The organism is Brevibacillus sp. JNUCC-41 (genome assembly GCF_014844095.1).
Lineage (GTDB): Bacteria > Bacillota > Bacilli > Bacillales > DSM-1321 > Peribacillus > Peribacillus aracenensis.
The window spans coordinates 692,057-1,614,802 of record NZ_CP062163.1; the positions used below are offsets into that span (position 1 = coordinate 692,057).

Here is a 922,746-nt window from a genome sequence, read left to right on the forward strand (position 1 = left end):
TAAATTTTGGTTATCCCAGTGCTTTATCTAGATCTATAAAACTTAATTCTCAGTTTCTTTGTATCTTTCTGGAATTTTGTTTCTCCATATTAGCATAAGTTCTTTAAATTGTTCAGTTTCCATTTCATTCTCATTTGGATTATCGAAGATATAAAAGTGGTGAAGAACCGTCGTATCTTTTTTTATCAAGACACTGGTAGCATTCCCTTCTATTTCAAATTCATCGTATTCACCTTCCATTACTTTGCGAACAATATCAATATACTCATCCACTTCTGTTTCAAATACAATATCTTCAATGAAGTCTGAGAAAAGGTTAATTTCTTGTGGTAAAATTATCCTTAGATATCCTAATGGGTTTCTTGTAAATTCATACGAATATTTCATTAGTTAATTATCTCCCGATATTTAATTTTTATATAAAGGAAATGCAGTAGCTATTGTCCCATCACGGTTTAAGTACATTCCAATATCAATTCCTGATGAAGTTCTGCCAACATATCTATTTCCATCTTTTATTTTGTTTTCAAAAGCCTCGTTAATAGCGTTATTCACCTTCACCCTGTCCCAATCTTTTGGAAAGAAAGTTGACTTTGCAATCTTTGTCACTCCATTTATTTCCACCTTAGCTCTATATACTCCGTTGATATCTGGAGTTTCTTCAGTACCTGGAACTATCTTACCACCCATCATACTCTCGTGGTGATAACCAACAGCTTTCCCACGTCGATTAATTTCTCCATGATAAACATGCCTCATAGTATCTATAGTAAACTTTTTCCCGCCATCTCCACTAACCTCAGACTCCACTTTCGCCATCGTAATTAACTGTTCTTTTAACCCAACACCATTAACCACATTATAAGGTACTCCGCCTGCCAACGACAGCTGATTTTTAGGGTTGTATGGCAATAGGTTAGGGATAGTGGCCAGTTCTTTTGCCTTCGTAACGCCTTTAACTGCAGCGGCTTTGGTGGTCGCTACACCAGTCTTCGTTATGGCTCCTGCGCCTTTTGTTCCTACTACTGATGTGACGACTGTTCCGAGGGCATAAGTTACCCAATGGGACCGTGAATAGGCATCACCATTTACCATATCTCTTTCATAAGAGTCCGAGATGGATTTGGATATATATTTATAGGTTTTTATCGGGTGCATGATGGAATTGGCTACACCTTCAACCGTTTCCCCAGGGTCTGTGACAAAGTCCCAAACTCCTGTCACGAAGTCTCTTCCTACATCAAAAAGGCCTACGCCGATTCCTTTTGCAATGTCTGCGGTTTGCTTAGCCGATTCTAGCTGTATAACATATTGCTGCTGGGTGGGCGCTAAGTTTTCGTAGCCGATCTGTTTGGCGATTTTGAGGAACTCATCTGGATCTGTTACATGATCGAGTTGTGCCTTCAAATCCTTGATCCGGCGATTCTCCGCTTCCTCTTTCTTAACCTTCAGATATTGCGCGGTGTCTTTTTTCCTGACTTCCAGGTTTTTATAGGCTTCACTATTTTTATAAGCTGTTGCATTAAAATAGAGAGGGGATACTACTCCTCCTCTTGTACTGGATACTTTCAATTGCTCCATGAGTGCCGTCACTGCCGCTTGGTCCGCTTCGGATTTGGCATATTCAGCCGTCCACTTATGATCGATTTCGTTTACTTTGTCTATCGTTTCGGTCCGTTTCCTTTCAGCTTTCTCCATATTCTCAAAGAACACATCATCGGAAAAAGGTTCTAACTGAATGATATCATCAATTCCAGCCAATATTTTTTTTAGATCATTTTTCTGGGCTGTGACCATTTCCTTTGAATTTCGACTGGCGCTTTCCAGCTCTTCCTCTAAAAATGGGACCGTAACCAAGGTTTCACTCAGGTTAGCCTCGATTGTATCTCCTTGAATTCCACTTAAAAAGGCAACATGCCGATTGATCAGACGCAGCCAAGAATCCACGACATCGATCTGTGCTTTGTAAAATCCTTTAATGGCCTCTGCGCCTTGCCCCTGCAGCTCATCATCCAAATGAACGATACTCTCAAATTCTTTTTTTAATTCCGTGAGCTGTTCTTTCAGATCCTTATATTGTCCGACACGCGTTTGCATGGCCGAAACTAGTGTTTGAGATTCGTAAATCATCGACATAATGGAAAGTCCTTTCAACTTCTTTTCTTATAATAGATTTCATTTATATGTAATATTTTTATTCACTGTAAAATTATGGACTAAATATATTTTAGAAGAGTTTCTATATTTATTCAAGAATTGAAGGGGAATTGGACAGTATTTTTAATAGTAGCTAGACGATGGGCGATCACAAAGTTAAACCAATACGTAAATAAGGGCTATTCCCGTTGAAGGAATAGCCCTTTCTTTGTATCAAAATTAAAATGCCGGTATGGCCGTTTCACTATATTTCTCTTCTAAAAATTTGCGTACCTCCGGGCTTGTCATGGCCTTGGCCAACTTTTGGACTGGCTCGGAATCCACGTTATCCTTGCGTGCCACTAATGTAATCGCAAAGTCATTTTCAACACCTTCTGTGAGAAGTGCGTCATTTTTTGGTGTCAAACCAAGCGGTGCGGCGTAAGCAGGTGTTATCACGATCGCATCTGCTTCATCATACGTTCTCGCCAGCATTAATAAATCCACTTCTTTGAACTTATAGTTTTTAGGGTTCTCAGTGATATCAGACATTGTATAGTATGGACCCTTTTTTTCCTTTAAAGTGATGACTTTATGCTGTGCCAGCAATGCCAATGAACGATCGATATTCGACACATCATTTGCAATGGCAATAACGGCACCCTCTGGCATTTTATCCATTGAATCGTATTCTTTGGAATACACCCCATAATTGGCAAAATAAATGGGTTTCACTGGTACTAGCTCGGCATTTTTGTTTCGATTGAATTCCTCCATATATGGAACGTGTTGGAAGAAGTTCACATCCACTTCTCCTGCCGCTAGTGCGGTGTTAGGCTGCACATTATCACCTAATACAACCATTTCCAGGTTAATGCCTTCCTCTGCCAGCTTCGGTTTAACAAGCTCAAGGATTTCCGTCATTGGGGGAATGAGTGAGGCCACTTTCAATGTTACCTCTTTCTTCTCCTGATTCTGCGCATTTTCTTTCTCTTTTCCTTCATTCGCCTTTCCGCATCCTACTAAAAGCAACATGATTGCTGCCATGAGAAAGAGTATTCTTTTCATGATGTTTCCCTCCATTATTTATCTTTTATCAATCATTCTGGCTACAGCCGTGCCAATGAATTGGATAAGCTGTACTAGAATGATCATAATGATAATCATATAAATCATTAACTCTGTTTTAAACTGCTGATAGCCATACCTGATGGCAAAATCGCCGATACCGCCGCCCCCGACCACACCCATGATCGTTGAATAGGAAATAAAGCTGATAATCGATGTTGTCAGTCCGAGGACAAGCCCTGAACGAGCCTCCACGTAAAGAAATTTAAAGATGACATCCTTAACAGAAGCACCCATGGAAATGGCTGCCTCGATTACACCCTTTGGCACGTCCAATAAAGATTGCTCGACCAATCGCGAATAATGGGCAATGGCAATGATCGCTAATGGAACGCAAGCAGCTGCTGTACCAATGGCTGTGCCGATTATGAGTCTTGTAAACGGGATTAAAAAAACAACCAATAATAAAAATGGGAAAGAACGAATAATATTGACAAATAAATTCAAAATCGAGAAAGACCACGGATTTTCGAGCAAATGCCCCTTCCTACAAAGAAATAGCAAGGTACCGATAGGCAATCCAATCAAAATCGCAGCTAAAATGGACACACCGACCATGGTTATGGTTTCTCCAATTGACCGCCAAATTTCTGCCTCATATTGAACTAAAATCTCAGGCATGACCCAGCCCACCATTCTCTGCTAATTGTTCGATGAAGTATTCTGGACGATTATCCCTTTTTTCAATCCCAGTTGGTTCGATTATGATAGTGTCATAGATTTCTCCACCTTCCATGATCGTAACACGATTGCATATACTTTTAATGACATCCAGCTCATGACTGACAATGACTATCGTCACACCGAAGCGTTTGTTTATGCTCTCCAGCACTTCCAATATTTCAGACGTTGTATTTGGGTCAAGGGAAGAGGTCGGTTCATCACATAATAACACTTGCGGGTTATTTGCCAATGCCCTTGCAATGGCAACACGCTGCTTTTGTCCCCCGCTTAATTGTGCAGGATATCTATCCATCTCACCCTCCAATCCGACAAATTGAAGACACTCTACAACACGGCTCCGACGTTCTTTCCTTGGATAATTTGCCAGTTCTAAAGAGGCTGCCACATTCTCATGAACCGTTTTATTTGCCACAAGATTAAAATGCTGAAAGATCATGCCAATCGACTTCCGTGCCCCTCGGAGTGCTTTATTGTTCAATGTGGTCAACCTTTGGCCGTTTACCTCCACTTCGCCCTCATCTGGGGTCTCCAACAAATTCATTAGCCGCAGCAACGTTGATTTCCCTGCTCCGCTTGCTCCGATTATTCCATGAATTTCACCTTTAGGTATTGTTAACGTAACGGACTTAATTGCCTGAAACTGTGAAAATTTTTTACTCACTTGATGCAGGTTAATCATAAAATCCCACTTTCCATTTGTTGAAAGATAAGCATAGCGCTCCTCATTAATAGAAACACAACTCATTCTATCAACTAATGAGGACCTAATGCAAAGACACAAATTAACAGTTAGAAAGGATAGATGAACAGTGAGGAATCCCTGTTTACATCTATCCTTTTGTATGACATTTTTCGTTAACTGGTACACTTGAAAATCCATTGATCATTTACTTCCATTATTTCGACGATACCACCAGAAACCGGACAATTTGATCCGAGAAGTTAAACCAGTAATGGGCTTTTCTAGCATCGAACATGAATGACTGCTGTTCATGGAGTTCTGTTCTCTCTCCTTCTATTTCCACGGTTAACTTCCCTTCGATAATGAATAAGAACTCATGTCCGCTATGGGAAAAGGCGCTTCCTTTATTTTCCCCTGGCTTTAAGGTGACAAGAATGGGCGAAAAAACAGCATCACGAATGCCGCTGGATAAATTCTGATAATGAAATTGTTCATGATTATAATCTGAATTTTCTTGGGAGCGGTCCTCAGAAAAGAAGAAACTTGGGTTGACATCCAATGTATCAGCGATTTTTTTTAATGACTCTAGAGTGACGCTTGATTTTCCCCGTTCTACTTGTGATAAAAAACTGATCGAAACGCCTGTTTGTTCAGCCAGACTCTTTAATGTTAGTTTCCGCTCTTTCCTCAATAATTTCATTTTTTTCCCGATTGAATCAAAAGGCATACAGATGCCCCCTTTTTTTACATAGTATCTAGCTACATTATACATGACAAGTTTTGAAGAATGTTTCGTCATTAATAGCTTACCGAAAAATATTGACAGAAAATTTGTAATTATTTAAAATGAAAGAAAACGTAAATTGAAGTGATACTTCAATTTTGAAGGGGTGACTCAAGATGGAGAAGAAACAAATGCGGCGAATTTTAATCGCGAGTTTAGTCGGAAGTTCGATTGAGTGGTTTGACTATTTTTTATATGGGACCGTTTCAGCTCTCGTGTTTAACCAGATATTCTTCGTGAATGAGGACCCGACAATCGGGCTGTTGCTTGCCTATGCATCCTTTGCGTTAGCATTCTTCATCCGCCCTTTTGGAGGTGTGATCTTTAGCCATATTGGCGATCGTATCGGGAGAAAGAAAACACTTGTTTTAACACTTAGTTTAATGGGGGTCGCAACATTTGGGATGGGGCTTCTCCCTACGTATCAAGCCGTTGGCATTTGGGCGCCGATTTTATTAATCACGTTGCGCTTAGTTCAAGGTCTGGGAATTGGCGGTGAATGGGGTGGCGCGCTTTTATTGGCCGTTGAATATGCTCCCGCTGAGAAACGGGGACTGTTCGGAGCGATTCCTCAGATGGGTGTCACTATAGGAATGCTGCTTGGAACCGTTGCCTTATCTATTATGACAATGCTTCCTGAAAACGCATTCATGACTTGGGGATGGCGTATACCATTCATTTTTAGCGCTTTGCTTGTATTTTTTGGCCTATGGATTCGTAAAGGAATTGATGAAACTCCGTCTTTCAAAAAAGTAAAGGAATCCGGAGAAGTTCCAAAGCTGCCGATTGTTGAAACTCTTAAGAATTATTGGCGTGAAGTGCTTATCGCCGTGGGAGCCAAAGTGGTAGAAACGGCGCCATTTTATATTTTCAGCACATTTGTCGTATCATATGCTACTGCAAATCTCGGTTTCTCTCGGACTGCTACATTAACTGCAGTCATGATTGCAACAATAATAACGACGATCTTAATACCAATCATGGGGAATTTATCTGATACTATTGGCCGTAAAAAGCTGTTCATTGGCGGTACGATTGGGATGGCACTGTTTGCATTCCCATACTTCTGGTTGCTGGAGCAAAAATCGGTCCTGCTATTAATCGTTGCGACAGTGATAGGTTTAGGGGTTATTTGGGCTCCCATCACAGCTGTTCTTGGAACGATGTTCTCGGAAATTTTCGATGCAAAGATCCGTTATACCGGCATCACGCTTGGATATCAAATCGGGGCAGCTCTGGCAGGAGGAACAGCGCCGCTAGTTGCAACGGCTTTACTTAATAGATTTGATAACTCCTATGTTCCAGTCGCCATTTATATTATTTTTGCATCTGTCCTGTCACTAGCAGCGATTTGGGCAGTCAAGGATCGCAGCAATCAGAAATTAGACGAAACGCATAATAATAGAGCCATGTAATCCATGGTTCCTTTACTTCAAGGAGGACAATTGAATGTTAGTTATAAATGAGAAGGAAATTCAACAATCATATGGAATGAAAGACGCAATAGCGGATGTAAAGGCGGTATTGCATGCACATGGTGCTAGAAAAATAGACAACCCTCATCGCACAGTACTTGCTTTCCCTCAACACGAGGCATCAGCACTTTACATGCCAAGTGCTGATCTATCTGAAGAAGTTTCTGCAGTCAAAGTCGTTACCATTTTCCCGAAGAATCCTTCAAGGGGGATGGCAACAACACAAGGAGTCATCTTGCTGTCAGATGCAGAAAATGGCGAACATTTAGCATTGTTGAATGCCTCCTATTTAACACGTCTCAGAACGGGGGCACTGAGCGGCATTGCCACAGACTTTCTTGCTCGTAAAGACGCCCGGGTTCTTACGATCATCGGAACGGGAGCTATGGGATTTGAACAAGCACTTGGTGTGTTGGCCGTAAGGGACATTGAACGTATTTTATTAGTGAATCGCACACGAGAGAAAGCGGAGAAATTCGGTGAAAGGCTACGCGCATTCGGAGTGACCGTTCCTTTTGAGGTTTACGAAGATGTTTCAGCAGCTGTTCGTCAAGCAGATATTATTTGCTGTGCAACCCGCTCGAACGAGCCTGTATTTAATGGGCAGGATGTAAAGCCGGGCACGCACATTAACGGAGTCGGGTCTTATTTGCCGGATATGAAAGAAGTAGATCATACCACGATTTCACGCGCCGCTAAAATTATCGTCGACGATTTGGCGGGCGTGAAGGATGAAGCAGGAGAACTCATGCATGCAGCCAATCAAGGAAATTGGTCGTTTAATGATATTCACGGGGAGCTTTATGAGCTTGTAATGCTGACCAAAACAGGCAGGGAAAATGAAGAGGAAATTACCTTCTTTAAATCGGTCGGTGCTGCATACTTTGACCTCGCTGTCGCAAAAGGCGTTTACCGCCAATCGAAAGAACGGAACATCGGGATGGAGATTGAGGTATAACAGAAGCCCATGCATGTTGTTATACCTGAATGTAATAGCAATTAAAAAAAGAGACCCTTCTTTCGGAAGGGTCTTTTGAATAATCCTTATCTTTCACAAGCGATTCAGTCTATATCACGATCGCTATTTTTATTGGCATCATATAGTGCCTTTGAAACATGGGTCTTGTATATCATTCAGTATCCATCTTGAAAAAAACGGATCATTTTCTATCTGTGTTGCTGTGTCGATTTAGTTTTCATGCAGAGTTGATTGGAGCGGGTGTGCGAGACTCCTGCGGGAAAAGCGCGTCCAAGGGAGACCCCACAGGCGCCAAGAGCGCCGAGGAGGCTCCCGGACCGCTCGCGCCTGCAGTGGAATGAAACGATCAAAGTACGCCCCCTATAATGCGGAAGATTGACTTAATTCATTCATGATCCACTTGTTTCTGCTTCAGCTACCTTTTTGACACGTTCTATAAATTCAACGACCACTTTTTCGGTGGCAAATAATAAAAGTAATTTCAAAAACCACTTTAACGGGCGACTGGTGACTGTATATGTAAAGGAAGTTCTATTGTCATTGATTTTATTTAGTTCATAGAAAGCTGTAATTTCAAACATTTTAGCAAGTATAAAGCCCACTTTTAGCTTTTTCTCATTCGTTTCATTCAAATATTCCAATGTTTCTATATCATACTCTTCGGTTCGTTTTCCTTCTCGATACTTTTGGCGATATACACTTCCAACCTTTTCTTCGGTTATTTTAACGGGCTTGTGTTCAACTACTTGAGGCATGATTTTTTGCATATTTTCTACAGAACCATCAAAAAACTTCCAGACTTGTTCAATCGGAGCGTTAATTTCTATGTCTCTTGTCCATTTTTTCAATGTATTCACCTCTACCTTCATTATATTTCCTTTATTTTGTAAAACCAAATTTACAGCTGATAATTCGTTAAATAAGTTTCACTTCTCACCTTGATACAATAAATAACTCTTTTTTTGAATCTACATGTCTTTCTGTAAAAAAATTACTTTATTATGATTCTCTTTTTTAGTGTTATTCTTGTATAATAAACGAAACGGTTACTTTTTCAGGAGAATCCTATGAATTTTACTTATATTAATCAAAACATATTAGATAACCTCTTTTATATCTTGCTAAGTATTTTAATTTATTTCATTTTATTAGATCATGGCAAAAGGTTAAGTCAGTATGGCAAGACCCTTATTACTGCATGCATGAGCATTCCTATCATATTGTGTATGAAGTTTCCTATTTATATAGATGAATATTGTGTCCACGATCTCAGGCAAATTCCTTTTATAATAGGGACACTTTATGGTGGTTGGCCTGTAGGGGCTGCTCTGTTTGTCATCATATTAACTTTTAGGTTTGCTTTTTATGGTTTCAATTTCCTTACATTGATTGTTTATATCGTTATTTTTATTATAACGGCACTATTTTCTTCCAAATTTAAAAATTTCAATCGAAAAAATAAGCTAAATGGCTCCATACTATTAATTTTGTTTCTCGGAATACTGACCAGCTTTATTTCACTCGGTATGTCTGATTATTTTCGAATAACGGAGGCGTATCTATTTTACTTTATCATCCTCCCTCCTTTCATTATCGCTATAGCTGTATATATAATGGAAATTTTAAAAGATGCCATTTTAATCCGAACACAAATGATAAGGCTTGAAAAAATGGAGGTAGTCAGTCAGCTTGCAGCCAGTATTTCACATGAAGTTAGAAATCCATTAACAGTTGTGAAAGGATTTGTTCAACTGCTAAAGGCTCCTGATTTAACACAAGAAGTGAAAGAACAATATATACAGCACGTCGTTAGAGAACTTGATAGTGCAGAATCCATTATTAGTGAATATTTAGCGTTTGCAAAACCTGCAATTGAAAAAGTGGATACTATTTCAATTAACCGTGAAATAGGTTATGTACTTGAAATGATAAAACCATTGGCCAGCATGAATTTAGTTACCATTTCTGAAAAGTTGACTCCAGGCATTACCAGGGGGAATGTTCAACATTTCAAGCAATGCTTCATGAACCTGATTAAAAATGGTATAGAGGCAATGCCGGACGGCGGGGAACTTAGTATTGTTTCCTATATAAATAATTTCGATATCATTATCGAAATAAGTGACAATGGAATAGGCATGAGCAAGGAACAAATAAATCGTTTTGGTGAACCTTATTACAGTTCCAAGGAAAAAGGGACAGGGTTGGGATCAATGGTAGCTGTCAAGACCATCCAAACGATGAATGGCACACTTCATATAACAAGCCTTTTGAATAAGGGAACAACGATTTCAGTAACACTTCCCGTTTATCAAGAAGGTTATTAAAAAAGCCCGCCATTATCGGCCGACTTTCAAACTGTAGACAAACTCGATGAAAATTCAGTTTGCCTGCAGTTTTTTATTTAATAAGTTCAGTCGATTTCAGAAATCCGCTCCCTTTCCGCCGACTGTCTGCCAAGCCTCCTCACCGCAAGCGGCTGTGGGGTCTTGGCTAGCCAGTTATTCGGCAGGAGTGTCGCAAATTTCTTCAATCCAATTAGGATTACAGTAAAAAACGATAAAAACCGGAGAACTTTATTTGCCCAGCTGCACTGTCTTGGGCCATTGACGCAGTTTATCGATCTAAACCACATAGTATTCGGCCTTCACTCACTATTCGGACTCTGAACCTCTTTTATATTCAAACAGAAGTCCGCCATTTACAGCGGACTTTTAGTTTGTAGACAAAAGGGGTTCTATCTAAATTTTAAAAACAAAGTTGATTGGAACGGAGGGTGCGAGACTCCTGCGGGAAAAGCTAGTCCAAGGGAGACCCCACAGGCGCAAAAGCGACGAGGAGGCTCCCGGACCGCCCGCGGAAAGCGAGTGCCTGGAGTGGAAATCAACGTTTAAATTGTACAAACCCTTATAAAGCTGTAGACAAACTCGATGAAAACTCAGTTTGCCTATTTAATAAGTTCAGTTGATTTCAGAAATCCAATTAGGATTACAGTAAAAACGATAAAAACCGGAGCACTTTATTCGACCAACTGCACTGTCATGGGCCATTGCCGTTCACCCATAGTATTCAACCTTCACTCTATTCGGACTCTGAACCTCTTTTATATTCAAACAGAAGTCCGCCATTTACAGCGGACTTTTAGTTTGTGACAAAAGGGGTTCTATCTAAATTTTAAAAACAAAGTTGATTGGAACGGAAGGTACGAGACTCCTGCGGGAAAAGCGAGTCCAAGGGAGACCCCACAGGCGCAAAAGCGACGAGGAGGCTCCCGGACCGCCCGCGGAAAGCGAGTGCCTGGAGTGGAAATCAACGTTTAAATTGTACAAACCCTTATAAAGCTGTAGACAAACTCGATGAAAACTCAGTTTGCCTATTTAATAAGTTCAGTTGATTTCAGAAATCCAATTAGGATTACAGTAAAAACGATAAAAACCGGAGCACTTTATTCGACCAACTGCACTGTCATGGGCCATTGCCGTTCACCCATAGTATTCAACCTTCACTCTATTCGGACTCTGAACCTCTTTTATATTCAAACAGAAGTCCGCCATTTACAGCGGACTTTTAGTTTGTGACAAAAGGGGTTCTATCTAAATTTTAAAAACAAAGTTGATTGGAACGGAAGGTACGAGACTCCTGCGGGAAAAGCGAGTCCAAGGGAGACCCCACAGGCGCAAAAGCGACGAGGAGGCTCCCGGACCGCCCGCGGAAAGCGAGTGCCTGGAGTGGAAATCAACGTTTAAATTGTACAAACCCTTATAAAGCTGTAGACAAACTCGATGAATATTCAGTTTGCCTTGCAGTTTTTTATTTAATAAGTTCAGTCGATTTCAGAAATCCGCTCCCTTTCCGCTGACTGTCTGCCAAGCCTCCTAACCGCAAGCGGCTGTGGGGTCTTGGCTAGCCAGTTATTCGGCAGGAGTGTCGCAAATTTCTTCAATCCAATTAGGATTACAGTAAAAAACGATAAAAACCGGAGAACTTTATTCGCCCAGCTGCACTGTCTTGGTCCATTGACGCAGTTTATCGATCTAAACCACATAGTATTCGGCCGTTCACCCATAGTATTCGACCTTCACTCACTATTCGGACTCTGAACCTCTTTTATATTCAAACAGAAGTCCGCCATTATCGGCGGACTTTTAGTTTGTAGACAAAAGGGGTTCTATCTAAATTTAAAAAACAAAGTTGATTAGAACGGAAGGTACGAGACTCCTGCGGGAAAAGCGAGTCCAAGGGAGACCCCACAGGCGCAAAAGCGACGAGGAGGCTCCCGGACCGCCCGCGGAAAGCGAGTGCCTGGAGTGGAAATCAACGGGCAAAGTTTAAAAAACTAAAAAATTGTAGAATGCTGTCATTATTTACTTTTTCTGTTCAAGGCATTGATAAACCGCCATCATATCTCGTTTGTTCAGCTCACGAATCCGGGCGAAGATGGGGATATTGGCAACAACCTCGGTACGTTCACTTTCAGCCACAACATCGCCTACTTTCCCTGTCAGCCAGGTCTGGACGTCGATGTCTTCGACGATTGCTTTACGCCCTTCATCATTGATGCCACTGGCATGACAACTCACACACGGTATCGTTAATTTATATACACCGTCATGGAGATTATCTTCTGAAATGACTTTCTTTCCATTACAGAATGGGCATTTATGACTTGCTTTGATTTTATTGATTTGGGTCACGATTTTTTTGTAGCCAAATGTTTCATAGACATAGGTTAGTTTTTTGTATTTGCCATTGGTGAAGTATTTATCAATAATGGTTTCTCTTGTTTCGTTAATATCGGCAAAGTCACAGATGGTGATCTGGTTTTTGTTGCTGATTGCTTCGAGATTGCCTTTGATGCTGCCCCAGAATGGCAGGGTATTTTGCAAGACCACTTCATAGCCTTTGAGGCTTGCCAGTTCCAGTTCGAGCATTTTCAACGCTGCTTTTATTTCCCGAGGAAGGAATGAGACATCATCCGTAAGTGCGATATCGCCGCCTACAATTGCTTTTAGTTTTTCCAGTTCTGGCAGCTTCCCGACAATTTTGATGACTTCATCAATTGGTTTTTGGATGATCTCGCGAATGTCTGTATCACCAAATGTCAGTTCTTTATGATGGTTCAGGATCGTTCCTTGACAGACTGGGCAGGCGATCATCTCTTTTGATGCTTTCATCTGCTCTTTAATGATCGATTTCGATATGAATATATAACGTCCAATGATGAAATTGAAGCCTTCCCAAATTCTTGATGCCTTGCCCGCTTTATCATAGAAGGACTTTTCCCAATATCCATATAAGAAGGTTTGCTTTTCTGCATCTGTCATCTCATTATAGCTTTTACTGATGTCGTGACCGAGTTCATTCTTGATTTCATCAAACAGGAATTGCAGTTTTGAATGTTGATAGTATTTTAATACTTCCATCACGTCCGGATGTAATAAGCCATCCCAGAATGGCACGTTTTTGTCTTGAATGACGACATCAAAGTCAAATTTTTCAATGACCCGGCGGCCCGAACAGCTTGGACAATGGTTTTCTGCAGAATAGAAATCAAAGCTTCTTGTATCTTTATTGGTCGGATGTGCAGCGACTAGATGGTTGATCATTCCGCCCACTTCATAAAGAAACGTATATTGACTGTACAAATGCCGTTCAAGATCGATGGCGATCACAGGTGCGATCGTGTCGGACTCGTATTCACCATAAATCACACGAGCGATTGGTGATAAGCTTTTTAATATGCCGCCCTTATAGACGTTCTCTGCCTTTTTGAAATAGTCCAGATGATTTTCCTGTAAATAATTGATGCCATTTTTTGACCGAAGTGTGGAAGAGATATGCAATGGTTCCGCTCGATCTCCACTGTCTTTGTGACGATAATGCTCATCATGACTGACAACGTCAAGATGTTGGACAGGTGCAAGCTGTCTTTTACCAAAATCAACGATATAATCCGAACTTTCCAGCATATAACCATTATGTTCAATCATGATGATGGAGACCGATTCATCCTCGAGGATGACCCTGACACTATCGATGAATTGGTTTAAAATGTTTTGCGATAGCCCTTTTGAAGGCTCGTCAAAAATGAACAGCGTGTGTGGGTTTCTTGTCTTTGCGAACAGCTCGGAAACTAAGTGGACACATTGAAATTCACCTGTCGATAGTGTTTGTGTTTTTCTTTCTAACGTTAAATAACCAAGCCCAAGTTTGATCAATAAGCTCAAGCGTTTATGGGCGATGTCTTCCTTTGGCAATTCTTCGATGATATCTTCGATCGAACGCAGAAAAACATCATCAATTTCATCACTGTATTTCGTGAGTTTCTTTTTAATATCAAGAAACGTCGCAACGGTTGATCGACTTGTAATAGATTTGTTTCGGTCCTGCCCGACCATGACCAGCTTATCCTTTGGATACCGCTTCTGAAAATCCTTGGAGATACATTCATTGACAAGTGTAGATTTACCGCATCCCGACTCACCCGTAAAGGTAACGAGCCTATTCTTGGGAATCCGGATTTCTTCCATTTGAATATTACGGCAGTAAAGATCCTCAAATTGATAGTATTCCGTTGGTGCCGCTTCATTTCGTTCCCAGCTGATTGGTTTGGGACGCGGTGATTCCTCAACGATTTTCCCGCCATATTTCCCGCTGCCAGGTCCAAAGAACAATTGTTCATCCGTGCTATCTAACACCGTGTCTGAATGGTCGATGAGCCAAATTTGATTTTTAAAACCTAATTGCTCAATCTGTTCCAAAATTTTCAATAGTGTTTGATGATCAAGACCGACGGAGATTTCATCAATGATGATTACGGAATTTTCACTTGTTGCCATGAATTCGGCCAAATACATCCGGGTCAATTCTCCCCCTGACACTGTCCCCATAATACGGTTCAAGCCTAAATAGCCAATATTCATATTGATTATATTTTGGAGAATATGTTGTTTAGCTTCACTAATATGTAATGTCTCTGCAAGTGAAAGGATGGTTTCAATGCTTAAGTTGTTGATATCGGAAATAGTATGCGGGCGATCTAATAATTCAATGGTATATTGCTCGACGTCTTGATTGTAGCGTTTCCCCTCACACTTAGGACACTCGACATTTTTCGTCGTACCGCGTCCTTTACAGCTGGGACACCAGCCTAAGGCATTATTAAAGGAAAAAACTTCCGGAGAAAGATTGAATTTTTCAGCAAGACAAACACGAATCTCTTTAAACACACCAGTATGTGTGCCAATGGTTGAACGGGGATTGGCTGAAATGGATGATTTGCCGAGAAAAAGGACCAGCGGCATTTCTTCCATCTTGATTGCGCTGAAGTTGGTTTCCATAATATTAGGAAATAAATATTGATATTCAGACTTCGGCAATAAGGAAACGAGACGCTTCTTGGATTCTTCCCCAATGGTTTGACAAAAAGTCGTTTTCCCGGAACCGGATAACCCAGCAATTCCTAATGATTGATCGTCTGGTAGCGCTGCATCCAAATGGTTTATATTATTCGCTATTAACCGATTTATTTTCATTTGTAACTCCCCTCCATTTTATTAAGCTCAGTCTTTCATATTAGCACAGCGACAAATGTATTTGGTGTTTTTTTAAAAGGCAGCCTCCTGACACTCTTTCACATTTCACTGCTTCAGAAACGGATGATTCATCGACAAAAACTTTATAGATTATGGCTCTTTTCGTAAAGATTGTTGTTTTTAAAACGAAACGATTTAAGGTTGATTGGAGTGGAAGTGCGAGACTCCTGCGGGAGCAGCGGGACAGGTGAGACCCCACAGGCGTTTACGCCGAGGAGGCTCACCGCCCGCCCCGCGGAAAGCGAGCATCTGGAGGGGAAATCAACCACACCACATTACTTGGTAAATGGCAAAAAAGTATGCGAAAACAGCCTAGATTATAAAAGCCCCTCTCGTCTAAGAGAAGGGCATTCTTTATGAAGTATGACCATATTTTTTCCCAATGCGCTTATTTTGTATTGGACTTTTTTGCCTTGTTTTCAAGATCGCTTTTTGGCTCAGTGGAGAATTCCACATCTTTTCCGTGTCCCTGCGGGTTAACACTTGGTGCAATGCGACCTCTTCCTGTCTTTTTACTCATTTCCTTCACCTCCAAGTATATTATGTCCGAACTGTTATAAATTAAAAACGAGGTGGGTTTCTATAAAGATCACCCCAATAAAAAACCTGCATAGAAACAAAGTCTACACAGGTTTCAAAACAGCTGTTTGTTGGAAGGACCTACTTTAAAGCACGGGTGTAATTTATTGTATCTTTGTTCTGAGGAATATCGGGATTTTCTTTCCCGTCAGGCTGTACCGCTCTTCCTGTATTTCCACTATAGCCTTCTTCCATGGGTCCTGGATAATGATAATGGCCATCATTAACTGGTTCAACCGTTGATGCACCAGTCACATGACTTTCTCCAGCTTCCGCCTGATCAAGTCTTACGGATCTGTTTTCTTTCTCGTTAGTCAATTCATCTCCTCCTTTTCTAAAGATTCTTTTATAGTATTTGATAAAAGAACAATAAAATGAAAGGAGAAGAAAGGAAACGTTAATCTGTCAGAAGGAAACGCTTCGTTGCATCGTTTTGCAAGAAAGGACTGGCTTCGCCAACCGTATATATTTGCAGGTTATGCATAGCCCTGGTACATGCGGTGTAGAACAATCTTCGCAGGCTCTCATCACCATATGTCTGCATAGATGCATCATAAATGATGACAGCATCGAATTCGATGCCCTTGGCCAAATAAGCCGGAATGACAACAACCCCCTGTTCATATTCATTTGTGCCTTTCTGTACGAGTTTAAATTCACCGTGGATACTAAGGGCATCGTATGCAGCGGCACTTTCGGCAGCGGATTTACAGATTATTGCGATGGTATTATATTCACGACTTTGAAAGTCTTTGACTTTAGCCACGATTTTGCGGTGCAATTCATCACGGCTGGACACTTGAGTCAGTACTGGCTTCTCGCCTTCACGTTCGAATGCCTTAATTCGATGGCCTTCAGGAACTAGTTCACGTGTGAATTCAATAATCTGCTTTGTGGATCTATAGCTTTGATCCAAGGTTATACTCTCGGTTTCAGTTACTCCGTATAAACTGGCAAGAGTCTGGAAATCCACCCGTTCGCTGGCATGTGCAAATATTGCCTGGTTAAAGTCACCGAGCACGGTCATCCTTGCAGAAGGAAACAACCGTTTCAAAAACTCGAATTGAAATGGAGAATAATCCTGCGCTTCGTCTACAAGCACGTATTTTATTGAGGTATTCGTTTGAAATCCTACAATTAGCTCCTTCAGCAGCAAAAATGGGGTCGCGTCTTCGTAATACAGTTTACCTTCGTCCAGCATTTTTTGCGTTGATAAACATATTTCCCTTTCGACAGGTGTTTCACCCTCATTCCACAGTTCATTCTGTATTTGTTCGTCAAAGAGCTGCTTGTATATTTGCTTAATATTGATGAAATGAAGTGCTTTTACCCGTTTGCGTAATGTCTTCAATTTCTTGCGAACAATCATACGCGCGAGCATTTTATGCTCTTTCTCATAATCGTCAAAGGAATCTTCAGTATGGCCGCGTTTTTTCTCCAATTGGTTGTATACCTTTTGATAGTCTTCTTTGCTAAGGTACTCGATTTCCTCCTGGACCCAAGGTTTTTTCAACTCAGACTTTTCCGTTTCATCAAGCATCTCACATAACCACTCTTTCAACTTTTCAACCCTATTGTGAAAACGTAAGGTGGTGTCCGTGTTATAAAATCTTTCCGAGATTTGTTTGGCGGAGACGAGCGTTTCCCCGCGGAACTTTAACCCTCTAAAGATCATTCCAGATCGTTCTAGTGATTGCCTGTATGTTTTGATGATCTCAAAGAAACGAATCGATGCCTTAAATTGGATACTCGCTGTCCTGGTGCTATAGGAAGGATCATCCGCTGCAGTCAACAAAAATTCCAATTGCTCATAAGGGTCCTCAACTTGAAATGAGTCAGTCAGACGATGATCCAAGTATTCCTGGAATGTTACCTGCTGCATATTCTCTTCGCCAAGTTCGGGCAACACATTGGATACGTAGTTATTAAACATGGAGTTAGGAGAGAATAAAATGATTTGGTCGGCTTTTAGCCATTCCCGATTCTTGTAGAGCAAGTATGCGATCCGTTGGAGGGCAGCTGATGTCTTACCGCTGCCGGCAGCACCTTGAACAATGAGCAGACGTCCGCAATCGTTCCGGATGATCCTATTTTGTTCCCGTTGAATGGTGGCCACAATACTGTGCATATGCTTATCTGTTCCTTTGCCAAGCACCTGCTGCAGTATCTCATCCCCAATGGTGAGACTCGTATCGAACATTGATTCGATAACGCCTCCTTTGATGATATATTGCCACTTTTTCTCCAACATCCCAGAAATCATGCCCCCGGGAGTAGAGTATTGTACGGGGCCGGGAGGAAAGTCATAATAAACACTCGAAATCGGGGCCCTCCAATCGTAGACAATGAAATTTTCTCCTGTTGCATCAGTAAGAGTGGAGGTCCCTATATAAATATGTTCGGTAAGGGCAGATCCTTCTTCAGTGATATCGATCCGGCCGAAATAAGGTACTTCCTGCATGCGGCGCAGTGTAGATAACCTCTTGTAGGAATATCTATGTGCGCCTTCCCTTTCTGACAAGGCTTGAGCCTGTTGCCTTAAGCCAATGATGGTCTCGAGGTAATCATCAAAAGTATCCATATTAACCTTGAGGTCATCCCAAAAATGTTTACGGATATTAACAACTTCTTTTCTGCGCTGTGAAGTTTCTCCATCAATTTTGCCGATTTGTTTCGTTATTGTTTCGATCACCTCATCCAAACGTTCTTGCTCCTGCCGAATTTCATCGTTCATATCAGACACTCCTTCAAAAAATAAAAATAGGGGTTGACTAGAGGTGAGTTTTACCTTACACTTATAGTAAGGGGTAAACTGTTATATTATATTTATAAATGTGTTTCTATATTAATTTATCACATTTTCAGGACTATATCAATGTATATTACACAACAGTTGCCGTAATGAATCGTCATTTTAAACTCTAATTTAACATGTATATCCATAACCAGTTGAGCAGTGGCTTGACTGGTTATTTTTATGACTATTTGAAAAAATGCTCCGCTAGTCCTGCCTTATATAACGGCAACACCCACATCAACGGTTGATTCGTCGTTTCGATGATATGTGATTCCTATTGTCTTGACTTCATTTTGTTTGTTAGATAATGTTTAGAATAAAACTTTTTGCAGGAGAATTTATCATGAAAAAATATAAAACATGTCAGAGCTGTGGAATGCCGCTATCTAAAGATGAATTAGGTGGAGGAACTGAAAAAGATGGTAGTAAAAGCACTAAATATTGCAGTCATTGTTATATGAATGGTGAATTCACTCAAAAGATTACTGCGATGGAAATGCAAAAATTTGTTCAAAATCATATGATCAAAAATATGAAAATGCCTAAATTTATTGCTAAGTTCTTTACTAGGGGCATCCCGAAGTTAGAGCGATGGAAATAATCAACTACTAGAGAACGAAAAGTACAAAACTCCTTTAGGAAAAGCGTATCCAAGGGAAACGTATGCCTGGAGTGGAAGTCTATAGTAACAATTTCGTCTACAGCCAGAAGCCCTCCTTTATAGTGAGGGCTTCTATTTTTAAAACAAAGGTGATTGGAACGTAAGGTACGAGACTCCTGCGGGAATAGTGCGTCCAAGGGAGACCCCGCAGGCCTGCCGAGGAGGCTCCCGGACCACCCGCGGAAAGCGAGTGCCTGAAGTGGAAGTCTATAGTAACAATTTCGTCTACAGCTTGAAGCCCTCCTTTATAGTGAGGGCTTATATTTTTTTAAAAAAGGTGATTGGAACGTAAGGTACGAGACTCCTGCGGGAATAGTGCGTCCAAGGGAGACCCCGCAGGCCTGCCGAGGAGGCTCCCGGACCACCCGCGGAAAGCGAGTGCCTGGAGTGGAAATCTATAGTAACAAATTCGTCTACAGCCAGAAGCCCTCCTTTATAGTGAAGGCTTCTAATTTTAAAACAAAGGTGATTAGAACGTAAGGACGAGACTCCTGCGGGAATAGTGCGTCCAAGGGAGACCCCGCAGGCCTGCCGAGGAGGCTCCCGGACCACCCGCGGAAAGCGAGTGCCTGGAGTGGAAATCTATAGTAACAAATTCGCCTACAGCCAGAAGCCCTCCTTTATAGTGAGGGCTTCTAATTTTAAAACAAAGGTGATTGGAACGTAAGGTACGAGACTCCTGCGGGAATAGTGCGTCCAAGGGAGACCCCGCAGGCCTGCCGAGGAGGCTCCCGGACCACCCGCGGAAAGCGAGTGCCTGGAGTGGAAATCTATAGTAACAAATTCGCCTACAGCCAGAAGCCCTCCTTTATAGTGAGGGCTTGTTTGTTTTATTGAATAATACGAAATCAAAAAATGGATAGCCCCAAATAAGGCTATCCATCTTAATTTATAAATGCTGTTTAAGAAATCACTTCACCTTTACTCCAGCTTTAATCAAGGTAGGCGGAGTTTCTCCCTGTATTCCGGCTACAAGGTTGGTTGCTGCCAACATCGCCATTTTCAGGCGGGTTTCATATGTTGCGGAACCGATATGAGGCAAAGTGACGACATTCTTCATGGAAAGCAACGGATTGTCTTCCTGGACGGGCTCTTGTACAAAGACATCCAGTCCTGCCGCGTGAATTTCACCGTTTTTTAGCGCAGTGATCAAGGCTTCCTCATCCACTGTTTTCCCTCTAGAACAATTGATGAAGATGGCAGTCTCTTTCATAAGCTTGAATTCTTTTTCCCCCATCATCTTTTCAGTTTGGGGAGTCAGCGGTGTCATCAAACAGACAAAATCAGATTGCTTTAACAGATCTTCCAGAGAACAGTATGTAGCTCCATATTTTTGTTCTGCTTCTTCGTTTCTAGATCTATTGTGATATAGGATGTTCATATCGAATCCAAAACGGGCCCTTTTTGAAACGGCAGAACCTATTCCGCCCATCCCGATAATCCCTAATACTTTATGATGGACGTCCAACCCAAATGATTTTTCTCCGAAATTCGATGTCCATTGCCCTGACTTTACCATTTGATCCATCTCCGGCATTCTTCTCGCCGTGGACAGCATCAAGCCCATAATCGTATCTGCGACTGTCTCATTCAATACCTCTGGAGTGTTCGTGGCCATGATTCCTCGATTGGACAACTCGGTTATATCCAAATTGTCGTAACCAACTGACGAATTACAGACGATTTTTAAGTGCGGTGCTTGATCCAGTAAAGTTTTATCCACTTTTAATCCTGAACCTAATATGCCTTTTGCGTTCTTCAGCTCTTGAAGGAATTCAGGATAATTTCGTGAGTCAAGACCTTCAAAATAAACGACATCACAAGTCTCTCGAACATAATCCAACACTTCTTGAGCCACTTTCTTATAGATGATTACTTTCGGTTTCATCATTAGTACCCTCACTTCCAATAAAGTAGGACCCCATCGGGATCAAATGCAGACACATATATTTTGAAATACCTCTACCTATAATCTACCATTATTTAAAAAAAGGTTGTAGCTAATTGAATGGCGGACCAAATCGCTAAAATGGAAGCTAAAGATAGAATGATATTTTCGAACCAATTGTTTTTATATTTTCCCATCAAGCTCTTTTTATTTGATAGCACCAGCATCCCAATAGCGATAATAGGAAAACCGATGATGTTTATTGCATTTACTCCGATTGTCAAAGCGATGAAACCAGGCATGCCGGGAATGGACCAAATGATTGGGGTAACCAATACAAAAATCATAATCCATTTATACATTGGATCTTTTTCATATTTACCATTGTACTTTTCGCGACGATCCTTATTTATTACATAAAAGGCATCTACTATCAATCTAGGAAAACCAGTTGACTTCCCTACTACACTCGCGAACAATACGCCAAATACACCAAGATAGAAAATGTACCAGCCAAATTGTCCTAACGACATTTGTAATGCCATTGCCAAGTCATCAATCGTTTCCACATGAATTCCATTCGGTTTTAAAATTTCTGCCCCGACCACCCAAATGGCCAAATTAATCACGATGCAAACTCCGATGGCAAAAAGCAAATCATTTCTTTGAACCTTTACATGACTCGGTTTCGTCCATCCCTTTTCCTTCATGAAATATGGATGAACAAAGTTCGAAATCGATCCTGCCACTGCACCGATAATTGAAATCGCCACCAATAATGCTCCATGAACGCCAGTATCACTTGGAATGCTAAAACCAACTGTTCCCTTAATGATTTGCCCCGCATCCGGTGTTGCTTGAATGGCCAGGAACAAGAAGGCAATGGTCAATAACGCCAAAAGCACTTTCATGACACTTTCAATTCTATTATAAATATTCCTGCCAATAAGCATAAAAACTAATCCTACAACGACCATTGAAGCTAAGAATGGCTGGTTAACATGGAATAGGGTCGATAATACCTCTCCCGCTCCCTTAATCATATATGCATTAAAAAGATGACCCATTATTAGTGCATAACCAAACATGAAGTAACCGAAGAATGGGTGGATACGTCCATATCCTTCAAGTATAGTTAACCCCTCTGTGTTACAGAGCTGGAACCTGGCGATAACATTAACGATAAGAAAACGAAGGATTAATGACAGAGCTAAAATCCACATTAAGCTATATCCATAATCTGCCCCGGCAACCGATGAAGTTACCAGATCCCCGGCTCCAAGCCACGTTAACACGGCAAGAATCCCAGGACCATAAGATGTTTTGAACTTCGTGATGAAATTCGGCTTCTTACTTACGACCTCCGGAACAATCACAGTGGATTCAGCAAAGTTTGATTGATTTTTCAAGTTATTCACTCCATTCCAGCGAGTAATGTATTCGCTTTCATTTTTTTCTAAAGCATTCATACTTTGATAACTCTAGATATACAGATTTTGAAATTATGACAAGACCTTATACCGAATTGACATAAAGTGTACACTGCAGTATGTTGTCATGCTTCATGATGAAGTGAATCAGCTTGAAAAGCTCCCCTTCCATTTGATTGAATGTTTTGACTATTCACTTTGAAATTGTAAGACAATTTAAAATGTAAGTCAATAATAATATTTATAAGTTTTTTAATAACCTTTCATTAAAAAAAACTTTTGACACTTCGCACTTGATGTCCATTAAGAGAATTGGCGTTGTTGCGGATTAGAAAATACAGGATTCGTTACTATATGGATTACGAATAAGAACAGCGTGCGAATAGATTAATGCCATCAGCGGATAATATAAGCGAAGGAGTGAAATATATGCCACAAGATCATAACAATGATTCATTTAATAATGCCGGGAATAATAATGATGACAACGATACAATTGACAGGCCTAGTTTGAACCCCGGATTTCAAAGAGAAGAACGTCCTGTGCCTAATGGTAATATCCCAACAATAGAGGGAGTTGCAAATATTAAAGAACGTTTTCCTTCGGACCATGAGAGACTTATGAACAGAATTAATCTTGGTGATGCACTTATAAATCGAGAAAACACTCATTTTGGACGGTTTGAAAAATAAAAAAATGAATTTTTAAAAACATAGTTGATTGGAACGGAAGGTTCGGGACTCCTGCGGGAAAAGCGCGTGCCTGGAGCGGAAAACTTGGATCGAGTTCATTAAAACTAAACTAGAAGGCAGCAGAAACGATCAATAATATGTTGGAAATACAAAAGACCGCCAATTCGGCGGTCTGCCTCTTATTGGTTTAATTATCCCTTCCCTTTCACCCTGTAATGGACTCCATTCATCTTAAACCGCCCGGGTGCTTACCATTTATGTATAGCAGCAATCTAAATAAAAGGCTCTTTTCGTAAAGATTGTTGTTTTTAAAATGAAACGATTTAAGGTTGATTGGAGCGGAAGTGCGAGACTCCTGCGGGAGCAGCGGGACAGGTGAGACCCCACAGGCGTTTACGCCGAGGAGGCTCACCGCCCGCCCCGCGGAAAGCGAGCATCTGAAGGGGAAATCAACCACACCTCACTACTTGGTAAATAGCAACAAAGTATGCGAAAACAGCCAAATAAAAAGAGACCTTCTTTTAAAAGGCCTCTTAGAATAATCCTTATTTTTCACAAGCGATCCAGTCTTTGTCACGATCGCTTTTTTTATTGGCGTCATATAGCGCCTTTGAAACATGAGGTTTGTATTTCGTTTTTCCTCCTTTATTTTTAACGGAAGATGTACGAGCCACGCCTCCTTTGTAGTCTTTATTCAATGCTGTACAGTTTTTATACGTCTTCACCTTTGTTTTGGCACCGGCAACATCATTCGCGCCAAACGAGAGACCCAAAACTAGTCCAAAAGATAGTAAAATAGCAAATAATCGTTTCAAAATATGAACTCCCTTTCCTAAAAATTAACTTTTCACTAATCATAATGTATCATTTCGCTTTTTACAATAACTATATTTCCATATTTAAAATTAAACCCGCTCTCACTCTATCTATTCCGAAGAAAAGACCGCCAATTCGGCGATCTTTTTCTCATTGATTTAATTATTCCTTCCCTTTCACCCTGTAATGGACCTCCCCAGGTTCTTTGCAAAAGGTGATTCCGCTTCCCGGCTCGTAATAAAAGGTCTTTCTGCCTAATGAGCGTTCATGGAAGGTCGTTTGCAAATAGGAGGCTTGATCCCTTTTGAAGGAGAGCTGATTTTTACTTAAGTTTACTGGAAGGCAATGTCCGTAGTTTGTGTGGACCAATGTCTCTTTTTCGTTCATTTCCTCGAGATCTCGAATATGGATGTAGGAAAACCAGATCCCTCCCCTTTTCCGAAATGATCGGGAGGAGAACCAGACCATTCCCAGCTGGGCGTTTATGCAGACAGGCAGCCTGTATTTACCGCCAAGCACGGATTTGGCTGCTGCAAGTCCTCCATCTAGATCCAGCCCAAAGTGGTTTAGCGTGTTATTCAGGATTTCCTGTCGCGGTTGGGCAACATGGAATGTGTTCTCCCCTTCCACTACCGTGGTCATCTCCACACCATTGGAATCGTAATGCTCCATCATTCCCACCGTATCCACATTCAATAAATAGTTTTTGCGTATCATCCTTCCATTCACTCCCCATTTCCCTATTCATTTTTTTTGGAGTATACTGGATATAGAGGCAGGTATACTCCTGCTCGCAAGCCCTTAGGTGATGTCTTCCAGGACGTCCTCACCTAGGGGTTTTTATTTCCGTCTCTCGCACTTTCCTTTCAGATATGTCACTCACCTCCATGCGACCATTATCCTATTTTATGTATTTTTTGTAAAATCAATCTGATTTTACCTCTATCAAAATTCTTTCCCTTTTGTGGCTGCATTGCCTGTTTAATTGGCTCACTCTATAAAAAATCTCGAATTTCCTTTTAAAATCTGCTTCTCAGATCGCTATTTCCTTGTTATTTTGTGTCCATTTAGAGAACAAACAGCCAAAATTCATATAAAAGTGAAATGAAATGACATTTTTGTGAACTTTTAAAACACGTCAAAAAAGCCTATCGTGATGATAGACTTTTTTTGACGTGGTTATTCTGCCATCTTTTTTTCAATCGCTAAATCCCGTAAATAATCCAATAAGGGCCGCACTTCCTCTGGAGCTGTTATGTCAGTAAAAGAGAAAGACTGCTGCTTCTTTTCATCTGCTATAACCAGTTGGTATGAAAACGCGTCGAACCCTTGCGCTTTTACTTTTTTGCTTTCGGCAGCATTAGGAAGATCCGTTGTCATCATTAAGTTCTGCAATTCTTCCTTTTGCTCTTTTGGCAATTCATCTGTATCTATCTGGAAATTCAAGTCGAGGTTGGCAAATCCCCCTATGCAGCTAAATTTGATATGCATGTTAGATGAGTCCTCCTATTCATGGAATATGACTACTCAGGCAATCCAACCGCTTTAAAAGCATTTTCAATTGTTCCTATGGCTGTTTCAGGCACTTCTCCGCTATCAACGAGCTTTTGCGCTGCTTTGATGACAATTTGCACGAATTGATTGAAGTTTGCCGTTGCAAATAAATTCTGCATCGCATTGAACCAGATCAAAGCCGCCTTGTCCGTTCCGATTTCCATGGATACTAGATAAAAGGCCTTGTTCGGTATGCCGCTATTGATATGGACACCATGATTATCGCGTTCTCCTTTATAGAAGTTCTTCATATGATCAGGCTGAATATCTTTCCCCATTAACTTATTGTCAAATGCAGTACCTGGCGCTTTCATCGAACGGAGTGCCTGCCCTTTCAGTGTCGGTCCCATTATATCAGCACCGATTAGCCAATCGGCGTCTCCTGCCGTTTGCTTTAAGTGAAATTGTTTTATGGTAACTCCAAACACATCTGAAAGATGTTCATTCAAAGCCCCGGACTGACCTTCATATTCCAATCCACTTGTGAACTGCGTAACCCCATGTGTCAGTTCGTGTCCAATTACATCGAGTGAATTGGCAAAATTGCTAAAGATGACCCCATCGCCGTCACCAAATACCATTTCATCTCCGTCCCAATAGGCATTCGTGAATTTATTCCCATAATGAACGTTCAGAATGAGATCAAGGCCTTGGTTATCAATTGAATTACGGTGCAAGACATCCTTGAAATAGTCACGCACAACTCCGCTATAATCGTATGCAGCGTTAACAACAGGGTCTGCACTTGATCGATCTCCTTCTTTCCTTGCCTCATTCTGCCGGAGTTTCGTTCCCCCTTTACAATCGTAAACATGTCGGGCAGATTCACCTTGACGTTCAGATCCTGCATCCGTTAAAGCGACAACACCGTCAATATCATATTCTTTAAAGATCCTGCGCCTGCGCATTTGACGGCTTTTCACTAAACTGATCCGTGCTTCTTCCACATCATTTTGTGCCAAATTCTCAAGAATATAATTAGGTACGATGAAACACTGACACCTTTTGGAACAATCGTTATTATGCATATTCGTCACTCCTTTAAAGTTTTTTTACGATCTATACCATTTCTTTTTTCAAGAGTGCTGCTTTTCTTCAACACATTTCTATAGATTACTTTCGCCGTATTTACCTCATTTCCCTTCATTCCGTTCCTTGCGACCCGTTCAATCCTTTTTTCAGGCAGGGATGTAATGCTTCACCTTTGTTTATTGGATTATTCTCCCCGTGCTGCATATACTGGATTGTATCTTTAAACAAGGAAGCTTCCTCAGAACATAAACAACATTTAAGGGAGGGCATAGCATTGGTAACTTCACAGGGTACTTCTTCGGTTAGCTTTCCATTCCCAACATTATGGGGCATCCACGCTTCAATAGCTGGCAGAACGATCATTTTGGGCACATTTTCGATTAACTCTATTACGGATAAAAGGGTAATGGGTACAATTAATTTTCGGGGTACACCTATTCCGATTAATGGATTTTGGAATAAAAGCACTAAACAAATCTCATTTGATTCACCTTATGCCACATTCTCTGGCAATTTAACCATGATTGATGATAACCAGATTAGGATTCGGCATTTTATTCTACAAGGACGTTTTCTCATGAAGCCTCCCTCTCTGCAAGCAGGTGAATCTGGGTCTTGGATTGCCACCACTGATATACCTTTGAATCAATTTCCTGCTGGCGGTAGCGCCTATACCGAGCAATTACCTCCTGTTGGAGCTTTTTTAACATCGAGTATCCTTCATCATAATTTGTAGGGAAGTTGATATAGGGGAATCATGCTGTGCAGAAATGGTGTTTAACATAAGGAATCGTCTCTGTATCACATTGGGACGATTCTTTTACAATAGCAAATTACCAAACGCCTTATTGAACTGACCGCATTGCTTATCCTGTTTGAGGGGTCTTCTGAATAAAGAAATGTACCTTTTTGCCCATCTCACTAAGTAGATATATATATGAGATAGTGATTTTGGTAGACATCCTTAACCAAGATGAGTACAAATGGAATATAGATTGACATCATTTCCCCTGTCCTTCATACTATTGTAGTAATATGATTGACAGAATATTCTGTAAACTAAGGGGATGAAACTATGAAACAAGCAGATGTTCTTAAGGAAGATAATTGTGGAAGTTTAATGAAAGCAATAGCAGAAAATGATTTTCAAATGGCTCAACTGCATGATGTATTATTATTCGAGGATAACTGGGAGGATGACCTATGACTAAGCTGAGAATCCTTTTAACCATTCCAATTTTGCTATATGGAATTTACATATTTGTTGTCGTTCAAAACGATAAGAATATTCCACTTTATTTGCATCTTCTATTCGCAATCTACTTGATGTTGTTTGTACATTATGAAGAAAATCCAGATGTGAAACCATAACAGGTTTTTGATTGGAGAATTTCGATGCTTAACAATTCGTGATGGAGGAAGTTTTGACCTCAAGTGAAAATATATTGAGCTGCCAGGATGTGTTCGTCTTAAACCCTAGGTTCTCAACACGCAATAACTTGGCATTTTTATCATAAAAAAGCCCCAGCTCCATAAAGGAATTGGGGCTTTCACTTATTATTTGAGCAAGAAAGTCTTCCTGTTCAAATTAGATAATACGAGTTGTAACGATGCCTTCTATTTGTTTGATTTTTTCTTCCAAGCCAGGAATGATATCGCCGTTTACTTCACCGTCAATGTCGATGATCGTATACGCATATCCCCCACGGCTTCTGTTAACCATGTCAGCGATGTTCAGATTAAAGCCAGATACAGCCAGTGTGATTTGCCCAACCATGTTCGGAACGTTTTCGTGGAAAGTTGCCACACGACGGTTTCCTGTATAAGGAAGGGAAGTATTTGGGAAGTTCACAGAGTTCTTGATGTTCCCTGTTTCTAAAAAGTTCTTCAACTGACGGGCTGCCATGATGGCACAGTTTTCCTCTGATTCAAGCGTAGAGGCACCAAGATGCGGAATTGGAACGACATTTTTCATTTTCAACACGTTTTCATTCGGGAAGTCAGTAATGAACTTGCCTACCACTCCGCTTTCAAGTGCAGCTTGCATATCCTCTTCATTCACTAACTCGCCGCGTGAGAAATTCAAGATATGTACGCCCGGCTTCATGATGCTGAATGTTTCTTGGTTAAACATTCCTCTTGTGTCGTCAGTTAATGGAACGTGTACTGTAATATAATCAGATTCTGCAAACAATTCTTCAATTGTCATGGCGCGCTGTACATTGCGGGACAAGTTCCAAGCTGTATCAACAGAGATGAACGGGTCAAACCCAATGACATCCATGTCCAAATCCAGGGCATCATTCGCTACAAGTGCACCGATCGCACCTAAACCGATTACGCCAAGAGTTTTCCCCTTGATTTCTTTACCAACGAATTGTTTCTTTCCTGCTTCAACAAGCTTTGGAATTTGTTCTCCTTCGCCTTCAAGCGTCTTAGTCCAAGCCACACCTGCAAAAAGGTTACGAGATGAGGCCATTAATGACGTCAGCACCATTTCTTTTACAGCGTTTGCGTTAGCACCAGGTGTATTGAAAACGACAATTCCTTGCTCAGTGCATTTATCGACCGGAATATTATTGACTCCAGCCCCTGCCCTTGCGATTGCCTTTAACTGATCGCCGAATTCCATAGTATGCATGTTAAAGCTGCGAAGAACGATCGCATCAGGGTTTTCACTGTCATTGTCGACCTTGAATTCGCCTTTATTGAATACATTCAGCCCGCTTTCGGCAATATTATTTAACGCTTTGATCGTTTTGACTTTTTCTAAAAGTAATGTGCTCATTTGTGTTTGCTCCTCTTTTGCTTATGATAGTTTTGAAATTTCAAAATACTTACAGGATTTTTAAGCCCATGAAAATCTGCATACTTTAAACCTTCACTATCTATTAATATACAGAAAGAGGCAAGGGATAAAATCCCTTACCTCTGCCCAGGCGAACGGCTACGACACTATGTGTTCCCTCACGGTTATCCGTGTTTCGCCAGTTGCACATAGTCTTTTTCATTTATTTTATTCTATCAAACTATTCAGCAATCTTCAATATCATTTTTATCTCTTTTTTTGCAGAAGCCGCAACTTAGCGGCTGCAATGGCCGAATTCAAGCAGGTTTAATGGCCTTTGCCAAATCTTGTTCACGCCAGTATTCTTCAATTTCCTCCAATGATTTCCCTTTCGTTTCAGGAGTTTTATAGTGTATGAATACGCAAGCGACCACTGATAAGACCGCATATATGAGAAAAACGTTATTGCCAATGACACTTAACAGTGGCGGGAACGTGTATGAAAAAAGGAAGTTCAATGTGTATTGCAAAAAGGTGATGACGCCCATTCCGATCGCTCTTGCCTGCAATGGCAGCACTTCCGGTATGAATAGCCAGAAGACGGGTCCAAGGCCGATTCCGAATGCGAAGACATATAAGAACACACAAACCATGCTGAAAATCGTATAATCCGAAAATAGCGCCAATCCGATCAGCGGCAGGACCTGACCGCCAATACTGTAGATGAGCAGCGTTTTTCTACCTAGTTTATCAACGATGAATAAAGAGATGGCAGTGGAAACGACCAAGGCCGTCCCGATCCCGAAGTTTGCTATATTGGAACCGCTCCATCCGTTGATTTCAACCCCTTCAAAAATGATTGGGGCAAAGTATACGACGGCATTGATTCCCGTGAAGACCTGGAAGAATGTTAGAATGAAATTCATATTCAATATTTTTCTATATTGGTGTATTAAATGTTTGAACCCTACGCTTTGCTGTTTAAGAGAATGATTGATATCGTTTATTTCATCTTCCACTTCTTGCTTCGTTCCCCTTAGTTTCATCAAGACTTTCCTTGCACGGTCTTCCTTTCCTGCAGTCATGAGCCACCGCGGGCTTTCCGGTGAGATAAGCATTCCAAATGTGAAGATTGCTGCTGGAATGATTCCGATTCCGAGCATGATTCTCCAAGATCCGCTAGCGGAGAAGGAAGCCCCCACTATGTAAGCACTCAAGATCCCGACGTTTACACTTAATTGATATAAAGCTCCGATCAATCCCCTGATTTTAGGAGGAGCCAATTCCACCAGATAAATAAGAGAACACATATTGGCTATTCCACAGCCGATTCCAAGGATGAATCGCGATGCTATTAAAACGCTTACATTTGTAGCGAAGGCACAGCCAATCGACCCGACGATGAATGTGATGCCTGCCCCAATCAGGAGCGATTTTCTTCCAAGCACCTTTGATAGTGAAGTGGAGAGGACGATGGCAGGCAATGCCCCCAATAGCAGGAAACTTACAATCAATCCTTGACCTGACGGGCTTAGTCCAAACTCCTCGGTGATGAATGGGATTGCAGGAGAAATGGCCCCGGAATCAAAACCATATAATAGTCCGGCCAAGCCGCCAAAGATCGCATAAACATACATAATATTCGGAATTTTTTGCAAAGTTTTCACTCCTTTTAGATAAATTAAAGTACACCTTTTTTCAATATGAGATTCGCATACTGTGCCCGTTCACTTGTTGCGATAATGGCATAGGCCGCTTTACTTCGTTCGTAAAAGTCCATTCGTTCCAGTTTTCCGATGTTGATGGGGATATGGTTCGATTTTTTTATTATATCTTCATAACTCTTCCAGATAACAGGGCTTTTTTCATCGCCTTCCACAGGGTTCATCAGTATGACCGGATGCGTGACATACGTATCGAGTGGAAAAAACGCCAATATCGCTTGCAGGAAGTCGGCCACGCCATGTCCATGACCGTTGATGATCCGGTTTGAATGACTTGCAGCCGGATAATTTCCGTCTGCAAGTACGATTTCATCACCGTGCCCCATCTCCATCATGATCTTCATCAATTCAGGAGAAAGTATCGGCGGAATTCCTTTAAGCATTCGTCATGGCCTCTTCGCTTTCAGCCACGAATGTGTTCGTGAGTGCTCCCAGTTTTTCGATTTCAACGGTGACCACATCCCCTGGCTGAATATAAACACGCTGTTCGGCCGGCAAGCCCAATACCACTCCTTCAGGTGTACCTGTCAATATAAGATCGCCCGGTTCCAATGTCATATGTTTGGAAATATAACTGATGATTTCCGCGCATGAAAAAATCATATCGGATGTATTGGAATTCTGCCTTATTTCATCATTTACGTACGTTTTCAACTGCAGGTCGTTTGGATTTCCCACTTCGTCCGCTGTTACCAGGTAAGGTCCAACAGGGCTGAAATCATCGCACGTCTTCCCAAGCAGCCATTGCTGTGTTCTCATTTGCAGATCTCTTGCCGACAAATCGTTGACCGTACAATATCCGAACACATGGGACAGTGCCGCTTCTTCCGATACGTTTTTTGTCTTTTTGCCGATCACGATTCCGAGTTCCACTTCATAGTCCAGCTCGTTCGTTACGCTTGGAATGGCAATCTCACATCCATGGCCCGTTAATGTATTATCAAACTTGTTAAATAAAATCGGCACTTCAGGATATGGTGCATTCGTTTCATCCGCATGTCTTTTGTAATTCAATCCAACGCAAATGATTTTATGCGGTTTCGTCACACTGGGACCGAATTCGAGCCCTTTCTCTTCAATTGAAGCTGCCATTCCTTCTCTGACAGCTTCATGGATCTTACTTTCAAATTCGTCCCGTTCGGATTGGCTGAAATTTATCACGTCCATGACATCCGACACGATTTGGTTCCATTCATTCCTCTTCGCCGTTTCTTCGATATCTATTAACTGATCCTCAATTTGAACAGCCAGTTTTTGCTGTTCACCTTTTATAAAAGTAGCCAATTTCATCGTTTCTTCCTCCTTTTATGCATTTTTTCCAAAAACAACCCCGCCATCGATATATAAAGGGGATCCCATCATGAACGCAGACTCGTCCGAAGCTAAGAACAGTGCCGCTTTTGCCACATCACCAGGCCTGCCCAAATCTCCGCTCAATTGTCTTTTCTTGATCGTGCCGATGGCAACCTCAGGATCGTCATATGAAGTTTTTAAATAATCTTCGACGAACGGAGTCAGGATCGTACCTGGCAATAAAGCGTTCACCCGAATATTATAAGGCGCATAATCCACTTGCATCGCTTTCGTCAAAGCAAGTACAGCGCCTTTCGTTGCTGAGTATGCGGCGCGTTTCACGAGACCCATTTCCGCTGCACATGATGACATATTGATAACGACCCCGCTTTTTTGTTCCATCATATAAGGAATCGTGTATTTAGAAGGCAGATATACCCCCTTCACATTCACGCTCATGATTCGGTCCCACACATCCGGTTCCACTTCGTCCACCCTGCCCACATTCGAGATTCCGGCATTATTGAACAATATATCAATTTTCTTATAGGTTTCGATGATTTGGGAGATTGCAGATTGAACCGCTTCCGGATTCGTTACATCCACCTCATAAAATGCCGCTTTCCCGCCAGCTTCCTTTATTTCAGAAACAGTGCCCTGCCCATTTTCTGCATGAATATCGGTAATGATGACAAATGCGCCTTCACTAGCGAATAAACGGGCTGATTCCTTTCCGATCCCGCTTCCCCCGCCAGTGATGACAGCGATTTTATTTTGCAGTCTCATGACGTTACCTCCTGTTCATGATTCATATGATCTTCAGGCTGCGCCGCTTTCACCGTTAAACCGCCATCCACCATTAACAGATGCCCGTTGATTTGCATGGCTTCATCGGAAGCCAAAAATACGACGGAATCACCAATTTGCTTTTCCGTCCCAAGTCTTTTCATCGGATTGGCTTCAATCTCTTTTGCGAGAATTTGCGGATCTTCCAAATATTCCTCACACATATCCGTCGCAACGGTGCTTGGGCCGACAGCATTCACATTGATATTGTATTTTCCTAGCTCGACCGCCAATGCCTTCGTTAAATGAGAGGCAGCTGCTTTCGATGAAATATAATGGGGAATGACCGGACTCGTGACAAGGACGCTAGCCGTTGATGTAATATTGATGATCTTGCCATATTTATTTTCAATCATTCTCTTCGCCACTCTTTGCGTCGTCAAAAAGATCGATTTCACATTGGTCCGATACGTATCATCCCATGTTTCTTCCGAAAGGCTCAAAAAAGGCTCAAACGGGGCAATGCCAGCATTATTCACTAAAATATCCACTGTTCCCAATTCTTTTTCCACTTCACCGATCATGGCATCGACATCTTCCTTCACCCCAACGTTCGCTTTCACGACGATCGCTTGGATATGAAACTCGGATTCTACTTTTTCTTTTAAAGCGTTCGCTTTTTCAAATGAACCTGGTGATGTATAGTTGATAGCCACATTGGCACCTTCCTCAGCCAATCTCATGACAATCGCTGCACCGATTCCCCGGCTGCCTCCTGTGACAAGTGCTGTTCGATTATTCAATTTACCCATATGAATTCTCCTCCCTTTTCCTATCCGTTTTTAAAGACTGATGCTGATCCGGCTGATGCTGAATTCCTGATGCCCTAGAATTTCCGCCTTTGTCAGCTCACCCTGTGCCGTTTTAACGATCGTTTCGTAAATGCGACTTCCCGCTTCCTCTGTCGTTTCTTTTCCTTTCATGACAGGGCTTGTATCCATATCGATGTTATCGATCATCTTGATGGCCGTATGTTCATTTCCCGTTATTTTGATGACCGGGATGATCGGGTTCCCTGTCGGTGTCCCTCTTCCTGTCGTAAAGCAGACCATATGTACACCGGCTGCCGCCATGCCTGAAACACACTCGATGTCATTCCCCGGGGAATCCATGAAGTAATAGCCATTACCCGGGAGTGCTTCCGCAAATGATAAGACATCGTTCAATGGGGCTGTACCTGCTTTACTTATGCAGCCAAGCGATTTTTCCTCGATGGTCGAGAGCCCTCCCTCAATGTTGCCCGGGCTCGGGTTTCCGCCGCGCATATCGGCCCCGATGCGTTCCACTTCTTTTTCGAATCTATCAACATATGCATATAGTTTATTGGCCACTTCTTCACTTACTACTTTTTGGGCAACAAGATGTTCAGCTCCGATGATTTCCGTGGTTTCACCCATTACGATCGTACCTCCCTTATTCAGGAGCAGATCAGCCGTTTTCCCTAAAGCGGGATTGCTGCACAATCCGGATGTAGCATCGGAACCGCCGCATTTCACGCCTACTATCAATTCTGAAATGGGGGCATCCACTTGCGGCACTTTTTCGAGTTCCAGAAATAACCCCTTCGCCACTTCAGTCCCCTTCTTAATCGCGTTTATCGTCCCGCCTGCATCTTGGATATCTAGCCATTCCACTGGTTTTCCCGTTTCTTCTTCAATTTCCTGTTTCAATACTTTGGCATCAATCACCTCACAGCCCAAGCTGATTAATAGGACCGCTCCAACGTTCGGGTTTTTCCCCATTCCGCCAAGTAGTTTATGTGTACGTTCTTTATCATCACCAATCTGGCTGCATCCATGCTGATGCGGAATGGCCACTGATTCCGGTACAGCTTGCTGGATTCTGTTGGCCACATGATTGGCGCAAATGACGGTAGGAATGATCAATAGATGATTACGGATTCCAAATTTTCCATTTGAACGGCGATACCCTTTTATCATGCTCATTGTTTTTGCTCCCCTTCCGCCTTATCTCCTCTTCCTCTGATTCCCTCAATATTATGTACATGGACATGTTCACCAGGCTCGATATCCATCGTGGCTGCACCGATCACTTCTCCATATTTGATGACGGCCGCCGATCGCTGAATCGGTTTGATTGCGATTTTATGCCCAAATGGAATCGAACGCTTTGCTTCCACTGCCTCTTTTTGACCATTGATGACATAGAGTAATGTTTCCCCTTCTTCTACATCTTTTAATGATGTCGCAACATTATCCTGATGAGACATGACGATGCTTGTAATGTCCTGTTCATAAACTAACTTGCCCATTTTCCTCTCCCCTTTCTTTTAGCTTGTAAAAGGCTTTTGCATTTCCAGAAAATATCCCATCCACTTCAGCTAGTGTTAAAGTTTCCGGTAAATTCCATTTTATGACCGCCACTGCCTCTTCATAGCTCCCAGCTGATAAACATACAGGCCAATCGCTGCCGAAAAGTAAACGGTCCGGCCCAAACGCCCGAACAATATGTTGTATGTATGGCGTAAAGTCATCCACCTTCCACATTGCAGGATCCGCTTGGGTCAATAAACCCGACAGTTTGCACCAAATGTTCGGAAACTGTGACAAAGCATTCATTTCTTCTTGCCATTTGTTTAATTCCCCTGCTGATATATTCGGTTTAGCCATATGGTCGATGACGGCCTTTAGGTCAGGAAGCGTTTTCATTAATGTTAAAACAGATGAAATATGTTTATGATTAATCAACAAATCCAGCGGAAGATCATATCGAATTAGCTGTTTCAGATTTTCCACCACTTGTTCTTGTAAAATCCAAGCACTGTCTTCCAGATCCTGCAACATAGGGCGTAAACCAACAATTCCCGGTCGTTTCATCAATGAATCCAATTGCTCCGGGAAGGATGGAGCAGATAAGTCAAGCCAGCCCACCACGCCATATATCCAGTCATGGCGGTCATACAAGGATAATAGAAATATAGTCTCTTCATAGGTTGGAGCCGCTTGTACCAGGACCGTCCCCGAAATATCATTCTTATGTATTAATGGTGATAAATCGTCGGGAAGATAATCCCGATATAGGACTCCCATATCATTTGTAAGCCAAGAGTAATCACCTCGGTCAATTCTCCAAAAATGCTGATGTGCATCAATCATCATGCTGACCTCCTCTTGTTATCTTTATGTTACCGGTAACATTAAAATAACAGCAATATTTTAAATTGTCAATAAATTAAGTGAAATCTCTTAAACTATCCAAATGGAATTACCATTTTCAACTCTTATTAATAAGAAAACTCGCCATTCCCAATTGGAACGGCGAGTTTTTAATCATTTAGAATGTTTCATTCTTTTTATGACAAATAGAAATATTAAACTAACAAAAAACAGGATGAAAATGACTACGAAAGGAATGGTCGTTGTAAAAAAGGTGACCCATCCACTTGGCTCTTTGGTTTCTGGCGTAAACTCAATTTTTTCTATATCATTTTCCCTTATGGCGTGATTCATTCTATCTTGCCAAATTTCACTATCCGGTACAGATGCGATAAGTATTGATCCTTTTCATACCCTGCCAACCGGCCTCTTATTTCATAAACACTATTTTGTAGCTCCACCTTTAAAAATGCCACTTTCCCATCCTCTAAAGTTGTAAAAAATTCATCTTCAGTTAATTTCTCAGTCGGTTCTTTATCATTATTAAAAACTAGCACAATCCCAAATGTAACCAAGAAGATTAATAAATAAAATACTTTACTACGGAATATCCGCTTCATCTAATACCTCTCCCGCAAAAACAAACTACAGGCAATAGTATCACAAATAGTTAATTATTAACAATTAAGCTATCGGTGTATTGCTTGCTAAATGGATAATTTTAGTAAAAAATAGGAAGTATAGCAAACTAGAAGTTTAAGGGGGGATATTTTTGATTACTCATTTCGCGGATTTAGAATTACTGACAGTATCTATAGAAGGTGCAAAGCAATGCTATGCTAAACGCCTGCAGTTTCCCATTCTATTTGAATCTAAAGACTTTATTCAGTTTCAGCTTACGCCCTTTACGACGTTAAGTTTTAAAGAAGCGTTTGAACCCATTTCTCCAGCACACTTTGCTTTTCAAGTCCCCTATTCTCATTTTGATGAAGTAACAGCATTTGTGCAACAATCCGGATTATTGGTCCTAAGCCAAGAACAGGGTCAGTATATGGACGAAACGAACGGTAGAAAAAATTTATATTTTCGTGATGGAGATAGTAATCTTCTCGAGATTATTGCCCATGATTATGTGAATGAGGATGAACTGAAGGCATCCGGTATGTTACAAATACTTTATTTAAGAGAGATTGGCTTCCCTGTTGATTCTGTACCAAACTTACGAGAGTGGCTGAAAAGTCACTTTGGTATGAAAACGGAAAAAGATCAAGATATATTTAATTTCGTCATTAGCGGAACAGCACATGCAATAGTGGTTTCAAAACTAAGGCCTTGGATTCCTATTGCTATGAAGGCCTCACCGCCAAAGATGGCGGTGACATTCGGTACACCCAATAATCGTTTTATTAATGACCTATCAAAACAATTGGATCACACTTTTTCAGATGGCTCCAAGAAACTATTTCTATCTAAGGATAGTTATTCTTTTTATATTGAACATACCCCTGAATTCAGTGCATCAATGGTGAAAAATCTGAATTTACCTATTTGAACCGTTGTTTCTCATTTAATCTAAAAAAGGAGAAACCAATATGCCAATAAGAGAGGCAACGATGGCGGATGCCGAAGGAATAGCTATAGTCCATGTGGATTGCTGGAGAACCACTTATAAAGATATAATGCCGAGTGATTTTTTAGATAATCTGTCTTATGGGCAAAGGAAAGAATTATGGAAAAAGAATATATCCAGTGATGGAAATTATGTTTATGTTGCTGAAAATAACGAGGGGAAAATAGTTGGATTTATAAGTGGCGGGAAAAGGGAAAAAAATATAGTTAAGGATTCTGGTGATTTAACTTCAATTTATATCCTCGAAAATTTTCAAAGAATGGGGATAGGTAAGGAACTCATCAAAGAATTATTCTTTAAATTCGACGAACTGGGATTTAAGACAATTTTTGTTGAGGTGCTTGAAGATAATAAATCTCGATACTTCTATGAGGCATTTGGTGCTGAATTGCTTAAAAACGAAAAAATCAAAATGGCTGGCGCTGAATTGAATCTATTGGTTTATGAGTGGAAGGATATTAGCCCAGTATTGTTATGAGCGGCATGCTACCGGGAGAGGCCACTTTTTCTTTGGAAAACCAAAAACTCCTATTATTTAATAGGAGCTCCAGATGATTTCCTGATTACCAATTCAGGCTTTAAATTGATCGTCCGATAGTCGGCAGGACCGACTTCATCCACTCGCTCGATCACTAATTGTGTTCCTAGATATCCGAAATCGTAAGCAGGCTGTGATGATACGGTTAAAAAAGGATCGAAGTCCGAGAATAATTCTAAGTCGTCAAAGCAAACGACGGCAATGTCTTCAGGCACTTTAATCTGTTTTTCTCGTAAACTTTTTATAATTTTGATGGCAATGAAATTGTTGGCGGCAAAAATCGCCGTTGGCCGCTCAGAGGGCGGGACATTCATCAATCCGTCAATGCCGTTCCATTGCTTTTCCTGTTTGTAATGAGTCTCTATGACGAAAGAGTGATCGATGGTCAAATCATTTATTTTCAGCGTTTCAATATAGGCCTGATAACGCTCTTTCGAAGTGGAGATCGTTAGCGGACCATGAACCATAGCGATTCGTTCGTGTCCAAAATCGATGAGATGCTGAAGAAGCTTTTTCGTTCCTTCATAGTTATCACCAAGTACCCGATCACAAGAAACATCTTGAATTTGCCTATCTATCAATGTAAATGGAACCCTGTTTTTAATTAATTTCTTTAAATTTTTCATCGATTGATCGCCTGTTGGTGCAATGATTACGCCATCCACCCGTTTTGAAATCAATGCATCGATATATTCACTCTCTTTTTCGTAATCCTCATCGGTATTGCATAAAATGAGCTGATATCCCATTTGATTGGCTTTATCCGCTGCCCCTCTCGCCACCTGGGTGAAAAAGGGGTTCGTGATATCGGTTATGATTAATGAAAGCAGCTTCGTTCTTTTAATATTCAAACTTTGGGCAGCGGAATTCGGGATATAGTTAAGCTCTTTAATGACCGCTTCAACTTTTTCCCTTGTCTTTTCACTGATATTCCCTTTATTATTAATGACTCTCGATACAGTCATCGTTGATACATTCGCTTTTTTCGCAATATCGTAAATTGTCGTCACTTTTTGTACCCGCCTTTACATTATCCCTTATATTGTATCATAAGTATAAATGGTTATTTTATACTTTAGCACTTAGAAGATCCTGCTGACCCGGATACGGCAAGGAGATTCAAAAAAAAGACACAGTCCTTCGGAAAGGACTGTGTCTTGCATTTAATTTAATTTTGATTAAATCCGCTTTCGTCCATGTAAAATACTTCCCAAGAATGCCCGTCGATATCCAAAAAACTCCAACCGTACATGAAACCATGATCAATGGCTTCATTGAAAGGCTTTCCGCCAGCATCCAGTGCCCTATTCACGATTTCATCGACTTCTTCCTTACTTTTAACGGACAGGGCGACGATGGCTTCCGTACTCGCTGCTGAATTCGGGATTTCCTTCTTCGTAAACGTTTTAAAGTAATCTTCCACCAATAACATGACATATATGGACTCGCTGATAACCATGCATGTTGCATTTTCATTGGTCATTTGCTCGTTAAACTCAAAGCCGACCTTTGTGAAAAATTCTACTGAGGCATCCAAATCTTTAACAGGCAAGTTTACAAAAATCTTTTCCGCTTGAACTCCCATCCAATTCACCCTCGCTTGATTTATTTGTTCACTCACCTACTATTCGCTGCATTTTTCGATTATCCTGCTTGCAGCATAAAAGGAGAGATCACCATAAAATCTTCCTACTTCAAATAAACACTCATAATCTGTGTTTCGTTTATATTCGCTTGGGTGCTTTTTGTTTTTTCCAATTTTTCAACTAGCTCGCCATTCGTGACAACAATTGGAGTTACGATGCTTGGAGCTTTGGATTTTATCAGATTGATATCAAATGTAACAAGCTTGTCTCCTGCTTTTACATTTTGCCCTTCTGCGACGTGGACTTCAAATCCCTCACCATTAAGGTTAACTGTTTCCAATCCAATATGAATCAACAATTCAATGCCAAGCTTTGTGCGGAGGCCAAGTGCATGTTTAGTATGAAAAACTTGGATTACTTCTGCATCGATTGGAGATACGACCAACCCCTCCTCAGGAAGTATCGCTATTCCGTCCCCCATCATTTTACCGGAAAACACCGGATCTGGAACATCTTCAATATTTATTACTTGTCCATTAATAGGAGCAAGCAGCTGTTCCACACTTTCTTTTTTACTGAATAATTTTTTGAACATACTATTTCCACCCTTCTCTTTCGGTCTTGAATCTCACGAATATTTGACGAATTCTGATAATCATTCATATTATTTTTTCTTTTTTGATTTGCCTTCTGCTTTTTTCTTTTTGTTCTCTTCCACTCTATATATAACCATCTCGGTTATTAATTCATAAGGAATTGGCTTGTTTAGCGGAAACTGAACGGCCCCTTTTGAACATTTATATTCCGTTAGAGCAGATTCAAACGCAGAAATCGCGCTAGGAGTCGGATAGAATCCTATATGTTTTTTATAGGCAGCGAAATGTACCAGATTTCCATATAAAACAAAGGTAGGCATTTGATAGCTTATCTTTTCTTCCGCATCCGGTGCTGCATCCTTTATGACTTTTCTCAACGTTAGCAGTATCTCCTGAACTTCTTCGGGAAATTGTATAATATATTCATCAATTGAATGAAATGTATTGGTTCCTTCCATGGTTTCTCCTTTCTAAAACCAAATGATTAGTCATCAATACCTTTAATATAACATTTTATCCTTCCACTATCATGTTCCGTTACCTTTAAGGGAAAGGAATATGGGCACTCGCGGCTAATTCCGCCAGTTTTCCCTAGTACAAATCATATGATTGGAGATCAAAAAGATAGTTGGATACTATCAATAAAAGCTGGGAGGCGCAATTAACGAGACGGATGCTTAGATAGACATTGGGCATTTGAATGACAAAACCCCCGAATTCGAGTGAATTCAGGGGTTTTGGATTTTTTGTAACGGCATCATTGGATTGATAATAGAATGGATTGACAATGATTTCAAACAATCACCTGCGTATATGGGCGACCAGCTTATCCAAATATTGAATTTTCACACGCCGAAATTCTATCTAAAAGACCGATGACCCCCACATAACTTCATTGATTTTCTTTTTTTCCTTGCCTTCCCCTTTTAATCGCGATTGTCCTATCCTTTTATAAACTCTTCCATTCTATTCATTACACCTTCTAGCACGGTAATCGACCTCGAGACATTCAAAGGTTCCATATCCAAGGAATGGTTTGCATGCGGGATTTTATCGATGCTTATGTTCGTTTTATTTTCAATCGCTTGGATTTTATCTGGAATATAATGATGATCTTTTTCTCCTATAACTATATGTGCTGAATGATTGCTGCTCAATAATCCATCAAAAATCGAATCGAACTTCAATAGGGGCGTAAGCAAAATCATTTTGGCTTTCATAAACCGCTCACTTTTCATAATTCCGCTGATGATGGGGATGGTGCCAAGTGATTTACCTAAAAACACTGTTCCTTGATATTCATGGTTTTGAAGTATTTCTGTAATGACGGGATTTATATCATTAACGATCACTTTTGTTATATCTACCAATGGATGCTTGAAAATATCCTGGTCGTAAGCGTAATGAATATGCACGACATCATACTGATTTTGAAGCATCACCATCGTCGAATAATAGAATAACGGCTTCTCATACGTGTATCCCGCACCTGAAAACATAAAACACACGGCTGGACTTCCGTTTTCAATATATGTGTATGAAATTTCTTTTTCATTACTATTTACTTTTCTTTGGTTAATCTTCATGATAAATTCCTCCCTTTATCCATTCTGGCATTTGCTCTATACATTCATTAGCCACCCGCTGCATTCCTCCTTGACTGATGCTAACTAGATAGAATCCAAGAATTGGGTTTCGTTTTTTATCGGGAATAGGTATACTTTAGCTACCAACCTATTTTATGGAAATTATTCTGATGATGTATCAATCCAGCCTTAAAGGAGAGTGTGTAATGAAAATCAAATCGTTATGTTTCATTCTTGTCCTGCTAGTCACTGGTTCCATGGGTACGATTCAAGCAAGTGCAAACGAGGTGAAAGAACTGGATATCGGGGAGTCTTTCGATGGTGCGGAAGGCACGATGGTTCTCCAAAACCTTAAAAATGATAAAGTATATATCTATAACAAACAGAGAAGTAAAGTACGCTACACCCCGGAATCGACATTCAAAGTCGCGAATGCATTAATCGGTCTACAGACAAAAGCGGTGAGCGATGAGTATGAAGTGAAGCGCTGGGATGGCGTAATCAGGGAATTTGAGGATTGGAACAGAGATCATACGCTGGCTTCAGCCATGAGGCATTCCGTGATCTGGTATTATCAAGCAATGGCCCGCGATATCGGGGCGGAAAACATGCAGAAATATGTGAACCTGATCAATTACGGCAATCGTGATATCTCCGGTGGTATCGATCAGTTCTGGCTCGACAGCAGCATAAAGATTTCTGCCCGGGAACAAGTCCAATTCATCGAAAACCTTGTAGAGGAAAAACTGCCTATCGATAAGCAGCATATGAGAACCGTAAAGAGAATCATGATCAATGAAGAAGCAGACTCATATGTCCTCCATGGAAAAACCGGTACACGCCTTTCTGATATGGGATTGGGCTGGTATGTGGGTTACATCGAAACGGACAAAGGCAAATGGGCCTTCGCAACGAACATGGACGGCAGCGGAAGCAAAGCCAAAACGATTACACTTGATGCCTTGAAAGAGTTGGATATCATAAAGGAATAACAGTTCACGCATGCTCTAGATTCTTGGGCTTTGTCTTAAAGATATCTAAAAAGTAGATTGGAACGGAAGGTACGAGACTCCTGCGGGGAAAGCGAGTACCCTACGTTCCAACGCAGGCTTTGTGACTTGCTGAGAGAGTGCGCCCAACACCAGAGGCTACCGCGAGTAAATGGAAACAAATTTTTCCAGGACAGTTCCCCTCCAAGAGATTCGAACAAGCTGAAATAGCTTCACTTGAATAGATAACTGCGCATTTACGACGTTATTAAAATCGAAATATAAAAAAGCCCCATTTCCCGGTGTTGCAGGCGGGAAATGGGGCTTTGGTTACTACATGAAAGCGAAAGCTCTTCTTTTATGATTTACATGTAATGAATTATATTATTTCGATATACCCTTCTGTTCCATGCACGCGGATTCGTTGACCGTCTCTTATGATCTTGGTGGCATTTTCCACCCCGACAACCGCCGGTAAGCCATATTCACGCGCTATAACTGCTCCATGAGTCATCAGTCCACCAACCTCGGTAACTAGGCCTTTTATGGAAACAAACAATGGTGTCCAGCTAGGGTCGGTAAATGGGGTGACCAATATATCTCCCTCTTCTAAATCCGCATCTTCCATGTTTAAGATGACACGTGCCCTTCCCTCAATAACTCCGGAAGAAACAGGGAGACCTACAATAGCTTCGGCTGGGAGATTTTCTCGTTTGTACTCACCCACAATGATTTCACCATCAGACGTGATAACACGTGGCGGAGTTAGTTTTTCATATAATCTGTACTCTTCTTTACGTTTGCTGATGATCTGGTAATCCAATTGATTTGTGCGTACGACTTCGTGAAGTTCTTCAAAAGTGAGGTAGTATATATCTTCTTTTTCACGAATGACTTTGGCTTGTAAGAGTTGTTCGGCTTCTTTCAGTAAAGCCTGCTTATAAACGAAGTAGCGATTAACCATGCCGTATTTTGGATATTCCCGATAACCGATGAAATTCCGGATTAAGCTGATCATTCGTTTTGTTTCCTTGGCTTTTTGTTCACCATCCGGTAATTGCTTCAATCGATCTAATAACTCTTGTTCTTTTTTCAAAGCTTCCTGTTGCCCTTGCTCAAATTTCCGATTGCTGGCATTAGGCTCAAAGTTTTTGATATTGTTGAGAATCATTGGGATGAGTGTAGATGGTTTTTCGCTCCAACGAGTTTTAGTAATATCGATTTCTCCGGTACATCGCATTCCGTATTTGCGGAGATAATCATGGATAGCGTCTTGGGTTTCCTGTCCACCATCAAACTTAACCAGTTCATCCAAAAAGTTATCATCTTTTACATGTTGTAAATAATCAATTACTTCTGGATAAGGACGAATCACATCTGCGATATCCAATAGCGCCAGACCCATTTCCGAAGTAATATTGTTTGGTACAGATTGAGAAAGCGTATTTGCTGCGTTTTTTTCACCTAACCACTTGTTCATTTTTTCATTGATCCATGATGAAGCATCCATAGCAGCCATAAACACAGCTGTACTTTGTGGGTCAAATAAAATCTTCTTTAATATCTGGATATCTTCCAGAATAAAATCAAGTAAATCCGATCCTGATTTCGTTTGGATGTTTTGTTTTAATTCTTCTATCGATGTTTGACTGCTCTTAATCAAATCAGAAACGATTGTCGGGTCGTTTTCGATTTGTGCCCTAGAATCCGCAGACGACACACTTTTATTGCTTTTACCGGAACCCTGCCCTTCCTTATCATTTGGTAAAGATTTTATGAAATCTCCTCGCTCTATTATGGTAATGAGTGCGGCTTTCATGAGCGGATCGTGCTGTCCCATGCCATCTAATAACATTTTTCTGCTGTCAGGTGAAGCCAGCATATGTGTGACATCAACAAATAACCTTCCACCAGCTTTACGCATGGGTGCATTAGTCGTTAACAGGAAAAAGGACAAGCCCAGCGGTTTCATGGAATCGGTCATCATTTGTTGGTGACCAACAGATATATACACGTGATTCTCCTGATCATTTGCTTCTGGAATGGGATGCAAAGTAGTGATTGGCCGGCTCTGGACAATATAAAATGTATCGTCAACCAAACACCATTCGATATCTTGCGGGCAGCCAAAGTAAGCTTCGATCTGTCTTCCTGTGCGTGCTAGTTGTAATATTTGTTGTTCAGTAAGTGTTTGAATCTTTTGCCGATCGGGATCGATCTGCTGGGTCTCTGTTCCGCCTTCTTTTAGTGCATGGATAGCCAATTTTTTGATTGCTATCCTCTTATTGACGATTTTCTCTTCTTGCACTTTATAGTTATCGGCAGTGACCAAACCAGAGACCAATGCTTCTCCAAGTCCAAAACTCGCATCGATCGATAGCAGCTTTCGGTTAGAAGTAATCGGATCAGCGGTAAATAAAATCCCTGAAGCCTGTGGGAAGACCATCCTTTGAACGATAACGGATAAATAAACTTGACTGTGGTCAAATCCATTTTGCATACGGTAAATTACCGCGCGATCCGTAAACAGGGAAGCCCAACATTTGCTGATATGCTGCATGATGGCATCGACGCCGATGATATTTAAATACGTGTCTTGTTGACCAGCAAAAGAGGCATGCGGCAAATCCTCGGCAGTAGCACTAGAGCGCACTGCATAAGCATGTTCATCACCAAACAGGGAGAGATGGTGAACAACAGCCTTCACTACATCGGAAGGAATTTCTACTTCCATGATGATTTTCCGAATCTTTCTGCTGATCTCGCCAATTCGATCTCGATCCTCTACTTTTAGCCGTGTTAGTTGATCCACCAATGCGCAGAAGGCCTCGTTTTGTTCAAGGGCTTTTTGATAACCTTCTGTCGTAACACAAAATCCTTCTGGCACTTGTATTCCCTGAATCTTCGATAGTTCCCCTAAATTCGCTCCTTTTCCTCCGGCGAGTAAAAGTTGCGTTTTATCGATCTCCCGAAACTCTAATACATATGGTTTCATTTCTTTCCCTCCCATTTATCGCTCAATACCAAGACAAATCATTCTCTGATCAACCAATTGCGCGGCACATTCTTTCATGCTCCTGGTGAAGTTCCATATTCATCAAACACTCCTTAAAAAAATAAAAATAGGGGTTGACTGAAAAGGACTTTGTGGAGTATAATTAAAATAGGGATAATTTATACAAAAATCACACAAAGTTGTGTAACTATATAAATTTACCACAGTTTTTCTTTTTTATCAATGATTAAAGGAAGAAAAATTCCACAAGACAATTGACTACAAAAAATGATATCCAAATAGACGGTCATTTTTGGTTAACGTCAGAAAAATGCCGATTTACAATGATAATGAATTCAAATATTAAAAAGCCCAATTTCTATATAAAGAAATCGGGCTTTTTTCGTTCCCCCATTAAAGTGCCTTTTAATAAGGCTGTTTTCGCATACTCAAGTAAAGCGGTGTGGTTATACTCGCTTTCAGCGGGACGGGCGGTGAGCCTCCTCGGCGTAAACGCCTGTGAGGTCTCACCTATCCCGCTGCTCTCGCAGGAGTCTCGCCCTTGCGCTCCAATCAACCTTAAACCGTTTAGTTTTTAAAAACAACAATCTTTACGAAAAGAGCCTTTAATAAAAACAATGAAGAAACTAGTTATCTCGAATTTACCTAGAATAGCAAGCGGAGGTGAATCGGTCTTTTCTATTTCCATGATGGTTATCTTGTTTTGTTGTACTAAATGAACGCTAAATCTTTTTCCAGGATCGCACCCGATTGTGGAAGATGATTATAAGTTTGCTGAATACGTCACATTCCAATTATGGAAACCATTTCACCATGTTGCACGAGGAGAATAAAACAATGTTATTTTTGTACATAATGATACAGGTGTAAGTTTTAGAAGTTCCCGCTTGAAAAAAGAACTTATGTTCGTGTATACTTTAGCAGTTATCACTATGGAATCCAATTTTAATTCAAAGGGGAATGAAAATGATTAAACCGTATTTAATGTTTAACAGAGAATGTGAAGAGGCTTTCAAACTTTATATGGAGGCATTTGGCGGAGAACTTATTGCGATGCAAAAATATAGTGAGCTCCCTTCAAGTCCAGACTTTCCTGTTAAAGAGAGTGATAAAGACCTTGTTCTATACTCACAATTAAGAATAACAGAAGATGGATTTATTATGGGTTCTGATTCAAAACGCGAATTGAATGATAGTGACAAAGTGGTTGTAAGCGTGGAGCTTAACTCGGAGGAAAAAGCCAGAAAGGCATGGAACCTATTAAAAGAAGATGGATCAATACATATGGATCTTCATGAAACATTCTTTGCGAAACTTCACGGTTCGCTGAAGGATAAATTTGGTATTTCATGGATGTTTACTGTCAACTAAATTGAATCAATGGCCAAAAGACAACCCGTTATATGACTGGTTGTTTTTTATTATTCGGATCACAAACCTCATTTAAAAATCACTCAACAACCTGGCATTACCTCCATAAAAAAAGAGCTGCCGATGCAGCTCCCTTATTGAAGTTAATTCCCTTGTATCCCCATACATTTCAATACAAAAAACTAAACTCATTTATTATTCTATTCGTGTCACTTTTTTTCTCTTTTTATTGCCTTGATATCCTCTACCAGCATGTCAACATGTTCTTTTTTCGTAGCCCAACTGGTGCAAAATCTCACAGCACTGTGTACAGCATCGACCTTTTCCCAGAAGGAGAATGAATACTTTTTGCCTAATTCCAAAACTACATTTTCAGGCAAAATGGGAAACTGCTGATTTGATGTGGAATCATATCGTAATGAAAATCCATTTTCAACAAAAGCTTCTCGAATCATCATTGACAGTTCGACGGCATGATTGGAAATTTCATAGTATAAGCCATCTTCAAATAAGGTTTCAAACTGGATCCCCAATAGTCTCCCTTTAGCCAGTAATCCTCCCTTTTGCTTGATAAAATACCGGAAATCCTTTTTCAGGGCATCATTCATGATAACAGCCGCTTCACCAAACATTGCACCAACTTTCGTTCCCCCTATATAGAACACATCACATAGCCTTGCAACATCTGCCAAGGTTAAATCGCTGTCTTTTGAAGCCAAACCATACCCTAATCTAGCTCCATCCAATACCAATGGCAAACCACATTCCCGGCAAACTTTACTTAATGCTTCCAATTCGGCTTTACTATAAGTCGTTCCATTTTCCGTAGGGTTAGAAATGTAAACCAAGCCTGGCTGTACCATATGCTCATGAGTCACATCATTCCAGTGAGCATCATATAATTCTTTCACCTGTTCAGCTTGAATTTTTCCATCATCACTCGGCAAAGTAAGTATTTTATGACCAGTGGCTTCAATTGCTCCTGTTTCATGTACCGCGATATGCCCGGTAATTGCAGCAACTGCACCTTGGTGCGGCCGCAAAATTGAAGCGATGATAGTTGTATTCGTTTGTGTTCCTCCTACTAAAAAGTGTATATCTGCATTCGCCGCATCACACTCTTTTCGAATGTAAGCTCTCGCCTTTTCACAGTGTTCATCCACTCCATATCCGGGTGTTTGTTCTTCATTGGTTTCTATTAATCGTTTCAGAATTCGCTCATGAGCACCTTCTGTATAATCATTTTCAAAACGTATCATCCTATATTCTCCCCAAACTATCCAGTTTCTTCTGAATGAACATCATAGAAGCATGGATTTCTTTTATTTCATTTTGTGATAATCCTTGGAATAACCTCACTATTTGTTCATCAGATCTTTCATTAAGCTGGTTGAAAAGAGTCATCCCTTCAGGAGTTAACCGAATCAGACTAGTTCTGTTATCCAAGGTCGAGTTTTCCTTCATGACCAGTCCATCTTTACTCAGCTTGTTAATTATTCTGCTCATATAGCTGCGGTCGATTTCCAGCTTATCAACTAAATTGTTTGCTATACACTGCTCCATCAAACCGATTTCTAAAATTACCCGTGCCTCAGTGAAAGAATACCCGGTATCCAAAATATGCTTATCCAATACACCAAGTATATTCGTATAAAATCTATTGAATTGCCGTATATCAGCCATGGTATTTTTACTTATATTCATTCTTGACTTCCTTTTTTTAGTGGACTTTATCCACTAATACATTATTGTAATTAGTGGACTTTGTCAACTTTTTTCGTAAATCTTTGAAGAATCAATCGATACACTAGTTTAACCAATTTCAAAAAATTCACTTTTAGCTTGAAACTGATTTAGTTTTTTTAGGGTGATTTTTTCTTCTCAAGGAAGTTACAATACTTAATTAGAAATAATTGTAAAATCCCTCACTTAAACTAACCTCCCTCTATTGTTGAAAAAGGGAATCCTTTGATTCATAACTTTAATCTATAAAATTAGAGATTATCGAACACGGGATGAGTTAAGGTGCATAATATAGGATAGTGATATTTAACTATATTTTGAAAGGAAGTAATATTGTGTATCCTTCTTACACTAACCCACACCATCTCAAACAAGAAACACTGTCACAGGTTGGACCATGGGTACAGTATGGTTTAAACGAAGCTCAAAAAACATCCATCCCTCATGCAATGATGGAAATTGCAGCTATAGCCTATCTGATGGGTAAAGGATATGATCCAAGGATGGCGCATCAAATGGTCGAATCATGGGAAGTTAATGAAATGTTTTAACTGCTGTAGCTTTAAAATAAAGATTAATCAAAATGTCCTCTTTCCCCCATATTAGCGTAAAAAAAAATCCATTTTGAAAAGGATTGATCAAAATGGATTTTCTTCTGATTCAGTTTTTTTGATTATTTTTGTGAGTCTTTATGAACGACCCACCCGTTAGTTGCATAAGACATTCTGATTTTAGCTCCCGATTTAAAATTCAACTTAAGCTTTTAAGACTTTGAATGCTTCCCGAACTTTTCGAGCAAATTCACTACATAAATCCCTTTTTGAGTCCTTCCCCATCAAATTCACGCCTTATAATAAAACCATTTGTACCCTCGTAATCTGGTTTTATTGTATGCGGGTGGGTTATTTAAGATTGGGCAAATGAATGGAAATAACAAACCTCATTGGGTCCATTCATAAAAAACACTTACTAATTTATATTTACTCAGGACGATTTTTTTGAACTAAAACACTGCGCACAATTTATGAATAAATTTCGTGACCTTTGAATTCAAAATTAATTGTATAAGCTAAGACACATCCTTTAATTTTTTTCATACGTGTATATACCTAGGCAAGCATTATAAAAAGAGGCCTATAACGTCGTCAGGTTCACATAAAAAAAATCAGGCACCCTTAATGGATGCCTTTAAATGGTCGAGCTATCTTGTATTTCATTTTCTTTATAGAAGTCCTTTGGCAACATAACGGTAAAATTTATTTTAAGACTAGTTTAATGCTACCCTCAGGGATAAAAGCTGAAGTTCTAAAACCACCCGAAAAATGGGCTATTTTAAACGATAAATTTTACTTGGTCTTCCTCGAGAAGAATAGGATTCCTCACCAATGACTTCTGCTAAATCAACATCACATAAACTTACTACAATACGCCGAGCATTACTTTCATCCCAATAGAGATGCGTTGTTAAATCTTTTATTGTAAAATCGTTCAGTTTCAATCTGTTAACTAAAGCATATAATTTATTATAATTTTTCACACTTATTTTGGCTTTTTTTAGTTTTTTCATAAAATCCTTGTCATCTATCCGGTAAGAAAAACGTAATTCTTCCTCTTCACCCGCAGACTCGATCATTGTTCCGTCCTCTTGTACAATGACTATGCCCTTCTCTGACTTTTCCTTCGAAAGTTGGATCGCACGCTGAGCGTTTATTTCTGCTGAGTGAAGTGTTTGACCATATCCAATTCCTACGGTTACAGTAGCATTGGATTCATTTGACAACAGAAAGACAGTATCTTTTAAATCTTTGATTTTGGATTCAATTGTCCCCCGTGTACTAAATATAAAGTAACGGCCATTTCCCTTCTCGACTAATGATCCCTCCAATTGTTCGCAAAATCTAAGAAGAGTTTCTTTTAATTTTATCTCTAAAAATTGTAGATGGTACGAGCTTTTAGCTTTCTCAAATATTTTCTCAAAATGTTCAATTTCAATAATTTGAACACCAATTTGGGTGTCTCTAAAGTAAAAAGTTCTCGATTTTTCTGCAAGAATTCTTAATGATTGGCGGATTTCCATATCAGTTGTAGATATTCGATAGGTTGGTACTCCTGCTTCTTTTAAATTTAGATATACAGCCTCGAAGCAAGTTATTGCACCTTCCGTTTTTCCGGCTTTCCATAAATCAAGATGGAATGCGATTAATTCTTCCGTGCTTGAATTAATATCGAAGTTTTTTATGTACATTTCTTTTGGAGTAATATCAATTTGTTTTAACGCCTGTTCTAAATGGGTTGTAGTTATTTCATCGATACTTACTTTACTTAAAAATTCCTTTTGAAAATAGCCCATATGCAAAAGGCTTTTATAGATGCCTGATTCAGTATGATGAATATATAATAGGTTTTCCCCTATTCCCACAGTATTTTTTGCGACCATATATGAAATTTGGCCTGAAAAAAACCAGACATCCACGTCTTTATTGAATTCCAAAACGATTTTTTCAGTTTCTCTAAAATCTTCATATGGGTAGGCTTTAAATTCCATGATCGACTCATATTCTTTACCTAAATTAATAATGCGCTCAACTGATGAATTAGGACCAACTACCCCAATTTTATACATATTTTTCTCCTTAGTTCAAAACTTAATTTCTTTAATCTTATCTTTAAAATGAAAGAAATTAAAGTTTAATCCTTCTTCTATTGGAAAAACATTTATCACTAGGCATTGTACCTCTTGATTTAAAAGGGGTGTTTGAATATGAGTTTTTTTAAAAAAGTATAAAGAGCTATTAGCATAGATCGCACTTATCCTCTATGCTATAGCTCTTCAATTGAAAAAAACTAAATTATTTTAATAAGTTCACCTTAATGCCTTTATTTAATATATTTTGATAATCAATAAAGCTATATAAGTCCCCTTCGATTAAAGGATTTAAGCTCTTCAATTCATCTAGAGTCAACTCTTCTATTGCTTTATTATGATCCTCACAATAAATGACGATAGAACCAACGATACTGTGGGCATCCCTGAACGCAACCCCTTTGCTAACTAAATAATCAGCGACTTCTGTTGCATTGAGAAAGCCATATTTTACAGCTTTTTTCATATTTTCAGTATTCACCTTCATGGTAGAAATCATATTTGACATGATTTCCAGACATGACAAAACCGTATCCAATGCATCAAAAAATGGTTCTTTATCTTCCTGCATATCTTTATTATAAGCTAATGGCAACCCTTTCATCGTTGTTAAAAGTGAAGTAAGAGAACCATATACTCTTCCTGTTTTCCCTCTTATAAGCTCTGCTGCATCAGGATTTTTCTTTTGAGGCATAATACTACTCCCTGTAGAATATGCATCATCAATACTAATAAATTTAAACTCTTGACTGCTCCATAAAATCAGTTCTTCACTTAATCTGCTTAAATGCATCATGATGATTGAAAAACTGGACATTAATTCCAAAAGGTAATCTCTATCACTAACACCATCGAGGAAATTGTTTATAGGTTTTGAAAATCCTAACTCCTCTGCTGTCATTTCTCGGTCTATAACATGAGTCGTCCCTGCCAATGCTCCACACCCCAGTGGACTTTCGTTCAAAATTTCAATTGCATTAATAACTCTTTTTCTGTCCCTATCCAGCATATTATAGTAGGCCATTAAATGGTGCTTAAGAGTGACCACTTGAGCTCGCTGTAGATGGGTGTATCCGGGCATAATCACATTGTTTGCTTTTGCCTTTTCTTCCAGGCTATTTTGAAGCTCTTCAATATACTCGATCACTTCTAACGCCTTATTTTTAGCGTAAAGCCTCATATCTAAAGCAACTTGATCATTTCGACTTCTTGCTGTATGGAGTTTTTTTGCCGTTTCACCTATTCGTTCCGTTAATGTTGCTTCAACAAAACTATGAATATCTTCAAAATCCCCTTCGATCACTAATATTCCGCTCTCGATATCTTCCAATATAGAAAGAAGTGACTTTACAATACTTTCTCCTTCTTCCTTGGTAAGCAATTCACATTTCACAAGCATATTTACATGTGCAATACTCCCTTTAATATCTTCAGAATATAGCCTCATATCAACATGAAGAGAACTATTAAAGTCCTCCATTAATTTATTTTCTTCTTTTCTAAAACGTCCACCCCAAAGCTTCATAACCATTACTCCTTTTGTAAAATGAAATTATATTTAATTGTATGTGTTATCCATATCCAGCAATTCTTGAACATTCCCCTTTTTCCGCATGTACCAGACTCCGTTATAAACAGCGAAATAGTAAAAAACGAATCCTATTATTGCTACGATGTATGACATAAATGGCTCTGGAATAATACCCTTGCCACCAAAATTCCCGATTGACGAAATCCCAACGAGCATCAGAATATAAATGACAAGATAGATCCCGCCAATGATTTCCATCGATTTATGTTTATTGATAAAATGAGTAATCAAATATCCAACAATTCCAATTGCCAATCCCCAAATTGCAAGTTGAACCCTACTCCAATTTGTCCAATAAATAAGGAGAGTCGCAAATACAAAGGCTAAAGGAGCAATAAAACTCATGCCTGGGATACCGTTGTCTTTTGTCAAACCAACCTTACGAAACACCATTACTGTGACACATGCTGAGGCGTATTTAAAAATCCCGATTGCTCCAACGATTGCTACAATTGCAGTCCAACTCTTTAACGGGAACAAGAAAAGTAACCCAATGAGGAAGTTGAGAGTGAGTGCACGTGTTGGAACTCCAAATCTTTTATTAATAGTTCCGAAATAAGAAGGAAGGAATCCACTCTTCGCCATGCCAAAAACATGTCTTGAAGTTCCAGCTGTATAAGCAAGCGCCGATCCAGTTGGGGAAATCATTGCGTCCGCTGTAATGGTCCAGGACAGCCAAACCATATTCGCCATAAGTGCTAAATTCGCAAATGGAGAGTCAAATTTAATTCCACTCCAACCATTAGCTAGCATTTCGGGCGGTACGGCCCCTATAAAAACTATTTGAAGTAAAACATATAAAACTGCTGAGACTGACAGCGATGTGATAAGGGCAAGTGGAATATTCCGTCTTGGGTTTACCACCTCGCCACTCATCATTACCACGTTCCCGAATCCAGTATAGGCAAAAAATATACCACTAGTTAAGATTGCGCTTAATCCTGCGCCATATCCATTAGGGGCAAACCCATGACTTGTATAATTCTCTTCATGAAACCCTGTCATAAAAAAAGCAATGATGGTTAGGACAGGTACTATGAATTTAATCGTTGTAATAATGGTATTCGTGACAGCAAATAATTTCACTCCGAAATAGTTCACCACAACAAAGAACATCATTAAAACAGTCGATGCTAGAATTCCTGTTGTCGTTAGTTGCTCCTTAGATATATCATATAGGCCTGGCCAGAACTCATTAGCGTATTGAATAACTCCCGATGATTCAACGGGTGCAGTGGCACAGTAGCCAAGCCAAATCGAATAACTAGTCACTGTAGCAAGTAATTTCCCATGGGAATAAAGGGGATAACGACCTAAACCACCCGTTTCTGGTCTTACCCTTGCTAATTCAGCATAAACAAGAGCTATTAGAGTAATGACGAATGCAGCAATAATCCAAGACATAATAGCAGCTGGCCCAGCCATTTTTGCCGTATTCCATGGTCCAAAAAGCCAACTTGATCCAATAATTCCTCCAAGAGATAATGCAGTAAGTGACCAAAAGCCCATTTTCTTTTTCAAATATCGTTCTTGATTCATGAAATTCCCTCTCTCTTAATGGGGTATATTATTATTTGCAAACATGGATAGCTTAGTACTGTACCTAAAATAATTAACTCCTTTCAAATTTTTAAGGCAATACATCGGGAAGCTAACTTTACCTAATGGATGGAACAAAATCCTATCTAACAACTAGGACTTAGCTTAGCCAAAAAGGATTAGCTCAATTGCATATTTATTTTAAGGTTAAAAAAACGTAATTACCTTAAATTGATTTTATTTGAATCGTTTGCATTTTGCAATATTATTTTTTGAAAATTCACAACACAAAACACTAAAGGATTTTTGTCACTGAGCAAATCATGATTCACCGCTTCATGCGGGCCCATTTGCATAAGAAAACAATGCATCCCAAACGAAAAAGGGCTTATGTTTTTTTACAAACGAGTCCAAAAATTTCATTCGGGAGTTATGGAATTTTAACTAGATGGTTATGTGGGAAGACCTCATTAAGGGTACTTTTTACATTCAAAAGGCCGCCAATTGGCGGCCTTCTTATCCAAAATACATTGATTTTCTTACTATCCTGCCCCGTTAGCTCCATAGGAAAAAGAGCTGAAGCAACTCCCTTATTGAAGTAAGAACCCGTTCAAAAAGCTCTTTGTTTTGTATTGTTCGGGTCGATTGTCTTAATTTTTTTAATGAAATAATAATGTTTGTAGAGGGCGAGTGCTATCAATAAGATTTGCACTAATAGGATGTCCACATAAAATACAGAAATTACGATGAAGAAATCGGCAATTAAATTGATTCTGATTTTCTCTTTTCGAGTCATACCTTTTTTTTGCAGGAATGCTACAACGTATTTTTCATATAATGAAGTGCTTTTGAACCAGTTTTCAATCTTCTTGGAACTTTTAGCAAAGCAAAAAGCAGCAAATAAGTAAAACGGACCGCCCGGCAGAACTGGTAACACAGTTCCTGCAATACCTATCAAAAGAGATATGGAACCAAGAAGAAAAAATAGGATACTTTTTACTTTTTTAATTGTAATCACCTTTTTATTTATATTCTATCTCCTTATAACATAAAGAGGAAGTTTAATTGATTCAACATCAATGATTAGTATCTTCCCTTTTTCTTTTCGAACTAACCTGTCCCTTTATAATGAATAAAGGATAAACAGGATTTCTTATCCATTCATTCATACAGCATGGTTACGACACCAGCATATTCTGACAAATTCTCTTTTGAAATATCCAATCTCTCAACTTCGGTTGTTCGCTGTCCGGAAATCTGAAGAAACTTATCTACCTTTGAAAACATCAGGCCAACGACTGACAATGCCTTCGTTCTATAGTGCATGGGAATTGTAATGGTAGATTTCAATTGACGCATCACTTGAGCAGCTTCTATTGCACTAATCGTGAATGTACCTCCTACAGGAATGATGAGAATGTCCACTTTTCCTATTTCATTTACTTGTTCTTCTGATAATATATGCCCTAAATCTCCACAGTGACAGATAGTTAGCCCGTCCATTTGGAAACGATATAAAATATTGGGGCCTCTCTTCTCGCCATTTACCTTGTCATGAAATGTCTTAAATCCACTAATTCTTACATCTTCGCGGATGTATTCCTTCGGCTCATTAACAAGCATGTATTCACCTGTTGCAGCTTCAATCTTATTGTGTTCGAAATGATTATGTGTAACGGCAACTATATCAGGTTCAACACTCGGCATACGATAACGGATGAAACGATGATATGGATCAATAAGAATTTTGGTTCCACTTTCGGATGTTAGTAAAAAGGCAGAATGTCCAAACCATTTTATTTTCATACTAAAATTCTCCTCACTATGCAATTCAAGCAACTTTTAAGGAAGCCCGGACCTACAGTTCAATATTTATCCATTTATTATAATGCCATTATTCATGAAATAGTCCTTCTATACCTGATCTGCCCCTTTAGTTCCATAAGAAAAGCGATCCTCATTAAAGAATCGCGCCCAATTATTAAAACGCAGGCGGGGTAACTGAAAATAATACAGCTGCATTCTGACTAAAATTATTTTCCCATTTATGTTTGAAATTTGCTGGTATTTTCACACTATCACCAGCTTCCAATATATATTCTTCTTCACCTAAGTACAGCTTGATTTTCCCTTCCAAAATATATGCCACTTCCTCTCCCCTATGTTCTATAGGGCTTTCTGACGAGGAGATATTTGGAGGAACTTTCATAATCGCTGTTGCTAGATTACCCGTAAAATCAGGTGACAATAACTCATAAGACAAATGATCAATGATCATTTTCTTACGTTTATTGGACCTAACGATTAAATCCTCCGTAATCGTTTCTTCAAGAAAAAAACTAAATGTTGGAACATTCAAGGTTTTAGCTAAGACCTTTAGGGTTTGAATGGAAGGATTCGCCAAACCTCGTTCAATCTGGCTTAACATTGAAGGTGTAATTTCAGCTAATTTTGCTAACTCTCTACTACTCAAACCTTTAGCTTTTCTATACTTTTCAACTTTCTTGCCAATATCTATATTTTCCATTACTGATACTCCTTAACGACATATTAAATCACACTTAAATAAAGTTAATATAAATTAACACCGAGATGATTGTGTGTTAAACTGTATTAAATTTTATTTAATTATAATTCACCAAACAACTTGTTACAAGAAAATGAGGAGGGTCCCAATGAAAGAGATTGAAAGCAAAGAATTACAATCATGGAAAGACAAATATCCTTTATTAAAGAAGCTCATATCGATGGAAGAAGTATTTTGGCTCAATCCAAATGTCGAAAAATTTCAAACCGGAATTAAAAAGTCCCCCCTTACTCAAGAAGATGTAAGAAATGCAGAGGAAAGATTGAAACGTTTTGCACCATATATCGCCAAGGTTTTCCCTGAAACAAAAGGGACGAACGGTATCATAGAATCTCCTTTAGTGAGAATTCCTGCCATGAAACATTCCTTGGAACAGGATCATCAACAACCTATATTAGGAGAATTATTACTAAAATGTGATAGTCACCTTCCTATATTAGGATCCATCAAAGCAAGAGGAGGGATTTATGAAATTCTCAAACATGCGGAAGAATTAGCTTTCCAACATCAATTGTTAACCATTAAAGATGATTATTCGATTTTGGATAGTGATAGATTCCTAACCCTTTTCTCAAAATATTCAATCGCAGTAGGCTCGACTGGAAATTTAGGACTTAGTATTGGCATCATCAGTGCAAAGTTAGGTTTTAATGTTACCGTTCATATGTCAGCTGATGCAAAGCAGTGGAAAAAAGATTTGCTTAGAAGCAAAAATGTCAATGTCATTGAATATGAAGCTGATTATAGTAAAGCTGTAGAGGAAGGCCGTATCCAAGCGGATAGTGATCCAACATGTTATTTTGTGGATGACGAAAATTCCCACGACCTATTTTTAGGATATGCAGTGGCTGCATCCCGTTTGCAAAAGCAATTGGAAGAGCTAGAGATAATTGTAGATGAAAACCATCCTCTGTTTGTTTACCTTCCATGCGGAGTGGGCGGTGGTCCTGGAGGCGTAGCTTTTGGTTTGAAATTATTGTATCAAGACCATATTCACTGTTTCTTTGCAGAACCTACCCACTCGCCATGCATGCTACTCGGTTTAATGACTGGACTACATGATAAAGTTTCTGTACAAGATGTTGGCATCGATAATGTGACAGACGCGGATGGACTTGCTGTTGGAAGGCCATCCGGGTTTGTCGGTAAAACGATGGAACCCTTTTTAAGTGGCAATTATACGGTAAGCGATGAACAGTTGTATAAGTTGCTAAAGGAACTGGTCGATACAGAGGGAATCCATTTAGAACCTTCCGCACTAGCAGGCATGATAGGACCAAGTAAATTATGTAAAGAGGGCATCGATTATTTACAGAAGCATCATTTAACGGAAAAGATGAGCAATGGTACACATATTATTTGGGGGACTGGCGGAAGCATGGTTCCTGAAGAAATGATGAAGCAATATTATCAAAAAGGGTTGAAATTAGCGTCAGAGAAACAGAAGTAATGTACGTGGCTATATAACAAAGGCTCTTTTCGTAAAGATTGTTGTTTTTAAAACGAAACGATTTAAGGTTGATTGGAGCGGAAGTGCGAGACTCCTGCGGGAGCAGCGGGACAGGTGAGACCCCACAGGCGTTCACGCCGAGGAGGCTCACCGCCCGCCCCGCGGAAAGCGAGCAGCTGGAGAGGAAATCAACACAACGCTTTACTTGGTAAATAGCAACAAAGTATGCGAAAACAGCCAAAACAAAAAAGACTGTAGGCAAAAGGATTCTATCTAACTGTTAAAACAAAGTTGATTGGAACGGAAGGTCGAGACTCCTGCGGGAAAAGCGCGTGCCCTATGTTCCAATCAACGTTCGAATTTCCCTCAAAAAAAACTGTAATGCAGACTGCAGGAATGCTACCCTGCCCCTTTAGTTGCATAAGGAAAATCTGCCTATATGACAGATCTGATTAACTGCCATTGCACCTGAACGTTTGATGGAGTGTCAGAAAATCCTCAGCGGGAATAAAACTAAAGACCATAAATAATTTCTGAAAGCTATTAATGGTTATTTGAATAAGAACCTAATATTACTCCAATTGGGTTCAGAACAAATGTTAACATCCCATAAGATTCTTCCATAGAAACAATTCCACAGAGTAAAAGTGTAACAGATAGCCAAAAGCAAATCTTTGTTTTTTCGTATTCCAACGCCTTTCAAAACAACAATGCCCTACCTTAACATATTTTCCAAATAAAATTACCGGATTTCCCTGCCCTTTAACTCCATAAGAAAAAGAGTTGCTAAAGCAACTCCCTTATTCAAGTGCTGGTTCACCGATCTAAATTCGAATTAAAGTGTGACAATAATCGGACCATTTTTAGTAAGGATAATCGTATGTTCCACTTGAGCTACATAGCTTTTTTCCGTAGCATAAGTCCAACCGTCTTCTTCTTGCAATACTTCTTCTTCAAAGGTTGAGATAAATGGTTCGAATGCGATAACCATCCCTTCCTTTAATATATCATTATCCCATGGATCATAATAATTACAAATATGGTCAGGTGCTTCGTGTATTCTACGTCCAACACCATGGCCTGTAAGGTTTTTGATAACAGTGAATCCATGCTGTCTCGCTGTTTCGAATACTGCTTTTCCGATTCTGCTTTTTTTGGAACCGGGTTTTGCTTTCTTAAGACCTGCTTCAAATGCCTTTTTAGCAACGTCGCATAGTTTCGTTAATACTTCTTCTCCTTCTCCTACTACAAAGGAGATTCCTGTATCTGCAAAATAACCGTTCTTTGAAGCAGATACATCTATATTCACTAAATCCCCTTCATGAATAACCCGATGACCCGGAATACCATGTGCCACTTCTTCATTAGTACTAATGCAAGTATAGCCAGGAAAATCATATTCACCTTTCGGAGCTGAAACTGCACCCGCCTTTTCTAAAAGTTCTCCGGCTACATCATCAAGTTCCTTGGTCGTAATCCCCGGAATTGTTCTTTGTACCAATTCATCTCTAATCGAGGCAACAATTTTGCCAATTTCCTTCAAACCATTAAAATCCTCTTCTGTTTTTGCAATCATTTATTCCTACCTCATTATAATTTATAGTCTAAAATCCATAAGCTAAATAAGTATTAATTGTACCTTTATTTTCTCGAAAAATAAAAGCGATGTAAATGATTCTCTACAATACCTTTTTTCACAAGATTACCATTAGTTTACCATAACTAATTCCAAGAACGTTCTATTATTGAAAATTCCTTTACTAAAGCCCAATTGTTGAACAAAGGTCAAACAGCCCCCTTTAGCTCCATAAAAAAATCAGTATTGAGGACAGCTCTGAACAATAACCATTGCAATAAAATAATGATGGTATGACACTGCCTCCGCCATCTAATCGATAAAATCCTGTCATTTCCATTGCACGAACCACCATCTTGTCTCCGGGTTTAGCTGATTCAATAAACTGGAGTGTTGTGACGGTGTTTGATGTGCTGATTATTATCCATTTAAAAAACCAATTGAACCAACATCATGTAGACAATCGTTCCCCCCGCTATGGAAAGGAGCATCATTTTCTTCCAAATGTGAAGCAGGGCAACTACCGCTATCGCCATAAATTCAGGGAGGCCATGACTTCCGGATTGTAAGCTCACATCCTTTAAACAATAAATGACCAAAAGCCCAATTACCGCGGATGGCAGTATTTTACCGAGATACTGTACATACTTCGGTGTGGGTTTACCTGATGGAAAAACGATGAATGGAAGAAACCTTGTAAGCATCGTGCCTAGAACAACCATTGCTATTGTAATGATTTGCTGTGTTAAATCCATTGTCATACGGTCTTGACCTCAACTTTCTCTAATGGCTTTCTAAGTAGGGTGAGTACCCCCAAAATTGAAAACATGGCAGGGATGATGAAATTGCTTCCGCCAAAAATAATAAGACAGACCGCTGACAGTCCAAGCCCTGCGAGAGCACTATGATGGTTTTTCTCTTTCATCCACTGTTCAATGAAAATGACTACAAAGAGGGCCGTCATAACAAAATCTAGTCCTTCTGTGTTGAACTTGACAAGGGATCCAAAAATGCCGCCAATCGTCGCTCCTATCACCCAGTAGGAATGATTGAGCAGTGTCACGAAGAACATGAACCAGCCCTTGTCTACATTCTTCGGAACATCAACGGTACAATTGATGGAAAAAGACTCATCACAAAGCCCAAAAATCAGATACAGCTTTTTCCTCCCGGTCCCCCCATACTTATCCAGCATGGAAATGCCATAAAACAAATGCCGTGCATTCACCATTAATGTTAGAAAAAGGGCGTTAATCGGATTGAATGCGACAAGCAGTAAATTGGCTGCAACAAACTCCATTGATCCTGCAAATATTGTCAGACTCATCAATATCGGGTAAATCGCACTGAAACCTAATGAATTCATAAAGATCCCATAAGCGATGCCTAGAAATAAAAAGCCTGCAAAAATGGGCATTGTGTACGGAAAGGCTGCACGAAATGCAGGTAGCATTTGTGTTCTTTTTTTCATATATTTCACATCCTGATGGCTAAATTTATTTAAACGTAACATACAAAATCCGTACAAAAAACAAGTTAATTGTATGGATTACAATTTAAATAAAATACCCCCATTTCATTAAAATGGGGGTATTGATAGATATCCTTATATATATCATCCCGTTTCATGATTAGAATTCCATACAAAAAATGATATGATTGTATGGAATAAGTTAGTAGAGGTGAAACCATGCCAGTAAATTCATTTGACAATTATCCAATGTCCTGGAAACCTGATAAGAAAGCATTAAAGCGGCCTTTTTATAAATCCCTTGCATCATTACTTGAACAAGATATAACAAATGGTTTTTTAGCACCTGGAACGAAGTTGCCTCCGCAACGAGAATTGGCAGATTTTCTTGATTTAAACTTCACCACGATTACCCGTTCCTACAAAATATGCGAGGTAAAGGGATTAATATATGCGGTTACGGGAAGCGGAACCTTTGTGGCTCCCAACGCCACTCGTTCCATAACCATTTCCGTGGATAAAACGGCAAACAGCATTGACCTTGGTTTCGTGGCTTCTTTTGAGCAAACCAATGATATTGTATCAGAAACCATTCAAAAAACTGTGAACAAAAGTTATTTGGAGCAGCTGCTGAATTACAACGACCCGACTGGTATTCCACATCAAAAAACAGCAGCCCTAAACTGGATGGAATCTTTCGGCATTCACGCGGATCAAGAGCATATGGCCATCGTTTCCGGTGCCCAAAATGCATTGGCAGTTGCCTTGGCTGCCTTGTTTGAGCCCGGCAATAGAATTGCAACCGACTTATACACCTATTCGAACTTCATCGAGTTGGCAAAGATGTTCCATATTAAGTTAGTTCCCATTCCCGGTGACCAGTTTGGCATGCTACCAGACGAACTTGAAAAGCAGTGTTGTCAAATAAATATTAACGGCATTTTTCTGATGCCCTCTTGCAACAATCCAACCACAATCATGATGTCGGATATTCGAAAGCAAGAAATAGCGGCGGTCATCCGCAAGCATCGTTTAATTTTGATTGAGGATGATATCCATGCATTCCTGACGGCAGGGATTATCCCCGATTACCGGCAGCCGATGTACCACTTGCTTCCAGAACAGTGCGTTTATATTTGCGGCACCTCTAAGTCCATATGTTCTGGGTTAAGGGTTGCCTATATGGTCTATGGGGATGCTTTGCGCGATAAAATTTCCCAGGCCATTTTCAACATAAATGTAAAGACCTCTTCTTTTGATGCAGAGGTTATCACAGAGCTTATTCTATCAGGAAAGGCTCATGAAATTGTTTCTCAAAAGAAACAGCTTGCCAAGACTGCAAATGATATTTATTCGGAATATTTTCCTTTAAGAAAGGATGTTGGACATCCTCTCAGTCTATATCGCTGGCTTCCCATTCAAGGACATAACGATGCGTTACAGCTGGAAACAGATCTGAAAAAGCGCGGCATTCGAGTTTTTCATTCCAATCGTTTCCAAAGCGGGCAGACCACACCTGATATGCATTTGCGTATTGCACTATCTTCGACCAACTCATTTGATGAGTTAAGAATAGGATTAGACATATTAAAACAGTACCTCAACTGATTCAAAGATCGGAAAATCAAATTTTTTTAAAAAGGCTCTTTTCGTAAAGATTGTTGTTTTTAAAACGAAACGATTTAAGGTTGATTGAAGCGGAAGTGCGAGACTCCTGCGGGAGCAGCGGGACAGGTGAGACCCCACAGGCGTTCACGCCGAGGAGGCTCACCGCCCGCCCCGTGGAAAGCGAGCATCTGGAGGGGAAATCAACCACACCGCATTACTTGGTAATAGCAAAAAGTATGCGAAAACATCCTTTTAAAAAACATTCCAGCCGATTTCAGAAATCTAAAAAACTATTAAGAAAACCGATGAGCCATTCCACCCCCTCAAGACTATCGCCAAATGGAAGAAAAGTCAGTTTGCCTATAGTTTTTTATTTAAAAAACCGTTCCAGGTGGTTGGAACGGAAGGTACGGGACTCCTGCTTAGAAAAGCGTGTCCTAAGGAGAACCCGTAGGCAAGCGCCGAGGAGGCTCCCGGACCGCCCGCGGAAAGCGAGTGCCTGAAGTGGAAATTAAATTTTTTAACCCTATAAAGTGAATATCCCACCATGATAACAATAGTAACTTTCAGCTTTAAGATCTTTAATCTTACTTAAAGACTGTTCTGCTTCCTCGACATTTAAACAGAATTGTCGATTAATTCATCTACTAGTTTTCTATTAACTGATTTTTTTATATGTATATCTACTTTAAGCTTTTTTGTATACTCTCTTAAATTGCAGGTAAAAAAAATATAACAAGTATAAGTAATAAAACAGTCCATAAAAAAGAGAAATATATTTTTTTGGGTCTAGTTATAGTTTTAGATCCATATTTATTAACTATTGAAAGTATAAACCAATATATTAAAAATAAGAAATAATTGATTATTAAATATAAAATCCATCTCCATTTTTGAATCCATTCGTCTAAAGGAGTACCTACCACTAACACCATAAGTATAAAAATAGAAATAATAAAAATCAAACTACTAATTATATGCATCTTGTTCCAAATAGAATGGGATAATATAGTCGATTTTTTTTGAATTGAAATATTGTTATTAAGTAAAAGCACCCAATAATTACTATAATAAATAAAATAGTCATATAAGCAGGTACTGGTAGACCAATTTGATTAGATGACATAGGGACTGATATATTTTTATTAAATATATCAGCTATGAACATAGAACTTATTAGCACAAATATTATTATAACTTGAAAAAAAGACCAACGAGAGATGATTATCCTCCTCCTAAAACCAAAAATTATTTTTTCTTATCATAAAATTCGATAACTCCTTGATAACTTGTAGAAAAAGGTTTCTTTTGTAAGTCTAAAGTTTTTAAGTCTGCAAGTATTTCTTTTTCACGATTATTAATAATAAAAATAAACTTCCTACTTTTATCTTCATACATTTCCTTTAGTTTATTAGGTTCTATATGAACAAAAGTTGGCTTATTTTCATCAATATCTACTTTTTCAGCTAATACAGAGGTATTTCCAAATTCATCAATTAAAAGTACATCTACCTTTGTTTTATAAGGAATTGCAGCTAATTTTATACCTTCAACTTCCTCCTCTGTCAGTAATTTATTATTTTTATCAACTAACTTTGATTCTTTATTATCACTGCCTATCCAAGTTGGAATTGGATAGAAATTTTGCTGATTTGACAATTCCTTTTGATCCAAAGTAAAAGATTGATCATTTATTAGCTTTTTATCCATTGAAATATTTTTACTCTGTACAAAGAAACGATAATTACTTAAACTACCTCCATTATAACGGTTCATAGTACTTGTTTGATCAATAGGGAAGAATGTAAGTTCCTGCATTTCATCTACATCCCATTTAATATCAAGATTGATAGTAACTGATGAATATGGTGGGATATCATAAATCATTGCAGGTTTCCAACTACTAGAATCAGCTGTTTTGATTTGCGCGTTTTTATTTCCTTGTAAAAACAAAGTTTGAATGACCATTTTTTCCTTAGTGTTATTCTCATACTTTACTTTACCAGATATAAAGGATTTATTTTTGGGGATTTTTAAAAAGAGAAACTCTTCTCCTTGCACTTTTTCATATTGTATATATTCGTCATTAGGAATAAATGCTTTGACCTGAGTAAAAGGAGTACTGGATGTCGCAACTTTATCAGATTTATTTAGCAAATCCATGTCCTTAGAGACGATGGTACTCTTATTATTTGAAGTCAATTGTAGTATATCTTTTTCATCGTATAAATTAGTATCGGATGAATTAGAACATCCTGATATAATTAATAACAGTAATAAAATTAAAAACTGTATTTTTCGCATTAAAACAAACCTTTCTAAAATAAATAGCGCTGCAATTACGCTACAGCGCTAATCAAATATTTTAATAGATTTTAATAGGCATTACTCTTTGTTGTTCTTGCCTCATAAAGGACACCTGAATTAGTTGCAGTATGAATGGTTAAACCAGTATATACATTTGATGATGAGTTTCGACCTAAGGCTGCCTCAGATGTTGCTGTTAATTTACCAATAGCAATTTTTTTAGATCCATTTTTAGTAAGGGATAAATTAGCATTTCTAATACTTGTTGTAGCTGACACTACCGTAGAAATAATTTTCCCTTTTGTAGTACCTTCACTGGTAATGGTTTTTGTAGTAGGTGACAATGCCGTTTTTCCTGACGCTAAGTCTCCCCATTTAGATGCTCTTGCTAAATTTGAATTACTAGAAGTACCAAAATCAACCGAATCATCAGACTCTTCTGTATCCTCCCATGCGTCGTCCCAATTCACTTGATATTCTTCAGTTAATTGTTCATTTGTTTCTTCGGCCGAAGCATTTCCCGTCATTAAAAATGGTGATACTCCTAATACTAATGCAAAACCTAAATTTGCAACCTTTTTCATTTTTATAAATCCCATTTTCTATTATCTTCCAAATACACGATATAGTATTTTAATATAAAAATCAAATTTTTCCATTTAAGGAATACAATTACCTGTTTTTTTCGATGCATGAAAACAATAACAATAAACACTCCTCTAGGAATCAATGCACAAAAAAGAGTCCATTGTACCTAAGGTCTCTTCCATATTCTAAATTTAGCTTCTCGAAGAATCATTCGTAAGTGAAAAAAATAAAATTTTTCAATACGTTATGGGTTTCCTCTTCGGTAATCCCGATATAGCGAAGGGTGACAGAAGGATGAGATTGATGCAGAATTCGTTGGAACATTGCTATATCCTTCGTGGCTTTCTTAAAGTATGGTTGCCGACATGTTCCACGTCAGCAAACTCTGCCGCCTTATTTAGCTGCGAGAATGCTTAACTTATTGGAAGGGATACTAGGTTTGTAGTATCCCTTTTTTAAGTAAGGCTTGTTCATGAAATATATGTCTGTCCATTTTTGTGAGTGAATGCATGGATTCCTTCTTTTTTCAATAAAACCGGCAAATACTGTGCGACCATCTCGGCAATTCCGAGATTAAGCGGATGAAGTATCCAATCAATGGATTTCCAATCAAGAATGCCTTCCCGCGTTTTTTTCGGTGTTTCATATAGTAAATCTGCATCTGCCATATACAAATATACATATATTCCCTCCAATTCACCTTCTGGAGTTTCCCAGGTTACGGTTCCTTTAGAAAAAAAGGTCCCTACGTCTATGCCCGTTTCCTCATATACCTCACGCTGTGCACCTATATCAGGTGTTTCACCTTTCTCGATTTTGCCCCCCACCCCGTTCCAAACACCCATAATAGGAGCTTTCTCCCGGTTAAGCATGAGCAGTTCATTATTCTTCTTTACAAAACAAACCGTATACTTAAACATTATTCAAAGTGACCCCTTTATCGTTAATTAATGTACTTCATGGCTAGGCAGCTTAATAAGAGTGATGCTAAAAAATACTTAACCCCTTTTTATAGGAAAGATCTTTGCCTAAAATCATTGGCTTTTTTCACTTCTGCTGCCTCCAAAGTATTAACACATTCTTAAATTTTAACAATGAATAAAGAATCCGTAAACGCTCTCCGCCAATGTATGAATGCACTCCCCATTAGTTCCAATACTTCTATTTTCAGCGCATATATTCGTGAAATTGAGCGGTATTACCCGAGTTTGCGATGTTTACTCGTGAGTTTGCATTTTACTCGCGAATTCGCACTGTTTACTCGTGAATTTACGCTATTTACTCGTGAATTCATACTGTTTACTCGTGAATTTACACTGTTTACTCGTGAATGAGCTGTTTACTCGTGAATTCACACTGTTTACTCGTGAATTCGCACTGTTTACTCGTGAATTTGCGCTGTTTACTCGTGAATTCACACTGTTTACTCGTGAATTCTCATTTTACTCGTGAATCTGCATTCTTTACTCGTGAATTTGCGCTGTTTACTCGTGAATTCACACTGTTTACTCGTGAATTCTCATTTTACTCGTGAATCTGCATTCTTTACTCGTGAATTTGCGCTGTTTACTCGTGAATTCACACTGTTTACTCGTGAATTCGCATTTTACTCGTGAATTTACGCTGTTTACTCGTGAATTCGCACAGTTTACTCGTGAGTTTGCGCTGTTTACTCGTGAATTCGCACTGTTTACTCGTGAATTCTCATTTTACTCGTGAATCTGCACTATTTACTCGTGAATTCGCGCTGTTTACTCGTGAATTCGCACTGTTTACTCGTGAATGCGCTGTTTACTCGTGAGTTTGCGCTGTTTACTCGTGAATTCGCATTTTACTCGTGAATCTGCACTATTTACTCGTGAATTCACACTGTTTACTCGTGAATTTACGCTGTTTACTCGTGAATTTGCGCTGTTTACTCGTGAATTCACACTGTTTACTCGTGAATTCGCATTTTACTCGTGAATTTACGCTGTTTACTCGTGAATTCGCACTGTTTACTCGTGAGTTTGCGCTGTTTACTCGTGAATTCGCACTGTTTACTCGTGAATTTACGCTATTTACTCGTGAATTCATACTGTTTACTCGTGAATTCACACTGTTTACTCGTGAATTCGCATTTTACTCGTGAATTTACGCTGTTTACTCGTGAATTCGCACTGTTTACTCGTGAGTTTGCGCTGTTTACTCGTGAATTCGCACTGTTTACTCGTGAATTCTCATTTTACTCGTGAATCTGCACTCTTTACTCGTGAATTCGCGCTGTTTACTCGTGAATTCGCACTGTTTACTCGTGAATTCTCATTTTACTCGTGAATCTGCATTCTTTACTCGTGAGTTTGCGCTGTTTACTCGTGAATTCGCACTCTTTACTCGTGAGTTTGCGCTGTTTACTCGTGAATTCGCATTTTACTCGTGAATCTGCACTATTTACTCGTGAATTCACACTGTTTACTCGTGAATTCACACTGTTTACTCGCGAATTCGCACTGTTTACTCGTGAATTCACGCTATTTACTCGTGAATTCGCATTTTACTCGTGAATTCGCACTGTTTACTCGTGAATTCACACTGTTTACTCGCGAATTCGCACTGTTTACTCGCGAATTCACACTGTTTACTCGTGAATTTACGCTGTTTACTCGTGAATTCGCGCTGTTTACTCGTGAATTCGCATTTTACTCGTGAATTCGCACTGTTTACTCGTGAATTTACACTGTTTACTCGTGAATTCACGCTATTTACTCGTGAATTCGCATTTTACTCGTGAATTCATACTGTTTACTCGTGAATTCACACTGTTTACTCGCGAATTCGCACTGTTTACTCGCGAATTCACACTGTTTACTCGTGAATTTACGCTGTTTACTCGTGAATTCGCGCTGTTTACTCGTGAATTCGCATTTTACTCGTGAATTCGCACTGTTTACTCGTGAATTTACACTGTTTACTCGTGAATTCACGCTATTTACTCGTGAGTTTGCATTTTTATCATTTCATGCATAAAGAAAGCAGCGATTCCCTTAAGAATCGCTGCACCTCCTATTTATGCTCCTGCCCAAACATCTTTGGCATATCTGCCATTTTCCTCTAATGATTGCAGCCATACTGTGGCTTCTTCTTTAGATGTTTGATAGAAATGCATATAGCTTTCGATTAGTGTTCGTTCAACATCGGGTGCCATTTTGCTTCCGTCTCCGCAGATGTATAGGTGCCCGCCTTCTTTTAATAAAGGAAGGATGTCTTGGGCGTTTTCCGCTAATCGGTTCTGGACATATGTTTTTTCTTGACCGGGACATCTGGAGTAAGCGGTGTGCAGTGTTACAAGGCCTTCTTGTTCGGCTTGCACGAGTTCTTCTTGATAGAGGAAATCGTGTTCCGGATTACGGCATCCAAAGTAAAGGTGAGCAGCCCCTAAAGTTTCACCTTTTTCTTTCAAAGCGCGGCGTGCCTGTATGAATCCCCTGAATGGTGCAATTCCTGTCCCAGGGCCAATCATGATGATTGGTTTTCCTGTTTTCTCTGGAAGTTGGAAGTTGGATAGCGGCGTATTGATAAAGCAGGCTATTTTGTCTCCTTGGGAGCGTTCTGCCAAATAATTCGATGCAATTCCTTTGTATTCCCCGTTTCCGCTCAAGGCTTCTCCACGGACGACGCTGACGGTGATGCTTGCTTCTCCTTCTTTGTGGAGTGGTGAGCTTGAGATAGAATAGTATCTGGCTTTTAAAGGTGGCAGTAAAGCCAAGAAACGTTCAAATGGGATATCACATGCAGGATACTTTTCTATAAGATCAAGCATGGTTATGCGCTTGTTCAGGATTTCTTGTTTATAGGTACTGTCCAAAAGAAGATCTTCAAGTTCTTTTACATGCGGAGGACATACCGTATGAGTGGCAAGCGCCCGAATTTGAGACCGGGTGGCGGGTTCTTGGAACTCCACATGGTTTGATAGTAACTCTTCTAGTTTTACCGGTTTTCCTGTAGGAAGATGGGCAGCTTTTCCGGAATCCCCAGTCAGATTCACGTAATCTTGACCGTTCAGGTTAAATCGACTGAGCACTCGCTCGACAAGTTCCGATGGATTTTGCGGAAGTACACCGAGATGATCGCCTTCCTGATAGTGTATTCCCTCTGGCAGAGTTAATTCTATATGCCGTGTGCTTCTTCCGCTATCTGCATGTTGTAATTCTACATTCCTTTTTACGATGGAAGTAAAAGCATGATGGGTGCGGGCAAGTGGTGTGCCGCTCACATCGCTTACGAAGTTCATTGTAATCGAGCTGACTGCCCGATCATTCCTATCCACTTCTATGTTCAGGCTTTTGGCAAGATTCGGCCAAAGTGCTTCTGTCCATTTCTCGTAATCCCCTTCAAAGTCATCGCTTGCATCTCCATAGCCTGTTTCCGACAGCCTTACTGCTCCTTTTTGTTCCAGCCGCTCATCAATGAGGATTGGAATGCGTTGGTACGTATTGGCCCAATTGCGGTCCCCGCAGCCGAAGATCGCATATTGAACACCATCCAATGTGTTACCCTTGCTTTCCTTCAGCCATGAAACGAAGTCACCTGCATTATCCGGTGGATTTCCATTATAAGATGCCGTGACTATAAGAACAGCTCCTTCTTTGGGAAGCCGATCGGTGTAATCATTTAACGGGGCAACCTTAGCATTGAAGCCTTGTCGCTTCCCTGTTTCGGCAAGGTCACGAGCAACCCCTTCCGCTGTTCCCATATTTGATCCAAACAGGACGAGTAATGGTGTCCCATGTGCTGATTCGCTTGGAGATACCGTGGCTCCTTTGTCCGCTGGCTTTGATTCCGGAGGAGCAGCGGTAAATGACATCACCGGCTTCCTCGGTGAAACGCGCATGGTCAATCCGTCCGGTTTGAGAGTCAAAGTTTCTTTAACATCCAATTGATATTCTTCATGATCAATCAAGTCAAAGTGCTGTAAAACCATACCAAGCACCAGTGTCGCTTCATGAAGGGCAAACTGCTGTCCGATACAGGCGCGCTGCCCGTTTCCAAACGGTTTATAAGCATGATAAGGGATGGAATCCAAATCCTCGAACCGCTCTGGAATGAACGATTCAACATCATCGCCCCAAACGGATGGATCACGGTGTAGTTCGGGAATGAGCAGCGAGAACACATCACCTTTCTTCACATTATATTTTCCACCCAGCATGGTATCTTCTTTCGCATAAACGGAAAATGCCGGAGCAGTCGGCCACAGACGAAGCGTTTCATTCAGCACCATCCTTACATATTTCAGCTTTTTCACTTGTTTGTAATCAGGAACATCATCACCCAGCACTTCATCGACTTCCTGCTGCGCTTTTTTTAACTTATCTCTGTTATTCATGAGGAAATAGATGGCGAACGATAGGAGACCGCTCGTCGTTTCATGCCCAGCTATTAAAAAGGTAATGATTTGAAAGCGAATATTTTCATCATCAAGTGATACGCCGGTTTCGGGATCGACTCCTTTCAACATATGAGAAAGAAGGTCATCTTCTCCCTGATCACCATTTTGTTTTCTCTCAGCAATCATTTCATCCACTAGAGAGAACATATATTGAATGTCTTCCCTGAATTGTTTTTTAGATTTGATCATCAGTTTATCTTGGATGCCAAGCCGCTGCGTTTGGCTCATCGCTTCATCCAACGCACGCACCATACTGTTGACAAATGGATGGGTGGTCTCCCGATAAAAGCTGTTAAAACGGTAATTGAACCCGCAGAGTCCGATCGTATCCAAGGTCAATCGTGTCATATCTTCAGGAACATCTATCCCATCAGCCGGATTCAGGCGGGCCCATTTTTGAATGAGTTGGATAGCAAGATCCACCATTTTGGCATGATATCCCTTCATTGCTTGCTGGCTAAAGCTTGGCAGCAGGATGTTATGGGCCTTTTTCCAATTCGGCTCCGTCGTTTCACTTGTGAAAAGGCCATCGCCGCCAAATGCTCTCACTTTTTGCAGGGCTGGACCGACTTTCTTATCAAACCTTGTTTCATCACAAATTTCTTTTGCGAGGGCAGCACTGGATACGAATGTAGCGATTCGACCCGGAAATTGAAACTGAAAAACCGGCCCAAGTTCTCGTGCCAGCTTCATGAAGGACTGAAGCGGCTTATCCTTATCAATGATAGGTAGGCTGCCTAGGGGGCCATATGTCTTTGGCTGTGGAAACTGAGTTGTGTTTTCCATTTTATTAGCACCTCTTTACAATAGTTTAGAATACGGAATGAACGTTCATTCCGTTTACATGTTAAAAATTCATCAAGCGTGCAATCGGACTGCATCCCAAAAGCTTTCTTCCACATCTGCTAAAAGTTTTGGGTCAGGATCTAACTCCCGGATGCGAACAAGTCGCTCAAGCTCAAGAAAAGCTCCATAAATGATGGCAATCAAAGCGGAAGAAGGAAGCTCCTTTATTTCTTTTTTCTCTTTTCCTGACTCGAAAAAATTTCTAAATATATCCAATAGCCCTTGAAAGCTAGCATGACTATCTTCATTTAAAAAATGGGCTCCACTATGGATTTTAATAAAATAAATTGCTTGGTCCTGCTCGGTTGTAAAGTGAACCATTGATTTAAAAATATGGTGAAACTGATTGCGAATTGAATCATCATGAGGAAATCCACTCTTGACCGTTTCAGTAAAAATATCCAAGTACTCTTGAAAAATCTTGTTGCCCAGCACTTCCTTATTCTCGAAATAACGATAAATGGTACCCGCTCCAACTCCAGCCGATGTAGCAATCATCGGAATCGTCGTCGCATCATACCCCCGTTCTGCGAATAGCTCTAAAGCGCTGGATACTATACTGTCTCGTTTATTTACTGCTGTGATCATAATGATTCACCCCTTTTTTTCAAGATGCGGAATGAATGTTCATTCCTTTCAGTGTAAGTGTATACCCAATAAAATCCCATCTCAATCGCGCATACTACCCAGATTTTGTGAATTATTTGTTAACAAAGGGGGATGAAAGTCTGGATTTTTTTATTTTCGAGGAATTAAACAGGTAATACGAACTATCGTTTGCGAATAAAAAAAGCTGTTAGTCACAGCTCTTCAAGTTTAAAACAGGATGATTTTCATGTTAATCAATTGAATCAAAGGTTCTTATGCATGATGATAGCGTTCAGATAGTTTCTTTTTATGGGCAATGAACACTTCTTCCAATGGAATACTGTACTTGTTCGCAATCACAATCAAGTTTCCTAGTACATCTCCCAATTCTTCGGTTAACTCCTGTTTGTTTTCTTCATACGAGCCAATAACCTCATCAGGTCTATCCCTGCCAATTTCAAGGGAGCGAATGGCTCGTGCCACCTCGCCAGTTTCTTCTGCCAAAAAGCCGATGCGAATGAAAATGTCCAATTCTGACCATCCTCGTGATTCATAATAATCTTTTACCCATTGTTGAAATTCAGTGACGTTCATATTCATCCACCTTTCAGTTAGATTAATTCAAGTTTAACAAATCTTCCTGAATTTTGTATGATAAGAAAGGAAGATTACTAAGTGGGAGATGTGATATTTTGAAAAGTCTAGCTGTATTTTGTGGATCAAGCAAAGGTGCATCTGCTGTGTATGTAGATGAGGCTAAAAAACTGGGTGCGGAATTGGCAAAACGTAATATTACCCTTGTCTACGGGGGCTCAAGTGTAGGAATCATGGGCGCAGTTGCAGATTCCGTTCTGGAAGCAGGCGGAAAAGTAGTTGGAGTCATGCCAGATTTTCTAGAAAAAAAGGAAATAGCGCATAAGAACTTAACTGAATTGATCGTCGTGGAATCCATGCATGAAAGAAAAGCAAAAATGGCTGAGCTTGCAGATGGGTTCATGGCTTTGCCAGGCGGGCCAGGAACATTGGAAGAATTCTTTGAGATTTTCACTTGGGCTCAGCTCGGACTTCACCAAAAACCTTGCGGACTCTTGAATATCAATCACTATTATGATCCTTTGGTCGCTTTATTCAATCATATGTCCGACGAACAGTTCCTGCATGAAAAATTCCGTTCCATGGCGCTGGTAGATGTTGAACCAAATGGACTTCTTGATCAATTTAATACATATGAACCGCCAAGCGTAAAAACTTTCATTACCGAAAAACAAACCTGATCATAAAAAACAGCCGGCCAAGATCAATAATGACCTTGGCCGGTTGTGATAAACTGCTGCGCACTGATGTGCTAATTGAATATCAGGTTTAAATAATCTCCATGCCCTTTACTAAGTTGCACTTCATGTTCGGATGAAATCCAGAAGAAATGAAATGTCAGCCCCTCTTCATCTCCTCCACCCGTTGGTTGATGGTCCCATTCATCAGGAACATCGTATACATGTATTTGGTAAAAATATCTACTATGTACGGCACCGTCGGCGTTCTCCCAAAAATCTTCTGCAATTAATTTCTGCACATGAAAATTTTCCAGACCTGTTTCTTCTTTCATTTCCCTAATCACTGCTTGGCAAGCATCTTCTTGAGGCCTCACTGTTCCCTTGGGTATCTGTATGCCCGCTTCCTTAATGGGATGTTGAAAAACCAATACCTGTGTTTCTCCATTATTGATTCTCGTCACATACCCGTAAGCTTTTTTTATCGGCATAACCATCATTCCCCCGTTATTGCACATGTTAGATCAATCACCAAAAGCAAATATGAGCTCTGTCTCGCATACAGTTTCTCCATCGACAGTAGCCCTTCCTTTTCCTTTACCGATGGGACCTTTCAAGCGAGTAATCTCTACTTCTAAACGTAACTGGTCCCCTGGCCTTACTTGCTTTTTAAAACGACATCCATCGATTCCAGCCAAAAGCCCGATCCGCCCTTTATTTTCTTCTATTGTAAGCATGACAACAGCACTTACCTGTGCTAAAGCTTCAACGATCAATACGCCTGGCATCACTGGATAATTTGGAAAATGGCCAGTAAAAAACTCTTCATTTGCTGAAACATTTTTAATGGCCACCGCTCTCTTTCCTTCTTCCAATTCCAGTACTCTATCAACTAAAAGAAATGGATAGCGATGTCTGATAATATCTTTGATTTCTTGGATATCAATCAATATTAGGTCCCCCATTGCAATGGATTGTTTTCCCTTTATTTTACCATCCAACAACATGATGTGGATATTTTTGTATTTATCACACTGCACTTCGTTCAACAAAAAAAGGCTGCCTGAGCAACCTGTTTTTTGATTCCGCCTACAAATCCTTTGATCTTTTTTCCTTCGCTTTTGTTAACGGGGATAGAATCATTTGTTCACACCTCTCATAGCCCCCTAATAATTTATGAATCAGGCTTATTTTAGGAACAACAACGTAAACCGCCAAGCCTGAAATGGTGCTCAGGATAGCTCCTGCCAGCACATCCGCTGGAAAGTGGACACCTACCCAAATACGGGAAATGCCAACAAGGAAAGCCAGCATGATCCATAACAGCCACCATCCTCTTTTGAAAAGCCAAAAGGATACACAAAAAGAGAAAAACAAGATGGTGTGATCGCTTGGAAATGAATTATCCACTGCCTTCTCAATCAACTTATTAACATTGGTCAATTCAGCAAATGGCTGATTGTTTGAATGCAATTTCCCGGCCATTTTCCCCATCATTTCTGCTATTACAAATGTAATCATCCCACAAACAATCATCATTCTACTCTGCTCATTTCGAGTGAACCATATTACGATGACAGCTAATGCTAAGAAAAAAACCATATACTCGGCAATGAAAATGGCAGAAGGGTTTAAATAATCATATTGTTTCCCTAGGTCATTAATCATTCTAAATACATTGATATTCAGCTCAAAAAAATCCATTCCTTACCCAACCTTCCTCTTTTTCTTACATATTAAAGAGAAAGGAAGTATATCTCCATCGTTCTTCCTAACAGTTTGATCCATTATCTAACAATTTTGTCACATGGTTGCACCATATCTATATAAAAAAGACATGATACGACTTTATAAACTTTAATGGAGTTATACCTAATCGTTCAATTTTTATTCATTTAAAGGTTTTATTAACGTTGAATAGAATTATTAATTGGGATGAATAAACAAAATAGAGGTGATATCTTGCAGATACTAATAATTCGGCATGGTGAGTCAGAAGACGATTTTCTAGAAGAAAATTACGAAGGGACTACTGATTTACCCCTAACCATTAAGGGAGTTGCACAAGTAGAAAAAATGTGCAGACGTGTATCCGAAGAGTTTCCACCAGAATTCATATGGTCGAGTACCTTGCTTCGGGCTAGTGAAACTGCCGAAACTTTATCAACTACTATTAAATGTCCAGTAACATTCCTGGATGATTTACGAGAGATGCAGGATAGGGAGAATCATTTGGATTTTAGATTACGGGCTCAAAGTGTACTTTCTTATATTAGAGAAAACAGTGCAAATTATAAACGAATTGCTATTATATCCCATGGAGGGATGATTACTAAAATTATTGAAAGCTTTCTTCAATTACCACCCGCAATTAATGATGTGTGGTTCAATTCTCATAATACAGGAATACATCTTCTTGAGTATACGGATCATCCATACAAACTAATAAGATTTTTAAATAGTACTACGCATCTGGAATATAGCTAACGATCAGGGCTTTCTTTAGGCAGTCTTTTCTTTATGTGATAACAGGGCAGGATAGTTGAGTACTTGGTATAATATAGTTGTAAATTAAAGGTGATTCAGAGGTAATAGGAATGTATCAATTCGAACACGAGATACAAAGGAAACAAAAGATATTCAAGGGGTACCTAGTTTTATTTATCATGGCTTCCTTGATAAACCTGATTTCATTCTTTATGGATGGAGATATTTTTAGGGGAATGGCCTGTCTCTTTTTTTCTTTGATTGTCTTCCACTATGGTCAACGCCAAAAAGTCTGGGCAGCATTAATTATTAAATTCATAGTTTGGCTGCACTTTATTTTACTGCTGATTACCATTATTTTTTTCACGATAACACAATGGTAGGCTAGATTTTTTAATGGACGCGGCATGTTAATGGAACAATGACCCGAAGGGAAAAACTTAAATCCTAAGGTGGCAAAAAATTGAAATGGGAAAGTGTTGCGTATGGGATTACACTATTCATTGTAGGTATTTCTTTTTGGCTTCAAATGATATGCGTTCTAGTTGTAGTATTGTGCATTAATTTTACTTTATTTAAAATCAAATTCCTTCAGAAATTCGTAACAAAGAAGTGGGCGGGCTTTGTCTGAATTCATTTTTAAATAGACTATTTACAAGCTGTCTTTATGAGGGCTTTTTCTTTATGTAATATACAGGGGAAAAGGCTGACACGCATAAAAAAATGGACGTTTCTGTGCAGCGGTTGAATATGTAAGTCTACTTGTTGATAAAAAAGGGTTTTTATGGAGACCTGTTGAATTCTTAGGTAAGGTTCAACGAAAGGTGGTAACGTATGAAATCAATAAATTCTCCTATTTACCCTAAAGTTAACAATGTTTTCATTCATGTTAAAGATTTAAAAAAATCAGCTGGATGGTATTGTAATCTCCTTGGCATTCCTCATAATAGTGATTCTGTAGAATCGCCGGTTTACAATATTCCTATAGCATATGAAACTGGATTAACGTTAGACGACCATACATTTGATCCTGATTTTAGATACGAACCCTCCAGCCATGTATTGTTTAATTTCTACGTAAATGATGTAGATGAAGCCTATAAATTCATTAAGGGTAATAACATATCTATTGTTAAAGAAATAGAGCGTATTGGGGATTTTGCATACTTTAACTTTCAAGATCCTGATGGTAATGTACTTATGATTTGTAATGGTTAAGGATAAAAGAACTGGTCGGCTTTTATATATAGTTTAGTTTTGGAGGGGTAAATATGCTGCACATTCAGAAAAATTCCGATACTGTCATCATTGTCATTCACGAAATATATGGACTGAACCAACATATGCAGGGTTTTTGTGAGTTATTATCAAAACAGGGTTTTGATGTGATTTGTCCGGATTTGTTAGAACGGGAGACGCCTTTTGATTATTCCCAAGAGGAGGCTGCGTATCGGCATTTTATGGAGAACGTAGGTTTCACGGGCGCTTTACATAAAATAAAGGATATATTATCGGATATTAAAGATGAATACCAAAAGATTTTTATCCTTGGATTCAGTGCAGGGGCAACTGTAGCATGGCTGTGCAGTGAGGAAGAATGTGTCGATGGAATAGTTGGATACTACGGTTCGCGTATTAGGAATTATGCAGAGTTAGCGCCACAATGCCCTGCATTGCTATTTTTCCCACTGGAAGAGCCTTCATTTAATGTGGACGAGTTAATTTCAGCTTTAGAAATACAGAATGTCGAAATTCATAAATTCAATGGAAAACACGGATTCAGCGACCCTTACAGCTCAAACTATCATGCAGAATCAGCACAGAAAGCCGTTAGCAAAATGATGAAATTTTTTATGGATCATGAACTTCGGCCTAATGCCGTTTTGCATTGATCCAATGTATCGAACCCGCATCACTATGGGGATGACAGTCATTTTGAACCTTTTTATACTCTGTTTCCAATTCTTTTAAAGTTAACTTCATCAACTGTTCCAAACTCTTATTTACAGTATGGATCATCAGTTTATAGATCAATGCCTTCCGCCTTTCTTCTACGCCCTTCCTCATTTCTCCCTCTCCTTTTATTCTGATATTATATGAAATGTACCCTTAGACAGGGGGAATGATCGTCGGATTCCTTCTCCCCGATTTTACTTATTTTCATATATTCATTCTCTAAATCGGTTAAGGTCAATTCAAATAGATGTCTGTCATTCTTTTTATAAACCCCCTCGTTAATTAACTTGTTTATCAGGAAGTTTCTTTTTTTCTCAATCGCTTTACGTAATAATATCCCCAAGTTAAATCCTCCTTTTTTATACGTATTGAAAGATAATCTTTCGGGTTGCCCATTCAAAAAAACCGGAGACACCTCTTTACATGAAAGAAAAGTCTCCGGTTTTCCGGTCAATTAACTTATAATTCCTATTTAATTACTAGGTATTGTTATTTTTAATGATACTAACTCTGTAATCCGCAGTCAATAATTTTTTTCCTGCATCTTATTTATTTTTGCTTCGCTTCATGAAATGCTGCTTTCACTTTATCCAACAGGTCTTGATCCGAAATCAATTTATACCCTGTAAGTGCAAGGGCTTTTGCTCCGGTCAGGATGGCTTTGTCTCCAGCAGGAGATTTGGCACAGTCGCGGAATTCATTCGTATGGGCAATCAGCTCATCATGGCCAATTTTTATGTAAGGATGTGCTGTCGGCACTACATGGCTTACATTACCTGCATCCGTCGAACCATAGCCGCTCTCTTTTCGGGGAGCCACCGCTTCCCCTAATTGAGCCAGTTCTTCTTTTAACAGTTCATCCAGGACTGGATTAATGACAAAATCGAGCACTTCATTTTGGAAGCGTTCAACTTTCACGTTACTTCCTGTGGCAAGTGCTGCACCTTCAGCAACAGCACGTATTTTTTTGGACACCTCTTGGCAAAGTTTCCATGTTGTGGCTCTAATGTAAAATCTGGCGGAAGCATATTCAGGAATGATGTTAGGCGCTTCCCCGCCATTGGTGATGATTCCGTGGATTTTGACCTCGGCTGGGAGCTGCTGGCGCAAAGCATTAATGCCATTGAACAGCTGAATCACCGCGTCAAGTGCATTCACGCCTTCTTCAGGTGCAGCTGCTGCATGCGCTGACTTCCCGTAAAAATGAAAATCAAGAGGGTCGACAGCCAAAAACGGACTTGTGACACCCGTTTTCCCGGCAGGATGGATAAGGATGGCCGCATCCACCCCATCAAATAGACCATGCTTCACAAAACTGCCTTTTGCGCTTCCATTCGGCCCGCCCTCTTCTGCCGGTGTTCCGAAAACAATCACCTCTCCGCCCGTTTCCTCCAGCACTTGAGCCAAGGAAATGCCCGCTGCAACACTCGTTGTGCCGATGATATTATGGCCGCAAGCATGACCTAAACCCGGCAATGCATCATACTCGGCTAAAAAGGCAATTGTGGGACCTTTCTTTGAAGAGGTTTTTTTAGCGATGAATCCTGTTTCATGTCCGGCAATATTGCGGGTCACTTCAAATCCTTCATTCCGAAGTATTCCGGTTAATGTATCCGAAGCGAAGAATTCTTGATTCCCAATCTCGGGTTTGGCATGAATGGCCTGACTCGTTTCGATATATAATTTGGAATGAAGGTCGATATGATCTTCAATGATCTGCTGATGCCGCTTCTGCACTAATTCTCTCGCCATATTCGTATCTCCCCTTTTTGGTTTAAGGAGCCGGATAGCCATCTTGAATCCATCCGGCACTTGTTCTCAAGCATTATTTTTCATTTGCTGGTTTTGTCCAAGCATCCTGGTAATTGACTAATTCATCTACAGAAACATAAGCAGGAATGGTGTTTCCTTTAAACGTTTTTTCAATGAACGCTTCCACTTTTTTCGATTGATAAAGCTCCACTAATTTTTGCAGCTCAGGACGATCGGCATTTCCCTTTTTAACTGCAATGATATTAATATATGGTTTCGCCGTTTTACTTTCATGGAATAATGAATCTTTTAAAGTAAGGCCCGCTTCGACGGCAAAGTTATTATTGATGGCTGAAGCATCGGCATCATCCAATAGACGAGGCGTATTGCCGGCAGCAACAGGCTGGATTTTCAATTTTTTCGGATTATCCTTAATGATTTCCAATGATCCCGATCCATTGAATTCCTCTTTCAATGTAATCAATCCGGCTTCCTGAAGAAGGAGCAGTGCACGGCCGAAGTTTGTCGCTTCATTCGGAACGGCAATCGTAGCACCATCCGGAAGATCCTTAAGACTTTTATGTTTTTTCGAATAAAGGCCCATAGGCGCAATGACAGTCGACCCGATGGCTTCTAATTTCAGGTTTTGATCTTGAACGAATTCATCGAAGTAAGCGACTGTTTGGAATGAATTGGCATCGATTTCACCTTCACTTAACGCAAGGTTCGGTTGGATATAATCATTGAAAGTGACCAGTTCGATATTAAGCCCTTCCTCTTTCGCTATATCGACAATGTATTCCCATGTTCTCGTATCCCCGCTGCTGACACCGACTTTCACTGTTTTCACATCATCCGAACCGCCTGATGCACCTTCTTTTTTCCCACATGCTGCAGACACGATGGCCAATGCCAATACGATGATCGTTAATAAGATTTTCTTCATTTCTCCTGCCTCCTGTTATGTTTATCTTCTTCTGATTTTTCTTGAAACGAAATTCCCAGTGGATTGCAATAATTGAACGATGATCACGAGCGCCGCCACTGTGACGATCATCGTCATCGTATCGAACCTTTGATAACCGTAAGCCAAAGCTAGATCTCCGACCCCGCCTGCACCGACGGCACCTGCCATGGCCGTAGAACCAACAAGCCCGATTGTCGCTGTTGTAAATGTAAGGATCAACGAACTAAGTCCCTCGGGAATCAAAAAGCGGTAAATGATTTGCCATGTCGTCGCCCCCATCGCCTGAGCTGCCTCGATGATCCCTTTGTCCACTTCCAACAGGGAGTTCTCCACAAGCCGGGCAATATAAGGAGCCGCGTAAAAGATTAACGGAACAATCGCCGCATTCGTTCCGATTGCACTGCCTACAATCATTCTTGTAAACGGAATAAGTGCTACAAGCAAGATGATGAAAGGAACCGACCGCAATATATTGATGATCGGGTTCAATACATTAAAGACCCATTTATTCTCCAGGATGTGACCCTTTCTTGTAATGACAAGCAGGATACCGAGCGGAAGCCCAATCAATCCGGAAAATACCAATGAGATGGCTACCATATAAAGTGTGTCACCGAAAGCTGTCGACAGCTGATCTGCCGTTATTTCCATTCCCCAAAGCGTATTACCCATTAAATCTGCACCTCCTGGACGAGAATCCCCTCATCTTTAATATATTTATAAGCTTTGTCCACCTCATTTTTGTTCCCGGTCACTTCGATGATCAAATTCCCGAAAGGCGTTTCCTGAATTTCAGAAATATTGGCTGATAAAACACTTAAATGAACATCATATTTCTTCGAGATCGTTGAAAGTAAAGGAGTACCCGAAGTAGTCCCAATAAAATTAATTTTCCAAATAATCGGGATATGGGACCCTATGCTTTTTAGGAAACTTTGTGGGATTTCGTCATGTATGACCGTTCTCACGAAGTTTTTTGCAATATCCGTTTGCGGTTTCGCAAAAACTTCGAAAACCGAACCTTGTTCAACGACGCATCCGCCTTCCATGACTGCTACCTTATTGCAAATTTCCCTAATGACAGACATCTCATGAGTGATTAGCAGAATGGTGATATTGTATTCTTTATTGATTTTCTTTAAGAGCTGCAGAACGGCACTAGTTGTTTGTGGATCCAATGCCGAGGTAGCTTCATCACACAATAAGATCGATGGATTGGTAGCCAATGCTCTCGCAATGCCGATCCGCTGCTTTTGACCGCCGGATAATTGTTCCGGATAACTCTTTGCTTTGCTCGATAAGCCAACGAACTCCAACAGCTCGCCCACCCGCTTTTTGATTTCTTTACCGGGGATTCCCGATAAAATCAACGGCATGGCGATATTATCAAAAACGGTCTTTGAGTTCAGCAAATTGAAATGCTGAAAGATCATCCCGATTTTTTTCTTTTCTGCCCGCAATTCCTTCGGGTTCAATTTGGTTAAATCCTTGCCCCCAACAATCACTGAACCACCTGAAGGATGTTCAAGCAAATTGACCAACCGGATCAACGTACTCTTCCCGGCCCCGCTATAACCGACTACACCGAATATATCCCCCTTTTCCACTGTCAAATTGATGCCCTTCAAAGCCTCGACAGTCTGTTTCTTTGTTTGATAAACCTTTTTGACATGTTGAAACTCAATCATCCAATCTCCCCCCATGCTGTTTATTTGTACCAATTCATTATCTAGAGAAGAGCTTTGCCAAGTTTCATAATGATAGGGTTAAATTTTGGAATTCACGAGTAAATGCGTGAAACTCACGAGTAAACCTGCCAAATTCACGAGTAAATCTGCCAAACTTACGAGTAATTGCACCAATTCTCCAAATAACCATATACATTTTGAATAAACAAAAGAGGCCTCTTCCGTCATCAGACAGAAGAGGCCTCTTTTAGACATCAAAAAGAGTAAACTCTTAAATTAATTATCTAAGAAAAGCTCCTTCTTATCTTTCAAACTTTCGTCCGTTGGAATTAGCACAGTATTTTTACAAAAGTAAAAACCCGCTGCCGAGGTATCATAGGGCCAAGTCCCTCCACATCTCTTGATAAGAATTAACGTTATATTTAATTATGTCCTTCACTATATATTCTAATTTCTCTAAAGTCAACCGTAGTTTTCCTCACACTAGATATTTTTATAGTATAGTGAATTGATAGCTTTTAATTATATTGACATAACTTCAAATTGATTTGCTCATTCTCCATACAAGGTATTTTTCATTTTCTTCGCTTATCTTCTTCATGCCTGAATTCGTATATAAACGAATCGCCCTTCCATTATCCGGAGAAACCCTTAAATGATATTCGGATACATTAAATTGCCTGAAAAAGTTTTCTGCGTAGCGAACCAATTCCTTGCCAAGGCCTTTACTGCGGTAATCGGGAATAAGATAAAAAAGATTCACATAGCCGATTTCCATTCCTTCATACTCACGAATTTGAAGTTCCATTTGGCCAATCGGTTCTTGGTCCTTTTCAATGATCACCTGTCCATCCGGAAATTTGCGGATCCGTTCTTTCATTCGTTGCAGATATGTATTCTCATCTCCAAAACCATCTTCAGATCCAAAACTTACAACATAGGAATCTTTCCTGAATTTAATGATAATCTCTTTATCTTTATCGGTATCAATAGTACGAAAGATCAGCTTCACCCACCCCTATCATTTTAGTGAAATAGTTTTTCCAAAAACCAAATCTCATTTTACTTACGCATTTTTATGATATTAATTTTTTTCTTTTTCATAAATAATAGGCTTAGCGGGGCCCTTTCGTTTTTGTGCCTTGATGAAAAAACATTTGCCATCTTCCATTCGTACATTTCCAGATTGAACTCCTTAAGGTATGTTCCACTTTATCTTCATCAAAAATCCGGTACGTCGTTAAAACGGTATCCTCAGACAATGGATGCATATCAAATTGACTTAGTGTCAGCTTCACCGCTCCGGCTCCCTCTTGCCCCATAAAATCGTTTTTTGACCATATGTTACCCGAACTGCCGAACTCAAAGAAATCATCTTTCAATAATAATGAAAGCTCTTCTGGAGATTTACGGACTTCAGACTTTAACAATTTCTCCTCCAGTTGATACAACTGTTCTTTTCATAATGAAGATTCACCATCCATTCATCTTGTCCTCCTTTTTCAATTATTGGTGAAATTCATGATCCATGGTGGCAAAGATTTTTTATCAAGTTGGTTAATATTTTGCGGTCAGCAGCATTTTTTTGTATTTAACCGTTTTTGCATACCTACTTTGTTTCCATATTTCCAGAACCTGGACTCAGGACTGATTTCAGAGTGTTCGTTACAATTTATTCTACAATACTAGCGGTCATTCCTTTTTGACGGCCATTCGCTGCGTACTATTCCTTACTGGTCCTCCCACATCTTCATCATTGAGTCCATAAAAAGAAGGAGCTGCAAATGGCAGCTCCTTTTTCTGTGCATCCGTTTGTTTTCCCATCAGGTTAACGTGATAGTGTACCTTGCAGGCGATTCGTTTCGGCGATTACTTTTTCTTCATCGATCGTTAAGCAGTGCCTTTCTTTCACGACCATTTTGCCATCGATGTACACATCACATACATCATTTCCGCGTGCTGCATAGAGCAGGTGCGAATAGGCTTCACTCAGCGGCTGCAGATGTTCTTTGTCATATGGGTAAATGGTGATGAAATCTGCTTTTTTACCAGCTTCCAGTGATCCTGTATGGCTCATGCCTATCGCTTCTGCGCCCATTCTTGTGGCCATGGCGAGTGCTGTTTGGGCAGGGAATTTAGTGGCATCCTTATAGATTCCTTTTTGCAATAATGCAGCTGTCCTCATTTCCTCAAACATATCGAAGTTGTTATTGGAGGCGACGCCATCAGTTGCCACTCCCACTTTAATGCCTGCATCAAGAAGGCTGACGACATCGGCAATTCCAGATCCGAGCTTCAGGTTACTGATTGGATTGTGGGCAACGCGAACATCATGCTGTTTTAGTATCGCCCGCTCTTCGTCATTAAGAACCACACCGTGTGCCATTACGGTAGGCTGGTCGAACAGACCTAGACGGCGAAGGTGCTCGACAGGACGGGATCCGTAACGTTTTTCGATGTCGAGGATTTCAAAGTCCGTTTCCGATACGTGGATGTGCACCATCAAATCATTCTCTTTTGCAATCCGTGCACTTTCCATGATCGCTTCAGGTGTGCAGGCATATGGGCTATGTGGTGCGACCATGGTAGTCAGGCGGCCATCGGCAAACGTTTTATAGTTTTTTGAAAACATCTCTGCCCCCATGAGGTTCGCTTTTTGGTCTTTTTCGGTACCCAAGCTGAAGATCGTGTAGGAGAAGGCTCCGCGCATTCCTGTTTCGCCTAGCGTCTCCATGACAGCACCTGCATCTATTCCATTAGGATTAAACATATCCGAAAATGTCGTGGTTCCTGATTTCATCATTTCCATAATGCCAAGCTGAGTGCTTACAGAAGCGATTTCCGTTGTAAACTGGCTTTCAAGCGGCCATATTTTCGTTTCAAGCCATGGCTTCAGCAGCATATCGTCCCCGATACCGCGTAAAAGGGTCATTACAATATGCGAATGGGCATTCACAAGGCCTGGCATGATCCATTTCCCGCCAAGGTTAACCACTTGATCTGCATCAGCCAATTGTTGTTCATCATGCTGGCCGACGTAGGATATGGTATCATCTTGTACAATCATCATGCCATTTTCAAAGATTTGATTTTCCTTGTCCATAGTAAAAAATGTAGCATTCACATATATTGTTTTCATAAGTAGTTCCTCCAAAGTCGTATCATGTAGCAACATGTTCTATTCCGCATTCTAAACTAGCACCTTACAGGTAATCAAGTAATTTCATATTATCAGGGGCCATTTCCATTTACCTTAGGAACCTATTGGAAGAGCTCCAAGATGCATGACTCATGCGAAATCAGTTGTTTAAGAAAATCTTCCCTCCATTGCTAGCGACTTGAATGGCTTCTTGCACATCTTGAAGGCTGTAGTAGGAAGCCGGCATCATGAACTTCAATCTTTTATCATTAATGAAACCTATCAAAAGGTTAAACGTTTCATGCCAAGTTTGTACGGAAGCCTGCTGATTCCAATGCCGAAGATGAAACATTTTAACATCCACTTTTGTCCTTTGTGAAATTTCCGCCCAATTTACAGACTGTCCTGATAAAAGGCCGATCGTTAATAAGATGCCATTAGGCCGAACACAAAAAGCTAGCTCTGAACCATCGATGCCGCCCACTGAATCTATGGCCGCTTTCGCTCCGCGCCCATTCGTCCATTCCATCACTTCATCATGCAAGGATGATTGCGACGTATCGATCACATATGAAGCACCAAGTTTAAGCAGTTCCTCCGTATACTTACTGTTTCTCGTTACAGCAACCAGCTTAAATCCAAGTATCTTAGATAACTGGGCAAAGATACGGCCAATGGAAGATCCGCAAGCATTTACAAGTAATACATCATCCGGTTTCAATGCCAATACTTCTGTACAGATTAGCCATGCGGTTATCGGATTTATATATAATTGTGCTGCAATATGATCCTCGATCGAATCGGGAATGACGATGGCCAGATCCGCAGATGTTTTAACATACTCCTGCCAGGTCCCTTCACCGCGCAAAGGCAGAACACGCTTGCCTATCAGCTCGTTCGAAACTGAAGGACCCACCTCTTCTACAATGCCGACCCCTTCATAACCGGGTATGGAAGGCAAGGGAATTCGGTGGGAATATGCACCGCGAATGGGCAGCAAATCAGACGGGTTAATGGGACTTGTAGTCATCCGAACGAGGACCTCCCCTTCGAAAGGTTTTTGAATACATTTATTTTCAACTTTTAAAACCTTTTGCGGATTCCCGAACTCATAGAATTTAACACATTTGGCTTCCAAGATGATAAGCCTCCTTCAATTCATTAGTCTTTCTATTTTATCATTTAAACTGATCCCACCTGGCACTTAAAACGCTTTTAACTCTGGATACATGTATTGTGGTTTTTCACATGTTAATCCTCTTTATATAAATTTGACGTTAAGAATCTTCTTATTTTTCCAAGCATATGGTTTATAAAATGTTTGTTAATACAAGGGGTGGAGAGAGTGAATAAAGTAGGAAAAGATGATTTTGTATCTGGGTTCGTACCACATCATAATCATGGATCTGTTGATTATACTTCCGTAGCGGACGGCCATGTCCATCAATGTTTAGATGTAACTTCCCCGCCAATTCCATCACAAGAGGGAGAACATATTCATTATACTGAAGGATATGTGTTATTTGAGGATGGACATACCCATTATTATAAGGCTTATTCGGGACCACCCATTCCGGTTGGAAATGGAATGCACGTTCACTATTACGATTTTTACACAACGGAAGAAGATGGGCATAGCCATAGAATTAAAGGGGTCGACCACCCTGCTCCAGGGAATAAATAGGATAAATGGATAAACAAAAAACATCAGGGGGGATGTGAAATCCCCCTGATGCTTTTTTGCCTCCGATCGTCTGACTCTAAATGCATCTCACTGATTGATACCGTCAATATTAATAAAATTTTGTGAATAAAGATCATTTTGTCCATTAAGGCAACCTGCATGCATTTTATTGCTTCGTGAAGGAAATGGACGTACTGATTCGTCCAGGGCTTGAAATTCAACTTTAAAAAAGCAACCATATTTAGTCGATTTAATGGCGTTTCTACGAAGTATTTACAGCTCAATTCAGTCTGGTTTCATTTCCTTGTTAGTAGGAAAATGGAAAGTGATTTAAGCAAGAAAAGGCTGATATTTATTTTATCAAGTGTTCTCGGAACGTGGGAAACCCCAGATACATTAAGACACAGAAGCATCCCTTTTAAAAATTGCAAAGTATCTCTAATAGGAAATCACACATATTCATCAATGGGTTACATAAAAAATGAGCTTGGAAATGTATCTCCAAGCTCATTTTTATTATCCACTTTTTCCCAAAGGTTGTTTTCGCATATTTTGTTGCTATTTACCAAGTAAAGCGGTGTGGTTGATTTCCCCTCCAGATGCTCGCTTTCCGCGGGGCGGGCGGTGAGCCTCCTCGGCGTAAACGCCTGTGGGGTCTCACCTGTCCCGCTTCTCCCGCAGGAGTCTCGCACTTGCGCTCCAATCAACCCTAAATAGTTTATTTTTAAAAACAACAATCTTTACGAAAATAGCCTTCCCAAATCAACAGTTGGTCGAATAAGAAATAAACAACTTTATAATAAATTAAATAACTTTATTGTCTTCTTTAGAAAAAGAGAGCCGGTATACTGTCTCTCCAAATATTTATTCACCCAAATTTATCTGCTTACCGTTTTTATCATACGCCGTAAAAGATACCGCTACAGGACTTTTAATAGTAGGAGGTAGCAAATCTACCACCGTAAAGTAATCTCCTTTAGGCACATCTACACGATAACTGTAATCTGCCGTTTGCAAATCTACTTCTATCATTGATATCTTCTCATTCGGATTCACGCCATACAGGGCTACATAAACCCCATCATCCGTCGCAACATAATCATAACGTACCTCGCCGGTTCCAGAACTCGACCGCACAATCTTTAACCGACTGTTTATACCTTTCTGTAACTTTGCTATAGCTGGGGAGTTATCCAGCTTATAAGAAGCAAGATATGTACCGGTTTCACCTAACTGTTTAAATGATATAACCTCTATCGTATGCGACGTATCTAACCAGTTTTCCCAACCCTCTAAATGCTTTTTAATATCCCCCGCATCCGTCTTTATTGGGTACTGTACGTACAAACTACTAACCCCTATACCAATAATAATTACAGTAAAAACAATGCTATAAATCTACCCCTTCTATAGTTTTCTCTCTTAAAGATTTGGTTTTGTAAATTCCTCCACTTTGACTATACCATTTTATTCCTTTTGTCTTTCGTGAAAATCGAAGTCTGTATTAAACTAACCTGCCCCGTTAGTTTATGTAGAAATTTACAATCTCATTTTCAATTTAACATAAATTCCCAATCTCAAGTTTTTATATTGTCTATTTCATTAATCAAGCTTTACCTTTAACACAGCTAAAAAGTAAAAAAAGAGCAAACCCATTAAGGTCTGCCCTCCTTGCCTTCCAATCAACATTCAAATTCCACAAACATAATTGGATCATCTTTTGCCTTCCAGGATATCTTAGTGAAACATTCCCTTTAAAAAGCGATACAGTCCGTCTTCTCGATATGAATGCTCCGTCACTTCATCGGCTTGTTCTTTGACCAGGTCCGCGGCGTTTTTCATGGCAACGCAATGCCCGGCGAGTTTAAATAGCGGGAGGTCATTTTCGCCATCGCCTACTGCCAGGATATTTTCCGGTGCTAGCTGGAAATGCTTCAGCAGCAGTTGAACGCCTGTTGCTTTTGTGATGCCTTCCACGGTCACTTCTACATTATGATGGGTGGAGGAAGCTGTGGTAAAGGCATTGTACTGCTTGATTTTCCCCAACTCCGCTTTCCATTTTCGAATCGTATTCATTTCATTGCTGAAGAAGTAGATTTTGGCTACGCTGCTTATATCCAGTTGTTCTGACCATCTTATTTTGTCTTCCACTGCATCCTTTCTTGATAGCCATTCATTTTCATCGACTGTCTCAGGCTTTGGCATCAAACCTTGTTTAACCATATAGTCTTTATCTTTAAGTAATGCCATCCGTGTTCCATCGTTCGGATGAACTTCGTAAAAAATCTCTTCCGCTCCTGCTTTGGCTACCAATTCTTCCACAAGATCCAGCGGCAGGGCGTGTTCGGCTATCTGCTTCTTTCCGATGAATACGGACATTCCATTGGCAGTCACCACTCCATCGGCTTCCATACCGGATGGCAAAACGTCCCTCATTTCTTCAAGCGTCCTTCCTGTTGCAATGAAAATCAGCTTACCTCTTTTCCGAAGTTCACCTATGTATTGTTCCAGCGTCTCGTTCACAGTGTTTCTTTCGTTCAATGTCGTGCCATCCAAATCTAGCACAATCGCTTTGTTGGTCATGCAAATCACCTCAAGAATCCGAATGATATGAAAATGCCAACAGCCCATTATCTATAAAGATCTTAGGCTGTTGGTTTCATTCATTTATTTTTGTTTCTTTACTTATCAGTATAACAGTTTAGGATAATCCTAAAAGCTTCATGACGCTTAGGATCAAGAGACCGACCACACCAAAGTCCGAATCACCGAATGTGGTACCTTCGAACCCTACATCCCCCAAGAAGACCAGGAGTATTGCCGGCAGGAAACTAATGATGAGCCCGTTGGCAAAGGATCCAAGCATCGCTCCGCGTCTGCCTCCTGTGGCATTTCCGAATACTCCTGCTGCAGCTCCGGTGAAGAAATGCGGTACGAGCCCTGGAACGATTACTTTCAATCCAAGTGCCGGTAGGAGGAACATGGATAATAGTCCAGCCAAGAAACTGAATAGGAACCCGATGATCACTGCATTTGGAGCGAATGGAAAAATGGTCGGACAGTCCAATGCAGGTTTTGTATTCGGCGCGACTTTATCGGCTATCCCTTTGAATGCAGGGACGATTTCAGCAATTAACATCCGTACCCCTGCAAGGATGATATAGACTCCTGCAGCGAATGTTATCGCCTGGATGAAAGAGAATACGATGAAGTTCGAACCGCCGGATAATTCCGTTTCAATATAGTTCTGTCCGGCAAATAATGCGACGATCACGAAGAACATCGTCATTGTAAGCGATACAGCGACTGATGTGTCCCTCAGGAATCCTAAAGATTTTGGAACCTTGATTTGCTCTGTCGTTTTTTCCTTATTTCCAAACCATTTTCCAACAGTCGCGGATACAAAATATCCGATTGTCCCGAAATGTCCGATGGCAAAATCATCGCTTCCGGTAATCTTCCGTACGTATGGCTGAAGGAGGGCTGGGAACATCACCATGCATACTCCCAATAGAATGGAACCGACCAAGATAAGCGGAAATCCATTGAGCCCGCCGACCGAAAGCGTGACTGCAAGTAAACAAGCCATGAATAAGGTATGGTGTCCCGTTAAGAATATATATTTAAATGGCGTGAAACGAGCCAGCAAAACATTGACAACCATACCAAAAACCATGATTAGTGCAGTCGAAGTCCCAAAATCACTTTGGGCGGCTGCGACAATGGCTTCGTTATTCGGTATGACGCCTTGTACATTGAATGCATGATCGAACATTTTACTGAATATATCAAGGGCACCAATGAGCACTGCCGCCCCCGCTCCAATGATAATGAAGCCCATGACGGTTTTTAGCGTTCCAGATACAACATCCGCACTGGATTTCCGCTGTAACACCAGGCCGATGAGGGCAAACAGCCCCACAAGTATGGAAGGTGTACCCAAGATGTCATTCATGATAAGTTCCAGCATTGCCTCTCCCCCTCTTCTTATGTTTACTTCTTATAGATGTGAAGCCAATTTCGATGTGATTTCAGGAATGCTCATCATGTTTTCCAGTGTGACGATCGTCCGGGTTCCATCATCCAGCTGACCGACAATATCCGCCGCTCCCAGGTAAATATCAGCCTTAACCGTTTTTGCGGATGCCAGATCCGTATGATCCACCTCGGCTGTCTTACCCATTTCCGTCAATGCTTTCTTCACATTCATCTCCATGATGAAGCTGCTTCCCAATCCATTTCCGCATACTACCATGATTTTCTTCATATCAATCTCTCCTTTTTTTATCCTACATGCTTTTCCAATTTAGATTTGATTTCAGGGATGCTCATCATGTTCTCCAGTGTGACGATCGTCCGGGTTCCATCATCCAGCTGACCGACAATATCCGCCGCTCCCAGGTAAATATCAGCCTTAACCGTTTTTGCGGATGCCAGATCCGTATGATCCACCTCGGCTGTCTTACCCATTTCCGTCAATGCTTTCTTCACATTCATCTCCATGATGAAGCTGCTTCCCAATCCGTTTCCGCATACTACCATGATTTTCATTCCGCTTCCTCCTTCGAATATTTATGAACGTACTCCATAAGGACCGATTTATCTGAAGTGCTTAAAATTTCTTCTATATTGGCTGGTTCATTCAATAATTGAGTGAGCTGGATCAATGCCCGCAGGTGCGAATCGTTATCCACGGCCGCCAAAATGATTATCAGGCGTACCGGTTTATCCGGCGCAAAGTCCACGGCTTCATCCAATTTCAGCAAACTCATGGATAAAGACCTGACCCCCTGCTCCGGACGTGCATGGGGAATCGCCACTCCTGGCGTTATCACTACATATGGTCCATTCGTTTCTATCGCCTCGATCATGGCATCCACATACCGTTCCTCTACGGTTCCTAAGTCCACGAGAGGCTTGGCCGCGACTTGAATGCCTTCTTTCCAATCGGAAACATGCCGCTGTAATTGAATCGTTTGCATATTGAGCAGTTCTTCTAACACAGGCTTCTCTGCCTCCTTTAAAGAAAATTGGGTTATTTTTGGTGTATGGGTATACACATTCGACTTCAAAGCCTTTTCAAGCTGATCCTGTTCATGGATGGTTGCATACTTGGATATGATCTTTAATAAAGCTGCAACATCCACACTTTCCGTCGTATATCCATACAATTCCTGCATGACCTGCTGGCGCAATGTATGTTTGTCCTGGATTTCCAAAATGGGCGGTACAACGAATAATGCCGCTTTTGTTCTCATATGCACCGTTGAAAAAACAAGATCGTACGACAGTGGGTATTCAGCCGCTTTTCTAACGGACAGAACGTCCAGGAACAATATATCCGGAAATAATTCCCTCAATGTATAAATGAGGATATTGCTGATGCCAATGCCATTCGGGCATACGACAATTGCCCGTTTTCGATCATCCAATGTCGTCCCTTGCCTGCGCAGCCATCCGCCAAAATAGACGGTGAAGTATGCGACTTCCTCTTCCGATACCGGACAGCCAATTTCTTTCTCCAGCACCCACAGGGATTTTTTTGTCAAATGATGCAATTCAGGATAGACCTTCTGCACCCGTCCCGTCATCGGGTTCATTTGCGGGAGACCATACCGCAGGCGATGATATGCCGGTTTGAAATGAACGTATAATTGTTGGAATAGCTGTTCTTTGTCTTTCAAGTGAACAAATGCCAGCCTCTCGAACTCTGCCACGATTTCCTGCAAAAGATGTTGAATGGCTTCATCATCCTTAAGAGGCGAAATATCCTTCGTTCGATTCATGCTCAATAAATGTAAGGTTGCGTATAAGTTTTCCGTTTCGCTCCATACTGATCGAAAGGCATTCGTTCTGGTCATTCCCTCAACCATTTTGTATTCTTCCGTCGCAACAAACGGCGCCCAGCTCTGGTCTGCCTGTAATTCTTCCCCTTTTCCTATGAGCTGATCTGTACATAGAAATAAATAGCTCAGTTCATGAAGCCGTTCATCCGTAAAGGTGATGCCCAATTTACGTTCAATCCTTTCAAGCTGAAACCGGATCGGACTGATTTGCTTTTCATGATTTCCCCATATGCATTCCATGATCAACTCACTATTGGGACTGTTCAGTACATCATGCACGAGACGTTCAATGATATATCTCTTTACTCGGGTTTCCCCAATCACCACATAGCCATCTTGTTTGGAATACTGGATTTTGAGCGATATGTCCCTGTTTTTCTCTTTAAGTCTTTTTAAATCCTTCAACACCGTATTACGTGAAAGCCCGGTGATCGCCTGGAAATGATAGACGGACAATTCTTCTCGGCTTAACAGGATCATGAGGTAAAAAACTTTTTCCCTATCTGTCTCTGAAAATATATAATTGCGTTTTGTCAGTTTTACATTCAATTCTTCATCCCTGATCGTTTCAGAAAAGGAGTAGCCCATTTCACGATTATATTGAATCGGTTGATATCCATGAAATTGGAGCCAGTCATTCGCTTTGCTCAGACCATATTGGATTTGCCTTCTCGTCAGACCTGTTTGGGCTTCAAGTTCTTTCATTTTTGAAATGGGCGAATGCTGTAATAGTTTTAGTAAATTGGCGCTTCTTTCATCTAAAAACATTCTCAATCCCTCTCCCTGCTTCTACGATATCTCACTTCTTATTAAAAATGTAGCGTTTCTAAGTCCGAAAGTTGTCATAGGTACTGCACAATAATATACTCTTCAAACAATTGTGCACAATACCGCATCTTTTTATTTCGTAAGCGATTTACAATAAAATTCGAGGCAGATTGGAATGCATGATAGTGAAGTCTGGGGGCGGGGTGTAACTGAGGGTTTGGAATGATGAGCCGTTTTAAAGGGGCTAAACTTTGGCGATGGAATTAGGAATACGCAATCTTCAGCCAATCAAAATGGCATATTTTACAAACCCTCAAAAAACGTTCGGAGTTGATTTCAGAAATCCATTGAGGGTTTCATAAAACAGTCAAAAACCATTAAGGAATCTTGTTTTAAAATCATAGTCCATTCCCATCCAAGTTTTAAAACAAAGCCTCCCTGACCACCCGTGGAAAGCGAGTGCCTGGAAAGGACAAAATTCTACTAATCATAAAAAAACTGTAGGCAAACTCGATTTTCATCAAGTTTGCCTACAGTCTGAGAAGGGACAAATGTCCCTTCCTTCATTCTTTATATCTTGCTGAAATCACGCTGAGCTCCCCTATAGCTACCGATTATATTTTGATAACCTGGAAGCTGGCTGGAAAGTAAAGCACCAAAACCTTCGACATCGTTGCGCCAATCACGTTGTAATTCGCACGCTACGCTAAACCAGTTCATAAGCTGCACACCGCCATGGGCCATACGCGCTAAAGCCGCATCAGCTACCTGTTTGCTGACTGTTCCAGAAGCATCAGTGACAGCGAATACTTCATAACCAGCGTTCAAAGCGGAAAGTGCCGGGAAAGCAACGCAGACATCCGTAACAACGCCCGCGATGATTAGTTGTTTTTTGCCGGTTTCTTCGATTGCTTTAACAAAATCTTCATTATCCCATGCGTTGATTTGTCCAGGCCTAGCTATTTTTGGTGCGTGAGGAAAGAGTTCTTCCAATTCTTGCATGAGCGGTCCGTTCGGTCCGTTTTCAAAGCTCGTTGTTAAAATGACTGGCAAATCAAAAAACTTGGCGGTGTTGGCAAGAGCCATAACATTGTTCTTGAATTCATCAACACCATAATCACGCACTAGCCCTGAAATAAGACCGGTTTGATGATCCACTAGCAGAACGGCAGCATCATCTTTGGAAATACGAGAATAGAGATCAGACATTTTTAAAGTCCTCCTTTTATTAAAGCTATCGAAGAAAGTTCATATGTAGGGTAATTCCCCCAACCCCTTCGTTGGTTGCAATCAGTTTATAACTTAACTGACTGTTATTTATAAGTTTATCTATAAACTTATTGCCTGTCAATTATATATATAATAGATTCATTGATTATGGCTAATTAATCTAGAACTGGAGTGTGATCGATCCAATGAATGAATTGGTGTAAATAACGCTCGAGATAACGTTTTGTTTGTTCATCAGTAAGCACTTTCTGATCAGAATCAATCTTTTTATGTACTTGCGATATCAGCATTTTTTGAAATGGAAGAACATGAACTTGCATGGCCTCCAGTATTTGCCTGATTTGCATTTGAGCAAATGCAGTGCCCATTCCCCCAGGAGTAGCTCCGATCAGGCCAACTGGTTTATTGGTAAGAACAGCGGACTCCCGAGGTCTTGATGCCCAGTCCAATGCATTTTTTAATACGCCAGGTATTCCAGAATTGTACTCTGGGCTTACGATAATGATACCGTCAACGTCCTGAATGGCGGATTTAAATGATGTCACCGTTTCTGGAATGCCAGTTATCTCCAAGTCTTCGTTAAACAACGGAAGATCATGAATTTCGATCCAGCGAAATTGATAAGAATCAACCATATCTGTCAATGATTGAGCAATGATTCGATTATAAGAATTTTCCCGTAAACTGCCGCAAATAAGGCCGATGGTTCTAGTCATCTACTTCCCTCCTTGTTTGAAATCATCTCCTATAGTACCATAATATACCAAAGTCAAAAAAGTGACGTTATTCCTAATCACTAAATTTGGCAAAACATAATTGCTGGGTAAAAAGAACTTCCTAAAAATGATCATGAACTCTACATTGCATCACAAAAGTCCCTCTTCCATTTTCTGAATATTTACAACATACTATAATCTATAAGGCGATTGGGAGGAGTACGGAAATGGATGAAAAGAAAGTTACATGGTTAGAGCTCTTTTATGATTTATTATTTGTGGCGGCCGTTGCGGGTGCCACGCATGTTTTACTGCATGTTGAAGATGGATATATCCATCCAGAATATTTATTTAAGTTCGTGTTGATTTTTATTCCTATTTGGTGGGCTTGGGTAGGGCAAACCATATTTATTAACCGGTTTGGCAAAGATGTATTTCATCAACGGCTATTTTTGATATTGCAAATGTTCTTTGTCCTCATTATGACATCAAGCTTATCTGTTGATTTTGATCCTTATTATCTTTCTTTTTTAATTGGTTATATTGGCTTAAGAGCCGTGACTGCCATCCAATACCTTGTTGTACAGCGGATAGAAGAGGGAGTTCGAAAAAAGGCAGCACTCTTTTTGGGAAGGTATTTTTGGATTGGAATTGCCATTTCATTGTTCTCCGTCCTTTTTGATTCCTGGCTTCGATATGCTGTGCTGTATTTGGGCATCCTGATCGATATCATCATCCCAATCCTTGGAAGAAAGTGCTTAGAAAAGGTCCCTACAAATACGGCCCACTTGTTGGAGCGCTTTGGCCTATTTACCATCATTCTTTTTGGGGAAGCTCTTGTGAGCACTCTTGCGGTCATTCAGCCTAAACAAGGAAATTGGGATTCGATAGCCTTTTCCATCATTTCATTTGCCCTGATAATAGCTATGTGGTGGCAATATTTCGATAACATGGAGAAAAAGGTCGACAAGTCTGTACAATCTTCCGGCCAAATCATCATTTACGGCCATCTGTTTATTTTAATGTCCATAAGCATGATTGCAGCAGCCATCAGATTATTGTTTTTACAAGAGGTCCATTATTCATTTATCCTATATTTTGTTTTCGGTTCCGTTTTGCTCTATTTCATGTCAACCACTTTTGTTTTCCATCAATATAGACATAAGCACCAGCGGTTGCAAATCTATCATTTAGGATTATTTTTAGGGATTTTAGCTATCTTTTTTATTTTTAATTTGTTTGTCGGGGTACCGAATATTGTGATAATAGGCGAATTAACACTGTTCTTTATCATCTTTGCTAAACTAACGACTACATAATGAAGGAATCAAAGAAACCAGTATCAATTGATCATACTGGTTTCTTTGATTCAAGGATGGAAGTTTTTGCATTTGACACCCTATTGGTTTATTCATAAGCTGATTGTGACGAAGAAAGAATGAGGTGACATTCATGAAAGAAAACACAACGAATCCCTCTGCATCTAATGAGGAGCGACTAGGTTTAATGTTATGGTTCCGAATAACACGAATATATAACCAGAGCATCCGGGAATCCAATCAACATTTAAAGAAATGGAATCTATCGGCAGCCCAATTCGATATCCTGGTTCAAGTGGGTACACATGAACGATTGTCTCAGCAAGAACTGGCAAACAAGCTTTTTGTGACAAAAGGCAATATCACTCAACTATTAAGGAAAATGGAAGAGTTGGGATTGATTAAACGGGAACAGGAATGGAAAACAAAATATCTTTCATTGACAGAGGAAGGAAAAGAATTTTTTCATGAAGTTGTTCCAAAACAAGAACATTTTCAAGCATCACAGTTTGCCAACTTGAATGAGACGGAAAAACAACAGCTTTTGGACTTACTTAGTAAAGTTCAAAAGTGAAAACAGATCACCCGTTTGAATGGTGATCTGTTTTTTTTACCTTTGTTACTTCGGTTTTTTCATGAACAGTGAAAGCACTACATTCACGATGGCGAAAATCAAACTGATTTTAAATACAAGTGATGAACCGGAGGCAGCTGCTGCTGGTAAATCATTTGCCACATCTGTCAAGTAGCCATTTTGCTTCGCAGAGAATAGCGAAACCATGACCGCTATCCCAATTGCCCCTGATACTTGCTGTGATGTTTGCGTAATCGCGATGCCATCCGGATAGAATTGTTTTGGCAATGCATTCAAAGTATTCGTTTGTACTGAAGCGAGTACCATGCCAATGCCAAGCATCATCACGATATGCGTAACAACCATGATCCATAGTGCTGTTTCTGTTCCATACATTGCATATAGCCCGTAGCCAATGACAACCAGAATCGTTCCTGGTGTGATTACGGCACGAGGCCCATATTTATCAAACAGTCTGCCGATTATCGGAGCAAAAACGCAGTTTAATAGACTTCCTGGCAGCATGATCAGCCCCGTGGCGAACGCAGAAACCGATAACGCCATTTGCATATACATCGGTAAAACGACCAGCATCGATAACATGTTGAGGAATGTAATCATGTTCATCGCAAGACCTAGCACAAATATTGGGTATTTGAATGCTTTTAAATTCAACATCGGGTTATCCATCTTTGTCTGACGGATTGCAAAGAGAATTAGGGCAATCAATCCAACGATGATCGTGCCAATTACCGTCATGCTCGCCCAACCATGATCCCCGCCTACACTTACACCGTATACAATCCCACCAAAGCCAATCGTCGATAACACAACTGATAAGATATCGATTGATACTTGTCGAGTTTCATTGACATTCGGAATATAGAGATAGCCGAAGATAAGCGAGAATAGCAAGAATGGAATCGTAAACCAGAATATCCAATGCCATGATAACGTATCTAAAATCATTCCTGCCAATGTAGGACCGAATGCTGGACCCGCCAAGATGACTAAGCCCATCACACCCATTGCCCCGCCGCGTTTATTAGGTGGGAAAATCGTGAAAATGACATTTTGCGTCAATGGCAAAATGATCGCCAGTCCAGCTGCCTGAATGACACGGGCCGTCAATAACACACTAAAAACCGGTGCTACTGCAGCGATGACCGTTCCGATGATCGAAAAAAATAAAGACGCCATGAACTTTTGGCGTGTAGTGAATTTTTGCATTAAAATTCCTGTTACTGGCACTAAAATACCAAGCGTTAAAAAGTAGCCTGTTGCAAGCCACTGTATAGTCGTCGCATCCACGCCAAAAATATGGCTCAATTCACCTAAGGCGATGTTCAATGCGGTTTCACTAAATAGCCCAACAAAGCCTGCTACCAAAAGGGCAGCCATTATCGGTGCTGTTTTAATATTTTTATTATCCACTTGTTAAAACTCCTTCAATATATTGGGTAACATTTGCGAAATTACTTTTAGCGGCTTTGCCGATGTTTCGGCCAAACAAAGCATCATTGCCCCTTCGATGGAGGCTGTCATCATCAATGCAATATTGGAAGCTAACTCTTTTGAAAATCCATCTTCCATAAGCTTATTAAAATAAATCCCTTGAATTTTCACATAAAGTTCGGCGCAAGCCTTTCGTACAGGATCACTTAATGTGGCCATTTCACTTACCATGCTGCTAAATGTGTAACCCGTAATCGTCCCTTCCCTTTCTAAATGGACGATTAACTTTTCAATCATGTATTTTGTAGCTTCTAACGTTGTCGGATACCGTTCAAAAATATCCACGATATCCGTCGTAATTACTTCATTCAAGGAATGAAGGCAAGCGATTAATAATTCCTCTTTTCCATTAGGGAAATGGTGATAAAGCGAACCTTTCGTAACATTACATACTTTTAAGATTTCGCTTAGTCCAACACCTTTATATCCTTTTTGCTGGAAAAGAATCGTCGCATTCTCGATTATCAACGATTTTGTATCCATTTCCGTAGCACACCCCCACCATACCAACCGGTCTATTTGTAACTATAACAAAAAAATTTCTTTGGATGTAAGTACTTTTTTTGCCTCTCTAAATAACGAATTCACAATTTAGACAAAATTTTTATAAACGGTATTTTAAATTTTTCTATTCTATTATCAGTTGACACTTTGTATACATGTGTATACACAAAAGGGGGTTTTAACATGAGAAATGAAAAACTCAAAAAAGAAGGCCATTACAAAGGAAAAGACCACGGCTCACACCATCGTGGACCAAAAACATTTCGCCGCGTAAGGGCCATTGCTTTTTTAGAAATGATGAATATTAAACGTTCAACCATTAAGGAACAGTTAGATAAACCAGAGTTTCAATCCATTAATCAAATCTTAGTCGGTGAATTGAAGGCCATTGATATGTTAATTAACGAATTCATTCAATTATTTGAAATACAAGAAAATGAAACAGCCGATAAGAAAAGTGAAGAAAGAGAAACTTCCAATAATGATGAGAAAGGATTGGAAATGAATGAAACAAATTAACAGTTATATCGATTCAGTATTTTATACAAAAGATCCCCTATTGGAAGAAGTCATTACGTCCATACAAGAAAACGGAATGCCGTCCATATCGGTATCCCCCTCATCCGGGAAACTTCTTACAATGCTTGTATCCATTTCAGGGGCTAAAAATGTTTTGGAAATAGGGGCTCTTGGGGGCTATAGCGGGATTTGCCTTGCCAAGGGATTCGGCAGCGAAGGAACATTAACCTCCCTTGAATTAAAGGAGGATTACGCAAAGTTAGCTTATGGCAATCTATCCAAAGCCGGCTTTGGCGATCAAGTATCATATATGACCGGAGCAGCTCTGCAAAGCCTTGAAAAACTCGTTCAGGATAACAAGAAATTTGATTTTTTCTTTATAGATGCCGACAAGGACAATTATGAAAATTACCTGCAATATTGCATTAAGCTGGCGGAACCTGGTGCTTTGATCGTCATGGATAACGTACTTGCGAGGGGCAGTGTCGCATATCCGGATGCTGTACCTGAACGTCACACTGCATTCATGAAGGCATTCAATGAAACGGTCGCCAAACACCCTCAACTGGAATCCGTGCTCATTCCGATCGGTGATGGGCTGACTCTTTCAAAGGTAAGTGCTTAATCTCACGAGTAATGGGCTAATCAAGTAAATGGCGAATTCACGAGTAAAACAGCCAAATTCACGAGTAAAATAGCTATATTCACGAGTAAATGGCGAATTCACGAGTAAATTGCTCAATCTCACGAGTAAAATAGCTATATTCACGAGTAAATTGTTCAATCTCACGAGTAAAACAGCTAAATTCACGAGTAAAGTTGCGAACTATCGCCCAAACTCTCGTATTTATCGCCTAAATATCCTTTTCATGAAGAAAAATGAAATGAATTTTTATAATCTTGAATGAAAATGATTTTTATTATCAATAATAAAAAGAAAGAAGGGTAACCAGTTGATGGTTACCCTCATGATTTAAATTTCTGGATCAAATGTTTTGCAATCCGTTTCTTTGCTATTTGTTGCTTGATTCCCTTTATGGCTGACAACATAAATAGCATCTGCACTGCATTTGTTTCCAGAATCCCAATATTTACAATTATTCACTTCACATAGAACATCTTTTGCCATCTTATCACACCTCCTCATTTGCTATCATTAACAAAGTTGAGATTATTGATACTTTCCTTTTTCAGGTTTTTGTTAAGGCAAACGAAATTGCGGGCATTTTTCTAACACTCGTAACGAACAAAAATCCGGGCAGTTTCACCCGGATTTTTTTATGCTCATGCTGTTCTTTTCAGTAGTTCTGCTTGCGGGATTTTCCAAAGTTCACGCCATTTTTTCAAGGCGGCAACCAGAATGATCAAGCCCAGGATTAACATGGTGATCGATAAAATTCCGTTCAAGATGCTGAATCCTGCAGAGTCCGGGTTCAGGTATACGTTTCTGACCATCCAATACCCTGCTACATTAACCGTTACATATAAGTAGGCAAGGGGTACGAGGCATGTCCACATATACCAGCGTTTGTCTGCAATTTTCAATACGACGGTCGCACCGATGATGAGTCCAATCGAGGCCATGAGCTGGTTGGATACGCCAAAGAGTGCCCAGATCGAACTAATGTCCCCAGAGTAAAGCAGGTATCCCCATATAAAGCAGGCTAACGCGCTGGCGAAGATGTTACCCGGCAGCCAGTCGACCCTTTTTAATGGTTTATAGAACTCTCCGAAGAAGTCCTGGATTAAGTAACGGGCAACACGTGTCCCTGAATCGATTGCGGTTAGTATGAACACCGCCTCGAACATGATGACGAATTGGAAGAAAAACGAAGCCAGTTTGTCAAAGAAGGGAATTTCGGTAAAAATATAGGTCATGCCGACAGCAAGTGTAACTGCGCCGCCTGTACGTCCTTCCAGATTAATGCCGATTTCTTCACTAAGTTCGTTAAGGTGCACGGTTTCCATACCTAATGTTTGAAATACTTCAGGTGAAGAGTTAATCGCAAAATAATCTCCTGGCTGCAGCGAGACCGCAGCAATCAGTGCCATGATGGCAACGACACATTCCACAAGCATCGCTCCGAAACCGACGGATTTGATATCACTCCAACGGTTTAACATTTTTGGGGTTGTGCCCGATCCGACAAATGCATGGAATCCTGAAATCGCCCCACAGGCGATCGTTATTGAAATGAATGGCCAAACGGGTCCGGCTACAATCGGGCCCCCGCCATTAATGAATTCGGTAAACGCAGGAAACTGGATTTCTGGATTCACCACGAAAACGCCGATAATCAATGCGGCAAAAACACCGATTTTCATAAATGTACTCAAGTAATCACGTGGTGCCAGCAGCAGCCAAACAGGCAATGCGGCAGCGAAGAAAGCATAGATCGGCAAGATGATGGCAAGTGTGCTTGCCTCAAGTGTCAATAAGTCACCAAGTGCCGTTCCTTGAATGTTCGGGCCAAGTAAAATCGCGGCCATGATAAGCGCAAACCCGACGATGGTCGCACCTTTCAGATTGCCGGTTTTTTTATGGTAAAGCCCTACTCCCATGGCGATGGGAATGGTGATCCCGACTGCAAACGTCCCCCATGGATTATTTTCCAAAGCATGCAGCACGACCATTGATAGTCCTGCCATCGTGATCGTAATGATAAAAAGCATCGCGAGTCCTGTACAGAAACCTGCTACAGGTCCAAGTTCCTCTTTCGCAACTTCTGAAAGGGATTTGCCGTCTTTCCGCATCGACGCGAAAAGCACGACGGCATCATGGACGGCTCCCCCGATTACAGCCCCGATTAATAGCCATAATAAACTTGGCAAATAACCGAATTGTGCAGCAAGGATCGGACCCACCAATGGACCGGCCGCTGCGATGGCTGCAAAATGGTGGCCGAATGCCACCCATTTATTTGTTGGAACATAATCTTTTCCATCTTCTAATTTATGGGCCGGAGTCGGCTTCGAATCATCGAGTTTTAATACTTTAAGTGCTATGAATGTCCCGTATAAACGGTAGGCAATCATTAATATACAAATGGAGCCTATGACAATTGTAACCGCATTCATATTTGAACCCCCTCTATTTCTTACATCGTAAAATGATGATATCACAATGAAAGCGGCTTCAATGGGTTTTCAAGTTATAATGCAGATATCGGGGGATGGACTGCATTATGAAGAAGATAAAATGCAGAATTATGAAAATTTTTAAAAACCGATAAGCTGCCTTAGCTCCTTCACATATGTGCGGCTTACCGGAATGTTCGATCCGTCACTCATAATGAGATTATAAGTCGAGTTGAACCAAGGCTGTATTTCAGATATATGGATGACATTCACGATAAAACCGCGATGCACCCGTATAAATGAGCGCTTATCGAGCTTCCTTTCAAGCACGATGAGGGGCTCACCGATTTTATATTCATTTTCTTCGGTTTTAATGATCGTCTTTCCTTCCACGAGTCCTATGAACAAAATATGATCCCGGTCGATCAAAACGATCCGATCATCTATCGATACAGCCAATTTACCAGTCTGTTCCACCGCCGTATGGCTGGCCGGAGGTGCTGTCCTGGATTCACCTTTCTCGATTTGCCGCTGCTTCATGAGCTTATCCAATGTTTGCCGAATCCTTTTTTCATTAAATGGCTTTAATAGATAATCAAAGGCATATAACTCGAAAGCTTGGAGGGCAAACTCATCATAAGCGGTCGCAAAAATGAGCGAAGGTGCAGGGTCAAGTTCCGCCAATTGCTTAGCCAAATGCAAGCCATTGCCTTCTGCAAGCTCAATGTCCAAAAAGACAAGTTCGGGTTTAAGGCGGGAGATTTCCCTCATGGCATCTTCCATCCCCTCGGCCTCACCCAAGACTTCAACTTGCCTGCTTCTCTTCAATAGATATTTCAATTCGTCTCTTGCCAGTGATTCATCCTCTACGATAAATGCTTTCATCATCGTTGACATATGCTCCTTTTTCGTTGAGTGGTATTGATATTTTCACTTGTGCTCCGTGCCCCGGTTCACTTGCAATCGAGAGGCTGGCCTGTCCTTTATAGATCCCTTCCAGCCGTTCACTGATATTATGAAGGGCCGTTCCTGTACCCTTAGTCGATTCTACAGCATGCTTACCCAACTCATCTATTCTCCCGCACGAAATCCCTTTTCCGTTATCTTCCACAACAATTTGCAATGAATGGTCTTTAAAGTATGCGTGAATGATGATTTCACCTTTGCCTTTCACAGGTGGAAATGCATGGTGTACCGCATTCTCAACTAGCGGCTGTAACGTGAATGGAGGGATGAGAACTTCCTTAAGCCTTGGCTCAATGCGGTAGTCGATATGATATTTATCTGGAAAACGCGCCTGCTCCAAGGATAAATAAGCGTTAACATGCTCCAATTCCTTTTCCAGCGGCACAAGAATTTGTCGGGCCCCTTGTAAATTAGAACGAAAGAAGGCACTGAGCTCCTGCAATAAATTTCTTGCCTTCTCGACATCCGTCCGGCATAGAACGGATATCGTATTAATTGCATTGAATAAAAAATGAGGATGTACCTGTGCCTGTAAGGCCTTAATTTCAGCATCCTTCAATAATTTCGTTTGCATTTCCGCTTTAGCGAGTTCCAATTGAGTGGAAAATAGTTTTGCCAACCCTTCAGCTAACTCTTGTTCCACTTGGCTTAATTTATTTGGATGCTTGAAATACATCTTTAAAGTCCCGACCGTTTTCTGTTGGACCTGCAACGGCAGGACCACGGCCGCCTCCAATGGGCATTGATCATGGAAACAATAAATGTCCTTTTTTGTTTTGGCCACGATGATTTCCCCTTGTTCAAGGGCCTTTTTCGTTAAGCCTGTCGCTATTCCCACCTTTGGGACATGGTGATCGGATGCAGCACCCACATGGGCAAGTACGCTATGTTCATTGGTAATGGCCACGGCGTCGGCTTCAGTCAGCCCCAAGATGATTTCGGCTATTCTCTTGCATGATGTTTGATTCAGACCTTGCCGGAAATAGGGCAAAGTCTGATCCGCAATCAGGAACGCAAGATTGGTTTGTACAGCCCGCGTCCGTGCCTCGTCCCTCGTGATCGACTGAATGATGAGCATGAACAGTAAAGTCCCGAACCCGTTTATGATGATCATGGGAAGTCCGATTACTTGTACGAGCTCCCACGCCCTTTCAAATGGTTTGGCTGTCATCAGGATGATGCCCATTTGGATCGCTTCCAATGCCATGCAAATGGGAAGGGCGAACCAAGGGGTGATCGTCCCATGCTTTCGGCGCCTTTTCCCCAAAAAACCCGATAAAACCCCAGCCAAAATCGCAGCGATCGCACATGCCCCCGCCGTAAAACCCCCGAGAAAATAACGGTGAATGCCCGCAATCAAACCTACTCCCAATCCAACAAAGGGTCCTCCCAGCAAACCGCCGATAGCCACGCCCATAATCCTTGTGTTGGCAATCGCGTTCTCGGGAGCAATCTCAGCATGCCAATTCCCAGACCAATCCCACTCCGGCATGGCATGATTCCCGATTTCGATCCCTGTATAGTTACTTATGATGCCGAACGTCCCAAAAAGTGCAATAAACATGATTTTCTTGGACAAATCATGTTCATGGCCTATCATTTGCCGAAACGGTTTCATATAGGAAAGCAGGAATGCGGCGATTACGATGATTCCCACTTTTTCAAACAGCGACGGTAATAAACCAACCAAAACATTCACCCCATTTCTGGCTTTTTCATTCATCTTACACCAGCGATGAAATCCTTGTCGAATTTTGTTTTTACACCGATAATCCAAGAACATGGAAACAACAGAGGAACCTCCATTTACAGTGGTTCGTTCAATCCCGGTTTGATCATTCAAAAAAAAGCCTATGAATACCAAGGCTTTTTTAAGTATCAACACCCTCATGTAGATATTTATCAAGGTTTTCGAAGTTCCTGACAGACTCTGTGCATTAGTTTTATGTTATTGCAAAAGGCTTTTTTCGTAAAGATTGTTGTTTTTAAAACGAAACGATTTAAGGTTGATTGGAGCGGAAGTGCGAGACTCCTGCGGGAGCAGCGGGACAGGTGAGACCCCACAGGCTCACCGCCCGCCCCGCGGAAAGCGAGCATTGGAGGGGAAATCAACCACACCGCATTACTTGGTGAATAGCAACAAAGTATGCGAAAACAGCCTTGCAAAATACCCTTGTAAAAACTAAAAATCAAATCTTCGGGGATAAAGAAATAGCTGATAATCTGCATATAAATGTTTCTGCAGTTCGTAATTATATAAATAAACGGTTTGAAGAGTTGGATATAACATAACCTCCAGATCACAATTCATCTGCTTAAAATTTCATCCCATTTCTTTTCTGCGAAATGGGATTTTTTATGTTTATTCGAAATATGCTAGGTGTTAAACAGGATGAAGCTTGTATTATGTTAAAATTTAAAGGAATGGTATAATTTTTTTTGCTTGATAAACAGGTAATCATTATTCAATGGAGGTAACACAATAGCTGAAGATATGCCTTCTGTTTATGGAGAAATATTAAAAAAGAGTATAGGGCTGCACAGCACATAGATATAAAAGATATTGTGGGCTTACTTTCAATAAAGTAAATAAGATGGAGGCGATTATTATGTTGGTAGTTACCACAGAAAATATTGAAGGTTACAAAATTGTAGAAGTGAAAGGACCCGCCTTTGGTCTAATTGTAAGAAGCAGAGGGATTGGCGGCGATATCATGGCAGGGTTAAAATCCTTAGTAGGCGGAGAAATCAAGCAATATACAGCTATGCTTGAAGATTCAAGAAAAGAAGCTATGGACCGTATGATTAAAAATGCCAATCAAATGGGCGCAAACGCAATTGTAATGATGAGATATGATTCTGGGGAAATCGGTAAAAATATGAGTGAAATTGTTGCATATGGAACTGCCGTTATTGTGGAGGCAATATAATGAAATTCATCATAGGGTACTATATATTACAAATTGTTATAGTTATCTTATGCATTTTACTTGGATACTTTATCTATGATAAACGGTTTAAACGTAATCACGGTGTAAAAGTTCCTGATGGATTTCAACCGACAGATGAAGTAAATATGGACCCTGTGACTGGAGAAAAAACAAGAGTGTATTATAATCCTGAAACAGGTGAACGCTTTTATAAAAAAGAAAAATGATTATAAAAAGCCACGTTTCATACAAAAACGTGGCCTTTTATAATGATGCTTGATGTCCATTGGTTGTTTCGCAAAAGTTAGCTAAACTTCATGCTGATTTTATAGGTGAATCCCGTTAAATCAGCATTCATGGGTAAAAACTGGGACCAAATCGCTTCGATCTAATTTATATCCTAATTTGTGTTGCATACAAGGGATTTTAATCCAAAATTATTTTTGCATTACGGGCTTATAGTGCCCGGGGATGTTTTGAGCTGAAATGGCCAATCTGTTCCAGCCGTTGATTGTGATGATGATGGTAACGAGATCGATATATTGTTTTTCATCAAAATGAAGGCGGACCCGCTCATACAGTTCATCAGGTACACCGTTTGCAGAAATGGCAGTGACCGCTTCCGTCAATTCCAGCGCTGCCCTTTCCGGTTCAGAATAGAATGGTGATTCACGCCAAGCACTCAAGCAGTAAATTCTTTGTTCCGTTTCACCCATTGCCCGGGCATCCTTTGTATGCATATCCAAGCAGTACGCACAGCCATTGATTTGAGATGCGCGAATTTTAATCAATTCGATTAATTTGCTATCGATTTCCGTTGTTTTCTTGTACTCCTCCAATCCCATCATTAATTTGACCACTTCCCGATTTGTCTTCATGTAGTTAATGCGTTGTTCCATGTCTATCTCCTCCATTAAATCTTTTTGGTTCCACTTATAAGACAAAATAGGGTTTTGATTTGTGACATACAAAAACAGAGAGCCCGTTATGAGCCCTCCGTCTACCCTATTATGGAATAGGAATATGATTTAATTTATCGGGATTGGTAACAATAAAGATTTTTCTGATATTTTTTTGCTTTGAATCCAATTCAAAGCAGATGACTTTGACAGGCTTTCCTTCCTTCATTTGCAAAATTCCTTCCTGACCATTGACCATCACAGGAAGAAGTTCTCCTATGAAACTTCCTTTAGCAGACACTCCTGTAAGAAAGGAGAATACGCGCTGTTTGTTTACAATCGGATTTAAGGCAGATAGCACTTTTCCTCCTCCATCAGTAACAAGGACAACATCTTCTGTAAGGATATCCAAAAGCTCCTCAAAGTTTCCTGTCGTAGATGCCTTTATGAATTTTTGTGCCAATAGATCGACATGTTTCGTATCCCCCGGATGGACTGGCAGATCATTCTGTAATTTCCGCTTAGCCCGGCTGTAGATCTTTCTGCAGTTCACTTCATTCTTTTCCAGCATTTCGGCAATATCTTCATAGCTGTAAGCGAATGCTTCTCTAAGCACGAAAACCGCTCTTTCAACAGGTGAAAGCTGTTCCAGCAAAACGAGGAAGGCATATGCAACCGTTTCATCCGTTACAACCTTATCTAAAGGCTGATCTGTTTCGTTTACCCGAGGTTCAGGCAGCCAAGGTCCTGTGTAAACCTCCCTTCTCTTACGGGCTGAATTTAAAAAGTTCAGACAGCGATTAGTCGTCATCTTCGCAAGATATGCTTTCATGTCCTTAATATGTTCGGTATCAAGCTTAAGCTGCAGGAATAAATCATGAACGATATCTTCTGCGTCGGTAACAGATCCAAGCATCCGGTATGCGATGGAAAAAAGAAAAGGTTGATATGTCTTATATAATGTATCCAACTCCACTTGCTTCACCTATTTTCAATCAAATTCATTTTTTTGAGATGTATGTCACCTTTCCATAACTATTCTCTAAGCCAATCATTTTTCCTTCCTAACCTGGTTTAAAGCATACAATCTACTACTTAAAAAGAACAGCCATAGAGCTGCTCCCAGAAAAATCGATAATTATTCCCAATTCCGGATCCTCATTTATCAAGGTGCTTCATACCAAACGATATCATCAAACATTTTTACAACCCGCGGTATGAAGCCTTCTTCATATTCTTCCGGGTATTGAACTATCGCATAGTAAACCCGGTCGCCATGTTGAAAAACCGACACGGTACCCAATATTGAATTACTGCCCTGCTGACTAATGTCAAATTCGACCTCAGACCAATCAAATCGGTTAGGCCTATTATCAGATCGCTGTTTAATCTCAAAGTCGTTGCTAATCACCACTTCCCTCGCAAACTCCTTCTTTTCTTCTGTTGTCACATTCGTACCCTCCCTTTTGGAGAATATCTGAACTTTGGCATCCTCATTTCTCTTGCCTGCAAAATTTGCAATAACAATCATTGCATCTCCTTCACCAGAACTAGCCTCTTCAACGACCATGTCATCCACGATGTAGGTTGAGAATCCCAGTGCCTGACTATGATGAAGCCTGAATTGAAATGATTCTTCCATACCTTCTAAAATGATCATATCCGTTTTCGCATTTGGCCGATCTTTTGTCGGATCATCGACCGATTCACCTGGAAGATTTTCATCTAGCCCGCCGGTTTGCTTAGGTTTATCATTTGGCTTTTCTGAAATTGGTGGAGATTCCTTATTTTCCTCCTGGACTCCGTTACAAGCACTAAGTCCTGTTACCAAAAAAACGGCTGCCAAAATAAACAATATCTTTTTCATTGGAACCCTCTTTTCATGTGTTTTAACAAATTATTATACGGCTCCATATGTAAAAAAGTTACACTATGCATCTTTGCAAGTATCAGACTATATAGACCAAAAAAAGATCGATGCTCCTCCCTTTCCGAAAAGAAAATATGAAATTGATTCATTTACTAATTTCAAGAAAATACTACCCTTAAGTTAATAAGTATCATTTCCCTTTTTTCCATAACAAAGACGCTTTCCAGTTCAGGAAAAGCGCCTGATAAAGGAGCAATCAAAATATGCAAAGTTAGTTGATTTCATTACATTGCCCGGGCTTGCCGGAAATGATGTTCCAATGTAAAGAATCGCACGTTCAAAAGGCCGCCCATTGGCGGCCTTCATAACTTCCCTTGCCTTATATATACTAATTGAAAAATAAATATTTATGTATCGTTTATGGTTAAGATCCCATGCTATGTTCTACTGCAGTATCCCAATTAGGAAAATAATACAATGCATTTTTCATTAACTCCGGATCTGACTTCTTTACCTCTTTCTTTCGAGGTGGCTTTCCTTCTTTTTCTACTAATTCAGAAATTTGATTCACGACTTCTTCAACACTCATATTAACTTCCATCTCTGTTCCCTCCTTCTTGCTATTACTTATATATTTTCCCAATTGATGAAAAGTAATACAATTTTTCTTCAGCTAAGCAAAAAAGTTTGGCTATTGGTTTTACTAGCCTCTTCGGGACTCTTTCCCAGCAGGAATCTCGTACATTCCATTCCATTCAACAGGAACGATTTAAAAGAAAAAAACTATAGGCAAACTCGCTTTTCTTCGAGTTTGCCTACAGTCTGAAAGGCGAACAACCATTTTAGTTTTTCTCACTATAGCAAAATAGCTTTTTAATTTTACTCACAAACTTGGAAAACTAGCTAATTGTAGAGATGATTTTCGGTATAGCATCCATGTTCTTCTTTTTAGTTCTTCACCATTTTTAAAAATCAAATCATAGGAAAACAAGTCATCATCTTTTTGCAAAAAAACACGAGGAATAATGGCATACCCAAACCCTCTTTTGACCATTTCCTTGTATGTCCCATAACTATCCACTTGCATCATTACCAGAGGAGGCGATCCAAACCTTTCATTCCACCAATAATCAATACCTTTTTCAGAGGGAATTTGCGATATATATTTCAGCAAACCATTCGGTTCTTTGCGATTAAGCATTGGAAATTCCGGAAGGCTAACAACAGGTATCACATCTTTTGAAATGATGCATATATTTTCTTCCTCAAGAAGAAACCTTTCATTGAACCACTCTTATATAAATATTGCAAAATTAAACAGTCTTTTTCATCCATACGTTTTCGCCACCCCTAATAGTTTCGCAGCCTAATAATCGGTTTCAGCGATCCTCCATCATTCTATGTAAAGAATATCCTTCATATTAGCTCAGGAGTGGATCCAAGTTTTTGCTTAAATCGGCTGTCATGATGAGCTTCAATGGTTTGTAAGAAGCTTTGCATGGAGTTTGTCATATAAGCATCTTTACGGTGAATGAAGACAGTCGAAATATTTCCGTATTCTTCCGGAATTGCATGCACGTGCACTTTTTCAGTGGCTGTAAGGTGATTTACCGCTGATTGTGGTACGAGGGTAATGCCAAGGCCTAGTGTCACGCTGGTTAAGATCGTTTCCAATACATTGAACTCCATGATCCTTTTGGGCATCACTTCTTCTTCTTTCAGCCATTGTTCCAGTTTTGAGCGATAGCCACAACCCTGACTGAATACTAAAAATGGTTCTGTTATAATTTCTTCCAGGTTAAATGTTTCATTTCTTGTAACTAATACAAGTTTTTCTGTACACACATCGTATGGCTGAATGAGCGGATGTTTAATCGGTCCTGTAACAAAAGCGCCATCCAGCCTATGTTCGATGACATCTTTAATTAAATCCTCGGTTATCCCCGCCTTAATGGATAAATCGACATTTGGATACTGTTTATAATAAGAGGCTAGAATCTTGGGAAGATCGCTGACCGTTTCAACTGTACCGATGTTCAATATCCCTGTAGGTGTTTCACTATCCAGGAATACTTGCTTGAGTTCTTCCACATCAAGCAATATTTTGTTTACATACTCAAGCATTTTTCTAGCCTCTGCAGTTAAAGACATGCCACGTTTATGTCGATTGAATAAAGGCGTCCGTAACTCTTGCTCTAAATGCTTAATCCTAGCCGTTACATTGGATTGGACGTAATTCAATTCAACAGCCGCCTTACTTACGCTTCCATATTTAGCGACGCACTGGAATATTTGCAAATCCCGCATTTCCATAAAAGTGCCCCCCTTTCTTAACTATCATTAATAATGATGATTATATTCATTTTAAGTCATTTTACATGATAATGACTTTATCATAAGGTGTGTATAGGAATTTAATCAATCATTATTTTTGAGGGGAAGCTTTTATGAAAAAAAATCAAGTTTTAATCGGTGCACTTTTATGTTTGACAGCCAGCATTTCTTGGGGAGCGATGTTTCCAGTTGCAGAAAGGGCCTTAATATATATTGATCCATTTTATTTCTCTTTTTTGCGATATTTAGCTGTTAGTGTAATTTTAGCGATATTGCTATTAATTAAGGAGGGAAAGAAGTCTTTTAGCCTGGAAGGGAAAGGGAAGAAATTATTGTTTTTTGGAACGATGGCGTTCACTGTATACAACTTCCTTATTTTCGCAGGTCAAGACTTACTGGGGCATAACGGGGTAATTATCGCTTCCATCATGGAATCATTAATGCCTATGATTTCAATTTTAATTCTGTGGGTTTTCAAAAATACCAGACCCATGAAGTATACCATCGCCAGTATGTTCATTGCCTTGATAGGGGCCATTCTCGTCATTACCAATGGCGACATATCATTCCTATTTTTATTGAAAGATAGCATCATCCCTATCCTTTTCATTCTCATCGGGGTTATAGGCTGGGTTATATATACGATGGGCGGCGACCAATTCAATGGATGGTCAACACTCCGATATTCGACTTTAACGTGCATTTTAGGAACTGCAGTATCAGCAATCATAACATTTCTCGCAACTGCAATGGGCCTGTCTGCCCCTACAGCAGAGGTTATGCAATCCATTTATGGCGAAATGATTTTCATGATTATTTTCCCCGGTGCCATTGCCCTTTTAAGCTGGAATTCAGGCATTAAACTTTTAACGCCGATCAATGGGATCCTATTTATCAATTTAGTTCCAATAACCACATTGGCCATCGTTTTTATCCAAGGAAAATCACTATCATCATTCGAATTACTGGGAACTTTTTTAGTGATATATGCATTGATTCAAAACAATTATTATCAAAGAAAAAACTTGCCTTCCCAAGTTGAGGAATTGAATCCAAGGAAATTGAAAAGAGTCATTTAATTAAAGGTACACAACATCAATAGGAGGGCAACGATGGATTTATTAACGCTTATGCTAATCTTTGGATTAGCTGTACTGTGGGAATTGGCCACGATTAATAAGAATGTGAAAAAGATGAAGGAGCAAAATGCAGAATTAATCAATCTATATCATGATAGAAGTAAAAGAATTAAGTAAAATAGACTTTTGGCGATACAACGCAAAAAAGCCTGTCATTTAAAGAGGCTTCAGACTGTAGACAATTTGAACGCTGATTGGAACGTAGGGCGGTACGGGAGCAAATAGAAAAGGGCATGTTTTGATTGATCAAAACATGCCCTTTTTATGGATAATACGTAATCACTTCATAAGCCTTAACAATTCACTATTTTGATTTTTTATGATAGTTCCTTTTGACATTTTATCATTATAAATTTAAATGGAGGTTTATGTTCCATATTCTTATGAGGCTCGACAATTTCCGGAAAATCTATCAATCCATATTTTCCAAACTCTTGTTTAATCGAATCGGAATCATAAAAAAACATTTTTACCCCTTCCATTATCTCGAAATAGTCTTTATCCAGTTGTTTGCCTTTTCCAAACATTGGCGCTTCTTTTGAAATAGTAGTAAAAATCATATATCCGTTTGGCTTTAACTGCTTATAGCAATCTTCAATAAACTTATCTCTCTCACGATTATTCAATAAGTGAATAAGTGCATAACAAAATATACCATCATAACGTTTGTTATCAAAAGGCATATCGGTTACTGAACCATGAAAAATACTATTATTAAGCCCATTTTGCCTTGCCAAATCAATCGCTGTTTTTGAAATCTCAATACCTGTTACATGTATTCCGTTGTCCATAAAAACCTTTGCGTTTCTGCCATATCCAATACCAGGAATCAATATATCCTTAACTTTATTCTCAAGGAAAAAGTCCTTTGCCAAGATTGCGGAGTCTGAAGGTTCGAATCCCCACATCATTTGATTTTCTATAAAACTTGCTTCCCAGAATTCTGTCATGCCTCAATCCCCTTTACAAATATTAGCTCTTTTTCTTTGGCTGTTTTACATACTTTGTTGCTATTCACCAAGCGGTGTGGTTGATTTCCCCTCCATTGCTCGCTTTCCGCAGGGCGGGCGGTGAGCCTCCTCACCTGTCCCGCTGCTCCCGCAGGAGTCTCGAACTTCCGCTCCAATCAACCTTAAATCGTTTCGTTTTAAAAACAACAGTCTTTACGAAAAGAGCTTTTTCCTTATGCAGTCAAGGATTCTATCCCTCCAAAAGAAATGCAGCTTCAACTAAATCCATGATGAGTCCAGCGGCCGCTTTATTGCCCTCCGCCGCCGCAATCACCAGCTGAGAAGGCGTGCTGAGTGATGTATCTCCGCATGCATATACTCCTTCAACCGTTGTTCGTCCAAATGAATCCACTTTTATCCCGCCGTTTGGAGTGATCTCGCAGCCAAGCTGTTCCGCAAAAGGAGCAGACTGTACCAAGTCCGTCACCACAATCCCTGCCTCTCTTTTGATTTCCTGTCCGTTTTGCAGCCGGATCGATGTCAGCTGCCCTCCTCTCGTTTCAAGACCTTCAATCTTCTCTTCCACGACAGTCACGTTCTGCCTAGCCAAGATATCCTTCTCCTCATCAAGCATCCGATAGCCATTTGTAAACACAATTACATCACCGCTCCAGTTTGACAGCAGTTTCCCCATATGAAAAGCCCGCTCATTATCCGCAATCACCGCCAATGCTTGGTCCCGCATTTCCCAGCCGTCACAAAACGGACAGCTGAAAACACTCGTTCCGTATACATCCTTTATGCTTGGAATCTCCGGCAAAACATCCCGAAGACCTGTTGCGAGAAGCACTTTTTTCGCCATGTAATCCGTTCCGCCTTTCGTTTGAATCCGGAACACACCACTGGCTTTTTCAATACTCTCCACCCGCTCCTCCTTAATGGAGACGGACGGATATTTCTGGACATCCGTTCTTGCCCGCTTCTTGAACTCTGACGGCTTCACCCCATCCTGTGTGATAAATCCGTGCGACTCCTGTATCACCCGGTTACGGGGTTTATCCTCATCAAACAAAATTGTTTTCCGTCCAGCACGCCCCATGACCAATGCGGCATTCAGTCCTGCAGGTCCTCCGCCAATAATTACACAATCCAACATATGAAACACTCCTTCTTTATAAAACCTATTAAAGACCCTTAATATCCTTAATTCATGTAAAAAAATTTATTTTTCTTTTTTTGTCTCATGACCATGTTTTTTTTCTATCTGCTCCGCAATGCTTTGAATCGTTCGTCCAGCCAGTTCTTTCTTCATGTTGCCTTCCGCCTCGACCATCACGCGCTCAATTAAACACTCGCTTTCTTCATGGTCAAACCCACAGTTGAACAATACCGACTGACCCTCCACCGCTTCAATAACATCCAGAAACGAAATGTCCTGCGCGCGACGTGAAATGCTGTAGCCGCCTTTTGCCCCTGGCACGGATTCAATCAATCCAGCCTTCACAAGCTTCGTCAAGATCTTCGACAAGTACGTCGGAGACAAATCCTGCATGTACGCCAGCTGATCCACGCTTACTGCTTGACCTTTTGGTTCCATCGTTAAATGCACCATTGTATGTAGTGCATAATTGGTTGCCTTTGAATACTTCATGGATGCACCTCATAATTAAAACTATTACAGACTTTTAATATCCGTAATTGATTGTAACTCATGTTACGAAAAACCGCAAACTTTTCCACCTCACCTAACGATTGATCATCCTGCCAAAATCTTTTCTTGTAATAATTTGACTTGTTACAATCCACAAGGAAAAGGAAGGCAAAAAAAAGCATGAGCCCTGTAAATATACAGAACTCATACCCTGCTGATGTTGGTTTTTACATCAGGTTATTCACCAAGCTTCTTCCGGATATCCGCTGCTACGTTCTTTAGCGCTTTCTTTGACCCCCGTTCAAGGTCGTGGTTCAATTTCCTTTCTTTGTAGCTGACAAATAAAGTATTGAGATCATAGCCTTCAGGATATAAATCGGCGGCCTTTATTTCCAGCTCGAGCCTATTGGCATGAACTTCCTTGAAGGTATCTTCGAAAAGTACGACGACATCTATCCCGCTAAACAAGGAGAGCCCTATCATTTTTGAAATTGTACTGGTCATTTTTGGAACCCACCAACTAAAAAAATAGTTTATTTTGGAAACAAGGATTAGTAAACTGTGACTACTATTCTAGGCAGTTATGTTAGCAGTTTACCCCTGAACGGACCGTTAAAATATATTTCTGAGATTTTTTGAGTTAATTAATTTATTAAAGGGGGAGTAAAATGTCGTTATTTAAGAAGGTATCAATACTGGCAGTTTTAATGTTATTGTGCAGTTCACTAACATCTATAAGTAGTTTTGCAAGCGAAGAACTAATCCTTGAAAATGTTTTAGCTACAGAAAAAGTGGAGGGATTTTCAACTAAAGTTGATTTAGATGAATATGTCGTATCTAAAGATTTTGACCTAGAAGATGAAGTTGCAAATATGCCATCCATTGATAAAATGACTACTGAAGAAAAAGAATTATTTGATTCCATTGTAAAAGAACAAGTAGCCTTGGCTGGATTAGAAAATGAAGAAGAAGAAAAATTATTTGCTAATGCCATGGTGGATTTTTTTGATGAAAATTCAGAAACATATAATGATCTTTCATTGGCACAAACTGAGTTAATAGAACAAGTTGAAGAAATTAACACAACAACTTATGAAAATGATGATGAAATAGAAGTTTCCGCCAAAAATATTTTTGACAAAACATTTGCCATTGAAAAGGCACATGCTGTACAGGTGAAAGTTGGTGTAAAGTTTGCTGGCGCTGTATTTAATGGAGCAATTGGCTTTGCTATAGGCGGCGGTGTTGGGGCTATTCAAGCATTTATTATTAAAAAAGGTAAAAAAGAAGCAGAAAAGTTATTCACAAAAACTGTGGTAAGTCGTTTAAAGGCATGGGGAGCTCCAAAATTAGCTTTAGCTACAGGTGCTTGTGTAACTATAGCTTTAAATTATTTAGATGTTGGCAATCAGATAGCAAAACAACTTGATAAAAGAGATAAAAGGCCTAATAATGGTTGGATAGATTTTTATTAAATTCAAAGGATGATTGATTAATAATGAAAAAATCAAAAAAATATATTGTCCTATTTCTCTGGGTAGTATTATTTTTATATTTCTTTGATATGTATATGCCCAAAGGTATTTATTATTTTGTTGTAGGAATACCAGTACTTTTTCTAAGTTCAATTTTTATTTTAAAGATGTTTGATCATTCAAAAGATGTAAGAAGCTAAATATCTAGGTGATACTAACAACCTTTTTTAGATGATGTATGTATCCCTTTCTTATTATATCTCTCAACTCTAATTGATTTTGTTGTTACTTCGCTTTTTGAATATTTTTTGAATTCAATAGCTATTAAACTTGATTACTATTAAAATTCCCTCTTTACAAATTGTTTAATACCTTTATATCTGCGTCTAGAGCCTAATCCTTCTTTCTCCACACGAGAAATTAAGACAAAATTAAAGGGTATGAGCCCTGTTAAAACAAAACTCATACCCTGCCGATGTCTAACTTTTTTGGTGGAACACGGTTTTCACAACCACTATATTATAATTTCATAAGTCATCAGGATTTGGTTTTTCCCGTTTAAAATCCAACTCTTTTTATTCACCAAGCTTCTTCCGGATATCCGCTGCTACGTTCTTTAGCGCTTTCTTTGACCCCCGTTCAAGGTCGTGGTTCAATTTCCTTTCTTTGTAGCTGACAAATAAAGTATTGAGATCATAACCTTCAGGATATAAATCGGCGGCCTTTATTTCCAGCTCGAGCCTACTGGCATGAACTTCCTTGAAGGTATCTTCGAAAAGAACGGTGACATTATTGTATGAATCCTTTTTCTTATAAACGATTGCATATCCATTCAGTTCACTTACCTTCACTTTGTCACCGACTTCATATTCATAAGATGCTTCCTTAGGAACGGCCGCTGGCTTCGCTTTTTTGATTTTACCTTCCTGGACACGCTCCAAGTCGTAGTCTTTATTGTCGATATAGAGCTTTGCCTTTAGCAGGACCTTTTCATGAACATTCATTTTTTTGGCTATCCAGAGGGCATTGCTTTCCCCAGATTGACCGATCAGCAGCTTGTATTTTGGCTCAAGTGTTTCACTGTTGAATTGCATGGCCGCATTCATGAAATCACTGTGTATTTCCGAATAGCGCTTGATTTCACCATAATGGGTGGTCGCAACGGTTATGCAGCCCCTCTGATAAAATCCCTCAAGGATGGCAATCGCCAATGCGGCTCCTTCATTCGGTTCCGTTCCGCTCCCGATTTCATCGAACAGCAGCAAGGAGTTATTGGTTAATGCCCCCATGATTTCCGAGATGTTTTTCATATGCGATGAAAACGTGCTCAGTGCATTTTCAATGCTTTGATTGTCACCGATATCGACGAATACCTGATCGAAGACAGCAAGTTCCGTCCCTTCTTTCCCGGCAACATGCAGCCCTGACATGACGGCCAATGTAAGGATGCCGATCGTTTTCAGTACGACTGTTTTACCCCCGGCATTAGGGCCTGTAATGATCAAGCTGCGATAGTCCTTCCCGATTTCAAAATCCAAAGGTACGCTGTCCTGCGGCAAAAGGGGATGTTTACAGCCCTTTAATTTAATATGACCATGATCATTGATTTTCGGTTCGATGGCATCCATGCTTTTACTGAACTTGGCTTTTGCAAAGATCATGTCATATTGACTGATTAACTCGATGTTTATCTTGATCGGTTTCAGCTGTTCGAAAACCGTTCCCGATAATGTGGCCAAAAGTTGATACTCTTCCATCGATTCCTCCGCTTTTAAACTGGCCAATTCTACATTCAATTTCGTCACCGAGGCAGGTTCGATGAACACGGTAGCCCCTTTTGCCGATACTTCCACGATCGTTCCGGCCACTTGATTTTTATAGGAGGCTTTGATCGGGATGGTGTAGCGATCATCCTTTTTACTGATGAAAAATTCCTGAATGAACTCTTTATTGGCTCCGCTCTTCAAGAACTTATTCAGCCGTTCCTCTATTTTACTTTCTGTCTTGATGATTTGGTTCCTGATCCGTTTCAGGTCCTTGCTTGCTTCGGAAACAACAGCATTTCCTTTTATGGTGAATTGGATTTCTTCTTCAATGCTCCTGAATTCAGTCATGGAGCGGGCATAGGCATGCAATGTTGGTGCAAAGAACTCTTTATCGGTCATGAATTTCTTGATATTCCTGCAGCCTCTTAAAAAATCTGCTATCGCCACTAACTCTGACGGCTCCAAAATCATTCCTTTTTCCAGTTTGTCGATATGGAATCCAATATGTGAAATGCCTTTCAAGGGAATATGGCTTTCCGCATTCAGTAAGTTCCTTGCCTCCGTTGTCTCGTTCAAACGATTTTTAACGACTTTCAAAATGCTGCTCGGCTTAAGCTGATCCAATAACGCTTTTCCTAAACCGCTTACGCAATGATTTTTCACCATTTCCTTGAGTTGGATATATTGTAATTTTTCATAAGTCATTGTATTCATCTCATGATCCTCCTTGAATGAGTGAGTGATAAATTCCCGAATCCAAAAAATGCCCGCAATGGTCCCCCTACCTTTACAAATGAACAAGCCATTTGAGTAGAAAGCTCCTGCGGGCACGGCCTTATAAGGACCTAAAATCGATAACAAATTGGGCAGCTCGAATAGACCTGCGTACACAAAAAAGCATGGTAGGACAAATCCCACCATGCTTTTCGCCGTAACACCTGCATGTTACACGATTTATGGAAAAGGAAGCAGTCTTAAGGTAGGTATTCACAATGCAGAATTGCACTGTAAAAAAAGGCATACTTAATGCACTGACATACCAGTGATTAAATACCTTATTCAACTAAATTAGTTGATACCTACTCCCGACATAAAACACCACACCTTTTCTTAGATTGGAATTAACATACCATATAAGTAAGAAAGAGTCAATTGCTTTTTGCCATTTTCCAAAGTTTTATTTTGGGTGATGTAATGGATCATTCTAGTCAAAAAAATGCGGCCAAGCCCATGTTTTTCACTCTTCAGTAGCTCCCCTTTTCATTGTCTGAATATTTACTTTAAAATCGGGGTATGTTATCCTTATATTAACATAAACTAAAAAACAGCCCCATGCGCTAACATGAGGCTGACAACTAGCAAGAGTGGTTGGTCACAACTAACTTAATTAATCGTCAGAAGAAGAACCATTGCCATCTTGGGAGGATGAGTGGTTCTTTTTCCGTTTCTTGGCGAACATAGACAGGATAAGACTGGTTGCTACAGCAACAAATATCTCTTTACCCATATCAGTAATTAAGTTCAATAAGAAATGAATCAAGCGGTCACCTCCTTCCCATCTATCATTAGGTGGAAAAGAAAAACTGTGACCTACCACTCTATCCTCAGTTGTCCTTCTATTTTATCACATCTTTCCTATAGTGGTAATTATATACAAATGAAAAAAAGAAGACTTTTAGCCATTAAAAATAGGGATTATCCAGTGGATAACCCCCTTCGCGGTTTAAGCTTCATCACTCATTATGAGAGGGACTGTTTTCCCTTCATTCACGTTAATCAATCCATGGTCGGTTATTTTCAGGGCCGGGCTGACAGGAAGCGATAAGGTGCTTAATGACATGATGACATTATAGTGTTCGTAGCCTAACGATTTTAGTGCATCTGTCAGGTGCTGAACCTGCCTTGATACGATGTCCATTGGCTCTTCGGAAAGGATTCCCCCTACCGGAAGAGGAATCATGGATAGGACCTTGCCGTCTTCAACGCAGCAGACTCCGCCTTGCTTCCTTATGACTTCGTTAGCGGCCATCATCATATCCTGCTTATTATGGCCAATCACCAAAAGATTATGGTTATCATGCGAATAGGTTGTGGCGACAGCTCCACGCTTCAATACATCGCCGGTGATCAATCCGTGCGCCCGATTACCGTTTTTCCCATATCGTTCGAATGTGGCGATTAAACCATAAGGGCTTTCTTCCCAGCATAATTGACCATTCTTCCCATCTAAATGATCATGGGTTTCAGATGTGAAAGTAGAACCATTCTGCACGTTTATGATCCTGCACTTGCTGCGTTCAAGCTTATCCGGGATTGTGATGGTAAAATCGTTTTCCGTAAGTTCCGCAAGCTTCACACTTTGATAGAAATGCTCAGGAAATTGTCTTTCCTTCACTTCTTGTACATATGGCCGTGAAGATTCATAAACGAGCTCACCTGTTTTGTATACTTGTTCAATTTCAAATGTTTCCAAGTCCGATAGCAGCAGGAAGTCTGCCGTTTTTCCAGGTGCAATGGCACCCCGGTCATACATCCTCATCCGCTGCGCAGGTGTATAGGTGCATGCATATATCGCCTTTTCCGGTGTCATCCCCATTTGAATGGCTTTCTTTAAAAGGACATTCAAATGTCCCCTGTTTTGGAAGGAGTCGGTCATGACATCATCAGTGACAAAGCAGAAATGCTCATCCACTTGATTTTCCTTCAAGTAATCTATTACTTCTTCAGTCATTGATTTTTCTTGGATCTCTATGAACATCCCGGCAGCGATCCTCGCATCCATCCCTTCCACGGTCTGGTGCGTATGATCGGAATTCACTCCGGCATAAACAATCTTCTGCAAGTCCAAGTCGAGCAGCTTTGGAACGTGCCCTTCTATGATCAGATCTGGATAACGAGAACGGATATGGGACAAAATCTGATTCGTTTTGCAATCCGGATCGGTTATGACCTCATAGTAATTCATGATCTCGCCAAGACATTTAATGTCTTCGGTTTCCATCAATTCATCTATATCATCTATTTCGATAGAACCGCCTGTTGTTTCCATCGATGTGGCAGGAACGGAACTCGGGATGGCATAAAACATATCCGCTACGCAATCTTTACTAGCTTTGATCATTTCCTTCACACCGGAAATTCCGAAAACATTGGCCATTTCATGCGGTTCCGGCACGATCGTCGTCACGCCATTCTTGATTAACCCGTAGGAAAAAGTCGCAGGCGTCACCATCGTACTTTCAATGTGGAGATGGATATCGATCAGGCCTGGAATCATATACTTACCCTGCCCATCGACGATTCGATCCGACTCGAAGGCATCCAATTCCCGGTCTCCGATATAATAGAACTTTCCATCCTTGATGGCAGCATTCCCTTTAATAAATCTTTTAAAATAGCTGTTAAACACGTTGATATCTCTTACAAGCATATCCATTCGCATAACTTACCCTCCTAAGCTAGTCAACAAGCACCATCTGGTTTTTCGGAATTTCAAGGATGATTTCCTGACCCGTCCGATAGGATTCCGCCATTTCCTTGTTCACGGTGAAATCCCCTATTGGAGTTTCAACGACATATTGATAGCTTCTTCCCAGATAGGTACTTACCTTAACCCGGCCAGATAAACTATTTTCCTGAACAGCTCCAATGTTATCTTTTTCCTTGATCAACAGATCGTCCGGCCTGATGGCGCCCACTTTTCCCGTTGCATTGGTCATCTGGGCATCCTTGTTCAGCACAAATGAGTATCCGGATTTGTTCAGTTCAATTTTACCGTCATGATCTGTCCGCTTATCGAACTCAATGAAGTTCTTGAAGCCGATGAAGTCTGCGACAAATCTGGTTTCAGGATATTTGTAAATGGTCGCAGGATCACTAAGCTGCTCGATGATCCCTTTATTCATGATCGCCACCTGGTCGGATATCGAGAAGCATTCTTCCTGGTCATGGGAAACATATACGGTTGTAATTCCCAGCTCTTGTTGGATACGGCGGATCTCGACCCTCATATTCACCCTTAAGTTTGCATCAAGATTACTCAATGGCTCGTCAAATAATAGGATGTCCGGTTCAATCACCAGCGCCCTTGCAATTGCAACCCGCTGCTTTTGGCCTCCGGAAAGCTCTTGGGGATATCTCTTTTCAAACCCTTTTAAATTAACGATCTCAAGCACATTCATTACTTTTTTTTCGATTTCACTTTTAGAAATCTTTCTGAGACGGAGACCGAATGCAATGTTATCGAATATCGACAAATGCGGAAATAATGCATAGTTTTGGAACACAAAGCCAAAATTCCGCTTGTTGACGGGCACTTTCGTATAGTCCTTTTCCTTGAATAAAAACTTTCCTTCGTTCGCCTGTAAAAACCCGGCAATTAACCTTAGAGTCGTCGTTTTCCCACAGCCGCTCGGGCCAAGAAGGGATACCAGTTTCCCTTTTTCAATCTCAAGATTGAAATCTTTTAATATATTCTGTTTGTTATATGCTACAGATATATCTTGTAAAGTGAATAAAGCCATCCATCATTACCTCCTTATCGTTTTGTGAAATAAGACAATCCCATGAGCCGTTCTACTATAAACATGAAGAAAGCCGTTATGAACATGAGTAATACGGAAATGGCCGAAATGGTAGGATCGAAGTAATTCTCTACATACGTCAGCATTTGAATCGGAAACGTGCTTACTCCAGGGCCTGTCATATAAACTGAAATGTCCACATTATTGAAGGATTCCAAGAAGGCGATCATGACTGCCGCAAGAATTCCTGATTTTATATTCGGAAGGACGACTGTAAAGAATGTGCCCAGTTTACTGGCGCCGAGACTCTCCGCCGCTTCTTCAATGGAAAAGTCAAAGTTTGATAAGCTTGAAGAAATCACGCGGATGATGAACGGCAGCATGATAACAGTATGTCCCACAAACAGTGCCGCATAAATCGGAAGCTGATAAGCCCCCACAATATAACGTAAAAACGCAAAGCCGAGCACAATTCCCGGTATTAATATGGGAGAAACGAAAAATGCATTAATCACGCTTTTCCCTTTGAAATCAAACCGGCTTAATGCATAGGCAGCCGGCACTCCCAGTAACAGTGCCAGAAGATTGCCTGCCAGTGAAACAAGGATGGACGTTTTAAAAGCGACCAAAAACATTTCCACATTAAAAATATTTTCATACCATCTTAAAGAAAACTCTTCTGGCGGGAACTTCAAAATATTTCCGCCTTCGAATGACGTAACGGATATGATAAGCAAAGGCCCTAGTAAAAAAAGGAACACCAGGAGAGTAAACAGGGCCAATCCTCGATTTTTTTCCTGCATACACCTCTACCCCTTTGGATTTAATTTTTTTGCCAAACCATTCATGATCGATATGATAAGGACTGTCACCGCAATCATGATGGTAGCAACAATCGATGCCACTTGCCATTCGTTCAATGTAATCGCGTTTTGATAAAGAAATGTTGAAATGACCCGTTGTTTCCCGCCTAATAAAGCAGGCGTTGTATAGGCCGTGAAGCTCCCTACAAAAACAAGGATGCTGCCAATGACCAAACCTGGGACCGAAAGCGGGATGACCACTTTTGAGAATACGGCCAACCTTGATGCTCCAAGGCTCTCCGCCGCTTTTAATAAGTCCGTTTCGATGTTCTCCATCACACCCACCAGCGTCACGATGATTAATGGCAGGAATAAATGGACCAATCCGATGATGATGGCCGTAGGCGTGTACAAAATATCAAGCGGCTTTTCAATCAAGCCCATGCCCATGAGCAATTTATTCACCACACCATTTTTACCGATGATCACCATCCAGCTGAATGAGCGGACCACAGGGCTTGTCAATAGCGGGAAGATCGTCAGCAAAAGCATGATGGCTTTTTTTCGTTGTTTCAGTTTTGAAATATAATAAGCAGCTGGAAATCCTAATAGAATGCAAATGATTGTCGTGAACAGACTCACCCTAAGTGTCGTCAGCAGAATTTCAATAAAGTATCGATCTTGGAAAAAATCAAGATACCCTTGTATGGAAAAGCCGCCGCTTTCATTAAAAAATGTCGTGCCAATCGTCATTAGGATTGGAATGATCATGAAAATCGTTAAAAATAGAACGCCTGGAAACAACAACAGGTATAGATAGCGTTTTTTCACCTCGGAACCCCCTGTTCGAATGATTTATGAATTGATTATGCGAATGAACAGGTCGAAAAACGCTTCCGCATCGACATCCAGACAAACATGCGCATTTGGCGGCTTCATCAGCCTATTTTGAAAGTCGCAAACCATCTGTCCGTCACAAAGCTCACTCTTTGTTTCAACATCCACATAATATTCTTCTCTGGTGACAAGATCTTCTTGCAAAGCAATGGCAACAGCCAATGGATCATGCATCGCACATGCCCATATACCGTTACGTTCAAAATACCTTTTCCGATAATCTGATGTACTTTCCCTTATATAGTCGGCAAGTTCAAGGTTTTGAATCAATTGGATATGCTCTTCACACAATAGAACCTTTCTCGTGACATCAAGACCAACTTGCGTGATGGACGTGAATCCTGCCTGTAAAACGATTTTGGCTGCTTCAGGATCGACATACGTGTTATATTCGGAGGTTGGCGTGACATTGCCGACACCTTGAACGACTCCGCCCATGAAAATGACTTCTTTAACGAGCTTGGTGATTTGCGGACATTTTTTCACCGCTAATGCCAAATTCGTAAGAGGTCCCGTCATGACAAGCGTCACTTCACCAGGAAAATTCAAAATGGAATTGATGATGAAATCAGAAGCAAATCCATCATCAGGCCGCTTTTTGACTGGCACATCCTTCAAGGCTCCGCCAATCCCGTCTTCGCCATGGACCCGGTGTTCAAAAAAGGGGCTCCTGATAATTGGGCTATCTGCCCCCTTTATGACTGAAATGTCCTGTTCACTCAATAAATCCAATATTTTGCATGTATTCAATGTGGCCGTATCAAGTGATACATTCCCGTTCACTGTCGTTACCGCCAATATGTCGAATTGACGGCTTTTCACAGCAAGGATGATCCCAATCGCATCATCTATTCCAGTATCCACATCAAGAATCATTTTTTTCTTCATCAAGCACACCTCGTTTCTTTCTTAGTGTGTAAGCTCACGGTTCCAACGATCGATCCATTGTTTAGAGTCTTCATTTACAAACTTCATGTCCAATACACGCAGGCTGTTAATGACGTCATCTCCATAGGTTAAGCCTTTCACTTCCGTTTCAGAGAGCTTGACTTCCGTATTGACAGGAGAATCTACTTTCGCTTTCGCTGATTTTTCCTGAACTTCCTTGCTTAAGATGTAATTCATGAATTCGCCGGCCAATTCTTTTTGATCGCTGGCTTTAACAATATTCACCGTATTCATCACTGCGTAGCCGCCTTCTTCAGGGGAAATGAACTTGGCATTGGGAACGGCTTCCTGTAAATCGCCAAAATACATTTCCATGATCGGGCCTGCAGCGATTTCCCCTTGTGAGAACATGTTGACGAACTCTGATGTTTGCCCATATTCCTTAACCGCATTCGGCATGATTTCTTTCATTTGATTGAAGGCTTTATCTTCATTGAACTCTTCACTTCCGCTAACTTTTGAAGCGGCATCCAAAAACATCGGTCCAGTTGTTGAAGTGATGGATGGGATCGTGATCTTCCCTGCCAAATCCTTGCTCCAAAGATCTTTCCAAGAGGTGATCGGTTTACTCACTTCATCGGGATTATAGGCAATGCCAAATTGTGCAATCGTATAGGCTGGTCCAAAGTCATCGCCATTCGGCGCTTTTGCTTTGTCGTATATCTTATCAATATTCGGAATTTTGCTATGGTCGACTTTTTCAAATAACCCTTCATCGATGCCCTGCTGTGCATAGTAGTCGGATAAATAGATAACATCCACATCGCTATTCGCTTGGCGTACTTTGTTCAATCGAACTGCATTATTTCCTGAATCAACAACAATCTTTACATTATGCTTCTTTTCAAATGGCTCATAAACTTCCGGACGGAAGAAATCATCGGCGAATCCCCAAGTGGAAACGACTAATTTGGCTGGTTTTTCCTTACCATCCTCTTTTGAAGAGCATGCAGCTAAAACTAATGTGAAAAGCGATAACATCATCAATATTTTTTTCATCATTCAAACCTCCAAAATTATATTGTTTAAATTTTCCTTTTTACTGATATAAATGTAAAAAAAGACAATCTTAAATAGAATAGAAATTCTACCCAAGATTGTCTTTTCTTTGTAAACAAAGATAAAACTTATCCTTTGGTTCTCCAGTGGCGTTCCCTCCAGATAAATCCGAAGTGAAATCCATTTATATGATTAGATGATTTTTTCCTTCAATACAATATTGGTGAATGCCAGCTGCGTCGCTGAGTCATAATCCCTCAGGACAGCCTCAATATCCCAATTCGTTTGCGTTTCCAGCTTTTGTTTCAGTTTCTTTTTATAAAGCAGGGACATATGGAAGTCAACCTCCTGCTTCAGGCTGGGAACTTCCCCTTCCAAAGCTTCAGAGCGCGGGGCACGTCGATGTTTGGCCTGGAATGTAATCACATTCTGCTCAACAGTGACCTTCAGCAGCGTCGTACCAAAGCCGAACAATTCCTTCGATACCTCATTATACATATGAGAAAGCACTTTCTTCGTTTCGTTAGAGTTTATCGGTAAGATGACTATCACCTGCCAAACTATCGTTTGAAGTAATTATATATACTTTTTCTTTATTGCACAAGATAATATTCGGATTTCACACAAAAAAAATGTTTTTTTTAATTAAATAGCACATTTACTCTCCAATACACGAATTATAAAAATAAGCATGTGGGAATTTCAATATACTTATATAACTTAATATCCAATCCAGCACTTCTATTAATGAAAACTTTTTCAGAGAAATAAGTGCAGGATTGAAAACAATTGATATAACCTTGCACCGTATTGAAAACGCTATCATATGGATTTAATATAGCTAGTATAGAGCGATCAAAAATAGAGAGTATCAAAGGCTCGTTAAATGAGGGAGGAATTATTATGAAGAAAGCTTTCGAGAAAGCGCAGCAGTTCGGTAAATCTTTTATGCTCCCGATTGCCGTTTTGCCAGCGGCCGGTTTATTGCTGGGAATTGGCGGTGCTCTTTCCAATCCAAATACAGTTGAGGCTTATCCCTTTTTAGACTTTGCTTGGCTGCAGGCCATTTTCACGATCATGAGTTCTGCAGGAAGCATCGTATTCGGCAACTTGCCGGTCATTTTTGCCGTAGGTGTTGCAGTAGGATTGGCACGTTCGGATAAAGGGACCGCAGCGCTGGCAGCCATGATTGGCTACTTCGTCATGAACAGTTCAATAAATGCACTGCTTCAAATAAACGGGGAACTTGCCAAAGAGAATTTGGCAGGTGCCGGACAGGGAATGGCGGTCGGGATCCAAACACTGGAGACCGGTGTGTTTGGCGGTATCGTAGTAGGTATCGTTGCCGCACTTTTACACAATAAATATAATAAAATTCAGCTTCCGCAAGTTTTAGGGTTTTTCGGTGGTTCCCGTTTCATTCCGATCATCGTTTCCTTCGCGTCCATCTTGGTTGGAGCCGTGCTTTTTATCGTGTGGCCTTATTTCCAGCTTTTCATAAACCAATTAGGTGCGCTGGTAACGAGCACAGGTACGATCGGGACTTTCTTTTACGGATTCATATTACGGATGCTCGGGCCTTTAGGGTTGCACCATATTTTCTACCTTCCCTTCTGGCAAACAGCTTTAGGCGGAACGATGGAGATAAAAGGGCAGATTGTAAGCGGGACCCAGAATATCTTCTTTGCGCAATTGGCCGATCCGACTACCGTCAAGTACTATGAGGGTGTTTCCCGGTTCATGTCCGGCCGGTTCATCACGATGATGTTTGGTTTACCCGGCGCTGCACTGGCCATTTATCACTGCGCTAAACCTAAAAATAAGAAAGTCGTGGCCGGCCTGCTTCTTTCAGCTGCCTTGACCTCTTTCTTAACAGGCATCACCGAACCGCTTGAATTCAGTTTCCTATTTGTCGCCCCGATCCTTTATGTTATTCATGCCTTGTTTGACGGACTTGCCTTCATGATGGCAGATATATTCAATATAACGATCGGTCAAACCTTTTCTGGAGGATTTATTGATTTTACTTTATTCGGGATACTCCAGGGTATCAGTAAAACAAACTGGATTTATGTACTGCTCGTCGGCATTCCATGGTTTTTCCTATACTACTTCACTTTTAAATTCTTGATCAGGAAGAAGAATTTGAAAGTGGTCGGCCGTGAAGATGATGAACAGGCCGCCGTTACACAAGTAGCCGCATCAGAGAGAACCCAAACCATCGTCAATGGTTTAGGCGGACAGGAAAATATCGATATAGTCGACTGCTGTGCAACCCGTCTGCGCGTCACTGTAAAGGATGAATCGTTGGTGAAAGAAGACGTCATTAAACAAACCGGTTCAAAAGGTGTCGTAAAAAAAGGAAATGGCATTCAAATAGTATACGGTCCCCAAGTGACGATCATCAAAAATGAAGTGGAAGAATACTTGGGTCATTAAGAACATAGATAACGATAAGGACGTGTTAAACATGCAACAGGTGCTGGATAAAATTCACAAAAGCTTAATTGTATCATGTCAAGCATTGGAGAATGAGCCGCTGCACAGCTCGTTTATTATGGGGCGCATGGCCATTGCTGCCAAGGAAGGCGGTGCGAAGTGTATTCGCGCAAACTCTGTAGCTGACATAATGGAAATCAAGAAAAATGTGGACCTTCCAGTCATAGGGATTATTAAACAGGTGTATGGACAAAACGATGTCTACATCACTCCCACCATGGCCGAAATTGATGCATTGATGGAAACCAAAGCGGAAATCATTGCCACGGATGCTACATCCCGGGTAAGACCGGACGGTAAGACGTTAAAGCAGTTTTATGGTGAAATAAGAGCAAAATATCCGGATGTTTTACTAATGGCGGATGTATCCACCATTGAGGAAGCTATATTCGCTGACGATCTAGGATTCGATATCGTAGCGCCCACTTTATACGGCTATACGGACGAAACGTTCGGCCAGAAAATATATCAGGATGACTATGCTGTGCTCAAAGAAATCGTAAAAGCAGTGAAAAAAGCGAAAGTGATCGCGGAAGGAAATGTCATAACACCGGAAATCGCCCGCTCTGTATTGGATATGAATGTCCATGCAGTAGTAGTGGGCGGTGCCATTACCAGACCGCAGCAAATCACTAAAAGATTCGTGGATGCCATCCAAGAATAAAACGCTGCACATAGTAATGAAAGACCCAGACTGGAAACAGTTTGGGTCTTTTTTACGATTCATGGATCATTCGGTTATTGACGTCCCTAATGGATACATTAAACTATGAATACATATAAGAAATTTGAAATGGGTGGTCAAATGGAATATCTCGCAGAAAACCTCATATATGGCATTGAGTGCAGCATGGACAAATTCACCAAAACCGAAGAAGAATTGGCCAATTACATTCTGCAGCGCCCTGAAGAAGTAAGTCAGTTAACCATTAGTCAAATAGCTAAAAAGCTTCATATTTCACCTGCAACCATTACACGTTTTTGCCAGAAATTAGCCTTTTCCGGGTTCAATGAGTTCAAGCATGAGTTAAAAAGGTTCGTGGATCTCCGCAATACACCGAAAAATATGAAGAACATCAAGCAGGTGGATTATTTCGCTAAACTGTATCAAGATCACTTAGGTATCATTGATAATACCTTTCATATAACCACATATGACGATATCCAAAAAGCTGTATCTTACCTTACACAGGCAAATAAGATTCATGTTTATGGAATAGGGAGTTCAGGTATAGCGGCCCAGGAGTTCAAGTCCAAGTTTTTCCGTATCGGCTTAACTGTTGAAGCCATTACAGATCCCCATCAGTCAATGATGGATGCAGCTTTAAGTAACGAGAATAGCGTCGTCATCGGCATTTCCATTTCCGGAACAACGAAAGAAGTGATTTCTGCAGTTAAAATTGCAAAGAAGCAAGGCTCACGCATCTTGATCTTTACTGGAGATAAGAAGTCCGAGCTCTCACAGCTTGGCGATATATCGCTATTGGTCACGAGCAAGAACAGCATGCATATGGGGCAAAACATTTCTCCATTGCTTCCGCTGCTATTACTTTTTGATTTAATATATACAGAGTTGGTCGCTAAAGATTATAAAAAAAGGATAAGCATCCGGGAAAAGACTTTAAAGGTATTGACCGAGAACAACTGACTGTTTAAAAAAGTGCATTACTTACCAATGCACGAATCATATAAAAAACTGCATCCCAATTGCTTGGATGTTACTAGCATTGGGATGCAGTCCACTTTATATATTCCTTTTAAACTAAATTCCTTATGACTGGCATGGAACGCTCTTGGAGCCTCTCGGAAAGAAGACTATACGCAACTACTTTATTCTTGTACTGTTTGACTACATCCACATGGTCGTCGTAAATGTACACAAATAATCGAACATCGTTTTTTCCTCTTTTAGTATCAATCATTATTGGAATCCCACTGTTTTCTGGATGTAAAAACAATTGCTCGTTCCCTGGGAATATATGATTCTTTTTCAAGAACTTAGCTTCGTTAAAATAATTAATGACTTGAACTTTGTCTTCACCTTCCAAACGATTTCCATCATAGGTTACGATTGCATTCGCGCCACTAATTTCCGAATGTATTTTAAATTTACTCAGAATCCAATTCACTGCATCGGTTGGTAGGCAGGTAACTAATAATTTAAGCAAACCTAAGATAATAGTCAAAACCAATACAGGCACTGTCATATTTCATCATCTCCGCTACGTTATAATTTAAGGCTGTTTTCGCATACTTTGTTGCTATTTACCAAGTAAAGCGGTGTGGTTGATTACCCCTTCAGATGCTCGCTTTCCGCGGGGCGGGCGGTGAGCCTCCTCGGCGTAAACGCCTGTGGGGTCGCACCTGCCCCGCTGCTCCCGCAGGTCCAATCAACCTTAAATAGTCTCGTTTTAAAAACAACAATCTTAACGAAAAGAGCCTAATTTAAAGTTTAATTGAAAGAGGCGGTCAGTTTTTCTTTGAAGTGACCGTTCTAATTTCACCCAGCTTGCAATGGTGATTTTTTCACGAATCAATCAGTATTCTTTTCGTTCACATTTCCGCCACATATGTGAACAAATTCACAATCCCCCACAAATAGAGTATGTCTTGTACAAAACATGATCTGTTTACAATTAAGCCTTTATTTCTATCCATTTTGATATGCTATTATAATAATCATTCACGTGATATCTTAGGCTAACTTTATTACGAAGTAGACGATGCCCACAGTTAAAATTAGGGCAAGACCTATATAAATATAACTAAGGTTCAACAAATTCCCTCTCGTTGCTGCGGAATAATCACTATCACTCTTCCCCGCTAGCGAAAGGGTCCCAACCAGGGCAACCAAACTAATGGCTACTACTAATATTATACTTATCGTCATGATCCAATGCCTCCCCGTATTATTATCCATTTCCTTGACCGATTCTCATCGTATATCGTAGTGAAACTACACAAAAAATCGTTCCTGATTGGCAGGTCGATCGCTCATCGTAAATATATTAGAAAACCCTACTTCTCTATAATAAAAGAACAACCAATTTTAGGACCATCCAATTAAGTGAAATTTCCACCATCCACTTGCTGAATTCTTCCGTTCATATACATAGAAAGGTGCAAAGACTATTGTTTTAGAGATGAGGATGCTTTCTAAACATGATTCTATTCCAAGACTTTAGGCAAAAGGGTTCGATCTAAAAGGTAAAACAAAGTTGATTGGAGAGAAAGGCGCGAGACTCCTGCGGGAAAAGCGCGTCTAGGGGAGACCCCGCAGGCGCGAAGCGTCGAGGAGGCTCCCGGACTGCCCGCGGAAAGCGAGTGCCTGGAGCGGAAATCAACATCTAAGTTGTACAAGCCATAAAAAGACTGTAGACAAAAGAAGCTCTTTCTTACTGATAAAACAAAGTTGATTGGAGAGAAAGGCGCGAGACTCCTGCGGGAAAAGCGCGTCTAGGGGAGACCCCGCAGGCGCGAAGCGTCGAGGAGGCTCCCGGACCGCCCGCGGAAAGCGAGTGCCTGGAGCGGAAATCAACGTTCAATTGTACAAGCTATAAAGTTAGTAGATAAAAGGGGTTGGAAAATATCTCTTTCATCAATGATGGTTCCGAACAAAGCAACACCTCCAAATCTCAGGTAGGTTTTCACCAAAATTTTATAGCAGAAGTTGATTGGAACGGAAGGCGCGAGACTCCTGCGGGAAAGCGTGGCCAAGGGAGACCCCGCAGGCGCGAAACGTCGAGGAGGCTCCCGGACCGCCCGCCGAAAGCGAGTGCCTGAAGCGGAAATCAACGTTCAATTGTCCAAGCCATAAAAAGACTGTAGACAAACTCATTGAAATCGAGTTTGTCTACAGTCTGAGAAGACCCTTATAAACTTTTTACAGCCTCTGCAAACCTTTTGATGCCTTCATGAATGGAAGCCTCATTTTCCCTTGCAAAAGTAAAGCGTACATATTCCTTATTTGTACCTAATGTTGAACCAGGAACGTATATAACTCCTCTTTTGATAGATTCCTCCAGTAACTTTATTTCGTTCAAAGGCACCTTCAGCTTACACCACAAATGAATTCCACCATTTGGCGAAAAATACTCGACTTCTTTATGCAGGAATTCGTCAAGACTCGAAACTATTGCATCCCTTCTTTTTTCTAGCTGCTCTCTTAAATAAGTAATATGGGCAGGAAAATACTCTGAATCCAAAAAATCATTTGCTATCCATTGAGTGAAGGAGCCATGGCCGAAGTCAACCTGCTGCTTAGCATCAGACAGTCTCTCTATAACTGGTTTCGGTCCTATTATCCAGCCAATTCTTAAGCCAGAAGCAACAATTTTTGACAGAGAGCTTATATATAAAACATTTCCGTTGTTGTCCATCGATTTAAGAGTAGAGATTTTTTCCCCAGAAAAGGAAGTTAAACTATAAGGATCGTCTTCTACAACCGGTATTCCATATTCGGATGAAATCTCTAGAATCCTTTTACGTCGGTTGATATGAAGTACAGTTCCTGTTGGGTTTTGAAAAACAGGGTTCAAAAATATCATCCTGATTCGATGTTTTTTATGTAGTGCTAGTAAATCCTCTGGGTTGATGCCATCCTTATCAACTGGTAAAAGAAAAGTCCTTAGTCCTGCGGATTGAAAAATGGGAAGGTTGTAACCGTATGATGGATCTTCCAATGCAACGGCATCGCCTGGCTTTAGCAAGCATTGGACAACGAGATGTATGGCTTGCTGTGCACCAGAGGTAATGAGTATGGAAGATGGATGAGTATCAATTTTTCTATACTGTTTTACATGATTAGTAATTGTGCCCCTTAAAACTGCATTGCCCTGGGGGTGATCATAACCTAAACTTCCAATAAAGGACCTATTCGAAATGATTTCACGTAAGGATTGGACCGGAAATAAGTCTTCTGATACCTCCCCACTAGCTAAGTTTATTAGATTATTTCCTTCCGTTTCTTTACGTATTCTTTGGGTTACCGGCAAATTGGGTAAAAATGAACCAGCTTCGATGTATCTATTCCAACTAGGCATACGTTTTCTGTTGATTCCCCATATATCCTTGCTGATCATCGTTCCGCTTCCTTTTTTTCGTTCAACTAACCCATTTGCTTCCAATTCATCATAAGCTGCTACAACTGTACTTCTGTTTACCCCCAGTTCATGTGCCAAGAAGCGCTCAGAAGGTAACGGCTTATCTAGTAAAAATGTTCCATCAGCAATACCACTCTCAATATAACCAGCTATTTGTTTATATAAAGGCTTCTTGGATTTTCTATCCGTTCTCCATTCCATAAGCTACATCCTTTAAATTGGTTTTGTTAAAAGCGTTCCAAATTATTGGCTTTTTTATCTACTTATTCATTCCCTTAAATGATAAAACCTTTTATATCAGTATAATCCTCGGCCGGGATTATTGCACTCTTAGGTTGGAAGCTATACCGTTTTTCAAGCTCCAGTTTTTTATTAAGGCTGTTTCCGCATACTTTGTTGCCATTTTCCAAGTAATGGGTGTGGTTGATTTCCCCTCCAGATGCTCGCTTTCCGCGGGGCGGGCGGTGAGCCTCCTCGGCGTAAACGCCTGTCCCGCTGCTCCCGCAGGAGTCTCGCACTTGCGCTCCAATCAACCTTAAATCGTTTCGTTTTAGAAACAACAATCTTAAATCGTTTCGTTTTAGAAACAACAATCTTTACGAAAAGAGCCTTTATTAATAATTGGATTTTCCTCATTGAATAGAAACGGCCTTCATTCTTTAAAAGGAATGAAGGCTATCGTTACATTTTTAACTATGCAAACTTCCCTTCAGCCAGGGACGATTCCGATAATGGCCGATCGGGATTTGGATCAGGCTCGTTTTCCCTTGAGGACCACCACCGATCTTGTAAAGTTCATCACACATTTCCACATCAAAGCCGAGCAGCGGGTGCCCGTTCATTCCGAGGGCTGACGAAGCTAGCAGTAATTTCTGAACGAGCATCCCCGCCTCCATTTGCTGGATGCGGTATCCTCTATATCCAAGTTGCGTTTTGGAATGCTCCCGCTCGCCAACTACATGTATGCAGATTGGCACTTGCTGAAAATTCATGATATCGAGGGACATTCCGTATTGCAATCGGAGCCGCTGATCTCCCGATTGTATCTGTTGCAATGTATGTGTCGTGCTGTCGTAATGGTATGCACCATCTTGTATGTCTTCCACATTATACAAACAAGCATATAATGAAACGCGATGTTCATCGTTCCCGTTTTTTCCATCCAAGTCATTTCGATAGGAGAACGAAGCGGTTGCCTCCTGCAGGAGAGAAGCCAGCTGCCATTGACTGACTTTCCCGAGTGCGAAGTCCATTTCAGGTGAAAACCGCTTCCGGCAAACTGATGCCAAGTCATAGGACAGCCGCTTCACGATAGGAAGGGCTACAATATGTCCTTCGGATTTCGTCCCATTCTTCGTACTGATCCTCCGGAATGATTGGGTGGATTCGATCATGGATGCTGCATTCAGTTTAGTCAGCATAGGAAATTCCCTGATTCTTTGGGACCGAACATAGTGTTCCGGCTGAATGCCCGTCAATTCCGGCAATAATTCTGTCGAAGTGACAGGTCCATTACTATTACTTTCATCAGTACACCAAAATGCGGGGTCTGCCGATAAGGGGATCATCGCATATGTGCTCTCTTCCTCATCGGAAAGCCCGAGAAGATGATTGATGGCTCGATCAAGGAACTGGAAGCACACCCCAGCGGCGATTCCAAACCGTTTCGCCACTTCGAGCAACTGTCCAAGAAGCACGCCTGCATCCAGACCTTGCAGACGATATGAAAAGTTATTATATTTGTAGAAGTTTTTCCAAAACATCGTCGATACAAAAACCGTGCCAAAGCATGCGGACATATCAAAGTTTTCACCAAGGGCTTTTGTTATATATGAATCAAAATTCCCTTCCCGCAGCAATACCAGCCGGTGGTGTGCCGCATCATAATGGTATACACCAGCAGGTAATCCCTCCATCTTCAAGTACACGTACAATTCGCTTGGATACAAAGCTCCCCCTGATGGCGGAAAACGCCGGAATGACTGCATGAGGTCCGCAGATTCCGAGGAGCTCGATACCTGACTGACTTGGGTCAGGCCATATGCATACCAGAGGAAATGACCGATTCCTTTAAGGTCCTGTTTTGAAGGCCCGCTGCAACCCTCCAGCGTCAGCGGCACCTCCAGTGATAGCGGAAAAACAGGCAAGTCACGGTAAAGCTTATACGTCAGCGGTGCATCCTCCCAATCCACTTCCCAATCCGGCGGACTTGCCTTTTCGATATCAAAATGCAAATTGTACAAAAATGCTTCTAGACTCATCCTCCAACCTCCTAAATCACCGCTTATGGAAAAGGATGCGGATGCGGATTAAGCTGTTCGAATTCAAGCCGCCGTTCAGCATATCCAAGTTCCATCGGAACCCTCAGTATTCTCTCAAGCCCCGTTATGCGGGTAAGATGATGGCCGAATGTCATCGGCAGCATCCCCGGTATCAGCACTTTCACGCAATGTAATCCATTTCGTGCAATTTCCGGTGTCGTCTGATCCACCACAATCACCTCGAGTTGCAATCGGCGAAACTCCTGAAGGATTTCCTGCAAGTCTTCCGTCAAGTCCGGATGGTTCACCTTTTCCCCGTATTCTTCAGCGAATGTTCGCATCGGGCGGTCATCATCAAGCAAAAACTGCAGTCGCTCTTCGGCTTGCGGTAAACCGTACAGCATGCCATGATCATCCATTTTCCTTACCAGTGAAGAATCATGCAGCATTTTCTCAACCTCATCCAGATTCTCTTCCAAATTATCGTCAAGTGTCAGCATCATGCCAGCCAACTCGAAGACCGCGCTTTTCACGGCCCGGATCGGGTCCAGATGGGCCCCTGCCGCACATATGATATTCAATCCTTTTTGTTTCCTGTTTTTAGCCAACGCCCATACGCTCGGGATACCATGTTCCATGGTCGAATTAAACAAATGGATATCATACCCCGCTGCCGCCCTCGCCCTGTCAATCATCAACTCCAGTTCTTTATCATTTGCAGAATAAGGGTCAAGACGTGTGAGTGGCAGCTGCGCATACCAGGTCAGAAGAAACGAATCACGTTCGACCACTTCCATGATGCCGTAGAAAATGGCCTCCTCCAAGCTTCCCCCTAAAGCACAGCCATTAGAAGTTTCATAGACAAACCCATGACCGCAGCCCAAGCTGTAATAGGAAAGCAATTCCGGGACCAAGATCGGCCGCTCTTGCAAAAATGAGTGGCCCCATACCCAATCTATCGATCGGTCAGGATTAAACGGTTGAAACGGGAAATCCCGCTGTGCATAATTTTCCTTCGAGTGTACCCCTATCCTGATCGGATCGAGCGCAAAATCCTTAAGGTTGTTGTAACTGTCATGTATGACTGTCCGTTTACCGCGGGGCTCCATACCGCAATATCTTTCCAATCCCTCCAATATGGCCGTCATCTCACTGGCCGCATATGAGAGAGTACGGCCTGCCGCCCCCTCATCTCCTATGAATAAAGGCAAATTAACACTTACATCGGCAAATGGCGGCACAAGGTCGATCATTTTATTATTCAAGAAACCTGTGCGATGGTCCAAGTAATCCTTGGCCAGAACTTCATTCAGGTCTTCCATTGAACGGGTACGGTAACTGTCGGGACCGATTTTCGGACTTGGCTGTAACGTAATCCTGGCACGCTCCTTCGAGTCATCAGGTAATGTTGAGCAAACCAGACACAATGGATCTGGTAAAAATGAGTGCCACGAGCCATTCAGCGTTTTCAAGTTGATGATTGATACACGCCCTTCCGAACAGGCGCGTTCTCCTTTCATCGCCTTCCTTACCTCTGCACAAATCAAGTGGGCCATCTGTAAAAGGCCTGTGCGTGATGCAGCCGCATCACGATCCATCCCCCCATTTTCCTCCAGCTGTTTGCGGATTTCCCACATTTCTTTTCGATCACGCCCAGCCATGAGATGCCTTTGGTCCGCACATTGTGAGCAGCCAGGAACATCCGGGCGCACCAACGGACCTATCACTCCCTCTCCAAATGAAACGAACCCCCGCAGCCATGGAACGCCCGCTTGCCTTATCACCTCTTCCGCCTTTAAATGGACAGCTGGATTCCAGGCATCTTGCAGCAGAAGGACCATAGCCGTCTTTTGCGGTATTCCTGCCTCGAAATCGGTTTGGCGATTCACCTGATATTGGCCGGACAGGTCCCCCTGAACATGGTCGGCCAGCACTCCTTCCCCGACAACCAATACGTCAGTTTTCACCCTGATTCCTCCTCTCGCAAAAGCACCCCAAACACTCCTGCCATTTCTTCCTTCAAGAAAGTTTCCAACTCTAATTCAAATACGAATATTCGCTTCTTATTCTTCTTCAAGACTTGAATGGCGGACTTTAATATCTCGGAATTCCCCGTCACCCCGCACGAAGGAATCACAAGATTCAAGGACTTTTCTTCCTTAAGAACAGGCGATGCCACTAAATCTGGAGCTGTAAGGCAAACAGTCTGGTTTTGGACTTTCATGACGGCCTTTTGCAACGCGTTCCGTAATGCGATCGTTACATTCAAACCGACAGCTCCGGACCAGCCGTCGCTCGTTCCTGCCCAAACTACCGGGAAACCTGACACTTCCTCACCCAACGCGATGATCGGTTCTCCTTGCAGACGGGTCAGCGCTTGTAGATAATACCTGCAGCGTTCATCTTCCACTTGAGCCAATTGCACCGACACGAGTTTCTCCTGGTTGAAACGCTTATTGTCAAGCTCCTTATCCAAATAGCTTTGCAGCCCACGGCATACACATTCAGCAAATGTTTCCCCTGCTCCGATACCGACGACCGACTCCTTTATATCTTCTGCCCCCTGAAGCGGTGTAAGAGTCGGAATGAGCTGGCTGAGTGTTCGGGATACATATGCTTCAACTCCTGAAAAACCGCATTCCCTTCTCGCTTCCTCATGCGTCAGATCTGAACGGATGATTTCGGGCAGCAGTTCGGCCGGACCGGACGACAGCGGATCAACAACCTGAACTCGGCATTGGGCCAACGGCAGCTGTTTTAAATCTCCCTCATCCCAACGATGAAAGATCCCGGATTCCGAGGATGTCAATCGGCTGAAATACATAAACACCTTACCCGGCTTACTCGGTTCCGATTTCTGTTCGAGCCGCTGATCAAAATCTTCAATCCATGCAGCAGTCCCCTTTCCCGTCACTCCCGGGTGGGGAATGAATGGATGCCATTTTCCCTCCATTGTATCCATATCCAACAGATAAAAATGATTGGCTTGTTCTCCTGTCGTAACGCCTGTAGCCTCTTTAAACCATTCGAATACCATTATATTGGCCAACATCGCTCCGGCTGTCGCGGAAAAGGAAGATGGTGCCTGATTCTTTTCCAGCTCAGCTTGATGTAAACGATGCCAGGCTGACTCCCAACACCCCTTGGAATCCGGATGGACAAGCGGACCAGCCATGCCTACTTGATTGATGATCAATGCAGGAAACAGGATCTTTTTCCCTTGCCTGCAAACCGAATGAAGTTCTCTTAACTCCTCTATATCACCCTCTTGTGACACATATAAAATTGTGTCAAAAGGCTGCACGATTTCCTGCCATTCAATCTCTTCTCCCTTTTCAAGCACGACCTCCCCTATGGAAACCTCGTCGTCCGTCTTACGCGCATGCGCCACGATTTCATTCAATCTTTTTCTATTGGTCGGTACCGTGTCCGTAATGAAGATTTGGAATGCGGGCAATCCGGATTCCAACAGCGAGGACACCAATGAAAGGAACAATGGTCCAGAGCCTATGGCCAACGCCTTTTTATTTCGATAAGTTTCAAAACGGTAAGCCCCGGAATCGCCGCAGCTTTCCAGGAACTCGATTTGTGAAGCATACCTTTCAAGTACTTGATTCCTCAATTGATGGGGACTGTCCTGACTTACATCCCGTACAAACCCATTGCCGTACAAAACCTCGGCAATTTCCATCACCCTGTTCCGGTATGGGCCAGGCAATCCATCCGTCAACTCGCTCAATGTATGGTTTCCGTTGAACATCGGTAATAGCTTTTCAATCCACTGGACGATCGAGCCGCCCTCCATACGGAACGAACTTATGTTATTCCTGAAATACACACCTCTATTCGGTTCCGGAAGAAAAAACGTATCTCTCTTCACTTTCAAACGCATAGAAGGGGTCAAATTCATCATTCCGCTCCTCCTAACCCGATGCATTTTAAGTACTGCTATTAGCACAGCACTTCACTTTAATCCTATGTACAACAATTTGTCCCTTATGTCTAATACAATAAAGAAAAGTCCCTGTACATGCAGGGACTTCCTTTAGAAAATCTGGATACTTAACCGCCGCAACGTCCGCAACGTCCGCCGCAACCTCCGCAGCGTCCGCAACCTCCGCAACGGAACCCACAACCTCCGCAACGACCGAACCCACAGCCCCCAATAAAGCAACCAAGGCAACCAAAACAACCAAAACCGAAACCAATGAGTCGGGAATCGTCAGCAGAATATCCTGGCTGGTACTGGCTTTGATCCCAAGGAACTGGCTGAGTCACCTGGAAATCATCGACATACAGGTTTTGCAATTGATTTTGAAATTCATACATATTATATAACCTCCGTTTATTATTTATAAGGTAGTGCTTAGAACAGGAAATCTGAACGAAATGGTCAGGGAATTGATACCACGTCAAATACTTCCTCCAACAAAATATGTCAGGGGAGTGGGTATTGCCACTGATTATAGCGCCTAATTTCAGCAATGACCGTTTATGATGAATACCTGGACGATCACTGAAAAAAAAAGAAAACCAGAAGGTTAACATCCTTCCGGTTTTCTTGTTTTCCTTATTTCAATCTTTTATGTATAGCCATTACTTTCGAAGTCATCTTAGTTCTGCAGCTGTTCATAACGATTCCAGTTCACCGATTTTTCCAGCACGATTGATATCAATACGCCCATTATGAGCCCATTCGTCAAAAATGGCTGTAAAAGCGTGGGAACATTCGAAAATGCATTTGGCAGGATGTTCATCAAGCTCACTCCAATCAATACTGGTACGGCAAGCCTGAATATCGTGTCTGAAGTGAAATGCTGGCCCTTGACGCTATTGAAAGCCGTACCGAACAGCTGAAGGTAAGCAACGAACAATACTGCATTCCCGACTGTTATCGGCATGGTGGCCAGGAAAGCGATGAAAGGAGGAATGAGCCCAATTATGGTCAATAACATGCCTCCAAGCAAGAAAGGCCTCCGCTCATAGATTTGAGTGCTCTGCAAAAATCCGATGGATGAAGTAAAAGGTGTATACGGAACAAGTCCAAGCAACGGAGCGAAAATGGTAAAACCGCCAGTCATGAATAAAGAATTTCGATACTGCTTGTGTTCAGCTTCATCACCGATTAATTCCGATGCGGCTTGAATGGAAGCGAACGTGTTACACAAATTCAGTAATCCTGCAAAAAAGGAAATCGCTATGATCCCGAATTCCAGGTTTGGAGCACCTAATGGGAAAAATGAAAAAGCGGCACCCGTCGATCCCATTTCTCCCCCCGCCTCCGGAAATAGCAGCTCGTAAAAAATCCATCCCACCATAATCCCGATCAATATGGAGAAATTGCTTATGGTCCTTGGTCCTTTTATCTTTAATATACTTACTAAAAGTACAATCCCCACTGATAGGAAACTGACCGGGATGTTAATTTCCCCATTCTCCGTAATCCCCAGCATCCCCTTGAAAAAGACAAAGATGAGCTGGAACGTCAGAAGGAATAAATAAACCGTCATGACCATGGGGGTGAAAATCTTCTGGACAAAAGAAATCAGGTTGAAGGCAGCAATAATGATGGTCACGACACCAGCAGCAATGAGGCCAGTAGCAATTCCCCCTCCTATCTCAGCATAACCGAGCCCTATGGATGGTGCTGATAACCCTAAATTCAGCATCACTCCCCACAATAGACCGGAGTGACCTTCCATAAGTGGATACTTATGCCCCTTCCACCCCTGAAACACACAAGCGATACCGGTGAAAATGAGCGAGCTTCTCATGGTCATTTCCGTAACATCGGGAGGAAGATCAAAAGCTGCGCCAATCGATATGGGCACTACTACCGTATTTGCAAAAATAAAAAACAACCATTGAAAAGAAGAAAATAGAGTCACAGAAGAACTCCAACTTTTCATAGATTCCATCTCCTTTGAACATGATACTTTTGAAGCTCATGGTGAATTTCAATTGCCCTTCCATTAAAAAAGGCGATAAGACAGCACCATGCTAATAAACGCGGTCCCCGGACGGGGCATGCGATATGATAACGTTACCATTAATAGTAACAAAGACTGCGGCTCCCAGCTAATTTGTTGGCTTGACTAAGGCTGCAAGGCAAATGGACAGGGATAAGCGAGTCTGCTTAAAATATATTTGTGAATAACGACAATGACACGGAACGGAGTCCTTAACCAATATAGAAAAAAATCACTTCCACAGCATATAACATAAGTAAGTAAAAGTACATGGAAGCGGAAGCCGTTCCATAACAAAATGAAAAAGGAAATCCGGAAGTATCCGGAAATCCTTTTTGGTTTAGTCTTACCGTTCAATTGACTGCTTTTGTTTAGACAGTGAACCGGAAACCAAGTTTCCTTTGTAAATGACTGCTTTACGTTCAGAACGCCTGGCAACTGCCTCTGCAGAACAGCTTGCGTCAATTAACACCAGACTTGCGGCATCTCCCGCTTTCGGCCATACCTGGTTACCCTTTTCGTCCAATGGGGTCTTTCCGCCGGTTATATACCCGAGTGTCCGGGAAAGTGAAACTTCATCGATCCATTTGAAACGTTCTGCGAGCCTTCCTGCTCTCTCCAAGATGTCACCATTCCCAAGAGGGGACCATACATCAAAGATATTATCATTTCCTACTGATACTTCAACCCCTCTTTCATGTAATAAATCAACAGGGGGCATCTGCCTGTTAATAGGGACACTGGTGACAATGGAAATCCCCGCAGCCCTAAGAATGTCAGCCAAATCATAGGCTTCTTCCTTGGATACGTCCCCGATACCGAAAGCATGGCTTACTGCTACCCTGCCTTCCCAGCCCGCCTGTTTGGTCAGAGCTGCCAAGCGTTTCATGGTGAACGTGCCCAGATGGCCTGGATCATGCAAATGCAAGTCCACATCAGCGTTCGCTTCCACTGCTAAATCCATCAATTGAACCAGCGATGCTTCAATATTGTTATCGACTGTTGCTGGATCGACCGCCCCGACGATTCCTGCCCCGTTTCGCAATGCCTCCCTGACAAGTTGGACTGAACCGGACCGCAACAATCCGTGCTGCGCAAATGCGACTATTTCTGAACTGATTCTATTAGAATAGCCAGCAAGCGCCTGCTGCACTTGCTCTAAGTTTTGCAATCCCACTTCAGGATAAATATCAACATGGGTCCGTATATGTGCAGAGCCGGAAGCTAAAAGGATTTCCAGTAAAGATTCTGCACGTTTACATGTGCTTGTTGCAACGGAAGGCAGAACCCGCTTCTCATTTTCAAAGCGTTCAATGACACTTGAAGAAGGAGTGCACGCTCTCCAAACATCCCCCATCAGTGTCTTATCAAGATGAACATGCTTTTCGATGAAGGATGGTAACGCCAGCAGCCCTTTTGCATCCTCCACCGCTAAATCATCATGTATGGCTTCCCCATCTTTGACAATCTTCGCAATCCTTCCATCCTCCATCAACAGATGAAATAGCCCGGTCATCGTTCCTGTAACTCTTTCATTCTCTTTCTTGAAACCACATTCCAAACGAACATTCTTTAACCAATAGATTGTATTCATGATCTTCATCCCTTCTTGAAATAGACCTTCAATTCGACTTCAAGGCAGATTCGCGATCGAGTCCGCCGTAAACCAGATTTCCATTGACCATAACCGCAGCACGCTTCGATCTCCTGGCAACTGCCTCGGCAGAACAAGATGCATCCACAAAAACCATACTAGCGTCATTTCCCACATTCGGCCATAAACGATTTCCTTCAGGGTCCAGTGTCTTGATCCCTCCCGTAATGAATTGGAGCGATTGGGACAATGCATACTCTTCCTTCCAGTTGTACCTCTCGGCCAATCTGCCTGCCTTTTCCAGCATATCCCCTGTGCCAAACGGGGACCAGGAGTCATAAAAGCCATCGCATCCGAGGGCAACATGGACACCTTTTTCATGCAGTGAATCAATCGGGGGAATGACCCTGTTGATCGGAACTGTAGACATGATGGATACCCCCAGTTTTGATAATTCACTGGCCAGTTCATTTGATTCTCCTATTGAAACATCACCAAGTGCAAAAGCATGACTGATGGCCGCTCTATTTTTCCACCCTGCTTCATCGATCAAAGAAGCGAGTTTCTTGATCGTATATAAACCTAGATGACCGGGATCATGAATATGAATATCAATGTCCGCATCAAATTCAACGGCCAAATCGACCATTTCATATAGGGAAGCTTCTATATTATTATCCACGCCGCCAGGATCCAGGCCGCCCACCAAAGACGCCCCTTCTTTCATCGCTTGTCTCATCAACCCTTTTGAATTCGTTCTTAGCAGTCCATGCTGAGGTAAAGCCACGATCTCGTATGTCATTTTCCCTTTGAAACGATATAATGCACTTTGAATCTCTTCCAAGTTCTTCATACCGATGTATGGATCGATGTTAACATGCGTCCTTACATGCGTCGCCCCGCCGCTTAACAATAGTTGAAGCATCCGTTCAGCCCGGAGCCGACCGGTTTCAGCCAGTTCAGCAAGCTCTTTTGCTTCTAACTTTAAGCGTTCAATTAAATTCGGAACCGGAATGCATGATTTCCATGGCAGTCCTAAATAAGTCTTGTCAAGATGATTATGCATCTCCTTGAAAGAAGGAAGTGCAAGCAGCTTTCCCGCGTCGTGAACAGGATCATCCGTTTTCAAAGGCATACTTGAAGCCAATTGCAATTCCATTATGACCCCATTTTTTATATACATGTTATATGCAGCTGTCTTCGTCCGGTCAATCCGTCCATTCTCAAAAACAAATCCACTATCAAGTGTAACGTTTGTAAGCCAGTATGCTTCATTCATCAAATCACTCTCTTTAATAGAAGATTAAACACCTGTCGTCTCGAAAGATGAAATAGATCCGCTAACAACCTTGCCTCTGAAGATGACAGCGGCACGCTTTGCCCTTCTAGCCACCGCTTCCGCAGAACAGCTGGCTTCAAGCAACACGATATTCGCCTCATCCCCGACATTAGGCCACGCCTTGATCCCGTCCTGGTTTAATGGGGTCTTCCCTCCTGTTATGAATTGCAGGCTTTGCGCTAAGGAACGTTCTTCAATCATGCGAAACCTCTCGGCAAGGCGACCGGCCTTTTCCAGATTGTCCCCGATGCCAAAGGGTGTCCAATGATCAGTGAGGCTGTCATTACCCAATTCGACTTTCACCCCTTTTTCATGAAGAAGGGGGATGGGAATCGTTCTGAAGATCGGCACTGTGGATGTAATCGATATTCCTGTTTCCGAAAACCTTTCGGCTATGCCCGTTGCCTCCGGGACTGAAAGATCTGCCAACCCGCTTGCGTGGCTAACCGTGACCCTTCCTTGCCAGCCTGCATCTTCCGTCAGTGAAGCGAGGCGCTGCATGGTGAAGAGTCCAAGGTGATCCGGATCATGTAAATGGACATCGATATCGGAATTGTGTTCGACCGCGATATCCATGATTGTTTCAAGTGATCGCTCTATGTTTTCATCAATGGTGGCGGGATCGACGCCGCCTACCAGATTCGCGCCATTCTTCATGGCCTCCCTTATCAAACCGACGGAATTGCTGCGTAATAGTCCATGCTGTGGGAATGCGACGATTTCATACGTCAATTTATCCTTATATCCTTCCAGTGCCTGAATGGTGGCCTCCAAGTTTTTCAGACCAATGACGGGGTCAATGTTGCAATGTGTGCGTATATGGGTAGAGCCGAAGTCCAATAATAAATCCAGCATTTTTTCCGCTCTTGCTTTAGCGGTAGGCAATAATTCCGGCAGTAGGGCCTGCTCTTCTTCTATCCGGGTTTTCACGCCATTAATGGCAGGCATGCAAGCCTTCCACGGACCGCCATAGTAGGTTTTATCAATGTGGATATGCATTTCCTTAAACGAGGGGACCATCAGGAGACCGCGAACATCATGCTGTGGGTCCTGATCCGTTATCGATTCCTTTGCCAATAGAATCGAGGATATTTTTCCATTTTCAATCTTGATGTGGTAATTTCCGGTTTCAGTGCCGGTGATCGTTTCATTTTCATTATAAGTAAACCCATTTTCCAAGCGTACATTCGTCAGCCAATACGATTGAGACATTAAACTCACCCTTCCACTCCAGATTGAATATGCATCACTTTCATTATAGTTCTAAAAATCAACAAATCATTTCAGAATTTTTACTCGTTTTTATGTTATTTTTACTTATTGCGCCAAAGAAAGAGATTCACCCTAAAATGGATGAACCCCTTTCGTCTTATCTCCCCATCACTTTACCGTTACGTCATTTATCTCCAGATAGCCTGAAGGGCTGATTGAAAATCCTTTTACTTCTTTAGCGACTGCAGCAACATTTTCTATGACCCTTACAGGAATATACGGGGTGTCACCCATCTCGATTTCTTGTGCCTCTGCGTATAGTTCTTTGCGTTTCCCTTCTTCTTTTTCCTTCCTGGCGGCATCTATTAAACGATCAACCTTTTGATTGCTGTAAAAGAATGTATTTCCTGCCGCTCCTTGTGATTCCGTATGGAATAGATTATATTGATTATAATCGGCATCCCCTGTCGCGTTTCTCCAACTGATGATGAACATTTCCGATTGCCCTTTATTCACTTGTTCCACGAACGAACCGTACTCCATCACCTGTACCTTCAAATTAATCCCGATACCTTTTAGTTGGGATTGCAGGACCTCGGCCAAATTAACTCTTTCTTTACTGTCCATTGTCAGGATGGTTGCATCCAAGCCGTCTGAATATCCAGCTTCAGCCATCAGTTTCTTCGCTTCCTTCAGGTTGTAATCATAGGCTTCGAGGTCTTCGTTGTAACCAAATACTTTAGATCCCATCAAGGAGTTCGCCTTCACCCCCACATTATTAAAGACGCCCTTGATGATCGAGTCCATTTCAATGGCATGGGCGATGGCCTTACGGACCCTTACATCATTGAACGGTTCTTTATTGACATTGAACCCTAAATATTCGGTACCATACCCTTCACTGCGGTAAACATCCATTGCCGGGGAAGATTCAACCTGGTCCATGACAGCTACAGGAAGAGGCTCTGCGATTTGCGCTTCACCGGTTTCAATCATCGATATCCTCGTGGAGTCTTCAGGGACGACCTTGAAGATGACCTTGTCCACTTTTGGCTCGTCTCCCCAATAGCTGTCGTTTTTCGTCAATGTGATTTCCTGTCCTGGGGACCATGAATCAAAAACGAAAGGACCGGTTCCATTCGGTTCCTGGATGATCTTTTTTCCATACTTTTCAATCGTTTTCGGACTGATGATTCCGCCTTCGTGATTCGCCAATATGGAAAGGAGAGGGGAAAATGGTTCCTTTAAAATGAATTGCACGGTAAATTCATCAACCGGTTTCACCTCTTTTACCATTTCGAACACGACTGCCCTCGGAGAAGCGACCAACGGATCTAATAGTCGATCAAACGTCTTTTTTACTGCGTCTGCATTAAATGGCGTGCCATCATGAAACTTTACATCTTCCCTAAGCTTGAATTCCCAGGTCGTGTCATCTATTTGCTTCCATTTTTCTGCTAGCATTGGCTGTATCTCACTATTCTCATCCCGTTGTACAAGACCTTCATAAACTTTATGGTGAGTGACGCTAGCGGCGTTAATCGTGGACATGAACTGCTGATCCAAATTCTCAGCGTCGGATAAGCGGGCAATGACCAATGTCCCCCCTTCTTTTGATGCCCGGTTCGGATCACTTGCCGTTGTGTTTACGTCATTGTTAGAAGAACAGCCCGTAATGATGATAGCCATGATCATGACTAGAAAAACCTTACCTGTCCCACGTTTTAACCCCATGGTCTTCTGCCTCCCAATTTCATTTTTTGAACATTTATCTAATTATATGAAATATTCTGACTATTTTTTTCGAATATCTTTACTATGTTTTTCATTTTCTTTACTTGTTATCAAGAATTGCTTCCGTCTCGCTTATCGATTCCACGACCTTGAATGATGGCTTAAACAATTCTTTCTCGGCAAGCTCCTGATAATCCCTTTCCATATATCCTCTTCTCATCTTCTTAAAATATTGTTGTCCCTTATATCTGATTTCCGTTAAATCCAGATTGGGGATCATTTGATCCTTCATGACTACTTTTCCATTTATGATCGATAATTTAACGTCCCGCCCAGACCCGCTTAGGAACATGGTTCGAATGGGATCATCGATCACACCCATATGAAAACCGTCCAAGTCAATCGCGATGATATCCGCCTTGGCCCCCGCAGCGATGCGTCCTAAATCGTTCCTGCCAAGAAAAGCGGCCGCATCAAGTGTGGCTGACCGAAAGAAGTCGGCATAGACAGAGCCTTCCGTATCTCCTTCCACCATCCGTGAGAGCATGCTGCCTGCCCTGACGTTCTGGAACATATCCGGAGGGAATGTGTCCGTTCCAAGGGCGATATTGATCCCAGCCCGTTTATATTCAGCGAAAGATTCCAGCGCCTCCCCATGCCTCCCGATGATCAGGGGGCAATGAATCACCGTTGTATTCGTTTCAGCAAGCAGCGCCAAGTCATCACCCTGTCCATATTTCGCTTTACTATATCCTGAAACAAAGTGGGCATGCGGGATTCCTGTTCTTGGTCCGAGAAAGCCAAGGTCGTACAAATATCTGATCGGTGTAGCTTGATGGGCATTCCAGATGGTGTTAAATTCAAAACTTCCTTGTGCAGCATGCAGCTTTATGGGTACGTCCAATTTTCCGCTGTAATATTTAATCTGTTTTAATTGATCTGCCGTTTGGGATTCTATGCGTTCTGGGGCAAGCATCCCTCTGACCATGCCTTCATAAGCTCCATCGAATTTTCCCACAAACTCGACCGCTTTCCGTAATCCCGCTTCCCCGGCTTTTTCATCCCAATGCAGTTTGATATTCCCGTCAGGCTGGACGACTCTCATTCCTGATTGGAAACTCGGGCCAAGGTAAATCCTTAATCCCAATCCAGCTGCATGTTCTGCCGCAGCTGCCAATTCATCATAGGTTTCAGCCCAGTTTTTATAAAAAACGGAAGTAATGGGCATCGCCGTCGTCACGCCATGAAGGATGAGTTGTGAATAAGCATAGAGTGATTTAAAAGCTTCTTCTTCCCCGGTCATTAATTCAGGATGTCCGCTTTTTATATGTTTCTCCGACCAGAGAAGGTTTTTCTGTCTGTCGGCACCGGCTTCAAAATGTAAAATATCATGGTCAATGTCCCCTAATGCATTTAAATCTATGAATCCGGGACTGATAATGGCGTTACCGGCATCCATTACCTCGTCCACTTCTCCTGGATAATTTTTTCCGACATACAGAATCGTGTCTTTTTCATAAACGATTTCCGCGTTTTCCAAAATGACATGATCGCATCCATCATACCCAATTACATATCTTCCTTTAAGCTTGGTTTTCATCTTATTCCCCTTTCACCATCGCGGCAGCATCTTCTCTTTCGTCATATCGCCTTTCATCTACATATGCCCTGGCATGGCCCCAAAAATATTTCGTCGGTTGCATATACTTTTCGAGCCCCGCACGCTTTATCGTTGAAAAGGCCTCCTCATTCGCTTCATCAAGCACTGTACTTTCATGGACCGTCCGTACATTCCTCCCTTCCATGATCAATTTCCCATCCACGATGACATGCTCCACATCATTCGCCACTGCTTGAAATACAAGCCGGTGAACATGCATGAATTCAGGTGTCAGGTGAGGCTGATGCAGATTGACCGTAATGACATCCGCTTTTTTCCCGACCTCAAGGGAGCCTATTTCATCATCCCAGCCAATGCATTTCGCGGCATCTATCGTGATCATTTCCAACAGCTTGCCTGGCGGTAAATAATAGTAGTCCCTAAGTGCTGCCTGGTGAACGAACTGTGTTTTCCTCATTGCCTGAAACATATCGAAACTTGTGGAAGGGGAAGTCCCATCCGTGGAGATTGCCACAGTTGCACCCATCTCCAATAATTCAGTTATCGGGGTACGGGCATGAACCTGGCCAAATCCAGGTGATGCACTGACGTTGGTACCTGTTTCTGCCAGTATTCTTGCCTCATCGAAGGAAATGCCCCGACAGTGCTGTAAATGGACATCCGGACCCAATAGGGCATTTTCCTTATCCTGTATCGCTAAATGAATCATCCCGCCAAAGGCATCAGAGTGAATGCGTGTATTATATTTCCTGGCAATCGCCCTAATTTTCTTCGCTTGATAAAGGTCATGACCATTCAGCCCATAAAGTCTGTCAGGAGATGTGGGATTGGAGGGATCCACGGATGTCACGATGACAAATGGCGTAATGAACGCTTTGGTGCGGCCTTCATTCGCATGGTTCAGCGCCTCGATTACAGCTTCCGCCCCCTGTAGCACCTCTTCATAGGTAACTTCCTTCACCACCCTCTTTCCGTCAATCCACCGGCTGAATGAATGGGGCCATGGAGGGTTACAAGGCCCTGTGCATACCACTTCCCTGATCCCCACTTCGGCGTATGCTTTTGCATGATTGATGGCAAAAATCGGTTCATCGGACCGCGGCATGGATCCTAACACGCTCACCCCGGTTGTCACGCCCGCCTTTAATCTCTCAAGTGAGGATAGCTTTCCTTCGTAATACCAAAAGTCATCTGTAACAAAATGCTTGTACGCATTCGTCATGATGGGCATCCAAAAATCAATATTTTCCATTGCGATCGTTTTGAACATGGAATGCCCCCCATGCCCATGAACATCTATCAATCCCGGCAATATGCATTGATGGCTGCAATCGATGACTTTTACAGCCTCATACTGCAATTTCAGTTTTTCGCTTGAATCAACGGCTAAAATCCTTCCTTGATGTATGGCGACGGCGCCATCAGGCAGAATTCTCCTGTTTTGATCCATGGTTATCACGGTCCCATGGATTAGCAATAAATCGATCATATTTTCCCCTCCTAATTGAGAAGACAGCATAACATCCTTATGCTGCCTTCCTTTTGTGATGAATGCCTACTTCACGGTTACGTCATCAAGCATTAAATAATTTGCCGGATTCAGCCAAAGCCCTTTAACCGTTTCGCCATATACGGCCAAGTGTTCATAGTTACGGATCGGAACATATGGAACTTCTTCCCTTTCAATTGCTTGTGCCTTGGAATATAGTTCCTTACGTTTATCGCCATCCGATTCTTTACGTGCATTTTCAATCAATTCATCCACTTCCGGGTTGCTGTAGAATGCACTATTTCCCGCAGCACCTTGGGATTTGCTATTGAAAAGATTGAATTGATTATAATCTCCATCGCCAGTGGCATTGCCCCAGCCGCCTATCGCTACCTGGTGCTCGCCCTTGGCTGTGGCGTCAATGTAAGCCCCATACTCAAGGACTTGAATCTTGACCTTGATTCCGATTCCTTTTAACTGGGATTGAATCACCTCGGCCATATTGATCCTTTCCTTACGATCACTCGTCGTCAGTGTAAACTCCAAACCATCCTTGACACCCGCTTCAGTCAAGAGCTTCTTCGATTCATTAATATCATAGTCGTAGCCTTTTATATCCGGATCATATCCAAACACCTTTGGGCTCATTGTCGAATTTGCCCTCGTACCGATGTCGTTATAAACCCCTTTGATAATGGAATCCACCTCGATGGCATGAGCGACCGCCTTGCGGACCCGCACATCATCAAAAGGTTTTTTCTTAACATTGAAGCTTAAGTATTCAACGGCAAGTCCCTCCGTGCGATATAAATCCATCGTGCCCGAAGCTTCGATCCTATCAATCTCCGTCACCGGCACTTGATCTGTCACATGTGCTTCACCCGTTTCAATCATCGCGATCCTCGTGGCATCTTCAGGAACAACCTTGAATACCACTCCATCGATCTTAGGCTTATCCCCCCAGTAATCCTTGTTTTTCGAAAGTGTGATTTCTTCACCAGGCTTCCACGATTTAAACACGAATGGCCCTGTCCCAACGGGGTTTTGAGCTAATTTGTCACTATTTTCCTTAATCGCTTTAGGGCTGATGATGCTTCCTTCATTACTCACTAAAATCGATAACAGCGGAGCATAAGGATATTTCAGCTTGAATTGTACAGTCGTTTCGTCAACGACTTTAATTTCTTTGATCATTTCCAATTTACCAGCCTGCGGCGAAGCTGTTGCCGGGTCCAGTATCCTGTCGAAATTGGTTTTCACCGCTTCGGCATTGAATGGGGCCCCATCATGGAATTTGACTCCCTCCTGCAATTTGAACTCCCACGTGACATCATCCAGCTGTTTCCACTCTTTTGCGAGCAGCGGTTTAGGATTCATGTTTTTGTCAGGAACGACCAATGTTTGATAAACCTTTTCATAAATGACGTTTGCCGATGGAATGTCTGTTATGAAATGAGGGTCCAAGGTCGTCGCATCAGATAATCGCGCGACGATCAGCGTTCCTCCTTCTTTCGCTTTTTCCTCTGTTTCCTTGCTGCCGGTTTGTTCTGTTGCACACCCTGATAAAACGGATGAGATGCCTAATAAAGAGGCAAAAAGCAACCCAATCATACCTTTTCTCATTCTATTTCCTCCCTTTTCATCCTCCCTTTGTTTCTCCAAGTGACGTTCAGCTATGGGTACATCGGGCTTATGTAAATTATAAAAAAAAATGAAATTCGATATTTTCAGAATCTTTACTCTTTTTTTAATTATCTTTACTGCTTTTCCGCATCATATTTACTTCAATTCCTTTTTTGAATAAATTGAATGAAAGAAAAGGAGGAAGTCCAATGAAGCCAGAGGTCGTAATCAATCATAACGAATTGAATGTAAACGAAAGAAAATCTCCGAAACTAAGACACTGGAAAGCCTTTTATAAAAAATTCAAACGAAATAAATTGGCATTGGTAGGCGGGTACATCGTACTTTTTTATATTTTATTGGCTATCTTTGCACCTTTGATCTCACCGCAGGATCCGTATGAAATTGATCTGGTCAACAAACTCCAGCCTCCGTCAGCCGAACATTTGATGGGTACGGATGATAAGGGAAGGGATATTTTAAGCAGATTATTATATGGGACAAGGCTTTCATTAACGGTCGGGTTTGTCTCTGTATTCTTCGGGGCGTTCATTGGGATACTCCTCGGGTTAACAGCCGGTTATTACGGAAAATGGATCGATACCGTCATCATGAGGATTGTCGATGTTCTGCTGGCTTTCCCGGGAATTTTGCTTGCTCTTGCCATCATCAGTGCCCTTGGTCCAAGTTTAATCAATGTAATGGTAGCGGTCGGCGTCTTTTCCATACCGATGTTTGCCCGGATTGTACGCGGTTCCACATTGTCAGTCAGGAAGCTGGAATATATCGATGCCATTCGTGCATTGGGAGCCACTGATATCACGATCATATGCAAGCATATTTTTCCGAATATTCTATCACCCGTTATTGTTCAAGCCACATTACGTCTGGCAACGGCCATTCTATCGGCAGCCGGATTATCATTTCTGGGACTGGGAGCCCAGCCGCCCTCTCCAGAATGGGGAGCGATGCTGAGCAGCGGTCGGGATTATTTGTTCAGCGCCCCCCACATCGCTTTGTTTCCGGGGATAGCGATATCAACACTGGTACTTGGTTTCAACATCTTCGGGGATGGACTTAGAGATGCCCTGGATCCAAGAATGAAAAAATAAGGAGGAGAGAAAATGTTCGTATTTATTATCCGAAGGGTACTTCAAACCATACCGGTATTACTGGGAGTAAGTCTTGTTGTGTTCCTCATCATGCAAATGGTCCCTGGAGATCCGGCAACACTGCTTGCAGGTGAAGGAGCGACTAAAGAAACGATTGAATCGCTGCGGCATGAGCTTGGCTTGGATCGTCCAATCCTCTATCAGTACGTCGACTATATCCTTCATGCAGTTCAAGGTGACTTCGGGGAATCTCTCCGCAGCAGCCGCCCTGTTTTGGACGAAATCATGGTCCGTTTGCCCATCACCCTTGAATTGGCACTTGCCAGCATTTTCATAACCGTCGTCCTTGGAATGATTGCAGGAATCATCTCGGCCACCAAGCAATACTCGGCAGCTGACATTTCCATCATGATCGTTGCTTTACTGGGAATCTCGTTACCTAGTTTTTGGCTGGGCCTCATGCTTATCTACTTCTTTTCCGTGAACCTTCATTTGTTTCCGGTTTCAGGTTGGGGAACTTTCAGCCACATGATTCTCCCCGCCATAACCCTTGGGGCCGGCGGAGCGGCCATTGTCGCCAGGATGACCAGGTCGAGCATGCTTGAAGTCGTTCGCCAGGACTACATCCGGACCGCAAGAGCCAAGGGATTAAAGGAATATATCATCATTTATAAACATGGCCTGAAAAATGCGCTTATCCCCGTCATTACAGTCGTTGGCCTCCAGTTCGGTGCACTCCTTGGCGGCACGGTATTGACAGAGTCCGTTTTTGCCATCAATGGACTTGGGAGATTGATAGTCGATGCAATCAGAACGAGGGATTTGCCGATGGTCCAAGGCGGGGTCCTCATCGCTTCCGTTATCTTCGTATTCATGAATTTAGCAGTGGATGTCCTCTATCGATACTTTAACAAAAGAATAGACTTGAACTAAGGAGGTATGATGATGAAACAGGTTGATGATAAAATACTGGAGGTAAAAAATCTGCAAACCCACTTTTTCACTGACGAAGGAACGAGTAAAGCAGTAAATGGAATCAGTTTCTCCCTTAATAAAGGGGAAACGCTTGGAATCGTCGGGGAGTCGGGAAGTGGGAAAAGCATAACATCGCTATCATTATTAAGGCTCATTCCATCTCCGCCCGGCAAGATTGCCGGTGGCAGCATCCTTTTTAAAGGGGAGGATTTGCTTGCGAAGTCTGAAAAACAGATGCGGTCCATACGAGGCAATGAAATTTCGATGATATTTCAGGAGCCGATGACATCATTGAATCCCGTATATCCAGCGGGCGAGCAAATTGCGGAAGCGATCCGGCTCCATCAAAAGCTGGGAAAAAAGGAAGCATGGAATAAAGCGGTCGACATGCTTCGGCTCGTCGGCATCCCCTCACCCGAAAAAAGGGCAAAACAGGAGCCGCATGAGCTAAGCGGCGGAATGAGGCAAAGGGTCATGATTGCCATGGCACTTGCCTGCCACCCTGAGGTTCTAATAGCGGATGAACCTACAACAGCACTGGATGTGACGATCCAAGCCCAAATCCTTGAACTGATCAAGACGCTGCAAAAGGATTTCGGGACGGCTGTCATTTTGATCACCCATGATTTGGGTGTCGTATACGAAACCTGTGACCGGGTTGCCGTCATGTACGCAGGAAAAATCGTCGAATACACTTTGGCCAAGGAAATTTTCACAAACCCAAAACATCCATACACGATTGGCTTATTGAACTCCCTTCCGCGTCTGGACATGGACCAGGAAGAACTGGCTACAATCCCCGGGACCGTTCCAAGTCCTTACAACATGCCCAAGGGCTGCAGCTTCGCTCCCCGCTGTGCACATGCGAGGGGCATTTGTGAACAGGCCGTTCCGGATCTCCAGGCTATCGGCCCCAGCACCGAGGTCAGCTGCTGGATGTACACCCCACAATGGGAGAAGGAATATGACGCTCAAGAGAAGGTGGGAATGTAATGATGGGTGTACCAGCTGCAGAGAAAAAGGTTCTGCTTAAAGTGGATCAATTGAAACAATACTTTCCGATCAAGGGCGGTTTTTTCGGAAGGACCATCAATCATGTAAAAGCCGTTGATGACATTACCTTCGATATCCATCAGGGCGAGACCTTAAGCATAGTCGGCGAATCCGGCTGCGGAAAATCGACTACCGGAAGGGCCATCCTTCGATTGGATGAACCAACAAGCGGGAGCATTCACTTTCAGGATAAGGATTTACTGAGTTTAGGAAAAAAGGAAATGAGGCGTACCAGGAAGGATCTTCAAGTCATTTTTCAAGATCCATTCGCCTCCCTTAATCCTAGACAGACGATCGGCCAAATTCTCAGAGAAGCTTTGGCCATCCAAAATGTAGTACCTAAAGAAAACCGGAAGAGCCGGATTGAAGAATTGTTGGGACATGTCGGGCTGAGACCGGAATCCATGGAAAGATACCCGCATGAATTCAGCGGCGGCCAGAGACAGCGGGTCGGCATTGCAAGGGCTCTTGCAGTGGACCCAAAATTGATCATATGTGACGAAGCTGTATCTGCACTGGATGTCTCCATTCAAGCGCAAGTGCTGAATTTATTGAAATCCTTACAGCGCCAGTTCGACCTTACCTTCCTTTTCATCTCACATGATTTAGGCGTGGTCAGGCATATCTCGGATCGGGTAATGGTCATGTATCTTGGAAAGATAGTCGAAATAGCCGATAAAAAGTCCATTTTCGAACAGCCGCAGCATCCATATACAAGGGCATTGCTATCGGCCATCCCAGTACCCAATCCTGTGCATGAAAGAGAACGGATCCTCTTGACGGGTGACGTACCCTCACCCATCGACCCTCCAAGCGGCTGCCGCTTCCATACACGGTGCCCTTTTGTACAGGATATCTGCAAAACACAGCTGCCTGAACTAAAAAGATCGGCACAAAATCATCAAGTGGCTTGTCACATTGTGTCATAAGCTGTAGATTTCCGGAGGGGTCTTTAGTATGATACTAATAAACAGAATCATTCAAGTTATTTAAAAATATAACCAGCAGAGGTTCACCATGCTAAGTTACGAAGGATTCACATTAATTATCATGCTCTTCATTTTAGCTCCCATCATGGGGGCTATCGCTCTTTTATTTCTATTCATATTCGAGAAAAGGATCGACCTTCTTGAAAATAAAAACAAAGAGATCCGCCTGGAGCAAGCACTGCAAGAAGCACAGTATAATAAATTGAACCAGCAAATCCAGCCACACTTTTTGTTCAATACACTGAATGTCATACTGGGCTTGGCCCGCCTGAACAGGACGGCTGAATTGATACGGGCCTTAGAAGCATTTTCGCAATTCCTGAAATTCAAATATAAAGCATCAGAACCATTGATCCCCCTTTCCCAGGAAATCCAGTATACCCAGCATTATCTCGACATCCAGACCCTTCGCTTCGGTGATCGGCTCAAGATTGACATGGAGTGCCCAGAACCATTATCAATCGCACTGGTCCCCCCCTTCATCCTCCAGACATTGGTGGAGAATTCGTTTAAACACGGTTTGGAAAAAAAAGTGGGGGAAGCCCTGCTGCATATCCGGTTCCATCTGGATTCGCAGATGGTATATCTGGAAGTGGCGGATAATGGATTAATGGGAAATGAATCTTCCGTTACGGACGAAGGCGGCCATGGCCTGGATAATATCCAAAAACGTCTATATTTGTATTTTAATGACCGTGCACAATTGAATATAGCTTCTAATGAATCGGGAACTAAAGTAGAGGTATCATGGCCACTTGTTTTTGAAAAGAAATTGGAGGAGGCCGAGCCGGAATGAATGTATTATTAGTTGATGACGAACCATTGGTCCTTGAACAAATGGAATATATGATTCAGTCCATATACCCTTTTTGGACGTTTCATAAAGCTGCTGATGCCTGTCAGGCACTGACCCTCAACCAAAATCATAAAATCAACCTCGCTTTCCTGGATATTAATCTACCGGGGCGATCGGGTCTTGAATTTGGTGAAGACCTAAGGGCACTGAACAAAGAAGTCGAAATCATAATGGTGACCGCGCATCAAAGTTTCGATTATGCCCAGCAATCCATCAGGATAGGCGTGGTTGATTATTTAACGAAACCCGTCATAGAAAGTGAACTGCATAAAGTCCTGGCCAAGTATGACAAAAGGGAATCTTCTCAAAACTATTCAACCCTTATTCACCATTCACTTTCATTCATTCACGAAAATTATGCCGAAAAACTTTCACTTTCGGACATCGCTCGTGAAGTGCATACCAATCCGACTTATTTAAGCAGGAAATTCCATGAAGAAGTCGGCACTTCTTTTTCGGAATATTTAATGCACTATAGAATAAAGGCCGCTAAAAGGGCCTTAACCAATAACACCAGCTGGAGCATATCAGACGTCGCTGAAAACTCAGGTTTCAATAGCCAGCATTATTTCAGCACTTTATTCCGGAAGATAGAGGGAATCACGCCCAAGGAGTTCCGCGAGAAAGGAAAATGAACATTGCGATCACGTACATTTCAAGAATACGTACAAGGCCCCATCCAAATCGGGATGGGTTTAGGGATCATCTCCCTCCTGGCACGCTGGGTGACAGGAACCACGATACTATCCTCCCCAGAATCGATGGTGAAGTATGGAGTCTTCGGAGGGATCGGATATGCACTGATGGGAGCGATCGCCCTGTCCATGTTCAGCTTCATCGGGAAGAGGGTTCGGCAGGATTTCCCCGTGGGGCTGACCATCGGGGACTATTTAAAAGCCCGGCTTCACCCCCTCGGATATTGGATATTGATCGTGATTCTGGTCATAACCAGTTTACACATCTTATTCATTCAGGGAATGGCCGCGTCCACCCTATGTCAGTTTCTTTTCGACACCCCGCTCTATGTCGGATTGTTCTTTTTTTTCGGTTTTTGTGTCCTTTATGCTGGATTCGGCGGGTTAAAGCTCATTCATGGATTCGCCGCTTTTCAAGTCATCTTCATGTTTGCCGCGGTAATCTTGATTCCTTTATACTTTTTCGTCAAGGAAGGGATTCAGCCTGTTTATGATGGGATTCGTTTATACCATCCATACATGCTCGTAATCAATAAGTATGATCTATGGAGTTTTCTTTTAGCAGGACTTCTTGTCGGGTTCGGCCAGTTTTTCTTTGATCTGACATCATGGCAGCGATTATTCATGATGGAAATGAAAAAGGTTCCCTTAACATTCTCTTTATCCGGCCTTATCTGGATCATATTCCCGCTCTCCTTTTCATCCCTGTTCATCATGGTCATCTTTACGGGCGGCTTCACTGATATACACTCGATCCTGGATGGATTGGCAAACAAAATAACGACACCATTCTTTTTCATCCTTTTTGTGCTCTGCGCTTTCAGTGCAATCACCTCAACATTCGGTGCCTGCCTGCATTCATTGGTAAGCCTGATCGTAGCCAATATTCTTGAGCCATTGAAAACAATAAAAAGCGACCAGCAAAAAATTAGGATGGCCTGCCTGCTTTCAATCTGTATTGGAGGATCGGTTTTCGTTGCTACACTCTTTTATTCCCCAAACCTATTAGAGCTCTTATTTTATTCAGGCAATATATATTCGGCATTGCTGGCCCCAATCCTGGTCATCGTATTCAGTAAAGGGAAAGTCGCTGATTACATACCGATAAGTGCGGTCCTGGCCATTTTGGCTTCATACATCATCCGGCCTTATGTAAGTGAATTCCAAAGCATATGGTTCAGCGGATTGGCTTCATTGACGCTCCTGGTGATTTGTCTGATCCTTACCCTCATCAAGAACAAATGGAGGGTCGTGAAAACAAAACCATAAATACTGTAAACCCCAATCATCATGATGTTCCATACATGAATGGGGTTCTTCTTTTTATCTCGTAATAACTTAGCTTGCCACCTTTCTGAAATACCGATAAACCTTTTCTAGCTTTTGCGTCTGTTTCCCCTTTGGGCTTTCCATATTTCCGAATTCGAAAAACTTCACTTTTTTGATTCCGACAAAATTGAATAACGCTCTTTTCATCAAGATTTTATGCGCATCATTCAACAAGAGAAGCGGATACTTTGCCGGTCCCTTCATCGTGGACACACATACGACCGACTTTCCCTTTAGGAGACCCTCCGGGAACAATCCCTTTTTATCCCTGTAGGCAAAATTCGCAGAAAATAATTGATCAATGTATCCCATCAGCATTGCCGGAGGCCTTCCCCACCAGATTGGATAGACAAAGACAATCTTGTCGGCCCAGGTAATTTGATTTCTATATTTTTCAAGCTGAGGATCACGATGCATATCACGCCTTCGTTTATGCTCATTGAACTCCAAGAGCGGATTGAAGCCCTCTTCATATAAATCCAATACCTGCAGCCCCTTTATGTTCGGGTTCTCCTTACTTCCTTTTATGACTTTTTCTAAAAAAGCATGGCTTAAGCTTTTTTGATTTGGATATGTGTAGATGACCAGCACGTTCATGACGTCCCCCCTATTACTTATCATTTGATAACAATGATATAACAGCGCCTTTTTTGTTGTCAAATGATAATTGTATTTTGATAATATTTTTGATATCTTCACAAGAGAGGTGAAAGCTATGGACAAAAAAGCCCTTTTTGAAAAAATGGTCACATTTACAACTTCCGTACATCAAGTGACACACGAATTGACCCAAAACGCCAAATCCGATTCCATCACGCCGGTACAATATAAAATTCTTGAATATATAACAGTCAGTCAGCCTGTCACACCAAGTGAAATCAGTGACTGTCAGCACATTTCCATGCCTAACACGAGCCGTGAACTAAAAAAATTAAGCGAAAGGAATTTAATTGAAAAAATAAGTGATTCGGAAGATAGACGGAAACAATGCATCCGCCTCTCCAAAGAGGGGGAAATGATGATGAACGAGGCTTTTGCTATCGTGGAATCCCGTTTCCAAAGCCGGCTGCAACATGCATCAAAGGAAGATTTAGCGGATATTGACCGTGCCCTGGACATTCTTCAAACAAAACTTTTTTACTAAATAAACAAAAATGGCTCCCGGGATTGAAGTTGACAAAGAATCAACTTCAATCCCGGGAGCTCCTTCATAATCTCCATGCATGTTTTTTCATCAGGTACCGCAAAAGGTCCGGTATGGTTTTGTTGACTCAGGCAGTGCGGCGTATTCAGCTTGTTCCTCGCAGTGTGCATAAGGATTTGCAAGAACAGCCAAAAGCCGTTCCATCACGCTGTAGTCCCCTTGTTCCACTGCCGCTTCCAACGCCTCTTCCACCCGGTGATTCCGTGGAATCACTGCAGGATTGCTGTTCTGCATCAACTGATTCGAAGCTTCTTTCGATTCCTTCTGCCTGCCCAGTCTCGCCTGCCAAAGCTCTTGCCACTGAGCGAATTCCGGTGTCCCGAATAGGACCGTATCCTCCACTTTATCAAAGGTCAAAGCACGGAATGTATTGGTATAGTCGGCACCATGCTTCTTCATCATACTGAGGATGCCATTAATAAGGGCTTCATCCTGAGTCTCTTCGTTGAATATTCCCAACTTCGCCCTCATTCCCGCTATCCAATTAGCGTGATACAGATCATTAAAAACAGAAATCTTATCTTGGGCAAGTGTAACGGCCTGATCTTGATCATCATGCAGCAGCGGCAATAGGGACTCAGCGAATCGCGCAAGATTCCATCCCCCAATAACCGGCTGATTGCCATAGGCATAGCGGCCTTGCCTATCAATTGAACTGAATACCGTTGCAGGGTCATAGGCATCCATGAAGGCGCATGGGCCATAATCGATGGTTTCCCCGCTGATCGTCATGTTGTCGGTGTTCATCACCCCATGAATGAAGCCAACCAGCTGCCATTGGGCGATGAGCTCAGCCTGACGCTTGACCACTTCCTGCAGCAGCGAGAGATAACGGCTTTCATCGGCTTCGATATCTGGAAAATGACGCTTAATCGCATAGTCGGCAAGTGTCCGGAGTTCCTCGAGCGTACCCCATTTTGCAGCGAATTGAAAGGTTCCAACACGAAGATGACTCGAAGCCACTCGGGTCATGATGGCACCAGGCAGCCCGGTTTCACGGATTACCGTTTCACCTGTCGTCACAACTGCCAGACTTCTGGTGGTAGGAATGCCAAGCCCATGCATCGCCTCGCTGATTATGTATTCGCGCAGCATCGGTCCAAGTGCAGCCCGGCCATCGCCCCCGCGGGAGTATGGCGTTCTTCCTGGACCCTTCAGCTGGATATCGACCCTCTCTCCTTCTGGCAAGACCTGCTCGCCAAGCAATATCGCCCGGCCGTCCCCCAACATGTTAAAATGACCGAATTGATGCCCAGCATATGCTTGTGCAAGAGGCGAAGCACCTTCAGGAACCTCGTTTCCGGCAAACACCGCCACCCCATCTTCGCCTTGTAGCTTTTTCACGTCCAAACCAAGAGTTCCAGCCAAACTCTCATTGAGAATGACCAACTCCGGTGAACGTACAGGAGTCGGGTTCGTGCTCGTGAAAAACTTTTCCGGAAGACGCGCATAGCTATTGTCTAAATTCCATCCTGTTTCATTAGTCATGGTTTCTCCTTTTCCTATTTTGACTTTTGTATAAAGGTTCATTCTCTCAAGATTCAGTTAAAACACGGTATAAAACTCGGTTGCAGTCCATTTTTTAATGTCTACTTCTAACAATTAATTATACCGTTTCTGCCTAAAAATGGCTCTCTTAAAGTTATATTAAATCCGTGACGCCCCGGGATTTTATAAAACGATTGGTAAAACGCCACCCCTCATCGGTTCCTTAAACCCCGTACTATTCAAACATTTAACGAAACGAAGATTATTTCTTTACTTCTGGGTATAATAGGTCAACGAAAAATGAAAAAACCTTTCGTTTAATAATTGGCAACTAAACTATGAAGGGTAGATCTGAAATAAAGTCACATGTTTTCAAAAAAGTTGCGGCGTTTCAATATTTATCTAAAGAGGGGTTTTTAGGATTGGGAATTCTGATTCTACAAATAATCGGGGGATTGAAAGAAGGAAATCTATGTATATTTAGTGATGTAAGTTTATGCTTTTTATGTAATAATTATTTTGTAGTAATGTAAAGTTACAATTCATACATAGTGAAGGTGGGGATCATAATGGCAACGGGAACGCATGCTGTAGTAGTTCCAGTAGATGTACAAGCAGTTTGGGATTATGTCAGTGATCTCGAAAAATGGGCAACGGCAGTACCAGCCTATAAAGAACATGAAATCTTAAATGACAAGCAATCTATTTGGACATTTGAAGGTAGTGTGAAAGGTATTAAAAAAACAATACAAGCGCAGGTAGATATTACCGAATGGAATGAACCTTCAAATATTAAGTTTGAGCTAAAAGGTTTATCAGATAATTTCACAGGAAGCGGTCACTTTACTGCAGAAGATGTTAATGGTAAAACACTAATGACTTGTACGGTGGAAGTCCATGCAGGCGGATTATCTGGTGCGGTGTTAACACCAATTATTAAATGGGCTGTTCCAAAAGTAGCATCTCGTTTAACAGAATCCATCGCACGTAAAATTGCAGTATTCTCATAGTTTTCAAGATTGAAAGCCGATTCATTTTGGAGATGCCTTCTCTGAAGTATAGAGGGTAACATTTTGAAGTGACCAATGTAATGCTATGGTGTTCTACTAGAAATTTTATAATTAGCGGAAAGGGGCTGTCCAAAAAAGGATGGCCTCTCTTTTTCAATATTCCAGAGTCGGGCGCCTTAATGGCATAAGAATCACAAAAATCATCAAAATTTTTTATGGAAATCTCATGCTTGTCTAAAAAGAGTAATTCCCATCCCGAACCATGATTTTAAAGAAGACTTGGTTACCCTTCATGTTTTTTTACTTTTTTATATAGTTACAATTTCATCATGAAACCACATAAAGGGATATAATCATTTTGCATCAAAAAAAGCCTGCCATCGATTCGGCGGGCTTTTTTATATCATCCATGATTCTCTCAAACAGGTGAACAGAAACTTGCTAATCGTGTGGAGGATTCATGTTTTCTGAATGCACCCCACCTTTTTCTGTCCTCTTCCTTCCCGCTTCGTCTCCTATATCCCTCTTTCAATCCAATATATGCTTAATTCAGTAAAGTCAGGCTAATAAAGGCAATGCCAAATATACAGTACAGAATGAGGGTAAAGGGCTGGGGAAAAATAATATATACTATCATACTAATGATCATCAACAGGATGCTGAAGGCATTTATCCTATCTCTCCACATACTCACCTTTGGTCAACTCCTTTTCCACAAGCGTAAGGTACATTTCCATCGCAAACTTCTTCCGGTGCTGCCTGGCCGGCTTTGAGGAAGCACTTCTCCCACAGTCAAAGCGAGCATCAGCAAAAATAGAGTTTCTTCTTCATCCTTCATTCCACTTTGTTATAATGGCTTTGTGCCTAATTTGCATTTTTTCATTTTTCGTTAGTAAGTAAGCGACTGATAATTTATAATTATAAAATTGAACCCGCTAAACAGCCATGTAGCCAAAATGATAAATCTATAAAAATAGTTTAAATATTCAGACTTTTTAAGGGGTATGAAGTGAATGATCTATAAAACTTTCAAGGTTGTATTAAGAGCCTTGCACAAAGGCCAAACAGAGGAATTCGCTTATGTTTTTGAAGGGAAAAGCTTGCTGATCGGCCGTGCAAGCCAGCACTCCAAAGCTGATTTCAAGCTTTACAATGACTTCGTTTCCAGGGAACATTGCCGGATTTATATGGAGGAGGGACAGCTCTTCATTGAGGATTTGGCAAGCAAACACGGTACCTCGGTGAACCAGATGCCGCTCGTACCGGGCAATCCCTGTCGCATTGAGCCGGGAGATTCGATTACTTTGATAAATGGACTGATTGAATTCATGATTTCCATCGACAACGATTTAACAAGGGATTTCACTCCGGTGAACCCCGAGTTCCAGCAAACCGTCACTATCAATGAGCACCTTCAGACCGTGATCATCAATGAAGAAGCACCCATTAAAATGCCGACAAAGGAATTCAATTGCTTTAAGCTGCTTTATGAAAATTTGGACAACCTAATTTCAAAGGAAGAGATTGTCCAGCAAGTATGGCCAGAGAGAGTCGGTGATCCCGAGCAAATTGTGACGGCAGAAGAAATCGCTTCACTGCTGTACCGGGTGCGGAAACGGATAAATGTGCACTTCGCAATAAAAGCCGTCATTCAAAAAGGATATTATATGGAATCCATCCATTCATTCAATTTATCGGACTTATAATGACAATCATTCGGAGACATGAAAAAAAGCATTGCTGATAACAATGCTTTTTTTCATGCTTCAATCATGCTTTTATTTCTTCGGTAAGTCCAGATTCGTGAATTGATCGACTGGAACGATGTCTTCTTCCATATCCATCACCTTCAGCACAACCCGGTCCCCTACATTCGTCAACACAACATCGGATAGCTCATTGACTCCAGGGTCCACCGAGAATCTCTTGGCATTGCCTTCTACAATTAAATAGAATACGTATCCATTTGAAAGATTGGCATCATTGATCCTTGTAACTTTCCCCTTTATTTCTTTCATCTCAAATCCTTTTTGAGGCGTCACACCGCTGACTTTCCCTAAAGAGGCAATCAGCTTTTTATAATTGCGGAAAGCTTCGTCTTTCGTTTTCCCAAAGACCACTTGGGGGTTATCACTATTGGCGTAAACGATCGCCACACCTTGGAACTTGCTGCCCTTTGTAACCGGAATCACATAAGTGGGAGCACCGTATATCGTATAGAAAATTCCATTAGTGGCTTTCCACCCTGGATATTTTGACAAAAACTCACTCGCATTTGCGTTGGACTTTGCCTCCTTACCAGTCAGAACGGACGTGACGCCTTTATAGTACGTCATTTCACCGGTTTTGGCATTGAAAACACCATAACCTACAAGGGTTTTGGAGTTGCCTTTTGATTTAGCCCTGGTGAAGTCCACTACATAAATCAATTCGCCTTTTTCGTTAAACGTAACTTGCATATTATCCTCATTAGGAATCAGGACATCTTTCTTCGGCCCAATCAAGGACTGGTTCTTCCACCCGTGAACATATTTTCCCCAGTAGGTCCAATATTCCAGTGCTGTTTCCAATGTGTATGTCCGATCTACCCATTTAGGTTCTTTTCCCTTAGGATAGTATTTCGTGTCCCCCGTTTCCGGATTCACCAATACGACCCCGTCCACTACGGGACCGCTGCGATATTTCAAATAATGTCCGACTGAAGCTACGAAGAAAGGCTTTCCATCTTCGTTCGGTTCCAAATATGAATCATGGATGATTTTATTCGGATAAGCCTTGCGGATCGTTCTTTCCAAATCATGATCGAGGTACTGTGAGGGGGCATACAGCATCTTCCCTTTGACAGTACTTGCCCCTTTATCTGTCGATACGGCGGAAATCAGATTATAACCTGGTGTGTATTCCGCTTTCCCCGCTTTCAAAAACCCGTCCATTTCAATGGGTGATGTATAAGCCAATTCACCATTGATATTGGTTAGACGGTATTCGCCTTCAGTGAAATATGATGCATTTTCTATTTTATTAATCGCTGCATCGCCTTTTGCGTCAGCCATTTTCACTGTCACAAGCGGCATGGTTTTTATATCTTGAACTTCTTCCAGCTCTTTTTTCTTATCGACTTTCGCCAGTCCATGCAGATCAGCGGCAAAAGTGATGGGGTAAAACAGCATGATGACCCATGCTGCTATCAAAACGACACCTAGCAAACTGTTGAAGTGTACGTTCCAAGGTATTTTTGGTTGCTTTGCTGCTTCATTTCCCCTCCGATTCCGTCGGGTGCTTGAAGATTCACTGGCACTGAACACATAAATTCTTGAATCGATGATGAGAATGAACCCAAGTATAAGGGCAAAACTCGAAAAGAATGCAGCGGCAGTGAGATCCAGCAGCATGATATCGATAACGAAAAAAAGTATGGTAGCAGAAACTAAAAGTCTCAGCACCTGTTCAATGAAAAAAGGTATCTCCTTTTTGGTGATTGCGTTTGTCCATCTCTGCGGAATCAAGGAAAGCCCCAATATGGCAATTGGCACTTTCAATAAAATTCCTTTCAAGATGAAAACGAGTAGTGAAATTATCATAGTTTTAAAAATCTCTCCTTGTCATGTGCGTTTCCATATACCCATTTTATCACTTTTGTACAACTATTTTACTATTTTTTTATATATCGAAATAACGAAAAAAAAACTACCAATATTATTTGCTCCAACGATGCTACTTTTATCGATTTAATGTTTATATAGACTCTAGAATAGGATGCCAAAGGGGGCGAAGCCTTATGATTTATGAAGAAACTTACCAATACCTATTAAGGAATGTATCTTCCACTGAATTCGATACGTGTTTGTACGCCTTGCTCCACAGTGATTGGGACGGGGTCATCCAGAGCCCGCTTCATATGATGGCCCGGGGAGTCGGAACGACAGAAAAGTACTTAAGGCAGATCATCAATAAATTCACCGCACCACAAGGATCACTAAAAAAAGTGTTTGTGCCTGTTCATCAAGGTGAAGATATTTTATATAAGTTTAACCTTGGTCCTGCAAGTAATCTTGGCTATAACAGGCATACGGACCGTTATTGCAAGAAATACCGTTTCTTTTATTGCGATGCTTTCAAAACCTTAACGATTCATGGAAAACGGCTGCTGCTGATGGGCGCTTTCCGAATGTCCGTTTTGAAGTCTGAAGAAGTTCTATTCGAATATAATGAAATCGTTCCTGATTCCAATTCGCCATTTACGAGGAAGCGCTTGTTAGATGCAGTCGATGCCATCCATGACGCTTTAGGCCATTTAGTGACGATTTCTTTTGCGAGCAGGGCTTTTTCAAAGAAAGAAGTTCTGGTATTCACCTTTACCGAAGGCGTGTTGGAGCAGTATAAGGAGAATAGGGCGGAAAGGACATGGTTGCGGAGAACGATTTTTGATTCTGGCTACCTCGGGCATATCAATGATTCTGTATGCAGGGAATTGGAACGGGTAGGCAAATATATTTTCCGTTCATTTCTGCAGGAAACGACAAACATCTCCAATGATATCCAAAAGGAACTGCAGAAGTTAGCCCGTTTCGTCTATTCTCATTCTCTTAAGAAATTTGGCCAGGCGATTCCTGCCAATGAGCAGTTACTTCTTGCCCCAAAACAAGCCTCTGCTTATTTAAGCAAGATCATGTACAATGAAACATTGGAACAGATGGTCAAGTATGCCCACCAGGCAGAATCCATCAAAAGCCTGCTTGAACGCGATCATTTTCATAGAAACATCTCCGAGAAAGCTCTCTGCCGGGAAGTGAATGATTTGGAAATGGCTGAACATATCAAACCCATTCTCCAAAAGTACCAACAAGCAGACTTCATCCGCCATGTGCTGAACGACTGGTGCGAAACATGGCTCATTTCCCGTGTAAAGACAGTGACAGAAGAATTCCGGGCAGAAGGAAAAAGGAAAAGTACCGATGCTGATAAGCAGGTCGCGGCCGAATATATGACGCGCATTAGAAACGATACATATGACCAGTTGGACAGGCTGTTGACCGTGCTTCTTAAGTTCGGCAATCATGCAGTGGCCCCGACTGTCCGGAACTTCCCTCTCACTAAGAAAAAGGAAACCCTCCAATCCTATTTCGCGATCCAAAAGGAGCGTCTCGACGTTCTCCCCTTTTCCTCTTAAATAATCACCCGGTTTAAGCCTTTTAATAGGTCATTTGTTTTCCAAGAGAACGGATCCGTTCTCTTTTTTGCTTGTAACGAAGGCCGACTGTGAATTGCAGACTGACGATTGGGTTTGGTGATTGGCACATTGTGGATTTCTCCCCTGAACTCGTGTATTGCCTATGGACCTTGTGGATAAGGGAACTTGGGCAGCAGTTTTTTTTGAAGGCAGGCCATGACCCCTGCCTGGGCAAGGGCATTTATCCGGAGTTATTCTAAGGGTCTAAGAATGGGTCTATATAAAGGAACTGAAAAAGGTTTTGAACATCAGTATGAATAAGGTGTTGAATCCAGGCAGGCTATAAAAAGAAATGGGCCCCATTTAGAATGGAAGGCCCTTATGACTTGTTATGGCATTAATAATATTTTCCCTGAACTTTTCCGGCTTTCAAGAAGTCTATGTGCATCCGCCCCATTCTCCAAAGAGAAAAGAGTCGGTTCCTTGATGAGGATTTCCCCGGACAGAATCCATTGGAACAGCTCTCCTGTTCTTCTTGTCCGTTCTTCATGGGTAGTCAGGACGTTCCAAAGGTCTCCGCCTATCAATGCTTTCGATGAATCCATTAACATTCTTGGATCGATTTTCTCTGGATCACCGCCTGCCATTCCAAAAAATACAACCGTTCCTCCAGTCTTGGTCGCCTCGAAACTATCCATCAAGGTTTGGCCCACTGATTCATAAACAACATCAACGCCTTTCCCCCCTGTTACAGCCTTGATGGAATCCACCCAGTCCGAACCGTAAAGGAAAACATGAGCCGCTCCCATTTGTTTGGCAACCGCCGCTTTATCATTGGTTGAGGTCAAGCCGATGACCTGACCGCCCTTCATCTTGATCATTTGTGTCAGTAATTGACCGACTCCACCAGCAGCGGCATGGACCAGAATGGTTTCACCTGCTTTAACTTGATGACTGTCATGGGTTAAATATTGGGCAGTCAATCCTTGAAGTAAAACGGATGCGGCCGTTTCAAAGGAAATGTCCTCAGGCAGAGGCAACAGTTTATCAGCTGGAACTGAAACCAGCTCCGCATTGGCATGGGGAACATCAGCGAACCCGACACGATCACCGGCTTTCACATGATGGACATCTTCCCCCACATATTCGATGACCCCTGCCCCCTCATACCCTAGAATGAATGGGGGATCACCCACCAAGTGATAATTCCCTTTCCTTCTATATACATCGGCAAAATTCAATCCGATTGCTTTCATTCGTACGATCACGGCTGATCTTGAATGTTCAGGTTCTGCAATTTCCCTTACAGACAGAACTTCGGGCCTGCCGAAATCATCAAAGACAAGTGCTTTCATCATCCTGACTCCCTTCAAATGCTTCTTCATTCTTTAAGATATAGGATGGATCCTTTTGTGGCAAGAAACACAAATAACCGCTCTCCCTTTAAAGGCAAGAGCGGTCACCAAGTTTACTCAATCTGTATTGGAACCAGGGCCGTTCTTTCGTTTATTCGCAGAATATTCTTTACCATGTGCTTCATGTTCTGCAATGATGTCCGCTTTCGGAATATGGTTATTTTTTTTCGGTGAACCAGTACGGTTACGATGTTTTTTTCCCATGATTTATCTCCCCTTATTGAAAGCTATTTATGTTGAACTATTGTTAGCTTGTCCGATTACCACTGAAAATACCGGCAAAATAGGCGCTTCATAATAAAGGAAAAACCATCGAGGAAGCCGAATAGACATAAAACGGATATATGAGGAGGGATAAACATGTTTCCTGAATTGAACACGGAAAGGTTACGCTTTCGGGAAATTCGTGAAAGTGATGCAGAAGCGGTTTTCCAATGCTTATCAAAAGATGAAGTCACCCGCTTTTACGGCCAGGATTCATTGGAAAATATCGAACAGGCGAAGGATATCATTGCGTCTTTTGCAAAAAACTATCTTGAAAAAAGAGCTATCCGATGGGGGATTGAAAGAAAGGACACAAGGGAATTGATTGGTACCATCGGTTTTCATGCCCACAGTCCCAAATACAGACGGGCGGAAATCGGTTATGAACTCCATCCAGCACATTGGCGGAAAGGATTTGCGTCAGAAGCTCTTAAAGAAATGATCGCTTACGGTTTCAACGACCTTGATTTAACCCGCATTGGCGCGGTCGTTTTCCTGGAAAACCATCCATCAAGTGAGCTCTTGCTTAAGCTGGGTTTCATCCAGGAAGGAATATTAAGGAGTTATATTTACCAAAACAGTATCCCTCATGATACATATGTGTATTCTTTGCTGAAGTGAAACCCCTGGTAAAGAGGGAGTACCTAAGAATACCCGTTTCTTGGGCACTCCCTCTTTACCAATGTTTCCCTGCCGTTGGTAGCATTCGTTTGTGCAAAATAAAGTCGAATCTGTTTTTCTGCATAGTGAATCATTTAACAACGGAATTCATTTTTTGATATGGATAAATCAATCCCGGGTCCATACTGAATTGGTCAAAAAAATGATCTTCAAAAAATTGTTTAATTTGCATTAATTCCGAAGGAGTTGGAAAAGAGGATACCTTAATTACCGGAATTTTCTGAAATACACCGATGTCTTCTTCCGTCGAAATGATTAAATCAATCTCTTCATACTTGTGAATCAACTCTCTGCTGGAGGGATCGAATGTTGAAATTCTAACTTGATTTCCGTAGTGATACTTTAACACTTCCCTTATATAATCTTTTTCGGTATATGTACGACATACTAAAGCAACTATTATTGTGTGTTGATTCTTATTTCGTAAAATGGCTGCCTGAAGGAGTGAGAATATTTCCAAAACATCCAGTTTCTTAATTTTAAGCGGAACTGTCAAGAAAGATTTAGTAGCCAGTTCCTCTATGGTCTGAAAAATTGGATTATATTCGAAATATGGAAGATATTGAAACATGGAATTCCTTACAGTCTCCATTTCAAATTCTGTTTCAAGTGATATTCTTTTTAATGTTTGGTATAAATGAAACAAGAAGATATCATCTTGTGATAGATTAAAACAAACATATTCAGAAAGGGAGTCTAAAAATTGAGTCAATGGAAACCCTCGTTTACTTTTCATTCTGTTTCGAAGGTATCGAAGATGTTGTGATCTATTAAGTGGTTTTTCCTCACTCATGAGATAAATCGCTAAGTAAAATATTTCCTGAAGCTGGATATCTCGTGTGGGGCATCTTTCCATATAATGTCCTAGTTCTTTGGAGAATTCAAAATACTTACTGCCTTCATAATTAATTAAGACTGATTTTGGATATGAAACGAAATAACCCATGGAAACACGAAGGTTAGATATATATAAAATCATTGTAAGTCGGTGTAAGGCACCAGTCCGAAATGACATCGAATGTTTTGAAAACAATTGAAGTAAAGTTGTTTGAAATTCCTTTTCATCGAGAGAATCTTTATCGGGATAGGTTTCCAATGTCGCAAAATCCAAATTTTGCATGATAAAGCGTCGGATTTTTTTTTCATCTCCTACTATTTTGAATGGGCTAGCAGATAAGTCAACGCCTGCTTCCCGTACTACCTCCTGTAATTTTTCAAGATGACGATATGCGGTGGAACGACTAATATGCACCTCTTGAGAAATCTGTGAAATATCAACACCATCATTCAAAAGGATTAACTTTAATATGTGAAAATAGGAATTCTTCTCTCTTATTTGCACTAATAAACTTTCTAAAGTACCATTTTCAGGTTTAATAAGACATATTCCAAGACTTTCACTTTTCTCAAAACCCCATCCCTCGGGGATTAAAGTCTCCAGGAATTTTAAATCACGCCGGATTGTACTTTTTGAATACCCCGTTTTATCAGATAATTCAGTCAAATTACTCCATTTATTATCTTTAAATAAGTGAAAAACCACGTCTGAATAACGTTTATAAAATCGATTCATACTATCACCTCTTCTTACTTCTCCACTTAAAATAAGACCTTAGCCCTAAATGCATTTACCTTATACCCATTAAATACTTAAGTAAACTCCCTGAATAATCCCATTTTTATCTGCACCTTTTTTTTCTTGGAACACTAGTTCAAATATGAATTGTTATATACCGCTTTTGAACCTACCCAATAAGGTCATTAAAATGATTTCCTGCTGCAAGAAGAAAAAGAATCCTCTATTCCAAACTCGGATCTAAATAATTGGATTAAATGTATAAAGATCATAAAGAAGGAGACTTTTATTCAGTGGAAACCTTTCTCCGGAACTAAGTGCTATGAACGTTTTAGAGAAGCGCAGTAAGGATCTATATGTAAGAAAAAGGAAACCTATATTGACCGATCATAAGGGCTATACAGGTTTCCTATACTCACTTCTTTAGAAAAGGAATATACAAAAAAAGCCTCATTCACGTTTAGAGGAAGCCAGTATGCATCGAAGGGCTTACCAACTTATTAAAACGAAAATGAGCTGTCTATTAGGAGCTAGTGTACAAGAAAAAGCGAAACCGAGCTTTTTACATTTTTCATTTTAAATAAATCAGGTACACTTGCCCGATTTTGAAACTAGATTTTAACTAGACCCAACCGTATGCATAGGATGTTTTAGCTAGCTACGAAATGAGCATGCCTGACGCAAATTAACAGACATGCCCAATTGGACATCCCTTGAGCCTTGTAAAGTCGTCCATTCAAACGATAGACAATGTTCTATCAGCTTCGTCGGCTCGTTCAATTTAAATTCACTTATCGTCACTTTAAAAAAGGAGAAGAACACGTTTGATTTGGTTTTATTCGATCATCTAAAAAATTATTAACCATAGTCTTTATTTTTCATGGCGCATCCACTAAATCCCATTTAATCCTCCCCTTATAATCACCTATATAGACAAAAGGTTCCATTTTTAATAATATTCCCTGATTTTCTCGCCAATGTATGGATATCTCATCCATACTTTTGGTTGTATGTTCAAAAACATTCATGGCAACTCCTAGTACCATTTTTTCTTCTTTTCCAACTTTATCAACAAAAGTTAAGGCATCTAATAAATAATGTCCAGCTCCATCAGAAAAATCTTCACTTAAAGTAGCCGTCAGCCGCCACGAACTACCGGTACCACGAGTATCCTTCACGCGAATATCCCAATCGGCATTTCGTTTTGCAAATGTCGCTTGAGTAGGAATTTCTATGTCTGCAAAACTAACATCCGTTGCAACATTGGTGAAACTAACTTGTCCAATGACGTTCAAGGTGAGTTTTTCCACGTTCGATTGTCTACCAGTATCATCCACACTATAAACATTTACAGCATGTGTCCCTACTGATAATTGATCTGCTGGAATGGTATACTCGTAGCTGACTTCTTCCCCTTTATCAGCAACATTTGCTGAACCAGATGCAAATTTAATTGGCTCACCTTTATCCAGCACATAGTATAGGTCCACTTTGTCACTATCTGCATCACTCCATGTCCCTTTTATTGTGTAGCCACTTCCTAAATCAATAGGTATTTCCGTATCAGCATCAACCAGTGTAAGAGATGGCGGTTCTACAACAATGATTTGTAGCGTTGCTACATTGGACTTTGCTCCATTTTCATCCGTTACATACACTTCAAAAGTGTTTTCCCCCATATGTAATTGGTCTTTTGAAAGGAGAAAACTCCAGTCGGCACTATCGGGAGACACATCTTTCTCTTTTTCTTCAGATTGGATTTCCTCTGAATTCAATTCATAGTAAAAAGTGCCTTTAGAATTATCACTGTCTTTCCAAGTTCCTGTCACTTCATAATCTTCACCTTCGGATACGTAAACAGGGCCAGCATCATTTATTGCTACTTCTGGTGCTTGATTAGGCTGGATGACATAATCAATTGAATTGGTATCAATCACCAAGTTATCTCCATTAAACCTAGCTGTTTCAGTAACTGAGGCAGCTTCCGTTGTTGCATTGACTTTCACTTGAAAAGAGACGGTCGCTGCATTTTGAGTGGAATTCATATTTGGAATACTAAGTGCCAAGGATTGCCCTGACCACGAATTATCATCTAATGCTGCAGTCTCACCAGGGGTTGTCAATGTCATAGAGCCTGGGATAAACGTAACATGATCATTCAAGACCGTGTTCAAGATGATATTTTTCCAATTTTGTAAACCACCGTTATATTTCGAATAAAGCGTATAGGTTAATACATCACCTTTAAAAACTGAAGAGCCCTCTCCGACAACAGAATCATCCTGTCTCGTTATCGTTTGCTCAACTTCTGCATTTACTAAATCCGGTATTTCATCAAAAGCGACACGATTGGTTTGCTTGTAAGTAGGGCCTGTTGAACCAGTGAATCCCCAATAAACTTTTGTAGAGCCAAAAACATCTTGTGCATTTACAGCAACAGTAACTGGATTTACTCCTTCTAATTGATACGTGAGTGCTTGGCTTGCAGCATCCCATTTCACTTCGAATTTACGCCATGTACCATTTGATAACAGACCAGGATACTGAACGCCAGTATTACCATCTACGTTATTATGTTTCATGGTTCTCCTATTACTCTGTAACGGCCAAACACCAAAGGTATAATCTATATAAGTATCGGTTTCCCCTGGATACCCCCATGCAACATGGTCATCGTTAACATTAGTATCAAAATAGCTAGGATCACCGTTATTTTTATAGGTATCAAACTCAACAGCAAAACTTTTTTGAATGCCAGATGTTTTCGATCCATTATAGCCTTCGTCTGCCCAAACCCCCAAGCTTGCCCCAGATTTTGCAATAGCATTTACACCTCTTGAATCATTATGCATCACAAATGCCATACCATCTGCCGCATTATTCCCATTATTTCCAAAATACAAATACATGGAGGCTGTAAAATCTTTAGTTAAATCCATTTTAAGATCGTCGATTGACCAAATTGCCCCCTTTTGATTTGCCGTTCCAGGGGTTACTGAAACCAGTTGATCGTTAATGATGGAGCTATTTGATCCTGTTGATGGAGTCGTAAACAGGCCATCCAATATAATACTGGATGGAGGATTATCTTCTACTGGACCGGCTGCCTCCACTTGAATGTCCACTGGCCCCAGCCATTGAAGACTTGAAAAAAACAAGCCCATAATAATGAGAAATGAGAAAGTGATTCTAGTGAATATTTTACTCTTCTTCATGCTTTTCCCCGCTTTTTTTCCTTCTTAGTAAAATAATGACCAATATGATTAATACCGCAATTAGCACGCCGATTCCTGCAAAAAAAAGTGTATAGTCTTTTTCCAATTCAACTGCTTCTTTATTTAATTTCTTTGAATCATCACCTTTAATCTCAAACATTTTGTCAAATTTCCAGGTTTGATCTCCGTCTTTTGCCGTTATATATATATGATATTTGCCAGGCTCTAAAGCTTGATTATCCCAGCTAATAGGGAAATCGAAATTAGAATTCGGTGCCATGGAAACGTCATTCTTCTCTGAAGAGTGAAGCATCTTCCTGTTTCCTTCTTTCGTGATTCGGGCATTCACATCCAAGTTATTGACAATCACAGCTTCCGTGTTTTGCAGATTCGCAGTTACCACTGTGCGATAGTTCATCAATCCTGCTTGAACTTTATTTAACTTTAGATTCGGTTTTACCCTTTTATCCGTTTCGGTCAATTTGACGCCAATCACATACGAAAATTCATTGTTGATTTGAACATTATCATCTTCTTGTTTTTTGTCGCCTTGATTTATTTCATATACATAGAAACCACCCAAAATCACTCCATCAAATGGTTCATCTGGCATTTGAATTGTAAAAGGCACTTTTTTCGTTTGATTTCCTTTTAACGTTACTTTTTGTTTTGGGGAAATGAGATCAGTTAATGCATACTTTAATGAACTATCTTTTTTTTGATTATTTTTACTGTAATCAATCACTCCATTTTGATTGGTTACGGCTGTATTCGGTTCAATCATTAAGTCGATTTTTTCACTCGAGTTATTCTTCACTGTTAAAGATATCGTTTGTTCGGCCCCCGGTTTCATATACAAGTCAAAGTAAGTCAACTTCTTATTGATTTGGTTTTTTGGAATATTGGCTTTGATTGAATATTCCATGGTCCCAGCAAAGGCTGTTTCATTCTGGGAAATGATTCCTAACCCAATCAATAAGGACACAATCAAAATAAATAGCCCTTTTTTCATCTATATCCCCCTCTAGTTTCAACATGATGTGATCTATATTAATGGAACTTGGCTTACATAATTTCTTATAAAGCCAAGCTCTATTTGAGTATTTAGCTAGGTGCGTTGGTTAATTCCCATGTTACAGTACCACTGTAACTTTCGGCTTCAGCTGAGCCAGCCAAAACTTTAAGTTGCACATTACTATTATCGCCGTCAGAACCTGAAAATACGTCCAGCCATGTTCCGCGGCCAGTTTCTAAAGGTGCCTCCATGAATTTTTTTGAATCACTGTTATCAAATGTAACGTCGTAAGCCGTTGGCGGTTCAGAAACATTTGATGATTGTGATTTTACTTGTCCATTTTTGAATGTTAACTCAGCCCCCTGTAAAGACTCCCCAGTGCTATTTTTTAATTCAGAAGCCTTTGCTGTCAAAGCCCATCCTTCGCCCGTTCCGCGTTTATCTGAAACTTGTACATATGGATCTTTATTATTTGCGTTATATGTAGTGTTCCCACTCATAATTTTCTGGGTTCCAAATTGGATGTTGGAGACATAGTCCAAAGTTAAAGATCCACTATTTCCCGTTCCGCCATTGTCTGGATCTATAGGATCAATCGGACTCGGTGGAGCCGGTTCATCTGGATTAACCGGATCTACCGGCTTGGTAATACCCTCATCCGGAATAAAATCAATATAATTTTTGGAAATAGCGCTATTTACGACAGCTGCTTCGGCTGAATTTGTCGAAAAGATCAATCCAGCCAGAATCATACTTCCTGCCATTGACAGGGTGATTGCTTTCATCTTCCTCACCTCATGGTTTTTTATATTATTGTGGTGCATCCAATAGACTCCAAGTTAATGTTGAGACATACTCTCCAGCTAAGTTTCCTGCAGGAACATTTATTTTCAAGTTGCTAGGATCAAATTGATCCACCCACGTTCCCATTCCTTTTGAATTTTGAGCAGACATAAGGATTTGTGGTGCAGTTACTTCAGAATCAGTACCTAATTGTACTTCCCTTAATTCTGGTGCAGGTGAAACATTTCCTGGAGTTGTAACTGCAGTCCCGATTGGAAGTGTAACAGTGGCACCTTTTAGAATCATCGTTTCATCAGTTAGATCCTTGAATGGTGAAGTCGAGACTTGTAATGTCCAGCCAGCACCAGTACCACGAATATCCGTTATTTGAACGTTTGGTTTTTTTGTAGTTGTTGAATATTCCACAACTCCACCGGATAATTGGTGGGTATTAAATTCTAAAGGCGAGACATTATCAATTGTCAGCGCCCCTGTATTTCCTGTTTCCCCATCCGGTTCACTAGGAACGATCGGGTCAGTTGGACCTTTTGTTTCATCTGCTGGCATTATTGTGATATGGCCATGAGAAGTGGCTCCTTTACCGTTTTCACTTCCCAATACTTCAGTTGGATCAACCGCGCTTGCAAATGCAGGCGTCACGAATACCAGCAAGGCTGTTGCTGCCATTCCTTTAAATAGAACCTTTTTTAAATTCATTTTTTCAATTCCTCCTTAATTTTTATGAAGATTTAAATGCCTAATAAATGAAGTTGCAACAATATCTTTCTTGAATCCCTCTCCAAAGACCTTAAAACTATGAACATACCTCTTATTTTTTCACCATCTTCATTCCTCCTGTTGTAGGTTGATAGGCTGCTGCATAAATATCGAAGCTACCCAATGCCTTTAATGCATAAGGTGCCAATCACTAGAATATTTGCGCCTTTCAATAAAAATGAATTTCCTAAGTTATCGAGATAGGGAAAGGAACAAGAAAGGTTGCATGTATTTGGTTCAACTTCATGAAAATCATTATATAAGTTAAAAATTCAAACATTGTTTCAATAATGATTTTTGCGTTTCCATTTAAGAAACTCCATGTAAGAAACTCATGATTTTGCTTTTCTTTAGTACTTACAAGTTGTTTTTTTACGCATCAAGTGAGAAAGAAAGTTCACTATAATTATAGAAAGGTGTTATTGGTTGGAATGTAAGGGGAAGAAGTCGGCACAAAGTTTTTTTTTTAGAAGATGGAGATTCAGAAGTGGATCTTAAACCATATAAGAATGAGGGTGTTTGCGGATAGTCGGCGCTACTTAACGATTAATAAAAAAAGTTAACCTGCTTCAGGCTAACCTTCATTAGGAATTTTTTACACCTACAAACGATCCTTTGATCTTGATTTACTGTGATCTCCCTAGTTTCCTACATACCTACATTTCGAGAATCAGTAAAAGTTTGTTCCCATAATGAATAAATGTATCGTTGTACGTCAATTTCTATACATATCTACTTATCCGAGTCGAAAAAAACAGCAAAACCATTTCCTTTATATTCCAAATTACCTACAAAAAAAAGTCACCAAAACATGGCGACTCCCACTTCACTTATTTTAGGTGACTACAAGATAGTCCTTCAAGGCCTGCTGCAGCGTCCCCTTTGTTTCAGCTCTATTCTCGATTTGGACCCCTGAACGGATCATTTTCGTTACCACTTCAGGGCGTAATCCAGTCACTACAGCTTTACACCCCATCATTGCCGTTCCATCGAGGATTTTCAATAAATCATTAATGATTTCAACTTCCATTTCGATGATACCGGATAAATCCAAGATCAAGGTCTGTATCCGCCGTTCACCTATCTCCTGCAATACTTTTTCCTCGATTATCTGTATACGTGTATTATCGATTGTCCCAATTAACGGAAGGACGCAGGTAGTGGAAGTGACTGGAATGATCGGGACGGATAGATTTTCCACCAAGCTTTGCTGAGCAAGAATCAATTTGTCTTTGTAATCGGAGTAGCTGACGAAAAAGGATTTAAGAAATACATCAACCTTTTCATTCACTTTTTTCTCTAATTCAAAAAAGGTTTTGGATTCACTGAAGACTACTTTTGCACTTTCGAACTTATAAAGAAATGTCCAAAGCGTTCTGCGGATGGCCTGAATCCATTCCAGCTTGAACGAAAGCGTCAAAGAGTGGGTTGCCCACGTAACTCCCTCTTGTTCGGCAAATGCAATCATATCCGATTCATTCTGTTCCACTATATAACGGATGAGCCTATGGGCATTATTCAAAAGGTCGACATTTCCAATCAGCAGAATTTCTTCAATTTTATCCCTGACATTGACAGCTTCAGATAAAAGATATTCTTCAAATTCACTTTTATTCTGCAAAAGGAATTCCATTATCTTTTCTTCCTCATAAACAAAACTCACTCTTCCCCACTCCCTTTTTGAACTCCAACTGTGATTTTTGTTACTATTTACTTTCTAGATGGGTGAAGTTTTTTCCTGCTAATTGCTATATATTAAAGAGTTTGAGACAGCATATAATTTAAATCCTGCTTACATCTCCTCGCCTGAAAAAACATTCTTCGATGCGGAGGAAAAAATCAGATGGGTGGACGATTTCCCATATTTAATGGCTTCATCGACGAAGCCTTCCAGCGTTTCCATCGAAAATGTACTTATTTTAATCAAATAACTGTATTGACCGGCTAACCGGTGGCATTCCAGTACTTCCGGATGGTTCAAGCTAAATTGATAAAAGTCTTTGCATCTATCCGTTTCGAATAATATGAATGCCGTTATGCGCCTATCAAGTTTTTCAAGTGATATTTCCGTTTTATATCCTTTTATCACTCCGCTTTCCTCTAATTTATTCACCCGTTCCTTCGTTGCTGGAGCCGTTAAGGAAACCTCATGTGCCAGTTCTTTCATGGACATGCGCCCATTATTCTCCAACAAGGAAAGTATCTTTTTATCCGTTCGATCCAATTCAATCACACCCACTTTTTATTGTTAATAGAATTCACCTAAATACATTATAAAATAAACAGAAATGAAATGATTACATAATTTATTCTATGTATTAGGGAATTTGCTTTTTATATAATAAACACAACTATAAATAAGGGGGATTCACGATGAAAAAAGTATTGATGCTGCTATCCAATGGATTCGAAGCGGTAGAAGCAAGTGTGTTTACAGATGTATTGGGCTGGAATAAATTAGAGGGTGATGGTATGACTGACCTGGTTACGGTTGGACTTCATGAACAATTGAAATGCACATGGAATTTCATCGTGCAGCCCGAATTGACCCTCAATCAAGTGAACCTTGATGACTACGATGCTTTGGCCATTCCAGGAGGATTTGAAGAAGCCGGTTTCTATGAGGATGCCTATGATCAGAGGTTTCTTGATGTGATCAAGCATTTTCATGATAAGAACAAAATCATAGCAACCATTTGTGTAGGTTCTCTCCCACTAGGAAAAAGCGGGATATTGAATGGAAGAAAAGCCACTACATACAACCATCCAACCAGTATGAGACAAGGGCAGCTAAAAGATTTTGGTGCGATTGTCGTTAATGAACCGATTGTCGTCACGGACAATATCATTACATCCTACAATCCTTCCACTGCATTCGATGTTGCCTTTACGCTCTTGGAAATGCTCACTTCCAAAGATAATTGTAAACAAGTGAAGGAATTGATGGGCTTCCATTAAGGTTGTCTTCCGCTTCAGGCGCTCGCTTTCCGCGGGCGGCCGGGGAGCCTCCTCGGCTTAGCTCTATCTACAATCAAGGGTTCCGAATGAATTCGGAACCCTTTTTCACGTTACTTCCAATAAGCCAATGAACGGGTTTTCATGGATTCACGGAACTGTTTCGTTGATTCTGGCAGGACTTTATTCGTTGCATAATCGATGATGACACCATACTGGCGAATGACATCCAGACTATCCAGCTCTCCATCGGCGAATTTATCTTCGACTCTTTGTACGTTTTCCTCAAGCCATTGTTTACGGTTGCTCCTGATATACGACCTAGCTTGTTCCGTTGCTTCAACATCTATTTCAAATAAATCGAGATCTTTATCGATTTCCTTGATCACGACTCCATAATCTTTTTTGGCTCGCTCAATTGAAACATATTCATCGATCACATCTTCCAAGACATCTTCGGGATTTCTTTCAAGCGGATCTCCCAGTCCCCCGCCCCCAGCTGATGGGCGTACAAAGGAATCTCCTTGCTGCACCTTCACATTTGAGAAAATCGCACCTAAATAGCGTTCGTCCTCTTTGCCAGGATTCAGCCAAGCTCCATGCGGGGAAGAAGGAAGCCCTCCAAAAATCCCCCATGTTATTGAACGGGAACGGTCACAGCAATAGGACATGACGGTGTTTTTGACATTCGTGAGTGTACCGCCCTTTTCTACACCGCACCCGCCGCGGTATTTCCCCGGCCCGGCAGAGTCGGTGATGATTTCATGCTTCATCGTCACGACGGGTGACAGTCTTTCTTGCCCTTCGCAAGGCTGTACACTGAGACCCAAACCGAATGTCGGCGAAGTGGCGTTCACACCGTCCCGGTCATGGCGTCCTCCATGACCGCCGGCCATCCAGTCATACCACATGAAGTATTTATCTTGCTCCTGGCGTTGATCCCAACCGCCGATAAGTAAATACTCCAGGTTAAATGAGCATGCAATCGCTCTTTCCGGCATGATATTGGACCAGAGTTCGAAGCACGCACTCATGATTTTTTCATAGGCCCCTGAACAAAAACCGGTTACGGCAATCGGTGCCGGGGCATTGACGACGGAGTTTTCCGGAAGTTCAATCTTCACCACTCTGTAAAAGCCGGAGTTCAAAGGGATTTCAGGAAAAAATGTCTTGGTTCCCGAGTATGCTGCTGATAAAGATGCCCCGAAACCGGCATTCAAAAAGCAGCCGATATAAGAATGTGAACCAGAAAGATCATAATGGATTTCGTCATCCGTGATGGTCATCTTAACCCTGATCGGAATCAGGCCGTCTCCGGCTTCCGGGTCCATATCAATATAATCCACAGTCTCCCAGGTTCCATTCGGTAAAGCCGCAACCTTGGCCCTCGCCAAGCGCTCCACATAATTCTGCACTTCCGCAAAGGCAGACAAAGTCGTATCGATTCCATACTTCTCGATGATGGCAAACAACTGGCGCTCGCCTACCTTGGCCGCTTCCACTTGAGCACGAAGATCGCCGACTCGTTCCTCAGGGACGCGCATATTTGAAACGAGCACATTGACCACATCTTTTAAAAATGTTCCTTTACTATATATCCTTAGCGGCGGAATCCTCACTCCCTCGCCGAAATGTTCCTTGGCATTGATATCGAAGGAGCCAGGTGTCGAGCCGCCCATGTCGGCCCAGTGGCCATTCGTCTGCATGAACGCAATCAGCTTGTCCTCATGAAAGACTGGCAAGAGAACCCGTGTATCATTGAAATGAGTACCGCCCCGATACGGGTCATTGACCAAGAATACGTCCCCGGGATGGATATCACCCCCGAAGTCCTCGAGCACCGCCTTTGCCGTTAGATGCAGTGTTCCTACATGGACCGATATATCCTGCGTCCCTTGCATGACTGTATTTCCTTCTGCATCACAAAGCGCACAACTGAAATCCCGATTATAAATGACGAAGGAATAGCATGTCCGAAGGATTTGTTCAGCCATTTGATCTACAAGGTTAACGAAGCCATTCTTTATCACTTCAAATGTCACCGGATCTAAACCTGTTCCAACTCCAGATTGGTCAATTAACTGTTTATTCGACAATGAAATCCACCTCTTTTTATTTATTTTGGGAAAGAATCAAGTTTCTGTATTGATCAACTTTTGCCGTGAAATTTGGCGGAATGACAGTCGTTGTATCAAGCTGATCCACGATGGCAGGCCCCGGGATTTCAGAAAAGGCCGGAATGAGTTCCCGGTTATACACGTTCGTATTCACATACCCTTCCTCTTCGAAATAGACATCCCGCGTTTCCTTCAAGGCATCAGCAAGTGTGCCCCCTGGTTCATAAGTAGGAAATTCAGGTTTTGGCACAGTTCCGATAGCCGTAACGAGCAGCCCGTAAATTTCCACGGTCTGTTCTTTATCGGAAAAAGAAAATTCCCGTTCATGCTCTTGATGGAAACGGTCAAGGGTCTCTTCCAATGAAGAAATCGGGCAATCGACTTCAATCGCCAAAGAACGCCACTGTCCCATATACCTCATGTCAATATAGCGCACCAATGTGGAAGCTTCCTTAGCGACCCCTTCTTCTTGCAATAACTCCGCGGCCTCTTTTTCCATTCCGATGAATTCCCTCTCTAAATCCATTAACGATACATCCTTGACATTCTTGACATAGGTTTTGGATATATCATGACGAACATCGACCAACAGGCATCCCATTGCAGCGGCAACACCCGGATGCGGCGGGATGATGACAGTCGGGATTTCCATTTCCTTGGCGAGGTACGCTCCATGTAAGGGTCCAGCGCCTCCGAAAGCCACAAGTGCAAAGTCGCGGGGATCGTATCCCCTTCTGACTGAAATCAGCCTTAGCGCATCACACATATTGGCATTGGCCACCCGTGTGATGGCATTCGCCGCTTCTTCAATCGTATAATCGAATTTCTTGGCGATCTTATCCACGACTTCTATCGCTTTTTGTTTATCAAGTTCCATTTGCCCATCCAATAGTTTTGTGCCAAGTCGTCCCAATACAATATTGGCATCGGAATTGGTCGGTTCCACGCCACCCCTGCTATAGCAAGCAGGTCCAGGTACCGCGCCTGCACTTTGAGGGCCATTCCGTAAAGAACCGCCTTCATCCACCCAAGCCAAGCTTCCTCCTCCTGCCCCTATCGTCAAGATTTCGATACTTGGGAAACCGATCGGATATCCATACTCGATATACCAATCTTTAGTAATCCGTAAATCACCTTCATGCATCAAGGAAATATCGGTGCTCGTTCCTCCCATATCCAGCCCAATGGCATTATTGAACCCGCAAAGCTGGGCGATATGTTTACTGGCAATCGCACCTGCAGCGATTCCGGAACTTGCGAGCCTTGCCGCATAACGGGGTACGGTTTGGGATGTCATTACCCCTCCGCCGGAGTGAAGCACTAATATATCATCTTCATACCCCCGTTTATTCATTTCACCTTCAAGGGTTTTAATATAGTTGCTGACAGTCGGTCCTAAAACCGCATTGACGATCGTCGTACTCATGCGCTCATGCTCAAAAATCTCAGGAAGGACTTCACTTGAAATGCATATATAGACGTCCGGGAGTTCCTCCTGGATGATTTGTTTCACTTTCGCCTCATTGCTTCCATTTACATACGAGTTCATGAAGCAAACCGCAATGGATTCGGTACCGCGTCTTTTTAATTTCCTTGCCAGTGTACGTACTTCCTCTTCATTGATTTCAGTCAAGACATTCCCTGCAAAATCGATGCGCTCTTCCACTTCAAAACGGTCTCTTCTTTGTATATACGGTTTGGCTACATCATCATATGTATCCCATAACTCAAGCTTGGTTCCTCGGCGGATTTCCGATACATCCCGAAATCCAGCGGATGTGATCAATGCTGTCTTTGGCAATTTCCTTTCAATCAAGGCATTGGTGCCCACTGTTGTACCATGGGAAAACACTTTAATATTTTCACAATCTATTTCCGCCTTTGCAATTCCATCCAAAATGCCGATTTCTGGATTCTGAGGAGTCGACGACGTTTTCGTGATTGAAATCTCCTTCGTGCTTTCATCAAAAACGAACACATCCGTAAATGTTCCGCCTACATCAATTGCGAGCCTAGTTTGCTTCGTACCTATCATTTAATTCCCACCCCTGCTACAAGATTTTAAAAAATTCATACCTTTTGACATTGCTTCGTATCCCTTTCACCACTTAATGGAACTGTGTGAAAGAGTGTCAGCCGCTGGATTTTCTTAGCCAAAAAAGGAACATGATGAAATAAAAAAAACCAGTCATATCAATAAGCAATCATTGATATAACTGGTTTTTGATCTAGGTTTAGCTTCGCTGGGCGGCGAAGTCTATTAGATTCGACAGTTATTTATAGAATTCATCTTTTAAATCACCAAGTCCATTTAAGGCGATGGCAGAGTAGTATTTGCTAGATAAAACTACCTGTTCATTATGGCTATATACTTTATCTTACGTCAATCCACCATAAAGTCAAGGGTATTTTTAGAATAGTCAAACAACTTACAAGGGTAAGAAGTTTATAAAAATCAAGGAACCATAACTGTTTCGCTATGCTTACGCAACATGATTATTTATCAGGTGCTTCCGATGTGCCTTCCTCACTGTTTTTGAGGTAAACTTCAGAAATTCCATTCATGCCTTCCGATAGTTGTGCTTTAGTATATTCCATACTGCCAACCAGTTTATGAAGCTTCTTATCATCATTCTCTTCTGTAAGTTTAGATTCTGAATCAGTCACATTATTTCACCTCCATCATTTAGGATGGCAAATCAAGATGGAAATATGTATGACAGGCGATGATGATAGACACCCTCAAAGTCCTTTTTAGGTAAAGAATGGAATCTTCCAGCAGAATCTGTACTTAAATAAGCGAGAAAAGTTTATTTTATGAATCTTTTTTTAAAAATCAGCTGTTTTCACGGAACTAAAGGGATATACTATAGTTTAGCATTTATTACATTTTTGTTAGTATTTTTTCTTGCCACACATTGTGTAATATTTTACAAGTTTTTCTATTTACATCAACAAAATGCTTATTGCAAAGGAGAATTGGATATGTCAGAAACGATTACCCAATCACAAACTGAACAACTTAATGCCAGCCAAAAACAATTAGATGTACTGGACCAATTATTAAACCCTGAGGTTCAGGAATCGTTGAACACTTTAGTTGAGCAGTTACCAAAACTAACTGAGTTAGTGAATATTTTAACAAAGTCTTATGATTTCGCTCAATCGGTTGCGACTGATGATGTTTTGAAAAATGATACGGTCAGCGCCATTTCGGAGATCGCGACACCTGTAGTCGATTCAGTGAAAGGGCTTGCGGTTACTGCCATCGAAGCTAAGGATCGTGCTGAAGTGAATCATGACGTGATCGGTCTTTTTGGTCTGTTAAGAATGATGAAAGACCCACAAGCACAAAAACTTTTCCGTTTCGCCCAAGCTTTTCTTGAAGTCTCTTCAGAACGCAAAAACCAAAAATAATTTGATGAATTTTCAATCAGTAAGGACGGGGGATTAACTATGTCAAAACAAATCGTCATCTTAGGTGCAGGTTACGCTGGATTGCTATCTGCCTTATCCGTACGTGAATATTACAAAAAAGATGAAGTACAGGTTACAGTGGTGAACCAATTTCCAACACACCAAATCATCACTGAATTGCACCGTCTTGCAGGCGGATCCATTTCTGAACAAGCCGTTTCCATTCCGTTGGAAAAACTTTTCAAAGGAAAAGATATCGACCTTATCATTTCCAAAGTGGATTCTTTCTCAGTCGATAACAAAGAAGTGAAACTTGCCAATGGTTCCACTTTATCTTATGATGCCCTAGTTGTTGCTTTAGGAAGCCAAACAGGATTCTTCGGCATTCCGGGACTTGAGGAAAACAGCATGGTCTTGAAATCCGTAAACGATGCAAACAAAATTTACAAACATATCGAAGATCGCATCCGCGAATATGCACAAACGAATAATGAGGCGGACGCAACTATCGTGATCGGCGGCGGCGGATTGACAGGCGTCGAGTTAATCGGTGAAATCGTGGATCATTTCCCTAAAATCGCCAAAAAATTCGGAGTGGACTTCAAGGACTTGAAAATCAAGCTTGTAGAAGCTGGTCCAAAAATCCTTCCGGTCCTGCCTGACCACTTGATCGAACGTGCGATGACAAGCTTGGAAGCACGCGGTGTTGAATTCCTGACAGGTCTGCCTGTAACGGGTGTTAAAGGAAATCAAATCGAATTGAAAGATGGACAAACGATAACGGCCAATACACTTGTTTGGACAGGCGGAGTTGCGGCTCTTCCTATCGTGGGCGAATCAGGCCTTGAAGTGGATCGCGGCAAAGCGACCGTTAATGAGTATTTGCAATCCAAATCTCATAATGACGTATTCGTTGTCGGGGACAGCGCCGTTGCGTTCCCTCCAGAAGGCGGCCGTCCATACGCTCCTACTGCACAAAATGCTTGGCAAATGGGTGAGCTTGTTGGATACAACCTATATGCAGCCTTTGAAGGCAAGAAACTTGAAGAATTTTCACCTGTAAACTCAGGTACACTTGCGAGCCTAGGCCGTAAGGATGCGGTGGCAACCGTTGGGGCCAATAACACTTCCCTTAAAGGCCTGCCGGCTACATTGATGAAAGAAGCAAGTAATGTTCGCTATCTATCACACATCAAAGCCCTATTCAGCTTGGCTTATTAATTCATTATCGCCGTGACGTGACATCCAGTTCATTGATATGTCCGCGGTACATGCCCTTTCTTCCCGGTCATCGGGATTAAAGGGCATTTTTTTCATGAATTTATTATAATGCCTGATCATGATGCAATGATTGACGAAAGATGTTAACAATAGACGGTACTCCATTTTGTTGCTTATCCATTCAATAAATCTTCTGGGATTAGGCAACTCTCCTAAATCCTCTCCGTTAATTTTTATTAGCCCGTTTGTCGTTAACTAACGCTCAAGTATGTACCAATGCGCATATCATAAAATTAACCTTATAAAGGAGGGGTCTGTATGAAAGGGAAAAAAGGAAAAGCAGCATCTGGCGGTTCATCTACCGGTAGCAATTCTACCGGAAGCAAGTCCACTGGCAACAAGTCCACTGGCCATAAATCTACTGGAAAATAATCTACTGGCAGCACAGCTACTGGTATCATAACTACTGGTTTCACATCTACAACAACAACAACATCTACTTCATCAAGTTCAAGTTCAAGCTCAAGCTCGTCCACTGGACGTGGCAAAAAAAGAAGAAGATAGATAGTTAAATATAAAATGCTTCAGCTTGATTAATCCCTGATTGATCAAGTCGAAGTATTTTATGATATTACGGCTTCATTAAGGTCAAGACTGTCCATAAAACATCTTATACAAGGAAGGAAGGAAGGTGAGTGTATGTCTTATCATATTCCATCTTATTTCTTAATGATAGAAGAAAAAGATCTAGAAGATTTACGTGCGGATATTTGGAGCGATGACCCTATACCCGCCTATTTGAAAGTAGAAAACGACACTTATGTAATCGATATTGCCTATCGAGGCTCTTATACCCGCAAATTCCGGAAAAGATCCTATTGGATTGATTTCATCCAGCCAGAACGATTCTTTGGCGCCCACAAAATCCATCTCAATGCCGAATACAGAGATCCTTCCCTCATTCGCAATAAACTCTCACTCGATTTCTTTCAAGACCTTGGTGTCCTTTCCCCTCATAGCCAACACATCAACCTATTCCGAAATGGCACGCTTAAAGGTGTGTATTTACAATTGGATTCCGTCGATGGGGTTTTTTTAGAAAAAAGAGGACTTCCTGCCGGCCCGATTTATTATGCTGTCAACAATAATGCCAACTTTTCATTGGGAAGGGATGGGAAAGCGAAAGACTCCCTTATGTCAGGCTATAAACAAGCGTTTGGCAAACCCGCCGATGATGAATATCTAATCGAATTCATCAAAAAAATCAACACCACCCCACTTGCAAAGTTTCCTGAAGTAGTCTCGCAACATCTTGATATCCATAAATACTTACGCTGGCTGGTTGGAGCCGTTTGCACCATGAATAACGACGGTTTCACTCATAACTATGCACTATATCGCAATAGTAAAACGAAGTTATTTGAAATCATTCCTTGGGATTACGATGCCACTTGGGGACGCAAAGTCAGTGGAGGGATCATGGAGCACACATATGTCCCTATCGGAGGGAAAAAGGCAAACCACCTTATTCATCTGCTCTTGCAGGTTCCGGAATACAGTAAGTACTACAAAGACCTCTTGGTTGAAACATTGGAAACCACATTTACTGTGAAGCATATGGAAAATAAAGTATTACCACTGCACCAGGGCATACGCCCCCACATCCTTCTTGATCCATATAAAAAGAATAAGATTGATCTATTCGACAAGGAACCGGAATTCATCTTCGAATTCATTCGCAAACGCAGTGATTACTTAAATAAGCACCTTGGTAGCTTAGATGAAAAAAATGCCACGACACAACTGATAGCCAAACAGGACCGAAAAAAGGGAGTTGCTTCCGTGTCACCAATCTGCATTAAAAATACGGGGAAGTATGGCCGGGGAGTATATGCTACAAGGGATATTAAAAAAGATGAACTCATTGAGGAATCACCTGTCATCATTTCACCCAAACATGAATGGAAATATCTAAAGAAAACCGCACTCTTTCATCACTGTTTCTATTGGGGAGATGACGATGAAACTGTCATTGCCTTGGGAAATGGTTCCCTATTCAACCATTCATACACACCAAATGCGACATTCGAAAATAATTTAGAAGATTTAACGATAGACTTTTATGCACATAAAGATATAAAGGCTGGCGAGGAAATCACGATCAATTACAATGGTGAACCTGATGATAAATCCCCGTTATGGTTCGATGTCATCGAGTAGGCGTTTTTTGCTTCCATTTTATTTTGAAAGAATCCATTTTGAAGGAAAATTGATCAAAATGGATTCTTTTTTTATTCAGTTTTCTTCGCTAATGCAAGGACTCTTTAACTTTACATCTTATTCGGCGCTGAAATTCCCAATAAACTTAGCGCATCCTTTAATACAACTGCCACGGAAAAAGCGAATGAGAGTTTCATTTGTTTGCATTCATCTTCAACTAAGATTTTGGTATGTGCATAATACTTATTGAATGCACGCGATAAATGCAAGCTGAATTTCGCGATTTGTGATGGGTCGGCTTGTTCAAATGATTTTTGGACAATGATCGGGTATTGCTCCAACAGCTGGATGACTGGCCACGCATATTCTCCTAGAGCTTCAAAAGTGAGGGACTGCTCTTTAAATTCACCTTTTTCAAGCAATGAGGAAATTCGCGCATATGTGTACTGTACATATGGACCCGTTTCTCCCTCAAAATTCATCATTTGCTCTAATGAAAAATCAATATCATTCATGCGGTTATTTTTTAGATCATTAAAGATGACCGCTCCGACACCAACCTGTCTTGCAACGAGTTCCTTCTGTTCAAGCGCTTGATTTTTTTCTTCAATATTGCGCTTCGCAGTTTCGATTGCCTCTGCCAATACATCCGCAAGCAGCACGACTTTCCCTTTACGTGTCGACATTTTCTTGCCGTCTTTTAACATCATGCCAAATGCCACGTGCTGCAAATCTTTTGACCATCCATACCCCATTTTTTCAATGACATTAAAAAGTTGCTTAAAGTGCAGGGATTGTTCGTTTCCGACAACATAAAATGTTTTCTTCGCCCCGTACTGTTTTTTACGATACATGGCTGCAGCCAAATCACGCGTCGCATAAAGTGTCGCCCCATCGGTTTTCGTAATCAAACAAGGCGGCATATCTTCCAATTGCACGACATAGGCACCTTCGGATAGGGTAAGCAAGCCCTTTTCTTTTAGCTCCCCGACAACAGCATCCATTTTATCATTGTAAAACGCTTCGCCGGCATGGGAATCAAAACGGATGCCCAATAAATCATAAATCGTCTCGAATTCTTTTAAAGACGCATCCCTGAACCATTTCCACAGAGCCAGTGCTTCCTCGTCCCCATCTTCAAGAGACTTGAAGCTTGCGCGCGCTTGTTCATTCAACGATTCGTCCGTTTCAGCTCTTTCATGGAACTTCACATAGATTTTCAATAATTCCTGAATCGGAGAAGCCTCGATTGCCTCTTTGTCGCCCCACAGCTTATACGCGACGATCAACTTGCCGAATTGCGTGCCCCAATCTCCTAAATGATTGATACGCACGGCATCGTAGCCATTTTTTTCGGCAATGTTAGCCAGTGCATTCCCTATGACCGTTGAGCGTAAGTGCCCCATGGAAAAAGGCTTGGCGATATTCGGGGATGAGTAATCAATCACGACATTTTCCTGTACAGGCTGCACCGAACCATACTGATCCTTTTCCCTTAATATCGTTTGCAGCACGTTTTCCGTCACCATCTGTTGATTGACGAAAATATTCAGATAACCACCCACAACGTTCACTTCTTGGAGCAACTCACTGTTCAATTGTTGAGCTATTTCAGACGCAATCACCTGAGGCGATTTTTTGAATTTTTTTGCAAGAGTAAAGCACGGAAAGGCGACATCACCTAACTCCATCAATTTTGGCTTTTCCATTAATTTCTCTATTTCACTTGCTTGCATTTCATTGTTCAAAGCAGTTGAAATCAATTCTGCAATTGGCTTATTCATCGACATTTTCCCTCCTAAACAAAAAAGCCCCCGCCTCTAAATAAGAGACGAGAGCATGAATTCCCGTGGTACCACTCTAGTTGCCACAATTGTGACCACTTTCCATTGTTAACGAGGTGACTCCCCGATGTTCCCTACTAAACGTTTCAAGAAATTTCTCCAAAGTGCGCTTCATTCATCCGTCCTGCATTAGGCTCCCACCATCCCTAACTCGCTTTCCATTTCGAAATGAACTACTCTCTTCATCACAGAATTTTCAATATTATCATTTAATCCATCGTACACAATTAAAAAAAACGTGTCAACAGGATTTAAGAAACAAATCCTAACCAGCCGGTAACTTCATTTTATCCTTGATGGTCGAAAAATATTTCCTTACTGTCCCTATTGTGTCGCTTTGCTTATTAGACGCTTCCATTTTTGATTGACCATCGGCTAACAGCCCTAACACTCCCATTTCCCGGTCATTATTGCTGGGGGACTCGTCTATAAGTTCTGGGGAGTATATTCGCTTGCCGTCCATTATGCCGCGAATCGAGCAGGCTAACTCTTCACCCGGGCCATCCTTCAATAAATAACCACTTACATTAGCTTTCAATGCGAGTTGAAAATAACCAGACCTTCGAAATGTCGTTAAAATGACCACTTTGCATTCAAATGACTTTAATGCTTCTGCCGCCTCAAGTCCGCTCATTACAGGCATCTCCATATCCATGATACACACATCAGGCTGTAATTGGTGTACAAGGGCCATCACTTCTTCTCCATTACTGGCTTGCCCGACAATTTCTATATCTTCTTCAAGATTGAGTAGAGAACTTATTGCCTCTAACAGCATTTGCTGATTCTCTGCAATGACAATTCGAATCATTTTAAGTTCTCTCCTTTATCGAGTTCCTTATATGCAGCAAAGACTCCCCCAAATCCAAGGATTATTAAGGGAGTCCGGAATGATACATGAACGTTACAGTTCAGATTTCACTTGAATGGGAACACTTTTTTTCGTTAAATATTTAATGTCCTTGAAGCTAACAAAATTCTTTGATTCCTCATCCCATAAACGGAAACGGAGTGAGCGCAAGCTTGTCGCAAGAGTAATCGTTGGAACGTTCTCTAAAGGCTCTGTATTATTGTGCGCCATTTCCAATTTATAGTTAGGCACCCTTGGACTTAAATGGTGAACATGATGGTAACCGATATTACCTGTAAGGAACTGCATCAGTTTTGGAAGCTTATAAAAAGAACTTCCTTCCACTGCCGCCAATACATATTCCCACTCCTCATTCTCTTCGAAGTAAGAGTCCTCGAATGTATGCTGGACGTAAAACAGCCAAATTCCCACTGAACCAGAAATCATGAAGATGGAACCTTGAACCAGAAGGAACGACTGCCAGCCTACTGCCAGGCAAAGCAATGCCACTAAAGCGACGATTATTACATTCGTCAAATACGTATTCATCTTTTCCTTCTTTCTAGCACCTTTACGGTTAAATCTGTTTTTAAGAAGGAAAACATAAATGGGTCCCAAACCAAACATAACCAATGGATTGCGATAAAAACGATACGCAAAACGAAGTTTAAGCGGTGCCGCCAAATACTCATCTACCGTAAGGGTCCAAATATCCCCCGTCCCCCGCTTATCCAAATTGCCGCTTGTTGCGTGATGCACAGAATGCTCATGTCCCCATTGATCAAACGGGAATAAAGTCAAAACACCCATGATCGTACCGACTGTTCTATTCGCACGGCGGTTTTTGAAAAATGAATGATGCGTGCAATCATGAAAAATGATGAATATCCTTGTCAAGAAACCAGCAGCAAACACAGCCGGAATTAAAGCTAACCAATAAGAAACGGAAAGACTTATATATGCTAGGTACCATAAAATAATGAATGGTCCCAAGGTATTGATGATCTGCCATATACTTTGCTTTGTCGTTGATTGTTCAAAAGGAGCAATTTGTTTTCTCAAGTTTTTCGTATTTTGCAAGGTCATTATTCAATTGCACTTCCTTTTTATTTGTCGTTATTTCATATTATAAAGAAAATAACCTGAATTTATTAGTACCAGGTGTCATGACTAGAAGATGACAAATGTCATGTACAAGTCATTTTCAGCGGCAAGCGTAAAAAAAGGCCAACCAGTAAAAAATGATTAACCTGTTCATATGTATAGGGTTTCGTTATCTTGAAAAGAACGGAACTGTCAATATCAGCCCTCCAGTCCCAGCAGTAAGCAAAATAATTCGTCCTACCATAGAGTGGAACAACAATACAGAATCATAATTAGATTCCATATTTTCTTCTATATAGAGCCTTTCCACAATGTACCTCTATTTTATAGCGATTCTCCATAGTAAACTAGTAAAGTTAAATTTTACAAAGGGGAATAAAATCATTGTGAAAAAATTCTTTGGATGTTTTATTATATTAAGCCTTCTTTGTATATGCCTCTTTCCACCCAGTGGTCATTCATCAAGCAAAACCCTTTACATAGGTTCTGTTAAAGTGGACAATACAAAAGTTTTTAGTTCTCCTAAATTAGGTTCCACTCAATTAAAGCCCTTAAAAAAGGGCGAGGAGTTTCCCGTCATTTCTACTTCCGTCGGAGATTCCGCGGGGCCTATTATCCATAAAGTAAAGGCTGGAAACACATTATGGAAAGTAGCAAATCAATATGGTGTTTCACTAAGTGAGCTGCAAAAAGAAAATAAATTAACTTCGACCGAAATAAATATTGGCCAAATCCTGAAGATCCCCCAGAAATATAAGATCCATAAGGTTGTATCAGGAGATACATTGTGGAAGATTTCCACTAAATATAAGGTAACCACAAGTGATTTGACGAAATTAAACGTCTTACATACGGTTACCCTTAAAGTTGGCCAAAAATTGAAGATCCCGGATTATTATTACCAGGTTCAATTGCTTGATGGGAAGAAGGGATGGATAAAGACATCCCAGCTTCAAAAAAAGGCGCAAAAACCTATCGTCATGGGCTGGACGCATAATGGATCGAAAGAAAACTACACCCAACAAATGAAACAACTTAATTTAAATGTAGTATCTCCCCGTTCCTATACGCTGAAGGATTCCGGTAATTTCGTGTCCGTTTCTGCGGATGCAAAATTCGTCCAAAACGCCCATAAACAAGGAAAACAAGTTTGGCAGCTTATCGGAAATCAATTTGACCCTGTTTTAACTGGTTCTGTACTAGGCAATACAAAAAAGCGCCAGAAATTAGTTTCAGCTTTACGTGATTCACTTGTTAAAACTAAAAGTGATGGAATAAATGTAGATTTTGAAAACATCGATCCAAAAAACAAGAAGGACTTTGTACTTTTCATAGGCGAACTGAAAAAAGCCTTAAAACCGCATGGAATTAAAGTATCCGTGGATGTCACCCGAGAAAATGAAGACCCTTTTTGGTCAAAAAGTCTGGATAGGAAAGCACTTGGCAAAATAGCGGACTACATCATCATAATGGGTTATGACGAGCATTGGGGAGGGAGCCCGGTAGCCGGGTCCGTTTCCTCGTTACCTTGGATCAAAGAAGGAACGAAGCTTTTAATGAAAGAAGTACCTGCCCATAAGATCATATTGGCTGTACCATTTTATACGAGGGAATGGGTAACCGATTTATCGACCAAAAAAGTGAAAAGTCATGACCGTACCATGGCTGAAGTCAACAAAATCATTTCATCCCATAAACTTAAAAAGGTATGGGATAAAAAGGCTCAACAAAATTACGTGGAGTATACTTCCAAAGGGGAAAAGCATCAAATATGGATAGAAGATAAAAAATCAGTGAAGCTCCGTATTGACCTGGTCAAACAAAATCATCTAGGCGGTGTATCTGCCTGGTACCTTGGATCAGAAACCCCTGACATTTGGGATGTCTATCATTTTAATCAATAGATTGATAGAAAAACCATAAAGAAAAAAGGCCTCACATTGTGTGCGGCCTTTTTTGCATGACATCCTTTTCATTCGGTCTTGTCGTCTTAAGTGAATAGAGCACACCAATAAATATCAATGTAATGCCCAAGATTTGAATCCTGTCCGGTTGAAATCCTGAAAGAAGAATATCCAAAAGGATGGCCACTGCCGGATCGACAAAAATCATGAAAGATACTACATTTGTAGGCAAATGGCGGATACTATTAAAAAACAGCAGATACACGACGCCTGTATGGATGATGCCGGTAAGTACCGTATAAAACCATTCGGAAGATTTTAGCGTTGTGTAGACTGAAAAATCGACAAAAGGAATCAGTAATAGAAATCCAATGAACATTTGCAGAAAGGTGGTCGCATATACACTTGTCTTTGAAATGCTCTTTCCTAAAAGCATGGTTGCCGCATAGAAAAATGCAGCAATGATCCCATAAATGATCCCTTCCCATTCAGGGGTTGATGATCGAAATCCATCTGTTCCCATAATGAATAATGTGCCAATGAAGCAAAGTGAAATGGCCAGGATGGAAAATAAACTCATTTTCTCTCTAAAGATGAAGCTCCCAATAATGAGTACAATGATCGGCGCTAAATGATAAAGCGAAATGGCAATTGTCACCGATATCAGTTCGAAAGATTTAAAGAGGAATATCCAGTTCAACAAGTTGGCCACCGCGCAGAAAATGATGAGCATTACCTCTTTGGAATTCCATATTTCGTTCTTGAAATGTCCTGTCATCATCCAGGCTGCACATAAGAAAATGGCCGCACAAATGCAGCGAACAAAAACCAATTCCAATGCAGGAAGTCCTGATAGTCCTGAAAAGAAACCGACAGAACCAAAGATCGTCATGGCTAGAGACAGTTGAAGAAGTGCTATTTTATTCATTTCATTTCCCCTCAATAAATTCCCATTTTTTACATTCATACTAACATTTCTTGGGCATGCCGTCACGTGTCATGTATTCGCCCACATGTAATCGGGAATCATTCATGTACACCTGCTATCGCGCGGCAATGTCGTCTCGATCTCGTCTTCCCCTCCTTCTTTTATTTTGGCGACCCAGTCCGGTTCAATCAGTAATTCTCTTCCTAAAATGAAGAAAAAACAAGAACCCCCTTTTCATTAAAAGGGGGGTTCTTGTCATGCCAGTGATCATCCAAAGAATAGATCTAGCAAATTACTGCCTGCAGATGATTGCCTATTATAAAACTCCGAATAACCGCAATTCTTGCAATACACAACCGTAAATTGATTATTCTGGACATCGAACATTTTTGACAACCCTGTTCCTGTCATGGCTACATCCTTCTTGGCAGCATCATTGCTTCCACATTTCATACAACCTTTTTCGCTCATGATCCTTCATCTCCCAAATTTATAAAAATGATAACTGCCGCTGAATACCGGTGCCCCCAGCACCGTACACAATTAAATATACGGATAAAATAGAAAAAAGTTCCATCCTGCAATGAAAAGTCTACACCTCATCCAATAATGAGATTACCTATCCCAAGTTATGAAAATGTGACGCTATCACACCCGGCCTTTATTCAAGAGGCAACTTTATTTTGGCTAAAAATGATAAAGAACGTTTAAAGGAATCCAATAAACTGGAAAAAAGCAAAAAATCAGCAGAGATAGTTAACGGTGAATAACGCGAAACACATGAATTTCCGAGAATGATATAGTGTAATTAAGGCAAGAATAGAATAAAATAAAAAAAGGCAAAGTGCTCTAACACCCTGCCCAACCCCCGACATTAACTACTAATCCCTCTTAATTGATTGAACATCATCAGCATGGCTTTTATAGTAAGTGATAGATGAGATTTTTTATGAACATAATGTTTATCGCATCGCTTTCTTAAACGGCCGAACCTCTTAATCGAGGACACTTGAGAAAAAACATTACATGACCTCTGCATCGTCCAATCGTATTTCTGCAACCCTTCCACCTGGAGCACACCAAAATTCTAAAGTAATATTCCGTTTATGGTCAATGTAGCCGATAATATCCGCTCCCTGTTCATAACTTTTATAATAATGATCTCCATACTTCGAAAGAACGTCCGCTTTCTTACTCCCTAATTTAATACCTTTGCTTGTTTGCAGGGAGTTTTCAAATGGATCGTCGTCCGTACTTGAAATGATTAACCGCATAATTTTCCCTTTATCCTCGTCTGTATTGCTAGAGGCCGTTTTTAACCCGCCTTTCCAATAATAATAATCATAGGCATTATTATTATCTTGATCGATGGGTTCTCCATATTCCCTAATAAATTCTGGACTCGATATGTTATCCAAAACCTTGAATCCCCCGATGGATTCATTGGCCAAATCCGTTGATTTTGTCAATTTTTCAGAGAATGCCGAGTACACATAGAAACCTAATGCTGCTCCAAAAATAATAATAAGTACAATTATGAACTTTCGTTTATCATGCATTTTTCCCATCTTTGAATCTACTCCATCTCTATCGGATTATTTCCGTGGGTCGACTATTCTGTATTGGAGCTACTAACTGGCGAACAGGCAGGAACTGATCCCCATTATGAGTCCTCCGCCTATCCCGATCACTACGCCAACAACTGTCCATCGTGAAATGATCATGAGAATCCTATAAGCCCAAATTACAGAACCTTATTTTTCAGTTTACATCCATATGTCCTACTAAATATCCTCATATTATCTTATACGGATAAATATGGATAAAGGTTTCAATTTTTCAAGCAGCAACTGACTCATGCATTCTATGTTGCATAATAAAAACCGAAATCAGCTACTGATTTCGGTTTTTTCGGTAAGGACTATTTAATTAGTGATATCTTTTTTCTGGAAGAAGAAGAAAGTTAGCGCTAAAAAGATAAGATAATAGATGCCGAGTACACTCATTGAAAATCCAAGTGTAGCTCCATCGAACATTTCCATGGCTCCGGAAATATAGCCCCTTAAATCAAGGTGGGGGAATAAGACGAATTTTAACCACTCGTATTTGCCGATGAATGATTGAATGACCATATTTAATGTCGAGGAAGCAAATAGGATGAAAATGGATATACCTACTGCAAGTGCTTGGTTTTTAAATAATGTGCTTAGCATGAAAGCGATGGTCGTGATGACCAGGAATCCTGGTATCCAGTATACGATCATGTCCACGAAATATTCGCCGACTACCACCGGACTGAATTCACCGAAAGATGCGGGATCCATGATTTTGTCTGAATACGAACCATTGCCAAAGAATATGATGCCGATAAGATAACTGAATATAAGTAGGCTCGCAAGTAATAACGCTGCAAATAACAAGGAAGTAATATATTTGGAAAGCAGGATCTTCCAACGTTTATAAGGCCTGATCAACAGTTGTTTAATGGTGCCATCCGAAAATTCAGAGGAAACGAGCGAGCTGCAAACAATAACGACGAATAAAGTGACAAATGATGTTAATGATGTAGTCCATTCCGCCATATAGGTCCAATTCGTGTTCAAGTCAGGGTTTATATCATCAGCCAACAGTTGCTTGTTGAGTTTGATATCTTCCATGATCGCGGCTTTTTCATCTTCACTGATTTCCTTATCTTTCAAAGCCTTTTCCTGTTCTTGTATATCTGCCTTTAACTCTTGCTTCCAATCTTTACCCGATTCTTCGGGACTTAGTTTATAATCGATGACTGCAGTCCCTAATGCTGCCAATAAAAGAAAAGCGATGAATATATAAGTTGATACTTTTGAAAAGATTTTCATCCATTCATTTTTTACTAAGGACATCATACAGACTCCCTCATTTCCTGCTCAGTGATTTCAAAGAATTTATCTTCCAGTGATTTTCTAGTAATGCCAATTTCATAGACATCTAGTTGATTTTCAATAAAACTCCTATTTATATTGGCCGTTTGTTCACGAGAGGCCGATACGGAGATTGTCTTCGCATCATATTTCAGAATCGTAATATCCCCAAACTGTTCTTGAAGGATGTTTTTAGCTAGCTTCCCATCACTGACAGTGAATGAAACTTCATTGATCGTTTCGGTTTTTTCATCTAAGATATGTTCTTTCGTATGTATCAGTTTTCCCTTTTCGATAACGGCAAAACTATCGCACATCAATTGCATTTCCGATAGTAAATGTGATGAAATCAATATCCCGACGCCTTCACTCGCCAGTACTTTCAAATAATCACGAAACTCGCGAATCCCTTGTGGATCCAAGCCGTTCGTCGGTTCATCAAAAATCAATAACGACGGTTTATGTAAAATGGCCTGTGCCACGCCAAGGCGCTGACGCATCCCTAATGAATAGGTTTTAACCTTCTTATCGATGGCATGATCCAGTTTGACAAGCTTGATGACCTCTTCTATTCTCTCATTGGAAATGTCATTGGATGACATTCGGGCATAATGGAGGATATTCTTTCTGCCTGTCATGTACTTATAAAACTCCGGGTTTTCAACAATGGCCCCCAATTGATTCATTGCACCTTCGAAATCATTATCGAGGTCACTGCCATTGATCATGACAGTACCGCCCGTACGATTGATGAGACCTGTGATCATACGGATGATAGTGGTCTTCCCTGCCCCATTCGGACCAAGCAAACCAAATATTTCATTACTTTTTATTTCAAAACTAACATTGTCCACAATGGTTGCTTTTCCAATTTTTTTAGTTAAGGATTGAACCTTAAGAACCGATTCAGACATATAATACCTTCCTTTTTTCATTTTTTCCAAAATCACACAAACACTACATTACCATAAAATGCATATTATTACTATACTGATATCCTTCTTTTTGGGTATATTGAACCAATGCCTTCATTGGCGTCACCTTCCCGCCCGCATTATCATAAACACTTTTTTTCCTCGAAAAAGCAACAACTCCTATGTACCGTTTTCTTTTAATACGTTTTTGTTTGAATAAAGTTTCAGGGCTATTTTATCTAATCAGGAAAATTCACGGATAATCACAAGCTGAAAAATATATAAGTAAAGCCGATGGAAATGACCAGGCCTAGTGCAAAAAGAAGGATTTTTCTAACAATAGATGGTAAAAGCCTATATATCATCATTAAAATTACATCGATGAAATTCGTTGATATTCCGGAGCCGATCTCTTTGATCTCTTTCTTTTTGCCAAAAATGGCGAACCACATTACAAAAAGACCACATAAAATAAAAATGATGGAAAAAATCTTATATCCCATTGTATGCCACCCATTTCCTCATAGGTTTAACGATATTGTTATATTCTTATCTTAACCGGGGTTTCCTGATTCAAGTTTCAAAATGAATTCTTCAACCTCTTCCCCTCTTGCATGGGAATACCCTTTGTCTTCATCGAATCTTTCAAATCCGCATTTTTCCAGAACCTTGATGGATGCGAGATTATCCTTGGCTGCGCGGGCATAAAGAGGGCGGACTTTTATTTTCGGCAAAAAATTGAGCAGTGCTTCTGTAGCGATTCCCTTACCCCAATATTGCTTCCCGATCCAATAACTCACTTCAGGGTTACCAAATTGTTCAAACCTGAGAATGCTGCCCGCAACACATCCGTTGTGGATTATGGTCATTTTTTGAATATCCCGTCGATAAGATGTTCTTCCAATGTGTCAAAAAAGCCATTTTGTCTGTTGGGTCCTTGGATGTGAAAGCAGCCATATAGTTTGCGGCAGGATCCAGTTGCTGCTCGAAAAAGATAGGTAGATCACTCTCCTTGACCTCCCGCAGCCGGACTCCTTCGTCATTGGTTTGCAATCCCATAATGTCACCCCCCGCACCAATTCATTAAAAACCGGAAAAACCGAAGACTCTGCCATCTTCGGCGTGGTTTCATTCCTTTATCATACTATAATTCCCTTCGAAAGCTTATGGGTCAATATGTTTGATAACTTCAGACAAGCTCTTATCCATCATGGATCGGAGGCGTAAATGATGATTTTCAAAAGCTAAAGCTTCCGTAACGGGATTAGGAACGATTACACACTTTAATCCTGCAGTCAGGGCCGCTTGAAGCCCATTTAACGAATCTTCGAATGCTACGGCTTCTGTGGGCCGAGTGCCTAGAACTTCAATTGCCTTTACATATAAATCAGGCGCAGGTTTTACTTTTTCAACATCATCCCCTGTGATAAGAACTTCAAAATAGTTTAACAGTCCAAGTTCCCCCAAATGATGAGTGACCCACTCTTTCGTCGAGCTTGAAGCGAGGGCGATTTTATATCCATTGTTTTTTGCTTCTTCTAAATAATCTTTTACTCCTTCACGTGCCTGTGATGTTTTCATTTTGACTTCATGAAGGCTTTTTGCTCTGGATTCAATTTCTTCAATATTACAACTTTCCCCCAGCTGATCCTTGAAGTACTGATTAAGTTCAGTATTATCCGTTCCGATACATTTTACGAAATGTTCGAGAGGCAAATCAGATTTATAAAAAGCCATCGTTTCTTTATAAGCCTCATACCAAGCCGTTTCTGTATCTAAAATTAAACCATCAAAGTCGAAAATAACTGCTTTAATCATAACGATTTCCTCCATTAACCTTGATATGGAATTTCTATTAACATAAACGTACATGAATGAATTCCCTTGTTCAACCAAACGGTTCCGTTCGTTTCACGGGAAGCTTGATTATTTTCCATAATTAGTTAATCACTAAGGATATGGTAACCCGATGTCCGCCTCATTTCTTTTTTATATGTTACATGTTTTAACAATTACTTAGTGCCTTCGCGGTGTTTTTCCTTAACTGCGCCTAAAAGAGTGATAGTTTAACGAATGGTTTAATTGCAGGAAACAACGAGGAGGATAAACATGAAGAAAATTTTATTAACAATCCTAACGGCTTCTGTATTCATTCTAGGAGTTTGCATGCCAACAAAAGGCGAAGCCGCTGCTTTGGATCGCACACTTTCATTTGGAATGAGTAATAGTGATGTTAAAGACTTACAAGAATTATTACTGACAAAAGGGGTTTTTCCCTATCATGAAGCAACAGGTAACTTCGGACCGATTACAAAAGAATCCGTAAAGAAGTATCAGGAAAAATCAGGACTGAAAGTCGATGGAATAGCAGGAACACAAACGAATCAGAAAATACAGGTACTAAAAAGCGGGGATATGGGAAGACCTGTAGCTGAACTGCAAAGATTATTGAAGGCCTGGGACGTTTACACATCAACTATCGATGGCATTTATGGAACAGGTACAAAGCAAGCCGTCATCAACTTTCAAAAGCAAAAGGGATTATCCGCTGATGGAATCGCCGGTGCACGGACCTTCAGTAAATTAAAAGAAAGAGCAAGTTCAGCAAGCTCTGCCGTTAAAGAAATAACAGTAACAAGTACAGCATATACAGCGAGCTGCCAGGGATGCTCAGGCACTACAAGAATGGGCGTTGACCTAAAAAAATATGATGATGCCAAACTGATAGCAGTCGATCCTAACGTGATTCCGCTAGGCTCCATCGTTGAAGTCGAAGGCTATGGACGAGCAATTGCTGCAGATACGGGCGGCGCCATCAAAGGAAACAGAATCGATGTATTCATCGCGGGTGAAGCGGATGCTTTAACGTGGGGAAGAAAGCAAGTGAACGTGAAAGTAATTAGATGATGCCTAACATAAACAGCGTTTTCGTATAAAAATAGATACATAACCAAACCGAAAGAGCATGTATTCAATCCATTCATGCTCTTTTGGTCTTTATCAAACCATTTTGTACATGATAATATCATCGACGTATTCACGTTCGCTCATCTTGAATTCCTTTATTTTACGGCCCTCTTCAACAAATCCCATCTTTTTATACAGTGATATTGCCCGCTGATTTGTTGAAAATACTCCCAAGCTCACCTTTTCAATGAACGGATTTGCCTCTGCCCATTCCAATAACGCTTTTAAAAGCTCCTTTCCCATTCCTTTCCCTCTGTAATTTTTCCTGATCATCATTCCAAATGAGCCCTTGTGAGACATTCTCTTCCTATTTTCCGATTGAAACACGATCCATCCAATGACCTCACCATTTATTTCGGCCACGATGATGGTATCCCGTTCATTTTTCAATAACGTTCGTATCCAATCCCTTTGTTGTTCTGGTGTTTTATTGAACTCCTCCGATACCGCAATAAAATACTCTCCTTCGGAAATAACGGAATTCTGTACATCCAAAACCGCTTCCGCATCCGCCAATTCACCAGTCCGAATGATGTGATTTTTCATTTCTGACATTCCAATCCCCCTTAATGAACCATGTTCGGATCGAAGTGAACAATAGGACGGCCATCGATGATTCTTTGTTCGATCTTTTTCACGGTTTTGAATAATTGACCATCCGCATTCTTCAAATCATACTTTTTATGAAAAAAATTATATAACGTTAGATCCCTTAACTTTAAAAATAGAGGAATCGATTCGTATGCTTCAGGTGCCAGGATATTTTCCGTCTCATAGCCTTTTATGAATGCTCTCATGAATTTGGCGGCATATTCATCAAGCCCTTTTATCCCTTCACGTTCCAAGCTCCATATCAGATAGTACAGAGGGATGGCCAAATCGCTGGCAAACCAGTGATAAGAGCAGTCATCAAAGTCAAAAACATGAATCTTCCCCTCATGAAAATGGAAGTTGCCGTTATGTATATCAGAATGGATCAATCCAAAATTATCTTGATGAACTGGAAGGGCATCTAAATTCTTCTTGATTAATTCTTGTTGGTGCATCAATTGCTCTGGAACATCGGATTGGTAGAGTTCGGCATTCAATAGTTCCTCTTCATGCCAATCCAGCCTTCTATATTTTGTTTCAGGCTGATAATTTTTTGTTTGTTTATGCATTTGGCCAATCGTTCTTCCCCATTCAAAAAATAAAGGTTCATCGAAATTTTCATCGGTGACTTTCATCCTTACACCAGGAGCTTTTTCAAACAGGCAACAATAAAATTCCGTACCATCCGAACCCTTTACAATTTCAACTAAGTTATTTTCTTTCGAAGAGAGAACTTTAGGAATCTCACAACTATTATTCTGTAAATATTCAATCCATTTTAACTCAGCAAGGACTTGACCTTTTGTACGATGCGATTGATGTGTCATTCTTAAAATGTATGGCGTTCCATCCCTGTAAACCTCAAATACATAGTTCTCTGCATCTCCAAGTTTTAGTGGATCCTTAGAATTCACTTGAAAAAAATGCCCGGCCAATTTCACCAATTCCACAGAAAAAATCTGCTCTACCGATGCTTCCATGATCTTCACTCCTTAATGATATTGCTAAAAAAAAGGCTGCTTTCGCATACTTTGTTGCGATTTAACAAGTAATGCGGTGTGGTTGATTTCCCCTCCAGATGCTCGCTTTCCGCGGGGCGGGCGGTGAGCCTCCTCGGCGTAAACGCCTGTGGGGTCTCACCTGTCCCGCTGCTCCCCCAAGAGTCTCGCACTTGCGCTCCAATCAACCATAAATCGTTTCGTTTTAAAAACAAAAATTTTTTTTACGAAAAGAGCCAAAAATAAAAACGATTTATACTATGCTTTATACGATACCAAAATGCCTTTTCCCTTTATTTGTATATCATTCTTTTTTATAAATCCTGGATTTTGCTCCCTTCCCTGAAACAGGGCTCTTCGGCCACCCTAAATGAATCCATATTTTTCATAGGATTTTTTTGTGGCCAGTACGCTAAATTGAATGAGGAGCGTGAAATTATCTTTAAAAAAACAGAGGAAAGTGGGTCCATTTACGGAGAATGATGTGATTTTGAACAAGACCAGTGTAATCGAGCGTTGCATGAACCGCGTTAAGGTTGTATCCAGAAAGCCTAAAGGACTTCCATCATCCTTAATATACAACGCACATGCGAATCCTCGATTGACCTGGCCATGCATATTGTAGCTGATCAAAAATCAAGCAGGGATGCTTTTGATATGCTGAAGGACCATTCGGTTATTGATGAAGATATAGCTAGGCGCTTAAAAGCTATGGTTGGATTTAGAACATTGCTGTTCATGATGACCAAAACATTAATTTAGACATTTTAGAACAAATCGTAGTGAATCATCTCAGCGATTTCACTGCGTATACAAAACAAATCCTGAATTCCAAGGTACCCGGTGAAAGAGGTATCCAACGAAAAGCTCTTGCTTTTTCATACTTCAAAAAAAAAGCGCCCTATAGGGCGCGTCCAAAATCAAGTTTCCGTTTCTTCTTCATTCGCAATTTTATTGAACTTCAAGATCGTTTCTTCGATTACTGGATTATTGAATTCCTCTTGGATGGCTGATTGTACAAATTTATCTTCACCATTCATTTCATCCCAAGCATTAACTTTGTAATCTGGATCCCGACGATTTGACTTACCGTTTTGTTCCTCATTATTTGACAACTGTCTTCACCTCTTAAACATAGTAGAGTTCGAACCAATCATAAGCAGAAGAGTATATCTTTTTAATAATCATCCTTGATTGAAATGGGTGAACCCGTTGAGGTATGTTGATTAACCCAGTCAAGCGACACTTTTGAAACGGCATCCCACTCTGGTATTTGGGCTTTATGCTGTTCCACCCAGCTCATGCAATATTGCGGGTCTATATTGCTTTCTTGCGATTTCGCCAAGAATGACTGAATTGTGGCTTCGGTACAGTTTTCCCATGATCCACATGTATCCTGCCAAATATGCTCCATTTTCATTTGTATATTATCGTTAGCCATTGGGTTTCCTCCTTAAATGAATGTTACTTTTTGATATCTTAATTAAGTATGTCCAAGGCTAAATAAATCATTACAAAAATGTTCAAATAGATCTTTTCAGATAAAGAATGAATTTACAGTTGTAAAAATGATGAATATTTGATTTTGATGAACAAAATCCGCCAGCACCAATAATTGCCTATGAAAGCAAAATTATTGCCTTCTTCAATCTCTTCAATTGTATTGAAACAAGCCAAAATACAGAAAATTGACTCGTGAATTCCACTTTCACTCATGAATCGGCGTTTACTAGTGTATTTAGCCTGTTTACTCGTGAGTTTTAAGCATTTACTCGTGTATTTCACACCTTTACTCGTGAGTTGCAGCAATTTACTCGTGAATTTAGCCGATTTACTCGTGAATTTCAGCGTTTTACTCGTGAGTTTTAAGCATTTACTCGTGAATTTCACACTTTTACTCGTGAATTCCACGCCTTTACTCGTGAGTTTCACCACATAGTGGACGATGTGTCTTACATTCACTTCATTACTACTTTTGTTCCCCAACATAAAAAAAGCTGATTACTCAGCTTTTTCCACTTACAGCGTTTTTCTAAATGAGTAGCACCATTTATCATAATCCAATTTCTCTTCATAGAAACGGTGGGCATCGTTTCGCCGGATTCCAGATTCCAATGCCACATAGGCAGCTCCGTTTTCTTTTGCCCAGTCATGTAAATAATTCAATAACTTCTCTCCATATCCAAATGAACGGTGGGCAGAATCTGTTACAAGGTCATAAATAAATACGTGACGTTTATTATAAAAGTTCACTCTCCAGCTTAAACCAGCCAAGGATACAACCTGGTTATCCTTATATAAAGCAAGCAAACGGTACCCATCTTTCTTCATTTCTTCAAGTAACTCCAGATATGTTTTTTGAGTTAAGTCAGTACGCAGCTGATTCATGATTGGAAAGGCTTCTAACCATTGTTCTTTATTGGTTAATTCTTGTATTGTTTCTATCGAATTCACATTAACACCCCTGAAAGTTTTATTAGCATGTATTTCAACTTCCAACGCCGTAATTCCTTTCTTGCTTCGATATTGTTGTAATCGTTTGCAAAATTAATCGATCGGAATCATGATGTTTAACCGTACTTTTTTACGGCTAAAGTATGACTAGATCAATAGTTTAAGAGGAGGAGATTTTCTTTGAATATATATGAACAGCAAAAAAACGGTCAGCCCGGACAAACACAGGAAAGACAGCCTGGCATTGAATCTGAGATGAATCCACTTCCGATTCAGCCAAAGGATTATATAGGAAGCGGTAAGCTAAAGGACCGCGTTGCCTTGATAACAGGCGGAGATAGCGGCATCGGACGTGCGGTTGCCATCGCTTATGCAAAGGAAGGCGCCCATGTGGTTGTGAATTATTTAGATGAGCACGGTGATGCCGAGGAAACGAAGCAGCTGATTGAAGCGGAAGGCGTTCGCTGCCTCTTGCTTCCAAGTGACGTTTCCGTGGAGGCGAATTGTAAGGAATTGATTACGAAGACGTTGGACGAGTTTGGAAAGCTGGACATCCTCGTCAATAATGCAGCGGTGCAATTTCCGACGGAAAACATTGAGGATATCACGGACGAGCAATGGGACAAAACGTTCCGCACCAATATTTATTCAGTTTTTTACATGAGCAAGCACGCGGTTCCTCATATGAAACAAGGTAATTCAGTCATCAACACAACATCGATCAACCCATATAGAGGACATGCAACACTGATGGATTATACAGCGACAAAAGGGGCAATCGTCGGATTCACACGCAGCCTTGCACAGAATGTGGCTAAAAAAGGGATCCGGGTCAATATGGTGGCACCAGGCCCGATTTGGACTCCGCTCATCCCGGCGACGTTCGACGAACAATCCGTAGCCGAGTTCGGTACCGAGGCACCGCTTGGCCGCCCTGGGCAACCGGCTGACCATGCAGGCGCATATGTGCTGCTGGCATCTGATGAAGGTGCTTATATAACGGGGCAGTGCATTCACATCAATGGCGGGATAACAATGTCCTCATGAACCCCAAACGACCGAAAAGCATGGTGCTTTTCGGTCGTTTTCATTTACATTGCTAAATCGAAATTTAATTTCCTATGCCGGGTGAATTCATTAAAACTATTCTCCAACCATCCGGATCTTCAATGGTAACACCTGATTTCTCCCAATATGGATTTTCTGGAGAAACCGGTTGATAGCCCATACCTTTCAATCTATTCGTGATTTTCTCAATGGCTTTACGTTCAGGAATATAAAAGACAAGCAGATTATCCTTTGATGGGGCAGGACAAGGACTGCCATCTTTATGCTGGGTAAACTCCAGATGATAGCTGGTATCTGGAAGCCCAATCATGATGCCGTCATATCCTTCATGATCTTCAAAAGACCCGATTTTTTTCAAGCCCAATCCTTCACAATAGAAGCTTACAACCTTTTTAAGCTGATCAGTAGGACGTGCAACCCGGATTTGCGCTACTTTCATTTCATTTGACCATTTACTTTCCATTGTCCCATCCCTCTCTGTAAATCGATCTAAATTTCTTCTTTCAAGTTACTTTTACCAATATTCATACCAAAACCTAATGCAATAGCGGCACCTAAACAACTGAAAAGACAGCCAGCTCCCAGGAAAATCGATGGTTCTGATTCACCGATCATCACTGAAGCTATACCTCCAATTGCCGGAAAAAGGGCAACCATGTATCCACTTTTCGCCCCGCCTATTTTTTCTACAAGCTTGAGGTAGAATAGCCAAGCTCCAAAGGAAGCGAATATAGTTAAATAGAACAAAGCAGATAAATAGGTAATAGATGTCGGTAAAGTGACTGCTTGTCCTTGAATGAACACAATTGCCGCTAAAAGAATTCCTCCTACCGCAAATCCAAGTGCATTAGCATAGATTGGGTTTACTTTCTTCCTGGCATTTCTAGCTGAACTTGCATCGCCCAATGCAGTAAGGAGGGTACCAAGAACAGCCATCATGATACCCTTTATATCATTGAATCCATGAACATTATTTAAACTCGGGTAAATAACAATACAAACAGCCAGCACACCAATTATCCCACCAATTAAGATACGTGAATGTAATGGCTCCTTCAAAAAAACACGAAGGGCAATGGGTGTTAAAATGACTTTCAATGAAAATATTAAAGTAACCATGGCCGCTGAACTTAAGATAGTGGCGTAATAAAGGCATAAATAGCTTAAAGCAAAATTACAAGTTCCAAACAAAATAATAAATGGAACATCCTTTTTCTTTGGTTTTCCTTTAGGTCTAAGAATGCACAATAAAATGAAAAATAGGATGGCCGTCAAACCTAAACGATATGTTAAAGATAATTCTAAACTTACAGGTGTACCTTGAATCTTAACGGCAATAAAATTAAGTCCCCATACTAATAAACAAAATATGTACATAAAGTTAGTCATGATAAAATGACCAATTTGCGATATTGCCCACTTTCTATCAGTTTATTAAACTCATCGTAAATGCTTTTCCCATCCATAATTTAACCGCCTTCTATTAAAAATCACATCCGGTATTAACGTAACAATAAAGTAAATATTACCAATCCAAAAGGAATTGTCAATATATAAAAATACCTTCCGAAAAAGCTCTCCAGTTAAAATGGAGAGCTTATCATTGGCTAGTCTATTGGCCTCAGACTGCAGGCAAACTCGGTAATAATTGAGTTTGTCTGCAGTTTTAAAAAAACGTTCCAGTTGATTTCAGAAATTCGCTCCCTATCCGCCAACTTGCCAAGTCTCATCAAAGTAGCGTCTGTGGGGTCTTGGCTAGCAAATTTCTTCAATCCAATGAGGGTTTTATAAGTAAAGGCTGTTCACATACATTGTTGCCTTCTCGAACTGCACTCCTGTTGAAATGTTGTTCATAATAAAAGACCGCTTTAAACGGTCTTGTCGTCATTTGATTTCTCTTCATATTGAATATGATGCTTGGTATCATGTATTGGATTATCTTGTTGTATATCGTCATCTTTAATTCCCATTGTGATGTCATCATAAGGTGTGTATCTATTTGAAGGTATTGATTTCTTTTTAATCATCCGATAACAAACAAAGCCTATTACAAAAATAATGAATAGAGAAAAAACATATGTCATTTAATCACTCCTTAAATAGATTACTCACTAATTTATTCATCACAAACCATACTATCCCTCTATCCAAAACAACAAACTTTACGAAAACAGCCAAAGTAAAAAAACAAAAAGTTTAACTTAGTCTTGCTTTAAAACTGGGTTTCGGGACCGAACTCCCTCTTGTCTACAAACTGCACTAACGACTATTAGCCTTTAAAGCTGGCCTGTCCAGTTTCAACCAATTCCTTCAGTCCCCCGCCAACCTGCATTTGTTTTTATGACTTGGAAGTTCACAATCCCCTTTTTCATATTTTGAAAAGAATAGATATCGTTTGTAACTTTAAATGGTTCCCCATTCTTGGAGAAAATTGCACTTCCATTCGGTATTGCATATATCTTTCGTTCATTTGATAGGGGAATTAATTCTCCATCTATATTATCCTCGTAATGGACCTCAACACTAAATCCGACTAACCCCAAGCCCTTGATCACTATCGTTTCTGGATAGTCTTTATCTTTTGTTATTATGCAATCCTTGCAGAAAGCTAATGACTCCGCACTATATCCAATGATTAAACCTTGAAAGTCTTTGATAATTGGGGCAAGTCCTTTTTCCTCTATTACATGGATCAACCTTTCTGGCTTTCCACCAATAAAATAAAGAATATCATGTTCGATTATAGAACTTTTCATTTCAGTGTCCGAAAGGTCTTCGTTTAATAATTCAATACTTACATTGTCCATTATTGAAAAGGCTTGTTTAATACTTGCCATCCAACTTTCATACCTGGAATTGTCGGTTGCAAAAGGGATTATCAAAAGCTTAGCTTCAGGTTTAATCATTTTTGACAGTTCCAGGAACACTTCACCTAATTCATTATTCGTCTGATTTCCGCCGCCAATAAAACAAATATCCATATATGTCCCCCATTTATTCACATGCCATTCTCTTAAAACATTCTATGTAAAAAGGACAATACCTTTATATGCCACCGCAAATCAGCCTGATAGTTGCATAAAGAAAAAGCTGCCTTAAAGACAGCTCCGATCATCAGCTAAAGCACCTGTTAGTTTAACAAGGTTTAAATGATCCCCGACGTAATATCTTTTGAAACATTCTCGGTTGATGTTTTTCAAAACCTTTTATATGTCACCGATAATAAAAGATGGGAAATTTTTACATTTAGATATCATATTGACTTTTAAATTCAAAAATCTCTTCAACAGCTTTGTGATATCCACCCGATTTTTGAAAGGATTCCCTTATATATGAAACATCTTTATGGAAAGTTGGGTCGTTTAACACATGATCTGCGGCCTCACGTAGTTGATTTGCATTCAAGCTTTGCATTTGTAATTTAATACCTGCTCCGATATTGGCAACTTGCTCTGCAATAATTGGCTGATCCGCGCTTTGTGGGATTACAATTAGCGGAACCCCGTAGTAGAGTCCCTCATTGGTACTATTCATTCCACCATGTGTGATAAATAACTTAGTGTATTTTAGCACTTCCGTTTGTGGAACATATTTTTTCACAATGAAGTTTTGCGGAATCTCTCCTAAATCAATTAGTGGGGTTTGTTGACCGATCGACATTACAACCGTGTGATTGCTATTTCCAAATGCTTCAAAACAAAGCTTATAAAAATCAACATCACGGTTAAAAACTGTCCCGAGTGAAATGTAAATGGGACTTTTTCCTTTGATAGCAGCAAGGTCAAAGTCATCCTGTTTTAATCGTGAAGAGATGGATGGACCTACAAATTTGTAAGTTTGGTCGAATGCTTCTCCAAAAGGTTGAAATTCTCTAGTTGTATAAACGATTGTAAGTGGTGCAGGATTACAAAAAACTTCGTAAGGAGAATGGATCTCCACATCATATTTCCCCTTCACCATCTCCGTCAGGCTTTGAAATTCATCGTATATACGTGTAGGGATTTCTTTAGAAAGCTGTTCCAACATTTTATCGAATGATGCTTTCGTCTGCGCAAAAGAAGTACAAGAATTGATTGCAGGAAGCTTAAGGATTTGGGCAAGTAAACGGCCACAACCAAACATGGAATCGTGGATGATGTAATCAAAATGCTCTCCCTTGATCTGTTCAAGAACGCTAGGTATGACGATATCTGCCGTACGTAAAAGACCGTTGATTCTTTCGAGTAAATAATTTCTCCCGCCTGAGATAAAAGCTTTTATAAATTTTTCACCGTCAAATGTTCGTACAGTGGCTCCCGTCTTCTCAATACGCTCTCGAAAAGCTTCTATCGTAAAGTACACTACCTCTTCTCCACACGAAATAAGCTCTTGCACAACTCCAAGAGTTGGATTGACATGTCCTTCTGATCCACCATTAATAAATAAAACACGTGCCATTTTATCACTCCTTAGGTAATTCTGTAAGAGTATGATCACTGTCCCATACCCTTCCCAACTCAAATAATTAAATTTATCATAGTACAATACTTGAAAACCTCAAACTCCTAATCACCCTTGTCATCTAAAATTAATATCGTTTAGGCACCATTCTTCATTTAATAAGGCTCTTTTCGTAAAGATTGTTGTTTTTAAAACGAAACGATTTAAGGTTGATTGGAGGATAAAGGGACAATACCATGAAAAATAGGTACTGTCCCTTTATTAGTAAAATGCTTATTCAACTAAACAGCCCCTAGAAGAAAAAGCTTCCTTAAAGTCAGCTCTGATCTTAAGCTTACGCACCCGTTTATTCAACAAGGCCCATTATCCCTGACGTAATTTCTTTTGAAACATTCTCGGGTGATATTTTTCAAAACCCTTTATCAATTCTTTTCCAAAAATAGTGATGGTTTCTTGCCATGGGTGTCCCAATAATCCCCATTCAAAATTCTTATGAATAAAAAAGTAATAATCACCGTTTGGAAAAATAGGTACTGTCCATTCATCAAATTCACTTTTCGGAAACTCCATACGGGGGTTTATCCAATAATCTTGATGTTGCCAATCTAACGCATACATATATTCATTTTTCTGTGTGAGTTCTTGAAAAACAAGCAATGACTTATCCTCTAGATCATTGTAAATCTCATTATAAGTATTTGAATCTCCGGACCAATTTAAATACGGGGATACATCATATGTGATAAATGGATTGGGTACTTCAAAAGATGGGAAGTTTGATATGCTTGGTTCAAAATTAAATTCATTATATATCCTATCCCATACCTCTTTGTATTCTATTGCAGATAATTCAATCCAATTTTCCATTTGAATGGTCTCCTTTAATATGCTTTTAACAGGGGTATTATATCATTTATCGTTCAACTACCCGTCCTGTTAAAAGAGCTGCCGATGCAGCTCTCAATATTGAAATTAAACACCCGCTCTTTAAATAGCGAACTATATTTAAGTATCATAATCAGGAGATAATCCCATTTAGTTTTTAGGTTTATCCAATCCTTCTTCTTTAATAATCCCTTCTAACGAGATTCCCCGGGGCAAATCAGGGTCTCCATCTACCGTAAACGTTTCACTGCAATGTGTATTTGTTACAGTAAAATAGGTGCTGGAGTACTCGTAGTCATCTATTTGTACACCTTCCGAACCTCCATGATTAATGCAAGAATCATCAATTCTTTCTTTATTTCCTTCTTTATCAATATAAAAATATTGATTATTGATAATCCCTTCTTTTTCAGGAAGTGGGCTGAGTATGTATCCTTTTTCATTCATTCGATAAATATCAAAGTCTTCACTTTTTTTAGGTCTTGGAGCATCCTTGATATTGTACACCACTCTAACTTCACCCTCATACCCTTTTGGAATGAAATAGACTTCATTTGTATGCTTTTCAAACAATGGACCCGAAACAGTCATTGACCCATATATAGCTAAAGAGAATAAGATAAAGGTAGATAGCGTGTTCGTAATCATTACCTTGTTGGCCGGCTTTATCCCCCTGTTGTGTTTTCTCATTCTCTGCCATTCTTCTGATAGGAAGAAAAGCAAAGAGCAGATGACCGCATAAATTCCGAGTTCTCCTAATAATATCGAGGGCAGAAAACCAAACACCAGATAGAACAAGGATGCGAAAATAAATCGATTCTTTCCGATCTTCATTGTTACAAAATCCGAAAGAAAGGAAACGGGTATCCCGTAAACAACATTGCCTATGAAGGCATATACCATCACGAATATAAAATAGATTGGCAAACCTGTTCGAAGTTCCAATAGGAGAAAGAACCCTCCTAGAATAATGCTGACAATCAAGACAGATTTAAGCTTTGTGGAAAGCATATCTCTCATTTTTATTCCCCTTTTGTTTTATCATCTCTACATTCGTACACAGAGCCTTACTCAAAGCCCTTGCAAACCATTTATAAAGGGATTAAGTCATATGCCCATTGGTGAAAACATTCAATTAGCATATAGTATCCTCTCTCCTCGTCTCGGTTGATTGATCCACATTGCTGTCTACTTTCCATGGGATTATCCTGTCAGCACAATATTGTAGAAAATGTTTAAAGATTGAAGAAAAGCTCCTGTGCCTGATTAAATGACCTTAAAGTAATGTAACCAGGATAAGATACATGGGATGGATAGATAATAAATGTTTATTAGGCATCCTAAAATCATTACATACTTTATGAATCTTTTCTTAATAAGAATGGACAAAAATAGCCCAATAACCGGTAATAGAATGACTGCTAGTTGTATCGTTATATTAACAAAATTGTGCATCCCCCAAGGACTTACATTCAACATCCCCCTATTATGGATGAACAAAAAAGTTCCTGATAATATCCAAATCAAACTAGTAATAAATATATATATTAGATTTCTCACCTTTATCTCCCCTTACAGAGTCCCCAGTTCTCTTAGTGAAACTTTAACACATCATTCCATTTATTTGGTTACATATTAAAAATCCCTCTGAACTAACCTTCCCCCTTTAACTCCACAAAAAAAAGGCTGCTGCAGCAACCCTTTTTTTGAAGCACAGTCATTTTCCCAATGCCATATTAACAGTATCAACGGCATGGATTACGGCCGTATCAAATAATGGCACTTCTGAATCCTCTTGTTTTACCAATAATCCAATTTCGGTGCAGCCTAATATTATTCCTTCCGCTCCATCATCAACCAACCCCTTGATGACCTTTTTGTAAAGATCTCTTGATGATTGTTGGATTTCCCCTAAACATAATTCTTCATAAATTACTTGATTGATCACTTTTCTATCCTCTTCATTTGGTATCAAAACCTTGATACCATTAGACTCAATTCTTGTTTTATAAAAGTCTTGCTCCATCGTATATTTAGTGCCAAGTAAACCAACCGTACTGATTTTGGACTTTTGAATTTGTTTTGCTGTTGAATCAGCAATGTGTAAAATCGGTAAACTGACTTTCTCTTCAATATATCCGACCACTTTATGCATCGTATTTGTACAGATGACAATCATTTCGGCACCTGCCTTTTCCAAAGATAGAGCTGCTTCCCCTAATAATTTACCGGAACTATCCCAATCGCCTTCAGCTTGATAGCGTTCGATTTCTTCAAAATCCACGCTATATAAAATGCACTTGGCTGAATGCAATCCTCCCAATTTGGCTTTCACTTCCTCATTGATGAGTCGATAATATTCCAGCGACGATTCCCAGCTCATTCCGCCAATAAGGCCAATAGTTTTCATAATTATTCCCCCTTTTCATCGTTTAATTATCAGTCGAAAAACTCCATATGTGCTTTTTCTTGTTTGTAGTAATCTATTCTATTCTATTCTGTAAAGTGCCTGTATGAAACTCGAACTTATGACCATCTGGATCAGTGAAATAAATGGACTTCTTATCTTTTTCATCCCTTGGACGTCCTGACAGGATGCTTACATTCAATTCCTTTAGTTTCTCGTACATGTTCATAAAGCCAGCTTCTTCTATGGAAAATGCTATATGTGTGTATGATTGGCTGATTTCATTACGGGGTATATCCGTTTCTGCATTCAGGGCTAGCCACATACCATTCAAGTCAAAATAGGCAGTGTTTCTCCCCTTAACTAACAATTTTGCATCAAAAACATTTTGATAAAACTCTATGGATCTCTCTAAATCGGAAACTGAAAATAAAAAGTGATTCAAACCTTTTATAGACACTCTACCACCTCATATTAAGATTGCTTTTTTTTCGCCATTAGACGCTTATAAAGAGGATACCCGAACATGTAATACCCTGAAAATGACAGCAGGATTAAGGATAAACCGGTCATTGTGAGGATACTGTATCTATACCAATCGCCAAAGAAGGTTCCATCATGCAAAGTGATGAGGAACGTCGAGTAATCCGGATTTGTGGATATCACTTTTCCCGTACTCACATCCATTTGAACACCTTGACCGTTATTAAAGCGAACCTGGTACACATTTGCACTTGGTCTATATTCAATTCTAAATATATCTTCAACCGAGTCCGCACCTGGAAGATCCTGTGACGTAGCAATGGACACGACCTTCTCCATAGGTATCGCTTGATCTGGTCCCGCCTCTTTCCCCGTCCTTAACTCATCAGCCACTCCGAGTGGTAACATATAAACAAGCACGAGGCCTGTGACTGCGATGAACATAAAAAAAACGGATAAAACCAATCCAGTCCATTTATGTATTTTTCGGCTTAATTGATACAATTTTACAGATTTCGACAATGTTCCATCACATCCCTTGACTATTTTTCAAAAGGTAATATTCATACAATTATAAATTTTTCTTCATGACCACCCGATCTTCATTTACAACATAATCATTTTTCAGATAAAATGCTTCTGCAAGCCCGCCATTAGCAGTTAATAAGTATAGACTTTTAATCTCTCTTTTCTGCAGTTCAGCTTCTAAAGAATGAAGCATCCTTGAGCCATGCCCTTTACCTTGCCTTTCATTATTCACACAAAGTTCTGCCAAATAATAAGTTAAACCATGATAAGACACCTTACTATTTCCTGCGACAAAACCAACTGGATTGTGAGCATCCTGAAATAAAAAGCCAAGAAATTTAGGCGTATGCAATAAGTCGGAAAGTCTCTCTTTAGCCGTTTCATATGTCCAACTTTCATTCCATGGTTCATGATTAAAAACCTTCATGTAGAGTTCGATACATTGCTCCAAATTCTCCGATGTCAGTGGCAGCATTTCTGTCATATTCATGCTTCCTTTCTATTTTCATTAAAATTTTGTATATTAATCCAAATTATATCTTATCTTATGTGAACTAACCTGTTTCTATGGAACCATAAAAGAAGAGCTAATATCAGCCTTAGGCGGGGTGATCGCTGCTGCTTCAATTCAAACAAATTATGATATAAACACCATTTTCAACGCTTTATCTAAAGGATTCCAAATACAGACCGGGGTGGAACAAGCCGACAACTTACTCAATGGAGGCGGTATAGCAAGCATGATGCCGACTGTTACACATCATTTACACACTAACAGGATTTGCAATCTTTAAAGAAGGCTCTTTTCGTAAAGATTGTTGTTTTTAAAAATAAACTATTTAGGGTTGATTGGAGCGCAAGTGCGAGACTCCTGCGGGAGAAGCGGGACAGGTGAGACCCCACAGGCGTTTACGCCGAGGAGGCTCACCGCCCGCCCCGCGGAAAGCGAGCATCTGGAGGGGAAATCAACCACACCGCTTTACTTGGTAAATAGCAACAAAGTATGAATAAAACAACCTTAAAGAAAAAAGGAAATGGGAACAAGGATAATGAAAACCCGGAAGAAAAAACGTTCATGGAGAAAAAGATAAGCAATGAATAAAAACACTTTAACTGACAGTCCTGCTATATAATGTTCTTTGAAAAAAGGTCGACCAGTGATTTGCACTGGCCGACCTTCGTTCATTAGAATAGGACTTTATTGTAATTTGATAACTGTTTCACGAATAAAACTCTATCTTGATTTAGTCCGTCATAGTCAGAGTGGACTGAAATACCATCCATTAATTTATCTCCCTCTTCCATTTCAAATCCCATCTTGAGATGATAGGCAATAGAGGTTTTGTTGACAGGAGACGTTACACAACGGACAATATTGCGGCCATTTTGATGAACGACATTAAAAAACTGATGGTATAAATGTCTTCCGATATCATTTTTTCTGTATTCAGGATGTACGCCAACGAAATGAATATATGCCTCATTGGATTGAGATTGAGATAGAATCCCTATCAGGAAACCGACTATTTCCCCTTCCTTTTCGGCTATGAAACTTGTTTTTGTAAAATGATCAAAAAATAACTTCGGTAACATATCAGACATTTGCCTTCCGCCCCACCATTCATTTATCAGTGGCGATATTGCATAATAATCTGACCCTTTCACTGAACGGATCTCCATCCTTCTCCTCCTTTAATGATGCAACTAAACTAATTTCTCATTTGCCATATAACCTAGAAACATTTTGCACAACTTATCCCGATAGTTGCATAAAGAAAGAGCTGCCTTATAGATAGCTTTGATCTTAAGGTGACGTACCCATTAGTTCAGTAAGAAACCCTGTATGGAAACAAAGAAAAGAAAAGCTGAGACAACCATGCTCATATACCCCCAAAATCCTTTTCTATCTTTTTGAAGTTCGGCTAATCCAGTAACTAACATCAATGCCCCCAAGAACAACATAGAATACGGCATCAACTCAAAATTTTCAGTAATTAGCTGATAGGCTGATAAAGCAAGAACAATTATTGCTAAGATAATTCTAACCATTTTCAAGAATATATTTCCCCCTAAAAAATTAAGTTCTGAACAATTTCTGTTTCAATCATACCATTTGACACCTTTTCATTTGTGCAAAAAATGGGAATTTATTATTGAACTAACATGCGCCCCGTTAGTCGCATAAAGAAAAAGCTGCCTTAAAGACAGCTCCGATCTTCAGCTAAACCAGCTAATAGGAGGTCAATATCTTTCTCTAAAAATTTCATTTCCCTTATCAATACTATTTTTGGCCATGCCAAATAACCCTCCAAAACGCTTTTGGAGGGGTTTCACAAAACCGTTAATCAGGCTAAATTTAGGAACGTTTCTTTTCTCTTTAATAGAGCGTAAATCCTATGAAGCAACTTAAATACAGGCAACGATTGACACTTTGGCCGGTTTTCCTTCTGATTTTTTCTTATCATATTGGGGAACAAGGGATTTCTTACCTTGATGGCTATGGGGCAGCGTCAGGAAAATGCGGATTTACAACGTTAAGCTGTTCTAGGAAGTGGATATCGTTGGTGTAGCAAAGATAAATGCGTTGTGACAAGTTATACGGGACACTAGTAAGCCTTGTTTCACGTAATATGGATACAAGGGGTTCTATCTTAACCTTATAAATTGTCAAAATCCTAACGTTACCCCTACATAAAGTTTAGTGAAAATAGATTTAAAATGACCTAAGATACTTGACTGCCGCCTCAGCATATATCTCGGCAGATTCTACTAAGTTCTCCACTGAAACCCGCTCATCGTACCCATGGATAGTGTGATCCAGGCCAGGACCGTAAAGGACGGTATCAATGCCATGACGCCGGAAGTGACTGGCATCACTTGAACTAAGCAAAAGTACGCTGAAGACGGGTTCCTCCATTCCGAGGACACGCTGGATTCCCAGTTCTATGGCCCTAACAATTGGACGGTTCTCTAAGGTCCAGTTCGGGTTAGTAAAGGGTACCATTGGCTCTACAACCGCACCTGGCGCTACAGCACTAACAAGATTCCTAGCGACATCAAGTACAAAATCGGGCTTCATACCGAATGGAACCCGGGTATCCACTTTAATGATACACTTGTCTGCGGCGACGTTCACATTTGTTCCGCCCTGGATTACACCTGGATTGTAAGAGGGGCGATAAAGTAACTGTGACAGTAGGGGATTTTCTAGACTCTGTGATAGGAGCCACTCAGTATTGTACAAAAGTTGACAAGGCTCTGCCGGAGGCGTTGCCTTGAGCTCCCATAGCTTGGCTAGTGCTTCGACCGCGGCTGCCCCTCTTCGTACGGCGGAGATTCCATAAAGAGGTTGTAGGCTGCCATGATCTGCCTGACCTGGTATGATAACCTGCATCCATGCCCTGCCCTTTTCACCGGCATTCGGATGGTATGGATCCGACGGTTCACCAATCAGACAAGCATCCCCCTTAATCAATCCTTGATCCAGGAGCGAGGCCACCTCAATGCCGCCAGTCTCTTCATCCGGAGAAGCAATAACTCCCAGACTTCCTTTTAAATTAAGAGCGGGGGCAAACTCCTGAAGTAGTCCAGCCACAAAAACCAGTGATGCCAAGCCTCCTTTCATATCAGAGGCTCCCCTGCCCAAAAGCATACCTGCTCTGACTTCTCCTGAAAAAGGATCGAAGGTCCAATGTGAACAATCGCCTGCAGGTACGACATCTGTATGTCCACAAAATAGGAGCCGTGGACCAGGTACCCTGGTTAAAGGAGCATCACAGACGACGGTGACCAGCGAATTTTCACTACGGCGGTGCTCGGTAATCAAGAACCCTTTTGCTGCTAGGTATCGGCTAATATGGCGTCCCATTTCTGCTGACCGCTTCTTAAACTCGGGCGATGGATTTTCAGATGGAATTCGAATAAATGAAGCAGCAAGTTCGACTAATTCCTGTTGCCTTGACCTTATCAGCTGCCTGATTAATCTGGTACTCATATAAATACATCCCCTCCATTTCCGGCATTAGCCGCAGTATTTCTATACTATTCTATGTGCCGTTCCTAGATCATATTTCTGGGGATAAAGGTGGGGAAACATTTGATACATGTTAATTAAAGTCGCGCTCAATGCTATAGTTACACTTAACACTACCTAACTATTTTCATTTGTGGTGAATCTCCGATTTTTTCGATACATGGCAAAAATGATCAATCCAAAGATATATAGGGGTAACGTCTTGAAAATGTGCTTAACGTTGTAAACACCTTAATGCAGTCAACCCTAATCCATGGACTAATTAATTATCGCTCTCCTCTTTTTTTTAACGATTGAGCAGAGTCTTCTAAAGTATTTTCATTTCTCCATTCTTAAAATAACTTATATTCATGGTAGTTCTTTAAGACTTATTGTTGAGTGGACAAGTGAAGGAGGGAGTAGGCTGGGGAAGATCCTTAGAAAAGATAAAAAAACGCCCCAAAAAGGCGTTCAATTTAATCATTTTTATTTATTTTACCGTCGTTCCCCTTGTCAATACCAGTGGCGTTATTAACTACTTGCGGAAATAAGTTTAACCCCTGATCCAAAGCATTCATTGAATCGGCTTTTTGGCCGAGATTTTTTGATTTTTCTTGTTTTTTCATTTTGTCGCCTCCTAAAATTAGGATTCGTAGTAAATCAAAAAATATTCCAAAGCAATTTTTAAAATGATTATATAAAGGCAGCTCAGATCTTCTCTAAAGCACCTGATGTTTTAACAAGGTGCCCTCCTTCATTTGAATACTTCGTCTATTTCATTTCTGTCGTAATCTAATATCCAGTCGTTATATTTATCATAAACATCTCTTATCGTTTCGGGAGAAGTCGCCAATAAATCACAACCCCTGTCATCATACACGTGAAATATAGTTTTCCTGTTGATGTTTATAAAATAGACACTATTATATATACTTGGCCTTATTCCCATATCTTGATTGCAGATTGCTTTTAGCATAGGAATGTATTTGAAGTCAGACGTTTTGCACTTTAACGTAAATCTATATGTTTTATATGTTCCTTCTTCATCATCGTCATGAAGGGTTGTCTTTTGATTTAACCGGTATAAGATCGACTTCTCCTTAATATACCGTGAAAAAGTGTTTGATTTATGTTTAAAACCATCGGCATAATCGTTTACATCAACTACGATATAAATATCATCGTTATGAGAATGCAAGGACTTGAATAAAGTGATAGCCCTTTTATATACTCCTTGTAGATATGGGCTATTTTCATAAGCAAAATCACTATCATAGTCCACCCCTAATTCAAAACGGATGCCCGTTTTCCAACTATAAAACAACGGCGGTCTAAGTTCTAAGTTCGGGAAATTCCCATTCATAAAATCGTTTAAAAGCATTTTGCACCTCATTAAGTTCCTCCATTATACCTTTCCTTGTTAACATGTCCCTTTGGTTGCATAAAAAGAAGAGTTGCCTAAGCAACTCCCTTATGGAAGTAAAGCACCTGTTCAAATTATAAAGTCTTATACTATATTACAAATTTTATCCTATCCAACAAAAATGTGCGTACTTTTCATTTTATATTATATAAAGTATCATTGATTTTACAAGAGAAGACTAAATATTCATTCTTTTCACAATAGGTGATGAGACATTTCCCCCAAAAAAATAAATAGGAGTGACTAAAGTGAAGGCGCAAATTATTCAATCTTTTGGTGAACCCTCCGTATTTCAATGTAAAGAGATTTCAAAACCTGAACTAAAACCTGGACATGTACTTATTCAAGTCAAGGCTACAAGTGTAAATCCAATTGATACGAAAGTCCGTGCTGGTGCAGTTCCAGCCGTTTCCCCCGAGTTTCCGGCAGTATTACATGGTGATGTTGCAGGTTTGATAGCTGCAGTAGGTGAAGGAGTAACCGAGTTTAAAGTTGGCGATGAAGTGTTTGGATGCGCGGGAGGTTTTAGAGGGACTGGCGGTGCACTTGCAGAGTTTATGCTTGCAGATGTTGATTTACTTGCTCACAAACCGAAAAATTTGACGATGGAAGAAGCCGCTGCTTTACCATTGGTTGCCATTACTGCATGGGAAGCATTATTCAATCGGGCAAATCTTGTCCCTGGACAGGATATACTAATCCATGCAGCGACCGGCGGAGTAGGACACATTGCCATTCAACTGGCGAAATGGGGAGGGGCGACAGTCTATACAACAGCCTCTTCGCAAGAGAAGCTGGAGATCGGCTCGCGCCTTGGTGCAGATGTCACGATTAATTATCGAGAAGAAAGCGTTCACGACTATGTACAGAAATATACAGATGGAAAAGGATTTGACGTTGTGTTTGACACGGTAGGAGGAGAAAACCTTGATCGCTCCTTTGAGGCGGCCGCAGTACACGGAACGGTAGCAGCCATCGCTGCCCGTTCGACCCATGACCTCTCCCCAGTGCATGCAAAGGGACTTTCTCTGCATGTTACCTTTATGTTGTTAAAGATATTAAACAAGGACATGCATAAGCATTATCGGGAAATTTTGAAGAAGGTTGCCCAGTTGGTTGAGGAAGAGCAGCTGCGTCCGCTTGTGGATCCAAACATTTTTACGTTTGATGAGGTTTCAAAAGCCCATGAGTACATGGAGTCAGGCAAGGCGATAGGAAAAATAGTTTTGAAAAATAATTGGTAATATCATAAAACAATTGAAATGCCTCAACAACTTTATGTTCATTTAAAAAGAGACGGCACGGAGAGAATTTCTTTAAAATCCTCACTGTACCGTCTGCTTTTTATTTTTAATTATTTTCGGTTCTTCATTCCAAATTAAAATACTATATCCCTCAAAAAAAATTCATTTTCTGCCCCGGTGCATAAAAATAACAGTCGTTGATCAAATGAAACCTTTTACAGACTTTTTTTCTATCTGTATACCATTGCCCCTTCAACTGGTTGATTATTACGAAACTTTATCAGTTACTTGTCCAGCTATATCAATAATTACGCTGGATTCTTGTTTAGTTTTAGCGACTATTAGCCCAATCAAAAAGCCCACTAATCCTGTGCTAATCCATCCAACTCCATACTCGAATAATGGAATGAATCCAAATGTATGGTTAATTGCATTTGTTAAGATATGCGCTTCTTTTAAAGCATCAAGCAGAGCAACCAATCCGACTCCCGCTACAGTGCTCACATATACGGACCGATAACCTTTAAATAGATTATTGGCAAATATTAAAGCAATCAAAGCAATGGCCAATGGATAAAGCAGCAGCAATATTGGAGAAGCAAGTGTTAATACAGTATTCAATCCAAAGTTTGTAATAATTGTTCCTATGATAGAAAAAACTATAATCCATTTTTTATAGCTAATAGACGGAACAATTCGTTCAAAGTATTCAGAAACGGCTGCCAGACATGCAACATTTGTTGTAATTCCTGTGAGGAAAATAATTGTTCCTATAATATAAATGCCATAATTCCCAAACAGAGCAATAGCACTCGCAGCTAAAACTTCTCCCCCGTTTTCTTTTAACCCAATTGCATCTACACTGGAAGCACCCATCCAAGCCATTGAAACCTGTAAAGCAACTAACCCAATAATTGTTATGATCCCTGCTTTGATAAATAGCTTGGAAACTTCTTTTTCAGATTTTATTCCTAACGAACCAATTGACTTAATGAAAATGCCGCCAAATATAAAAGCAGCTAGTACATCCATTGTATAGTAGCCTTGCGTAAACCCTTTTAAGAAAACGCCATCTATGTATTCCTCTCCAGGAGCCCCTATTTTGCCCATCGGTGTTATAAATGATTTTATAATCAATACTGCCAGCAATATTGAAAAGATGGGGGTAATAATTTTACCCAGGTTATCTACCAATTTCTTTGTGTCCCAGGAGAGCAGGACCGTCAATAGAATAAATAACACTGAAAATACAAGCAGATACAGCCTTTCATTTGCTACACTTTGAATTAAGGGATTTAAACCGATTTCATAAACAACAGAGGTTGTTCTGGGAATAACATAAATAGGTCCCAACGTTAGAAAAAGTAACATTGAAAAAAATGTTGCAAAGCGTGGGTGGACCCTTCCTGCAAGTTTTTCTACAGTACCACCTCCACGAGTCAGAGCAATGATAGCCAGTAAAACCAGTCCAACGCCTGTTATCAAAAAACCTCCCATGGCAAGCCAAGTGTTTGTTCCCGCCTGTTGACCTAACATCGGGGCAAATATAACATTCCCCGCTCCTAAAAACATGGCAAAGAGCATTAACCCAATAGACAGCACTTGTGAAAAGGACACTTTCTTATCCATTGTTATTCCCCCTTAATACTTATTAAAGCTGCGGGAACGGCTGAAAGAGCCCTTCCTAAAATATCCTGTAATAAATGGCTGCATATTTCTTTATACTTTCGTTGGTTTCTTCTTGCTTAATCTTCCTAATAGAAAGGCACCCGCCCCGATCCCGATTAGGGTTTTCGTTTTTTTGTTGAATGTCTGTTTAGCTACTAAGTTAAGGTTTTGGGGACGCTCCGCCAAACGGCGCATAAAGTATCCATACCAGTCCACTCCAAATGGAACATAAGTACAAAAATTGTATCCTTCCTTGGCTAAACTCAATTGCATATCCTTTCTGAAGCCGTAAAGCATTTGGAATTCATATTTCTCTGTTGGTATGTTATTCTTTTTCGCGAACTTTTTCACATGATTAATGATTTGGTGATCATGTGTAGCAATGGATGTAAATTTACCATGCAGGAGATTATACTCGATTAATTCAATGAAATTTTGATCAATATCTTTTTTGTCTTGATATGCGACATTTTCAGATTCTTTATAAGCGCCTTTTACGATTCTTAACCGGTAATTTTTATATTTTGTAATCATATCTTTCGCATTATAAAAATAAGCCTGAATAACCGTTCCAATATTATCATAGTCTTTGGAAAGTTCATCTATTAAATCAAATGATGACTGAAGATGCCCATGATCTTCCATATCAAAATTGATGAATACATTATATTTGTACGCGTTTTCAACAATTTCCGATAGATTTTCAAGGCAGAAACTATAATCAATATCCTGGCCCAGTTGAGTAGGCTTTAAGGAAATATGGGCATCCAATTGATGCTCATAAATAGCTTCAATAACGGCAAGAATCTTGGTTTTCGCCTGCAAGGCTTCTTCCTTTTCAAATACAAACTCACCAAGGTTATCGATTGTTGCAGAAATTCCGTTTGCATTCAATTCTTTAACACTCTTCACCATTTCTTCAATATTCGTTCCTGCTACGACAGACTGGGCACCAAGTTTAAGCCCCCATCGTTTTGCACCGCTATTAAGCATCTTATTTTGAGAAAGCATAATAAAAAAATCTTTTGTTATTGTCAAAGTAGTGACCTCCATCATTTTGAACTGGACTTTTTACCAATTTAATTATATTTAGCGTTAATCCCAGAATTTCACTTAATAAAATCCACTTCTATTTTTCTTATAAGCAAACCATTCACAAAAGTGAGAGGCGTTTAGAAAAATATTTTTCAAACCGGTTGCTAACATCCTTTATAAAAGGCAGCATAAAAGCTGCCTTATTTCTTAAATTGTTTCACTAATCGTTTTTGCCTGCATGTGTAAAATAAGATAGTCAGGGCCCCCTGCCTTGGAATCTGTTCCTGACATGTTAAAACCGCCAAATGGCTGGTAGCCAACAATCGCTCCTGTGCAGCCACGGTTAAAATAAAGATTTCCTACATGAAATTCTTCTTTTGCCCGTTTAATATGATCAGGATTATTTGAGAGCAACGCTCCAGTTAGCCCATAATCCGTATTGTTCGCTATTTCCATCATGTGATCAAAATCGCGGGCTTTACAGAAAGCCAGAACAGGACCAAAAATTTCCTCCTGCATAATGCGGGCTTTTTCATCAACATCAGCAAAAATAGTCGGCTGGATAAAGTAGCCTTTAGAGTCGTCCCCTTCACCGCCGGTTAACAACTTGCCTTCTTCTTTTCCAATTTCAATATATTTTGTAATCTTGTTAAAAGAAGCTTGATCAATAACTGGACCCATGTAGTTATTCATGTTTTCTGGATTACCGATTGATAAAGCCTTTGTTAAAGCAGCTGCTTTTTCTAAAACTTCGTCATAGACATCTTGATGTACAACCGCACGTGAACCAGCCGAACATTTTTGCCCCGAGAATCCAAATGCTGAGTACACGATCGAGGATGCCGCTAAATCTAAATCAGCATCTTTATCTACTACAACAGTATCTTTTCCACCCATTTCAGCAATCACACGCTTCAACCAGATTTGGCCTGGATGTACTTTTGCGGCACGTTCATAAATACGGCAGCCAACCTCACGTGAACCTGTGAAAGATACAAAGCGGGTTTTAGGATGATCAACAAGGTAATCACCTACTTCTGCACCACTTCCTGGAATGTAATTGATTACTCCTTCAGGAAGGCCAGCTTCTTGTAATAGTTCCACAAATTTAGCTGCAATTACAGGTGTATTATTCGACGGCTTTAAAAGAATGGTATTCCCTGCTACGATTGCTGCTGCCGCAGTTCCAGCCATAATCGCCAATGGAAAGTTAAATGGGGAAATAATGATCCCTACACCAAGTGGAATATAATTAAAAGTATTTTCTTCTCCTTCTCTACTTTCTACAGGAGCCCCCCCTTTTAATTGCATCATTTGGCGTCCATAAAAAATCAGAAAATCAATCGCTTCTGCCGTGTCTGCATCTGCTTCTTTCCATGGCTTTCCGGCTTCCTTCACTAGATAAGCAGAAAATTCATGTTTTCGTTCGCGGAGAATATCTGCTGCACTAAATAAAATATTCGCCCGTACTTCAGGATCTTCTTTTTTCCAAGTATCGAAAGCAACTAGCGCGGCTTGCATCGCCTTTTCAGCCAACTCTTTATTTGCTTTGGAAACACTTCCAATTACTTCTTCCTTATTAGCTGGGTTAATCGAAATGATTTGTTCATCTGTTGTAATCGACCCGCCCCCGATAATTAGGGGGTAGCCTTTACCCATCTCAGATTGAACAACTTTTAAGGCTTGATTAAATGCATTTTTATTTTCTTCAATCGTAAAATCAGTGAATGGCTCGTGCTTATATTTTTCTTGTAATGTAGTATTCATAGTCATGTAGTTTCTCCTTTATAGATAATAAGTTCGTAAACAGGCTTAATAAATAATGTGGGAACCTCATCAAACTTTGATTAAGTGAAGCAAGCCATATAGGTATAATTCACTGTCATCGGCTTCCTGTGCATTAAGCATTTTCCAATACAAACTGTTGATTTAAGGTAAAGCCTTGTTGATATGGATCGGTTTCTTCTAAAGCAAATCGATGTAATCCGGTAACCCAGGCTGCCCCTGTAATCTCAGGAATAATGGCATCGAAACCTGATACTGTCGTTTTCCCAACTACTTTACCTATAAATCTGGAATCGATAATACTTTCTTGAATAATACTTTCACCAACTTGAAGATCCAGGGTTGCTAATTTGGCTGAAGTACCTGTACCGCATGGGGAACGGTCAATTTGTCCATTCCCAAAAACAACAACATTGCGATAATGATTCTTCTCCTTTTTTAAGCTGAACTCTATAAGATCCACCGTGCAAATATTGGGGTTTTGCGGATGCTCAAAATAAAATTGCTCATTAAGCATTTGTTTTATTCTCATACCAAGTTTAGATAAGACAAGAGTTTCGCTTGTTTCCAATTTCAAATTAAATTGTGACGCGTCTACAATAGCAAATATGCTGCCGCCGAATACAATATCTAATTTGATGGTTCCATAGCCTTCAATAAAAATATTCACATTTTTTTCAAGAACAAAAGATGGCACATTCCGGAACGACACTTCACTAACTTTCTGATCTTTATATTTAGCCGTACATTCCACCTTGCCTGACGGTGTATCAAGAAAAAACAATTCCTTTTGAGGTAACAAGCCAAACTGTATACCTGCAGTAATAGTGCCGATTGTGCCATGACCGCACATATTAAGATAATCACCGCTGTCCATGAATATTAAGCCTGCATCACAACCTTCTTGAGAAGGTTCGCAAAGAATAGCCCCAAACATATCCTGATGACCGCGTGGTTCGTTCATTAATAAATTTCTTAGCCAAGGTATTTCTTTTTTAAGATTATTTTTTTTTTCTAACATTGTATCTCCTGAAATTTTTGGAACCCCACTTACAATAATTCTAGTTGGCTGACCCATTGTGTGGGTATCGATTGTTTCAATAAATTTAGAAAAATTGATCATCACTACACCTTCTCTTTTTTCACAAAAATTTGCATTCCACTAGACATAATGCAATTTGCATGCCAAAAACTTTTTTCCAGCATTACTTCAATCAAAAAAACAAAATTAACAATAAGTCATTCTCTTTTATATAACGTGTATTTTCCTTATTCTGAACTGATGGAGCTGGATTAAAGGGACGGTACAATAGCAAGATTAATACGTAATATTTTAAAAAAAAATCAAACTCTAAATATAAATATTGAATAGACTTCATTTTTAAAATATTATAAAAAGTGTAAATATTATTTACATAATGTAAACCTGTAAACTTACACAAAAGAGCCGTAAAAGGAGGCAGATCAAAATAGCGGATTTTAGCAGAGATAATATCCTTTTTTATTTAGAAGCTATTTTAAAAACCAGTAAAGATGCAGTGACAGCTGTTGATAAAACGGGGCGGGTTGTTTACTGGAATGAAGCAGCAGAAAATACTTATCAAATTAAATCAAATGAAATAATAGGGAAAAACATAGAGAACTATTTTCAAATGAAGGACATTAAATTGTACGAAATCTTAAAAAGTAAACAGCCGATATTTGATGTTTATCATCAACCTCGTCCTGATAAGCATATTTCAATCAGTTCTTCTCCTGTTTTTGACCATGGCGGCAACCTGATTGGCGCCATATCGGTAGATCGTGATATAACAGCTACCGTAAAACTAAATGATAAGCTTTCCGTTACAACCTCGAAGCTACAGGATTTAAAACAGCAAATCATAAATCAGGCTAAAAACTTACCGTTCTCCAGCATAAAAGGCAGCAGCAAAATTATTAATCAGATAAAGGCATCCGCTATTAAAGTAGCAGCAACTGACGCAACAGTACTGATATTAGGAGAAAGCGGTGTAGGGAAGGAACTTTTTGCACAGGCCATTCATGAGTCAAGTTCTAGAAAAAAAAGGCCATTTGTTCCTATTAATTGTGGTGCGATCCCCTCGCCCTTATTTGAAAGCGAATTCTTCGGCTATGAAAAAGGTTCGTTTACAGGAGCTGAACAGGGTGGCAAGGCAGGAAAACTAGAAGAAGCAAATGGCGGTACACTATTTTTAGATGAACTAGGCACAATGCCTTTAGATATCCAGGTTAAATTCTTGAGAACTCTTCAAGAAGGAGAAATATATAGAGTAGGTGGCACAAAAGCGATCAAAGTAGACATAAGGGTAATAGCAGCTACAAACAGCATGCTGGAGGAGATGGTGGAAAAAGGGGAATTCAGAGAGGACTTATATTATCGTCTGAATGTGGTTCCCCTTCATATTCCCTCACTTCGAGAGAGATTAGAAGATGTTCCAGAGCTGGTAAATTTATTTATAGAAGAGTTCTCTAGTAAATATCAAAAAGAAATACAATTTCAATCGAATGATATGATAGAGTTATTTTCCTCATACCACTGGCCTGGTAACATAAGAGAATTAAGAAATTTTGTAGAGAGACTTGTGGTCATGACTGATGACGCTGTATTGCAAGCCAATGATATATTGAATATTCTTCCACAAAAGGCAAAAAAAATAGCGTTTGAACATACTACTATCACATTTCAAGATGAGATAAGCTTAATAGAAAAAGAACGAATAAAAGGTGCATTAGAAAAAACGCACGGTAATAAGACATTGGCAGCTAAAGAATTAGGCTTTTCAAGAGTTACTCTTTACAAAAAGATAAATAAGTATGGACTTTAATATTAATTTCGAACTTTTCTTTTCACCTTTAAAAACACAAAAAAAATAAAATGTAATATTAGGGCATCCCTTTGGGTGCCCTTTAGCATGCAATCAAAAAACAATGATACTTATAGTATTCAAATTTTACTTTTGCACTTATTGAAGTAAACTGCCTCATAAGAAAAGGCTGTTTTCGCATACTATGTTTCTATTCACCAAGTAATGCGGTGTGATTGATTTCCCCTCCAATGCTCGCTTTCCGCGGGGCGGGCGGTGAGCCTCCGCGGGGCGGGCGGTGAGCCTCCTCGGCGTGAACGCCTGTGGGGTCTCACTTGTCCCGCTGCTCCCGCAGGAGTCTCCCCATTGTTGAAAGTCATGAGTATGGGGCCTGAATAGTCATCTTGAAGATTTAAAGATTGTTGTTTTATGAGAATATCAGGTCATTACTGCTTGCATCATTGCTTTTCCCCATTCTTCTGATGTAATGATGCGGCTTAACCTATCATCAAAATGTTGGTGGCACCTGCCGAATGCTTGACTGTTCGGATTGAGCTTTCCATTCTCCCTGACGGAACTCTTTTTCCCACTTCGAAACCACAATGCAAGCCAGAACATGTCCAGGTGTATTACAAGCAGTACGTGCCATATCCAGCACACGGTCAATTCCTGCAATAATTGCTACGCCTTCTGCAGGAAGCCCTACTGCTGAGGCTGTAGCTAAAAGGACAACTAGCGAACCGGATGGAACAGCGGCAATTCCTTTTGAAGTTGCAACAAGAACCCCCATTACAATCAACTGTTGGCCAAAGTCCATCGGGATGCCATATGCTTGCGCCAAGAAAATAGAGCAAACTGAAAGGTACAATGTCGAACCATCACAATTCAGTGATAGCCCAGAAGGAATAACGAATGAAACAACGCGTTTCGAACAACCGTATGCTTCCATTCGTTCCATTAACTGAGGCAGAATCGTTTCCGTACTTGTTGTAGAAAAAGCGATAAGGAACAAATCCCATATCATTCGAAACACTTTAAAGTAAGAAATCTTCAAAAACCAACCAATTAATGGGAATAGAACGAAAATAACTATAGCAAGCCCAAGATACACAACCCCGATCAACTTTGTCATAGGGATTAAAAGGGCAATGCCATACTGACCTACAGAGGCTGCCATGAGAGCGAGTACACCAATCGGTGCCGTTACCATGACCATTTGTGTCAGTTTAAACATGATATTTGCAACTGATTCCATAAACTTCATTGCCGGCTCTGACTTTTTGCCAATTGCTCCAGCGGCTGCACCAAATAAAATGGCGAAGAATATAACAGCTAATAAATCACTTTTTGCCATCGCATCAACAATGTTGCTTGGAATGATGTTAACAAGCATCGTTTTAAAATCGACAACCTTGGTAACGCTTTCATTTAATTGTGTGATATCCTTTTGAGCAAGGTGGGACAGATTAAGCCCGGCACCAGGCTTTAAAACGTTAACAAGGATAAGACCTATACCTAGAATCAGAGTGGTAATAAATTCAAACCAAATAATTGTTTTAAGTCCTAATGAACCCATCTTTTTCATGTTTCCGTCGCCTGATGACCCAATGACGATAGTGGTGAAAACAATAGGCACAACAATCATTTTAATAAGATGAATGAAAGCGTCGCCAATTGGCCTTAGGGACTGGCCAAGTACAGGAAAAAAATGTCCGATAAGTGCTCCAATAAACAATGCTATTAATACTTGAAAAGCAAAAAACTTTTTCATATGTTATCCTCCCTGAACGAAAGATTAATAGCCTCATCACACAATATGTCAATAAATAGGTCTTTCCATTCTCATTTAACTATTGAATGAGAATGAAGAAATGGCGTTTAAAAATTGAATCTACATTTCCATAGACAACCTCCCCATTTAAAAATATTTGTAAATATACCAAAAACTGTATCACCTTTATCATGATTCAGTAAAATACAGAATTACTATAAAGTTATAAGAATTAATTATTAATTCCGTTGACATCTTTTATTGTTCCTTAATCAGCTAACGCACCCGTTAGTTTAGATGATCCACAATGGCACATTTCCATTGCAGAATGAGAACAATTTCTTAAACATGCATAACCCCGTCCTAAAATTAGGACAGGGTTACCATAAAGCTGTTTAATTGTTGATTAAAGCACTTCACCCAACGTAAAACAAACCAATGAAGTTACTGCTGCAATATCTGAATAAGGTTGCCGCATGTATCGTCGAAGACAGCTATTGTGGCTTCGCCCATTTTTGTCGGCTCCATAGTAAACTTCACGCCGTTTTCCAATAATCGTTTGTACTCTTCATGAATATCTGCAACGCCAAACATTGTTGCCGGGATGCCATCTGCAAATATCTTCTTTTGATACTCCTGTGCGGCAGGATGCTCATTCGGTTCGAGTAAAAGCTCGGTACCGTCATGAGCTTCGGGAGAAACAAGCGTGATCCACCTGAATTTCCCCATTGGAACGTCTTGCTTTTTTACAAATCCCAGCTTTTCTGAATAAAATTCCAGTGCCTTGTCTTGGTCTTGTACGAATATGCTGGTAACAATGATTTTCATAATGTTTTACCTCCTTTGATATTTGTGACGCATGGTGCTGTGCTAACAATCCGGCTGCGAGCAAAACGGACCCACACAATTGCCAGAAGTCTTGTTCCGATTTTATAAAATTACTCGATCCATCCTTTTAGCAAATTTTTAAGTGGTTCGTTGTTGAATATAACTACTCGATACTTTCCCTTTCGTTTCGATTTTACGAGCCCTGCATCTTCCAATACAGAAAGATGTTTAGCTATCGCTTGTCGCGAAATGGAAATGTCGTGCTTCATAATGAGACGTACCGTAAGTTCATACAACGTCAGTTCGTTGCGTTCGGATAGTTCGTCTAATATAAGCCGCCTAGTCGAGTCTCCAAGTGCTTTGAATATAGCGTCTTTGTCCCAATTCATATATCGAGTATAAGCAACCCTAAGGTTGCTTGTCAAGAACAAGCAACTGTATGGTTGCATGATAAAGGAACCGTATCATGCACTCTTAACAAGTTCAAGTCACATTATTGTAGTTTTACCCATTTTATAAATATAATGATAAAAAATGCATAAATCCTCATTGGATCATCACACTAGTTAAATTTATAAGCACCCGCCCCGTTCATTCCATAAGAAAAAGGCTGCCGCAGCAACCCTTGTAGTTAATAATCCGGTTTAAATTTGAAAGGATTGCATCAAACATTCTTCATCATCTATCATTTTCTTTTTTTCTTCAAAATCTATTTTCAACGCACTAAAAATCTTTCTCCAAAATATAACGGCAGGAATATTCTTGGCTAATTCAACAACAAAGTAGCAACCCTTTTTTTGTTTAAACAATTCCTTTAATAATGCAATGGCCATACCCTTTCTTCTATATTTTTTCAAAATAAAAATATCATTAATGCTGTAATCATATTCCTTATTTAAAAACGGCCTTTCCAATAGTAATAAAAACCCTACAATCATCTTATCTTTTTTCAAAAAATATGGTGTTAACCCTTCCCTCTTCCAAATTAATTCAAATGAATCAAATTCGAATGAACCATCTGATGATATGTCTAAACCCTCGGTATACTCCGAAAGGTCATGTAAATAAAGGGAATATAAATTCTTAAGAATATGCTTTTCATCTGAGGAAATTTGATTTAAGGAAACAGTCATTGTTATACCTCTTTTACATTTAATCAAACCTCTTAATTATTTCGACATAAACTTTCATTTGCCCTTCATGAACCTTTCCTGCCCCCTTAGTGCCATAAGAAAAAGCTGCCTTGAAGACGGCCCCGATCTTCAGCAAGCGCACCCGTTAGTTCAATAACCAAGTATCAAACTCACAAACAACATTTCCTGTATCTTGTAGTATTGAGGCCATACCCTTTGCAGCGTTGGTGAACGTACTAGTGATGTCAGTACGCTTCCGTTGTAAAATTCAATGCTAGTAAATTATACAAAACTATTTAAATATTAATTTATTTACGAAACTTTTCAAATAAAATGCTACCCATTGAAAATGAGTAGCAAGTAATAAAAGTTATTTGAAAATAATTTGTAGTTTTCCATATACTTTGCCAGAGGAATATCCATCTTTCACATCAACATAAAATTTACCAATTTTCATACCTGTGAATACTGTACTTCCACCTGCTAAGCTATGATAGCCTGTGCACTTTCCAGTACTCGCATTGCAAAGACGAGCCCATAAGTTACTATAATTAGTCAATAACACACTTCCAGAAGCGGTCTTTAAATAAATTGGGGAAACTAGTTCTACCTCTAAGTCACTACCTTTGTTAGGATTTCCAATTTCTCCATCCCATTTTCCATCTTCTGTTTGAAAAGAATACTGAGGAACACTTGCTTGAGCAGTAGAAGTACTAAATGCCATTCCACCTACCAGAACTAACACAAACGTACTTAAGATTGAAAATAAGCTTTTTATGTTATTTCCTCCTCCAATCTTTTATCCCTTTTATAATATCAAAATGAACTAATTATTCAAATAGTTAAAAATAACCAAATATTCTTAGATTATTCAAAAGAAATAAGCAAAAACCCTTCAGAGTATATTCTGAAGGGAATTTATATTACATATGAATCGAGTTAAATCTTATATAACATTATGAGGGGGCATTGCTTATTAAATGTTATTGAGGAGCTTTTGTTTGCAGCAACTTCAACCCCATACCAATAAAAATTATTCCTGTTATTTTGTTTAAAATCATTCCTACCTTTTGGTTTCCTCTTAGTTTTTTTGTAGCATAAGAAGAGAAAGTTGCAATAAATAGACACCATAGAAATCCAGTGAATGTAAAAGTAAGTCCTAAGATGATAAAAGGAATAGGACCTGAAGCCTTTGTATCTATAAATTGCGGGAGAAACGCAATAAAAAATAAAGAAACTTTTGGATTCGTAAGACTTGTTAAAAGTCCTTGTATATATAACTTTCTAATGTTTAGTTTACTGGATGGAGCACTATCAAAACTTGCATTTGTTTTATCGATCAACATTCTAATTCCCAAATACATCAAATAAATAACACCAACAATTTTAATTGTGTTAAATAAAATAATAGATTTTGTAAGAATGATTGATAAACCCAAAGCAACAAATAACGTATGGATTAAAGATCCTGTAATAATACCAAAAACAGAATAAACACCTGCTTGTCTTCCTTGTGAAATACTTCTTCCCACAATATACATTGTATCTGCACCAGGAATAAGATTTAATAGAATTCCTGTTAGTAAAAAAACCTCGTAATTATTGATTCCGTACATTTTAGCACCTCTTTTAATTTTTTTGGTGCCCTTATTGATATTAAATAAAATTGTATGAAAAGAAAAGATTTTTTTGTTTTTTTAAACTTCTCTTAAAGTTATGACGATTCAAATTGCATCTTAACATATCTCCTTATTCAACTAAACTGCCCCGTTAGTTGAATAAGAAAAATCAAAAGCATTGTTTAACAGAGTCTATTTTAAAGAAGTAACAATCAAAAAAGCTTGTAAAAGTCTACTTTTACGAACGGTAGCGACAATGCTATACCACCCATTTCGGAAATTTTATACACTAAGAGAATTCCAACCTAAAAAGTCGACCTCCTTTACGTGAACTGCACCCCAATTGTTAGACACAACTAACAATTGGAGGTGCAGTTCACCTCTACGTTAAGGAATCGACTTTTTTTACTTTTCATTGATGCTTTGCCGGTGTTCGTGCCGGTGTTGGTGCTTTTGCTCGTGTTGATGTTTTTGCTGGTGTTGGTGCTTTTGCTTTCAGAGTTATTCACCACCTTATTTAATATTCGTAATTATTTTACCTAACAATTCTAGAACCATTCATAAAAAATAAGATGACAATTTCATCAATAAATAATTTAAACAAATATTAATGAACAATACGAAGTCACTAGTTTGTTGAACTATCTTGCCCCTTTAGTTTCATAAGGAAAAGCTGCCTTAAAGAAAGCTCTGATCTTCAGCTAACGCACCCGTTAGTTTAAGTACATTTTTTCACAATCTTATGTTTTGAACATCAAACATTTAAGAAACAATCTAAAAAAATAATTTCTTTTTAACACATAATTGAGGATTCGTGATTAATTTAGCTTTCGCTATTCCTCGCTTAAATCTTACATTGTTTAACCATTCAACAATTGCTTTTGCATCAAAATTAGGGTGAATTCTTTCCCCATTTTCTAAAGCCCAATATTCTGTATTCTTTTCCTCGTCAAAAATCCAATTTAGAAAGTACTCCTGAATACTGTTCATCTTCCTACCTATTTTTGTTGAACAAGAAATGTATTGAATAAAATCTTCACCAAAGTCAATTTTTATAATCATAAGAGTTTAACTCCTTAAAATCGTTTTGAAATTAAGGCTATTATAGCATTCCTTATTAAACTAACCTGCCCCGTTAGTGCCATAAGAAAAAGCTGTCTTAAAGACAGCTCCAATCTTCAGCTAACGCACCCGTTAGTTTGAGTACATTTCTTCACAAACTTTGGTTGTAATTCTATAAAAAAAGGAACTGCTTTCACAGTTCCCCTTCTAGATATTTTCCCAATGAGCAACTAGAGCCAGTCTGCACTTTCATCAGCAAATCTTTGTAAGTCATTCATAAAAACACTTGCATGATAACCATCACAAACAGCATGATGAATTTGTAACGAAACAGGTAAGAACCATTCATCTTTTATTTGTGAATATTTACCCCCAGTTATAATGGGTAAGAGAAAATCTCCAACATTATTAATATTTAAATTAAATGCTGTAAAAGAACTCCAAGGGATCATAGATATCGGAATATTATTATCTGGTACAGGAGTCTTTGGAAATAAACCACCCGTACCACTGTATTCTTCTACATCTTTCTCATACTGAGAATGAAATTCAGAAAACCTACTTACATTTGGTGACCAGATGCTAGAAAATGTGTATGTCTTCTTATCAAAAATTGTATAAGAAGGCAAAATTTCTGACCAATAACCTAAATTCCCTTCTGGGTTAAAACTGGTTTTAAATTCTCGATGGGAATTAACTATATTTGTAACCATAAAAATAAACGCAGGATATAACTTATAATTCTTCTTCTTTAAGTTCTTCATAAGAACAGTAATATTAATTTCATTCGTTATACTGAATGTTGTTTGTTGTTGTAAATAGTGTTCGAAGTACTCTTTTCGATACCAATTTTCACGATCAATTATATTAAATTTCATATACAACGCCTCCTAATATGTTTTATTTGATTTAGGAGGCTATTTCCTCTGCTTTTTTCATACAATCATCCTTTTGTAAACTAATTTATACCACAACATTATCAAGTATTCCTAGACTAAAATCAACTTACAGATATTACTTTCTTCAATTAACTACCCCGATACTTGCATAAAGAAAAAGCTGCCTTAAAGACAGCTCTGATCTTCAGCTAACGCACCCGTTAGTTGTATAATTATTTATTTTCCAAAGAAAAAGAAATACAGTGCTAATAAATATATACAAATGTATACCCAAGAACCCATTATCAAGAAAAAATTAAAACATCCTTTATTTTTTCTATTTAGTATTACATTTAAAATAGCCACTATTACCATTAAAATATATAAAGGTGCTACCGCTAATTTTGAGATAAGTTCTGGAAAGGGCATTTCCATTAATTTGTCATCCACATTATCTCCCCCTAACTTAAGTCTAATATTAGCGTAATTATCCAATTCTTTGTTCAACTAACCTGCCCCTTTAGTTCATTAAGGGTTTTTCACTTTTTTTCGAATGTATGATAATGTTAAAAATCGCACATTAAAAAAACCGCCAATTGACGACCTTTTTCTTAAACATTTAGTTCCAGATGTGTTCCTTGAGTTTCTTGATTTTAAAGCCAAGGAACACTATTACACATACCATATAAATCCCAAGATATACAAAAGGTAACTTTTCTGAAAGCATCCAGTAAGTACTAAAGGCGATTAATAATATATACATTAGAAAATCAAAAATTTTAGATTTCATAGATTATTCTCCGATCATAGGATTAACTTTATAAATTTATACCATTATTATACAATGTTTTCTTAACAAAACTGAATAAGCGTATTTTTCACTTCACTTGAATGTGCGTTTATGGGAATTATCATACATTAAGAATTGGCATATTAATCATATTTAATTAGTATTTTTCAAAGTAAGGTAAAGTGTCTTTCATTCAAAACGGCAAACTCATAGTAACTGTTCTTATATTAAAGCCCATTTTTTTCGTACAGTTTAATAGCTTGGTTCTCTGCAAAAGCGCTTAGTCGAACTTCCGAGTATCCATCTTGTTTTAGAAGGTCAATGGCAGTTCTCATAAGCCTTTTAGAAATTCCATTCCCTCTAAATTCTTCTATAACAAATAGTTCATAAATAAATCCATTCATCTTATCAGTAAATTGGTCTTTACTTGCCCCTATAAGAACCCAGCCCATTAATTTATCGTCTTCTGTTGCTATTAAATAATAGCTTCCCTTTTCAAGAAGTGGTTCAACAAGTTTTTCTATTTTTTCATTTGTTGGTTTTACTTCACCCAATGTGCCATCAAAAACAGCCTGTGGTGAAAGTAACATAACCTTTTTAAGTTCCGAGTCGTTAGGTTTTCTAATATCCATTAATTGAGTCAGTCCTTTCAATATCTTTTTATAAAGTTTAACATTACATCCCATTAATTCCCTTCCAAAGTCCATAATTACGTGATTTCTTATGCAACTATCCTGACCCGTTAGTTCACTAAGAAAATGTTTTCTTAGTAATTTATGCATCCGGATACGACATAAAAAGAAGCCAACAGACTAGCTGCTGACTTTTATAACTTCCTTATTAAACTAATGCCCGTTAATTTAAGAAAAACAACTATAATGTGGTTATGTTTTTAACTTTCGTTATTAGATAGGTATTCTGCTACATCTTTTGGAACTTTAAAATGCAAATTTAGTTTCTTGGTCCTGAATTCGATATAAGGACTGTCTTTATATGTAATAATTGTAGCGATTTGTTTAAGTTCCTTTTTAACAGTTATAGGCTCACCAAGTTTGACTGTATCCTCTTGGTACATCTTATAAATATATCCTTTAGTCGAATTTGAAGGACTATCCACAATACTCCATTTATCAACTTCAAGTGCATTAACAAATTCATTTACATCTTCTTGATTGTCAATAACGTTTAAAACCAATTCCGGATTTTCTTCTGACGATACTTCTATCTTTTGGGATTTACCAAGCCCAGGGTCTTTTTTCAAGTCTTCTTTTTCTATACTGCATCCGAAAATATAGATACGCTAAAGGCAAATATAAATTTCATACAAACTTTTTTAATAATTGTTGTCCTCCCTCCAAGAAACAGAACCAAACACTCATTCACTAAATCAAGAAAATTTTAACATTTATTGATTATTATTACTATACCTCTACAATCTAAATTAAAAATAATAAAACCAAACTATAAATTACTTCACTTAAACGATCCCGCCGCTTTAGCGCCACAAGAAAAAGAGCTGCCGAAGCAGCTCCCTTATTAAAATTCCGCCCGCCCCGCGGAAAGCGAGCATCTGGAGGGGAAATCCACCACACCGCACTACTTGGTAAATAGCAACAAAGTATGCGAAAACAGCCTTTATCTATTATGGTCCATAAAAAATCATAAATAGCATTAGCAATATGTTTAATATGAACAATATCTTACCAAAGAGATTTTTTATGGCTAAAACAGAAAATACAATTGAAATTAAGAATGAAAAAATTGCGAGTTTTGATGGAAAATACACAATGTCTAAAATGCCTATCATAGGAAAATACAAAAATAACATGCTAACAAATATAAATATCATTGAAAAAAGTAATGCTATCGTGATGTAAATATAAGTTCTAACTTTTTTCAGTTGTTGTTTCTCATAACTATTATCAACCATTTTGTCCTCCTAATATTAAATTTCTTTAATCAACCTGTACCTAATGCTATTCTCTATCTGAACAATAAAGACCTTCTACAACTATCCTGCCCCTTTAGTTCCATAAAGAAAGAGCTGCCTTAAAGACAGCTCTGATCTTCAGCTAACGCGCCCGAAAGTTCTATAAGGGGTAGCGTCAGGAATATGCGGATTTATAATGTTAAGGAAATTTCGATACTAAAAAGCCCAATTTCTCAGCATTAAAATTGAGAAATCGGGCTTTTTTCGTTACTCCATTAAAGCGCACTTTAACGGGACAATTCTATTCGTCATTCAACCGTTTCATAATCAACCTTCGTTGTAAACTGTTTATTGGTTTAACTTAAGCGGCACCCTCTCAGCTCTTTAAACTCCTCAACTGGGCTTCTGCTGATATCCCGACAGTCAATAACTACATCAACAATAAAGATTACTTACTTACTTTTAAAAGAAACTGATCGATTCGTTCTTTTTGCCGTAAGTGGTGCCGGAAATGCATTTCGATTAGTTGAAAATATTCCTCTGCATTTAAATACCCCATTCTCCGGTGCTGAACTTTCCGGCTGGCCGGAATGTCAGAGAGCTTTCTCTCTATCTCTTGCATTTCCTCAATGATTTGAAGCAGTCCTTCCTTTACTTCTTCTTTTCCTGTAGGGTTTGGCGGTGTAAAATCCGGTGTATCCGGACCTTTTAACCTGATTGGAGGAAACTTTCCTTCTTTGAAAATCGATTCGCCTATTTCTGTTTTTTTACCGTCATCGGAAGTAGTGCCATTAGCGCATTGCTTAATGGCTTTCAATTGAAGATGAAGGGTGCTCTTTATTAAATGATTGTACATTTGTCCTAATGACCATTCATCCTTAGAAGGCTTTCTTGTAAACTCATCCAGCGAATATTTACTTAACTCTTCAATATAGTATGTAGCCACCTGTTCGAATCGCTTCAATATCACTTTTGTATCCAATAGATCTCCCACTTTCTTTATAATTTTCTTTCTCTTTAATGTACGTCCCAATGCTAAACTACATATCATCTTCTAACATTAACTTCGACTCACTTATAAATAATCCCTTCTCTTTCATTCATGAATATAGGCAATTGCTGAACAAAGGTCAAACAGCACTCTTCAACTATCCTGCCCCTTTAGTTCCATAAGAAAAAAGCTGCCTTAAAGACAGCTCCGATCTTCAGCTAACGCGCCCGTTAGCTCAATAATCAGATAGTTAGAACCATCAAATCCTCATCAAAATAGTGCCCATTATACTTTAAGGCATTTCGTTCTGTACCATAGACCTCAAATCCTAAAGACATATATAGTTTCTTTGCGGAGTCATTATCAGATACAACAGTTAAATTTATTTGTTCCAATCCATCAGAATTCTTCGCCCTTCTTATAAGTTCATTCATTAATGATTTTCCTAAGCCCTGACCTCGATTGCCTGGAGCTATGTACATCCCAAAAACATTCCCTTTATGTCTGGTTTTGATATTGTTTTCACGTATAAAAGTAACAATTCCAACTAAAGATTTTCTATAATCAAAAGCACCTACAATGTACTTGTCCCTGGTTGGTTTCATTCGCTCCTTTACCGTTTCTAATGAAAATTCCACCTCTCTCTCATATGTTGAACCAAATGCTTCTGGGTTAATTTTCAATGCATTCAATCGCACTTCCTGGTATAAATGGGCATCGGACTCTTTTAAAATACGAATATTCATTAGCTACTCCCTCCGTTTATTTTGCATGAATTTAGAAGAGTTTTTCTATACGATTAAGTTTGTATAAAGCATTCTATTTATCGCTACCAATATCCTTCTTGAGCAAACCTGCCCCTTTATTTCCAAAAGAAAAAGCTGCCTTAAGACAGCTTCGATCTTCAGCACGCACCCGTTAATTGATTAAGAAAAGCGATTCTTATTAAAAAATCGCGCCCGATTGTTGAACAAATCCTTTATTACTTAAAATAAAATTTCTACCATAATATAAAGAAATATATCTTAATTTACTACATAGAAATTCGCATAGAAATTCATTAGTTATTATAAAACGAAAAAATTGACAAAAATTTTTATTTATGCTATAATTTACAGTTAATTTTTTTATGTTTATAATAAGATTCTCCTGGCCAGGGGAATCTTATTTTTGTTATATGGGAGGATTAATGTATGAAGAAAAATGAATCAAGCTTAACTTCCTTAATATCAGCATTTGGTCGAGCATACCACAGTAAATATGACACACCCAAAATTTTTGATGATTTTATTGCAAAGGATTTAATTACCCAAAAAGAATTTGCAGATATTAGTGAGAACATGATTAAAGGAATTCAATTCTTTAATAATAAAGTTGCAAGGAAGTTTCAAGATCATCCAGATGAAATTTTAAAATGGATTATACAAGTTCAACTTTCTCCAACGCCTTTGGCACGTGCTGCCTATTGCGAAAATGTATTATTTCACGAAATGTCGCTAGGCGTTAAACAGTATGTCATTCTAGGAGCTGGATTAGATACCTTTTGTTTCAGACACCCAGAATTAAACGACAGTGTAGAAATATTTGAAGTTGATTATCCAGCCACACAAGACTTTAAAAAGATAAGGTTAGCAAATGCTGATTATCAAATTCCGGATAATCTTCATTTTGTTTCAATGGATTTCACCAAAGAATTCACTGTTCAAAATCTTGTTGAAGAAGGTTTTATGCCTAATGAAAAAACTTTGTTTAGTCTTTTAGGTGTTTCTTATTATTTAACAAAAGAGGAAAATGCCAACTTGATTAATAGATTATTTACCAAAGTTCCCTCAGGAAGTTCTATCGTTTTTGATTATGCAGACGACAAACTTTTTGAAGAAAAAGGAATGTCTAATCGAGTTCAAAATATGGTTCAAATGGCTTCAGCTAGTGGTGAGCCAATGAAATCATGTTTTACTTATGATGAAACGGAGAAAATGTTAGAAAACTCAGGTTTACTCATTTATGAACATTTATCACCTGTTACTATTAATAATGAATTCTTTCGTAGTCGTACAGACTATTTGTCTGCATTCGAAACGATTCATTACATCCATGCTGTAAAAAAATAATATTTCGGTTAATACCAGACTTACCTCCCAATCTCCCTATGATTGGGAGGTTGTACTTAACATTTAATTGTAAAAGAGAAAGAAACTGAAGAAAAGTATAAAACTGGATTGTCATCTTTATTAGCTTAGTTATTTTATCTGTTGGACCTTCAGTGAGTGCAGCACGATAGAAAGTGGAGAAGCAGCTAAGTTGGAGAAATTAATGATATTATTTCTCCATCCACTCATCCATATAGGCCTGATCTCAGCATAGATGAGACAGACCGCAATGGCCGGATTCCTCCACTTGCGCTTTCGCTTACCTTTAGTATTCTCCTTTAATTACAAAAAACGAGCCCCGAATTGTTCCAGCTAGTTTGGACTTCTGCCTAGCAAACTTAAACTTCCCTTCTAACTCCTTTGGTACCTCCATCCCCTCGGAAAGCTTAAAACCAACGGCCCGCTTCTTAGGGCCATCAACCGTATACATGACATTGACCTCAAGGCCATTCTCATAAAAGACGTAGGCAAATTTGATATTTTCCAATTGAAAACGCGAAGTTTCTAAAGGTTTGGCTGCAAACTCAATATCACGTTCTTCTTTCAAAATTCGGTTCACATAATCAAGCGTCTCCTGACTTTCGCTAGCTGCTACAACCGTAAATTCATGCTTGTATTTGTTCATAAAATACCGGGCTTCATTAGCACGTAAACCAGCAAGCGCTTCTACTACAGGTGAAGACTCTAAACCAACCGTAGACACATTTTTAAAATCAACGATATAGGACATTAACATCTCTCCTTTTCACTCTTTATTTGTAACAACAGGAATCCACATTTCACCAAAAACTAAGCCATTCTTCAAATTGTTTCTTTGGACGATACAAATTTTGGTCAAAGAAACATGCATATAGCCAAACTTCAAATTATTCTTCTCACCTGCCCAAATATTATACCAAAAATGATTCAAGAGAAAATATTGTTACATTTCAATCTGGATGCTCCGCATGACATTTCACGATAAAAGTATGCACAAGTTTCTTCATCAACTACGCACCCGTTAGTTCAACCAGAAAACATTCTTCTCTATTGCGAGATAAGGTATTTTTCTTTGAAAATTGGACTTAATTCACTCCATACATCAAATTTATTACCATCTAAATCGAAGAAAACAAAATTTTCCCCAGAATGTCCTCTATTTTCAATCGCACTAACTTTAATCTGTTTATGGCTAAAATCTCTATGTATAGCTTCTAAAGCATTAATTCCATTAACTTCAAAAGTTATAGAAAAACGCTCAACACCGTAAATATCATAGAAATTTGAGCTTTGATTTTCTTTAGATTTAACAAGGAAAATACTTTGGTTCGCAAAATTAAGAATTGCTTTGTCTTCGTCTTCATAGTTTAACTCTGCCCCCAATTTGTTTACATACCATTCAGAAGCAAGTTCTACATTTGAAACTGGGATATAAGTAGTTCCTACCCTTAATAATTTTTTATTCACCCTGTCTCCTCCTTTAATTACTTAAGTAAACTCATTCTCCACTTATATATCTTTCCCCTTTTAATTATCCATAATTACCCTTTTGCACATTCAACTACCCAGCCCCTTTAGTTCCATAAGAAAAAGAGCTGCCGAAGCAGCTCCCTTATTGAAGTAAAGCACCTGTTAGCTGAATAAAAAACACTTTATTCAACTAAACTCAAGTTTATTATTTCTGATATTTTGTATTTTGCATTGCCCACAAAACCCAAAAGGCCATAATTACATTAATAAATATTAAATTCAATGTCATTCTTTCATGAAAAACAATTGAAATAACATCATTAACAATTAAACTAACTAAAGTTAATAAAACACCTATTAATAATGCATGAATAGATAGTTTTAAAATCTTCACTTTTGAAAAGCTTAATAAATTCATTATTTTATCTCACTCCTTAAACGGCATCGTAAGCATATTTACTTACCAATATTACCAATAGCATCCCAAAACTTTTCTGTCTTTTTGAAGTTCTGCTAATCCCATCACCAAAATTAGTGCCCCAAGGAAAAATAAATAATACGGTTAACTCCAGTGTACGAGTTATTAGAATATAACCTGATAAAACAATAACCATTATTACTAAGATAATTCTAACCATTTTCAAGAATATATTTCCCTCTAAAAATTAGGTTCTATACAATTACTGTTTCTGTTTCAATCATACCATTTCACATCTTTTTATTTGTGTAAAAAATGGAAATTACTCATTAAACTAACTTACCCGATGCATAAAGAAAAAGAGCTGCCTTAAAAGACAGCTCCGACCTTTACTAACTATAAGCATTTGTGGTTATGAAGAATGCTGGCACACCTTACTGAACATCATTAGTTAAGCGACCGATGTTCTCGACTTCAACAACGACCTCATCCCCCGACTTGATCGGGCAGCTGCCAGATGGTGAACCCGTGGCCAGAATGTCACCTGGCTCCAGTGTCATTACCTGTGAAAGCCAGCTGATTAGAAACGGAATGCTTAGAGACATTTCATTGGTGTTTCCGTCCTGGACAACGCGGCCGTTTAAAGTGGTCACAATCCGCAAATTAGTGGGATCTACCCCGGTAACGATGCACGGTCCCAAAGGTCCGAACGTATCAAATCCTTTGCCCCGCGTAAACTGTGGATCCTTTTTTGTAAGATCTCTTGCTGTGACGTCATTAAATATCGTGCAACCGAACACATAATCAAGCGCATCTTCTTCTTTGATGTTTTTTCCGCGCTTTCCAATCACCAAGGCTACTTCCCCTTCAAGTTCAACTTGGTTGGATAGCTCGTTTGGCGGAAGGATAATTTTCTCCTTATCTGCAATAAGCGAAGATAACGGCTTTAAGAATAGAAATGGTTCTACAAGGTTCGCCTCTCCCCCTGTTTCCTTTGCATGACCTGCATATGTCCAGCCGAAATTAACAACTTTCGAAGGTTTTACAGGTTCCAGAATTTTTACGTCACTATATTTCAGCTCTACCCCGTCATACTTTATTTCCTTGTTGACAAGTTCAGCAAAACTGCTAGACAGTTGTAATATCATTTCATCCTCAACAATACCGTAATGTATATTGCCCTGTTGATTCTGATAGCGAACTATTTTTTGTGTTTTTTGTAGCACATGCATTATGAATAAACTCCTTTGATGATTAAGATTACCTCAGATAAAATAAAATCCGATTCTCCTATACTATAACATGTCTGTTCTTTTACGTGAAAAATGAGCTCTCGTCGCAAGCCTCTCTTCAACTGAACCGACCTTTAGTTCAATAAGATTAAATTATTTAACTATGTATTTTATGGAACCTACAATTTATTTATAATCTGTGTATTGCCTTATATAGGCTGCAATAAATTTTCCGATTGGCAGCCCTAGTAATACATTCCCATGAAATGCACACTTAATTTCATGCATACAATTGCAACTAATACACCTATTACATTCAAAATCTTGGTGCTTATTGATTATCTCAAAATATGAAAACTTTTGTACTGGTAATTCGTCCCTGTCCAGCTGACCTGCCTTGTTAGTGCCATAAGAAAAAGGCTGCCTCAGCTACCTTCCTTGTTTGAATTCATCACCCGTTAAAGTAAGTGGAAAATCCACTTTACCCCAAGGGAGCAAAAAAGTATTCGTGCTTTTATGTATCTGTACTTATTTCTTCCCATTCTTGATCCATATAATTTACTAGCCAATTAAGAGTGTAGTGTCTTTCATATACAACGCCTTCATCTAGAGATGATGGAACTTCCAAATGATTTATTTGGGCATCCCGTACCGCCCAATGTGCTCTATAAATAAAATCAAGGCTATCTAATATATCACTGGTTGGTTTTATAGAGGATTTATCAAGCAACTCTTTTTTCGAATGAAGAAAAACCGTCTCAAAAACATATTCAGCACTACACGTATTGGCTGGAACATCTATATCGGATATTAGATTTACAGACCAAAGCAGAAGCCAAATACATTCCAACTTCCAAGAGTACTGGATCAGCTCGTTCTGATTCAGATGTTTTTTCATTAAAAACTTTTTTTCTTCTTCTGTGAATAATTCGTTAGCATTATATCTATCAATAAATTCCTCAATTTTTTCTGGCGGAGCCTCCATAGCTTTCGCTGAGACTATCGCTAAAGGAATAATTCTGTTAATGATCTCTTCTTTTGTTCTAAGAGAAACTTCTTCTTCATTTTCCGTTAAGGGTAAATGTTTATTTATTGGTACCTTTAGGGTCTTTAATATTTTTTCGGACCTTTTTTTTCTATTTTTCGAACTTCGCATTCCGTACCTCACTATTAAGTAAATCCCTTCAGGAAATCCACATTCAGTCCCCTAAAATAAAAATAGTGCCAACTTCCATAAAGAAATCAGCACTTCGTTTATTCACTATCCGTTATCGTGCAACTTTAGGCGGTTGGCACACGTCACATTTACGTTGTTTATTATTTTTAAACTTCGTAAACGTTTTTTCAAAATTGCTACCACATGTACATTTAAATAGTAACTTTTGAGAAAAACCGTGATATTCCGTCGTTAGCAACTTACTTTCCGAATTGTTTTCAACAAATTCTTTAATTTTGCCAATCGTCCATTGTTTATTCAATCTCTTACACCTCCATATTTTATCGCTATGCGGAGGCTTTACTTGGCATCCGTCCAAAAACAGTAATTATCTTAAGTCATTCATTATAACATGCGCTGGCACTCAATAATACAGATGAATGTATCTTCTTAAACTATCCTGCCCCATTTGTTGCAAAAAGAAAAAGCTTCACCAACTCACCTTATTGCCTTACTTCCCCCATTGCTTTTGTCATTTAATTTTTTCTAAAACTGATTTCAATTCAACTAAGCTGTTAATGATGATATCTGCTTGCGCAAGCTCATTTTCTTGAGCAAAATCAAAATTACACCCTATCGCTACTAAACTATTATCTTTTGCTGCTTTAATATCTGATAAGCGATCACCAATTACAGCACCTTTTTCAACATTATATTTGTTCACTATTGCATGTACTAAATCTGACTTATTTTGAGATTGTATGTGTTGTATACTAAATGTTTCCGTAACCCAATTATCTAAATGATAATACTTTACGATTGCATTTAAATATTCTATTTGCCCATTGCTTGCTATGTATATTGCACAATCATTATCCTTTAAATGGCCAAAAACTTCCTTTACATACGGATATAAAGTACCATTACCTACATTAATATTAGTAATTAATTTCTCGTGGAATAATTCATTTGCTTGTTGTCTGATTTCACCCGAATGTTCAGGTAATAAGGTTTCCCATACAACTGGTAAAGGTACTCCCATAATTTCTCGATATTTTTCAATGGGCGTTTTTTGCTCCCACAAACTCAAATTCCTCAAATGATCAAATGTTTCTTGAAGGGATATTTCTAAAATTTTATCTGTTTGAAATAATGTACCATCCATATCAAAAATCAATGATTGTGTCATTTTCTTCCCCCTTTGAACTTCTATTAAACCTATAGAAAAAGGCTGCCTCGGCAACCTTCCTTATTGAAGTAAAGCACACATTAGTTTAAGAAGGATATTTTCGTGCATCCAATCAAAATCATCGATAAGGTATTAACCTTTTCACGATAGTTGATTCATATTGCGAGGCTAATTTTTTAACATCTTACATATTTGCGTTTAAAACCAAGCCTTCCTTTATCGACTTCTTTTTGAATACTTTCGTAAGCATTTAGAAAACTGTTTTTTTTCTTGTCCCGTTTGACTTCTACTATTCCTATTGCCTTTGCAGTCTCGACTGCCTTTTCATGGAGTGGCAAATATGAAATCCCCACGGTGTATAGAAAATTATTCATGGCGGATTTCGTTCGTTCTGGCGAATCGTGAATCGTATTCTTCACACTATCAAGCATATCGGAAATCTTGCTTTCTGAAAATTCAACGTCAAGCCGGTTCCCTAAAAGCCAGCAGTAGCAACTCCAGCCCGCCGACATTCTCAGCTCTTCACCGCTTGCGATCCATTTATCAGCAACTTCTTGTGCAATATCCGACTCTGCTAAAGTTACGGCCACTACAAAATCGGACAGCATATAAAAATACGCAGCATCCATCCAACGATCATAATCCGACTCAGTCATGGCTTTTGGATCTGCAATAATGCCTGCAAAGTACATAGCATCGTAGTTCCCCGTCGAATAAAGCTCTTCAGCTAAATGGTGACTTATTTTTATTTTCTTTGCGATTGGTTTCATAGCGCCTGTAGCCACGCCAAAAAGCGGCTCATGCGCACCATTGGATATGTATATTTTTTTAGTTCGTTCCTTGCCAAGGGCTTCAAGTTCCTGCATAACCATCTCTAAATTCATCGCTTAGCACTTCCTTCTTTTCGAAGTTTCCACCTAATATTTTGCCCATCAAATATATCACCATTATCCTATAACAAACTACCATTTGTCAGCTTGACCATCACATACCATTGTACTCAATCCACGTTCAGTACATCCAAAAAGTTTATGGCCTTATAACCCTTTTTAAAAAAAGGCTGTTTTCGCATACTTTGTTGCTATTTACCAAGTAAAGCGGTGTGGTTGATTGCCCCTCCAGATGCTCGCTTTCCGCGGGGCGGGCGGTGAGCCTCCTCGGCGTAAACGCCTGTGGGGTCTCACCTGTCCCGCTGCTCCCGCAGGAGTCTCGCACTTGCGCTCCAATCAACTTTAAATCGTTTCGTTTTAAAAACAACAATCTTTACGAAAAGAGCCTAAAAAAGGCCATACCCTTAGTTTAAAGGAATATGGCTGGTAATATAGAGTTACTTTCATTATGGAAAGCGTATTGCGTTAATATCGGCATTTATAGCACTTGAAGAGGTTACATTTGATGCTACTGTATAAGCGATTCTAACTTCATATGTTGAAGTTCCAGTAATAGCGGCAGTATTCACATTAGTAGATGCAACAGGAAATCTTGACGTACCTGCAGCAGTTATACTTCTTTGAACGGAACGTGTATCAACTAAAGTCCCATTACGATATAGCCTAGTTTGAAAGGTGAAATTTGAGTTGGCCGTTGTGACCACATCAATTGATACCGCATAGTCCACTTTAACGTTCTGGCCAATAATAGTTGGTACATTCATTGTAACCACTGACGTTTCGGTTCCAGTAGTTGTGAGAGCGACTGGACCATCCACTTCTGCAAAAGTTAATTGAGGAGTTGCTCCGGTTGCTCCGGTGGCTCCCGTGGCTCCTGCGGCCCCTGTTGCACCCGTTACTCCGGTGGATCCTGCGGCCCCTGTTGCTCCCGTCGCTCCTGTTGCTCCTGCGGCTCCGGTGGTTCCTGTTGCACCCGTTGATCCCGTGGCTCCTACGGCCCCGGTGGTTCCTGTTGCACCCGTTGATCCCGTCACTCCCGCGGCTCCGGTGGTTCCTGTTGCACCCGTTGATCCCATGGCTCCTACGGCTCCGGTGGTTCCTGTTGCTCCCGTCGCTCCTGCTGTTCCGGTGGTTCCTGTTGCTCCGGTGGATCCTGCGGCTCCGGTGGTTCCTGTTGCTCCTGTTGCTCCTGTTGCTCCCGTCGCTCCTGCTGTTCCGGTGGTTCCTGTTGCTCCGGTGGATCCTGTTGCACCCGTGGCTCCTGTCGCACCCGTGGCTCCGGTGGTTCCTGTTGCACCCGTTGATCCCGTCACTCCCGCGGCTCCGGTGGATCCTGTTGCACCCGTTGATCCCGTCACTCCCGCGGCTCCGGTGGATCCTGTTGCACCCGTTGATCCCGTCGCTCCTGCGGCTCCGGTGGATCCTGTTGATCCCGTGGCTCCTGCGGCTCCTGTGGATCCTGCTGCTCCGGTGGTTCCTGTTGCACCCGTGGATCCCGTGGATCCCGTGGCTCCTGGATCTCCGGTGGCTCCCGTTACTCCGGTTGCTCCCGTGGATCCTGCGGCTCCTGTTGCTCCCGTTACTCCGGTGGATCCTGTTGCTCCCGTCGCTCCTGTTGCTCCGGTGGATCCTGTTGCACCCGTTGATCCCGTCGCTCCTGTTGCTCCGGTGGATCCTGTTGCTCCTGTGGCTCCTGCTGCTCCGGTGGATCCTGTTGCTCCCGTTGATCCCGTCACTCCCGCGGCTCCGGTGGCTCCTGTCGCACCCGTTGATCCCGTCGCTCCGGTGGCTCCGGTGGCTCCTGTCGCACCCGTTGATCCCGTGGCTCCGGTGGCTCCCGTGGATCCTGCGGCCCCTGTTGCACCCGTTACTCCGGTTGCTCCTGGATCTCCCGTCGCTCCCGTGACTCCTGTGGCTCCTGTTGCACCCGTCGCTCCTGTGGCTCCCGTGGCCCCTTGATCTCCCGTCGCACCTGTTGCACCCGTTACTCCCGGATCTCCCGTCGCTCCCGTTACTCCGGTGGATCCTGCTGCTCCGGTGGATCCTGTTGCTCCCGTTGATCCTGTTGCTCCCGTTGATCCCGTCTCTCCTGCGGCTCCTGTTGCTCCGGTGGATCCTGTCGCACCCGTGGCTCCTGCGGCGCCTGTTGCTCCCGTTACTCCGGTTGCTCCTGCCGCACCTGGATCTCCCGTCGCTCCCGTGGATCCTGTTGCTCCTGGATCTCCCATGGCTCCCGTTACTCCTGTGGCTCCTGTCGCTCCTGTTGCTCCTGGATTTCCTGTCGCACCCGTTGATCCCGTCGCACCCGTTGCTCCTGTTGCTCCTGGATTTCCCGTGGCTCCCGTGGCTCCTGTCGCTCCCGTGGCTCCTGTTGCTCCTGGATTTCCCGTTGCGCCTGTAATTCCACTAGCTGACGCATTAAAGCTCTCTGGGCCAACACGCGTTACATCTGTATCAGCTGAACCAGTAATGTTACGAACAAAAGCTGTATATACTAAAAGTCCTGAACCTTTTGGGACATTGTAATCTGAAGCTGAAAATGCGTACTCTTGAGATCCGACCTCAGAGCCATTAAGAACCATAGTCTTAATACCGGAAAAAATTATATTAGCATTAGGATTGGTCCCTCTAACAATTTTAATTTCAACAAAATGTACAGGAACACTTGCTTCCGGATTTACTTTTAAGGTGATGATCCCGTCAAATTGAACCCGAATCATTGAAGTGGGATTTGCTTCGCTAACATTAAGGCCAACTTGTCCAAATAATTGATAAGCAGACGAAGTGGGAATGTTAATGGAGTTGGCATAGGAAGCATTTTGAGATGTTCTTCCATCAAAGAATTCTGGCATACTTTGTTTCACCCTCTAAATGAATTTATTTTTCAAAATACTAGGTGTTGGCGTAAGAACCTTATAGTACTTTATGAAATTTGCAACAACAGTGAAACGGCACAAACCCTTTATCGTTGTTAAATATCCAGTGTTCTACAAAAAAGGTATAATATCAGCCTGTATTTTTTCTTTAATCTAAGGGTAATCAATATTTTGATAGTGCTCTTCTCCCCCCTTAAATGAATAAGGGGATTTTTCTGGGATTTCTGTAAAGCAAAAAAACTGAAACCCACATTAAGCAGTTTCAGTTTCCATAAGTTCTCGAACGATTAAAACCTTAAGCAGACGTGTTTCTTCTTTTTCCAGTATTCTGAATGGCAAGTGGAATCCACTCAATTTTACGTTTAAAAGATCCAAATTTAACTTTTCGAGAAGCAAAAAAAAGCTAATCCCTTGGCGTTCAAGGGATTAGCTTTTTTCCTTTTGTTCGATACTCTGAAAGTAACTGCGGTTATAGAGGACAGAAGGGTGATCAGGCAAGTATTCAGCAGCCAACTCATTATGTCTTTTTGATTCTTCTAACTTGCCGATACGGTCAAAACATACGCAAAGCTGAATATGCGGCAGCCATGTATAACAATTCCGCTCGATAAAGGGGCTTTTTGTTTCTGGTATTTCTATTTGTGTCGCTAGATTATACCAGAATATGGAGGGTTCATATTCATGCTGCTCCATATGGATGTATCCGAGCCGACAGCAGATTTCCCCTCTTGGTGTATCGTACTCGAAAGACTTTAAACAGCTCTGGACTGCTGAACTCCATTCTTTTAATTGAATATGGCAGTCTGCCAACTTGCCGCATGCTTGAATGTTATCCTCACTCCATCCTTTACCCTCATCAAGAAATTTACGATACCACTTGATGGCATCATCATATAAACCATGGTCTTTGCATTCATTTGCATAGTAATATTTGTCGCGCGGTGAAAAATCAATTCCTGATTGAAGGGCCTTGTTGTAAATTCGCAAATTACGATCATTAAAGCTTTTTTCCTTTTTATGATGTATGGCAATATCCGATTGAAATGTGTGTCCGGTTACTTCAAGATACTCATGAACGAATCCTATCCATTGGAAGTTCTTTTCCCGTTTTACGAGCCGGTTCCGCCTGGAACTGAAGCTGGGGTTTCCATTCCCATCAAAAGATAGATGATAAAACATCATGACAGAATCGAAGTGAGGTGGAAGCTCTTTTTTCAGGGTTGAAAATTTCTCCTTATTTTCTTCTGTTAAAATATCATCCGCATCAAGCCAGAATATATAGTCTTTTGTCGCTTTAGAAAAAGCGAAGTTTCTCGCAGCCGAAAAGTCATCTATCCATTCAAAATCATAAACATGATCAGTGAAGGTTGAGGCAATTTGTTTTGTGTTATCTTTTGATCCTGTATCAATGATAATAATTTCATCAACTAGTTCCCTAACTGAAGCAAGACAGTTAGAAAGTGACTCTTCTTCATCCCTTACAATCATGCATAAACTAATTGAAATCCCGCCCATTAAATCACCTCCAGTAACAGCATATTAGATTCTGCCTGTAATAATGTCTGGAGATAGGGGAAGTATGTTTGAATTAATTCAAGACATGACAAGGAAAATCGCAAGTGCAGGAAATTTAAGATCATTTTTTGCAAACACATCTTTTGTTACCGTTCCGTTGCTGAAGGACTCTAATTTATTAGTAAACACCAAATATATATCTAGCATTTTCATTTAATGAACTCAACTCAGAAGTTATCTTTCCTAATTCCAGTTTTTCAGGTGTACTAGCTCAATTGCTAATCAACTAACCTGCCCTGTTAGTTTTTATTTTCTTTTGGAACGCATCCCTTTAAGTTTTGTAATGTCGACTTGATTCAGCAATTGGTTATACCTTTCACTTTTAGCATCATATATGGCAATTTTTCCTTGATTATTATAATGAATTCCCCACCCATAATTTTTCACTAACGGAGAAGCCCTGAAGCAAGCTTTGGATTTTGAAAAGAACCGTTCTCGAAGTTCCGCTGCATTTTCCTCTTCTATTTGATTCTTGATTAAGTATGTTTTGAATTGTACGTCTTCTTGTGTAAATTTATATGGGTTATTATTAATTAATTCATGCTCAATATAAGCAATTGTGGGTTTTTCGTTTTTGATGACAGGTACCTTTGCTGAAGTAACTTTTGAATCCTCTGAAATGGTAATAAGTGTGTTCTTATAACTCATATAACAACCTCCTTATTTAGCAGCGTGTTTTTTATATACCATATTATACCATCCGGCACATCCGGTATCCCGATCCGTTATTTACATAAAAAGGCTGCCTCAGCAACCTTTTTTTATTGAAGATATCTGAACAAAGAAGATTTAGTTTAATTTACCTTTTAAATCCACCTTCTGCATGAATAACCTGCCCTGTAATCCAATCTGCTTCATCGCTCACTAAAAACTTAATAGTTTTTGCAACATCCCTCGGTTTTCCTATTCTGCCGAAAGGAAACATCGGTTTTAATTTACTTTGTATTTCCTCTGTCATCCAACCTGTATCAGTTGGACCTGGGTTTATTGCATTAACCGTTATTCCTAAAGGGGCGAGTTCAGCCGACAAAGTGATGGTTAGAGCATCAACTGCTCCTTTTGTTGTTGCATATGCTAATTCGCCGGGCATCGGTCCTTTTGACTGACCTGATGTAATGTTGATAATTCTTCCGCCTGATTTCTTATCAAACCTTTGAGCAAATTTACTGCTTAATAGTGTCGTTGCACGAACATTTACCATGTAATGTTTATCCAATTCTTCGGCAGTCAAATTTGAAAAATCGTTGTTAGTTGAGTATGCTGCGTTATTAATCAAGATATCAGGATAACCAAGTTGTTCAGAAACTTCATTTATAAGTTGTTCAGGTGCATCATATGAAGTTAAATCCAACTCCATACATGATACCTTAACCCCCTTTTTTATTAATTCTTCTTTTAATTTCATGGGCTCATCTGATTCAATACTCCAAGGCATTTTTTTATCATATGCCGTCCAATAAGTAAAAAATATATCGTAACCCGTTTCAGCTAACTCCTTACAAATAGCAGCCCCAATCCCCTTAAGCCGGCTTACTCCCGTAATAATGGCAATTTTCCCTTTTACTTGGCCCATCATAATCCTCCATTTCAACAGTAAATTTAAGTTATACTTGCCCTTTTGCCGCATAAAGAAAAAGCTATCTTAATGACAGCTCCAATCTTTAGCTAACGTTAGTTTTTAAGGTTATTCAGGTCAAATCTTGCTATTTCTTGATTTTCAATTGTTACAACTAAAAAAGCATCCAATGCATGCCTCTTAAGTTCATCTAATTTATCTTTTGAAGGTACAAGTAGTGGAACTTGGGAATTTTCTTCACTTACACCTAAATCGTAGTTAAGAGTATACTCACCCTTTTCGTCAGGCTTAAGAACTGATAAAAAGGAATGACCGAACCCTACACCACTCGCGTTATACTCTTCGGGATCATAAATATTGAAGCCTATCACGTCTTCTGACATCGCTCTCAATTCGTCTTTAGGCTCAATCTTAAGTTCAATTCCTTTATCAACTTCTTCAATACCAGCTGTTTTATTACCTGTATTTTTAATGGTGAACTTATAAAATAAAGCTGTCGGGACCAGCTCATCCCCCTTTCTTTCTCCTTCAGTTATCCCAATTGAACCAAGTAAACTTTTATCTTTAACAATATCAACATCCACATCCACTAGTTCTATAGAAGGATTTGATGAACAGGCTGATAAAAAGGATAAAACAATAAATAGGCTAATAAAAAGAAAACATTTCCTCAAGTAATCACCTCTAATTTAACGATACCATAATTTTCCTATTATTCAAACGGATTTCTTGTTGAATTTTATTGCCCCTTACTTTCTTTAAAAATGATTAATTTCATCAATACATAAGAAAAAGGCTGCCTCAGCAACCCCTAATAGAAATAAAGCAACCAGTTAAGTTTGTTTTGTCTTACTGAAAATAAAAACGGCTCTTTTGAAAATCTCATACCCTTTCAAGAGGTGTATGAGGTAAAGGTGGTAATTGAATTCTAACCACGTCCCCTGGGTGAACCTCACCGCTTTCCAAAACTATGCTCATTATTCCTGCTTTACGTATCAAGTTCCCATGCTTATCCCGGTCTAAAACAGCATTCATCAATCCTGATTTAAATTGATCGATTTGGGCACATGGATTTCGTAAGCCTGTTACTTTAATAACCGCTGTTTCCCCAATATATAGTAACGAATCCTTCGGTAATTCAAGCAGATCGATACCTTTTGTAGTGATATTTTCACCCATTTGACCAGCTTTAACATTAAACCTATCTTTCAATTCATCTAATAATTCTGAGTGTATTAGGTGAACTTGCCGCAGGTTAGGTTGATTCGGGTTAGCCGCTACACGTGAACGATGCTTTACGGTTTTACCTAAATGGGCATCTCCTTCAACGCCCAAACCTTTCAATAGCTTTATACTAGTGCAATTATCCTTACTGAATGTGTGTTTATCACTTTTACTAACAGCTATTACTACTCCACTGGCCGAGCCGATTTTTTCGTCATTCATTTCATTCATCTCCCCCTTATTCTTATAGTTTGGTATATTTGTTCAAATATCCTGCCCAGTTAGTTTCATAATAAAAAGGCTGCCGCAGCAACCTCCATTAGTTAGCTCAATAAGAACCTTATTTAACTTCTACCTATTTACATCAATGACCTGTTGAATAATTTCCATGCTTTTAAGATCCTTTGGACGGAGTGTCCTTCCTGTTCCTTGTTCGTAAACTTAAATACGATGGCCGAATGGAAGCACGGATAAGATAAAGGAAGGGAATTTAGTATATTTGTACAAGCATGTTTTTTTTTCATCTCATATATATAGTAGATAAAGGAGTGATATATATATGAAATCTTGTCAAAATATATTATGCCGCCATAACCCATTCTGCGGCCATAATTCATTCAGCGAGGATAAATCATTCTGCTGTGATAAATCCATCTGCTGTCATAAAGGAATGGATAAGAGTCATAAAACAACATTACAGCCAATCGGACAAGCATGTCAGACTCGACGAGAAATAAGTGAGTTTTTAAGGACTTCTATCATAGGTTCAATCATTGGATTCACTACAACCGCTGAACCATTTACACCTATATTTGTAGAGTTACGAAGTTTTGATGCTGTTACCGGACAAATGATAGTTAATGACAGGGCAATGGGTAATTTCACCATTAACCTTTCATCCATTTGTTCCGTTAAAACAATTTGTTCCGTTACAACGCCACGGATATTTAATGTTTAAAAAGACTTTATAGAGGAAACTCCCCAAAGTGAGATGGGGGTCAGGAAGTTCCAAATTCCTACACATACTGAAACCCTTTCACATTCTCCCCTATTCCATGTAGGTTAAAAAAGACAATTATTTAATTAATTGTCTTTTTTCTCTGTTGTACTGTCATACATGCATCGCCCCCTTCTATTTCGTGGGGATCTCTACTGATAAATGGGACTAGTCTATGTTTTACTTCATTCCAAATATGTTTACTGAAACTAATTCACCTTACTTAGAAAAACCATCTACTAGTAAAGTTGCCCAGATAGTTAAAAATATAGTTATTACCTTTTTATGATTCTAGCAATCTTGAAAATTCCAAAGCCACAAAGAATCAAGATACCCATTATTATCATTGGTACTAAAATATTAAATGACATTAAATCATCTCCCTTGAAATTATGCAAATTCTTATATCCATATAATACCACATCAAAAACATCTACTTATTCAGCTAAACTGCAAAAGCCGCCTTAAGCTATAGCACACAACATGCTTATGTGTTTTATTTTCCCCCTAAATCTTTGATATGCTGTTTTATTTCTTTAAGTTCGGACCTTAAATCCTTAACTTCTTTGGAATTGTCAATCCCACTACTAATGGCATATTGAACAACAAAAAAGAAAATAACTAAACCAACAAAGCCGTAAAAAATTGAAAATATAATCTCCATAATTTTAGCTCTCCCAATAAAATTCATTAATTCAATGGTACCATAAATTGGTAACAGTGATTGAACTTTTAACAAACCTCTTATTCAACTAATCAAAAGCATGTTCAACAGAGCCAGTTTTAAAGTAAAAAGTTCGTAAAAGTGTACTTTTACGAACAGGTTTTCCTCGTTTTACCGACATTATTTTTAATGGAATATTGTATTAATGGGGCAGTATCTTTCTTTTAGTGAGGATTGTCTACGGACAGAACGTGCTTGCGTTTACTTATTAATCACACCGAAATTTCTTTTGATATGTGTTTTGAAGCATTGGGAACTTTTCGGGCCTCATAATTAATCATATCTGAAGAATACACCGCGATGCTCACAATTCCTCCTTGGGTTGTAGCTCGTAGGAGGATAGGTTGATTGTACTTATTTTTAAAGCTAAAATCAGGACCATCCCAGCTTACTGTAGCATCCCGGCCAGATGGAACATAAGGAACGCTCCTAGTATGGGAATAGCGTTGAATGGTTTGCAATCCTGCATTGTCGATCGCGTTAAACAGGGTGGATGACACCTGACAGATCCCTCCACCGATCCCTTCAGAAAACTCTCCTTCGACTATAACCCGAGCGAGCATATATCCTTTGTCTCCTGTCCTCTTGCCAACGGCTTGGTTAAAAGAAAACGTCTCTCCTGGAAACACGACATAATTATTAATGGCTTTTGTTGCAAGCAAGATATTATTTGAACGATTTTTATTGTTCTTATTAAAATAGGTTCTATATTCACCTATTTTTTTAACACGTATCTGAGCAAGCAATTCGATGTCAACTTTTGGATAAGTGGCAAGTAAAGGCACTTCCATTTTGTATGCTTTACTACTATACAAAAAGGAATAAAATTGCTCATTAAACGCCTGATGATAAAGTTTATAACCTACCTGCCCAGGTAGAATATTACCATATTTATCGATAGTGGCATTTACAGGTTTTTGGTACACTTGGCGGTCTAGTTTTTCGATAAACCGATTGTATTTATCCAAGTCCACCATAGGAACATTTAGTGAGGGCATAGTAACATCAGCACGGTTGACAGTGGCAATGGTTTGCCCGTGTTGAGTTACCGATAAGCTTTCAGAGATATTCACTTGTTGAACGAATAGTAAAATTCCGGCAATCCATGTTAATCTCATTTGAATGCACCCCCACACTAATATATTAATCATTGCATGTATCCCTTACTTCACAATCTTATTTTAAGTCTTCATGGAGCGAATCTTGATCAATGAACCAGCGATCAGTCAAACTTTCCCTTCGGATCATAAAATGCATAACCTTATTTTCTTTGCCTTCTCTCTTCTTATAAATTGCTACTTGAACGGGTACATCCACGAGAAATAGCCCATTTAGTTGTTCCGGCGGTTGTCTTAAAGGGTCAACCACTCCAAAATATGTAATATCTTCAACAAGTTTATTGACACTTTTATGTCCAGGATTTGATAAGGTCATTGCTAATAATTTCTGATTTCCTTGATTAACGGCAATGGTAAAAATGCGTATAAGTTCATAGGGACTGACCGTTTGTATATAATCATCAAGCTTGCCAGCCGCTTTCAATACCATTAATTTATGAGAAAGATCTTCGTTTTTCAAACGATGCGTAATGCTTCCAGAGAAATGAACACAGAAATGACCTGAAAAACCATTTTGAAGAGCACCGGCACCATGTGGCATTCCGTGCATGGATGCAGCAATCATTTGATTATTAATCAATACAATAATGGCTCTTCTATTCCAACTCCATTTATTATTATAAATTTTCTTCATGATTTGCGTATCTTCTTTGGTTAGTGGCTGTACATCCGCATGATGGCTGCCTGCTCTTCGCTGAACCTTAAATGATAAACCAGTTTCAATATCAATAACGGTGAAAATAGTTTTATTAGGAATAATGTTGTTCACGATCTCCCAAGGTAACATCTCAATTTTAAAGCTTATTGGACCTTCTTCATCTTCCCATTCCGTTGCATGGACCGGGTGATCGACCATTAAGACAAGTATAAAAATAGCGATAATCACTTGATAAAATTTATGGTTTTTCATTTGGTATCTCCCGCATTTTTTTCTTATTATTTCAGAACATAATCAGTTGAATACCTTTGAAAAATTGGAAATTAAACTCCTACTTGTTACACAGGGTTTGGGGGAATCATAAAAAGACCCAAAAAAAACCCCTAGGCGGCCAAAGAGGTTTCTCCATTTATGCATTGTAACAAAGTTTTTTCATTTTCCTGTTCCTTCATGAATGTACTAACGCAACCTTTAATTGAACATGAGTGCCGTGTATGTTGTAAATTAAGTTCTCATTATATGTAATCGATGTCGAAATAAGGGGATATTAATTCCATGCTTTGTAAATCCCATTCAAAGGTAAGTATCGCTGATTGTTTTGATTTATGTGCTAGGAGAGGTACACCATTTTTTATGATCATACTTTCTGCATCCCAAAAACGGACAGTTTCGTCTTCGCCAGTACGATTACAGACAATTACAGGCAATCCTGTTTCTAATGACCTTTGTTCCCATTCTCCCTCTGGACCATGTAATCCGGGACCCCAGGAAGATGGTGCAATTAATATTTTTGCTCCTTTTTCAAATAAGTTGTTAGCAATTTCTTTGTGATATGCGTCAGCACATATCATAATACCAACGTCGACATTGTCTGTTTTTATTGGCTCTATTACATCCCCGGAAGCTGACCAATCATCAATAACACTGATTTTTCTCTGTTTCCCTAATAAATGACCGTTTTTATCTATGACAAACACAGAATTATACAGCTCTCCGTTACTGCCTTTTTCGGGGCAGCCTAAAAATACAGTGCTTTTCAAATTCTTTAGTTTACGGCTCATATCACTCATCCAAGCATCAGGCTGCCTGTTAATCCATCCGGTGCCAATCTTATGATTGAATTGAAGTCCGCTGACACATAGTTCGGGTGTTATAATCCATTCGGCATTTTTATTTGATGCAATATGAATGGCTTGTTCAATTAGTTTTTGGTTATACTCCACATCACCAGCGATAGGCAATAGGTGTAATAAAGCTATTTTTATTTTCCCCATAGTAATCTCCCAAACATCAACTTATTTTAATGGCCATGCTTGCCATGATTGTAGCATAGACATTGATTGGCCTGTTAGACTAATCTTCCTCGATAGATTTTGCCATTCGCTGATGTGGAATATATCACACATTTACTACAAAATTCTCCGTTGCAGGGGCTGTTTGTTGTATCATCAAGAAATTGAAGTGGAAGGAGTAGAGATGATGGTTTTTGGATGTTAAACAGGAGTTTATACTTATACGTATTTCTATTTCAGGTGTTTTTAGCGTCGTTATGTTAGTAAGTGAAAAACATAAAAAGGGCACTCCCTCAAAAAAAGGAAGCGCTTCCATGTTATCTAAAGCTATTGGACTTTCATTATATCACGAGTTACTATTCAAATAAAAGGAATTAATGATAAATTTAGTTATTTTTATTATATTTTCACATTCGAAAAAGGCTTGGGTAAAAGTACTTTTCTCCTTTTGCATTAATGAAATCACGGGAAAACTGCTCCAATTTAATTCAGTATCCTCAAAAGACCGTCCAGTTTTTGTGAATCGGACGGTCTTACGAATAATAGAATGAAATTTTAATATCCTTCGTGAGGGAATATATTCATTTAGCTGTACCTGCTTTATTTATCACTTCCTTCGCTGCCTGCAATGCGGATTCATAATCTGGGTGATCCGTGACTTCGGGTACATATTCCACATACTTAATAGTTCCTTCTTGATTTATTACAAATACTGCCCTGCATTCCAGTCGTTGTTCTTTCATATACGTTCCATATGCAGTACCAAATGACAAATCAAAATGGTCGGAGAGAATGGTTATAGCTTCCACATTACTCTCTTTACACCATCTTGCTTGAGCAAAGGGAAGGTCTGCGCTGATGGCCAACACTGCTACATCATCACCCATTTTGCTTGCTTCTTCATTTAAGAGCTTTGTTTGTAAATCACATACACCCGTATCAAGCGAAGGAACAGTCGTGATGATGCATGTCTTATTTTTATAGTCTGTTAAATGTGCTTTAAGACGGTCGTTTGTTAATAGTGCAAAGTCAGGGGCCTTATCCCCTACCCTTAGTTCAGGACCAATTAAGGTCACTGGATTACCGCCTAAAGTCACTGCACCAGTACGCTCATATGCCAAATTAAACCCTCCAACTCCCTTACTAATTTACTAACTTCCTCGGTAGGTGCTATATCCTCCTGGAGCAACAAGCAGAGGAACATGATAATGTTCTTCATTACTTCTTATTCCAAAGCGAAGTGGGACCTTATTTAAAAATGGCCTTAAATAAGGATCATTCGCTCCATCATTGAAATATTCCCCAACATAAAAGACAAGCTCATACTCCCCTGGTTTGAGATCATTCCCTTGAAGTAGCGGATCATCCACTCTCCCATCATTGTTTGTACAGACTTCTTTAATGAAAGAATGGTCTCCCTGTTCTGCTATGGCCCAGAGTTCTATCTTCATCCCTTTTGCCGGCAGGCCTTTAGACAGGTCTAAAACATGCGTGGTCAGCTTACTGTCCATTATCGGGAAACCCCTACAGTTGAATCGGCTGCCTTTTTTTGTTTAACGTCTTCTTGTGTAACGACAAAGCCTTGGAAGCCAAACGGAGGACGAGGTTCCTGATAAACACTTCCTTCTGAATTTGGAATAGTATCTACAACTGTTTCCCAGGTACGATTATTGGTTTTAAATTGAACATTTGCCAGCTGAGGGAAACGTTCCAGAATCCTGATGCCAATATGATAAATGAGCTGCTGAATCGAACGGTTATTCAGTTCATGGAACACTGTGTTTGCAATATCACTAATTTGTTCTGCTGCTACATATTTTTCTGGATTTGCTCCAGTGGCATCCTCCCAGCGGCTATATTCCCAATCGAAATCCAAGTAGATAAATAGTGGACGATCTTGAGCTTCTGGCAGTGTGGTGTATTCATCTTGAATAAATCCATAAAAAGAGCTTCCTTTAACCTTGATTAACTGGACATCAACTATTCCACTTGAATGCTTGACGATTTTGCTTCCAGTAGGTGTCCTTTTCACTTCGATTGTAGTGGTAGCCCTCTCATTTCTGGAACACCGAAACACAACATCACTATTTTCATGTCCTTCCCCTTTTGGAACAAGTACATGATCGAAGGGAACTTCATTTGCTGTCAATTCCACTGCATCTATGTGGCTATACTTATCAAGGAAGACTTCACATAAGAACTTTAAAAATCCTTCCGCCGTATTTCCTTGATAATTGGCGGCCTGGCGATGAATGATGTTTTTCATGGAATCCGTTGCAATCACCAAGCTATTATCTCCTTCCGTAAAAGAAGATAAGAAAGCTTCCCCTTTCAAAGAAATCTGGCAATTAAATCCAAAAATAGTGTTATCTCTTTCTGTGAAAGCTGATTCCGGTATTTTCCTCAAACCTGTAAGAGGTTGTACAAAAGTCCTATATACAAATACATCCCCTTTACCGTAATACATCGTTCTGTTTTCATTTTGAACTGTCATATTATTCCTCCTCCTATTTAATAAAATCAGATAACCTGTGGCTAGCAATTAAGTGGATTTGCTTGATCGCTTCCTTAAGTTCATTTGCCTGATCCAAACCAATCCTTCTTTTCATCTCTGCCTTTATCAACGTTTTATCGCTGCCACGGACAGCAAATATGAACGGAAATCCAAACTTTTCTTTATACTGATTATTTAACGCATGAAATTCTTCATATTCATCCGGAGAAAGCGAATTCAAACCGGCTTCGGATTGTTCTTTAACTGATGCTTCAGCCATATCAATCCGGGCTGCCAAGTCCGGGTGAGACTTGATTAATTGGAGCTGTTCCGATAATGAGGCATTCTGCACAACTATTTCCATTTTCTCTTTTAGGTCATCTAAGGAAATGAATGGCTGGTAATCCCATGAACGCTCTGCTATCCATGGAGAATGTTCATATACCCAACCTAACTTTTGGATGAATTCCACCTTGTTCAACTCATTTATGCTATTAAGGTCAGATATCAATGCGGGCCCTCCCTTCTTCAGATTATTTTTATAATTCAAAACATTCTTAACTTAATTGAATTATATACGTGCGCTTATTTATAGGTCATTAGCTGAAAAAGCTAATATTTTTCCATCCCCTTTGTGCTTACCGCACTCACCTTTAAAGAACAGGCTATCCTAATAGCTCAGCTTCAGTTGCCAATATTCAAAAAATTGGTTAAATTAGAGAAAAAGGCACAGCGAAGGGGACCTATCATGCATTTAACGATGACTGATGCATTAAAATTACCACAGATCAAACAATGCCAAGTGGTTGCTGGCATTCAGGGACTTAATAGAGAAATAGAATCCATCAATAGCTTTGATGCTCCTGATGTGCTTTCCTGGCTGAAGCCAAATGAATTGATTCTAACAACAGGATACTTATTTCAAGATAATCCGCAACAATTAGACCAATTCGTAATCGAATTAGCAAAAATGAATTGTTCAGGATTGTTCATCAAACAGGAGGAAATTCCGCAAACTACCATCAGCATCGCCAATATGGCCAATTTGCCTATTCTCAGAATCCCCACTGAGTTTTCGCTATCAGATATCATGTCTCCCCTACTTCGTGAAATTGTAACGAGACAGAATGAACAAAAAGAGTCGGGTTATAGTATTGAAGATATTTCAGGAGATGGTGCCGAAAATATAAGTTACGGGACTTTAGGGATGACGGAGGTCAAATCCAGCTTCCCTCAAATTACTGGAGGATACATATGTACTGTTTTACCTTTAACGCTGCAATGGAATCAAAGGAATGATTCCATTGATTATAAACAGCTTATCAAGACAATTGAAACATTAACCGAGCAATATAAAATCGATAAGCTCATAAGGAATATCAAGGGCAGTCTAGTTATCATTTATCTGGATACCATCCCCCTAGGGAACACCCACTTTCATTCACAAGTCACCCAGATAAGCCAACAAATTATCTCCACTTTATCTAAACACCTGCCAATGGAACTTACGCTGGGAGTCGGTAACTATCATACAGGTATTAATAACCTAGCTAATAGCTTACAGGAAGCTTTACAATCTATTGATTTGGGAAAACGATTGAACCCAGGAAAGGAAATTTACAGCTACAAAGAATTAATAATATTTAAAATTTTGCAGTATGCTCCCAAAAATATGCTCATGGATATTGTTACAGGTAATTTAGCACCGCTGAAGGACCATGACGATGAAACCCAGTCTGACCTTATCAAAACCTTGGAGGCATATTTACAATGCAATCTTCGACCTGCTGAAACGGCCAGAAAAATGGGGGTACATCGAAACACTATCCATTTTCGAATAAAAAGCATAAAAAAACTATTGGGAATGGACTTAAGCAATGATGATCTGTTCACTTTAAAACTTGCCCTATATGCCAAACGTCTACTGGATGACCGATAAGAAATAGTCCATACCATATGAAAAACTGCCAGAGAAACCCAATTCCCTGGCAGTTTTTTTTCTTAATTCAGTAACACTTGATTCCCGATTCCTTCAAATCCTGCTTCCTTTACCTAGTCATGTAATAATAACTTCGCAGCTTTTATACTAAACTGCAATTTAAAAGCAATATCCCTCGATTTTAAATCAACTCCCAATAAGTCCTCAATTCTAGACAAACGGAACTTTACAGTATTTCGATGAACATACAAAGCGCGTGCCGCATCTTCTATTCTCCCTCTTGAAAATAGATATGTTTCCAGCGTTTTTAACAACTCCCCCTCATTTTCCCTATCATATACAATAATCGGTTGAATCATGGATAGCACGTATTGGGTTAATGCATCCTTAGGGATTTGATTTATTAAATCTTCAACTTCAATGCTTGCGTAATCATTGATAGTAGTCGGGTTGACCCTCGAGCCAAGTTGAATAGCCTTTTTAGCTTCAATATACCCTTCTTTCATATTGTAGATTTCTTTTTTCACCTTGCTTAAACCCATGGATAGTGAAGTGCCAGGATTATCTTCGGATATAAGACCTTCTAAAACGCCGGCAATTCTTTGAGCCTGCAGAAGTAGGTGTTCATCAGTCACCATTCCTTTTCCTTGTAGGATAATCAATTGACCATCGAAGTCGATATTCCAATACTTAAAATCTTTTTTTTCCGTTTGGTTTAATTTCTCCAACATTCTACCAATTGGAAAGAATGAATCCCCTTCTTCTTTCGTTTCATTTATTAAGAGCAGAATATATGGCCTATCGGGATTAAAGCCAAATTCCTGTAATTGGGGGATAAAAGATGAACTCCTATTTTCCCCATTCAAAAGAGAATGAAAAACTTCAAAACTTCCTTTTCCATTGTTTTTCACTTTTTCCTTATTAACAAGTTCATATGTAAAGCTGAATAATAAGTCGGATAAAGGCATTTCATAAGGAATCTCCAATAATGGGAAATTGTGCTTGTTCGCTTCTTCTACCATTCCAGGAGGGATCGTAGAAAGAAACCTCTTAATCTTGATAGCTAACCCAGCACTTCCTCTTTTCGACAATTCCCTAACAAGATTGATTTGAGCATTCAGGTCATCTTTAAACACATAACCAGTTGTCAGTAGGAGTTCCCCTCGTTTAATCCATGATATATCCGGATGATCCATTATACTTACTGAATTAATTACCCGAGCTAACCCTTGATTTCCTCCAATAACTTCCACTTGGTTTAGGGCAGGAAGCTTCAAAGCTTTTTCGATCGTTAAATACATATTTCTCCCCCTATTCTTCTTAATTATAAACAGAATGAACTTAAAAGAATATTCATATTTTTCCAAAAAATAGTCTTGATTTAGCATTAGGGCGGTGATAATATAAAAACAGATTAATTTTGTAAATGCTGTTTCTTAATAAGCAACAATAAAACCAACCATAGAGAAGCGTTTATAAAACACAAGGAGGCGATTTCATTAAATCAACATAATTAGAAGGCTCTTACTAATTAAAAGGGGGCAATCATGGAAAATTTGAGCAAAGTAAACACGCTATTGTTAGGTTTACAGCATGTTTGTGTAATGTATGGAGGAGCGGTGGCTGTGCCACTAATCGTCGGTCCTGCAATCGGCTTGACACAGGAACAGATCATATACCTGATCTCGTTTGATTTACTCGCATGTGGGATAGTCACCTTGCTTCAAGTTATTGGCGGTAAAGGATTTGGTATAAGGTTACCGGCCTTAATGGCTGTTTCTTTTATCGTGGTTGAGCCAGTAATAGCTATAGGAACAGTCCATAGTATAACCGGGGTTTTAGGAGCAGTTATGGTATCTGGATTAATTGTTGCTATTTTATCAGGAGTAATTGGTAAATTAATACCCTTTTTCCCACCAATTGTTGCAGGGTCCGTCATTTTAATTATAGGCGTATCATTAATGCCAGTTGCCATGAAAAATGCAGCGGGTGGAAGCGGTTCCCCCACCTTTGGAGATCCTATGAATCTAATGCTAGCTTGTTTTACACTACTTTGTTTCCTTCTGTTGAATACACTTACTAAAGGTTTCTTGAAAGCGGTTTCAGTTCTTTTCGCCATGGTTCTTGGTACTATATTGGCTGGTTTCTTAGGTATGGTCGATACCTCTGGATTTACAGAGGCCAGCTGGTTTACAATGGTGACTCCTTTCTATTTTGGGGTACCCACCTTCGACTTTTCATCTATTATCACTATGACAATCATATCTTTAATCATTGCTGTTGAAAGCATAGGCGTCTTTTTGACTCTCGGGGAAGTATGCGGGAAGGAAATAACCGAAAAAGATGTGGAAAAGGGGCTCCGGGCAGAAGGAATTGGGAGCTTCATAAGTGGTATCTTCAACTCTTTTAACCATTCTACCTTCTCACAAAATGTTGGCTTGGTCCTGCTGACAAAGGTAACTCAGCGCTCGGTAGTAGTCACGGCAGGTTGTATTCTAATCATTCTAGCTTTTGTGCCTAAGGTTGCCGGTCTTACGACGATGATCCCTTTACCCGTTCTGGGTGGGGCTATGATACCAATGTTTGGAATGCTTCTATCTGCAGCTTTGGGGATGGTAGCCAAAGCTGATTTGAGCAAACCTTCCAATCAATTGACGATTGCACTTGGAATAGGAGTCGGTCTAGCAATCAAGGGGGTCCCTGAAGCATTTGATAAATTCCCTGAAACAGTCCAATTAATATGTGGAAATGGAGTAGTAATGGGTACAATAACTCTAGTTGTGTTAAATGCCATCCTGAATGGAAAATCAAATCCATCGATTACACACCATCATTCCATACCCGATATTCAACCAAGTATAAGCCAGAATATTAATATACACCCTTAGAAAATAGCGGACAAGGCAAGTCTCTAAGGGTGTATAGTTGGCTAAATTCTCCAACACTTTTAATTATAACCTTATTCAGATAATTTTCAAACAAATAATGCAAGCACCTTGTAACAGCCTATTTAATAGGTAAGCAAGGTGCTTTTTTTCACTCAATTTCAGGGTAAAGCCTGATGGCTTTTCGACTTGTTTCATTTGAAAAACTTCTCGAGAAAAATGTGGAAAAGGATTTTTTTTTGAGTCTAAGGGGTCCCTTAAATTGTAATTTTTTTATAAAGGCTGGTTTTGTAAAGATTGTTGCATAAAATTGAAACTTGGGGTGGTTCTGGAGAGCTTTAAGGTTAACTTGCTTACAAATAGGGGGAGTAGGGGCAGGTCCTGCAAATGTATCCTCGCCAATCATTTTGTTTTTCGCATCCTTTAGAAATTGTTCACATAAATGTTATCCCTGCAGCACCAGTGACAAGTCTGTTTAAGTAAAAGCAACTCCAGTATAGTGTAATCCATGTTCATATAACTCTTGATTGGTCTAAACAGTCATTTTTTCCAAACTTCAAGTATATCAGATCCTACTCGATCCCATTTATATAAAGTAAGGGCAAGTTCCCTGCCCCGTTCGCCCATTTTTTCCATTAGTGATCTGTTTGATAGAATTTCTGTAATCTTTTCTGTAAAACATCCGGGATCTTCTGGATTCTCTACTACAAGCCCATTCTCTCTTATACGAATGACCTCTGGATTTCCGCCTCTTGCCGTTGTTACGATTGGGAGCCCTGCACCCATCGCTTCATAATGGACGCGTGCAAGCGGTTCTTGCCATATTGATGTACACACGAATAAATCAGCGGCAGCAAACCAATTTTGTATTTCACTAGGTGCGACAAAACCAGTTGAAACAACTGGGATAGGCAGCTTTTTTGCCAATGCTCTTACATAAGCTACATAATCAGTTACATCATTTTGGCTGAACCATTTACTTCCTACAATAACTAAAGCTAAATCCTTAAATTTACTTGAAAGCTCAGGTAATGCCCGGATTAGCCTATCAACGCCTTTATTATTGGATAGTCTTCCTGCAAATAATATGACCGTTTTGTTTTCAAGACCGTTTGCTTTACGTATTTCATTACGAATTCCTTGCATTTTCGAGTGACTGCCGGGTAGAAATCGATTGGTGTCTACACCAGAATAGATTGTGCTAATCTTTGATGAAGCTTGTGGATATAAGTCTTTTATGACATTGCCTATATAATCACTGACAGTTACAATATTTGTAACTTCTTCAATGGCAGCTTTTGCTTCTTCCGGATTGATTTTCTCTGGATTAAACATATCATTATGCATGCTGAGGATAATTTTTGAATTAGGTGCCGCTTTTCGGACAGGAAGGACTAGTCGAGGTCGATTGAATATATGAATTAGATCGAAATGATTTGTTTGAAGATAGCTAATAACCTCTTCTCGATATACTTCGAATATTTTTCCTGGTACACGTACATAACGGTTTCCATCAATCGTTTCTTGATCAGGGAGTGATGGGTCATTAATTCCCAAAACCGTAATATCATGGACTTTACTTAAATATGGCAGGGTGCCTGATATATAGGTTTGGATGGCACCACCTAGTACTGGAGGAACCGGAAGCTTTTCGGTACAAATCATTAAAATTTTCATGTTTGTTCTATTCCCTTCCAATCATCTTTAATTTCTTCTAAAACTGGCCATTTTGTCTGATCGGTATCAACAATTGTTTGAATCATGGCTGTTGTTTGATCATTTAGAAATAATTCAGGTTCATATACTACTTCTTTAACATTCTTGTAAAATTCATTTGGACCAGATAAATCGATCATTAAGATATCATATAGCTCCGATGAAATTGGATTTGCCTCGTGATAGGACTTGATCATTTCTCTTACCCAAGTTGCATCCCATCTATATAAATCTGCCATTGTGCCGGTAATCAGTTTTCTCAAATCGCGAATGGGAAGGTCATAAGCAACACCGTCAAGGTCAATAATCCACATACCATTAGCTCCCATTTGACCATTTGACCAGCCATAATCTTGATGCACTAACCCCCAATATTCATTTCCTTGTTGTGCTAACTCTAAATAGCTTGATTCATTTAATTTTTCCAAGCTTCTTTTTGCTTGTTCTTCGAATTGATCTAAAACATTCAGCAAGTGGGGGCTTGCAGGCATTTCTTCATATGCATTGGCAATGTTTCGAAACCAATCCATTTTGTTAATGACTTTTTCATAAGTCGCTGGCCATTTATATAATCTGGATGCAACTTCAGCTTGTTGAGGCGGAACATAACCTTTGCTTAAAAGGTGGAATTCGCCGAGAGCATTACAAAGGTGTTTGGCTCCTTCCAAATCTTTTGTTACAGGTGCCAATGATTCGATCCACTCAGCGACGAACCATAACTTCCCTCCAGCCTCAACATAATCTTTTCCATCTTTGGTTTTCACGATGGGCGGTACTCTTGCTTCCTTAACATTGACTAAATATTCTTGTGCTCCCAAGCTAAACATACTTCTAGTAGGTCTTCTGTGTAAAAGCTTTAAGCTCTTTGGCCCTGAACTTGTTTCCATTTTCCATATAGAGCCGCCTTTATCTGGTTTTGTTGTAACAACATGCATGTTCTGAACGGAGAAACCGTAATGTTCAAGAACTTCCAGTGCCATTTTCTCAATATATTCAGGAACAAAAAACTCATAAGTAAGTTCATCTTCTTCCCAAGGCACAATTATTGCGTTCTCCATGAAAACCCCTCCTGTAATATATTTAAAAGTATTTTCAACCAAATAAAGGGTAAGGTCACGACAGATTCATTATGTTCCAATATCAGGTTGTATCCATATACAAGCATAGTTTTATACTCTAATGTTGAATATTGTTCTTTATTAAATATCCGTGATTAGTCAACACAGCTGGAGTAGTCATACTTTTTATTAACCTATGTGGGAAAAAAACTTTTGTATCAGACAATTCACCCAAATTGTTAGGTAATTGGGTTCTAGTGCAAATATGCCCCGTTAGAATCGTCAATGGAATATAGGCTGCTCCAAATAATTCATTGATAAATTCAAGCTCGCCTCGGATGATTCAATTGAATATATAAAAGCATGTTCTGATCAAACTTTTAAAACACGCTTTACCTTTCGTTTGTTTGTCGCTTTTTTATCATGGCTGTTTTCGCATACTTTGTTGCTATTTACCAAGTAAAGCGGTGTGGTTGATTTTCCCTCCAGATGCTTGCTTTCCGCGGTGCTCCCGCAGGAGTCTCGCACTTGCACTCCAATCAACCTTAAATCGTTTAGTTTTAAAAACAACAATCTTTACGAAAAGAGCCTTTATCATCGAAGGGGAAGCACCCAAACTACGGCATTTTGTATGATGAGCAATTCCCAGCAAAAAAAGCCATTTCCTATACGTTAGGAAATGACTTTTTTATTTCGCCTATTGTGCTAAAGCATCTGTTAGTTCAAATCTCATTTTTTACTTCCCCGGGACCAGATAACCACTGGAATCAATAATAAAGATAATAACCCTCCAATAAATGATAATGTTGTATAACTTGAACCAGCCACAATCATTCCGGATAAGGCTCCGCCAGAAGCTCCTGATAATGCAATTAAAACATCCACTTTACCTTGAGTTTTAGCCCGAGTTGAAGTTTCAGTTGAATCAACAATCAGAGCAGTCCCACTTATTAAACCAAAATTCCAACCTAATCCAAGTAAGGAAAGAGCAATTACAAGGAAAATCATGGAATCACCTGGTGCAATCGCTGATATCAAACCTGCCAGAAGCAAAGTGGCTCCAGAGGCAATAGCCATGGCAGTACGACCAAACTTATCAACAAGGAAACCTGTAACCAGTGACGGGAGATACATGGCACATACATGAAATCCAATAACAAGACCTATATCACCCAAGTTATGTCCATGATGTCCCATATGAACTGGTGTCATTGTCATGATAGCCACCATTACGATTTGAGTAAGGACCATAATTGTCGCACCAACAATAATTCCTCTTTTGTTTGCTATTTGTTCAGTATCAGTCGAATGTTCTAATACCTTTCTTTCTTGGTTGGACGCTTCTATCGTTCTTGCTATCACTAATGGGTCTGGGCGAAGCATGACGAAAAGTACAAGACCTGCCAGGATAAATGCTGCTGCTGATAAAATGAAAGGACCAGCAAGTGATGGAATGCCAATATATGTAGCAAAATCCCCCATTACATTCACTAAATTCGGACCTGCAACTGCACCAAATGTTGTAAACACCATTGTAATACTAATAGCAGTAGCTCGTTGTTTATTGTTCGCTAAGTCCGTACCAGCGTAACGAGCTTGTAAATTTGTCGCAGTACCTGCACCATAAATAAGCAGGGAAGCAAATAAAAGGAAAACACTATTTATTATAGCTGCAGTTATGACTCCTATTGCCCCAAGTCCACCTATCATAAAACCCGCTGTTAGACCTGTACGACGACCGTAACGTTGAGAAAGTCTCCCTACGATTAAAGCAGCCCCTGCAGACCCTAAAGTAAATAAACCCGAAGGAAGTCCAGCAAATGCATCTGTGCCAAGCATTTGTTGTGCAAGAAGTGCTCCCACCGTAATTCCAGCAGCTAACCCAGCACCACCAAAAATTTGAGAAATACTTACAATCATTAATGTGCGTTTGTATAACATTTTTTGTTTTTCTTGAGAATCTACATAACTCCGGTTCAATTGATATGCTTTATTGGACATTTGTTAATACCTCATTTATCATTCTGTAATTTCCAATCATGTACACCTTCCTCTAGACGAAATGCATTAAAACCTTTGGATCTTAAAAGTTCGACAGCTTCCACTGACATTAAACAGTAACAACCACGACAATAAGCAACCACATCACAATTGGTTGGTAAAGTTGAAAGTTTCTCACTTAACTCTTCAATTGGAATAGAAACTGCACCAGGGATATGAGCTTCTTCATATTCCTCCATAGGTCTTACATCCAACAAAATAACTTCACCTTTATCCATCCGTTCTTTAAGTTCTGAAAGTGAAACCCCATCCATGCCAAGGTTGACATTTAAGAACTCCTGCTTAATTTGTTGAACCTGTACAAACTGTTTTTCTGATAATGTATGCAAGGAAGCTAAAAAATCCGAAATGGCTGCATCCGCCAGTTCGTAAATGACGTAGTTCCCTTTCTTCTGAAACTTTACCAATCTAGAATTAGCAAGGGTTTGTAAATGTTGAGATACATTCGCCACAGACATATTAGCAGCTTTAGATAATGCCTCCACCGACCTTGGACCTTGAGATAAAATATCAAGAATTTCCAATCGTTTTGGACTAGAAAGACTTTTACCTATTCTTGCGAACTCTTGATACAATAAATCTTTTAAGTTACGATCCTTAAACATGTAAAATCACCATCTATCTATTCAAGTGTTTTATTGAATACTTGAATATTAAGTAAAGTTAAAAGAAATGTCAAACAATTCCTTATAAAATTTCACTCCAACCGTTTGTTAAAAATCCCCCTTTAGTACTTAGGTTCCATAAGAAAAAGCCGCCTTAAAGACAGCTCCAATCATCAGCTAACGCACCTATCAGTTCAACAAAACCGGGTTTTCACCGTGTATTATGCTCATCAAAAATCAGACAAGTGGGAAATCCGTTAGTTCCTTAACGCTTTTCTGACTTTCTTTGCAAAAACTAATGGATCATCAACAGCTTCGATATTAACGTATATCAAATTCGGATCATCAAATAGCCACTCATTGTGTATCGATGAAACTATTATTCCTTGTTTAAGAATCAAAGCGACAAAATTCTCGACTTCACTTTGCAAGAGTGCTACCCTACCTAGGCACAATGCTTGTCCAGTCTTATCTCTTGATTCAAATGAGAAAGAAGAGGTCACCCTAAAACGTTTTCCTAAAATTTTTGCTTTTATTTCATTTCGATTTATGGTTGTCACACATTTTCCACCCGCAAATCCTTCTTGGCCGCCGATAATCCTAGCAAACTTTTGACAAATTAATTCATCATTAGATGCCATCTATTCATCCCCTCCCTAATATTAATAGGATATGAATCAATGAATAGATTCGAAACGGATATGCATCTATTTTGAAATGAAAATCATTTTTATATCTTATTCAAACTATCCTGCTCCTGTTAGTTGAGGATGCTAAACTCAATAATTTTCTTTTTTCCAACGTTTATATTCTACAAACTCTAAAAAACCATAAGCCGCTATCATTGATAAAATGGGGACAACATAATACTTCGGAGGTCCAAATATAAAGATAACAACAATGAAACCTGCAATAAAAAGTGCTGTATTTAAAAGATATGATTTCTTTCGATATTTTAAATAAAGTTTTACCTTATCCATTACTTTTCCTTTCACGCCAAACATATTCACTAATATTTTTGTTATCCTTCTTGAACTATTCTGCCCCGATAGTTCTATAAAGAAAAAGCTGCCTTAAAGACAGCTCCGATCTTCGGCTAACGCACCTGTCAGTTCTATAAGACTTATTGTAGAGTTAACACAAACTATGTATTAGTGATCGGCTTTTTTCTTATCAAAATCTCCCCATAACCAACTAAAAAGGGAATGAAATGCTACGAAACAGAATGCGTATGCTAAATTCTCTAACCAATTTATCGTTTGCCCCCTGAAGTATTGCAGACCAGAGCTTGCAATATACATGAGTATGAAACCCACTATATAACTAATGAAAAATCTTTTCTTTGTTATTGCCATAAATACAAACTACTCCTATTCTTTGGCAGGCAATCCAAATAACCTGCCCCGTTAGTTACATAAGACTTATTGTAGAGGTGACATATAATGTGACATAAAAAAAGACGGTTTTACCGTCTAATAGATTGCACTAGTTTTCTTAGTAAAAACAAAACTAATATTGCGAAAAGAGAAGTTAGAATTAATCCTGGAATACTTATAGTAGTTAACAAGTTCACACCGCCCAATTAATAACATTAACTAAATTTTAGGTGTTGATACAAAAATAGTCAATAATCAAGGTTCGAATAAGCTACGCTTCTAGAACTATCCTGCCCCTTTAGTTGAATAAAACTTCTGTAATTATTCCTTATATTAAACTTTAAAAATGGCTTATCGAGGTTCGATAAGCCACTTTTATACATATTGTATTATTTGGATAATGCGATTTTTATATGGGCTAAATGATGCTCTTCGTGCCAAGCTAATTTTGAAACTTTAGTTGCAACTGTTATTATACCGTTTGTCTGGTGAGTAAAAGCTCGATCTAATTGCTCTTCAGTTAAACTATCTCCTAAAGATACGATGCGCTCATTTATACCTTCTAACATTTTAATAGAACTTTCTACAGGAAGCTTTGTATCCGGTTGAATAGCCCACTTTTCTTCATCAAAAGCTGGTACTGTTGGATTCTCATCTGTTAAAGCCAGCTTCAAACGTTGATACATGTTCAACTGAGAATCTGCAATGTGATGAACAAGTTGACGAACTGTCCAGCTACCTTCACGATAAGTTCTGCTTAATTCCTCATCACTTAATGAGTCGACAGTTTCTCTTAATCGAATCGTGTAAGTTTCGATTTCCTTTAGCCATTCTTGAATATTTTCTAATGTTACTTTTTCAGGAACTTGTAGTTTCCCAATTGGGTATCTTACATCCATTTTCAATCCCCCTTTTCCTTATTCTTTATTTCATTAATATTTCGGTATTAACGTTTAATTTTATCACTTCAACAAACTGCTTCGTAATTCAAAAGCCTATTCAATTAAAAGGCCCTATTTTCGACATTACATCATAGTTAAGCAGAGAAATGGTATTATCGTAGTCTCCCCAGTGAATTACCGTAAGCTCATTATTATTAGTTGCTACATACTTTCGAATTTTATTCATGGCATCAGCCCAATCTCCCTCTTGGAACGGCCAATATCCTGCAAAGCCTTCATATGTGACCCGCCCCATCAAGGTGCGTCAGCCCCTTCTGGAACATGAAAAGACCATCATTTGTGGAATCCACGATGCCAGGCATTGCCCAGCTTACCATGTTGTTTTCTTTACCTTTCGTCCCCGTAAAGATACCGTCCAATGTGTTGCTTACGTTTGCAATTATTTTCCCCATATCCCCCCCTCTATTCTTCTTGAATTTAACGAGTAAAAACATCCTCTGAATTAACTTCGATTTACTTACGAATGATCCCTTCTATTATTCAAGAAAATGACCCAATTGTTGAACAAAGGTCAAACAGCACTCTTCAACTATCCTGCCCCTTTAGTTACATAAGACTTTTTATTGAGTTGACAAAGACAGTGACATAAAAAAAGACGGTTTTACCGTCTAATAAATTGCACTAGTTTTCTTGATACCGGAATATTTAACCATTTTAATCAAACATAAATGTTTTTTTTCGATAGCTTATTGAAAAGACTAACCCCAACGCTAACATATTACCAATTAAGGAGCTTCCTCCATAACTTATAAAAGGTAAAGGTATTCCTGTTATAGGTACTAGGCCTATATTCATTCCGACATTCTCAAAAACATGGAAAAAAATCATAAAAGTAACACCGGTACATATGTAAGATTCAAAACTGTTTTTTACTTCTAGAGCTAACTTCACTATGCTCGAAATAAGGAGAAAATAAATTGTTACTACAATACTAGCTCCAAAGAAACCATATTTAGAAGAAATAACACTAAATATAAAATCCGTATGTGCTTCAGGAACATATATTCCCTTTTCCGGATAACCGTAAACCCCTCCTGCACCAATGGCTAATAATGCTTTGGTTAGATTATAACCTTCACCTGATGCATAAGATTCTGGATCAACCCAAGCATAAATTCTTCCTAATTGATATGTTGCGAATCCCATTGATTGAAGCATTTCAGGGTTAAAAAAGACTAAGTAAATAAGGATACTAGAAATTAAGGAAATAATAATAAAAATAACACTAATTATTTTCCATGATATTCCTGAAACAATAAAAATCCCTGTAAAAATACATATTAATACTAAAGACGTACCTAAATCTGGTTGTAGCATAATTAAAAGTATAGGAAGAGCTGTAGCAGCTCCCATCTTAATTAATAGTAACAAATCTGTTTTTAAAGTTTTAACTAAATATTTTTCATGATGTTTTTGTACTAAGAAACTCAAACAAATTATTAAGGATATTTTTGTAAATTCAGCTGGTTGTAAAGAACCAATTCCAGGTAATTGAAACCAGCTTTTGGCTCCATTTATTTTACGTGCTATTGACTCAGGTGCCAAAATCAATGCTATTAAAAGTATTATGCTAAATGAGTAAATAAACCAATTCAAGCGACAGATCTGTTCAGAATCTAAATACATAATTCCTGCAATTATTCCGATTCCTACTATATACCAGGTAATTTGTCTAAATAAAAAATTCCCTTCATATTGACCAAAATCTTGAGCATTTAATATAGCTATACAACTTGTTATAAATAGTAAAAGTAAAAGTGTAATTAGGTTGTAATCCAACTTTGAATTTTTCATTTTTTCCCCTTGTAAATATTTTCTTATGTTACAATTTAACATAATTATACTAAAAATGTAATTTTTTTAAAATAAAAGCACTCTTATTGTTCATACATTCTAGGTATACAATTGGATAAAAATAAGCATGGAGGATAACCAATTAAAAAAAGGGCTTAAAAGGTATCTTTTTTTTGTTATACGATTTTATTTTTTCTTTTTATTTGTTCTGTCATTAAATTTTGGCAGTAACATTTCCACATTTAAATATTATTTCACAAAAAGTAATTAATGGTATACAAGTAATTCATTAATAATAATCCTTTAGAGAAGAAATTCAATTAAACTAAACTGCCCTGATAGTTGCATAAAGAAAGAGCTGCCTTAAGGACAGCTCTGATCTTAAGCTAATGCACCCGTCAGTTTAACAGGTTTAGTTAGAAGTTTTTTAAAATAAGTAAAAGAACTGAGCATTATTTTTCGCTCAGTTCTTTTGCAAACATCCAGTTTCATAAATATGCGTTTATATTATTTTCGTACAGCTTCAAATGTAATGAGTAGGCTATCTTTTGATGGTTCCTTTTTGTAAGTATAATCGGCAGAACAAGTAATATTAGAAAAACCAATTGTTTCTAATATAAGTTTGAATTCTTCGATTCCGTACCATCTCATTGCAAACTTCTGTAATTCTGTGCCTACCAGCTTACCTTTTCTCCATTTCTCGTATTTTAAATAAGATAAGGTATATTGGTCGACCCAGTTGATTTCAATTGATTTGCTTTCTAATGAAATGCCTTCTTCGTTAGAAAGAGGAAAGGCTGCAGTAGTAATTTCTCCTGTACGCCAATTGCTTGGTAATTCCAAATCAACAATTACACGTCCTCCTGGCATTAAATGATTATAAAAGCATCTCAGAGCATCTTTAGCATCCATTAAATTTTCGATCAAGCAAAAGGAGCCTGTAGGTATAACGACAGCTTCATATTTTGATTCCAAAGAAAAACTACGTAAGTTACCCTCATATAGCTTCGGATTTAAGCCTCTTTCTTTGCATCGTTTTCGACAAGAATCTAACATTTCAGTAGAATAGTCAATGCCATCAACAATAAATCCATTTTCAAGCAAGGGAATTAAGAATCGACCTGAACCGACAGCAGCTTCAAGTATCTTCCCTTTAGTCCCTTTTAATCTTTCAAGATAATATTCAATATCACCGTCAATTGAATACCCCACTGGTTTGGTAAAATCATATACTTCCGTACTTAATGCACCATAATAACAAAACATTTCATTTCCTCCGATATTATATGCGGAAGAATTTTAATAGGATTCTTAAAACTTCCGCACCTCAAGTTTGTTAGATGTAGGTAAAGAGCTGACTATCATATTAAATCACTCACTTTCTATACAATATTGTTACATTATACACTTTCTTTAGACTCAATACGGTTATTTCAATGTGTATTACGTCCGTAAATATCTTATGCAACTATCCTGCCCCTTTAGTTGCATAAAGAAAAAGCTGCCTTTAAGACAGCTCCGATTTTCAGCTAACTTACCCGTTAGTTCAACACTGGGTAGAATGGAACTCAATTAAAAGATTAATCAAAATAAACGGGTTCTTGAGGATTTTTTAAATTTCTAAATGCCATCTCAATTTGTGTTCTTGTATTCCGAGCTTTTGATAACGTTGGTAGTTCATTTTCAGCAAAAAACTCAACTGCACTCGTTTCTATGCCTTTTATTGGTTGTCCGCCAATTATTTCACATTGGATAAACATTTTATAAACGTGATAAAGCGAAGGAGGATGGGGATGACACTTCTTATCAAGTACACCCAACAATTTTATTGCTTTTACTTCAAATCCTGATTCTTCTTTTACTTCTTTAATGGCGACTTCACTTGGAGTTAATCCGATGTCACCCCACCCACCAGGTAGCGCCCAGTCACCATCAGAATTTTCTCTGACCATTAATATTTTATTGTCCCTAAAGACCACAGCCCTGATATCTACCTTAGGGGTTGCATAACCCGTTTCACTTGCAAATAACGATTTTAATACTGTCTTATCCATATCTGTTTGTTGTGATAATATTTCAACGCTAATATTTCTTATTAATTCAAATCTCTCTAAGTCATAAACATCTTTTGAATAAGTTATTCCAGCTTGTGCAATGGATTGAAGTTGTTTCGCCCATTCTAGCCATTTAGGTTCGATTTACACCACCACCAATTTTTAATTACTAATTTTACCATATATATATATATCTATATTGATAAATTTCTAATGAACTATCCTGTCCCGTTAGTTGCATAAAGAAAAAGCTGCCTTAAAGACAGCTCCGATCTTCAGCTAACGCACCCTTTAGTTTAACAAGGAACTATCTATTGACATACAAATATTCACAAAATATAATACATACATACATACATACGTATGTATGTAGGAGGTGATAATTTGGCCCGTAATAAATATCCTGAAATAACGGCACAGAGAATTTTAGATGCTGCAACTAGACTTTTCCTTGAAAAAGGATGGGACCAGACAACAATCCAAGACATTATTGATGAATTGGGGGATTTAACTAGAGGCGCGTTCTACCATCATTTTAAATCTAAAGAAGATATTATAGATGCCGTTCTCAAACGATTGGCTTTGGAAAATAACCCCTTTGAACAAGCAGCGAAAATGGATGGTTTAAATGGTTTAGAGAAACTAAAAACTGCTTTTCAGCTTTCCTTTACTAATAATCAAGGACAGGGTGATGCGCTCAAATCTATCCCATCTATTTTAAAAAGTCCTACACTTATTGCCAATCAATTAATGGAATGTGTCAGAATAGGAGCACCAAGTATACAATCAGTTATTGAGGAAGGTGTAGAGGATGGTTCAATTTCCGTTCACTATCCAAAACAATCTGCTGAAACACTTATGATACTATCGAACATTTGGTTGAGTCCAATTATTTTTTCAGTAAATACAGAAGAATATATGCAAAAGGTAAAACACTTGCAAGAACTATTTAACGGTATTGGTTTGCCAATTATTGACGAGCAAATACTAACCTCTTTCGAAACTTTTCACAGAGAAAACTTCAATTTAAATAGGCTGTCATAAGGCAGTTTATTTTTTTGAATATATACATACATATATATGTATGTTGAAATTTGATAATTAGATTGATTTGTGTCGGAGTGGATGTAGCATCAATTATAAGTGGTTGGATGCAGATTCAAATGATTAAAATAAGCCAAAGAAAGGGAGGTAAATATTATGAAGGGTGCTCTAATTGCAGGAGGGGTTTCAGTATTGTTAATAGCCTCAGGAACTATTGAATTTTTTCTAAAAAAAGACTTCGTTCATAAGGAGGACTTAAAAGATATTTCCAAAATTATTGTGGATAGTGATGTTGTCAATGTTCATCTCAGTTCTGATGGTTCTAGGATGGACCTTGAGTACACAGGTAAAAAATCTATTCTAGGTGATCCCAAAGTTGATGTTACATATGAAGGCGATCAAGTTGTTATTAAGGTAAGAGAAGTAAATAATTGGAGACGAATTGCACCAATTAAAGCAAGCAGAGGAAACTTAGTTCTGAACATCCCATCTAAATTAATGGACCAAGTTCAAATTAGTACCGGAGTTGGAAAAATAGATGTTAGATATCCGAGCGAAATTAAAGAACTAACCCTAAATTCAGATGTAGGTACAATTAATGTAGATTACTTCAAAGGAGAATTTCTAAATGTATCATCAAATGTTGGTACTATTAATTTAGGAACAATCGATGGAAATATCAATGTAGATAGTATAGTTGGTAGAATAAAAATCGCAGACCTTTCTAATATGAAAGGAAAGAATAATATTAAATCTAATAATGGCACCATAAAAGTAGGAATACCTGGCGAAAAGACTCTTAATGAGGTAGGATTAAATATTTCAACTAAAACTGGAAGAATAACTTCAGAAAACAATAAACTAACAGGAGAAAACATTTATAATGTAGAACAACTTCCCCCAGGGAAGAAAGTCATTAATAGATACAAAGGAGATAAGGAATTAAATATAACTTCCTTTGTGGGTAATATAAAGATTTATTAAAAAGAAAAAGAAGGAGGATTCCCCTTCTTTTTCTGCTTTTTAAAAGGTCTTCAATTTTCTATATTTCATTATCTTCCAGTGCTTTTCTAACTTTTTTAGGATTTCAGAGGAGCTTAGCGTTGGCAGCAAGATTTTTTTTAATCATTTCTTTTCTTCCAAGAAAGCATAAAAAGGTCATACATTTTATGTAAATATATTCCACATCATCCTACTTTCCCTTTGGTACTCATCCATTTTATCTTACCATTTCTTTTTCAACTAATCTGCCCCGTTAGTTGCATAAAAAAAAGCTTCCTCAAAGACAGCTCTGATCTTTAGCTAATCACCCGTTATTAAGGATTATTGTAGAGTTGACACAAACTGCGAAATTATGAAACCTAATTTAATCATCAACATATTTAGTTAGCTCATTCAATTCTTTGTCATTAATATACCGATGTTTGTATGAAATCACACTATATTTAGTATATTTTTCTCCTGGCATACGAATAGTCATTTGAATTAACTTAAAAGGTGGGTTGATGGGTCCCTCATATCCAATTACATGTAATGACACATCATATGTATCATTTTGAATATCTCTTGAAATTTTTTCAATTCTATTAAATGTGAATAATTGACTATCACCGTGTTTTTCCATGACTTCAAGAATGGTTCCACCAAGATATCTTAGAAAAGCTAATTCCATAATGGAAGGTGGCTTGTTTTGAGGAATTGTTTCAATTGTGTTTTTTGCTTCAGTAGCACTACTAGACGAAATGAAAAGAATAAGAAAGAGTAAGGCTATTTTTTTCATTATTAAGTCTCCTTGTAGATTATTTTCTTATTTTTTACAAGAAGATAGGTTTTATCCATAAAATTCTTTATTGCACAGTTCGAATACACTGTGCTTGTGGAACTATCCTGCCCCGTTAGTGCCATAAGAAAAAGAGCTGCCAAAGCAACTCTCTTATTGAAGTAAAGCACCTCTTAATTTAAGAAAGGTCATCAGTATTATCTAAGACTTAAACACCAAATATCACTGTCCCTAAAATCATATATACTAAAGGAAATATTAATAAGACCGAACTTAAAATGATAGCACCAAGTGTCAAAAAATTCTTTTGTATTTTATGTGCTTTTGAAGCGAAGAAAAGACCAATAGGACAAAATACTAAAGGAAAAAATATAGGCAATCCTTGGATCTTTTCGAGTGTAACAATATCAAACAGAAAATTCACAATGAACATTAGAGGAACAAGGAATAATAAATAAGAAACAATAATGAATGTCTTTCGCACAATAAGCTCCTTTGAAAAGTTATGTTTCTTAGATTCTAACATAAAAAAGGTGTATTTTGGTAAATTCCCCATTCCCTTATGAAACTATCCTGCCCCTTTAGTTCCATAAGAATAGCCTCCTAAAGATAGCTCCGATCTTCAGCTAACGCACCCGTTAGTTCATTAAGAAAAGCGTTTCTTATTAAAGAATCGCGCCCTATTGTTGAAGATTGATTAATTTAATTCAACTGGTGTTTATTGCAGAACTTTCATAAAGTGTCATATCAGCAAAAAAAGGGTGGATATCTAAAAAGTACCTAACCTCTTTTGTTACCATAACGAGTGTTATAGGCCCAGTGACAGGGTTTTTGATCTAATTCGCCAGATAGTTTCCAATTAATAGAAAATAGTTCTTGCTAGTATCATGTAATTCACACCTCTGCAGCTTGCATAAGTTCGTATATTTTGCGAGTTGTATTTACATTCCTGATTGTTATTTGTTGATATGGCTTTGAACCAACGAGTTTAGCCATACCGGATTTGGTGATTTTTTCTTTTTCAACCGACCATAGAATGGCTCCAGGAACGTATCTCACCGTATCAATTTCTGGTTTGATGACCAGCTTATTAAGCACTGACTCATCATCAATTTCGTCCCATAAAAACAGCACATCGCTTCTCATCTGTTGGTCGTTCGTCCAAGATTCTGGAAGGGAGTGTATGACTTTTTTAACATCATCAAAACTACGGACTAAAACTTTGATTTGTAATCCGAAGTTTGTTTGTATAGCCTCTTCTAAAATATGGGATATTGTTGTTTTTGATTGGCCATTCACTGTGAAAATAATATTACCTGAATTGATATATGTAACTACAGAGCTCATACCCACTCGTTCAAAAGCTTGTTTAAGCAACTTCATGTTAATTTTATTTTTCCCACCAACATTGATTCCCCTAAGCAGTGCGACATAGACCATGATAATCCTCCTATTAGTTTGCATTTTATATAAATCATTTGATGGATTAGAGCAAGAACCCCTGTCACTGGGCCTTATAGACAGTTTTTATTTTGTCATATTTTATTTTTAAAATTTCTTAGATTCTCCATTTCTCCATTCACTATCACATCAATATGAGCAGAAATGATATCAATATCTAAATCCCACCATTTAATTTCAAGCAATTCGTTAATGATTTCTTCTGAGAAACGGGTATTAAGTTTCTTTGCAGGGTTTCCTCCAACGATAGTGTAAGGGTCCACATCTTTTGTAATAACCGATTTGGTTGCTACAATTGCACCATCCCCTATTTTTATTCCAGGCATAATGACAGTATCCATTCCTATCCAAACATCATTTCCAATTATGGTATCACCTTTAAACGGCAACTGATCTAACGTTGGCGCATATTTCTCCCAACCGTGTCCGAAAATATTGAATGGGTAGGTTGAAAAACCATCCATTCTATGATTAGCTCCATTCATAATAAAGGTTACACCAGGTGCTATGGCGCAAAATTTCCCAATGACAAGTCGGTCACCGAAGAATTCGTAGTGATATAACACTTGATCTTCAAAAGATTCACCATTTCTTGCATCGTAATATGAGTATTCACCCACAATAATGTTTGGTCTAGTAATTGTATTTTTTATAAATTGCACGACGCGATTCCCTTTAATCGGATATTTATCTTTAGGATTTGGCCCATGTTGCTTATTTGATTCCATGGATATCCACTGCCTTTCAGGATTTTCATTATAAACTTAGCCGACCTATCTTGTTACATTCCTCAGCGAACCAAATGGCACCATCAGGTCCTAATACAATTCCATGTGGCTCCGCATTTTGTGTAGGAATTGGATATTCCGTAATTTCACCTTGCATTGTAATTCGGCCAATTTGATTACTTCCCCATTCAGTGAACCATAAAGCACGGTCAGGACCCGTTACTATTGCGTGTGGGCGAGCATTTGCAGTAGGGATGGTATATTCACTTATTGTTCCAGAGGTAGTAATTCTACCGATTTTATTTTCGTTAATTTCCACAAACCAAAGTGCATCGTCCGGTCCACTTGTAATACCTACAGGACCAGCATGTTTTGTTGGCAAAATGTAATTAGTCACTTCTCCGAGCATCGTAATCCGACCAATTTGATTACTCTGATTCTCAGTAAACCAGATGGCTCCGTCAGGTCCAGCAACAATAAAAGAGGGATAGGAGCCCGGATTCGGTATATCATACTGAATAATTTCACCTGATGGTAAAATTCGCCCTATTCTATTACCATTCATTTCGGTAAACCAAATGTCTCCATTGTGTCCTTCAGTTATTCCAAAAGGTGCTGAATTTGGACTCGGGAGAGTATATTCGATGATTTCACCTGTTACTTCCAGTTTTCCAATTTTATTCGCCCTATTTTCCGTAAACCATACATCACCCTGAGTTGTGGAGATTATAGATAGCACACCTGCATTGGGTGTAGGAACAACGAAATGAGTGACTTCACCGTTAACAGTCATTCGACCAATTTGATTTGCTTTATGTTGTGTAAACCATAGCGCACCATCTTTTCCAGCAGTTATTCCATAAGGGCCTGAATCTATGTCAAGAAGTTCGTATTCGTCAATTTTTATCCCCACTACAATCCTCCTTCCTCTTGTATAAAGTTCTTCTAGTAATTCGTTATAAAATGATTGAATTCCTGCGAAAAAGGTCTTGCATACTCTATTCATATATCACAAACAGATTATTATTTCATTTTAATAATATTTAATTTTATTAGGTGTTAAAGATTAAGGTTTATTGAAAAAAAACGCAAACGTTTTGGTTATTTATGTTAAAATAAAATGATATTGTGATAATTTCTACTTAAATTTAAAGAGCCTTCATAATCCAGTAAACCTAATAGTATGGTTCTTTTTAATTCTGGCTTTATTTTTTGGAGCAATCGTATTAATAGTCGAAGCATTCAACCTATAAAAGTATCGGAGAATAAGCTATGAAATCTAAAATTTTCGATCTTATAATGTATATTTTATTAATTGCCTTTTGTACTTATTGGCTAATTTCAGAAGAGTCACCTGCTGTATATCTTGGGATTTTTGCTGTATGTGCAGTACTTTTCCTTGGTTATAAAATCAAGAAACTCAAAGAAAATAATTCTTAACAAAGAAGAATCCCCCTGATTTACTAATCAGAGGGTCCTTTTTTTGTTGATAAATGTTAATTAACTATCAAGTAGGTAAATTTTATTAGTTTCAAGAAACGCTTGTGCATATTTTCTATCCAAAGACACGTTTCCACTCTGAACAGTTTCCATATTTTCTCTTTAGCATCTTCATCCCCCAAACCGACCGAAAAGTATTTACCTAATTGTACATTTGAATCCAGATGAATTGCTATAAAATGGGCGAGTTCTTCTTCAACTAATCTGCCCCGATAGTTGCATAAAGAAAGAGCTGCCTTAAAGACAGCTCTGATCTTCAGCTAACGCACCCATTAGTTTAAGTGAATTTCTTCACAATTTTTATTTTTTTAACACCTTTTCTTTTCTATGCCAACTGCCCATACATAGGTGAATAAACACCATATTATATAAAAAATTTGGTTATTTATTTTTCCCACACTCTTCTTTCGTACTTATCCATAGCATTAAGAAATGAAAGGAATGTTTCCTTCGATATGTCTAACCACACACCAAGAATTATCAGCTTTAATTCTCATTCACAAAAATATCCTTGTTGTTTAGAAAGAATCCTGCCACCACAAGGTTGCAACTTCTTTCCACCTCGCTGTGAACCAGAGATTCAAATGACGATTTCAAATGGTGTCAACGGTTGTACCTTTAACATTACTGGTACAGTTACATGTTCAGGGCAACCAGTTTCGTCCGGAACGGTTTCCTTAACAGCATCATTGACTTCAGGGACAGGTTCAGTTACCGTTAGTCCTATTTTTGCATCTGTCAACAACGGCACATTCTCTGCAACATTAACAGCAACACAAGTTACAATTGGAATCGCAGAGGTAATGGCAACTACCACAGTAAATGGAATTACTGTATCAACGACTGCAACGACTAGTGTAACATGCCCAAGTTCTTGTGCTTTTAGAACTTGTACCGTTGATGTATCCTGTGGAGGAACATTTCCTTGTCCTCCCCCATCTGGAAACACCATAACTGTTGGTCCTGGACCTGGCTTTAATTTTTCTACTATTCAAGCCGCAGTAAACGCCGCAAATAACGGAGATATAATACTGGTGTTTCCAGGTAATTATCCTGAACAAATTACGATTCCTGCTGGTAAGGATAACCTCACCATCATTTCTCAAACACCGCAAGCAGCAATCATTACACCACCTCCAACAGGTTTGATAGGAAACCTTTCAATTGTTACAGTAAATGCACGATGTACTACGATTTCAGGTTTTACCATTACTGGTCCATCAACGACCCAGGGAAATTTAAGAAATGGAATATTTGTCACGATGGGGGGTTCAGCAGTAATTGAAAACAATTTAATTACAAATATAAGGGATAATCCATTATCCGGTCTCCAACAAGGGGCAGGTATAAATGTAGATCTTATGGGTTCTGCACAAATTATTAACAACATAATTACCAGCTACCAAAAGACAGGAATTCGAGTGAATGGTGCTGGAAGTTGCAGTGCTGTATTCAATAATACAGTCACTGGTGTAGGAGCAACAAGCGTTATTGCCCAAAATGGAATACAAATATCTCGTGGGGCAACAGCAATTGTTCAAAATAATACTGTAACAGGTAATATTTTCACTGGGCCAGGCGGTGTTGTATCTACTGGTATCTTATTATTTCAAGAAGTTGCAACAGCACCTGTTTGTGTCGATTTCAATAACATGTCCAATAACGATGCTGGTCTCGCTTTGGCTACGACCACTGGGGCATTGGTACAAGGAAATAACTCATCTAACAATACCCAATTGGGCATATTGGTAGAATCAGACTCCACTAATAATGTATTTATTCGCAATACTGCACTAGGTAACCCAACTTTTGATATTGAGGATGACTCAGTAGGTCAGCTATCTGCTATGACAGGTAACTTTTGGCTATGTAATACGTGTAATAAAGATAATAAAGGCGGGGCAATATGTTCATCTGTTAGTGAATTTCCAGAACTACCGATAGATCCACCAGTGCTAAGCAATGTATCAGTATCAGTGGATTAGTTTCATTTCATTAATTACCTTATTGCTTTCTTCCATGAATGCTCGGCTCTGCTCTTCCTTTTTCTTATTGTCTAAGTAATCATAGACTAAAAAAAGTATAAACGCGGCCATCAGCACACCTAACCCTAGAAAAACTCGTTTTTTAATTTCTTCACTTTATATCTCCTTGTCCAAAATTCTGTCTCTTTCACATTCTATTTATCATATTTACCCATCTGTAGAACTATCTGGTATTAAGCTGATCAAAAGCGACATAAAATAGGCTTCTCTCTTATTAAACTATCCTGCCCCGATAGTTCCATAAGAAAAAAAAGCTGCCTCAGCAACCCTTGTTATTGAAGTAAAGCACCCGTTAGTTCTATAACTTTGAATCTTTACAATGATTTTCCATTCTTTTTTATATACCTGAAACAACATCAAAAGGTGTAGATTCTCCATTAATTAACACATCTAGTGCTTTATGTTTATCATCTAACGTTAACTTATAGACACGTTGGACGATTACATCGTCATCTTCTTTCGTTACATTTAACTTTATTTTTAATGTATCCCCTTTTTCCTCAAGGTCAGTAATGACTTCACCTTTTGACTGATAAACAACATAAGCCGTCTTATCTCCTTCATTAATTAGCTGAAGTGTACTTTCAGAGTCAAGTGCATCTTGAACATCGTCTGGTACAACTTCTAATTCGCTAATACTTAATGTTGAATTATTAGTGTTACAAGCTGTTAAAAGAATTGATGTGAATAAAATTAATACTATTTTTCTCAAATTTTTATCTTCCTTCCCTTAAATTAACGAAGATGCATTACCTTATTATTCCATTATACCTTATTTCACTAATGTACGAAGACACAAAGATAAGTACATTGGGGACATGAATTTGAGTACATAGAGTTATTAATCCACTCAAAACCGCACCAATTCAATCTCTATCTGTTTTGAGATACAAAATCGGGTACATTATATACAGTCATATAAATTTATCTGTAAACACAAAGGGGAAGGCAATATCTATACCCTCCCCTTTTTCGAACACAACTTATTTTTTTAATCTTCTTGATTATTTTTGTGATCCTTAATGAACTAACCTGTCCCTTTAGTATAGTAATATAGTAACTAAACTGTAAACGGATTGTTACGCAAATAGCATTGTTGGAGGAGTTTTCAATGTATATAATTAAGACTCCTTAAGGAGTGATGAAAGATGATAAACGTAACAGTAGATAAGTTAAAATTCAAGAAACAATTATCGGCGATTGAACAAATCACACTGAAAGATTTTCTGTATACCTGGGTAGGTAGCTCAAGCAAGGGATTGGATGATTTTTTTCACCTTGAGTACACAGTAGATGTATTTGCCAAAATGGAAAAAACGGCGAATGACACCGATTTGTTGATTTCTGATGATGATTATTTCAGATACATAACATTGACGGAAGATAATCAAATTGTGATAGGTGTTTTAGATATGAATTCAGAATTAAAACATAGAATAATTTCACTAGATAAGATTAAATAATTCTTCGTTCTTTAACCCATACAAAAAGAGGCAGCGTGGTACACTGTCTTTTTTTTGTTCTGCGACGTTACTGAATTATCCTGCCCCTTTAGTTCATTAAGCAAAAAGGCCACCAAATGGCAGCCCCGGTTCTCAACTAACGCACCCGATAGTTCAACAACATACTCTTTCGTAAAAGAAAAATGAATCCGGCGACTTTTTTGGGTTCGATTTCCCAAAAGGGTGCCCTAAAGCTTCTATCCCACTAGCTTTATTCAGCCCTAACTACGCTTTCGAAATTACTTTTGTGGGATCCGTCACAAAAAGGTTTATTATCGGAAAGTCCACATCTGCATAAGGAAAAGGCTTCTTTTGTTTCAATTTTATTCCCTTCACCATCGACTAGCTCTACATTCCCTGATACACGTAATGAACCATTATCATTAACTTTAATAGTAGCTATAATAAATCACCTCTTTTTTAAAACATTTTTGCCATGGGGGAATGACTTTAAACGATAAATAAGTTCTACTTACTCAATATTATTTGATTAGCATCCTGAAATTACCAAAAAAAGAAGTGTCATACCAATAAAAACACACCACATTTTATCGCCCTCCCCCTTATTTTTAGAGGATATTACTTTAAAAAGTTCCAAAAACCTTATTCTACTAACCTGATCCTTTAGCTGCATAAGAAAAAGCAATCCTTCTTAATGATTAATCGCGCCCGTTAGTTCAACGTTAAGGAATCGACTTTTTTTACTTCTTCTTAATGAACTAATGCCCCCCGTTAGTTTAAGTGTAATTCTTCACAATCCTGTTGTTGAAAAAAGCGACCTCCCTCTTGAAAGATTGCACGATATTTAATAATAATAATAATCATTAACCTTTTGTGCACAGGATTGCAAAATAACCTGTTTTTAGGACGGAACAGACAGCCGTAGCCCACTGCTATGGCTTTTTTTCTTTCAAGTTTTTTTGGCTGTACTTTCTGCCTCTCATCACCCATTACAAACAAAGTACGTGCATAATAAATTCCCGTTTGGCTTGCCCTTACTGCCACTCAAACGTAGTCTCCTTATCCTCATCGTAGTATTTTTTTATATACTCGATGGAGTCTTTCCTTGGATGTTTAGCTACATAATCCGGCTCCTGAAAAATAAACATATACTGAATGATACTTTTGACCAGATTGGAAAGGAGAAATCAGCTTTGACAAAATATCGAATCATGTCCTTTGATGGAGGCGGCACTTTAGGTGCTTTAAGTTTACAACTTTTAAACAGACTGGCTCGGCAAAACCCAAAATTAATTAGTCGAACTAATGTTTTTTCGGGAAATTCAATCGGTTCATTCACTGCCCTTGCGTTAGCAAGTGGAAGATCGCCGAAGGAGACATTCCAGTTTTTTAAGGATAAAATCGTGCCGGCATTCAGCGTTTCCCGACCAGGCGGACCTGTTTTCAACCAACAATTGCCATATTCTGGTTTCATTAAAGCGGTACAAACGTTTTTTCCACCAAATCTTCTCCTCAAAGACTTAAAAAGACGAATTGTTGTCCCTGCATTTCATTTATTCTCACCGGAGCTGAATCGTTGGACTCCTGTGTTATTCCACAACTTTCCTGGCTCTCCCTATTTAAATGAGAAAGCGAGTGATGTAATACTACGGAGCAGCGGTGCTCCCGCGACGCAACGAGCCTATCAAAACTACGTGGATGGGTATACAGTAACAACTAACCCCAGTACAGCCAGTATCGCGTTTGCAGTGGGGAAAGCCAAACAGCCGTTGGATCAAATTGCGGTATTATCCATTGGAACAGGTGAAGAGCCGACTCAACTAAGAAGAGATACGAAGGGGTGGGGGATGGTAAGTGCAGATAACATACGCCCCGAAAATATGAAGAACCTTCCACCGAATTGGGGAGTTCTTTTGGACCGATCGCCCAATGAACCCTTACTGCCATTTCTTCAGATAGTCGCTAGTGGATCCGGTTACTATGAATCCATGGTCAGTTCTCAGCTTCTAGGAAATCGTTTTTTTCGGTTAAATCCACGGATCCCCAATTTATCCAAAACGGACCCTTCTGTGGTTCCCACTGTCATTTCAATTGCTAACAAAACAAATTTACAACCTGCCGTTCAATTTATAGAGAAAAACTGGAATTAATAAAATTATCCCATAAATCTGATTGAATTTTTGTTTTTATTGTAAGCATTTGGATTTTTTATAAAAAAGCAGCCAGAACCTGGCTGTTTTTATTTATTCAGTTCTTCTTCAACTATACTGCCCCGAAAGTTGCATAAAGAAAAAGCTGCCTTATAGACAACTCCGATTGATCTTCAATTAAAGCACCCGTTTGTTGAAGTACAATATTTCACAAACTTCACTTACTCCGTTAAGTATTAGTTTTGGAACTCTTCAATTCTATCCAACCACTCATTTAATAGAGTGCTAAAAAGTTGCGGTTGTTCAATTTGTAAATTGTGGCCTGCTATATCCAATACAGCAAACGTTCCTCGCGGATACTTGTTTACTATGTTCAGAGCATCTTTATATCCAACCGAAGAATCTTGTCTTCCTAACAGGAATACACTGGGTTTAATAAAATCAGACTGGTCAATCTTAAAAGAAAACCCATATTTATTCTTAACCTTATTTAGAAACCTTTCATCTCCAATTTTACAACCACTTAGAATTTCTTTGTTGTACCTTAACCATGTGTACTCATCAAGTACAATATTGTTGTTTTTAAAATCTTCCAATTCTTCCTTTGATAAATTTTCAATAAACTTTTCATCCGTTCTCATTATTTTATGTTTCTCAACTGTTCTATTTTCTGGAAGAGGAATAATAAGAGGGCATATAAATGCTGCACCGAGTATTTGTTCTTGATGCTTTTCAATAATGCCCCTAGCTATATAGCCACCGTAAGATTCCCCAGCAATTACGTACTCTTGGTTAGGAATTACAGCTTGGATAAAATCTAAAACAGCATTCAACATTTCATCAGAACTGCTTATTTCGTTATATTCTTTTGTTAATCCCATTCCAGGCAGGTCAATATAAATACGTCGCCACCCTTCCCTCTTTGTAAATATAGGTTCCATACAACCACTCATTAATCGATGGTCCGGAGAATAACCGTGTATCATTAAAATTGGTATACCTTCCCCTAAATCTTCATAATATATTTCAGCTTGGCGAACTTTGCAATATGCCATTTTAATCCTTCTTTCTATAAAAATCATTTTAACTAACAGTACCTATTCTCTTTTTGTTTCTTCAATTCCTTCTTCAACTATCCTGCCCCTTTAGTCCCATAAGAAAAAGCCTCCTTAAAGACAGCTTCGATCTTCGGTTATCGAACCCGAGTTCATTAGGAAAAGCGAACCTTATTAAAGAATCGCGCCCTACTGTGGAACAAGAACTGTTTGATATAAAGCTAATTTTAGGCAGTTTCAACTATATTCTTTTCCATTTTTAACTGGTATAATATGGATGATTTTGTTAGTGAAAGGGGAGAAAACGATGAATCAACTTGTATTTAAGCAATTTGAGATGACAAGAGAATATTTCATCAAGAATGTAGAGTCTGTTTCTAAGGAACAAACTGATGTGCAGCCAGATGGTTTTAATAACACAATTCATTGGCAGACAGGTCACGTTTTGACAATTACTGAACAAACTATGTTTAATTTCCCGCATGTAACAACTCACCTTCCCACGAATTATATAGAATTGTTTGGGAATGGCACAAAACCAGCTGATTGGACAGGGAATGTACCTGCCATGGATGAGCTGGTTGTACAGTTGAAAGATCAATTAACTCGTTTAAAGCAAATTCCTCCTGAACAGCTAGATCGAGATTTGGATACACCATTCCTAGGTTGTAAGACTGTTATAGAACTTGCAAGTTTAACATTAATGCATGAAGCGACTCATATGGGGCAAATTCAGGCAATGAAGCGTATGATTGAACATGTAAGTGTTAAAAACTGAAATTAACAAAGTGTTACATTAAGATGAAAAAATCAGTCTAACAAAACTGGTTTTTTCTTTTTTTCTTTTACTTCACTAACTATTCATTCTTGAACAACCTAAGACTACCCATTTACTGGGCTATCCTGCCCCTTTAGTTCCATAAGAAAAAGCCGCCGTAAAGACAGCTCCAATCATCAGCTAAAGCACCCGATCGTTCTATAGCTCTAAATATAATTTAATTAAAGTCCTCCATCTAAAACGTCACTTTCATGAAATACCCTTTTTTAATCGATTTCTTCTCTTCCATAAAAAATAAATGAATATTGAAAGGGCCAATAAACTCGTAATTACATAAATACTATATGTTGACATATATAATTCAACATTGTTCCAATTTTCCCCTAAGATTCTTCCTAATGTGATAAAAGTAAAACTCCATATTAATGCACCCGTATAGGCATAAACAACAAATTTTCTAAATGGGAAGCGATTGACAGATGCTATATACGCTGTAAGGTGCCGTACCCCAGGAATAAAATAACCAAATAATAATAGATAGGGTCCAAATTTCTTGAATAATTTCTTTGTTTTATTAATTTTTTGTTCGGTTATGTGAAGTTTTGGTCCCAACTTTTCTAATAAAGGCAACCCAAATTTATAACCAATGAAGTAGCTAAGCGAAATCCCCCCCGTTGCTCCTACAAAGGCACTTACTATTGAAATTAAGTAAGATAATTTACCCTGAAACACATTGTAACCAATATATGTAAGAAGAACCTCGTCGGGTATAGGAAGTCCTACAATACCTCCGATTAAAGCAAATATTATTCCGAAGTACCCGTAATGTTCTAGAAGGTAAGCAACATGATTTTCCACTTTCTCACTCCAACTTTTAGGTAATGTCTAACAATCATTTCTGATTATTCATTATCAGCAGTATTTAAATAATAAAAAAAGAAAATTCATTGGGATAATACTTTTAACATTATCCCCAATTTTTGATTTTCTTATTGCCCTAAACTCCCCCGTTAGTTTAAGTACATGCTTTCAAAATCTCACTAGATATGTCTCATATGACTTGTATCAGAACGCTTACCGTTGTAACAAGTTTTCCTGATGCTCCTCCTTAAATGGCCCTGATATGAAAATAAGCGCTTATCCTTTTCAGGATAGCGTCTTTTAATGGAATAGCTTGAATTTATCTTCATTCTTATAAATTTCACTTATTTTAGTTCAACTAAGCACTTTACGCTCATGCGGAAAGTAGTAGTGCATTGCCTTATCAGGTTCGCGGCCTGATTTGGTACTAATAGACGGTTATAATCATATTCTTATAAGAAAAACCATAAGAAGGAGTGCAAAGTCATTTGATAAAAGTTAAGGTTGGTTTACGGCCCATTGTAAGTAATATTAATTTACCAACTGTTTTAAAGACAACTATACTTCCAGGTGACTCAATTGAAAGATTATTTATTGCAACCCAGGTAGGAGAGATCTTTTACATAGGAAACGGAGTTATCAGGACTTTTTTAGATATTCGCCCGCGAATTTTAAAATTAGGTACTTCTGAACAAGGTGTTTCAGGTAGGGGATATGATGAACGTGGATTAGTCGGGCTAGCGTTTCATCCAGAATTTTATTATAACGGTCTGTTTTATCTTCATTATTCAGTAGCTGGAACACAAGGTCCAGGGGCCCTTACTGAACATTTTAGGCCTGACCCGTGTGATCCCAAAACTTTAAACCTAAAGTGGATAAATAGAGAAACTCAATATGATCATATTAATACAGTTGAAGAATGGATTTTACAATCGAATGGTCAACCTCAAAAACGACGGACATTACTTAACATAAGAAGACCATTTTTTAATCATAATGGTGTCAATAGCTTAAACTTTTCACCTGAAACCGGAAAACTTATTTTAACAACCGGTGATGGTGGAGCAGGCTATGATCCATTTAATTTAAGTCAAGATGATATGGAGATAGCTGGTAAAATAATTGAAATCGATGTAGATAAGAGCATATCCTTCAATAATCCACCCATTGTTACACGTTTTAATGAACTTCCTCTGCCTATTCAGGAAACTCTTACGGTCACTGCAAAAGGGGTGCGCAATATAACAGGCATTTCATTTCAAAGGTTTTATAATCAGTATATCAAATATGTGGGGGGTGTCGGACAGGATTTGGTTGAGTCGATTTTTTCATTCGTTCATTATAAACCAATACCGGTTACTGAGATTGTTCAAGCTTCTTTCATGAATTCTGAAGCTGACAAAGAGGGATTCATTAACTTTGGCTGGCGAGGTTGGGAAGGTGCTTTTCCTACTTCGATTATAAGAGGATGCAATGAAAATAATAATTTGGATGAGAAAACAATTGCTTATTACAATGAAGCAGTAACACTTTCAGCGAGTCGTCTTCAGCCTTTAACCAGTTATTTTCATAAAGATACCAGACCTGATAAGTTTGGAGGAACTGCACTTACAGGAGTGCAAGCCTATATGGGGAATGCAATCCCTGGTTTAACGGGAAGCGTTGTGTTTACCGATCTTGCCCGGAAGGATTCTCACCCCCGGGTTAGAGGGGCTTTAGCTTATACCACCGTAAGACCCAATGGTGAACAAAATGATTTTAGTGTGATACAAACCGATTATGATTTTGGGTCTCAATCAGCCTATTATGTTAGTTTGGGAACGAATATGAATCAAACCAGTTTATATTTGGCGGCTTATGGCTCTATGAAAGTGACTGATTTTAACAAAGGCACTGTTTTTGAAATAGTTCCATGAATCAAAACAATAACTTTCCACTTAATCGTAATAAATCGCATACATGGATTGATGAATCGTAATTAGAACCATGTGATGGACAAATTATTAAATTAGGCTGTTTTCGCATACTTTGTTGCCATTTACCAAGTATCTGGTGTGGTTGATTTCCCCTCCAGATGCTCGCTTTCCGCGGGGCGGGCGGTGAGCCTCCTCGGTGTAAACGCCTGTGGGGTCTCACCTGTCCCGCTGCTCCCGCAGGAGTCTCGCACTTCCACTCCAATCCACCTTAAATCGTTTCGTTTTAAAAACAACAATCTTAACGAAAAGAGAACAAGCAGAGTGGTTGAGACCGATCTACAATTGGAGCAAACCAAACGAGTTGGTGGGGTATTACTGCGAGAAACACTGTGCCGGTGTATACTCGTTTGAAATGGGGCGAAAAGCAGCCTTTGAAGCGTATGAAGCAAATAGAAAAAGAGGGGGCCACTAGGCTCCCTCTTTGTATTGCATATGTATTACTTAGTACGAAGTTTTGCGTATTCTTGCACTACATTACTAAAGTCATCAGGGTGCATTCTACCTCTGAGAGGTGGAGGAGACAAAATAGCTATAGTAGTCTGCGAATCTATCTCCGCATATGAAAAATTATCAAGCTTAGCATACAACCAACGGGTAATAGGTACCCTGTTAGGGAACCTTGAGGAAGGAGGAGAGCTAGTTATCTTAATTGCAACAACTAAAGCCCTGCCATTATTCACGTCCAAAATAAGGGCAGGCCGTCTCTTTCCGCCTGCCTTCTCTTTATATGGGAAGTATATATCGTAAATTTCACCTGGCTTCATATTAATTAATCCTCAATCCACTTTCTATGGAGTGGGTTATTTGAATCATAATTAAGTACTACACCATTTTCACCGACAATTAAGTCAGGTTCACGGTCATAAAATTGGCTAAAGTCGATAGAGGAAGCAATTTTCGCATTTTGGGTTTCTGTAGCAAGAGCGTGACGGGTCACACTAACATCAACGAGCCTGCGTGATCTTTTGCTGCGTCTATTCTTAACAGAACTGGTCCGCATCATTTTTTTCCTCCTCCTTTTATTCATATACTCACCACCTAAAAATGTTACAGGTAGTATATGCAAAGAGTGAGTATAATATTTAGGGTTGTCCTATATTGTAACGTGATATAAAGTAAATGTCAAATATATGCAATACCAGCCTGAATAACCAAAATATTTTCTATATAATGGAATTTCATTCACATCAAATGTATTATATAAGTACTACACCTTTTCTTAAAAGGGGGATATTTAAAATGAAAGTAGTGTTTCCTTTTGTAATAGCCATGAGCGTACTTACAGGATGTTCTGCAATAGCGAATGATGGATCCCAGGAATTGAAATGGTTTAAAACAAAAGAAGAAACGATTGATCATGGCATTAAAGAAGAAAAGATGAAAAAAGAAGACATCATAGGAGAAGTTAGTGAAAACGGAGAAACATTTGTTATTTATAAGAAACAAGTAGAGGAAGGCTTGGGAGTAGGAGTATCAAGCATAAGTGAGAAAGAAGGAAAATTTGCTTGGTATGACCCTGATCAAGATGTTCTTGTTAAGAACAATAAAGTCAAAAAGTATCCCTCCCAAATCAGTTGGGGAACAACAACACAATCAGGAAAGGAATTTACAATTTACACTGGACTAAGTGAAGATCAAAGCCATTTCGTTAAAACATTAACTAGTGAAGTAAGTCCTACAATTGACAAGGAAACTGGGATTTATTTCTATATAGAACCTAATAAATAAGTCATACTTTATCGAATTTTCGAAAAATGGCATATTTTAGATAATTCTGGTAAAGGAGGAATTTTATGATAAAGTATCTTAAGTCTTTTCTTACTATCTGACTTTAAGTATTGCTTTTCTATTAGTATCCGCAGATCCTTCATTCGCTGCAAAATCGGAGGGTGCTACTAAAACTGTCAAGATTGAAAAGAAAAATGCAATCTATGATAAGTCATTAGGAAAGTATGTTACACCTCTTAAAAAAGTAAATGGGAAATTAGTTCCTGCTTCAAAACAAGAGTATTTAAGTGAGATTCAAAGTACGTCAGGACCATCAGTAGATATACTCCAAGGGTCAACTTTAGCTTCAACAGATGACATGGAGACTTTGGATTATCGGGAATACTGGAAGTACACCCCTACCAGTACAACAAGTATAGTGACTGGTAAAACTAAAAAGGTAACAGGGGACATCGGTTGTACTTCAAGTTCTTGTACTCTTTCCAAAGCAGTTAGTGTGTCAGTATCCGCTTCATACAGTGTTTCTGCAACAGCAGAAAAATCTGCTATCAAGGCAAACGCTGGCTTTACTTGGGTTAGTAGTGCTAATGACTCTAGTACTTATTCTTTCACGCTTAAAAAAGGTGAAAAAGGATATATTGGATTCAAGCCATACTATAAGAAAACAACTGGTAAATTGAAGAAATACTCAAACTGGGACGGTTACTTGTATAGTAAATCAGCCAACGCTCATTCTCCAAAGAAAACTGCCACAGGAGAAGCTGATGGATTGTACTACTTCGTATTCTATTAATTAATCTAAAAAATGAGGGTGTCCATAAAGGGCACTCTATTTCTATATAGGATCCAAATAGAAAAAGGGAACCATCAGGCTCCCTTTTTGTGGTATTAACTTAATGTTTTACAACTTTAGTAGTTGCCTTAGAACTAGTATTTCCTGCCTTATCCTTTGCAGTTATTGAAAGTGTAGTTCCTTTTTTCTGTGCCTTAATCTTGACTGAGTAGCTTCCCTTAGAACTTGCTTTAGTTGAACCGAGGGATTTACTTCCTACCTTTACAGTTACAGTTGAATTAGCTTCAGCTTTACCAGTAACAACTTTGTCATTGTCATCTACTTTATTTACTGTTGGCTTGCTTGGTGCAATAACATCTACAACAGTTACCGTTGTACCTGAACTCACATTCCCTGCACTATCTTTAGCTGTACTTGTTAATTTAGTACCGGCTTTTTGAACTGTAATTTTAACAGAGAATGTTCCTTTAGATGTTGCCTTTGCAGAGCCTAATACTTTACTTCCATTTTTGACAGTAACTGTAGAGTTAGCTTCTGCTTTGCCAGTAACGACTTTGTCATTGTTGTCCACCTTATTCACAGTTGGCTTACTTGGTGCAATAACGTCTACAACAGTTACCGATGCACTTGAACTCACATTCCCTGCACTATCTTTAGCTGTGATCGTCAATTTAGTTCCTGCTTTTTGAACAGCTATTTTAATAGAGAATGTTCCTTTAGATGTTGCTTTTGCAGAACCTAATACTTTACTTCCACTTTTAACGGTAACCGTTGAATTAGCTTCAGCTTTACCAGTAACAACTTTGTCATTATTGTCAACCTTATAAACAGTTGGCTTAGATGGTTTAACATCATCTACAAATCCAGTTGCGATAGCATACATGTCATCACTTGTATTATTATCAATATCGTATTCATTATCTCGGTCGTAAACACCTACAAAGTATGTGCCTTTTTTAACATCATACCCTCTATATTCAACGCCATCTTCATATTCGCTACCTAGATATTTTAAGTTACTATTTTCAACATAGTCTTTTTGTACTGCTGCAAATCCTAGATCAATAGCATATGAGGATGCTGTTCCTGCTACAAGCAAAAATCCATCACTAGGAACGACCACTTTAGAAAAATCTACATCATACAAAGGAAGCAATCTTCCAATTGTTGGTTTTTCGTATGACGAGTTATCTGCTGAAGCAAAGTCGTTATTGTACTCAACTTCAAAAATATAGTCATCATCACTCATTTTACTATAACCCTTGCCTGACTTTGATTGTGAACCTTTTACTTCTTTTTCAAGTTGATTAAACGTTTTAAAATCTACTAAACCTTTTGGAAGTGGTTTTTCCACTTGTCGTTCAATAGCTTTCCTGGCCAAACCGTTCTCGTTTCCTTCAGCCTTCACAGCACCCACAGACAATGATGAAGCAAATAAACCTACAGCAACTAATGATAAAATACCTTTATTACGCACGTTTCCTCCCCCTAAATTCGTTATTAAGAACTATGCAGTACTTTTCCATACTAATACATAAGTACCATAATTACCATAAGTTTCTTTATCTTAATTTTGACAAGAATCGCCATATAAGTGGCCTTAAATTCTAATCTTTTTTATTCTTTTAAAAAGGATTAAAGCAATTTCAACCCATAACCAGCTATAAATGAAGGCAAATAAAAAGCCAAATATAAGAAATGAAAAGGAAACAGAGACGGCCGGACCTAAAACTGGAAAGTGAAAAATAACTATTAAACTCATAATTCCTAACATTAAAAGAATGGCACCAGTAGCAATAATACTTAACCTCATCTTAAAAAGGTGAAAAGATGCCCCTATTCCAAGTCCTAACAATCCTGTTGTAAAAGGAAATGCAATTATTTCCGTTGGCTGTAGGATGAATAACAGCATAATTGTCAGAAAGTAGGACATTGCTCCAAATGGAATGGAAAACATGGAACATAACAGGATAGGTGCAGTGGACAGCGGACTTATACAATATCCTATCCCTGGTACAGCTCCGGCAGCCTGCAGAATGGCAGCCATACAAGAAAAAATGGACACTAAAATGAGCTTCATCGTTTTTTTATGTTTATTGAATATTATTTGAGATAAACGAACCTCATCAGAAATAGGTTTAAAAAAGTACATCTTTCCACCTCATTCTAAATGGTTTATACGTTACCTTACATTATATTATATTTACCATTTATTGGAGGGGGAACAGTTATTATTAATCCAAGCATCAATATCCTCTGTAATGAAATATAAGCTTGTTAAAAAACCTCGCTAAAACTTAATCGATCATACAAAGTAGAAAAGTCCATTCGCAAAAAAAAAACAAGGCCATATTGGCCCTGCATTTTATTCGACAATTACTTTCCCAACCATTCCTTCCTGGAAATGGTACCGACATATCAGTTCATATGTACCGGGCTGTTTCGGATTCACGGTAATGTTTTTTTCTTCACCTGGCTGGACCTCAACGTCAATGCCGAGCTTTTCAACTGTGAAGGTGTGCTCTTTACTGCCTTTGTTTTTCAATATCACCGTTGTGGCTGTTCCATTCGGAATGGTGATGGCTTTCGGATTAAAGAAATCATCCTTCAACTCGACCTCAATCGATTTCCTCTTCTCCATAGGCTGATTTACAACACCGGACTCGGCAAATACACCGACTGAGCCTAGTGTTGCCACAACTACAAACATCGCAAGTACACCGGCCAATCCTGTTACCCACTTTTTCACAAACATTCGCAATCCCTCCTTTCCTCTATTTTTTTCTAATTCATGAAATATTATTACGATAAATTTCGCGTGCTTTCAAATAGTAACTTTTTATCTGAAACGGTGAAAAGAAAAAAGAGCTGCCAAAGCAACTCCCTTATTGAAGTAAAGCACTTGTTATTTGAATAAATAGTTACCTTTTATTTCTCGTTAATCCCCATTGCCTTCAATATCTCGTGCTATCCCTAAAGCCATTTCATTAAATTCCTCCAGCTACATCTTCCTCAAAAGCCACTTATGCAAGTCCTTGTATTTTCTCCTTCATTCTTTCAATGAACGGAGAGAAGTTTCATGGGGATACTTCTGTTGGATATAGCGTATAAGTGCAGTGACAACCTGTGGACCGGATTCCACGAGTCTACCTTGTTCAAATGCAGTGAAGTTATCACCGCCTGAAGCTAAATAATTACTAACCGCTACTTCATATTCGTTGTTTGGCTGAATCTCTTGACCCTTCATGTCTTTCAGCGCAACAATGCGGTTGCCAATTGGAGCGTTGGGGTCCCAATTATACGTTAAACCAACCGTTTGTAACCTATTTTCATAATCTTTCGCCCACTGCTGTTCTAAAGCAAGCTTTATTTGGTCTCCTGTTAAGATTAACTTCCTGACACTATGACCCATAGGCAAGTCTGTATAAAGGTCTTCTACAGTGATTTCCCCTTTTTTAAAATTTTTCCGCATTTCTCCTTGATGGACAAAAGCTATATCAACCCCCATGGCTTCCCGCTCAGATTCTGCAATCATTTTCGCTAATGGGGATTCACCGTTTGCATCTTGATTTCGTGAGATTTCTTCAGGCATCTCTCCTATTATCTGATTAAGATGGCTCCCCAATCTTTTTCTATATTTATTTAGAAGAGCAACCGTTTCTTCATCTGGTTTTATATGTTGATGTGAAGTGACAATAATCTTTGCTTGTTTCTTAACAATAATTTTAGTATGTGGGTCAATTTCAAGATTTACTTGAGAAAAGGCTTTCCCATTGGAATAAGCTTGAACGATCAGTTTACCGGCTACAACGGTATTGGCATATTCATGGCTGTGACCGGCAAAAATGACATCGACCTCATCATCGATTTTTGGAGCCATCTCCACTAAAGCTCCACTGGAATTTGCTCCTGACTGATCTGATTTGGCTGAATCATGTGCAAGTACAACAATTACTTTGATCCCTTTTTCCTTTAAAAGCTTAACGGTTCGGTTAATAGCTGAAACTTCATCCGTAATTTCTACTTCTTTTCGATTTTCAGGTGCCACATACAGGTTAGTCTCTTTTGTGACGACACCGATGAATCCAATATTAATTCCGTCAATTTGTTTAATAACATACGGTGGTAACAAGGGAGTACCCGACTTTGTATCGATGATATTTGCAGAGCTGTAAGAAGTTGTGGCACCTTGAAAATAACCTGTTTTTTTATTGAATCCTCCATGAATAAGACGTTTCATTTCATTTACGCCTTGGTCGAATTCATGATTTCCAGGTGTCCCGGCATCAAAGTGCAGGAGGTTTAAAAATTCAATCGTGGGTTCGTCTTTAAATTGAGAAGAGATTGGAGGACTTCCTCCTACCATATCACCAGAATGAACAAGCAGTGTATTTGGGTTTTCTTGTATAAATGTTTTTAAATAGGCAGCCAGGTATTCAGCCCCCCCTGCCATGGTTCCTGAAACCATTTGATATTTGTTTAGTTGGCCGTGAAAATCATTAACGCCTAACAATTGTACTTGAATGTGTTGGCGGTTGGATGTGGAATGTTTGGATGAGTGTGATGTGATTTTATAAGTTACGAAAATGATGATGAATACCAAGATGAACAAAGAAGTTATGGCCTGAAATTTTGACAACTTCCGATCCCTCCCTCTGGATGTAAATTAAGAATAACTCTGGAATTTTATATCCGTATAAAGGGACCGTGATTTTTTGTTATATTTTATATAATGATTGTTAAATTAACCCGGCACATGCATATCTTTTTAAAAATATTCATACGGCTTGACATGAATTAAGATTTTGACTGGATTATTTAAAAGGCTCCAATTTTTCCTCCATGGTATTGAAATCCGCTCCGGTAGTAACAGAAGTTCAAAAAAAGAGTGTAAATCCTTATTGGATCTACACTCACGTTAGTGCAGTAACATTCAACGCCACTTTTTTATGTTCGCCTTCATTAAAGAGGAAATTTTTTGCTCATCTGTACTTCGAATCTTTTCCAGTTGATTGATAACGAGCTCTTGCCGATGTGATGAATGGTTTTGACTTAACTTCGCTTTCCCCTCTATCTTGTTGATTCTTATTTTGAATCCTTGAATCCCTTTGTTCATTCCAGCGAGAAAGTCAGCATCTAACTCTTGCAAATTGTATGAACTATCAGGGGCTTCATACTTCAATACCATGTCTTCCAGGGTATCCGTTAACTCCTGTTCATCCTCAATAAGTTCGACTTCGCCGTATACATGAACAGTCACGTAATTCCATGTTGGTACCGCTTGGTTCGTCTCATACCAAGAAGAGGAGATATAACAGTGGGGACCATGAAAGACTGCCAAGACTGTTTGGTTTTCAATATCTTTCCATTGAGGGTTCGGACGAGCAAAATGACCATACAAATAGGTTTTCTCCTTATTCAACAGCAGTGGTAAATGTGTAGCAAAAGGCATGCCTTCATGCATTGAACACAATGTTGCAAAACCATTCTCCTGAATTACATCGTAGGCTGCTGCTAATTCTTTTATTTCAAATTGCTTAGGGGTATACATAAAAAATCTCCTTTCATCCGTCAATATTATTCCATTCACAATATAGCGGCTTTTACTAAGGTCCATCCTCATTTCTACTTGAGAACCTCATCTGTAAAATATGGTAATATACAAACTGACATATAAAAAGGTACAATTCTAAATAAATATACATGTCAAAGGAGATCGTAAATGATAAATGCCATTTTTGCTTTTAAGGAGGATTCTCCCAGATACAAACAAATTTACGAGCAGTTTAAGTTATATATTGAACGGGGGGACATACTTGCCGATGAACAATTGCCCTCCATCCGTCAACTTGCAGATTCCCTTCAAGTAAGTCGGAATACGACATTAATGGCTTATGATCAACTTGTAGCTGAAGGCTATATTCGTGGAGAAGGGAGAAAAGGTTATTTTGTAAATGAATTAGAGCCACTTTTACCCCAAAAAGAGTTAATTCCTCATAATAAAACGCTAAGAGAGCCAGTGACACCTACCCTCATTGATTTCCGGGCAGGTGCCGTAGATCAAGCACATTTTCCTCTGAAAACTTGGAGGAGGATTGCCAATCAAGTATTGACGTTACAGGAGAGTTTTCTATATGGGGAACCCTTTGGTGAGGTGTGCCTACGTGAACAAATTGCCACCTACTTACTCCAATCCCGTGGAGTGAAAACAGAGGCAAATGCCATTATTATCGGCAGCAGTACCCAACAAATGCTTATCAATCTTGGACATATACTGAAGGATGACTTTCCAAGCATTACAGTAGAAGACCCTGGATATGATGGCGCTAGGGAAGCTTTTCAATTCCATTGTTTTACGATTGAAACTTTGCCAGTTTATGAGGCAGGTGCTGATTTTTCACAATTGGAACAAAACAAATCACGATTAATCTATGTAACACCTTCCCATCACAGTCCATATGGGGTAAGCATGTCCATTCAACAACGGCAAACGCTTATTCATTGGGCTAACAAGGTGCAAGGGTATATGATCGAAGACGATTATGATAGTGAATTTCGTTATACACAACAACCATTTCCAGCTCTCGCTTCCATTGATTCTGCAAGAGTCATTTATTTAGGGAATTTCTCAAAGTCCTTTCTTCCGGGAATTCGTTTAAGTTATATGGTGTTGCCAGAGCCGCTTTTAAACCGTTATAAAAATCAATTTCTTCATTTCGAGAGTACCACTTCACTTCTAAGCCAGCTCGCAATGGCTAAATTTATGGAAGAGGGAGAATGGAATCGCCATATTAAACGTATGCGTCTTATTTATAAACGAAAAATGCAGCACTTGGTATCCATATTAAAAAAGCAATTCGAACGACATATATCCATTATCGGTGAGCAGTCAGGTTTGTATGTATTAATCAAAGTACACCTCGAACGTTCAGAAGAATGGCTAATAGAGCGCGCTTCCTTTCATGGTGTTAAAGTGTATCCCACCTCACTCTACTTCATTAAAAATAATACCGGTAAACCGATTATCAAACTTGGTTTCAGTAATCTTTCTTGTGAGGAAATCGAGCTTGGCGTGGAGCTCCTAAAAAAGGCCTGGTTATAAAAAAACCCCGTAATTATAGCCAATGAACTAATAATTGCGGGGCAAACATGGAATTTTAAAACACAGGAATAAAAGTGGGCTTATACCTTTATTTCACTTTTACATAATAGTTCACCCATCCAAACAAGTTATAAAATTGCTTTGGTCATTATAAGATCCATTTGTTCTTCATCACCCATATAAAAAGAGTGGGCTCCGGTTTGAACAAAGCCAATTTTCTTATAAAAAGCAATAGCATTTTCGTTTTTTTCCCATACGCCGAGCCAGATTTTCTTTTTATTACGTTCCATCGCAATTTCCATAGCTTTATTTAGCAGATATTTACCAAGCCCATGTTTTTGATATTTTTCCTTTATATAAATCCTCTCGATTTCAAGTGATTCATCACCCATTTGTTCAGTCTGAGCATCATTGGTATTGACCTTTAAATATCCAGCGACTTGATTATTAAAATAAACAAAAAAGAATTGCGAAGAACTATTCGATAATTCTTTTTCTAATTGTTTTAAGTCAAATGCCCTTTCCAAATAGGCATTCATATTTTCCGCTGAATTCTGATGCTTAAATGTCTCATTGAATGTTTCATAACTAATTTCTTGAAGTTCGCGTGAATCTTCAAGGGTACACTTTTTTATATTTTTAGCCATTTAAATAAGTCGCTCCTTCATATAATCAATAATTTCTCTTGTTTCCCTTTTTAACAAACTCCCATTCTTTATCTCTATTTTTTTAATCTAATGCCTTTGCTATCATTCCAATTTCACGAAGAATTTCTTTCATAATTAACTCCTCAGCTTGAAATTTTGTTGTAAACGCAATAAAAATAACATATATTAAATGTAACCTCACTTTGTTGCATTTGCAATAAAAAAATCATGTTAAAGGGGTCGAGTACAGTGAAATATGTATTTTATGTATTAGGAATTTTACTATTAACTCTTGGTATTTCTTTCACTATACAATCAGACCTTGGAACTTCACCTTTTGATGCACTTTTGGTAGGACTGTCCATAAATATGGGGCTTACTGTCGGAAGTTGGGAAATACTAATAGCTTTAATATTAATATGTTGTAATTCACTTTTAAAAAGGCAAAGACTAGAAGTTTTGGGGTTGTTAACAGCATTTATAACGGGTATTGGTATTGATATGTGGCTTTTTTTATTGCACAATTTGATAACACCTGAATTATGGTACAGCAAAGTTGTTTGTTTTGGAATCGGCTTGGTTGTTATAGGATTAGGAACTGCAACATATTTACACACAAATTTTGCACCGATTCCAGTTGACCGATTAACATTAATCATACAAGAATTAACTAGAACAAATATATTTTTTTCGAGAACAATCATTTACCTCGTATTCTTGCTAATGGCAATGGTCCTAAATGGACCCATTGGCGTTGGAACTTTATTAACCGTCTGTTTAGGGGGGCTAATACTTAATTACTTTATGCCATTTACTAAAAAGGTATTAGACCGCATATTAACACACTCCAGTCCATCACCAAATTATGAGAAAGATAAAAATCATTCAATATAGAATGCTCTCTATTTAACTTATTCAACAAACCTGCCGCTATAGTTGCATAAGAAAATGAGCTGCCTTTAAAGCAGCTCCAATCTTCACGCCCTGCTAGTTCATTAAGAAAAGAGAACCTTCAAGAATCGCGCCCTTAATGGAACATCGAAAATAGAAACACAGATGTTAGCTTATTTTTCTTGAACTAACGCTCCCGTACAATTCTCCACAAACCTTGCTGCTAATTTAAATCATTACAGGAATGCTGTACTGTTAGTACGAATTTAAGCACGATTAAAAGTTCCCTTTATAAACTCTATAATTACCAGACAGGTTTTAACCTTGATGATAGTTTATCTTCATTTTCTTCATAAACTAATTTTGTTAAATCTTCTTTGAGCATCTGCAGGCGTTCAACACCTATGTTTTCAATCCAACGTTGCTCAATCTCACTTAATATCTTCTCTTTTGCTTTCACAACTAACCAACCTCGTTCGGTCAAAACAATAATTTTCCCTCTCTTATCAGTGGGATGAGCTTTGCGCATTACATAGCCACTTTTCTCAAGATAATCCACCATTTTACTCACAGCTTGCTTTGTAATTCCTAAGTATTCGGCTAGTTCTATACCTGTTGCTCCATTGGGAGTGATGCATTTAAACATAAAACCATGTGCAGGCCTAATATCTCCAAATCCCAATTCACTCAATCTGTCATGTAATTCATTAATTGATGTACTAAAGGATAATGATAAAAGTGATGTAAGATCCAATTCACTTAATACTTCATGATTCATACATAAAACCTCCTTAAATAAAGTCAAGTAGGTTGACTTTATTTGAAACCCATTGTACTATACGTAATGTAGTCAATCAAGTTGACTATAATTCAATTATAAAAAAATTGGATTCACCGAAACAAAATTAATACATTATGGAGGGTTCTCATGGCTAACATCATTAAAATTAGAGGAAGTGTATTTGCACCGTATGCTTGGTTGGAACCCATTAAAGATCCTGCAACAGAAAAGATATTCGAATACACTGGTGATGCACGTGAATTTACACCATGCGCTGTAAACACAATGCGGTCAAGATTAGAGCAAGAAGTGATTATTGATTTTTATAAAAAAGAAATTTTCACATATACAAATGCTTGTATCGTAACTGTAAAAGTTACAAATCCTGATGGTTCTATTGATTATAAAAAAGGAAAATCAAGTACAGAAAATATTGTATGTACTAATGTTGTGTGGGCCACTGATGAAGTTTCTTTTAAAATGAGTGCTAGTGCCAGCAATCCTTTGAATAGAGCAGCACCTGCAGCTGACTATGTATTAACTATAATCGTAAACAAAAGTGGGGTTGCATATATTGAAGGTTCCCATGACGGGTTCCCCTGCTATGAATTTTATAAACAAACAGATTTCGGTCCATTTGAATTAATATATACACATGATTTCAGAAAAACTGGTGACACTCCGGCAACACTAGCTGGGGAAATGGAATACAGTTTTAAAACGACAATCTAGATATAAATATTAAGTAGACGATTACAAGCAGCAAATATTAAATGAAAAGCAATTGATCATACGAAAGAAATTGTGATCTGTTTTGCTCAATGGGTCAATATTATTATTACCCAAAATAAAATTAAGAATTACAGAGGTGCGTCTCATGACTAATATCGTTAAAGTTAGAGCAAGTGTATTTATTCCAATGTCTTGGACTGAACCTAAGAAAGATATTCAAACGGGAAACATAATCCAATTCGAAGGTGATGCACGTGAATTTACACCTTATGCAGTAAACGCTATGCGTTCTAGAGTGGAACAAGAAGTAGTTGTAGATTTTTACAAAAAAGAAATTTTCACATATGCGAATACGGGCATAACAACAGAAAGAATCACAACTCCTGATGGATCCGTTAATAAAAGAACAGGAAAAGCTAATACGGAAGGCATTTTGTGCACTGATGTTGTATGGGGGTCAGATGACGTCAAATTTCAAATGAGTGCAAGTGCTAGCAACCCATTAAATGTATATGCACCTCCCGTTGATTATCTATTAACGGTACATATCAAACAAGAGGGTACTGTCGATATGCAAGGTGCACATGACGGATTCCCTTGTTATGAATTTTATAAGCAGGTAAACTTTGGTCCGTTTGAGAAGGTTCATGCACATGACTTCAGAGAAACTGGTGATACAGCTGAAGCTCTAGGTGGAGACATGGAATATAGTTTTAAAAAGATATTGTAAAGACAATAGGATTCCCTTTTTAGTGAATAAATATATAACATCATAAGAGTGAGTAACAGGAGGAAAAGAGAATGACAACAGTTTTATTTGTAAAGGCAAACAATCGCCCCGCAAACCAAGCGGTGAGTGTGAAATTATATGAGGCTTTTTTAGCAAGCTATAAAGAAACACATCCAAATGATAAAGTAATAGAGCTTGATTTATACAATGAAGAATTGCCATATGTAGGAGTAGATATGATTAATGGTACTTTTAAAACTAGTAGAGGACTTGATTTAACAGCCGAAGAAGCTAAAGCAGTGACTGTTGCTGATAAATATTTAGAACAATTCCTTGCAGCTGATAAAGTTGTTTTTGGTTTCCCATTATGGAACTTAACAATTCCGGCTGTACTACACACATATATTGATTATTTAAACCGCGCGGGCAAAACATTTAAATATACTCCAGAAGGTCCAGTAGGTCTGATTGGAGATAAGAAAATTGCATTATTAAACGCAAGTGGCGGTGTATATTCTGAAGGACCAAAAGCCGAAGTAGAAATGGCTGTTAAATATGTAGCAAGTATGATGAGCTTCTTCGGTGTAAAAAATATAGAGAAAGTTGTGATTGAAGGTCACAATCAATTTCCAGCTAAAGCAGAAGAGATTATTGCTTCAGGGCTTGAAAAAGCTGTTAAAGTAGCAAGTACGTTCTAATTAATAAACACTTGTCACTCCATATAGCAGTACCGCCACTTTTATAGCGGTGGTACTGTTTTTTTATTCGCTCATCTTGCTACTTTTGAGGGAGTTAGAACCCAATTGATGTAATATTCCATTTTAATCTTATAAAAAGATAGAAAGAAGGATTACATTACAATGGAAAGTTGATAGACAAAATATAAAAAAGCTGATATTAACTGGTATTGTTCAATTAAAAATCCTCAACTGTTAGTGATCAACGATTGTAATCATTCTTGTCACTTGTAGTAAAGTATCGGCGGTGATGCCGGTGCCCTACGACTTTTTGGCGAGTATTGGATCGAGAAACTTAATTCATTGGGCTCCCTCGTCTGCCGAGGGGCCGTAGATGCCCGGCACCGGAATATCGAGAAGTCGCAAATAAACCCCCAGCTGCGCCCGGTGATGAACCATGTGGCTTAATCCGAAGGTGCGGAGCGCAATCGCCCGCGGCTCTTGAAGGATGATATGGTCGCCGTGGCGCAGCGTCCATTCCTCACCGAGCGTTTTCTCTTCGCATTCGGCGAGCAGCTTTTCCAACTTGCCGACGTTTGCGTCGAACTCCTCCAGAACGTCAGCGCGTTTTTCTAAAGGCTCACGCCTCAGCGGCACGGCCGAAAGATCGAACTCCGGGTACTGAATAAGCGCGACTCGCCAGTTTAGCAGGTTGATCAGGTGCGTGGCCAGCCCGCCGAGCGTCATCGATTTCTCGTGCGACTTCCAAGACATATGCTCCTCGGGCAACCGTTCCAGAATGCGGCGCGTTGTGGCCAGTTCATGCGTTACGTCGCCGACGATCAGTTTTTTGACCATAAATTCCTCTCCTCCCTTATGGGGTATTCTAAAAGCAATTAACTAATTCTAACTGGCAATGTTAAATATCATAGAAGAGTCAGATCATTTCAGATCAACAATTGTTTGATTAAAGCTATCCATTAGCTGAATGAAAGAGCTGTGTAAACAGATCTCGTTCTCAACAAGCGTCACCTTTTTGACGAAAAAATGGATTACTCTTCTCTTACCTATTTCTGATGAAGCACATTATCGGAATACCAATAAAAAACATAATCAGTCATAACTGAATAAGCACCCAATTGATGCAACATAGCTGAAATATTCCCTCTATGATAGGTTCCATGATTCACAACATGTAAGATCATTTCAGATAGACTTGTTTCTCTTAAACTTGCCCATGGATTATCCAGCATAATTCTCTTTTCTATATCCTCCTGACTTTTCAAAAAGTATTTAAACAGAGTTGATAAAGTGTTGAATTCCATTTCTAAGTCTTCAATGGGCAGTTTCTCTATCTTTTCTTGAAGTTGTAATGATGATTGCATTGCCTCGCTCATATTCTGACCTTCAAGGATATTAAGCCATCCATAGTCCACTAAATAGATATGTGACAAAACCTTTGAAACAGAAGAAAAGACACTTTTCATTTCCTTTTGATATTTCTCAGGAGAAAGTGTCTTAAGATGATCAATAATCCGTTGATTTGCCCATACATGATAGTTATATAGATTTTCTACATGATTAACCACACAATCGCCTCCTTATCATCACATTTTTTAATATTCTTTATCAGAATGAACTATTCCTTTAACTTTACTTGTAGAACTGCGCATTGCTTTCCGGCGGTCGTGCAGTACCATCAGGATAATTATTCCCATCATCACTCCCAAGACGCTACCTAACTCGGTGGTTAGTACATATGCAAGCGGGTACTCTAAAGCAGGTTGCGCATCGGGGCGAGTGGCGGACAAGCGGTTAAAGAGGTTATAAGAGAACAGCATTCCCGACGAGATCCATGCTGCTGCCATAGGAGGGAGGAACCTCTTTGACCCGCGGCGGGTGGTCAGTACCAACAAACCCCACGCCCCCGCGAAGGCCCACACACCGGTACTCAACGACAATAGGTGCCACCATAAATCGCGGTTATCCAACATAGCTGGGTTGATGCCAATAGTTCCACCAACCGCCCAGAATATCTTAATAAATCCAAGCAGGATACAGCCAGCCGCGACAAGCCTAGCCAAGGTGATATGCAGTTTCTGGCTGTTGCCTGGGAGTAATTCAATGTTGATTGGATCAGCAAATGCCTCTGGCCAACGCGCTTTAGCGTATCCAGCTAAGGCGAAAGGCAGGCAGATGCCGACTCCAACCAGTGAGACCATTACAAAAATCTGTTCATATACCCAAACGTTGGTAGCTCCTGCCTGCTGATCGCGTATCATAGCAGCAGGACCAAGCACAGGCGCCAGCAACAGCATAGGAATAAGTAAACCAGTACCTACCCAGACGGGCAGGGCAACCAACCAGGAGGGCAGTCGCTCACCCCACGTCATGCTAAACGCCAATGCTAACAGGATACCAACTGCAGCTAGAACCATTGTTACTGCGTTTGCAGTGCGCCAACTTGGGTCGCCCATTTGTTCGGTCGGCATGAAGAGACCGAACGTCCAGGCGATTTTGATTAACAGATAAGGCATTACCGCTATAGCGGCACCATAACCCCAAAATCTACGCTTCTTCATCAAATGTGAAATTGGCTGCTTTTTCATTACTGTCATGAGGCCACCTCGGCCGCCAGACCAGTGAGTTCGTAAATCTCTACCTCTACAATGAACAGAGCGCTTCCAATTAAACTCTCATGTTTATTTCTATTTATTACTATAAATAAACACCCCTTAAGAATTATAATTTAAACTGTTTAAGTTTTAATGAATCATAGGACTTTTCACGAAGATAATCATTTCCCCCATTACGCTCACCATCAATACCCTAAAAACGGCTCTGCCCGCTTTAACTTTAACATAATATTCCAATTAGAAATCCTTTATTCTAAAAAAATTGACACAAGAAGATCGCCTTCATTGACGACCTTCTTGTGTCAATTCTTCTTGAACTATCCTGCCCCGATAGTTACATAAGAAAAGGAGCTGCTGATCAGCTCCTGATAATGAAGTAAAGCACCATTTAGTTCTATAAGAAAAGCGAATCTTCTTCCAGAATCGTGCTAAAATATGATCTTAGTCTTAAAATCAATTAATTCCTCTTTCACGAAAGCCCTAGATTAGTAAGCACGAGCAAACCAAACCGTATGTTTTGCTTCTTTACCACAATGAAGGCATGTGTGCTTTGTTGTCGGTGGGTTAAATGGAATGTTTCTTGTTGTGAATTTTGTTTTTTCTTTTACATTTTCTTCACAAGCATCCTCTCCGCACCAACCAGCTAATATCCAACCAGGAATTGTTCCATTTTGTTCGGATTCTGCTAGATGTTGTTTTAACTGTTCGATTGTATCGATATGTGTGTGTGAATTCTCCGCACGGAAAGCTTTTGCTTTTTCAAATAGACGAGTTTGCATTGTTTCAAGTTCTTTTTTAATGTTTTCAACAATTGATTCTAAAGGTACGGAAACTTTCTCCTCTTCATCACGTGCTTTCATTAAACCTTGATTATTTTCTAAATCACGTGGACCAAGTTCAATACGTACAGGTACACCTTTTAACTCCCATTCATTAAATTTATAGCCTGGTGATTGATCAGAATCATCAAGACGAACGCGAATTCCTTTCGCTTTTAAAGCTGCAAAGATTTCATCTAATTTCTCCATAATTGCATGGTTCTTTTTCCATGGACCAACTGGAATCAAAACAACTTGAGTCGGTGCTATTTTTGGTGGTAAAACAAGACCTTGTTCATCGCCATGAACCATGATGACCGAACCAATTAAACGTGTGGACGTACCCCAAGATGTTGTATGAACATATGCGTGTTTATTTTCTTTATTTAAATATTTTATATCAAATGCTTCCGCAAATTTTGTACCTAAGTAGTGTGAGGTACCTGCTTGTACGGCTTTTCCATCTTTCATCATCGCTTCAATGGAGAATGTATCAATCGCACCAGCAAAGCGTTCTAATGGTGTCTTTTGCCCATCATAAACTGGAATCGCAAGTAATCCTTCTACGACTTCTTTATAAATAGTTAACATTTGCATTGTTTCCTTACGCGCATCTTCTTGATCCACATGAGCAGTATGACCTTCTTGCCATAAAAATTCAGAGGTACGGATGAATGGAAGGGTTTTCTTTTCCCAACGGAATACATTTGCCCATTGATTAATTAAAACTGGAAGATCTCGATAACTTTTAATCCAGTTTGAATACAAATGTCCAATCATTGTTTCTGAAGTTGGACGCAGTGCTAAACGTTCTTCTAATTTCTCTCCTGCCGCTTCTGTTACCCAAGGAAGCTCTGGTGAGAATCCTTCAATATGATCCTTTTCCTTTTCGAAGAAGGATTCTGGAATTAACATTGGGAAGTATGCATTGCGATGACCGGTTTCTTTAAACCGTTTATCCATCTCTTCTTGAATATGTTCCCATAATTCATAGCCATCTGGCTTAAATGCAATACAACCGCGAACTGGGGTGTAATCCATTAAATCAGCTTTTTGAATCGTATCAATATACCATTTTGAAAAATCGTCTGTTTTTTGTGACATCGTCTTTTCCTCCTGAGTAAATGAAATAACTTTAAAAAATAAAAAAAGCATAAAGAGTCCTTAAAAAAGGACGTCTTTACGCTAATAGACGTGGTACCACCTTAGTTCGACATTAATAATGAATATTAAGTCCTCTAAACGTTTGTAACGAAACGACTCGGTTAATTTTTAGCTAACATCTCCGTGGTAGGGTTCAATAAGAAGGGGTGATATAGCTTTCAGCCAAGGCTATATTTTCTGTTTCACAATCCTTATTTACTTGATCACATCATTGATTACATATTTATAAATTAATATATCAATTTGCTAAAAGTTATTCAATTATTAAACCTAGAAATCCAATTTTCTTTAAAGACAGCTCCGAAGCTAAAGTACCCGTTAGTTTAAGTGTTATACTTCACAAATCATTAAAAAATATTTAATTCTAGAAATTCATCAGTTTCCATAAAACCAAACTTCTTATACACTGGTCTACCCATTTTTGAAGCCCCAAGCCATATTTGTGAAATACCTGAAATCTTAACTTCATCAACTAATTTAGTTAACAGCTTTGTTGCGATTCCTTGTCCACGATAATTTTCATTAGTATACATATTTGTGATATATGCCTTTTTTCCAGTCTTATTGGTGTAACAAGGTGGAAATTCATAAAAAATTACTGCACCACAAGCTATAATTTCTTCATTATCTTCCACTAGCCATTGAATTAAAGTACCATCACTTAGTTTATTTTTAAAGAAAACATATAGGTCTCTATCAATATCTATATTAGGTTCTATCCCCTCATCAACTAATTGCTTTTTTCTTAACTCGACCAATTTATCAATATCATCGATATTTGCTTTACGATATTTCAACTTCTCACAACTCCTTTTATAAAATTACAACTGACCAGCCCCATAGCATAATTAATTCTCATCATTTTACCATTGATTCTTATTAAACTAAACTGCCATTAAGTTATTTACTAACCTGCCCCCATAGTTGCATAAGAATAAGCTTTCTTAAAGACAGCTCCGATCTTCAGCTAACGCACCCGTTACTTTAAGTGCTACACTTCACAATCTGCTTCGTTAATCAAACCAAAAAAGGCGATACCTTTAAAGAATCGCACTCATTTAGACTAGTCAAATATATTCTTGATTAAGCGAATCATTATTCTTGGTATAAACAATAAGATGTTCCAAACTAATTCAAATAAGATTGAATCTCGAATTTCAATAAGTATGTCTTTAAAAATGCCGCCCTGACCATTCTTTTTCTCTTTCCTGATTTTCATCTTCTAACTCCTAATAACTCAATATTCATTTAAATTATTATCCAATTTCCTTTGTGGTAATAAATATATCGTTTGATCTAAAACTTCCTCCTTTACTTCATAAATTAATCTTCCAACAAGGTCTCAATCTTTGTTTAACTATCCTGCCCCGATAGTTCCATAAGAGAAAAACGGTTAGTTAAAGAACGTTTATTTCTTATCTCTAATTTCTTCTAAAATTTCTATTACACGATTGTTTTGTTTTTCTATATTTTTTAATCTTTTTTCAATAATATTTGAAGAAAAAAATACAACAAGTATAAGAGCTATCCCAACCAATATATCCATATTTATCCTCCTGAGTTCATTTTACGTTTAAGAGCAAAACATAATCAACCTATATTTTCCAGATCCAATATGCAACTAACCTGCCCCGTTAGTCCCATAAGAAAAAGCTGCCTTACTGACAGCTCCGATCATAAGCTAACGCACCCGTTATTTCATTAAGCGATAAATATTTATAATAGCCCATATTATAATCAAGCCCCAAATCAATACTATTATAGAGCCCACTATCCAATTCTTCGGCTTTCCGTTTTTCATCATTTCCTCTGCCTTAACTTCACAGTCGGTTAATATATTCTTTCGTATCAGCTTTAATGCAATCATTATCCCTATTGGAACGAGAATTACATCGTCTAAGTAGCCAAGAATAGGTATAAAATCTGGTATTAGGTCAATCGGACTGAAAGCATAAGCTACAACACAAGCCGTAAATACTTTTGCATACCAAGGCACTCTTGGATCTTTACAAGCAAAGTAAAGGATAAAAATCTGTCGTTTTAGATTCCTCGCCCAAGTTTTAATTTTGTTGAACATTTTATCTCCTAATAATCGTTAAGATTTTATTTTCATTATAACAAAATAAAATTCACTTAAGATTGTTATTTCACTAACCTGCCCCGTTAGTTGCATAAAGAAAAAGCTGCCTTACTGACAGCTCCGATCTTCAGCTAAACGACTCGTTCGTTCATTAAGAAAATCCATTCTTAGTAAAGAATCGCACCCGATTGGTTGAAGAAAATCTTTTGTACACTATACTCGTAGTGAGCTATTTTACTTGTACTAGAATTGCGTCCTTTTCATATAACTAAAACTTTCCTAAGCAATGGGATAACTGCGTAAAAATGAAAATGAGTGTACCATCTTTTTTGCAAAATTTAATGGAGGCTCAATAGATTGAATGTGAACATACATAATTGAAGGTTCAGTAAATAACCAGTGATTATGTATGGCACTCACAATCAAACCCTGTTGGACAATTGAATAAATAAAACTAGGAATCTCTTCTTGTAAAACAGCTATTTCAGCCAAATTTAATGCATTACCACTTTGATCCAATGATTCAAATAAGACTCCTGCCGGCACAACAGAACTGCTTTGGCGCCCTTGAACTATCACCTTAAAATCGCGGTGTAAGGATACAGAACAACTACCTTGATTTACGTTACTTTTTCCTTTTAGGAGAGTAGCAAATTGTTCACAAATTGAATCAAAGTTATTCATCTAACTGGCCTCCCTTTACTAATAAAATTATGTTGTTTGACACTGTATTATGTTTAAAGAAATCCCCTTTCCCGTACAATCTATCAGTTTCCATATGAAAACACCGACCCAGAAACTGAAATAATCAAAGATATTCTTCCTAAACTGATAAGCCATAACCAAACAAAGCAAACCCTTTTCTATTTTTCAAACGATCTGAACGACGACCAGAGAAAAATTTCAAAAAATTTGCCAAGGTTTCTGATAAACCACCTATACTCCCAATAATTAAAGGGCCAGACGAAGCAAGAATGATTGGGATTAAAGGGGTCACCCAATAGGTTCCCATATCTTTCCGGTATGAACTAATCACCCGTTCATTCAAGTGAACCACTTCTCAATAATGAACGAGAAGCACTGAATCTGAACGTTCGAAATATTTAAGCTTAATCATTAGTCTCCTCTACCTTGTTTTTTCTACATATAAAGGAACGTAATTCCTGCTTCGATTTTTATTAAACAATCGCCTTAAACATATTTCCGTTTTTAACCAACTTTATTTATTACAACATCTTTATTGTCATTAACCTTATCAGGTCTTTTGGATTGGTCACCATCTTCCTATTTAAAAAGCATTTGGTAAAAAATGTAGGTTGATAGCATTATTTGATTTGGAATGTATTGTCAAACATTTTATTTTGTAGTAACCTATCAGCGATTTAAGTCACACCGAGCTAATAGCGCACTAGTCCTTGGGTAATAAACAGCTGTTACTTTTCAATAAGGGAGGAATTGTAATGTCCCGGTTACACAAGCGTTGTTTTACAATTGTCCTTGTCATGCTTTTGACCCTTGGCATCTATGCACCTGTACAGGCACAAGCAACTTCAGCAGGTGGAGGGTACTGGGTCCCAGACGACAAGATCAAGCAGGCAACCGAACTGATGAAGCAAGGCAAATCCCTCGGGGAGCTTGAAATCAAACAAGATCAAGTCCAGCAAAAAGAAGGCATTCAGACATTGGATGAACTGATGGAGGCCGACCAGCAAAGTAAAGCGACATACAGAGCGAACTTGGCACCTCCGATCAAGACCGCGGTCGGATGGGTGCCCCCGGAATTTGACTATGATCATATCCTGACTGTAGATGAATGCCGTGGAAGTCCTGACAGCAGTTCAGAAACAGGGTATATCAAGAACCGTTATTCCTTCTGTTGGTCCCATGTGGCGACATATCAAGTCCCAGTAAAATGCATCGGAGGAATCTGTATAAACGCAGGGGTTCAATTTCAATTCACGGAAATAGGTTATGGCTCCAACCAAAGCCGGAACATGAGAATCTATTATACACTTGACGATATCATCGTAACCGATCCAGCTTTAAATGGAGCCAAGTTGAAAATCGATATGGTATGTGAATCGAAATTGAACGCAGGTGACTGTAAAGAGGATCCCGGCTATCCACCGACGGAACGAACGATCGCCCACTGGAAAAACACGAACTTCGATACAGAAATCTTCACCTCAGAAGCTCCCCCAGCAACTGATTCAAATCCTGACCAGTTGGGATACATGGAATTTTGGCCGAAACTCACCCTTACCCATTCAGCAAGGAAATACAAAAAAAGCATAGATGGCATTAAACAGACCGTCCGTTATGACTCTGCAAAATACATGTTCGCTTTCCCAAATCAATATTTCCGGCAAGGAGCCGTATTCAGCAAAGCCACACCGGTCTTCAATGTCCCGATCACGAAGCCGGAATTCAAAATGCTAACTGAAGCCGGGCAGCATTGGAAGGAGGCTATGGACCACCCAGAACAGACAAAGCCTCAAATGGTTGGAAAGAACATACCGGGAGCCGTGGGAGACAGCACTCTGACACGGATGTATACAAAACGTCATCAGGATGAATACAACCTTAATAGGAACAAGACAAGAAGGATTTGTGACCGGGAGTTCGGAGATGAGGATCGGACAGGAAAGCAGTGTGACGAATATCCTTTTGCTTCCACCTGGGAAGGTTCATCGACGAACGGATCGGATAATTTTTCTGTAAGAATGATTTCCGCTGATTCGAACGGTGCTGCAGGGACATGGCTCGGTGCCTGGTACGCCTATGACCGGATTCTGGATGGGGATGCTTTTAATGTGGAGGTCGAAGCTCCTGAGAAAATCGCGACGATCCGATCGGAAGGCCAGCCTCAGGACGGCCAGGATAACCGATCAAGTGATAACTTCACGATCGGGAACATCCCTCCTTACGCGACCAAGTTACAATGGAAAATCGTCGACGGTCCTAAAGATGCAAAATTCGATGTCATGAAAGACATCAGCTTCGGTATCGACGAAACGATCTTCTATGATCTTACAGACGGGACCGAGTCAGAAATCAAAACGAGTGAAGATTTCTACATCGCCAGACCGAAAAACACCGATGGAGAAAGCTTCACCGTCGAAGTCTATGCAATCCCTTAATAATGGAAGATTAGTTGAATAAAAGACGAAGGCTAGTCAATAGAGCTTGGAGACTCCAATCTAAGCTCTTTTGACTAGCTATTCATAGTGACTACTACCATCATATCCCCGATAACGAAATAAGCAAATTATGCATTTTTCACAGATGACATTCCAATTATATTTTAAAAGTCTTTTTCATGTTTAAGTGTCCTATTATTCTCAACACGCATTTTTGCATTTTCAAGCGAGTTGGAAACACTCCTTAATTTATAGCTGCATTAATTCTCTTCTATATTTAAATCCACTATAGTTCTTGTTTCACTAATCTGATACGCTGTTTTTCACAGCTGCCACTTTTATCCCCCAATGACAACTTTATTTCTTGTTTTTTTCCTCCTTTGTATCCTTTAAAGAGAAAGAAGTATGTATTACAATATACCAATAGTTATAAAATGGAATTTCAGTTAATGATTACATATCACTAATAAGGGGCTAAGTAGGGGGATTTTCTGCATTTCATAGCGATTATCATTTGAATCGTAATCATGGTAGTAACAACAATTTGCTTGTCGTTAAAAAAGAACCTTATTGCATATTAAATAAGGCCGCCCAAAAGGAGAAACGTAAAGTTTATATTGAAATCAATTTATCAGGTCATAATACAATCTTATGTATTTAGTCTGTTATCAATTTTTTGAAAATTATTTCTTTTTTTAAAAGTAAAATTCAGTTCTTTCATGGAGGTTTTAGTTTGGCTACTAGAGTACCATTTTCATTTATATTAGTTATTGGTTTAATGTTATTTGCTCTATTTTTTGGGGCAGGAAATTTAATTTTTCCACCAATGCTTGGTCAATCAGCAGGAATGAATGTCTGGCCAGCAAATGCAGGGTTTTTATTAACAGGAGTTGGCTTACCGTTACTTGGTGTGTTAGCACTTGGTTTTTCGGGTAAAGATGATTTACAGTCGTTAGCAAGTCGGGTCCATCCTGTATTTGGTATTGTATTCACAACCGTTCTTTATTTAGCCATTGGTCCTTTATTTGCTTTGCCTAGATCAGGAAACGTTTCTTTTGAAATCGGTGTAAAACCTTTTTTGTCAGACAGTCCAGGCTCTGCACCTTTACTTATTTTCACAATCATCTTTTTTAGCATTACGTGCCTTTTTTCGATCAATCCCGCGAAAGTTGTCGGAATTGTCGGGAAAATATTAACACCAATCAAGATAACGTTCATTGGAATCCTAGTAGTGGTTGCTTTTAAACATCCAATCGGAGATTTTCAAGCACCTATTAATAATTATTCAGTTCAACCATTTTTTAATGGATTTAGAGAAGGTTATTTAACAATGGATACGCTTGCCTCTTTTGTTTTTGGCATCATCATCATTAATGCCATTAAAGAAAAAGGTGCTAAAACAAAAAAACAAATTATGATGGTTTGTGCAAAAGCAACTGGAATTGCAGCCTTTTTCCTGGCAACCATGTATTCAGCTCTTTCTTATATGGGTGCTTCAAGTGTAGAAAAACTTGGGCACCTGGAAAACGGAGGCACCATCTTGGCAAAAGTCTCTGATTATTATTTTGGGGCTTATGGCGGGATATTATTAGGATTAATGATTACAGTAGCTTGTTTAACAACAAGCGTAGGACTTGTTACATCTTGTTCTTCATTCTTCCATAAACTATTTCCAAAGGTACCTTACAAAACAATTGCTATTAGTTTATCTATTTTTAGTGCCATAGTTGCCAATATTGGGCTAACCCAGTTAATTGCTGTTTCCATTCCTCTCTTAACAGCTATTTATCCATTAGCCATTGTATTAATTTTCTTGACATTTTTTCATTCTTTATTTAAAGGGAAGGCTGAAGTGTATCAAGGGAGCTTACTTCTAACATTTATAGTCAGTTTATTTGATGGATTGAATCGGGCTGGCATACACTTTTCTTCCATTAATAATTTTTTCAATGAAATTCTTCCTATGTACGATGTCGGACTGGGGTGGATCATTCCAGCGATTGTTGGAGGATTTATAGGGTTTAGCAGTAGCATACTACGAGGGAAATTCGGTCTTAATCCCCCAACCAGTAGTTAAATAAAATAAGGTCAACCAGTGTTTTTCTACTGGTAGACCTTTTAAAATTGTATATTGAAGCCAGGAACTCCCTAGTTCCACAGATAAGAAGACATCACCATGACCGTTTTAGTATTTAATCTACTAAAAAAGGCTGCTTAACGTTCTATTTATTTTTGACTTTAAGGGCCTTTATTACCTCTTTTGTGGCCTCAGCAATAAGGTCGTCGTTGTAATCGGCATCTTTTTTATCACGACTTGAAAGGACAGCAAGAACAATCGGGTCTCCTTTTGATGGCCAAATGATCGATATGTCATTTCGCGTACCATATGAGCCTGCTCCAGTCTTATCAGCCACTACCCAACCTTTCGGAACTCCAGCACGAATTAACGCATCTCCAGTAGTATTTCTCTTCATCCAGTCTATTAAAAGTTCACGTTTCTCAGTTGGAAGTGCATCTCCCAATGTAAAAGCCTGAAGACTAGTGGCAAGTGCTCTTGGTGTACTCGTATCATGAGTTTCACCAGGATTAACTTCATTTAAATCTGGCTCAATTCGCTCAGGGTTGGTGACTTTATCCCCGATTTCCCCCAGTGCCTTTTTAAATCCAGCCGGGCCGCCCAGTTGTTTAAGGATAAGGTTCCCAGCAGTATTGTCACTGTATCGAAGAGAAGCATCAGAAAGCTCCTTAATAGTCATCCCCGTATCGACATGCTTTTCTGTAATCGGATTATAATTAACAAGATCCTCACGTGTATAGGTAATTCTTTGATTAAGTTCTTCGATTGATTTCTGTTGTAAAAGTGCTCCTACAGCTAGAGCCTTATGTGTGGATGCATAAGCAAAACGCTCATCTGGATGATAGGTCACTGTTTGGTTTGTGCCAGTATCCAACGCAAAGACACCAAGTTTAGCATCAAATTTTTCTTCAAGCTTAGCAAAAGCATGGTTATCGGCAGTTTCTTGTTTTTTAGGTTTAGTTAATTCCGTATTAACGTTATTGTTTGAACAACCTAAAAGCGTTGCACATGAAAGAAATAGAACAGGCATAATTTTTCTGAATGCGGAAGTACTAAAAATGTTGCTCAATGATTTCATAAGATTCAACCTCTTTCTAAAATATATTTATTATGTATTCTCTTTGGATAGCAGCCGGATTTTTAACTCTTGCAACCTATCTTTTGTTCATGATGATGCAGACCTCCTTATTATTTGATTAGACTCTTATGCACGAATTGAAAAAACCAAGGAGTTTTACCAGATTACATTTGTAGTCTTATTACATCTGTAGTACAGTATTACATATGTAATCAAATAAAGTCAATTCTTTATTTTTTCACCCCCAAGCCACTATAAATATGCTATATACCTGTTTTTAAAATTTAAAAGTCAAGAGAGTTGGTATTGAAGGACATGTATTTAACCCATTTTATAATAGGTCTATTGGTGTCTTCATTTTCCGTTGCTGTAATTCTACTTATACGAAAATGGTTTGGAAGACGATTAACAGCAAAATGGTACTATCATTTGTGGATGTTTCTTTTTATGGCTTTAGCACTTCCATTCATACCCACTGATTTATATAATTTTAGTACCCTCTTTAGCGGTGGGGATACATATCAGGCTAATGCACCCAGCTCTAATATGAACATGACTGGAACTGATATGATGCAAGGCCTGCACCTAATACAAGACTTTTCTGTATCGGTCAATCGGCCGGACCTGTCCTTACTTAATATTGGGGTGATGGGTTTATGGATGTCAGGGATGCTTTTATTTACCTTTACTATGATTCGTGGATGGCTCACACTTAGAAGGATAAAGAATTATTCTTCTCCGTTTTCCAATCAAGAGGCTCTCGTGCTTTTCGAAGAATGCAAAAAAAGACTACAGATTAAAAAATCAATAAAGATTGTCATTTCGAAAAGAGTCCAATCTCCAATGATATTCGGGCTTTTTCAAACATATATCGTCTTGCCTTCCCAGCATGAAGACTGGCTTAGCTTGAAAAATTACGAGTATATCTTTCTTCATGAACTGAGTCACTATAAAAACAAGGATTTGCTGACAAATTACGTGATATTGTTCTATCAAATCATTTATTGGTTTAATCCCCTTGTCTGGCTCGCTTTTAGAGAAATGAGATTGGATCGGGAAATCGCATGTGATGCATCTGTTTTACAGTTACTAGATGATCATTCATTTAGTGAATATGGAAATACAATCATTAATTTTTTGGATCTTTCAAAACGGTCAAGTAAACTACAGATGGTGACACAGTTAAACGGTTCGAAGCTTCAAATCAAAAAACGAATTGAACGAATTTCTGCCTATGAACATTCCACAAAAAAATCAATAAGAAAAAGCGTCTTTATTTATGTGTTGGCCAGTATCATTTTGACAATCCAATTACCTTTCGTTTCCGCATTTACGACGGAAAATGACCGATACCATTTTAATAATGATGGAGTGGTTTCTGAGGATTTACATCAATTCTTTAAAGGGTATGAAGGAAGCTTTGTTTTATATGATCATGCCGCACAGCAATATCGCATTTATAATGAAGAGAAAAGTACATTGCGGGTATCACCTGATTCCACATATAAAATCTATAGTGCCTTATTTGCACTAGAATCAAATGTGATATCTCCCGAAGAATCCACCCTTTCATGGGATGGGACGGATCAACCCTATGACGCTTGGAATATGGATCACGATGTCTCATCTGCTTTGCAAAATTCTGTAAACTGGTATTTCCAAGCATTAGATCGTAAAACAGGATTCGAAACAATACAATCCAATCTACAAGCGATAAACTATGGAAATTCCGATGTATCTGGGGGATTGGGTGAATTCTGGCTCGAATCCTCATTGAAAATCTCTCCAGTCGAGCAGGTCCAACTGCTGCAAGCCTTTTATTACAATCAATTGGGATATAAGAAATTGCATAGCCAAACTGTAAAGGAAGCCCTACTCTTAGAAAAGAATGAGGAAGCTAGCCTATCAGGGAAAACAGGTACAGGAACTGTGAATGGAAAAAACATCAATGGCTGGTTTATCGGGTATGTAGAGACGAAGAACAATACTTATTTCTTTGCTACCAATATACAAAATGAAGATGATTCATCTGGAAGCAAGGCGGGAGAAATTACTTTATCAATTTTAAAAGATTTAGGAATCTATCAAGAAAATGGTGGGGAGAAAAATGGAGAAAAACATTCCTAGCATATCAGAATCAGAATGGGAAATCATGAACGTGCTTTGGGATAAAGCCCCTCAAACAGCAAATGACATCATCGTTTCCTTACAGGAGAGTAGCCAGTGGAAGCCGAAAACCATACGCACTCTTCTCGATCGATTGGTTCAAAAAGATGTAGTAGGTGTCAATAAAAATCTAAGAGTTTACACCTTTTACCCGCTCTATACACAGGAAGAGTGCCAGCGTGCCGAGACCGAATCATTCATCAACCGTATCTATGGAGGTACCTTGAAATCCATGCTTGTCCAATTCATTCAGGAAGATACCCTATCTGATGATGATATCAATGAACTACGCTTTATTTTAAATAAGAAACCTAAAAAGTAATACTATAAAAAAAGCGATTTGGAATTTTTCCAAATCGCTTTTTTCGGTCGAAATCGAAATAGCCGAGGACATATTTCTCATGTAATTATCGCTTTCTTCTCTGTAAATACTACGCCCATTAGACATAAACTAAAAAACAAGTGCAAAGCTACATACGAAAGGAGCCATTAACGATGAAGGATGAATTCATTCAACTAAACTGCCCCGTTAGTTCCGTAAGAAAAAGCATCAGATAGTTGAAAACTCATATCCTTACTTATTTCTCAAATATACGACACTGTCTCTTCTTTCTACTTGAAAATTTAAATCATCTTTAATATAAAGCATATAACCAGCATCTTTATAATTCTCAGATTCAAAAGTGATACCATATCCATTACTCTCAGGATAACCATAGAAATAGCAGACCACTTTTCCATCATTCAAAAATACAATTTGATTCATTCCTTCATTTACAGTTTCACTAATGGTATCCCATTTATAGCCTACCGTTTCATAAATATCCTCTTTCGGGGTATATGGTCCAAAGGAATATACTACATCCCAGTCAAACGGTGTTACATCCAATAAATTTATTGTTTCAACAGAATTTTCAATTGATAACACTAACACTTCTTCTTTTAATAACTCTTCGTTTACATCCCATACATCCTTCTTTAATAGATTTATAAAGATAGTTATACATATAATACCAAAAGAAATAATCACTATTGTCTTTTTAGATTTCATATCTATCCTCCACCTTGAATAGCAACCTTTCTACCGGAATTAGTTACTTAATTATAACAATGATTTCCAATATAGGTGTTAATTCTTAATGAACTAAACTGCCCCGATAGTTCCATAAAAAAAAGAGCTACCAAAGCAACTCTAAAGATAAAACCCTTTTTATAATTAACCAATCGTCTTCAGAACATTTTTTAATTGTACGATATTGTTCTGTTCGCCGTCGTTCATCTTATAAACGAAAACGGTATTAATGACATTGTTAAAGCTTAATTTGTAATAGTGAATGTTTGTATAGTTATATAAATCTATAAGCTTAGTATTCAATACTGCAATGGTATTGCTGATTTGCAAAAAATCTTGGATACTGCTGATTGATTTTATTTCCTTTAATTTATATGGTATTTGATTATTCATAAGCCATTCGGTCACAGCTCTTGTATACATACAACCTATACTCAATACGAGCAATGTAATAGGTGTTTCCCAATCAAAATTGATGATATGGTCCTTACTTGAAATGACCTCGAATGTTTCAGTTGCAACGATGTCATAAGTTAAGTCGGGATATTTCTTAATAGGTTCACTAATGAGTGCACAATCTAATTCGGAATTGTGCACTTTTTGGTTTATGGCATTACTGGAATCTACAGCGAAATCCACATCCATTTGAATGTCGTTCATATTCAAAGTATTCGCGATATGGGCACCATAGATTTTCAAGGTTGTATGTGATGTGCCAAAATCCACTTTAGAGTTAGTTTGAATGGCACCAATGTTTTGTAAAAATTCTTCGTACTCTTGTGAAATAAGTTGAAGATAGTTTTTATATTGTATTCCTACGCTAGTGATTTTTAATCCTTGGGGCGTGCGTTTAAAAACAAGTTTTCCAATTTCCGACTCTATTTTTTTCACTTTAGCCGTAAGGGCGGATTGAGTATAGTTCGTGATTTCTGCAGACTTACTTAAATTTTGACGGTTTAATATTTCAATTTTCAATGCTATTTCTTTGATGTTCATATAGTTGGCACACCCTATAAAAAAAATTTATGAACCCTATCATTTTCCTCCATTTTACGCTTCTGGGCAGTCAGAGTAAACTCTAGTTAGCTTAATAAGTAAGGGAGACTAGATAATGCTAGAAGCTAAAAATAAGAATTTATCCCAACGAATTATTATTGAACGATACATCATAGGGGGAGAATTTCTTAATGCATACATATTATAAATGGTTAATCGTATTGGTGGCCACGTTATCCCAAACTGCAGCAACCTTTGTGACATATGGCATGGGACCCATCGCTGCATTTTATCAAATTGAATGGAATTTAACACCACTTCAAACAGGCTTCATTGTTTCAGCGGTCAATATTGGTCCGATGTTTTCAATGCTGGCGTTCGGTTACTTGATGGATAAAAAAGGGGAAAAACACATTATCGGGTGGGGGACCATTTTATTGGGCCTCTCAGCTTTAACGCTAGTTTTTGTTAATGATTATATTGTATTGCTGCTTTTATTATTGTTGGTCGGTATATGGTACGGAAGTGCTCAAACCGGTGGAAGCACGGCCATCGTAAAATGGTTTCCAAACGAACATCGAGGTCTGGCTCTAGGGATAAGACAGACGGGAATACCGATTGGAGGATCTCTAGCCTCTGCAGTTTTATCCTATACATATTATCATTTCAATTTGTCATCAGTACATGTAGTACAAGGGATCGTAGCAATAATGGGAGGGCTGATCTTCTTATTATTATATAACGAACCAGAAAGAACGAGTGGAACGAGATCAAGAACGAGATCAACCTCGGTCGGTTTCAAGGAGAAAATGAATGTCATCAAAAATAATAAGGAGTTATATCCGATGTATATAGTGGGTGTTGTGATGATGTCATTACAGATGATTATCATTGCGCATTTTATGAGTTATTTGCATAACGAAGGGAGCTATTCATTAACAGAGGCAGGAAAATATTTAAGCGTCGTTTTAATAGGTGGTATGGTTGGACGGGTAGTCATCGCATGGGCGAGTGATCAATTCTTTGAAGGTATAAGGGAAAGATTATTGCTTATTGTGATGGCTGTTACCGTAATTCTTACAGTGATGCTGCCACTCATCATGACTGTTGAAATGGAAATATTGATGCTATTATTTTGTTTTCTTTTGGGTTTTGTAGCCATTGGTTGGTATTCCATTTTTATTGTTTGTATCACAGAACAATCGGATTCACGTTTTATAGGTTTAACGGTGAGTTCAGCATTGACAATAAATCAATTATTCATTGTCATAGCACCCTCTTTATTCGGATTAGTCGTTAATCTATTGAACAGTTATCAACAAGCCCTATATTTGGCAGGAATATCTGTAGCTTTAGGAGCGATTAATTTATACAGAGCAAAAATAAAAAAAAGAATGGATCATAGGATCACCACAAAATTTGATCAAATTAATACAAATAACCTTGATAAATGAACAAATCGAAAGGGCATGTTTTGAAAAAAGATGAATCAACACACATGCCCTTATACTATTTAATGGATTATTCTTTTATAAAAAAGATCGATCATTTATTGTGTTCCTTAATCAACTAACGCACCCGTTAGTTTAAGTAGATTTCTTCACAAACTTTTTAGTATTTCAGTTAATACAGGACAGGAAAGCTGCCCCGTTAGTTTACCCATTTATGAATTTCCCTAATGAATAAACCAATAAAATTAAAAATTGATAAGAGTAATGGGGATTAGTGTAAGGAATGGGATGTACTTCATCTTATGTTGTTCTTTCCTTATCACAGCGAAAATCGTACATATAATAGAAACACCATACAGGCTCAAACTACTAATTAGTAATATATCACTAAACTTAATTACTTCAATTGCAACAAATAAAAGTAATGGAGCCATAACTCCAACTATGGCTGACGTAAAACTAAACATATTTTTCTTCATTTCAATTTCCATCCTCAATTCATTTGATAATGGTGGTGGCAGCCACACATCTTGAACTATAGCACAAGTTAGCTTAATAAAATTTTCTCTGTTAATCACTCTTTTTTTCAATAATAGATTTATTTAATTCTACTTGTCTTATGCAACTAACTTGCCCCTTTAGTTCCATAAGGAAAGAGCTGCCTTAAAGACAGCTCCGCTCTTCAGCTAACGCACCCGTTAGTTGCATAAAAAATAAAGTTGCTTCAGCAACCTCTATAATTGGAGTAAAACACCCGTTAGCGAAATAAGGATTTTTTACTTTTTAATGAATACTGAATATTCCATTGGATTTTCGAATCCTAATCTTTCAGCCAGCTTTATCGACGCAAAATTGTTAACATTACAATCCCAATTGGGTTTCAAATTTCTTTCAATACAATGTTCAATGAATATCTCTGCAACATTTTGAGCTAAGCCCATTCCTCTATACTTATTTTTAGTTGCAATATCAATTTCAGCAAATTGTGATGAACTAAATATAGATGTACATTCACTTACAACGGTATCATTATGTAGCAAACAATAACCAAAACCATTCTCAAGAAAATTTGATACTGAACCCCAATATTCATTATAATAAGATTCATTAAATTCCAGACTTTCAGTAATTATTTTTTCATCTATTCTCTTTACTATAAAATCATTGGGTGATTTCCCCTTTTTTATTGTTGAATATGTATCCTTATTAAAATGAAAAGAATATCTATGCATTTGTCTTAACTCATTTTCAAACAACTTATTTATAACTTGATCCCATTCTTTTGATGGAGAAAACAAAGTGAATCGCTTAATGTCATTTTTTCTACTATTAAAAATTTCTAAAAATATGCTATCAAGACCATTGTCCATTTCGTCTCCACCAACAATAAAAATACCTGAATCAGTTCCAATTAAAACTGTTTTCTTCAATTCATCCATATATACCTGGCCAGGAATATAATTATTTAATACAGAGTAAGCAAATGTTGGATATGTTTCTTTATCATTATTTTCTAGTAAATTTATGGCCTTTTCAAATTCATTATTCATACACTGTTCTCCTTTGTTTTTTTGTTATTCCTCATAATTGTTGTACTTCCCTTAGGAAAATCATTTGTGTCTTTAAAATCTATTATATATTAAATTCTTAATGAACTAACCTGCCCCTATAGTTGCATAAGAAAAGGAGCTGCTGATCAGCTCCTGGTAATAAAGTAAAGCACCCGTTAGTTCATTAAGGAAATTTTAAAATCACCTTTTAACATCTCTAAACAACAAAGATGACTGCAAGACCTGTAAAAGAAGCAATACTTAAAAACAACATCATTCCAAAATCCAGATCTTTTATCTCTTTAAAATGATCCCGTATCAAATAAAGTAAAGGTATTGCAAAAAGTGTTGGAATACCTTTACCTACCTTACCAAAAATATCAGTAAAAAAAATACTTTCCATTGAACCCATTACTAGACCACTTAAAAGAAACAAATAAAAAAAACATAAGAAAACTCGAATACTAGCACCTCCTACAAACCCTACCTTTTCTGTTACTGTTCTTCAACTAACCTGCCCCTATAGTTGCAAAAGAAAAGGAGCTGCTGTTAGCCCCTGGTAATGAAGTAAAGCACCTGTTATTTTAGCAAGACCTTATAATAATTTGGACATAAAATACTGGTCGAAAAGTGTGCCATCTATCATTAGTGAGTTTCCTTTTATTCCTTCTATCTCAAATCCCATCTTCTTATATAGAGATACTCCTGCTTCATTTTGAGTAACTACTGTAAGTTCTAACCGTAAAATATTATGAGTTATTGCCCATTCTTCTAACCTTTGAAATAGCTTTGTTCCTATACCACGCCCTGTGTATTCTTTTAAAATACCTATAACTAGGTAGGCTGAATGTTTGGTTCTTCTTGTATCTCCGCCAATGACTGCTAAATATCCTACTAACTGTCCACCTTCCTGTTCTGCAACAAGTACCGTTGAATTACTCTCTTTGTCCATTCGTTCCAACCATTTACGTTGTTGTTCAGGAGAACCTTTTCTTTCTCCTGGTTCCATAAGCATAAAATCAGCCTCAGTTTCAACTTGCTTCATTAGCCAATCGAAACTTTCAGCATCCTCAGGTTTTACCTCTCTGATTAACATCAAAATCCCCCTTTAAATATATCCAATATTATACATCATAATGAACTAACCTGCCCCTTTAGTTCCATAAGAAAAGAGCTGCCTTAAAGACAGCTCCGATCTTCAGCTAACGCACCCGTTAGCCATCCATGAATCGCAAAGAATGAAAATGGTCAGGAAGTGTCAATACTGATACTGACCTTAATCCAGTCAACCCTAATCCATAGACTAATTATTTACGCTCTCCTCTTTTTTTAAACGATTGAGCAGAGTCTTCTTAAGTATTGTCATTTTTCCATTTTTAAAGAAACTTATTTTCATGGTAGTTCTATAAGAAAAGCGATTCTTATTAAAGAATCGCACCCTTTAACTGAATAAGAAGGGACTATATTTTATTGAAATTATCGTCAACAAACCTCTTATTTTTTCTGTACAAGAACGCTAAGTTTCCAGGTTAGTAATTTTGCCGAAAAGTAATGCATCATAATACTTATCCTCTATAAAATAGTGGTCTTTTAACCGTCCTTCTAACTCATACCTGTTCTTTTCAAGTATCCGTGCAGAGCCAATATTGGCATGCTCCATAGCACGGAGCTTATGAAGATTAAGTGATTTAAATGCAAAATCACTTATCAATGCAACAACCTCTGTTCCATACCCCTTATCCCAATGATGTTTATGCAACACATAACCAATTTCAGCTTGGTTTGCTTCTTGGTCAAAATTGAAAATTATGGCTGTTCCTATAATTGCTTGAGTTAATTTTTCAACAATGGAGGAATATAAATGAGTTCCTGCCGACTCACGTTTTAACATTATTTCAATGAACTGACGAGTTTCCTCCAAAGTACTCATCAAATTCCAGCCAATAAATCGTGAAACCTCTTGATCTGACGCATAATGATGTATCTCTTGAACATCCTCTATCCTTAGTGCTTTGAAGTAGATTTTTTCACCCTCTAATGAATGAAATAAAACAGCCTGCTTCTCCATTTTAACCTCCTCTAACTACGCTTTGTTAATGAACCTCCGATGGTAGCGAAAATGTCCCCAAATAAGGGTTAAATATCATCGCACTCATCTTAGTATATCCTTCCAAATAATTTTCCATATATATGTTTCAACTGTTTCCTCGGCAATCTGTCCTTTTAATGGAACAACATGACTGACGTTTTTATACAACTTTAATGTCACTTAACAGTATTCCTTATAGAACTATCCTGCCACGTTAGTTTAAGTAGAAATTTTCACAATCTCATATTAATTTAATATAAATACCCATCGGAGTTTTTATATTGTCTATTTTTTAATCAACCTTTATCTTTAACATAACCAAATATAAAAAAGAGTAATACTTGAAAGTTAATAAACTAGAAAAATTTCCCTCTAAGAAAAAGAAAAGGATTATTGAATACGATATAATAAGGATATTAGTAAGATGATAAATCAAGAAGGAGCTCAGATAGACATAATGTCAATGGGGTCATCTGTTTTCCCATTTACTATAGGAGGTACATTTTGAAAGAATCTAAATCGAATAAAGGATGGTTAAGTTTGGGGGCAATCGGGTTATTTTTCCTAGGAAAAATGAAATGGTTGTTTGCGCTATTGAAAATAGCAAAAGTAGGTTCTCTGATTTCCATTTTCGTTTCATTAGGAGCGTATGCCTTGGTTTACGGTTGGAAATTTGCCGTAGCCCTAGTCTATCTAATTTACATCCATGAAATGGGGCATTTACTAGCTGCTAAGAGAAAAGGCATCAAAACATCCAATGCCATTTTCATCCCTTTTGTCGGAGCGTTAATTGCCCTTAAGGAAGAACCCAAGAATGCTAATCAAGAAGCTTATCTTGCCTTCGGAGGTCCTTTATTAGGTACATTAGCATTTCTACCAGCCATCCCTCTATTTATGATGACGGAAAATCCATTTTGGCTTTTAGTTATTACACTTGGAGCCATGATTAACCTATTTAATCTAATGCCTGTACATCCACTTGATGGAGGACGTATAGTGGGAGTCATCTCCACAAAGCTTTGGGTATTAGGGATTATCGGAATGGTTGTATATTTGTTTCTCCATCCAAATCCATTTTTAATTCTTTTCTTATTATTGGGTATTTCTAAGTGGTGGAAGGAATTCCGTAGCGAGACAACCAGAAATCAAAGAGACAACATCATTGAATTGAATCAATTTGGTTTAAAGCAACTAGAACAATATGAAGGTGCAACAGATGAAGAAAAAATTCGCCTGGTTAATATTTGGAATATGGAATTAAGCCAACTACATGAAAAGTTTAACAACATGAAGAGATGGCATATCCCGCTATTTGATGATAATAAGCTAAAAGAAAAACAGCTGACCGAGGTAAAATTAAATATTTATAGGTCCTTAATGGATGCTGCTAATTCGAATGAATACCAGTACGGACCTACCGATTTTAAAAGTATAGGCACGTATGAACGAATAGTAGCAACTTTCTTTAAAGAAGTTCAAGAACAAACTGAAATTAGGGATAAAGAGAAATCCTATTACTCATCGAGTCTCAAAACAAAAGTCATCTGGTTCTCATTATATATTGGGCTTGCCATTTTTTTAATGATAACAAGCTTATATGCAGGTGATTTAATGGAACAATATAAAACGTTATTACCTTAATACATTATGAAAAAGGGACCTCAATTATGAAGGTCCCCTTTGACTGTCTAGTTATTTAGGCTTGTGAAATATTAATGTTGATTATGTATAAATATTTTAAATATGTAAAAAAGCTTACTCAAAGAGTAAGCTTAACCTCTATAAACACTATCACATGTTCCAGGTTTTGGTTCATAAAAACAATGGTCTTTAAATTGACCAGTATGAGGCTGATCATACCATGTTGGAGGACATGGCGCATAGGGATTGAAATACCAAAGAGCATATCTAGCCGGATGCTGTCTCCAGTGCTTCAAATTCTGTTCTGCTAATCTTCTTTCGACACCTCTCGCTCTTTGATAAAATACATTGCCTTTTTGAACAGCTTCAAAAGAATAATTTCCTCCTTGTACATGAAAAATGACTTGTGGAATGGTTCTTAAACCTTTAAAGTCTAAACAATTAGCTACAAGACGATTCACAATTACATTTCCAACAAATAACATTCCTAGTTGTCCTTCACCTTCGGCTTCTGCTCTCATCATCCTTGCCATTAAGTCAACGTCTGAACTTCGGTAATTTGCTCTTGCCATTTTTACACCCCAAAAATATTGTATGAAAAATAGCCTACAGTCATGTCATTATTTATGTAATATAAATGCTTAGTTACAGCCTTTAAGTAAAAAGAAAACTATTACATTCTTTTTTCCCTTTATTCAACTAAACTGCCCCGTTAGTTGTATAAAGGGGTATCGCCAACATTTCGGAAATTTTGTACGCTAAGCAAATTCAAACATAAAAAATTCGAATTCCCTGTACGTTAAGGAACCGACTTTTTTATTTGACTTCTTCAAGAAAAGCACCCGATAGGTTAAGAAGAAATCTTTAAGTTGGAGGTCTAAATCATTTAAAGTGCCATTCAATATTTATCTGATTTTCTCCGCCAACTCTAAAATAATTCCCTCTGGACCACGAACGTAGCATAACTTATAACTTTCTTCATATTGCTGTATCTCACTAAAGATTTCCGTGCCTTTCTTTTTCAATTTTGCAACAATAGCTTCAATATCTTCAACAGCAAAGCAAATATGTCGGATACCCAGCGTATTTGCCAAAGGTTGCTGAATATCTTTTTCATCTGACGGCGTATAAAATTTGACTAGCTCTATCCATGCCTGACCATCTGGCATCCCCAATCCTACACATGCCGTTTTAACATCATTAAGCCCAACTATTCTGTCCAACTGTTCTCCATTCAATTCCCATTCCGCTTGTACTTCAAGTCCTAAATCAAGAAAAAACGCTTTAGCCTCTGAAAGATCATTTACGTTTATACTCACATGATCTATTCTATTGATCTTCATATCTCATACCTCCTATATTCCTGTTATTTTCAATACCTGTATTCGTGTAAAGGTTGTTTGAAATTCTAATTCGCTTAAAACAGAAAATATCCTTCTTCAACAAACCTGCCCCTTTAGTTTAAGTACATTCTTTCACACTCTCATTAGTGTAGAGCCTTTTTAGACACAATCCAATCACCTACAATATAGAGTTCATAAAATCCATATGACTTGTATCAGAATGCTTATCGTTGTAAATACGCATTTTCCTGATGCTACCCCTTTTAGCAACTTACAAGTGAGTATGATGGCTTGCCCCCTTGGTAAATAAGGAGTGTTACAATTTTATGTTTATTGTATCTTTAAAATAATGTTTAATCGAAAACGTTCAGCAAACCCATATTCTATAGCACAAAAAAAGAATCCATTTTGAAAAAAGGTTAATCAAAATGGATTCTTATCTTTTAGTGAATTAATCATAAAAGATTAAATGCATATCACTGTCAGTCCTTGATTTCGCAAAAAATTCAGCTTCATTTCCACCATCAACAAATTTACCAATACCCCAGAAATACCCACATTTCCCTCGTTCTATATATCTTGTTCCTACATAATCATTGTAACTATCAGGATCATACTCCCATAAATCAACTTTTAACTTACCAGCTGGACCAACGTAAGGATCCCGACAAATCCTATAATCTCCACCAGTAGAGGCATACACATGACTTTCAGCACCATTAGAATAAAGAGATTCTTCTCCTAAGTAATCCCAGCCGCTTGCAAATGTAGAAGAAGGGAACAACAACGCAGCTAACAAGGCCACGACACTCATTTTAAACTTTTTCATGCTCATTCTTCCTCTCCCGTTTTGACTTGAAATATATAATTCTCCATATAATATTAATCAATATTTTTTACATTATCATCCAACCAAAGATTCACTTTTATGGATATTTTTACCGCACCCTTAGCCCGATTACCTCGTTGAACTAAGCTGCCCCTTTAGTTCATAACTGTTTTTTCCATACCCCACCTGAACAGGGAGTAAAGCCACAAGTTTCATAAAAGTTTTTATGTTTGGAGTCATACGTCAAGGTAACAATCTCCAATCCGTACCGTTCAGACTCACTTAATAATTCTCTTACTAACTCCACACCAATTCCCATTTTTTGATAATCAGGATGAACAATTATGTCTTCCATATAACCATGTTCTAAGCCCATGCCTGCAACATAACCAAATGCTATAAGTTTATTATTTTCGTTTCTTACTCCAGCCCAAAAATTACAACGTTCAAACAAATTGGGGTAATCTTTATCGCGTCTTCCCCATCCAATAAGCTCTCTTAATTCAGGTATTTCATGATTAGATATTGGCATGTTTATAATGACTTTATAATTCATTAGTTCCCCTTTTCCTCATCTAAATTAGAATTCAAGATACTAATTTCTATAGGATTAAGTATAATTCCTTGTTGAACTAACCTGCCCCCTTTAGTTCCATAAGAAAAAGCTGCCTTAAAGACAGCTCCAATCTTCAGCTAACGCACCCGTTAGTTTAAGTACAATCCTTCACAAGGCTTTCAATTGGAAATTGGGTACCCATCTCTTATAGCTCTAACTATGACTTCATAATCCTTCATGCCATGCTTTTGAGCGATTTGAGCCAAAGGATAGGCCAGTTATTCCGTTGTTCTTCCTCTATCGGCACATGGACTTTAATCGTTTTGTTATTTGGATTGACTCCGAGCGATATAATATCATATTCATTAAATACCTTATTGCTTTCTTCCATGAATGCTCGGCTCTGTTCTTCCTTTTTCTGATTGTCTAAGTAATATTAGACTACAAAAAGTATATACGCAGCCATCAGCACACCTAACCCTAGAAAAACTCGTTGTTTTTAATTTCTTCGCTTTTATATCTCCTTGTCCAAAATTCTGTCTCTTTTCATCCTTTTTAACTTTAAAATATTAATCTATCTGTAGAACTATCTGGTATTTAGATGATTAAAAGCGACATAAAATAGGCTTCTCTCTTATTAAACTAAACTGCCCCTTTCAAAAACATCTGCGGCATCATGGCGATTCCAACTGGTATAGTTTGGGCCTCAATACTATTTGTAAATGTAATCGCGAATAAAAACTCATTCCAGGTATTTTTTATAACTGAATTGGCGTTAATTGGGTAAATCTCAAACAAGCTAGTGCATCTGATACCTATTTAAAACAATTTGAATACGCCTACAAATAAGGTGTCAAAATTTTCTTCTACGTATAAATCTAATGAAGTTTTTTTGTACGAGGGAGAAGTAATCTCTAATAGGCAGATGATTGTTCTTCCCCCATGTAGCAACAGCAACGTTATTCTTGTATTCGAACGATTCGTGGATCGGTAAATATATCTGAAGCATCTTCACTATTCGATGAAAACTCGGAGACAATGGCTCCTGCTTCACCAGCCTTGAACCAAATTTTATAATTAATGACTTTACGAGCTTCTTTGATGCAATCTGGATAAATGACATTTGGATCCCAGTATTCGGTAGTACTTAGAATTTCGCGTGCTTTTGTAAAATATGCATACTTCATATCACTATAAATATTAATTTTACTTACGCCTAGTTGAATCGATTCACCAGTTGAATTCCTTCCGTTACGTAAACTTCCACAATTGGTATAACAAACTACATTAAATCTGTTCGTTTAAAGCTCCAGGCTGCTTTTCATATTCTAGCCGGCTTGTGAACTGGGTCACTACATGTGTAAGTTCGTGCCCAATCACATCTAGTGAGTTTGTAAAACCCAACAAAAATAGTTCGCTGATTAATATATGATATTAATGATCACTGGTCATAAATTGGATCTCCGTGAACTGATATTCTGCCTTTTGCTCATAATATTCCTTTAAAGGGACACTCTATAATCAAAATAAACTTCTATAGGTTGGAGGCTGTCAGAATGAAGGTTTTATCAATGATCCAGCCGTGGGCAAGCCTTTTTGTCCATAGAGAGGCAACATATGAAACAAGGTCATGGAGAACGAATTATCGGGGGCCACTTGCCATTCACACAAGTAAAAAAATAGATAAAGACGTCTCTAACCATATAGCCATAAAGTCGTTGCTTGGTAAGCACGGATACACACCAGAGAATCTTCCAACTGGCCAGATCATTGCTGTATGCAAACTTGTAGATTGTTTGAAGGTAACTGAAAACAATGAGACATGGGCCATTCTGGAGGATGGTCGAATCGTATCAGGGAATGACTATTTTATGGGTAGCTTTATAGTGGGAGGTTATGCTTGGGTAGTTGAGGATATGCAGATGCTGGATGAATTTATTCCAGCAAAGGGAAAGCTAGGATTATGGGAGCATGTTTTAATTTTATAGGAGCTGATACATTGCACACGATGCGCTGATTCAGCTCCTTCAGGAACCCACTTTTCACGCACAAAATCTTCTAGCTTCTTTATTTTTTCAGACATCCTACTGCTCCTTTACACATAAAATCCCACTCTATATAGACTAATTTACCTAATCAAACTAAATCAAACCTTAGTCTGTTGGAAAATGTAAGATAGCTTACATTCTCTGTTACAAATCACTTAAAAAATAAAAAAGTAATTAACATTACATATTTCTTATCAAGAGTAAGATAATATTGTGGTCAACACTTGCAAAGTGAATTAAGATATTGGAGGTACCAAAATGACTCAATTAAAATTGAATGAAAACATCCCTAACTTTATTCTCCCTTCCACTACAGGTGAAACATTTTCATATGAGACTCATCAAAAAGAACATCAAAGCTGGCACTTAAAGAGGGGCGTGGTGTCCAGTCTGTGTCCAAGATTTAAAAGACTTAGAAGAAAATAAGAGTTATTTTGAAAGTAAGAATGTGCATTTAATCACTATCTCTACGGATGAACTTGATAATTTAAAGAAAATGGTAGATGAATACAACCTTTCATATCCTGTCTTATCAGATGAAAATTTAGAGGCTTTAAAAGCTTTTGACGTATTCTTTCATGGTGAAGACGCTCCATATGAAGACCATGGAGCTCACGGGGAACCTGCCTATTTCCTTGTAGATGATAAAGGACGTCTTCTTTATCAACAAAAGCAAACAAGCCCTTTTGGTCGTCCTACAAGTACAGAGCTAAGAAAAATAGTACAATATATAAGTAAAAATCTTAAATAGTCTTTCCGGTACATTAAAGAGTCCCATATTTGTTATACAACTAACCTGCCCCTTTAGTTCCATAAGAAAAAGCTGCCTTAAAGACAGCTCCGATCTTCAGCTAACGCACCCGTTAGTTTAAGTAGAATCCTTCACAAATTTTGTTTTAAATTAGAAAAAAACTCCCAAAGCATCTCTCAACAAGCTAGTGAATCTTCTGCTCATTTACTATTTTTATACCATTTATCTGTTTTAAATTCCTCTGGAATCGATTGCTCAACAGGGTCATCAAATCCTAATTGTTCAAGGATTTCAAACCATAAATCTCTTTTAGAATCAGGTAATTTCGAGCCACACCAGGGACAATAGGTTATCTCTATACTTGAGCTGCCTCCATCGTGGATTATTAACCCATATTCATCAAACTTTTTATCATAGGTAATCAATATGTCTGGACAATCAAATGGGTTAGCGTGAATCTTGCACTTAATATTAACTTGGTCTTTCATAGTTTCGCAGCAGTGATTATTCATAAAAATCTCCTTGAATTAAACCCTTTATTGGTTTCTATGTACATTGTTTATTGTAATTTTATCATAGTCCCTTATTGAGCTAACCTGCCCCGTTTGTTCATTAAAAACATTCATTACAGGAATACTGGTCCTTAGTTCAATAAAAAGGCTACGGGTTTGGTCAGCCAGTTCTTAAATGTAATCAAGCAAACGTTTCTTTTATTTCAATCTTAAAGTTCGGTTTGAAGGTAATTTCTACAATCATTAAAAACCTTTCTCTATCATCATCTAAAAATAACCGTATAGAAGATTCATCCTCTTTATCGGTAAGTATTTCGATTTTACTTACCGTTTGAAAGTTATATCTTCCAATAACCATACTTCCCTCTTGTACTAATAACCCAAATTGATTATAAAACGGGCAAATGATAACCTCATATTTATACTTTTTAACCTTGAACCTGAAGGTTGATTCATTATATTCGAACAGTTCATCATCATCTTTCTTTACTGGAAGACATTCAAATAGAGAAATGAAATCTATTTCAGAAGGATAAAACTCCATAATACAACCTTCTTTCATAAGGAAATGCACCTACATTACTTACCTTCTGCAAAGGAAAATGAAAATCCTTCTTCAACTAACCTGCCTCGTTAGTTCAATAGTAAAGTTCTATTCAAACAATGGAACTTTTGGGTCTATTCCATAACAATGAACAAGCATAGAGTGTAATTGCCCTCTGTGATGATAAACGTGAGCTACAATCTCTAACAACCATTCATATCGCGAGTATGTAACACCCCAATAAGAAGTAATTTCCTCTTGAAGTTCGATTTCTGTAAAATTCATAAATTTATCTTCTAAAAATTGATGATTTTTTATCAATGCTTCTTTCATCTCATTTAGACTTTTATATGAAACATTTGAATAAAATTTATTCATCTTGTCTTGGGACGCCCCGTCCGAAATAAGCGAATCAGCTTCACAAATAATAGCAATGTGTTCTATCAGCTCTCCTATGGAATGCTTATTGGGCGTAGGTCTTTTTTGTAAGTCATTTTCTGCTAACTTTTCTATCATCTCAACAATTGTCGTTACAGCAACTTTAATTTGATGTAATGCACTCTTACAATATGTATTCATCTTAGCCTCCTTTACTTCATTCCTATATTCAACTATCCTGCCCCGTTAGTTGCATGGAAAGAAAGAGCTGCCTTAAAGACAGCTCCGATCTTCAGCGTTAGTTTAAGTACATTTAATCACAAACTATTGGGTATCAACTATGTTTATTCATTAGGATAAAGAAAGGACGTCTATGACAGTCGTCTTCTTTTACGAACAAAATAAAACCAGATTAGTTGTATTATAAGGATAAACACAAATGCAACACCTAAAATTATTAATGTAATAATTCTGATTTCAGGAGTTTGAACAGCCCCTGCTCCGTCTACTTGTCTTGTTCCAATAACGATAGCAAGTATGGAAAAAATCACTAACCAAAAAACGTTTGCAACCCACCAAAGCTTCATCCTTCTACCTCCTTTCCTCACTAGTAAATACTATACATATAGCAGTACGGAAAAATAAGGTAAAAGTTTCAAAAAACGGGATCTTTATTAAGCTAACCTGCCCCGTTAGTTGCATAAGAAAAAGCTGCCTTAAAGACAGCTCCGATTTCAGCTAACGCACCCGTTAGTTCATTAAGAAAAGGTTGCTTCAACAACCTCCCTTATTGATGTAAAGCACGTATTCCCTGACTTTCTTTGAGTGTGGGGTGTTGAGAAGGTATCTTGCTGAAAAGATCGAGACTTATCTTTTTATTCAGCTACCTAAGCCAAGTAAGTATCCAAATGTTTTAAAAATTTCTGCTGGAGATTACTGGTGTATCCAAAATAACGGCTGGTCTATTGATTCTGCTACTGAAATTTTTAGTGAGGAATGGATCTGATAACGAGTTTTTTTCACCGAATCTGAAATTTATGGGAATAATAAACTCTATCATCAATTGAAAAAAGAACTTCGAATAAGAAAAACATAGGGAGATTTTAGTCTTCCTATGTTTTCATTCATATTATTTATCTGTTTGTTTTTGTTTCTTTTTCAAATAATCTGCACGTATTTTTTCAAGTTGCTGCTTTTTATCAAATTTGGCAGGCTTCTGTTTTTCATGAAACTTTGTCACAGCTACCTGACCTTTGGTATCCAATTGATATTTTCCCACTTTGTTCACCTACTTTTCTTGTCTTTAAAGAGAATCTATTCATCAAATATAATATACCTTATTTTACTGAAGTAAACCTTATTACTTTATTAGTGTGTACTGCTAACTTTGCATATATCAGTAAAAACATTAAAAACTTAGTAAAATAATTCATCGCCAAATGGTATTCATTTCATTGCTATAATCAAAATAAAATGCCTTGACACTCTGCATAAGCCTCAATAATTCTATTTCTTGTTTGTTCAGCTCTCTTCTAAATGTCCAATTGTTCGGTAAATAAGGTTTAAAATATTAAAACAATTTAAGTCTACTCCATCTTTGTTCTTAATGCTAATAACCATTACATTCTCTTTGATTTCAAATTAAGGTTTCTGAGGGGAAATATTGTTTTTTTTCAAAGTCTTTTTACTACTTGTTTAAAAAAAATCTACATCCCCAATATTTTTCTCCAAATAACCACCCCTTGTTATTAACTTTTCTACTTATATCTATCTTGTCCAAATATTATCTTATTCAACTAACCTGCCCCGTTAGTTCCATAATACTTATTGAAGAGTTGAAATAGACTATGACGCAAATGAGACGGTATGAAGTTTAATTATATGAGTTCGATCTGTTTTGTTTCTTATGTTGGGATAAACGATAAAGGCCACTAATGAGATAGTACAAAAAGAAGTAACCAAAAAGAATAATGGTAGGTACTATATTGGTAAAGATATTTATAAAAATAAAACCTAAAATGAGAAAAGTTAAAGAAACTATAAAATTAAATTTAAAACTTTTATTACTATTCAACAAAATCACCCCTAACTAATTTTACCATTAAAAAGAAATAATCCTCACAGACGAAGACTGAACTATCGGAGGAGTTATTAGCAAAGCAGTATTCGTTTCTGTGATATAAAAAAGTGTAATAACTTTTTTATATTTCAAGTTATCAAATCATACTAAATTAATCCTTTTTTGAACTCAATCTTTCTAACTTTTCTTTATTAATGATAAAATATTTCCTTCCTCTTTTCTCTAATAATCCGTCTTCATGGAATTGGTTAAGTGTGTATAATAAATGTCGATAGCTTGCCCCCACGTATTCTGCTGTTTCGGTATGCTTCTCTTGAAAGCATCCATCGTTTTCTATTTGAAGAATATATTTGGCCAATCGATTTTTGAATTCATAATCCTGCATAGCTGTGTAATGATCCGTTCTTTTAAGTAATTTATTACCTAAATATTTTGATAAATTGCGGAGAAAAAGATTGTCATTTAACAGATGCTCTTTCGATGCAGCCAATGGAACCGCTAAGCAAGTGCAGTCATTTATAGCCACAACATCTTTTAAATTCTTTTCCACCTCAATCAAGGATAATTCACCAATAAAATCATCTTTCTTTAGGAACTGAATCAGCGCACGTTTTCCATTTTCGTGTACTATATATATTTTTGCCCGTCCATCCAATAATAAAAATAAGTACTGAATATCTTCATCAAAGCGCACTATATATTCATTAGAAGAAAACTTACAAATAAAAGCCTGATGTAAAGCTGCTTTCGGAAAAGTTTCTTGAATATCATTATATATATCTGAAAAATTTTCAGCGTAATCCCTTAAATTAATTTTTTCCATTTCATCACCTCAATATGAGATATCTCCTATTATTATATTCTTACTTTAGATATATTACTACCAAGAGGTGGATAGGAATGAACAAATACAAACATATTATTTTTGACTTAGATGATACGATACTTGATTTTCAAGATTCAGAAGAAAAGGCTTTAAAACAAATTATTACGCTGTACGAGTTGCCCTATAACAAACAAACCATTGCATGTTATAAGCGCATTAATGATGGATTATGGCATCAATTAGAGGAAGGCTTGATTTCTCGTGAGGAAGTGCTGACAACGCGTTTTTCACTTTTTTTGAAGGAATTTTATATAGATGAAAACGGAGCAAAAGTTGAAGCTATGTACCGTGAGCATTTAAACCAAGGACATAAGACCATTACCCATTCACATGAATTATTAAATGCTTTAAGTAAGCAAGATTATAAATTATATATTGGAACAAACGGTGTAGGAAAGACTCAAAGAAAAAGATTAGGAGGTGCCAAGCTACAAGGATATTTTGAACAGCTTTTTATCTCCGAAGAAATTGGTTATGAAAAACCGAATCCCCATTTCTTTTACTATATTTTTGATGCCCTGCATACAAGCCGTAAAGAAGAATTTTTAATGATAGGTGATCGTTTAACATCGGATATTCAAGGAGCTATCAATGTCGGAATTGATTGTGTCTGGTTTAACCCTAAGAGAAGCATTCCTAAATCATGTTTACCTAAGAGCACATATACGATATCAAATTTAATGCAAATAATGGACTTATTAGAGCAATAACCATGAAAAAAGTAATTCACTCAATTCTACTCTATATAGTAAGTGCTATTGGCATTAGTCTTACATTAAAAGCTGATGTTGGTGTCAGCAGTTTTAATGCGCTGAATTTATCCATATCTGAATTGACTTCCATCAAAGTTGGCACAATTACATTCATTGCAAATTTCATTTTTCTATTCGGTTATATCTGCCTATGCGAAAAAAAGGATTTTAGAAAATTCACTTTGATGTTCATTTCCATCTTGTTCTTTGGAATGGTTATTAATTTTTTCCTCTATACAATTTTCGGTACGATTCACGTAGAGAATTATTTAGTAAGAATCGGACTATTTATTTTCGGTGCGATACTAGCCGGTGGAGCAACAGGCATTATTTTATCATTAGATATTATCCCTTTTCCTATTGAAAGTTTATGTTTACAAATAGCCGAATTAACAAAACGCCCTTTCTCTCAATACAGATATTGTGTCGATTTATTCTCCATTATTCTATCAATAACCATATCACTACTATACAATTTACCAATCAATATTCGTGAAGGAACGATTATCAGCTTCTTTTTATTGTCCGGCATTATTTCTTATACACGATTGAAATTTAAAAACTATCAGCAGAAACCTAAAACTCAATAAAAAGCATAACTAAAAAATAACCTCTTACGGATAAGAATCCAAGGAGGCTATTTTTATCAAACTTTAATATAAATTACCGAACTTTATTCTAAATGATCAATCTTTTTGTAAAACTACTGTTGAACTAACCTGCCCCTTTAGCTCATTAAGCAAAAAGGCCAAATGGCAGCCCTGGAACTGAGCTGCCTTCACATGAGAAGATTAGCTGGGTTTCTTAATTATTTTCATCCAATTCGGATCCGACTAGTAAAAAAGCGACTGCTCATTGTCCAGCAATCGCGCCCGATTGTTGATAAAAGTATACTCGCTAAAAAGAAAGGGCATGTTTTGAAAAAAGATAATCAAAACACGCCCTTATGTTTCTATTAAATTGGATTGATCTTTTATATAAAACGCTGGCCCTTTTTGTCTTCCTAAAAAAAAACAAACGCACCCGTTTTTAAAGTGGCTCCGTTATATTCATTGTTGAATTAATCAAAAAAAACGATTTCTATCGATCAGTTTGCAACAATTTACGGGCATTTGTAATCAGCCCTTTAAAAATGTTAGCAATGCTTCATTAAATTCTTTGGCATGTGTTGCATTGAACCCATGTGGACCACCCTTTATTAAAGTTACCTTAGAATCAGGAATTGCTTCATGTGTCTGCTTCCCACTATTTTCAAATGGAACAATTGCATCTGAATCACTATGAAGAACAAGGGTGGGTATATTAAACTTGGCTAAATCCCCTCTGAAATCCGTTTTGCTGAAAGCAGCGATACAATCTAGTGTCCCTTTAGGCGATGCACCAGCTGCAATATCCCTATTGTAAAGTCGGAATGGTTCACTGACTAAGTCAGTTCGATCCCCAGCAGAAAAAAATCCTCTCGTAAACCCATCAAGAAATGCTAGGCGATCATTTTTCACTCCATTTTCTAATCCTTGAATGTCTGCATCATCAAATGCACCCTCAGGATGTTCTGCTGACTTGTAAAGAAATGGTGGTACAGCTCCTGCAAATACAGCCTTCTCTACTCTATCTGTTCCATAAGTTCCGATATAGCGGGCTACTTCTCCGCCCCCCATTGAAAATCCGACCAGTGTCACACGCTGGATATCCAAATGCTCTAGTAACTGGTGTAAATCAGTAGCGAATGTGTCATAATCGTAACCGTTCCATGGCTGCGAAGAGTTACCGAACCCTCGACGGTCATAAGTTATGACTCTGTATCCAGCCTCAACGAGAGCAGGAACTTGATATTCCCAAGATCGGCCACTTAATGGCCAACCGTGAATTAATACTACCGGCTTCCCTGTACCATGATCCTCATAATATAGTTCAATCGGTGTTTCGTTTTCGGTTCCTACAGTAATTTTCGCCATCTTTCTACCTCCCAAAAGTATTCAGATATACATCCTATTCAACAATAATACGGATGAATCCCGTAGCCATTTTCTGTTTTTTGTAACAACGAAATGGGCTGAACCATCCATGACTGCCAATGATTCAGCAATGATTCGATTATAAGAATTATTGCGTAAACTAGCACAAATAAGGCCAATGGTTTTGGTCATATCCCCTCCTTGTTTGTCATACCTATTCATGATACTATACTTCACCGAGTGTGGGAATAGGTCCCAATAATGGAATAAAAAACCCGAACAAAAATAAAGTTACAATTCGAAAAGCCTTAAATTCAATAGAATCTAGGGCTTTTTGTGTATGGGTTCCATTAATATAATGTCTGGATGAAAAGAATTGACCACTAGGAAAGACAAAGGGTTGCAAATCAAGAATTAAAATCCGCTCAAATACTCGGGATATATTGAGTGCCAGTTGTGAATAATAAGAGTGGTAAACAATGAATTAAGGAGGGCTTGCATGCAACAGGATCAACAAGCTAAAAAGAATTCGGGTTCAATCATTAAACCAGGATTTTCAGGAACTGATGCACAAAAAGTAAAACAAGAAATTCAAAAAGATGTAAGCGAAGGACAAGGTGCAATGACTTCCCGAGAGGCAGGAGCAATGCGTGATTAAAAAACCACTCTGAGAGTGGTTTTTTATATGCTTTAACGCAAGTTTTAAAAAGAGTAAAACAAGGTTAAATTAAATATGTTTTCATACAAAAAGGCTGCCTTAAAGACAGCTCCGATATTAAACTAAACCAGCTAATAGGATGTCAATATCTTTCTCTAAAATTTTCATTTCCCTTATGATATACTATTTTTGTTCATGACAAATAACCCTCCAAAACCCTACTGGAAGGATTTTTCTCTGTTTCATAAAACCGTTAATCAGGATAAATCTAGGAATGCTTCTTTTCTCTTTTATAAAGCGTAAATCCAATGAAGCAACTTATTCATTCAGGAAACGATTGACACTTTGGCCGGTTTTCCTTCTGATTTTTTCTTATCATAGAAGGCTTTAAGCTTGTTGTTCCTTGAACTTCTTATGCCGCAAAGTACGGCAAGATACAGAGAATGACGTAGTCTGCTCGAACCTCTTTTTGTAATACGATTAATGGTTGCCGTAAACTTACCGGAAGAGTGAACACTTGGATCTACTCCAGCGAAGGCAACCAGTTTTTTCGGATGATTAAACCGATCGATTTCACCAATTTCAGAGATAATCGTGGCTGCGATTTTTTCTCCGATACCCGGAATCGATTGGATGATCTTATATTCTTCCAGTTCATTTGCCAGGGCCACTATACGATCTTCCAAATCAGAAAGGTGTCCCTGGTAATGAAAAAGCAACTCCATATACATACGAAGATTGATTACGTGACTTTCATACACGTTTTTTTGGAATGGATTTCTAGATGCGGAATCCATTATTTTTTTTGCTTTTCCCCATGCGCATTCACCCGATCGGCTAGAACAGAACTCTATAACACTCTCTGCTAGTCTACTTTCTCCGGTTGTTAATACTGCCTCTGAAGTAGGATATTCCTTTAACATCAATAAAGAAACCTTCGAATATAGATCCCCAAAAACCTTCCGGTATTCAGGAAACACTTGATCTAAAATGGTGTGAAACTGAAGTTTAGCTTCCACATACATATTCGTTACAATTTCCTGTTGTCTGGACAAATTCCGAAGGTCTAAAAGCCGAATTCCTCTAATTTTATGAGATTCAAAATCCTCTTTGTAATACAGCACACACAACTGGTACGCATCGATTGCGTCTGTTTTTACCTTTCGTAAACCGGACTTCTTTGCCTGATAAGAAATAATCGGATTTAGTAAGATATATAGAACTCCTTGTTCCTCCAAGAATTGAATAACGGGAGTATGGTAATGCCCTGTAGATTCTAAAATGACCATAGGCATCTGCCCTGTCACCTCTTCGATTTCTTTTAGAAATCCAATAAAATGATCTAATTCCTCTCTAGTATGCTTTATTGAGAAGCTCTTTCCATACGGTTTTGATTGATCTAAAAATGCCTGAACTTGACTCTCTCCTTTTGCCACATCCAGACCAACAACTGGATTTCATTGGTTTTCCCTCCTCTACTTACTAACCAGTACCCCGAGTCCTCCATGTAGTGTCATAGCTTCGCTTGTTATACGAGATCTACGTCCCAACCAGCCTCAAACATGTTTCTACAAGTAGGGGGCGGACAGTTTAGTTCACTGGATCAAGTCCCACGCACCCGTACGTCCTACCCTGGCTACTGATATAATAGATTCTATTAAAAAAAGGTCAACCAGTAAAAACTGGCTAACCTTATAATACGAACGCACCCGTTAGTTTAAGTAGATTTCTTCACAAACTTTTTTTATCTTAGGCTTTGTTAAATAGTATTGTTGCTTTAAAATAAAGTTTGTTCAAAAACACCTAAATTAAAGAATCCATTTTGAAAAAGGATTGATCAAAATGGATTCTTCTCTAACAGATTTATGTTTAGGTCTTCATATTTAACTACATAGATATAGTTTTTGTTGCAACTGTTTGTTGAAATGCCTTATCATGCTCAACAATAACCATTGTGGGATTAAGTTGTTGAATAAGCTCTTCAATCTGCATACGTGAATAAATATCAATAAAATTTAATGGTTCATCCCATATATATAAATGAGCTTTTTCACATAAACTTTTAGCGATAAGCAGCTTTTTCTTTTGTCCACCAGAATAATAAGATATATCTTTCTCAAATTGAATTCGGTCAAAATCCATCTTACGTAGGATGGATTTAAATAACGTCTCATCAATCTCGTGCTCTTCAATAAAGTCCGATAACGATCCCTTCAAATGAGAAGTATCTTGTTGGACATAGGATATGACGAGTCCTGAACCTAAATTAACTGAGCCTGTATGCTGTATTGGATGTCCTAGAATTAGTTTTAGGATACTACTTTTCCCGCTTCCATTCTTTCCATCAAGTACAATTCGGTCCCCTTGTTCAACTATGAAGCTAATTGGTTCATTTACTATTTGGTCATCATACTTAACAGATACAACAGTCAAAACAACCAATTCATTTGACTGAAATTTCAATTGTTCTAATTTTAACGACTCAGTTTTCTCCACATTTTTTAGTAATTTTGACTTTTCTTCAATTGCTTTTTGTTGCCTTGATTCAAGGTTCTTCGCTCTCTTCATCATCTTGGCCGCTTTATGTCCTACAAAACCCTTATCCAACTTAGAACCCGAATTCGTTGTCCCATTTTTGGAAGCTTCCACTTGATTAGACCAACCTGCTGAACGCTTTGAAGACTGTTTTAATCTCCCTATGTCTTTTTGTAGACGCTCATTTGTAGCCTCTTCGTGTTCCTGCTGTCTATCAAAATTTAACTTCCAAGAAGAATAGTTACCACTTTGAACTTCAATATTTGCTCTATTTATAGATAAGATATGGTCAACGCATCCATCTAAAAAGATTCTGTCATGTGAAATTAAAATAAACCCTTTTTTCTTCCTTAGATAATCAGAGACCATCTTTCGTGCATCAGTGTCTAGATGATTTGTTGGCTCATCAATTAATAGAAATTGACCTTCAGTCAAAAAAAGTGCAGCAAGCAACACCTTTGTTTGTTCTCCATTTGATAATGTTTTAAATGGTCGGTACATGACCTCGGCATCAACATTTAGATAGGATATTTCACGAAGAAATTCCCAATCTTCTGCTTGGGGGCAAATTTCTTCAAAGATTTCATAAGTATACTTGTTTTTATCCGCAACTGGATAAGGGAAATAATTAAATTCTACCGAAGAAATGATTTTCCCATTATACTCATAATTCCCTAATAATAAATTAAAGAATGTTGTTTTACCTCGTCCATTTCTACCGATAAATCCAAGTTTCCAATCCGTATCTATTTGAAAGTTTACACCTTCAAAAATATTATCAAAGCTACCTGGATAAGAAAAAGTTAAGTCTTGAACTTGTATCATTGACATGATAATTCCTCCTTTGTATATCAACACTTTTTACTTTTTATACAAAGTCGGCACATCCATCTATTCTAAATTTCTCCGTATAAGTTTGATGGATATTAACGACTTATACGGAGTATTACATGCGTAACAATAGTGTCTGAATTGCTCATTTCTCTCTCTCCTTTATTATTAGATTAAAGAAAAAATCCTCCCAATTTGTAATTGGAAGGATTAGTCTTTCACTTATATTAAATAAGTTCTTTGCCATTGGAATCATGACAAATAAAGTATGAACTGATTTAAAAAATGGATAGACTAACCCTATATTTTGTAGTTTGAAGTTATTCATTTCAAATAAAAATATAGATTAGTTAATCATTGTCCATTCATCAGTCCTCTCATAATTGTATTTTTATATTAACATTTTATTTTATGGAATACAATATCAGCATCATCTTCACCTCAAATTACTGCATATTGCTCTTTTGATAATTTCCATACAATTGACCACAGGCAGCATCTATATCAATTCCAAATTGACTTCTAATGGTCACATTAATACCTGATGATTTTAATTTTTTGTAAAAATTAACAACATGACCTTCATCAACTTCACCGAACCTTAAAGGAGAACTGACGGTTGGGTTATATCTGATTAAATTTACATGATATAAACGTCCTTCTTTATATCGACCTTTTAATAGCTCTACTACTTCTTTAGCATGGTCAATAGAATCATTCACACCAGGTAACATAATATAAGCAATATATACTTTTCTTGATGTTATTCGTATATGCTCATCTAATGTGTCCATTACATCTAATAATGGATACCTATCATTAATCGGCATCAACTTACTTCGTTGTTCATTAAAAGGAGAATGTAACGAAAACGTTAAATTGACATGCGGATAATTCAGAGTCATTTTTTTTATACTTGGTATAATACCAATAGTTGAAATAGATAACCTACGAGGGCTTAAAGCAAACAGCGTAGGATCAGTGAGTACATCTAAGGCATCAAAAACTTGTACATTGGCTAACGCTTCTCCCATCCCCATAAAAGAAATACTATCAATTGAGTGACCTTGTAAGTAAAAATAGAGGATTTGGTCAGTTATTTCATCTGAGGTCAAATTTCTTTTTAATCCAATGTCACCTGTTGCACAAAATTTACACCCAAAATTACATCCGCACTGAGAAGATATACAAAATGATTCCCAACCAGCTTTATATTTCATATTTACAGTTTCTATTTTTTCATTTCCTGAAATTTCAAATAAGACTTTAGTGACTTGCTCAGAATGTTGTTCCTTTAAAGGAACAACATCTAAAATACACTCTCCAAATTCCGTAACTAAAATTTTTCTTAACGATTTTGGAAGTACATTAATTTCGTTGAATTTATTTATTCTTTCTTTAAAAATGGCATTCAATATTTGTTTCATTCTAAAACTAGGGTAATTATGTTCCCTTAAGAGTTCTTTATTCTTCTATACTTATTACTTAGTTTTAATTGCATCTTTCTCATCCTTCCATATGACTCTCTAGTTTTATAGGAGTAAATAGAAAGGAGTTGTCTATCCCTTAAGTTAAAAATAAACGCAAAAAAGCAACGATAGAATTATCGGTGCTGAACTTTAAATAAAAAATATGCACAAATAAATAAACAAGGACTCTAAGTCATGCTTTGTAATTTATTTGCCATAGAGGCAAAGCTCCGATAACTGCTTTTGTATGGTTGTATAGCATAAAAAAGGACAGACTACTCCCTTTGTCCGCTAAACCATTTCCAATTTTTACGTTTTTACCAAACAGAATTCTAAAAACAGTTAACATTGCTTGCACCTCCCCTTTGCCAAATTTATTATAGAGTAATCTAACATAAAAGTGAGTATATGTACAGTGTAATTTGAGAATTATTGTAAAACTAACCTACCTATATAGTAAAAGAAAAACTGCAAAAAAGAATTTTTAATCAAACTTTATTATAAATTATCAATCTTTATTTTAAATAATCGAACTTTGTTTTAAATGATCAATCTTTTTTATAAAACTACAGATATTGTTGTTTTTCAGGTATAAAATATGGGAACGTCCGATTTGGACGTTCCCGTTCTTATTCCCATTAAAGCCCCCCTATAATGGAATAACTGTAAAGCTAATGAAGCTTTTTTAAAAGCTGCGTTTCGCTGCCCAAGCACCTTGCATTTTACTAAGGAATACAATTTGCCCAATATGATATGCGTCGTGCATTGCTAAACTCTTCAGTTCAAGCACTAATGAATTATCTCCTGGAATCTGTCTATACAAATCTTCATGTTCTGATTTTGCTAGTATTTTTCCAAGTTCACGATGAACATAATAGTATTCTTGTTTTGTTTCCTTCCAATTTTCTAACGTCTCAGTTGGTAATCGAAATGTAGAGTCATTATTTTCTGCCTGTGGTTCATTCGCTGTTTCACCAAGAAATCGCATCAGATATCTCTTTTCAAAGAAAAGTAAATGACAAACTAATTCCCAAATGGAATTCATTGCCCCATCAGCTGGTTTCCAAATTGCCTGTTCAAAAGTGATGTCCTCTAGCACTTTTTCAAGTGGTGGAAACCAGTCTTCTTTATCTAAGCAGCTTGCCCATTGTTGTAACAAAAGTGTCTTTACATCCATTTTCTATTCCCTCCAATTTAATCCTAGATTGAATTTATTATTGCTTACCTTACAATAGATTCGCATCAGTTAAAGAGTATTCCTCTAGACAGAATTTCTTTTATTACTTTTTCCATTATTTCACCTTCTAAAAGATTAGGTTATCGTATTAATTATTGTTCAACTATTCTGTCCCTTTAGTTCCATATGAAAAAGCTGCCTTATGACAGCTCCAATCTTCAGCTAACGCACCTGTTAGTTCATTAAGGATTAAGTTAATAAATATATCTAAAAGTCTCATATTTTCCATACTTGATAACAGTTTTAAATTCTTCTCCACCATTTTTATCCTTTAACAAAGCATCCATCTTATCATCTTTAATATTGTAATGTCTCTTATTCAGAAAGCCTACACTTCGGATTGTTGGATGGTCTAAAATTGGTGATAAGTCACCATCTAACACATTAGTATCAACAAATCTAAAGTCAATTAGGTTAGGAAATTGATTTAAAAAATTCAAATTCTCAAGATTACCGCAAGAATTAAGGCAAAGGACCCGAAGATTTTTCAGAGAGAATAACTCTTCATTTGATACAAATTTCTTAGATTGATTAATATGTAAATGTTCTAGCGAATTGGCTAATCCAGAAAAACCAAAATCATTTTGTAATTTAGTACAATAATGTAATTCTAAACGCTTTAATTTATTCATTTTTTCTATCCCAAGTAAATCTTGTATATTGGACCAGTTTAATTCTAGATAGAGGAGATTTTCAGGAATACCAACAAAGTTGCCCAGCTTATTCTTTTTATGATGCCAAAGAGTTAAATACTCAATGTTTTCCAGCTCCATCTCATTAAACTTATCTTCTTTTAAGTTTAAATAAGACTGAAGGTTATCTGGTATTTGTTCAAACCAAATCGTATTATTTCTCCAGTTATCCATTATGAATCTCCCCTATATTCGCCATCATTTCTTTTATCTTATCATTAGAACTTATTAAACTAAACTGCCCCGTTAGTTCCATAAGAAAAAGCTGCCTTAAAGGCAGCTCTGATCTTCAGCTAACGCACCCGTTACTTGAAGAAAAGTGATACAAAAATAAAGCCAATAATGATTACAAGAATGAGAATTCCCGTACCTTTCCAACCTAAACTTCCTACTAAATCAGCAAGACCGCCACTGTTTGCTTTATTAAAAGCATCATTCAAACTACCAGTCGGATTTCTTTTTAATTCTTCTTGTCTTAATCTCTCTCTTTTTCGGTCAGGAGTTTCTTTGTTTTCTTGCACTTAAAACAACCCCCTATAAATTAAACAACTATTCTTTTATATTTTACCACAAATAACCATTTCCCTTGTTGAACTATCCTGCCCCTTTAGTTCCATAAGAAAAAAGCTGCCTTAAAAGACAGCTCTGATCTAAACGCACTCGGTAGTTCAACAAGAAAACAGCTTAATAATAGAGTTTTGAATTTTATTTCAATCACCTATTAGTACAGTTATTATTTTTCTCTAAGATGATTTAATAGTGCAATAGCTAATAAAAGTATTGATAAGCCAGTCCCTAAACTATCAGGTCCTTCATCGAAGAAAATTGGAGAAACAAAATGATTTAAAACTGTAATGATTACAGCAAATGTAACCAAAGAAATATTTGTTATCTTCAAAGGAAAAACCCTCCTATTAAGTATCGAAAGCAAGTAAAAATTCTCCTTTTAAATTATAACTCTTATGGAATTATCCTGCCCCTTTAGTTCCATAAGAAAAAACTGCCTTAAAGACAGCTCCGATCTTCAGACACACCCGTTAGTTCTTTAAGATGTTTTAAGAATTGTTTCTTTAACCAGAAATTATTTTTTTACTTTCTTCAAAATAACTAGCCTTTGAAGGAATAAACACTGTAATGAAAAGTACGGTTGCAAAAATTGCTCCGACAATAGAATAAATAATACAAACAACTTGTAATGAAAGCCATTCTATTGTTAACCCTAAGAGCAGTGTCAATCCAATTTGAATTATACCTTGCACCATATCTGCAATACTCCCGAACCTTCCCATAATTGCTACAGGTACATTACTTTGAAAAAAGGTAGCATATCCTGCATTCCCAAATGCCATAAAGAAGCCTAAAAATACAAATGCCAATGTTGCGGTTATAAAGTTAAAAGATGCATAAAACAAAACATATCCTATTGATGTCAGTAACATTCCAGCACCTATAAATAACCTTAGTTGCAACTTCTTAGATACAACGGCAGCGACAGTAGCTCCTCCCAATGCCCCAATACCAGTAATACTGACAATTAAGCCATAATCACTATCAGACAGCTCCAAGTGCTGTTTAATAAAAGTAACCTCTTGTGAATCTAATGCAAAGCCAATTAGCATTGCACATTGAAACAATAAGTAAACTGATACAAAGAACTTTGCAACCTTAGTAAATTCCCTAACTGCTTTCCAATCGTTTATGAGAGTTTTCCACTGAACTGGTTCTCTTATATTATCTAGATCTTCATCAACGTCAGGAAGAAGATAGATGAAAAATGCACAAATTATAAAAGTAATCGCATTAATTACAATGCATAATTCTGTCCCTACATACATAATAAGTATTCCTGAAATAGCTGGGCCTAATAAAAATGCACCGGAGCTGGCCAAACTCATAATCGAATTAAATCGTTTTCGATTTACAGGAGGTACCAGCTTTGTTATGTAAACGGATGAACTTGGACCAAAGAATGAACCGGCAATATTAATCAATAAAAGGACTGTATATATAGTCCATAATGATGATATGAAAGGAATCACAAATACTAAGACACCTCTTATAATATCAATAGAAATCATCAATCTTCGTTTATTAACACGATCAATAACACTCCCAGACCACGTATTAGTGATTAAAACGGCAATAGGCCTTATAATATAGAGCCCCGCAACTGCTGTTGCAGAGCCAGTTAAGTTTAATATCGAAATATTAAGTGCAATTAAGTAAATCCAATTCCCTAAATATGAAATCCCTATTCCTGATATTAAAAGAATAGGATTCTTCCAACTGGTCATTCACTCACCTTTTTTCTTATAGAATTACCTTCAATTTGCATCTGAACACACTCGTTATTGGTAAAATGTTACACATTATCCATGACTAAATAATACCATTTGATATCAGTACTGATGCAATAAAATTTGTTTATATAATTCTATAAATTCATCCAATAACTATTATCATTTCTTCTTCAGCATAAAGAAAGAGCTGCCTTAAAGACAGCTCCGATCTCCAGCTAGCGTTCAACAAAAAAACCACACTTACATCCACTCTTTTCCATGTTCACGAATGAATGTAATATCGTTTTGATAATGTTCAAGATGCCCTTCATCTATCATCATTTGAAAGGCAATGTCACCTTCACTGGCTTTTCTTGTAATGGTTTTACATAACCCTTCCAATCGCAGCAATACCATTTCCAAATAATCTTCTTTTATTTCCTCACCGTAAGATTCAAAAAACAATCTAACTCTTTGTTTTATACGGTTAGCGTGCTGTAATGAATCATAATTAACTTTCTCACCAGTTTCAGAAAGATTAAATCTACTTAAGGGGACAACCGTATAAAGAGTGTACGCTATGTCCCAAAGTCTTGGACCAGGTCCAGCGACATCGAAATCAATAATACCTATTGGTCTTTCGTGTTTAAAAATAATGTTGTATACCGCAAAATCATTATGGCATAGTACCTCAAATTGTTGGGGGGTGTTATCTATCGGTTGCCAGATATCATCAAATGAAAAATCGCTGACAGAATCATGATAAAGCCGAAGCATTTTCGCTATTTCCATTAAGACATCATCAGACCGCATGTATTCTTTTAAAGGATAATTACCAGCTTCTCCTTCAATAAATGATAATATCTCCCTTCCTTTTTCATCAATACCTAAAAACTTTGGAGCATAGCTAAAACCTTTGTTCTCCAAATGCTTTAATAGCTTATGAACTCTAGGGCTATCTGGCTTTAATTCTCGTCGCACAGTATCTCCCGAACGATAAACGTTAGAGACATTCCCTCCTGTCAGCATTTCTTCGTTTTCATCGTTTGACATTTAAATATCCCCCTAAATATGACTTTCCTTAACCCGTAAAATCAATCCTATTTGTTAAACTAACCTGCCCCATTTGTTGCATAAGAAAAGGAGCTGCTGATCAGCTCCTGGTAATGAAGTGAAGGACTGTTAGCTGAAGAACAACTGCTATAAATACCTTTCTTGTTTCCAGGGATCAAAAAATCCAGCTAAAGAGAGTGTAAATTCCGATTAATGTAAAGAAGATGATTAATATTAATATCGTGATACACCCAATAGGAAATAACTTATCCCCCAATGTCTCATCAGGTTCTTCCGTCAACTTTTCTTTCACTTTATTTTGTATAGGAGAACCTGTCTCATTTAGCAGTCTTTTAATAATTTCACTATCTCCTTTGAACTTTAGAACTCTGGCTATTCCAATAGGATCGTTACCCATGGATTTTTCGAACTGAATGCACGCATCCACCATTTCAGGTGTCTTATTCTTTTCTAGATACCAATAGCGACCAGCCATCGAGGGATATTTTAATGCAAAATAGATATCTCCTAACTTTTTGCGGAGTTCTAATTCATCTGGATAGGTGATAATTAACCCGTGTATTCTATCTCTTGCTTTGCCTAAATCATTATTTTTAATATCCTCTTCTATCTTCTTTAAAGTTTTAACAGGTATTTTTTCTATGAATACTCATCCTTCATCTATTTATAGTTGAAATAATCCGAAACAGATTTTTTTATCTATAACCTGCCCTGAAACTGACCGCACATCTCTATATTCTATTCCATCCACTTTTTGTAGAGGGCATCAAATTTTCCCTGTAGCTTCATTTCATCCATCCACATTTCCAAGTAGCTTGCATAAATGAAATCACCTCTAGGGATCATATAACCTTTTTCACTGTTTGTGAAAGGCTTGTCAGTTTGAGCCGCATACAGTCTGGGATCAGCTTTTGCATACAGCATTGCTTCCACTGTATCAGTGATCATGACATCATACGTACCTTCTGCAACAAGATGTGGGATATCAAGATTGTTTTGTACAACGGTTACGTTAGCATTGCTTAGATACTGACGGACAAATTCCTCGTTTGTTCCGCCTGGATTTACGCCGATGCGTACAGAAGGCTTGTTGATATCCTCAATGGTAAGATACTTGTCTTTATCTTCTTTGCGAATTAATGGCACCTTACCGAATGAAAGGTAACCTTGGGATACATAAGCGCTTTTTTGTCTCGCTGTATTGCGAGTCACACCGCCCACAGCGATATCGAATTTGTCCGCTTCCAGGTCTTTCAACATCGCAGGCCATGTGGTGGCGACGAATTTCACCTTCACACCAAGGTCTTTGCCAAGTTCTTTGGCAGCGTCCACGTCAAAGCCTTCATACTCATTTGTTTTTGGATTCAAATAGGTAAAAGGTTTGTAGTCGCCGGTCATTCCTACCCGAATGTATCCACGTTTGATTATTTCATCAAGCTGGGAAGCCTCGACTTTTTTCAATTGCCCTGGGGCCTTTTCTGATGCTGGTTCAGCCGAGACGTTTTGCGAGGAGATCAGATCGTGACCGACGTACCCTGTACCTAGCAAGGATAAGCTGATCACTCCAGCCATAAGTGTTTTTTTCCAATTGTTGAACATGTGATTTTACCTCCATTTTTTTATATTTTTAATTAATCTACCAATTATTAAAAATACAACAAAATAAATGAATCACCTTCAAAAACAAACACTTTTTTATATTAAGGTTGAATTAGTGTAGCAGTCCTCATTTAATTTCTTGTTATTTCAGCAATCTCCCTTATTGAAGTAAAGCATCTAAATTGTTTATCTGTTAACTAGTAGCATAAAGATTGAATCATACTTATACATCGTCATGATCATTTATGATTACATCCAAGGAAATTCCTTTAATTTGTGGTAACTGGTTGTTTTCAACTCCTCAGTTCCTGTTACGATGTCTACCAATATTATACTTTAAATAGACTATATCCGAACTATCCTGCCCTGTTTGCTTCATAAGAAAAGGAGCTGCCAAAGCAGCTCCCGTTTAAAAAGTAATAGTATATTTCACGATTTGTTGGAGGTAATTATCACCATTACCGGCGAGTGGCAGACAGTCGGTGGAAAGGGAGCGGATTTCGGAATGGAATGATAATTGGATCATAAACGTTTCCTCCACTTCTTTATGCTTAGTAAAACCAAAAGAAGAGGCAAGTATAAAACAAGGAAGGACACGCTGTATGGATTGATCATTATATTTAATATATGTAAGGATTCGAGATCGAAAAAGAATATATTGACGAGTAGTATGATCATGAACATTACCCATAAGGGATACTTTTGCTGGACGTTGAATAAGCGCTTGATCCCCCTGCTGGCAGCCCACAAAGGAAGGACCATGTTAGTTATAATAACAATGTTCCACCAAGAAACAGTTATGTATTCGAAACGTTGAATAAAGGGCAATTCAATGATACTGGTCAATGTGAGTGTTGGCCATAGGGTAAGGGCCAACTGTTTCTGTGAATAAAAGACTGTCGAAACAAAATAAAGTAATAGGAGCAATAACGTAGTAGTCAAGGCTCCTCCATGAGCATACTTTTGTGATGTTTCAGGATTTTTGATGAACGGATAATACATCAGGATCATTTCAAAGCCAAGCATTGATAATGAACTACTTCTGGTTCCTTTCATTATTTCGATTAACGTATGATCGAAAATAGGGAGAAAACTGGTGAAGTCAGCGTATTTAAAACCATATAGAGGTATAAATAAAAGCCAGAATGAAACAATTACACTTAAAAAGGCAATTCCTGTAATGGTTCGGAATCCTCCCGTAATGATGTAATAAATCAGTACCAGGAAAACCAAAGCAAAGGCCCAAGAAGGTACCTCTTTAAACATCCAAACATGAAGGACATTTATATAGCCGATTATGATCGTCATTCCTAGGATGAAAAAGTACAGAATGAATAAGAGACTAAAGAAATTCCCAATCCATTTACCCAATGCATGATTATTGGCAGAAATGATATCACCGGGAACAATACTGAAAATCTTATATATTAGCCAAATTAAAATATGAACAATCAGTCCGGCTAGGATTATGGAGATCCAGCCATCCGTCCCCGTCGCCTTGGCTAAATCTCTTTGAAAGTTCAACACCCCTAATCCTGTTTGCATAGAATGCATGATAAAAAATACATAGAATGGCGATACCTTATACTTTTCATTCACACCAGCTTGGTTCATAATGTACCCTCATTTATATCACTCGTATTTCCTATGTTAATAATCTGGCTTTTACAGGAGTAATTTATTCAAAAAGGACACAAACGTTAAGTACAGTTCGAATCTCCCTCAATAAACTAATCACCATCTCACGACTGCTCTGGAATTCTTAGGATTTCAACAACAACACCAACTGAAAGGAAGGTTACATTTCTAAAATCTTTAACCTTCTCTTCTATCTAAAAATCTTAGGTATCCTTCCTCATTTTGAAGGATCAAAGGTTTTCAATATCTATCTTTATGTTAAATAATAATAAATTGGCTTTGGCATTAGCGGAAAGATCTCCCAATTTAAAGGACAATCCTTCACGATGCCTGCTCTATAATGCAGCCCTACATCGATAATCATCACTTCCTGGTTACATGAAAGCACGATGTTTAAAATATTGGCCCATAGCACAATAATATAAGCAACGTATATCTGTCTTTATTCCACCAAAGGAGGAAGCCCATTTGAAGATTTCATCAATATCATTCAAAGGACCTCCAGTTTCCCATGAATTCCCTACCCTCTATGAAGGTTTAGGGCTGCCTGAAGTATCTTCGTTCATTCAGCAACGTTTTGAATTTGCATATACCTTGGGGGAAGTGGAAAGAATCGGTTATGGCAGCATGCGCTTTTATAAACGGCAGGGGGATTTCGAAGTACATGTATCTGATAAGTTACCAGGAGTGGGACCAATAAAGCTTCGGAAATTAAAGGGCCTGTTACTGGAGGAAGCCAAAACAGCCTTCATCGAAAATATGGAATCTGAACCAGAAAAGCGGAAGGTGTACTACGCCGAATTTCGTCGCACTGGGAAAGACGCTGAATAAGTGTGCTGTTCCACAAACCGACGGCCTGTTTACGGAAGATCATTGTTATCTTGTTGGATTTTTTTATTTATATGAATAAAAAAAGGCTGCCGCAGCAACCTCCAATCCGTTTTATTTATCATTATCTAAATCATCATCAAGAAAAGACCTTTTATCTGCTTTAACTCCATACTTTTCTTCAAGCAATTGACCAATATTTGAATTGTTAATTCCTTTTCTTACTGCTGTTTCAATAACTATATAGAGAATGAATAGCCCAACCACAAAAAATATAATAGCCTTCACTAAAACTCCCCCAAATAACACACCATTATTCCCTTTATTTTACCATAAAATCCAGAATTCCTTGTTGAAGTGCCCGTTTGATGCATAAAAAAGGAGCTGCTGATCAGCTCCTTAAATTGTAATAATTGCACCTGGACCGCCTAACCGGTATAAACACTTTCACATGTTCCAGGTTTTGGTTCATAATAACAATGATTTTTAAATTGACCAGCAAAAGGTTGATCGTACCATGTTGGAGGACATGGAGCATATGGATTGAAATACCAAAGGGCATATTTCCCTGGGTGTTGTCTCCAATATTCCAGATTCTGTTTTGCTAATCTTTTTTCGGCAGTTCTAGCTCTTTGATAAAATACATTGCCTTTTTGAACAGCTTCAAAAGAATAATTTCCTCCTTGTACATGAAAAATGACTTGTGGAATGGTTCTTAAATCTTTAAAGTCCAAACAATTGGCTTGAAGACGATTAACAATTACATTTCCAACATATAACATTCCTTGCAGTCCTTCACCTTCGGCTTCAGCTCTCATCATCCTTGCCATTAAATCGACGTCCGAACTTCGATAACTTACTCTTGCCATTTTTCCACCCCAAAAATATCGTATGAAAAAAAGCCTGCATTAATGCCATGGTTCATGAAATAAGAATGCTTAGATTTTTATAGCTTTCCGTTTTTAAACAAGACGAAAACTTAAGGACAGCTTAATCACACAAAAATTGTACAGGCGAAGTAAATCAATAACAAACACATAATTAACCGAAATCGCTTGTCGCGTTTAGCGAAAAATTTGCAGCGATTTTAATGTAATGTCCTCAAAGAATGTAATAGTTACTCCTAACAAAAAGAAGATTTTTGTTGGGAGTTTTTTGTATGCATAAAAATTTTTCAATTGACTTTTTGAGTAAATTAAAATAAAATTCAAAGTACTTCATTTTAAATACTCAAATTAGAGTACTTTAAATTAAGTACTATACTATTAAATCAAAAGGATGGATTCAACATATGAAATTTACTGCATTCTTGAAAACAAGAGGTGCATCTGCGGCAATCTTTATGGGGATTTTCTATGCAATTGCCATGCTTGGCATCTTCTTGCCTGGGTATACAGCCATTCCAGGAAACGTCGATAAATTACCGATCGCCATCATCAATGATGATGCCGGGGAAAATGGGGCGATGATTGCCGATCAGTTAAAAGAAAATTTACCCTTTAAAAAAATCAAGACGGATATAACCAATAAACAAGCCTTAAAAGATTTAGAGAAAAATGACTTAGCATTAGTCGTACACATCCCGAAAACCTTCTCTGCTAATATGCAAAAAGGAAAAGCATCATCAAGTATTGACTTTACTATCAATGAGGCAGGGGCAACAGCCGTTTCTTCTACCATGAATTCTGTCGTTACTGAAATTAACAATCAGTTAAGCACACAATTCTCACAGCAAACGGCCAAGGGCGTATTGATGAACTTTAATGTACCGGAAAAGCAAGCCGCTGAATTAGCGGAAAAGATTGAGAAATCCTATGTAGGAAATGTGGTTACAATTAACGAGATACCAGATGGCATGAATAACAATATGCTGCCTATGTTCTTGACAATGGCCGGTTATGTCGGGGCGATGATCGGTGCTATGCAAATAGTGGGTGCATTTAGAGCCAGCCGTGGAAAAGCTAGTAAAACACGTTTATTCATGTATGTGCAATTAACAGCGTTATTGATTGCAGTGGTTTCATCACTCATCGCTGTAGGTGTAGCGTATTTAATTGACAAGCCAAGCGGTGACCTATTCTTCGGTATAGTAGGTCAACAAATACTGAACTATATGGTTTGTTTTAACTTCACCGCGATTTTAATCTTCTTATTGGGTGAAGGCGGCATGATTTTAAACTTACCGATTTTATTAATGCAAACAATAGCGAATGGGGCCACCATCTCACGTGACATGATGCATTTACCATATGAATGGATGAGCCATATTTCCCCGATGTACTACTCGGTGCAAGCGTACTTTGCAAACCTATATGGCAGCATCAGTCCAAGTCCGTACATTTGGTCAATGGCTGCTGTTGGTGCCGCTGCGATGGTAATTAACATGGCTATTGTCGCGTTTATCCATAAACCGATGCCGGGACAGGTCTCTGAAACAGAAGGTGAAAAGAAAGCGGCTGAAATCACAGCTTAAGTTTTGCTACAATAAGGAGATAATACTTCTTAAAGGAGCGTAGAAAATGTCCATCCAGATTTTTATATTGAGCAAGCTGATGGAGGATAAAAACTATCCTTATAAATTAAAAAAGCAGCTTTCTGAACCCATTCCATTAGATCGCCTAGGCGGGTTAACTGAAAGTAAACTGTACTATCATTTCGAATCATTGGCAAAACAAGGATTAGTCGAACCAGTAGAAGTGATAAAAGAAGAACATCGGCCTGATAAACAAGTATTTGCGATAACGGATAAGGGGCGCGAAGAACTACCAAAAAAAATCTATAAATTATTTGAAAGTGCGGATGAAATTAAGGATATGATTGTTGGTTTAGCCAACATCAAGTATGTGGATCGGGATAAAGTAGTAGATATATTAGAAAAAAAAGTAAAGTCCATCAAGGCTTTTTGGGAGCAGCTTGGGAATTTCGAGCCGGAACCTAAAGGCAACGAGAATATTCGTGATTTTTTGGATGGCTATTTTTCGACCAGAACAGATCACACAATATATTGGTTTGAAGAGTTAATTAGAAGGATCAAGTTAAAGGAATTGTAAATTTCCCTTTTGGTGGGCATTCCAAACTTCAGATTAAAAACAAGATTAACGTGCAGATGGCAGTACTACAACGAATGTAGCGAAATTAGCCCAATCAGTTAACCAATAATAAAAGCTATGTGAAAACTTATATTCACATAGCTTTTTTTTCATATTTCAAATAAAAAAACTTGCTTGGAATGAGCAAGTATCCACCAGTCAAAAGGAGTTCAATCTGCGGGAAAAACGTGTCCCATAGTTTTTAAAAAAGGCACAATTAAAAGTAAAGCCACCTATTCTTGTTACACTGACCTGCCCCTTTAGCTCTCCATAAGTAAAAGAGCTGTAAAAGCAGCGTAAAATGCAGCTGCAACTAACCCGAAAAGGATCCCAAGTAGCTCATCTTTACCAGAGGCGCTAATGCCGTTTCCCATAATCAATAACATACCTAATATCGCTACACCAATACAAACAACTTTTATATTGGTAAAGCTCCTTAAGTACAAATGGTGAGAGAACCATGACACAATAATAACCCAGTGTTGTATGATCGTATTATGTGCAATTAAAGAAGCTACACAGTCCAATTAAGCTTTGTACTTGAACTAACCTGATTACTTGTATCCCTAGCTCCCTAGCAATCAATAGCATTTCTGCCCCCTTACTCCACGAGAACTGGGATTTCATTTATCATTTTCCCTGTTTCTTTTTCCTTCAAAATATATGAATGCCGATAGAACAATGATTGCAATTAACACAATGTCAGTTAACCAAGATAAATCCGTATCCGTGATAAACTTAACCATACTTATTATAGGAAGCCCTAATAAGAAAATTAGTAAGAAAACATCTTTTTTACTTTGTTTCCGTTTTTCAAAGAACGATCCCATTATTTTTTCAAAAACTGATCCCATTATAAAACACCGCCTTAATTTTTCCATTCTAAAGTCCGCCGTCTAAACCGTCAATCTTTATCCCTCTGCTCCAATCACGGGTAACTTTTAATTCATTATCAATGATGGTTATCGTGAGCTCTCCTTCTTTCTTATAAATCTTGGATGAATTCTCGTCATAAACCTTAAATACCGCTGTGTATGTGTAATCCACTGTCCCATCTTCATTTATACTTTGTTCTTCAAGCTTCACACTTTGCACTTCGATGCTCTTCTTGATTTCTATGGCTACCAGGGCAGGCATTGAATAAAAACGGTTAAGAATTTGGGCATTATATTCATCTTCTGATAAATATCCTTTAATTTTGTCTGCAATTTCATCAAAGGTTGGAGGATTGGCCGGATCTTTGATGGTATATCGTGCAGTATAATAGCCTTTAAATAACTTTTCTGCCTCTCCCAATTTTACAGCATTTCCCTCTTTAACAGGGCTCCTCCCTATCATATCGCCGTTTTCCTTGACCACTTCCTTGTTACATGCACCTGCAGCTGAAAACACTGCGATTAACAACAAAAAGCTAAGAAATTTTTTAATGTCAGCACCCTCATTTCCTTTTACATTTCATTTGTTAAAAAATGAATTTCATTAGTATGAGCAGCCTCTAAATGTTCAAAATAAGGTAAAGGCGGACCACTGATCATCAGGGGAAATAATAAAAAACAAAAAATATATTGAAATATCAATTTAATTTAGATATAATACGATACGGTCTTGAAATTAGTCTGTGTATAATTTTTAGAAAATTTAATAATTTTCTAAAATAGTAAATTTTGGTTTTTTCGGAGGGTTTATTTTGTCTAATAAGGTACCATCATCATTTATAGTTGTGATTGGGTTCATGTTATTTGCCCTTTTCTTCGGGGCAGGGAATTTAATATTCCCACCAATGCTTGGTCAATCAGCAGGTACGAATATCTGGACGGCTAATGCAGGGTTTTTGGTCACAGGAGTAGGATTACCGTTACTCGGTGTGCTGGCACTCGGTTTTTCTGGAAAAGATGACTTACAATCATTAGCGAGCCGCGTCCATCCAGTCTTTGGTATTGTATTCACAACCGTTCTTTATTTAGCCATTGGTCCATTATTCGCAATGCCTAGAACAGGAAACGTTTCTTTTGAGATCGGTGTAAAACCTTTTTTACCTGAAAATTCGGGTCCACTGCCTTTACTTATTTTCACTATCATCTTTTTTACGGTTTCGTGCCTTCTTTCGCTCAATCCTGCGAAAATTGTCGAAATTGTGGGGAAAGTTTTGACACCCATCAAGTTGACATTCATAGGAATCCTTGTGGTAGTGGCTTTCGTCAATCCAATTGGAGATTTTCAAGCACCTGCCGAGCACTATATGGCTCAGCCATTTTTCAATGGGTTCAGAGAAGGTTATCTAACGATGGATACTCTTGCATCTTTTGTTTTTGGCATCATCATCATTAATGCCATCAAAGAAAAAGGTGCTAAAACAAAAAAACAAATAATGATTGTTTGTGGAAAAGCGACTGCGATTGCGGCCGTTATCCTTGCTACCATTTATACAGCTCTCTCTTATATGGGTGCTTCAAGCGTTGGAGAACTTGGACGCTTGGATAATGGAGGCAGTGTCTTGGCAAAAGTCTCGGATTATTACTTTGGAGCATATGGCGGGTTATTATTAGGATTAATGATCACAGTGGCTTGCATAACGACAAGCGTAGGACTCATTACATCTTGCTCGACATACTTCCATAAGCTATTTCCAAATCTGCCTTACAAAACAATTGCCATAAGTTTATCCATATTCAGTGCAATAATTGCCAATATTGGACTAACCCAATTAATTGCTATTTCAGTACCTGTTATGACAGCCATTTATCCATTAGCGATTGTTTTGATCTTCCTAACATTTCTTCATTCTTTATTTAAAGGAAGACCTGAAGTTTATCAAGGCAGTTTATTTTTAACATTCATCGTCAGTTTATTCGATGGATTAAATGGAGCAGGTGTACACATTTCATTCATCAATGATTTCTTCACCACAATACTTCCTATGTATGAGGCAGGACTAGGATGGATCATCCCTGCCATTGTTGGAGGATTCATTGGGTATGCCAGCAGCGTCTTGCGTTCGAAATTCGGTCATAATCACCAAATACATTAAATGATATAAAACCGGTCAAGGCATATTAACTGTAGACAAATTCGAAGAAAAGCGAGTTTGTCTACAGTTTTTTTCTTTGCAAAACGTTTCAGTGGATTTCCCCATTCCGCCGACTGTCTGCCAAGCCTTCTCTTCGCAAGCCAGTTATTCGGCAAGAGTCATTCATTCCGTAATTTCCTCAGCAATTGAAAAATCTGCCCCCTATGATGTGCTTCATGTTCAATCAAATGGTAAACGACCCATTCAGGTGTGACGTCATATTGTTCAAGCACCCTCGGTTTACGCCAATCCGTTAGGTCCATTGTACGAAAGTTTGAAAGAAATACTTCACGTACCTTATTGAGACGGTAGATATGTTCTTCCAATGTTTGTCCTTCAATGTGGCTTAGGGAGTCATCTTCAGCACGGCATCCAAATGGAAACAATGCGCGTATTTCCGAATCCCATTCCGTAACAAGGACCTCCTCATATAACCAATCCGCCTCTATAAGCGCTATGTGATATAACAGCGAGCCAATCGTTTGCCTTTCATCGATTTTCGAATCGAGTGAATTTTGGCTGATTCCAGTCAATTCCGAAATGAGCGTACGGCGAACATCTTCTAAACACCATAACCACCGCCCAATTTCCTCTTCATATCCCGGTAATGCAGATACCAGTAATGCTCTTCTCTTCATCAGGATCCTCCTCCTCTTCATGAACGTACATTCTATTTAAACGTGTTGTTTCCTTCTTTTAAATGGAAAAATTATCTTTTAAGGCAGAACAAAAAGAGCAACCTTTTAGATTGCCCTTTCGCTTGTTGTGATTGTTTCGTTTATGTCATCGATATCGTAGATCGAAATTAACTCCCTAAAAAGAGATTGGCTCTCATCTCCTCTGTTATACGCCTGCTTTGTAGATAATCCTGTTCCCGTTCTTGTTCAACCATCATGCGTTGCTCCAGTTTTTGAGCATATAGTGCATAGCCGATTCCATGAGCTTGAAACATCGCTTTTTCCATTGCCGACGTGTACGTTAATTCGAGAAAATTAATGAAGAATCAATCCTTCCCATAGTAAATTTCGTACTCATCTTATCATGGTTAGTGATAACTCACAAAGTTGCTACGGCTCCATATTCACTGATAATTCAGATTTTTCAACAGCTGTTTCTATCTCCGTGTACAGAAACGCCAAATCCCTCCATCTTCCTCTAATTTCCTTTTTTCAATTGCAAAATGAACAGGTTGATGACAAATTAAAAGTCCCATTAACAACAGGTTTGTTAATGGGACTGAATGTTTATTTATATGAACCGAAAATTTCCTTTGCCAATCTACGCCCAGTAGGAGTCGCAGCCAGCCCGCCCTCTGCCGTTTCGCGAAGTGCAACCGGCATGGTCAATCCTATTTTATACATGGCATCGATCACTTCGTCACATGGAATGCGGCTCGTAATGCCTGCAAGCGCCATATCAGCTGCTGTTATCGCGTTGGAGGCACCCATTGCGTTACGTTTCACGCAAGGAACTTCGACCAATCCAGCCACTGGATCACAAACCAGTCCAAGCATATTTTTCAATGTGATCGCCATCGCTTCTGCAGCTTGGCTTGGCGTACCGCCGGCCAGTTCTACTATCGCAGCCGCGGCCATTCCACTTGCCGAGCCCACTTCTGCTTGGCAGCCACCAGCCGCTCCAGAAATGGAAGCGTTGTTTGCAACCACGAAACCGAAGGCAGCGGAAGTGAAAAGAAATTCAATCATCTCTGCTCGGGTCGGGTTTAATTTTTCTTTCACGGCAAATAATGTCCCGGGAACAACGCCTGCCGAACCGGCAGTCGGAGTGGCACAAATCATTCCCATTGCGGCATTCACTTCGTTCGTCGCAACAGCTTTACTGACGGCATCCAATAATAAATTGCCTGCGAGCGCCTTGCCCGACTTGATATAATTTTGCAAAAGAACGGCATCCCCGCCCGTTAGGCCTGTCACGGATTGCACACCTTTCAGGCCTCTTTCCACCGCTTGTTCCATCACTGTCAAATTCCTGTCCATCTTTTCGATGATCTGTTCTCTCGAAAGGCTTGAGAACTCCATTTCTTGTAAAATCATGATTTCCGCGATTTTTACTTTTTTACTTTCAGCAAGTTCAACCAACTCTGCTACATTTCGGAACATGTTTTTACCTCCATATCTATGCCAACACTTTTAATATTTATCATTCAACCATCCTTATGACTTGCGACACGTTTTCCAATCCTTCAATTTCCTTCATGACATCACCCTTGATTTTCTGATCGACTTCAATCACCATGAGGGCCATTTGACCTTTTTCTTTTCGTGAAACTTCCATATGTCCAATGTTAATTTCATGGTTCGCCAATACTGTCGAAACGGAAGATATGATTCCGAATACATCGTTATGCACGACTAAAATGGCTGGGTTTTCACCCGACAATTTAAGCTTGAACGTATTCAATTCCGTTATTTCTATCGTTCCGCCGCCAATCGAGATCCCAACAAGTTCCAATTCCTTATCTTCGTCGAACAGTTTGATCTTGACTGTATTAGGATGATCCATCACCGTATCCTCGATTGTAAAGGTAACTTCCATACCGGCTTCTTCCGCTATCGTTAAAGAGGCAGGGATTCGTTCATCATCCGTATCGAAATCCAATATCCCGCCTACGACAGCGACATCCGTACCGTGTCCCCTGTATGTTTTTGCAAAAGATCCATATAAAGAAATGATGGCTTTCTTCGGTTGCTTTCCGAATAATGTCCGTGCTACTCTGCCAATTCTGGCAGCTCCTGCTGTATGTGAGCTTGAAGGTCCAATCATGACGGGACCGATTATATCGAATGCAGATCTGTATTTCATCGTGTAATGCCCCTTTTCTGGCAAAAGTTTTGTTTAACCGTCTTCATTATGCCGCTTTTTGTTCTTCATTCACCCTTATTTCCGAAACGGTCCTGATCTTATAATTCTTGAATACGATTGAACCAAGGAAACCTACCGTTGCCCCAACAACTGCACATATCCCAGCAGTGATCGTCACTTTTACTGGATCATTGAAACCGTACATAACTGCCAACCCTGCGATCGGTGTTGCCGTCCCTGTTGCATTATTCACTAAACCAAACATGGCCACAACCACTCCAGCAGCCGCTCCGCCAATGAAATTGGTGGAATACACCGGAATGGGATTGGCAGATATGATATCCGCTTGTGTCAATGGTTCAATCGCAACCGCAATTGTAGTACTTCTGTCTCCAAATTTCAAGCGATCGAACAAAACAAAGTTCATGAAAGATGATCCGAATACTGCAAGTGCCCCAATTGCCATAGGAAGTCCTGTCAATCCAAGCATTGCTGTCAAAGCCATCGAGCTTAATGGTGCAGTGGCGACGACCGTTATGACCCCTCCAAGAATGATTCCCATCAAGATTGGATTACTGTTTGCCGTTTCCTTAATGATTCCACCGATATTCAAAAGCGTTGCATTGACCAAAGGCGTTAAATTCTCACCAATAAACCGAACGAGCGGTGCTGCAATGATGATTGTAACGATTAAATCCAATCCAGCTGGAACTTTTTTCTCGATCACTTTCACAAGGAAAGCAACGAGGTATCCTGCGAAAAATCCAGGCAGCAAACCTAAACCAGCACATGAAACACCAAGTAATAGAGCATAAACAGGGGAAACCCCTAGTGCTAATGCAACAAGTGAAGCCGCTGCAACGCCTCCCATGCTGCCTGCCGCATCCCCTACTTCTCCAAGGAACTTAATATTAAATAAATCCCCTCCGACATACCGCTGAAATGCTTCCACTAGAAAAGCGGCAACCGCTGCATTAGCAAGAGCACCCATTGCTTTCATCCCTTTTGGGGCTTTAAAACTGAATAATGAAAATAAACCAAGTACCAATAATAATAAGGCCGTTCCTTTTAAAATTTCCATTAACGAATCTCTCCTCTTAGTGATTAGTAAGTATACTTTGACCTAATATTTAAATCGAACTACTAATTCATCTGCAATTTTCCGATAAAAGAACACTCATCGGTCCTTTGTTTTTGTTTCGTAGTTGTCTGTGTCTAGTTCTTCAATCAATTAAGAATCTCTTACGAAAAATAAGGAATAGAATTAAATTCACTATTATTATTTTAAGATAGTTTTATTCCATCTAACAATGTAAACCCTTTCATTTATTTTCTCATATTAACATATATCAGTACGCATACATACAAATATTTTAAATTTTTAAAGCGGAAGTAATGTTTGATTTTTCAGTATTTTGAAATAATTAAACCACCTTTTAATAATAAGTTGAACAGCTTGGCCCTTATATGAAGAATATTGAAATTGTAACCGGTAAAAAATAAATATTGCTTCCCTATGCCTCTTTATTATTTTTATGTATGATATCGAATGCTTCTCCACATGAACTCCAGATAACATGGTTATAATGATGCGAGAGGTGATACAATGAGGAACTATCATATTCTTGTAGTTGAGGATGATCAAGAGATTCAGGAATTAATTAAACAATTTTTAATGACACAACAGTATACGGTTGAAGTTGCATCAGATGGATTAGAGGGAATGAAACAATATAATAAGCAATCCTTTGATTTAGTTCTTTTGGATGTGATGCTGCCAAACCTTAACGGATTTGAAGTTGCCAAAATGATTCGAAATCAGTCAAATGTGCCCATTATTATGCTAACCGCTTTAGAAGAAGAACAAGATCAATTGAAAGGTTTTGATCTTGGAATCGATGATTATATAACAAAACCTTTTTCTTTTCATGTTTTGATTAGACGAGTCGAAGCAGTACTGAGAAGAAGCTATGATGAAAGTACAGCTAATCATTTAGTTTTTAAAGAAATGCATGTCGATTGCAATGCATATAAAGTATATGTAAATAAGGTTGAAATACCATTAACGACAAAAGAATTCGAAATGCTGCAACTACTGCTTCAACATGAAAAAAAAGTACTCACAAGAGAAAGCATCGTAGAAAAAGTTTGGGGATACGAGTACCACGGAGAAACACGGATTATCGATACACATATTAAGAACATACGAAAAAAATTAGAAATACCCTACATTAAAACAGTAAAGGGAATTGGTTATAAAATTGATGAATAGAATCTTAGAAACCTTGAAGATGAAACGAATTACCTATAAACTTTTTTTGATTACATCCCTTATTTTGATAGCCTTTGCAGGCCTGATATATTTAACTTTATACTTTTTTCTCCCTACATTTTATGAGAAGTACAAAACAGATCAGCTTCAAACAGGGATAGTAGAAATGATTGATAAATCCAAGGATCTTCCCATCCAAAATGCACTACCGCTTTTTGATGAATATGCACAAAAAAACAACGCAATGATCTACCTTCATAATAATGAAGGAATAATTATTTATGCTTCTTTTTTATCTTTCATTCAAGGGACTGTACAATCGACTCCTAATGGCATATTTGATATTTCAGAGCCCTTAAGGAATACAAATGACCTTTCCAATTCATTTGATGTTACCATGCCCATTCGTTTTCAGGATGCAAACTTAACGCTCGTAGTATCCGCAACCTATCAGCCCATTAATGAAGCTACACAGGTCTTGGCCCTTTTCCTTCCCTATATTAGTATCATTGTAGTTATTATTGGTATAGGAAGTGCTTATTTATATTCGAGGTTCATTACAAGACCACTCATTTATATTAATAGAGGGGCACAGAAAATGGCGAACTTGGATTTTTCCGAAAAAATCGAGGTTCGTTCCAATGATGAAATGGGTGAATTATCCAATAGTTTAAATGATTTGTCACTCAATCTCCAACAATCCATGCTTGATTTACAGGATGCTAATCAAAAACTAAAAAGCGATATGGAAAAGGAGCGGGAAGTAGAAAAAAAACGCAGGGATTTTTTTGCCATTGTAGCACATGAATTAAAGACTCCTCTCACTGTTATGAAAGGACACTTAGAAGGAATGATGTATAATATCGGTCCCTATAAAGACCGGGACACTTATTTACAAAAAAACTTTCAAACCGTTCAGGATATGGAACAACTGGTTCGTGAGATTATAGGTATATCCAAATTGGAACAACATACATTTAAACTGCAATTAGAAGAAGTAAATCTCGCAGAATTAATTGATACAATCACTAAAAATCTCGGGTTTTTTGCTTCTCAAAAAGACATTCAAATGATAAAACAGATTGGTTCTCACCTTTCTGTTTATACAGATCGTTTTCTGTTAGAAAAAGCTTTCAAAAACATTATTCATAATGCGATTATGTATTCACCTCATGGCGAGAAAGTATATATAGAGGCAACTCAGAATTCAAAGCTGCACCACATCCAAATTCGAGTCATCAATACAGGTGTAAAAATTAATGAGGATGATATACAGCATATTTTCAAACCATTTTATCGGATCGAAAAATCAAGAAATCGAAATACTGGTGGGAGCGGCTTAGGGTTATTTATTGTAAAGCAAATTTTTGAAGCACTTTTTATCACGTATTCTATGAATAATACTGAACAAGGTGTAGAATTTTTAGTTACCATACCATTATCCATCAAGTAAACAACAACAAAAGAGTCTGAATCTCATTTCTATAGGATGAAATGAGATTCAGACTTTTATTTAATTTCAATGAATTTACATAATCATAAACACTCATAACTAAACATGAGTGATGTTATGTATAATTAGATTAAATTTCCAAATTGTTCACATACTCGAAAAGAAACAAAGTAAACGATTAAGTAACAGAAGTACATAGCCAAAAAGATTCTATATTCAAAAATATAGAATCTTCAAGCATGTATTATTTATAACTAATATTCATTCATTGGCGATAGCATTAATGTTACCTTCTTGATTTTTCGTATGACTCTTCCTTCATTTTCACCTATCTTCTGAACCTCAATAGGGCTTTGCTGCTCTCCCAGTAGACCCATCCTCAGATTCCCCTTGATAAGGAGGGGGCATTTCTCCCTGATTTGGTCCCATTTCATCTTGATTGGGAGAGAAAAACACTTCTGGATTATCCTTGAATAAATCTTCATAATTATCTTTTTCATTCAATTCTGGATTATCCCCTAAATCCATCAAGTTTGTAATCGAACCAATTAAAATGCCAATTGTTATTAACCCAATGGAGGCTGCTATTTTTATCCACACTTTTTCCCACAAATTTCTCAGTCCTTTTTGTGTTGAAACATTTACTTCTACTAAATTAATATAGTGATATGTCATTTTTTCTATCTAACAGTGTTACCATTCTATTCATTTGCCTTTTAACTCTTTGATTACTAACTTTCTTTTTTCGAGATACACCGCTTTATCCGATTGTTTAGCCACCTCTTGCGAATGAGTGACGACAATGACACATTTATTTTCTTTATGGGCAAGTTCTTTAAATAACTCGATAATCTCCCAGGAAGTTTCTTGATCAAGGTTCCCAGTAGGTTCATCAGCAATTAATAAATCTACATTACAGGATAATGCACGAGCAATCGCCACCCGCTGCTGTTGACCACCACTAAGCTGTAATACCTTTCTTTTTGCTTCTACTTCTGTCAGCCCTACCTTTTCTAATAACTCAAGTGCTCTTGCTTTTTTGTCTTTCACATCGACTCGTGTAATCTCCATCGCAGTGACTACATTTTGAAGGGCCGTCATATACGTAATCAGATTATATGATTGAAAGATAATCGAGACATGTTGGTTTCGATAGGAATCCAGACCGATCTTCTGTAAATCCTTTCCTTTGTATACGACATTCCCACTACTTGGGATATCTAACCCACTTGCTAAACTAAGGGTCGTTGTTTTTCCTGATCCCGATGGTCCTAAAATGGTATAAAAGTGTCCGGATAGAAACGCAAAGTTTACATTATCTAATATCGTGATTTTTTTATTATTGCTTTGATAATGGTAATTCAGATCTTTGAACTGTAAAATCGTATCCAAGGGTGTTCCTCCTACTCATCTTTTAATAATATTTCTTTTGGTTTCAATCGAAGAATCGATAATGCTGGAATAATGGTTGATAAGATCGCGATTAATAGGCCTAATCCCCCTAATTTCATCACATCTTTGGATGTTACACTTACATCAATATTATTGATAGGATCCACATCTTGATCTAGGTCACTCCCCATAAGCGCGTCGCTTGTAGTCACAAACCCTGATCGTTGTCCAGGATTATTTTCTTGCTCTTCAGAGGCCGTAATTTCTTTCTGTAATAAACTGTCTCCCATTTTTTGAGACACTGCCCCACCTGTAAATATGGAGAGGCTAAAGGCTAAAACAGCAACACATAATACTTCTACTAAAAGTTGTCCTATTAATTTCCCTTTTTTCTCGCCAATCGACAGTAAAATCCCTAATTCCTTCCGTCGTTCTTTTATGGTCAACATAATGATAAGACCTAAGATAATGGACCCTGTAATGGAAACCAGGTAGATGATCCATTTTGAAGTGGCTGCCATGTTCTCAATAGGGCCAACCATTTTCTTATATAATTCATCATGTGCATCTAGTTTAAATAGGTCAAAATCAATGTCTGTTTTCTTTCCCGCTGCTTTAAAAGCATCGATTTGCTCTGGATCATTTAAGTAATAAATGGCTTTATCAATGGGGGTGCCCTTCATATCCTTATTGTCCGAAAATTCTTTTAATGATTCGAGCGAAACATATATTTTGTTAGATGGATCCAAGAATGCTATTGGTGGTTTTGGACCAAATGTCTCGGATGCTTCATAAATCCCGATTATTTCTACCTTTATTGTCGATTTCCCATCGTCTTTTTTGACTTTTACCTTATCACCAACTTTTAGCTTGTTTTCTTCAGCTAACTGTTTTTCGACCAGTGCTACTTTCTTACCTTTGTCTTCTGCTGTTATGCCACGCCCTTTAATGATCTCCTCCGTTCCTTCTGTAAATCCTTGCAATAAATCAGTGGTTCTTGCGCCGACCAATGATATATTGGGCATTTCCCTATCATCTTGGCCTCCAACCATGGCAACCGAGCCTGCATTTTCATCAACCTCAATGGGAGTAAAGCCCTCAGCTAAACCATACACACCTTTTACATAGTTGAAATTTTTTACATAGGGTGATTTAGCTAACTTATCTGCTTCCTCTGTAGAAATTTCCGGAATCTTTATTCTTTCATTTGGATTTTCTTCCATCTGTTTTTCCATCTTTTTTTGAAACTTTTCTGGATCGAATCCTAGCGTTACGTCAACTCCCAATTTTTTTCTAGCGAGATCACTCGCTGTTTCCGTGACATTTTGCATCGCGAATCCTGCCAACACTAGATTCGTCACAACTAAAAATACCGCAAATAAGATAAGGGATTTTCCCTTTCTTGCTTGAACACTTAAAAATGCGCGTTTGATAAAATTCATCTTGATACCCTCCCTGCTTGATACCTTTAATATATAGAAACAATCTGGAGTTTATATGGAGATATAGAGGAGTTTGTCTGGAGATTTTTGATGTTTCTTTCCAAACGATAAAAAAAATTATATTTCGGGGAAGGCTAGGATTGCGATCCTTCATTAGGAAGAACAACTACTTTTTCATTCGTCGCTCAAGGAGTAGCGGCAATGAAATACCTCCCCTTTCAGAAATTTTATACGCTCAGAGAATCCCAACCTAAAAAGTCGATCTCCTCCACGTTAAGGGATCGACTTTTTTTCTTTTATAGATACAAGAGAGGTAAGGGCTCGACTCTACCTCGCCCTTCCCCCTCTTCAAACCATTACGTGCAGATTTCATTGCATACGGCGTTCCAACTAATCCAAATCAGCTTGTATTTAAATACTGTTCCTTATAAAGTTTGACATCTTAGTTTAATATTAAGATGCTTTAAGTTTGAAGGTTTCGCAATCGCTACATTTCAATCAAAACCCTATATATAATTACACGGTAACTACACTCGTGTTTCATTTGTTATTTCAGTTGCAGGTTTTTGTACCATGTCTTGCATCGCCGTTTTTCTTTGTTTTATTTCTTTTTAAATGTCAGTTACTGGCGTTACGATGTGTTCTGAGTTGGCATTTGTGATATAAACTTTTGGTTTCATTCAATTCCCTCACTGCTTATTAAAGATTCAGGAGTACCACAGAATTCACATCCCTTTTCTCTCAAGCCAATAAGGGATTTCCCGTTTCTTACTCGTACACTTAAAAATGCACGTTTGATAAAATTCATTGTTATCACCTCCTTAATATCTCTAATGTACCGGACTAATCTGAAGTCTATATGAAGATATAAAGGAGTTTATATGGAGAATTTTAGTGTTTTTACCATACGCTGTGCATACAAAATAAAAAAGACTATAGGCAAACACGACTTTCATCGAGGTTGTCTACAGTCTGAATGTAGCTTGCATTCAATATAAAAAACGATCTAACTCGCTTTTTTCACATCCATGGATTCAGCGGCACCCCAAATTTCGGATGCCCATTCAGGATGGTCGATGAATGGATTGCGGTTATTTTGCCAGTCATGAATGACGTCATTGCGATGGCTTTCGAAATCGTCGACAGGATCGAGTTCATTCCATTTCAAAAGTGTCGATAGCTTTCCATGAAGCGGCTTCGGATACGTATTGACTGTATCGGATAATTCAAGATCCAGCTCGCCGTTTCCTTCATATCGGACGGCCATGTAAAATAACATCCTTGCTATATCGCCTTTAACATGATCTGGCGGCTCCCATGAATCTGAATCAAACTTACATTCACATCCACTATATGTTTGACCGCCCTCGTCGAAATCAAGATGACCCCGTTTACCATTCACTGTTACATCAGCGGGACGGAGGTGATGAAGGTCTGTCCCCGGACCTTTGCTTGTCCCAAAATCACCGTGGGACTTTGCCCAAACATGTTCACGGTTCCATTGTCCGGTATTGCCCCCATTCGCGTTCTTCGAGATGGATTTTCCAGAGTAAAGCAAGATGACATTCTGTTTGTTCACCGGATCTTCATCCGTTTCTTTAAGGGCATTCCACACTTGATCATAAGATAACATCGTGTGACCCTTAATGATCGAGTGCAGAACCGATTTCAATTCCGTTCCCGTTTTTCCTGCCGCCGTTTCGTAATAAGCTTCAAGCGGCATATCATTCGATACGGTCAACGTAAAACGGGCAACCGCTTCCGATTGCTGGTCCTCGGCCTTGACTGCGACAAGGTATGTTCCAGCTTCATCTGCAGGAAGGGTTAATGTCCGGCCTGTGACTGTACCGATAGTGGATGAAAAGGTAAGTTCATCCCCATCTGGGTCTGAGAAGTGCTCACTCAAATCGATGGTGACCTTGGAACCGGCTTTCACTTCTAGATTTTCCAGTTTTTTCGTTACGACTGGCGCATGATTTTCTTTAGGGTCGAAAGGGGAAGCAATCGCTTCCCCCTTCGAATCGACAAACTTGATATTCGATGTGTCGACACCTTCTGTTACCGACCATTTCTGTACGTTTTCAGCGCCCCTGATTTCTTTTACATTGGCGTTATCGATGATGACTTCCTTCACCGCCATGCCTCCAAAATCAATGATTGCGCCTTCCTTATCAGGTTTTATCGTCACAGCAGCATTCTTCAGCCCAAGGCCTTTGAGTACAGCATATGAACCTTTTAACCAGATACCTTCTTCGATGTTGGATGTTTCGTCAAGATCGATCAAAACACTAGGTGAAGCAATCGTAAGTCTTTTTGTTTTAACGTTTGTTACATTATACGTTTTTTCCGGAGCAGGAGTTTCGACTCCGCCTGATCCAGATAAAGAGGTTGAGATCAGTACAGGATCATGATCGCTGGCCCTTCCATGAGCTTCCATGAAGGATGAGTTAATATGGACAATATCGACTTTTGTCGCCGAGGCCATATTATTCGATACAAGGATATGGTCCAGTACTTGTGAATTGCCTTGATATGTGTAAGAATAACGTTTTTCAAAAGGGACTTTCTCGATCATATTGGTTAAATCATTGCCCTTTAATGTTTTAAGCGGTGCCGAAAATTCAAAATCATTAAAGTCTCCAAGCAAGACGACATTCGCTTTGGCATCCTGTGACTTGATATCACTGACAAACCGATTGACGATGGAGGCAATTTGAAGCCTTTGCGTTTCACTTGATAGGACAGGAGGCTGGTTTTTGCCGAATATAGGCTGGTCACCGCCCTTGGAATTAAAATGATTGGCCACAACCACTACGCTTTCGCCTTTAAATTCGAATTGAGCGGCTAAAGGCTTCCTGCTTGAAGTGAAGGCGGGATTGGCAGGCTCGATTCGACCAGGGTTCAAGGTAAGTTTTCCATCTTTGAAGGCAACGGACTGTGTTGCCGTTCCTTTCGTTCCTTCAGTCAATTTGACACGGTCGGCATTATATAAAAAGCCTACACGGATATTCCCGCCGGGTGCCCCGCCATCAAGTTTATCTTCTGGAGCAATATCGATGTATTGATATTGCGGTCCGCCCAGCTCTTTTATTTTGTCGGTTAACTTCTTGGCACTTTGAGCAGAATCCGTTGTCCCGCTATCCGTTGCCCCATCATTATCTTGCATTTCCGTTACGCCGATGATATCGGGTTGTTTAAGATTGGTAATGATGGATGTTGCGATCGTTTCGACTTTAGAGTTAGCTGTTTGAGTGGAAAAATTCTCGATATTATAGGAAGCGATCGATAGCTTATCAGCATCCTTTTCTAAGGATGTCACTTCCCGGGCCGTACCGCCATCCTTTAACGCTGGCAGCTGGGCTTTATCCGTCACTACCCTATAGTTGCTATATCCATAGCTGATGACACCCGTGACCGAGCCATCAAAGAAATCACCCGTTTTCGCTGCAAATGATTCATCATTGATATCCAGGGTAATTCTTTCAGGATTGAAATCCGTTTCCGTTATTTTGACGCCCCCAACCGCAGTCGTCGTTTCCATATTCCCTGGAATCACGACCAATTCACCATAGTCTTGAGGAGCGACCACTTTCGGGTTATATACTTGGACGAGCATTCCTTCCAGACTCTCGTAGAAATCGATGCCGTCTTCGCTCGGATTAAAATCTGTCAATCTATCATCATCGATGTTCTCGGACGGCGGAATGACATCTTTCCCAATGATGATCGGTTCTGGCATCGCTGCAGTGCCAAGCTTTTCAATCGTCGTATTGGTCAATTCAGTTGTTGGCAGATCCGTCGTTTTCATTTCAGCGTATCCTTCGATATACCACTCGGCGACTTTACCTGCCACTTTGACATGATCTCCCGCTTTCAGACCATGCGCTTTGTTGTACACAAGTATTCCCTCGGAAGTCGTTAAGTCCTTATCCGGGTTGGGATCTTGCATATAAAAATTATTCGCATCCTTTACAGAAGTGACGACACCTTCCACACCTGAGACGAGTTGATTTTCATATGATGAAAAATGATTCATCCCCTGAATGGCACGGATCTTCACTTCATTGGTTTTGGTAACGGTATAGGCAAAAGTGAAAACTTCCGATGTCTTATCGTTGACAGCGATTGCCTTGATGACAGTATCTTTCGTTAAAATGATCGGCTCTGTGTACAAAGCACTTGAAGACGTCGGTGCGGATCCATCAAGCGTATAATGGATTTTCGCTTCTTTCCAGCCAGATTCAAGTGATATTTTTGTATTTTCACTAACCATACCAGGGAAAATATCCGTGTAAACGGCTGGTTTGTTCACCAATTCATAATCTTCGATGCCACGCGTCTTCAACTGATACGTGTCATTGAACCTCGACCCGATCCCGGTTACGGAAATGACATCCCCCACTTTAAAGTTCCTCACGAAATCTTCATAAGTCGAACCGGTCCGGTTATCATGGCGAACGATAACAGATTTCCCTTCAGTATCTTCCGCCTTGAATTCGAATGTTCCGTATGTTCCCGATGCCGCCAATTCTGTAATGGTCGCTTTTTCAATGGTGACCAGCTCACCTTGTGTTTCCTCATTGACGCCAGATGCATCAATTTTTTGGATTTCAGGAAGTTCATTCCCGGAAGAAACCACTTTAAGGGAGGTTGGCTGGATTTGCAATTCCTTATTATAAGCGGATACTTTTCCGATTAAAGTAACCTTATCTCCTTGCTTTACATCTGCAGACCACGAAGAACCATAAACATATAGCCCAGCCGTTTCATCTTGGATATAAAAGCCTTTTCCTCCCCAATAACCAAGACCGGTGGTGACCACTCCATCGACCTGCACTACATCTTCAGTATTCGTGCGCGCCTCGGCAATGGAATCCAGAACCTTCACATCAGGCTGTTCAGGAGTTGTTCCTCCATCGGTGATGATCGTGTAATCCGTTGCGGATTTCAGGCCGGGTACTGAAAAGTACTTTTCAAGCTTCCCCGTAATCGTCACCTGCGCTTTAAGTAACTCCGGATGTTCGACCAAATTCAAAGCCGTTCTGATATTTCCGGCAGGAAGCTGGACAGGCATGATTTTCTTAACATCTTTTTCATCCGGACTATCCGCAATACCTATGTTCGTACTTTCAGTAAAAGGCGATGTTTGCTGATAGCTTGTACCGCTTTTAGCTGTACCGACTATATATCCCTTCACCGTCGCCGTTCCGCTGTTATTATTAATCGCTTCCATTACCGATATTGTTCCTTCTGCTTTTGCAGCGGCTGCATTTGGCAAAACCGTTGACAGCACGATCAGCATGGCAAAGAAAAGCTTACTTATCCCGTTCTTCTTCAAGATCTCAACCCCTCCAACTTTTTTTCACAGGCTCAGGAATCATTTGAATGCCGCTTAAAAAATGGTTTCGCCATTCACCGTGACACCGCTCATGCTCACGGTCTTACCGTTAAGTCCCGATAAGTCCAAATTACCCTCGACTGTAACCTGTGAAAAAGTAAAGTTATCCGGAGGAGTTCCTGTTAATGTAAGATTCCCTTTAACGACTGCATTTTCCAATGAAGCGATATCCGTGATGTCTACAACTACATGACCTTCATGCGTTTTTGGGGCATCAGCCGTTCCGCCAAAGTCTTTGGCCAATACGACAGTCGGGTCTGTATTGCTTCCGGCAACATCTTTAATGCGTCCTTCAATGCTTGGATCGACAGTTTTCAGCCCGCTTACATAATCCCGTAAATTCTCCCAATCAGCGAGTCCGATATCCGTCACCCTTCCTTCTTCATAAGCCTTCTTGAAGACGGTGAATCCATCTCCGCCCTTGGCTGTAAAAGCATTGGTCGCCACGACATATTCCTTCGTTGCATCCAATTCGGAATATGTGCCATCTTGTCCGAGAACTTCAACCTTTGTGACACGACTGCCTGCTTCCTTAGAACTGTCGTAGCTGAATTTCATTCCGGAAACATGCAGGAAGCCGCCATTTTCCTTAGGTGCGAGGCTTACACTATGCTCTAATGCTTCATTGATTTCTGCTCCCGTAAGCTTCATCGTCGCTAACGTATTCCCAAACGGTAAAACGGTCAGGATTTCGCCTAAAGTGATATCGCCTTGATCGATGCCAGCGCGGATGCCACCGCCATTTTGGAAGGCTATGACCGTATCCTTATTGAATTCTTTCGCTTTACTTAGCATTCCATCCGTAATTAAATTGCCCAGTTCCGTTTCATTTTTACGAACACTCGGCTTCGTCTCATCCCCTGCATCACGCGGCGATTCCAAGGCTTTCACAGCTGTTGCACCAGTCTTCGTTTCCTTCAGCTCCTTAATCTTCGAGGAGTAAGTTTCGAGCAATTTTGCCGCTTCGGCATCATCCTGTTTTTCAGAAAGCTTAATCAGCTTACCGGCTTGTCCGACAATCTTGCCATCCTTATCGAAATTCACATCGATCGTTCCTAAATAGTCGCTATACTGATATCCTTGAACGATGACAGTCGGCTCTTTCGTTTTCCCTTTATCATCTTTGTCAACAACAACGGGGGCGTCTAACTGCGTATGGCTATGTCCGCCCACGATCACGTCGATGCCCTTGACCTTGGCAGCCAATGTTAAATCATTGTCATAAGCCGCATTGTCATCGTAGCCGATATGGGACACGGCAACTATCTTATTGACTCCCATGCCTTTGAACGCCTTGACCGCTTTTTCGGCTTCTTCAAGATAGTTTTCGAATTCTATACTTCCAGGACTTGAAATATCTTTTGTCTCTTCAGTTGTAAGCCCGAAGAACCCTACCTTTTGGCCATCCACTTGTTTTACGATTCCATTGTATATCTTCCCTTGCTCTGGCTTACTTGAAATCAAGTCCGAGAATAGCCCCTTGAACTTATCATCTTTGGAGAAGTCCACATTCGAGCTGACAAATGGGAACTTTGCCCCTTTAATGAAGTCAGCCAAAGCTTGATGCCCTTCGGCGCTTGATCCCAAATCAAATTCATGATTCCCGAACGTCATGACGTCATATTTCATTAAATTCATGAAGCGAAGATCGGCTTGCCCTTTGAATTCATTGAAATAGAGAGTTCCCGAGAATACGTCACCAGCATCCACCAAAAGAGCTTGCGGCTTACTCTTGCGCACTTCCTTGACAGCCGTCACCCTTTTTGCCACATTGTCCAAGTGGGCATGCGTATCATTCGTATGCATCAAGGAAAGGGTGATCGCCTTCGCTGGATTTTTCAAGGCTTCTTCGGCTGCAGCGACTTTCTTATCCGCCAAAGCCATTTTCGAAAGGAATTCCTTTCGGTCCGACTCCTTGATTCCATTTAAATTAATGGCTGCTTTCGCCTTTTTAGCAGCGTTTATCTGTTCTTTCGTTTTAAGTTCCCCATTGGCAAGAGCTACATAGGCATTGACCCGCTTTGCCACTTCTTTTTTCTTTTCAGCATAGACCGCTTCATCATACTTACCTTTCACTTCTTTAACATAGGCGTGTATGGCTTTTCCGAGCTTGGATGTTTTGCTGACCTTTTTCAACTGCGAAGAAACGGTTTGCATCCGCTTGTCCGCGGTCTTTAAATCACCCTGCTTCACCAAGTAGGCAGCTTTTTCATAGTAGTACGGAACTTTCAGGTCACCGTTCAAAGCTGTTTTGGTCGATTTGGTGAATTTATCGTATAAGAGCTTTTCGATTTTCGCACCGTAAACAGTATCTTTAATATCTTTATCTGCCTTTTTCACGGCTTTATCCAGTGCCTCGTATTGAGTTCTGATATCAATTGATTTCTTGGCAAGGATTGCATTCGTAAGGGTGCCAATCGATTTAACATGTGCAGCTTTTGCTTTCTCAGCCGCTTTAAATCCTTTTACATATCCTTCAGAACGAGTGATGTACTTATCATAAGCTTCGATTTCTTTATATTTCGCATCTTTTTCTTTTTTGCTTAGCATTGATTTTTTAATGGTAGTATTGATGTCTTTTTTTGCTTGTTTTGCAGATTTAATTTGTTTTTCAACAGTGGACACTGAAGCGAGTTTAGAAGTGTAGAAATAGGTATCGAATGGTTTTTTGATGGCTGCCTTGGCCGTTTTGATTTTACTATTCAGGCTAGTGGCAGCATCAGAAGGTGCCGGCGCTACCGCTACGATCGTTGTCGCAGCCATTATGGTAGCGGATGCAATTTTTACGATTTTCTTTTTCCCCATTATAGTTAATCCCCCCATAAGTTATATACTGACATAACTTTCTGCTAACTTATCCATATAATTTACACACTTTTCCAAAAATTGAATCCCGACATATTTACTTATCCATACACAAATCCACCCTACTTTTTTCCTCTAAAGATCCGTGTATCTCCTATATTACAACAATATAATCCAGTTTTAAAACAAATTTACAATACTACACGGAATATTAACAGAATATTATCATTGCATTCACCCTAAAATACCCATTATTCGATAGATGATATATCAAAAAAATGTTTTAATGGTAAAATAGTTCTATTTTATCTCGTGGCCACTCATGGCCTTTATATCTGTTTTGTCGAAAAGCAAAAAAAGAGAGAGATTTAAATCTCTCCCAGACTGTAGGGGTCTCGGCTAGCCAGTTTATTCGGCAGGAGTGTCTCAAATTTCTCCAATCCATTGAGTGTCTGCAGTTGAAGGGATCGGTAGCATGCCTCCCCCTGCATTAAATGTTTAAGCTCCCTTCGAATATTGTCACGGCATGGCCGGAAAGTTTAACTGTGTCTTCCTTTACTTCAACCTTCAATCTTCCTCCTCTTTCCGATGCTTGATAGGCCGTGAAAATACTTTTGTCCAGTTTTCTTTTCCAATATGGCCCTAGGCAACAATGGGCCGAGCCCGTTACATGATCTTCGTCAAGGCCTTGGGCAGGGGAAAAGAAACGTGAAACGAAATCATATTCACCGCTATCCGATTGACTCGTTACAATGACACCCCGAATCGGCAATTGGGAAATGGAACCTATATCCGGCTTTATATTCCTTACGATTTCCTCTGATTGAACTTCGACTAGATAATCCCATTTGCTTTGTCCAACATACGCAGGCACAACCCCTAAAGCTTTTATCAGCAATTCAGGGACAGCGGTCTCCTGCTCGATTAATGACGGGAACTCCAATTGAACCATTCCATCAACGAACCTTGCAGTGAGAAGCCCGCTTTTCGTCTGATAGACAATTGGTCGATCTCTTGGCACGTATCCTTTCCCCCACAAAAAGAAAGAACTTGCCAGCGTCCCATGTCCACAAATCGGGATTTCAGTGGAAGGTGTGAACCAACGCAACTGCCATGCAGCTTTATGAAGGTGAATGAACGCAGTGACAGGCATATTAATCTCTTTAGCCATTCGCTGCATCCACTCGCTGTCAGTTTCCCCGGTAAGAAGGCAGACAGCAGCAGGGTTTCCTTTAAAAGGTTGATCTGTAAACGTATTAATGATGGTTAATTCCATTAAATGTGCCTCCAGTAAGTAATATTCTAGTTTCCTAATTCCACAATGATGAGCCCATTTCCTTTAGGGAATTACCATTCCCTTGTTTTTAAAGAGTTCTCTTTATCTCATTAAAATGAAAAAGACCACCATATGGCAGCCTTTTGGATTCTATCATTCATAAGTTTCAATTTGGCGCTCTCGATTAAACCTCTTTATCGACTCAGATTCCAAATTATTTTTATCGTTGTTATAAAAAAACCAACCCTCACTATATTAATTATGTGTAATCCACCTTGCTGTAAAAAAACATCCTACCGTTTCCGGACAATAAATGTATCCCCAAGCAGTTCCCAATTCTGGGGAAAAGGATAACCAAGTACCCAATAACTGAGACCCCTTGACCTGTAAATCTTCACCAGGTCGAATTTTGCTTTAGCACTGCGTGCGTCCTCAAACCAAACTTCATGTGTGCGTCCCTGATTATCTTTGTACCTATAATAAGGTGATTGGGCTGTCTCGTCATATTTTATTTCTACATTATATTGGACGGCGCGTCTGATGGCTTCCTGCATGTCGAAAGTCTCTGCTTCCTGCCCCTCTTCATGAGGAATAAGCCAGTCCCGTGCATAAATCTGAAATCCTATGAAGATTTTATTTGTTGGTATAGCCGTTACGGCATAGTCAAGGACACGCTTTATTTCATTAATGGGAGAGATTGCCTGTGGCGGCCCTTTTCGGTAACCCCATTCATATGTCATCAGCACTACGAAGTCGAGCAACCGTCCGTGAACTGGATAATCATGTGCCTCCACTAATAATCCCTTTTGATTGGCGCTAGTTTTTGGGGCAAGGGAGGATGATACAAAGTAGCCCTCAGGATGCAATCGATCCACTGCTCTTTGGAGAAAGCGATTATAGAAATCACGGTCCTCTGGTGCCACACTTTCAAAATCGATATTCAATCCACGGTACCCTTTATTTTTCATCGTTTTTATGACGTTGGTCAATAATTTTTCCACTAAACCTGAATCGGAAAGTATCGTATGCGCAAGCTGTGTTCCCGCTTCCGTGGCAGAAAAATTCGTTATGCACATCATGGGTATGACGCCAGTTGCCTGTGCCGCCCGTATCGTCGGGGTGTCATCTATGACTTCTAAGCTGCCATCTCTCCTCATTCTATAACCAAATGGACTTACGTAGGTCAAATCGTAGGCTACATCACGTACCTGCTCCGCCCCGGCTTGCCCGTAAACGTTTGTAAAACCATTTACCTCAATGATGGGCTTTGGTTTTTGGGGAATCCTTATTATCTGTCCGATATGAATATTGGACGGATCTGTAATCCGATTCATCTGCATAATGGCTTGAACGGTCGTTCCATAATGTCTTGCTATATCATAAAGAGTATCCCGTTCCCTTACGGTATGATAAATAACCGGAATGGTTAGTCTCTGCCCTGGATAGATAGCAGAAGGGTTTGTGATGCGATTCGATTGCATGATTTCCTGTACCGCAGTTCCAAACTGATTTGCGATTTCATTTAGAGTATCCCCTTGCTGAACCCTGTACTGCAGATAAGGTTCAGGAATCAAAAGTGCTAGGCCAATCACCAGCTTATCTGGATTTTCAAGGCCATTGACCCGAACAATCCGGTTGGTACTGACACCATATTGCCGGGAGATTCCCCACAAAGAATCCCCCCTATTCACCACATGGATTTTCACATGCCTGCCCCCCTTTCCCTTCAAAATATTCCCTTCATTTTATTCCCTGGATGGCCCTAATATGTTTTTTGCGCTCAACATTCCAGTATTCTTAGTTTTTTTGCGCTTATTGCGTATCATTTTTGTTCCCCATTGTGGCCCGGATTCTTTATCTAAGAAAAACAAGGGAGTACTTCAATAGAGGAAAAGAGGTAAACAAATCCCCAAAGACAGGGACCTTGCATCAGTCCGACAAAGTGATGTTACATGCAAAACTGGTGATCATTGACTAAGGATAATCTAGTCTGGTTTTTAAAGAGTTCTCTTTCTCATTAAAATGAAAAAGACCACCATATGGCAGTCTTTCTGATTTCAGTGGTTTGCCATTCACCCAACATTCCTTGACCCTATTTATTTCTTTATGAACTCTGATTCCAAACGATTGTTTACGTTTTTATAAAAGTCCGGTAGTTCTTGTAGTGCATTCCGAAAAGTTAATAGGATCTTATCGATTCCGATCGCTTGAAGTTCCTGGATTTTGATTGCAATCGATTCGTAACTGCCGATTTGCCCTGTCCTGAACCCAGTAACAAACAATCCTTTGTTACCTCTATTAAACCGTTAGAAAACCCTCACATCAAAATAAATCAACATCTCAAAATACACACCCTCTTTTACAGCCTCATAACTAGCTCCTAAGATACAAAATAAGAGGTGTGTACCTCTCCATTGAAGCGTATGATAAACGCATCAAAAAAGGAAAACACAGCCTGAAATACCCCCTTTTAAAACAAAGATCCACCAAATCAAAATCCAATTGGTATGGTATAATTACAGAAGGGTGAATTTTTGTTTCAGGAGGTTACATAATGACGATCAGCAGCATCATATTGGTGGTTGGTGCAGTCTTTATCGGCGCCTTGATGCGGACGATGTTCGGGTTCGGTGAAGCGATAGTTAGCATGCCCCTGCTTGCCTTACTTCACATTCCGCTTAATACTTCGGTTTCCCTGATTGGGTTGGCAGGTCTTACCGTTGCCTCACTAACCGTCGTTAGCGGATGGCGTCATATCGAACGTTCTGTATTAATCAGGCTCGCGCTTGCAACGGTCATCGGCATACCAGCCGGCCTCGCTTTGCTCCATTACGCTCCTTCGATGATCATTACTTCTGCACTCGGTGTTTTTTTGATGGCATATGGAGGATACTCCCTTCTTAAGCAAAAACTTTTCCGGGCTGTGGATAAACCGTTACTCACCTCGAAAGGCTGGGTATGGCCGTTCGGTTTCGCGTCGGGAGTCCTTGGCAGCGCCTATAACTTTAATGGAGTGCCGGTCGTCGTCTATGGAACTTTAAGAAGATGGAGTCCGGATCGATTTCGCGGAACATTGCAAGCCCATTTTCTTATATCCGGAATCCTTGTCGTGACGGGGCATGCGCTAGGAGGACTGTGGACAGCCGATTCATTAATTCTCTACGTTTATTCCATTCCTGCCATATTACTGGCGACAGGTCTCGGAATCTTCATGAATAAGCGGATTCCTGCGAAGAAATTCGAAAGCTATCTATTCTTTATCATCATTGCGCTAGGTGTACTATTATTGCTGCCCAATGGCTGAAAACCAATAAAAGCCTGAATTCTCATTGAAACATCGAGAAATCAGGCCTTTTGCAATTCACACCACCTCTTTTACGTCAATGTTAACAGTTTGGCAGTAGTATAATTATACTTCTCGATTGATAAATCAAAAACGGCTCCCGCTTTTAAAAAGACCGTACTTTCAACGATTAAAGTCGGATCTCCTGGCTGCAAGTCCAAAAGCTTGGCATCATCATCATTTAGTTTTTCACACGAAATGATTTTATCTGCAAATCCGATATTCAACTTCAAATCCTCGACAATATATTCATAAATGGAACCATTTGCGATTTCTTTATTTAAGATGGGGATGATGTCTTTATTGAAAAAGGACTCTTCTATTACAATGGGTGCACCATTTAAGTATCTAACCCGTTTGAGGTTATAGATTTTGGTTTTCACCTGGCATTTCATTTGTTTGGCCAATTTTTCATCAGCTTCTATCAGTTCTAACTTTAACACTTTACTTTTCATTTCATCATTCGGAAACACTTTGGTTAATCCACTCATATCCCTCATCGAAATGCAGCCCGGTCTGGTAAATTCCCTTAGGAATATGCCGCTTCCTTGCACTTGATAGATATAGCCCTGCTCAACCAATATATTGATCGCTTTTCTAATGGTATTCCTGCTGACATCGAACCTCTTCATCAACTCTTCTTCAGTAGGTAACTTAGTATTTAATGTATATTTTCCTTCTACTATTTCTTTCTCCATTTGTTCTACGACCATTCTATACTTTACATCCATATTTCCATATACCTTCCTCTATACATAATGATTTAGAACAATACTTTAGATTGAATGATAGGTTTTCTTTACAATAGTTTATTTTATAACGATTGTAAAGAAACCTCTGTTTCTTTCAGACTGTACTTAGCCTGCATGTTTTTTATTTAACGTTCTGATTGATTTTCAGAAATCCGCTCCCTTTCCGCCGACTGTCTGCCAGGCCTCATCAAAGCAAGCGCCTGTGGGGTCTCGACTAGCCAGTTATTCGGCAGGAGTGTTGTAAATTTCTTCAATCCTTTGAGGGTTACAGTAAAAAAACACCAAGGATAAACTAGGGTTAGCCAAAATTCAGGATGAGACCAGCCTACAGTTTTTTCAAGAAAACGTTCCAGTTGATTTTCAGAAATCCGCTCCCTTTCCGCCGACTGTCTGCCAAGCCTCATCAAAGCAAGCGCCTGTGGGGTCTCGACTAGCCAGTTATTCGGCAGGAGTGTCGCAAATTTCTTCAATCCAATAAGGATTACAGTAAAAAAACATCAAGGATAAACTGTCTTAAACATAATTCGGAATAGACCAGCCTACGGTTTTTTCTAGAAAACGTTCCGATTGATTTTCAGAAATCCGCTCCCTTTCCGCCGACTGTCTGCCAAGCCTCCTCGGCGCAAGCGCCTGTGGGGTCTCGACTAGCTAGTTATTCGGCAGGAGTGTCGCAAATTTCTTCAATCCTTTGAGGGTTACAGTAAAAAAACATCAAGGATAAACTAGTCTTAAACATAATTCGGGATGAGACCAGCCTACGGTTTTTTCTAGAAAACGTTCCAGTTGATTTTCAGAAATTCGCTCCCTTTCCACCGACTGTCTGCCAGGCCTCATCAAAGCAAGCGCCTGTGGGGTCTCGACTAGCCAGTTATTCGGCAGGAGTGTCGCAAATTTCTTCAATCCTTTGAGGGTTACAGTAAAAAAACATCAAGGATAAACTAGTCTTAAATATAATTCGGGATGAGACCAGCCTACGGTTTTTTCTAGAAAACGTTCCAGTTGATTTTCAGAAATCCGCTCCCTTTCCGCCGACTGTCTGCCAAGCCTCATCAAAGCAAGCGCCTGTGGGGTCTCGACTAGCCAGTTATTCGGCAGGAGTGTCGCAAATTTCTTCAATCCAATAAGGATTACAGTAAAAAAACTTAAGAATGATTATTCTTAAAATCATGAGCGGTCCGGGAGTGCCTGGAGAGGAAATCAACGGTCTATTCTTTATATCAACTAAAAAAAGACATCCAATCAATTAAAGATAGGATGTCTCTAAATCTATTGAATTCAACTGTCCCCAGCCATGCAGTTGTTTATAAATCCTTCATTCTCTTTAATGTGTAAACAAAGTATTCCCAGTTGTTTATGGTCGACGGGATGCTTAAGTGTTCTTCAGGTGTATGTACGGAAAACATATCCGGCCCGATTGAAACAGTATCCAACCCTGGTATCTTATCTATGAATACACCACACTCGATCCCTGCATGCACAGCGATGATTTCAATATCTTCCTGATATTTTTCTTTGTATGTCTCTTCAAATAATTTCTTGAGTTTCGAATCAGGATTATAGGGCCACTCGGGATAATCCGCGTCAACCAATAGTTCGCACCCAAGCATGTCGGCAATTGCCTTTGCTTGCGTGACCATATTATATTTGATGCTTTTGACCGAACTCCTGATTTCACTTTCGAATATCATTTCCGCTTCATTTGTTGTAACGACCCCTAGATTCGTCGAACTTTCCACTAATCCTTCTATTCCCATGCTCATTCCTTGAACGCCGTGCGGGATTACCAGTAAGGAGGTAATGGCTTTAGTCAACGTCTCTTTGGAAAAAACATTTGAAGAAACCGTTTCGATCTTTTCAAACCAGATCAATACCTCAGGGTCGGAAGATTGCAGTTCATTTTTAAAAGTATTTTCCCATTGTTGAAGTCTCTCCATTATCTTCTGAACATCTTCTGCATGAATCAATACAGTCGCCTCTGCTTCACGAGGAATGGCATTCCCTTTCAGCCCCCCGTTCATTTGCTGTATGTAGCAAGGGAAATCTGCCGTTAGTTCATGTAATACTCTGCCCAAAAGTTTATTGGAGTTCCCTCTTTCCTTATGGATGGACATACCGGAGTGTCCGCCTTTCAACCCTTTAATCCTGATGTTATAAGATACAGCATCAACAATTGAAGCCGATTCCCATCCGATTGGCAGGATCTGCCGCACGCGTATTCCTCCTGCAGAGCTGACCAGCAGCTTTCCATCTTCCTCCGAATCGATATTGATCATCATTTTCCCTTTGAAGTGAGCCGGATCCACGGCAAGTGCACCGTTCATTGTCGTTTCTTCTTCAGTCGTTATGACTATTTCAAGAGAGGGATGCGGAATATCATTTGCATCCAATAATGCTAAAGCATACGCAACAGCCACTCCATTATCCGCCCCCAATGTTGTATCCGTCGCATACAACATGTCTCCCACAATCCTTAATTGAAGCGGATCTTTCTCGAAATCATGAAGCGTACCCTTGTTCTTTTCGCAAACCATATCCATATGCCCCTGGATAATGACGGTAGGTGCACTTTCATATCCAAATGTGGCAGGCTTTTTGATAATCACATTCAGCGCTTCATCCTGGATCACCTCCAGGTTCCTATCCTTAGCGAAGTGAACCAGATAGTCACTGATCGCCTTTTCATTAGCCGATCCTCTCGGGATTTCGGATATCGCTGCAAAATAATGAAACACCGGATGGCTCGATAATTCTTCTAACGTGCTATACATGAAAAAACATCCTTTCATTTAAAATTTTTGTACTGCCTCTCATCCCTTTACTTTTCCAGGACGGAACACGGCCACTCTTGTGAACAATGGATACAGAACGTACCCCAGATAAACACCAACCATATTCAAGATAAGGTCATCGACATCCAAACTTCCGCGCCGAAAAACAAACTGACAGATTTCGATGGCCGAAATCGAAAGTAATGGATAAAGAAATTTCCTTTTTGCGAAGGGATCCTTCCCTTCCCTCGACAACAAATACAGCCCAAATGGAATGAACAGCCCCACATTGGCGCTAAGGTTATAAAATGACACAAGCCCGTTCATATCGTTCGATAAATATAAAAGAATCGTAGAAAAAGGGACCAAATTATACGAATATACCTGCCCTTCTGGTCGAAAGAACAGCAAAACCAATAATGATAAACTGTAGCCAAAGAATGCGGCCTGCCACAAAAGGCGCGAAATTCGGACCGTTTCACCTCGAAAAAAAAGAACCGCAAACGAAACGAAAAGAAGTATACAAAACCAGACAACGATGATCACCAAAGGATTCAAATATAATCGGAGCTGAAGGAAAAAAGGCAAACCGCACAAAAACAATGCTTGCGACAGCAAAAGGGAAAGCATGACCGATTTTAGAGACATATAACTCCCCCCTTCTATTTCTTACCAATCCTTGCATGTCCTTATATCCTAGGACAACTTTAAGAACCCGTCAACAAACTGCAGAATATACACCTGTCATTTAGAAAACGGCCAGTATGTTCGTCAAGAGGCAGCTTTTCAAGGCTAATGGATTGCTTGGAATGATTCATTCGCATGTTTTAGTTCTCGCCCAAACTATGTGATTCTCTCCCCAGCCTCATTCCACTTCAACCATGATTTGCGTCAGGTAATTTTCATACCCCTTTACCGCGACTTCGTCCAAGATGTATTCTTCGTATGCAAACGATTTGAGGTTCAAGTTTTCACTCTCCATGAATTGTAATATTCTTTCGTACGTTTCGGAGATATTTTTATAACTGCCTTTATGATAGGCAACAACATAGAGTCCCTTCGGTTTTGAATAGAATGTGGGGGCTGGGTGCCTTTCCATGACTTTTGTGTACAAAAATGAATAGTCATCATGATTCCCGTCGATGATGTTTTCTTTACTAATCATGGCCCCGATAGGGAATCCTGTGTAAAATTCATTTTCATTACAGAAATCAATGAAGTCAGAAGTAGATTTTAAGAATTCGGCATCAGAAGAGTTCAGGATGGATTCACTAAGGAAGAGCTGTTCTTCCTCCTGAAGTTTCAAGGTGATTTGAGAGTCATCCATACAAATCGCTTTTTCAGTGAGGTATATTTTCGTTTCAATGATCTTCTGCACTCTGTGAAGGTTCTTTATCTTTTTTTCCAATTCTATGGTCTTTTCTTCGAAAAGTTCAATTAGTTCCATAGGTGACCTGTTAGTAAGAAACCATTTGATCTCTTTCAAAGGCATATTGAATTCTTTTAAAAGCGTGATGACCGAAAAAACTTCGAATTGTTGATAAGAGTAATACCGATAGCCCTTTTCGTTTTTTAAATCAGGAGTAAGAAGCCCAATCTCATCATAATGAATGAGCGTTTGTTTTTTTACATTGCATAATTTGGCGAATTCGCCAGTCGTAAAATATTTGCCTACATTTCCATCGGACATCACGATCTCTCCTCTTGACTATATGGTAACCATATACCTTAGTGTATTAATATATCATGATAACAAAACGGATAACCAGGTGCGAAATGAGGAAGGAAAATAAATGATGAAGACCACTATACATGAAGTCTCGAACGAAAATGTAACGGATATTTTGAAATTGCAAATAAACGAAAAGCAAAAGGCTTACATCGAAACGACTGAGCAATGTTTAAAAGACGCGAAGGAATGTAAATACTACAGACCAGTTGGGCTTTATTCGGATGATATCTTGGTTGGTTTTGCGATGTATGGCTTTTTCCCTGGGGAAGGCGAAAATGGCAGAGTGTGGTTAGACCGCTTTTTCATTGACGCTGAACATCAGGGTTTCGGGCTTGGCAGTATCTTATTGGAGGCTTTAATAAAAAGATTAATAGAAGAATATGATTGTCCTGAAATCTATTTAAGCATAGTTGAAGATAATCAGGCCGCCCTTCATTTGTATAAGAAATACGGCTTTGCATTCAATGGCGAATCAGATTATAACAATGAAAAGGTCATGGTCAAAAAAGTATAGGTATGATAATAGCTAGTCCTTTTCAACTCAAAAGTATGTCCAGCAATACAGAAAAAGCCGGTTCCCCTTGTTCCAGGAATCCGGCTTTTTTAAGATGGTTCATTTTAAAGTGAACGGTACTTTTTTAAACTAATAATATTGATGGTGATAAAGACGGTCGCAAATGCAAGGAGAATGAGGAGATCCAGTAATACCTCATTGAACGTGAAGCCTTTGTACATAATGCCGTTCATGGCATCCGATGCGTAATAGAGAGGCATGATCTTGCCGATTTTTTGCAGCCAGTCCGACATGCCATCCAATGGGAAAATCCCTGTAAAGAAGACTTGCGGCACGATGACGAGCGGAATGAATTGTACCATTTGGAATTCGGATGCCGCGAAACTCGATAGTAATGTACCAAGCGATAATGCAACGAGCGCGACCAGTATATTCGTCAGCAAAACGAGCCAAATGGAGCCGACAAGGACGATATCCAATACATTGACAGCATATAGGACGACAATTATGGTTTGAACTAGAGCAAATAAGCCATATCCGATCACATAGCCCGCTACGATTTCGTATCTTTTAATCGGGGTGGCAAGCAGCCGTTCCAGCGTACCACTTGTACGCTCTTTCAAAAGCGCGATTCCCGCTATTAAAAATACAAAGAAGAAAACGAAAAAGCTGACGAGCATCGGACTGAAAGTATCAAAACCCTTTGTGTCGGCATCCCCGTATACATAAAGCTCCTCAATTGAAGGCGTGTTTTTTTCATTCCCTTGCAAAGCATGCATCATTTGCATTTGAACGGCCTTTGCACGGGACGGTTCGTCGTTCAATAGTGTCAGTTTCATTTTTCCATTTTCAACATGCAGCCAGCCATCCGTATCATTTTCTATCATTTTTTCCTGAGAAAATTCCTCAGCAGCCGATACTTGAAAATCCGCTTGTTTCAATGCTTTGACCACGGTTTCATTACTGCCTGTAACAACGAGTTTCAAATCACTTGCTTCTGTATCGAAAATAAAATACATGAGCGTTAAAATGAGCAATGGAGCCAGGAAAAATAAAGCGAGTGTCCTTCGATCCCGGCGCAGCTGCTGGGTAATTCGAGTAACTAGAGAAGCCATTCTCATTTTAGGCCACCTCCAATCCTTAAAAAAACATCATCAAGCGTTTCCGCGGCAAATTGTGTTTTTAAAGCTGCCGGGGTTCCTGCCGCGATGATTTCACCTTCACGCAGCATCGCTAGTTTATCGCATCGTTCCGCTTCATCCATCACATGCGTCGTGATGATGATCGTCTTATGATCTTCGTTTCTTAAACGCTCAAGTTCCCGCCAAATCGATTGTTTCAGCAAAGGGTCTATTCCTACTGTCGGTTCATCCAAAATGAGAATCTCCGGATTTTGGATGAGTGCCGCCGCCAGTGACAGACGGCGTTTCATTCCCCCGGAATAATGCGCAACCCGAACATTCAAATCGCTCGTCAACTGTACGATTTCGGCTGCATATCGAATGCGTTCCCTTCGTTCCTTTTTCGAAAAACGGTATAGCTTCGCAAAAAATTCGAGATTTTCAGCTCCGGTCAATTCTGTATATAAAGCATCGGACTGTGCCATATAGCCGACATCCATTAACAGCGCTCGATTTGGCACTTCATGATCCAGAACCGTGACTTTACCCGCATCAGGCTTAATCAATCCGACAATCATTTTAATCAAGGTCGTCTTTCCGCATCCGGATGGACCTAGCAAGCCAAAAATTCCGTTTTTTTCAATACTCAGGCTCAATGGCTGAATGACCTTTTTATGATGAAAACCTTTGGCAATCCCTTCAATGGAAATCGCATTTTTCAATGTACACACATCCTCCCTCTTTAATTAACACAGTGTTGAGTGTATCATCATTCTAAGGCAGCATTTGTTCTAATACAATCAACATATTTGGAAAAATGTTCAGTGAAGGAGACATTACATGGCATCGATTCATGAGGATATGGTACAAAAGACGAAGATGCAGATACAACATCATTTTATTGCACTCGTTGAAACAGAGGGGTTCTCACATGTATCAGTGAAGAAAATTGCAGAGCGCGCCAACATTAATCGGGGCACATTCTATTTACATTACACAGATAAATATGAATTAATGGATCACTTACAGCAGGAATTGTTAAATGAACTTCAAACCCGCATTACTGCCATTTTACCGAAAGAGGCTTTCAGGGCTCTTCATCAACAGCAGCTTTACCCGCCCTTCGTAGAGATCTTTCAATTCATCAGTGAACATGCCCACGCTTTGAGGGCCATTCTTGGTGATCAGGGCGATCCTTCTTTTGCCAAAAAAATAAAGCGCGTATTCGGTGAAGTACTATTGGATCGTTTGATCAGCCAGCACCCAGCAGCTAAAAATGAAGCGTTCCGCATGTATATGCACGCCTTCCTGACATCGGCGATTTTAGGGGTGATACAGGAGTGGCTGGAGAATTGTGAAGAGCAAACGGCGGAAGAAATGGCGAAAATCCATTTTCAAATCTTGAACTTCATCAGCCAATTGCGCACATTCATACAATGAACGAATCATCAAAGGCATGTTCCATCAACATGCCTTAAAATCGGATTACATCTTTTTTCTTCGCTTTCACCTCTACATTCCCAACGCAAAAAAACTCATTTTTAAATAAATGAGTTTAAAAGCAAAACAAGATATGGATTTTTCGCTCAGCGTTCCCGGATAGTACACAGGGATTTCATAATTGAATAGTACCGCTAATGATGTTGGGATTTTAGTTGATTTACCTTAGGGAAAACAATTTTAAAAACGGATTCTTTTTCTTATCCGTTATCCTTAACTCATCCATGATGATTTGATCCTCATGATCGGCTATCCATTTCCTTAGTGCATCTTTATCCTGGCATTGTGTTAAATATGTCTGGCCACCCTTGCCTGTAGCATTAATAACATATCTATTGAACGTTTTCTCCATAATTGCCCGCCTTTTTAGTAAAATGTCTTGAATCTTTAAATACGAATGCAATGCTTTTTCCTTTATCATTTACAAAAGAAACATAAAAATATATATATTAGAAATTTTGATTGGCAATAGCGTGTTCCGCTTGAAAGTATTGAATAAAGTACTTCGAGCTGGTTATCATAATTGGATTAATCGAACCTATCATAATGTGCTAACTAATATTTGTCAATACGTTTTTTCAATGTAAATGAAACGTAAATTTTCAGTCTTGTTAAAGAAATATTTTTTTACGATTTAGGGGTTTACAACTGATAAATGATGGGAGTAGAATACGTTTATCAATTTAATGCATTTCGGCCTAAACTCAAGGGAATTGAGTACGGAGGACCCAATCAATTGGGGTTAATTCTGCCTTGCAGAAGGGATGAGATCAGCTCTTTCGCCATCCTACCCGTCAGCTAACTTCGTCGGCTAAAGCGAGGGAGGTCATAAGACCGCCTATTTCGGGAGTTTTTTTTCACGCTTTTTGTGGCAAAATAACTGTTCGAAGTTTTTGCTGGTCTTTTTATTATGCCTTTAAAAAGATTCTGAAAGCAGATTGATGATTAAAGCATCATACAGTTTTACACAATTTTTTTATAGGTAGGGATGATTTATTTGAGAATGACAAAAAGTTTATTGGATCCGCCAAAAATACTTGTACTCGGCTTTGCCATCCTGATACTTATTGGGGCCTATTTATTAACCCTGCCGATTTCCACTGAAAATGGCATTGGCCTTCCTTTTCTGGATGCTTTATTCACCGCAACTTCCGCTACATGTGTAACAGGATTGGTCGTAGTGGATACGGGATCGACTTTCACCACTTTTGGTGAGTTGGTCATCTTAACACTGATTCAGATAGGCGGTTTAGGGTTCATGTCATTTGCGACATTTTTCTTTTTCCTTTTAGGCAAAAAGATTTCTTTAAAAGGCAGGTTACTCTTGCAGGAGTCCTTAAATAATCTATCCATGGCAGGTGTAGTCAGGTTAGTAAGACGGCTTTTAATTTTCACGGCCATCATTGAGGGCATGGGTGCCCTTATTTTATCGATTCGCTTTTCTTTTGACATGCCAATCGGAAAGGCAATCTATTACGGGGTTTTTCATTCCATATCGAATTTCAATAATGCCGGCTTTGATTTAATGGGGGAATTCAAGAGTTTGACCCCTTATGTATCGGATCCATTCGTAACCCTTACGGTCGTCTTCCTCATCACGTTTGGCGGAATAGGTTTTATCGTGATGAATGAACTATACGAATACCGTGATACCCATCGTTTATCCATACATACGAAGGTTGTTCTGACGACTAGCTTGGCACTAACGATTGTCGGCGCAATTTTAATCTTTTTATTCGAGTTCGGTAATGCCAAGACATTGCAGCCTTTATCTTTCATGGGTAAAACGCTGTCCTCATTATTTCAATCGGTTACACCTAGGACGGCAGGCTCCAATACGTTGAATATCCCTGATTTAACTCAACCTACATTACTGCTCATCATTTTCTTGATGTTCGTCGGGGCTTCGCCCGGATCGACTGGCGGCGGAATTAAAACAACCACATTAGCAACGCTTGTCGGGACGGTTTGGTCACAGATTAAAGGAAAGGGTGATGTGGTATTATTCCGTCACCGCATTGTGAGTGAAACGATCTTTAAAGCATTATCCGTTACATTCATTGGCGTATTCATGGTTTCAATCATCTCCATTCTGCTGACCATCACTGAAAGCGGAACTGATTTCTTGATGATTTTGTTTGAAGCCACTTCAGCATTCGCCACCGTGGGACTTTCAATGGGGTTGACCCCCGAATTATCACCGGTTGGCCGGATGCTCATCATTTTCACGATGTTTGCAGGCCGTGTGGGTCCTTTGACTTTGGCCTTTGCCATCGCTATGAGGCGCAAACCAGATCCGTTCCGACGTCCAAAAGGGAAAATCATGATTGGTTAAACATAAATGAAGGAGTGTAAAAGATGGGAAAACGACAATATGCCGTGATCGGTTTAGGCAGGTTCGGAACCAGTGTGGCCCATAGATTATATACGGCTGGCCAAGAGGTATTGGGTGTTGATGTCAACGAGGAAAGAGTAGAGAATGCGGAAATGAGCGTTACCCATGCGATCATGGCGGATACGACGGATGAAGATACTTTGAGGTCAATCGGAATCCGTAATTTCGATTGTGTCATCGTAGCCATCGGAAATGACATGCAATCGAGCATTTTAACTACCTTGCTTTTAAAAGAGCTTGGGGTCGATAAGGTCATTGCCAAAGCACTTAATAAAAATCACGGTCAGGTGCTCACTAAAGTCGGAGCTGACTGGGTCATCTATCCTGAGAGGGATATGGGGGAACGGGTCGCGAATCAGCTCCTGTCCCCTAACATGCTGAACTATATAGAGCTCTCTAAAGAATACAATATCGAGGAAATCATCCTGCCCATGAGCATGAAGGGAAAAAGCCTCAGGGAGCTTGATCTACGGGCAAAATATAATATCAGCGTCATTGCCATAGTGAGTAATGGAGAAATCATCATAGCCCCCTCACCAGATCAGGATATCCATGAAAATGATATGCTTTTAGTGGTTGGCAATAAAAAAGATCTAGCCGTCTTTGCCAATATTGAATAATCCAACAGGTTCCGGCTTTTGCTTTTTGGGCCCTGTATCTATTTTGAGTGCAGCATGACTTATACATGCCAGAAGACCCCCATATGGAGGTCTTCTCGATGAGGTTTATAACGAGCATCCCATGCCCTGGATATGTATGTATTATTTCATCGTACTGATTGCCTGGGCAAGAGTGGACTTTATCGTCACTTTATCAAAAGGAAGTTGAAGCTTTACGGCAGTCATGGCTATTTCCGGCCGAAGTCCTGAAAGGGTTGTTTCAATACCGATCAAATGTAAGGATTCAATCAAATGCGACAGCTGGAGGGCGGATGCACCATCTATTGAATGAACGCCCGATAGGTCAATGAAAAGCCTTGTGACATTTTTTTCAACGCATTTTTGTAAGGTGTTTTCAAGCAAGGTCATGCCCCTTGTCGTGTCAATATTGCCTATCAAGGGAAGCAACGCCATGTTATCTTTAAGGGAAATGATGGGCGTGCTCAATTCATCGATCGTTGCCTGTTGGGCTTTCATGATTTTATTGGCATATCTATGATTCGCTTCAGTAAACCTCTCCATCACTTCACTGAACACCTTCACCACTATCCGGTACCAGGAATTTATTTCTTCCTGTGGATATTGGTCACCATGCAATTCCACAAACCTGTCAATATAATCAAGGTATTGATCTTGCGTTCTAAAAAACTCCCTCAATATAAAATAGATGGGTGTATTTAAATGCTGCTCATCCTTACCGATATCTTCAATCCAATCATCAAGCCTCTTAAAGAATTCCCTCTCCCCTGTATCGAAGACCTGAAAGAAACGCAAATGGAATTCATTATTTTGCTGTTTAAGTTTTTTAATCACTTTGGGATCGGATGAGCTATAAACACCCGCTTTATCGCTTTTATCCAATGTTGCGTACCAATCATCAGTCAATTGTGCTGCCGCGCCCACTAAAAAGGAATATAATTCTTTATTTCTATGCATAAGTTTCTCCACCTATTTTTTATAAAATAGCATTCCAATTGGTCTCAGTAATCAATAAATCGAATGCACTACATACAGAAATCAGCATTGACAGGCATTGAAAGTTAAACGTTTCATCAGCTAAGGAAAAGCATCGAAGATAACCTCTTCAATACATGGATTGTCATGACCTGATGCCCAATGGTCCCCTCTTTCCATATACCTTCCCAGCTGTTTTTGAAACCATGCAACCACTGTTTTTCAAAAAAAAATTTGCAGGAACCTACATCTATCATTCTGGTAAATCTGCGTTCCCCCAAAAAGCATTTTATTATTAAAGTTTACCATTTTTATATTTTGTTAACAAATCTCTCCTTTTCCTCATAAAAAAAAGGACCTGTTCCCAGATCCTCCGTTTAAAACCATCGCATCACCATTTCACCTTACTTTTTCATAAATAAGGCCGTCCATAAACCTTGCACCCCAAACGTTTCATCCGATTGCTCCATTTTCCTCATTTTACGTATTTCCACCACTTCAAATTCCTTGAAAATCATTCTGAGTTTTTCTTCAGTAAAACCTAATCCGCCTTTAAGGCTCCTTTGCCTGTATACCTCCCAATCTGAAAGATCTGCACCACCCAATATGCCGCCTTCGACAAAACAAGTAATTGAATACAATCCCTTAGGCCTTAGCGCCTTTTTCACCATCTCCAAATAATTGATCCTTCGATGTGGGGCAATATGGTGAAAACAACCTGAATCATACACGAAGTCATATTGCCCTTCCTCAATATCCAAATCAAATATATTCCTTTGAATGAAGTTCACGTGCACTTTCTTTTCTGCCGCTCGTTCTTTTCCCCATTCCAGTCCTGCCTTCGAAAGATCCACCGCATCAACGGAACAGCCCTTTTGAGCAAGGTAAACGGCATTTCTCCCAGGTCCGCACCCAAGCTCAAGAACTTTTCCTGGCCCAATTGCCCCTCCATCAAAATATGTAACCAAATTCTCATCAGGGAAATTTTCGAAAAAGGGAACCCCCTTTTCACGGTCTTCATAAAAATCATTCCAGAATGCAGTTGGCTCACGCAATAACGAGTCCAACATATTCAATAGATCTTCATAGGTTGTAATCGTCTCCGACAATACCATCACCTCTTCCCATCGTATCCCGCCATTTAATTATACTGGTTTCAGCCAGATGCCCCTATTCTTACTCATCGCTACTTTGACCATCTCTTCTATAATGTCGACACCGTAACTTTTGCCAAGAATGTTCAGTTGAGCCAATTTGGATAATGTGGCATCCATTCCATTAAGACTTCCATAATGGTATCATTTCCATTACTATTCAATTGGGATGGGGGTCCTTTCGGATTTTCCATAGACTCCCAAACCAATCTATCAAATCCGCTTACTAATGATTATCTTCCTATACATTCCATTCAGCATGATCGGTCGATCCTCTTCAATTTTCATATACTTATCATGTCTACTGAACAAGACTTCAAACCGCAAGCCAATATCCGTTCCTAAAAATCTAATGATGGGCCGCAGAAGCTTTTTGGGTAGCGATAGCCGTTCATCTTTAGAAATAAACTTATCGAATAGTATGATTTTCCCCTCGCCTTTTAAAACCCTGATCATTTCCCGAAGGCATTCATCGGCATCAGGTACGACGGAAAGAACCAAACTTCCCACTATGTAGTCAAACGATTCATTATCGAATTCCATATGCTGTGCATCCATCTCGAGAAAATTGATCGAAGTATTATCAAATTTCTCCATCGCTTTATTTAGCATATCGGCTGACAGGTCTATCGCCGTTATCTCCAGTTCAAGGTTCTTGATCAACTCCAAATCGGCCCCGGTACCTACGCCCACAAACAGAACCTTTGCATGATCTTGGAAATGCATCTCATCAAATATTCTTTTCCTGGCATCTAAAAAGAGATGAGAATTGAAGATTTTGTCATAAACCGGCGACCAAACCTTATAAATCACTTTATTCCACGAATTATTCAACATCCCCACCCCCTTGCTTACTTTTTCTATAAAGCATTAAAAATCCCTTCCAAGCTGATATCATATCTGGCTAATTAGTACAATTAAAAAAGTATGCGCCGCAGTGATCCGACAAATTAGACATGTTTCTTTTCATAAGGCTCTTTTCGTAAAGATTGTTGTTTTTAAAACAAAACGATTTAAGGTTGATTGGAGCGTAAGTGCGAGACTCCTGCGGGAGCAGCGGGACAGGTGAGACTCCACAGGCGTTCACGCCGAGGAGGCTCACCGCCCGCCCCGCGGAAAGCGAGCATCTGGAGGGGAAATCAACCACACCGCTTTACTTGGTAAATAGCAACAAAGTATGCGAAAAGCCTTTCATAAAGAACAAAACATGCACGATCCATAGTAATCAAATTACCTTGACTGTCATAGTAATATACCTTAAGATATACCAAAGGAGGTGAGGATTTGGTTCAACGACAACTATCCTCTGACTTGCTTCGAGGACATGTAGATACGATGATTCTAAAACTCCTGCAAAGTGGCGATAAATATGGTTATGAAATCAGCAAACTGATATATATGGATTCGGATGAGCAATATGAAATTAAGGAAGCGACGATGTATTCCAGCTTAAAGCGACTGGAAAAGGACGGATGCATCATCTCTTATTGGGGAGATGCCACACAAGGCGGGAGAAGGAAATATTACAAAATCACCCCGATTGGGGAAGACACATATATCCAAAATAAAAATGACTGGGAGCAGGCCAAGCGAATACTTGAGCGCCTCTTGTAAGAAAGGAAGATGAAATGTGATTGAAAAATTGAATACACATGTTCATAACATTTTTGCTCCGTACAAAAGTGCAAAAACAGCAAATGAATTGGAAGAAGAACTGCTGCAAAACTTACTGGAAAAATACAATGACCATAGAAGGAATGGTACGAGCGAGCAGGAAGCGTATAAGCTGACTGTGGATTCGATTGGGGAAGTGTCAGAGCTCATGGAATCGCTCAATCTGCAATACAATGTGCTTGAGCAGGCGATAAGCATGGACTATTCCAGGCAACGCTTATTAGATTCCGACTTCCGCTCGGTTTCGGTGCATGATGGAAAATTTAATTCCTGCGATTTAAGCCGTTCTGATTTCAGCCATTCCGATCTGACGAACAGCACATTTAAAAGCACTAACTTAAATAATTGCATCTTTGAAAACGCCAATTTAACCAGTACCTTATTTAAAAGCGCAAATTTAAAAGGAGTTACTTTCAAGAACTGCCTTTATAATAAAACCCATTTTAAAGGCTGTAATTTATCTGGTCTTATTTTTGATAAGGAAACATTCAAACAAACCATTTTCGAGGGTTCTTCATTGAAAAAGGCATCATTTCGCGATGCCACACTCATCAATGTTCAATTTCGGATGTCCGATTTAAAGAAAATCGACTTTACTGGAGCTTCGATGGATAAACTCACTTACAACTTTTTACATGGAGCTAAGGTTGATCTTAGCGGCGTGACCATCATCTAAAGGAGGATTTTACAATGACTTTACCAATAGCGATTGTCGTATCCACCTCAATCATTTGCGTGACCGTGTTTCTGACTGCGGTCGTTTTAAAAGGAATGAGCATGGGAGAATGATTCAACAAGAACCCTGTGCTAAGACATGAAAAGTCTTAGCACAGGGTTCTTATATGCTTATCATCCAACCGCCCATCCTCCCCTGCATGAACCTTTAGACCTCCACTTCAAATTCTTTAACGTAGACAGCATTCCCGGTGATTTCAATATCGTATGTATCATGGTTTTTGGCAGCCGTAACGCGGACTCTGCCATCCTTCCCGATTTCATGTCCCTGTTCGATTAATAGGTGCACCTCATCTTCAAGACCCTCCTTTATGTATTTTGCATAATAAGCGCCCATTACACCTGAAGCCGTTCCTGTAACAGGGTCTTCAATCGTACCTGAAAATGGCGAGGAAAAATGCCGGGCATGCATATGGGCATCACTATCATACGTTTCCAGGCAAAAGGGATGAACTGAAGCTCTTGGCATTTCCTTTAATAATTGCGGAAACAGTTTATTGTTCGCCTTCATCCTTTTGAATGAATCACGTTCCTTTACCGGAACCAGTAAAGTCCATAAACCTGTACTTCCATAAACGATAGGTAATTCATTTTCAAGATCATCTATGTCAAGTCCGAGGGAACTGGCCAAGCTACCCTTATCTCCGTTAAACGCTACAAACTGAGGCGCGGCCTGCTTCATCGTGATGTATATCTCTTGATCCGCGGTCGTATGGATCTTGATTGGCAATATTCCCACTCCTGTTTCAATCATCAGCTCATCCTTATCCAGCAATCCCCTTGTCTTCAGCGCATGGATGGTGGCCATTGTCGCGTGACCGCAGAGATTCATTTCATGTCCTGGTGTAAAATAACGGATTCTAAGATCCGCAATATCGGACTCCATGGGAAAAGAGGTCTCATTGAACCCCACCTTCAGCGCTATATCCTGCATTTCATTTTCCGTCAGTCCATCCGCATCTAAAACCACGCCCGCCGGATTTCCTTTATTTGGTCTACTACTGAACGCATCGTAATGAAAAACCCTTACCATCTTCAAATCTAACATCTCCTATTAAATGAATGGTGCTTCTCTTTTAATAGTAATTCTATATCTCCATCAAAATCCCTTTTTCGTCCTATACTTCAGTGAAACGACCATTGATTTTATCATTTCCCTCCGGAAGACTCCCTCTTCAAGCGTGTGAAGGGCTAGATGAATGGCAGTTGGCCTAAGCCAAAGTATTCTTTTGAGTAGGCTGGTCTCATCCCGAATTATGTTTAAGACCCGTTTATGTATGGAAGAAATTTGCGACACTCCTGCCGAATGACTGGCTAGCCGGGACCCCACAGACGCTTGCTTTGATGAGGCTTTGCAGACAGCCGGCGGAAATGGAGCGGATTTTGAAATCAGCTGGAATTTTTTCAACTAAAAAACTGCAGGCCAACTCGTATTTCTTAGAGTTTGCCTGCAGTCTGAAAAACGACTATCGAGTCCCAAGGGACCATTAATTCATTTGAGATTTATGCCATTTCCACGCACTTTCAATGATTTCTTCCAAATCTATCGATGCTTTCCAACCAAGCTCTTCATATATCTTATTGGCCGAAGCAACCAGGCGGGCGGGATCTCCAGGGCGACGGTCTGCATACTCGATGGTCGGTTTCACTCCCGTGACTTTTTCACAAGTGTCGATTACATCCTTAACCGAATATCCTTTTCCATTCCCAAGATTGTAGGTGGCCGTATCCTTCTTCCCGGATAATAGGGCTTGAAGCGCGATTATATGAGCTTGGGCTAAATCCGTTACATGGATATAATCACGGATGCAAGTGCCATCTTCTGTGTCATAGTCCGTACCAAACACGGAAATCTTCTCACGTTGCCCTAATAAATGCTGTAAAATGATCGGAATCAAGTGTGTTTCCGGGTCATGGCTTTCACCGATTTCTGCCGATGCATGTGCTCCGGCCGCATTAAAGTAACGCAAGACGACATAATGAAGTCCATATGCTTTTGCGAAGTCTCCTAAGATCTGCTCTACCATCAATTTCGAGCGGCCATATGGATTAATCGGATTGGTTGGCTGATCCTCATCAATCATATCAACATTCGGTATCCCGTATGTAGCTGCCGTTGAAGAAAAAATGAAATTCTTAACATCATGCTTGAGCATGATATTCAACAATGTAAGAGTTGCACCTACATTATTTTCATAGTATTTATAAGGATCTTGGACAGACTCCCCAACCAAGCTATTTGCAGCAAAGTGCATAACGGCTTTAATGGGATACTTAAGGAAAATATCTTTCAAGACCGCTTCGTCCCCTAAATTTCCTTCCACCAAGATGGCCTTCGAATCGACCAGCGAACGAAAACCGGTTGATAGATTATCCAGAATGACAACCTCTTCAGTATTCACTAACTCTTTTACAAGATGACTTCCAATATATCCTGCACCGCCAACAACCAAAATCATATAGAATTTCCCCTTTTACTGTAAGCTTTAATGAATTCTTGCCAATTTTCCCAAGCCATTAGTGAGAGGCCTAATTATAAGGACCTCCCACATTTTATAAGCATTTATTGAAGGTTTCCATGGCCAATCCATTATATTGGGTGTAATCAAACTTCGCTAGTTTAGGATTATCATTACTAACCATGGTAGATAAGCCCTTTTCCAGCCCATCTATGCTATTTTCGACAAGTAAACCATATTTGCCGTTTTCCAAAACGGTTCGGTTAGCCACTATATCAGTAGCCATGATTTTCATTCCTAAAGTCATCGCCTCCAATAAAACCATAGGCTGCCCTTCATAATGTGAAGAAAGAACGAAGCAGTCACATTTTTCCATGAACGAAAATGGATTTTCTAGCTGTCCCAGAAGATGAATGGAATGATTTAAGTCCAGCTCATCAACGATTGCCTGCAAATCTTCCTTTAATGGGCCTTGTCCTAAAATATACAGTTTACTATTTTTGTGTTTTTCATGAAAGCCTGCGAAAGCACGAATCAAATTATCTTGACCTTTTTCAGGTGATAATCTTCCCATATTGACAAAGTTAAAATCATTTTTATCAGGATATGGAACGAATTGATTATTCACTTCCAATCCATGGACCTCTTGCACGCATAACGCCTGTTTATCTATCCAGCCTATAGATATCCCATCCAATGATATATGGGCATAAGTACCAAGTTGGGTAACCGCTTCTTTATCGAATTCCACGATCCGGCCATTGAAGCTTGGCCCATTTTCCAAGACCATGGCATCTTGCAGCCCATAAGGCTTATCCCAAATATTATAATCGCCCAAGTTAATTTCGGCAGTGCCGCGAACTTCCCGTTCTTTTAACAGGATTGGCTCTTCTATCACTTCAAATGCTCTTGTATTTAACCAGCCTATTTTCTTATTATCGATTTCGAAAAGGTAATAGCCGCCTTTGTTTGTTCTGTTATACTTTATGATCCTGACGATTTGCCCTTCAAAATCGATTGCCCTGCTCACTCTTTTGGCCTTGTAGTTCGGATAAGCCTTCGTCCAGATTGTATGGTCCTCCGGATTGGTTATTTTTCCGTACTTCTGATTACCCGTGTTTATTTCCTTCAGCGTCCTATTCTCAATCTTATCAATGAACTTTTTATTGTTTTTATAGTTTCTGGATATTATATACTTTCTTTTCATCATGATTTGCAGCTTGTCATTTAAGCTCATGTCTTCATTGATTGTACAATGTTCAAGCATGGATAAAGCCGAATTATCTATCCAGCCTATTATCTTATCTTTTACAGATATTCTGCTATAAATCGAATGCTGGGTTTTTGCTTCCTTATCGACGTTTACAATGATCCCTTTAAAATCCTGACTGCCAGAGATTTTGTACGTGCCTTCAACCTTATACGGCAACGACCAAATATAGTTCGATCGAGGTCTTACTAACCTTGCAATCTTATCCACTTCTTTTTCATAAATGATGCTGTCTGGCAACAGCTCCACAGCTTCTTCACTAATCCAGCCAATGATTTGATTGTTATGGCTGAATTTATAAAAAGTGTTCTGATTAGCATGGGCCTTTCTCGAAATCACGATTTCAGCACCTTCAAATCGTTCTTCCAATGGAAATTGAGTGGCATTCGAAATTCCCGGAAGGGCATTCCAAACATGATTATCCTTAACATCCCTTAATATCGCCCTTGCTTTGAAGTTTTCTGTGATCAATGCCTTTTCATCATTTTCGATAACTTCAGATTCATTTGGCTCGATTTGAAGGATTTTATCTGGGTTGATAGAATTCATTACATAATCAAATTTATCGTAGTCTGCATAATCCAATAGATTCTTTCGGTTTAATTCCATCGTTCCCTCAGAAACACTTACAAGCTTATCAAATCGATTATATACGGAAAATAGTCCCCTTAGATTGATACGGTGAGGTCTCTTTCCATTAAAAGTTTTCTCACTTTCGGAAAGCAAATCATTATGCATATAACAAACTTTCTTTTTTGCATCTGCCGCCAGAAGATACTTAGCCCAATAATGGCTATAACCGCTAAAATCGATCACAAAATCAAACTTCGTTTTACCGAATAAACGTGCATGCTCTCTAATATAGGCATCTTCCGGGTAAAGCTTCTTCCCTAAGAATCCTCTTTCCCCTCTGTTATGGATGAATTTATCTTTGTAGACTTCCAAAATTTTATACACAGGCAAGCCAGGTTTGAATAAAAAACGCACATTCTTATTCACCTTGCCAAGATTCTTTAGTGCTTCATGAGAATGAGGAGTGGCAGTAAAACAGCTGACATCATATTTATCGTAATCAATATTATTCATTAAGTTAAGGAAAGAGGAAGTAATTCCGTTATCCCTCATTCCGCCAGGATAAATCAATATTTTTTCCTTTGCGGAATCGAGGCCAGTAATTGTGTTCAGTTGTTTCGTAGATTTATTGAAAATATTTTTGACTATTCTCTCTGTTACTTTTCCATCCTCATGGTTCGTGAATTTTTCCTGCATTTTTTTATATTTATCGGAATATCCCAATTTCACATTTTTAATATCTTTAATGGCCAGTGCCAATTCTTTTGAGTTAAAAAGCATCGGTCCCGGGAGTTCATCATTTTGGAGATATTGACCCCTTTGCTCAGCATAAACGTCCGTATCCCATGTGTAGAACAGAATGGGCTTATCGGTAACAAGGTAATCAAAGAAGATACTAGAATAGTCTGTGATAAGCAAATCGACTGCAGCAAGCAATTCATTTGTATCCACATGATCAGGTATTAGTCGATCCTTAATTTCCGAATGCTTAGTGGCTTCTTTATAAAGATAAGGGTGCACCTTAATCAATATATTATATTGTTCACCGACTTGACTTTGTAGATCATTCATATCTGCAATGATTTGCAAAAGATCGTTATCCACTTTAGCCAGATTCGTCCCCTTCCAAGTCGGGGCATATAAAATACTTTCCTTGGCATCGCTGATTTTCAAACCTAGATTTCTTAGATAATCCTTATACTCCCCCGGATTCGTGTTCAGCGTCAAATCGATCCTCGGATATCCTTCTTCTATAATTTCACCTTTATACAAACCATTCAGTTTATAGCTTTTTGTAAACATATTAGTAGTATGGGCATTAGGGCTCAAGATGAAATCCGCACTCAAGAAGTTCCTGACAACGTTTTGAGAATGTGAAGGGTTACCGGGTATATCAAAGCCCATATTTTTAAGGGGCGTTCCATGCCAGGTATTGATGTAAATTTGATCGCTTTTAGGGATGAAGAAAGACTGGAATGTGGAGTTATTGATTAAATACTCACTTGTTGCCAGCCATTTTAAATATTCCTTTGAATTGCGTTGAACGAATTGAACATTCGGCATATCCTTATACTTCGCCATTACACCTGAAAGGACATTGAAATCCTGGATGGACCAAATGTGCATGAAATCTTGATAGTCCTGATTTTCCAGCATATATTTAAACATCGCGTATGGACTGTCAGTCATACTGTTTCCATCACGACTCTCATATAGAATGGTGTTTTTTTGCACGCTTAATTTCTCATAATACTTTGCATATTTATTTACACGCTGATGATTTTCCTTTAATAAGAAATTGGCGATAGGCTGTTTAAGGAAATCTACTTTTCTTTTTATTACCTTCTTATTCACTGAATAGGCATCCCCTTTTATAGATTTATTCACCATTCAAAATTATGTTTGCCGTTCATTAACCCAAAATAACAACTATGAATGATCAATAGTTGGAGATTTTTTAAAATGATTACTCTATTAAATTAAAAGTGTATGAATGGGCAGTAAAAGTTTATTTGTCCACTGCCTTATGCAGGTCGAGGATATTTTCCATTATTTTTATGACATCATCCCTTAAATCAGGACGTTGCAGGGCAAATTCAATGGTCGTTTTCACAAAACCATCAACAACACCGACATCAAAGCGTTTTCCATCAAAATCGTAAGCGAAGACTTTTTGGATTTCATTCAGTTTTTGGATGGCATCCGTTAATTGGATTTCACCGCCGGCTCCTGTTTCCTGCTTGGCCAGGAAATCGAATATTTCCGGAGTCAGGATGTATCTTCCCATGATGGCTAAATTGGATGGTGCCGTTCCTTGTTTTGGTTTTTCTACGAAACGGTTCACTTCGTATCTTCTGCCTTCTTGCGTAAGCGGGTCAATGATGCCGTATCTATGTGTTTCGTTCTCATTTACCGGCTGCACTCCAATGATCGACGAACCTGTCGCATCATATTCGTTGATTAATTGACGTATGGAGGGCACATCGCTTTCCACGATATCATCGCCTAAAAGGACGGCAAAAGGCTCATCACCAATAAAATTACGTGCACACCAAACAGCATGTCCGAGGCCTCTCGGTTCTTTTTGTCTAATGTAGTGGATATTAGCTAAATTGGATGGGTATCTCACCTTCTCCAATAAATCGAATTTCCCTTTTTCACTCAAGTTATTCTCAAGTTCATATGCATGATCAAAATGGTCTTCTATCGCTCGCTTATTCTTTCCTGTGACGATGATTATATCTTCAATTCCCGCTTTCACGGCTTCTTCTATAATATATTGAATAGTTGGTTTATCGACTATTGGCAGCATTTCTTTAGGCATTGCCTTCGTTGCAGGCAAAAATCTAGTTCCCAATCCCGCTGCAGGAATAATCGCCTTTTTAACTTTTTTCATACTTTGTAACTCCTTCACATTAAGATAAATCTACAAAAAACACCATTTTTTTCTGAATCATCCTTTTTATAGTAACATAGACTCGTATATTGTAAATATATTAACAAAAAAAATACCCTTCTTTTGTAAAAGTAACCATAATTTTAACTACCATTCCATGCAATATCCCGCTAAAAAATAAGGCCATTCCTCGATATTTCAGGAAAAGGCCTTATTTTTTTCCACTATATGACTAATAGGTCCAAGGACCTGGACATTTAGTTCCATTTATCAATTCATTCGTTTTTAACAAGTCGGCTGCATCCGGATCTGTTGCAATCAACAGCCTGCCATAATTCATCCATTTCAACGCAAAAAAAATGGACGTCACCACAAGGAGCGACGTCCACTAAATTATTCAGCTTCGGCAACAACGGTAAAGCGTTGGTTGAGGTGCTGCGGGTTTTCAATTTCATCAAGTACCGCAAGGGCAAAATCGGCATAACTTACATAGCTTTCACCCTTTGAGTTTACAAGAAGGTTGTCTTTACCCAATGTATACCCACCTGTTCTATTTCCTTGCGGATCAAAGAAAGCGGAAGGACTGATGAACGTCCATTGGATGCCAGTGGCATTTTGTAAATCGCCAAGGTTCTTGGATTGATTATAGGCTGTTGCATAGTACTCTTTAGGGAACTCAGGCGTATCCAATACGCGGATCGTTTTTGCCTCGTCAACGAAAAGACTTCCAGCTCCGCCAACAACGATCAGTTTAGTTTGAGGAGCCCCTTTCATGGCCTCAATCAAGATTTTTCCTGCCTCGACATGCAGATGTTCTTTCCCTGGAGCCGCGCCAAATGCATTCACTACCACATCGAATCCATTAATATCTTCAGCTTTCAGATCGAATACGTCTTTTTCCAGTACGGATGCTCCTTGAATTTGGACTTTAGCTTCATCCCTGACAATGGCCGTAACATCATGTCCCCTAGTCAATGCTTCCTTTAAAATCAGACTTCCAGCTTTTCCGCTCGCACCAATAATACCGATTTTCATTTTAAATTCCTCCTATATATTGTTTTTGGAACTTTAATTGTAACTTAATTGATTACATGTAATAATATAAGTTACAGGTTGCTGTTTTGTCAACTTTATTATTTAGAGGAGTTCGGAGATATATTCAGTTTCGGAGATATATTGCAGATTTCGGACATATATTCTGGTTTTTCGTCGATATATTTCAGGTTCCGGAGATCTATCATGATTTTTCGTCGATATTTTGCAGATTTCGGAGATATATTCTGGTTTTTCGTCGATACATTTCAGGTTCCGGAGATATATCCTGGTTTTTCGTCGATATATCGCAGATTTCGGACATATATTCTGGTTTTTCGTTGATATATTGCAGGCTTCGGACATATATCCTGATTTTTCGTTGATATATTGCAGGTTTCGGACATATATCCTGATTTTTCGTCGATATTTTGCAGATTCCGGAGATATATTCTGGTTTTTCGTCGATATATTTCAGGTTCCGGAGATCTATCCTGATTTTTCGTCGAGATATTGCAGGTTTCGGACATATATTCTGGTTTTTCGTCGATATTTTGCAGATTTCGGAGATCTATCACGATTTTTTGTCGATATATTTCAGGTTCCGGAGATCTATTACGGTTTTTCATCGATATATTCCTATTTCCTGAGAAATATTCGGTTTCTTCGTCGATATTTTGCAGGTTCCGGAGATCTATCCTGATTTTTCGTCGATATATATAAAAAAGCACCATTCCTTTTAGAATGGTGCGCTTAAATTAGCTGTTTTTCTTTTTCATTAGCAGTCCCATGCAGATAGTGATTAGAGTAAACGCGATAAAGGCCAAAAACGGGATCGTGATGAATCCTAACCAATTTATATATTCACCTGAGCAGGGAACACCGCTTTGACACATTTCGAACTGCTTTAATGCTGGGATTTTTTGCAGACTATAGTGATATCCTGACACCAACATGCCCAAAATCGATAATGGGAGGATGTATCGGTAAATTTTTAGGTCTTGCTCATAAAAGGCACGTCCCAATAAAATAATGAGCGGGTACATCAAGATCCGTTGATACCAACAAAAGGTACAGGGTACATAATGGAGAATCTCACTAAAGTAGAGACTTCCAGCAGTGGCGATGATTGATAGGATCCAAGAAAATAATAGTGGCTTGTTCATCACTATTTCTCCTTCGCTGCATCATCAACCATTTTCTCTAAATCATCAATTGTATTTCCTTCAAACTTCTTGCCATTTACAAATAGGGAAGGAGTTCCGGAAACGCCTAATTCGTCGGCCAAATCCATATCCTTTTTCCATTGGTCCTCGGAATTGCCTGCTTTAAAAGAGGAAACGACTTTTTTCACATCTTTGGCATTTGCGATTTCTTTCAATGTTTCTTCTAGGAATTTGTCCGTAAACACATCTTCCTTTTCATATTTCAGGTCCTCTGGCTGCTTATCGTACAGAAGCTCATGGAATTTCCAAAAGGTATCATTTCCTAATTCCTGATAAACACTTTCCGCAAATTTAGCGGATCTGGTTGAATCGACGTTAATGAACGAATAATTCATGAAATAAAATTGCGCTTTTCCTGTATCAATCAATTCGCTTTGTATGGAAGGAAAGAATTGCTCCTCGAATGTCTTACATACTGGACATTTATAGTCACCAAATTCGACTATTTGGACAGGTGCTGATTTTTCACCCAAATAAGGCTGTGATTTATAATCGATTTCTTTAACGGCTGTATCTTCGTCCTTCCCATTTGCCAAAAATATAAAGCCAATAATGATTACAGCAATTAACCCTATCATCCAAAACGTGAATGCAGAAGATTGTTTTTGATTACCCTTTTTTTTATTAGCCATCATATACCTCCATCACTTGTAGTTGTGTCGATATTCCTTCTCCAGCCATAGCGGCCGATTCCGGTTCCCCCCTCCTGTTGCTTTCACCTGTAACTGATTCATTTACACGTTATAATATAAGTTTCACCATGCTGGTTTGTCAATTACACATACTTTTTATTTTTGCCTTTGCAGAAACGGCGTTACTTGACAAGGATACGGTTAATGGATAAATATTATTCTTGCAGGCCATTATAACTTGTAACCACTTGAATTACATGTTAAATAATTTATACTATATAAGAATAGAGATTTTAAAGGAGAGAAAAAAGAGATGTCCATCAGTACCCGCTTTTCCGTAGGAATCCATATATTATCTCTTTTAGAAATAAACAAAGAAGGCGTTAACACTTCTGATTTTATTGCAAAAAGTGTAAACACCAACCCAGCCTTAATCAGAAAAATCACCGGCATGCTGAAGAATGCAGGTTTAGTGAACGTTCGTCCGGGTATCGCCGGAGCAACTTTGGCCAAGGAATTATCGGATATCACTTTGCTTGATGTTTATCAGGCTGTCAACGTTGCCTCGGATAAAGAATTATTTGGAATCCATGAAAATCCTAATCCAGCATGCACTGTTGGAAGAAATATACAAAAGACAATAGAACCCATCTTTTCAGTTGCGGAGCTTGCCTTGGAAAAGGCATTGGGAGTGGTAACGATCGAGGATGTCGTTAGGGGTATTCTGGAAAAGGATAAAATCAAATAGCAAAAAAACACATGAGTCGGACTCATGTGTTTTTTTACCATTATTATTTATACTTAGGAACTTCAATGGTCAATTTATAGGAATCTAGTAAACTATACAAATTATAAATCTGTTTCACTTGTTTTGTTGCCCAGCCAATATCAGTCGCATACTGGTGTGAAGCATATCCATATTTCTCTGCAGCCGTAGGATTCCATCTCATTTTGTAAAGCGTGTCCTGTCCAGCAGAGATATATCCTTTGGCGATGAATTCGGCACCGCCTATGATGGCCGCCTCCGGAGTGAACCAGCCAGCATTATAGGCGTATTGAGCGCCGCTGCTTAGCGCCGTTCCGTCAAATGCTCCCACTCCATACATATTATAGACCGTTTTCCCGTTAACCTTTACGCCAGTCGCTAACGGTGATGTGCCATTCCCGGTCTCCAGCAAAGCATGTGAAATCAGGTAGATTTCATTGACCCCATATTTCTCCCCTGCCGCAGTGAAGGTTGCAGCTTGGCCTTGCAGAATCCCTTTACCTGAAAGGATTCTATTATTCACTTCAGAAACGTCCATGTTGGTGACTTGGGAGAGCTTGACGAATTGGAATGATTTGATTGGATCATCCACAAAATTATTGGGGTTAAGATTATATTCTATATCTTCCGGGCTGGCATTTACCCATGTCTTGTTATAATCCACCTCATACCAATAGTATCCGTCAGAGCCCTTTACTTTTGATTTAATATTCAATGATTGATTATTGCTGACAGGACCGACTACCCAATAGTTAGATCCAGCTCCGCCCCTGACACGCCAACCGGTTCCTTTAACCGTACCTTTTGTAGAATTGATTAAAGTTAATCCATCTTCTCGTATGTAGGTTTTATAATTTTTATCCGTTTGACCATTTACGGCCATTTGAATTTCAACCATTTTTTCCATCGTAAGATCATATTCTTTATCGATCCTGATTATCGATCCATTCGAACTTCCTGGACCTTCCGGTGCTTTGACCGTTAAATATTGCGTACTGACATATCCCGTTTTTCCATTGGCCGTGACTCTTGACCAGCCATCGGATTCTGAATACACCGTTACGGCCGTATTGTTTACAAGCTTGGTTATAATTGAAGCGGAAGCTGATGCTTGTGACCGCATATTCAGACTGGAGCCATCATTCACATTTACATATTTAACTAACGTGTTTTCTTCTCCGTCCGGATTCTGCCCCGGTAAAGAACCAGGCTTCGTTGCTGATAGATATTGCGAATTGACATAACCTTCTCCGCCATACGCTTTAACTTTTGACCAGCCATTTGATTCCGAGATGACTTCTACCTCTACACCCCTTGCCAATTTCACAATGACGGAAGCACTTTCTGACGGCTTATTCCGCATATTCAGTGAACCCGAGCTGACATTTACATATTTCGTTGTCGTTTTTTCAGGTATGGTTGGTTTGGAGTCCATTTCAGGTTTTGTCGTTGAAAGAAAGTCAGTACTGACATACCCCTCAATCCCATTGGCCTTGATCTTCGCCCAACCTTTGGATTCCGAATAGACCGTCACTTCCGTTCCTTTTGACAGCTTTGCGACAATACTCGCGCTTTCCGACCCGCTTTTTCTCATATTGAGCGTTCCAGAGCTTACGTTTACATATTTCGTCGTCGTTTTTTCAGGCGTTACTGCCGTTGATCCCGATCCTGGTTTTGTTGTCGATAGATATTTGGCACTGACGTGGCCGTCTTTTCCATTTGCTTTGACTTTGGCCCAACCTTTGGATTCCGAATAGACCGTCACTTTCGTTCCTTTTGAAAGCTTTGCGACTATGTTCGCACTTTCCGATCCGCTTTTTCTCATATTGAGCGTTCCAGAGCTTACGTTTACATATTTCGTCGTCGTTTTTTCAGGCGTTACTGTCGTTGATCCCGTTCCTGGCTTTGCCGTCGATAGATATTTGGTGCTGACATATCCGTCCTTTCCATTGGCTTTGACTTTCGCCCAGCCATTGGATTCCGAATACACCGTCACTTTCGTTCCTTTTGAAAGGATGGCGACTATGCTTGCGGTAGCTTTTCCACTTTTTCGCATATTGAGGGAACCCGTGACATATTTCGTCGTCGTTTTTTCAGGCGTTACTGTCGTTGATCCCGTTCCTGGCTTTGCCGTCGATAGATATTTGGTGCTGACATATCCGTCCTTTCCATTGGCTTTGACTTTCGCCCAGCCATTAGCTTCCGAATAGACCGTCACTTTCGTCCCTTTTGAAAGGATGGCGACAACGCTTGCGGTAGCTTTTCCACTTTTTCGCATATTGAGGGAACCCGTGCTCACATTCACATATTTCGTTGCCGCTTTAGCCGTTACCTCAGCTTTGGTTACCGTTCCTGGTTTCGTTGATGATAGATACTTCGCGCTGACATATCCATCCTTTCCATTGGCTTTGACTTTCGCCCAGCCATTAGCTTCCGAATAGACCGTCACTTTCGTCCCTTTTGAAAGGATGGCGACAATACTTGCGGTAGCTTTTCCACTTTTCCGCATATTCAGTGAACCTGTGCTTACATTCACATATTTCGTTGCCGTTTTAGCCGTTACCTCAGCTTTGGTCACCGTTCCTGGTTTCGTTGATGATAGATACTTCGCGCTGACATATCCTTCTTTTCCATTGGCTTTGATCTTCGCCCAGCCTTTGGACTCCGAATACACCGTTACCTGTGTGCCTCTTGTCAGCTTTGCGACTATGCTGGCACTGTCTGTCCCGCTTTTCCGCATATTCAGTGCACCTGTGCTTACATTCACATATTTTGTTGTCGTTTTAACTGTTGCCTCAGCTTTGGTTACCGTTCCTGGTTTCGTTGATGATAGATACTTCGTACTGACATATCCATCTTTTCCATTGGCTTTGATCTTCGCCCAGCCTTTGGACTCCGAATACACCGTTACCTGTGTGCCTCTTGTCAGCTTTGCGACTATGCTGGCACTATCACTGCCACTTTTTCGCATATTCAGTGAACCCGTGCTCATATTCACATATTTTGTTGTCGTTTTAGTGGTTACTGCAGTTTTCATTAAAGTCCCTGGCTTCGTTGCCGATAAATACTTCGTACTGACATATCCTTCTTTTCCATTGGCTTTGATCTTCGCCCAGCCTTTGGACTCCGAATACACCGTTACCTGTGTGCCATTTGCCAGCTTTGCAACGATGCTTGCATCATCCGCCCCGTTTTTTCTCATATTGAGGGCACCGGAACTTACATGTACAAACATGACGTCCCCTATATTCGCCTGTTCCGCCTGTAGTGGAGCTGCAGATATTTTTTCTTCGAAAGCAACCGTGGACAACACTGCAAAACAGAAAGTTGGTATAATTAATTTCTTCATCTCATTCTCCCTACTAAAGAATTATATTTTTAACATTTATTTAAATATCGGTTAAAATAAGTATAATAATATAGGCATAAATGCTCATTCGTCTAAAATATATCATATTCCGTTAGATCTATAGGGAGATAAAGGAGATTGTAATACAATAGTAAACTATTAGACATTTAAGTAATAAAATAGAAACATTTGCAACGAGGGGCACCTGGCAAGCAAATGAACAATATAAAGTATATTGATATAATTACTGACCACTCAAATTAATGCTTTTGAGACGAGCATCTTTCTGCCTTTACTGAATATATATAAAGGGTGGGCACACGTTCCTTATATTTGACGGATCGAGGCAATAACCTATATAATTACTGTATATAACTTATAAGAATCCTTCTGTTAAGGGGAGTAGCTATACAATAAAGTCGTCAGTACAGGATCGAATCCTCGGCTTTATTGGCAACTGATTTTAGTTGTTTGCAAGACCTTGCCGATTATTTGGTGAGTTCTTTTGATTTTTAAAAGACGGTATGACCAATAATCGGTCATACCGTCTTTTTTGATTCGAAAAATTGCACAATAGAGGTGAAAAGTATGCAGAACTATAATGAGTTAGCTCAAAGCGTTAAGATTTCCGATGATAAAAAGCATATATTGCTTGATGCCGACCCATCTTTATCACTTATCGGAAAAGGCCGAAGCGCATATGTATTCAAAATACATTCCACCAATAAGGCACTAAAAGTGTTTTTCCCGGATCATACTCACACAGCTACAGTTGAAGCTGAAATATACAAAACCGTCCAATCCATCGAATACTATCCAACCCTATATGATGCGGGGGTAAATTACCTGGTTATAGATCACATTGAAGGCAACACTCTTTTTGAATGCTTAACATTGGGAATCCCGATAACGGAAGAAAACATCGCGGAGATAGACCATGCCCTGCAATTGGCCAGGAAAGAAGGATTGAACCCTTCGGATATCCATTTACGAAACATCTTCATCACCTCCGAAAAAAAGGTGAAGATCATTGACGTTGCAAGGTTTAAGCAAGTGAAATCCTGCAATCAGTGGCACGACTTGAAAAGTGCATTTCACCTTTTCTATTCGAAGTCATTTTTTCCGAAGAAGATCCCCAGCTTCATACTGAATTCCATTGCAGCGATTTATAAAAAAAGATTCCTGCCCATCTGATCCTTACCATAAAAAAATCACATTGGAGGCATATATGAAAAAAATAATGACCATTGCTCTACTGTCCATACTTACATTAAGCGGATGCTCAGCTTTAGAAGAAGTCAATTCATCATTGGAGTATGCAGATCATGCGACGGAGTATGTAAATACCGTTAAGGAATTTGCCAATGAGGTGCCTGCTTTGTCACAGGACGCCGTAACGAATGGAGAAGCAAGAGCAAATCTTGAAAAAGAACTGGAATTGATGAAAACGGAGATTGAAGAATTCAATGCAATGGAACCACCCCAAATCGCTGAAGGCATCCATGAGAAGATCGTCAGCTCGAATCAACAGCTTTCAGATGGAATTGAATTATATCTGAATAATATTGAAAATGGCCAAATTGATCCTAAGGCATTGGAAGATTCAGAGATAATGAATTCAATCGATAATATAACAGTATTGGCAAAACAAATTGAAGAATTGGGTAATTAAGCATCCTGCAATGAATAAAAAGGAATCACTTGAAACAAATTATTGACATGAAACCAAAAGGTTTTATATAATCAACAAAGCGAAACCAATTGGTTTCATATATTTCAGTTAAAAAGGAGAATCAGTATGGAAAATCAACATACACTACAGGACATCAAGAAGACAGTTATTCTTGAAGCCCCTATCCAACAAGTTTGGGATACAGTTTCGACTGCAGAGGGCATAGCTTCATGGTTCATGCCAAATGATTTTCAACCGAAAGTGGGACATGAGTTCCATGTGCAATCACCTTTTGGTCCATCTCCTTGTAAGGTAACGGAGTTAGATGCTCCTCATCGTCTTTCATTCAGTTGGGATACGGACGGTTGGTTCATTTCCTTCATTTTAAAAGAACTGGACGGCAAAACGGAGTTCACCCTTATTCATGGTGGTTGGAAAGAGCCTGAAACGATTCTTCCGAAACCGAATGAAAAAAGCTCAGTGATTCGCGAGAGAATGGATCATGGCTGGGAACAGATTGTTCATGCAAAACTTAAAAAGGTTGTTGAGGGCTAAGTGTCTGCAGCAGAAAAACATGATGTATTTCAGGCTATCGCCGACCCAACCCGCCGAAAGGTCCTGCAATTGCTTGCTGAAGGGGATTTACCCATTTCAGAAATCACTTCTCACTTTTCCATGAGCCGTACAGCGATTGCCAAGCATCTTCATATCCTTTCTGAAGCTGAATTGGTCAGTGGCCGGAAGGTAGGCAGAGAGAAACGCTTTCGGCTTCAGCCAGAACCTTTAGCGGAATTGAAACAGTGGCTTTCTTTTTACGATCAATTCTGGGATAACAAATTATCCATCCTTAAACATGTGATTGAACATTCAGGGGAAAATGGATTGAAAGTCATCGATAAAGAAAAGGACACGGATGAACCATCATAATGAAGAAAAACCCCCGGCGCATTGCACCGGGGGTTTTTTCCAATAGTTTATGCTTCCATCTCCACATTGTGTTCTTTGCGCTTCTTGATGACCATCGTTAGCAATAGTAGTAGATTGAAGACAATGATGCATCCAGTAAGGAACACTATACTCGTTGTCAATGCATCCGCTCCAAGGCTCGTGCTCATCGCCTGACGGAAGCCCATGACAGAGTATGTCATTGGTATGAACGGGTGAACATGACTGAAGAAGTTATTGGTCAGTTCCACAGGGAACATTCCTCCGCTTGCACCTAGCTGTAATACAAGGAATATCATCGCCAATAAACGACCCGGATTTCCAAATCCTACGGTCAAGAAGGTGACGATGAACATGAAGGTAAGGGAAGTCAATATGGAAACCCCAATGAATTGCCCCATGTTCTCGACCTGTAAATCCATTCCCCAAATCATGATCGCATCCAACACTAATGCTGAAAGCGTCGCTTGGATAAACAGGACCGTAAATTTACTGAACCACCATGCCACTCCTGAAGTAGGCCTTGTGGAAGGCAAGCCTGTCGGGAATCCCATATTGAACGCAATCGCTCCTACAAATAAGCCAAGAGACAATACATAAGGAGCCAGTGCATGACCATAATTCGGCACGTCACTGCTTTTTTGTTCTTTAACCTGTGTCGGTTCGGCAATCATGCTGTAATTATCATCGGTTGTTTTGTTTTCACTTATTTCTTCTGCTCCATCACCGAGTTTATCCGAAAGTTCGACCGTTCCATCTTTAAGTGAGGATATGCCATCACCCAATTTTCCGGATCCTTCAGCAAGTGCCGAGGAACCTTCATTGATCTTACCTGCCCCATCGGCAAGCTGGATGACTCCATTGCTTAAAGTAGGCAGATTGCTTGCCAATTGTTCAGTGCCCTTAACAAGTGCTGATGAGCCCTCATTCAAGGCAGGTGAGTTGGCATTCAGTTCATTGGCCCCGCTAGCAAGCTGGCTTGCCCCTTCGCCAACTTGGCTAACACCGAACGCATACTTCTCAAGACCATCCCCAAAGGAGGTTGACCCCGCTTGAAGTTGTGAAACTCCATCTACCAACTGACCAGAACCCTCAGTTAGTTTTGATAGACCATTATTCAACGAGGAACCGCCTTGTGCTAACTGGTTGATCCCCTTCACTAATTCCGGTGTCCGTTCATTTAAACTTTGTGTTGCCGCCGTTAATTGATTGCTGCCTTCAACAGCCTCATTCAAGCCGCCATTTAATTGTGTTGCACCAGGAATCAATTGTTCTTCCAGTGCGTTCCTTATTGCCGTATATCCGTTTAACGCTGAAACGGCGTTTGGATTGACTTTATTCACCGCATTATTTAAATTGGCCACTTGTTCTGGAAGCTGGCCTAATCCATTCAATACAGGCATTACATTTTCCTTCAATTGCGTTGATAAGTCGGATACACTTGCAGCAAGAGTCGAGGCGATTTGTTTTTGTGCCTCCGCTTGGTTTTGAAGTTCATTTTGAATGGCTCCGATTAATTCGGATTGTTGTTCACTGGTCATGCCTTTGAACGCTTCCGTGTTTTGAACGGCATTGATCGTGCTCTGACCATTATTCGCAATGGTTGATTGAAGTTCCGTTAAGGCCGCCTGACTGTTATTGAGGTCTTCAGTAATGCCAGATACGGTACCGGACGCGCTGCTTCCTGCAGGAATCGCTTCTTGCAATTGATTTACACCGCTTTGAATGCTTGTCAGTCCTTGCTTAAGCTGACCCATCTGTTCTTCTGCGGGCAATTGGCCATCCATTTTTTTCAGGCCGTCATTTAACGCTTGGCTTCCTTCTGCCAGTTTATTGATTCCTTCATTTAAACTTTGCTGACCTGATGCCAATTTTGGAATTCCTGTCGATTGGTCCGTCAGCTGGCTTGCATTTTGTGATAATTGATTCAACCCATCATTCAAATTCGCACTGCCTGTTTGCGCTTGTGCCAATCCCGTATTTAAAGTTTGCGCTCCTGGAACCACTTTGGCGAGCCCAGTGGAAAGTTGGGATGAACCTTGTAAAAGTGCTTCACTATTATTAGTTAATTCCCCTGTGCCTGATGCAAGTTCGTCCGCACCCTTTTGCAACTGACCGACACCGGAAGTATATTGTGAAATTCCCTTATTTAATTCCGACGCGCCACTTTCAAGCTTGTTGGCTCCTTCCATAAACTCGCCGACACCGATTTGAAGTTTATTCGCCCCATCTTTAAAAGTTAATGTGCTTGAAGCTAATTTATTCAGATTTTCCGTCACTTCTTTGTTTCCATCATCCAGTTTTTTTGCGCCATCATCCAGTTTCGATGCCCCATCTGCTGCATCATTGAAACCCTCTCCGATTTTATCAAACTGGGAGAAAATCGCTTCCGCATATTCTTTTGTGACACTTTCGGCAATTTCCGTTTTCAAATTATTCGCTGCCTGTTTTCCGACCGTTTCAGAAACGAAACTGCGTCCAGGATTCACGTCATACGTCAAATTCATTTTTTTTGGCTTATCATCCATGACGGTTGCAGCATTTTTCGAAAAGTCCTCCGGAATGGTAACGACCATATAATATGTACCATCATCAAATCCTTTTTTCGCCGCTTTTTCCGATACGAAATGCCATTCCAAATCATCATTGTCCTTTAAATTCTCGATTAGCTCATTACCGACTGTTAAGGTTTTACCCTCATATTCCGCCTTCATATCCTTATTCACGACTGCAACAGGCAATTTGCCTGTATTTCCGTATGGATTCCAAGCGGAACTAAGGAATAACCCCCCATAAATAATCGGGACGAACAGTAAAACGATCGCGACACCGACCAGTTTTCGATTTGTAAGGAAAAGCTTCCATTCTTGTTTAAGCATGTTCACTTCTTTTCACCTTTCTTTTCACGCAGTACATCACTCAATGACGTTGAATTCCAATTAAGAGTCGGTATGTCCGTGGTGCCAAAGCTTTCTTTCAGCAAATCTGCCACTGTTTGGCTGGAAAAGAACTCTATCAAAAGTTGATCCGCCCGGGAAAACATCCGACGAAGGACATCCATCCCTTTCTCTGCATACTCTCCATCTTTAAACGCTTTTTCTATAAGTCCCGTATCCGGAAACATCGAAATCGTGCCTTCCATCGCCTCAATAATTTCAAGGTTTTTAATCTTATCTACACTTTTGGCAAGAGTAAGGCCACCATTATTACCAGGAACGGAAGTGATTATCTGCTTAACGACCAGTTTCCTTATGATTTTTTTCAAATAAGAAGGAGACACCTCCAATCGTCTGCTGATCTCATTAGACGAAAGCGGTACATTTTTATCCTGGGTGGAGAGGATAACAATGATGCATATAGCTTGCTCGACCCCTTTTGTTAATTGCAAATCCGTTCACCTCTTTCAGCATCTATGTGGATGTTTGATATCCATAATGGATATTCCATATCTATAATTAAAACCCGTTTCATCTTAGAAATCAAGTTAATTTTAGAAAAAATTTCTAAAAAAAGGTGAACCCCTTTATGACAGCATCATAAGGGGTTCACCTTTCAAGGTTTTTATAGGTCATTTAGAAATTCATTGACCGCTTCTGGAGTTTTAGCATTTGCACTGTGCAGATGTGCAACCTTTTCCCCATTCTTAAATACTAATAGTGATGGAATTCCCATTACCGTTTGCTCTTCAGAAATCTCTGGGAACTCGTCACGATCGATTGTAAACCACTGTTTATCTTGATGTTCTTGTGTGATTTCATCGATGAACATGTCTAAACGTTTGCAGTCTGGACACCATGTTGTCGTAAAAACCCCGACCGTCAGTCCCTCTTGATTGATTTGTTCACGGTATTCTTGTTCAGTATTGATATTTTTCATGATCTTCTCCTCCGAGCTTTCTTATCATCATACTTAATCCATGAATTAATGTACTCAAGGATTAATATATAATTAATTCCTATACAACACAAACGGTTCATCCTGGATCCATCTAACTCTTGCCCGGTTCATGTACCTTTTCTATGCTGCCCCCATAACTATGGCCAATTAAGGCTAGATAGCTTGGATTTGTAGAACGAAGCTTAATATCTTATTAGGATTTACCCTTAAAGGGGCTAATTCTGGGCTAATTCCTGTTGTAATGTGTTTCTTAATTAGTAATACCTGATGGAGAACTAACCAACCCCAGCTCGACCACTAATACATACAATCACAATATCTTCTAACATGAATTTTATCTCCCTTGCTTTAATCGCCATTAAAAATTTATATTAAACAAAATGTTAGGTAACAGATCCTCTTTACTTCGAAATGGAGTTTTTAAAGGAATTTATTATATATTAAACGACTTTATTATTATTTAACTCCGGGAGCCGAGGAACTTATTCAGGCGACGGAATAAACTTCATATATGAAAAAAGACCCTTGGGACAAAGTATACCATCCTCGCCCAAGGGTTCAGCTCTTGCAACACTATGCTATTGCACCACCCGGTCGATACATGCAATTAAGCGGTCTTCAATATCTTGGGCAAATCCTTTAATAGAGGAATCGCTGACCATTTCAATTAAAGATGTTGGTCTTGGCATGCCTATTTTCGTCTTGCCCCCATCTTCATAAACAACAATTTTACACGGCAAGAAATAGCCAACCATTTGATTTTCTGATAATACCCGTTGCGCTTCTTTTGGGTTACAAACTTCCAATACATGATAGGGTTGATCAAATTCAAACCCCTTATTTTGTAAAGTTTCTTTGATATCAAAATGCCAAAGCACACCGAATTTTTCCTCTTTTAATTTTTCCTCTAAGACTGTCATTGATTCTCCGATTGATTGATTCGTTTCTACGGTGTAATGAAACATAGACTCATCTCCTTATCCACTTTAATTCTATTTGTTCCCTGTTTATTAAGGATCAAAACAACTATTGATATATTGCGGCTAATTTCTCCCCTAATATCAAAAGGGAAATATACTCCCTCTTAATCAATGACGGTTATCATTCCCAAGTCAGCACGAATAATATAACCAGAATGAAATAATCCGTTGTTTTTTATTTTCGAATTTACACGTTAAACGCAATTTAAATATAAAAAAACCTAATTTCTCTATGTTGTAAGTGAAGTGAGAAATTAGGCTTTAGTTCCTTCATAAAAGCCGCCATTCAGTTGATAACTAACAGGACAATCCTTTTTTCACATGAAAAAGCAAAATGAGGCCTAGAGAGCTTATCCCCTTGTCTTATTTGTCACTACATTAATTTCATCGTTGTAATACATGTTGGGTCACCTTCGAATGTAGAGAGCTTTAAATCTGCCATTTTTCCGTCGTGCTCTATTTTGATCTGAAAGGTTTTATCTTGCTGTAGCCACAAATCAATAAATCCATTAGATGGAGAGCTAACTACCTCGTCCTGGATAACATTCCCGTCTAAATCTTCAATGTATAAGTTAAACTCTTTATTTGCAAGTTCACCTTGACAACCTGTCAAGCTATGATTCGTGCATGGATGGGTTTTATTAATGTAAGGTGCAATCGAAACAAAAAACTCGCCTTTGGGCAAATCATAGGAAGTTTCACTTCCATCATTTTCAGTCACAATGAGTTGTTGAGATGTAATGGAGGCATTTTGTGCATTTTTGTTTTTTGTACTATAATCATTCACTAAGGTCTTAATATCATCTGTTGATTTAACGGGCTTTGCCTCATCTTTACCTGTGCTGGCGCAAGCATTTAGTATAACTACTACTAACAAAGTTAAGATAAATCCTTTTAATTTCATTTAAGTTAATTCTCCTCCCTTGTCATTGTTAACTATTTATTTAATATATCAAAACTCAAAAAAATATATTTTTTAATCCACAATTAGACATTAATCCACCTTAATTTGACCCATCATTCCATTATCCTCATGTTCGAGAATATGACAATGGAACATATAAACTCCTTTTTCAGGGAACTTAACAGCAATTTTTGCTTTTTGTCCCGGTTTTAAGGAAATGGTATCTTTTAATCCAGATAAATTTTCTGGAGGCTCTTTTCCATCAATCGATATAACTTGGAATTGCGTTCCGTGAATGTGGAATGGATGGTTCATGCCTCCCATTGAATCTTTCATATTTTCGATTTCCCATAATTCGGTTTCATTTTGTTTCTGTGTAAAATCGATTCGATTTGCATCAAACTTCTTATTATTAATTGTCACATCTTTTCCCATTCCAGCCAATTTGATTGTTTTTGTGACCTCTTTATTCTTTACTTCATTAGAAATTTCGAGGTTATTTAATGACTTTGTAGTTTTTGCCGTTTTGGAATTATCTGCTGATTCTTTTAAATGAATAGGCAAAATAGTTACGTTATCTTCATTAACAAGTGAAACTTCATTTCCCTTCACTTTTGTTAAATCTACGATAACTTCAACTCGTTCAGCAGGTGCAATTTCAAGCTCTTTTGTTGAATTAGGCTTATTTAAGAAACCACCATCACTTGCGATTTGTTGAAATTCCATATTATTATCAAAGTGTAAAGTGTAACCCCTCATATTGGAACCATTTAAAATACGCAAGCGAACTTTTTCACGATCAGCTTTTAGTTTTGGATTGACAACCCCATTGATCAAAAGAGTGTCTCCTGTTGTCCCATCTTCATTCATTACTTTGTTATAATCAAGTTGTTTATCATCAGTAAATTTTTTATCTTGAAGAATAATTGGAAAATCATCTTCACCATATGTTTTTGGAATATCTAATTTCCCACTATTCTTATCATCAATATAAAGTAACCCAGCTAAGCCTTTAAATACTTGTTTTCCTGTTTCATGCATAGGGTGTGGATGAAACCAGAGTGTAGCAGCATCCTGTTTGACGGTAAAGTGAATTGTTTCTGACTCGCCTGGTTTCAACACTTTATGTGGTCCCCCGTCTTCGTTACCAGGTACTTCAAGACCATGCCAATGGAAAGTCGTATCTTCCTTTAAATCATTCACCAAATGGATGGTGACCTTCATTCCCTTTTCCACTCGAATCACTGGCCCCAAAAAATCCCCATTATATCCGTATGTTTTTGTTTTAATTCCATCAAATATTTCTGAAGTGCCTTGGTGAGCTCGAATGGTATATGAAATGGAATTGTTATCCTCTTGATCTGGTTTTAGTACTTTTGGAAAAGTTAATTCATTTTCTCCAAGACTGCTTTTTAATTCTGTAATGGTTTCATGGCTCATATCCATAGAAGAATGGTCCATACCTTTCATATCCATTGAAGAGTGATCCATATCTTTCATATTGTTACTACTTCCTTGGCTACAAGCCCCAAGTATGCCCAAACTTACAACAATACTCGTTAATATTATTTTCCTCATGTTTCACCATTCCTTTCACTAAAAAGTATATAGAACAGTTATGCAGGAATTATGTAGAAACTGGCATATGTATACAAAATATTGTTCCTTTATTTTTGATTTTAGTTTTTGATACTAGATAAACCTTGTTATACAAGGGGTAACGTCAGGAAAATGCGGATTTACAACGTTAAGCATTTTGATACAAGTCATATGAGACATTACGAGGGCTTGTTATAGACTAACTTTAGATAGGAAACAAGAATAAATAAACAAATAATTTTACTGCTTTTTAGAATGTGTTAAAGTTTTTTAACTTTTAGACATTCTAAGTACACAGAAAATCATTAGTGCAAACTGATGTGAGCATGATAAAAGGCAGCCGTATTTGCTGCCTTTTTTTGTATACAAAGTTAAAGATATTTAATTTTGTGTATGACCTCGGATAGCAACATCCAAAATAATCCAAAAGTCTGATTTTATGAAAATTTTCCCTTCCGGATTTCCTTCGAACATCAAGAAAGGTGTGACTTTCATCCTTCTCTTCAAACTCCTGCTCTTCTTTAATTGAGTTTCTTCATTGAATCATGGCGCCCACCAGTTACCTGAAGCCACGATCATTGTCTGTAGTTTTATCGTATTGGCAAAATAGTCATCATCTTCTTGTTTCTGTATCGTCCTATCCCATAATTGGTTGATCCATTTCTGGTTGGAGGAATCAACCATGGCACTCACCATGAATGGAGCAACGAAGGTTGTACTATTCCCTTCTTCCACGGCTTTTCCGCTCAGCGTATAGCCGGATTGGATATTATCAGGATTGCCATCGGTTTCCGCTTTAATCCAATCATTCATCTTCTTTAATTGCGGCAGGGCTCTTTCATCACCAGTCAGTAAGTAATCGATTGTATAGCGCCAAGGTGTCCTGCTGCTGTTCCAGCTGTAATTGCCGTCATTCTCCCCTTCTAAAAAATTGGCTTGAGCCGGCTGATATTCTTCCCTGGATTGTACAATGAAGTCCGGCATGAGGCCAGTATTGCCGCTTTTCTCCTCATAAATCGAATGAATGACCGCATAAGCCTTATCCGTTACATCTTTCCATTCATCAGTCCCTGCTGCCGCCTCGAATGACTTAAAATGATTGAGAAGAAGGTCGGATGAACGAGTCGATCGTCCGTATACCTCATCTTTATCTTCCGCCCAGTCCCCTAGTTTAACCAGGGACTGCGACCGATTTATCTCATTCGACATGATCGCAGCCAAGATCTCCTTTGCACTGGCTAGATAGTCGATTTCCCCTTCACTTCCCCACTGGCGATCGGCCAATAACAACGAATAGGCGATATCCATATCGCCATCAGTTGCTGAATCGGCGTCCCCTGGCGTATTGATGATCTTTCCCGATTTATCCTTTACTTGCTGCCATGCCATTAAGGAAGGGTCATTATCACTTCCATGGGCTTTATAAAAACGATAAAGACCATCGAAGTATTGTTTGTCCTGGCTGCCTGCCATGATTGCCGTTATCATCATCCCATAACCGTGTGCTTCAGAGACGGTCACTGCATTCTTGGGCTCTGCATATCCTTTATCATTGTAAAAAATATAATATTGATCACTTTCAGCAGCTGGCTGCTTAAGATATTCATTTTTCCAGGCTTTATAAAAATTCGCTACGGCAGAATCCAAGTCCTCCTGTGAAACATTGTCAGGCTTTATCGTACCCGCTTGATAGACTGTATGCTGAGGAAATGCTCTTTTACCTACAAGCTCTTTCTCTTTGGTTTGAGGTACCCATGCTATCGAGGCAATGACCCCTAAAACGATCACGCCACAAGCTATCAATAAACTTCTTTTTTTCATGGCTGGCTCCTTGGGTTATACTGCAGTATTCACTGCTATTATATGTTCGGCTAGGAACATTTCATCGTATTGTTCCATTCTTTTAGACTGCTAAACTTGCTGTATCTATTCTTCCTGCTAGGAGCAGGACTTTCCTTATGTAATGGCCATATATCATAAGTTATTTTGAATGATTATGTTATGATAAAGTTCGGATTCTGAGTGTTTCTATTCATTTTAAAAAAGGAGTGTATTAATGAAAAGAATCTGCAATCAGTGCCAAACTGAAATGATAAATGATTGCAAAGTGAATGTTCAAGGCGGAATGAATGGGATAAAGATTAGTCAAAAGAAAGGGATTTCCAGTAGTGTTTCTGCAAACCCTAAAGCATCTGTATGCCCAAATTGTGGTTATGTAGCTTTCTATATTGATGAGTTTAGAGAATTTAATAAGTAAAAATATACATATATACAGCTAACTGACGTTTGCGAGAATAGTAAGTTAGCAAGTATATATTTAATGTTTTGTCCTTATCGCTTAAGACGAAATATCAGCTATTTCTTAATCATAGCCTTTTTAAAATTTATTTTTCTCCTGATTTTTAATACGGATATTAATCGTAACAAGTTTTTACTTGAACCAGTAATAAGATTAAATGGTGGTTTGGAGATACAACAATGGGCCGAATGAAGTGTTTGACCAAAATATCATTCCACTTTTTTCAATTCCATAACTCCTTTGCCATCTATTGAAATATCCAGTTGCTGATTTATGACTATTGAAAGCGGAAAGGTTTCCGACTCTTTATTCGAAAAAATCCACCGCCGTTTCCTTGGACCTAAAAGTAAAAACGAACCTGCTTCATGTTCCCCCATGAAATTCAATCCATCTTCACTTATTGCTTCACCATTCCTTACAGGTACACCATTACTGATCAACTGGTTTCCGAAAGCCCTTACTTCATCTGTCGTAATGTTTATTTCACTGATGCACAGGACGTTTTGAGCTGAAAAATACCTAGCCTCGGATTTGGGTGATACGGAATATCTCGATATGAACTCGACAATGTTGCCTGAAGGGTCTGTAAAATAAAAAGCATGTGCATCAGAATAGCTGAAATACACTTCGTCATAATCATCTTCTCTAGTCAATTCCACTTTTGATTTCGCCCATGCTTTTGCCGATGTGAATAAATTGGTTGGAATGTTCATGGCAAAATGATAAAAAGGCTTTTCATTGTGATGATATTTTTTGATTTCAAGCACACTTTCCCCTGCCTTCATTTCAAAAACATCATCAGTTTGCGATAGTAACTCAAATCCTAACACATCCATATAAAAATTCCGCATTTCATCCCATGCATGACTATACAAAGTGACCTTATTGATAATCAACGTTCAATCCCCCTTCCCACCTAACAAATATTGTAAAGCAATCCTGTATTTGTGCAAACATTCCGTACTTTTAAAAATCATGTATTCATATGCACGCTGCCCATATTTACTATGCCAATTCAAAAAGGACCACCAAATTCGATCGATGGTCACTCGTGTCAGCAACATTGAGTCATTTTTTCATTTTAAAAGGTTTCACTCTTTAATTTTCAGGCCCAGCATGGCTGCAAATACGATCGCTTGGTCCGGGGAAACTTCGCATCCCTTTAAATCTTCCATGGAAACGGTAAGCCTTTGAAATGCAGAACTGCTAATATCAATTCCTTTGAGCGGTGTCCGGGAAAAGTTCACTTCATTTAATCTACATGTTTCGAACTTCACTTTGATGAATTTACACTCATAAAAATCAGCACTTTCCAATGAGCAATGATCGAACTTCACTTGCTTTAAACTGGAATAACCAAAAGCACTTAAATTCAAGTTGCAATTCTCAAAGTAGACATTCCCTAAACTCGCGTCAGACAGGTTAATGCCTAATAGTTTGGATTCTTTGAATTCCACCCGATGAATCGAGCCGCCCATGAAATCGGCATTCGTCAAATCGCAATGATCGAAAATGACATCCGTCAGCTCGATATTCCTGAATGATACATCGCTGAATGTCACATTTTTAAAAACGACCTGGGATAATACGATTTTGTCCATCTTTTCTCTATCGATCGTACAATTGGTTATCAAACATGAATCCAGATAGGGCTCATCTTGATAATATATTTCCTGAAAGTTCGCTTGAGTTAAGTCTTGAGGGATCTTTGGCTGTTCAATTTTGATTTTGCCTGACATCTTATCACCTTTTCACTTTATTTCTTCAATCACTGGAAAACCTTTTCTAACTGCCTCACACTTCTTTACCGGAAACGGTATGATTTATTTTTTAAAGGTCTGAACCGATATGGGTCCACCGCTGGTAATATACTAACCGTAAGCTATATTTCGGTGAAGTTCAATCTAAGAATTTCGCAAAAATGACTATTATTTTTCGTTATTTTATGTCATCTTCCATCAATATTTTGCAAAAAAAAAAGCTGTTTTCGCATACTTTATTGCTATTTACCAAGTAGTGCGGTGTGGTTGATTTCCCCTCCAGATGCTCGCTTTCCACGGGACGGGCGGTGAGCCTCCTCGGCGTAAACGCCTGTGGGGTCTCACCTATCCCGCTGCTCCCGCAGGAGTCTCGCACTTCCGCTCCAATCAACCTTAAATAGTTTCGTTTTAAAAAAACAATCTTTACGAAAAGAGCCAAAAAAAAAAGCTGCCACATCGGCAGCTTTTTAACTTTAAACTTCAGTATGTAATCCTGTTGGCATCAGGAAATAATATAACGCTGCACCTATTACGGCCATCATACCGCTTATCAGAAAGAAAGCTTGAAAGATATTCCCTCCCACAGTCGGGGAATTGGATACAATACCATTTGAAAGCAGAAAAAGGACACCCAATCCCAACAGGAAAAGAGCCATTTTTTTAATACTTCTTTTAAATAGGATATATCCCGTAAGTATGATTAAGTACGATGCGGCAAGGACCATAAGAAATGGAAATAGCGGTTTGAATTTAGCGGCATACACGAAATGATCTAAATTCGAAATATCCTTTGCCTCCATCGCCTGAACATCATTTTCTTGTGTGAAATGCGTGGAATACTTCCATTCCCAAGGCTTATCCATAATTTCGCTGCCTTCATACCAGGTACAGAACGTAAAAACCATGAAGAAAAATGCAGTGATAATCATTTGCAACAAATTGTTAAAAGTCAATATCATCTCCTCCAGCTGCCATTATACCAATAAATGGTTTGTATTTAAATATGCCGGTAAAGCAATATGTAAACAAACACTTTTTCCTGAATAATATAATCTACCCTCTTTTAAGGAGTGTTTGGGAATATGACTATACGTGGAGAAGATCTTCTTCTTTCGGGAGCATGGATACTATTTATTGGTTCACTTATTGATACAACCGGGCAGACCCAGCAAACTTTCACCCACAGCGATCAGGGGAAAGATTTAATCGTAAAAGGAAATGCGATTGAAGCATTCGGAAATTCGTTGCAAGCCATCGGGAGAACTAAGCTGTTAAAACCAGAGAGGGAGCTAGCTCAAATATATACCATCTTCGGTGCTTGGCTTGAGGCTGCTGGTAATAGTACAAATGCAGTTGGAGTAAGTATTGAACTGAATGGTGCTGAGGAAGAGGGAACAAAAATAGATGCCCTTGGCAGCGGCGTCCAAGGGCTTGGTGCAGCTTTTGAAGCAGTAGGTGCATTTCTTGAAGAGGATTCATCCTATAGGGAACTTGCGATTATAGGAAATAGCTTCATTTCCTTAGGCTCTTTTTTAGCAGCGATCGGTAATATTTACGTTTTAAACGAAAAAAGTGTAATTGGAGAACAGATTCTATTGATCGGTAGCTGGATTCAAGTTATTGGTGCATTTATATTACTTCATGCCATTACCCTTGAGGTTGAACACATTAAACACGAGGAACACGAGAAAAATCCGAAACATGGAAACGGCAATTCTTATCCCTATTCTTATAATAATTATTCCTACACCTGATAAAGGCGCTAGCTAATGCTAAAGATGGATGTCGTTAGTTCTTATTTATCATATAGTGCAGTTGCTATGCCATTTTCCTTCATCTTACCAATTAACGAAAATACTTAAGGTGCCGCCAATTCAACTTTCATCCTATCTGGGCCTTCAGAGTAAACAGCATAATGTTCCTTCCCACCGGCGAATGGGTACTTGTCAGCATAGAGGATGGTAATTCCTCTGTCCCTTAATTTTCTGGTGATCTCATCAACCTGATGACGGGAGGTGGCGTGAAAGGCTAAATGGTTAAAACCCACTCGTCCCCGATGATAGGAATGTCAAGATACCTTGTTTCCGATTGTACAAAACCAATGTACATATCATCCAATCTCCAACTCTTCCCGCTTTCCTTGGAATGGCTCATAATTCATTTCCTCCAAAAACCAGCCCCAAAAATCAACGGTCCAATTTAAATTTGAAACATTCAGCTCATGAAAATCCCTGCAGAACAAAAAAGGGCTGTTGCATTACAACCCTTTTCCCCCGACCCCTTTATCAATACCAATAAAGGTCTCTATACAACACTTACGCAGGTCCACTTATTTTAAGATTTCGTCATAAAGCTCTCCGCCGCCATTTATTTTGATAATTTTCAGGCGGTTGGTATTTTTGACGAAAACAGTTTTATATTGTTTTTCACCGTTCAGCTCAATAAGGAAAACTCGTTTATCATCGTTATCCGTTTCCTTATTGAAGGTATAGTCTCCGTTGCCGATTTGCTCGATGATTTTGTCATATTCAGGCAAAGAAGACCACTTCTCATGTTTAGGATTTGCTTGAGTTTCCGTTTGCGAGGGTTGCTTTTGTTGTTCATTTTCAGTATTGGTTTGATTTTCTTCTGTTGTTTGTACAGATTTCCCCTTGTTTTCATCCGCTTTGTCATTATTGCAAGCAGTTAGCATGGTTGCTGCGGCAAGCAACGCGATCATAGGTTTATACATGTTTACATCATCTCCTATTCCTATATTCCCATTCAATTTAACTAAAAACCAAATTTAACTAATCGCTTCAAATCCGAGTGGACAGAAAGGATTTATTTTGTTATTATAGTTACCCAGGGTAACAATTACTAAAGGTAACTATATATTATATATAAGGGGTGTTTCTGATAGAGACTTACCAAAAGTTCTTTCAGCAATTTTTGCTGTTGTACCGTCCGTTTGAAAATAATCTTAATATCCAGCTGAACAAGCATGACTTACACAGGGCCCAATGGTCCATTTTACATTTCTTATTCAATTATGGTTCGGCAACGCTAGTAGAGCTTGCCAATTATCAAAGTGTGGAAAAACCCACGATTACGAGGACCATTACCCGTTTGGAAGAGCTGGGATATGTCGAGCATGTACCCAGCAAAGATAAACGCGAGAAAAGAATGCGGCTTACGGAGCTTGGCTCAAAGATCTACAGTGAAGTCCGCGTGACAATCGATCAATACGAACAGGACATCTTGAAGGGGATTACTGAAGAGGAACAACTCGCAGCCATACGCATCATGGGCGAAATAAGAAATAACATTATAAAGTAAGGAGATAATAACATGGATCAATCAAGACCTAGACTGTGGACGAAGGACTTTGTCATCGTTTCGTCCATCAATTTTTTCATAACATTAATCTTTTATTTACTGATGGTCACACTTGCCATCTATGCTGTTAATGAATTGGATGCTTCTACAAGCCAAGCCGGACTCATATCGGGTATTTTTATTATCGGGACGTTAATCGGACGTTTGTTCATTGGCCGTTTCATTGATTCAATCGGCCGTAAGAAAACATTATTCATCGGTTTGATCTTTTTCACTTTGACAACCCTTCTATATTTTGTGGACCTAGGAATTGGCTTCCTGCTTGTTAACCGCCTGATCCATGGGATGGCGATGGGAATGGCCAGTACTGCGACGGGAACGATCGTCGCGCAGATCATCCCGGCAACTCGAAAGGGAGAAGGCATCGGCTATTACAGCATGAGCGCGACACTTGCGACGGCAATCGGTCCTTTCATCGGTCTGTATATGGCTCAACATACAAGCTTCCAAGTGATTTTCAGTTTCTGCCTGGCTTTAGGGGTGATTTCTTTAATTACTGCATTCTTCCTATATGTCCCGGCATTGAAAGTGACGGCAAAAGTTACGGAAAGCAAAGGATTCAAGCTTTCCAATTTCATTGAACCTAAGGCACTGCCCATTTCAATCATTACTCTGTTATTGGCATTCTGTTATTCCAGCGTCCTTTCTTTCATCAGCTTCTATGCCATCGAAATTAATCTGGTCAATACAGCAAGCTTCTTCTTTGTCGTTTACGCAGTAGCTGTATTGTTATCGCGTCCTTTCTCAGGACCGTTAATGGACCGGAAAGGATCGAACTTCATTATGTATCCGGCGTTCATGCTTTTCGGGATCGGCTTGCTGCTTTTAAGTATCACAACCAATAGTTTCACTTTACTTGCAGCTGGTTTCCTTATCGGCCTTGGATTCGGTAATATGCAATCAAGCTCGCAGGCGATTGCCGTTAAACTTACACCACCTCACCGAATGGGGATGGCAACGTCCACCTTCTTTATCATGCTTGATGCAGGACTTGGATTCGGCCCTTATATTCTCGGATTCATCATTCCAGTAACGGGTTATAGCACACTTTATGTCATCCTGGGCGTTGTGGTCATCGCAACCTCCGTCCTTTACTACTTCTTGCACGGCAAGAAGGAACGTGCAGCTAGAGCGAATCTGGCTTCCATTTAAATATTATCAAAAAAAAGGGATATCCCATTGGAGGATACCCCTTTTTCATTTAAAGCTTTTGATAGATGGCAGATCCTTATTTTATTTCCAATTCATCAACATAAAGTCCAAAACTTTTGCTGTTCTTTTTATTTTTGACTGTTTCACCTTTATATAAAGTCTTTCCAGTCTTTAAATCGGCTATCAGAAGTTTGGCAGGCTTGTTTGATGCGCCTTCTTGATTCATTTCGTTTAACAGGAAGTACACACGCCCGTTTTTAAAGGCAGCGGTATATCGTTCTTCCTCATTAGCAGCTATATCCAGCTCCGTATCATTCGTTAACGTTTGACTGCTAAGGTCAAATGTTTTAATGCGATATTTTCCTGATTTCATTTCAACTGTATATAGATTTTTCCCGTCTGCATATCCTGATCTTGCCATGTCCAGGCTAAGCGGTCCTTTTTTAACCGTTTCTAATTTTTCCGTTTCATAATTATATGATATCAGCTTGCTTTCTTTTAGTTTTTCCTCAAAGGGACCCTCCTCATGATTTACTCCTTTAATTAACGAAATTAATACCATGCTGTTCGGCTGGGAAGGAGCAACATCAATTGGCATTTCAAAATCAACTTGATTAGGGTAAGTAAAGGTTTCAGATAAAAGGGTTTTATCACTCAAGACTTTTTTATTAGCTACATCGATCGTATACAGATGAACTTCTTTCGTTTGCTTCTCATTGTTTGAATTCACATCAATCATCGTTAACACCTGTAGTTTTGAATGGACCAACTGCACATCCCTGACATCAACATTCATGATTCTTTCTTGATGGGGAAGTTCAACTTGGAAAGAAGTTTCTCCTTCGTCTTTCTTCTCCAGTAAACCGATATCTAACTCCGCTTCCATTTTGCCGTTATTCGTAAATTCGCTATTCACCCAAGCGTAAGCCAGAAAATCATCGTCTTCATATAAAGAACTAATGGAACCCTTGCCTCGCATAAACGAACGATGTTCTTTTATTAATCTTTCAATTTGATGATCATATCTGTCAGACCATAATGGCCTATCGCTGCCATATGTGGTTCGATTGGATTCAATCGTCAATGGTTCATAAAAATGACCATTTTCAAGTGTTGCTTGTACGATGACCGGATCAAGCTCTTTATCGCTGCCTTCAATCGTCTTGAATGTATACCTTGGAAGGCTGGAAGCGGAGGAAGCTACTTTGACATAATAGGTCCCGATGCTTAAGAGGACAACCAAGCTAATAATGATGCTGCATAAATAACGTTTCACCTTGTTCACTCTCCTTATTTGATTGTTTTTATACGGTAACGCGGTTTTTCAATAACCATGAACCAAGCCAAACTGATAATCCTGTCAAAATGATCCCTATTGCGAGCATCAGGCCAAATAATTCATTAGGATAGAAATAGAAATTCCCGATTTCCATTAAAACTGGGGCTAAAAACAACACAGCAGCGATTCCGCAATATAACAAGCCCATTATGATTCCTTTTATGCGGAAACTTCTTTCAAACATGATCGCCGTGAATAATATCGACATGATCATAAGACCGATGCCATAGGAAATCAGGAATTGCGTGAACGTGCTTGGGATGATCAATGACAAAATCGGAATGAGTTTCGTAATGCCGTAAGTTGACATTTCATTCAAGAGCGCTTGTGGCACATTTGAATTAAATAGCGCATTTTCCATTGGTAACATGATGATCTGGAAAGCAATCAACCCTAATACCATCAGGAAGATGGCCGTAGCTTTTGAAAGGTAGATCGATAATCTGGATGTTGGTAACATCAATAGACGATAGATGAACGTATTCTTTCCAAACCAATCACGATACCAAATAAGGAAAATGTAAAAAATTAGGGCAACCGCACTCAGCGCTATCGGTCCTACAAAAAAGAGAGAATGGGCGATATGGCTAAAATCAATGCCTCCATAATTGGTAATATAAGCGGCTTCAGATAGTCTTTCTTCTTTCATGATATCCCTGGCATCATTAAGAAGGCTCTTCGTTACGATGATCACTCCGGCAAATTGCGAAACCAAGGTGATCAACAATAAGCTAAGATAGATTTTACTGAAACGGTTGATTTCAAAGTTCACTAGTTTTATATATCGCATCATGCTTGATACACCTCTCTCATTACATCGACTACCGATTTTCCTTCCTCTTCCCGCATTTCTTCTGTATTGAACTCTTTAAGCACTGTACCGTTATCTAATAAAATGACCTTATCGATCAAATGTTCAATATCACCGATTTCATGGGTCGTGATGATGACTCCTCTATCTTCAATCAGGTGGCTCGCAAAGACATCGGCAATTTGCTCGCGGCTAAACATATCAATTCCCGAAAATGGTTCGTCCATCAGCACATAATCCACGTCAAGGGACAGTCCCAGCATCAAGTTAAGCTTAGCCGTATTGCCTTTGGACAATTCCGAAATGCGGCTTTCCTCTTTCAGCTTGAAGAATTCTAGCAATTGAAGGGCCCTTTCCTGATTCCATGAATGATAGAAATCCTCCATGAAAACCATTGCCTGTTTTACCGTCATTTGCGGAAGCATCGTCGGTGCGTCCGGAATGAAGGTGATTTTTTCATAACTATCCTTAGTCATCTTTTGATCATCGATCAGGATTTCCCCTTTATATGGCGTCAAGCCCATGATTGCTTTGAGTGTGGTCGTTTTACCGACGCCATTTATCCCGATCAGACAGGTGACTTCGCCTTTATTCGCGGTGAAGGACACACCGTCCAATATTTTTTTACGGCCATAATTTTTGGAAACTCGTTTTACCTCGATCATTTTCCTTCCTCCTCCCTTATTTCTTCCGAATATTTTTCTTTAACGACACGAAGCAACTCATCGACTGGTACATTAATCGGACGAATCGCGTCGACAAACGTATCGACGGCTGCCAAAATCAATTCCTGCCTCACAGCCTGTAAAATTGTTTCATTCGTCGTGATCTGACTGGGAAAATTTCTTTCAGTATGAATCAAGCCCTGTTCCTCCATTTCTTTATACGCTTTTTGAGCGGTATTAGGATTTATGTTCAGTGTAGCCGCCAGTTCTCTTCGGGAGGGAATTTCCTGTCCGGCCACGAATTTGCCTATGGCTATTTGTTCTTTAAAATGCCTAACGACTTGCAGATATACCGGTTCCCGGGTATTTACGTTCATTAAAACCACCCCCTATTTATTTTAAAAAGTCTGATATGCATAATGTCTTGTGTGTATGTACTATGTGGTTCATACACCTTATAGATGTACTATACACGTAATACACTTGAACTGTCAATAATGAATTTCAACAAAATGAAAAGCCCGGATGCGCAGTGCAATTGGGCTTTTTTAAAGGAGAGGCTAAAAACTCATTCGAATAGATGATGCAGCAGCCGATCTTTATCTTCAAAAAACTGTTTCATCAGCAAATAGTGATTGGACTCCTCTAAAGTCACTTCACTCATACCCTCATCTGAAATTTGGAGGATTTTAGCATCCGGGTAGGCCATGATGATCGGGGAATGGGTGGAAATGATGAATTGGGATCCTTGTTGAACAAGCTCATTTATCCTGGCGAGCATCGATATTTGTCTCAATGGCGACAAAGCAGCTTCAGGTTCATCGAGGATATACAATCCATTGCCTTGAAATCGTTCTACAAAAGCTGAAAAAAACGATTCCCCATGAGATTGCTGGTGAAGTGACTTTCCACCGAAGGAATCGATGATCTTCCGTCCCGACGATGCCTCCCTGTCCAATTCCTCAATATTGGTAGCTAAATTATAAAAGGTTTCCGCCCTAAAGAAAAAATGATCCTTCGGTTTGTACACGCCTTTTTTCAAACGGAGGTATTCGTCCAAATTGGAATGTGAATCATAATTGGAAAAATTGAAATTCAACGTTCCGCCTTCCGGATTGAAGCCATACGCAATCGCAATGCCTTCAAGCAAGGTGGACTTCCCCATTCCATTTTCCCCGATAACATAGGTAACACTGGGATGAAAAGCCACTTCTTGAAGGTGCTTGATAACCGGCAGGTCAAGGGGGAAATGGTCATACGAATATATTCGGTCTCTATTCAGGTAGATGCCCCTGATGTACTGTGAATCATAATCTAGTTTCATTTGTAATCACCTTCTGTAGAATATTTGGGAGCGTTGAAATGTCCTTCTTACATTCCACTGCAAACCAAGACGCCATTGATCATCCAAAATTGATGGACTGATAATGTTTGATTCTAAATGACCGCCCACTTTGGATGCAATTCAATCACTCCCGCTTCTCTTATCAGGGCAGCCAATTCCTTATCCACATAACGTTGATGTAAATATTCATTGTCCCATAATGAGGCGGCCAGGCACCTCCCGGATTGTCCTTTTCCGATTGCACCAGACAGCATGCCCGGTGTCATCCCTTTGTTCCATATGTCCTTTTGCACCTGCTCAAATCCGGCTGTTTTATCATTTTCAACAGAACAGTCAGCCACCCGAAGTAATTTCCCCTTGCAAAAAAACGCTGTCATGTCTGTTGTTCCTATATTGAATATTTTCTCGTAGATATCGACAGAAATATTTGTATATGTACTTCCTTGGCCACTCTTTCCTAATATTTCATCATGCTGATGCTGCATGAAACTTTGATAGGATTGGAGATCTTTCCAAATGGAGAGAATGCCTGCTTCAAAGGGTTCGTTTCTATTCCACCCTCCGATTTGTCCCATGAAGCCAGCGCAATGGCGCAATTCCCCCCATCCCTCTTGTGCTTTTGAGAATGAACGCTTGTTTTCCTCATTCACTTGGCATTTAATCCACTTCATTAACATGATGATCCCCCTCATTCAAGGACGCCGCCCAATGTTTCGCTCTTTCATCACTCTTTTTTATGAAATCATCTTTCCCGTTTACGTATCCTTTTATATCATCTGGAAATTCCGCTGCCAAGCGCTGCTTTAGCCTGCTATACCTTTGTGCTTCCCCAGGGTGTGCCATCAAATAATCCCTAAAAGCGAGGTGTCTGGCTATTTCGTAATGTCCTTTTTGAAACAAGTGGATATGGTGCGTCCTCTCATCCCCGCCTTTACAAAAAAACCGCCGTCCAGCGATTCCGTTCTCCCCCCTGGCATCATACCCTATCTCATGCATCTCTTTATTGAAATCAGCGACACATTCCACATCTTTTACCACTGCCAAAATATCTATTACTGGCTTGGCATGGATGGCCGGAATGGCCGTACTGCCAATATGGTATAACTTTATCAACTCAGGCCCGAAAATACCCTGTAATTTTTCGCATTCATCATGAAATAGCTTGGACCATTCTTTCCTATATGGTACGACCTCTACCTTTCTCATGAAAGCCTCCTTTTAGACGTTCCTGGCAGTTATAATTTATGTCGTTTTCTTCATTTGCTGATTCTATGACACTTAATATAAATGGCTCTTTTGCTTTCGTGTACCCCACTATATCAGCAGGATGCTTTTGAGCTAAGGATAATTTTAATTCCTGATATTGTCTTCGTATGTCAGGATGGCTTCTTAGATAGTCCCTGAATGAAAGTTGATTCTTCCACTGTTCACTTCCGTATTCAAGATATGCAAATGGTGTGTTCCCGCTCTCCATTGACCTTTTCTAAAAAAACGCCTTTCGGGAAACTCCTTATGCAGGACAAATTCATACCCAATCGATTTCAAGGGTTCAATGAACATGTCAGCTTCAGCTAAATGATGGACGCCAACCATGATGTCCAAAATCGGTTTTGCTCCCAATCCTTTGACGGACGTACTTCCAATATGCTCAACACAAAGAGAATCGTTCTTTACTACCTCCATTATCCTCGCTTTTTCCTGTTGAAATTCACTAACCCAATCAGGATTATACTCCTCGATCTTCACTGTTTTTTCCATATAAACACTCAACTTTTCATGAAATGGTATTGTCAGTCATTTTTCATCACGTGACCATTTGACGATAGGATCTTGCGTGCTCGGCTCATAGTAAGTTCCGACATACACTTTTTCTTTTCCCGTTATTTTATTCGTCCGGATGACTGTATATCTTCCTTTATCATAATTTTTGGTAAGATAATATTTCCGGTATGAAAACCCTTTTTCCGGACCGGTTAACTTTTCTTTAGTGTTATACCCTTGGGGCTTATTCAAGCTCTCTTTCACTACACTTTTAATATTCAGCGGCGTGCCCTCAAGCTTAACATCACTTCGGAAATTGCCGTTCCTGTTCTCGGTTTTCCCTGACGGCACGGATGCGATTTCGATCGTATCTTGGATTTGTTCCGAGAATGTTTTTGTGACACTGTATGAATAAAGGATATTCATGGAACTTATATTATCTTTCATTTTGCCAGCAAATTCAGGCAGGGCAAAATTCAACAAAAAGGTGATCGATATACATACGATTAATAAGGTAAGCGAAATTTTCTTCATATTTCCTCTTTCTCAACTATGTATTCTTGTAATTGAACTTGTTCATTTTCCCTTGGAATAATCCCAAATTTAGCGATTAATAGAATGGCAAGAAAACTGAAACAGCAAAAACTAGTATTATCACTTGTAATAAATGAAGCCGGTATAATACGGGATGCCAATAATGAATTCAAAATATAAGAAAAAAGAAAACCTGAATAAGATAGGCAAACCAGATAGTTTCCAATCAGTAGCCGCTTGTAATGTGCATACTGCGATTTTTTTCCCTTCCTGATACTAACTATTTGCCGTATTTGTATTATGAGACCGTATGTGAACGCAATGATCAACATTACAATAATAAGAAAACTAATTATTGCTTCAATCACTTTTTTATCCCCCCTTTAAATAGGCCTAACACTAATAGATATAAGCTTTAGGACGGTTAATTACTATCCGTGGCGAAAGTGAACAACTTTTTGAAGTTCATAATCCAGTTGGTTTCCTTATTTCCATGAATGAAAGCATCCTTTCTAAGGGCTAGTACATGTTAGTTAAGTAGTTCTATTGCCATTTGAATATTTGTTCTATTAAAAAGGCTGTTTTCGCATACTTTGTTGCTATTTACCAAGTAATGTGGTGTGGTTGATTTCCCCTCCAGATGCTCGCTTTCCGCGGGGCGGGCGGTGAGCCTCCTCGGCGTAAGCGCCTGTGGGGTCTCACCTGTCCCGCTGCTTCCGCAGGAGTCTCGCACTTCCGCTCCAATCAACCTTAAATCGTTTCGTTTTAAAAACAACAATCTTAACGAAAAGAGCCATTAAAAAATATTACTAATACATTTTCTATACTATTTATAAGTATTCTATTGCTTCTATATTCCTTCCCTTAATCAAATTTAAATAAAAGAATCTTAATATTATGAGGAAACCTAACAACGACCGCTAACCCCATCCATTTCAAATGGCGTTTTCTTAAATGTGGCTTTCTTGGTTTTTCACGTTCACTACTATCATTCACATCATATACGGATTACGGATGATAAAGTTTCAAAATAAAGGAAGAAACACCAATTTATTTCCGCATAAATAATTAAAAAGACCACCAAATGGTGGTCTTTTTAATTAATTCATATTATAAAACCCAACTGCTTCCATTGAATGTCCCCTTGGAAAGCTATTACCATCAATATCGATGATTCGTTGTGAAGTTTTCACGTTTATCGGTTCGGTTCAGTTCCCGTTGTTATAAAGGCTTTTGTAAGGTTCATTACAACCATTCCTTAAATCCATAAACTTCATAAAACTTTGTTTTTCTTTTTTTTCATGTAACCGCGAATGATCATTCCGGCAATAATGAGAACCGCCACCACTGCGATTGGCTGGATATAGGGCTTGGCCATCTCATTAATCTGTCCCCAATTACTTCCTAACTTCATCCCGAGGAATACAAAAAGCACAGACCATGGAAGTACGGCAAGTAGCGTATAATTCGTGAATTTTATTAAAGACATTTTAGAAATCCCTGCTGGTATCGAAATAGCATGTCTGACAACCGGAATGAACCTAGCCGTAAAAATGACGCTTGGACCATAGTTAGTAAACCAAGATTCCGCTAGTTCAATATGTTTTTTGTGAATGAATATATACTTTCCATATCGTTCTAAAAATGGTCTTCCCCCATAATATCCGATTAAATAAACAAATATTTGGGCGATGGTTCCTCCAATCGTTCCAGCAATAACCGCCCCAACAAAACTGATGCTACCTTGGGAAACTAAAAAGCCACCATAGGATAATACAATCTCACTTGGAATAATTTCAATCATAAGACCAAGGGTAATTCCAAGGTACCCATATTCCATGAGTGTAAGTAAAATAGTTTGGATAAAGTCGTTCATAATTCAACTTCTCTCTTTCATTTTCGCTTTTTTCAAAACGAATCACAAATGTTGTTATTAACTCCCCTTGTTAATGGGCCACTGGCAACAAGGTTAATGGAATGACCCTTAGCTATAAATAACTTTTGACTGATTTGTGAGATAGGATGGCTTATTGACTTGTTTAAGATTAAGAATCAATTTCATAATGCCCACCATTTCCTCAGGGTTTTCCAATTCCATTTCCTTTTGATAAGTTTCGATTGATTTATCCCACTGTTCCATTTTTTTATGGTCCTTTAATATATTTAGCATTTGTTTTTCAAATGAGAATTTGCGATTGATTTCAAATACAAGTTTATTGTCTTTTAAATACTGTAGATTAATTTCCTCCTGTCCCGGCAGCATCGAATGGACAAAAATCGGAAGTCTTTTTCGAAGTGCTTCACTAATGGTAACACCACCTGGTTTCGTAACGATTACATCCACTTCTTCATAAAGGTCGTTCATTTCCGATCTTGATGAAATATAAGGTAATGGTTTAATATGGGCTAAATCCCATGTTTTGATCTCATCAAATAGTTTTTTGTTGTTGCCACAAAGTACAAAGTAATCAAAATTGGTTGATTTCTTTAACTCACCAACTAAATTCAATATCCCGCCCAGGCCACTATTTCCTCCTGAGATTAAAACTTTGGGCCGATCGGTGTTTTTTAAACCATGGGCCTTTTTAGTGATTTCCTCATGCACAGGAATACCTGTCACCATCATACTATGTTTCGGTATTTGATTCTTGCTTAATAGCTTTTCTTTCAATTTTTGACTTGGAATAAAGTGAAAATCTATCCCCTTGCTTCCCCAGACATTATTAATAAAGAAATCTGTATATACGTTGATAATTGGGACATTGCATTTCCCTTTTAATTTTAACTGGCTTAATAGTTGGGAAGGAAATCCGTGTGTACACACAATTAAGTCTGGATTTTCCTCATCTATCAATTGTTCCATTTTCTTCAAGAATATAAGTTGACACCATTTAAATGGACGTTCCTTTTTCGAGTTAACGTAAAAAAGGTTTTTGTAGGCGAGATTATAGGTTTCAGGTGCATAACGGATCCATTTTAAATATCCGGTCGTTATCATTTTTTCTAAAGAATTATTCGTATAACTTAACAGATCCACTTTTTTCAAAATGACTCCGTTTGTATGTTTTTTTAACAAATCCATTAAGGCCTCTGCAACTTGATGATGTCCCGACTGCATGCGGAAGAGAGGTAAAAACAAAACCTTCTTCATATATGTCATCCCCTATAGAAATCATTCTTTTAATCGATGGATACGTACTAAGCAAAAAGCCCATTTGTATGTTCAAGATCTTTTTCCCCTTACAATATATCACTGTTTTTGTAAAAACCTTTCTTTTTAATCAATTTTTAATGATATGTTCATGGTATTATAAGCCCCAGTCCCCAAACTTAATAGCCCGATTAGAAAACCAATTATAGAACACTGGTTAATCCAATCGGGACGGTAATTTATTCTTTTTTTTCCTCTTCATATAATTGATAAAAAAATATATCAATAAAAAGACTAAGAATACGACACCTAAAAGTGGAACATATTCCGGATTTATATGAAAGGCGTTCCCTATATAATACCCTGCCACTATAAAAGGGACAGTCCAGAGAACGGTGCCTAACAGGGAAAGGAGAATAAATTTGAACAGGGGAATATGATTGATTCCTGCGAAATACGGACTGATTTGTCTTATTCCAGGTAAATAAAATCCAAACACAATCGTTTTTTTTGTATTTTTCATATACTTTTTCTGTACTTTCTCCCAGCGATCATTGGTAATGCCCACGTATTTCCCATATTTTTTTATAAATGGATACCCCACGTATTTCCCACATACATAAGCGATAAGCATCCCTATAAAGGCTCCGAGAAATGCACTGAGCACGGCTAAACCAAATGAGAGTTTATTTTGCCCAATCAGGACTCCAATTAGAAATAGAAGAGATTCTTCCGGAGCGGGAATCCCCACAATGCCCATGAATAAAAAAAGAAATATGATTAGATAGCCATATAAGTCAATAAAATGCAGGATACCATCTATGTTCATAAAGTCCCCCCGAATCAGTTATAAGTCTTTTAATGTAATAAATTGTGTTCCCTTTTTTATGTTTTCCTCTAGGTAAATTTCCAAAACTTCAATCATATATCGGGGTGCTTCTTTATCCGCCCCTAAGGTTTCCCCACAGTCATGGAGCAGGAGGATCGAATTTTCCGTTGAGGTTGTCCGCAATTGATTAAGCAGGTCATTCCTGCATGTTTCCACTTTCCAATCTCCGAAAATGTCTGACCACATAATCACTTTATATTTCTTGCTGGCTATTTTCGTAAAAATATTAAAATGGCCCCATGGAGGCCTATAAAAAGTGACTTTTTCATGCGTACATTCCATTATCGCCTTTTCCGTCATACTCAACTGTTCCGATAACTGAAAGGGCGAGAGGATCCAGCTTGAAATATGATCAAAATGATGAATTCCAATTGTATGCCCCTCTTCATGCATTCGTTTAATGATATCAGGGTTATTTTTCACTTTACTGCCCACAACAAAAAACGAACCCTTTATCTCGTACTTTTTTAAAAGATCAAGTAATCGTTCCGTATATTCAGGGTTCGGGCCATCATCAAAAGTAAGGGCTATCCCATTATTCCTCTTGTTTTTTTTGGTAATGCCCAGACTGCATACACGAATAATTACAGTAGGGAAAATCGAATAAATTAGAAATAACAATACTATGATACTCAGACTAATTATCCCTATATGTGTCACGCACAGAACACCTCATTCTTGTATTTAGCAGCAAATTACCTTTTGGGTAAGGATAATACCATCTCTGTTCCAATTCCGTCGATACTGGCTACTTTAATTTCCCCATTATGTTGATTCATTATATTTTTGGCTATCGACAAGCCTAGCCCCGTTCCGCCTGTTTCCCGACTCCTAGCCTTATCCACCCGGTAAAAACGTTCGAAGATATTTTCCATTTCATGCTCAGGAATACCAATCCCATAATCTTTTACCCGAATGACCGTAGAGTATAACTGATTCTCTACATACACATCAATTTTGTCTGTACTATATTTGATTGCGTTATCTAAAAGGATAATAATCACCTGTTTTATCTTCAATTCATCTGCTGTAATCGTAATGGTATCTTCTTGATAATGAAAATTTATTTCTCGCCCATAGACCTCTTTGAATTGTTTAAACACGTTCTCACATAAGGTTACTATATTCACTGATTTAATATCTAAAGTATTTTCCATTTCCGTATCGGCTAATTCCAGCAGCCTTTCCGTCATTTCCTGTATTCGGGTTGCCTCTGAATGAATTACATTTATAACATCCAATGCCTTTTCTTCGCTTTTTATCCGGCGTCGGCGCAAGAGATCTGCATAACTCTTTATTATCGTTAGCGGAGTCTTTATTTCATGTGAAGCATCTGAAATGAATTGCTTCTGTTTATCCAGATTTACATCCAATCTGCTCATCATCCGATTGAAAGTAACAGCCATTTTCTGCAGCTCATCTTTTGTTTCCTCTTGGATGACGATTTTTTTCGGAATTCCGCTTTGTTCAATATCCTCCATCGTATCAATCATATTGGAAATAGGTCTCATGATTACACTCGATAACCACCTGCCACCTAGCAGCGATAACCCCGCCCCTAATAGGGTACAAAATGTGAGAATGGAAAGTAATACATCCTTCCCTAATTCCAGTCCTAGTAATCTATCTCCAATTTCTAACGTTCCAACAACTTTACCTTTGGATTGGATAGGAACCCTAACGATTAATATTTGTTCTTCTTTATGCGCTTGTTTAATTGTAGTTCTATACACTTCTTGTTCAGAAGAAAATTCCCCTTTAAATTTCGTAAGCAAATAATGGTCGCTGGACACTTCGCTGCTGATTTTAGAATTAGGTTGAATGATCCTTATAAATGAATGATTCGTCAAATATGTGGTTAATTTTTTTTCTAATTCATGGGGCGTATCATCCATTTGTATTTCAGCAATGACATTTTGCGCTTTATGAATTAATATATCCTCTTCCATATTTACAGTAATCTTCATAAAAGAAAAAAATACAACAGCATTGACCGCAATCAACACACAGAGTATCCAAGCCGTAGTAATCAGGTTAATTTTTGTTGTAATTTTCATTGCTTATTTCTCCCTTACAGTATAACCAATTCCTCTTACCGTTTGAATAATTGTCGGGTCAGAAAAACCTTCTTCCGTTTTCTTTCTTAAATGGCGGATATACACATCGATTACATTGGTCTCCCCTTCATACTCATAACCCCAAACATTCATCAAGATATTTTCTCGCGTCACGATTTTGTTTTTATTGGATAGTAAATAAATGAGTAAATCAAATTCCTTTGGGGTTAACGCTATGGAAGAATCCCCCCTCTTAACCTCTCTAGTATCGAGATTAATGAATAAATCTTTTATTGATAAGATCGTTTCCTCTTCTCTCGAAGCATTGGCAGTTATTGAATTATGACGTATAGCTGAACGTATTCTTGCCAATAACTCATCGATTTCAAAGGGCTTCGTTATATAGTCATTGGCCCCTTGATCTAGTCCTGCTACCTTATCCATTGTAATATTTCGAGCTGTTAAGAGGATGATTGGCAGTAAAGAGTTCTCATTTCGAATCCTTCTTAAAACTTCTATGCCATTCAGTTCAGGTAACATAACATCTAAAAGTACTAAATCTAATTTTTCTTGTAATGCAGCTTCCAGCCCCGACTTGCCGGTATGGGCAACAAGCACTTCATACCCCTCATATTCGAGTTCTATCTTTAATATCGTCGCTATCTGGATTTCATCTTCTACAACCAGAATACGTTGTTTCATTTAAAACCCTCCTATTTGAGTGGTATATGGCAAGGAGTTCACCACCACATGTATTTATCGAATCTAGATAGGAATATTACTTGCATCTTAAACACGAAAAATTGTCCTCCGCTAAATAATTCAATCCCCTTTATATTTGCTCCAAAGTCCTGTATTTTAATCGTTTCCTTATCATTGAAATGCTCTTTCTACAATTTAGCATTATTTTGCTTTTTATTTTGCTTTTTAATTGATTTTTAATCCTTTTTTCAAGTTGCGTTAAGGTTGACTTGATATAGTGTCAGGGAACAGTAGAAGTAGACAATAAGGTTTTATCGTAAACGAAATAAAACAAGAGAAGATAAGGAGGATTCATTAATGAATGATACAAAAGGCTCATCCATCGGGCGTCAGATGTTGAACAAGGTTCCAGAAGTCATCATTTACTTCTGGATAATCAAAATAATGGCAACCACTGTGGGCGAGACGGCTGCAGACTTCCTGAGTGATAATCTGAACTTGGGCTTAGCCAATACGACCTTAATCATGAGTATTCTTTTGATCATAACGCTTTTCTTCCAATTCAAAGCAAGTAAGTATGTGCCAAGGATTTACTGGCTCACAGTAGTGATGATTAGCGTTGTAGGCACGCTAATTACCGACAATCTCGTGGACAATCTCGGGGTCAGTCTGGTGACAACAACTATCATCTTCACAATCGCGATGCTTGCGACGTTTGCGGCTTGGTATGCGAGTGAAAAGACGCTGTCCATTCACACTATCTACACATCCAAACGAGAAGTGTTCTACTGGTTGGCCATCTTGTTCACCTTCGCCTTGGGTACAGCAGCTGGTGACCTCATAGCAGAAGGTCTCGCTATCGGCTACTGGAAGTCTGCACTTATGTTCGCGGCGTTGATTGGGGTGGTTACCATCGCCCACTACGGTTTCAAACTAAATACAGTGCTTTCCTTTTGGATCGCCTACATCTTGACCCGTCCACTTGGCGCCTCTCTTGGCGACTACCTCTCACAGCCGCGTGATAAGGGTGGACTTGGTCTAGGTACGACGGGAACCAGTTTGGTCTTCCTCGTTATAATCTTAATCCTGGTCGTCTATTTGACCAAAACTAGAAGAGATGAAAGCAAAGTTGTGGAGTAGGGCAGGGCAAGTACAATCTTCTTTAATTCAGCTGTCCAACACTTAACAGGTTACAGACCTCCAGGAAAGAGTACAACCTTTTCCCGATCTATCTGCTACATTTACTTGATACAGCCTTCATTGTTCGGGTTTCACCCTATTGCACCCATGCCGGGTGCACAAAAGAAAAGGCCACCAAATTGGTGGCCCTTTCAATTATTTAAGATCTTTAAATCCTAATTTTTCAAAAACCTTCATTGAATCTTTATTTTGGAGATACTCGTAAAATAGTTGGGCTTCTTTAGGATGTGAGCTTTCCTTAATTACACCTACCGGATAAATAATCGGATCGTGTAAATCTTCCTTGGCTGTTGTAACGATATCAACTTTTGATGAGCTCATGGCATCCGTTTTATAAACAAGTCCTGCGTCCACATTTCCTGTTTCTACATATGTAAGCACTTGACGAACATCCTTGGCATACACCAGTTTTTCTTCAATCTCTTTCCAGAGGTTCAGTTTTTCTAATGTTTGCTTAGCATACTGTCCTGCTGGTACTGACTCAGGGGTACCGATGGATATTTTAGTGAATTTAGTAAGGTCTTCTATCGATTCAATCCCTTTATCAGAACCTTTTGGCACTACTAGCACTAATTCATTGCCTACTAAATCAATCCCTTTTTTCTCTTCAATATGACCTTCATCTACTAATTTATCAAATTTGTCTTCTGCTGCAGAGAAAAACAGATCCACAGGTGCGCCTTGGGAGATTTGTTGTTGAAGAGCTCCAGAAGCTCCAAAGTTATAGTTAACTTTTACATTTGCATTTTCTTTTTCAAATGTCTTTTTTATATCATTTAAGGCATCTTGTAAACTTACGGCGGCCGAAATCGTCAATTCTACTTTCTCGTCAGCTTGTTGCGTCTGATTTCCTGTGCCTTTTTCTTCGTCACTTGAACACCCTGTGCCCACTATCACAAGCAGCATAAGCGAGAAAATCATAAGATATATTTTTTTCAAAGTCTCTCTCCCTTTCTAACTAATCATAACTAGTTATATCTAATTATAATTAGTATAGGACAGATAAAAGATTTTAATCAATGCCTTTTTGCGGTGAATTTTCTTTTTAAAGGACTCTAAGATACAATAAAGAACGGAGGGATGCACATGTCAAAAGAGCTTTCCTATACCATCGAGGAAGTGTCACAGCTTTTAAAGGTATCTAAATTGACGATTTATGATCTTGTAAAAAAGGGGGAGCTCCCTGTATTTCGTGTGGGAAGGCAGATTAGAATGGATGCAAAAGACTTGGAGATGTATATTAATAACCATAAGTCCCATACATCCCCAGTTTCTGTTGCCGAACCCCAAAGGAATGAAGCGAAGGATTCCCTTAGCCTTGTCATCAGTGGGCAAGACATGGTGTTAGACATACTAGGGCAGCACATCCAGAAGCGCTCCAGCTATAAAACATTACGATCTAACACTGGAAGCCTAAGCGGTCTTATATCGATGTACAATGGGGATTCCGACATCGTTAGTTTGCATATGTTTGATGGTGATACTGGGGAATATAATCTTCCTTATATAAAAAAGATTTTGGTAGGATATCCTTATATTTTACTTAATCTTGTTTCAAGGAAAGCTGGATTATATGTTAAAAAGGGAAATCCTTTAGACCTTACAGGTTGGACTGATTTAAAACAGAAAGACTTGGCCATCATCAATCGGGAAAGAGGATCGGGAGCACGAATCCTTCTTGATGAGCAGCTAAGGATTCACAGGATATCTTCTAAAGATCTTAAGGGATATGAAAACGAAGAGACCAACCACTTAAGTGTGGCTTCAGCGGTTTCTGCGGGGAAGGCGGATGTGGGTGTGGGAATTGAAAAAGCTGCAAAAATCGTTGGAGTTGACTTTGTCCCATTAATTACAGAACGTTATGACCTTGTTATTTTAAAATCTCCGAAAAACGAAGAGCTCATAAACGTTGTTAAGCGGATTTTATCATCGAATCCATTTCAGGCTGAAATCAAAGCTTTAGGCGATTATGATATTTCTCAGACAGGCTCTATCATTTATGAGACATATTAAACAGGAAGGCTACTGATTCAGCAGCCTTCCTGTTTAGTATGCAGTTTTTAATAGGTTAAAGAGCACATTCTTCAATTTCAAATCCTAGGTCCTCGATGATTCCCCAATCCGCTGTGGGTTCTTGACCGGCTGTCGTTAAATAATCGCCGACGAAGATGGAATTGGCTGCATAAAGTGCCATGGGCTGCATGGAACGGAGATTGACCTCCCGACCGCCGGCCAGACGGATTTCTTTACTCGGATTAACGAACCTCATCATCGAAATCAATTTCAGGCATTTAGTGGGGGTCAACTCGGAAGTTCCCTCAAGCGGCGTTCCGTCAATTGCATTGAGAAAATTACAAGGAATGGAATCTGCATCAAGGCTTCGTAAGGATAGGGCGATTTCCACCGCTTCCGCCTCCGATTCCCCCATACCGAAAATGGCACCAGAACATGGGGACATTCCGGCATCCTTCACGGCTTCCACTGTATCTACCCGGTCTTCATATGTATGTGTCGATGTAATTTTGCTGTAGTTTTCCTGTGATGTATTCAAGTTGTGGTTGTAGCGATGAACGCCTGCCTCCGCCAGTTTGCCGGCATGTTCCTCATTCAGGAAACCTAAACAGCAGCAGATTTTAAGATCAGTCGTTTCGCGGATTTCTTTTACGGCTTCAATGACATGATCGATTTCCCTGTTGGTCGGACGCCGGCCGGACGCAACGATGCAATAAGTACCCGCTTTGCGGCGAATTGATTCTTGCGCTCCCTCGACAATCTTTTCTTTAGTCAGCCAAGCATATTTATCGATCGGGGCTTCCGAAACGATCGACTGCGAGCAGTAGCCGCAATCTTCGGGACATAATCCTGACTTCGTATTGATGATCATATTCAATTTAACCTTTTTCCCATAATGGTGCTTACGTATGAGATAGGCTGCATTCAGAATTTCCAAAACCTCTTCGTCTGGGGCTTGTACGATGGATAATGCCTCTTCCTCCGTCACTTTATATCCTTTGATAACGTTCTCCGCTAACATCTTCCAATCCCTAACCAATGTTTCCAAACCTAATCCCTCTTTTCTTTTAATGTCTATATTCCTTCCCATGAATCCTCGGAACGGATTGAATCATTTTGCACACTCAAGATAAAATAAAACGTTAAATATGTTAACTTTAAAAATTTTTAGTTAACATATAAAATGAATAATAACACACAAACAAAATAGGATTCAATGGTCTTTTTTCAATATTTTCCTAGTCTGCCCTTTAAATCATAAGGAAGCTTGCATTTTATATGTTAACTAAATATATAAATTAGTTGACATATAAAATAGGATTCAGGCAAACTAATAGTGGGCATTCTGCCAGCACTTTCTAAAAAGGAGGTTGAAAACTTGAAAGCAAGGACGATTTCTTATGTGGCCCTTTTTACCGCGTTAACTGCCATTGGCGCCTTTATTAAGATACCTATCCCTTACATACCATTCACACTGCAAATTCTGGCAGTCTATTTGGCAGGCGCATTATTGGGGCCCCGGCTTGGGATGCTCAGTCAGTTATGCTACGTCTTGATCGGACTTATCGGGGTGCCCCTGTTTGCCGAAGGCGGGGGATTCGGATATATATTCAAACCCACTTTCGGCTATTTGCTCGGATATATATTGGGAGCCTATGTAAATGGATGGCTGATCAACCGGTTTTCCCTCTCCACGATTCGTTCCATATTCTTTGCTAATGCCGCCTCTTTGCTGACCGTTTACTTTTTCGGCTGCATCTGGCTGTATGGTGCGATGAAGTGGATTGTGGAAACGCCGCTTTCAATCAACCAAACGATACTTTACGGCTTCTTATTACCTGTACCCGGTGATTTACTGCTATGCATTCTATGTGCTGCCATCATTCAACAAGTACGTCCGCGCATTGCAAAATATATAAACATAAAGGAGCTGAATCATCCATGGGCCAAGCCTACTTTATAACCGGAACTGGCACGGATATTGGAAAGACCATCGTCACGAGCGCACTCTATCTTTCTCTTCAAACATTGGGAAAAAGCGTCACGATATTCAAGCCATTTCAAACTGGAATCAATGAGGAAAATAATACATACCCGGATATTTCTTGGTTTGAGCAGGAACTCGGTGTAAAGGAACCAGGGTTTTACACACTGGAGCCCGAAACCTCACCACATTTGGCGATTAAATTAACTGGCAGTCAAATCGATGAGAAGAAAGTCGTGGAAAGGGTTCATGAACTTGAGGAAATGTATGACATCGTATTAGTCGAGGGCGCTGGCGGATTGGCTGTGCCACTCATTGAACGGACGGAAGGTTTCTATATGACGGCGGATTTCATAAGGGATTGCGGCATACCTGTCCTCTTCGTATCCACAAGCGGTTTAGGGGCGATTCATGATGTCGTGACGACCCATTCTTATGCCCAAGTCCATGATATAAATGTGAAAACCATTTTGTATAACCATTACCGGCCAGAAGATCGGATTCATCAAGACAATATCGAAACCATCGAAAAATTGACTGGGTTGAATGGCCTCGCCTGCATCCCGACAATGGCAGATGTCAGAAAAGACTTGAGGAACTGCATCCTTGATTTACTTGGTGATCAAAATTATACCCAACAATTGAAAGAGGTGTTCAAAGCATGAACAGTCAGGATTTAGAACAATGGGATAAGGAATATGTATGGCATCCGTTCACACAAATGAAAACGTATCGGGAAAGTAAACCGCTGATCATCGAGCGCGGCGAAGGCAGCTACCTGATTGATGTGGATGGCAAACGCTACCTCGACGGCTATGCTTCATTATGGGTGAATGTGCACGGACATAACGAGCCGGAATTAAACGGCGCCCTTATTGAACAAGTGAATAAAGTCGCGCACTCCACGCTGCTTGGATCTGCGAATGTACCATCGATCTTACTGGCAAAAAAACTGGCAGAAATCACTCCTGGTTCTTTATCGAAAGTCTTCTACTCCGACACGGGATCTGCCGCTGTGGAAATCGCCCTTAAAGTCGCTTATCAATATTGGCAGAATATCGATCCCGTCAAGCATCAGAATAAAAACAAATTCGTCTCACTTGACGAAGCATACCACGGCGATACTGTCGGAGCTGTGAGTGTGGGCGGAATGGATCTATACCATAGAATCTTTAAGCCCCTCTTATTTCAACGGATTTCCGCCCCTTCACCATATGCCTATCACATGACTGAATATGGGGATCAAGAAGCCGTGAAAAACCATTGCTTGAAGGAACTGGAGAAGTTACTGCAAGAACAATCAGAGGAAATTGCAGGATTGATCATCGAACCGCTGGTGCAGGGGGCTGCTGGCATCATAACCCATCCCGGGGGCTTTTTGAAAGAGGTCGAACAATTATGCAAAAAATACAATATCCTCTTAATTTGCGATGAGGTGGCCGTTGGATTCGGTCGCACCGGTACCATGTTTGCCTGCGAACAGGAGGATGTCGTCCCCGATATCATGTGTATGGGCAAAGGGATCACTGGGGGATATATGCCACTCGCAGCCACCATCATGAACGAGCAGATCTTTCAATCCTTCTTGGGGGAACGGGAAGAACATAAAACCTTCTATCACGGCCACACCTATACAGGAAACCAGCTAGCCTGTGCACTGGCCCTGAAGAATATCGAGCTGATGGAAAGCCGCAATCTCATTAAAGACATCCAGAAAAAAGCAAAATACCTATCACAAAGGCTGCAAGCACTATCCGAACTTCCGATAGTCGGCGATATTCGCCAGCGCGGCTTCATGATTGGAGTGGAAATCGTTAAAGACCGTGAAACAAAAGAAACGTTCACCCTCCAAGAGAATGTCGTTTCCGGAATCATCCATACAGCACGGGAAAATGGCCTGATCATCAGGGAACTTGGTCCCGTCATCACGATGATGCCGATCCTTTCCATGTCAGAAAAGGAACTCGATTTCATGGTCGAAACCGTCTACCGTGCCATCCAGGAAGTCTCCATTCATAAAGGATTGATTCCAGCAGCAAACTGATTCAAAAAGAACCGGAAGAGCAGGGCTCATCCGGTTCTTTCTCGATTGGATTTTCAGTTCTTCGCAGGAGGCTTCGTGAAATACGCTGCCATTAAAAGAAAGATCACAGATAATGTCCACAGTGTGATTCCCTTCCATGGGAAATCAACTGTTAAACCAATCATCTGCACGGCTGCACTTAATAAAATGCAAATCATCATTGCACGGATTTTCATCCTGCACCCCCTCTCGTTAATTCCATTCTATAAAAAATTTTCATATGAGAATTTTTAATTAATTCAATTTTCTTGGATCAAAACTCTAATGCCTCCATTGGCTCTTCTCTTGTGTGTATATAATACAATTCCACATTACTTGGTTTTACGTTCCTTGGGAGATCGAATGTAAATTCAAATTCACTATTTGTATGTAAATCAAAAATTTCCGGTTCCCACTCGAGATGAGTTTTTTGCCCAAACCAATTTTGTACTTCTTTCTCTAAAAACTTCCCATCCATTTCATTGTAGGATTTAACTCTATTTCGCTTAACATTGGAGACTTTCTCATTATTAGGGACATAGAACACAAGAAAATCAGCAGAATCGATACGCATCTAACCGATCCTTCCAAACTCCCCCACGATGTATGCTTCATTTTCTTTATGGACAGTTAGTTGCAATGAGTCAGGTGTTGTGTGGTACAACGTATGATAAATGAAGTTTCCTATAAATGAAATTACTGCTAGTAAAGGACTAAACAAGAATATCGATACTACCCTTTTTCTCTTCCAAAAATGAATGCATCCATATGTATCCTATAATGATGAATATGATGATAAGAAACATGAAAATCCCCTTAAATATTTTATTAATGAGTACAAACTATTTTCTTAAAATAAAAAATTAAAATAGCTAATTAAACAAAGGGATTTCCGGCAGCATCCCAGCTTCAGGTAAGAAATAAATGAAAATGGTGAAACAAATGATAAGCATGGAAAAGATGATGGCAATAAACGAAATGCCCAAGAGAAATTTCTTACCTGCTAAATATAAGCTGATCACCAGACTTGCAAACCCAATGATCAAATAAACGCTGGCACCAACATATGAATTCAGCTTTGGGAGAATCCCCGTGATGAAAAGCAGAACGAAAGTCATTTGCAGGGATATGCATATTCCAAGTAAACGTTTCATTTTTACCTCCTTTCTATAATTTCTCTGCTCCTATTTTCAGCTACTTTGGAATGAATCATCATTGTTTTTTAAGCATAAGCTATGAAGCTGCTAAAACATCATATCAATTTTTTGGTAAAAATGGTATTCGATGAATATCGCATGGTCGATACTATTACAATGCGAAAAAGCAAGATGCACAAAATCATTGTAATAAAAAAGATGACCCCGTTTAACTCGGAGGTCATCTTTTTTTTGCTGCTGGCTAAGTGTTAGCGAATGCCTTTCATGTAACCTTGAATCTTTGGTGATAAGACCATAAGGACCAGTCCAAGGACCATTGAAGCAACACCGATCACGCCAAAATAAGCCATTTCGGTTTGGGGCGTGTAGAATCTGACGATTTGTGCGTTCAGTGCTTGTGCTGCTGCACTTGCCAGGAACCACAGGCTCATCGTTTGAGCCGAGAATGCGGCCGGAGCCAATTTTGTAGTTGCTGAAAGTCCAACAGGAGATAAACAAAGTTCTCCAAGCACTACAAGGAAATAGCTAAGTACAAGCCATAGCGGATTGACCAATGCGTCGGATCCACCGAAATAAACAGGAAGCAGGATCACCAGGAATGATAAACCGGCGAACAATAAACCGATTGAGAATTTCTGAGGAATGGTCGGCTGACGCTTTCCTAGTTTAATCCATAACCATGCGAATACTGGTGCAAGGGTAATGATGAACAAAGGGTTCAAAGATTGGAACCATGCCGGGTTTATTTCTAGTCCAGCAAAATTCAACTGTGTCCGTTTGTCTGCATAGCTTGCTAATATAGTTGCACCTTGCTCTTGAATCGCCCAGAACATGACAGCTGCTATAAACAAAGGAATATAGGCAATCAAGCGTGAACGTTCAACAGAAGTTGTTTTAGGGCTGCGATACATGAAAATGAAATAAAGGGTCGGGATAACGATCCCTAGGATACCTACAAGATTAATAAAGGTTTTAATCGTTAAGATGCCGTTAGCGGCGGTAATGCCGATGATGGCAGCTAAGATAAGTGTGGCTATCCCCAATTTCGTGAATACGCTTTTCTTTTCATTCTGTGATAATGGGTTCGCAGGAATAGTTCCAGCAAGGCCCAGGTTCTTTTTCTTTGTTGCAACAAAGACGATGAGACCAATTAACATTCCAATTGCTGCAAGTCCAAAACCAAGATGGAAGCTGTAGCCCATTCCGACGGTACCGACAACAAACGGTGAAAGGAATGCACCCATGTTGATACCCATATAGAATATACTGAAACCGGAATCCCGGCGTTCGTCATTTTCTGCGTAAATTTCACCGACAATGCTGGAAACATTCGGTTTTAATAACCCAGTACCAAGAACAATGAGTACCATGGAAACAAAGAACATGGAGAGACTGCCTGGTACAGCAAGGACAATATGCCCGAGCATGATCAAGATACCACCGTAAAATACGGCTTTGGAAGTCCCGAAGATCCTATCGGCAAGCCATCCGCCAATTATACCTGACATATATACTAAAGATCCGTAAATGGATACAAGGGCAAGGGCTGTGTGTTCATCAAGACCAAGTCCCCCTTTAGAAACTTCGTAATACATATAGTAAACAAGAATGGCCTTCATACCATAATACGAGAAACGCTCCCAGAACTCAGTAAAGAAAAGGGTGAATAATCCTTTAGGGTTTCCAAAAAAACCTTTTTGAGGTACACTATCCACAATTTTCTGTTTATTTATCGTTGCCATACCTAGCCCTCCTTTTATTATTGTATAATAACTTTTATTTTCTCTATTGTAAACAAATATTTAGTATATTTAAATAATTAATTTAAATATAACATAGAAGAGGTTGCCTCCCTACATACCAAATCCTGTATTTCGCAGGAAGAAACACCCTTTATAGTCTAATAGGGAGCTGTCATCAAAGATATATTACCCTAACTTCACCAATGGTATTACGTTTCAGATCACTTTGGTTGCCAAGAACATGCAATGAGCATCGGAAAAATAGACAGAATCATAAAAAAAACCACTTCATCTGTTAAATACACCGTATAATAGATATAACCAAAAATGAGGAGGCACATAATGCTCGGGATCATAACCGTTGTGCTGATTTTTTCCATCCCTATAATCGCCATACTGACAAGCCATTTCGAAAAACAGTCAAAGACGAAACACAAAATGCTGCAAGTTGAATTGGAACTTGAAAAACTGAAGCATGAAAACTTTCTTATGGAGACGGAAAAAATGAGGCTGGAACTGGACCAGATGAAATTCGAACAAAAAAGAGACGAGCCAAGGTTACTGTAAACAAGTAACCTTGGTTCGTCTTTTTTAATGGGTATTTTTCCGTTTTAAAAACCTCCCGCCCATCATAAGAATTACAAGTAAGGCCGTTTCAATGGATATATTGATCGCCCACAAGGAGGTCTGACAGCACCTTTGTCGGGATGACGAACTCGACGGCCCCCATATATCCCGGCGCAGCTTCATAGCTGTTAAAGGCGATGACTAGCTTGCCATCTTCGTTTATATAAAAGTTTTGGTTTTCATCAATGCCTTTAAATGCAGTAAGATCATCATCTTCGACCCAATATATTTTTTCCGGATCTTCAGCCATCTGACGCTTCATCTGTTCCTTGATGTTCTCACTAATCACCTGAAGATAACGATCATCTTTAAATAGGCTATTTAACGTTAATAGCACTTCGTTTTTCTTGTCGACTGTATCAAATTGACTTTCTGTAGAACTGGAAGCAGCAATCTTATCCGTATAACGCTGTACGGATAAGATCGTTTCATTATCCGTCAATATCACATATCCGCTTTCCACCGACATATTGCCCTTTTCCCCTTCCTTCAGTTTTGACATGGAATCCGTGAATTCCTTATAAAGCTGCTTGCTTTCCGATAAATATTTCTCATTCAAGCTATCTTCGAGCTGTTTATTCTCCAGTCCGGATATAGCAGGTGTCTTGATTACTGCCGAGGAATTATTCGCTTCTTCTTTCCATTCGACGAAGGTAATCACTTTGATGACCTTATCGACTATCGGGATTTCACTCATGGCTTTTGCCGCTGCCGGACTGATGTTTACGGAAGCTGTCACAATCAAAAGCGCTGCAGCCGCTGACATGAGGATATTCCTGCCAACCCTTGGCTTCTTTCTGGGCTTTTCATTCAAGGCCGCTTGAACGACATCATTCAATTCCTTTGGTATCGGTGTTTTAAGATATTCTTCCCGCAGATCTTTTAGTTTTTTTTCCATCTTTTCGTTTCCTCCCGTTCAGTCATGTTGATCCGCAATAATTGCAGCGCTTTATATAATCTCGTTTTAATAGTGCTTACATTCTCTTCCAGCACTTCCGCTATCTCATCCAGCTTCAGGTCCTCAAAGAAACGGAGAACGACTACCGTTTTGTACTTGACCGAAAGTCCTTCAAGGGCCTTTTGCAAATCCAGGTCAGGATAGTGATCTTCCTCACCTGCTCGTAAGTATTCTATTGTTTCGTCATCGGCGACAGTCAGTTTCTTTTTCTTCCGCAAAACGTCCAGTGCCGTTCGGACGATGATCTTATATAACCAGCTATCAATAGAAGCAGCGTCTTTGATTTTACTGCTTGACGCCAGCGCTTTCCTGATTGATTCCTGCACGATATCAAGCGCATCCTCTTGGTTTTTAACATAATAAAAAGCAAGTCTGTACAAATTTTCTTGCCGTTCGGTTATCCGGGCCGCGATTAATTGATTCATATCTAGATTTTTCATTGCATGAAAGAGCTCCTTACATTTAAATTACGTATCCTGGGTACAAAAGATAGACGTTCGTGCAGCCCTAAAAGTTTGGAAATGAACATGGAAATATATAAAAATAAAAAAATGAAATTTTTTACAAACTTTTAAGGCTTTTGGCGCGTCTATATAGTAGAATGATTATCGAGGTGGAGTACATCATGAGTAAATTAAATTATAAAAAAGTCTTTATTTTTCTATTTTGTCTAACAGCTACTGTGGGAACGTTGGGGTTAGCCATCAAAAGCCTTGCTTTTGATAAGAAAAGAACCGTTTCGGCCTATACAACTGATAAAAATTACCCAGAAGCCGATATTCAAACGTATGTGAAAGATAATACGAAAGGCGGGTATTCAGCCAGCAGGCCTGTTCTGCATTTAGAAAATATCGACAAGCAGCTAGAAGCCTACATAAAGAAAGAAATTAAGGATTATGAAAAGAAATGGAAAGTATCCGACGGGAAAGCTTCCGAGCTTAACCTCACTTATACGATCCTCCATTTCAGCAAACAGACCATTACGATTTCCTTCGATAAATATGAGCAAGTGGAAGGAAAGAAGCAGTCTGGATCCCAGATCTTCACTTATGATATTCCATCTCAGCAAAAGCTCTCCATAGAAGACATCTTTGCCACGGATACTGATTATTTATCCGTTTTATCCGATATTGTTTTTGAAGAGTTAACCGAGAAGGAAGAAGAAGGCATCTCAAACAGTCTCATTAAAAAGGAAAACAAACTGAAGGCAGCCAACTTTAATTCTTTTTCAGTCTTGAAAAATACACTTGTATTCTACGTCAAGACTGATGATTCAACTAAGACCCATACGATAGCCATCAAGAAGGAACTTTTTAAAGATAGTTTGCTAGATTCATATCAAAGTCAAGATTTGAATGCGGATCGTGTAAAGGAATGGCAGCCGAAACATATCGTCGCCAAATTGCCCGTGCAAAATGAATGGATCGACCCTTCAAAAAAGGTCATTGCCTTGACGTTCGATGACGGGCCGCATCCGAGTTATACCATGTCCATTCTTAAAGACCTGAACAAGTATGATGGACACGCGACGTTTTTCGTGCTTGGAAGCCGCGTACAGCACTATCCGGAGGTTCTGCAAAAAATGCTGCAGCAAGGAAATGAGATCGGCAACCATTCATGGGATCATCCGCAGCTGACGCGCTTAAGCAAGAACAAAATCAAAAGTCAAATCGAAAAGACCCAAGACGCTGTAGAAAAAGCTACAGGTGCTGAGCCAAATCTCGTTCGTCCCCCATATGGAGCGATTAACAATGATGTGCGTGAATACATGGAGGATATGAAAGTTACACTTTGGGATGTCGATCCCGAAGATTGGAAAGAACGGAATGAAAAGAAAATCGTAAACAAAGTGATGGGCAAAGCCAAAGATGGCAGTATCATATTAATGCATGATATCTATCAAACTAGCGCCCAGGCGGCAGGAAAAATCATCAAGCAACTGCATGACCAAGGTTATCAAATGGTCACAATTTCGGAATTAGAAAAGGTACAGAAAGACCGTGAACTTTCCGGAATCACCATAAATGAATAATCAAAAGGAAAGAGCCTGTTTCGTGATTCGCAAACAGGCTCTTTCCTTTCAAATAAAATAAGCAGACCTTTGATCATATAGCAAAGGTCTGCTCATTTTATCATTCACCAAGATCTACATTATGATAAACCTGTTGAACATCTTCCAAATCTTCCAATGCATCAATCATTTTTTCGAATTGTGCTTGTGCATCTTCTGGAAGGGTTAGATCATTTTGTGCAAGCATCGTCAGCTCGGCCACTGTAAAATCGCTGATTCCTGCATCCTTGAATGCTTGTTGTACAGCATGGAATTGTTCAGGTTCGGCATAAACGATGACACTTTCTTCTTCTTCAATGATGTCACGTACATCAACATCCGCTTCCATCAACAGTTCAAGAACATCATCAGCCGTTTTGCCTTCAATCCCGATGACAGCCGTTGCATCGAACATATAAGCAACAGATCCGCTGACACCCATATTCCCGCCATTTTTCCCAAATGCGGCACGCACATCAGATGCCGTCCGGTTTACGTTGTTTGTCAATGCATCCACGATGACCATTGAACCATTCGGACCGAATCCTTCATAACGAAGTTCGTCATAGTTTTCTTCCGAACCGCCTTTGGCTTTTTCAATCGCACGGTCAATGATCGCTCTTGGAACATTGTACGTTTTCGCACGTTCAAGCACGACCCTTAATGCCTGGTTGGAATCCGGATCTGGTTCACCTTGTTTTGCCACTACATATATTTCCCGTCCGAACTTGGCATAAATCCGACTAGTATTAGCATCTTTTGACGCTTTTTTTTCTTTAATGTTATTCCACTTACGACCCATTATATTCCACTCTCTTTCATCATTGATATATACGAATAGATTATTAAGAAATGGCCCTATGAGAAAACCCACCAGGGGAATTCCTTTGAAGATAGGCTATACGTTTACTAGATTATATTATACATCAATTGTATAATTTTGAAAAAGTCCTGCACATCCCTCACTGGCATTTTCGGTTTCTTGCGCTATTTTATATGAATTACTTTTGAAAATATCAGCAGTGGTATAGTATGAAGTGAACGGAAAGGAGAGATGATCCATGAAGGACAACCAAATCATCATCGGGATACCCGGTAAATGGAAGGACCGGACAGAATTGATTCAAACGGTCGCTTCCCAAAGCGAAGGGTATCTGTTAGCCGGGAATGTTTTTCATAACAGCGAAAAAAACATTACTTTTCAGGCTGAAATCCATGATTATGAACCCACTTTGAAAGAGAGCTTTTCCTACGCCAGTAAAGACGCCTTTTCGGAGAATGCATTAGAGGAAATCAATGACCATACCTTTACCGTTTATATAATAGCCGATGTATCCGATACCGGAACTGTAATCAATTTGATCGATGCCGGGGCAGCGATCCTAAGGGCAGGCGGAATGGCAGTGAAAATAGAAACGGCTGGAATTGCCCATTCAAAGGAAGATTGGCAGCATCTTCATCATAGTCCCGATGTTCTCTCGGTATATGCCCATTTTGTCACGATCATCGGAGAGGAAGATTATTATTGTTCATTCGGAATGAAAGCTTTTGGTCTTCCGGATGCCGTGACACTTAACACAATGAGTCCGAAAGAGGCAGCTGCCCTGCTGAACACATTTAATTATTACCATTTAGGTGAACGGCCTATCTTTAAGAATGGCGAAACCTTTAGCATTCAACAGGATGCACCCGACTTTATTTTGACGGGCCTTCAGGACTTTAGATATGAAGAAGGTCACCCCTTCTACAACCCGTTTGGATTATGGAATTTAGGGACAAGTAAATAGAGGAGGGATTCTCTCCCCCCAGACTGTAGGCAAATTTGCATAAAGCGAGTATGCCTGCAGTTTTTTTAAAAAAAAAGCGTTTCAGCCGTTTTCAGAAATCCGCTCCCTTTCCGCGGAAAGCAAATGCCTGGAGAGGAAATCAACGACCTGGTCTTAATCATCAGCCGGAATGGGACCATCCCGAACCACCTTTTGCCGAAAAGCTGAGTGGGGTAATTCGCTCCTCCATTTTTATTTTTCAACCGAGTTTTTCACGCTTTTCTTCTTCATGTTCCTTCTTCACAAGGGACATGCCGCTCGCTTGGTATTTGAGGATCTTTTGAATGACCGTGCCAAGATGCGCTCCAGCTTCAACCGGGGGAATCCCTCCTTTATGGATGTTGGAAATGACCATCCTCTCTGCTTCAATGGTGCCCAAACGTGGTTTATAGCAAATATAAGCGCTCAATGATTCCGCACTCACTAGACCCGGCCGTTCACCGATCAACAGGACAATGACCTCAGGTCCAAGGATTTCACCGATATCATCCATCACGGCAACCCGGCCCTTTTCAATATAAAAAGGTGTACCAGTATCCAGACCTGCCACTTCCAAAGATTGTTTGAAAGATAAATAGACATCCTCCACATTTTCTTCGATCGCCTTGGCACTTAAGCCATCGGAAATGATGATTTGAACCGTTGGGGCCTTTATGCATTTGACTTCTATCACCCGCTTTGCTTCATCCGAAAGCTTCCTTCCATAATCCGGACGCCGTAAATAGACTTCCTTATCATCGGCCTTCGTTTTCACCTTGAATAAATCCAAGCGTTTCAAAAGAATATCACTGACTTCACCATATACAGCATCGACGGCCGCCGCATGGTCAAAACGGAATTTCAGCCAAGAATCCGTTTTCGGCCGGGTCCCTGACCTGCCTATCCCTATCCGCGCCGGGGTTTTCGCCATCAATGCATCCAATTCTTCCTTATTATTCATTCCCATATCATCCACTCCTAATGGTTAAATATAGTTGGATCACCAGCACGCTTCGTTAATTTTCCATTCTCCATAATTCCCATCTTCTCCAGCCAGGCTTCATATAATGGGGCAGGCCGCTTATCCATCGTTTGCCTTAAAGTCGCTATATCGTGGTAACTCAAAGACTGGTAGTTTAACATGCAGTCATCCCCCATCGGAGTTGCGATGATGAAATTCACGCCAGCCGCCGTTAAAAGTACACCCAAGTCCTCGATATCATTTTGATCCGCCTTCATATGATTCGTATAGCAAATATCCACACCCATCGGCAGTCCATGCATTTTTCCCATGAAATGATCTTCTAATCCTGCGCGGATGACCTGCTTGCTGTTATATAGATATTCAGGTCCGATGAAACCGACGACCGTATTGACAATGTAAGGATCAAAATAGCGGGCAAATCCATAGTTCCTGGCTTCAAGCGTCACCTGATCGATTCCGAAATGCGCTTCAGCCGATAATTCGGAGCCTTGCCCCGTTTCAAAATAAAGATGCTGCGGGCCAGTGCCCGTCCCATAGGCCTTCGCGACCTCATTAGCTTCTTCGAGCATTTGTGCGTTAATTCCAAAAGAGCGATTGGCCGTTTCCGTTCCGGCGATGCTTTGAAAAATCATATCGGCAGGCGCCCCCTGCTGTACTGCCTTGATTTGCGTGGTCACATGCGCAAGCACACAATTTTGGGTCGGGATGTTCCACTTCTGGATGACATCCTGTGTCGCATGAAGCAACCGCTTTACGCTCTCGACCGAATCATCGACTGGGTTGATTCCAATGAGTGCATCCCCGACTCCATAGGAGAGTCCTTCTTTTAAAGAAGCCAGCATGCCATCGACATTGTCGGTCGGGTGGTTAGGCTGAAGGCGCGAAGCAAGCGTTCCTTTGTATCCAATCGTGCTATTATTCTTGGTGAGCACTTCAATTTTATTGGCTGCATGGATAAGGTCGAGGTTCGACATTAATTTGGCCGCCGCAGCAATCATTTCACTATTCAGCCCCCTGCTTAGTCGCTTTAAATCCTCGCCGGTCGTTTCGTCACTCAATATATATTCACGCAGCTCGGCAACGCTCCAATTCTTCACGGTTTGATAGATGGTTCCATTGATGAGACCATCTATGATTCGCGACACCTCATCCTCTTCCGGGGAGAGCAGGGGATGATTCCTGATGTCCGCCAAAGTCAATTCGCTAAGCACCGCTTTCGCCGCAATCCGTTCTTGGACCGAATCTGCTGCAATTCCCGCAAGCCTATCTCCTGATTTCTCTTCATTCGCTTTGGCCATGACTTCTTTCAACGATTTGAATTGATGGATTTCCCCAAAGTATTGAGTGGATAATTTCATCGTATAATCCTCCTTTTCCTAACTGTGAAAGGTTAGCGTTTTTACTACAACCGGAACGACCCCTGTCCGCAGCAGCCTTCCTATATCTAAATAATCACCATGTTCGACTTCAGTCTGATCAATGCAGATGACCGGCAGATCCGGTTGGTTCGCTAGAATGGTTTGACCAAGTGCCTTCCCATAATCACTATCCATGACAATGATCAGAGGCTGCTGCCGATTCGGTTTTTGCATCAAAGCCTCGGTAAAAGCGACTGCGAGCTGGTGAATGTCCCGAAATGATTGATAGGGTAAATTCGTTAAATAAAAGGCAAAATTCAGGCCCTCCTTTAAAGCGTCGTATATCGTGATCGCATCCTGAACAGCTTGTACCATTGTCGCGGTTACATCATCAATCCCATCATGAAAATCGATCCGATAGACCGGGATATTGCGAACGGGCAGATGAGAGTCATTCACCTCGATGGTCGCACCGCTTATTTCAGTCGTATGTGCGCCAGCTCCAAGAACAGTCGCCCGAACCGTTTCAATGGGCTTTTCCCATTCCCATGCAGCCAATTCTTCATTTTCCTTAATAGAGGCGGCAAGCATCATGCCGATATCCCGGAAGCTTTTGTCCTCCCGTTCTTGATGATAGATGCAATCACTGACACCTCCCGAGAACATCAACACATCAATTCGTCCTGTCCATGATGGCTCCTTCCCCACTAAAAGAAGTTCATCTTCTTTTGTGAATGAGCCAGCCAAAAACCTTGAAAGCACCTTCGCCATTTCATTTGTGATGAATGCCCCATCACCATTCATAGGAGAGTGCCCCTTTGATTTCAGCCATTTCCCTATTGAAGGGGCAACCTTCACCTTCGCTCCCTCCCACTCCACCAAACGCCCTCCTATATGCAATGTGCAAGTTCCGCAAAGCATCCCGGAACGGTATACGGCAATATTCGCCGTTCCCCCGCCAATGTCTATGTTCGCTACAGTCTTTCTTGTCTTTATGGAATGTTGATAAGCACCCGATCCCTTGGCGGCAATGATTCCCTCCAAGTCCGGTCCGGCTGCCGCTACAAGGAATTCCCCCGCCGCTTCAGATAACCGGTAAACCATTTCTTCTGCATTTTGTTTCGTTGCCGTTTCCCCGGTAATGATGACAGCCCCTGTTTGTATGTTATCGATCGTGATCCCGGCTTGATGGTATTCCCTTTCCACCATTCTTTGAACAGCAGGTATATCGATTACCGTATCGGATAAAAGCGGGGTCCTGAAAATGGGACTTCGATACAGAATTTTCTTATCGGTAATTTCGATTTTTGGCACCTGTCCGCCACCCGCCACATTCCTAAGCGAAAGCTCGCTGATGACAAGTTTCGTCGTACTGGTGCCAATATCAATTCCTGCACTGATGATCCTTTCCGCCTGTTCATTCATTAAAATCACACCCCAGTTTTACACCACTTGGATTTCATTGCTATTTTCTTCCTCTTTTTTCGTTTTATATTCATTTACGCCGATAACTCCTGCTTCACGATCCTTTTCTTCCAATTCCAAAGCTTTCGGAACGGACAGCCAGTAAGCAAGACCGATTCCAATTGCTCCGGCAGATAGCTTGCCGACAATGATAGGCAATATCAAGGAGGGCTGAAAATTGGCTGTGAATGATAAATGATCCCCTAATAGGAAGGCCGCACACACAGCGAAGGAAATGTTTATGACCTTATCCTTTGGCGGCATATCTTTAACAAGTTTGAACATCGCCAATATATTGGCTACCGTGGCTAATATCCCTGCACTCCCCGCTTTGCTCAGCCCAATTTTTCCGCCCATCGCTTCAAGCGGCTTGCCTGCGTATTTTTGAATGAGGTAAATCATCGGAAAAGCACCTGCCAGCATTATCCCGATATACCCCGCCGTTTCCAGGGCACGGAACTGGTCTGCCTTATCGGCCATGATCGGATGGAACCCCCAAGCACCAAGTACATTGGAAAACAGTCCGGTGAAAATTTCCACAATCGAAAACACGAGTACAAGCTTGATAGCAGCATCCAATATTTTTCCAAACCACATGAAACCTTTGATCATCAAATCCGGCAGGAAATAAAGTCCTAACGCGAGCAAGATCACAAAAATAAGAAGAGGGGAAAGATTCAGGGCGATTTTCAAATAGCTCAACGCGAATTCATATGTAGAATCCGCATTCGTGGAAATCACTTCACGGACTTTCGAATTCGTTGCCACCACCAGCACGCTTGAGATAAAAGCGCCAATCGGAATCGTCAGGATTCCTGACATGACACCAAGTGCCATGTATTTATGATCGCGCTTCTCCAGCATCGCAAGCCCCATTGGAATCGAGAATACAATCGTTGCCCCAGACATGAATCCGACAATCATCGCCATGATCCAGCCTTCATAGGATTCCTGCAGCTCGGCCGCCAATTGGTATCCCCCCATATCCGTTGCCAAAATCGTTGTTGCGGCGAGGGCGGGGTCTGCACCGATCGCAGCGAAAATCGGGCCGCATACTTTATCGATGAACCATGATAAATAAGGGATCGAGGCCATGATCCCAGCTGCCGGGATAAATATATGACCAACGGTATGCAACCCTTCCATAAACTGTTTGCCCAAGCCTTGCTCACTGTCTTTAATCGATGCAATGGCACCGACAACGGCACACACCATAATGATATAAATTACGAATTTACCAACCATCTCCATACATATTCCCCCTGAATTCCAATTTGATTTGGCCTATCGTCTTTAAAAAAAGGGTATAAAAAAAAGACGCCTCTTATAGCCCAAACTAGGTTGCTTGGCAGAAATGCCTGCCTATAACCGATTTGGTCCATCAAAGCGCCATTGCTTCATCTATTTACTTGTTTTTGATCATTTGCAATGATTCGACGTGCCACCGTCTCCATGGAAAGCTGCTTATCCATACTTAGCCTTCTCAGCTTATTGTAGGCGATTTCTTCCGTTACATTCTTCCTTTTCATGATAATTCCTTTTGCCTTTTCAATGACTTTACGATTTGTGAGCGTTTCATCCAATTGGGCATTTCGTTCCTGATGCTTCTTCGTATTGGCTGCTTGCTGTAAAGCTATCTCCACTGCCGGAATCAGATTCGCCTCCGTAATTGGCTTTACAAGATATCCGACGATATTCGCGCGCTTCGCCTCGTCGATATATTCACGCTGGCTGAATGCAGTTAAAAGCAGGACCGGAATCTGAAAGGTATTGGATATCACATCGCTAGCCTTAAGCCCATTCATTTTTGGCATTTTGATATCCATCAAAACGAGATCCGGCTGTAGTGCATGTGCCAATTCAATCGCCTTCTCGCCGTTACGGGCATGTCCTACCACATCGAAGCCTGCATCCTTGAGCATGATCGTTATATCAAGCAGAACAATCGATTCATCCTCCACGACCAAAATCCTCTTGACCACTTATTCCACCTACCTCTTGTATGGAAATCTTACAGAAGCCAGGGTACCTTCTTTAATCCGATGAATCGAAAACTCCCCAACCAAATCATTTTCCACCGTCATGCGGATGATATCCAGCCCTAAAGTTGGTTTCACTGCAGGTGAATATCCGATGCCATCATCTTTTACCTGAATCTCCAATTCGGGACCATCCTTTTGAAAGCATACGGTAATCTTCCCTTCCGTCCCTTCCTTGAATGCATGCTTCACACAATTATGAATGAGCTCATTCACAACCAGCGCGACAGAAATGCCAATGTCGGAATCAATGGAATGCAGCTCACCGCCACTATATTCAATGCTCAGGCTTTGACGGGCATGACCCTCCGCATGAACGATCATATCGCCAATTTTCCCAACAAGCTCAAGCAGGTCCACATGATCGACCTGACTGCTTGCCAGAATGATTTCATAAACCGACGATATGCTTAACACCCGATTCAAACTGACCAATAAATGGGGCTTGCTTTCTTCAGGGGCTCCCATCCTCATTTGCAGCCGAAGCAAACTGGCGACAGTCTGCAAATTGTTCTTCACCCTATGATGAATTTCACGAATGGCCACTGACTTGCTAATCAGCTCTCTCTCTTTATCCCGCAGTTCTGTCAGGTCCCGGATGATGATGAACGTTTCATCGGAATTCTTGTTGCCTAAATGGAATTTCTTTATTTGGAAAATCTTTTTACCAATGTTCATTTCCTTCATCAAAATGTCCTCTTTTGAAGCAAGAACATCGGCAATGCCAGGAAAATAATCGAAAATGGATTCACCTAAAGCACAGTCTGTCATACATATATCCGATACTAAATTAATGGCAGCAGGATTCGTATAGACAAGTCGGTTTTGGTTATTAATCAGGAAAATGGACTCCTCGATAAATTCAGGAACCAAGGAATTTTGTTGATCTTGCCTATCAAACTGTTTTGAAGTTTCAGGTTCTTCATGAATCACCTTTTCCATGATCAAAACGGCGATCACCCGATTGCATTCCCCCTTGATCGGAACGACACTTTGCTGGACCATAGCTCCCTCTTGAGTCAATGCCCGATTCACGAACATGTCCTTTCCGGTGCGCAATACATAAAATACTGCCGGTTCAAAAGCCTCATAGGCGAATTTCCCGACAACCGGATGATCATAAACCGATTTCACGGAATGTCCGCATGCCTCTGCCACGACAATGGCATGCTTCCCCTCAAGCACCGGACAATCGATAAACACATTCGCTTTATTCAAATTGGCTATCAACGATAAATTCGTTGATAGGTTTTCAAGAATCTGAATATCCTTGTCCAGTAAATGAGTATGCACCTCACATAATTCTCGGACAGTCATTGTCCGTTCCATAGGCAAAACCCCAATAAATGTTTATTCATGGATATTATTATTGATAATTATAGATACCCTCCTTATTTTTGTCAATATTCAAAATATTCTAATGTAATGTATTCTAACATTAGAAGGTGATATTTAAAGGGATATTTTTTTATAGAGGGATACGTTGTTGCTTTAATTTCCGGGTTAAACTTAACGGAAATTTTCGAAGGATATTAATGAAGGACTTCGAAGCGTTTCGGGTGGTGCAAGGCTAGTGGTCGTTCGAGAAATGTTGTTGGAAAATGGTCGTGTAATGGATACATCATTTAATCTTTTATCCCCGTTAATGTAGTCAGATCCCATGCATGACTCATGAATTTCACCTCTTCTGGTTATAGTAAAGAAGAAAATATCGAGGAGGTACATTCCATGAAAAGTTCAAAGGAATTCGTTGAAAGCATTCAAGAACAGCAGAAAAAGGAAGAAGGCAATTTCCGCCGTCAAGGCAATGGGAATCCCGCTCAGAAATTACCGAATAAAAAACATTAATGCCCATCTTCAAAAGATCCCAGCCTTAACATAAGGGCTGGGATCCTTTTCACCCCGATGTACTTTTCTTCTTCTTCATCTCTTCGATTTCTTTTGAGAATGTGTCTTCTATCTCCTTTTTATTTCCATATAAAAAGAGGTTATCGCCTAATTTGATTTTATACTCATATAGTTCTTTCCTGATTTTCACTTCTCCGCTTTCAATAAATAAGATATTGATGTCGGCTCCATGTGATATGACGTCCAACGCTTTGACATCTATGAATTCGGAGTCTTCATAAATATCGATCTCCATGACCACGTCTTCATCCTCTAAAAATAGAACCTCCTCTATCGGGTGTTCCCATAATTCATAATGATTGTACATTTCACTTTCCATCTTATTCGATAATCTATTATTCAGGAATGGAGCTTTCACTAATACGGCCAGAACCATCAGTATCCCTATAATGATGCTTAACTCCATCAAGCGCAGATCATCTGTAAGCAATGTACTGATCGATGAAATGATGACAGCAAGTGAGAAAGCACCAAATAAAATTAAGAACATGCTTATTTTCCTTCGAATGGGATGATCAATGATTGATTTTGACTCGTCAGTTGTAAAACCAGTCCCTGTCAGCATGGAGATAACCTGAAATCTGGCCACTGTACTTTTTAACCCAGTCAATTTCATCAAGGTAACCGATATTTCAATAACAAGAACAATGATTATAAAATAAAGCAACATAAAAATTAAATTCATCAAAATGATCACTTCCTCATCTATGGTTTACCCCAATCCCGACAAAAGAATCGCATTCGTTGTTCTTTTCAAGTTTTCATCCATCTTTTCGCTTACTGATAATAAAAAAACGCAGTAAGATCCATTGAATCCTACTGCGTTTTTCACTTATATTCTAATCAAATGCATTGCCCGTTATAAATGGCCAGTGGGGGAACTTCGCTTCTCATATGGTCTTCAGCAGCAGTTTTTTTAACAGCGGTGTAAATTGCTCTGGCAATTCAGCTACACTCGGAATCATTAGGCGCTCTTTGCCATAAATGTTTTTCATCGTCAATTCTTCACTTTCCTCGATGCCTCCATCCGCTAAAAACAGGCCGATGACTTCTATGCCCTTTTTCCTGGCTTCCGAAACAGCAAGATGTGTATCGACAATCCCATTTTGATCATAATCGCTTGCTGCCGGCTCACCATCGGAAAACACGAGCAAGAACCGGTTTTTTTCACGCCTTTTTTCCAATTCCATTGTAGCGACCCTGATACTGTATCCGTCCCTGTTGTCTTCCTCTGGTTCAAGCTGCATGATTTTAGCTCCTGAGTTTATATAAAGAGAATCGGAATGGGACTGGATTACATGGAAGTAGTTCGGCTGATATCCTTCTCTCACTTCATTTGCATCTTCCCAAAATCCAACGATCGAATGGGGGATCTTTAATTTTTTCAGTACTTCATGAAACAGGACGACCCCTCGTTTCGTTTCATCCATTTTGTTATGCATGGAAGCGGAGCAATCGATCAGCAATGTGAATACGGCATCCATTTCATTTGAATCCTGGTTCTTTTTATAAAAGACCCGAGGATTTTCTTCAAAAACAAGCGGCAGTAATTTCTTCGATAAGCGGCCAAAAACCAAATCTTTTCTTGGTGCGTTCTTTTTATTTTCCAGTGTCTTTTCAATTGTACTGGAGAGTTTTCTCTTGAACGGTTCGATATCCGCAACAAATTCACGGTAGCGTTTCTCTTCCGTAAGTGTTGGCATTTTTGCTTCCTTGATTACCTGAACGACGTCTTTGTTTTCTTCACCAAATGGATGTTCATCACTTTTGCCCATATTCGTTTGTTTCTTCTCCAGCGTTTCCTGCTGATTGTATTCCTTTTGTTTACTTTCCCCTGATGAACCCTGGATGGAAGCCAGTGCTTGGTCGGCATCTTCCGCTTCCCGTGCACCTCCGCCCATCAGACTTGTTTTCGTTCCCTGCTCCAATTCAAATTGAAGAAAAGTCGAATTACTCTCGCCGTTCTTATTCTCCCGGTGCCATGTCGAGAATTTTTCATCAATGAACTCACTTTTTTCTTCGTCTGCATCTTCTATATCATCATTCAACAGTTCATCATTTCTAGTCAGTTCATCAAATAAGGTATTTGCCTTATACTTTTCCACATTTGCAATGGGAAAGATGAAATATTCATTCATCGTATCCTCGTATTCCTCGTTCACACGGAATACGATTTGCTCGCAAATCCTCGTGATGTCACTCGTTTTAGTGGCCTCAAAGACAGAATGGATGAACGGTTTGAGTTTCTCCAATTCTTCCAGCTGCCTTACATTGGCTCTTGGGAAAATCGGGTCCGGCCTGTCAGATTGAAGCAGTAAATAGATGAGGCAGTATAATTCATCCAGTGCAAAACTTCTTGTGACATTCGTCGTCAATTGGCTTTCGAAATATTGTTTAAGGTAAGCCCCTCTTATCGAAAACCATTTTTTCGTGCCTGGCCTTTCCCTCTTCACCAATTCTTCCAATCGCAAGTCTTCCAGCAAAGCGAATAATTGGGCCGCAAACTTCGGAAGCGAACTTTCCCCGATAATATCCTGGTACTCCTTCATGCTCTGGATTGTTGAATGATGCAGCGTACCTATCGTCCTAAGGAGCACGTCCGTTTTCAGTCCCGCTTCTTTCACTTCCTTATTACCATTTTCCCAAAAATGGCTGGCTGTTACCTTATTCTCGATCAAATCAATGAAGGAGCCATAATTGTATTCGAATTCCAGCTCAGGAATGCCGGATAATACAGTCGAGAGATCCTGCAGCTGTAAAAAAAGAGCCGTATCTATTATTGAATCATTGAAACGGATATACTTCATGTGGCATTCTCCTAGTTAGAATAATGTGTCAGCCAAGTTCTTCACAAACTCACGCTCCCGTTCCTCGTCCAACTTATCCACTATGGAACGAAGAATCGCCCGTTTCGGCGGGATCAACACACTCAGATCGCAAGCATCAAGCAAAGCCCTGATTGACGCCGCATCTTCAGCCACCTTCCCTTGATTCACGGCATTTATCAAATCACTCGACAGTTTAACGAACAGTTCAATGCTTTTTGGGTCCTTCAACTTCGTATTGGTTTCTATCAATTGCTTTAACTGCTCCCCTTCGATATAAGGAACTTCAATTACGACAAATCTATTTTTTAGCGCTTCATTCAGCGGCACTGTACCGACATACCCTTCGTTGATTGCAGCAATTACATTAAAGCCATCTTTTGCCGTTATGACTTCATTCGTGAACGGATTCGTTATCGTCCTTCTGTAATCAAGCACACCATTGATAAGCGGCAGCGTTTCCGGCTTTGCCATGTTGATTTCATCTATATATAGGAAATGACCGTGATTCATCGAATTTGTCACTGGTCCAGGTACGAATTCTATCACTTGTTTTTCCTCTTTGTAAGCCAACGTCTTGAAGCCCAATAAGCTTTCGGCATCCAAGTCGACTGAGCAGTTGACACTGAACATCGGCTGGTTGAATAAATTCGATAATGTCTCGGCAAACTTTGTCTTTCCAGCCCCTGTCGGACCCTTCAAAAGGATATTCTTCCCCATGCTTAAGGCCGTGATGGCATCCACCATCAACTCCATCTCGGGAGGCAGATATCCGCCGCTCCTGATCAATTCCTCGAATTGAACAGGATTTTTTTTGCTTGCTTGTAATATATTTGCGATTTCTATTGGTAATCGATTGATCATTGTGTTCCTACACCCCTTTCTGAACATTTTAAGGCTCTTTCCCATTAAAAACAAACACTAAGAAAAGGAGCTGTCATCAAGACAGCTCCTTTCATGATTCGAAGATTCTCATATAGTGAATGATATCCCTTAATAGGCTTCCTTAGGGTCACCTTTCATAAGGTATACCATATAGCCCAATACACCGCCGATGATGGCAGGAATCACCCATCCCACTCCTACACTATATAGTGGAAGGTATTGATTGAAAAGGTCCGAAACAACTTCCATTTTAATGCCTGATGCCACTATTCCATCCATTATGCTGATGATCGCCGTTAATAATAAGCTTCCTAAATATACCTCCGATTTCCCTTTGAAAAAGGAATGGAAGAATGTCAGAACAATCAAAACGATCGCTACAGGATAAAGTGCCGTTAACACAGGCACTGTAATGGAAATGAGCTTGGTCAAACCTACATTGGCAACAGCCGCACTAAAAACTGCGAAAATGACGACATATGATTTATAAGATACAGCAGGCAGTATTTTATTGAAATACGTAGCACAAGCCGTTATCAAACCGATGCTTGTCGTTAAGCAGGCAGCGATCACGATCAACCCTAACAACACGGCACCAGCCGGTCCGAAAAAATGATTCGAGGCTTGAGCCAAAACGTCTCCGCCATTATCCAGTTGACCGAGTTTTTCCACACTTGTCGCCCCGACATAAGTCAAGGCCGTATAAACGATCACCAACAAAGAAGCGGCTATTAAGCCAGCTTTCACACAAGATCCTAACACTTCTTTTCTAGATGTTATCCCTTTATCTTTGAATGCATTGATGACAATGATTCCAAATGCAAATCCGGCCAGCGTATCCATAGTCAAATACCCTTCTTTGAACCCCTTAAAGAAAGAATTATCTGAATAATCAACCGCTGGTGACTGGATTTCACCCATTGGATTAATGATGGCGACCACAATTAGGATCCCGATGAAAATCAATAATAATGGTGTTAATATTTTCCCTACGATATCCAGCATTTTTGATGGATTGATGGATAATAAACAGGCAATTCCAAAGTATATGATCGTGAATATCAGCAATGGTAAAAAGCCGACATCATTAGAAAGGAAAGGTTTAATCCCTATTTCGTAGGATACACTCCCTGTTCTGGGAAGCGCGAAAAGCGGTCCCAAAGACAAATAAAGAACGACTGTGAAAATGATGCCGAATAATGGGTGTGCCCTGCTTGCAAGCGATTGAACATCATTTTTTCCCGAAAAACCAAATGCCAATATTGTAATGAATGGCAAACCGACCCCAGTAATGATGAATCCTAAACTGGCCGTCCATAAATTAGTCCCGGCGGATTGCCCGAGCATGGCAGGGAAAATTAAGTTTCCTGCACCAAAAAATAAAGCAAAAAGCATTAACCCTGTTACAATGATAAAAGAAAGTGGTGCTTTCTGTGTCATATATAGCCCTCCATTGTGTTGATTATCTTAACGAAGAAAAGAGTCGTCCATCAATTTCCCGTAAAAAAAGTGCCAAGAACTGCGAACGTATTCTACCTATCTGTTAAAATATACCTTCATGAAACTATCAATCATCCATAACTCTCCTTACTATAAAATCAGGCGGAACGTTTGTCAAAGTTATTTCATTCATTATTCGGAAAAATCTTTCTTTTCTAATTTCTTTTTCAAGAAAATGAGCGAGGCATTTAGATTCAACAGAAAAGTTGAGTAAAAAGTACTGCAATTTATTTTGCAGAAAAAATATTTAAATATTCTGATATTTATTAAAACCATCTAAAAACAAAGAAAATAGGGGGAGTTAACATGTATTCGGAAAAAGAAAAAATGGTGAGCGGGGAACCTTACATGGCCGCTGATCCGGAATTAGTAAGAGATAGGGAAAACGCCAGAAAGTTGACCCGGTTATACAATCAGACAGCAGAAAGCGAAGGGGATGAACGAACTGCCCTGCTGAAACAGCTTTTAGGTTCCACTGGTCTAAATGTATATATTGAACCCACTTTTCGTTGTGACTATGGATACAACATTTCTGTCGGGGAAAACTTTTATGCTAATTTCGATTGTGTCATTTTGGACGTTTGTGAAGTGAAAATTGGCAGGGACTGCATGTTGGCTCCCGGAGTGCATATCTATACAGCCACACACCCGCTGGATCCCTTTGAACGCAGTTCTGGAGTGGAATACGGAAAACCTGTTACGATCGGGGATCATGTATGGATTGGCGGAGGGGCCATCATCAATCCTGGCATAACAATAGGGAATCATTCCGTCGTCGCTTCAGGGGCAGTCGTAACAAAGGATGTTCCTGAAGGCGTTGTTGTCGGCGGAAACCCAGCGAAGGTCATCAAGCATATTGAAGGAATTAAATAAGGCAGGGCCACTCCCCCTGAGTGGCCCTGCCTCCTTTTTTCGTTAAATTTTCCTTAATGCTTCCGAGATTGCAGTATCACCAGAGATTAAATCAAATGAACGCTTGTAGGTATTTTCTTCAGTTAAAGAAGCAAAAATCGTTCGAGCCACATCTTCCCGGGCAATCTGACCTCTTTCCAATTCTTCGGCGGCTGCCACTTTGCCTGTCCCCGGTTCATTCACCAGGCCGCCTGGCTTAATGATGGTATAATTTAAATCGCTTTGTAACAATGCCCTATCCGCGTAGTGCTTGGCCACATAATATGGTTTGATGGCTTCATTCCAGTTTTCGCGATTATTGGCCTGAAAAGCGCTCACCATGATGAATCGGTTGATTCCCAAGTTTTCTGCCGCTTCAATCGTTTTAACAGCACCATCCAAATCAATCAACAGCGTTTGATCAGCACCGGTGCTTCCTCCGGATCCTGCTGTAAACACGATGGCATCGCAGCCTTTTGCCGCATTCGAAATCTCATCCACCGTTCCGGTTAAGCTCACGAGAGCAGATTCAATTCCATTTTTCTCTAAATGCTTACTTTGTTCTTCTTTACGAACCATTGCCCGTACACTATGTTCCGGGCTATCTTTTAATAAATCTACAAGATATTTACCGATCTGCCCATTTGCCCCAACTACGAATACTTTCATAAAGGTCAGCTCCCATAATGGTTAGTTTGGTTTCCATTCAAATTATTTCATGGACTCAGAACATTATCAAACAATCAGCCCGCCGAGTCATCTTTAACATTGGAAATAGTTTGGCAACCACCCTTATATATTTTATAATAAAAACAATACGTGTTCTTCAGGGACATAACGGGGAGGTGTAAAGATGGCAAACAGAATGTTAATGCCACCTTCTGCAGCATCTCATGCAAAGCCTAGTATTGGAGGCGATACTTTGCATGGGGTTGAATTAAGCTAAACTTAATCGCCCGCCTTATCATTTCTAATATTCGGCTTTGCACCTTATTTCATTTTAAAAAAAGAATAAGGGGCTGGCAGAAATGAAATATGTAAAAGCGACGGCCGTTTTGCCTGAAAAGCTGATCGTTGAAATTCAAAAGTATGTGCAAGGTGAAACCATATATATCCCTAAACCTGAAAAGGCGCACCACAAATGGGGAACCCGTTCGGGATCAAGGGAATTGATCGATGACCGAAATGCCTCTATAAAATATGCATTCAAAGACGGTCATACCATCCATCAATTAGCAGAGGAACATTTTCTCTCCGCGGAAACCATCAAGAAAATCGTTTATTCCAAATAGGATTGCATGGGTAGCACTGGTAATGATATCAGTGCTATTTGTATGCCGAGTATGTTTCTTAGTCGTTTTCCCCCTTTTAAAGCAGATGCGATTTCTATAAAGTAAAGAAAAACGATATCAAGTGAAAAGTAACGAGCAGCAGAAACAGGAGTGAAGAAAATGGAAGCTTTTATCAGGAGCGAGCAGTATAACTTCATAAAATCCCAAACACAGATTCTCATAAATGGACACGCGACGGCCAACGATAAGGATGTGATCAACACCCTGAAAACAGTCGCCAAAGAACGAGTATTAAGCTTATTCAGTGACCTGAGCGAAGAGCAAAAACAACTGCTTGATCCAGTAGATACCATTAAAGATCCCGCACAAGCCGAAGCCTTTCTCTTAAAGGTAAAGCCATTTGTGATCCCATTTAAAGTAGTAACCGAAAAAACGATAAAAAAATTATTTCCTAAAGCAAAGAAATTAAAAGTCCCTTTGTTGGAAAACATTGATTTGAGAGAGATTTCATATTTGGGATGGGATGATGTCGGTTCCGGGAAGAAATTCATCATTGCACCCCATCATAATAAACTCACCGGATTGCATGGAACCATTAAACCTGCCAACAAAAAAGGGATCTGTGCCATATGCAGCCGCTTTGAAGAAGTAGGGATGTTCATGTCTGAAACAAAAGGAACCGTCCAAGGGACATTTATTAGAAAAGGGAATTATATTTGTCTGGACAGTATGAAATGCAACCAGAACGTAACCACTTTGGATAAAATGACCGACCTAATCGAGCGGCTGAAATAATAAGGAAAAGCAATCCTTCAATGGCGAAGGATTGCTTTTTGCCCTTGTTAAAAAACTCTCATTTTGTCCTGCTATGGAATTCTAGTATAATGGAAACGATACATGAAAGAAGGATTGATATATTGAAAAGCAAAATGAATCAGTTGTTCGAAGACCAAAAAAATGTTCATGTGCTATATTCCTATAATGAAATGGAAGATTACATTAAACAAGTTTTAAGTTATATCCAAGATGGCATCATTGCGGGGGATTACGTCATTCTTGTTGAAAATGACCGTATTTACCCCATTATCCATAAAGAACTAAGCACTCGGTTAACAAAAGATCAAATGGAGCTCCTTCACTTTGTGAACAACTTCGATTTCTATTGCTCAAGCGGCAGTTATCATCCTCCTGCAATCGAAGAATACTTTAATAAAACGGTTCAGCCCTATGCCGAAAATAAAATCTCTTTCCGATCATGGGCACATGTGGAATGGGCAACCTTGGAAGAGCCCCTGCATATTATAGAGGAATTTGAGAGAACAGTGGACAAAGCTGTAAATCTGCTGTCATTTCCATTAATTTGTGCGTACAAAGGTGAGAGGATGCCAGAATACCTGAAAACCATTTTGCTGGAAACACATCCTTATGTTCTAGAAGACGATGATATCACCATCTGTGAACAATACTTGCCATCTGTTTAAAATAATACACTTACACGCTTAGGATTCCCCTAAGCGTGTTGTTTTCCGTTGCATTTATCATGAATCCCTCGTGTATTTATACGGCAGTAATTCACCGATCTCGTCTTTACCGTTTCCCCATTAATATTCAGGATGACAAAGCACTCTTTTGCATAATCCGAGATTAATTCCCGACACATCTCGTGAGTTTCGGCCTTTTACTCATGTGTTCGTGCATTTACTCGTGAGTTTCGGCGCTTTACTCGTGAATTCTAACCATTTACTCGTGAGTTTCGGCGTTTTACTCGTGAATTCCAACCATTTACTCGTGAGTTTCACTTTTCCCACCACACAAAAAAAGAAGCACCATTATGGCACTTCCTTTTAAAAAAATTAAGGCAAAACCGTTGCACCCATCAAGTAGCGGTCCACTTCTCTCGCTACTTCACGGCCTTCATTGATTGCCCAAACAATGAGGCTTTGCCCTCTCCTTGCATCTCCGGCAGTGAAAACCCCTTCGACATTCGTTTTGTATTCGCCATAGACGGCATCAATTTTTTGATTTACTGTTTCTACGCCAAATTGAGTTAATAGCGGCATTTCGGTTCCTTCAAATCCGATTGCGATGAAAACGAATTGTGCAGGCCATACTTTTTCAGTTCCTGGAACTTCCTTGAAGATGTACATTCCGTCTTCGCTTTTGATTTTTTCCATTGAGATTGTGTGCAGTTCTTTAACGTTGCCATTTTCATCGGCTACGATTTTTTTTGTTTGGATTGAATATTGTCGCGGATCTGCACCGAATTTCGCTTCCGCTTCTTCATACGCATAATCAAGGGAAAATACATTCGGGTAGGCTGGCCACATATTATCGGATGTACGGGCCGTCGGAAGGATTGGGTGCTTCCCGAATTGCACGACGCTCTTACATTCCTGGCGAAGGGCTGTTGCGACACAGTCAGCTCCTGTATCCCCGCCGCCGATGACGATGACGTCCTTCCCCTTAGTGTCTATGAACTTGCCGTCTTCAAAATTGGAGTCCAATAGACTTTTAGTCGAAGTCGTCAAGTAATCCATTGCAAGGTGAATGCCTGATGCCTCGCGTCCTTCAATTACCAGGTCACGCTGCTTTTGGGCGCCTGTGCACAGGATGACCGCATCATATTGATTTTGCAGTTCTTCGGCTGTTATATCTTTGCCTACTTCTGTATTGGTAATGAAATCGATGCCTTCCTGGGTCAATAATTTAATTCGGCGTGCAACGACATTTTTTTCAAGTTTCATGTTCGGGATGCCGTATGTCAACAGCCCCCCTGCACGGTCTGAGCGCTCATAAACCGTGACCGAATGACCTGCCTGATTCAACTGGTCGGCACTCGCCAATCCAGCCGGGCCTGAACCGATGATGGCAATTTTCTTGCCTGTTCTGCTTTCAGGGATGCGAGGCGTGATCCAGCCATTTTCAAATCCTTTGTCGATGATGGTCCTTTCAATGTTCTTGATGGTAACGGCAGGATCGCTTATCGCTACCGTACAAGACCCTTCACAAGGGGCCGGGCAGACGCGCCCGGTGAATTCAGGGAAATTATTCGTTTTCAATAAACGGTCCAATGCTTCTTTCCATCTGCCGCGGTACACCAAATCATTCCACTCCGGGATCAGATTATGAATCGGGCAGCCTGTTGTGACCCGGTTCAATTCCATGCCCATATGGCAGAAAGGGGTGGCGCAGTCCATACACCGCGCTCCCTGTGTACTTAACTTTTCATCAGAGAAAGGAGCTGTATATTCTCTCCAGTCACTTAAACGAGTGAGAGGATTCCGGTCTTTTGGTTTTTCTCGCGGGTAATCCATAAATCCTGTTGCTTTTCCCATCTTTCTCTCCCCTTCCTTACTGCATCACAGCTTGTTTAGTGATTTTTTTATCTTGAACGGCATTTGCTTGGAATGCACTCATGATCGCTTTTTCATCCGTTAGCCCTGCACGCTTCTGCTCATTGATGCTTTTGATCATCCGTTTGTAATCTTTCGGAATGACTTTTACGAATTTCTTGGCAAAATCCGCCCAGTTCTCCAGTACATACGATGCTTTGGCACTTTCAGTATAATGAACGTGGCTGTAAAGCATTTCTTTTACTTCGTTTGCATCATCCATATCATCAAGCGTCTCGAATTCTATCATTTCACCATTGCATAATGCCTTGAATTCTTCTGCATCATCAGCAAGTACATAAGCGATGCCGCCTGACATGCCTGCCGCAAAGTTTTTGCCGACGTTGCCCAGAATGACCACGCGTCCGCCTGTCATATACTCACAGCCATGATCGCCAATTCCTTCAACGACGACGTTGACTCCACTGTTCCGTACTGCAAATCGTTCTCCCGCACGGCCATTCATGTAGGCCTCGCCGCTTGTTCCACCATATAAGGCGATATTTCCGGCAATTACATTGTCCCCAGCCTCAATCTGATTGCCAGCAGGTGCCGAGACAATGATCTTTCCGCCAGATAATCCTTTCCCAACATAGTCATTGACATCACCTGTCAAATACATCGACATCCCTTTTGGAATGAACGCTCCGAAGCTCTGGCCCGCCGATCCCGTAAAACGGAGTGTGATCGTATCTTCAGGCAGCCCTTCTTCCCCATAGCGTTTGGATACTTCACTGCCGACAATCGTTCCGACAACACGGTTCACGTTTGTAATCGGGAAGCTGACGTCCACCTGGGTTTGGTCATCCAAAGCAGGCTCCACAATCGGTAAAATCTCACGGATATCCAGGGATTCATCAATTTTATGATTTTGAGGAATTTGATACGTACGTATCCCCTCCGGTTGGAAAAGAAGTGTCGTCAAGTCCAGATGCTTCGCTTTCCAATGGTTTTTCGCCCGCTCGCTCACTTGTAAAACATCAGTGCGGCCGACCATTTCTTCCAGTGTTCTAAATCCAAGCTCGGCCATCGTTTCCCGCACTTCCTCAGCGATGAAGCGCATGAAATTAACGACATGATCCGGATCTCCTGTGAATTTGCTGCGAAGCTCAGGGTTTTGAGTAGCTACCCCGACTGGACATGTATCCAAATGGCAAGCACGCATCATGACACAGCCAAGGACCACAAGCGGTGCTGTAGCAAAGCCGAATTCTTCCGCTCCAAGGATAGCTGCCATGACCACATCGCGTCCCGTCATTAACTTTCCATCCGTTTCAAGGACTACACGGCTGCGCAGGCCATTCAGCATCAATGTTTGGTGTGCTTCGGCAAGGCCCAGCTCCCAAGGAAGACCTGTATGTTTGATACTTGTTTTTGGTGATGCCCCTGTACCGCCATCATACCCGCTGATAACGATGACATCTGCGGCTCCTTTGGCCACACCGGCTGCAATCGTGCCTACGCCTGCTTTTGATACAAGTTTGACGCTGATCCTGGCATCACGGTTCGCATTTTTTAAATCGTGAATCAGCTGTGCCAGATCTTCAATCGAATAGATATCATGATGCGGAGGCGGTGAAATCAGGCCGACACCTGGTGTGGAACCACGGACCTCTGCGACCCAAGGGTATACTTTGTTCCCTGGCAGCTGGCCGCCTTCACCCGGCTTTGCACCTTGCGCCATTTTAATTTGAAGTTCATCTGCATTAACAAGGTAATGGCTTTTCACTCCAAAACGACCTGATGCAATTTGTTTAATTCCGCTGCGGCGGTCATCGCCGTTTTCATCCAATTGGTAACGGCTAGGATGCTCCCCGCCTTCACCGCTATTGCTTTTTCCGCCTAAACGGTTCATCGCAATCGCTAAAGTTTCATGTGCTTCCTGACTCAAAGAACCGAATGACATCGCGCCCGTTTTGAATCGGCTGACGATGGATTCCACGGTTTCCACTTCATCTATGGAAATGCTTTGGCGTTTCTGATCGAACGAGAATAAATTCCGTAAAAACCCGAGTCTCTCTTCATTCGCCATGTTTGAATATTGCTTAAATAAATTATAGTCGCCTTTCCGGCAGGCCCATTGCAGTGTATGGATCGTTTTAGGATTGAAAGCATGATGTTCCCCTGTTTTTCTCCATTGAAAATCACTTCCGCTTTCAAGAGTTCGGTCAAGTGAATCGGCTGCAGCTTTCCTATGGCGAATCAACGCCTCATCTGCGATCGTTTCCAAATCGATCCCACTAAGCTGCGATGCCGTACCGCTGAAATAGCGTTCGATCACTTCAGCACCGATTCCAACCGCTTCGAAAATTTGTGCGCCGCGATAACTTTGAATCGTTGAAATCCCCATTTTCGACATCACTTTTACGATGCCTTCTGTCAACGAGCGTACATATTTCCTTACCGTTTCTTCGTAGCTGATGGACAAACTGCCTTCCAATACCGCCTGCTTATATGTTTCATAAGCAAGGTATGGGTAAATCGCATCCACTCCATACCCGATCAGGGACGCATAATGATGGACTTCCCTTGCTTCCCCCGATTCAACGATAATGCTCACTTTCGTACGGTTCCCATGACGGATCAGCTCTTGATGCAGGGCGCTCGCAGCCAACAGGGAAGGAATCGCAGCTTTTTCTTTGCTCATATCCTTGTCAGATAATATCAAAAGGCTGACACCATCAGCGATTGCTTGTTCCGCTTCACGGCAGATGCGATCGAGTTCGATATCTAAATCTTCCGAAAATAAAGTGTGAATGACTTTGCTCCTGAATTCAGGATAGGCATTTTCTTTCAACTGCTGCATTTGACCTGGCGTCAATACAGGTGAATCCAATTGAATGCGGCGGCTGTTCGTTTCATCCGGTTTCAGCAAATCTCCTTCCGCACCCAGAAATGTCATCGTTGACGTGACAATCTGTTCACGAAGGGAATCGATTGGCGGGTTGGTTACCTGTGCAAAAGATTGCTTGAAATAGTTGAATAGCGATTGCGGGCGATCTGATAAGACCGCTAATGGAATGTCATTCCCCATGCTGCCAAGTGGATCTTTGCCTTCGTTAATGACCGGCAGTAAATATTTTTGGACATCTTCATACGTGTATCCGAACGCTTTTTGCCTGAATAACAAATCACTCCATGGCTCCCCTTCGAGCACAGGTTCTTCGTCACGCAATTGAACAAGCTGTTCGTCCAGCCATTGCTGGTATGGTTTTTCTTGAGCCATTTCCGACTTGATCTCTTCATCGGAAACAATACGGCCTTCCTCTAAATCGATTAAAAGCATTCTGCCTGGGCTTAAACGATCTTTATATAATACATTCTCCGGCTCCACATCGATCACGCCGACTTCGGATGAGAAAATGATGTAATCATCTTTTGTCACATAATACCTTGCCGGCCTTAAACCATTTCGATCAAGGATGGCACCGATTTGCTTGCCATTCGTAAAGGATATGGCCGTCGGACCATCCCATGGCTCCATGAGCATGCTATGATATTCGTAAAATGCCTTCTTTTCCTTCGTCATATGCGGATTCTCCGTCCATGGTTCTGGAATGAGCATCATCGCTGCATGTGCCGGCTTACGCCCGGCAAGCACGAAGAATTCAAGTGCATTATCAAGAATCGAGGAATCACTGCCGTCTATATCAAGAATAGGCAGGACCTTTTGCAAGTCATCCCCGAATGCTTCCGACACGAACTGCTGCTCACGCGCTTTCATCCAATTCACATTGCCCCTAAGCGTATTGATTTCGCCATTATGGATCAGGTAACGGTTTGGATGTGCCCGTTCCCAACTAGGAAAAGTATTCGTGCTGAAGCGGGAATGCACTAAAGCGAAAGCCGAAACGAAAGACTCCTGTTGAAGGTCAAGATAAAAAGCATCCACCTGCTCTGGCGTCAATAATCCTTTGTATACGATCGTAGCACTTGAAAGGCTGGCAAAATAAAAACGTTTGCCGCGTTCACGGGCCCAGTTTTCAGCTTGTTTTCTGATAATGAACAATTTACGCTCAAAAGCTAAATCATCTGTTTGCCCAACGCTTGCCCCGATGAATACTTGGCGGATCGTCGGACATGTCTCCTTTCCGACCTCCCCGATTTTCGTTGCATCAACAGGAACCGTTCTCCAGCCTAATAGCGTTTGGCCCTCTTGTTCGATAAATGCATTCAAACGAGTTTCGATTTCATTCCGTTCATCATCATTGTTAGAGAAAAAGAGCATGCCTACACCATAGCGCCCTTTTGCCGGCAAATTCATTTCCGGGCATGCCAGCCTGAAATATTCATCAGGAATCTGCACCATTAATCCTGCGCCATCTCCTGTAAGGGGATCGCTGCCTTGTCCGCCGCGATGATCTAATTGGCACAGCATATCCAGTCCTTGTTTGACGATGTCATGTGTAGCAAGCCCTTTTAAATGGGCGTATAAACCGATCCCACATGCATCATGTTCAAATTCAGGATGGTAGAGCCCTTGTGCTTTTGGTATTTGATTGTATGTCATATTAATCGCCCCCATCGTATTCTTACACCGTTATGTCACTTACATTTATTCTAGGTTTTCAAATCGATATAAACAATATATAATTCTAGTAGAATCTATCTCACTTTGAGATGAATGCCAGGAGGATGAATAAATGGAACTACGGCAATTACGTTATTTTGTTGAAGTCGCCGAGAGAGAACACGTCTCTGAAGCCGCAGAGCACCTGCATATTGCACAATCAGCGATCAGCCGGCAAATCTCCAGACTGGAAGATGAGCTTGGCGTTCTTTTATTCGAGAAAATCGGCCGTAATATCCAGTTAACTCCAATCGGTAAAATTTTCTTGATTCATGCAAAAACGGCGATACAGGCGATAGAATATGCCAAATATCAAATTGATGAGTTTTTGGACCCTGAACACGGAAGCATTAAAATCGGGTTCCCGACCAGCCTTTCCACCCATTTACTTCCTACCGTCATTTCCGCTTTTAAAGATGAGCAGCCGAATATCGGCTTCCATTTAAGACAGGGATCTTATTCCTCGTTAAAGGACGCTGTCAAAAATCGCGAAATCGGATTAGCCTTCCTTGGACCGATCCCGACAAACGATCCAGATATCGATGGTCATATCCTGTTCACGGAAAACATTTCCGCTTTACTGCCGATAACGCACCCATTGGCCGAAAGGAAAAGTCTGCGTCTAAGTGACTTGCGAAATGATCCCTTCGTCTTGTTTCCAAAAGGATACATCTTTCACACTATCGCTCTCGAAGCATGCAAAGCAGCCGGTTTCACACCGAACATCGCCTCGGAAGGTGAAGACATGGATTCCATAAAAGGGCTCGTATCTGCCGGAATCGGAGTCAGTCTGCTCCCTGATAGTACCTTTTATGAAGTCATTCCAAGACTGACTGTCAAAATCCCGATCGATTCACCCGAAGTCAAACGGACTGTCGGCATCATAACTTCCAAAAACAGGGAGTTGGCACCATCAGAAAAACTTTTTTACCAATTTACCAAAAAGTTCTTCTCTGTTCTCGAGCAATATCAATAAAAAACGGCTATCCTCCTTCCTAACCTGTGAATGTGAAGGAAGATGGGACAGCCTTTTCCATAAACAAATAACGTAACAAGATTATTCGTTCAGGAGGAATATACAAGAAACACTTGAGCTTCATGAATTGGCCGCAGCCCAGTCCAATGCTCTTATGAAATTTAAAAAAGCTTATCCGAAAATAAAAGACCCTATTTAAAAAAGATATATAGGCAAACGATTGATTCCATTACCCAAAACATCATGGATCTGCTGCAATTTTACCCATTGACGCCTAAGACGGGCCGGGATGACGATGTAACAAGCGATGACGCATCAGCCGCTGCTGCTAGGGAATTGCTGATCTTTGCCAAATCATCCATCAAAAATTATGCGGGTGCCATTACTGAAACAGCCACCCCTTCCCTTCGAAAAGTATTTAGGAAACATTTAAATGGAGCCATCGATACCCGCGCCAAGATATTCCACTACCTTTATCTATCCTGCATACGACTTGAACCAATTGCTTCAAAATGACGTCGATGTTGCCAATAAGGCTCTTTCCAAACCATTCTAAATGCAACAAAAAGGCAAGCATACCGATTGCTTGCCTTTTTGCCGTGTCCTAATTTCACTATAATGTTATAATATATAAGAATTGGTTTTAATTAGGTAAATAGTATACAAGAGGTGGAAATCATGAAAAAGATTTTTTTATCCATCATCCTATCCCTGACCTCATTTTCGTTAGTCGCCTGTAAAGCTGATGAGCCAAAATCCGGGAATGACCTTTCAGTTCCTGAGTTGACTGCAAGGGAAAAAGCCATCCTGGAGAATTCTAGTGAACATTCCTTTCTTATCGATTTCAATGTTGATGATACATACAAGGAGATGTCCGTCTGGGTCGAAAAATATGAATTTGGCAAACTTGTCGAACCTGAAATGGGACGCATGACAACTGCCGTCAGTGATAATGGGACAATTATCTTTACGACCTCCAAAACGGTTGCTGATCAAAATCAATCGATGTTCAACATCAGCATTCAAAACGACGCTGGTACGGATACAGCTACTTTTCCTGAAACCATTGGTGAAATGGAGTCCAGCGTATGGGGCAGTGCTGACAAACTCAAAATAAACAGCACAAACAAGCTTGTATTGGCGAGTATTTGTTATTCAAAGGGAAATGAAGGCATACGTTCACTTTCCACTGATTTTTATGGTGATAGTGATGGCCATATGGACGAGTTGAAGATATACGATGTCGTCTATCTTCTGAGAAGTGAATTCACTAAATGAGCTGACAAATGATGGGGCAAGATAAATCGAACTTGCCCCTTCATTTTTTTCCATTCCGCCCTATTTACCGCATCAAGACCTCCCCTCCCAGTCATCTCCCTAGCCTTACAGTAATCCCAATTTGCCTCCGACGAATTACATATATTCCACATCAAGCTAGAGAAAAACTCATGCTTTAAGAGCACTTCAAGATCGAAGTGGCGGAGTTGGCGGATTCACAAGCAAAAGAGAGTCCGCCTAGGGCTGACTCCCATAATTCACAGCCACTTATTATTCTTATCTATGTTATTGAATTTTTCACTTCTAAATGAATATCAGCTAATTTATCTTTGGTCATTTAATGTTTGTCACAATTAATCCACCATCCATAAAAAGGGAGTTGAAGGAAGAGGCATTTGGGTGTAATCTTTAAAAATAAAAAAAAACGGAAAGAAGATATTTAATTGAAGAAAATCATCCTCCTCTTTGCAGCAGTAGTCATCGCAAGCTCTCTCGGACATCAAATAACAGGCGGCTATGTGGACCCTCGGAAATCCCGCCCTAGGTATTTACATTTAAAATAAGGAATCCGCTTTTGTGCTGGATTCCTAATGCTTTTGGAAGTATTTTATCCCCTTAAATTAATCACTTTCCTCATTATTTCTCTCTAATATCAGATCACCCTCATTCGATATATAACCATCATTATCTATTTTTTCAATATACACGTTATAGCCATTTTTCAGTTCTATCTCGACTGTTTTTTTCCATTTCCATCAATTTCCCACTGAATGGTTTGCAAACTTTCGGTTTCCTTTTCATCCTTTATATCGACAAACACTCTGATGTTATCGGATGTCCTTGATAGTACATAATTCCCCGCTTGTATTTCTGTACCGACCACATAATAACCAGGATCTTTAAGGATGATTTTTTGACCCATTTTCGCTGCTTTTTCAAATTTAGATGGCATGAATTCAATTTCCCCTTCAATCGAGAGCTTTAATCACATAATAGCCTGGATCGATATCTTTACCGACCATGATATTTTATGATTCACCTCAACTATTGAACTGATTAATGATATAAGAACGGCGAGTACGTGAAGTTTCAGAATTAAAACGTAAAACTCCAGATCCTTACATCATGCAGTGACAATGCACAGATGAATACTCTTAAACAAAGCTTGGCAAAAACACCGCTCATCATCGAGCGGTGTTTTCATTCATTTTCTCACAAAAAAAGCCGTTTAACCTGTAAGTTAAACGGCCTTCACTGCTATTTAGATTTTTTAACGGTTACTTTTGTTGCTTTTCCTGTATTGCCCGCTTTGTCTTTTGCTGAGACGTATAATGCGGACCCTGCTTTTTTCTTGCTGATTTTGATGGAGAAGTTCCCTTTACTATCAGCTTTTGCCGTTCCGATGTTTTTATTGCTGTACTTCACGGTTACGCTTGAACCGATTTCCGCTTTACCAGTTACTTTTGTTGCTTTGTCGTTTACTTCATTCACTTTCGGTGCACCTGGAGCGGTTTTATCTTTAACCGTTACTTTTGCCGCTTTTCCTGTATTGCCCGCTTTGTCTTTTGCTGAGACGTATAATGCGGACCCTGCTTTTTTCTTGCTGATTTTGATGGAGAAGTTCCCCTTACTATCAGCTTTTGCCGTGCCGATGTTTTTATTGCTGTACTTCACGGTTACGCTTGAACCGATTTCCGCTTTACCAGTTACTTTCGTTGCTTTATCGCTTACTTCATTCACTTTCGGTGCATCTGGGGCTGTTTTATCGAGAACAGTCACGGTTGCCGCCTTGCTTTCACGTTTCGCTAAGTCTGTAGCTGTGACCGAAAGTTTAGTGCCAGCCTTTTGCTTGCTGATTTTCACTTTGAAATTCCCTTTGCTGTCCGTGTTACCTGAACCAATCACTTTTTTTGCGCTATTTTTGATCGAGATTTTCATGTCCGCTTGTGATTGACCCGTTACATACGTATCTTTGTCACTTACAGCTTTAACAGTTGGTTTGTTAGGGGTTGCACCCTTATTCACGAATACTTTGATTGAAGATACTGCCAGTTTGGAAGAATCAGAGATATTCACCGTTAGCTGCTGCGCAGCTTTTTGGACCGGAATCGTAACGGTGAACGTTCCGTTAGCTGCCGCCGTTCCTTTACCGAGTGTTTTGTTTCCGCTTTTCACTTCGATTACTGAACCTTTTTTAGCTGAACCAGTCAGTTTTGTTTGCGTGTCCATCACAAGATTGACTTTAGCTTGTAAATCCACGGCACTAAGAGCACTGTACGCATTCAGTCTTCCATATCCAGATACTAAATCTTTTCCGACAGGCAGCTCTTCTTCCGGCATTATGATTTCTCCATCTTCTGGTTGATAGTCCTCATAAGGGTCTACATTATCTTCTTCTTCAAAAGCGACATACTCCGATGTCTCATGAAGGATTTCCCTTACTTCATTCACTTTCAACCCAGGGTTTCCGGATAATAAAAGAGCTGTAGCTGCTGCAACATGGGGAGTTGCCATTGATGTACCATCCATGTAGGTAACATTCCCATTAGGCACAAGGCTCGGGATGCCTGTACCTGGAGCGACCATGTCCAATTTCGATCCATAGTTGGAATAATCGGATACTAAATCAAGGGCATTGGTTGCACCGACGGAGATGGCGTATTTAGATGATGCAGGATAAGAAAGGCCCTCCATCCCATCATTTCCGCTTGCTACGACAACCATTACATTCTTGGCAGCGGCATGTTTCAAAGCATATTCAATTGTCCTGCTGTATTCTCCGCCCAAGCTAAGGTTTATGACCTTTGCACCATGATCCACAGCATATTTAATACCTAGTGCAATTTTCTCATTGTCTCCATATCCTGAAGAGTCCAAGACCTTCACAGGCATGATTTTAGCTACTGGATTGATTCCTTGCATGGAATATCCATTATCCGCTTTGGCAGCGATGATTCCGGATACATGTGTACCATGGCCATTGTCATCGATCGCTTTTTCTTTCTTATCGATGAAGTTCCTACCTGACTCCATTTTAACGACACCCTGTAGATCTGCAAGTGAATCATCGACTCCTGTGTCGATGACAGCTACCAATGTATCTTTTAAATTACGTTTCTTAATAAGGTTCTGCAGTTTTTCGTTATCGATGTCCGCTCCCTTTATGCCTTCTTCCCCACCGGCGTTAGCTAAAGACCATTGATACGGTGATTGAATGTCGGCAGAAAATGCTTTGTACGTTTTTACCGGCTCGATATATTCCACTTCTGGAAGTTTTTCGATACCGGATAGTGCTGCTGTGCTCATTTTAGCTTGGTTCTTTAACTCTACTACATACATATCATCATACAGAACCTCTTGTTGCTTAGGTGCCGATAATGTTCCATATCCTTTTCCGCTTATCTTGGATTGGACTGAACTCAATGACTTCCCTGGTTTAAGTTTGACAATATATTTGTTCTTTACATTTTTCGAAGCAGGAAGTTCGATTCCCGCTTTGCTTGCGATATCGACGATTCTTTCACCTGCAAGCTTATCAAGATTGATTTTCTTTGCAATGCTGTTCATTTCTTTTTTCAATCCAGCAGGTGCTACATCTGCTGTCTTATCAAATAGTGCTTTAATGGCAGGTGCCTGTTTCTTGTCAATGACTGCCGTACTGCTTGCTCCATTTTCATTAAGATCCTCTATAAGGGGCTTAATCTCGACTAAGTGATTATAAACGGCTTCCCTTGCCGTTTTATTCCCGGCAAGATGAAGAGCCAGGAATGGCGAAGCTTTATAGTATAAAGAGGAAAGGGTGCGTCCCTCAGGCGACTTCGTGAGAACCTCATCTCTAAACACGCGGAGTGTTTTCAACATGGATTCTCCCGTTTTCTTATCGTTTACACTCACTTCAACCGGGCATGATTCGAGTTCCTCCCCCTCGTCCCCGGCCGATGGCGGCAATGTTACTGAATGCGCATTGATGGAGTATTCAGCTACATTTTCCGCATCCGGGATCGGATTTCCCTCATCATCCGTATCGCCGAAATATTCAACTTTAACATAATATGTGCCTTCCCAAGCATATGGGAAATCGACTACGGCTTCTTCATCAGGATAAGAAGAGACCATATAATTGCTCTCATCTTTTTCTGCTTTTTCTTTATCTTGATATACGGAGATATTCAAGATTTTGTCCGAATTGACTTCGAACTCAATATGGGAGAACTTTTGTATTTCTTCTGTTGTGGGACTGATTTGATACCATTGAACATCCGGTTTTTCAAACTTTCCGTCCAAAGTGTCCCCATTTTTGATCGTTTTTACATTTTCAACGGGTGTTGCTGGTGCAGCTTGAGAATTTAGCGGAATCATCAAGCTGAAAATCAGTGAAAAAATTAGTACACACGCCGTAATTCGACTCACATTCTTAAATTTCACGGTTTCCCCTCCAATAATTGGTTAAAAAATAATAGTACTATACCAAACTATCACACTGTAAAATTTTATCAACCAATTTTTTCCCTTTTTTATGTCAAATGCTTGATTTATTTGTCCATCAAGCCGAAAAATGATTCACATGTACCAATTAAGCAAGATATTTGAGTTGCGATGGTCATCCCATGACGATAGTCGTTGCCAATATTCGATAGATTCAAATCGGTAAAAATCCTAACATGACCTATTTCCTATGGCCGGTCAATGACTGCGAAAAAAAGCTGCCCCGCAGTAAAAGTATGCGGGACAGCTTCCAATCATTATTATTTAGTTGGCGACGATATTGACTAATTTGCCTGGTACGGCAATCACTTTACGAATGGTTTTCCCATCGATTTGTTCTTTGATGGAATCATCACCCATCGCGATTTCTTCCAGTTTTTCTTTCGTAGTGTCAGTCGGCACCATTAATTTCGCTTTGACTTTTCCGTTGATTTGGATGACGATTTCGACTTCGTTATCCACTAACTTCGCTTCGTCGAAAGCCGGCCATGTTCCGTACGTGATGCTTTCGGAATGACCCAGTTTAGACCAAATTTCCTCGGCGATGTGCGGTGCAACTGGTGCAAGCAGCTTTACGAAGCCTTCGATATATACTTTAGGAAGCGAATCCGCTTTATAAGCATCATTAATGAATACCATCAATTGTGAAATCGCCGTATTGAATTTCAATTCCTCATAGTTCTCGGTCACTTTTTTAACCGTTTGATGATAGACTTTTTCGAGCTTGCCCGTGTCATCCGTTTTTGTCATCTTATCTGTGATCGTACCGTCATCGTTGACCAATAAACGCCAGATACGGTCAAGGAATCTGCGAGAACCGTCCAATCCGTTTGTGGACCAGGCAATCGAAGCATCCAATGGTCCCATGAACATTTCATACATGCGAAGTGTATCGGCACCATGGCTTTCAACGATATCATCCGGGTTCACGACATTCCCTTTGGATTTACTCATTTTTTCATTATTCTCGCCAAGGATCATTCCTTGGTTGAATAGGTTTTGGAATGGTTCCTTCGTTGGCACGACACCAATATCATACAGGAATTTATGCCAGAAACGAGCGTAAAGCAAGTGAAGCACCGCATGCTCGGCGCCGCCGATATAAATGTCGACCGGCATCCATTCTTTTAATTTTTCAGGATCTGCTAGTGCTTCCTTGTTGTCAGGATCGATATAACGTAGGAAGTACCAGCTGCTGCCTGCCCACTGTGGCATCGTGTTTGTCTCACGGCGCCCTTTTCGTCCGTTTTCATCCGTAACATTCACCCATTCCGATATGTTCGCAAGTGGTGATTCGCCTGTACCTGAAGGCTTGATGTCCGTAGTTTTTGGTAAAATCAACGGAAGATCTTCTTCCTTCACTGGAGACATCGTGCCGTCTTCCCAATGGATGATTGGAATCGGTTCACCCCAGTAACGCTGACGGCTGAATAACCAATCGCGAAGGCGGTATGTTATTTTCTTCGTTCCGATTTCTTTTTCTTCCAGCCATTTGATCATGGTCGAAATGGCTTCTTCTTTATTCAATCCATCAAGGAATTCCGAATTCACATGAAGTCCATCGCCTGTATATGCTTCACTTGTCACGTCTCCGCCAGCTACGACTTCCTTGATCGGCAAGTCGAACTTGACTGCAAACTCATAATCACGCTCATCATGGGCAGGAACGGCCATGATTGCTCCTGTTCCGTAGCTGATCAACACGTAATCGGCAATCCAGATCGGCATTTTTTCGCCGTTTACCGGGTTAATGGCATAAGCCCCCGTGAACACGCCTGATTTATCCTTTGCCAAGTCTGTTCTTTCCAAGTCGCTTTTATGTTTCACTTCATCTAAATAGGCCTCAACTGCGCCCCTTTGATCAGCCGATGTAATTTTATCGACAAACTGATGTTCAGGTGCCAATACGGCATATGTTGCACCGAATAACGTATCCGGACGAGTCGTGAACACCGTGAATGTTTCATCAAAGCCATCGATATTGAATGTAACCTCCGCTCCCTCGGAACGGCCAATCCAGTTACGCTGCATATCCTTGATGTTTTCCGGCCAATCCACATCATTCAGATCGTCGATTAAACGGTCTGCATACGCCGTGATACGAAGCATCCACTGTTTCATCGGACGGCGCTCCACCGGATGGCCCCCACGCTCACTTTTCCCATCGATGACTTCTTCGTTAGCCAATACCGTACCAAGTGCCGGACACCAGTTAACGGCCACTTCATCAATATATGCAAGGCCCTTTTCATATAATTTCAAGAAGATCCATTGCGTCCATTTGTAATAGTCGGGATCTGTCGTGTTTATTTCGCGATCCCAGTCATAAGAAAAACCAAGGGCTTTGATTTGGCGGCGGAACGTGTTGATGTTGTGCTCCGTGAATTCAGCTGGATCATTTCCCGTATCGATCGCATATTGCTCTGCTGGAAGTCCAAAAGCGTCCCAGCCGATCGGGTGCAATACATTATATCCCTGCGCCCGTTTCATCCGTGCCAGGATATCGCTTGCCGTATAACCTTCCGGGTGCCCTACATGAAGACCGGCCCCTGAAGGATACGGGAACATATCCAGCGCATAGAATTTGCGTTTGCCGCTTTCTTCACCCGTTTTGAATGTCTTATTGCCTTCCCAATACTTTTGCCATTTCGTTTCTATGCTTCTATGATCAAAACTCATATCATTTCCTCCTAATTTCCGTATAAAAAAACAATAAAAAACCCCTCATCCCAAAATAGGGACGAGAGGATTATGTATATCTTCCCGCGGTACCACCCACATTGGCGATAGCTAAAATCCGCCCAGCTTAAAACATCCGTAACATGGATTAAAACGCCAGGCATTACTTTTCACCTTCACACCCGGGACTCCAAGGCGAGTTCACGACCATCCCAGGTTGACTTGCACCACCCGTCAACTCTCTTTACTGGTTTAAACCGCTACTATTCCTCATCACAGTCTTTATGAGAATATTGCATTTTATTTTATTCTAGTCAATTTCACCGACAATTGCAATAGCCGTACATAAACATTATCGACAGGTTTTTCATTATATATGCGATTTAAAGAAAAATTGTGCAAAAAAGGGAGCTATTCATTCATAGCTCCCTTGCTTCCATTTAATGTCGCAGTAAGATCATTTCATTCCTCAATTGATTCAACTGCTGCTTCATCCGCGAAAGCATTTCCCGTTGCTGGTCATTCGAACTGGCATACAATCGCTCCATATCCGTCAAAGCCTCTTCGATATACTTTTGCGAATTTTGAAATTGTTCATCATCATAATGCTCCTGCCGTGAGGCCTCGTTAAATTCATACTCTGCAAAATGGAGAGCCCCTTCACATTGCTCTAAAAAATGATCGACGGATTGTCTGGTTGCCATTTCAAACCCTCTCCTTCGCGTCTCATTTGGATGATTCGGAATCATCTTGTCTAGTTTGAGCAAATAACGGTTGGATTATCATTTTTTTTGAGCATTCAACCTTTATCCCAAAACTTCTCACCTTGATGGGAAATGAACTGCTCGATCCATTCAGCAAAGCCCATATGGAGTTTCTCGCCTTCTTCAAAATCATCGATATGGCCTTTTACCATTAAATACTCCTTATCGCCTTTAGCGACTGCTTCCCCATCGATGACGATATTATCTTGATAAATGCAGGCCACTTTATAGCATCCCTCGTAGGAATTTTCATATGTGTAATTAATAATATCATCCAGACTGTATAAATCATTTTCCCCACCCGATTCCACATTATCGAACAGACGGCATCCATTTGTTATTTTTAAAAACTCCTTATAATCCTCGGGCAGAAGCAGTCCGGTTTTCTTTTCAAAGGAATGAATTTGTTCATCCGAAGCAGGTGAATTGAAGGTGCAAGTGGCTTTGTATATGAACCCATCTTCATTTACTTCGATCACCTGATTATTTTCGGCTAATTTCTTTTTCATTTGATTAATCGCTTCTTCAACTTGACCGGTCATGTCCATCAGCTCCCGATTGGATATAGTCATTCAAAGATATACTGGAAATAGCAGCAAAATGTTTAGCCTTCAAGTATACAGTATACGCTTATTTTTCGAAAAAAGACCTAGCTGCGAGAATGTTGTATAATATATGTTGCTCTTTATTTTATTTAGGAGGTTGCTGATTTGAATCAAGCAAACCCATTTATATATGCAACGGATAACAAACGATATCATACATGGAATTACCACCTGAGGGAACATTTTGGACATAAGGTCTTTAAAGTTGCCCTGGATGGCGGTTTTGACTGTCCGAACCGTGATGGCACCGTCGCACATGGCGGCTGTACCTTCTGCAGTGCCTCAGGCTCTGGTGACTTTGCTGGCAACAGGGTTGAACCCCTCGACGTACAGTTCAAGAAGATCAGCGAACGGATGCATCATAAATGGAAAGATGGAAAATATATGGCCTATTTCCAAGCGTTCACGAATACGCATGCACCCGTGGCAGAGCTTCGCGAGAAATACGAAAGTGTATTGACCCAGGAAGGTGTCGTCGGACTCTCGATCGCGACACGCCCGGATTGCCTTCCGGATGATGTAGTCGAGTATTTAGCTGAATTGAACGAACGCACCTACCTTTGGGTGGAGCTTGGTCTCCAGACCGTTCATGAAAAGACCGCAACGATGATCAACCGTGCCCACGACTTCGATTGCTACAAAGAAGGCGTCGATAAACTGCGTAAACACGGCATCCGCGTATGTTCCCATATCATCAATGGCCTACCTCAGGAAGATTACGGCATGATGATGGAAACAGCCCGTGAAGTCGCCAAACTCGATGTGCAGGGGATAAAGATCCATTTACTTCATCTATTAAAAGGGACACCGATGGTCAAACAATATGAAAAAGGCCTGCTCGAATTTCTTGACCGTGACGATTATGTCAGCCTGGTATGTGACCAGCTCGAAATAATCCCTCCAGAAATGATCGTCCATCGCATTACGGGTGACGGTCCGATCGGTTTGATGATCGGTCCAATGTGGAGCGTCAATAAATGGGATGTCTTGAATGCCATTGACGCCGAATTGAAACGCCGCAACAGCTGGCAGGGAAGAATCATCACACGGAGGTACAATCATGAAGCTTGATCGAATTTTGCCATTCGCCAGGATTCTGCTGGAAAAAGCGGTCCGCCCCGGGGATATAACCATGGATGGGACGATGGGCAACGGTTTTGATACGGCCTTTCTTGCAGGGCTTACAGGTGTAAATGGACATGTCTATAGTTTCGATATTCAGAAAGAAGCGATCCAAACCACAGCGGCGAAACTGGACGCCGAGAATTTACAAGAGCGCTGCACCCTCATTCACGATGGGCATGAACATTTAAGCAAATACATCAAGAATGAACATTCCGGAAAGATCACAGGTGCCATTTTCAACCTAGGCTACCTTCCTGGCGGAGACAAATCAATCATTACCCAAGCCGATACGACAATATCAGCCATTGAACAGCTGTTCGGACTGATGGCGCCTGAAGGCATCATCATCCTCGTCATTTACCATGGTCATCCGGGGGGATCGGAAGAACGGGATGCATTGATGGATTACGTAGAGAACTTCCCTCAACAGAAAGCCCATATCCTGAAATACGGGTTCATCAACCAAGCAAATAATCCGCCATTCATTGTCGCGATTGAAAAAAGATGATGACTTTTGACACCGTTCGCCACGAACGGTGTTTTTTCAATCCCAACTCGCAGGCAGCAGAATTACCAATCATAACTTTTTGAATTTTTCGTCTATAATGATTATAATGATAGAAAATAGATAAGAGGGTGCAGAGAATGGAACATTTGCCTACTTCATTACTGACGGATATATTGACTGAAAAAATCAAAAGGGATTCAAATGAGCAATACGGGGATTTTGTCAGCTCGCTTAACTCGTTGACAGAAAAACAAAAAAACATGGAGGACCTCAAACAATTCGATCATCATTTTGATAAGTTCCTGCCACAGCTCGATTTAATGATTTCCACCCAAAACCATGAAGCGATCATGAATATGAAAGCGACTCTTTTGGACCTATTCGCCAATGACTTGACCTTCAAATCCATTTATCTTCTATCGACCGCATTATCCAATAAAAAAGAACTTACACATTTAAAACAATTTATGTATCCGGTTACTTTCTGGGCACCGGTCATCAAATCGAATGAAATGCTTAAAAACGCAGGCTGAACCAAATAAAAAAAAGCTGCCGAGATTTACATTCGGCAGTTTTTTCATTTATCGTGAAAGTATGTACTGATCAAACGACATACCCTAATATCTTTAAACGGTTTTCAACAAAACTCAGCGCATATTGAAATACATCATCCCGCTCTGGTTCATTGAAGATTTCATGATAAAGCTTCGGCCATTCCTTATATTGCTTTTCACTGGCCAAGTTATAATTAAACCACTCACGAACCGCCTTCTTATTCACGATTCGGTCATCTCCGCCCTGCATGACCAAAAGCGGCACATCCTGAAATTCAGGGATCTCTTCAAAAGCATCCTTCATGGCCTGTGCAAGCTCGCGATACCAGCGGATTGAAACCTTCGTGATATATAATGTATCGTTTCTATCGGATTCACGGATTTCCGCACTTCTCGTTGCCATTTCAGGTGTCAATCCGGAATCTACCCTGAACTGAGGCATCACGATGTTCAAACCATGCGAGATGGTTGTAAGGAACTTCCGCGGCTTCGTTACGAGGCCCAAGCATGGAGAAGAAAGAATCACCCCTGCAATGTCCCATTCCTCTTCCTGAAGAAGGCGTATCGAAATCAAACCACCCATGCTGTGTCCAAGCAAAAAGACCGGCAACGAATATTCGTAAGCCTCTTCTATCCAGCTTTTCACTTCGTCCAAATACTCATCAAAGGAATCGATATGTCCCCGGTAGGCGCGAGTTGTCATACCCTGCCCAGGAAGGTCGCCCATGACGACATGGTATCCAGCTGAAAGCCACATTTGTGTTACCCACTTATAACGTCCGTGATGTTCCATTGCCCCATGAATGATGACAATGACTCCTTTTGCGTCTCCTTCTGTCTCCCATTTCCACATTCGAAATCCCCCTTTCGCTTTTCACTTGTTGTGTACGATTCATGATAGTCAAAATAATATATATAAATTATAACCATATTCGTGATTTTCGACAAAAAAGAAATCTAACAAGTTGTACATTGCTATTATAAATAGCCAAGTGTATTTGCATACGGTATATTAAAATAATACATAAAAACATTCACTTCGGAAAGGAAATGATTGAAATTGATTATTTATCCGTATAAAGGCAAAGAACCTGAAATCGCTGAAAGCGCTTATATCGCTGAGAATGCTGTCGTGACAGGTGATGTCAAAATCGGCGACGAAACATCCATTTGGTTCAATTCCGTCATTCGCGGTGATGTATCCCCAACCATCATCGGGAAAAAAGTCAGTATACAGGATAACAGTGTCCTGCACCAAAGCCCAAATAATCCATTGGTCATCGAGGATGAAGTGACCATTGGCCATCAGGTCATTTTACATAGCTGTAAAATCCGCAAAGGAGCTTTGATCGGCATGGGATCGATCGTGCTAGATGAAGCCGAAATCGGCGAAGGGGCCTTCATCGGTGCCGGCAGTCTCGTTCCCCAAGGTAAAGTCATTCCACCGAACATGCTGGCATTCGGACGTCCAGCTAAAGTCATTCGCGAAATCAACGAAGAAGACCGCCAGGATATGGAACGCATTGTACGTGAATACGCCGAAAAAGGACAATACTATAAAACGGCGGAACGAATAAAGTAACTCACCACCAATTGACTGAAAGTTACGAGTATTATACTGAAACTCACCAGTAAACGTTACAGACTCACAAGTAAATGCTACTAACTCATGAGTAAACTGCTCTACTCACGAGTAAACTGCTCTTACTCACGAGTAAACTGCTACTAACTCACGAGTAAACTGCTACTAACTCACGAGTAAACCGCTCTAATTCACGAGTAAACTGCTACTAACTCACGAGTAAACTGCTCTAACTCACGAGTAAACTGCTCTAACTTACGAGTAAACTGCTCTAACTTACGAGTAAAACGCTCTAACTTACGAGTAAACTGCTCTACTCACGAGTAAACTGCTCTAACTCACGAGTAAAACGCTCTAACTCACGAGTAAACTGCTCTAATTCACGAGTAAACTGCTCTTACTCACGAGTAAACTGCTTTAATTCACGAGTAAAACGCTCAAACTTACGAGTAAATTCTACTAACTCACGAGTAAAACGCTACTTACGAGTAAACTGCTCTAATTCACGAGTAAATTCTACTAACTCACGAGTAAACTGCTCTAACTCACGAGTAAAACGCTCTAACTCACGAGTAAACTGCTTTAATTCACGAGTAAAACGCTCTAATTCACGAGTAAACTGCTCTTACTCACGAGTAAAACGCTCTTACTCACGAGTAAACTGCTACTAACTCACGAGTAAACTGCTCTAATTCACGAGTAAACTGCTACTAACTCACGAGTAAACTGCTCTAACTCACGAGTAAACTGCTCTAACTTACGAGTAAACTGCTCTAACTTACGAGTAAAACGCTCTAACTTACGAGTAAACTGCTCTACTCACGAGTAAACTGCTCTAACTCACGAGTAAAACGCTCTAACTCACGAGTAAACTGCTCTAATTCACGAGTAAACTGCTCTAATTCACGAGTAAACTGCTCTTACTCCACGAGTAAACTGCTTTAATTCACGAGTAAAACGCTCAAACTTACGAGTAAATTCTACTAACTCACGAGTAAAACGCTACTTACGAGTAAACTGCTCTAATTCACGAGTAAATTCTACTAACTCACGAGTAAACTGCTCTAACTCACGAGTAAAACGCTCTAACTCACGAGTAAACTGCTTTAATTCACGAGTAAAACGCTCTAATTCACGAGTAAACTGCTCTTACTCACGAGTAAAACGCTCTTACTCACGAGTAAACTGCTACTAACTCACGAGTAAACTGCTCTAATTCACGAGTAAACTGCTACTAACTCACGAGTAAACTGCTCTTACTCACGAGTAAACTGCTCTAACTTACGAGTAAACTGCTCTAACTTACGAGTAAAACGCTCTAACTTACGAGTAAACTGCTCTACTCACGAGTAAACTGCTCTAACTCACGAGTAAAACGCTCTAACTCACGAGTAAACTGCTCTAATTCACGAGTAAACTGCTCTAATTCACGAGTAAACTGCTCTTACTCACGAGTAAACTGCTTTAATTCACGAGTAAAACGCTCAAACTTACGAGTAAATTCTACTAACTCACGAGTAAAACGCTACTTACGAGTAAACTGCTCTAATTCACGAGTAAACTGCTCTAACTCACGAGTAAAACGCTCTAACTCACGAGTAGTTGACCCAAACAAACTTGTAAACGCCCCTGACTCACGCGTATTGCACGTAAGTTGAATTTTTTTGGGATTTCTTGAATTATTCCCGCTGACGGCAAAATTAATCCATAAAAAAGGTGCCCCGCTAATTGCGGGACACCTTTTTTTATATGGATTACGCTTGTGCTTTTAATGTTTCTGCTTTGTCCGTGCGTTCCCATGGAAGATCGACATCTGTACGGCCAAAGTGTCCGTAGGCAGCTGTTTGTTTGTAGATCGGGCGACGAAGGTCAAGCATTTTGATGATACCTGCTGGACGAAGGTCGAAGTTAGCGCGAACTAGGTCAACAAGGACTTCTTCGCTAACTGTACCAGTTCCGAACGTATCAATTGAGATAGATACTGGCTCTGCAACACCAATTGCGTAGGCCAATTGAACTTCCGCTTTGTCGGCAAGTCCGGCTGCCACGATGTTTTTCGCAACATAACGAGCAGCGTATGCAGCAGAACGGTCAACTTTAGTAGCATCCTTACCAGAGAATGCACCGCCGCCGTGGCGAGCGTATCCGCCGTAAGTATCAACGATGATTTTACGTCCAGTAAGACCAGCATCCCCTTGAGGTCCGCCAATTACGAAACGGCCAGTCGGGTTGATGAAGTACTTAGTATCGGCATCGATCAATTCAGCTGGAACGACTGCCTCGATCACGTGTTCTTTTAGATCGGCTTGAATTTGTTCAAGCGTAATTTCTGCATCATGCTGTGTAGAGATAACGATCGTATCTACACGAACAGGAACGTTATTTTCATCATATTCCACAGTTACCTGTGTTTTACCATCAGGGCGCAGGTAAGCAAGAGTTTCATCTTTACGGACTTGAGCCAAGCGGAATGAAAGTTTATGCGCCAATGAAATCGGAAGCGGCATAAGCTCTTCTGTTTCATTACAAGCAAATCCGAACATAAGACCTTGGTCCCCTGCACCGATTGCATCGATTTCTTCCTCTGACATGTTTCCTTCACGAGCTTCCAATGCTTTATCGACACCAGCTGCGATATCGGCAGACTGCTCATCAATGGAACTCAACACTGCACAAGTTTCAGCATCGAAACCGTATTTCGCACGTGTGTAGCCAATTCCTTTAATCGTATCACGAACGATACGCGGAATATCTACGTAAGCGGAGGTTGTAATTTCACCGGCAACAAGTACAAGACCTGTAGTTACGCTAGTTTCACACGCAACACGTGCATTTGCATCCTTAGCTAGGATAGCATCTAAAATGGAATCTGAAATCTGATCACAAATTTTGTCCGGATGGCCCTCTGTAACAGATTCAGAAGTAAATAGACGTTTCTTTGACATCGTATTTCCTCCTTGGAAGTTAGTATGTTGCAGGCAAAAGCCTGAATTTTACGGAACTCGTTTCCCTCATTAGTTTCAACTATAGACACAGAATTACTTATTAAAAAACACAAAAACCTTCCCTGGCAAATGAGGAAAGGTTTAACATTCTGTCTTCTATCCTTTCACTCTTATCGTTCAAGGGTTTTTTACCTTGCTCAGGTTAGCACCATCACCACTATTCCTTGAAGACCTTCGCTTTATTTTCGGCGATCGATCTTGGAGTCAAGTTCAATATGGCAGGTTGCTGGGTTTCAAAGGGCCTGTCCCTCCACCAACTCGGGATAAGAGAATCCGTACAATTTAAGATATTATCGTATCTGGCTGGAACTTGTCAATGCTTTTCTAAAAAGATGATATCCATCCAGAATGGCGTTCATTTGAAAAAACATGTTGATGCAGCGTCCTAGAAGGGCTTACAATGCAAAATACGAATAGAAATGTTGTAAATTGCCATTAATAATAAAGTAATGAGCATCCGAAAAGGAACGACATCCTGACTTTCCCTTTAGCCATATATTGCTTACTTACTTCCTATTAAAATAAAATTATCTTCATGAAAGTTTATGCGGTAATCCTGAATCGGTTCCTGCCGGATTAAAATGATTAATGCAACTAACTGAAAATAATCACAAATTAAAAGAAATAGTATAGACTAATTAAATGAATGTGTTATACTAATTGTAATCTAAAAACTTAAACAAAGGAAGGTACCTCATATATGAATTCTGTAGACGTTTCTAATGAGTTACACCAATTATTAACAGGAAACAATGTGCAAACTCAACTTTCAGTTCCTCAATTGGTCGAAAAAGTATTAAGCAGAAATGAAGGCGTTCTAACATCCACCGGTGCGGTAAAAGCTGAAACTGGCAAATATACAGGTCGTTCACCTAAAGATAAATATATCGTTGAAGAAGCATCAGTTAAAGATAAAATCGATTGGGGTCCAGTGAACCAGCCAATTTCCGAAGATGTATTCAATAAACTATATAATAAAGTAGTTGACTACCTAAAAGCAAAAGAAGAGATTTTTGTTTTTAAAGGTTTCGCTGGTGCAGATGAATCATCACGTCTTCCGATCCGTGTTGTTAATGAATATGCTTGGCATAACCTTTTCGCCCATACTTTGTTCATCCGTCCAAACGAAGAGGAATTGAGAGGTCACGAAGCTGAATTCACAATCCTTTCTGCACCTAACTTCAAAGCAGACCCGGAAGTTGACGGAACTACATCCGAAACTTTCATCATCGTTTCATTTGAACGCCGTACCATCCTGATCGGCGGAACGGAATATGCAGGAGAAATGAAAAAATCGATCTTCTCGATCATGAACTACTTACTTCCAGAGGCTGGAATACTTCCAATGCATTGCTCTGCAAACGTAGGACGTGAAGGGGACGTCGCTTTATTCTTCGGTCTGTCCGGTACAGGCAAAACGACTTTGTCTGCAGACACGAGCCGTAAACTGATTGGCGATGACGAGCACGGCTGGTCTTCTAACGGCGTATTCAACATCGAAGGCGGCTGCTATGCGAAAACAATCAACCTTTCACGTGAAAAAGAACCACAAATTTTCGATGCGATCCGTTTCGGTGCCGTACTGGAAAATGTTGTTGTTGATCCGGATACACGCGAAGCGAACTATGATGACAGTTCATTGACTGAAAACACTCGTGCTGCTTACCAAATGCAAGCGATCGATAACATCGTGAACCCAAGTATTGCAGGACATCCAAATACAATCATTTTCTTGACAGCTGATGCTTCAGGCGTTTTGCCTCCAATCAGCAAGCTTTCCAAAGAACAGGCAATGTTCCACTTCCTAAGCGGATACACTAGTAAATTGGCTGGTACTGAAAGAGGCGTAACTTCACCGGAAGCTACATTCTCCACTTGCTTCGGTTCACCATTCTTACCGCTTCCAGCTACACGCTATGCCGAGATGCTTGGTGATAAAATCGACGAGCACAATGCAAAGGTATACCTTGTCAACACTGGATGGACTGGCGGTGCATATGGAACTGGAAGCCGTATGAAACTGGCTTACACCCGTGCAATGGTACAAGCTGCACTTGAAGGTGAATTAGCGAACATCGAAACGATCAAAGATGATATCTTCGGTTTGGATATCCCGCTTCATGTTCCTGGTGTTCCTGATGAAGTGCTTCAACCAATCAAGACTTGGGCAGATCCTGCAGCCTATAAAGAAGCAGCAACAGACCTTGCCGCTCAATTCCGTGCAAACTTCAAGAAATTCAAAAGCGTTCCAAGTGAAATCGAAGAACTTGGCGGACCGACAGCTTAATAAATTTCACACAAAAGGATCAAGCTCTTGGCTTGGTCCTTTCAGTTTGTCGACAAGAAAGTATCTCTTCCCGAACCAAGAATATGTTTTCCTTCATGGTTTCTTTATTAAGCAAAATAGGGCGAAAAATGGCGTCTGCGGTCGTATATAATGCTGGGCAGGGCGAAAAACGGCGCTTGCAGTCGAATAACTGGCTTCCCCATCCCCCCAGATGCCCGCTTGTGAGACGCTTGGCAGACACAGACAGTCTCGGCGGAAAGGAATGTTTCTACAATTTGTCTGAAAGGATCAAGCTCTTGCTTGGTCCTTTTCTTCATTGGAAAAAGGGCACTGTCATAGACAGCGCCTCCTTTATCCTTATTCCATTAACGATGTTTGTCCAAGTTTTTAGATGATCGCTTTATTCCTGGCTTTTTTCATGGACATCGTTTTGTATTCATATATATTGCCCAGGTTGGCCACCGGGACTTCTGTTTTAGTTGCATCAATGCAATTGCGTGTATCCAAAATCAATTTATTGCTCATGAGATCCGATAGCTTATCATAGTCCATCCGTTTAAATTCATCATGGTCAGTCAGGACAAGTATCAAGTCGGCATCATTTACAGCGTCTTCGACAGATACGACTGGCATCTTTCCGGATTGGACATGCGGGTCATGCAAGGCTACATCCATGTTGTCCATCCCCATCAAGATATTGACGACATCAATGGCGGGACTTTCTCGAATATCATCTACATTTCCTTTGTATGCAAGACCGAAAACAGCTACTTTTGGATTCCGGATCCCCTCTAGCATCATCCTTACGGAATTAACGATATAATAAGGCATCGATACGTTGGTATCACGGGCCAATTTAATGATTCTCGCATACTCTGGTGCCTTTGCAACGATGAAATATGGATCGACCGCCAAACAATGGCCGCCAACGCCAGGCCCAGGTTGGTGTATATTCACACGAGGGTGTTTGTTTGCCATCGATATGACATCCAAAACATTGATGTCAAGCTCGAAACAGATTTTCGTCAGCTCATTCGCAAGGGCGATATTGACATCCCTGAAGGTGTTTTCCATCAGTTTGGACATTTCAGCCGTTTTCGCATCCGTCTGAATGATTTCCCCTTGAACGAAGGTTTTATAAACAAGACTTCCTTTATATGAGCATGTTTCCGTGATGCCTCCGACGATACGGTTATTATGGACCAACTCTTCAAGAATCCTTCCAGGTAAAACACGTTCCGGACAATGAACGAGGAAAATGTCTTTTCCGATGGTAAGGCCCGTCCTCTCGATCAGCGGTTTAATATGATCATCCATGCTTCTCGGCGCTATCGTCGATTCGATAATGATGACATTCCCTTTTTTGATAAAAGGAAGAATGTTGGAGGTTGCATCCATGACATGAGTTAAATCACAAGATTGATGTATGTCCTTTTTATTTGGTGTAGGCACCGCGATAATGAAAACATCCGCATGTTCCGGGCTTAACGCAGCTCTGAACTTATTGGAAATAAGCACTTCTTGCAATACCTCTCCCAAACCTGGTTCTTCGATATGGAGCCTGCCGCTATTCAAATTGGAAATAATCTCAGGATGGATATCCACGCCGACAACATCGACACCGTGTTTCGCAAACATTAAAGAAGTTGGAAGTCCTATATAACCAAGTCCGATTGTACAAAGTTTCATATAAACCACTCCTATCTATTTTTCTGCTACACTCACATTCGTTAGGCTGTTTGATAGATTTCGATAAAGATTTCCTTCTCTTGTTTCCAATTGTACTTTTGTCGCGCCTCCAGGCAGTTATTGCTCATTTCCGCCCTTTTTTCAGGATGTTTCAATAAGTAATTGACGCCTTCGGCAATTGATTTTGGATCATGTGAATCGACACACACACCGATTTTTTCTGTATCGACAACCTTTTGAATTTCAGGAAAGCTGCAGGCAACCACAGGCACACCGCTCATCATGTATTCAAACAATTTATTTGAGGATGCGGAGTAGTGATTAAAGCAGACATTATTCAATATCTGAAAACCTAAATACGCATTTTTTGTATAGTGGAGCAGCTCGTCGACCGGAACCTTCGGCAGGAACTTCACACGATGCTCCAGATTCATGTCTCTAACTTTTTTCATTAATTCGTCCTTGATTCTTCCATCCCCGATAAAAACTACCGTCCCGCCTTCGATCATCGGTACAGCATCAACCAATTGCTCCAATCCTCTTCCCATTTGCACGCCGCCTTGGTATAACAATATCGGTTCATCCTCTGGCAAATCGAGCAGCTCATGCAAATTCACGGCCGTACTTTCCTCAGGATTGGTTGGTATCGGGTAGTTATGGACCACCTTGGGATACAGACCATATAAGTCTTCGTTATACTTAGCTCTCGTATGGTTTTCGGCAATCATTTCATCGACGAACATTAATAGGAATTTCTCCATCAGCCCGTAAATTCGGCTATTATATCCCGTTCTGCTCGTTTGCACCTCATGCGAGTCATAAATCAGCTTTTTTCTTCTCAACCATTTACTGCTGATCGCTCCCTGCATGAGCGTATTCAAGTCATTCGAATGATAAAAGTCATATTTCCTTTTCCTGCCATGATAGATCATTTGACCAAAAATATAGCTCCTTGTTAATAGGGTCGGCAGCTTCGTTTTAGTGATGATCATGGTGCACATCGCAAGGAGTGCAAGGGAACCGAACAGTATTCCCGATCCCAGCCAGCCGTTGATCAAGTTCAAGTTCCACAACGTATTCCAGACCAATAAGGCCAATAGAACGATTTCAAACTTCTTTTTCTTCAATTTGCCTACGATCCTGAGAACCCTATGAAGCCCTTCCCAGCGGTTATTCACCCTAGTGACGGAGAAACCATTTTGGTGTTTCTCCTTTTTGGGCAAGCCCTCGATTTTCCAGTTATGAATGGCAATTAAATCGACTTCATAACCAGCTTCAGTAAGTGCTGTGCACTCTCTTAGAACCCTCGCATCGTTTGTAAAGTGATTCCACACGAACATACATACTTTCTTCGCCATGTTGTCCTCCACTTCCGGATTTTTCAGCCTGACGCTTCCATCACATTGATGAGACCTTTAATATTTTTAGACCATTGAAAATGTTGTTTAGCATACCGATGACCATTTTCCCCCAGTTCTTCACGAAGGGCTGGATCTGAGGCCATGGTCAAGATATGTTGACAGATTTCATCAACATTCCTGCTCTCTGCCACCAACCCGCATTTCGCCTCTCTGAGCATCTTCTTGGCCCTGCCGTCCACATCACCGACAATCGGTTTTCCGACACACATATAATCGATGATTTTACCAGGCAAAACTTTATTGAATACTTCTTTTTCAACCAAGCTCACATAGGCAATATGGGATGTTGAAACTTCATGAAGGGTCACTCTTCGATTCATCGCATTAATCATCTTAATATTAGTCAGCCCTCTAGAGCTTATCTCCTTCTCCACTTCGGATATCCGATATCCATATCCAATCATCGAGAACTCGATTTGTTTATGTTCCCTTAGCTTTTCAGCCACGGCTATCAGTTTTTTCAAGTCCTGAGCCAGTCCGATATTTCCCGCATAAACGACCTTGATTACGTTTTCCGATACGGGTGTAAGCAAATTCTTTAACGTCAGCTCATCCGCAGTAAGCGAATTAGGGATGAATTGGATGGCCTCTTCCTGGACTCCCTTTGCAACGATATAATCCCTGAAACCAGGACTATTGATGATAATAAAATCCGAATGCCGATATAGCTTCCTTTCCAGGAAGAAGGCGATTTTCAAAACCCACTTATTAGTGAATACCCCAACTCCTATCAACGATTCCGGCCATAAATCCCTGACATCGGTAATGAGTTTCGCCTTCATCTTCTTCTTGGCGATCAATGCCGCAAATGTCGGGAAGATCGGCGGGGTCGTGGCGAACACATAATCATATTTTTTTTCGAGACGGATAATTGTATAAATGAAAAGCCACATTGCTTCAAGATAATGAAGCAACCGCTTCCCCATATTGCTTGTATACCTCTTCACTTTGTCCGGTTTAATCCTGATGACATCTTCTTCAATGCTATCTTCATCCCAAAACTTTGTATCTTGATATAAACTTTGATTAGGATAACTCGGCTTCAATGTGATGACCGTTACCTCAAATCCGTTTCTTTTCAAATGGAGATATATATTTTTCATTCTATTTCCCGCACTTCCGATTTCCGGATAAAAGTTTTGTACGATCATCAGGACGCTTTTCATATTCGCCTATCACCTCTATTCTGCTGAGCTATGCTTCCTGCTTTATATTGTAAATGCCAGATATTAACTGAAGGTTAAAGAATTATAAAGTCCTCATTAATATTGTAAAAATTCTGTTAATAATTGTTTCATTTTTAAATTTCCCATGAACTTCCCGTTATAATGGGGGAGACATTCAGAAGAGGAGGAAATGAGCATGCCTAATCAACGTATAAAGGTCATGACCGTATTTGGTACAAGACCAGAGGCTATCAAAATGGCACCAGTCGTTTTGGAACTGAAAAAGCATCAAGAAGAAATAGAAACCATCGTGGTGGTCACTGCCCAGCATAGGGAAATGCTCGACCAAGTCTTGCAATGTTTTCAAATAAAGCCAGATCACGATTTGGATATGATGAAGGATAGACAAACATTAGAAGAGATTACGACTCGAGGGCTTGAAAAATTGAGTTCGCTCATGAAAGATATAAAACCGGATATCGTCCTCGTACATGGGGATACAACGACAACTTTCATCGCAAGCTTGGCAGCTTTCTATAATAAGATACAGATTGGCCACGTTGAAGCTGGTCTCCGGACTGGTAATAAGTATTCTCCATATCCTGAAGAAATGAATAGGCAGCTGACGGGCGTCTTGGCTGATTTGCACTTTGCCCCAACTAATCAGGCGGCAGAGAATCTGATTTTGGAAAATAAAAAGAGTGATTGTATCCATATTACTGGAAATACGGCTATCGATGCTTTGAAAACAACAGTACGAAAAGACTATGAACATCCGATTCTATCTGGCTTGAATGGAGATCGTATGTTATTGATGACAGCGCACAGACGAGAAAATATCGGAAAACCAATGGAAGAAATATTCCGTTCCGTCAAACGGCTGCTTGAAGATCACACAGATATCCAAGTCGTTTACCCGCTTCATAAAAATCCAGTAGTCCGTGAAATTGCTTACCGGATTTTTGGTGAAACGGAAAGACTTCACTTAATAGAGCCGCTTGAGGTGCTTGATTTTCATAATTTTGCGGCGCACGCCCATCTAATATTGACAGATTCCGGAGGCGTGCAGGAAGAAGCCCCATCACTAGGCGTTCCCGTTCTCGTGCTGCGCGATACGACGGAACGTCCGGAAGGAATCGACGCTGGCACTCTCTTATTGGCAGGGATTGAGGAAGAACGAATTTATCAATTAGCCTCAGACCTACTTACAAATGAAGAAACCTATAAAAAAATGGCGACAGCTTCCAACCCATATGGAGATGGATTCGCTTCACAGCGGATTGTCGAAATCCTGTTAAAGCATTGCGGAATGAAATCCCCCCTTCCGTTATGAAAAAGTAGAAGAAAATAATGAGAAAAGCCTGTCACATAAGCGGCAGGCTTTTTCTATTCAGCCAGATTAACAAAGAGTACAAAACTAATCCTAATTTGAATTTGAAAATGTTAGATACCTATGTGATAGTTTGGGTAGATCAATAACTTTACATTGCTTGGAGGTGTTTAGATGTTTGGGGAAGATCCCAAGTGTGTTAAATGTGGTAAAGAAATTAAGGGGGACGAAGTCGTTCTTGTGAAAATGCGTTATCCAAAGCGTAAAGGGATGACTGAAATAAAGGCATATTTAAAAAATGAAGGAAGCTTCATCTGCGAAGTTTGTTTTGATAAAGAGGATAAAATCTCCCTGCCGAATTGATAGTCATGATACGCAACAGGAGGATTACATGAAAAATCAAGCAAGGTCAAGGATCAGTTTGGCGTTCAATGGGACTTGAATTTCACAAAATGAATGTAAAAATGGCCGAAAATACAACTTGTATCTCCGGCCATCTTTTATCTCATCCAAACACATGAAAATAATTCAAGACATTTTTTCCAATCAATAAAATCGTGACGCAAATGAATAATATCCGTACATATGAAGCACCTTTCTTAATTGCGAAGTTCGTTCCGACCAATGCTCCTGCGACCATTGCCAGACCCATCGGAATTCCATAGGCAAAATTGACGGTCCCCATGGATAAGAAAATGATAAGTGCGGCAATATTGCTTCCGAAATTCAATATTCTTGCATTTCCGGCAGCCTGGACAAAATCAAACCCGATGATCAAAAATGAAAATAATAAAAAGGACCCTGTGCCTGGTCCAAGAAAACCATCATAAAAACCAATCGCAAATATTATGAGTATCAAAAGAATCATTTTCTTCCTTTTCAGCCCTTTATACTTTGCATCTTTACCCCAATCCTTTTTTACCAACGTATAAATCGCGACAATGACCAGCAAAATCAAAATGAGGGGCTTCAGTATCTCTGCGGAAACGAAATGTACAACGTATGCTCCTAACGCCGCTCCAATCACAGTAATCGGAAACAGCTTGATGACGAATTTGAAATCCACTTTTCCAGCCCGAATGAATGAAATCGTACTCGTTAAAGATCCCATTGTACCCGCCAGCTTGTTAGTGGCAAGTGCCGCTGAAGGCGAAATCCCCGTGAACAATAATGCCGGAATGGAAATCAATCCGCCCCCGCCCACAACGGAATCGATGAATGCGGCAATAAAACCGGCAAGTACTAAAAATAGCAAAGTATAAAGATTGATATCCTCCATGTATTCCCCTTCTTTCAAAAGCACTATCTATAATGCCTTACTCATTTTCCATCCAGATAATCGAATAACCTTTCCTCTGAAATGACCGTGAATCCATGCCGCCTAAGCAAAGCCGCGGTCACTCCATTCCCGACCTTCTTCTCCCCCTTGAATTCCCCATTATAAATCGTGGTACTTCCACAGGATGGACTATTTTCTTTTAAAACGACTAACGTCGCCCCTAACTCCTGGGCTTTCAATAACGTAAGATTCGCTCCCTTTATGTACAATTCCGTTACATCCCTGCCCGACTTTTCGATGATCTTCGCTTTTCCATCAAGGACATCCCCACCTTCACCGCCAACTATCTCCGCAGGATCCCTCGGTGTCGAAAAACCGCCAAGCAACTCAGGACAAACCGCTATAGCCTTTTTCTCCTTCACCAATTCCATAATTCTTTCATCCAAGCTGTGTGTACCATTGTATCTAACCTCAAGACCCGCTAAACAAGAACTCACCAAAATCATCAAATCACCCAACCTTATGCGCTTTACACCATTTTACCATTTTACCATTTTTTAAATGACAATCATTTCGAAGATTGAATCCACCAGGGATAAGATGTCGGTTGAAATATTGGCGTGTAAGCCGAATGATGTGCGTTTACGGTCCATTTCTTTGGTGCACAGGTCGAATTATGCAACAAATCAAAAAAAGCGCTTGCTGCGAGACGATTCCCGGCAAGCGCTTGTCTATTTAGTTAGTAGAGTTCAGTGATAGTAGTTGGTACGTAATGATGGTCTTTTCACTTGTCCATTCAATTTTTTGAATAACGGCTGTTCCGCTTGAGTCAGATTGAATCGTCTTGCGGACATCGATTGGAATATCGATAGGGTATAACCTGTAACCATCTTTCGACAGCCGAAAAATGTTTTCTTCTTCACGGGTTTCGTTACCTTTAGTAACGATCATGGTATTTAGCTCCATAGGCATGCCCATGTGTATCTCCTCCTCTTGCCAATATATATTTCATTCTATCATTTTTCGGTTTTACTTTTCATCCAAGATGTTAAATCTTCGACTACTTTTCTGTTCACGGCGGGTGGGAAGTAATGCGTGAATTGAGGGAAATACCAGCTTTCGACCTCTTTGTCGTGCATTTTCAACCTTTTTTCCAACCGGTACGCGTGTTCAATGGCGACATTGTCATCTTTTTCACCATGAATGATAAGAACGGGTACATTCAAATCTTCAATTGCAAACAATGGCGTACGGTATTCATATTGATCGGGGCATTTTTTAGGTGTTCCGCCGATGACCCGCTTCATCATCCGACGCATATCGACACGCTCGACATATGTTAAAAACATATCCGATACACCACCCCAGGTGACGATCGACGCTGCATTCCTGCAGTATATCCCAGTCCAAAGCGCCATGATGCCGCCACGGGAAAATCCGAGGATATGAATGTGATCCTTGTTCACCCGGGGGTGCTGTTCAAGAAGATTGAATCCTGCTATCGCATCGAATCTATCTTCGCCTCCAAAATCCTCATCTCCCTCCCCGCCTTGATTCCCACGGTAGAAAGGGGCAAAAACGATGAAGCCTTCAACAGCATACTGCACGATCCTTGCAGGCCTCACCTTGCCGACATTTTTTATCCCGCCGCGTAAATATAAGAAAGCGTCATGTATTTCACCATCAACCGGTTCAGCTAGCAGCCCCTTTACTTTCAGGCCTTGTGATATGTATGTGACTGAATAAAGATGGATTCGTGGATGCGGTGATGGAAACCGCCGTTTTGAAATAATCGTTCCGTTCTCCAATTTCCACTCTCCTTTCTCTTTATTCTTATTGTAAAACATCCGCTTGTTTTTATCCCCTGAGAGGCATTCACATTTTTTTCATCCGTTCATACGATAAGGTAGGCAAAATACCTATATATCAAGGAGGAAGGAATTTTGAAAAAATGGTGTAAAGCAGGTGTCGTATTTTTACTTCTGTGCATGCTGGTGATCCCGCTTGGAGCATGTGGCAACAAGGAACAGGAAACAACGAAAGTCAGGGTTGCCGAAGTAACCCGCTCCCTTTTCTATACACCGCAATATGTAGCGATTGAAAAAGGATTTTTTAAAGATGAGGGTCTCAGCATTGATTTGAAAACGACGGCAGGCGGCGACAAGACGATGACCACGCTTCTGTCCGATGGGGCTGATATTGCTCTCGTTGGCTCTGAAACATCGATTTACGTTCGGGCACAAGGTTCGAACGACCCGGTCATCAATTTCGCTCAATTAACACAAACGGATGGGACGTTTCTTGTTTCACGTGAAAAAATTGACAACTTCAATTGGGATATGCTGAAAAACTCTACATTCCTAGGCCAGCGAAAAGGCGGGATGCCCCAAATGGCCGGCGAGTTCGTCTTGAAAAAACATAACATAGACCCGAAAAAAGATTTGAACCTCATACAGAATATTGATTTTGCGAATGTCGCAACTGCGTTCGCTTCCGGAACCGGCGATTTTGTTCAACTGTTCGAACCAACGGCCAGTGTGTTTGAAAAAGAAGGAAAAGGCTATATCGTCGCTTCTTTCGGCTCCGAATCCGGGCATCTTCCCTATACGGTTTATATGGCTAAGGAAAGTTATTTGAAAGAAGACAAAGAGACGGTCAAGAAATTCACAAAAGCATTGAAGAAAGCACAGGATTGGGTTCAGGAAAATGACGCTGCCGAAATCGCCAAAGTCATTCAGCCGTATTTTGAAGATACCAATCTCGAGACGATGGAAACAGTTATCAACCGCTACAAAGAACAAGGTTCATTTGCCACAGATCCCATTCTTGATGAAGAAGAATGGATCAATCTGCAAAACGTCATGGATGAAGCAGGCGAGCTGCCTTCACGTATAAGCCATGATGAGCTGGTCAATACCGATTTTGCTGAAGAAGTCACAAAATAGCATAACTTAAGGTAAGGAGGATGTCCGATGAGCTTTTTAAAGATCCAAGACATTCACCATACTTATTTTTCAAATCAGACGGCAGCGACCGCACTGGCGGACATTTCCCTCGACATTGAAAAAGGTGAATTCGTCTCTTTTCTAGGTCCGAGCGGCTGCGGAAAGACTACCCTGCTTTCCATCATCGCTGGACTATTTTCGCCTACTTCGGGAAAGATCCTGCTCGAAAACAAACCGCTGAAGGCCAACAGTGACCTTTCAATCGGCTATATGCTGCAGCAGGATTATCTATTTCCATGGAAGACGATAGAAGAAAATGTTTTATTAGGATTGAAACTGATTAAAAAGGATGAAGGTCTTGAGAGAATAAAGACGCTGAAACTATTAAGTGACGTTGGATTGGGAGGCACCGGAAAATCATATCCACGCGAACTCTCAGGCGGAATGAGGCAAAGGGCCGCACTGGCACGGACACTGGCGGTCGACCCAAAAATCCTTTTGCTTGATGAACCCTTCTCGGCCCTTGATTACCAAACGAAGTTGAAGCTGGAAGACCTTGTTTTTGAAACCCTGAAATCCTTCGGAAAGACAGCCGTGCTCGTCACCCATGATATCGGTGAAGCCATCGCAATGAGTGACCGCATTTACCTGTTTTCCGCGAACCCGGGAAGCGTGCACAAAACATTCGAGGTACCCGATGAACTGCGTGAACTGACGCCTTTCCATGCACGCAACCACCCACATTATCCAATGCTATTCCAAACGATCTGGAAGGAGCTTGAGAGCCTTGAATATTGAACAGCTTCATAACCAATATAAAACCAAATTAAAAAAGGAAAACAGGCTCATTCGCTTTTATCAGATCCTGATTTTCATCTTTTTTTTCAGCAGTTGGGAACTTTTTTCCCGGATGGAATGGATTGATCCGCTCATCTTCAGCTCCCCAACCAAAGTGTGGCACCTTTTCATTCAAAAATTGGGTGATGGAACACTTCTATCCCATTCCGGAGTGACGCTATTCGAGACCGTTCTCGGCTTTATCATAGGGACATTGCTTGGAACCGTCCTGGCATCCCTGCTTTGGTGGTCACCAAGATTATCCAAAACACTAGACCCCTATCTCGTCATTTTAAATGCCATGCCGAAAGTGGCACTCGGCCCCATCATCATCGTTGCATTCGGCCCTGGCTTTCCATCCATCATCTCGATGGGGGCGATCATCTCCATCATCATCACCACCATCGTCGTCTACACTGCATTTCGCGAAGTGGACCCGAATTACCTGAAGGTACTCCAAACTTTTGGCGCCACAAGAACACAAGCTTTTCGGGAAGCCATCTTACCCGCCTCTTTCCCAACGATCATCTCGACATTGAAAGTGAATGTCGGCCTCTCCTGGGTCGGCGTCATCGTGGGGGAATTCCTAGTTTCGGCCAAAGGACTCGGCTACCTCATCATTTATGGCTTTCAAGTCTTCAACTTCACCCTCGTAATGCTTGCCTTGATGATCATTGCCGTCTTTGCCACAATCATGTATCAACTAGTAGAACTTCTCGAGCGAAAATTAATCAAAGACTAACCAAACTGCCGATAACCCTCGGCAGTTTTTCATTCATGCTAGAATGAATTGAGTCTTTGGCGGTTTACTCGTGAATTGGACTTTTACTCGTGAGTTCCAGCGATTTATTCGTGAGTTTCGACCGTTTACTCGTGAAATTTGGCGGTTTACTCGTGAATTGGCGGTTTACTCGTGAGTTTCACCCATTTACTCGTGAGTTTCGACCGTTTACTCGTGAATTCAGGCTATTTACTCGTGAATTCAACAGATTCACTCGTTTCTCAGCAAAATGGCATCATCCAGTCTTGATAAGCTCAATGGTACAATCTCGTCTTTCATGATGAAGCTAAACTCCTCACCGAGTACATCCGGCAATGCTTCCAAAAAGATCGGGCCTTCCGTTTCCAGGTAATCCTGTTTTTTCTCTACTTCACTTAATGCAGCGTAGTATATTGATTTAACGAATGGCTTCACTGGATCATGTACTTTATATTGTCCCAAAAATCGCAGCTGGCCCACAAAGCCTCCTGTTTCTTCATACACTTCCCTTATGGCCGTTTCTTCAATCGATTCCCCTGCTTCCCGCTTTCCTCCGGGGAACTCCAATCCCCGCTCTTTGTGTTTGGTCAATACCCACCTGCCTTTATATCTGCTGAGCACTAAAACATGCCAAGACTCTCCAAAGACAGGATTCTCGGAGTATTCCACCTTATATCCGTTCTTATCAAGAAAACGCTTCATTTTTCCCCTTCTCTCCGTTTAAGAAATAATGCTATGTCCTTCTTTCATTATATGGGTAAAAGCTAGAATCTGCATCACATCAAAAAAACGATGGACCCTCAATATTCGAGGCCATCGTCAGTTGGTTTTGCCTGTAAAATCCCCATGCTTTCTATATGCCGTTTTCCTTCATCGGTACCTAGAGCATAAATCATCTCGTAAATTTTTTGGAGCGTGATATCCTGTTTATCATTTTCACGGTCAAAATGGTATTGAAGGTATGGGACATGTGAGCGGTAAAAATTTTCTTCGCCTATTGAATAATTATAATCAAATAATTCACGTAACTTGATGATTTCATTATCGGTCGCCTCGATTTCGAAATTCCATGGAGAGCTTTCCCTATCTTGTGTTATCTGCCCATTCGGAAGCCAAATGTAATATTTTTTCCTGTTTTCGGACACATTCATCCACCCTTTCCATATATCCTACGCTTATTTTTCACGTATTTCTCTACTTCATACAATGGAAAATTTTGTTTACAGAAGAACAAAGATGTTAAATAATAGATTAAAGTATCTTTCAAAGGGTAAAACATATAATAAGCCCAAGCATCCCTTAAGATTTTTATATGCACCCAGAGTTTTTTTTGATAACCTACATATAAAGAGATAACGGATTCTAATAAATGTGAGGTGAGAGTTTTGAAGTTAATTGAAGAATTATACAATATGTACCGCGATAAGATGACTGGTGATGAAGAAGATATTGATATGCTCACTTTTGCGGTCCTGGAACAGCTTGACCGTAAGGAAATTTTCGAATTGCTTCAAGAGATGGATGATCAAGAACTGACCAATTTAATGGGCCTTTACATTATTGAAACGTTAAAAGGGAAGTTCGCCCAAAATAGTTTGAACGATACGAAACCTACACATTTTCCGCCTAGGAATATTCATTAATACATACTTTGTCCGGTGTCCCTCTTTTGATGGATGCCTTTTTTATTGTTTTAACCTAAAAAAAAGCCCTGCCGAAGCAGGGCTTTTCCTAAATCTTAATGTCCTAAATACGCACGCAGCATCCAAGCATGTTTGTTTAGGCTTTTCTTCATGCCTGTCAGCATATCAGCCGTAACCGGATCTTCTTCTTCGGCAACTTCGATGATTTCCAGGAACTCTTCGGAAAGCTTCTCAAAATCACTGATGACGCTTTGAACCATATCTTCTGTATTTTCATTACCTGTCGCTTCTTCGATCGTCGTTAATTCCATATACTCTTTAAGCGTAGCGACCGGTTTTTCACCAATGGCCAATAACCTTTCAGCCAATTCATCATAGTTGGATGTCACTTCTTTATATAACTCCTCCAATTTTTGGTGAAGTTCAAAGAAGTGCGGTCCATTCACGAACCAGTGGTAATTATGAATTTTCGTATAAAGAACACTGAAGTTTGCAATTTCCTTATTTACTAAAGTTCCCAATTTTTTCTGAACCATGAATATCTACCTCCGTAATTTGGTTATACCTTTATAATTCCCTCTATTCGAAAATTGAAACATTATCTGATACGGTTCTTATGCTAAAATGAATCTAAATTGTGAACGTTAGGAGCTGTGAAGTATGATTACGGTTTTAGTCATCTCCATCATTGTGATTCTGATTGTATTGGCCTTATCGGTCCTAACAATCGGAAAAGGGTACAGCTACAAGCATACAGTGGATCCCATCGATCCTTTGCCTAAGGAAGAGGGGGAAAAAGGAGAACCCGAAAAATGAAAAAAGTTCCTGTCACAATAAGACAGGAACTTTTTTATTAACCGAAAACTTTATGAAGATCTTCTTTATCTTGTGCAAGCCAGAAATTCATTAATTTCTTGGCCCCTTCAAGATCATGCAATTTTGCTTGGCCGCATTGTTTTTCGTTTGCCGCTGGAATTTCAGTAATTGTAACAGCATCCTTGAATGTATCTTCAAGAACATCGATGATTTCCATCACTGTCGGCTCACCGCTGACAACAAGGTAATATCCTGTTTGACATCCCATTGGCGAAATATCGATAATATCAAAGTGATCGTAGCGCTCGGAATGTTTACGGATATTGAATGCAAGCAAGTGTTCCAGGGTATGGATCGTATCCGGCTTCATCGCTTGTTTATTCGGCTGGCAAAAACGGATATCAAATTTATTAACAACACCGTCTGTTCCTACCTTATGGACACCGCAATGTCTAACATATGGGGCTTTAACAGCATTATGATCTAATTCAAAGCTTTCAACTGAAGGCATTTAATTCACTCCTTAATTGTATGTCATCTCTATTTTACCTTGAATAACAATATATTTCATCCATTAAAATTAATTCTTATTATATCTATCGGATTACCCCAATGCTTATTCCTTTTTTACCCTTATTGGAAACCTAGAAAATATGCTATAATGAAGGGTAGTGAATATACTCGAAAAGAGATGAAAGCCTTGTGTTGAAAAAAATATTAATGGGAATCATCCGTTTTTACCAAGTTGCCATTTCTCCATTAAAACCGCCTACTTGCCGTTTTTACCCAACTTGTTCCCATTATGGTTTGGAAGCGATCAATCGTTTCGGACCTATAAAAGGAAGCTGGTTAGCACTCATCCGGATTCTTAAATGTCATCCGTTTCATCCAGGGGGCATTGACCTTGTTCCCGAGAAAAAAGAAAAAAGTGAGGGCCAATAGAAAAAAACCTTGCTTTCTATTGCAATTTTTTGTATCATACAGAAGTCAAATCGTAATCATTTCGTTTTTACCACATAACATTCAAATCGTAATCAATACGAATTATAAAGGAGCATTTCATATGAAAATCCGAGCATTGCTCTCACTTTTCCTTGTTACTGCGGTATTTCTGTCAGCCTGCGGCAACTCAAAGGAAGAATCGAGTAAAGATGAAACCAAGGATGCCTTAGATATATATACGACGGTTTACCCTTTACAGTACTTCACGGAGGCCATTGGTGGGGAGTACGTAAATGTCGAGACGGTTTATCCTCCCGGAACGGATGAACACTCATTCGAACCCTCTCAAAAAGATATTGTAAAAATGGCTGAGTCAGACCTATTTTTCTATATTGGCTATAATCTAGAAGGCTTTGTAACCAAGGCTGAACCAATTCTAAGCAAAGAAGGCGTCAGAACGATCGCGGTGGGTGAAACGGTTCATCTTGATGAAGATGAGCATGCACATGAAGAGGAACATTCACATGAAGAAGACGGTCATGATCATGGGGGCGTTAATCCGCATTTGTGGTTAGATCCCATCTATTCCATTGACATGGCTAAAACCATCAAGGACGAATTAACGAAAAAAATGCCGGAACAGGAAGAATATTTCAACAATCATTTCAAGGAGCTTTCCGAAAAGCTTGAGGCACTTGATAAAAATTTCGCGACGACGATCGAGTCGGGCCGCACCAATAAGATCATCGTTTCCCACTCTGCATATGGTTATTGGGAGGAGCGCTATGGATTGAAACAAATTGGCGTCACAGGACTAACGTCTTCAAACGAACCTTCTCAAAAGGAATTGGGAAAAATCGTGACCATGGCTGAAAAAGAAGACTTGAATTACGTCATCTATGAGCAGAATATCAGTTCTAAACTAACAGAGATCATCCAAAAGGAAATGGGAGCGAAATCACTTGAGCTCCATAACCTTTCCGTGTTGACGGATAAGGATATCGAAGCCGGTGAAGATTACTTCAGTTTGATGGAAAAGAATGTCAAGACACTTCAAACTGCATTGCAATAGAATAGAGCGGGCCCATTGGGTCCGCTCTTTTTTTGTCCCCTGCTATTTAATGCGTGTTTTCGTTATTCGTTTAAATGCTTATCACGGATCTTTTCCATCTTCATCATCAATTCTGTTCCGATCGTTGATTCGAATTCCGGATAGATGACGGTCATCTCATCCATCCATTCCTTCTTTTCTTCATCTGACAGTGTATAGATGTCGATATTCGATTTTTGATGGATTTCCTTAAGCTGTTCCTGATTCATTTCATTTGATTTGATCCATAGCCATTTCGTTGTATCATCCATCGCCCGTTGGATTTGCTGCTGAATGTCCAACGGGAGTTTGTTCCAAAACGGCTTATTTATCATGACGACATAGCCTAAATAGCCATGATCACTGATCGTTAAATATTTTTGCACCTCATATAATTTCTTTGAATAGATATTCGAAATCGTATTTTCCTGGCTGTCCGTTTCATTGATTTCAAGGCTTTTAAACGTTTCATTAAACTCCAGCACAGAAGTTGTCGCCCCAAAATGCTTGAATTGGCTTTCCAGGACTGCACTTGGCATGATTCTAAAATTCTTTCCGGCAAAATCCCTTGGATGCCGTATCGGTTTACTGCTTGTAATCTGTTTATAGTTATTCGACCAAAATGCGAGTCCCTCTATATCGATGGTATTCAGCTGCTTAAGCAGCTCTTCCCCCACTTCCCCATTCAATGCTTCCTGCAAAGCAGCGTCCGTCGGAAAGACGTAAGGAAGGTCCAATAGCATCCATTTCTTTGATATGCTCGTAATTTTAGATGTAGTTGGAGCAATCATCTGCACTTTGTTTTCTTGTAATGCCTTGATTTCTTCATGGTCACTATATAATGACTGATTAGGGTAAACTTCAATTTTGACACGATGATCTGTATATTCATCGACCAGTTGGGCAAACCTGTTCGCAGCTTGCCCTTTAGGTGTATTTTCGGCAACGACATGACTGAACTTAATCACGATTTGATCCCTCATCCCGACCTGCTCCTCATCCTTCGGCAAATTGAAACCGAAGCTTGTAAAGAAAGATTGAAACGATATATACACTGCTATCAACAGCCCCAGGCCAATTAATAATAAGTACCCCCATAATGCACGCATACCGACAACTCCTCACCGCTCACTTCACATTATTACTATTCTATCACAGCTTTTTACTGTCGTAATACAATGCGCGAAAAATGGCGAAAAGTGATAGAAATTCTGTTACTATAAAGTATAGAAGTAATGGAGGAAAAACAATGGATAAATCCTTTCATATGCCCATTCAAATTAAAATCACCCTGCTATCATTCGTAATTGTCGCTTTTTCGATACTAATAGGCGGGATTTTTATATTCGGAAACATCGTTTCAGTCAAGGAAGATGAAATCGGCAAACGATCCATGATCACTGCCCATACCATTGCCGAACTCCCAGAAGCACAAAAATTGGTCCGTGAGCCCGAAGGATGGACGCAGCTCAATCCGATTATTGAAAACTTAAGGAAAATCCATCAAGCAGATTATATAGTTGTGCTTAACAATCAGCATATACGTTATTCCCATCCGGTGTTCAGCCAATTGGGGACCCCTTCGGAAAGCAGTGATGAAAGCGCTGCTTTCGCTGAGCACGAGTATCTTTCAAAGGCGGCTGGCGAACTTGGCATTTCCGTCCGTGCCTTTGTCCCGATCCTTGATAAAGATAGAGAGCAAATCGGCGTCGTCCTGGTTGGGAATATCTTGCCTACGATACCGGAGTTAATCAAGGATCTGAAAGGCGAAATCGCAATTATCCTGGTCCTTACACTTCTATTCGGGGTATGCGGCTCATGGCTCATGGCAAAAAGGATAAAAAAAGAGACCTTCCAACTTGAACCACATGAAATTTCACGGATGCTGGTTGAAAGGACAGCCGCATTCAATGCGATGCATGAAGGGGTCATCGCCATAGATAATAATGAAACGATCACGATTTTCAATGAAAAGGCTAAGCAAATATTCAATATCAACGGTGAAGTCATAGGCAAGAACATCAATGATATTATACACGATACCCGTCTCCCGGAAGTGCTCGATCGGACATCTCCCATCTTCAATCAGGAAATCTCCGTTCAAAACAGGAATATTGTAAGCAACCGGGTACCGATAAAGATTGCGGATAGAACGATCGGTGCCGTAGCCACTTTCCAGGATCGCACCGATGTGACGAAGCTAGCTGAAGAGTTGACTAGTGTCAAAGCATTCGTTGAAGCCCTGCGTGTTCAAAACCATGAACATATGAACAAACTTCATACGATAGCCGGATTGATCCAGCTAGGTAATCTTGACGAAGCACTGCATTACATTTTTCAGATCACGGAAGAACAAGAGGAATTGACCAGGTTTTTAACGAAGCACATTCACGATGATAATTTAGTGGGGCTGATATTAAGCAAGATCTCATTGGGACGGGAACTCGGAATCGAGCTCATCATGGACAAACACACGAAATTGGACCGATTCCCCGCTGATTTGGATCATCACGATTTTGTTTTGATAATCGGAAACCTGATCGAAAACTCATATGCAGCGCTAAAGCATTGTTCTGAGGAAACAAAACAAGTTTATTTATCCATCTACCAGGATGAACGTCATTGTCAAATCGTGCTTGAGGATAATGGTCCCGGCATTCCCGAGGACATTCATAAAGATATATTCGAGTATGGTTTTACAACAAAAGGTGCAGAAGGATCAGGAATTGGTCTTTATCTAATAGACCAAATTGTAAAAAAAGCGAACGGCGAGATGAAATTCACGACACGCCCTAACGAAGGAACAAGCTTTTTTCTTTCTTTTCCCATGCACGATATAGAGGAGAACCAAAATGACTAACCAAATTCGTGTACTTTTAATTGAAGACGACCCAATGGTCCAAGAGGTCAACAAACAATTCATTGAGCGCCTGCCTGCTTTTAAAGTCGTTGATACAGCTTCAAATGGGCTTGAAGGTCTGGAAAAAATCAGGAAGTCTAAACCCGACCTTGTCATTTTGGACATCTTCATGCCTTCTTTAAACGGGGTTGATACACTTTATCAAATCAGAAAAGAGCAAATTGATGTGGATGTCATCATCATTTCAGCGGCAAATGATCAGAAAACGATCCGAAAAATGATGCAGAACGGGGCTTTTGACTATTTAATCAAGCCATTTAAATTCGATAGGCTAAAACATACGCTGGAACAATACTTCGCTTTTCGGATGGAGGTTGAACCTGACCATCAAATTTCTCAAACCCAGCTCGACCGAATACTCTTTCAAAATAAAACACATTCTGAAGCGAGTCCGAAATATGATGTTCCCAAAGGATTGAATGGCGCGACTCTTGAGCAAGTGACAAAGTTCATAAAGACCCAGCCTGGTTCGCTATCTGCAGAAGAAGTGGCTGATGGGATCGGTATCGCCAGAGTTACAGCAAGGCGCTATCTCGAATACTTGCATGGTGAAGAAGTCCTTCAGCTTGACGTACAGTATGGCAGCATAGGCCGCCCTGTCAATAGGTACCGGCTTAGTAAACCTTAAAACGCATGGGGACCGGCTCGGAACGGTTCCCTTTTTACTTCATTCTTTACGCACCTGTCTTCCGGTCATAGAGGCCCCACTTTCTCTTCAAAAGAAACAGCTCGCATTCCTTTAAAGCCGTCACTTCTTTTATGACATAGTCAGGCATGCCTCTTCTCAGTAGAATTTCCGCAATTAGGTACGGTTTTTTCATACACGCTCCCCTCCCTTTCCCTTGTTTGCCATTCTTTTGATTTCATTATACAAAATAATCCAGTAAAGAAAAAATAGACAAAACCCCATTTCCCGAAAAAAATATGGTTTATCAGGGCCTAGGTTTCCCCCTTTAAAAATCATGGTTGGGGGCATGCCAACCGAAACTTCAAACTTATATTTTATTTATCCTATTAAATCATTTACCAAAAGGGTGGGATTCCTGTCAAAAAAAATACTAAAAGGGGTGAGTTACATGAAACGTGGGAGGTAAAAAGGAAGATTATCAATATTTTAATCAAAAGAGGCCGTAATGTACCTCTTTTGATGTTTTCATTTGTATAGTTTACTATATGTAGTCAATTCCTTTAATCGCTTTTCATTGATGGCAAAACCGATTCCAGCTTTATCGGGAACTTGGATCATGCCATTTTCGACAATGACTTCGGGATCGATTATATCCTCTTCCCAATAACGGGATGAAGATGATATATCCCCGGGAATGGTGAATCCTTTTAATGTGGCAAGTGCGATATTATGTGCACGTGAAATGCCAAATTCAATCATACCGCCGCACCAAACGGGCACACCATTACCCAGGCAAAGATCATGGATTCTTACAGCTTCCATCCAGCCGCCGACTTTAGCCATCTTAATGCTGATCACCCCACAGCTTTGGAGCGACAGTGCACTTTTGGCATCATGAAATGAATTTATGCTTTCATCAAGGCAAATGGGTGTCTGCAGTTGTTTCTGCAAAAAAGAATGTTCCACAATGTCGTCATGTCCAAGCGGCTGCTCAATCATCATCAGCTTAAACGAATCAAGCTTCTGAAGATGTTGGATGTCATCCAGACTGTACGCTGAATTGGCATCTGCCATTAGCGGGATATCGGGATAGGCCCGACGTATTTCCCCTAAAAACTCCAGATCATTTTGAGGATTGATTTTTATTTTATAACGCTGATACCCAGATACGGAAAAATCCTCGATCTGGCGCATCGCATCTTCTATGTCATTGGATGCAACGACTACACCAGCCGCCACTTCACTTCGTTCGCCGCCAAACAGCCGTCCGAGGTAGACTCCTTTCTGCTTCGCATATAAATCAAGGATTGCCTGCTCTAAAGCCGACTTCGCCATCGCATTCCGTCTGATTCCGCTCCATAAGTTCGGCAGCTCATCAGGATGCTTGATCTGACTGGCCAATGTCAGCGGAATTAAGAAATCATCCAGCATATGAAAGCATGTCTTGATCGTTTCCTCGGTATACCAAGGACTTGTAAAAGGAACAGCTTCCCCGTATCCAATCAATCCGTCTTCATCCATGGCTTCGACAATTATCACTTCCCGATTGCTTACCGTTTCGAGATGCGTCTTGAATGACCGCTTTAAAGGGGCCTTAATGAGCTTAAGGGAAATGGAGGATAACTTCATTGCCATTCCCCCATTTCCTTCTTCAGTTCCCGTCTCAAAAGCTTGCTTGCGCCATTCCGGGGAAGCTCCTTACAAAAAATCACATTCCGGGGAATTTTATAAGATGCCAAATATCCCCTGCAATATTCCAGCAGGTCGCTCTCATCAAGTTCTGCACCTTGATGCAAGACAACAAAGGCAAGTGGGACCTGTCCCCATTTTTCATCGTCAGTCCCCGTTACTCCCGCTTCGAAAACATCAGGGTGCTTACTTAGGACATTTTCGATCTCGGCCGGGTAGACATTTTCACCGCCGGAAATGATTAAATCCGAGCGTCGGTCAAGCACATATAAAAAGCCTTCCTCATCGAGATAACCAAGGTCCCCAGTATAAAGCCATCCATCGGTAATGGCCTGCTGTGTAGCATCCAGCCGATTAAAATAGCCTTTCGTCACATTTGGACCTGAAACCACGATTTCGCCCACTGCACCCGGTTCACACATCGTTCCGTCTTTCTCTATCCGTAACTGTGAAGGAAACAAAGGCTTTCCCGCCGAGCCGATTTTTGTCATGCTATACTCCGGTGCCAGTGTTACAATCTGTGAAGACGTTTCGGTCATCCCATATGTTTGATAGACGGGAATCCCTTTCTCCTTACATACCTCAAGTAAATGGACGGGTGCAGGACCGCCGCCCAACAGGAAACAGCGAAACGTTGCCGGATAGCTTGCTCCCTTCAAATCCTGCACCATCCTATTCAGCATTGTCGTCACGACCGAAATGATCGTCACGCCATTTTCCTGGATACTCCGGTTTGCCTCCCGTTCATCGAAACGATCTGCCAAAACGACCTTCATGCCATATATCACATTTTTCATCAGGATGGATAAACCGCTAATATGAAAGATGGGAACAGCACAATACCACGAATCTTCCTCATGCAATCCAAGGTTCAGAACCGACCCGACGGCACTCCACCAATGGTTGCCGAATGTTTGGATCACTCCTTTTGGATTTCCTGTCGTACCTGATGTGTACATGATTGTCGCGGTATCCTCAAGGTAAAACTCTTGAAGTATCTCCGCAGTGCCATCCGGCAATTCTTCCATTAAATGAAGGTTCAATTCTGGGAGAATCTCACCAATATCAGAGAGTTTGCCGGAGAAGGAGCCTTCTGAAACCAAATGGGCAGATCCACTATCCCCGATCTGCCAGGACAGCTCTTTTGCCGTTAGCTTATTATTCAGCATCACAATCTTCACACCGAGATAAAGTAGTGCATGGATAACGACAACACCATCAATATGGTTACGGAGCAAAACCGCACATGAATCGCCAGCGCCCAGACCAACGCTTGCCAGCTTACCAGCCATTTTCTCCGATAATGTATGCAGTTCAAGAAAGCTATACGTATGACCTTCAAACTCAATTGCCGGGCGATCCGGTGAAAGATGCGCCCGATTTTTCAGCCAGTTCGGCAACTTTTCTTCTGCCATTGCTGCTTACCCTCTTCCATTTTGATATAGAAAACAGCCCGGCGATTTTCCGCCAAGCTGTCAGTCTCATCGATTCACGCGTTTCATTAAGGGAAACGAGGGAATTGCCCAAAGTCCGGTGTGCGTTTTTCTTTGAATGCATCGCGGCCTTCTTTTGCCTCTTCTGTTGTATAGTATAAAAGTGTAGCGTCACCAGCCAATTGTTGAAGACCTGCAAGGCCATCCGTATCAGCGTTCATTGCCGCTTTCAAGAAACGAAGTGCAGTCGGGCTCTTCTCAAGCATTTCTTCACACCATTTAACCGTTTCCGTTTCCAATTCGTCCAAAGGCACAACCGTGTTGACCAATCCCATATCCAATGCTTCCTGTGCATTGTATTGACGGCATAGGTACCAGATTTCGCGCGCCTTTTTATGACCCACGATACGTGCAAGGTAGCCAGAACCATAACCAGCATCAAAGCTTCCCACATTCGGTCCAGTTTGTCCGAAAATTGCATTGTCAGCAGCAATCGTCAAGTCACATACCACGTTCAAGACATTTCCGCCACCAATTGCATATCCTGCAACCATGGCTACGACCGGTTTTGGAATTACACGGATCAAACGTTGCAAATCAAGAACATTTAGACGCGGAATGTTATCTTCACCTACATACCCGCCATTTCCGCGTACTTTTTGATCTCCGCCTGAACAGAATGCTTTGCCGCCTACACCTGTTAAAATAATGACACCAATGCTTGAATCGTCACGCGCCCTTGCGAATGCATCAATCATTTCAGCAGTCGTTTTTGGCGTGAATGCATTATGTACATGCGGTCGGTTGATGGACACTTTAGCAATCCCGTTATATTTTTCATACAAAATTTCATCATACTCACGTATTGTTTCCCATTGTATCGTCAACTTAATTCCTCCTTATATTTCGCTTTAAAAACTCACTTATTATTTTACCAAACTTTTCTCCAACTTCCACATGAATCGCATGTCCCGCATCATTTATTATTTTCCACTCGGCCCGCTTCAGCTTTCTCATCATTGAGTCCGCAATGTCACAAAACTTACGGTCGAGTTCACCGGTTACAAGGAGCACAGGGAAATCAAGAGTTTGCAGTTGTTCCCAGTATGAAGCCTGACTGCCTGTCCCCATACCAAGAAGGCTATTGGAAAGGCCGGCAGGGTCATTTGCCAACCGCTGCTCCCGAATGGCCGACCTCGTTTTGGCTGACAACCGTTTTTGACTTTCAAATAACGGGATGTTTTCCCATTGATCCACAAATGATTCCATTCCATTTACAAGAATCCGTTCGGCAAGCTTCCTATCATTTTCCCTTCGGATTTCCCGTTCCCCTTCTGTTGAAAGGCCTGGTGAAGCGCTCTCCAATATCAGTGAATCAACATACTCGGGATACAAACAGGCAAATCCCAATCCGAGCCTTCCGCCCATCGAGTATCCAAGGATATGGGCTTTCGGGAAATGTAACACATCCAAAATATACTTGATATCCTCAGCCACACGCTCCATCTCATACCTTCGATGATCGGCTGGTGACGCAGACATGCCATGACCGATGATGTCGACCATTATCATGGTATACCTGTCACTCAGTAGCGGAATGAGGAATTTCCATGTATCCCGATTTCCCGTAAATCCATGTAAAAGTACAAGAGGATCTCCATTTCCCGTTATTTCAACAGCATACTTTACATCCTTGCTGACAATATTCATGATATTTCCCTATCTAACACCATTTTTATTTCCTGGGAAACAAAGCTCCACAAATTTCGATGCTTTTGTAAATTGGACTCTCTTTCTGTCGGTACTTCGATGATTTTCAGACCTTGGATTTCAAATGACTCCGTAAATACCTTCTCAAACTCATTCCAACTTTGGACCTTGCTGTATTTACCGCCATAAAGCTTTGAAGTATGGGAAAAATCAAGCCCATGAGGCGTGCCGAATAGCGTTTCGAAATGTTCCCTCTCATTCGCCTGCGGCAAGAAGGAGAATATGCCGCCGCCATCATTATTAACCAACAATATCGTGATATTTTGTTTTTGAAGTTTTGCCGCAAGCAAGCCATTCATATCATGGAAAAAGCTTAAATCCCCGATTGCCAGCACTGTATTTTTCGATACCGTGCTTACGCCAAGAGCAGTGGAAACGACACCATCAATCCCGTTCGCACCTCGATTTGCCATGGTTTTGATTCCTTTTCCATTATTCAAAAAGAAAGTATCCAAATCACGGATAGGCATGCTATTCCCGACAAACAGTGTCGATTCCAATGGCATCATATCAGCAAGCAGGGCGAACAGCTTGCCTTCACTTAACTCCGATTCATCCCTGACGGAGGCCAGGGCATCCTTCGTCGCTCCGTTGACGGTCTGCCATAAACGAAGCCAATCATCATCAGGGGAAGAAATAATTTTATCAGCCATTTTCAAACAAAAATCTTTCTCTTCGCTGTAAATCATATTCGTTGCCAATCCGGCTGGTTCACGCCAGCCTGCTCCGCCATCGACGACCAAAGTGATTGCCTGTTTTTGTTTTTTCATGAATAACAATAAGGGTTTAGAAACAGGCATTGCCCCGAAACGCAAGATCACTTCCGGCCTGAAAGCCGCTTTTGCCGTTTCATCGCGCAGAAACGTATCGTACGCATCAATTATGACGGCTTTGTCGTGACTACCGCTCCTTAACTGCGAAAGGGGATCAGCCAGTATAGGATAAGCAAGTTTTTCCGCTAATGCGACGATGGCTTCCTTCATCTCGGGATGCGCTAATTCGCCACATACGATGATACCTTGCTTAGCTTGTGACAATGTAGTTGCAACAGCTTCTATTTGTGATGCGGACAGTGACCGTTCTCCACTGTCAATCAACACTGCAGGCGTCAGTTTATTTTGCCTGTACTCCTTTGCTTTCTCCAGATCCGGAATCAATGGTTCACGAAGCGGGAAATTCAAATGTACAGGCCCTGCAGGTTCAGCTGCCGCTGTAGCCACCGCCCTTGCACCGACCGTTCTGGCATACCTCATCATCCCATCCGTGCTTTCAGGAAGTGCCATTTCGACAAACCATTTTACATGTCTTCCGTAAAGATGTATCTGATCGATCGCCTGAGGGGCTCCGACATCACGCAATTCATGCGGGCGGTCAGCAGTAAGTACAATGAGCGGCACTCTTGAATAGAAAGCCTCAATGACGGCTGGGTAATAGTTTGCTGCGGCTGTACCTGACGTACAAAGAAGTCCGACAGGTTCTTTTAAGGCCTTAGCCAAACCAAGGGCAAAAAAAGCAGCCGAACGCTCATCCACATTAATATGAATTTTGATATCAGGATGCTCCACTAGCAACAAAGCTATGGGCGTAGATCGTGAACCTGGGCTCACCACCACATGCTTCACCTCATTTTGTGCCAGCTCATCGACGAATGAAGCAGCATACGCTGTCAATGCATCTCGGTCATTCATTAAGATTTCCTCCTAAAGCACTTAACATCGGATTGAATTTAATCCCTGTTTCCCGGAATTCACTTTCGGGAGTCGAATCTTCGACTACCCCGCATCCGGCAAAGAGGGATGCCTCATTGTTCTGTATAAGGGCAGAACGAATCCCTACAGCGAATTCCCCGTTTCCATACGTATCCACCCAACCTAAAGGACCCGCATAAAAGCCGCGTTCAAGACCTTCCATTTCCCGGATCCGGACAACGGCCTTTTCTTTTGGAAGTCCGCCCATGGCAGGTGTAGGATGGAGATTCTCGACGAATTCAAAAATCGTGACGCCATCCTTGGATATACCGCGGACCGGTGTGTACAAATGCTGGATATGACGGTTTTTCATAAGTGTCGGTTCGGCAGGAACCATCACCTTTTCGCATACAGAATCAAAAGCATTGGATATCATCGACACGACATATTGATGCTCTTGTAAATTCTTTTGGTCATGAAGCAATTCTTCACCAAGACAAACATCTTCCTGCTCATCTTTCCCTCGCCCCATCGATCCGGCAAGACAGGTTGAAAAAACTTCATTTCCCTGTTTCTTAATTAAACGTTCAGGGGTGGCACCTACAAAACAGTCACCGCCAGCCTCCAAACTGAAAATATAGCTTAAAGGCTGCTCAGCAATCAATTGTTCAAGCACTTTCCCTGAATCGATGGAACGTTCAAAAGCAAGTCGAAGCTCCCTTGCCAAAACGATCTTGTCGAGATCTGTCGTCTTGATTTCCTGAACAGCCTCTTCGACCGTCCGCTTCCATTCCTCAGGTTCGACTTCCCTCTGCATAACCAGGGAATTTACACCCGATCCATTTCCATCCAAGCTTTCGAAAAGGAAAGCTTCCCGTTCATTTATCATATCTATGAAGAGTTTTTCTGAATCATCAGGCGAACAAAGTAAGTTTGTCGTTAAGTAAGCTTGTTTCCCCACTATTGTCAGCATGAAGGCAGGTATATAAAACAGGTTGTCCCCGAACTGATTCCACAGGAGCGTACTGTCCGTTTCATAATCAAAAGAAAAGCCCCCAAACAGTAACGGACCTGTCGCTTCTACATCGGTCACGCCTGTTTTGACAGCAGTATTCTGCAGTTTGATCCAGCTCTTTTCGACTTCTCTATAACGTTCGGCATTCGATGCCGCTTTGAGTTTCTTAACATTGCCTAAACCGGTGATGGTTATATCCTTTGCAGGGTCCTCCCAGAAAAAGCGTTCACCCGCGTACCGTTCTCTTCCAGCTTGATAAAATGAAAGGGGGTTGTTGCAATTAACTTTCTTAATATGACTGAATAGAACTTGATCATTCAAGTCCTTCGCCTTTTGTATAGCTGAAGCCAGTCCCTGAAACTGTTCAGTTTCCTCTGAGATAGCCAAAAAAATCCCCCCAAATGTACATTTTAAAAGCTTTTTAACCTATTTAAAGATACACCTCCCTTGAACCTCATGTCAATAAAACGCCCCTTTACCGAACGATTCTTTCCTGCTTTTTTCCTTATTATATGAATCTTAGCGAATGTAGAGAAATATCCTTGATTCTGGAAATGTACCATCCATGGATTCTAAATATACCGTTGCCCACTTTTCCTGCATTTATTAGGATAACCTTTTGTGCAACATTTCAATATTTGTTATAATTTCGAGAGAACCAATAATGATTTTGAGGAGAGAAATAATGCAAACAGAATACGACGGACTTCCCCTTAAACGGACCTGGAAGATTTGGTGGGAGTTAATTCGTCCACATACACTAACCGCAGCTTTTGTTCCAGTCTTGCTTGGAACTGTTATTGCACTTTTGGAGGATGGAGTGAATTGGTTATTATTCGCGGCCATGATGATTGCAAGCATCCTGATACAAGCTGCAACCAATTTATTCAATGAATACTATGATTTCAAGAGAGGCTTGGATACGGAGGAATCCGTAGGCATCGGCGGCGGGATCGTCCGTCATGGGATGACCCCAAAACTAATCATGAACTTGGCCCTTGGCATGTATGCCATCGCCTTGATAATTGGAATCTATATCTGTGCCGCATCATCTTGGTGGCTTGCTGCAGTAGGACTGGTTTGCATGCTTGTCGGCTATCTTTATACAGGCGGCCCCCTGCCCATTTCATATACACCATTCGGGGAACTTTTTTCTGGTTTGTTCATGGGCTTTTTGATAATCCTGATCGCCTTTTTCATTCAAACCGGTGATGTTTCTTCAACAGCCATCTTAATTGCCATTCCAAGTGGAATATTGGTCGGGTTGATCAACTTATCGAATAACCTACGTGACCATGACGGAGATAAGGCACATGGCCGCAAAACGATGCCGGTAGTCATGGGCCGGAAAAACGCCCTGACATTCATGGCAATCATGTTCGCATTCTCTTATCTATGGCTAGTTGGGCTAGTCCTTACCGGAAGCGTAACGGTGTGGATCCTCCTTGCCTTCCTAAGCATCCCGAAAGCCCTGGCCGCAATCAAAGGCTTCGTAGGTAAAACGCAGCCGATCACGATGGTGCCAGCAATGAAAGCCACGGCCCAAACGAACACCTTCTTTGGCTTACTCATGGCCATTGGATTATTCATCAGCTATCTTATATAATCTCCTGGGACTGAGCTCATTCGCTCAGTCCTTTTTTCTATAATCCGTTCCTTATTGTTTTCCTATACTCCGATTCGGGTAATAGATAATACAACCATCTTACCAATATAAATGAGATTTAGACTTTAGAAGGAGTGAATCCGATATGGCAACGAAACAACAAACGCAAAAATTCAAAAAAGAACTGCTTCAAGAAAAAAATGAGCTAATTAATAGAATTCAAAATGATGAACAATCCGTTCTGGATAAAAGCCAGACCGAATCCGTAGGGGAATTATCATCCTATGATAATCATCCTGCTGATCTTGGTACCGAATTATTCGAGATGGAACGGAATCAAGCACTCGATGAGCATGCACAATCCGAAATGGAGAAAATCGATGAAGCTTTGAAAGCCATGGAAGAAGGCTCGTATGGCCATTGTAAAACCTGCAATAGGGAAATCCCCATCGAGAGGCTTGAAGCGATCCCAAGCACCCTCTACTGTGTCGAGCATGCTCCAGAACGGTCAATTTCACAAGACCGGCCTGCGGAAGAGGATATACTAATCCCATCCATGGGTGATCATTTTGAAAATCGTCATGGAGTCGAAATGGTGGATAAAGAAGATAGCTTTGGTGAAGTTGCCAAATTCGGTACATCCGAAACACCATCCGATTACACAGGCGATCATGACAATTATAATGATCTATATAAAACCGAGGATGAAACGAACGGGTTTCCTGAAGACTATGAAGGTTATGCCGCAAATGATATCGAAGGAAAAAATAGAGTGAACATACCGAACAAAAACCAAAAGGTATATGAAGATACACTGGAGGAAGAAAATATAGAATCCAATCTTGGAGACATTCCCTATAAACAAAAAGATAGTTATATCAATGAAAAGAAATGAAAAAAAAAGAAGCATACATTCATGTATGCTTCCCTTTTTGTTATGACCCGTACGGGATTCGAACCCGTGTTACCGCCGTGAAAGGGCGGTGTCTTAACCGCTTGACCAACGGGCCAACTGGCGGAGAAGGAGGGATTTGAACCCTCGCGCCGCTCGCGCGACCTACACCCTTAGCAGGGGCGCCTCTTCAGCCTCTTGAGTACTTCCCCATGGCTCCGCAGGTAGGACTCGAACCTACGACCGTTCGGTTAACAGCCGAATGCTCTACCACTGAGCTACTGCGGAACAATAAATATGGTGGGCCTAAATGGACTCGAACCATCGACCTCACGCTTATCAGGCGTGCGCTCTAACCAGCTGAGCTATAGGCCCATATTTGGAGCGGGTGAAGGGAATCGAACCCTCATCATCAGCTTGGAAGGCTGAGGTTTTACCACTAAACTACACCCGCGAAATGGGGCGACTGATGGGAATCGAACCCACGAATGCCTGAACCACAATCAGGTGCGTTAACCACTTCGCCACAATCGCCGTAATTTTTCAGAATATGGTGGCTCAGGACGGAATCGAACCGCCGACACAAGGATTTTCAGTCCTTTGCTCTACCGACTGAGCTACTGAGCCACATATGTATTGAATTTTAAAAATGGCGGTCCCGACGGGAATCGAACCCGCGATCTCCTGCGTGACAGGCAGGCATGTTAACCGCTACACCACGGGACCTAATAATTGCGGGGACAGGATTTGAACCTGCGACCTTCGGGTTATGAGCCCGACGAGCTACCGGACTGCTCCACCCCGCGACGGTAATAATGAAACGATTTGCATCAAGTTTTCGTGTATAACGTTTCGTCCGCATCCTTTATGTAAGGGTGTTTCAAAACAACTTGCTGCTTTTTGAAAAAATGGAGGAGGTAGAGGGATTCGAACCCCCGCGGGATTTGACTCCCCTGTCGGTTTTCAAGACCGATCCCTTCAGCCGAACTTGGGTATACCTCCATGGCTTTTAAAAAGTGAATATGGTGGACCTTGTAGGACTCGAACCTACGACCGGACGGTTATGAGCCGTCTGCTCTAACCAGCTGAGCTAAAGGTCCTTATATTTATTGGTAGCGGCGGAGGGGATCGAACCCCCGACCTCACGGGTATGAACCGTACGCTCTAGCCAGCTGAGCTACACCGCCAATATAATATAAGTTTCTGATTGAAAAATGGTGGAGCCTAGCGGGATCGAACCGCTGACCTCCTGCGTGCAAGGCAGGCGCTCTCCCAGCTGAGCTAAGGCCCCATTCATTAAAAATCACGTGGTCGGGAAGACAGGATTCGAACCTGCGACCCCTTGGTCCCAAACCAAGTGCTCTACCAAGCTGAGCTACTTCCCGCAATAAAAACATGGTGCGCCCGGCGGGAGTCGAACCTACAACCTTCTGATTCGTAGTCAGATGCTCTATCCAATTGAGCTACGGGCGCATATTATGATGGTGCCGAGGACCGGAATCGAACCGGTACGGTAGTCACCTACCGCAGGATTTTAAGTCCTGTGCGTCTGCCAGTTCCGCCACCCCGGCACATACGAAAAGTGGAGCGGAAGACGGGATTCGAACCCGCGACCCCAACCTTGGCAAGGTTGTATTCTACCACTGAACTACTTCCGCATGAAAGATGCGGGTGAAGGGACTTGAACCCCCACGCCTTGCGGCGCCAGATCCTAAGTCTGGTGCGTCTGCCAATTCCGCCACACCCGCATATAAAATGGTGAGCCATGAAGGATTCGAACCTTCGACCCTCTGATTAAAAGTCAGATGCTCTACCAACTGAGCTAATGGCTCGTGCTTGTACTATTTTAAAATGGTGCCGGCAAGAGGACTTGAACCCCCAACCTACTGATTACAAGTCAGTTGCTCTACCAGTTGAGCTACACCGGCAGGTGTAAAATGGTGGAGGATGACGGGATCGAACCGCCGACCCTCTGCTTGTAAGGCAGATGCTCTCCCAGCTGAGCTAATCCTCCATATGAAACCTGCTTGGCGACGTCCTACTCTCACAGGGGGAAACCCCCAACTACCATCGGCGCTGAAGAGCTTAACTGCCGTGTTCGGAATGGGAACGGGTGTGACCTCTTCGCTATCGTCACCAAACAATGTTAACATTTTTTCAAGACATATATTATTATAACGTCTTTTTGAGAAAATGCAAGAAGAAATTTTCATTCCTTCAAAACTAGATAATAAGAAGGTATTTCATTTTTTTTAAAGCGTTGGTTAAGTCCTCGATCTATTAGTATCAGTCAGCTCCACATGTCGCCACGCTTCCACCTCTGACCTATCAACCTGATCATCTTTCAGGGATCTTACTAGCTTGCGCCATGGGAAATCTCATCTTGAGGGGGGCTTCATGCTTAGATGCTTTCAGCACTTATCCCGTCCGCACGTAGCTACCCAGCTATGCCTTTGGCAAGACAACTGGTACACCAGCGGTGCGTCCATCCCGGTCCTCTCGTACTAAGGACAGCTCCTCTCAAATTTCCTGCGCCCGCGACGGATAGGGACCGAACTGTCTCACGACGTTCTGAACCCAGCTCGCGTACCGCTTTAATGGGCGAACAGCCCAACCCTTGGGACCGACTACAGCCCCAGGATGCGATGAGCCGACATCGAGGTGCCAAACCTCCCCGTCGATGTGGACTCTTGGGGGAGATAAGCCTGTTATCCCCGGGGTAGCTTTTATCCGTTGAGCGATGGCCCTTCCATGCGGAACCACCGGATCACTAAGCCCGACTTTCGTCCCTGCTCGACTTGTAGGTCTCGCAGTCAAGCTCCCTTGTGCCTTTACACTCTACGAATGATTTCCAACCATTCTGAGGGAACCTTTGGGCGCCTCCGTTACTCTTTAGGAGGCGACCGCCCCAGTCAAACTGCCCACCTGACACTGTCTCCCACCCCGATAAGGGGCGCGGGTTAGAATTTCAATACAGCCAGGGTAGTATCCCACCAACGCCTCCACCGAAGCTAGCGCTCCGGCTTCTCAGGCTCCTACCTATCCTGTACAAGCTGTACCAAAATTCAATATCAGGCTGCAGTAAAGCTCCACGGGGTCTTTCCGTCCTGTCGCGGGTAACCTGCATCTTCACAGGTACTATAATTTCACCGAGTCTCTCGTTGAGACAGTGCCCAGATCGTTACACCTTTCGTGCGGGTCGGAACTTACCCGACAAGGAATTTCGCTACCTTAGGACCGTTATAGTTACGGCCGCCGTTTACTGGGGCTTCGGTTCAAAGCTTCGCTTGCGCTAACCTCTCCCCTTAACCTTCCAGCACCGGGCAGGTGTCAGCCCCTATACTTCGCCTTGCGGCTTCGCAGAGACCTGTGTTTTTGCTAAACAGTCGCCTGGGCCTATTCACTGCGGCTTTTCTGGGCTATTCACCCTAAAAAGCACCCCTTCTCCCGAAGTTACGGGGTCATTTTGCCGAGTTCCTTAACGAGAGTTCTCTCGCACACCTTAGGATTCTCTCCTCGCCTACCTGTGTCGGTTTGCGGTACGGGCACCTTACATCTCACTAGAGGCTTTTCTTGGCAGCGTGGAATCAGGAACTTCGGTACTATATTTCCCTCGCCATCACAGCTCCGCCTTAATGGAAACGGGATTTGCCTCGTTTCCGGCCTAACTGCTTGGACGCGCATATCCAACAGCGCGCTTACCCTATCCTTCTGCGTCCCCCCATCGTTCAAACGATGTATAGGTGGTACAGGAATATCAACCTGTTGTCCATCGCCTACGCCTTTCGGCCTCGGCTTAGGTCCCGACTAACCCTGAGCGGACGAGCCTTCCTCAGGAAACCTTAGGCATTCGGTGGAAGGGATTCTCACCCTTCTTTCGCTACTCATACCGGCATTCTCACTTCTAAGCGCTCCACCAGTCCTTCCGGTCTGACTTCAACGCCCTTAGAACGCTCTCCTACCACTGACACCCAATGGTGTCAATCCACAGCTTCGGTGATACGTTTAGCCCCGGTACATTTTCGGCGCGGAGTCACTCGACCAGTGAGCTATTACGCACTCTTTAAATGGTGGCTGCTTCTAAGCCAACATCCTGGTTGTCTAAGCAACTCCACATCCTTTTCCACTTAACGTATACTTTGGGACCTTAGCTGGTGGTCTGGGCTGTTTCCCTTTCGACTACGGATCTTATCACTCGCAGTCTGACTCCCAAGAATAAGTATTTGGCATTCGGAGTTTGACTGAATTCGGTAACCCGTTGGGGGCCCCTAGTCCAATCAGTGCTCTACCTCCAATACTCTCATCTTGAGGCTAGCCCTAAAGCTATTTCGGAGAGAACCAGCTATCTCCAGGTTCGATTGGAATTTCTCCGCTACCCACACCTCATCCCCGCACTTTTCAACGTGCGTGGGTTCGGGCCTCCATTCAGTGTTACCTGAACTTCACCCTGGACATGGGTAGATCACCTGGTTTCGGGTCTACGACCTCATACTCATTCGCCCTATTCAGACTCGCTTTCGCTGCGGCTCCGTCTCATCAACTTAACCTCGCATGAAATCGTAACTCGCCGGTTCATTCTACAAAAGGCACGCCATTACCCATTAACGGGCTTTGACTACTTGTAGGCACACGGTTTCAGGATCTATTTCACTCCCCTTCCGGGGTGCTTTTCACCTTTCCCTCACGGTACTGGTTCACTATCGGTCACTAGGGAGTATTTAGCCTTGGGAGATGGTCCTCCCTGCTTCCGACGGGATTTCTCGTGTCCCGCCGTACTCAGGATCCACTCAGGAGGGAACGAAGTTTCAACTACAGGGTTTTTACCTTCTTCGACGGACCTTTCCAGGTCGCTTCATTTACCCCGTTCCTTTGTAACTCCATGTTGAGTGTCCTACAACCCCAAGAGGCAAGCCTCTTGGTTTGGGCTAATTCCGTTTCGCTCGCCGCTACTCAGGAAATCGCGTTTGCTTTCTCTTCCTCCGGGTACTTAGATGTTTCAGTTCCCCGGGTCTGCCTTCAGTACCCTATGTATTCAGGTAAAGATACTGTTCCATTACGAACAGTGGGTTTCCCCATTCGGAAATCTCCGGATCAAAGCTTACTTACAGCTCCCCGAAGCATATCGGTGTTAGTCCCGTCCTTCATCGGCTCCTAGTGCCAAGGCATCCACCGTGCGCCCTTTCTAACTTAACCGTTAAAAAAGATCTTACAGATGCTTTGAAAAAAATTAATTGCCTTCTATCTATTATCTAGTTTTCAAGGAACAATGCAGAAAGAATGTCATCACATCGTGATGCTTGTCTTTCCTATTTGAATGAATTACTCATTCAAAACTGAACAAAACAAAAGCGCTCTCGTAATTATCCTTAGAAAGGAGGTGATCCAGCCGCACCTTCCGATACGGCTACCTTGTTACGACTTCACCCCAATCATCTGTCCCACCTTAGGCGGCTGGCTCCATGAAGGTTACCTCACCGACTTCGGGTGTTACAAACTCTCGTGGTGTGACGGGCGGTGTGTACAAGGCCCGGGAACGTATTCACCGCGGCATGCTGATCCGCGATTACTAGCGATTCCGGCTTCATGCAGGCGAGTTGCAGCCTGCAATCCGAACTGAGAATGGCTTTATGGGATTCGCTTACCTTCGCAGGTTTGCAGCCCTTTGTACCATCCATTGTAGCACGTGTGTAGCCCAGGTCATAAGGGGCATGATGATTTGACGTCATCCCCACCTTCCTCCGGTTTGTCACCGGCAGTCACCTTAGAGTGCCCAACTGAATGCTGGCAACTAAGATCAAGGGTTGCGCTCGTTGCGGGACTTAACCCAACATCTCACGACACGAGCTGACGACAACCATGCACCACCTGTCACTCTGTCCCCCGAAGGGGAAAGCCCTATCTCTAGGGTTGTCAGAGGATGTCAAGACCTGGTAAGGTTCTTCGCGTTGCTTCGAATTAAACCACATGCTCCACCGCTTGTGCGGGCCCCCGTCAATTCCTTTGAGTTTCAGCCTTGCGGCCGTACTCCCCAGGCGGAGTGCTTAATGCGTTAGCTGCAGCACTAAAGGGCGGAAACCCTCTAACACTTAGCACTCATCGTTTACGGCGTGGACTACCAGGGTATCTAATCCTGTTTGCTCCCCACGCTTTCGCGCCTCAGTGTCAGTTACAGACCAGAAAGTCGCCTTCGCCACTGGTGTTCCTCCAAATCTCTACGCATTTCACCGCTACACTTGGAATTCCACTTTCCTCTTCTGCACTCAAGTCCCCCAGTTTCCAATGACCCTCCACGGTTGAGCCGTGGGCTTTCACATCAGACTTAAGGAACCACCTGCGCGCGCTTTACGCCCAATAATTCCGGACAACGCTTGCCACCTACGTATTACCGCGGCTGCTGGCACGTAGTTAGCCGTGGCTTTCTGGTTAGGTACCGTCAAGGTACCAGCAGTTACTCTGGTACTTGTTCTTCCCTAACAACAGAACTTTACGACCCGAAGGCCTTCTTCGTTCACGCGGCGTTGCTCCGTCAGACTTTCGTCCATTGCGGAAGATTCCCTACTGCTGCCTCCCGTAGGAGTCTGGGCCGTGTCTCAGTCCCAGTGTGGCCGATCACCCTCTCAGGTCGGCTACGCATCGTCGCCTTGGTGAGCCATTACCTCACCAACTAGCTAATGCGCCGCGGGCCCATCTATAAGTGACAGCGTAAACCGTCTTTCCATCTTCTCTCATGCGAGAAAAGAACGTATCCGGTATTAGCTCCGGTTTCCCGAAGTTATCCCAGTCTTATAGGCAGGTTGCCCACGTGTTACTCACCCGTCCGCCGCTAATCTCAGGGAGCAAGCTCCCGTCGATTCGCTCGACTTGCATGTATTAGGCACGCCGCCAGCGTTCGTCCTGAGCCAGGATCAAACTCTCCGAAGAAATGTTTGACTTGCTCATTTGCTTTTTTAATAGTGTATGCTCACTTAAAATTTAACGTTGGCGCTTTGTTTTGTTCAGTTTTCAAAGAGCAATTTTTGTTGTCGTTCCTCTCAGAAGCGACCTCTATAATGTAACACATTCTGTCACGTTTCGTCAACAACTTTTTTTAAAAATGTTTTCCAACTTGTTAGTTGTTTAAGTTGTTGTCTTAGCGACAAGAAATAATATACCATGTACTAAAAGTGTTTGCAATACGTTTTTTAAAACTTTTTCAAAAAAAACATTTTCACCTGTTCCCATCTATATATTCTTTACATCATCATCACACCCACCCTGTTTCCGGACCAAGCTCATGTATTATGAATAAACGAAGCATATTTCAAAAGAAACACAAATAGACATATATAGATATCTTTTTTCCATGAGGTGAAGCAATGAATCTCTCATTAATCGGATTACTCATTTCTTACTGTATGGCCCTTTATTTATTCAGTACCGCTTTTTATGAAGCCATCAAGTTCAGCAGGGAAAAAGGCAAAGTGAATGGTACGACGTTTTTATTCAGCTTTACTTTTGGATTGATTTTCACACGGATCACCTATTTGTTTCACCCCTATTAATAAAAGCAGTAAGTCGGGAGACTTACTGCTTTTATACGGAAACTTGCGCTTCTTTATTTACCTTGCTTTTCTTTTCATCCTTTAAGAACATCATCAAACCACCCAATATGATGGTACCTCCGAGGACCTGCGTCCAGAGTATCGGTTCATCCAATATGAAATAAGCCAGAATTGTCGCTCCCACCGGTTCAAGTAAAATTCCCATTGAAAGCGTCGAAGTGCTTAACCACTTTAGTGACCAATTGAATAAAGAATGCCCTAATAGAGTCGGGAAAATTGCAAGCAGAACGAAATTGATCCAATCAGAAGTAGGATAAGGCGCCAATGCCTCTCCTTTGAAGATCACATAGAAAAACAATGCGACAGCGCTGATTGCATACACGACAAAAGTATATGTTATAGAAGAGATGCGTTTTCGAACATTTTGACCAAACAATAAATAACCGGTTACCAGCGCACATGCGATAAGCGAAAGAATATCTCCCCAAAGCGCCATGCCGCTGATTCTCATATCACCCCAGCTAATGACAAGGCTGCCTGCTATCGCAATGACGCCGCTCAATATCGCCTTCATCGAAAACCTTTCTTTAAAAAACAGGTAGGCTCCGGCAAAAGCGAATAAAGGCTGGAGTGTGACAAGCACAGTTGAACTTGCGACCGATGTGTAATTAAGCGATTCAAACCATAATATAAAATGAAAAGCCAAAAACACTCCTGCCGCAATCGAATACAGCCAATCCCTTTTTTTAATGAATTTAAGTTCATGACGGTATTTCACCAAGAAAACCGGCAACATAAGAAGCACAGTAAATAATAAACGGTAAAAGGCGATAACACCCGATGGAGCTGTCGCCAATTTAACAAGGATGGCCGAAAACGATACGGATGCCACACCGATCGCTAACGCTACATAAGGATTCAATTTTGGCATTTACTTAAATTCCTCCTTTCAACGGAATTACGTTTCATTGAACTCTATTCTACTATGTTAAAATTATTAGGGTAGTCTTTTTTAGAAAACGGGTATATGGCAACAGACGATCTTATTATTCGATAATAATTCGGAAGTGGTGAAACAAAATGGAATGGACATTCGACCCTCAATCGGAACTGCAAATCCTTATCAAATTGGGGATTTCAGCTCTCCTTGGACTAATTATCGGACTAGAGCGAGAAATGAAACGAAAACCCGTTGGATTAAAAACAAGCCTGGTCATTTCAATCGTCAGCTGTTTATTGACGATCGTTTCCATGGAATCCGCTTATAAGTTCCCGGGGAGCGACGACGTAAATATCACAATGGACCCCTTGCGTCTGGCGGCTCAGATTGTTTCCGGGGTAGGCTTTATCGGTGCAGGCGTCATTCTCCGGAGGGACAACAACAGCATATCCGGATTAACGACAGCCGCCATCATCTGGGGAGCGGCGGGAATCGGAATCGCCGTTGGAGCAGGATTTTTTCTTGAAGCAATAGCCGGCGTCATCCTATTGATCATAAGTGTCGAATTGGTGCCCGCAATCGTCACCTGGCTCGGACCGATGAAGTTACGGCAAAAAGAAATTCTTCTGCAGCTAGTCGTACAAAATAAAGATGACATTGCCATCGTACTGAAAAAAATCAAAGACGAAAAAATATTCATCAAAAACCTTAGAATTAAAGATGTGGCAAATGACAACCACCTTTTGACACTTAAAGTCCTGGTCGATCATAAAATCAGGACATCGGAAGTGTATTACACCGTCTCCAATCTTAAGGAGATTAAAAGGGTTGAGATTGAAAATTCAGGATAAAGATAAAAGGGGTTCGGAAGTAAATATTCCGAACCCCTTTGAATTTCCCTCCATATTAAGAAATCAAGCCTCAACGAGTCCGCTATGTAGACCATCCCCCCCATTGGGCATCCTCTTAAATTAATGGCTATTTATCTTTTTGCAAAAATCTCATATTTATTATTGACTTTTCACCAAAATCCGATAAAATAATTATTGTACCTCAATTCGGGGCATTAGCTCAGCTGGGAGAGCGCTACGCTGGCAGCGTAGAGGTCAGCGGTTCGATCCCGCTATGCTCCATATCCGAAAACCCTTGCGTAGCAAGGGTTTTTTTCTTTTTATCTAATCCTCCCCTTTGACTACTGTATCCCAATCGTTCTGAGATGACGTTCACATATATCCCCTTGAACAACACGGTTTTTAAGTACATCGTCTAATTTAATTCATTCATTGGATCATTAGGAGTTCCATGCTGAGTGCAAGCCACTAAATAAGTGATCTTGATAAATATCCCCTAATCTTGGTTTCTCTTTTGAAACGGTTAATTCCCCCTTAAAGCATCCTTCTCAGATAAATTAATGGTTCGTAAACCCGACTTGGTTTTAGCCCCATTTATTATTGTCCTTCCGTCGTGACTTAACGTTTGTCTAATAGTTATTCCCCCTTTCTCTAAGTCAGCATCTTTCGCGTAGTCCGGGTATTTCACCTTGTCGCATTCCCGTATTCCATGCCATGAGAAAGATGATTATAGTTTATTCCTTTTTTATTTGCTTTTGGCAGTTTGATTTTCCCTGCTACATTTTTAGAAACCAGTTCAAAATCGATCACATGTTCAAGTGAATTTCTACCGATCTCCACATGGGTTTACTATAATTGAAAACGCATGGGGGGTTGGTGGATTTCACAAAAAAAATAAAGGAACCAGTATCATCTGATTCCTTTAGCAATATTTCATGTAAGAAGCCATTTAGGTGTGTTTTTTACATGTATTAACAAACATATAAAGTAACGACCTACTTCACTTTCACCTGAATGGGGACACTTCTACTGTTATCCCATTCCGTCAAGATTCTTTGACCCAAAGTTATCAAGCAGTACACGCACTTCATCTGTTGACTCTGTGCTCATTAATTGATTTCTTAATTCACTTGCCCCTCGAAACCCGCGGACATATATCTTAAAAAAGCGATGAAGAGCCTTGAACGAACGTAGTCCTAATTTTGAATATTTATCATGGAGATCCAGATGCAACCTTAATAGATCAAGCAATTCCTTACTACTATGATCTTGCGGCTGCTTTTCAAAGGCAAATGGATTATTGAAAATACCGCGCCCAATCATAACTCCATCAATGCCGTATTGATGAGCGAGCTTTAAGCCAGTTTGACGGTCAGGGATATCCCCATTGATCGTCAAGAGTGTATCTGGTGCCACCTGGTCACGAAGTTTCTTGATCTCCGGGATTAGTTCCCAATGAGCGTCTACTTTGCTCATTTCCTTTCTTGTACGCAGATGAATGGATAGATTGACAATGTCTTGTTTCAATATGTGTGTCAGCCAGTCGTGCCACTCGTCTACATCCGTGAAACCAAGTCTTGTCTTTACACTTACCGGCAATCCTCCTGCTTTTGCTGCTTGTATTAAATCTGCTGCAACTTCTGGACGACGGATAAGGCCGCTTCCCTTCCCATTCTGTGTCACATTAGGTACAGGACAGCCCATATTGATATCCACACCCCGATAACCTAGTTTCGCCATACCAATACTCATTTGCCGAAAGTGTTCAGGCTTATCCCCCCATATGTGGGCTACAATTGGTTGTTCATCCTCTGTAAAAGTCAAACGTCCACGCACACTTTGTTTCCCCTCTGGGTGACAATAACTCTCCGTGTTTGTAAACTCTGTAAAAAACACATCAGGTCTGGCTGCTTCACTCACTACATGGCGAAAAACAACATCCGTCACATCTTCCATTGGTGCCAGTATAAAAAAAGGTCGTGGTAAATCACGCCAAAAATTATCTATCATGTTCAAACCCAAATCCTCTCATTATGGGATACCAGGCAAACCCCTTATCCCAAAATTAAAAAGCAAAATGTCCCTGCTTCTTTTACACTTATACCATGCTTAATCACTTTTTATCAAACTGATCGGATATGTTTATTTCCCAAAATCGGGGTTTAATTTAACTTCACAATCTTTTTACAAAATATCTCCTACTAAAACCCAACCCATCAACCAGCATTCCACTGTTCGAGTTAAAATAAAATTTTTCCAAAAAAAACCAAAAATAAATATGGAAGAACACTGGATTGACAAGGGTTTAACAATAAAAAGACCCCCGAAATCGCAAAAGTACTTTTCAACGAAATCAGGGTAGAACTGGCAAATGTTTCTTTAAACTAGCAAGGGCATTTTTTAATTAGACATCTTCCATTCCAAATCCAACTCTGATATAAAGCCATTACTGAACACTATAGGGCATTACAGGAAAATGCACCTACCTCCTATACGGAAGCAGGCGCATTCAAATTCATCAAAAAAAGCTTCGAACTAGCTTGGAATGTTAGCCATTGCAATGATTAACTAACTTACAATCCTTCAGGACAATCTATGAAAAAAGATGCGATAAGCTGTCCTAGCCTTCGAATTCCCTCTATTATTTCTTTCTCATTGGCATAACTGAACGAGAGCCGGAGAAACTCGGTTCCATCGTTTTGATCCAAGAAAAAGTATTTCCCTGGAACATACGAAACACCCTCAGCCAGTGCCTGTGATAATAAATCCGACGTATCAACACCTGGAACTCTCACCCATACAAAGTAACCGCCATCTGGTACATACCAGGAAACGGATTCTGGAAGAAATTGTTCCATCGCACGGATTAGCGCAGTACATTTAGAACGATACACATCCTTTAGAAGGTCGAGCCGTTTCTCAAAATCGGTGTTTTCTAAGTATACAGCCATTGCACTTTGAGCAAATGGATGGTCCAAATCTTTTTTAAACCACTCTAAAGCCTTAATGAATTCACTTTCCCCTGCTATCCATCCAATCCGCATTCCTGGTGCAACAACCTTGGATAAAGACCCAACTTGGAGGACTCGCCCGCATTTATCCATAGATTTTATTGGCACCGGATTTTTATCAAAGGATAGTTCTCCGTATGCATCATCCTCTATAATGAGGAAATCAAACTCGATGGAAAGCTCCACTAAATGCTTCCGGCGCTCCATTGTCATAGTCGTCCCTGTAGGATTTTGAAAGGTTGGGATTGTATATAGAAAACGCGGGAGGGTTAGACCTGTACGTTTCCTTTCATCCAGCATTTCTTTTAATCGGAACGTTTGGAGTCCCTGTTCATCTATAGGTATACTAATAATCTGATTCGTATAGTTTTTAAAAATCTCTAAAGCCTCCATATAGGTGGGAGACTCTACCGCTACGGCCGCTTTATCATCAAGAAGGACGCGGGCAATAAGATCAATCCCCTGGCAAGCTCCTGATGTAATCAAAAGCTGATCTTCCAAAATGGAAATTCCGCGCTCTCCCAATCTTTTTTGGATTTGATGCTTTAGTCTTGCAATTCTTGGACTTCCGATATAATGGAGCGGCAAATCCTGCTCCTCATCAAGAAGTCTGGCTACAGCTACCTTGAGCTCCTCAGCAGGAACGAGAGTAGAATCTGGATAGCCTGAACTCAGGCGAATGCAACCTTCTGGCAAATCTGGCATCCATGCACCGGGCGGATCATTCTTAAGTGCCGCTTTAATGTTCTCAGGAAAAAAAGATTCAACATTCACTTCAACCATACACCTTTCCGTCAATCAAACCTGATTGATTCTCGCAATTTTTGAAGATAGCTTCTTATTTCATGATACACGCTGATAGTCATCAAGAGACAACAATGCCTCTTGATCTTTTAGAAATCTCTTGGACGCTCCAATGGAATGATGAAAGAACCTAAAAAAATAAAGAAAGGCAGATCGTCCGCCCTTCTTCACTTTTTATGCAACTCATTCCATTTCTTAACCAAACGCTTCGGTGCCGCGCGTAAATAGGCTTCATTAATTAGATAGGTCAATTCATCCCAGTCTTCCTTATCCGGATTTTGAATAGAAACCCAACCGTGATGTCCTATATATGGGGTTTTGAAAAAATTCCCGTTCTGCAACAATAATTCCTGAGTTTCTCGATCTGACTTGAACGACAAGCTGAACCCCTTCTCGCTTTCACCTGATATCACGAAGGATTTTCCATTGGTTTTAAAAGTATTGTGGCCAAAGCCGTCAATATGTTCAACAGCTTCAGGTAGTGCAAGGCAGATATTGCGTACAATTTCAAGCATGGCTGCCGTGTCTTGTAATTTCATGTTTTAATTCACCTATTATCCACTCTATTTTGCGTTTACATCAGGTTGATGAATTCCGAATATATTGCCTTCGGTATCAATATAGTAGCCTTGCCAAGCCATACCAGGCAGGGCATATTTGGGCATTGCGACGTTACCGCCATTCTCAATAATTTTAGCTTCCGTTAAATCGTAATCTTCCACGCCCATTGTACAAGCAAATCCATTTAATGCTTGGTTTGTTTCCGGCGGAGCACTTTGACGCTGCATCAAAGCACCATTGATCCCAAGTTCTTTCTCATCGCCAGTTACCGCCCCAAAGTAAGGCATGCCTGCATACTCACTCCAATCTTGAAATGACCATCCAAATACCTCTCCATAAAACTTCTTTGCCCGTTCCATGTCATTCACATGAATTTCGAAATGAACTAATCTTCCCATGATTCCCTCCTAAGTAACATATGAATTAACCATTCACTTACCTTATCCAGTCTGTTAGCTTACATATACTATTATAATGGGAATGGAAATAAATTCAAAGAACTTGGAGCTTCATCATACAATCTGTCAAAACTGGTTTGTTCCGACCAACGGTTTGCATGCCTAATTTTTGCGAAACTATGTGTATATTTTTGTGAAAGTTGGACTAGACTGCTAGTAAATGATTCTAGGAGGTTATCAAATGTTTAGATTCGGAAAGAGAAAGCTGCGGAGCAATGTCGGTAAATTAATCGATAAGCACGGATATACACAAGAGGAGTTTGTCAGTGCGTCAGGAATCTCACGTAATACGATAAGCAGAGTCTGCAGCGATCCTAAGTATGTACCGTCAGCCGGGGTTTTAAAGAAAATCATGAAGGCGGTTCGAAGCATAGATGCTGGCGCAAAGGCAGATGACTACTTTGATTTGTAAACAAAAAGGGCCCTAGCGTAATGGCCGGGGCTAAATGTATTTGTTCAATCCTTATTCATTCCCCATAAACCATGCTGTCCTTTCGCTGGAATAAAGTCATCCAGCAGCTGCAAGTCCTTAACTTCCCAAGCTCCCCCCTCCCACTTTGAAGTCCCTTCCAATATTGCCAGCGTTCCGTTATTTTCAATTACCTTCACGCAATTAACCTTACATACACCCATGATCATACAAGTTCGAAGGTTTGTCCTTTGAATATCCTTGCTTATCCAGCAACATCTGGATTGCCAGTAGGCCACGGTACGATAATTCGTTCTCCATGACCTTGTTTCGTATTTGACCTCCCCCAGGACAAATTGACTCGCCCAAGGCTGGGTCATTGATAATATCTTCAATTCCAACTTCCCCTGAATCTAAAAAATAAACCCCCACTTCCATTAGGAGCGGGGATTTTTGATGATATGTATATATCTTGCGGTTCTTTTGTCCCTTTTAGAAAAACCCTGCAAGGATTGTCTAAAAGGGACAAAAGGTTATATATTCCTATAAAGCTATTTTCGACTAACCATTTTCTTTATGAACTGAACCACAGGTGACACAATCGATTCATGTACATTAGTAAGGGCATAGCCGATCAGACCCATTATTACCAGGGCCAAGATTAATCCTATTATCAATCCTGATGTTTCTCTAAGTTCTTCAAGTACAGCATCCATCATTCCTTAACCTCCCCGGCTTGCCGATGCGACTTAATTACGGTTTTACATCTATTTTACTTTTGTCATTTATCGGTTTTTCTTGGGCCTTGCCCATTCTGTTAAATAAGGTTCATTATAACGCATTGGATGATTATGGTCGAGATGCCACTTTTAAACGTATTTATTGCTGTCATTCACATCATTGCTTACTACTGAAGGCTCTACCTCTAGCGTTTCTCTTTAAGTTAAAATATAAACCTTCGTTTCATCCGAACATACAAGAAGCAATGTAAACCTTTTCATTTGTCCAAAACCGACAAACAAATGACAGAATTATTGTTTTTTTGGAACATTGAGAATATTGTCGAAAAACCGTAAGCTTAATTTATTGAAATACATCTTCTTAGGGGGTGCGCTTTATATGGAAGCCATTACAAGGGACTTTTTCTTATTTTTATCTAAAAATAATCTGCTTAATAATATTGCTAAAAAAAGCGGAGGAAATTTTGCTGCTGGAAAGATCATTGGGGGAACTGATTTCCAAAGTTCCATTAAATTCATTAAACAACTTAACAATAGCGGCTTGTCTGTTACAGTAGACCACCTTGGGGAATTCGTTGATTCTAAGGAAGTGACTCAAGAACGGACGGCAGAATGCATCGAAACCATCGAAATGATCAGCAGGGAAAAACTTGATTCACAGGTTTCTCTGAAGATGACTTCTTTGGGACTCGATATCGATCATAAACTCGTGATCGAGAATATGACGAAAATTCTTGATACAGCCGAAAAACATAAAGTCATGGTCACGATCGATATGGAAGATGAAGTTCGCTGTCAGGCAACTATCGATATCTTTAGACAGTTCAAAGAAAAATACAGCTGCATAAGTACTGTTCTACAAGCATATTTATTCCGCACAGAGAAAGATTTGGAGGACCTTGGCCAATATAAGCCATTCCTGCGTCTCGTAAAGGGTGCCTACAAGGAATCTGCCGAGGTAGCTTTTCCCGAAAAGAATGATGTAGACGAAAACTATAAAAAGTTGATTAAGCAAAGTCTTCTTAACGGAAATTATACGGCCATTGCCTCACATGATGACAAAATCATCGAATATACAAAAGAGCTGGCTAAGAAGTTCGACATCCCGAATACACAATTCGAATTTCAAATGCTTTATGGCATGAGAAATAAAACTCAATACGAATTGGTCAAGCAAGGTTACAAAATGCGCGTCTATGTACCATATGGTCTGGATTGGTATGGATACTTCATGAGAAGGCTTGCAGAACGGCCATCCAATATTGCCTTTGCCTTCAAAGGGATGGTCAGAAGCTAAATATACATTCAACATTATTAATGGCTACAAAAAATCTATTAAAAGGTGTGATTATCAATGATTTCATATAAACACGAACCATTTGTTGATTTTACAAGCGAGGAAAACAAAAAAGCATATCAGGAAGCACTTCAAACTGTTGAAGGCTACTTAGGGCAAGACTACCCTCTTTATATCGGCGCAGAGAAAGTGACGACTGATGAGAAAATCGTTTCATATAACCCTGCAGATAAGCAAGAGGTAATCGGCCGAGTATCGAAAGCGAACAGGGATCTTGCTGAAAAAGCCATGCAGGAAGCTGTTACCGCTTTTGAAAGCTGGAAAAAAGTGAAGCCGGAAATCCGTGCTGACGTTTTGTTCAAAGCAGCTGCCATCATTCGCAGACGCAAGCATGAGTTCTCTGCGTTATTGACGAAAGAAGCAGGAAAACCTTGGAATGAGGCTGATGCGGATACAGCGGAAGCGATCGATTTCCTTGAATTCTATGCACGCCAAATGCTGACACTTAAAGATGGTGTGCCAGTTCAAAGCCGTCCGGGCGAATTCAACCGCTATGATTACATTCCATTAGGGGTAGGCATCATCATTTCTCCGTGGAACTTCCCATTTGCGATCATGGCAGGTACAGCTGTTGCCGCTATCGTTACTGGTAACACAATTCTATTGAAACCAGCTTCTACTACTCCTATCGTTGCTGCGAAATTTGTTGAAGTAATGCTTGAAGCCGGTCTTCCAGCAGGTGTATTGAATTTCGTTCCAGGAAGCGGCGCCGAGGTGGGCGACTACCTGGTTGATCATCCTAAAACACGTTTCATTTCCTTCACAGGTTCACGTGATGTAGGTCTGCGCATTTACAAACGTGCTTCAGAAGTGAACGAAGGCCAAATTTGGCTGAAGCGTGTCATTGCTGAAATGGGCGGAAAAGATACGATCGTCGTAGACAAAGAGGCAGATCTTGAATTGGCCGCTCAATCGATCGTGAAATCTGCATTTGGCTTCTCGGGACAAAAATGTTCTGCATGCTCCCGTGCTGTCATCGTAGAAGACGTATACGATCAAGTATTAGATCGCGCTGTTGAATTAACAAAACAACTAACAGTTGGTAATCCTGTAGAAAATCATTTCATGGGACCAGTTATCGATCAAGCTGCTTTTGACAAAATCATGAGCTATATTGAAATCGGGAACCAAGAAGGACGCATTCTGACTGGAGGAGAAGGAGACAGCTCTAAAGGCTACTTCGTTCAGCCGACAATCGTTGCTGATGTCGATCCGCAAGGCCGCTTGATGCAAGAAGAAATTTTCGGACCAGTCGTTGCTTTCACAAAAGCGAAGGACTTTAACGAAGCTCTTGAAATCGCCAATAACACTGAATATGGTTTGACTGGGGCTGTCATTACGACAAATCGCCTTAACATGGAAAAAGCACGCGAAGAATTCCATGTGGGGAACTTGTATTTCAACCGCGGCTGCACTGGCGCAATCGTAGGTTATCAGCCATTCGGCGGGTTCAACATGTCAGGAACCGATTCCAAGGCAGGCGGACCGGACTACTTGCAGCTTCATATGCAAGCCAAAACAACGTCCGAAACATTCTGATAATGTTCTATTAAGCAATTTGAAGATGATTTATAACCCCTTATGGTTTTCGGATCTTCCATTCTGGATACCAAAACCATAATGAGGTTAAATGGAGGAAGTGACAAATAGGTTGCTTCCTCTTTTAAAACAAAAAATTACTTATTTCAACCTGAAGGGAGTCTTTTATGGATTACGCATTAATAATTTCAATCAGCATTTACATGGCTGGCATGCTTTTCATCGGTTACTTCGCTTATAAAAGAACTTCCAATTTAAATGATTATATGCTGGGCGATCGGGGCCTTGGTCCTGCTGTCACTGCATTAAGTGCCGGTGCCGCGGATATGAGCGGTTGGCTTTTAATGGGGATGCCTGGTGCCATGTTCGCAACAGGACTAAGTTCCATCTGGATTGTAATCGGTCTCACGTTAGGAGCCTATGCGAACTGGCTGTATGTTGCGCCAAGATTGAGAACTTATACGGAAGTCGCTAATAACTCCATAACGATCCCCGCTTTCCTGGAAAATCGTTTTGGCGAGGGCTCAAGGATCTTAAGGCTCATTTCGGCATTGGTCATCCTGATATTCTTCACCTTTTACGTTTCTTCTGGAATGGTATCCGGCGGAGTCTTATTCCAAAGTACATTTGGCCTTGATTACCACTCAGGTCTATGGATATTGACAGGTGTCGTCGTCGCCTATACTTTATTCGGCGGATTCCTCGCAGTAAGCTGGACAGACTTTGTTCAAGGAATCATCATGTTCGTTGCCTTGATCCTTGTACCGATCGTCACGATTATCCATGTGGGCGGTTTCGGTCCTTCAATCGACACGCCACGTTCCATTGATCCAGCTCTATTGAATATTTTTACAGGGACGAGCTTTTTAGGCATCATCTCATTGTTTGCCTGGGGACTGGGTTACTTCGGACAGCCGCATATCATTGTCCGCTTTATGGCGATCAGTTCTGTTAAGGAAATCAAGAAAGCCCGTAATATCGGGATGGGCTGGATGATTTTCTCCAGTATCGGTGCGATGCTGACTGGATTCATCGGAATCACTTATTATCACCAGAACGGAATCAAGTTAGCTGATCCTGAAACGATTTTCATAGAGTTGGGGGAAATACTATTCCACCCGCTTATCACCGGTTTCTTGATTTCCGCAATACTGGCAGCCATCATGAGCACGATTTCTTCGCAGCTTTTGGTTACTGCCAGCTCTTTAACGGAGGATATATACAAAACTTTCTTCCGTCGTACCGCTTCAGATAAAGAACTTGTTTTCCTCGGCAGGCTTTCCGTACTGATCATTTCGATCATCGCGCTGATCCTATCTTGGGAGCAGAATGACACGATTCTTGGACTTGTCGGGTACGCGTGGGCTGGATTCGGTTCTTCATTCGGTCCGTTGGTCTTACTAAGTCTCTTCTGGAAACGGATGACAAAATGGGGAGCTTTAGCAGGGATGATCGTAGGTGCCGCTACTGTAATTTTCTGGTCCATGGCCGGATTATCCGATACGCTTTATGAAATGATTCCTGGTTTTGGCGCAAGCTTGATTGCCATCGTCCTGGTCAGCCTTCTAACAGCGAAACCATCTAAAGAAGTAGAAAATCAATTCGAAGAATTCGAAAGAACATTAAAACAATCATAAATCCCCCTAAAAGGAACGGTATTTCTTCATATACCGTTCCTTCTTTGTTCTTGCCCCTATACACATCATAACTTTAAAAGTATTATTATACTAAGTTGTCATACACTTCAAAAAACTACAGGGGGCCATATATGTCATTAGAAAAAATTCTGACTCTCACAAACATCAACGATATAACGGATATGGTCAGCACTTATTTAAAAAAACCAGTCGTCATCGAAAATGACCAATTTTTATTGCTGGCATATAGTTCATATTATATCGAACACTTCGACCAAGCCAATCGGCAAACCATCTTCACAAAGCATTGGCCTATTCCAATTCTGGAAAAATTCATGGATGAGGGCATTGTCGAACAGCTTAAAACCGTGGAGCATCCATTCAGGGTGAAACAAATCGAGGAAATCGGATTAAATCAAAGAGTCGTTGTGAGCGCCGTTCACAAAGGACAGGTCTTCGGATTCATTTGGGTCCAAGAAACGGAAATGATGACTGATTCCGATTTGGAATTTTTACATGAAGTTTCCCATCATATCGGCAAGCTTCTTTATCAGAAAAAACAGATAAACATAAAAAAAGATGAAGAAAAAAATGAGTTTTATCAAAAGGTCATTGATGAAGTCTATCAAACGGAAAATCAAATAAAATGGGAAGCCGCCAATATGAGTCTTCTCATTCCGGAAAATTTCCTTGTCAATGTCTTTACCATCGCTCAATCCGATGCGGAACATTTCGATGAATTATCGGATACAGTCAGCCTATTCGCCAATGCATTGAATCATTTTACACATGTATTCACAAACCAATTGAAGATCATCGTCTTGATTGGAAGCAATGGAAAAGGGAAAGATCTGCTTACCGATAGCGCCAATGATTTAACGAACACCGTTCTTTCCCAATTCAATGACAAAAAGGTATTTCCGGGTATCGGAAATGAGTACACTTCCATTCTTCAATTAAGAAAATCCTATCTCGAAGCCCTGGAAGTGATCAATGCAGCCAAGTTCATCGGTGAACCTGAACAGCTTCCCTTCCAATATAGTAAGCTTGGGATTTTCCGCTACCTCGAAATGATCTCCAACCATCATACTAAAACGAATTATATCAATACGGATCTAGAGATTCTTCAAAAGAAGGACCAGGAAAGCCAAACCAAACTCCTTCAAACACTGGAAATATATCTGTTTAACAATTGCCGGATCAAACCGACAGCTGAACAGCTATACATCCATACCAACACATTGAAATATAGATTGAATCAAATAACCGATCTCACCTCAATCGATTTTGATGACTTTCATTCAAGAATGCAACTATACATCGATTTACAGCTTATAAAGCAGAGATCTTAAAGAGGTCCCCAGTTTTTGAGTTTGGGAGATTCAATAAGCCAAGGAGAGAAGAAACGCGGCTAGGTCTGCCGTTTTCCTCTCTCCTTATATATGTTTCACCTATTATTTTTCTAAAATGACGGATGGGGTCATCCCATCTTCGTATATATAGAATTTCCCGTTTGAACGCTCAATACGACCAGCATTCCGTGATGCCCAATGTCCCAACATACTCCCCTGATAATTCAATGGGAATGGTAATTCCAGGATTCACTCCCTTCAATGTACTCGATACCACTTCATTGTGAGTCATTTCCTTACGACGAAAAATGGCTCCAAGAGAAGCTTGATGCAATGTGCCGATTCTCGACTTATCGCTTGAACCAAGAATCATTCCGTCTTTATCCGTAATAAGCACGTCATGCCCGATTACTTCACTGGTTATATTCGCAATTTCTTGAGCTAATTTAGCTAACATATCATCCCCCCTGGTTATCGCAAAACTATAAAAAACCAGCTCTCAAATATCTTGAGCTGGTTTTTCATGTAATTTCTTAAATTAATTTAAGGGCATTTTCCTTCAAGAAACGTTTTCCTTGTCGCCGGTGTATTCATGCTCCCAAAAATCGGCATTTTTTATGCCTAAAGCTTTTGGATTGAAAACCGGATCGACCCCTGCCTTCTTTTGCTTTTCGTAATCCTTTAACGTAATAAGCGCCGGTTTAGCCAGAATCAATATGGCAATGACATTGAGCCATACCATAATCCCTAATCCAGCATCACCTAATGCCCAAGCCAGCTCTGCCGTACGAATGGTGCCATAAAAACTAGCTGCAAGTATGATAAGTTTCAATGCCAGCATGGCCCACTTACTATTCCGTTTGCGCATTAAATAGGCAATATTCGTTTCCGCAATATAATAGTAGGCCATGATAGTCGTAAAGGCGAAGAAGAAAAGGGCTATTGCTACAAAGCCAGCACCTAAGCCTGGGATTACACTATCGATTGCCGCTTGTGTATACCCTGGACCAGGTGTTACATCGCCCAAATTATTGACGATATATGAACCATTTTCCGCTTGAGTATTATACATGCCTGTAAATAAAATCATGAAGGCCGTAGCGGAACAAACGAACAATGTGTCGATATAAACCGAGAATGCTTGGACAAGACCCTGTTTTGCCGGGTGCGATACTTCAGCCGCAGCCGCAGGGTGAGGACCTGTGCCTTGTCCCGCCTCATTAGAATAAATGCCGCGTTTCACTCCCCAAGCTACCGCCATCCCGATTAACCCGCCAAATGCAGAATCCATCCCGAAGGCACTTCTGAATATTAAAGAGATGACTCCTGGTAATTCTGTAATATTCATTAGGACGATGACAACAGATAATAATATATAACCAAGGGCCATGAATGGCACGATTATTTGTGCAGCATTAGCTATCCGTTTTACACCGCCGAATATAATGAAGCCCAGCAAAAGGACAATTGCCAACCCAGTGATCACCGGGTTGATGCCGAATGCATTTTCCATTCCGGCGGCAATTGAATTGGACTGAACACCAGGCATCAGCACAGCCATGGCTATTAGTGCAGCGAATGCAAAAAGGACAGCAAACCACTTCACGCCCATTCCTTTTTCAATATAATAGGCTGGTCCCCCTCGATATTGACCGTCTTGTTTGACTTTATATATTTGAGCTAAAGTTGATTCCACGAATGCACTAGATGCTCCAATAAAGGCAATGGCCCACATCCAAAAAACGGCACCAGGGCCACCAAAGGCGATAGCCGTTGCCACTCCTGCAATGTTACCTGTACCGACCCGTCCCGAAAGTGCTATGGATAAAGCTTGGAACGAGGAAACGCCCGCTTCCGAACTTTTGCCTTGGAACATCAAAATGACCATTTCCTTAATATGCCTTACTTGCAGAAACCGGGTTAAAATAGAGAATACTAAACCTACTCCCAATAAAATATAAATGACTGGCGTACTCCATAAAACCCCATTTAAAGCCGTAATAAAATCAGACAATCAAGTTCCCCCTTTAATTAAATTTAGAAAATTCAAACTTATCTTTTATTGATTATATTTCATCTTAATGGATTAAACAATAGTTTCCGCGTCAGGAAAACTAACATGGACATTTTTATTTTTCAACTTGCAAATGCTTCGATTATCACATTCCGAATTAAAAAAAACGCCAGCGATTCCGCCGGCGTCATGTTTTTGCATTTTGGTCAAGATACTCTAATCGCACCCGATATTTCCTGTTCCAATTGATTGGTTCTCTCCACTTTTGTTGATTCCGTCCATCCAAAATATCCAGCCATAAAATCGATCACTGCATGTTTATGCGTTTGTACTAAATCGATATCGAATAATAGCGTCCCCGTCCTGCGGAAGAAGAAATCCACTGGAGTTGCGGCCATTTCATGATCTAGTGCGTATTTCAGTTGTACGAACAACTTCTTTGGAAGGCCACTGCTTGCGCCTCCGACTCCTTCGTTTTTTGCGATATCGAATATCACAGGTGCGTTGGACCCGTACATGGCCAATATCTCTTCGGTATCCTTAACTGCGAGTCCCGAGTCAATTCCCATTTGAATATGTTGCTTGATATAATCGGGAAAGTTTCTTGATCCCCCGACGTCCCCTCCGGAAATCGGCATTCCTTTAGTGCTGCTGGCTGGGTAAGTTTTATTGGATTGCTGGGCAAGCTTCCCTGCCAAAAGGTCGACCGTCGTTTTGGCCATTTTGCGATAACCGGTCAATTTCCCTCCAGCAATCGTGATAAGGCCCGAATCGGACTCCCAAATTTCATCCTTCCTTGATATTTCAGAAGGATCTTTCCCTTCTTCAAGAATCAACGGCCTCACTCCAGCCCAGCTTGATTCAATATCATCACCCGTAATGTTCACTTCTGGAAACATATAATGTATCGACTTTAATAAATAGGCACGATCTTCGGACGTAACGGTCGGCACTGCAGGATCACCATCATAAAAAGTGTCCGTAGTCCCCACATAAGCCTTTCCGGCTCTCGGGATGGCAAAAATCATCCGGCCATCAGGCGTATCAAAATAAAGCGCCTGCTTCAACGGGAATTTCGATTGATCGATGACCATATGAACACCCTTGGATAACTTCAGCGTTTTCCCTTTTTTCGATTGGTCCTTTTCACGAATGGAATCGACCCATGGACCTGCTGCATTAATAACTTTGTCTGCGTATATTTCATAAGAATCACCTGATAGTGAATCGGCAACTTGGACGCCGTTCACCTTGCCATTGTCATATAACAATTTTTCCACTTTTGTATAATTTATCGGTGTTGCACCTTTATCGACAGCCGCCTTCATCACTTCGATCGTCAGACGTGCATCATCTGTCCGGTATTCAACATAATAGCCTCCGCCCTTCAGTCCCTCTTTCTTAACGAGCGGTTCCCGCTTTAGCGTTTCCTCCGCCGAAAGCATTTTCCTGCGTTCAGCTTTTTTAACCCCCGCAAGGAAATCATATACCCGAAGGCCAATGGAAGTACTGAATTTCCCGAAGGTGCCACCTTTGTGCATCGGTAAAAGCATCCATTCCGGTGTGGTAACATGCGGTCCATTTTCATAAACGATTTCCCGCTCTTTACCAACCTCGGCAACCATTTTTATTTCAAATTGCTTTAAATACCGCAATCCGCCATGAACAAGTTTTGTCGAGCGGCTTGAAGTCCCTGCTGCAAAGTCCTGCATTTCAACCAAAGCCACTTTCATTCCACGGGTCGTTGCATCCAGAGCGATCCCTGCACCGGTAATTCCCCCGCCAATGACAACCACATCATATTTCTCTTTTTTCAGAAGTTCGATCGTTTCTTCCCGATATATATTTGAAAACCTCATGCCTGACTCCTCCTTTAAGTATTGCATTCTATTTACTCGTGAATTCACACTATTTACTCGTGAATTCACGCTATTTACTCGTGAATTCGTGCACTTTACTCGTGAATTCGAACGGTTTACTCGTGAATTCGTGCACTTTACTCGTGAATTTGCTCGGTTTACTCGTGAATTCGTGCGCTTTACTCGTGAATTCGTGCGCTTTACTCGTGAATTCGTGCGCTTTACTCGTGAATTCACGCTATTTACTCGTGAATTCGTGCACTTTACTCGTGAATTCGAACCGTTTACTCGTGAATTCGAACGGTTTACTCGTGAATTCGTGCACTTTACTCGTGAATTTGCTCGGTTTACTCGTGAATTCGTGCGCTTTACTCGTGAATTCACGCTATTTACTCGTGAGTTCGTGCGCTTTACTCGTGAATTCGGTCATTATATTCAATTGGTTCATTTGTTCAAATAGTTTATATAGATATTAATATCCCTAATCTGCCATTGAAAACAAAAAAGAGACCATAAATGACATTATCGAATTAACGATAACGCATTCATGGTCTCTCCTGTTCTCCGGCCGAGTTATTAACTTGATTTCATTATAGCATACTCCAGCTCGTTTGAGAAAGAGTACACCTCGTTTTTTATTTAAATGCCATAGCGGCATGTACAGCTTTTTTCCAGCCTTCATATAATTTTCCACTATCTTGCTCTTCCATGGAGTGTTTAAAGGTTTTGTCTACCGCCCATTGCCGGGAGATTTCTTCTTGATCCTTCCAATACCCGACAGCAAGCCCAGCTAAGTATGCAGCACCCAATGCTGTAGTTTCGTTTATGGTCGGCCTCTCGACGGGCACCCGTAATAAGTCGCTTTGGAATTGCATCAGGAAGTCATTCTTGACTGCCCCGCCATCCACTCTTAATGTCTGGAGCTCGATTCCTGAATCCGCCTCCATTGCATCAAGGACATCCTTCGTTTGATATGCCAGTGATTCAAGTGTGGCACGAATGAAATGTTCTTTGGATGTGCCGCGCGTCAAACCAAAAACGGCTCCCCGCACTTCGCTGTCCCAATATGGAGTTCCAAGTCCTACAAAAGCCGGTACCACATATACTCCATCCGTACTTTCCACCCGTTTTGCATAGGCTTCGCTGTCCTTGGCATCATGAAGCATCCGCAGGCCATCGCGCAGCCATTGGATTGTGGAGCCCGCGACGAATATGCTGCCTTCCAATGCATATTCGACCTTCCCATTCAGTCCCCAGGCAAGTGTCGTCAATAGTCCGTGTTCGGAACTGACAGCCTTGTCTCCTGTATTCATGAGCATGAAACAGCCTGTTCCATACGTATTTTTAGCCATTCCTTCATTAAAACAGGCTTGGCCGAATAATGCTGCCTGCTGATCACCGGCTGCCCCGGCGATCGGAATCGATTGGCCGAAGAAATGATATTCGATCGTACGTGCATATTCTTCAGAGGAAGGCCTCACTTCCGGCAGCATCGATTTTGGTACAGTCAATATCTCGAGCAGTTCTTCATCCCATTTCAGTTCATGGATATTATACATCAATGTCCGGGATGCATTCGAATAGTCCGTTACATGAGCCTTGCCTCCTGATAGCTTCCAAATCAGCCAAGTATCGATGGTACCGAATAACAGCTTGCCTTCATCCGCCTTTTGCCGGGCCCCTTCGACATTATCGAGGATCCATTTCACTTTCGTTCCGGAAAAATAAGCATCTATCAACAATCCCGTTTTATCCCGGAATAGATCATTAAGTCCCTTTTCCTTCAAATCATCACAGATTTCACTTGTTTGCCTGGACTGCCATACAATCGCATTATAGACAGGGGTACCTGTTTCCTTATCCCAAACGACTGCCGTTTCACGCTGATTGGTGATGCCGATCCCGGCAATTTGCTCAGGCTTTACACCGGATTCAGATAGTACACCGGCAATGACTGCCAGGATCGATCCCCAAATCTCATTGGCGTTATGCTCGACCCAGCCTGGTTTAGGGAAATGCTGTGTGAATTCCTTTTGGGAGGAATGGACGATTTCCCCCTTTTCGTTAAATAAAATCGCCCGCGAACTCGTTGTTCCTTGATCTAATGATAAAATGTATTTTTCCATTGTGTATGCCCCTCCTTTTAATTAACTGGCAATATTTCTGCTTTCCATTTCATGTGACTGTTTTTTACCAAATGCATAGGCTAATATCAATAGTACCAGGCTTGCACCCAAAACAGACCAAAATCCTGCTGTTATTTCTCCCATAAAGAACGCTTTATAACAAACGGCACCAAGTGAACCCCCAATAATCGGGCCAACGACCGGAATCCATGAATAGCCCCAATTCGAATTGCCCTTGCCCGGTATCGGCAGCAAAAAGTGAGCGATGCGCGGCCCCAGATCGCGGGCCGGGTTAATTGCGTATCCTGTTGTTCCCCCAAGTGACATCCCGATCACGACAATCAATAACCCGACTGCGAATGGGTTTAGACCCTCTGTAAAATGATTGGCACCTATAAATAATAAACCAAGAATAAGGATGAAAGTTCCAATCATCTCACTTAATAGATTTGAAAATGTGTGGGGGATTGCAGGTGATGTCGCGAACACACCAAGCTTCGCTCCTGGATCATCCGTAGCTTTCCAGTGTGGCAAATAGTGCAGGAATACTAGAGTTGCTCCAAGGATTGCGCCAATCATTTGGGCAACGATGTAACCGGGCACATCACTCCAAGGAAATTCCCCAATAATGGCAAACCCCACTGTGACTGCCGGGTTTAAGTGCGCCCCGCTTATGGAGCCCACTGCAAAAACACCCATGGTAACAGCCAATCCCCACGCAATCGTGATAACGATCCAGCCGGCATCTTTTGCATAGGATCCCTTTAAGGATGAACCAGCCCCAATGCCTGCTCCGAATAAAACTAATATCATCGTACCTAACACTTCTCCCCAAAATGGAGTCATGAATAAACCCCTCCCCTGATAAATTTTTAAACCATGCCAACAAATAAAGGAGATCCACAGCAGAACTATCTTCATAAAATAAATTATGAATAGATCTGTTGTGAATCTCCTAGTCTCCGTCACATATATTAACTTGTACAGTAAAATATACTAGGTTATGAAAACGCTGTCAATATTTTGTAAAGAATTAATCTATTTTTCTGTGTTTTTTTTAATTTCCCCTATTAAACGATATCCCATAATTCAGTTTTGGAAGTGGTAATTGATGACGCTCCAGCATCAAGGGCGTTCAGGACTTCATCCGAAGTACGTATGAGGCCGCCTGCAAAAATCGGTGTCTGCAACCGTTCCTTCACTTCTTTTATCATCCATGGCATGGCGCCCGGCAATACTTCGATATAATCCGGCTTGGTTTTCTGCACCAGCTTATAACTTTTCTCAAGTGCATGTGAATCTATTAAAAAGATTCGTTGGATGGCAATGACCCCCTTTTGCTTCGCCTTCAATATAACGTTTGATTTAGTCGAAATCAGCCCATATGGATTATATTCCTGACAAATGAATTCTGTCGCGTACTCATCACTTCTTATGCCATGGATCAAATCGACATGGTATATCATTTTCTTATTATGCTGCTTTGCCATCATACTTACGTTTTTCAATTGTGATATATGCAAATCAAGAAACACACCTATTTCATAGGAACTTTCTAAAAATCTTTCGAAATCCTTCATGCTTGCTGAAGCAGGCAAAATCTTCTGATCCATCATTATCCTCCTCATTCCCAGAAAAACTCAAAACTTCAAGTCATTTAGTATATTTTAAAGAGCTTGATTTATCAAACACATTTTTTCATGACCCATATCACCATAACACTATCATACCTGGCACTCCCTTTATAGTTTTCGGCTAAGGATGTATGTAAACTCGATCATAAAGTAAGTTTCATTTTCAATGCACCTTCGACGAGTTCATACGATTTAATTGTGCCAACGGGAATTTTCCTCACGATTTTCCAGGCGTTAACATTCATTTTGATCGTTCTTTTTTCAAATTCAAAAAATGGCGGTCTGTTAAATATCCTTTGGTTGATGAATTTCCTGTCAATTGGTTCCATTTCCACTAATTCAAATAAAATCGTTCTTTTTTCCACAGATACCGGTTTTAATGTAATCCGGAAAGCTACGTTTTTCTTAAACATCATTTTTTTCACTTCCGTCGTTCCGGAAAGCACGATATGTTTTGGCGTAATTTCGATATTAATATCCTGACCATCTGATTTACTTCTTATGATTTTCTCTATCATGGCTTCAGTTAAAGTTATCGTTATGCCATTTTTGAATGGACTGAATGTATTCATCCTTGCATTCCCCTCCTGCCGCTCATATGAATCTTCGGTTATAGCATATGCCGGGTTCCCTGATGTAGTAACACAGAACAATAATCGGTATATTCAAAATCTTCCACCTTCAACCCTTGACCTTTATAAAAACTACCTGTATAGTCATAATTAATTTAATAGACAACTCTTATCCAGAGAGGTGGAGGGACTGGCCCTTTGATACCTCAGCAACAGACTGATCATGTACTGTGCTAATTCCAGAAGTGTAAAAACTTGAAGATAAGAAGAGTATATAGCTTGGTTGCCAACACCTCTTCTTATTTTTAAGAAGAGGTGTTTTATTTTTAAAAGGAAAGAAGGAATGCAACATGTCCATCACATTAACGAAAGCACCATTCAGGGCCGATCACGTCGGAAGTTTATTAAGACCAGAACGTTTACATATTGCCAGAAAGCAATTTAAGGAAGGTACCATTTCAGCAGAGCGGCTTCGTGAAGTTGAAACCGAAGAAATCAATCGGATTGTCGAAAAACAAATTGAAGTTGGATTGGAGGCCGTGACGGACGGTGAGTTCAGACGAACATGGTGGCACTTTGACTTCCTCGAACATTTAAATGGAATCGAGGGATATGTGACTGAAAAAGGGCTCACGTTCGATGGTGTGGAAACAGAAAGATATAACGTTCGCAATACCGGGAAGGTTTCATTCAATCCTGAACATCCTTTCATTGGTGACTTCATTGAATTGAACAAAATCGTGAACGGACGCGCAGTTGCCAAGCAAACCATTCCCAGTCCGAATCAATTATTTGCTGTAGGCATTCATAATGAAGACATCTACCCTGATATTGAAGACTATGCAAATGATATCATTAAAGCATATCAGCATGCTTTGAAAGCCTTTTATGATGCAGGTGTGCGTTATCTTCAATTGGATGATGTATATATTGCCAGACTTTCAGCTCCGGATTTCCAGTTCAAAGATGGAAAATATACGAGGGAACAGTTAATCGATCTTGCACTTCGCGTAATTAATGGCGCATTGGAAGGCAAACCAGAAGACCTTGTCGTCACTACACACCTATGTCGTGGGAACTACCAGTCGACTTGGGCGTTTGAAGGAAGCTATGCCCGTATCGCCCCAACTTTATTGGCAAAAGAAACAGTGGATGGATTTTTCTTGGAATATGATGATCAACGCTCAGGGGATTTCAAACCATTAGAATACATTCAAAATGGCGGTGCACGGGTCGTACTGGGTGTCGTTACTTCAAAAAATGGAGAAATCGAAGACAAGGAAGCTGTTAAGGCACGCATTGAAGAAGCCTCGCACTTCGTTCCTCTCGAACAATTATGCTTAAGTCCGCAATGCGGGTTCGCCTCCACCCATCACGGCAACAAGCTGACCGAAGAACAACAATGGGAAAAGCTGAAGTTCGTCGTTGATGTAGCAAAAGAAGTTTGGAAATGATTTTTTTGCGGAGACTTTAATCCGTTCGAACAACCTAATCGGCATCAATATAAGCGTGCCGATTAGGTTTATAATAAAAGCGTAAAAGACATCCATCCCTAAATCCGAGAGCAAACAAAAAAGAACGGCCACCAGCACGTCCCTTTTTTACTTGCAGCTTTCATCATCATCCATTTTCTTCACAAATATATCATCCGTCACCCTATCTTCCAGCTTGTTCCTCAAGGCCAATTCCGCGGCCTTCCCATCACTAGGCGACCCGTCCGAGAAATACATCGGAAACAACGAGAAGAACATAACATAGAAAGAAAAATAGATGAATTGATACCAGATCACCGAGCTGTCCAGGATATCCTGATACACTAAGCTATAGATGATCAGCATGCTGACTAAATTAAAGATAGCCCCTCCTAAATAGATCAGCGTATTCGTCAATCGATTATCATGTTTCAGTCCCTTGAACTCGCAAGTCCCATTCCAAAAATAATATTTCCTCACCTCTATGTTCCGAAAGGCGAACAGTTTATTGCCACAACCGATCAAGATTTTCTTTTCTGATCCCCCAAAGATCGTGACAAAAAAAATATGCCCGCTCAAATGTATCAGCGTAACGATCGGCATGATCAAAAAAAAGGAAAATAGAAATTTAATGATATCAGAGAGACCAAACATGTTTATGCAACCCTCCTTACCTGAGCAATTTCTTATCAGATGCTACTCTGATACCCTGCCCACATTCGTTATAACTAGTAAATTTTCACAGTAGTGATATATCGCTTACCACAAGTGCTATTGTTCTCCTTCTGCTTAATCCGGGCTGTTTCCAGGTTTTTAGGCCTGACTCCAGCTTAATTCAAAGAAACAGGCTACCTCCTTCCGAAAAAACTCGGAAAAGTGATAGCCTTAACATCTTCATTTATCGATTGGGGGTGTGAAGAATTTCTTCGTTGTTTTGTCCTGGCCTCAAGCCTGCATGTTTATATTCAGGGGTGAAAACCGATGTTTTGATCGGGCATGCGATTTGCTTCTGGACATTTCCTTTTCCGTCCGGTACCTCGACGATCATTCCCCTCTCCATCAATTGGGGGTGTTCGGCCGCTTCAGTGAAGGTCAGAACTGGTTCTGCGCAGGCTTCGAAATCAGCGAATATTTCCTGCCATTCATGAAAATCCCGTTCAAGGAAAGCCAGTCGGACGGCCGTTTTAAACCTGATTCCGCTTTCTTCATCACTTTTAGTGCTCAAGTCATACAATTCGGGTGCACCGATCGCTTCACATAATGCTTTTCGAAAAGGGGGCTCTAGGCTTCCTACCGAAAAATAGCGTCCATCCTTCGTTTCGTAAAAGTCATAAAAGGATCCTCCGTTCAACATCAGTTTTTCTGGTTCAAGCTCGAGGCCCCCCTGTAAATTCAGGGGTGCGGAGATGGCATTCAACGCAAAACTGCAGTCGGTCATGCTGATGTCGATGGCTTGGCCGAATCCCGTTCTTTCCCGGTGAATGACTGCAGATAATATACCGATAACAGCATGCAGAGATCCTCCGGCAAGATCTGCTATTTGGGTTCCGTTTTTTGCCGGGCCATCCTTTTTTGTACCGGAATAGCCAGATAATCCCGCAATCGAAATATAATTGATATCATGCCCCGGTCGGTCTTTATAGGGACCGGTCTGGCCGAAGCCCGTGATGGAACAGTAAATCAGCTTCGGATTGATCCATTTTAATGCCTCATATCCCAGCCCTAGGCGTTCCATGACACCTGGACGGAACTGTTCAATGACGATATCGTATTCCTTCACTAGATTTTTTACGGATTCAATGGACTCAGATTGTTTCAAATCAAGTGTGATCGACTTTTTCGATCTGTTAAGATATTGGTTCACACCCCATGAATCCGTTGTTCCCGGCCTCTCCACCTTCAAAACATCCGCTCCTAAATCCGCTAGCATCAAAGTGGCAAATGGGCCTGGCAGTAACGTTGAAAAGTCCAATACTTTTAAATGAGTCAATAATGTCATCAGCCGTACACCTTCCCTTTCCATTGGAATTAGTAAAAGCTTTCCCCGTCGTTCTGTACATGCAATTATGCAGAGTTTACGATTATCATATAACACCGCCTGTCATTTTTGTATAAATTTCCATTCAAAAAAATAAACAGCCAGGAATCAGCTTCCTGGCTGTTGTTAATGAGCCTATAGAAAACAAGTAAAAGCCGGACAATTTAAAACTACATTGTCCGGCTGATTTTACTTTAAGCTTGTTCATTCATATTTTTTGTCAAAATCAAATTCTACTTCATCAATTTTAACGAATTTAGTTTTTCTTACCAGTTTATAGCCAAACCATAGTCCAAGGAAAAGCGGGATTCCCAGGTATGCAGCTATAACACTGCCCCAATCGATTTGGTCTGAGAAAAATGCTTGGATATTTTGGGACAGGATGACGATCATGCCAATTAAAATGGCAAAGATCGGTCCAATCGGAAACCATAATGCCTTATATGGCAGCTTCTCCAATGAATGGCCTTGAGCGATGAACGCTTTCCGGAAACGGTAATGGCTGATGGAAATGCCGAGCCAAAAGATAAATCCTGTAATTCCAATGGCATTCATTAACCAAATATACACTTTACCATCCCCGAAAATGGAGGCTAAAAAGGCCAGCATGCCGATGGAACATGTCAAAATCATGCCTGCAACCGGTACTCCGCGTTTATTAAGTTTTGCAAAAATGCGCGGTGCTTGTCCATCTTTTGCCATTGAGTATAACATACGCGTTGATGCATATAGGCTTGAGTTACCTGCAGATAATACCGCGGTTAAAATGACGGCATTCATAAGCGAAGCGGCAAAGGCCACTCCAGCCTTTTCAAAAATGAGCGTGAATGGGCTTACCATGACGTTATCACCTTGTAAACTTGAGTTCGTATAAGGGATAAGCAGCCCTATAACAAATATTGCAAATACGTAAAAAAGCAAGATTCTCCAGAAGACACTCTTAATGGCCTTCGGTATATTCCGTGCAGGATCTTCACTTTCCCCGGCAGCCACACCAACAATTTCGGTACCTTGAAAAGAAAAGCCAGCCGCTATGAACACGATGAAGACACCCATGAACCCACCCGGGAAAGGAGCGTCATCGACGGTGAAGTTTTTAAAACCTACTGCTTCGCCGCCCATAATGCCGACGATCATTAGCAGCCCGACGATTATAAAAATAACGATGGCTGTAACCTTTATGAAGGAAAACCAATATTCCCCTTCACCATATCCTTTAACGGATAAATAATTCAAAAGGAAAATGAGCACCAAGAATGATGAACTCCATAACAATGATGGACTATTCGGAAACCAGAATTTCATGATCATTGTCGAGGCTGCCAACTCTGCCGCTATCGTCATCGACCAATTGAACCAATACGTCCATCCCAAGGCAAAGCCAAATGCCGGATCGACGAATTTCGTTCCATAAGTACTGAATGAGCCGCTTGTCGGCATAAAGGCTGCCAGTTCCCCTAAGCTCGTCATAACAAAGTAAACCATTGCCCCAACTAAGGCATATGCAAGTAATGCGCCGCCTGGCCCAGCTGTATGGATGGCTGCCCCGCTGCTAAGAAACAGCCCGGTGCCAATAGCCCCGCCAATGGAAATCATCGTTAAATGGCGGGATTTTAAACCGCGTTTTAGTTCTTGTCCTTCTTGCTGGGGAGGATGTTGAACGATGTCATGTTCTTGTTTTGGTATCATAATTTTCATCCCTTTCTATATAAGCGCTTTCATATATGGGAAATCCATTTAATAAATTTTCCTATTTCATAGACTTTCAAATAGATCTAATTTACAATTCGAATTCCTTTTCTGAATATATGCAATTTTCATGCCAAATTTATAAAACGCAATATTCAACAAATAAACAAAAAAAACGCCCTTAATAGACAAAATATTTTGCACTTTACGCCACGTTTTTTTGCACTTTATGCCATGTTTTTTTGCACTTTTATTCATTTGGTTCAATTTACATACATTCCAAATATTACTATAAGAATATATTCAGAGAATATTTCTACCAAAAACCATTTTTCTCCATTTTATTCCTTTAAATGTCATATTTTTTGCAAATTTTCTCCGTTTGTAAATACTATGAAACGGTGTAAAAATGAGGTTATTCTCATGAAGGAGTTGAGTGTTATGAAAGGTAAGGTATTTTTAGGAACTGCACTATCTCTCGGTCTATTATTTTCTGCTATTCCCCATCAAGAAGCTTTAGCGGCAAAAAATGTGTTAAGTGTTGAAAAGTACAATAAGCATAAGGATTCGCTAGAATTCAAGTCTGGGAAACTTACGGACCCATCAAAGCAAACTGCAGAAGATATCATTCTTACCTTTTTTGATGAAAACAAAAAGTCTTACAAGCTAGAAAAGCAAAAGGCGAAAGACTCCTTCACGATCCAGAAAGAAAGCAAGGATGAACTAGGCAATACCGTCCTTAAATTGCAACAAACCTATAAAGGCGTACCTGTATGGAATTCCACACAAGCAGTATTGATTGACACTAAAGGTGTATTGACGGTCGTGTCCGGTACGGTTGAAGCCAATCTAAACACGAAATTAGGGAAAAAGGCTAAAAAAGGCATCAGTAAATCCGAAGCTATCAAAATAGCTGAAGCGGATCTTGGGTTCACTCCTGCCTACGAACAATCACCTGAATCCGACCTATATGTATACGCAAATGAAGGTAAGGCCGATTATGTATATAAAGTCAATTTGAAATTCTTAAGTCCCGAACCAGGAAATCATAATTATTTCATATCAGTCAAAACAGGTAAAATCCTGAATAAATTTAATACGCTAGATGAAGTGACGGGGACCAATTCCGTAGGAACGGGCACCGGCGTCTTAAACAATACCGTGTCATTGAACACTACCTTATCCAACGGCCAATACTATTTACAGGACAATACACGCGGTAAAGGCATCTATACTTATAATGCCAATAACCGTTCAAAATTGCCTGGTACTCTCTTTTCCAACACGACAAATGCTTTCACTACTTCTACCGATAAAGCTGCGGTTGATGCCCATAATTATGCCGGTAAAACCTATGATTATTATAAATCCACGTTTGGACGGAACTCTTATGATGGAAATGGAACCATCCTGAAATCGACCGTTCATTATGGCTCAAGATATAATAATGCATTCTGGGATGGCACCCAAATGGTTTATGGTGATGGAGATGGCACGACGTTCATCCCACTGTCAGGCGGTCTGGATGTCGTTGCACATGAACTGACTCATGCCGTGACTTCCTCGGAATCGAACCTTACCTATCAGAATGAATCCGGTGCTTTGAATGAAGCGATTTCGGATATATTTGGCACGGTCGTCGAATTCAAGAATCAAAGTGACAAAGCCGATTATTTGATCGGCGAAGATATTTACACACCTAACATTTCCGGTGATGCACTTCGTTCAATGGCTAATCCTACATTGAATGGTGACCCTGACCATTATTCGAACCGCTATACGGGAACGGGTGATAACGGAGGAGTCCATACGAACAGCGGAATCATCAATAAGGCGGCCTATTTGATCTCTGCAGGCGGAACTCACCATGGCGTGAGCGTATCCGGGATTGGCATCGATAAACTGGGAACTATCTTTTACCGGGCCAACACGGTTTATTTAACTTCCTCGTCGACATTTTCACAAGCCAAAGCGGCAGTCGTACAAGCGGCCTCTGATTTATACGGTTCTAGCAGTGCAGAAGTCACAGCTGTCAAAAATGCCTTTACAGCCGTCGGTGTGAATTAAGGGATTTACCTATATGACCGACACCTCCCTAGCTTTCTTCTAGCGGAGGTGTTTTTTTAATGGAATGGATATACGGGGCCATCCCGATTACTTCAGCCGTTCGCTACCTTTTTTCGTTCCTCATGTGAAGAATTCCGTCCCACGGTAACGGTAGAACCGCATAAAAAACAATCGTGCCGTTTGTTAAAATTGATTAATTCCGTAAAATAGTTGCTTTTCTTCTTATTAACTGTCAAGCTTAGATGATCTGGACTATATTGAATAGAACAAGTAGGTGACGAACATGATTGAAGTTAAAACTTCCACACTCAGTGATGGTGAGTTCAATAGAGGCGTATTCGCAACACGAGACATTAAAAAGGGTGAGCTTTTGCATGAGGCACCTGTCATTGCTTATCCGAACGAGGAGCATGTTTTCATAGAGAAAACCTTGCTGGCTGATTATGCGTTTGAATATGGAATTAACCATACTGCCATGCTTTTAGGTTATGGCATGCTGTTTAATCATTCTTATACACCCAACGCTACGTATGACATAAACTTCAAGAATCATACGTTTGATTTCTTTGCTTACACCGACATAAAAGCAGGAGAAGAAATCCTGATTAATTATAATGGTGAAGTTGATAATGAGGATCCGCTTTGGTTCAACAAAGAAGATGACGGTGAAGATGAAGCTGAATGATCATTGACCATTCATGAAAGCACTTGTACTTTAGAAGACCTTCCCAAGGTCTTCTAAAGTAGCGGGTGCTTTTCCTTTTACTGCTGGATATTAAGCAATTAAAAAAGCCCCATTTTAGCGGGGACAGTTTGATGACAAAAGAAGTTCGAAATGCTCCCACCCCGAACCATGATTTTATTTATACGAATGAACCGCGAACCCCTGACGAATAACTGACTAGCCAAGCCAGACGCTTGCTTTGATGAGGCTGGCAGACAGTCGGCGGAACGGGAGCGGATCAACTGGAACTTTTTCAAGAAAAAAATGACTGTAAATTAGTTTTTCTCTAATTTACAGTCTTGTCCCATTAAAACTTCTAATGGGTTATTTCACCTTAACGTATGGATGGATTACTTGATTTTGTTTTGGTTATTGATTGGAATTGGCCCTTAACCTTATCGATGGTTTCCGGTGTGGCAAGGGACTTTATTTGACTCATGGTTTTTTCACGGGTTTTCTTATTACGCATTAAAAATGCGGCTGCTCCTATCAGGACGGTTCCAAGCATTTTGTTTGATGGCATGTTAGTTTCCTCCTTCAAGTTAGTCATATATAGTATTCCCTCTATCAGCTGATTTAAACAAAAGCATCCTTTTGAGAAGGTGGTTTCGCTTTTATTCATCATCGCCCAGGCTTTCGATATACTTTATGCTTTCTGGATTTCCCACTACTTTTTCAGCTTGATCCGGGTCAGCTTTCATTTGCTTCATATTGTAAAGTTTATATGTCAGCACTCTTTTCACTGACTCGTTAATTCTATCCATTGGAACTTCCCCTGCTTTTACCGCTTGCAGTAATCCATTATATACTTCAAGCTCATGGGAGTATTCATGACAGACAAGTAATAAATCAGCTCCTGCAAGGATTGCCTGCTTCCCCATCTCTTCATAGGAGTAATACTTGTTCACAGCACCCATTTCCAAATCGTCTGTAACGACAATCCCTTCATATTTGAGTTTCCGCCGAAGCAGTTCTTCTATGATGATTTTAGATAGGCTTGCTGGTTTTTCTTTATCATAGGCTGGATATTTAATGTGGGTCACCATCACGAAAAACTTTTGGTTATCCATTTCACTTATGATTTGCTTGAAAGGATAAATATCCGAATTTTCCAGATCAAGTTGGTTTGCCTCAACGGAAGATGTTTCGACATGCGGATCGATTTCGCTGCGTCCGTTTCCAGGAAAGTGCTTCAATGCACCAGTTATCGATGCATCATTCAAGCCTTCAATGGCTTTCTTTCCGTATTGATAGACCTTTTCGGGATCTTGCCCCAATGAACGCTTATCCGTGTGCGATAGATCTAGTACAGGGGCGAAATTAATGTTAACCCCCATGGATCCAAGTTCTGTTCCATTCAATTTGGCCACCTTGTACATGTCTTCAATAGAGGCATTTTTTCCAAGATCCTGTTGCGCAGGGAGGGGCGATACCCTTTCCTTCATCCTGATGATGTCCCCTCCTTCCTGATCGATGGCCACCATCAACGGAAGCGAATGTGTACTTTGAATGGCCGTTTGCTGAAGCGAGTTGGATAACCTAGCCACTTGTTTAGGCGATTTCATATTGCGGTCAAAATAAATGACGCCTCCTATATGTTTTTGTTCGATAAGCTCCGTGATTTCATTGCCCTTTTCAGTTCCCTTGAAACCGACCATCATAAGCTGTCCGATTTTTTCTTCAAGCGTCATTTTTTTTAGCAATTTTTCTACTTTCTCATGACTATCCGCTTCGGCGTCTTTTCCTTTTTCCTCTCTTGAGTTCATATCGATATTCAACTGAATGAACAATATTGAAAAAGCGAGGATTATGATGAAAAGCAGGCCCATATACATTTTTTTATTCTTCATGCTTTGACCTTCATTGACATTTTCCCTGTCCTTCCTTGATTGCTTTTTTGATTTCATTGCACACTTCTTAATCATGTTCATAAAGTGACAATTCTATATCATCTACGCGTATTTTTTGCATAAAGCATTAGCCAGGTACCATACTACAAACATAGCCTAAAATTAAAAGGAGATGCCCCCATGAACGGAATCTTGAAGAATATTGCCGGTACCTTCAGTCATGCAGTCGATTATGCAAAAGAAAAAATAACAGCCATTACAGGAACAACCTCTGTTACGATAGCAGAATTGAGTGAGCACATCATCAATCAGCCTGAAACAAAACTAATCAGGAAAAACCTTTTAGGGATCCCCTTTTCTTTTTATCATTTACAAAAAGAAGACGTTACGTACTATTTGGAAATGAAAAGCTCACAGATTCTCCAGTTGGATGTTCAAGCCCATAATCATCCGATTGTGTCTTACAGATCTTATCGGGATAAATCCAGCTTGCCCACGGCCATCAGATTTCCTAAAACCCTTTTATCCGAATGACTTTTGATACAAAAATAAAAAAGCTGATAGCCCCCCTGCAATGGGGCTATCAGCTTTTTTCTATAGGGAGAAAAACCGGTCTCTTTCACTTGAAATCCAATTCTCGGTATCTTCTTCATTCTTTTTAACCAAGCGGTTAACGAGGATATCATGCCAAATGTAATTTTCGAGAAAATTAATATGGATGGGATCATCTGTGTAGAACGCCGTTTCTCTCGTTTCGGGAGAAGGGCCGTAAATCGTCTCCTTGCCATCGATGGATAAGATGAACCATTTGTTTTCTCCGATATTTTCCACATAACTTGTTTTGCGATGTATGTCTATATCTGATAATGGATTTTCAACCTGAAAGGCAATCCCCTTAAGAGTGCAATGCGCGGCAACCCCCTTTAGCTCTTGTTCGAGTTTTCGATACATCTCGTCCCATAAGGAAACCACCACCCTTTTCTCGGCTTTGTGAATCAGAGTACGGCAAAAGGAAAGGATATGCTCTTCCCCCTTTAGCGTCATTACACGATTGTCGGACATCGGTTCGATTTTCTCGAATTGTTTTAGTGTATGGCTGATGGATTGATAGGTATTGTTCCATTTTGATTGAACCGATTCCAAAAACACATCGACTGGTAGCGGTGAATATTTTATCGAGTCATTGATTTCCTCTTTTAAGACGATTCCCTCTTCTTGCAATCCGTTTAATATCTCATAGATGCGGGCCCTGGGAATTCCTGATTCCTTGCTTACTTGATAGGCACTGGTTGGACCTTGGCGAACCAAAGAAACATAAGCCTTTGCTTCATATTGACTAAACCCGAGAGACTGTAGTTTTTGAATGATATCTTGCATAGTACCTCCTAGTGCTTTTAGTAAGTTATATCCTATCATACCAAATCTCTTATCGAAATCTATTCGATTTCAAAAGGTATGACTCATAATATTCTCATTTACAGAATGGTTTTTATTAGTTACTATCTAAATAGTGACTAATAGAAAAACTTTGGATTATGGCTTCTGCATAACAAGCATTTCAGCCATAATGCCATTGATATGGAGGCTTCTTGGATGGAGGATATACAAATTTCAACACTCTTGCTGCTGATGTTTTTCGGATTTTTGGCAGCATTCATTGATTCTGTGGTAGGCGGCGGAGGCCTGATTTCCATACCTGCTTTATTATTTTCAGGACTTCCCCCCTCTCAAGCGATCGCAACAAATAAGTTAGCAAGTTCCATGGGGTCTTTAACAAGCACCATTGCCTTCATTCGCTCAGGTAAGGTTGATTTTCGATTGGTATCCAAACTTTTCCCCCTGATTTTCATAGGTTCCCTGCTGGGCGCTTGGGTTGTTAATTTCGTCTCGCCTGAATTATTAAAGCCAATGATCTTGGTTCTATTAATAGCTATTGCCATTTATACCTTTTTTAAAAAGGACTGGGGACAGAAATCGACTTACCATAAACTCACATGGCAAAAGGCTGCACTATTTGCCTTCGCTATATTTGCCATTGGTTTTTATGATGGGTTTTTGGGCGCTGGAACGGGATCCTTCATTCTCTTTGCCTTTTTAATGATTGGCTTTGATTTTTTGCACTCTGCAGGAAATGCAAAATTTTTGAACTTCGGAAGCAATCTGGCAGCACTGATCATGTTCATATTCCTTGATACCGTCAACTTTTCTTACGGAATACCGATGGGGATCTCCATGATAGCAGGTGCATTGGCCGGATCCAAATTCGCCATTAAGAAGGGAGTGGCATATGTAAGGGTATTATTTATCATAGTAACCGTCATTCTGATTTTGAAAAATATAATGGATTATTTAATGGGCGGCTAATTTTTTAAAAGGCTGTTTTCGCATACTTTGTTTCTAACCAAGTATTGCGGTGTGGTTGATTTCCCCTCCATTGCTCGCTTTCCGCGGGGCGGGCGGTGAGCCTCCTCGGCGTAAACGCCTGTGGGGTCTCACCTGTCCCGCTGCTCCCGCAGGAGTCTCGCACTTCCGCTCCAATCAACCTTAAATCGTTTCGTTTTAAAAACAACAGTCTTAACAAAAAGAGTTTTTTTAAAAAAAAAGAACACAGCACATGTTCCCGCCACAGAATGTGACATATAGGAATTATTTGGGTATATGATAGGTATAGACTGTGTGGGAAGGTGTGATTGGATGATTGAAAAGTGGAATGGCGAAGAAATGGCAGATGTATCGGGGCAAACCATTGTGATTACTGGTGCAAATAGTGGAATTGGCTTCGAAACGGCTTTTGCACTGGCCGGTAAGGGGGCAGAGATCATCCTTGCAGTCCGGAATGCTTCAAAGGGTGAAAAGGCAGTCGATAGAATCTTATCGGTCCATCCTAAGGCGAATGTACACGTGATGCAGCTGGATTTAAGTGATTTAAGCAGCATTCGGCATTTTGCTGATTCCTTTCAGGAAAACTATGACTCTCTATCCGTCCTCATCAATAACGCAGGTGTGATGATTCCGCCATACAGTAAGACGAAAGATGGTTTCGAGCTGCAATTCGGCAGCAATCATCTCGGTCATTTTGCTTTGACAGGCCTCCTTCTTCCGCGTATCCTTTCTACGCCAAGATCGCGTGTGGTCACATTGAGCAGCTTGGCCGCCATCAATGGATATATAGACTTCGAAAACCTAAATGGTGAAAGCGGTTATAAACCAATGAAATACTATGGGCAAAGCAAGCTGGCGAATCTACTCTTCGCCCGCGAATTACAGAATAAATTCAACCAGCATGATGCAAACCCGATCAGCATCGCCTGTCATCCGGGCCTTTCCCATACTAATCTCATGTCTCGCGGATCTGGCAAACCCATAAATAGATTCGTGCATTTTCTTTCGAAAACCATCACCCAGCCGGCGAGCATGGGAGCATTGCCTACCCTTTATGCCGCAACGGAACCTACATTAACAGGCGGGGAGTATATCGGACCCGATGGAAAGAAGAGCAGGAAAGGCTTTCCGAGAAAAGACGATATCATCGATTCCTTATATAATGAAGAAATCTCGAAAAGATTATGGTCCATTTCGGAAGCCTTGACAGAGGTCGAATATCATTTCACTGAAAGCATGACACCAAAATGACTCTACATTCCCCTGTTTCCACTCATGAACAGTGCAAAAAGAAAGAGGGAGCATAATGCCCCCTCTTTTCGCTTTCATCATTCAGCGTCAAAAACTTCGACTTTTTCCATTTTGTCGCCATTTTTCATAGCTTTGGCTGTTTCAAGTCCAGATGTCACTTTACCGAATACTGTGTGAACACCGTTAAGATGCGGTTGTGGTTCATGCACGATAAAGAATTGGCTTGAGCCTGTGTCTTTTCCGGCATGTGCCATCGATAGGCTTCCTGCCTCATGTTTATGAGGGTTTCCTTCTGTTTCACATTTGATTTGCTTGCCGCTTCCGCCTGCACCTGTACCTGTTGGATCTCCGCCTTGGCTTACGAAACCAGGGATTACACGGTGAAAGACTACACCATTATAAAATCCTGTGTTAGCCAAGTTTTCAAAGTTAGCCACTGTGTTCGGTGCTTCGTTCGGGAAAAGGTCGAATTCGATTTTTTCTCCATTTTCCATAAGTATGTATCCTTTTTTAGCCATGTTAAACATCTCCTTTAATATGAACTGAATCAAATCTAATAGTACCATTTTTAGAAGCAGAAAGAAAAGCGAGCGCTACTTATTTCGAATTGTATCATTATACATTCCTATATTTTTTCATTTATAATGGGGTAGATTCATTATTTTTAAGGGGGAACGAACCATGATACAGCAATTTGATGCATTGGTCGTGAACAAGCAAGATGATCAATTCACCGTTAACATTCAGCAACTATCTCTTGATGATCTACCTCAAGGCGAAGTGCTCATCCGTGTTCATTATTCCGGTGTGAACTATAAAGACAGCCTTGCAGCAATTCCAAATGGAAACATTGTCAGCAGCTATCCGATCGTTCCGGGAATAGACATGGCTGGTGTTGTCGTTTCATCTGCGGATTCCCGCTTTAAAGAAGGAGACGAAGTCATTGCGACCTCCTACGGGATTGGCGTTTCCCAATCAGGGGGCTATAGTCAATTTGCCCGTGTTCCTGCAGAGTGGATCGTCCCGCTTCCTGAGGGCCTTACAATGAAAGAGGCCATGATCATCGGAACGGCCGGTTTCACTGCAGCCTTATCGGTTCTGCGACTGGAAGAAAATAACCTCACCCCCGGGCAAGGTAGCATTCTTGTCACTGGTGCAACTGGCGGGGTCGGCAGTTTTGCAGTCTCGATCCTTTCCAAACTCGGCTATTCCGTTGAGGCGAGTACAGGAAAAGAATCGGAACATGAATATTTGAAGGAAATCGGTGCGGCGACCATCGTATCGCGTGAAGAAGTATATGATGGCAAGCTGCGGGCACTGGGCAAACAGAAGTGGAGCGGGGCGGTAGATCCCGTCGGCGGCGAACCGTTAGCTTCAGTCCTTAGCCAAATCAAGTATGGCGGAGCTGTGGCGGTCAGTGGATTGACAGCTGGTACAAGCCTTCCTACCACCGTCTTTCCATTCATCTTAAGAGGGGTTAATCTACTTGGGATTGATTCGGTCAATTGCCCGATGGAAACAAGATTGAAAGTATGGCATCGCCTTGCCACCGACTTTAAACTCGAGCATTTAGAACAGCTTGTTCAACAGGAAATTACACTTAATGAATTGCCTGACGTCCTTCCTACCCTATTAAAAGGGGAAGCAAGAGGCAGAACGATCGTTAAGCTATAAACCAAAAAAGTGACGAGAGCATGGCTTCTCGTCACTTTCATTGTGAACTTTCATTGATAGGAAGTCTGATCTCTACAATCGTCCCTTTTCCCACTTCGCTGCTGAAATGAATTTCCCCATTATGCTCATGGATGATTTTAGTACTGACCATGAGCCCAAACCCCGTTCCTTTTTCAGAGGTGCTATAAAATGGCTGCCCTAAATGCTGCATACGCTCATTTGAGATTCCGCAGCCTGAATCAATGAATCGGATCATTGCAGAGGCTCCTCCATGGTGTAACTGTATATGAAGTTTGCCGCCATTCGGCATGGCCTCTAACGCATTATTGACGACATTCGTGAATACTTGTTTTAACTGATTCGGTTCGCCAAAGACAGATGCCGAATCCGTATTATATTCCTTGATGAATTCAACATCATTCAATATCGCTTGTAACTCGGCTAACGTAATCACACTATCCAATATATCGTTAAGCTGGATGTATTCACAAACCTTCGCTTCAGGCTCTGCTAAACTTAAAAATTCATTGGCCAGGGTTTCGATTTTTTCAACTTCGCTGACCGTCATTTCAAGATAGTCCTTTTGCTCAGGATTTTCCCTTAATAATTGTAAAAATCCTTTGACCGTAGTTAATGGATTTCTTAATTCGTGTGCGATGCCTGCAGCCATCTGTCCTACCGCTGATAACATATTGGATTTACAGAGCAGCTCATCGGTCTTTTTACGCTCCGTAATATCCCTGCAGAATACCTGTATGGCCGGCTGACCTTTATAAATAATCGGAAGACCGAGTGTTTCTCCATAAAATACTTGTCCGTCAAGTCGAATGAATTTTTGTTCCAGTAAACCAACCGCCTGATGATCATCCCTCATGATATCGATTCTTTTTTGTACACTTTCCCGGGACTCCAGGTGAACGAACTGAAAAACCGATTTACCGATAATATCCTCCACACTATCCATCCCAAGCATTTTCGCCCCCATGGGATTCATATACTCGATGATCCCATTGCGATGCACAAAAATCGCTTCAGGTGACACCTCCACTAAACTGCGATACCTTTGCTCACTTTCCTTCAAGGCAGCTTCAGCAAGTTTTTGATTCGTGATATCCCGATAAACGAAAACCAGGGCGCACGGCTCATTTTCATCATCCTGAATATTGAACAGGGAGATACTTACATCGATTAACTGGCCATCCTTCCTTAACCTGACCGTTTCAAAGCCTTTCTTTTGTACCCCTGCCTTAATCTGGTCATGCAATTCATTGACTGATTCCTTCAAGAAATCAGGAATAATAGGAAACGGCATGCCAATGAGCTCCTCATTCGTCCAACCGAAAAACTCTTCAAAAGCTACATTCACCTGAAGTGTATTTCCTTCCAGATCAACAATGGAAATGGCGTCCGGGTTATTCTCCATGAAAGATTTAAATTTCTCGGTATTATCCTCCGGCTGTATTCCCATTTGCCCTTGTCCATAATTAATAAGCCTTTTACTCATCAATTTTTTATTCCTTTCTTATCCGGAAATTTACAGTCTCAATTTTACATTATCAGTAAATCATTTGCCAGTTTTATCATTTGATTTTTCCTAGTTAAAGACTGATGCACAAAGAGGCCAAACCTCCATAAGGTTCAGCCTCCTCCTTAAAATGTATTATAAATGTTCGGACATTCTGTACCTGTTGGTTCATAAAAGCAATGAAGCTTGAAACGCCCAACCAGGGGCTGATTATACCAGGTTGCCGGACAATCTCCCGGTGGCCTGAAGTACCATAGGCTAAATTTAGAGGGCCATAGCCTTTCACCACCTACGCTCCGTCGCGCAAGCCTTTTTTCCCTATCCCTTGCCCGCTGATAAAAATATCCCTTCTGTACAGCTTCAAAGGCATGCTCCTGATAAATCATATCTGGAATCGTCCTCAATCCTTTGAAATCGGAACAATTCGACCTAATCCGATTGACCCCTACATTACCGATCATCAACATGCCTTGATCACCTTCACCCTCGCCTTCCGCCCTAAGCAATCTTGCCAATAAGGCAATATCGGCATCAGTGTGCTTAACAACGGCCATCCCATCACCTCCACTTTTTATCCTATGTCTTTGATATGGAAAAATACTCCGTTTATTAACAAAATATTCATATATCGTACACGTCCTATCAATAATAGTGCCCTATACTTAAGTAAGGCTGGATAGCACGCGTGGCTATCATGGTATTTGGCGAAGGCGGAGCCCATACTTTCTTTATACATAAAAAAAGGCGACACATAATGTGCCGCCTTTTATCTTGTCATTCTTTCGCTTCAAATGCCGCTTCAAACGCCAACGATACCTTTTCGAATTCTTCATCCGATTCGATATCGAGCAGTTCACCTTCACCTTCGACCCTGAAAAAGAAAATATCGATATCTTCATCTGTATCCTCTTCAATATCTTCAAGCAAACCTACTGCTACATATTCCGTTCCTTCTACATCCAATGATCCTAAAACCTCAACTTCATGGCCTTCATCGCTGTCATCGGTAAGGGTGAAAACTTCACCTTCACGAATTTTTCCCATACTACCTCTCCTTTCCTATCCATTAATAATGGAGTTGTTTCAATAAGTATATCGACTATTCCATTTAGAAACAAATTTTTGCCCTGGAAAATGATGAATGCCATTCTTTACAAGAAAAGAATCCAGAAAAATTATGGAAGAAAAATATTATCCCATAAGCCATTTGTCATTTTTTTATTATTTACCAATACTTTCCCTTAATTAACATCATTTAAAAAATTATCTAAAAACGGCTATAAAAATGTAATTTAATTTCGAATAATCTTATATATACTAATATTATCATTTTGCGTCTGGACATATGAAGGAGGAAGATTTCTTGGCTGTGAAAAGGGTCGATCACATTGGCGTCGTTGTAAAAGATCTTGAAAAATCCATCGCCTTTTATCAAGATGTGCTGGAATTAAAATTAAAAGCACGCATGACACATACTAATGGGGTAATCGAACTAGCATTTCTGGGATACGAAGAGTCAGACGAAACAGAAATAGAATTGATTCAGGGATATAGTGACACACTGCCATCCGAGGCAACGATCCACCATTTTGCCATTACCGTGGATGATATCGAAGAAGAATACGCCCGGATCAAAAGCTTGGATAACACTGAGCTGATTGATGAAGAGATAGTCACCCTTCCAAATGGTTATCGCTATTTCTACGTATATGGACCGGAAAAAGAGTGGATTGAATTTTTCCAAAGGTAAAAAGCAGAGTCTTAAAGACTTCTGCTTTTTTAAACGCTCACTTTACAAGCCGCTTCGTCAAGTTCAACAAAATTCCAAGATAACAACCCCTTATTTAACATAGGCTCCTTTTCTTATTAATGAACTTGATCCTTTCCCGCTTCACCAGCTTGACTTTTTGACACCTGGCAATTGCCCTTTATGAGCAAGCTCCCTAAAAACGATACGTGACATGTTGAATTTCCGCATATATCCACGAGGCCTCCCCGTTACTCCACAACGATTGTGGGCCCTTATCGGCGATGAATCACGAGGGAGTTTGGCCAATGATGCATAATCCCCTTTCTCCTTCAATTCCTTTCTAAGCTGTGCATACTTTTCGACCATTTCCAATTGTTTTTGCGCTTTTATCACCTTGGATTTTTTCGCCATTCATATTCTCCTTTTTAAAAGATTTTTTTATAGATTCTATAAACTGTTCACAATTCGTTCCGCTGCCTGTCTTGCTCCCGATATATTCCTGGAAATCGGGAGCATGTACACCAATTGTACGGATGGAGAACATGGTAATGACTCCATACTGCAGCCATCATCATACTTGAATGCCTCGCCCACTAATGATCCATTCCAACGTGAACTTCCCGACTTTTACATCCCTCTCTCCAATAAAACATAATCATTACGATTTAAATCTTAAAATTACTTCGTTTCACGGTGAAGCGTGTGTTTCTTCAATCGCGGGCAGTACTTTTTCAATTCGATCCTGTCCGGGTCATTCCGCTTGTTCTTCCTCGTGATATAATTTCGGTCCCCTGTTTCTGTGCATGCTAAAGTAATGTTCACTCTCATTTTTGTTTCCTCCTAAAGTTTTTTAATGAACGATTTCCGTGAATGCAGGCAATCGATCTTCGTACAGAGACCAATCCTGCTGCAACTCAGTTTCCGTCAATAAGCATTGATCTAATTCAGTTTCGATTTCCTGTCGATTCATTTGAATGCCAATCATCACCAGCTCCGTCATCCTATCACCGTATACTGCATCCCACCGTTCCAATAATTCAGGTGCCTCCTTTAAAATTCGGCGCTGTTCTTCTTCAGGGTATGCTGCAATCCATTTACCGGCTGCTTGTAAAGTTAATGACGGTCCTGCCTGCGATAGCAAGCCTGCCGTATCATTTCTCGTTGCCAACCAAAGGAAGCCCTTTGCCCTCACCACTTGTACGGGCCAGTTCTCCAACCACTCCATCAGCCTCTCGGGATGAAAGGGTATTTTCCTTCTGTAAATGAAGGAAGAAATCCCGTACTCCAGGGTCTCCGGAATATGCTCTTCATTCAATTCCTTTATCCAACCGGCTCCTTGGCTTGCCTCTTCAAAATCAAATAAATGTGTATTCAATACATCCTTTAGCGGCACCTTGGAATGGTTTGTTTCGATGATCCTCGCATCGGCATTCATTTTTTGAAGAACTGCTTTCAATTCCTCAACGGCGTCAGCATCAATTAGATCGATTTTATTCAACAGGATGACATTGGCAAACTCTATTTGATCTATTAATAGATCGACCACTTCCCTGCCATCCGCGGCATCAGTTCCCTGCATCCTGTCAATGAGGGATTCTCCAGAAGTGAAGTCTTGCCAAAAGTTATACCCATCAACAACGGTAACCATCGTATCGAGCCGGCAATATTCCCCTAAATCAATTCCCATGCTTTCATCAACATACGAGAAGGTTTGAGCTACAGGTACCGGTTCACTTATCCCAGTCGATTCAATCACGATGTAATCAATGTCCCCTTGTTTCGCCAATTTCTCCACTTCAATCATCAAATCCTCACGAAGCGTACAGCAAATGCAGCCATTCTGCATTTCCACCAGTTTTTCATCCGTCCTGGTAAACCCTCCCTGCTTGATCAGAGACGCATCAATATTGATTTCACTCATATCATTAACGATGACGGCAACCTTCAGATCATTCCGATTTTCAAGAATATGATTCAAAAGCGTCGTCTTTCCCGCACCAAGGTATCCACTCAATACCGTAACCGGAATTTTCTTCATCTCCATCACTTACCACTCCTTTACCTGATACCTTCCTGTAAATCAAAATCATTACGATTTAAATACCGAAGCTATCACTCAAGTAAAAACACCCTTTAATAATAAAACGTAATCATTACTATTTGCAAGTTTTTTTAAAATTGCCTCCGAATACTTTTACTGACAAATGTAATCACGATTGCTCCAATCCTGCTCCAGGTGCAATCATTGATAAATGAACGGTGCTGACATTCTTCATGAAACTTAAAACAAAAATTAAAAGGAAGCCCAATCACACATAACATCTTGTGTAAAGAACCTCCATTGAGCTATATCATTTAATGTATTTTTGACAAGCTGCTGGTCATCCACAACGTTTCATTTTCCAATACATTTTTCTTTTTCTTTGTTGCAAATCGAGAAAAAAATCATTCGTCACTATGCTTATTCCGCCATTTCCCACCCTGAAGATTTTACTGTCTTTTGTTCAAAAGTTTCAATTTCTCTCTGTTTCGCCAATTTTGAGGCTTGTGACACGGACCACGTTAAATTCCCAAAGGCAATCACTGTCCCGATTGAGATAACTAACACCTTTTTACAAAGTATTTTCTTCAATAGCTTCCTCCTGAGAATGTATTGGAATACTCTAAATATAAACCAACAATGTTAACCTGGCATGTAGCAGCTGTAAATGTATGAAATTATTTTTGGACATATGTAAACTTAAGTTTGCACACAAAAAAAGCTGAGTGCATATGCAGTCAGCCTTTCATAGGTACTTCTTATTTATAAAACACTTTGTCGACGTTATATTTAGCATGAAGCTTATTGATCATGTACGTTTCATAGATTTCCCGCTCCATAGCGTCTTCGACTAAAAGAATGTCAATTTTCTTGACTTCATTACGATGCTCTTTAATCGGAGAAACATTATCCTCGAAATGCTTCTTGACCCTTGGTCTTAATTTACGGGCCTTACCGACAAAAATCAGTTCATCATTCTCATTGTAAAACAAGATGATGCCGCCTTTATCACGGGGAATCAAATGAAAATCGATAAACCCGAAAATTTCAGGAATGACAGGTTCGTCTCCTTCTATAACTTGCTTTCTTTGTTTGATGCTTATATCCGCTGCAGGGATTTCAATTTTAATCATTACAATTCACGTCCTCTATTTGTATAAAGTGAAACGTTCAATCGGAAACGAAACTCCAGTTTCACGCCAAGCTTATCACTTCAATCTTAAAGGTAAATGGTATCATAATTATGAGTGAAAAGCCATGTATGCCTTGATTTGGTTTTCTGGATTAAATATAAAGAAGAAGACTCGCTGGGAGCCTCCTTCTTTGTCGGAAATATCCGTTACCACCTGTGAGCCTTTGCATTGCTTCTTAGTATAATGTTCGTTTGTGATTCTTGCGTATGTCCATTAACTTGAGATTTTGAACGCTTAGGTCTTGTCCAATTATGGTGAAACTTTTGAGAATGTGGATCTAATTGATCTTTATAGCTCATTCTGTGTCACCTCATCATTAGGATTTGGATATTCCGTTCAGTGATAGTAATCCCCATCACTTGTTCTAGTATCTTATTTTTCCATGGCATTTATACATATTCTTTAAAAAGCGAATTCAGCTGACTTGCCTTTTGCAAGGACTTCCCCTTCTTCATCCACCGCATCGCTTGTCATGAAGGATATGCCCTTTATGTTCCCATCACTTACAATGAAACCAATGTTTCCGCTTTTTGAACCGTTTCCTTCTATTTCACCAGCAAGTTCTTCCAAGTAGATATCATCTTCCCATGTCAGATGCTCTCCACTGTCCGTTTCAAGGAAGGCAACTGGGGAAAACTTGATTTTTTTATCCGTATTGTTTTTGATTTCCACGTTCATTTTTACGATATCGAAATCCTCATCATGCGTATAGCCGTGGAAGAAATCAATCATACTGTAATCCGGAGTGGCATGCATCACTTTCATTTCTTTGACTTTAACCTCGATCGGGCCTACATTCACTGTTTCATTCACTTTATTATAGGCCTTCAAAGTCAATTCGCCTTTTGCATCAGAAACGTTCTGACCGATCTGGTTCAATTTTATATCATCAGGAAGCTGTGGATTCGGAACATAGACATCCTCTTTTACCAGTGGTCGTGCAATTTCCTCTGTTTTTTCTTTAGCTGTCGTTTCTTCTTTGTAAGCTGGTTGTGTATTAAGAGCACCAAATGCGGTTAATAACAGGGCACCAATCATCAGTCTGTTCATTGAATCCCTCCCTGAAGCGTTTTTACTTCTTTAATAGATCAAAGATGATTTTAGCTTGATCCGTGTTATCGACTTGGCCTGCAAAACGTTCTTTATATGGTCCATATGCGTAAACCGGAACATCTTCACCTGTATGTCCCCCGGTAGTCCATGCAGTATTGGTCCGATTGTCAAATATGGCTTCGATGGCATTATCGACGTTCGTCACATTTTTTGATTTGGCAGCTTCTGTTACCGTTTTGATTTCAGCGTCAGTTAGCTTCACTTCATTTTGATTAATATATTGCTTTAACGTCTTTTCGACATCGGCTCCTTTGACGATGGCATCCGCCATGAAGTCAGGGGTGCGTTTGGCTGCCTTGATCGGTTCACCATACCAGTTATATATTCCTTTTGCCCCGATCGAGAATCCTCCTGTAGAGTGATCCGCAGTAGCCACCACTAGGGTATGTTTGTCTTTCTTCGCAAATTCGATGGCCGCTTTGTATGCTTTTTCAAAGTCTTCCATTTCACTCATTGCACCTACGATATCATTATCATGTCCGGCCCAATCGACCTGGCTTCCCTCGACCATGAGGAAGAATCCATCTTTGTCTTTATTCAAGCGCTGGATCGCCGAACTTGTCATGTCAGATAAAGAAGGCGTTTCACTAGGGCGGTCAATCATTTTCGGTAGTCCTTCAGAAGCGAATAAACCAAGGACCTGTTCATTTTTATCCTTAAGCATTTGATTTTTATCAGTCACATAACTGTAGCCGTCTTTTTCGAAGGCTTTCGCCAAATTGACATCAGGCCGGACAAAATTGGACTTCCCACCGCCCAATAGGACGTCAATTTTATGTTTGCCCTTGATTAATTCATTATAATAATCGTCTGCGATTGAATTCATGTTTTTCCGATTTTCATCATGGGCGCCAAAAGATGCAGGTGTAGCATGAGTGATTTCTGAAGTGGCAACCAATCCCGTCGCTTTTCCTTTTTCCTTTGCTGCTTCCAATACGGTTTTGACTTCAGATTTATCGTTATCCACTGCAATCGCAGCGTTATAAGTCTTCACTCCGGCAGACATTGCCGTTGCGGCAGAAGCTGAATCCGTTATATTTTGTGCAGAGTCTTCTGGGTAAGTCATCTGCTGGCCAACCAGGTATTTATCAAACTCTGTCCGTTCTGCCACCTTCGTACCAGGGTTATCTTTTAAATACCGGTAAGCGGAGGTGTAGGACACACCCATGCCGTCACCGATCATGAATATCACGTTCTTGATTTCCGGGTCTTTTTTTGTCTTATCCTTTGCCGAAACACGATCCGCAGCGGACCATGAAAAACCTCCAAATGCCAATGCTGAAGCTAGTGTGATTGGCAATACCTTTTTACTCCATGTGCGATTCAAATGAATAGCCTCCCTTTAATTGTTTTCTATTTAATTAAACTATAGGTGATGAAGATGAACTCAATGTCAAGGCTATGTAAAATTGCAGCAGGATAATTGTTAAGACAAGGTAAAGGGACAGGCCACGGAATTAGCTTGCCCCTTTTATAAGGGTTGTTAGTGTTGGAGAAGTGAAAAGATTTAGTTAACACGAGCGGGGGTAAGTGATCTTTTCATTCAATGTCTTCAAATCAGGATGATTTGTAAGGAATTTGAAAGTGCTAAAAATCAATGCGGAAGAAAATAAAGCACCCTATCAGGATGCTTTAGAGTCAGACTATAGACAAAATCTATCCTACTTCTCTACAACTAAGCATTCCAAAGCACGGGCCGCATTCACTCTCGCCAACTCGATTGAATCGGCAGTCGACAGGGCGACTGCGACCCTTCTACCTGCCTTTGTAACAGGTTTTCCGAAAAGACGCACTTGTGTATTAGGTAAAGCCAAAGCCTGTTCAACACCGACTATAGAATATTCCGATAACTCATCCCGCGCTTTTAATGGACGGCTGGCACCTGGGCTGATCTGCGTGATTTCCGGGATGGGAAATCCTAGAATCGCCCGAATATGCAAGGCAAACTCCGATAAATTCTGAGTCACTAAAGTCACTAGCCCCGTATCATGAGGTCGTGGGGAAACTTCACTGAAATAGACTTTATCCCCTGAAAGGAAAAGTTCAACTCCGAATAATCCGTACCCTCCAAGCTCATCCGTAATGGCATGGGCAATTCTTTTCGCTTCCATAATTTGAGCCTCTGTCATATTATGCGGCTGCCAGGATTCAATATAATCCCCGCCCTGCTGAATGTGACCGATTGGGGCACAAAACATGGTACCATTTATGGCCCGGACAGTAAGCAGCGTGATTTCCGAATCAAAACGGATAAATTCTTCAATGATCACCCGTCCATTTTGAACCCGTCCGCCTTCCATCGCGATTCTCCAGCAATCCTCCAGGTCACCTTCCGTGCGGCACACACTTTGACCTTTACCTGAGGAACTCATCAGCGGTTTTACGACATTGGGAAATCCTACTTCCTTGGCAGCTTGAACAAATTCTTCATATGTATCGGCGAATTTGTAGGCTGCGGTCGGAATCTCCAGGGTTTCAGAAGCCAACCTCCTGATTCCTTCACGATCCATTGTCAATTTAGCCGCCCTTGCCGTCGGAATGACATGAAAGCCTTTCTCTTCCAATTTGATTAATTCAGATGTAGCGATGGCTTCGATTTCCGGTACAATCAAATCGGGTTGTTCTTTTTCCACAATACCCCTTAGTTGTTCCGCATCCAGCATATCGATCACATAACTGCGATGAGCGACTTGCATGGCAGGGGCATGTTCATAGCGGTCTACAGCAACGGTTTCCACACCCAGTCTCTGCGCTTCAATTATGACCTCTTTCCCCAATTCACCCGAGCCCAATAATAAAATCTTTTTCGATTTATACATTCAGTCTCTCCTCCTCCGTATCCTCAAAATCATTATATACGAACTATAAATGAATAAACATAAATATTTATTCGTATTTCCATTTAAATTGCACCTAAAATATAAAACAAACGTATTTCATTTAAGTTTTTTAAATACACACTTGACAAATAAGAATAATAAGTTTTATGCTAAATTAAAAAATATAAGCTGACCAGTTCACTGGAGGCTCCCTATTCAACATGAGTAGGGAGCCTTTTCGTTTTTATCAATAAGGGAGGAAATATACGATGCAAAAGAAATTGGTAAGGCCCATTTTCCCTATTTTGAATGAGGAGAAAAATGACCGCCTTGGCGACATGAAGTACATCAATCTGCCTGACAGATTATTCTTCGAATGGTGCCGGCAACAATATGCCCTGAATAGAGGAGTTTACAATGCAATCGATAATTGGTTCTATCAATATGGCATTGACCATATACTTTACCGAAGGATCAACCTTTTAGCCTTTTTGGAGTTTGCTGCTCCCCCGGCACAAGAAGCTGGAAATACAAAGTTCATTAAATTTGGCAGTGGCGGACTGACAAAAAAGCTGCAGGAGTTCATTGCAGATTAACTTGAATCTTATAGTCCCCTTATCAGTAATACGCCCATTCTCCTCTTACTGATAAGGGACACATATGCGAATGTCGAAATTTGCATTACGATTATTTTTGAAAATGTAAGCGCTTTCTATTATAATGAAATTAGGTTGGATGGCATGCGTGGCCGTCACAGTATCTGGCGTAGGTGGGGCCAATACTAGCGTTAAGGAAGTTAAACTTCTTACCGTAAAACGAATAGAATTCCTTTTGTAAGGGCTGCAATATTACTGGGACATGGAGAATGTCCGTTAATTTCAGACTAAAAGTGTGTCAATCATGCAATCGATAAGTAAAGCATGACTTTACTTATTTTTTGCAGCAGCCCTCACCGTTGCAAGTCTAATAGTTTATAAGACTAAAAAGCTCTTCCCCATGGTAACGGAGTTGAGCTTTTTCATTTGGACAAAATTCACATATATAATCCTGCCAAGAAAATCCCAAGCGACTTCTGATAAATCTCATCGAACTGTGATATAGGGAGGGGATTCGTTCCTTTGCCCAGCTCCACGGTAAACCCCGGCCTGCGCCAATCCTGAATGAACCAATCCTTATACCCTGCGTAACTATTGGCGGATTTAACAGGCTCATATCCACTGACCCTCGCAAACTCATTGACTATCGTTTCCGACTCAGGCGGTTCCAAACCTTCAAACCCCCAATAAATGACCTCTCCTTGGGTATGGAATGCAAGGACTTTGCCAAAATCACGTTTTCTTGTCAACTCTGACATTGCAATGGCTTCTGGCTGTGTAAGCGGCCCTTCACCGGAATAATTTGCCGGACCTGGCTCCGTTACATTATTGCGTTCTTTTTCCAGTTCCCATTTGGCGGGAAATTGATCATTCAGATCCACCCCGTTAATATTTGCTTTCCAGCTTGAGAAGTCTTCGCTTCCATTATTCCATTCCACGAGTCGTCGTCTCAATGACTCATCTGCAGGCGGGCCTTTAAGAACCAACTCCACTCCGTCCGGATTCACCATTGGGACGATCGACAGCATCGTCTGTTGATAAAAGGGAAACAGGGATAGACCTCGGATGTCAGCCTGATTCGTGATTGCAAGTAAATAATCATTTAAAAAGGTCATGATCACAGGCGTCGTTATCCACTCATTCGCATGAAAGGAACCATTATAGTGAACTCGTTTGTTACCATTTCCAATCTGCACTTCAGGGATATCCCTTTTAAGCACAGAGTCACCGATCGGGGAGGTTTTAATAAATGGATAGATAGTTTTCAAACGTCTTACATCGGTCATCATCTTCTCATAATCATATTCCCTGTTACCCTGAATTAGTCTCCACGTAATTCTTAATGGCACAGAAATTGTCTGACCAACTTGCAGGGCATTCGGGTTGAGATTGGGATTAACCAAAAATAGCGCATCCAATGTAAGATGACGTGACCTGGCAATTGCCCATAACGAATCACCTTGTTTAATATTATAACTGGTCGTCGTAAAGCCAGGAATTTTGATTTGTTGGCCAATCATAAGTGCAAGTGGATCAATCCCACTATTGGAATCAATAATAAGTTGGTAATTCACCTTGAATAATTGGCTATAATACCACAAGGAATCATTTTGCCGCACAAAAACGTCCATACTGCACCTCCTCTTAACCAAATGTATGCTGATTCGATTTAATTATTGCCAACGCAACGCACCCTCACCAATAGAAAAGTCACTCCTCAAAACGAACCAAATTGGGGGCATCATCCAGAATGCTTACATATTGCTCACTAATTCCATATGTCCCCTCAGGGTCTAATTCCTGATATCTTTTGAATTTCGCCATCCGATCTTCTTCTTTGACCCAGCCCAGATGCTTTAAGCGAATGTCGGATAACTTGTGAGGCAATTCAAAGACATTTTCTGCAAATCTCCCACAATGCTGCGGCCTATCGTTCCATTTGCATTCAAACCCCTCCCGATACCTGACCAGGAACGGCCGGTAATACCGGTGAGCGCACCAGTGTTCATCCTCCCTGTAATGGGTTTCATTCCAAAAGTCATATAATCGGAAGCAATATACATCCACTTCTTGATCACTTATCAGCTGCCTGACTACCTCTTTGAATCTTTTTTCAAACATTTCATCAGCGTCAAGATTTAAAATCCACTCGGGATTTGACTTCACCGTCTCCGACCATTGTTGTTTACGAAGTTCTATTTCATTGGAGAACTTGGAGACATCATTCCTGATGATACGCACCGATATCCCCTTCAATACCTCTAAACAAACCTCTGCGGAATCGTCCGTGCTTCCATCATCAATAATCACGGCTTCATCAATATAATCACGAATTTCCTCTAAAACCTTCCTTAGATAACGGTCACTTTCATTTTTGATGACCATGCTCAGCGTTAATTTGGGACGGGATGCCCCTGAAGGTGAAGCCCCCCGCTTATCCGTCCGATCAAGGAATTCCATCGCACCGTCCAAGTCCGAATCCCTGTATATATGATAAGCGGGCAAGTGGGTATCAACATACAGGGAAAACCCTAAAGCTGCCGCACGGATGCAAAAATGCCGGTCTTCACCCCAAAATGATAGATTCTCAATCATTTTAAAATTCACACCTGCTTTCAACGCTTTTTGGCTGATGAGTGTACAGGCACCCAGGCCCCCAACTTTATGAACACCAGGTGTTCTCATCTGTTGGATGTACGACTGATAACGTGTGGTGATCTCCGAGTCCGCCAACTCTTGACCGCGTGATATCTCCCATTGGGTGTATTCATCGTATAACCATACTTGGGGCCGTTCTTGGGCATCAGGCTGCCATTTTGTCCAGAAAATATTAGAGATGATATCCTTTTTGGCAGAAATAAGCTGCTTGATGGTCAAAGGGTATAGCAGGAGGTCCGAGTCGATTAGAAATAAATAATCATAGTCTTCCTTAATCGCGTGTTCGATCATCATATTTTTGAAATCAGCGACCTTCCATACTAGATTCTCATTCCAATAATGGGTAATGCCATTACACACATATACATCGCTTTGATTGGATGCCAGTATTTTTACATTGTTCCGCTCCTGACCGAAATCCTCGAGCATTTTGCTTGATCGCTCATCTTCATTGTCATCAATGAAGATAATGCCAAGCTCCAGTCCCTCCACATCCAACCTTTTAAGTGAGAGCAGGAACTTTTGTAAAATATCTGGTTTCTGGTAAATTGGACTGCCTACTAACACCCGATTCTTTTTACTAGTCATAAATTCCACCCTTTATAATTTAAGTAACTGGCCCCCAATTAATCTGACAGCCTGACTTCCTTACAAACATTTATAACTATATATTCTTACCGAACTTGTCGGGTGCCACTTATATAACGGAGCCCTCCATAAACAAAACAAAACAGGCACCCATTCATGAATGGATGCCTGATTTCATTTAATAGATTGAGAGTCCCATATTTTACGCTTCTTGCGGTACGGGCAAACCTAAACCTTCGGCTATGCGGGTTCCGTATTCTGGATCGGCTTTGTAAAAATGACCGATTTGACGAAGCTTGATTTCTTCCAATTCGACAGGTTTCATTGCGCCCACGATTGTGTCAACAAGACGAGTTTTCTCTTCGGCACTTAATAGACGGTATAAGTCACCTGCTTGAGTGTAGTGATCATCACTATTATGACCGACTTGTGCAGCCTGCCCAGTCACCTCGAAAGGAGTCACTTTATTTTCCGTTGATTCGGCAGGGCCTCCAAAACTATTTGGCTCATAATAAACAGATCCCTTGCCATTGTCATCAGCACGCATGAAGCCATCACGCTGATAGTTATTCGCTTCCACTTTCGGACGGTTAACCGGAAGCTGGTTGTGATTCGAGCCCACACGGTAACGGTGTGCATCTCCATATGCGAATAGACGTCCTTGAAGCATCTTGTCTGGGGAAGCTTCAATTCCCGGTACGAATGTTCCTGGTGAGAACGTGGCTTGCTCTACTTCAGCAAAGTAGTTTTCAGGATTTCTGTTCAATACCATACGGCCAAGCTCGATCAACGGATAATCTTTTTGAGACCATACCTTCGTCACATCAAATGGATCGAAACGGTATGTATCCGCATCTTCCAGAGGCATGATCTGAACATATAATTTCCATGCAGGGAAGTCCCCTTTTTCAATCGCATTGAAAAGATCTTCCGTATGGTAATCAGGGTTTTCACCTGCTAGTTTTGCAGCTAGATCCACATCAAGGTTTTTGATGCCCTGTTCTGTTTTGAAGTGGTATTTCACCCAAACGCCTTGTCCTTCAGCATTCACCCATTTAAATGTGTGGCTTCCGAAACCATGTGTATGACGAAGTGTAGCAGGAATGCCCCGGTCGGACATCAGGATTGTCACTTGGTGCAAAGATTCTGGTGAATGTGACCAGAAATCCCAAACAGCCGTAGGGTTTTTCAAATGTGTTCTAGGATCTCTTTTTTGTGTATGAATGAAATCAGGGAATTTAATCGCATCGCGAATAAAGAATACAGGCGTATTATTACCGACGATATCGTAGTTTCCTTCTTCCGTGTAGAATTTAACAGCAAATCCACGCGGGTCACGGACTGTATCAGCAGAACCCAATTCACCTGCAACTGTGGAGAAACGGATAAAAAGATCTGTCTTTTTGCCCACACCATTGAAAAGTTTAGCTTTCGTGTACTGAGAAAGGTCGTTCGTTACTTCGAAAGTTCCGAATGCACCGGCACCCTTCGCATGAACTACACGTTCAGGCACACGTTCACGGTTGAAGTGGGCTAGTTTTTCCAATAAATGTACATCTTGAATGAGTACCGGGCCGCGTTCTCCGGCAGTAATCGAGTTTTGATTATCTCCAACTGGCGCTCCCCAGCTTGTAGTAAGGTTTTTCTTATTCGACATAATTGAACCACCTTTTCATTAATATTTATGTATATAATGATAAAGCTTCTCAGAAAAAAATCAATACTTATTTATAATAATTTTAATATAATAATCAATTCATTTGTTTTCCGTTGATAAAACGACTTCAACTTTTACCATAATACGGATAACTGGAAATGTATAAACATTGATATAACAACTTATCGACATTTTATAATTCCTAATAATGGTATACGACCCTTATACCCAAAATTCCTTCATGATACGTGATTTTATCATTTCTCCTACCAATGGGGTAGTAATCGAGAATGACCACGAATATTCATGGATACTTTGCGCTACTTACCTATTTCCTTCTATTTATCTTATAACAAACCGAAGTGATTACCTGTGACTTTGTTCACTTCATCAAGCTTTATTTACATGACGGATAGAAGGAGGCAGAAACTTAATGTTTCATTGCTTTTGTGAACCTCAACTACAGCAGGACTCTTCATAATCGGACTGAAATAAAAATGCCTTCCCCCTTATTTCACTGGAGAAATTGTAAACATACTGGTTTGTGTTCGTATAGAAAATAAGATACTATTACGTTAAAATGACCGTCCAATAAGAGTAAGGGTGATATATATGAATGAGCGCAAACAACTGGTAGTTAAATATGCACACCAATTATTTATTGAAAAGGGTTATCAAGCCACTTCCATTCAGGATATTTTAGATTATAGCGGCATTTCAAAAGGAACATTTTATAACTATTTTTCTTCTAAAAGCGAATTGCTTAAGGCAGTCTTCCTGACTTCGCAAGAAAAATTCGAAAAAGAGCGGAATGAATTGCTGATTGGGCAAAACCTTGCAGATATTGAAATATTCATCAAACAATCCGAATTACAAATGCACTCCAACAAAAACAATAAAATCTTTTTCTTATATGAAGAAGTAATGATTTCAAATGATTCAGAACTTAAGAACTTCATAACACATGCTAAATTCCAGCATATCCATTGGCTATCCAAACGGTTTCTGGACATTTTCGGTGCTGATAAAAAACCTTATATTTTGGACTGTGCCATTCTCTACTCGGGGATGATGCATCAAACGGTTCATTTTAATGCCTTGGCTAAAGAGCCCGATTTCAACCCTACTGAAATTATCCGTTATTGTGTAGATAGGATTAAATCGATTTTCGAAGATGTCAGCTCGTCAAAAGCACAGCTTTTGGAACCCGATCTCATCAAGCAATGGCTGCCTGAGTGCTTCCATACACAGCAGGATTTTCATACAGCACTCCTGCACTCTGCCAATGGCCTAAAAAAGATGATCTTGAGGCTATGCCAAGATGATGAAGCGGAACGTGTCAAAAACTTAAAATTGATTCACTTTATCCAAGAGGAATTATTACAAAACGCTGAACCGCGAATCTTTCTCATCGAAAGTGCCCTGCTTTCCTTAAACACCAACCCGAAATTGAAAAACACATTGGAATTAAGTGAATTCGAAAAGATCATTGCCCACAACTAAATAGAACCTAATGGGTGCATTTTGCAGACAAATGGTGGTTCTTCGGCGGAAAGGGATAGGTTTCTGAAATCAACTGGACCTTTTTAAATGAAAAGAATGTAGACGAACGGTGTTTTTAAAACAAGACTTGCTTACACTTCAGGGTTTACTTTTTATATCGGATGAAACCTGAAGAAATTTCGACACCCCTGCCGAATAACTGACTAGCCGAGACCCCACAGGCGCTTGCTTTGATGAGGCTTGGCAGACAGTCGGCGGAAAGGGAGCGGGTTTCTGAAATCTACTGGACCCCTTTTTAGTAAAAAGGTCAATGTCGACTCTGGGGAAATACATAGCTTTCCTCTTTTTTTTGTGACAATTCTGCAAACACATCACTGAAATTCATGAAATTTTAGTATAATGACTTGTAGTAAAGTGCCTTCAGGAGGAGTTATTCATGAACATAATAATGCGTTTTCTTATCAACGGGCTGGTATTGCTCGTTATTGACTGGCTTCTCGACTCCATCACGATTAAATCTTACGGAACAGCCTTGCTGGCGGTTTTTATATTATCGATCATGAACTTGCTGGTTAGACCCATTCTCCTGCTTATCACATTGCCAATCACCATCCTGACGTTCGGGTTGTTTTCTTTCATTATCAATGCCTTCACATTTCAAATCACTTCCTATGCAGTCAGTGGCTTTGTAATACATTCTTTTTGGGGAGCTTTAATTGGATCATTGTTATTGAGTTTCATTCAAAGTCTTCTTATAAAACAGAGTAAAAAAAACCGTCAGTAGCATGCTGTTGGTTAAAACTGTAGACAAACTCGACTTCACCGAGTTTGTCTACAGTTTTTTTAGGAACTACATACTGAAACAGTAAATTGAATTTCTGACGGTTTTTCGTATCATTTTCATTTCCATACCAGCCTTCGATATTTCCCGGGCTATTCCCCTGAATTCCGCTAAGCCTCACTGGCCGTTTTCTCTCATTTTCGACAATGTTTTTTCCATAAATCTACATAAAAAAATCGACTTCTCTGGAAATCCGTATCAATCGATTCATGGAATGGCATCTTACCGGAGTGGTATGAACAGAGTCCTGTAGATGCCTTCGGGCGTAACCGAAATGAGGTCATTTAAAATCAGTATCAGCATAATCGCTACCCTTTGTAGATCATCCTGAATGGGCTTCAGCCATCTGGCTTTTGTGGAACGAACATGCATTTCTTTATTTTGGGGCCATCTTTTTTACTTGATAAAGTCTAAATTTTTAGAAAAATCACATAATTATATTTTGTTTGAATAGCATTCTAATAGTTTTGAATGATTATAAATACGATGAAAATTGTTTGGATCGCCTTGTAGTAAGCGTTTTCATTTTTTACTTTACATTCTTCCTATTAAAATATATTATTTAGTTGTAATATTATGTGAAAAATCAATAAATTATATGTATTCACCTCTACTAGTGATAAAATGCTAGATAGAGAAAATAAACTCCAACATAGAAAAGGGGAAAATTATGCAAAACTCCAAAGAATCTCAACTACATAGAGGTTTGGAAGAAAGACATATCGCATTAATGTCTCTTGGCGCAGCCATTGGAGTCGGTTTATTTCTTGGCTCGGCATCTGCGATAAAATTAGCCGGCCCAGCCATCATCATTTCCTACGCCATTGGCGGGCTTATGATTTATCTTATCATGCGTGCACTAGGGGAAATGGCGATTAAAAATCCTGTCGCAGGCTCTTTCAGTCGTTATGCTAGCGAATTTGTCGGTCCTCTTGCCGGATATATAACCGGATGGAATTACTGGTTCGTTTGGATTGCCACCTGTATGGCTGAAATTACGGCAGTCGGAATTTATATGCAATTTTGGTTCCCTGATACACCGCAATGGGCTTGGGCGTTAGCCGCTCTTGCCATCATGACGACGATTAACTTTCTTGCCGTAAAAGCATATGGTGAATTGGAGTTTTGGTTCGCCTTAGTGAAAATCATTACTATCATACTTATGATCGTCCTTGGCTTCGGAATGATCATTTTCGGACTTGGGAACGGCGGAATCGCGGTCGGATTCGGCAACCTTGTTGAACATGGAGGGTTTTTACCTAATGGGATCTCCGGTTTCATCCTCTCTTTCCAAATGGTCATGTTCGCCTATTTGGGAATTGAAATGCTTGGAGTAACCGCAGGTGAAGTTAAAAATCCTGAAAAATCTTTAAAAAGAGCCATCGATACGGTTTTTTATCGGATTTTACTTTTTTACGTTTTAGCTCTGACAGTCATTTTATCGATCACCCCATGGGATGAAATGAATGGAGAAAACAGCCCATTCGTTATGATGTTTGATAAAATCGGTATACCAGGCGCAGCAGGAATCATTCAGTTTGTCGTACTGACAGCAGCCCTTTCATCTTGTAACAGCGGGATCTTCAGTACAGGAAGAATGTTATTCAACCTAGCGCAGCAAGGTGAATCACCAAAAAGTTTCGAACGTACTACAAAGTCAGGCGTTCCTGGCGTTGCCATCATCGTTTCGGCTGTCGTGCTTCTTTTCGGTGTTTACCTTAACTACATGGAAGCCGATAAAGTTTTCACTTACGTCACAAGTGTCGCCACATTCGGTGCCCTCTGGACATGGGGAACCATACTTGTCACACAGATCATGTCCAGACGGAAAATGAGTCAGGGAGAAAAGCAAGGCTTGTCTTACAAAATGCCGCTTTTCCCATTCACTTCTTATTTCACTTTGGCCTTTTTAGTATTCGTAATGGTAGTACTCGGCTTTTCAGCAGATACAAGAATCGCTCTAATCGTTGGTCCGATTTGGATCTTACTGTTGGTAGCCCTGTATTATGTGACTGGCTTGCATAAACGGAATAAATAAATGTCAGAGGGTGCCCAATCTAATTGGCACCCTCTTATTTCTGCCTTTCACCTATTACCCCTTCTTTTGATCACCCAATAAGCCACCGCACCAGCTCCGCCTAAAATAATGAGGATAGGCAAGTTTCCTATTATGAAAACAATGATTCCTGAACCCGCTTTAAGTAATAGATTCGCACTTGTTGCAAGTTGTTTCTTCGTCCTCTCCCATGTATTCAATTCCTTATTATCAATGCCAGGCACAACTATCCGGTCCTGTGATAACGTGATGGTAACAGTCGAATATGAGGTTTGGTTTTCAAGATACTTCATTTGCCCGGTCAGCTGTTCTATTTCTTCTTGCACCACGGCAAGATCGGATGATATTTTCAGTAAATCTTCCGTCTTCTCAGCATCCTTCATGAATGCAAGTAATCTTTCCTCTACTGCCCTCTTTGATTTCAATCTTGCTTTTAGATCTACATATTGCTCCGTTACATCCTGTCCTGTCACATTCCTTCCGACCACTTCTGAAGCCTCGCCCTCGCTATCGGTCAGAAAATCCTGAAAATGGGATTCAGGGACCCGTACAGTGATCGTTCCTTCCACCAGTTCTTCATCTTCCCTGTATACATTGGACTCGACCACATATCCGCCATATTCAGCCACCTTATTCTCAATCTTCATTTGTGCTTTTTCAAGATTCTTCACCTTCAACTCAAGCTGTGCTTGATGGATGACCTTTCTTTCATCCGTCATCCCTTCCTTTTCCGATGCTTCTTCCTGCACCTTATTCCCGGAAATTGAAGCGTCCATTTTACTGTCCGCCGTTTCATCCTGTGCCTTAGATGCCGAATCATCTTTTTCATTACTGCTGCATCCAGCAAGTAAAAGTAACAAACAGAACATAAGCATCATTGTTTTACGGTTCATCGGTATTCCCCCTTTTCTTAATAGTACCGACGTATAATTTGGAAGAAAGTTACACTTGGTCCTTGAAGAACATGTTTTATTTTCATATGAATAGGTAAAGGTATAAGAACATCCAAATTATGAAGAAAGAAGTGGATTCATTATGAACTACGGAAAATTTGCTAAAAGTTTATTGGTACCTGTGGTCGGAGGTTCACTCGTGGGTATATTCGCCACAAGAAATTCAAAAGAAATTTATGATAAACTCAAGAAGCCTGCATTTGCTCCTCCTTCCTGGACTTTCCCCGTTGCTTGGACAAGCCTTTATACGATTATGGGAATAGCGAAATATCGCATTGCATCCAAAGAAAAGGAATCGAAGTCCGCTGAACGCCTCTACGATACTCAACTAGGGTTAAATTTCTTATGGTCTTTTTTATTCTTCAAATGGGGATTGCGCGGAACGGCCTTTATTGAAATGGCTGCACTTCTGACCCTGATTACTTTAACGGCATTCGAGTTTTATAGAATAGACCGTGCATCCGGTTTAGCGATGATTCCCTATATAGCATGGGTCACCTTCGCATTGGGATTGAACTTTTCCATTTTCAGAAACAATTAACCACTTAAAGAAGCGCCCCTTCTATTAAGGGGCGCTCACTTTTAGAGTTTCACGAGTAAGCCTCTATTAATTATTGATATTCGTAATTCTGCCTTCGATTTCTGCCGTGATCTTCCCGCCTTTAAAGGTTTCTTTCACATAGTTAACGAATGCTTCCAGGTCAGCATGTCCAAACACACGCTCTTTTCCTTTCAGGACGGTATAGTTATCACCGCCGCTAGCCATGAAATCATTGACGGCCACCGTGTATGTTTCGGTATCATTGATCGGCGTTCCGTCCGATTTCTTCAATAAGGTGACACGTTCCGTGACAGGTTTACTGAAGTCGGCTGTATAGCTCAGTCCAGAAATTTGCAAAGTTTTCGGAGCTCCATCGACGACCCATTGCTGTTGAAGCAGTGTTTTCACTTCTGCTCCAGTCAGTTCCAGCTTTACCAATACGTTTCCGAATGGCTGGATTTTCGCTAAATCGGAAAAAGTGACTTTCCCCTTTGGAATATCTGCACGAATTCCACCTGGGTTCATGAAGGCAAAATCGGAATTCAAATCTGCCTTCATCGAATCGGCGATTAAATTCCCAAGGCCCGTTTCCTGTGTATAGGCGTTGGTTCTTAAAATTTTCTCATCCGTTGTCCCAAGCGGGGCTTTCAACTCGGGGAACATGTCTAAATAGTCGTTAATGAATTTAGTCGTCACGGCATCCGGTGTGATGCCATCTTGTGTAACCGTAACAATTTCAGCTGACTTTTTGACAATATCCTTTGTGCTTGGATCGATTTCCAAATCCACATCTTCAAAAGCCGTTCCATAAGAGTAAGCTTGTACAATCAATTTATTATCCACATAATTGTTGACCCTAGCATGATTATCTCCGGCTAAGATCACATCTACTTCATCATCCACGGCATTAGCAAGATCAGCCACTTCCCCTGTGATGACCCCTTCCTTTTCCGTGCCTGGGTCATGTGAGATGACCACAATCGATTTGACGCCTTTATCTTTCAACTCTTTAACCGCCTTATTTACGGCAGGTGCCTGTTCTATGAATTCCACATTCTTAATGCCATCCGGACTTACTTTTTGAGGAGTGGCATTCGTGACTACACCGATGAACCCAATATCAACCCCGCCGACCTTTTTTATCACGTAAGGATCCAAAATTGGTTTCTTCGTGTCTTTATATACCACATTGGCTACTACATATGGAAAGTTCAATTTATCGAATACTACATCGGATGTTGGTGACTTTCCGCCATTGATTTGAGCCATCAGGGTTTCTACCCCTTTGTCGAATTCATGATTCCCGACAGTTCCGACATCGAATTTCATATTATTCAAAAACTGAAGCGTCGGTTTGTCCTGGATCAAAGAAGAAACGGGAGCACTTGCCCCAACAGCATCCCCTGCCGATAATAATAGTGTATTTTCAGGGTTTTCAGCTTTACGCTGCTTCAAGTGCGCAGCTAAATAATCAGCACGCCCTTGTTTGATACCGCCAAAATCGGAGGTGGTATCAAGCTGGCCGTGAAGATCATTGATCCCGAGCAGCTGCACCTTGACGTTTTCTTTCCCCAAATTGAATTTGTAAATGCCAAATCCTTTATCATCCTTTTTGCCTGTATAGGAAATCGCGCTGTCTTCTTTTAAATATTCCGCACCTTTTGGTGATGAGGTGAAGGTAACGTTCACCTTACCTGAAATCGGGGCGATCGACCAATTATTATCGGCGGTTGGATTGATCTCCCCCTCTTGTGTGATGTAATCCATCAAGATCTGGCGATTTTCATCCGCAGAGTCAACTACATATTCGCTGCCCTTGACTCCCGGGAAGTTCCCCCCGCCCGAAGCACGGTAATTATTCGTCACGACGATGAAGTCTTGATTCGGATCCACTGGTTCACCATTATATTTCAAATCTGCTATCCTGCTGGAATCCGACACTTTCATCCCTTTTTCATCATAGCGCGGAGCCTTGGTGACATCGATTTGGTACGTGACGCCGTCAATCACATCAAAATTATAAACGGCAAATTTCCCATTAAGAAGCTCTTGTTCCTCAGACTTGGCAGGATCGATTGTGTTATATTTCCCTGCAGACATCTCAAGCCACTCTTTAACCACGGACCCTTTGACCTTGATTGCCTTCAAGGTATTATCGTATAAATATAAATCACCGGCGCTGCGAATGGTCAGTCCGCCTTCCTTGATTTCGGTGAATTCCTCGACTCCATTGCGACCCGCTTTGAAAGGAGCCCCTACAGAGAGAATGGGCAGGTCTTTGTATTCTGGGCGGTTGCTTTGGATGTATTTCTCTACATACCATTTCTGTGCGCTCGTCACGACCTGTACGGAAGGATCGTCTTGCACAAGGGAGAAATAGCTATGAATTGGAGCTGTAGTCGTTCCGATTGGCGTGTTAACATACTTGATCGTTCCTTCGTGATCCTTCTTCACAGCCTTGACGACAGACGCATCTTCAGCTGCCTTTTTTCCTGTTATTTTGTCGTTGATTGCCCGTGTCGATGATTCGGAATTGACGACTTTCCATTTCCCCTTGATATTTTGGATATCAAGATCGATGATCCCGAGATTACTGCCGCCATATCCTGCTTGAACGGCTGGTACACCATTGATGGTACCCTTTTTATTATCCACACCTTTAAGGATTTTTCCTTGGGCATCCTTGAATAGGCTGTCTAAAGAAGCCTCATCTTGTGCCGGAAAGACCTTGTGCGTATGGGAGAACGTGATGGCATCGATGCCGGATACCTTGCTTAATGAATAGATGACATCCTCGGTATTTTTGGTGTCGCCATTAAACCCGGAATGTGTGAGCGCCACGATGACATCCGCGCCCTTTTTCTTCATTTCAGGTACATATTTATTCGCTGTCGTGACGATTTCCTTTGTAGTGACCTTGCCGTCAAGATTCGCTTTATCCCAATCCATGATTTGTGGAGGGGCGAATCCAATGTAGCCTATTTTCACTGATTTTTCTTTTCCATTGATGTCCTTCACTTTCTTCGTGACGATTTTATATGGAGTATATTTATTTTTATCATTCTTTGGATTATTGTCTTTATCTTTTTTATAAACATTGGCATTGATGTAAGGGAAGTTTGCATCGTTGATGGCCTCGTCCAAATAAGATAAGCCATAATTGAATTCATGATTGCCGAATGTGGCCACATCATAGTCAAGTAAGTTCATCGCCTTATAGACGGGGTGGACTTCACCTTTTTTCAGTGGCGCTATTTTCGCTTTGTACGTACCTAGCGGGGTCCCTTGAATAAGGTCGCCGTTATCCACTAAAACGCTATTTTTCACTTCTTTTCGTGCCTGTTTGATTAAAGAAGCCGTGCGCGAAAAGCCGACCGAGTCCGATACGGCATCCTTATAATAATCATAGCTCACCAGATTAGTGTGTATATCCGTCGTTTCCATGATCCTTAGTTCAAATGGCGCATCCGATACGGAGGCTGCCAAGCTGTTGCCGAAGTTACTAGTATTGCCGTTATACTTGGAGACAACCGATACTTTGACCCAATAACCCGATTTGTACGAATTGAAGTACGCGGAGAACTTTTGGGCTGATTTAATATCCGCCTCAATGGCTGACTGTGAAATGACTTTCGTCCCATTCATCAATTGGAAGACAACGGTTTCATTTCCTTTATTCCCTTTCTTCGGTGTGACCGTTACAGTCGCCTTTGTCCCTTTTGTGTAATTAACAGTTGGAGCTGTAATGATAAATGGTTCAGTCGTGACCGGTTTCTTATTAGACTCTTTGGCGGATGTCTCCCCCGGTACGGTAAATGGAGCTGCAACCAAACTCACAGCAAGAATCGGGGCGAGCATCTTATTAACATGCATCTTGAACGACATACTTCACAACCCTTCTATTTTTGTAAAATGCTAGAATAATATATCATGATTTTGTCGAATAAGCGTTAAAATTTACCGTAATATTACGAATTTTGAATAAATCATACTTTTTAACCATTCCCATTCAGAGTCCATAGCTCGTTATACCTTCAATCATGTATATGTCATCATAGAATCCCATTGAGTCCCTAGGGAGAAAGTTCCCTTTTAATAAACCCAGGGTAGATCACAAAGATAAGTTTCTTAGACTCTATACTTCAATGAAACATTTTGAAAAAAACCTCGGAATTCCTTTCAAAATAAAAAACTGGTAATGCCAGTTGCATTACCAGTTTTAAAGTTTAATGCCTATAAAGCACGATTTATTAAACTGGCTGATACCGGTTCGATGCCCATTTCCCTCGACCAGATGGACAGCTGGCCTATATGGTGAATTTCGTGAGCTATAATATGGCGCAGTATCATGCCTTTTTCGTATGTCCCCTCCATCCAAGATGGCTGTATCATTCCTTGCTCATCTTCAATGGAATGGGAATTCAAATAGTCCATGACCTCAGAATGATAACGGATGGACAAATCTTCAACCTTTTCGATCGTATCATAAGCATCCAAATCGATCGCTACATCAGGCTTTCCTTGTATGGCCTTTATCCAGCTGCATTCGACATCGATAATATGGGCAAGTGTCCTCAATATATTGCCCATCCCTCCTATGCGCTGCCGTTTCAGTTCCTCACTCGGTAAGGTCCGGCACCATAAGAACCACTCACTTCGCACCTGCCAGTTATAAATGAATAATGTCAACATCATCCCAGCCCCTAACTCTTTGTCTTCCCTTTGTATTGATAATAATCCTGTCTTTGAATGGTTTTGAATCCACAAGATTCATAGAGTCTTAATGCATGCTCATTAGTCGCCTCGACCTCAAGAAAAATATCATATCCCAGCTGGCATTGTTCGGCTACGACCTTTTTCAACGCCTTTCTGCCAAGTCCTTTTCCCTGGTACTTTGGCAGAATTGAAAATCCATAAATCCATGCTTCCCGGTCTGAGTGATCAACACGGATCTTACCGACCGCTCGGCCATCCTTTTCAATCATCATGGTTTTCAGAGTATCCTCATATAGGATGCGCTGATAATAATCCATCGCCTCTTGTTTCGTAAATTGGAAACATTGAATATCCAGCTGAATTTCCGTTTCCTCATCATCTCTCCGTGAAGGGCGAACGACTGCATCACCATAATCGTCAAGCTCCATTTCGGACCACTTCATTTGAAACTCAGAAAACGCAAACTCACATGGGAGCTGTTTCAAAAATCCTGTTCCTGAATGGGATTGAGCAGGTGAGTTCAAGAGAATCAACTTATAGTTGCGCTCCACTGCACTCCCTATAGCCTCTTCCAGAAGCTTTGTAAAAATGCCTTTCCTCCGGTAATCAGGATGGACCATCCCGCACATCTCCGCTTTGTTTCCAAAATCGTAAAGACCAATAAACCCAACAAGCTTCAATCCATCATAGTGAAAAAAGTCATTCTTATGCACACCATTCCGACTGCGAAGCGTTTCCCAGTTCAGCTTTAAAGTAAAACCTTCCCGTTCACATTCTTGCTGCAGGATTCGAATATCTTCTAGCTGTTCACCCTTCAAATTCTCCACCCCTTTTCCATTTTATCAGTTTATTACCAAAAAATAAGAAAAGCAGCACCCTTTTACTTGGATGCCGCATACTATTCATAAGTTTATTGATGAATGTTGTTTTTTTAAAAGTATTTTCACTTTAATCCATAAAACAAAAATCGTACGAGGGGAGGATTTCCTATCTAATTCCATTGTCGGATGAATTATAGTAGTAAAATGATTCCAAATGACGATTATTTTTTACCTATTTTGTGCTATATTCCAAATAATGGTTTACCATTATTTAACTTGACTTTAAAGGAGGGATTTTTACTTAAGTCTTGATTTTTCAGAGTACCCATTTCTTTATACCCGAATTCCGGACCCTTTTTAGAATAGAATCCGAAATTCGGTGTTTATCACCTGGCACATTACGTCCTGAGGTTATCGATTTTTCGTTTTATGAGCGGACTTTTTTAAGTTCTCTACGTCCGTAGTCAGTTCTTTTAATTGTTTACCGAAGCGGAAGAGCAAAAACATAGAAACGACGAATGGATAGCCAAATTCGCTAACTAATGAAACCCACATAGTAGCATCCTCAATCATCATCCTCTTCACCCCTTTTCTTGTATCTGATATCTAAAGTGAAACTTGTTTTAAAAAATCAATCTAGCACTATTGATTCATGGAAAAAAGAACGAATGTTCCTATATAATTGATTTATTCCCCTTGTCTATCACTTTATTAATAAAAGGAGGGATAACAATGAACCACTTTACTTCTCATTTTTTTTCTCATTCCTTGGAGTTTCTGCAGCAACAGTACTCATCTTTCTTTGCACAGCCGATCATTCATTTATTTTTACAGAACCCAGAGCATTTAAAGATTTTCACTGAAACTCTTGATTCCCCTTCTTCCCACAACATTGATCATCTCAACGAGACTTTCAGAATTTTCTATTACCGGGCTAAAGTATACAAATACATGTGCTCCTTAATTTACTTTTTCTCTGTTGATTTTGATAAAAGGGCACGGAAGCAACGGGAACGCTATCGAATGGTACTTGATGCGACACCAATGGATACTGGCGGTTTGATCGATCGAATCGGCACGTTGGACGTTCAACTTGAAAAGATGGGGGAAACGAACGAACTCGCTTCACACATAAGTGATGAAGAGATAATCAAAGCCTTGAAGACGTTAACAGCCAAACAAAGCCTGGTATTGACCATGATTTTTTCCTACGGCCTATCCAACAAGGAAATTGCTGCCTATTTCCATGAGTCGCCGCAGAATATCTCAAGCATCCGTAAACAAGCTCTAAAAAAACTTCGAAAGCACTATATGGATGAGGTATATGTTAGAAAGGAGAAAAGCCATTGTGGATAAAAAACTGTCAAAAGAAGAATTGTTGGATCTCATAGACTCTTTGAATCCTAAAATAAAAAAATCATTAAAAAACACGAACTATCAAGACCGGAGTGATCTGGAGCAAGAAATTAAACTCAAGATCATTGAATCATATGAAAAAATTGCAGCAATCGAGGCCCCTAATTTTGAGGAGTTCCTTGCAGAATTCTTTACTAAGCAAAAACAATGAAAAAGTACCAAGTCCAGAGCAAGGATGCTGGACTTGGTACTTTTTTTCAGATATCAATATGATGGTTTCAATGTCAGCTTATCCCCTTTTGGATCGTCCAATGTGGTTTTGTGATAAGTACCTTCTGCCCAATCATCAAGCTGATCGTGGTACCACTCACTTTTGACGTTACCTGATTGACCCGGTCCAACGAGGTGATATCCTTGACTCATGTCGGATAGGTCGATGACGAATCTCCAGGAGCCGCCGTGATTAACGGTTCCATCATCTAAAAATGCCGCTGCCTGTACGGTGACACTGCTACCGCCTACCGGTATTCCGCCGCCGCTGTTAAATACATAATTTAACGGGACGACACTCGATAGCGGGTGGTTAAACCTTACCTGATGATAGTCTCCCCATTCCCAATCGGCTATATCGTCACCTTGTGATTCCTCAAGCTCGGTCAACGTCATTTGTAACGACTTGGCAAGCACCTGCTCAAGTCCGCCTGCCTCTTCAATCCAAGGGCCCGGCTCACCGTCCAGCGCCCGCCTTAGTAGTTCATCAACGGCCGAGCGCCTTCCATTAAAGAGGTTGAGGGTTTCCTCCGGTATTTCTTCCGTAAGCAGAACATCCCCTATTTTTTTCATCCAAACATTAAAAATCATCGGTGCCGCTTCATCAACGGAATCAATATGATTCCATTTGTTCAGAATCGTCAGTGCCTGGTCTTCCTGTTTCCCCCATGGACCTTTCAATACATCCACGAATTGAGGAACAAACTCCTTGGCTTGCAAATTCACCTTATCCATCTGCAGGCTTTGCATATCCTCGGCAGTAAGCTTTTTATTGGCTTTTAAAAACTCCTGTATCCTCATCTGACGGTACGGCTGTGCCCAGTTATTGCTGATGTGGTAAGGGTAGTCATCCGAGATGACTTTATTATTCGCTGTCGAAATGAATCCCTCTTCCGGATTCACCGTTTTTGGAAGTTCATCAAAGGGAATGAAGCCTTTCCACTCAAATTCATCCGTCCAGCCAGGTACAGGCAGCATACTATCGCCTTTTTTCCGGATTGGGATTTTCCCATTCGCCTTATAGGCAATGGTCCCATCGGCTGAGGCAAAGACGAAATTCTGTGCCGGCGTTTCGAATTTCAAGAGGGCCTTTTCGAATTCTTTCCAGCTTCCCGCTTTATTCATATTAAGTACCGCTTCAAGCTCGGCGGATGGATCAAGTGCCGTCCACCTTAATGCAAGCACGGTATCTTTTCCGCTTTTCCCGGCAAACTCGGAGACCACAGGTCCATGGCGGGTAACCGTCACTTGATAATCAAGTGTTTTACCATCCTTCACTTTGATGGGTTCGTCCAAGATATCAGCTTTTTCCCACTTCCCTTTGTAGGAGAATTCCTTCTCGTTTTCCGGGTTTCTCCTCTCGATATACAGATCCTGAACATCCGGGCCGGTATTGGTCACACCCCAAGCGACCTTTTCGTTATGACCTAGTATGATTCCCGGAATCCCGGCAAAAATAACACCGCTCACATTGACTGAAGGGGCCTCCAAATGCATTTGGTACCAAACGGATGGTGTAGCCAAGCCCAGATGGGGATCATCCGCCAATAACGGCCGACCGGAATCCGTTTTCTTGCCTGAAACGACCCAGTTATTGCTGCCGTTGAATTCATAGGGAATAACGGCCCCGGCAAAACTTTTTTCAATATCCAGTTCTCCTTTGCTGATGATATATGGAGCGCTCTTTGGATAATTAGGAAATAAATCATATGCTTTTTCCTTCGGGAACGTTTGCAGCAAATACTGCCTAAACGCCTGATCTTCCCAGTTCCCGCCTAAATCAAAGGCCATATATTTACCGATGGTCAGCGAATCGACGGGTGTCCAAGGCCCTGGTTCGTATCCAAGCAGGGTGAACTCCGCCGGCCATTTCCCATTCTCCTTCAATTCATCGATATAAAGGTTCACCCCCTCGGCAAACACATCCAAGGCTTCCTTCCCGTCACTTGAATATGCTGTATAAGAGGCTTCAGCCGCCCGCCTCAACCCAAGTGTGCGGAAATACTTATCATTTTTGACGGTTTTCTCACCAATCACTTCACTCAATCTTCCTGACGCCTGACGCCTGCTTAAATCCATTTGAAATAAGCGGTCCTGTGCTTGGATATACCCTTGGGCTAAATACAAGTCATGTTCATTCGCTGCGTTAATATGCGGGACCCCACTTGAATCCCTCACCACCGTAACCGGTTTCAAAAGACCCGGAAGCGACATTTCCCCCTTTGTTTCCGGCAAGGACCTTGAAAGAAATACATTTGCAGCAATCAGGACTGACAGCAAAAGAATGATCAGGATACCAAAACCCCATAGCGCACGCTTTCTCCACTTCCGTTTTGGCTTTTGCTGAGGTATGGCAACTTCCATCGCTTCATCTTCCTCTCCCCTTAAAACTCTCTTTCTATTTTAGATATTCCGCGTTTAGCCCCCTCTTTCCTACCAACTTCCTTACATTCTCTCTTTTTATTTCCGAAAGTTCGTAAATGTACAAGGTCGGACTTTACTCGCACAAGAACGGATTATTCCGAGCAAGGCCGAATTACTATCGAAATTGCTCCGATAAACATTGAATCAAATGCAAAAACACCGATACATTGTATCGGTGTTTTTGCAGGGGATGCTAGCTATTTGCAAGAATGTATTCAATCACTTTATCTGCATCGTCTGTATAAAAGAGAGCTTTATCAAAGTCATGGGCCGCCTTCGTCTCGGCTTCCATGTATTCAATCGGGGAGAGGAGACCAAAGAGCCTCTTCCATTTATAAGTTTTCTCCAGAATTTCCCTTTCCCTTTTTATATCCTCTGGTATGAATTCATTAATGATAAAACATGGGTCGGAAAAGGATGGGTCCTGAAAACGTTCGTTCAAGGCTCGCAATTTATCCCGATCCCATTCCACCCTTACCAAGTCCGATATGACCGAGACATTTTGGACCGAGTCGAGGATGAGTTTGGACAAAACATCATATTCTTCATCTTCCAACCCTTTATCCGTCATGATTCCTACACAATACCATTTTTCGTTATGATCAGGTTCTTCACTTTTCTTGAAAAACACACTTCATCCACCTTTCTTACACGCTTTACATGTCCTTTTTAATTCAAATGAAGATCAACTTGTCCGCCCACGTCATTTCACTATAACACGGAGGAATGGCGATGGGAGATAAAATATGAGAGTCGCAGGAATGTTAGCCTGACATAGAAAAAAGATACCCTGAAAAAGGATACCTCCATCATATTGGCTGAACAGCCAGTCCCCTTTGTTTAAACAGATGCTCCAGAGCCTGCCTGAACGATAGAAAGGCTTCTACCCGATTTGCAAAATCAAGTGTGACGATCTCTTTCACGACATCAGGGGGAAAACCGGCAAAAATCGTTTCCGTCCCCATCAATGCCAGTGCCCCCACTAATTGATCCAGCAGGGAGAGCATATTGTTTTCCTTCGTAAAAGTAATTCCGGAGAAATCCATGATCAATACTTCCGCATGCAAATCTGCACATTTTTGCAGAACAGTCGATTGCATCGACTCCATTCTCCAATCGTCAATGCGTCCGATCAATGGCAAGAGCAGCACATCCTTTAATATGGTCTGAACGATCGGGGTGGACAGTTCTTCCATGACTTCCTGGTTTTCTTTTATCTTCCGCAAAGAATCGTTTGCCACTTTCGCCATTTCTTTATAATGATTCACGTAACTGATACTCACACAGTGTATGAATTGGTCCAGGATTGCATCTATTATCGAGCTTGCCTTTAGCAGAATTTCAATGGAGTAATAGCGATTGCTTACCTCTTCTTCAATGAAACTCCAGAAAAGGTTGCGTATCGCTTGAGCTTCCTCAATATTCTTATCTAAAGGAATGCCCATGTCCACGATGCGCTTTCCTATTTCCATACCCGTTATTTTCATACTTTCCATCGCTTGTGCTTTCCCATGGATCAAGGCATCTGCATGTATTTGAATAAGCTTTGAACGTACCTCTTTACTCGTTTCAAAATCATAGAGCGGTTCCTCTTCTTCAAACAACTCGATATGCTCCACTAAGATATATTTGAATTTTCCAATTTTTTCACCGATCATTCTTAATTCTTCCATATGGACCTCCCATACAGGGCTTTTATCACATTTTATCAAATAATGAATGGTTAAAGATATAAAATCCTTCTATTACCAGTATGATAATAGACGTTTACCCTCTTCTACATAAGGGTATTATGATATATGACTTGGAGGGATTACCATGAAAAAAGATCAACAAGACTTTGAATCTGAAAACATGAGCGATTTAGTCGAACTCATAAACAGTAAAAATAACAGCCGCAGAATCTTGGATGTACTTCGGCGTAATAAAAAGGATAAAGGTAAAACCAAAGATAAAAAATGAAAAAGCCCAGTCCAATACGGTCTGGGTTTTTGAGTGGATAAAAAAAGAGCTGAGTTGCTTTATTATGCAAACCCAGCTCCTCCGTCATTAAATATTGATGGGCCTCTACCTTTTTCTCCGGATTTCCTTCACATGGTTTCCTTCAGTAGTAATATAAACTGTTTCATCAATTTTGTACTTTAAATAACGGTCACAATCAATTTCCAACGTTTTCCCATTGTTGAATTTCATTGCGCAATTGGATCCCTCTTCGGTTTCCGACACATCAATGACTTCGTTCGTCTTAAAACCGACTGCCTTGCCATCGGAGAAATGAGGATAGTATTTTTCAACAATCTCCACCTTTTCCAATCTGCCCGGACTTGTTAAGTATACAACGAATAATATAATTAAAACGGCTATTAACCCCATGAGAATTACTGCTTTTCGTTTCACTCTATCTATTACCCTCTTCTCTTATCAATCTATTATTCAATATCCATTTCCACTAGATTATATTCAGGATTCCGGAAAAACATGATAGAAAAGATCATTTTAATTAAACGGTTTTCACTTTTCCAGCCATCATTGCACAAACGGCAGCCAGGATGATCAGAATGGATACAGCCGAGATGACCCCTCCCCAGCCGAATTTCATCAGGAATAAACCGCCTGATGCCCCCACTACACTTGATCCCGCATAGTAAAACAGGAGATATAAAGCGGACGCTTGTGCCTTTTCACTCTTATCAGCCAACCTTCCGACCCAGCTGCTCGCAATTGAATGAGCTCCAAAAAAACCGAATGTAAACAATGCAAGCCCCATTATTTTAAGCAAAAGCGGAACCAATAAGGTTAAAAGGGCGCCCATCAGCATGATTGCGATTCCGATAAGAAGTACATGCCTCCGACCATATTGATCGGCAAGCTTCCCCATCCATGTGGAACTGAATGTCCCCACAAGATAGATAATGAATATGAAACCTATCAATGTTTGTGATAAATGATATGGCGGTCCCATTAAAGGTATGCCCACAAAGTTATAGACAGTAACGAACGAGCCCATTAATAGGAAGGCCATGCCGAACAAGAGTACTAGTCTGCCATTCCTTAAGTTATTAATAAGGGAGGTTCTGATTCTCGAAAATGAGGCCCCTACGCGGATGGTATGCTGCGAAGGCGGAAGCATCCACCAAAAAGCCAGACTGATGATCAAACTTAAAGCCCCAAGGCTTCCAATCGCTATGTTCCATGAGAAATGGTCGGTCAGCACCCCGACAATCAGCCTTCCAGCCAATCCGCCGATACTCGAACCACTCACATAGATCCCCATCACATAGCCCAGGCTTTTCGGATGAAATTCTTCATTGATATAGGCCATCGCAATTGCCGGGAAACCTGCAAGCACCGCTCCTTGAATCGCCCGTATTGCGATAAGGATGTATAGGTCATCCTGGATGAAGCTGACGCATATGGATAACAATGCAGACAGAGTGAGGGCCGTCCCCATTATTTTTTTCCTATCGATATTTTCTGAGAAAAAGGAAACAAGCAATAAACAGATGGCAAGCGTTCCTGTTGCGAATGATAATGTAAGACTTGCCATTGCAGGAGAGACTCCGAATTGCTTTGCGAAAACCGGAATGACCGGTTGGGTACTATACAGATCCGCAAACGTTACAAAGCTACCAAGAAATAAAGCCAAGATTGTTTTCCTGAATGATTTACCAGCAGGCTCGATATAATTCACTTTTGTTCAGACCCTTCACTATTTAACTTTCCCCCTATGTTAATACGAACTTCCCGAGTTGTCTATTTCGCCACTTTTGTCCAAAGGGAAAGTTTTGTTCCACAAATTCACAAAAACCCTCCACTGCATGCAGTGAAGGGTTTTTCATTAATATGAACGTTTATCATCCTGTTCACCTTTTTTAAGGAGCCAATACACTGGCATTCCTATAATGAGGATGATCACCGAGTACAAGGCATTTAAAGGTGTTTGGATTAATGTGCTTAAAACAATATATATTGCACCAGCAATCGCCACGATGGGGATGAATGGGTAAAATGGTACTTTATAAGTTTTTGCATCCGGATCTTTTCTGCGTAAGATGAAGACCGCAAAGAAGGCTAATCCATAAAAACAGAAGACAGAGAATACGGCCATATTGGTAAGTTTGTCAGGGTCTGTTGCAACCATCATGATGATTGCAATGATCACTTGCAATATCGTCGCATTTATAGGCGTTTTGAACTTGGGCGATATTTTTCCGATTTGTTTATGGCCTGGCATCATTTTATCTGTCGCCATCGCCAAGGTAATGCGCGGAAAGGTCAAAAGCTTTCCGTTCAAGCAACCGAAGATGGAAATCGCTATTCCGATTGATATCATTTTCCCGCCCAATTCACCAAATAGAAGCGTTGCCGCAACATTCGCTGCATTCGTGCCATGAGCTATGACTCCCTCCGCCCCCAATATATGAAGCATGGCAAGGTTCACAGCCAAGTAAGCGACCATGACCACGACCAATCCCGTTATGATTGCCCGTGGCAGCGTTTTCTGCGGGTTTTTCATTTCCCCAGCCATGAAGCCGACATTCATCCAGCCATCATACGCCCAGAGGGTAGCCAAAATCGCACCGGCCATACTGATTTTCATTGAACTTTCACTATCGATATTGAATACAGGCATATCACCTTGTGCGATACCGAACACCGCTATGAAAATGATGGGGATCAGTTTAGCAACGGTCGATAAGGTTTGTATGATACCGCCGTATTTTGTCCCCAGAAGATTCATGCCTGCTATGAATACAATCGTAAAAATCCCTATCGCCAAAGTGTAGCCAGAAGCGATATTAAATATTCCTGCGACTAATAACCCGAAGTATAAACTGAGTGCGCCCATGACTGCAGGTCCATATACTAATGTCTGAACCCAGCCGCATAGGAATCCCCATGCTTTTCCGTACACTTCTTCCATATAAACATATAAGCCTCCGGTTTTAGGGATCCGTGTACTCACTTCCGCAATCGTCAACCCGCTAGCAAGGGTAATCAGGCCGCCTATCAGCCAGGCTAATAAGGCCATGGTTGAATTACCGCTTAACTCAAGCACGTCACCGGGTCTCATGAAAATACCAGAACCGATAACTGTACCAACTACAATTGATGTTCCAACCCAAAAGCCAATCGTTTTCTTCAATTGGTCATTTCTCATGTTGTCCTCCCCAGGTGTACACATGTACTTAATTTATACTAAAAATTATATCATATAAATTATACGAGAATAGTTTATGCAATCATTTGAATATTACAAAAAATAATCAAACACGTTGGTATCACTACGCTCAGGGAGCTTTACCGCACTTATATTTTTTTTACTAACTATGTCTAAAAACACACCAAAAACCGAATGTTTTTTTATCATCAAAAGATTTATTGATAATTAACTCAATAATAACGAACTAAAAATACAAAAATCCAATTATCATTCGTAAAGATTTTTCTGGCAATTCAGCTTTTTTTCGACCACAAAAAAAGGCCACCCCGAATCAACGGGGTGGTTCCTCTCCTATTTCACGCTTCATTTCGTATTACCAAATAATGAATAGAAGCACAACCGCCAAGACAATCCGGTAAATGGCAAAAGGAGTCAATTTAACTTTATTGATTAAAATCAAGAAAAAGCGGATACAGAATAATGCAAAGATAAATGCACTGATGAAACCTGCAATAAAGAATGGCAGAACTTCAGGCGTGAAGAATTCCCAATATTTCACGATTTTCAACAGACTGGCACCTGCCATGATCGGAACAGCCATGATGAACGTGAAATCGGAAGCAGCGCGATAGCTCATTCCTAAAAGCACGCCTCCGGAAATGGTTGAACCTGAACGAGAGAATCCCGGCCACAATGACAAACATTGAATTAACCCTACACCGAAAGCTTGTTTATAAGTGATTTGGTCAACCGTTTCAGCAGTCAGCTTAGGACGGAATTTATCCGCAGCAATCATCAAGAATGCGCCAAGGAACAATCCGACGATGACCGTCTTCATCGTAAATAAATGTTCATCAATGTAATCTTCGAATATTAGACCTAAAACGCCAGCCGGCAGCAATCCGACAAAGATCTGCAATAAGTTAAGCTTTGGGCCGTTCGCAGCGGATGTGCCCTTCAGCTTCCTTAAACCAAGCAAGTCCATGAACCGTCCCCAGAAGAGCACGACAACGGCGAGTATCGAACCAAGCTGGATGACCACCTTAAAGGCATTCGCCACTTCACTCCCGAAAAGCTCAGTTGATTTCAGCCATAAATCATCGACGATGATCATATGCCCTGTAGAAGATACAGGAGCAAATTCAGTTAACCCTTCTACAAGACCAAGGATAACTGCAACAAAAATTTCCCACATATTCATTTTATTCACCTCATATTTCGAACGCCTATTTATGGAAATACCATATGTATTTTACTCGTTGTTTAAAATATTGTCTATTAAACATTGCTGAAACAATTCATTGATACATGTATGATAGGGTTCAAGATAAAGTTTAAAGGGGATGTGATGATTTTGCAAAACATACTTATTTTTGCCCATAGGGGGTCCAAGGGGACGCATCCTGAAAATACCATGGCTGCATTTCAAAAGGCGGCAGAAATCGGGGCCGAAGGTATCGAGTTCGATGTCCATCTCAGTTCTGATGGGGAATTGGTCATCATCCATGACGAAACACTTGATCGAACGACCACCCTTACTGGTTATGTAAAAGAGCAGTCGGCACAAAGGCTGAAAACGGCTGATGCCGGGAGGAAGTTTTCCAAGGAATTCTTTGGGGAGCGGATCCCTTTTTTAATGGACGTTTTCGACTGGGCTAAGGGCAACGCTTTATTGATGAATATCGAAATCAAAACGGATAAACTCGCTTACGAGGGAATCGAACAGAAAATCATTGATCTAATTCGTCAATATCAAATGGAAAATCGGGTGATCCTCTCTTCCTTCAACCATCAATCCATTGAAAAAGTGAAAATGCTTGCCCCAGACCTTGAACGTGCATTATTGTTCGAGGGGCTTCCTGAAAACTACGAAGAAATCTTACGTAATAAAAAAGAAGCGGGTTTTCATCCCGATAAAAACAGCCTGACCCCGGAAGTTAATGAAAAAGCGAAAAAACTTGGATATAAAATTCGTCCTTGGGTCGCCAATGATGAAGCCGACATCGTCAAGCTGGCAGAGTTGGGAGTCGACGTCATCATGACCGATTTCCCTGAAAAGGCAATCAAGATTTTAAAAGCCCGGCAGTCACATGGCTGAACAATGCGAAAGAGAAGGAGCGATGCTCCTTCTCTTTCTAATCCATATTTATTCAATTAATTAACGAGAAAAGTTTGAACCGCCTAGTTGTTGTTCAGCCATTTGAACCAAACGTTTTGTGATTTCCCCACCAACAGATCCGTTAGCGCGAGAAGTAGTGTCAGCACCTAGGTTTACACCAAATTCACTAGCGATTTCATTCTTCATTTGTTGTAGAGCTTGCTCTGCACCAGCTACTACTAGTTGATTGCTGTTATTGTTGTTTGCCATGTGTTTTCACCTCCTACTAATATTAATTAGCATTTTAAGCTTAAATTATTATTGCCAATTTATTGAATTTTTCCATTTGGGATTCTCTCAACCCTAAGCTCTTTATCATGAATTTCTTTTTATGCTCATAAACTGTTAGGAAACTTTCAGTAGGAGGGAAAAGAATTGCAAATACATGTGGTTAGGCCAGGCCAGACGTTATATGGCATCGCCCAGACATACAGCGTAACCGTTGACAGGCTCATCGAATCAAATAAGATCCCTAACCCAAATAATCTTGTTTCGGGGCAGGCCCTTGTCATTCCAATCGTCGGCAGTTATTATTTCGTTCAACCGGGTGATAGTTTATATTCGATATCTCAAAAAGTTGATGTCCCTGTTCAAGAATTGGCAAAAATAAATGGCATTTCCGAAAATCAAAACCTATCCGTTGGATACCGGCTCTATATTCCGGCACGAAAGAAAAGGACCGCCGAATTCAACGGGTATGTCGAGCCGCGGGGTACATCCGTTGCACCGGCCCTTGAAACGGCCGCCAGGGAAGCTGGACCCTATTTAACCTATTTAGCCCCCTTCAGCTTCCAAGCGCTTCGTGACGGCTCCTTAAAAGAGCCTTTGCTCAATGAATTCCCTGCCATCGCCAGAGAAAATAAAAATGTCCTGATGATGGTCATCACGAATCAGGAAAACGACCAATTCAGCGATGAGCTTGGGCGAATCATTTTAACGAATACTTCCATTCAAAATAAGTTCCTGAACAATATCGTTACTACGGCAAAGAAATATGGATTCCGGGATATTCACTTTGACTTTGAGTTTTTAAGGCCGGCCGATAGGGAAGCGTATAATCAATTTCTCCGAAAAGCCAAGGAACGTTTCAAGAAAGAAGGATGGTACATTTCCACGGCACTTGCCCCTAAAACAAGTGCTGAGCAAAAAGGCCGTTGGTATGAGGCACATGACTATAAAGCACATGGTGAAATCGTCGACTTCGTTATCATCATGACTTATGAATGGGGATATAGCGGAGGACCGGCAATGGCCGTGTCACCTATTGGACCTGTTCGGGAAGTTCTCGAATATGCTGTCACCGATATTCCCTCCAACAAGATCCTGATGGGGCAGAATCTATATGGCTATGATTGGACCCTGCCTTTTGTACAGGGATCCACTGCCAAGGCCGTGAGCCCGCAGCAGGCCATCCAGATTGCAGCGGCCAATAATGTTGCCATCGAGTATGATGAAACCGCACAGGCCCCGCACTTCAACTATACCGATATAGAGGATAGGAAGCATGAGGTGTGGTTTGAAGATGCCAGATCCATTCAGGCTAAATTCGATTTAATCAAAGAACTGAATCTAAGGGGAATGAGTTATTGGAAGCTCGGCTTAGCCTTCCCTCAAAACTGGCTGCTCATCAGTGATAACTTTAACGTCAGGAGAAGGGTCTAAAAAAAGATGAAGGAATACCGCAACGCAAACGGGCATATAATCAATCATCGAGCATGAAGTCCGGTTTTAGGATACGTGACTCAACCATAAAAGCCTTCCGGCATCATCCGGATGGCTTTTATCATTTACCCGAAATATAATGGCAACTTTCCAATATTCATCATTCAAAGTTTGTCTGGCCGCACCCTTATGAGCCAAGCCTTTTTTGACCATACTAAAAGGAACAGCTTAAGGGGGGTGAAAAACATGATTCGAATCGGTCCATACTCCAGCATCGTTCCCAGATTTCCGCGTTTCATCAGGTTGCTATCCACCATCGCATTATTTTTACTTTCATTCGGGGTCTTGATACACTTTGTGGAGCCGGAGAGATTCCCTACTTTACTTGATGGCATCTGGTGGGCAATCGTGACTATGTCAACGGTGGGTTACGGAGATTTCACTCCCGTTACAAATCTTGGTAAAGTCATTGGGATGGTCCTCATTTTGTCAGGCGCCGGCCTGATTACCTCTTATTTTGCGTACATTGCAAAGATTTCCATTTCCAATGAACAGCAATTTCTAACAGGAAAGAAAGTATTCGGCGGCCGCGGACATTTTATCATTGTGGGCTGGAATGGCCGTTCCCAGAGAATCATCGAAAACATTCATGATCGTAATCATCATCAATGCATTGTCCTTATAGATGATACGCTGCAAAAGCACCCGCTTCCAAGAACGAATATCCACTTTATTCAAGGAAAGGCTACATTGGATTCCGTTTTGCAGAAAGCAAATGTAAAGCAAGCCATACGCGTCCTGATCACGGCTGACCTTAAGCAAGACGAGCTGCAAACGGATATGTTCTCGATATTAACATTACTGGCCGTCAAAGGGCTGAATCCTCATGTATATTGTCTTGTGGAAATATTAACGCATGAACAAAAGGAAAATGCTTTACGGGCTGGAGCGGACGGTATCGTGGAAACGAATAAATTTGCGAGTGAATATATGCAGGATTGCTTATCGAAGGGAATCCTTGCGGATGCCGAAGAACAAAAAGACCGGGATGGATTGAACATCAAGCAGTTGTCCGTCGAGGATGACTGGGTTGAATTAACGTTTAAACAGTTGAACGTTAAACTATTCGATCAAGATATTTTATTGGTCGGCATCATTTCAGGAGGCAAGACATTATTCAAGCCCCCTGGAGATGTAATCATACATCGTGGTGACACTTTGCTCATCATTGAAGATTAATGTAATAAAATCTTTTCCAAATCACGGACAAGCGCTTTTCCTAATGAAATATAGTTTTCCGGAAATTCGGCATCCGGATCTTCAGGCTCGGCAAACTGATTGAAGGAAGCGGAGAGGTTTCCGATATTTCCTTCATCATCCATCCCGTCCTCGTACTTGTGAGATAGCAAAAACGGTTGTAATAGTTCGACCATTGCCCCATCCTTATCGAGTGAACCATCAACAGCCTTGAAAGGGACTCGCAAGAATTGGTAGCCATCACTGCCATCAATCTTATAATCAAAAGACCCGTGGTCATAATCCCATCCCCCGCCTATCACATATCCTTCCGGTTTCAACTTCGTCTCCAGATCGAACAAACCGAATGTTTTCCCTTCCAACTGAGAAGAAATTTTAATCATTGTATAAAACCTCTTTCGCTAATTTTCTATTAGCTTAACCAAAGTGTCTAAAAAAAAACCTGGAATGCCTCTATTGTTCCCTCGATTGGCGAAAGGTTGCTTCCAAGACACCCTTATGCTTTTGTGAAGTTCCTCTTTCTTCATCGCTTCCTTGATGGCACTGCTCTAGCTTTCAACAAAAAAAGGCATCAAGCAGGATGTTATTCCCGCTTGATGCCTTTTTTATTATAAGCGCTGTTCGAGCTCCGCTTTTTTCTTTTCATAACCCGGCTTTCCTAAAAGTGCAAACATGTTCACCTTATAGGCTTCCACTCCAGGCTGATCAAATGGATTTACACCCAGTAAGTATCCGCTCATTGCACAAGCTTTCTCGAAGAAATACACAAGGTAGCCAAAAGTATAAGCATCAAGCTGCGGAACCGTTACGATCAGGTTGGGAACGCCACCGTCCGTATGGGCTAACAGCGTACCCTCAAATGCTTTATCATTCACGAATTGAACCGTTTTACCTGATAGGTAATTCAGGCCATCCAAGTCATTGGCCGCTTCTTCAATCAAGATTTCATGACGGGCCTTTTCCACTTTGATGACCGTCTCAAAAAGATCACGCCGTCCTTCCTGAACATACTGCCCTAATGAATGCAGGTCAGTCGAGAAGTTAGCCGATGAAGGGAATATCCCTTTTTGATCCTTTCCTTCGCTTTCCCCGAATAATTGTTTCCACCACTCAGAGAAGTATTGAAGTCCAGGCTCATAGTTTATCAGCATTTCAATCGTTTTCCCTTTATTGTAAAGGATATTCCGAACCGCCGCATATTGGTATGCCTGATTCTCGCCTAACTCGGAAGAACTGAAGTCCACCCTGGCACGTTCGGCTCCCTCCATGATTTGATCGATATCCGCCCCGCTGACCGCAATCGGCAGCAGCCCTACAGCCGTTAAGACCGAGTAACGTCCGCCAACATCATCAGGAATGACGAAAGTTTGGAAACCTTCCTCCGTCGCTACCGTTTTTAATGCACCCTTCTCTTTATCAGTGGTAGCATAAATGCGGCCCTTAGCTTCTTCAACGCCGTATTTTTGTTCCAGCAGTTTTCGGAAAATCCTGAAGGCCAGTGCAGGCTCCGTGGTCGTACCGGATTTAGAGATGACATTGATCGAGAAATCCCTATTTTCCAATAGGTCCATGACGTCCTGCATATATGTAGAGCTTATATTATTACCCACAAACAAAATTTGCGGTGCATTTCTTTTATCCGAAGGTAAAATGTTATAAAAACTATGTTGAAGCATCTCAACTGCTGCCCGCGCTCCTAGATATGATCCACCGATTCCGATAACCAGCAGCACTTCTGAATCTTCTTTTATTTTCGCGGCCGCTTTTTTGATTCTTGAGAACTCTTCTTTATCATAATTGGCGGGTAAATCCAGCCAGCCAAGATATTCATTGCCTGCCCCTGTCTGCTCATGCAGGGAATGGTGTGCCACTTTTACAGCATCCTGTAAATAGGTAATTTCATGCTCCCCGAAAAACGGCAGGGCTTTTGAATAATCGAAACGAATATGGGCCATTCAAATTCCTCCTTGAATTCTTTAGTTTCCCTTTCACTTTATCTGATGTAATTCTCATAATCAAGAAATCGATCAAGTAAACAATGAATTATGCATATAAAGTAATCTCCCACCTGACAAGGCGGGAGAATGGATCATATCACTTGTTTATAATGAAGCCCGTAAAATGGCAAGAACATCTTCCCGGTTCAGCACTTTGAATCTTCCAAAATCCCCTCTGCTCATCGCTTTATCAGCCATGACTTCCAATTGTGAGTCATCGATGCCATAATCCGAAAGATTGGTCGGAGCCCCTAAGCTGCTCCAAAATGACCTAAGTCTTTCAATGCCTTCAAGGGCCGCTTCCTCATCTGTCTTACCTTCAGGATCTACATGGAATACACGGACTGCCACTTGTTTAAAGCGTGCGACATTTTCATGCAGCACATGCATCATCCAATTTGGGAATAAGATGGCCAATCCCCCTGCATGCGGGATGTCATAAACAGCTGAAACGGCATGTTCAATGTTATGCGTTGCCCAATCACCGCTGTAACCGACCCCAAGCGACCCATTCAAGGCCAGGTTTCCAGCATACAGGATGGTAGCCCGGTGCTCGTAATTCTCCAGGTCTTCCAATAGTTTAGGTGCCGTTTCAATCACCGTCGATAACAGCGATTCACAAAAACGGTCCTGTAGCGGCGCATGCGTTTCCGGATGGAAATACGTTTCGAACACATGTGACATCATATCGACCATTCCGTATACCGTTTGGTCTTTTGGTACTGAAAAAGTATTTTCAGGATCCAAAATGGAGAACTGCGGAAATACCAATGGACTTCCCCATCCATATTTCTCTTTCGTTTCCCAGTTGGTTATGACAGATCCCGAATTCGCTTCAGAGCCGGTTGCAGCTAAAGTCAGCACCGTTCCGAATGGAAGTGCCTCTTCGACTGGTGCCTTCTTAATGACAAGATCCCATGGATCCCCCTCATATTTAGCACCCGCAACGATGGCCTTTGTAGCGTCGATTACGCTTCCTCCCCCAACAGCCAGGACAAAGTCGATACCATGTTCTTTACAAAGATCAACACCTTTTCGGACTGTCGAGATGCGTGGATTCGGTTCAACCCCGGAAAGTTCGTGCACCTCTGCATCAATCTCTTTCAAGGTATTGACCACTTTTTCATATAAGCCATTTTTCTTTATGCTTCCCCCACCGTATACAAGTAAAACTTTATCTCCATACGCAGGAATTTCAGTTTTTAGGCTTTCAAGCTGACCTTTGCCGAAAATGACTTTAGTAGGATTTTTATAAGTGTAATTCTCCAATGGATATCTCTCCTTTAATGATGCCACATTGACTCCGTTTTAGAATTGTCCAAAGTGCATGTGCTAGTTTTTCTTTTATTCATTATGACCAATGTTCCATTTAAATACAAAATATCCGCCCGGAACTTTTGAAGTGATGTATATTTACATGATGAAAAAGCATGATAAATAAAGAACTGATTTTTTTCAAAAAAAGGAGGCAGTACAATGAGTGGAATACAAAGAACTGCACTTGTTCTTACAATAATTGGGGCAATCAACTGGGGATTAATAGGTTTTTTCCAATTTGACTTGGTCGCTTCGATTTTCGGGGGGCAAGATGCTGGATTAGCCCGTATCGTTTATGGGTTGGTTGGAATCGCCGGTCTCATTAATCTTGGTCTTCTCTTTAAACCAAGCCCTGAAATTTCCAGAGAGCCTGAAACTAAACCGACTCGTTGATGTCATCGACATTGTTTATGTTTTATAAAATAAAGCCGGACCATGGATAAACACATGACCCGGCTTTATTTCATTCATTGCCCCACTGGACAAAAAAAACCGGCTGATCGAAGGATCTTGCCGGTTCCCAAAATTATTTTTTGATTAAGTCTTCGCGTTGAGATTGTTCAATCCACTCTTGAAGTTTGTCTTTCAATGTGTTGAAACCTTCAGTAGATTCGATGTGAGATGTCGCTTTAACAGAAGCTTGGCGTTTTTTCGGAGCTTTTTTCGGAGCTTCAGTACGCTCAGGAGCTTCTTCTGTAGCGCGGATCGATAAGCCGATTTTTCCAGCAGCTGAATCGATGGAAAGGACTTTAACTTTCACTTCATCGCCCACTTTTAAATGTTCGTTGATATCTTTAACGAAGCCGTGAGTAATTTCAGAAATATGAACTAAACCTTGAGTTGAATCATCTAAAGCAACAAATGCACCGTATGGTTGAATACCAGTTACTTTACCAGCAACTACCGCACCAATTTCGAATTTTTCAGACATGGTAACACTCCTATTTTATATATATTTTTTCGTCTTTTCACGCAATAAAAAATTATATCACATAATTGGAAAATAATCAAAGTTAAGTATACCATACTTTTTGGGATTTTACTCATTAAAAATGTTTGTTTTTTGGAAATAATAAATATTATAAGTTCTTTACGTATAACTTATCCTAAAAATTTGCAAATAACCTCTATTCCCCTTAAATATTTGCTCATTTTTCTAAAGATTGCAATAGTGAGCACTACCCATTTCCCCCGAATCATAGTAAGATGAGAAAATGTTTTAAATAAGTATTATAAAGCTAGATATTCTTTACATCCAAAGGAGTTTTTCCATCATGTCAAAACAAGATCAATGGACTTCAAAACTTGGGTTCATCCTAGCAGCCGCGGGATCCGCTATTGGATTAGGCGCCATCTGGAAGCTCCCATATATGACTGGGGCAAATGGCGGAGGGGCCTTCTTCCTGCTCTTCATTTTATTCACCATACTTATCGGTGCACCGATATTAATAGCGGAATTCACGATTGGCCGCAATGCACAGAAAGATGCCATTAGCGCATATAAACATATCGCCCCTGGAAAGCCTTGGGCGTTGATTGGATATGGCGGTGTCGTCGCTTCAATCATTCTTCTTTCCTTCTTCAGTGTTGTCGGAGGCTGGATCATCTCGTATTTAGCAAGAAGCTTTACAGGTTCTCTCTCAAACTTGACGCAAGAAGAATATGGGAACTTCTTCAATACGATAATCAGTAATCCATATGAAACGGTTATCGCTCAGTTATTATTCATGGTCTTTACCATTTGGGTCGTGCAAGGCGGGGTTTCCAAGGGAATTGAAAAGGCTAATAAATATATGATGCCTTCCTTGTTCATCCTTTTCATCATTCTTCTTATCCGTTCCTTGACTCTGAATGGAGCGATGGAGGGTGTTAAATTCTTCTTGAAGCCGGACTTTTCCGCATTAACAGGGGAAACGATCCTATTGGCACTTGGCCAATCCTTCTTTGCACTAAGTGTCGGTGTTTCCGTGATGGTAACCTACGCATCCTATTTAAGTAAAAAAGAAGATATTACAAAATCGGCCTTTTCGGTAGTCGGACTGAATATCTTCATTTCCTTGCTGGCAGGTTTGGTCATCTTCCCGGCTGTTTTCGCACTGGGTTTCAGCCCTTCAAGCGGGCCTGGACTGGTTTTTGTCGTGTTGCCTGCCGTATTCAATGAAATGGCGCTTGGCGGGATCTTCATGTTCATTTTCTTCATATTATTATTATTTGCCACCCTTACGACGGCATTCTCCATTCTCGAAATCACCGTTGCAGCCATGATCAAGGGTGATGCTGCAAAGCGGAAGAAGGCTTCTTGGATAGCTGGTATCACCGTTTTCCTGATTGGGATTCCTAGTGCATTATCATTTGGGGTGCTTTCGGATGTGAAGATTTTCAATTTATCCATATTCGATTTCGCTGATTATCTGACAAGCAATATCGCGCTGCCAGTCGGTGCCTTGTTCATATCTCTTTTCATCGGCTATCAAATGAAAAGGATCGAGGTACAAAAGGAGTTCGAATCTGGCGCTGATTCCGGCCGATCACTTTTTAAACTTTGGTATTTCCTGATTCGCTACGTCGTGCCGATCATGATCATACTCGTATTCCTTAAGTCCACTAGTCTCATTTAACATCCGACGTGCCGTTTCGATATTTCTCGATGCGGCATTTTTTTCACAAAACCTACATATTCCGTGACTTTCCTTAAGTAATAATATGGTAAAATAATGACAAGAAGAAAATATATTTCCTGAAAAAGGAGTGTCTGACTATGTCAAATATCGCGAAGAATATCCGGCAATACCGAGAAAATCACAACCTCACTCAACAGGAACTTGCTTTGAAATTACGAATGGGCACGAAGAAGATAGAAATGTATGAATCGGGTGAATCGATTCCAGATACACAAACCATTCTACGGCTTTCCACCGTTCTTGACATTCCTGCTTCAGAATTCCTGAAGGATGCCCAAACTGGGAACGCTGCTGGTATCGACGAGGACATAAAAAAACTGATTGAAGAAATCGGAACAAAAAAAGCGGAGCTCATTCTAAGAACAGCCAAGGACTTTAGTGAAGACCAAATTCTGAATGTTATGCATACTTTATATAATACACAAGCTTAATTCAAAAAAAGGTCATAGTATGTGTATTTTTTTCCAGGGTACTGGATATACTATGATTAACACTTTCTATGTTAATCCATTAGATTAACTCTTTTTTCTAATTCCCCCTATGGAAAGGGATCCGGCTGCTTGGAACGGCCGGATCCCTATTTTTTTGCTTTTATTTGCAATGTTTCTTCATGAAACGTTCCATCCTTCTAAGCGCTTCTTGAAGCTGTTCCATCGAGGATGCATAGGAACAGCGGATATGACCTTCGCCGCTTTCCCCAAATACATCACCCGGCACAACGGCTACAAGTTCTTCCGTCAGAAGTTTTTCAGCAAATTCCATTGAAGTCATTCCCGTTTTCTCGATTGAAGGAAATGCGTAAAAAGCCCCGCCAGGATTATGGCAATTCAGCCCCATATCGTTAAATGATTTCACGATATAATTTCGCCTTCTTCGATAACTTCGGCGCATTTCCTCCACATCCTGCATTCCGTGCTTTAAAGCTTCCAATGCAGCATGCTGCGCAATGGTCGGCGCACACATCATCGCATATTGATGAAGCTTAAGCATCGCTTCGGAAATTTCCTTAGGTGCACAAACGAACCCAAGACGCCATCCAGTCATCGCAAACCCTTTCGAAAACCCATTGATGACAATTGTCCGCTCAAGCATGCCGTCAATGGCAGCAAAAGAAGTGAATGTCTCATCATAAGCAAGTTCTGCATAGATTTCATCGGAAATCACCAGCAAGTCATGCTTTTTAACGATGTCAGCAAGCATCACTAATTCTTCCTGCCCAAGTTGGGTTCCCGTCGGGTTATTCGGCGAACAGATTAATACAGCCTTCGTTTTAGGTGTGATCGCCGCCTCGAGTTGTTGGGGAGTCAATTTAAAATCATCTTCCTTGGATGTTTGGACCGTGACCGGTATTCCACCTGCCATGGTCACAAGCGGTGCATAGGCGACGAAACACGGTTCGACGACAATGACTTCTTCACCCGGATTCAAGATTGTCCTCAGGGCAATATCGAGGGCTTGGCTTGCTCCGACCGTGACGATGATTTGATCCTCCGGTCTATACGAAACATGGAACTGCTTCTCCATATACCCGCTGATTTCCGACCTTAATTCATATAATCCGGCATTGGCCGTATAAGAGGTATACCCTTCCTCCAAGGAGTTGATCGCCGCTTCCCTTACTGCCCAAGATGTAACGAAATCCGGTTCACCCACACCAAGGGAGACGACCCCTTCCAAATTGGCAGCCAAGTCGAAAAAACGGCGGATGCCTGATGGTTTAATCTCTGCAACCGTTTTTGAAACATAACTCGTTTTAATCATGGTGACACCACTATCCGCTTATCTTCTTCAGTTTGCTCGAAAATAGTGCCATCATGCTTATATTTTTTCATAATGAAGTGAGTCGTCGTAGAAATGACGGAATCCAGTGTCGAAAGCTTTTCCGAAACAAAGCTTGCCACTTCGTTCATCGAACGTCCTTCGACAATGACCGAAAGATCATAAGCCCCAGACATTAAATAAACGGACTGGACTTCTTTGAATTTATAAATCCTTTTTGCGACCTCATCGAAACCGACGCCGCGCTTAGGAGTGACTTTTACATCGATCATAGCTGTGACACCATGGTATTCATCCACTTTAGCCCAGTTAATGACTGTTAAATAACGGACAATGACCCGCATATCTTCTAATTTCTTCAATGTGATTTCAATGTCCGATTCTGATTGATCGGTCATTTTAGCCAAATCCTTCATATCAATCCGGCTGTTACTTTCAATGATTCTCAAGACTTCCAATTCCTCTTCATTCAAGTGCATTGGAAAACCCCCCTTTTGGAATTCACTAATTTAGATGTGATGGTTTGGCTGGCAGATAGTCTCACGTATTACCTTATTAGACTTTTTTAAAAACCTATATGACAATATAATTTAATAAGTCCTATTCTGTCAGGATAAACTTACACTATTATATCAAAATTGGTTGGTGACCTGTTATAGTAATTGTCTTTTTTCATCGTTATTATTACAATTACTGTTATGCAACAGTATTAAAGGACCTTTTTTGGAATATCCAGGAAAACATGGATTTTTATCATGGACCAATTACGGAGGAGGAGCTTTTATGGAAAGTCATACAATCAAAGGCGTCGAACAGGTGGGCAATATGGATATCTATTTTGAATATGACCGAATCGACGATTCCCTACCCACCCTTGTCCTGCTTCATGGATTTTTGTCGTCGAGCTTCAGTTTCCGTAAATTAGTGCCCTATTTAATCAAGGAATACAATGTGATTTCCATAGACCTCCCGCCATTCGGGCAAAGCGGAAAAGATTATCGATATACATATTCATTCCGGAACATCGCTAAATCAGTCGTTATGTTCTTAGAAGGAAAAGACATCAGGAAATTCAGCACCATCGGCCATTCCATGGGCGGGCAGATTTCCCTGCAGCTCATCAAATCGTATCCTCATCTTGTCGACCATGCCATTCTTCTTGCCGGTTCAGGCTATCAGCCCAGCTATTCGGAGAAAATGAAGATGGTCAGTTACCTGCCCTTCTTTTCATTCGGGATAAAACGGCATCTACAAAAATCAGGTATCGAAAAGAATTTGAAAAATGTCGTCCACGACCCGGCAATGATTGACGATGAAATGCGGCAGGGATACCTAGGTCCCTTCATAAAGAAGCATGATATTTTCCGGGCATTGGGGAGGATGCTTCGAGACAAGGAAGTCGATTTATTGAAGGATGACCTTAGTGATATCCATACACCATGCCTGCTTATTTGGGGAAGGCATGATCGAGTTGTGCCATTGAATATTGGCCAAAGGCTCCATGAAGACCTGCCTAATTCCAAGCTTGTTGTCCTTGAGGAATCCGGGCACCTTCTTCCAGAGGAGAAACCGGAAGAAGTGTATCAATTAATTAAAGGGTTCATTGGAGTGGCCACCCCAACGACTCACGAGTATATCGCCGAAATTCACGAGTAAATCGTGCAAACTCTCGAGTAAATCGCCGAAACTCACGAGTAAATTGCACAAATTTACGAGTAGATCGCGCAAATTCACGATTATACTGCACAAATTGCGATTATACTGCACAAACTACGAGTATAGAGCAAAAAAAACCTAAAAAAGGTGCCCCTGATGGGTACACCCTTTTTCACCTTTAGATCGAGCAGCTGGCATCATTTTTTATGATGAGCAGCTGTTGTGCAACTTCAAGGCACTTTTCCATCTGAACGGATTCATCGAACGAGAACTCGTAAATGGATTTTATTTTTTCCGCCAGTTCCTTTGGTTCATCTATATCCCGGATTGCTACGACCGTATCTGCAATTTCCGGCTCATAAAGATCCCATCCTATCTTGAATGGATCCCATTCTTGCAATACGGCAACCAACGCTAGATTCATTTGCTGTGTATCCATTTAATCATCACCTGCTCAATATTTTCAAAGAACATGATTTCATAGTATCATAACAACAAGCTTTTCGCGAAATGACAAATTTTTATTCGGTGGTGGATATTTTGAACAAGTCAATATTCGAAGAACAAATAAACAGGGAAAATTCAGGGTCTGCAAAATGGGATAAAAACTCGCTCACATCATTATATGGTCGCGAAGATGTTCTTCCGATGTGGGTTGCCGATATGGACTTCCCATCTCCTGAGGGCATTCAAAAGGCATTGATGGAACGTTTGAACCATCCAATTTTCGGCTATACGGTCCCTTCTGAAACGGTTTTCACTGAAATTCAAAGCTGGCTTAAAGACCGGCATTCCTGGCAAATCGATAAAGAGTGGATTTCATTTAGCTCTGGCGTCGTTTCTGCAATCGGTACAACGATCCAAGCATTCACGAACCCGGGCGATAAAATATTGTTACAATCTCCAGTCTATACCCCATTTTTTGATATGATCAAAAATAATGACCGGGTGGTGGTCAATAGTCCCCTTATCATGGAAGAGGACCGCTTCGAGATTGATTTCACCGATTTTGAGGACAAGCTGAAAAGCGGAGTGAAACTATTCCTTTTTTGCAGTCCGCATAACCCGGGCGGACGCGTTTGGACTAAGGGCGAACTGTTACGAATCGGGGAGTTATGTGCAAAATATAATGTAGTCATCGTCAGTGATGAGATACATGCTGACTTATTCCATAAAACATCAAGGCATTATCCGATCGGCTCGCTTTCAAAAAATTTGGCGGACATAACCGTTACATTGATGGCGCCAAGCAAAACATTCAATATTGCCGGCATTCAGGCTTCATTCCTGATCGCCAGTAATGAAAAATTGCAGAAGCAACTACAAAAGGCGCAAACGAAACTGGCCTTCCATGGTCTTAACATCTTTGCCTTAACAGCAATGGAAGCCGCTTATCGAGAGGGCCTGGAATGGCTTGAAGAAATGATTGGCTACATTGAGGAAAATATTAAAGTGGCAGAGGAATTCATTGCTGCCGAAATTCCTTCACTGCATGTCATGCATCCGGAAGCTTCTTACCTTTTATGGATTGACTGCCGTGACCTTGGATTGACCGACAAGGAAATCAAGGATCGACTGATCCATCAAGGGAAGCTCGCATTGGAACCTGGTTCAAAATATGGACCTGGTGGGGAAGGTTTCGTCCGAATGAATCTCGGTTGTTCACGCAGCGTCCTGATGGAAGGGCTAAACCGTTTGAAATTGGCGTTTTCATAAATAAAAAGAAGAACCAGGATTAGAATCCTGGTTCTTCTTTTTCAATCTTTCTCTTCATCGACATAAGGATCATGCTCATATCGTGGCAAATCCCCAAACGAGGTTTGAATATTTTCTTCAAAAAGTTCTTCCTTCAATTCTTGATATTGGGAGTTTGGATAAACCGTTATCTCTTTACCGTATAGATCCACACCAACAAAGTTTTCATAATTTTCGACATATCCGATATTTTCTTCGGACTCGACATACATATCTTCATAATCGTTTGGCGGATTTACAAAATCGGAAGGCGATTCAGATGTTCCATAACTGGCAACATCCTGCCATGAATCCTCCGCATCGTATGCTACCGATTCGTGACGGTCATCATAATCGAATTTTCCAAATGGGGGTCCCAGCACTTCCTCTTCCACCGGCCGATTGTCCGAAGTTTCCTGTGATGGGGTATGCTCGACACAATAAGTAGTGGTAGGGATGGCATTCAAACGTTCAAGAGGTATTTCCTTTGAACAAACCTCACACTTTCCATAATCACCTGCCTCGATGGCGGAAAGCGCTCGTTCAATATCCCTTATTTCATCGCGGTCATGCTCGGAAAGGGCCAAATCCTTTTCCCGTTCATATAACTCGGTTCCTTCATCTCCGGGATGATTATCGTAACTCGATAACTCACCTGTCGAATCCTCCAAGCTTCTTCTTAAATCGTAGTTGCCTGAATCATTTAACCGCTCTTCCAACTCTTGCTTCGATTGCTGCAATTGCTGTTGAAATTCTTTAAGCTGCTGATTGGATAGCATGTGCAACATCCTTTCAAAATCGTTCTTCCCTCTAGTATTTCTCTCTTCCCGCCATTCCATAAAGGTACTTTTTACCTTAGGAATAATTTAATTCAGATAACAGAAGCTAACTTAGGAATATTAACTTCAAGGAGGGCTTTTCAATTGTATTTCTATAAAGAAGACTTAATCAATATGATCGTTCCCGATAAGCCTGATCCGAATGCAGCAAAAGTACTTCAGGAAGCGCTTGGAGGACAATTCGGCGAAATGCGGACGATGATGCAGTATTCTTTCCAAAGCGCAAACTTCCGCGGCAAGGCTAAACAATATCGTGATTTACTCCGTGGAGTTTTCTTGGAGGAACTTAGCCACATTGAACTTGTCCAATCAACCATCAACCAGCTGCTGAATGGTGCTGGCGGGAATATGCCTGGAGATTCCGCTACCGATGGCGCCCCACTGGATGAAGTCATCAAAGGCGGCGCAAACCCCCATCACTTCATCATCGGTGCGAAAGCATCCCTGCCCGTCGATGCTGGCGGCAATCCATGGAATGGATCATGGGTTTATGATCATGGTAATCTTGTGGCTAACCTTTTGAACAATGTCATGCTTGAATCCACAGGGGTCCTGCAAAAGTCCAGGATTTATGAAATGAGTTCCAATAAATCCATGCGCGAAACACTGGCATTTTTAATGGTGCGCGACAATGCCCACCAAAATGCATTTGCCAAGGCATTAGAAACGCTTGGGGTTGACTGGGGAAAAATCTTCCCTGTACCTAATTATGATTTGAACAAATATCCTGAATGCCGCAAATATGTGGATTTAGGCTACCATAATGCACAATTCAATTTCAGGCTGGACCAAACACGAATCGGCGAGATTTTCAAAGGGGAGACACCAAGCCGAAATGGCGGAAACCTTGCTGTTACCGATCCGCCAAAAGGATTCCCTGTCCCTGAAATGCCGGATATGCCAAATGAACATAGCCCTGGCTTGAGTGATTTGAACAAATAAAAAAGAAGGCGGACACATCATTCCGTGTTCGCCTCCTTTTTTAATTATTGATATATTTCTCGAAAACAAAGCCGAAATCTTTAACATGGTACTTTTTCCGGCTATCCATCAACCATTCGAAAGCTGCAGAATTAATTTCCTTGAAACTTTCAGCCATTTGGCTTCCATCAGTTCGAACCTGGTTCAAAGTGGAAGAAGCAAGGTTTACGCTTTGCTGGGCATATTGAAGGGCATACTCATTCTCATGGCAAATTTCCGAGATTTTCACGAGTGATTTGAATAAGTCTTTTAATTCTTCAATGAATTTCTTATGGACATCAATCGAGAAAGTCTTTGCACCGATCGAAAATTTAATTTCCGCATCCAAATCCACGGTTCCTGCGGTTTCAAGTGTAGCGTTGGAAATATTATGCTGGCTGTAGCTATACCTTGTAAGTGTACGCTTTTTGCTTATGGCACTTGTGCCGTCCAAATGTATGAAGGCTTGATTCGTAAAACAATACTCATCGGTTTTCGATTTGATCAGGAAATAAATTTTTTCCCCATCTTCATGCATGATATAGTCATCTGCATCCACCTTGTCATAATCAGCAGGCTTAATCACACTTCCAATATCACTAAGACCAAGGGCATCTGCCGCCATTTTCTTAAACATCCCTATTCCCCCTATCAAAATCCAGGTGAATCTCACCTTATTATAAGTATTTCTCCAGTATTATCTCGTCTCTGATCGGAATTCCATCAAAACTGTAAAATGGTATTTCGGGCTTGATTTTCCGTGATTCTTCAACGGCATTTTTAACGATTTCCGAGATGACATAACCACGCTTTTGAAAAAACTTCAATGCCTGTAGATTATCGTTCGTTGTAATCGCTTTAATAGTATGGCAATTTTTTTCCTTAGCGATATTTTCCATCACGTAAAGCAACGATGAGCCCACACCTTGATTCTCACGCTCACTATTCAAAGAGATGATCTGACAAACATGGCCGGATAATTTGTATGTTCCCAACCCCGTGATTTTTTCATTCTCGTTCATCACCCCAACACCCTCAAGTTCCGCATAATGAAACAAGCCTCTTGAAAAAACGACTTGAGTCGTCTCCCAGTGCTGAATGAAAAAATCCTTAACCGTATCTGCCGCAATCATTCTTTTCGCTATGATTTGCATAACCAATTACGCCCCCAAAATTTCTATCTCTATGTTTATAGTATAAAATGCTTATGCTGATAAGGGAACATTTAATTCATCTCTACCTTCTAACAAAAACATAATACCATTCATATTCAGATAATCAATATCAAAAAAACGGGGCTCGCAAATTGCTGGCATCTTCTAGGATCAAGAAATGGTATCATCCTTCATTCGCTGGTTCCTTTTGGTGACTTCATCTTCGAATTGCTTGGTTTTCATTTCTTCCTTCTTTGAATATCTTATAATTGCCCTCATCGTAAAAACGGCTGCCACTAAAAAAATGAAGCAAGTTATACCAGCCGAGATATATTCAGTCTTGTCTTCTGGAAAGTAAAGAAACAAACCCAGTAAAGCATGATTGAGAAAGTCCATCCGATACATCCTTCCTGATAGGGAATTAAACTGCATTATCCCATTATATCAATTACCAGAACAATCCACTAGTGGGCCTAATCCACTAAAACATAAAAAAACGAGAGGCAGTAAGCCCCCCCCTTTTCTTTTATTTATAAAATGGTGATCCCTTTTATGACCACGTCCACTGCTGGCTTGTCTCCCGCAACTGTCTCCACGTTGGCAATCGTATCAACAACGTCCATGCCTTCGACCACTTGTCCAAAAACAGAGTGTTTATGATCCAGCCAAGGTGTGCCTCCTTGTTCCATATATGCACTGATGATTTCCTCCGGATAACCGGCTTGCTTCATTTGCTCACCCATCCTGCTGTCCACATGCTGGGCTTGTACGACGAAGAATTGGCTGCCGTTTGTTCCCGGGCCTGCATTAGCCATGGAAAGAGCTCCGCGCAAATTGAATAATTGCATGGAGAACTCGTCCTCAAATGGAGCTCCCCAGATACTTTCTCCACCCATTCCAGTCCCTGTCGGATCTCCGCCTTGAAGCATGAAATCCTTGATGACACGGTGGAAGATGATTCCTTCGTAATAACCGTTTTCAGCATGTGTCAGGAAATTCTCCACTGTCTTTGGAGCCAGTTCAGGGAATAGTTTAATTTTAATATCGCCCATCGTCGTTTGCATGATAACCGCTTTTTCATTTTCCAAAACTTCACTTGTTAATTGTGGAAAGTTTGTCATTGGACATAACCTCTTTCTTTTTAAAAATAAAATGGCATGAAACACCATTTTTCATCTTCATTTGTACACTTTACACGATTTCCATAAAAAAAGCATCTTTACGAAATTGAACAAATTCGCTGTGAAAAATCGTTGTTCTTATGTATCATGAAGGAAGTTAAAAGAAAGGTGGTAGGGAAATGTCAGAACAGGATTTTAAAATAGGCGATAAGGTTACCGCCATATATAAAACTGGAAAATACATCGGGGAAGTCACCGATATCAGACCTGCTGCATATCTTGTTAAAGTGTTGGCTGTCTTGAAGCATCCCATGCAGGGAGATCTTCATAACCCGAAGCAAACGGAAGTGTCCATGTTCCATCAACGGCGTGCTCTGGCATTCCGGGAGCAAACCAATGTACCAAAGAATATGGTAAAGAACTTTGATGAGGAGATTCCTGAGTATAAGGAATCCTTAAGAGAAGCAGTTGAGAAAATGAAAAGCACTTTAAGCGAAGCCCAAACAGAGTGGAATGATAAAAGCTTACAGTTGCTTAAAGATCTAGCAGCAGACTATTTCAAATAAAGCATGATAAAAGCCAAATCAGTAGTATATGATTTGGCTTTTATAACGCTAAATGATTCAAAACCTTTGATAAATCAATGCGATCGCCAATTGTCGTCGGTTCATGATTTTTCATATAACTTTTATCTTTCTCTACTAACTTAAAGATATTATAGGTCGTAATGGCATCATCCAACGCCCTGTGATGCTTGCCTGTCCCTTCTTTGCCATAGGCCTGTACAGCTTTCCAAAGTCCGGTTTGGTTTTGATCCCCGAAAAAGCGTTTATACTCCAGGCAAAGATCAATTTGTTTCCCTGAAAAAGGGAAATCCAACCCTGCTTTCTGACAGTTCTGGCGAAGCACCTTCATGTCCATATTTCCCCATGTAACAATCGTCGTCGGGTGCTGCTCATCCATTTTCTTCAATAAAGTGACCAGCTCTTCAAATGAAATCCCCCGGTCCACCTGATCCTGGGCAATGTTCAAGAACTTCTTGCATCTCCCCGTCAAAACTGGAAATTTCATCGGATTAACAAAAGATGAGAATTGTTCCTGAATGGTCTCATTAATGACGGTGACTAAACCAACCTCAATGATTTCCGGATAAAACCCTACTGGATTGGCTTTTCCTTCCGGCATCGTAAATTCAAAATCAATGAATACATATTGCTGTTGTTCATCCATTTTTATGACCCCCTTCATATTCCTGACATCAACATATATGCAAAAAATGTTTTTTTCTCATTATAACAGAAGATTTAGAATTTTTTCTTAGGATCGTAACATACCATTCGGATACGGACCCTGACGTCATACCTAATTTACCCAAAACTCTTTATTGTCTACCTTATTTGGATTATGATGGATGAATGGACCAAAAGTACCATTTTTACATCCCTTCAATCCAAGGACATACTAAAAATATATTAGTGAGGAAGTTGAACTATGCGCACGTATCTTGGTTATATCACGATTTTCCTCTTAGTTCCCATACTGATCCTTTCCATTTTCCTTTCTTATCAGGAGTGGTCCGTAGCGCAATCTCCCTATCATGTACTCGACGAGCGAATTCCCATTGAATCGATAAAACTGGCTCAGAATAGTTACATGAAGGCCGCAAATGGAAAGGTCATCAGTGAAATTTCCACTGGTGAGAAACGAACTTACCTAAAACTTGAAGACATCCCCCCTTTCCTGGAAAATCTGTTCATCGTTACAGAGGATCAGAAATTTTATGATCATGCAGGCGTTGACATATCCGGCATAAGCAGGGCGCTTCTTATCAATTCACAAAATAAAGCAATCGAACAAGGCGGCAGTACCATTACCCAGCAACTGGCCAGGAATGTTTATCTCTCGCATGATAGGACGTATAGCCGAAAACTCAGTGAGTTCATTTATGCCCATCAGATAGAGAGAAAAAAATCAAAACCGGAAATCATGGAGCTGTATTTGAATGCCATATATTTCAGTAATGGCGCATATGGAATCGAAGCTGCTTCCCAATATTATTTCAGTAAACCGACTGGAGAGTTATCCAAGGCAGAACTTGCCTTCCTGGCCGCAATCCCTAATAATCCGGAAAACTATAATCCTCTTAAACATTTCGATGCAACGAAACAGCGTCAGGAGAGATTACTGAAACAAATGGTGGCCGAAGGTGATTTAAAACAGGACGAGTACGAAAAACTTATCAAAAGTACGATTAAATTAGACTTGTCCACCCCAGTCGACTTATATCCCGATTACGTGACGTATGTTCATCAGGAATTGAAAAACCTGGTTGCATCCTCCGAGGGTTTCGACAAAACTCTGCAAAGCCCTGATATCGCTATCCGTAAGCAGGCAGAAGCCGAGCTGGATAAAAAGATAAAAAAGCTTTTGAATTCCGGTGTAACCATCCATACCGCCCTCGATACTAAACTGCAAACACAGTCAAAGACTGCTGTTCAATCAAAACTCGGTGTCAATGATATCGAGGGAGCTTTAGTGGTTATACAGCATCATACGCACGAGCTTGTCTCTTTGATTGGGGGAAAGGATTATAAAAAAAATTCTTTCAATCGGGCATACCAAAGCTATAGGCAGCCAGGGTCAGCCATTAAGCCACTTCTCGATTATGCTCCCTACTTAGAAGAAACGGATGCTGACATCAATCAGCTCGTTAGTGGAGCAAGCTATTGCAGCAATAGCTATTGCCCAAATAATTATAGCGGTGCCAGCTACGGGATGGTCTCAATAAGAACTGCCTTCGCTCAATCCTATAACACACCCGCCATAAGGCTTTTTGAAAAGACGGGGGTTGAGACGAGTTTCAAGTACCTGGATGCTTTCGACTTTAAAAAGGTGAGCAAAAAAGACCACCATACAAGTTCTGCCATAGGCGGATTCGAATATGGCATGAGTCCCCTAGAACTGACGGATGCCTATACTTCCTTCAATGACGGAAACTATCAGCCAGCGCGCGCCATTACTAAAGTCACCGATCAAGAAGGTAAAGTCCTTTATAAATGGAAAGACCGTTCCAAGGAGATATGGAGCAAAGGCACCGTAGCCAAGATGCGGCAGCTGCTCCACGAAACGGCCCTTTCCGGGACAGCCCGCAAGGCCTACTTTCCTACGGATTATGTCGGTGGGAAAACCGGTACGACCAATGACGTGAAAGACATATGGTTTGTCGGTCTGACAGCAAACTATACAACGGGAGTTTGGGTTGGAAGAGACAAGCCATCCACTCTACAATCCATCTATTCAAAATCACCCCATGTATTGATTTGGAAAGATATCAGCCAGACTGCCGAATGAAAAAAGAAGGTGCCGAGATGGCACCTTCTTTTTTGCTATATGGGAAGACTTGCAATAACGCTGTTATAAAGCTTCAATCCCGCATAAGCGACAATTGAAATCAGTGCCGTCCAAGCGAAGATTGGAAAGATGACCAATCCCACCAGCCTCGATAAGTCCAGGCTTGGGCTTAACTTATTGACAAAATAAATTAAAGCCACAATATTCGTTGCGATAAAGATCGACCCCAGCCCGATGATGAACTGAACACTGAACAATGAACAGGCACCGCCAATCACATATATGACCGCTCCCTTTCTTACACTGGTAAGGGCTTTACCCTCCGAATCCTTGGAAAAGAATAATAAAGACAGCTCCAATATCGTATCGGAGATCAGCTTCAATGCAGCGAAAACCATGAAGAATGATAGGAGCAATACGATCAGCAGCGCCAGTTTGATGCCGGTTTCAGAAAAGAACTCAAGCATCCCTTGGTAGATTCCCAAATTACCAAATAACTTGAGCATTTGCATTTCCCCATAAATGGCAAAGGAGAGGCTGAATAATAAGATTGAAATGATTGGTAAATAGCTAAGTAAATATGTGTTTTTCATGATTTCTCCATCCGCGCGTCTTTTACCCTATATTATGCTAGGTAATCCACTATTTCACAATGGATATTCTATTAATTCACCCTTAAAAAATTTTTTTATAAAACTTTTTAAGGTCGGTTCCCCCTCCTTTTCTACCTATATATAAAACTTCGTTCAAGTTGGCCTTCACCGTTTTCAAAGCCATGCAAACCCACATAAATTGCGTTATACTTTTAAGCGAGGCAAGTATTCGATAAAAAAATACATATTCAGCGAAGATTTCCTAACGTCTAGAATTGCTCAAAAAAAGCATAATAAGACGAGACAGCTGAGGTTCGTTTTAAAAAGGGAGGGAGTTTATGTCTTTACTTCATTGGGCGGTATTATCACCGTTTCTATTAGCAATCATCGTACCAATATTATACAAACTATTTCGACAAATACATACAGGATGGTTTGTATTGATTTTACCGATTCTCCTTTTCACGTATTTTTCAAGGTTCATTTCCTTGACCAAACAAGGGGATATCATTATGGAAAGCGCTACATGGATTCCTTCTCTCGGAATTCACGTTGATTTCTATATAGATGGACTAGGCCTTTTGTTCGCCTTGCTCATTACAGGTATAGGTTCACTCGTCGTTCTGTATTCAATTTTCTATTTATCGAAAGAGAAAGAAAAGCTGAACCAATTTTACGTCTTCCTTTTGCTTTTCATGGGAGCGATGCTTGGTGTCGTCTTATCCGATAATCTAATTGTTCTTTATTCATTTTGGGAATTCACGAGTTTATCATCTTTTCTCTTGATAGGATATTGGAATGAAAGGGAGCGTTCACGTTATGGGGCGCAGAAATCCCTGTTGATCACTGTGCTTGGTGGCTTAAGCTTGCTTGGCGGCATCATTCTCCTTTCCATTATGGGGAACACATTCAGCATTCGTGAATTGATTGCCCAAAGCGGGGAACTTATGGACCACTCGCTCTTCATTCCTGCACTTTTGCTTGTGCTGCTTGGAGCGTTCACCAAATCTGCACAGTTCCCGTTCCATATTTGGCTTCCTGACGCGATGGAAGCCCCGACACCGGTCAGTGCTTACCTTCATTCCGCCACAATGGTCAAGGCCGGAATTTATTTGGTAGCCCGATTAAGTCCTGTTTTTGCAGAATCAGGATTATGGTTCTGGCTCGTTTCGATCGCCGGATTGATCACCCTGTTCTGGGGCTCATTCTCAGCAATCAAGCAGACTGATTTAAAGGGTATTCTCGCTTTTTCCACCATCAGTCAGCTCGGATTGATCATGTCGCTTTTGGGACTTGGGGCAGCGGCCCTCCACTATGAATCTTTTGGGGAAAATATATACTTGGCAGCCACGGTTGCTGCAGTATTCCACTTGATTAATCATGCGACCTTTAAAGGCAGCCTTTTCATGGTTGCCGGCATCATTGACCATGAAACCGGTACACGTGATATCAGAAAGCTCGGCGGATTGATGCAGGTGATGCCGATCACTTTCACCGTCGCTGTCATAGGCGCTTTTTCAATGGCTGGACTTCCGCCCTTCAATGGTTTTTTGAGCAAGGAAATGTTCTTGGCCAGCATGGTGAATGTATTGGAATTGAATATCTTCAATATGGAGACATGGGGGGTCCTTTTCCCTGTGGCGGCATGGGTAGCCAGTGTATTCACTTTCATATATAGCATGATCGTCGTGCTCAAACCCTTTACAGGTAAACTTCAGTTGCAACTATTGGACAAGAGGCCCCACGAGGCACCGGTCGGGATGCTGATATCCCCGATCATCCTTGCTTCGCTGGTCATCGTTTTCGGTATTTTTCCAAACTTGCTATCTTCACGGATCATTGAACCTGCGGTAGCCAGCATACAGCCTAGCTTGGCGGGTCCCGATTTCCAAGTCCATATCGCCTTCTGGCATGGATTTAAACCTGAAGTATGGATGACCGTCGGCATCATAGCATTTGGAATCCTTTTATACAAAACGCTTCCGAAGTGGCAGAAGATCACTAGATGGATTCCTGAACGCATCTCCCTGAATGCTTTGTATGATAACGGGGTTAGAGGGCTCGATCGCTCAGCATCATCCGTCATGAAATTTTTAATGACAGGTTATATTCGGACATATCTGCTTTCAATCTTCCTTTTCTTCATTCTCTCATTGGGCTTTACGCTTTATTGGAAGGATGCATTTAAATTGGATACAGGGAACTTTGCCCGGATTGGCCTATATGAATTGATATTGGCTGCGATCATCGTAATTGGCTCGATCGCCATTCTGTTTGCAAGATCCCGTTTAACTTCCATTATCATCTTAGGAGCGGTCGGTTATACGATTTCCTTATTTTTCGTTTTGCTGCGGGCACCAGATTTAGCCCTGACCCAACTAGTCATCGAAACGATTTCGGTATCCCTGTTTTTGCTCTGTTTCTTCCACCTTCCATTAATGGCAAGCAGAAAGGAAGAACGGATGACATTCAAGTTGAATAACGCGTTGATATCCATTGGTGTAGGAGTCATCGTGACATTGATTGCCTTATCGGCACATAGCAATAAACTATTTGATTCCATATCAAATTACTATCTTGAAAATGCTTATAAGGAAGCAGGCGGAAAAAACGTCGTGAACGTCATTCTCGTTGACTTCCGCGGACTTGATACAATGTTTGAAATCACTGTCCTTTCCATCGCTGCGCTCGGAATATTCGCGATGATCAAACTGCGTTTGACGGGGAGGAAAGATAAATCATGAAGCAAAATGACCTAATTCTTCAAACGGTTACGAAAGTCGCCGCCTTTGTTATCCTGCTGTTCGCGGTTGCCATCTTTTTAGGCGGGCATTATTCGCCAGGAGGCGGGTTTGTCGGCGGTTTAATGACTTCAGCCGCCATAGTCCTGCTGTTGCTCGCTTTCGACATTAAGACCGTTACCGGCATCTTGCCGATTGACTATAAGTTAATGATCGGTTCAGGCTTGCTCATATCAAGCTTGACCGTAGCCGGTGGGCTGGCGTTTGGGGTGCCCCTCATGACACATGTTTATCATTATGTTGATTTACCGCTTCTTGGGCACATTTCGCTTCATACCGCGGTACTTTTTGATCTGGGTGTTTATCTTGTGGTTGTTGGTGTAACGATGACCATTATTCAAACGATAGGGGAGAGTGAATAATGGAACTTTTAATGGCCATTGTCATTGGAATACTATTTATGTGTGCAACATATTTAATGCTTTCCAAAAGCATTTTAAGAATCATAATCGGTACTGGGCTGCTTAGTCACGGCGCCCACCTTTTGATATTGACGATGGGCGGTTTGAAAGGCGGTTCCGTTCCATTGCTGAGTGATGAAGCCGCATCCTATGTCGATCCGCTTCCGCAAGCGCTTATCTTGACGGCGATCGTCATCAGTTTCGGGGTCACATCATTTCTGCTGGTACTTGCATACCGGACCTACCAGGAACTCGGTACGGATGACATGGATGAAATGAGAGGTACGGAAGCGAATGAATAATCTAACTTTCATGCCTGTTTTATGGCCGCTTTTCACAGGCATCTTTCTCATTTTCTTTGCAAAAAAAATCAAACTCCAAAGAGGGATATCCCTTTTTTCTTCTCTAATAGGAATTGCGATTTCCCTTTATCTAGTGTTTACGGTCCATACTCAAGGGATCTTGACTTTAGGTGTCGGCAGCTGGGATGCGCCATTCGGGATCGTGATCGTCGCAGATATGCTTTCTTCGCTGCTCGTACTGACCACGAATATCATTGGATTGGCCATACTGCTTTACTCGTTTTATTCCATAGGGGAGGAACGTGAAAGACATTATTATTATCCTGTATTTCAATTTTTGCTGATTGGTGTAAACGGTGCCTTCCTTACGGGGGATCTTTTCAATCTATTCGTTTTCTTCGAAGTCATGCTGATGGCTTCCTACGTGCTGCTTGTACTGGGAGGGACGAAAATCCAGCTGAGGGAATCATTGAAGTATATCATCGTCAATGTGCTTTCTTCTTCCTTTTTCGTCATCATGGTGGCGTACCTTTATTCAGTTCTAGGAACATTGAACATGGCGGACATCAGCCAGAAGATAGCGGAAGTCAACCAGCCTGGAATCGTCTCGGTGATAGCGATTGGCTTTTTGATCGTATTCGGTTTGAAGGGAGCCATTTTCCCGCTCTTCCAATGGCTCCCTGGGTCCTATTATGCTCCGCCCATTCCCGTGATGGCCCTATTCGGGGCATTGCTGACAAAGGTCGGGATCTATTCCATTTTCAGGACCTATACACTCATGTTTTATCATGACCAGGATTTCACCCATACTTTCCTTGCGATACTTGCCATCTTGACCATCATCATCGGTGTCATTGGTGCGATAGCTTATTGGGATGTAAAAAAAATAATCATTTACAATATCATCATCGCTGTCGGGGTTATCCTGTTCGGCATCTCCGTCATGAATGAACAGGCTTTATCAGGCTCCATTCTATATATCATTCATGACATGCTGATCAAGGCTGCACTCTTCCTGCTGGTTGGCATCATGATCAAAATCAGCGGATCGGATGATTTGCGGGACATGGGCGGCTTGATCAAGCAATACCCGGCCGTTGCATGGACCTTCTTCATAGCTGCCATATCATTGGCGGGAATCCCGCCGTTCAGCGGTTTCGCCGGCAAGCTCCTGATTCTTCAGGGAGCTGCCGAAAAAGGGGACTACTTTGGAATGGCCATTGTCTTACTTTCAAGTTTGATGGTCCTATATTCCGTCATGAAAATATTCATGAATGGCTTTTGGGGAACTCCGAAAGCTGATTATACCTTAACTAATCAAACGGTTAATAAAATGCTGGTCCCTGCCGTCATTCTTGTGATCATTTCCGTTTTATTCGGAGTAGGGATTGAATCGATTTACCCATTCATTTCACAAGCTGTAGATTCATTAATGAATCCCGAAATCTATAACAAAGCGGTTTTAAAGGAGTAGTGCCTGATGTCATTCCAAATTTTATTGAATGTGTTCCTTGCGGTTATCTGGATGTTTTTGAAAAATGAGTTTAACGGGAGCACTTTTATCATCGGATATATATTGGGGCTCGGCATCATGTTCGTCTTCCGTCATTTTTTCAATGAACGTTTTTATTTGAAAAGGGTGAATGCCGTCGTTCTATTGCTCCTCATATTCGCAAGGGAACTCATACTTTCCAACATTAGCGTCCTGAAGGCCGTGCTTAAACCGAGCCTGGATATGAGACCTGGCATATTCGCATTTGAAACCGTGCTGACCAAGGATTGGGAAATTACGATACTATCGAATTTAATTACACTTACACCAGGAACACTTGTCGTTGAGGTATCGGAAGATAATCGGATTCTTTATATCCACGCGATGGATATTGCCGACAAAGATGAGGCTGTGGACAGCATTAAGAATACATTTGAAAAAGCGATTATGGAGGTGGGCAAATAATGTTCGATCTAATGCTTAAAATCGCGTTGCTAGGTGTTTCGCTTTCCATGATTGGATTCTTATACCGTTTAATCAAAGGGCCTTCCGTACCGGATCGGGTCATCGCACTCGATGCAATGGGAATCAATCTTATCGCGATCGTTGCACTTGCCTCCATTGTCATGGATACAAGCGCATATCTGGAAGCCATTCTACTGCTCGGGATCCTATCATTCATCGGAACGGTCGCTTTCGCCAAATTCCTTGAGAAAGGGGAGATAATCGAAGATGACCGCAATCGTTGAAATCCTATCGGCCCTATTCCTATTGATGGGAGTCTTTCTCTTTTTAGTCTCGGCTTTCGGCATCATCCGGCTGCCCGACGTCTATACCAGAAATCACGCTGCCTCAAAGAGCTCGACACTTGGAATCATGTTCATCCTGATCGGCACCTTGTTATATTTTTACTATGAACATGGCCATTTCGATTTCCGGGTCGTGCTAGCAATCATCTTTATCTTCATGACCAGTCCTGTTGCCGGACATTTAATCATGCGCTCGGCTTATCATACTGGCATAAAAATGTGGGATCGGAGTATCCAGGATGATTTAAAGAAAACCCGGTGATCCCTGCCATGAAAAAGAGCTGCCCTGATTACAGGAGCAGCTCTTTTCTGTTTCAATCCTTTAAAAATACTTGGTCGCCCACTCTGATTTCACCTGTTTTGATGACTGAGGCATATACGCCAAAATGATTGTTCCTTTCCTTGACGACAGTTTTCAGGAGACTTGGATCTCTATGGGAATCGCTTGGATCGACCGTTATGATCATACAACGCTCACAATGCCTTTTGATCTCCAATTCCACTTCATTTCCGATTAGAATCCTTTTTCCGAACCATTGCTCTTCTAAAAAGGGCGTTTTGTTCACTAAAGATAGCACCAAATTTTGCCTGAATCTCCTGCCATCCAGTTCTTTTCCCCAAAGCTTTGTCAATTCGCCAATCGAGGCATCACTGACAAGCAGGATGTTTTCTTCTTCAATCGCACCTAACGGAATATGTGCAGGATGATAAACAACTGGTGCTGCCTCTTGTTTCAACAACCGCTCCATTTCCTCCTGAAAGGCTTCCTCTCCCCATGTCAGCACCTGTCCTGTTGGGGTCTTCACCTTGATTTCCGGATATTGGTCAACGGTTTCCTCACCAGAAAAAGCAGCTTGATAACGGACCATTTCCGGGACTTGGGTTATCGTCAGGAATTTCCCATTTTTGCCTTTAAAGGCATGGCTGCGATCTCCATATAATCCATAATCCATCACCCTTGTTTTCTGTACCTGTTCACCAGTAAATGATTTTACAGGATGACGGGTGATTTCTTGTATATGACCAACCAGCATAAAAACACCTCTTCTCATACAATAATCTGCTGCCATATTATACTTAAACCGGATACTAATCATTGCGCCACTTTATTGCGATTGTTCTATTGATTCATTTTGGTTTTGGTAAGTCGATAACGGCCAATGTACAGCGTGAAACGCAGATAAGATGACTCTCCTCATCACGGATTTTCACGTCCCACACCATCGTCGTCTTCCCGCGATGGAGGATGTTCCCTTCTGCGGTAACAAAACCGGAACGGACGCCCCTTACATGATTGGCATTGATTTCAAGGCCGACGACAGCCTGTTTTGTACGATCCACCAGCTGCATGCCGCCAAAACTTGCAACAGATTCAGCAAGGGCAACGGACGCTCCCCCGTGCAATAAACCATACGGCTGCCTAGTTCGTTCATCTACAGGCATCTTCGCAATGACTTTCCCATCACCGACTTCTTTCATTTCTATCCCAAGCGTGCCGATCAATGACTGTTCAATATTTCTTTCCATCCCATTACCCCCAACTTTTTTCTGTAAATAAATGAATCACTATTCATATCAGTATACAAAAAAAGGATGACCCAAGTCTATCAAGTCATCCCTCAATAATGTGAATTGTATTATTTGGAGAGGATTTCTTTTAATTCAAACCAGCTTGTCAGTCTTGGAATATCCAATTCCCTGTTATAGGAATTATCTATTGCATACACTTTCGTTGGAATATCCAATAAAGTTTCCAGCACTGCCGGTTTATCATCAAAATAATAATCCAGTTCCAATTTGCGGATCGTTTCAATTTTTTCATGATCCTTCATACCGCAGTAAAAATGGTCATCCTTAACCGGAAAGCCGTTTTCAATCAGCCATTTTTTCGTCCGTTCACCATGCTCCGCTTTCCTGGCTGTGATGTAATAGACTTCATGACCATCGCGTTCAAGCTCCTGCAGCGTTTCCACTGCGCCCTCGAAGGCTGGACAGGATGAATAATAAACTTCCTCGGCAAGGCTGTTCCACATCTTGCCCCCAGCCTCTTTATCAAGCCCGAAAGCTTCATGGATCTCCAACGTCTTTAAAGCTCTGAATTTCGATATCTCTATATTCGTATTAAGCTTTTCATTATAAAGATGGAACGCAAACTCCCTCAAGTTAATAAGGGTATCGTCAATATCAAAACCAAATTTCATATCCTTCACTCCCATTCAAACATAAGCGGCGGCAAACTGTGATGCGAAGGAAATTTCCTTGTCCACCTGAATGGCCTGTAATCTATCAATTTCGGCTTTTCTTTTTGGCTCAGCCATTTTAAGCCCAAGGAAACCAGCATCCCCCTTCAGGATGCATCCAGAAATAAGCTCGGCTAATATATCTGCATCCTTCATGGCACAATTGAGTCCGAATGCACCTGTAGGCGTCATCGTATGGGCTGCATCACCTAATAAAGCAACGCCATCCTTTGTCCATGTTTCACAATAGCTACTGTAAACATCCAATAAAATGAAGTCATGCCAAGAGCGGATATTTTCACCCACAACCTTTTTTAATTCAGGAAAGGCAAAAAGCAAATCTTCGATGAACGGATCAAAATGCTGTTTTCGCAAATGCGGAAACGAACCATGTTCTATATTCCAGCCAATTTGGATGAAACCTCCAGCCTGAGTGAAGAGGGCAACCTGTGAGCCATTGACCAATGCCATCTTGATCGAAGGCTTCCATCCCTCGGGGGCTGGAATTTTTGCCCACAGTAAATCATAACCATGATTTTTTATCACGACTGGAATCCCCGCTTTTTTTCGAACGATGGAAAATCTGCCGTCCGCCCCGATTATCAATGAACTTTGCACTTCCAGGTCATTTCCGCCATTTCGGGCCTTGACACCCGTAAAACGGCCCATTTCATCCTGTATCAAGTCCGTAACCCTCGTATTCATCATCAATTGAAAAGAGTCCAGCTTTTCGGCTTCATTCAATATAGCTGTAAGCAGATGATTTTGAGGGACATGTATCCCAACATGATCGACAGGCCATTCAGGGAAAATCCTTTTGAATATTTGGCCGTCATTCCAATATTCAATTTGTTCCATCCTAAGCAAGCCCAGTCTTTCCACACTCTGGAATAAACCATGTTTTTTAAGAATGCCCTCTCCTTCATCGTTCAAGAACTCGCCCCTGAACTCCCTTGAAACCTCAGAATGCCTCTCAAGCAATACGACTGAAATGTCCTGCTTGGCCAATAGGTAGGCCAGCAGGGCTCCTCCAGGTCCTGATCCTACTATGCATACATCTGATTTAACCAACATGCCTCTTCACCTGTTGTCTATTTTAATTTAGGATAAGCCGTGATGCGTATGTCCTCGCCAAACGTTTCCACGCCAGAGAAGGAAACATCCATCGCTTCATCCATCGTATCCACATTCATTCCAGTAAACGGTGTTAATGAGTTTCTTCCGCCCAATAGTTTAGGGGCTATATAAATCAAGTATTTATCGATGAGCCCTTCCCTAAGGAAAGAGGCATTCACTTCGCTTCCGCCTTCCAGCAAAACATCCGTAATCCCCTTTTTATACAGCTCTTCCATCAAAGCCCTTAGATTCAGTCCCGTCTCGTTTTTGGGGATGAAAATGAATTCGATCCCTTTTTCACGTAAAAGGTCCATTTTATCCGCAGGTGCTTTTTCCTGTGTTACGATCAAGGTTTTTGCATCTGATACTTGTACAACATTGGCATCCAAGGGAACCCGTAATTCACTGTCTAAAATGATCCGGATCGGATTTTTCCCTCCGCCTTCCGGAAGTCTGGTCGTCAGTGATGGATCATCGGCCAATACTGTCCCGATACCAACAAGAATGGCATCCACCTCATCACGCAGCAAATGAACGGAATGACGTGATTCTTCCCCTGTTATCCATTTTGAATGGCCTGTATGGGTTGCAAGTTTTCCATCGAGCGTCATCGCATACTTCGATATGACAAATGGCCGATTCGTCAGCATATTGTGAATGAAACGCTCATTCAGCCTTTGAGCTTCCTTTTCCAGGATGCCAACTTCCACTTCAATGCCCGCTTCCTTTATGATCGATATCCCTCTGCCGGCCACTTCCGGATTCGGATCTTGAGTAGCCACTACAACTCTCCGGACACCTGATTCTTTCACCAAGTTTGCACAAGGAGGGGTCTTTCCATAATGTGAACAAGGCTCAAGAGTCACATAAAGCGTTGCACCTTCTGCATACTCACCCGCCATTTTGAAAGCATGCACTTCCGCATGCGGTTCACCCGCTTTACGGTGGATCCCTGTCCCGGCTATCACGCCGTCTTTGACTATGACTGCACCGACCACTGGATTCGGATTCGTCTTTCCTTTTGCACTGGCTGCCAAATCTAGTGCCAGCTTCATGTAATATTGATCATCATTCATACTATAGCTCTCCTTATACAATCAAAGTTGGCTTCTTTTGGGGAATATGTCCAGACTTCTTAACTTTTGTATCCAGATAGAAACTATTATCTTCCGTCAAACCGCCCCAAAGCGGAATATGGTCCTTTGCCGCAAGTCCATGCTTCATGAGGGCGTCCAGCTTTTTGGGGTTGTTCGTGATTAAAGTCACCGGATTCTCGCGCAGTTCACTCAACACTCGAATGGCTCCCTCGTAAGATCGCGTATCATCTTCGAATCCTAAAGCCTCATTCGCCTCTACCGTGTCATAACCCTCCTGCTGAAGCAAATAGGCAAGTGATTTGGAAAACAGGCCGATCCCTCTTCCTTCATGGTCTGCAAGGTAAAAGATGGCCCCGCACCCATGTTCGGCTATCATTTTCATTGATTGGTGGAGCTGGTAGCCGCAATCACAGCGTTTACTGCCGAAGATATCACCCGTGTGACAGATGCTATGCATCCGGACAAGTGCATCCCCCGAATTTTTAAAATCTCCATACACCAATACGGAGGATTGCTGTCCAAAAGCGAGGTTGGCTTCCGAAAGCGAATCAAGCACCGCTTCCTTGTCATTATCCGCGCCGTCAAGCTGAAGCCATGTATACCACTGGAAAACCGTTGAGAAATCTCCTTGTTCAACAGGCAGGTTCACAGGTCCCACAAGGCATATATCAGCTTTTCCCGGGGTTTTGATGATATTCATTTTATCTATTAAAAGGTTTTTTGTTTCCTCGGTTATTTTCATGTTAACATCACCTATTTTATAATTTATAGTGTGCCTTCTCCTTACTTTAGGTAAGTAAGTATATTACTATACACTATACCTGTCAATGAAGCAGTTTACAAATAATAGTGTGTCTTTGATCATAATTTTCGGGAAGTTTATTTGCAGGAGAAAGGTCTTTCACAAACCGCAATCATATCGGCTGGCCTATATACATATTTTAACGTATAACGAAAACGTGTCTATAGACAGACTTAAGGAAAGGACGGAAACCTTTTGGAGGATTTCCCTTATTTTTTATATGACCCCATCCTATTTCCGCCTCACGCCAGGGCAATGAATCTGAATCGGGAACGGGAAGGAACATTGCGTCCCTACTCGGCAACCAATCCGGATCTGCTGGTTAAATCGGCAAAGACCTCGCAATTTTTAATGCTTGATGTAAAAAAAGTCATGGATACTTTAGCCACATCCAAGCCTTTCTCGAACCGGTTGATGACCGCAGCCCAAGCATCGCAAAAGAGTGTCGTGATCGATATGATCCGAAAGATAGGAATTAATAACGAGCCTGATATCACGTATAACCCCGATGGGATCCGTTTTGATTTTTATCCTAAAGCGGGGGAAGAAAATTGTCATATCATCGTCAGTTTGAAATGGAGGGATGTATAACGTCCACCACCCTCTTTTGGTAAAAAAACCGAAGCCTATTTTCGGCTTCGGATATTTGGGTTCAGCTTGTTTTCGTTTCAAAGGTTTCAACCAATAGTGCAAGCGTTCGTGCCATGACACCGGTAGCCCCCGCCGTGCACAATTCGGAGTTGTTCGAGGTTGTGGAAGTTCCGGCAATATCCAGATGGACCCACGGAGTGCCTTCAGCAAATTCGCCGACGAAGGCACCACCCATGATTGCATGTCCTGCCCCTCCAGGTGAATTATTCAAATCCGCTATTTTACTATTGCGTACCCGTTCTTTATCCTTTTCTGTAATCGGCAATCTCCAAATGGGCTCTCCGGCCTCCTCTGAGGCGTTGACCACCTGCTCATAGAATTCCGTGTCATTTGTCATTGCACCCGTCATATCCATGCCCAGCGCCGTTATTACACCGCCCGTTAAGGTGGCAACGTCAATAAGATAGTCAGCCCCATGATGTTTAGCGTACGTCATGGCATCCGCCAAAACCAGCCGGCCTTCCGCATCCGTATTCAACACCTCTATCGTCTTACCGCTCATGGCAGTGATCACATCATCCGGCTTGAATGCATCACCGCTGATCATGTTATCAGTAGATGGAATGACAGCCACGACATTTTGATCGGGACCTAATTCGCCGATAATTTCCATTGCACCTAAAACAGCTGCCGCACCGCCCATATCCGTTTTCATCCCAACGATTCCAGCCTTCGTTTTCAGTGAGTATCCACCCGTATCGAATGTGATGCCCTTACCGACCAGCCCGATAACATCCTTCCATTCATCCTTACCTTGATACTTCAGGACGATCATTTTCGGAGGTTCGGCCGAGCCTTTATTGACAGCAAGTAGTGCGCCCATTCCCAACTTGAGCATATCTCCCTTCTCGAGTATCTCCACTTCAAAACCATAACGTTCGCCCAAGGCGGATGAATAATCCGCCAAATCCGTGGAAGTCAACAAATTACCTGGTGTGTTGACCAATGTTCTGGCTGAGTTCGTCGCCCTTCCGAAGATTCTCCCTACATGAAGCGCGGCACCGACCTCTTCTTGACCATATTCACTGTAAACCGTGATTGATTCGAGGCTTTTTTCAACCTGATTCGATTTTTGCTTGTATCCATCAAATTTATAGGAAGCAAGTTCGAAAGCCTCGGAACAAGCATGCGCTGCGTCCAATGCATCCAGATTTTCAGTCGTGAATGTATCCAAAGCGATCGAAAGAGTCGTAACCTTGGATTCTTTAATCGTCTTACGCGCTTTTCCCAACGCTTCGCGAAGGGTTTCAAAGGATAGCTCCTTTTCCTTGCCCAACCCTACGAAAATCAATCTCTTTACGCTTAATTTACCTAATGTATGTATTTTGACCACCGATTTTTTCTTAGAAGAGATTTCTCCCGCTTTCACTAACTCTGTTAGCTGGCCGTCCAATCGCTCATCCGCTTCTTTTCCTATGCCTGTAAATTTTACGGGTCCTTCAAATACGCCTAGAATCAGGCATTCGTCAATCAAATCTATATTCAAGGAATCTTTTACTGTGAACATCCTGCTACCTCCTCCATTCAATTACATTCATTATAACGAAATCTTCGAAAATTTTCGAATAAGGCCTGAGAAAATAATAATAAAAAGGGATATAGTTTAGATTGGGTGACTTTAGAGTAATAGTATAAGAAAGATCATATTTATACTATTACCAGCAGGGAATCGACAGGACTGAATGGAACTAATAATAAGGGCCTTATTCCGAGCAGGATGTATTTACCCAAATATGGTTTTCATCTTTACTTATAACTAGAAAGAAGGCTGATACTCTTGGAATTATTACTCAACTTCCCTTTAATCGCAGCATTGATTGCCATTTTCTTTGCTCAATTCATTAAAGTGCCCATCCACTTCATAGCATTTCGTAAAGTGAACTGGTCACTCATTAACTCCACAGGCGGTATGCCAAGCTCCCACTCTGCGGCCGTGTCAGCCCTAACCGTAGCGGTAGGAATCGAAACCGGAATGGATTCCCCTGTATTTGCGGTTGCCACGATCTTTGCAGTCATCACGATGTTCGATGCAACAGGAGTGAGACGGCAGGCAGGGGAACAGGCAGCTGTCCTGAACCAGCTCGTTACCGACTTCAATACATTTGTCGAGCAAGCAAAGAACTGGCAGAAAAAAGAAGATAAACAGAAACAACAACAATTAAAGGAACTGTTGGGCCATAAGCCAATCGAGGTATTTTTCGGAGCCTTGACCGGAGTATTCATTGCACTGGCACTTCATTTTTTCATCTTTCAAGGGTAGGTGTTCAATTTGAAAATAATCTCTCTTTGCCCCAGCAATACGGAACTATGCACATATCTAGGGATTGAAGATCAGCTTATCGCCATCGATGACTACTCTGATTGGCCTGAAACCATACAGCACCTGCCCAAGGTGGGGCCAGACTTATCGATCGACATCAATCATGTTGAATCACTAAAACCCGATTTGGTGCTGGCTTCCCTGAGTGTACCGGGAATGGAAAAAAATATTGAAGGGCTAAAAGAAAGGAACATCCCCCATATCATCTTCAACCCGCAATCACTTGAAGATATCGCAAAAGATTTAGTGACCTTGGGCGAGGCCATGGATCTTAAGGAAAAAGCAGAGGAACAGGCTGCCAAATTCCGTCATGCCATCCTTCAATATAAAAACGTCGCCGACAAAATCGAAACAAAGCCTTCCCTGTATTGGGAATGGTGGCCTAATCCCTTATTCAGCCCAGGGGGAGTTAATTGGTTATCCGAAATCAGCACGCTTGCGGGAGGATATAACCTTTTCGAAGATGTCGACATGGCAAGCATTCAAGTCACTTCCGAAGATGTCAAAAAAAAGGACCCCGACCATATTTGCTTAGCTTGGGTCGGTGTCCCTTTACGAAAAGTAAACCCAGAGCTGGTCAAGAAACGGAAAGGGTGGTCTGATATGAAGGCCGTCCGGGATAACAATATTCACATCATGGAGGAACCATTATTCTGCCGGCCTTCTCCGCGTTTACTGGATGGTCTTTCCAAATTGGCAAAGACCCTGCATCCTGAAGCCTACAAAAGCATGGCCTAAGGGCGTCACAACTGAAACAGACTATCAAAAAGGCTGCCTCAATCGAGGCAGCCTTTCACCTTCACTTTCTCCGATTTGTCTATCAAACATTAAAAAGCAAAGGAAGCTACATTCTCGTTCAATGTTTTCTCAGCGATTTTCGGCTTGAATACCTGCTTGATCTTTGTTTCATTCAACTTGCTTAGCTGTTCTTCAGATAACTCGCCATTCCCTTTTTGCACAACATATACTTCAAGGGTTTTCTTGCCCCAGTTCTCATATACATCTTGTACCGTTTCGTAGTATAGGTCCAGGTGGTTTCCTTTAATCGCACCACCCTTGTCCGCTACAACCCCATAGCCATAGCCCGGAATCCAAAGGATGGTTCCGAGAGGGAATACGGCAAGATCGGCGGCAATGGTGGAAAACAGATCCCGTTTCACCTTCACCCCTGAATATGTGATTCCATAGGATGGGCTTTCCGGGTACTTTCCTGTCGATTCATACCCTGCTGTATATCCTGTAGCCAAAACTTCATGCTTCGGGTATTTCGAGAGCTCGATTGCCTCCGCTATCGTCGTCGGACCATTGCTCGTGGATGCCGATGCCATTAGCGTTGCAACTTGGCCTCCACTATGGATCGCTTTATATTCGAGACCAAGCATTCGATGCTGTCTCATTGCCTGGTCAAAAGGATGGCCTTCAGGCACAGCTCCAAAAACATGATTCAAGGTTGATTCGATGGCCAAGATAAATAATATGATAATAGCAACCCTCAGAAATAATGCCTTTACAATCTTCATATGTATTAATTCCACTCCTCTCACAAGGATATTTGTTCCCTTTCCAGAGTGAAAGTATTCATAAAGCATGGAAAGATCCAATTTTTCTTACAAAAAGGCTCTTTTCGTAAAGGATTGTTGTTTTTAAACGAAACTATTTAAGGTTGATTAGAGCGGAAGTGCGAGACTCCTGCGGGAGCAGCGGGACAGGTGAGACCTCACAGGCGTTTACGCCGAGGAGACTCACCGCCCGCCCCGCGGAAAGCGAGCATCTGGAGGGGAAATCAACCACACCGCACTACTTGGTAAATAGCAACAAAGTATGCGAAAACAGCCTACAAAAAAAGGACCGTCCATAAATGACGGCCCTTTCCATTATTAAAACATTTGATATCCTTTTTTCCTTAGAATCTTGATGACCACACCCGCTAAAACCGCACCAAGCAGCCCGCTTGATAAAATAATGATGTCTGCCGTATGAAGGGATGTAAGGTTCGTTCCAAGATTGGAAAAAGAGATTCCCGGATTTCTAAAATATTCTATTAGCTTTGTTTCATTGACAATGATGATGAAGACGATTGGAAATAAGATGACCATGATCCACGAAGAACGAAAAAGCATATTCAGCAAAAAGCCAATTCCGAAAAACAATATGAAAAATAAGAGTATTGAGATAATTAAAACAGGCAATGGCATGTTATTCTTGACCCTCCTTAAAAGCGACACCTTTAGTTTACTGAAAAAATAATTGCTGCGTCAACGACTTATACCAAATAATGCCGAAGAAAAGATAATTACCCAAATCACATGAATAATTTATATGATGTATATCCAAATTGATCTCCCGGGTTCAACCCGTCAAGCATCGTCTGCATTCTTTCCTTTTTAAAAGCTAAAAGCTGTTCCAATAGTAAAGATTGCTTCCCCTCCTGCATGAGTAAATCAGGGTCATAAAATTTAGCTTCATATAATTCATCCAATTGAGCGGTTACTTCAAAACTGACTGGTTTAAGTAAAAATATCAACATATTATCACTTATATCCCCTTTGATGACTCCGCTTCTCATACCTACAATGCCTTCAATTTCTGTTTGAACACCCGTCTCCTCCAACACTTCCCTTACGACAGCTTCATCGACGGTTTCATCATTTTTGACAAAACCTGCCGGAAGCGACCATTGCCCTTTCAATCCGCCATACCTTTTATTCACGACCAGCCACTCACCTTTATCAGATATCACAAGGCCGGACACTGCCAGCCAAACATTTTTGCATCGTTCCACCAAAATCCACTTCCCCCACATTCATTATAATCAGTATAACCTCCAAACAGCAGAAGAACATATGGTACCAAAGGTAAGGACTTTCTTGATGCAGCTTCGCCATCCTTATCCCCATCATATTCCACATAAGAAAGGAGCATACTCCACTATGACACGCTCATCGAAGGATGAGATTCCAATGAAAAAGCCATTCAGGGACAATCCCCAAATGGCCATTATTTATATCGAAAAAATTAAAGGACGTTGAATTTACCTTTTTTTGCAACAAGGGAAGCTCCGCCAATCAATAACAATGCTCTGTTATCAACCATTTTCTTCATGAATGATGCAGTCTTACCTGTAACTTTCTTGCCGAAGACAACACCAATCGCGTTGTCTTCACCAAGTGAACATACCGTTCCTTTGTTTTCGAAAGTGAACGTTTCAAGGTCGCTTTCATTACGAACCAATTTAGTCAGGTTCTTCGCAATGACCTCACCCTGCTGCATGGCGATTTGGGCAGTAGGTGGATATGGACGATTAATTTCCTCGTTGATGATCAAAGCGCAATCCCCCACGATGAAAATATCGTCATGACCCGGTGCCCGCATGTCAAGGTTCACTTTGATGCGTCCGCGCATAGCTTCAAAACCGGAAGCCTCTATCACGGAATTTCCACGTACGCCAGCTGCCCAGACAACGGTGCCCGCTTTGATTTCTTCCACTTCATCTTCGCCTTTTGCCACGATGATGCCTTCGGGAGTCGCCCCCTTGATAGGTGTACCGATCTTGAATTCCACACCTTTTTTCTCAAGGTAAGATACTGCATAATCCACCAATTCCGGATCAAAGCCAGGAAGGACCGCTGGTGCTGCCTCCACACAGTACATACGGACCTTTTGGAAATCGATGTCGTACTCTTTACATAGTTGAGGGACACGGTTAGCCAATTCGCCAAGGAATTCGATACCCGTAAATCCTGCTCCTCCAACAACGATCGTCAAGCGGTCATCATTCTTCTCGACCTCAGTACTGTACGTAGCGAATTGCAATTGGATATGGTCACGGATTTTTCGTGCAGTGTTCACGTTGGAGATAGAGAAAGCATATTCTTTTAGCCCTTGGATTCCGAATGTTTCCGATTCAGGTCCAAGTCCAATCACTAAGTAATCATAAGAAATTTCGCCGTTTTCAAGGATGACTTTTTTGTTTTCTGTTTTCACTTCCAAAACAGAGTCCTGGATGAATTTAACTTTGCTGTTAATGACACTTTTGATAGGATAGCGCACACGATCATGATGTAGAGTTCCAGCGGATGCTTCATGTAGCCATGTTGTTTCATAGTGGTAATCATTTTTGTTAACTAATACGATTTCTGCTTCATTTTGACCTAATGCCTTCTGTAAGCGAGTAACAGTCATCAATCCACCATAACCTGCTCCCAAAACAACGATAGTTGGCTTTTTCAAAAGTATTCGTCCACCTTTACGATATTTTCTTGTGGTGCTTTCCATAACTAAAATATATTGTCTATCTTATTAATTTCCATTATAAAAAGCACTCTTATACATTTGTGACGTATTTCACGTAACACTTCATAAATGTCATAAAAAATTCATAAAAATTTTACCAAATGATGTCTAAGTAAATATTAGTCTTTTTCCATACCTTTTTCAAGTAACAAACCGAACTATTTCGGGTTAAAATTAAGCCGAAAAGCATTACTTTTCACCCAGTTCCGAACCATATTTATACGAAATGCTTAAAGAGTAATTTTACCCACTTTTGAAAGAGAATGAAGAACATTCATCGTAAAACCGCCCATATATAGTCGAAACTTTCCCACTTTTCTAACTTTACCCGTTTTTTAAAAGTTCATCTATGTTAAAATAAGAGAATAAATTTCAGCAAACCTAGTATATCGGAGGGATAACGTTGGAAGTTAATGAAAAAGTTTATGATATTACCATCATTGGCGGAGGCCCAGTTGGATTATTCACTGCATTTTATGGGGGAATGAGACAGGCATCCGTAAAAATCATCGAGAGCCTACCACAATTAGGCGGACAATTGTCTGCCCTTTATCCTGAAAAATTCATCTATGATATCGCCGGTTTCCCCAAAGTGCGCGCACAGGAGCTAGTGAATAATTTGAAAGAACAAATGGCAAAGTTCGAACAGGATGTTGTCTTGGAGCAGGCCGTTCAAGAAGTGGAAAAGCAAGCCGATGGAGTTTTCAAGTTAACGACTGATAAAGAAATCCATTACTCCAAAACAATTATCATCACAGCTGGAAATGGGGCTTTCCAACCCCGCCGCATCGAGATTGATGATGCAAAAAAATATGAAAGCAGTAACCTTCACTATTTCATCGATGACCTCAATCATTTTGCCGGCAAAAAAGTGGTGGTTTTCGGCGGTGGAGATTCGGCGGTGGACTGGGCCCTGATGCTGGAGCCAATCGCCGAGAAAGTGAGCATCATACACAGAAGGGATAAATTCCGTGCCCACGAACATAGTGTAGAAACACTTAAGAATTCAAAAGTTGAAATAAAGACTCCTTACATACCTTCAGAGTTGATTGGTACAGACGGACGCATCCATACAATAGTCATCAAGGATACAAATGGTGAAGATACAGAGACGATGGAGGTAGATGCAGTCATCGTCAACTACGGCTTCGTTTCTTCCCTTGGTCCCATTAAGGAATGGGGACTCGATATCCAGAAGAACAGTATTTTGGTGAATTCCAGAATGGAAACGAATATCCCTGGAATTTATGCAGCAGGTGATATTGCAACATATGATGGCAAAGTAAAATTGATTGCAAGTGGTTTTGGTGAGGCTCCCACTGCCGTCAATCACGCCAAACAATATATTGACCCAAAAGCAAAAGTCCAGCCGATGCACAGCTCTTCCATGTTTTAAAATCACGCAAAAACCCGGCTTTCACAGCCGGTTTTTTTGTTGTCCCCAATTCGATGATTGTGGATAACTTATTTCCATCCATTAGTTATCCACAGTGCTTATCATTGTCATTCTAAGGGTAAAGAGTGTGATAAGCCAAGAAAGGGGAATGCATATATATGAATATTTTAATTGCAGGAGCCAACGGAACGACCGGGAAACAGATCATTAGGGAATTATCAAAAAATCAGCAAATGAATGTATACGGGATGATCCGGAAAGAGGAACAGGCTCAAACGATAAAAGAACTCGGCGGACATCCAATCCTTGCCGATTTAGAGGGAAATGTGGATAAAGCAGTGGATAACATGGAAGCCATCATTTTTGCCGCCGGATCTGGACCAAAAACAGGGCCGGATAAAACGACAGCTGTGGATAAGAATGGGGCCATTAAACTGGTTGATGCCGCCAAGAAGAAGGGTATCGAACGGTTTGTCATGTTAAGCTCTGTCGGTTCCGATGATCCGGAACAAGCCCAAGAAGGAATGCGCCATTATCTCGAAGCAAAGCATGATGCCGATGAACATTTAAAAGCAAGCGGACTGACCTACACGATTGTTCGGCCGGCTGCTTTGACAAATGAACAAGCCATCGGAAAAATCTTTGCGGATGAGAAAGTGGATCATACTAATAAATCCATTCCAAGGGCCGATGTCGCCGCCGTTCTTGCCCAATCAGTCACAGAGGAAAAAACATTCAATAAAACATTCGAGATTTTCAGCGGCACCCTCCCAATCAAGGAGGCCCTTTACAATATGTAAGGCAGCAAATAAACATAAAAAAAGGGGGCACTTATTAAAGTGCCCCCTTTTTTTATGTTTTGGAGTTTCTTAGCAGTTCTCCGGCGTACCGGCGTTTTTTGCCGTTTTGAAGGAAGACCCGCAACCGCATGAAGCGATAGCATTTGGGTTCTCGATCGTAAAGCCTCCGCCCATCATCGTTTGTTTATAATCAATTACCGTTCCATTCAATATATCTGCATCCTCGACATCAACAAGGATCTTGATTTCAAACTGTTCCAGCTGGCTATCTTTTTCCCCAGGCTCTTGTTCAAAACCCATTCCGTAGGACAATCCGCTGCAGCCTCCGCCTTTAACGGCGACTCTTAAAAATGAACCCTCTTCGCCATTATGTTTCATCATTTCTTTTATCTGAAAAGCGGCAGCTTCCGTTATTTGAACAACTTCACTCACAATAAATCCCTCCTTCTTCTGATATGTGAGATAGAACTATTCCTCTTTATAGTATATACCAAAGAAATTCCCACGCTCAATTTTCCAGCTTGGAAAAATTCATATTCCTCCACCTATTTTACCAACAAAAATTAGTTTATAATAAGATTAATGGGTATAATGAACCAATCTATTGGACCCAATCCCAAATTACAATAAAGGGGGTAATCACCATGGAAGGTATACATCCTCTATATGACAAAAGCATGGAATGCCTTTTATGCAAGCAAAAATCAACCACTAAAAAGGTACGGTCGCGTTTTGTAAAAGTAGCTAAGTATGACACGGACTTTCACCCCATTTATGAAGATTCAACCGTTAACACACTTTACTATAATATTTTTGTTTGCCCTCACTGCGGCTTTTCTTATTCCGAGGATTTCTCCCGGTACTTCCCCCCCACCACAATGGAAACCATTATGGAAAAAGTCAGCTCCCAGTGGGTTCCACATCATTTCAGCAAGGAGAGATCCATTAAAGATGCGATCAATACATACAAGTTGGCGAGCTATTGCGGAGCTTTAAAAAAGGAAAAACATATTATCCTTGCCGGAATCTGTTTACGGATAGCCTGGTTATACAGGATCAACCAAACCAAGGAACAAGAAGAAAGATTTTTGAGGTTCGCCCTGAAGGAGTATGAAGCATCCTATTCAACAGGGGACTTCAGCGGCACCCAGGTATCTGAAGCAAGGCTCCTCTATCTCGCTGGCGACATTTCTAGAAGGATAGGAAATGAAAAGGCAGCCATCAAGTATTTTTCATTAGTGTTCGAAAGACAAAAAAATGCCCGGGAAGCCTCTATCATCCAGATGGCCAGGGATCGCTTTCAGGAACTCAAGCAGAAACATGAAACATCCCATCCGATGCTGCATAACTGAAAATTAAAAAGGCTGTTCCATCGAGGAACAGCTTTTTTATTCGCCGTTGATGATTAGAACATTTCATTTTCATCAATGTACTTATATATTTTATCCACCAATTCATCCGTAGTGTCACCAAAAACCACTTCACCGTTCACAAGTGCATATAAGTTACTGGAGCACCTGCCGCAATATCCCAGACAACCATATTCTATGATATCTAAATTCGGATCCCGCTCCAATCTTTCCAGAGCCTCCTGAGCGCCACTGGCCAGATTGCTTACACAAAATTCAATAATCGGGTACATTGTTTCACCTCACAGTTACTAACAAACCATCTTATTACTTTTCCCATAAACAGTCAATATTTACGCATAAAAAATCAGCCGATTTCAAGATATCGGTTGTGATTTCCTTTTATATTCGTTATACTTTTGTCGGGGTACGTAAAAAAAGAAAATTATCTAATTTTTTTATTCTTGTTACTAATTGGGGTATATATATTTATTTACACTTTAAAGGGGACCATTTGGGGGAATCCTATCGTTAAAAGCTAGTCAAATTTTCAAGAGATCAAATAAAGGGGAAAAATCATATGAAGAATCTAGTCATACTTGGTGGCGGGTATGGTGGTATGCGCATGTTGCAAAGATTGCTGCCTAATCAGCTTCCTGAAAATGTGAGCATCACGCTTATCGACCGTAATCCTTATCACTGCTTAAAAACGGAATATTATGCTTTAGCAGCAGGTACCATTCCAGATCAGCACATCCGTGTTGCATTTCCTGAACATCCTCGCTTGAAGAACGTATACGGAGAAGTACTTTCCATCGATATGGAAAATAAACAAGTCATTATAGAAAATCAAGATCCTGTCGTTTATGATGATTTAGTCATTGGCCTTGGCTGCGAAGATAAATACCACGATATTCCTGGTGCAGACACACATACTTACAGTATCCAAACAATCGATAAATCACGCCGCACATATTCAGCTTTGAATAATTTAGGTGCCGGTGCAACCGTTTCTATCGTTGGTGGAGGATTGAGTGGTGTTGAGCTTGCAAGTGAATTGATTGAAAGCCGTTCAGATTTAAACGTTAAGCTATTCGACCGTGGACCGCATATTCTATCTGCATTCCCAGAAAGATTAAGCACCTTTGTTGAATCATGGTTCGATAAACATACAATCGAAATCGTCCATCATTCAAATATAACGAAAGTTGAGCCAAACCTTCTTTATAATGGTGACGAAGCCGTTCAAAGCGACGTCATCGTATGGACAGCTGGAATTCAGCCAAGTAAGATCATCCGCGATATGGATATTGAAAAGGACCGTCAAGGAAGAGCTGTCCTGACTCCTCAACATTTCCTACCTAATGATGACAGCATCTTTGTCGTGGGCGACTGTGCGAGCCTGCCTCATGCGCCAAGTGCTCAATTAGCGGAGTCCCAAGCAGAGCAAATCGTCCAAGTTCTTGTGAAGAAATGGGCAAATGAACCACTTCCGGAAAGCTTCCCTACAATGAAATTAAAAGGAACATTAGGTTCCCTTGGGAAGAAGCAAGGTTTTGGTCTTGTTGCAAATCGCCCAATCACAGGCAGAGTGGCACGCCTAATGAAATCAGGCATCCTCTGGATGTATAAATACCATAACGGTTGATTCCAACCATGCTACATTAAACTGGCCCCATGAGCTGCATGCAGCTCATGGGTCAGTTTTTCTTATTTCTTCCATTATATATCACACTTGCATCGTATATCCGTATTTCTCCATAGTTTCCACCACTTTTTTGAGACGCACATTTCCTTCTGCAATGATCTCGCCTTCAATGAGGACCAATGGATAAAATAAATCTTCTTCGATCATCTTTGCGGCAAAGCTCTTTTGCTTCAACGTTTCTGGGGGATTATACATATCTATATAGGATATTTTGAATTTCTGCTCAGGAAACTTTCTCGTTAAAGCGGCTTCTAGCCACTCGCAAGTATCTTTCGAAGAAGGGAGATTCACACAACTCGCGCAAATTTGCTCCGCTCCATACACTTCTATTTCGATTTCTTTCATTACCATCTCTTCCTCCTTCATTTTAGTATATATACTTCATTTTGAATACTTTTTAGAAACATTCACCTGTTTCCATCATACCAGAATAATATAGATTATATTTCCGCAAAGTTACAGTTGGATTTTTTATTACCTTCGCATTATAATATGATTAGGAAAGGAGTCGATTGCAATGTCCGACCAACAAACAATGGAAGTCCAAGTTCAAGAGGTTCTAGATAAGCTTCGTCCGTTTCTTCTTCGTGATGGCGGTGACTGTGAACTAGTTGACGTAGAAGATGGAATTGTAAAATTACGATTACTAGGCGCCTGCGGAAGCTGTCCAAGTTCGACCATTACGCTAAAAGCTGGGATTGAGCGTGCCCTTCTTGAAGAAGTTCCCGGTGTAGTGGAAGTTGAACAAGTTTTCTAATAGCCCTTTAAAATAACATGCAGCGTATGGATGAAGGATCACTTCATCTATAAACGTTCAACCTTTTTCATGCAGGCCGGAATTTTTTCGGGCTGTAATAAAAATAAAGCTGACTCGGCTTTTGCCCTATCAAATGAATTGATACGGCTTGACGCGAGTCAGCTTTTTTATTTGGACGGCAAATGAACATGGCTTACGATTTCAAAAATTTCAATTCCTTTTTTTCCTGTTCTGAAAGGATTGCCGTATAACTGCCATCATTATCGATTTCCAATTCTTTCACAAGAAATTCCGGAAACCTTTCCTTCATTCCAGTGAGCAATCCTTCACTTTTTTCTGCCGATGCCAAGCATAAAACAGTTGGCCCCGCTCCGCTTAATGCTGCACCAAATCCGCCTTCATTAAGGACAACTTCTTCTATAAGCGCTAAATGAGGGACTAACTCCGCTCTATATGGTTGATGGAAACGATCACTTTGCATCATTTCACCAACAAGCTTCCAATCTTTTGATAGAACACCCGCCAGCAAAACATTTGCGGCTGCACTTCCACTTATTGCATCTTTATAGGAAAGCGAATTCGGAAGGACATTTCTTGAATCCTCAGTAAGCAATTCAAAATTGGGAATGACAGCAATCACCTTAACTCCCTCGATTGGAAACGACACGACATCCGTTCTTTCATCCGTATGAAGGCCCACGACCAATCCACCATAAACAGATGCCCCCGCATTATCCGGATGCCCTTCAAAGAGGGAAGCATGCCTATTCTTCTCATCATCGGATAAGTGCAGTTCACCAACGATGTTCGCCAATTCAATCCCCGCCACAATGGCAGAGGCACTGCTTCCAAGACCCCGGGCCAGCGGAATTTCGCTAGAGACGAAAAGCCGGCATGGAGATAGTTCCTTTCCATAGTAAGCCGCCGTTTCCTTGGCAATCTGGACGATATAATTACGATCATCCCTTGGAAAAGCAGACATTTCTTCTGAAAGCGGAACGACTTCCCAATGATCTGATGAAGATCCGTGTATTTCCAGGTAAAGCCCTAACGCCAAGCCGATGGAATCGAATCCTGGGCCTAAGTTGGCCGTACTTGCTGGTACACGGATCAAGAACATCTCCGATTCTGCACTCATGCCTGCTTCACACCCTGCAGATGTTCTAAAATGACTTCTTCGTCCATTGGCAGCAATGTCGGCTGAATCGTACTTGTATCGACAGCCACATTCGGATCTTTCAATCCATTTCCAGTCAATACAGCAACAATCTTACTTCCTTTTTTGATTTCACCGTTTTTAAGTTGTTTATAGATACCTGCAATGGAAGCACAAGATGCCGGCTCTGCGAATACCCCTTCTTTTTTAGCAAGGAAATGATAGGCTTCCAGAATTTCTTCGTCTGTCACCTCATCAATTTTGCCTTTGGATTCATTTGCTGCTTCCACAGCAAAGTTCCAACTTGCAGGATTTCCAATCCGGATGGCTGTTGCAATCGTTTCTGGATTTTCAATGATGCTATCCCGGACAATTGCAGCCGCACCTTCAGCTTCGAACCCTCTCATTTCAGGAAGGCCCGTTTGTTTCGATTCGTTATATTCTTTAAAGCCTTTCCAGTAAGCAGTTATATTACCTGCATTCCCGACAGGAAGCGCCAAAATATCCGGTGCCGAGCCGAGAGCATCACAAATTTCGAATGCCGCTGTCTTCTGCCCTTCAATCCGGTATGGGTTGACCGAATTCACAAGAGTTATCGGTGAGCTCTCACTAAGTGAACGAACGATTTTTAAAGCTTGGTCGAAGTTCCCTTCGATCGAGATGATTTCCGCTCCATACATAACGGCTTGGGCAAGCTTGCCCATGGCTATTTTACCTTCCGGGATGACAACGATACAGCGCAGGTTGGCACGGGCCGCATAAGCTGCTGCAGCTGCTGATGTATTCCCGGTGGAAGCACAGATGATCGTGTCACTGCCCTCTTCTATCGCCTTGGCGACAGCCATGACCATTCCGCGGTCTTTAAATGATCCAGTCGGATTTGCCCCTTCATACTTTACATGTAAGTCGATTCCCCACTCTTCGGATAATCGATTCAGTCTGATTAAAGGAGTATTACCCTCCAAAAGGGTTAGTGCAGGTGTATTTTCATTAACGGGTAAAAAATCTTTATACGTGCTTATAAGTCCTTGCCAGCTCATTTGATGTCCTCTCCTTCAACTCTGTATGTGCTTTTCACTTCTCTTACCATATTGTAATCATTTAATTTCTGTATTATTTGCTCAAATGCAGCCTTTGTGGCAGTATGCGTAACCAATACGATTTCGGAAGATTCCTTTTCATCCAGGGGCAATTGAAGGATTTTATCGAATCCTACCCCATGCTCGGCAAATAAATTCGTGATTTTGGCTAAAACGCCGACTTCATCTTGAACATGTAATCGAATGAAGAATTTAGCGAAAATCTCAGTACCATCTTTCAATTGTTTCGGGTACTGAGGTGAAACGGCACTGCGGCCATTTACGCCCAGCCTCATATTCTTAATGACCGTCACCATATCCGAAACGACTGCAGTCGCAGTAGGAAGACTGCCAGCCCCCGGTCCGTAAAACATCGTTTCCCCTACGGCTTCCCCATAAACGTATACAGCATTATACTCATTATTTACCGATGCTAGCGGATGTGCTTCAGGAAGCAGTGCAGGCTGGACACTTACTTCGACCCTATCCCCTGCCCTGGAAGCGACACCGATCAATTTCATTGTATAGCCAAGCTTCTTGCTATATCTCAAATCCTCTTCGGATATCTCGGTAATGCCCTGTACCTCAACATCATTCAAGCCAATATTCATGGAGAACCCAAGTGTGGAAAGGATAGCCATTTTACGGGCCGCATCCAAACCGCCTACATCGGCTGTCGGATCAGCTTCAGCAAATCCCAGTTCCTGAGCTTCCTTCAATACGTCATCATAAGCTCTGCCTTCCTTGCTCATCTTCGTTAAAATGAAGTTTGTCGTTCCATTGACGATTCCCATCATTTTCGTGATGCGGTCAGAAGATAATCCATCCACAAGTCCGCGTAAAATCGGGATTCCCCCTGCAACACTTGCTTCATAGAACAAATCACATTGATTCTCGGTGGCCAATTCCAGCAATTCCGGTCCATATAAAGCCATTAGGTCTTTATTGGCCGTAACGATATGCTTTTTATTCTTTATTGCCTCTATCAGATAACCGCGTGTTTCTTCGATTCCACCCATCACTTCTATTACAACATCAATCTCGGGATTCGAAAGGATATCCTCAGGATTGTCCGTTAATATACCTTTATCGATCTCGATAAGCCTCTCCTTCGTCGTATCTTTGACTAGTATCTTCTTAATGGATATGGAACAGCCCACTTGGTGCATGAGCTTGTCCTGATGGCTTTCAATGATTTGTACGACTCCTGATCCAACTGTACCTAACCCCAATAAACCGATCGAGATGGCTTTCATATTTCTGTTCCCCCTTAAAAACTGTTTGCCTGAAGAAGACGTTTGTATTTGTATAGTAGACATTATAAGTTTAATTCATATAATTATCAATAGTTAGAGAAGATGGATGCACGAACTTTTTTCGTCCATCCCTTGAACGAGTAAGGACGGGTAAAGCTAAATTTTTTATGGGAAACCATTTTGATGATTATTACTTAACACTCTTCAATGAATCATTAGTGCCCATTACAATATGTGGCTTTTGAACTGGATCCATCCATTTCAGTATACTGACGACATTCTTTTCGGCCGTGGCTGTACATCCAGCCGTCGCTTTTGTACTCCCTCTCCATATATGAAGGAAGATTGCACTTCCTTTTCCTTTTACGATGGGATTCGTATTATAATTGATGACTGCCCCATACTTATAGAGTTCATGATTCATCCTTTCGAAAGACTTCCATTTAACTGCAGGATTTCCTTTGTAGGTTTTCCACTTGTTATAATCCGTGGATGTCTGATCATCAACCCAGTAGTCATATTTAGTCGTTTTCTTATAACTCATTTTCACTCCTGCCGGCTTCGTTTCGCTTCCAAAGGCCGTACCAAAGGAATAAATCCCGACCGGGGATTTCCCATCACCCTCTTTTTTGCTCTTCGTGAAGCCATTCTTCCCAATGACACCCTCCATCTTCTTCAATGCCCGGCGCCATTCCCCTTGTTTCTTCTCATAAGTTTGGATCGTGACCTTCGTTTCACTCATCGCTTTACCTGTCACAGATACAATTTGGTTAACGCCTTTTCTCCCATCGAATTTCTTCAAAATGGCTTTTTCGCCGGAACTGAAAACCTCTTTTGCATCTGCCATATTGATATATGCAGTCCTATTTGAGTGACAGACCTTATACCAGCTACCGGTTCTTCCGCTTGCCGATAATTCTTTATTTTTCTTGTAAGTTTTTAACGTTTTACTTGCAGCCGACGCCTTTTCCTTCACATCCGCATCAGACTTCGTGACAATCTTGAATAGAGTTGCTTCGCAGCCTGTTTTCGTTTCAGCTTTCGCAAAATTTGCCGTTTGGATGATTAAAAGGGCTATAAAGGCGGCCATCATCAATCTTTTCATGGTCCCATCCTTCCGTAGTGATCAATATCTAATTATTCTAAAAAATCTTGTTATCATCATAACATAGTAAGTAAGAATGAATCATATTTCTTTCCCGTTTTATCTAAATCCAGTCAATTTTAGGCAAATCATATTGCTTGGCAGGGACCTCTGCCAATTCATAAAAATGTTTGAGGAAAGACTCATATTGTTGGGAGGATTTCGTGATCGAATATATTTTATCCTCCAATTGATTCGACCTTGATTCCGTCGTTTTTGAAAAATACTCTTCCACCGTTTCAAAATAATGAATGGGAAATAGCATCCTTGAATATAATAACCGGGCCGAAAAGCTGGAGAACGGTTCTATGGACTGATATTCGTGAAAGAAATGGGAAATTCCCCGCTGATGGGTGTGCACATTTTGAAAATAATGTTCCCTCACCCATTCCGCGACATCCCTGGTTCCGTGGTCAAATACCCAATCGAACGGATTTTTCATCCACTTATTGCTTTTCCACGTATCATGTAAAAAACGTTCATAACATACCGTTCCACTATCGACAATTTGCGGGGTATCATCGATTTCCGTGTCGACTAAATATTGAATCGCATTTTCACCTAGGACCATATAATAGGGAAAGGTTTCTATAAACAATTTTTCAAACTGGTTATCAGGATGGGCGATGAGCTTATCCCGCCAAATCTTTTCTAACTGATCGATCCTTTGTTCCCAGAGTTCTTTCCATTTACCGATCCTTGAACATGTTCGAATCGTATCATTAATCGTTCTCCCACGCTGATGGAATCTTGCCAGACGCCTTCCTGGGTTGAAATTTCTCGGACCTTCCAATGCTTGATTGGCAAGAAGGACGAATAATTGTTCATCCGCTTCCGAAACATAGCTTCCATGATTGGCAAGGACAAAGGCGGATACGTGACGATCACCTTGTGAAATCAGATGTTGAGACATTTTATAACGTTCCACTAATTCCTCCTGCTCCATATTTTCAATGGGAACGATACTGTACACCATATTTCCTGAACGGAAGCTTGGAAACCTGACATTGGTTTCTTGGAGCTCCACCTGTATCCCATAATTATTAAAAATGATTTCTTCTATCATGGAATGGCCCCCTTCATCAAATGGATATAATAGAAATATTGGACATCATACTCTTATATATATGTGGAATAACCCGTTTTCTGAATGATTATCGAAACCTTATTAGAAATTCCAATCAAAACGTTTAATCAAATCAAACTATCTGCATTAGAACCTTCCCTTTAAAATATAGAGAAATGGGTGATGACATGGCTAATATCGAACAATCAATGTCTGAAAAAACGGCTCGAAAATGGCTAATTGACCGAGGAGTGAAATTGGAGGATATCGCTGAGCTTGTCATGTATTTACAATCAGGCTACCATGAAAATCTCCAAATGTCCGATTGCCTTCACAACGTCGAACGGGTCCTTTCAAAACGCGAAGTCCAAAATGCCATCCTTACCGGCATACAGTTGGATATCCTAGCTGAGAAAAAACTGCTCGAGGAGCCATTGCAGAGCATCATTGAAATAGATGAAGGCCTATATGGGGTCGATGAAATATTGGCATTTTCAATTGTGAATGTTTATGGATCCATCGGCTTTACCAATTATGGTTTCATCGATAAACAAAAGCCGGGTATCTTAAAATATTTAAACGATAAAAGCACGGGTAAGGTGAACACCTTTTTAGATGATATCGTTGGGGCAATTGCAGCTGCCGCTTCAAGCCGGCTTGCCCATAGAACCGAAAATGCGGAATAGTGAACTAATGATATTCACGACAAAAAAACCAGGGCTGCATTCGCAGGCCTGGTTTTTTTCATTCGAAGCGCCATAAGTCGAGGGTGTCCACCACATGCGTCGGCTGCTTCTTATATTGCTTTAAGCGTTCTTTTGTCGTTACGCCAGTATGTACAAGCAGTGTATCAATCCCTGCATTGATGCCGGCAAGGATATCCGTATCATAGTTATCTCCAACCATGATTGTCTCTTCTTTAGGTACCCCTAGTACTCTTAGTGCTTGCTCGACTATGACGGATTCAGGTTTTCCGATGAAAATCGGCTGTACCTGGGTCGAAACGGAAACTACTGAGGTCAAGGCACCATTCCCCGGTAAAAGGCCTTGCTCTGTAGGAATGGCAATATCACCATTGGTCGAAATGAAAACAGCGCCATTTCTTACAGCAAGACAGGCTTTTGATAACTTTTCATAATTGACCCCGCGGTCGATGCCCATTACCAGATAGTCTGGATGCTCTTCCACAAGCTTCATTCCTTTTTCCTTAAGAGCCTCGATGATGCCTTCTTCACCCACCACATAAACCGATGCATCTTTCTTTTGTTCAGCTATGTAATTGGCAGTGGCCATGCTTGTCGTGAAAACCTGGTCATCTTCCGTCGATATGCCGATGCTTCTCAATTTATCAGCCACCTGTGCCGGAGTCCGGGATGAATTATTTGTGACGAATAAATAAGGGATATCCCTTTCCCTTAGGTCATTAATAAACCCTGCGGCTTCCGCAATTTGTTCAGTCCCGCGATACATGGTGCCATCCAAGTCAATTAAATATCCTTTATACGACTTCATTTGAATTCGCCTTCCTAACGCTGCTAGTTTTTAAAAGCTGATACAGGTCCCAATTCATTTGTTAAATAGTCCCTCACCAAATCCGGGAATTGCTTGAATGCCTCGATATTTTCCGAAAATACGGCATGCAGTTCTTCATGATTCACTTCAATGAAGTCTTGAACCAGCATTTTCCTTAGCGGTAAAACCTTTTTGAACTGTATCGCTTTTTCTTCAGAAATGACTTTTTCATCTTGAAGGATATCGATAATATCTTCATAACTTCCTGGATCACGCATAATAAAACCATCAATTACCGCATTTCCTACGTCCAATACGGAATCGATGGAAGTTTGTATGAGCCTTTCAGCGATAAGTTCCGAAAGATCTCCATCCCAATTATCATGCCCTTCAAAAAGTCCAAGCTGCTTTTCAAGAAAACCTAATATTTGTTCAATCTTTTGGCGGTCTACAAAGTACATTTTTTTCCAGATCCTTTCTGATCTAAGATGATATAGGGAATCATTGGTTGAATGAGCGGCATAATAAAACCCTGTGCCGAACCAACCTTATTCCTTGATAATACCATAGCTTCTCCCTTACTCTCAATTCCTTCAACCACAACCATTGTACCATCCAATAACTAACAGAAGCGGGTGTGTTACACATTGCCTTTTCTATGGGTGCATTTCCCGAGATCAACTCCAAGAAAAACAACTCACGATCCCATTTATATTCTTACCATTTTCATTTAATCGATGAACACTTATGTTTGCCGGAGGTTCCTAAGGCTCATGAGGAGCAAAGAGGTTCTCAGGCAGAAGCCTCGTAAAATGTCTGTTCCCCTATTGAAGTCACTTTGTTATGATGGAACTACAAATGTGAAGATAAGAAGGGAATGATACTATGGAAGATCGTTTTTATTTATACAATGACGTCGTTGATTCAAAAACCCGGTTCATAAGCTTCATGGGAGAGGAATCAAGATTCGATCTGGCCATTACGACCACCGATCGTTTTTATGGAAAGAAGCTTGTTTTAAATATGCAGAGTAATCGTTTCGCGATTATTGGGCCTGATGATTTAGAAGAGGAAGGCTATCTTGAGCATGCCTTTCAGTTATCAGAAGCGGAAGCCGAAGAGCTGCGTCACTTTTTAATGGAAATCGTCTGAGAGCTGAAGTTTTTTATCTTAAACGGGAAACCTACTGAATGTAAGATCGATTACATGAGGGGGGATTATCTTGGACAAAGAAGAATACCACGATTTTTCCAATGTCGAAAAACAGAGGGATTATTTAATTCCTGAAGAATTTCCCGAAGGGCCTTTTGGATCAGCCATAGCAAAAGATGCACCAGTTCAGAATAAAAACACCCCTTGGCAGGAAGGGCAACGATATCAAAGTGCCTTTAATTATGAAAATAAAGCGTTGCACGAAAATTTACCTCGAAAATATCCTGGTGCTCATCCGACACATGATGATTCAGAAAAAGATGAACAGCCTCCATATAAAGGATATGGCAGCTCTTAACACGGAAAGGCCAGAGAGAATTCTGGCCTTTTTATTTCTTTATTTTCTTTACGACGAAATAAGGACAGCCAAAATTGCAGTATTCATATAAATATTCACTAAGCGTGCTTATTTTCGTATCAAAGGTAGCTTTCTGATTATTATCGTCAAAAAATCCACGCAGCCTCAATTGCCCATAACCCCAATCACCCACTATATAATCATACTTCGTTAAAATCTCACTGTATCTGGCCTTAAACGCTTCTTCGTTATAGCCTTCCCTTTCATTCTCAATTATTTCATAGGTCATGTTATTGATGTTAATCATTGTTTTCACCTCTCATATATACATTCCTTCTTTAAATTATAACTGATTCCCCATCAATTACTAAGCGAAAAATAGAGAAATATGTTCATCCTAAAGTTATGGGGGTGTTATTAATGAAAAAAACAATAATAACGATAGGTTTAAGTTCGATTATTGCACTGACCGGATGTGCTGATAAAGCAAAAGATCAGGGGCTCGGCGCAAAAAACAATGCCGGTAACCCAACAAACGTAAATAATCCAACTCAATATTATGATGAGGATTATCGTAATAATGACAATAAAAGTGATGATTTCGGTTTTACCCGCACAAATAGTGCAACCATTGATGGCCGTAACATTTCCAACAAAGCTGCTTCCATTGACCGTGAACAACTATCTGATGTCATTTCTAAACTGAGTGTTCAAATTCCAAATGTCAATGATGCCGCTACCCTCGTTACTGATGAGGAAGTGCTTGTCGTATATGATACCAATACCAAGGATCGGACGGAAACCGCAGATCAAGTTAAACGCACTGCCATGTCCATCGTGCCTCGCTATTATCATGTTTACGTCAGTGATGATTATCAAACCCTTGCCCAAGATATCGAGAACTTCTCTACTTTGAAATCCGGCAGCAAAGGGATCGACTATACGATTGAACAAACCATCAAACGAATGCTGAAGTCGCCTCAAGGACACAAAATGAGTGACGAAGAAAATGAAAACGGGGAAATGGTTAACGATAAAAGAGATCATCACGATAACATCCATCAAAAAATGGATAACCGTTAATAAAAAAGGACCGAATTTTTTCGGTCCTTTTTTCACTCTATTTCAATAATTCTTCACCTTTGATTTGCTTATGTTTTGCCGCAGCATTAACCTGTTCATCCGCATGGTAGGATGAACGGACAAGCGGACCGGACTCACAATGGCTGAAGCCTTTTTCCAATGCACGTTCCTTAAGTTCGGCAAATTCCTCAGGCGTGTAGTATTTCAGCACCTTTAAATGCTTTTTCGTCGGCTGCAAATACTGGCCGATCGTCATGATATCCACATTATTAGCCCTTAGGTCATCCATGGTCTCGAGGATTTCATCCCGCGTTTCACCTAAGCCTACCATTAAACTGGACTTTGTCGGGATTTCCGGATAAAGTTCCTTGGCTCTTCTTAAAAGCTCCAATGAACGTTCGTATTTGGCCTGAGCCCGTACACGGTCGGATAAACTTCTGACAGTCTCTATATTATGGTTCAGGATATCAGGTTTAGCATCCATCAAAGTCTTAATATTTTCAAACACACCGCCCATATCGGACGGCAATACTTCAATTGATGTAAAAGGATTTTTGCGTCGGATGGCACGGACGGTTTCAGCGAAAACTTCAGCGCCTCCATCCTTTAAATCATCACGGGCAACAGCTGTAATGACGACATGCTTTAAATTCATCAAAACAACGGAATCGGCAACACGCTCCGGTTCAGCCCAGTCCAATTCATTTGGACGTCCGGTTGTAACAGCACAAAAGCGGCAAGCCCTTGTACAAATCTCACCTAAGATCATGAAAGTAGCCGTCCTTCTCACTGCCCAGCATTCGTGAATATTCGGACATTTTGCCTCTTCACAGACAGTATGAAGATTTTTCTCGCGCATCATATTTTTTAAACCGAGGTAATTTTCGTTAGTATTAAGCTTTATTTTCAACCAATCTGGTTTACGAAGAATTTCTTTATTTGTAGAAGACATGAAAATGCCACTCCATTCTATAGAAATTAACACACCCTACTTTAACAATAAAAAAGCAATTATACAAGTTATAGTTGGTTTCCCATTATTTATTTTTCATGTTTATAGCTAAATCAGCAAAACTATAAAAGATGGATGGACTGATGTCTTTTAAATACGGAAAATGTCATGAAAGGAGCCTGCCCCGTTGAAAAAATTATTCCTTATTACCATAACATGTTTGTTTATTTTGAATGCACCAGGCCAAGTGGCTGACGCTGCCGATACCCCAGATGTATATGCCGGGAGGATCGAGTTATATAAAAATATGGAGGCCACCCTTCAAATCCCGTGGTATTACCTTGCTGGAGCTGATCAATATGAGCACAGCCTCAGGGCCGCACGAAGGGATTTAGAGCCGGCAAAGGGTTTAATAGGCATCCACATCGAGCCTTCAAAGTGGAGCGGGGCCCTCAATCCTGATTTAAACGACGTGAACCCGCTCACGATCGCATTTTTTGATGGGTTGGGACACGATGGTAATGGTGATGGCAAAGCTGATATCACGAATGATACAGATCGATTGTATGCGTTTTCGAGGCATCTCCAATCTTATGGTGCTGATGAAGATAATATCCGGATCGGCTTGTGGAATTATTATAAACGAGATAAAGCCGTCAGCATCATTATCGGCAATGCCGAGATCTATAAAAAATATGGCCGGTTGGATCTGCATGAAAAGGCCTTCCCGGTTCCAGTACGCACTCATTATACGTACTTAAATACATGGGGAAGCGCTCGTGGATGGGGCGGAAGGAGAATCCATGAGGGCACTGATATTTTTGCGGATTATAGCCTTCCCGTTCGTTCCACGAGCTATGGGATCATTGAAATGAAAGGCTGGAATAAATTCGGCGGTTGGCGGATTGGGATACGGGATTTAAATAATACCTATCATTACTTTGCCCATTTAAGCGGCTTTGCCAAGGGGTTGAAAGTCGGACAAATCGTCGAGCCAGGACAAGTCATCGGAGGTGTCGGCAGTACAGGTTACGGCCCTCCAGGAACTTCCGGAAAATTCCCTCCACATCTTCATTACGGAATGTACAAAGACAACGGAATAACAGAATGGAGCTTTGACCCTTACCCCTATTTAAGATTATGGGAAAGGAAGGATCTGGCTAAAAAACAAAAGTGAGCGGCGTGAATTTTACGCTGCTTTTTTTGATTCGAACATAACATAAACCCCCAAACTTGATGCATAGTTATTAGTAAAGGGGGCTAAAGCGTGTTCCGAAAAAGATTTCGAACGAAGAAATTCCGAAAAAAGGGGCCTCTTCCCACCCGAAAAGTATTTCTCTATTCATTTATCCTGTTTATCATATCAAGCATCATGACCCTTTGGTACGTGGACAAATCAATCGAACCCGTGATCATGAGTGTAGCCGAATATGAAATCAAGCGGATTGCAACGGAAACGATTCATGAATCTGTCGATGAGAATATAGCGAAGGTTGATATGAACAAAATCATCACTAGCACCAAGGGCGGTAAGGACTCCAGCTCTTCCTATAGCTTCAATCCGGTCATATACAGTGAATTGCGGGCTAACATTACGAATGATATTCAAAAAAAACTTGGCATCAAACAAGGAAACCCTTTTAAAACAGGTTCAGCCAAAATAAATGATGAACAATATAAAAGTGTGGTCTATTATATACCATTTGGTGTCGTGACCGGGAATAACCTCCTTTCCAATTACGGTCCTGAAATCCCAGTGAAAATGTCGGTCATCGGGAATGTTGAATCGGATTTGAGGACAAAACTGACAAACGCAGGCATCAATAATGTTTATTATGAATTGATTGTGGATTTCGATGTCAATATTCAAATCGTCATCCCCTCATTCACAAAGGAGACCAAGGTGAGTCAAGAAGTGACAGTTGGAAGCCTGCTGATCGAAGGCGATGTTCCAAGTTATTTTAGTAACGGAAACGGTTCGGTGGCACCTCCCATCATGAAGGAAAACAAGGAATGAAAAAACCAGCTTATCCTTGAGGTTAGGCTGGTTCTTGTATATTAAGACATTTCATGATAAGCAAATGCAGGTTTTTATTCAAGTCCACTTCATACGGCTCTTTGATTTGCTCCCCATCTTCTTCAAGAATTCTTATCATGGGGCGGTCTCCTATCCCCTCGTTCTGAGCGGATACTACCCCTTTCCTCCCATCATTCAATTCAACGGATAGACCATTAGGATAAATGGCAACCGCCCGGCGGAAAGCCTCGATGACCGTATTGTCGAACTTTTTCCCTACTCCGGCATAAAGGACTTCCAATCCTTGATGCGGCAGCATGGCCTTACGGTAAACCCGGTTGGAAGTCACGGCATCAAACACATCGGCAACGGCAATGATCTTGCAGAAATAATGGATTTTATCTCCTTTTATCCCACGGGGATATCCTGATCCATCTAACCGTTCATGGTGCTGATAGGCACAATTCGCAACTAAAAGGGACACGGTATGAACATTTTTAATTAGATGGAAACCGTAATCGGCATGTTTTTGGATTTGTTCAAACTCCTTTTCCGTCAGCTTACCGGGTTTATGGAGGATTTCCAAAGGCACGAGCATTTTGCCGACATCATGTAGAATCGCTCCCAGCCCAAGAATTTCGAGATTCTTATCATTGATTTTCAATTCCATCCCGATCGCCAGGGTATATAAGGTCACATTAAAGGAATGAGTAAAGATATAGTCATCGTATGTATAAACGTCGGCCAATAAAGTCATTAACTCCTTATTCCTTTTCAGCTCGCCCATAATGTTCCGAACTATTTGAGTGAACTTGACGTTAGCCTGCTCTATCGTGAATGACCCAGCAAGGTTCATTTTGTTCTTCATGTCCAGGAAAGTGGTTTCAATCGTATTAATGGCTTCTTTTCGTAGTTTACCTGACACTGGGGGCCTGGGAATAATGTCATCCGTCCTGGAATCTTGAATGTAAACAAAGGGAATATTTAGGGACACCAGTCGATTGATCATTTTCTGCGTTAATGTAAGACCCTCGCACAATAGGATATGGCCCCGCTCATTATAGATGTTTTTACCGAGCCTCGCTCCAGGGCTTAGGGACTTTGTAATAGCTAGCCTCATACTTGTACTCCATTCCCCCACTCAATATTTGTAAATCAAACCGTTTCTTTCCTTTATAAGGATTATCGGAAAATATTTTGATAAATGAATCTGTTTGAACGCATTTATTGAAAAATTATCAGCATTTTCTTTGATAAAAAAATAAGGCCCCCTTCAAAAAAAAGAAAGCCCCCCTTTTCAAATCATTTTGATTAATGCCTCTTTACCAATCATTCCTGGATGAATGCCCTTTTCCACAGCCTCCCAGGTAACTGATTCAAGCGGCGCTTCCAATAGTTCTTCAATCGATTTAACTCCTGTGGCCCTTCCTGCAAGGATTTTTCGATCTCTCAATTTATCATTCAGCAGTCCAACATCTAACGCACCGCACATTATATACCCTTTTTCGGACGCGACAGCAAGTAAATTCGTTTTGGGAAGTCGGACAGAAATGGCAAGGAATGTATGATTATCAAGAATGATTGGTATCATGTTAATCAAATGGTTTCACCCCTCTCTTCCCCATACTTTATGAAAAAAAGGGCGAAACCGTGATTTAGAGTTTGGTGTTTGCGTATATTTTTTCCAGCTTCCATAAAAGGATATCCCGTAAGAATTCCGGTAGTAAGTATTCCTTGCGATTGGAACGCTGGATACTTGGAAAGAAGTGCCCAAACGTGAACATATCAGGTATTGCCAGTTTATAGGACTTATCCGTCTGCAGTTTCTCCCCTTTTATTAATATCCCTTTTACGATCCCATTCTCCATTACGTTAAATTCAATTTGATCATAATGCATGACTCCCATGATTTTCCCGCGGAAACCGAAACCTTTCACCTGTACATGAGGCCACTCCTCATTTCTCGATTGCATTAAGATTTCTTTTAATTCATTCCCATTAACTTCAACGACGCAAGGATTGATGGGGTGTGGACAGATTCTGTGAATATCCCCTTTTGTGACAGGTCCCTTTGGCAGCCCTTCGAGCAGAAGACCGGCATTCAAAAAGGAACAATCCGCCTGAGTCCACTCCCTTAGGGCATCCCCAAGGAGTTCAGTCAAAGGACTTCCTTTGAACCAATCATTATCCAGTGCTTCGGGTAAATCCACTGCAACCTGTTTTAGCGTTTCCCCACCGGCCTGGTATATCTCTTCAATCCATGACCGTTCATTCTCCAATTCCAAAAAGTCATTGGTATCATAAAGAATGGCTCTCTTCTGGCTAATTTTCTTTTCCTGATTAACGGTCATTTCCACCTGTCCAACATAGAAACCATATTTCCCTGCACCGCAAAGGAGTGTATCATTGATCAATTTACCTTGGTGGAGGATATGGTGGGTGTGCGCGCCAAGTATGATGTCGATCTCCGGAAAATCCTCTGCCATCCTCTCATCATCATGGATGCCCAGGTGGGAAAGGATGATGATTACATCCGCCTCTTTTTTGACCTTTTCGAGCTGTGCCCTTAACTCCACGAATGGGTCTGTTATTTCCCACCCCATCGCAGAATAAAACTTTTGAAAAAAGGCTGTCAAACCTATCATGGCAACTTTGGTGCCTTTTACCGTCGTATGTATCCAATATGGTAGAGCCCATTCCGGCCTTTCATAATCATCGTAATAAATATTCGCTGCCAAGACCTTGAACTTTGCATGATCATACAAGGAGTCTAACGCCTCATGAGGTAAAGTAATTCCTTCATTATTGCCGATGGTCACATATTGGTAGCCCGCTTCATTTAACAGTTCAATATTTCCTTTACCCAACGTACCTTCTGTATATGGATGCCAACGGTCCACATGATCGCCTATATCCAGTATGATCGCTTCTTCTCCCGTTTCTTGATGAAGTTGTCTTCTTTCCTTAAGAAACTTATCAATACGAGGCCAATTCTCAAAATGACTATGGAGATCATTGGTGTGATACAAATGGATGATTTCTGACATCATTTCTCCTCCTCGTTTATCCTGTAATACCTTGATATATAAGACGCAAACCAATGATTATCAGCACTATTTTCAACATATTTTCCAACGTCGCACTCTTTAGGCGCGTATTGATGAATGCGCCCAATTTAGCACCGAACCAAGCACCAGGAATCAGGGCAAAAGCATATGGCCAATTTACATTTCCAAGGGAAATATGCGTAATCGAATTAGTGATGGAAGATAGAAATACCATGAACATCGAAGTCGCTACAGCCATATGCGGAGGGAAGAAGAATAGAAGCATCATGACAGGAACCATTAAGGCCCCACCGCCAATTCCAAATAACCCAGAGCAGAATCCCACGACAAAAGAAATCAATACAGCCAACAGGGGGTGGTAACCATAGGAAAATGAATGTCCATTTTCAGTTTTATACGTCTTTACAATTTTCCCTTTTCCAGGCTTGAAAAGCATTGGCTTCAAACGATTTTTCACTAATAACACAATAGCCATGAAAACCATGAAAATTCCAAAGTACAATGAAAAAGCTTCGGCGTTAAGATTTTTATTCACATAAGCACCTATTATTCCACCAGGAGCACTGCCAATAAAAAAGATTAAGCCGGCCTTATAATCCACCACTTTATGTTTTAAATAAGATAAAGTAGAAGAAAGGCCGGTAAAAATCATGATGACTGTTGAAATACCTACGGCGACCTGAGGAGTCAGCTCATCAATAATATTCGTAGATGTACCTAAATATAAAAGAGAAGGCACAATGATAATGCCGCCGCCCAGACCGACTAGAGCGCCTATTGCTCCCGCTAATAATCCAATCCCAACTAATACTAACCATACCATGAAGAAATCCGCCTTTACCTGTTTGTGAGGATATTACCTCTCTAGCTTGTCACATCATCTCTTTATTAATTATATAATGCCCCTTAAAACAAACCAAGCTGCTTAGGAGCCAGTCCTTCATATTCTATACCAAGCAACTCAATCATTTGTTTGGCATTATCAGCAGCGTCTCCGCCAGAGTTATTATTGAATAGGACATATATCTCCTTGGATTCCTTTTCCAATTTCCTGATTTTCTCCACCCATTCTGTCAATTCCTGATGATTATATCTATATAAGTACCTGACCTCACGCCAGTTATCACCTGAAGAAGGCCTTTGCCAACCATGCAGGTTACGGCCATGAAAGCGTATCAGGGTTTTATCTTTATCGGCGGCATGCAGAACGACAGGAATGGACCCCTCTCCAGCCTGCGGCTCATCGCATACAGTATGGATCCAGCCTTCCTTTTCGATAAAGTCCAAAGTTTGCTGAAATACATTGGGCCTGTACCAGCTTTGATTCCGAAATTCAATGGCAACTGGAATATTGCCCATTTCAGCTTTGCACCATCGCAGGTAATTCACATTTTCCCGTTTACAATCAAACCATGGCGGAAACTGAAATAAGACCATCGCGAGCTTACCGGACTTCTGATAAGCTTCCAGAGAGTCGCAAAATGCCTTGAACATTTCCTTCTTGCTTTCAAATGGGATTTCCCCACGCTGATGTCCAGTCATCCCTTGATAGGCTTTAACGACAAACTGGAATGATGCAGGCGTCTCGGATACCCACTTTTCACTGTTCCTCTTTGGCTGGACTGCATAGAATGAGGCATCCACCTCCACAACGGGAAAATGAGCACCGTACTCTTTGAGTTTATCACGCTGGGACACACCGCCATGATACAAACTATCATGATCACCCCAACCGGTCACACCAACATAAATCATCTGCATCATCACTCCTTTGGGACAGGCCCCAATTACCGGACTTCTTCTTTTATTATTTTTTACCCTTATGGAGCCATATCTAATCTTTGGTATAAGGGCGTGAATATCAAAAACAAAAAGCCTGCCAGACAGACCCGGCAGGCTTTTTGTATGAATGGTTATCCTGAATCGCCTTACAGGCAGGCCAGTCGGTTATTACCCGATGGATCCTTCCATTTCGAACTTGATCAGACGGTTCATTTCAACCGCATATTCCATTGGAAGTTCTTTTGTAAATGGTTCGATGAAGCCCATTACAATCATTTCCGTTGCTTCTTGCTCAGAAATTCCGCGGCTCATCAAGTAGAACAATTGTTCTTCAGATACTTTGGAAACCTTCGCTTCGTGTTCAAGGGAAATATTATCATTCAATATTTCATTGTAAGGGATCGTATCAGATGTAGACTGATTATCCATGATTAATGTATCACATTCAATGTTGGAACGAGCTCCATCCGCTTTACGTCCGAAATGAACGATACCACGGTATGTTACTTTACCACCCTGTTTAGAAATTGATTTTGATACAATCGTTGAAGATGTATTAGGAGCCAGGTGAATCATTTTTGCTCCAGCATCTTGGTGTTGGCCTTTGCCGGCAATGGCAATCGATAATGTCATACCGCGAGCGCCTTCACCTTTTAAGATGACAGCAGGATATTTCATTGTCAATTTAGAACCGATGTTACCATCGACCCATTCCATTGTTGCATTGGCATCACAAACCGCACGTTTCGTAACCAGGTTAAACACGTTGTTTGCCCAGTTTTGGATCGTCGTGTAACGGCAGTAGGCATCTTTCTTGATGACGATTTCAACAACCGCACTATGAAGGGAGTTAGTCGTATAAACAGGTGCTGTACAACCTTCGACATAGTGAACGGATGCGCCTTCATCAACAATGATAAGCGTACGCTCGAATTGCCCCATGTTTTCAGAGTTAATCCGGAAATAAGCTTGAAGCGGAGTATCCACTTTTACGCCTTTTGGTACATAGATGAAAGATCCGCCTGACCAAACTGCTGAATTCAATGCAGAGAATTTATTGTCCGTAGGCGGGATCGTTTTTCCAAAGTGCTCACGGAAGATATCTTCATTTTCACGAAGTGCTGAGTCCGTATCTTTAAAGACAATACCCATGTCTTCCAATTCTTCTTTCATACTATGGTAAACCACTTCTGATTCGTATTGAGCAGAAACGCCGGCAAGATATTTTTGTTCGGCTTCAGGAATTCCCAATTTATCAAAAGTCTGTTTGATTTCATCAGGAACTTCATCCCAAGATTTCTCTGATTTCTCTGATGGCTTAACATAGTATGTGATTTCATCAAAATTCAGGCTCTGCATGTCGCCGCCCCATTGAGGCATTGGCATATTGTAAAAATGCTCCAATGATTTCAAACGGAAATCAAGCATCCATTTCGGTTCATCCTTCATTCGAGAAATTTCTTCCACGATTTCTTTTGTCAGACCACGCTTTGAACGGAAGATGGAAACATCTTTATCCGCAAAGCCATATTTATAATCGCCGATTTCAGGCATTTTCTTTGCCATAGCTCGTATTCCTCCATTTCAAATGGCTGAATGACAACAGCTCATTTTAATTTAATTATTCCTTCAATCCCTTTTCCATGGCTTTCCAAGCTAAGGTAGCACACTTGATTCGGGCTGGGAATTTAGAGACACCTTGAAGGGCTTCAATATCCCCAAGGTCAATCTCATCGTCGTATTCTTTTCCCTGGATCATTAAGGAAAAAGTCTCGGATATCGCTAGGGCAGTATCAACGTCTTTGCCCTTGATGGCTTGAGTCATCATGGAAGCCGAACTCATGGATATCGAACAACCATCACCATCGAATTTAACATCGCTGACCCTGCCATCTTCAATCTTCATCGTTAAACGAATCCGATCGCCGCAAGTTGGATTATTCATATCGATAGTCATGCTGCCATCCTCTAGCATGCCCTTATTACGTGGTTTCTTATAGTGATCCATAATGACTTGTCGGTAAAGTGTATCTAGGTTATCAAAAGACATTACTGAAATACTCCTTCGTTTTAACAAGCCCGGATACGAGCTTATCAATATCTTCTTCCGTGTTATATAGATAGAAACTTGCTCTTGCCGTCGATGATACGTCCAACCATTTCATTAATGGCTGTGCGCAATGATGACCGGCGCGGACAGCAATTCCATCTGCATCAAGAACGGTAGCGACATCATGTGGATGTACGTCATTAATATTAAAGGTTATTACACCCGCACGCTTTTCTGCATCTTTAGGACCGAATATGGTCAGCCCTTCGACTGCTGACATTTTTTCCATTGCATAAGCGGCAAGCTTATGTTCATGCCGTTCAATATTATCCAAGCCGATTTCTTCCAAGAAATCAATTGCAGCACCAAGGCCGATGGCGCCGGCAATGATTGGGGTACCGCCTTCGAATTTCCACGGGAGTTCTTTCCATGTAGACTCTTGTAAACCTACAAAATCAATCATCTCTCCGCCGAATTCAATCGGCTCCATTTTTTCCAGAAGTTCTTTTTTGCCATATAATACGCCGATACCTGTTGGACCGACCATTTTATGACCTGAGAAGGCAAAGAAATCACAATCCAGATCACGGACATCCACTTTTAGGTGCGGCGTGCTTTGCGCCCCGTCGACTACCATTACAGCACCGTGTTCATGGGCAATTTTCGCGATTTCCTTCACAGGATTGATGACACCAAGTACATTCGAAACCTGCATGATGGAAACGATTTTCGTTGCGTCCGTAATCGTTGCCCTGACATCATCAAGGGAAATCGTGCAATCCTCTTGAAGCGGAATATACTTCAGTACAGCGCCTTTTTCTTTGGCAAGCTGCTGCCACGGAATGATATTACTGTGATGCTCCATGTAGGAGATGACGATTTCGTCACCCTCTTTAATATTTGCACCACCGTAACTTCTTGCTACAGTATTTAAAGAAGTCGTTGTGCCTCTTGTAAAGATGATTTCTTCTGTAGAAGAAGCATTAATGAATTTACGTACCTTTTCACGTGCACCTTCATACGCATCCGTAGCTTTTGTTCCAAGTGTATGCACCCCGCGGTGAACATTCGAGTTGTATCCGCGGTAATATTGCTCAATCGCTTCAATCACTGCAGCCGGTTTTTGAGAGGTTGCAGCACTATCTAAATAAACTAATGGCTGACCATTGACTTCTTGATCTAATATCGGAAAAAGCTTACGAATTTCGTATGGGTTCATTACTGTACTTTCCTTTCAATGACCGCTACTAATTGTTTTTTAACTCCCTCAATTGGAAGCTGGTTAACAACAGGGGCCAAGAATCCGTGAATGACAAGTCTTTCTGCTTCTTTCTTAGTAATACCACGGCTCATTAAATAATACAGTTGAAGCGGGTCGACACGACCGACGGAAGCAGCATGGCCAGCCGTTACATCATCTTCATCAATCAAGAGGATTGGATTGGCGTCTCCGCGTGCTTTTTCACTTAACATCAATACGCGTGATTCCTGTTCGGCATTTGACTTTGTAGCGCCATGCTCTATTTTCCCAATTCCATTAAAAATGGAGGATGCAGCGTCTTTCATGACACCGTGCTTAAGGATATAGCCCTCAGAGCGTTTGCCATAATGAATGATCGCTGTCGTAAAGTTCTGTTTTTGTTCCCCGCGTCCGACTACAACGGATTTAGTATCACCGTGAGAGCCATCGCCCACTAGATATGTTGTATTATCTGATATCGTATTTCCATCGTTCATCATGCCAAGTGCCCACTCAATACGAGCGTCACGCCCTGCTACCCCACGGCGGTTAACGTATGTCGTGAAGCCTTTAGAAAGGGTATCGACCGCTCCGTACTCCACTTTGGCATTCGCATTTGCAAATACTTCCGTTACGATGTTGGCAACCCCTTCGTTAGACTCAACGCTTGAGAAGTAGTTCTCTACATATGTGACAGAGCTATTATCTTCCGCTACGATCAAGACATGGTTGAAAAGTGTAGCATCTGGATTATCCAATAGGAATACAGACTGGATCGGCTCTTTGATTTCTACATTTTTCGGAACATAAAGGAATGCTCCCCCATTAACTAATGCAGCATGAAGCGCCGTTAAACGATGTTCATCTATCTTAACGCCGTCTTTCATGAAATATTTTTGCACGAGCTCAGCATGGTCGCGAGCCGCTGTTAAAATATCCGTGAAAATGACGCCTTGTTCTTTCACATTTGCTGACAGATTGATATGTGCCGGCGTATTATTGCGTTGAATGTATAAGTTTTCATTTCCTTCAATGATGGATTTAATTTCTTCCGGAAGCTCCTCTAAAGAAGCAAAAGCTTCACTTTCAACCGTATGAGTCTGGAAAGAAGTAAAATTCCATTTATCGATTTTCGTTTTATCCGGCTTTGGCATCGGAAGCTTTTCTAATTCAGAAAACGCTTGAATCCGAAGCTCGGATAACCAAGCTGGATCATTATTTTTAGTTGAATAGGAGCTTATATCCTCTTGTTCAAACGGTAATTTCGTTTCTGTAGTCATTGCAAATCCTCCTACTTACGCTTCTTCGCCAACAGTTTCGTCTTCAATGCCCAATTCTTGTTTAATCCAGTCATAACCTTCCGCTTCCAAACGGGCAGCAAGTTCAGGACCGCCTGATTTAACGACACGTCCTTGCATCATAACATGTACAAAATCAGGAGTGATGTAATTTAATAGACGTTGGTAGTGAGTGATGATCAAGCATCCAAAGTCTTCTCCGCGCATTTCGTTGATTCCTTTTGAAACGACTTTAAGTGCATCGATATCTAGACCTGAATCAATTTCATCCAAGATTGCAATTTTAGGTTGGATCATCATTAATTGAAGAATCTCGTTACGTTTTTTCTCTCCGCCTGAGAATCCTTCATTCAAATAGCGTTGCGCCATATCTTCATCCATTTCAAGGAACTCCATTTTTTGGTCCATTTGACGGATGAATTTCATCAATGAAATCTCATCGCCTTCTTCACGGCGTGCATTAATGGAAGAACGCAAGAAGTCAGCATTTGTAACACCGCTGATTTCACTTGGATATTGCATAGCTAGGAATAGGCCTACACGAGCGCGCTCGTCTACTTCCATTTCCAATACATCTTCGCCATCGAATGTGATGCTTCCGCTAGTCACTTCATATTTAGGGTGACCCATGATTGCTGATGATAAAGTGGATTTACCAGTTCCATTTGGTCCCATGATCGCATGGATTTCTCCACCCTTGACTTCAAGGTTTACCCCTTTTAAAATCTCTTTACCTTCAATTGATACGTGAAGATCTTTAACCGTTAATGTAGAAGCTGACATAATAATACCTCCGTGAACTAATTCCAATTTTATTACCAGAAAGTAAGGATTACTTTCTTTACTATAATTTTGCGTAAAAGCATTCTCACTTTATTCTCATTCCAATTTTATAACAAATCCAATTTAGAATCAACTAAATAGATAGGGGTTTTCACTTCCGCCATGTTTAAAACCCTTCCTATTCTTACAATACTAACAGATATGGCCTGTTTACTGCATATCTATACTTATTTTAGTTTTTGTTAAAATTATCTTATTATTCAGCAAATCTTCATCCTTATTAATATATGCTCAAGGAATTTGATTGCAAGGTATGAACGTTCCGCTTTAAAAGAAAAAATCGGACTGAGAGGCACTATGTAAGTTTATCCAATAAGGAAACCCTTATTTATGGACCACTTTCCATTTTACCTCTACAGACCGATCTTTTAAAGAACTCTTTTATATGCTTATCCGTGAATTTTGCGTTGTAGGTTCTGGACCATTTTATTGCACTTTACATGTTCTCTATCCCGTTCTTTCTCAACCTCGATACGGAGGTCTAAGTTTCTACTGTACTCACTGTAGCCAATCCCATATGAAGACTGCATCGCCTTTTCCATTTCGCTTGTTACATTTAAATCCAGAGTATTGATAGTGAACCATCCTTTCAAATTTGTGTATCATTTTAATGCCTTCATTACCTCTATACCCTTCACTTTCATGATTAAACATAAAAAAACGGCCTGAATTAAATCAGGCCGCCATTCTTGAATTATTTATCCGCCGGTACAACCGCACCTTTGTATTCCTTAAGGATGAAATCTTGAATTTTTTTAGAATGCAATACTTCTACAAGCGCTTTGATTTCTTCTTTATTTTCATCGCCTTTGTTTACAGCGATGACATTCACATAAGGTGATTCGGAATCTTCAATCGCAATTGAATCTTTCAATGGGTCCAAGCCAGCGTCGATTGCATAGTTAGAGTTGATCAAAACAGCATCGCCTTCGCCGCTTTCATAGATTTTTGGAAGTAATGCCGCTTCATAATCAGCATCGAATTTAAGGTTTTTCTTATTTTCAACGATGTCTTTAGTTGTAGCCGTCGTTTTATCGATGCCTTCTTTCAAAGTGATCAGGCCATTCTTTTCCAAAAGGGATAAAGCGCGTCCATGGTCAGCGACAGAGCTGCTCAAAATGATCGTTGCCCCATCAGGTAGTTTATCGATGCTTTTATATTTTTGAGAGTATAGTGCTATTGGCTCGATATGGATTCCGCCAGCATTGACGAAATCATATCCATTTTCTTTAATTTGCGACTCTAAGTAAGGAATGTGCTGAAAATAGTTAGCATCCAATTCCTTATCATTCAACGCCTTATTCGGTAAAACGTAGTCCTGGAATGTTTCGATTTCCAATTCGATTCCTTTTTCTTTAAGAAGCGGCTTAGCTTCCTCAAGGATTTCAGCATGCGGAACATTGGATGCCCCTACAACTAATTTCTTCGATTCTTTTTCCGTACCACTGCCGCCTTTATCCTTTTCACTTCCACAAGCAGCCAAAGCGATAGATAACACTAAAATTAATGCAAAGCCTAAAAACTTTTTCATCCTATTCATCTCCCTTTATCTTTTGTCCAATTTAGATGTAATCACATCTCCAATAATTTGAATTATGAAGACGATAATTAGAATAACGATCGTCGCTACAAGCGTAACGTCATTTTGATTTCTTTGATAGCCGTCCAAATAGGCTAGATTACCAAGTCCGCCTGCACCGATGACCCCGGCCATTGCGGTATATCCAACCAATGCAATCGATGTTACCGTAATCCCGGAAATAAGGGCAGGCATCGACTCTGGAAGAAGGACCTTCCAAATGATCGTACTCGTTTTTGCCCCCATGGATTTAGCGGCTTCGATTACACCCTTATCGATTTCACGCAGGCCGATTTCAACCATACGCGCATAAAATGGGGCAGCCCCGATAATAAGTGCCGGCAGTGCAGCGTTCTCTCCGATCATGGATCCGACGAGTGCTTTAGTGAAAGGAATGAGCAGCACGATCAAAATAAGAAATGGAATGGAACGGAATATATTAACGATAGCACTCATGACCCCGTTAATCACCCGATTTTCCCACATATTACCCTTCCCTGTCAGGAACAGGATCAATCCTAATATTATGCCTATAAAAAAGGTTGCCACTACAGAGACGCTTGTCATGTAAAGCGTTTCTTTCGTTGCTTCAATAATGTCTTCCCAATCAATATTCGGCAATAATTCTTCAAGCATGAGTAATCACCTCCACGCCTACCTGCTGTGCTTTAATGAATTCGATTGCGCGGAGCATTTCATCCTCAGTGCCATCAAGATGGATAAACAATGTTCCATATGAACCGCTTCTTGTTTGGGATATCTTACCTTGAACGATATTGACATCCAACTCGAAGTTACGTACAAGCTTGGTGATCAACGGGCTTTCTGCATGATCACCTACAAAGGTCAATTGAATCACTTTGCCTGCAGGATAACGTTCGAGCAAATGGTCCATCGTTTCTTTCGTTTCTTCCGGTTCCGTTACCTGCTGCACGAAACGCTTTGTCATTTGTTCTTTAGGATTCTTGAAAACATCCAGGACAGGACCCTGTTCAACAACTTGCCCGTTTTCCATCACGGCGACGCGATGACAGATTTTACGTATTACATGCATTTCATGTGTTATCAAGACGATCGTCAATCCTAGGCGCTGATTGATGTCAACAAGCAATTCGAGTATGGAGTCGGTAGTCTGCGGATCCAAGGCAGATGTCGCTTCATCACACAGCAGCACTTTAGGGTCATTTGCCAAAGCCCTCGCTATGCCCACCCTTTGCTTTTGCCCTCCGCTTAATTGTGAAGGATAGGCCTTTTCCCTGCCTTCCAGTCCGACTAACTTGATCAATTCGTTCACACGCTTGATCCGTTCCGCTTTAGAAACACCAGCAATTTCCAATGGGAAAGAAATATTATCCTGAACGGTCCTTGACCATAATAGATTGAAATGTTGGAAAATCATGCTGATTTCTTGACGTGCCTTACGGAGCTGAGCCCCTTTAATTTTTGAAATTTCCTTCTCAGCCACCACAACGGATCCCTCTGTAGGAGTTTCCAATCCATTGAGCATTCTGATTAAAGTACTTTTCCCCGCTCCACTGTAACCGATGATACCGAAAATCTCGCCTTTATTTATTTCAACATTCACATTATTTACAGCCTTGATCGTCTCACTGTTTCCTTTTCCTGTTCGGAACAGCTTACTGACTTTCGTCAATGTAATCATTAATCCTCACCTCTTTTATCCAATAAAACCTATGAACTTAGTTGATTTCTTTACATTATTAGTCTGTTTCTCATAACATGCACATGTTTTCCCCATTAAAACTGAAAAAACCTTTCTGCATGAGCAGAAAGGCAGGTGAAGAAACAGGCCTTTCTCTCATCTTCCAAAGTAATTAAACTTTGTGTGAATTGGCACCTTTCCAAGGAAATCTCCTTGTCGGTTGCCGGGTTTCATCGGGCACATCCCTCCACCTCTCTTGATAAGAGCTAATATATAGAATATTTGTACATCATTAAGTTCTTTAGTATGGAGAAATTTTATCATAGATAAAAAAGGAGCGCAATGTATATTATTTCTAGTTCAAGAATGAACAGGAACTCTGCTTAAAGCGTTTTGGAAGTCAAGGAGACGATATTCGTCGCTTTTTCAATTGCCTGCTCTAAATCTTCTATTAAGTCGTCTACATTTTCAATCCCAATTGATAAACGGACTTGATCGGCACTTACACCCGCTTTCGCAAGACCCGCCTCATTCAATTGTTGATGGGTCGTACTGGCTGGGTGGATGATCAAGCTCTTCGCATCCCCTACATTCGCCACATGGGACCATAATTCCACCGAATTGATAAGTTTTGCCCCAGCTTCGCGATTACCTTGTATTCCAAAAGTCACGACAGATCCAGCTCCCTTAGGCAAATATTTATCCGCAAGGGCCTTATCGGGATGATCCTCATCACCAGGATGCGAAACCCAAGTCACGGCAGGATGGTTTTTTAAATATTCAATGACAGACTTGGTGTTTGATAGATGCTCTTTCATCCTTACATGCAGCGTTTCAAGTCCAAGCGTAAACTGGAATGCACTTTGGGCACTTAGCGCAGGGCCTAAATCACGAAGTAACTGGACTCGGGCTTTCGTTATGAATGCGGCAGGTCCAACTGCCTCGGCATATACCAGACCGTCATAACTTGGGTCAGGCTCCGTGAAGCCAGGGTAGTTTGGCGAGTTCCAATCGAACTTCCCTCCATCCACGATGACACCGCCTAGTGTCGTTCCATTTCCCAGAAGCCATTTTGTAGCGGAATGGATGACGATGTCCGCGCCAAAATCAATTGGTCTGCAAAGATATGGTGTTGCAAAGGTATTATCAATGATTAAAGGTATGCCGGCTTCATGGGCGATTTTCGCTACCGCTTCAATATCAAGCACCCTCAAACTTGGATTACCGATCGTTTCGGCAAAAATGGCTTTAGTTCTTGGCGTAATCGCCCTTTTGAAATTTTCAGGGTCATCGGGAGAAACGAACCTCACTTTGATCCCATATTTAGGAAGAGTATTTTCAAAAAGGTTATACGTACCGCCATATAATGTAGAGGCTGAAACAATCTCATCACCTGCACCGGCAATGTTCAGGATTGAAAGTGAGATGGCAGCCATTCCGCTTGCTGTTGCCAATCCGCCGATGCCACCTTCCAATAAGGCCATTCTTTCTTCAAAAACGCTGACCGTGGGATTATGAAGCCGTGTATATATATAGCCATTCTCCTTTAGGCCAAATAAATTCGCTGCATGGTCGGTGTCTTTGAACAAGTATGCATTGCTTTGGTAGATAGGAACGGCACGGGCACCTGTTTCATCAGTTTGCAGACCGCCATGAACACTCAATGTTTCAAAACGCAACTTTTTCCCTGACATATGGTTTCACCTTTTTCTATGGATTTAGTTGGAATTTTATGATATCTGGCCTTTTATAAACAAAAAAACCACTTCAACAAGAAGAGGTCTCAAGAACACACCTCATCTACCAGAGCCAACACTCTGCTGGAATTAGCACCGTATATAAAATTTATACCGGTTGCCGGGCTTCGTCGGGCCAGTCCCTCCGCCACTCTTGATAAGAACTATTAAATTCTGCCATTACTTAATTCAAAATATATCATTTTAGAATAAATCAGTCAATGAATTGTTAGAATATTCTTTGTTTAATTCCAATCTCGCATTCAAATGTCCGCAACAAAGAAACCAACCACGGTTCTGATTGGTTTCTTAGCTGATTTCCTTAAGCAATCCGTACAAATAAGGAACGGATTGAAAGGCATATATTTTTGTGTGCAGCTTTCCTTTTTTGAAAAGCAATAAACAGGGCACACTTTCGATTTCATATGATTCGGCAATTGCTTGGACATAGTTCATATTCATTTTGCCTGCCTTCAATTCCGGGAACAGCTCCAAGGATATCGTCAGCATCTTGGAGGCAACCTGACAAGTGCCGCATAAAGGCGTATATAAATATAAGCAAAAGGTTTCCCCATTTTCAACAGCAAGCTTACACTCTTCTTCTTTCCATTCCTGCATCAATTAGTCGTTCACCCTTTGACTTAAAAATTTCATTTTCACATTCATATTGGCAGATAGTAGCACAGTTGCGATATGATGTTCGGGTGAGCTTTCCACTTCTTTGTACATTTTATTAATATACAGGTGGTTTGCTTCCGGCATTTCCCTTCGGAACTGCTTCCGCAGCTTTTCTCCTGATTCATCTGCGTCAAAAAGGAGATAAACATCACGATCCATCAATTCATCCACTAATTCATCCAGCTTAGTTAATGATATGGTCCCATTTGTACATCTTATTTCCACATCTTCATTTAAAACGGAGGCAACTTTTCTTCTATCGGAACTGCCTTCTACAATAATCACTTTATCGAATTCGCCCCACTCCATGTCATCACTCCATCTCATGAATTATGTGCGCAACTGCCGCTGTATAAAATGAAAAAGAGAGCAGGCCCATTCAGTCCCCCCTCTCCTTCTTTTTAACCGTTGATTAAACTCTCATACTCTTCAGCGCTCATCAAGTTTTCAATATCACTGCTATTAGATGGTTCAAGTACGACCATCCATGCCTTTTCATAAGGAGACTCATTTACATATTCCGGGTTGTCACTTAAATCTTCGTTTACTTCAACAACCTTGCCACTGATAGGTGCATAAAGCTCAGAAACTGTCTTAACGGATTCAACACTTCCAAATGGTTCGTTCGCTTTCAATTCATCGCCGATTTCCGGAAGCTCAACGAATACGATGTCCCCAAGCTCGGACTGTGCGAAAGCTGTAATCCCAATGCGCACTGTTCCATCTTCCGTTTTGACCCATTCATGTTCTTTAGTGTAACGAAGTTCTTTTGGTGTTGTCGTCATTATTAACCCTCCATATGTACATCTTATTTTATCTATTTCATTATAAGGTAGATAGTGTGTTTAAGTAAGGAATTAACCAAATATTTTGTGAAATTTCAGTTCCAAACCTGTTCGAATTGCTCTTCTTTGAAACCTACCGTCACTTTAGTGCCATCTGTAACAATCGGCCTTTTCAGAAGCATTCCATCCGTGGACAATATATCAAGCATCTCTGCTTCAGAAGCTTCTTTCAGCTTATCCTTTAAGCCCAGCTCCCGATATTTTTGACCGCTGGTATTGAAGAACTTCTTCAATTCCAAATTGCTGATTTTATATAGTTTTTCTATTTCTGTTCGCGAAGGCGGATTTTCAGCTATATGGATCGCTTCATATTGCAGTTCATGATTATCCAGCCACTTCTTCGCATTACGGCATGTGCCGCATTTTGGGTACCAATATAATGTTAAGCCCATCATTTCACCACCTATCAATAGAATACCCGTTTTCAGCACGCAATACAACGAAATGTCTTTTGAATTTCCGTTGCGATTTCATCAAAGGAAATAAAGGGAATGCCTTTACGGGCATTCCCTTTACAGATTCTGATTCATTGCTTATAGAGCATATTTTTCCGCTTCGATCACTTTTACGGAGGCTTCACGTTTTTTCGCAATGACATTGATCGGATTGTGTCTTGTCAGCTTGCGGAGCGACGAAAGCATGATTCGAAGAGTATCGCCTGTTTCCACCGCAATTAACGTTTCTTTTGCATGCTGTTCTATTTCATTGAAAGCTTCCTGAACGAAGATTTCAGTGTAAAGCACTTTTTGTTTGTTCTTCTCCAGGCCTGTAGCTGCAATAGCTTTCTCCGTACGCAATACCACGGATTCAGCTGCATAGGCAAGGGATACGATATCGGCAATGTTTGAGAGGATTTCTTGTTCTTGATCAAGAGTTTTGCCGTATTTCTGTGCCGCTAGGCCAGCCGCCAAAATACCGATTTTCTTAGCGTTCCTAACAAGTATCTTTTCTTGTGCCAGTGGCTCATCGCCAGGCTCTTCCGGCATCATCATCATTAATTCCTCTTGCAGGCCTTGGGCTTTTTGAAGAAGCGGCAATTCCCCTTTAAGTGCTTTTTTCAGGAAAGTTCCCGGGACAAGCAATCGGTTGATTTCATTTGTACCTTCAAAGATCCGGTTAATACGGGAATCGCGATATGCTTTTTCAATTTCATACTCCTGCATGAAACCATAACCGCCATGAAGCTGTACGCCTTCATCTGTAACATAATCCAATACTTCGGAAGCGAAGAATTTATTCAATGAACACTCAATGGCATATTCAGCAACTGCGGCCGCCATTGATTTCCCATCTTTCACTTGCTCATCCGTCAATTTGCTTTGTCTTTGATCATAAAGGCCAACGGTACGATATACAGAGCTTTCTGCTGCATAAATTTTAGCGGCCATTGTTGCAAGTTTTTCTTTCGTCAAGTTAAAATCGGAAATTTTCGTTTTGAACTGTTGACGTTGATTCGTATAAGCAGCTGTAATCTCAAGAGCACGTTTAGATCCGCCGACCGCACCAACGCCTAATTTATAGCGGCCGATATTCAGGATATTGAAAGCGATGACATGCCCTTTTCCGGCTACACCCAAAAGGTTTTCGACTGGTACATGTACGTCTTCAAGTATTAATGTACGTGTTGATGAGCTTTTGATTCCCATTTTCTTTTCTTCAGCGCCAGTTGATACGCCTTTATAATCACGCTCAACAATGAAAGCCGAGAATTGTTCGCCGTCGATTTTGGCGTATACACAGAAGACATCTGCAAAACCTGCATTTGTAATCCATTGTTTTTCACCGTTTAAAATATAGTGTGTTCCTTCTGGATTCAATTTCGCCGTCGTTTTTGCTCCCAAGGCATCTGAACCTGAGCTTGGTTCCGTTAAGGCATACGCAGCAATCTTCTCACCTGTCGCCAGTAAAGGGAGGTATTTTTTCTTTTGTTCTTCATTCCCGAATAATACGATCGGCAAAGATCCGATACCTACATGTGCACCATGTGTAATTCCGAACCCGCCTGCAAGCGCCATTTTTTCCGTGATCAATGCCGAACTGATTTTATCAAGACCCAATCCGCTGTATTCCTCAGGAACATCAGCACCAAGTAAACCGATTTCTCCTGCATGCTTCAGTAATTTAACGGAACGGTCAAATTCATGGTTTTCTAAATGTTCAACCTGCGGCAGAATTTCATTCACTACGAAATCCTCGGCAGTTTTGGCGATCATTTTATGCTCATCAGAATAATCTTCCGGTGTAAACACTTGATCATACGTAATATCTTCTACTAAAAAAGCTCCGCCTTTAATGAGGTTATCTGTAGTTTGATTTGACATGTTATTTCCTCCTAAGTATTTAAGATGGTAAGCCCGCCGGAAGCATGAGATTCCGGGAGGCGTGGGATTACGCCAATAATTCAAATACTCCAGCAGCACCCATTCCGCCGCCGATGCACATTGTCACGACTCCGAACTGTTGGTTCCTGCGCTTCATTTCATGAAGCAGGCTTAATGTCAATTTTGCTCCCGAACATCCTAGTGGATGGCCTAAAGCGATGGCTCCGCCATTTACATTGACAATCTCTTCATTCAATCCGAGCTCACGAATGATTTGGATGGATTGGGAAGCAAAGGCTTCATTCAATTCAAATAAACCAATATCCGATAACTCAAGACCTGCTAGTTTCAAAGCCTTAGGAATGGCTGCAATCGGTCCGATGCCCATAATTTCAGGCGGTACTCCTGCTACTGCAAAGGAAAGGAACTTACCCATTGGTTTCATCCCTAATGAAGAGGCCTTTTCCCTATCCATGACCATGACCGCGGCTGCACCATCACTCGTTTGTGATGAATTCCCTGCTGTTACGGATCCTGTAACAGAGAATGCGGGTCTCAGTTTTTTCAACACTTCAGCAGTCGTGCCTGGACGAACGCCCTCATCCTGTGTAAAAGCAAATGACTTTTCCTTTAATTTAAGATCTGGTCCCACTGAACGGAGGGTCACTTCAACCGGTACGATCTCATCGGAAAACTTTCCTTCTGCAATGGCCTTAGCAGCCTTTTGATGACTTCTAACAGAAAATGCATCTTGATCTTCACGGGAAATGCCGTATTTTTTCGCAACGGCTTCAGCAGTATGTCCCATGCCCATATAATATTCCGGTGCCGTTTCCGCAAGTCTCGCGTTCGGACGTGTTACATGGCCCATCATAGGCAAAAGGCTCATGGACTCCGCTCCGCCTGCAATGACTGTATCACTTTGGCCGAGCATGATTCTTTCCGCTCCATAAGCGATACTTTGCAACCCGCTTGAACAGTAACGATTAATCGTTATGGCCGGTACTGAATAAGGCAATCCTGCCAATGCTCCAATGTTACGCGCCATGTTCAATCCTTGCTCCGCTTCAGGCATTGCACAACCGATAATCAGGTCATCTATGTTGCCTTCATAATTCCCTGCCCGCTTTAACGTTTCCTTTACAACAAGAGCCCCTAAATCATCAGGACGTACACTAGCAAGAGAACCTTTTTTCGCTCTTCCTACCGGAGTCCTTGCTCCAGCTACTATTACCGCTTCTTTCATGAGGATCCCCCTTACTCATTTTTAAGCTATCGATCTATTAATCTTCGTTTTTTGCCATATCATCTATTCATCAATTACGGAGCGGTTTACCTTTAACAAGCATGTGCTGCATCCTTGCCTGGGATTTCGGAGTCGAAATCAGTTTTAGGAATGCCTGCTTTTCTAGATTCAAGATATACTGTTCATCTACTTCCGTGCCAAATGGGAGTTTTCCTCCTGACAGGACGTATGCAAGCTCTTTGGCTATGACAAGGTCATGATCTGATAAGAATCCTGAAAGGCGCATGGATTCCGCCCCTAATAGAAGTGTGGCATATCCAGTTTCACCTACGACAGGAATCTTTGTGCGGGCTGGAGCGGTATAACCTTGTTCATGCATGGAAAGTACCGCCTGTTTCGCATCATATAGCTGATGATCCGCATTCACGCTTATTCCATCAGCTATATTAAGGAAATTATTCTCTCTCGCTTCCTCGGCTGATGTCGAAACTTTTGCCATGGCGACCGTTTCAAATACTTGGTTGGCCACTTTCTGTAAGTCGAAGTCGACGCCCTTCGGCATATTCTTCAAAGTCTTCACATAAAGCTCTTTAGTTCCGCCGCCGCCTGGAATCAACCCTACGCCAGCTTCCACTAATCCCATATATGTTTCAGTCGTTGCCTGGATGCGCGCTGCCGGAAGTGACACTTCAGCACCCCCGCCAAGTGTCATATTAAACGGGGCAACCACTACGGGAACTGCACTGTACTTAATTTTCAGCATCGCCTTTTGGAATTGGCTGATGACCATATCAAGTTCAAGAATATTGTCATCCTGCGCTTCCATCAGCATCATTGCAATATTAGCGCCTACACAGAAATTCTTTCCTTGGTTTCCGATGACCAGGCCTTTAAAATTCGCTTCCGCTTCTTCGACCGCCGCATTGATCATTTGTATGATATCCAGACCGATTGCATTATTCGGTGAAGTGAATTCAAGAAGAGCCACTCCATCGCCAATATCCATCAAGCTTGCACCACTGTTTTTCTTGATTACGCCTTTTTGCTTCTTGGTCGCTTTAAGATTGATCACTTTAGGATTTTCGACAAGTTCTTTATATTCACCATCATCATAATAGTGAACAATGCCATTTTCTTCTTTATAGAAAGAACTGAAGCCTTTAGCGATCATATCCTTCACCCATTGCGGAACGGCGATGTCTTCCGCTTCCATTCGGGCTACCGATTTTTCTATCCCTATCGCATCCCAGGTTTCAAAGGGACCTGTGGACCATCCGAAGCCCCATTTCATCGCTTGATCGATCGCCACGATGTCATCCGCGATGTCCCCAAGCAGCTGGGCAGAATACACAAGTGCCGGATTCAGAACATTCCAAAGTAATTGGCCGGCACGGTCTTCGCTATAAACAAGCGCTTTCATTTTATTTTCCAAGCCCTTGGCCTGTTTAGCCATTTCGATGGAAGGCGTTTTTAATCGTTTTCGTGCATCATATTCAAGGGTTTCGGGATTCAGTTCAAGGATTTCCTTGCCTTTTTTCAAGAAAAAACCTTGGCCTGACTTGCTTCCAAGCCACCCATTTTTAAGCATTTCATTCATGAAATCAGGTATTTTGAAAACCTCTTTTTCTTCTCCATCCACCTGGTCATATACGTTTCTGGCAACATGTGCAAAGGTATCCAATCCAACTACATCAAGTGTCCGGAAAGTAGCGCTAGTAGCCCTCCCAATCAAAGGACCTGTAACCGAATCGACCTCACCAACACTGTATCCGCCTTTTTGCATTTCACGCAAAGTGACCAATAATCCATAAGTTCCAATGCGGTTTGCGATGAAGTTAGGAGTATCCTTGGCTTCGACGACACCTTTTCCCAGTACATCTTCCCCGAATCGTTTCATGAATCCGAGCACTTCTGGTGAAGTTGCTTTAGTAGGGATGATCTCCAACAATTTAAGATAACGCGGCGGATTGAAGAAGTGGGTTCCCAGGAAGTGCTTTTGAAAATCCTCCGAACGGCCTTCTGCCATCGCTTCGATTGAAATTCCGGATGTATTCGATGAAACGATGCTTCCCGGTTTACGATGCTGATCAACCTGGGCAAACACACTTTGCTTAACCTCAAGCTTCTCAACAACCACTTCGATGATCCAATCGACATCCTTTAAACGACTTATATCATCTTCCAGGTTTCCCGCCTCGATCAACGCAATGTTTCCCTTAACCGAAAGCGGAGCTGGTTTCTGTTTTAAAAGTTTCGTAATCGCAGTTTGGCTGATGCGGTTACGCACTTGTTTATTATCTAATGTCAGTCCCTTTTTCTTTTCGTCCTCAGTGAGTTCACGAGGTACAATATCCAATAGTAAAGTCGGAATGCCGATGTTAGCAAGGTGTGCAGCAATCCCTGATCCCATAACTCCTGACCCTAGAACAGCAGCCTTTCGTATTTGTCGAACCAAGTTTATATCCCCCTTACGCAATTTATTGAATGAATGCTCATTCATTTTTAATTCAAAAAAATTTGAATATTTTTTCTTATTACTAATATAGAATATATTTGGAAATTCCGCAATGATTAAACAGGAAAAAAATATTTTTTTCTCTGGGTTCTTAAGGTTATTTCTCCTCCATTCAGCTAAAAATAATCGGGCAGGAGGTGACTTATATAATGAAGCGTAAAGATAACCCTTCTAAAGCAGCCGTGAGCGCAGCAAGCGTTAAAGGCAATGCCGGACCTGGCGCCGAACGTCAACATGGAATCAATAAAGTGAACAGCCAGAACAATCAGTTCAAAAGATAATCCTTCTTAATTTGAACAGCCGTCTCTTTTCCGGGGCGGCTCTCGTATCTATTTCTTGAATAGGCCTTTTAAAACGAAAGCAATATTGGCCGGTCTCTCCGCAAGGCGGCGCATGAAATATCCATACCAATCCGTACCATATGGAACATACACCCTTACCTTATATCCTTCTTTAGCAAGTTCAAGCTGCTTTTCAGTGCGGATGCCATATAACATTTGAAACTCAAAACAATCCAGGGGAATTCCCTGATCTTTGACCAAGTCCCTCGTATAATCAATGATTTTATCATCATGTGTGGCAACGGCTGTGTAATGGCCATTTTGCATATGCTTCTTGATGATTTTCTTGAAATTCTCATCCACATCTTTTTTCTCGGGAAAGGCCACTTCCCTCGGTTCTTTATAAGCTCCTTTAACAAGTCTTAGATTCGGCTGGTATGCATCCAATTCCTCGATATCCTTCTCAGTCCGATACAGATATGCTTGGATGACAGTCCCCAATTCATTATATTCAGACTTAAGGTTTTTGAATACATCCAAAGTCGGCTGACAGCGCGGAAAATCTTCCATATCAAGCGTCACGAAAACACGATGGGCTTTAGCTTCATCTAATATCCTCCGCATGTTATTCATTACGACTCGTTCAGATACATCCAGGCCCATCGAGGTCAGCTTAAGTGATAACTGTGAATCCAGTTCATTTGTGCCGATCATGCGGATCGCTTCGATGCACTCAGCTGCCATCTTCCTTGCTTCTTGTTCATCCTCAATGAATTCACCTAAATAATCAATGGTGACAGCAAGCCCTTTCCGGTTAAGATCTGCAATCACTTCACATGCCATATCCAAGGATTCCCCTGCCACGAAACGAGATGCCCCAAACCGCAGCCCGTATTTTTTCGCTGCCTTTGTCATGCCTTTATTCTTTGATAAAAAAAGGAATAGATTTTTCAAAATTCTTTCCATCTGCATTCCCCTCCCAAATCATTTTGGAAAATAGATGCACAAGATTACTTTACCATTTAATTCATTTTTCAGATATTTAGAATCAAGAATAAAAAAATTCATAAAGGGAAAATTAAGCTCGTTTAAAGAACACGTAAGGAGGTAGAATGATGGAACAGCAAAATTCGTTTAATAGCCAACAGCAATCCACCGGCTTTATGAAACAGCCGCCGGAAATGGTTTCGGTGAAAGATAGCCTATACTTAACCGATATGCTTGCATGGAATCTTAATGCGGTTAAAAAAGCACATTTTTTTGCCACACAGTGCAAGGACCCGCAAATCATTGATGCGTTAAATCGGTGCGGACTCATGCATCAACGCCATTACGATACCATTTTGAAACATTTGAACCCGGACCAAAACCAGGTTCAACAACAATACCAGTAAAGGAGTGTTCTTGATGCCCAATGAAAACAAAGTCCAAAATCCTGAATCTCCCGTGGCAAAGACACCGCAAATGAATGACAGGGATTTTATAAATGATATGCTCACAACTGAAAAGTACTTTTGCAACTCCCTTTCCGTTGCCCTGCATGAGATGAGTAACCAAGCATTATTCCAAGACATTTTCTCCGTTTCCAAAGAAAATCAGGAAATGCAGCGAGAACTCTATAACATTATGTTCGAAAAAGGCTGGTATAGTTTAGAAAAGGCGCAAGCAACAAGCTTAAACCAATCGTATCAACAATTTTCCGGTTATAAAAATCAATTTCCATCTGGAACGAACATTCAATAAGCAAACATTGAGGGGGGTGAATTCTGCTCCTTTTGTTTTTGAGCTACAAGTAAAGCCGGCCCATGGGGGCCGGCTTTATTTTTAGATATCCGTTGAAAACATATACTTCTTATAGTGATACCGAATGCTGAATATTAAGCCCATGGCCATCATGTTCCCCATTAGCGAGCTTCCTCCATAACTGATGAATGGAAGCGGAATCCCCGTAATCGGCAAAAGCCCTACCGTCATGCCGATATTTTGAAAGACGTGGAACGTCAACATGCTTATAACACCAACACAGATATATGTATAGAAGTTATTTTTCGTGTCCATTCCCGTTTTTGTAATATGATAAATCAACAGGAAAAACAAGGAAATAATGATGCTTGATCCGATGAAGCCGAATTCTTCACCGATGATGCTGAAAATGAAATCCGAATGGCTCTCAGGCAAATACACTTCCCTCGAACCGATTCCCTTGCCTGTGGTCTGGCCGGAACCGATGGCCAGTAAGGATCTGGTTAAGTGATACCCTTCGGAGCTGGCATAATTATATGGATCCAGCCAAGAATAGATACGGCCGAATTGATAGGATTTTACCCCTAGATATTTTTCCAGGATCTCCGGCTTCCAAAGGACAAAGTACAGGACCGTTGAAGCGACGACAATTCCTCCCGAAACGATCGGCAGGAGGATCCTCCATGTTACCCCTGAAATGAAAATCATTCCGAGCATGATTGACAGGATGACAAGCGCGGTACCCAAATCCGGCTGTTGCATGATTAACATTAAGGGGGCACCTGTCACAAGACCGATTTTAATAAGCAGCCAGATATCCGTTTGAATCGTTTTCAGCGTGTTTTTGAGATGGTGGTTCGATATGACATTGGCTAGAGCCAAAATCAGGAAAACCTTCATGAATTCCGATGGCTGAATCGAACCGACTCCCGGAATTTTGAACCAGCTTCTTGCACCATTTATATTAGGTACGATGCTACTTGGCATAATGATCAGCAAAAATAGCAAAAACAATCCGAATCCATAGGCGTACCAAGAAATTTTTTTCAGTTGGTCCGAATCTAGTGTGATGAACCCTAATACGATTCCAACCCCCACTATATACCAAAAAATTTGTTTAATTAAGAAGTTTTCAGCGTACTGTCCAGTCGTTTGGGCACTATAGATTGCTAAGCAACTTCCAACGCATAATAACAGCAATATTGTGACCAAAGAAAAATCTATTCGAGATGAAAATTTATTTTGTTCTTCCATACTTAACTCTCCCTTAAAAAGGCTCCTGCGAAACATCTATAAATACACTTATTCATTATACTTTAAACAAATAAAATCACAACTATATCGAAGAATTGTTTAAAGGCTTCTTGGAGTTATTTCCATGAAGCCTGTAGGCAGGGGGAATTATGCATGTGATTCCTTTGATTTTCTTCGTTTCAGCAATCTGCTGACCAATCCATGGCTTGGGGAGAAGAGAAAGGCCAATCCGAATAATATGGCGGCCGATCCCACCATGCAACCTGATATCGAGGCATCCAAAATGGTGGCTGAAAAGTAGCCGATGACGGAACTTAGCACCCCGACCCCGATACTGGCCCATATCATGCGGCTTAAGCGATCTGACAGCAGATAAGCCGTTGCCGCGGGTATGATGAGCATTCCAACTACTAAAATGGAACCTACACTATCAAAAGAAGCTACAGTTGTCAGGGAAATGAGGCTCATCAATAAGTAATGAAAGAACAGTACAGGAATTCCCATTGCAGCCGCAAGTGATGGATCAAATGACACGAGTTTAAACTGTTTGAAGAAAAGGAAGATCAGTATGAGGTTCAGGATAAAGCAACTGCCGACAATCCAAACAGCTTTTGGTCCAGCTTCGATTCCCGCGATTGTCATCGTGTTCCAGGGAGAATAGGCTATTTCGCCATAAAGGACATGTTCCAGGTCAAAATCTATTTGTTGCGTAAACAAGCTCACGAGTACGATCCCCGTTGCAAAAAGGGAAGTGAATACAATCCCGATCGCTGCGTCAGATTGAACGCCCGACGATTGGAAAAGCTGGATCAAGAATACGGTGAGCAAGCCGAGCGCAGCTGCCCCTATCAGCATCGGAACAGAGTCACGAGTCCCGGTTATTAAAAATGCCAATACGATTCCGGGCAAAACGGAATGACTGATGGCATCCCCAATCAACGTCAATTTCCTGACTATCAAAAAACATCCCAATACACTGCAAGCACTCGCCACCAATGCTCCGACTAAAATAATCCAAAAATCATTCATGATGAGTGGCTCCCTTTCCTTCTATTCTGTTCGAGAGAATATTTCTTTTTCGTCGATCCCCTTCTCCATATAGATGAAAGCACTCCGCGTTTAGGTGCAAATAGCATGGAAAAGAAAAACCATACCGTCGCGGATAAGACAATTAACGGTCCTGTTGGCAAATCATTGACCGAAGTACTGATCAACGTTCCAGACACACCGCTCAACATTCCGAATATGCCAGACAGGATGACCATGATATGAAGCCGCTCAGTCCAATACCTCGCAGAAACCGCAGGCGTAATCAGTAAAGAAGCCATCAATACGACACCTACAGCCTGGATACCGATCACCACAGCTGCCACGATCAGCATCATGATGAAATAATCCAGAAAAACAACCGGCAATCCCATCCCCTTAGCAAACCCAGGGTCGAAGGACAGTAATTTGAATTCTTTAAAAAATACGGTACAAGTGAAAATGAGAAAAAAGGAAACCGTCATCATCATATATACATCGGACATGACCATTGACGCCGTCTGCCCGAATAAAAAGGTATCCAATCCACTCTGGTTTCCATACTCACTCTGCTGAATCTGTGTAAGCATGACAATTCCGAAGCCAAAGAAGGAAGATAAGACGATTCCCAAGGCCGCATCCTGCTTGATCTTACTGTATCTCGTAAGCACACTGATCAAGAAGACAGCCACTAAGCCAGCCAGGGCCGCACCTATTAGAAAATAAGAAGTGGATTTCACTCCAGTTAAAATGAAGGCGACACAGATACCGGGTAACGCTGCATGTGCGAGCGTATCGCCAAGCAAAGATTGTTTTCTGAGGTAGGCAAAGCTGCCGATGACCCCGCTGCTTAATCCGAGGAACATCGTGCCAAGCAATATCCACCTTGTATTTGGATCAGTAATAATAGCCAGTATGTTCATCATGTACACCTCATTTTAATAAAAGGCCGGATTTCGTGTCTGATAGTATCGCTAAGCGGCCTCCATATGTTGCCTGTAAGTGTTCTGGAATGAATACTTCCTCCGTCGGACCTATTTTCATCACCTTTTTATTCAATAACATCGTCCAGTCGAAATATTCCTTCACGGTCGATAGATCATGGTGCACAACTAGAACGGTTTTGCCTTTTTCCTTCAATTCCATCAGCAATTGTATGATTGCTTTCTCTGTTGCGGCATCCACCCCTACGAACGGTTCATCCATAAAATAAATATCCGCTTCCTGTGCCAATGCACGGGCCAGGAATATCCGTTGCTGCTGTCCACCTGATAGCTGGCTGATCTGGCGGTTAGCATATTCAGACATCCCTACCTTTTCCAGGCACTCCATCCCCTTCTGCCTTTCGGACTTACCTGGTCGCTTCAACCAGCCGAGATGACCATATCTGCCCATCATCACGACATCGAGTGCGTTGGTCGGAAAATCCCAATCCACTGACTCCCGTTGTGGTACATAGCCGATACTCTTCCTCATCGATTTATAAGTAGAACCCCTTATTGTGATTTGCCCTGATATTTTGGGGATCAATTCGAGTATCCCCTTTATCAATGTGGACTTCCCTGCTCCATTGGGGCCAATGATCCCGATTAAATTCCCTTCCGGCACCTCAAATGAGACATCTTCGATAACAGGCTTCTTATGATAAGCAATCGTTAAATTCTCGACCTTCAAAGCTGCTAGATTCATAGTTTCTCCCCCTTATTTCAAAGCACGGACGATTGTATCGGTATTATGACGGACCATTCCGATATACGTTCCTTCTTCCGTCCCTTTTTCACCCATGGCATCCGAGAACAATTCACCGCCGATTTTCACTTTGTGACCCTGCTTATCTGCTCCTTGAATGACAGCCTCGATGGCCTTCCTTGGTACGCTTGACTCAATGAAAATCGCTTTAATTTTGTTCTTCACAAGATAATTCCGCATATCCGTCACATCTTTTGATCCATATTCCGATAATGTATTGATCCCTTGGAGCCCTCTTACGTCCAGGCCGTATGACTGACCGTAGTACCCAAAAGCATCATGTGCTGTAACGAGCACCCGCTGATTTTTTGGTATTTTATTAATTTCGTCTTGAACATATTTATCGAGTTCCTCCAATTGCAGAACGTACTCTTCATAATTTTCGCGAAACTCTGCTTCATGGTCCGGATCATTGGCAATCAATTCTTTCTCCACTGCCTCCGCCGCAACGATCCAAAGCTTAACATCAAACCATACGTGGGGATCATGTTCCGATGCACTCACTTTGCGAAGTTGGTTCCCCTTGAAGCCCTCCGTTACGGCAATCGTCGGTTTATCCTTGCTCATCATTTCAAATATATCCGTCATTTTCCCTTCAAGATGCACACCGTTATAAAAAATCATATCAGCCGAATCCAGTGTCTTAACATCACCCTGTGTCGCTTTATATAGATGGGGGTCGACTCCCGGACCCATTAAACTGGTGACCTCGACATGTTTACCGCCGATATTCTCAACCAAATCTCCAATCATTCCCGTTGTTGCAATGATATTCAGCTTACCATTGCCTTTATCACTTCCAACCGTATCATTGCCACACCCCGCTAAAATCAGCAATGCAGCAATCACGCTCCCAATAGATTTCAGAAAACCCATCCATACTCCCTCCCTTTTTCCTCTTTCTAAAATAGTTTGCCATGTGCAAAAATAAGTGTAAAAATTTTTACATTGTCGTAAACGCTAAAAAGTTTCCTCTATACAACTTATTTCATACTATACACAAATATACAAAAAAGTGCAACTATTTTTTCAAACACTTCAAAAAGGACAATGACTTTCACACATGAAAAAACTGTCAGGAATCTCTACTGGGGAGCTTCCTGACAGTTGGTCATGCCGTACATGAAACAAACTCTGAAGTTATATTTATATTGTGGGGTTCTAATGGTGAATATAAACTATGGGGGCTATTTCGGAACGTTGTGAAATTCACGGGTAAATGCGCTGATTTTACGAGTAAAGTGCCAAAATTCACGAGTAAACGCTGATTTTACGCATTCCATGTGCATTGCCACTCACTTTTTCAAGGAAATTGCCAAGTACGCAAATCCCAATTCGATTCCGCAAAGCACAAAAAGGGTGATTAAAGTTTGGAACATCATGGTCTCCTCCTCCTCTAAGACTTAAAACAATCTTAAAGGATGAAACCCATACCAGAACAAGACCTTATTTGAAGAAATCTTCAGCAGCCCCACACTGTCCTCTTGCCCTGAAATGGGTTTCATACTGTACAATATAAAAAAAGAAAAAACGGTGATACCATGACAAATATTAAAGAAATAGCTCAATGTGCCGGTGTATCTGTCTCAACAGTGTCCCGTGTATTGAATGATCATCCATATGTAAGCCCAGATAAAAGAAAGAGCGTCTTGGAGGCCATCGATCGTTTGAATTATACGAGAAACATAAATGCCATTCATCTTTCAAAAGGTAAAACCAATCTTATCGGCATCATCATCCCCTTCAACAATCACCCATATTACGGGGCAATCGTTAACGGAATCACTAAACAGGCAAATGCAATTGGCTGTCATATCGTCATCTTTCAAACAAACTATGACAGAGAGAAGGAAATCGAGGCTTTTAATATGCTGCAAATGAAGCAGCTCGATGGCATTATCGTTTGTTCAAGGATTTCGGAAATGAAAATCCTTTTGGAATATCAAAAATACGGACCAATCATTTTGTGTGAAGATACGGCCCAGGCTGAATTCTCATCCATCAGCATTGATCATTATGCAGCTTTCTCCTGTGCCCTTGAGTACGTGATTGCTAAAGGATATAAGAAAATCGGATACAGCCTCGGCCGTAAAAAGAGCAGAAATAGTTCCCATCGTACAAAGGCCTTTAACGATATCATGAGTAAACATCAACTGATAAACAATAAAGAATGGCTGTTTGAAGGCAGTTATCACATCAAAGACGGTGAACAATTGTTTCAGGAATGGAATTCGATGATGGATAAACCTGAAGCCATCATCATCACGAATGATGACACGGCGGCTGGCTTCATTCTCACCGCTAAGAAATCGGGTATAAGGGTCCCGGAGGATGTGGCCATTCTCGGTTTCAATAATGATAGCCTGGGTGAAATGCTCGACATCACGACCATTTCCTTGCCGCTGGAATGGATTGGGAAAATGGCTGTGGACCTATTTGAGAATCCTGAGGTGGTCAAACATGTAAAACTGGACTACGCCCTTATAAAAAGAAGGACCGTTTAATGATCTCCATGCTTTATTTTGGTATATAGCCATTTGAATTCTTCCTTGCCGCCATCATTCATTAACTAGGAAAAAATAACCACATAAAATAATCATTGCGATATTCATGAGATTATTTTATAATTTTGATATAGTAAAGTTTACTCAATTACTAGCAATCTATTAGCGATTGCATGAATTTCATGAGAACTATCGTCTGACGTCACTTACAAGCTGGCGCAACGATTTTAGAAAATTGAATACTTCCTCATTTACCGATGAGTTAGAGGCTGCAGCTTATAAAAGTAAAACGGACGAGATTCTGGAAAATTCAAGACTCCGTTTGAAAGGATAAATTGCCGAAGTAAGGGTATATTCCATGTATATTCTTGCTGGCGGTGTTACCGAACAGGAACACCACTGTCACGCTTTTTCAAAAAAGCGTGGGGAGCTATCTTCGGAAGGATAAACGGGTTTATTATAAACAGCCGTCGATCTTTTTCGACTGCTGTTTTTTATTTTTCGTTCCCTTCCAATAAAAAGGAGTGTAACATCAATTGTCAAATTCACAATCAGCATCAAGCCCTACTGAACTGAAAAGGAGCCTGAAAGCGCGTCATTTAATGATGATTTCATTAGGTGGAACGATTGGAACAGGTTTATTTTTAGCAAGTGGCGGTGCCATTCATTCAGCCGGTCCCGGCGGTGCCTTGGTGGCATACGCAGTCATCGGCATCATGGTTTATTACTTAATGACAAGTCTTGCAGAAATGGCAGCGTTCATGCCAGTGGCCGGTTCATTCCGTGTCTATGCATCCAAATTCGTCGATCCGTCTTTCGGTTTTGCGATTGGTTGGAACTACTGGTATAACTGGGCAATCACCATTGCCGCTGAATTGGCAGCCGTTGTCTTAATTATGAAGTTCTGGTTCCCGGATAGTCCTTCAATTATCTGGAGTGCCATTGCATTAATCACTATGTTTCTTATCAATTACATGTCAGTTAAAGGTTTCGGGGAGGCAGAATTCTGGTTTGCCATGATCAAAGTCGTGACAGTCGTCATTTTCTTGATCACGGGTGTACTGATCATTCTCGGGATCATGGGTGGGAAAGACCCAATTGGTTTTTCAAATTTCACAATGGGCGAAGGTCCCTTTAACGGTGGGTTCTTCACGATCCTGGGCGTATTCATGGCTGCCGGCTTTTCATTCCAAGGAACGGAATTGCTTGGAGTGACTGCTGGTGAAAGTGAGGATCCAGAAAAAAATATCCCAAAGGCGATCAGATCCGTTTTCTGGCGCATCATCTTATTCTATATCCTTGCCATTTTTGTAATTGGAATGATCATTCCGTTTACCGATTCACGTTTATTGAGTGAAGATGTTGCCGTAAGTCCATTCACGCTTGTATTTGAACGGGCAGGCCTTGCATTTGCTGCATCCATCATGAACGCGATCATTCTATCATCCGTACTCTCTGCCGGTAACTCTGGCATGTACGCTTCAACCCGTATGCTATGGGACTTGGCACGTGATGGGAAAGCACCGAAATTCCTAGGCAAGTTAGATAAAAGAGGAGTACCCGTGAATGCACTTATCGTGACTTCTTTAGTAGGCTGCGTTGCATTCTTAGCTTCATTTTTCGGTGATGGCGTGGTTTATATCTGGTTATTGAACGCTTCAGGCATGGCGGGATTCGTCACCTGGGTCGGGATCGCGGTTGCCCATTATCGATTCCGCAAAGCTTACGCAGCTCAAGGCCTTGATATGAATGCTTTACCATTCCGAGCAAAAGGCTTCCCATTCGGGCCTATATTCGCACTTGTCCTTTGCCTTATCATTATCATCGGACAAGGCTATCAAGCTTTCAGCAGCGATGGAATCGACTGGAATTCAATGTTTGTTTCCTACATTGGCTTAATTTTATTTTTCGCCCTATGGTTCGGCTATAAAATCAAGCATAAAACGAAAATCATTCCCCTGGAGGAATGTGATCTTAAATCAAAATAATGCGTAAAGGACCTGTTCTAAGGAGAACAGGTCCTTTTTTCATTTCAAATGATAAACACGGCATTCATATGGACGCAGAGGTTTGCTGGAGATTCCTTCTTCTTCCTGATCATAATTGCCTATCAGCCTTGTGGCTGAATATGCATGCAGCTCTTCAGGCAAAGTATAGGAGGCATCCTCTTCTTTAAAGTTACATAGCACCAACAGCTTTTCTTCTTCAAACGATCTCGTGTAGGCAAATATTCGTTCATCATCCGGCCATAGCAGTTCAAAACGGCCATAAACGACGATTTCATGTTTCTTTCGTATTTGGATAAGCTTTTTATAAAAATGAAAAATGGAATTCGGATCATTATAGGCTTTTTCTGCATTAATCTCTGGAAAATTGGGATTAACCTTAATCCAAGGCGTCCCTTTCGTGAATCCTGCGTTCCGGGAGTCATTCCACTGAATCGGTGTCCTCGCATTATCCCTGCTTCGGGCGTGGATGGCTGACATCATCCGCTCTTTTGACCAGCCATGCGAATTGACGAGTTCTTCATATGAATTCAATGTTTCGATATCACAGTAATCATCGATGCCCTCAAATGCAACATTGGTCATGCCCAGCTCTTCCCCTTGATATATATAGGGTGTCCCTTGAAGCATATGAAGGCAAGCTGCAAGCATCTTTGCGCTTTCAATACGATACTTTCCATCATCACCAAACCTTGAGACAATCCGGGGCTGATCATGGTTGTTCCAGTATAAACTGTTCCATCCATCCCCCTCCAAACCAGTCTGCCACTTAGAGAGAATTCGCTTTAAATCGGTAAGCTTCCACTTATCATTACTCCATTTCCCTGCCGGTCCACTCCCCAAATCCATATGTTCGAATTGAAAGACCATATGTAGCTCACCACGATCTTTACCTGTGAACAATTGGGCCTCCTCCGGTGTGACGCCTGGCATCTCCCCAACTGTGATCACGTCATGTCCAGAAAGTGCCCGTTGATTGATTTCCTGCAAAAACTCATGTATGCGCGGGCCGTTCAGGAAAAAGGGGCTTCCATCGCCATACTGTTTCTCATGATGAACGGCTCCATCTGAATAGCTTTGATCTTTTGAAAGGAAATTGATGACATCCATCCGAAAGCCATCGACACCCTTATCCAGCCACCAAGTCATGATGCTGTAGATCTCTTCACGGAGCTTAGGGTTCTCCCAGTTTAAATCCGGTTGTTTCCTGCTGAATAAATGTAAATAATATTCATCGGTTCCTTCATCATATTCCCATGCTGAACCTTTAAAAACGGATTCCCAATTATTTGGTTCCTTTCCATTCCTTCCAGGTTTCCAAATATAATAATCGCGTTTCGGATTATCTTTTGAGGATCGGGATTCCTTGAACCACGGATGTTCATCAGAAGAATGGTTGATCACCAGGTCCATCATGATCTTCATTCCACGTTCATGAACCGCCTTCAACAACCTATCGAAATCAGCCATGGTCCCGAACTCAGTCATGATTGATTTATAATCACTGATATCGTACCCATTGTCATCATTGGGAGATTGATAAACAGGGGATAGCCATATCACGTTCACACCCAGCTCTTGTAAATAATCGAGTTTCATCAAGATCCCGTTTATATCCCCTATCCCATCACCATCACTATCCATAAAACTCCTTGGATACACTTGATACACAACTGCCTCTTTCCACCATGCTTTGTCCATGTCTTTCCCCCTCTTTGGCCGCATTGATATGATCATTACACCAATACCCCTATTATAAAGGGAAAAACTTCAGAATATTCTCCTTTTATTCAGCTATTCCCGTTTGAATCATTTCAATATCCAGATCTACCTCGATTGGAATATAAGGATATGCCTTCTCCCAATGTTCCTGATCGAAATTTCTTGTACTACTTTTAGCATGATCACCGATTGCAATCGGATCGATATTGTTCTCCTGAAACATGGCTACCATCTCATTTAATTTTTTTCCAATGACATGCTCGGCCCTGGCCTCTATTTTATTCAGGTCGACCGCTTTGCCCAAGTCGTAGCCTTGGACCTCCAGCAGACTCGCTTTTAATTTCACTTCAATCCTGACCTTAGGGTCTTGATTTGCATCCGAAATATGATAATGGACACGTGACTCCACGTTATTGATATCTGTAAAATCATTTTCCTTCCATTTAATTTCATAACTCCCCATCCTAAAGTTTTCAGTAAGGACTTTAAATAAAAATCCGTCCTCATATGGAATATATTTACCAATATAACGATCCTTTTTAAACAGGGCGATCCCTTTTACCCTTATTTGGTCCCCTGCCGTTTCCAATAAGGGCAAGACCGGATCGATTCCTTTACCATGACACGCATATAAATACCTGTGAAGATCCACATTAGGCAAATTAGTCTTTATATTCTGTTCGATCAGTTCTTTCACTTGAACCCCTGGAGTTTTAATCAACTTCGGCTCCATTTTAACTACATCCTCCGCTTTGCCATGAACGACCGCTAAATACAAATTCCTTCCCACCATTGGGTCACGCCTATATGTATCGACATAATCATTCAACCCATTGCCTGCCAATTCTTCACCATAGAGAATAACCGTCAGTCTACCACCGACAATCGGGTATGGCGTTTTTGCATTTTTCTGCTGACGGGCTGCCTTTATATCATGGGAGACCGCTTCATATACTTCTTTACCTAGATTTGCTTCCTTCCCAGGCTGAGGCACGCTGACAACGACCGTACCTTTGATCTTTTTGCCTTCGGCATCATCATAACCTACGACTTCAGCAATTAAAATATCTTCTAATATTTGTTTTTCCACGCCGCAAGCCGTCATCAGGAAACTTGCCAATATTATCAAGATAAGTCGGATTTTCACGATTTATGCCCCCTGACTTTATAGACAATCGACTGCCATATGAATAAGAGAGGAAGATACAAATAAATGATATAAAAACCAATTTCCGAACTTATCGTGTTAAACTCATCGATTCTATAGCGGTTATCCAAGAAAATGCAGGAAACTAAAATGATCAGCAGAATGAAGACCAACATCTTTCTTTGCCTTAGTCCAAATACTCTTTTAGCTGTCCTGCTCGCTGCCCAAACCCCTATGCAAACATTCGGCAGCACCATGAACAGCCAAACGGAAATCCCTATGTATTCGAACCTTTCAATGAATGGAAGGTCTACAATTTTCCATAACGTCAAAGTTGCCCATATAACATCTTTCAGTTGATCTTGATGATAGTAGGCTAATGAAACAATGATGGATACTAAATATATCGTCATAGTAAACACCGCCCCTAAATGGGCCCACTTTTGAGATTTTTCACGGTTTTTAATGAAAGGGTAATAAATGAGGAGTAATTCAAAACCAAGGTAATTCAGGGTCATTTTCTTACAGGCCTTCATGATTTCCAAAAAGGAATGATCAAGAAAAGGACCCAAATTTTCAAAGTGGGCGTACTTCAATGGGAAATAATTCAAAAGGAATAATGGCGATCCGATAATAAGTCCGATTATGCAAAAACCAGTGATGACCCTGAACCCTCCCTCCACAAAGCTATAGACGAGAATAAGAATGATGGTTATTAGCATCAGGATATTGACACCAGGGAACATCCAAACCTGAATGACTTCTAAATAAGTCCTGATAAGAATGACGGAAATCATTATAAAGTAGAGGATGAATAAAACATTGAAAGCATTTCCTACCCAATTACCGAACAAATCCTTGTGGATGGCGACTAAATCAAGGGTTTGGGGACCCCTGCCTAAAAGCTTGAAACACATCCAAAGCAGAACATTTATGATTAACCCTGATATGAGTACAGATAACCATGCGTCTTGACCAGCCTCTTTCGCTATGACCCGTTCAAACCCCAATATCCCTACCCCAATCTGCATGCCGGGCATGAGAAAAAAAACAAAAAATGGAGATATTAGTTTAGTTTCATTTGGTTTGACTTCCATACCTTCTCACCGCTTTCTACACCTTATTCATCAATATCACCATGGGAGTTTCGCTCTTCCGCCTCCTTCCTTATCCTTAGTGGATTTTCCGTCCGCAGAAATTGCGGGCGTTTTTTCTGCTTTGAAAAAGGGAGGCGAATGAGACTATCTTTAAAGTCATGAATTCTTAATGGGTAAAGCGGATCTAAATAAGGACTGCCAAGCGAAGTCAATTTCAATAAATGACTTAAAATGAATGCACTGCATAAAGCTATTCCAAACAGACCGTATAACTGGGCTGCAATTAGAAAAGGGAAGCGGATAAGGCGAATGGTATTACTTATTTGGTAAATCGGCACCGTAAATGAAGCCAAGGCTGCCAAAGCGACAAGCATCAGTAAGACATTACTGACAAATCCAGCTTCCACAGCGGCTGTACCGATGACTATACCGCCAACAATACCAATGGTGGAACCAACCTTAGCAGGCAGCCTGACCGCTGCTTCCCTCAGCAATTCAATTGTCCCTTCCAGCAAGATAGCCTCCAAGATCGGCGGAAAAGGAATCACTCCCCTTGATGAAATTAAGATTGGCAGCAAATCCGTTGGAATCACTTGATAATGATAGGTTAAAACGGCAACATACAGAGGTGAAGATAAAACGGAAAACAGCACTGCGAAAAGCCGAATCAAACGGAATGAGGTGCCGAGATTCCAAATTTGAAAATAATCTTCAAATGACGAAAAGAACGAAATGATGGTGTTTGGACCAACTAATGCATGTGGAGATCCGTCCAGCATGATCCCAATTTTCCCTTCCGATAATACACTGGCCAGATGATCAGGCCGCTCCGTATCAATCAGTTGCGGAAACATCGAATTTCGATTATCCGTGATCATCTGGCTTACAAACGAAATATCGACGATCGTATCATAATCTATATCTTCTATCCTCTGCATGACTGTATTAACGATCTGTTGATTTACTATCCCATCTATATAGAGTACCGCTAACCTTGTTTGCGAGATGCTGCCGACCCTTAATTCCTTGGACTGCAATTCAGGGGTGGGCAACCGGTTACGGATCAGATTCAAATTCGAATCAAGCGATTCAACAAATGCCTCCTTGGACCCAACGACCGTATACTCCGACTCGGGTGTGGAAACTTGCCTTTTCACACTATGAACACATGGAATCAACAAACACATTTCATCATCTTGCTTGTATTGAACCATGATTGTTCCTGCCAAAACCAACCTTTGGATGTCTTTTAGATCAGCTGTCAATTTCATATCTTCAATTGGAATATCGCCTTTTAATTGCTTAAGATCCTTCTTTGGTTGATTCGACATGACAGCCAATACTTGTTCATGAAGCTGTTGTACACTAACCAGTGAATTGAAGTAGGAAATAGTGTAGCCATCATCATTCGGGAATTGGAAGGTAAGAAAATCATTAGATGCTTTAAACTTTTTAAGGAGTTCCTGAAAATCCTTGGAAGTGACCTGAAAGGATGCTGCATCCATTTTCCTCCCGCCCTTAAAAAATCTCACCATCCCACCCCCATTTCCTTCTTAAAGTTTTTCGTTCATTCGATTATTGTAACCACCCTATTTAAAGTTAGTCATGATCCACCGATATCTTTAAAATAGGAAAAGACCTATCCGGAATCCACCGGATAAGCCTTTACGTTTTAATTCTTTAATGAATACCAATTACCTTGGACTTGGAAAAATCCGTGTTACTAAATCACGGAACTCATCAGCGAATCCTGCAACAGGTTTTCCATTCTGAATATCATTGGCATACCCTTTCATCCTTTGAACAAAGTCCGGGTTTGTCGACACATAAACTTGGTCCACCGAAGGATCGGCTCCCCTTACTGCATCAGCAATCCTATCTTTAAGGTCATTTGAGATATCCTTATCCCCGCCGTCTTTCAATACTGCCCCTACATAGGCATTATTATCAGTAACGATGACACTTGCGTTACTTACTTCCTTCAAGGCTTCGACCCGGTTTGAGATATCCTCGGAGACCCTCATATCATTTATGCCATTATCATTGTTGTCATTATTATCATTAACGTTATCATTAACGTTTTGCCTTGTATCGCTTACATTCATCGGATTATCCAAATTATCTTGATGGGTACGATTCAGGCCAAGATTTTCACTGGCACCTTCTTTATTATTATATGAACAACCTGTAATCACTAAAGCCATCATCACACTTGATACTATCGCTTTATAATTCATAATCTTCACTCCTCTAAATCGTTTAACATTACTATTTACGAGGAGAGGATAGATTATTCAGAAGAAGTGATTTTCAAGCCGATAATCCCCACTAAAATTAAACCGACGAATACCAAACGCATCGCATCCTTAGGCTCGTTAAATACGATGATGCCAACCAGAACAGCCCCAAGAGCCCCTATTCCGGTCCAAATTGCATACGCTGTTCCCATAGGCAGGGTTTTTATCGCAGATGATAAAAAATAAAAACTAATGACCATACCGGCAATCGTTATGATAGAAGGCAATAATTTCGTAAAACCCTCAGTATACTTTAAACTTGTCGCCCATACCACTTCAAATAATCCGGCAATCACCAATTGAATCCAAGCCACCTTTTTTCCCTCCAATTACAGAAAAAGCCCGAAAGGTCATAATTCATAACCTCCCGGGCTTTTTTCCCTCCGTGTACGCAGATTCCTGCGCGTTTCTCTTGGACCATTCCGGTAAAATTCAACCGAGGAACCCTAGAAACTCATTATTCCCATACTATCATGTACATTTCAAATCGGTCAAACATTTATGCATTGCTTCTGTTTCTAGACTTCCACTTGTCACCTTTTATTGAAAACCAAATATTTTTAAAGGGTTCAGGTATTTCTTTAGCCGCATCAACCGTATATTGAACGGCCTCTTTTTTATATTGAACATCTTCAGTGATTTCTTGCTGTGTCATGGCGAGTTGGTCCGTCTCCGATTTAATTTGGTCCGTTTTGGCCTGGATACGCGTAACGGTTTCAGTCACATTTTCAATTGTCGGTTTGGAATCCTTAAATGTTTTAAAAGCAAAAAACGCTAAATAGATAATCGAGCCGATAAAGAGGGCAAGACTAATATATACAATGATCACCTAGATTCCTCCTTTTATTTTACCTTTACTATACCCGTAATAATTGGGCAGAAAACGAATCCCCATGTATTTTCTCTTATCCCTGCTCATATTATTGATAGAAAAAGGAGGAATGAAAATGAATCAAATGCCTCTGCTTAAAGCCTGTTTTAAAGCTGGAATGCACTACATTAGACATCTGACCATACAGCAGGCTGCCACTATTGCAGGAATCATTTTTTTAATCATTCATCCAGAAGTTTTCAGCCCGATTTGGCTTACATTGGCAACCTCCGTCTTGATTCTGCTCCTGCTTTGAAGAATATTAGTGACCTCCCGCACACTGGTTGAGTTATCGAGTTCTTCGCTAACATCCCCATCCAGTTCAGGAGAACACCGAGGATATGCAACTACATTCCTCTCTTGATCTTAGAAGAACGTTCCTGTACGAATCAAGCTGCCATGGAGATTCGAAAAGTAGAACTGCTTCTATTCATACTATCATATGGAAGTATATACAGTGGAAAACACTATTTCCGCTCTTCTGAAATTACGGCATTGAATTGAAAATCTGCACACTTAAATTTCAAACTCTTCATAATGATGGACTATTAAGTTTAATCAATCGATTGATTAAAAAGGAACCCCCTTGCGACATCAGCACTTCCCTCCCACTTATCTATTGAATACACTACATTCACCATTTTATCAAATGGAAAACTATTAGAAAATTAGAAAATTTGTGTATAATTAGGTTATATTCATTAACTCTTAAGGAGGAATCATAGTCATGGATACTCTCATTCAACAGTTCAGGAATTTGCCCACCACGGCGATTTCCGATGCAATGGAAGGGCTGAGCAATCTGGAATCAGCGATTAAACCCTTAAAGGAAGAATTTCATATGGCCGGACGAGCTTTGACTGTACAGATGCCCGTTGGTGATAATTCAGCCGTGTTAAAAGCGATCGGCGAAGCCAAGCCTGGGGATATAATAGTCGTTGACAGCAAAGGTGATACATACCGGGCTATAGCAGGAGACTTCGTAGTCGGCATGATGCAGACCATGGGAATTGGCGGCCTCGTAGTAGATGGAGTCATTCGCGATCTTGAAGCCATTAAAGAGTTGAATTTTCCTGTTTTCAGCAAAGGGACGACGGTTGCCTCAAGTGGCAAGGCAGGTATAGGCGAAATCAATATCCCCATTTCCTGTGGGGGTGTCACCGTATTTCCAGGGGACCTTGTCATAGGGGACATAGATGGAGTCGTGGTCGTGCCACAAGCCATGGGTGAAGAAATCCTTACCAAAGCAAAGGATAAAATCATGAAAGATGAACAGCGTGCTGAAAAATATGCAGGGAAGCCTGATGAAATAAGAAAGTATATTGCCATGATGACCAATAAAGCATGACCAGACGCATAAAAGAACAGGCAGGAAGCGATGGCTTCCTGCCTGTTCTTTTCATTAGCCTTATTTCTCGGTCTTGTCATCTTCCTTTGAACCTTCTTCATCATATGTGTAATCATAATCAGTAGGGTCTATCGGTTTGAAATCATTTGGAGTATAGAAACGGAGTAAGTCACCGTTCACTACTTGGTCGGATAAATTGAGCATCGTTTCAGCTCTCTTTTTATAATTGAGGATATCATCATTTTCCTCGACCAATTCCCCTGTTTTAGTATCGTAGTATTTACCTTTAATGGAAGTGACATCAGGTGTAACAAAATCACCATTCCTGAAAGGTACCACTTCATTATGATCTTTTGACAATAAATCTGAACCGAATTGTACATAATCTTTAGATTCGATTCCTAACAGATGCAATAAAGTCGGGAGAAGGTCGATCTGTCCTCCGTATTGGTGCATTTCCCCACCTTCAACACCCGGAACATGAATCAATAATGGTACACGTTGCAATTGGGCATTCTCAAATGCGCCAACATCCTTGCCAAGCACTTTTGACATGGCTTCTTTATGGTTTTCGGAAATACCATAGTGATCACCATACATGACGATTACCGAGTTATCATAAAGACCGGATTCCTTCAGATAATCGAAAAACTCTTTAAGCGCCTCATCGGCATAGCGTGCAGTCTGGAAGTAATTATCTACGGAAGCATCGCCTGTCGTATGCTTACCGATTGTTGCTTTTTCCTGGTCCATAGAATATGGGAAATGATGAGATACCGTTATGAATTTTGTATAGAAAGGCTGTTTAAGCGTTTCTAACATTGGAATCGATTCCTTGAAGAAAGGCTTATCCATTAATCCATAACTTAGTACTTCCTCTTTATTTTCCATATTATAATGGTTTGCATCGAAGAACTGATTAAAACCAAGAGACTTATACATATTATCCCGGTTCCAGAAAGATTTGTAATTACCATGGAACACAGCCGATGTGTACCCTTGTTGTCCTAAAATCGCTGGTGCTGCTTGATACGTATTTTGGGAACGGTTTGTGAATGCTGCCCCCTGTGGTAAACCGAACAGGGAATTTTCAAGCATGAATTCGGCATCCGCTGTTTTACCTTGGCCCACTTGATGGAAGAAATTATCAAAGCGCATGAAATCCGACTTATCATGTGCAAGTGAGTTCAAGAATGGAGTTACTTCCTCCCCATTCAACTTATAATCGATCAGGAAATTCTGCATCGATTCCAAATGCAGGTAGATAACATTCTTCCCTTTGGCTGCACCAAAATATTTAGGGTTCGGTTCAGCGCTAGTTGCCTTCGTATAGTTGACGACTTCTGCGATATCCGTGCTGTTTGCAGTCGCACGCTGAGCGTATGTTTTAGTATTCTGAACGGCATCATAAACCGTATAGTTGAACATGCCCAAATATTTGACGATATAATTCCGGTCGAATGTTCTTGATAATAATTGCGGGCGATCCTTTTCAGCAAGTCCCAAATTGATTGCGAAAATTGCAAGTCCCGCTAGGTAAACCAATCCAACTGTACGGCGTTTGACTTTGAAGTCTTCCACTTTAAAGTCTTTGAATCTGTACAACACGATCAAAAGAACCGTATCAAGGAAATAAAATACATCATGGGGCTTAAATAATTCTAAAATACTCGGCCCCAAATCCCCGGCATTATTTTGCACTTGCGTCAAGGTTGGCAATGTAATGAAATCGGTAAATGAACGGTAGTATACGATATTGCAGAATAGCCATAAGGACATCAATAAGTTCAACCTGATGATCCATTTAAACGATTTTTTGCCTCTAGCCAATAGTGCCAAGCCAAAGAATAAAATGGCTGAACTAATTGGGTTTATGAACAGTAAGAACTGTTGCAGGCCATTTTCAATACCTAAGTTAAATTCAACTCGATATCCAATATAAGTTTTTATCCAAAACAAGACTACCGCAATAAAGAAAAAGCCTAGTATGTTATCTGCAAATAAATGCCGGCTTTTTTTTAGAAAATTATTCATGCTTTCACCTCTATTAATCTAGTGGTTTATTTATATAAATTTTTACAAACTTACAAAAGACGGAAAATCGGAAACCCTATAATAGCATTCTTTCACTTGGATAGTCAAGATTGTGATAACCACCTTTTGTCACATCCATAACTCTTCTATCCAGAACGCTTCTTTAGCTTATGAACAAGCCTTTGAAAAAATAACAGAGCTTCGCCCGTCCCGAATGTTCAGCGCACCTATAACAAATATATAGGAACTCCATGTCTTAATCCAATAAATATCACCGTAACTTTTTGTGAAGAATGCGGATGACAGTCGCTAATTAGTTTCACGTCCTTCAGGCTTTTACCATTATAAACGACTCTTTATAAAAAAACCAGTACATTACAAAATATGTAAAGATATAAAGCTTCAATTGTTTAAAGCCATGGATAGATCCAGGATTTCTTTCCCGATGATTCGACAGTTAAAAATGGATGGCCGGTTTCATGGACGCATCTCTCCTCCGCACTTTTGATATCCCATCCAAAATCCACTCCTTCAAAAGTTTGACTAGCTTATTATTGGGTCCTGCCCCCCCCTTTGAATCCCATAAAACAACAAATTAGTTTCGCGTAATATCGACATCATTCCCCTTCGGGAAATTTAATTAGCTTTTTCAAATAATTTTTCCTGAAAGTGATGATCATATTGTGTTTATATTTTTACTTTCCAGGATAATTTATCATCCATAAAAGATTCAATTTACCAAATTTCGCTTAAATTACAATTTTAAAATCCCTCCTGGAAACGGAAAGGCTGCAAATGACATTATAATAGGAAGAAACCGAATTTTCCCATATCGGCTGAAGGGCCATTTTCTTTCGATAGCAGCCATATGACCATAGCTGAGCGGTAACAGGCTGAATTATAGCCCTTGTCTTTTCCATTCCCCTTAAGGGTGGTTGTGGCGGCTTATAAGCCTACCTGTTTGCAGGAAATCTTTTCGTCCCTTTGTTAGTATATTTGTTTCATCCAGCTTTATTATAAAAAATAAAAATCCTGTCCTCGATCGAGGGCAGGATTCCTTATTCCTATTACTTGATGCCTTCAGAAATTTCTTTAACCATAGCGTCAACAGATTCTAAACCGCCGCCTGATAGGTACCAGTAGTTAGGGTCTAGATAAATGATGTTACCTTCTTTAAATGCTTTTGTATTTTTCACAATGTCATTTTCAATAGTTTCTTTTGCTGCAGCTCCATCACCGGCAACCGCATCCCTATCCACAACGAATAGGTAGTCAGGATTCTTTTCAGCGATGTATTCGAAAGAAATACTTTGACCATGTGTCGATACTTCCAATTTGTCATCTACTGCAGGCACTCCGAATACATCATGGATGATACCAAATCTTGAATCCGGTCCGTAAGCACTTACTTTTCCACCGCTTGAAAGAACGATTAAACCAGTTTTGTCAGTTGGGGCTTTTTCTTTCAAAGCATTAATGTTTTCTTCAACACTTGCCAATTCTTTAGCTGCTTCGTCTTTTTTATCGAAGATTTTACCTAAAAGTGTTACGTTTTCTTCAAAGGATTCCATATACTTTGTTGTATCCACACCCACAAAAACAGTAGGAGCAATTTTGCTTAATTCTTCATATGCTTCAGATTGACGGCCAGAAATAAGGATTAAGTCAGGAGCAATTTCGTTGATTTTTTCGAAGTCAGGCTCTTTTAATCCGCCGGCATTTTCAGTTGTACTTTCATATTTAGAAAGGTATTCTGGAAGGCCATCATGAGGAACAGCTGCTACGTCCACACCCAGTTTATCAAGAGTATCAAGAGTACCCATATCGAATACAACGACTTTTTCAGGGTTTGTTTTCACTTTCGTTTCGCCTAGTTGGTGCTTAACCGTGATTTCTTCGCTTTTAGCACTTTCTTTTTTCGCACTTGATTCTTCTTTTTCCTTATCTGATCCACAAGCTACAGCCACTACAGCCAGCATTGCAATCAAAAGCAGTAAGGATAATTTCTTAATCATTATGGTCACCTCAAAAAATTTTTTTATTTAAAATTACATGTTGAATCCTCACCTTCACAGAGTTCACCTTCATCACTTTCCCTGCCATATGAACAGGAGGCGGCTAAAGTCTTGGGCGCCCGCCAACTTAACTGCCTAAGAAGTGTATGAGGTGATTCCGGGAAGGCTGCGAATACTGAAGTAATTTAAAACCAAATGGCATGGTCTTACGTGAAGTACACACAGATCTTATTGTCATTGATGCTTTGGATTTCAATATCCATATCATAGATTTCCTTTAATACCTTGGAATTGATGACTTGCTCGGTAGGTCCATTATGAACAACCTTGCCATCCTTCAATGCAACAATATAGTCGGAATAGCAGGATGCAAAATTAATGTCATGAATGACGATGATGACCGTTTTCCCTAATTCATCTGCCAATCTCCTCAATACTTTCATGATTTGGACCGAATGCTTCATATCAAGATTGTTCAGAGGTTCATCAAGTAGTACATACTCCGTGTCCTGAGCAATAACCATGGCAATGAAGGCCCGCTGTTGCTGCCCGCCGCTAAGCTGGTCAAGAAACTTATCCTGCATGTCGGCAAGTTCCATATATTCAATCGCTTCATCGACGTGTTTCCAATCCTCTTTGGTCAGCTTTCCTTGTGAATAAGGAAAACGGCCAAAGGCGACAAGTTCGCGAATCGTTAAACGAAGATTGATGTGGTTAGCCTGCTTTAAGATGGCAATCTTTTTAGCAAGTTCATTGCTATTGAATTCCCCCATATCCTTACCATCGATCAGGACTTCTCCCGAATCCCGGGTAATGAGACGGCTGATCATCGAAAGGACTGTACTTTTCCCCGCTCCATTGGGACCGATGAAGGATGTGATTTTCCCTTTCACTATTTCAATGGAAACATCCTCGACAACCGTTTTACTATTATATTTTTTGAATAACTTTTTCACTTCTACCATGATTTATTCTCCTTTAATAGAAGATAGATGAAATAGACACCGCCGACAAAGTTGATGATGACACTTAGAGTGGTGGAGAACGTAAAGATCCTCTCCACAATGAATTGGCCGCCGACCAAGGCAATCACACTGATCAGCATGGCACCCGGGATGATATGTTTATGCTGATAGGACTTAATGAATTGATAGGCCACATTTGCAACAAGTAATCCGAGGAACGTGATCGGACCGATCAGGGCAGTCGAAATGGAGATTAAAACAGTAACGACGATTAAAACCCGCTTGGTGACAAAATCATAATCCACACCCAAGTTTATGGCTTGGTCCCTCCCGAGGGACATGACATCTAAATATTTCAAAAATCTCATGAAATATATCATTGCCGCTATCATGAGGATAATAGCTAACGTTAACAGGTCCGTGTTGACATTATTGAAGCTGGCGAACATTTTATTTTGAATGATTTGAAACTCATTCGGGTCAATCAATACCTGCATGAATGAAGACATGCTGCCGAATAAGGTTCCGAAGATGATACCGATCAGCAATAGGAAGTAAATATTGCGGTTTTTCTTGAACATGAACTTGAACAGCAGGCTGGAAAAAATAAGCATGGCCGCAAGTGTAATCAGGAAATTGAGATTTTTATTCATGATCATGATATGCGTTGAACCGAAGATGAAAATCACTCCCGTTTGGATCAGCATATACATGGAGTCCAACCCTAAAATGCTCGGTGTCAGGATTTTATTATTCGTGACGGTCTGGAAAATCACCGTTGAAAAGGCTATTGCACAACCAACCACGATGATGGCGATGATTTTAATAACCCTTCTCGGCAGTGCATAATCCCAATTCGGGCCAAGGTCCCAAAAGATATAACCTGCCGTTAAAACTGCTGCAAGAACAGCCAATATAATGATCCTACTTTTATTATTCATATGCCTTTCTCCTCAGTATCAGATAGATAAATATGGCGCTTCCTATCACACCAACCACGAGTCCGATCGGGATTTCAAATGGATATATGAGGATCCTGCCCAGAATATCGCAGAACAATAGGAATACGGCCCCTAGCAATGCTGTATGAGAAAGACTCTTTTTCAAATTGTCACCAAGGTAAAGGGATACAATATTCGGTACGATCAATCCTATGAAAGGAATCGTTCCCACCGTTAACAAAACGACAGTGGAGGATAATGCCACGATGATCAACCCAAAATTGACTATAAACTTATAATTGATTCCTAGATTGATGGCAAACTCTTCACCCATCCCTGCCACAGTGAATTTATTGGCAAAGAAGTATGCGAGAATGACTAGAGGGATACTTACATATATAAGTTCGTACCTTCCCGACATGATCATCGAGAAATCTCCATTCATCCATGTGTTGAGGCTTTGAATCAAATCATATTTATAGGCAAAGAAAGTCGAGATGGATCCGACGATATTCCCAAACATCAAACCAACCAATGGAATGAAAATCGTATCCTTATATTTCACTTGATCAAGAATTTTCATGAACAAGAATGTACCTGCCAAAGCGAATATGAAAGCGAATGCCATTTTCTCAATAAGTGCTGCCGATGGAAAAATGATAATGGCAAGAAGAAGTCCAAGCCGTGCAGAATCCATGGTTCCGGCAGTCGTCGGGGATACAAATTTATTGCGGCTCAATTGCTGCATGATCAGACCGCTTATGCTCATCACGATACCGGCAATGACTATGGTCACCATTCTAGGGAAACGGCTTTGCAGCATGATTTGCACTTTATCATCACTTAAATCCAATAAATCCAGGGGAGTAATATCTTTTACACCAATGAATAATGACGTAAATGATAAAACAATTAACGCCATGACTAAATATCTTATCTTCATCTACATTTCCTACTCTTCCTATCTCATTTAATACAGCGATAATATTTTCAATTAAATATATTTGAATGAAGACTATCACAAAGTCACCTATTAAAATGGAAATCATGAAGTTGCAATAGTTACAAGGTCTTCCCAATCGTGATAATGAGATTCATTATCATTAACTCTTATTCTATCATTTCTCGGACATGTGTCAATATATACAAGGGAATTACTTTGATATTCTCACAATAGTCATATTGTAATGAATTTGGATGAACCAATCATGCATTTCGTTACAGGAAGTGATAAAATCAAAATAACAAATATTTACTCTTACAATGAAAGAAGCGATATGATGAAAAACTTGCTATCCAAAGTGTTCTCAAAAAAGGCGAAAATCCAGATTGAATTTTGCCAAAATAATCTTGACCGCTTCCTTAATGAAAAAACAGTTGCTGATTATGGTAAGTTCTTGGCGAATCCAATGATTCAATATAAGGAGTATGAATGTTTGAGTGAGTGTAAACTTTGTAAGAAAACCCCCTATGCGAAAGTGAACGGCCACGTAATGAATGGCAAAGATTCACAGGATCTTTTAAATAAGCTACATGATGAATTGAAATGATACGGGCCAAGCAAATTGCTTGATCCGTATCATTTTGACTTTCCACCTGTAATTATGCAGAATACAGGTGATGAACATCTATTAAAAGGAATTCCGAATCATGCCATGGAATCATTCATCTAGTCGTTACTTCCTGTTTTTCACTATTTCCTACGTTTTCACTGTATAAATAGCTTAATATATGATAATTTATGGAAAAAGATAGACAGGAGGACGTCCATGAAAAAAATCATTCCTACCATCGTATCAGCCGTAACACTAAGTCTTGTCACTGGTTTGCCTGGCCCCATAGCCGAAGCAGAAGAATTCACCCCTTATTATGGAAATGGTCCAAGCTACATTCAACCAGATAACCTCTCCCACCTTTTCCCTGAACCTAATGTGTCTTTTAACACCCCTGCCTTTAAACAAAACAAGATCGCCTTTACGAGCCAGGAAGAAATGTTGGATCATATCAAGTCCCTTTCCCATAAAAACAAGTACATCCAGATCAAGACGATAGGCAAATCCACAGAAGGACGCGACATCCCGTTGCTTCTTTTCAGTAAGGATTCAAAAAGACCGAATAAGGATTCCCATAAGCCATTGATTTGGATTCAAGGTCAGATCCATGGCAATGAACCCGCTTCAGGTGAATCAACATTAGTCCTTGCACAATGGCTGGCTGAAGGCAAGCTTGGAGATGTTCTCGATAAAGTGAATGTTGCCATCGTTCCACGCGTCAATCCTGATGGCTCTTATTATTTCAAACGATATACCGCAAATGACATGGATGCGAATAGGGACTACTTAAAAGTGGAATATCCAGAAGTACAGACGATTCATCAGTCAATCGATGATTATGAACCGGAAGTCATTCTGGATGTACATGAATATACAGTGAATCCCGCCCCCCTGAAAAAAGTGGGAGCAAAAGGATCGATCGCTTCCTATGATTTACTCATCTCCTCAGCCAAGAATTTAAATATTCCCAAACAGCTTCGAAAAGCTTCCGATGAACTGCTTTTACCTAATGTTTTTAAAGCATTGGAAAAAGAAAAGCTTTCGTACCACGATTACTATACACTGGCCACTTCTGATGATGGAGTCCTTACAGCCACGGAAGGAAGCACAGAAGCCCGGATTGGCCGAAACGCCCTCGGTTTGAAAAATACAATGACCTATTTAATTGAAACGAGGGGAATCAATATCGGCCGTACGGATTTTAAACGACGTGTTTTTGCTCAAGCTACTGCTCAGGCAGCCTTCATCAAAACGACAGCCGAACAGGCCGGTAAAGTTAAAAAGGCCGTTAAACAGGCCGAAACTGAAGTCGTCCAAAAAGGGCGAAAAGCAAATGATCATGATAAAATTGTCATCACAAGTGAAAATAAATTGGTTAAGGATCAAAAATTGACAGTAGTCGATTTAGCGACAGCTAAAATGGCCGATGCCTCCATCGATTGGCTGGATTCTACCGATGCCTACCCTACCCTTGTTAGGGATCGTCCTACAGCCTATATCCTTCCACCCGAATATAAAAATATCGCAAAGAAACTTCAGCTATTAGGAGTAGAAGTTAAACAATTAAAAAAACCTATGAAAATAGCTGTTGAAAGCTATAGTGTCAAGGATTTAAACGTTTCCGCTGAACTGGAAAGCGGACATTCCACAAGGGAAATCACGACCACCGTTACTTCAACAACCCGGGACTTCCCAAAAGGAAGCTATGTTTTCGACATGGCCCAGCCTGATGCCAACTTCATCCCCCTTGCCCTCGAACCTGAAGGCATTGACAGCTATGTGACATTCAATTTCATCCCGGCTGAAAAAGGAAAAGAACTGCCGATTTACCGCTATATGCAGCCGTCTTCCTTACCAATTAAATGATGCATAGTATCTAAATGACGCTTTGGCAGCTTTCATTGCCAATGCGTTTTTTAGTTTTCACCCTCCTTTATTCATGTGGGGCGATGCACCTGACATGATTTCTTGAATGCGACGACAAGTTTTGAATATACATATAAACGGAAAATGTGTTTTTAGAGGAGGAAAATCATTGAACCAACATGTACAATTGGAAATCAATCGCCTTGTTCATCGCCTGAAACAAGACCAATCCGCTGATGGTTCGTGGAATTATCCCTTTGACACCGGGATAACGGCAGATGCCTATATGATCATATTATTGAAAATTTTAGATATGGAAGATGCTGCTCTTATAGAGGCTTTAGTAAAAAGAATTGAAAGCAAGCAAACGGAAAACGGTTCATGGAAACTTTTCCAAGATGAGAAGGACGGCAATGTTACGGTTACGATCGAGGCTTATTATGGCCTTCTTTATAGCGGACTACGCAATAAGAACGATCCCCATATGAGGAAAGCCCAACAATTCATTCTTTCCAAGGGTGGCATCAAACAGGCCAAAATGTTAACGAAAATGATGCTTACTGTCACCGGACAATATCCATGGCCGCGCCTGTTCCCCATTCCTCTCGAAGTGGTCTTGCTTCCTCCCACCTTTTTCGTCAGCATTTATGATCTTTCCGTATATGGGCGGGTCAACATGATTCCATTGCTATTGCTAGGCCATAAAAAGTTTCAGATCAAAACCCCGGACACGCCAAGTTTAAAAGAATTATTTCAAACAAGGGAGGACCTTTCCGAAGAGCATGTGTGGGAAGAGTATCGTACCGAAGAATATCGTTCCTTCTTCTCCAAACTTCAAAATGGCGTCAAAACTTTGATTGGTTATCCCGATTATTTACATTCCCTAGCCTTGGATTCAACGAAAAGGTTCATGCTCGATAGGCTGGAACCAGACGGGACACTGTACAATTATTTCGGTTCAACCTTTTTCATGATCTTTGCCCTCCTCTCAATTGGATATTCAAAAAAGGATCCAGTGATTCTAAAGGCCATTGCCGGTCTGAAGGGGATGGCCTGCTCCATTGAGGGACACACACATATCCAGCTCACGACGCCCCAAGTTTGGAATACCTCCTTAATAAGCTACGCCCTTCAAGAAGCTGGCATACCTTCCAAAGACCCAACGGTCAAGGCCGCCAATCAGTACTTACTGTCACGCCAGCATTATATGTATGGCGATTGGCTGATCCATAATCCTAACGCGATTCCAGGCGGCTGGGGGTTCTCGGATTTCAATACCATGAATCCGGATGTCGATGATACGACCGCCTCACTGCGGGCGCTGGCTAAGCAACTTCAAGAAAAACCTGATAATCGGGACAGTTGGGAGCGCGGTGTCTCCTTCACGATATCCATGCAAAATGATGATGGCGGATTTCCAGCCTTCGAAAGGAATAACGATCATAAATGGTTGCATCTTCTTCCTATTGAGGGTTCGAAATATCTCCTGACTGACCCTTCTACCGCTGATTTGACAGGAAGAACGCTGGAATTCCTGGGGAACTATATAAATATGAAGAAGCCGGAAGAGGTCAGTAAAAGAGCGGTGGATTGGCTATTGGAAGACCAGAAGCGTGACGGCTCCTGGTATGGGCGCTGGGGCATCTGCTATCTATATGGCACATGGTCTGCACTGACCGGAATGAAGGCAGCAGGGCAGGCCACTGGACATCCATCCATCCAAAAAGCCTTAACTTGGTTGAAGAAAATTCAAAATGAAGATGGTGGCTGGGGTGAATCTTGTTACAGTGATATTAAGCAACGATACATCCCCCTCGGAGAAAGTACACTGACACATACAGCTTGGGCTGTGGATGCATTAATATCGGCATCCGATAAGCCGACAGCCGAAATGGAAAAAGGCATTGCCTATCTCATCCGTGCAGGTCAACAGGACAGCTGGACCAATGATTATCCTGCAGGCCAGGGAATGGCCAATTTTTTGTATATGCATTATCATAGCTATCGCTATATTTATCCCCTTTTAGCCTTAAGTCATTACAATAAAAAATACCTGAAGACTTAATTCCAGTTTTTTTATCATATAAAGGTGAATATGTGGATTACCTGTGGAAAAGTAGTGAATAACACCGGAGAGTTATCCACAATCCGAGGTTATCCACATTCATTTATCCGTAAATGTGCTAAAAGCAAGAAATTTTCCGTCATATTTGTTGATTAGTTCATTTCAGATATGTAAGAATGACTTGTTTTATCCAGGCTTTGTGGATAGTTTGGGGATGATCACTATTATGCGAAAACTTTATCCAGTTTATCACTATAAAATTCTATGGCCTTAGCATAAGATTGTATGTCTCGATCCTTAGAGGTTTCGGCAATTATCTTCAATAAAGACTCCATTGCAAGATCGTGTTGGCCCAAATTATAAAAAGCCATGGCCCTGAATACCAATAAAGCCTTATGCTCAGGAAACTTCGCCAGCCCCGATTCCAATGTCTGTTTTGATTTTTCATATTCCCCTATGGTGCGATATGTGCTTCCCAATCCTAGGTAGGCCCCTTTTGCATCCTCATCCGGCAAACCTAATTTAAGTGCCTCTTCATAATAGGGCACCGCCTTTACCTCAAGTCCGAGAATATCCAAACTCCAGGCACACTGATACTGTATGACTGCATCGCCGGGATTTTGCTTTGCCAGATCCATCAATAATCGATTGGATTTTTTGAACTCTTTCTTTCCTCGTAATGACAGTGCCATTTCCAAATTCCCCATTTATATTCCTCCATTGTATAAGATTCCTTATTACCCCTATTCTCGATTCCTTTTTTAACTCCTTCATGACCTCGAATATTTTCAGAGGTCATCAGCTATACGGTGGTTTCTCCCCCCATCCGCCTCTTCATCTAAGGAAGGTTTCTTCTTCTCCCCTAATTTCGCTTGAGAACCGTAATGGCATAAAAAAAGGATCTGCCATTCGGCAAATCCTTTCATGCACTTTTAGTTCATGATCATTCATAAATCACAGATTACCCTCGATTAATCATCCAATTGGTTTTTCAATACTTTTCCCGTAGTGGCATCCACCACTACATCATATTCCTTTTGTCCTTGTTTTATTTCCAGCTCGTACACAAGGGTGCCATTCTCCGAATCAAGCTCCATGTCCGTTACTTGACCATCCACCGCTTCCAAGGCAATCTTTTCGGCTTGATCACTGCTGATTTTTACAGTTTCCGCCGCTTGTTGTGTGCTCAGATCGTCATCGTCACCGTCTTCCATTTCCTGAGAAAGTATCTCTCCTTTTTCAGCATCAACGTCAACTTCTTGATAGCCTTCTTTCGTTTTAACGGTCATCTCATAGGTCATCGGCTGGTCCCAATCCTTTTCAAATTGAGTAACTTCCCCGCCTAGTTTTTCTGAAATCATTTTGACAGCCTCATCCTCGGATAGGTTACCCTTATTGACTGCATATACCGCCGTTCCAGCAGCACCGCCGAAAAGTAAAACGGAAAGCATGGACACCGTCATGATCACCTTTTTCCTTTGAATGATACCTTCTTTAATCGTACTCCACTGTTTTTTCATGAATGAATTCCTCCTTTAAGTTGTTACCTTAATAATAAGCATCCTTCATGAAATGAACATGAGCGTTAGATTAGAATTTGATGAGAAAGAGTAATCGTCACCAACGTTCCCTTTCCCACTTCGCTTTGGATCTCCAATTTACCGTCGAATGACTCGACAAGCGACCGGGCGATGGATAGCCCGAGTCCATTACCTCCCGTTTTCCTTGCCCTCGATGAATCCACGCGATAAAAACGTTCAAACACATGTGGGAGATGTTCTGGTGATATCCCTGCGCCGCGATCTTTCACACCGATGATAATTTCATCGGCCTGCCGTTTTATCATGACCTGTATACTTGAGTCACTGTATTTCATAGCATTGTCCAATAGGATGACAATCGCCTGTTCAAGTTTACTGGAAATGGTCATTGCATATATTTCTTTAAACTCTGATTCTATCGTTATTTCACGATTCCCCGTCCTTCTGAATGTTTGGGCAATCCCTTCACAAAACGAGATAAGTTCTATTTTCCCTTCCACATCTGCTGAAGGTTCCGTTTGGGAGGCAGACTGCAGAAGATGTTCCGTCAGCTTTTTCATCCGGACGGCTTCATGATGGATTGCCTCCACCGCCTCTTCCTGAATCGCCTCATCCTTCATTCCCCAGCGTTTCAATAGGGAAGAGTAGCTTTCTATGACCGTAATCGGTGTTTTCAATTCATGTGAAGCATCTGAAAGGAATTGCTGCTGTTGGTCATAATTCCGCTCCAGCCTTTCCATCATCCTGTTGAATGCCACTCCCATCACCTGCAGCTCATCCTTTGATTGGTCCGATAGCGGTATCCGTTTGAATTCCCCGCTTTTCTCAATATCCTTCATCGTTCCGCTCATGATCGATATCGGTTTGAGGATCAGGTTGGCCAGCCACTTACCTGCAAGAATGGATAAAAGAATGACAAAAAGCGATGCACCGCCTAAAACGAGGGCAAGCACCGATAAATTATCAAGGAGGGTATCTTGCGGCTGTGTGACCTCGATCACCCCTAGCTTCTTCCCTTCATCAGGATAAGGATAACGATAGGTCATGACATATTCCCCGTCAGCTTTGGTAAAATCATAACCTTTCTCGTTAATGGCTTTAACCGCAAGCCCCTCAAGGTCCTCTTCATCGGTAAATGATTTTATCAACCTTCCATCAGTATCGAATATCCGCACCATTCCATCGTCAGGGATATATGGCTCCATTAAAGCGGGATCACCGGAAATCAAATCTTTCGCCAAGATATTTTCTTCAATTAATGAGGCTTGATCTTCAAGCAGATCCCGTTCCCTCTCTACTGATATCCAAAGGAAGGCGATTAAAACGATGATACTTAACAATATAAGCATGACACTTAAAAAAAGACTGGAATACGTTTGGATTTTCGTCCGGATCTTCATACTGGCTCCTTCAAGCTGTAACCTACACCGCGGTAAGTATGTATGAGCTGCAGATCAAAGGGATAATCTATTTTTTTGCGTAAATAACGGATATACACATCGACCACATTCGTATCCCCTGCAAAATCATATCCCCATACATGTGTCAGGATTTGCTCTCTAGAAAGTACTTGATTTTTATTTTGCAAAAGATAAACCAGCAAATCGAACTCGCGGGAAGTCAGCTCTATCCTTTTGCCTTGCCTGTGAATGTCCCTTGTACCAAGGTTCAACTTCAGATCATGTATCTTTAGTTCATCCAATTCCACTTCTGGTTGGCGTTCCCGTACATTGGTACGGAAACAAGCACGGATCCGTGCGAGCAGCTCTTCGATTTCAAACGGTTTCGTTACATAATCATTTGCACCATGGTCAAGGCCATTCACCTTGTCTGGCACAGCATCCCTTGCGGTTAGAAGGATGACCGGTGTTGTTCCATTCTTCTTCCGGTAACGCCTAAGTACTTCTATGCCATTCAGCTCGGGCAGCATCACATCCAATAAGATTAAATCCCACTCCTCGGCTTCTGCCCTTTCCAGACCCGCCTTTCCAGTAAATGCCGATTCTGTTTGATAACCCTCATGGTCAAGTTCCAGCTGGAGAACCCTCGCAATTTTTTCTTCATCTTCTATAATTAAAATTCTTTTATTCATGATCATCACCACCTACCCCTTAGTGTACTGAAGAAATATGAAAATATCATGAGAAATTGAACCCTTCGACTTATAATTTTTTCTCCTTTAAAAAAGGTCAAAAAAAGAACCAGGTGTGAAAACACACCCGATCCATTTCATTCACCGTTCCAATGCTGGTCAATGAATTCATCTCGGCCCGATTTCGCACGGTCCGCTTTATAGTCATCTTTGTTTTTTTTATGATAGCCTTGATGGTATTCTTCGGCAGGATAAAAGGGTTGGGCCGGAAGGATTTCCGTTACGATGGGTTTCTGGAACTTCCCGCTGGCTGCTACCTTTTCTTTCGATTCAAGAGCCAGTTTCTCTTGAGCTTCATCATGATAGAAGATGGCCGTCCGATATTGGCTTCCCCTGTCATGGAATTGACCGCCATCGTCGGTAGGATCAATTTGCTGCCAATATAGTTCCAGCAATCTTTCATAAGGAAATAACTGAGGATCGAAAGTGATTTCCACGACTTCATAATGTCCCGTAGTGCCCGTTTTCAATTCCTCGTAAGTCGGGTTTTCAATATGCCCTCCCGAATAACCGGATACGATTCCCCCAATCCCCGGTAGTTCTTCAAATGGTGTCACCATGCACCAAAAACAGCCTCCGGCAAATGTAGCCTTTTGCATAATGGCCAGCCCCTTTCCTGTATGTAATAAAAATTAATATACCATATTCCAATCCTGACACTGAGCTTTTTTGATTTGAGAAGCCGCCATTAAATGCGCCAAAACTGATTTACCTTTGATCAATCTTTTGACCAGCCCTTTTCCTTGAATCTTACAATCGCTTCAACACGGTTGCTTACATCCAATTTATCAAGGATGACCGATATATAATTACGAACCGTTCCATTAGTCAAATAAAGCTGGCTTGCGATTTCTTTTGTTGTCTTACCATCCGCGATCAATTTGAGCACTTGGCACTCCCGTTCAGTCAAAGGGTTTTCTTCTTCGAAAGCCATATCCACCAGCTCAGGGGCATAAACGCGCCTCCCATCCATGATGACACGGATCGAATTTGCCAGCTCATCACTTGGGCTATCCTTCAGCAGATATCCACCTACTTCTGCCTTTCTGGCTCTTTCAAAATATCCAGGACGTGCAAAAGTGGTCAAAATGATGACTTTGCATTGATGGCCCTGATCCTTGATCTCCTCGGCTACATCGAGCCCGGTTTTAACTGGCATTTCAATATCGGTTATGCAGATATCCGGCTTTAATTGATTGACGAGATTCATTGCTTCTTCCCCATTGCTCGCTTTTCCTACAACTTCCATGTCACTTTCCAAATCAAGGATGGAACCTAGCGCGCCAAGCAGCATCCGCTGATCTTCGGCAATTACGATTCGAATCAATGTCAATCTCTCCTATCCATTATTTTTTATCGCATTCGGAACCCTTATATAAAGTGTCGTTCCATCTGTCGTTTGAATATCCAGGCTGCCATTAACGAATTCGAGCCTTTCTTTCATTCCATGAAGCCCATTTCCTTTAAAAAACTCTGATCTATGTGAAAGCCCCACTCCATTATCCTGTACTGTGATCGTTACCCCTGTTTGTAATTCTTCAATGACGATATGACAGCAGTCGGCTCCGCTATGTTTGACGATATTGGTCACAGCTTCTTTCAAGCACATGCTTAAAACCGTTTCAACAAGCAGTGGGGTATCTTTCAATTCAGTGGTGCCTTCCAAATTGAATTCTATCCCTGCCGCTTTCAATATTTGCTTGACCCGGATGATTTCATCGCTAAGCTTGGCCCCACGCATTTCCGACACCATTTCACGGACTTCCTTGAGTGCCGTCCTCGCCGTTTGACGGATATCCTTGATTTCCTTCTTGGCCGACTCCGGATTCAAATCGATCAATTTCCCTGCAAGGTCACTTTTCAAGCCAATCAAAGACAGCTTTTGTCCAAGTGTATCATGTAAGTCACGGGCAATCCGCTGGCGTTCTTCCATTTTGCCAAGCTCTGATATTCTTTTATGTGCGTCCTCCAATTGTTCTTCCAGCCTGCCCCGTTTATTTCGATTATATGTGTTGAACGGGAGCAGGATCACGCCTACCACACAAATGAGCATAAAGGGAAATTGCGAAAAGAATGTAGGGTCCTTCATGATGAATCCAATATTGACAGACACGATGGTAGCCAATAGCTGGATCGAATATAATACGAAAAAACCAACCTTATTCTGAACATTCCCAATAAAGAATGCTAAAAAAAGCGAAAAGTAAATATAGCTGAAAAATATGGTCATGGATATGGATATGACTATTTGTATCGCCGTCCATACGTATACGGGCCATCCCTTCGAAACGAATGAGAGACCATATGATATGAAAAACAAAATGATCATGACGATTCCAAAGACTATCTCCAACATCGAAGAGGATTTGAAGATGAAATAAAAAGGAAGGATACAAAAAATGATCCAGACATAAGGGCTCAGCCCTGTGTTTTTCGGAAAGATATGATACCAACTTTGCATGGCGCCGCCTCTATTTCTTTTTATCCTAGTATATACTAAGGAGTTTCATCAAAAAACCATCCAATGGGAATTGGATGGTTTTTTTGATGAACAGTTTATTGAAACCTGGACGTTCATTATTGATTTTGTTTTCTTTAAAACGACAGGCGTCTTGTTTTTGCCATTAAGCCTTCCGTAACATTTTGGTACACCCGGACTAAGATTGTACGTGGTGAAAACCATCATATAGCCAAAAAAAGATCAGCCGCCTGGCGAACCCATTTATAACTTGATGGCATATACCCGTTCAGGACGTCCTACCGTACCATATGTTAAATCGGCATCAATTTTTTCCTCTGACATCAAGTGCTCCAGATAACGCCTTGCCGTTGTCCTGCTCACCCCGATTTCCTTTGCCACTATTTCGGCCGTTAAGCCAGGGGAGGATTTCCCCAACACAGCCATCACCTTCTCCAAAGTCATCCGATCGATCCCTTTTGGCAGCGAAGACTGTTCCCTCTCATTTTCTTTCACTTCTTTTCGCAAAAGCTTATCAACCTGTTGCTGTGTTACTGGAAAATTGCCCTTTTCCAATTCTGACAGCTTAATGTGATACTCTTGATATCTGTGTAAAGACTGCTTGAAACGTTCAAATGCGACAGGCTTGATAATATAATCAAATATGCCGATTTTGATGGCTTCCTGGACTTTTTCTATTTCTTTAGCCGCCGTTATCATAATGACATCCATTTGTTTGCTTTGCTGCTTGATTTCTTTCAGGATATCGAGCCCATTCATATCCGGAAAATACATGTCGAGCAGCAATAGATCCGGCTGCATGATTTCAATGAAGCTTTTAGCTTCGTCATAGCTTGAGGCGATCCCTATCGTTTGAAAACCCTCAAGCTTTTCGATGAATAGCTTTTGTATCTCGGCAATCCGCAGGTCATCTTCTACGATTAAAACTTCTATATCGCGATTGGCCATCGTCAAATCACCTCTCTGTTTTTTGGCAGTGCTACAGTAAAAATCGTATATTCCCCTTCTTTTGTCGAAAAAGTGATATACCCCCCTAATCCATCTATCGCTTCCTGAACAAGTCTCAACCCTATACCTGAATTGGTTTGATGGCTTTTCGTCGTAAAACCGTTCTGGAAAATCAGTTCGGTAACATCTGAATTCATCCCTTTTCCATTATCTTCAACCTCTATGATCAACTCTTTACCCAAGTCCGTGACGAACAACGATACCCTTTTTTCCTCCCTATCGTTTTCCCGTACAGCTTCAAAGGCATTATTGATGAGGTTGCCGATGATCGTCACCAATAAATCCCTATCTATTTCGGACGGAATATCTTTAAAACTGCTCTCTCTATCAATTGTAAAATCAATTTTCAGCTCGCTCGCCAAACTCACCTTCCCTAAGATGAACCCAGCAATAATCGGATCAGGTATTTCCTTCATTAGAAAGTGAATGAAGCCTTGGGTGACATCGACTTCCTTCGATATGAAATCCATCGCTTCTTTATATGAACCAAGTTGAATCAGGCCTAGCAAAGTATAGAGCCGATTCGAATATTCATGTGTCTGGGCCCTCAGTCCTTCTGCATATGCCTTTACATGTGACAGTTCCTGAAGGAGATTGGATAGTTCCGATTTATTTCTTAAACTTGCAACGGCACCGATGATTTCACCCTGTCGATTCATAATGGGAATCCGGCTTGCCAAAAAAACTTCACCGTCAATCATGAATTCCTGATCATACTCGGCCCGTGCCGTGCTGACTACATCCAGCAAATGTGTATGCGTTATGACTTCTTCGATTTTTTGCCCGCGAAGCATGACGTCTTTAGGGATATGAAGGATTTTATGCGCCGTTTCATTGACGACCGTGATTTTCCCATGAACATCAATGGCAATGATGCCCTCATGAATGGATTCCAAAATGGCATGCTTCTCTTGGAACATCCAGGCAATCTCTTTCGGCTCCAGACCCAATATCGCCTTTTTTATATTGAATGAAATGAAAAAGGCGATCAATAAACCGCCGATTAATATAAAAGAGATGATCCAGACGATCTTTCTTTGTATACTGGACACTTCTTTTTCAATATCATCCTGAAGGTAGCCAACCGAGACGACTCCAATGACTTTTCCATTTGCGATTATTGGGGATTTCCCCCTTATGGAAGGACCCAATGTCCCAGTGGACTCCGTGATGATGGATTTCCCATCCCACACCTCGCCGTTATCTCCCCCTACCATTTTCTTCCCGATCATGTCGGGATTTGGATGGGACAGTCGTGTTTCATTCTTATCGCCGATTACTATGAATTCCGCATCGATTTGCCTGCGAACCATTTCCGCGATGGGCTGGATGATTACAGAGGGATTATCCGTTCGAAAAGCTTGTTTAATTTCAGGCAGCAAAGAAATGGTCTGGGCAACCGACAATGCTTTTTCCCCTGTTTCCTGCTTCAGGTTATTTTCCAGGATATTTATAAAAATAACTTCAAAGATTCCACCCATTAAGATGATTAACGTACAGATGCCCAGCATCAACTTGGTGTGTAAACGCATTCAATCACCTCTACTTACATCATATAAAAAAAAACCCCTTTAAAAAAGGAGTTTTTTCACAACATTCAGAAAATGTGCGTTAACCTTCAATATTGATGACAACATCCTTCCCTCTCTTTTTAAGCAAAACCGGAATGAGCAGCCATAATGCCGTTATGATCAGGAATGTCAGGGAAAGCGGCCTGGTAAAAAACAAACTGTAATCCCCATCGGATATCGTCAGGGCCCTGCGCATATTATTTTCTATCATCGGTCCTAAAACCAGCCCTAATACCAATGGAGCGATTGGATAATCATTTTTACTTAAGAAATATCCCAAGACCCCGCACCCTAATAATAGCAATAAATCATAAGTCGATACTTGTACCGCATAAACGCCAAAAATGGAAATCGCGATAATGAGCGGAATCAAATATTTCTTTGGCGTTTCAATGATTTTCGCAAAAACCTTAACGAGCGGGAGATTAAGGATCAGCAGCATCAGATTCCCGATGAACATACTGGCGATAAGCCCCCAAGCTACCTGAGGATGGTCCTCGAATAATAATGGACCTGGCTGAACATTGTACATCATGAGCGCGCCCATTAAAATCGCTGTTGTACCGGAACCCGGAATTCCCAGCGTCAATAATGGAATCATCGCTCCGCCAGATGCCGCATTATTGGCCGTTTCAGGTCCAGCCACCCCAGCTATCGCGCCTGTACCAAATCTCCAGGGTTTTTTTGAAATCCTTTTTTCCATAAGATATGAGAAGAACGAAGCAAGAGTAGCCCCTGCACCCGGCAGGATTCCTACAAAGAAACCCAAGAGCGATCCCCGGGCAATGGGACCCGCAGATTCCTTGAATTCTTCTCTGGAAGGAAGCAAATTACTAATCTTCGCGATATCCCCGTCATCCTCTTCTTTTTCTAAGATTGTCTTGAATACTTCTCCAAGGGCGAATAGCCCCACTGCGATCGTCAAGAATTCGATTCCTTGATATAGCCAGGGAATGTCGAATGTAAAACGGGCGATCCCGGATACATTATCGATGCCTATCGTCCCGATCAGCAAGCCGCAAACAGTCATAATTAACGCCTTTGTTACGGATTTTCCCGCGAGGCCGCTGACGGCCGCCAACCCTAGAAGCATGAGCGAAAAATATTCCGCCGGACCGAATTTAATGGCAATCGTCGATAATGGTTGTGCCAAGGCAATCATGGCGATAAGGGTGACTATCCCTCCGACGAAGGAACCGATTGCCGAAATGGATAAGGCACTCCCGGCCCTTCCCTTCTTCGCCATTTGATAGCCATCCAATGTGGTGACGACAGAAGAGGATTCGCCAGGTGTATTCAATAGGATTGAAGTTGTCGACCCTCCATACATCGCTCCATAATAAACACCTGCAAGTAAAATGATGGCGCTTGTTGCCGCTTGCTCTGGTGGAAGTCCCCCTGTAATCGAAGCGGTTACCGGAATCAAAAGAGCCACTCCGCTCATCGGCCCGATCCCCGGCAAAACGCCGACAGCCGTACCGATCAATACTCCGACAAATGCAAAAAGGATGTTATACCAAGTTAGTGCCGTTTCAAAACCATGCAATAAATAATCAAAAGTGCCCACTTCACATCCCCCTTCCTTTTATGAAAACCAGATTGGCCAACCCGGCAGTGTCCCCTTTAAAACATTCACGAATAAATAATAGATGATTCCGGAAAATCCTGCGGAAATGATGAGCGATGTCATCCACTTATTCCGTTCCATCGTTTGAAAGCAAACAAACAAAAAGAGGAAGGTCGTAATGACATATCCTATCGTTTCCAATGTCAAAATATAAATCAGGGTGGAGAGCAGAATGATGATAAAGGGTTTATATTCCAGCTTTCCCTTACCCGATTCCTGCACCTTGCCCCGAAATGCCTCATAGAACAGGCGAATACTTAAAACAGCGAGAACGAGTCCCAATACAAAAGGGAAAATATCCGGTCCTACCGAACTTCCATAAGAAGAACTGGCCAGTTTCCTGCTTCCTATCATGAACAGCACCCCGACAGCCAGAAAGGCTACAGATGCAAAGCGATCAAATTTCACGTCCATCCTAATCCCTCCATTTCAGAAAACAAGAAGAAGGTGAAAGCACCTCCTTCTCCCCGATTATTTTTCCATGCCTAAAGCTTCTAATAATTGCTGCACCTGTTTTTCCTGTTCTTCTAAAAACTTGCTGAATTCTTCACTATTTTTATATTCTTGTTCCCATCCTTGAACTTCCACTTCCTTCTTCCATTCAGAAGTTTCAACTAGCTTTGCAATGGTTCCTTCCCAAAAGGTTTTCGCTTCATCAGACATATTCTGAGGTCCAAAAACCCCTCTCCAAATCGTGAATTCAGCATCAACACCCTGTTCCTTTGCCGTTGGTATGTCTTTAAGATCGCCACCCAAACGTTCAGTCGAGGTTACGGCCAACACTCTAATCTTCCCTGCTTTTAAAAATTCCCTGACACTGGATGCATCCGTTCCGATCACATCCGCATTACCGCCAAGCAAGGCCGTAATCGCTTCCCCGCCACCGTCATACGACACGTATTTAAGTTCTGTTGGATTCAAGCCATATTCATAGGCTGGAAGAATGGAAATCAAATGATCCATGGATCCCGGAGCCGATCCTCCTGCAAACGTCAGCTTACGCGGATCTTTCTTCACCGCTTCCAGCACTGATTTCAAATCCTTGAATTCGGAATCCGCCTTTACCACTATCGCCCCATAATCCTTTGTCAGCTGCGCCAAAGGGGTCGTATTTTTATACCCATATGGACTGTTGCCTTCTTTTTTAAGGTTATTGATGATGACAGGCGGTGAATTCACGAACAGCATGTCATTATTATCCGCTTGTTGTGTTGCATAATCCGCCATGAATACAGCGCCCCCGCCACCGGGTTTGTTTTCGACGGTCAATGGCTGGTTCACCAGTTTGGTCTCACTCAAGACTTTTGTAAATGAACGGGCGGTTAAATCCCATCCCCCGCCTGCGCCCGATGGAGCAACGACCGTTATGGATTTTTTCGGATAGCCTGTACTTTCTTTCTTTTCTCCGGATGTATCCGAACTGCTGCATGCACCTAAACTTAAAGCTAACGAACCTGCCAAAATGACCGCTGAAATCTTTTTACGTGAAAACATAATAATCCTCCTTTTGAAAGCGTTTTCTTGATTCTACAAAAATATCTTCCTTTTCTTTGATTATTAACCTAAGATGCATAAATTCCATAACCTCTATATTGTTCATAAAGTTTTATCGGGAGCCATGGGAAAAAGGCCCGCCCATTAAGAGCAGCCCTGCTAGAATAGTATTTTTGATAGATAGACGACCATCGTTACCGTTATACTGCTGAATAAAGTCGACATCAAGACTGCTTGTGCCGCATACTCCGGATGGTTGTCATATTCCAAAGCGAATAATGCGCTGTTTCTCGATGTTGGAAATGAACTTGCGATAAATAATCCCTGAGCGACAGTCCCTTCCAAGCCCAGCAGGAGGATGATAAGGAATGCGATGGACGGCGAGAGTATTAACCGGCCAATCAAGCTAAGGATAAGCGGAAGCGGGAATTGCGTCATTTTCAAATAGGCACTCTGTGCACCCAATGTGATCAAGGCAATGGCTATGAAAGCACTCGCGATATTTTCAATCGGGGTCCATAAGAACAACGGAATGTCGAAAGAAGCGGAATGTAATAGAAGACCGAGTAATAAAGCATAAATGACGGGGTTCTTCAAGAACTCGCGAATGGCGCCCTTCGCACTTTTTGTATGGACGGAAACGGAATTCATCAATCCATAGGTATAGGTCAACAGGTTTTGAAAAATGATCACGATGACTTGGATCGACAGGCCAAGGGGATTCCCATTAAAAACCATCTGGCTTACGGGTAACCCGAAATTGGCTGAATTATTCAGGACTACACTATTTTTAAACGTGGCAGAAAGACTTTGATCAAACCTGGCAAGTTTGGCAATCACTGTACTTACGATGATGAGGCTTACTGCTTGAAGGGCAAGGAAGCTGAATATCTGGACGATCATCCCCCCGCCCATTTTACTTTGATAGATATTGACAAAGCTAATGGCCGGCATGAGCAGGAAGTGATTCAATTTAGACAGCGTATTCATATCCAACTTGAATTTACGATGCAGGATGGCCCCAGCCCCTATTAGGAAAAAGACCGGCACAATGACATTCAGTACGATCAGAAACAGGACACTCATTTGACTTCCTCTCCATTCCTTAGGCAAATTCATGATGATTTACATCTCCCTTCTATCATAATCCTGGGATAACCATAGTTAAAATACCAATAAATTATCGTTATCCATTCATAAAAGGAATGACAAAAAAGCACAGAGATTTCTGCGCTTCCAGTTAAATATCACTCATGAAATCGACTTCTTTGACAAATTCGACAAACGCTTTGACCAGTTTTAATTCCTGTGACTTTTCATGATATAACATCCACGTATTCCTGATAAGGGGATTACCATGCTTATCCCTAAGGTCCATCTGACGGAGACTTTGGTCCTTCTCCAATAAAACACTGGGAAGGATGCCATATCCCAGGCCATTCCTGACCATTTCTTTGCATGTATCACCTTTGTCCACTTCCATCCCAACCAAAGGCGGTCCTGAAAAATTGTCTCTCCACCAATTATCGATCATTGTTTTTAAAAGGGCGTCCGTCCCATAATCGATCCTCGGCAAGAAAGGCAGGTCCCGGACTTCGATTTCTTCCTTGGAAGCAATGCAAATCGTTTCCTCAAAAAGATGGTGCCTTGACCCTGCCCATTGATAGTCCCCCCGAACGATCCCTACATGCACTTCTTCCTTGTAAATGAGGTTCAGCACTTCTTTACTCCAACCAGTCGTCACATGGAAATCCACTTTAGGATATCGCTCACGAAATAATCTCAATAGGCCAGGCAATTTATGCAGCGTGATATAATTGGAAACACCCAGCCGTAATGTCCCACTGATCTCCTGACCCATATTGAACGCTGTCTCTTTTATCTGCCGGAGCCTGATCAGCATTTCATCTGCACAGTTGGCCAAATATTCCCCTTGAGGGGTGAACTGCACTCCCCTTGTTCCGCGCTCCACAATCTTTAGATTGAATTCCTTCTCTATTTGCTGAATTCGTTTCGTTAAAGAAGGTTGCGATATATATAAACTTTGCGCCGTTTTAGTAATATTCTTATGCTCATGCAACACCTTTAAAATATGCCAATCCCTTTCATTCATAACCCTTCCCCCGATACCGCTTTTTCCTTGAGTGTCCTATCGAAACTGTATCATACAAGGCTTGTTGGATATATCCAAGCAATGCCGGCAAGGACTTTCCCAAAGCGCATTCTCCAGCCCGCCTTAGGAGCGGCATCTTTCACGCTCAGTCATTCAATTGTATTCTTTCAGGGCATGTATAGATATTCAGTGAATCATTACGAATGAACCCGACCGTGGTGATTCCCAATCCTTCAGCCAACTCCAAAGCCAATTCGGTTGGAGCGGATTTCGAGAGAATCAGTTCACAGCCGATTTTCGCCACCTTCAAGAGAATTTCCGATGAGATCCGGCCGCTGAACACGATAGCTTTCCCTTCTATCGAAATACCATTTTTCAAGCAATGGCCGTATATTTTGTCCAAGGCATTATGCCGGCCGATGTCCATCCTGCTTAATACGAGGCCATCAACATCACATAAAGCGGCATTGTGTACCCCTCCTGTGTTCCGGAAGGTGACAGCGGAATTTTGTAAATCCTTCATCAAGCGGAAGCAGTCATCTGGAGTCAGTTTCACCGAAACATTATCCATTTTCTTGGCCGTCAAAGCATCATTCACAAAGACGAACCCTTGTCGGCTCATTCCGCAGCATGATGTAATATACCGCTTATTTTGAAAGTCCTGGAAGTAGGGATTCACTTTATCTGTCTTCACATGAACAAAGCCTTCTTTTTCCTGGACCCAGATTTCTTTTATCTCATCATATTTTTTGATGATGCCTTCCGAAGCCAAATAGCCAATCACCATATCCTCGATGTATTCAGGTGTACACACCATCGTGACGAATTCCTGGCCATTTATTTTGACAGTAACGGGATACTCCGTTACGATCGTATCTTCCGTCCGCCCGATGTTACCTTTGGTTATCCGGATGATGTCCCTCTTGCTTTCAATCGCTTTCATGTTCCCACTCCTTTTACTATCCAGGAGCCAATTGACCACTATTCAAGGAAGATGGTCAATGCCCGTTGAGTTTGTCCGCTATATCCTTATCAAATACGAATACGGAAATCGCTATGTTCTCCTTGATTTTGATATCTGAAAACAAATGGACCAGTTTAGCCCCAACCAGTTCTTCCATTCCATCTGGAGGACTCTCCGAATACACATCCTGTACCATTTTGGTACGTGCAGAATGGACCATGTCCCTTCCTTCCTCCGATCTTGATATGAACATTTCCGTAGGAGTCAAATTCCCATATAACGTAGAAACGGCCATATTCTCCACGAAAACCGTGTGTATGCGTTCTGGTCCTTTACCGAATAGTTCCTTGCGCAGCTTACGAATCATATCATTGAATTCATGGATAACCTTTGACACCGTTACGTCACTCCAATTCAAGAAAATTAAGTTCTCAATTTTCTAATCATAAATCAACGCGAAGAAAAACGAAAGGAATTTGGGAATGATAGCCTCTTTCCAGGATTGTTTCTTGCTAAAATTAAAGGTATAATATCTAAGAGGAAAGTTGGGAGCATAATAGTGTACTGTTGTGTCCTATCTTTTTTAAAAATCATCCATTATGGTATGGATTGGTATATTGGCAAGCTTTGCTATTAAACTATTCCACCATGACCTACATTTCCGTTCAGAGCCGGAGGTGTGATCATGGTGGTTTTTTTTCGTGTTTTTGGCTATAAAAGGGGGAAATATAATGAGCGATTCAAACATCACCATCAAAATAAATGGGAAGGATTATACCGCTAATGAAGGAGCGACAATTCTGGAGGTCATCAACCGAAATGAGATAGCTCATCCACAGATTTGTTATGTTCCTGAAGTGGATCCGATCCAAACATGCGACACATGCATCGTCGAAGTTAATGGGAAACTCGTCCGATCATGTTCGACAAAAGCAGCGGGCGGCATGGATATAGCCTTGGATTCAAGCAAGGCAAAAGAGGCCCAAACCGAAGCCATGGACCGGATCCTGGAAAACCATTCTTTATACTGTACTGTATGTGATAATAATAACGGAAATTGCAAACTGCATAACACAGCGGAATTAATGGAAATCGAACACCAAAAATATCCTTACACACCGAAAGTGGAATTGGGTGCCGTCGATATGTCCCATCCATTTTACCGCTATGATGCCAATCAATGCATCGCATGCGGCCAATGTGTCGAAGTCTGCCAGAACCTTCAGGTCAACGAGACGCTGTCCATCGACTGGGAAGCGGAACGCCCCCGGGTAATCTGGGATGAAGGAACGGAAATCAATAACTCATCTTGTGTAGGCTGCGGACAGTGTGTAACCATTTGTCCATGTAATGCATTAATGGAAAAATCGATGCTGGGTGAGGCTGGCTTCATGTCAGGTTTGAAAAACGATATGCTTGAACCAATGATTGACCTTGTCAAAGAAGTGGAACCTGGATACAGCGGGATTTTTGCCATTTCAGAGATTGAAGCGGCAATGCGTGATACACGGACGAAGAAGACAAAAACGGTCTGTACGTTCTGTGGGGTAGGATGCACATTCGAAGTCTGGACAAAAGGCCGTAAAATCCTTAAAGTCCAACCTACCCATGAAGCACCCGTCAATGCGATATCCACATGTGTCAAAGGGAAATTCGGCTGGGACTTCGTAAACTCGGAAAAACGTTTAACCAAGCCCCTGATTCGGAAAAATGGGAGATTCGTTGAATCAAGCTGGGATGAAGCACTTGATTTGGTTGCATCCAGACTTGGTTCGATCAAACAGCAATACGGCGGAAATTCAGTAGGCTTCATTTCCTCATCAAAGATCACGAATGAAGAAAACTATGTGATTCAAAAACTGGCACGTCAAATGTTCGAAACGAATAACGTCGACAATTGCTCGCGTTACTGTCAATCCCCGGCAACAGACGGACTGTTCCGTACGGTCGGCATGGGAGGAGATGCTGGTACGATTAAAGATATTGCCGCAGCAGGTCTTGTCATCATCGTTGGCGCTAACCCTGCAGAAGGCCATCCCGTATTGGCGACACGCGTAAAACGGGCACACAAGCTTCACGGACAAAAACTGATCGTAGCTGACATCCGCAAAAACGAAATGGCCGAACGCTCCGACATCCATATCAGTCCAAAACAAGGAACAGACCAGGTTTGGTTGATGGCGGTTACAAAATATATAATCGATCAAGACTGGCATGATCAAGAATTCATCAATGAAAATGTTAACTTCTTCGACGATTACAAAGAAGTACTTGAAAAATACACCCTGGAATATGCCGAAACACACACAGGCATTTCAAGAGAAACATTGATCCAAATAGCTGAGACCATTCGCGATGCAGACGGAACATGCATCCTCTGGGGAATGGGCGTTACACAAAACACCGGTGCATCCGATACTTCAGCGGCAATTTCCAACTTGCTATTGGCTACGGGTAACTACCGTCGTCCAGGAGCGGGAGCTTATCCGCTTCGCGGCCATAACAATGTACAGGGCGCTTGCGATATGGGTACCTTGCCAACATGGCTTCCAGGATATCAGCATGTTACCGATGACGTGGCACGTGCTAAATTCGAAAAAGCTTATGGAGTGAAAATCGATGGCAAACCAGGCTTGAACAATATTGAAATGCTCAAAGCGATAGAGAAAGGCGACATGAAGGCCATGTATCTCGTCGGAGAAGATATGGCACTTGTCGATGCGGATGCAAACCATGTTGATAAAGTGTTATCCGGATTGGATTTCTTTGTTGTCCAGGATATTTTCCTTTCAAGGACAGCCCAATATGCCGACGTGGTATTGCCAGGAGCCCCATCTCTTGAAAAAGACGGAACGTTCACCAATACGGAGCGCCGTGTACAGCGTTTATATAAAGCCCTTCCCACAATGGGGGATTCTAAAGCGGACTGGGAAATCACTCAAGAGATCGCCAACCGCTTAGGTGCAAATTGGAACTACACTCACCCTAGTGAAATCTATGAAGAAATGGCAAGCCTGTCACCGATATTCAGCCAAGCGAATTACGAGGTGCTGGAAGGATGGAACAGCTTCCTCTGGGGAAGCCATGATGGATCAAACACACCGCTTCTTTATGTGGATGGCTTCAACTTCCCTGATAAGAAAGCGCGCTTTGCACTGGCTGACTGGGTGGAACCTCATAAATTCCCGGAAGAATATGACCTTCATATCAATAACGGACGCATGCTGGAGCATTTCCATGAAGGCAATATGACGAACAAATCCAATGGAATCCAATCGAAAGTACCTGATATTTTCGTTGAGGTATCACCAGAACTTGCCAAAGAACGTAAAGTCGGCGATGGCGGACTCGTTCGCTTAGTGTCTCCATTCGGGGCCGTTAAATTAAAAGCCCTGATCACAGACCGTGTAAAAAAAAATGAGCTATTTTTACCGATGAACTCAGTCGATAAAGACTCTGCCATCAACTTCCTGACTGGTCCCATCTATGATCAACGCACAAGCACGCCTGCTTACAAACAGACGATGGTCCGCATGGAAGTATTAAGCGCAAGCGGAGACATCCCATTACCGGGTACCAATCCACGGAACAAAAAACGTCATCCTCAAAATGGTGTCGAGGTTGAACGTAAGTGGGCCCGTCCAGGGTATGTTCACTTAACGGATAAATAAACAGGGAGGGTGAAGATCATGGCAGCTCCTATTACGGAAATCCATAATCCCATTACTGAGGAAGAAATTAAGCTACAAAAACTCGAAGAACTGAAAACGCTGATCACCGATAATGAAGAGGCATTGAACAATATGTTTAAAATCGTCAATGAACTGAATGACTCGGGAGTATTCGAAGCCGCGACCTCCATGCTTCAAGGAAAAGAACAAATCGCGAAAATCGCTCTTCAACAAATCACAAGGCAGCCTGTCACAAACCTGATCAATACCCTAATGGGGGCAACCGGAGCCTTGATGAACGCCGATGCCGCACAATCCACGAAACTGCTTAACAGTGCACTTGCAGGAATCGATGAAGGAAACAAATTCCTTCAGGCAGATAAGAAGATCGGAGTTTTGGATTTAATGAAAACATTGAATGATCCAGACATAAACCGGGCGATCGGCTTTGGCGTACACTTCCTAAAGGGAATGGGCAAGGAATTAAAAGAATAGAATCGGAACAAAGACTCAAGAGAAGCTCATGCTTCTTTTGAGTCTTTGTTCTATACTGGATGAAATGCTGATCTTATTAGCCTGGATGATTTAGATGAGGGCCCAAATCACTCATCAACCGTAATGTCATCACCAAGGCTCAATAATAAATGTATCTTTAACCTAGAATATCAGAAAGTGCACTTTGTACGTATGGAAATTGAAAGGAGTAATTGTGGTAAAGTGCTTTTTGAGGGAGTACCCGCTGCCCTTTTAATACCAACTGACTCATTTCACCAAGTACTACTTTTACTACAACCCCAGGAACATGAAGCCAATATGGGCGGTGAAGGACGTCTGCAATGGACTGTCCGAATGATGACATGCGTATTGGATGAGGCGAGGTCACATTCAAAGGTCCTTCTACTTCAGAATTAATTATGGCGAAGTACACCATCTCAACCGCATCTTGAATGTGCACCCAGGAAATCCATTGCATCCCACTGCCGATTGTCCCCCCAATACCTAATTTATACGGTAGCACTGTTCGCGGAAAGGCACCCTCTTGACCCAGAATGATGCCGAAACGCGCGAAGACCGTTCGAACGCCTAATTCTTCCGCCATTGCCCCTTCTTTCTCCCAACGCTTTACAACACTGGCCAAAAAGTCGTTTGCATCACTTTTGGAGGACTCATTAAACGTTTTGAAGTCTGACATACCGTAGTAACTTACACCTGAAGCGTTAACAAGAACTTTTGGCTTTGGGTGAAGATGTCTCAAAATTCGAATGACCTCTTTTGTGGCTGTAAGACGGCTATTCAAAATAACCTCTTTTTTACTTTGGATCCACCGTCCGCTATTAATTGATTCCCCGGCTAAATTGACCACCGCATCGACATCCTTAAGTTCGTTTTCAGGTTGATGATCTGCAGAAAGCCAATTGACATAATGAACGAATTCACTTGTTCTTTTATGATCAGGAAGACGCGTTAATATGGTTACTCGATGGCCTTTTTGAGTCAACAGGTGAGTCAGGGCTTGACCTACAAACCCGCTTCCTCCCGTTATAACAACATGCAATTTACTCACCTCCTGCAACTGCTTTCTTATAAGTTAGTGAATAAAATAACGGCCTAAAAGATTGCCAACAAGAAAAATCGGGATCATGAGCAGGCTGACGGGGAGACTTGCAAAAAGTAATTGCCCGTCTATCAGGCCGTGTTCGAACAAACTGTCATAGGCAATAAGACAGTAAGGGATGAGAAGGAATAGCGCCGTTATGATGCCAGGTGTGTAGCCTTTGAAAAAGATGGACTGAACAATATGCATGATCGCTTGCAGAATAAATAAGTTGAGAATAGCTGTATATAAAAGAAAGCCCCCTCCGTTTAATGTGAGATGGGCAGTCACCACTGTAGTGAATGAAATAATCAACAAAATCCAAGTAGCCGAAACAGAAAGCTGGGCAGCGGTTGAACCTAGTTTTTCCCTCATATTTAATATTAGTTGGACGAAAGAAGATTTTTGAAACCTATTTTCACTTGCCTTCATGGAAGATTCAATGGTTATGATCTCTTCTAAGTCATGGAAAATAAAAATGATTGGGCACAACCAAATAATTGTATGAAGATCGAAAAATTGGCGGAAAGTTTCAAGCATCTTTTGCCTCCTGCTTGTTGTAGTTTTGTTCATTGAATGGGAAAAACTAAAAAAAATGCAAAAAGTCACTTGAAAGCTATTTGAATCCACAAATCCCTGTTTAGCTCCCTTCAGCTAATTTTTGATAATGGGCCAAGGCCAATAACGGAAAAACGTATTCGTAACAATGATAATTGATATAAAAGGCTCCCGCCATTCCCCTTCCTTTCGGGTAGGCCTTTGCCCAATCTTTTTCTTTTCCATCTACTAAAAAAGCTGCGCCGCGTTTAATGTCAGGTGTGACTTCAGCCGCTGCTGAGATAAGTGTATCAAGGGCCCACGCTGTATGGGTGCGGGTACTTTCGCCCAACGGCACATAACAATTTTCGATATCACTTTTACAGGATTCTCCCCACCCTCCGTCTTGATTTTGAATGGCCTTTAACCAGTTTACAGCCTTCTGAATGGCAGGATGATTCGGGGAAATCCCAACCGCAACCATTCCCGTTACAGCCGCCCATGTGCCATAAATATAGACGCCCCAGCGCCCTACCCAAGAACCATCCGACTCTTGATTCTTTAACAGCCAACGAATCCCGCGTTTCACCATAGGATGATGAAAATCCAAATGAGTATAGTTCCCGAAAAACTCTAATGTCCTTCCCGTTAAATCAACCGTCGACGGATCAGTCAACAAATCTTTTCCGCCCTCGATCGGTAACAGGTTCAATATTTTCTTATTTACATTCTTTTCGAATGCCGCCCATCCACCGTCATTGTTTTGCATGGAAATGAGCCATTTGATTCCCCGATCCCATGCCTGTCGACAATCCACCCTTTCGATGGCTAACGTTCGAATCGCTCTTAGTGCTGCCGTTGTGTCGTCAATATCCGGATGGATTGTATTCATGTCCTCAAAGCCCCAGCCTCCCGGCAACAGGTCTGGTTCATGAATGACCCAATCCCCGTATTTGACATGTTGCCGGGAGAGGATATATCGGTTTGCCTTCTGGACGGTATTCGATGAATAAGGGACTCCGGATTCTTGCAGAGCATAACTGATTAATGTCGTGTTCCAGACCGTAGCCGTCGCATATTGGCAGTGGCGTTCTCCATCAATCCGGCAGGTCATCGCATTTAAGCCTTGCAAGGCACGGGTAATCACCGGATGTGTATTCGAATATCCCCTCGCCAATAAGGCAAAAATCATCATAGAAGTTGAACCGAAATAATTACATAAGGTGCCATCCGGTTCTATTCTATCCAGCATATATTGTTCGGCGCGATTTAAAGCTAACTCGCGAAGATTTCCGGGGTAGTCTTTCAGGCCTTTTATCCCTTTTTGAATCGAATCGAAAACCGAGCGGAATTCCGGATCTTCTGTAAAAAACCGATTTTCTTTTTTGAGATACAAATCAGAGAGATCAGGAGACCGCAGTGTTCTCCTGCTAAAACCCAAATTGGCCAGAATCAGTAACGGGATGATGTTCGTTCTGCCAAACATGGAGAAGTCAAAAAGATTAATTAGAAAGGAGTCCGGTATAAGCAGCACTTCAATCTTAATGGGGAAAGGCGGCCACTCGCACTGTCCGGTTAAAGCCAACAGGACTTTAAAAAGCATATGGACTTCTGTAGCCCCTCCGTTGGCAAGGATAAACCGCCTGGCTGCCTGGATATCCGGGTCACCCCGATCCCGGTAACCGGAGTAAAGAAGGGCATAATAAGCTTCCACAGTGGACGTAAGGTTCCCTTTTCCTTCATCATAAAACAAACCCCATGAACCATCTTTCTGCTGTTTCCCAGCAATACGTTCCACCAGTTCTTTTATGAACGCCTCATCATTTATCTCCAATGTCCGCAATAAGATAATCATGTGACAGTCTGTTCCGATGCCGGTCTCAAAAGGATATTGCCAGGACCCATCATCTGATTGGTCCCTAATGAACTGATCGACGATTCTGTTCATTTCCTCATTTACCCGATGTCCCATGTTACCCCCCTCTTTCGAATACTCACGTTGTATTCATATTCCTCTGGCAATATGAATATGCATTTCTTTAATGGGAGAATCGAACGCAGTTAAAATGAAATGTTGATAAGGGATGATGATTTTTGTTTGATTCCTATTCGGATGTAAAGAAGGATTTGAAAAAAAAATTAAAAAGTAAATCTTCCGGCCTCCTGCCCTTTTTATCCGAAAACGATAAACAACGCATTCACTATATAAGAGAACAGACAAAACAACATAATCAAAACAATGTTACACGGACTCGCGCTTATTATAATTTTTATCTTGAGCATCCAGAAATCCATTGGGCCTTCCTTGGACATATGGTATCGAGGAACGTTGGCTGGAACATGACCGATTTAAAAGGGGATTTGCTGACAAAACTTCTGCCAGAAAGAGATCAGAAGGCGATTTATTCTTTTTTGGAACGCGGCAGCTGGTTGATTTTTCAGGATGTGTATCCCCAGTGTTTGATTTATGACCTAAGTGTGAAAGCCAACCAGGAAATGTTCCACCTTTTACACTTTTTTCACATTTCCACCTTTATGGAAACGATGTGGCGTTATTTTTGGAACAGCGGGGATTCCTACACTCTTGCGATTGCGACTGTAATAAATGAACAAAGTTATTTGGAAAAAAGAGTGATCCAAAATGATCATTTTAAAAAAACCGTAACCGGTACGGCCAGCTTCAAGTTGTATGATTTTTTGCGTTTCAATCACATTCTTTTTCCATACTGTGCAGAGGGAAATAGGCAACGAGCCTTACTTGCCGGCGCTACCTCGCGCCATTTCACTTCGCTTCACGAACGAATTTTATTCGGAAAAAGATTGTATGCCCTTCTTTTTCAGCGTACAAATATTTCAGCGGGCATTTTGAAATGGGCAAACGATCATCCCCATACGGGTTCACGAAAAGATTATTGGCCCGATTTATTTAATGATGTAAACGAATTTTTCCCCCGTTCCCTTTATAAACCTCGGGTCAAGAATTGTAAGTTGAGAAAAGGCGCCGCCGACCGGTTGTACAGTCCACTGTTAAAATACGCCTGGCCGAATACTTCTCATGAAGATGCGGAAAGCGGCGACTGGTTTGAGGATTGGCATGTTCTGGACTATATTCATAAGGAAGTCGATGTGAATGGAGATGTATTCGGGAATTATTGCAAAACGCTTGAAATAATTGAGCTTGCGGTCATGGGAAAGGAAGCTCTTCTGTTACGGGAAGAGGAATAACCATCAACGTGCGGTGATTTTGACGGCTGTTCTATATATTTTCATTGGTCGCTCCTTTCATTTTGACTTTTATCCCTCGAATTGTTGATTGTGTCATAACAGAAAGGGTAGATTGTCAGGAAAGAACAATGATAAAACATACGGTACCATTTGTCTTGAAATCGTTGAAAAAGGAGACCTATGTTTGCGGTTACTTCGATTTAAGTGATCGCTTCCGTTATACAGCAGTTCAAATTAAGATAAATGAAACAACATTCTTGTAGACTTAAGAGCCCCCGACAACTCCAATAGAAGTTGTCGAGGGCTCTGTGTAATATTGGACTAGATCTACATTTTTTAACTTATAAACAAATTTATAAAGCATATGATGACAATTTTATGCTTCAAGTCACACAAATAAAAAACCACCAATATATGTATTGGTGGAGACGGTGGGAGTCGAACCCACGTCCAGACATAACGGCACTTAAGCTTCTACGAGTGTAGTCGATATATTCGCATTTCGCGAACTCATTAGCCTATCGACAGGCGGCAGAGCAGCTAGTCTGATTGGTCTCTTCCTTCATCCTCAGACGGTGGATTCCGGCGTATCCCACTTAGAGTGAGTCCCTTACCCTACCACGTGGGCCATGGAGGGAGGAACAGCTATCGACTGTTATTAAGCAGCGAAAGCTAGGTTGTTGTTTTGTTTGCCAGTTATAGGCGTTGACGTTTTAACGAGGCCGATCCCCTCGACTCGCAACTTAAGCTCGAACTATCCCTGTCGAATCCGTAACGTCCCCATGATAGAAATGGAGCGTACGAGAGAAGAATAGTCAGCAAGTTGGCTGATATTCAATTGTCATCGGTACAGGATTAATTATAACAGATTGGTTCAAAAAATCAATTGTAAGGTCTTGGCAGTTCTACATCTTCTGCCGCTCACGGAAAGCACGTTCAATATCACGCTTCGCTTCCTTCTTCTTCAGGTCATCACGCTTGTCATATTGTTTCTTCCCTTTTCCGAGTCCGATTAAAACTTTGGCAAAGCCATTCTTTAAATACATTTTCAACGGGACGATGGTGTAACCTGTTTCCTTTGTTTCGCCAATCAGCTTATTGATTTCCTTTTTATGCAGAAGGAGTTTACGTGTCCGCAAAGGGTCATGGTTAAACTGGTTTCCCTGCTCATAAGGGCTGACATGCATATTATGAAGATAAATTTCACCATTTTCTATTTTAGCAAAGGCATCTTTCAAATTCACTCGGGCCGCACGGATTGCTTTGATTTCGGTCCCTTTCAAAACGATACCCGCTTCAAACGTTTGTTCAATAAAGAAATCATGATAAGCTTTTTTATTTTGTGCTAGTTGTTTACCTGAGCCTTTTGGCATCTAACTCTCCCCTTTTAACATCCAATCGCGGCGAGAGGAAGAAATGATCATCCCCACGCCTCAATCTTTATCTCTTTTTTGGTTTTCTCTTGCGTTTGGCAGCTGGCGCATTTTCAAAGAATTTTTTCTTGTTTTTCGATTTTCTTCCAGAGGAAGTCGAATCTCCATTACGGCCGCCGCCTTTTCCTTCCTTACGTCCCCCATTGCCGCCTCGGCCGCGTTTGCGTTCACCTGAATTGGCTTTGAATATTTTCTTCTCGCCAGATGGACGCGGACGGCTTACCTTCATGCCGATGATTTCAAAATCGATGGCGCGTTCCTCTTTATTGACATTGGAAACACGTACGTCGATCTCATCGCCAATCCGGAACACATTACCGGTACGTTCCCCGATCATTGCAAGCTGACGCTCATCGAAGCGGTAATAATCATCCGTCATGAAGCTGACATGGACAAGTCCTTCAATGGTGTTCGGCAACTCGACGAACATCCCGAAATTCGTAACCGAACCAATGATCCCGGTATATTCTTCGCCGATCTTATCCAGCATATATTCCGCTTTCTTCAGATCATCCGTTTCCCGTTCAGCATCTACTGAGCGACGTTCACGTTTCGATGTATGATCGGCAATCTCAGGTAAATCAGCATTCCATTTCTCCTTCGTGGCTTCATCCATTTTACCTTCCACCAAGTAGGTCCTGATCAACCTGTGCACGATCAAATCCGGGTAACGGCGAATCGGCGATGTGAAATGTGTATAAAACTCAGCAGATAAACCAAAGTGACCTAAGCTCTCCGGATCATATTTCGCCTGTTGCATGGAACGAAGCATGACGGTTGAAATGACCGTTTCTTCCGGTTTACCGGCAACTGCCTCAATGATTTCCTGTAACGCCTTAGGATGGACGTCATTGGCCGATCCCCGTACAATATATCCGAAATTCGTAATGAATTCGAAGAAACGCTGCAGTTTTTCCGGCTTTGGATCTTCATGAATACGGTATATGAACGGAACGTCAAGACGGTGGAAATGCTCTGCAACGGTTTCATTTGCCGCAAGCATGAACTCTTCAATCAGCTTTTCCGCAACCGACCTTTCACGTAAAACCACATCAGTCGGATGGCCCTCTTCATCAACGATGACTCTCGCTTCATTGAAATCAAAGTCGATCGCACCGCGGTTCATTCGGTTTTTACGAAGGATGGCCGCTAACTTCTCCATGTCCTGGAACATTGGCACCAACGCTTCATAGCGTTCGAGCTGTTCTTCATCTTTATCCACAAGGATTTTGTTCACATTGCCATATGTCATACGTTCCGTCGTCTTAATGACACTTTCAAAAATGTCATGATTGACGACTTTGCCATCTGGCGTGATTTCCATTTCACAAGAGAGTGTAAAACGATCGACTTGTGGATTCAAGGAGCAAATGCCATTCGATAAACGATGCGGGATCATCGGAATGACCCTGTCCACCAAATAAACGCTCGTCCCTCTTTCCAAAGCTTCCTTATCGATTGGAGATCCTTCCTTCACATAATGGCTGACATCAGCAATGTGAACACCCAGCTTGTAATTGCCATTTTCAAGTTTAGAAACAGTAACAGCGTCATCCAGGTCCTTTGCATCCGCTCCATCAATCGTGACCAAAACATCATTGCGCAAATCCCTGCGGTTGCCTATTTCACTTTCTTGAATGGTATCCGAAACGGCATTGGCTTGCTCCATTACGTCTTCCGGGAACTCCATCGGCAAACCATATTTATGGATGACGGAAAGAATATCCACGCCAGGGTCATTTTTATGCCCCAGAATCTCAATGACTTCGCCTTCAGCACTTATGCGTCCTTCAGGATAGGAAGTAAGTTTGACGACAACCTTATGGCCCTCTACCGCTCCATGGGAAGCGTGCTGTGGGATGAAGATATCGTTTGCGATCTTTTTATCATCAGGGATGACGAAACCAAAACTTTTACTTTCGGAGTATGTACCGACCACTTGTGTAATTCCGCGTTCAAGTATTCTGATGACCGTGCCTTCTTGCCTTGAGCCGGATGTTTCCGAAGATACTCGTACCATTACGACATCTCCATGCATCGCTGTGCCCGTTTCATTTGGCGGAATGAAAATATCATCCATTCCTGGGTTATCCTCAGGTGTCACAAAGGCGAATCCCTTTGCATGCCCCGTTAATTTACCGCGGAACAAATTCATTTTTTGCGGCAGGCCGTAACGATTGCTTCTTGTTCTGACCACCAATCCCTTTTCTTCCATTTTTACTAAAGCCTTAACGAAATTCTTGAAATCTGCCGAGTCTTCGATTTTCAAAGCCTCTTCCAGTTCTTGTACCGTTAACGGCTTATACGCTTCATCCGTCATGTATGTCAGAAGCTTATTAATATGTTCTTGAATGTTATCTTCCATGAAAACCCTCCTATTCAGGGTATAATAAATTTGTTATTCGGACCAATCCAGACTTTCTAAAAATTCCAATACATCTTCATGCAACTGGTCTTTTTCTTTATCAAGAGTTATGACATGGCCGGATTCTTCATACCACTTGATTCGTTTGACCGGTGATTCAATGGAATCAATAATAATATCGGCACTTTTCGGATTGATAACATCATCATGCCGGCCTTGCACGACAAATGTCGGAGCGTAAATAAGGTCGACGTGCTCTCTTACATCCGTTATCAATTCCTGAAGGGCCTTCAATGTACTCATCGGTTTATCGGCAAGGAGGTCCATTTCAAGCTCTATTTGCTCTTGAGTTTTTCCTTCGTACTTCTTAAATTCTCTGGCGTACTCCAATACTCCTTTAAACATCATTTCTTCACTTTTAATATGCATAGGCGCACACATCGATACGATACCCTTTATAGGTACAGTGTAACCTAATTTAAGAGAAAATACGCCTCCTAATGAGAGTCCGGCAACAGCAATTTCTTCATGGCCTTTGCTTTTCAGAAAATCATAGGCCATCATGACATCTTTCCACCAATCCTCCGGGCCCGTTTTCACCAGCTCCTCTGGCGGGACGCCATGTCCTTTATAGTGCGGGGCATGGCAGGTGTATCCCTGTTTCTCCAAGTAACGGCCCAGCATCCGTACATCCGCCGAATTCCCCGTAAATCCATGTAATAGTAAGACAGCCCTTTTTCCGGCTTCAAAAGTAAAGGGCTGCTGCAGCTTGATTTTCATGACTTCAAACTCCTTTATCAGTAAATAGAATGAAAAATATCCCTATCCTATAATTAAGTACTAAAATCACTATATCTATTCATGCAACTATTGTGCAAAGAAAAAAGCCTAGCTAATTAGCTAGACTCATTTTTGATCCATTACACATCAAAGAAAGCAACAAGTAAAGTTAAAGCAAAGAATAAAATCGCCAATACTATCGTTGCACGATGTAAAATCAGGTCCAAACCGCGTGCCTTTTGCTTTCCGAATAGCTGCTCGGCACCGCCGGCAATCGCACCAGATAAACCTGCACTCTTACCTGATTGAAGCAATACCGTCACAATGAGGGCGATACTGACAATCACTAAAAGCGTTATGAGAAATGCATGCATGCAATTACACCTCCTGAAGAACCAATAAACAATTACTTTAACTTTACCACACCCAATAAATATCCACAATCTTTGTTATACTATGATGGTAAGAATTCCTAAAACCCATAGTCATTTATTTCTTTTTGAAACAAAGTTTGAGATAATTTGCATAAATAGAGAAAGAGGTGTCAACATGTTTAAGTCCATACTTCGGATTCTTGATCTCCTGACCATCCTATTCTCGGCGGTTGCCGGCTATTCTTTATGGACAGGCGGAAGCAATCTTATCAGTGTCCTATTAATCATCCTATCACCGCTTTTATTGCTGCTGGCAAAGTATCACGGAAATCGATACTTATTATTTGCTGCATATATCACGACAACCGTTTATTTTACTGCTATTATTTATAATGGACTTTCCAATAGCAGTATCGACTTTTTCCAATCAAGCTTCCATGTCCTCCTGATCGGGGCAGCAGCCGTCTTGCTGAGCATCATAGCAGCGGTCATCGGGTTTGGGACCAATACCCTTACGATCCTTTGGTTATCGCTGCACGGCCTTGTCACATTCGAGACAATCAGGATGTCATCTGGTTTCCTTTCGCACTTTTGGTCTGATCCCGTCGTGCAAACCGCAATCCGTAATGATTATCCTTTTTTGTTGATGGTGGTCTGGATTGGCTTATTTCTTGATAAATATCAAAGTGAATTAACAAGGGATTACTTATCACGATAATCTTTGAAAACTATTTTTATTGGAAATCTTATATTAAAAGCAAGGGGCCTTTCATATGTTAAAACCTATATTTGCAGCAACTGCTCTATCATCTTTCATTCTGATGGCTGGCTGTTCATTCGACCTGACCAGCGATGATAAAAAAGAGCCAAAAGAAGAACAACCGAGCTCCCAGGATAAGGAGACAGAAACTGATAAGAATCATGATTCAAATGAATCGGCCCAACGTCAGGTGGAAGTTGATGAAACGGTTAAACCCGCACAGGCTGGCCTTCAGACATTAGCCAACCCGGAAAGCATTCCTGTACTTGTCAATAAACAATACAGCCTGCCGGAAGATTACAAACCCGATGACCTTATCTACCCAAAAGTGGATTTCATCTTTCAAGATAAAATTGAAAAAAGAATGATGCGCGAAGAAGCGGGAAAGGCTCTTGAAAAAATGTTCCAGGCAGCCGAAAAAGAAAACATGCACTTTGCCGGTGTTTCCGCGTACCGTTCACATCAAACACAAATCACGGTCTTTAATAACTATGTGGCTAAGGACGGGGAAGAAAAAGCGAAAACCTACAGTGCAATGCCTGGGACAAGCGAGCATGAAACGGGTCTCGCGATTGATGTTACGACCCACGACGGTGCATGTGCTGCCCAAGACTGCTTCGGTGACACGAATGAAGCGACCTGGCTTGCCGAGCATGCCCATGAATATGGATTTATCATCCGCTATCCGGAAGGCAAGGAAAACATAACAGGGTATAAATACGAACCATGGCACATCCGCTATGTAGGTGTCGATGCCGCCACTGAAATTTTCCAAACGAAGAGCACATTGGAAGAATACTATAATGCCGTACCAGTGGAAGCTGTATCGAATAAATAAAAAAAAGGTGCCCGGATGCGGCACCTTTTTTTTATTAATCAAACGTTTGATTAACTCCTTTTATCAGCCCTGAACCAAGCTGGAATCAGTGACTGGACGGCTAACGTTATAGGCAAAAAAAACCTCCCATTCAATGTGCATTCTAACATTGAATGGGAGGTGAAAAGAAATCACTATGCAGAACCCATCTTCTTGTCAGAAGCGGAATCCCAAAATAATTACTTCTTCAAGTTATAGAAAGATTTCAACCCGCCATATACAGCCAAGTCACCAAGCTGGTCTTCGATGCGAAGTAGTTGGTTGTATTTAGCGATACGGTCTGTACGGGACATGGAACCCGTTTTGATTTGGCCAGCGTTTGTTGCAACGGCGATGTCAGCGATCGTTGCATCTTCCGTTTCACCGGAACGGTGGGAAACGACTGCAGTGTAGCCTGCGCGTTTAGCCATTTCGATTGCATCAAACGTTTCAGTCAGTGTACCAATTTGATTCACTTTTATCAGGATGGAGTTACCGATGCCTTTTTCGATGCCTTCAGCCAATTTTTTCGTGTTCGTTACGAAAAGATCGTCACCCACTAATTGAACTTTAGAACCAATGCGCTCCGTTAAAAGCTTATGGCCATCCCAGTCATTTTCATCCAAGCCGTCTTCGATGGAAAGAATAGGGAACTCATTCACTAGCTCTTCATAGAAAGCAACCATTTCTTCGGATGTAACGCCATTGCGGCCTTCGCCTGCAAGATCATATTTGCCTGTTTCTTTGTTATAGAATTCAGATGAAGCTACGTCCATGCCAAGGTAGATATCTTCGCCTGCTTTGTAGCCAGCTTTTTCGATCGCTTCGATGATGACTTGCAACGCTTCACGGTTTGAACCAAGGTTTGGCGCAAAGCCGCCCTCATCGCCGACTGCCGTATTCAAACCTTTGGCAGAAAGGACAGATTTCAACGCATGGAATACTTCAGCACCCATACGAACCGCTTCTTTGAAGCTAGGAGCGCCTACAGGAAGGATCATGAATTCCTGGAAGTCAACGTTGTTATCGGCATGTGATCCTCCGTTAATGATGTTCATCATTGGAGTTGGAAGTTGTTTCGCATTGAACCCACCAAGGTAACGGTACAATGGTAAACCTGAAAATTCCGCAGCTGCATGGGCAGCAGCCATTGACACGCCAAGGATTGCATTAGCTCCCAGGTTTCCTTTGTTTTCAGTGCCATCCAATTCAATCATAGTAAGGTCAAGGCCTGCTTGGTTCGTTACATCCAAACCGATGACAGCTTCAGCAATGATATCATTTACATTATCGACTGCTTTTTGTACCCCTTTACCCAGGTAACGAGATTTATCTCCGTCACGAAGCTCAACCGCTTCATGTTCCCCTGTTGAAGCACCTGATGGTACGATCGCACGTCCGAAGTATCCGGACTCTGTTTGGATTTCTACTTCTATTGTTGGATTACCACGGGAATCTAGCACTTCGCGTGCATATACATGTTCAATGTACGGCATTATAAATCTCTCCTTTTCCTATTCACAATTTTATTTAGATAATAGGGATTTCCCTGTCATTTCAACAGGTTTTTCGACTCCAAGCAAATCAAGCATCGTTGGAGCTAAATCGCCTAAGATACCACCTGTTCTTAATGTTACCTGATTTTTTGTGATAATGACAGGCACGGGATTCGTAGTATGGGCTGTCATGGGGTCGCCTTCAAGCGTTACGACTTCATCTGCATTCCCATGGTCAGCGGTAATGATTGCTGTACCGCCTTTTGAGACGATTAAATCGACAATCCTGCCTAGACATTCATCCACTGTTTCAATCGCTTTAATGGTAGGCTCAAGCATCCCTGAATGACCAACCATGTCCGGGTTGGCAAAATTCAAGAGAATGGCATCAAAACGGTCAGCCTCAATCTGTTCCACCAATGCATCCGTCACTTCATAAGCACTCATTTCCGGTTTTAAATCATATGTAGCGACTTTCGGAGAATTTATTAAAATCCTCTCTTCACCAGGAAACTTCTCTTCACGTCCGCCGCTCATGAAAAACGTCACATGCGGATATTTTTCAGTCTCAGCGATACGAAGCTGGGTAAGCTGGTTTTGGGAAAGTACTTCCCCTAATGTATTATCAAGATTTGTCGGATTAAATGCAACATATCCGTCAACTGTTTCTGAAAAATGTGTCAAACAGACAAAATGGAGATGCTTCGGATGTCCAGGACCGCGGTCAAATGAGCGAAAATCCTCATTCGTGAACGTATTGGAAATCTGGATCGCCCGATCTGGACGGAAGTTATAAAAGATTACGGCATCATCATTTTTAATCGTTGCCACCGGTTTACCGTCTTCCGCCGTTATGACCGAAGGTATCACGAACTCGTCAAAAATGCCGTGTTCGTAGGAATCCTCGACACATTCCATCGCAGAAGAGTAAGCAGGGCCATCACCATACACCATCGAACGGTAGGATTTTTCCACACGTTCCCAGCGCTTATCACGGTCCATCGAATAATATCTTCCGGATATGGTCGCAAACTGACCAACACCGATTTCCTTCATTTTCGCTTCCGCTTCCTTAATATAACCCTGCGCCGTTTTCGGTCCCACATCACGGCCATCTAAAAATGCATGTACATATACATTTTTAACTCCTTCTTTTGCGGCCAATTTCAGGAGGGCATACATATGATCAATATGACTGTGCACGCCGCCATCTGAAAGAAGACCGAAAAGATGAAGGTCCGTGCCTTTTTCCTTAGTATAGCTCATGGCATCGACCAAAGTTGGATTTTGTGCAAACTCGCCTTCACGGATAGCCAGGTTCACACGGGTCAGACTTTGATAAACGATCCGTCCTGCCCCGATATTCAAATGCCCCACTTCCGAGTTCCCCATTTGACCGGCAGGCAAGCCGACCGCTTCCCCGCTTGCCGTTAAATGGGAATGAGGATACTGTTCCCAATAACGGTCAAAGTTCGGTTTTTTCGCATGATAAACAGCATTTCCCTTTTCTTCGTTACGGCAGCCAAAACCGTCTAAGATAATAAGTGCCACAGGCGACTTACTCATAGTGACCAGCCTCCAGCAATTGTAAAAATGAATCGGATTTCAAACTTGCACCACCAACCAATGCACCATCTATATCAGGTTGTGCCATGTACTCTTTAATATTCTCAGGTTTTACACTGCCACCGTACTGAATGCGGATGGCTGCAGCTGCTTCATTTGAAAATTTGTCGGCAACAACTGAACGGATATGTGCACAAACTTCATTTGCATCTTGAGCAGATGACGATTTTCCTGTTCCAATCGCCCAAATCGGCTCATAAGCAATAACGGCTTGTTTCAATTGATCGTCAGATAATCCTGCCAAGCCTTTTTCAATTTGGCTGCCTACGAAATCATTCGTTTCGCCAGCTTCCCTTTGCTCAAGTGTTTCACCGCAGCATACGATCGGTGTCAACTTGTGGGCAAAAGCGGCATGAGCTTTTTTATTAACGGCTTCATCCGTTTCGTTGAACATTTCCCGGCGCTCGGAATGACCAAGTATGACGTAGGATACACCAAGATCAGCCAATGCGATTGGGCTGATTTCTCCTGTGAAAGCACCGCTTTCTTCAAAGTGCATGTTCTGCGCCCCAATTTTCACATCGGTTCCTTTTGCTGCTTGAACCAGCTGATCCAAAAATAAAGCTGGAGCACATACAACCGTATCGATTACATCTTGCTTCGGAATCAAATTGCTCACTTCTTCTAAAAAGGCAGTCGCTTCAGATAGTGTTTTATTCATTTTCCAGTTTCCTGCAATAATCGGTTTACGCATTTGGTTCCTCATCCCTTCTAAAGTTGAAATATGTAACGGATTGATCTTATTTATCGTTCAAGGCCACAACGCCAGGCAACTCTTTGCCTTCCATGAACTCAAGAGATGCACCGCCGCCAGTTGAAATATGGGACATCTTTTCTGCCAAGCCAAATTTTTCTGCAGCTGCGGCTGAATCCCCTCCGCCTACAATGCTGTACGTATCTTTCGCTTCCGCCAATGCTTCAGCAACCGTTCTCGTTCCATTCGCAAATTTATCGAACTCGAATACACCCATTGGTCCATTCCAAATGACAAGCTTAGAACTTTTGATCACATCCGCAAATAAATCACTTGTTTTTGGACCGATATCAAGAGCCATTTTATCATTTGGAATAGCATCGATATCGACATTCTCTGCCTCTGCATCAGGTGAAAATTCAGCTGTTACGACTGCATCGATAGGCAAATGAAGTTTTACGCCTTTTTCTTTTGCACTTTCGATGAAAGATTTGGCCAATTCTATTTTGTCTTCTTCCAATAAAGAATTACCGATTTCATGACCTTGCGCTTTAATGAATGTATAACCCAGACCACCACCAATGATCAAGTGATCGACTTTTTCCAAAAGGTTTTCGATAACGCCTATCTTATCCTTTACTTTTGCTCCGCCAATTATAGCTGTAAAAGGACGCTCCGGGTTCGATAGGGCTTTTCCTAGTACAGAAAGCTCTTTTTCCATCAGCAATCCGGCAACAGCTGGGAGATGGTGCGCTATTCCTTCAGTTGAAGCATGTGCACGATGCGCAGCTCCGAATGCATCGTTAACATAAACATCGGCCAGTGCAGCAAATGACTTCGCCAATTCTTGATCGTTCTTCTCTTCTCCTGGATAGAAACGAACGTTTTCCAACAACAGGATCTCGCCATTTTGCATGTTAGCAATGATTGATTGCACGTTCTCTCCATATGCTTCTTCTGCCTTTTGCACGTCTTTGCCACTAAGTTCGCTTAGTCTTTTTGCAACAGGTGCCAGACGCAATTCTTCAACGACTTGTCCTTTAGGACGGCCAAGGTGGCTGGCTAGGATGACTTTAGCCCCCTGTTCCGTCAGATAGGAAATCGTCGGCAGTGCTGCTTTGATTCTAGTATCGTCCGAAATCTCCCCGTCCTGCATCGGAACATTGAAATCAACACGGCAAAATACGCGTTTCCCCTTTAATTCAATATCTTTAATCGACTTTTTATTCATAATCCAAGAACCTCCTTAGATATTGTTATCATATTTTTGATTCTTTTAGTCAAAAAGGGAGAGGGCAAATTTCCCAACTCCCCTTTTCTCTTTTTCATTATAGTCGGTTTCCAGGAAATTATCCAAAAACAAGAAATGTAAACGCTTGACTGATTAATGACTTACTAATAATATCATCTTCTGCCAAGTTTTTTTAGAGGTGTGATAAAAAAAACCTCACCTTGGTGAGGTTTTTTTATTATTCTAATTACAATCCTTTTTTAGCCAAATAGTCGATCAAATCAACAACACGGCTAGAATATCCTGTTTCATTATCATACCAAGATAATACTTTAACCATGTTTCCTTCCATTACCATTGTGGAAAGGGCATCAATTGTAGATGATGATGGGTTACCGTTATAGTCAGTTGATACTAGCGGAAGTTCGCTGTACTCAAGGATTCCTTTTAATTCGCCTTCAGAAGCCTTTTTGAATGCTGCATTAACTTCTTCAACTGTTGTGTCTTTTTCAAGCTCTGCAACAAGGTCGACAACAGACACGTTTGGAGTAGGTACACGCATTGCCATACCATTCAACTTCCCTTTAAGTTCAGGAAGGACAAGTGCAACAGCTTTTGCTGCCCCAGTTGTTGTAGGAATGATATTCTCGGCAGCTGCACGTGCACGGCGGTAATCTTTATGAGGCAAATCAAGGATTTGCTGATCATTTGTATATGAGTGAACTGTAGTCATCATACCGCGTTTGATTCCGAATTGTTCATGAAGCACTTTAGCAAATGGAGCCAAGCAGTTCGTTGTACAAGAAGCATTAGAGATTACATGGTGGTTTGCTGCATCATATTTATCTTCATTTACACCCATGACAATCGTGATATCTTCATCAGATGCAGGAGCAGAAATGATTACTTTTTTCGCGCCCGCTTCTAAATGCTTAGCTGCATCTGCACGTTTTGTGAAACGTCCCGTAGATTCTACAACTACTTCTACTCCTAGTTCACCCCATGCTAATTGTGCAGGATCACGTTCAGCCAATACTTTTACTTTGTGACCATCAACAACAAGGTAATCCCCATCAACTGTTACTTTTTCATTAAGAGATCCATGAATTGTATCGTATTGAAGAAGGTGCGCTAACATATTAGCATCCGTTAAGTCGTTAATAGCAACAATCTCTACCCCTGGATTACTCAATGCTGCACGAAATACATTACGTCCAATACGTCCAAAACCATTAATACCAACTTTTACTGCCATGAAAAATTCCTCCTTTTAAGTTCGCAAATATATTAAGGGGTGTAATTCCCCTGAATTAACTCTTGTGCCGCCGCTTCATCCGTGATCAAAACGGTTGATGAAGGTGCGCCTTTCATGTAGGAGCGGATAGCCTTTGCTTTAGTTTTGCCACCTGCCACAGTTATCACTCGCTTTTCAGGGCTAAGGTCATCTAACTGAATGCCGACTGTCAAAACTTTATGAACAACTTTGCCGTTTTCATCGTAGTAATAACCGAATGCCTCTCCTACAGCATTTCCATCTAACAGCTTCTTTAACATTTCTGGAGAAGAATTTCTTCTCTCTGCCATCGCCATGGCATCACCGATTCCATGAATGATCATATCGGCAGATTTAATTTGGGAAATCACTTCTTTAATTGCAGGTTCCTTCTGAAACGAAGCATAAACCTCACCGCTTAATTGATCGGGTACATATAACACTCTGTATGAGGCCTGTGCCTTCTGTGCCATTTTTTCGACAATCGTATTGGCCTGATTCTGCACTGCTTCACCGATTCCCCCGCGGGCAGGGACAAACATCAATTTCTTCGACGCTTCATCAGGTGTCAACGAATTAGCCACTTCGGCCATTGTCGATCCGCCAGTAACCGCAATGATATTCTTTGAGTTCCATTCCCGTTTCATACGGTTTGCACAAGCTTTACCCAATTCTTTTTTCACCCATGGGGTCTCATCACAATTTCCTGAGACGATAATGACCTCATCCACTTGTAACAAATCCTGCAATTGCCGTTCCATTATGTCTATACCCATTACTTCACGCATTATTCCTTCTAACTTATCCAGGATTTCAATCCCTTCATCAGTCAGCGTCATGCCAGAGCTGAATATGTTAACCAGGTTCTGACTTTTCAGAAAATCAACCTCGCCTCTAAGCGTCCGTTCTGTCAAATTAAGGCTCACGGACAGACTGCGCCTTCCAACCGGCTGCATCATTTTGATATAACGCAGGATATCATATCTTTTTTGCATAACCAGAAGGAAATCCGGTAATAATTTTCTTTGTACCTCGAGTAATGTACGCATATATAAAACTCCTAAAAAGTTAAGTTGGACATTTAATGTCCCGCGTAGTCATTTTTTGTCCCACTTAAAACAAAAAAATATTCCTGCTACATATTTTATTCTAGCAGGAACGGAATGTTTCTTCAAATGATTTGAAATATTATTTTTCCAAAAGCCTATTTAGAGCTGATTTATCAACACTTCCGAATTGAACGATATCATCTTTCCATTCTACGACAGGAATCATCAGCCCGAATTTCTCTAGCAAATCATCATCGGTATGGATATCGATTTCCTTATAGCCTATGCCCGACTCTGCCTTCACTTCTTCAAGTACCTGCTTGGCTTTATCACATAACGGGCATTTATCCCTACTATATAAAACAAACGCATTTGACTCCAAACCACTCATCCTTTTCAATCATATCTTTTTCGTTTTGATGAAGAAGGGATCCCTAATTGTTCCCGGTATTTGGCAACGGTTCGGCGTGCCAGGATAATTCCATGCTCTTCTTTCAACCGTTCTGCCAGATCTTGATCCGAAAGCGGCTTTTGTTTATTTTCCCCATTGATGGCTGCCTGCAGGCTCTTTTTTGCTTGCATGCCCGACATATCCTCATCAAGGCCGACTGATTGTAAAGAAGTGGTGAAAAATATCCGCATCTCTATCGTGCCAAATGGTGTCTGCACGTATTTCCCTTTAACCGCCCGGCTTACAGTGGACTCATGTATACCAAGTTCATCAGCTATTTCTTTCATCGTCATCGGCTTCAAATAGTTCAGGCCATGATGAAAGCACGCCGGCTGTTTTTCGACGATGCACTGAATGACCTTCAATATAGTTTCCTTTCTTTGTTGGATCCCTCTGGAGATCCATTGGTATTCCTGCCACTTATCCTGGATAAACCGTTGGACTCCCTGATCCTTATGGCTCTTCATTCGGTTTAAATACCCTTTATCCACATTAAGATTGGGTGTGTTACCATCATAATTCCCGACAAGCAGCATGCCGTCCCGAACTTCCACGACAACATCCGGCACTATATAAGAAGGCTTTTCCTGAAAAAAGAGTGAAGCCGGACGCGGGTTCAACGTCTGGACATAATCAAAGACTTCTTGAATCTCCTTCATTGTAACACCGATTTTCTTACTGAGATCTTTCCAGCGCTTTTCAGCAAAATCGAGGAAATGATTTTCTATGATCGATTCCGCCAGCAGGTTCTCCCCTTCTGCTTTCACCTGAAGCAAAAGGCATTCTTGAAGGTTTCTCGCCCCAATGCCATGCGGCTCGAGTTCCTGTAAGAACGAGAGACTCTCTTCCAAAGCGGCCGGAGATATGCCTGGGACGCATATATCATCCAGCTGTGTCCTTAAGTAACCGTTTTCATCAAGGTTATGAATTAATAGCAGCATTGCCTTCTGCTGCTCACCTGAAAACTGCTGGTGATTCACCTGGGACATGATATGCTGTTCAAGCGATAAAGTATCTTCACTGATCTGTTCAATCCAATAGTTGGCATCATACGTATTTTTAAGAGTCCGTTTACCCTTTTTCCGGTCAAAAGTTGGCTGAAATAAAGAAGCTGTTGGCTGATCTATGGACAGTAATGGATTCTCCACCATTTTATTTTCTAAAAAAGCCGATAGCTCCTGCGAGGAGTATTGCAGCAATGTAATAGCTTGCATAAGCTCCTGGGTCATTGCCATCTTTAATGTTTGCTGTTGAAAAAGTCCTGCCTTCATATTCATACTCATCGATTCATCCCTCCCCCACTCCATTTTACATTATCAGGAGAAAATTCTACACAAAAACCCATGAAAACGCTTACGATTTTTTTCTGAATAGTTTATTTGTTTTAAATACTATATGTTAGAAATGCAAATTTAACAACTACTTTTATTGAAAAATCACCATTTTTCAATAGTGCGGGCGAATATTTTCAAGACGGGAATGACATTACAGGATTCGATGGAATATTACGGAAAACGAGTGAATTCGCCAAAAATCTCGGGGAACCGCTTAAAAATGCCCAATAAAAAATCCCCCACTTTATTAAGCAGAAGATTGGTAATGCCCTCGGCAGGAATCGAACCTGCATTTCAAGCTTCGGAGGCTTGCGTTCTATCCGTTGCACTACGAGGGCGTAACAGAAAATATTTTTTCAACAGACTTCATTATATGATAGAATCCCCTTCTTTGCAAGGGTTATCAGGTTTAAAACTTTGACTTTTGGGTATTATGGGTAATATGGAAATTCATCCCTGTACGGCATAATAGATAAAGTAATCTATCGGGAAGGAGCCTTAGCCAGAAAATTGTCGAACAAATTATTCATTATAGGATTTGTTTTGTTTGACCTAAATTGACCAAAAAGTGTATCATACATACATAAAGAATTTAAATGATTCTCTTAATCGAAGGAGGAAATGAACATGAATTTAATTCCTACAGTTATCGAACAAACAAGTCGTGGGGAGCGCGCCTACGATATTTACTCCCGTTTATTAAAAGACCGGATCATTATGCTAGGAAGTGCAATTGACGATAATGTTTCCAACTCTATTGTTGCTCAATTACTATTTTTAGAAGCGGAAAATCCTGAAAAAGATATCACTCTATACATCAACAGCCCTGGCGGAAGCATCACTTCCGGTATGGCCATTTACGATACTATGCAATATATCAAACCAAATGTATCCACAGTATGCATCGGTATGGCCGCTTCCATGGGCGCTTTCCTATTGGCTGCTGGCGAAAAAGGCAAACGTTATGCGTTGCCAAACAGTGAAGTCATGATTCACCAACCGCTTGGAGGAGCTCAAGGTCAAGCTACGGAAATTGAAATTGCTGCCCGCCGTATCCTTCACTTGAAAGATAAACTGAACCAAATCCTGGCAGAACGCACTGGTCAACCTATTGAAGTCCTTCAAAGAGATACGGAGCGTGATAACTTCATGACTTCCGAAAGAGCTCTTGAATATGGCTTGATTGACAAAGTCATCACGCGCAGCATCCTTGATGACAAAAAAGACTCTAAATGATTATGCAACAAAAGGCTCCGGAGATCGCCTCAAGCGACTTCCGGAGCCTTTTTTACATGATAAAAGAAAAGGATGCACCTTTAGGCATCCTTTTCTTTTAACCTTCTTGCTGAACGAACTCTTCCAATGCCTCTAACGCTTCTTTTTCATCGCGTCCTTCGACAATCAACTTCACGGACACGCCAGAACTGATGGCAAGGCTCATTAACCCCATTATACTTTTTGCATTCACTTTCTTTCCTTCTTTTTCAAGAAAAACATCTGAATGAAAGCGGTTAGCTTCTTGTACAAAAAGAGCCGCCGGCCGCGCTTGCAAACCCGTCTTCAATTTAACCTCAACTTGTTTTTCCACCATCTTGATCTCCCCTGTTAGCTTTATTTTTTCGCAGCAATAGCCTCTCCCCCACGGAGTCTGTCAGCTATTTCATCAATCTTTCGTAATCGGTGATTAATCCCGGACTTACTGATGGTTCCCCCGGATACCATTTCCCCAAGTTCCTTTAAGGTTATATCCTGAAACGCTATCCTAAGCTCCGCAATTTCCCGAAGCTTATCCGGTAATATGCTTAGCCCTACCGTATCCTCAATATAATGGATATTTTCGACCTGGCGCAATGAGGCCCCGATCGTTTTGTTCAAATTGGCTGTTTCACAATTCACAAGCCGATTCACTGAATTACGCATATCACGGACAATCCGTACATCCTCGAACCTTAATAAAGCTGAATGGGCGCCAACTATGCTTAAAAACTCGGCAATTTTTTCGGCTTCTTTCAAATAAATGATGTACCCTTTCTTGCGTTCAAGTGTCTTGGCTTTCAAGCCAAACTTATTCATTAGCTCACATAGGGCATCATTGTGCTCTTTATAAAGTGAGAAAATCTCGAGGTGATAGGAAGACGTTTCCGGATTATTTACCGAACCCCCCGCAAGGAATGCACCTCTCAGATAAGAACGCTTACAGCATTTCTTCCCAACAATAGTATCGGATATATCATGGAGAATTTCAAAGCCATCGCCTAAAATTTCCAAATCGGTTAAAACCCGCTGCCCTCCGGATGACATCCTTACAATATATACATTATTCTTTTTAAGCTTCATCTTTTTACGGACCAACAGCTCGACCTGGACCTCATAACTTTTTTTCAGCAGCGTATAAATCCTTCTGGCAATCGCAGCATTTTCAGTTTGAATATCCACAACAAGCTTCCGATTAGAAAATGAAAGGGATCCGTTCATCCGGATAAGCGCACACAATTCCGCCTTACCGCAGCAATCCTTTCCCTCTAATGTAGTAAGCTCTTTTTTCGTTTCTGAAGCAAAAGACATCCATTTCACCCCCAATCGAACGCAGGTAATCTATTTTTATCAATCAAAAAACCGGCCCCGCTTATATCTACGGTATTATGGGGCTTTTAGTTTCATTTATAAGCATGCTATAAAGCAAATCCGCCACTTTTTTCGTGTCATGGCGTATTACATTCCCCTCATAGCTGAAAATGCGTTCTTGTATAATTTCAAGACCCATCCGTTTTAAACTTTCCACATCATACATGACCGGTTTGGCATATTCAGCTTGATAGCGTTGCTGAATCTCGGTTGGTATTTCTTCATTGTTAACAAGTATCCTGTCAATATATGCATTCCCCATATGGTCATATATCGCTTTTATATGATCGCTCGCACTATAATCCAGCGTCTCGCCAGCTTGTGTCATCAAATTGCAAATGTACACCTTTTTAGCCTTGGAACGGGCAACCTCTTCTCCTAGGCCAGGGACAAGTAAGTTAGGCAGAATGCTAGTATATAGACTTCCTGGACCTATGACAATAAGATCTGCCTGCTTGATTTCCTGGAGAGTTTCACTGAGCGGCTTTATATGATGAGGAGACAGAAAAACTTTTTTTATTTTCTTTCCTGAGAAGGGGATCTTGGATTCTCCTGTAACAATCGTTCCGTCATCCATCTCCGCATGGAGAACCACACTTTGGTTGGCAGCCGGAAGCACTTTACCGCGGACATTAAGGAATTTGCTCATTTCCTGGATCGCATGGACGAAATCGCCTGTCAACGAAGTCATTGCCGCCAGTATCAAATTCCCCAGCGAATGCCCGGACAACTCATTTTTACTCTGAAAGCGATGTTGAAACATTTGTTCAACAAGGGGCTCTACATCCGATAATGCAGCCAGCACGTTACGAATATCACCCGGAGCGGGGATATCCATATCCTCGCGAAGGCGGCCTGAACTGCCACCATCATCAGCTACCGTAACGATTGCCGTAATATCCACTGGATGCTTCTTTAACCCTCTCAGTAAAACGGGCAGGCCGGTTCCCCCTCCAATGATCACAACCTTAGGTTGTTTCTTATTATTTAACATCTGCTTTCCCCTTACTTTTCTCGATATCGCGATGTGATACTTGAACCCTGTAATCCTTTTTGAAGTGGTTTGAAATATACTCCGTCAACGCTACCGAACGGTGCTGACCGCCTGTACAACCAATCGCAACAACAAGCTGTGCCTTCCCTTCACGTTTATAATATGGAAGCATGAATGCAAGCAGATCGGTCACTTTTTCCAAGAATTTTTGCGTCTCGCTCCATTTTAAAACGTAACTCGACACTTCCTGTTCCAAGCCAGTCCTTGGTCTCATATGGTCAATATAATATGGATTTGGCAGGAAACGTACATCAAACACTAGGTCGGCATCTATGGGCAGACCATGCTTGAACCCGAACGACATGACATTGACTGTAAAGCCGACACTTTTATCGGCAGAAAATTCCGAAGCGATTTTCTCCCTCAATTCGCGCGGTTTCAGTTGGGAAGTATTAAAGATCAATTGAGCCCTTCCCTTCAATTCGTCCAAAAGTTCCCGTTCCATTTTAATGCCTTCCAATGGCCGTCCTAATGGAGCAAGTGGGTGGGTCCTTCTCGTTTCCTTATATCTGCGTACCAAGGAATCATCATCAGCTTCAAGAAAAAGGATTCTTGGTGATACTGCAGCTGTATCCGTTAAATTATCCAGTGCAAGAAATAAGGAATCAAAAAACTCCCTCCCCCTTAAATCCATGACAAGGGCCACTTTATTCATCTTATTCCCGGAGTCCTTCATTAACTCCAAAAACTTTGGCAATAACGTGGGCGGCAAATTATCGACGCAAAAAAATCCGAGGTCTTCAAAACTTTGAACCGCCACTGTCTTACCCGCTCCGGACATTCCGGTAATGATGACCAATTGCGTTTCACTCATCTGCCCTGTACTCATAGTTTCTCCGCCCCCATGTATATCTTTTTTTATATTTAAAAATTAACCTGGATCCAATCGGTAAGAAAGCAGCTTAAATTCAGGCGTATAGGTAAATGTTCCATAGATGATCCCACTTCCATGAACCATATAGTCCAGGATGTGAAAATCACCTTCAGCCATCATCAGCTTTTTAACATCTTCAACCGGATGCCAGCTAAGCTCCCCTTCTTCACAAACATCCACATTTACACCATCGGAATCCGTTGCAAAGAAAGTGAACATCATCCATTCTGACAAAACTTTATCTCCGTCCTTCATAATGAAGGTGAAAATGCCTTTGATGGAAGGGTTTTTTAAATAAACACCCGTTTCTTCGCGATATTCCCTAATGCAGGCATCGCGTACAGATTCCCCAGGTTCCATCTTGCCGCCTGGAGCTACCCACCATCCGCGTCTAGGCTTTTTCAATAAGAGGATTTGATTATCTTTTATCAATACACAGTTTGTGACACGTTGCACGTTCTTCACCTCAATTGGCTCTGCTCGACTATAGAAACCTTCCCCTCCATGTTGAAGGGATTCAGTTTATATTCTTAAACCGCCGCTAGATATCCATTTGGCGATTTACAAATGCTAATAGTTCAAACAAGTTGTATTTTTCATCTTCTTACCATTATGAAAGATTATGTTTAGTATATCTTATCATTATACTATTTTTGAAATGAGCTAACAATAAAGTAAACTTCCTGCATTGGGGGAATATTCATTCGCAAAAAATCACATAGGTAAGTCTTTATCCTGCTTAACTCCTATTCTTCTCCACTTTCGCTGCCTAAATGCAAAGGGCTAGCTTATTCCGCATTAAAAACCCCTAAAAATTGGAACCAAAGATATAGTCTCAAAGCAGGAAAACAAAAAAAAGACACAGAAACTTAATCTGTGTCCTTAAACGTTTATAATTAAAGGGGGTCAACTTCTACCCATACTATACCCAATAATTATTTCACGCGTGTTACAACGTCGTTAAAACGGAATTACGATTTTATATTCTTGAAAATCAAGCCTTTGGCTGCAATTTTTCTTGAAGTTCCTCAACAAAATGCTGAGCGGATTGAGCGGCAATGCTTCCATCGCCTGTAGCTGTAACGATCTGGCGCAATGTTTTTTCACGAACGTCACCAGCAGCAAAAATACCAGGGACGCGTGTTTCCATCCGATCATTCGTTTCAATATAGCCTGTGGAATTCAAGATGCCCAAGCCCTCAAATGGTTTAGTTAGCGGAAGCATTCCGATATAAATGAATACACCGTCTGCGTCCATCACTGTCTCTTCTCCGTTTTCAGTGGAAACTAGAGTGACACCGCCGACTTTGCCGCCTTTTTCATTGATTTCCTTCAAAGTATGATTCCAGATGAAGTCAATTTTTTCATTGGCAAATGCACGATCTTGAAGAATCTTTTGAGCACGAAGTTCGTCACGTCTGTGTACGATCGTCACTTTTGAGGCGAAACGGGTTAAGTACACACCCTCTTCAACAGCAGAGTCTCCGCCGCCGATAACGAACAGTTCTTTTTGCTTGAAGAAAGCACCATCACAAACGGCACAATACGATACACCGCGGCCGCCCAATTCTTTTTCGCCTGAAACGCCGATTTTCTTGTATTCGGCACCAGATGAAATGATGATTGAACGTGCTTTGAATTCCTTGGAACCGGATTTGATCGTTTTATACTCTTCACCGTCAATGATTTCTTTAACATCCCCATAGGCATACTCCGCACCGAATTTCTTTGCATGGTCAAACATTTTCGTTGAAAGTTCAGGTCCGAGTATCGTGTCGAATCCAGGATAATTTTCCACTTCCTCAGTATTTGCCATTTGCCCGCCCGGTACTCCGCGTTCCAACATCAATGTTGAGAGGTTCGCACGTGATGTATAGACAGCCGCCGTCATCCCTGCAGGACCAGCTCCAATAATAACAACGTCATAAATTTTTTCAGACATGTTTTCACTCCTCCATATTCCATTACAAATGGAACCTTCACTACGAGTTAGTGTTCCCTACCTATTATCCTATATAACAAATAATTTTTCGTCCAAATATTTGCTCATCCCAGTAAGTTTTCAACCAACTTTACGTACTTCGATAAGGTGGACACCGATATGAAATGTTTGTCTGCGATTGCCTGTTTGCTTACCTTCTCATTTTTAAGCTGATTCCACACGTACTCCACAGCAGATGCCCAGCCTGCTGGATTATTTAACTTCTGCTCGGATTTCACCGCTTCGATGAAGACGGAAAACCACATTAAATAGAGCCCGGCTTCATTTAATTGTATCGGTTGGAAATGCCGATATAATAACTCGGCTGTACGATCGGCAAAATCAATCGGTGTTAATTGGCGATCTTTAGCAGGAACTTGAACAAGGTCGGCATAATCACGTTCCAAATCAGTGAAATTCTGATTTAGGTTAAGGACCTGGTTTTTCAATAGCTTCTGTTTATGAACCGAATGTTTCAGAAGGAAAATGGCAAACAGCCTTTCCTCGATGAATTCACTTTCCAGCCTTTTTGTAATAGAAGGAAAATGATGTTCAAAACCATCTGAAGTTGCATTCATATCTCCCCAAGGCTCCATGCCTTCCTTTTCCGGGTTCATTTCCACGACCTTTTTCCATGCCTTTTTGGCAGACTGTTCATGGCCTAAGTGGTAAGCGGAAATGGTAAGCCAATAGTAAAAGGTTCCATCTCCCTCGAACCCTTGCTTTTGAAGTCCTTTCAGCCATTTATATGCAGAAGCATAGTTTCCGATCAAAGCGAAGGTCGCTCCAAGCTTGAAACGATGTTCGGATAGCATCGGCCGAATTTTCTCCAGCATCTGTATGAGCTCTTCAACCTTTGCTTCATCCTGTTGATAATGATGAAAAACAACAAGGTTACAAAGCGCATGCAGGTTTCCCGGACTTTTTTCCAATACCTCATCAAGTGTTTCAAATGCTTCATTTACTTGACCAAGATAGAAATAGGCAAGTGCTAGGTTATTATAAGCGGACCAGTAATCCTTGTACTCTGCAATCGTTTCTTTCAGTACTTCGATTGCCTTCGGGAAATTGCCTGATTCCAGGTACTCGCGGGCTTGTTCCTGTTTGGTAATGAGCCCATCATGCTTAAAGGGGTTTTCTTCTGATTCATCCGACTCAAAAGTTATCAGTTCAAGCAGATCCTCTGCGTCATCGCTGAACTCCCCGTCTTCTTCTTTATCAAGATAAGCACTGGCGTGACGATAAGCCTCCTTGAACATGCCTAAGTGGGCATAATTATTCGCCAGGAAGTAATGACATTCCGACATATAGGGATCCATCACATCCAAGATGTTCTCCAATAGGTTGTTTGAATAATTATATTCACCGATTTCCGAGCAGGTGATTGCCAATTGACAAGCTATCATCGGTTCAGCAGGTTCAAGTTCCAGCGCACGTTCCAGGTATTTTTTTGATTTAGGTAATTCTCGTCTATGATAAGCTTTTAAACCCTTAGTGAAATAATACTCACCTGTTGGGTGAAAAGTTAGAATTTGTGCCTGTTGGCCAAATTTAGAGTCTTTACTCATGTAATCCTCCATCTACAAGTTGATTAACCATAGTATTATAACATATTGGAGAAAATTTGCCGAACAATTCAAGAAAATGGAAAACGTTAATTACCATACCTTCTTTAAGAAAAAATCGGAATTATATCCCTAGCCAAATGGGGATTCTCTTTCATCAATAATAGTCCCTAACATAGAAACACCTTCAAACCTCAGGTATGGTTTTCATTAGTAGCACAAGTTGATTGGAGAGGAAGGTGCGAGACTCCTGCTTAGAAAAGTGCGTCTAGGGGAGACCCCGCAGGCACAAACCGAGGAGGCTCCCGGACCGCCCGCGGAAAGCGAGTTTCTTGAGCGGAAATCAACGTCCAAATGTATAAGCCATAAAAAAACTGAAGACAAACTTGATTTTCATCGAGTTTGTCTTCAGTCTGAGCCCTTCAATTCACGGAGGGCGCGATCACCATTCATTCGGTTTCTTTCGGTTCGTCCTTATCGGCATGTCTAGCTTTCAATACATCAAGTACTGCTTGGAAAGGCAACTCCTGCTCCCGAAGAAGAACGAATAAATGATAGAGGAGATCGGCACTTTCCATCGAAAGTTCCTCTGCATCCCGGTTCTTAGCTGCAATGATTACTTCTGCCGCTTCTTCACCGACTTTTTTCAGGATCTTATCAACGCCCTTATCGAATAAGTAGGTAGTATATGAACCTTCAGGCCTTTCCGATTTTCTTTTTTCAATCAATCTTTCCAATTCCGACAAGAAAGTCACATTCGCCTTCACGTCTTGTCCAGCTTCACTGTTTTGGTAAACCGTTTCACTAAAACAGCTTGTTGCCCCTGTATGGCATGCGGGTCCTGCAGGAACGACCCGCACGACCAATGCATCTTGATCACAGTCATACTTCATCTCGATGATTTTCTGGGTATTGCCGCTGGTCGCCCCTTTATGCCATAATTCATTGCGCGAGCGGCTGAAGAAGACAGTTTCACCTTTTTCAATCGACAATTGCAGCGATTCTTGGTTCATGTAAGCAAGTGTCAGCACTTCGCCTGTTCCTGCATCTTGAATAATTGCCGGTACCAGGCCTTTTTCGTCGTATTTAATAGTTTCAAGATTCATCGTACAACCACTCCTTGTTGTTTGAGAAACGCTTTGACTTCTTTGACGGATGTTTCCTTATAATGAAAAATCGATGCGGCTAATGCTGCGTCGGCTTTACCTTCTTGGAAGGCTTCCTCGAAATGCTCGGCGTTACCAGCCCCGCCTGAGGCGATGACCGGCACTGAAACGGCTTCAGATACCGCTTTTGTCAAAGCGATATTAAACCCTTTTTTCTCACCGTCACAATCCATGCTTGTCAATAAAATTTCACCTGCACCGCGGGTTACGGCCTCTTTTGCCCACTCGACCACTTCCCATTCAGTCGGTTTCCGACCGCCGTGGGTAAATACGCGCCATGACCCAAGCTCTTCGTCATACCGGGCGTCCATGGCGACAACGATACATTGGGAACCAAAATAATCAGCACCTTCATTTATTAAATCGGGGCGCAGGATGGCTGCTGTATTCAAGGATACCTTATCGGCACCTGCTCGTAAGATTTTCTTCATATCCGCCAATGAATTAATGCCGCCGCCCACCGTGAACGGGATTGCCAAGCTGCCCGCTACCGCTTGAACGACATCGACGATCGTTTCCCTGCCTTCATGTGATGCGGAAATATCCAGGAAGACAAGCTCATCGGCACCTTCCTGGTCGTAAAAGGATGCAAGTTCGACCGGATCTCCAGCATCCCTAAGGGACACAAATTGTATACCTTTGACTACACGCCCATCCTTTACATCGAGACATGGAATAATTCGTTTAGTGAGCATTTAACCACGCACCTTTTCTAGTGCTTCTTCTACAGTAAAGCGATTGGTATAAAGTGCCTTGCCAATGATTGCCCCTGCAATGCCTTGGGCTTCATTCTCTTTGAGGGTGATAAGGTCTTCGAGTGAACTAATGCCTCCCGAAGCGATCACGTTTTTACCAGTTGCCTCCGCCATGGCCAATATGCCTTTCACATTCGGACCTGAAAGCATCCCATCCGTCGCAATATCGGTCACGATAAAGGTCTCTGCACCAGCATCGGCCAGTAATTTGCCAAGATCTATCGCAAGGGTTCCAGAAGTTTGAAGCCAACCATGAGTGGCGACCCTGCCATCCTTCGCATCGATCCCGATTGCGATATGGCTTCCATATTTCCTAATCATATCTTTAGTGAACTCAGGGTCTGAAACGGCCGTGCTCCCTAAAATGACCCGTTCCACTCCATTATCCAAGTAATGGGCTATATCCCGTTCCGTACGGATACCGCCGCCGATTTGAATGCGGGCCCCTAACTCACTTGCAGCCTTTATTACATATGAATCATTGATGCGCACTCCCTCTTTGGCTCCGTCAAGGTCGACCATATGTATCCAATCGGCTCCTTGATCCGCAAAGCTTTTAGCCATATCGAAGGGGGAATCGCCATAAACGGTTTCCTGATTGTAATCTCCCTGGATTAAGCGGACGCACTTGCCTCCGCGCATATCAATCGCCGGGTAAATAGTAAAGTTGCTCATGCTTCTTCCTTCCCTTCTACTAGTGACAGATAATTTTTCAAGAGTGACATGCCCATCTTCCCGCTTTTTTCCGGATGGAACTGCATGCCGAAAACATTCCCTTTACCGACGATCGCCGGCACTTCCACATCATACGTCGCCGAAGCGGTAACGAATGATTCATCCGTATCGACGTAGTAAGAATGGACGAAATAAACATGTTCCTCTTCCAGTCCCTCATACACTGGTGACGCCTGTTTAAATTCAAGACGATTCCAGCCCATGTGCGGCACTTTATAAACCTGGTCATCCGCATCCACACCTTTGAAACGAACGACTTTACCTGGGATGAGGGATAATCCTTTTGCAGGTCCATTTTCCTCACTTTCATCAAAGAGAAGCTGCATACCAAGGCAGATGCCTAAAAGATAACCTCCATCGGCTACATATTCCTTCAGGAATTCATCAAGCTTTTGTTTTTCCAAGAGACTCATGGCATCCCTGAAAGAGCCCACGCCGGGAAGAATGATCCCATTCGACTTTGAAAGTTCTTTTGGGTCATCGGAAATGAAAGAATCGGCACCAAGGCGCTCCAGCCCTTTACTTACGGAAAATAAATTCCCCATGCCATAATCGACGATCCCGATCATTTACAACATTCCTTTCGTCGATGGGATGCCTTTGACTCGCGGATCGATGGTCGTAGCTTCATCCAATGCACGTCCAAGCGCTTTGAATATCGCTTCGATGATATGGTGTGTGTTGTGTCCGTAATGAACGACTACATGCAGATTCATCCTGGCTTCAAGAGCGAATTTCCAAAGAAACTCGTGCACCAGTTCAGTATCGAAAGTACCGACCTTTTGCGAAGGAAACTCAGCCCGGAACTCCAGATGCGGACGATTGCTTAAGTCGATGACAACCTGGGCGAGTGCTTCATCCATAGGTACGAAGGCATTTCCGTAACGCTTTATCCCGCGCTTGTCTCCCAGGGCCTCCAATAACGTCTGCCCTAAGCAAATGCCAATATCTTCAGTTGTATGATGATCATCCACGTCTGTATCTCCGTTTGCATCTACAGTCAAATCAAACTTCCCGTGTTTGGTGAACAAATCCAGCATATGCGTCATGAACGGAACGCCCGTCTTAATGGAGGAATTACCTTCCCCATCCACACCAAACTTCAAGCTTATTTCCGTTTCATTCGTCTTTCGCTCCACACTAGCAAAACGTTCCATTACAACTCCTCCTAAACGGGGTATGACCCCTTTTCCCAAGATGTAAAAGCATGTCAAAAGTCTTTATCAGTGATTTCACTTATTTTAATAATTCAGGACTTTTTCCCGGTTTCATTCACACCACGTGATTCAATGGCACGTGCGTGAGCCTCGAGTCCTTCCATCCGGGCAAATGCAGCGATTTTTTCTGCATTTTTGCGGAAGGCCGTTTCACTATACATGATGATGCTCGATTTCTTTTGAAAATCATCCACATTCAGCGGGCTGGAAAAACGGGCGGTTCCATTGGTAGGCAACACATGATTGGGACCTGCAAAGTAATCCCCGACGGGCTCTGAACTAAAGCGGCCAATGAAGATTGCCCCGGCATGGCGGATTTTAGCCATAATTTCAAGTGCATCTTTGGCCACAATTTCCAAATGTTCCGGTGCAAGTTCATTAATCGCTTCAACCGCTTCTTCCATATTCCCGCATACAACGATCCGTCCGTAATCCCTTATGGATGCTGCAGCAATATCATGGCGTGGAAGTAACGCCACCTGCTTGGTCACTTCAGCTGCCACTTCTTCCGCAAGAGACGTTGACGTCGTCACCAAAACACTGCATGCCCGGGCATCATGCTCCGCCTGTGATAGCAAGTCTGCCGCAACTTCTGCAGCAATGGCCGATTCGTCCGCCAATATCGCTATTTCACTTGGACCTGCTATCATATCAATGGCAACATCCCCGAATACTTCGCGCTTCGCTAACGCCACATAAATATTTCCCGGACCCACTATTTTATCCACTTTCTTCATTGTTTCCGTCCCATAAGCGAGAGCAGCTATGGCCTGGGCCCCGCCAACTTTATAGATTTCCTTAACCCCGGCAATTTTGGCAGCTGCCAAAACCGCTGGCGATAATTTCCCGTCCTTTCCTGGAGGGGAAACCATGACGATCCGTTCCACCCCCGCGGCCTTCGCAGGCAACACATTCATCAATACTGACGAAGGATATGCCGCTGTGCCTCCAGGTACATAAACACCTACAGCATCAAGTGGTGTCAATTTTTGTCCTAGCATCGTTCCTGTATCATCAGTCGTAAACCATGAATTTCGAATTTGTTTCTCGTGAAACATTCGAATGTTATTTGCAGCTTCTTGAATAATATCAAGCTGCTCAGCAGTCAAGGTCGCCGTCGCTTCTTCCAATTCCTGTTGCGATACAAGTAATTCCCCTGGACTGACACCATCGAAACGTTCGGTATAGGTATGTAAAGCGGCGTTTCCGCTTTTCCTGACATCATAAATAATATCCTGAACCGCTTTTCTTTGATCGGCAGTACCTGCCTCAACCGAGCGTTTCAGTGAAATCCCTTCAGCAAACCGTTCTATTTTCATACCTTCACCTCATTAGCGATTCTTTACTATTCAATAATTTCTGCTAGCCGTTCCACAATTTCGGTAATCCTTGCTTCTTTAATTCGATAGCTGACAGGGTTTGCTACCAGCCTCGAAGTCACATTGGCGATTTTTGCATACTCCACAAGACCGTTTTCCTTCAATGTCCGTCCCGTTGAAACGATATCCACGATTCGTTCAGCTAAACCGATTAACGGTGCTAACTCAATAGACCCATTCAACTTTATAATCTCGACTTGCTCCCCCTGCTCGCGAAAATAACTGGAAGCAACGTTCGGGTATTTACTCGCTATTTTGGGGGCAATGTCACTTATTTTCGTACCAGGCAATCCAGCTACTGCCAAGTAGCAGGCACTGATTTTCAAATCAAGTAACTCATAGACATCACGTTCTTCTTCCAACATGACATCCTTCCCTGCAATTCCAATGTCAGCGACGCCGTGTTCCACATATGTTACGACATCCATCGGTTTTGCTAAAATGAACCGCAGATTCTCCTCTTCCACTTCAAGGATCAATTTCCGGGAATCATCAAACTCGGGAGGGAGACGAAAACCGGCTCTTCTTAACAGCTCTGCCGCTTCTTCAAATATTCTCCCTTTCGGCATGGCAATCGTTAAAAAGCTATTATTCATCTTTTCCATTCCCCCCATTCCCTACGAATAAATGAACTTCAGAAAATGTCCGTGTAAAAGCATCGACATTTTGGACGACCGTAATATCTTGAATCGTTACCAATTTCCCTTCGGAGCGTTTTTTCCTTGCAAATTGTATTGCTTCCGATCTCCGTTCGGGACTGAATAAAATACATTCTGGCGCGACAGGCTGGATCGGCTCCCCAAGAGCTTCTGCAAGGCGATCCACCCGGATTGCAAAACCTGTGGCCGAAGCATTCCAGCCGAATTTCGCAAGCAGATTATCATACCGGCCACCATTGCCGATTGGCGAACCCACTTGTCCGGCATACACTTCAAATAAAGTTCCCGTGTAATAACTCATATGACTGACCAATGTTAAGTCGAAGCTAACATATTGTTCAACGTCAAATTCTTTCAGCTGCGCAGACAATTCCTTCAGTTCAGTCAAAGAATCTTGCCCTTTATTATTTTCAACCAACCCTAGCGCCTTGATCAGGGTTCCTTCACTGCCCCTTAATGAGGTAAATTCGATAAGCCGTTGTTTATCAATGGATGAAAGCGGCAGTGATTTAACATGCTCGCGATAACCGACATAATTTTTTTCATACAAAAACTTCCTTAATATAGAGGCTCTTTCCTCCGTACCTAGAATGCTTAAGAAAAATTCTTGCAGAAATCCGATATGTCCAATGGAAATCTTAAATTCCTGAAGCCCTGCAGCCTTTAAAGCATCCGCAAGCAGGGCAATCATTTCAGCATCGGCACTTATAGATTTATTTCCGATACATTCAATGCCAATCTGTTCGAATTCTGCCGGCCTGCCTCCTTCACGCTGCTGTGCGCGATATACATTCGCGGAATAGGCCAGACGAAGCGGGATTTGCTGTTTTAACAGTTTGGATGCTGCCACCCGTGCAATGGGAGCTGTCATCTCGGGACGGAGTACGAGTGTATGCCCCTGGGAATCAAGAAGTTTAAACAACTGTTGATCCAAGATTGCCGAAGCATCGCCAATTGTTTCATAATATTCCAAAGCAGGCGTTTCAATAAATTGATAGCCCCACTTCTTGATTTCATCACTCATTTTATTTCTTGCCGATACTTTCGTTTCATACAGCACCGGCAATGTATCTCTCATGCCTAACGGTTTTTCAAACATAAATGGCTTTGTCACGACTGCACATCCTTTTGAAATTTTATTACTATCTATATCCAATCGGTCCGCCTATAGGCAAAAACCGATGTGCCCATTCCTAATTTTGCTTATCCCTTTATCTTTCCAAGGTTTCACACTTAAATCCACATTTCGGATAACATATAAAAATAGTATCAAATTAACTGACATAATAATATAAATAATCACAATAATCGATTAATACACTTTAGTTCGCTAATATGGTAGCAGGTTGAAGTTATTAATAGTTTACCCCTGCCCCCACCTTACGTCAAGGAAAATATGCCTAATTTCATTACTTCAACTACCTTTGCAGTCTTGGATATTTTTCATGATCGGTTTAGGTCCAAACGGAAGGAGTTGTACCTTTTCACCCGAATATTTCTTCCTATTTTTAACCTTTCACTGTTATTAATGTATACCTTTTGGTTTAGCTGTTTTATAATGTTTAGGTGTTTGGTAATATTATATATTTTTAGGGGGATATGGGAATGAAGAAATATTTTTCGTTTATTGTGGCAGTTATCGTTCTTTTTTCACTGGGTTTAAGCGAAACGAAGAGTTTTGCGGCAACTAAGATCAACCAGGATGAACTTAATGCATACCTTTCCGAAGTTAGAATGACGCAAGAAGAATTGGAAGAGTATTTATCCTATTACGACTTATCATTGAATGAACTGGGATCAGTAGAAGAGTTGCGAGATACATTAGGACCGACCGTCACTCCTAAGACCATACAGAATCTACTAAAAAAATATGAAATGACAGAAGCGGAACTTACGGAATTATTAATAGAATACGGCGAACTGGAAGAGGGGGATTCAATCATCGATACCTTCCATTTCATTTACGACATTGAGGATATCATCGATTTAGAAATGGATTACGATGAGGAAGAGATGGAATATGATGATGAAGAGATCATCGATTTAATGGATGGTCTCTTTACTGAGATCGGCCTTACAGACGAAGAGCTCAACAGGTTCATGAACCACCTTTTGCCTATCGTCGAAGACCCTTCTTTTGAAGCTCGTTTAATGGCGATCTCTGATAGGATGGATCAACTCGAGTATTTTGAAACAATTGATGAATTATCTGCTGAACAAGTGGCAGAATTGCTTTCCATATATAATGATCTTCAAAGCTTGCTGCAAATTCAATTCAAATTCGCCTTAATTCAGGATGGTGTCACGAAAAACCTATCCCTTGAGGCTTTATTCCAACTTAGGGAATTGACGAATGCTAGTTTACTAGTTTCCATTTATGATTTAAACGGCAATTTTTTGCTGGATTTTACATTGACAGGTGAAATGATCGGTTCCGATTTAGTGAAAGAAACCGGTAATGACATTAAACAATCCACTGAGGTCATTTCTAAAGTGGCTGAGGTAAAAAAGGAAAAGCAAAAGCAAAAATCCACAAAACCTGATCTTAAAACGGAAAAAGGCGGAGTGCTTCCTAAAACGGCTGGTAATTACTTATTCGGCGCTTTAATCGGTTTAGTGTTGATGGGTATCGCTTTCGGATTAATCAGAAAAGCGAGACTCACTAATTAAGATGAGCAAAAATAGGCAATCCAGGCATAAGAAAAAAACGTTACTTATCACTGCTGTTTGCATTTTAACCTTAGGTTTTTATTTTACAACGACAAATGCCTATACGCTGATAAAAGGCTATACCCTATATAGATGGAATAAATCTGATACAACGGAAGCGACGGCTAAGCTACCCGAACCGAAGTCGAAATCTGATATTCCCGATGGGCTTGAACTATATGAGGAACGACCGGAGACAGGTGATTTGATGGGTGAGCTTTATATTCCAAAAATCGAGGCAACACTTCCAATTTATCACGGAACGGACGAAGATGAACTCGAAAAGGGCGTCGGCCATTATGCGGGATCCGTCCTCCCCGGCGAAAAGGATAATTCCGTTTTATCCGGTCATCGGGATACAATTTTCAGGGATCTAGGTAATGTCGGCGAGGGTGACTTGCTGATCGCCAAGACAGAAGCCGGTACGTTTACATATAAAGTTAGGAAGGTTCGTATCGTTGATGCAGATGACCGTACCGTGATCGTTCCCAAGCCTAAAGCCACACTTACAGTAACAACCTGCTATCCTTTTTCATATATTGGTAGTGCACCGGAACGTTACGTATTGGTTGCCGATTTATTGAAATCGGAGATAGGTAAATGAGATTCGGGGCTGAAGCTGTTCTGCCCCCCTCTTCATAAATCTTTAATAGATGATAGGAGGACAAGCTCAACATGGATGAACAGGCACAGCAAAGGTTTTTTCAAATTTTAAAAGAAACGTATGAAGCAACGGTGGACGAGGAAAATGTATCAATCAACGAAGTGATAGAGCATCTAAAGAATGAACTGACTCCGTTATACCTAAAATGCCATTAAAAAGGACTTGCCACATATATGGGCAAGTCCTTTTCTCATAAGGAAGTTTGCTGCTCTCTCTCAAGCATTTCCTCTTTGGTATATATGATTTTCATTGGATTTCCCCCGACGAAAGCTCCCTCCGGAACATCCTTATGGACAAGCGTCCCCGCAGAGACAATCGCCCCATTACCAATTGAAAGTCCTGGAAGAATGGTCGAATTGGCTCCAATCAATACTTCATCACCAATGACTACATCTCCTAAACGATATTCATGAATCAAATATTCATGAGCAAGAATCGTCGTATTATAGCCAATGACAGTATTCATCCCAACCGATATTTTTTCCGGAAACATCACATCCGGCATGACCATCAAGGCAAACGAAGTATGCTTTCCTACTTTCATATGTAAAAAAGTCCTGTATAGCCAATTCTTCATGCCCAGAAAAGGGGTATAACGCGCTAGCTGTATCACCACAAAATTCTTTACGACTTTCCAGAATGGAACGGTCTTATATACATGCCATAGTGAATTAGCCCCTTCAACTGGATAGCGGGACGTGCGTCTCATTTTCTAGCCTCCGTGAGTTTTTCAACCTCAACGATATTCAATAAATCCGCCATCTGCTCAAGCATATAATCAGGGTGATAACTTTCCAAGAATTCACGGCCTTTAATGGACCATGAGACCCCCGCCGTTTTTGTACCTGCATTTTTACCACCCATAATATCATGATAATTGTCGCCAATCATGATCGCTTCTTCAGGAACCGAACCTAGTTGATTTAAAGCTTTTACCAAAGGCTCTGGGTCGGGCTTTGCCTTTTCCACTTCATCCAGTGTGACCACCACTTCAAAGAATTGATCCAGTTTGCTTAAACGCAGGCCCTTTTCGACGACATCGCGCTTCTTTGTCGTAACGACTGCCAATTTATAACCGCTCTGCTTCAACGTTTGAACGGTTTCGAACACCCCGTCAAATTGTGTGACAAGCAAATCATGGTTCCTCCAATTATGCTCCCGATAGTAAGCGATCATTTCATCCACTCGTTTTGGATCAATGGAAGTGAAAGTATCGACCAAAGTAGGTCCGATAAATGGAATGATATCTTCCCGATTGAACTTTCCAGGACAAAAGTGGTTTAAAGTCTCCGTAAAAGAGGCGATGATCAATTCATTTGTATTGATCAACGTCCCATCAAGATCGAATAATAATGTAGTTATGTTACTGTTCATATTACAGCTTCCTTTCTCTGTACCCTGTCAGTCCGATTCCATATATACGCAACGGCCATCGTTAAAACAATGGCAGTGAGCAGCCGAATAAGCAGCAACGGCAAGACCGGAATCCCCAGCGGAATAAAAATCAGTGTGTCTTCTACAACAGCATGGCAGGCAACTAAAAAGATGAACGCAATCGTCATATCCTTCTTCGAAACATTATCTTCTTTAGCGGCTTGAATCATTACGCCCGCCCCATATGCCAAACCGAGAGTCAGGCCTGTAACGAAAGGCATGGAAGCATTCGGCTTCATCCCCAGGACCTTCATGAAGGGAGCAAGGGCTTTCGAGAAGGCTTCCAGCCATTTTAAATCTTTCATGATTTGAACCGCCACCATGAGCGGAATAACGATGACCGCCAGCTGACCGATTCCTGAAAGGGCCTGGAGAACCCCATGTAAGAGGATTGCACCTGCTCCGTTAAACTCTGCAGCCTCCCCGATAGCCACTCCTTGGGCCATTTCAGATCCGCCCTGCCAGACAAGATTGATGATGATCGCTGATAATAGGGCAAGCCCGATCCGTACTGTTAAGATAATCCACAGCTTGACACCGGTTTTCATCGCCACACCTGACTCGATCAACAAATTATGTGAAAAAGATAGCATTATAGCAATAATAAAAACTTCTTTCACAGTCAAATCAAGTGTTAATATGCCAGCGATTGCCGCGTATAAATTCAGGAAATTCCCTAACACAAGCGGAATTGCCGCATCCCCGGGAAGACCGATGAGATTCATCAAAGGCGCTATCAAGTTAATGATGAATGGCAATACAGGCGTATATTGAAGCACAGTGACGATCAAAGTGACTGGAAATATCACTTTCCCCAAAGACCAAGTAGTATTCAAGCCTGAAAGAAGTCCCTTTTTAATCGAATTTACTATCACTATGCCCTCTCCCTTTACACATATTCCCTATGCATCTAAATATCGTTTGTTTGCATGCCCGCGGACCCTTCTATAGACAACTAAAGCAATGGCTACAACCACCAACACAATCGAGATCACTTGTGCGATACGCAGCGATTCCGTCAGCATCAAACTATCCGTCCGCAATCCTTCAATGTAAAAACGGCCGATGGAATACCATATTACATAGGTTAAAAATAGTTCCCCCCTGCGCAAGTTCACTTTCCGTAAACTTAAGAGGATAATGACACCGGCGATATTCCAAATCGATTCATACAAAAAGGTCGGGTGATAATACGCACCGTTTATGTACATTTGATTGATGATGAATTCAGGCAAATGCATATTTTCCAGGAATGACCTTGTTATTTCTCCACCATGCGCTTCCTGATTCATGAAATTACCCCAACGGCCAATCGCCTGCCCCAACAATAAGCTCGGTGCAGCAATATCGGCCAGCTTCCAGAATGAGACTTTCTTGACCTTGGCAAAGACGATCGCAGTCAGCACCGATCCAATCAAAGCACCATGTATGGCAATTCCGCCATTCCATATTTTTATGATATCCCCCGGGTTTTGTGAATAGTACTCCCATTGGAAGATCACATAATATATACGGGCACTAATGATCGCGATCGGGACAGCAAACAAAATCATATCCGTAAATATTTCCTTATCAAGACCTCTCCGCTCAGATTCCCTCAAAGCGATAATAAGACCCAATAACACACCGAAACCGATGATCAGTCCATACCAATGTACCTGGATGGGGCCTAGATCTATCGCGATTGGATTCAGCGGCTGTATTCCTTGTTCCATTTTGTCCCCTCTTTTCCTATAAGCTTTTAAAATTCATCATGTTCCGGATCTGCAATGGCATGGTTCAAGCGATCTGAAAACTGTTCCGCAGCATTTACTCCCATTCGTTTCAGGCGGTAATTCATGGCTGCCACTTCAATGATAACAGCTAAATTTCGCCCTGGACGGACAGGTACGGTAATTTTCGTCACTTCCGTATCGATGATTTTCATTTTTTCTTCATCAAGACCAACCCGGTCATACTGCTTGTTTTTTTCCCATAGTTCCAGATTGATGACGATTGAGATCTTTTTGTTGCTCCGGACTGCACCAGCTCCAAAAAGTGTCATTACATTAATGATTCCCAACCCTCTTATTTCAAGAAGATGCTCGATTAAATCCGGGGCATTCCCTACTAGCGTATCTTGGTCTTCCTGCCTGATTTCGACGCAGTCATCGGCTACGAGACGATGGCCCCGTTTCACCAATTCCAGGGCTGTCTCACTTTTACCGACTCCGCTTTTCCCGGTGATCAACACCCCTAACCCATAGATATCCACCAATACACCATGAACAGCAGTAGTTGGTGCCAACCTGCTTTCAAGGAAATTAGTCAGACGGCTGTATAACCTTGTTGTCTTCATATTAGATCTCATCACAGGAACGGATTCCCGCTCAGAAGCTTCGATCAATTCTATCGGCACTTCCTGACCACGCGTAATGATGATGCCTGGAGTAAAGTCCCTGCACAACTCTTCCATCCTCTGTATTCGCTCCGGTTCATTCAACCGATTAAAAAAGGACATCTCCGTCATACCTAAAAGCTGTACTCGATCCGCGGGATAATAATCAAAAAAACCGGCTATTTCAAGTCCGGGACGAGATAAATCACTCGTGACTATTGGTCGGTTAATTCCTTCTTCCCCACTGATAAGTTCTAGACCGAACGCGTCTACTATATCCTTTGTACGGACTTTTGCCATATATCTTTCCTCCTTTTGGAGCGTTGCTATTTTTCGAGATACTTTTTCTATTTTAGCATTTTTCTGTTAATAACCAAACAAAGCATTATCGATTTATGGTTTTTTTATTCACTGCATCCGGATGATGAAAGCGGGCAGGTCCCCGTGAACAGGAAAGAGATGAGATGAAACTGCAGAATACTAAGAAAGCCCGCCTGTTTAAATTGGCGGGCTCACTTTGTAGAAAAATGGTTCAGAAAACATATCTTTCATCAAATGTTGTTCCCGAACCTCCTCCAAGCAACACATGGTTTCTATCAAAATTTAATAACAAAGTTGGTTGAAGCAGGTGTGCGAGACTCCTGCGGGAAAAGCGCATCCAGAAGAGCTCCCCGCAGGCGGAAAGCGAGTGCCGGGAGAGGAAATCAACATCCAAATTGTACAAGCCATAAAAAAATGTAGCCAAGCTCGATTTTCACCGAGTTTGGCTACATTCTGGGCCCGCCAGTTATATCCGCGGGCTTTCTTTTTCTTCAGGAGACCGTTATCGCTGCAGTCTTGGTTTCTGCAAAAACATGAAGCACAGGAACTTCTTCCTTAACGGTCTTAAACTTAAGGACCTTCTGAACCACATCACTTTTCTCTTCGATGATGGTCATCCCTTCCAAAGTTACATTAAAGCTTCCTAAATTTGATTTCAACTCTCCTTCGATCGCCTTCCCTGGCGGCAGGGTCAGCTGGACTTTTCCAGTGATTGACTTAGCATGGATCGAATCACAATCCATCCCTGAATTCGTACAGATGATTTCCCCATTGAAAGTTTGGACATCCAATTTCTTGAAGTATCCATCGGCATTAATCGCTCCATTCAAGGTCTCGGCTTCCAAGTCATTAAAGTTGGTATCCGCAATGGTGATCATCCCGTTAGCTGTTTCAAGCTCACACGAATCACCCGTACCCTGCATGATATGAATGGCACCATTCGCCGTCTTCGCTTTAAGGTTCTCTGATTTCAATGATTCAGTCGTGATTGCCCCATTGAACATCCTTATATGGATATCCTCATATTCCTTCCTTGGAATGTACATGATCGTATCAACCTTTATGGATTTTTCACGAACCTTGAACCTCAATTTTCCATTTTCAATCTTGAAATCGACTTCTTCCAAAAAGTTCTTCCTGGCTTCTTCTATATCTTCCACACGATATACCTTAGCTTCGCATTCAACCCGGACATCATTATGGTCCCATGCGGCGATTTTTATTTTTCCATTTGCTATATCCACATCAACTTCATTCAGGAAATCATGGTCATGCTGGAAAATATGACTGACCTCCACAGATTTCCCAAAATTGAAATCAAGGTCCGTTTCTTTGATTTTCTTAAAAGCACTTTCAACGAAATCAATAATCTTTTCTTTCGATGACTGGATATTCTTCTTAAACGTATCCTGAGTGCTTCCCTCGCTTTTCTTATCCACGACTACCGTCGATAATTCATTTTGCAATTTCTGCTCTTTAGCTTCACTTTCCTGACTGGCTTTATCTAATTCTTCCAATAAGCCCATGGCTTCTTCCGCTGATAACTTTCCATCCTGAATCATTTCTAAGATTTTCTTTCTTTCCTCCTGCATGAACATTCCTCACTTTCTTCTTTCATTTTATTCATACATACGCCCAGATATCTAAAAAGTTTCATAAATACCATTTTTCCCATCATTCGACAAAGGGAAATGACAATTTCCTAAAAGGATGATGTATGATTTCCCCGGAAATATCTTGTTTTCCTATTCTTTAATCAAATGATTGATTAAATGCACACCGTCATTTTTCTACAAAAAAACAAGCCGGTTGGCTTGTTCTTTTATGCATGTTCATGCTGAGTTTCTTTTTCTTCTATCCAATTTTCCATGCGAATTTGATCACGGGTAAGTACAGGTTTTAAGTATTTTCCCGTATATGATTCGGAAACCTCACATATTTTTTCAGGAGTTCCATAAGTGACGATCGTACCGCCCTTATCTCCGCCTTCCGGACCCAGGTCAATAATATGGTCCGCCGTCTTGATGACATCCAGATTATGCTCGATCACCAAAACTGTATCCCCATTGTCAACCAGCCGCTGCAGAACCTGGAGCAGCCTTGCTATATCGTGGACATGAAGTCCGGTAGTTGGTTCATCCAAGATATAAAAGGAGCGACCAGTGGAACGGCGATGCAATTCTGAAGCAAGTTTCACCCTTTGCGCTTCACCGCCTGATAAAGTGGTAGCAGGCTGCCCTAGCTTGATATAACCCAAACCAACATCATAAATCGTTTGTAGCTTCCGTTTGATTTTTGGGATATTTTCAAAGAAGCTAACGCCTTCCTCAACTGTCATATCGAGAATGTCGGAAATGTTTTTCCCTTTATATTTCACTTCAAGAGTTTCCCGGTTATAACGTTTCCCATGACAGATTTCACATGGGACATAGACATCTGGAAGAAAATGCATTTCAATCTTGATAATGCCATCACCACGGCATGCTTCACAGCGTCCGCCCTTCACATTGAAACTGAACCTTCCTTTTTTATAACCGCGGATCTTCGCTTCATTAGTCGAGGCAAATACGTCACGAACATCATCGAATACACCCGTGTAGGTAGCTGGATTCGATCGTGGGGTTCTGCCGATCGGTGATTGATCGATATCAATGACTTTATCCAAATGCTCAATTCCCTTGATCTCACGGAAATCTCCTGGTCTGGCTTTTGCCCGATTCAGCTTCTGAGCCAACGATTTATGGAGGATCTCATTCACTAATGTACTTTTCCCTGATCCAGAGACTCCTGTAACGGCTGTAAAGACTCCAAGCGGGAATTTCACATTAACGTTTTTCAAATTATTTTCCTTGGCACCTTTCATCTCAATGACACGACCATCATTTTTCCGGCGTTCCAATGGCAGTGGAATGAATTTCTTCCCTGCTAAATATTGGCCCGTTAAGGATTTAGGGTTATTCATGACCTCTTCCGGAGTACCAGCGGCCACTATTTCCCCTCCATGCGCTCCTGCTCCAGGACCAACATCTATCAAATAGTCCGCAGCAATCATCGTATCTTCATCATGCTCGACAACAATCAGGGTGTTCCCGATTTCGCGCATATTCTTCAATGTTTCGATCAATCGATCGTTATCCCTCTGATGCAGCCCTATTGAAGGTTCATCCAAAATATAGAGTACTCCCGTCAATCGGGAACCGATCTGCGTAGCCAATCGTATACGCTGCGCCTCACCGCCTGATAATGTTCCCGCTGCCCTGCTCAACGTCAAATATTCCAAACCTACATTAGCCAGGAAACCGAGCCGCTCTCGAATTTCACGTAGAATCAATCTCGCAATTGCCGCTTCCTTTTCAGTCAAATCAAGCTCATCGAAAAATACTAACGCATCTTCCACTGATAAAGCTGTCGTTTCACTTATATGGACCCCTTGAATGAGGACGGAAAGACTCTCTTTTTTTAATCGATGACCCTTACAGGTCGGACAGTGATGTTCTGACATATATTTCTGCATTTGCTCACGAATATAGTCTGAACTCGTCTCCTTGAAGCGCCTTTCGATGTTTCTTAAAACTCCTTCAAAAGGAATATATCCTTCTTGCACTCTTCCAAAATCATTTTTATAACGGAAATATATCTTATCTTTACCTGAACCAAGCAAGACCTTATCCATCTTCTCTTCCGGTAAATCTTTAACGGGCACATCCATATCTATCCCATAATGGTTGGCTACCGCTTCAAGCAGCTGCGGATAATATTGAGAACTCGTCGGCTCCCATGGCGCAATCGCATGTTGGCGGAGGCTTAATTCGTTATTCGGGATGACCAGATCACGGTCCACCTCAAGCCTCGCCCCCAAGCCATCACAATCCGGGCATGCTCCAAAAGGGCTATTGAAGGAGAACATTCTCGGCTCTAACTCTTCAATCGAAAATCCGCAGTATGGACAAGCATGATGCTCACTGAACAGCAGCTCTTCCTCACCCATGACGTCAATGATGACTTTGCCTTCGCCAAGCTGCAAAGCACTTTCCAATGAATCTGCGAGCCGCGCCATGATACCCTCTTTAATGACGATCCGGTCTATGATGACTTCAATTGAATGCTTTTTATTTTTTTCGAGAGTGATCTCCTCGCTGAGATCATGCATTTCCCCATTCACACGAATGCGGACATATCCTTGTTTCTTAACTTCCTCCAAGACTTTTGCATGTGTCCCTTTTCTGCCCGAGACAAGCGGTGCCAATACCTGAAGCTTGGTTCGCTCAGGGTAATCAAGAATGCGGTCCACCATTTGCTCAATCGTTTGTGAGGTGATTTCAATATTATGGATCGGACAGGTCGGCCTGCCGACCCGTGCAAATAACAGCCTTAAATAATCATAGATCTCCGTAACAGTCCCTACGGTTGAACGAGGATTTCGACTGGTCGTTTTCTGGTCTATGGAAATGGCTGGTGACAAACCTTCGATCGCATCGACATCCGGTTTATCCACTTGGCCTAAAAATTGACGAGCATAAGCGGACAGTGATTCTACATAACGTCTTTGCCCTTCTGCATAAATCGTATCAAAAGCCAAGGAAGACTTCCCAGATCCGGATAATCCGGTCAGTACGACAAGTTTGTCTCTCGGTATCGTGATATCAATATTCTTTAAATTGTTGGCCCTGGCGCCTTTTATCACAATTTTATCCATTGCCATGTTTCGTCACCCTTCCGCTTTCAACTCTAGTAATAAATCACGCAGCTCGGCAGCTCGCTCGAAATCCAGTGCTTTTGCCGCTTCCTTCATTTCTTTTTCCATGCTCTCCATCACTTTTAAACGCTCTTTTTTAGGGAGCTTCGCGAGGCTTGGCGCAAGGTCTTCTTTATACTCTTCGCCTTCTTCGGCTACATGTGTCGCCCTTATGGAGTCACGGATATCCTTTTGAATGGTTTGAGGCATTATTCCATGCTCTTTATTATAATCTTCCTGGATTTCACGGCGCCGCCTCGTTTCATTGATGGCAAGTTCCATCGAATTCGTGATGCGGTCTGCATACATGATGACGTGACCGTTGGCATTACGGGCTGCACGGCCCATCGTTTGAATAAGCGAACGTTCCGAGCGAAGGAACCCTTCCTTATCGGCATCCAGAATGGTCACCAACGACACTTCCGGTATATCCAGGCCTTCCCTTAAAAGGTTGATTCCAACGAGTACATCATATTTGCCCATTCGAAGTTCCCGGATGATTTCTATCCTTTCCAAGGTCTTAACTTCCGAATGAAGATATTGGACCTTGATGCCGATTTCCTTTAAATAATCAGTTAAATCCTCAGACATCTTTTTCGTCAAGGTCGTAATGAGCACACGCTCGTTCTTTTTGACGCGCTCCTGTATTTCACCGATCAAGTCATCTATCTGCCCTTCAATCGGCCGCACTTCCACCGTCGGATCCAGCAATCCGGTAGGACGGATGATCTGCTGAACCATTTCTGGCGTATGTTCGAGTTCATATGGTCCCGGAGTTGCCGAAACGAATATGGATTGATGTACCTTTTTTTCAAATTCCTCAAATCTTAGCGGGCGGTTATCTTTTGCAGAAGGCAGACGGAAGCCATGATCGACGAGCACTTGCTTCCGCGCCTGATCTCCATTGAACATTCCGCGGACTTGTGAAAGGGTTACGTGTGATTCATCCACGACCAATAGGAAGTCCTCTGGAAAGTAATCCATTAAAGTGTATGGTGTCGCACCTGGGGGACGAAGGGTTAAATGGCGGGAATAGTTCTCGATCCCTGAACAAAAGCCCATTTCCCGCATCATTTCCAAATCATAACGGGTCCGCTGCTCCAAGCGCTGTGCTTCAAGGAGTTTTTCATCTTCCCTTAATTCCTTCAATCGCTCTTCCAGTTCCGTTTCGATATTTTGAATGGCTATCCGCATTTTCTCTTCGCGGGTTACGAAGTGGGAAGCCGGGAAAATGGCGATATGTTCCCGTTCACCAGTAATTTCACCAGTCAGGGCATCAACTTCACGGATGCGGTCAATCTCATCTCCGAAAAACTCGACCCGTACGCAATGTTCATCACGTGAAGCCGGGAAAATTTCGACCACGTCGCCGCGAACGCGGAAGGTCCCCCGTTGGAAAGCAATATCATTCCTCTCATATTGAATATCCACGAGTCTGTGCAGCAAGGCATTCCGGTCTATTTCCATGCCTGTCCGGAGGGAAACGACCATCTCCCGGTACTCTTCAGGGGAACCGAGTCCATATATGCACGAAACGCTGGCAATGATGATGACATCTTTCCTTTCGAACAAAGATGAGGTTGCCGAGTGACGCAGTTTATCGATTTCATCATTGATGCTTGCATCTTTTTCGATGAATGTATCCGTGGATGGAACATAAGCCTCTGGCTGGTAGTAATCATAATAGCTAACGAAGTATTCAACGGCATTATTAGGGAAGAACTCTTTGAACTCACTGTAAAGCTGCCCTGCCAACGTTTTATTGTGGGCAATGACAAGAGTCGGTTTATTGATTTTTTGAATCACATTGGAAACGGTGAACGTTTTCCCTGTCCCCGTCGCCCCCAATAACGTCTGCATTTCCTTGCCTTCCTTAATCCCTTCGACCAGCATTTCAATCGCTGCCGGTTGATCTCCTTGAGGAGAGTATTTTGAGACTAACTCAAACTTATCCTTCACCAAGCATAGCCTCCTATTGAAATATTTTTATATGAAAACGGGACATGCCTATATCCCTTCTATTTATTCTGGTTTAATAAAGCATATATACACATTCTACCACATTAGCCTTAAAACAAACCAGCAATAAGCGAACATCCATTCTATTTTTGTTTTATGGACTTCATGATGTGTTGAGGGGAATGACATGTTTGAGTACAAAAAAAGCACCTTTAGTGTCAGGCGCTCTTGGATGTACGTTTCATCATTCTTTTTGATAACCAAAATCCCACTGTCAGGGATAAGGCATCCACGATGATCAATAAGTTTGTATGCGTATAACCTTTATATGCGGAAGCTGTAATCAAGGCAACAGTTAAAACAAGACCCACAACATTGTTATAGGTGACTCTTGAAAATAGCATGACAAGTAGACAAGGAAGGAAAAGGGCAGAAAGAAGTTTAATCATTTTTTCATCTCCTTTATAAGAGAAAAATAGAGTAGTTTCAGTTTAAATGATTATCAAGTTTTTTGCCAATCAATTTCCTACTTGATTTTCAAGCATCATCAGAAGAGCATTCCATACATCCTCCAATTATGCCCATAAAAAAAAGAGGCAAACCCCTTAAAAGGGAAGTTTGCTTCTTTTCAGCACAATCAATATGGATCCGCTTCATGTCCTTTTCTAACGGCGTCCTCAGGGTTATCCGTCCCGCCCAGAGGTTTTGAAGAGTTTGTATGTTCAGAAGCCCGTGCCAGTCCCTCTTTCAATCTGCGGCCATACTCTTCATCGGCCTCTTCGGCAAGAGCTATCATTTTTTCCTGAATGCGATTGTCGGCAGGAGCCAATGCCGCCACTAAATTGGAAATTAAATCGTCTTTTTCCCAATCCTCGAATTCACGGAATGTTTCACCAGCCTGTTTCGTATTGTTTTGGCGATCGATTGTCTCACGAACAAGTTTCCCTTCCACCATAGGTGTATACTCCTTGCCCGTCTGCTTGGCTTCCTTCAAGCCGCCGACAGTTGATGGTTCGTAGTTGATGTGGGGGCTTTGGCTGCCTCTGCCAACTTCATATTGCATCTGTCCGCCAGTCTGATTCGTGGCAGTTGGTTTCTTTGGCGCATTAATCGGCAATTGCAGATAATTAGCACCAACACGGTGACGCTGTGTATCGGAATAAGAGAATGTACGGCCCTGTAACATCTTGTCATCAGAAAAGTCCAGTCCATCCACTAGGACACCGGTGCCGAAAGCAGCCTGTTCGACCTCAGTGAAATAGTCTTCAGGGTTTTTATTCAAAACCATCGTACCGACATGGAGCCATGGGAACTCATCTTTCGGCCAGATTTTCGTATCATCCAGCGGATCAAAATCCAACTCAGGATGATCATCATCACTCATGATCTGTACGTTGAGATCCCATTCAGGATAGTCCCCGCGTTCAATCGCTTCATATAGATCCTGTGTGGCATGATTGAAATTCGTAGCTTGAATTTCATTTGCCTCTTGCTGTGTCAGGTTCTTGATCCCTTGTTTCGGTTCCCAATGATACTTGACAAGCACCGCTTTCCCTTCCTCATTCACCCATTTATAAGTATTGACCCCTGACCCTTGCATCATGCGGTAGTTAGCTGGAATGCCCCATGGGGAGAACACAAAGGTAATCATATGGAATGTTTCAGGTGAGCTCGAGCAAAAATCGAAAATCCTCCTGCCGTCCTGAATGTTCGTGACCGGATCGGGTTTGAAGGCATGAATCAAATCCGGGAATTTCATGGCATCACGGATAAAGAAAATTTTCAGGTTATTGCCTACAAGATCCCAGTTTCCATCCTCCGTATAAAATTTAACGGCAAATCCCCTGGGATCACGTAACGTTTCCGGGGACGTCCCTCCATGAATAACAGATGAAAATCTCACGAATACCGGGGTTTTTTTACCTTCTTCCTGAAAAACCTTCGCTCTCGTATATTTTGAAATAGGCTCGTCCCCCGCTTTACCGGTCGGAACAAAATAACCATGTGCACCTGCACCACGGGCGTGCACCACCCGTTCAGGGATACGCTCCCTATCGAAGTGGCTGATCTTTTCCAGGAAATCATAGTTCTCAAGTGTACTAGGTCCTCTGTTTCCCACAGTTCTAAGACTCTGGTTATTCGTTACCGGGTGCCCTTGCCTGTTCGTTAATGTTTCTTTCGATTCATCATTTGGTTTTTTGGATTTATCAGACAAAAATATCCCTCCTTTGTTAATAAAAGCCACAATACTAACATACTTTCCCCTATTCCCTATATTTCACTCTTCAATCTTCAAATTTAATTGAAATTATTTCAATTTCCCCTATATATCGCTGACCATATGTTTATACATTAAACAACTGGTGTAAATCATATAATGATATGAAAGCTTTGATGCATTTAGTAGAAACATGGAGGTAGCATACCCATTTTTGTATATGGCAGCAGCGCACCATTATAATGAACTAAGGATAAAAAATTCAAAAAGCGGGGTGCCTTCATTGGACGAATCAATATTAGGAAGACTTGGCAGGATGATGACTGGAAAAACCGGTCGTTGGGTTGTCATTGCTGTATGGATAATTGCAGCAATCGCATTAACCTTCACATTGCCTGCCGTTAATGATCGAACAGCAAATAATACCGCAGACTTGCCCGAAGACTCACCTTCTGTCGTGGCTGATGAACTTATTAAAGAAGAGTTTCCAACATCCTCTGGATTACCTGCCCTCCTTACATGGCATCGGGAAAGTGGACTGACGGAGGCCGACTTGGCTGAAATCCAGTACCTTTCCAAAGAACTGACAGATAACCCATTGACACAGCAATCCTTTTTACCGCCGCTTCATGAAATTCCGTTGCCTGCTCTTCAAGGATCGGTTTCGGAAGATGGAACGACTTTTGTACAGCCGCTTTTCTTTAAAGAAAAGACCGAGACAGAAATTCTCGAAAAAAATCTTGAAAGCATTAATGAAGCTGTATCGGAACGCATTGGATCGGACCCATTCAAGGTCCCGACAGATTCAGGTGAATTATCCCTTCGAGTAACAGGCCCTGTAGGGATATCCGTCGATGCAACGGGTTTATTTTCAGGTGCTGATTTCAAATTGCTGTTAGCGACAGTAATACTTGTACTTGTCGTGTTATTACTCATTTACCGCTCTCCTCTTTTAGCCATCATTCCTCTAATCGGAGTGGGCTTCGCCTATATCGTCACGAGCCCGATTCTAGGATTCATGGCAGATCATGGTTGGATTACAGTCGATTCACAGGCAATTTCAATCATGACCGTATTATTATTCGGTGCCGGAACGGATTATTGTCTATTTTTAATTTCTCACTACAGAAGTGAATTAAGGAATCATGAAAGCAAACGGAAAGCCATGATCGCCGCATTTAAAGATTCATCAGGCGCCATTGCGATGAGCGGCCTTACGATCGTCATCTCCCTGCTAACATTGCTTGTAGCCAAATACGGAGCCTACCATCGTTTCGCTGTACCATTCAGCTTGTCCATTTTTATCATGATGCTGGCAGCTTTAACACTTGTACCGGCATTGCTTTCTGTATTCGGAAGGGCTTCCTTCTTCCCGATCGTTCCGCGTACACCTGAAATGGAAGAAGCACGGGCTAAGAAAAAGGGAAAAGCCGTCAAAAAGCATAAAGAAGGCCGCATCGGTAAATGGATTGGTCATATCGTCACGACCAGGCCATGGACTGTCATTCTTACATGCCTGATCATCTTCAGTGTTTTAGCTGGATATTCTTCACAAATAAAATATTCTTATGATATTCTCTCTTCCTTCCCTGAAGATATGAACTCCCGTGAAGGCTATTCTGTCATTTCCGACTCGTATTCACCGGGCGAACTGGCACCAGCCACAGTGGTTATCGATACGGATGGTGAAGATGTCGATTTAGCGCCGGCATTAGAAGAGATGAATATCGTTGAAAGTGTTGCCGATCCAGTCACAAGTAAATCCAATAAAGATCTGCAATCCTATGAGGTCACATTCAACTTGAACCCATATGCTATCGAGGCTATTGATTCCATTCCTGAAATCCGCAAAATGGCGGAGAGAGAATTGAAGGCCGCCTATATATCTTCCGTTGATGAAAAGGTTTGGATTGGCGGGCAAACTGCGACGCAATTCGATAAAAGGGATACTGTAAAATCCGATGAATTCATGATCATCCCGATCATCATCGTCCTGATTTCCTTGCTCCTCTTAGCCTACTTGCGATCTGTGACAGCCATGGTGTATTTAATGGGAACAGTCATTCTCTCATTCTTTGCAGCAATGGGCTTAGGTTGGATAATCCTGCACCATTTCATGGGTGTCGATGCCATAGAGGGTACCATTCCACTCTATTCTTTCGTATTCCTGGTTGCACTTGGCGAGGATTATAACATTTTCATGGTTTCAAGCATTTGGCGTAAGAAAGAAACAATGCCAATCAAGCAGGCCATTCGAAAAGGCGTTGCCGAAACTAGTGGTGTCATCACTTCCGCCGGAATAATCTTGGCAGCCACTTTTTCCGTTCTAGCCACACTTCCTATTCAAGTATTGGTTCAATTCGGTCTCATTACTGCACTTGGTGTGTTAATGGACACATTCATTGTGCGCCCGTTCCTTGTTCCTGCAATCACCGCCCTACTTGGCCGACTTGCTTTTTGGCCGAGTAAAGTGACCACTCAAGAAGAGAAAGAACATGCCAATCACTAAAGATGCCAGCTTTACTCTCCTTGGATAAGCAAAAACCCTGTGCCTAATAAATGCACAGGGTTTTTCATGTTTTCAAAATTAAGGAAAACTTTCAGTTGACACTATTGATTTCACCTCTTATAATTACATTAAGTTAAGATATCTCAAATTAAAGATATATAAATTCAAGATTAATAATCAGGAGGAATAAACATGACAAATACAAAATGGACCATCGATCCGACTCATAGTGCTATTGAATTTTCCGTAAAACATATGATGATCGCTAAAGTAAAAGGTAGTTTTAATAAGTTTGAAGCAAGCATCCTAGCAAACCCATTGGATCTAACAACTGCTGAAATCGATTTTACCGTTGATGTGGCCAGTATCGACACACGCAATGCAGACCGGGATAATCACTTGCGTTCCGCTGACTTCTTTGATGTAGAAAACAATCCTACTTTAACATTCAAATCAACAAAAATCGTGAAAACGGATGAAGATGAATATGATGTAACTGGAAATGTGACTCTTAATGGAATCACACAAGAAGAAACTTTCAGCATCACCTTCGAAGGCCAAGGGAAAGATCCATGGGGAAATGAAAAAGCAGGATTTAGCGGAAAAGGGAAAGTCAAACGCAGTGATTATGGTCTAACCTATAACGCGGCGTTAGAAACAGGCGGAGTACTGATCGGCGACCAAATCACGCTTACCATCGAAATCGAAGCAGCTAAAGAAGCTTAATGAAAAAGAAAGCGAGCTTGCCTGCAGTTCTTTTAAGTTAGACGTTGATTTCCACTTCAGGCACTCGCTTTCCGCAGGCGGCTCGGGAGCCTCGGCGCCTTTGCGCCAAACCCCTTTTGTCTACAAACAGAAGCAGCAGTCATCCCTAGGATGACTGCTGCTTTCTACATTTACCGGATTTACGAATTCCTCGTTTTATATAGTAAATAAATGAAGTATGGTGCCCCGATGCTCGCTGTGAAGACACCAGCCGGTATTTCCAAAGGTGAGAATAAGGTCCGTCCAATTAAATCCGCCACCATAACCAGGATGCCACCAAGCAAAGCTGAAGCGGGCAGTAACACTCCAAAACTCGAACCAACCAGCCTTCTGGCCATGTGGGGTGCCATTAATCCCACAAATCCTATTCCTCCGGCAAATGCCGTGGAACCGCCAATCAAGGCCGTACTGATCATCAATAATGCAAACCGCTGTTTTTGGACATGGCCCCCAAGCCCCGTTGCAAGGTCATCGCCTAGCTCCTGTAAATTAATATTCCTGGCATACAGGAAGGCGATTAACAGGAATATTATCGTCCATGGTGCCAGTACAGCGATATTATTCCAGGTGGAGTTAGACACTGACCCCGTGATCCAAAGATTGGCCTGGCTCGCTTGATAGACTGGGCCAAGAATCATCATCATCGTAGTGAGTGCCTTCATTAAAGCCATCACCCCAATCCCGATCAACACAAGCCTTATCGGGGGAACTCCATTTTTCCAGGCTAATGAATAAACAAGAAAGGCCACGACCGTCGCCCCAATGAATGCAGCTAACGGCAGCCAATTGATGCTCACCGTCAAAGAATGATTCTTATCGCTAAAAATGGCCAGGAATCCAACGACCGCTACTGTCGCTCCTCCTGTTATCCCCAAGATATCCGGCGAAGCAAGTGGATTTCGAATCATCCCTTGAAGGATCCCTCCAGCTACAGCAAGGCCCATCCCTACCAGCAAGGCAACAATTATTCTAGGCAGGCGGAAAGATTGGATAATAAGCCGATCGCTCTCCGTCCCCCCTCCGATAAAAACCTGGAGGACACTTAACGGATTTATATTCATTTCACCCACTCCAGTACTGATTACAAACACTAGTGAAGTGACTAAAAATAATATAAAAATCACGATCATAGCTTTTCTATCCATCAAGAATGATATTTTTTCATTAAATAAACGAAAGCTCTTATATGACTTCATCGGCCGCTGAACCCCTTTCTAGCAATATAAATAAAGAATGGGGTCCCGATTATGGCTGTCATGACTCCAACCGGAACTTCTCGAGGCATCAGGATATACCTTGATATGACATCGGCCGCAATCAAAAGCACCGCCCCGAAAAGTCCAGAGAAGGGAATCACCCACCGATGATCAATACCAACTATAGAGCGGGTAAGATGCGGAACGACGATACCTATAAAGCCAATCGGACCCGCAACCGCCACTGATCCGCCAGCGAGCAGGATGATTGCCAGTCCCAGGACCAGTTTAAGGAAAACTATATTCAGTCCAAGGCCTTTCGCAACATCTTCACCCATTGATAACACATTCATTTTACCGGACATGATCAAGGCAAGGCCCCATCCTACGACAAGATAAGGCAGGACGGCAACTAAATTGTCTAGACTTCTACCGGAAACGGATCCGGCAAGCCAGAATAGGACTTGATCTAAAAGAGCCTCATTAGAAACAAGAAGACCTTGGGTAAGTGAAGCTACCATGGCCGTCATGGCTGCACCAGCCAATGTCAGCTTCATCGGTGTCAAGCCGCCGCGTCCCATGCTACCAATCATAAATATGCTTATCGCAGCTATGGCCGCCCCTATGAATGAGAGCCATGTGAATACTTGAAGATTGCTTATCCCAAACACCGTGACCCCAGTGACAACAGCCAATCCTGCCCCGGCGTTGACCCCGAAGATATCCGGAGAGGCCAGGGGGTTTTTAGTTAGCGTTTGCATCAAAACCCCCGAGATGGCTAAACTTGCACCAATTGCCGAAGCAATCAGGGCACGCGGAAGTCTGACTGATTGAATGACAATGTGTTCATTCGTCCCATTGAAATGGGTAAAAGCATCGATGGCCATTTTCCATGTTGTATCTGTATAACCGTATACAATGCTTGAGCACAGTAAAAACAGCAGCAAAAGAACGGTAATGAACAGCCCCATCCATTTCTGCCATGTATATTTTAATAACATATCCAGTTACCTTTCCAATCACGTTTGTATAGTAATATTTTACTGGTCGTAATGGGAATATGTCAACGGATTTGAGAATCATTTTCATTTATATATTGACAGAAAAGTATATTCATTTTATGATGATGCTGTTAAGTGCGAATGATTATCATTTGCTGAAGAATTAGGAGGGATACATAAATGTTTAGATTCAAGTCATTATTAACGATTTTTACAATATTTGCAGTCTTTCTTCTAGCAGCTTGCGGGAATTCGGATGAAAAAGCCGATGGAAATAAGGCTGACGACAAGAAAGAGGATAAAAGCTACACAATTGAGCATGCCATGGGCACTGCCAAGTTGAAAGAAACGCCTAAAAGGGTGGTCGTTTTAACAAATGAAGGTACTGAGGCATTGCTTGCTTTAGGAATTAAACCTGTTGGTGCCGTTCAATCATGGCTTGGTGACCCTTGGTACGACCATATTAAAGATGATATGGATGGGGTCGAAGTTGTTGGTGTTGAACATGAAGTTAACTTAGAAAAAATCGCATCACTGAAGCCTGACTTGATTATCGGAAGCAAGATACGCCAAGAGGCTGTTTATGATAAATTAAATGCGATCGCCCCTACCGTTTTCTCGGAAACGCTAAGAGGAGATTGGAAAGAAAACTTTAAACTTTATGCAAAAGCCTTGAACCTTGAAGAAAAAGGTAACGATGTAATTGCGGAGTTCGATAAAAACACAGAAGATCTTAAAGCTAAATTGGGTGATAAAGTAAATCAAGAAGTATCCATTGTTCGTTTCATGGCTGGAACTACTCGTATTTATTACACTGATTCATTCTCTGGAGTGATTTTCGATCAATTAGGATTTAAACGTGCAGAACAACAGAAGGAACTTTTCACTGCAGATAATAAATTAGGTAACCTTGCCATTGAGGTTGGGAAAGAAGTCATCCCTAAAATGGATGGAGATATTCTCTTCTACTTCACTTACGCTCCTGAAGGGGACAAACAGGCCCTAAGCACAGCAAAAGAATGGACGAATGATCCGCTTTGGAAAAACCTTGATGCAGTCAAAAATGGAAATGCCCATGAGGTTAGCGACGCAACATGGAATACAGCTGGCGGAGTAATTGCAGCTAATGAAATGCTGGACGATATAGAAAAGATCATGCTTGAAAAGTAATAGTTTAAAAAAGGCCTTTCTCGATACAAATCGAGAAAGGCCTTTTTATTTTATATTAATGTGTCATTAACCCACTTGTCCGCTTTCCTTTAATTGATCATCTACGAACAAGATGCCCAATTCGTAATGCTCCCCGTCAAAAAGAGCTCTTTGTACAAAACGGATCTGTTCATTGTTATCTATGACCTCAAGCTTGCAATGTGCCCGGTTTATTTGGAGCGCCCTGTATAACTCTTCTTCTTCCCTGACGACGACCCCATTTATTTTCGAAATGACCTCGCCTTTTTGCAACCCCATTTTATCTGCCGGAGATTGAGGGATAACGCCTAAGATCTGGACACCCAGCTTACTTTTCGAAAAATAAAAAGGAAGCTTTTGATCCATTGCCTTTTGGGTATGGTGCAGAATTTCACGACCAAGGATTGCTAAAACAGCCGTTATGATTGCCAATGGGGGGTACCAGTAACCAACTGCAGCCAATATCGTAATCACAATTCCCAATGCCCCTACCTTTTTGCCTTGCGCCCTAATGGCCAGTTCCGGAAGCGTCCCATGAACTTTTTGCTTAAAGCCGATTAAAATGGGCAATACGATCGGAGATAGGGACATGTCGCCGATTGAAAAAACTGGATACCATTCGAAAGGCACTGGAAGTTGTCCTCCAGGAATCATGACGAACATGGGAATTAGCCAGATTCGCTGTGAAACATACACACCTATCGGCTGCCCCCTCTTGGATACTTCCAACTGAGGAGAGACCTTTTCACTTCCATTGCCAGCAATCAAAAACCCTTCAGCAATCAGTAATAATCCTATCAAAATAACAAGTGTCGGATATACGGACCGATCCAGCTGATTAAAAGCATCCTGAAATAAAGTCAGCTGGATATCACTATCATATAAAAAGAAAAGGATAAAGAAGGTGAGTCCCACAGTATAAACGGGGGAAACAAACCTCTTTTTCATGGATAGCATGGATAAAACCGTAACCACTGCCATGATGAACAGAGCCGCCAAAGGAATGGCTAGTCCAGTAGCCAGCGTGAGGAAGGAAAGGATCAATCCCCATATCAATCCTTGAGGTAACATGGAACGCAGCTCCATGGAAAAACTGTAAATCTTCGTATTGAAATCATGGCGTTCCCGTTTAACTCGAAGATAGCCGATGAATAAACAATAGGCAATCGAAACATAAAGCAAAGGATGAAGGAAGAGTTTTCCTAATCCCATTAAGCATGCAATCAGCCAATCCGTTGTCAATTTCTTTGCACCATCCTCAACAGTAATCAAAATTTTGTCAAACTTCGTTCTGGTCAGTTACCTCCTATTCTATCAAATATGTAACCTTCATGCCTATTAAGATGCAGAAAAAGTAGCTTTATCTTAAGTTTCCCCTAAACTGCCTTCATGTTCTCAGGCGGGGCTCGATCAAATGCGAAAGAGGCACCGTTCCAAGGGGAACGGTGCCATCAATTTATTTCACTAAATAATTCAAAGCCGTGCGTAACTGAATATCATTATCTTCATCCCGGATTTTATCCAGAATGGCGGATTCCAGATGTGCTGCGGTTTTAGAGTCCAACTTACCAGTTACTTCCAGTCCAAATTGTTTTTGGAATGCCTTCACTGCAATTTCTGTACTCCAATCATAATATCCATCTTCACGACCCGGTTCAAATCCTAGTCCTTTCAGAATGCTTTGCGCATACTGGATTTGTTCATCATTCATATCCCGCTGCAACACCTTCTCAATAGCCAGCTGATGTGCATCAAAATACTCCGGTTGTTTCACTTTGATTGCCGGTTCGATCCCTTTTTTATGGATCCATTTCCCTGATGGCGTCAGCCACTTATATAACGTAAGTTTAATCTTACTGCCATCACCCATTGGTACAGCTTGCTGTACAGTGCCTTTCCCGAAGGTCTTCTCACCGACCAATGGATAGCCCCCCGCCTCTTGCATCGCGCCAGCCAGGATTTCCGAGGCTGAGGCGCTGCCTTTATCCGTCAAGACAGCAACGGGATAAGCTTTCGCTTTCTTAAGGCTTGTAAAAAACGATTGCGTTTCTCCCGTTCTTTCCGCAATTTGCAAATAGGGTTTGTCTTTTGTGATAAACTCGCCAAGAATCGTTTCCACACTGGAAAGAAGGCCGCCTGGATTGCCGCGTACATCTATGACCAAGCCCTTGATTCCCTTCTTTTCAAGCCCCTTTAACTGCTTTTTGAAATCAGTCGCAGTATTTTCCGAGAATGAGGTCAACTCGATATAACCGATTTGTTCTCCCGCGACTTCCTTAATTGATGAAAATACGGTATCCAATGGGATTTCGGCACGCACCATATTGAATTCTAGAGGATTGTCCACCCCTGCCCGCTTTATTTCCATTTTGACGGGTGATCCTTTTTCGCCACGGATTTTCAGGCGTGTCTCATACAGATTCAAACCTTCTACACTCTCGCCATTCACCTTAAGGATTTGATCTTTCGGCTTTAATCCCGCTTTTTCAGCAGGTGAATCTTTGTAAGGAGAAACAATGATGACCTTACCATCTTCCATTCCGATTTCAGTCCCAATCCCTTCAAACGAGGAGTCCAGGGTTTCATTGAATTGTTTGGCGGTCTCCTTGTCCATATATACGGAATAAGGATCTTTCAACGCTGACAGCATGCCTTGAATGGCACCCGCGACCAGTTTGGAACCGTCCACCTGTTCTACATACTGACTTACGATCAAACCGTAAGCTTGTTCAACTTTTGCCCATTCCTTATCCTTCGATATCGCTTGGCTTTCATCCTTTACTTCATTCTTGGCCGAGAAGCTTGTCCAATATATGCCCCCCACTGCTCCAATGGCTAGTGACATGATGATTGCTAGAGGAAGTACCCATTTTTTGACCATATTTATCCCCATTTCTGACCTGATATGTATTTCACTATATGAGGGGAATGGAGAGAATATGCTTAAAGAAAATGGTGACACCACACAAAAAAAACAGACAAGGAATTTACCTGGTCTGTTTTTTCGTTGATATATTGGGTATTAATTAGGTATATAGTTTAATGGGTTAACAGCATTTGACTTGCTATAATTCCATGGGCCTTTATGTAGTTCAAAGTGTAAATGCTGACCGAAGGAATGTCCTGTGTTACCCATGATGCCAACTTGTTGACCTTTGGCAACTACAGCACCTTCGCCTACTTGTCTAGAACTTAAGTGTGCGTACACAGTAGTCCATTGCTGACCGCTGATTGAATGTGTAACGAAGACGACGTTACCGTATGTACTTGAGAAGTAAGAACGGCTTACGACTCCGTCGGCTGCCGCTACAACTGGAACCGTTCCGCTAGCAGCGATATCGATGCCGGCATGCTGTTTATTCCAGCGTTCACCCATTGTTGAAGATACATATCCTGCACTAGGTCTAGTGAAAGTACCAGATGATACAGCCGGCGCTTGACTTACATTAGACGAAGATTGTGAAGATTGTGAAGATGATGATGATGATGATGAGCTGTTGCTTTTTGCACTATATCCTGAAGAAGTGGATTGTTTTTTAGTTTCGGATGCTTGTGATGCTTGAGAAGCCGCTTGTGCTGCCGCTTGCGCAGCTTCTTGCTCTGCACGTTTTTTCGCTTCGGCTGCCGCTTTTTTACGGGCTGCTTCCAATTCGGCAAGACGTTGATGCTCTAAGCTGATGGCAGATTTGATCGCTTTTTCTTGAGCGGCAAGATTCGCTTTCTCTTCCTCTAGACCCATCTTCTCATCTTCATGCTTTTTAGTTTGTTGCTTTAATTTCTTAACCAAAGCATCCTTTTCTTGCTTCTGCTGTTTTTGCTGCTTTTGAATTTCCAATAGTTCAGCTTTTGCCACTTCTAAACTGGCTAGCTTCGTTTCTACGGCTTTTTGCTTTTCTTCCAGATCCTTTTTATCCAGCTCATGCTGCTTTAAAATATCGCGGTCGGCTTCAGCGATTGTCGCTACAGCTCCGACACGGTCAACTAAATCCCCAAAACTGGATGATCCGAATAATACTTCAAGGTAGTTCACGTCCCCGCCAGTCTCCTGGAAGGAAAGGGCCCTTTCCTTCAATACTTCATTACGTTTGGCAATCCGCTCTTTTAATACTTTAATCTCTTCTTTCAATGCCTCAATTTCTTTTTTCGTTTGAGTAATTTCAGCATTTTTGGCATCGATCTTTTTTGCGGACTCGGCAATTTTTGCTTCAAGGGCAGCGATTTGGTCTTCTGCTGTCATTTGCTTATCCTGCAGGTTATCGATTTTCTTTTCCGTATCGGAAATATTCGATTCAACACCCGAACGTTTTTCCTGGATGGATTCTTTCTGTTTTTCTAAATTCGAAATCGACTCCGCATAAACTGAAGGTGCCGCTAGAATGCTTCCCAACCCGATCATGATGGAAGCATTCATGGCAATGATATTTTTTTTCAACGTTTCATTTCCCCTTTCAACCCGTTACATCCTTGCCTTGTAACGTCTCTCTATTTATGTCTGGCTTCTTTTGGCTTTCGAGTAAAGATTCACTTTTATACTTTCAAGAACTTCCTGACGGACATCAAGCTGCCCCATATCCCGATAACGGCACCAATTACGATGAGGATGGCCGAGACTTGATAAATAAATGGATTTGCAGGCAGGAAATCTATGAATTTGAACGTGATCTGCGGTGCTGCATATTTATATAGATTGTAGTAGAGTACGGAGATCAGACCTATCGGAATGATGGAACCGAGCACTCCCAACCAGAGACCCTCCAAGAAGAATGGCCAACGGATGAACGTATTCGTCGCCCCTACCAACCTCATGATCTCAATTTCTTTTCTTCTGGCTACAATGGTAATTTTAATCGTATTCGAAATCAGGAACATTGCAGTAAATAGTAAACCTACAATAAGAACGATTCCTATGTTTCTAGCAATATTAACAAAGCTGAATAGTTTCTCGACATAGCCTTGTCCATATTTAACGCTTTGGATATACTCCAAACCTTCGATCTGTTTTGCCACCTTGATGACATCTTGCGGGGATTTCGTTTTGATAACATAAACGTCCCTTAATGGGTTATCTTGTTCAAATGGTTTAAAAGCATCACCATTATCTCCTAAATCATCTATTAAATTAGTAAGCTCTTCATCTTTTGGAGAGAAAATCACTGATTCAATGCCGTTCATCTCCGTAATTTGCTTACCGATAGCTTTTATATCGTCATCATTCGCCGCATTATCAATATGTGCCCGAACTTCGACATCTTTCTCCACATTTCCCGCGATATGATTTAAATTCATCATGAGCACTAAAAAGACGCCAACCAATGTTAGAGTGACCGTTACTGCACTGACTGAAGCAAACGTCATCCATCCATTACGGCCAATATTTTTAAAACTTTCACGGAAGTGACGGAGCAATGTTCTAAATTTCATATCCGTAATCACCTCGATGTTCATCGCGTACTATTTTTCCACTTTCAATGGCAATGACACGTCGTTTAATATTGTTGACGATGTCCCTATTATGAGTGGCCATGACAAGCGTAGTTCCGCGTTTATTAATTTCTTCAAATATGTTCATGATTTCCCATGATGTTTCGGGATCAAGATTACCTGTAGGCTCGTCGGCTATGACTACCTTAGGATCATTGACGATCGAACGGGCTATTGCAACCCTTTGCTGCTCCCCACCGGATAACTCGGAAGGCAGCATCCTCGCTTTATGTTTAATGCCAACCAGATCGAGGACTTCCATGACTCTCTTTTTGATTTCTTCTGGTTCCTTTTCAATAACTTCCATGGCAAAAGCAACATTTTCATATGCAGTGAATGTTTGAAGGAGTTTAAAATCTTGGAATACCATACCGATATTACGGCGGAATAGAGGAACTTTCGAATTGCGGATACTTGGCAGGCTAATGCCATTGACCAAAATATTACCGCTTGTAGGCTTTTCTTCCCTATACATCATTTTGATGAAGGTCGATTTTCCGGCACCGCTCGGACCCACTACATAAACGAACTCGCCTGGCTTTATTTTCACATTGATTCCATTAATGGCAATTACGCCATTTGGATATGTCTTTTTCACATCTATCATTTCTATCATTCTAAAACCACCTAATTTGCTTGGATTATCACTATGTACCAACAGCTTTTTCGACAATTTTCACTGAAATCTGACAGGAATCTCTCTTACTTGAGCACAGAAACATTATAACATCATATTTTGTCAAATTAAGCATAAAAAATATTACAGTTTCATTTCAGTTAGTCATATATCAACATCTATGTAATAATTCCAAGATTTGGTTACTCGATAAGGGATTAAATGTGAGTTGTTTCGAGGTTTTAAAGGAGGCTAAATGAAACGTCCTGCTAAAGCAGGACGTTTCGTCGATCATTATTTATGTCCAGCAAGCCATTCAGCGACCATGCTCGCTTCCTTGCCTTGGATTATACCTTTTGGCATTCCACCTTGCCCATTCGCAATGACTTTTTCGATGTCTTCTTTCGAAAGCTTAGAACCGACCTTCGTTAAATTCGGTCCCACGCCGCCTTCAAGATTCACCGCATGACAACTTGAACATTTGTTTTCATAAATTTTAGCGGCATCACCTGCACCTGCCGTAGTCGTTTCATTATTTTCATTTGCAGGCTCTTTATCTGCAGAATCATCATTCCCGCCGCATGCAGCCAAGGCCAAAGATGTACCCAAAACTAAGGCTAACCATTTCACTTTCATCGAATTTACCCCCTCTGATTTATACCAGCACAAGAACATTATACCAATTTCAATCCAGTTTAAAACCCTCCCCGAGTACCTCCGATGCGTCCATTACAATTACAAACGCTTTAGGGTCAACGAGTTTCACCAATTGTTTCAATTTGGTGAATTCCGATTGGTCTATTACGCACATCAAAATTGGACGAGTATCATCCGTATAGCCGCCATACCCGGATATCCCTGTTACACCCCGGTCCAGCTCATGTATGATAGCATCCCTTACTTCCGTTTCTTTATTCGTGATAATTAATGACATCTTCGAATGGTTCAATCCAATCTGGATAAGGTCGATCGTCTTGCTTGTCACATATAAACCTATTAATGCATACAGCCCTTTTTCAATATCAAAAACGATGGCAGCACTTAAAACGATGATTCCATCAATGACAGCGACACAGGTCCCCAATGACAGATGGGTATATTTATGGAAAATCTGTGCCGCCAAATCGGTCCCCCCTGTGGAGCCCTTTCCGCGAAAGACGATCCCCAGGCCAAGTCCGACCATCATCCCCCCGCAAATCGAACCAAGCAATGCATCGTTCGTCCATGCATCCCAATCCTTTGTCAGAAATACCACTAAAGGCAGAAACAAGGTTCCAATCAGGCTTTTGGCTCCGAAATGTCTTCCAAGGATAATAAGCCCCGAAATGAACAATGGGATGTTAAAACCCCAAAGTACATAAGCCGGTTCCCAACCGAGAGTTGAATCGAGAATCGTGCTAATCCCGCTGACTCCGCCGGATGCCACCTGGTTAGGCAGTAAGAATACATTAAAACCAATGGCAATTATGGCCGAACCGACAATCACCAATCCATACTCCATTAACTTTTGAATTAAAGGGTGCTTCTTCTCCCGGTACCTTTTCTTCATTCTGCATAAGTCTCCTCGAACCATCATTATTATTTAGTATTGGCCGAACGAGGTAGGGCATCCCTTTTCAATCCTGTAAATGTCAGCCAGAAGATTCGTTATAAAGGAAATCATAAAAAAAGCCGGACCGGGGAAACCGGTCCGACTGGCTGATCTTATAATTTTGAACGCAAGTACGCATCAATGAACATATCGATATCCCCATCCATGACTGCTCCCAAGTTTCCGGTCTCCGCACTGGTACGGTGATCTTTAACCATGGAATACGGGTGGAAAACATATGAACGAATTTGGCTGCCCCAGCCAATTTCCTTTTGCTCACCACGGATTTCATCCAATTCCGCTTGTTGCTGTTCAATTTCACGTTGATACAATTTGGCTTTCAGCATATTCATGGCCTGGGCCTTGTTTTTGATTTGAGATCTCTCGTTTTGGCACGTTACCACGGTGTTCGTAGGTATATGTGTGATCCGGACTGCGGAGTCCGTTGTATTGATATGCTGACCACCTGCACCACTTGCCCGATACGTATCGATTTTCAAATCTTCCGTGCGTACTTCTATATTGATCGTCTCATCGAATTCCGGCATGACTTCACATGAAACGAATGAAGTATGGCGTCTCCCTGAGGAATCGAAAGGGGAAATCCGGACAAGACGGTGGACCCCTTTTTCCGCTTTTAAATAACCATAGGCGTTATGGCCTTTGAAAATTAAAGTGACACTCTTGATTCCAGCTTCATCACCTGGAAGGTAATCAAGGGTTTCCACTTTAAAGCCTCTTTTTTCACCCCATCTTGTATACATACGAAGCAGCATGGAACCCCAATCCTGGGACTCCGTTCCGCCCGCACCAGGATGCAGTTCAAGGATGGCATTTTTCGAGTCATATTCTTCACTTAGTAAAAGTTGAAGTTCGAAGTCATTCATCTTTTGTGAAAGTATCGTGATTTCTTCTTCCAGCTCAGCCAAAAGTTCTTGATCATTCTCCTCTTTCACTAATTCATATGTCAAATCCAGATTTTCATATGATTCATTCAGTTCGGACAATTGATTGACCTGTTCTTTCAAAGCATTCGTTTCATTGATGACAATTTGTGCTTTTTGCTGATCATTCCAAAAATCGGGATGTGTCATCTCATTTTCAAGCTGTGCGATTCGTGCCTCTTTTTCATCTAAGTCAAAGAGACCCCCTAAAGTCCGTTAATCGTTGCGCTGTCCGTTCAAGTTCATTTCTTATTTCTGCTAATTCCATTTCTCTTCACCTCATTAAGTATGTTAAAAAAAATCCCCGAAGAGGGATTCGCTTCATTACAAATAAACCTCTTCAAACTATATGCAAGTATATTGCTTTATGCAAACTAAACATGAAAAGAGGCGGCAAGCCTTACACTTAACCGTCCCATATTCATTATACACCTAACTTTAGCCTAAATTGCCATGGCAATTCTTATATTTTTTACCGCTGCCGCATGGGCATAACGCGTTTCGGCCAACGTCTTCCTTTTTACGGGCAGGGGCTTTTTTCACTTTGCCCCCATCTTCTTCCTTCGGATTGACCGCTTGTCCTTTTATGACTTCCTTACGCTCCAAATTGTTGCGGATTTCAGCCTTCATGATGTATTTGGCGACTTCATCCTCCATTGAAGCAATCATGGCTTCAAACATTGCGAAACCTTCAGATTGATATTCACGTAACGGATCGATCTGGCCATAAGCACGAAGGTGGATCCCTTGGCGCAATTGCTCCATTGCATCAATATGGTCCATCCACTTACTATCGACTGCACGAAGAACGATTACTTTTTCGAACTCACGCATTTGTTCTTCAGATAGCTCTTCTTCTTTTTGGTCATAGCCTTCTTTCACTTTTGCTAAAATGAACTCAACCAATTCCGATTCATTTTTCCCATCCAAATCAGCTACAGTGATTGAACCTTCATTAAATAGGTTACCATTCAGGTAATCCACAAGGCCTTGTAAATTCCAGCCTTCCTCATCACCCATTGGTGCAAACGCGACAACATTCCGCTCAATGGATCCCGTAATCATCGTTTCGACAATTTCACGTAAGTTTTCACTTTCCATGACATCGAAACGCTGTTTATATATAATTTCCCGTTGTTGACGGAGAACATCATCATACTGCAGTAATTGCTTCCGTGAATCGAAGTTATTGCCTTCGACCCGTTTCTGTGCGGATTCAACGGCCCTTGTCACCATTTTACTTTGAATTGGCTGGGAATCATCCATTCCAAGGCGTGCCATCATGTTTTTCATGTTATCCGAACCGAAGCGGCGCATCAATTCATCTTCCATTGATAAATAGAATTGAGTGACCCCTGGGTCTCCCTGACGGCCTGACCGACCACGAAGCTGGTTATCTATACGCCTGCTTTCATGACGTTCCGTGCCGATGACAGCAAGGCCTCCAAGCTCCTTGACACCTTCACCAAGCTTGATATCCGTACCTCGTCCCGCCATGTTCGTAGCAATCGTAACTGAGCCTTGATTACCTGCATTCGCAATGATTTCCGCTTCACGCTCATGGTTCTTGGCATTCAAAACATCGTGAGGGATTCCTTTTTTTGATAAATAGGCGGATATGACTTCAGATGTTTCGATGGCAACCGTACCGACAAGCACAGGCTGACCCTTTCTATAACGCTCGGCGATGTCTTCCACAACAGCCTTGAACTTCCCATCAGTTGTCGCGTATATAAGATCCGCCCTGTCATCCCTGATGATATTCCTGTTTGTCGGGATCGCAATGACATTCATATTATAAATATTGCGGAATTCCTCTTCTTCCGTTTTGGCTGTCCCGGTCATACCTGAAAGTTTTTCATACATCCTGAAATAGTTCTGGAATGTAATCGTCGCAAGAGTCATGCTTTCATTTTGAATTTCAAGTCCTTCTTTCGCTTCGATCGCCTGATGGAGACCTTCACTGTAACGGCGGCCTTTCATCAAACGGCCAGTGAATTGGTCAACGATGACTATCTCGCCTTCCTGGACTACATAATCCACATCCAAATGCATGGAAACATGCGCCTTTAACGCCTGATTGATATGATGATTCAAAGTAACGTGATTAATATCGAACAAATTATCGATATTAAACGCTTTTTCAGCTCGATTCATCCCATCTTCCGTCAGCTGAACACCTTTTGTCTTTTCATCATATGTGTAGTCCGTTTCTTTTTTTAAGGTTCTTACAAACGCATTGGCCTGGATATAAAGCTGAGCCGACTTTTGTGCGGAACCGGAAATGATCAATGGCGTTCTCGCCTCATCGATCAAAATCGAATCGACCTCATCAATGACAGCAAAGTGCAGCGGGCGCTGTACCATTTGTTCTTTATATAACACCATGTTGTCACGAAGGTAATCAAAACCTAACTCATTATTTGTACTGTACGTAATATCCGCATTGTACGCCGCCTGCTTTTCTTCTTTAGAATGACTGTTCAAATTCAATCCGACGGTCAAACCAAGGAAATCATACAATACACCCATCTCGGTGGCATCACGGTGTGCCAGGTATTCATTGACAGTAACCACATGTACACCTTTACCGGTAAGCGCGTTTAAATAAACAGGCATGGTGGATGTTAAGGTTTTACCTTCCCCAGTTTTCATCTCGGAGATATTTCCATCATGAAGGGATGCCCCACCCATGATTTGAACACGGTAAGGATATAAGCCCAGAGCACGCTTTGCACCTTCACGCGCAACCGCAAAAGCCTCGACAAGCAAATCATCAACGGTCTCCCCATTTTGATAACGCTCTTTAAACTCGCCCGTTTTGGCACGCAACTGTTCATCCGATAGTGCAGCCGTCTCATCAGCCAGTGCTTCGACCTGATCGGCGATTTTTTCTAATCGTTTGATTTCTCGCTTATTCGGATCAAAAACTTTATTTAATATATTAAGCATTCAATAACGCTCCTCTATTATGGTAATGATCGTTCAATGACTAAATTCATATAAGTAAGAAGAAACACATCTTCTATTATTACTAATGCACGCTTAATTTTACCACTTCTATTCTAGAGGTACAACTTCATGTCACTTCCCTGGTATAGACCTGAATTCAATTCTTGCGAAAAACAATGGATAAATGAGGAGTAAAACTGTTAAAATAAGAGGAAGTATAAAAAATATGTTGCAAACTCCCCACTATTCCATATGCAAATGAGAATTATCCATAACCTTCCATCACTAGATGCTATGTCCTCTCTAGCGATAGCATGTCAAGGTAATCCATCCTTACAGGCGTCATGTTTTGAATGATAAGGTGGGCTACTGAAACTTAATAGCGGAAGATAAATAGAACATGTTTCGAGGTGGTATTGATGATTGGTGAACGTGTAAAAAAACTGCGAGAAGAAAAGAAAATGTCAATGACTGAACTTGCCGATAAAGCGGGTGTGGCAAAGTCTTATTTAAGTTCGCTCGAGCGGAACTTACAAACGAATCCTTCTATTCAATTTCTTGAAAAAATCTCCGCCGTACTTAACATTCCTGTCGATGCCCTGCTATATGATGCTCCAAATAAGGAAACCTTGGACAATGACTGGATGAAAATCGTTGAGGAAGCCATGAATTCAGGTGTTTCAAAACAACAATTCAGGGAATTCATCGAGTTTAATAAATGGAGAAAAGATAAAGAAGAGTAGAGTGGTAAGTAGAGTGGTAGTGCACTAGTTTACCTACATAATCCAATAGAATATAGTTTGAATAAGCTAGACTCACCAGGATCTCAAGGAGACATTCACCCTATAAACAGCTAATGAATCGAACCACTGTTTATAGGGATGTTCTCAATCTTGTTCGGAATCTATTTTCCATCGTTCTCCTCAAAAGTTACCTCAACGCTTTCCCTTTTCAAAAAAGCACTGATTTCCTCTTTTTTGAAACCCAAACGCCTTGCTTCTGAAATCAACTTCACCCATTCTTGATCCATTGCCACATTAGCCACCTCTTCTACCTCCTAAAATACTCTTGTATTTCAGGCAGACCAGCCATCATAGTCACAAGGACCTTAGACCTGTGCCTTTGCGCCCTAATCTTTCAATCAGTTTGCCTTTGTCGTGGTATTTATCACCAAATACAGTGCTTATAATCATATTATAACGGAAACGCACTCCATATATTGCTATTTTATGTCGGTAATCCATATAAATGCAAAAACTTTCATCCGACAAAATATTACAATATTGAGAAAATTCACAGTTTAGGCAATTTAACATAGGCTAATTCAATTTCTTTTATTTGAATAATAGTGAATATTGCTCTTCTTACTATTCCATTGAGGTGTGTTGATTCTCTCAATTATAAGTGCATCAAGGGCTTTTTGCGCAGTTAAATCCTCACCGCAGGTCGGGCAAAGCCACTTTCCATATTCCGCACTGCTAAAAGATGCCCTATGGCATGTATGGCAATTCTTTCGATACAAGTTTTCCAACCCCTCTGCACCTAATTCAAATTGTTTTTTTATAAATAACCAATTGTTCTTTTTAAAGAACTAACAATTTGAGTATAGTGCAAAAGTTAGGGGTATTTAAATAGGTAAAACTAATCATTTATCTTAATAAAGAACATCATTCGTTCTTTTAAATGAACTTTTGGATTTTTTAGAGAACAAGGCTTTTTATAGCAAACCCAACAGCCAACGCATTCTATCAAAAAAGCACAACCCAGAGGCTGGGTTGTGCTTTTGATCTAAGATTAATAGTTAACTAGGTTCAATCAATCCATAGCGTCCATCTTTTCGGCGGTACACTACGTTTGTTGTATTAGTATCCGCATTCGTGTAAACGAAGAAACTGTGACCAAGCATATTCATTTGTAAAATCGCCTCTTCACTGTCCATTGGCTTTAAATCAAAGCGCTTATTGCGGACCACTTCAATATCATTATCGTCTTCAAATTCATCCACCACTTCGTCAACATCCGTATTGAAGGCGAATGCATCGGGTGTCGTAGATAGATTGTTGCGGAACTTACGATTGACCTTCGTTTTATGTTTACGAATTTGGCGTTCAAGCTTATCATTGATCAAGTCAATGGCAGCATACATATCCGCATTTTCCTCTTCAGCGCGAAGAACCAAATTCTGCATGGGAATCGTCACTTCGACTTTAGATGTATTATTGTTCACTTTTAAATTCACTAACACATTTGCATCTGGTGTATTGTTAAAATATCGTTCTAACTTGCCAATTTTCTTTTCGACGTATTCTCGAATTGCTGGAGTTACCTCAATGTTTTCACCGCGTACGTTGTAATTCATAAAGTGAGTCCTCCTTAAATTAAGACTATACAGTTAGATTCTACAATACCCCTCCGGTTCCCTTTAGAAACACATCATGAAATATGTCGAAATCATGAAACAATTGTCGGAAGGTTTGAAAAGGGTTGATGTCTGCCCTAGCTTCATTATATCAAATGCTATGCTATAAAGAAAAAATTAAGCCTATTTTATTTACAGAAAATTTAAAAAAACTTAACATAAAAACCGTTTGGCATCCAAACGGCAGGGTAATCAATTTCTTTTATCATAAAACATGCCATCCACAGATAGACTTTCATACGGGTTCGTGTATTTATTGGATGATCGTTTCTTCTTATTTATTTCCTGGATATCCCGCTGTATCTCCTGCTTTTGAAGCTTCAGCAAGTGATCGACCTGCTGGTTGAGCAACAGTACCGCACGGCCCAATTGTTGCTCTTCACCAGTAAACGGCGGGTTGATTTGAGAAAGAAGCCCATCCCGCTGATCGATCAGCTTTGTGACCCTTTCTATTTTATCATCACGTTCTGTGATCGTGCGATCTTCCAGAACGGCAAGCAATTCAGCAGTCAAATCATGAAAGGTTCTAATCACCATTATACTTGACCGCTTTGGGTAAATTGTTTTTTCCGATTGATCTGAATTACTTCCTTCCAAGTATTCCGGAACTCAGTAACAAGCCCCTCCACTTCTTCCAAGGCAGCAACATCATTTTTCATATTCGCTTCGATCAGACGCCGGTTCATGAAATCATACAGACTCATCATATCTTTGGATACATCCGCGTCCATATTCAGCGTCACCATCAATTCGCGGATAATATTTTGCGCCTTGATGATGTTCGTATTCTTCACTTCGATATTTCCTGCTTCAACGGCTTTCTTCCCAAGCATGATGAACTTCAAACAGCCATTATAAAGCATTAATGTAAGCTCTCCCGGGGATGCTGTATTGACTGAATTTTGCTGGTACGATTGATATGGATTATTTATCGCCATACTTAACTACTTCCTTTCTGACATACCTTAACTAAAATAAGAAGCTAACGATGCACTTTGGCTGTTTGCCTTTTGAATCGCTTTTTCCATCGCCGTGAACTGGTTATAATAGCGCGATTCCAGTTTCGTTAACTTCGCTTCAAATGTGGAAATCTTCTTATCCAGCCCATCAACCAATTTTCCGAGTGTAAAATTGTTATTAACATAGCCGGCCTTCCCGGCTTTTTCAGTAATCACCTTCATCGATGATTCTATATCATCCCTTAACCGGCGCGCGAGTCCTTTGTCGCTCTTTTCCGAACCATTGGCCATGAACAAATCATAAATCGCATTGGGATCCTCACTAATGGCTGCCCGGAGCTTGTCCTCATCAATCGTTAATTTACCGCCCTCCAAATAATTTTTGGTGGTGGTGATACCCAAACTGCTAAGACTGTTTTTTCCCGTAATTCCATCCACTGAAGTATATAGAGATGACCTCATTGTGGTCAGGAGACTTTTTAATGTCGAGTCGCTTTTTAACGTTCCGCTCTTCGCTTTTTCTTCCCACAGCTTCACTTCATCCTCTGTCATTGCCTTCTTTTGCTCAGAGGTAAGCGGCGTAAAGGAGCGATATTTCGCTTCACCCGTTTTATCTTGAACCTTTTTAATGACTTCATTGTATTTATTCACAAACTGTGTGATCGTATCCAGGATGGCATCCACATCAGCTGTTGATGAGAATGTAACTGTATCGGTCGTTTTTTGCTTTACCGTTATTTCCGCTCCATTAATCTGAAACGTATTAGAAGGCCGGGAAATTTCCAGTCCATTATAAACAATGGATGCATTTTCCCCTTTTGTGCCGCCAGTTCCTTCATTGTTACTTGCCATTTTTAACATATCGAAAAAATCTCCGGTGCCCCCTAATTCAATTTCAGCTCTATCCTTAACATCACCGGTATTTTTAGCAGTGATGGAAAACTGCTGGGACTCTTCATCAAAAAATAGGGTCACTCCTGAGTTAGCGTTAATTTTATTTATCACAGTCTCTAACGTATCGTCCCCACTAAGGGTAAGCGTGTACGGTTTTTCCACTGTCACTCCATCTTTTACTTCCGTATCAAAACCGCCATCTTTATTGATGGCGAGTATCGTAATATCTTGTGGTGTCGTGAAACCCAATTCCGATAGTTTCTTTTTGGAGTCGGTAACAGCTGATTTTTCCGTACTTGTCATGGTTGCTGCTTTGGCAAGTCCATTCACTTGTACATTCCCGGAAAAATCACTGGTCGAATTCACATTTCTCACTGATACAGCATCTGGATTCGAAACCGACACCTTCTTTTTTATAAAGGAGGATTGCTTCCCGATTCCATCACGAATGAGCGTATCCAATTCTGATAAAGCTGTATTGATCGAACGGTAATCATCCCGCTGCCATTCGGAATACTGCTTTTTCTGTGTTAATTTATCCAATGGCACCCGTTCTGCCTGCATCATGCTCTTAACTAGTTCATCAATGTCCATCCCGCTTGCTAAACCACTGATTCGTACCATAATAAATCACCCGCTTATATTTTTTCATCCACCATTATGCCGACAAACTCCGTCATTGCCGCATAGAAATCCAATAACTTCTTCGGAGGAATTTCCCTGATCGTCTCATCCGTCACGTCATCGACTACCTTGACATAGTACTCATTCAGCTTTTCGTGATATTCAAAACGAACGGCCGTATGTGCCGGATTCAGGAAGGTGTTCAAATTATCCACCAATTCCTGCATCTTTTCTTTTGAAGGCTCATCAGTAGATTCTACACTTTGCTCCGAATAGGCAAGCGTATTCATTTCCCGCTGATAATATGAACTGATTCCTTCCGAGATTGCTGTTCTAAGTTGTGAGGAAAGAATATTCGTGGACAAACTCTCCAGCATCTAAATAGCCCCCCATATAATGTCTTTACTTTTTATATCGGTTCTTACAGTTTTATATTTAGTAAAGCTTTTTGACCTTTTCTATAAAAGAGATTCTACTAAAAAACTCCAGAAGAATAACTTGAGTCTAGTTGATTTCCACTTCAGGCACTCGCTTTCCGCGGGCGGTCCGGGAGCCTCCTTGGCGGTTTTGCGCCTGCGGGGTTCGTATTCCCGCAGGAGTCTCGCACCTTACGTTCCAATCAACTTTGTTTTAGCATTTAGATGGAAATCCTTTTACCTACATTCTTTTTAAAAAAATTAAAAGATTAAAACTGAGGTGATAATCACTTCTCTACGTTCGAAAAAAATTATGACTGACGATTATATTTATAGGACTTCCCTTTTTATTCAAATGAACCTGCGAACATACTAGGAAGAATGGAATATCCCATCCAGCTTGTGATTGATAGCGTGTTTACCAGTCATTTCACCATACACAATCACATCTTCATCTACGGATTTTGTAGTACCATCACACTCAATGAAGTCATTATGATTGTAGCCATAAGATTCCTTGCAGATAGATAAACGAATGGTCCCTTACTTTTTAAAGGTCAGTAATCCCTTTTTTCTGCATCGTAATGTTCCTTACACCCTTCAATCAGTACAAATAAAAGAGCCTAACACAAAGTGTCAGACCCTTTATTGTTAGGCTAACTATCCAATTAACGAAGTAATTGAAGAACGCCCTGGGGTTGCTGGTTTGCTTGCGCGAGCATGGCTTGTGCTGCTTGAGAAAGAATGGAGTTCTTAGTTTGATCCATCATAGTCTTAGCCATGTCGGTGTCTCGGATACGAGATTCTGCAGCAGTTAAGTTCTCTGAAGAAGTGCTCAAGTTGTTAATTGTATGTTCTAAACGGTTTTGGTTTGCACCCAATTTAGAACGTTCTGCTGATACTGTTGTAATCGCATTTTCAATCGTTTTGATTGAATCAGATGCAGATTTTTGATCAGAAATGTTGATACCTTTTGTAGCATCTTTGTTTAATGTAGTTGAAGTTGTGGTATCAGCACCTACAGTAGCAGCCTGAGTAAGATCCCCACCATCAACAACGGTAGCTATTACTGATCCCTTGCTCGCTTTATTAATTGCATCTAAAACATCTTGCTGTTTAGCTGAAATAGCACCAGGATTAGTAGTATCCCCAGCTTCTTGAGCTAATGTGATAGTAAGTGTTTTACCATCATCACTTAATGTAGCAGTTGTTTCATTTACAGCAGCAGCATCTTTGTCTCCAGCAGCTGTGAATGTGACTTTAACCGCTTCACCCTTGTCGTTTCTAATTTCGATTTCACTGTTACCTTCAAGAGCAGTCTTATCTCCGATTTGACCTTGTACGCCTAAAGAATCAGCATCCATATTGTTGATAGTCAATTTAATGTTTTGACCTTCGTTAGCACCGATGTGGAAAGTTACATCTTTAGCATCACCGTTGATCAATTTCTTCGTGTTGAACTCAGTGTTTTCAGCAACACGAGTGATCTCTTGAGACAGTTGATCCACTTCTTTTTGAAGTTCAGCACGGTCAGTATCCGTGTTTGTGTCATTTGAAGATTGAACAGCAAGTTCACGCATACGTTGTAGAATGTCGTGAGTTTCGTTTAATGCACCTTCAGCTGTTTGGATTAAGCTAATACCATCTTGAGCATTACGAGAAGCTTGATCCAGACCGCGGATTTGTCCACGCATTTTTTCAGAGATTGCAAGACCAGCTGCGTCATCGCCTGCACGATTGATACGCATACCTGATGCAAGTTTCTCCATCGATTTAGATTGTGCATTCGTTGCTGCACCTAATTGACGGTGCGTGTTAAGAGCTGTGATATTGTGATTGATAATCATTTTTGTTTCCTCCTTGAGTCTTAAGTCCCCACGTCCATGTGGTTGTTTACGATGGGCAGTGAATAAGTCGGCCGCCTATTTCACTACCCATCGTTGTATAGTTAATATCGACCTGCTTGGAAACATATTTAGCGGATTTTAAGATTTTTTCTTGAAATGCTCATTTATATTTTCCAGAAAATTGGTTTCTGTTTTTGAGGCTGTTCTATTTTCCTGCTGGATGGACAGATAGACTTCCTTCCTATGGATATCGACGTTTTTAGGGGCATTGATCCCCAGTTTAATCTGTTCCCCCTCAACGGACAGGATCGTAATCTCGATATCATCGCCGATCATGATCGCTTCATTTGGTTTTCTGGTCAAAACGAGCATCATTTCCCCCCCTGTTCTGTTGGAGGTTCAAACAGTCTGTGCTTTGTACGGTATTCACTAGCATTCATGATAAATTGCTTACCGACTTTTTTGGGGCCGTTTATGATGATGGGAGCCTGTAGATTGGCCGTCGTTTCATTGAAAGGGTCCTGGATCGTTAAGATGACGAAAGTGATGACTTCCAGTTCCGTTTCAATTTGTAAAGAAGATAACACCTCATCCGTGAGCTTCACTTCGTAATCGTGAAACACTTCAAAAGGGTCCGTTACAATGAAGGCAAGCCCTTTTGTTTCTATCGATTGCAGGACGAAAAAGGGCGTGTCATCCAAAGCTAGCAAGCAAAACTGTTTTTCTTCTAAAAACCCTGGTATCCCGTTTTCAAATATATAAATCTCTTTCTCTGCTAATTCGAGTTCGCCATGAAATTTTGTTTGTATGATCATCTATGTTTTCACTGCCCTATCTCATCTGGAAATAAATTGATGAAATCTATATCCAGCGCATTTTTTTGTAGAATTTCCACATCCACACTTCCTGGTGTGTAAGTATGGATCGCCCCATTGATTTGAGCATCAATGATCGGTTTTTGTACGGTTGCTTCAATCTCCACTCGGGCCGGCTCGTAGTCCAGCTTCACGCTGAAATGAGAGGGAATCCATCCGAGTTTGAATTGCTTATCAGGCCCTTTGCTGTTTTGCCTGGCCTGTTCAGCGATTGGATTGCCGCCTTTTTCAATATGCCTCAGTTCCGTTCCCTGCTGGGCACGTCTTGCCATACCCGCCAGCCAATCCTGATATCCCTGCTTTGCAAATTCATCGACTCTTCTTGAGAGGCTTTTCAAATCCATGTCTTCCCTTGCTTGTGACTGATCGATCGTCAGCTTGCCTGGTGTCGTTTGAATCTCCAGTATGGCTTGCGGCTGTTCGATAGATTGGACCGCCGCCTTCTGTTCGATTTGCTGTACAGGCTGCTCTAGATTCAATCCAATCTTCATGGGGGTGGATTGCAATCTGATTTGTGGAATCTGCATCATCAACACTCCTTATAGAAAAAAGCTATCCATTTAAGAATAGCTTAGCGAAGAAAATCCAATAAACTCGGTTGCATGATTTTTGCGCCGATGCTTAAAGCAGCACTATGGACACTTTCCTGGGTCGTCAAATCCATGATCGCCTTTTCGATATCGACATCCTCATTTTTCGAAAGGATTTCAGTGGCAAAAACCTCCTGCTGCTTGAGACGGTCCGTCATCAGCTCAATCCGATTCTGCCTAGCACCAACCTGTGCCTGCATGCCTAAGAAATTATTTATCGTTGCATCAAGTGCTTCCAGTGTGCCGCTTACGTCCCCGCCGTTTTCGAGTGCCTCGATCGTCTGGTCGATGCTTCCGCCGGCAGCGAGTGCATCACCAAAAATCTTGGAACCGTCCGTATTGATTTTAAGGGAAATCCCGGAAAACACTTCAAGGTTTATATCCCCTGTGCCATACACCGTATTTCCATTCGCATCTTTAACGGACGATGGCCTCACATTCGTATCCTGACCGTTGAAAATATATTTCCCGCCAATCTGTGTGTCGCCAAGAGTTATGAGATGTTCTTTTAATTGTTTAATTTCTTCAGTAATCGTTTTAAGTTGTTCCCCTTCATACGTGCCATTGCTTCCTTGAACGGTTAATTCACGAATCCGCTGCATGGCGGAAACCGCTTCCGTAATGGCATCATCCGTGCTGTCGATCCAATTGGTCGCCTCGGCAATGTTACTTTGATACTGCCCTATTTGATTGAGGTTTGTCCGGTACCCCATTCCCATCATGGCCGCAACAGGGTTATCGGATGGTTTGGAGAATTTCTTTTGCGAGGAAACCTGCTCTTGCAGCTTGGACATCTTTTCGTAACTGTTGCTTAAATTGCTCAACATATTATTGGTTAGCATCGATTGCGTTACCCGCATGTTCGTCCCCTCCTATTTATCGGCCTACCGTACCCATTCCGTTAATTATTTTATCGAGCATTTCATCCATCATCGTCATCATTCTTGCAGATGCGTTGTATGCCTGCTGGAATTTGATCATGTCCGTCATTTCTTCATCAAGGGATACGGAACTGACGGACTCCCTATTTTGATTGACCGAGGCAGCAAGCACGACAGAATTGGAAAGGTTCTTTTGGGCGCTTTGGGAATCCACGCCAAGCTTTCCGATGATACCGGAATAATAGGTATCGAAGCTTCCCGTCAATTCGACAGAGTTTTGGTCTTTAGTCAAGTACTCACTGAACGCCTTCTTTTTAAGGTCAGCCAGGAGTTTTGCATTTTCATTATCACCGGATGCCCCTCCGCTTTTTCCGCCTGCGGCTATTTTTGTGGGATCCTTAATGATTTCACCATTCACCTTGATGCTTTGGGCGGCACTCTTACCAGGTTCAAGTTCAAAGAAGTTCAATGCTGAAGTGCTGTCATCACCTAAGGCATACCCTTGTTTATGGATGGCATTGAACTCATTCACAAAAGCCGTCGTCATATTATCGAGCTTTTTCAACATATCAGGATAAGCGCCGCCGATCGTTCCATCAGCCTTCTTATAGCCGAAGCTTTTGATCAAACCGGATAGTTCTCCCGAGAATTTGTAATCCGTCAATGTTTTCGAACCAAACTTCAATCCGTCTACCATACCTGTCTTTTTATCATGGCTAACTTCAACTTTCGAAGTTCCCACCATCCCGGTTTGGTTAACACTGACAAGATTGATGGGCGGTACGAAAGATGAACCGTCTTCTTGCATCAATTCGATGTTGTATAGCCCTGTAGCCACATCGCTGGCCCTGCCGTAATCCGTCGGAATGACGTTATTCACTTTAATGCTGACAAGCTGCGAGAGATTGTCCACGAGTACATCACGTTTATCATAAAGGTCATTGGGGATATAACCATGCGGCTCCACTTTACTGATCTGTTGGTTAAGCTGATCAATACTGCTGATGAGCGTATTGATTTCGTTCGCTTTGACGTTTATCTGATTGCCGATATCCGTTTGAACACTTGTTAGCGAGTTGTAGTAGTAGTTCAGGGTATCCGCGACCATGACCCCCGTCGAGGCAACGACTTCACGGGCCCCGGAGTTTTCCGTATTGGCCGTCAGCCCCTGCAGCGAATTCCAGAACTTCTCCATCGTGGCGGCTAATCCGCTGTCGGTCGGTTCGTTCATGACCCCTTCCATTTTCGTCAGGGATTCACTCATGGCCCCGTAATAACCGATTTTATTACTTTGTGTCCTGTATTGTGCATCCAGGAAACTGTCGCGGATCCGCTGAACCGTTTCAGCTGCCACCCCTGTCCCGATTTGGCCGGCAACACGCGGGCTGTTCAAACCGACAGTAGGAAAGCCCGACGTCTGGACCAAGTTGACCCGCTGCCTTGAATATCCTAATGTATTGGCATTGGCCACATTATTTCCTGTTGTATATAAGGCTCCTTGAGAGGTGGATAATCCGCGCTTGGCGGTCTCAAGACCCATAAAGGTTGAAATCATTTGCTCGCACCTCCATCTTTTTCTGCTTCTTATGCTTTGGAATCAAACATTCCCATGCCGATTTTCGCCGTTTTCCTAACCGAATCCCCGTAATTCAGATTCTGGTTCCGCGGCCTCAGAATATCCAAAGAGACATTGATGAATTGAAGGGACTGATAGATCAATTGCTGATTTAAACCGTTCCTCTCCTTCAGCTTTGCCACTTCACCAATCAATTCCGCTTTTAGCATTTCAAGGACTTCCGTTTCTTCAGGTCCTGTCAGCTCCGTCACGGTATGGATGGAGGCAGGCTGTCCCACCGTTCCATTGGCTGCAATGAATTCCCCGACTGCCCTTTCCCTTTCCTTATCCGTTTGACTGATGGCTTTAATATGCTTTTGTTCCGAAATCAGCAGGGCAGTAATCGCCTCGGTATCATTTGCTTTCAAAATGGCCGTTTTCTTTATCGCCAATTGATTGAAGCTTTTATGAAGCTTGATCAATTTTTCAAGCGATCCGATGATATTCCGTGCAGACATTTTCCTGCCTCCTCCGCTCATAAATGAAGGACGGAAAATGGCTCCGTCCACTTCATTCAAGCTTTTTCATTGAAAATTCATTTCCGGTAAAAGTCGATAAGACCCTTAGCCGTTGCCTGTGCATTCAATTTATAATTTCCTTTTTCAACTTGGATTTTCAATTCTTCCACTTTTGCTTGCCTTGCAGCAAGAATCGGGGATGATTGCTGCATTTCTTTTGCCGCTGAAGAAATTTCAACTTTATCCGAGGATTTGGCCTTGGATTCTTGGATATTCCCCGTTTTATTGGCTTGTAGTTTATAAGGGTTAACACCTGTCATACCGACGTTATTGATTTTCATATTCCAGATCCTCTCCTTCGGTCGATTTTATAAATCCCATTATGCTGATTCCTAACACATGAAAATGGCTCTGGACTGTGTTGTTCTCCCTATCTTTATTATCGACAAGGATTGGATTTCTTTAATTGTTTCCTGTATCTTTCCTTCGACACCCATTGTCGAATATTGTTCTCAATATCGAATATTTTAACAAATACCTCAACACGTTTCCATGATTTATCCTTTTTGATCATCCTTCATGTAGTACGTGTTTTTTTTATCATTTCCTTGAATTTCAGTCAGGCGCTTTTCCTCATTTTCAAATGCCTGCAAATCCGATCGCAGTGAATCGCCGCATTTGCCGCATAACCTTCCGCTCTTGATATTAGCGCCGCACCTTTCACATGGAATTCCCAGATTGGGAAACTGCGAAACCCTCAGCTTTCCAATTCTTACAAATTTGATTATTAATGTTTCTTCAACGCCGGTGTCCTTGACCACCTGCATCATGGACGCCGTTCTATTTATTTTCTTGCGAATATATGCATATACTTTATCATATTGGGCTTCTTCTTCTTTATAACAGGCATCGCATACATCCCGGAATTTCGTCATAACGAATAACGAATTACAGCTTGGACAGTTGAATACTTCCATCGAGGCCCCTCCTTCACCATCACAGCGATTATTCTTTAGTGTATATATCGAATAATCCCGGCGATACTTTAGGGATGTTCATTAAAATAAGCTGTTTCACCTAGCCAGGGTGATGGATGATACTTCTTTGGCCCCAGCCGTTATCAATGCTTTCGCTGCATGCCTAAGCGTTGTGCCTGTCGTGTAAATGTCATCGATGATCAATATAGATTTACGCTCCAGCAAATCAGATTGCATGACCTGAAAAACCTGCGGTAATGAGATTCTCTCTTGCCGTGATTTCTTTGATTGTTTTTCCGTATGGATTCTCGTCAAGGTCTCAACGGTTTGAAGTCCAATGAGATCTGCCAAAGCCTGCCCTTGGTTGAATCCCCGCTCCTTAAGCCGTTCATGACTAAGCGGGATGGCCGTTACCAGGTCAAATTCCATTTCCTTTAACCTTTCTTTCAAAAAAGGGGCGAAAACCTCAGCTAATGCATAATCCCCCCGGTACTTATATTTAGCAATAATATCTTTTAAGCATTCATTATAATGAAATAGCGATATGTTCTTCGACAAATAGCCTCCCCACTCCACATCCCTTTCCCATCTTGAACAATCCAGACAGAGGTCACCGGTCCTATATTCCCTGTCCAACTCCCTTGAGCACATTGTACATGTGTCCCCGGTGATCCTATTAAGTTTCCCCTCACATCCTTCGCAGATTGCCCTTGCCTCGGCCCGCTTAAGCAAGCTCCTCCATGTGAAAGCCGGCTTCATTCCCTCATCACAAACAAGACATCTATTCATCGAGCAGCCCCCTTTTCATGGCATCTTTATTCATCATTTGTATATGGTGAACCGCCTCGACCATCGCTTCACTTTTACCGTAATGAAAAAAGGTGATCGTCCCGGCAGGGTTAGCAAAGCTCCTCCCTACCCTGCCGGCAATCTGGACGAGGGCACTTTCAGAAAACACTTCATGTTCAGCACCGATCACGGCTACTTCCAACCGATCAATTGTCACGCCGCGTTCTAGGATGGTCGTTGTCAGTAATCCTGGAATCATTCCATTCCTTAGTGCCATTACCCTTTCCTTTCGATCAGGGTGCCGGGAGTGGACAATCGATAATTTTGGGGACAGTCTTTGGAACAGCGGAATGGCCTGCTCCATCACTTGAATGCTTGGAAAAAACAATAGGAAGGGGATATGCTGCTTAAGGCGTTCACTTACCCATCCGGTGATTGCGGGGGGAATCTTTTGTTGAAGGAATAGTTTTTGCCAATTGCCGGTCCACTTCATTCCAGGGACAGGAATTGGCTGACGATGATAACGGGCCGGGATTATGACGGCTTTCAATTTACCGCTTCGGTATAGCCGCTTCATTCGTTTCGAGGGTGTGGCGGTCAAATAGATGGTTGCCGCAGAATCCTTTTTCGATTTATTAACCGCATAATGCAGAGAATCGTCAATGGAGTAGGGAAACGCGTCGACTTCATCAACGATGATGACATCGAAAGCTTCAATAAAACGGAAAAGCTGATGTGTCGTGGCAACGGTCAGCGGCGAAAAGCCATGTCTATCTGCACTGCCGGCATAAAGGGGCGTGACGTCAATGGCAGGAAAGGCTTTTTTTAACCTTGGGGAGAGTTCGAGAACGACATCGGTCCGCGGTGTTGCCAAACAAATCCGTTTCCCGGCATGCAACGCTGCCTCAATCGCTGGAAATAAGACCTCCGTCTTCCCTGCCCCGCATACGGCCCATACCAGGAATTCATCTTTTCCGTTCACGGCTTCAACGACACAGTCGGAGGCATTCTGTTGACCTGCCGATAAAGTGCCTGCCCACCTCATCACATTGTCAGGAATCGCAAACTGAATGCAGGGCCCGGTCCACCTATAAAGCTTTGCACATTCACTGACCCGTCCCATCATGACGCATGAGCGGCAGTAGGTGCAATCTTGCTTGCAAATCTTGCAAGGGAATGTATAAAACAACGTTTGGTCTTTGTTACCGCAGCGTACACAATTATAACTGCCGTTCCCCGATTGCACGCCGCAAGTTTCCGAGACATACCCATTCTTGAGGTGCTCTGCGAGGAGTTCTTGGGAGAAGGGGATTTCGAAGGCCAAAAGGTGTTTTCCGGTGAGATGGTTCTGAAGTTCCAGGGAATAAGGGGGGGAAATGCTCATGTTTACCAAATTGCAACCTCCTTTTCTTAATAAATTACACTCCCCCTTATCATTCGCTTTTTACTCCCGGATTCCTTTTTACTCCATGAAAAAACGCCTTTCACTTAGTAAAGGCGTCACAGCTTAAATTTTATACCAGCCCATCCCCATTGAACCTTCTCCCAGATGCGTTCCGATTACCGGACCGAAATAGCTGATGTCGAACTCGACATTTGGGAACCGGGCTTCAAGTTCGGCTTTCCAGTCTTTAGCCTCACTTTCCCTTTTTGCATGAATGATGACGGCTTTATACTTCTCGCCGATTGCCGCGTCTTCCCCAAGTAAATCGGCAATCCGTTTCATCGCTTTTTTTCTTGTACGGATTTTTTCGAACGGGACGATGACTTTATCAACAAAATGCAGGACAGGCTTCACTTGAAGCAGGCTGCCAATCAACGCTTGGGCACTGCTTAAGCGTCCGCCGCGCTGCAGATGGGATAGGTCATCTGCCATGAAGTACGCCCTTACCGATGGTTTCATTTCTTCGAGCCTTGCCATGATTTCTTCTGCACCTTTACCATCAAGTGCCATCTTTGCCGCCTCGATCACGTAAAACCCCTGTACCATGCAGCTGATTTCCGAATCAAAGGCATGAACCCTAATCCCTTCCACCATTTCACCCGCAGATACCGCTCCTTGATACGTTCCGCTGATGCCGCTCGATAAATGAATGGAAATAACATCATCATATTCTTTTTGCAGTTCCTCGAACTTCTCGACAAACTTCCCGATTGGCGGCTGTGAAGTGGTCGGCAATTTCTCCTGCATCTTTACTTCCTCATAAAACTCATCCGCAGTTATATCAACTTCCTCCCGGTAAGCTTCATTGGAAAAAATGACATTAAGCGGCATCATATGTATATGTAAACGATCACGTATTTCCTTAGGTATATATGCAGTGCTATCTGTTACGACTGCGGTTTTCATAATAGTACCATCCTTATAAAAATTTACTCTGTATCATATTCACCATTCTATCTGAAAATACCTTTATTTGCATTAATAGCTTTCTGCATTATGAAACCAAGAATATGAATCAGTTATCCACCCAAAAAAATCCGGCCCTTCAGCACGCATTGCGGTATCTGAAGAGCCGGACTTATCGAACGCTTTAATTACTTCACTTCCACCCAGCCATTTTTAATAGCTAGGACAACCGCTTGTGTACGGTCATTCACATTCATCTTCTGTAGAATGTTACTCACATGGTTCTTGACTGTCTTTTCACTGATATATAGAGTTTCTCCGATAGCCCGGTTGCTTTTCCCGTCCGCTAAAAGTTGAAGCACTTCACATTCCCGTCGAGTCAATAGGTGAAGAGGCCTCCTGATTTCTATCGTATGTACGGAATCACGATCAGCACCCTCTTCAGCTGCTAAGCGGCGATATTCTTTAACTAAATTATGAGTCACCTTCGGATGAAGGTATGAGCCGCCTTCAGCGACTACACGCACAGCATCAATCAACGCATCTGCGTCCATTTCTTTCAAAAGATAACCTTGTGCTCCTGTTTTCAATGCATGCTGCACGTAGTTTTCATCATCATGAATGGAAAGGATGATGACTTTTGTTTCAGGGTAACGGTTCACGAGCATTTTTGTGGCTTCGACCCCATTCATGGTCGGCATGTTGATATCCATGATAACAACATCAGGTTTATGTGTTTCAACGAGGTCCATCGCTTCGCTTCCGTCATCACCCTCGGCAACAACATCAAAGGATGATTCAAAATCTAATATGCGCTTTACGCCTTCACGGAAAAGCTGATGGTCATCGATAATGATGATACTAGTCTTCAACGGCTTCTTCCTCCTAGTTTCTATTTAATATGTCTATTCTCTATAATTTATCATGGTAGGGAACTTGTATAAATACCAAAGTGCCTGCCCCCGGTTGTGAATCGATCGTCATTTCACCCTCCAGCAGCTCGACCCTTTCCCTCATTCCTACCAAGCCAAATGAACCTTCTTTTTGAATCGAAGAGTCAAACCCCTTTCCATCATCTTTGACGACGACGGTTACCATCTCCTTGGAAATGGACAGTTTAACTTGAATCTGTTTGGGGTCCGCATGCTTCAATGAATTTTGTACAGCCTCTTGGACCAGCCTGAATAATGCGACCTCCATATCGGAAGGAAGCCTTTTGACCTGTCCAAGGTTGACGAAATTCAGGTTCACGCCATTATTATAGTCTTCGGTCGTTTGCAGGTACTTTCTGAGGGTAGGTACAAGGCCTAAATCATCAAGCGCCATAGGGCGAAGGTCATAAATGATCCTGCGCACTTCATATAAAGCATTCCTTACCATGACCTTTAAACTGCGGATTTCCACTAACGCTTCATCAGGGCCTCTCTCCCGCTGCACTCGTTCTATCAAGTCTGAGCGCATCATGACGTTTGCCAGCATTTGCGCAGGACCATCATGAATTTCTCGTGAGAGCTTTTTACGTTCCTGCTCCTGGGCTTCGATTATTTTCAGGCCGAAGTCCTGTTTTCGTTTCGCTTCTTGAAGGGCTTCCCCCACAAATTTAAGATCCTGTGTCAAATAATTCTGCACTACCGATATTTGCGAAACGAGATGCACCGCTTTATCGATCGTCTGCTGAAGACCCCTTAACCTTAACTCAAGCTCATCCCGGCGATTACGGAGCTCTTTCTCCAATTGCCGGTTAATTTGTAAATCGACTTGCAGCTTATGTGCCCTTTCATAAGCATCGCGCACCTGTTCTTCAGAAAAATGGTTGAAGTGCATACTGACTTCTGAAAGCCTTTTTCGAGCAAACCTGGCTTTCGAATCCAATGCATCGCTGTCGGTTATCACAATGGCAACCCTGATTTTCACATCATCAAGCTCTTTTGATAATGACTCGAAATCCTTTCGGCATTGTTCGCCGATATCAAAGACCTCATCCTTACTCTCACTAACAGTGCTCACCATTGTTTCTAAGATCTTGTCCAATGCTTTAGCATCAACCTTTTTTATGGACATTAAGATCCCTCCACTTAAATCAAAAGACTTAAACAATTTATTGTCTTAAAGACTATGTATATGGAAAAAAGTTCTTTCCCTTTTTCATGAATGGCTAAATTTCAGGAAACTTTTGTATGAAGTAACCTTCATGAACATATTGTACCAAAAAAAGATTAAAAATACGTTAATTCCCTTTTATGATTTCCTAAAATGTACCTTTTTACTATACATCTCATATTCCCGGCCATTAAGTCTTCCTATTAAAGGCAGAAAGCTGTTTCTATTATCCTAATACAAAATATCCTTTTCAATCAAATGGGATATTCTGTTCCATTGATTATCTTATGAAATAGATGCATTTATTAAATGGCAAAATCCCTGAAATGAGAGGACGCGTTAAAGCAAAGCCAGGATAATGGCAAAGAACTCATGTTTTTCCTAAAATGTTATTCTTTTAAGAATATATGGCCAGCTAATAACAATAACAGGCAATGAAATTAATTATAACACGTACAGCTTTTTCTTATATTAAAGTTTCTTTACACATGCGGTATGTAAATGAATCGTCATTGCCAGTTTTTCCGCAAAGCCTTATAATAAATCAACTAATAGGAAGTACGAAGGTGGAATAGTAATGCTCACTCAATATTTAACGGTGGCAGGCCGCGGCGAACATGAAATCATCATTGAAAAATCCCGTTTTATTTCCCACATCGCCCGAGTTGAAACCGAAGATGCCGCACAGGCCTTTATCCAGGAAATCAAGAAAAAGCACAAAGATGCTACACATAATTGTTCCGCTTATATGATCGGGGAACAAAATCAAATCCAAAAAGCCCTCGACGATGGGGAACCTAGCGGAACGGCAGGCGTCCCTATCCTGGAAGTACTTAAGAAAAAAGAACTGAAAGACACCGCTGTTGTTGTCACACGATATTTTGGCGGCATCAAACTTGGTGCTGGCGGTCTCATTCGCGCTTACAGCAAAGCGACTTCAGAAGGAATAAATACCACTGGTGTGGTCGTAAGAAAACTAATGCGGGTCATTTCGACAACCGTCGAATATACCTGGCTTGGGAAATTGGAAAACGAATTGCGATCTTCCATTTATCAAATAAAGGAAATTCAGTACCTTGATCAGGTCAATATCCTTGTATATGTCGAGGAAACACAAAAAGAGACATATACCGCATGGATTACAGAGCTGACAAATGGTCAAGGCCATATCACTGAGGAAGAAATGATTTATCTGGAAGAGGAATTCGCCTGATAAACTACTGCATATTTTTCCTTTTTTATGCTGTAATATAATTGAAAAGAAATATTTATTTTACGAAATTATTAAATCATTGTAAAATTAGGTGTGATATATGACGAAATATAAACTGTAGGATTCGAAAAATAGCGATATATGTCTGATATTCGTTATTTAAAAGGAGAAGAAAAAGATGTCTACTACTAGGCGTGTTTATAAAATTAAAAAAACTAAGAAAAAAAGGCGAAAGAGGCTTTGGTTGTTGCTTGTTCCCCTGCTGGTACTTGGTCTGGGAGCTTCTACGTATGCTGCGACCCTGTATATGAAAGCCCAGAACGTATTCAGTGATTCTTATGACCCTGTGGAAGCATCAGCAAAGCGAAATGCAGCGATCGACCCGCTCGAAGATAATTTCTCTATCCTTTTCATAGGGATCGATGATAGTAAGGACCGTGACTTAAAAGGAAATTCCCGCTCGGATGCTTTAATTCTGGCTACATTCAATAAAGATCAAAAATCTATAAAACTATTAAGCATTCCACGTGATTCCTATGTGTACGTGCCAGCCAAAGGCGTAACCACGAAAATCAACGCGGCCCACGCAGCCGGCGGACCAAAGGCGACGATGGACACCGTAGAGGAGTTATTCGATATCCCTGTCGATTATTATGTTCGCATGAACTTTAACGCTTTCATCGATGTCGTAGACTCATTGGATGGTATCGAAGTAGATGTACCTTATGAAATAAATGAAATCGATTCACATGACAAAAAGAATGCCATCCATCTTGAAGAAGGATTACAGACCGTTGATGGTGAGGAAGCATTAGCGTTTGCACGGACACGTAAAAAGGATAGTGATATCCAACGCGGTGAACGTCAGCAGGAAGTCCTAAGGGCCATCATTGCCAAAGCAACCTCTGCCGGATCACTGACGAAATATACAGATGTAATGGAAGCTGTCGGTGACAATATGACAACGAACCTTCAATTCTCACAAATGAGAGGTTTCATAAAATATGTAACTACCGATAAAGGACTCAATCTTGAAACCATCAAACTCGAAGGTCAGGATTCTACCATTAACGGAACCTATTATTATCAGCTGAACGATACATCAGTAGCGAACACTAAGCTGTTGCTTCAATCCCACTTGAACCTGAGACCGAATGAAGGCAATCAAACTGAAGCAGTTCAATCACAAATACAAGAATAACGTGAGACCCCCACTCGTCATGAGTGGGGGTTTCCTTTTTATCTTAACTTATATGAAATGACATGCTTAGCAGACAGCCTTCAATACAGCAAAAAAAGCCACCAACCGTTTCTTTAAACGATTGGTGGCTTTTATTTATATTAGCTAATCTAGTAATCTATTTCCAAAACGGTCATGGCTTGTTTTTAAAGTTGAGCATCTTGAGCAACGGCTGGTAGTTTGAATTGACCAAGCCAATTTTCTCCACAAAAATCTCTATGATCAGCAAGAGTCCTGTCACAAGGATCAAAGCTCCCCACATCGTTGCAAATGAAAAGATTATGGCCGCTAAGCCAAAGCAAGCAGCTAAAGCGTAAATGAGCAAGACAGTCTGCTTATGAGTGAATCCCAAGTTTATCAAGCAGTGATGTAAATGGGATTTATCAGCAGCCGAGATCGGCTGTTTATTGACGACCCTGCGGATAATCGCGAAAAATGTATCCGAAATGGGAACACCCAAAATGATGATCGGTACGATCAATGAAATCATCGTAACGTTTTTAAACCCTAGCAGGGATAGAACGGCAATGATGTAACCTAAGAATAATGCACCTGTATCTCCCATGAAAATCTTTGCCGGATGAAAGTTATATTTCAAAAAGCCAAGAGTGCTTCCAATCACGATCAATGCGACCATAGCAACAAATAGGTCCCCTTTAATAAGGGCCATGGTTGCAATTGTCACTAATGCGATCGTTGAGACACCGCCTGCAAGGCCATCCAGTCCATCTATCAGGTTGATTGCATTAATGATGCTGACGATCCACAAAATTGTGATCGGTATACTAAAAACACCAAATTCAAGTGTATCGGTAAAGAACGGCAAATTGATGAATTCCACTTCAAGGCCGCCCCATAATACAATAATGAGGGCCGCCAAAACCTGGCCCAGGAATTTGGGCGCAGCTCTTAATTCAAAAATATCATCAGCCATCCCGATCAAAATGATGACAAGGGCTCCCACCAGAAGGGGCAACTGCTCCCGAAAGTCATTCATGAAAAGTAAGAAGGTAATGAAAAAACTCAAAAATATAGCTAAACCGCCCATGCGCGGCATAATTTTACTATGCACTTTTCGCTCATTCGGTTTATCGGTAGCTCCTAATTTAAAGGCCAGCTTTCCGACAAAAGGAGTCAAAAAAATGGATAATAAAAAGGCTACCAACAAGGCCCCTATTAACATCAAGAACCACCTCAATTCCACTAAAAATCTAATACCCGTATCGATCTATATGAAAACCTATATATAAATGCTTATTTTAATTTTTCATCCTCAAATAAACATTATATACGTTTTTGGCTAAAATCTCTATAGAAAAGTTGCTTTTTGCAAATTTTTGTAAATCCGACCCTATCTTTGTCAGGTCTCCGGATTTTTTTAATTCCATGGCATTGCAGATGGCCAATTTCAGCTGTTCAACATTGCCGATATCCGTAATCCAGCCCTTGCTCCGATCGGGAATCAATTCCTTTACACCTCCGACATCACTCGTGATTGCCGGAAGACCCGATCTTGCTCCTTCAAGTAAAACAAGTGGAAAACTTTCGCTTAATGAAGTCAATAATGTGATGTCCCCTAACGGGTAGATTCGTTCTAAATCTTCACGATACCCTAAAAAGTGCACATGATCGGATAATCCCTTTTCCGAGACCATCTCTTCCAGAGCAGATCTCCTGCTCCCGTCCCCTGCAAGCAACAGCTTTACATTCGGGAATTCCGATACCACTTCACTTAATGCCGCTAAAGCAAATTCATGACCTTTCACCGGTTCAAGCCTTGCAGGCATGATGACGATGAAATCATCCTTCCCAAACCCGAAATCTTCTCTTTGAAGCGGGAAAGGCAATTCCGTTTCAAAGTCAATTCCGTTTAGGATCTTTGTTATTTTTGAAGAATGGATTCCTTGATCAATCAAGTCTTGCTTAAAGCGGTCGGAAACTGCCAGTATATGATCGGCATATTGAAATGACCTTACATGAAGGCCTGTAAATAATTTCCCTTTTACGCCCTGCCCTAAAAAGTCATGATGAGGTGAACTGTGAACAGTAAGAAGCCAAGGACATTTGATGAGCCGCTTTATAAAGGCACCATATATATTCGCCCGCGGACCATGTGTATGGATGATGTCTATATTATTTAGACGGATAAAGTCCCGTAAAGGTTTCAAAATTGAAAGGTCATATTTGGATTGTTGCTTGAAAAGTTCGGTTTGTATCCCGGAAGACATGGCCCGCCGGTAAAGTTCACCTTCTTCAAATACACCAAGCAAACATTCCTCTTTATTCAATTGGTTCAGTAAGGACATAATATGAAACATTCCGCCGCCAGTTTCATTACCAGCGTTTAAATGCAAGATTCTCATCCAGTCCACTCCTTATATTCAGGAACGCTGCACCGTTCTCCTTAACCGCTTAACCTTCAAAACGAATCTTGGCAGCGCAAGCATCCGTTTCCAGCGCGAGGGTTGCTGGATCAGTCGGTACAACCATTCAAGACGCATCTTTTGCCAGATAACCGGGGCGCGGTTCACCTTTCCCGCAAGGACATCAAAGCTTCCCCCAACTCCCATGAATAACCCCTTATTGAATAGCCCATAGTGCTTGGAAACCCATTTTTCCTGCCTAGGGAATCCTAATGCAGTCAAAATGATGTCAGGTTCAAGATCCGCTATCGACTTAGGCAGGGCATCATCCTTTATATCAATGTAACCATGGTTGTATCCCACCAACTCGAGACCCGGATATGATTCTTTTACTTTCAGGGCCGCCGCTTCAATCACGCTTTCCTCTGCTCCAAGCAGGTATACCTTCAGCGCTTTTTCATCAGCGAACCGAAATAATTCATTCATCAAATCGAATCCAGTAATCCGTTCTTGTAAAGGTTGATTTAGCCATTTAGAGGCCATAATAATACCAACGCCATCCGGAGTGATGTAATCAGCCGATATAATGATGTCTTTATAATCCTGATGTTCATTCGCATACTCAACTATTTCTGGATTTGCCGTAACGATAAACGTTTTTTCCTGATTCATCAATCTTGGATAGATCATTCCATTCATGAATTCGTCCATATTGCTATCAATGAATGGTATGGATAGTATCTCAACAAACTTTTCTGTCATTTCACTTCAGCCTTTCATATGTACTATACATCTAAAGGGTGGGGTATTATTCAAGAAATTTTTTCATACACATCATAGAACGTGATTTTTGATTCAAAGGTGGTTAATCAATTGAAGTTTATAGAGAAGCAATCGTTATCCATTCTATTACTGTGCCTGCTCGTCCCATCGGCAGTTCCTCACCCTATCGCCGGTTACATGGCAACGGCGCTGATGCTCTTTTTTATCGGTATAAATAAAAAAAACCTGTTATTAATTCTATTCATTTATTTCCCTGCCCGTCCCTTATTGATGGAACTGAATAGCGGCTTAACCTATACAGGTGACCTGATCATTCTCACCTTATTCATTTCTTTGCTTATTGAAAGATTCAAAAAGAACGAATGGCAATTTTCGAAATATCATTTTACTGCGCCATATTGGTTGTTTTGTTTAATTGGTGCAGGGGCTGCACTCATAACAGGAGTGGGAATCCTCCCCATCCTATTTGAACTCCGTGCATTGCTTATTACATTCTTGCTTCTTTACATTATCGGTGAATTAAATCTAGAAAGAAAGGATATCTTTCGCTTTTTAAAGGTAATCCTAATATTTACAGTCTTACTTTGCCTGCATGGCATCGTGGAGAAAATCTTTTCACGTACGGTCCTGCTTCCCCATGCATGGGAAATGTGGAATCTTTCTCCTATAAACCGGATGAGGATTTATGGAGCACCTGCCAATCCTAATGTATTTGCCTTATACTTAAGCATCCAGTTATTCCTTAGTTTCTTTCTATTTCAGTCGCTGAAAAAATATAAATGGATCGTCTTCCTGGCAGCCATCCTGTTTTCCGGAACATTATTCCTTACCTACTCACGGGGCACGATGATAGCATTTGGGTTCTCGGCGCTTGTCTTTATGATCTGGACTAGAAATAAACCATTTCTCAAATATGCTGTAGGAGCACTTTGTCTCGGCCTGCTTCTTATTTATTACCCAGTTTTATTTGCATCAAGTAAAGTGGAGGTATCCGCATCGATTCCCATGGAAAATGTGGTAATTGGCAGCACCCCCTCTCCTGAACACGAACATGCCCTCTCCAACCGCTTTTCAGAGATGTTCTCTGATAAAACTCTGCACCAAAGTACGGAATGGGGCCGGTTATATGTCCTAATCAAAGGAATTGAAATTTTCACAGATCACCCGATAATCGGTACCGGGCTAGCAACCTTCGGAGATTCTGCCACACTTTCCTATTCCTCACCAATCTATCAGGATTATCAAATTGGTGAAAGGATGTATACCGATAATCAATATATCCAGATTCTGGTCCAAACTGGCGTATTGGGATTTCTTGCAGTCTTTGCATTCATCTTTTTCACCTGCCGTAAAATCCTAAAATCGGGAAATGGCACTTTAGCAGCGTTTACCATCTGCCTGATGTTGGCCGCATTATTAGCAGGACTTTTCTACAATATTCTCGAAGATAAATCGTTTACGCTGATATTTTACAGTTGTTTGGGAATCTGTTTACAGAAGGACATCATTTTAAAGGATTGAAAATATGCCTACTCTTTCACATGTCATTAAATCGGTCGGGCTCGTCACCATTATTGCAGCCATTGGAAAAGTCCTCGGTTTCGGTCGGGAATCGATCATAGCCGCCTATTTCGGGGCATCATCATTGGCAGATGTTTTTTTCGTGGCAAGCCTCATACCAACCATTCTTTTTACGGCTCTCGGCAGCGGTCTTCAGGCCGGCGTTATCCCGATTTACTTGGAAAAGAAAGCGGACAATCCGGTGAAAGCTGATGAATTCATCAGTGTTTTAGGCTCTTTCTTTATGCTGGTAGCCGGAGTCCTGACCATTGCCTGCATGATTTTCATAAAGCCGCTCGTCATGTTGACAGCCCCGGGTTTCTCTGAGTCTGAGCTTGCCCTGACGGAGTCACTGACCCGGATCATGCTGCCAAGTTTACTATTTTTCACGCTTTCATACATGGCGACGGGGGTCCTGAATGCGAATAAGCGTTTTATTCTGCCGGCACTCACTTCAACTGCACAAAACACGGTCATTATAGCAGCCACTGTATTGTTCGCTGCTCCGTTTGGGATTGAAGGATTGGCTTGGGGCTTTTTATTCGGTGCAGCAAGCCAGTTCCTTATTCAATACCCATCATTGAAGAAATACGGAATCCGGCCCATCGTCGCTTTCCTGCCCCATAAAAGGCAGATCGTTCAAACACTGTACACCTTTTATCCAATCATCATCGCCGCTTTGGCGATCCAGTTGAATAGTGTCGTCGATCGGATTATTGCGACTTCGCTCGAAACAGGGAGCGTATCGGCACTGAACTATGCGAATCGCCTGCTGTGGCTGCCATTAAGCATTGTCCTCACGCCTCTGATTACCGTATTGTATCCTTCAATCGTCGAGCGTGCACTTATAAGCTATCGATCTTTCCTTAATTTGACCTTAAAGGGAGTGAAGTCGCTATTATTTTTGGCTATTCCTTTCATGGTCGTCATGTTAATCAGTGGAAACAGCTTAATCACTCTGGCTTTCCAGCGCGGGGCCTTCGATGCTTCAGCAACCGAGGTGACTTATAGGGCATTCATCTTTTATTCAGCTTACCTCCCGTTCTTTGCACTGCGGGATTATCTGATGAACGCTTTCTACGCCTTGAAGAAAACGAAAGTGGCTATGTATTCCTGCCTGGTTGCCGTATTACTTAACGTCCTGCTCAGCTGGGTCCTATCACGATATCTCGGCGTCGGCGGAATCGCTTTAGCATCTGGCATTTCCATGCTCCTGCAATCTCTCTACCTTTTCGGCTACCTATGGCTAAAGACAGAAAGAACGGACAAGGCCGCTTTCACGGATGTTTTTCAGGAAAGCAGCAAGCTTGCCATCATCGGAATCATCATTTACGGACTCGCTCTCTGGATCCATCCGTTAACCATGACGTTACCCATCATCATGGAATTAGTGATCATCTCGCTGCTCGTATTCGGATTATATCTTGCATTATCCATTCTTTTTAAAGTAAGCAGCCTGCAAGCGGTGAAAAGGATCAGGTCATCCAAGTAATTCATTAGAAGAAGGAGTGCCATTATGAACATTTTAATCACGACCATTTTCAACTACCCTCATGAAGGAGGGCTATCGAGCCATATCACTACGTTAAAAAAGGGTTTAATGTCACGGGGCCATGACGTGGACATATTATCTTTCTCTCAATTGCCACCTTTCAAGAGGAAGATGCTCGCCCAAGCTCCAGGATTTTTACTAAATAAAGTAAAACAGGGGAGCGGCCAGCTTTTCAATGACCGGCAACGCCAAAAATTATTGGCTTCATCTATTAAAGCCTTGAAAAAGAACTATGATGTCATTAATGCACAAGACATTTTCGCAACGCTCGCCTCCATCGAATCCGGGATACCAACGGTGCAAACCGTCCATGGGTATTATTCATTCGAGGCAGTCAGCAGGGGCGCCCTTCTTCCGGATAGTGAAGAAGATTTGATCATTCGGGAGCTGGAAAGGAAAGCTTATCAGTCAGCTGCAAAAGTGGTGACGGTCGATCGAAGGATCAAAGACTATATAAATCATTTGGCACATATAGAGGCGGATACGATCAAGAACTTCATTGACGTATCTGCTTTCAAACCGGAAATGGCAAAGCGGGAGCAAACCCGTCGGGACTTTCAAATACCCCTACATAAAAAGATGATTTTCGTTCCGAGAAGAATGACGGAAAAGAACGGTGTCATCTACCCGCTCCTTGCTCTGCCGGAGGTGCTGGAAAATCATCATGAAACGGTATTGGTCTATGCAGGTACAGGGGAACAGCGAAGCCGGCTTGAGGAAACGGCAGCCAAGCTCAAAATTTCAGATTCCGTACTTTTCCTGGGCTCAGTGCCATTCGAGAAAATGCATAATCTCTATGAAACATCAGACATCGTACTCATCCCTAGCGTTCATTCCCACGGGGTGGAAGAAGCGACTTCCATTTCTGCATTGGAAGCGATGAGTTGCCGCTCACCCGTGATTGCAAGCGCAATCGGAGGTTTAAAGGAAATTCTCATTGATGGTGAAGATGGTCTGTTAGTGGAGGAAAAAAATAAGGAAGCACTGGCACAAGCCATCTCCATTCTGCTTAAAGACGCTGAATATGCAACAAAGTTAGCTGCGAAAGCAAGATATAAAATGGAAAGCGAATACTCCCACCTTTCAGCTGCCGAGCGGTTTGAGAAAGCTTATGATGAAGTGCTGAACTAAAAAAAGCAGACCCGAACCCCGGGTCTGCTTTTCACTTTCATACCATTGCGGAACTACGCCTTTTCATTTGTTCTTCACGGTATTTTTTCTGTTCTTGTTTAGACATGGCGTTATATTCTTTTAAGAATGCTTCATATTGCGGCATTACTTCGTTCATGGCACCGTATGCCTTTAACTCTCCATACTCAAGCCATAAAGCCTTTTGGCAAAATTTCTTCATCTGACCGATTGAATGGCTGACAAAGAACATCGTTTTGCCTTTTTCCTTAAATTCGTTCATTTTCTCCAAACACTTTTCAGCAAAGTTTTTATCCCCGACTGATAAGGCTTCATCAATAATCAGGATATCTGGATCGATATGCACGGAAATGGAAAAACCAAGCCTGGATTTCATGCCGCTTGAGTAGGATTTCACCGGTTGGTCAATGAACTTGCCAAGCTCTGAAAACTCGATGATCTCGGGCTCAAGTTCTTTGATCTGATTTTTGTCGAATCCGAGCATCAGCATTTTCAGTTCGATATTTTCTCTGCCCGTCAACTGGTTATTCAGTCCCGATGCAACGGCAATCAAAGCTGTTTTCCCGTTAGTTTGGACATTTCCGTCCGTTGGCGGGATAATGCCTGCAATAATATTGGACAATGTGGATTTCCCTGATCCGTTGACCCCGACAAATCCTATTACATCGCCCTTTTCAGCTTCAAAACTTACATTCCTCAGAGCAAAATACTCTTCCCCATAGCTTTTGGGCAAAAGGAGATCCAATAATTTTTCCGAGTTTTTATTATATAATTTATATTTTTTCGTTATATCTTTGACTATTACCGATTTTTCCAACTTTTCTCACTTCCAGTTTACTTAAAGTCAACAAAGCGATCTCTAAACCTGACATGCAGCGAGGAACCTATCAAAAACAAGATGATAACGACTGCCCAGAAATAAAGCGTATATTCCCAATGCTCTATTAGATACCATGATTCCCCCAACAATGATGCTCGATACCCCTCCACAATATAATATAGGGGATTCAGCTTCATGATGTTGACTATGACAGGATGGTCCTTAGCATCCATTACCCAAAGGATTGGTGTTAAATAAAACAAGACTTTCATTAAGGACACGATTATATTATGAACGTCACGAATGATGGTTGATAATGTTGAAGAGATTAACCCAAACGAAAATAACAGCAAGACCGTCGCAACAATATAATACGGCAGCTGCAAGATATAGACTGTTGGGAGGTATCCAGTAAAACCTAATAGGATGATGATGACTCCCAGCAGCATTAAATGCTGATACAACTTGGCAAAGATGACATACGATGGGATGACACTCATCGGAAAGCTCATCTTGGATACCATATTCAGTCGGGAAAAGACGGATTTGGACGTTTGAGTTATTGAAGGATTCACAAAAAACCAGACAACGATCCCTGCCATAAGCCATGGAAGGAAATTTTCACCGCGATTTAAGATTATAAATCCGAATACAAACCAATAAATCGAAATCTGTATCATCGGATTGATGATTTCCCATAGGATTCCCAGGTAGTTATTGCTGTTGGCACTTTTCACTTCATAAACAGATAAACGCCTTACCAAATAAAAACTATTGATTTGTTCTTTTAAAACGGTCAAAGCTGAACTCATAAATTACACAGACCTTCCTAAAAACACTTTTTCTACGACACGGCGTGAAGCCTGGCCATCCTCGAGTGCACAAAACCGCTCGTGAAAATGATTGATATCATTGGTATTTTTGTATTTCACCGTCTTGATACTATCAATGACCGCATCAGATGTTTTGACTAACAAACCAGGTGCATTCTTTTCAAAGTCAAAGTAAAACCCGCGAAGCTTGTCCCTGTAATTTTCAATATCATATACATAGAAAAGCATCGGACGCTGTAAATTTGCGTAATCAAAGAATACGGATGAATAATCAGTTATTAATAAATCCGAAATTAGATACAAATGACTGATATCCTCGTAACCGGATAAATCATAGGCGAATCCATGATACGCCGATAAATCCAAATTCTCTGAAACCAAGTAATGAAGACGGAGCAAAATGACATACTCCTCCCCCAATTCCCGTTTCATTCGATCCAGATCCAGCTTTATTTCAAACTTATATTTTCCCTTGCTATAGAACTCATCGTCCCTCCAAGTCGGGGCATATAAAACGATCCTTTTCTCTATTGGTATACCCAACTTCTGTTTCAATGAGTCGATTGTATCACGATTATCCCCATTGTAAAGTATATCATTACGAGGATAACCAGTTTCCAGAATTTTAGAAGTATCGACATTGAAGGCCCTGGCAAAAATTTCACTGGAATAAGCATTCGGTGAAATTAAATAATCCCACTTACTTGATTCGGCATGGAAATTTTCTTTATATTTATCCGTCGTTGTTCCAGGCATATGAACTTCATTCATATCCGCCGCAAGTTTCTTTAATGGAGTACCATGCCACGTTTGCAAATAGATCGTGTGCTTCGGCTTGGGAATCCAAAGCGGGAGCCTGCTGTTCGTTACCCAATAATGGGCCCTTGTCATTTTGAGCAGCCAACTAAATGAAAAACGATTGAGATATGGGATGCCTGCCTCTTCGAAATGAGCTGTATATCTTTTATCCACGCTCCAATACATTTTATATTCAGGATGGTGACTCTGCAAGTATTCATAAATCGCCCGGGGATTGCAGCTATACTGCTTGCCCAAAAAGCTTTCGAAAATAACAAGCTTCCGGTCCACCGGCAATACTGTGCCCGCCATTGCAAAAGCCATTTTATATCCTCTTAAAAAAATTGCTTTAGCCTTATTTTTAACTAGCGATAGAAAGGAAGGTCTCTTTGAGGTTTGTACTTTTTCATTTGACATATCCGATCTCCCTTTTTATTGATTAATGATAATGGAACCATGCTAATAAATCGAATGAAAAATAAGCTCGCCCAATAGAAGGGAGAGCTTATTTTTGGTGTACTCCTAACAGCTACTCCAAAGACTTTATTGCCAGTCCCAAATTATTTGCCACTGTTGTATAAAACTCCACATTTTTCTTATTATACGTCATCTTATTTTTCAGGATCCTTTTAATATTCACCAATTGATAATCATTGTAGCGAATGAACACCGTAAATAACGACTTTTCCATTTTATCAATTTCATCTAATGAAACAGTGAAATGGCCTCTATTACCTTCTATTTGAACTCCGCAATTGATTTCATTGTCAATTCTTGTCCTATCACGTATCAATACAGAATCTATGTTGTCTATATCATCACCATAAATCTCAAAACTTTGGTGGTAGACATTATCCACAATATAAGAATCCAGTGCACGGGCAAGCATCGGTATCCTGACAAAGCGATATTCGTCTTTCAGAAATGGAAGTTCATAATAAGGTAAACCATCTTTTATATGGTATTTTTTATTGGAATCTCGCTTTAACCATTCAAACAACTTTATGAAATCGTCAATACGATCCTCCATGAATAATTCAAGTGCCAATTTATAAATAGGTACTTTGAATTCATTCTTGAAGTCATATGATAAGTTTTTCGCAGTTTCGACAGCTTCCCCTAATAGTTCAATAAAATCCTCTTTATTCTTGGATTTCACAAAGGTTTGACTGTCGAACGATTTTACAATGTCGTACTCATAAATCCGGTTAAGAGCCACCTTTTTCAATTCAATGGCCATATCCTTGGATTGAATATACTTTATTATGTCAACATCGGCTTTTCTTTTTTCTAACATATTCGTTACACGTGTTAAAGAAGATGAGTTCTCCGAAGTCCTATTGACATAATAAATAGGTTTTTTAGTAGTTGATACAGCTCTAACTTTAAAGAAAACATCAGTAAAAAACCATTTATCTTCACCGAATTTCATATTCGGAAAACCAATTTCATTTTCTTTAACCATATGCAGATTCATCATCCTGGCCGTTGGACCCATATGATAAAAAAAGTGCGGTACATCCATCGGGGTGATGCTTCTTCTTTCTTTAATGGAGGCAAACTCCCCGATCACACTCTCTGACTCAGATTCGACTTTTACCGTTTTGCCCACTACATAATCATCACCGGTTTCCTCCAGGATGTTATAGAGGCTTTCCAGTCCATCATGGGCAAGCCAGTCATCCGCGTCTAAAAATGTGATATATTGGGATGTTCCCAATTCTATTCCTATGTTCCTCGGGGTCCCAGGTGACCCATTGTTTTCTTGAAGGGTAACGGAACAGATATTTTTATATTTAGCCGTATACTCTTGAATGATTTTATTGGTACCATCAGTCGAACAATCATCAATGATGATATATTCAATCTGATCTATGCCCATGGTTTGATTGATCACTGATTCGATCGTTTTCCTGATGAATTTTTCAGCATTGTATGCTGCAGTGACTACAGTGACTTTTTTTCCTTTTCCTAAAAATTTATTCCTTAAGCTTACAGGATTATTTTTTATTGGAATATTGCTCTTTAAAAGTTCCCTCGCTTTTTGCCGCACCAAGAAATTCATACGATTCCTCTCCTTTTATTTCTAGAGGTAACATAGATGTTTCGACTAGGCAGCCAATTTACTAGTTACTTAAAAGCAACAATACCCTTTATTAAAGGAATCAATCATTAAAAAATTTATCCACGATTCTCTGTGTAGCTTTACCGTCTTCTATTCCACAATACTTCTCTCTAAATAAACCATATCTCTCATTATATTGCATGTTTATTTTATCAATATTGGTAATAGTTTCAATAATATCCTCGGTTGTTTTTAAAAATGGACCAGGTGCTTCCTTTTCAAAATCCATATAGAATCCACGGATGTTATCTCTATAATCTTCCAGATCATACGTGTAATACAAAATCGGCCGAGCGGTATTAGCGAAATCGAACATTACTGAAGAATAATCCGTAATCAATATATCGGAAATTAGGTAAAGTTCCTGAATATCTGAATAATTGGATACGTTTATCACAAAATCCTCAAATTCGCTCGGGATGCTGAGATTATTACTGATAACAACATGCATCCTTAATAACAGGATATATTCATCCCCTAGTTCTTCCTTCATTCTTTCCAAATCAAATTTCAGCTCGAAAATAAATTTATTGTTTTTCGATGTTTGATTATCCCGGAATGTAGGAGCATATAAGATAACTTTTTTTCCTTTTGGTATCTTCAGTTTTTCCATCACCGACTTGGCGATTATTGAAGAATCTTCCCTGTAAAACAAATCATTTCTTGGATACCCCGTTTCCAATATTTCGCCTTCATATTTGAAAGCACTTCTGAAGGCCGTGGATGCGTATGGACTTGGGGATATTAAATAATCCCAAGTTCTCGTTGCACCATGCACTCGATTTAAGTACCCATCGTCTCTTCCTTGAATATTGTCTATATCAAATAGCATTTTTTTCAAAGGGGTACCATGCCAAGTCTGAATATAAGTCGTTTCCTTCCTTTTGCTTAAATAGGTAGGGAAGTTTTGATTATTTATCCAATAACCTGCTTTGGCTAAATAATAATAGTATTCCGGACTTAAGCGTTTTATCAGCTTCGTATTCTTTCCTTTTATCGGTAAATTACCATTATACACCCAAACTTTTTTATATTTATTATCCCTTTTGACCAGTTCTTCATAGATATATTTGGGGCTATCTGCGAATTGCTTCCCTATCCCACTTTCAAAAAGAATAAGGTTCCGGTCAACCGGGATAACCCTGGACATGATTTTATAAACTTTTTTCATGACAGGGAAATATTTATCACTTTTCCTAAACCGATTCAAAATTAGTTTGGATATCGGGTGGTTATATAATTTAGTTAGTGAATTTTGATCTTTTTCTGCATTTTGAATCACTTCGAATATCCTTGAATTAGAATGGACATCGCGATATTTAATAAAACGGTTGGCCTTGTCCATATACTTCTTCTTCATGACAAAATCAGTATTGGCATATTCAGCTAATACACCCAATAATTCATCCAATTCATTCACGATTTCACCAGGAAGATCGTTATCCAAATCCAAATGTGACGGTCTTTTCCCTATGAAATGATCTCTATCAAATTGATAGTAGATAACCGGTTTATGCAGAAAACTAAAGTCAAAAGCAACACTTGAATAGTCCGTGATCATAATCGCACTTTCCTTGATTAATCTTTGGACATCCACTTCGCCCTGACTAATTACCCTAACTGGGGCATCCTTAAAATAGGATGTGAATTTCTGCATATTAGGGTGAAGGCAAAAAATGATTTCAAACCCATCTTTTTTAGATAAATCATGTAATACCGGGTGATTCACTAATTTCTGATACCTTTCAAAATACTCGCTTTCCAAAAATATTTCATCAGAAGTAATCCAATCTCTCCATGTTGGAATGATCAATAATTGCCTCTTTGTTGAAACATCATCCTTAAACAGCGAGTCGAACCTTGAAAGTCCCGTCGCGAATACTTCTTTTTCGTTGTAACCAAAATCAGTTACAATCATATCCTTTTCAAAGTCTGAACTTACCAGAAAAACATCCGTACTAAAACCGGAGACTGCATTTTTCCCGTAGTTTGCCACCATATTTTTAGTGCCCATAACACCATGTTGAAGAAAAACCTTAACTCCCTTGACACGATTTTTAAATTCGGATGTCCTCAAAGGATATAAATAATCCGGGTGATGTGATGAAATGATACGTGTCGATTCCATCGTCTTTTTAATATGATCCTTTGACTTGAAATAAAGTACATTTCCAAAGGGCTCGACGTTCTTGGCTTCCACGGAATTTTCCTCTATTACATAATACACTTCTTTTTCTGGATGATTTTCCCTCATATATTTAAAAAAGTGATATCCGGTATCCTGGGCTTTATACGTTCTTTCCCCAACTAGCCAGACATCCTTTTTCTTTTTAAATAAAGTCAGGAATCTCCTCCATCCCATCATCCTTTTTAGATACCGATAACTTTCTGTAGTGAAGTTAAACACTTCCAAAGATAAATTGGATGCTTTAAAGGTATAGTAAGGATTGACGATAGCCACTCCATCATTCGAGCTGACATCGGTCTCTTTAGTAAATAATTTAGTTCTGGTGGTTGGTCTTCCGACGCGTACCATTTTCGGCTCTTCCTGATCATGTAAATGTAGTCTCATGTAAATGTCATATACATCATCTTCCAATTCCGCACTGACTAATTGTTCTAGATCCAATCTCAAATCATATATATAACGATTAAGTCCATATTTCTTAATATTCATTTCCTCATTATGAATAAAAGATATATTTGCCTGATATTCTTTAGAACTTTGCCTTCCTTTTACAAGGCCCTCACCTTTTATGATTCTTGAATGCTTGGTGAAAATTTGACCATTAATTTGCATGGTTTTCGACTTATTTTTAATTTTTTCAATTTGAGACTTAATCGAAATTTTAGGGACCGCATTGAAGTAAAGAGATAAATTCCCTTTATTCGTTATAGAAAATATACTTTGTTTATCTTCATATTTGTAGATACTCAAATTGTTCGCGTGCGTTTCCTGGAAACGCCCGAGACGAATTGGATATTCGATATGAACCTGTTCGTTCACTTCTACATATTCGGCTTTATGTTCGATACTAAGTATCGTTTTTTTGCTCAGCCTTTCAACCGGAACGGAAACCTTTATGTAACAGTCATAAACAGTCGGTTCTACATCTTCTAATTTCCGCATTAAATCTTTCATATCTACTTTAAACTCAAATTTAGATGTGCTCACTGATTCAGCTATTTTTATTTTTTGATCTTCATTATCCCTAGAATATAGCCATAGTTCTTTTGCGCAATAATATTCTATTGAAAATTGCCCTTTTATCAACAGTTTATTTTCCTCTTGCACAATGGTCAGAACTTGTTTCAGCTTAATTTTAGGAGCTTTTTTTGCTTTCCCTTTTCCAAGAAGCTTTTTAATCATTTTAGACCACCTATAACAAATTATTATTTAAATAAAAATGAATCATTCATTGTACTTTAAAATCATAAACTTTTTTCGGTTTTTCCTCAATATCATTAAACAGACAGGCGTTCGCCCATAAATTACCTCTAATTCCTCAGATAAACAAAAAAGACAATATTGGTTAGTTCGAGACTGAAAATGAACATACTAAAACTAAAAACATTTCGTAACTATGCTCGTTCTTCCATGTTGCCAGAATGGAAAGGGAATAGCAAAAACATGTTTCTAATTGCAAAGAAGTCTTCTAAACATCAAAGTGAACGCTTTCAAAACAGCCAACTGTTATACTTGCACTTCTATTAAATGTGAAGCGATAGCGATAGATTGATGGCCTATACTTGCCCCCTCCCGCCGTTTCACATTCACCATTAACAAGGATTTATGATGCTCCACTAGTTGTTCTCTCCTAAACGTGGTAAAATTGTGAATGGCTTATTCTGATTGCAGCAAGATGAAATTTTCTTATCATATCGTTCATTTTAAGAACAAATACCATTCAGTATAAACCATGCATTTCTATAGATACTTTATTATGCCCTACAGAGTAAGACAAATTAGTCAACATTTTATTTTAGCTTAAAAATTAATATTTACAATAATCATCAATGTAAAAAATTGTGGTTTATTTGTAAAAAAATTGTGGTTTATTTGTAAAGCTATTAAGTTATAATTAATTAGAGAATGCCATTGCCTAATAAAATATAGGAATAAAACAAGCAGAATTGAAATGCTAGCTGCCTGTTTCATTGTTCCATTTCATATTCCAATAGACCAAATATATATATGATTTTGATTGAATAACAGTTTAAGAGTCTTTAAGGAGGAATACAAATGAAGAAAGTAATCACTTACGGAACCTTTGATTTGCTTCATTGGGGCCATATCAATCTATTAAAACGCGCTAAAGATTTAGGAGATTATCTGATTGTTGCCATTTCGACGGATGAATTCAATGCTTTAAAAGATAAAAAAGCTTATCATAGCTTTGAAAACAGAAAAATGATCCTTGAATCAATCCGTTATGTGGATGAAGTTATACCGGAAGACAATTGGGAACAAAAGAGGGAAGACATCGTTCGTGAAGGTGTAGATATTTTTGTAATGGGTGATGACTGGAAAGGCCAATTCGATGAATTATCAGAAGTTTGTGAAGTGGTCTACCTTCCAAGGACAATCGGCATTTCGACTTCCCAAATTAAAGATGACCTTTTACAAGTTACTAATGGCTAAAGAATTCGCGATAGGGATTTATCTTTTTTGTTTCAAAGTTTTATTCTCTATCTTTAAGCTTTTCCCTTTACATGACAAAACGACCTTTGTCACATCATTCGGGGACAATTGCCAATATATCGCAGATGAAATGGACAAGCAGGACATTTCCGTTCAAAAAGTTTTTTTAATGAAATCAAGCAGTTCTATACAAGTTAGGGACGATGGGGAAACCATCGTCCTTCCGTTTGAATCAAAAAATATCATTGCCATGATCCGGTCGATTTATCATCTGGCTACATCAAAATGGATCATCATCGATAATTATTTTGGCTTTCTTTCAGCCATTACATTCAAAAAGCAAGTGACATGTGTTCAAGTGTGGCATGCGGCAGGTGCCGTTAAGCAATTCGGGGCTAAGGACCCTTCCATTCAAAACCGTTCAGCCGGTGCAAGGAAAAGATTTTTAGAGGTATATAAAAAATTTGATTATGTTACGGCAGGTTCAGAAATAATGGCAGGGATTTATCAGGAAAGCTTTCAACTGCCGGCATCCCATATTCTAAGGACTGGAATACCTCGGACCGACTTCTTCTTTAATGATGAATCAAAAAGAACTGCCCGTAATGCTTTACTGGCCAAGTATCCGGAACTTGAGCATAAGAAAATCATGTTATATGCCCCTACATTTCGTAATGACGGCTTGAACGACGGAGAGATTGCACTTGATTTGGAATTGCTCTTCAAGGAACTTCAGGACGAAAATTATGCGTTATTACTGAAACTGCATCCAGCTGTTAAAGCAGAGCATGATTTACAAGAGAAATTCCCGGGATTCATTTACCCTGTAATTAGTGAATTTCACGTTAATCAACTGCTGATCAGTACGGATCTTTTAATTACCGATTACTCATCGATACCATTTGAATTCTCTTTTTTGGGAAGACCCATGATATTCTTTGCATATGACTTAGAAAAGTATGTGCAGGAACGGGGGTTCTGGGAGGACTACTCTTCTTCCATGCCCGGACCCGTGGTATCTACCACAGAAGAGCTCTTAAGGGAAATCCGTACCGCCGATCATTCATTAATGAAGATCGCTTCCTTTAACCAAAAATGGAATGAATACTCCACGGGAAATTCAAGCAGGGATTTAGTTGATTTCCTTTTTAAATAAAACCACCCACTTCGAAAACGAAGTGGGTTTTCATTTTTTTCATGCATACCTTAAAAACAGGTATAGTTTTACAGCAAATGACAAACGAAAACACAAAAATCCAAAATGTGAAAAAAGACTCACAATATAGAAAATATTGTAGATTACAATACTCAACCTCCACCAATATAAACCAGTAAAATAATACTATTTTCCCCATGTAACAAAAATGTAATATGTTTATTCCCAAATAATTTGTTAGAATAGGGAAAAAGACATATTTGAGGTGGAAAACCGTGAAAAAAAGTGTTGTCGCATTTTCGACATTAGCCATTTTATCTTCGACTTTTGTTTCTCCTGCCCTTGCCGGTACATATACAGTTAAAAGCGGTGATAACTTAAGTAAAATCGCCCAGAAGCATAATACGACGGTAAAAGACTTAAAACAGCTTAATAACTTAAAATCAGACTTTTTGAGAATCAATCAGAAATTAATTACACCCAACTCCACAACAACATCAAATGCTTCTTCTGTTTCCGTGAAAAAAACAAATAAAACCACATATACCATTGTTTCAGGTGATACCTTAACAAGGATAGCAAACAAGCATAACCTTACACTTGCTGAATTGATGAAAATGAATAACTTAAAATCCGATAGAATTTATGCAGGCGCCAAACTTATCGTATCTAAATCAACCACCACCACCACCATTGATTTACCAGGCAGCTCCAAACCATCCAATGTGACACAGACCCCAGCCAATTCGTCTATATACATAGTGGTAAAAGGTGATACCCTTTCTAAGATTTCCAAGGAAACTAACTTGTCTGTAGCCCAGCTTAAATCAATCAACTCGTTAAAGTCCGATTTAATCAGAGTGGGTCAAAAACTAAAATTAAGTAAATCGGCAAGCACTGCAGATAATAACGATGTTGGAAAAGTGGAAGCCCCAAGTTCGGGGAACAAAGTGGCCAAGCTCGTTTCCGAAGCAAAGAAGTTAATTGGTACACCTTATTCGTGGGCGGGTGCCTCCCCATCAGGTTTCGATTGCAGCGGATTTATTTACTATACGTTCAAGAAAGCTGGGTATGATATTCCGAGGCTTTCATCTTCCACATATTATGATATGGGTAAAAAAGTTACTTCACCGAAAGCCGGCGATCTTATCTTCTTTGCAACTGGTTCCAATAAATCAGTGGTAAACCATATGGGAATCTACTTGGGCGGCGGGGAATTCATTCATGCCTCATCAAGTAAGGGAGTAACAATCAGTGCCACTTCAAACTCTTATTTCAAAAGTAAATTCATCGGTTATAGAAGTTTATAAGATTTTCTTGCCAGACTTTCCTCTTAAAGTCTGGCAATTTCATGCAAAAGTATCATAGTTTATCTATCTCTGGACTATAGAATTTACAAAACATTCGAATGATTTGCCAACGAAGGAATTCGGTTTCTCTAGAATCCTTCGTTTTTTTGGATGAAAAAAGGTAAATATGCACTCTAAGTACAAAAAGAAACTATTCTATTTTTGACAAAAAAAAGGTATAGTTAAAAATACCGACTAGGTACTTTTTCACACCTTCCATTTTGTGGAATGGTTAAGGGAGGAATATTAGATGAGATCCGAACATAAAAAAAAGAAAAAGAAACGCAAAACGTTTAAAATAATCGGCTTCACCCTTCTTATCCTTTTCATTGGCGCAGGTATTTATGGCGCTTCCGTTTATCAATCATTGGCCGGTGCAATCAGCACCATGCAGGGTACAGCCCATAAAACGGATAAGCGAGTAGAGGACATCAAGTTCAAAAACAAAGATCCATTTTCATTACTAATTCTTGGTGTGGATGAAAGAAAGAATGACTCAGGTCGATCAGATACGATGATTGTCATGACGGTTAATCCTAAAAAGGAATCGATTGAGTTATTGAGTTTACCGAGAGATACCCGTACGGAGATCATCGGTAAAGGTACAACCGATAAAATGAACCATGCCTATGCATATGGCGGAATTGCCATGTCTATAAATACAGTGGAAGCCTATTTGGATATTCCGATTGATTATTACGTCAAAATGAATATGGAAGGCTTTCAGGATATTGTGAATTCTGTTGGTGGTGTCACAGTCGATAATGATATGGACCTTGCCTATAAAGGATATACCTTCAACAAAGGCACAATCGACTTAAATGGTAAAGAGGCCTTGATTTATTCCCGGATCCGTAAAGAAGATCCCCGCGGGGATTATGGACGGCAAATGCGGCAACGCCAAGTTATCCAAGCTGTCATGAAAAAAGGGGCAAGCCTTTCAACTCTTACCAATTATGACGATATATTCGAAGCCCTAGGTAAAAACGTGGAAACTAATTTAAGTTTCAATGAAATGTTAAGTATCCAAAATAACTACAAATCATCCCTTAAAAATATTGAACAATATACACTTGAAGGTGACAATCAACGGGTAAACGGCATTTGGTACAATATCGTTCCAGAAGAAACAAAACTAGAAGCCCAAAATCGTGTGAAAGCACATCTGGGATTATAATGGATGGAGGATGGCTTTTATCAGTCATCCTCTTTTTTTACCTTTTTCCCAATTGTTTTAAAGTAATCTGAACGTATCACTTGATCACTCAGTTCGATCTCCTTTTGGTCTTCAGATGAAAAACCATCGGCCTTGCCTTCCCCATTTATTTTCATTTGAGAACCATAATCCCCTTTCAATATCAAAGCATCGCCTTCATCGCCATTCAGCATGCTCTCTCCAAAGTACGAAGAACTCTTAATATTGAACAGATCATATAGAGTTGGCAGAATATCGATTTGGCCCGCTACCTTATCAATCGTTCTTCCTTCCATACCCTCCTGATAAATGATCACGGGAATGGGCATATACTTTTCAATCCACTCTTCATCGCTAATTTTACTGCCGTAATACGCTTCCACCTCGTGTTTATCTTTTAAAAATAGGCCATCATGATCTCCGTATATGACAATCACGCTGTCTTTCATTTTCCCGTCATCCTTCAACTTCTTTATGAGATCCCCGATGGCTGTATCTGTATAATGAATCGCTTCAAAATATTTGGTCAGGTAACTGTTCTCTTTTCCTGCTTCAGGCTTCAATGTTATCTGTTCTTCCGGCAGTGAAAAAGGTACATGGCTGGTCAAAGTAACGAAAAAGGCGTAATAGGGATTTCGTTTATCTTTTAAGAAATCATAGCTTTGATTGAAGAAACTGCGGTCTCCCAAGCCCATCGAAATCATCTCATCCTGCTGCATATCCTCTATGGAAAGATAGTCATCAAACCCTAACGAGGGATATGCATGCTGCCTATTCCAAAAGTCTTCTTCATCTCCGTGAAAAGCAAAACTTTGATAATCCGACTTCTTTAATTCCCTAGCAAGACCTGGAAAATCATTATAAGGGAATCGAAAAAAGGTCGCACCTTGCTTTAAAGGAAAAAGACCGGTATTCACAATAAGTTCTCCGTCAGATGAATTTCCAAATACCGTCTGTGGATATACATTCGGGAAGTACAATCCCCCTTTCGCCAGTTCATTCATGAATGGCGTGACCTCCTGCCCGGCACTGCTTTGAAATAGCGGAAACGACTGCAAAGATTCCACCTGGATGATAATCAGATTCTTCCCCTCCAAGGATCCGGAATGGACATTCTCCTTTCTTTTCTTATGATTGAAGTAATCAGAGACGGCCTTCTTATCTTCCGAGGACATTCCATGCCTTCCCGAGTCAATAAAATAGGCATATGTATCTAATGCGTGATGACCGATAGGACCCCAGTTTCGCAAGAAGGTATTCGCCTCATAACGCCGGGTTATATCCACTTTGTCGAAAAAGATATTCTTGACCGGCTTTAATCCTGCTATCATCAGGAATATTACGGCCGGCACTAGTGCCATATGCTTGAGGGGGTATTTTTTCTTTACAAATGATTCAGCAATTGGGATGCCTACCAGAAGAAAGATTGCATCCTTCATTTCCATCATACTGAATATACTTTCACCTAGCCCATTCAGATTGCTTTTTTGCATCCACATATAGGAAGTTAAAGGTGTCGAATAATAACGATAAAACCAGATGTCCCCAAGGAAAAAGACCATGATCAAAAGAAGGAAAACTGAAAAAATGATGCCTTTTACGATTCGGTTCGTTATCCATTCCTTCAAATAAACAATAAAACCGGCAACACCGATGATTATCGTAATGATTCCAATAGAAAGATCGTTACCCATCCTATTATTCGTATAAGTGAAAAGTATGGCCACGATTGAAAATGACAATATCTCAAATAGCCTCTCCTTTAATCGTTGATTCAGGTTATTATTCATGCTCCTGCCACTTTCCTCTTCATTATTTCCAAGCCTTAGTACTGCCTGATTGCGGAAGATTACTTATAAATATTACTTAGCGTTGCCATTTATGAGAAATTGCACACAGAAAACAGCATAAATATTTGGCACTAATGACTTCCCTAATAAACAAAAAGCCTTCATCACTAAAAGGATGAGGGCTGGGCTTTGCTTTGGCACTCCGGCAAAAAAGCTACAGATTGCCGCTAGATTCATGCTGTTGTTTTCCTACTTTCCATTCCATTCAAAAGCAATCTTCCAACCTTCATCAGGAATCGATTCCGCCAACATATCTTCTTCCTCGAATAAGAAACGCCATGGCATGCTTGAGAGTGCTGGAATCTCACCAAGCTCTGTAAGATCGAATGTCTTTTTTGCGAGGAATTTTCCATCTCCATCAACTAACAGTAAATCCACGATATCAAACCTGACAGCTTTCTCTATTGAATTTCGCAGAAAAGCCACTATGATTACATCATCTTCCACCCTGGTCAGTTTGATGCCTGATATTGAAATTTGGTTCGGTTTTAATGTAGGCAGCCTTTTATGGTGGAATTTATATACATATTCCTCTTGCTTGGAAATTTCCCACCCTTTGTTAAACACTAGGGCAGTATGAATGGTGTCATCCTGATTTAACAACTCATGTACATCTGAAGCTGCATTATCCCTTTTTCCAAATAAACTCATCGTTCCTCCCCCTCCAAAGCAGCTCGATCTTCCTGATTGCTTTTCATATATTCCATAAAACGGATGCTTATCTCCGACTCTATTTTACTTAATAGAAGGTTGAATTGACTGAGAGCCGCTTTTTCAAACAGTGTATATGGGTCCTGCTGACCATATCCGCTTAAACCAATGCCTTCCTTCAGACTGTTCATTTCATCTAAATGGTTCATCCAATTTGTATCAATATGCTGCAGCATGAAAGCACGTAACTGGTTTCCCCATTCTGCATCATTTTGAAAGGCCATCAGCCTCGATTCCAATTCACCTAAAGCATCCAACGCTTTTCCTTCAATTTGACCATCTGGATCCTGAAATTCACTTGCTTGCCAACCTAACGACAGGAAAACATGGGAAAGCTCTTCAATATAGGCAGAGGAAACAGGTTCAACCATATGTTCAGGATAATATTTCACTGTGAGCCGAGTAATGTATTTTTCGATATATTCAAGTAAAATGGCCGGCATCCTTCCAAGGTCCATATCAAGTATCCGATCTCTCATTGCATAGATGATTTTACTCTGCTCATTTAATGAATGTTCTAACTTCAATAGATGGTAACGGCTTGATTGATGCATCTGCTCTACCGTTTTCTGAACCATTTTAACGAATTTATCAGGTGCAGGGCTTAGCACCAATCCATTTTCATCCGTTTTGATTTTCTTGATATAACGCCCGATTTCTTCTTCATCATAGTAATCAAACAAATCATCTTCCAAAGAAATGATGAATTGTGTTGAACCAGGATCACCCTGCCGGCCTGAACGCCCTCTTAGCTGCATATCGATCCGGCGGCTTTCGTGTCGCTCCGTACCGATAATATGAAGGCCGCCCAATTCCTTGACATCATTCGCAAGTAATATATCCGTTCCTCTCCCAGCCATGTTCGTAGCCAGCATCACTTGATTTTTTTGCCCGGCATTCGCGATGATTTCCGCTTCATCCGCTTCCGTCTTCGCATTAAGGATTTGATGTTTGATATTGCCCTTCTTTAGTTGAACTGAAATTTTTTCAGATTGCTCAATGGAGGTCGTCCCGATCAGAATAGGTCTGCCTCCATCATGAATCCGTTTTACTTCCGAGACGATTTTGTTGATTTTACTAGTTTCATCTTTATAAATCAAATCAACCTCATCAACTCGAATGATGGGCTCATTAGTTGGAATTTCAATGACCGGGAGCTGATATATTTCCTGGAATTCAGACTTTGATGGCATGGCACTGCCTGTCATCCCAGACATTGAATGATATAATCGAAAATAATTTTGGACGGTAATCATGGCCTGTGTTTCATTCTCTTCGGAAATCTCCAGTCCCTCTTTTGCCTCAATCGCTTGATGAAGCCCATCACTGAAGCTTCTCCCTTCCATCACCCTGCCTGTGAATTTATCGATGATTGCAACTCTTCCATCGATGACAATGTAGTCCGCATCCAATTTCATGATTGCATGAGCTTTTAGCGCCTGTGTAACATTATGTAATAACTCTTGATGTTCCATTCCATACAGATTGTCGATACCAAAGGCCTCTTCAATCTTGGTGGACCCTTGATCCGTAAAATAGGCAGACCTTGACTCGCCGAAAATCTCGTAATCATCATTTTCTAAAAATGTCTTCATGATTTGTGCCGTGATTTGGTGAAGCTCGGTTCCGTCGCTTGCCCTGCCCGCAATGATTAATGGTGTCCTCGCTTCATCAATCAAGATGCTGTCAATCTCATCGACGATGGCAAATCGGTGTCCTCTCTGAACCTTGTCTTCTCTTCGGTAAACCATATTATCACGTAAATAATCAAACCCGAACTCTGTTGCCGTTCCATACGTGATATCTGCGGCATACGCTTCACGTTTTGCGGAAGGCCCCATCTGGGAAATGTTCAAACCAACCGTCAACCCTAGAAATTCATGAATTTGTCCCATTAACTCCATATCACGTCTGGCCAAATATTCATTGGCCGTAATGATATGGACACCATTACCATACAGTGCATGTAAATAGCTAGGCAAAGTAGAGACAAGCGTCTTACCCTCGCCCGTATTCATTTGTGCGATGCCCCTTTCACTCAGGACAAAACCGCCTGCAAGCTGAACATCATGGTGCCTAAGATTCAATACTCGTTTAGAAGCCTCCCTCACGACAGCAAAAGCATCTGCTTGTATATCCAATATATTGTCACCAGCATCCAATACGCTTTTAAATCTATCCTTCATTCCGCTTAATTCCAGATCTGAATAACTTTCATATTTACCCTCTAGCCGATTCACATCTTCTACCAACTTATAAATTCTCTTTAAGTCTTTAGAACCTTCTTTGAAGAACTTTTTCATACTGGATAGCATAGGGTTTTCTCTCCTATTAATTCAATTGAACTTTAGTGAAATTATATCAGTTAAATATTTACTGTTTATTAATTATCACCTTCATATAGTAATTATATAGAAATCCTTTATTTTTTTGAAAGATAAATTACGTAAAAAGCGGCTGGATGCCCTTCCATAAAGGGCGCTAAAAAGATTAGCTCCATCCTGAAAATCAGGGAGGGGATTTTTTATCGATTTAAACAAATAATAGGAAGACTTTCAAACACTGGAGGATTACAGATGAATAAGACAAGCAGAAAATTCATTTATAAACTTGCACAGCCGCGTCACTTTGGATTATTCGTTCTTATATTTTGCTTTATTTACATGAGCTCCCCTATTCAAGCAGAGACAAAAAAAACACCCAAGAATGTCATATTGCTGATTGGCGACGGCATGGGGGTAGGGGCCATAGAGATTGCCCGGCAATTGGAATATGGAAAGACAGGTGTTCTACATTTGGAACAACTGGAGCATGTTGCCCTGATGCGCACGTATTCCGCCAATAATTTCGTCACTGACTCAGCTGCCGGAGGGTCTGCGATTGCCACTGGTATAAAAACCAACAATGAATCAATCGGTGTCGATGCCAATGGTTCCGAGGTGGATAGTATATTGGATGCGTTTCAGAACGATGGAAAAAAAGTGGGGATCATCTCAACCAATATGGTAGTCGATGCCACACCCGCTGCCTTTGGTGCAAGTGTTCCTAACCGCTGGACAGGTGGCGCAAATATCGCGAGGCAGCTATTTGATAACCGAATCGACGTCATTCTCGGCGGAGGTGCCAGCTATTTCAAGGCGGATAAGCAAAATGGCGAGGATTTAATCGCTAAATTTAAACAAGCTGGATATGGGTTTACGACGACGAAAGAAGAACTGAGTTCCATTAATAAACCGGAAAAACTTTTAGGGTTATTTCACCCAACCTATATGAATTTTAAACTGGATAAAGAAGTATTACATTCTCAAGAGCCATCTCTACCCGAAATGACAGCCAAAGCGATGGATATTTTATCGAGAGGTAATAAAGGATTCTTCTTGATGGCAGAAGGTGCCCGTATTGACCATATGGAGCACGCCGCCGATATCACTGGAATATGGAAAGAAACGATCGAATTTGACCAAACCGTGAAAGAGGTAGTAAATTGGGCGAAAAATCGAAATGATACATTGATTGTTGTACTTGCAGACCACGAAACAATGGGGACCTCCGCTTCTGAAACAATGGATATCACTGCATTGAAAAAAATCAAGGTTTCATCTGAATATATGTCCAAACAGCTTACATTCGATAAAAATAATGAAATCAATCCAGAAAGTGTCGTTTCCACATTCAAGAAGTATGCACATATATCCCTTACGGATCAGGAAGTCGACCAATTCATCGATAACGTAAGAAATAATAGAACGCTTGTCTATCGACAACATCAAATCGATTGGGAAATCGGAAGCACCATCGCCAGGTACCATAAGGCGGGTGTAGCCGATCGAAGCATACGGGCGGCCAGTTCCACAGGAGGGCACACAGCCAATATGATTCCCATTTTCGCCTCGGGTCCAGGCAGTGAAGCCTTCGATGGAGTCCTAGAAAATACGGATATTTCGAAAATCATCACAAAAGCCGCCGGCGTTCCGTTCACACCCGGTCAGCATAAAACAAAAGAGGAATGAATACATTCATTCCTCTTTTAAAATTCTATCTCATTCACTCGATTTTTTTCAGTACGCATTTTTATTGATGTCCGTTAAACCAATGTTTTGGTGAGTATACTCGTGAATTTGGTGCGTTTACTTGTGAATTTGTGCTTTACTCATGAGTTTGGTGTGTTTACTCGTGAGTTTGCTCCGTTTACTCGTGAATTTGTGCTTTACTCGTGAGTTTGGCGCGCTTACTCGTAAATTTGGTGCGTTTACTCGTGAGTTTTGTGCTTTACTCGTGAGTTTGGGCCGTTTACTCGTGAGTTTGGTGTGTTTACTCGTGAGTTTGGGCCGTTTACTCGTGAATTTGGTGCGTTTACTCGTGAGTTTGGGCCGTTTACTCGTGAATTTGGGCTTTACTCGTGAGTTTGGGCCGTTTACTCGTGAATTTGGCGTGTTTACTCGTGAGTTTGGCGCATTTACTCGTGAGTTTGGGCTTTACTCGTGAGTTTGGGCCGTTTACTCGTGAATTTGGCGCGCTTACTCGTGAATTTGGCGCGCTTACTCGTGAGTTTGGCGCATTTACTCGTGAGTTTGGCGCATTTACTCGTGAATTTGGGCCGTTTACTCGTGAGTTTGGTGCGTTTACTCGTGAGTTTGGTGCGTTTACTCGTGAGTTTGATGAAGAATCTAAATATCCTTTATAAAAAAAGACGCCCTAATTGACGTCCTCCTCATTCATTTTTTTACATGTTTTTTTAATACATACCCAATTCGGCTTCCCTTTTTCACTTTATACCATTCATCTTGTTGAGACAGGATCGTTACGGCTTGGTCCCTGTATAGATTCCCGACCGTTTCAGAGGATGCATTTTTATTTTCTTTAATATATAATTCGCTTGCAGTCACTATTCCCGTGGTCTTCCTAATGGAGATTTTCGTTGAAATGGATTTCTGGTTTTCACTCTTATCCTTAGCGGAGATTGTCACCGTAAACATCCCGTTGGACATATTTTTGAAATCCCAGGTTGCCGATTGCCTGCCTTTATTGAACTGCTTTTCAGAAAGGATGCCCACAACCTTTCCTTTACTGTTCTTAATTGCCACTGTTACATTAGCGTTTTCATTAATGGTATAGGTTATGTTCGCTTTCTCGGTACTATAATCACCCGATGTATTGACATTGGTTATTTTCGGTACCGATGTATCTTTACTGATCTTAATCGCCATCGTGTCCGAACCTTCAATCCCGCTTCGGTCCATTGCTGATATTGCTGCTTCATATGTACCGTTACTTACCGCTTTTGTGTTCCAGATTGCCGAATGGGTACCCTTTTTCATTGTTTGGTCACGGACTGGGATAGCTAAGGCTTTCCCTTTACTATTTTTAATCGTGAGTGTAACCACCGCATCTTCTTTTAGGGAGTATGTGATTCCAACCTCATCATTTAAACGACCCGTCACCGCTGTCATGTTTACTGAATTCGGTTCCGACTTTACGACAAGTTCCGTTTTAGATCCAGCACCTGGTCCATATTCCTTTTCTATAGTTGTGTCAGGATAATAAAACGCCAAAATCTCTTGATATGATTGGCCTGCTTCCGCTCTGTTTTTCGCTCCAAACTGACTTAGTCCTACACCATGCCCATATCCTGATCCTTTAATGGAAATTTTGGAAGGATCGGTAGATGAATGGTCAACCAAATAGCTTTTCATCACCTCTTGCCCCACCATGCCCCTGATTTTGGAAGCCGCGACATTAGTAAGCTTAACCGTTTGCTGCAAAAGTTTCCCCCTGTCATCAACGAGATCCCTTACATAGAAATTCAGTTGGATGGAGCCTTTCGTTACACGGCCTCCCGCTTTTTCATCTGTAAATGTTAACAAGGGAATATCCGTTATTTTAATATCTTTATTCGCATATCCATTATTCTTCAGCCAAACCTTCAGTTTCGGCACAACCATTTTATCTTTTTCCTTTACACTTGCCCACCATTCTTCCGGTTTAGATAAATTCATTTTTGAAAGGTCGATTTGCTGTTTGTCCAGCATTATCTCCCAATTGGTTTTCGAATCATAGAGATCTTCTTTTATAGATAAATATTCAAGGGGGTTGCCACTTGACCAAACATTTGAATTCGATTCGGTCATTCCTCCATTGCTTGAGGAAAAGAACGCTTCGATTATTTCGCCATCATGTTTGATTACCATGCCCTTTGTCTGTTCAATGGCTGAATTAGTTCGATAGTGATCGGCAGCCCCCCCATATACTTGGTAAGAAACCGTATCATCAATTATTGTGGATTGATGGCGAAGTGCATAAGTCCGGGCGGCAATCGCCTGTGCTTTTAAGGCTTCGGCATGCCATAGTGCGGGCATCTCCAGCGGGACAACGCCCTTTAGGTAATCTTCCATATAAACATAATTGATTGGCCGGATGTAACCGTCCTCCGGTGTAAATGAAAATGAGCCAAGATACGTACGGCCGTTTATGGACAATGAAGCATCAGGTTTAACTGGAATCACTTTAAAGGAAGCATAAGATCCCGTTTTCTTAAAACCTTTGTATACGGCAAGTTTAGCCGACTCCACTTTCAACGTCAGATTTTCACCCGCCCTAATGAATATTTCTCCCCCTGAAGTACGGTAGTCCCCGGTTGCCGTTATTTTGACACTGGTTCTATTCCCCAAATAATTCTTCAGTTTCACTTCCATCGTTGTGTTTTCTTCCGCTGCCGTTGCTTCATGAGAAGGAAATGTAAAAAAAATGATAAAGAAAGCGATAAACAAATAGCTTAAACTTCTCATTGATTTTCATCCTCATCCCTATTCTATTTATCTTTAGCATGGGTAATGGCCTGGAAGATGTCACTGCTGCAGAAATCGGATCCCGCTTGCGTGTACTCTTTTTACATTCTGTATATCCAACTCATTATCCTTCAAATCCAGCTTTATTGTCTTAAGAAAATGGAATCCTCAACGTGTGAAAAAATAAAAGCAGGACATGTAAGAAACCATGTCCTGCTTTTTAGTGGTAAATGCTTGCTGCATTTTCACCCGCTTCTTTACTTCAAATACTTTTTCAACACCGGTTTCATATGATCGATAACGACATGGCTGCCGCCTCGTCCTTTTACATCTTCCATCATCCATGCCATGAGAAGTTCCGGGTCTTCTGTGTCCATGGCTACAAACCAGCCATTTTCTGTTCCGTCGGCATTTTTGGATGCCTTGATTTCGGCAGTTCCCGTTTTGGCAGCGATTTTGATGCCAAGATCATCTATTCCATGTCCGCTTCCTTTAGGATGTTCCACCACTTGTGTGAGCATCTTGGTGACCTGATTTGCTTGGTCTGCTGATATCGCATGTTCTTTCCATATTTTCTTTTCTGTTTTATCTCCTGTTATTAACGAAGGTGTCAGGATGTTTCCTTCATTCAAGAAGGCTGAATAGGTCATGGCAAGATGTAGCGTGCTCATTTGGACTTGCGCTTGACCATATCCGGCATCCGCCAAGCGTCCCTCACTATCGATCTTACCGATGCTCGATGCTTTGATCGGATAATCGTAGTTCAAAGACTCATCAAATCCGAATGCCTTGAGTCCATTTGTGAATTTTTCCTTTCCAAGCCCCAAAGCTTGTTGGGCAAAGTAAATATTGTCTGAATAAATTAATGCCTTTTCCATATCGATTGGAACACCGGGGTCCGCCACCCTTGTAATGGAATGATCTTTCCATGTTGATTTGGCCCACGTTTTCCCTTGGATATTGATCGAATCTTTCGGATCCACACCATTTTTCAGGGCGATTGCCGCAGTGATGGCCTTAATGGTTGAACCAGGTGCAAACGTCGAACTGAAGCGGTTTAAAAGTGGTTTGTCCGGGTCTTCTTCAAGCGCTTTTTGTTCCGCCTTTGTTATCCCGAAAATATATTTATTAGGATCGAATGACGGACTTGAAACAAGTGCAAGCGTTTCGCCTGTCTTCGGATCAATTGCCGATGCCGATCCAGTTTCATTCTTATATTGCTCGAAGATATCTTTTTGAAGCTCGGCGTCGATGGTCAAGGTAATTGTTTCTCCCTCTTCAGCAGGCTTTTCAGCAATCACTTTTTCTTCGCCATCTTCGGTTTTAATAAAGATTTTACCTCCAGGTTCACCTTTAAGCCGCGCTTCCAACACTTCCTCAAGACCTCGCTTGCCAATAACGTCACTTGCGGTATAACCTTTTCCTTTCAATTTCTCCAGATCTTCCGCAGATGCCTCACCGACATATCCAATTAGATGGGCAGTAGCCTCTTTATACGGATATATACGCTCTTCCGTATTATTGACAGATACACCGGCAATGTTCAATAGCTTTTCCAAGGTTGCCGTATTATCATTTGACATCTTCTTGATGGGCACGAAATAGCTTGGCTTTACCCATGATTGTTTTAATTTCTGATTCACTTCGTCGGTGGACATTTTGAGGATTCCCGCGACCTTTTTAACCGTTTCGGATTCGTTGGCCATTTTCTCTGGCACGATCCCCACTTCTGCTACCGTTCCATTCATGGCAAGGCCGCGTTCATTTCTATCGACAATTTCGCCGCGAATGGCTGGATACGATTCAACCGATACTTTCTCTCCAGCTTCCAATTGAGGGAATATATAGCTTTCATCCCACTTGATGTACCAATTTTCTTCCTCGCCTTCCCCTTCCTTGACAAGTGTCGCTTTATGGTCAGAGCTGACAGCACCAGCCATAGTGGACATGTCAACGGTATATGAAAGGCTTACCTTTTCTCCATCTTTATGCTTTTTCTCTTCTTTAGGCTGTTTATAGTCCACCTTTAATTGGTCGGCTTCTATGCCTGTATAGATTTTTTCATAACGCTTCGCAAATTCATCCGCACTGATTTCTTTCTTTGTCTCAGGCGACAGATACTCGTACATCTTCGCAAAATCCTGTTTATTCCAAAGCTTCGTATATGCCGCAAAGCGATCTTCCGGACTTGGCTCATTCGAGCATCCGGCCAGGAACAATACGCTCATCAACAATAAGCTGGAAACTAAAGCTAATTTCTTCATGATTTCCTCCTAATGAATAGTTAGAATGATATACCTATAGTTTAGCAAAATATTAGGGGAATGGGGGATTTTGCATTCCGAATTTCTTAATTTTTCTAGTCGAGCATGTTTTTTCTAAAACAAAAGTCCTGTACATGGTGTACAGGACTTTTATATTAAAGCATTCTTTTTTTTCGGCTTTTTTTCTCATGTAGCCATTTTTTCAAGAAGAAAAAGCCCAAGATGGCCGAAATGACCAGACCGCTTGTCGTAACAATGACAGCCACCCATTCGTATAGGGTGTAATTCATATAAGCTTTCCACGGTAATTTCCCTTTCCAATCTTCAATATATAGATTCATTCCGAATATCCCGGAAACAACCGTATAGATCGTTAGTATTTGCAAGAGATAATTACTGCTTTTCCCAGACAGTTTATCCTGATTTTGATAAAGATAGGAAAGTGTTTCCTTCACTTCCTTGTAGAGAGCGGCAATCCTGAAGGCTTCATCCGTTTTTTTGAATAGCTCTTTACCGATTGACGTACTATTAACTTCAGTGAATAAGTACTTTGCAGAAAACTGAGTGATCATGAAAATCAGCTGTTCCGTATCCGCTTGATCTTTTTCCACATCTATCTTGGAATGTTCATGGGACAATTTAAGCAGTACGATTTTATAATAGAAGAAAAGCAACACTGTATAAAAATGCTGGCCATACATTTCGCTTGCCAGTTCCTGCTCCAGTTTACCTTTCGCTTTCGTGACACACGCAAAATGATACATACTAGTTATATAATAGGTTTCCTTGCCCCACCTGTCATATACCCTTTCTTGATAATACTTGTCTATATAATCGGGGTTTAATGCGCCTATATATGGCTCACCATCATTGTCATACCCGTTCAGTTCACTGATTCGGAATAAATCATTTTTAGTAATATTACGATTCTCAGGGAATGCAGTATAACTGATTACGTACATTCTTTCATCGATGAAAAAGGGCAAACTACCAAAATATGTAGGGTTACTTTGTTCTTCATCCATATATTCCTCAATTGGCGGCAATAGTTCATTGAAAATGAAATCCTTCACCTGTTCATACTGATTTTCCCGACAGCTTACTTTCGTTTTTTCTTCATCATCAGCGATCGGTTCGAGGATTCTGAATGTATCGCCAAAATAGAGCACATCATCATAAGAAAGCCCCTTAGGCAAAGTAATGCGAAGATTCATCATGCCAATATGAAATGGGCATATGAAAATATCTATAGAGTTGATAATAAATGGGGTATTTAAATAGGGTGATTCGAAGGTACAATCAATATCCAGTTTTTTCGTAAAACGCCGCAAGCCTTCCTTCTGTTTTGCATTGCCTGGAAATAAAATCGGCTCGATGTAAGGCATGAAATACTTTTCCAATTTACGGTGAGAAACTTTATGGCCACCGTAAAATTGTTTTTCTTGTTCCATATCTTTCAAATTCAAAAAAACGAAATTGTCCTTAAACAACTTTTCCACAAACTTTTCAATCATTTTTCCTTCAAGCGCAAATGGAAAAATGTACTGCTGGAAAGTTCGCTTAGTGGGATCATTTTTCATTTTCACATACATATAATATATTCCTCCGATTAAACTGCTGAAAAAAAGGTTTAATTCATCTTATTTCTTATAATTACCCATGTATAGACAAACAAAACGATACATATTATAGAAATAATGTGGACAAATTGCCCAAATAAAAAAATCCCCCAAGCAAGTCCTCGGGGGCCATCGAAAAGAGTCCTTCAACCCTCTTCACTTTAGGGTACTAGAAACTGATGTTTCTAATGAAAAATCCGATATTCGGACCATTTTAACATTTATTTAACATATGATAAAACACGATTTCCCTCCATATTTAGGCAATACCACTTATTATTACCTTATTAATCCTTATATACAGTGATTTGCAGAAGAAAATATAACTATAGGAATAATTATGTAAATTATTTGTTCATTATTTTTTCCCTTTATCATGAAAATCATGTTTTAACTAATGAGAAACGGGTAAATAAAAAAAAGCAAAGGAGAGACATCATGAAATCTGATAGTAATAAACAACACTTTAAATTTTTTGAAAGAACAAATAACGCTAAACCAAGTGAACGGAAACAAATGAGCGATTTCATCAAAAAGAAGATGAATACTCAAAACTCTCATTTAAACGATAAAAACTCATGACGGGTTGTATGTCATGAGTTTTTATCGTTTAAAATGCGATTTCATTTCCCTTAAGGTTGTGCTTTACACATTTCTTGATACCGATTACATTCAAAAAATGTTTGATTTTCTTCATCGAGGTTGCCTGATATTCATCTGCAATGGAAAACTCTTTAATATAGGCGATTTTTTCTTGTATATCTGTATCTATATGATCTTGGCTGTATTCTTTTTGATCTGATTTTTTGCATGTGTACACCACTGCTTCACCAATATTTCTGGTTGCCTTATCAAAATAAAAAGAAAACACAATGGCACATTCATCATCGTAAAAAGAGGGCTGAATCTTCATATTAATATCCATCATTCACCTTACACCTCTCTCCGTTTTGTTATTTACACTATAACAAAATCATTAAAGGGAAATAGGCGTTACAAACTACGCTCACGTTTCTTCCGCACCTACCAAATGAACCTTACACCCCCCATTCATAGATAATTATAACTACAGGAATATGCGCAAAAGAATAATCATTTAATAATAATAAAAAAAACATCTTCTAATGAAGATGCTTGAATGATTGATAGGGATGCTCCATTACTTATTTATATAAACCTGGAAGTTCTGCGTAAAGGCCTGGTAATTCGCTTGGGACAATAACAAAAGCAGCGATGATAAGAAAAGATACGACTAATGCTTTAGTACTTTTTTTCATAGGTCATTCCTCCTTTTCTTTTAAAAAAATATTGGTTAAAATAGAAATTAATTCTATAGTTATATTTAACCACACTTCTTAAAACCATATATTTCTACTAAAGATTCTATTTAAACCGTTCAGGACCTGTACATACCGCTTTCACCGATTTTTCATGACAAAATATAACTCTAGGCATATTTTAAGGAGAATCAAAATGGATTTTTTTGCAGTTGGACAAAAGATCAAAGAGCTACGTAAACAAATCGGGCTTTCCCAGGAAGAGTTGGCATCCGGTATTTGTACACAAGCACAGATAAGCAAGATTGAAAAAGGCGATGTCTATCCATATGCATCCACCCTCTACTTAATTTCCCAACGTTTAGGCGTTGATGTAAACTATTTTTTCGATATTGGAATGACCCCTAGGCTGGATTACGTTGAAGAAGTGATTTATCAATTAAAAATAGCCAGGAGAACCCGTAATTACGAGGAAATGCAGCAAATTGTAAAGGCTGAGGAAAACAGTCCCCTCTTTCTTCAAAATAAAAAGAATCATCAATTGATTCTTTGGCACAAGGGAATATACGAATATGAAAAAAATAAAGATTTAGATAAAGCCATCGAATTCATTAATCAGGCCATCGCCATTACTCATACGACCGACAAAATATATTCTGAACGGGAGCTTGAAATCTTAAGCAGCCTTGGTGTAATGTATGTTGCCGAAGAACAGTACGAAAATGCATTCGCCTTGTTAAGGAAAGCTTTGGATCACTTGAAAGCCCTTCCCTTTTTGACGGATAAAACGCTAAAGACACGCCTATCCTATAATTTTGGCAGAGTGTTAACACGCCTGGTCCGATACGAAGAGTCCATTGCCTGCTGCCAAGATGCCATAAAGTGGTGCCTCGAACATGATCAATTATATGCTTTAGCTGATTTACACTACCATTTAGGTTACAATTTTGAACTTATAGGTAACTTTGAAGAGGCAAAAGAGTACTTGGAAAAGTCAGCGTTTCTATTCGATTTACAAAAAAATCATACCTTTGTGACATTCATCAACAAAAAGTTGGATAGTTGGAAGAACGAAATGAAAATAAACTAATTCTATATTTTTGGCCATTCCCACTGGAATGGCTCCAGACTGGCAAACTCGATGAAGATCGAGTTTGTCTACATTTTTTTAGGAATGTACAATTTGAAAGATGCCTTCTGGCTCCCTCTCCAGTCAACTTTGTATTAACTTTTATAGAGAACCCCATTTGCCTGCAAACTGAGCCATTAACCAGGAATATGTATAATTTCACACGCATCATTTTCAAAACCTCCATTCTACATTTTAAATTCCAAGCCAAAATGAAGTATAATAAAGAGATGCTTCAAAAAACGCACCTTTAAAAAAGGTTCCCGCCCCTCATCAATTAGTTTTGTGAAGTGTGATGAGGATGAAGGATTTCAGGCATGGTTAACGTTAATGCCAGTTATTCCTGTTTATATCCGAACCGCTTATATTCAAGGGGAGTTTTGACGATATTGACTTTTACAGGGTTTTTATGAATATACGGCTAGAAGCAGTAATGCCTTGTTCGATTAACTGGATTAGAACGTAAAGAGAACGGCCATGGAAAAAGCCCGCCATTCAATCTCGGGATGTAATATATGCAAGGCCCAAGAATAACCAGGGGCAGGATTACGATATGTTAAAGAATTGATGGTCATGATCATACAAAAAATATAAATTTTGGTAAACGGGGCTTGTCCCTGAAGGAGGAGAGTATGAAGCGGGAGTTGTTGTTAGTTGGGGAGCGGCTGGCGGAATTTTTGGAGGCCGGGGATCCGGAAGATTCGGATGTGGTGAATCAAGGGCTCCAGTTATACCGTCAGGGGCTCGTTGAAATAAAAGAAGAAGCGGCGGACACGATTGCGGCTGAGGTACAGGATGGGACACGCTTTAAGGCCAGGCTGAATCTGCTCTTCCCTCAGGATGGAAGCTGTACATGTGATTCAAGGTTCATATGCCGGCATCAACTGGCCGTTTTCTTTTCTGCATATTCTGAACACGCTAGTGTTTCCGAATGGCTGAGTGAATGGAAAGCACCAAAAAACACCTCAACTGCCCAAGCACTGCAGCAGGTTAAACGGGCAAGTGAATTACTTAAACAGGCGGCGGGAAATTCCATCACCTTAGATAAAAGCTACCCATCATGGAAGCAATTCGTCCATGATGCCTTTGCGGAACATATCGAGCCTCATATAGGCGAGGCTACTTATATGATTGAAAATCATATACAAACTTACTTTAAACGCCTTAGCTCAAAAGCTCCAATGGAAAGGGAATGGAAGTTGCTTTATCATTTCGTTACGCAATTTTGCACGATGCAGCAGACACTGAGAGTGATTCAGCTGCATAAAAGTGAGACGCAAACGATCAGGGTCTTTTATGCACTTGCCGTCGACCTGGCAGAAGAGCTGCATGAATCGGTACAGCCGCTTAGCAGGCAAGCGAGGCCCTTCGCCTTTGATCCCTTCGTTTTCAGCATCAAGGAAGATGTAGCTAAACTACTGGATGGAGGAGAAGGCCTGGAATACGAAAAGATTGACCTCTACCGGGAGATATGGAGCTACTTGTTCTCCAACTCCTCATGGCGTAAAGAGGAACTGGAACGAATCAATAAGGAACTTCCCGACAAGTATATGGGCACTACAGAGAGGACGTCCTATTCCCTCGCAGCCATTCACCTATCCCTTTTGGAGAACCATGATGAACAAGCGATTGAGCTTCTTCATGGATTGAAGAAGGAAGCCTGTCCATACATTTTTTATTGGCTGAATCTCCTGGCTGAATCTGACAACCGGTCACGTGCCATCCCTTTCATTGAATTCATCAATCATAATGTCCAGGAATTCCTTGCCGGTTTATCGGATTATTATAAACGGGTAGATTTCGTCCGAACGTTCACGACTTTAATTAATAGTTGCTGTTATAAATTAAAACGGACCGATTTGCTTGAGAAATTTTACAGGGCCACCCTTCCGCACAGCTATTGGAACTATGCAAATTTCCTTTTTGAACAAGGACAATATAAAAAATGGGTGGAGATGCATATTTACTCGGAAATCAGCATTGACTTAATCAGCAGTGAATCCATCAAAGAAGTGGTTTCAAAAGAACCGGAACTAATCCTGCCCCTTTATTATCATGCGGTCCAGGAAAAGGTTTCTTTGAAAAACCGGCCTGCTTATAAGCAAGCTGTCCGTTATTTGAAAAGGATGCGCACCATCTATAAAAAGAGCAAAAAGGAAGACGTATTCGATCGTTATATACTTTATGTAGCAGATTCAACCAAACGGCTTCGCGCTTTCCAAGAAGAACTAAAAAGGGGTAAGCTTATCGATGTTTAATCCAGGGAAATTAAAAATCAAAATAGCGGCTCTCGAAAACGGAACTTACGCCCTTGGTGTCGTCAATGAAGAGAATACCTTCCTCACTACGAATTATATACGCAGGCTGTTATTCAACTGGGATGACGCAAGCTTTTATGGTACCAAAATGACTACGGATATAGTGGATGGAAATCAAGTATTCATTCTTGACGCTTGGGGACTTCTCAACTTTTTTGCTAGGGAAAGCTTTAACTCCTTCATAGAGTGGGAATGGTCCGAGTTATCCTCCCTTTGCCTTTCAGCAGCGCCCGTTCTACATGAATCCATTGAAGCCGGAATCCCCGTACCGGATTTCACTAATCTTCAGTTGGACTCCATCGGCTGGAAGCTGCCGGAAGAAGTGGAGGAGGAATTCGTCCCTTCCTTTTGGGAAGAAGAAATATCTTTGGATCTCCCTTCACCTGAACTGGAAACCAACCGTACTTTTATCGAAAAGTGGTATAACGGTGCCGCTAATATGTATTTAAAAAACTATTCACCCATGCAGCATAAATGGAGCGAGGCCGTCGGGGCATTAAAGGATACACGGCTCTCTCCCGAAGAATTGCAGGCCTTTTTTGACAAAGACAGCTGGCAGGAATGGCTCGGAACCCTTCCTGATCCCAAGCCATTCACTATAGGTCTCCGGTTAACTGAGCCTCCTGATGGCAATGGGCCTTGGATACTCGATGTTACCCTTCGTTCAAAAAGGGATGAGAATATCATTGAAACATATACAGGAAATAAACTGCCGCGCGGCTGGAATAAGTATGCAAGTGAAGTGGTGCGTGCTACGAAACGCTGGCAGCTCGTCGTGCCATGGCTTGGGGAGAATGGCCGTCTGAAAAGGGAAATTTCAGAAACGGATGCATGGGAATTCTTGACCGATGCAAGCGAAAAGCTCCTGTTTCTTGGCGTCGAAATTCTCCTTCCATCATGGTGGCTTGCCTTGAAGGAGTCCTCATTGAAGGTCAAGGCGAAAGTGAAGAGCCAATCGAACCGCGGCCCGTCTTATGTCGGGTTAAAAGCTTTAATGGACTTTGATTGGCGGTTCTCATTAAATGGCAAAGAGCTCACCGAGGCGGAGTTCGAGGAGCTCGTCAATGAAAAAAGGCGGCTTGTCTTCATCCGCGGCCAATGGGTCAAGCTTGATCCAGCTTTCATTAAACAAATTCAGGAGCTGATGGAAACAGCTAATGAAAAAGGCATCCAATTGACTGACTTGCTGCAACAGGAACTGTTGAATGGCATAAATGAAGATGGCGATGACGATTCTGAAAACGACGAGATGCTCAGGATTCAATTTGAATTGAACCAGGAGCTCCGTAAAATGGTTGGAAGACTCCGGGAAACCAGAAACATTTCCATCCTGCCCGTCCCTCATGCACTTCAAGGTGATTTACGCCCCTATCAAAAACTGGGCATGAGCTGGCTCCTTTTTTTAAGGGAGCATGGTTTTGGTGCTTGTCTAGCCGACGATATGGGACTTGGAAAAACCGTCCAGATGATAGCCTACCTACTTCATGTGAAAGGCAAGGAAGGAGCCGGTAAAGAGCTCCCCACTGTCCCTAGGGATAAACAAAAAAGTGAACCGATCATTGTCGAAGAGGATAGCAGCACAGAGAGCAGTGATGAGGCTGAGATCATTGCCACTGCCCCCGAATCCGTCTCTGTACAATCGGCGCTCATCGTCTGCCCGACATCGGTCCTGGGCAACTGGCAAAAGGAATTGGAGAAATTTGCACCATCACTTAAGGTTCACCTTCATTACGGATCGAATCGTGCTAAAGGTGAAGCATTTACTAAACTGGCAGCCGATCATGATATTGTCTTAACATCATATGGACTGACCCACCAAGATGTGGCTGAACTGACCACCATCCATTGGAGCAGCGTTATCCTTGATGAAGCGCAAAACATCAAGAATGCCCAAACAAAGCAATCCAAAGCGGTCCGCAAGCTAAATGGCAGACATCATATCGCCTTATCGGGTACGCCGATGGAAAACCGTTTAAGTGAGCTGTGGGCGATTTTTGACTTCATCAACAAAGGTTATCTCGGAACGCTAGGTCAGTTTCAGGAAAAATATGTGGCGACCATTGAGCGTGATGAACAGAAGGATAAAATCAAGGAATTGCAGCGTTTGATACAGCCATTCTTGCTTCGCCGTACAAAACGCGATAAAGAAGTCGCCCTTAATCTTCCGGATAAGCAAGAACAAAAGGAATTCGTTCCGCTTACCACCGAGCAAGCATCGTTGTATGAACAACTGATAAAAGATACATTCACTGATATCGAACAACTGTCTGCCTTTGAAAGAAAAGGCATCATCCTCCAGATGCTGAATAAGCTCAAGCAGCTTTGCAATCATCCAGCTCTTTACTTAAAAGAGACGGAGAAGGAAAACATCATGAAGGCACCTAACCGATCAGGCAAACTCGAGAAACTGACCGAGATTATCGATGCTGTCCGCGAACAGGTTGAAAGCTGCCTCATTTTTACACAATATATCGGGATGGGCAATATGATTAAAGAATTGCTGGAAAAACGATATGGCTTTGAAGTGCCATTCCTGAACGGGAGTGCGAACAAGAAACAGCGTGATGAAATGATCACCCGATTCCAAGATGGGGAATTCCCCATCTTCATACTCTCGTTGAAAGCAGGCGGCACTGGACTTAATCTTACAGAAGCGAATCACGTGATTCACTATGATCGCTGGTGGAACCCGGCTGTTGAGAATCAAGCCACCGACCGTGCTTACCGAATAGGGCAACAGCGTTTCGTTCACGTTCATAAGCTAATCTGCACAGGGACCCTGGAAGAAAAAATCGACCAGATGCTTGATAAAAAGCAAGCCCTGAACGACGAGATCATCAGCAGTGACAACTGGATCACCGAACTTTCCACAGAGGAAATCAAGGACTTGGTTGCTCTTCAATAACCCGCTCTCACGATATGAAGATGAATGAGGGCAGGTTGTCAGCTTATCAGGACAAAAAAAGGGAGAATGCATATATGATATGCATTCCCCTTTTTTTATACATAAGCGTCCTGTATCTTTTAAACCCTTGAATACCTGGTCGATTCAAAAAAGCGATTTCACCATATAGAGAGCTGTGATCCAAATGATGATTGCAGAAATTTTATTTAATATTCCAAGGAATTTCCCGGATGTATCAACTTTTTTCAGTAATCGCCCCGCAAGACATAATCCATGGAACCAGCACCATGACACAAAGATGCACGTTATGGTGAATATCATTTTATCTTTCCCAGAATAAACAAGGGAGCTCGAACCGATTACACCTATCGTGTCCAAGATTGCATGCGGATTCAGTAACGAGACTGATAAAGTAAACACAATTTGCTTTTTGGCCGACATCTGCATGGATTGGGCACCTGACTGTGAATTCGGTTTGGCAAACCAAATCTGAAAACCCATATACAATAAAAATATAACTCCGATTATGATCAATGTAAGGCGCAACCAATCATATTGCATCACAACCAATGAAACACCTAAAATTGCTAACAGAATGAGCACTGTATCACAAATTGCAGCTGTGATCGTTGCTGGCAATGCTTTTTTTATTGTAGGTTGGATTGCACCTTGATTAAAGATGAATATATTTTGCACTCCCAACGGAAGTATCAGCCCTAATGCCAATAATAATCCATGAAAAAATGGCCCCATACGAATACCCCCTCCCCTCATATTCAGTATAATGAAAACAACAAAGGAATTAACCATCCAATTGGTTGGTTTTCAAACCAACCAATTTATAATGAATATAGAAAATGAAAGGAGTGGTTTTCGCATGTTCATCGAATGGAGACCAAACCGTGCTTCCGACCAATCACTTCACCAGCAAATAGCAGATTGGGTCAAACAACAAATTACACGAGGCGAATGGCCGGTTGGTACTAAGCTTCCATCACAACGCTCATTGGCCGACTCATTTGGTGTAAACCGAAGTACCCTCATCACAGCCATAGATGAGTTGATTGCAGACGGATTATTGGAAACTAAGATTGGATCGGGCACTTTCGTTTCAAATAATACATGGAATGTGCTCGTCTCCAGCAAACAGCCCGACTGGAAAAACTATGTCCGGAATGGCCTTCATGAACCCAATTTAAAAACGATTCAGGACATTAATCAATATGAAACGGATACCGCCATCATCAGATTGGGCACGGGCGAACTATCTCCAGCTCTATTGCCTACAAAACAAATAGAAAAGACGTTGCAATCCACTTCTTTTGATGCCCGCTCATTAGGTTATTCCGAACCAAAGGGTGATAAGAGACTTCGTCAATGTATAAGTGTTTATTTAGAAACAAAAGGAATCAAAGCAAGTCCCAGCTCCCTCATGGTCGTTTCTGGCGGGCTCCAGGCACTCCAGTTGATTTCAGTTGGTTTACTTCAAAGGGAATCGTTGATTTTACATGAATCCCCTTCCTATTTAAATTCCGTTCACCCTTTTCAATCTGCGGGCATGCAATTAGTAGGTTTATCAATACAAGGCCGGGAAAGTATTCCGACACAAATAAAACGCATCAATGGAAGGAAGAAAGCGTCACTATTTTATACTGTTCCCACGTTTAACAATCCAACAAATACTACATGGACAAAAGAAGAAAGACTAAACCTCCTATCACTATGCAAAAAAGAACAGATTCCGATTATTGAAGATGACGTATATAGTGATTTGTGGTTTGAAAAGGAACCGCCGCCGCCTTTAAAATCCCTTGATGCAGATGGCCTTGTATTGCACATTGGCAGTATGTCCAAAACATTGAGCCCCGGATTGCGTATCGGATGGATTGCTGGCCCGATAACTGTAATTGAACGTTTAGCGGACATTAAAATGCAAATGGATTACGGTTCCAGTGCCCTTTCCCAACACCTTGTGGCAGAATGGTTAGCAAACGGTCAGTATTCAAGGCATATAGAGTGGCTAAGGCATGAGTTGATAGATCGCAGAGATTTCACATTGACCCTTCTCGATCAATACTTTAAGGGACTGGCTGAATGGCAAATACCACAAGGCGGTTTTTATATATGGTTAAAATTATGTAAACCCATCGTGAATCCAAACCTTTTCAAACAAGCGATAAAGGAAAACATACTTCTTAATCCGGGATACATATACGAACCAAATAACCATACACATATACGGCTTTCCTATTCATACGCCTCGGAGGACCAATTGGCTTATGGCATCCAAACCCTTTCGGAGATCATTCGGCGGATGGTTTGACATTTTGAAGGATAGGAGACGCTCATCATGTCGAGGAGCTGTTCGCGGCAGCTCCATTCTTATTGGGTAAAGTAACATATTAATGTCCTGCAGTTCCAGAAGATGATATTACGGATTGGCAGCTTTCATTTTTACGTTCCGTCCTTTTTGCTGGATGATGAAAAAAGAATGGTGATAGCCATGATTGATCATGATATGATCGAGGATTGCAGTAAGCGCCTCACCCTTATTCGGCTGATATGTCTCTGAACTTTCCTCAATGATGATTTTTTCTTGGTGGGGATCATATTTAATAGATGTTTTAGCACCTCTTTCAATAAAAGAAAGGGTTACCTCCTGACATAGAGGAAATTCCTGATAGGGTGAATCTGAGCGGGGATTCTTTTCAAAGGGAGAATGGACGTGCTGAAGTGCATCAAAGAAACTCGGTTTTGTAAGATATGGCCTGTCGCTTCCTTTCCTTTCGAATTTCACTTTAATTCCGAGACTACTAACTTTATTGCTGGATTTCTTCTTATAATTCATAGATACCCTCCTTTTAATAGGTTCTTTATACCTAATTCTTTCATCCCACTCCATATACCTGCCGGAAAATGAAATTACTTCCTCACTAATAGATTTCCATATTTGCACGGTGAAAATGCAGCAAACTACTCCATCTTCAAAAATTCAAAATCCGGAAATCTTATTACGCAAAAACGGCCCTCTTGGGTAAGAGGGCTTAGACTATGGAACAACTCGATAATAATTGATTTTGCCTACAGTTTTTTTGAGGGTTTGTACAATTGAAACGTTGATTTCCACTCTAGGCACTCGCTTTCCGCGGGCAGTCCGGGAGCCTCCTCGGCGCTCTTTGCGCCTGTGGGGTCTCCCTTGGACACGCTTTTTCCGCAGGAGTCTCGTACCTTTCGTTCCAATCAACTGGTATGTTTTTTTAAAGAATACTGTAGGCTTCGGAATGGATTAACCCGAACCATGATTAGAATGGAAGAGTTGTTTATCCACCATGAATTTTTACCTTTTCATATGAAGTGAAATCCTCATTAGATTGAAGAAATCTGCGACACTCCTGCCGAATAACTGGCTAGCCGAGACCCCGCAGACGCTTGCGTCGAGGAGGCTTGGCAGACAGTCGGCGGAAAGGGAGCGGATTTCAGAAATCAACTGAAACTTATTAAGAAAAAACTGTAGGCAAACTCGCTTTCTTCGAATTTGCCCACAAAAAACAGCCCTCTTGAATAAGAGGGCTGCCTTTCATTTATTTTTTTGCTTTATTGATGTTAAAGGATTTCTTCGATTCATTTCCTGCAAGATCGGTCACCTTGAATTCAAACTTGTTGTTGCCTGTTTTAAGCGGCAACTCCAAATCCTCTATCTTCTTCTTATAGGCACGCATTTTGTATGGTTCCTTGAATTCATGATAGAATACTTCGCTTCCATTCAGGTAAAGGCGGATTTCATCGAAATTATCCTCTACCGTCACGTCCACTTTTGGATTCTTTCCTTTGGCTCCCACAGTTTCCGGTACACCTTTAACTTTTAAACCTGGCTTTGTTGCATCGACCATAATCGTCCGTTTAAAGGAAACTGTGTTATCCCATTTATCGGTTGCTTTAACCGTGAAGCTTTGGACACCATCTACAAATTTCTTTTCATATGAGAATTGATATTTATTATTCGTCTTGTTATACGTTACAGGTACCGTTTTATTGTCGATTTTAAATTCCGTTATTTCCGATGCTTCTTCAATTTCTCCAGTTATTTTGATTTTAGTTTTATTGTTCACGCTCAAAGCTTCAGGACTCTTGATCTTTACAGCTGGTGCATGATTATCGATCGGAGCCGAATCGCTTGCTAATTCGGTTTCAGCCGTTTTTTCATTACCTGCATAGTCAATTGCCACAACCTGAACCTTTTCCCCTTTTACATCAGGCAGGGTGAATTGTTTCGCATTCGCCGGGAGCGGTTCTTTCATGATGGATGCTCCATCGACTTGCACATCGTAATAAGCAAGCCCTGAACCATTCAAGTTATCCTTACCTTGGATGGTCAATACATTGCCTTTTTTCGAAATCTTGACTGTCGGCTTTACCGTATCGATTTTGATGGGCATTTTAAACGTCTGCCATTTAGCACCCTCGTAATCTATCATCGCTTTGATTTCAAAATAATACACCCCATCCTTAGCGAGTGCATTATTGATTTTACCGTCCCATTTACGGGCTGGAACCAGGGTGTATGCAGTCCCTTTTCCGCCATCATAATAATCCTTACGTACATTATTCTCTGTGCGAAGTTTCCGGACTGACTTGTTTTCACCATTCAATATATTGTATTCTACTTTTTTCGCATTCCTTAAGAATGATAGGACCGGCACAAAGTCATCCTGTGCGCCATCACCATTTGGGGAAATTGCAATATTTTTGCCATTGAATGTTTTTCCCGCAGGGTCATAGCCGAGATAAGTGAAGTCTTCACCTGCAGTCGATACTCCCCCTGCCCTTCCATAGAAAGACTCTTTATCATATTTAGTGCCATCCAGGATCGGGGCTTTGTTCCACTCTCCTTTAAACCCTACATACGGTACATTCAGTTCCGGATTCGTATCGGCTGGATCCTTCAATGAAATGAACCCTTCAACAAAATATCCGTTTGGAAAGACCTTGTCAATGTCTACAAGAGTCTGAAGGTCATCGCCAAGTACCTTTGCATCGGATATGTCCACTTTCACTTCGAATGTAACCGATTTTTTTGCAGGAACGGTAATCTTTTTTGTATTTTTATTATTGATTTTAATCGTAGCGTTCTTAATTTCCTGTGCTTCCAGCACATTAGCGGAATAACCCAGTTGTCCCTGGATTGCATAGTCCGTTTGGATGTTTCCTTTTACATCATACTTGACCGCTTTGTTGCTGAAGTTTTCAACCTTTAAAGTAAAGGCGAACTTATTGCCGATCTCCTTCATTGCAACCTTCGCTTCTTTCGTGAATGCCTCGGTCACGACAGCAGGTGTGGACAATGCGGATTGCAGCTGCATGACTCCGGCTCCCTGCCTGCGAGGCGAGTAAGGGTTTTCCCAGTCAAAGGCCTTATTGACGACACCCTGATCCGTTAAAGGCTTTGAAGTATTCATCATCAGATTTTTAGCTAAGTTAGCCCGGGCAGATCCTTCTAATTTAAATTCTTTATCCACTCTTTCAAGAACCAGTGCCGAGCCTCCGGAAACATGTGGTGCCGCCATTGAAGTACCGCTCATCATTCCATATTCATCGTTGTTCAGCGTCGAATAAATCTGTCCGCCCGGAGCAGTGATTTCCGGTTTGAAATCCAAGTTCGGAGCGACTCCCCATGAACTGAATGAGCTCATTTTCCCTGCTTCTGGATTTACAGCTTTTGTTTTATCACCATTAAAGGTAACCTTCACCTTTTCGCCATCCGTTAAGGCCGATTTCAGCTTTGCACCATCCGATTTCAACATAAACAGCTGAGGAATGGTGATGCTTGAATCTGTAGCCATGGAAATATATCCGTCAGCATTATTGTAAATGATGACTCCTGTCGCTCCTGCTGCCTGTGCATTTTGCGCCTTTTCTATAAAAGAAAGCGTACCGCGCTCGATGAGGGCGAACTTGCCTTTAACATCCACTTTGGAAAGCTCCTCCGGCGTTCCAAGACCTGCAGCCACCAAGTCATGTGTTTTATCCTTCAAAGCATTGGGGTGTACGCTTGAAGCCGACATGAACGGAGCTTTACCTGCTTGTCCGTTTATATCATAAGTCGCTGCATCTAAATCCATATAGTTATTCTCCACCGATGCCACTTGTACAGAATCGTAAGCAAGCCCAGGTGAACCAGAAACGCCAATATCCGGGTTCGAAGCTGATGGGTTTGCAAAACCATTTCCAAAGTGCGCCGAGTTTCCTGCTGAAATCGACATGAGGATCCCATTATCAACAGCCCTGGATACCGCCTGCTGCTCCGGATCTTCTGCCGATACAAAACCTGCAGTGGAGCCAAGGCTCATATTCAGCACATCCGCCCCAAGGATAATGGCATCGTCAATCGCCTTAATGTATATATCGCCCCATGTTGTCTGCATGTCGGGATCATTCCCGAAGACCTTTAAAGCAAGCAGCTGGGCTTCAGGAGCAACCCCTTTAATGCCGCCATTCTCTTCATCTCCATTGGCACCAGCCGTACCTGCTACATGCATTCCATGCATGGAAGCCCCTTCACCAAGGTCAAGGATTTCTTCATTTTCATCCATGTAATTGTATCCATAAGGTACCTTCGCTGTATAATAATTGCCTAATAGATGGCTAGATTTCTTCATCCCGCTTATTTCACTTTCTGTCAGCTCAGCCTTAGTCTCGTCGTGCAGGACCATATCACGGTGAGATGGGTCGATTCCAGTATCGATAATCCCGACGACCATCCCTTCCCCTTTATATCCATATTCCCGCCAAGCTTCCTGGGCTTGGACAAGTTCTTTACTATATAGCATCTCGGGTTTTTCTACAGGACGTTCATATTCATTCGCAATATGTACTTCAGCAACTTCAGGCATGGCTTCCACCTTTTTGATTTCACCATACTGAAGTTCACCACTGAAACCATTTACGACTGTCGTAAAACTTTCAAGTTCCTTGAAAGTTATTTTTTTCTCTTTCACCTTTTTTTTCAATTTCTTCTGATTAGCTAGCTTTTCGGACTTTAATTGTTGTTTCTTACTTTTAGATAACTGTTTAAAAAGTTTCCCTTCTTTCGAGGCTATTTCTATTGCCGGGGCTTCCTTCATCTCTACGATGACCCTGACCTTCTCATTGCTTTTGTACTTCTTCCCCAAATCATTTTTCTTCAGCTTTATATTACTTTCCTGATTCTTCTTACCTGCACCGCCCGAGCCTGTCGGGGAATCCGGTAGCTTGGCTGCGGAAACGCTTGCAGTAAATACTAATAGAAAGATTGCTAGAATGGACAAGCTGCGTTTAATCAATGAACTTTCCTCCTCTAAAATAATCAATTTTTGGAATATTCTTACTGAGTATAAAAGTATCACAACTTTTGGGGTGATTTTAAGGGGTAATAGTCACTATTTCCCTATTTCGATCTAGGCTTTTGTTATTATTTTTCATATTTTAATAGATTTACACGATAAACGACAAAAAGATGGTGATGTTAAACTAACATCACCCTTTTACTTCTAGTTTTTCATTCTTGGATCCAATGCATCGCGCAGCCCATCCCCCATTAGGTTAAAGCCGAGTACCGTAAGCATGATCGCAAGGCCAGGGAAAAGAACCGTCCATGGTGCCTGAATGATGAACGCCCTGGAATCGGCAAGCATTTTTCCCCACTCTGGTGCTGGCGGCTGAGCTCCGAGACCGAGAAAGCCCAGTGCTGCACACTCAATTATGGCAGTTGCAATCGCCAAGGTACCTTGAACGATGATCGGTGCAAGACTATTCGGAAGGATGTGGTGAAGGAGAATCCGACCATCCCCCATTCCAATTGCCTTAGCGGCCGTTACATATTCCTCTTCTTTCACTGTTAAGACCCGTGAACGTAAAAGCCGGCCGAATATCGGGACATTGACGATGGCAATGGCAATAAGTGCGTTGCGAAGGGAAGGTCCCAAAACGGCTACGACAGCAATAGCTAGCAAGATACTTGGAAAGGCCAGAATGATGTCAAAGACCCTCGATATGATCGTATCTATCCACTTGCCGTAATAACCGGCAATGATTCCTAAAAAAGACCCAACCACGACAGATCCGGCAACAGATAAGAAGCCGACCCCTATTGATATGCGCGAGCCATAAATGACCCTGCTCAAAATATCACGACCAAATTCATCCGTTCCGAACCAATGCTCCGCAGACGGGGCCAAATGTTTATCACTTAGCTTTTGCCCCTCAAATGAATAAGGTGCAATAAGGGGCGCGAAGATGGCGATTAAGATTAAAAATGCAACAATCCCCAGACCCACAAGAGCTACCTTATTTTTCCTAAAACTCCTCCATCCTTCCTTCCAGGGAGAGATGACCTTTTCCTCTGCCTCTTTTGGAGGAAGGATTGGCGAAGTATTCGTTGCTATTTCAGGCATGAGTTTCCCTCCCTATTTATACTTAATCCTTGGATCGATCGCTGCATACAACAAGTCCACAACTAGATTGATCATGACAAACAAAAAGGCGATGACGAGAATTCCGGACTGTATCACCGGATAATCCCGAGATAGTATTGCATCATAAATATATGTACCGATACCCGGCCATCCAAAAATATTTTCCGTTAATATGGCGCCGCCTAAAAGTAATCCTGTCTGCAGGCCGATCACCGTCACCACTGGAATCAGGGCATTCTTAAGGGAGTGCTTGTAAACAACCCAAAACATTCTCATTCCTTTCGCACGAGCCGTACGAATGAAATCCGATCTCATTACTTCCAGCATGGACGAACGTGTCATCCTTGCAATAATGGCCATCGGAATGGTCGCAAGCGCAATCCCCGGCAAAATGAGATGTTTGATCACCTCGAAAAACTGGTCAACCCTGCCAGCCATGAGTGTATCCATCAAATACAGGCCGGTTATGGCTTCAACGGGATCCCTGATATTATCCCGCCCTGTCGTCGGAAGTAAATCCCATTGAATTGAAACGAGGTATTGCTCCATTAATCCCAGCCAGAAAATAGGCATGGACAAACCAATCAACGCAATCACCATGGCGGCATAATCAAACCATGAGTTTTGGAACCAAGCTGATATTATCCCTGCATTCACGCCTATTACCACGGCGATGATCATGGCGATCAAGGCCAGTTCTATCGTGGCCATTAGGTATGGCCCAATTTCCTCGGAAACCGGACTATTCGTTTTTAACGAAACACCCAGGTCTCCCTTTAACAGACCTGATAAATAATCCCAAAATTGAATGAACCAAGGTTTATCCAGACCAAGCTCCTTTGTCATTGCAGCGACTGCCTCTTCCGTTGCTTGCTGCCCTAAAATCACCTGTGCTGGATTCCCCGGAATCGCCCGAATCATCATGAAAACAATAAATGCCATTCCGAGTAACACTGGAATGAGAGATCCTAAACGTCGTACGGTATAGGAAAACAAAACAATCACCCGCCTTTTAAATAAGGGTCCTTTGAAGCGCCCTTGATCATTTTGAAATACATTCCATAACAAAACCGGGAAGCATGCAAGACTCCATACTACCCGGTTCGCACGGTTAATTTTCTAGTGAAACATTAACAAGGGATTGTGAACCAGTTGGATGTGGAACAAACCCTTTGACAGTCTTAGATCCGGCTAACTGCGGTAAAGAGTGTACAAGCGGAACCCATGGAGCATCATCATGGATGATTTCCTGTGCTTTTCCATACAACTCATTGCGCTTGGCTTCATCTGCCGTGGACTGAGCTTCAATTAGCAGTTTATGGACCTCATCGTTTGCGTAACGGGCATAGTTGTTGGAGCCGATATTATCTTTATCCAATAATGTATAAAGGAAGTTATCCGCATCTCCATTATCTCCTGTCCAGCCCATCATGAAGGATTGGGCTTCACCAGCCTGCACTTTCTCTAAATATGCAGCCCATTCGTACGAAACGATATTCGCTTCGATGCCGACTTGTTTTAGGCTTGCTTGAATGGCTTCAGCCACTTTTTGACCATCTGGCATATATGGGCGCGGTACCGGCATTGCCCATAGGTCCATTTTAAATCCGTCTTCAAGTCCAGCTTTTTTCAGCAGTTCTTTCGCTTTTTCTACATCATAATCATAGTCTTCGACTTTGTCATTGTAGCCAGAAACGGATGGCGGCATAGGATTCTTGGCAGGCTCTGCTGTGCCTTCATAAAAATTATCAATGATTTCCTTTTTATTGATCAAATGCGAGATGGCCTGACGCACTTCTTTCTTGTCGAATGGCGCTTTCTCAACATTGAAAGCAAAGTACCCGACATTCATGGATGCACGTTCGAATATTTGCAGGTTTTCATCTCCTGTAACCTTACTGATATCACTTGGGTTCAACCCATCCATCAGGTCGATTTCACCCTTGATTGCAGCATTTAATCGCGCAGAGTTATCTTTAATGACCTTAAACGTAATTCCATCAAGTTTCGGCAGTCCTTCTTGCCAATAGTCATCGTTTTTCACCACTTCAATCGTATCGCCAGGTTTCCATGATTTGAATTTGAAAGGACCTGTACCAGATGGATTTTTAGTGAAGTCATCACCCTCTTTTTCAATTCCAGCCGGACTGGCTATTGCAAATGTAGGCATGGCAAGGTTTTTCAGGAACGGCGCCTGCGGACGGTTCAAAGTGAATTCCACCGTGTTGGCATCGATCGCTTTTACTTCTTTGATGACATGGCCTTCATCACCTTCAAATCCTCCGAACATGGAGGCATAGTACGCAAATTTACCCTCATCCTTACTTTGTGCCCAACGTTGAAAGTTTTTTACGACTGCATCTGCATTGAAATCAGTACCATCATGGAACTTGATTCCGGTTTTCAATTTGAATGTGTATGTTTTTGCGTCATCAGACACTTCCCATGATTCTGCAAGACCCGGATTGATTTCCGTATCATCTTCCCCATATTTCACAAGCGTTTCAAAAATCTGCTGTGTGACGATGAATGATTCCCCATCGGTTACGATAGCCGGGTCAAGACCGACAGCGTCTCCGCCTTTACCGTATATCAATACGCCGCCCTTCGCTTCACTCGATCCCCCTTTACCATCATCTTTCTCTTTTGATGTAGACGAGGAGCATCCCGCAAGCGCTAGCGAAAGAGCCAGGATACCAACCAGCAATAATGCCAATGTTTTCTTCATATTCTTCCCCCTTATTATTTGCGAATTTATGTATACGTCGTGTCAATTGTATAAATGACAAGCAACGTAGTGACCAGGTTTATGTTCATTCAGGATTGGCTTTTCCGTACTGCATACTGCCATCGCCTTTGGACATCTTGTATGGAACGGACAGCCGCCGGGCGGGTTCGATGGGCTTGGAACATCTCCCTGCAGGATTACCCTATCCCCCTTGTATCCCACATCCGGGATGGGCACGGCTGATAGTAAAGCCTGCGTATATGGATGAAGCGGATCTTCGTAAAGTCCTTCACTTTCCGTCAATTCAACTATATGTCCAAGATACATGACACCGACACGGTCGGAGATATGCCTCACCACTCCAAGATCATGGGCAATGAACAAGTAGGTCAAATCAAAATCCTCCTGCAAATCCTGCAACAGATTCAAGACCTGTGCCTGGATCGACACATCCAGTGCAGATACCGGCTCATCGGCAATGATCAATTTGGGGTTGACTGCAAGTGCCCTCGCTATGCCAATACGCTGCCGCTGGCCCCCACTGAATTGATGCGGATACCTTTTAGCATGGTAACTGCTTAAGCCAACAACCTTAAGAAGTTCCTGCACACGTGCCTTTCGCGCCTTTTTATCTTTAACCCCGTGAACGATGAGCGGTTCTTCCAATATTTTTTCAATGGTATGCCTGGGATTGAGGGAAGCGAATGGGTCCTGGAAGACCATCTGCATTTCACGGCGCATCTTTCTCATTTCACTGGAAGATAAAGCTGTCAGGTCCTTTCCTTCGAAATAAACATTACCCTCACTCGGCTCAAGCAATCGAAGCAATAATCTTCCCGTCGTAGACTTTCCGCAACCGCTTTCACCGACAAGTCCTAAGGTTTCCCCTTTATAAATGGAAAAAGACAAACCATCAACTGCCTTGACCTCTCCGATGGTCTTTCCGAGAACCCCTCCTTTGATTGGAAAATGCTTCTTTAGGTTTTCTACCTTAACCAATGTTTGATTCATGCAAGGCGGCTCCTTTCCCATCTTCATACAGCCAGCAGCGAACATGCTGACCCTCATCGAATTTCAATAGAGACGGGGTCTCATTTATACATTGCTCCATGGCATGGGAGCACCGGGGGGCAAACTGGCACCCGAGGTTGCTTGTCCCAGGTTTTGGCACATTACCCGGTATCGAATAAAGGCGATCTTTCTTTATTCGCATATCGGGAATCGACTGAAGTAAACCGACCGTATAAGGATGCTTGGGGTCTTGGAAAATCGTTTGCACATTTCCTTCCTCTATCACCTTGCCGGCATACATGACAATGACACGTTCACACATTTGCGCCACTACCCCAAGATCATGGGTAATCATCATGATTGCCGTGTCTGTTTCTTTATTTAAATTCTTCATTAACTCCAGGATTTGTGCCTGGATCGTCACATCCAAAGCCGTTGTCGGTTCATCGGCTATAAGGAGTTTAGGTTCGCAAATCATGGCCATTGCTATCATGACCCTTTGTCTCATTCCACCTGAAAGCTGATGCGGATATTCTTTGAGCAATTCCTCGGCACGGCCAAGCCCAACCAGCTTCAGCATTTCCACCGCTCTATGCCGGGCCTGTTTCTTGTTCCATTTTTTATGTATCCGAAGCGTCTCGACCAACTGCTCGCCAATAGTGAACACAGGATTCAAGCTAGTCATCGGTTCCTGGAATATCATCGCTATATCATTCCCGCGAATTTTTCTCATTTTCGCTTCAGAGGCATTCGCGATGTTCTCTCCTTTAAAAAGGATTTCCCCCTCCACCTTACCAGCAGGCGAAGGAACCAGACCCATGATGGACAGAGAAGTTACGCTTTTTCCGCATCCCGATTCTCCTACAATCCCTAAAACCTCACCAGGATTGACATGGAAATCGATTGAATTCACGACAGGAATCACCCCATCGTCCGTATGAAAACTGGTTCGCAACCCATTCACCTTAATAATTGGTTCGCCCATCAAATCACTTCCTATATATAACTTTTTTTCCAATTACATTATTGGGTTTATTATTGCATCAAAATTAAAATATTACAATATATTTTCTAAAAATTCTAATTTAACAGAATTATTTTTTTATTTTCCCTATTTACACACATTTTGGCATAAAAAAAAATGACTGCTTATTTGCAGTCATTACAATGGGGAAATCATATAACTCGATTTTATTGAGGGTAAATCGAGGTATCCAGCGGGGAAGAAGCTATATTAGCTTATGGGGAATGAATGGATGAAAGATAATCTATATACTACCGTCAAGTTTCATTAAATTTCCCTGAGAATCTGTGCATGTATTTTTCATTATGGTCCTATAAATACTTTTATTATTTCCAATGTATTAAGCATCCAATTGCTCTGTCCTACTATTCAGTATTAGAAGTTTTCAAATAGGCCTTCACCACATGTCGAATTTAACCCATCCATACATTTTCTTGAAAACAATCTTGCTTCCGTGCTGGGGCAAGCCATCATGCCTCCCTTCACGTAACACTATAAACCAATATGTTCAAAATCTTTGGGCTTACTATCATTTTGTTTAGATCCAATAAATTGAACCCTCTCGGCAACCACTTCAGTTACATATACATATTTGCCCTCCTGATTTTCATATCTCCTTGTTTGTATTCTGCCAGTTATGCCGATCGTTGCACCCTTTTTACAATATTGAGCAGTATTTTCAGCCGACTTTTTCCATATGATACACTGTACGAAGTCCGCCTCATAGTTACCGACAGTATTACGGAAGTTCCGGTTGATTGCCAACGTGATATTGGAAACAGCCTTGCCATCGGGTGTGTATCTTAATTCAGGATCCTTCGTAAGCCTGCCGACGAGGGTAACTTGGTTAATCATCCTTTCACTCCTTTCTCTTTAATATGAATTAATCATACTCTTTCTTCCATCGATTAAAAAATCGACGAAATGCTCTAATTACACCATTTTTCTTCATGAAAAATCGTTTGGATGATGCAAAATCATTTTTTATTGATTGAAACAAGGTGAAAAACGAATAGTTAACAAAATTAAATATTTTGCAAATTTTTATTCTATCCTTCATAATTTAGACAAATGTTGGGTTTTCATTTCATTAAGGAACTTTTTTTTAGTATGATATAATTACCTTTAAAAGGATTAAATCGATATGTACTATTTCAAAAATTTACGTTTAAGAGAGGTATTGCCGCTCTTTCTTGCAAGAAACGGAGGAATTAGATGAAATCATTTAAATTGATCTCGTTGCAAATTGTTACTGAAAATTTAAACTTGATCGATATCGCATTAACAGATGGACTGATCATAAATAAAGAAAACGACGCCAGAACATGGTTACTGGAAGCCTTTGTAGAAGAAAATCATTTCAATAAGCTTCAGCCCTCACTTCCCAATATAGACGGAGAGGTGTATATCCAGGCAGTCATTACCAAAAAGGACAATGAACCGGCTTTGTTCCACACTGTTTTACGAACAATAAGAAAAGTGGGCAACCATTATAGCCTTCTATTCGTTGGACACATCCAAAAAACACGGAGCAAATATGCAGAACTCCTTCTTGAAGATTTGGTCCAAAAAGGCCTATCCGGCGATGAATTACTAAAAGAGTTCAAGCAAAAAATCCGCTCAAAGCCTAAATTGGCAACTAATAAGTAAAAAACCCTTCCCTTAATTCCCATCACTAATCGAATGCACATAAAAAAGACTGACTTAGACGAATAAGGATACCAATCCTCTTCTTACCTAAGCCAGTCTTTCTCATTCTGTGCTAATTACCTATTTTTGTCGTCATCTTTATCGTCGTCTTTAATCAAGTCATTCGGATCATTATCGACGTTATCATTGACGTTATTATCGTCGTTATCAAGCACTCCATCATTATCGTTATCATTCATATCGTTATTATCGTTGTTATCATTTACACCATTGTTATCATCATCTATGATGTTGTTATCATTTTCTGGTGCGGGATTGTTGTCATTATCATTCGTTCCACATCCAGCAAGGAACATAATTGATAATAAAGATCCCCCAAGTAGTGCAAAAATTTTCTTCATCATTTTTGGCAACCTCCCTTCTGTCTTTATCATTAGCTATTTTGCCCGAATGTGAAAATAACTTGCGCCCTATTTTAAATTAAAATAGAAAAATCCGCTTTGCTTACTCAATAAAAAATGCCGGACATATAAAATGTCCGGCACTAAAAGGGAGAATAAAAAGTTCAAAAACCGCTCTTGCTTTAAAAAAGCAATGCAGTGCTTTTTATATACACCGCTTCACGGTTCCTTAAACCCTTTTCCAAAAAATATAGTTTCAACATTCCATTTCCCTTTCGCGGAAAATGAATCTTATTTGTCACCAAAAGCAAACATGATATCGGCTTCACACGCTGTTTCTCCATCTACCGTTGCCACTGCTTTCCCTTTACCCATTGACCCTCTCATACGCACTATTTCAACTTCCAGACGCAGCTGATCACCTGGTTTAACTTGCTTCTTAAAGCGGCAATTATCAATCCCAGCGAAAAAGGCAAGCCGCCCTTTGTATTCTTCTTGTTTCAAAACGGCTACAGCACCGACTTGCGCTAATGCCTCTACAATCAAAACTCCAGGCATAACTGGATAATCGGGGAAATGGCCATTAAAGAATTCTTCATTTGCTGAGACATTCTTCAACCCAACCGCTCTTTTCCCTTCATCTATTTCTATGATCCGGTCGACTAATAAGAATGGGTAACGATGCGGGATAATTTCCTTTATTTGTGTGATATCAAGCATACATCTTCCTCCTATGACTTAAATATTTCTAACATTACATAAACTCGCCCCTGTCATGTAGACAGAGGCGTAGTTGCCATGTAATATAAATTCCGATAACGACAGCAACTACTTAAAAAAACATGGAACTACGCACCCTTGTTCACTATATCAATAATATGGGTCCATGTGGATTTTTGGAAAACATCCATTGCATGTCCTCCACCAATCACACTATATCCTAATAGTGCCCCGGATAATACAGCAATGAAAATCAATCCAATAACAATGAGTAAACGAAGCCAAATTGGCAAAAGACGGACCTTGATCCTACGATTCGGTTTCGCCTCGACTTCCTTTATCTCTTCTTCAATTTGTTGTCTCATTACACGATTTTGTTCCATATAGAATGTGAAAGCTCCTTTTAAGAAAACTCGCCGACTGATTTTCCCACCAGAAATTCAGCAGCTATGCAAAATGATCGGCACGAATGATTCCTTTTGTTATGAATTCATTATAACCGATTTGCTCTAATTCCGCAGGGAGACATTTTATTTACCAGAAACCTTAACGGATTCCATTGACCAATCCGCTCATTTGATCAGCCATCGTTACAGCCCGGGAGTGAAATTGGTAGGACCGTTGAACATTGATTAAATCCGTCATTTCTTTGGAAAGATCGACATTTGATGACTCCAGAGACCCTTGACGGACTGCTGCCCTGTTGCGGGAATTCCCTGTTAATGCAATCATGATCTCGTCTTCGTTAACACCCAAGGCATTGAAGTTTTTGGGCAGGCCAAGTAAATTTCCGCCTAGCCGGTCAAGAAATTGCGGTTTCTTTACCGAGACGATTCCGAGTCCAAAACTCTTTTCTCCATATTCTTCTGTATCCACTATCAATAAGCCATTTTCCGAAATCTTAATGTCCTTAATGTTTCCCTCAATGAGGATCGGCTCACCATTTTCATCAAGGACTTTATGTCCAGCAGAGGTAACGAGCATCATTTGGTCGTTAGCATTAGGAGATAAATAAAAGGCCCCATCCCTTGTAAGCCTTGTATTGACCCCATTATCGTCTTGAACGCTTACTGTGAAGAATTGGTCATCGCGGGTGAATGCAGCATCAAGGTTGCGGTCCGTCGTCTTTAAGGCCCCTTGTGAAAGCACCAATTGAGATTGGCTTATCATAGCCCCTGTTCCTTGCCGGATGCCAGGTGTGGTCAATCTTCCTTTTTCCTTGGTCTCACTCGGTTGATTATTGAAGCTCTGTGTCAATAAGTCATTGAAACTCGTTTGGGTCTTTTTGTAGGCAGTCGTGTCCGCATTCGCGATATTATTACCTATTTGGTCGATTTTACTTTGAAGTTGGTTCAGCGTATTCGTCGCAGTCATCATCGTACGATTCATGGTTTTTCCCCTTACATGTTCAAATTTCCAAAGTCATTTTTCCTACTGTTCAATTAAAGCCTGCCAACTTCATTGACCGCTTTATCCAAACTTTTATCATAGGCTTGAAGAACCTTCTGACTCGCTTCAAAAGAGCGGTATGCCGACATCATTTCTGTCATCGTTCTCGATTGGTCAACATTGGAGCCTTCAAGAAAGCCTTGCTTAGTAGAAAAACCGACATCTGCAGCAGCATATGCACTAGGTAAATCCCCATCATTCACTGCCTTGTACAGGCCTTCCCCATCCTTCATGAGCTGTAATGACGGGTCATCCGAATAACCGATGCCCATACGTGCGGTTTGAACATTTCCTTCTAAAATAACACCGTTTTCCGCTACTGTGAATTGATCGCTATCAAGCTGGATCTTTTCATTATTTTCGTTCAATACATAATGACCGGCAGGCGTAGTCAGATAACCTTGCCCATCGAGGGTGAAGCTTCCGTTACGCGTATAACGGATAGCACCATCACCATCCTGGACAGTAAAAAAAACCGATCCTTTCCGGCCCGTTTCTTCATTGATCGGAAGGTTTTCATCGACCAAGGAAATATCCGTATTAAGCTGGGTTTCCTCCAATGTGCCCTGGACAAATAAAGGATTCGCCTCCTGTACGTAAACACCCGTACTGAGCCCTCCAACCTGGGATAAGTTAGACATGCTCAATTTGCTCTCCGTAGGAACCGTTTTATCACCTATGTTGCTTATGAGCATTTCAGGAAAAGATCTTACACTCATTTGATCCGCTTTATATCCTGTAGTATTCGCGTTGGACATATTGTTTGTGAGCAATTCTGTGCGCCTTTGCTGTGTAAGCATCCCCGAAGCAGCCGTATAAAAACCTCTTAACATCTTCTTCACTCCTCAATTTACATAACTAATCCCGTTCAATTCCTCATATCTATCTTATCGGTCATGAACATCAGTATCTTAAGGAAAGGGACAGCATTAGGCAGAAGAATTTACCTATATCGTAGGCTAGGTCAGATTTAAAGGAATGGTGTTAAATTCTCGACTAAAAGAAGAGGGCCTATTGCTCATCTGTACTAGAACTGCACGCACTTTCACTATGCCTCACGTTTGTCTGAACCTTAGACCCCTATCTTATGGTGCGGCTTTCCATCCGCTTTTTAGTTGAATTTGTGACGTGGCAATTTATCCATATTATCAAGCATGATACCGGTTCCGATTGCTACACAATCCATTGGCTGCTCGGCAACGAGTACTGGGACCTTAAGTTCTTCAGCAAGAAGTAAATCAATCCCGTGAAGCAATGCTCCCCCGCCTGTTAAAATGACGCCGCGGTCGATGATATCTGCAGAAAGTTCTGGCGGTGTCCGCTCAAGCACGCTTTTTGCAGCTTGTACAATGATGGAAACCTGCTCGCGAAGAGCTTCCTCAATTTCTTCCGAGTTGACCGAAATGGTTCTAGGCAATCCCGATACCATATCGCGCCCACGGATATCGATGACTTCATTACGGGATCCAGGGAATACGGTTGCAACCTGGATTTTAATGTTTTCCGCTGTACGCTCACCAATAAGGAGCTTGTACTTCCGCTTGATATAATTTAAAATTTCATTATCGAATTTGTCACCGGCCATTTTAATTGAAGAAGATGTAACGATATCCCCCATTGAAAGAACGGCAATATCCGTTGTACCCCCGCCAATGTCTACGACCATATTGCCGCTTGGTTGAAAAATATCCATACCGGCACCGATTGCAGCCACTTTTGGTTCTTCTTCAAGGAATACTTTTTTTCCGCCGCTTTTTTCAGCAGCTTCTTTAATCGCTTTTTGTTCGACACTTGTTATGTTGGTCGGGCAACAGATTAAAATTCTAGGCTTTGAAAGGAAGCCTTTCACATTCAATGTATTGATAAAATGCTTAAGCATCGATTCTGTTACATCAAAATCCGCAATGACACCGTCTTTCAAAGGACGGATTGCGATGATGTTTCCTGGAGTACGGCCTACCATTTTACGAGCTTCTTCCCCGACGGCAAGAACACGGTTCGTATTCTTATCAATCGCAACTACCGAAGGCTCATTTAACACAATTCCTTTACCTTTGACATGTATAAGAACATTGGCTGTTCCAAGATCTATCCCAATATCTCTAGCAAACATTTCTTAAATCCTCCTTGAATATCCTCACATATAACCTACTTCTGTCCTAATTGTTTATTTTACCATATTGCATTGACACAAGTAAGTATGAATTATAAATAAACACTAATAAATACTATTATTCCCTTTTTTGCCAATATGTAAAAAAAATTGATGCCTTATGTACTAAATTTCGCATTTCCCCAAAAAAAAACCCCGGCATGGAACCGCAATCAAGGTTAAGAAAAAAAACGGACATTCACTTTCATGCCCCCTTATCCCTGATTGCCCGATTCACTTCCAATAGCCGGAATGATTCAAGTATCATTTAACGATTTCTTCTTCTCTTTCAGAACGTTTATATTTTAATTTTGTCGCTTCTCCACCTCTAAGGTGGCGAATGGATTTATGATAATCCAATATATCCTTCACTTCGTTAGCCAAATCAGGATTAATTTCTGGCAGCCTCTCAGTCAAGTCTTTATGAACCGTGCTTTTAGAGACTCCGAACTCTTTTGCAATGACGCGGACTGTTTTTCTAGTTTCCACGATATACTTTCCTATCTTGATAGTTCTTTCTTTGATGTAATCGTGCACACCACTCGACCTCCCCAAATTGGATGTGAGAAGTGTGAAATGAGATTCGTATTTTTCGAATCGAATACCGCTGCCCTATAAACAATGAAAGATAGAATTATTCACCTATTAGATAATTTGTAATAAACGATTCCTCACCTCAAACACTCTCTTTGCATGGTTTATAACATCTTATTAGCTTGGTTAAGAATATATGCCTAATGGGACAGGAGGTTTGGATTTATTTCTGATTTTCATCTGTTTATTGTCATTAGGCGTAAATTATTTCCCGAGAAATTTGTCAGAAATTCAAAGGTTTCAGCATATTGGCCAATATTTCCTCAAAAAAAGGAAGCCGTTCAAAGTGAACGGCTTCCTTTTACCAAATTTTCAGTTGTTGTCATTCGTAACGCTCTAGGTTTTTGTTTTGATTTTATTAAAAATCTTGATCTTAATTAGATTGATTCAACGAATCTTTTAAGGAATCACTTTCTTCAGTTGTATCTTCACCAGGGACAGAGCCTTCCTCATCAGTGCCACTCTCTAAATCAGTGCTCTCGTCAGTTTCGTCAACTGCAGGAGCTTGCTCCGTGCCAGTTTCAGATTCGTCAACTGCAGGTTTTTCTTCTTTATCAGCTTCAGAACCTTCGACTGCAGGTTTTTCTTCTTTATTAGCAGAATCTTCAAGTTCACTGCCTTCGGCTTCAGTTGCCGATTGAATCGCAGAAGCTTGTTTATCAACAAAATCAAGTGGGTTTAACGCAATGTTATCTTTTCTGATTTCGAAGTGTACATGTACGCCAGCCTCTTCATTGATTTGGCTTTTCCCAGCTGTAGCAATTGCTTGTCCTTGTTTCACTTTGTCACCGACTGCAACCTTAATGTCTTTAACAGATTGATAACGGGTAACAACGCCATCTTCATGTTCTACTTCAACTAAATTTCCAAGTAACGCATCGTCTTGAACTTTCGTTACATTTCCACTTAAGGAAGCCTTTACATCGAAAGTCTTTCCATCTTCCATTGCAATGTCTATACCTTTGTTTTGCTCATATCTATTGTTGTAGAAAACCAATGCTTCTTCTTGTGCTTTTTCATCCGCATTCACATCATAAAACTGTTTCTTGATAACCGTTTTGTTCGCATCGGCTACAGGCATCTTGATTGTCTCAAGATTACTATTAACTTCTACAGAAGGCTCACCATAGTTTTTTCCTGTTTCAGCTGATTCCTCTTTGCCATCTTTAGCTGAATCGTTAAAACTATTTTGTAATAAGAAGGCCGCGGCTAAGATTATGGCTGCACTTGCGATATAGATTGCTGATAATGCCCAACGTTGTTTTAGTATACGTCGGATTGTGGAAGTTGGTTTCTTTTCTTCCTCTCTCATATTAATCACCTCAGCAATCATTCTGAACATTTTGTTAAGATTATATACATTCAGGAAAAAATTTTTTTAGATTTATTTTGTGGAAATGAAACCGATTTTATTCGTAGAATGGTAAAATGTTTGGTATCTTACTGTTGAAGGATGTTTAAATCATGAAAAAAGCTTTTAAACTTGTGTTAACGTTATTGCCTTTCCTATATATGATTGCCATTTGGATAATGTCGAGCAACCCCGATGATATGATTCTTGATCTTCCCTCATCCTCAATTGACCGATTTATCAAAGAGGCACTTCATCTGGTCGAATTTGCCCTTTTGTATATTTTATTTGTTTCCGCCCTTGCTGCAAACCAAAATCTGAAACCTGGTTTAAGCCTGTTGGCGGCACTTGTGGCTTGCCTTTACGGAGTTATTGATGAATATCACCAATCCTTCGTCCCATACCGCTCCTCTACCTTAATAGATGTCATTAAAGATATCATAGGAGTAGCTGCAGTCTATTTTCATGTCCAATATCATTATTTCAAGCGTGAACGGGGCTTTTTGACCGTTATAGAAAAATTAAGCGCAAAAAAATGAGAGATGGGGATTCCCATCTCTCATTTTTTTGCTGTCATCGTATTCAGCCACTTATTTGAAGACTGAACTTTGACGCCTTTATAATAATATTTCACGATGTCTTCATAGGTTTTACCTTCCCTGGCCATGCCATTGGCCCCGTATTGGCTCATTCCAACTCCGTGTCCGGATCCTTTTGTCGTGATGACAATCTGGTCGCCTTGACGCTCCCAGTCAAAATCGGATGATGTCAGCCCGAGCTTCTCACGAATCTGTTTTCCTGTCATTTTCTTTCCTGCGATTTCCACTACACCTACACGATTACCTGATGTTCTTTCAATGACAGTCCCTATTGATGTTCCCGAAGAAAGACTTACACCCAGTTTTTTTTCAAAATCTGCAGCATTCACTACAACTTTATTATAAAACTTTGGTGATTCTTCTTTATCCCACGGACTGGATACACTTTTTAAATAGGGGTAATCAGCTTGCCAATAGTCCTCGGAATTTTCCGTGTAGCCATTACTGGTCGAAAAAAAAGTGGCAGTAATCGGTTTTCCCTCATAGGTTAAAATTTGACCCGCAGTTTCTTTTATAGCCTTGTTAATTTTTTGCATCTTCGATTTATAATCAGAGCCCCACTGTTTTTTCAGCTCATCATTATTCTTATAAACTTGGTGCATGACCGTATCGCTTACATCGGCACCATCCGGCAAGCCCAACCGACTTTCGCTTATAAGCTGATTGACAATGTAAGTTCTCGCTGTCAATGCTTGAGCCTTCAGCGCTTCTTCTTCAAAATCCGCTGGCATTTCAGCCGCAACCACACCAGTCAAGTAAGATTCAATCGGCAGTTTTTCAATCTTTTTTGCAGATGTTCGATAAACGGCAACTTCTACGGAACTCATTTCATTTGCAGCTACCTCTTTACCCTCATTCTTCACTTTCTTTTCTAATTGTTCGGTCAACTGCCCACTTGTCTTATCATTTGAAAATGGAAGCACAAGCACTGCCGGAATCATGATAATTACGAACGCTACTGCTATGAATAGTACGATCATCGGTTTGATTGCTTTCAAATTCCTGAGCCTCCCTACACTTGTTTTCTCTGCCGTATTTAATCGTATCCAGCAGGTATCTTTACATAACAAATGTATGTCGGGGGACAAGCTTTTATGAATAGAAAAATGACATCTAGTTAACTGTAGCCGATGAAGCCGGATCAAGACAAAAAAACCATTCACGGTTCAATGACTCGAACGTGAATGGTTCTATAAGCTAAGCTATTTATGCGTTTAAATCTGCAATTTTTTTTGTTTCAGCAGGTACATCTTCGTTAATACGTTCCACATCTGCACCTAGGGATGCCAATTTACCATGGAAATTCACGTACCCTCTGTCAAGATGCTTCAGTTCTGTAACACGAGTAATGCCATCTGCAACCAATCCAGTCAGGATGAGCGCTGCTGCGGCACGTAAATCTGTTGCAGCTACTTCAGCTCCTTGAATGTTAGTTGGTCCATTAACGATTACGGAACGACCTTCTATTTTAATATTGGCATTCATGCGACGGAATTCCTCAACATGCATGAAACGGTTTTCGAAAACGGTCTCCGTAATCATACTTGTTCCTTCAGCACGCAGTAATAATGCCATCATTTGCGATTGCATATCAGTCGGGAAACCAGGATGCGGCATTGTTTTAATATCAATGGCCTTTAAGGTTTTTGGACCGATAACGCGTAATCCATCTTCTTCTTCAAGAATTTTAACGCCCATTTCCTCCATTTTAGCAATAAGGGAAGTAAGGTGTTCAGGTACAGCTCCTTGAACAAGAACATCGCCGCCAGTAAGAGCGGCCGCAGTCATGAATGTACCAGCTTCGATACGGTCAGGTATAATCGTATGTTCAGTGCCATATAATTTATCGACACCCTCGATTCTCATCGTACCGGTACCGGCACCTCTGACTTTGGCACCCATTTTATTAAGGAGATTCGCAAGATCTACAATTTCAGGCTCTTTGGCCACATTTTCAAGAATAGTTATACCCTCAGCAAGTGTTGCTGCCATCATGATGTTTTCAGTGGCACCCACACTCGGGAAGTCAAGATACACTCTTGCACCCTTAAGTCTGCCTTCTACCTCGGCATCAATGAAACCATTGCCGACCTTCACTTTTGCTCCCATCGCTTCAAAACCCTTTAAATGCTGGTCGATAGGACGTGATCCGATGGCACAGCCACCAGGAAGAGCAACGCGGGCCCGGCCATTCCTTGCCAGTAATGAGCCCATCACTAAAACGGAAGCTCTCATTTTACGTACATATTCAAATGGTGCTTCTTCTAATAACTCTCTTGATGCATCTACAGTTACTTGATTGTCATGAAAGGCAACATCTGCATTTAAGTTGCGCAATACTTCATTGATTGTATATACATCGGAGAGCGTAGGAACATCTTTAATGATACTTTTCCCATCACTTGCTAATAATGTTGCAGCGATAACTGGCAAAACGGCGTTTTTAGCACCTTCTACTTTAACTGTCCCGCTAAGCCTTTTTCCGCCGCGGACGATGATTTTTTCCAAAAGTATTCCCCTCCGCGTCCATTTTCTCTATATTAATATTCAAACGTTATGATTGGTGTGCCAACTACAAAGTTCGTTCGGTCACCCAATCCTTCTGTCCGTAGCCCAAACTGCAAATTTAATTTTTCTTTTGTCAATGGTTGTTTAAACAATGTTGAATGTGCAGATATAGATGTAAAGTTTGTTTCATGCACACTCTCAATTTCCCTTGCTTGGAACATATCTAACAGGTCTTCAGTTTTAGAGTTTAAAACCGAATCCATATTATCATTGATAGACCCTTTAATACAAGAAAAAATTGAAGGAGTTCCTATAAATAGGTCATTCACCCTGTTTTGGAACGTAGCAGTAAAAAATGCCGCATTGGCTTTCTTCCACTCTTTCCCCTCCACTTCGTAAATAACATAGGTAACTTTATCAAATTTCTCTTCCGTTGTCATTATTTTGATAGACTCGGTCAGACCTGAATCGACATTGTAAGTTAACGCCTCAGCCTTCCAGCCGGAAGCATCATCTTTCCGGTGCCATTGAAATTGAGGGTATTTTCGTTTTAAAGCTGTAACTTCGCTTTCAAACTCTTGTTTAGTTGTAATCTCTTTATTTATTTCTCTAGTGAGTACAGACCAATCCCCTATGTCCAAATCTTCATCTTTTTGTAACAGTCCCACCATTTTAACTATATCTGGTTTACTTTCTGCCACAATCGTACTATTCCCAATTAAAATCACCGTCAAACCGAGAAATACTATGTATGTTAACATTTTTTTGTTTAAATTAAACATGTTAAATCCCTCCCCTTTTACACATTCTTTCCACAAGGAGAGAGATCATACTTCAAGTTTTCCGACAATTGGTGACAACTTCCCCTTAAACTGGCAGGGAGCAATAGCGAATACAAGAGTAGAATCATATTTTGCTATAAGAAAACTCTTACAGCTTATCAGTCATTACTAAACATATAAGGGAGTTGGTTTGCAAATCCCAGGTAGTCGAGGAAGAAATTACTTACAGCTGAACCGATGGCAACCGTTAATAAAATATATAAAACCCTGGCCTTGATGACCGAATTGGATCTTAACATTTTATCAAAATGTAATGCCTGTAAAGCCCACCAGGTAACTGCGATGAAAAACAAGTGTGCAATAATCCCTGTTAAAGCCTGCTGTCCCATTGCTGAAAACATGTACATACCTCCTAAAAGACACCCAAATTATATTCTAACACAAAACCCCTGCATATTTGGAATTTAAAAGGAAGAATTGCAAAAAATCTTTTTAAAACTGTAAATAGAGGCTTGATCCAATGGAACAAGCCTCTGTTACAGGCATTATATCATTTACTCGAAATAAAGTCTGTAAATTCACCAAATTGATCATGAATAAAATCAAAAGCAATATTTGGTGCCACCCCGAAAAGAATGGTGCCTATCACACAAATGATCAACACGGCGTAAAGACCCGGACGGATGTTAATGACCTTCTCCGAATGATTGGGTCGGAAAAAGACCTGCACCAATAATCCGAAATAATACACATAGGAAACAATGGTTCCAGCAATCATGATTCCAGCAAGGACAAAATGTCCAGGCTCCGTTATGAATGTGCCTAGAAAAATATTGAGTTTGCCAATGAAACCTGTCGTCCCGGGAATTCCAGCAAGTGCCAGGATAAATACAGTGAATGCCATGGCAAGATACGGTGATTTCCTCCCCAACCCTGCAAGAATACTAATATCTTCTGACCCACTTTGACTGGAGAGCAGCTGAATGACTGCAAATACACCTATATTCATCAATACATAAGCCATTAGATAAAACCAGACAGTATCCAGCAGGAAATATCCCCCGCCCAATGTTGCCACCGCTACAAGCAGGTAACCCGCATGGGCGATGCTTGAATAGGCGAACAATCGTTTTAAATTTTGCTGCCTTAATGCAACCACATTTCCAATGATGATCGTCAGCCCCGCCAATGAAGCTATATAAATATTATTTTTTTCCAAAAAGTCGAGCGCTCCGAACGTGTCACCGGAAGCTGTTAGGAACAACGAGAGAAAAATGCGCAGGATGATGACAAAACCCGCCATTTTCGAAATTACGCTCAAGAAGGCTGTGACCGGTGTCGGAGCCCCCTCATAGACATCCGGTGCCCACATATGAAATGGGGCGGCAGCTATCTTGAAGGATACACCGACAAATACCATGAAGAAAGCGAGTCCCATAATGTATTGCAGCTGGCCGTCCGTCATTGCAGCCATCGTCCGGCTCATTTCACCTAGATTGACGGAACCGGTCACTCCATATAAATAGCTCATTCCGAATAAAGTGATCGCTGTGGAAATGCCTCCGTTTATCACATACTTCATGGACGCTTCGTTGGACTTCCGATCATGCTTCCGTATTCCGACCAATATATAAGATGAAAGTGAAAGAAGTTCCAGTCCAACGAACAGCGTTATCAAATCACCGCTTGAGGACATGACCATCGCTCCAAGCAAAGCGGTCAGGAACAGATAATAAAATTCCCCCCGATGCTCCCGCAGCCCCTCTTGCGGTTCATATCCTTCAGCCAGAAGCATGATTAGGGCCGCTCCGAATAAAAGCAGCAACTTAAAAGCTTTTGCAAATGAATCTAAACGAAACGTATCGGATAAGATACTGACTGTCTCAAAGGATAGCAGGCTAATCAGTGACAAACAGGCCAAAATGATTCCGGTTAACGCGAGCCATGCCAGTTTTCTCCGATTAAAGTGCTTCGGCCAAAATAAATCCAATATCGAAAGAAACATGGCCGTTCCTAGGATGATGAATTCCGGCATCATCGCTCCCCAATCATAAGAAAGCATCGTGTTCCAATCCATCCTTCATCGCCCCCCTAGAGCTAGCATCATGGCTTCAATCGTTCCTTGAAGAGGCCCGCCTAACAAATTTGGGTATACCCCAACAGTTATTATCAAACCGAGAAGAACCAATGCGGGCAAAAACTCCCAGCCCCTAAGATCCCGTTTCTCTGTTTCTATCAAGCTATCATTTTTTCCGAAAGTCATCAGCATGACCGCCCTCAGTACATAAACAGCGGTTAATACCAGCCCGATCACCCCTATTGCCGCAAGCAACGACTGACTTTTGAATAAACCAAGAAATACCATGAATTCGCTGATGAAGCCGGACATGCCAGGCAAACCAAGTGAAGCCAGCCCACTAGCTAACATGAACCCCGAAAAAATCGGCATCGACTTGGCCAAGCCCCCAAGCTTAGGAAGCATCGTCGTTCCCGTCCGCTCATACAACACTCCCACCAGGAAAAACAACAAAGCGGCAATTAGCCCGTGTGAGATGACTTGAAAAATGGCTCCCTGAATGCCCGCTTCATTCAAGGCTCCCAGCCCCATCATGACGATACCCATATGTGAGATGGACGAGTAGGCTAAAACGAGCTTGAAATCCGTTTGTACCAACGCTAGAAAGGAACCATACAAAAAACTGAGGACCCCAAACAGGACAATGGTAAAGGCCAAGCTTTTATATTGTTCCGGAAATATCCCCATTCCGAACCGGATGATTCCGTATGCCCCTATTTTCAATAGGACACCCGCATGTATCATGACTATGGATGGAGGCGCTTCTGCATGGACCCGCACCATCCAGCTGTGAAAGGGAAAGACCGGCAGCTTTATCGCAAATGCAACGAGAAAGGCGAGACATAAACCATATTTCATCGAACCGGATATGGGTGCAAAAAGCGAAACACCGCCCATTGTCATCATCTGTGTCAATGCCGCAATGTTTGTCGTACCTGTCCTGGCAAACAAAATCAAAATGGCCACCAATAAAACGGCCGAACCAATGCCATTATAAATCAGAAAACTATAAGAAGCTTTTTCCCTCTCAAGAAAGCCCCATCTACCAATTAAAAAGAAAGCAGGAATCAATGTCATTTCAAAAAAGATGAAAAAAAGGATCAAATTTTCTGCCGTGAAGACACCGAGCATTCCGATCTCCAGGATCAAAAATAACAAATAATACCCTTTCCAATCTTTTTTTATATAAATGGACGCGATTGCGGCAAGAGATGAAATGATTGTTGTCAGTAATATGAAGATGAGGCTTAAGCCATCCAGCCCCAACTCAAAGTCAACCGTGAAGAGTTTGGGATCATACATCTCCAAGTTCCCAAACCTGATCCAATTCAATTTAATGTCAAATTCGGATAGGGCCACACCCGAATAATATTGGCTGCATAGAAAGAACGATAGGAAAAGGGGAGGCAGTGTTCCGAAAAAGCCAAATTGTTTAATCGTTCTTTCCTCTTTTTTCGGCATGAGGGCAACCATCACTATGCCCAGCAGCGGTGAAAACACTAATAGCGAGAGCAAATAGACATTCATCTTAGATACCCCCCAGTCACTGCAAAAATCACCAACAGTACCGCAAGTCCCAGAAAGGCTATCATGCCATATTGCTGTACCTGTCCCGTTTGCAGTTTAGACCCTATTTTCCCCAACCCTTCTATTGAACTTGTTACAGTGGAAACAAGGCCACCGACAATGAACCTTTCAATATAAGATAGGAATAAACTAAAGCCTTTGATTGCATAACCTGCAGTAAAATGGTAAATCTCATCAATATAATACTTATTTTCCAAAACCCTATAGACCCCGGAGTTTTCTTTGACAAGCCAATCCCGAGGTAATTTCTTTTTAGCATATATCATATAAGCAAGGCATATCCCGGCCAGCGATACAATCACTGCCATCAACATGACCCAAACAGGCCCCTCACTATGGCTGGCGCCTAGAAGAGATTCATTTCCCTCCACAAGCCACTCCCCAAGGAAGGTTCCAAACCATGGTGTTTGGATATACCCACCGATTATTGCAAGCAAAGCCAATGCGAGCATCGGAATTAACATGATGGAAGATGACTCCTTGACCTGTTTGACTTGACTGCGTGAATCGCCTGCAAATATCATGAAAAACAGCCGGAACATATAAAACGCAGTTAAAAAGGAGGTAACCACCGCTAGACCAAACAATATATAACTACCATTCTCCCAGGCTGCCATCAGAATTTCATCTTTACTGAAAAAACCCGAGAGCAATGGAAACCCGGATATCGCCAAAGTGCCAGTCAAGAACAGCGGCCCAGTCCAATTCAACTTACCCCATAAGCCACCCATCTTTTCCATATCCTGTGTATGTATAGCGTGAATAACACTGCCTGCAGCCAAAAACAGCAATGCTTTAAAAAAGGCATGGGTCATTAAATGAAACACCCCGGCCACATATCCCGAAGTACCCAAGGCAAGCATCATAAAACCAAGCTGAGAGATTGTCGAGTAGGCCAATACACGCTTAACATCCTTTTGCACTATGGCAATGCTTGCGGCAAATATGGCTGTAATTCCACCTGTTATTGCGACGACCTGCATCGCAGCAGAACTAGCCATGAATAACGGAAACATGGCCGCTACCAGGTAAACCCCTGCAGCAACCATCGTTGCTGCGTGTATCAATGCGGAAACCGGAGTCGGGCCTTCCATTGCATCCGGAAGCCATGTGTGAAGTGGAAATTGTCCAGACTTCCCAACCGCACCGATAAAAATCAAAATAGCGATTAATGTCAGTTTTCCACTTGATATCATGCCCGATTGAACAGCTTGAAAGATCTCTCCATATTCAAAGCTGCCTGTTTCCCAGAATAGAAGAATGATGCCGATTAAGAGCCCTACATCCCCAATCCTGGTCATGATGAATGCCTTCTTCGCTGCAGCCTTAGCTTCCAGTTTATAAAAGTAAAACCCGATGAGCAGGAAAGAACCCACCCCGACCAATTCCCAGAAGATATAAAGCTGTAATAAATTGGGTGCCATGACTAGACCAAGCATGGCAAAGGTGAAGAAGCCCAGATAAGCATAAAAAATGGAGAATCGCACTTCACCCTTCATATACCCCTTCGAATATATCTGGACAAGCAGGCTGACAAGGGAAACGATCACAAGCATCAAGGCATTAAGCTGATTGATTTCGAATCCGGCTGTAAGTTGCGTCCCTCCGAAGGAAAGCCAGTCTATCGATATATTATACGTAGGTTCTTTAAATCGTTCTAACAGGACAAGCAACGATAAAACAAACGAAGCCAATGTACATATTATTCCTATTATAGCCCCTCGTTCCCGCAAACGCCCGCCTGATAGAAGCAGAACCAGAAACGTGACGAGTGGAAAGATCGGTATGAGCCATGCGTGCTCCATCATCGTATCAAATCCCCTTCTTCATTTATATAAACCTTCAATTCTTCATTATTTCCATTTCATCGACATTGACCGTCTTCCGATTGCGATAAAGGGACATTAGTATAGCCAGCCCTACAGCAGCCTCGGCCGCAGCAATCGTAATCGTGAATAAGGAAAAAACTTGACCCGTAATGGATGGCGTTACCCCGAATTTACTGAAGGCAACTAAATTGATGTTCGCGGCGTTCAGCATCAGCTCGATTGAAATCAAAACAATGACCGCATTTCTTTTCGTCAAGGCCCCATACAGCCCTATACAAAATAAAACGAGTGCCAATACAAGGTAAGCCGACAAGGGAACTCCCGTCATGATCGATCTCCCTCCTCATCATCTTTTTTAGCCAATACGATGGCACCGACTAAAGCAACAAGCAGGAGTACCGACATCACTTCAAATGGAATCACATATTTTGAAAAAAGTTCGATTCCTATTTGCTTTGTATTTTCCTCATGCAAGGCCGTTGGCTGTACAGGTATATCCAGATTATAAATCCCCAGATAAACCGCC

886 protein-coding genes, 23 tRNA genes, 3 rRNA genes, 1 other RNA gene, 19 pseudogenes, 10 riboswitches and 3 other annotated features (1 of these 945 running past the window's edge) are annotated in these 922,746 nt (G+C 40.8%); of the genes and pseudogenes, 253 read left to right on the plus strand and 679 right to left on the minus strand.

Annotated elements, in window-relative coordinates:
• Positions 1-42: 42 nt before the first annotated feature.
• The 6 genes from JNUCC41_RS03395 to JNUCC41_RS03420 all read right to left on the minus strand — a co-directional run bounded on the left by JNUCC41_RS03395 (position 43) and on the right by JNUCC41_RS03420 (position 5,357).
• Positions 43-387, minus strand: a complete 345-nt coding sequence (locus tag JNUCC41_RS03395; protein WP_192206378.1) for a tRNA-Val4 — start codon at positions 385-387, stop codon at positions 43-45.
• A 21-nt stretch (positions 388-408) separates the two neighbouring features.
• The gene (locus JNUCC41_RS03400) at positions 409-2,136 is read right to left on the minus strand and encodes a T7SS effector LXG polymorphic toxin (RefSeq protein WP_192206379.1); all 1,728 of its coding nucleotides are present in this window, start codon (positions 2,134-2,136) and stop codon (positions 409-411) included.
• 240 nt (positions 2,137-2,376) lie between these two features.
• A complete protein-coding gene (locus tag JNUCC41_RS03405) occupies positions 2,377-3,204 on the minus strand; it encodes a MetQ/NlpA family ABC transporter substrate-binding protein (protein WP_192206380.1) in 828 nt (275 codons plus the stop codon).
• Between the two features lie 18 nt (positions 3,205-3,222).
• Complete coding sequence (locus tag JNUCC41_RS03410; protein WP_192206381.1) at positions 3,223-3,885, minus strand: methionine ABC transporter permease; 663 nt, start codon at positions 3,883-3,885, stop codon at positions 3,223-3,225.
• Positions 3,878-4,627 carry a methionine ABC transporter ATP-binding protein gene (locus JNUCC41_RS03415; protein ID WP_192206382.1) on the minus strand — a complete coding sequence of 250 codons (750 nt, stop codon included), beginning with the start codon at positions 4,625-4,627 and terminating at the stop codon, positions 3,878-3,880. The genes JNUCC41_RS03410 and JNUCC41_RS03415 overlap by 8 nt, the downstream gene beginning before the upstream one ends.
• A gap of 217 nt (positions 4,628-4,844) precedes the next feature.
• Positions 4,845-5,357, minus strand: coding sequence for a helix-turn-helix domain-containing protein (locus JNUCC41_RS03420; RefSeq protein ID WP_192206383.1), 513 nt, complete (start codon positions 5,355-5,357; stop codon positions 4,845-4,847).
• Positions 5,358-5,530: 173 nt separating this feature from the next.
• Here JNUCC41_RS03420 and JNUCC41_RS03425 point away from each other — a divergent pair, with 173 nt between their 5' ends.
• Both JNUCC41_RS03425 and JNUCC41_RS03430 read left to right on the plus strand, forming a co-directional pair.
• Positions 5,531-6,829, plus strand: coding sequence for an MFS transporter (locus JNUCC41_RS03425; protein WP_192206384.1), 1,299 nt, complete (start codon positions 5,531-5,533; stop codon positions 6,827-6,829).
• Positions 6,830-6,863: 34 nt separating this feature from the next.
• Complete coding sequence (locus JNUCC41_RS03430; protein WP_192206385.1) at positions 6,864-7,847, plus strand: ornithine cyclodeaminase family protein; 984 nt, start codon at positions 6,864-6,866, stop codon at positions 7,845-7,847.
• 104 nt (positions 7,848-7,951) lie between these two features.
• Here the strand turns inward: JNUCC41_RS03430 and JNUCC41_RS26615 are convergent.
• Together JNUCC41_RS26615 and JNUCC41_RS03435 are read right to left on the minus strand one after the other, a co-directional pair.
• Positions 7,952-8,017, minus strand: a pseudogene (locus JNUCC41_RS26615) (excalibur calcium-binding domain-containing protein); the annotation flags it as partial.
• Between the two features lie 240 nt (positions 8,018-8,257).
• Positions 8,258-8,716 carry an SRPBCC family protein gene (locus JNUCC41_RS03435; RefSeq protein ID WP_192206386.1) on the minus strand — a complete coding sequence of 153 codons (459 nt, stop codon included), beginning with the start codon at positions 8,714-8,716 and terminating at the stop codon, positions 8,258-8,260.
• Positions 8,717-8,935: 219 nt separating this feature from the next.
• On the opposite strand from JNUCC41_RS03435, the gene JNUCC41_RS03440 reads away from it, so the two are divergent.
• A complete protein-coding gene (locus tag JNUCC41_RS03440) occupies positions 8,936-10,195 on the plus strand; it encodes an ATP-binding protein (RefSeq protein WP_192206387.1) in 1,260 nt (419 codons plus the stop codon).
• A gap of 86 nt (positions 10,196-10,281) precedes the next feature.
• On the opposite strand, the gene JNUCC41_RS03445 is transcribed toward JNUCC41_RS03440, so the two are convergent.
• The 6 genes from JNUCC41_RS03445 to helD all read right to left on the minus strand — a co-directional run bounded on the left by JNUCC41_RS03445 (position 10,282) and on the right by helD (position 18,776).
• Entirely contained in the window at positions 10,282-10,503 is a 222-nt protein-coding gene (locus JNUCC41_RS03445) for a hypothetical protein (RefSeq protein WP_192206388.1), read from the minus strand.
• Positions 10,504-11,691: 1,188 nt separating this feature from the next.
• On the minus strand, positions 11,692-11,934 hold the full coding sequence (locus tag JNUCC41_RS03450; protein WP_192206389.1) for a hypothetical protein: 243 nt from the start codon (positions 11,932-11,934) through the stop codon (positions 11,692-11,694).
• A gap of 298 nt (positions 11,935-12,232) precedes the next feature.
• Positions 12,233-15,403, minus strand: a complete 3,171-nt coding sequence (locus tag JNUCC41_RS03455) for an ATP-binding cassette domain-containing protein (protein WP_192206390.1) — start codon at positions 15,401-15,403, stop codon at positions 12,233-12,235.
• A gap of 448 nt (positions 15,404-15,851) precedes the next feature.
• Complete coding sequence (gene sspL, locus JNUCC41_RS03460; RefSeq protein WP_034304091.1) at positions 15,852-15,983, minus strand: small, acid-soluble spore protein L; 132 nt, start codon at positions 15,981-15,983, stop codon at positions 15,852-15,854.
• Between the two features lie 140 nt (positions 15,984-16,123).
• Positions 16,124-16,360, minus strand: a complete 237-nt coding sequence (locus JNUCC41_RS03465) for a hypothetical protein (RefSeq protein ID WP_192206391.1) — start codon at positions 16,358-16,360, stop codon at positions 16,124-16,126.
• A gap of 79 nt (positions 16,361-16,439) precedes the next feature.
• Positions 16,440-18,776: an RNA polymerase recycling motor HelD gene (helD, locus tag JNUCC41_RS03470; RefSeq protein WP_192206392.1), complete on the minus strand. Its 2,337-nt coding sequence runs from the start codon at positions 18,774-18,776 to the stop codon at positions 16,440-16,442.
• 406 nt (positions 18,777-19,182) lie between these two features.
• Between helD and JNUCC41_RS03475 the strand changes: the two genes are divergently transcribed.
• Positions 19,183-19,440, plus strand: a complete 258-nt coding sequence (locus JNUCC41_RS03475; protein ID WP_192206393.1) for a zinc ribbon domain-containing protein — start codon at positions 19,183-19,185, stop codon at positions 19,438-19,440.
• Positions 19,441-20,410: 970 nt separating this feature from the next.
• Here the strand turns inward: JNUCC41_RS03475 and JNUCC41_RS03480 are convergent.
• Entirely contained in the window at positions 20,411-21,388 is a 978-nt protein-coding gene (locus tag JNUCC41_RS03480) for a 2-hydroxyacid dehydrogenase (protein WP_192208021.1), read from the minus strand.
• Between the two features lie 95 nt (positions 21,389-21,483).
• Positions 21,484-22,857 carry an Nramp family divalent metal transporter gene (locus tag JNUCC41_RS03485; RefSeq protein WP_192206394.1) on the minus strand — a complete coding sequence of 458 codons (1,374 nt, stop codon included), beginning with the start codon at positions 22,855-22,857 and terminating at the stop codon, positions 21,484-21,486.
• A 390-nt stretch (positions 22,858-23,247) separates the two neighbouring features.
• Between JNUCC41_RS03485 and JNUCC41_RS03490 the strand changes: the two genes are divergently transcribed.
• Positions 23,248-23,511 (plus strand): hypothetical protein, encoded by a 264-nt coding sequence (locus JNUCC41_RS03490; protein ID WP_192206395.1) that lies wholly within the window; start codon positions 23,248-23,250, stop codon positions 23,509-23,511.
• Between the two features lie 545 nt (positions 23,512-24,056).
• Here the strand turns inward: JNUCC41_RS03490 and JNUCC41_RS03495 are convergent.
• The 4 genes from JNUCC41_RS03495 to JNUCC41_RS03510 all read right to left on the minus strand — a co-directional run bounded on the left by JNUCC41_RS03495 (position 24,057) and on the right by JNUCC41_RS03510 (position 26,909).
• Positions 24,057-24,326 (minus strand): excalibur calcium-binding domain-containing protein, encoded by a 270-nt coding sequence (locus JNUCC41_RS03495; protein WP_192206396.1) that lies wholly within the window; start codon positions 24,324-24,326, stop codon positions 24,057-24,059.
• Between the two features lie 163 nt (positions 24,327-24,489).
• The gene (locus JNUCC41_RS03500) at positions 24,490-25,044 is read right to left on the minus strand and encodes a competence protein ComK (RefSeq protein WP_192206397.1); all 555 of its coding nucleotides are present in this window, start codon (positions 25,042-25,044) and stop codon (positions 24,490-24,492) included.
• A gap of 462 nt (positions 25,045-25,506) precedes the next feature.
• Complete coding sequence (locus JNUCC41_RS03505) at positions 25,507-25,818, minus strand: protealysin inhibitor emfourin (protein ID WP_192206398.1); 312 nt, start codon at positions 25,816-25,818, stop codon at positions 25,507-25,509.
• Between the two features lie 32 nt (positions 25,819-25,850).
• Entirely contained in the window at positions 25,851-26,909 is a 1,059-nt protein-coding gene (locus tag JNUCC41_RS03510) for a M4 family metallopeptidase (RefSeq protein WP_192206399.1), read from the minus strand.
• A gap of 278 nt (positions 26,910-27,187) precedes the next feature.
• Between JNUCC41_RS03510 and JNUCC41_RS03515 the strand changes: the two genes are divergently transcribed.
• The 3 genes from JNUCC41_RS03515 (at position 27,188) to JNUCC41_RS03520 (ending at position 28,284) form a co-directional block, all read left to right on the plus strand.
• Positions 27,188-27,649 carry a hypothetical protein gene (locus JNUCC41_RS03515; protein WP_192206400.1) on the plus strand — a complete coding sequence of 154 codons (462 nt, stop codon included), beginning with the start codon at positions 27,188-27,190 and terminating at the stop codon, positions 27,647-27,649.
• A 339-nt stretch (positions 27,650-27,988) separates the two neighbouring features.
• Entirely contained in the window at positions 27,989-28,120 is a 132-nt protein-coding gene (locus JNUCC41_RS27030; protein ID WP_286182337.1) for a hypothetical protein, read from the plus strand.
• Entirely contained in the window at positions 28,117-28,284 is a 168-nt protein-coding gene (locus JNUCC41_RS03520) for a hypothetical protein (RefSeq protein WP_192206401.1), read from the plus strand. The genes JNUCC41_RS27030 and JNUCC41_RS03520 overlap by 4 nt, the downstream gene beginning before the upstream one ends.
• A gap of 217 nt (positions 28,285-28,501) precedes the next feature.
• Here the strand turns inward: JNUCC41_RS03520 and JNUCC41_RS03525 are convergent, their stop codons facing one another.
• From JNUCC41_RS03525 to JNUCC41_RS03570, 10 genes are all read right to left on the minus strand, one after another.
• Positions 28,502-29,701 (minus strand): phosphoglycerate dehydrogenase, encoded by a 1,200-nt coding sequence (locus tag JNUCC41_RS03525; protein ID WP_192206402.1) that lies wholly within the window; start codon positions 29,699-29,701, stop codon positions 28,502-28,504.
• Positions 29,702-29,839: 138 nt separating this feature from the next.
• A riboswitch (ZMP/ZTP riboswitch) is annotated at positions 29,840-29,918 on the minus strand.
• A gap of 100 nt (positions 29,919-30,018) precedes the next feature.
• The gene (locus tag JNUCC41_RS03530) at positions 30,019-31,359 is read right to left on the minus strand and encodes a sugar porter family MFS transporter (protein ID WP_228467519.1); all 1,341 of its coding nucleotides are present in this window, start codon (positions 31,357-31,359) and stop codon (positions 30,019-30,021) included.
• Between the two features lie 23 nt (positions 31,360-31,382).
• A complete protein-coding gene (locus tag JNUCC41_RS03535) occupies positions 31,383-31,808 on the minus strand; it encodes an RbsD/FucU family protein (protein ID WP_192206403.1) in 426 nt (141 codons plus the stop codon).
• Positions 31,801-32,715: a fumarylacetoacetate hydrolase family protein gene (locus tag JNUCC41_RS03540; protein ID WP_192206404.1), complete on the minus strand. Its 915-nt coding sequence runs from the start codon at positions 32,713-32,715 to the stop codon at positions 31,801-31,803. The genes JNUCC41_RS03535 and JNUCC41_RS03540 overlap by 8 nt, the downstream gene beginning before the upstream one ends.
• 15 nt (positions 32,716-32,730) lie before the next feature.
• The gene (locus JNUCC41_RS03545) at positions 32,731-33,504 is read right to left on the minus strand and encodes an SDR family NAD(P)-dependent oxidoreductase (RefSeq protein WP_192206405.1); all 774 of its coding nucleotides are present in this window, start codon (positions 33,502-33,504) and stop codon (positions 32,731-32,733) included.
• A complete protein-coding gene (locus JNUCC41_RS03550; RefSeq protein ID WP_192206406.1) occupies positions 33,501-34,316 on the minus strand; it encodes an SDR family NAD(P)-dependent oxidoreductase in 816 nt (271 codons plus the stop codon). Before JNUCC41_RS03550 ends, JNUCC41_RS03545 begins: the two co-directional genes overlap by 4 nt.
• A 30-nt stretch (positions 34,317-34,346) precedes the next feature.
• Complete coding sequence (locus tag JNUCC41_RS03555) at positions 34,347-35,510, minus strand: UxaA family hydrolase (protein ID WP_192206407.1); 1,164 nt, start codon at positions 35,508-35,510, stop codon at positions 34,347-34,349.
• The gene (locus tag JNUCC41_RS03560; RefSeq protein WP_192206408.1) at positions 35,507-35,836 is read right to left on the minus strand and encodes a UxaA family hydrolase; all 330 of its coding nucleotides are present in this window, start codon (positions 35,834-35,836) and stop codon (positions 35,507-35,509) included. Before JNUCC41_RS03560 ends, JNUCC41_RS03555 begins: the two co-directional genes overlap by 4 nt.
• Positions 35,817-36,683 (minus strand): amidohydrolase family protein, encoded by an 867-nt coding sequence (locus tag JNUCC41_RS03565; protein ID WP_192206409.1) that lies wholly within the window; start codon positions 36,681-36,683, stop codon positions 35,817-35,819. Before JNUCC41_RS03565 ends, JNUCC41_RS03560 begins: the two co-directional genes overlap by 20 nt.
• A gap of 347 nt (positions 36,684-37,030) precedes the next feature.
• Positions 37,031-37,300, minus strand: a complete 270-nt coding sequence (locus JNUCC41_RS03570; RefSeq protein WP_192206410.1) for a hypothetical protein — start codon at positions 37,298-37,300, stop codon at positions 37,031-37,033.
• Positions 37,301-37,452: 152 nt separating this feature from the next.
• Between JNUCC41_RS03570 and JNUCC41_RS03575 the strand changes: the two genes are divergently transcribed.
• The gene (locus JNUCC41_RS03575; RefSeq protein ID WP_192206411.1) at positions 37,453-38,232 is read left to right on the plus strand and encodes a VOC family protein; all 780 of its coding nucleotides are present in this window, start codon (positions 37,453-37,455) and stop codon (positions 38,230-38,232) included.
• A gap of 40 nt (positions 38,233-38,272) precedes the next feature.
• A complete protein-coding gene (locus JNUCC41_RS03580) occupies positions 38,273-38,788 on the plus strand; it encodes a GNAT family N-acetyltransferase (RefSeq protein ID WP_192206412.1) in 516 nt (171 codons plus the stop codon).
• 53 nt (positions 38,789-38,841) lie between these two features.
• On the opposite strand, the gene JNUCC41_RS03585 is transcribed toward JNUCC41_RS03580, so the two are convergent.
• The 4 genes from JNUCC41_RS03585 to JNUCC41_RS03600 form a co-directional block, all read right to left on the minus strand.
• The gene (locus tag JNUCC41_RS03585) at positions 38,842-39,858 is read right to left on the minus strand and encodes a LacI family DNA-binding transcriptional regulator (RefSeq protein WP_192206413.1); all 1,017 of its coding nucleotides are present in this window, start codon (positions 39,856-39,858) and stop codon (positions 38,842-38,844) included.
• 158 nt (positions 39,859-40,016) lie between these two features.
• Positions 40,017-40,433: a VOC family protein gene (locus JNUCC41_RS03590; RefSeq protein ID WP_192206414.1), complete on the minus strand. Its 417-nt coding sequence runs from the start codon at positions 40,431-40,433 to the stop codon at positions 40,017-40,019.
• Between the two features lie 104 nt (positions 40,434-40,537).
• On the minus strand, positions 40,538-41,029 hold the full coding sequence (locus JNUCC41_RS03595) for a PTS sugar transporter subunit IIA (RefSeq protein ID WP_192206415.1): 492 nt from the start codon (positions 41,027-41,029) through the stop codon (positions 40,538-40,540).
• Between the two features lie 69 nt (positions 41,030-41,098).
• A complete protein-coding gene (locus JNUCC41_RS03600; protein WP_192206416.1) occupies positions 41,099-41,488 on the minus strand; it encodes an iron chaperone in 390 nt (129 codons plus the stop codon).
• Positions 41,489-41,786: 298 nt separating this feature from the next.
• Between JNUCC41_RS03600 and JNUCC41_RS03605 the strand changes: the two genes are divergently transcribed.
• Positions 41,787-41,909, plus strand: coding sequence for a TetR-like C-terminal domain-containing protein (locus JNUCC41_RS03605; RefSeq protein WP_286182410.1), 123 nt, complete (start codon positions 41,787-41,789; stop codon positions 41,907-41,909).
• Positions 41,910-41,971: 62 nt separating this feature from the next.
• On the opposite strand, the gene JNUCC41_RS03610 is transcribed toward JNUCC41_RS03605, so the two are convergent.
• On the minus strand, positions 41,972-42,616 hold the full coding sequence (locus tag JNUCC41_RS03610) for an alpha/beta hydrolase (protein ID WP_192206417.1): 645 nt from the start codon (positions 42,614-42,616) through the stop codon (positions 41,972-41,974).
• A gap of 206 nt (positions 42,617-42,822) precedes the next feature.
• Here JNUCC41_RS03610 and blaOXA point away from each other — a divergent pair, with 206 nt between their 5' ends.
• Positions 42,823-43,608 (plus strand): class D beta-lactamase, encoded by a 786-nt coding sequence (blaOXA, locus tag JNUCC41_RS03615; RefSeq protein ID WP_192206418.1) that lies wholly within the window; start codon positions 42,823-42,825, stop codon positions 43,606-43,608.
• Between the two features lie 376 nt (positions 43,609-43,984).
• Here blaOXA and ppsA read toward each other — a convergent pair whose 3' ends face one another.
• Positions 43,985-46,600, minus strand: a complete 2,616-nt coding sequence (gene ppsA, locus JNUCC41_RS03620; protein ID WP_192206419.1) for a phosphoenolpyruvate synthase — start codon at positions 46,598-46,600, stop codon at positions 43,985-43,987.
• 987 nt (positions 46,601-47,587) lie between these two features.
• Between ppsA and JNUCC41_RS03625 the strand changes: the two genes are divergently transcribed.
• Positions 47,588-47,992, plus strand: a complete 405-nt coding sequence (locus JNUCC41_RS03625; protein WP_192206420.1) for a VOC family protein — start codon at positions 47,588-47,590, stop codon at positions 47,990-47,992.
• A 209-nt stretch (positions 47,993-48,201) separates the two neighbouring features.
• Here JNUCC41_RS03625 and JNUCC41_RS03630 read toward each other — a convergent pair whose 3' ends face one another.
• On the minus strand, positions 48,202-49,251 hold the full coding sequence (locus tag JNUCC41_RS03630; RefSeq protein ID WP_192206421.1) for a threonine aldolase family protein: 1,050 nt from the start codon (positions 49,249-49,251) through the stop codon (positions 48,202-48,204).
• A 1-nt stretch (position 49,252) separates the two neighbouring features.
• Entirely contained in the window at positions 49,253-49,696 is a 444-nt protein-coding gene (locus JNUCC41_RS03635) for a MarR family winged helix-turn-helix transcriptional regulator (RefSeq protein ID WP_098370173.1), read from the minus strand.
• Between the two features lie 374 nt (positions 49,697-50,070).
• Here JNUCC41_RS03635 and JNUCC41_RS03640 point away from each other — a divergent pair, with 374 nt between their 5' ends.
• Complete coding sequence (locus tag JNUCC41_RS03640; RefSeq protein ID WP_192206422.1) at positions 50,071-50,286, plus strand: hypothetical protein; 216 nt, start codon at positions 50,071-50,073, stop codon at positions 50,284-50,286.
• Between the two features lie 776 nt (positions 50,287-51,062).
• Here JNUCC41_RS03640 and JNUCC41_RS03645 read toward each other — a convergent pair.
• From JNUCC41_RS03645 to JNUCC41_RS03670, 6 genes are all read right to left on the minus strand, one after another.
• Positions 51,063-52,358 carry a hypothetical protein gene (locus JNUCC41_RS03645; RefSeq protein WP_192206423.1) on the minus strand — a complete coding sequence of 432 codons (1,296 nt, stop codon included), beginning with the start codon at positions 52,356-52,358 and terminating at the stop codon, positions 51,063-51,065.
• A gap of 226 nt (positions 52,359-52,584) precedes the next feature.
• Positions 52,585-53,904: an argininosuccinate lyase gene (gene argH, locus JNUCC41_RS03650; protein WP_192206424.1), complete on the minus strand. Its 1,320-nt coding sequence runs from the start codon at positions 53,902-53,904 to the stop codon at positions 52,585-52,587.
• A 33-nt stretch (positions 53,905-53,937) separates the two neighbouring features.
• A complete protein-coding gene (locus JNUCC41_RS03655; protein ID WP_192206425.1) occupies positions 53,938-55,509 on the minus strand; it encodes an APC family permease in 1,572 nt (523 codons plus the stop codon).
• Positions 55,510-56,119: 610 nt separating this feature from the next.
• A complete protein-coding gene (locus tag JNUCC41_RS03660) occupies positions 56,120-56,527 on the minus strand; it encodes a YbaN family protein (RefSeq protein ID WP_228467521.1) in 408 nt (135 codons plus the stop codon).
• A gap of 143 nt (positions 56,528-56,670) precedes the next feature.
• Positions 56,671-57,315: an MBL fold metallo-hydrolase gene (locus JNUCC41_RS03665; protein WP_192206426.1), complete on the minus strand. Its 645-nt coding sequence runs from the start codon at positions 57,313-57,315 to the stop codon at positions 56,671-56,673.
• 175 nt (positions 57,316-57,490) lie between these two features.
• Entirely contained in the window at positions 57,491-58,036 is a 546-nt protein-coding gene (locus JNUCC41_RS03670) for a cupin domain-containing protein (RefSeq protein WP_192206427.1), read from the minus strand.
• A 148-nt stretch (positions 58,037-58,184) separates the two neighbouring features.
• Here JNUCC41_RS03670 and JNUCC41_RS03675 point away from each other — a divergent pair, with 148 nt between their 5' ends.
• Positions 58,185-59,546, plus strand: a complete 1,362-nt coding sequence (locus tag JNUCC41_RS03675; RefSeq protein ID WP_192206428.1) for a D-serine ammonia-lyase — start codon at positions 58,185-58,187, stop codon at positions 59,544-59,546.
• 835 nt (positions 59,547-60,381) lie between these two features.
• Here JNUCC41_RS03675 and map read toward each other — a convergent pair.
• The 3 genes from map to azlC form a co-directional block, all read right to left on the minus strand.
• On the minus strand, positions 60,382-61,122 hold the full coding sequence (map, locus tag JNUCC41_RS03680; RefSeq protein WP_192206429.1) for a type I methionyl aminopeptidase: 741 nt from the start codon (positions 61,120-61,122) through the stop codon (positions 60,382-60,384).
• Between the two features lie 428 nt (positions 61,123-61,550).
• Positions 61,551-61,883 (minus strand): branched-chain amino acid transporter permease, encoded by a 333-nt coding sequence (locus tag JNUCC41_RS03685; protein ID WP_192206430.1) that lies wholly within the window; start codon positions 61,881-61,883, stop codon positions 61,551-61,553.
• Entirely contained in the window at positions 61,880-62,635 is a 756-nt protein-coding gene (gene azlC / locus JNUCC41_RS03690; RefSeq protein WP_192206431.1) for an azaleucine resistance protein AzlC, read from the minus strand. The genes JNUCC41_RS03685 and azlC overlap by 4 nt, the downstream gene beginning before the upstream one ends.
• A 177-nt stretch (positions 62,636-62,812) precedes the next feature.
• Between azlC and JNUCC41_RS03695 the strand changes: the two genes are divergently transcribed.
• Positions 62,813-64,201: an aminotransferase-like domain-containing protein gene (locus tag JNUCC41_RS03695; RefSeq protein WP_192206432.1), complete on the plus strand. Its 1,389-nt coding sequence runs from the start codon at positions 62,813-62,815 to the stop codon at positions 64,199-64,201.
• A 526-nt stretch (positions 64,202-64,727) separates the two neighbouring features.
• On the opposite strand, the pseudogene JNUCC41_RS26620 reads toward JNUCC41_RS03695, so the two are convergent.
• The 4 genes and pseudogenes from JNUCC41_RS26620 to JNUCC41_RS03710 all read right to left on the minus strand — a co-directional run.
• Positions 64,728-64,838: pseudogene (locus JNUCC41_RS26620) on the minus strand (MBL fold metallo-hydrolase); the annotation flags it as partial.
• Positions 64,839-65,449: 611 nt separating this feature from the next.
• Positions 65,450-66,505: a hypothetical protein gene (locus JNUCC41_RS03700; protein ID WP_192206433.1), complete on the minus strand. Its 1,056-nt coding sequence runs from the start codon at positions 66,503-66,505 to the stop codon at positions 65,450-65,452.
• A gap of 71 nt (positions 66,506-66,576) precedes the next feature.
• On the minus strand, positions 66,577-67,092 hold the full coding sequence (locus JNUCC41_RS03705; RefSeq protein ID WP_192206434.1) for a hypothetical protein: 516 nt from the start codon (positions 67,090-67,092) through the stop codon (positions 66,577-66,579).
• A gap of 474 nt (positions 67,093-67,566) precedes the next feature.
• Positions 67,567-68,016: an NUDIX hydrolase gene (locus tag JNUCC41_RS03710; protein ID WP_192206435.1), complete on the minus strand. Its 450-nt coding sequence runs from the start codon at positions 68,014-68,016 to the stop codon at positions 67,567-67,569.
• Positions 68,017-68,441: 425 nt separating this feature from the next.
• Between JNUCC41_RS03710 and JNUCC41_RS03715 the strand changes: the two genes are divergently transcribed.
• From JNUCC41_RS03715 to JNUCC41_RS26630, 3 genes are all read left to right on the plus strand, one after another.
• Positions 68,442-68,630, plus strand: a complete 189-nt coding sequence (locus tag JNUCC41_RS03715; protein ID WP_192206436.1) for a hypothetical protein — start codon at positions 68,442-68,444, stop codon at positions 68,628-68,630.
• Positions 68,631-68,647: 17 nt separating this feature from the next.
• Positions 68,648-68,815, plus strand: a complete 168-nt coding sequence (locus tag JNUCC41_RS03720; RefSeq protein ID WP_192206437.1) for a hypothetical protein — start codon at positions 68,648-68,650, stop codon at positions 68,813-68,815.
• Between the two features lie 78 nt (positions 68,816-68,893).
• Positions 68,894-69,061 carry a hypothetical protein gene (locus JNUCC41_RS26630; protein ID WP_228467523.1) on the plus strand — a complete coding sequence of 56 codons (168 nt, stop codon included), beginning with the start codon at positions 68,894-68,896 and terminating at the stop codon, positions 69,059-69,061.
• A gap of 48 nt (positions 69,062-69,109) precedes the next feature.
• Here the strand turns inward: JNUCC41_RS26630 and JNUCC41_RS27220 are convergent.
• Positions 69,110-69,172, minus strand: a pseudogene (locus JNUCC41_RS27220) (hypothetical protein); the annotation flags it as partial.
• A gap of 51 nt (positions 69,173-69,223) precedes the next feature.
• On the opposite strand from JNUCC41_RS27220, the gene JNUCC41_RS03730 reads away from it, so the two are divergent.
• Genes JNUCC41_RS03730 through JNUCC41_RS03750 form a run of 5 tightly spaced genes read left to right on the plus strand, consistent with a single transcriptional unit; the run spans position 69,224 to position 70,011 of the window.
• A complete protein-coding gene (locus JNUCC41_RS03730) occupies positions 69,224-69,412 on the plus strand; it encodes a hypothetical protein (RefSeq protein ID WP_192208358.1) in 189 nt (62 codons plus the stop codon).
• Positions 69,348-69,515 (plus strand): hypothetical protein, encoded by a 168-nt coding sequence (locus JNUCC41_RS27225; protein WP_192206439.1) that lies wholly within the window; start codon positions 69,348-69,350, stop codon positions 69,513-69,515. The genes JNUCC41_RS03730 and JNUCC41_RS27225 overlap by 65 nt, the downstream gene beginning before the upstream one ends.
• Positions 69,493-69,639, plus strand: coding sequence for a hypothetical protein (locus tag JNUCC41_RS03740; protein ID WP_192206440.1), 147 nt, complete (start codon positions 69,493-69,495; stop codon positions 69,637-69,639). The genes JNUCC41_RS27225 and JNUCC41_RS03740 overlap by 23 nt, the downstream gene beginning before the upstream one ends.
• The gene (locus JNUCC41_RS03745; protein ID WP_192206441.1) at positions 69,617-69,784 is read left to right on the plus strand and encodes a hypothetical protein; all 168 of its coding nucleotides are present in this window, start codon (positions 69,617-69,619) and stop codon (positions 69,782-69,784) included. The genes JNUCC41_RS03740 and JNUCC41_RS03745 overlap by 23 nt, the downstream gene beginning before the upstream one ends.
• On the plus strand, positions 69,781-70,011 hold the full coding sequence (locus JNUCC41_RS03750; RefSeq protein WP_192206442.1) for a hypothetical protein: 231 nt from the start codon (positions 69,781-69,783) through the stop codon (positions 70,009-70,011). Before JNUCC41_RS03745 ends, JNUCC41_RS03750 begins: the two co-directional genes overlap by 4 nt.
• A 131-nt stretch (positions 70,012-70,142) precedes the next feature.
• Here the strand turns inward: JNUCC41_RS03750 and JNUCC41_RS03755 are convergent, their stop codons facing one another.
• The 3 genes from JNUCC41_RS03755 to JNUCC41_RS03765 all read right to left on the minus strand — a co-directional run bounded on the left by JNUCC41_RS03755 (position 70,143) and on the right by JNUCC41_RS03765 (position 74,552).
• Positions 70,143-73,310, minus strand: a complete 3,168-nt coding sequence (locus tag JNUCC41_RS03755) for a bifunctional cytochrome P450/NADPH--P450 reductase (protein WP_192206443.1) — start codon at positions 73,308-73,310, stop codon at positions 70,143-70,145.
• A 72-nt stretch (positions 73,311-73,382) separates the two neighbouring features.
• The gene (locus JNUCC41_RS03760; protein WP_192206444.1) at positions 73,383-73,958 is read right to left on the minus strand and encodes a TetR/AcrR family transcriptional regulator; all 576 of its coding nucleotides are present in this window, start codon (positions 73,956-73,958) and stop codon (positions 73,383-73,385) included.
• A 273-nt stretch (positions 73,959-74,231) separates the two neighbouring features.
• Positions 74,232-74,552 (minus strand): MazG nucleotide pyrophosphohydrolase domain-containing protein, encoded by a 321-nt coding sequence (locus tag JNUCC41_RS03765; RefSeq protein WP_192206445.1) that lies wholly within the window; start codon positions 74,550-74,552, stop codon positions 74,232-74,234.
• 98 nt (positions 74,553-74,650) lie between these two features.
• On the opposite strand from JNUCC41_RS03765, the gene JNUCC41_RS03770 reads away from it, so the two are divergent.
• Positions 74,651-75,232, plus strand: a complete 582-nt coding sequence (locus JNUCC41_RS03770) for an LOG family protein (protein ID WP_192206446.1) — start codon at positions 74,651-74,653, stop codon at positions 75,230-75,232.
• Positions 75,233-75,303: 71 nt separating this feature from the next.
• Here JNUCC41_RS03770 and JNUCC41_RS03775 read toward each other — a convergent pair whose 3' ends face one another.
• From JNUCC41_RS03775 to JNUCC41_RS03785, 3 genes are all read right to left on the minus strand, one after another.
• Positions 75,304-75,720, minus strand: a complete 417-nt coding sequence (locus JNUCC41_RS03775; protein WP_228467528.1) for an NUDIX hydrolase — start codon at positions 75,718-75,720, stop codon at positions 75,304-75,306.
• Positions 75,721-75,753: 33 nt separating this feature from the next.
• Positions 75,754-76,179 carry a 3-hydroxyacyl-ACP dehydratase FabZ gene (fabZ, locus tag JNUCC41_RS03780; protein ID WP_192208026.1) on the minus strand — a complete coding sequence of 142 codons (426 nt, stop codon included), beginning with the start codon at positions 76,177-76,179 and terminating at the stop codon, positions 75,754-75,756.
• Positions 76,180-76,318: 139 nt separating this feature from the next.
• Entirely contained in the window at positions 76,319-76,933 is a 615-nt protein-coding gene (locus JNUCC41_RS03785) for an undecaprenyl-diphosphatase (RefSeq protein WP_192206447.1), read from the minus strand.
• A gap of 258 nt (positions 76,934-77,191) precedes the next feature.
• Between JNUCC41_RS03785 and JNUCC41_RS03790 the strand changes: the two genes are divergently transcribed.
• From JNUCC41_RS03790 to JNUCC41_RS03800, 3 genes are all read left to right on the plus strand, one after another.
• Positions 77,192-77,716, plus strand: a complete 525-nt coding sequence (locus JNUCC41_RS03790; protein ID WP_228467529.1) for a histidine phosphatase family protein — start codon at positions 77,192-77,194, stop codon at positions 77,714-77,716.
• A gap of 834 nt (positions 77,717-78,550) precedes the next feature.
• Positions 78,551-78,934: a VOC family protein gene (locus tag JNUCC41_RS03795; protein WP_192206449.1), complete on the plus strand. Its 384-nt coding sequence runs from the start codon at positions 78,551-78,553 to the stop codon at positions 78,932-78,934.
• 53 nt (positions 78,935-78,987) lie between these two features.
• A complete protein-coding gene (locus JNUCC41_RS03800) occupies positions 78,988-79,608 on the plus strand; it encodes a dienelactone hydrolase family protein (RefSeq protein WP_192206450.1) in 621 nt (206 codons plus the stop codon).
• Here JNUCC41_RS03800 and JNUCC41_RS03805 read toward each other — a convergent pair.
• The 12 genes from JNUCC41_RS03805 to JNUCC41_RS03850 all read right to left on the minus strand — a co-directional run bounded on the left by JNUCC41_RS03805 (position 79,589) and on the right by JNUCC41_RS03850 (position 88,356).
• Positions 79,589-79,783, minus strand: a complete 195-nt coding sequence (locus JNUCC41_RS03805) for a Fur-regulated basic protein FbpA (RefSeq protein ID WP_192206451.1) — start codon at positions 79,781-79,783, stop codon at positions 79,589-79,591. The two genes, JNUCC41_RS03800 and JNUCC41_RS03805, sit on opposite strands and share 20 nt — an antisense overlap.
• A gap of 25 nt (positions 79,784-79,808) precedes the next feature.
• The gene (locus JNUCC41_RS03810; RefSeq protein ID WP_192206452.1) at positions 79,809-80,015 is read right to left on the minus strand and encodes a Fur-regulated basic protein FbpA; all 207 of its coding nucleotides are present in this window, start codon (positions 80,013-80,015) and stop codon (positions 79,809-79,811) included.
• A gap of 206 nt (positions 80,016-80,221) precedes the next feature.
• Positions 80,222-81,424 carry a M20 family metallopeptidase gene (locus JNUCC41_RS03815; RefSeq protein WP_192206453.1) on the minus strand — a complete coding sequence of 401 codons (1,203 nt, stop codon included), beginning with the start codon at positions 81,422-81,424 and terminating at the stop codon, positions 80,222-80,224.
• Between the two features lie 73 nt (positions 81,425-81,497).
• Positions 81,498-82,370, minus strand: coding sequence for a MetQ/NlpA family ABC transporter substrate-binding protein (locus JNUCC41_RS03820; protein ID WP_192206454.1), 873 nt, complete (start codon positions 82,368-82,370; stop codon positions 81,498-81,500).
• A gap of 21 nt (positions 82,371-82,391) precedes the next feature.
• Positions 82,392-83,042: a methionine ABC transporter permease gene (locus JNUCC41_RS03825; RefSeq protein WP_053537357.1), complete on the minus strand. Its 651-nt coding sequence runs from the start codon at positions 83,040-83,042 to the stop codon at positions 82,392-82,394.
• A 20-nt stretch (positions 83,043-83,062) separates the two neighbouring features.
• Positions 83,063-84,079, minus strand: coding sequence for a methionine ABC transporter ATP-binding protein (locus JNUCC41_RS03830; RefSeq protein WP_192206455.1), 1,017 nt, complete (start codon positions 84,077-84,079; stop codon positions 83,063-83,065).
• Between the two features lie 64 nt (positions 84,080-84,143).
• Positions 84,144-84,275, minus strand: coding sequence for a hypothetical protein (locus JNUCC41_RS27035; RefSeq protein WP_286182341.1), 132 nt, complete (start codon positions 84,273-84,275; stop codon positions 84,144-84,146).
• 102 nt (positions 84,276-84,377) lie between these two features.
• Positions 84,378-84,489, minus strand: a riboswitch (SAM riboswitch).
• Between the two features lie 128 nt (positions 84,490-84,617).
• Complete coding sequence (locus JNUCC41_RS03835; RefSeq protein WP_228467530.1) at positions 84,618-85,091, minus strand: GNAT family N-acetyltransferase; 474 nt, start codon at positions 85,089-85,091, stop codon at positions 84,618-84,620.
• 103 nt (positions 85,092-85,194) lie between these two features.
• Positions 85,195-85,530 carry a nuclear transport factor 2 family protein gene (locus JNUCC41_RS03840; protein ID WP_228467531.1) on the minus strand — a complete coding sequence of 112 codons (336 nt, stop codon included), beginning with the start codon at positions 85,528-85,530 and terminating at the stop codon, positions 85,195-85,197.
• Positions 85,531-85,771: 241 nt separating this feature from the next.
• On the minus strand, positions 85,772-85,903 hold the full coding sequence (locus JNUCC41_RS27040) for a hypothetical protein (RefSeq protein ID WP_286182344.1): 132 nt from the start codon (positions 85,901-85,903) through the stop codon (positions 85,772-85,774).
• A gap of 4 nt (positions 85,904-85,907) precedes the next feature.
• Positions 85,908-87,218, minus strand: coding sequence for an amidohydrolase family protein (locus JNUCC41_RS03845; RefSeq protein WP_192206456.1), 1,311 nt, complete (start codon positions 87,216-87,218; stop codon positions 85,908-85,910).
• A gap of 160 nt (positions 87,219-87,378) precedes the next feature.
• Positions 87,379-88,356, minus strand: coding sequence for a zinc-dependent alcohol dehydrogenase family protein (locus JNUCC41_RS03850; protein WP_192206457.1), 978 nt, complete (start codon positions 88,354-88,356; stop codon positions 87,379-87,381).
• A 207-nt stretch (positions 88,357-88,563) separates the two neighbouring features.
• Here JNUCC41_RS03850 and JNUCC41_RS03855 point away from each other — a divergent pair, with 207 nt between their 5' ends.
• Both JNUCC41_RS03855 and JNUCC41_RS03860 read left to right on the plus strand, forming a co-directional pair.
• Positions 88,564-88,902: a YmaF family protein gene (locus JNUCC41_RS03855; protein WP_192206458.1), complete on the plus strand. Its 339-nt coding sequence runs from the start codon at positions 88,564-88,566 to the stop codon at positions 88,900-88,902.
• Positions 88,903-89,145: 243 nt separating this feature from the next.
• Positions 89,146-89,322: pseudogene (locus JNUCC41_RS03860) on the plus strand (IS1595-like element ISSpps1 family transposase); the annotation flags it as partial.
• A 444-nt stretch (positions 89,323-89,766) separates the two neighbouring features.
• On the opposite strand, the gene JNUCC41_RS03865 reads toward JNUCC41_RS03860, so the two are convergent.
• From JNUCC41_RS03865 to JNUCC41_RS03900, 8 genes are all read right to left on the minus strand, one after another.
• Complete coding sequence (locus JNUCC41_RS03865) at positions 89,767-90,249, minus strand: hypothetical protein (protein ID WP_192206459.1); 483 nt, start codon at positions 90,247-90,249, stop codon at positions 89,767-89,769.
• 390 nt (positions 90,250-90,639) lie between these two features.
• A complete protein-coding gene (locus JNUCC41_RS03870; protein WP_192206460.1) occupies positions 90,640-91,485 on the minus strand; it encodes an HAD family hydrolase in 846 nt (281 codons plus the stop codon).
• A gap of 118 nt (positions 91,486-91,603) precedes the next feature.
• Positions 91,604-92,872: a PTS ascorbate transporter subunit IIC gene (locus tag JNUCC41_RS03875; protein ID WP_192206461.1), complete on the minus strand. Its 1,269-nt coding sequence runs from the start codon at positions 92,870-92,872 to the stop codon at positions 91,604-91,606.
• 30 nt (positions 92,873-92,902) lie between these two features.
• Positions 92,903-93,169, minus strand: a complete 267-nt coding sequence (locus tag JNUCC41_RS03880; protein ID WP_192206462.1) for a PTS sugar transporter subunit IIB — start codon at positions 93,167-93,169, stop codon at positions 92,903-92,905.
• Positions 93,170-93,186: 17 nt separating this feature from the next.
• Positions 93,187-93,453 (minus strand): PTS sugar transporter subunit IIB, encoded by a 267-nt coding sequence (locus JNUCC41_RS03885; protein ID WP_192206463.1) that lies wholly within the window; start codon positions 93,451-93,453, stop codon positions 93,187-93,189.
• Positions 93,450-95,516 carry a BglG family transcription antiterminator gene (locus JNUCC41_RS03890; protein WP_192206464.1) on the minus strand — a complete coding sequence of 689 codons (2,067 nt, stop codon included), beginning with the start codon at positions 95,514-95,516 and terminating at the stop codon, positions 93,450-93,452. The genes JNUCC41_RS03885 and JNUCC41_RS03890 overlap by 4 nt, the downstream gene beginning before the upstream one ends.
• A 570-nt stretch (positions 95,517-96,086) precedes the next feature.
• Positions 96,087-96,725 carry an isochorismate family cysteine hydrolase YcaC gene (gene ycaC, locus JNUCC41_RS03895; RefSeq protein ID WP_076372250.1) on the minus strand — a complete coding sequence of 213 codons (639 nt, stop codon included), beginning with the start codon at positions 96,723-96,725 and terminating at the stop codon, positions 96,087-96,089.
• A gap of 176 nt (positions 96,726-96,901) precedes the next feature.
• A complete protein-coding gene (locus JNUCC41_RS03900) occupies positions 96,902-97,462 on the minus strand; it encodes an NADPH-dependent FMN reductase (protein ID WP_192206465.1) in 561 nt (186 codons plus the stop codon).
• A 227-nt stretch (positions 97,463-97,689) separates the two neighbouring features.
• On the opposite strand from JNUCC41_RS03900, the gene JNUCC41_RS03905 reads away from it, so the two are divergent.
• Together JNUCC41_RS03905 and JNUCC41_RS03910 are read left to right on the plus strand one after the other, a co-directional pair.
• Positions 97,690-98,781: a low temperature requirement protein A gene (locus JNUCC41_RS03905; RefSeq protein ID WP_192206466.1), complete on the plus strand. Its 1,092-nt coding sequence runs from the start codon at positions 97,690-97,692 to the stop codon at positions 98,779-98,781.
• Positions 98,782-98,914: 133 nt separating this feature from the next.
• Positions 98,915-99,355, plus strand: coding sequence for a MarR family winged helix-turn-helix transcriptional regulator (locus JNUCC41_RS03910; protein WP_192206467.1), 441 nt, complete (start codon positions 98,915-98,917; stop codon positions 99,353-99,355).
• 45 nt (positions 99,356-99,400) lie between these two features.
• On the opposite strand, the gene JNUCC41_RS03915 is transcribed toward JNUCC41_RS03910, so the two are convergent.
• Together JNUCC41_RS03915 and JNUCC41_RS03920 are read right to left on the minus strand one after the other, a co-directional pair.
• Positions 99,401-100,756 (minus strand): DHA2 family efflux MFS transporter permease subunit, encoded by a 1,356-nt coding sequence (locus JNUCC41_RS03915; RefSeq protein WP_192208028.1) that lies wholly within the window; start codon positions 100,754-100,756, stop codon positions 99,401-99,403.
• A 36-nt stretch (positions 100,757-100,792) separates the two neighbouring features.
• On the minus strand, positions 100,793-101,353 hold the full coding sequence (locus JNUCC41_RS03920) for a TetR/AcrR family transcriptional regulator (RefSeq protein WP_192206468.1): 561 nt from the start codon (positions 101,351-101,353) through the stop codon (positions 100,793-100,795).
• A 204-nt stretch (positions 101,354-101,557) separates the two neighbouring features.
• Here JNUCC41_RS03920 and JNUCC41_RS03925 point away from each other — a divergent pair, with 204 nt between their 5' ends.
• Positions 101,558-101,893: a hypothetical protein gene (locus JNUCC41_RS03925; protein ID WP_192206469.1), complete on the plus strand. Its 336-nt coding sequence runs from the start codon at positions 101,558-101,560 to the stop codon at positions 101,891-101,893.
• The gene (locus JNUCC41_RS03930) at positions 101,880-102,518 is read left to right on the plus strand and encodes an O-methyltransferase (RefSeq protein WP_192206470.1); all 639 of its coding nucleotides are present in this window, start codon (positions 101,880-101,882) and stop codon (positions 102,516-102,518) included. Before JNUCC41_RS03925 ends, JNUCC41_RS03930 begins: the two co-directional genes overlap by 14 nt.
• On the opposite strand, the gene JNUCC41_RS03935 is transcribed toward JNUCC41_RS03930, so the two are convergent.
• From JNUCC41_RS03935 to JNUCC41_RS03955, 5 genes are all read right to left on the minus strand, one after another.
• Positions 102,501-102,683 (minus strand): hypothetical protein, encoded by a 183-nt coding sequence (locus tag JNUCC41_RS03935; protein ID WP_192206471.1) that lies wholly within the window; start codon positions 102,681-102,683, stop codon positions 102,501-102,503. The genes JNUCC41_RS03930 and JNUCC41_RS03935 overlap by 18 nt on opposite strands.
• 183 nt (positions 102,684-102,866) lie before the next feature.
• A complete protein-coding gene (locus JNUCC41_RS03940; protein ID WP_192206472.1) occupies positions 102,867-103,022 on the minus strand; it encodes a DUF1540 domain-containing protein in 156 nt (51 codons plus the stop codon).
• A 155-nt stretch (positions 103,023-103,177) separates the two neighbouring features.
• Entirely contained in the window at positions 103,178-104,971 is a 1,794-nt protein-coding gene (gene cstA / locus JNUCC41_RS03945) for a carbon starvation protein CstA (RefSeq protein WP_192206473.1), read from the minus strand.
• A gap of 141 nt (positions 104,972-105,112) precedes the next feature.
• Entirely contained in the window at positions 105,113-105,859 is a 747-nt protein-coding gene (locus tag JNUCC41_RS03950; RefSeq protein ID WP_192206474.1) for a LytR/AlgR family response regulator transcription factor, read from the minus strand.
• The gene (locus JNUCC41_RS03955) at positions 105,831-107,636 is read right to left on the minus strand and encodes a LytS/YhcK type 5TM receptor domain-containing protein (protein ID WP_353618329.1); all 1,806 of its coding nucleotides are present in this window, start codon (positions 107,634-107,636) and stop codon (positions 105,831-105,833) included. Before JNUCC41_RS03955 ends, JNUCC41_RS03950 begins: the two co-directional genes overlap by 29 nt.
• A 910-nt stretch (positions 107,637-108,546) precedes the next feature.
• Here JNUCC41_RS03955 and JNUCC41_RS03960 point away from each other — a divergent pair.
• Both JNUCC41_RS03960 and JNUCC41_RS03965 read left to right on the plus strand, forming a co-directional pair.
• The gene (locus tag JNUCC41_RS03960; RefSeq protein WP_144528821.1) at positions 108,547-108,867 is read left to right on the plus strand and encodes a YbjQ family protein; all 321 of its coding nucleotides are present in this window, start codon (positions 108,547-108,549) and stop codon (positions 108,865-108,867) included.
• Positions 108,867-109,094 carry a hypothetical protein gene (locus JNUCC41_RS03965; RefSeq protein ID WP_192206476.1) on the plus strand — a complete coding sequence of 76 codons (228 nt, stop codon included), beginning with the start codon at positions 108,867-108,869 and terminating at the stop codon, positions 109,092-109,094. The genes JNUCC41_RS03960 and JNUCC41_RS03965 overlap by 1 nt, the downstream gene beginning before the upstream one ends.
• Positions 109,095-109,304: 210 nt before the next feature.
• Here the strand turns inward: JNUCC41_RS03965 and JNUCC41_RS03970 are convergent, their stop codons facing one another.
• The 6 genes from JNUCC41_RS03970 to JNUCC41_RS03995 all read right to left on the minus strand — a co-directional run bounded on the left by JNUCC41_RS03970 (position 109,305) and on the right by JNUCC41_RS03995 (position 113,949).
• Positions 109,305-109,766, minus strand: a complete 462-nt coding sequence (locus tag JNUCC41_RS03970; RefSeq protein WP_192206477.1) for a carboxymuconolactone decarboxylase family protein — start codon at positions 109,764-109,766, stop codon at positions 109,305-109,307.
• Between the two features lie 109 nt (positions 109,767-109,875).
• Positions 109,876-110,742 (minus strand): RNA polymerase sigma-70 factor, encoded by an 867-nt coding sequence (locus JNUCC41_RS03975; protein WP_192206478.1) that lies wholly within the window; start codon positions 110,740-110,742, stop codon positions 109,876-109,878.
• A 189-nt stretch (positions 110,743-110,931) separates the two neighbouring features.
• A complete protein-coding gene (locus JNUCC41_RS03980) occupies positions 110,932-111,633 on the minus strand; it encodes a hypothetical protein (RefSeq protein WP_192206479.1) in 702 nt (233 codons plus the stop codon).
• Between the two features lie 427 nt (positions 111,634-112,060).
• On the minus strand, positions 112,061-112,237 hold the full coding sequence (locus tag JNUCC41_RS03985) for a hypothetical protein (protein WP_192206480.1): 177 nt from the start codon (positions 112,235-112,237) through the stop codon (positions 112,061-112,063).
• A 282-nt stretch (positions 112,238-112,519) separates the two neighbouring features.
• On the minus strand, positions 112,520-112,837 hold the full coding sequence (locus JNUCC41_RS03990) for a LysR substrate-binding domain-containing protein (RefSeq protein ID WP_192206481.1): 318 nt from the start codon (positions 112,835-112,837) through the stop codon (positions 112,520-112,522).
• Between the two features lie 215 nt (positions 112,838-113,052).
• Positions 113,053-113,949 (minus strand): LysR family transcriptional regulator, encoded by an 897-nt coding sequence (locus JNUCC41_RS03995; RefSeq protein ID WP_192206482.1) that lies wholly within the window; start codon positions 113,947-113,949, stop codon positions 113,053-113,055.
• A gap of 134 nt (positions 113,950-114,083) precedes the next feature.
• Here JNUCC41_RS03995 and JNUCC41_RS04000 point away from each other — a divergent pair, with 134 nt between their 5' ends.
• Positions 114,084-115,049 carry a DMT family transporter gene (locus tag JNUCC41_RS04000; RefSeq protein WP_192206483.1) on the plus strand — a complete coding sequence of 322 codons (966 nt, stop codon included), beginning with the start codon at positions 114,084-114,086 and terminating at the stop codon, positions 115,047-115,049.
• Positions 115,050-115,082: 33 nt separating this feature from the next.
• Complete coding sequence (locus JNUCC41_RS04005) at positions 115,083-115,226, plus strand: hypothetical protein (RefSeq protein WP_192206484.1); 144 nt, start codon at positions 115,083-115,085, stop codon at positions 115,224-115,226.
• 200 nt (positions 115,227-115,426) lie between these two features.
• Here JNUCC41_RS04005 and JNUCC41_RS04010 read toward each other — a convergent pair whose 3' ends face one another.
• The 4 genes from JNUCC41_RS04010 to JNUCC41_RS04025 all read right to left on the minus strand — a co-directional run bounded on the left by JNUCC41_RS04010 (position 115,427) and on the right by JNUCC41_RS04025 (position 118,214).
• Positions 115,427-116,059 carry a class I SAM-dependent methyltransferase gene (locus JNUCC41_RS04010; protein ID WP_192206485.1) on the minus strand — a complete coding sequence of 211 codons (633 nt, stop codon included), beginning with the start codon at positions 116,057-116,059 and terminating at the stop codon, positions 115,427-115,429.
• 250 nt (positions 116,060-116,309) lie between these two features.
• Positions 116,310-117,215: an NAD(P)/FAD-dependent oxidoreductase gene (locus tag JNUCC41_RS04015; RefSeq protein WP_192206486.1), complete on the minus strand. Its 906-nt coding sequence runs from the start codon at positions 117,213-117,215 to the stop codon at positions 116,310-116,312.
• A gap of 66 nt (positions 117,216-117,281) precedes the next feature.
• Positions 117,282-117,710 (minus strand): Rrf2 family transcriptional regulator, encoded by a 429-nt coding sequence (locus tag JNUCC41_RS04020; RefSeq protein WP_192206487.1) that lies wholly within the window; start codon positions 117,708-117,710, stop codon positions 117,282-117,284.
• A gap of 237 nt (positions 117,711-117,947) precedes the next feature.
• Positions 117,948-118,214: a hypothetical protein gene (locus JNUCC41_RS04025; protein WP_192206488.1), complete on the minus strand. Its 267-nt coding sequence runs from the start codon at positions 118,212-118,214 to the stop codon at positions 117,948-117,950.
• Positions 118,215-118,378: 164 nt separating this feature from the next.
• On the opposite strand from JNUCC41_RS04025, the gene JNUCC41_RS26640 reads away from it, so the two are divergent.
• On the plus strand, positions 118,379-119,185 hold the full coding sequence (locus tag JNUCC41_RS26640) for a hypothetical protein (RefSeq protein WP_228467532.1): 807 nt from the start codon (positions 118,379-118,381) through the stop codon (positions 119,183-119,185).
• A 575-nt stretch (positions 119,186-119,760) separates the two neighbouring features.
• Here JNUCC41_RS26640 and JNUCC41_RS04035 read toward each other — a convergent pair.
• The 9 genes from JNUCC41_RS04035 to JNUCC41_RS04075 all read right to left on the minus strand — a co-directional run bounded on the left by JNUCC41_RS04035 (position 119,761) and on the right by JNUCC41_RS04075 (position 129,619).
• On the minus strand, positions 119,761-121,665 hold the full coding sequence (locus JNUCC41_RS04035) for an endonuclease MutS2 (protein ID WP_192206489.1): 1,905 nt from the start codon (positions 121,663-121,665) through the stop codon (positions 119,761-119,763).
• Positions 121,666-122,338: 673 nt separating this feature from the next.
• Complete coding sequence (locus tag JNUCC41_RS04040; protein ID WP_153246156.1) at positions 122,339-122,491, minus strand: hypothetical protein; 153 nt, start codon at positions 122,489-122,491, stop codon at positions 122,339-122,341.
• A gap of 183 nt (positions 122,492-122,674) precedes the next feature.
• The gene (locus JNUCC41_RS04045) at positions 122,675-124,393 is read right to left on the minus strand and encodes an adenine deaminase C-terminal domain-containing protein (protein ID WP_192206490.1); all 1,719 of its coding nucleotides are present in this window, start codon (positions 124,391-124,393) and stop codon (positions 122,675-122,677) included.
• A gap of 16 nt (positions 124,394-124,409) precedes the next feature.
• Positions 124,410-125,474 (minus strand): ABC transporter ATP-binding protein, encoded by a 1,065-nt coding sequence (locus JNUCC41_RS04050; protein ID WP_192206491.1) that lies wholly within the window; start codon positions 125,472-125,474, stop codon positions 124,410-124,412.
• 14 nt (positions 125,475-125,488) lie between these two features.
• On the minus strand, positions 125,489-126,277 hold the full coding sequence (locus JNUCC41_RS04055; RefSeq protein WP_192206492.1) for an ABC transporter permease: 789 nt from the start codon (positions 126,275-126,277) through the stop codon (positions 125,489-125,491).
• Between the two features lie 6 nt (positions 126,278-126,283).
• Positions 126,284-127,108: an ABC transporter permease gene (locus tag JNUCC41_RS04060; RefSeq protein ID WP_192206493.1), complete on the minus strand. Its 825-nt coding sequence runs from the start codon at positions 127,106-127,108 to the stop codon at positions 126,284-126,286.
• 24 nt (positions 127,109-127,132) lie between these two features.
• Positions 127,133-128,062 (minus strand): nucleoside hydrolase, encoded by a 930-nt coding sequence (locus JNUCC41_RS04065; RefSeq protein ID WP_192206494.1) that lies wholly within the window; start codon positions 128,060-128,062, stop codon positions 127,133-127,135.
• Positions 128,063-128,083: 21 nt separating this feature from the next.
• Positions 128,084-129,121, minus strand: coding sequence for an ABC transporter substrate-binding protein (locus JNUCC41_RS04070; RefSeq protein WP_192208029.1), 1,038 nt, complete (start codon positions 129,119-129,121; stop codon positions 128,084-128,086).
• A gap of 192 nt (positions 129,122-129,313) precedes the next feature.
• Entirely contained in the window at positions 129,314-129,619 is a 306-nt protein-coding gene (locus JNUCC41_RS04075) for a DUF2294 domain-containing protein (protein WP_081113038.1), read from the minus strand.
• A gap of 405 nt (positions 129,620-130,024) precedes the next feature.
• Between JNUCC41_RS04075 and JNUCC41_RS04080 the strand changes: the two genes are divergently transcribed.
• The 3 genes from JNUCC41_RS04080 (at position 130,025) to JNUCC41_RS04090 (ending at position 133,268) form a co-directional block, all read left to right on the plus strand.
• A complete protein-coding gene (locus JNUCC41_RS04080; protein ID WP_192206495.1) occupies positions 130,025-131,560 on the plus strand; it encodes a maltose/glucose-specific PTS transporter subunit IIC in 1,536 nt (511 codons plus the stop codon).
• Positions 131,561-131,591: 31 nt separating this feature from the next.
• Entirely contained in the window at positions 131,592-132,284 is a 693-nt protein-coding gene (locus tag JNUCC41_RS04085; RefSeq protein WP_098373428.1) for an N-acetylmannosamine-6-phosphate 2-epimerase, read from the plus strand.
• A 105-nt stretch (positions 132,285-132,389) separates the two neighbouring features.
• On the plus strand, positions 132,390-133,268 hold the full coding sequence (locus JNUCC41_RS04090; protein ID WP_228467533.1) for a MurR/RpiR family transcriptional regulator: 879 nt from the start codon (positions 132,390-132,392) through the stop codon (positions 133,266-133,268).
• A gap of 109 nt (positions 133,269-133,377) precedes the next feature.
• Here the strand turns inward: JNUCC41_RS04090 and JNUCC41_RS04095 are convergent, their stop codons facing one another.
• The 15 genes from JNUCC41_RS04095 to JNUCC41_RS04165 all read right to left on the minus strand — a co-directional run bounded on the left by JNUCC41_RS04095 (position 133,378) and on the right by JNUCC41_RS04165 (position 155,564).
• A complete protein-coding gene (locus JNUCC41_RS04095; protein WP_192206496.1) occupies positions 133,378-133,827 on the minus strand; it encodes a YfmQ family protein in 450 nt (149 codons plus the stop codon).
• A gap of 488 nt (positions 133,828-134,315) precedes the next feature.
• A complete protein-coding gene (locus JNUCC41_RS04100) occupies positions 134,316-134,510 on the minus strand; it encodes a hypothetical protein (RefSeq protein ID WP_192206497.1) in 195 nt (64 codons plus the stop codon).
• Positions 134,511-135,492: 982 nt separating this feature from the next.
• Positions 135,493-136,923: a MocR-like pyridoxine biosynthesis transcription factor PdxR gene (locus tag JNUCC41_RS04105; RefSeq protein WP_192206498.1), complete on the minus strand. Its 1,431-nt coding sequence runs from the start codon at positions 136,921-136,923 to the stop codon at positions 135,493-135,495.
• A 488-nt stretch (positions 136,924-137,411) separates the two neighbouring features.
• A complete protein-coding gene (locus JNUCC41_RS04110; protein ID WP_192206499.1) occupies positions 137,412-138,983 on the minus strand; it encodes a SagB family peptide dehydrogenase in 1,572 nt (523 codons plus the stop codon).
• Positions 138,984-139,006: 23 nt separating this feature from the next.
• Positions 139,007-140,950 (minus strand): TOMM precursor leader peptide-binding protein, encoded by a 1,944-nt coding sequence (locus JNUCC41_RS04115; RefSeq protein ID WP_192206500.1) that lies wholly within the window; start codon positions 140,948-140,950, stop codon positions 139,007-139,009.
• Positions 140,947-142,896, minus strand: coding sequence for a putative thiazole-containing bacteriocin maturation protein (locus JNUCC41_RS04120; protein ID WP_192206501.1), 1,950 nt, complete (start codon positions 142,894-142,896; stop codon positions 140,947-140,949). The genes JNUCC41_RS04115 and JNUCC41_RS04120 overlap by 4 nt, the downstream gene beginning before the upstream one ends.
• A gap of 149 nt (positions 142,897-143,045) precedes the next feature.
• The gene (locus JNUCC41_RS27410; RefSeq protein ID WP_370662563.1) at positions 143,046-143,531 is read right to left on the minus strand and encodes a heterocycloanthracin/sonorensin family bacteriocin; all 486 of its coding nucleotides are present in this window, start codon (positions 143,529-143,531) and stop codon (positions 143,046-143,048) included.
• Between the two features lie 65 nt (positions 143,532-143,596).
• A complete protein-coding gene (locus tag JNUCC41_RS04130) occupies positions 143,597-144,892 on the minus strand; it encodes a uracil/xanthine transporter (RefSeq protein ID WP_192206503.1) in 1,296 nt (431 codons plus the stop codon).
• 406 nt (positions 144,893-145,298) lie between these two features.
• Positions 145,299-146,546, minus strand: a complete 1,248-nt coding sequence (locus JNUCC41_RS04135) for an amidohydrolase (protein ID WP_192206504.1) — start codon at positions 146,544-146,546, stop codon at positions 145,299-145,301.
• Between the two features lie 28 nt (positions 146,547-146,574).
• Entirely contained in the window at positions 146,575-147,825 is a 1,251-nt protein-coding gene (locus JNUCC41_RS04140) for an amidohydrolase (RefSeq protein WP_192206505.1), read from the minus strand.
• Positions 147,826-147,849: 24 nt separating this feature from the next.
• Positions 147,850-149,097, minus strand: coding sequence for an amidohydrolase family protein (locus JNUCC41_RS04145; protein WP_192206506.1), 1,248 nt, complete (start codon positions 149,095-149,097; stop codon positions 147,850-147,852).
• A 168-nt stretch (positions 149,098-149,265) separates the two neighbouring features.
• Complete coding sequence (locus JNUCC41_RS04150; RefSeq protein ID WP_192206507.1) at positions 149,266-150,831, minus strand: glutathione ABC transporter substrate-binding protein; 1,566 nt, start codon at positions 150,829-150,831, stop codon at positions 149,266-149,268.
• A 100-nt stretch (positions 150,832-150,931) separates the two neighbouring features.
• Positions 150,932-152,431, minus strand: coding sequence for a chlorohydrolase family protein (locus JNUCC41_RS04155; protein ID WP_192206508.1), 1,500 nt, complete (start codon positions 152,429-152,431; stop codon positions 150,932-150,934).
• A 1-nt stretch (position 152,432) separates the two neighbouring features.
• Positions 152,433-153,941 carry an amidohydrolase family protein gene (locus JNUCC41_RS04160; RefSeq protein WP_192206509.1) on the minus strand — a complete coding sequence of 503 codons (1,509 nt, stop codon included), beginning with the start codon at positions 153,939-153,941 and terminating at the stop codon, positions 152,433-152,435.
• A 66-nt stretch (positions 153,942-154,007) separates the two neighbouring features.
• Positions 154,008-155,564: a glutathione ABC transporter substrate-binding protein gene (locus JNUCC41_RS04165; protein WP_192206510.1), complete on the minus strand. Its 1,557-nt coding sequence runs from the start codon at positions 155,562-155,564 to the stop codon at positions 154,008-154,010.
• Positions 155,565-155,773: 209 nt separating this feature from the next.
• Between JNUCC41_RS04165 and nikC the strand changes: the two genes are divergently transcribed.
• The 7 genes from nikC (at position 155,774) to JNUCC41_RS04200 (ending at position 162,513) form a co-directional block, all read left to right on the plus strand.
• Positions 155,774-156,676 (plus strand): nickel transporter permease, encoded by a 903-nt coding sequence (nikC, locus tag JNUCC41_RS04170; RefSeq protein ID WP_192206511.1) that lies wholly within the window; start codon positions 155,774-155,776, stop codon positions 156,674-156,676.
• A 12-nt stretch (positions 156,677-156,688) separates the two neighbouring features.
• A complete protein-coding gene (nikB, locus tag JNUCC41_RS04175; protein WP_192206512.1) occupies positions 156,689-157,609 on the plus strand; it encodes a nickel ABC transporter permease in 921 nt (306 codons plus the stop codon).
• A gap of 12 nt (positions 157,610-157,621) precedes the next feature.
• Complete coding sequence (locus JNUCC41_RS04180) at positions 157,622-158,644, plus strand: ABC transporter ATP-binding protein (protein ID WP_430624074.1); 1,023 nt, start codon at positions 157,622-157,624, stop codon at positions 158,642-158,644.
• Positions 158,644-159,633, plus strand: coding sequence for an ABC transporter ATP-binding protein (locus JNUCC41_RS04185; RefSeq protein WP_286182356.1), 990 nt, complete (start codon positions 158,644-158,646; stop codon positions 159,631-159,633). Before JNUCC41_RS04180 ends, JNUCC41_RS04185 begins: the two co-directional genes overlap by 1 nt.
• An 88-nt stretch (positions 159,634-159,721) precedes the next feature.
• Positions 159,722-160,489 (plus strand): sensor histidine kinase, encoded by a 768-nt coding sequence (locus JNUCC41_RS04190; RefSeq protein WP_192206514.1) that lies wholly within the window; start codon positions 159,722-159,724, stop codon positions 160,487-160,489.
• Positions 160,486-161,184 carry a response regulator transcription factor gene (locus JNUCC41_RS04195; RefSeq protein ID WP_192206515.1) on the plus strand — a complete coding sequence of 233 codons (699 nt, stop codon included), beginning with the start codon at positions 160,486-160,488 and terminating at the stop codon, positions 161,182-161,184. The genes JNUCC41_RS04190 and JNUCC41_RS04195 overlap by 4 nt, the downstream gene beginning before the upstream one ends.
• Before the next feature lie 3 nt (positions 161,185-161,187).
• The gene (locus tag JNUCC41_RS04200) at positions 161,188-162,513 is read left to right on the plus strand and encodes an SLC5/6 family protein (RefSeq protein ID WP_192206516.1); all 1,326 of its coding nucleotides are present in this window, start codon (positions 161,188-161,190) and stop codon (positions 162,511-162,513) included.
• A 69-nt stretch (positions 162,514-162,582) separates the two neighbouring features.
• Here JNUCC41_RS04200 and JNUCC41_RS04205 read toward each other — a convergent pair whose 3' ends face one another.
• Positions 162,583-163,170: an NAD(P)H-dependent oxidoreductase gene (locus JNUCC41_RS04205; RefSeq protein ID WP_192206517.1), complete on the minus strand. Its 588-nt coding sequence runs from the start codon at positions 163,168-163,170 to the stop codon at positions 162,583-162,585.
• A gap of 118 nt (positions 163,171-163,288) precedes the next feature.
• Here JNUCC41_RS04205 and JNUCC41_RS04210 point away from each other — a divergent pair, with 118 nt between their 5' ends.
• Positions 163,289-163,717 carry a MarR family winged helix-turn-helix transcriptional regulator gene (locus JNUCC41_RS04210; protein ID WP_192206518.1) on the plus strand — a complete coding sequence of 143 codons (429 nt, stop codon included), beginning with the start codon at positions 163,289-163,291 and terminating at the stop codon, positions 163,715-163,717.
• A gap of 90 nt (positions 163,718-163,807) precedes the next feature.
• Here JNUCC41_RS04210 and JNUCC41_RS04215 read toward each other — a convergent pair whose 3' ends face one another.
• Entirely contained in the window at positions 163,808-165,265 is a 1,458-nt protein-coding gene (locus tag JNUCC41_RS04215; protein WP_192206519.1) for a protein adenylyltransferase SelO, read from the minus strand.
• A 569-nt stretch (positions 165,266-165,834) separates the two neighbouring features.
• Here JNUCC41_RS04215 and JNUCC41_RS04220 point away from each other — a divergent pair.
• Both JNUCC41_RS04220 and JNUCC41_RS04225 read left to right on the plus strand, forming a co-directional pair.
• Entirely contained in the window at positions 165,835-166,275 is a 441-nt protein-coding gene (locus JNUCC41_RS04220; protein WP_192206520.1) for an SRPBCC family protein, read from the plus strand.
• A 1,013-nt stretch (positions 166,276-167,288) separates the two neighbouring features.
• Positions 167,289-167,981 (plus strand): FHA domain-containing protein, encoded by a 693-nt coding sequence (locus JNUCC41_RS04225; RefSeq protein ID WP_192206521.1) that lies wholly within the window; start codon positions 167,289-167,291, stop codon positions 167,979-167,981.
• A 72-nt stretch (positions 167,982-168,053) separates the two neighbouring features.
• Here JNUCC41_RS04225 and JNUCC41_RS04230 read toward each other — a convergent pair whose 3' ends face one another.
• Complete coding sequence (locus JNUCC41_RS04230; RefSeq protein ID WP_192206522.1) at positions 168,054-169,856, minus strand: hypothetical protein; 1,803 nt, start codon at positions 169,854-169,856, stop codon at positions 168,054-168,056.
• A 197-nt stretch (positions 169,857-170,053) separates the two neighbouring features.
• Between JNUCC41_RS04230 and JNUCC41_RS04235 the strand changes: the two genes are divergently transcribed.
• The gene (locus JNUCC41_RS04235) at positions 170,054-171,445 is read left to right on the plus strand and encodes a hypothetical protein (RefSeq protein ID WP_192206523.1); all 1,392 of its coding nucleotides are present in this window, start codon (positions 170,054-170,056) and stop codon (positions 171,443-171,445) included.
• 389 nt (positions 171,446-171,834) lie between these two features.
• Here the strand turns inward: JNUCC41_RS04235 and JNUCC41_RS04240 are convergent, their stop codons facing one another.
• Both JNUCC41_RS04240 and JNUCC41_RS04245 read right to left on the minus strand, forming a co-directional pair.
• Positions 171,835-172,800 (minus strand): quinone oxidoreductase family protein, encoded by a 966-nt coding sequence (locus tag JNUCC41_RS04240; RefSeq protein ID WP_192206524.1) that lies wholly within the window; start codon positions 172,798-172,800, stop codon positions 171,835-171,837.
• 117 nt (positions 172,801-172,917) lie between these two features.
• Complete coding sequence (locus tag JNUCC41_RS04245) at positions 172,918-173,064, minus strand: hypothetical protein (protein ID WP_141994063.1); 147 nt, start codon at positions 173,062-173,064, stop codon at positions 172,918-172,920.
• A gap of 156 nt (positions 173,065-173,220) precedes the next feature.
• Between JNUCC41_RS04245 and JNUCC41_RS04250 the strand changes: the two genes are divergently transcribed.
• Entirely contained in the window at positions 173,221-173,745 is a 525-nt protein-coding gene (locus tag JNUCC41_RS04250) for a GNAT family N-acetyltransferase (RefSeq protein ID WP_192206525.1), read from the plus strand.
• A 130-nt stretch (positions 173,746-173,875) separates the two neighbouring features.
• On the opposite strand, the gene JNUCC41_RS04255 is transcribed toward JNUCC41_RS04250, so the two are convergent.
• The 7 genes from JNUCC41_RS04255 to JNUCC41_RS04285 all read right to left on the minus strand — a co-directional run bounded on the left by JNUCC41_RS04255 (position 173,876) and on the right by JNUCC41_RS04285 (position 183,395).
• The gene (locus JNUCC41_RS04255; protein WP_192206526.1) at positions 173,876-175,378 is read right to left on the minus strand and encodes a BglG family transcription antiterminator; all 1,503 of its coding nucleotides are present in this window, start codon (positions 175,376-175,378) and stop codon (positions 173,876-173,878) included.
• Between the two features lie 881 nt (positions 175,379-176,259).
• Positions 176,260-178,596: an L-type lectin-domain containing protein gene (locus JNUCC41_RS04260; protein ID WP_192206527.1), complete on the minus strand. Its 2,337-nt coding sequence runs from the start codon at positions 178,594-178,596 to the stop codon at positions 176,260-176,262.
• Positions 178,583-179,608 (minus strand): WxLIP family cell surface protein, encoded by a 1,026-nt coding sequence (locus JNUCC41_RS04265; RefSeq protein WP_192206528.1) that lies wholly within the window; start codon positions 179,606-179,608, stop codon positions 178,583-178,585. The genes JNUCC41_RS04260 and JNUCC41_RS04265 overlap by 14 nt, the downstream gene beginning before the upstream one ends.
• A 92-nt stretch (positions 179,609-179,700) precedes the next feature.
• Positions 179,701-180,396 (minus strand): WxL domain-containing protein, encoded by a 696-nt coding sequence (locus JNUCC41_RS04270; RefSeq protein WP_192206529.1) that lies wholly within the window; start codon positions 180,394-180,396, stop codon positions 179,701-179,703.
• A gap of 25 nt (positions 180,397-180,421) precedes the next feature.
• Positions 180,422-181,111, minus strand: a complete 690-nt coding sequence (locus tag JNUCC41_RS04275) for a WxL domain-containing protein (RefSeq protein ID WP_192206530.1) — start codon at positions 181,109-181,111, stop codon at positions 180,422-180,424.
• Between the two features lie 895 nt (positions 181,112-182,006).
• On the minus strand, positions 182,007-182,834 hold the full coding sequence (locus JNUCC41_RS04280; protein WP_228467534.1) for an STAS domain-containing protein: 828 nt from the start codon (positions 182,832-182,834) through the stop codon (positions 182,007-182,009).
• A 129-nt stretch (positions 182,835-182,963) separates the two neighbouring features.
• Entirely contained in the window at positions 182,964-183,395 is a 432-nt protein-coding gene (locus JNUCC41_RS04285; RefSeq protein ID WP_192206531.1) for an Lrp/AsnC family transcriptional regulator, read from the minus strand.
• A gap of 149 nt (positions 183,396-183,544) precedes the next feature.
• On the opposite strand from JNUCC41_RS04285, the gene JNUCC41_RS04290 reads away from it, so the two are divergent.
• Positions 183,545-184,129: a DJ-1/PfpI family protein gene (locus JNUCC41_RS04290; RefSeq protein WP_192206532.1), complete on the plus strand. Its 585-nt coding sequence runs from the start codon at positions 183,545-183,547 to the stop codon at positions 184,127-184,129.
• 110 nt (positions 184,130-184,239) lie between these two features.
• On the opposite strand, the gene JNUCC41_RS04295 is transcribed toward JNUCC41_RS04290, so the two are convergent.
• The 3 genes from JNUCC41_RS04295 to JNUCC41_RS04305 all read right to left on the minus strand — a co-directional run bounded on the left by JNUCC41_RS04295 (position 184,240) and on the right by JNUCC41_RS04305 (position 188,910).
• Positions 184,240-186,222 carry a hydantoinase B/oxoprolinase family protein gene (locus tag JNUCC41_RS04295; protein ID WP_228467535.1) on the minus strand — a complete coding sequence of 661 codons (1,983 nt, stop codon included), beginning with the start codon at positions 186,220-186,222 and terminating at the stop codon, positions 184,240-184,242.
• Positions 186,223-186,238: 16 nt separating this feature from the next.
• The gene (locus tag JNUCC41_RS04300; protein WP_192206533.1) at positions 186,239-188,278 is read right to left on the minus strand and encodes a hydantoinase/oxoprolinase family protein; all 2,040 of its coding nucleotides are present in this window, start codon (positions 188,276-188,278) and stop codon (positions 186,239-186,241) included.
• Positions 188,279-188,739: 461 nt separating this feature from the next.
• Positions 188,740-188,910: a hypothetical protein gene (locus JNUCC41_RS04305; protein WP_192206534.1), complete on the minus strand. Its 171-nt coding sequence runs from the start codon at positions 188,908-188,910 to the stop codon at positions 188,740-188,742.
• A gap of 318 nt (positions 188,911-189,228) precedes the next feature.
• Here JNUCC41_RS04305 and JNUCC41_RS04310 point away from each other — a divergent pair, with 318 nt between their 5' ends.
• A complete protein-coding gene (locus JNUCC41_RS04310; RefSeq protein WP_192206535.1) occupies positions 189,229-189,660 on the plus strand; it encodes a helical membrane plugin domain-containing protein in 432 nt (143 codons plus the stop codon).
• 39 nt (positions 189,661-189,699) lie between these two features.
• Complete coding sequence (locus tag JNUCC41_RS04315) at positions 189,700-190,881, plus strand: NAD(P)/FAD-dependent oxidoreductase (RefSeq protein WP_098373865.1); 1,182 nt, start codon at positions 189,700-189,702, stop codon at positions 190,879-190,881.
• Here JNUCC41_RS04315 and JNUCC41_RS04320 read toward each other — a convergent pair.
• Positions 190,861-191,031 (minus strand): hypothetical protein, encoded by a 171-nt coding sequence (locus tag JNUCC41_RS04320; protein ID WP_192206536.1) that lies wholly within the window; start codon positions 191,029-191,031, stop codon positions 190,861-190,863. The genes JNUCC41_RS04315 and JNUCC41_RS04320 overlap by 21 nt on opposite strands.
• A 149-nt stretch (positions 191,032-191,180) precedes the next feature.
• Positions 191,181-191,429 (minus strand): hypothetical protein, encoded by a 249-nt coding sequence (locus JNUCC41_RS04325; RefSeq protein ID WP_192206537.1) that lies wholly within the window; start codon positions 191,427-191,429, stop codon positions 191,181-191,183.
• 151 nt (positions 191,430-191,580) lie between these two features.
• Here JNUCC41_RS04325 and JNUCC41_RS04330 point away from each other — a divergent pair.
• Positions 191,581-192,660 (plus strand): annotated as a pseudogene (locus JNUCC41_RS04330) (CotH kinase family protein); the annotation flags it as partial.
• 63 nt (positions 192,661-192,723) lie between these two features.
• Positions 192,724-193,101, plus strand: a complete 378-nt coding sequence (locus JNUCC41_RS26645; RefSeq protein ID WP_228467630.1) for an SET domain-containing protein — start codon at positions 192,724-192,726, stop codon at positions 193,099-193,101.
• Positions 193,102-193,211: 110 nt separating this feature from the next.
• Here the strand turns inward: JNUCC41_RS26645 and argS are convergent, their stop codons facing one another.
• The 3 genes from argS to JNUCC41_RS04345 form a co-directional block, all read right to left on the minus strand.
• Positions 193,212-194,891, minus strand: coding sequence for an arginine--tRNA ligase (gene argS / locus JNUCC41_RS04335; RefSeq protein WP_370662565.1), 1,680 nt, complete (start codon positions 194,889-194,891; stop codon positions 193,212-193,214).
• A gap of 34 nt (positions 194,892-194,925) precedes the next feature.
• Positions 194,926-195,143 (minus strand) — a binding site (T-box leader).
• A gap of 67 nt (positions 195,144-195,210) precedes the next feature.
• Positions 195,211-195,756 carry a response regulator gene (locus tag JNUCC41_RS04340; protein WP_192206540.1) on the minus strand — a complete coding sequence of 182 codons (546 nt, stop codon included), beginning with the start codon at positions 195,754-195,756 and terminating at the stop codon, positions 195,211-195,213.
• Between the two features lie 93 nt (positions 195,757-195,849).
• Positions 195,850-196,881: a Delta(5) desaturase DesA gene (locus JNUCC41_RS04345; RefSeq protein WP_192206541.1), complete on the minus strand. Its 1,032-nt coding sequence runs from the start codon at positions 196,879-196,881 to the stop codon at positions 195,850-195,852.
• 512 nt (positions 196,882-197,393) lie between these two features.
• On the opposite strand from JNUCC41_RS04345, the gene JNUCC41_RS04350 reads away from it, so the two are divergent.
• Complete coding sequence (locus tag JNUCC41_RS04350; protein ID WP_228467536.1) at positions 197,394-198,803, plus strand: LysM peptidoglycan-binding domain-containing protein; 1,410 nt, start codon at positions 197,394-197,396, stop codon at positions 198,801-198,803.
• A 31-nt stretch (positions 198,804-198,834) separates the two neighbouring features.
• On the opposite strand, the gene JNUCC41_RS04355 is transcribed toward JNUCC41_RS04350, so the two are convergent.
• The 8 genes and pseudogenes from JNUCC41_RS04355 to JNUCC41_RS04390 form a co-directional block, all read right to left on the minus strand.
• Complete coding sequence (locus tag JNUCC41_RS04355) at positions 198,835-199,731, minus strand: DMT family transporter (RefSeq protein ID WP_192206543.1); 897 nt, start codon at positions 199,729-199,731, stop codon at positions 198,835-198,837.
• A gap of 267 nt (positions 199,732-199,998) precedes the next feature.
• Positions 199,999-200,202 carry a zinc ribbon domain-containing protein gene (locus JNUCC41_RS04360; protein ID WP_192206544.1) on the minus strand — a complete coding sequence of 68 codons (204 nt, stop codon included), beginning with the start codon at positions 200,200-200,202 and terminating at the stop codon, positions 199,999-200,001.
• Positions 200,203-200,753: 551 nt separating this feature from the next.
• Entirely contained in the window at positions 200,754-201,299 is a 546-nt protein-coding gene (locus JNUCC41_RS04365) for a hypothetical protein (RefSeq protein ID WP_228467537.1), read from the minus strand.
• 357 nt (positions 201,300-201,656) lie between these two features.
• Complete coding sequence (locus JNUCC41_RS04370) at positions 201,657-202,613, minus strand: ABC transporter permease (RefSeq protein ID WP_192206545.1); 957 nt, start codon at positions 202,611-202,613, stop codon at positions 201,657-201,659.
• Positions 202,613-203,545: an ABC transporter ATP-binding protein gene (locus JNUCC41_RS04375; protein WP_192206546.1), complete on the minus strand. Its 933-nt coding sequence runs from the start codon at positions 203,543-203,545 to the stop codon at positions 202,613-202,615. Before JNUCC41_RS04375 ends, JNUCC41_RS04370 begins: the two co-directional genes overlap by 1 nt.
• A gap of 263 nt (positions 203,546-203,808) precedes the next feature.
• Entirely contained in the window at positions 203,809-204,048 is a 240-nt protein-coding gene (locus JNUCC41_RS04380) for a hypothetical protein (protein ID WP_192206547.1), read from the minus strand.
• Positions 204,049-204,099: 51 nt separating this feature from the next.
• A pseudogene (locus tag JNUCC41_RS04385) lies at positions 204,100-204,604 on the minus strand (GNAT family N-acetyltransferase).
• Positions 204,605-204,709: 105 nt separating this feature from the next.
• Positions 204,710-205,363 carry an HAD family hydrolase gene (locus JNUCC41_RS04390; RefSeq protein WP_192206548.1) on the minus strand — a complete coding sequence of 218 codons (654 nt, stop codon included), beginning with the start codon at positions 205,361-205,363 and terminating at the stop codon, positions 204,710-204,712.
• Positions 205,364-205,654: 291 nt separating this feature from the next.
• Here JNUCC41_RS04390 and JNUCC41_RS04395 point away from each other — a divergent pair, with 291 nt between their 5' ends.
• Positions 205,655-206,452, plus strand: a complete 798-nt coding sequence (locus tag JNUCC41_RS04395; protein ID WP_192206549.1) for a peptidoglycan-binding protein — start codon at positions 205,655-205,657, stop codon at positions 206,450-206,452.
• 93 nt (positions 206,453-206,545) lie between these two features.
• Here the strand turns inward: JNUCC41_RS04395 and JNUCC41_RS04400 are convergent, their stop codons facing one another.
• Complete coding sequence (locus tag JNUCC41_RS04400) at positions 206,546-207,067, minus strand: GNAT family N-acetyltransferase (protein WP_192206550.1); 522 nt, start codon at positions 207,065-207,067, stop codon at positions 206,546-206,548.
• 11 nt (positions 207,068-207,078) lie between these two features.
• The gene (locus JNUCC41_RS04405; protein ID WP_192206551.1) at positions 207,079-208,083 is read right to left on the minus strand and encodes a phosphotransferase enzyme family protein; all 1,005 of its coding nucleotides are present in this window, start codon (positions 208,081-208,083) and stop codon (positions 207,079-207,081) included.
• A 538-nt stretch (positions 208,084-208,621) separates the two neighbouring features.
• Between JNUCC41_RS04405 and hepT the strand changes: the two are divergent.
• Positions 208,622-208,928: pseudogene (gene hepT, locus JNUCC41_RS04410) on the plus strand (type VII toxin-antitoxin system HepT family RNase toxin); the annotation flags it as partial.
• Between the two features lie 93 nt (positions 208,929-209,021).
• On the opposite strand, the gene JNUCC41_RS04415 reads toward hepT, so the two are convergent.
• The 4 genes from JNUCC41_RS04415 to JNUCC41_RS04430 form a co-directional block, all read right to left on the minus strand.
• Positions 209,022-209,216 carry a hypothetical protein gene (locus tag JNUCC41_RS04415; RefSeq protein ID WP_192208359.1) on the minus strand — a complete coding sequence of 65 codons (195 nt, stop codon included), beginning with the start codon at positions 209,214-209,216 and terminating at the stop codon, positions 209,022-209,024.
• A gap of 62 nt (positions 209,217-209,278) precedes the next feature.
• Complete coding sequence (locus JNUCC41_RS04420; RefSeq protein ID WP_192206552.1) at positions 209,279-209,542, minus strand: hypothetical protein; 264 nt, start codon at positions 209,540-209,542, stop codon at positions 209,279-209,281.
• Positions 209,543-209,655: 113 nt separating this feature from the next.
• Positions 209,656-210,063, minus strand: coding sequence for a hypothetical protein (locus JNUCC41_RS04425; protein ID WP_192206553.1), 408 nt, complete (start codon positions 210,061-210,063; stop codon positions 209,656-209,658).
• Positions 210,064-210,120: 57 nt separating this feature from the next.
• Positions 210,121-210,555, minus strand: a complete 435-nt coding sequence (locus JNUCC41_RS04430; RefSeq protein WP_228467538.1) for a GNAT family N-acetyltransferase — start codon at positions 210,553-210,555, stop codon at positions 210,121-210,123.
• Between the two features lie 180 nt (positions 210,556-210,735).
• Here JNUCC41_RS04430 and JNUCC41_RS04435 point away from each other — a divergent pair, with 180 nt between their 5' ends.
• Positions 210,736-211,602, plus strand: a complete 867-nt coding sequence (locus JNUCC41_RS04435) for an SDR family oxidoreductase (RefSeq protein WP_192206554.1) — start codon at positions 210,736-210,738, stop codon at positions 211,600-211,602.
• Positions 211,603-211,666: 64 nt separating this feature from the next.
• Here the strand turns inward: JNUCC41_RS04435 and JNUCC41_RS04440 are convergent, their stop codons facing one another.
• From JNUCC41_RS04440 to JNUCC41_RS04515, 16 genes are all read right to left on the minus strand, one after another.
• Entirely contained in the window at positions 211,667-212,086 is a 420-nt protein-coding gene (locus JNUCC41_RS04440) for a VOC family protein (RefSeq protein ID WP_192206555.1), read from the minus strand.
• A 26-nt stretch (positions 212,087-212,112) separates the two neighbouring features.
• The gene (locus JNUCC41_RS04445; protein WP_192206556.1) at positions 212,113-213,012 is read right to left on the minus strand and encodes a DMT family transporter; all 900 of its coding nucleotides are present in this window, start codon (positions 213,010-213,012) and stop codon (positions 212,113-212,115) included.
• Between the two features lie 479 nt (positions 213,013-213,491).
• A complete protein-coding gene (locus tag JNUCC41_RS04450; protein WP_192206557.1) occupies positions 213,492-213,707 on the minus strand; it encodes a DUF3951 domain-containing protein in 216 nt (71 codons plus the stop codon).
• A gap of 213 nt (positions 213,708-213,920) precedes the next feature.
• Positions 213,921-214,604 carry a Type 1 glutamine amidotransferase-like domain-containing protein gene (locus tag JNUCC41_RS04455; protein WP_192206558.1) on the minus strand — a complete coding sequence of 228 codons (684 nt, stop codon included), beginning with the start codon at positions 214,602-214,604 and terminating at the stop codon, positions 213,921-213,923.
• 265 nt (positions 214,605-214,869) lie between these two features.
• Positions 214,870-216,060, minus strand: coding sequence for a macrolide family glycosyltransferase (locus JNUCC41_RS04460; RefSeq protein ID WP_192206559.1), 1,191 nt, complete (start codon positions 216,058-216,060; stop codon positions 214,870-214,872).
• A 366-nt stretch (positions 216,061-216,426) separates the two neighbouring features.
• Entirely contained in the window at positions 216,427-216,930 is a 504-nt protein-coding gene (locus JNUCC41_RS04465) for a DUF2716 domain-containing protein (protein WP_192206560.1), read from the minus strand.
• 168 nt (positions 216,931-217,098) lie between these two features.
• Positions 217,099-217,968 carry a DUF6843 domain-containing protein gene (locus JNUCC41_RS04470; protein ID WP_192206561.1) on the minus strand — a complete coding sequence of 290 codons (870 nt, stop codon included), beginning with the start codon at positions 217,966-217,968 and terminating at the stop codon, positions 217,099-217,101.
• 697 nt (positions 217,969-218,665) lie between these two features.
• Complete coding sequence (locus JNUCC41_RS04475) at positions 218,666-219,358, minus strand: aspartate/glutamate racemase family protein (protein WP_192206562.1); 693 nt, start codon at positions 219,356-219,358, stop codon at positions 218,666-218,668.
• Between the two features lie 73 nt (positions 219,359-219,431).
• The gene (gene fosB / locus JNUCC41_RS04480) at positions 219,432-219,815 is read right to left on the minus strand and encodes a metallothiol transferase FosB (protein WP_228467539.1); all 384 of its coding nucleotides are present in this window, start codon (positions 219,813-219,815) and stop codon (positions 219,432-219,434) included.
• Between the two features lie 14 nt (positions 219,816-219,829).
• Positions 219,830-220,360 (minus strand): PepSY-associated TM helix domain-containing protein, encoded by a 531-nt coding sequence (locus JNUCC41_RS04485; RefSeq protein ID WP_192206563.1) that lies wholly within the window; start codon positions 220,358-220,360, stop codon positions 219,830-219,832.
• A 49-nt stretch (positions 220,361-220,409) separates the two neighbouring features.
• Entirely contained in the window at positions 220,410-220,850 is a 441-nt protein-coding gene (locus JNUCC41_RS04490) for a GNAT family N-acetyltransferase (protein WP_192206564.1), read from the minus strand.
• A gap of 701 nt (positions 220,851-221,551) precedes the next feature.
• Positions 221,552-222,046 (minus strand): GNAT family N-acetyltransferase, encoded by a 495-nt coding sequence (locus tag JNUCC41_RS04495; protein ID WP_192206565.1) that lies wholly within the window; start codon positions 222,044-222,046, stop codon positions 221,552-221,554.
• Between the two features lie 141 nt (positions 222,047-222,187).
• Positions 222,188-222,415, minus strand: a complete 228-nt coding sequence (locus tag JNUCC41_RS04500) for a DUF3953 domain-containing protein (RefSeq protein WP_192208037.1) — start codon at positions 222,413-222,415, stop codon at positions 222,188-222,190.
• A gap of 664 nt (positions 222,416-223,079) precedes the next feature.
• Positions 223,080-224,360: a M20 family metallopeptidase gene (locus JNUCC41_RS04505; protein ID WP_192206566.1), complete on the minus strand. Its 1,281-nt coding sequence runs from the start codon at positions 224,358-224,360 to the stop codon at positions 223,080-223,082.
• A gap of 494 nt (positions 224,361-224,854) precedes the next feature.
• Entirely contained in the window at positions 224,855-225,004 is a 150-nt protein-coding gene (locus JNUCC41_RS04510) for a hypothetical protein (RefSeq protein WP_192206567.1), read from the minus strand.
• Between the two features lie 128 nt (positions 225,005-225,132).
• The gene (locus JNUCC41_RS04515) at positions 225,133-225,759 is read right to left on the minus strand and encodes a DUF3885 domain-containing protein (RefSeq protein WP_370662600.1); all 627 of its coding nucleotides are present in this window, start codon (positions 225,757-225,759) and stop codon (positions 225,133-225,135) included.
• Positions 225,760-226,049: 290 nt separating this feature from the next.
• Here JNUCC41_RS04515 and JNUCC41_RS04520 point away from each other — a divergent pair, with 290 nt between their 5' ends.
• Positions 226,050-227,045: a zinc-dependent alcohol dehydrogenase family protein gene (locus JNUCC41_RS04520; protein WP_192206568.1), complete on the plus strand. Its 996-nt coding sequence runs from the start codon at positions 226,050-226,052 to the stop codon at positions 227,043-227,045.
• Between the two features lie 267 nt (positions 227,046-227,312).
• Here the strand turns inward: JNUCC41_RS04520 and brnQ (JNUCC41_RS04525) are convergent, their stop codons facing one another.
• From brnQ (JNUCC41_RS04525) to JNUCC41_RS04540, 4 genes are all read right to left on the minus strand, one after another.
• Positions 227,313-228,674: a branched-chain amino acid transport system II carrier protein gene (brnQ, locus tag JNUCC41_RS04525; protein WP_192206569.1), complete on the minus strand. Its 1,362-nt coding sequence runs from the start codon at positions 228,672-228,674 to the stop codon at positions 227,313-227,315.
• 90 nt (positions 228,675-228,764) lie between these two features.
• On the minus strand, positions 228,765-229,724 hold the full coding sequence (locus JNUCC41_RS04530) for a proline dehydrogenase family protein (RefSeq protein WP_228467631.1): 960 nt from the start codon (positions 229,722-229,724) through the stop codon (positions 228,765-228,767).
• A gap of 231 nt (positions 229,725-229,955) precedes the next feature.
• On the minus strand, positions 229,956-231,515 hold the full coding sequence (gene pruA / locus JNUCC41_RS04535) for an L-glutamate gamma-semialdehyde dehydrogenase (RefSeq protein WP_192208040.1): 1,560 nt from the start codon (positions 231,513-231,515) through the stop codon (positions 229,956-229,958).
• 133 nt (positions 231,516-231,648) lie between these two features.
• On the minus strand, positions 231,649-232,656 hold the full coding sequence (locus tag JNUCC41_RS04540; RefSeq protein ID WP_192206570.1) for a proline racemase family protein: 1,008 nt from the start codon (positions 232,654-232,656) through the stop codon (positions 231,649-231,651).
• Between the two features lie 346 nt (positions 232,657-233,002).
• Here JNUCC41_RS04540 and JNUCC41_RS04545 point away from each other — a divergent pair, with 346 nt between their 5' ends.
• The gene (locus JNUCC41_RS04545) at positions 233,003-234,379 is read left to right on the plus strand and encodes a sigma-54 interaction domain-containing protein (protein ID WP_192208041.1); all 1,377 of its coding nucleotides are present in this window, start codon (positions 233,003-233,005) and stop codon (positions 234,377-234,379) included.
• 487 nt (positions 234,380-234,866) lie between these two features.
• Here JNUCC41_RS04545 and JNUCC41_RS04550 read toward each other — a convergent pair whose 3' ends face one another.
• From JNUCC41_RS04550 to JNUCC41_RS04600, 11 genes and pseudogenes are all read right to left on the minus strand, one after another.
• On the minus strand, positions 234,867-236,129 hold the full coding sequence (locus JNUCC41_RS04550) for a dicarboxylate/amino acid:cation symporter (protein ID WP_192206571.1): 1,263 nt from the start codon (positions 236,127-236,129) through the stop codon (positions 234,867-234,869).
• Positions 236,130-236,573: 444 nt separating this feature from the next.
• Entirely contained in the window at positions 236,574-236,957 is a 384-nt protein-coding gene (locus JNUCC41_RS04555; protein ID WP_192206572.1) for a VOC family protein, read from the minus strand.
• Positions 236,958-237,067: 110 nt separating this feature from the next.
• Positions 237,068-237,346 carry an ArsR/SmtB family transcription factor gene (locus tag JNUCC41_RS04560; protein WP_076370470.1) on the minus strand — a complete coding sequence of 93 codons (279 nt, stop codon included), beginning with the start codon at positions 237,344-237,346 and terminating at the stop codon, positions 237,068-237,070.
• A 255-nt stretch (positions 237,347-237,601) separates the two neighbouring features.
• Positions 237,602-238,090, minus strand: coding sequence for a GNAT family N-acetyltransferase (locus JNUCC41_RS04565; RefSeq protein ID WP_192206573.1), 489 nt, complete (start codon positions 238,088-238,090; stop codon positions 237,602-237,604).
• 370 nt (positions 238,091-238,460) lie between these two features.
• Positions 238,461-238,814 carry a hypothetical protein gene (locus JNUCC41_RS04570; protein ID WP_228467540.1) on the minus strand — a complete coding sequence of 118 codons (354 nt, stop codon included), beginning with the start codon at positions 238,812-238,814 and terminating at the stop codon, positions 238,461-238,463.
• 259 nt (positions 238,815-239,073) lie between these two features.
• Positions 239,074-239,706 (minus strand): LysE family translocator, encoded by a 633-nt coding sequence (locus tag JNUCC41_RS04575; protein ID WP_192206574.1) that lies wholly within the window; start codon positions 239,704-239,706, stop codon positions 239,074-239,076.
• A 777-nt stretch (positions 239,707-240,483) separates the two neighbouring features.
• Positions 240,484-240,771 carry a hypothetical protein gene (locus tag JNUCC41_RS04580; RefSeq protein WP_192206575.1) on the minus strand — a complete coding sequence of 96 codons (288 nt, stop codon included), beginning with the start codon at positions 240,769-240,771 and terminating at the stop codon, positions 240,484-240,486.
• A 230-nt stretch (positions 240,772-241,001) separates the two neighbouring features.
• Positions 241,002-241,649, minus strand: coding sequence for a type A chloramphenicol O-acetyltransferase (gene catA, locus JNUCC41_RS04585; protein WP_192206576.1), 648 nt, complete (start codon positions 241,647-241,649; stop codon positions 241,002-241,004).
• Positions 241,650-241,886: 237 nt separating this feature from the next.
• Positions 241,887-242,156: a hypothetical protein gene (locus JNUCC41_RS04590; protein ID WP_192206577.1), complete on the minus strand. Its 270-nt coding sequence runs from the start codon at positions 242,154-242,156 to the stop codon at positions 241,887-241,889.
• 476 nt (positions 242,157-242,632) lie between these two features.
• A pseudogene (locus JNUCC41_RS04595) lies at positions 242,633-243,071 on the minus strand (N-acetyltransferase family protein).
• 260 nt (positions 243,072-243,331) lie between these two features.
• Positions 243,332-243,700, minus strand: a complete 369-nt coding sequence (locus tag JNUCC41_RS04600) for a hypothetical protein (RefSeq protein WP_192206578.1) — start codon at positions 243,698-243,700, stop codon at positions 243,332-243,334.
• A gap of 457 nt (positions 243,701-244,157) precedes the next feature.
• Between JNUCC41_RS04600 and JNUCC41_RS04605 the strand changes: the two genes are divergently transcribed.
• Positions 244,158-244,316, plus strand: a complete 159-nt coding sequence (locus JNUCC41_RS04605; protein ID WP_192206579.1) for a hypothetical protein — start codon at positions 244,158-244,160, stop codon at positions 244,314-244,316.
• A 501-nt stretch (positions 244,317-244,817) separates the two neighbouring features.
• Here JNUCC41_RS04605 and JNUCC41_RS04610 read toward each other — a convergent pair.
• Both JNUCC41_RS04610 and JNUCC41_RS04615 read right to left on the minus strand, forming a co-directional pair.
• The gene (locus JNUCC41_RS04610) at positions 244,818-245,351 is read right to left on the minus strand and encodes a DinB family protein (protein WP_192206580.1); all 534 of its coding nucleotides are present in this window, start codon (positions 245,349-245,351) and stop codon (positions 244,818-244,820) included.
• A gap of 251 nt (positions 245,352-245,602) precedes the next feature.
• Entirely contained in the window at positions 245,603-246,106 is a 504-nt protein-coding gene (locus tag JNUCC41_RS04615) for a GNAT family N-acetyltransferase (protein ID WP_192206581.1), read from the minus strand.
• 447 nt (positions 246,107-246,553) lie between these two features.
• On the opposite strand from JNUCC41_RS04615, the gene JNUCC41_RS04620 reads away from it, so the two are divergent.
• Positions 246,554-247,471: a class I SAM-dependent methyltransferase gene (locus JNUCC41_RS04620; RefSeq protein WP_192206582.1), complete on the plus strand. Its 918-nt coding sequence runs from the start codon at positions 246,554-246,556 to the stop codon at positions 247,469-247,471.
• 304 nt (positions 247,472-247,775) lie between these two features.
• On the opposite strand, the gene JNUCC41_RS04625 is transcribed toward JNUCC41_RS04620, so the two are convergent.
• From JNUCC41_RS04625 to JNUCC41_RS04695, 15 genes and pseudogenes are all read right to left on the minus strand, one after another.
• On the minus strand, positions 247,776-248,240 hold the full coding sequence (locus JNUCC41_RS04625) for a DUF8821 family protein (protein WP_192206583.1): 465 nt from the start codon (positions 248,238-248,240) through the stop codon (positions 247,776-247,778).
• Positions 248,241-248,536: 296 nt separating this feature from the next.
• Positions 248,537-248,956 (minus strand): VOC family protein, encoded by a 420-nt coding sequence (locus JNUCC41_RS04630; RefSeq protein ID WP_192206584.1) that lies wholly within the window; start codon positions 248,954-248,956, stop codon positions 248,537-248,539.
• A gap of 208 nt (positions 248,957-249,164) precedes the next feature.
• The gene (locus tag JNUCC41_RS04635; RefSeq protein ID WP_192206585.1) at positions 249,165-249,377 is read right to left on the minus strand and encodes a hypothetical protein; all 213 of its coding nucleotides are present in this window, start codon (positions 249,375-249,377) and stop codon (positions 249,165-249,167) included.
• 51 nt (positions 249,378-249,428) lie between these two features.
• Positions 249,429-249,503 (minus strand): annotated as a pseudogene (locus JNUCC41_RS27230) (DUF3953 domain-containing protein); the annotation flags it as partial.
• A 308-nt stretch (positions 249,504-249,811) separates the two neighbouring features.
• Positions 249,812-250,609 carry a fumarylacetoacetate hydrolase family protein gene (locus tag JNUCC41_RS04645; RefSeq protein WP_076370456.1) on the minus strand — a complete coding sequence of 266 codons (798 nt, stop codon included), beginning with the start codon at positions 250,607-250,609 and terminating at the stop codon, positions 249,812-249,814.
• A 514-nt stretch (positions 250,610-251,123) separates the two neighbouring features.
• Positions 251,124-251,765 (minus strand): DUF4272 domain-containing protein, encoded by a 642-nt coding sequence (locus JNUCC41_RS04650; protein WP_192206586.1) that lies wholly within the window; start codon positions 251,763-251,765, stop codon positions 251,124-251,126.
• A 112-nt stretch (positions 251,766-251,877) separates the two neighbouring features.
• A complete protein-coding gene (locus tag JNUCC41_RS04655; RefSeq protein ID WP_192206587.1) occupies positions 251,878-252,087 on the minus strand; it encodes a hypothetical protein in 210 nt (69 codons plus the stop codon).
• A gap of 210 nt (positions 252,088-252,297) precedes the next feature.
• On the minus strand, positions 252,298-252,954 hold the full coding sequence (locus JNUCC41_RS04660; RefSeq protein WP_192206588.1) for an HAD family hydrolase: 657 nt from the start codon (positions 252,952-252,954) through the stop codon (positions 252,298-252,300).
• A 176-nt stretch (positions 252,955-253,130) separates the two neighbouring features.
• On the minus strand, positions 253,131-253,838 hold the full coding sequence (locus JNUCC41_RS04665; protein WP_192206589.1) for a DNA alkylation repair protein: 708 nt from the start codon (positions 253,836-253,838) through the stop codon (positions 253,131-253,133).
• Between the two features lie 452 nt (positions 253,839-254,290).
• Entirely contained in the window at positions 254,291-256,696 is a 2,406-nt protein-coding gene (locus tag JNUCC41_RS04670; RefSeq protein WP_192206590.1) for a collagen-like triple helix repeat-containing protein, read from the minus strand.
• A 450-nt stretch (positions 256,697-257,146) separates the two neighbouring features.
• Positions 257,147-258,235: a tetratricopeptide repeat-containing glycosyltransferase family 2 protein gene (locus JNUCC41_RS04675; RefSeq protein WP_192206591.1), complete on the minus strand. Its 1,089-nt coding sequence runs from the start codon at positions 258,233-258,235 to the stop codon at positions 257,147-257,149.
• Positions 258,236-258,541: 306 nt separating this feature from the next.
• A complete protein-coding gene (locus JNUCC41_RS04680) occupies positions 258,542-258,943 on the minus strand; it encodes a DUF6157 family protein (RefSeq protein ID WP_192206592.1) in 402 nt (133 codons plus the stop codon).
• Positions 258,944-259,094: 151 nt separating this feature from the next.
• The gene (locus tag JNUCC41_RS04685; RefSeq protein WP_192206593.1) at positions 259,095-259,871 is read right to left on the minus strand and encodes an SDR family oxidoreductase; all 777 of its coding nucleotides are present in this window, start codon (positions 259,869-259,871) and stop codon (positions 259,095-259,097) included.
• Positions 259,872-259,966: 95 nt separating this feature from the next.
• The gene (locus JNUCC41_RS04690; protein WP_192206594.1) at positions 259,967-260,545 is read right to left on the minus strand and encodes a hypothetical protein; all 579 of its coding nucleotides are present in this window, start codon (positions 260,543-260,545) and stop codon (positions 259,967-259,969) included.
• A gap of 208 nt (positions 260,546-260,753) precedes the next feature.
• Complete coding sequence (locus tag JNUCC41_RS04695) at positions 260,754-261,317, minus strand: MOSC domain-containing protein (RefSeq protein WP_192206595.1); 564 nt, start codon at positions 261,315-261,317, stop codon at positions 260,754-260,756.
• Between the two features lie 337 nt (positions 261,318-261,654).
• Here JNUCC41_RS04695 and JNUCC41_RS04700 point away from each other — a divergent pair, with 337 nt between their 5' ends.
• Complete coding sequence (locus JNUCC41_RS04700; RefSeq protein ID WP_192206596.1) at positions 261,655-262,053, plus strand: hypothetical protein; 399 nt, start codon at positions 261,655-261,657, stop codon at positions 262,051-262,053.
• 535 nt (positions 262,054-262,588) lie between these two features.
• On the opposite strand, the gene JNUCC41_RS04705 is transcribed toward JNUCC41_RS04700, so the two are convergent.
• The 8 genes from JNUCC41_RS04705 to uraD form a co-directional block, all read right to left on the minus strand.
• Entirely contained in the window at positions 262,589-262,756 is a 168-nt protein-coding gene (locus tag JNUCC41_RS04705) for a hypothetical protein (RefSeq protein ID WP_192206597.1), read from the minus strand.
• A gap of 272 nt (positions 262,757-263,028) precedes the next feature.
• Positions 263,029-263,934: a VanW family protein gene (locus JNUCC41_RS04710; RefSeq protein ID WP_192206598.1), complete on the minus strand. Its 906-nt coding sequence runs from the start codon at positions 263,932-263,934 to the stop codon at positions 263,029-263,031.
• A 58-nt stretch (positions 263,935-263,992) separates the two neighbouring features.
• Complete coding sequence (locus tag JNUCC41_RS04715; protein ID WP_192206599.1) at positions 263,993-264,844, minus strand: hypothetical protein; 852 nt, start codon at positions 264,842-264,844, stop codon at positions 263,993-263,995.
• Between the two features lie 263 nt (positions 264,845-265,107).
• Positions 265,108-265,866 (minus strand): carbon-nitrogen hydrolase family protein, encoded by a 759-nt coding sequence (locus JNUCC41_RS04720; RefSeq protein WP_192206600.1) that lies wholly within the window; start codon positions 265,864-265,866, stop codon positions 265,108-265,110.
• Positions 265,867-266,465: 599 nt separating this feature from the next.
• Complete coding sequence (gene tpx / locus JNUCC41_RS04725; protein ID WP_192206601.1) at positions 266,466-267,005, minus strand: thiol peroxidase; 540 nt, start codon at positions 267,003-267,005, stop codon at positions 266,466-266,468.
• Positions 267,006-267,035: 30 nt separating this feature from the next.
• Positions 267,036-267,395 carry a hydroxyisourate hydrolase gene (gene uraH, locus JNUCC41_RS04730; RefSeq protein WP_192206602.1) on the minus strand — a complete coding sequence of 120 codons (360 nt, stop codon included), beginning with the start codon at positions 267,393-267,395 and terminating at the stop codon, positions 267,036-267,038.
• Complete coding sequence (pucL, locus tag JNUCC41_RS04735; RefSeq protein ID WP_192206603.1) at positions 267,395-268,378, minus strand: factor-independent urate hydroxylase; 984 nt, start codon at positions 268,376-268,378, stop codon at positions 267,395-267,397. The genes uraH and pucL overlap by 1 nt, the downstream gene beginning before the upstream one ends.
• Before the next feature lie 13 nt (positions 268,379-268,391).
• Positions 268,392-268,889, minus strand: a complete 498-nt coding sequence (gene uraD / locus JNUCC41_RS04740; protein WP_192206604.1) for a 2-oxo-4-hydroxy-4-carboxy-5-ureidoimidazoline decarboxylase — start codon at positions 268,887-268,889, stop codon at positions 268,392-268,394.
• 237 nt (positions 268,890-269,126) lie between these two features.
• Between uraD and JNUCC41_RS04745 the strand changes: the two genes are divergently transcribed.
• The gene (locus JNUCC41_RS04745; RefSeq protein WP_192206605.1) at positions 269,127-270,317 is read left to right on the plus strand and encodes a PucR family transcriptional regulator; all 1,191 of its coding nucleotides are present in this window, start codon (positions 269,127-269,129) and stop codon (positions 270,315-270,317) included.
• 113 nt (positions 270,318-270,430) lie between these two features.
• Here the strand turns inward: JNUCC41_RS04745 and JNUCC41_RS04750 are convergent, their stop codons facing one another.
• Positions 270,431-271,618 carry a PucR family transcriptional regulator gene (locus JNUCC41_RS04750; protein WP_192206606.1) on the minus strand — a complete coding sequence of 396 codons (1,188 nt, stop codon included), beginning with the start codon at positions 271,616-271,618 and terminating at the stop codon, positions 270,431-270,433.
• A 246-nt stretch (positions 271,619-271,864) separates the two neighbouring features.
• Between JNUCC41_RS04750 and JNUCC41_RS04755 the strand changes: the two genes are divergently transcribed.
• Positions 271,865-273,205: a nucleobase:cation symporter-2 family protein gene (locus JNUCC41_RS04755; RefSeq protein ID WP_192206607.1), complete on the plus strand. Its 1,341-nt coding sequence runs from the start codon at positions 271,865-271,867 to the stop codon at positions 273,203-273,205.
• Positions 273,206-273,745: 540 nt separating this feature from the next.
• Here the strand turns inward: JNUCC41_RS04755 and JNUCC41_RS04760 are convergent.
• The 12 genes and pseudogenes from JNUCC41_RS04760 to JNUCC41_RS04815 form a co-directional block, all read right to left on the minus strand.
• Positions 273,746-274,879, minus strand: a pseudogene (locus JNUCC41_RS04760) (glycosyltransferase family 4 protein); the annotation flags it as partial.
• The gene (locus tag JNUCC41_RS04765; RefSeq protein ID WP_192206609.1) at positions 274,876-275,976 is read right to left on the minus strand and encodes a CotS family spore coat protein; all 1,101 of its coding nucleotides are present in this window, start codon (positions 275,974-275,976) and stop codon (positions 274,876-274,878) included. The gene JNUCC41_RS04765 and the pseudogene JNUCC41_RS04760, both read right to left, overlap by 4 nt.
• A 729-nt stretch (positions 275,977-276,705) precedes the next feature.
• Positions 276,706-277,977: an MFS transporter gene (locus JNUCC41_RS04770; RefSeq protein WP_192206610.1), complete on the minus strand. Its 1,272-nt coding sequence runs from the start codon at positions 277,975-277,977 to the stop codon at positions 276,706-276,708.
• Between the two features lie 11 nt (positions 277,978-277,988).
• Positions 277,989-278,642, minus strand: a complete 654-nt coding sequence (locus JNUCC41_RS04775) for an ArsR/SmtB family transcription factor (protein ID WP_192206611.1) — start codon at positions 278,640-278,642, stop codon at positions 277,989-277,991.
• A 257-nt stretch (positions 278,643-278,899) separates the two neighbouring features.
• Positions 278,900-279,283, minus strand: a complete 384-nt coding sequence (locus tag JNUCC41_RS04780; protein WP_076370413.1) for a DUF1259 domain-containing protein — start codon at positions 279,281-279,283, stop codon at positions 278,900-278,902.
• Between the two features lie 138 nt (positions 279,284-279,421).
• A complete protein-coding gene (locus JNUCC41_RS04785; protein WP_192206612.1) occupies positions 279,422-279,622 on the minus strand; it encodes a hypothetical protein in 201 nt (66 codons plus the stop codon).
• A gap of 785 nt (positions 279,623-280,407) precedes the next feature.
• The gene (locus tag JNUCC41_RS04790) at positions 280,408-280,917 is read right to left on the minus strand and encodes a YfiT family bacillithiol transferase (protein ID WP_192206613.1); all 510 of its coding nucleotides are present in this window, start codon (positions 280,915-280,917) and stop codon (positions 280,408-280,410) included.
• A 100-nt stretch (positions 280,918-281,017) separates the two neighbouring features.
• On the minus strand, positions 281,018-281,218 hold the full coding sequence (locus JNUCC41_RS04795) for a hypothetical protein (protein ID WP_192206614.1): 201 nt from the start codon (positions 281,216-281,218) through the stop codon (positions 281,018-281,020).
• Positions 281,196-281,372, minus strand: a complete 177-nt coding sequence (locus JNUCC41_RS04800; protein ID WP_192206615.1) for a hypothetical protein — start codon at positions 281,370-281,372, stop codon at positions 281,196-281,198. The genes JNUCC41_RS04795 and JNUCC41_RS04800 overlap by 23 nt, the downstream gene beginning before the upstream one ends.
• A gap of 262 nt (positions 281,373-281,634) precedes the next feature.
• Positions 281,635-282,774 carry an FtsW/RodA/SpoVE family cell cycle protein gene (locus JNUCC41_RS04805; protein WP_228467541.1) on the minus strand — a complete coding sequence of 380 codons (1,140 nt, stop codon included), beginning with the start codon at positions 282,772-282,774 and terminating at the stop codon, positions 281,635-281,637.
• A 507-nt stretch (positions 282,775-283,281) separates the two neighbouring features.
• Entirely contained in the window at positions 283,282-284,040 is a 759-nt protein-coding gene (locus JNUCC41_RS04810) for a class I SAM-dependent methyltransferase (RefSeq protein WP_192206617.1), read from the minus strand.
• Positions 284,041-284,354: 314 nt separating this feature from the next.
• Positions 284,355-284,972, minus strand: a complete 618-nt coding sequence (locus JNUCC41_RS04815) for an NUDIX hydrolase (protein ID WP_192208045.1) — start codon at positions 284,970-284,972, stop codon at positions 284,355-284,357.
• 240 nt (positions 284,973-285,212) lie between these two features.
• Here JNUCC41_RS04815 and JNUCC41_RS04820 point away from each other — a divergent pair, with 240 nt between their 5' ends.
• Together JNUCC41_RS04820 and JNUCC41_RS04825 are read left to right on the plus strand one after the other, a co-directional pair.
• The gene (locus JNUCC41_RS04820; protein WP_192206618.1) at positions 285,213-285,872 is read left to right on the plus strand and encodes a TetR/AcrR family transcriptional regulator; all 660 of its coding nucleotides are present in this window, start codon (positions 285,213-285,215) and stop codon (positions 285,870-285,872) included.
• Positions 285,873-286,028: 156 nt separating this feature from the next.
• Positions 286,029-286,856, plus strand: a complete 828-nt coding sequence (locus JNUCC41_RS04825) for a DUF4097 family beta strand repeat-containing protein (RefSeq protein ID WP_192206619.1) — start codon at positions 286,029-286,031, stop codon at positions 286,854-286,856.
• A 382-nt stretch (positions 286,857-287,238) separates the two neighbouring features.
• Here the strand turns inward: JNUCC41_RS04825 and JNUCC41_RS04830 are convergent, their stop codons facing one another.
• The 4 genes from JNUCC41_RS04830 to JNUCC41_RS04845 all read right to left on the minus strand — a co-directional run bounded on the left by JNUCC41_RS04830 (position 287,239) and on the right by JNUCC41_RS04845 (position 290,754).
• Complete coding sequence (locus JNUCC41_RS04830) at positions 287,239-287,652, minus strand: hypothetical protein (protein WP_192206620.1); 414 nt, start codon at positions 287,650-287,652, stop codon at positions 287,239-287,241.
• 894 nt (positions 287,653-288,546) lie between these two features.
• Positions 288,547-289,092: a DUF1697 domain-containing protein gene (locus tag JNUCC41_RS04835; RefSeq protein WP_192206621.1), complete on the minus strand. Its 546-nt coding sequence runs from the start codon at positions 289,090-289,092 to the stop codon at positions 288,547-288,549.
• Positions 289,093-289,187: 95 nt separating this feature from the next.
• Positions 289,188-289,841 carry a Vat family streptogramin A O-acetyltransferase gene (locus JNUCC41_RS04840; RefSeq protein WP_192206622.1) on the minus strand — a complete coding sequence of 218 codons (654 nt, stop codon included), beginning with the start codon at positions 289,839-289,841 and terminating at the stop codon, positions 289,188-289,190.
• Positions 289,842-289,869: 28 nt separating this feature from the next.
• Entirely contained in the window at positions 289,870-290,754 is an 885-nt protein-coding gene (locus JNUCC41_RS04845) for a Vgb family protein (RefSeq protein ID WP_192206623.1), read from the minus strand.
• 359 nt (positions 290,755-291,113) lie between these two features.
• Here JNUCC41_RS04845 and JNUCC41_RS04850 point away from each other — a divergent pair, with 359 nt between their 5' ends.
• On the plus strand, positions 291,114-291,281 hold the full coding sequence (locus JNUCC41_RS04850; RefSeq protein ID WP_192206624.1) for a hypothetical protein: 168 nt from the start codon (positions 291,114-291,116) through the stop codon (positions 291,279-291,281).
• 640 nt (positions 291,282-291,921) lie between these two features.
• Here JNUCC41_RS04850 and JNUCC41_RS04855 read toward each other — a convergent pair.
• The gene (locus tag JNUCC41_RS04855) at positions 291,922-292,293 is read right to left on the minus strand and encodes a hypothetical protein (protein ID WP_192206625.1); all 372 of its coding nucleotides are present in this window, start codon (positions 292,291-292,293) and stop codon (positions 291,922-291,924) included.
• A gap of 82 nt (positions 292,294-292,375) precedes the next feature.
• Here JNUCC41_RS04855 and JNUCC41_RS04860 point away from each other — a divergent pair, with 82 nt between their 5' ends.
• Positions 292,376-293,326, plus strand: a complete 951-nt coding sequence (locus JNUCC41_RS04860; RefSeq protein WP_192206626.1) for a right-handed parallel beta-helix repeat-containing protein — start codon at positions 292,376-292,378, stop codon at positions 293,324-293,326.
• Between the two features lie 397 nt (positions 293,327-293,723).
• On the opposite strand, the gene JNUCC41_RS04865 is transcribed toward JNUCC41_RS04860, so the two are convergent.
• Positions 293,724-294,098, minus strand: a complete 375-nt coding sequence (locus JNUCC41_RS04865; protein ID WP_192206627.1) for a peptidylprolyl isomerase — start codon at positions 294,096-294,098, stop codon at positions 293,724-293,726.
• Positions 294,099-294,534: 436 nt separating this feature from the next.
• Between JNUCC41_RS04865 and JNUCC41_RS04870 the strand changes: the two genes are divergently transcribed.
• A complete protein-coding gene (locus JNUCC41_RS04870; protein WP_192206628.1) occupies positions 294,535-294,849 on the plus strand; it encodes a hypothetical protein in 315 nt (104 codons plus the stop codon).
• A 250-nt stretch (positions 294,850-295,099) separates the two neighbouring features.
• Here the strand turns inward: JNUCC41_RS04870 and JNUCC41_RS04875 are convergent, their stop codons facing one another.
• Both JNUCC41_RS04875 and JNUCC41_RS04880 read right to left on the minus strand, forming a co-directional pair.
• Positions 295,100-295,294: a CDGSH iron-sulfur domain-containing protein gene (locus JNUCC41_RS04875; RefSeq protein ID WP_081109037.1), complete on the minus strand. Its 195-nt coding sequence runs from the start codon at positions 295,292-295,294 to the stop codon at positions 295,100-295,102.
• A 326-nt stretch (positions 295,295-295,620) separates the two neighbouring features.
• Entirely contained in the window at positions 295,621-295,893 is a 273-nt protein-coding gene (locus JNUCC41_RS04880) for a hypothetical protein (RefSeq protein ID WP_192206629.1), read from the minus strand.
• Positions 295,894-296,042: 149 nt separating this feature from the next.
• Here JNUCC41_RS04880 and JNUCC41_RS04885 point away from each other — a divergent pair, with 149 nt between their 5' ends.
• Positions 296,043-296,999 carry a sporulation hydrolase CotR gene (locus JNUCC41_RS04885; RefSeq protein WP_192206630.1) on the plus strand — a complete coding sequence of 319 codons (957 nt, stop codon included), beginning with the start codon at positions 296,043-296,045 and terminating at the stop codon, positions 296,997-296,999.
• A gap of 236 nt (positions 297,000-297,235) precedes the next feature.
• Here JNUCC41_RS04885 and JNUCC41_RS04890 read toward each other — a convergent pair whose 3' ends face one another.
• Positions 297,236-298,054 carry an alpha/beta fold hydrolase gene (locus JNUCC41_RS04890; RefSeq protein ID WP_192206631.1) on the minus strand — a complete coding sequence of 273 codons (819 nt, stop codon included), beginning with the start codon at positions 298,052-298,054 and terminating at the stop codon, positions 297,236-297,238.
• Positions 298,055-298,361: 307 nt separating this feature from the next.
• Here JNUCC41_RS04890 and JNUCC41_RS04895 point away from each other — a divergent pair, with 307 nt between their 5' ends.
• Complete coding sequence (locus tag JNUCC41_RS04895) at positions 298,362-298,832, plus strand: DinB family protein (RefSeq protein ID WP_192206632.1); 471 nt, start codon at positions 298,362-298,364, stop codon at positions 298,830-298,832.
• A 249-nt stretch (positions 298,833-299,081) separates the two neighbouring features.
• On the opposite strand, the gene JNUCC41_RS04900 is transcribed toward JNUCC41_RS04895, so the two are convergent.
• Positions 299,082-299,690, minus strand: a complete 609-nt coding sequence (locus tag JNUCC41_RS04900) for a DedA family protein (RefSeq protein WP_192206633.1) — start codon at positions 299,688-299,690, stop codon at positions 299,082-299,084.
• Between the two features lie 491 nt (positions 299,691-300,181).
• Here JNUCC41_RS04900 and JNUCC41_RS04905 point away from each other — a divergent pair, with 491 nt between their 5' ends.
• Positions 300,182-301,609: a PQQ-dependent sugar dehydrogenase gene (locus tag JNUCC41_RS04905; protein WP_192206634.1), complete on the plus strand. Its 1,428-nt coding sequence runs from the start codon at positions 300,182-300,184 to the stop codon at positions 301,607-301,609.
• A gap of 497 nt (positions 301,610-302,106) precedes the next feature.
• On the opposite strand, the gene JNUCC41_RS04910 is transcribed toward JNUCC41_RS04905, so the two are convergent.
• Complete coding sequence (locus JNUCC41_RS04910; RefSeq protein WP_192206635.1) at positions 302,107-302,433, minus strand: type II toxin-antitoxin system PemK/MazF family toxin; 327 nt, start codon at positions 302,431-302,433, stop codon at positions 302,107-302,109.
• A gap of 5 nt (positions 302,434-302,438) precedes the next feature.
• A complete protein-coding gene (locus tag JNUCC41_RS26650; protein WP_228467542.1) occupies positions 302,439-302,669 on the minus strand; it encodes a hypothetical protein in 231 nt (76 codons plus the stop codon).
• A 239-nt stretch (positions 302,670-302,908) separates the two neighbouring features.
• On the opposite strand from JNUCC41_RS26650, the gene JNUCC41_RS04920 reads away from it, so the two are divergent.
• Together JNUCC41_RS04920 and JNUCC41_RS04925 are read left to right on the plus strand one after the other, a co-directional pair.
• Complete coding sequence (locus JNUCC41_RS04920; RefSeq protein WP_192206636.1) at positions 302,909-303,397, plus strand: hypothetical protein; 489 nt, start codon at positions 302,909-302,911, stop codon at positions 303,395-303,397.
• 367 nt (positions 303,398-303,764) lie between these two features.
• Positions 303,765-304,190, plus strand: a complete 426-nt coding sequence (locus JNUCC41_RS04925; protein WP_192206637.1) for a DUF6060 domain-containing protein — start codon at positions 303,765-303,767, stop codon at positions 304,188-304,190.
• Positions 304,191-304,290: 100 nt separating this feature from the next.
• Here JNUCC41_RS04925 and JNUCC41_RS04930 read toward each other — a convergent pair whose 3' ends face one another.
• The 5 genes from JNUCC41_RS04930 to JNUCC41_RS04950 form a co-directional block, all read right to left on the minus strand.
• The gene (locus tag JNUCC41_RS04930; protein WP_192206638.1) at positions 304,291-305,667 is read right to left on the minus strand and encodes an Ig-like domain-containing protein; all 1,377 of its coding nucleotides are present in this window, start codon (positions 305,665-305,667) and stop codon (positions 304,291-304,293) included.
• Positions 305,668-305,790: 123 nt separating this feature from the next.
• The gene (locus JNUCC41_RS04935) at positions 305,791-306,342 is read right to left on the minus strand and encodes a hypothetical protein (RefSeq protein ID WP_192206639.1); all 552 of its coding nucleotides are present in this window, start codon (positions 306,340-306,342) and stop codon (positions 305,791-305,793) included.
• Between the two features lie 213 nt (positions 306,343-306,555).
• A complete protein-coding gene (locus JNUCC41_RS04940) occupies positions 306,556-306,945 on the minus strand; it encodes a cupredoxin domain-containing protein (protein WP_192206640.1) in 390 nt (129 codons plus the stop codon).
• A gap of 294 nt (positions 306,946-307,239) precedes the next feature.
• Complete coding sequence (locus JNUCC41_RS04945) at positions 307,240-308,829, minus strand: bifunctional metallophosphatase/5'-nucleotidase (RefSeq protein WP_192206641.1); 1,590 nt, start codon at positions 308,827-308,829, stop codon at positions 307,240-307,242.
• Between the two features lie 294 nt (positions 308,830-309,123).
• A complete protein-coding gene (locus JNUCC41_RS04950; protein WP_192206642.1) occupies positions 309,124-309,741 on the minus strand; it encodes an FMN-binding negative transcriptional regulator in 618 nt (205 codons plus the stop codon).
• A gap of 171 nt (positions 309,742-309,912) precedes the next feature.
• On the opposite strand from JNUCC41_RS04950, the gene JNUCC41_RS04955 reads away from it, so the two are divergent.
• Positions 309,913-311,292, plus strand: a complete 1,380-nt coding sequence (locus JNUCC41_RS04955) for a MocR-like pyridoxine biosynthesis transcription factor PdxR (protein WP_192206643.1) — start codon at positions 309,913-309,915, stop codon at positions 311,290-311,292.
• Between the two features lie 128 nt (positions 311,293-311,420).
• Here JNUCC41_RS04955 and JNUCC41_RS04960 read toward each other — a convergent pair whose 3' ends face one another.
• A complete protein-coding gene (locus tag JNUCC41_RS04960; protein WP_192206644.1) occupies positions 311,421-311,939 on the minus strand; it encodes a spermidine/spermine N(1)-acetyltransferase in 519 nt (172 codons plus the stop codon).
• Between the two features lie 249 nt (positions 311,940-312,188).
• Between JNUCC41_RS04960 and JNUCC41_RS04965 the strand changes: the two genes are divergently transcribed.
• A complete protein-coding gene (locus JNUCC41_RS04965; RefSeq protein ID WP_192206645.1) occupies positions 312,189-312,833 on the plus strand; it encodes a YczE/YyaS/YitT family protein in 645 nt (214 codons plus the stop codon).
• Positions 312,834-313,134: 301 nt separating this feature from the next.
• On the opposite strand, the gene JNUCC41_RS04970 is transcribed toward JNUCC41_RS04965, so the two are convergent.
• On the minus strand, positions 313,135-313,608 hold the full coding sequence (locus JNUCC41_RS04970; RefSeq protein WP_192206646.1) for a MarR family winged helix-turn-helix transcriptional regulator: 474 nt from the start codon (positions 313,606-313,608) through the stop codon (positions 313,135-313,137).
• Positions 313,609-313,758: 150 nt separating this feature from the next.
• Here JNUCC41_RS04970 and JNUCC41_RS04975 point away from each other — a divergent pair, with 150 nt between their 5' ends.
• The 3 genes from JNUCC41_RS04975 (at position 313,759) to JNUCC41_RS04985 (ending at position 315,771) form a co-directional block, all read left to right on the plus strand.
• Complete coding sequence (locus JNUCC41_RS04975; RefSeq protein ID WP_192206647.1) at positions 313,759-314,343, plus strand: DUF3238 domain-containing protein; 585 nt, start codon at positions 313,759-313,761, stop codon at positions 314,341-314,343.
• A gap of 145 nt (positions 314,344-314,488) precedes the next feature.
• Positions 314,489-315,073 carry a DUF3238 domain-containing protein gene (locus JNUCC41_RS04980; RefSeq protein ID WP_192206648.1) on the plus strand — a complete coding sequence of 195 codons (585 nt, stop codon included), beginning with the start codon at positions 314,489-314,491 and terminating at the stop codon, positions 315,071-315,073.
• A gap of 71 nt (positions 315,074-315,144) precedes the next feature.
• On the plus strand, positions 315,145-315,771 hold the full coding sequence (locus JNUCC41_RS04985; RefSeq protein ID WP_192206649.1) for an FMN-dependent NADH-azoreductase: 627 nt from the start codon (positions 315,145-315,147) through the stop codon (positions 315,769-315,771).
• A gap of 339 nt (positions 315,772-316,110) precedes the next feature.
• On the opposite strand, the gene JNUCC41_RS04990 is transcribed toward JNUCC41_RS04985, so the two are convergent.
• The 9 genes from JNUCC41_RS04990 to JNUCC41_RS05030 all read right to left on the minus strand — a co-directional run bounded on the left by JNUCC41_RS04990 (position 316,111) and on the right by JNUCC41_RS05030 (position 323,496).
• Positions 316,111-316,608, minus strand: a complete 498-nt coding sequence (locus JNUCC41_RS04990) for a DinB family protein (protein ID WP_192206650.1) — start codon at positions 316,606-316,608, stop codon at positions 316,111-316,113.
• Positions 316,609-316,817: 209 nt separating this feature from the next.
• Positions 316,818-317,339 carry a DinB family protein gene (locus JNUCC41_RS04995; RefSeq protein WP_192206651.1) on the minus strand — a complete coding sequence of 174 codons (522 nt, stop codon included), beginning with the start codon at positions 317,337-317,339 and terminating at the stop codon, positions 316,818-316,820.
• 27 nt (positions 317,340-317,366) lie between these two features.
• On the minus strand, positions 317,367-318,368 hold the full coding sequence (locus JNUCC41_RS05000; RefSeq protein WP_192206652.1) for a hypothetical protein: 1,002 nt from the start codon (positions 318,366-318,368) through the stop codon (positions 317,367-317,369).
• 503 nt (positions 318,369-318,871) lie between these two features.
• Positions 318,872-320,308 (minus strand): proline--tRNA ligase, encoded by a 1,437-nt coding sequence (gene proS / locus JNUCC41_RS05005; protein ID WP_192206653.1) that lies wholly within the window; start codon positions 320,306-320,308, stop codon positions 318,872-318,874.
• A gap of 63 nt (positions 320,309-320,371) precedes the next feature.
• Positions 320,372-320,589: a binding site (T-box leader), on the minus strand.
• 126 nt (positions 320,590-320,715) lie between these two features.
• Positions 320,716-321,165, minus strand: a complete 450-nt coding sequence (locus JNUCC41_RS05010; protein ID WP_192206654.1) for a GNAT family N-acetyltransferase — start codon at positions 321,163-321,165, stop codon at positions 320,716-320,718.
• A 611-nt stretch (positions 321,166-321,776) separates the two neighbouring features.
• Complete coding sequence (locus JNUCC41_RS05015; protein ID WP_192206655.1) at positions 321,777-321,914, minus strand: hypothetical protein; 138 nt, start codon at positions 321,912-321,914, stop codon at positions 321,777-321,779.
• 147 nt (positions 321,915-322,061) lie between these two features.
• Positions 322,062-322,445 (minus strand): YkvA family protein, encoded by a 384-nt coding sequence (locus JNUCC41_RS05020; protein WP_192206656.1) that lies wholly within the window; start codon positions 322,443-322,445, stop codon positions 322,062-322,064.
• 282 nt (positions 322,446-322,727) lie between these two features.
• A complete protein-coding gene (locus tag JNUCC41_RS05025) occupies positions 322,728-323,132 on the minus strand; it encodes a DUF1259 domain-containing protein (RefSeq protein ID WP_192206657.1) in 405 nt (134 codons plus the stop codon).
• Between the two features lie 139 nt (positions 323,133-323,271).
• Entirely contained in the window at positions 323,272-323,496 is a 225-nt protein-coding gene (locus JNUCC41_RS05030; RefSeq protein ID WP_192206658.1) for a hypothetical protein, read from the minus strand.
• Between the two features lie 412 nt (positions 323,497-323,908).
• On the opposite strand from JNUCC41_RS05030, the gene JNUCC41_RS05035 reads away from it, so the two are divergent.
• Entirely contained in the window at positions 323,909-325,588 is a 1,680-nt protein-coding gene (locus JNUCC41_RS05035; protein WP_192206659.1) for a NucA/NucB deoxyribonuclease domain-containing protein, read from the plus strand.
• Positions 325,589-326,321: 733 nt separating this feature from the next.
• Positions 326,322-327,665 (plus strand): branched-chain amino acid transport system II carrier protein, encoded by a 1,344-nt coding sequence (gene brnQ, locus JNUCC41_RS05040; RefSeq protein ID WP_192208046.1) that lies wholly within the window; start codon positions 326,322-326,324, stop codon positions 327,663-327,665.
• 145 nt (positions 327,666-327,810) lie between these two features.
• On the opposite strand, the gene bla is transcribed toward brnQ (JNUCC41_RS05040), so the two are convergent.
• Positions 327,811-328,743 carry a class A beta-lactamase gene (gene bla / locus JNUCC41_RS05045; RefSeq protein WP_192206660.1) on the minus strand — a complete coding sequence of 311 codons (933 nt, stop codon included), beginning with the start codon at positions 328,741-328,743 and terminating at the stop codon, positions 327,811-327,813.
• Positions 328,744-329,058: 315 nt separating this feature from the next.
• Between bla and JNUCC41_RS05050 the strand changes: the two genes are divergently transcribed.
• Together JNUCC41_RS05050 and blaI are read left to right on the plus strand one after the other, a co-directional pair.
• Positions 329,059-330,870, plus strand: coding sequence for a BlaR1 family beta-lactam sensor/signal transducer (locus tag JNUCC41_RS05050; RefSeq protein WP_192208047.1), 1,812 nt, complete (start codon positions 329,059-329,061; stop codon positions 330,868-330,870).
• Entirely contained in the window at positions 330,851-331,231 is a 381-nt protein-coding gene (gene blaI / locus JNUCC41_RS05055) for a penicillinase repressor BlaI (RefSeq protein WP_192206661.1), read from the plus strand. The genes JNUCC41_RS05050 and blaI overlap by 20 nt, the downstream gene beginning before the upstream one ends.
• Positions 331,232-331,483: 252 nt before the next feature.
• Here the strand turns inward: blaI and JNUCC41_RS05060 are convergent, their stop codons facing one another.
• Together JNUCC41_RS05060 and JNUCC41_RS05065 are read right to left on the minus strand one after the other, a co-directional pair.
• A complete protein-coding gene (locus tag JNUCC41_RS05060; protein WP_192206662.1) occupies positions 331,484-331,960 on the minus strand; it encodes a hypothetical protein in 477 nt (158 codons plus the stop codon).
• A gap of 165 nt (positions 331,961-332,125) precedes the next feature.
• A complete protein-coding gene (locus JNUCC41_RS05065) occupies positions 332,126-332,977 on the minus strand; it encodes a LysR family transcriptional regulator (RefSeq protein ID WP_096340395.1) in 852 nt (283 codons plus the stop codon).
• 191 nt (positions 332,978-333,168) lie between these two features.
• Here JNUCC41_RS05065 and JNUCC41_RS05070 point away from each other — a divergent pair, with 191 nt between their 5' ends.
• Complete coding sequence (locus JNUCC41_RS05070; protein ID WP_192206663.1) at positions 333,169-334,431, plus strand: MFS transporter; 1,263 nt, start codon at positions 333,169-333,171, stop codon at positions 334,429-334,431.
• Between the two features lie 773 nt (positions 334,432-335,204).
• Here JNUCC41_RS05070 and JNUCC41_RS05075 read toward each other — a convergent pair.
• From JNUCC41_RS05075 to JNUCC41_RS05090, 4 genes are all read right to left on the minus strand, one after another.
• Entirely contained in the window at positions 335,205-335,978 is a 774-nt protein-coding gene (locus JNUCC41_RS05075; RefSeq protein ID WP_192206664.1) for a GNAT family N-acetyltransferase, read from the minus strand.
• Between the two features lie 217 nt (positions 335,979-336,195).
• Positions 336,196-336,390, minus strand: coding sequence for a hypothetical protein (locus JNUCC41_RS05080; RefSeq protein ID WP_192206665.1), 195 nt, complete (start codon positions 336,388-336,390; stop codon positions 336,196-336,198).
• 183 nt (positions 336,391-336,573) lie between these two features.
• Positions 336,574-337,074, minus strand: coding sequence for a GNAT family N-acetyltransferase (locus tag JNUCC41_RS05085; protein WP_192206666.1), 501 nt, complete (start codon positions 337,072-337,074; stop codon positions 336,574-336,576).
• A 420-nt stretch (positions 337,075-337,494) separates the two neighbouring features.
• On the minus strand, positions 337,495-338,046 hold the full coding sequence (locus JNUCC41_RS05090; protein WP_192206667.1) for a GNAT family N-acetyltransferase: 552 nt from the start codon (positions 338,044-338,046) through the stop codon (positions 337,495-337,497).
• A gap of 525 nt (positions 338,047-338,571) precedes the next feature.
• Between JNUCC41_RS05090 and JNUCC41_RS05095 the strand changes: the two genes are divergently transcribed.
• Positions 338,572-339,708: a site-2 protease family protein gene (locus tag JNUCC41_RS05095; RefSeq protein WP_192206668.1), complete on the plus strand. Its 1,137-nt coding sequence runs from the start codon at positions 338,572-338,574 to the stop codon at positions 339,706-339,708.
• Positions 339,709-339,839: 131 nt separating this feature from the next.
• Here the strand turns inward: JNUCC41_RS05095 and JNUCC41_RS05100 are convergent, their stop codons facing one another.
• The 6 genes and pseudogenes from JNUCC41_RS05100 to JNUCC41_RS26655 form a co-directional block, all read right to left on the minus strand.
• Complete coding sequence (locus JNUCC41_RS05100) at positions 339,840-340,280, minus strand: cell wall hydrolase (RefSeq protein ID WP_192206669.1); 441 nt, start codon at positions 340,278-340,280, stop codon at positions 339,840-339,842.
• 333 nt (positions 340,281-340,613) lie between these two features.
• Positions 340,614-341,051, minus strand: a complete 438-nt coding sequence (locus JNUCC41_RS05105; RefSeq protein ID WP_192206670.1) for a VOC family protein — start codon at positions 341,049-341,051, stop codon at positions 340,614-340,616.
• A 451-nt stretch (positions 341,052-341,502) separates the two neighbouring features.
• Positions 341,503-341,886: a hypothetical protein gene (locus tag JNUCC41_RS05110; RefSeq protein WP_228467543.1), complete on the minus strand. Its 384-nt coding sequence runs from the start codon at positions 341,884-341,886 to the stop codon at positions 341,503-341,505.
• 154 nt (positions 341,887-342,040) lie between these two features.
• Complete coding sequence (locus JNUCC41_RS05115) at positions 342,041-342,436, minus strand: GNAT family N-acetyltransferase (protein WP_192206671.1); 396 nt, start codon at positions 342,434-342,436, stop codon at positions 342,041-342,043.
• A gap of 959 nt (positions 342,437-343,395) precedes the next feature.
• Positions 343,396-343,623, minus strand: a complete 228-nt coding sequence (locus tag JNUCC41_RS27415; RefSeq protein ID WP_430624075.1) for a hypothetical protein — start codon at positions 343,621-343,623, stop codon at positions 343,396-343,398.
• 103 nt (positions 343,624-343,726) lie between these two features.
• Positions 343,727-343,834, minus strand: a pseudogene (locus tag JNUCC41_RS26655) (M4 family metallopeptidase); the annotation flags it as partial.
• A 158-nt stretch (positions 343,835-343,992) separates the two neighbouring features.
• Here JNUCC41_RS26655 and JNUCC41_RS05125 point away from each other — a divergent pair.
• Both JNUCC41_RS05125 and JNUCC41_RS05130 read left to right on the plus strand, forming a co-directional pair.
• Positions 343,993-344,424, plus strand: a complete 432-nt coding sequence (locus tag JNUCC41_RS05125; RefSeq protein WP_192206672.1) for an ASCH domain-containing protein — start codon at positions 343,993-343,995, stop codon at positions 344,422-344,424.
• 318 nt (positions 344,425-344,742) lie between these two features.
• Positions 344,743-345,235, plus strand: a pseudogene (locus JNUCC41_RS05130) (peroxiredoxin family protein).
• A 200-nt stretch (positions 345,236-345,435) separates the two neighbouring features.
• Here JNUCC41_RS05130 and JNUCC41_RS05135 read toward each other — a convergent pair.
• The 6 genes from JNUCC41_RS05135 to yeiL form a co-directional block, all read right to left on the minus strand.
• A complete protein-coding gene (locus JNUCC41_RS05135) occupies positions 345,436-345,747 on the minus strand; it encodes a DUF6980 family protein (protein WP_192206673.1) in 312 nt (103 codons plus the stop codon).
• A 181-nt stretch (positions 345,748-345,928) separates the two neighbouring features.
• Entirely contained in the window at positions 345,929-346,309 is a 381-nt protein-coding gene (locus tag JNUCC41_RS05140; RefSeq protein ID WP_192206674.1) for a hypothetical protein, read from the minus strand.
• Positions 346,310-346,399: 90 nt separating this feature from the next.
• The gene (locus JNUCC41_RS05145) at positions 346,400-346,870 is read right to left on the minus strand and encodes a DinB family protein (protein ID WP_192206675.1); all 471 of its coding nucleotides are present in this window, start codon (positions 346,868-346,870) and stop codon (positions 346,400-346,402) included.
• A gap of 170 nt (positions 346,871-347,040) precedes the next feature.
• Entirely contained in the window at positions 347,041-347,256 is a 216-nt protein-coding gene (locus tag JNUCC41_RS05150; RefSeq protein WP_192206676.1) for a DUF3923 family protein, read from the minus strand.
• Positions 347,257-347,798: 542 nt separating this feature from the next.
• Positions 347,799-347,948 carry a hypothetical protein gene (locus JNUCC41_RS05155; RefSeq protein ID WP_192206677.1) on the minus strand — a complete coding sequence of 50 codons (150 nt, stop codon included), beginning with the start codon at positions 347,946-347,948 and terminating at the stop codon, positions 347,799-347,801.
• Between the two features lie 952 nt (positions 347,949-348,900).
• Positions 348,901-349,572 carry a transcriptional regulator YeiL gene (gene yeiL / locus JNUCC41_RS05160; RefSeq protein ID WP_192206678.1) on the minus strand — a complete coding sequence of 224 codons (672 nt, stop codon included), beginning with the start codon at positions 349,570-349,572 and terminating at the stop codon, positions 348,901-348,903.
• A 77-nt stretch (positions 349,573-349,649) separates the two neighbouring features.
• Here yeiL and JNUCC41_RS05165 point away from each other — a divergent pair, with 77 nt between their 5' ends.
• Positions 349,650-350,345 carry a YjjG family noncanonical pyrimidine nucleotidase gene (locus JNUCC41_RS05165; protein ID WP_192206679.1) on the plus strand — a complete coding sequence of 232 codons (696 nt, stop codon included), beginning with the start codon at positions 349,650-349,652 and terminating at the stop codon, positions 350,343-350,345.
• Between the two features lie 2 nt (positions 350,346-350,347).
• Positions 350,348-350,977: a YczE/YyaS/YitT family protein gene (locus tag JNUCC41_RS05170; RefSeq protein WP_192206680.1), complete on the plus strand. Its 630-nt coding sequence runs from the start codon at positions 350,348-350,350 to the stop codon at positions 350,975-350,977.
• Between the two features lie 528 nt (positions 350,978-351,505).
• Here the strand turns inward: JNUCC41_RS05170 and JNUCC41_RS05175 are convergent.
• Together JNUCC41_RS05175 and JNUCC41_RS27420 are read right to left on the minus strand one after the other, a co-directional pair.
• A complete protein-coding gene (locus JNUCC41_RS05175; RefSeq protein ID WP_192206681.1) occupies positions 351,506-352,342 on the minus strand; it encodes an alpha/beta fold hydrolase in 837 nt (278 codons plus the stop codon).
• 21 nt (positions 352,343-352,363) lie between these two features.
• The gene (locus JNUCC41_RS27420; RefSeq protein ID WP_228467544.1) at positions 352,364-352,534 is read right to left on the minus strand and encodes a hypothetical protein; all 171 of its coding nucleotides are present in this window, start codon (positions 352,532-352,534) and stop codon (positions 352,364-352,366) included.
• Between the two features lie 307 nt (positions 352,535-352,841).
• On the opposite strand from JNUCC41_RS27420, the gene JNUCC41_RS05185 reads away from it, so the two are divergent.
• The gene (locus JNUCC41_RS05185; protein ID WP_192206682.1) at positions 352,842-353,000 is read left to right on the plus strand and encodes a hypothetical protein; all 159 of its coding nucleotides are present in this window, start codon (positions 352,842-352,844) and stop codon (positions 352,998-353,000) included.
• A gap of 290 nt (positions 353,001-353,290) precedes the next feature.
• Here JNUCC41_RS05185 and JNUCC41_RS05190 read toward each other — a convergent pair.
• The 13 genes and pseudogenes from JNUCC41_RS05190 to JNUCC41_RS05250 all read right to left on the minus strand — a co-directional run bounded on the left by JNUCC41_RS05190 (position 353,291) and on the right by JNUCC41_RS05250 (position 366,330).
• Positions 353,291-354,442, minus strand: a pseudogene (locus JNUCC41_RS05190) (IS110 family transposase).
• 445 nt (positions 354,443-354,887) lie between these two features.
• Positions 354,888-356,366, minus strand: a complete 1,479-nt coding sequence (locus JNUCC41_RS05195; protein WP_192206683.1) for an Lsa family ABC-F type ribosomal protection protein — start codon at positions 356,364-356,366, stop codon at positions 354,888-354,890.
• Between the two features lie 446 nt (positions 356,367-356,812).
• Positions 356,813-357,867, minus strand: a pseudogene (locus JNUCC41_RS05200) (Cfr family 23S rRNA (adenine(2503)-C(8))-methyltransferase).
• 161 nt (positions 357,868-358,028) lie between these two features.
• A complete protein-coding gene (locus JNUCC41_RS05205; protein ID WP_192206685.1) occupies positions 358,029-358,184 on the minus strand; it encodes a hypothetical protein in 156 nt (51 codons plus the stop codon).
• A gap of 336 nt (positions 358,185-358,520) precedes the next feature.
• Positions 358,521-359,012, minus strand: a complete 492-nt coding sequence (locus JNUCC41_RS05210; protein ID WP_192206686.1) for a DinB family protein — start codon at positions 359,010-359,012, stop codon at positions 358,521-358,523.
• A 254-nt stretch (positions 359,013-359,266) separates the two neighbouring features.
• Entirely contained in the window at positions 359,267-359,938 is a 672-nt protein-coding gene (locus JNUCC41_RS05215; RefSeq protein WP_192206687.1) for a hypothetical protein, read from the minus strand.
• A gap of 131 nt (positions 359,939-360,069) precedes the next feature.
• Positions 360,070-360,285 carry a DUF6366 family protein gene (locus tag JNUCC41_RS05220; protein ID WP_192206688.1) on the minus strand — a complete coding sequence of 72 codons (216 nt, stop codon included), beginning with the start codon at positions 360,283-360,285 and terminating at the stop codon, positions 360,070-360,072.
• 212 nt (positions 360,286-360,497) lie between these two features.
• Positions 360,498-360,662 carry a hypothetical protein gene (locus JNUCC41_RS05225; protein ID WP_192206689.1) on the minus strand — a complete coding sequence of 55 codons (165 nt, stop codon included), beginning with the start codon at positions 360,660-360,662 and terminating at the stop codon, positions 360,498-360,500.
• Between the two features lie 172 nt (positions 360,663-360,834).
• Positions 360,835-362,058, minus strand: a complete 1,224-nt coding sequence (locus JNUCC41_RS05230) for an MFS transporter (protein ID WP_192206690.1) — start codon at positions 362,056-362,058, stop codon at positions 360,835-360,837.
• A gap of 246 nt (positions 362,059-362,304) precedes the next feature.
• Positions 362,305-363,096, minus strand: a complete 792-nt coding sequence (locus JNUCC41_RS05235) for a phosphotransferase (protein WP_192206691.1) — start codon at positions 363,094-363,096, stop codon at positions 362,305-362,307.
• 175 nt (positions 363,097-363,271) lie between these two features.
• Positions 363,272-363,760 carry a DUF6584 family protein gene (locus JNUCC41_RS05240; RefSeq protein ID WP_192208049.1) on the minus strand — a complete coding sequence of 163 codons (489 nt, stop codon included), beginning with the start codon at positions 363,758-363,760 and terminating at the stop codon, positions 363,272-363,274.
• A gap of 95 nt (positions 363,761-363,855) precedes the next feature.
• The gene (locus tag JNUCC41_RS05245) at positions 363,856-364,716 is read right to left on the minus strand and encodes a transporter substrate-binding domain-containing protein (protein WP_192206692.1); all 861 of its coding nucleotides are present in this window, start codon (positions 364,714-364,716) and stop codon (positions 363,856-363,858) included.
• Between the two features lie 522 nt (positions 364,717-365,238).
• Positions 365,239-366,330: a GerAB/ArcD/ProY family transporter gene (locus tag JNUCC41_RS05250; protein WP_192206693.1), complete on the minus strand. Its 1,092-nt coding sequence runs from the start codon at positions 366,328-366,330 to the stop codon at positions 365,239-365,241.
• Positions 366,331-366,822: 492 nt separating this feature from the next.
• Here JNUCC41_RS05250 and JNUCC41_RS05255 point away from each other — a divergent pair, with 492 nt between their 5' ends.
• Positions 366,823-367,185, plus strand: a complete 363-nt coding sequence (locus JNUCC41_RS05255; RefSeq protein WP_192206694.1) for a hypothetical protein — start codon at positions 366,823-366,825, stop codon at positions 367,183-367,185.
• Positions 367,186-367,296: 111 nt separating this feature from the next.
• Here JNUCC41_RS05255 and JNUCC41_RS05260 read toward each other — a convergent pair whose 3' ends face one another.
• Together JNUCC41_RS05260 and JNUCC41_RS05265 are read right to left on the minus strand one after the other, a co-directional pair.
• On the minus strand, positions 367,297-367,470 hold the full coding sequence (locus JNUCC41_RS05260; RefSeq protein ID WP_228467545.1) for a hypothetical protein: 174 nt from the start codon (positions 367,468-367,470) through the stop codon (positions 367,297-367,299).
• A 140-nt stretch (positions 367,471-367,610) separates the two neighbouring features.
• The gene (locus JNUCC41_RS05265) at positions 367,611-368,051 is read right to left on the minus strand and encodes a cell wall hydrolase (RefSeq protein WP_192206696.1); all 441 of its coding nucleotides are present in this window, start codon (positions 368,049-368,051) and stop codon (positions 367,611-367,613) included.
• Between the two features lie 422 nt (positions 368,052-368,473).
• Between JNUCC41_RS05265 and JNUCC41_RS05270 the strand changes: the two genes are divergently transcribed.
• Positions 368,474-369,655, plus strand: a complete 1,182-nt coding sequence (locus JNUCC41_RS05270; protein WP_192206697.1) for a YhgE/Pip domain-containing protein — start codon at positions 368,474-368,476, stop codon at positions 369,653-369,655.
• A gap of 46 nt (positions 369,656-369,701) precedes the next feature.
• On the plus strand, positions 369,702-370,232 hold the full coding sequence (locus JNUCC41_RS05275) for a PadR family transcriptional regulator (protein ID WP_192206698.1): 531 nt from the start codon (positions 369,702-369,704) through the stop codon (positions 370,230-370,232).
• A 662-nt stretch (positions 370,233-370,894) separates the two neighbouring features.
• On the opposite strand, the gene JNUCC41_RS05280 is transcribed toward JNUCC41_RS05275, so the two are convergent.
• Together JNUCC41_RS05280 and JNUCC41_RS05285 are read right to left on the minus strand one after the other, a co-directional pair.
• Positions 370,895-371,125 carry a hypothetical protein gene (locus JNUCC41_RS05280; RefSeq protein ID WP_192206699.1) on the minus strand — a complete coding sequence of 77 codons (231 nt, stop codon included), beginning with the start codon at positions 371,123-371,125 and terminating at the stop codon, positions 370,895-370,897.
• 28 nt (positions 371,126-371,153) lie between these two features.
• Complete coding sequence (locus JNUCC41_RS05285) at positions 371,154-371,609, minus strand: hypothetical protein (RefSeq protein WP_192206700.1); 456 nt, start codon at positions 371,607-371,609, stop codon at positions 371,154-371,156.
• A gap of 349 nt (positions 371,610-371,958) precedes the next feature.
• Between JNUCC41_RS05285 and brnQ (JNUCC41_RS05290) the strand changes: the two genes are divergently transcribed.
• Positions 371,959-373,299 carry a branched-chain amino acid transport system II carrier protein gene (brnQ, locus tag JNUCC41_RS05290; RefSeq protein ID WP_192206701.1) on the plus strand — a complete coding sequence of 447 codons (1,341 nt, stop codon included), beginning with the start codon at positions 371,959-371,961 and terminating at the stop codon, positions 373,297-373,299.
• A gap of 158 nt (positions 373,300-373,457) precedes the next feature.
• Here brnQ (JNUCC41_RS05290) and JNUCC41_RS05295 read toward each other — a convergent pair whose 3' ends face one another.
• The 5 genes from JNUCC41_RS05295 to JNUCC41_RS05315 all read right to left on the minus strand — a co-directional run bounded on the left by JNUCC41_RS05295 (position 373,458) and on the right by JNUCC41_RS05315 (position 377,242).
• Entirely contained in the window at positions 373,458-373,976 is a 519-nt protein-coding gene (locus tag JNUCC41_RS05295; protein ID WP_192206702.1) for a DinB family protein, read from the minus strand.
• A 167-nt stretch (positions 373,977-374,143) separates the two neighbouring features.
• Positions 374,144-374,290 (minus strand): YuzK family famiily protein, encoded by a 147-nt coding sequence (locus JNUCC41_RS05300; protein WP_192208360.1) that lies wholly within the window; start codon positions 374,288-374,290, stop codon positions 374,144-374,146.
• 292 nt (positions 374,291-374,582) lie between these two features.
• On the minus strand, positions 374,583-375,458 hold the full coding sequence (gene sdaAA / locus JNUCC41_RS05305) for an L-serine ammonia-lyase, iron-sulfur-dependent, subunit alpha (RefSeq protein ID WP_192204799.1): 876 nt from the start codon (positions 375,456-375,458) through the stop codon (positions 374,583-374,585).
• 40 nt (positions 375,459-375,498) lie between these two features.
• A complete protein-coding gene (sdaAB, locus tag JNUCC41_RS05310; protein ID WP_192206703.1) occupies positions 375,499-376,161 on the minus strand; it encodes an L-serine ammonia-lyase, iron-sulfur-dependent subunit beta in 663 nt (220 codons plus the stop codon).
• A 46-nt stretch (positions 376,162-376,207) separates the two neighbouring features.
• On the minus strand, positions 376,208-377,242 hold the full coding sequence (locus JNUCC41_RS05315; RefSeq protein WP_192206704.1) for a PTS sugar transporter subunit IIC: 1,035 nt from the start codon (positions 377,240-377,242) through the stop codon (positions 376,208-376,210).
• A gap of 525 nt (positions 377,243-377,767) precedes the next feature.
• Between JNUCC41_RS05315 and JNUCC41_RS05320 the strand changes: the two genes are divergently transcribed.
• Together JNUCC41_RS05320 and JNUCC41_RS05325 are read left to right on the plus strand one after the other, a co-directional pair.
• Positions 377,768-378,433: a response regulator transcription factor gene (locus tag JNUCC41_RS05320; RefSeq protein ID WP_192206705.1), complete on the plus strand. Its 666-nt coding sequence runs from the start codon at positions 377,768-377,770 to the stop codon at positions 378,431-378,433.
• Between the two features lie 13 nt (positions 378,434-378,446).
• Positions 378,447-379,886 (plus strand): sensor histidine kinase, encoded by a 1,440-nt coding sequence (locus JNUCC41_RS05325; protein ID WP_192208050.1) that lies wholly within the window; start codon positions 378,447-378,449, stop codon positions 379,884-379,886.
• Positions 379,887-380,228: 342 nt separating this feature from the next.
• Here JNUCC41_RS05325 and JNUCC41_RS05330 read toward each other — a convergent pair whose 3' ends face one another.
• From JNUCC41_RS05330 to JNUCC41_RS05365, 9 genes are all read right to left on the minus strand, one after another.
• Positions 380,229-380,498, minus strand: a complete 270-nt coding sequence (locus tag JNUCC41_RS05330; RefSeq protein WP_192206706.1) for a hypothetical protein — start codon at positions 380,496-380,498, stop codon at positions 380,229-380,231.
• Between the two features lie 93 nt (positions 380,499-380,591).
• Entirely contained in the window at positions 380,592-381,278 is a 687-nt protein-coding gene (locus JNUCC41_RS05335) for an ABC transporter ATP-binding protein (RefSeq protein ID WP_192206707.1), read from the minus strand.
• A gap of 11 nt (positions 381,279-381,289) precedes the next feature.
• Positions 381,290-382,720: an ABC transporter permease gene (locus tag JNUCC41_RS05340; protein WP_192206708.1), complete on the minus strand. Its 1,431-nt coding sequence runs from the start codon at positions 382,718-382,720 to the stop codon at positions 381,290-381,292.
• A gap of 676 nt (positions 382,721-383,396) precedes the next feature.
• Positions 383,397-383,528, minus strand: coding sequence for a hypothetical protein (locus JNUCC41_RS27045; protein WP_286182373.1), 132 nt, complete (start codon positions 383,526-383,528; stop codon positions 383,397-383,399).
• A gap of 198 nt (positions 383,529-383,726) precedes the next feature.
• Positions 383,727-388,058, minus strand: a complete 4,332-nt coding sequence (locus JNUCC41_RS05345; RefSeq protein WP_192206709.1) for an endonuclease — start codon at positions 388,056-388,058, stop codon at positions 383,727-383,729.
• Positions 388,059-388,112: 54 nt separating this feature from the next.
• On the minus strand, positions 388,113-390,923 hold the full coding sequence (locus JNUCC41_RS26665) for a bifunctional metallophosphatase/5'-nucleotidase (RefSeq protein WP_228467547.1): 2,811 nt from the start codon (positions 390,921-390,923) through the stop codon (positions 388,113-388,115).
• A 490-nt stretch (positions 390,924-391,413) separates the two neighbouring features.
• Entirely contained in the window at positions 391,414-392,199 is a 786-nt protein-coding gene (locus JNUCC41_RS05355; protein ID WP_192206710.1) for a PhzF family phenazine biosynthesis protein, read from the minus strand.
• A gap of 293 nt (positions 392,200-392,492) precedes the next feature.
• Positions 392,493-393,905, minus strand: a complete 1,413-nt coding sequence (locus JNUCC41_RS05360; protein WP_192206711.1) for a glycoside hydrolase family 18 protein — start codon at positions 393,903-393,905, stop codon at positions 392,493-392,495.
• A 390-nt stretch (positions 393,906-394,295) separates the two neighbouring features.
• The gene (locus tag JNUCC41_RS05365; RefSeq protein WP_192206712.1) at positions 394,296-394,481 is read right to left on the minus strand and encodes a hypothetical protein; all 186 of its coding nucleotides are present in this window, start codon (positions 394,479-394,481) and stop codon (positions 394,296-394,298) included.
• Positions 394,482-394,753: 272 nt separating this feature from the next.
• On the opposite strand from JNUCC41_RS05365, the gene JNUCC41_RS05370 reads away from it, so the two are divergent.
• Complete coding sequence (locus tag JNUCC41_RS05370) at positions 394,754-395,503, plus strand: sulfite exporter TauE/SafE family protein (RefSeq protein ID WP_192206713.1); 750 nt, start codon at positions 394,754-394,756, stop codon at positions 395,501-395,503.
• Positions 395,504-395,574: 71 nt separating this feature from the next.
• Here JNUCC41_RS05370 and JNUCC41_RS05375 read toward each other — a convergent pair whose 3' ends face one another.
• The 5 genes from JNUCC41_RS05375 to JNUCC41_RS05395 form a co-directional block, all read right to left on the minus strand.
• Positions 395,575-396,273, minus strand: a complete 699-nt coding sequence (locus JNUCC41_RS05375; RefSeq protein WP_192206714.1) for a GntR family transcriptional regulator — start codon at positions 396,271-396,273, stop codon at positions 395,575-395,577.
• 146 nt (positions 396,274-396,419) lie between these two features.
• On the minus strand, positions 396,420-396,764 hold the full coding sequence (locus JNUCC41_RS05380) for a hypothetical protein (RefSeq protein ID WP_192206715.1): 345 nt from the start codon (positions 396,762-396,764) through the stop codon (positions 396,420-396,422).
• Positions 396,765-397,595: 831 nt separating this feature from the next.
• On the minus strand, positions 397,596-399,062 hold the full coding sequence (locus JNUCC41_RS05385) for an aminoacyl-histidine dipeptidase (protein ID WP_192206716.1): 1,467 nt from the start codon (positions 399,060-399,062) through the stop codon (positions 397,596-397,598).
• Positions 399,063-399,101: 39 nt separating this feature from the next.
• Positions 399,102-399,710, minus strand: a complete 609-nt coding sequence (locus tag JNUCC41_RS05390) for a VanZ family protein (RefSeq protein WP_192206717.1) — start codon at positions 399,708-399,710, stop codon at positions 399,102-399,104.
• 217 nt (positions 399,711-399,927) lie between these two features.
• Positions 399,928-400,752, minus strand: a complete 825-nt coding sequence (locus JNUCC41_RS05395) for a MerR family transcriptional regulator (protein ID WP_192206718.1) — start codon at positions 400,750-400,752, stop codon at positions 399,928-399,930.
• A 106-nt stretch (positions 400,753-400,858) separates the two neighbouring features.
• Between JNUCC41_RS05395 and JNUCC41_RS05400 the strand changes: the two genes are divergently transcribed.
• Entirely contained in the window at positions 400,859-401,308 is a 450-nt protein-coding gene (locus JNUCC41_RS05400; protein ID WP_192208052.1) for a GNAT family N-acetyltransferase, read from the plus strand.
• Positions 401,309-401,412: 104 nt separating this feature from the next.
• Here JNUCC41_RS05400 and JNUCC41_RS05405 read toward each other — a convergent pair whose 3' ends face one another.
• A complete protein-coding gene (locus JNUCC41_RS05405) occupies positions 401,413-402,429 on the minus strand; it encodes an ABC transporter permease (protein ID WP_192206719.1) in 1,017 nt (338 codons plus the stop codon).
• Entirely contained in the window at positions 402,426-403,151 is a 726-nt protein-coding gene (locus JNUCC41_RS05410; protein ID WP_192206720.1) for an ABC transporter ATP-binding protein, read from the minus strand. Before JNUCC41_RS05410 ends, JNUCC41_RS05405 begins: the two co-directional genes overlap by 4 nt.
• Before the next feature lie 118 nt (positions 403,152-403,269).
• Between JNUCC41_RS05410 and JNUCC41_RS05415 the strand changes: the two genes are divergently transcribed.
• Positions 403,270-403,869: a TetR/AcrR family transcriptional regulator gene (locus JNUCC41_RS05415; protein WP_192206721.1), complete on the plus strand. Its 600-nt coding sequence runs from the start codon at positions 403,270-403,272 to the stop codon at positions 403,867-403,869.
• A gap of 220 nt (positions 403,870-404,089) precedes the next feature.
• Here JNUCC41_RS05415 and JNUCC41_RS05420 read toward each other — a convergent pair whose 3' ends face one another.
• A complete protein-coding gene (locus JNUCC41_RS05420; protein WP_076370632.1) occupies positions 404,090-404,281 on the minus strand; it encodes a hypothetical protein in 192 nt (63 codons plus the stop codon).
• Between the two features lie 333 nt (positions 404,282-404,614).
• Positions 404,615-404,757: riboswitch (cyclic di-AMP (ydaO/yuaA leader) on the plus strand.
• A gap of 175 nt (positions 404,758-404,932) precedes the next feature.
• On the opposite strand from JNUCC41_RS05420, the gene JNUCC41_RS05425 reads away from it, so the two are divergent.
• A complete protein-coding gene (locus tag JNUCC41_RS05425; protein WP_192208053.1) occupies positions 404,933-406,264 on the plus strand; it encodes a TrkH family potassium uptake protein in 1,332 nt (443 codons plus the stop codon).
• A gap of 23 nt (positions 406,265-406,287) precedes the next feature.
• A complete protein-coding gene (locus JNUCC41_RS05430) occupies positions 406,288-406,944 on the plus strand; it encodes a potassium channel family protein (RefSeq protein ID WP_192206722.1) in 657 nt (218 codons plus the stop codon).
• A gap of 141 nt (positions 406,945-407,085) precedes the next feature.
• Here JNUCC41_RS05430 and JNUCC41_RS05435 read toward each other — a convergent pair whose 3' ends face one another.
• The 4 genes from JNUCC41_RS05435 to JNUCC41_RS05445 form a co-directional block, all read right to left on the minus strand.
• The gene (locus JNUCC41_RS05435) at positions 407,086-407,919 is read right to left on the minus strand and encodes an STAS domain-containing protein (RefSeq protein ID WP_192206723.1); all 834 of its coding nucleotides are present in this window, start codon (positions 407,917-407,919) and stop codon (positions 407,086-407,088) included.
• A gap of 422 nt (positions 407,920-408,341) precedes the next feature.
• Positions 408,342-409,046, minus strand: coding sequence for a class I SAM-dependent methyltransferase (locus tag JNUCC41_RS05440; RefSeq protein WP_192206724.1), 705 nt, complete (start codon positions 409,044-409,046; stop codon positions 408,342-408,344).
• Positions 409,047-409,082: 36 nt separating this feature from the next.
• A complete protein-coding gene (locus JNUCC41_RS27050) occupies positions 409,083-409,211 on the minus strand; it encodes a hypothetical protein (RefSeq protein WP_286182377.1) in 129 nt (42 codons plus the stop codon).
• 93 nt (positions 409,212-409,304) lie between these two features.
• Positions 409,305-409,925, minus strand: a complete 621-nt coding sequence (locus JNUCC41_RS05445; RefSeq protein ID WP_192206725.1) for a class I SAM-dependent methyltransferase — start codon at positions 409,923-409,925, stop codon at positions 409,305-409,307.
• Positions 409,926-410,426: 501 nt separating this feature from the next.
• Here JNUCC41_RS05445 and JNUCC41_RS05450 point away from each other — a divergent pair.
• The gene (locus JNUCC41_RS05450; protein WP_370662603.1) at positions 410,427-410,705 is read left to right on the plus strand and encodes a PadR family transcriptional regulator; all 279 of its coding nucleotides are present in this window, start codon (positions 410,427-410,429) and stop codon (positions 410,703-410,705) included.
• A 16-nt stretch (positions 410,706-410,721) separates the two neighbouring features.
• Positions 410,722-411,441 (plus strand): pentapeptide repeat-containing protein, encoded by a 720-nt coding sequence (locus JNUCC41_RS05455; protein WP_192206726.1) that lies wholly within the window; start codon positions 410,722-410,724, stop codon positions 411,439-411,441.
• 207 nt (positions 411,442-411,648) lie between these two features.
• Here the strand turns inward: JNUCC41_RS05455 and JNUCC41_RS05460 are convergent, their stop codons facing one another.
• From JNUCC41_RS05460 to JNUCC41_RS05495, 8 genes are all read right to left on the minus strand, one after another.
• Positions 411,649-412,539: a PhzF family phenazine biosynthesis protein gene (locus JNUCC41_RS05460; protein ID WP_192206727.1), complete on the minus strand. Its 891-nt coding sequence runs from the start codon at positions 412,537-412,539 to the stop codon at positions 411,649-411,651.
• A gap of 448 nt (positions 412,540-412,987) precedes the next feature.
• A complete protein-coding gene (gene galE / locus JNUCC41_RS05465) occupies positions 412,988-413,959 on the minus strand; it encodes a UDP-glucose 4-epimerase GalE (RefSeq protein WP_192206728.1) in 972 nt (323 codons plus the stop codon).
• A 94-nt stretch (positions 413,960-414,053) separates the two neighbouring features.
• Entirely contained in the window at positions 414,054-417,656 is a 3,603-nt protein-coding gene (locus tag JNUCC41_RS05470) for a CDP-glycerol glycerophosphotransferase family protein (protein ID WP_192206729.1), read from the minus strand.
• A 154-nt stretch (positions 417,657-417,810) separates the two neighbouring features.
• Positions 417,811-418,698, minus strand: a complete 888-nt coding sequence (gene galU / locus JNUCC41_RS05475) for a UTP--glucose-1-phosphate uridylyltransferase GalU (RefSeq protein WP_192206730.1) — start codon at positions 418,696-418,698, stop codon at positions 417,811-417,813.
• A 232-nt stretch (positions 418,699-418,930) separates the two neighbouring features.
• The gene (locus JNUCC41_RS05480; RefSeq protein WP_192206731.1) at positions 418,931-419,071 is read right to left on the minus strand and encodes a hypothetical protein; all 141 of its coding nucleotides are present in this window, start codon (positions 419,069-419,071) and stop codon (positions 418,931-418,933) included.
• A 20-nt stretch (positions 419,072-419,091) separates the two neighbouring features.
• Positions 419,092-419,733 (minus strand): NAD(P)-dependent oxidoreductase, encoded by a 642-nt coding sequence (locus JNUCC41_RS05485; protein WP_192206732.1) that lies wholly within the window; start codon positions 419,731-419,733, stop codon positions 419,092-419,094.
• A 755-nt stretch (positions 419,734-420,488) separates the two neighbouring features.
• Positions 420,489-420,896 (minus strand): disulfide oxidoreductase, encoded by a 408-nt coding sequence (locus JNUCC41_RS05490; protein WP_192206733.1) that lies wholly within the window; start codon positions 420,894-420,896, stop codon positions 420,489-420,491.
• 2 nt (positions 420,897-420,898) lie between these two features.
• Positions 420,899-421,588, minus strand: coding sequence for a DsbA family protein (locus JNUCC41_RS05495; RefSeq protein WP_192206734.1), 690 nt, complete (start codon positions 421,586-421,588; stop codon positions 420,899-420,901).
• A gap of 313 nt (positions 421,589-421,901) precedes the next feature.
• On the opposite strand from JNUCC41_RS05495, the gene JNUCC41_RS05500 reads away from it, so the two are divergent.
• The gene (locus tag JNUCC41_RS05500) at positions 421,902-422,336 is read left to right on the plus strand and encodes an Rrf2 family transcriptional regulator (RefSeq protein WP_192206735.1); all 435 of its coding nucleotides are present in this window, start codon (positions 421,902-421,904) and stop codon (positions 422,334-422,336) included.
• Between the two features lie 43 nt (positions 422,337-422,379).
• Here the strand turns inward: JNUCC41_RS05500 and JNUCC41_RS05505 are convergent, their stop codons facing one another.
• Positions 422,380-425,703 carry an SH3 domain-containing protein gene (locus JNUCC41_RS05505; RefSeq protein WP_192206736.1) on the minus strand — a complete coding sequence of 1,108 codons (3,324 nt, stop codon included), beginning with the start codon at positions 425,701-425,703 and terminating at the stop codon, positions 422,380-422,382.
• A 588-nt stretch (positions 425,704-426,291) separates the two neighbouring features.
• On the opposite strand from JNUCC41_RS05505, the gene JNUCC41_RS05510 reads away from it, so the two are divergent.
• The 4 genes from JNUCC41_RS05510 (at position 426,292) to JNUCC41_RS05525 (ending at position 428,302) form a co-directional block, all read left to right on the plus strand.
• A complete protein-coding gene (locus tag JNUCC41_RS05510) occupies positions 426,292-426,897 on the plus strand; it encodes a protein kinase family protein (protein ID WP_192206737.1) in 606 nt (201 codons plus the stop codon).
• 34 nt (positions 426,898-426,931) lie between these two features.
• Entirely contained in the window at positions 426,932-427,375 is a 444-nt protein-coding gene (locus tag JNUCC41_RS05515; RefSeq protein WP_192206738.1) for a DUF6376 family protein, read from the plus strand.
• 126 nt (positions 427,376-427,501) lie between these two features.
• A complete protein-coding gene (locus JNUCC41_RS05520; protein ID WP_192206739.1) occupies positions 427,502-427,930 on the plus strand; it encodes an SRPBCC family protein in 429 nt (142 codons plus the stop codon).
• Complete coding sequence (locus tag JNUCC41_RS05525) at positions 427,931-428,302, plus strand: ArsR/SmtB family transcription factor (RefSeq protein WP_192206740.1); 372 nt, start codon at positions 427,931-427,933, stop codon at positions 428,300-428,302.
• 47 nt (positions 428,303-428,349) lie between these two features.
• Here JNUCC41_RS05525 and JNUCC41_RS05530 read toward each other — a convergent pair whose 3' ends face one another.
• From JNUCC41_RS05530 to JNUCC41_RS05560, 7 genes are all read right to left on the minus strand, one after another.
• On the minus strand, positions 428,350-431,199 hold the full coding sequence (locus JNUCC41_RS05530; protein ID WP_228467632.1) for a YhgE/Pip domain-containing protein: 2,850 nt from the start codon (positions 431,197-431,199) through the stop codon (positions 428,350-428,352).
• Between the two features lie 2 nt (positions 431,200-431,201).
• A complete protein-coding gene (locus JNUCC41_RS05535; protein WP_192206742.1) occupies positions 431,202-431,708 on the minus strand; it encodes an RrF2 family transcriptional regulator in 507 nt (168 codons plus the stop codon).
• 173 nt (positions 431,709-431,881) lie between these two features.
• On the minus strand, positions 431,882-432,196 hold the full coding sequence (locus JNUCC41_RS05540) for a thioredoxin family protein (protein ID WP_192206743.1): 315 nt from the start codon (positions 432,194-432,196) through the stop codon (positions 431,882-431,884).
• A gap of 599 nt (positions 432,197-432,795) precedes the next feature.
• Positions 432,796-433,182: a DUF302 domain-containing protein gene (locus JNUCC41_RS05545; RefSeq protein ID WP_192206744.1), complete on the minus strand. Its 387-nt coding sequence runs from the start codon at positions 433,180-433,182 to the stop codon at positions 432,796-432,798.
• A gap of 388 nt (positions 433,183-433,570) precedes the next feature.
• Positions 433,571-434,101, minus strand: a complete 531-nt coding sequence (locus JNUCC41_RS05550; RefSeq protein ID WP_192206745.1) for a CueP family metal-binding protein — start codon at positions 434,099-434,101, stop codon at positions 433,571-433,573.
• Between the two features lie 90 nt (positions 434,102-434,191).
• Positions 434,192-435,679 carry a multicopper oxidase family protein gene (locus tag JNUCC41_RS05555; RefSeq protein ID WP_192206746.1) on the minus strand — a complete coding sequence of 496 codons (1,488 nt, stop codon included), beginning with the start codon at positions 435,677-435,679 and terminating at the stop codon, positions 434,192-434,194.
• A 564-nt stretch (positions 435,680-436,243) separates the two neighbouring features.
• Positions 436,244-437,521, minus strand: coding sequence for a family 8 glycosyl hydrolase (locus tag JNUCC41_RS05560; RefSeq protein WP_192206747.1), 1,278 nt, complete (start codon positions 437,519-437,521; stop codon positions 436,244-436,246).
• Positions 437,522-437,756: 235 nt separating this feature from the next.
• Here JNUCC41_RS05560 and JNUCC41_RS05565 point away from each other — a divergent pair, with 235 nt between their 5' ends.
• Entirely contained in the window at positions 437,757-437,957 is a 201-nt protein-coding gene (locus tag JNUCC41_RS05565; protein WP_192206748.1) for a nucleic acid-binding protein, read from the plus strand.
• Between the two features lie 251 nt (positions 437,958-438,208).
• Here the strand turns inward: JNUCC41_RS05565 and JNUCC41_RS05570 are convergent, their stop codons facing one another.
• The 3 genes from JNUCC41_RS05570 to JNUCC41_RS05580 all read right to left on the minus strand — a co-directional run bounded on the left by JNUCC41_RS05570 (position 438,209) and on the right by JNUCC41_RS05580 (position 440,712).
• Complete coding sequence (locus JNUCC41_RS05570) at positions 438,209-438,895, minus strand: VOC family protein (protein WP_192206749.1); 687 nt, start codon at positions 438,893-438,895, stop codon at positions 438,209-438,211.
• 195 nt (positions 438,896-439,090) lie between these two features.
• Positions 439,091-439,738 (minus strand): pentapeptide repeat-containing protein, encoded by a 648-nt coding sequence (locus JNUCC41_RS05575; protein WP_192206750.1) that lies wholly within the window; start codon positions 439,736-439,738, stop codon positions 439,091-439,093.
• 494 nt (positions 439,739-440,232) lie between these two features.
• Positions 440,233-440,712 (minus strand): DUF4306 domain-containing protein, encoded by a 480-nt coding sequence (locus JNUCC41_RS05580; protein ID WP_192206751.1) that lies wholly within the window; start codon positions 440,710-440,712, stop codon positions 440,233-440,235.
• A 129-nt stretch (positions 440,713-440,841) separates the two neighbouring features.
• Here JNUCC41_RS05580 and JNUCC41_RS05585 point away from each other — a divergent pair, with 129 nt between their 5' ends.
• A complete protein-coding gene (locus JNUCC41_RS05585) occupies positions 440,842-441,513 on the plus strand; it encodes a DUF6944 family repetitive protein (RefSeq protein ID WP_192206752.1) in 672 nt (223 codons plus the stop codon).
• 104 nt (positions 441,514-441,617) lie between these two features.
• Here JNUCC41_RS05585 and JNUCC41_RS05590 read toward each other — a convergent pair.
• Together JNUCC41_RS05590 and JNUCC41_RS05595 are read right to left on the minus strand one after the other, a co-directional pair.
• A pseudogene (locus JNUCC41_RS05590) lies at positions 441,618-441,920 on the minus strand (VOC family protein).
• 168 nt (positions 441,921-442,088) lie between these two features.
• Positions 442,089-442,490, minus strand: coding sequence for a hypothetical protein (locus JNUCC41_RS05595; protein WP_192206753.1), 402 nt, complete (start codon positions 442,488-442,490; stop codon positions 442,089-442,091).
• Between the two features lie 200 nt (positions 442,491-442,690).
• Here JNUCC41_RS05595 and JNUCC41_RS05600 point away from each other — a divergent pair, with 200 nt between their 5' ends.
• On the plus strand, positions 442,691-443,077 hold the full coding sequence (locus tag JNUCC41_RS05600; RefSeq protein WP_228467633.1) for a MarR family winged helix-turn-helix transcriptional regulator: 387 nt from the start codon (positions 442,691-442,693) through the stop codon (positions 443,075-443,077).
• 12 nt (positions 443,078-443,089) lie between these two features.
• Positions 443,090-444,289: an MFS transporter gene (locus JNUCC41_RS05605; protein WP_192206754.1), complete on the plus strand. Its 1,200-nt coding sequence runs from the start codon at positions 443,090-443,092 to the stop codon at positions 444,287-444,289.
• A gap of 76 nt (positions 444,290-444,365) precedes the next feature.
• On the opposite strand, the gene JNUCC41_RS05610 is transcribed toward JNUCC41_RS05605, so the two are convergent.
• The 16 genes and pseudogenes from JNUCC41_RS05610 to JNUCC41_RS05690 all read right to left on the minus strand — a co-directional run bounded on the left by JNUCC41_RS05610 (position 444,366) and on the right by JNUCC41_RS05690 (position 457,543).
• Positions 444,366-445,565, minus strand: a complete 1,200-nt coding sequence (locus JNUCC41_RS05610; protein ID WP_192206755.1) for a hypothetical protein — start codon at positions 445,563-445,565, stop codon at positions 444,366-444,368.
• A gap of 28 nt (positions 445,566-445,593) precedes the next feature.
• Complete coding sequence (locus JNUCC41_RS05615; protein ID WP_192206756.1) at positions 445,594-446,421, minus strand: hypothetical protein; 828 nt, start codon at positions 446,419-446,421, stop codon at positions 445,594-445,596.
• Positions 446,418-447,104: an ABC transporter ATP-binding protein gene (locus tag JNUCC41_RS05620; RefSeq protein ID WP_192206757.1), complete on the minus strand. Its 687-nt coding sequence runs from the start codon at positions 447,102-447,104 to the stop codon at positions 446,418-446,420. The genes JNUCC41_RS05615 and JNUCC41_RS05620 overlap by 4 nt, the downstream gene beginning before the upstream one ends.
• Complete coding sequence (locus tag JNUCC41_RS05625; protein WP_192206758.1) at positions 447,101-447,481, minus strand: GntR family transcriptional regulator; 381 nt, start codon at positions 447,479-447,481, stop codon at positions 447,101-447,103. The genes JNUCC41_RS05620 and JNUCC41_RS05625 overlap by 4 nt, the downstream gene beginning before the upstream one ends.
• 191 nt (positions 447,482-447,672) lie before the next feature.
• Positions 447,673-448,428 carry an AAA family ATPase gene (locus JNUCC41_RS05630; protein ID WP_192206759.1) on the minus strand — a complete coding sequence of 252 codons (756 nt, stop codon included), beginning with the start codon at positions 448,426-448,428 and terminating at the stop codon, positions 447,673-447,675.
• Positions 448,429-448,541: 113 nt separating this feature from the next.
• Positions 448,542-449,126: a YdbC family protein gene (locus tag JNUCC41_RS05635; protein WP_192206760.1), complete on the minus strand. Its 585-nt coding sequence runs from the start codon at positions 449,124-449,126 to the stop codon at positions 448,542-448,544.
• Positions 449,107-449,655, minus strand: coding sequence for a GrpB family protein (locus JNUCC41_RS05640; protein ID WP_192206761.1), 549 nt, complete (start codon positions 449,653-449,655; stop codon positions 449,107-449,109). Before JNUCC41_RS05640 ends, JNUCC41_RS05635 begins: the two co-directional genes overlap by 20 nt.
• Positions 449,627-450,207 (minus strand): annotated as a pseudogene (locus tag JNUCC41_RS26670) (GrpB family protein). Before JNUCC41_RS26670 ends, JNUCC41_RS05640 begins: the two are co-directional and overlap by 29 nt.
• 36 nt (positions 450,208-450,243) lie before the next feature.
• Entirely contained in the window at positions 450,244-450,744 is a 501-nt protein-coding gene (locus tag JNUCC41_RS05655; protein ID WP_192206764.1) for a hypothetical protein, read from the minus strand.
• On the minus strand, positions 450,741-451,112 hold the full coding sequence (locus tag JNUCC41_RS05660) for a hypothetical protein (RefSeq protein ID WP_192206765.1): 372 nt from the start codon (positions 451,110-451,112) through the stop codon (positions 450,741-450,743). Before JNUCC41_RS05660 ends, JNUCC41_RS05655 begins: the two co-directional genes overlap by 4 nt.
• Positions 451,113-452,017: 905 nt before the next feature.
• Positions 452,018-452,623: an undecaprenyl phosphate transporter UptA gene (locus JNUCC41_RS05665; protein ID WP_286182411.1), complete on the minus strand. Its 606-nt coding sequence runs from the start codon at positions 452,621-452,623 to the stop codon at positions 452,018-452,020.
• A 105-nt stretch (positions 452,624-452,728) separates the two neighbouring features.
• A complete protein-coding gene (locus JNUCC41_RS05670) occupies positions 452,729-453,895 on the minus strand; it encodes an MGDG synthase family glycosyltransferase (RefSeq protein WP_192206767.1) in 1,167 nt (388 codons plus the stop codon).
• Between the two features lie 217 nt (positions 453,896-454,112).
• Positions 454,113-454,724, minus strand: coding sequence for a DedA family protein (locus tag JNUCC41_RS05675; RefSeq protein ID WP_192206768.1), 612 nt, complete (start codon positions 454,722-454,724; stop codon positions 454,113-454,115).
• An 18-nt stretch (positions 454,725-454,742) separates the two neighbouring features.
• On the minus strand, positions 454,743-455,444 hold the full coding sequence (locus JNUCC41_RS05680) for a polysaccharide deacetylase family protein (RefSeq protein ID WP_228467548.1): 702 nt from the start codon (positions 455,442-455,444) through the stop codon (positions 454,743-454,745).
• 35 nt (positions 455,445-455,479) lie between these two features.
• Complete coding sequence (locus tag JNUCC41_RS05685) at positions 455,480-456,841, minus strand: sensor histidine kinase (protein WP_192206769.1); 1,362 nt, start codon at positions 456,839-456,841, stop codon at positions 455,480-455,482.
• A 3-nt stretch (positions 456,842-456,844) separates the two neighbouring features.
• Positions 456,845-457,543: a response regulator transcription factor gene (locus tag JNUCC41_RS05690; protein WP_192206770.1), complete on the minus strand. Its 699-nt coding sequence runs from the start codon at positions 457,541-457,543 to the stop codon at positions 456,845-456,847.
• Positions 457,544-457,900: 357 nt separating this feature from the next.
• Here JNUCC41_RS05690 and JNUCC41_RS05695 point away from each other — a divergent pair, with 357 nt between their 5' ends.
• Positions 457,901-458,683 (plus strand): COG4705 family protein, encoded by a 783-nt coding sequence (locus tag JNUCC41_RS05695; RefSeq protein ID WP_192206771.1) that lies wholly within the window; start codon positions 457,901-457,903, stop codon positions 458,681-458,683.
• A 195-nt stretch (positions 458,684-458,878) separates the two neighbouring features.
• Here the strand turns inward: JNUCC41_RS05695 and modA are convergent, their stop codons facing one another.
• Complete coding sequence (gene modA / locus JNUCC41_RS05700; RefSeq protein ID WP_228467549.1) at positions 458,879-459,682, minus strand: molybdate ABC transporter substrate-binding protein; 804 nt, start codon at positions 459,680-459,682, stop codon at positions 458,879-458,881.
• A 147-nt stretch (positions 459,683-459,829) separates the two neighbouring features.
• Between modA and JNUCC41_RS05705 the strand changes: the two genes are divergently transcribed.
• Positions 459,830-460,756, plus strand: coding sequence for a substrate-binding domain-containing protein (locus tag JNUCC41_RS05705; protein WP_192206772.1), 927 nt, complete (start codon positions 459,830-459,832; stop codon positions 460,754-460,756).
• 55 nt (positions 460,757-460,811) lie between these two features.
• Here the strand turns inward: JNUCC41_RS05705 and bioB are convergent, their stop codons facing one another.
• Entirely contained in the window at positions 460,812-461,777 is a 966-nt protein-coding gene (bioB, locus tag JNUCC41_RS05710; protein WP_063234977.1) for a biotin synthase BioB, read from the minus strand.
• Between the two features lie 357 nt (positions 461,778-462,134).
• Here bioB and JNUCC41_RS05715 point away from each other — a divergent pair, with 357 nt between their 5' ends.
• The 3 genes from JNUCC41_RS05715 to bioA are packed head-to-tail and all read left to right on the plus strand — an operon-like array spanning position 462,135 to position 464,784.
• Positions 462,135-462,719 (plus strand): biotin transporter BioY, encoded by a 585-nt coding sequence (locus JNUCC41_RS05715; protein ID WP_192206774.1) that lies wholly within the window; start codon positions 462,135-462,137, stop codon positions 462,717-462,719.
• Positions 462,698-463,405 carry a dethiobiotin synthase gene (bioD, locus tag JNUCC41_RS05720; protein ID WP_192206775.1) on the plus strand — a complete coding sequence of 236 codons (708 nt, stop codon included), beginning with the start codon at positions 462,698-462,700 and terminating at the stop codon, positions 463,403-463,405. The genes JNUCC41_RS05715 and bioD overlap by 22 nt, the downstream gene beginning before the upstream one ends.
• On the plus strand, positions 463,402-464,784 hold the full coding sequence (gene bioA, locus JNUCC41_RS05725; protein WP_192206776.1) for an adenosylmethionine--8-amino-7-oxononanoate transaminase: 1,383 nt from the start codon (positions 463,402-463,404) through the stop codon (positions 464,782-464,784). The genes bioD and bioA overlap by 4 nt, the downstream gene beginning before the upstream one ends.
• A 53-nt stretch (positions 464,785-464,837) precedes the next feature.
• On the opposite strand, the gene JNUCC41_RS05730 is transcribed toward bioA, so the two are convergent.
• The 4 genes from JNUCC41_RS05730 to JNUCC41_RS05745 all read right to left on the minus strand — a co-directional run bounded on the left by JNUCC41_RS05730 (position 464,838) and on the right by JNUCC41_RS05745 (position 467,701).
• Positions 464,838-464,999, minus strand: coding sequence for a hypothetical protein (locus tag JNUCC41_RS05730; protein WP_192206777.1), 162 nt, complete (start codon positions 464,997-464,999; stop codon positions 464,838-464,840).
• Between the two features lie 77 nt (positions 465,000-465,076).
• Entirely contained in the window at positions 465,077-465,376 is a 300-nt protein-coding gene (locus JNUCC41_RS05735) for a hypothetical protein (RefSeq protein ID WP_192206778.1), read from the minus strand.
• 298 nt (positions 465,377-465,674) lie between these two features.
• Positions 465,675-465,956, minus strand: a complete 282-nt coding sequence (locus tag JNUCC41_RS05740; protein ID WP_192206779.1) for a hypothetical protein — start codon at positions 465,954-465,956, stop codon at positions 465,675-465,677.
• A 251-nt stretch (positions 465,957-466,207) separates the two neighbouring features.
• Complete coding sequence (locus JNUCC41_RS05745; protein WP_192206780.1) at positions 466,208-467,701, minus strand: peptide MFS transporter; 1,494 nt, start codon at positions 467,699-467,701, stop codon at positions 466,208-466,210.
• Between the two features lie 342 nt (positions 467,702-468,043).
• Here JNUCC41_RS05745 and JNUCC41_RS05750 point away from each other — a divergent pair, with 342 nt between their 5' ends.
• On the plus strand, positions 468,044-468,268 hold the full coding sequence (locus tag JNUCC41_RS05750; RefSeq protein ID WP_192206781.1) for a hypothetical protein: 225 nt from the start codon (positions 468,044-468,046) through the stop codon (positions 468,266-468,268).
• Positions 468,269-468,356: 88 nt separating this feature from the next.
• Here the strand turns inward: JNUCC41_RS05750 and JNUCC41_RS05755 are convergent, their stop codons facing one another.
• Positions 468,357-469,226 carry an anti-sigma-V factor RsiV gene (locus JNUCC41_RS05755; RefSeq protein WP_192206782.1) on the minus strand — a complete coding sequence of 290 codons (870 nt, stop codon included), beginning with the start codon at positions 469,224-469,226 and terminating at the stop codon, positions 468,357-468,359.
• The gene (locus JNUCC41_RS05760; RefSeq protein ID WP_192206783.1) at positions 469,211-469,726 is read right to left on the minus strand and encodes an RNA polymerase sigma factor SigV; all 516 of its coding nucleotides are present in this window, start codon (positions 469,724-469,726) and stop codon (positions 469,211-469,213) included. Before JNUCC41_RS05760 ends, JNUCC41_RS05755 begins: the two co-directional genes overlap by 16 nt.
• 185 nt (positions 469,727-469,911) lie before the next feature.
• Here JNUCC41_RS05760 and JNUCC41_RS05765 point away from each other — a divergent pair, with 185 nt between their 5' ends.
• Positions 469,912-471,318: a polysaccharide deacetylase family protein gene (locus tag JNUCC41_RS05765; protein ID WP_192206784.1), complete on the plus strand. Its 1,407-nt coding sequence runs from the start codon at positions 469,912-469,914 to the stop codon at positions 471,316-471,318.
• A 100-nt stretch (positions 471,319-471,418) separates the two neighbouring features.
• Here the strand turns inward: JNUCC41_RS05765 and JNUCC41_RS05770 are convergent, their stop codons facing one another.
• On the minus strand, positions 471,419-472,138 hold the full coding sequence (locus JNUCC41_RS05770; RefSeq protein WP_192206785.1) for a YebC/PmpR family DNA-binding transcriptional regulator: 720 nt from the start codon (positions 472,136-472,138) through the stop codon (positions 471,419-471,421).
• 259 nt (positions 472,139-472,397) lie between these two features.
• Here JNUCC41_RS05770 and JNUCC41_RS05775 point away from each other — a divergent pair, with 259 nt between their 5' ends.
• Positions 472,398-473,123: a DUF4261 domain-containing protein gene (locus JNUCC41_RS05775; RefSeq protein WP_192206786.1), complete on the plus strand. Its 726-nt coding sequence runs from the start codon at positions 472,398-472,400 to the stop codon at positions 473,121-473,123.
• Positions 473,124-473,361: 238 nt separating this feature from the next.
• On the opposite strand, the pseudogene eutC reads toward JNUCC41_RS05775, so the two are convergent.
• From eutC to JNUCC41_RS05805, 6 genes and pseudogenes are all read right to left on the minus strand, one after another.
• Positions 473,362-474,087 (minus strand): annotated as a pseudogene (gene eutC / locus JNUCC41_RS05780) (ethanolamine ammonia-lyase subunit EutC); the annotation flags it as partial.
• Positions 474,088-474,119: 32 nt separating this feature from the next.
• Positions 474,120-475,484: an ethanolamine ammonia-lyase subunit EutB gene (locus tag JNUCC41_RS05785; protein WP_192206788.1), complete on the minus strand. Its 1,365-nt coding sequence runs from the start codon at positions 475,482-475,484 to the stop codon at positions 474,120-474,122.
• 18 nt (positions 475,485-475,502) lie between these two features.
• A complete protein-coding gene (locus tag JNUCC41_RS05790) occupies positions 475,503-476,909 on the minus strand; it encodes an ethanolamine ammonia-lyase reactivating factor EutA (RefSeq protein WP_192206789.1) in 1,407 nt (468 codons plus the stop codon).
• Positions 476,910-476,927: 18 nt separating this feature from the next.
• Positions 476,928-478,199, minus strand: a complete 1,272-nt coding sequence (eutH, locus tag JNUCC41_RS05795; RefSeq protein WP_192206790.1) for an ethanolamine utilization protein EutH — start codon at positions 478,197-478,199, stop codon at positions 476,928-476,930.
• Between the two features lie 146 nt (positions 478,200-478,345).
• On the minus strand, positions 478,346-478,930 hold the full coding sequence (locus JNUCC41_RS05800) for an ANTAR domain-containing response regulator (RefSeq protein WP_192206791.1): 585 nt from the start codon (positions 478,928-478,930) through the stop codon (positions 478,346-478,348).
• A gap of 9 nt (positions 478,931-478,939) precedes the next feature.
• Positions 478,940-480,316, minus strand: a complete 1,377-nt coding sequence (locus JNUCC41_RS05805) for a sensor histidine kinase (protein ID WP_192206792.1) — start codon at positions 480,314-480,316, stop codon at positions 478,940-478,942.
• Positions 480,317-480,715: 399 nt separating this feature from the next.
• Between JNUCC41_RS05805 and JNUCC41_RS05810 the strand changes: the two genes are divergently transcribed.
• A complete protein-coding gene (locus JNUCC41_RS05810) occupies positions 480,716-480,835 on the plus strand; it encodes a DUF4023 family protein (RefSeq protein WP_061465287.1) in 120 nt (39 codons plus the stop codon).
• 49 nt (positions 480,836-480,884) lie between these two features.
• On the opposite strand, the gene JNUCC41_RS05815 is transcribed toward JNUCC41_RS05810, so the two are convergent.
• The 4 genes from JNUCC41_RS05815 to brnQ (JNUCC41_RS05830) form a co-directional block, all read right to left on the minus strand.
• Entirely contained in the window at positions 480,885-481,580 is a 696-nt protein-coding gene (locus JNUCC41_RS05815; protein ID WP_192208057.1) for a hypothetical protein, read from the minus strand.
• Between the two features lie 205 nt (positions 481,581-481,785).
• On the minus strand, positions 481,786-483,702 hold the full coding sequence (locus JNUCC41_RS05820; RefSeq protein WP_192206793.1) for a vWA domain-containing protein: 1,917 nt from the start codon (positions 483,700-483,702) through the stop codon (positions 481,786-481,788).
• 15 nt (positions 483,703-483,717) lie between these two features.
• Entirely contained in the window at positions 483,718-484,584 is an 867-nt protein-coding gene (locus tag JNUCC41_RS05825) for an ATP-binding protein (protein WP_192206794.1), read from the minus strand.
• 129 nt (positions 484,585-484,713) lie between these two features.
• Positions 484,714-486,045, minus strand: a complete 1,332-nt coding sequence (brnQ, locus tag JNUCC41_RS05830; protein WP_192206795.1) for a branched-chain amino acid transport system II carrier protein — start codon at positions 486,043-486,045, stop codon at positions 484,714-484,716.
• A gap of 366 nt (positions 486,046-486,411) precedes the next feature.
• Between brnQ (JNUCC41_RS05830) and JNUCC41_RS05835 the strand changes: the two genes are divergently transcribed.
• Entirely contained in the window at positions 486,412-486,978 is a 567-nt protein-coding gene (locus tag JNUCC41_RS05835) for a sugar O-acetyltransferase (RefSeq protein ID WP_192206796.1), read from the plus strand.
• A 42-nt stretch (positions 486,979-487,020) separates the two neighbouring features.
• Here JNUCC41_RS05835 and JNUCC41_RS05840 read toward each other — a convergent pair whose 3' ends face one another.
• Complete coding sequence (locus JNUCC41_RS05840; protein WP_192206797.1) at positions 487,021-487,665, minus strand: SDR family oxidoreductase; 645 nt, start codon at positions 487,663-487,665, stop codon at positions 487,021-487,023.
• A gap of 359 nt (positions 487,666-488,024) precedes the next feature.
• Between JNUCC41_RS05840 and JNUCC41_RS05845 the strand changes: the two genes are divergently transcribed.
• From JNUCC41_RS05845 to JNUCC41_RS05855, 3 genes are all read left to right on the plus strand, one after another.
• The gene (locus JNUCC41_RS05845) at positions 488,025-488,288 is read left to right on the plus strand and encodes a CD3324 family protein (protein WP_101225543.1); all 264 of its coding nucleotides are present in this window, start codon (positions 488,025-488,027) and stop codon (positions 488,286-488,288) included.
• A gap of 159 nt (positions 488,289-488,447) precedes the next feature.
• A complete protein-coding gene (locus JNUCC41_RS05850; protein WP_192206798.1) occupies positions 488,448-489,083 on the plus strand; it encodes a FusB/FusC family EF-G-binding protein in 636 nt (211 codons plus the stop codon).
• Positions 489,084-489,172: 89 nt separating this feature from the next.
• Positions 489,173-489,769, plus strand: coding sequence for an MEDS domain-containing protein (locus JNUCC41_RS05855; protein WP_228467550.1), 597 nt, complete (start codon positions 489,173-489,175; stop codon positions 489,767-489,769).
• Between the two features lie 57 nt (positions 489,770-489,826).
• Here JNUCC41_RS05855 and JNUCC41_RS26675 read toward each other — a convergent pair.
• From JNUCC41_RS26675 to gltB, 3 genes and pseudogenes are all read right to left on the minus strand, one after another.
• A pseudogene (locus tag JNUCC41_RS26675) lies at positions 489,827-489,948 on the minus strand (cytidine deaminase); the annotation flags it as partial.
• 193 nt (positions 489,949-490,141) lie between these two features.
• On the minus strand, positions 490,142-491,623 hold the full coding sequence (gene gltD / locus JNUCC41_RS05860; protein WP_192206799.1) for a glutamate synthase small subunit: 1,482 nt from the start codon (positions 491,621-491,623) through the stop codon (positions 490,142-490,144).
• Between the two features lie 16 nt (positions 491,624-491,639).
• Complete coding sequence (gltB, locus tag JNUCC41_RS05865; protein WP_192206800.1) at positions 491,640-496,190, minus strand: glutamate synthase large subunit; 4,551 nt, start codon at positions 496,188-496,190, stop codon at positions 491,640-491,642.
• A 133-nt stretch (positions 496,191-496,323) separates the two neighbouring features.
• Here gltB and JNUCC41_RS05870 point away from each other — a divergent pair, with 133 nt between their 5' ends.
• The 3 genes from JNUCC41_RS05870 (at position 496,324) to JNUCC41_RS05880 (ending at position 498,504) form a co-directional block, all read left to right on the plus strand.
• Positions 496,324-497,226, plus strand: coding sequence for a glutamate biosynthesis transcriptional regulator GltC (locus tag JNUCC41_RS05870; protein WP_192206801.1), 903 nt, complete (start codon positions 496,324-496,326; stop codon positions 497,224-497,226).
• A 267-nt stretch (positions 497,227-497,493) separates the two neighbouring features.
• Positions 497,494-497,742: a spore coat protein gene (locus JNUCC41_RS27245; RefSeq protein ID WP_342614710.1), complete on the plus strand. Its 249-nt coding sequence runs from the start codon at positions 497,494-497,496 to the stop codon at positions 497,740-497,742.
• Positions 497,743-497,904: 162 nt separating this feature from the next.
• Positions 497,905-498,504, plus strand: a complete 600-nt coding sequence (locus JNUCC41_RS05880; protein WP_192206802.1) for a hypothetical protein — start codon at positions 497,905-497,907, stop codon at positions 498,502-498,504.
• Positions 498,505-499,231: 727 nt separating this feature from the next.
• Here the strand turns inward: JNUCC41_RS05880 and JNUCC41_RS05885 are convergent.
• The 5 genes from JNUCC41_RS05885 to JNUCC41_RS05905 form a co-directional block, all read right to left on the minus strand.
• Positions 499,232-499,456, minus strand: a complete 225-nt coding sequence (locus JNUCC41_RS05885; protein WP_192206803.1) for a hypothetical protein — start codon at positions 499,454-499,456, stop codon at positions 499,232-499,234.
• Positions 499,457-499,761: 305 nt separating this feature from the next.
• On the minus strand, positions 499,762-502,929 hold the full coding sequence (locus JNUCC41_RS05890; RefSeq protein WP_430624076.1) for a S8 family peptidase: 3,168 nt from the start codon (positions 502,927-502,929) through the stop codon (positions 499,762-499,764).
• Between the two features lie 324 nt (positions 502,930-503,253).
• Positions 503,254-505,668, minus strand: coding sequence for a leucine--tRNA ligase (leuS, locus tag JNUCC41_RS05895; protein ID WP_192206804.1), 2,415 nt, complete (start codon positions 505,666-505,668; stop codon positions 503,254-503,256).
• Between the two features lie 54 nt (positions 505,669-505,722).
• Positions 505,723-505,954 (minus strand) — a binding site (T-box leader).
• Between the two features lie 154 nt (positions 505,955-506,108).
• The gene (locus JNUCC41_RS05900) at positions 506,109-506,372 is read right to left on the minus strand and encodes a DUF2524 family protein (RefSeq protein ID WP_192206805.1); all 264 of its coding nucleotides are present in this window, start codon (positions 506,370-506,372) and stop codon (positions 506,109-506,111) included.
• Positions 506,373-506,467: 95 nt separating this feature from the next.
• The gene (locus JNUCC41_RS05905) at positions 506,468-506,974 is read right to left on the minus strand and encodes an SMI1/KNR4 family protein (protein WP_063234889.1); all 507 of its coding nucleotides are present in this window, start codon (positions 506,972-506,974) and stop codon (positions 506,468-506,470) included.
• A 168-nt stretch (positions 506,975-507,142) separates the two neighbouring features.
• Between JNUCC41_RS05905 and JNUCC41_RS05910 the strand changes: the two genes are divergently transcribed.
• The 3 genes from JNUCC41_RS05910 (at position 507,143) to JNUCC41_RS05920 (ending at position 509,203) form a co-directional block, all read left to right on the plus strand.
• A complete protein-coding gene (locus JNUCC41_RS05910) occupies positions 507,143-508,108 on the plus strand; it encodes a tRNA modification radical SAM protein MnmL/YtqA (RefSeq protein WP_192206806.1) in 966 nt (321 codons plus the stop codon).
• Positions 508,098-508,670, plus strand: a complete 573-nt coding sequence (locus JNUCC41_RS05915; RefSeq protein ID WP_192206807.1) for a tRNA 5-(aminomethyl)-2-thiouridylate-methyltransferase MnmM — start codon at positions 508,098-508,100, stop codon at positions 508,668-508,670. The genes JNUCC41_RS05910 and JNUCC41_RS05915 overlap by 11 nt, the downstream gene beginning before the upstream one ends.
• Before the next feature lie 137 nt (positions 508,671-508,807).
• On the plus strand, positions 508,808-509,203 hold the full coding sequence (locus JNUCC41_RS05920) for a hypothetical protein (protein WP_192206808.1): 396 nt from the start codon (positions 508,808-508,810) through the stop codon (positions 509,201-509,203).
• A gap of 70 nt (positions 509,204-509,273) precedes the next feature.
• Here JNUCC41_RS05920 and JNUCC41_RS05925 read toward each other — a convergent pair whose 3' ends face one another.
• The gene (locus JNUCC41_RS05925; protein ID WP_192206809.1) at positions 509,274-510,077 is read right to left on the minus strand and encodes an alpha/beta hydrolase; all 804 of its coding nucleotides are present in this window, start codon (positions 510,075-510,077) and stop codon (positions 509,274-509,276) included.
• Between the two features lie 210 nt (positions 510,078-510,287).
• Between JNUCC41_RS05925 and JNUCC41_RS05930 the strand changes: the two genes are divergently transcribed.
• Complete coding sequence (locus tag JNUCC41_RS05930) at positions 510,288-510,806, plus strand: gamma carbonic anhydrase (RefSeq protein WP_192208059.1); 519 nt, start codon at positions 510,288-510,290, stop codon at positions 510,804-510,806.
• Between the two features lie 1,754 nt (positions 510,807-512,560).
• Here JNUCC41_RS05930 and metK read toward each other — a convergent pair.
• The gene (metK, locus tag JNUCC41_RS05935; protein ID WP_192206810.1) at positions 512,561-513,751 is read right to left on the minus strand and encodes a methionine adenosyltransferase; all 1,191 of its coding nucleotides are present in this window, start codon (positions 513,749-513,751) and stop codon (positions 512,561-512,563) included.
• A gap of 167 nt (positions 513,752-513,918) precedes the next feature.
• Positions 513,919-514,081, minus strand: a riboswitch (SAM riboswitch).
• A 430-nt stretch (positions 514,082-514,511) separates the two neighbouring features.
• Here metK and pckA point away from each other — a divergent pair.
• A complete protein-coding gene (gene pckA / locus JNUCC41_RS05940; RefSeq protein ID WP_192206811.1) occupies positions 514,512-516,098 on the plus strand; it encodes a phosphoenolpyruvate carboxykinase (ATP) in 1,587 nt (528 codons plus the stop codon).
• Positions 516,099-516,485: 387 nt separating this feature from the next.
• Here the strand turns inward: pckA and JNUCC41_RS05945 are convergent, their stop codons facing one another.
• Genes JNUCC41_RS05945 through JNUCC41_RS05955 form a run of 3 tightly spaced genes read right to left on the minus strand, consistent with a single transcriptional unit; the run spans position 516,486 to position 520,374 of the window.
• Entirely contained in the window at positions 516,486-517,787 is a 1,302-nt protein-coding gene (locus JNUCC41_RS05945) for a nucleotide sugar dehydrogenase (protein ID WP_192206812.1), read from the minus strand.
• Positions 517,788-517,828: 41 nt separating this feature from the next.
• Positions 517,829-519,145 carry a glycosyltransferase gene (locus JNUCC41_RS05950; RefSeq protein WP_192206813.1) on the minus strand — a complete coding sequence of 439 codons (1,317 nt, stop codon included), beginning with the start codon at positions 519,143-519,145 and terminating at the stop codon, positions 517,829-517,831.
• A 23-nt stretch (positions 519,146-519,168) separates the two neighbouring features.
• Entirely contained in the window at positions 519,169-520,374 is a 1,206-nt protein-coding gene (locus JNUCC41_RS05955; protein WP_342614716.1) for a glycosyltransferase family 4 protein, read from the minus strand.
• Positions 520,375-520,570: 196 nt separating this feature from the next.
• Between JNUCC41_RS05955 and wecB the strand changes: the two genes are divergently transcribed.
• Together wecB and JNUCC41_RS05965 are read left to right on the plus strand one after the other, a co-directional pair.
• Positions 520,571-521,707 (plus strand): non-hydrolyzing UDP-N-acetylglucosamine 2-epimerase, encoded by a 1,137-nt coding sequence (gene wecB / locus JNUCC41_RS05960; RefSeq protein ID WP_228467551.1) that lies wholly within the window; start codon positions 520,571-520,573, stop codon positions 521,705-521,707.
• Between the two features lie 171 nt (positions 521,708-521,878).
• A complete protein-coding gene (locus tag JNUCC41_RS05965; protein WP_141994705.1) occupies positions 521,879-522,067 on the plus strand; it encodes a Fe3+ hydroxamate ABC transporter substrate-binding protein in 189 nt (62 codons plus the stop codon).
• Positions 522,068-522,209: 142 nt separating this feature from the next.
• On the opposite strand, the gene JNUCC41_RS05970 is transcribed toward JNUCC41_RS05965, so the two are convergent.
• The 4 genes from JNUCC41_RS05970 to JNUCC41_RS05985 form a co-directional block, all read right to left on the minus strand.
• Positions 522,210-522,983 carry a sulfite exporter TauE/SafE family protein gene (locus JNUCC41_RS05970; RefSeq protein WP_192206815.1) on the minus strand — a complete coding sequence of 258 codons (774 nt, stop codon included), beginning with the start codon at positions 522,981-522,983 and terminating at the stop codon, positions 522,210-522,212.
• 41 nt (positions 522,984-523,024) lie between these two features.
• Entirely contained in the window at positions 523,025-523,489 is a 465-nt protein-coding gene (locus JNUCC41_RS05975; RefSeq protein ID WP_192208060.1) for a 2-thiouracil desulfurase family protein, read from the minus strand.
• 229 nt (positions 523,490-523,718) lie between these two features.
• Positions 523,719-523,961, minus strand: a complete 243-nt coding sequence (locus JNUCC41_RS05980; RefSeq protein WP_076370015.1) for a DUF2584 domain-containing protein — start codon at positions 523,959-523,961, stop codon at positions 523,719-523,721.
• Between the two features lie 38 nt (positions 523,962-523,999).
• Complete coding sequence (locus JNUCC41_RS05985) at positions 524,000-524,791, minus strand: alpha/beta hydrolase family protein (protein ID WP_228467552.1); 792 nt, start codon at positions 524,789-524,791, stop codon at positions 524,000-524,002.
• 135 nt (positions 524,792-524,926) lie between these two features.
• On the opposite strand from JNUCC41_RS05985, the gene JNUCC41_RS05990 reads away from it, so the two are divergent.
• From JNUCC41_RS05990 to JNUCC41_RS06000, 3 genes are read left to right on the plus strand one after another with little or no spacing between them, the layout of a single operon-like run.
• Positions 524,927-525,928, plus strand: a complete 1,002-nt coding sequence (locus JNUCC41_RS05990; protein WP_370662566.1) for an ABC transporter substrate-binding protein — start codon at positions 524,927-524,929, stop codon at positions 525,926-525,928.
• 27 nt (positions 525,929-525,955) lie between these two features.
• Positions 525,956-526,726, plus strand: a complete 771-nt coding sequence (locus JNUCC41_RS05995; RefSeq protein WP_192206817.1) for an ABC transporter ATP-binding protein — start codon at positions 525,956-525,958, stop codon at positions 526,724-526,726.
• A complete protein-coding gene (locus JNUCC41_RS06000; protein WP_228467553.1) occupies positions 526,716-527,507 on the plus strand; it encodes an ABC transporter permease in 792 nt (263 codons plus the stop codon). The genes JNUCC41_RS05995 and JNUCC41_RS06000 overlap by 11 nt, the downstream gene beginning before the upstream one ends.
• 249 nt (positions 527,508-527,756) lie before the next feature.
• Here the strand turns inward: JNUCC41_RS06000 and ytkD are convergent, their stop codons facing one another.
• Together ytkD and JNUCC41_RS06010 are read right to left on the minus strand one after the other, a co-directional pair.
• Complete coding sequence (gene ytkD / locus JNUCC41_RS06005) at positions 527,757-528,227, minus strand: RNA deprotection pyrophosphohydrolase (RefSeq protein WP_192206819.1); 471 nt, start codon at positions 528,225-528,227, stop codon at positions 527,757-527,759.
• Positions 528,228-528,325: 98 nt separating this feature from the next.
• Entirely contained in the window at positions 528,326-528,676 is a 351-nt protein-coding gene (locus tag JNUCC41_RS06010) for a hydrolase (protein WP_192206820.1), read from the minus strand.
• Positions 528,677-528,901: 225 nt separating this feature from the next.
• Here JNUCC41_RS06010 and JNUCC41_RS06015 point away from each other — a divergent pair, with 225 nt between their 5' ends.
• Positions 528,902-529,168: a DUF6154 family protein gene (locus JNUCC41_RS06015; protein WP_370662567.1), complete on the plus strand. Its 267-nt coding sequence runs from the start codon at positions 528,902-528,904 to the stop codon at positions 529,166-529,168.
• Between the two features lie 95 nt (positions 529,169-529,263).
• On the opposite strand, the gene JNUCC41_RS06020 is transcribed toward JNUCC41_RS06015, so the two are convergent.
• Positions 529,264-529,704: a Dps family protein gene (locus JNUCC41_RS06020; RefSeq protein WP_192206821.1), complete on the minus strand. Its 441-nt coding sequence runs from the start codon at positions 529,702-529,704 to the stop codon at positions 529,264-529,266.
• A gap of 124 nt (positions 529,705-529,828) precedes the next feature.
• Here JNUCC41_RS06020 and ytzI point away from each other — a divergent pair, with 124 nt between their 5' ends.
• Positions 529,829-529,984 (plus strand): YtzI protein, encoded by a 156-nt coding sequence (gene ytzI / locus JNUCC41_RS06025; RefSeq protein WP_192206822.1) that lies wholly within the window; start codon positions 529,829-529,831, stop codon positions 529,982-529,984.
• Between the two features lie 37 nt (positions 529,985-530,021).
• On the opposite strand, the gene JNUCC41_RS06030 is transcribed toward ytzI, so the two are convergent.
• Positions 530,022-530,495, minus strand: coding sequence for an S-ribosylhomocysteine lyase (locus tag JNUCC41_RS06030; protein WP_192206823.1), 474 nt, complete (start codon positions 530,493-530,495; stop codon positions 530,022-530,024).
• A gap of 209 nt (positions 530,496-530,704) precedes the next feature.
• Here JNUCC41_RS06030 and yidD point away from each other — a divergent pair, with 209 nt between their 5' ends.
• Complete coding sequence (gene yidD / locus JNUCC41_RS06035; protein ID WP_370662605.1) at positions 530,705-530,926, plus strand: membrane protein insertion efficiency factor YidD; 222 nt, start codon at positions 530,705-530,707, stop codon at positions 530,924-530,926.
• A gap of 121 nt (positions 530,927-531,047) precedes the next feature.
• Complete coding sequence (locus JNUCC41_RS06040) at positions 531,048-531,998, plus strand: metal ABC transporter solute-binding protein, Zn/Mn family (RefSeq protein WP_192206825.1); 951 nt, start codon at positions 531,048-531,050, stop codon at positions 531,996-531,998.
• Between the two features lie 62 nt (positions 531,999-532,060).
• Here the strand turns inward: JNUCC41_RS06040 and JNUCC41_RS06045 are convergent, their stop codons facing one another.
• On the minus strand, positions 532,061-533,125 hold the full coding sequence (locus tag JNUCC41_RS06045; protein WP_192206826.1) for a DctP family TRAP transporter solute-binding subunit: 1,065 nt from the start codon (positions 533,123-533,125) through the stop codon (positions 532,061-532,063).
• Positions 533,126-533,265: 140 nt separating this feature from the next.
• Here JNUCC41_RS06045 and JNUCC41_RS06050 point away from each other — a divergent pair, with 140 nt between their 5' ends.
• Both JNUCC41_RS06050 and JNUCC41_RS06055 read left to right on the plus strand, forming a co-directional pair.
• The gene (locus JNUCC41_RS06050; RefSeq protein ID WP_192206827.1) at positions 533,266-534,876 is read left to right on the plus strand and encodes an ATP-binding protein; all 1,611 of its coding nucleotides are present in this window, start codon (positions 533,266-533,268) and stop codon (positions 534,874-534,876) included.
• Positions 534,869-535,564, plus strand: coding sequence for a response regulator (locus tag JNUCC41_RS06055; RefSeq protein ID WP_192206828.1), 696 nt, complete (start codon positions 534,869-534,871; stop codon positions 535,562-535,564). Before JNUCC41_RS06050 ends, JNUCC41_RS06055 begins: the two co-directional genes overlap by 8 nt.
• A gap of 46 nt (positions 535,565-535,610) precedes the next feature.
• Here JNUCC41_RS06055 and JNUCC41_RS06060 read toward each other — a convergent pair whose 3' ends face one another.
• The 7 genes from JNUCC41_RS06060 to JNUCC41_RS06090 all read right to left on the minus strand — a co-directional run bounded on the left by JNUCC41_RS06060 (position 535,611) and on the right by JNUCC41_RS06090 (position 543,546).
• A complete protein-coding gene (locus JNUCC41_RS06060) occupies positions 535,611-535,757 on the minus strand; it encodes a hypothetical protein (RefSeq protein ID WP_153246142.1) in 147 nt (48 codons plus the stop codon).
• Between the two features lie 332 nt (positions 535,758-536,089).
• Positions 536,090-537,193 carry an o-succinylbenzoate synthase gene (gene menC / locus JNUCC41_RS06065; protein WP_192208062.1) on the minus strand — a complete coding sequence of 368 codons (1,104 nt, stop codon included), beginning with the start codon at positions 537,191-537,193 and terminating at the stop codon, positions 536,090-536,092.
• Entirely contained in the window at positions 537,190-538,668 is a 1,479-nt protein-coding gene (locus JNUCC41_RS06070) for an o-succinylbenzoate--CoA ligase (RefSeq protein ID WP_192206829.1), read from the minus strand. Before JNUCC41_RS06070 ends, menC begins: the two co-directional genes overlap by 4 nt.
• Before the next feature lie 86 nt (positions 538,669-538,754).
• Positions 538,755-539,567 carry a 1,4-dihydroxy-2-naphthoyl-CoA synthase gene (gene menB / locus JNUCC41_RS06075; protein WP_370662606.1) on the minus strand — a complete coding sequence of 271 codons (813 nt, stop codon included), beginning with the start codon at positions 539,565-539,567 and terminating at the stop codon, positions 538,755-538,757.
• 7 nt (positions 539,568-539,574) lie between these two features.
• Positions 539,575-540,396 carry a 2-succinyl-6-hydroxy-2,4-cyclohexadiene-1-carboxylate synthase gene (gene menH, locus JNUCC41_RS06080; RefSeq protein ID WP_192206830.1) on the minus strand — a complete coding sequence of 274 codons (822 nt, stop codon included), beginning with the start codon at positions 540,394-540,396 and terminating at the stop codon, positions 539,575-539,577.
• Complete coding sequence (gene menD / locus JNUCC41_RS06085) at positions 540,393-542,144, minus strand: 2-succinyl-5-enolpyruvyl-6-hydroxy-3-cyclohexene-1-carboxylic-acid synthase (protein WP_192206831.1); 1,752 nt, start codon at positions 542,142-542,144, stop codon at positions 540,393-540,395. The genes menH and menD overlap by 4 nt, the downstream gene beginning before the upstream one ends.
• A complete protein-coding gene (locus tag JNUCC41_RS06090; RefSeq protein WP_192206832.1) occupies positions 542,137-543,546 on the minus strand; it encodes an isochorismate synthase in 1,410 nt (469 codons plus the stop codon). Before JNUCC41_RS06090 ends, menD begins: the two co-directional genes overlap by 8 nt.
• 298 nt (positions 543,547-543,844) lie before the next feature.
• On the opposite strand from JNUCC41_RS06090, the gene JNUCC41_RS06095 reads away from it, so the two are divergent.
• Both JNUCC41_RS06095 and JNUCC41_RS06100 read left to right on the plus strand, forming a co-directional pair.
• Entirely contained in the window at positions 543,845-544,765 is a 921-nt protein-coding gene (locus tag JNUCC41_RS06095) for a 1,4-dihydroxy-2-naphthoate polyprenyltransferase (protein ID WP_192206833.1), read from the plus strand.
• 145 nt (positions 544,766-544,910) lie between these two features.
• Positions 544,911-545,660: a TraR/DksA C4-type zinc finger protein gene (locus JNUCC41_RS06100; protein WP_192206834.1), complete on the plus strand. Its 750-nt coding sequence runs from the start codon at positions 544,911-544,913 to the stop codon at positions 545,658-545,660.
• A gap of 43 nt (positions 545,661-545,703) precedes the next feature.
• On the opposite strand, the gene JNUCC41_RS06105 is transcribed toward JNUCC41_RS06100, so the two are convergent.
• The 24 genes from JNUCC41_RS06105 to JNUCC41_RS06220 form a co-directional block, all read right to left on the minus strand.
• Positions 545,704-545,775, minus strand: a tRNA-Glu gene (locus JNUCC41_RS06105).
• A gap of 3 nt (positions 545,776-545,778) precedes the next feature.
• A tRNA-Ser gene (locus JNUCC41_RS06110) sits at positions 545,779-545,869 on the minus strand.
• A gap of 1 nt (position 545,870) precedes the next feature.
• Positions 545,871-545,945 (minus strand) — tRNA-Asn (locus JNUCC41_RS06115).
• 10 nt (positions 545,946-545,955) lie between these two features.
• Positions 545,956-546,032, minus strand: a tRNA-Ile gene (locus tag JNUCC41_RS06120).
• A 5-nt stretch (positions 546,033-546,037) separates the two neighbouring features.
• Positions 546,038-546,111, minus strand: a tRNA-Gly gene (locus JNUCC41_RS06125).
• 4 nt (positions 546,112-546,115) lie between these two features.
• Positions 546,116-546,191 (minus strand) — tRNA-His (locus JNUCC41_RS06130).
• A 17-nt stretch (positions 546,192-546,208) separates the two neighbouring features.
• Positions 546,209-546,284, minus strand: a tRNA-Phe gene (locus tag JNUCC41_RS06135).
• A 23-nt stretch (positions 546,285-546,307) separates the two neighbouring features.
• A tRNA-Asp gene (locus JNUCC41_RS06140) sits at positions 546,308-546,383 on the minus strand.
• Positions 546,384-546,389: 6 nt separating this feature from the next.
• Positions 546,390-546,463, minus strand: a tRNA-Met gene (locus tag JNUCC41_RS06145).
• 103 nt (positions 546,464-546,566) lie between these two features.
• Positions 546,567-546,659 (minus strand) — tRNA-Ser (locus JNUCC41_RS06150).
• Between the two features lie 21 nt (positions 546,660-546,680).
• A tRNA-Ile gene (locus JNUCC41_RS06155) sits at positions 546,681-546,757 on the minus strand.
• Positions 546,758-546,767: 10 nt separating this feature from the next.
• Positions 546,768-546,844: transfer RNA gene (locus JNUCC41_RS06160), tRNA-Met, on the minus strand.
• Between the two features lie 28 nt (positions 546,845-546,872).
• Positions 546,873-546,948 (minus strand) — tRNA-Ala (locus JNUCC41_RS06165).
• A gap of 17 nt (positions 546,949-546,965) precedes the next feature.
• A tRNA-Pro gene (locus JNUCC41_RS06170) sits at positions 546,966-547,042 on the minus strand.
• An 11-nt stretch (positions 547,043-547,053) separates the two neighbouring features.
• Positions 547,054-547,130, minus strand: a tRNA-Arg gene (locus JNUCC41_RS06175).
• A gap of 9 nt (positions 547,131-547,139) precedes the next feature.
• Positions 547,140-547,228 (minus strand) — tRNA-Leu (locus JNUCC41_RS06180).
• 12 nt (positions 547,229-547,240) lie between these two features.
• A tRNA-Gly gene (locus JNUCC41_RS06185) sits at positions 547,241-547,315 on the minus strand.
• Positions 547,316-547,323: 8 nt separating this feature from the next.
• Positions 547,324-547,405 (minus strand) — tRNA-Leu (locus tag JNUCC41_RS06190).
• A gap of 8 nt (positions 547,406-547,413) precedes the next feature.
• Positions 547,414-547,489, minus strand: a tRNA-Lys gene (locus tag JNUCC41_RS06195).
• 20 nt (positions 547,490-547,509) lie between these two features.
• Positions 547,510-547,585, minus strand: a tRNA-Thr gene (locus JNUCC41_RS06200).
• Positions 547,586-547,595: 10 nt separating this feature from the next.
• A tRNA-Val gene (locus tag JNUCC41_RS06205) sits at positions 547,596-547,671 on the minus strand.
• An 11-nt stretch (positions 547,672-547,682) separates the two neighbouring features.
• A 5S ribosomal RNA gene (gene rrf, locus JNUCC41_RS06210) occupies positions 547,683-547,798 on the minus strand.
• A 119-nt stretch (positions 547,799-547,917) separates the two neighbouring features.
• Positions 547,918-550,850, minus strand: a 23S ribosomal RNA gene (locus JNUCC41_RS06215).
• A 177-nt stretch (positions 550,851-551,027) separates the two neighbouring features.
• Positions 551,028-552,578 (minus strand): 16S ribosomal RNA (locus tag JNUCC41_RS06220).
• Together the 16S, 23S and 5S rRNA genes with 21 tRNA genes alongside form the textbook arrangement of a ribosomal RNA operon.
• 434 nt (positions 552,579-553,012) lie before the next feature.
• On the opposite strand from JNUCC41_RS06220, the gene JNUCC41_RS06225 reads away from it, so the two are divergent.
• Positions 553,013-553,198 (plus strand): hypothetical protein, encoded by a 186-nt coding sequence (locus tag JNUCC41_RS06225; RefSeq protein WP_192206835.1) that lies wholly within the window; start codon positions 553,013-553,015, stop codon positions 553,196-553,198.
• Positions 553,199-553,229: 31 nt separating this feature from the next.
• On the opposite strand, the gene JNUCC41_RS06230 is transcribed toward JNUCC41_RS06225, so the two are convergent.
• Positions 553,230-554,129, minus strand: coding sequence for a DMT family transporter (locus JNUCC41_RS06230; protein WP_192206836.1), 900 nt, complete (start codon positions 554,127-554,129; stop codon positions 553,230-553,232).
• A 149-nt stretch (positions 554,130-554,278) separates the two neighbouring features.
• On the opposite strand from JNUCC41_RS06230, the gene JNUCC41_RS06235 reads away from it, so the two are divergent.
• The gene (locus JNUCC41_RS06235) at positions 554,279-554,989 is read left to right on the plus strand and encodes an MgtC/SapB family protein (RefSeq protein ID WP_192206837.1); all 711 of its coding nucleotides are present in this window, start codon (positions 554,279-554,281) and stop codon (positions 554,987-554,989) included.
• 209 nt (positions 554,990-555,198) lie between these two features.
• Positions 555,199-555,271, plus strand: a tRNA-Ala gene (locus JNUCC41_RS06240).
• A gap of 750 nt (positions 555,272-556,021) precedes the next feature.
• Here the strand turns inward: JNUCC41_RS06240 and JNUCC41_RS06245 are convergent.
• From JNUCC41_RS06245 to JNUCC41_RS06260, 4 genes are all read right to left on the minus strand, one after another.
• Positions 556,022-556,999 (minus strand): tRNA dihydrouridine synthase, encoded by a 978-nt coding sequence (locus JNUCC41_RS06245; protein ID WP_192208063.1) that lies wholly within the window; start codon positions 556,997-556,999, stop codon positions 556,022-556,024.
• A gap of 563 nt (positions 557,000-557,562) precedes the next feature.
• Positions 557,563-558,774 carry an aminotransferase-like domain-containing protein gene (locus tag JNUCC41_RS06250; protein WP_192206838.1) on the minus strand — a complete coding sequence of 404 codons (1,212 nt, stop codon included), beginning with the start codon at positions 558,772-558,774 and terminating at the stop codon, positions 557,563-557,565.
• Between the two features lie 197 nt (positions 558,775-558,971).
• Positions 558,972-559,343, minus strand: coding sequence for an MmcQ/YjbR family DNA-binding protein (locus tag JNUCC41_RS06255; RefSeq protein WP_192206839.1), 372 nt, complete (start codon positions 559,341-559,343; stop codon positions 558,972-558,974).
• Between the two features lie 24 nt (positions 559,344-559,367).
• Positions 559,368-559,763: a VOC family protein gene (locus JNUCC41_RS06260; protein WP_192206840.1), complete on the minus strand. Its 396-nt coding sequence runs from the start codon at positions 559,761-559,763 to the stop codon at positions 559,368-559,370.
• Between the two features lie 241 nt (positions 559,764-560,004).
• Between JNUCC41_RS06260 and JNUCC41_RS06265 the strand changes: the two genes are divergently transcribed.
• Positions 560,005-560,235: a helix-turn-helix transcriptional regulator gene (locus JNUCC41_RS06265; protein ID WP_144549559.1), complete on the plus strand. Its 231-nt coding sequence runs from the start codon at positions 560,005-560,007 to the stop codon at positions 560,233-560,235.
• Positions 560,236-560,279: 44 nt separating this feature from the next.
• On the opposite strand, the gene JNUCC41_RS06270 is transcribed toward JNUCC41_RS06265, so the two are convergent.
• A complete protein-coding gene (locus tag JNUCC41_RS06270) occupies positions 560,280-560,627 on the minus strand; it encodes an ASCH domain-containing protein (protein ID WP_192206841.1) in 348 nt (115 codons plus the stop codon).
• Between the two features lie 156 nt (positions 560,628-560,783).
• Positions 560,784-560,951, minus strand: coding sequence for a hypothetical protein (locus tag JNUCC41_RS06275; protein WP_179891108.1), 168 nt, complete (start codon positions 560,949-560,951; stop codon positions 560,784-560,786).
• A gap of 400 nt (positions 560,952-561,351) precedes the next feature.
• Between JNUCC41_RS06275 and JNUCC41_RS06280 the strand changes: the two genes are divergently transcribed.
• The 4 genes from JNUCC41_RS06280 (at position 561,352) to JNUCC41_RS06295 (ending at position 566,857) form a co-directional block, all read left to right on the plus strand.
• Positions 561,352-562,269 carry a proline dehydrogenase family protein gene (locus tag JNUCC41_RS06280; protein ID WP_095394596.1) on the plus strand — a complete coding sequence of 306 codons (918 nt, stop codon included), beginning with the start codon at positions 561,352-561,354 and terminating at the stop codon, positions 562,267-562,269.
• A 57-nt stretch (positions 562,270-562,326) separates the two neighbouring features.
• Positions 562,327-563,868 (plus strand): L-glutamate gamma-semialdehyde dehydrogenase, encoded by a 1,542-nt coding sequence (gene pruA / locus JNUCC41_RS06285; RefSeq protein WP_192206842.1) that lies wholly within the window; start codon positions 562,327-562,329, stop codon positions 563,866-563,868.
• Between the two features lie 167 nt (positions 563,869-564,035).
• Entirely contained in the window at positions 564,036-565,505 is a 1,470-nt protein-coding gene (gene putP / locus JNUCC41_RS06290; protein ID WP_192206843.1) for a sodium/proline symporter PutP, read from the plus strand.
• 131 nt (positions 565,506-565,636) lie between these two features.
• Complete coding sequence (locus JNUCC41_RS06295; RefSeq protein WP_192206844.1) at positions 565,637-566,857, plus strand: PucR family transcriptional regulator; 1,221 nt, start codon at positions 565,637-565,639, stop codon at positions 566,855-566,857.
• Positions 566,858-567,026: 169 nt separating this feature from the next.
• Here the strand turns inward: JNUCC41_RS06295 and JNUCC41_RS06300 are convergent, their stop codons facing one another.
• The 3 genes from JNUCC41_RS06300 to JNUCC41_RS06310 form a co-directional block, all read right to left on the minus strand.
• Positions 567,027-567,314, minus strand: a complete 288-nt coding sequence (locus tag JNUCC41_RS06300) for a sugar diacid recognition domain-containing protein (RefSeq protein WP_192206845.1) — start codon at positions 567,312-567,314, stop codon at positions 567,027-567,029.
• A 102-nt stretch (positions 567,315-567,416) separates the two neighbouring features.
• Positions 567,417-568,871: an alanine/glycine:cation symporter family protein gene (locus tag JNUCC41_RS06305; protein WP_192206846.1), complete on the minus strand. Its 1,455-nt coding sequence runs from the start codon at positions 568,869-568,871 to the stop codon at positions 567,417-567,419.
• A 206-nt stretch (positions 568,872-569,077) separates the two neighbouring features.
• Positions 569,078-570,730, minus strand: a complete 1,653-nt coding sequence (locus tag JNUCC41_RS06310; protein WP_192206847.1) for a glycerol-3-phosphate dehydrogenase/oxidase — start codon at positions 570,728-570,730, stop codon at positions 569,078-569,080.
• On the opposite strand from JNUCC41_RS06310, the gene JNUCC41_RS06315 reads away from it, so the two are divergent.
• A complete protein-coding gene (locus tag JNUCC41_RS06315) occupies positions 570,729-571,190 on the plus strand; it encodes a hypothetical protein (RefSeq protein ID WP_192206848.1) in 462 nt (153 codons plus the stop codon). The two genes, JNUCC41_RS06310 and JNUCC41_RS06315, sit on opposite strands and share 2 nt — an antisense overlap.
• 175 nt (positions 571,191-571,365) lie before the next feature.
• On the opposite strand, the gene glpK is transcribed toward JNUCC41_RS06315, so the two are convergent.
• The 4 genes from glpK to JNUCC41_RS06335 all read right to left on the minus strand — a co-directional run bounded on the left by glpK (position 571,366) and on the right by JNUCC41_RS06335 (position 575,062).
• On the minus strand, positions 571,366-572,856 hold the full coding sequence (glpK, locus tag JNUCC41_RS06320; protein WP_192206849.1) for a glycerol kinase GlpK: 1,491 nt from the start codon (positions 572,854-572,856) through the stop codon (positions 571,366-571,368).
• A gap of 21 nt (positions 572,857-572,877) precedes the next feature.
• Complete coding sequence (locus tag JNUCC41_RS06325) at positions 572,878-573,702, minus strand: MIP/aquaporin family protein (RefSeq protein WP_192206850.1); 825 nt, start codon at positions 573,700-573,702, stop codon at positions 572,878-572,880.
• A 224-nt stretch (positions 573,703-573,926) separates the two neighbouring features.
• Positions 573,927-574,469: a glycerol-3-phosphate responsive antiterminator gene (locus JNUCC41_RS06330; protein ID WP_061465361.1), complete on the minus strand. Its 543-nt coding sequence runs from the start codon at positions 574,467-574,469 to the stop codon at positions 573,927-573,929.
• A 164-nt stretch (positions 574,470-574,633) separates the two neighbouring features.
• On the minus strand, positions 574,634-575,062 hold the full coding sequence (locus tag JNUCC41_RS06335) for a hypothetical protein (RefSeq protein WP_192206852.1): 429 nt from the start codon (positions 575,060-575,062) through the stop codon (positions 574,634-574,636).
• Between the two features lie 166 nt (positions 575,063-575,228).
• A riboswitch (SAM riboswitch) is annotated at positions 575,229-575,330 on the plus strand.
• Positions 575,331-575,412: 82 nt separating this feature from the next.
• Here JNUCC41_RS06335 and JNUCC41_RS06340 point away from each other — a divergent pair.
• Positions 575,413-576,516, plus strand: coding sequence for a 5-methyltetrahydropteroyltriglutamate--homocysteine S-methyltransferase (locus tag JNUCC41_RS06340; protein ID WP_192206853.1), 1,104 nt, complete (start codon positions 575,413-575,415; stop codon positions 576,514-576,516).
• A 147-nt stretch (positions 576,517-576,663) separates the two neighbouring features.
• Here the strand turns inward: JNUCC41_RS06340 and JNUCC41_RS06345 are convergent, their stop codons facing one another.
• From JNUCC41_RS06345 to JNUCC41_RS06355, 3 genes are all read right to left on the minus strand, one after another.
• Complete coding sequence (locus tag JNUCC41_RS06345) at positions 576,664-577,188, minus strand: hypothetical protein (protein WP_192206854.1); 525 nt, start codon at positions 577,186-577,188, stop codon at positions 576,664-576,666.
• Positions 577,189-577,432: 244 nt separating this feature from the next.
• Entirely contained in the window at positions 577,433-578,533 is a 1,101-nt protein-coding gene (locus JNUCC41_RS06350; RefSeq protein WP_192206855.1) for a CaiB/BaiF CoA transferase family protein, read from the minus strand.
• A 243-nt stretch (positions 578,534-578,776) separates the two neighbouring features.
• Positions 578,777-580,261, minus strand: coding sequence for an amino acid permease (locus tag JNUCC41_RS06355; protein WP_192206856.1), 1,485 nt, complete (start codon positions 580,259-580,261; stop codon positions 578,777-578,779).
• Positions 580,262-580,702: 441 nt separating this feature from the next.
• On the opposite strand from JNUCC41_RS06355, the gene JNUCC41_RS06360 reads away from it, so the two are divergent.
• Positions 580,703-582,328, plus strand: a complete 1,626-nt coding sequence (locus JNUCC41_RS06360) for a M4 family metallopeptidase (protein ID WP_192206857.1) — start codon at positions 580,703-580,705, stop codon at positions 582,326-582,328.
• A 283-nt stretch (positions 582,329-582,611) separates the two neighbouring features.
• Positions 582,612-583,013: an SET domain-containing protein gene (locus JNUCC41_RS06365; protein WP_192206858.1), complete on the plus strand. Its 402-nt coding sequence runs from the start codon at positions 582,612-582,614 to the stop codon at positions 583,011-583,013.
• Positions 583,014-583,386: 373 nt separating this feature from the next.
• On the opposite strand, the gene JNUCC41_RS06370 is transcribed toward JNUCC41_RS06365, so the two are convergent.
• Together JNUCC41_RS06370 and nagZ are read right to left on the minus strand one after the other, a co-directional pair.
• On the minus strand, positions 583,387-583,575 hold the full coding sequence (locus JNUCC41_RS06370; protein WP_192206859.1) for a hypothetical protein: 189 nt from the start codon (positions 583,573-583,575) through the stop codon (positions 583,387-583,389).
• 91 nt (positions 583,576-583,666) lie between these two features.
• On the minus strand, positions 583,667-584,959 hold the full coding sequence (gene nagZ, locus JNUCC41_RS06375) for a beta-N-acetylhexosaminidase (protein WP_228467554.1): 1,293 nt from the start codon (positions 584,957-584,959) through the stop codon (positions 583,667-583,669).
• 123 nt (positions 584,960-585,082) lie between these two features.
• On the opposite strand from nagZ, the gene JNUCC41_RS06380 reads away from it, so the two are divergent.
• Positions 585,083-585,436 carry a hypothetical protein gene (locus JNUCC41_RS06380; RefSeq protein WP_192206860.1) on the plus strand — a complete coding sequence of 118 codons (354 nt, stop codon included), beginning with the start codon at positions 585,083-585,085 and terminating at the stop codon, positions 585,434-585,436.
• A 60-nt stretch (positions 585,437-585,496) separates the two neighbouring features.
• Here JNUCC41_RS06380 and JNUCC41_RS06385 read toward each other — a convergent pair whose 3' ends face one another.
• Positions 585,497-586,279: a TrmB family transcriptional regulator gene (locus JNUCC41_RS06385; RefSeq protein WP_192206861.1), complete on the minus strand. Its 783-nt coding sequence runs from the start codon at positions 586,277-586,279 to the stop codon at positions 585,497-585,499.
• Positions 586,280-586,495: 216 nt separating this feature from the next.
• On the opposite strand from JNUCC41_RS06385, the gene JNUCC41_RS06390 reads away from it, so the two are divergent.
• Positions 586,496-587,266 (plus strand): sulfite exporter TauE/SafE family protein, encoded by a 771-nt coding sequence (locus JNUCC41_RS06390; protein WP_192206862.1) that lies wholly within the window; start codon positions 586,496-586,498, stop codon positions 587,264-587,266.
• 330 nt (positions 587,267-587,596) lie between these two features.
• Complete coding sequence (locus JNUCC41_RS06395) at positions 587,597-588,535, plus strand: oxidoreductase (RefSeq protein ID WP_192206863.1); 939 nt, start codon at positions 587,597-587,599, stop codon at positions 588,533-588,535.
• 77 nt (positions 588,536-588,612) lie between these two features.
• Here the strand turns inward: JNUCC41_RS06395 and JNUCC41_RS06400 are convergent, their stop codons facing one another.
• Positions 588,613-589,053 (minus strand): peptidylprolyl isomerase, encoded by a 441-nt coding sequence (locus tag JNUCC41_RS06400; RefSeq protein WP_192206864.1) that lies wholly within the window; start codon positions 589,051-589,053, stop codon positions 588,613-588,615.
• Positions 589,054-589,216: 163 nt separating this feature from the next.
• Between JNUCC41_RS06400 and JNUCC41_RS06405 the strand changes: the two genes are divergently transcribed.
• The gene (locus JNUCC41_RS06405) at positions 589,217-590,209 is read left to right on the plus strand and encodes an NADPH:quinone oxidoreductase family protein (protein WP_192206865.1); all 993 of its coding nucleotides are present in this window, start codon (positions 589,217-589,219) and stop codon (positions 590,207-590,209) included.
• A 37-nt stretch (positions 590,210-590,246) separates the two neighbouring features.
• Here the strand turns inward: JNUCC41_RS06405 and JNUCC41_RS06410 are convergent, their stop codons facing one another.
• The 3 genes from JNUCC41_RS06410 to JNUCC41_RS06420 all read right to left on the minus strand — a co-directional run bounded on the left by JNUCC41_RS06410 (position 590,247) and on the right by JNUCC41_RS06420 (position 592,778).
• The gene (locus tag JNUCC41_RS06410) at positions 590,247-591,713 is read right to left on the minus strand and encodes a PAS domain-containing sensor histidine kinase (RefSeq protein ID WP_192206866.1); all 1,467 of its coding nucleotides are present in this window, start codon (positions 591,711-591,713) and stop codon (positions 590,247-590,249) included.
• A 146-nt stretch (positions 591,714-591,859) separates the two neighbouring features.
• Complete coding sequence (locus JNUCC41_RS06415; protein WP_192206867.1) at positions 591,860-592,288, minus strand: cell wall hydrolase; 429 nt, start codon at positions 592,286-592,288, stop codon at positions 591,860-591,862.
• A 220-nt stretch (positions 592,289-592,508) separates the two neighbouring features.
• Complete coding sequence (locus JNUCC41_RS06420; RefSeq protein WP_034310405.1) at positions 592,509-592,778, minus strand: DUF1292 domain-containing protein; 270 nt, start codon at positions 592,776-592,778, stop codon at positions 592,509-592,511.
• Between the two features lie 301 nt (positions 592,779-593,079).
• Between JNUCC41_RS06420 and JNUCC41_RS06425 the strand changes: the two genes are divergently transcribed.
• Complete coding sequence (locus JNUCC41_RS06425; RefSeq protein ID WP_192206868.1) at positions 593,080-593,484, plus strand: VOC family protein; 405 nt, start codon at positions 593,080-593,082, stop codon at positions 593,482-593,484.
• 141 nt (positions 593,485-593,625) lie between these two features.
• Here the strand turns inward: JNUCC41_RS06425 and rpsN are convergent, their stop codons facing one another.
• From rpsN to purT, 9 genes are all read right to left on the minus strand, one after another.
• Complete coding sequence (rpsN, locus tag JNUCC41_RS06430; protein WP_192206869.1) at positions 593,626-593,895, minus strand: 30S ribosomal protein S14; 270 nt, start codon at positions 593,893-593,895, stop codon at positions 593,626-593,628.
• 267 nt (positions 593,896-594,162) lie between these two features.
• Positions 594,163-594,312 carry a 50S ribosomal protein L33 gene (gene rpmG / locus JNUCC41_RS06435; RefSeq protein ID WP_192206870.1) on the minus strand — a complete coding sequence of 50 codons (150 nt, stop codon included), beginning with the start codon at positions 594,310-594,312 and terminating at the stop codon, positions 594,163-594,165.
• Positions 594,313-594,334: 22 nt separating this feature from the next.
• Positions 594,335-595,528: a GTP-binding protein gene (locus JNUCC41_RS06440; protein WP_286182393.1), complete on the minus strand. Its 1,194-nt coding sequence runs from the start codon at positions 595,526-595,528 to the stop codon at positions 594,335-594,337.
• 417 nt (positions 595,529-595,945) lie between these two features.
• Positions 595,946-596,116, minus strand: coding sequence for a hypothetical protein (locus JNUCC41_RS06445; RefSeq protein WP_181762212.1), 171 nt, complete (start codon positions 596,114-596,116; stop codon positions 595,946-595,948).
• Positions 596,117-596,283: 167 nt separating this feature from the next.
• Positions 596,284-596,664, minus strand: coding sequence for a nucleotide excision repair endonuclease (locus JNUCC41_RS06450; protein ID WP_192208066.1), 381 nt, complete (start codon positions 596,662-596,664; stop codon positions 596,284-596,286).
• Between the two features lie 200 nt (positions 596,665-596,864).
• Positions 596,865-597,017 (minus strand): YpzG family protein, encoded by a 153-nt coding sequence (locus JNUCC41_RS06455; protein ID WP_072272311.1) that lies wholly within the window; start codon positions 597,015-597,017, stop codon positions 596,865-596,867.
• 103 nt (positions 597,018-597,120) lie between these two features.
• Entirely contained in the window at positions 597,121-597,768 is a 648-nt protein-coding gene (locus tag JNUCC41_RS06460; RefSeq protein WP_192206871.1) for a DUF4352 domain-containing protein, read from the minus strand.
• Positions 597,769-597,790: 22 nt separating this feature from the next.
• Positions 597,791-599,158 carry an alkaline phosphatase gene (locus tag JNUCC41_RS06465; RefSeq protein ID WP_192206872.1) on the minus strand — a complete coding sequence of 456 codons (1,368 nt, stop codon included), beginning with the start codon at positions 599,156-599,158 and terminating at the stop codon, positions 597,791-597,793.
• 334 nt (positions 599,159-599,492) lie between these two features.
• Positions 599,493-600,650 carry a phosphoribosylglycinamide formyltransferase 2 gene (purT, locus tag JNUCC41_RS06470; RefSeq protein ID WP_192206873.1) on the minus strand — a complete coding sequence of 386 codons (1,158 nt, stop codon included), beginning with the start codon at positions 600,648-600,650 and terminating at the stop codon, positions 599,493-599,495.
• A 269-nt stretch (positions 600,651-600,919) separates the two neighbouring features.
• Here purT and JNUCC41_RS06475 point away from each other — a divergent pair, with 269 nt between their 5' ends.
• Complete coding sequence (locus JNUCC41_RS06475; protein ID WP_228467555.1) at positions 600,920-601,246, plus strand: hypothetical protein; 327 nt, start codon at positions 600,920-600,922, stop codon at positions 601,244-601,246.
• A gap of 437 nt (positions 601,247-601,683) precedes the next feature.
• Here JNUCC41_RS06475 and JNUCC41_RS06480 read toward each other — a convergent pair whose 3' ends face one another.
• The 3 genes from JNUCC41_RS06480 to katA all read right to left on the minus strand — a co-directional run bounded on the left by JNUCC41_RS06480 (position 601,684) and on the right by katA (position 606,149).
• Entirely contained in the window at positions 601,684-602,877 is a 1,194-nt protein-coding gene (locus JNUCC41_RS06480) for a M14 family metallopeptidase (RefSeq protein WP_192206874.1), read from the minus strand.
• A gap of 79 nt (positions 602,878-602,956) precedes the next feature.
• The gene (locus JNUCC41_RS06485) at positions 602,957-604,492 is read right to left on the minus strand and encodes a glycosyltransferase family 2 protein (protein WP_192206875.1); all 1,536 of its coding nucleotides are present in this window, start codon (positions 604,490-604,492) and stop codon (positions 602,957-602,959) included.
• A 202-nt stretch (positions 604,493-604,694) separates the two neighbouring features.
• Entirely contained in the window at positions 604,695-606,149 is a 1,455-nt protein-coding gene (gene katA, locus JNUCC41_RS06490; RefSeq protein WP_192206876.1) for a catalase KatA, read from the minus strand.
• Between the two features lie 612 nt (positions 606,150-606,761).
• Here katA and JNUCC41_RS06495 point away from each other — a divergent pair.
• The 3 genes from JNUCC41_RS06495 to JNUCC41_RS06505 all read left to right on the plus strand — a co-directional run bounded on the left by JNUCC41_RS06495 (position 606,762) and on the right by JNUCC41_RS06505 (position 610,531).
• Positions 606,762-607,652, plus strand: coding sequence for a TetR/AcrR family transcriptional regulator (locus tag JNUCC41_RS06495; RefSeq protein ID WP_192206877.1), 891 nt, complete (start codon positions 606,762-606,764; stop codon positions 607,650-607,652).
• Positions 607,653-608,088: 436 nt separating this feature from the next.
• On the plus strand, positions 608,089-608,436 hold the full coding sequence (locus JNUCC41_RS06500; protein ID WP_192206878.1) for a phage holin family protein: 348 nt from the start codon (positions 608,089-608,091) through the stop codon (positions 608,434-608,436).
• A 727-nt stretch (positions 608,437-609,163) separates the two neighbouring features.
• The gene (locus JNUCC41_RS06505) at positions 609,164-610,531 is read left to right on the plus strand and encodes an amino acid permease (protein WP_192206879.1); all 1,368 of its coding nucleotides are present in this window, start codon (positions 609,164-609,166) and stop codon (positions 610,529-610,531) included.
• 47 nt (positions 610,532-610,578) lie between these two features.
• Here the strand turns inward: JNUCC41_RS06505 and JNUCC41_RS06510 are convergent, their stop codons facing one another.
• Positions 610,579-611,442, minus strand: coding sequence for a DUF4349 domain-containing protein (locus JNUCC41_RS06510; protein WP_192206880.1), 864 nt, complete (start codon positions 611,440-611,442; stop codon positions 610,579-610,581).
• Positions 611,443-611,584: 142 nt separating this feature from the next.
• On the opposite strand from JNUCC41_RS06510, the gene JNUCC41_RS06515 reads away from it, so the two are divergent.
• Entirely contained in the window at positions 611,585-612,043 is a 459-nt protein-coding gene (locus JNUCC41_RS06515; RefSeq protein ID WP_192206881.1) for a TspO/MBR family protein, read from the plus strand.
• 66 nt (positions 612,044-612,109) lie between these two features.
• Here the strand turns inward: JNUCC41_RS06515 and JNUCC41_RS06520 are convergent, their stop codons facing one another.
• The 4 genes from JNUCC41_RS06520 to JNUCC41_RS06535 form a co-directional block, all read right to left on the minus strand.
• Positions 612,110-615,928, minus strand: a complete 3,819-nt coding sequence (locus tag JNUCC41_RS06520; protein WP_228467556.1) for a bifunctional 2',3'-cyclic-nucleotide 2'-phosphodiesterase/3'-nucleotidase — start codon at positions 615,926-615,928, stop codon at positions 612,110-612,112.
• 348 nt (positions 615,929-616,276) lie between these two features.
• Positions 616,277-616,735: a DinB family protein gene (locus tag JNUCC41_RS06525; RefSeq protein WP_192206882.1), complete on the minus strand. Its 459-nt coding sequence runs from the start codon at positions 616,733-616,735 to the stop codon at positions 616,277-616,279.
• Between the two features lie 11 nt (positions 616,736-616,746).
• Positions 616,747-617,577: a GNAT family N-acetyltransferase gene (locus JNUCC41_RS06530; RefSeq protein WP_192206883.1), complete on the minus strand. Its 831-nt coding sequence runs from the start codon at positions 617,575-617,577 to the stop codon at positions 616,747-616,749.
• A gap of 414 nt (positions 617,578-617,991) precedes the next feature.
• Positions 617,992-618,156, minus strand: a complete 165-nt coding sequence (locus JNUCC41_RS06535; protein ID WP_228467557.1) for a YvrJ family protein — start codon at positions 618,154-618,156, stop codon at positions 617,992-617,994.
• A 156-nt stretch (positions 618,157-618,312) separates the two neighbouring features.
• Between JNUCC41_RS06535 and JNUCC41_RS06540 the strand changes: the two genes are divergently transcribed.
• Positions 618,313-618,936, plus strand: a complete 624-nt coding sequence (locus JNUCC41_RS06540; protein ID WP_192206884.1) for a sigma-70 family RNA polymerase sigma factor — start codon at positions 618,313-618,315, stop codon at positions 618,934-618,936.
• Complete coding sequence (locus tag JNUCC41_RS06545; RefSeq protein ID WP_192206885.1) at positions 618,929-619,147, plus strand: hypothetical protein; 219 nt, start codon at positions 618,929-618,931, stop codon at positions 619,145-619,147. Before JNUCC41_RS06540 ends, JNUCC41_RS06545 begins: the two co-directional genes overlap by 8 nt.
• 53 nt (positions 619,148-619,200) lie before the next feature.
• Here JNUCC41_RS06545 and JNUCC41_RS06550 read toward each other — a convergent pair whose 3' ends face one another.
• From JNUCC41_RS06550 to JNUCC41_RS06560, 3 genes are all read right to left on the minus strand, one after another.
• Entirely contained in the window at positions 619,201-621,570 is a 2,370-nt protein-coding gene (locus tag JNUCC41_RS06550; protein WP_192206886.1) for a penicillin acylase family protein, read from the minus strand.
• Between the two features lie 253 nt (positions 621,571-621,823).
• Positions 621,824-622,261 (minus strand): hypothetical protein, encoded by a 438-nt coding sequence (locus JNUCC41_RS06555; RefSeq protein ID WP_192206887.1) that lies wholly within the window; start codon positions 622,259-622,261, stop codon positions 621,824-621,826.
• A 178-nt stretch (positions 622,262-622,439) separates the two neighbouring features.
• Complete coding sequence (locus tag JNUCC41_RS06560) at positions 622,440-623,303, minus strand: STAS domain-containing protein (RefSeq protein ID WP_192206888.1); 864 nt, start codon at positions 623,301-623,303, stop codon at positions 622,440-622,442.
• Between the two features lie 145 nt (positions 623,304-623,448).
• On the opposite strand from JNUCC41_RS06560, the gene JNUCC41_RS06565 reads away from it, so the two are divergent.
• The gene (locus JNUCC41_RS06565; protein WP_192206889.1) at positions 623,449-623,592 is read left to right on the plus strand and encodes a hypothetical protein; all 144 of its coding nucleotides are present in this window, start codon (positions 623,449-623,451) and stop codon (positions 623,590-623,592) included.
• A gap of 105 nt (positions 623,593-623,697) precedes the next feature.
• Here JNUCC41_RS06565 and JNUCC41_RS06570 read toward each other — a convergent pair whose 3' ends face one another.
• The 4 genes from JNUCC41_RS06570 to JNUCC41_RS06585 form a co-directional block, all read right to left on the minus strand.
• Positions 623,698-624,027, minus strand: a complete 330-nt coding sequence (locus JNUCC41_RS06570) for an Ac45/VOA1 transmembrane domain-containing protein (RefSeq protein ID WP_192206890.1) — start codon at positions 624,025-624,027, stop codon at positions 623,698-623,700.
• Between the two features lie 103 nt (positions 624,028-624,130).
• A complete protein-coding gene (locus JNUCC41_RS06575; protein ID WP_192206891.1) occupies positions 624,131-625,321 on the minus strand; it encodes an MFS transporter in 1,191 nt (396 codons plus the stop codon).
• Positions 625,322-625,468: 147 nt separating this feature from the next.
• On the minus strand, positions 625,469-626,791 hold the full coding sequence (locus JNUCC41_RS06580) for an APC family permease (protein ID WP_192206892.1): 1,323 nt from the start codon (positions 626,789-626,791) through the stop codon (positions 625,469-625,471).
• A 376-nt stretch (positions 626,792-627,167) separates the two neighbouring features.
• The gene (locus tag JNUCC41_RS06585) at positions 627,168-627,995 is read right to left on the minus strand and encodes an undecaprenyl-diphosphate phosphatase (RefSeq protein WP_286182396.1); all 828 of its coding nucleotides are present in this window, start codon (positions 627,993-627,995) and stop codon (positions 627,168-627,170) included.
• 153 nt (positions 627,996-628,148) lie between these two features.
• Here JNUCC41_RS06585 and JNUCC41_RS06590 point away from each other — a divergent pair, with 153 nt between their 5' ends.
• Complete coding sequence (locus JNUCC41_RS06590; RefSeq protein WP_192206893.1) at positions 628,149-628,892, plus strand: glycerophosphodiester phosphodiesterase; 744 nt, start codon at positions 628,149-628,151, stop codon at positions 628,890-628,892.
• 60 nt (positions 628,893-628,952) lie between these two features.
• Here the strand turns inward: JNUCC41_RS06590 and JNUCC41_RS06595 are convergent, their stop codons facing one another.
• Positions 628,953-629,162, minus strand: coding sequence for an alpha/beta-type small acid-soluble spore protein (locus tag JNUCC41_RS06595; protein ID WP_076368100.1), 210 nt, complete (start codon positions 629,160-629,162; stop codon positions 628,953-628,955).
• Between the two features lie 165 nt (positions 629,163-629,327).
• Between JNUCC41_RS06595 and JNUCC41_RS06600 the strand changes: the two genes are divergently transcribed.
• Positions 629,328-630,614: a glycoside hydrolase family 18 protein gene (locus JNUCC41_RS06600; RefSeq protein WP_192206894.1), complete on the plus strand. Its 1,287-nt coding sequence runs from the start codon at positions 629,328-629,330 to the stop codon at positions 630,612-630,614.
• Positions 630,615-630,860: 246 nt separating this feature from the next.
• The gene (locus tag JNUCC41_RS06605) at positions 630,861-631,853 is read left to right on the plus strand and encodes a potassium channel family protein (protein ID WP_192206895.1); all 993 of its coding nucleotides are present in this window, start codon (positions 630,861-630,863) and stop codon (positions 631,851-631,853) included.
• Here JNUCC41_RS06605 and JNUCC41_RS06610 read toward each other — a convergent pair.
• The 3 genes from JNUCC41_RS06610 to JNUCC41_RS06620 form a co-directional block, all read right to left on the minus strand.
• On the minus strand, positions 631,850-632,254 hold the full coding sequence (locus tag JNUCC41_RS06610) for a YugN-like family protein (RefSeq protein WP_192206896.1): 405 nt from the start codon (positions 632,252-632,254) through the stop codon (positions 631,850-631,852). The genes JNUCC41_RS06605 and JNUCC41_RS06610 overlap by 4 nt on opposite strands.
• A 225-nt stretch (positions 632,255-632,479) precedes the next feature.
• Complete coding sequence (locus JNUCC41_RS06615; RefSeq protein WP_192206897.1) at positions 632,480-633,826, minus strand: glucose-6-phosphate isomerase; 1,347 nt, start codon at positions 633,824-633,826, stop codon at positions 632,480-632,482.
• Positions 633,827-633,973: 147 nt separating this feature from the next.
• Entirely contained in the window at positions 633,974-635,137 is a 1,164-nt protein-coding gene (locus tag JNUCC41_RS06620) for an iron-containing alcohol dehydrogenase (protein WP_192206898.1), read from the minus strand.
• 207 nt (positions 635,138-635,344) lie between these two features.
• On the opposite strand from JNUCC41_RS06620, the gene JNUCC41_RS06625 reads away from it, so the two are divergent.
• Positions 635,345-635,578 (plus strand): DUF378 domain-containing protein, encoded by a 234-nt coding sequence (locus JNUCC41_RS06625; protein WP_063234087.1) that lies wholly within the window; start codon positions 635,345-635,347, stop codon positions 635,576-635,578.
• A 133-nt stretch (positions 635,579-635,711) separates the two neighbouring features.
• Here the strand turns inward: JNUCC41_RS06625 and yugI are convergent, their stop codons facing one another.
• Positions 635,712-636,116, minus strand: a complete 405-nt coding sequence (gene yugI / locus JNUCC41_RS06630; protein WP_063234086.1) for a S1 domain-containing post-transcriptional regulator GSP13 — start codon at positions 636,114-636,116, stop codon at positions 635,712-635,714.
• Between the two features lie 343 nt (positions 636,117-636,459).
• Here yugI and JNUCC41_RS06635 point away from each other — a divergent pair, with 343 nt between their 5' ends.
• Both JNUCC41_RS06635 and JNUCC41_RS06640 read left to right on the plus strand, forming a co-directional pair.
• Entirely contained in the window at positions 636,460-637,803 is a 1,344-nt protein-coding gene (locus tag JNUCC41_RS06635) for a sodium-dependent transporter (protein WP_192206899.1), read from the plus strand.
• A 140-nt stretch (positions 637,804-637,943) separates the two neighbouring features.
• A complete protein-coding gene (locus JNUCC41_RS06640; RefSeq protein WP_192206900.1) occupies positions 637,944-638,297 on the plus strand; it encodes a helix-turn-helix domain-containing protein in 354 nt (117 codons plus the stop codon).
• Positions 638,298-638,457: 160 nt separating this feature from the next.
• On the opposite strand, the gene JNUCC41_RS06645 is transcribed toward JNUCC41_RS06640, so the two are convergent.
• Positions 638,458-639,627, minus strand: a complete 1,170-nt coding sequence (locus JNUCC41_RS06645) for an aminotransferase (protein ID WP_192206901.1) — start codon at positions 639,625-639,627, stop codon at positions 638,458-638,460.
• Positions 639,624-640,124, minus strand: a complete 501-nt coding sequence (locus JNUCC41_RS06650) for an Lrp/AsnC family transcriptional regulator (protein ID WP_192206902.1) — start codon at positions 640,122-640,124, stop codon at positions 639,624-639,626. The genes JNUCC41_RS06645 and JNUCC41_RS06650 overlap by 4 nt, the downstream gene beginning before the upstream one ends.
• A 304-nt stretch (positions 640,125-640,428) precedes the next feature.
• Between JNUCC41_RS06650 and JNUCC41_RS06655 the strand changes: the two genes are divergently transcribed.
• Positions 640,429-641,301: an alpha/beta fold hydrolase gene (locus JNUCC41_RS06655; RefSeq protein ID WP_192206903.1), complete on the plus strand. Its 873-nt coding sequence runs from the start codon at positions 640,429-640,431 to the stop codon at positions 641,299-641,301.
• Positions 641,302-641,479: 178 nt separating this feature from the next.
• On the opposite strand, the gene JNUCC41_RS06660 is transcribed toward JNUCC41_RS06655, so the two are convergent.
• Positions 641,480-641,740: a DUF1871 family protein gene (locus JNUCC41_RS06660; protein ID WP_192206904.1), complete on the minus strand. Its 261-nt coding sequence runs from the start codon at positions 641,738-641,740 to the stop codon at positions 641,480-641,482.
• Positions 641,741-641,832: 92 nt separating this feature from the next.
• Here JNUCC41_RS06660 and JNUCC41_RS06665 point away from each other — a divergent pair, with 92 nt between their 5' ends.
• Entirely contained in the window at positions 641,833-643,017 is a 1,185-nt protein-coding gene (locus JNUCC41_RS06665; RefSeq protein ID WP_342615885.1) for a MalY/PatB family protein, read from the plus strand.
• A gap of 41 nt (positions 643,018-643,058) precedes the next feature.
• Here the strand turns inward: JNUCC41_RS06665 and JNUCC41_RS06670 are convergent, their stop codons facing one another.
• Positions 643,059-643,814 (minus strand): TraR/DksA C4-type zinc finger protein, encoded by a 756-nt coding sequence (locus JNUCC41_RS06670; protein WP_192206906.1) that lies wholly within the window; start codon positions 643,812-643,814, stop codon positions 643,059-643,061.
• A 144-nt stretch (positions 643,815-643,958) separates the two neighbouring features.
• Here JNUCC41_RS06670 and JNUCC41_RS06675 point away from each other — a divergent pair, with 144 nt between their 5' ends.
• On the plus strand, positions 643,959-644,816 hold the full coding sequence (locus JNUCC41_RS06675; protein WP_192206907.1) for a manganese catalase family protein: 858 nt from the start codon (positions 643,959-643,961) through the stop codon (positions 644,814-644,816).
• 40 nt (positions 644,817-644,856) lie between these two features.
• Here the strand turns inward: JNUCC41_RS06675 and JNUCC41_RS06680 are convergent, their stop codons facing one another.
• The 4 genes from JNUCC41_RS06680 to JNUCC41_RS06695 all read right to left on the minus strand — a co-directional run bounded on the left by JNUCC41_RS06680 (position 644,857) and on the right by JNUCC41_RS06695 (position 647,109).
• Positions 644,857-645,471, minus strand: coding sequence for a PH domain-containing protein (locus tag JNUCC41_RS06680; protein ID WP_192206908.1), 615 nt, complete (start codon positions 645,469-645,471; stop codon positions 644,857-644,859).
• A 40-nt stretch (positions 645,472-645,511) separates the two neighbouring features.
• A complete protein-coding gene (locus JNUCC41_RS06685) occupies positions 645,512-645,988 on the minus strand; it encodes a GNAT family N-acetyltransferase (RefSeq protein WP_192206909.1) in 477 nt (158 codons plus the stop codon).
• A gap of 171 nt (positions 645,989-646,159) precedes the next feature.
• Positions 646,160-646,384, minus strand: coding sequence for a hypothetical protein (locus tag JNUCC41_RS06690; protein WP_192206910.1), 225 nt, complete (start codon positions 646,382-646,384; stop codon positions 646,160-646,162).
• Positions 646,385-646,518: 134 nt separating this feature from the next.
• The gene (locus JNUCC41_RS06695; RefSeq protein WP_034310270.1) at positions 646,519-647,109 is read right to left on the minus strand and encodes a peptidylprolyl isomerase; all 591 of its coding nucleotides are present in this window, start codon (positions 647,107-647,109) and stop codon (positions 646,519-646,521) included.
• A gap of 179 nt (positions 647,110-647,288) precedes the next feature.
• On the opposite strand from JNUCC41_RS06695, the gene JNUCC41_RS06700 reads away from it, so the two are divergent.
• Entirely contained in the window at positions 647,289-647,675 is a 387-nt protein-coding gene (locus JNUCC41_RS06700) for a kinase-associated lipoprotein KapB (RefSeq protein ID WP_192206911.1), read from the plus strand.
• A gap of 40 nt (positions 647,676-647,715) precedes the next feature.
• Here JNUCC41_RS06700 and kapD read toward each other — a convergent pair whose 3' ends face one another.
• Positions 647,716-648,339: a 3'-5' exonuclease KapD gene (kapD, locus tag JNUCC41_RS06705; RefSeq protein ID WP_192206912.1), complete on the minus strand. Its 624-nt coding sequence runs from the start codon at positions 648,337-648,339 to the stop codon at positions 647,716-647,718.
• Between the two features lie 261 nt (positions 648,340-648,600).
• On the opposite strand from kapD, the gene JNUCC41_RS06710 reads away from it, so the two are divergent.
• On the plus strand, positions 648,601-650,460 hold the full coding sequence (locus tag JNUCC41_RS06710; RefSeq protein WP_192206913.1) for a transglycosylase domain-containing protein: 1,860 nt from the start codon (positions 648,601-648,603) through the stop codon (positions 650,458-650,460).
• Between the two features lie 35 nt (positions 650,461-650,495).
• Here JNUCC41_RS06710 and JNUCC41_RS06715 read toward each other — a convergent pair whose 3' ends face one another.
• Positions 650,496-651,053 carry a DUF5366 family protein gene (locus JNUCC41_RS06715; RefSeq protein WP_192206914.1) on the minus strand — a complete coding sequence of 186 codons (558 nt, stop codon included), beginning with the start codon at positions 651,051-651,053 and terminating at the stop codon, positions 650,496-650,498.
• Positions 651,054-651,391: 338 nt separating this feature from the next.
• Here JNUCC41_RS06715 and JNUCC41_RS06720 point away from each other — a divergent pair, with 338 nt between their 5' ends.
• The 7 genes from JNUCC41_RS06720 to mnhG are packed head-to-tail and all read left to right on the plus strand — an operon-like array spanning position 651,392 to position 657,120.
• Entirely contained in the window at positions 651,392-653,797 is a 2,406-nt protein-coding gene (locus JNUCC41_RS06720) for a Na+/H+ antiporter subunit A (RefSeq protein ID WP_192206915.1), read from the plus strand.
• On the plus strand, positions 653,794-654,216 hold the full coding sequence (locus JNUCC41_RS06725) for a Na(+)/H(+) antiporter subunit B (protein WP_192206916.1): 423 nt from the start codon (positions 653,794-653,796) through the stop codon (positions 654,214-654,216). The genes JNUCC41_RS06720 and JNUCC41_RS06725 overlap by 4 nt, the downstream gene beginning before the upstream one ends.
• On the plus strand, positions 654,216-654,557 hold the full coding sequence (locus tag JNUCC41_RS06730) for a Na(+)/H(+) antiporter subunit C (RefSeq protein ID WP_192206917.1): 342 nt from the start codon (positions 654,216-654,218) through the stop codon (positions 654,555-654,557). Before JNUCC41_RS06725 ends, JNUCC41_RS06730 begins: the two co-directional genes overlap by 1 nt.
• Positions 654,550-656,031 (plus strand): Na+/H+ antiporter subunit D, encoded by a 1,482-nt coding sequence (locus JNUCC41_RS06735; RefSeq protein WP_192206918.1) that lies wholly within the window; start codon positions 654,550-654,552, stop codon positions 656,029-656,031. Before JNUCC41_RS06730 ends, JNUCC41_RS06735 begins: the two co-directional genes overlap by 8 nt.
• A 6-nt stretch (positions 656,032-656,037) precedes the next feature.
• On the plus strand, positions 656,038-656,514 hold the full coding sequence (locus tag JNUCC41_RS06740; protein WP_076368131.1) for a Na+/H+ antiporter subunit E: 477 nt from the start codon (positions 656,038-656,040) through the stop codon (positions 656,512-656,514).
• Positions 656,515-656,525: 11 nt separating this feature from the next.
• A complete protein-coding gene (locus tag JNUCC41_RS06745; RefSeq protein ID WP_370023645.1) occupies positions 656,526-656,798 on the plus strand; it encodes a Na(+)/H(+) antiporter subunit F1 in 273 nt (90 codons plus the stop codon).
• The gene (mnhG, locus tag JNUCC41_RS06750) at positions 656,782-657,120 is read left to right on the plus strand and encodes a monovalent cation/H(+) antiporter subunit G (protein ID WP_192206919.1); all 339 of its coding nucleotides are present in this window, start codon (positions 656,782-656,784) and stop codon (positions 657,118-657,120) included. Before JNUCC41_RS06745 ends, mnhG begins: the two co-directional genes overlap by 17 nt.
• 52 nt (positions 657,121-657,172) lie before the next feature.
• On the opposite strand, the gene JNUCC41_RS06755 is transcribed toward mnhG, so the two are convergent.
• The 6 genes from JNUCC41_RS06755 to JNUCC41_RS06780 all read right to left on the minus strand — a co-directional run bounded on the left by JNUCC41_RS06755 (position 657,173) and on the right by JNUCC41_RS06780 (position 662,053).
• Complete coding sequence (locus JNUCC41_RS06755) at positions 657,173-657,892, minus strand: MOSC domain-containing protein (RefSeq protein WP_192206920.1); 720 nt, start codon at positions 657,890-657,892, stop codon at positions 657,173-657,175.
• Positions 657,893-657,986: 94 nt separating this feature from the next.
• On the minus strand, positions 657,987-658,385 hold the full coding sequence (locus tag JNUCC41_RS06760) for a hotdog fold thioesterase (RefSeq protein WP_192206921.1): 399 nt from the start codon (positions 658,383-658,385) through the stop codon (positions 657,987-657,989).
• Between the two features lie 110 nt (positions 658,386-658,495).
• The gene (locus JNUCC41_RS06765) at positions 658,496-659,059 is read right to left on the minus strand and encodes a 5' nucleotidase, NT5C type (protein ID WP_192206922.1); all 564 of its coding nucleotides are present in this window, start codon (positions 659,057-659,059) and stop codon (positions 658,496-658,498) included.
• Positions 659,060-659,074: 15 nt separating this feature from the next.
• On the minus strand, positions 659,075-660,172 hold the full coding sequence (locus JNUCC41_RS06770) for an FAD-dependent monooxygenase (RefSeq protein WP_192206923.1): 1,098 nt from the start codon (positions 660,170-660,172) through the stop codon (positions 659,075-659,077).
• 17 nt (positions 660,173-660,189) lie between these two features.
• Entirely contained in the window at positions 660,190-661,290 is a 1,101-nt protein-coding gene (gene ribD, locus JNUCC41_RS06775) for a bifunctional diaminohydroxyphosphoribosylaminopyrimidine deaminase/5-amino-6-(5-phosphoribosylamino)uracil reductase RibD (protein ID WP_192206924.1), read from the minus strand.
• A gap of 13 nt (positions 661,291-661,303) precedes the next feature.
• Positions 661,304-662,053 (minus strand): GTP cyclohydrolase II, encoded by a 750-nt coding sequence (locus JNUCC41_RS06780; RefSeq protein WP_192206925.1) that lies wholly within the window; start codon positions 662,051-662,053, stop codon positions 661,304-661,306.
• Positions 662,054-662,308: 255 nt separating this feature from the next.
• Between JNUCC41_RS06780 and JNUCC41_RS06785 the strand changes: the two genes are divergently transcribed.
• Positions 662,309-662,704, plus strand: a complete 396-nt coding sequence (locus tag JNUCC41_RS06785) for a YuzC family spore coat inner layer protein (protein ID WP_192206926.1) — start codon at positions 662,309-662,311, stop codon at positions 662,702-662,704.
• Positions 662,705-662,765: 61 nt separating this feature from the next.
• Here the strand turns inward: JNUCC41_RS06785 and JNUCC41_RS06790 are convergent, their stop codons facing one another.
• A complete protein-coding gene (locus JNUCC41_RS06790) occupies positions 662,766-664,271 on the minus strand; it encodes a leucyl aminopeptidase (RefSeq protein WP_192206927.1) in 1,506 nt (501 codons plus the stop codon).
• A gap of 270 nt (positions 664,272-664,541) precedes the next feature.
• Between JNUCC41_RS06790 and JNUCC41_RS06795 the strand changes: the two genes are divergently transcribed.
• Positions 664,542-665,024, plus strand: coding sequence for a divergent PAP2 family protein (locus JNUCC41_RS06795; protein ID WP_098371458.1), 483 nt, complete (start codon positions 664,542-664,544; stop codon positions 665,022-665,024).
• Positions 665,025-665,033: 9 nt separating this feature from the next.
• On the plus strand, positions 665,034-665,822 hold the full coding sequence (locus JNUCC41_RS06800) for a cobalamin-binding protein (RefSeq protein WP_192206928.1): 789 nt from the start codon (positions 665,034-665,036) through the stop codon (positions 665,820-665,822).
• Positions 665,823-665,911: 89 nt separating this feature from the next.
• On the opposite strand, the gene JNUCC41_RS06805 is transcribed toward JNUCC41_RS06800, so the two are convergent.
• The 3 genes from JNUCC41_RS06805 to JNUCC41_RS06815 form a co-directional block, all read right to left on the minus strand.
• Positions 665,912-666,604, minus strand: coding sequence for a 3D domain-containing protein (locus JNUCC41_RS06805; protein ID WP_192206929.1), 693 nt, complete (start codon positions 666,602-666,604; stop codon positions 665,912-665,914).
• A 357-nt stretch (positions 666,605-666,961) separates the two neighbouring features.
• Positions 666,962-667,279, minus strand: coding sequence for a YuiB family protein (locus tag JNUCC41_RS06810; RefSeq protein WP_192206930.1), 318 nt, complete (start codon positions 667,277-667,279; stop codon positions 666,962-666,964).
• Positions 667,280-667,386: 107 nt separating this feature from the next.
• Positions 667,387-667,887: an NUDIX domain-containing protein gene (locus JNUCC41_RS06815; RefSeq protein ID WP_192206931.1), complete on the minus strand. Its 501-nt coding sequence runs from the start codon at positions 667,885-667,887 to the stop codon at positions 667,387-667,389.
• 40 nt (positions 667,888-667,927) lie between these two features.
• On the opposite strand from JNUCC41_RS06815, the gene JNUCC41_RS06820 reads away from it, so the two are divergent.
• Positions 667,928-668,113, plus strand: a complete 186-nt coding sequence (locus tag JNUCC41_RS06820) for a hypothetical protein (protein ID WP_192206932.1) — start codon at positions 667,928-667,930, stop codon at positions 668,111-668,113.
• Here JNUCC41_RS06820 and JNUCC41_RS06825 read toward each other — a convergent pair.
• Positions 668,100-669,314, minus strand: a complete 1,215-nt coding sequence (locus JNUCC41_RS06825; RefSeq protein ID WP_192206933.1) for an NAD(P)/FAD-dependent oxidoreductase — start codon at positions 669,312-669,314, stop codon at positions 668,100-668,102. The two genes, JNUCC41_RS06820 and JNUCC41_RS06825, sit on opposite strands and share 14 nt — an antisense overlap.
• A gap of 466 nt (positions 669,315-669,780) precedes the next feature.
• On the opposite strand from JNUCC41_RS06825, the gene JNUCC41_RS06830 reads away from it, so the two are divergent.
• Entirely contained in the window at positions 669,781-670,773 is a 993-nt protein-coding gene (locus JNUCC41_RS06830; protein WP_192206934.1) for an NAD(P)/FAD-dependent oxidoreductase, read from the plus strand.
• Between the two features lie 158 nt (positions 670,774-670,931).
• The gene (locus JNUCC41_RS06835; RefSeq protein ID WP_192206935.1) at positions 670,932-671,573 is read left to right on the plus strand and encodes an SDR family oxidoreductase; all 642 of its coding nucleotides are present in this window, start codon (positions 670,932-670,934) and stop codon (positions 671,571-671,573) included.
• 69 nt (positions 671,574-671,642) lie between these two features.
• Here JNUCC41_RS06835 and JNUCC41_RS06840 read toward each other — a convergent pair whose 3' ends face one another.
• The gene (locus tag JNUCC41_RS06840) at positions 671,643-672,005 is read right to left on the minus strand and encodes a HesB/IscA family protein (RefSeq protein ID WP_192206936.1); all 363 of its coding nucleotides are present in this window, start codon (positions 672,003-672,005) and stop codon (positions 671,643-671,645) included.
• A 212-nt stretch (positions 672,006-672,217) separates the two neighbouring features.
• Between JNUCC41_RS06840 and JNUCC41_RS06845 the strand changes: the two genes are divergently transcribed.
• Entirely contained in the window at positions 672,218-672,925 is a 708-nt protein-coding gene (locus tag JNUCC41_RS06845; protein WP_192206937.1) for a DUF2225 domain-containing protein, read from the plus strand.
• A 53-nt stretch (positions 672,926-672,978) separates the two neighbouring features.
• Here the strand turns inward: JNUCC41_RS06845 and JNUCC41_RS06850 are convergent, their stop codons facing one another.
• Positions 672,979-673,215, minus strand: coding sequence for a YuzB family protein (locus JNUCC41_RS06850; protein ID WP_192206938.1), 237 nt, complete (start codon positions 673,213-673,215; stop codon positions 672,979-672,981).
• Positions 673,216-673,502: 287 nt separating this feature from the next.
• Between JNUCC41_RS06850 and JNUCC41_RS06855 the strand changes: the two genes are divergently transcribed.
• Positions 673,503-674,570 carry an NAD(P)/FAD-dependent oxidoreductase gene (locus tag JNUCC41_RS06855; protein WP_076368149.1) on the plus strand — a complete coding sequence of 356 codons (1,068 nt, stop codon included), beginning with the start codon at positions 673,503-673,505 and terminating at the stop codon, positions 674,568-674,570.
• Between the two features lie 81 nt (positions 674,571-674,651).
• On the opposite strand, the gene JNUCC41_RS06860 is transcribed toward JNUCC41_RS06855, so the two are convergent.
• The gene (locus JNUCC41_RS06860; RefSeq protein ID WP_144549471.1) at positions 674,652-674,981 is read right to left on the minus strand and encodes a YuzD family protein; all 330 of its coding nucleotides are present in this window, start codon (positions 674,979-674,981) and stop codon (positions 674,652-674,654) included.
• A gap of 166 nt (positions 674,982-675,147) precedes the next feature.
• Between JNUCC41_RS06860 and JNUCC41_RS06865 the strand changes: the two genes are divergently transcribed.
• Entirely contained in the window at positions 675,148-675,387 is a 240-nt protein-coding gene (locus JNUCC41_RS06865) for a NifU family protein (RefSeq protein ID WP_076368151.1), read from the plus strand.
• Between the two features lie 193 nt (positions 675,388-675,580).
• Here the strand turns inward: JNUCC41_RS06865 and thrB are convergent, their stop codons facing one another.
• From thrB to yutH, 5 genes are all read right to left on the minus strand, one after another.
• Positions 675,581-676,525 (minus strand): homoserine kinase, encoded by a 945-nt coding sequence (gene thrB, locus JNUCC41_RS06870; protein ID WP_192206939.1) that lies wholly within the window; start codon positions 676,523-676,525, stop codon positions 675,581-675,583.
• Positions 676,522-677,583 (minus strand): threonine synthase, encoded by a 1,062-nt coding sequence (thrC, locus tag JNUCC41_RS06875; protein ID WP_192206940.1) that lies wholly within the window; start codon positions 677,581-677,583, stop codon positions 676,522-676,524. Before thrC ends, thrB begins: the two co-directional genes overlap by 4 nt.
• The gene (locus JNUCC41_RS06880; RefSeq protein ID WP_192206941.1) at positions 677,580-678,878 is read right to left on the minus strand and encodes a homoserine dehydrogenase; all 1,299 of its coding nucleotides are present in this window, start codon (positions 678,876-678,878) and stop codon (positions 677,580-677,582) included. The genes thrC and JNUCC41_RS06880 overlap by 4 nt, the downstream gene beginning before the upstream one ends.
• A 190-nt stretch (positions 678,879-679,068) precedes the next feature.
• A complete protein-coding gene (locus tag JNUCC41_RS26680) occupies positions 679,069-679,983 on the minus strand; it encodes a L,D-transpeptidase family protein (protein WP_228467559.1) in 915 nt (304 codons plus the stop codon).
• Positions 679,984-680,086: 103 nt separating this feature from the next.
• A complete protein-coding gene (yutH, locus tag JNUCC41_RS06890) occupies positions 680,087-681,088 on the minus strand; it encodes a spore coat putative kinase YutH (RefSeq protein WP_192206943.1) in 1,002 nt (333 codons plus the stop codon).
• 188 nt (positions 681,089-681,276) lie between these two features.
• Between yutH and JNUCC41_RS06895 the strand changes: the two genes are divergently transcribed.
• Positions 681,277-681,774: a phosphatidylglycerophosphatase A family protein gene (locus tag JNUCC41_RS06895; protein WP_228467560.1), complete on the plus strand. Its 498-nt coding sequence runs from the start codon at positions 681,277-681,279 to the stop codon at positions 681,772-681,774.
• A 58-nt stretch (positions 681,775-681,832) separates the two neighbouring features.
• Here JNUCC41_RS06895 and JNUCC41_RS06900 read toward each other — a convergent pair whose 3' ends face one another.
• Both JNUCC41_RS06900 and JNUCC41_RS06905 read right to left on the minus strand, forming a co-directional pair.
• Positions 681,833-682,600: a TIGR01457 family HAD-type hydrolase gene (locus tag JNUCC41_RS06900; protein WP_192206947.1), complete on the minus strand. Its 768-nt coding sequence runs from the start codon at positions 682,598-682,600 to the stop codon at positions 681,833-681,835.
• Between the two features lie 23 nt (positions 682,601-682,623).
• Positions 682,624-683,061 carry a DUF86 domain-containing protein gene (locus JNUCC41_RS06905; RefSeq protein ID WP_192206949.1) on the minus strand — a complete coding sequence of 146 codons (438 nt, stop codon included), beginning with the start codon at positions 683,059-683,061 and terminating at the stop codon, positions 682,624-682,626.
• Positions 683,062-683,485: 424 nt separating this feature from the next.
• Here JNUCC41_RS06905 and JNUCC41_RS06910 point away from each other — a divergent pair, with 424 nt between their 5' ends.
• Positions 683,486-683,752, plus strand: a complete 267-nt coding sequence (locus tag JNUCC41_RS06910; RefSeq protein ID WP_098371475.1) for a DUF3055 domain-containing protein — start codon at positions 683,486-683,488, stop codon at positions 683,750-683,752.
• Positions 683,753-683,822: 70 nt separating this feature from the next.
• Complete coding sequence (locus tag JNUCC41_RS06915) at positions 683,823-684,110, plus strand: cytosolic protein (RefSeq protein ID WP_370662568.1); 288 nt, start codon at positions 683,823-683,825, stop codon at positions 684,108-684,110.
• A 31-nt stretch (positions 684,111-684,141) separates the two neighbouring features.
• Here JNUCC41_RS06915 and JNUCC41_RS06920 read toward each other — a convergent pair whose 3' ends face one another.
• Positions 684,142-684,417 (minus strand): YutD family protein, encoded by a 276-nt coding sequence (locus JNUCC41_RS06920; RefSeq protein ID WP_076368161.1) that lies wholly within the window; start codon positions 684,415-684,417, stop codon positions 684,142-684,144.
• Between the two features lie 113 nt (positions 684,418-684,530).
• Here JNUCC41_RS06920 and JNUCC41_RS06925 point away from each other — a divergent pair, with 113 nt between their 5' ends.
• Positions 684,531-685,193 carry a YhcN/YlaJ family sporulation lipoprotein gene (locus tag JNUCC41_RS06925; protein ID WP_192206951.1) on the plus strand — a complete coding sequence of 221 codons (663 nt, stop codon included), beginning with the start codon at positions 684,531-684,533 and terminating at the stop codon, positions 685,191-685,193.
• A 37-nt stretch (positions 685,194-685,230) separates the two neighbouring features.
• Here JNUCC41_RS06925 and lipA read toward each other — a convergent pair whose 3' ends face one another.
• On the minus strand, positions 685,231-686,145 hold the full coding sequence (gene lipA, locus JNUCC41_RS06930) for a lipoyl synthase (protein WP_192206953.1): 915 nt from the start codon (positions 686,143-686,145) through the stop codon (positions 685,231-685,233).
• A gap of 187 nt (positions 686,146-686,332) precedes the next feature.
• On the opposite strand from lipA, the gene JNUCC41_RS06935 reads away from it, so the two are divergent.
• Positions 686,333-687,322: a M23 family metallopeptidase gene (locus tag JNUCC41_RS06935; protein WP_427559965.1), complete on the plus strand. Its 990-nt coding sequence runs from the start codon at positions 686,333-686,335 to the stop codon at positions 687,320-687,322.
• A 90-nt stretch (positions 687,323-687,412) separates the two neighbouring features.
• Positions 687,413-688,162, plus strand: coding sequence for a sporulation protein YunB (gene yunB, locus JNUCC41_RS06940; RefSeq protein WP_192206955.1), 750 nt, complete (start codon positions 687,413-687,415; stop codon positions 688,160-688,162).
• 22 nt (positions 688,163-688,184) lie between these two features.
• Here the strand turns inward: yunB and JNUCC41_RS06945 are convergent, their stop codons facing one another.
• The 21 genes from JNUCC41_RS06945 to JNUCC41_RS07045 form a co-directional block, all read right to left on the minus strand.
• Entirely contained in the window at positions 688,185-689,282 is a 1,098-nt protein-coding gene (locus tag JNUCC41_RS06945; RefSeq protein ID WP_192206958.1) for an HD-GYP domain-containing protein, read from the minus strand.
• A 177-nt stretch (positions 689,283-689,459) separates the two neighbouring features.
• Entirely contained in the window at positions 689,460-689,762 is a 303-nt protein-coding gene (locus JNUCC41_RS06950; RefSeq protein ID WP_034310161.1) for a YunC family protein, read from the minus strand.
• A 55-nt stretch (positions 689,763-689,817) separates the two neighbouring features.
• A complete protein-coding gene (locus tag JNUCC41_RS06955; protein WP_192206960.1) occupies positions 689,818-691,209 on the minus strand; it encodes a bifunctional metallophosphatase/5'-nucleotidase in 1,392 nt (463 codons plus the stop codon).
• A gap of 16 nt (positions 691,210-691,225) precedes the next feature.
• Entirely contained in the window at positions 691,226-692,053 is an 828-nt protein-coding gene (locus JNUCC41_RS06960; protein WP_192206962.1) for a sulfite exporter TauE/SafE family protein, read from the minus strand.
• An 83-nt stretch (positions 692,054-692,136) separates the two neighbouring features.
• The gene (locus tag JNUCC41_RS06965; RefSeq protein WP_192206964.1) at positions 692,137-692,985 is read right to left on the minus strand and encodes a DUF72 domain-containing protein; all 849 of its coding nucleotides are present in this window, start codon (positions 692,983-692,985) and stop codon (positions 692,137-692,139) included.
• A 195-nt stretch (positions 692,986-693,180) separates the two neighbouring features.
• A complete protein-coding gene (gene sufB, locus JNUCC41_RS06970; protein ID WP_192206966.1) occupies positions 693,181-694,578 on the minus strand; it encodes a Fe-S cluster assembly protein SufB in 1,398 nt (465 codons plus the stop codon).
• Positions 694,579-694,633: 55 nt separating this feature from the next.
• On the minus strand, positions 694,634-695,062 hold the full coding sequence (gene sufU, locus JNUCC41_RS06975; RefSeq protein WP_192206968.1) for a Fe-S cluster assembly sulfur transfer protein SufU: 429 nt from the start codon (positions 695,060-695,062) through the stop codon (positions 694,634-694,636).
• Positions 695,052-696,281: a cysteine desulfurase gene (locus JNUCC41_RS06980; protein WP_141992867.1), complete on the minus strand. Its 1,230-nt coding sequence runs from the start codon at positions 696,279-696,281 to the stop codon at positions 695,052-695,054. Before JNUCC41_RS06980 ends, sufU begins: the two co-directional genes overlap by 11 nt.
• On the minus strand, positions 696,281-697,582 hold the full coding sequence (sufD, locus tag JNUCC41_RS06985; protein WP_192206970.1) for a Fe-S cluster assembly protein SufD: 1,302 nt from the start codon (positions 697,580-697,582) through the stop codon (positions 696,281-696,283). The genes JNUCC41_RS06980 and sufD overlap by 1 nt, the downstream gene beginning before the upstream one ends.
• A gap of 15 nt (positions 697,583-697,597) precedes the next feature.
• On the minus strand, positions 697,598-698,383 hold the full coding sequence (gene sufC / locus JNUCC41_RS06990; protein WP_034310141.1) for a Fe-S cluster assembly ATPase SufC: 786 nt from the start codon (positions 698,381-698,383) through the stop codon (positions 697,598-697,600).
• A 754-nt stretch (positions 698,384-699,137) separates the two neighbouring features.
• Positions 699,138-699,974 carry a MetQ/NlpA family ABC transporter substrate-binding protein gene (locus tag JNUCC41_RS06995; protein ID WP_192206972.1) on the minus strand — a complete coding sequence of 279 codons (837 nt, stop codon included), beginning with the start codon at positions 699,972-699,974 and terminating at the stop codon, positions 699,138-699,140.
• Between the two features lie 15 nt (positions 699,975-699,989).
• Positions 699,990-700,658: a methionine ABC transporter permease gene (locus tag JNUCC41_RS07000; RefSeq protein ID WP_076368176.1), complete on the minus strand. Its 669-nt coding sequence runs from the start codon at positions 700,656-700,658 to the stop codon at positions 699,990-699,992.
• Positions 700,651-701,685 (minus strand): methionine ABC transporter ATP-binding protein, encoded by a 1,035-nt coding sequence (locus JNUCC41_RS07005; RefSeq protein ID WP_192206974.1) that lies wholly within the window; start codon positions 701,683-701,685, stop codon positions 700,651-700,653. Before JNUCC41_RS07005 ends, JNUCC41_RS07000 begins: the two co-directional genes overlap by 8 nt.
• A 153-nt stretch (positions 701,686-701,838) precedes the next feature.
• A riboswitch (SAM riboswitch) is annotated at positions 701,839-701,951 on the minus strand.
• Between the two features lie 117 nt (positions 701,952-702,068).
• Complete coding sequence (locus tag JNUCC41_RS07010) at positions 702,069-703,379, minus strand: O-acetylhomoserine aminocarboxypropyltransferase/cysteine synthase family protein (protein ID WP_192206976.1); 1,311 nt, start codon at positions 703,377-703,379, stop codon at positions 702,069-702,071.
• Positions 703,380-703,478: 99 nt separating this feature from the next.
• Positions 703,479-703,585: riboswitch (SAM riboswitch) on the minus strand.
• Between the two features lie 145 nt (positions 703,586-703,730).
• Positions 703,731-704,039 (minus strand): thioredoxin family protein, encoded by a 309-nt coding sequence (locus JNUCC41_RS07015; RefSeq protein ID WP_192208074.1) that lies wholly within the window; start codon positions 704,037-704,039, stop codon positions 703,731-703,733.
• 3 nt (positions 704,040-704,042) lie between these two features.
• The gene (locus JNUCC41_RS07020; RefSeq protein ID WP_048688210.1) at positions 704,043-704,408 is read right to left on the minus strand and encodes a toprim domain-containing protein; all 366 of its coding nucleotides are present in this window, start codon (positions 704,406-704,408) and stop codon (positions 704,043-704,045) included.
• 92 nt (positions 704,409-704,500) lie between these two features.
• Positions 704,501-704,884: a glycine cleavage system protein GcvH gene (gcvH, locus tag JNUCC41_RS07025; RefSeq protein WP_034310122.1), complete on the minus strand. Its 384-nt coding sequence runs from the start codon at positions 704,882-704,884 to the stop codon at positions 704,501-704,503.
• Between the two features lie 95 nt (positions 704,885-704,979).
• Positions 704,980-705,336: an arsenate reductase family protein gene (locus JNUCC41_RS07030; RefSeq protein WP_192206978.1), complete on the minus strand. Its 357-nt coding sequence runs from the start codon at positions 705,334-705,336 to the stop codon at positions 704,980-704,982.
• Between the two features lie 141 nt (positions 705,337-705,477).
• Complete coding sequence (locus JNUCC41_RS07035; protein WP_192206979.1) at positions 705,478-707,265, minus strand: acyl-CoA dehydrogenase FadE; 1,788 nt, start codon at positions 707,263-707,265, stop codon at positions 705,478-705,480.
• A gap of 67 nt (positions 707,266-707,332) precedes the next feature.
• Positions 707,333-708,511, minus strand: coding sequence for an acetyl-CoA C-acetyltransferase (locus tag JNUCC41_RS07040; RefSeq protein ID WP_192206981.1), 1,179 nt, complete (start codon positions 708,509-708,511; stop codon positions 707,333-707,335).
• A 70-nt stretch (positions 708,512-708,581) separates the two neighbouring features.
• Complete coding sequence (locus JNUCC41_RS07045; protein ID WP_192206983.1) at positions 708,582-710,966, minus strand: 3-hydroxyacyl-CoA dehydrogenase/enoyl-CoA hydratase family protein; 2,385 nt, start codon at positions 710,964-710,966, stop codon at positions 708,582-708,584.
• Between the two features lie 206 nt (positions 710,967-711,172).
• Here JNUCC41_RS07045 and JNUCC41_RS07050 point away from each other — a divergent pair, with 206 nt between their 5' ends.
• On the plus strand, positions 711,173-711,307 hold the full coding sequence (locus JNUCC41_RS07050; protein WP_072273724.1) for a YuzL family protein: 135 nt from the start codon (positions 711,173-711,175) through the stop codon (positions 711,305-711,307).
• Between the two features lie 48 nt (positions 711,308-711,355).
• Here JNUCC41_RS07050 and JNUCC41_RS07055 read toward each other — a convergent pair whose 3' ends face one another.
• Positions 711,356-712,273 carry a proline dehydrogenase family protein gene (locus tag JNUCC41_RS07055; RefSeq protein WP_192206985.1) on the minus strand — a complete coding sequence of 306 codons (918 nt, stop codon included), beginning with the start codon at positions 712,271-712,273 and terminating at the stop codon, positions 711,356-711,358.
• A gap of 149 nt (positions 712,274-712,422) precedes the next feature.
• Here JNUCC41_RS07055 and JNUCC41_RS07060 point away from each other — a divergent pair, with 149 nt between their 5' ends.
• Both JNUCC41_RS07060 and JNUCC41_RS07065 read left to right on the plus strand, forming a co-directional pair.
• Positions 712,423-712,701: a hypothetical protein gene (locus JNUCC41_RS07060; protein ID WP_192206987.1), complete on the plus strand. Its 279-nt coding sequence runs from the start codon at positions 712,423-712,425 to the stop codon at positions 712,699-712,701.
• A 13-nt stretch (positions 712,702-712,714) separates the two neighbouring features.
• Complete coding sequence (locus JNUCC41_RS07065) at positions 712,715-713,050, plus strand: spore coat protein (protein WP_192206989.1); 336 nt, start codon at positions 712,715-712,717, stop codon at positions 713,048-713,050.
• Between the two features lie 81 nt (positions 713,051-713,131).
• Here the strand turns inward: JNUCC41_RS07065 and rodA are convergent, their stop codons facing one another.
• From rodA to JNUCC41_RS07090, 5 genes are all read right to left on the minus strand, one after another.
• On the minus strand, positions 713,132-714,304 hold the full coding sequence (gene rodA, locus JNUCC41_RS07070; RefSeq protein WP_192206991.1) for a rod shape-determining protein RodA: 1,173 nt from the start codon (positions 714,302-714,304) through the stop codon (positions 713,132-713,134).
• Between the two features lie 147 nt (positions 714,305-714,451).
• Entirely contained in the window at positions 714,452-715,333 is an 882-nt protein-coding gene (locus JNUCC41_RS07075; RefSeq protein WP_286182398.1) for a metal ABC transporter permease, read from the minus strand.
• Positions 715,330-716,256, minus strand: coding sequence for a metal ABC transporter permease (locus JNUCC41_RS07080; protein ID WP_192206993.1), 927 nt, complete (start codon positions 716,254-716,256; stop codon positions 715,330-715,332). Before JNUCC41_RS07080 ends, JNUCC41_RS07075 begins: the two co-directional genes overlap by 4 nt.
• 7 nt (positions 716,257-716,263) lie before the next feature.
• The gene (locus tag JNUCC41_RS07085) at positions 716,264-717,019 is read right to left on the minus strand and encodes a metal ABC transporter ATP-binding protein (protein ID WP_192206995.1); all 756 of its coding nucleotides are present in this window, start codon (positions 717,017-717,019) and stop codon (positions 716,264-716,266) included.
• Positions 717,020-717,031: 12 nt separating this feature from the next.
• Positions 717,032-717,955: a metal ABC transporter solute-binding protein, Zn/Mn family gene (locus tag JNUCC41_RS07090; RefSeq protein WP_192206997.1), complete on the minus strand. Its 924-nt coding sequence runs from the start codon at positions 717,953-717,955 to the stop codon at positions 717,032-717,034.
• 665 nt (positions 717,956-718,620) lie between these two features.
• Here JNUCC41_RS07090 and JNUCC41_RS07095 point away from each other — a divergent pair.
• Both JNUCC41_RS07095 and JNUCC41_RS07100 read left to right on the plus strand, forming a co-directional pair.
• Positions 718,621-719,583, plus strand: coding sequence for a LacI family DNA-binding transcriptional regulator (locus JNUCC41_RS07095; RefSeq protein ID WP_192206999.1), 963 nt, complete (start codon positions 718,621-718,623; stop codon positions 719,581-719,583).
• Between the two features lie 255 nt (positions 719,584-719,838).
• A riboswitch (Lysine riboswitch) is annotated at positions 719,839-720,024 on the plus strand.
• Positions 720,025-720,119: 95 nt separating this feature from the next.
• On the plus strand, positions 720,120-721,571 hold the full coding sequence (locus JNUCC41_RS07100) for an amino acid permease (RefSeq protein ID WP_228467561.1): 1,452 nt from the start codon (positions 720,120-720,122) through the stop codon (positions 721,569-721,571).
• Between the two features lie 39 nt (positions 721,572-721,610).
• On the opposite strand, the gene JNUCC41_RS07105 is transcribed toward JNUCC41_RS07100, so the two are convergent.
• From JNUCC41_RS07105 to JNUCC41_RS07135, 7 genes are all read right to left on the minus strand, one after another.
• A complete protein-coding gene (locus JNUCC41_RS07105; RefSeq protein ID WP_192207001.1) occupies positions 721,611-723,290 on the minus strand; it encodes a glycoside hydrolase family 13 protein in 1,680 nt (559 codons plus the stop codon).
• An 85-nt stretch (positions 723,291-723,375) separates the two neighbouring features.
• Positions 723,376-724,458 (minus strand): Ger(x)C family spore germination protein, encoded by a 1,083-nt coding sequence (locus JNUCC41_RS07110; protein WP_192207003.1) that lies wholly within the window; start codon positions 724,456-724,458, stop codon positions 723,376-723,378.
• Positions 724,455-725,555 (minus strand): GerAB/ArcD/ProY family transporter, encoded by a 1,101-nt coding sequence (locus JNUCC41_RS07115; RefSeq protein WP_192207005.1) that lies wholly within the window; start codon positions 725,553-725,555, stop codon positions 724,455-724,457. Before JNUCC41_RS07115 ends, JNUCC41_RS07110 begins: the two co-directional genes overlap by 4 nt.
• Before the next feature lie 23 nt (positions 725,556-725,578).
• Entirely contained in the window at positions 725,579-727,090 is a 1,512-nt protein-coding gene (locus JNUCC41_RS07120) for a spore germination protein (RefSeq protein ID WP_342614786.1), read from the minus strand.
• A gap of 159 nt (positions 727,091-727,249) precedes the next feature.
• The gene (locus tag JNUCC41_RS07125; RefSeq protein ID WP_192207008.1) at positions 727,250-727,792 is read right to left on the minus strand and encodes a YhcN/YlaJ family sporulation lipoprotein; all 543 of its coding nucleotides are present in this window, start codon (positions 727,790-727,792) and stop codon (positions 727,250-727,252) included.
• Positions 727,793-727,845: 53 nt separating this feature from the next.
• Positions 727,846-728,166 (minus strand): quaternary ammonium compound efflux SMR transporter SugE, encoded by a 321-nt coding sequence (gene sugE / locus JNUCC41_RS07130; RefSeq protein WP_192207010.1) that lies wholly within the window; start codon positions 728,164-728,166, stop codon positions 727,846-727,848.
• 48 nt (positions 728,167-728,214) lie between these two features.
• Positions 728,215-728,313: riboswitch (guanidine-I (ykkC/yxkD leader) on the minus strand.
• A 38-nt stretch (positions 728,314-728,351) separates the two neighbouring features.
• Positions 728,352-728,681: a DUF948 domain-containing protein gene (locus tag JNUCC41_RS07135; RefSeq protein ID WP_192207012.1), complete on the minus strand. Its 330-nt coding sequence runs from the start codon at positions 728,679-728,681 to the stop codon at positions 728,352-728,354.
• 118 nt (positions 728,682-728,799) lie between these two features.
• On the opposite strand from JNUCC41_RS07135, the gene JNUCC41_RS07140 reads away from it, so the two are divergent.
• Both JNUCC41_RS07140 and JNUCC41_RS07145 read left to right on the plus strand, forming a co-directional pair.
• A complete protein-coding gene (locus JNUCC41_RS07140) occupies positions 728,800-728,979 on the plus strand; it encodes a hypothetical protein (RefSeq protein ID WP_192207014.1) in 180 nt (59 codons plus the stop codon).
• Positions 728,980-729,450: 471 nt separating this feature from the next.
• Positions 729,451-730,071: an RraA family protein gene (locus JNUCC41_RS07145; RefSeq protein ID WP_192207016.1), complete on the plus strand. Its 621-nt coding sequence runs from the start codon at positions 729,451-729,453 to the stop codon at positions 730,069-730,071.
• Between the two features lie 60 nt (positions 730,072-730,131).
• Here the strand turns inward: JNUCC41_RS07145 and JNUCC41_RS07150 are convergent, their stop codons facing one another.
• The 5 genes from JNUCC41_RS07150 to JNUCC41_RS07170 form a co-directional block, all read right to left on the minus strand.
• Positions 730,132-732,105 (minus strand): lipoteichoic acid synthase, encoded by a 1,974-nt coding sequence (locus JNUCC41_RS07150; protein WP_192207018.1) that lies wholly within the window; start codon positions 732,103-732,105, stop codon positions 730,132-730,134.
• Positions 732,106-733,172: 1,067 nt separating this feature from the next.
• A complete protein-coding gene (locus JNUCC41_RS07155; RefSeq protein ID WP_192208078.1) occupies positions 733,173-734,117 on the minus strand; it encodes a siderophore ABC transporter substrate-binding protein in 945 nt (314 codons plus the stop codon).
• Between the two features lie 209 nt (positions 734,118-734,326).
• On the minus strand, positions 734,327-735,085 hold the full coding sequence (locus JNUCC41_RS07160) for an iron ABC transporter ATP-binding protein (protein ID WP_192207020.1): 759 nt from the start codon (positions 735,083-735,085) through the stop codon (positions 734,327-734,329).
• Positions 735,079-736,026 carry an iron chelate uptake ABC transporter family permease subunit gene (locus JNUCC41_RS07165; RefSeq protein ID WP_192207021.1) on the minus strand — a complete coding sequence of 316 codons (948 nt, stop codon included), beginning with the start codon at positions 736,024-736,026 and terminating at the stop codon, positions 735,079-735,081. The genes JNUCC41_RS07160 and JNUCC41_RS07165 overlap by 7 nt, the downstream gene beginning before the upstream one ends.
• A complete protein-coding gene (locus JNUCC41_RS07170) occupies positions 736,019-736,969 on the minus strand; it encodes an ABC transporter permease (RefSeq protein ID WP_192207023.1) in 951 nt (316 codons plus the stop codon). The genes JNUCC41_RS07165 and JNUCC41_RS07170 overlap by 8 nt, the downstream gene beginning before the upstream one ends.
• 265 nt (positions 736,970-737,234) lie before the next feature.
• Between JNUCC41_RS07170 and JNUCC41_RS07175 the strand changes: the two genes are divergently transcribed.
• The 3 genes from JNUCC41_RS07175 (at position 737,235) to shc (JNUCC41_RS07185) (ending at position 741,510) form a co-directional block, all read left to right on the plus strand.
• Complete coding sequence (locus JNUCC41_RS07175) at positions 737,235-737,576, plus strand: DUF1450 domain-containing protein (RefSeq protein ID WP_192207025.1); 342 nt, start codon at positions 737,235-737,237, stop codon at positions 737,574-737,576.
• Between the two features lie 219 nt (positions 737,577-737,795).
• Complete coding sequence (locus JNUCC41_RS07180) at positions 737,796-739,445, plus strand: M14 family metallopeptidase (RefSeq protein ID WP_192207027.1); 1,650 nt, start codon at positions 737,796-737,798, stop codon at positions 739,443-739,445.
• A gap of 169 nt (positions 739,446-739,614) precedes the next feature.
• Positions 739,615-741,510: a squalene--hopene cyclase gene (shc, locus tag JNUCC41_RS07185; protein WP_228467563.1), complete on the plus strand. Its 1,896-nt coding sequence runs from the start codon at positions 739,615-739,617 to the stop codon at positions 741,508-741,510.
• 224 nt (positions 741,511-741,734) lie between these two features.
• On the opposite strand, the gene JNUCC41_RS07190 is transcribed toward shc (JNUCC41_RS07185), so the two are convergent.
• The 16 genes from JNUCC41_RS07190 to JNUCC41_RS07265 form a co-directional block, all read right to left on the minus strand.
• A complete protein-coding gene (locus JNUCC41_RS07190) occupies positions 741,735-742,217 on the minus strand; it encodes a tetratricopeptide repeat protein (protein WP_192207031.1) in 483 nt (160 codons plus the stop codon).
• 264 nt (positions 742,218-742,481) lie between these two features.
• On the minus strand, positions 742,482-743,030 hold the full coding sequence (locus JNUCC41_RS07195; protein WP_192207032.1) for a PepSY domain-containing protein: 549 nt from the start codon (positions 743,028-743,030) through the stop codon (positions 742,482-742,484).
• A 65-nt stretch (positions 743,031-743,095) separates the two neighbouring features.
• Positions 743,096-744,451: a sensor histidine kinase gene (locus JNUCC41_RS07200; RefSeq protein WP_192207034.1), complete on the minus strand. Its 1,356-nt coding sequence runs from the start codon at positions 744,449-744,451 to the stop codon at positions 743,096-743,098.
• Complete coding sequence (locus JNUCC41_RS07205; RefSeq protein ID WP_192207036.1) at positions 744,448-745,143, minus strand: response regulator transcription factor; 696 nt, start codon at positions 745,141-745,143, stop codon at positions 744,448-744,450. Before JNUCC41_RS07205 ends, JNUCC41_RS07200 begins: the two co-directional genes overlap by 4 nt.
• A gap of 137 nt (positions 745,144-745,280) precedes the next feature.
• A complete protein-coding gene (msrA, locus tag JNUCC41_RS07210) occupies positions 745,281-745,802 on the minus strand; it encodes a peptide-methionine (S)-S-oxide reductase MsrA (protein WP_192207038.1) in 522 nt (173 codons plus the stop codon).
• A 119-nt stretch (positions 745,803-745,921) separates the two neighbouring features.
• Positions 745,922-746,530, minus strand: a complete 609-nt coding sequence (locus JNUCC41_RS07215; protein WP_076368214.1) for a response regulator transcription factor — start codon at positions 746,528-746,530, stop codon at positions 745,922-745,924.
• A gap of 12 nt (positions 746,531-746,542) precedes the next feature.
• The gene (locus JNUCC41_RS07220; protein ID WP_192207039.1) at positions 746,543-747,664 is read right to left on the minus strand and encodes a sensor histidine kinase; all 1,122 of its coding nucleotides are present in this window, start codon (positions 747,662-747,664) and stop codon (positions 746,543-746,545) included.
• A gap of 261 nt (positions 747,665-747,925) precedes the next feature.
• Positions 747,926-748,630 (minus strand): response regulator, encoded by a 705-nt coding sequence (locus JNUCC41_RS07225; protein WP_192207041.1) that lies wholly within the window; start codon positions 748,628-748,630, stop codon positions 747,926-747,928.
• Between the two features lie 2 nt (positions 748,631-748,632).
• Complete coding sequence (locus JNUCC41_RS07230; RefSeq protein WP_192207043.1) at positions 748,633-750,222, minus strand: ATP-binding protein; 1,590 nt, start codon at positions 750,220-750,222, stop codon at positions 748,633-748,635.
• A 79-nt stretch (positions 750,223-750,301) separates the two neighbouring features.
• On the minus strand, positions 750,302-751,828 hold the full coding sequence (locus JNUCC41_RS07235) for a tripartite tricarboxylate transporter permease (RefSeq protein WP_192207045.1): 1,527 nt from the start codon (positions 751,826-751,828) through the stop codon (positions 750,302-750,304).
• A gap of 18 nt (positions 751,829-751,846) precedes the next feature.
• Positions 751,847-752,302: a tripartite tricarboxylate transporter TctB family protein gene (locus tag JNUCC41_RS07240; protein WP_192207047.1), complete on the minus strand. Its 456-nt coding sequence runs from the start codon at positions 752,300-752,302 to the stop codon at positions 751,847-751,849.
• A gap of 57 nt (positions 752,303-752,359) precedes the next feature.
• Complete coding sequence (locus JNUCC41_RS07245) at positions 752,360-753,382, minus strand: Bug family tripartite tricarboxylate transporter substrate binding protein (RefSeq protein WP_192207049.1); 1,023 nt, start codon at positions 753,380-753,382, stop codon at positions 752,360-752,362.
• A 159-nt stretch (positions 753,383-753,541) separates the two neighbouring features.
• A complete protein-coding gene (locus JNUCC41_RS07250) occupies positions 753,542-754,468 on the minus strand; it encodes an AEC family transporter (protein WP_192208079.1) in 927 nt (308 codons plus the stop codon).
• A 154-nt stretch (positions 754,469-754,622) separates the two neighbouring features.
• Positions 754,623-755,495, minus strand: a complete 873-nt coding sequence (locus JNUCC41_RS07255; protein ID WP_192207050.1) for a LysR family transcriptional regulator — start codon at positions 755,493-755,495, stop codon at positions 754,623-754,625.
• Between the two features lie 145 nt (positions 755,496-755,640).
• Entirely contained in the window at positions 755,641-756,438 is a 798-nt protein-coding gene (gene fdhD / locus JNUCC41_RS07260; protein ID WP_192207052.1) for a formate dehydrogenase accessory sulfurtransferase FdhD, read from the minus strand.
• Between the two features lie 55 nt (positions 756,439-756,493).
• The gene (locus JNUCC41_RS07265; RefSeq protein WP_076368224.1) at positions 756,494-756,856 is read right to left on the minus strand and encodes a Na-translocating system protein MpsC family protein; all 363 of its coding nucleotides are present in this window, start codon (positions 756,854-756,856) and stop codon (positions 756,494-756,496) included.
• 334 nt (positions 756,857-757,190) lie between these two features.
• Here JNUCC41_RS07265 and fdhF point away from each other — a divergent pair, with 334 nt between their 5' ends.
• Complete coding sequence (gene fdhF, locus JNUCC41_RS07270) at positions 757,191-760,130, plus strand: formate dehydrogenase subunit alpha (RefSeq protein ID WP_228467564.1); 2,940 nt, start codon at positions 757,191-757,193, stop codon at positions 760,128-760,130.
• Between the two features lie 18 nt (positions 760,131-760,148).
• On the plus strand, positions 760,149-760,625 hold the full coding sequence (locus JNUCC41_RS07275) for a helical membrane plugin domain-containing protein (protein WP_192207054.1): 477 nt from the start codon (positions 760,149-760,151) through the stop codon (positions 760,623-760,625).
• 157 nt (positions 760,626-760,782) lie between these two features.
• Here JNUCC41_RS07275 and JNUCC41_RS07280 read toward each other — a convergent pair whose 3' ends face one another.
• The 3 genes from JNUCC41_RS07280 to shc (JNUCC41_RS07290) all read right to left on the minus strand — a co-directional run bounded on the left by JNUCC41_RS07280 (position 760,783) and on the right by shc (JNUCC41_RS07290) (position 764,233).
• A complete protein-coding gene (locus JNUCC41_RS07280; protein ID WP_192207056.1) occupies positions 760,783-761,685 on the minus strand; it encodes a TIGR01777 family oxidoreductase in 903 nt (300 codons plus the stop codon).
• Between the two features lie 33 nt (positions 761,686-761,718).
• Positions 761,719-762,264 (minus strand): HXXEE domain-containing protein, encoded by a 546-nt coding sequence (locus JNUCC41_RS07285; RefSeq protein ID WP_192207058.1) that lies wholly within the window; start codon positions 762,262-762,264, stop codon positions 761,719-761,721.
• A 100-nt stretch (positions 762,265-762,364) separates the two neighbouring features.
• The gene (shc, locus tag JNUCC41_RS07290) at positions 762,365-764,233 is read right to left on the minus strand and encodes a squalene--hopene cyclase (RefSeq protein ID WP_192207060.1); all 1,869 of its coding nucleotides are present in this window, start codon (positions 764,231-764,233) and stop codon (positions 762,365-762,367) included.
• 122 nt (positions 764,234-764,355) lie between these two features.
• Here shc (JNUCC41_RS07290) and JNUCC41_RS07295 point away from each other — a divergent pair, with 122 nt between their 5' ends.
• Positions 764,356-765,486 (plus strand): DUF2515 family protein, encoded by a 1,131-nt coding sequence (locus tag JNUCC41_RS07295; protein WP_192207062.1) that lies wholly within the window; start codon positions 764,356-764,358, stop codon positions 765,484-765,486.
• A 128-nt stretch (positions 765,487-765,614) separates the two neighbouring features.
• Complete coding sequence (locus JNUCC41_RS27055) at positions 765,615-765,749, plus strand: hypothetical protein (RefSeq protein ID WP_286182431.1); 135 nt, start codon at positions 765,615-765,617, stop codon at positions 765,747-765,749.
• A gap of 157 nt (positions 765,750-765,906) precedes the next feature.
• Here the strand turns inward: JNUCC41_RS27055 and ssrA are convergent.
• From ssrA to secG, 5 genes are all read right to left on the minus strand, one after another.
• Positions 765,907-766,268: a transfer-messenger RNA gene (ssrA, locus tag JNUCC41_RS07300) on the minus strand.
• Positions 766,269-766,391: 123 nt separating this feature from the next.
• A complete protein-coding gene (gene smpB / locus JNUCC41_RS07305; protein WP_192207064.1) occupies positions 766,392-766,859 on the minus strand; it encodes an SsrA-binding protein SmpB in 468 nt (155 codons plus the stop codon).
• Positions 766,860-766,926: 67 nt separating this feature from the next.
• On the minus strand, positions 766,927-769,284 hold the full coding sequence (rnr, locus tag JNUCC41_RS07310) for a ribonuclease R (RefSeq protein ID WP_192207066.1): 2,358 nt from the start codon (positions 769,282-769,284) through the stop codon (positions 766,927-766,929).
• A gap of 33 nt (positions 769,285-769,317) precedes the next feature.
• Complete coding sequence (locus tag JNUCC41_RS07315) at positions 769,318-770,064, minus strand: alpha/beta hydrolase (RefSeq protein ID WP_192207068.1); 747 nt, start codon at positions 770,062-770,064, stop codon at positions 769,318-769,320.
• Between the two features lie 140 nt (positions 770,065-770,204).
• A complete protein-coding gene (gene secG, locus JNUCC41_RS07320; RefSeq protein ID WP_057912046.1) occupies positions 770,205-770,438 on the minus strand; it encodes a preprotein translocase subunit SecG in 234 nt (77 codons plus the stop codon).
• 175 nt (positions 770,439-770,613) lie between these two features.
• Here secG and JNUCC41_RS07325 point away from each other — a divergent pair, with 175 nt between their 5' ends.
• Positions 770,614-771,156, plus strand: coding sequence for a hypothetical protein (locus JNUCC41_RS07325; protein WP_192207070.1), 543 nt, complete (start codon positions 770,614-770,616; stop codon positions 771,154-771,156).
• A 55-nt stretch (positions 771,157-771,211) separates the two neighbouring features.
• The gene (locus JNUCC41_RS07330) at positions 771,212-772,036 is read left to right on the plus strand and encodes a M15 family metallopeptidase (RefSeq protein ID WP_192207072.1); all 825 of its coding nucleotides are present in this window, start codon (positions 771,212-771,214) and stop codon (positions 772,034-772,036) included.
• Positions 772,037-772,254: 218 nt separating this feature from the next.
• On the opposite strand, the gene eno is transcribed toward JNUCC41_RS07330, so the two are convergent.
• From eno to JNUCC41_RS07375, 9 genes are all read right to left on the minus strand, one after another.
• Positions 772,255-773,550: a phosphopyruvate hydratase gene (eno, locus tag JNUCC41_RS07335; RefSeq protein ID WP_063574712.1), complete on the minus strand. Its 1,296-nt coding sequence runs from the start codon at positions 773,548-773,550 to the stop codon at positions 772,255-772,257.
• A 30-nt stretch (positions 773,551-773,580) separates the two neighbouring features.
• Positions 773,581-775,116, minus strand: a complete 1,536-nt coding sequence (gene gpmI / locus JNUCC41_RS07340; RefSeq protein ID WP_192207074.1) for a 2,3-bisphosphoglycerate-independent phosphoglycerate mutase — start codon at positions 775,114-775,116, stop codon at positions 773,581-773,583.
• On the minus strand, positions 775,109-775,870 hold the full coding sequence (gene tpiA / locus JNUCC41_RS07345; RefSeq protein ID WP_106027029.1) for a triose-phosphate isomerase: 762 nt from the start codon (positions 775,868-775,870) through the stop codon (positions 775,109-775,111). The genes gpmI and tpiA overlap by 8 nt, the downstream gene beginning before the upstream one ends.
• 46 nt (positions 775,871-775,916) lie before the next feature.
• Positions 775,917-777,101 (minus strand): phosphoglycerate kinase, encoded by a 1,185-nt coding sequence (locus tag JNUCC41_RS07350; protein ID WP_192207076.1) that lies wholly within the window; start codon positions 777,099-777,101, stop codon positions 775,917-775,919.
• A 247-nt stretch (positions 777,102-777,348) separates the two neighbouring features.
• Positions 777,349-778,356, minus strand: a complete 1,008-nt coding sequence (gap, locus tag JNUCC41_RS07355; protein WP_076368241.1) for a type I glyceraldehyde-3-phosphate dehydrogenase — start codon at positions 778,354-778,356, stop codon at positions 777,349-777,351.
• Between the two features lie 32 nt (positions 778,357-778,388).
• The gene (locus JNUCC41_RS07360; RefSeq protein WP_192207078.1) at positions 778,389-779,423 is read right to left on the minus strand and encodes a sugar-binding transcriptional regulator; all 1,035 of its coding nucleotides are present in this window, start codon (positions 779,421-779,423) and stop codon (positions 778,389-778,391) included.
• A 139-nt stretch (positions 779,424-779,562) separates the two neighbouring features.
• The gene (locus JNUCC41_RS07365) at positions 779,563-779,814 is read right to left on the minus strand and encodes a glutaredoxin family protein (RefSeq protein WP_192207080.1); all 252 of its coding nucleotides are present in this window, start codon (positions 779,812-779,814) and stop codon (positions 779,563-779,565) included.
• A 5-nt stretch (positions 779,815-779,819) separates the two neighbouring features.
• On the minus strand, positions 779,820-781,157 hold the full coding sequence (gene rpoN / locus JNUCC41_RS07370) for an RNA polymerase factor sigma-54 (RefSeq protein WP_311202557.1): 1,338 nt from the start codon (positions 781,155-781,157) through the stop codon (positions 779,820-779,822).
• 317 nt (positions 781,158-781,474) lie between these two features.
• Positions 781,475-781,546: transfer RNA gene (locus JNUCC41_RS07375), tRNA-Arg, on the minus strand.
• A 289-nt stretch (positions 781,547-781,835) separates the two neighbouring features.
• On the opposite strand from JNUCC41_RS07375, the gene clpP reads away from it, so the two are divergent.
• Positions 781,836-782,444, plus strand: a complete 609-nt coding sequence (gene clpP / locus JNUCC41_RS07380) for an ATP-dependent Clp endopeptidase proteolytic subunit ClpP (protein WP_063233960.1) — start codon at positions 781,836-781,838, stop codon at positions 782,442-782,444.
• Between the two features lie 97 nt (positions 782,445-782,541).
• Here clpP and JNUCC41_RS07385 read toward each other — a convergent pair whose 3' ends face one another.
• From JNUCC41_RS07385 to JNUCC41_RS07455, 15 genes are all read right to left on the minus strand, one after another.
• Positions 782,542-782,799 (minus strand): HPr family phosphocarrier protein, encoded by a 258-nt coding sequence (locus JNUCC41_RS07385; RefSeq protein ID WP_048688029.1) that lies wholly within the window; start codon positions 782,797-782,799, stop codon positions 782,542-782,544.
• 20 nt (positions 782,800-782,819) lie between these two features.
• Positions 782,820-783,773, minus strand: coding sequence for a DNA-binding protein WhiA (gene whiA / locus JNUCC41_RS07390; protein WP_034309971.1), 954 nt, complete (start codon positions 783,771-783,773; stop codon positions 782,820-782,822).
• Between the two features lie 67 nt (positions 783,774-783,840).
• Positions 783,841-784,827 carry a gluconeogenesis factor YvcK family protein gene (locus tag JNUCC41_RS07395; protein ID WP_192207082.1) on the minus strand — a complete coding sequence of 329 codons (987 nt, stop codon included), beginning with the start codon at positions 784,825-784,827 and terminating at the stop codon, positions 783,841-783,843.
• Complete coding sequence (gene rapZ / locus JNUCC41_RS07400) at positions 784,817-785,716, minus strand: RNase adapter RapZ (protein ID WP_141992821.1); 900 nt, start codon at positions 785,714-785,716, stop codon at positions 784,817-784,819. Before rapZ ends, JNUCC41_RS07395 begins: the two co-directional genes overlap by 11 nt.
• Before the next feature lie 42 nt (positions 785,717-785,758).
• On the minus strand, positions 785,759-786,217 hold the full coding sequence (locus JNUCC41_RS07405) for an NUDIX hydrolase (RefSeq protein WP_063233957.1): 459 nt from the start codon (positions 786,215-786,217) through the stop codon (positions 785,759-785,761).
• Positions 786,218-786,755: 538 nt separating this feature from the next.
• On the minus strand, positions 786,756-787,703 hold the full coding sequence (gene trxB / locus JNUCC41_RS07410; RefSeq protein WP_192207083.1) for a thioredoxin-disulfide reductase: 948 nt from the start codon (positions 787,701-787,703) through the stop codon (positions 786,756-786,758).
• Between the two features lie 104 nt (positions 787,704-787,807).
• Complete coding sequence (locus tag JNUCC41_RS07415; protein WP_192207085.1) at positions 787,808-789,310, minus strand: tetratricopeptide repeat protein; 1,503 nt, start codon at positions 789,308-789,310, stop codon at positions 787,808-787,810.
• A 446-nt stretch (positions 789,311-789,756) separates the two neighbouring features.
• Complete coding sequence (gene hisIE, locus JNUCC41_RS07420) at positions 789,757-790,413, minus strand: bifunctional phosphoribosyl-AMP cyclohydrolase/phosphoribosyl-ATP diphosphatase HisIE (protein ID WP_192207087.1); 657 nt, start codon at positions 790,411-790,413, stop codon at positions 789,757-789,759.
• The gene (gene hisF, locus JNUCC41_RS07425; protein WP_192207089.1) at positions 790,410-791,168 is read right to left on the minus strand and encodes an imidazole glycerol phosphate synthase subunit HisF; all 759 of its coding nucleotides are present in this window, start codon (positions 791,166-791,168) and stop codon (positions 790,410-790,412) included. Before hisF ends, hisIE begins: the two co-directional genes overlap by 4 nt.
• Complete coding sequence (gene hisA, locus JNUCC41_RS07430) at positions 791,169-791,903, minus strand: 1-(5-phosphoribosyl)-5-[(5-phosphoribosylamino)methylideneamino]imidazole-4-carboxamide isomerase (protein WP_192207091.1); 735 nt, start codon at positions 791,901-791,903, stop codon at positions 791,169-791,171. It lies immediately after the preceding gene.
• Positions 791,900-792,532 carry an imidazole glycerol phosphate synthase subunit HisH gene (gene hisH, locus JNUCC41_RS07435; protein ID WP_192207093.1) on the minus strand — a complete coding sequence of 211 codons (633 nt, stop codon included), beginning with the start codon at positions 792,530-792,532 and terminating at the stop codon, positions 791,900-791,902. The genes hisA and hisH overlap by 4 nt, the downstream gene beginning before the upstream one ends.
• Positions 792,533-793,120, minus strand: coding sequence for an imidazoleglycerol-phosphate dehydratase HisB (gene hisB / locus JNUCC41_RS07440; RefSeq protein WP_192207095.1), 588 nt, complete (start codon positions 793,118-793,120; stop codon positions 792,533-792,535).
• A gap of 92 nt (positions 793,121-793,212) precedes the next feature.
• Positions 793,213-794,499, minus strand: coding sequence for a histidinol dehydrogenase (gene hisD, locus JNUCC41_RS07445; protein WP_192207097.1), 1,287 nt, complete (start codon positions 794,497-794,499; stop codon positions 793,213-793,215).
• Positions 794,500-794,525: 26 nt separating this feature from the next.
• Positions 794,526-795,155, minus strand: a complete 630-nt coding sequence (gene hisG, locus JNUCC41_RS07450) for an ATP phosphoribosyltransferase (RefSeq protein ID WP_034311625.1) — start codon at positions 795,153-795,155, stop codon at positions 794,526-794,528.
• A complete protein-coding gene (locus JNUCC41_RS07455) occupies positions 795,148-796,332 on the minus strand; it encodes an ATP phosphoribosyltransferase regulatory subunit (RefSeq protein ID WP_192207099.1) in 1,185 nt (394 codons plus the stop codon). Before JNUCC41_RS07455 ends, hisG begins: the two co-directional genes overlap by 8 nt.
• A gap of 491 nt (positions 796,333-796,823) precedes the next feature.
• Between JNUCC41_RS07455 and JNUCC41_RS07460 the strand changes: the two genes are divergently transcribed.
• The 3 genes from JNUCC41_RS07460 to JNUCC41_RS07470 all read left to right on the plus strand — a co-directional run bounded on the left by JNUCC41_RS07460 (position 796,824) and on the right by JNUCC41_RS07470 (position 798,746).
• A complete protein-coding gene (locus JNUCC41_RS07460; protein ID WP_192207101.1) occupies positions 796,824-797,888 on the plus strand; it encodes a processed acidic surface protein in 1,065 nt (354 codons plus the stop codon).
• Position 797,889: 1 nt separating this feature from the next.
• Positions 797,890-798,531: a class D sortase gene (locus tag JNUCC41_RS07465; protein ID WP_192207103.1), complete on the plus strand. Its 642-nt coding sequence runs from the start codon at positions 797,890-797,892 to the stop codon at positions 798,529-798,531.
• 71 nt (positions 798,532-798,602) lie between these two features.
• Positions 798,603-798,746 (plus strand): YwzD family small protein, encoded by a 144-nt coding sequence (locus tag JNUCC41_RS07470; protein WP_192207105.1) that lies wholly within the window; start codon positions 798,603-798,605, stop codon positions 798,744-798,746.
• Positions 798,747-798,781: 35 nt separating this feature from the next.
• Here JNUCC41_RS07470 and JNUCC41_RS07475 read toward each other — a convergent pair whose 3' ends face one another.
• The 10 genes from JNUCC41_RS07475 to JNUCC41_RS07520 all read right to left on the minus strand — a co-directional run bounded on the left by JNUCC41_RS07475 (position 798,782) and on the right by JNUCC41_RS07520 (position 811,638).
• Complete coding sequence (locus JNUCC41_RS07475) at positions 798,782-799,300, minus strand: acyltransferase (RefSeq protein ID WP_192207107.1); 519 nt, start codon at positions 799,298-799,300, stop codon at positions 798,782-798,784.
• Positions 799,297-799,965, minus strand: coding sequence for a pyrophosphatase PpaX (gene ppaX, locus JNUCC41_RS07480; protein ID WP_192207109.1), 669 nt, complete (start codon positions 799,963-799,965; stop codon positions 799,297-799,299). The genes JNUCC41_RS07475 and ppaX overlap by 4 nt, the downstream gene beginning before the upstream one ends.
• Entirely contained in the window at positions 799,962-800,897 is a 936-nt protein-coding gene (locus tag JNUCC41_RS07485) for a nucleoside recognition domain-containing protein (protein WP_428834144.1), read from the minus strand. The genes ppaX and JNUCC41_RS07485 overlap by 4 nt, the downstream gene beginning before the upstream one ends.
• Before the next feature lie 30 nt (positions 800,898-800,927).
• Positions 800,928-801,740, minus strand: a complete 813-nt coding sequence (lgt, locus tag JNUCC41_RS07490; protein WP_192207113.1) for a prolipoprotein diacylglyceryl transferase — start codon at positions 801,738-801,740, stop codon at positions 800,928-800,930.
• A 26-nt stretch (positions 801,741-801,766) separates the two neighbouring features.
• On the minus strand, positions 801,767-802,702 hold the full coding sequence (gene hprK, locus JNUCC41_RS07495) for an HPr(Ser) kinase/phosphatase (RefSeq protein WP_192207115.1): 936 nt from the start codon (positions 802,700-802,702) through the stop codon (positions 801,767-801,769).
• A gap of 512 nt (positions 802,703-803,214) precedes the next feature.
• A complete protein-coding gene (locus JNUCC41_RS07500; RefSeq protein WP_192207117.1) occupies positions 803,215-804,315 on the minus strand; it encodes a DUF4097 family beta strand repeat-containing protein in 1,101 nt (366 codons plus the stop codon).
• Between the two features lie 230 nt (positions 804,316-804,545).
• Positions 804,546-807,425 carry an excinuclease ABC subunit UvrA gene (gene uvrA / locus JNUCC41_RS07505; RefSeq protein WP_192207119.1) on the minus strand — a complete coding sequence of 960 codons (2,880 nt, stop codon included), beginning with the start codon at positions 807,423-807,425 and terminating at the stop codon, positions 804,546-804,548.
• Positions 807,426-807,431: 6 nt separating this feature from the next.
• Complete coding sequence (uvrB, locus tag JNUCC41_RS07510; protein WP_192207121.1) at positions 807,432-809,417, minus strand: excinuclease ABC subunit UvrB; 1,986 nt, start codon at positions 809,415-809,417, stop codon at positions 807,432-807,434.
• A gap of 218 nt (positions 809,418-809,635) precedes the next feature.
• Positions 809,636-809,866 (minus strand): CsbA family protein, encoded by a 231-nt coding sequence (locus tag JNUCC41_RS07515; RefSeq protein WP_192207123.1) that lies wholly within the window; start codon positions 809,864-809,866, stop codon positions 809,636-809,638.
• 188 nt (positions 809,867-810,054) lie between these two features.
• Positions 810,055-811,638 carry a catalase gene (locus JNUCC41_RS07520; protein ID WP_192208082.1) on the minus strand — a complete coding sequence of 528 codons (1,584 nt, stop codon included), beginning with the start codon at positions 811,636-811,638 and terminating at the stop codon, positions 810,055-810,057.
• A gap of 280 nt (positions 811,639-811,918) precedes the next feature.
• Between JNUCC41_RS07520 and JNUCC41_RS07525 the strand changes: the two genes are divergently transcribed.
• Positions 811,919-814,144, plus strand: a complete 2,226-nt coding sequence (locus tag JNUCC41_RS07525; RefSeq protein WP_430624077.1) for an MMPL family transporter — start codon at positions 811,919-811,921, stop codon at positions 814,142-814,144.
• Between the two features lie 192 nt (positions 814,145-814,336).
• Entirely contained in the window at positions 814,337-814,870 is a 534-nt protein-coding gene (locus JNUCC41_RS07530) for a YceI family protein (protein WP_192207125.1), read from the plus strand.
• Between the two features lie 179 nt (positions 814,871-815,049).
• Here the strand turns inward: JNUCC41_RS07530 and JNUCC41_RS07535 are convergent, their stop codons facing one another.
• Entirely contained in the window at positions 815,050-816,105 is a 1,056-nt protein-coding gene (locus tag JNUCC41_RS07535) for a FecCD family ABC transporter permease (protein WP_192207127.1), read from the minus strand.
• Positions 816,102-817,106, minus strand: coding sequence for a FecCD family ABC transporter permease (locus JNUCC41_RS07540; protein WP_192207129.1), 1,005 nt, complete (start codon positions 817,104-817,106; stop codon positions 816,102-816,104). The genes JNUCC41_RS07535 and JNUCC41_RS07540 overlap by 4 nt, the downstream gene beginning before the upstream one ends.
• Positions 817,107-817,286: 180 nt before the next feature.
• Between JNUCC41_RS07540 and JNUCC41_RS07545 the strand changes: the two genes are divergently transcribed.
• A complete protein-coding gene (locus JNUCC41_RS07545) occupies positions 817,287-818,276 on the plus strand; it encodes an ABC transporter substrate-binding protein (protein WP_192207130.1) in 990 nt (329 codons plus the stop codon).
• A gap of 66 nt (positions 818,277-818,342) precedes the next feature.
• Here JNUCC41_RS07545 and JNUCC41_RS07550 read toward each other — a convergent pair whose 3' ends face one another.
• The 9 genes from JNUCC41_RS07550 to secA (JNUCC41_RS07590) form a co-directional block, all read right to left on the minus strand.
• Positions 818,343-819,566: a PDZ domain-containing protein gene (locus JNUCC41_RS07550; RefSeq protein ID WP_228467567.1), complete on the minus strand. Its 1,224-nt coding sequence runs from the start codon at positions 819,564-819,566 to the stop codon at positions 818,343-818,345.
• A gap of 184 nt (positions 819,567-819,750) precedes the next feature.
• On the minus strand, positions 819,751-821,175 hold the full coding sequence (locus tag JNUCC41_RS07555; protein WP_192207132.1) for a S41 family peptidase: 1,425 nt from the start codon (positions 821,173-821,175) through the stop codon (positions 819,751-819,753).
• Positions 821,176-821,316: 141 nt separating this feature from the next.
• The gene (locus JNUCC41_RS07560; RefSeq protein WP_192207134.1) at positions 821,317-822,726 is read right to left on the minus strand and encodes a murein hydrolase activator EnvC family protein; all 1,410 of its coding nucleotides are present in this window, start codon (positions 822,724-822,726) and stop codon (positions 821,317-821,319) included.
• A 95-nt stretch (positions 822,727-822,821) separates the two neighbouring features.
• On the minus strand, positions 822,822-823,715 hold the full coding sequence (ftsX, locus tag JNUCC41_RS07565; protein ID WP_192207136.1) for a permease-like cell division protein FtsX: 894 nt from the start codon (positions 823,713-823,715) through the stop codon (positions 822,822-822,824).
• Positions 823,705-824,391: a cell division ATP-binding protein FtsE gene (gene ftsE / locus JNUCC41_RS07570; protein WP_089361962.1), complete on the minus strand. Its 687-nt coding sequence runs from the start codon at positions 824,389-824,391 to the stop codon at positions 823,705-823,707. Before ftsE ends, ftsX begins: the two co-directional genes overlap by 11 nt.
• Before the next feature lie 294 nt (positions 824,392-824,685).
• Complete coding sequence (gene cccB, locus JNUCC41_RS07575; protein ID WP_192207138.1) at positions 824,686-825,027, minus strand: cytochrome c551; 342 nt, start codon at positions 825,025-825,027, stop codon at positions 824,686-824,688.
• Between the two features lie 49 nt (positions 825,028-825,076).
• A complete protein-coding gene (locus JNUCC41_RS07580) occupies positions 825,077-825,892 on the minus strand; it encodes a YitT family protein (RefSeq protein ID WP_370662608.1) in 816 nt (271 codons plus the stop codon).
• A 203-nt stretch (positions 825,893-826,095) separates the two neighbouring features.
• Positions 826,096-827,194 (minus strand): peptide chain release factor 2 gene (prfB, locus tag JNUCC41_RS07585; protein ID WP_228467568.1). Its coding sequence is split into 2 segments (ribosomal slippage): positions 826,096-827,130 and positions 827,132-827,194, totalling 1,098 coding nucleotides; the frame shifts between segments, so codons are not numbered across the junction.
• A 170-nt stretch (positions 827,195-827,364) separates the two neighbouring features.
• Positions 827,365-829,878, minus strand: a complete 2,514-nt coding sequence (gene secA / locus JNUCC41_RS07590; protein ID WP_192207144.1) for a preprotein translocase subunit SecA — start codon at positions 829,876-829,878, stop codon at positions 827,365-827,367.
• Positions 829,879-830,297: 419 nt separating this feature from the next.
• Between secA (JNUCC41_RS07590) and JNUCC41_RS07595 the strand changes: the two genes are divergently transcribed.
• A complete protein-coding gene (locus tag JNUCC41_RS07595) occupies positions 830,298-830,621 on the plus strand; it encodes a helix-turn-helix domain-containing protein (protein ID WP_061141195.1) in 324 nt (107 codons plus the stop codon).
• A gap of 161 nt (positions 830,622-830,782) precedes the next feature.
• Here the strand turns inward: JNUCC41_RS07595 and JNUCC41_RS07600 are convergent, their stop codons facing one another.
• The 20 genes from JNUCC41_RS07600 to JNUCC41_RS07695 form a co-directional block, all read right to left on the minus strand.
• Entirely contained in the window at positions 830,783-830,923 is a 141-nt protein-coding gene (locus JNUCC41_RS07600; RefSeq protein WP_228467569.1) for an anti-repressor SinI family protein, read from the minus strand.
• A gap of 30 nt (positions 830,924-830,953) precedes the next feature.
• Positions 830,954-831,039: riboswitch (cyclic di-GMP riboswitch) on the minus strand.
• A 640-nt stretch (positions 831,040-831,679) separates the two neighbouring features.
• Positions 831,680-832,237 carry a ribosome hibernation-promoting factor, HPF/YfiA family gene (gene hpf / locus JNUCC41_RS07605; RefSeq protein WP_098371577.1) on the minus strand — a complete coding sequence of 186 codons (558 nt, stop codon included), beginning with the start codon at positions 832,235-832,237 and terminating at the stop codon, positions 831,680-831,682.
• A gap of 252 nt (positions 832,238-832,489) precedes the next feature.
• Positions 832,490-832,834 (minus strand): flagellar protein FliT, encoded by a 345-nt coding sequence (locus JNUCC41_RS07610; protein ID WP_192207146.1) that lies wholly within the window; start codon positions 832,832-832,834, stop codon positions 832,490-832,492.
• A complete protein-coding gene (gene fliS / locus JNUCC41_RS07615) occupies positions 832,834-833,235 on the minus strand; it encodes a flagellar export chaperone FliS (protein ID WP_192207148.1) in 402 nt (133 codons plus the stop codon). Before fliS ends, JNUCC41_RS07610 begins: the two co-directional genes overlap by 1 nt.
• Before the next feature lie 27 nt (positions 833,236-833,262).
• Complete coding sequence (locus JNUCC41_RS07620; protein WP_192207150.1) at positions 833,263-834,774, minus strand: flagellar hook-associated protein 2; 1,512 nt, start codon at positions 834,772-834,774, stop codon at positions 833,263-833,265.
• Positions 834,775-834,788: 14 nt separating this feature from the next.
• The gene (gene flaG / locus JNUCC41_RS07625; protein ID WP_192207152.1) at positions 834,789-835,151 is read right to left on the minus strand and encodes a flagellar protein FlaG; all 363 of its coding nucleotides are present in this window, start codon (positions 835,149-835,151) and stop codon (positions 834,789-834,791) included.
• 707 nt (positions 835,152-835,858) lie between these two features.
• Positions 835,859-837,037 carry a flagellin N-terminal helical domain-containing protein gene (locus JNUCC41_RS07630; RefSeq protein WP_192207154.1) on the minus strand — a complete coding sequence of 393 codons (1,179 nt, stop codon included), beginning with the start codon at positions 837,035-837,037 and terminating at the stop codon, positions 835,859-835,861.
• Between the two features lie 138 nt (positions 837,038-837,175).
• Positions 837,176-837,409, minus strand: coding sequence for a carbon storage regulator CsrA (gene csrA, locus JNUCC41_RS07635; protein WP_192207156.1), 234 nt, complete (start codon positions 837,407-837,409; stop codon positions 837,176-837,178).
• Positions 837,409-837,852 carry a flagellar assembly protein FliW gene (gene fliW / locus JNUCC41_RS07640; protein WP_192207158.1) on the minus strand — a complete coding sequence of 148 codons (444 nt, stop codon included), beginning with the start codon at positions 837,850-837,852 and terminating at the stop codon, positions 837,409-837,411. Before fliW ends, csrA begins: the two co-directional genes overlap by 1 nt.
• 8 nt (positions 837,853-837,860) lie before the next feature.
• Positions 837,861-838,439 carry a DUF6470 family protein gene (locus JNUCC41_RS07645; RefSeq protein WP_192207160.1) on the minus strand — a complete coding sequence of 193 codons (579 nt, stop codon included), beginning with the start codon at positions 838,437-838,439 and terminating at the stop codon, positions 837,861-837,863.
• Positions 838,440-838,483: 44 nt separating this feature from the next.
• Complete coding sequence (flgL, locus tag JNUCC41_RS07650) at positions 838,484-839,362, minus strand: flagellar hook-associated protein FlgL (protein ID WP_192207162.1); 879 nt, start codon at positions 839,360-839,362, stop codon at positions 838,484-838,486.
• Between the two features lie 16 nt (positions 839,363-839,378).
• Entirely contained in the window at positions 839,379-840,938 is a 1,560-nt protein-coding gene (gene flgK / locus JNUCC41_RS07655; RefSeq protein WP_192207164.1) for a flagellar hook-associated protein FlgK, read from the minus strand.
• Between the two features lie 29 nt (positions 840,939-840,967).
• Positions 840,968-841,456, minus strand: a complete 489-nt coding sequence (locus JNUCC41_RS07660) for a flagellar protein FlgN (protein ID WP_192207166.1) — start codon at positions 841,454-841,456, stop codon at positions 840,968-840,970.
• A 77-nt stretch (positions 841,457-841,533) separates the two neighbouring features.
• Positions 841,534-841,797, minus strand: coding sequence for a flagellar biosynthesis anti-sigma factor FlgM (gene flgM / locus JNUCC41_RS07665; protein WP_192207168.1), 264 nt, complete (start codon positions 841,795-841,797; stop codon positions 841,534-841,536).
• Positions 841,798-842,013: 216 nt separating this feature from the next.
• Positions 842,014-842,433, minus strand: a complete 420-nt coding sequence (locus JNUCC41_RS07670; RefSeq protein ID WP_192207170.1) for a TIGR03826 family flagellar region protein — start codon at positions 842,431-842,433, stop codon at positions 842,014-842,016.
• Between the two features lie 96 nt (positions 842,434-842,529).
• Positions 842,530-843,222 (minus strand): ComFC family protein, encoded by a 693-nt coding sequence (locus JNUCC41_RS07675; RefSeq protein ID WP_192207172.1) that lies wholly within the window; start codon positions 843,220-843,222, stop codon positions 842,530-842,532.
• Complete coding sequence (locus JNUCC41_RS07680; protein WP_228467638.1) at positions 843,215-844,606, minus strand: ATP-dependent helicase ComFA; 1,392 nt, start codon at positions 844,604-844,606, stop codon at positions 843,215-843,217. Before JNUCC41_RS07680 ends, JNUCC41_RS07675 begins: the two co-directional genes overlap by 8 nt.
• Positions 844,607-844,729: 123 nt before the next feature.
• Positions 844,730-845,572, minus strand: a complete 843-nt coding sequence (locus JNUCC41_RS07685) for a DegV family protein (protein ID WP_192207174.1) — start codon at positions 845,570-845,572, stop codon at positions 844,730-844,732.
• A 188-nt stretch (positions 845,573-845,760) separates the two neighbouring features.
• Entirely contained in the window at positions 845,761-846,444 is a 684-nt protein-coding gene (locus tag JNUCC41_RS07690; RefSeq protein ID WP_076368292.1) for a response regulator, read from the minus strand.
• 40 nt (positions 846,445-846,484) lie between these two features.
• Positions 846,485-847,633, minus strand: a complete 1,149-nt coding sequence (locus JNUCC41_RS07695) for a sensor histidine kinase (protein ID WP_192207176.1) — start codon at positions 847,631-847,633, stop codon at positions 846,485-846,487.
• A gap of 616 nt (positions 847,634-848,249) precedes the next feature.
• Between JNUCC41_RS07695 and JNUCC41_RS07700 the strand changes: the two genes are divergently transcribed.
• On the plus strand, positions 848,250-848,885 hold the full coding sequence (locus JNUCC41_RS07700) for a YigZ family protein (RefSeq protein WP_192207178.1): 636 nt from the start codon (positions 848,250-848,252) through the stop codon (positions 848,883-848,885).
• Between the two features lie 178 nt (positions 848,886-849,063).
• Entirely contained in the window at positions 849,064-850,086 is a 1,023-nt protein-coding gene (locus tag JNUCC41_RS07705; protein ID WP_192207180.1) for an LCP family protein, read from the plus strand.
• 172 nt (positions 850,087-850,258) lie between these two features.
• Here the strand turns inward: JNUCC41_RS07705 and JNUCC41_RS07710 are convergent, their stop codons facing one another.
• The 3 genes from JNUCC41_RS07710 to JNUCC41_RS07720 all read right to left on the minus strand — a co-directional run bounded on the left by JNUCC41_RS07710 (position 850,259) and on the right by JNUCC41_RS07720 (position 853,250).
• On the minus strand, positions 850,259-851,308 hold the full coding sequence (locus tag JNUCC41_RS07710; RefSeq protein WP_192207182.1) for a glycosyltransferase family 4 protein: 1,050 nt from the start codon (positions 851,306-851,308) through the stop codon (positions 850,259-850,261).
• A gap of 76 nt (positions 851,309-851,384) precedes the next feature.
• Entirely contained in the window at positions 851,385-852,488 is a 1,104-nt protein-coding gene (locus JNUCC41_RS07715) for a glycosyltransferase family 4 protein (protein ID WP_192207184.1), read from the minus strand.
• An 18-nt stretch (positions 852,489-852,506) separates the two neighbouring features.
• The gene (locus JNUCC41_RS07720) at positions 852,507-853,250 is read right to left on the minus strand and encodes a WecB/TagA/CpsF family glycosyltransferase (protein WP_192207186.1); all 744 of its coding nucleotides are present in this window, start codon (positions 853,248-853,250) and stop codon (positions 852,507-852,509) included.
• Positions 853,251-853,361: 111 nt separating this feature from the next.
• Between JNUCC41_RS07720 and JNUCC41_RS07725 the strand changes: the two genes are divergently transcribed.
• The 3 genes from JNUCC41_RS07725 to JNUCC41_RS07735 are packed head-to-tail and all read left to right on the plus strand — an operon-like array spanning position 853,362 to position 857,514.
• Positions 853,362-854,792, plus strand: a complete 1,431-nt coding sequence (locus JNUCC41_RS07725) for an O-antigen ligase family protein (RefSeq protein WP_192207188.1) — start codon at positions 853,362-853,364, stop codon at positions 854,790-854,792.
• A 4-nt stretch (positions 854,793-854,796) separates the two neighbouring features.
• Positions 854,797-856,323, plus strand: a complete 1,527-nt coding sequence (gene murJ, locus JNUCC41_RS07730; protein WP_192207190.1) for a murein biosynthesis integral membrane protein MurJ — start codon at positions 854,797-854,799, stop codon at positions 856,321-856,323.
• Between the two features lie 24 nt (positions 856,324-856,347).
• Positions 856,348-857,514 (plus strand): glycosyltransferase family 4 protein, encoded by a 1,167-nt coding sequence (locus tag JNUCC41_RS07735; protein ID WP_192207192.1) that lies wholly within the window; start codon positions 856,348-856,350, stop codon positions 857,512-857,514.
• Between the two features lie 37 nt (positions 857,515-857,551).
• Here JNUCC41_RS07735 and tagH read toward each other — a convergent pair whose 3' ends face one another.
• The 5 genes and pseudogenes from tagH to JNUCC41_RS07760 form a co-directional block, all read right to left on the minus strand.
• Positions 857,552-858,349 carry a teichoic acids export ABC transporter ATP-binding subunit TagH gene (tagH, locus tag JNUCC41_RS07740; protein WP_192207194.1) on the minus strand — a complete coding sequence of 266 codons (798 nt, stop codon included), beginning with the start codon at positions 858,347-858,349 and terminating at the stop codon, positions 857,552-857,554.
• A gap of 17 nt (positions 858,350-858,366) precedes the next feature.
• Complete coding sequence (locus JNUCC41_RS07745) at positions 858,367-859,164, minus strand: ABC transporter permease (protein ID WP_192207196.1); 798 nt, start codon at positions 859,162-859,164, stop codon at positions 858,367-858,369.
• A gap of 3 nt (positions 859,165-859,167) precedes the next feature.
• A pseudogene (locus JNUCC41_RS07750) lies at positions 859,168-860,373 on the minus strand (CDP-glycerol glycerophosphotransferase family protein); the annotation flags it as partial.
• Between the two features lie 139 nt (positions 860,374-860,512).
• The gene (locus JNUCC41_RS07755; protein WP_192207200.1) at positions 860,513-862,048 is read right to left on the minus strand and encodes a glycosyltransferase family 2 protein; all 1,536 of its coding nucleotides are present in this window, start codon (positions 862,046-862,048) and stop codon (positions 860,513-860,515) included.
• Between the two features lie 100 nt (positions 862,049-862,148).
• Positions 862,149-865,478: a CDP-glycerol glycerophosphotransferase family protein gene (locus JNUCC41_RS07760; RefSeq protein WP_192207202.1), complete on the minus strand. Its 3,330-nt coding sequence runs from the start codon at positions 865,476-865,478 to the stop codon at positions 862,149-862,151.
• 873 nt (positions 865,479-866,351) lie between these two features.
• Here JNUCC41_RS07760 and tagD point away from each other — a divergent pair.
• From tagD to JNUCC41_RS07780, 4 genes are all read left to right on the plus strand, one after another.
• On the plus strand, positions 866,352-866,750 hold the full coding sequence (tagD, locus tag JNUCC41_RS07765; protein WP_057278149.1) for a glycerol-3-phosphate cytidylyltransferase: 399 nt from the start codon (positions 866,352-866,354) through the stop codon (positions 866,748-866,750).
• Positions 866,743-867,906, plus strand: coding sequence for a CDP-glycerol glycerophosphotransferase family protein (locus JNUCC41_RS07770; RefSeq protein WP_192207204.1), 1,164 nt, complete (start codon positions 866,743-866,745; stop codon positions 867,904-867,906). The genes tagD and JNUCC41_RS07770 overlap by 8 nt, the downstream gene beginning before the upstream one ends.
• A 275-nt stretch (positions 867,907-868,181) precedes the next feature.
• The gene (locus tag JNUCC41_RS07775; protein ID WP_192207206.1) at positions 868,182-869,216 is read left to right on the plus strand and encodes a C40 family peptidase; all 1,035 of its coding nucleotides are present in this window, start codon (positions 868,182-868,184) and stop codon (positions 869,214-869,216) included.
• A 289-nt stretch (positions 869,217-869,505) separates the two neighbouring features.
• The gene (locus tag JNUCC41_RS07780) at positions 869,506-870,432 is read left to right on the plus strand and encodes an LCP family glycopolymer transferase (protein ID WP_192207208.1); all 927 of its coding nucleotides are present in this window, start codon (positions 869,506-869,508) and stop codon (positions 870,430-870,432) included.
• Positions 870,433-870,452: 20 nt separating this feature from the next.
• On the opposite strand, the gene JNUCC41_RS07785 is transcribed toward JNUCC41_RS07780, so the two are convergent.
• From JNUCC41_RS07785 to secA (JNUCC41_RS07795), 3 genes are all read right to left on the minus strand, one after another.
• Positions 870,453-872,240 carry an LTA synthase family protein gene (locus tag JNUCC41_RS07785; protein WP_192207210.1) on the minus strand — a complete coding sequence of 596 codons (1,788 nt, stop codon included), beginning with the start codon at positions 872,238-872,240 and terminating at the stop codon, positions 870,453-870,455.
• Between the two features lie 249 nt (positions 872,241-872,489).
• Positions 872,490-872,951 carry an SLAP domain-containing protein gene (locus JNUCC41_RS07790; protein WP_192207212.1) on the minus strand — a complete coding sequence of 154 codons (462 nt, stop codon included), beginning with the start codon at positions 872,949-872,951 and terminating at the stop codon, positions 872,490-872,492.
• On the minus strand, positions 872,948-875,326 hold the full coding sequence (secA, locus tag JNUCC41_RS07795) for a preprotein translocase subunit SecA (RefSeq protein ID WP_192207213.1): 2,379 nt from the start codon (positions 875,324-875,326) through the stop codon (positions 872,948-872,950). The genes JNUCC41_RS07790 and secA (JNUCC41_RS07795) overlap by 4 nt, the downstream gene beginning before the upstream one ends.
• Before the next feature lie 261 nt (positions 875,327-875,587).
• On the opposite strand from secA (JNUCC41_RS07795), the gene JNUCC41_RS07800 reads away from it, so the two are divergent.
• The 3 genes from JNUCC41_RS07800 to JNUCC41_RS07810 all read left to right on the plus strand — a co-directional run bounded on the left by JNUCC41_RS07800 (position 875,588) and on the right by JNUCC41_RS07810 (position 877,695).
• The gene (locus JNUCC41_RS07800) at positions 875,588-877,021 is read left to right on the plus strand and encodes an alkaline phosphatase (RefSeq protein WP_228467570.1); all 1,434 of its coding nucleotides are present in this window, start codon (positions 875,588-875,590) and stop codon (positions 877,019-877,021) included.
• Positions 877,022-877,184: 163 nt separating this feature from the next.
• Positions 877,185-877,496 (plus strand): hypothetical protein, encoded by a 312-nt coding sequence (locus JNUCC41_RS07805; protein ID WP_192207215.1) that lies wholly within the window; start codon positions 877,185-877,187, stop codon positions 877,494-877,496.
• The gene (locus JNUCC41_RS07810; RefSeq protein WP_192207217.1) at positions 877,474-877,695 is read left to right on the plus strand and encodes a hypothetical protein; all 222 of its coding nucleotides are present in this window, start codon (positions 877,474-877,476) and stop codon (positions 877,693-877,695) included. The genes JNUCC41_RS07805 and JNUCC41_RS07810 overlap by 23 nt, the downstream gene beginning before the upstream one ends.
• Positions 877,696-877,726: 31 nt before the next feature.
• On the opposite strand, the gene JNUCC41_RS07815 is transcribed toward JNUCC41_RS07810, so the two are convergent.
• The 3 genes from JNUCC41_RS07815 to JNUCC41_RS07825 form a co-directional block, all read right to left on the minus strand.
• Entirely contained in the window at positions 877,727-879,796 is a 2,070-nt protein-coding gene (locus JNUCC41_RS07815; RefSeq protein WP_192207218.1) for a SpoIID/LytB domain-containing protein, read from the minus strand.
• A gap of 257 nt (positions 879,797-880,053) precedes the next feature.
• Positions 880,054-882,060, minus strand: a complete 2,007-nt coding sequence (locus tag JNUCC41_RS07820) for a penicillin-binding transpeptidase domain-containing protein (RefSeq protein WP_192207219.1) — start codon at positions 882,058-882,060, stop codon at positions 880,054-880,056.
• Between the two features lie 155 nt (positions 882,061-882,215).
• Positions 882,216-883,652: a hypothetical protein gene (locus JNUCC41_RS07825; RefSeq protein ID WP_192207220.1), complete on the minus strand. Its 1,437-nt coding sequence runs from the start codon at positions 883,650-883,652 to the stop codon at positions 882,216-882,218.
• Positions 883,653-884,117: 465 nt separating this feature from the next.
• Between JNUCC41_RS07825 and JNUCC41_RS07830 the strand changes: the two genes are divergently transcribed.
• On the plus strand, positions 884,118-884,261 hold the full coding sequence (locus JNUCC41_RS07830; protein WP_192207221.1) for a hypothetical protein: 144 nt from the start codon (positions 884,118-884,120) through the stop codon (positions 884,259-884,261).
• Positions 884,262-884,289: 28 nt separating this feature from the next.
• On the opposite strand, the gene JNUCC41_RS07835 is transcribed toward JNUCC41_RS07830, so the two are convergent.
• Complete coding sequence (locus JNUCC41_RS07835; RefSeq protein ID WP_192207222.1) at positions 884,290-884,607, minus strand: hypothetical protein; 318 nt, start codon at positions 884,605-884,607, stop codon at positions 884,290-884,292.
• A 545-nt stretch (positions 884,608-885,152) separates the two neighbouring features.
• On the opposite strand from JNUCC41_RS07835, the gene JNUCC41_RS07840 reads away from it, so the two are divergent.
• From JNUCC41_RS07840 to JNUCC41_RS07850, 3 genes are all read left to right on the plus strand, one after another.
• Positions 885,153-886,046, plus strand: coding sequence for a helix-turn-helix domain-containing protein (locus JNUCC41_RS07840; protein ID WP_192207223.1), 894 nt, complete (start codon positions 885,153-885,155; stop codon positions 886,044-886,046).
• A gap of 671 nt (positions 886,047-886,717) precedes the next feature.
• Positions 886,718-888,343 (plus strand): SWIM zinc finger family protein, encoded by a 1,626-nt coding sequence (locus JNUCC41_RS07845; RefSeq protein WP_192207224.1) that lies wholly within the window; start codon positions 886,718-886,720, stop codon positions 888,341-888,343.
• Positions 888,336-891,308 carry a DEAD/DEAH box helicase gene (locus JNUCC41_RS07850; RefSeq protein WP_228467571.1) on the plus strand — a complete coding sequence of 991 codons (2,973 nt, stop codon included), beginning with the start codon at positions 888,336-888,338 and terminating at the stop codon, positions 891,306-891,308. The genes JNUCC41_RS07845 and JNUCC41_RS07850 overlap by 8 nt, the downstream gene beginning before the upstream one ends.
• A 144-nt stretch (positions 891,309-891,452) precedes the next feature.
• Here the strand turns inward: JNUCC41_RS07850 and JNUCC41_RS07855 are convergent, their stop codons facing one another.
• Positions 891,453-892,061, minus strand: a complete 609-nt coding sequence (locus JNUCC41_RS07855; RefSeq protein ID WP_192207225.1) for a LysE/ArgO family amino acid transporter — start codon at positions 892,059-892,061, stop codon at positions 891,453-891,455.
• Positions 892,062-892,185: 124 nt separating this feature from the next.
• Between JNUCC41_RS07855 and JNUCC41_RS07860 the strand changes: the two genes are divergently transcribed.
• Positions 892,186-893,631 carry an aminotransferase-like domain-containing protein gene (locus JNUCC41_RS07860; RefSeq protein ID WP_192207226.1) on the plus strand — a complete coding sequence of 482 codons (1,446 nt, stop codon included), beginning with the start codon at positions 892,186-892,188 and terminating at the stop codon, positions 893,629-893,631.
• 108 nt (positions 893,632-893,739) lie between these two features.
• Here JNUCC41_RS07860 and JNUCC41_RS07865 read toward each other — a convergent pair whose 3' ends face one another.
• The 8 genes from JNUCC41_RS07865 to ssb form a co-directional block, all read right to left on the minus strand.
• The gene (locus JNUCC41_RS07865) at positions 893,740-894,156 is read right to left on the minus strand and encodes a hypothetical protein (RefSeq protein WP_192207227.1); all 417 of its coding nucleotides are present in this window, start codon (positions 894,154-894,156) and stop codon (positions 893,740-893,742) included.
• Between the two features lie 733 nt (positions 894,157-894,889).
• Positions 894,890-898,627 (minus strand): S8 family serine peptidase, encoded by a 3,738-nt coding sequence (locus tag JNUCC41_RS27060; RefSeq protein ID WP_286182400.1) that lies wholly within the window; start codon positions 898,625-898,627, stop codon positions 894,890-894,892.
• Between the two features lie 207 nt (positions 898,628-898,834).
• Positions 898,835-899,737, minus strand: a complete 903-nt coding sequence (locus tag JNUCC41_RS07875) for an ABC transporter permease (RefSeq protein ID WP_192207228.1) — start codon at positions 899,735-899,737, stop codon at positions 898,835-898,837.
• Positions 899,738-899,749: 12 nt separating this feature from the next.
• On the minus strand, positions 899,750-900,754 hold the full coding sequence (locus JNUCC41_RS07880) for an ABC transporter permease (protein WP_192207229.1): 1,005 nt from the start codon (positions 900,752-900,754) through the stop codon (positions 899,750-899,752).
• A 115-nt stretch (positions 900,755-900,869) separates the two neighbouring features.
• Positions 900,870-902,486: an ABC transporter substrate-binding protein gene (locus tag JNUCC41_RS07885; protein WP_192207230.1), complete on the minus strand. Its 1,617-nt coding sequence runs from the start codon at positions 902,484-902,486 to the stop codon at positions 900,870-900,872.
• Positions 902,487-902,528: 42 nt separating this feature from the next.
• The gene (locus JNUCC41_RS07890; RefSeq protein WP_192207231.1) at positions 902,529-903,497 is read right to left on the minus strand and encodes an ABC transporter ATP-binding protein; all 969 of its coding nucleotides are present in this window, start codon (positions 903,495-903,497) and stop codon (positions 902,529-902,531) included.
• Positions 903,478-904,482 (minus strand): ABC transporter ATP-binding protein, encoded by a 1,005-nt coding sequence (locus JNUCC41_RS07895; RefSeq protein ID WP_192207232.1) that lies wholly within the window; start codon positions 904,480-904,482, stop codon positions 903,478-903,480. Before JNUCC41_RS07895 ends, JNUCC41_RS07890 begins: the two co-directional genes overlap by 20 nt.
• 531 nt (positions 904,483-905,013) lie before the next feature.
• On the minus strand, positions 905,014-905,376 hold the full coding sequence (ssb, locus tag JNUCC41_RS07900) for a single-stranded DNA-binding protein (RefSeq protein WP_192207233.1): 363 nt from the start codon (positions 905,374-905,376) through the stop codon (positions 905,014-905,016).
• Positions 905,377-905,736: 360 nt separating this feature from the next.
• Here ssb and JNUCC41_RS07905 point away from each other — a divergent pair, with 360 nt between their 5' ends.
• Positions 905,737-906,171: a YwpF family protein gene (locus JNUCC41_RS07905; protein WP_192207234.1), complete on the plus strand. Its 435-nt coding sequence runs from the start codon at positions 905,737-905,739 to the stop codon at positions 906,169-906,171.
• Positions 906,172-906,287: 116 nt separating this feature from the next.
• Here the strand turns inward: JNUCC41_RS07905 and JNUCC41_RS07910 are convergent, their stop codons facing one another.
• The 8 genes from JNUCC41_RS07910 to JNUCC41_RS07945 form a co-directional block, all read right to left on the minus strand.
• Positions 906,288-906,575, minus strand: a complete 288-nt coding sequence (locus tag JNUCC41_RS07910) for a hypothetical protein (RefSeq protein ID WP_192207235.1) — start codon at positions 906,573-906,575, stop codon at positions 906,288-906,290.
• Positions 906,576-906,863: 288 nt separating this feature from the next.
• On the minus strand, positions 906,864-907,292 hold the full coding sequence (gene fabZ, locus JNUCC41_RS07915) for a 3-hydroxyacyl-ACP dehydratase FabZ (protein ID WP_034315755.1): 429 nt from the start codon (positions 907,290-907,292) through the stop codon (positions 906,864-906,866).
• Between the two features lie 128 nt (positions 907,293-907,420).
• Complete coding sequence (locus JNUCC41_RS07920) at positions 907,421-907,675, minus strand: DNA-directed RNA polymerase subunit beta (RefSeq protein ID WP_137016469.1); 255 nt, start codon at positions 907,673-907,675, stop codon at positions 907,421-907,423.
• 163 nt (positions 907,676-907,838) lie between these two features.
• The gene (locus JNUCC41_RS07925) at positions 907,839-908,681 is read right to left on the minus strand and encodes a flagellar hook-basal body protein (protein ID WP_192207236.1); all 843 of its coding nucleotides are present in this window, start codon (positions 908,679-908,681) and stop codon (positions 907,839-907,841) included.
• Positions 908,682-908,734: 53 nt separating this feature from the next.
• A complete protein-coding gene (locus JNUCC41_RS07930; RefSeq protein WP_192207237.1) occupies positions 908,735-909,574 on the minus strand; it encodes a flagellar hook-basal body protein in 840 nt (279 codons plus the stop codon).
• Positions 909,575-909,852: 278 nt separating this feature from the next.
• The gene (locus tag JNUCC41_RS07935) at positions 909,853-910,854 is read right to left on the minus strand and encodes a rod shape-determining protein (RefSeq protein ID WP_076368333.1); all 1,002 of its coding nucleotides are present in this window, start codon (positions 910,852-910,854) and stop codon (positions 909,853-909,855) included.
• A gap of 303 nt (positions 910,855-911,157) precedes the next feature.
• A complete protein-coding gene (gene spoIIID / locus JNUCC41_RS07940; protein ID WP_034315767.1) occupies positions 911,158-911,430 on the minus strand; it encodes a sporulation transcriptional regulator SpoIIID in 273 nt (90 codons plus the stop codon).
• Positions 911,431-911,860: 430 nt separating this feature from the next.
• Entirely contained in the window at positions 911,861-912,799 is a 939-nt protein-coding gene (locus tag JNUCC41_RS07945; RefSeq protein WP_192208090.1) for a stage II sporulation protein SpoIIQ, read from the minus strand.
• Positions 912,800-912,951: 152 nt separating this feature from the next.
• On the opposite strand from JNUCC41_RS07945, the gene JNUCC41_RS07950 reads away from it, so the two are divergent.
• Positions 912,952-913,377 carry a VanZ family protein gene (locus tag JNUCC41_RS07950; protein WP_192207238.1) on the plus strand — a complete coding sequence of 142 codons (426 nt, stop codon included), beginning with the start codon at positions 912,952-912,954 and terminating at the stop codon, positions 913,375-913,377.
• Between the two features lie 20 nt (positions 913,378-913,397).
• Here the strand turns inward: JNUCC41_RS07950 and spoIID are convergent, their stop codons facing one another.
• The 9 genes from spoIID to JNUCC41_RS07995 form a co-directional block, all read right to left on the minus strand.
• Positions 913,398-914,435, minus strand: coding sequence for a stage II sporulation protein D (spoIID, locus tag JNUCC41_RS07955; RefSeq protein ID WP_228467572.1), 1,038 nt, complete (start codon positions 914,433-914,435; stop codon positions 913,398-913,400).
• Between the two features lie 208 nt (positions 914,436-914,643).
• Positions 914,644-915,945 (minus strand): UDP-N-acetylglucosamine 1-carboxyvinyltransferase, encoded by a 1,302-nt coding sequence (murA, locus tag JNUCC41_RS07960; protein ID WP_192207239.1) that lies wholly within the window; start codon positions 915,943-915,945, stop codon positions 914,644-914,646.
• 32 nt (positions 915,946-915,977) lie between these two features.
• On the minus strand, positions 915,978-916,727 hold the full coding sequence (locus tag JNUCC41_RS07965) for a YwmB family TATA-box binding protein (RefSeq protein WP_192207240.1): 750 nt from the start codon (positions 916,725-916,727) through the stop codon (positions 915,978-915,980).
• A gap of 158 nt (positions 916,728-916,885) precedes the next feature.
• The gene (locus JNUCC41_RS07970; RefSeq protein WP_192207241.1) at positions 916,886-917,128 is read right to left on the minus strand and encodes a DUF1146 family protein; all 243 of its coding nucleotides are present in this window, start codon (positions 917,126-917,128) and stop codon (positions 916,886-916,888) included.
• 149 nt (positions 917,129-917,277) lie between these two features.
• Positions 917,278-918,804: an NADH-quinone oxidoreductase subunit NuoN gene (gene nuoN, locus JNUCC41_RS07975; protein ID WP_192207242.1), complete on the minus strand. Its 1,527-nt coding sequence runs from the start codon at positions 918,802-918,804 to the stop codon at positions 917,278-917,280.
• A gap of 3 nt (positions 918,805-918,807) precedes the next feature.
• A complete protein-coding gene (locus tag JNUCC41_RS07980) occupies positions 918,808-920,331 on the minus strand; it encodes a complex I subunit 4 family protein (protein WP_192207243.1) in 1,524 nt (507 codons plus the stop codon).
• Positions 920,328-922,199 (minus strand): NADH-quinone oxidoreductase subunit L, encoded by a 1,872-nt coding sequence (gene nuoL / locus JNUCC41_RS07985; protein ID WP_192207244.1) that lies wholly within the window; start codon positions 922,197-922,199, stop codon positions 920,328-920,330. Before nuoL ends, JNUCC41_RS07980 begins: the two co-directional genes overlap by 4 nt.
• A 34-nt stretch (positions 922,200-922,233) precedes the next feature.
• Complete coding sequence (gene nuoK, locus JNUCC41_RS07990) at positions 922,234-922,548, minus strand: NADH-quinone oxidoreductase subunit NuoK (RefSeq protein ID WP_098371643.1); 315 nt, start codon at positions 922,546-922,548, stop codon at positions 922,234-922,236.
• Positions 922,545-922,746: the 3' portion of an NADH-quinone oxidoreductase subunit J gene (locus tag JNUCC41_RS07995; RefSeq protein WP_192207245.1), read on the minus strand. Its footprint extends 317 nt past the window's final position; only the last 202 of its 519 coding nucleotides appear in the window; the start codon falls outside the window, past its right edge — the gene reads right to left on this strand; it ends in the stop codon at positions 922,545-922,547. The genes nuoK and JNUCC41_RS07995 overlap by 4 nt, the downstream gene beginning before the upstream one ends.

Coding starts and splice junctions, on each gene's coding strand:
- JNUCC41_RS03395 (WP_192206378.1), bottom strand. CDS start 387: ATGAAATATTCGTATGAATTTACAAGAAACCCATTAGGATATCTAAGG.
- JNUCC41_RS03400 (WP_192206379.1), bottom strand. CDS start 2,136: ATGTCGATGATTTACGAATCTCAAACACTAGTTTCGGCCATGCAAACG.
- JNUCC41_RS03405 (WP_192206380.1), bottom strand. CDS start 3,204: ATGAAAAGAATACTCTTTCTCATGGCAGCAATCATGTTGCTTTTAGTA.
- JNUCC41_RS03410 (WP_192206381.1), bottom strand. CDS start 3,885: ATGCCTGAGATTTTAGTTCAATATGAGGCAGAAATTTGGCGGTCAATT.
- JNUCC41_RS03415 (WP_192206382.1), bottom strand. CDS start 4,627: ATGATTAACCTGCATCAAGTGAGTAAAAAATTTTCACAGTTTCAGGCA.
- JNUCC41_RS03420 (WP_192206383.1), bottom strand. CDS start 5,357: ATGCCTTTTGATTCAATCGGGAAAAAAATGAAATTATTGAGGAAAGAG.
- JNUCC41_RS03425 (WP_192206384.1), top strand. CDS start 5,531: ATGGAGAAGAAACAAATGCGGCGAATTTTAATCGCGAGTTTAGTCGGA.
- JNUCC41_RS03430 (WP_192206385.1), top strand. CDS start 6,864: ATGTTAGTTATAAATGAGAAGGAAATTCAACAATCATATGGAATGAAA.
- JNUCC41_RS03440 (WP_192206387.1), top strand. CDS start 8,936: ATGAATTTTACTTATATTAATCAAAACATATTAGATAACCTCTTTTAT.
- JNUCC41_RS03445 (WP_192206388.1), bottom strand. CDS start 10,503: ATGTGGTTTAGATCGATAAACTGCGTCAATGGCCCAAGACAGTGCAGC.
- JNUCC41_RS03450 (WP_192206389.1), bottom strand. CDS start 11,934: ATGGGTGAACGGCCGAATACTATGTGGTTTAGATCGATAAACTGCGTC.
- JNUCC41_RS03455 (WP_192206390.1), bottom strand. CDS start 15,403: ATGAAAATAAATCGGTTAATAGCGAATAATATAAACCATTTGGATGCA.
- sspL (WP_034304091.1), bottom strand. CDS start 15,983: ATGAGTAAAAAGACAGGAAGAGGTCGCATTGCACCAAGTGTTAACCCG.
- helD (WP_192206392.1), bottom strand. CDS start 18,776: ATGAACGATGAAATTCGGCAGGAGCAAGAACGTTTGGATGAGGTGATC.
- JNUCC41_RS03475 (WP_192206393.1), top strand. CDS start 19,183: ATGAAAAAATATAAAACATGTCAGAGCTGTGGAATGCCGCTATCTAAA.
- JNUCC41_RS03480 (WP_192208021.1), bottom strand. CDS start 21,388: ATGAAACCGAAAGTAATCATCTATAAGAAAGTGGCTCAAGAAGTGTTG.
- JNUCC41_RS03485 (WP_192206394.1), bottom strand. CDS start 22,857: ATGAATGCTTTAGAAAAAAATGAAAGCGAATACATTACTCGCTGGAAT.
- JNUCC41_RS03490 (WP_192206395.1), top strand. CDS start 23,248: ATGCCACAAGATCATAACAATGATTCATTTAATAATGCCGGGAATAAT.
- JNUCC41_RS03500 (WP_192206397.1), bottom strand. CDS start 25,044: ATGATACGCAAAAACTATTTATTGAATGTGGATACGGTGGGAATGATG.
- JNUCC41_RS03505 (WP_192206398.1), bottom strand. CDS start 25,818: ATGCATATCAAATTTAGCTGCATAGGGGGATTTGCCAACCTCGACTTG.
- JNUCC41_RS03510 (WP_192206399.1), bottom strand. CDS start 26,909: ATGCATAATAACGATTGTTCCAAAAGGTGTCAGTGTTTCATCGTACCT.
- JNUCC41_RS27030 (WP_286182337.1), top strand. CDS start 27,989: ATGAAACAAGCAGATGTTCTTAAGGAAGATAATTGTGGAAGTTTAATG.
- JNUCC41_RS03520 (WP_192206401.1), top strand. CDS start 28,117: ATGACTAAGCTGAGAATCCTTTTAACCATTCCAATTTTGCTATATGGA.
- JNUCC41_RS03525 (WP_192206402.1), bottom strand. CDS start 29,701: ATGAGCACATTACTTTTAGAAAAAGTCAAAACGATCAAAGCGTTAAAT.
- JNUCC41_RS03535 (WP_192206403.1), bottom strand. CDS start 31,808: ATGCTTAAAGGAATTCCGCCGATACTTTCTCCTGAATTGATGAAGATC.
- JNUCC41_RS03540 (WP_192206404.1), bottom strand. CDS start 32,715: ATGAAATTGGCTACTTTTATAAAAGGTGAACAGCAAAAACTGGCTGTT.
- JNUCC41_RS03545 (WP_192206405.1), bottom strand. CDS start 33,504: ATGAGACTGCAAAATAAAATCGCTGTCATCACTGGCGGGGGAAGCGGG.
- JNUCC41_RS03550 (WP_192206406.1), bottom strand. CDS start 34,316: ATGGGTAAATTGAATAATCGAACAGCACTTGTCACAGGAGGCAGCCGG.
- JNUCC41_RS03555 (WP_192206407.1), bottom strand. CDS start 35,510: ATGAGCATGATAAAAGGGTATCGCCGTTCAAATGGAAAATTTGGAATC.
- JNUCC41_RS03560 (WP_192206408.1), bottom strand. CDS start 35,836: ATGGGCAAGTTAGTTTATGAACAGGACATTACAAGCATCGTCATGTCT.
- JNUCC41_RS03565 (WP_192206409.1), bottom strand. CDS start 36,683: ATGATGATTGATGCACATCAGCATTTTTGGAGAATTGACCGAGGTGAT.
- JNUCC41_RS03570 (WP_192206410.1), bottom strand. CDS start 37,300: ATGAAGCGGATATTCCGTAGTAAAGTATTTTATTTATTAATCTTCTTG.
- JNUCC41_RS03580 (WP_192206412.1), top strand. CDS start 38,273: ATGCCAATAAGAGAGGCAACGATGGCGGATGCCGAAGGAATAGCTATA.
- JNUCC41_RS03590 (WP_192206414.1), bottom strand. CDS start 40,433: ATGGGAGTTCAAGCGGAAAAGATTTTTGTAAACTTGCCTGTTAAAGAT.
- JNUCC41_RS03595 (WP_192206415.1), bottom strand. CDS start 41,029: ATGTTCAAAAAATTATTCAGTAAAAAAGAAAGTGTGGAACAGCTGCTT.
- JNUCC41_RS03600 (WP_192206416.1), bottom strand. CDS start 41,488: ATGGAAGGAACCAATACATTTCATTCAATTGATGAATATATTATACAA.
- JNUCC41_RS03610 (WP_192206417.1), bottom strand. CDS start 42,616: ATGAAGATTAACCAAAGAAAAGTAAATAGTAATGAAAAAGAAATTTCA.
- blaOXA (WP_192206418.1), top strand. CDS start 42,823: ATGAAAATCAAATCGTTATGTTTCATTCTTGTCCTGCTAGTCACTGGT.
- ppsA (WP_192206419.1), bottom strand. CDS start 46,600: ATGAAACCATATGTATTAGAGTTTCGGGAGATCGATAAAACGCAACTT.
- JNUCC41_RS03625 (WP_192206420.1), top strand. CDS start 47,588: ATGATTAAACCGTATTTAATGTTTAACAGAGAATGTGAAGAGGCTTTC.
- JNUCC41_RS03630 (WP_192206421.1), bottom strand. CDS start 49,251: ATGATACGTTTTGAAAATGATTATACAGAAGGTGCTCATGAGCGAATT.
- JNUCC41_RS03635 (WP_098370173.1), bottom strand. CDS start 49,696: ATGAATATAAGTAAAAATACCATGGCTGATATACGGCAATTCAATAGA.
- JNUCC41_RS03645 (WP_192206423.1), bottom strand. CDS start 52,358: ATGTATAAAATTGGGGTAGTTGGTCCTAATTCATCAGTTGAGCGCATT.
- argH (WP_192206424.1), bottom strand. CDS start 53,904: ATGAAGCTTTGGGGTGGACGTTTTAGAAAAGAAGAAAATAAATTAATG.
- JNUCC41_RS03655 (WP_192206425.1), bottom strand. CDS start 55,509: ATGAATCAAGAACGATATTTGAAAAAGAAAATGGGCTTTTGGTCACTT.
- JNUCC41_RS03665 (WP_192206426.1), bottom strand. CDS start 57,315: ATGAAAATAAAATGGTTTGGACATTCTGCCTTTTTACTAACATCCGAA.
- JNUCC41_RS03670 (WP_192206427.1), bottom strand. CDS start 58,036: ATGGAAAATATAGATATTGGCAAGAAAGTTGAAAAGTATAGAAAAGCT.
- JNUCC41_RS03675 (WP_192206428.1), top strand. CDS start 58,185: ATGAAAGAGATTGAAAGCAAAGAATTACAATCATGGAAAGACAAATAT.
- map (WP_192206429.1), bottom strand. CDS start 61,122: ATGATTGCAAAAACAGAAGAGGATTTTAATGGTTTGAAGGAAATTGGC.
- JNUCC41_RS03685 (WP_192206430.1), bottom strand. CDS start 61,883: ATGACAATGGATTTAACACAGCAAATCATTACAATAGCAATGGTTGTT.
- azlC (WP_192206431.1), bottom strand. CDS start 62,635: ATGTTACGTTTAAATAAATTTAGCCATCAGGATGTGAAATATATGAAA.
- JNUCC41_RS03695 (WP_192206432.1), top strand. CDS start 62,813: ATGCCAGTAAATTCATTTGACAATTATCCAATGTCCTGGAAACCTGAT.
- JNUCC41_RS03700 (WP_192206433.1), bottom strand. CDS start 66,505: ATGCGAAAAATACAGTTTTTAATTTTATTACTGTTATTAATTATATCA.
- JNUCC41_RS03705 (WP_192206434.1), bottom strand. CDS start 67,092: ATGAAAAAGGTTGCAAATTTAGGTTTTGCATTAGTATTAGGAGTATCA.
- JNUCC41_RS03710 (WP_192206435.1), bottom strand. CDS start 68,016: ATGTTTAAGTATACGGTTTGTTTTGTAAAGAAGAATAATGAACTGCTC.
- JNUCC41_RS03755 (WP_192206443.1), bottom strand. CDS start 73,310: ATGGAAAACACAACTCAGTTTCCACAGCCAAAGACATATGGCCCCCTA.
- JNUCC41_RS03760 (WP_192206444.1), bottom strand. CDS start 73,958: ATGATCACAGCAGTAAATAAACGAGACAGTATAGTATCCAGCGCTTTA.
- JNUCC41_RS03765 (WP_192206445.1), bottom strand. CDS start 74,552: ATGAACGTCACTGAATTTCAACAATGGGTAAAAGATTATTATGAATCA.
- JNUCC41_RS03775 (WP_228467528.1), bottom strand. CDS start 75,720: ATGCCGATAAAAAAAGCTTACGGGTATGTGACGAGAATCAATAATGGA.
- JNUCC41_RS03785 (WP_192206447.1), bottom strand. CDS start 76,933: ATGGATTTTTTTGAGCTGAATATCAATGTATTTAGAATGATTAATGAC.
- JNUCC41_RS03795 (WP_192206449.1), top strand. CDS start 78,551: ATGAAATCAATAAATTCTCCTATTTACCCTAAAGTTAACAATGTTTTC.
- JNUCC41_RS03800 (WP_192206450.1), top strand. CDS start 78,988: ATGCTGCACATTCAGAAAAATTCCGATACTGTCATCATTGTCATTCAC.
- JNUCC41_RS03805 (WP_192206451.1), bottom strand. CDS start 79,783: ATGAGGAAGGGCGTAGAAGAAAGGCGGAAGGCATTGATCTATAAACTG.
- JNUCC41_RS03815 (WP_192206453.1), bottom strand. CDS start 81,424: ATGGCGAGAGAATTAGTGCAGAAGCGGCATCAGCAGATCATTGAAGAT.
- JNUCC41_RS03820 (WP_192206454.1), bottom strand. CDS start 82,370: ATGAAGAAAATCTTATTAACGATCATCGTATTGGCATTGGCCATCGTG.
- JNUCC41_RS03825 (WP_053537357.1), bottom strand. CDS start 83,042: ATGGAAATAACGGCAGATCAGCTGTCGACAGCTTTCGGTGACACACTT.
- JNUCC41_RS03830 (WP_192206455.1), bottom strand. CDS start 84,079: ATGATTGAGTTTCAACATGTCAAAAAGGTTTATCAAACAAAGAAACAG.
- JNUCC41_RS27035 (WP_286182341.1), bottom strand. CDS start 84,275: ATGTATATGGTTATTTGGAGAATTGGTGCAATTACTCGTAAGTTTGGC.
- JNUCC41_RS27040 (WP_286182344.1), bottom strand. CDS start 85,903: ATGGGAAAACAAACGGATGCACAGAAAAAGGAGCTGCCATTTGCAGCT.
- JNUCC41_RS03845 (WP_192206456.1), bottom strand. CDS start 87,218: ATGAAAACAATATATGTGAATGCTACATTTTTTACTATGGACAAGGAA.
- JNUCC41_RS03870 (WP_192206460.1), bottom strand. CDS start 91,485: ATGACCAACAAAGCGATTGTGCTAGATTTGGATGGCACGACATTGAAC.
- JNUCC41_RS03875 (WP_192206461.1), bottom strand. CDS start 92,872: ATGCTGGAACTTATCATGAATGACATCTTGGGTACACCTTCCATACTT.
- JNUCC41_RS03880 (WP_192206462.1), bottom strand. CDS start 93,169: ATGAAGAAAATCATGGTAGTATGCGGAAATGGATTGGGAAGCAGCTTC.
- JNUCC41_RS03885 (WP_192206463.1), bottom strand. CDS start 93,453: ATGAAAATCATGGTAGTATGCGGAAACGGATTGGGAAGCAGCTTCATC.
- JNUCC41_RS03890 (WP_192206464.1), bottom strand. CDS start 95,516: ATGTTTTTAGATGAAAGAAGCGCCAATTTACTAAAACTATTACAGCAT.
- ycaC (WP_076372250.1), bottom strand. CDS start 96,725: ATGTCTGATCTCTATTCTCGTATTTCCAAAGATGATGCTGCCGTTCTG.
- JNUCC41_RS03900 (WP_192206465.1), bottom strand. CDS start 97,462: ATGACTAGAACCATCGGCCTTATTTGCGGCAGTTTACGGGAAAATTCT.
- JNUCC41_RS03905 (WP_192206466.1), top strand. CDS start 97,690: ATGGATGAAAAGAAAGTTACATGGTTAGAGCTCTTTTATGATTTATTA.
- JNUCC41_RS03910 (WP_192206467.1), top strand. CDS start 98,915: ATGAAAGAAAACACAACGAATCCCTCTGCATCTAATGAGGAGCGACTA.
- JNUCC41_RS03915 (WP_192208028.1), bottom strand. CDS start 100,756: ATGGCTGCCCTTTTGGTAGCAGGCTTTGTTGGGCTATTTAGTGAAACC.
- JNUCC41_RS03920 (WP_192206468.1), bottom strand. CDS start 101,353: ATGGATACAAAATCGTTGATAATCGAGAATGCGACGATTCTTTTCCAG.
- JNUCC41_RS03925 (WP_192206469.1), top strand. CDS start 101,558: ATGAGAAATGAAAAACTCAAAAAAGAAGGCCATTACAAAGGAAAAGAC.
- JNUCC41_RS03930 (WP_192206470.1), top strand. CDS start 101,880: ATGAAACAAATTAACAGTTATATCGATTCAGTATTTTATACAAAAGAT.
- JNUCC41_RS03940 (WP_192206472.1), bottom strand. CDS start 103,022: ATGGCAAAAGATGTTCTATGTGAAGTGAATAATTGTAAATATTGGGAT.
- cstA (WP_192206473.1), bottom strand. CDS start 104,971: ATGAATGCGGTTACAATTGTCATAGGCTCCATTTGTATATTAATGATT.
- JNUCC41_RS03950 (WP_192206474.1), bottom strand. CDS start 105,859: ATGATGAAAGCATTTATCGTAGAGGATGAATCACTGGCAAGAGACGAA.
- JNUCC41_RS03960 (WP_144528821.1), top strand. CDS start 108,547: ATGTTGGTAGTTACCACAGAAAATATTGAAGGTTACAAAATTGTAGAA.
- JNUCC41_RS03965 (WP_192206476.1), top strand. CDS start 108,867: ATGAAATTCATCATAGGGTACTATATATTACAAATTGTTATAGTTATC.
- JNUCC41_RS03970 (WP_192206477.1), bottom strand. CDS start 109,766: ATGGAACAACGCATTAACTACATGAAGACAAATCGGGAAGTGGTCAAA.
- JNUCC41_RS03980 (WP_192206479.1), bottom strand. CDS start 111,633: ATGAAAAAGATATTGTTTATTTTGGCAGCCGTTTTTTTGGTAACAGGA.
- JNUCC41_RS03985 (WP_192206480.1), bottom strand. CDS start 112,237: ATGGAAGTTAATATGAGTGTTGAAGAAGTCGTGAATCAAATTTCTGAA.
- JNUCC41_RS03990 (WP_192206481.1), bottom strand. CDS start 112,837: ATGCTTAATCGCAAAGAACCGAATGGTTTGCTGAAATATATATCGCAA.
- JNUCC41_RS03995 (WP_192206482.1), bottom strand. CDS start 113,949: ATGGAAATGCGGGATTTGCAAATATTCCAGTGCGTCGCTAAATATGGA.
- JNUCC41_RS04000 (WP_192206483.1), top strand. CDS start 114,084: ATGAAAAAAAATCAAGTTTTAATCGGTGCACTTTTATGTTTGACAGCC.
- JNUCC41_RS04005 (WP_192206484.1), top strand. CDS start 115,083: ATGGATTTATTAACGCTTATGCTAATCTTTGGATTAGCTGTACTGTGG.
- JNUCC41_RS04010 (WP_192206485.1), bottom strand. CDS start 116,059: ATGACAGAATTCTGGGAAGCAAGTTTTATAGAAAATCAAATGATGTGG.
- JNUCC41_RS04015 (WP_192206486.1), bottom strand. CDS start 117,215: ATGTTGGATTGTGTAATTATTGGCGGAGGACCTGCAGGACTGAATGCC.
- JNUCC41_RS04020 (WP_192206487.1), bottom strand. CDS start 117,710: ATGAAGTATTCAAAGGCAACCAATTATGCACTACATACAATGGTGCAT.
- JNUCC41_RS04025 (WP_192206488.1), bottom strand. CDS start 118,214: ATGACCAGTACAATTTCAAAAATGATAGGGCTCTCCTTGTTTAGCGGG.
- JNUCC41_RS26640 (WP_228467532.1), top strand. CDS start 118,379: ATGTCGTTATTTAAGAAGGTATCAATACTGGCAGTTTTAATGTTATTG.
- JNUCC41_RS04035 (WP_192206489.1), bottom strand. CDS start 121,665: ATGAATACAATGACTTATGAAAAATTACAATATATCCAACTCAAGGAA.
- JNUCC41_RS04045 (WP_192206490.1), bottom strand. CDS start 124,393: ATGCGAATGGATATGCTTGTAAGAGATATCAACGTGTTTAACAGCTAT.
- JNUCC41_RS04050 (WP_192206491.1), bottom strand. CDS start 125,474: ATGGCTTTATTCACTTTACAAGATATATCTGTAGCATATAACAAACAG.
- JNUCC41_RS04055 (WP_192206492.1), bottom strand. CDS start 126,277: ATGCAGGAAAAAAATCGAGGATTGGCCCTGTTTACTCTCCTGGTGTTC.
- JNUCC41_RS04065 (WP_192206494.1), bottom strand. CDS start 128,062: ATGAAGAAAAAAATGATTCTTGATGTGGATACTGGAATAGATGATGCG.
- JNUCC41_RS04070 (WP_192208029.1), bottom strand. CDS start 129,121: ATGAAAAAAATATTGATGATGTTATCGCTTTTCACATTAGTTTTAGCT.
- JNUCC41_RS04075 (WP_081113038.1), bottom strand. CDS start 129,619: ATGTATAATGAGGTATCGAAGGAATTGTTCGGCTTTGGTACGACGCTG.
- JNUCC41_RS04080 (WP_192206495.1), top strand. CDS start 130,025: ATGAAGAAAGCTTTCGAGAAAGCGCAGCAGTTCGGTAAATCTTTTATG.
- JNUCC41_RS04085 (WP_098373428.1), top strand. CDS start 131,592: ATGCAACAGGTGCTGGATAAAATTCACAAAAGCTTAATTGTATCATGT.
- JNUCC41_RS04090 (WP_228467533.1), top strand. CDS start 132,390: ATGAATACATATAAGAAATTTGAAATGGGTGGTCAAATGGAATATCTC.
- JNUCC41_RS04095 (WP_192206496.1), bottom strand. CDS start 133,827: ATGACAGTGCCTGTATTGGTTTTGACTATTATCTTAGGTTTGCTTAAA.
- JNUCC41_RS04100 (WP_192206497.1), bottom strand. CDS start 134,510: ATGACGATAAGTATAATATTAGTAGTAGCCATTAGTTTGGTTGCCCTG.
- JNUCC41_RS04105 (WP_192206498.1), bottom strand. CDS start 136,923: ATGGAATGGAGAACGGATAGAAAATCCAAGAAGCCTTTATATAAACAA.
- JNUCC41_RS04110 (WP_192206499.1), bottom strand. CDS start 138,983: ATGAGTCTAGAAGCATTTTTGTACAATTTGCATTTTGATATCGAAAAG.
- JNUCC41_RS04120 (WP_192206501.1), bottom strand. CDS start 142,896: ATGATGAATTTGACCCCTTCTATGCGTTTGAAAGTGAAGAGAGATACG.
- JNUCC41_RS27410 (WP_370662563.1), bottom strand. CDS start 143,531: ATGTTAACCTTCTGGTTTTCTTTTTTTTTCAGTGATCGTCCAGGTATT.
- JNUCC41_RS04130 (WP_192206503.1), bottom strand. CDS start 144,892: ATGAAAAGTTGGAGTTCTTCTGTGACTCTATTTTCTTCTTTTCAATGG.
- JNUCC41_RS04135 (WP_192206504.1), bottom strand. CDS start 146,546: ATGAATACAATCTATTGGTTAAAGAATGTTCGTTTGGAATGTGGTTTC.
- JNUCC41_RS04140 (WP_192206505.1), bottom strand. CDS start 147,825: ATGAATGAAGCATACTGGCTTACAAACGTTACACTTGATAGTGGATTT.
- JNUCC41_RS04145 (WP_192206506.1), bottom strand. CDS start 149,097: ATGTCTCAATCGTATTGGCTGACGAATGTACGCTTGGAAAATGGGTTT.
- JNUCC41_RS04150 (WP_192206507.1), bottom strand. CDS start 150,831: ATGGGGTTAAAACGTGGGACAGGTAAGGTTTTTCTAGTCATGATCATG.
- JNUCC41_RS04155 (WP_192206508.1), bottom strand. CDS start 152,431: ATGAAAACCAAGCTTAAAGGAAGATATGTAATTGGGTATGATGGATGC.
- JNUCC41_RS04160 (WP_192206509.1), bottom strand. CDS start 153,941: ATGATCGATTTATTGCTAATCCATGGGACCGTGATAACCATGGATCAA.
- JNUCC41_RS04165 (WP_192206510.1), bottom strand. CDS start 155,564: ATGAGAAAAGGTATGATTGGGTTGCTTTTTGCCTCTTTATTAGGCATC.
- nikC (WP_192206511.1), top strand. CDS start 155,774: ATGAAGCCAGAGGTCGTAATCAATCATAACGAATTGAATGTAAACGAA.
- nikB (WP_192206512.1), top strand. CDS start 156,689: ATGTTCGTATTTATTATCCGAAGGGTACTTCAAACCATACCGGTATTA.
- JNUCC41_RS04180 (WP_430624074.1), top strand. CDS start 157,622: ATGAAACAGGTTGATGATAAAATACTGGAGGTAAAAAATCTGCAAACC.
- JNUCC41_RS04185 (WP_286182356.1), top strand. CDS start 158,644: ATGATGGGTGTACCAGCTGCAGAGAAAAAGGTTCTGCTTAAAGTGGAT.
- JNUCC41_RS04190 (WP_192206514.1), top strand. CDS start 159,722: ATGCTAAGTTACGAAGGATTCACATTAATTATCATGCTCTTCATTTTA.
- JNUCC41_RS04195 (WP_192206515.1), top strand. CDS start 160,486: ATGAATGTATTATTAGTTGATGACGAACCATTGGTCCTTGAACAAATG.
- JNUCC41_RS04205 (WP_192206517.1), bottom strand. CDS start 163,170: ATGAACGTGCTGGTCATCTACACATATCCAAATCAAAAAAGCTTAAGC.
- JNUCC41_RS04210 (WP_192206518.1), top strand. CDS start 163,289: ATGGACAAAAAAGCCCTTTTTGAAAAAATGGTCACATTTACAACTTCC.
- JNUCC41_RS04215 (WP_192206519.1), bottom strand. CDS start 165,265: ATGACTAATGAAACAGGATGGAATTTAGACAATAGCTATGCGCGTCTT.
- JNUCC41_RS04220 (WP_192206520.1), top strand. CDS start 165,835: ATGGCAACGGGAACGCATGCTGTAGTAGTTCCAGTAGATGTACAAGCA.
- JNUCC41_RS04225 (WP_192206521.1), top strand. CDS start 167,289: ATGATCTATAAAACTTTCAAGGTTGTATTAAGAGCCTTGCACAAAGGC.
- JNUCC41_RS04230 (WP_192206522.1), bottom strand. CDS start 169,856: ATGATAATTTCACTACTCGTTTTCATCTTGAAAGGAATTTTATTGAAA.
- JNUCC41_RS04235 (WP_192206523.1), top strand. CDS start 170,054: ATGATTTATGAAGAAACTTACCAATACCTATTAAGGAATGTATCTTCC.
- JNUCC41_RS04240 (WP_192206524.1), bottom strand. CDS start 172,800: ATGAAAGCACTTGTCTTTGATGATTTCGGCAGGCCCGAAGTTCTGTCT.
- JNUCC41_RS04245 (WP_141994063.1), bottom strand. CDS start 173,064: ATGGGAAAAAAACATCGTAACCGTACTGGTTCACCGAAAAAAAATAAC.
- JNUCC41_RS04250 (WP_192206525.1), top strand. CDS start 173,221: ATGTTTCCTGAATTGAACACGGAAAGGTTACGCTTTCGGGAAATTCGT.
- JNUCC41_RS04255 (WP_192206526.1), bottom strand. CDS start 175,378: ATGAATCGATTTTATAAACGTTATTCAGACGTGGTTTTTCACTTATTT.
- JNUCC41_RS04260 (WP_192206527.1), bottom strand. CDS start 178,596: ATGAAGAAGAGTAAAATATTCACTAGAATCACTTTCTCATTTCTCATT.
- JNUCC41_RS04265 (WP_192206528.1), bottom strand. CDS start 179,608: ATGAAAAAAGGGCTATTTATTTTGATTGTGTCCTTATTGATTGGGTTA.
- JNUCC41_RS04270 (WP_192206529.1), bottom strand. CDS start 180,396: ATGAAAGCAATCACCCTGTCAATGGCAGGAAGTATGATTCTGGCTGGA.
- JNUCC41_RS04275 (WP_192206530.1), bottom strand. CDS start 181,111: ATGAATTTAAAAAAGGTTCTATTTAAAGGAATGGCAGCAACAGCCTTG.
- JNUCC41_RS04290 (WP_192206532.1), top strand. CDS start 183,545: ATGAAAAAAGTATTGATGCTGCTATCCAATGGATTCGAAGCGGTAGAA.
- JNUCC41_RS04300 (WP_192206533.1), bottom strand. CDS start 188,278: ATGATAGGTACGAAGCAAACTAGGCTCGCAATTGATGTAGGCGGAACA.
- JNUCC41_RS04310 (WP_192206535.1), top strand. CDS start 189,229: ATGTCAGAAACGATTACCCAATCACAAACTGAACAACTTAATGCCAGC.
- JNUCC41_RS04315 (WP_098373865.1), top strand. CDS start 189,700: ATGTCAAAACAAATCGTCATCTTAGGTGCAGGTTACGCTGGATTGCTA.
- argS (WP_370662565.1), bottom strand. CDS start 194,891: ATGTCGATGAATAAGCCAATTGCAGAATTGATTTCAACTGCTTTGAAC.
- JNUCC41_RS04340 (WP_192206540.1), bottom strand. CDS start 195,756: ATGATTCGAATTGTCATTGCAGAGAATCAGCAAATGCTGTTAGAGGCA.
- JNUCC41_RS04345 (WP_192206541.1), bottom strand. CDS start 196,881: ATGACCTTGCAAAATACGAAAAACTTGAGAAAACAAATTGCTCCTTTT.
- JNUCC41_RS04355 (WP_192206543.1), bottom strand. CDS start 199,731: ATGAATAAAATAGCACTTCTTCAACTGTCTCTAGCCATGACGATCTTT.
- JNUCC41_RS04360 (WP_192206544.1), bottom strand. CDS start 200,202: ATGAGCGAAAAAGGTTGTATGAAATGTGGAAGCAATGATGCTGCCAAG.
- JNUCC41_RS04365 (WP_228467537.1), bottom strand. CDS start 201,299: ATGGGAAAAATGCATGATAAACGAAAGTTCATAATTGTACTTATTATT.
- JNUCC41_RS04370 (WP_192206545.1), bottom strand. CDS start 202,613: ATGTCCTTAGTAAAAAATGAATGGATGAAAATCTTTTCAAAAGTATCA.
- JNUCC41_RS04375 (WP_192206546.1), bottom strand. CDS start 203,545: ATGTCTGAATCGGTTCTTAAGGTTCAATCCTTAACTAAAAAAATTGGA.
- JNUCC41_RS04380 (WP_192206547.1), bottom strand. CDS start 204,048: ATGGGATATAAGATTTTTTCCATCATTTTTATTTTATGTGGTCTTTTT.
- JNUCC41_RS04390 (WP_192206548.1), bottom strand. CDS start 205,363: ATGATTAAAGCAGTTATTTTCGACTTTGATGGTTTAATTTTAGATACA.
- JNUCC41_RS04395 (WP_192206549.1), top strand. CDS start 205,655: ATGAAGAAAATTTTATTAACAATCCTAACGGCTTCTGTATTCATTCTA.
- JNUCC41_RS04400 (WP_192206550.1), bottom strand. CDS start 207,067: ATGTCAGAAATGAAAAATCACATCATTCGGACTGGTGAATTGGCGGAT.
- JNUCC41_RS04405 (WP_192206551.1), bottom strand. CDS start 208,083: ATGGAAGCATCGGTAGAGCAGATTTTTTCTGTGGAATTGGTGAAATTG.
- JNUCC41_RS04420 (WP_192206552.1), bottom strand. CDS start 209,542: ATGGCTAACGATAATATACAAATGAAAATGGAGCATATTTGGCAGGAT.
- JNUCC41_RS04440 (WP_192206555.1), bottom strand. CDS start 212,086: ATGGAAAGTAAATGGTCAAATGAAATGAAAGTAGCGCAAATCCGGGTT.
- JNUCC41_RS04445 (WP_192206556.1), bottom strand. CDS start 213,012: ATGACTAACTTTATGTACATATTTTGTTTATTAGTATGGGGACTTAAT.
- JNUCC41_RS04450 (WP_192206557.1), bottom strand. CDS start 213,707: ATGACATATGTTTTTTCTCTATTCATTATTTTTGTAATAGGCTTTGTT.
- JNUCC41_RS04455 (WP_192206558.1), bottom strand. CDS start 214,604: ATGGATATTTGTTTTATTGGCGGCGGAAATCAGACGAATAATGAATTA.
- JNUCC41_RS04460 (WP_192206559.1), bottom strand. CDS start 216,060: ATGGCACGTGTTTTATTTATTAATGGTGGATCAGAAGGACATGTCAAT.
- JNUCC41_RS04465 (WP_192206560.1), bottom strand. CDS start 216,930: ATGGAAAATTGGATTGAATTATCTGCAATAGAATACAAAGAGGTATGG.
- JNUCC41_RS04470 (WP_192206561.1), bottom strand. CDS start 217,968: ATGAGAGATATGCTTTCCACAAAGCTTAAATCTGTCTTGATTGTCAGC.
- JNUCC41_RS04475 (WP_192206562.1), bottom strand. CDS start 219,358: ATGAAAACTATTGGCCTTATTGGCGGAATGAGCTGGGAATCGTCGCTG.
- JNUCC41_RS04490 (WP_192206564.1), bottom strand. CDS start 220,850: ATGACAGAAATGCTGCCACTGACATCGGAGAATTTGGAGCAATGTATC.
- JNUCC41_RS04495 (WP_192206565.1), bottom strand. CDS start 222,046: ATGGAGATCCGTTCAGTGAAAGGGTCAGATTATTATGCAATATCGCCA.
- JNUCC41_RS04500 (WP_192208037.1), bottom strand. CDS start 222,415: ATGGTTAGAATTATCTTAGCAATAATTGTTCTTGCTTTATCAGCCTAT.
- JNUCC41_RS04505 (WP_192206566.1), bottom strand. CDS start 224,360: ATGAGTACCAGATTAATCAGGCAGCTGATAAGGTCAAGGCAACAGGAA.
- JNUCC41_RS04510 (WP_192206567.1), bottom strand. CDS start 225,004: ATGAAAAAACAAGAAAAATCAAAAAATCTCGGCCAAAAAGCCGATTCA.
- JNUCC41_RS04515 (WP_370662600.1), bottom strand. CDS start 225,759: ATGCTTTTAAACGATTTTATGAATGGGAATTTCCCGAACTTAGAACTT.
- brnQ (WP_192206569.1), bottom strand. CDS start 228,674: ATGGATAAGAAAGTGTCCTTTTCACAAGTGCTGTCTATTGGGTTAATG.
- JNUCC41_RS04530 (WP_228467631.1), bottom strand. CDS start 229,724: ATGCTTTCTCAAAATAAGATGCTTAATAGCGGTGCAAAACGATGGGGG.
- pruA (WP_192208040.1), bottom strand. CDS start 231,515: ATGAATACTACATTACAAGAAAAATATAAGCACGAGCCATTCACTGAT.
- JNUCC41_RS04540 (WP_192206570.1), bottom strand. CDS start 232,656: ATGATCAATTTTTCTAAATTTATTGAAACAATCGATACCCACACAATG.
- JNUCC41_RS04550 (WP_192206571.1), bottom strand. CDS start 236,129: ATGAAAAAGTTTTTTGCTTTTCAAGTATTAATAGCATTGTTTATTGGA.
- JNUCC41_RS04555 (WP_192206572.1), bottom strand. CDS start 236,957: ATGAAAATCATTGTTACCAGCATATTCGTACAAGACCAAGACAAGGCA.
- JNUCC41_RS04560 (WP_076370470.1), bottom strand. CDS start 237,346: ATGAATTGGGACAAAGACGCTATATTCAAAGCACTTGGAGACTCGACT.
- JNUCC41_RS04565 (WP_192206573.1), bottom strand. CDS start 238,090: ATGACTGTTTCCTTAAATCAAATTTCCTCAGATGAAAAGCATATTCTT.
- JNUCC41_RS04570 (WP_228467540.1), bottom strand. CDS start 238,814: ATGGCATTTAGTACTTCTACTGCTCAAGCAAGTGTTCCTCAGTATTCT.
- JNUCC41_RS04575 (WP_192206574.1), bottom strand. CDS start 239,706: ATGTACGGAATCAATAATTACGAGGTTTTTTTACTAACAGGAATTCTA.
- JNUCC41_RS04580 (WP_192206575.1), bottom strand. CDS start 240,771: ATGATTATAAAAATTGACTTTGGTGAAGATTTTATTCAATACATTTCT.
- catA (WP_192206576.1), bottom strand. CDS start 241,649: ATGAAATTTAATATAATTGATCGTGAAAATTGGTATCGAAAAGAGTAC.
- JNUCC41_RS04605 (WP_192206579.1), top strand. CDS start 244,158: ATGGCTAAAACAGAAAATACAATTGAAATTAAGAATGAAAAAATTGCG.
- JNUCC41_RS04615 (WP_192206581.1), bottom strand. CDS start 246,106: ATGAATATTCGTATTTTAAAAGAGTCCGATGCCCATTTATACCAGGAA.
- JNUCC41_RS04620 (WP_192206582.1), top strand. CDS start 246,554: ATGAAGAAAAATGAATCAAGCTTAACTTCCTTAATATCAGCATTTGGT.
- JNUCC41_RS04625 (WP_192206583.1), bottom strand. CDS start 248,240: ATGTCCTATATCGTTGATTTTAAAAATGTGTCTACGGTTGGTTTAGAG.
- JNUCC41_RS04635 (WP_192206585.1), bottom strand. CDS start 249,377: ATGAATTTATTAAGCTTTTCAAAAGTGAAGATTTTAAAACTATCTATT.
- JNUCC41_RS04645 (WP_076370456.1), bottom strand. CDS start 250,609: ATGCATGTGCTACAAAAAACACAAAAAATAGTTCGCTATCAGAATCAA.
- JNUCC41_RS04650 (WP_192206586.1), bottom strand. CDS start 251,765: ATGCGAAGTTCGAAAAATAGAAAAAAAAGGTCCGAAAAAATATTAAAG.
- JNUCC41_RS04660 (WP_192206588.1), bottom strand. CDS start 252,954: ATGACACAATCATTGATTTTTGATATGGATGGTACATTATTTCAAACA.
- JNUCC41_RS04665 (WP_192206589.1), bottom strand. CDS start 253,838: ATGAATTTAGAGATGGTTATGCAGGAACTTGAAGCCCTTGGCAAGGAA.
- JNUCC41_RS04670 (WP_192206590.1), bottom strand. CDS start 256,696: ATGCCAGAATTCTTTGATGGAAGAACATCTCAAAATGCTTCCTATGCC.
- JNUCC41_RS04675 (WP_192206591.1), bottom strand. CDS start 258,235: ATGGGCGGGATTTCAATTAGTTTATGCATGATTGTAAGGGATGAAGAA.
- JNUCC41_RS04680 (WP_192206592.1), bottom strand. CDS start 258,943: ATGAGTTATAAGAACACACTTATTACCATTTCAGAGGATTCAAAAGTT.
- JNUCC41_RS04685 (WP_192206593.1), bottom strand. CDS start 259,871: ATGATGGGCCAAGTAAAAGGGAAAATTGCCATTATTACGGGAGTAAGC.
- JNUCC41_RS04695 (WP_192206595.1), bottom strand. CDS start 261,317: ATGAATGACGAAAAAATCGGCTCGGCCAGTGGAGTAGTAATAGCTGTT.
- JNUCC41_RS04700 (WP_192206596.1), top strand. CDS start 261,655: ATGAAATCTTGTCAAAATATATTATGCCGCCATAACCCATTCTGCGGC.
- JNUCC41_RS04705 (WP_192206597.1), bottom strand. CDS start 262,756: ATGGAGATTATATTTTCAATTTTTTACGGCTTTGTTGGTTTAGTTATT.
- JNUCC41_RS04710 (WP_192206598.1), bottom strand. CDS start 263,934: ATGAGATTAACATGGATTGCCGGAATTTTACTATTCGTTCAACAAGTG.
- JNUCC41_RS04715 (WP_192206599.1), bottom strand. CDS start 264,844: ATGAAAAACCATAAATTTTATCAAGTGATTATCGCTATTTTTATACTT.
- JNUCC41_RS04720 (WP_192206600.1), bottom strand. CDS start 265,866: ATGGGGAAAATAAAAATAGCTTTATTACACCTATTGCCTATCGCTGGT.
- uraH (WP_192206602.1), bottom strand. CDS start 267,395: ATGGACAGTAAGCTGACCACGCATGTTTTAGACCTGTCTAAAGGCCTG.
- pucL (WP_192206603.1), bottom strand. CDS start 268,378: ATGACAGTTCAAAATGAAAACAGAACGATGTATTACGGTAAAGGGGAT.
- JNUCC41_RS04745 (WP_192206605.1), top strand. CDS start 269,127: ATGCATTTAACGATGACTGATGCATTAAAATTACCACAGATCAAACAA.
- JNUCC41_RS04750 (WP_192206606.1), bottom strand. CDS start 271,618: ATGTATTTAACGATCGAAAAAGCTTTGAAGCTTCCTGCCCTAAACCAA.
- JNUCC41_RS04755 (WP_192206607.1), top strand. CDS start 271,865: ATGGAAAATTTGAGCAAAGTAAACACGCTATTGTTAGGTTTACAGCAT.
- JNUCC41_RS04765 (WP_192206609.1), bottom strand. CDS start 275,976: ATGGAGAACGCAATAATTGTGCCTTGGGAAGAAGATGAACTTACTTAT.
- JNUCC41_RS04770 (WP_192206610.1), bottom strand. CDS start 277,977: ATGTCCAATAAAGCATATCAATTGAACCGGAGTTATGTAGATTCTCAA.
- JNUCC41_RS04775 (WP_192206611.1), bottom strand. CDS start 278,642: ATGTTTAAGGATCGTAACTTAAAAGATTTATTGTATCAAGAGTTCGCA.
- JNUCC41_RS04780 (WP_076370413.1), bottom strand. CDS start 279,283: ATGGCATCTAATGATGAATTAATTTGTCAAAAGTTTGCTAGGATTATC.
- JNUCC41_RS04785 (WP_192206612.1), bottom strand. CDS start 279,622: ATGGATAAGGTAAAACTTTATTTAAAATATCGAAAGAAATCATATCTT.
- JNUCC41_RS04790 (WP_192206613.1), bottom strand. CDS start 280,917: ATGGATGTAAGATACCCAATTGGGAAACTACAAGTTCCTGAAAAAGTA.
- JNUCC41_RS04800 (WP_192206615.1), bottom strand. CDS start 281,372: ATGGGGAAAATAATTGCAAACGTAAGCAACACATTGGACGGTATCTTT.
- JNUCC41_RS04805 (WP_228467541.1), bottom strand. CDS start 282,774: ATGAAAAATTCAAAGTTGGATTACAACCTAATTACACTTTTACTTTTA.
- JNUCC41_RS04810 (WP_192206617.1), bottom strand. CDS start 284,040: ATGTTTTGTTATTATGGTGCATTAAGTACGGAAGTATATGATTTTACC.
- JNUCC41_RS04825 (WP_192206619.1), top strand. CDS start 286,029: ATGAAGGGTGCTCTAATTGCAGGAGGGGTTTCAGTATTGTTAATAGCC.
- JNUCC41_RS04830 (WP_192206620.1), bottom strand. CDS start 287,652: ATGAAAAAAATAGCCTTACTCTTTCTTATTCTTTTCATTTCGTCTAGT.
- JNUCC41_RS04835 (WP_192206621.1), bottom strand. CDS start 289,092: ATGGTCTATGTCGCACTGCTTAGGGGAATCAATGTTGGTGGGAAAAAT.
- JNUCC41_RS04840 (WP_192206622.1), bottom strand. CDS start 289,841: ATGGAATCAAATAAGCAACATGGGCCAAATCCTAAAGATAAATATCCG.
- JNUCC41_RS04850 (WP_192206624.1), top strand. CDS start 291,114: ATGAAATCTAAAATTTTCGATCTTATAATGTATATTTTATTAATTGCC.
- JNUCC41_RS04855 (WP_192206625.1), bottom strand. CDS start 292,293: ATGGTGTTTCCAGATGGGGGAGGACAAGGAAATGTTCCTCCACAGGAT.
- JNUCC41_RS04870 (WP_192206628.1), top strand. CDS start 294,535: ATGATAAACGTAACAGTAGATAAGTTAAAATTCAAGAAACAATTATCG.
- JNUCC41_RS04890 (WP_192206631.1), bottom strand. CDS start 298,054: ATGGCATATTGCAAAGTTCGCCAAGCTGAAATATATTATGAAGATTTA.
- JNUCC41_RS04895 (WP_192206632.1), top strand. CDS start 298,362: ATGAATCAACTTGTATTTAAGCAATTTGAGATGACAAGAGAATATTTC.
- JNUCC41_RS04910 (WP_192206635.1), bottom strand. CDS start 302,433: ATGAAGCCAGGTGAAATTTACGATATATACTTCCCATATAAAGAGAAG.
- JNUCC41_RS26650 (WP_228467542.1), bottom strand. CDS start 302,669: ATGCGGACCAGTTCTGTTAAGAATAGACGCAGCAAAAGATCACGCAGG.
- JNUCC41_RS04920 (WP_192206636.1), top strand. CDS start 302,909: ATGAAAGTAGTGTTTCCTTTTGTAATAGCCATGAGCGTACTTACAGGA.
- JNUCC41_RS04935 (WP_192206639.1), bottom strand. CDS start 306,342: ATGTACTTTTTTAAACCTATTTCTGATGAGGTTCGTTTATCTCAAATA.
- JNUCC41_RS04940 (WP_192206640.1), bottom strand. CDS start 306,945: ATGTTTGTGAAAAAGTGGGTAACAGGATTGGCCGGTGTACTTGCGATG.
- JNUCC41_RS04950 (WP_192206642.1), bottom strand. CDS start 309,741: ATGTATACCCCTAAGCAATTTGAAATAAAAGAATTAGCAGCAGCCTAC.
- JNUCC41_RS04955 (WP_192206643.1), top strand. CDS start 309,913: ATGATAAATGCCATTTTTGCTTTTAAGGAGGATTCTCCCAGATACAAA.
- JNUCC41_RS04960 (WP_192206644.1), bottom strand. CDS start 311,939: ATGGCTAAAAATATAAAAAAGTGTACCCTTGAAGATTCACGCGAACTT.
- JNUCC41_RS04970 (WP_192206646.1), bottom strand. CDS start 313,608: ATGAATCATGAAGTATTAAGTGAATTGGATCTTACATCACTTTTATCA.
- JNUCC41_RS04975 (WP_192206647.1), top strand. CDS start 313,759: ATGGCTAACATCATTAAAATTAGAGGAAGTGTATTTGCACCGTATGCT.
- JNUCC41_RS04980 (WP_192206648.1), top strand. CDS start 314,489: ATGACTAATATCGTTAAAGTTAGAGCAAGTGTATTTATTCCAATGTCT.
- JNUCC41_RS04985 (WP_192206649.1), top strand. CDS start 315,145: ATGACAACAGTTTTATTTGTAAAGGCAAACAATCGCCCCGCAAACCAA.
- JNUCC41_RS04990 (WP_192206650.1), bottom strand. CDS start 316,608: ATGGTCAAAAAACTGATCGTCGGCGACGTAACGCATGAACTGGCCACA.
- JNUCC41_RS05000 (WP_192206652.1), bottom strand. CDS start 318,368: ATGACAGTAATGAAAAAGCAGCCAATTTCACATTTGATGAAGAAGCGT.
- proS (WP_192206653.1), bottom strand. CDS start 320,308: ATGTCACAAAAAACAGACGATTTTTCAAAATGGTATATTGATACGATT.
- JNUCC41_RS05015 (WP_192206655.1), bottom strand. CDS start 321,914: ATGGATATATTGGTTGGGATAGCTCTTATACTTGTTGTATTTTTTTCT.
- JNUCC41_RS05020 (WP_192206656.1), bottom strand. CDS start 322,445: ATGTTCAACAAAATTAAAACTTGGGCGAGGAATCTAAAACGACAGATT.
- JNUCC41_RS05025 (WP_192206657.1), bottom strand. CDS start 323,132: ATGAATAACTTTGATTCAATTTGTGAACAATTTGCTACTCTCCTAAAA.
- JNUCC41_RS05035 (WP_192206659.1), top strand. CDS start 323,909: ATGTCCCGGTTACACAAGCGTTGTTTTACAATTGTCCTTGTCATGCTT.
- bla (WP_192206660.1), bottom strand. CDS start 328,743: ATGAAATCATTGAGCAACATTTTTAGTACTTCCGCATTCAGAAAAATT.
- JNUCC41_RS05050 (WP_192208047.1), top strand. CDS start 329,059: ATGTATTTAACCCATTTTATAATAGGTCTATTGGTGTCTTCATTTTCC.
- blaI (WP_192206661.1), top strand. CDS start 330,851: ATGGAGAAAAACATTCCTAGCATATCAGAATCAGAATGGGAAATCATG.
- JNUCC41_RS05060 (WP_192206662.1), bottom strand. CDS start 331,960: ATGAAATCTAAAAAGACAATAGTGATTATTTCTTTTGGTATTATATGT.
- JNUCC41_RS05065 (WP_096340395.1), bottom strand. CDS start 332,977: ATGAACATCAAAGAAATAGCATTGAAAATTGAAATATTAAACCGTCAA.
- JNUCC41_RS05070 (WP_192206663.1), top strand. CDS start 333,169: ATGCATACATATTATAAATGGTTAATCGTATTGGTGGCCACGTTATCC.
- JNUCC41_RS05075 (WP_192206664.1), bottom strand. CDS start 335,978: ATGAATAATGAATTTGAAAAGGCCATAAATTTACTAGAAAATAATGAT.
- JNUCC41_RS05080 (WP_192206665.1), bottom strand. CDS start 336,390: ATGGGTTCAATGGAAAGTATTTTTTTTACTGATATTTTTGGTAAGGTA.
- JNUCC41_RS05085 (WP_192206666.1), bottom strand. CDS start 337,074: ATGTTAATCAGAGAGGTAAAACCTGAGGATGCTGAAAGTTTCGATTGG.
- JNUCC41_RS05090 (WP_192206667.1), bottom strand. CDS start 338,046: ATGGAGAAGCAGGCTGTTTTATTTCATTCATTAGAGGGTGAAAAAATC.
- JNUCC41_RS05100 (WP_192206669.1), bottom strand. CDS start 340,280: ATGGCAAGAGCAAATTACCGAAGTTCAGACGTTGACTTAATGGCAAGG.
- JNUCC41_RS05105 (WP_192206670.1), bottom strand. CDS start 341,051: ATGAAGATCAATAGAATAGATCATGTGAGTATAAACGTAAATGATCTT.
- JNUCC41_RS05110 (WP_228467543.1), bottom strand. CDS start 341,886: ATGAGCATGAAAAAGTTTAAAATGAGTGTCGTGGCCTTGTTAGCTGCG.
- JNUCC41_RS05115 (WP_192206671.1), bottom strand. CDS start 342,436: ATGAATTATAAAGTCATTATAAACATGCCAATATCTAATCATGAAATA.
- JNUCC41_RS27415 (WP_430624075.1), bottom strand. CDS start 343,623: ATGAAGTATGCATATTTTACAAAAGCACGCGAAATTCTAAGTACTACC.
- JNUCC41_RS05125 (WP_192206672.1), top strand. CDS start 343,993: ATGAAGGTTTTATCAATGATCCAGCCGTGGGCAAGCCTTTTTGTCCAT.
- JNUCC41_RS05135 (WP_192206673.1), bottom strand. CDS start 345,747: ATGAATAATCACTGCTGCGAAACTATGAAAGACCAAGTTAATATTAAG.
- JNUCC41_RS05140 (WP_192206674.1), bottom strand. CDS start 346,309: ATGAAAGAAGGTTGTATTATGGAGTTTTATCCTTCTGAAATAGATTTC.
- JNUCC41_RS05145 (WP_192206675.1), bottom strand. CDS start 346,870: ATGAATACATATTGTAAGAGTGCATTACATCAAATTAAAGTTGCTGTA.
- JNUCC41_RS05150 (WP_192206676.1), bottom strand. CDS start 347,256: ATGAAGCTTTGGTGGGTTGCAAACGTTTTTTGGTTAGTGATTTTTTCC.
- yeiL (WP_192206678.1), bottom strand. CDS start 349,572: ATGGAAAAAATTAATTTAAGGGATTACGCTGAAAATTTTTCAGATATA.
- JNUCC41_RS05165 (WP_192206679.1), top strand. CDS start 349,650: ATGAACAAATACAAACATATTATTTTTGACTTAGATGATACGATACTT.
- JNUCC41_RS05170 (WP_192206680.1), top strand. CDS start 350,348: ATGAAAAAAGTAATTCACTCAATTCTACTCTATATAGTAAGTGCTATT.
- JNUCC41_RS05175 (WP_192206681.1), bottom strand. CDS start 352,342: ATGGCGAAAATTACTGTAGGAACCGAAAACGAAACACCGATTGAACTA.
- JNUCC41_RS27420 (WP_228467544.1), bottom strand. CDS start 352,534: ATGACCAAAACCATTGGCCTTATTTGTGCTAGTTTACGCAATAATTCT.
- JNUCC41_RS05185 (WP_192206682.1), top strand. CDS start 352,842: ATGCAACAGGATCAACAAGCTAAAAAGAATTCGGGTTCAATCATTAAA.
- JNUCC41_RS05195 (WP_192206683.1), bottom strand. CDS start 356,366: ATGTCAATGATACAAGTTCAAGACTTAACTTTTTCTTATCCAGGTAGC.
- JNUCC41_RS05205 (WP_192206685.1), bottom strand. CDS start 358,184: ATGTTAACTGTTTTTAGAATTCTGTTTGGTAAAAACGTAAAAATTGGA.
- JNUCC41_RS05210 (WP_192206686.1), bottom strand. CDS start 359,012: ATGGATGTAAAGACACTTTTGTTACAACAATGGGCAAGCTGCTTAGAT.
- JNUCC41_RS05215 (WP_192206687.1), bottom strand. CDS start 359,938: ATGGATAACTGGAGAAATAATACGATTTGGTTTGAACAAATACCAGAT.
- JNUCC41_RS05230 (WP_192206690.1), bottom strand. CDS start 362,058: ATGACCAGTTGGAAGAATCCTATTCTTTTAATATCAGGAATAGGGATT.
- JNUCC41_RS05235 (WP_192206691.1), bottom strand. CDS start 363,096: ATGTCAAACGATGAAAACGAAGAAATGCTGACAGGAGGGAATGTCTCT.
- JNUCC41_RS05245 (WP_192206692.1), bottom strand. CDS start 364,716: ATGTTCAACAATTGGAAAAAAACACTTATGGCTGGAGTGATCAGCTTA.
- JNUCC41_RS05250 (WP_192206693.1), bottom strand. CDS start 366,330: ATGAACCAAGCTGGTGTGAATGAAAAGTATAAGGTATCGCCATTCTAT.
- JNUCC41_RS05265 (WP_192206696.1), bottom strand. CDS start 368,051: ATGGCAAGAGTAAGTTATCGAAGTTCGGACGTCGATTTAATGGCAAGG.
- JNUCC41_RS05270 (WP_192206697.1), top strand. CDS start 368,474: ATGAAATTTACTGCATTCTTGAAAACAAGAGGTGCATCTGCGGCAATC.
- JNUCC41_RS05275 (WP_192206698.1), top strand. CDS start 369,702: ATGTCCATCCAGATTTTTATATTGAGCAAGCTGATGGAGGATAAAAAC.
- JNUCC41_RS05280 (WP_192206699.1), bottom strand. CDS start 371,125: ATGGGATCAGTTTTTGAAAAAATAATGGGATCGTTCTTTGAAAAACGG.
- JNUCC41_RS05285 (WP_192206700.1), bottom strand. CDS start 371,609: ATGATAGGGAGGAGCCCTGTTAAAGAGGGAAATGCTGTAAAATTGGGA.
- JNUCC41_RS05295 (WP_192206702.1), bottom strand. CDS start 373,976: ATGAAGAGAAGAGCATTACTGGTATCTGCATTACCGGGATATGAAGAG.
- JNUCC41_RS05300 (WP_192208360.1), bottom strand. CDS start 374,290: ATGTTTCAAGCTCATGGAATCGGCTATGCACTATATGCTCAAAAACTG.
- sdaAA (WP_192204799.1), bottom strand. CDS start 375,458: ATGTTCCGAAATGTAGCAGAGTTGGTTGAACTTGCTGAAAGTAAAAAA.
- sdaAB (WP_192206703.1), bottom strand. CDS start 376,161: ATGAAATACAGATCTGCATTCGATATAATCGGTCCCGTCATGATTGGA.
- JNUCC41_RS05315 (WP_192206704.1), bottom strand. CDS start 377,242: ATGGAAATTTTAAAAGGAACGGCCTTATTATTATTGGTACTTGGTTTA.
- JNUCC41_RS05320 (WP_192206705.1), top strand. CDS start 377,768: ATGAGGAACTATCATATTCTTGTAGTTGAGGATGATCAAGAGATTCAG.
- JNUCC41_RS05340 (WP_192206708.1), bottom strand. CDS start 382,720: ATGAATTTTATCAAACGCGCATTTTTAAGTGTTCAAGCAAGAAAGGGA.
- JNUCC41_RS27045 (WP_286182373.1), bottom strand. CDS start 383,528: ATGAATTTTATCAAACGTGCATTTTTAAGTGTACGAGTAAGAAACGGG.
- JNUCC41_RS26665 (WP_228467547.1), bottom strand. CDS start 390,923: ATGGGGAAAAAGAAAATCGTAAAAATTGCATCCGCTACCATAATGGCT.
- JNUCC41_RS05355 (WP_192206710.1), bottom strand. CDS start 392,199: ATGGAATTAACCATCATTAATACGTTTACAGATCAACCTTTTAAAGGA.
- JNUCC41_RS05370 (WP_192206713.1), top strand. CDS start 394,754: ATGACGATCAGCAGCATCATATTGGTGGTTGGTGCAGTCTTTATCGGC.
- JNUCC41_RS05375 (WP_192206714.1), bottom strand. CDS start 396,273: ATGGATGTAAAGTATAGAATGGTCGTAGAACAAATGGAGAAAGAAATA.
- JNUCC41_RS05385 (WP_192206716.1), bottom strand. CDS start 399,062: ATGTATAGCACGTTAGAAGAATTATCGAGCCATCCGGTGTTTCATTAT.
- JNUCC41_RS05390 (WP_192206717.1), bottom strand. CDS start 399,710: ATGTCTCTAAAATCGGTCATGCTTTCCCTTTTGCTGTCGCAAGCATTG.
- JNUCC41_RS05395 (WP_192206718.1), bottom strand. CDS start 400,752: ATGTCCGATGGAAATGTAGGCAAATATTTTACGACTGGCGAATTCGCC.
- JNUCC41_RS05400 (WP_192208052.1), top strand. CDS start 400,859: ATGAAGACCACTATACATGAAGTCTCGAACGAAAATGTAACGGATATT.
- JNUCC41_RS05405 (WP_192206719.1), bottom strand. CDS start 402,429: ATGAGAATGGCTTCTCTAGTTACTCGAATTACCCAGCAGCTGCGCCGG.
- JNUCC41_RS05415 (WP_192206721.1), top strand. CDS start 403,270: ATGGCATCGATTCATGAGGATATGGTACAAAAGACGAAGATGCAGATA.
- JNUCC41_RS05420 (WP_076370632.1), bottom strand. CDS start 404,281: ATGGAGAAAACGTTCAATAGATATGTTATTAATGCTACAGGCAAGGGT.
- JNUCC41_RS05425 (WP_192208053.1), top strand. CDS start 404,933: ATGACAAAAAGTTTATTGGATCCGCCAAAAATACTTGTACTCGGCTTT.
- JNUCC41_RS05430 (WP_192206722.1), top strand. CDS start 406,288: ATGGGAAAACGACAATATGCCGTGATCGGTTTAGGCAGGTTCGGAACC.
- JNUCC41_RS05435 (WP_192206723.1), bottom strand. CDS start 407,919: ATGCATAGAAATAAAGAATTATATTCCTTTTTAGTGGGCGCGGCAGCA.
- JNUCC41_RS27050 (WP_286182377.1), bottom strand. CDS start 409,211: ATGGATGCCACATTATCCAAATTGGCTCAACTGAACATTCTTGGCAAA.
- JNUCC41_RS05450 (WP_370662603.1), top strand. CDS start 410,427: ATGATTCTAAAACTCCTGCAAAGTGGCGATAAATATGGTTATGAAATC.
- galE (WP_192206728.1), bottom strand. CDS start 413,959: ATGATTTTGGTTGTTGGCGGTGCAGGATATATTGGAAGTCATCTTGTA.
- galU (WP_192206730.1), bottom strand. CDS start 418,698: ATGAAAAAAGTTAAAAAGGCGATTATTCCTGCAGCGGGATTGGGAACT.
- JNUCC41_RS05485 (WP_192206732.1), bottom strand. CDS start 419,733: ATGAAAATCGGTATTATTGGTGCGAGCGGAAAAGCTGGAAGTCTGATT.
- JNUCC41_RS05490 (WP_192206733.1), bottom strand. CDS start 420,896: ATGAACAAGCCACTATTATTTTCTTGGATCCTATCAATCATCGCCACT.
- JNUCC41_RS05495 (WP_192206734.1), bottom strand. CDS start 421,588: ATGGCTAATAAAAAAAAGGGTAATCAAAAACAATCTTCTGCATTCACG.
- JNUCC41_RS05500 (WP_192206735.1), top strand. CDS start 421,902: ATGTCCATCAGTACCCGCTTTTCCGTAGGAATCCATATATTATCTCTT.
- JNUCC41_RS05505 (WP_192206736.1), bottom strand. CDS start 425,703: ATGAAGAAATTAATTATACCAACTTTCTGTTTTGCAGTGTTGTCCACG.
- JNUCC41_RS05510 (WP_192206737.1), top strand. CDS start 426,292: ATGCAGAACTATAATGAGTTAGCTCAAAGCGTTAAGATTTCCGATGAT.
- JNUCC41_RS05515 (WP_192206738.1), top strand. CDS start 426,932: ATGAAAAAAATAATGACCATTGCTCTACTGTCCATACTTACATTAAGC.
- JNUCC41_RS05520 (WP_192206739.1), top strand. CDS start 427,502: ATGGAAAATCAACATACACTACAGGACATCAAGAAGACAGTTATTCTT.
- JNUCC41_RS05530 (WP_228467632.1), bottom strand. CDS start 431,199: ATGCTTAAACAAGAATGGAAGCTTTTCCTTACAAATCGAAAACTGGTC.
- JNUCC41_RS05540 (WP_192206743.1), bottom strand. CDS start 432,196: ATGAAAAATATCAATACTGAACAAGAATACCGTGAACAAATCAATCAA.
- JNUCC41_RS05545 (WP_192206744.1), bottom strand. CDS start 433,182: ATGTTTCATTACACCGTAGAAACGAATCAATCAATCGGAGAATCAATG.
- JNUCC41_RS05550 (WP_192206745.1), bottom strand. CDS start 434,101: ATGAAATTAAAAGGATTTATCTTAACTTTGTTAGTAGTAGTTATACTA.
- JNUCC41_RS05555 (WP_192206746.1), bottom strand. CDS start 435,679: ATGAGGAAAATAATATTAACGAGTATTGTTGTAAGTTTGGGCATACTT.
- JNUCC41_RS05560 (WP_192206747.1), bottom strand. CDS start 437,521: ATGAAAAAAAGAAGTTTATTGATAGCTTGTGGCGTGATCGTTTTAGGG.
- JNUCC41_RS05565 (WP_192206748.1), top strand. CDS start 437,757: ATGAAAAGAATCTGCAATCAGTGCCAAACTGAAATGATAAATGATTGC.
- JNUCC41_RS05575 (WP_192206750.1), bottom strand. CDS start 439,738: ATGTCAGGCAAAATCAAAATTGAACAGCCAAAGATCCCTCAAGACTTA.
- JNUCC41_RS05585 (WP_192206752.1), top strand. CDS start 440,842: ATGACTATACGTGGAGAAGATCTTCTTCTTTCGGGAGCATGGATACTA.
- JNUCC41_RS05595 (WP_192206753.1), bottom strand. CDS start 442,490: ATGTATAAACCTATGATCGCGTTGCTTGCCGCAGCAACCATGCTAACT.
- JNUCC41_RS05605 (WP_192206754.1), top strand. CDS start 443,090: ATGGATCAATCAAGACCTAGACTGTGGACGAAGGACTTTGTCATCGTT.
- JNUCC41_RS05615 (WP_192206756.1), bottom strand. CDS start 446,421: ATGATGCGATATATAAAACTAGTGAACTTTGAAATCAACCGTTTCAGT.
- JNUCC41_RS05620 (WP_192206757.1), bottom strand. CDS start 447,104: ATGATCGAGGTAAAACGAGTTTCCAAAAATTATGGCCGTAAAAAAATA.
- JNUCC41_RS05625 (WP_192206758.1), bottom strand. CDS start 447,481: ATGAACGTAAATACCCGGGAACCGGTATATCTGCAAGTCGTTAGGCAT.
- JNUCC41_RS05630 (WP_192206759.1), bottom strand. CDS start 448,428: ATGAAACTAGATTATGATTCACAGTACATCAGGGGCATCTACCTGAAT.
- JNUCC41_RS05635 (WP_192206760.1), bottom strand. CDS start 449,126: ATGTTAATGAAGTGGATTAAATGCCAAGTGAATGAGGAAAACAAGCGT.
- JNUCC41_RS05640 (WP_192206761.1), bottom strand. CDS start 449,655: ATGAGAAAGGTAGAGGTCGTACCATATAGGAAAGAATGGTCCAAGCTA.
- JNUCC41_RS05655 (WP_192206764.1), bottom strand. CDS start 450,744: ATGAAGAAAATTTCGCTTACCTTATTAATCGTATGTATATCGATCACC.
- JNUCC41_RS05670 (WP_192206767.1), bottom strand. CDS start 453,895: ATGAAGAAGGTTTTGTTTTTACCTCTCTTCCGCATGCAGTCGGGACAT.
- JNUCC41_RS05675 (WP_192206768.1), bottom strand. CDS start 454,724: ATGAACATAGATGGTATCCTGCATTTTATTGACTTATATGGCTATCTA.
- JNUCC41_RS05685 (WP_192206769.1), bottom strand. CDS start 456,841: ATGAAAATTACAACAAAAATTAACCTGATTACTACGGCTTGGATACTC.
- JNUCC41_RS05690 (WP_192206770.1), bottom strand. CDS start 457,543: ATGAAACAACGTATTCTGGTTGTAGAAGATGAAATCCAGATAGCGACG.
- JNUCC41_RS05695 (WP_192206771.1), top strand. CDS start 457,901: ATGAATGATACAAAAGGCTCATCCATCGGGCGTCAGATGTTGAACAAG.
- JNUCC41_RS05705 (WP_192206772.1), top strand. CDS start 459,830: ATGTCAAAAGAGCTTTCCTATACCATCGAGGAAGTGTCACAGCTTTTA.
- bioB (WP_063234977.1), bottom strand. CDS start 461,777: ATGTTAGCGGAGAACGTTATCAAAGGATATAAAGTGACGGAGGAAGAG.
- bioD (WP_192206775.1), top strand. CDS start 462,698: ATGGGCCAAGCCTACTTTATAACCGGAACTGGCACGGATATTGGAAAG.
- bioA (WP_192206776.1), top strand. CDS start 463,402: ATGAACAGTCAGGATTTAGAACAATGGGATAAGGAATATGTATGGCAT.
- JNUCC41_RS05730 (WP_192206777.1), bottom strand. CDS start 464,999: ATGAAAATCCGTGCAATGATGATTTGCATTTTATTAAGTGCAGCCGTG.
- JNUCC41_RS05735 (WP_192206778.1), bottom strand. CDS start 465,376: ATGCGTATCGATTCTGCTGATTTTCTTGTGTTCTATGTCCCTAATAAT.
- JNUCC41_RS05740 (WP_192206779.1), bottom strand. CDS start 465,956: ATGAAACGTTTACTTGGAATATGCATATCCCTGCAAATGACTTTCGTT.
- JNUCC41_RS05745 (WP_192206780.1), bottom strand. CDS start 467,701: ATGGCAACGATAAATAAACAGAAAATTGTGGATAGTGTACCTCAAAAA.
- JNUCC41_RS05750 (WP_192206781.1), top strand. CDS start 468,044: ATGCTCGGGATCATAACCGTTGTGCTGATTTTTTCCATCCCTATAATC.
- JNUCC41_RS05755 (WP_192206782.1), bottom strand. CDS start 469,226: ATGGAAAAAAAACTAAAAGATCTGCGGGAAGAATATCTTAAAACACCG.
- JNUCC41_RS05760 (WP_192206783.1), bottom strand. CDS start 469,726: ATGAAAAATCTAGATATGAATCAATTAATCGCGGCCCGGATAACCGAA.
- JNUCC41_RS05765 (WP_192206784.1), top strand. CDS start 469,912: ATGAGTAAATTAAATTATAAAAAAGTCTTTATTTTTCTATTTTGTCTA.
- JNUCC41_RS05770 (WP_192206785.1), bottom strand. CDS start 472,138: ATGGGTCGTAAGTGGAATAACATTAAAGAAAAAAAAGCGTCAAAAGAT.
- JNUCC41_RS05775 (WP_192206786.1), top strand. CDS start 472,398: ATGAAGGACAACCAAATCATCATCGGGATACCCGGTAAATGGAAGGAC.
- JNUCC41_RS05785 (WP_192206788.1), bottom strand. CDS start 475,484: ATGAAATTATCCACTCAATACTTTGGGGAAATCCATCAATTCAAATCG.
- JNUCC41_RS05790 (WP_192206789.1), bottom strand. CDS start 476,909: ATGAATGAACAGGCGGAAAGGATCATCAGTGCAGGAATTGATATTGGC.
- eutH (WP_192206790.1), bottom strand. CDS start 478,199: ATGGAGATGGTTGGTAAATTCGTAATTTATATCATTATGGTGTGTGCC.
- JNUCC41_RS05805 (WP_192206792.1), bottom strand. CDS start 480,316: ATGGAACGGACAATGACTGTCCGAGAATTATGTGAGGTGCATACTCAT.
- JNUCC41_RS05810 (WP_061465287.1), top strand. CDS start 480,716: ATGAAAAGTTCAAAGGAATTCGTTGAAAGCATTCAAGAACAGCAGAAA.
- JNUCC41_RS05815 (WP_192208057.1), bottom strand. CDS start 481,580: ATGAATTTAATTTTTATGTTGCTTTATTTTATAATCATTGTTCTTGTT.
- JNUCC41_RS05820 (WP_192206793.1), bottom strand. CDS start 483,702: ATGAAGTATATCCGTTTCAATGATTCAATAATAGATACGGCTCTTTTT.
- JNUCC41_RS05825 (WP_192206794.1), bottom strand. CDS start 484,584: ATGATCAATCGATTACCAATAGAAATCGCAAATATATTACAAGCAAGC.
- brnQ (WP_192206795.1), bottom strand. CDS start 486,045: ATGACACAGAAAGCACCACTTTCTTTTATCATTGTAACAGGGTTAATG.
- JNUCC41_RS05835 (WP_192206796.1), top strand. CDS start 486,412: ATGTATTCGGAAAAAGAAAAAATGGTGAGCGGGGAACCTTACATGGCC.
- JNUCC41_RS05840 (WP_192206797.1), bottom strand. CDS start 487,665: ATGAAAGTATTCGTAGTTGGGGCAAATGGGCAGATCGGTAAATATCTT.
- JNUCC41_RS05845 (WP_101225543.1), top strand. CDS start 488,025: ATGAAATATGTAAAAGCGACGGCCGTTTTGCCTGAAAAGCTGATCGTT.
- JNUCC41_RS05850 (WP_192206798.1), top strand. CDS start 488,448: ATGGAAGCTTTTATCAGGAGCGAGCAGTATAACTTCATAAAATCCCAA.
- JNUCC41_RS05855 (WP_228467550.1), top strand. CDS start 489,173: ATGGAAACGATACATGAAAGAAGGATTGATATATTGAAAAGCAAAATG.
- gltD (WP_192206799.1), bottom strand. CDS start 491,623: ATGGGAAAAGCAACAGGATTTATGGATTACCCGCGAGAAAAACCAAAA.
- gltB (WP_192206800.1), bottom strand. CDS start 496,190: ATGACATACAATCAAATACCAAAAGCACAAGGGCTCTACCATCCTGAA.
- JNUCC41_RS05870 (WP_192206801.1), top strand. CDS start 496,324: ATGGAACTACGGCAATTACGTTATTTTGTTGAAGTCGCCGAGAGAGAA.
- JNUCC41_RS05880 (WP_192206802.1), top strand. CDS start 497,905: ATGAAAAAGATTTTTTTATCCATCATCCTATCCCTGACCTCATTTTCG.
- JNUCC41_RS05885 (WP_192206803.1), bottom strand. CDS start 499,456: ATGCCATCTAAATTTGAAAAAGCAGCGAAAATGGGTCAAAAAATCATC.
- leuS (WP_192206804.1), bottom strand. CDS start 505,668: ATGAGTTTTGATCATAGAAGCATAGAAACGAAATGGCAAAAGTATTGG.
- JNUCC41_RS05900 (WP_192206805.1), bottom strand. CDS start 506,372: ATGGCAACCAGACAATCCGTCGATCATTTTTTAGAGCAATGTGAAGGG.
- JNUCC41_RS05905 (WP_063234889.1), bottom strand. CDS start 506,974: ATGACCGGTCAAGTTGAAGAAGCGATTAATCAAATGAAAAAGAAATTA.
- JNUCC41_RS05915 (WP_192206807.1), top strand. CDS start 508,098: ATGAAGCTTGATCGAATTTTGCCATTCGCCAGGATTCTGCTGGAAAAA.
- JNUCC41_RS05920 (WP_192206808.1), top strand. CDS start 508,808: ATGGAACATTTGCCTACTTCATTACTGACGGATATATTGACTGAAAAA.
- JNUCC41_RS05925 (WP_192206809.1), bottom strand. CDS start 510,077: ATGTGGAAATGGGAGACAGAAGGAGACGCAAAAGGAGTCATTGTCATC.
- metK (WP_192206810.1), bottom strand. CDS start 513,751: ATGTCAAAGAAACGTCTATTTACTTCTGAATCTGTTACAGAGGGCCAT.
- pckA (WP_192206811.1), top strand. CDS start 514,512: ATGAATTCTGTAGACGTTTCTAATGAGTTACACCAATTATTAACAGGA.
- JNUCC41_RS05945 (WP_192206812.1), bottom strand. CDS start 517,787: ATGAAACTTTGTACAATCGGACTTGGTTATATAGGACTTCCAACTTCT.
- JNUCC41_RS05950 (WP_192206813.1), bottom strand. CDS start 519,145: ATGGCGAAGAAAGTATGTATGTTCGTGTGGAATCACTTTACAAACGAT.
- JNUCC41_RS05955 (WP_342614716.1), bottom strand. CDS start 520,374: ATGAAAAGCGTCCTGATGATCGTACAAAACTTTTATCCGGAAATCGGA.
- wecB (WP_228467551.1), top strand. CDS start 520,571: ATGCCTAATCAACGTATAAAGGTCATGACCGTATTTGGTACAAGACCA.
- JNUCC41_RS05965 (WP_141994705.1), top strand. CDS start 521,879: ATGTTTGGGGAAGATCCCAAGTGTGTTAAATGTGGTAAAGAAATTAAG.
- JNUCC41_RS05970 (WP_192206815.1), bottom strand. CDS start 522,983: ATGGAGGATATCAATCTTTATACTTTGCTATTTTTAGTACTTGCCGGT.
- JNUCC41_RS05975 (WP_192208060.1), bottom strand. CDS start 523,489: ATGATTTTGGTGAGTTCTTGTTTAGCGGGTCTTGAGGTTAGATACAAT.
- JNUCC41_RS05980 (WP_076370015.1), bottom strand. CDS start 523,961: ATGGGCATGCCTATGGAGCTAAATACCATGATCGTTACTAAAGGTAAC.
- JNUCC41_RS05995 (WP_192206817.1), top strand. CDS start 525,956: ATGAGCTTTTTAAAGATCCAAGACATTCACCATACTTATTTTTCAAAT.
- ytkD (WP_192206819.1), bottom strand. CDS start 528,227: ATGAAGCGTTTTCTTGATAAGAACGGATATAAGGTGGAATACTCCGAG.
- JNUCC41_RS06010 (WP_192206820.1), bottom strand. CDS start 528,676: ATGAATGTGTCCGAAAACAGGAAAAAATATTACATTTGGCTTCCGAAT.
- JNUCC41_RS06020 (WP_192206821.1), bottom strand. CDS start 529,704: ATGGTTCAGAAAAAATTGGGAACTTTAGTAAATAAGGAAATTGCAAAC.
- ytzI (WP_192206822.1), top strand. CDS start 529,829: ATGATTACGGTTTTAGTCATCTCCATCATTGTGATTCTGATTGTATTG.
- JNUCC41_RS06030 (WP_192206823.1), bottom strand. CDS start 530,495: ATGCCTTCAGTTGAAAGCTTTGAATTAGATCATAATGCTGTTAAAGCC.
- yidD (WP_370662605.1), top strand. CDS start 530,705: ATGGGAATCATCCGTTTTTACCAAGTTGCCATTTCTCCATTAAAACCG.
- JNUCC41_RS06040 (WP_192206825.1), top strand. CDS start 531,048: ATGAAAATCCGAGCATTGCTCTCACTTTTCCTTGTTACTGCGGTATTT.
- JNUCC41_RS06045 (WP_192206826.1), bottom strand. CDS start 533,125: ATGCGTGCATTATGGGGGTACTTATTATTAATTGGCCTGGGGCTGTTG.
- JNUCC41_RS06050 (WP_192206827.1), top strand. CDS start 533,266: ATGGATAAATCCTTTCATATGCCCATTCAAATTAAAATCACCCTGCTA.
- JNUCC41_RS06055 (WP_192206828.1), top strand. CDS start 534,869: ATGACTAACCAAATTCGTGTACTTTTAATTGAAGACGACCCAATGGTC.
- JNUCC41_RS06060 (WP_153246142.1), bottom strand. CDS start 535,757: ATGAAAAAACCGTACCTAATTGCGGAAATTCTACTGAGAAGAGGCATG.
- menC (WP_192208062.1), bottom strand. CDS start 537,193: ATGAAGTTATCCTCCATTTCCCTTAAGCTCATTAAGGCCCCTTTAAAG.
- JNUCC41_RS06070 (WP_192206829.1), bottom strand. CDS start 538,668: ATGGCAGAAGAAAAGTTGCCGAACTGGCTGAAAAATCGGGCGCATCTT.
- menH (WP_192206830.1), bottom strand. CDS start 540,396: ATGAATATTGTCAGCAAGGATGTAAAGTATGCTGTTGAAATAACGGGA.
- menD (WP_192206831.1), bottom strand. CDS start 542,144: ATGAATGACCGAGATGCATTGACAGCGTATGCTGCTTCATTCGTCGAT.
- JNUCC41_RS06095 (WP_192206833.1), top strand. CDS start 543,845: ATGCAAACAGAATACGACGGACTTCCCCTTAAACGGACCTGGAAGATT.
- JNUCC41_RS06100 (WP_192206834.1), top strand. CDS start 544,911: ATGGCAACGAAACAACAAACGCAAAAATTCAAAAAAGAACTGCTTCAA.
- JNUCC41_RS06225 (WP_192206835.1), top strand. CDS start 553,013: ATGAATCTCTCATTAATCGGATTACTCATTTCTTACTGTATGGCCCTT.
- JNUCC41_RS06230 (WP_192206836.1), bottom strand. CDS start 554,129: ATGCCAAAATTGAATCCTTATGTAGCGTTAGCGATCGGTGTGGCATCC.
- JNUCC41_RS06235 (WP_192206837.1), top strand. CDS start 554,279: ATGGAATGGACATTCGACCCTCAATCGGAACTGCAAATCCTTATCAAA.
- JNUCC41_RS06245 (WP_192208063.1), bottom strand. CDS start 556,999: ATGATAGATAATTTTTGGCGTGATTTACCACGACCTTTTTTTATACTG.
- JNUCC41_RS06255 (WP_192206839.1), bottom strand. CDS start 559,343: ATGAAATTACAAGACACGGCAGCCATGCTTGAAATTGTACGCAATATC.
- JNUCC41_RS06260 (WP_192206840.1), bottom strand. CDS start 559,763: ATGGGAAGATTAGTTCATTTCGAAATTCATGTGAATGACATGGAACGG.
- JNUCC41_RS06265 (WP_144549559.1), top strand. CDS start 560,005: ATGTTTAGATTCGGAAAGAGAAAGCTGCGGAGCAATGTCGGTAAATTA.
- JNUCC41_RS06275 (WP_179891108.1), bottom strand. CDS start 560,951: ATGATGGATGCTGTACTTGAAGAACTTAGAGAAACATCAGGATTGATA.
- JNUCC41_RS06280 (WP_095394596.1), top strand. CDS start 561,352: ATGGAAGCCATTACAAGGGACTTTTTCTTATTTTTATCTAAAAATAAT.
- pruA (WP_192206842.1), top strand. CDS start 562,327: ATGATTTCATATAAACACGAACCATTTGTTGATTTTACAAGCGAGGAA.
- putP (WP_192206843.1), top strand. CDS start 564,036: ATGGATTACGCATTAATAATTTCAATCAGCATTTACATGGCTGGCATG.
- JNUCC41_RS06295 (WP_192206844.1), top strand. CDS start 565,637: ATGTCATTAGAAAAAATTCTGACTCTCACAAACATCAACGATATAACG.
- JNUCC41_RS06300 (WP_192206845.1), bottom strand. CDS start 567,314: ATGTTAGCTAAATTAGCTCAAGAAATTGCGAATATAACCAGTGAAGTA.
- JNUCC41_RS06315 (WP_192206848.1), top strand. CDS start 570,729: ATGCCTGACTCCTCCTTTAAGTATTGCATTCTATTTACTCGTGAATTC.
- JNUCC41_RS06310 (WP_192206847.1), bottom strand. CDS start 570,730: ATGAGGTTTTCAAATATATATCGGGAAGAAACGATCGAACTTCTGAAA.
- glpK (WP_192206849.1), bottom strand. CDS start 572,856: ATGGAAAAATACATTTTATCATTAGATCAAGGAACAACGAGTTCGCGG.
- JNUCC41_RS06325 (WP_192206850.1), bottom strand. CDS start 573,702: ATGACTCCATTTTGGGGAGAAGTGTTAGGTACGATGATATTAGTTTTA.
- JNUCC41_RS06330 (WP_061465361.1), bottom strand. CDS start 574,469: ATGGATCAGAAGATTTTGCCTGCTTCAGCAAGCATGAAGGATTTCGAA.
- JNUCC41_RS06335 (WP_192206852.1), bottom strand. CDS start 575,062: ATGAATACATTCAGTCCATTCAAAAATGGCATAACGATAACTTTAACT.
- JNUCC41_RS06340 (WP_192206853.1), top strand. CDS start 575,413: ATGTCCATCACATTAACGAAAGCACCATTCAGGGCCGATCACGTCGGA.
- JNUCC41_RS06345 (WP_192206854.1), bottom strand. CDS start 577,188: ATGTTTGGTCTCTCTGATATCATTAAATTTCTATTTTCCTTTTTTTTG.
- JNUCC41_RS06350 (WP_192206855.1), bottom strand. CDS start 578,533: ATGACATTATTGACTCATTTAAAAGTATTGGACTTTTCAACGTTACTG.
- JNUCC41_RS06355 (WP_192206856.1), bottom strand. CDS start 580,261: ATGATACCAAAACAAGAACATGACATCGTTCAACATCCTCCCCAGCAA.
- JNUCC41_RS06360 (WP_192206857.1), top strand. CDS start 580,703: ATGAAAGGTAAGGTATTTTTAGGAACTGCACTATCTCTCGGTCTATTA.
- JNUCC41_RS06365 (WP_192206858.1), top strand. CDS start 582,612: ATGATTGAAGTTAAAACTTCCACACTCAGTGATGGTGAGTTCAATAGA.
- JNUCC41_RS06370 (WP_192206859.1), bottom strand. CDS start 583,575: ATGCCATCAAACAAAATGCTTGGAACCGTCCTGATAGGAGCAGCCGCA.
- nagZ (WP_228467554.1), bottom strand. CDS start 584,959: ATGAAATCAAAAAAGCAATCAAGGAAGGACAGGGAAAATGTCAATGAA.
- JNUCC41_RS06380 (WP_192206860.1), top strand. CDS start 585,083: ATGAACGGAATCTTGAAGAATATTGCCGGTACCTTCAGTCATGCAGTC.
- JNUCC41_RS06385 (WP_192206861.1), bottom strand. CDS start 586,279: ATGCAAGATATCATTCAAAAACTACAGTCTCTCGGGTTTAGTCAATAT.
- JNUCC41_RS06390 (WP_192206862.1), top strand. CDS start 586,496: ATGGAGGATATACAAATTTCAACACTCTTGCTGCTGATGTTTTTCGGA.
- JNUCC41_RS06395 (WP_192206863.1), top strand. CDS start 587,597: ATGATTGAAAAGTGGAATGGCGAAGAAATGGCAGATGTATCGGGGCAA.
- JNUCC41_RS06400 (WP_192206864.1), bottom strand. CDS start 589,053: ATGGCTAAAAAAGGATACATACTTATGGAAAATGGAGAAAAAATCGAA.
- JNUCC41_RS06405 (WP_192206865.1), top strand. CDS start 589,217: ATGATACAGCAATTTGATGCATTGGTCGTGAACAAGCAAGATGATCAA.
- JNUCC41_RS06410 (WP_192206866.1), bottom strand. CDS start 591,713: ATGAGTAAAAGGCTTATTAATTATGGACAAGGGCAAATGGGAATACAG.
- JNUCC41_RS06415 (WP_192206867.1), bottom strand. CDS start 592,288: ATGGCCGTTGTTAAGCACACTGATGCCGATATTGCCTTATTGGCAAGA.
- JNUCC41_RS06420 (WP_034310405.1), bottom strand. CDS start 592,778: ATGGGAAAAATTCGTGAAGGTGAAGTTTTCACCCTTACCGATGACAGC.
- JNUCC41_RS06425 (WP_192206868.1), top strand. CDS start 593,080: ATGAAGGAGGAAGATTTCTTGGCTGTGAAAAGGGTCGATCACATTGGC.
- rpsN (WP_192206869.1), bottom strand. CDS start 593,895: ATGGCGAAAAAATCCAAGGTGATAAAAGCGCAAAAACAATTGGAAATG.
- rpmG (WP_192206870.1), bottom strand. CDS start 594,312: ATGAGAGTGAACATTACTTTAGCATGCACAGAAACAGGGGACCGAAAT.
- JNUCC41_RS06440 (WP_286182393.1), bottom strand. CDS start 595,528: ATGGAGATGAAGAAAATTCCGGTTACGGTATTGAGTGGATACCTTGGT.
- JNUCC41_RS06455 (WP_072272311.1), bottom strand. CDS start 597,017: ATGAGCTATAAAGATCAATTAGATCCACATTCTCAAAAGTTTCACCAT.
- JNUCC41_RS06460 (WP_192206871.1), bottom strand. CDS start 597,768: ATGAACAGACTGATGATTGGTGCCCTGTTATTAACCGCATTTGGTGCT.
- purT (WP_192206873.1), bottom strand. CDS start 600,650: ATGTATAAATCGAAAAAGATTTTATTATTGGGCTCGGGTGAATTGGGG.
- JNUCC41_RS06475 (WP_228467555.1), top strand. CDS start 600,920: ATGCAAAAGAAATTGGTAAGGCCCATTTTCCCTATTTTGAATGAGGAG.
- JNUCC41_RS06480 (WP_192206874.1), bottom strand. CDS start 602,877: ATGGACGTTTTTGTGCGGCAAAATGATTCCTTGTGGTATTATAGCCAA.
- JNUCC41_RS06485 (WP_192206875.1), bottom strand. CDS start 604,492: ATGACTAGTAAAAAGAATCGGGTGTTAGTAGGCAGTCCAATTTACCAG.
- katA (WP_192206876.1), bottom strand. CDS start 606,149: ATGTCGAATAAGAAAAACCTTACTACAAGCTGGGGAGCGCCAGTTGGA.
- JNUCC41_RS06495 (WP_192206877.1), top strand. CDS start 606,762: ATGAATGAGCGCAAACAACTGGTAGTTAAATATGCACACCAATTATTT.
- JNUCC41_RS06500 (WP_192206878.1), top strand. CDS start 608,089: ATGAACATAATAATGCGTTTTCTTATCAACGGGCTGGTATTGCTCGTT.
- JNUCC41_RS06505 (WP_192206879.1), top strand. CDS start 609,164: ATGCAAAACTCCAAAGAATCTCAACTACATAGAGGTTTGGAAGAAAGA.
- JNUCC41_RS06510 (WP_192206880.1), bottom strand. CDS start 611,442: ATGAACCGTAAAACAATGATGCTTATGTTCTGTTTGTTACTTTTACTT.
- JNUCC41_RS06515 (WP_192206881.1), top strand. CDS start 611,585: ATGAACTACGGAAAATTTGCTAAAAGTTTATTGGTACCTGTGGTCGGA.
- JNUCC41_RS06520 (WP_228467556.1), bottom strand. CDS start 615,928: ATGTCGTTCAAGATGCATGTTAATAAGATGCTCGCCCCGATTCTTGCT.
- JNUCC41_RS06525 (WP_192206882.1), bottom strand. CDS start 616,735: ATGTTGACATTATTCATTTATAACTGGCAGGTGCGAAGTGAGTGGTTC.
- JNUCC41_RS06535 (WP_228467557.1), bottom strand. CDS start 618,156: ATGATGATTGAGGATGCTACTATGTGGGTTTCATTAGTTAGCGAATTT.
- JNUCC41_RS06540 (WP_192206884.1), top strand. CDS start 618,313: ATGAACCACTTTACTTCTCATTTTTTTTCTCATTCCTTGGAGTTTCTG.
- JNUCC41_RS06550 (WP_192206886.1), bottom strand. CDS start 621,570: ATGGAAGTTGCCATACCTCAGCAAAAGCCAAAACGGAAGTGGAGAAAG.
- JNUCC41_RS06560 (WP_192206888.1), bottom strand. CDS start 623,303: ATGGAAGAATTAAGAATGATCGGTGAAAAAATTGGAAAATTCAAATAT.
- JNUCC41_RS06565 (WP_192206889.1), top strand. CDS start 623,449: ATGAAAAAAGATCAACAAGACTTTGAATCTGAAAACATGAGCGATTTA.
- JNUCC41_RS06580 (WP_192206892.1), bottom strand. CDS start 626,791: ATGAGAAATGACCAATTGAAGAAAACGATTGGCTTTTGGGTTGGAACA.
- JNUCC41_RS06585 (WP_286182396.1), bottom strand. CDS start 627,995: ATGAATATGTGGGAAATTTTTGTTGCAGTTATCCTTGGTCTTGTAGAA.
- JNUCC41_RS06595 (WP_076368100.1), bottom strand. CDS start 629,162: ATGGCAAACAACAATAACAGCAATCAACTAGTAGTAGCTGGTGCAGAG.
- JNUCC41_RS06605 (WP_192206895.1), top strand. CDS start 630,861: ATGATTCGAATCGGTCCATACTCCAGCATCGTTCCCAGATTTCCGCGT.
- JNUCC41_RS06610 (WP_192206896.1), bottom strand. CDS start 632,254: ATGATTAAAATTTCTTCTCAGTTGGAAGGGAAAACATTCGGTTTGTTC.
- JNUCC41_RS06615 (WP_192206897.1), bottom strand. CDS start 633,826: ATGGCCCATATTCGTTTCGATTATTCAAAAGCCCTGCCGTTTTTCGGG.
- JNUCC41_RS06625 (WP_063234087.1), top strand. CDS start 635,345: ATGAGTGGAATACAAAGAACTGCACTTGTTCTTACAATAATTGGGGCA.
- yugI (WP_063234086.1), bottom strand. CDS start 636,116: ATGTCTGAAAAATTCGAAATTGGTGCGGTAGTTGCTGGTAAAGTAACT.
- JNUCC41_RS06635 (WP_192206899.1), top strand. CDS start 636,460: ATGTCAAAACAAGATCAATGGACTTCAAAACTTGGGTTCATCCTAGCA.
- JNUCC41_RS06640 (WP_192206900.1), top strand. CDS start 637,944: ATGTCAAATATCGCGAAGAATATCCGGCAATACCGAGAAAATCACAAC.
- JNUCC41_RS06645 (WP_192206901.1), bottom strand. CDS start 639,627: ATGATTAAAACGAGTTATGTTTCAAAAACGGTTGCAGAGATTAAACCA.
- JNUCC41_RS06650 (WP_192206902.1), bottom strand. CDS start 640,124: ATGCACTTGAATGAAGAGGAATTGGAAGTCTTGAGAATCATTGAAAGT.
- JNUCC41_RS06655 (WP_192206903.1), top strand. CDS start 640,429: ATGGAAAGTCATACAATCAAAGGCGTCGAACAGGTGGGCAATATGGAT.
- JNUCC41_RS06660 (WP_192206904.1), bottom strand. CDS start 641,740: ATGGATACACAGCAAATGAATCTAGCGTTGGTTGCCGTATTGCAAGAA.
- JNUCC41_RS06670 (WP_192206906.1), bottom strand. CDS start 643,814: ATGCTATCCAATCAGCAGCTTAAAGAATTTCAACAGCAATTGCAGCAA.
- JNUCC41_RS06680 (WP_192206908.1), bottom strand. CDS start 645,471: ATGTTTAAGAAAATGGCGGCAGATGCCCTTGGTCTTAGTGATATTGGA.
- JNUCC41_RS06685 (WP_192206909.1), bottom strand. CDS start 645,988: ATGCAAATCATAGCGAAAAGAATGATTGCGGCAGATACGGTTAAGGAT.
- JNUCC41_RS06690 (WP_192206910.1), bottom strand. CDS start 646,384: ATGGACTTTCTCAATCATGCTTTACTGGGTTTGTTTCTTTACTTTCCA.
- JNUCC41_RS06695 (WP_034310270.1), bottom strand. CDS start 647,109: ATGACAAACTTTCCACAATTAACAAGTGAAGTTTTGGAAAATGAAAAA.
- JNUCC41_RS06700 (WP_192206911.1), top strand. CDS start 647,289: ATGTCAGAACAGGATTTTAAAATAGGCGATAAGGTTACCGCCATATAT.
- kapD (WP_192206912.1), bottom strand. CDS start 648,339: ATGGATGAACAACAGCAATATGTATTCATTGATTTTGAATTTACGATG.
- JNUCC41_RS06710 (WP_192206913.1), top strand. CDS start 648,601: ATGCGCACGTATCTTGGTTATATCACGATTTTCCTCTTAGTTCCCATA.
- JNUCC41_RS06715 (WP_192206914.1), bottom strand. CDS start 651,053: ATGAAAAACACATATTTACTTAGCTATTTACCAATCATTTCAATCTTA.
- JNUCC41_RS06720 (WP_192206915.1), top strand. CDS start 651,392: ATGTCTTTACTTCATTGGGCGGTATTATCACCGTTTCTATTAGCAATC.
- JNUCC41_RS06725 (WP_192206916.1), top strand. CDS start 653,794: ATGAAGCAAAATGACCTAATTCTTCAAACGGTTACGAAAGTCGCCGCC.
- JNUCC41_RS06730 (WP_192206917.1), top strand. CDS start 654,216: ATGGAACTTTTAATGGCCATTGTCATTGGAATACTATTTATGTGTGCA.
- JNUCC41_RS06735 (WP_192206918.1), top strand. CDS start 654,550: ATGAATAATCTAACTTTCATGCCTGTTTTATGGCCGCTTTTCACAGGC.
- JNUCC41_RS06740 (WP_076368131.1), top strand. CDS start 656,038: ATGTCATTCCAAATTTTATTGAATGTGTTCCTTGCGGTTATCTGGATG.
- JNUCC41_RS06745 (WP_370023645.1), top strand. CDS start 656,526: ATGCTTAAAATCGCGTTGCTAGGTGTTTCGCTTTCCATGATTGGATTC.
- mnhG (WP_192206919.1), top strand. CDS start 656,782: ATGACCGCAATCGTTGAAATCCTATCGGCCCTATTCCTATTGATGGGA.
- JNUCC41_RS06755 (WP_192206920.1), bottom strand. CDS start 657,892: ATGCTGGTTGGTCATATACAAGAAATCACCCGTCATCCTGTAAAATCA.
- JNUCC41_RS06760 (WP_192206921.1), bottom strand. CDS start 658,385: ATGGAAAGAAATATTGAACAGTCATTGATCGGCACGCTTGGGATAGAA.
- JNUCC41_RS06765 (WP_192206922.1), bottom strand. CDS start 659,059: ATGAAATTTGGTTTTGATATTGACGATACCCTTATTAACTTGAGGGAG.
- JNUCC41_RS06770 (WP_192206923.1), bottom strand. CDS start 660,172: ATGTTGGTTAAATCAGATGTATGCATAGTAGGATCAGGACCTGGAGGA.
- ribD (WP_192206924.1), bottom strand. CDS start 661,290: ATGAATGATGATCAATATTACATGAAGCTGGCACTAGATTTGGCAGCC.
- JNUCC41_RS06780 (WP_192206925.1), bottom strand. CDS start 662,053: ATGAAAATAACCGAGGAAACAAAAAACCTTTTAATAGATAAAATGAAT.
- JNUCC41_RS06790 (WP_192206927.1), bottom strand. CDS start 664,271: ATGTTCACAGTAAAAGATTCCTTGAATATAGATTTGATTGACGAATGC.
- JNUCC41_RS06805 (WP_192206929.1), bottom strand. CDS start 666,604: ATGAAGATTGTAAAGGCATTATTTCTGAGGGTTGCTATTATCATATTA.
- JNUCC41_RS06810 (WP_192206930.1), bottom strand. CDS start 667,279: ATGCCATTGCCTGTTTTAATTATCTCAATACTCTTATTTTTCATATTG.
- JNUCC41_RS06815 (WP_192206931.1), bottom strand. CDS start 667,887: ATGTGGGGGAAGTGGATTTTGGTGGAACGATGCAAAAATGTTTGGCTG.
- JNUCC41_RS06820 (WP_192206932.1), top strand. CDS start 667,928: ATGGTACCAAAGGTAAGGACTTTCTTGATGCAGCTTCGCCATCCTTAT.
- JNUCC41_RS06835 (WP_192206935.1), top strand. CDS start 670,932: ATGAATATTTTAATTGCAGGAGCCAACGGAACGACCGGGAAACAGATC.
- JNUCC41_RS06845 (WP_192206937.1), top strand. CDS start 672,218: ATGGAAGGTATACATCCTCTATATGACAAAAGCATGGAATGCCTTTTA.
- JNUCC41_RS06850 (WP_192206938.1), bottom strand. CDS start 673,215: ATGTACCCGATTATTGAATTTTGTGTAAGCAATCTGGCCAGTGGCGCT.
- JNUCC41_RS06855 (WP_076368149.1), top strand. CDS start 673,503: ATGAAGAATCTAGTCATACTTGGTGGCGGGTATGGTGGTATGCGCATG.
- JNUCC41_RS06860 (WP_144549471.1), bottom strand. CDS start 674,981: ATGGTAATGAAAGAAATCGAAATAGAAGTGTATGGAGCGGAGCAAATT.
- JNUCC41_RS06865 (WP_076368151.1), top strand. CDS start 675,148: ATGTCCGACCAACAAACAATGGAAGTCCAAGTTCAAGAGGTTCTAGAT.
- thrB (WP_192206939.1), bottom strand. CDS start 676,525: ATGAGTGCAGAATCGGAGATGTTCTTGATCCGTGTACCAGCAAGTACG.
- thrC (WP_192206940.1), bottom strand. CDS start 677,583: ATGAGCTGGCAAGGACTTATAAGCACGTATAAAGATTTTTTACCCGTT.
- JNUCC41_RS06880 (WP_192206941.1), bottom strand. CDS start 678,878: ATGAAAGCCATCTCGATCGGTTTATTGGGGTTAGGTACAGTTGGATCA.
- JNUCC41_RS26680 (WP_228467559.1), bottom strand. CDS start 679,983: ATGAAAAGATTGATGATGGCCGCCTTTATAGCCCTTTTAATCATCCAA.
- yutH (WP_192206943.1), bottom strand. CDS start 681,088: ATGATAGAAGAAATCATTTTTAATAATTATGGGATACAGGTGGAGCTC.
- JNUCC41_RS06895 (WP_228467560.1), top strand. CDS start 681,277: ATGGCTAATATCGAACAATCAATGTCTGAAAAAACGGCTCGAAAATGG.
- JNUCC41_RS06900 (WP_192206947.1), bottom strand. CDS start 682,600: ATGAAGTCGTATAAAGGATATTTAATTGACTTGGATGGCACCATGTAT.
- JNUCC41_RS06905 (WP_192206949.1), bottom strand. CDS start 683,061: ATGTACTTTGTAGACCGCCAAAAGATTGAACAAATATTAGGTTTTCTT.
- JNUCC41_RS06910 (WP_098371475.1), top strand. CDS start 683,486: ATGGAAGATCGTTTTTATTTATACAATGACGTCGTTGATTCAAAAACC.
- JNUCC41_RS06920 (WP_076368161.1), bottom strand. CDS start 684,417: ATGATTAACATCAATAACATGACCTATGAAATAATTGAGAATGAAAGG.
- JNUCC41_RS06925 (WP_192206951.1), top strand. CDS start 684,531: ATGAAAAAAACAATAATAACGATAGGTTTAAGTTCGATTATTGCACTG.
- lipA (WP_192206953.1), bottom strand. CDS start 686,145: ATGTCTTCTACAAATAAAGAAATTCTTCGTAAACCAGATTGGTTGAAA.
- JNUCC41_RS06945 (WP_192206958.1), bottom strand. CDS start 689,282: ATGAGGCTAGCTATTACAAAGTCCCTAAGCCCTGGAGCGAGGCTCGGT.
- JNUCC41_RS06955 (WP_192206960.1), bottom strand. CDS start 691,209: ATGTCAGAAATCATCCATTTGTATCACACCAATGATCTCCATAGTCAT.
- JNUCC41_RS06960 (WP_192206962.1), bottom strand. CDS start 692,053: ATGGTATGGTTAGTATTAGTTGGGATTGGATTATTAGCGGGAGCAATA.
- JNUCC41_RS06965 (WP_192206964.1), bottom strand. CDS start 692,985: ATGATTTATGTTGGTGTGACCGGTTGGGGTGATCATGATAGTTTGTAT.
- sufB (WP_192206966.1), bottom strand. CDS start 694,578: ATGGCAAAGAAAATGCCTGAAATCGGCGATTATAAATATGGCTTTGCG.
- sufU (WP_192206968.1), bottom strand. CDS start 695,062: ATGTCTTTTGATAACCTAGATACACTTTACCGACAAGTCATTATGGAT.
- JNUCC41_RS06980 (WP_141992867.1), bottom strand. CDS start 696,281: ATGAACCCATACGAAATTCGTAAGCTTTTTCCGATATTAGATCAAGAA.
- sufD (WP_192206970.1), bottom strand. CDS start 697,582: ATGACTACAGAAACGAAATTACCGTTTGAACAAGAGGATATAAGCTCC.
- sufC (WP_034310141.1), bottom strand. CDS start 698,383: ATGTCAGCTTCTACATTAACGGTTAAAGATCTTCACGTATCAATTGAA.
- JNUCC41_RS06995 (WP_192206972.1), bottom strand. CDS start 699,974: ATGAAAAAGTTTTTAGGCTTTGCATTAATTTTAGTGTTATCTATCGCT.
- JNUCC41_RS07000 (WP_076368176.1), bottom strand. CDS start 700,658: ATGCTTGAAGAATTATTGCCGAATATTGATTGGGAAGACATTATTGAA.
- JNUCC41_RS07005 (WP_192206974.1), bottom strand. CDS start 701,685: ATGATTACATTGACGAAAGTCAGTAAGCTGTTCCGAACAGGAAAAGGA.
- JNUCC41_RS07010 (WP_192206976.1), bottom strand. CDS start 703,379: ATGTCAGGGAAAAAGTTGCGTTTTGAAACATTGAGTGTTCATGGCGGT.
- JNUCC41_RS07015 (WP_192208074.1), bottom strand. CDS start 704,039: ATGCAGGAATGGAAAGAAGAAGAGTGTAAGCTTGCTGTTGAAAATGGG.
- JNUCC41_RS07020 (WP_048688210.1), bottom strand. CDS start 704,408: ATGGAGTGGGGCGAATTCGATAAAGTGATTATTGTAGAAGGCAGTTCC.
- gcvH (WP_034310122.1), bottom strand. CDS start 704,884: ATGACGACAACACCAAAAGAACTTCGTTACACTAAAGAACATGAATGG.
- JNUCC41_RS07030 (WP_192206978.1), bottom strand. CDS start 705,336: ATGGGCTTAACATTATATTGGTACCCAAAATGCGGCACATGCCGTAAT.
- JNUCC41_RS07035 (WP_192206979.1), bottom strand. CDS start 707,265: ATGTCAAATCAAACTACAGATAACCTCATTAAAGGCGGAGCTTTTTTA.
- JNUCC41_RS07040 (WP_192206981.1), bottom strand. CDS start 708,511: ATGAAAGAAGCGGTAATAGTAGCTGGAGCAAGGACTCCGGTAGGAAGA.
- JNUCC41_RS07055 (WP_192206985.1), bottom strand. CDS start 712,273: ATGGAAAGAATTTTGAAAAATCTATTCCTTTTTTTATCAAAGAATAAA.
- JNUCC41_RS07060 (WP_192206987.1), top strand. CDS start 712,423: ATGGAACAGCAAAATTCGTTTAATAGCCAACAGCAATCCACCGGCTTT.
- JNUCC41_RS07065 (WP_192206989.1), top strand. CDS start 712,715: ATGCCCAATGAAAACAAAGTCCAAAATCCTGAATCTCCCGTGGCAAAG.
- rodA (WP_192206991.1), bottom strand. CDS start 714,304: ATGGAAGAACAAAATAAATTTTCATCTCGAATAGATTTTTCTTTGGTC.
- JNUCC41_RS07075 (WP_286182398.1), bottom strand. CDS start 715,333: ATGAATGATTTTTGGATTATTTTAGTCGGAGCATTGGTGGCGAGTGCT.
- JNUCC41_RS07080 (WP_192206993.1), bottom strand. CDS start 716,256: ATGATGAACATACTGGCTATTATTACTGATCCAAATACAAGGTGGATA.
- JNUCC41_RS07085 (WP_192206995.1), bottom strand. CDS start 717,019: ATGAATCTAGCAGCTTTGAAGGTCGAGAATTTAACGATTGCTTATCAT.
- JNUCC41_RS07090 (WP_192206997.1), bottom strand. CDS start 717,955: ATGGGTTTTCTGAAATCTATTGGGAGCGTGATTGCTGCATTGCTGATT.
- JNUCC41_RS07095 (WP_192206999.1), top strand. CDS start 718,621: ATGACAAATATTAAAGAAATAGCTCAATGTGCCGGTGTATCTGTCTCA.
- JNUCC41_RS07105 (WP_192207001.1), bottom strand. CDS start 723,290: ATGGACAAAGCATGGTGGAAAGAGGCAGTTGTGTATCAAGTGTATCCA.
- JNUCC41_RS07115 (WP_192207005.1), bottom strand. CDS start 725,555: ATGGAAGTCAAACCAAATGAAACTAAACTAATATCTCCATTTTTTGTT.
- JNUCC41_RS07120 (WP_342614786.1), bottom strand. CDS start 727,090: ATGGTGAGATTTTTTAAGGGCGGGAGGAAAATGGATGCAGCATCCTTT.
- JNUCC41_RS07125 (WP_192207008.1), bottom strand. CDS start 727,792: ATGAATTATAAAGCGATAGTATCAAGTGTGATGATGGCTTTAGTGATT.
- JNUCC41_RS07140 (WP_192207014.1), top strand. CDS start 728,800: ATGAATCAAATGCCTCTGCTTAAAGCCTGTTTTAAAGCTGGAATGCAC.
- JNUCC41_RS07145 (WP_192207016.1), top strand. CDS start 729,451: ATGGATACTCTCATTCAACAGTTCAGGAATTTGCCCACCACGGCGATT.
- JNUCC41_RS07150 (WP_192207018.1), bottom strand. CDS start 732,105: ATGAATAATTTTCTAAAAAAAAGCCGGCATTTATTTGCAGATAACATA.
- JNUCC41_RS07160 (WP_192207020.1), bottom strand. CDS start 735,085: ATGGTAGAAGTGAAAAAGTTATTCAAAAAATATAATAGTAAAACGGTT.
- JNUCC41_RS07165 (WP_192207021.1), bottom strand. CDS start 736,026: ATGAATAATAAAAGTAGGATCATTATATTGGCTGTTCTTGCAGCAGTT.
- JNUCC41_RS07170 (WP_192207023.1), bottom strand. CDS start 736,969: ATGAAGATAAGATATTTAGTCATGGCGTTAATTGTTTTATCATTTACG.
- JNUCC41_RS07175 (WP_192207025.1), top strand. CDS start 737,235: ATGCATTTCGTTACAGGAAGTGATAAAATCAAAATAACAAATATTTAC.
- JNUCC41_RS07180 (WP_192207027.1), top strand. CDS start 737,796: ATGAAAAAAATCATTCCTACCATCGTATCAGCCGTAACACTAAGTCTT.
- JNUCC41_RS07190 (WP_192207031.1), bottom strand. CDS start 742,217: ATGGGGAATTTGGAAATGGCACTGTCATTACGAGGAAAGAAAGAGTTC.
- JNUCC41_RS07195 (WP_192207032.1), bottom strand. CDS start 743,030: ATGAAAAAACAGTGGAGTACGATTAAAGAAGGTATCATTCAAAGGAAA.
- JNUCC41_RS07200 (WP_192207034.1), bottom strand. CDS start 744,451: ATGAAGATCCGGACGAAAATCCAAACGTATTCCAGTCTTTTTTTAAGT.
- JNUCC41_RS07205 (WP_192207036.1), bottom strand. CDS start 745,143: ATGAATAAAAGAATTTTAATTATAGAAGATGAAGAAAAAATTGCGAGG.
- msrA (WP_192207038.1), bottom strand. CDS start 745,802: ATGCAAAAGGCTACATTTGCCGGAGGCTGTTTTTGGTGCATGGTGACA.
- JNUCC41_RS07220 (WP_192207039.1), bottom strand. CDS start 747,664: ATGCAAAGTTGGTATCATATCTTTCCGAAAAACACAGGGCTGAGCCCT.
- JNUCC41_RS07225 (WP_192207041.1), bottom strand. CDS start 748,630: ATGGCCAATCGCGATATAGAAGTTTTAATCGTAGAAGATGACCTGCGG.
- JNUCC41_RS07230 (WP_192207043.1), bottom strand. CDS start 750,222: ATGCGTTTACACACCAAGTTGATGCTGGGCATCTGTACGTTAATCATC.
- JNUCC41_RS07240 (WP_192207047.1), bottom strand. CDS start 752,302: ATGGACGTGAAATTTGATCGCTTTGCATCTGTAGCCTTTCTGGCTGTC.
- JNUCC41_RS07245 (WP_192207049.1), bottom strand. CDS start 753,382: ATGTTTTCACGTAAAAAGATTTCAGCGGTCATTTTGGCAGGTTCGTTA.
- JNUCC41_RS07250 (WP_192208079.1), bottom strand. CDS start 754,468: ATGAGTGTCCTGTTTCTGATCGTACTGAATGTCATTGTGCCGGTCTTT.
- JNUCC41_RS07255 (WP_192207050.1), bottom strand. CDS start 755,495: ATGAATGAAAGGGATTGGCATATTTTAAAGGTGTTGCATGAGCATAAG.
- fdhD (WP_192207052.1), bottom strand. CDS start 756,438: ATGAAAGCGATTGAAAGCAAGAGGGACATCATCCGGATAACCAAAGGT.
- fdhF (WP_228467564.1), top strand. CDS start 757,191: ATGAGCGATTCAAACATCACCATCAAAATAAATGGGAAGGATTATACC.
- JNUCC41_RS07275 (WP_192207054.1), top strand. CDS start 760,149: ATGGCAGCTCCTATTACGGAAATCCATAATCCCATTACTGAGGAAGAA.
- JNUCC41_RS07285 (WP_192207058.1), bottom strand. CDS start 762,264: ATGCTTGAAACTTTCCGCCAATTTTTCGATCTTCATACAATTATTTGG.
- shc (WP_192207060.1), bottom strand. CDS start 764,233: ATGGGACATCGGGTAAATGAGGAAATGAACAGAATCGTCGATCAGTTC.
- JNUCC41_RS27055 (WP_286182431.1), top strand. CDS start 765,615: ATGATAAAACATACGGTACCATTTGTCTTGAAATCGTTGAAAAAGGAG.
- smpB (WP_192207064.1), bottom strand. CDS start 766,859: ATGCCAAAAGGCTCAGGTAAACAACTAGCACAAAATAAAAAAGCTTAT.
- rnr (WP_192207066.1), bottom strand. CDS start 769,284: ATGGAAGATAACATTCAAGAACATATTAATAAGCTTCTGACATACATG.
- JNUCC41_RS07315 (WP_192207068.1), bottom strand. CDS start 770,064: ATGAAAATCAAGCTGCAGCAGCCCTTTACTTTTGAAGCCGGAAAAAGG.
- secG (WP_057912046.1), bottom strand. CDS start 770,438: ATGCATGCATTTCTCATAACGCTTTTAGTGATTGTCAGTATCGCCCTC.
- JNUCC41_RS07325 (WP_192207070.1), top strand. CDS start 770,614: ATGTTTAAGTCCATACTTCGGATTCTTGATCTCCTGACCATCCTATTC.
- JNUCC41_RS07330 (WP_192207072.1), top strand. CDS start 771,212: ATGTTAAAACCTATATTTGCAGCAACTGCTCTATCATCTTTCATTCTG.
- eno (WP_063574712.1), bottom strand. CDS start 773,550: ATGCCGTACATTGAACATGTATATGCACGCGAAGTGCTAGATTCCCGT.
- gpmI (WP_192207074.1), bottom strand. CDS start 775,116: ATGAGTAAGTCGCCTGTGGCACTTATTATCTTAGACGGTTTTGGCTGC.
- tpiA (WP_106027029.1), bottom strand. CDS start 775,870: ATGCGTAAACCGATTATTGCAGGAAACTGGAAAATGAATAAAACACTA.
- JNUCC41_RS07350 (WP_192207076.1), bottom strand. CDS start 777,101: ATGAATAAAAAGTCGATTAAAGATATTGAATTAAAGGGGAAACGCGTA.
- gap (WP_076368241.1), bottom strand. CDS start 778,356: ATGGCAGTAAAAGTTGGTATTAATGGTTTTGGACGTATTGGACGTAAT.
- JNUCC41_RS07360 (WP_192207078.1), bottom strand. CDS start 779,423: ATGCGTACATTACTCGAGGTACAAAGAAAATTATTACCGGATTTCCTT.
- JNUCC41_RS07365 (WP_192207080.1), bottom strand. CDS start 779,814: ATGAGTGGTTTGGAGTCAAATGCGTTTGTTTTATATAGTAGGGATAAA.
- rpoN (WP_311202557.1), bottom strand. CDS start 781,157: ATGAGTATGAATATGAAGGCAGGACTTTTTCAACAGCAAACATTAAAG.
- clpP (WP_063233960.1), top strand. CDS start 781,836: ATGAATTTAATTCCTACAGTTATCGAACAAACAAGTCGTGGGGAGCGC.
- JNUCC41_RS07385 (WP_048688029.1), bottom strand. CDS start 782,799: ATGGTGGAAAAACAAGTTGAGGTTAAATTGAAGACGGGTTTGCAAGCG.
- whiA (WP_034309971.1), bottom strand. CDS start 783,773: ATGTCTTTTGCTTCAGAAACGAAAAAAGAGCTTACTACATTAGAGGGA.
- JNUCC41_RS07395 (WP_192207082.1), bottom strand. CDS start 784,827: ATGTTAAATAATAAGAAACAACCTAAGGTTGTGATCATTGGAGGGGGA.
- rapZ (WP_141992821.1), bottom strand. CDS start 785,716: ATGAGTACAGGGCAGATGAGTGAAACGCAATTGGTCATCATTACCGGA.
- trxB (WP_192207083.1), bottom strand. CDS start 787,703: ATGTCTGAAAAAATTTATGACGTTGTTATTATTGGAGCTGGTCCTGCA.
- JNUCC41_RS07415 (WP_192207085.1), bottom strand. CDS start 789,310: ATGAGTAAAGACTCTAAATTTGGCCAACAGGCACAAATTCTAACTTTT.
- hisIE (WP_192207087.1), bottom strand. CDS start 790,413: ATGAATCTTGAAACTATTAAATACGACGAAAAAGGCCTGGTACCGGCA.
- hisF (WP_192207089.1), bottom strand. CDS start 791,168: ATGCTCACTAAACGAATTATTCCATGTCTCGATGTAAAGGATGGGCGT.
- hisA (WP_192207091.1), bottom strand. CDS start 791,903: ATGAGCAACTTTACTATTTACCCGGCGATTGATATGCGCGGAGGCAAG.
- hisH (WP_192207093.1), bottom strand. CDS start 792,532: ATGATCGGGATCGTCGATTATGGCATGGGGAATTTATTTTCCGTAAGT.
- hisB (WP_192207095.1), bottom strand. CDS start 793,120: ATGGAACGTTTTGCTAGTGTGGAGCGAAAGACGAATGAAACGGAAATA.
- hisD (WP_192207097.1), bottom strand. CDS start 794,499: ATGAAAATAGAACGGTTTGCTGAAGGGATTTCACTGAAACGCTCGGTT.
- hisG (WP_034311625.1), bottom strand. CDS start 795,155: ATGAATAATAGCTTTTTAACGATTGCCATGCCGAAAGGGAGAATATTT.
- JNUCC41_RS07460 (WP_192207101.1), top strand. CDS start 796,824: ATGAAGAAATATTTTTCGTTTATTGTGGCAGTTATCGTTCTTTTTTCA.
- JNUCC41_RS07465 (WP_192207103.1), top strand. CDS start 797,890: ATGAGCAAAAATAGGCAATCCAGGCATAAGAAAAAAACGTTACTTATC.
- JNUCC41_RS07470 (WP_192207105.1), top strand. CDS start 798,603: ATGGATGAACAGGCACAGCAAAGGTTTTTTCAAATTTTAAAAGAAACG.
- JNUCC41_RS07475 (WP_192207107.1), bottom strand. CDS start 799,300: ATGAGACGCACGTCCCGCTATCCAGTTGAAGGGGCTAATTCACTATGG.
- ppaX (WP_192207109.1), bottom strand. CDS start 799,965: ATGAACAGTAACATAACTACATTATTATTCGATCTTGATGGGACGTTG.
- lgt (WP_192207113.1), bottom strand. CDS start 801,740: ATGGAACAAGGAATACAGCCGCTGAATCCAATCGCGATAGATCTAGGC.
- hprK (WP_192207115.1), bottom strand. CDS start 802,702: ATGGCAAAAGTCCGTACAAAGGATATAGTAGACGCGTTCGGTCTAGAA.
- JNUCC41_RS07500 (WP_192207117.1), bottom strand. CDS start 804,315: ATGCAGGAGGAAAGAAAGAAAATCTTAGAAATGATTCAGGATGGAAAG.
- uvrA (WP_192207119.1), bottom strand. CDS start 807,425: ATGGCAATGGATAAAATTGTGATAAAAGGCGCCAGGGCCAACAATTTA.
- JNUCC41_RS07515 (WP_192207123.1), bottom strand. CDS start 809,866: ATGATTAAACTTCTTTCTGCCCTTTTCCTTCCTTGTCTACTTGTCATG.
- JNUCC41_RS07530 (WP_192207125.1), top strand. CDS start 814,337: ATGACAAATACAAAATGGACCATCGATCCGACTCATAGTGCTATTGAA.
- JNUCC41_RS07535 (WP_192207127.1), bottom strand. CDS start 816,105: ATGAAGTCATATAAGAGCTTTCGTTTATTTAATGAAAAAATATCATTC.
- JNUCC41_RS07540 (WP_192207129.1), bottom strand. CDS start 817,106: ATGTTATTAAAATATACATGGCAGAAATGGATGGGGCTGTTCATTACC.
- JNUCC41_RS07545 (WP_192207130.1), top strand. CDS start 817,287: ATGTTTAGATTCAAGTCATTATTAACGATTTTTACAATATTTGCAGTC.
- JNUCC41_RS07555 (WP_192207132.1), bottom strand. CDS start 821,175: ATGGTCAAAAAATGGGTACTTCCTCTAGCAATCATCATGTCACTAGCC.
- ftsX (WP_192207136.1), bottom strand. CDS start 823,715: ATGAAATTTAGAACATTGCTCCGTCACTTCCGTGAAAGTTTTAAAAAT.
- ftsE (WP_089361962.1), bottom strand. CDS start 824,391: ATGATAGAAATGATAGATGTGAAAAAGACATATCCAAATGGCGTAATT.
- cccB (WP_192207138.1), bottom strand. CDS start 825,027: ATGAAAGTGAAATGGTTAGCCTTAGTTTTGGGTACATCTTTGGCCTTG.
- JNUCC41_RS07580 (WP_370662608.1), bottom strand. CDS start 825,892: ATGGAGTATGGATTGGTGATTGTCGGTTCGGCCATAATTGCCATTGGT.
- secA (WP_192207144.1), bottom strand. CDS start 829,878: ATGCTTAATATATTAAATAAAGTTTTTGATCCGAATAAGCGAGAAATC.
- JNUCC41_RS07595 (WP_061141195.1), top strand. CDS start 830,298: ATGATTGGTGAACGTGTAAAAAAACTGCGAGAAGAAAAGAAAATGTCA.
- hpf (WP_098371577.1), bottom strand. CDS start 832,237: ATGAATTACAACGTACGCGGTGAAAACATTGAGGTAACTCCAGCAATT.
- JNUCC41_RS07610 (WP_192207146.1), bottom strand. CDS start 832,834: ATGGTGATTAGAACCTTTCATGATTTGACTGCTGAATTGCTTGCCGTT.
- fliS (WP_192207148.1), bottom strand. CDS start 833,235: ATGGCGATAAATAATCCATATCAATCGTACCAGCAAAATTCAGTCAAT.
- JNUCC41_RS07620 (WP_192207150.1), bottom strand. CDS start 834,774: ATGGTACGAATCAGTGGTTTAGCAAGCGGGATGGACATTGATGAACTA.
- flaG (WP_192207152.1), bottom strand. CDS start 835,151: ATGCTGGAGAGTTTGTCCACGAATATTCTTTCCTCACAACTTAGAACA.
- JNUCC41_RS07630 (WP_192207154.1), bottom strand. CDS start 837,037: ATGATTATCAATCACAATATCACAGCTCTTAACACGCACCGTCAATTA.
- csrA (WP_192207156.1), bottom strand. CDS start 837,409: ATGCTCGTTTTGACCAGAAAACCAAATGAAGCGATCATGATCGGCGAT.
- fliW (WP_192207158.1), bottom strand. CDS start 837,852: ATGATCATACAAACAAAATTTCATGGCGAACTCGAATTAGCAGAGAAA.
- JNUCC41_RS07645 (WP_192207160.1), bottom strand. CDS start 838,439: ATGCAGATTCCACAAATCAGATTGCAATCCACCCCCATGAAGATTGGA.
- flgL (WP_192207162.1), bottom strand. CDS start 839,362: ATGCGGGTAACGCAATCGATGCTAACCAATAATATGTTGAGCAATTTA.
- flgK (WP_192207164.1), bottom strand. CDS start 840,938: ATGATTTCAACCTTTATGGGTCTTGAGACCGCCAAGCGCGGATTATCC.
- JNUCC41_RS07660 (WP_192207166.1), bottom strand. CDS start 841,456: ATGTCTGCACGGAATATCATCGGATCGCTTGAAAAATTGATCAAGCTT.
- flgM (WP_192207168.1), bottom strand. CDS start 841,797: ATGAAAATCAATAACGTCGGTATGACAGGTGTTAACCCTTATAAACTA.
- JNUCC41_RS07670 (WP_192207170.1), bottom strand. CDS start 842,433: ATGGAAGTATTCAACTGTCCAAGCTGTAATTCGTTATTCGTTATGACG.
- JNUCC41_RS07675 (WP_192207172.1), bottom strand. CDS start 843,222: ATGAATAGATGTCTTGTTTGTGATGAGGGAATGAAGCCGGCTTTCACA.
- JNUCC41_RS07680 (WP_228467638.1), bottom strand. CDS start 844,606: ATGAGCATTTCCCCCCCTTATTCCCTGGAACTTCAGAACCATCTCACC.
- JNUCC41_RS07685 (WP_192207174.1), bottom strand. CDS start 845,572: ATGAAAACCGCAGTCGTAACAGATAGCACTGCATATATACCTAAGGAA.
- JNUCC41_RS07695 (WP_192207176.1), bottom strand. CDS start 847,633: ATGTCCATAAAAAAGGTTGATGCTAAAGCATTGGACAAGATCTTAGAA.
- JNUCC41_RS07700 (WP_192207178.1), top strand. CDS start 848,250: ATGCTCACTCAATATTTAACGGTGGCAGGCCGCGGCGAACATGAAATC.
- JNUCC41_RS07705 (WP_192207180.1), top strand. CDS start 849,064: ATGTCTACTACTAGGCGTGTTTATAAAATTAAAAAAACTAAGAAAAAA.
- JNUCC41_RS07710 (WP_192207182.1), bottom strand. CDS start 851,308: ATGTTAATAGGGGCCTTGTTGGTAGCCTTTTTATTATCCATTTTTTTG.
- JNUCC41_RS07715 (WP_192207184.1), bottom strand. CDS start 852,488: ATGAGAATCTTGCATTTAAACGCTGGTAATGAAACTGGCGGCGGAATG.
- JNUCC41_RS07720 (WP_192207186.1), bottom strand. CDS start 853,250: ATGACAGAAAAGTTTGTTGAGATACTATCCATACCATTCATTGATAGC.
- murJ (WP_192207190.1), top strand. CDS start 854,797: ATGCCTACTCTTTCACATGTCATTAAATCGGTCGGGCTCGTCACCATT.
- JNUCC41_RS07735 (WP_192207192.1), top strand. CDS start 856,348: ATGAACATTTTAATCACGACCATTTTCAACTACCCTCATGAAGGAGGG.
- JNUCC41_RS07745 (WP_192207196.1), bottom strand. CDS start 859,164: ATGAGTTCAGCTTTGACCGTTTTAAAAGAACAAATCAATAGTTTTTAT.
- JNUCC41_RS07755 (WP_192207200.1), bottom strand. CDS start 862,048: ATGAATTTCTTGGTGCGGCAAAAAGCGAGGGAACTTTTAAAGAGCAAT.
- JNUCC41_RS07760 (WP_192207202.1), bottom strand. CDS start 865,478: ATGATTAAAAAGCTTCTTGGAAAAGGGAAAGCAAAAAAAGCTCCTAAA.
- tagD (WP_057278149.1), top strand. CDS start 866,352: ATGAAGAAAGTAATCACTTACGGAACCTTTGATTTGCTTCATTGGGGC.
- JNUCC41_RS07770 (WP_192207204.1), top strand. CDS start 866,743: ATGGCTAAAGAATTCGCGATAGGGATTTATCTTTTTTGTTTCAAAGTT.
- JNUCC41_RS07780 (WP_192207208.1), top strand. CDS start 869,506: ATGAGATCCGAACATAAAAAAAAGAAAAAGAAACGCAAAACGTTTAAA.
- JNUCC41_RS07785 (WP_192207210.1), bottom strand. CDS start 872,240: ATGAATAATAACCTGAATCAACGATTAAAGGAGAGGCTATTTGAGATA.
- JNUCC41_RS07790 (WP_192207212.1), bottom strand. CDS start 872,951: ATGAGTTTATTTGGAAAAAGGGATAATGCAGCTTCAGATGTACATGAG.
- secA (WP_192207213.1), bottom strand. CDS start 875,326: ATGCTATCCAGTATGAAAAAGTTCTTCAAAGAAGGTTCTAAAGACTTA.
- JNUCC41_RS07800 (WP_228467570.1), top strand. CDS start 875,588: ATGAATAAGACAAGCAGAAAATTCATTTATAAACTTGCACAGCCGCGT.
- JNUCC41_RS07815 (WP_192207218.1), bottom strand. CDS start 879,796: ATGAGAAGTTTAAGCTATTTGTTTATCGCTTTCTTTATCATTTTTTTT.
- JNUCC41_RS07820 (WP_192207219.1), bottom strand. CDS start 882,060: ATGAAGAAATTAGCTTTAGTTTCCAGCTTATTGTTGATGAGCGTATTG.
- JNUCC41_RS07825 (WP_192207220.1), bottom strand. CDS start 883,652: ATGTATGTGAAAATGAAAAATGATCCCACTAAGCGAACTTTCCAGCAG.
- JNUCC41_RS07830 (WP_192207221.1), top strand. CDS start 884,118: ATGAAATCTGATAGTAATAAACAACACTTTAAATTTTTTGAAAGAACA.
- JNUCC41_RS07835 (WP_192207222.1), bottom strand. CDS start 884,607: ATGATGGATATTAATATGAAGATTCAGCCCTCTTTTTACGATGATGAA.
- JNUCC41_RS07840 (WP_192207223.1), top strand. CDS start 885,153: ATGGATTTTTTTGCAGTTGGACAAAAGATCAAAGAGCTACGTAAACAA.
- JNUCC41_RS07845 (WP_192207224.1), top strand. CDS start 886,718: ATGAAGCGGGAGTTGTTGTTAGTTGGGGAGCGGCTGGCGGAATTTTTG.
- JNUCC41_RS07850 (WP_228467571.1), top strand. CDS start 888,336: ATGTTTAATCCAGGGAAATTAAAAATCAAAATAGCGGCTCTCGAAAAC.
- JNUCC41_RS07855 (WP_192207225.1), bottom strand. CDS start 892,061: ATGGGGCCATTTTTTCATGGATTATTATTGGCATTAGGGCTGATACTT.
- JNUCC41_RS07860 (WP_192207226.1), top strand. CDS start 892,186: ATGTTCATCGAATGGAGACCAAACCGTGCTTCCGACCAATCACTTCAC.
- JNUCC41_RS07865 (WP_192207227.1), bottom strand. CDS start 894,156: ATGAATTATAAGAAGAAATCCAGCAATAAAGTTAGTAGTCTCGGAATT.
- JNUCC41_RS07875 (WP_192207228.1), bottom strand. CDS start 899,737: ATGCCTGAAATAGCAACGAATACTTCGCCAATCCTTCCTCCAAAAGAG.
- JNUCC41_RS07885 (WP_192207230.1), bottom strand. CDS start 902,486: ATGAAGAAAACATTGGCATTATTGCTGGTTGGTATCCTGGCTCTTTCG.
- JNUCC41_RS07890 (WP_192207231.1), bottom strand. CDS start 903,497: ATGAATCAAACATTGGTTAAGGTAGAAAACCTAAAGAAGCATTTTCCA.
- JNUCC41_RS07895 (WP_192207232.1), bottom strand. CDS start 904,482: ATGGGCGAACCAATTATTAAGGTGAATGGGTTGCGAACCAGTTTTCAT.
- ssb (WP_192207233.1), bottom strand. CDS start 905,376: ATGATTAACCAAGTTACCCTCGTCGGCAGGCTTACGAAGGATCCTGAA.
- JNUCC41_RS07905 (WP_192207234.1), top strand. CDS start 905,737: ATGAAATCATTTAAATTGATCTCGTTGCAAATTGTTACTGAAAATTTA.
- JNUCC41_RS07910 (WP_192207235.1), bottom strand. CDS start 906,575: ATGATGAAGAAAATTTTTGCACTACTTGGGGGATCTTTATTATCAATT.
- fabZ (WP_034315755.1), bottom strand. CDS start 907,292: ATGCTTGATATCACACAAATAAAGGAAATTATCCCGCATCGTTACCCA.
- JNUCC41_RS07920 (WP_137016469.1), bottom strand. CDS start 907,675: ATGGAACAAAATCGTGTAATGAGACAACAAATTGAAGAAGAGATAAAG.
- JNUCC41_RS07925 (WP_192207236.1), bottom strand. CDS start 908,681: ATGAATCGTACGATGATGACTGCGACGAATACGCTGAACCAACTTCAA.
- JNUCC41_RS07930 (WP_192207237.1), bottom strand. CDS start 909,574: ATGTTAAGAGGTTTTTATACGGCTGCTTCGGGGATGCTTACACAGCAA.
- JNUCC41_RS07935 (WP_076368333.1), bottom strand. CDS start 910,854: ATGTTTGCTAGAGATATTGGGATAGATCTTGGAACAGCCAATGTTCTT.
- JNUCC41_RS07945 (WP_192208090.1), bottom strand. CDS start 912,799: ATGAGAGAGGAAGAAAAGAAACCAACTTCCACAATCCGACGTATACTA.
- JNUCC41_RS07950 (WP_192207238.1), top strand. CDS start 912,952: ATGAAAAAAGCTTTTAAACTTGTGTTAACGTTATTGCCTTTCCTATAT.
- JNUCC41_RS07965 (WP_192207240.1), bottom strand. CDS start 916,727: ATGTTTAATTTAAACAAAAAAATGTTAACATACATAGTATTTCTCGGT.
- JNUCC41_RS07970 (WP_192207241.1), bottom strand. CDS start 917,128: ATGTTTTCAGCAATGGGACAGCAGGCTTTAACAGGGATTATTGCACAC.
- nuoN (WP_192207242.1), bottom strand. CDS start 918,804: ATGGATTGGAACACGATGCTTTCTTATGATTGGGGAGCGATGATGCCG.
- JNUCC41_RS07980 (WP_192207243.1), bottom strand. CDS start 920,331: ATGAATGTCTATTTGCTCTCGCTATTAGTGTTTTCACCGCTGCTGGGC.
- nuoL (WP_192207244.1), bottom strand. CDS start 922,199: ATGATGGAGCACGCATGGCTCATACCGATCTTTCCACTCGTCACGTTT.
- nuoK (WP_098371643.1), bottom strand. CDS start 922,548: ATGACGGGAGTTCCCTTGTCGGCTTACCTTGTATTGGCACTCGTTTTA.